General features: G+C 38.4%; 678 protein-coding genes, 6 tRNA genes, 3 rRNA genes, 1 other RNA gene, 3 pseudogenes and 1 riboswitch. Of the genes and pseudogenes, 379 read left to right on the forward strand and 312 right to left on the reverse strand.

Annotated features, from left to right (window positions below):
* The 3 genes from G504_RS0100005 to G504_RS18080 form a co-directional block, all read left to right on the forward strand.
* A 23S ribosomal RNA gene (locus G504_RS0100005) occupies window positions 1–288 on the forward strand; the annotation flags it as partial.
* A gap of 157 nt (window positions 289–445) precedes the next feature.
* A 5S ribosomal RNA gene (gene rrf / locus G504_RS0100010) occupies window positions 446–557 on the forward strand.
* 165 nt (window positions 558–722) lie between these two features.
* Window positions 723–3,128 carry a Lon protease family protein gene (locus G504_RS18080; protein WP_019668069.1) on the forward strand — a complete coding sequence of 802 codons (2,406 nt, stop codon included), beginning with the start codon at window positions 723–725 and terminating at the stop codon, window positions 3,126–3,128.
* A 57-nt stretch (window positions 3,129–3,185) separates the two neighbouring features.
* Here the strand turns inward: G504_RS18080 and G504_RS0100020 are convergent, their stop codons facing one another.
* The 3 genes from G504_RS0100020 to G504_RS0100030 all read right to left on the reverse strand — a co-directional run bounded on the left by G504_RS0100020 (window position 3,186) and on the right by G504_RS0100030 (window position 10,634).
* Window positions 3,186–4,652: a glutamate synthase subunit beta gene (locus G504_RS0100020; RefSeq protein WP_019668070.1), complete on the reverse strand. Its 1,467-nt coding sequence runs from the start codon at window positions 4,650–4,652 to the stop codon at window positions 3,186–3,188.
* A 7-nt stretch (window positions 4,653–4,659) separates the two neighbouring features.
* On the reverse strand, window positions 4,660–9,162 hold the full coding sequence (gene gltB, locus G504_RS0100025; RefSeq protein WP_019668071.1) for a glutamate synthase large subunit: 4,503 nt from the start codon (window positions 9,160–9,162) through the stop codon (window positions 4,660–4,662).
* A 329-nt stretch (window positions 9,163–9,491) separates the two neighbouring features.
* Window positions 9,492–10,634 (reverse strand): acyl-CoA dehydrogenase, encoded by a 1,143-nt coding sequence (locus G504_RS0100030; RefSeq protein ID WP_019668072.1) that lies wholly within the window; start codon window positions 10,632–10,634, stop codon window positions 9,492–9,494.
* Window positions 10,635–10,934: 300 nt separating this feature from the next.
* On the opposite strand from G504_RS0100030, the gene G504_RS0100035 reads away from it, so the two are divergent.
* The 7 genes from G504_RS0100035 (at window position 10,935) to G504_RS0100065 (ending at window position 16,929) form a co-directional block, all read left to right on the forward strand.
* Window positions 10,935–12,167 carry a Glu/Leu/Phe/Val dehydrogenase dimerization domain-containing protein gene (locus tag G504_RS0100035; RefSeq protein ID WP_019668073.1) on the forward strand — a complete coding sequence of 411 codons (1,233 nt, stop codon included), beginning with the start codon at window positions 10,935–10,937 and terminating at the stop codon, window positions 12,165–12,167.
* 11 nt (window positions 12,168–12,178) lie between these two features.
* Window positions 12,179–13,543, forward strand: a complete 1,365-nt coding sequence (nhaD, locus tag G504_RS0100040) for a sodium:proton antiporter NhaD (protein WP_019668074.1) — start codon at window positions 12,179–12,181, stop codon at window positions 13,541–13,543.
* 49 nt (window positions 13,544–13,592) lie between these two features.
* Window positions 13,593–14,285 (forward strand): MotA/TolQ/ExbB proton channel family protein, encoded by a 693-nt coding sequence (locus tag G504_RS0100045; protein ID WP_019668075.1) that lies wholly within the window; start codon window positions 13,593–13,595, stop codon window positions 14,283–14,285.
* A 9-nt stretch (window positions 14,286–14,294) separates the two neighbouring features.
* On the forward strand, window positions 14,295–14,681 hold the full coding sequence (locus G504_RS0100050) for an ExbD/TolR family protein (protein ID WP_019668076.1): 387 nt from the start codon (window positions 14,295–14,297) through the stop codon (window positions 14,679–14,681).
* Complete coding sequence (locus G504_RS0100055; RefSeq protein ID WP_019668077.1) at window positions 14,681–15,580, forward strand: energy transducer TonB; 900 nt, start codon at window positions 14,681–14,683, stop codon at window positions 15,578–15,580. The genes G504_RS0100050 and G504_RS0100055 overlap by 1 nt, the downstream gene beginning before the upstream one ends.
* Window positions 15,581–15,583: 3 nt before the next feature.
* Window positions 15,584–16,795 (forward strand): bifunctional folylpolyglutamate synthase/dihydrofolate synthase, encoded by a 1,212-nt coding sequence (locus G504_RS0100060; RefSeq protein ID WP_019668078.1) that lies wholly within the window; start codon window positions 15,584–15,586, stop codon window positions 16,793–16,795.
* Between the two features lie 59 nt (window positions 16,796–16,854).
* A tRNA-Val gene (locus G504_RS0100065) sits at window positions 16,855–16,929 on the forward strand.
* 656 nt (window positions 16,930–17,585) lie between these two features.
* On the opposite strand, the gene G504_RS0100085 is transcribed toward G504_RS0100065, so the two are convergent.
* The 3 genes from G504_RS0100085 to G504_RS0100095 all read right to left on the reverse strand — a co-directional run bounded on the left by G504_RS0100085 (window position 17,586) and on the right by G504_RS0100095 (window position 18,907).
* Complete coding sequence (locus G504_RS0100085) at window positions 17,586–17,960, reverse strand: hypothetical protein (RefSeq protein WP_019668082.1); 375 nt, start codon at window positions 17,958–17,960, stop codon at window positions 17,586–17,588.
* Window positions 17,961–18,166: 206 nt separating this feature from the next.
* A complete protein-coding gene (locus G504_RS19745; protein ID WP_169336889.1) occupies window positions 18,167–18,310 on the reverse strand; it encodes a hypothetical protein in 144 nt (47 codons plus the stop codon).
* 321 nt (window positions 18,311–18,631) lie between these two features.
* Entirely contained in the window at window positions 18,632–18,907 is a 276-nt protein-coding gene (locus G504_RS0100095; RefSeq protein ID WP_019668084.1) for a hypothetical protein, read from the reverse strand.
* Window positions 18,908–19,888: 981 nt separating this feature from the next.
* Here G504_RS0100095 and G504_RS0100110 point away from each other — a divergent pair.
* From G504_RS0100110 to cls, 26 genes are all read left to right on the forward strand, one after another.
* Window positions 19,889–22,516, forward strand: coding sequence for a LuxR C-terminal-related transcriptional regulator (locus tag G504_RS0100110; RefSeq protein ID WP_019668087.1), 2,628 nt, complete (start codon window positions 19,889–19,891; stop codon window positions 22,514–22,516).
* 65 nt (window positions 22,517–22,581) lie between these two features.
* Window positions 22,582–22,845, forward strand: coding sequence for a hypothetical protein (locus G504_RS18085; protein ID WP_019668088.1), 264 nt, complete (start codon window positions 22,582–22,584; stop codon window positions 22,843–22,845).
* Between the two features lie 228 nt (window positions 22,846–23,073).
* Complete coding sequence (locus G504_RS0100120; RefSeq protein ID WP_157472961.1) at window positions 23,074–23,868, forward strand: hypothetical protein; 795 nt, start codon at window positions 23,074–23,076, stop codon at window positions 23,866–23,868.
* Between the two features lie 463 nt (window positions 23,869–24,331).
* Window positions 24,332–24,541 (forward strand): hypothetical protein, encoded by a 210-nt coding sequence (locus G504_RS19865; protein ID WP_205619648.1) that lies wholly within the window; start codon window positions 24,332–24,334, stop codon window positions 24,539–24,541.
* Window positions 24,542–24,602: 61 nt separating this feature from the next.
* A complete protein-coding gene (locus tag G504_RS18090) occupies window positions 24,603–26,297 on the forward strand; it encodes an amidohydrolase family protein (RefSeq protein WP_205619649.1) in 1,695 nt (564 codons plus the stop codon).
* A gap of 21 nt (window positions 26,298–26,318) precedes the next feature.
* Window positions 26,319–27,965 carry an amidohydrolase family protein gene (locus tag G504_RS0100135; RefSeq protein WP_019668092.1) on the forward strand — a complete coding sequence of 549 codons (1,647 nt, stop codon included), beginning with the start codon at window positions 26,319–26,321 and terminating at the stop codon, window positions 27,963–27,965.
* 88 nt (window positions 27,966–28,053) lie between these two features.
* Window positions 28,054–28,584, forward strand: coding sequence for an HdeD family acid-resistance protein (locus tag G504_RS0100140; RefSeq protein ID WP_083930681.1), 531 nt, complete (start codon window positions 28,054–28,056; stop codon window positions 28,582–28,584).
* A gap of 366 nt (window positions 28,585–28,950) precedes the next feature.
* On the forward strand, window positions 28,951–30,525 hold the full coding sequence (locus tag G504_RS18095; protein ID WP_019668096.1) for an amidohydrolase family protein: 1,575 nt from the start codon (window positions 28,951–28,953) through the stop codon (window positions 30,523–30,525).
* A 133-nt stretch (window positions 30,526–30,658) separates the two neighbouring features.
* Complete coding sequence (locus G504_RS0100160) at window positions 30,659–32,293, forward strand: amidohydrolase family protein (RefSeq protein ID WP_019668097.1); 1,635 nt, start codon at window positions 30,659–30,661, stop codon at window positions 32,291–32,293.
* Between the two features lie 75 nt (window positions 32,294–32,368).
* A complete protein-coding gene (locus G504_RS19575) occupies window positions 32,369–32,533 on the forward strand; it encodes a hypothetical protein (protein WP_019668098.1) in 165 nt (54 codons plus the stop codon).
* A 250-nt stretch (window positions 32,534–32,783) separates the two neighbouring features.
* The gene (locus G504_RS0100170; protein ID WP_040443719.1) at window positions 32,784–34,532 is read left to right on the forward strand and encodes an amidohydrolase; all 1,749 of its coding nucleotides are present in this window, start codon (window positions 32,784–32,786) and stop codon (window positions 34,530–34,532) included.
* A gap of 75 nt (window positions 34,533–34,607) precedes the next feature.
* On the forward strand, window positions 34,608–35,537 hold the full coding sequence (gene bla, locus G504_RS0100175) for a class A beta-lactamase (RefSeq protein WP_019668100.1): 930 nt from the start codon (window positions 34,608–34,610) through the stop codon (window positions 35,535–35,537).
* Window positions 35,538–35,573: 36 nt separating this feature from the next.
* A complete protein-coding gene (gene bla / locus G504_RS0100180) occupies window positions 35,574–36,560 on the forward strand; it encodes a class A beta-lactamase (protein WP_019668101.1) in 987 nt (328 codons plus the stop codon).
* Window positions 36,561–36,596: 36 nt separating this feature from the next.
* The gene (locus tag G504_RS0100185; protein WP_019668102.1) at window positions 36,597–37,958 is read left to right on the forward strand and encodes a metal-dependent hydrolase family protein; all 1,362 of its coding nucleotides are present in this window, start codon (window positions 36,597–36,599) and stop codon (window positions 37,956–37,958) included.
* A gap of 307 nt (window positions 37,959–38,265) precedes the next feature.
* Window positions 38,266–39,174, forward strand: a complete 909-nt coding sequence (locus G504_RS0100190) for a hypothetical protein (RefSeq protein ID WP_019668103.1) — start codon at window positions 38,266–38,268, stop codon at window positions 39,172–39,174.
* A gap of 181 nt (window positions 39,175–39,355) precedes the next feature.
* A complete protein-coding gene (locus tag G504_RS19580) occupies window positions 39,356–39,535 on the forward strand; it encodes a hypothetical protein (RefSeq protein ID WP_157472963.1) in 180 nt (59 codons plus the stop codon).
* Window positions 39,536–39,544: 9 nt separating this feature from the next.
* Entirely contained in the window at window positions 39,545–41,107 is a 1,563-nt protein-coding gene (locus G504_RS0100195) for a M81 family metallopeptidase (RefSeq protein ID WP_019668104.1), read from the forward strand.
* 39 nt (window positions 41,108–41,146) lie between these two features.
* Window positions 41,147–42,415 (forward strand): serine hydrolase domain-containing protein, encoded by a 1,269-nt coding sequence (locus tag G504_RS18100; protein ID WP_019668105.1) that lies wholly within the window; start codon window positions 41,147–41,149, stop codon window positions 42,413–42,415.
* Window positions 42,416–42,483: 68 nt separating this feature from the next.
* Complete coding sequence (locus tag G504_RS0100205; protein ID WP_019668106.1) at window positions 42,484–43,836, forward strand: metal-dependent hydrolase family protein; 1,353 nt, start codon at window positions 42,484–42,486, stop codon at window positions 43,834–43,836.
* A gap of 56 nt (window positions 43,837–43,892) precedes the next feature.
* Window positions 43,893–45,236 carry a metal-dependent hydrolase family protein gene (locus G504_RS0100210; RefSeq protein ID WP_019668107.1) on the forward strand — a complete coding sequence of 448 codons (1,344 nt, stop codon included), beginning with the start codon at window positions 43,893–43,895 and terminating at the stop codon, window positions 45,234–45,236.
* A 67-nt stretch (window positions 45,237–45,303) separates the two neighbouring features.
* Window positions 45,304–46,545: a carcinine hydrolase/isopenicillin-N N-acyltransferase family protein gene (locus tag G504_RS0100215; protein ID WP_019668108.1), complete on the forward strand. Its 1,242-nt coding sequence runs from the start codon at window positions 45,304–45,306 to the stop codon at window positions 46,543–46,545.
* Between the two features lie 118 nt (window positions 46,546–46,663).
* Entirely contained in the window at window positions 46,664–47,917 is a 1,254-nt protein-coding gene (locus G504_RS0100220) for a threonine/serine exporter family protein (protein WP_019668109.1), read from the forward strand.
* 38 nt (window positions 47,918–47,955) lie between these two features.
* Window positions 47,956–48,099 (forward strand): hypothetical protein, encoded by a 144-nt coding sequence (locus G504_RS19585; RefSeq protein WP_019668110.1) that lies wholly within the window; start codon window positions 47,956–47,958, stop codon window positions 48,097–48,099.
* Window positions 48,100–48,109: 10 nt separating this feature from the next.
* A complete protein-coding gene (locus G504_RS0100230; RefSeq protein WP_019668111.1) occupies window positions 48,110–48,565 on the forward strand; it encodes a hypothetical protein in 456 nt (151 codons plus the stop codon).
* Window positions 48,562–49,839, forward strand: coding sequence for a DcaP family trimeric outer membrane transporter (locus tag G504_RS0100235; RefSeq protein WP_019668112.1), 1,278 nt, complete (start codon window positions 48,562–48,564; stop codon window positions 49,837–49,839). The genes G504_RS0100230 and G504_RS0100235 overlap by 4 nt, the downstream gene beginning before the upstream one ends.
* 166 nt (window positions 49,840–50,005) lie before the next feature.
* The gene (gene cls, locus G504_RS0100240) at window positions 50,006–51,484 is read left to right on the forward strand and encodes a cardiolipin synthase (protein WP_083930682.1); all 1,479 of its coding nucleotides are present in this window, start codon (window positions 50,006–50,008) and stop codon (window positions 51,482–51,484) included.
* A gap of 105 nt (window positions 51,485–51,589) precedes the next feature.
* On the opposite strand, the gene G504_RS18105 is transcribed toward cls, so the two are convergent.
* The 3 genes from G504_RS18105 to G504_RS0100255 are packed head-to-tail and all read right to left on the reverse strand — an operon-like array spanning window position 51,590 to window position 57,399.
* On the reverse strand, window positions 51,590–53,056 hold the full coding sequence (locus tag G504_RS18105) for an efflux transporter outer membrane subunit (RefSeq protein ID WP_051089549.1): 1,467 nt from the start codon (window positions 53,054–53,056) through the stop codon (window positions 51,590–51,592).
* Between the two features lies 1 nt (window position 53,057).
* A complete protein-coding gene (locus G504_RS0100250; RefSeq protein ID WP_019668115.1) occupies window positions 53,058–56,222 on the reverse strand; it encodes an efflux RND transporter permease subunit in 3,165 nt (1,054 codons plus the stop codon).
* Between the two features lie 7 nt (window positions 56,223–56,229).
* Window positions 56,230–57,399 (reverse strand): efflux RND transporter periplasmic adaptor subunit, encoded by a 1,170-nt coding sequence (locus G504_RS0100255; protein ID WP_019668116.1) that lies wholly within the window; start codon window positions 57,397–57,399, stop codon window positions 56,230–56,232.
* A gap of 409 nt (window positions 57,400–57,808) precedes the next feature.
* Between G504_RS0100255 and G504_RS0100265 the strand changes: the two genes are divergently transcribed.
* The gene (locus G504_RS0100265; protein WP_019668118.1) at window positions 57,809–58,645 is read left to right on the forward strand and encodes a hypothetical protein; all 837 of its coding nucleotides are present in this window, start codon (window positions 57,809–57,811) and stop codon (window positions 58,643–58,645) included.
* A 176-nt stretch (window positions 58,646–58,821) separates the two neighbouring features.
* The gene (locus G504_RS0100270) at window positions 58,822–59,292 is read left to right on the forward strand and encodes a hypothetical protein (protein WP_026348306.1); all 471 of its coding nucleotides are present in this window, start codon (window positions 58,822–58,824) and stop codon (window positions 59,290–59,292) included.
* A gap of 20 nt (window positions 59,293–59,312) precedes the next feature.
* Here G504_RS0100270 and G504_RS0100275 read toward each other — a convergent pair whose 3' ends face one another.
* Window positions 59,313–60,260, reverse strand: coding sequence for a L,D-transpeptidase (locus tag G504_RS0100275; RefSeq protein ID WP_019668120.1), 948 nt, complete (start codon window positions 60,258–60,260; stop codon window positions 59,313–59,315).
* Window positions 60,261–60,443: 183 nt separating this feature from the next.
* Here G504_RS0100275 and G504_RS0100280 point away from each other — a divergent pair, with 183 nt between their 5' ends.
* The 3 genes from G504_RS0100280 to G504_RS0100290 are packed head-to-tail and all read left to right on the forward strand — an operon-like array spanning window position 60,444 to window position 63,008.
* The gene (locus tag G504_RS0100280; RefSeq protein ID WP_019668121.1) at window positions 60,444–61,226 is read left to right on the forward strand and encodes an MlaE family ABC transporter permease; all 783 of its coding nucleotides are present in this window, start codon (window positions 60,444–60,446) and stop codon (window positions 61,224–61,226) included.
* Window positions 61,226–62,005 (forward strand): ABC transporter ATP-binding protein, encoded by a 780-nt coding sequence (locus G504_RS0100285; protein WP_019668122.1) that lies wholly within the window; start codon window positions 61,226–61,228, stop codon window positions 62,003–62,005. The genes G504_RS0100280 and G504_RS0100285 overlap by 1 nt, the downstream gene beginning before the upstream one ends.
* A 4-nt stretch (window positions 62,006–62,009) precedes the next feature.
* A complete protein-coding gene (locus G504_RS0100290; protein WP_019668123.1) occupies window positions 62,010–63,008 on the forward strand; it encodes an MlaD family protein in 999 nt (332 codons plus the stop codon).
* Between the two features lie 362 nt (window positions 63,009–63,370).
* On the opposite strand, the gene G504_RS0100300 is transcribed toward G504_RS0100290, so the two are convergent.
* Both G504_RS0100300 and G504_RS0100305 read right to left on the reverse strand, forming a co-directional pair.
* Window positions 63,371–63,976 carry a CDP-alcohol phosphatidyltransferase family protein gene (locus tag G504_RS0100300; protein WP_019668125.1) on the reverse strand — a complete coding sequence of 202 codons (606 nt, stop codon included), beginning with the start codon at window positions 63,974–63,976 and terminating at the stop codon, window positions 63,371–63,373.
* Between the two features lie 40 nt (window positions 63,977–64,016).
* Entirely contained in the window at window positions 64,017–64,382 is a 366-nt protein-coding gene (locus G504_RS0100305) for an arsenate reductase family protein (protein WP_019668126.1), read from the reverse strand.
* Between the two features lie 160 nt (window positions 64,383–64,542).
* On the opposite strand from G504_RS0100305, the gene G504_RS0100310 reads away from it, so the two are divergent.
* Window positions 64,543–65,397 (forward strand): universal stress protein, encoded by an 855-nt coding sequence (locus G504_RS0100310; RefSeq protein WP_019668127.1) that lies wholly within the window; start codon window positions 64,543–64,545, stop codon window positions 65,395–65,397.
* A gap of 100 nt (window positions 65,398–65,497) precedes the next feature.
* Here the strand turns inward: G504_RS0100310 and G504_RS0100315 are convergent, their stop codons facing one another.
* Entirely contained in the window at window positions 65,498–66,670 is a 1,173-nt protein-coding gene (locus G504_RS0100315; RefSeq protein WP_019668128.1) for a baeRF7 domain-containing protein, read from the reverse strand.
* A gap of 74 nt (window positions 66,671–66,744) precedes the next feature.
* Entirely contained in the window at window positions 66,745–67,842 is a 1,098-nt protein-coding gene (locus tag G504_RS0100320) for a site-2 protease family protein (protein WP_040443735.1), read from the reverse strand.
* Between the two features lie 114 nt (window positions 67,843–67,956).
* Here G504_RS0100320 and G504_RS0100325 point away from each other — a divergent pair, with 114 nt between their 5' ends.
* The 7 genes from G504_RS0100325 (at window position 67,957) to G504_RS0100355 (ending at window position 73,590) form a co-directional block, all read left to right on the forward strand.
* Entirely contained in the window at window positions 67,957–68,568 is a 612-nt protein-coding gene (locus G504_RS0100325) for a flavin reductase family protein (RefSeq protein WP_026348309.1), read from the forward strand.
* Complete coding sequence (locus G504_RS0100330; RefSeq protein ID WP_019668131.1) at window positions 68,565–69,740, forward strand: M20 family metallopeptidase; 1,176 nt, start codon at window positions 68,565–68,567, stop codon at window positions 69,738–69,740. The genes G504_RS0100325 and G504_RS0100330 overlap by 4 nt, the downstream gene beginning before the upstream one ends.
* Window positions 69,737–70,780, forward strand: a complete 1,044-nt coding sequence (locus tag G504_RS0100335; RefSeq protein ID WP_019668132.1) for a hypothetical protein — start codon at window positions 69,737–69,739, stop codon at window positions 70,778–70,780. The genes G504_RS0100330 and G504_RS0100335 overlap by 4 nt, the downstream gene beginning before the upstream one ends.
* An 82-nt stretch (window positions 70,781–70,862) precedes the next feature.
* The gene (locus G504_RS0100340) at window positions 70,863–71,156 is read left to right on the forward strand and encodes a zinc ribbon domain-containing protein (RefSeq protein WP_040443736.1); all 294 of its coding nucleotides are present in this window, start codon (window positions 70,863–70,865) and stop codon (window positions 71,154–71,156) included.
* 16 nt (window positions 71,157–71,172) lie between these two features.
* Entirely contained in the window at window positions 71,173–71,898 is a 726-nt protein-coding gene (locus G504_RS0100345) for a hypothetical protein (protein WP_157472967.1), read from the forward strand.
* A gap of 47 nt (window positions 71,899–71,945) precedes the next feature.
* Complete coding sequence (locus tag G504_RS0100350) at window positions 71,946–72,611, forward strand: hypothetical protein (RefSeq protein ID WP_019668135.1); 666 nt, start codon at window positions 71,946–71,948, stop codon at window positions 72,609–72,611.
* Between the two features lie 232 nt (window positions 72,612–72,843).
* Window positions 72,844–73,590 (forward strand): slipin family protein, encoded by a 747-nt coding sequence (locus G504_RS0100355; protein WP_019668137.1) that lies wholly within the window; start codon window positions 72,844–72,846, stop codon window positions 73,588–73,590.
* A 108-nt stretch (window positions 73,591–73,698) separates the two neighbouring features.
* On the opposite strand, the gene G504_RS18110 is transcribed toward G504_RS0100355, so the two are convergent.
* The 5 genes from G504_RS18110 to G504_RS0100380 all read right to left on the reverse strand — a co-directional run bounded on the left by G504_RS18110 (window position 73,699) and on the right by G504_RS0100380 (window position 77,111).
* Window positions 73,699–74,763, reverse strand: a complete 1,065-nt coding sequence (locus tag G504_RS18110) for a metallophosphoesterase family protein (RefSeq protein ID WP_019668138.1) — start codon at window positions 74,761–74,763, stop codon at window positions 73,699–73,701.
* Between the two features lie 11 nt (window positions 74,764–74,774).
* On the reverse strand, window positions 74,775–75,047 hold the full coding sequence (locus G504_RS0100365; RefSeq protein ID WP_019668139.1) for a DUF5661 family protein: 273 nt from the start codon (window positions 75,045–75,047) through the stop codon (window positions 74,775–74,777).
* 51 nt (window positions 75,048–75,098) lie between these two features.
* Window positions 75,099–75,860: an SDR family NAD(P)-dependent oxidoreductase gene (locus G504_RS0100370; RefSeq protein ID WP_019668140.1), complete on the reverse strand. Its 762-nt coding sequence runs from the start codon at window positions 75,858–75,860 to the stop codon at window positions 75,099–75,101.
* Window positions 75,861–75,868: 8 nt separating this feature from the next.
* Window positions 75,869–76,501, reverse strand: a complete 633-nt coding sequence (locus G504_RS0100375) for a WG repeat-containing protein (protein ID WP_019668141.1) — start codon at window positions 76,499–76,501, stop codon at window positions 75,869–75,871.
* A 154-nt stretch (window positions 76,502–76,655) separates the two neighbouring features.
* A complete protein-coding gene (locus G504_RS0100380) occupies window positions 76,656–77,111 on the reverse strand; it encodes a DUF2267 domain-containing protein (protein WP_019668142.1) in 456 nt (151 codons plus the stop codon).
* Between the two features lie 194 nt (window positions 77,112–77,305).
* On the opposite strand from G504_RS0100380, the gene G504_RS0100385 reads away from it, so the two are divergent.
* The 9 genes from G504_RS0100385 to G504_RS0100425 all read left to right on the forward strand — a co-directional run bounded on the left by G504_RS0100385 (window position 77,306) and on the right by G504_RS0100425 (window position 85,397).
* Window positions 77,306–78,157, forward strand: coding sequence for a universal stress protein (locus G504_RS0100385; protein ID WP_019668143.1), 852 nt, complete (start codon window positions 77,306–77,308; stop codon window positions 78,155–78,157).
* Window positions 78,158–78,166: 9 nt separating this feature from the next.
* Window positions 78,167–79,009 (forward strand): universal stress protein, encoded by an 843-nt coding sequence (locus tag G504_RS0100390; protein ID WP_019668144.1) that lies wholly within the window; start codon window positions 78,167–78,169, stop codon window positions 79,007–79,009.
* 49 nt (window positions 79,010–79,058) lie between these two features.
* Window positions 79,059–79,907, forward strand: coding sequence for a universal stress protein (locus G504_RS0100395; protein ID WP_019668145.1), 849 nt, complete (start codon window positions 79,059–79,061; stop codon window positions 79,905–79,907).
* A 145-nt stretch (window positions 79,908–80,052) separates the two neighbouring features.
* Window positions 80,053–82,146 carry a phosphate acetyltransferase gene (pta, locus tag G504_RS0100400; protein ID WP_019668146.1) on the forward strand — a complete coding sequence of 698 codons (2,094 nt, stop codon included), beginning with the start codon at window positions 80,053–80,055 and terminating at the stop codon, window positions 82,144–82,146.
* 13 nt (window positions 82,147–82,159) lie between these two features.
* Window positions 82,160–83,347, forward strand: coding sequence for an acetate/propionate family kinase (locus tag G504_RS0100405; RefSeq protein WP_019668147.1), 1,188 nt, complete (start codon window positions 82,160–82,162; stop codon window positions 83,345–83,347).
* 186 nt (window positions 83,348–83,533) lie between these two features.
* Window positions 83,534–83,863 (forward strand): YtxH domain-containing protein, encoded by a 330-nt coding sequence (locus tag G504_RS0100410; RefSeq protein WP_019668148.1) that lies wholly within the window; start codon window positions 83,534–83,536, stop codon window positions 83,861–83,863.
* Between the two features lie 6 nt (window positions 83,864–83,869).
* On the forward strand, window positions 83,870–84,220 hold the full coding sequence (locus G504_RS0100415) for a hypothetical protein (protein ID WP_019668149.1): 351 nt from the start codon (window positions 83,870–83,872) through the stop codon (window positions 84,218–84,220).
* A complete protein-coding gene (locus G504_RS0100420; RefSeq protein WP_019668150.1) occupies window positions 84,217–84,438 on the forward strand; it encodes a DUF6327 family protein in 222 nt (73 codons plus the stop codon). Before G504_RS0100415 ends, G504_RS0100420 begins: the two co-directional genes overlap by 4 nt.
* A 176-nt stretch (window positions 84,439–84,614) precedes the next feature.
* Window positions 84,615–85,397 (forward strand): patatin-like phospholipase family protein, encoded by a 783-nt coding sequence (locus tag G504_RS0100425; protein WP_019668151.1) that lies wholly within the window; start codon window positions 84,615–84,617, stop codon window positions 85,395–85,397.
* Between the two features lie 110 nt (window positions 85,398–85,507).
* On the opposite strand, the gene G504_RS0100430 is transcribed toward G504_RS0100425, so the two are convergent.
* On the reverse strand, window positions 85,508–85,978 hold the full coding sequence (locus tag G504_RS0100430) for an Hsp20/alpha crystallin family protein (protein WP_019668152.1): 471 nt from the start codon (window positions 85,976–85,978) through the stop codon (window positions 85,508–85,510).
* Window positions 85,979–86,132: 154 nt separating this feature from the next.
* On the opposite strand from G504_RS0100430, the gene G504_RS0100435 reads away from it, so the two are divergent.
* Complete coding sequence (locus tag G504_RS0100435; RefSeq protein ID WP_019668153.1) at window positions 86,133–87,386, forward strand: cation:proton antiporter; 1,254 nt, start codon at window positions 86,133–86,135, stop codon at window positions 87,384–87,386.
* Between the two features lie 3 nt (window positions 87,387–87,389).
* On the opposite strand, the gene G504_RS0100440 is transcribed toward G504_RS0100435, so the two are convergent.
* Window positions 87,390–88,154 carry an exodeoxyribonuclease III gene (locus tag G504_RS0100440; protein ID WP_019668154.1) on the reverse strand — a complete coding sequence of 255 codons (765 nt, stop codon included), beginning with the start codon at window positions 88,152–88,154 and terminating at the stop codon, window positions 87,390–87,392.
* Window positions 88,155–88,361: 207 nt separating this feature from the next.
* Here G504_RS0100440 and G504_RS0100445 point away from each other — a divergent pair.
* Window positions 88,362–88,436 (forward strand) — tRNA-Val (locus G504_RS0100445).
* Window positions 88,437–88,550: 114 nt separating this feature from the next.
* Here G504_RS0100445 and G504_RS0100450 read toward each other — a convergent pair.
* Both G504_RS0100450 and gldJ read right to left on the reverse strand, forming a co-directional pair.
* Entirely contained in the window at window positions 88,551–89,861 is a 1,311-nt protein-coding gene (locus G504_RS0100450) for a UDP-N-acetylmuramoyl-tripeptide--D-alanyl-D-alanine ligase (protein WP_019668155.1), read from the reverse strand.
* A 29-nt stretch (window positions 89,862–89,890) separates the two neighbouring features.
* Complete coding sequence (gldJ, locus tag G504_RS0100455; RefSeq protein ID WP_019668156.1) at window positions 89,891–91,564, reverse strand: gliding motility lipoprotein GldJ; 1,674 nt, start codon at window positions 91,562–91,564, stop codon at window positions 89,891–89,893.
* Window positions 91,565–92,012: 448 nt separating this feature from the next.
* On the opposite strand from gldJ, the gene porV reads away from it, so the two are divergent.
* The 9 genes from porV to G504_RS0100510 all read left to right on the forward strand — a co-directional run bounded on the left by porV (window position 92,013) and on the right by G504_RS0100510 (window position 101,632).
* On the forward strand, window positions 92,013–93,161 hold the full coding sequence (porV, locus tag G504_RS0100465; RefSeq protein ID WP_026348315.1) for a type IX secretion system outer membrane channel protein PorV: 1,149 nt from the start codon (window positions 92,013–92,015) through the stop codon (window positions 93,159–93,161).
* A 134-nt stretch (window positions 93,162–93,295) separates the two neighbouring features.
* Window positions 93,296–93,778 carry a cytidine deaminase gene (cdd, locus tag G504_RS0100470; protein ID WP_019668159.1) on the forward strand — a complete coding sequence of 161 codons (483 nt, stop codon included), beginning with the start codon at window positions 93,296–93,298 and terminating at the stop codon, window positions 93,776–93,778.
* A gap of 192 nt (window positions 93,779–93,970) precedes the next feature.
* Window positions 93,971–94,969, forward strand: a complete 999-nt coding sequence (gene pdhA, locus G504_RS0100480) for a pyruvate dehydrogenase (acetyl-transferring) E1 component subunit alpha (protein ID WP_019668160.1) — start codon at window positions 93,971–93,973, stop codon at window positions 94,967–94,969.
* A 4-nt stretch (window positions 94,970–94,973) separates the two neighbouring features.
* Complete coding sequence (locus G504_RS0100485; protein WP_019668161.1) at window positions 94,974–96,626, forward strand: pyruvate dehydrogenase complex dihydrolipoamide acetyltransferase; 1,653 nt, start codon at window positions 94,974–94,976, stop codon at window positions 96,624–96,626.
* An 87-nt stretch (window positions 96,627–96,713) separates the two neighbouring features.
* Entirely contained in the window at window positions 96,714–97,769 is a 1,056-nt protein-coding gene (locus G504_RS0100490) for a M28 family metallopeptidase (protein ID WP_019668162.1), read from the forward strand.
* Entirely contained in the window at window positions 97,770–98,450 is a 681-nt protein-coding gene (locus G504_RS0100495; protein ID WP_019668163.1) for an SDR family NAD(P)-dependent oxidoreductase, read from the forward strand. It abuts the gene before it with no gap.
* Window positions 98,451–98,471: 21 nt separating this feature from the next.
* Complete coding sequence (locus G504_RS0100500; protein WP_019668164.1) at window positions 98,472–99,074, forward strand: SprT-like domain-containing protein; 603 nt, start codon at window positions 98,472–98,474, stop codon at window positions 99,072–99,074.
* 3 nt (window positions 99,075–99,077) lie between these two features.
* Window positions 99,078–100,175 (forward strand): mannose-1-phosphate guanylyltransferase, encoded by a 1,098-nt coding sequence (locus tag G504_RS0100505; RefSeq protein ID WP_019668165.1) that lies wholly within the window; start codon window positions 99,078–99,080, stop codon window positions 100,173–100,175.
* Window positions 100,176–100,177: 2 nt separating this feature from the next.
* The gene (locus G504_RS0100510; protein ID WP_019668166.1) at window positions 100,178–101,632 is read left to right on the forward strand and encodes a TIGR00341 family protein; all 1,455 of its coding nucleotides are present in this window, start codon (window positions 100,178–100,180) and stop codon (window positions 101,630–101,632) included.
* A gap of 6 nt (window positions 101,633–101,638) precedes the next feature.
* On the opposite strand, the gene G504_RS0100515 is transcribed toward G504_RS0100510, so the two are convergent.
* Both G504_RS0100515 and G504_RS0100520 read right to left on the reverse strand, forming a co-directional pair.
* Window positions 101,639–102,406: an ABC transporter ATP-binding protein gene (locus G504_RS0100515; RefSeq protein ID WP_019668167.1), complete on the reverse strand. Its 768-nt coding sequence runs from the start codon at window positions 102,404–102,406 to the stop codon at window positions 101,639–101,641.
* Window positions 102,406–103,143 carry an MlaE family ABC transporter permease gene (locus tag G504_RS0100520; RefSeq protein ID WP_019668168.1) on the reverse strand — a complete coding sequence of 246 codons (738 nt, stop codon included), beginning with the start codon at window positions 103,141–103,143 and terminating at the stop codon, window positions 102,406–102,408. Before G504_RS0100520 ends, G504_RS0100515 begins: the two co-directional genes overlap by 1 nt.
* A gap of 112 nt (window positions 103,144–103,255) precedes the next feature.
* Between G504_RS0100520 and pafA the strand changes: the two genes are divergently transcribed.
* Window positions 103,256–104,938, forward strand: coding sequence for an alkaline phosphatase PafA (gene pafA, locus G504_RS0100525; protein WP_019668169.1), 1,683 nt, complete (start codon window positions 103,256–103,258; stop codon window positions 104,936–104,938).
* On the opposite strand, the gene G504_RS0100530 is transcribed toward pafA, so the two are convergent.
* From G504_RS0100530 to gcvP, 4 genes are all read right to left on the reverse strand, one after another.
* Window positions 104,930–105,781 carry a glycosyltransferase gene (locus tag G504_RS0100530; RefSeq protein WP_019668170.1) on the reverse strand — a complete coding sequence of 284 codons (852 nt, stop codon included), beginning with the start codon at window positions 105,779–105,781 and terminating at the stop codon, window positions 104,930–104,932. The genes pafA and G504_RS0100530 overlap by 9 nt on opposite strands.
* A gap of 15 nt (window positions 105,782–105,796) precedes the next feature.
* Window positions 105,797–106,354: a class I SAM-dependent methyltransferase gene (locus G504_RS0100535; RefSeq protein WP_019668171.1), complete on the reverse strand. Its 558-nt coding sequence runs from the start codon at window positions 106,352–106,354 to the stop codon at window positions 105,797–105,799.
* Window positions 106,355–106,358: 4 nt separating this feature from the next.
* Window positions 106,359–107,417, reverse strand: coding sequence for a 3-oxoacyl-ACP synthase III family protein (locus G504_RS0100540; protein ID WP_019668172.1), 1,059 nt, complete (start codon window positions 107,415–107,417; stop codon window positions 106,359–106,361).
* A gap of 160 nt (window positions 107,418–107,577) precedes the next feature.
* A complete protein-coding gene (gcvP, locus tag G504_RS0100545) occupies window positions 107,578–110,430 on the reverse strand; it encodes an aminomethyl-transferring glycine dehydrogenase (protein ID WP_019668173.1) in 2,853 nt (950 codons plus the stop codon).
* Between the two features lie 138 nt (window positions 110,431–110,568).
* On the opposite strand from gcvP, the gene G504_RS0100550 reads away from it, so the two are divergent.
* The gene (locus G504_RS0100550) at window positions 110,569–111,393 is read left to right on the forward strand and encodes a hypothetical protein (RefSeq protein WP_019668174.1); all 825 of its coding nucleotides are present in this window, start codon (window positions 110,569–110,571) and stop codon (window positions 111,391–111,393) included.
* On the opposite strand, the gene G504_RS0100555 is transcribed toward G504_RS0100550, so the two are convergent.
* Window positions 111,390–111,617 carry a hypothetical protein gene (locus G504_RS0100555; protein ID WP_019668175.1) on the reverse strand — a complete coding sequence of 76 codons (228 nt, stop codon included), beginning with the start codon at window positions 111,615–111,617 and terminating at the stop codon, window positions 111,390–111,392. The two genes, G504_RS0100550 and G504_RS0100555, sit on opposite strands and share 4 nt — an antisense overlap.
* Entirely contained in the window at window positions 111,614–112,174 is a 561-nt protein-coding gene (locus G504_RS0100560) for a sigma-70 family RNA polymerase sigma factor (RefSeq protein ID WP_019668176.1), read from the reverse strand. Before G504_RS0100560 ends, G504_RS0100555 begins: the two co-directional genes overlap by 4 nt.
* Window positions 112,175–112,247: 73 nt before the next feature.
* Between G504_RS0100560 and G504_RS0100565 the strand changes: the two genes are divergently transcribed.
* Complete coding sequence (locus G504_RS0100565; RefSeq protein WP_040443738.1) at window positions 112,248–112,601, forward strand: rhodanese-like domain-containing protein; 354 nt, start codon at window positions 112,248–112,250, stop codon at window positions 112,599–112,601.
* Between the two features lies 1 nt (window position 112,602).
* Here G504_RS0100565 and G504_RS0100570 read toward each other — a convergent pair whose 3' ends face one another.
* The 3 genes from G504_RS0100570 to G504_RS0100580 form a co-directional block, all read right to left on the reverse strand.
* Window positions 112,603–114,630, reverse strand: coding sequence for a M3 family metallopeptidase (locus G504_RS0100570; protein WP_019668178.1), 2,028 nt, complete (start codon window positions 114,628–114,630; stop codon window positions 112,603–112,605).
* 71 nt (window positions 114,631–114,701) lie between these two features.
* Window positions 114,702–115,193: a 5-(carboxyamino)imidazole ribonucleotide mutase gene (gene purE / locus G504_RS0100575; RefSeq protein WP_019668179.1), complete on the reverse strand. Its 492-nt coding sequence runs from the start codon at window positions 115,191–115,193 to the stop codon at window positions 114,702–114,704.
* A gap of 7 nt (window positions 115,194–115,200) precedes the next feature.
* Entirely contained in the window at window positions 115,201–116,355 is a 1,155-nt protein-coding gene (locus G504_RS0100580) for a 5-(carboxyamino)imidazole ribonucleotide synthase (protein ID WP_019668180.1), read from the reverse strand.
* Window positions 116,356–116,491: 136 nt separating this feature from the next.
* Between G504_RS0100580 and G504_RS19385 the strand changes: the two genes are divergently transcribed.
* From G504_RS19385 to G504_RS18115, 4 genes are all read left to right on the forward strand, one after another.
* Window positions 116,492–117,610, forward strand: a complete 1,119-nt coding sequence (locus G504_RS19385; protein WP_019668181.1) for an adenylate kinase — start codon at window positions 116,492–116,494, stop codon at window positions 117,608–117,610.
* Window positions 117,611–117,671: 61 nt separating this feature from the next.
* Entirely contained in the window at window positions 117,672–118,673 is a 1,002-nt protein-coding gene (gene obgE / locus G504_RS0100590; RefSeq protein ID WP_019668182.1) for a GTPase ObgE, read from the forward strand.
* A 56-nt stretch (window positions 118,674–118,729) separates the two neighbouring features.
* Window positions 118,730–119,266: a DUF4136 domain-containing protein gene (locus G504_RS0100595; RefSeq protein ID WP_019668183.1), complete on the forward strand. Its 537-nt coding sequence runs from the start codon at window positions 118,730–118,732 to the stop codon at window positions 119,264–119,266.
* Window positions 119,267–119,399: 133 nt separating this feature from the next.
* Window positions 119,400–120,281 carry a tetratricopeptide repeat protein gene (locus G504_RS18115; RefSeq protein ID WP_169336891.1) on the forward strand — a complete coding sequence of 294 codons (882 nt, stop codon included), beginning with the start codon at window positions 119,400–119,402 and terminating at the stop codon, window positions 120,279–120,281.
* Between the two features lie 31 nt (window positions 120,282–120,312).
* Here G504_RS18115 and G504_RS0100605 read toward each other — a convergent pair whose 3' ends face one another.
* From G504_RS0100605 to G504_RS0100615, 3 genes are read right to left on the reverse strand one after another with little or no spacing between them, the layout of a single operon-like run.
* The gene (locus tag G504_RS0100605) at window positions 120,313–121,098 is read right to left on the reverse strand and encodes an SDR family oxidoreductase (RefSeq protein WP_019668185.1); all 786 of its coding nucleotides are present in this window, start codon (window positions 121,096–121,098) and stop codon (window positions 120,313–120,315) included.
* An 8-nt stretch (window positions 121,099–121,106) separates the two neighbouring features.
* The gene (locus G504_RS0100610; protein WP_019668186.1) at window positions 121,107–121,424 is read right to left on the reverse strand and encodes a cupin domain-containing protein; all 318 of its coding nucleotides are present in this window, start codon (window positions 121,422–121,424) and stop codon (window positions 121,107–121,109) included.
* Window positions 121,421–122,260, reverse strand: coding sequence for a class I SAM-dependent methyltransferase (locus tag G504_RS0100615; protein WP_040443740.1), 840 nt, complete (start codon window positions 122,258–122,260; stop codon window positions 121,421–121,423). The genes G504_RS0100610 and G504_RS0100615 overlap by 4 nt, the downstream gene beginning before the upstream one ends.
* Window positions 122,261–122,363: 103 nt before the next feature.
* Here G504_RS0100615 and G504_RS0100620 point away from each other — a divergent pair, with 103 nt between their 5' ends.
* Window positions 122,364–123,725, forward strand: a complete 1,362-nt coding sequence (locus G504_RS0100620) for a UDP-N-acetylmuramate--L-alanine ligase (RefSeq protein ID WP_019668188.1) — start codon at window positions 122,364–122,366, stop codon at window positions 123,723–123,725.
* Window positions 123,726–123,764: 39 nt separating this feature from the next.
* Here G504_RS0100620 and G504_RS0100625 read toward each other — a convergent pair whose 3' ends face one another.
* Window positions 123,765–124,208, reverse strand: a complete 444-nt coding sequence (locus G504_RS0100625; RefSeq protein WP_019668189.1) for a DUF1569 domain-containing protein — start codon at window positions 124,206–124,208, stop codon at window positions 123,765–123,767.
* Between the two features lie 66 nt (window positions 124,209–124,274).
* Here G504_RS0100625 and radC point away from each other — a divergent pair, with 66 nt between their 5' ends.
* From radC to G504_RS0100655, 6 genes are all read left to right on the forward strand, one after another.
* A complete protein-coding gene (gene radC / locus G504_RS0100630) occupies window positions 124,275–124,973 on the forward strand; it encodes a RadC family protein (RefSeq protein WP_019668190.1) in 699 nt (232 codons plus the stop codon).
* Window positions 124,974–124,975: 2 nt separating this feature from the next.
* A complete protein-coding gene (locus tag G504_RS0100635) occupies window positions 124,976–126,271 on the forward strand; it encodes a polysaccharide deacetylase family protein (RefSeq protein WP_019668191.1) in 1,296 nt (431 codons plus the stop codon).
* Window positions 126,264–126,953 (forward strand): YjjG family noncanonical pyrimidine nucleotidase, encoded by a 690-nt coding sequence (locus G504_RS0100640; protein WP_019668192.1) that lies wholly within the window; start codon window positions 126,264–126,266, stop codon window positions 126,951–126,953. The genes G504_RS0100635 and G504_RS0100640 overlap by 8 nt, the downstream gene beginning before the upstream one ends.
* A gap of 88 nt (window positions 126,954–127,041) precedes the next feature.
* A complete protein-coding gene (locus tag G504_RS0100645; protein ID WP_019668193.1) occupies window positions 127,042–127,590 on the forward strand; it encodes a hypothetical protein in 549 nt (182 codons plus the stop codon).
* Window positions 127,587–129,023, forward strand: coding sequence for a DUF5723 family protein (locus G504_RS0100650; RefSeq protein ID WP_019668194.1), 1,437 nt, complete (start codon window positions 127,587–127,589; stop codon window positions 129,021–129,023). The genes G504_RS0100645 and G504_RS0100650 overlap by 4 nt, the downstream gene beginning before the upstream one ends.
* A gap of 12 nt (window positions 129,024–129,035) precedes the next feature.
* Window positions 129,036–129,887 (forward strand): hypothetical protein, encoded by an 852-nt coding sequence (locus tag G504_RS0100655; protein WP_019668195.1) that lies wholly within the window; start codon window positions 129,036–129,038, stop codon window positions 129,885–129,887.
* On the opposite strand, the gene G504_RS0100660 is transcribed toward G504_RS0100655, so the two are convergent.
* Window positions 129,884–131,155: a replication-associated recombination protein A gene (locus G504_RS0100660; RefSeq protein WP_019668196.1), complete on the reverse strand. Its 1,272-nt coding sequence runs from the start codon at window positions 131,153–131,155 to the stop codon at window positions 129,884–129,886. The two genes, G504_RS0100655 and G504_RS0100660, sit on opposite strands and share 4 nt — an antisense overlap.
* A gap of 150 nt (window positions 131,156–131,305) precedes the next feature.
* Between G504_RS0100660 and G504_RS0100665 the strand changes: the two genes are divergently transcribed.
* Window positions 131,306–132,052, forward strand: coding sequence for a rhomboid family intramembrane serine protease (locus G504_RS0100665; protein WP_019668197.1), 747 nt, complete (start codon window positions 131,306–131,308; stop codon window positions 132,050–132,052).
* A gap of 1 nt (window position 132,053) precedes the next feature.
* On the opposite strand, the gene rlmB is transcribed toward G504_RS0100665, so the two are convergent.
* The 4 genes from rlmB to G504_RS0100685 form a co-directional block, all read right to left on the reverse strand.
* Window positions 132,054–132,791 carry a 23S rRNA (guanosine(2251)-2'-O)-methyltransferase RlmB gene (gene rlmB / locus G504_RS0100670; protein ID WP_019668198.1) on the reverse strand — a complete coding sequence of 246 codons (738 nt, stop codon included), beginning with the start codon at window positions 132,789–132,791 and terminating at the stop codon, window positions 132,054–132,056.
* 253 nt (window positions 132,792–133,044) lie between these two features.
* Window positions 133,045–133,851, reverse strand: coding sequence for a hypothetical protein (locus G504_RS0100675; RefSeq protein WP_157472973.1), 807 nt, complete (start codon window positions 133,849–133,851; stop codon window positions 133,045–133,047).
* A 23-nt stretch (window positions 133,852–133,874) separates the two neighbouring features.
* Window positions 133,875–135,602 (reverse strand): SusD/RagB family nutrient-binding outer membrane lipoprotein, encoded by a 1,728-nt coding sequence (locus G504_RS0100680; RefSeq protein ID WP_019668200.1) that lies wholly within the window; start codon window positions 135,600–135,602, stop codon window positions 133,875–133,877.
* Window positions 135,603–135,614: 12 nt separating this feature from the next.
* Window positions 135,615–138,911, reverse strand: coding sequence for a SusC/RagA family TonB-linked outer membrane protein (locus G504_RS0100685; RefSeq protein WP_019668201.1), 3,297 nt, complete (start codon window positions 138,909–138,911; stop codon window positions 135,615–135,617).
* A gap of 403 nt (window positions 138,912–139,314) precedes the next feature.
* Here G504_RS0100685 and rpsL point away from each other — a divergent pair, with 403 nt between their 5' ends.
* From rpsL to ctlX, 37 genes and pseudogenes are all read left to right on the forward strand, one after another.
* Window positions 139,315–139,689, forward strand: a complete 375-nt coding sequence (gene rpsL, locus G504_RS0100690) for a 30S ribosomal protein S12 (protein WP_013305196.1) — start codon at window positions 139,315–139,317, stop codon at window positions 139,687–139,689.
* A 22-nt stretch (window positions 139,690–139,711) separates the two neighbouring features.
* On the forward strand, window positions 139,712–140,188 hold the full coding sequence (gene rpsG, locus G504_RS0100695; protein ID WP_026348320.1) for a 30S ribosomal protein S7: 477 nt from the start codon (window positions 139,712–139,714) through the stop codon (window positions 140,186–140,188).
* Between the two features lie 5 nt (window positions 140,189–140,193).
* Entirely contained in the window at window positions 140,194–142,320 is a 2,127-nt protein-coding gene (gene fusA, locus G504_RS0100700; RefSeq protein ID WP_019668203.1) for an elongation factor G, read from the forward strand.
* Between the two features lie 11 nt (window positions 142,321–142,331).
* Window positions 142,332–142,637 (forward strand): 30S ribosomal protein S10, encoded by a 306-nt coding sequence (gene rpsJ, locus G504_RS0100705; RefSeq protein WP_007094989.1) that lies wholly within the window; start codon window positions 142,332–142,334, stop codon window positions 142,635–142,637.
* Window positions 142,638–142,794: 157 nt separating this feature from the next.
* The gene (gene rplC / locus G504_RS0100710; protein WP_019668204.1) at window positions 142,795–143,412 is read left to right on the forward strand and encodes a 50S ribosomal protein L3; all 618 of its coding nucleotides are present in this window, start codon (window positions 142,795–142,797) and stop codon (window positions 143,410–143,412) included.
* Window positions 143,412–144,041, forward strand: coding sequence for a 50S ribosomal protein L4 (gene rplD / locus G504_RS0100715; RefSeq protein WP_019668205.1), 630 nt, complete (start codon window positions 143,412–143,414; stop codon window positions 144,039–144,041). Before rplC ends, rplD begins: the two co-directional genes overlap by 1 nt.
* 7 nt (window positions 144,042–144,048) lie before the next feature.
* Window positions 144,049–144,339 carry a 50S ribosomal protein L23 gene (gene rplW / locus G504_RS0100720; protein ID WP_019668206.1) on the forward strand — a complete coding sequence of 97 codons (291 nt, stop codon included), beginning with the start codon at window positions 144,049–144,051 and terminating at the stop codon, window positions 144,337–144,339.
* A gap of 9 nt (window positions 144,340–144,348) precedes the next feature.
* Window positions 144,349–145,173: a 50S ribosomal protein L2 gene (gene rplB / locus G504_RS0100725; RefSeq protein WP_019668207.1), complete on the forward strand. Its 825-nt coding sequence runs from the start codon at window positions 144,349–144,351 to the stop codon at window positions 145,171–145,173.
* Window positions 145,174–145,186: 13 nt separating this feature from the next.
* Window positions 145,187–145,465: a 30S ribosomal protein S19 gene (gene rpsS / locus G504_RS0100730; protein ID WP_019668208.1), complete on the forward strand. Its 279-nt coding sequence runs from the start codon at window positions 145,187–145,189 to the stop codon at window positions 145,463–145,465.
* A 7-nt stretch (window positions 145,466–145,472) separates the two neighbouring features.
* Window positions 145,473–145,880, forward strand: a complete 408-nt coding sequence (gene rplV, locus G504_RS0100735; protein ID WP_019668209.1) for a 50S ribosomal protein L22 — start codon at window positions 145,473–145,475, stop codon at window positions 145,878–145,880.
* A gap of 10 nt (window positions 145,881–145,890) precedes the next feature.
* Entirely contained in the window at window positions 145,891–146,607 is a 717-nt protein-coding gene (gene rpsC / locus G504_RS0100740; RefSeq protein ID WP_019668210.1) for a 30S ribosomal protein S3, read from the forward strand.
* A 24-nt stretch (window positions 146,608–146,631) separates the two neighbouring features.
* Entirely contained in the window at window positions 146,632–147,054 is a 423-nt protein-coding gene (rplP, locus tag G504_RS0100745) for a 50S ribosomal protein L16 (protein ID WP_019668211.1), read from the forward strand.
* A 17-nt stretch (window positions 147,055–147,071) separates the two neighbouring features.
* Window positions 147,072–147,263, forward strand: coding sequence for a 50S ribosomal protein L29 (rpmC, locus tag G504_RS0100750; protein ID WP_019668212.1), 192 nt, complete (start codon window positions 147,072–147,074; stop codon window positions 147,261–147,263).
* Window positions 147,264–147,276: 13 nt separating this feature from the next.
* Entirely contained in the window at window positions 147,277–147,534 is a 258-nt protein-coding gene (rpsQ, locus tag G504_RS0100755; RefSeq protein ID WP_019668213.1) for a 30S ribosomal protein S17, read from the forward strand.
* 2 nt (window positions 147,535–147,536) lie between these two features.
* Window positions 147,537–147,905 (forward strand): 50S ribosomal protein L14, encoded by a 369-nt coding sequence (rplN, locus tag G504_RS0100760; RefSeq protein ID WP_019668214.1) that lies wholly within the window; start codon window positions 147,537–147,539, stop codon window positions 147,903–147,905.
* Window positions 147,906–147,916: 11 nt separating this feature from the next.
* Entirely contained in the window at window positions 147,917–148,228 is a 312-nt protein-coding gene (rplX, locus tag G504_RS0100765; protein ID WP_019668215.1) for a 50S ribosomal protein L24, read from the forward strand.
* A 2-nt stretch (window positions 148,229–148,230) separates the two neighbouring features.
* Complete coding sequence (gene rplE / locus G504_RS0100770) at window positions 148,231–148,782, forward strand: 50S ribosomal protein L5 (RefSeq protein ID WP_019668216.1); 552 nt, start codon at window positions 148,231–148,233, stop codon at window positions 148,780–148,782.
* A 1-nt stretch (window position 148,783) separates the two neighbouring features.
* Entirely contained in the window at window positions 148,784–149,053 is a 270-nt protein-coding gene (gene rpsN, locus G504_RS0100775) for a 30S ribosomal protein S14 (protein ID WP_019668217.1), read from the forward strand.
* Window positions 149,054–149,074: 21 nt separating this feature from the next.
* On the forward strand, window positions 149,075–149,473 hold the full coding sequence (gene rpsH / locus G504_RS0100780; RefSeq protein ID WP_019668218.1) for a 30S ribosomal protein S8: 399 nt from the start codon (window positions 149,075–149,077) through the stop codon (window positions 149,471–149,473).
* Between the two features lie 19 nt (window positions 149,474–149,492).
* The gene (gene rplF, locus G504_RS0100785) at window positions 149,493–150,035 is read left to right on the forward strand and encodes a 50S ribosomal protein L6 (protein WP_019668219.1); all 543 of its coding nucleotides are present in this window, start codon (window positions 149,493–149,495) and stop codon (window positions 150,033–150,035) included.
* A 10-nt stretch (window positions 150,036–150,045) separates the two neighbouring features.
* Complete coding sequence (rplR, locus tag G504_RS0100790; RefSeq protein WP_019668220.1) at window positions 150,046–150,402, forward strand: 50S ribosomal protein L18; 357 nt, start codon at window positions 150,046–150,048, stop codon at window positions 150,400–150,402.
* An 8-nt stretch (window positions 150,403–150,410) separates the two neighbouring features.
* Complete coding sequence (gene rpsE / locus G504_RS0100795; protein ID WP_019668221.1) at window positions 150,411–150,935, forward strand: 30S ribosomal protein S5; 525 nt, start codon at window positions 150,411–150,413, stop codon at window positions 150,933–150,935.
* An 11-nt stretch (window positions 150,936–150,946) separates the two neighbouring features.
* Window positions 150,947–151,126, forward strand: coding sequence for a 50S ribosomal protein L30 (gene rpmD / locus G504_RS0100800; protein WP_019668222.1), 180 nt, complete (start codon window positions 150,947–150,949; stop codon window positions 151,124–151,126).
* A 12-nt stretch (window positions 151,127–151,138) separates the two neighbouring features.
* Entirely contained in the window at window positions 151,139–151,591 is a 453-nt protein-coding gene (gene rplO / locus G504_RS0100805) for a 50S ribosomal protein L15 (RefSeq protein ID WP_019668223.1), read from the forward strand.
* A 12-nt stretch (window positions 151,592–151,603) separates the two neighbouring features.
* The gene (gene secY / locus G504_RS0100810; RefSeq protein ID WP_019668224.1) at window positions 151,604–152,947 is read left to right on the forward strand and encodes a preprotein translocase subunit SecY; all 1,344 of its coding nucleotides are present in this window, start codon (window positions 151,604–151,606) and stop codon (window positions 152,945–152,947) included.
* Window positions 152,948–152,950: 3 nt separating this feature from the next.
* Window positions 152,951–153,166: a translation initiation factor IF-1 gene (gene infA / locus G504_RS0100815; protein ID WP_015753973.1), complete on the forward strand. Its 216-nt coding sequence runs from the start codon at window positions 152,951–152,953 to the stop codon at window positions 153,164–153,166.
* Between the two features lie 10 nt (window positions 153,167–153,176).
* The gene (ykgO, locus tag G504_RS19390; protein WP_010519235.1) at window positions 153,177–153,293 is read left to right on the forward strand and encodes a type B 50S ribosomal protein L36; all 117 of its coding nucleotides are present in this window, start codon (window positions 153,177–153,179) and stop codon (window positions 153,291–153,293) included.
* 2 nt (window positions 153,294–153,295) lie between these two features.
* Complete coding sequence (rpsM, locus tag G504_RS0100820; protein WP_019668225.1) at window positions 153,296–153,670, forward strand: 30S ribosomal protein S13; 375 nt, start codon at window positions 153,296–153,298, stop codon at window positions 153,668–153,670.
* 10 nt (window positions 153,671–153,680) lie between these two features.
* Complete coding sequence (gene rpsK, locus G504_RS0100825) at window positions 153,681–154,073, forward strand: 30S ribosomal protein S11 (RefSeq protein WP_019668226.1); 393 nt, start codon at window positions 153,681–153,683, stop codon at window positions 154,071–154,073.
* Between the two features lie 100 nt (window positions 154,074–154,173).
* Complete coding sequence (gene rpsD, locus G504_RS0100830) at window positions 154,174–154,779, forward strand: 30S ribosomal protein S4 (protein ID WP_019668227.1); 606 nt, start codon at window positions 154,174–154,176, stop codon at window positions 154,777–154,779.
* Window positions 154,780–154,798: 19 nt separating this feature from the next.
* The gene (locus G504_RS0100835) at window positions 154,799–155,791 is read left to right on the forward strand and encodes a DNA-directed RNA polymerase subunit alpha (RefSeq protein ID WP_019668228.1); all 993 of its coding nucleotides are present in this window, start codon (window positions 154,799–154,801) and stop codon (window positions 155,789–155,791) included.
* A gap of 56 nt (window positions 155,792–155,847) precedes the next feature.
* Window positions 155,848–156,351: pseudogene (gene rplQ, locus G504_RS19935) on the forward strand (50S ribosomal protein L17); the annotation flags it as partial.
* A gap of 275 nt (window positions 156,352–156,626) precedes the next feature.
* Window positions 156,627–157,754, forward strand: coding sequence for a glutamine-hydrolyzing carbamoyl-phosphate synthase small subunit (gene carA / locus G504_RS0100845; RefSeq protein ID WP_019668230.1), 1,128 nt, complete (start codon window positions 156,627–156,629; stop codon window positions 157,752–157,754).
* Between the two features lie 99 nt (window positions 157,755–157,853).
* Window positions 157,854–159,149, forward strand: a complete 1,296-nt coding sequence (gene eno / locus G504_RS0100850) for a phosphopyruvate hydratase (protein ID WP_019668231.1) — start codon at window positions 157,854–157,856, stop codon at window positions 159,147–159,149.
* Between the two features lie 297 nt (window positions 159,150–159,446).
* A complete protein-coding gene (locus G504_RS0100855; RefSeq protein WP_019668232.1) occupies window positions 159,447–160,730 on the forward strand; it encodes a citrate synthase in 1,284 nt (427 codons plus the stop codon).
* 19 nt (window positions 160,731–160,749) lie between these two features.
* A complete protein-coding gene (locus tag G504_RS0100860) occupies window positions 160,750–161,664 on the forward strand; it encodes a dimethylarginine dimethylaminohydrolase family protein (RefSeq protein WP_019668233.1) in 915 nt (304 codons plus the stop codon).
* Between the two features lie 223 nt (window positions 161,665–161,887).
* A complete protein-coding gene (gene ctlX, locus G504_RS0100865; protein WP_083930683.1) occupies window positions 161,888–162,820 on the forward strand; it encodes a citrulline utilization hydrolase CtlX in 933 nt (310 codons plus the stop codon).
* Window positions 162,821–162,994: 174 nt separating this feature from the next.
* On the opposite strand, the gene G504_RS0100870 is transcribed toward ctlX, so the two are convergent.
* From G504_RS0100870 to G504_RS0100880, 3 genes are all read right to left on the reverse strand, one after another.
* Window positions 162,995–164,488 carry a carboxypeptidase-like regulatory domain-containing protein gene (locus G504_RS0100870; RefSeq protein ID WP_019668235.1) on the reverse strand — a complete coding sequence of 498 codons (1,494 nt, stop codon included), beginning with the start codon at window positions 164,486–164,488 and terminating at the stop codon, window positions 162,995–162,997.
* A gap of 71 nt (window positions 164,489–164,559) precedes the next feature.
* Window positions 164,560–165,984: an SDR family oxidoreductase gene (locus G504_RS0100875; protein WP_019668236.1), complete on the reverse strand. Its 1,425-nt coding sequence runs from the start codon at window positions 165,982–165,984 to the stop codon at window positions 164,560–164,562.
* Window positions 165,985–165,987: 3 nt separating this feature from the next.
* Complete coding sequence (locus tag G504_RS0100880) at window positions 165,988–166,413, reverse strand: hypothetical protein (RefSeq protein ID WP_019668237.1); 426 nt, start codon at window positions 166,411–166,413, stop codon at window positions 165,988–165,990.
* Window positions 166,414–166,576: 163 nt separating this feature from the next.
* Here G504_RS0100880 and argS point away from each other — a divergent pair, with 163 nt between their 5' ends.
* A complete protein-coding gene (gene argS, locus G504_RS0100885) occupies window positions 166,577–168,364 on the forward strand; it encodes an arginine--tRNA ligase (RefSeq protein WP_019668238.1) in 1,788 nt (595 codons plus the stop codon).
* Window positions 168,365–168,443: 79 nt separating this feature from the next.
* Here the strand turns inward: argS and G504_RS0100890 are convergent, their stop codons facing one another.
* The 3 genes from G504_RS0100890 to G504_RS0100900 form a co-directional block, all read right to left on the reverse strand.
* Window positions 168,444–171,032, reverse strand: coding sequence for a TonB-dependent receptor (locus G504_RS0100890; protein ID WP_019668239.1), 2,589 nt, complete (start codon window positions 171,030–171,032; stop codon window positions 168,444–168,446).
* Window positions 171,010–171,924: a FecR family protein gene (locus G504_RS0100895; RefSeq protein ID WP_019668240.1), complete on the reverse strand. Its 915-nt coding sequence runs from the start codon at window positions 171,922–171,924 to the stop codon at window positions 171,010–171,012. Before G504_RS0100895 ends, G504_RS0100890 begins: the two co-directional genes overlap by 23 nt.
* A gap of 103 nt (window positions 171,925–172,027) precedes the next feature.
* Window positions 172,028–172,525, reverse strand: a complete 498-nt coding sequence (locus G504_RS0100900; RefSeq protein ID WP_019668241.1) for an RNA polymerase sigma factor — start codon at window positions 172,523–172,525, stop codon at window positions 172,028–172,030.
* Window positions 172,526–172,650: 125 nt separating this feature from the next.
* On the opposite strand from G504_RS0100900, the gene G504_RS0100905 reads away from it, so the two are divergent.
* The 7 genes from G504_RS0100905 (at window position 172,651) to G504_RS0100935 (ending at window position 181,647) form a co-directional block, all read left to right on the forward strand.
* Window positions 172,651–174,435: a hypothetical protein gene (locus G504_RS0100905; RefSeq protein WP_019668242.1), complete on the forward strand. Its 1,785-nt coding sequence runs from the start codon at window positions 172,651–172,653 to the stop codon at window positions 174,433–174,435.
* A gap of 159 nt (window positions 174,436–174,594) precedes the next feature.
* Entirely contained in the window at window positions 174,595–175,923 is a 1,329-nt protein-coding gene (gene ffh, locus G504_RS0100910; protein WP_019668243.1) for a signal recognition particle protein, read from the forward strand.
* A gap of 28 nt (window positions 175,924–175,951) precedes the next feature.
* On the forward strand, window positions 175,952–176,839 hold the full coding sequence (gene folD, locus G504_RS0100915) for a bifunctional methylenetetrahydrofolate dehydrogenase/methenyltetrahydrofolate cyclohydrolase FolD (RefSeq protein WP_019668244.1): 888 nt from the start codon (window positions 175,952–175,954) through the stop codon (window positions 176,837–176,839).
* Window positions 176,840–176,928: 89 nt separating this feature from the next.
* The gene (locus tag G504_RS0100920) at window positions 176,929–178,665 is read left to right on the forward strand and encodes an alpha/beta hydrolase-fold protein (protein ID WP_019668245.1); all 1,737 of its coding nucleotides are present in this window, start codon (window positions 176,929–176,931) and stop codon (window positions 178,663–178,665) included.
* A 49-nt stretch (window positions 178,666–178,714) separates the two neighbouring features.
* Complete coding sequence (locus tag G504_RS0100925; RefSeq protein WP_019668246.1) at window positions 178,715–180,265, forward strand: glycosyltransferase family 39 protein; 1,551 nt, start codon at window positions 178,715–178,717, stop codon at window positions 180,263–180,265.
* Window positions 180,266–180,478: 213 nt separating this feature from the next.
* Window positions 180,479–181,450: an aldo/keto reductase gene (locus G504_RS0100930; RefSeq protein WP_019668247.1), complete on the forward strand. Its 972-nt coding sequence runs from the start codon at window positions 180,479–180,481 to the stop codon at window positions 181,448–181,450.
* A gap of 11 nt (window positions 181,451–181,461) precedes the next feature.
* Window positions 181,462–181,647 (forward strand): hypothetical protein, encoded by a 186-nt coding sequence (locus G504_RS0100935; RefSeq protein ID WP_019668248.1) that lies wholly within the window; start codon window positions 181,462–181,464, stop codon window positions 181,645–181,647.
* Between the two features lie 9 nt (window positions 181,648–181,656).
* Here G504_RS0100935 and G504_RS0100940 read toward each other — a convergent pair whose 3' ends face one another.
* From G504_RS0100940 to G504_RS0100955, 4 genes are all read right to left on the reverse strand, one after another.
* Complete coding sequence (locus tag G504_RS0100940; protein ID WP_019668249.1) at window positions 181,657–182,079, reverse strand: VOC family protein; 423 nt, start codon at window positions 182,077–182,079, stop codon at window positions 181,657–181,659.
* 10 nt (window positions 182,080–182,089) lie between these two features.
* On the reverse strand, window positions 182,090–182,953 hold the full coding sequence (locus G504_RS0100945; RefSeq protein WP_019668250.1) for an alpha/beta fold hydrolase: 864 nt from the start codon (window positions 182,951–182,953) through the stop codon (window positions 182,090–182,092).
* A 120-nt stretch (window positions 182,954–183,073) separates the two neighbouring features.
* Window positions 183,074–183,628: a hypothetical protein gene (locus G504_RS0100950; RefSeq protein WP_019668251.1), complete on the reverse strand. Its 555-nt coding sequence runs from the start codon at window positions 183,626–183,628 to the stop codon at window positions 183,074–183,076.
* 6 nt (window positions 183,629–183,634) lie between these two features.
* The gene (locus G504_RS0100955) at window positions 183,635–185,158 is read right to left on the reverse strand and encodes a helicase HerA-like domain-containing protein (protein WP_026348323.1); all 1,524 of its coding nucleotides are present in this window, start codon (window positions 185,156–185,158) and stop codon (window positions 183,635–183,637) included.
* A gap of 57 nt (window positions 185,159–185,215) precedes the next feature.
* On the opposite strand from G504_RS0100955, the gene G504_RS0100960 reads away from it, so the two are divergent.
* The gene (locus tag G504_RS0100960; RefSeq protein ID WP_019668253.1) at window positions 185,216–185,668 is read left to right on the forward strand and encodes a Rid family detoxifying hydrolase; all 453 of its coding nucleotides are present in this window, start codon (window positions 185,216–185,218) and stop codon (window positions 185,666–185,668) included.
* Window positions 185,669–185,800: 132 nt separating this feature from the next.
* Entirely contained in the window at window positions 185,801–186,433 is a 633-nt protein-coding gene (locus tag G504_RS0100965; protein WP_019668254.1) for a 7-carboxy-7-deazaguanine synthase QueE, read from the forward strand.
* Window positions 186,434–186,519: 86 nt separating this feature from the next.
* Here G504_RS0100965 and G504_RS0100970 read toward each other — a convergent pair whose 3' ends face one another.
* Window positions 186,520–187,314, reverse strand: a complete 795-nt coding sequence (locus tag G504_RS0100970) for a hypothetical protein (protein WP_019668255.1) — start codon at window positions 187,312–187,314, stop codon at window positions 186,520–186,522.
* A 66-nt stretch (window positions 187,315–187,380) separates the two neighbouring features.
* Window positions 187,381–188,094, reverse strand: coding sequence for a class I SAM-dependent methyltransferase (locus tag G504_RS0100975; protein ID WP_019668256.1), 714 nt, complete (start codon window positions 188,092–188,094; stop codon window positions 187,381–187,383).
* Between the two features lie 90 nt (window positions 188,095–188,184).
* On the opposite strand from G504_RS0100975, the gene G504_RS0100980 reads away from it, so the two are divergent.
* Together G504_RS0100980 and G504_RS0100985 are read left to right on the forward strand one after the other, a co-directional pair.
* Window positions 188,185–188,679, forward strand: coding sequence for a YkgJ family cysteine cluster protein (locus tag G504_RS0100980; protein WP_019668257.1), 495 nt, complete (start codon window positions 188,185–188,187; stop codon window positions 188,677–188,679).
* A 75-nt stretch (window positions 188,680–188,754) separates the two neighbouring features.
* Window positions 188,755–189,594 carry a sterol desaturase family protein gene (locus G504_RS0100985; protein ID WP_019668258.1) on the forward strand — a complete coding sequence of 280 codons (840 nt, stop codon included), beginning with the start codon at window positions 188,755–188,757 and terminating at the stop codon, window positions 189,592–189,594.
* 3 nt (window positions 189,595–189,597) lie between these two features.
* Here G504_RS0100985 and G504_RS0100990 read toward each other — a convergent pair whose 3' ends face one another.
* Window positions 189,598–190,860, reverse strand: a complete 1,263-nt coding sequence (locus G504_RS0100990) for an exo-beta-N-acetylmuramidase NamZ family protein (protein WP_019668259.1) — start codon at window positions 190,858–190,860, stop codon at window positions 189,598–189,600.
* A 3-nt stretch (window positions 190,861–190,863) separates the two neighbouring features.
* Here G504_RS0100990 and G504_RS0100995 point away from each other — a divergent pair, with 3 nt between their 5' ends.
* From G504_RS0100995 to G504_RS20045, 10 genes are all read left to right on the forward strand, one after another.
* Entirely contained in the window at window positions 190,864–192,105 is a 1,242-nt protein-coding gene (locus G504_RS0100995; protein WP_019668260.1) for an ABC transporter permease, read from the forward strand.
* Between the two features lie 130 nt (window positions 192,106–192,235).
* Window positions 192,236–193,216, forward strand: coding sequence for a PLP-dependent cysteine synthase family protein (locus tag G504_RS0101000; protein WP_019668261.1), 981 nt, complete (start codon window positions 192,236–192,238; stop codon window positions 193,214–193,216).
* A gap of 24 nt (window positions 193,217–193,240) precedes the next feature.
* Window positions 193,241–194,539, forward strand: a complete 1,299-nt coding sequence (locus tag G504_RS0101005) for a M20/M25/M40 family metallo-hydrolase (RefSeq protein WP_019668262.1) — start codon at window positions 193,241–193,243, stop codon at window positions 194,537–194,539.
* A 3-nt stretch (window positions 194,540–194,542) separates the two neighbouring features.
* Window positions 194,543–195,316 carry an aldose epimerase family protein gene (locus G504_RS0101010; protein ID WP_019668263.1) on the forward strand — a complete coding sequence of 258 codons (774 nt, stop codon included), beginning with the start codon at window positions 194,543–194,545 and terminating at the stop codon, window positions 195,314–195,316.
* 58 nt (window positions 195,317–195,374) lie between these two features.
* On the forward strand, window positions 195,375–196,007 hold the full coding sequence (locus tag G504_RS0101015; RefSeq protein WP_019668264.1) for a Crp/Fnr family transcriptional regulator: 633 nt from the start codon (window positions 195,375–195,377) through the stop codon (window positions 196,005–196,007).
* A 75-nt stretch (window positions 196,008–196,082) separates the two neighbouring features.
* A complete protein-coding gene (locus G504_RS0101020; protein ID WP_019668265.1) occupies window positions 196,083–197,000 on the forward strand; it encodes a hypothetical protein in 918 nt (305 codons plus the stop codon).
* Window positions 197,001–197,084: 84 nt separating this feature from the next.
* Complete coding sequence (locus G504_RS0101025) at window positions 197,085–198,815, forward strand: SulP family inorganic anion transporter (RefSeq protein WP_019668266.1); 1,731 nt, start codon at window positions 197,085–197,087, stop codon at window positions 198,813–198,815.
* 57 nt (window positions 198,816–198,872) lie between these two features.
* Window positions 198,873–200,282, forward strand: a complete 1,410-nt coding sequence (locus G504_RS0101030; protein ID WP_019668267.1) for an MBL fold metallo-hydrolase — start codon at window positions 198,873–198,875, stop codon at window positions 200,280–200,282.
* Between the two features lie 99 nt (window positions 200,283–200,381).
* On the forward strand, window positions 200,382–200,600 hold the full coding sequence (locus tag G504_RS0101035) for a YgaP family membrane protein (protein ID WP_026348324.1): 219 nt from the start codon (window positions 200,382–200,384) through the stop codon (window positions 200,598–200,600).
* A 52-nt stretch (window positions 200,601–200,652) separates the two neighbouring features.
* On the forward strand, window positions 200,653–200,781 hold the full coding sequence (locus G504_RS20045; protein WP_019668269.1) for a hypothetical protein: 129 nt from the start codon (window positions 200,653–200,655) through the stop codon (window positions 200,779–200,781).
* A gap of 543 nt (window positions 200,782–201,324) precedes the next feature.
* Here the strand turns inward: G504_RS20045 and G504_RS0101055 are convergent.
* The gene (locus tag G504_RS0101055) at window positions 201,325–202,713 is read right to left on the reverse strand and encodes an exonuclease domain-containing protein (RefSeq protein ID WP_019668272.1); all 1,389 of its coding nucleotides are present in this window, start codon (window positions 202,711–202,713) and stop codon (window positions 201,325–201,327) included.
* Between the two features lie 245 nt (window positions 202,714–202,958).
* Here G504_RS0101055 and G504_RS0101060 point away from each other — a divergent pair, with 245 nt between their 5' ends.
* The 19 genes from G504_RS0101060 to G504_RS18125 all read left to right on the forward strand — a co-directional run bounded on the left by G504_RS0101060 (window position 202,959) and on the right by G504_RS18125 (window position 227,685).
* Window positions 202,959–204,272 carry an AGE family epimerase/isomerase gene (locus tag G504_RS0101060; RefSeq protein ID WP_169336892.1) on the forward strand — a complete coding sequence of 438 codons (1,314 nt, stop codon included), beginning with the start codon at window positions 202,959–202,961 and terminating at the stop codon, window positions 204,270–204,272.
* 21 nt (window positions 204,273–204,293) lie between these two features.
* Window positions 204,294–205,067 (forward strand): SDR family NAD(P)-dependent oxidoreductase, encoded by a 774-nt coding sequence (locus G504_RS0101065; RefSeq protein ID WP_019668274.1) that lies wholly within the window; start codon window positions 204,294–204,296, stop codon window positions 205,065–205,067.
* An 18-nt stretch (window positions 205,068–205,085) separates the two neighbouring features.
* Window positions 205,086–205,913, forward strand: a complete 828-nt coding sequence (locus G504_RS0101070) for an amidohydrolase family protein (RefSeq protein ID WP_019668275.1) — start codon at window positions 205,086–205,088, stop codon at window positions 205,911–205,913.
* 23 nt (window positions 205,914–205,936) lie between these two features.
* Window positions 205,937–207,094: an alpha-hydroxy acid oxidase gene (locus tag G504_RS0101075; RefSeq protein WP_019668276.1), complete on the forward strand. Its 1,158-nt coding sequence runs from the start codon at window positions 205,937–205,939 to the stop codon at window positions 207,092–207,094.
* A 724-nt stretch (window positions 207,095–207,818) separates the two neighbouring features.
* A complete protein-coding gene (locus G504_RS18120) occupies window positions 207,819–209,180 on the forward strand; it encodes an MraY family glycosyltransferase (protein WP_157472975.1) in 1,362 nt (453 codons plus the stop codon).
* A gap of 121 nt (window positions 209,181–209,301) precedes the next feature.
* Window positions 209,302–210,420: a GDP-mannose 4,6-dehydratase gene (gmd, locus tag G504_RS0101085; RefSeq protein WP_019668278.1), complete on the forward strand. Its 1,119-nt coding sequence runs from the start codon at window positions 209,302–209,304 to the stop codon at window positions 210,418–210,420.
* Window positions 210,417–211,370, forward strand: coding sequence for a GDP-L-fucose synthase family protein (locus tag G504_RS0101090; protein ID WP_019668279.1), 954 nt, complete (start codon window positions 210,417–210,419; stop codon window positions 211,368–211,370). The genes gmd and G504_RS0101090 overlap by 4 nt, the downstream gene beginning before the upstream one ends.
* 219 nt (window positions 211,371–211,589) lie before the next feature.
* Window positions 211,590–213,488, forward strand: a complete 1,899-nt coding sequence (gene asnB / locus G504_RS0101100; RefSeq protein ID WP_040443721.1) for an asparagine synthase (glutamine-hydrolyzing) — start codon at window positions 211,590–211,592, stop codon at window positions 213,486–213,488.
* A gap of 98 nt (window positions 213,489–213,586) precedes the next feature.
* Window positions 213,587–214,852 carry a lipopolysaccharide biosynthesis protein gene (locus tag G504_RS0101105; RefSeq protein WP_019668282.1) on the forward strand — a complete coding sequence of 422 codons (1,266 nt, stop codon included), beginning with the start codon at window positions 213,587–213,589 and terminating at the stop codon, window positions 214,850–214,852.
* Window positions 214,853–214,960: 108 nt separating this feature from the next.
* A complete protein-coding gene (locus G504_RS0101110; RefSeq protein ID WP_019668283.1) occupies window positions 214,961–216,079 on the forward strand; it encodes an O-antigen ligase family protein in 1,119 nt (372 codons plus the stop codon).
* Window positions 216,072–216,983: a glycosyltransferase family protein gene (locus G504_RS0101115; protein ID WP_019668284.1), complete on the forward strand. Its 912-nt coding sequence runs from the start codon at window positions 216,072–216,074 to the stop codon at window positions 216,981–216,983. The genes G504_RS0101110 and G504_RS0101115 overlap by 8 nt, the downstream gene beginning before the upstream one ends.
* A gap of 70 nt (window positions 216,984–217,053) precedes the next feature.
* The gene (locus G504_RS0101120) at window positions 217,054–218,163 is read left to right on the forward strand and encodes a glycosyltransferase family 4 protein (protein WP_019668285.1); all 1,110 of its coding nucleotides are present in this window, start codon (window positions 217,054–217,056) and stop codon (window positions 218,161–218,163) included.
* Between the two features lie 361 nt (window positions 218,164–218,524).
* The gene (locus G504_RS0101125) at window positions 218,525–219,454 is read left to right on the forward strand and encodes an ATP-grasp fold amidoligase family protein (RefSeq protein WP_240473013.1); all 930 of its coding nucleotides are present in this window, start codon (window positions 218,525–218,527) and stop codon (window positions 219,452–219,454) included.
* Window positions 219,455–219,485: 31 nt separating this feature from the next.
* Window positions 219,486–220,343: an ATP-grasp fold amidoligase family protein gene (locus G504_RS0101130; RefSeq protein ID WP_157472977.1), complete on the forward strand. Its 858-nt coding sequence runs from the start codon at window positions 219,486–219,488 to the stop codon at window positions 220,341–220,343.
* A 201-nt stretch (window positions 220,344–220,544) separates the two neighbouring features.
* On the forward strand, window positions 220,545–222,812 hold the full coding sequence (locus G504_RS19395; RefSeq protein ID WP_157472979.1) for a glycosyltransferase family 4 protein: 2,268 nt from the start codon (window positions 220,545–220,547) through the stop codon (window positions 222,810–222,812).
* Complete coding sequence (locus tag G504_RS0101140; protein ID WP_019668289.1) at window positions 222,813–223,529, forward strand: WecB/TagA/CpsF family glycosyltransferase; 717 nt, start codon at window positions 222,813–222,815, stop codon at window positions 223,527–223,529.
* Complete coding sequence (locus tag G504_RS0101145; protein ID WP_019668290.1) at window positions 223,526–224,290, forward strand: methionyl-tRNA formyltransferase; 765 nt, start codon at window positions 223,526–223,528, stop codon at window positions 224,288–224,290. The genes G504_RS0101140 and G504_RS0101145 overlap by 4 nt, the downstream gene beginning before the upstream one ends.
* Window positions 224,290–225,138 carry a polysaccharide deacetylase family protein gene (locus tag G504_RS0101150; RefSeq protein ID WP_019668291.1) on the forward strand — a complete coding sequence of 283 codons (849 nt, stop codon included), beginning with the start codon at window positions 224,290–224,292 and terminating at the stop codon, window positions 225,136–225,138. Before G504_RS0101145 ends, G504_RS0101150 begins: the two co-directional genes overlap by 1 nt.
* Before the next feature lie 234 nt (window positions 225,139–225,372).
* Window positions 225,373–227,685, forward strand: a complete 2,313-nt coding sequence (locus G504_RS18125; protein WP_019668292.1) for a GumC family protein — start codon at window positions 225,373–225,375, stop codon at window positions 227,683–227,685.
* 389 nt (window positions 227,686–228,074) lie between these two features.
* Here the strand turns inward: G504_RS18125 and G504_RS0101160 are convergent, their stop codons facing one another.
* On the reverse strand, window positions 228,075–228,899 hold the full coding sequence (locus G504_RS0101160; RefSeq protein ID WP_157472981.1) for a polysaccharide biosynthesis/export family protein: 825 nt from the start codon (window positions 228,897–228,899) through the stop codon (window positions 228,075–228,077).
* A gap of 295 nt (window positions 228,900–229,194) precedes the next feature.
* Between G504_RS0101160 and G504_RS0101165 the strand changes: the two are divergent.
* Window positions 229,195–229,746, forward strand: a pseudogene (locus G504_RS0101165) (tyrosine-protein kinase family protein); the annotation flags it as partial.
* A gap of 302 nt (window positions 229,747–230,048) precedes the next feature.
* On the opposite strand, the gene G504_RS0101170 reads toward G504_RS0101165, so the two are convergent.
* Entirely contained in the window at window positions 230,049–231,659 is a 1,611-nt protein-coding gene (locus G504_RS0101170) for a hypothetical protein (RefSeq protein ID WP_019668295.1), read from the reverse strand.
* 255 nt (window positions 231,660–231,914) lie between these two features.
* On the opposite strand from G504_RS0101170, the gene G504_RS20050 reads away from it, so the two are divergent.
* Complete coding sequence (locus G504_RS20050) at window positions 231,915–232,043, forward strand: hypothetical protein (protein WP_019668296.1); 129 nt, start codon at window positions 231,915–231,917, stop codon at window positions 232,041–232,043.
* Window positions 232,044–232,242: 199 nt separating this feature from the next.
* Here G504_RS20050 and G504_RS0101175 read toward each other — a convergent pair whose 3' ends face one another.
* From G504_RS0101175 to G504_RS0101190, 4 genes are all read right to left on the reverse strand, one after another.
* Window positions 232,243–234,453 (reverse strand): DUF748 domain-containing protein, encoded by a 2,211-nt coding sequence (locus G504_RS0101175; protein WP_019668297.1) that lies wholly within the window; start codon window positions 234,451–234,453, stop codon window positions 232,243–232,245.
* Window positions 234,454–234,597: 144 nt separating this feature from the next.
* Window positions 234,598–235,647, reverse strand: a complete 1,050-nt coding sequence (locus G504_RS0101180; protein WP_019668298.1) for a DUF6515 family protein — start codon at window positions 235,645–235,647, stop codon at window positions 234,598–234,600.
* A gap of 26 nt (window positions 235,648–235,673) precedes the next feature.
* Window positions 235,674–236,402, reverse strand: a complete 729-nt coding sequence (locus tag G504_RS0101185; RefSeq protein WP_019668299.1) for a DUF2092 domain-containing protein — start codon at window positions 236,400–236,402, stop codon at window positions 235,674–235,676.
* 105 nt (window positions 236,403–236,507) lie between these two features.
* The gene (locus G504_RS0101190) at window positions 236,508–237,044 is read right to left on the reverse strand and encodes a Pycsar system effector family protein (RefSeq protein WP_019668300.1); all 537 of its coding nucleotides are present in this window, start codon (window positions 237,042–237,044) and stop codon (window positions 236,508–236,510) included.
* Window positions 237,045–237,173: 129 nt separating this feature from the next.
* On the opposite strand from G504_RS0101190, the gene G504_RS0101195 reads away from it, so the two are divergent.
* Together G504_RS0101195 and G504_RS0101200 are read left to right on the forward strand one after the other, a co-directional pair.
* A complete protein-coding gene (locus G504_RS0101195; protein WP_019668301.1) occupies window positions 237,174–238,286 on the forward strand; it encodes an acyltransferase family protein in 1,113 nt (370 codons plus the stop codon).
* 74 nt (window positions 238,287–238,360) lie between these two features.
* Window positions 238,361–238,840 (forward strand): GAF domain-containing protein, encoded by a 480-nt coding sequence (locus G504_RS0101200; RefSeq protein ID WP_051089555.1) that lies wholly within the window; start codon window positions 238,361–238,363, stop codon window positions 238,838–238,840.
* A gap of 16 nt (window positions 238,841–238,856) precedes the next feature.
* Here the strand turns inward: G504_RS0101200 and G504_RS0101205 are convergent, their stop codons facing one another.
* Together G504_RS0101205 and glgA are read right to left on the reverse strand one after the other, a co-directional pair.
* Complete coding sequence (locus G504_RS0101205; RefSeq protein ID WP_019668303.1) at window positions 238,857–240,122, reverse strand: glucose-1-phosphate adenylyltransferase; 1,266 nt, start codon at window positions 240,120–240,122, stop codon at window positions 238,857–238,859.
* A 4-nt stretch (window positions 240,123–240,126) separates the two neighbouring features.
* Window positions 240,127–241,332, reverse strand: coding sequence for a glycogen synthase (gene glgA / locus G504_RS0101210; protein ID WP_019668304.1), 1,206 nt, complete (start codon window positions 241,330–241,332; stop codon window positions 240,127–240,129).
* Between the two features lie 623 nt (window positions 241,333–241,955).
* On the opposite strand from glgA, the gene G504_RS19020 reads away from it, so the two are divergent.
* Together G504_RS19020 and G504_RS0101220 are read left to right on the forward strand one after the other, a co-directional pair.
* Entirely contained in the window at window positions 241,956–242,462 is a 507-nt protein-coding gene (locus tag G504_RS19020; RefSeq protein WP_019668305.1) for an ankyrin repeat domain-containing protein, read from the forward strand.
* A 230-nt stretch (window positions 242,463–242,692) separates the two neighbouring features.
* Complete coding sequence (locus tag G504_RS0101220) at window positions 242,693–243,085, forward strand: hypothetical protein (RefSeq protein WP_157472983.1); 393 nt, start codon at window positions 242,693–242,695, stop codon at window positions 243,083–243,085.
* A 393-nt stretch (window positions 243,086–243,478) separates the two neighbouring features.
* Here G504_RS0101220 and G504_RS0101230 read toward each other — a convergent pair whose 3' ends face one another.
* The gene (locus tag G504_RS0101230) at window positions 243,479–244,021 is read right to left on the reverse strand and encodes a hypothetical protein (RefSeq protein WP_019668307.1); all 543 of its coding nucleotides are present in this window, start codon (window positions 244,019–244,021) and stop codon (window positions 243,479–243,481) included.
* A 405-nt stretch (window positions 244,022–244,426) separates the two neighbouring features.
* On the opposite strand from G504_RS0101230, the gene G504_RS0101235 reads away from it, so the two are divergent.
* The 4 genes from G504_RS0101235 to G504_RS0101250 are packed head-to-tail and all read left to right on the forward strand — an operon-like array spanning window position 244,427 to window position 249,558.
* A complete protein-coding gene (locus G504_RS0101235; protein WP_019668308.1) occupies window positions 244,427–246,904 on the forward strand; it encodes an ATP-dependent Clp protease ATP-binding subunit in 2,478 nt (825 codons plus the stop codon).
* Between the two features lie 55 nt (window positions 246,905–246,959).
* Complete coding sequence (locus G504_RS0101240) at window positions 246,960–247,406, forward strand: hypothetical protein (protein ID WP_019668309.1); 447 nt, start codon at window positions 246,960–246,962, stop codon at window positions 247,404–247,406.
* Window positions 247,407–247,415: 9 nt separating this feature from the next.
* Window positions 247,416–248,762 carry a DUF5458 family protein gene (locus tag G504_RS0101245; protein ID WP_019668310.1) on the forward strand — a complete coding sequence of 449 codons (1,347 nt, stop codon included), beginning with the start codon at window positions 247,416–247,418 and terminating at the stop codon, window positions 248,760–248,762.
* Between the two features lie 52 nt (window positions 248,763–248,814).
* On the forward strand, window positions 248,815–249,558 hold the full coding sequence (locus tag G504_RS0101250; RefSeq protein ID WP_019668311.1) for a hypothetical protein: 744 nt from the start codon (window positions 248,815–248,817) through the stop codon (window positions 249,556–249,558).
* A 215-nt stretch (window positions 249,559–249,773) separates the two neighbouring features.
* On the opposite strand, the pseudogene G504_RS19940 reads toward G504_RS0101250, so the two are convergent.
* The 7 genes and pseudogenes from G504_RS19940 to G504_RS19025 all read right to left on the reverse strand — a co-directional run.
* Window positions 249,774–250,070, reverse strand: a pseudogene (locus tag G504_RS19940) (PAAR domain-containing protein); the annotation flags it as partial.
* Window positions 250,071–250,093: 23 nt separating this feature from the next.
* Window positions 250,094–251,866: a type VI secretion system Vgr family protein gene (locus G504_RS0101260; RefSeq protein WP_019668313.1), complete on the reverse strand. Its 1,773-nt coding sequence runs from the start codon at window positions 251,864–251,866 to the stop codon at window positions 250,094–250,096.
* A gap of 23 nt (window positions 251,867–251,889) precedes the next feature.
* On the reverse strand, window positions 251,890–252,318 hold the full coding sequence (gene tssD, locus G504_RS0101265) for a type VI secretion system tube protein TssD (RefSeq protein WP_019668314.1): 429 nt from the start codon (window positions 252,316–252,318) through the stop codon (window positions 251,890–251,892).
* Window positions 252,319–252,407: 89 nt separating this feature from the next.
* A complete protein-coding gene (gene tssD, locus G504_RS0101270) occupies window positions 252,408–252,800 on the reverse strand; it encodes a type VI secretion system tube protein TssD (protein WP_019668315.1) in 393 nt (130 codons plus the stop codon).
* A 467-nt stretch (window positions 252,801–253,267) separates the two neighbouring features.
* Window positions 253,268–254,137 (reverse strand): TssN family type VI secretion system protein, encoded by an 870-nt coding sequence (locus G504_RS0101275; RefSeq protein ID WP_019668316.1) that lies wholly within the window; start codon window positions 254,135–254,137, stop codon window positions 253,268–253,270.
* A gap of 19 nt (window positions 254,138–254,156) precedes the next feature.
* Window positions 254,157–255,068, reverse strand: a complete 912-nt coding sequence (locus G504_RS0101280; protein WP_019668317.1) for a hypothetical protein — start codon at window positions 255,066–255,068, stop codon at window positions 254,157–254,159.
* Between the two features lie 20 nt (window positions 255,069–255,088).
* Window positions 255,089–256,126 carry an NlpC/P60 family protein gene (locus G504_RS19025; RefSeq protein WP_019668318.1) on the reverse strand — a complete coding sequence of 346 codons (1,038 nt, stop codon included), beginning with the start codon at window positions 256,124–256,126 and terminating at the stop codon, window positions 255,089–255,091.
* A 226-nt stretch (window positions 256,127–256,352) separates the two neighbouring features.
* On the opposite strand from G504_RS19025, the gene G504_RS0101290 reads away from it, so the two are divergent.
* The 5 genes from G504_RS0101290 (at window position 256,353) to tssO (ending at window position 261,500) form a co-directional block, all read left to right on the forward strand.
* Window positions 256,353–256,787, forward strand: a complete 435-nt coding sequence (locus G504_RS0101290) for a GPW/gp25 family protein (protein ID WP_019668319.1) — start codon at window positions 256,353–256,355, stop codon at window positions 256,785–256,787.
* 39 nt (window positions 256,788–256,826) lie between these two features.
* Window positions 256,827–258,629 carry a type VI secretion system baseplate subunit TssF gene (locus G504_RS0101295; protein WP_240473014.1) on the forward strand — a complete coding sequence of 601 codons (1,803 nt, stop codon included), beginning with the start codon at window positions 256,827–256,829 and terminating at the stop codon, window positions 258,627–258,629.
* Window positions 258,630–258,696: 67 nt separating this feature from the next.
* Entirely contained in the window at window positions 258,697–259,728 is a 1,032-nt protein-coding gene (locus G504_RS19030; protein ID WP_019668321.1) for a PKD domain-containing protein, read from the forward strand.
* Between the two features lie 17 nt (window positions 259,729–259,745).
* Window positions 259,746–260,906, forward strand: coding sequence for a hypothetical protein (locus G504_RS0101305; RefSeq protein WP_019668322.1), 1,161 nt, complete (start codon window positions 259,746–259,748; stop codon window positions 260,904–260,906).
* A gap of 87 nt (window positions 260,907–260,993) precedes the next feature.
* Window positions 260,994–261,500: a type VI secretion system TssO gene (tssO, locus tag G504_RS0101310; protein WP_019668323.1), complete on the forward strand. Its 507-nt coding sequence runs from the start codon at window positions 260,994–260,996 to the stop codon at window positions 261,498–261,500.
* Window positions 261,501–261,863: 363 nt separating this feature from the next.
* Here the strand turns inward: tssO and G504_RS0101320 are convergent, their stop codons facing one another.
* Together G504_RS0101320 and G504_RS20110 are read right to left on the reverse strand one after the other, a co-directional pair.
* The gene (locus tag G504_RS0101320) at window positions 261,864–262,457 is read right to left on the reverse strand and encodes a hypothetical protein (protein ID WP_157472987.1); all 594 of its coding nucleotides are present in this window, start codon (window positions 262,455–262,457) and stop codon (window positions 261,864–261,866) included.
* Window positions 262,458–262,624: 167 nt separating this feature from the next.
* The gene (locus G504_RS20110) at window positions 262,625–262,846 is read right to left on the reverse strand and encodes a response regulator transcription factor (protein ID WP_083930685.1); all 222 of its coding nucleotides are present in this window, start codon (window positions 262,844–262,846) and stop codon (window positions 262,625–262,627) included.
* Window positions 262,847–263,630: 784 nt separating this feature from the next.
* On the opposite strand from G504_RS20110, the gene G504_RS0101330 reads away from it, so the two are divergent.
* Window positions 263,631–264,245, forward strand: coding sequence for a hypothetical protein (locus G504_RS0101330; protein WP_019668326.1), 615 nt, complete (start codon window positions 263,631–263,633; stop codon window positions 264,243–264,245).
* A 709-nt stretch (window positions 264,246–264,954) separates the two neighbouring features.
* Here the strand turns inward: G504_RS0101330 and G504_RS19035 are convergent.
* Window positions 264,955–265,719, reverse strand: a complete 765-nt coding sequence (locus G504_RS19035) for a peptidoglycan-binding protein (RefSeq protein ID WP_083930686.1) — start codon at window positions 265,717–265,719, stop codon at window positions 264,955–264,957.
* 289 nt (window positions 265,720–266,008) lie between these two features.
* Entirely contained in the window at window positions 266,009–266,323 is a 315-nt protein-coding gene (locus G504_RS18155) for a DDE-type integrase/transposase/recombinase (RefSeq protein WP_019668328.1), read from the reverse strand.
* A gap of 373 nt (window positions 266,324–266,696) precedes the next feature.
* On the opposite strand from G504_RS18155, the gene G504_RS0101350 reads away from it, so the two are divergent.
* From G504_RS0101350 to G504_RS0101390, 7 genes are all read left to right on the forward strand, one after another.
* Window positions 266,697–267,383, forward strand: coding sequence for a hypothetical protein (locus G504_RS0101350; RefSeq protein WP_157472989.1), 687 nt, complete (start codon window positions 266,697–266,699; stop codon window positions 267,381–267,383).
* Between the two features lie 659 nt (window positions 267,384–268,042).
* Window positions 268,043–268,732 carry a hypothetical protein gene (locus G504_RS0101360; RefSeq protein ID WP_019668331.1) on the forward strand — a complete coding sequence of 230 codons (690 nt, stop codon included), beginning with the start codon at window positions 268,043–268,045 and terminating at the stop codon, window positions 268,730–268,732.
* Window positions 268,733–268,972: 240 nt separating this feature from the next.
* The gene (locus G504_RS0101365; RefSeq protein WP_019668332.1) at window positions 268,973–269,494 is read left to right on the forward strand and encodes a hypothetical protein; all 522 of its coding nucleotides are present in this window, start codon (window positions 268,973–268,975) and stop codon (window positions 269,492–269,494) included.
* 271 nt (window positions 269,495–269,765) lie between these two features.
* The gene (locus G504_RS0101370; protein ID WP_019668333.1) at window positions 269,766–270,179 is read left to right on the forward strand and encodes a hypothetical protein; all 414 of its coding nucleotides are present in this window, start codon (window positions 269,766–269,768) and stop codon (window positions 270,177–270,179) included.
* Between the two features lie 507 nt (window positions 270,180–270,686).
* Complete coding sequence (locus G504_RS0101380) at window positions 270,687–271,217, forward strand: hypothetical protein (RefSeq protein WP_019668335.1); 531 nt, start codon at window positions 270,687–270,689, stop codon at window positions 271,215–271,217.
* Window positions 271,218–271,923: 706 nt separating this feature from the next.
* On the forward strand, window positions 271,924–272,478 hold the full coding sequence (locus G504_RS0101385) for a hypothetical protein (RefSeq protein WP_157472993.1): 555 nt from the start codon (window positions 271,924–271,926) through the stop codon (window positions 272,476–272,478).
* 197 nt (window positions 272,479–272,675) lie between these two features.
* Entirely contained in the window at window positions 272,676–273,068 is a 393-nt protein-coding gene (locus G504_RS0101390) for a hypothetical protein (RefSeq protein WP_019668337.1), read from the forward strand.
* Window positions 273,069–273,533: 465 nt separating this feature from the next.
* Here G504_RS0101390 and G504_RS0101395 read toward each other — a convergent pair whose 3' ends face one another.
* Entirely contained in the window at window positions 273,534–273,779 is a 246-nt protein-coding gene (locus G504_RS0101395; RefSeq protein WP_019668338.1) for a GIY-YIG nuclease family protein, read from the reverse strand.
* A gap of 245 nt (window positions 273,780–274,024) precedes the next feature.
* Window positions 274,025–274,423: a transfer-messenger RNA gene (gene ssrA / locus G504_RS19410) on the reverse strand.
* A 219-nt stretch (window positions 274,424–274,642) separates the two neighbouring features.
* Here ssrA and G504_RS0101405 point away from each other — a divergent pair.
* Entirely contained in the window at window positions 274,643–275,848 is a 1,206-nt protein-coding gene (locus G504_RS0101405; protein WP_019668340.1) for an NAD(P)-dependent oxidoreductase, read from the forward strand.
* A gap of 3 nt (window positions 275,849–275,851) precedes the next feature.
* Here G504_RS0101405 and G504_RS0101410 read toward each other — a convergent pair whose 3' ends face one another.
* Both G504_RS0101410 and G504_RS0101415 read right to left on the reverse strand, forming a co-directional pair.
* On the reverse strand, window positions 275,852–276,967 hold the full coding sequence (locus tag G504_RS0101410; RefSeq protein WP_019668341.1) for an Sb-PDE family phosphodiesterase: 1,116 nt from the start codon (window positions 276,965–276,967) through the stop codon (window positions 275,852–275,854).
* Between the two features lie 25 nt (window positions 276,968–276,992).
* Window positions 276,993–277,982, reverse strand: a complete 990-nt coding sequence (locus tag G504_RS0101415; protein ID WP_019668342.1) for a transglutaminase domain-containing protein — start codon at window positions 277,980–277,982, stop codon at window positions 276,993–276,995.
* 21 nt (window positions 277,983–278,003) lie between these two features.
* Here G504_RS0101415 and G504_RS0101420 point away from each other — a divergent pair, with 21 nt between their 5' ends.
* A complete protein-coding gene (locus G504_RS0101420) occupies window positions 278,004–278,366 on the forward strand; it encodes a DUF1801 domain-containing protein (protein WP_019668343.1) in 363 nt (120 codons plus the stop codon).
* A gap of 5 nt (window positions 278,367–278,371) precedes the next feature.
* On the opposite strand, the gene G504_RS0101425 is transcribed toward G504_RS0101420, so the two are convergent.
* Both G504_RS0101425 and kdsA read right to left on the reverse strand, forming a co-directional pair.
* Window positions 278,372–279,982 carry a sulfatase family protein gene (locus G504_RS0101425; protein WP_019668344.1) on the reverse strand — a complete coding sequence of 537 codons (1,611 nt, stop codon included), beginning with the start codon at window positions 279,980–279,982 and terminating at the stop codon, window positions 278,372–278,374.
* Window positions 279,983–280,040: 58 nt separating this feature from the next.
* Window positions 280,041–280,862, reverse strand: coding sequence for a 3-deoxy-8-phosphooctulonate synthase (gene kdsA, locus G504_RS0101430; RefSeq protein WP_019668345.1), 822 nt, complete (start codon window positions 280,860–280,862; stop codon window positions 280,041–280,043).
* A gap of 145 nt (window positions 280,863–281,007) precedes the next feature.
* On the opposite strand from kdsA, the gene typA reads away from it, so the two are divergent.
* Window positions 281,008–282,807 (forward strand): translational GTPase TypA, encoded by a 1,800-nt coding sequence (gene typA / locus G504_RS0101435; protein ID WP_019668346.1) that lies wholly within the window; start codon window positions 281,008–281,010, stop codon window positions 282,805–282,807.
* A gap of 21 nt (window positions 282,808–282,828) precedes the next feature.
* On the opposite strand, the gene ppgK is transcribed toward typA, so the two are convergent.
* The 6 genes from ppgK to G504_RS0101465 all read right to left on the reverse strand — a co-directional run bounded on the left by ppgK (window position 282,829) and on the right by G504_RS0101465 (window position 289,101).
* A complete protein-coding gene (gene ppgK, locus G504_RS0101440) occupies window positions 282,829–283,578 on the reverse strand; it encodes a polyphosphate--glucose phosphotransferase (RefSeq protein ID WP_019668347.1) in 750 nt (249 codons plus the stop codon).
* Between the two features lie 80 nt (window positions 283,579–283,658).
* Window positions 283,659–284,474 carry an NUDIX hydrolase gene (locus tag G504_RS0101445; protein ID WP_019668348.1) on the reverse strand — a complete coding sequence of 272 codons (816 nt, stop codon included), beginning with the start codon at window positions 284,472–284,474 and terminating at the stop codon, window positions 283,659–283,661.
* Window positions 284,475–284,568: 94 nt separating this feature from the next.
* Window positions 284,569–285,738, reverse strand: coding sequence for an MFS transporter (locus G504_RS0101450; RefSeq protein ID WP_019668349.1), 1,170 nt, complete (start codon window positions 285,736–285,738; stop codon window positions 284,569–284,571).
* An 83-nt stretch (window positions 285,739–285,821) separates the two neighbouring features.
* A complete protein-coding gene (locus tag G504_RS0101455; RefSeq protein ID WP_019668350.1) occupies window positions 285,822–286,502 on the reverse strand; it encodes a sulfotransferase family protein in 681 nt (226 codons plus the stop codon).
* Between the two features lie 32 nt (window positions 286,503–286,534).
* A complete protein-coding gene (locus G504_RS0101460) occupies window positions 286,535–288,208 on the reverse strand; it encodes an aryl-sulfate sulfotransferase (RefSeq protein WP_019668351.1) in 1,674 nt (557 codons plus the stop codon).
* 209 nt (window positions 288,209–288,417) lie between these two features.
* Window positions 288,418–289,101, reverse strand: coding sequence for a cell division ATP-binding protein FtsE (locus G504_RS0101465; RefSeq protein WP_019668352.1), 684 nt, complete (start codon window positions 289,099–289,101; stop codon window positions 288,418–288,420).
* Window positions 289,102–289,252: 151 nt separating this feature from the next.
* Here G504_RS0101465 and G504_RS0101470 point away from each other — a divergent pair, with 151 nt between their 5' ends.
* The 4 genes from G504_RS0101470 (at window position 289,253) to G504_RS0101485 (ending at window position 295,751) form a co-directional block, all read left to right on the forward strand.
* Window positions 289,253–292,273: a tetratricopeptide repeat protein gene (locus G504_RS0101470; protein WP_019668353.1), complete on the forward strand. Its 3,021-nt coding sequence runs from the start codon at window positions 289,253–289,255 to the stop codon at window positions 292,271–292,273.
* Between the two features lie 17 nt (window positions 292,274–292,290).
* The gene (locus G504_RS0101475; RefSeq protein ID WP_019668354.1) at window positions 292,291–294,042 is read left to right on the forward strand and encodes a TonB-dependent receptor; all 1,752 of its coding nucleotides are present in this window, start codon (window positions 292,291–292,293) and stop codon (window positions 294,040–294,042) included.
* A 149-nt stretch (window positions 294,043–294,191) separates the two neighbouring features.
* A complete protein-coding gene (locus G504_RS0101480; RefSeq protein WP_157472995.1) occupies window positions 294,192–295,283 on the forward strand; it encodes an OmpA family protein in 1,092 nt (363 codons plus the stop codon).
* A gap of 54 nt (window positions 295,284–295,337) precedes the next feature.
* On the forward strand, window positions 295,338–295,751 hold the full coding sequence (locus G504_RS0101485) for a hypothetical protein (protein ID WP_157472997.1): 414 nt from the start codon (window positions 295,338–295,340) through the stop codon (window positions 295,749–295,751).
* 84 nt (window positions 295,752–295,835) lie between these two features.
* On the opposite strand, the gene G504_RS0101490 is transcribed toward G504_RS0101485, so the two are convergent.
* Window positions 295,836–296,381 carry a DUF2911 domain-containing protein gene (locus G504_RS0101490; RefSeq protein WP_019668357.1) on the reverse strand — a complete coding sequence of 182 codons (546 nt, stop codon included), beginning with the start codon at window positions 296,379–296,381 and terminating at the stop codon, window positions 295,836–295,838.
* Between the two features lie 245 nt (window positions 296,382–296,626).
* Here G504_RS0101490 and asnB (G504_RS0101495) point away from each other — a divergent pair, with 245 nt between their 5' ends.
* Complete coding sequence (gene asnB, locus G504_RS0101495) at window positions 296,627–298,297, forward strand: asparagine synthase B (protein WP_019668358.1); 1,671 nt, start codon at window positions 296,627–296,629, stop codon at window positions 298,295–298,297.
* 171 nt (window positions 298,298–298,468) lie between these two features.
* Here asnB (G504_RS0101495) and G504_RS0101500 read toward each other — a convergent pair whose 3' ends face one another.
* Window positions 298,469–299,926, reverse strand: coding sequence for an SLC13 family permease (locus G504_RS0101500; RefSeq protein ID WP_019668359.1), 1,458 nt, complete (start codon window positions 299,924–299,926; stop codon window positions 298,469–298,471).
* A gap of 230 nt (window positions 299,927–300,156) precedes the next feature.
* On the opposite strand from G504_RS0101500, the gene gyrB reads away from it, so the two are divergent.
* Window positions 300,157–302,097, forward strand: coding sequence for a DNA topoisomerase (ATP-hydrolyzing) subunit B (gene gyrB, locus G504_RS0101505; RefSeq protein ID WP_019668360.1), 1,941 nt, complete (start codon window positions 300,157–300,159; stop codon window positions 302,095–302,097).
* A 163-nt stretch (window positions 302,098–302,260) separates the two neighbouring features.
* On the opposite strand, the gene G504_RS0101510 is transcribed toward gyrB, so the two are convergent.
* Window positions 302,261–302,632, reverse strand: coding sequence for a hypothetical protein (locus G504_RS0101510; RefSeq protein WP_157472999.1), 372 nt, complete (start codon window positions 302,630–302,632; stop codon window positions 302,261–302,263).
* 255 nt (window positions 302,633–302,887) lie between these two features.
* On the opposite strand from G504_RS0101510, the gene G504_RS0101515 reads away from it, so the two are divergent.
* Together G504_RS0101515 and secDF are read left to right on the forward strand one after the other, a co-directional pair.
* Window positions 302,888–303,814, forward strand: a complete 927-nt coding sequence (locus G504_RS0101515) for a malate dehydrogenase (protein WP_019668362.1) — start codon at window positions 302,888–302,890, stop codon at window positions 303,812–303,814.
* A gap of 251 nt (window positions 303,815–304,065) precedes the next feature.
* Window positions 304,066–307,026, forward strand: coding sequence for a protein translocase subunit SecDF (secDF, locus tag G504_RS0101520; RefSeq protein ID WP_019668363.1), 2,961 nt, complete (start codon window positions 304,066–304,068; stop codon window positions 307,024–307,026).
* A gap of 128 nt (window positions 307,027–307,154) precedes the next feature.
* On the opposite strand, the gene G504_RS0101525 is transcribed toward secDF, so the two are convergent.
* Together G504_RS0101525 and G504_RS0101530 are read right to left on the reverse strand one after the other, a co-directional pair.
* The gene (locus G504_RS0101525) at window positions 307,155–307,346 is read right to left on the reverse strand and encodes a cold-shock protein (protein ID WP_019668364.1); all 192 of its coding nucleotides are present in this window, start codon (window positions 307,344–307,346) and stop codon (window positions 307,155–307,157) included.
* Between the two features lie 177 nt (window positions 307,347–307,523).
* Entirely contained in the window at window positions 307,524–308,768 is a 1,245-nt protein-coding gene (locus tag G504_RS0101530) for an ATP-binding cassette domain-containing protein (protein ID WP_019668365.1), read from the reverse strand.
* Window positions 308,769–309,009: 241 nt separating this feature from the next.
* Between G504_RS0101530 and G504_RS0101535 the strand changes: the two genes are divergently transcribed.
* On the forward strand, window positions 309,010–309,216 hold the full coding sequence (locus G504_RS0101535; RefSeq protein ID WP_019668366.1) for a YgaP family membrane protein: 207 nt from the start codon (window positions 309,010–309,012) through the stop codon (window positions 309,214–309,216).
* 44 nt (window positions 309,217–309,260) lie between these two features.
* On the opposite strand, the gene G504_RS0101540 is transcribed toward G504_RS0101535, so the two are convergent.
* The 6 genes from G504_RS0101540 to folE all read right to left on the reverse strand — a co-directional run bounded on the left by G504_RS0101540 (window position 309,261) and on the right by folE (window position 313,895).
* Window positions 309,261–309,782 carry a GNAT family N-acetyltransferase gene (locus G504_RS0101540; protein WP_019668367.1) on the reverse strand — a complete coding sequence of 174 codons (522 nt, stop codon included), beginning with the start codon at window positions 309,780–309,782 and terminating at the stop codon, window positions 309,261–309,263.
* Between the two features lie 7 nt (window positions 309,783–309,789).
* A complete protein-coding gene (locus G504_RS0101545; RefSeq protein ID WP_019668368.1) occupies window positions 309,790–310,284 on the reverse strand; it encodes a DUF192 domain-containing protein in 495 nt (164 codons plus the stop codon).
* Window positions 310,285–310,310: 26 nt separating this feature from the next.
* Complete coding sequence (gene lgt / locus G504_RS0101550) at window positions 310,311–311,273, reverse strand: prolipoprotein diacylglyceryl transferase (RefSeq protein WP_019668369.1); 963 nt, start codon at window positions 311,271–311,273, stop codon at window positions 310,311–310,313.
* Between the two features lie 117 nt (window positions 311,274–311,390).
* On the reverse strand, window positions 311,391–311,612 hold the full coding sequence (gene yidD, locus G504_RS0101555; protein ID WP_019668370.1) for a membrane protein insertion efficiency factor YidD: 222 nt from the start codon (window positions 311,610–311,612) through the stop codon (window positions 311,391–311,393).
* Window positions 311,613–311,714: 102 nt separating this feature from the next.
* Entirely contained in the window at window positions 311,715–313,199 is a 1,485-nt protein-coding gene (gene cysS, locus G504_RS0101565) for a cysteine--tRNA ligase (protein ID WP_019668371.1), read from the reverse strand.
* A gap of 15 nt (window positions 313,200–313,214) precedes the next feature.
* Complete coding sequence (gene folE, locus G504_RS0101570) at window positions 313,215–313,895, reverse strand: GTP cyclohydrolase I FolE (protein ID WP_019668372.1); 681 nt, start codon at window positions 313,893–313,895, stop codon at window positions 313,215–313,217.
* Window positions 313,896–314,089: 194 nt separating this feature from the next.
* On the opposite strand from folE, the gene G504_RS0101575 reads away from it, so the two are divergent.
* Both G504_RS0101575 and G504_RS0101580 read left to right on the forward strand, forming a co-directional pair.
* A complete protein-coding gene (locus tag G504_RS0101575) occupies window positions 314,090–315,841 on the forward strand; it encodes a T9SS type B sorting domain-containing protein (RefSeq protein ID WP_240473015.1) in 1,752 nt (583 codons plus the stop codon).
* A gap of 125 nt (window positions 315,842–315,966) precedes the next feature.
* The gene (locus G504_RS0101580) at window positions 315,967–317,394 is read left to right on the forward strand and encodes a T9SS type B sorting domain-containing protein (RefSeq protein WP_019668374.1); all 1,428 of its coding nucleotides are present in this window, start codon (window positions 315,967–315,969) and stop codon (window positions 317,392–317,394) included.
* Between the two features lie 44 nt (window positions 317,395–317,438).
* Here G504_RS0101580 and G504_RS0101585 read toward each other — a convergent pair whose 3' ends face one another.
* Both G504_RS0101585 and G504_RS18160 read right to left on the reverse strand, forming a co-directional pair.
* Entirely contained in the window at window positions 317,439–318,953 is a 1,515-nt protein-coding gene (locus G504_RS0101585; RefSeq protein WP_019668375.1) for an OmpP1/FadL family transporter, read from the reverse strand.
* 33 nt (window positions 318,954–318,986) lie between these two features.
* Window positions 318,987–320,384: a hypothetical protein gene (locus G504_RS18160; protein WP_019668376.1), complete on the reverse strand. Its 1,398-nt coding sequence runs from the start codon at window positions 320,382–320,384 to the stop codon at window positions 318,987–318,989.
* 96 nt (window positions 320,385–320,480) lie between these two features.
* Between G504_RS18160 and proS the strand changes: the two genes are divergently transcribed.
* From proS to rpsT, 4 genes are all read left to right on the forward strand, one after another.
* Window positions 320,481–321,956 carry a proline--tRNA ligase gene (gene proS / locus G504_RS0101595; protein ID WP_019668377.1) on the forward strand — a complete coding sequence of 492 codons (1,476 nt, stop codon included), beginning with the start codon at window positions 320,481–320,483 and terminating at the stop codon, window positions 321,954–321,956.
* Window positions 321,957–322,036: 80 nt separating this feature from the next.
* Window positions 322,037–322,108: transfer RNA gene (locus tag G504_RS0101600), tRNA-Glu, on the forward strand.
* An 86-nt stretch (window positions 322,109–322,194) separates the two neighbouring features.
* Window positions 322,195–322,266: transfer RNA gene (locus G504_RS0101605), tRNA-Glu, on the forward strand.
* Between the two features lie 39 nt (window positions 322,267–322,305).
* On the forward strand, window positions 322,306–322,557 hold the full coding sequence (gene rpsT, locus G504_RS0101610; protein ID WP_019668378.1) for a 30S ribosomal protein S20: 252 nt from the start codon (window positions 322,306–322,308) through the stop codon (window positions 322,555–322,557).
* A gap of 185 nt (window positions 322,558–322,742) precedes the next feature.
* Here the strand turns inward: rpsT and rho are convergent, their stop codons facing one another.
* A complete protein-coding gene (gene rho, locus G504_RS0101620; RefSeq protein WP_019668380.1) occupies window positions 322,743–324,326 on the reverse strand; it encodes a transcription termination factor Rho in 1,584 nt (527 codons plus the stop codon).
* Between the two features lie 331 nt (window positions 324,327–324,657).
* On the opposite strand from rho, the gene G504_RS0101625 reads away from it, so the two are divergent.
* Complete coding sequence (locus tag G504_RS0101625) at window positions 324,658–325,068, forward strand: DUF4293 domain-containing protein (protein WP_019668381.1); 411 nt, start codon at window positions 324,658–324,660, stop codon at window positions 325,066–325,068.
* 188 nt (window positions 325,069–325,256) lie between these two features.
* Here the strand turns inward: G504_RS0101625 and G504_RS0101630 are convergent, their stop codons facing one another.
* Window positions 325,257–325,751 carry a metallophosphoesterase family protein gene (locus G504_RS0101630; RefSeq protein ID WP_019668382.1) on the reverse strand — a complete coding sequence of 165 codons (495 nt, stop codon included), beginning with the start codon at window positions 325,749–325,751 and terminating at the stop codon, window positions 325,257–325,259.
* Between the two features lie 152 nt (window positions 325,752–325,903).
* Between G504_RS0101630 and truA the strand changes: the two genes are divergently transcribed.
* Both truA and G504_RS0101640 read left to right on the forward strand, forming a co-directional pair.
* Window positions 325,904–326,656, forward strand: a complete 753-nt coding sequence (truA, locus tag G504_RS0101635; RefSeq protein ID WP_019668383.1) for a tRNA pseudouridine(38-40) synthase TruA — start codon at window positions 325,904–325,906, stop codon at window positions 326,654–326,656.
* Window positions 326,649–328,415, forward strand: a complete 1,767-nt coding sequence (locus tag G504_RS0101640) for an ABC transporter ATP-binding protein (RefSeq protein WP_019668384.1) — start codon at window positions 326,649–326,651, stop codon at window positions 328,413–328,415. The genes truA and G504_RS0101640 overlap by 8 nt, the downstream gene beginning before the upstream one ends.
* 8 nt (window positions 328,416–328,423) lie before the next feature.
* Here the strand turns inward: G504_RS0101640 and G504_RS0101645 are convergent, their stop codons facing one another.
* Genes G504_RS0101645 through folP form a run of 3 tightly spaced genes read right to left on the reverse strand, consistent with a single transcriptional unit; the run spans window position 328,424 to window position 330,879 of the window.
* Window positions 328,424–329,212, reverse strand: a complete 789-nt coding sequence (locus G504_RS0101645) for a DUF3667 domain-containing protein (RefSeq protein WP_019668385.1) — start codon at window positions 329,210–329,212, stop codon at window positions 328,424–328,426.
* A 2-nt stretch (window positions 329,213–329,214) separates the two neighbouring features.
* The gene (gene cdaA / locus G504_RS0101650) at window positions 329,215–330,000 is read right to left on the reverse strand and encodes a diadenylate cyclase CdaA (protein WP_019668386.1); all 786 of its coding nucleotides are present in this window, start codon (window positions 329,998–330,000) and stop codon (window positions 329,215–329,217) included.
* A 45-nt stretch (window positions 330,001–330,045) separates the two neighbouring features.
* A complete protein-coding gene (gene folP, locus G504_RS0101655; RefSeq protein ID WP_019668387.1) occupies window positions 330,046–330,879 on the reverse strand; it encodes a dihydropteroate synthase in 834 nt (277 codons plus the stop codon).
* 113 nt (window positions 330,880–330,992) lie between these two features.
* On the opposite strand from folP, the gene G504_RS0101660 reads away from it, so the two are divergent.
* The 12 genes from G504_RS0101660 (at window position 330,993) to G504_RS0101725 (ending at window position 348,557) form a co-directional block, all read left to right on the forward strand.
* A complete protein-coding gene (locus G504_RS0101660) occupies window positions 330,993–331,538 on the forward strand; it encodes a DUF1599 domain-containing protein (protein WP_019668388.1) in 546 nt (181 codons plus the stop codon).
* 18 nt (window positions 331,539–331,556) lie between these two features.
* The gene (locus tag G504_RS0101665; RefSeq protein WP_019668389.1) at window positions 331,557–332,654 is read left to right on the forward strand and encodes a BT_3928 family protein; all 1,098 of its coding nucleotides are present in this window, start codon (window positions 331,557–331,559) and stop codon (window positions 332,652–332,654) included.
* 82 nt (window positions 332,655–332,736) lie between these two features.
* Entirely contained in the window at window positions 332,737–333,486 is a 750-nt protein-coding gene (tpiA, locus tag G504_RS0101670; protein ID WP_019668390.1) for a triose-phosphate isomerase, read from the forward strand.
* 6 nt (window positions 333,487–333,492) lie between these two features.
* Window positions 333,493–334,326 (forward strand): 50S ribosomal protein L11 methyltransferase, encoded by an 834-nt coding sequence (gene prmA / locus G504_RS0101675; RefSeq protein ID WP_019668391.1) that lies wholly within the window; start codon window positions 333,493–333,495, stop codon window positions 334,324–334,326.
* Between the two features lie 21 nt (window positions 334,327–334,347).
* Window positions 334,348–334,623 carry an ATP-dependent Clp protease adaptor ClpS gene (locus G504_RS0101680; RefSeq protein ID WP_019668392.1) on the forward strand — a complete coding sequence of 92 codons (276 nt, stop codon included), beginning with the start codon at window positions 334,348–334,350 and terminating at the stop codon, window positions 334,621–334,623.
* Window positions 334,624–334,963: 340 nt separating this feature from the next.
* Complete coding sequence (locus G504_RS0101685; protein WP_157473000.1) at window positions 334,964–336,454, forward strand: glycoside hydrolase family 30 protein; 1,491 nt, start codon at window positions 334,964–334,966, stop codon at window positions 336,452–336,454.
* A 60-nt stretch (window positions 336,455–336,514) separates the two neighbouring features.
* The gene (locus tag G504_RS0101690; RefSeq protein ID WP_019668394.1) at window positions 336,515–338,056 is read left to right on the forward strand and encodes a sugar porter family MFS transporter; all 1,542 of its coding nucleotides are present in this window, start codon (window positions 336,515–336,517) and stop codon (window positions 338,054–338,056) included.
* Window positions 338,057–338,064: 8 nt separating this feature from the next.
* Entirely contained in the window at window positions 338,065–339,384 is a 1,320-nt protein-coding gene (locus G504_RS0101695) for a glycoside hydrolase family 2 TIM barrel-domain containing protein (RefSeq protein WP_019668395.1), read from the forward strand.
* A gap of 88 nt (window positions 339,385–339,472) precedes the next feature.
* Complete coding sequence (locus G504_RS0101700; RefSeq protein WP_019668396.1) at window positions 339,473–342,934, forward strand: hypothetical protein; 3,462 nt, start codon at window positions 339,473–339,475, stop codon at window positions 342,932–342,934.
* Window positions 342,935–342,942: 8 nt separating this feature from the next.
* Window positions 342,943–344,238: a glycosyl hydrolase family 17 protein gene (locus tag G504_RS0101705; RefSeq protein WP_019668397.1), complete on the forward strand. Its 1,296-nt coding sequence runs from the start codon at window positions 342,943–342,945 to the stop codon at window positions 344,236–344,238.
* Window positions 344,239–344,373: 135 nt separating this feature from the next.
* Window positions 344,374–345,801, forward strand: a complete 1,428-nt coding sequence (locus G504_RS0101715; protein WP_019668399.1) for an MFS transporter — start codon at window positions 344,374–344,376, stop codon at window positions 345,799–345,801.
* 320 nt (window positions 345,802–346,121) lie between these two features.
* Window positions 346,122–348,557 carry a GH36-type glycosyl hydrolase domain-containing protein gene (locus G504_RS0101725; RefSeq protein WP_019668401.1) on the forward strand — a complete coding sequence of 812 codons (2,436 nt, stop codon included), beginning with the start codon at window positions 346,122–346,124 and terminating at the stop codon, window positions 348,555–348,557.
* Window positions 348,558–348,579: 22 nt separating this feature from the next.
* Here G504_RS0101725 and G504_RS0101730 read toward each other — a convergent pair whose 3' ends face one another.
* The 3 genes from G504_RS0101730 to G504_RS19040 form a co-directional block, all read right to left on the reverse strand.
* Window positions 348,580–348,993 carry a DUF6691 family protein gene (locus G504_RS0101730; protein WP_019668402.1) on the reverse strand — a complete coding sequence of 138 codons (414 nt, stop codon included), beginning with the start codon at window positions 348,991–348,993 and terminating at the stop codon, window positions 348,580–348,582.
* The gene (locus G504_RS0101735; protein WP_019668403.1) at window positions 348,990–349,553 is read right to left on the reverse strand and encodes a YeeE/YedE family protein; all 564 of its coding nucleotides are present in this window, start codon (window positions 349,551–349,553) and stop codon (window positions 348,990–348,992) included. The genes G504_RS0101730 and G504_RS0101735 overlap by 4 nt, the downstream gene beginning before the upstream one ends.
* Window positions 349,554–349,673: 120 nt before the next feature.
* A complete protein-coding gene (locus tag G504_RS19040; RefSeq protein WP_019668404.1) occupies window positions 349,674–350,147 on the reverse strand; it encodes a hypothetical protein in 474 nt (157 codons plus the stop codon).
* 221 nt (window positions 350,148–350,368) lie between these two features.
* Between G504_RS19040 and G504_RS0101745 the strand changes: the two genes are divergently transcribed.
* The 15 genes from G504_RS0101745 to G504_RS0101815 all read left to right on the forward strand — a co-directional run bounded on the left by G504_RS0101745 (window position 350,369) and on the right by G504_RS0101815 (window position 365,191).
* On the forward strand, window positions 350,369–350,878 hold the full coding sequence (locus G504_RS0101745; RefSeq protein ID WP_019668405.1) for a lactoylglutathione lyase family protein: 510 nt from the start codon (window positions 350,369–350,371) through the stop codon (window positions 350,876–350,878).
* 42 nt (window positions 350,879–350,920) lie between these two features.
* Window positions 350,921–351,718, forward strand: a complete 798-nt coding sequence (locus tag G504_RS0101750) for a family 16 glycoside hydrolase (RefSeq protein WP_019668406.1) — start codon at window positions 350,921–350,923, stop codon at window positions 351,716–351,718.
* A gap of 58 nt (window positions 351,719–351,776) precedes the next feature.
* The gene (locus G504_RS0101755) at window positions 351,777–352,751 is read left to right on the forward strand and encodes a metallophosphoesterase family protein (protein WP_240473016.1); all 975 of its coding nucleotides are present in this window, start codon (window positions 351,777–351,779) and stop codon (window positions 352,749–352,751) included.
* A 244-nt stretch (window positions 352,752–352,995) separates the two neighbouring features.
* Window positions 352,996–354,807, forward strand: a complete 1,812-nt coding sequence (locus G504_RS0101760; protein ID WP_019668408.1) for an acyl-CoA dehydrogenase — start codon at window positions 352,996–352,998, stop codon at window positions 354,805–354,807.
* Between the two features lie 53 nt (window positions 354,808–354,860).
* Complete coding sequence (locus G504_RS0101765) at window positions 354,861–355,640, forward strand: SDR family NAD(P)-dependent oxidoreductase (RefSeq protein WP_019668409.1); 780 nt, start codon at window positions 354,861–354,863, stop codon at window positions 355,638–355,640.
* A 28-nt stretch (window positions 355,641–355,668) separates the two neighbouring features.
* Window positions 355,669–356,886, forward strand: coding sequence for an acyl-CoA dehydrogenase family protein (locus tag G504_RS0101770; RefSeq protein ID WP_019668410.1), 1,218 nt, complete (start codon window positions 355,669–355,671; stop codon window positions 356,884–356,886).
* Window positions 356,887–356,888: 2 nt separating this feature from the next.
* On the forward strand, window positions 356,889–357,968 hold the full coding sequence (locus tag G504_RS0101775) for a phosphotransferase family protein (protein WP_019668411.1): 1,080 nt from the start codon (window positions 356,889–356,891) through the stop codon (window positions 357,966–357,968).
* 28 nt (window positions 357,969–357,996) lie between these two features.
* Complete coding sequence (locus G504_RS0101780; protein WP_019668412.1) at window positions 357,997–358,392, forward strand: hypothetical protein; 396 nt, start codon at window positions 357,997–357,999, stop codon at window positions 358,390–358,392.
* Between the two features lie 35 nt (window positions 358,393–358,427).
* Window positions 358,428–359,186, forward strand: coding sequence for an SDR family NAD(P)-dependent oxidoreductase (locus G504_RS0101785; RefSeq protein WP_019668413.1), 759 nt, complete (start codon window positions 358,428–358,430; stop codon window positions 359,184–359,186).
* A gap of 43 nt (window positions 359,187–359,229) precedes the next feature.
* Window positions 359,230–360,003 (forward strand): enoyl-CoA hydratase/isomerase family protein, encoded by a 774-nt coding sequence (locus G504_RS0101790; RefSeq protein WP_019668414.1) that lies wholly within the window; start codon window positions 359,230–359,232, stop codon window positions 360,001–360,003.
* A 7-nt stretch (window positions 360,004–360,010) separates the two neighbouring features.
* Window positions 360,011–361,039, forward strand: a complete 1,029-nt coding sequence (locus G504_RS0101795; protein WP_019668415.1) for an NADP-dependent oxidoreductase — start codon at window positions 360,011–360,013, stop codon at window positions 361,037–361,039.
* On the forward strand, window positions 361,020–361,994 hold the full coding sequence (locus G504_RS0101800) for an NADPH:quinone oxidoreductase family protein (RefSeq protein WP_019668416.1): 975 nt from the start codon (window positions 361,020–361,022) through the stop codon (window positions 361,992–361,994). The genes G504_RS0101795 and G504_RS0101800 overlap by 20 nt, the downstream gene beginning before the upstream one ends.
* A gap of 96 nt (window positions 361,995–362,090) precedes the next feature.
* Window positions 362,091–362,828, forward strand: a complete 738-nt coding sequence (locus G504_RS0101805) for an SDR family NAD(P)-dependent oxidoreductase (protein WP_019668417.1) — start codon at window positions 362,091–362,093, stop codon at window positions 362,826–362,828.
* Window positions 362,829–362,837: 9 nt separating this feature from the next.
* Window positions 362,838–363,302 (forward strand): MaoC family dehydratase, encoded by a 465-nt coding sequence (locus G504_RS0101810; protein WP_019668418.1) that lies wholly within the window; start codon window positions 362,838–362,840, stop codon window positions 363,300–363,302.
* 71 nt (window positions 363,303–363,373) lie between these two features.
* The gene (locus G504_RS0101815; protein WP_019668419.1) at window positions 363,374–365,191 is read left to right on the forward strand and encodes an AMP-dependent synthetase/ligase; all 1,818 of its coding nucleotides are present in this window, start codon (window positions 363,374–363,376) and stop codon (window positions 365,189–365,191) included.
* Between the two features lie 33 nt (window positions 365,192–365,224).
* Here G504_RS0101815 and G504_RS0101820 read toward each other — a convergent pair whose 3' ends face one another.
* Together G504_RS0101820 and G504_RS0101830 are read right to left on the reverse strand one after the other, a co-directional pair.
* Window positions 365,225–365,521 (reverse strand): hypothetical protein, encoded by a 297-nt coding sequence (locus G504_RS0101820; RefSeq protein ID WP_040443726.1) that lies wholly within the window; start codon window positions 365,519–365,521, stop codon window positions 365,225–365,227.
* 371 nt (window positions 365,522–365,892) lie between these two features.
* Window positions 365,893–366,273 (reverse strand): hypothetical protein, encoded by a 381-nt coding sequence (locus G504_RS0101830; protein WP_019668422.1) that lies wholly within the window; start codon window positions 366,271–366,273, stop codon window positions 365,893–365,895.
* A gap of 317 nt (window positions 366,274–366,590) precedes the next feature.
* Here G504_RS0101830 and katG point away from each other — a divergent pair, with 317 nt between their 5' ends.
* Entirely contained in the window at window positions 366,591–368,840 is a 2,250-nt protein-coding gene (katG, locus tag G504_RS0101835) for a catalase/peroxidase HPI (protein WP_019668423.1), read from the forward strand.
* A 288-nt stretch (window positions 368,841–369,128) separates the two neighbouring features.
* On the opposite strand, the gene G504_RS0101840 is transcribed toward katG, so the two are convergent.
* Window positions 369,129–369,202, reverse strand: a tRNA-Arg gene (locus tag G504_RS0101840).
* A 77-nt stretch (window positions 369,203–369,279) separates the two neighbouring features.
* On the opposite strand from G504_RS0101840, the gene G504_RS0101845 reads away from it, so the two are divergent.
* Entirely contained in the window at window positions 369,280–369,792 is a 513-nt protein-coding gene (locus G504_RS0101845) for an adenine phosphoribosyltransferase (RefSeq protein ID WP_019668424.1), read from the forward strand.
* Here the strand turns inward: G504_RS0101845 and G504_RS20115 are convergent.
* From G504_RS20115 to G504_RS0101860, 3 genes are all read right to left on the reverse strand, one after another.
* Window positions 369,789–369,950, reverse strand: coding sequence for a hypothetical protein (locus G504_RS20115; RefSeq protein WP_019668425.1), 162 nt, complete (start codon window positions 369,948–369,950; stop codon window positions 369,789–369,791). The genes G504_RS0101845 and G504_RS20115 overlap by 4 nt on opposite strands.
* 519 nt (window positions 369,951–370,469) lie before the next feature.
* Entirely contained in the window at window positions 370,470–372,140 is a 1,671-nt protein-coding gene (locus G504_RS0101855; protein WP_240473017.1) for a M56 family metallopeptidase, read from the reverse strand.
* A gap of 12 nt (window positions 372,141–372,152) precedes the next feature.
* Entirely contained in the window at window positions 372,153–372,512 is a 360-nt protein-coding gene (locus G504_RS0101860) for a BlaI/MecI/CopY family transcriptional regulator (protein WP_026348335.1), read from the reverse strand.
* A 222-nt stretch (window positions 372,513–372,734) separates the two neighbouring features.
* Here G504_RS0101860 and G504_RS0101865 point away from each other — a divergent pair, with 222 nt between their 5' ends.
* Window positions 372,735–373,673 (forward strand): calcium/sodium antiporter, encoded by a 939-nt coding sequence (locus G504_RS0101865; protein WP_026348336.1) that lies wholly within the window; start codon window positions 372,735–372,737, stop codon window positions 373,671–373,673.
* 82 nt (window positions 373,674–373,755) lie between these two features.
* Here the strand turns inward: G504_RS0101865 and G504_RS0101870 are convergent, their stop codons facing one another.
* A complete protein-coding gene (locus G504_RS0101870) occupies window positions 373,756–374,781 on the reverse strand; it encodes a glutamine synthetase beta-grasp domain-containing protein (RefSeq protein ID WP_019668429.1) in 1,026 nt (341 codons plus the stop codon).
* A gap of 210 nt (window positions 374,782–374,991) precedes the next feature.
* Between G504_RS0101870 and G504_RS0101875 the strand changes: the two genes are divergently transcribed.
* The 6 genes from G504_RS0101875 to pyrF all read left to right on the forward strand — a co-directional run bounded on the left by G504_RS0101875 (window position 374,992) and on the right by pyrF (window position 382,102).
* Window positions 374,992–377,178: a glutamine synthetase III family protein gene (locus G504_RS0101875; protein WP_019668430.1), complete on the forward strand. Its 2,187-nt coding sequence runs from the start codon at window positions 374,992–374,994 to the stop codon at window positions 377,176–377,178.
* 70 nt (window positions 377,179–377,248) lie between these two features.
* On the forward strand, window positions 377,249–378,427 hold the full coding sequence (locus G504_RS0101880; RefSeq protein ID WP_026348337.1) for an AIR synthase related protein: 1,179 nt from the start codon (window positions 377,249–377,251) through the stop codon (window positions 378,425–378,427).
* A 96-nt stretch (window positions 378,428–378,523) separates the two neighbouring features.
* Window positions 378,524–378,955, forward strand: coding sequence for a QcrA and Rieske domain-containing protein (locus G504_RS0101885; RefSeq protein ID WP_026348338.1), 432 nt, complete (start codon window positions 378,524–378,526; stop codon window positions 378,953–378,955).
* Between the two features lie 140 nt (window positions 378,956–379,095).
* A complete protein-coding gene (locus G504_RS0101890) occupies window positions 379,096–380,094 on the forward strand; it encodes an FAD:protein FMN transferase (RefSeq protein WP_019668433.1) in 999 nt (332 codons plus the stop codon).
* 101 nt (window positions 380,095–380,195) lie between these two features.
* Entirely contained in the window at window positions 380,196–381,272 is a 1,077-nt protein-coding gene (prfA, locus tag G504_RS0101895; protein WP_019668434.1) for a peptide chain release factor 1, read from the forward strand.
* Between the two features lie 8 nt (window positions 381,273–381,280).
* The gene (pyrF, locus tag G504_RS0101900) at window positions 381,281–382,102 is read left to right on the forward strand and encodes an orotidine-5'-phosphate decarboxylase (protein ID WP_019668435.1); all 822 of its coding nucleotides are present in this window, start codon (window positions 381,281–381,283) and stop codon (window positions 382,100–382,102) included.
* On the opposite strand, the gene G504_RS0101905 is transcribed toward pyrF, so the two are convergent.
* On the reverse strand, window positions 382,103–382,300 hold the full coding sequence (locus G504_RS0101905) for a hypothetical protein (RefSeq protein WP_019668436.1): 198 nt from the start codon (window positions 382,298–382,300) through the stop codon (window positions 382,103–382,105).
* Window positions 382,301–382,543: 243 nt separating this feature from the next.
* On the opposite strand from G504_RS0101905, the gene G504_RS0101910 reads away from it, so the two are divergent.
* Window positions 382,544–383,050, forward strand: a complete 507-nt coding sequence (locus G504_RS0101910) for a hypothetical protein (RefSeq protein ID WP_019668437.1) — start codon at window positions 382,544–382,546, stop codon at window positions 383,048–383,050.
* A 297-nt stretch (window positions 383,051–383,347) separates the two neighbouring features.
* Here the strand turns inward: G504_RS0101910 and G504_RS0101915 are convergent, their stop codons facing one another.
* Both G504_RS0101915 and purU read right to left on the reverse strand, forming a co-directional pair.
* On the reverse strand, window positions 383,348–384,313 hold the full coding sequence (locus tag G504_RS0101915; RefSeq protein WP_019668438.1) for a carbohydrate kinase family protein: 966 nt from the start codon (window positions 384,311–384,313) through the stop codon (window positions 383,348–383,350).
* A gap of 80 nt (window positions 384,314–384,393) precedes the next feature.
* Window positions 384,394–385,245 (reverse strand): formyltetrahydrofolate deformylase, encoded by an 852-nt coding sequence (gene purU / locus G504_RS0101920; RefSeq protein WP_019668439.1) that lies wholly within the window; start codon window positions 385,243–385,245, stop codon window positions 384,394–384,396.
* A 143-nt stretch (window positions 385,246–385,388) separates the two neighbouring features.
* Between purU and G504_RS0101925 the strand changes: the two genes are divergently transcribed.
* Window positions 385,389–388,826 (forward strand): methylmalonyl-CoA mutase family protein, encoded by a 3,438-nt coding sequence (locus G504_RS0101925; RefSeq protein ID WP_019668440.1) that lies wholly within the window; start codon window positions 385,389–385,391, stop codon window positions 388,824–388,826.
* Window positions 388,827–388,892: 66 nt separating this feature from the next.
* Here the strand turns inward: G504_RS0101925 and G504_RS0101930 are convergent, their stop codons facing one another.
* Window positions 388,893–389,330: a hypothetical protein gene (locus tag G504_RS0101930; RefSeq protein WP_019668441.1), complete on the reverse strand. Its 438-nt coding sequence runs from the start codon at window positions 389,328–389,330 to the stop codon at window positions 388,893–388,895.
* 119 nt (window positions 389,331–389,449) lie between these two features.
* Here G504_RS0101930 and G504_RS0101935 point away from each other — a divergent pair, with 119 nt between their 5' ends.
* Both G504_RS0101935 and G504_RS0101940 read left to right on the forward strand, forming a co-directional pair.
* Complete coding sequence (locus G504_RS0101935) at window positions 389,450–389,899, forward strand: Lrp/AsnC family transcriptional regulator (protein ID WP_019668442.1); 450 nt, start codon at window positions 389,450–389,452, stop codon at window positions 389,897–389,899.
* Window positions 389,900–390,144: 245 nt separating this feature from the next.
* The gene (locus tag G504_RS0101940; protein ID WP_019668443.1) at window positions 390,145–391,569 is read left to right on the forward strand and encodes an alpha/beta hydrolase; all 1,425 of its coding nucleotides are present in this window, start codon (window positions 390,145–390,147) and stop codon (window positions 391,567–391,569) included.
* Here G504_RS0101940 and G504_RS0101945 read toward each other — a convergent pair.
* Both G504_RS0101945 and G504_RS0101950 read right to left on the reverse strand, forming a co-directional pair.
* Window positions 391,556–392,293, reverse strand: coding sequence for a DJ-1/PfpI family protein (locus G504_RS0101945; protein ID WP_040443752.1), 738 nt, complete (start codon window positions 392,291–392,293; stop codon window positions 391,556–391,558). The genes G504_RS0101940 and G504_RS0101945 overlap by 14 nt on opposite strands.
* Before the next feature lie 5 nt (window positions 392,294–392,298).
* Entirely contained in the window at window positions 392,299–393,507 is a 1,209-nt protein-coding gene (locus G504_RS0101950; protein WP_019668445.1) for an MFS transporter, read from the reverse strand.
* A gap of 206 nt (window positions 393,508–393,713) precedes the next feature.
* Between G504_RS0101950 and G504_RS0101955 the strand changes: the two genes are divergently transcribed.
* Window positions 393,714–394,370 carry a DUF1684 domain-containing protein gene (locus G504_RS0101955; RefSeq protein ID WP_019668446.1) on the forward strand — a complete coding sequence of 219 codons (657 nt, stop codon included), beginning with the start codon at window positions 393,714–393,716 and terminating at the stop codon, window positions 394,368–394,370.
* A gap of 73 nt (window positions 394,371–394,443) precedes the next feature.
* Here G504_RS0101955 and G504_RS0101960 read toward each other — a convergent pair whose 3' ends face one another.
* The 4 genes from G504_RS0101960 to crcB all read right to left on the reverse strand — a co-directional run bounded on the left by G504_RS0101960 (window position 394,444) and on the right by crcB (window position 398,007).
* On the reverse strand, window positions 394,444–395,613 hold the full coding sequence (locus G504_RS0101960; protein WP_019668447.1) for an outer membrane beta-barrel protein: 1,170 nt from the start codon (window positions 395,611–395,613) through the stop codon (window positions 394,444–394,446).
* Window positions 395,614–395,734: 121 nt separating this feature from the next.
* Window positions 395,735–396,988, reverse strand: a complete 1,254-nt coding sequence (locus tag G504_RS0101965; RefSeq protein ID WP_019668448.1) for an ammonium transporter — start codon at window positions 396,986–396,988, stop codon at window positions 395,735–395,737.
* A gap of 27 nt (window positions 396,989–397,015) precedes the next feature.
* Window positions 397,016–397,354, reverse strand: a complete 339-nt coding sequence (locus tag G504_RS0101970) for a P-II family nitrogen regulator (RefSeq protein WP_019668449.1) — start codon at window positions 397,352–397,354, stop codon at window positions 397,016–397,018.
* Between the two features lie 281 nt (window positions 397,355–397,635).
* Window positions 397,636–398,007 carry a fluoride efflux transporter CrcB gene (gene crcB, locus G504_RS0101975; RefSeq protein WP_019668450.1) on the reverse strand — a complete coding sequence of 124 codons (372 nt, stop codon included), beginning with the start codon at window positions 398,005–398,007 and terminating at the stop codon, window positions 397,636–397,638.
* 539 nt (window positions 398,008–398,546) lie between these two features.
* Between crcB and G504_RS0101990 the strand changes: the two genes are divergently transcribed.
* The gene (locus G504_RS0101990; protein WP_019668453.1) at window positions 398,547–398,933 is read left to right on the forward strand and encodes a pyrophosphohydrolase domain-containing protein; all 387 of its coding nucleotides are present in this window, start codon (window positions 398,547–398,549) and stop codon (window positions 398,931–398,933) included.
* Between the two features lie 45 nt (window positions 398,934–398,978).
* Here the strand turns inward: G504_RS0101990 and G504_RS0101995 are convergent, their stop codons facing one another.
* A complete protein-coding gene (locus tag G504_RS0101995) occupies window positions 398,979–400,046 on the reverse strand; it encodes a branched-chain amino acid aminotransferase (protein ID WP_026348341.1) in 1,068 nt (355 codons plus the stop codon).
* A 108-nt stretch (window positions 400,047–400,154) separates the two neighbouring features.
* Here G504_RS0101995 and G504_RS0102000 point away from each other — a divergent pair, with 108 nt between their 5' ends.
* The 10 genes from G504_RS0102000 (at window position 400,155) to G504_RS0102045 (ending at window position 409,864) form a co-directional block, all read left to right on the forward strand.
* Window positions 400,155–400,658 carry a DUF4920 domain-containing protein gene (locus G504_RS0102000; protein WP_019668455.1) on the forward strand — a complete coding sequence of 168 codons (504 nt, stop codon included), beginning with the start codon at window positions 400,155–400,157 and terminating at the stop codon, window positions 400,656–400,658.
* Between the two features lies 1 nt (window position 400,659).
* Window positions 400,660–401,322 (forward strand): tRNA (5-methylaminomethyl-2-thiouridine)(34)-methyltransferase MnmD, encoded by a 663-nt coding sequence (gene mnmD, locus G504_RS0102005; RefSeq protein WP_019668456.1) that lies wholly within the window; start codon window positions 400,660–400,662, stop codon window positions 401,320–401,322.
* A gap of 105 nt (window positions 401,323–401,427) precedes the next feature.
* The gene (locus tag G504_RS0102010) at window positions 401,428–402,387 is read left to right on the forward strand and encodes a TIGR01777 family oxidoreductase (RefSeq protein WP_019668457.1); all 960 of its coding nucleotides are present in this window, start codon (window positions 401,428–401,430) and stop codon (window positions 402,385–402,387) included.
* A 137-nt stretch (window positions 402,388–402,524) separates the two neighbouring features.
* A complete protein-coding gene (locus tag G504_RS0102015; RefSeq protein WP_019668458.1) occupies window positions 402,525–403,097 on the forward strand; it encodes a nucleotide exchange factor GrpE in 573 nt (190 codons plus the stop codon).
* A gap of 15 nt (window positions 403,098–403,112) precedes the next feature.
* Entirely contained in the window at window positions 403,113–404,228 is a 1,116-nt protein-coding gene (dnaJ, locus tag G504_RS0102020) for a molecular chaperone DnaJ (protein ID WP_019668459.1), read from the forward strand.
* 371 nt (window positions 404,229–404,599) lie between these two features.
* A complete protein-coding gene (locus G504_RS0102025; protein WP_019668460.1) occupies window positions 404,600–405,535 on the forward strand; it encodes an ABC transporter ATP-binding protein in 936 nt (311 codons plus the stop codon).
* On the forward strand, window positions 405,528–406,865 hold the full coding sequence (locus tag G504_RS0102030; RefSeq protein WP_019668461.1) for an ABC transporter permease: 1,338 nt from the start codon (window positions 405,528–405,530) through the stop codon (window positions 406,863–406,865). The genes G504_RS0102025 and G504_RS0102030 overlap by 8 nt, the downstream gene beginning before the upstream one ends.
* A 2-nt stretch (window positions 406,866–406,867) precedes the next feature.
* Window positions 406,868–407,755 carry a mechanosensitive ion channel family protein gene (locus G504_RS0102035; protein ID WP_157473002.1) on the forward strand — a complete coding sequence of 296 codons (888 nt, stop codon included), beginning with the start codon at window positions 406,868–406,870 and terminating at the stop codon, window positions 407,753–407,755.
* A gap of 51 nt (window positions 407,756–407,806) precedes the next feature.
* On the forward strand, window positions 407,807–408,685 hold the full coding sequence (locus G504_RS0102040; RefSeq protein ID WP_019668463.1) for a DUF6268 family outer membrane beta-barrel protein: 879 nt from the start codon (window positions 407,807–407,809) through the stop codon (window positions 408,683–408,685).
* Window positions 408,686–408,700: 15 nt separating this feature from the next.
* Window positions 408,701–409,864 carry a sigma-54-dependent transcriptional regulator gene (locus tag G504_RS0102045; RefSeq protein WP_019668464.1) on the forward strand — a complete coding sequence of 388 codons (1,164 nt, stop codon included), beginning with the start codon at window positions 408,701–408,703 and terminating at the stop codon, window positions 409,862–409,864.
* Window positions 409,865–409,908: 44 nt separating this feature from the next.
* Here the strand turns inward: G504_RS0102045 and G504_RS0102050 are convergent, their stop codons facing one another.
* Window positions 409,909–410,601, reverse strand: coding sequence for a hypothetical protein (locus G504_RS0102050; protein ID WP_019668465.1), 693 nt, complete (start codon window positions 410,599–410,601; stop codon window positions 409,909–409,911).
* 188 nt (window positions 410,602–410,789) lie between these two features.
* Here G504_RS0102050 and G504_RS0102055 point away from each other — a divergent pair, with 188 nt between their 5' ends.
* From G504_RS0102055 to G504_RS0102075, 4 genes are all read left to right on the forward strand, one after another.
* A complete protein-coding gene (locus G504_RS0102055; RefSeq protein WP_019668466.1) occupies window positions 410,790–411,671 on the forward strand; it encodes a PPK2 family polyphosphate kinase in 882 nt (293 codons plus the stop codon).
* On the forward strand, window positions 411,668–413,065 hold the full coding sequence (locus G504_RS0102060; protein ID WP_019668467.1) for a M28 family peptidase: 1,398 nt from the start codon (window positions 411,668–411,670) through the stop codon (window positions 413,063–413,065). Before G504_RS0102055 ends, G504_RS0102060 begins: the two co-directional genes overlap by 4 nt.
* Before the next feature lie 107 nt (window positions 413,066–413,172).
* The gene (locus G504_RS0102065; RefSeq protein ID WP_019668468.1) at window positions 413,173–414,105 is read left to right on the forward strand and encodes a peptidylprolyl isomerase; all 933 of its coding nucleotides are present in this window, start codon (window positions 413,173–413,175) and stop codon (window positions 414,103–414,105) included.
* A 535-nt stretch (window positions 414,106–414,640) separates the two neighbouring features.
* Entirely contained in the window at window positions 414,641–415,189 is a 549-nt protein-coding gene (locus tag G504_RS0102075; protein WP_026348342.1) for a YfiT family bacillithiol transferase, read from the forward strand.
* Between the two features lie 16 nt (window positions 415,190–415,205).
* Here the strand turns inward: G504_RS0102075 and G504_RS0102080 are convergent, their stop codons facing one another.
* From G504_RS0102080 to G504_RS0102095, 4 genes are all read right to left on the reverse strand, one after another.
* A complete protein-coding gene (locus G504_RS0102080) occupies window positions 415,206–415,757 on the reverse strand; it encodes a GNAT family N-acetyltransferase (RefSeq protein WP_019668471.1) in 552 nt (183 codons plus the stop codon).
* Window positions 415,748–416,302: a thioredoxin family protein gene (locus tag G504_RS0102085; protein ID WP_019668472.1), complete on the reverse strand. Its 555-nt coding sequence runs from the start codon at window positions 416,300–416,302 to the stop codon at window positions 415,748–415,750. Before G504_RS0102085 ends, G504_RS0102080 begins: the two co-directional genes overlap by 10 nt.
* A gap of 399 nt (window positions 416,303–416,701) precedes the next feature.
* Entirely contained in the window at window positions 416,702–417,073 is a 372-nt protein-coding gene (locus tag G504_RS0102090) for a PUR family DNA/RNA-binding protein (RefSeq protein ID WP_019668473.1), read from the reverse strand.
* Window positions 417,074–417,151: 78 nt separating this feature from the next.
* Window positions 417,152–418,906, reverse strand: a complete 1,755-nt coding sequence (locus G504_RS0102095; protein WP_019668474.1) for an ABC transporter ATP-binding protein — start codon at window positions 418,904–418,906, stop codon at window positions 417,152–417,154.
* Window positions 418,907–419,078: 172 nt separating this feature from the next.
* Between G504_RS0102095 and G504_RS0102100 the strand changes: the two genes are divergently transcribed.
* The 4 genes from G504_RS0102100 (at window position 419,079) to G504_RS0102115 (ending at window position 422,320) form a co-directional block, all read left to right on the forward strand.
* On the forward strand, window positions 419,079–420,026 hold the full coding sequence (locus G504_RS0102100) for a transcription antitermination protein NusB (RefSeq protein WP_019668475.1): 948 nt from the start codon (window positions 419,079–419,081) through the stop codon (window positions 420,024–420,026).
* Window positions 420,027–420,072: 46 nt separating this feature from the next.
* Window positions 420,073–420,552: a DUF1573 domain-containing protein gene (locus G504_RS0102105; protein WP_019668476.1), complete on the forward strand. Its 480-nt coding sequence runs from the start codon at window positions 420,073–420,075 to the stop codon at window positions 420,550–420,552.
* Between the two features lie 25 nt (window positions 420,553–420,577).
* Window positions 420,578–420,868, forward strand: coding sequence for a preprotein translocase subunit YajC (yajC, locus tag G504_RS0102110; protein ID WP_019668477.1), 291 nt, complete (start codon window positions 420,578–420,580; stop codon window positions 420,866–420,868).
* 105 nt (window positions 420,869–420,973) lie between these two features.
* A complete protein-coding gene (locus G504_RS0102115) occupies window positions 420,974–422,320 on the forward strand; it encodes a Gfo/Idh/MocA family protein (RefSeq protein ID WP_019668478.1) in 1,347 nt (448 codons plus the stop codon).
* A 72-nt stretch (window positions 422,321–422,392) separates the two neighbouring features.
* Here G504_RS0102115 and G504_RS0102120 read toward each other — a convergent pair whose 3' ends face one another.
* Window positions 422,393–422,983 carry a YdeI/OmpD-associated family protein gene (locus G504_RS0102120; RefSeq protein WP_019668479.1) on the reverse strand — a complete coding sequence of 197 codons (591 nt, stop codon included), beginning with the start codon at window positions 422,981–422,983 and terminating at the stop codon, window positions 422,393–422,395.
* Between the two features lie 8 nt (window positions 422,984–422,991).
* Window positions 422,992–424,215 (reverse strand): peptidase T, encoded by a 1,224-nt coding sequence (pepT, locus tag G504_RS0102125; protein WP_019668480.1) that lies wholly within the window; start codon window positions 424,213–424,215, stop codon window positions 422,992–422,994.
* A gap of 322 nt (window positions 424,216–424,537) precedes the next feature.
* Here pepT and G504_RS0102130 point away from each other — a divergent pair, with 322 nt between their 5' ends.
* Window positions 424,538–424,975 carry a hypothetical protein gene (locus G504_RS0102130; protein ID WP_019668481.1) on the forward strand — a complete coding sequence of 146 codons (438 nt, stop codon included), beginning with the start codon at window positions 424,538–424,540 and terminating at the stop codon, window positions 424,973–424,975.
* An 88-nt stretch (window positions 424,976–425,063) separates the two neighbouring features.
* Window positions 425,064–426,101 (forward strand): quinone-dependent dihydroorotate dehydrogenase, encoded by a 1,038-nt coding sequence (locus G504_RS0102135; RefSeq protein ID WP_019668482.1) that lies wholly within the window; start codon window positions 425,064–425,066, stop codon window positions 426,099–426,101.
* 61 nt (window positions 426,102–426,162) lie between these two features.
* Here the strand turns inward: G504_RS0102135 and G504_RS0102140 are convergent, their stop codons facing one another.
* Window positions 426,163–426,585 carry a Dabb family protein gene (locus G504_RS0102140; protein ID WP_019668483.1) on the reverse strand — a complete coding sequence of 141 codons (423 nt, stop codon included), beginning with the start codon at window positions 426,583–426,585 and terminating at the stop codon, window positions 426,163–426,165.
* Window positions 426,586–426,660: 75 nt separating this feature from the next.
* On the opposite strand from G504_RS0102140, the gene G504_RS0102145 reads away from it, so the two are divergent.
* Together G504_RS0102145 and G504_RS0102150 are read left to right on the forward strand one after the other, a co-directional pair.
* On the forward strand, window positions 426,661–427,287 hold the full coding sequence (locus G504_RS0102145; protein WP_019668484.1) for a LysE family translocator: 627 nt from the start codon (window positions 426,661–426,663) through the stop codon (window positions 427,285–427,287).
* Window positions 427,288–427,318: 31 nt separating this feature from the next.
* Entirely contained in the window at window positions 427,319–428,182 is an 864-nt protein-coding gene (locus tag G504_RS0102150; RefSeq protein WP_019668485.1) for a hydroxymethylglutaryl-CoA lyase, read from the forward strand.
* Window positions 428,183–428,236: 54 nt separating this feature from the next.
* Here G504_RS0102150 and G504_RS0102155 read toward each other — a convergent pair whose 3' ends face one another.
* A complete protein-coding gene (locus tag G504_RS0102155; RefSeq protein ID WP_019668486.1) occupies window positions 428,237–430,468 on the reverse strand; it encodes a TonB-dependent receptor family protein in 2,232 nt (743 codons plus the stop codon).
* A gap of 228 nt (window positions 430,469–430,696) precedes the next feature.
* On the opposite strand from G504_RS0102155, the gene guaB reads away from it, so the two are divergent.
* Window positions 430,697–432,169: an IMP dehydrogenase gene (guaB, locus tag G504_RS0102160; RefSeq protein WP_019668487.1), complete on the forward strand. Its 1,473-nt coding sequence runs from the start codon at window positions 430,697–430,699 to the stop codon at window positions 432,167–432,169.
* A gap of 1 nt (window position 432,170) precedes the next feature.
* Here the strand turns inward: guaB and G504_RS0102165 are convergent, their stop codons facing one another.
* Together G504_RS0102165 and lysA are read right to left on the reverse strand one after the other, a co-directional pair.
* Window positions 432,171–432,704, reverse strand: a complete 534-nt coding sequence (locus G504_RS0102165) for a thioredoxin family protein (protein WP_019668488.1) — start codon at window positions 432,702–432,704, stop codon at window positions 432,171–432,173.
* A gap of 61 nt (window positions 432,705–432,765) precedes the next feature.
* Window positions 432,766–434,007 carry a diaminopimelate decarboxylase gene (gene lysA, locus G504_RS0102170; RefSeq protein ID WP_019668489.1) on the reverse strand — a complete coding sequence of 414 codons (1,242 nt, stop codon included), beginning with the start codon at window positions 434,005–434,007 and terminating at the stop codon, window positions 432,766–432,768.
* A gap of 165 nt (window positions 434,008–434,172) precedes the next feature.
* On the opposite strand from lysA, the gene G504_RS0102175 reads away from it, so the two are divergent.
* From G504_RS0102175 to G504_RS0102185, 3 genes are all read left to right on the forward strand, one after another.
* Window positions 434,173–434,811 carry an LON peptidase substrate-binding domain-containing protein gene (locus G504_RS0102175; RefSeq protein WP_019668490.1) on the forward strand — a complete coding sequence of 213 codons (639 nt, stop codon included), beginning with the start codon at window positions 434,173–434,175 and terminating at the stop codon, window positions 434,809–434,811.
* Window positions 434,812–434,968: 157 nt separating this feature from the next.
* On the forward strand, window positions 434,969–436,162 hold the full coding sequence (sucC, locus tag G504_RS0102180; protein WP_019668491.1) for an ADP-forming succinate--CoA ligase subunit beta: 1,194 nt from the start codon (window positions 434,969–434,971) through the stop codon (window positions 436,160–436,162).
* Between the two features lie 184 nt (window positions 436,163–436,346).
* Window positions 436,347–436,685: a hypothetical protein gene (locus G504_RS0102185; protein WP_019668492.1), complete on the forward strand. Its 339-nt coding sequence runs from the start codon at window positions 436,347–436,349 to the stop codon at window positions 436,683–436,685.
* 35 nt (window positions 436,686–436,720) lie between these two features.
* Here G504_RS0102185 and G504_RS18170 read toward each other — a convergent pair whose 3' ends face one another.
* Window positions 436,721–437,071, reverse strand: a complete 351-nt coding sequence (locus G504_RS18170; RefSeq protein ID WP_019668493.1) for a DUF1456 family protein — start codon at window positions 437,069–437,071, stop codon at window positions 436,721–436,723.
* A gap of 139 nt (window positions 437,072–437,210) precedes the next feature.
* Here G504_RS18170 and G504_RS0102195 point away from each other — a divergent pair, with 139 nt between their 5' ends.
* Window positions 437,211–437,612 (forward strand): hypothetical protein, encoded by a 402-nt coding sequence (locus tag G504_RS0102195; RefSeq protein ID WP_019668494.1) that lies wholly within the window; start codon window positions 437,211–437,213, stop codon window positions 437,610–437,612.
* Between the two features lie 206 nt (window positions 437,613–437,818).
* The gene (locus tag G504_RS0102200) at window positions 437,819–438,247 is read left to right on the forward strand and encodes an Hsp20/alpha crystallin family protein (protein ID WP_019668495.1); all 429 of its coding nucleotides are present in this window, start codon (window positions 437,819–437,821) and stop codon (window positions 438,245–438,247) included.
* 101 nt (window positions 438,248–438,348) lie between these two features.
* On the opposite strand, the gene uvrB is transcribed toward G504_RS0102200, so the two are convergent.
* Genes uvrB through G504_RS0102225 form a run of 5 tightly spaced genes read right to left on the reverse strand, consistent with a single transcriptional unit; the run spans window position 438,349 to window position 445,498 of the window.
* Window positions 438,349–440,337, reverse strand: a complete 1,989-nt coding sequence (gene uvrB / locus G504_RS0102205) for an excinuclease ABC subunit UvrB (RefSeq protein WP_019668496.1) — start codon at window positions 440,335–440,337, stop codon at window positions 438,349–438,351.
* A 58-nt stretch (window positions 440,338–440,395) separates the two neighbouring features.
* Window positions 440,396–441,847 (reverse strand): T9SS type B sorting domain-containing protein, encoded by a 1,452-nt coding sequence (locus G504_RS0102210; protein ID WP_019668497.1) that lies wholly within the window; start codon window positions 441,845–441,847, stop codon window positions 440,396–440,398.
* Between the two features lie 38 nt (window positions 441,848–441,885).
* On the reverse strand, window positions 441,886–443,715 hold the full coding sequence (locus tag G504_RS0102215; RefSeq protein ID WP_019668498.1) for a T9SS type B sorting domain-containing protein: 1,830 nt from the start codon (window positions 443,713–443,715) through the stop codon (window positions 441,886–441,888).
* Between the two features lie 26 nt (window positions 443,716–443,741).
* Entirely contained in the window at window positions 443,742–444,575 is an 834-nt protein-coding gene (locus G504_RS0102220) for an ABC transporter permease (RefSeq protein WP_019668499.1), read from the reverse strand.
* Between the two features lie 20 nt (window positions 444,576–444,595).
* Window positions 444,596–445,498, reverse strand: a complete 903-nt coding sequence (locus tag G504_RS0102225) for an ABC transporter ATP-binding protein (protein WP_019668500.1) — start codon at window positions 445,496–445,498, stop codon at window positions 444,596–444,598.
* An 88-nt stretch (window positions 445,499–445,586) separates the two neighbouring features.
* On the opposite strand from G504_RS0102225, the gene G504_RS0102230 reads away from it, so the two are divergent.
* Entirely contained in the window at window positions 445,587–446,672 is a 1,086-nt protein-coding gene (locus tag G504_RS0102230) for a hypothetical protein (RefSeq protein WP_019668501.1), read from the forward strand.
* Between the two features lie 3 nt (window positions 446,673–446,675).
* Here the strand turns inward: G504_RS0102230 and G504_RS0102235 are convergent, their stop codons facing one another.
* The 9 genes from G504_RS0102235 to G504_RS0102275 all read right to left on the reverse strand — a co-directional run bounded on the left by G504_RS0102235 (window position 446,676) and on the right by G504_RS0102275 (window position 456,380).
* On the reverse strand, window positions 446,676–447,734 hold the full coding sequence (locus G504_RS0102235; protein WP_019668502.1) for a nucleoid-associated protein: 1,059 nt from the start codon (window positions 447,732–447,734) through the stop codon (window positions 446,676–446,678).
* 75 nt (window positions 447,735–447,809) lie between these two features.
* On the reverse strand, window positions 447,810–448,304 hold the full coding sequence (locus tag G504_RS0102240; RefSeq protein WP_019668503.1) for an IS1096 element passenger TnpR family protein: 495 nt from the start codon (window positions 448,302–448,304) through the stop codon (window positions 447,810–447,812).
* Between the two features lie 28 nt (window positions 448,305–448,332).
* Window positions 448,333–449,367 carry a COX15/CtaA family protein gene (locus G504_RS0102245; protein WP_019668504.1) on the reverse strand — a complete coding sequence of 345 codons (1,035 nt, stop codon included), beginning with the start codon at window positions 449,365–449,367 and terminating at the stop codon, window positions 448,333–448,335.
* A gap of 143 nt (window positions 449,368–449,510) precedes the next feature.
* Window positions 449,511–450,935, reverse strand: coding sequence for a CCA tRNA nucleotidyltransferase (locus G504_RS0102250; RefSeq protein ID WP_019668505.1), 1,425 nt, complete (start codon window positions 450,933–450,935; stop codon window positions 449,511–449,513).
* Between the two features lie 75 nt (window positions 450,936–451,010).
* The gene (locus G504_RS0102255) at window positions 451,011–451,574 is read right to left on the reverse strand and encodes an L-threonylcarbamoyladenylate synthase (RefSeq protein WP_019668506.1); all 564 of its coding nucleotides are present in this window, start codon (window positions 451,572–451,574) and stop codon (window positions 451,011–451,013) included.
* Between the two features lie 14 nt (window positions 451,575–451,588).
* Complete coding sequence (locus G504_RS0102260; protein WP_019668507.1) at window positions 451,589–452,527, reverse strand: glycosyltransferase family 2 protein; 939 nt, start codon at window positions 452,525–452,527, stop codon at window positions 451,589–451,591.
* Window positions 452,514–454,364, reverse strand: coding sequence for a glycosyltransferase family 9 protein (locus G504_RS19045; protein ID WP_019668508.1), 1,851 nt, complete (start codon window positions 454,362–454,364; stop codon window positions 452,514–452,516). The genes G504_RS0102260 and G504_RS19045 overlap by 14 nt, the downstream gene beginning before the upstream one ends.
* Window positions 454,365–454,671: 307 nt before the next feature.
* The gene (locus G504_RS0102270) at window positions 454,672–455,469 is read right to left on the reverse strand and encodes a glycosyltransferase family 2 protein (RefSeq protein ID WP_040443755.1); all 798 of its coding nucleotides are present in this window, start codon (window positions 455,467–455,469) and stop codon (window positions 454,672–454,674) included.
* Between the two features lie 95 nt (window positions 455,470–455,564).
* Window positions 455,565–456,380 carry a 2,3,4,5-tetrahydropyridine-2,6-dicarboxylate N-succinyltransferase gene (locus G504_RS0102275; RefSeq protein WP_019668510.1) on the reverse strand — a complete coding sequence of 272 codons (816 nt, stop codon included), beginning with the start codon at window positions 456,378–456,380 and terminating at the stop codon, window positions 455,565–455,567.
* Between the two features lie 101 nt (window positions 456,381–456,481).
* Between G504_RS0102275 and ruvX the strand changes: the two genes are divergently transcribed.
* The 3 genes from ruvX to G504_RS0102290 are packed head-to-tail and all read left to right on the forward strand — an operon-like array spanning window position 456,482 to window position 457,967.
* A complete protein-coding gene (ruvX, locus tag G504_RS0102280) occupies window positions 456,482–456,892 on the forward strand; it encodes a Holliday junction resolvase RuvX (RefSeq protein WP_019668511.1) in 411 nt (136 codons plus the stop codon).
* Window positions 456,893–456,896: 4 nt separating this feature from the next.
* Entirely contained in the window at window positions 456,897–457,487 is a 591-nt protein-coding gene (gene def / locus G504_RS0102285) for a peptide deformylase (protein WP_019668512.1), read from the forward strand.
* A 51-nt stretch (window positions 457,488–457,538) separates the two neighbouring features.
* Window positions 457,539–457,967, forward strand: a complete 429-nt coding sequence (locus G504_RS0102290) for a DUF5606 family protein (protein WP_019668513.1) — start codon at window positions 457,539–457,541, stop codon at window positions 457,965–457,967.
* Between the two features lie 12 nt (window positions 457,968–457,979).
* Here the strand turns inward: G504_RS0102290 and G504_RS0102295 are convergent, their stop codons facing one another.
* From G504_RS0102295 to G504_RS19750, 4 genes are all read right to left on the reverse strand, one after another.
* Complete coding sequence (locus tag G504_RS0102295) at window positions 457,980–459,596, reverse strand: family 20 glycosylhydrolase (protein ID WP_019668514.1); 1,617 nt, start codon at window positions 459,594–459,596, stop codon at window positions 457,980–457,982.
* 10 nt (window positions 459,597–459,606) lie between these two features.
* Window positions 459,607–460,254, reverse strand: a complete 648-nt coding sequence (locus G504_RS0102300; RefSeq protein ID WP_019668515.1) for a GDSL-type esterase/lipase family protein — start codon at window positions 460,252–460,254, stop codon at window positions 459,607–459,609.
* A gap of 255 nt (window positions 460,255–460,509) precedes the next feature.
* On the reverse strand, window positions 460,510–461,748 hold the full coding sequence (locus G504_RS0102305; protein WP_019668516.1) for a serine hydrolase domain-containing protein: 1,239 nt from the start codon (window positions 461,746–461,748) through the stop codon (window positions 460,510–460,512).
* Window positions 461,749–461,781: 33 nt separating this feature from the next.
* Window positions 461,782–461,952, reverse strand: a complete 171-nt coding sequence (locus G504_RS19750) for a hypothetical protein (protein WP_169336888.1) — start codon at window positions 461,950–461,952, stop codon at window positions 461,782–461,784.
* 106 nt (window positions 461,953–462,058) lie between these two features.
* On the opposite strand from G504_RS19750, the gene G504_RS0102310 reads away from it, so the two are divergent.
* Together G504_RS0102310 and G504_RS0102315 are read left to right on the forward strand one after the other, a co-directional pair.
* Window positions 462,059–464,131, forward strand: a complete 2,073-nt coding sequence (locus G504_RS0102310) for a carbohydrate binding family 9 domain-containing protein (protein ID WP_205619651.1) — start codon at window positions 462,059–462,061, stop codon at window positions 464,129–464,131.
* Window positions 464,132–464,259: 128 nt separating this feature from the next.
* Window positions 464,260–464,841, forward strand: coding sequence for a 3-keto-disaccharide hydrolase (locus G504_RS0102315; protein WP_157473004.1), 582 nt, complete (start codon window positions 464,260–464,262; stop codon window positions 464,839–464,841).
* 39 nt (window positions 464,842–464,880) lie between these two features.
* Here the strand turns inward: G504_RS0102315 and G504_RS0102320 are convergent, their stop codons facing one another.
* The 17 genes from G504_RS0102320 to G504_RS0102400 all read right to left on the reverse strand — a co-directional run bounded on the left by G504_RS0102320 (window position 464,881) and on the right by G504_RS0102400 (window position 489,012).
* The gene (locus G504_RS0102320; protein WP_019668519.1) at window positions 464,881–466,887 is read right to left on the reverse strand and encodes a DUF349 domain-containing protein; all 2,007 of its coding nucleotides are present in this window, start codon (window positions 466,885–466,887) and stop codon (window positions 464,881–464,883) included.
* A 148-nt stretch (window positions 466,888–467,035) separates the two neighbouring features.
* Window positions 467,036–467,788, reverse strand: a complete 753-nt coding sequence (locus G504_RS0102325) for a shikimate dehydrogenase family protein (protein ID WP_019668520.1) — start codon at window positions 467,786–467,788, stop codon at window positions 467,036–467,038.
* A complete protein-coding gene (locus G504_RS0102330; RefSeq protein WP_019668521.1) occupies window positions 467,766–468,782 on the reverse strand; it encodes a DUF368 domain-containing protein in 1,017 nt (338 codons plus the stop codon). Before G504_RS0102330 ends, G504_RS0102325 begins: the two co-directional genes overlap by 23 nt.
* Window positions 468,783–468,794: 12 nt before the next feature.
* The gene (locus G504_RS0102335) at window positions 468,795–469,718 is read right to left on the reverse strand and encodes a DUF368 domain-containing protein (protein ID WP_019668522.1); all 924 of its coding nucleotides are present in this window, start codon (window positions 469,716–469,718) and stop codon (window positions 468,795–468,797) included.
* 30 nt (window positions 469,719–469,748) lie between these two features.
* A complete protein-coding gene (locus tag G504_RS0102340) occupies window positions 469,749–471,149 on the reverse strand; it encodes a tetratricopeptide repeat protein (protein WP_019668523.1) in 1,401 nt (466 codons plus the stop codon).
* 99 nt (window positions 471,150–471,248) lie between these two features.
* On the reverse strand, window positions 471,249–472,430 hold the full coding sequence (locus G504_RS0102345; protein ID WP_019668524.1) for an aspartate aminotransferase family protein: 1,182 nt from the start codon (window positions 472,428–472,430) through the stop codon (window positions 471,249–471,251).
* Between the two features lie 5 nt (window positions 472,431–472,435).
* Window positions 472,436–474,154 carry an OstA-like protein gene (locus tag G504_RS0102350; RefSeq protein ID WP_019668525.1) on the reverse strand — a complete coding sequence of 573 codons (1,719 nt, stop codon included), beginning with the start codon at window positions 474,152–474,154 and terminating at the stop codon, window positions 472,436–472,438.
* Between the two features lie 70 nt (window positions 474,155–474,224).
* Window positions 474,225–475,601: a c-type cytochrome domain-containing protein gene (locus tag G504_RS0102355; protein WP_019668526.1), complete on the reverse strand. Its 1,377-nt coding sequence runs from the start codon at window positions 475,599–475,601 to the stop codon at window positions 474,225–474,227.
* Between the two features lie 25 nt (window positions 475,602–475,626).
* Entirely contained in the window at window positions 475,627–476,691 is a 1,065-nt protein-coding gene (locus tag G504_RS0102360; protein WP_019668527.1) for an NHL repeat-containing protein, read from the reverse strand.
* 18 nt (window positions 476,692–476,709) lie between these two features.
* The gene (locus G504_RS0102365; protein WP_026348343.1) at window positions 476,710–478,176 is read right to left on the reverse strand and encodes a DUF1501 domain-containing protein; all 1,467 of its coding nucleotides are present in this window, start codon (window positions 478,174–478,176) and stop codon (window positions 476,710–476,712) included.
* 9 nt (window positions 478,177–478,185) lie between these two features.
* The gene (locus G504_RS0102370; RefSeq protein ID WP_051089552.1) at window positions 478,186–481,383 is read right to left on the reverse strand and encodes a DUF1553 domain-containing protein; all 3,198 of its coding nucleotides are present in this window, start codon (window positions 481,381–481,383) and stop codon (window positions 478,186–478,188) included.
* Between the two features lie 209 nt (window positions 481,384–481,592).
* On the reverse strand, window positions 481,593–482,864 hold the full coding sequence (locus G504_RS0102375) for an adenylosuccinate synthase (protein WP_019668530.1): 1,272 nt from the start codon (window positions 482,862–482,864) through the stop codon (window positions 481,593–481,595).
* A 15-nt stretch (window positions 482,865–482,879) separates the two neighbouring features.
* Window positions 482,880–483,335 (reverse strand): Fur family transcriptional regulator, encoded by a 456-nt coding sequence (locus G504_RS0102380; RefSeq protein ID WP_019668531.1) that lies wholly within the window; start codon window positions 483,333–483,335, stop codon window positions 482,880–482,882.
* 97 nt (window positions 483,336–483,432) lie between these two features.
* Window positions 483,433–485,640, reverse strand: a complete 2,208-nt coding sequence (locus G504_RS0102385) for a RelA/SpoT family protein (RefSeq protein ID WP_019668532.1) — start codon at window positions 485,638–485,640, stop codon at window positions 483,433–483,435.
* Window positions 485,641–485,681: 41 nt separating this feature from the next.
* Complete coding sequence (locus G504_RS0102390) at window positions 485,682–486,914, reverse strand: M48 family metallopeptidase (RefSeq protein ID WP_019668533.1); 1,233 nt, start codon at window positions 486,912–486,914, stop codon at window positions 485,682–485,684.
* Between the two features lie 101 nt (window positions 486,915–487,015).
* Window positions 487,016–487,828: a TrmH family RNA methyltransferase gene (locus G504_RS0102395; protein WP_019668534.1), complete on the reverse strand. Its 813-nt coding sequence runs from the start codon at window positions 487,826–487,828 to the stop codon at window positions 487,016–487,018.
* Window positions 487,829–487,941: 113 nt separating this feature from the next.
* The gene (locus tag G504_RS0102400) at window positions 487,942–489,012 is read right to left on the reverse strand and encodes a DUF3810 domain-containing protein (RefSeq protein WP_019668535.1); all 1,071 of its coding nucleotides are present in this window, start codon (window positions 489,010–489,012) and stop codon (window positions 487,942–487,944) included.
* A 70-nt stretch (window positions 489,013–489,082) separates the two neighbouring features.
* On the opposite strand from G504_RS0102400, the gene G504_RS0102405 reads away from it, so the two are divergent.
* Window positions 489,083–490,537 (forward strand): aminoacyl-histidine dipeptidase, encoded by a 1,455-nt coding sequence (locus G504_RS0102405; protein WP_019668536.1) that lies wholly within the window; start codon window positions 489,083–489,085, stop codon window positions 490,535–490,537.
* Between the two features lie 32 nt (window positions 490,538–490,569).
* Here the strand turns inward: G504_RS0102405 and G504_RS0102410 are convergent, their stop codons facing one another.
* Genes G504_RS0102410 through G504_RS0102420 form a run of 3 tightly spaced genes read right to left on the reverse strand, consistent with a single transcriptional unit; the run spans window position 490,570 to window position 493,266 of the window.
* Window positions 490,570–491,691, reverse strand: a complete 1,122-nt coding sequence (locus G504_RS0102410) for a peptidylprolyl isomerase (RefSeq protein ID WP_019668537.1) — start codon at window positions 491,689–491,691, stop codon at window positions 490,570–490,572.
* A gap of 10 nt (window positions 491,692–491,701) precedes the next feature.
* A complete protein-coding gene (gene gldI / locus G504_RS0102415) occupies window positions 491,702–492,253 on the reverse strand; it encodes a gliding motility-associated peptidyl-prolyl isomerase GldI (protein ID WP_019668538.1) in 552 nt (183 codons plus the stop codon).
* On the reverse strand, window positions 492,250–493,266 hold the full coding sequence (locus G504_RS0102420) for a DHH family phosphoesterase (protein ID WP_019668539.1): 1,017 nt from the start codon (window positions 493,264–493,266) through the stop codon (window positions 492,250–492,252). The genes gldI and G504_RS0102420 overlap by 4 nt, the downstream gene beginning before the upstream one ends.
* 170 nt (window positions 493,267–493,436) lie before the next feature.
* Here G504_RS0102420 and G504_RS0102425 point away from each other — a divergent pair, with 170 nt between their 5' ends.
* Window positions 493,437–494,465 (forward strand): alkaline phosphatase D family protein, encoded by a 1,029-nt coding sequence (locus G504_RS0102425; protein ID WP_019668540.1) that lies wholly within the window; start codon window positions 493,437–493,439, stop codon window positions 494,463–494,465.
* 48 nt (window positions 494,466–494,513) lie between these two features.
* Window positions 494,514–494,933: a nucleoside-diphosphate kinase gene (locus G504_RS0102430; RefSeq protein ID WP_019668541.1), complete on the forward strand. Its 420-nt coding sequence runs from the start codon at window positions 494,514–494,516 to the stop codon at window positions 494,931–494,933.
* Window positions 494,934–494,970: 37 nt separating this feature from the next.
* Here G504_RS0102430 and G504_RS0102435 read toward each other — a convergent pair whose 3' ends face one another.
* Genes G504_RS0102435 through recF form a run of 3 tightly spaced genes read right to left on the reverse strand, consistent with a single transcriptional unit; the run spans window position 494,971 to window position 496,764 of the window.
* Window positions 494,971–495,264: a DUF721 domain-containing protein gene (locus G504_RS0102435; RefSeq protein ID WP_019668542.1), complete on the reverse strand. Its 294-nt coding sequence runs from the start codon at window positions 495,262–495,264 to the stop codon at window positions 494,971–494,973.
* Entirely contained in the window at window positions 495,264–495,683 is a 420-nt protein-coding gene (locus tag G504_RS0102440; protein ID WP_019668543.1) for a lipocalin family protein, read from the reverse strand. The genes G504_RS0102435 and G504_RS0102440 overlap by 1 nt, the downstream gene beginning before the upstream one ends.
* Before the next feature lies 1 nt (window position 495,684).
* A complete protein-coding gene (gene recF / locus G504_RS0102445) occupies window positions 495,685–496,764 on the reverse strand; it encodes a DNA replication/repair protein RecF (protein ID WP_019668544.1) in 1,080 nt (359 codons plus the stop codon).
* 115 nt (window positions 496,765–496,879) lie between these two features.
* Between recF and G504_RS0102450 the strand changes: the two genes are divergently transcribed.
* The 6 genes from G504_RS0102450 to G504_RS0102475 all read left to right on the forward strand — a co-directional run bounded on the left by G504_RS0102450 (window position 496,880) and on the right by G504_RS0102475 (window position 502,052).
* Entirely contained in the window at window positions 496,880–497,647 is a 768-nt protein-coding gene (locus G504_RS0102450) for a tetratricopeptide repeat protein (protein ID WP_026348345.1), read from the forward strand.
* Window positions 497,648–498,124, forward strand: coding sequence for a 6,7-dimethyl-8-ribityllumazine synthase (ribH, locus tag G504_RS0102455; protein WP_019668546.1), 477 nt, complete (start codon window positions 497,648–497,650; stop codon window positions 498,122–498,124). It abuts the gene before it with no gap.
* A 166-nt stretch (window positions 498,125–498,290) separates the two neighbouring features.
* A complete protein-coding gene (locus G504_RS0102460) occupies window positions 498,291–498,581 on the forward strand; it encodes a hypothetical protein (protein WP_019668547.1) in 291 nt (96 codons plus the stop codon).
* Window positions 498,581–500,431 carry a DNA mismatch repair endonuclease MutL gene (gene mutL / locus G504_RS0102465; RefSeq protein ID WP_019668548.1) on the forward strand — a complete coding sequence of 617 codons (1,851 nt, stop codon included), beginning with the start codon at window positions 498,581–498,583 and terminating at the stop codon, window positions 500,429–500,431. Before G504_RS0102460 ends, mutL begins: the two co-directional genes overlap by 1 nt.
* A complete protein-coding gene (locus tag G504_RS0102470; protein ID WP_019668549.1) occupies window positions 500,432–501,175 on the forward strand; it encodes a rhomboid family intramembrane serine protease in 744 nt (247 codons plus the stop codon). It abuts the gene before it with no gap.
* Window position 501,176: 1 nt separating this feature from the next.
* Window positions 501,177–502,052, forward strand: a complete 876-nt coding sequence (locus G504_RS0102475; protein WP_019668550.1) for a rhomboid family protein — start codon at window positions 501,177–501,179, stop codon at window positions 502,050–502,052.
* On the opposite strand, the gene G504_RS19595 is transcribed toward G504_RS0102475, so the two are convergent.
* Complete coding sequence (locus G504_RS19595) at window positions 502,049–502,210, reverse strand: hypothetical protein (RefSeq protein WP_157473006.1); 162 nt, start codon at window positions 502,208–502,210, stop codon at window positions 502,049–502,051. The two genes, G504_RS0102475 and G504_RS19595, sit on opposite strands and share 4 nt — an antisense overlap.
* Before the next feature lie 40 nt (window positions 502,211–502,250).
* Here G504_RS19595 and G504_RS0102480 point away from each other — a divergent pair, with 40 nt between their 5' ends.
* Window positions 502,251–503,069 carry an endonuclease/exonuclease/phosphatase family protein gene (locus G504_RS0102480; protein WP_019668552.1) on the forward strand — a complete coding sequence of 273 codons (819 nt, stop codon included), beginning with the start codon at window positions 502,251–502,253 and terminating at the stop codon, window positions 503,067–503,069.
* On the opposite strand, the gene G504_RS19955 is transcribed toward G504_RS0102480, so the two are convergent.
* From G504_RS19955 to udk, 11 genes are all read right to left on the reverse strand, one after another.
* On the reverse strand, window positions 503,055–503,378 hold the full coding sequence (locus tag G504_RS19955; protein WP_019668553.1) for a DUF6122 family protein: 324 nt from the start codon (window positions 503,376–503,378) through the stop codon (window positions 503,055–503,057). The two genes, G504_RS0102480 and G504_RS19955, sit on opposite strands and share 15 nt — an antisense overlap.
* Window positions 503,371–504,003 (reverse strand): WbqC family protein, encoded by a 633-nt coding sequence (locus G504_RS0102490; RefSeq protein ID WP_019668554.1) that lies wholly within the window; start codon window positions 504,001–504,003, stop codon window positions 503,371–503,373. Before G504_RS0102490 ends, G504_RS19955 begins: the two co-directional genes overlap by 8 nt.
* A gap of 37 nt (window positions 504,004–504,040) precedes the next feature.
* On the reverse strand, window positions 504,041–505,744 hold the full coding sequence (lepB, locus tag G504_RS0102495) for a signal peptidase I (protein ID WP_026348347.1): 1,704 nt from the start codon (window positions 505,742–505,744) through the stop codon (window positions 504,041–504,043).
* A gap of 51 nt (window positions 505,745–505,795) precedes the next feature.
* On the reverse strand, window positions 505,796–506,497 hold the full coding sequence (gene dapB, locus G504_RS0102500; RefSeq protein ID WP_019668556.1) for a 4-hydroxy-tetrahydrodipicolinate reductase: 702 nt from the start codon (window positions 506,495–506,497) through the stop codon (window positions 505,796–505,798).
* Window positions 506,498–506,500: 3 nt separating this feature from the next.
* A complete protein-coding gene (locus tag G504_RS0102505) occupies window positions 506,501–507,139 on the reverse strand; it encodes a DUF5683 domain-containing protein (protein WP_019668557.1) in 639 nt (212 codons plus the stop codon).
* Window positions 507,132–508,034: a ParB/RepB/Spo0J family partition protein gene (locus G504_RS0102510; protein WP_019668558.1), complete on the reverse strand. Its 903-nt coding sequence runs from the start codon at window positions 508,032–508,034 to the stop codon at window positions 507,132–507,134. The genes G504_RS0102505 and G504_RS0102510 overlap by 8 nt, the downstream gene beginning before the upstream one ends.
* Window positions 508,034–508,807 carry a ParA family protein gene (locus G504_RS0102515; RefSeq protein WP_019668559.1) on the reverse strand — a complete coding sequence of 258 codons (774 nt, stop codon included), beginning with the start codon at window positions 508,805–508,807 and terminating at the stop codon, window positions 508,034–508,036. Before G504_RS0102515 ends, G504_RS0102510 begins: the two co-directional genes overlap by 1 nt.
* A gap of 146 nt (window positions 508,808–508,953) precedes the next feature.
* Entirely contained in the window at window positions 508,954–511,104 is a 2,151-nt protein-coding gene (scpA, locus tag G504_RS0102520) for a methylmalonyl-CoA mutase (protein WP_019668560.1), read from the reverse strand.
* Window positions 511,097–512,479: a methylmalonyl-CoA mutase subunit beta gene (locus tag G504_RS0102525; RefSeq protein WP_019668561.1), complete on the reverse strand. Its 1,383-nt coding sequence runs from the start codon at window positions 512,477–512,479 to the stop codon at window positions 511,097–511,099. Before G504_RS0102525 ends, scpA begins: the two co-directional genes overlap by 8 nt.
* The gene (locus G504_RS0102530) at window positions 512,472–512,804 is read right to left on the reverse strand and encodes an FtsB family cell division protein (protein WP_019668562.1); all 333 of its coding nucleotides are present in this window, start codon (window positions 512,802–512,804) and stop codon (window positions 512,472–512,474) included. The genes G504_RS0102525 and G504_RS0102530 overlap by 8 nt, the downstream gene beginning before the upstream one ends.
* On the reverse strand, window positions 512,804–513,412 hold the full coding sequence (udk, locus tag G504_RS0102535; RefSeq protein ID WP_019668563.1) for a uridine kinase: 609 nt from the start codon (window positions 513,410–513,412) through the stop codon (window positions 512,804–512,806). The genes G504_RS0102530 and udk overlap by 1 nt, the downstream gene beginning before the upstream one ends.
* A 341-nt stretch (window positions 513,413–513,753) precedes the next feature.
* Here udk and G504_RS0102540 point away from each other — a divergent pair, with 341 nt between their 5' ends.
* The 3 genes from G504_RS0102540 to G504_RS0102550 are packed head-to-tail and all read left to right on the forward strand — an operon-like array spanning window position 513,754 to window position 517,237.
* Complete coding sequence (locus G504_RS0102540; protein WP_019668564.1) at window positions 513,754–514,239, forward strand: acetyl-CoA carboxylase biotin carboxyl carrier protein subunit; 486 nt, start codon at window positions 513,754–513,756, stop codon at window positions 514,237–514,239.
* 10 nt (window positions 514,240–514,249) lie between these two features.
* On the forward strand, window positions 514,250–515,692 hold the full coding sequence (gene accC, locus G504_RS0102545; RefSeq protein WP_019668565.1) for an acetyl-CoA carboxylase biotin carboxylase subunit: 1,443 nt from the start codon (window positions 514,250–514,252) through the stop codon (window positions 515,690–515,692).
* 3 nt (window positions 515,693–515,695) lie between these two features.
* Entirely contained in the window at window positions 515,696–517,237 is a 1,542-nt protein-coding gene (locus G504_RS0102550; RefSeq protein ID WP_019668566.1) for an acyl-CoA carboxylase subunit beta, read from the forward strand.
* Between the two features lie 26 nt (window positions 517,238–517,263).
* Here the strand turns inward: G504_RS0102550 and G504_RS0102555 are convergent, their stop codons facing one another.
* The 5 genes from G504_RS0102555 to nagB form a co-directional block, all read right to left on the reverse strand.
* Window positions 517,264–518,340 carry an anhydro-N-acetylmuramic acid kinase gene (locus tag G504_RS0102555; RefSeq protein WP_019668567.1) on the reverse strand — a complete coding sequence of 359 codons (1,077 nt, stop codon included), beginning with the start codon at window positions 518,338–518,340 and terminating at the stop codon, window positions 517,264–517,266.
* On the reverse strand, window positions 518,337–519,971 hold the full coding sequence (locus G504_RS0102560; RefSeq protein WP_019668568.1) for a glycoside hydrolase family 3 protein: 1,635 nt from the start codon (window positions 519,969–519,971) through the stop codon (window positions 518,337–518,339). Before G504_RS0102560 ends, G504_RS0102555 begins: the two co-directional genes overlap by 4 nt.
* Complete coding sequence (locus tag G504_RS0102565) at window positions 519,940–521,214, reverse strand: MFS transporter (protein ID WP_019668569.1); 1,275 nt, start codon at window positions 521,212–521,214, stop codon at window positions 519,940–519,942. The genes G504_RS0102560 and G504_RS0102565 overlap by 32 nt, the downstream gene beginning before the upstream one ends.
* Before the next feature lie 10 nt (window positions 521,215–521,224).
* The gene (locus tag G504_RS0102570; RefSeq protein WP_019668570.1) at window positions 521,225–522,736 is read right to left on the reverse strand and encodes a glycoside hydrolase family 10 protein; all 1,512 of its coding nucleotides are present in this window, start codon (window positions 522,734–522,736) and stop codon (window positions 521,225–521,227) included.
* Between the two features lie 70 nt (window positions 522,737–522,806).
* The gene (nagB, locus tag G504_RS0102575) at window positions 522,807–524,750 is read right to left on the reverse strand and encodes a glucosamine-6-phosphate deaminase (protein WP_019668571.1); all 1,944 of its coding nucleotides are present in this window, start codon (window positions 524,748–524,750) and stop codon (window positions 522,807–522,809) included.
* A gap of 183 nt (window positions 524,751–524,933) precedes the next feature.
* Here nagB and G504_RS0102580 point away from each other — a divergent pair, with 183 nt between their 5' ends.
* Both G504_RS0102580 and G504_RS0102585 read left to right on the forward strand, forming a co-directional pair.
* Window positions 524,934–525,683, forward strand: a complete 750-nt coding sequence (locus G504_RS0102580) for a DeoR/GlpR family DNA-binding transcription regulator (RefSeq protein WP_019668572.1) — start codon at window positions 524,934–524,936, stop codon at window positions 525,681–525,683.
* 1 nt (window position 525,684) lies between these two features.
* A complete protein-coding gene (locus G504_RS0102585; RefSeq protein ID WP_019668573.1) occupies window positions 525,685–526,500 on the forward strand; it encodes an N-acetylmuramic acid 6-phosphate etherase in 816 nt (271 codons plus the stop codon).
* A gap of 3 nt (window positions 526,501–526,503) precedes the next feature.
* Here the strand turns inward: G504_RS0102585 and G504_RS0102590 are convergent, their stop codons facing one another.
* Together G504_RS0102590 and G504_RS0102595 are read right to left on the reverse strand one after the other, a co-directional pair.
* On the reverse strand, window positions 526,504–526,905 hold the full coding sequence (locus G504_RS0102590; RefSeq protein ID WP_019668574.1) for a c-type cytochrome: 402 nt from the start codon (window positions 526,903–526,905) through the stop codon (window positions 526,504–526,506).
* Window positions 526,906–526,956: 51 nt separating this feature from the next.
* On the reverse strand, window positions 526,957–528,075 hold the full coding sequence (locus G504_RS0102595; RefSeq protein WP_019668575.1) for a PQQ-dependent sugar dehydrogenase: 1,119 nt from the start codon (window positions 528,073–528,075) through the stop codon (window positions 526,957–526,959).
* A gap of 137 nt (window positions 528,076–528,212) precedes the next feature.
* On the opposite strand from G504_RS0102595, the gene G504_RS0102600 reads away from it, so the two are divergent.
* Window positions 528,213–536,546 (forward strand): T9SS type B sorting domain-containing protein, encoded by an 8,334-nt coding sequence (locus G504_RS0102600; protein WP_019668576.1) that lies wholly within the window; start codon window positions 528,213–528,215, stop codon window positions 536,544–536,546.
* Between the two features lie 68 nt (window positions 536,547–536,614).
* Here the strand turns inward: G504_RS0102600 and G504_RS0102605 are convergent, their stop codons facing one another.
* The 10 genes from G504_RS0102605 to G504_RS0102650 form a co-directional block, all read right to left on the reverse strand.
* Complete coding sequence (locus G504_RS0102605) at window positions 536,615–537,373, reverse strand: hypothetical protein (protein ID WP_019668577.1); 759 nt, start codon at window positions 537,371–537,373, stop codon at window positions 536,615–536,617.
* A gap of 68 nt (window positions 537,374–537,441) precedes the next feature.
* Window positions 537,442–538,653 (reverse strand): glutamyl-tRNA reductase, encoded by a 1,212-nt coding sequence (hemA, locus tag G504_RS0102610; protein ID WP_019668578.1) that lies wholly within the window; start codon window positions 538,651–538,653, stop codon window positions 537,442–537,444.
* 104 nt (window positions 538,654–538,757) lie between these two features.
* On the reverse strand, window positions 538,758–539,156 hold the full coding sequence (locus G504_RS0102615) for a c-type cytochrome (RefSeq protein WP_026348349.1): 399 nt from the start codon (window positions 539,154–539,156) through the stop codon (window positions 538,758–538,760).
* Window positions 539,157–539,165: 9 nt separating this feature from the next.
* Window positions 539,166–540,038: a hypothetical protein gene (locus G504_RS0102620; RefSeq protein ID WP_019668580.1), complete on the reverse strand. Its 873-nt coding sequence runs from the start codon at window positions 540,036–540,038 to the stop codon at window positions 539,166–539,168.
* Window positions 540,035–541,351, reverse strand: a complete 1,317-nt coding sequence (gene nrfD, locus G504_RS0102625) for an NrfD/PsrC family molybdoenzyme membrane anchor subunit (RefSeq protein ID WP_019668581.1) — start codon at window positions 541,349–541,351, stop codon at window positions 540,035–540,037. The genes G504_RS0102620 and nrfD overlap by 4 nt, the downstream gene beginning before the upstream one ends.
* A gap of 2 nt (window positions 541,352–541,353) precedes the next feature.
* On the reverse strand, window positions 541,354–542,322 hold the full coding sequence (locus tag G504_RS0102630) for a 4Fe-4S dicluster domain-containing protein (RefSeq protein ID WP_019668582.1): 969 nt from the start codon (window positions 542,320–542,322) through the stop codon (window positions 541,354–541,356).
* Between the two features lie 22 nt (window positions 542,323–542,344).
* Window positions 542,345–542,611, reverse strand: a complete 267-nt coding sequence (locus G504_RS0102635; protein ID WP_019668583.1) for a hypothetical protein — start codon at window positions 542,609–542,611, stop codon at window positions 542,345–542,347.
* Between the two features lie 43 nt (window positions 542,612–542,654).
* Entirely contained in the window at window positions 542,655–543,518 is an 864-nt protein-coding gene (locus G504_RS0102640) for a DUF5777 family beta-barrel protein (RefSeq protein WP_083930688.1), read from the reverse strand.
* A 15-nt stretch (window positions 543,519–543,533) separates the two neighbouring features.
* Window positions 543,534–543,914, reverse strand: a complete 381-nt coding sequence (locus G504_RS0102645; protein WP_026348351.1) for a hypothetical protein — start codon at window positions 543,912–543,914, stop codon at window positions 543,534–543,536.
* Between the two features lie 132 nt (window positions 543,915–544,046).
* Window positions 544,047–545,183: a hypothetical protein gene (locus tag G504_RS0102650; protein WP_019668586.1), complete on the reverse strand. Its 1,137-nt coding sequence runs from the start codon at window positions 545,181–545,183 to the stop codon at window positions 544,047–544,049.
* A gap of 510 nt (window positions 545,184–545,693) precedes the next feature.
* Between G504_RS0102650 and G504_RS0102655 the strand changes: the two genes are divergently transcribed.
* A tRNA-Pro gene (locus G504_RS0102655) sits at window positions 545,694–545,770 on the forward strand.
* Window positions 545,771–546,341: 571 nt separating this feature from the next.
* Here G504_RS0102655 and G504_RS0102665 read toward each other — a convergent pair.
* The 15 genes from G504_RS0102665 to G504_RS0102745 all read right to left on the reverse strand — a co-directional run bounded on the left by G504_RS0102665 (window position 546,342) and on the right by G504_RS0102745 (window position 562,890).
* Complete coding sequence (locus G504_RS0102665; protein ID WP_019668588.1) at window positions 546,342–547,979, reverse strand: M1 family metallopeptidase; 1,638 nt, start codon at window positions 547,977–547,979, stop codon at window positions 546,342–546,344.
* A 381-nt stretch (window positions 547,980–548,360) separates the two neighbouring features.
* Window positions 548,361–548,813 carry a GNAT family N-acetyltransferase gene (locus G504_RS0102670; protein WP_019668589.1) on the reverse strand — a complete coding sequence of 151 codons (453 nt, stop codon included), beginning with the start codon at window positions 548,811–548,813 and terminating at the stop codon, window positions 548,361–548,363.
* 186 nt (window positions 548,814–548,999) lie between these two features.
* Window positions 549,000–549,575: a hypothetical protein gene (locus G504_RS0102675; protein WP_157473008.1), complete on the reverse strand. Its 576-nt coding sequence runs from the start codon at window positions 549,573–549,575 to the stop codon at window positions 549,000–549,002.
* A gap of 169 nt (window positions 549,576–549,744) precedes the next feature.
* Complete coding sequence (locus tag G504_RS0102680) at window positions 549,745–550,404, reverse strand: SDR family NAD(P)-dependent oxidoreductase (RefSeq protein WP_019668591.1); 660 nt, start codon at window positions 550,402–550,404, stop codon at window positions 549,745–549,747.
* Between the two features lie 16 nt (window positions 550,405–550,420).
* The gene (locus G504_RS0102685) at window positions 550,421–550,843 is read right to left on the reverse strand and encodes a VOC family protein (RefSeq protein WP_019668592.1); all 423 of its coding nucleotides are present in this window, start codon (window positions 550,841–550,843) and stop codon (window positions 550,421–550,423) included.
* Between the two features lie 53 nt (window positions 550,844–550,896).
* Window positions 550,897–551,673, reverse strand: a complete 777-nt coding sequence (locus G504_RS19050; protein WP_019668593.1) for a DUF6090 family protein — start codon at window positions 551,671–551,673, stop codon at window positions 550,897–550,899.
* A 136-nt stretch (window positions 551,674–551,809) separates the two neighbouring features.
* Window positions 551,810–552,190 (reverse strand): DUF2200 domain-containing protein, encoded by a 381-nt coding sequence (locus G504_RS0102695; protein ID WP_019668594.1) that lies wholly within the window; start codon window positions 552,188–552,190, stop codon window positions 551,810–551,812.
* 100 nt (window positions 552,191–552,290) lie between these two features.
* Entirely contained in the window at window positions 552,291–552,767 is a 477-nt protein-coding gene (locus tag G504_RS0102700) for a hypothetical protein (RefSeq protein WP_157473010.1), read from the reverse strand.
* Between the two features lie 62 nt (window positions 552,768–552,829).
* Window positions 552,830–553,054, reverse strand: coding sequence for a DUF6090 family protein (locus G504_RS0102705; protein WP_157473012.1), 225 nt, complete (start codon window positions 553,052–553,054; stop codon window positions 552,830–552,832).
* A gap of 242 nt (window positions 553,055–553,296) precedes the next feature.
* Window positions 553,297–555,288, reverse strand: a complete 1,992-nt coding sequence (locus G504_RS0102710) for an alpha/beta hydrolase family protein (protein WP_019668597.1) — start codon at window positions 555,286–555,288, stop codon at window positions 553,297–553,299.
* 319 nt (window positions 555,289–555,607) lie between these two features.
* Window positions 555,608–557,263: a M28 family peptidase gene (locus G504_RS0102720; RefSeq protein WP_019668599.1), complete on the reverse strand. Its 1,656-nt coding sequence runs from the start codon at window positions 557,261–557,263 to the stop codon at window positions 555,608–555,610.
* Window positions 557,264–557,462: 199 nt separating this feature from the next.
* Complete coding sequence (locus tag G504_RS19055; RefSeq protein ID WP_019668600.1) at window positions 557,463–558,236, reverse strand: DUF6090 family protein; 774 nt, start codon at window positions 558,234–558,236, stop codon at window positions 557,463–557,465.
* A 666-nt stretch (window positions 558,237–558,902) separates the two neighbouring features.
* Window positions 558,903–561,416 carry a TonB-dependent receptor gene (locus G504_RS0102735; RefSeq protein ID WP_019668602.1) on the reverse strand — a complete coding sequence of 838 codons (2,514 nt, stop codon included), beginning with the start codon at window positions 561,414–561,416 and terminating at the stop codon, window positions 558,903–558,905.
* Window positions 561,406–562,317: a FecR family protein gene (locus G504_RS0102740; protein WP_019668603.1), complete on the reverse strand. Its 912-nt coding sequence runs from the start codon at window positions 562,315–562,317 to the stop codon at window positions 561,406–561,408. The genes G504_RS0102735 and G504_RS0102740 overlap by 11 nt, the downstream gene beginning before the upstream one ends.
* 48 nt (window positions 562,318–562,365) lie before the next feature.
* A complete protein-coding gene (locus G504_RS0102745; protein WP_019668604.1) occupies window positions 562,366–562,890 on the reverse strand; it encodes an RNA polymerase sigma factor in 525 nt (174 codons plus the stop codon).
* Between the two features lie 110 nt (window positions 562,891–563,000).
* On the opposite strand from G504_RS0102745, the gene G504_RS19870 reads away from it, so the two are divergent.
* The 5 genes from G504_RS19870 to G504_RS0102770 all read left to right on the forward strand — a co-directional run bounded on the left by G504_RS19870 (window position 563,001) and on the right by G504_RS0102770 (window position 567,783).
* Window positions 563,001–564,797, forward strand: a complete 1,797-nt coding sequence (locus tag G504_RS19870; RefSeq protein WP_019668605.1) for a hypothetical protein — start codon at window positions 563,001–563,003, stop codon at window positions 564,795–564,797.
* A gap of 36 nt (window positions 564,798–564,833) precedes the next feature.
* Window positions 564,834–565,724 carry a hypothetical protein gene (locus tag G504_RS19060; protein ID WP_019668606.1) on the forward strand — a complete coding sequence of 297 codons (891 nt, stop codon included), beginning with the start codon at window positions 564,834–564,836 and terminating at the stop codon, window positions 565,722–565,724.
* A 180-nt stretch (window positions 565,725–565,904) separates the two neighbouring features.
* Window positions 565,905–566,483 carry a Crp/Fnr family transcriptional regulator gene (locus G504_RS0102760; protein ID WP_169336893.1) on the forward strand — a complete coding sequence of 193 codons (579 nt, stop codon included), beginning with the start codon at window positions 565,905–565,907 and terminating at the stop codon, window positions 566,481–566,483.
* A 159-nt stretch (window positions 566,484–566,642) separates the two neighbouring features.
* A complete protein-coding gene (locus tag G504_RS0102765) occupies window positions 566,643–566,861 on the forward strand; it encodes a YgaP family membrane protein (protein ID WP_019668608.1) in 219 nt (72 codons plus the stop codon).
* A 208-nt stretch (window positions 566,862–567,069) separates the two neighbouring features.
* Window positions 567,070–567,783 (forward strand): DUF4382 domain-containing protein, encoded by a 714-nt coding sequence (locus tag G504_RS0102770; protein WP_019668609.1) that lies wholly within the window; start codon window positions 567,070–567,072, stop codon window positions 567,781–567,783.
* Between the two features lie 203 nt (window positions 567,784–567,986).
* Here G504_RS0102770 and G504_RS0102780 read toward each other — a convergent pair whose 3' ends face one another.
* The 4 genes from G504_RS0102780 to G504_RS0102795 form a co-directional block, all read right to left on the reverse strand.
* Entirely contained in the window at window positions 567,987–569,399 is a 1,413-nt protein-coding gene (locus tag G504_RS0102780; RefSeq protein WP_240473018.1) for an ADP-ribosylglycohydrolase family protein, read from the reverse strand.
* A 43-nt stretch (window positions 569,400–569,442) separates the two neighbouring features.
* A complete protein-coding gene (locus tag G504_RS0102785; RefSeq protein ID WP_019668612.1) occupies window positions 569,443–570,555 on the reverse strand; it encodes a ThuA domain-containing protein in 1,113 nt (370 codons plus the stop codon).
* Window positions 570,556–570,582: 27 nt separating this feature from the next.
* The gene (locus G504_RS0102790; RefSeq protein WP_019668613.1) at window positions 570,583–571,422 is read right to left on the reverse strand and encodes a sugar phosphate isomerase/epimerase family protein; all 840 of its coding nucleotides are present in this window, start codon (window positions 571,420–571,422) and stop codon (window positions 570,583–570,585) included.
* 91 nt (window positions 571,423–571,513) lie between these two features.
* Complete coding sequence (locus G504_RS0102795) at window positions 571,514–572,752, reverse strand: MFS transporter (RefSeq protein WP_019668614.1); 1,239 nt, start codon at window positions 572,750–572,752, stop codon at window positions 571,514–571,516.
* A 251-nt stretch (window positions 572,753–573,003) separates the two neighbouring features.
* Between G504_RS0102795 and G504_RS0102800 the strand changes: the two genes are divergently transcribed.
* Genes G504_RS0102800 through G504_RS0102825 form a run of 6 tightly spaced genes read left to right on the forward strand, consistent with a single transcriptional unit; the run spans window position 573,004 to window position 581,614 of the window.
* On the forward strand, window positions 573,004–574,053 hold the full coding sequence (locus G504_RS0102800) for a sugar phosphate isomerase/epimerase family protein (protein ID WP_019668615.1): 1,050 nt from the start codon (window positions 573,004–573,006) through the stop codon (window positions 574,051–574,053).
* A gap of 27 nt (window positions 574,054–574,080) precedes the next feature.
* The gene (locus G504_RS0102805; RefSeq protein ID WP_019668616.1) at window positions 574,081–575,235 is read left to right on the forward strand and encodes a Gfo/Idh/MocA family protein; all 1,155 of its coding nucleotides are present in this window, start codon (window positions 574,081–574,083) and stop codon (window positions 575,233–575,235) included.
* A 30-nt stretch (window positions 575,236–575,265) separates the two neighbouring features.
* On the forward strand, window positions 575,266–576,378 hold the full coding sequence (locus tag G504_RS0102810; RefSeq protein ID WP_019668617.1) for a zinc-dependent alcohol dehydrogenase: 1,113 nt from the start codon (window positions 575,266–575,268) through the stop codon (window positions 576,376–576,378).
* A 45-nt stretch (window positions 576,379–576,423) separates the two neighbouring features.
* On the forward strand, window positions 576,424–577,443 hold the full coding sequence (locus G504_RS0102815; protein WP_019668618.1) for an NAD-dependent epimerase/dehydratase family protein: 1,020 nt from the start codon (window positions 576,424–576,426) through the stop codon (window positions 577,441–577,443).
* Window positions 577,440–578,408: a Gfo/Idh/MocA family protein gene (locus G504_RS0102820; protein WP_019668619.1), complete on the forward strand. Its 969-nt coding sequence runs from the start codon at window positions 577,440–577,442 to the stop codon at window positions 578,406–578,408. The genes G504_RS0102815 and G504_RS0102820 overlap by 4 nt, the downstream gene beginning before the upstream one ends.
* Window positions 578,409–578,419: 11 nt before the next feature.
* Window positions 578,420–581,614, forward strand: a complete 3,195-nt coding sequence (locus tag G504_RS0102825) for a PVC-type heme-binding CxxCH protein (protein ID WP_019668620.1) — start codon at window positions 578,420–578,422, stop codon at window positions 581,612–581,614.
* On the opposite strand, the gene G504_RS0102830 is transcribed toward G504_RS0102825, so the two are convergent.
* The 4 genes from G504_RS0102830 to G504_RS0102845 form a co-directional block, all read right to left on the reverse strand.
* Window positions 581,611–581,952, reverse strand: coding sequence for an L-rhamnose mutarotase (locus G504_RS0102830; RefSeq protein ID WP_019668621.1), 342 nt, complete (start codon window positions 581,950–581,952; stop codon window positions 581,611–581,613). The genes G504_RS0102825 and G504_RS0102830 overlap by 4 nt on opposite strands.
* A gap of 27 nt (window positions 581,953–581,979) precedes the next feature.
* Complete coding sequence (locus G504_RS0102835) at window positions 581,980–584,493, reverse strand: DUF7133 domain-containing protein (protein ID WP_157473015.1); 2,514 nt, start codon at window positions 584,491–584,493, stop codon at window positions 581,980–581,982.
* A gap of 94 nt (window positions 584,494–584,587) precedes the next feature.
* Window positions 584,588–585,925, reverse strand: coding sequence for a GntP family permease (locus G504_RS0102840; RefSeq protein ID WP_026348354.1), 1,338 nt, complete (start codon window positions 585,923–585,925; stop codon window positions 584,588–584,590).
* A 12-nt stretch (window positions 585,926–585,937) separates the two neighbouring features.
* A complete protein-coding gene (locus G504_RS0102845; RefSeq protein WP_019668624.1) occupies window positions 585,938–587,668 on the reverse strand; it encodes an IlvD/Edd family dehydratase in 1,731 nt (576 codons plus the stop codon).
* A gap of 315 nt (window positions 587,669–587,983) precedes the next feature.
* On the opposite strand from G504_RS0102845, the gene G504_RS0102850 reads away from it, so the two are divergent.
* The 5 genes from G504_RS0102850 to G504_RS0102870 all read left to right on the forward strand — a co-directional run bounded on the left by G504_RS0102850 (window position 587,984) and on the right by G504_RS0102870 (window position 592,203).
* Complete coding sequence (locus G504_RS0102850; protein WP_019668625.1) at window positions 587,984–589,054, forward strand: sugar phosphate isomerase/epimerase family protein; 1,071 nt, start codon at window positions 587,984–587,986, stop codon at window positions 589,052–589,054.
* A gap of 21 nt (window positions 589,055–589,075) precedes the next feature.
* Window positions 589,076–589,861: an SDR family NAD(P)-dependent oxidoreductase gene (locus G504_RS0102855; RefSeq protein ID WP_019668626.1), complete on the forward strand. Its 786-nt coding sequence runs from the start codon at window positions 589,076–589,078 to the stop codon at window positions 589,859–589,861.
* A gap of 193 nt (window positions 589,862–590,054) precedes the next feature.
* Complete coding sequence (sqr, locus tag G504_RS0102860; protein WP_019668627.1) at window positions 590,055–591,299, forward strand: type III sulfide quinone reductase, selenoprotein subtype; 1,245 nt, start codon at window positions 590,055–590,057, stop codon at window positions 591,297–591,299.
* A 21-nt stretch (window positions 591,300–591,320) separates the two neighbouring features.
* A complete protein-coding gene (locus G504_RS0102865; protein WP_019668628.1) occupies window positions 591,321–591,629 on the forward strand; it encodes a TusE/DsrC/DsvC family sulfur relay protein in 309 nt (102 codons plus the stop codon).
* Window positions 591,630–591,678: 49 nt separating this feature from the next.
* Window positions 591,679–592,203, forward strand: coding sequence for a DsrE/DsrF/DrsH-like family protein (locus tag G504_RS0102870; RefSeq protein WP_019668629.1), 525 nt, complete (start codon window positions 591,679–591,681; stop codon window positions 592,201–592,203).
* A gap of 139 nt (window positions 592,204–592,342) precedes the next feature.
* Here the strand turns inward: G504_RS0102870 and G504_RS0102875 are convergent, their stop codons facing one another.
* Complete coding sequence (locus tag G504_RS0102875; protein WP_019668630.1) at window positions 592,343–594,349, reverse strand: DUF3604 domain-containing protein; 2,007 nt, start codon at window positions 594,347–594,349, stop codon at window positions 592,343–592,345.
* 321 nt (window positions 594,350–594,670) lie between these two features.
* Window positions 594,671–595,984, reverse strand: a complete 1,314-nt coding sequence (locus G504_RS0102880) for an OmpP1/FadL family transporter (RefSeq protein WP_019668631.1) — start codon at window positions 595,982–595,984, stop codon at window positions 594,671–594,673.
* A 501-nt stretch (window positions 595,985–596,485) separates the two neighbouring features.
* Between G504_RS0102880 and G504_RS0102885 the strand changes: the two genes are divergently transcribed.
* The 4 genes from G504_RS0102885 to G504_RS0102900 all read left to right on the forward strand — a co-directional run bounded on the left by G504_RS0102885 (window position 596,486) and on the right by G504_RS0102900 (window position 599,716).
* Entirely contained in the window at window positions 596,486–597,901 is a 1,416-nt protein-coding gene (locus tag G504_RS0102885) for an MBL fold metallo-hydrolase (protein WP_019668632.1), read from the forward strand.
* 109 nt (window positions 597,902–598,010) lie between these two features.
* Window positions 598,011–598,355: a rhodanese-like domain-containing protein gene (locus G504_RS0102890; RefSeq protein WP_019668633.1), complete on the forward strand. Its 345-nt coding sequence runs from the start codon at window positions 598,011–598,013 to the stop codon at window positions 598,353–598,355.
* Window positions 598,356–598,388: 33 nt separating this feature from the next.
* Window positions 598,389–598,658 carry a heavy-metal-associated domain-containing protein gene (locus tag G504_RS0102895; RefSeq protein ID WP_019668634.1) on the forward strand — a complete coding sequence of 90 codons (270 nt, stop codon included), beginning with the start codon at window positions 598,389–598,391 and terminating at the stop codon, window positions 598,656–598,658.
* On the forward strand, window positions 598,658–599,716 hold the full coding sequence (locus G504_RS0102900) for a Tll0287-like domain-containing protein (RefSeq protein ID WP_019668635.1): 1,059 nt from the start codon (window positions 598,658–598,660) through the stop codon (window positions 599,714–599,716). The genes G504_RS0102895 and G504_RS0102900 overlap by 1 nt, the downstream gene beginning before the upstream one ends.
* Before the next feature lie 11 nt (window positions 599,717–599,727).
* On the opposite strand, the gene G504_RS0102905 is transcribed toward G504_RS0102900, so the two are convergent.
* The 4 genes from G504_RS0102905 to G504_RS0102920 are packed head-to-tail and all read right to left on the reverse strand — an operon-like array spanning window position 599,728 to window position 603,246.
* The gene (locus tag G504_RS0102905; protein WP_019668636.1) at window positions 599,728–600,609 is read right to left on the reverse strand and encodes a sterol desaturase family protein; all 882 of its coding nucleotides are present in this window, start codon (window positions 600,607–600,609) and stop codon (window positions 599,728–599,730) included.
* An 11-nt stretch (window positions 600,610–600,620) separates the two neighbouring features.
* Window positions 600,621–601,562 carry a sulfurtransferase gene (locus G504_RS18205; protein ID WP_019668637.1) on the reverse strand — a complete coding sequence of 314 codons (942 nt, stop codon included), beginning with the start codon at window positions 601,560–601,562 and terminating at the stop codon, window positions 600,621–600,623.
* Entirely contained in the window at window positions 601,546–602,025 is a 480-nt protein-coding gene (locus G504_RS0102915) for a hypothetical protein (protein ID WP_019668638.1), read from the reverse strand. The genes G504_RS18205 and G504_RS0102915 overlap by 17 nt, the downstream gene beginning before the upstream one ends.
* The gene (locus G504_RS0102920) at window positions 602,026–603,246 is read right to left on the reverse strand and encodes a sulfite oxidase (protein ID WP_019668639.1); all 1,221 of its coding nucleotides are present in this window, start codon (window positions 603,244–603,246) and stop codon (window positions 602,026–602,028) included. It abuts the gene before it with no gap.
* A gap of 376 nt (window positions 603,247–603,622) precedes the next feature.
* Between G504_RS0102920 and G504_RS0102925 the strand changes: the two genes are divergently transcribed.
* The 9 genes from G504_RS0102925 to trxB all read left to right on the forward strand — a co-directional run bounded on the left by G504_RS0102925 (window position 603,623) and on the right by trxB (window position 613,442).
* The gene (locus G504_RS0102925; protein WP_019668640.1) at window positions 603,623–604,300 is read left to right on the forward strand and encodes a DUF6799 domain-containing protein; all 678 of its coding nucleotides are present in this window, start codon (window positions 603,623–603,625) and stop codon (window positions 604,298–604,300) included.
* 62 nt (window positions 604,301–604,362) lie between these two features.
* The gene (locus tag G504_RS0102930; protein ID WP_157473017.1) at window positions 604,363–605,253 is read left to right on the forward strand and encodes a hypothetical protein; all 891 of its coding nucleotides are present in this window, start codon (window positions 604,363–604,365) and stop codon (window positions 605,251–605,253) included.
* Between the two features lie 36 nt (window positions 605,254–605,289).
* On the forward strand, window positions 605,290–605,943 hold the full coding sequence (gene upp / locus G504_RS0102935; RefSeq protein ID WP_019668642.1) for a uracil phosphoribosyltransferase: 654 nt from the start codon (window positions 605,290–605,292) through the stop codon (window positions 605,941–605,943).
* A gap of 165 nt (window positions 605,944–606,108) precedes the next feature.
* Window positions 606,109–607,410 (forward strand): TolC family protein, encoded by a 1,302-nt coding sequence (locus G504_RS0102940; protein WP_019668643.1) that lies wholly within the window; start codon window positions 606,109–606,111, stop codon window positions 607,408–607,410.
* A 28-nt stretch (window positions 607,411–607,438) separates the two neighbouring features.
* Window positions 607,439–608,506 carry an efflux RND transporter periplasmic adaptor subunit gene (locus G504_RS0102945; protein ID WP_026348357.1) on the forward strand — a complete coding sequence of 356 codons (1,068 nt, stop codon included), beginning with the start codon at window positions 607,439–607,441 and terminating at the stop codon, window positions 608,504–608,506.
* 60 nt (window positions 608,507–608,566) lie between these two features.
* On the forward strand, window positions 608,567–611,761 hold the full coding sequence (locus tag G504_RS0102950) for an efflux RND transporter permease subunit (protein ID WP_019668645.1): 3,195 nt from the start codon (window positions 608,567–608,569) through the stop codon (window positions 611,759–611,761).
* A complete protein-coding gene (locus tag G504_RS0102955) occupies window positions 611,758–612,063 on the forward strand; it encodes a hypothetical protein (RefSeq protein WP_019668646.1) in 306 nt (101 codons plus the stop codon). Before G504_RS0102950 ends, G504_RS0102955 begins: the two co-directional genes overlap by 4 nt.
* A gap of 11 nt (window positions 612,064–612,074) precedes the next feature.
* The gene (locus G504_RS0102960; protein ID WP_019668647.1) at window positions 612,075–612,260 is read left to right on the forward strand and encodes a YgaP family membrane protein; all 186 of its coding nucleotides are present in this window, start codon (window positions 612,075–612,077) and stop codon (window positions 612,258–612,260) included.
* A gap of 216 nt (window positions 612,261–612,476) precedes the next feature.
* Window positions 612,477–613,442: a thioredoxin-disulfide reductase gene (gene trxB, locus G504_RS0102965; protein ID WP_019668648.1), complete on the forward strand. Its 966-nt coding sequence runs from the start codon at window positions 612,477–612,479 to the stop codon at window positions 613,440–613,442.
* A 68-nt stretch (window positions 613,443–613,510) separates the two neighbouring features.
* On the opposite strand, the gene G504_RS0102970 is transcribed toward trxB, so the two are convergent.
* The 7 genes from G504_RS0102970 to G504_RS0103000 all read right to left on the reverse strand — a co-directional run bounded on the left by G504_RS0102970 (window position 613,511) and on the right by G504_RS0103000 (window position 619,843).
* Entirely contained in the window at window positions 613,511–613,957 is a 447-nt protein-coding gene (locus G504_RS0102970; RefSeq protein WP_019668649.1) for a hypothetical protein, read from the reverse strand.
* A 119-nt stretch (window positions 613,958–614,076) separates the two neighbouring features.
* Entirely contained in the window at window positions 614,077–615,126 is a 1,050-nt protein-coding gene (locus tag G504_RS0102975; RefSeq protein ID WP_019668650.1) for a PLP-dependent aminotransferase family protein, read from the reverse strand.
* Window positions 615,123–616,136 carry a dipeptide epimerase gene (locus G504_RS0102980; protein ID WP_019668651.1) on the reverse strand — a complete coding sequence of 338 codons (1,014 nt, stop codon included), beginning with the start codon at window positions 616,134–616,136 and terminating at the stop codon, window positions 615,123–615,125. The genes G504_RS0102975 and G504_RS0102980 overlap by 4 nt, the downstream gene beginning before the upstream one ends.
* Before the next feature lie 127 nt (window positions 616,137–616,263).
* Complete coding sequence (locus G504_RS0102985; protein WP_019668652.1) at window positions 616,264–616,986, reverse strand: head GIN domain-containing protein; 723 nt, start codon at window positions 616,984–616,986, stop codon at window positions 616,264–616,266.
* A 148-nt stretch (window positions 616,987–617,134) separates the two neighbouring features.
* The gene (locus G504_RS0102990) at window positions 617,135–618,862 is read right to left on the reverse strand and encodes a PspC domain-containing protein (RefSeq protein ID WP_019668653.1); all 1,728 of its coding nucleotides are present in this window, start codon (window positions 618,860–618,862) and stop codon (window positions 617,135–617,137) included.
* Between the two features lie 2 nt (window positions 618,863–618,864).
* Window positions 618,865–619,200: a PadR family transcriptional regulator gene (locus G504_RS0102995; protein ID WP_019668654.1), complete on the reverse strand. Its 336-nt coding sequence runs from the start codon at window positions 619,198–619,200 to the stop codon at window positions 618,865–618,867.
* 160 nt (window positions 619,201–619,360) lie between these two features.
* Window positions 619,361–619,843, reverse strand: coding sequence for a DUF4870 domain-containing protein (locus G504_RS0103000; protein ID WP_019668655.1), 483 nt, complete (start codon window positions 619,841–619,843; stop codon window positions 619,361–619,363).
* A 133-nt stretch (window positions 619,844–619,976) separates the two neighbouring features.
* Between G504_RS0103000 and G504_RS0103005 the strand changes: the two genes are divergently transcribed.
* The 4 genes from G504_RS0103005 (at window position 619,977) to nudK (ending at window position 622,633) form a co-directional block, all read left to right on the forward strand.
* Window positions 619,977–620,432 (forward strand): DUF4442 domain-containing protein, encoded by a 456-nt coding sequence (locus tag G504_RS0103005; RefSeq protein WP_019668656.1) that lies wholly within the window; start codon window positions 619,977–619,979, stop codon window positions 620,430–620,432.
* 80 nt (window positions 620,433–620,512) lie between these two features.
* Entirely contained in the window at window positions 620,513–621,313 is an 801-nt protein-coding gene (locus G504_RS0103010) for a TIGR00266 family protein (RefSeq protein WP_019668657.1), read from the forward strand.
* Between the two features lie 41 nt (window positions 621,314–621,354).
* Window positions 621,355–622,008: a DUF2461 domain-containing protein gene (locus G504_RS0103015; RefSeq protein WP_019668658.1), complete on the forward strand. Its 654-nt coding sequence runs from the start codon at window positions 621,355–621,357 to the stop codon at window positions 622,006–622,008.
* A gap of 43 nt (window positions 622,009–622,051) precedes the next feature.
* Window positions 622,052–622,633: a GDP-mannose pyrophosphatase NudK gene (nudK, locus tag G504_RS0103020; RefSeq protein ID WP_019668659.1), complete on the forward strand. Its 582-nt coding sequence runs from the start codon at window positions 622,052–622,054 to the stop codon at window positions 622,631–622,633.
* Here the strand turns inward: nudK and G504_RS0103025 are convergent.
* Window positions 622,630–623,829 (reverse strand): D-alanyl-D-alanine carboxypeptidase, encoded by a 1,200-nt coding sequence (locus tag G504_RS0103025; RefSeq protein WP_240473019.1) that lies wholly within the window; start codon window positions 623,827–623,829, stop codon window positions 622,630–622,632. The two genes, nudK and G504_RS0103025, sit on opposite strands and share 4 nt — an antisense overlap.
* Before the next feature lie 211 nt (window positions 623,830–624,040).
* Here G504_RS0103025 and G504_RS0103030 point away from each other — a divergent pair, with 211 nt between their 5' ends.
* Window positions 624,041–624,238: a hypothetical protein gene (locus tag G504_RS0103030; protein WP_019668661.1), complete on the forward strand. Its 198-nt coding sequence runs from the start codon at window positions 624,041–624,043 to the stop codon at window positions 624,236–624,238.
* Between the two features lie 27 nt (window positions 624,239–624,265).
* On the opposite strand, the gene G504_RS0103035 is transcribed toward G504_RS0103030, so the two are convergent.
* Window positions 624,266–625,207: a LysR substrate-binding domain-containing protein gene (locus G504_RS0103035; RefSeq protein WP_019668662.1), complete on the reverse strand. Its 942-nt coding sequence runs from the start codon at window positions 625,205–625,207 to the stop codon at window positions 624,266–624,268.
* Window positions 625,208–625,307: 100 nt separating this feature from the next.
* On the opposite strand from G504_RS0103035, the gene G504_RS0103040 reads away from it, so the two are divergent.
* Entirely contained in the window at window positions 625,308–625,787 is a 480-nt protein-coding gene (locus tag G504_RS0103040; RefSeq protein WP_026348358.1) for a Dps family protein, read from the forward strand.
* Between the two features lie 70 nt (window positions 625,788–625,857).
* Here the strand turns inward: G504_RS0103040 and G504_RS0103045 are convergent, their stop codons facing one another.
* The 11 genes from G504_RS0103045 to G504_RS0103095 form a co-directional block, all read right to left on the reverse strand.
* The gene (locus tag G504_RS0103045) at window positions 625,858–626,277 is read right to left on the reverse strand and encodes a DUF2141 domain-containing protein (RefSeq protein ID WP_019668664.1); all 420 of its coding nucleotides are present in this window, start codon (window positions 626,275–626,277) and stop codon (window positions 625,858–625,860) included.
* Between the two features lie 307 nt (window positions 626,278–626,584).
* Window positions 626,585–627,868, reverse strand: a complete 1,284-nt coding sequence (locus tag G504_RS0103050) for an MFS transporter (protein ID WP_019668665.1) — start codon at window positions 627,866–627,868, stop codon at window positions 626,585–626,587.
* A 280-nt stretch (window positions 627,869–628,148) separates the two neighbouring features.
* Complete coding sequence (locus G504_RS19065) at window positions 628,149–628,913, reverse strand: DUF6090 family protein (RefSeq protein ID WP_019668666.1); 765 nt, start codon at window positions 628,911–628,913, stop codon at window positions 628,149–628,151.
* Window positions 628,914–629,028: 115 nt separating this feature from the next.
* Window positions 629,029–629,973: a sugar phosphate isomerase/epimerase family protein gene (locus G504_RS0103060; RefSeq protein ID WP_019668667.1), complete on the reverse strand. Its 945-nt coding sequence runs from the start codon at window positions 629,971–629,973 to the stop codon at window positions 629,029–629,031.
* A gap of 7 nt (window positions 629,974–629,980) precedes the next feature.
* A complete protein-coding gene (locus tag G504_RS0103065; protein WP_019668668.1) occupies window positions 629,981–630,361 on the reverse strand; it encodes a hypothetical protein in 381 nt (126 codons plus the stop codon).
* 80 nt (window positions 630,362–630,441) lie between these two features.
* Window positions 630,442–632,469: a S9 family peptidase gene (locus tag G504_RS0103070; protein ID WP_019668669.1), complete on the reverse strand. Its 2,028-nt coding sequence runs from the start codon at window positions 632,467–632,469 to the stop codon at window positions 630,442–630,444.
* A gap of 192 nt (window positions 632,470–632,661) precedes the next feature.
* Window positions 632,662–633,426 (reverse strand): hypothetical protein, encoded by a 765-nt coding sequence (locus G504_RS0103075; RefSeq protein WP_051089553.1) that lies wholly within the window; start codon window positions 633,424–633,426, stop codon window positions 632,662–632,664.
* A 49-nt stretch (window positions 633,427–633,475) separates the two neighbouring features.
* A complete protein-coding gene (locus tag G504_RS19070; RefSeq protein WP_019668671.1) occupies window positions 633,476–634,399 on the reverse strand; it encodes a nuclear transport factor 2 family protein in 924 nt (307 codons plus the stop codon).
* 26 nt (window positions 634,400–634,425) lie between these two features.
* On the reverse strand, window positions 634,426–634,941 hold the full coding sequence (locus G504_RS0103085) for a nuclear transport factor 2 family protein (RefSeq protein WP_026348359.1): 516 nt from the start codon (window positions 634,939–634,941) through the stop codon (window positions 634,426–634,428).
* A 78-nt stretch (window positions 634,942–635,019) separates the two neighbouring features.
* Window positions 635,020–635,790, reverse strand: coding sequence for a hypothetical protein (locus G504_RS0103090; protein ID WP_019668673.1), 771 nt, complete (start codon window positions 635,788–635,790; stop codon window positions 635,020–635,022).
* A 48-nt stretch (window positions 635,791–635,838) separates the two neighbouring features.
* Complete coding sequence (locus G504_RS0103095) at window positions 635,839–636,354, reverse strand: ester cyclase (protein ID WP_019668674.1); 516 nt, start codon at window positions 636,352–636,354, stop codon at window positions 635,839–635,841.
* A gap of 205 nt (window positions 636,355–636,559) precedes the next feature.
* Here G504_RS0103095 and G504_RS0103100 point away from each other — a divergent pair, with 205 nt between their 5' ends.
* Entirely contained in the window at window positions 636,560–638,521 is a 1,962-nt protein-coding gene (locus G504_RS0103100) for a sensor histidine kinase (protein ID WP_083930689.1), read from the forward strand.
* Window positions 638,522–638,523: 2 nt separating this feature from the next.
* Window positions 638,524–639,261, forward strand: coding sequence for a LytR/AlgR family response regulator transcription factor (locus G504_RS0103105; RefSeq protein ID WP_019668676.1), 738 nt, complete (start codon window positions 638,524–638,526; stop codon window positions 639,259–639,261).
* A 40-nt stretch (window positions 639,262–639,301) separates the two neighbouring features.
* Here the strand turns inward: G504_RS0103105 and G504_RS0103110 are convergent, their stop codons facing one another.
* Window positions 639,302–639,916, reverse strand: coding sequence for an FMN-binding negative transcriptional regulator (locus G504_RS0103110; protein WP_026348360.1), 615 nt, complete (start codon window positions 639,914–639,916; stop codon window positions 639,302–639,304).
* A gap of 140 nt (window positions 639,917–640,056) precedes the next feature.
* On the opposite strand from G504_RS0103110, the gene G504_RS0103115 reads away from it, so the two are divergent.
* The 6 genes from G504_RS0103115 (at window position 640,057) to G504_RS0103140 (ending at window position 643,720) form a co-directional block, all read left to right on the forward strand.
* Window positions 640,057–640,428 carry a hypothetical protein gene (locus G504_RS0103115; protein ID WP_019668678.1) on the forward strand — a complete coding sequence of 124 codons (372 nt, stop codon included), beginning with the start codon at window positions 640,057–640,059 and terminating at the stop codon, window positions 640,426–640,428.
* Complete coding sequence (locus G504_RS0103120) at window positions 640,428–641,759, forward strand: 2TM domain-containing protein (RefSeq protein WP_019668679.1); 1,332 nt, start codon at window positions 640,428–640,430, stop codon at window positions 641,757–641,759. Before G504_RS0103115 ends, G504_RS0103120 begins: the two co-directional genes overlap by 1 nt.
* 137 nt (window positions 641,760–641,896) lie before the next feature.
* On the forward strand, window positions 641,897–642,178 hold the full coding sequence (locus G504_RS0103125; RefSeq protein WP_019668680.1) for a 2TM domain-containing protein: 282 nt from the start codon (window positions 641,897–641,899) through the stop codon (window positions 642,176–642,178).
* A gap of 77 nt (window positions 642,179–642,255) precedes the next feature.
* Window positions 642,256–642,558 (forward strand): 2TM domain-containing protein, encoded by a 303-nt coding sequence (locus G504_RS0103130; protein ID WP_026348361.1) that lies wholly within the window; start codon window positions 642,256–642,258, stop codon window positions 642,556–642,558.
* A 24-nt stretch (window positions 642,559–642,582) separates the two neighbouring features.
* The gene (locus G504_RS0103135) at window positions 642,583–642,900 is read left to right on the forward strand and encodes a 2TM domain-containing protein (RefSeq protein ID WP_019668682.1); all 318 of its coding nucleotides are present in this window, start codon (window positions 642,583–642,585) and stop codon (window positions 642,898–642,900) included.
* A gap of 64 nt (window positions 642,901–642,964) precedes the next feature.
* Window positions 642,965–643,720, forward strand: coding sequence for a LytR/AlgR family response regulator transcription factor (locus G504_RS0103140; RefSeq protein ID WP_019668683.1), 756 nt, complete (start codon window positions 642,965–642,967; stop codon window positions 643,718–643,720).
* A 76-nt stretch (window positions 643,721–643,796) separates the two neighbouring features.
* Here the strand turns inward: G504_RS0103140 and G504_RS0103145 are convergent, their stop codons facing one another.
* The 9 genes from G504_RS0103145 to G504_RS0103185 all read right to left on the reverse strand — a co-directional run bounded on the left by G504_RS0103145 (window position 643,797) and on the right by G504_RS0103185 (window position 655,657).
* Entirely contained in the window at window positions 643,797–644,990 is a 1,194-nt protein-coding gene (locus tag G504_RS0103145) for an LETM1-related biofilm-associated protein (protein WP_019668684.1), read from the reverse strand.
* Window positions 644,991–645,526: 536 nt separating this feature from the next.
* Window positions 645,527–646,114 carry a superoxide dismutase family protein gene (locus G504_RS0103150; protein ID WP_026348362.1) on the reverse strand — a complete coding sequence of 196 codons (588 nt, stop codon included), beginning with the start codon at window positions 646,112–646,114 and terminating at the stop codon, window positions 645,527–645,529.
* A 223-nt stretch (window positions 646,115–646,337) separates the two neighbouring features.
* Window positions 646,338–647,552 (reverse strand): bifunctional alpha/beta hydrolase/OsmC family protein, encoded by a 1,215-nt coding sequence (locus G504_RS0103155; protein WP_019668686.1) that lies wholly within the window; start codon window positions 647,550–647,552, stop codon window positions 646,338–646,340.
* Window positions 647,553–647,662: 110 nt separating this feature from the next.
* Window positions 647,663–648,349: a DUF2490 domain-containing protein gene (locus G504_RS0103160; RefSeq protein WP_019668687.1), complete on the reverse strand. Its 687-nt coding sequence runs from the start codon at window positions 648,347–648,349 to the stop codon at window positions 647,663–647,665.
* A gap of 124 nt (window positions 648,350–648,473) precedes the next feature.
* The gene (locus G504_RS0103165) at window positions 648,474–650,420 is read right to left on the reverse strand and encodes a S9 family peptidase (RefSeq protein ID WP_051089559.1); all 1,947 of its coding nucleotides are present in this window, start codon (window positions 650,418–650,420) and stop codon (window positions 648,474–648,476) included.
* Between the two features lie 262 nt (window positions 650,421–650,682).
* Complete coding sequence (locus G504_RS0103170) at window positions 650,683–651,936, reverse strand: metal-dependent hydrolase family protein (protein WP_040443728.1); 1,254 nt, start codon at window positions 651,934–651,936, stop codon at window positions 650,683–650,685.
* A 43-nt stretch (window positions 651,937–651,979) separates the two neighbouring features.
* Window positions 651,980–652,747: a CDP-alcohol phosphatidyltransferase family protein gene (locus G504_RS0103175; RefSeq protein WP_019668690.1), complete on the reverse strand. Its 768-nt coding sequence runs from the start codon at window positions 652,745–652,747 to the stop codon at window positions 651,980–651,982.
* Window positions 652,748–652,881: 134 nt separating this feature from the next.
* Window positions 652,882–654,258: an amidohydrolase family protein gene (locus tag G504_RS0103180; protein WP_019668691.1), complete on the reverse strand. Its 1,377-nt coding sequence runs from the start codon at window positions 654,256–654,258 to the stop codon at window positions 652,882–652,884.
* A 4-nt stretch (window positions 654,259–654,262) separates the two neighbouring features.
* Window positions 654,263–655,657: an amidohydrolase family protein gene (locus tag G504_RS0103185; RefSeq protein WP_240473020.1), complete on the reverse strand. Its 1,395-nt coding sequence runs from the start codon at window positions 655,655–655,657 to the stop codon at window positions 654,263–654,265.
* 228 nt (window positions 655,658–655,885) lie between these two features.
* Here G504_RS0103185 and G504_RS18220 point away from each other — a divergent pair, with 228 nt between their 5' ends.
* A complete protein-coding gene (locus G504_RS18220; RefSeq protein WP_019668693.1) occupies window positions 655,886–659,302 on the forward strand; it encodes a ThuA domain-containing protein in 3,417 nt (1,138 codons plus the stop codon).
* A 92-nt stretch (window positions 659,303–659,394) separates the two neighbouring features.
* Here the strand turns inward: G504_RS18220 and G504_RS0103195 are convergent, their stop codons facing one another.
* The 4 genes from G504_RS0103195 to G504_RS0103210 all read right to left on the reverse strand — a co-directional run bounded on the left by G504_RS0103195 (window position 659,395) and on the right by G504_RS0103210 (window position 666,322).
* The gene (locus G504_RS0103195; RefSeq protein ID WP_019668694.1) at window positions 659,395–661,029 is read right to left on the reverse strand and encodes a M1 family metallopeptidase; all 1,635 of its coding nucleotides are present in this window, start codon (window positions 661,027–661,029) and stop codon (window positions 659,395–659,397) included.
* Window positions 661,030–661,184: 155 nt separating this feature from the next.
* Complete coding sequence (locus G504_RS0103200; RefSeq protein WP_019668695.1) at window positions 661,185–662,513, reverse strand: gliding motility protein GldB-related protein; 1,329 nt, start codon at window positions 662,511–662,513, stop codon at window positions 661,185–661,187.
* A 9-nt stretch (window positions 662,514–662,522) separates the two neighbouring features.
* Window positions 662,523–663,860: a M28 family peptidase gene (locus G504_RS0103205; RefSeq protein WP_019668696.1), complete on the reverse strand. Its 1,338-nt coding sequence runs from the start codon at window positions 663,858–663,860 to the stop codon at window positions 662,523–662,525.
* 257 nt (window positions 663,861–664,117) lie between these two features.
* Window positions 664,118–666,322: a bifunctional alpha,alpha-trehalose-phosphate synthase (UDP-forming)/trehalose-phosphatase gene (locus G504_RS0103210; protein ID WP_019668697.1), complete on the reverse strand. Its 2,205-nt coding sequence runs from the start codon at window positions 666,320–666,322 to the stop codon at window positions 664,118–664,120.
* 102 nt (window positions 666,323–666,424) lie between these two features.
* Between G504_RS0103210 and G504_RS0103215 the strand changes: the two genes are divergently transcribed.
* Window positions 666,425–668,224, forward strand: coding sequence for a glycoside hydrolase family 15 protein (locus G504_RS0103215; protein WP_019668698.1), 1,800 nt, complete (start codon window positions 666,425–666,427; stop codon window positions 668,222–668,224).
* 45 nt (window positions 668,225–668,269) lie between these two features.
* Here G504_RS0103215 and G504_RS0103220 read toward each other — a convergent pair whose 3' ends face one another.
* Window positions 668,270–669,706, reverse strand: coding sequence for a pyridoxal phosphate-dependent decarboxylase family protein (locus G504_RS0103220; protein WP_019668699.1), 1,437 nt, complete (start codon window positions 669,704–669,706; stop codon window positions 668,270–668,272).
* Window positions 669,707–669,866: 160 nt separating this feature from the next.
* Between G504_RS0103220 and G504_RS0103225 the strand changes: the two genes are divergently transcribed.
* Window positions 669,867–671,897: a dipeptidyl-peptidase 3 family protein gene (locus tag G504_RS0103225; protein WP_019668700.1), complete on the forward strand. Its 2,031-nt coding sequence runs from the start codon at window positions 669,867–669,869 to the stop codon at window positions 671,895–671,897.
* Window positions 671,898–671,983: 86 nt separating this feature from the next.
* On the opposite strand, the gene G504_RS0103230 is transcribed toward G504_RS0103225, so the two are convergent.
* The 8 genes from G504_RS0103230 to G504_RS0103265 all read right to left on the reverse strand — a co-directional run bounded on the left by G504_RS0103230 (window position 671,984) and on the right by G504_RS0103265 (window position 685,358).
* Window positions 671,984–673,795 (reverse strand): acyl-CoA dehydrogenase family protein, encoded by a 1,812-nt coding sequence (locus tag G504_RS0103230; protein WP_019668701.1) that lies wholly within the window; start codon window positions 673,793–673,795, stop codon window positions 671,984–671,986.
* Window positions 673,796–673,815: 20 nt separating this feature from the next.
* Window positions 673,816–675,006 carry an acetyl-CoA C-acyltransferase gene (locus G504_RS0103235; protein ID WP_019668702.1) on the reverse strand — a complete coding sequence of 397 codons (1,191 nt, stop codon included), beginning with the start codon at window positions 675,004–675,006 and terminating at the stop codon, window positions 673,816–673,818.
* Window positions 675,007–675,011: 5 nt separating this feature from the next.
* Window positions 675,012–677,417 (reverse strand): 3-hydroxyacyl-CoA dehydrogenase/enoyl-CoA hydratase family protein, encoded by a 2,406-nt coding sequence (locus G504_RS0103240; protein WP_019668703.1) that lies wholly within the window; start codon window positions 677,415–677,417, stop codon window positions 675,012–675,014.
* Window positions 677,414–677,878 (reverse strand): MarR family winged helix-turn-helix transcriptional regulator, encoded by a 465-nt coding sequence (locus G504_RS0103245; protein WP_019668704.1) that lies wholly within the window; start codon window positions 677,876–677,878, stop codon window positions 677,414–677,416. Before G504_RS0103245 ends, G504_RS0103240 begins: the two co-directional genes overlap by 4 nt.
* A gap of 138 nt (window positions 677,879–678,016) precedes the next feature.
* Window positions 678,017–679,789: an AMP-dependent synthetase/ligase gene (locus G504_RS0103250; RefSeq protein WP_019668705.1), complete on the reverse strand. Its 1,773-nt coding sequence runs from the start codon at window positions 679,787–679,789 to the stop codon at window positions 678,017–678,019.
* Window positions 679,790–679,917: 128 nt separating this feature from the next.
* On the reverse strand, window positions 679,918–680,373 hold the full coding sequence (locus tag G504_RS0103255; protein WP_019668706.1) for a GNAT family N-acetyltransferase: 456 nt from the start codon (window positions 680,371–680,373) through the stop codon (window positions 679,918–679,920).
* Window positions 680,370–684,047, reverse strand: coding sequence for a phosphoribosylformylglycinamidine synthase (purL, locus tag G504_RS0103260; protein ID WP_019668707.1), 3,678 nt, complete (start codon window positions 684,045–684,047; stop codon window positions 680,370–680,372). The genes G504_RS0103255 and purL overlap by 4 nt, the downstream gene beginning before the upstream one ends.
* A 99-nt stretch (window positions 684,048–684,146) precedes the next feature.
* Window positions 684,147–685,358 carry an RsmB/NOP family class I SAM-dependent RNA methyltransferase gene (locus G504_RS0103265; RefSeq protein WP_019668708.1) on the reverse strand — a complete coding sequence of 404 codons (1,212 nt, stop codon included), beginning with the start codon at window positions 685,356–685,358 and terminating at the stop codon, window positions 684,147–684,149.
* Window positions 685,359–685,432: 74 nt separating this feature from the next.
* Here G504_RS0103265 and G504_RS0103270 point away from each other — a divergent pair, with 74 nt between their 5' ends.
* Window positions 685,433–686,461 carry a WD40/YVTN/BNR-like repeat-containing protein gene (locus G504_RS0103270; RefSeq protein ID WP_019668709.1) on the forward strand — a complete coding sequence of 343 codons (1,029 nt, stop codon included), beginning with the start codon at window positions 685,433–685,435 and terminating at the stop codon, window positions 686,459–686,461.
* Between the two features lie 81 nt (window positions 686,462–686,542).
* On the opposite strand, the gene G504_RS0103275 is transcribed toward G504_RS0103270, so the two are convergent.
* From G504_RS0103275 to G504_RS0103310, 8 genes are all read right to left on the reverse strand, one after another.
* Window positions 686,543–686,890: a DUF6515 family protein gene (locus tag G504_RS0103275; RefSeq protein ID WP_019668710.1), complete on the reverse strand. Its 348-nt coding sequence runs from the start codon at window positions 686,888–686,890 to the stop codon at window positions 686,543–686,545.
* 179 nt (window positions 686,891–687,069) lie between these two features.
* Complete coding sequence (locus tag G504_RS0103280) at window positions 687,070–687,522, reverse strand: hypothetical protein (RefSeq protein WP_019668711.1); 453 nt, start codon at window positions 687,520–687,522, stop codon at window positions 687,070–687,072.
* On the reverse strand, window positions 687,515–688,027 hold the full coding sequence (locus G504_RS0103285; protein WP_019668712.1) for a hypothetical protein: 513 nt from the start codon (window positions 688,025–688,027) through the stop codon (window positions 687,515–687,517). The genes G504_RS0103280 and G504_RS0103285 overlap by 8 nt, the downstream gene beginning before the upstream one ends.
* A gap of 116 nt (window positions 688,028–688,143) precedes the next feature.
* Window positions 688,144–688,689: an RNA polymerase sigma factor gene (locus G504_RS0103290; RefSeq protein ID WP_019668713.1), complete on the reverse strand. Its 546-nt coding sequence runs from the start codon at window positions 688,687–688,689 to the stop codon at window positions 688,144–688,146.
* 60 nt (window positions 688,690–688,749) lie between these two features.
* Window positions 688,750–690,579, reverse strand: coding sequence for an ABC transporter ATP-binding protein (locus G504_RS0103295; protein ID WP_019668714.1), 1,830 nt, complete (start codon window positions 690,577–690,579; stop codon window positions 688,750–688,752).
* Complete coding sequence (locus tag G504_RS0103300; protein ID WP_019668715.1) at window positions 690,579–692,288, reverse strand: phospho-sugar mutase; 1,710 nt, start codon at window positions 692,286–692,288, stop codon at window positions 690,579–690,581. The genes G504_RS0103295 and G504_RS0103300 overlap by 1 nt, the downstream gene beginning before the upstream one ends.
* A 49-nt stretch (window positions 692,289–692,337) precedes the next feature.
* Window positions 692,338–693,294, reverse strand: coding sequence for a glycosyltransferase family 2 protein (locus G504_RS0103305; RefSeq protein WP_019668716.1), 957 nt, complete (start codon window positions 693,292–693,294; stop codon window positions 692,338–692,340).
* A gap of 44 nt (window positions 693,295–693,338) precedes the next feature.
* Window positions 693,339–693,857 carry a DUF4199 domain-containing protein gene (locus G504_RS0103310; protein WP_019668717.1) on the reverse strand — a complete coding sequence of 173 codons (519 nt, stop codon included), beginning with the start codon at window positions 693,855–693,857 and terminating at the stop codon, window positions 693,339–693,341.
* A gap of 168 nt (window positions 693,858–694,025) precedes the next feature.
* Here G504_RS0103310 and G504_RS18225 point away from each other — a divergent pair, with 168 nt between their 5' ends.
* The 3 genes from G504_RS18225 (at window position 694,026) to mtaB (ending at window position 697,062) form a co-directional block, all read left to right on the forward strand.
* Entirely contained in the window at window positions 694,026–694,334 is a 309-nt protein-coding gene (locus tag G504_RS18225) for a type B 50S ribosomal protein L31 (RefSeq protein ID WP_040443769.1), read from the forward strand.
* A gap of 83 nt (window positions 694,335–694,417) precedes the next feature.
* Window positions 694,418–695,593, forward strand: a complete 1,176-nt coding sequence (locus tag G504_RS0103320) for a GlmU family protein (RefSeq protein WP_019668719.1) — start codon at window positions 694,418–694,420, stop codon at window positions 695,591–695,593.
* Between the two features lie 140 nt (window positions 695,594–695,733).
* Entirely contained in the window at window positions 695,734–697,062 is a 1,329-nt protein-coding gene (gene mtaB / locus G504_RS0103325; RefSeq protein ID WP_019668720.1) for a tRNA (N(6)-L-threonylcarbamoyladenosine(37)-C(2))-methylthiotransferase MtaB, read from the forward strand.
* Window positions 697,063–697,092: 30 nt separating this feature from the next.
* Here mtaB and G504_RS0103330 read toward each other — a convergent pair whose 3' ends face one another.
* Window positions 697,093–697,386 carry a GNAT family N-acetyltransferase gene (locus G504_RS0103330; protein WP_019668721.1) on the reverse strand — a complete coding sequence of 98 codons (294 nt, stop codon included), beginning with the start codon at window positions 697,384–697,386 and terminating at the stop codon, window positions 697,093–697,095.
* Window positions 697,387–697,561: 175 nt separating this feature from the next.
* Here G504_RS0103330 and G504_RS0103335 point away from each other — a divergent pair, with 175 nt between their 5' ends.
* Window positions 697,562–698,224, forward strand: a complete 663-nt coding sequence (locus G504_RS0103335; RefSeq protein WP_019668722.1) for an alpha/beta fold hydrolase — start codon at window positions 697,562–697,564, stop codon at window positions 698,222–698,224.
* A gap of 45 nt (window positions 698,225–698,269) precedes the next feature.
* Entirely contained in the window at window positions 698,270–699,226 is a 957-nt protein-coding gene (locus G504_RS0103340; protein WP_019668723.1) for a lytic transglycosylase domain-containing protein, read from the forward strand.
* Window positions 699,227–699,230: 4 nt separating this feature from the next.
* Here G504_RS0103340 and G504_RS0103345 read toward each other — a convergent pair whose 3' ends face one another.
* Entirely contained in the window at window positions 699,231–699,746 is a 516-nt protein-coding gene (locus tag G504_RS0103345; protein WP_019668724.1) for a membrane protein, read from the reverse strand.
* Between the two features lie 292 nt (window positions 699,747–700,038).
* Between G504_RS0103345 and rpmH the strand changes: the two genes are divergently transcribed.
* Both rpmH and carB read left to right on the forward strand, forming a co-directional pair.
* Window positions 700,039–700,197 (forward strand): 50S ribosomal protein L34, encoded by a 159-nt coding sequence (gene rpmH / locus G504_RS19415; protein ID WP_083930690.1) that lies wholly within the window; start codon window positions 700,039–700,041, stop codon window positions 700,195–700,197.
* A gap of 94 nt (window positions 700,198–700,291) precedes the next feature.
* On the forward strand, window positions 700,292–703,144 hold the full coding sequence (gene carB, locus G504_RS0103350; protein WP_019668725.1) for a carbamoyl-phosphate synthase large subunit: 2,853 nt from the start codon (window positions 700,292–700,294) through the stop codon (window positions 703,142–703,144).
* 43 nt (window positions 703,145–703,187) lie between these two features.
* Here carB and G504_RS0103355 read toward each other — a convergent pair whose 3' ends face one another.
* A complete protein-coding gene (locus tag G504_RS0103355; RefSeq protein ID WP_040443729.1) occupies window positions 703,188–704,222 on the reverse strand; it encodes a phosphotriesterase family protein in 1,035 nt (344 codons plus the stop codon).
* Between the two features lie 56 nt (window positions 704,223–704,278).
* A complete protein-coding gene (gene gndA, locus G504_RS0103360) occupies window positions 704,279–705,688 on the reverse strand; it encodes an NADP-dependent phosphogluconate dehydrogenase (RefSeq protein ID WP_019668727.1) in 1,410 nt (469 codons plus the stop codon).
* Window positions 705,689–705,870: 182 nt separating this feature from the next.
* Between gndA and zwf the strand changes: the two genes are divergently transcribed.
* Together zwf and pgl are read left to right on the forward strand one after the other, a co-directional pair.
* Entirely contained in the window at window positions 705,871–707,403 is a 1,533-nt protein-coding gene (gene zwf, locus G504_RS0103365) for a glucose-6-phosphate dehydrogenase (RefSeq protein WP_019668728.1), read from the forward strand.
* Between the two features lie 9 nt (window positions 707,404–707,412).
* Window positions 707,413–708,132: a 6-phosphogluconolactonase gene (gene pgl, locus G504_RS0103370; RefSeq protein WP_019668729.1), complete on the forward strand. Its 720-nt coding sequence runs from the start codon at window positions 707,413–707,415 to the stop codon at window positions 708,130–708,132.
* Between the two features lie 23 nt (window positions 708,133–708,155).
* Here pgl and G504_RS0103375 read toward each other — a convergent pair whose 3' ends face one another.
* From G504_RS0103375 to G504_RS0103395, 5 genes are all read right to left on the reverse strand, one after another.
* Window positions 708,156–708,521, reverse strand: a complete 366-nt coding sequence (locus G504_RS0103375; protein ID WP_019668730.1) for a hypothetical protein — start codon at window positions 708,519–708,521, stop codon at window positions 708,156–708,158.
* 5 nt (window positions 708,522–708,526) lie between these two features.
* Complete coding sequence (rmuC, locus tag G504_RS0103380; protein ID WP_019668731.1) at window positions 708,527–709,864, reverse strand: DNA recombination protein RmuC; 1,338 nt, start codon at window positions 709,862–709,864, stop codon at window positions 708,527–708,529.
* Window positions 709,865–709,927: 63 nt separating this feature from the next.
* Window positions 709,928–710,680, reverse strand: coding sequence for an ABC transporter ATP-binding protein (locus G504_RS0103385; RefSeq protein ID WP_019668732.1), 753 nt, complete (start codon window positions 710,678–710,680; stop codon window positions 709,928–709,930).
* Window positions 710,681–710,741: 61 nt separating this feature from the next.
* Complete coding sequence (locus G504_RS0103390; protein WP_019668733.1) at window positions 710,742–711,773, reverse strand: iron ABC transporter permease; 1,032 nt, start codon at window positions 711,771–711,773, stop codon at window positions 710,742–710,744.
* The gene (locus tag G504_RS0103395) at window positions 711,773–712,933 is read right to left on the reverse strand and encodes an ABC transporter substrate-binding protein (protein ID WP_019668734.1); all 1,161 of its coding nucleotides are present in this window, start codon (window positions 712,931–712,933) and stop codon (window positions 711,773–711,775) included. The genes G504_RS0103390 and G504_RS0103395 overlap by 1 nt, the downstream gene beginning before the upstream one ends.
* Window positions 712,934–713,134: 201 nt before the next feature.
* Window positions 713,135–713,359: riboswitch (cobalamin riboswitch) on the forward strand.
* Window positions 713,360–713,432: 73 nt separating this feature from the next.
* On the opposite strand from G504_RS0103395, the gene G504_RS0103405 reads away from it, so the two are divergent.
* Window positions 713,433–715,298 carry a TonB-dependent receptor plug domain-containing protein gene (locus tag G504_RS0103405; RefSeq protein WP_019668736.1) on the forward strand — a complete coding sequence of 622 codons (1,866 nt, stop codon included), beginning with the start codon at window positions 713,433–713,435 and terminating at the stop codon, window positions 715,296–715,298.
* Window positions 715,299–715,305: 7 nt separating this feature from the next.
* Here G504_RS0103405 and G504_RS0103410 read toward each other — a convergent pair whose 3' ends face one another.
* Window positions 715,306–716,781 (reverse strand): S41 family peptidase, encoded by a 1,476-nt coding sequence (locus G504_RS0103410; RefSeq protein ID WP_026348366.1) that lies wholly within the window; start codon window positions 716,779–716,781, stop codon window positions 715,306–715,308.
* Between the two features lie 242 nt (window positions 716,782–717,023).
* On the opposite strand from G504_RS0103410, the gene G504_RS0103415 reads away from it, so the two are divergent.
* From G504_RS0103415 to G504_RS0103435, 5 genes are all read left to right on the forward strand, one after another.
* On the forward strand, window positions 717,024–717,533 hold the full coding sequence (locus G504_RS0103415) for an RNA polymerase sigma factor (protein WP_026348367.1): 510 nt from the start codon (window positions 717,024–717,026) through the stop codon (window positions 717,531–717,533).
* A complete protein-coding gene (locus tag G504_RS0103420; RefSeq protein WP_019668739.1) occupies window positions 717,520–717,939 on the forward strand; it encodes a hypothetical protein in 420 nt (139 codons plus the stop codon). Before G504_RS0103415 ends, G504_RS0103420 begins: the two co-directional genes overlap by 14 nt.
* A gap of 10 nt (window positions 717,940–717,949) precedes the next feature.
* Complete coding sequence (locus tag G504_RS0103425; protein WP_026348368.1) at window positions 717,950–718,501, forward strand: DUF4252 domain-containing protein; 552 nt, start codon at window positions 717,950–717,952, stop codon at window positions 718,499–718,501.
* Between the two features lie 103 nt (window positions 718,502–718,604).
* Window positions 718,605–719,144: a DUF4252 domain-containing protein gene (locus G504_RS0103430; RefSeq protein WP_019668741.1), complete on the forward strand. Its 540-nt coding sequence runs from the start codon at window positions 718,605–718,607 to the stop codon at window positions 719,142–719,144.
* A gap of 154 nt (window positions 719,145–719,298) precedes the next feature.
* On the forward strand, window positions 719,299–720,111 hold the full coding sequence (locus tag G504_RS0103435; protein WP_026348369.1) for a mechanosensitive ion channel family protein: 813 nt from the start codon (window positions 719,299–719,301) through the stop codon (window positions 720,109–720,111).
* A 77-nt stretch (window positions 720,112–720,188) separates the two neighbouring features.
* Here the strand turns inward: G504_RS0103435 and purB are convergent, their stop codons facing one another.
* The gene (gene purB / locus G504_RS0103440) at window positions 720,189–721,532 is read right to left on the reverse strand and encodes an adenylosuccinate lyase (RefSeq protein ID WP_019668743.1); all 1,344 of its coding nucleotides are present in this window, start codon (window positions 721,530–721,532) and stop codon (window positions 720,189–720,191) included.
* A 126-nt stretch (window positions 721,533–721,658) separates the two neighbouring features.
* Window positions 721,659–722,237: a hypothetical protein gene (locus G504_RS0103445; protein ID WP_019668744.1), complete on the reverse strand. Its 579-nt coding sequence runs from the start codon at window positions 722,235–722,237 to the stop codon at window positions 721,659–721,661.
* 37 nt (window positions 722,238–722,274) lie between these two features.
* Between G504_RS0103445 and G504_RS0103450 the strand changes: the two genes are divergently transcribed.
* Window positions 722,275–722,748: a heme-binding domain-containing protein gene (locus G504_RS0103450; protein ID WP_019668745.1), complete on the forward strand. Its 474-nt coding sequence runs from the start codon at window positions 722,275–722,277 to the stop codon at window positions 722,746–722,748.
* On the opposite strand, the gene G504_RS0103455 is transcribed toward G504_RS0103450, so the two are convergent.
* Complete coding sequence (locus tag G504_RS0103455; protein ID WP_019668746.1) at window positions 722,708–723,409, reverse strand: SIR2 family NAD-dependent protein deacylase; 702 nt, start codon at window positions 723,407–723,409, stop codon at window positions 722,708–722,710. The genes G504_RS0103450 and G504_RS0103455 overlap by 41 nt on opposite strands.
* A gap of 42 nt (window positions 723,410–723,451) precedes the next feature.
* Between G504_RS0103455 and G504_RS0103460 the strand changes: the two genes are divergently transcribed.
* The 3 genes from G504_RS0103460 to G504_RS0103470 are packed head-to-tail and all read left to right on the forward strand — an operon-like array spanning window position 723,452 to window position 725,063.
* On the forward strand, window positions 723,452–724,108 hold the full coding sequence (locus G504_RS0103460; protein ID WP_019668747.1) for a TrmH family RNA methyltransferase: 657 nt from the start codon (window positions 723,452–723,454) through the stop codon (window positions 724,106–724,108).
* Between the two features lie 41 nt (window positions 724,109–724,149).
* Entirely contained in the window at window positions 724,150–724,680 is a 531-nt protein-coding gene (locus G504_RS0103465; protein WP_019668748.1) for an SRPBCC family protein, read from the forward strand.
* 5 nt (window positions 724,681–724,685) lie between these two features.
* Window positions 724,686–725,063, forward strand: coding sequence for a VOC family protein (locus G504_RS0103470; protein ID WP_019668749.1), 378 nt, complete (start codon window positions 724,686–724,688; stop codon window positions 725,061–725,063).
* Window position 725,064: 1 nt separating this feature from the next.
* Here the strand turns inward: G504_RS0103470 and G504_RS0103475 are convergent, their stop codons facing one another.
* The 5 genes from G504_RS0103475 to G504_RS0103495 all read right to left on the reverse strand — a co-directional run bounded on the left by G504_RS0103475 (window position 725,065) and on the right by G504_RS0103495 (window position 731,159).
* Complete coding sequence (locus G504_RS0103475; RefSeq protein ID WP_019668750.1) at window positions 725,065–725,877, reverse strand: metallophosphoesterase; 813 nt, start codon at window positions 725,875–725,877, stop codon at window positions 725,065–725,067.
* 72 nt (window positions 725,878–725,949) lie between these two features.
* Window positions 725,950–727,641: an alpha-amylase family glycosyl hydrolase gene (locus tag G504_RS0103480; protein WP_019668751.1), complete on the reverse strand. Its 1,692-nt coding sequence runs from the start codon at window positions 727,639–727,641 to the stop codon at window positions 725,950–725,952.
* A 131-nt stretch (window positions 727,642–727,772) separates the two neighbouring features.
* Complete coding sequence (locus G504_RS0103485; RefSeq protein WP_019668752.1) at window positions 727,773–728,555, reverse strand: carboxypeptidase-like regulatory domain-containing protein; 783 nt, start codon at window positions 728,553–728,555, stop codon at window positions 727,773–727,775.
* A 74-nt stretch (window positions 728,556–728,629) separates the two neighbouring features.
* Entirely contained in the window at window positions 728,630–730,426 is a 1,797-nt protein-coding gene (locus G504_RS0103490) for a DEAD/DEAH box helicase (protein WP_019668753.1), read from the reverse strand.
* Between the two features lie 157 nt (window positions 730,427–730,583).
* Window positions 730,584–731,159, reverse strand: a complete 576-nt coding sequence (locus G504_RS0103495; protein WP_019668754.1) for a non-canonical purine NTP diphosphatase — start codon at window positions 731,157–731,159, stop codon at window positions 730,584–730,586.
* Between the two features lie 76 nt (window positions 731,160–731,235).
* Between G504_RS0103495 and G504_RS0103500 the strand changes: the two genes are divergently transcribed.
* The 3 genes from G504_RS0103500 to serA all read left to right on the forward strand — a co-directional run bounded on the left by G504_RS0103500 (window position 731,236) and on the right by serA (window position 735,194).
* Window positions 731,236–731,688: a methyltransferase family protein gene (locus G504_RS0103500; protein WP_019668755.1), complete on the forward strand. Its 453-nt coding sequence runs from the start codon at window positions 731,236–731,238 to the stop codon at window positions 731,686–731,688.
* Between the two features lie 199 nt (window positions 731,689–731,887).
* A complete protein-coding gene (locus G504_RS0103505) occupies window positions 731,888–733,048 on the forward strand; it encodes a cellulase family glycosylhydrolase (protein WP_019668756.1) in 1,161 nt (386 codons plus the stop codon).
* Window positions 733,049–733,301: 253 nt separating this feature from the next.
* A complete protein-coding gene (gene serA / locus G504_RS0103510) occupies window positions 733,302–735,194 on the forward strand; it encodes a phosphoglycerate dehydrogenase (RefSeq protein ID WP_019668757.1) in 1,893 nt (630 codons plus the stop codon).
* A 31-nt stretch (window positions 735,195–735,225) separates the two neighbouring features.
* Here the strand turns inward: serA and rlmH are convergent, their stop codons facing one another.
* Window positions 735,226–735,699: a 23S rRNA (pseudouridine(1915)-N(3))-methyltransferase RlmH gene (gene rlmH / locus G504_RS0103515; RefSeq protein WP_019668758.1), complete on the reverse strand. Its 474-nt coding sequence runs from the start codon at window positions 735,697–735,699 to the stop codon at window positions 735,226–735,228.
* An 83-nt stretch (window positions 735,700–735,782) separates the two neighbouring features.
* On the opposite strand from rlmH, the gene nadC reads away from it, so the two are divergent.
* The 3 genes from nadC to priA are packed head-to-tail and all read left to right on the forward strand — an operon-like array spanning window position 735,783 to window position 740,096.
* On the forward strand, window positions 735,783–736,640 hold the full coding sequence (nadC, locus tag G504_RS0103520) for a carboxylating nicotinate-nucleotide diphosphorylase (RefSeq protein ID WP_019668759.1): 858 nt from the start codon (window positions 735,783–735,785) through the stop codon (window positions 736,638–736,640).
* Window positions 736,641–737,603: a YihY/virulence factor BrkB family protein gene (locus G504_RS0103525; protein WP_019668760.1), complete on the forward strand. Its 963-nt coding sequence runs from the start codon at window positions 736,641–736,643 to the stop codon at window positions 737,601–737,603.
* A 36-nt stretch (window positions 737,604–737,639) separates the two neighbouring features.
* On the forward strand, window positions 737,640–740,096 hold the full coding sequence (gene priA / locus G504_RS0103530) for a replication restart helicase PriA (protein ID WP_019668761.1): 2,457 nt from the start codon (window positions 737,640–737,642) through the stop codon (window positions 740,094–740,096).
* Here priA and G504_RS0103535 read toward each other — a convergent pair whose 3' ends face one another.
* Window positions 740,097–740,789 carry a LytR/AlgR family response regulator transcription factor gene (locus G504_RS0103535; protein ID WP_019668762.1) on the reverse strand — a complete coding sequence of 231 codons (693 nt, stop codon included), beginning with the start codon at window positions 740,787–740,789 and terminating at the stop codon, window positions 740,097–740,099.
* A 239-nt stretch (window positions 740,790–741,028) separates the two neighbouring features.
* Between G504_RS0103535 and rpsF the strand changes: the two genes are divergently transcribed.
* From rpsF to hisS, 6 genes are all read left to right on the forward strand, one after another.
* The gene (rpsF, locus tag G504_RS0103540; protein ID WP_019668763.1) at window positions 741,029–741,367 is read left to right on the forward strand and encodes a 30S ribosomal protein S6; all 339 of its coding nucleotides are present in this window, start codon (window positions 741,029–741,031) and stop codon (window positions 741,365–741,367) included.
* A 2-nt stretch (window positions 741,368–741,369) separates the two neighbouring features.
* Window positions 741,370–741,669 carry a 30S ribosomal protein S18 gene (gene rpsR / locus G504_RS0103545; RefSeq protein ID WP_205619656.1) on the forward strand — a complete coding sequence of 100 codons (300 nt, stop codon included), beginning with the start codon at window positions 741,370–741,372 and terminating at the stop codon, window positions 741,667–741,669.
* A 13-nt stretch (window positions 741,670–741,682) separates the two neighbouring features.
* Window positions 741,683–742,135, forward strand: coding sequence for a 50S ribosomal protein L9 (rplI, locus tag G504_RS0103550; RefSeq protein WP_019668765.1), 453 nt, complete (start codon window positions 741,683–741,685; stop codon window positions 742,133–742,135).
* 100 nt (window positions 742,136–742,235) lie between these two features.
* Window positions 742,236–745,415: a TonB-dependent receptor gene (locus G504_RS0103555; protein WP_019668766.1), complete on the forward strand. Its 3,180-nt coding sequence runs from the start codon at window positions 742,236–742,238 to the stop codon at window positions 745,413–745,415.
* Between the two features lie 57 nt (window positions 745,416–745,472).
* Window positions 745,473–745,943 (forward strand): DUF6495 family protein, encoded by a 471-nt coding sequence (locus G504_RS0103560; RefSeq protein ID WP_019668767.1) that lies wholly within the window; start codon window positions 745,473–745,475, stop codon window positions 745,941–745,943.
* 64 nt (window positions 745,944–746,007) lie between these two features.
* Window positions 746,008–747,399, forward strand: a complete 1,392-nt coding sequence (gene hisS, locus G504_RS0103565; protein ID WP_019668768.1) for a histidine--tRNA ligase — start codon at window positions 746,008–746,010, stop codon at window positions 747,397–747,399.
* Here hisS and G504_RS0103570 read toward each other — a convergent pair.
* Entirely contained in the window at window positions 747,379–747,927 is a 549-nt protein-coding gene (locus G504_RS0103570) for an NUDIX hydrolase (protein ID WP_019668769.1), read from the reverse strand. The genes hisS and G504_RS0103570 overlap by 21 nt on opposite strands.
* 36 nt (window positions 747,928–747,963) lie before the next feature.
* Complete coding sequence (locus G504_RS0103575; RefSeq protein WP_019668770.1) at window positions 747,964–749,052, reverse strand: M42 family metallopeptidase; 1,089 nt, start codon at window positions 749,050–749,052, stop codon at window positions 747,964–747,966.
* A gap of 103 nt (window positions 749,053–749,155) precedes the next feature.
* Between G504_RS0103575 and G504_RS0103580 the strand changes: the two genes are divergently transcribed.
* Both G504_RS0103580 and G504_RS0103585 read left to right on the forward strand, forming a co-directional pair.
* Window positions 749,156–749,842, forward strand: a complete 687-nt coding sequence (locus tag G504_RS0103580) for a DUF4294 domain-containing protein (RefSeq protein ID WP_019668771.1) — start codon at window positions 749,156–749,158, stop codon at window positions 749,840–749,842.
* A 387-nt stretch (window positions 749,843–750,229) separates the two neighbouring features.
* Window positions 750,230–750,395, forward strand: a 16S ribosomal RNA gene (locus G504_RS0103585); the annotation flags it as partial.

A 750,395-nucleotide genomic window follows, 5' to 3' on the forward strand; every position in this document is an offset into this window, starting at 1 on the left:
ACAGTTCGGTCTCTATCTACTGCGGGCGTTAGAAATTTGAGCGGTCCTGACCCTAGTACGAGAGGACCGGGTCGGACCGACCGCTGGTGTACCGGTTGTCCCGCCAGGGGCATTGCCGGGTAGCTAAGTCGGGAAGGGATAAGCGCTGAAAGCATATAAGCGCGAAACCCGCCGCGAGATGAGATTTCTTTAAAGGGCCGTGGAAGATTACCACGTTGATAGGTCATAGGTGCAAGTGCCGCAAGGTACGCAGCCGAGTGATACTAATAGCCCGTTGAGCTTGCGCCGTCAAGAGCCTTGTAGAAAAGGTAGTCTTGCACATCCTCCCTATTAAATACGTTGCCTCCCAGAGTAAACACCCTGTCTCATTATGTTAAGATATTGCTGCCTGGGCTAGTGAAAACTAACCGGCAGACGTTGTTCCGCAAATCGGACAACGCAAAACTCGGGTGGCCATGGCGACGGGGTCCACCCCTTTCCATACCGAACAGGGAAGTTAAGCCCGTCTGCGCCGATGGTACTGCCGTAACTGGTGGGAGAGTAGGCCGCCGCCTTCTTTAAAAGCACTTATCAATTCGTTGGTAGGTGCTTTTTTTTATCCGAAAAATTCGAAGAATAATCGAAACATCTGTTTGCTCCTATAATTCAGATATGACTAGCATCATGGCAGGTATTATAGCTCTATAATACCTTTAATGAATATATCCTTTAATAGATCGTCCATGATACATCAATTAAAACCACAAGATTTAAGGAAAGGTATAGTTGCAAAAGAAATAGACTGGAAGCAAATAAGAGAAAAAGAATCATCCAAATTGCTAATCGGACAGGAGCGAGCATTGAAATCACTTGAATTCGGTATTGGCAATAAAAGAGGTGGTTTCAATATATTCGTATCCGGCTATCCCGGAAGCGGAAAATTGAAAGCTGTCAACCATTATTTGGAAGAAAAGGCAAAATTGGAAGTAACCCCGGGTGATTGGTGCTATGTCAACAATTTTCAGGACTCATTCTATCCTAAAAGGATCAAATTGCCGAATGGCGGAGGACAAACTTTTAAACTCGATATAGAGCGTTTGATCAAAGAAATACAAAAAATCCTGATCAATGCCTTTGAAAGCAAAGAATATCAGGATAAGAAAGAGCAGATTATTGAGGATTTCAGACAAAAAGAGAAAAAGTTATTCCAGAATATTCATAACAAGGCACGTGCAAATAATTTTGCCGTTACCCGAACCCCTATAGAAATATTGGTCATCCCAACCGATGATAAGGGAAGACCCTTAAATGACGAAAAATTTGATAAACTGGATAAAAAAGAGCGGGATAACTTACTTAATAAGCAATCGGAATTAAAGAAAGAACTTTTTGAGCTAATTCGAAAAAATCGTGAATTGGAACGTACCGGTAATGAATCTCTATTACAACTGGATGAAAGTATTGCCTCCTATTCCATAGATTCCCTATTACAGGAATTGAATGAAAAATACAGGGACTTTCGAGACGTACTATTGTATTTGGATGAGATTAAAAAAGACATAATTACCGGTTTGCATAGTTTTCTAAAAGCAAGTTTAAATCAGGACAGGCTAGATTTTAAACAAGAGCTGAAATTCCAAAAATATGATGTAAATGTAATCACAGATAATACAGATATTTCTGGAGCTCCTATTGTACTCGAATTAAACCCAACGTTAAATAATCTATTTGGGAAAGTAGAGCACGAATCGTATATGGGAACACTCATTACGAATTTTACCCTTATCAGAGGCGGAGCTTTGCATAAAGCAAATGGCGGCTACCTTATTATAAGCCTGAAAGATTTACTGATGTCCTACTTTTCCTGGGATAGCCTGAAAAGAGCTCTAAAGAATAACGAGATCGTAATTGAAGATGCCCGGGAACAATTGGGTATTATTAGTGCTAAAAGCTTAAAACCCGAGCCAATCCCACTCGATATTCAGGTAATTTTAATTGGGTCTCCCAGGTTGTACTATCTATTATATGAACTAGACGAAGATTTTAAAGAACTATTCAAGGTTAAGGCTGAGTTTGATACTTCTATGGATTATTCCTCTGAAAACATATTGGATTTTGCCGGGGTTACCTATAGGATCCAAAAAGAAAATGAATTATTTCCCATTAACGACGAAGCTATGGGCAGGCTTGTAGAACATGCCTCCAGAATGGCCGGGGATAGAGAAAAAATATCTATAAAATTCCGTGAAATACAGGATATTATACATGAAGCAGACCATTATGCACGACTGGCCAAAAAAAATGAAATTGGCGCTGAAGATATCAAAGAGGCTATTGAAGCTCGGTATTATCGTTCTAATCTAATACAGGTCAAGATAAACGAAATGATAAAGAGAGGACAGCTCATGATTGACCTTGAAGAATCTAAGGTGGGTCAGATCAATGGAATATCTGTTCTTGATCTTGGGGATATCAGCTTTGGCAGGCCTAATAAAATAACAGCCAGTATTGCTTCTGGTAAAGTAGGTTTGATTGATATTGAGCGGGAAGCAAAATTAGCAGGGCCAATCCATACTAAGGGAATTCTGATATTGCAAGGGTATTTATTAGAAAAATATGGTCAGGATAAAGCTTTAAGTCTCTTTGCCAGTTTGGTTTTTGAACAGAGTTATTCGGAAATTGAAGGGGATAGTGCTTCGTGTGCTGAATTATTTGCCTTATTGTCCAGTTTAGCCCAACTACCTGTTAAACAAGGTGTTGCGGTAACAGGGTCTATCAATCAGAGAGGCGAACTACAGCCAGTTGGCGCCATTAATCAAAAGATCGAAGGATTCTACGAGGTATGCGCTCAAAGCAGCCTCAATGGCCAACAGGGAGTTATTATTCCTAAGCCTAATTTGGAAAATTTAATGTTAAAAGATGAAGTTTTATCGGCAGTTGAAAAAGGTCTTTTCCGCATCTGGGCAATTGATACTGTAGATGACGGCCTTGAGATCCTAACAGGGTTAACAGCCGGGAAAAAGTTACAGGGGGGCTCATTCTCAAAGAACTCTGTACACTACAAAGTAGATGAAAGACTTAAGGAGCTGAACAAAAATGTACTGCCAGTAATACATGCGGTCAATGAGGAACATAGCAATGCATATTAACTGTGCAAAAGACCCGTATTTGCGGCTATTTAAATAGCTCCTGAAACCAAAATCCTTTTAGATTCTTGGCAAGTCGCCCTCTCCTTTAAGGGGTAAATAGGATTTGCCCATAAGATATGTATCTATGTGATAGGCAGCCTGTCTGCCCTCCGAGATGGCCCATACAATTAAGGATTGTCCTCTTCGCTGATCCCCGGCAACAAAAACTCCGGGAACATTTGTTTTGTAGTCTTTTACGGATGCTTTGATATTAGTTCTTGGATCGGCTTCTAGCCCCAGCTGCTCTGCAATTGTCATTTCAGAACCGGTAAAACCCATGGCCAACAGAGCCAGTTCACAAGGCCATTCCTTTTCTGTACCAGGGACTTCTTTCAAAACAGGGCGCTGACCTGGTATTTTCTCCCATTCAACATTTGCGGTAATGAGACCTTTTAAATTTCCATTTTTGTCGCCGATGAATTCTTTAGTGGAGATGCTAAAAAATCGTTCTGCACCTTCCTTGTGGGAAGAACTTGTTCTTAAGCGCATTGGCCAGAAAGGCCATGGCTGATCCTCCGGCCTGTCAGGGGTGGCTTTGGGCATAATTTCAAAGTTTACTACAGATTTCGCCCCTTGCCGGAAAGATGTTCCTATGCAATCCGAACCTGTATCGCCCCCTCCAATAACAATGACATTTTTATCAGTGGCTTTTATTTCTTCTCCTTCGAACTTCAATCCATCAACTCTGCGGTTATTTTGGCCTAAAAAATCCATCGCCTGTACAACTCCTTTTAAATCGGCACCTTTTATTGGTAAATTTCTCCGAACGGTAGCTCCACCGCATAATACCACGGCATCAAAATCTTTGCGGAGCACTTCAGCCTTAATATCAATGCCAACATTAACCCCGCATTTAAATTCAATACCTTCTTCCTGCAAAATTTGGAGTCTTCTGTCAATAACATGTTTCTCCATTTTAAAGTCGGGGATCCCATACCTCAAAAGGCCACCAGGTTTTTCATCACGTTCAAAGACTATGACTGTATGGCCTGCCCGGTTGAGTTGCTGGGCCGTAGCTAAACCTGCAGGTCCCGAGCCAATAACGGCAACCTTTTTACCGGTTCTTGTTTCCGGTGGAATGGCTTTAACCCAACCTTTCTTAAATGCCGTCTCCACAATATTTTTTTCAATATTCTCAATAGAAACGGGGTCTTCATTGATTCCAAGTACGCAGGCTTCCTCACATGGCGCCGGGCAAAGTCTTCCGGTAAACTCAGGAAAATTATTGGTTGCATGCAAAATTTCTGCCGCCTTTTCCCATTTCCCGCGGTATACCGCGTCATTAAAATCCGGAATTAAGTTGCCCAGAGGACATCCACTATGGCAAAATGGTATCCCACAATCCATACATCTGGCACCCTGATCTTTGAGTTCTTTTTCCTTCATAGGAATTGTAAACTCTTTGTAATTCTGAATGCGCTCATCTACCGGAGCATATGGTTCCACTTTTCTATCGAACTCCAAAAATCCTGTTATCTTACCCATCTATCGATTATATTGTTTCTAATTTTTCTCTTTCCAGACGAATTAATGCCTGTTTGTATTCTTCCGGGAATATTTTAATAAATTTTGGCAGGTAATTTTCCCAATTCTCAAGAATTCTTTGAGCAAGCGGACTTAAAGTGGTATTATAGTGATTTTCTATTAATGTCCTGAGTTGCTTTATGTCATTGTCCTCTTCTACTGCCAATAGGTTCAAAGCCTCCTTATTACACCTTTTCTCAAAAGTCTTTTTCTCATCAAAAATATAAGCAATGCCTCCACTCATTCCTGCACCAAAGTTTCTTCCAACTTCACCCAGGATAACGGCTACTCCTCCGGTCATGTATTCACATCCGTGGTCTCCTATTCCTTCTACAACAGCCTGTGCCCCGGAATTTCTTACACAAAAACGTTCGCCTGCTTTACCATTTATATATGCCTCTCCAGAAGTGGCGCCGTAAAGCGTTACATTTCCGGTTATGATATTATTTTCCGGTTGTATAGTAGATTTATCCGGAACTTTTATTACCAGCCTGGCACCCGAAAGTCCTTTTCCCAAATAGTCATTTGTGTTACCATTGACCACCATGGTAAGGCCTTTGGTAGCAAAAGCTCCAAAACTTTGCCCGGCAGAACCAGTAAAATTTAATTTCAAAGTGTTTTCCTGCAGTCCTTCAGCGCCATATATTTTAGAAATTTCATTGCTGATAATTGCTCCTACCGCCCTGTCGGTATTATGGATTGGAAAATCTAAAGATATTTTTTCCTTTCTGAATATAGCGGGATGTGATTTCTCTATAATTTCAAACTCTATAGAATCTTCAATTTGATGTTGTTGCTTTTGGGTATTATAAAGTTTTGTGTTCTTTGGCACATCTATATGATGAAGAATAGGCGTTAGGTCTATTCCTGATGCCTTATAGTGATTAATTGCCCCGTTTCTATCCAGTTTTTCCACCTGCCCTACCATCTCATTGACAGTGCGGAAGCCTAGCTGAGCCATTATTTCTCTTAACTCCTCTGCTACAAAATACATGTAGTTTACTACATGTTCCGGTTTGCCTTTAAACTTTTTTCTCAGTTCAGGGTTTTGGGTTGCAATACCCACCGGACAGGTATTCAGATGGCAAACACGCATCATTATACATCCGGATGCTACCAGGGGAGCTGTTGCAAATCCAAATTCCTCTGCTCCTAAAAGACAGGCAATTGCGACATCCCTTCCGGTTTTTAATTGACCATCGCATTCCAAAACTATTCTGTTTCTCAGGTCGTTCATTACCAGAGTTTGTTGGGCTTCAGCAATTCCTAACTCCCACGGGAGCCCTGCATGCTTGAGTGAAGTTAGAGGAGATGCACCGGTTCCCCCGTCAAAGCCGGAAATAAGAATCACATCCGCTTTCGCTTTGGACACACCGGCAGCAACCGTGCCAACGCCCACTTCAGAAACAAGTTTCACATTAATCCTGGCCTCGCGATTCGCAGATTTCAGGTCATATATTAATTGCGACAAATCCTCAATAGAATAGATGTCATGATGCGGTGGTGGTGAAATAAGACCTACATAAGGGGTGGAATTTCGCGTTTTGGCTATTGCCGGATTTACCTTTGGTCCGGGTAATTGGCCGCCTTCTCCCGGTTTTGCTCCCTGGGCCATTTTAATCTGTATCTCCTGTGCATTGGTAAGATAGTTTGATGTAACTCCAAACCTTCCTGACGCAACCTGTTTAATAGCACTGTTACGCCAATCACCTGTCTGGTTTTTATAGAACCTTTCTGCATCTTCCCCTCCTTCACCGGAATTACTTTTACCACCTATTCTGTTCATGGCAATCGCAAGGTTTTCATGAGCCTCTTTGCTAATGGAACCATAAGACATTGCACCTGTCTTGAATCGTTTAACTATTTCAGTCCATGGTTCTACTTCTTCAATGGGGATTGGGTCATAATTTGAAAACTCAAATAAACCTCGGATAGTCATTAAATTTTTAGATTGTTCATTTACCATTGCAGCAAACTCCTTGTAGGTGTCCGGTTCGTTATTTCTGACAGATTTCTGGAGTTTTGCAATGGATAAAGGATTGAACATATGCTTTTCCCCATCGCGCCTCCAGCGGTACTCACCTCCAATTTCAAGATCCAGATTAGCAGCTACATGTTGATCCTGATAAGCCTTTTTGTGTCTTTTGGATATTTCTTTCTCTATTTCATATAAGCCAATGCCCTGAATACGGGTTGGTGTATTTGGAAAATATTTATCCACAACTTTTGTATTAATTCCAATACATTCAAAAAGTTGAGAACCTCGGTATGAATTTAGCGTAGAGATACCAATCTTATTCATGACTTTTAAAATACCCTTTCCTATGGCTTTGTTGTAATTCTTAATGGCCTCATCAAATGTGTATTCCGTAATATCATGTTCTTCAATTTGTTCTGCAATGATCTCATTAACGAGATAGGGATTTATTGCACTTGCACCAAACCCGAACAACAGAGCAAAATGATGGACCTCCCTTGGCTCCGCAGATTCAATAATAATGCTTAATTTGGAACGTTTTCCCAATCGCTGAAGTCCACTGTTAATATAAGAACAGGCAAGTAATGCAGGAATGGGTGCTCTATCTTTATCGGAGTTTCTATCCGATAAAATAATAATGTTTGCTCCGTTATCTATGGCTTTCTCTGCTTCTCTTAAATTGTTTTCAAGAGCTTCCTCCAAACCATTGTGTCCTCTGGCTATGTTATAGAGAATAGGAATTGAAACCACCCTGTAATCAGGGCTTGCATCGTAATTCTTAATCTTATCAAGATCTTCTTTGGAAATCACAGGGTTTTGGATTTTCAACTTGCGACAATTCAGTTCTGTGATGTCAAAAATGTTATGATCACTCCCCAGCGTCAGAGAAATATCCGTAATTAATTCTTCGCGAATACCATCTAATGGTGGATTGGTTACCTGTGCAAAAAGTTGTTTAAAATAATTATATAAGAGTTGAGGGCGTTCAGATAAAACTGCGATAGGAGTATCAGAACCCATAGAACCTATTGGTTCTTTGGCATGTTGGCCCATTGGAAGGATAATTGTATTAATATCCTCAAGAGTATAGCCAAATACAGCTTTCCTTTTTTCTAGTGACGCTTCATTGAGAAAGAGGGGACAATCATTATATGGGATATTTTTTAAATGGACTAGATTAGTGTCTAACCACTTTTTGTAAGGATACTTTTTTGCTATTTTTTCTTTGATTTCTTCGTCATTAACAATTCTTCCGGCTTCCATATCAACCAAAAACATTTTACCAGGTTCAAGTCGGCCGTGGTATTCAATATTTTCAGGAGCTATTTCTAACACACCTGTTTCAGAAGACATTATTACATAACCGTCTTTAGTAACCGAATACCGTGATGGTCTAAGTCCATTTCTGTCCAAAACTGCACCTATGTAACTCCCATCTGTAAACGGAATAGATGCCGGACCGTCCCAGGGTTCCATAGCACAGGAATTGTATTCATAAAACGCCCGCTTATTTTCTGACATCTCATCGTTCTTCTCCCAGGCTTCCGGAACCAGCATCATCATAACTTCCGGAAGAGACCTGCCTGTCATGAGTAGTAATTCTACGACCATATCCATTGAGGCGGAGTCGGATTTTCCGGGTAAAATTATGGGCAGGATATTCCTGATTTCTTCACCAAACAAATCACTTTTCAATAGTGCTTCCCTGGAACTCATGCGCATTACATTGCCTCTTAATGTGTTGATTTCCCCATTATGGCACATATACCTGAATGGCTGTGCAAGATCCCAGGTAGGAAAAGTATTGGTGGAAAAACGTTGATGAACCAATGCTAATCTTGTTACAACCCTTGCGTCCATTAAGTCTTTAAAATAAAGCTTAATATCATTGGGCATCAGAAGGCCTTTAAAGATGATTATTTTTGTTGAAAGACTTGGCACATAGAAAAATTTACTCTCAGATAGTTTTGAATTTAACAGGGCATGCTCCGTTACTTTACGTGCGATATAAAGTTTGAGGTTAAAGTCAAAATCCTTTTGTGTTTTACTTTCTTTACCAATAAAGACTTGCTTCACAAATGGCTCTGTTTCTCCGGCAATTCTTCCCGGAACAGACTTGTTAACAGGAACATTTCGCCATCCTATTAATTGCAACCCCTGTTTCTTTATGTTTTCTTCGAATATTGAGATACAATAGTCGCGTTGGTTATCCTTTTTTGGCAGGAACACATTGCCAACCGCATAATCTCCTGCTTTGGGAAGCGTGAAATCACATTCATCCAGGAAGAACTTATGCGGGATATCTATAAGGATTCCGGCACCATCCCCGGTCTTTCCATCGGAACTTACAGCGCCCCTGTGCTCTAGTTTATCGAGGATTTCGAGAGCCTTGTGAATAATGCTATTTGACTTTTTTCCTTTCAGGCTGCAAATAAATCCAGCGCCACAGTTATCATGTTCAAATTCAGGTAGATACAAGCCTTGTTTTTTCATCATCTTTATTGCAGTATTTGCTCAAAAATATCATTTTTAATAAAATATGTACATCATTTAGGAAGATTGTGTACAAAATAGTTAACGTTTGCAAAAAAACGTTAAAATATATTCAATTTGGAATTTTTACCCCCTATAAATTGAGATTATAATAAATCAGAAGTAAAGTTTAGTCTCAAAAGATAAGCTCGGGGGGTAAGAGTGGTCAAAATAGTACTTATTTACAATTTTACCCAATCTTTGAGAAGATTATTGATTAGAAATGTTACTATTTTGAAGTGGTACCCAGAAAATTTCAGGGCACATAACCATTAATGAACTATAGAAAGCTAGTTTTTGAGTATACTCCTTGATATTACCATTTTTTGAATTTCTGAGGTTCCCTCATATATTTGAGTGATTTTTGCATCCCGCATCATGCGTTCAACATGATATTCTTTAACGAATCCATTCCCACCAAATATTTGTACAGCCTCAACAGTCGTTTCCATTGCAACCTGTGATGCATAAAGCTTGGCCATAGCGCCGGAAAGGTCATAATCATTACCCATGTCTTTGTCCGTAGCGGCCTTATAAACCAACAGCCTCGCAGCCTGAATCTGAGTATGCATGTCTGCAAGTTTAAAAGCAATTGCCTGATGGTTTGCTATCTCCTTGCCAAATGCCCTTCTTTCTTTTGAATATTTTTTGGCAAGTTCATATGCTCCTGCTGCAATTCCCAAAGCCTGTGCTGCAATACCGATTCTTCCACCGGCAAGGGTTTTCATTGCAAATTTAAATCCAAAGCCATCATCACCAATTCTGTTTTCCTTGGGTACTATTACATCGTTAAATATTAAAGAATGTGTGTCACTTCCCCTTATTCCTAATTTATTCTCTTTCGGACCTATTTCAAACCCGGGCATACCTTTTTCAATTATCAGGGCGTTTATGCCTTTGTAGCCTTTTTCAATATTGGTTTGAGCAATTACGAGATACACTGATGCCGAATTTCCATTTGTGATCCAGTTTTTTGTCCCGTTCAGAACATAATGATCACCTTTATCAATAGCAGTCGTTTTCTGTGAAGTAGCATCACTGCCTGCTTCCGGTTCTGAAAGGCAAAATGCACCAATAATTTCACCCGACGCCAATTTTTTAAGGTATTTCTCCTTTTGCTGCTTGGATCCAAAAGTCTCTACACCCCAGCATACCAATGAATTATTTACAGACATAATAACCGATGAAGACGCATCTATTTTTGAAAGTTCCTCCATGGTTAATACATAGGATAATGTATCCAGACCACTACCGCCATATTCCGGATCTACCATCATTCCCATGAAACCAAGCTCCCCCATTTTTTTTACTTGTTCGGAAGGGAATTGCTGCGTCTCATCACGTTCAATTACACCTGGTAGTAATTCTGAATGGGCGAAATCCCTGGCCGCCTGCTTTATCATTTCCTGTTCTTCTGTTAGTGTAAAATTCATTGCAATATAGTTTGATAGAAAGTATTGCAAAGATACAAGTATGGGGGAATATATGAATGGATACAAAGGCTTATTTGCTATGTTGAAAGCACCTGATTATGAATTATATTTTTGTACGCACGCAGGATCCGAAAAACTTTCAAAGTAGTACAATATTTTTATATTTGTGAGAGTGCTACCTATTTCTAACAATATCAAATAAATCATGAGACAACACTAGCTTCATTTGGATTACTATAAGTTAAATAACCAGGTTTATTACAAATTTTAATTCAGGTAACTTAATTAGTTGATTAACAAATGAAAAAGCTATTAAAAAAATATGAAAACAAACCCCCGGAGATAGTCTTTAACTGGAAAGATCCGGAAACCGAAGCTGAAGGATGGACCGTAATCAATTCTCTCAGGGGAGGAGCAGCCGGAGGAGGAACAAGAATGCGTGAAGGCTTGGATATGAACGAGGTGTTATCTCTTGCAAAAACCATGGAAGTTAAATTTACAGTCTCGGGACCGCCAATTGGCGGAGCAAAATCGGGAATTAACTTTAACCCGCATGACCCAAGAAAAAGGGGCGTATTGGAAAGGTGGTATGCTGCGGTTTCACCGCTGCTTAAAAGTTACTATGGTACGGGAGGAGATTTAAATGTAGATGAAATACATGAAGTTATTCCTATAACCGAGGATGTAGGTGTCTGGCACCCTCAGGAAGGTGTATTTAATGGACATTTTAAGCCTACAGAAGCCGATAAGATTAATAGGATTGGACAGCTAAGACTCGGGGTAATAAAAGTATTGGAAAGCAATACGTATTCCCCCGATATAACGAAAAAATACACAGTAGCTGATATGATAACAGGATATGGTGTGGCAGAAGCAATTAGGCACTACTATGATATTTTTGGGGGAACTGTAATTGGCAAGCGTGCTATAGTACAGGGATTTGGAAATGTAGGAGCAGCAGCAGCTTTTTATCTGGCACAAATGGGTGCAAGGATTGTAGGTATTATTGATAGAGTAGGTGGTGTTATTAATGAAGATGGTTTTTCATTTGAAGAAATAAAGACCTTTTTCCTGCATAAAAAAGGAAATACATTAATAGCTGATGCAGATAAAATGATTCCTTTTGATGAAATGAACGAACGTATCTGGAGTTTGCCAACGGAAATTTTTGCGCCTTGTGCGGCATCCAGGTTAATAACACAGGAGCAAATTACTGAAATGATTGATACGGGCCTTGAGGTTATTTCATGCGGAGCAAATGTACCGTTTGCAGATCCTGAAATATTTTTTGGTTCCATCATGGAGTATACAGATGAAAGGGTTAGTCTTATCCCTGATTTTATTTCAAATTGTGGAATGGCAAGATTATTTGCGTATTTCATGGAGCGAAGAGTGGGCATGGATGACGAATTAATTTTTAATGATACTTCAGATACCATTCGAAAAGCAATTTTGAATATCTTTAAAGAAAATGTAACAAAAAAGAACATGAGTAAGACGGCATTTGAAATTGCCCTTAAACAATTAATCTAAAACCAACCAGTATGGAGACCATTATTATTATTGTATTCTTAGCCGGCTATTTGGCAATTACCCTTGAACACAATCTGAAAATAGATAAACTAATTCCTGCTTTGGCGATGATGGCAATTTTATGGGCAATCATAGCATTGGCCCATTTGCCCGTATTTGAGGTAAATACCGACTTAAAGGAATTGGAACCATCTCACATAGATGAAATGCTGTTGCATCATCTTGGTAAAACCGCCGAAATCCTTGTCTTCCTTTTAGGGGCAATGACCATTGTGGAAATTATAGATTATTTTGATGGATTTGCAACTATAAAGGGCTATATACGCACAAGGAAAAAATCAAAACTACTTTGGCTATTTTCTATATTGGCCTTTATACTGTCTGCGATTATAGATAACCTTACCGCCACTATCGTTCTGGTAACAATATTGCAAAAAGTTATAAAAGAACGCGAGGTCAGACTTTGGTTTGCGGGGATGATTATAATTGCGGCAAATGCCGGTGGGGCATGGTCTCCTATTGGCGATGTTACCACAACAATGTTATGGATTGGTAATAAGGTGTCCGCGCTGCAGCTCATTGAACATGTTCTTATACCGTCAATAGTTTGCATGGTAATACCTGTTCTTGTTGCGCTGAGGTATGAGGTGTTTAAAGGTAATATTAAAGCGGAATTAGAAGAAGAAAAAGCAAAATCACCTTTTGGAGCTACTATGTTATACCTTGGTTTAGGTTCTATAGTATTTGTTCCATTTTTTAAAACTATTACGCATTTACCCCCTTATGTAGGGATGATGCTTTCATTGGCTTTTGTAGCGGCATTTGCAGAAATATATACTAGCGCAAAATTCAGTATTTCGAACGTGGATGGTGCAGAGAGTCAGGAAGGAGCTCACCATAGTGCGGTGCATTCTTCCCTCTCAAAAATTGAACTTCCAAGTATACTCTTTTTTCTTGGGATACTTTTGGCTGTTGCAGCCCTGGAATCTTTAGGGATGTTATTTCATTTTGCAGGTACACTAGATTCTGTCATGCCATTTCTTGGAACTGAAGCAATGGACGGAACTGTTTCAGATTTGGTAATACTAATTCTGGGGGTTGGTTCAGCTGTGATAGACAACGTACCTTTGGTGGCTGCCAGTATGGGGATGTTCTCAATACCATTGGATGATGCTGTCTGGCATTTTATTGCTTATAGCGCAGGAACGGGTGGTAGTATGCTGATTATAGGATCTGCAGCCGGCGTGGTAGCTATGGGAATGGAGAAAATTGATTTTTTCTGGTATTTCAAAAAAATTGCATGGCTCGCATTCCTTGGTTTTATTGGCGGTTCGGCTGCATTTGTACTTATTCGAAATTTAGTGTTAAACGCATAATTTAATTGAGAATCTACCGTTATAAGGGCAACTTTTAATAGGGAAAAATATGGTATTATTTCAGGATCTTGTAGATGAAGCACAAGTTGGGGAACTGGTTTCAGAAGAAAAAACACTTTCAGTAATTGATCTGATCTTTAATGGGGGGACAGGGAGTATAGTAATTATATCTGTTCTTTTTGTAATGCTGGCGGTTGGCTTATATATTTATTTTGAGCGGTTACTGGCCATAAAGGCGGCCTCGCAAATAGATAAGAATTTCATGAATCAAATACGCGACCATGTGATGACCGGTAAGCTGGAAGCGGCTAAAATTTTATGTGCCCAAACAGATTCACCCGTGGCGAGGTTAACAGAAAAAGGAATCTCGAGAATAGGTAAACCACTTGATGATATTAATACGGCTATCGAGAATGCCGGAACCCTGGAGGTTTATAAATTGGAAAAAAATGTAAATGTCCTTGCTACTATTGCGGGTGCAGGCCCTATGATAGGGTTCTTGGGAACTGTTATTGGTATGATTATAGCATTCCATCAAATGGCCAGCAGTGGCGGTCAAGCAGAAATGGGCGCCCTGGCTTCTGGTATTTACACTGCCATGACTACTACAGTTGCAGGTTTAATTGTGGGTATTGTAGCTTATATGGGCTACAACCACCTTGTGAATAGAACCGACAAGGTAGTTCATAAGATGGAAGCAAATGCCGTGGAATTTCTCGATTTACTGAACGAACCTGTTTAAGACAGACCTATGAAAATTAAAGGAAGAAATAAGATTAGTCCGGAATTCAGCATGTCCTCTATGACGGACATTGTATTTCTGCTTCTGATTTTCTTTATGCTAACGGCTAATTCACCCAATGCTTTGGATCTGCTTTTGCCAAAGGCCAAAGGAAAATCAACAAATACTCAAAATGTGTCGGTGACGATCAATAAGAATCTCGAATATTTTGTGAACAGCGAAAGAATTAACGGAGAATACATAGAAATTGAATTAAAGAAAGCACTTGAGGGTCAGGAAAAGCCCACAATTATTCTAAGGGCAGAAGAAAGCGTAGCCATTAAAGAAGCGGTTAACGTAATGGATATTGCCAATAGGAATAGTTATAAAGTGATCCTGGCTGTGCGGCCAAATTAATGTCATTTTTAGATACAGAACACAAGAAAAAATCATTTACGCTAACTACTATTTTGTTAAGCGTACTTCTGCTATTGCTTTTTTATGTTGGCCTGACTTATATGGATCCACCTATTGAGAATGGGATCACTGTTAATTTTGGTACGATGGAGTTTGGTATGGGGGAGGAGCAACCGATTAAAAAAATAAAATCGCAGCCAGCAGAACCTGTCCAAGAGCCGGAGGAAGAAGTAGTTGAAGAAAAAGCTGCAGCTCAGCCTGAAGAAGTTGCAGAAGAGGATGTAACGGAGAAAGCTACCGAAAAAGTACTTACACAGGAAGACGAAGAATCTATAAAGATTAGACAACAGGAGGCCGCCAGGCGAGAGGCAGAAGAAGCGGCCAGAAAGGCTCAGGCCAAAGCCGAACAATTGGCCAGGGAACAAAAGGCTGCCGAGGAAAAAGCGCAACGGGAAAAAGAAGCCAAAAAGAAAAAGTTGGATGAACTTATGGGTGGTCTTAACAAGTCTGATGGTGAAGTTCAGGGCAGTGAGGGTGATGATAACAGGGCAGGTGACAAAGGACAGCCAGAGGGCGACCCTTATGCCACCAGTTATTATGGAAGTCCCGGATCGGGAAGCGGAACCGGTGGCTATGGCCTTAGCGGACGTTCTTTGGTAAGTAAGGGAAAAGTACAACAGGAATGCAATGAAGAGGGAAGAGTAGTTGTTAAAATTACCGTAGATAGAAATGGCAAGGTTATCGATGCCACTGCGGGAGTAAAGGGAACGACCAATAATCATCCCTGCTTGTTAGACCCTGCCAGGAAAACCGCATTCCTTCATAAATGGAATCTGGATTCCAAAGCACCCAGCCAACAAATAGGTTTTGTTGTAGTGAACTTTAAATTAGGGGAATAATAAATGACCTATAAGGAAACCCTGGATTGGATGTTCGCACAACTTCCAATGTATCAGCAAAAGGGGCCAAAAGCTTACAATGGTAAATTAGAGAATAGCCGGTCTCTGGCGACACACTTAAAAAACCCACATTTAAATTTTAAGAGTATTCATGTTGCAGGAACGAATGGCAAAGGTTCCAGCAGCCATATGCTTGCATCCATATTGCAGGAAGCAGGTTATAGTGTTGGGCTGTATACCTCCCCCCATTTAAAAGATTTCAGGGAACGCATTAAGATTAATGGAAATCCTATCAGTGAAAAAGACGTTATAGGGTTTATCGAAAAGAACAAGTTATTTCTGGAAAAGAACAAGCTGTCTTTTTTTGAAATGTCTGTTGGAATGGCATTTGATTATTTTTCCCGAAAGAAAGTATCCATTGCGGTAATTGAAGTGGGTCTGGGCGGACGTTTAGATGCCACTAATATTATTACTCCATTAGCTTCACTTATTACTAACATTGGTCTGGACCATACGGATTTATTGGGCGGCACATTGGAATTGATATCCATAGAGAAAGCCGGAATTATAAAAGCCAACGTTCCATTAGTGATTAGCGAGTATCAGGAAGAGATAGCCCCTGTTTTTGAAAAAATTGCAAAAGAAAGAAATTCAGATCTGGTCTATGCCGATAAGGAAGACTTCAAGGAGTATAAAACTTCTCTTTATGGCAGCTATCAAAAAAGGAATATTAAAGGAGTGCTTGCCATTATTAATTTACTCAAAGGTTTTTCGATAAGTCAGGAACATATACGAAAAGGTCTTATGCATGTGGTAGAGAATACCGGACTGCTGGGAAGGTGGCAGATCCTGCAGGAAAACCCAAAAGTTATGTGCGATACTGCCCACAATAGTGAAGGCCTCTCGTTGGTGCTGGAACAGGTAAAAATGCAGGAATTTAAAACTTTACATATTGTTCTCGGTTTTGTTAAAGAGAAGAATTTGGATGTGTTATTGCCATTATTCCCGAAAGATGCAATCTATTATTTTACCCGACCCGATATCCCAAGGGGTCTGGATGTGCAAATTTTAGGAAAGAAAGCCGCTGAAGCCGGTTTAAAAGGGTCAATCTATGATTCCATACCAAAGGCATATAAAGCAGCGCTAAGCAAAGCAGCTAAGGATGATTTCATCTATATAGGAGGTAGTACATTTACGGTTGCCGAGGTCCTGTGATTTTTTCTTATTTTTTGTTTTAGGTAACAAAAAACTATTCTATATTTGCATCCCCTTAGGGGCTCTTAGCTCAGTTGGTTCAGAGCACCTGCCTTACAAGCAGGGGGTCACTGGTTCGAATCCAGTAGGGCCCACATCATTCAGAAAATCCGCACGGAACCGTGCGGATTTTTTATTTTCCGCAGAATTTCAAACTTGTTTGAACATTCGGAGGGAAACTAAAAAATATCCGGCGCCGGAGGTCGCCGGGGATTTTCTAACTGCAGTAGCGGTTTCGCAATGGATATGCAATCCAGTAGTTCTAAAACTAAAAAATATCCGGCGCCGGAGGTCGCCGGGGATTTTCTAACTGCAGTAGCGGTTTCCCAATGGATATGCAATCCAGTAGTTCTAAAACTAAAAAATAACCGGCGCCGGAGGTCGCCGGGGATTTTCTAACTGCAGTATCGGTTTCCCGATGGATATGCAATCCAGTAGTTCTAAAACTAAAAAATAACCGGCGCCGGAGGTCGCCGGGGATTTTCTAACTGCAGTATCGGTTTCCCAATGGATATGCAATCCGGTAGGGCCCACATCAAGCAAAAAACCCACGCCGACCGGCGTGGGTTTTTATATTCACGGAGAAAGTCAAATTTCTATTTGAGGAATGAAGTGAACATCCAATTTCTTTTTTCCAATACTCTCAGAAAGTCTGTCAGAATTTGTTCTGTGGCAATGTCACCAGTATCAAGAGATGAGCCTATGGCAGACATCATAAGTTCTATACTGCAAAGATTGTAATTATTACGCCTTAAATCTTTAAAGGTTCTTTATTTGTAAGATTAATATCCTCCAATAATTGATCCGTAAACTTAAAATGTCCTTTGGTAGTAATAATTTTAAAAACGGCTGCATTCAGACGACTATAGGTATCCAGCAATAACCATTTTGACTTTAAAATGCTGGGTTTGTCTAATTTAAGACTGATATCGAAGTAGTGCTTTATTCCGTTCTTCACGGCTGATATGTCCGGCACCATATTAGACCCTGCACCTTTCTTTAAAAAGGTCTTTGGAGTTTCGTAACCTGGCATATCGGCCTTGATATTTTCAAAACCCTGAGCTTGAAGATGATTAATTGATTTTTCTAAAATTGCTATGTTTTCTAATTTCTGTTTTCCAATCATACTTTTAATATAAGAGAATCTGTAGAGTATCCAAATTATAATTGGGTTTTTACAAAATATTCTTAAATCCCTTCCATGAACAAGGATACATTTTATACGGTTCTTTTTTGATGGTATTCCGTACGAAAGAAGTTTCGGTTGATGGTAATAATAAAGCCATACGCTTCCTGGTATGGCCTTTTAATTTAATGAAGAAAAACAGACAATTACCTTTTGTTTTGTTGTTCTTTAATGGTTTCCTTATCAATATCAAACTTATTGGTATCAATGTTGATATTCCCTGTAGGATTGGTAGGATTGGTTTGTACTACTTTTCTTTTAAATTTTCTTTTGTCTCTTATATTTCCCATAATATTTTTTTTAATATTCATTTATATACTATGGGTTGAGGGGAAGAATATCAAATATTCAAGACTAAAATTTTGTTAATATTAGATAAGGGGATCTAAAATCATTGCGGGTATAATCCACCAATTTTATCTTGTAAAATTGCATGGCCTTGTTTTTTTTTAGATATCTGTTATTTTTAGGACCATCTATCTACTCACTGCAGGAGTGGTTTCGCAATGGCTCACCGAATAGGATGAGGTAATCCGGCATTCGGAGGGAAAATAAAAATCTGATTAGAAAAAAACCAAAAAAAGAATGAAAACTAAAAAGGCATACAATTTTCACACATTTAATAAGCCTACTCCTATTTTTTGAAACCAACCGCCTATATCCGATTCGTCAAAGCCTGATGCCTTGTCAATTCCAAATTCATTATAAAACCCTTTTCCAAAATAATTCTCATTGTGACCAGCCGTTCTTTCCACACCTGACACTTGAATATCCTTAGATTTCACCTCCACAATTTTTCCGGTCCAGTCAAATCGGGGAAACTTATAATTTTCAAAAGGGGTGTCAATATGTATCTCCAGATTTTTGTTTTTAAGTATATGTGTCATTTGGAGAAAGAGGATTGATTAAAAATGTTGGAACCACTGTTCTAATAGGCAGTCAGATGATAAACAGCTGGAACTCTTTTATTAAATCGTTTGTTAAATTGCATTTTTAATTTCTATGAATGTACTACGAAATATAGGGGGATTATAAAAGCTCTTTTACGAGTTCAATTAAATGTGATTATGATTCTTTAATAAAGAACCCAAAAAGGTAAACTTATCCGAAAAGTTTTAGGGATATTTGATGATACTGTTTCGCATAAAACAAGTTGGCATTAATATTCATAGCCAGCACCACATTTAACAAAAAAGTTTATGGTTTTATAAGTATCATATGTGCATTATAAATATTGAAAATGTACCAATCAAAATGAGAAAAATAAAACAAATTTTTCATCTCATGAGTTATCTTCAGTATCCTGCTATGATAACAGGGCTATTTTATACTCTTGAGCCATATATTGATGGGGGTTAACGTTGATTTGGAAAATCTCAGTAATGCGCCTGTATTTGTTGGTTTGGGTATTAGTTTATCTACTTTGCAGGACACATCTAAAACTCAAAATAAATTATTCAAACTGATCAGGAAAAATCCAATTAAATAATTATCTGTAGATAAGATTACACTTATGTTTAATTTATAAACAAATAACTTTAACATAATGTTCTTACATTTACCTCAAATTAAACCTTTTCTTTGTTGAAATTTCGATAAGAGCTTAGTTTATATACCCTGATCTGGAAAAGGCGATTAAATAAGCATCTGTAAACAAAATTACACTTATGTTTAATATTTAAACAGATAACCTTAACTTAACGTCATTAATTTGTATTTTTCAATCAAAATCCTTTTATTTAATATACGAGGTATTAGGTTTTATCTTTTTCACTAAATTAAATCATACATACCTTACCACCCATTTTGATTGAACAAGTTATTATAAATAGGTATTAATAATTGGATATTAACAGTTACATAGTACAATGTTTCTCACTAAACTAAAGCGGCCAATCCTCACTCCAGATCTCTTTCCAAGGCCACATCTTTTGGAAGAATTGGAAAAAAAAGCTTATTTGCCTTTTCTATTGGTCTCAGCACCTGCCGGGTATGGCAAGAGTGTGCTAATAAGTCAATGGCTTGAAGTGAGTGGAGGTGATTATACCTGGATATCCCTTGAAGAGAGTATGAATGATACAACTACCTTCTTAAGCTATTTTACTGAAGCGATTAAGATAGTTAGTCCTGATGAAAAACAAAGTTTAATAAGGCTGCAGAATGAATACAAGTTTCTTACATGGGAAATAATTATTGAGAAAATTGTTAAAATAACTAATAAGTTCCAAGGAAATTGCAGGCTGATTCTTGATGACTATCATTTGATACGAAATCAGCAGATTCACGAGTTGGTCCAGGCCCTCATCAATGAAAATACCGGCAATTTGCTAGTGGTAATCATTACCCGGTGGGACCCCCCTTTTACATTACGTGGACTACGGTTATATCAAAAGATGTTCGAAATCAGGATGCGAGACCTCAGATTTCAGGAACATGAATTAACTGACCTCCTAGTTAGGAATAGTATCAGCCTCAGTGCTGACGAAATAAAAGAACTTACGGTCCGGACAGAAGGTTGGATCCTGGCTATCAGGATGATGATAATAGCGAAGTCGTTTACGAATTTGGTTGATGAAAAGATGGGATCCGAGATGCTGACTACTGATCTTGACGAGCTGTTGGATCACATTAGCCAAAACTTAGATCCGAACTTTATTAGGCAGATGCAACTTTGTTCTCTCTGCGATCAATTCAATGCAGATCTGATCGACTCGATTTGCACATATGCCTTTAAAGGTGCATGTAATGCAGATATTTTCCTGGCTAAATTAAAGGATTTAAATTTTTTCCTTATTCCTATCCGGGATAATGAAACCTGGTATAGATTCCATCATTTATTTGGGGACATTCTAAAGAGGCATCTGGAAAAAAGCGAACCCAATATCATCATACCTCTTTACCTTCACATCAGTTCGTGGTTTTCCGGCAAGGGTATTATTGATGAAGCCATCCGTTACGCTATCAAGGCAAAAAATTACGATTTGGCCTGTGATCTGATCAGTGAGCACAAGACGCGTATTCTGGATCAGGGTCAATGGTGGGTTGTGCAACGGTGGCTGGAAAATATTCCTGAGCATATGCGAAGAGGCAATATGGAAATGCTGCTGACGGAATTAGCCATTGCTGAGGAAACCTATAGCTTTAATGATGTTTCTTACATATTGGGTATCCTGGAATCACTGGATATTGAGAACACTGAAGCAAAGATCTATTCACAGTACCTTTACCATTTGGGTTATTATTTAACCTTTCTTAATCCAAACCCTGAAAAAGCCTTAGAAGCTCTCGAACGTTCTAAAGTTTTATACAAAGATGAAAGTGTATTATTTGGTGCGCGAAGGGAGTTATTATTGGCCATCGTCAGGCAGATGCTGGGTAAGTCTGCTTTAGCATTGGGGATGCTTGACGATATCGACAGGTCTTATAAGCATGCCTCTATAATGCATTTACGCTCTTTACACGCAAGGATATTTGTTTACATGCTCTCCGGGGAATTTTCGCATGCTTTAGCGGCATCCGAAAAATTTCATTTCATAACAAAGCAAGTTAAATTGAATTTTTTTGAATTGAATGCTTATTATTTATTAGGAAATAGTGCCTTTCAGATCTTAAATATACCTAAATCCCAACTGGCCTTTAAAGAGCTCCTGGGTTATGAAGGGATTCTTAATTACAGGATGTTTTTTGATGCGTTAGCAGGAGTTACAATATTAAATGCGCTAAATGACGATAACAAGACAATGGAGTCATTCCTCAACGTGATGAACTGCATGGTTTTAAAAATGAAAAATCCAATGTTTCAATTGTATGAACGTTCGGTCAGGGCCAGAGTCCACTTAATTAAAGGACAAGGCAATAAGGAGCTGGAATGGGCGCAAACGGACTGGGTTGAACAGAGCTCGGAAAAGTATGCCTTCTTAATTGATGTACCTGCCTTTACAAAGATCCGAATCTTAGTCAATTATGGTTCAATTTATCAGGTGAAAGAAGCGCTTAACGTCCTCGCTGATGTCGAAGCATTTCTAGACAACCTCCACAATAGGTATCATACTATAGATATCGAGTTCCTAAAAGCCATGGCCTTATTTCGTTTAGGTGACACGGCAAGCGCAAAGGAGTTTTTGGAAGAGGCATTACTATTAGCTGAAAAAAGCGATTCAATAAGGCCTGTTTTAGAAGCTTATAAGGTTATGCCAACTATATTTAACATCCTGGACCACTCCACTTCTTACCGTATTTTAACCCGTATAAACTTTGTTTTCGCAAACCAAAAATCACCTGTTAAGTCTTTGAGTGATTCTAATGAATTATCACTTCGTGAACAGGAGCTTATAGGACTTGTCGCTAAGGGCTTTATGAATAAGGAGATTGCAGAACAACTTAACATATCTACAGTAACCGTGAAAAGCCACCTTACAAATATCTACAGGAAGCTTAAGGTTCCAAATCGCACAACTATGCTCAGGAAAGTCGGGGAACGTAGTGCGTTATTTTAAAAACCCTACCTTTTTGCGACTTAAGTATTATAGTTTTATATCTTTCTTCTCAGTAGTTTTATATCATGGACAATCAGGAAAAAACCCCCTCGAATATTTCATTTATTGACCAAAATACGATTTACCAGATAAGGGTAAATGGTAAGATCACTTCTTCCCTTATAAATATTGTTGATGGTATGCAGATACGGCAGGAAGCCGAAGCAGATAATTTAAGTCTGATCGGATGGCTGCCAGACCAGTCGGCTCTGCTTGGATTATTGAATGGACTGGATGAAATCCACTATGAGATTTTGTCAGTAAGCCTTTTACCAATTATACGATCATAAAAAATTAAAACTTTTTAATCAAAAGCTCGTAAGGCTCAAAATTAAGGGACCCGGAAATAATGAGGCTGCAAATCAACTTCATACCTCTATGGTAACCGTAAAAAGCCACCTGATCAAAATTGATTTATCTTAGCCTACAAAATCGGACCTTAATTTCAAGAATAATTCCGGATCAAGAAAATTATTTTGAAAGTACTGAAACAAACCAATAAACATAAATTAATTAAAGTGAATTTAAAATTCAATATCCTGATTATCTCACTCGAGCTGATACCGATAAAGAAGTCATGTTTGACCATTATTTTTGCAAGTATCTCTTTCTTAACTTTCCTGGATACAAGGGCTCAGCAATTTAATACCGACAACTACCTCACCATGCCTTATGGTACTGCCACAATTCTCCTGACTACCGGGGGGCGAAACGCAGGGATGGCAGCGTCTTTTGCTTTAGCTCCCAAATGGGAATTTTTTGCCCAGGCTTTCTTGTTTTGGGAAAATGAAAAAGAGTTAGCCCCTCAGCATTTTAATGTTCTGGGTTATGCGAAATACATGTTCTGGGTCAACAAAGAAAATAATGGTGGAGGTGGTGCGTTTTTGGGATTCGGAAAATCTCCCGGTTATTGGGAGCAAACCGAATTCTTAAAATCACATCAAAATATTTGGACTGCTGTGCCAATTACGCTTCCTCTTTTCAACAATACCATTTCATGGGACATCATGCCTGGCGCAATTTTTGACTGGAGCAATAGTGAGTCAGGTGATCCGGCCTGGGGCTTTACTTATTCCACACGAGTTGCTGTTTACAAGATCATTCCCAAAACAGCTATAGTTGGTGAAGTCTACGGGACATCGGGATCCGCCTATTCCGCACCGGAATACAAGATTGGGCTCCGGTGGGAACCTAATAACACCATAGTACCTGCAATTACCTATGGTCGTGCTTTAGACGGAACATCAGGGCCCCGATTAGAAATAGGCGTACTCATCTTTTCCCCTCAATTTTTAAAAAAACCATTGAAATGATCATTGAAAAAATAGGCCGAAGATGCTCCGTTTTTTTCTAACCAAAACCAATTAATTTCGTCATAAGGCCTCTTTGAAACTATTACAAAAGAAAACGAAAAAACAACTAGCTCAGAGGGCAAATCTTTAGATATCCTATTTTTTCATTATAACTGTTATTTCTTGCCAAAAAGAAACTAATCCGCTAAAAATGGTCGGCTTAATATGGAATAAATAATGACCATAATTATTTACAACTTTGGATTCTTAACAAAACCGAAGCTCAAAGCAATACTAAAAGAATATAGACGCATTTCTGCTTCCATAATCATTCTTCAAAACTGATTAATGATTAATTATCAGTAGGTAAGCACTCAGTTATACTACTTTTTTGCGACTTAAGTATTAGATCATTCCTTACCCGGTATTTGTACCTTGGCCTTATATGTTAAAGATGCATTCTCTTATAAGACCTGATCATAATATGGCATCAATTTACCACATTATTATAAAGGGAAAAATTACAGCTTCCCTCAGACATGTTGGCAGGAATATGCAGATCCGTCAGGAAGAAGAAAATGTTATAGATATTATTGGCTGTTTACCAAACCAATCAGCCTTACTCAATTTACTAAGTGAATTGATCAACATCCGTCAAGAAATTATATCAGTACAAATTTTAAGTACCACATAATTTACAAAATGAAAAAAACACATCCAGTAATAACAACTATAAACATTTATTCTTTAAAACCATGAAACACAATTTACTAATGCTATTGATTTTCTTAGCATCGTTATCCTACGGTCAACAGAAAACAACTACAAATGAGACGTATGACATAGTCATATTAAACGGTCGGGTTATGGATCCTGAAACCATGTTCGATGCTATCGCCAATGTAGGGGTCACAGACGGAAAAATCGTTGCGATAACGAAATCTCCAATTAAAGGTAAAGAGACCATTGATGCTAAAGGGCATGTAGTGGCTCCCGGGTTTATTGACACCCACTATCATTCAATGGATGTTTTTAGTACTAAAATGGCACTTCGAGACGGTGTAACTTCCGGGATGGACCTTGAAGCCGGATCATTCAATGTTAAAGGATGGTATGATGAAAAAGCAAAAACGGGTTGGCAGGTAAACTATGGTACTACTGCAAGTTTATTGTGGACAAGAATGGCTATTCATGACCCTGAATTAAACATGGTTGGTACAATGGATTATACAGAAGCAAGACCATACGTTGCCAAAGCTGCAGAAGATGGCGTTCAGGGTTGGGCAACAACAAAATCAACCTTGGACCAAATGAATACAATGATGAAAATATTAGATGAAGATCTAAGACAAGGTGCAATAGGTATGGCAGCTCCTGTTGCTTATATAAGTATGGGAACAAGTAGTTACGAAGTTTTTACGGCTCAAAAAATAGCCGCTAATTATGACCGTATGACAGCTTCTCATACCAGATATCATTTATTAAACGAAACACCTACGGAAGCACCAATAGCTTTTGATGAGATGTTTACCAATGCCATGTTGTTAGGCGCTCCATTTTTAATTTGCCATAATAATGATTTTGGTTGGTGGGAAATAGAAGAAAAATTGCAATTGGCCAGAGCAAAAGGTTTGAATATGTGGTCAGAGTACTATCCTTACGCTGCTGGAGCAACAGCAGTTACTGCAGATTTCCTGAAACCTTCTGAATGGGTAGAAAAGCGTGGTTTCAAATACGAAGAAACCATCTTCGACCCTATTGATAATGCCTACCTTACCAACGAAACCTATGCCGCATTGATGAAAAAAGAACCGGGAAGATCGGTTGTCGTAGTATTTCCATACCGCAAGCCCTGGTTGAAAGATTTTTTAACAATACCTCATATGACTATAGCAGCTGATGCCATGGTTGGTGTGGGTCCCGATGGGGAATCATTACCATGGGAAGCGGATTGGAAGGATTATAGAGGCCATCCCAGAACGGCTGGTACGCGTGGTACAGCGTTTCGTATGGCTCGTGAACAAGGCGTTCCTTTAATGTTTACGATTGCACAATCCAGCTATTGGGCAGCTTTACACCTGGGTGATGCAGGGCTTGAGGCTATGAAGCAAAGAGGAAGAATTCAAGTGGGAAAAGTTGCAGACATTACCATTTTTAACCCTGAAACGATCACCGATAATTCTACTTTTAAAATAGGGGAAAATGGCTTTCCTACCACAGGTATTCCTTATGTGATTGTAAATGGTGTTACAGTAGTAAAAAACAACGAAGTATTACCTGTAAAAGCTGGTCAAGCAATTCGTTACCCAGTTGAAGTTAAAGGAAGGTTTACGCCGATTGATAAAGAGGATTGGAGGGTGAAGCATACTATTGGCGTTAATCCGGGTCTTTCAACAATTCCTGTTGATGATGACTCTGGTGCAGGGGCATTGCTTAACAAAAAAGAATAACAATAATTTAAAATAGACTAGATGAAAAAATCACTTTTTACACTATGTATTACCGCACTTCTTTTTAGTAGCTGTAATGAAACAGCTACTAAAAAAGGCCCAGATCCCAATCAGGAATTTGACGTGGTCATCTTAAATGGTCGTGTCATGGACCCGGAAACCAATTTTGACGGTATCAGAAATGTTGGGGTCAAAGATGGCAAAATAGCCATCATTACAGAGGCGGACATAGCTGGAAAAGAAACCATAAATGCCGAAGGACACGTCGTTGCACCAGGATTTATTGATACGCACCAGCACGCCACAGATCAATTTAGTCGCAAGGTTAATTTACGTGATGGCTTGACTACCCAAATGGATTTTGAAGCAGGTGCCGGAGATATCGCGAAATGGTATGCAGAGGCCGAGGGAAAAACCCAGGCCAACTACGGTATGGTAGTACTCGCAACGCTTGCCCGGGCAACGGTGCTGGACGGTGCTGAAATAGTGGCTGACGCAAATGACATGGGCGGCCTGTTCCCTTTGGTAGGTCGCGCGGCCGAAAACGCCGAAAAACAGGGGCGTAAACCAGGGTGGTCGTCAACGCTTCCAAATAAAGAAGAAATGACCAAGATTATGGCTCGTATTGATGAAGGTCTTCGCCAGGGCGCTTTGGGTGTGGGTGCTCCAGTGGGTTATATGACCGCAGGAGTTACGCAGTATGAATTGTACAAATACCAGGAGATGGCATCAAAATACGGTCGCGTTTCGGATGCTCATGTAAGATTTGCTGGTGTCAGACCTCCAACAGAAGGGCAGTTGGGAATTCAGGAAATGTTAGCCAATGCTATGGTATTAGATGCACCTTTTTTGGCTTCTCACCTAAACAGTAATATGGACTGGGAATACACCATTCCTTTGATTAACGATGCCAGAGAAAAAAGAGGGGCAAAAGTATGGGGTGAAGTTTACCCATATGGAGGTGCCAGCACCTTTGCCTCGGCAGATGTTCTCTCAACGTCGGGCATGGCTCAGATGAATTTAAAATATTCAGATATTACTAACCTTGATGGCACCCCTTGGGATAAGGCGATGCATGATGACGTTCGCAAGAATGATCCGGGCAGAACGGTTTTGGTTTACATCAATCCTGCTGAGGACGAACCTAAATGGATGGCACAGCCGGGCGTAGTAGTTGTTTCAGACGGTATGGCTATCATAGATGAAAAAGGCGAATACTACCCCTGGGATTCACCATATGAAGGAAAAACATGTCACCCACGTAGCGCAGGTACCCGCGCCAAGGTATTGCGTATGGTACGTGAAGATAAAAACCAGACTTTGATGGATGCCATTTCCAAGATGAGTTACCTGCACGCCAAGTATTTAGGCGAATTAGGGGGTATCCCTCAGTTTAAGACTAAAGGTCGCATACAGGAAGGAATGGATGCGGATATCGTTGTTTTCGATCCGGAAACCGTGAGAGATAATTCAACGTACGAGGTAGGCATGGGAGCTATACCCTCTACAGGTATTCCTTATGTATTGGTAAATGGAGTTACGGTTGTTAAAGATTCTGAAGTGCTTAAAGTTTTCCCGGGAAAACCTATTCGCTTCCCTGTTGAAGAAAAAGGACGCTTAGATCAAATAGAGATTGAACCAAGGGTGTTTGATCCAAATCAATCATAAAATAATTAAATCATCTCAGGATGTGTTTTTCCAAAAGCTAAACACATCCTGAAATACTAAATAAAATTAATTCAAAAACCAATTAAATATGAAAACATTACAAAAATTATGGTGGTTCACCCTGTTAAGAGGGATTATACTATTAATACTCGCATTTTTTGTATTTCGCCATCCGGCGAATGCACTCATGGGAGTGGCTATCTATATTGGGATTAGCTTATTGATTACAGGAATATTACAGACCGGAGCATCCATTGGTTTTAAAGATTTATTTCCCAATTGGGGATGGGTACTGGCCGGAGGTCTACTTGATATTGTATTCGCTTTTGTGCTCTTATCAAACCCGGCACTTACAGCAGCCTCATTACCTTTTGTTATAGGCTTCTGGATTATCGTATCCGGTATCATGTCTTTTGCTGATTCTTTTCAAAGTAAAAAAGAAGGCAATTCCCTTTGGGGATTAAGTATGCTTGGCGGTGTGCTTTCTGTGATTGTTGGTTACTTTATTATGAGTAATATAATAGTGGGAGCACTTGTTATCACTACTTGGATGGGTATTGGATTTCTGATCATTGGAATAGTGAATATCGTTGTTGGATTCAAATTAAAATCACTTTAAACCGAATCACTAACATTTTAAAATAGCTCATGAATTTGAAAAATTCATTATTAGTATCCATACTTTGTATTATCAGTTTAGGGCTTTTCGCTCAGGAAAAGCCCAAACAGATAACCCTTTTTACCAATGTACAAGTATTTGATGGCACATCCGATTAACTGATCAAAGCGGATGTTTTGGTTGAAGGAAACCTCATCAAACAAATTTCAATAGAAGGAGCATTTGTAGATATTATCATCGTCAATGGCGACGCAACTAAGGATATAAAATTACTAATGGATGCCAATAACATTGGCTTTATTATGAAAGATGGGAAAACTTACAAGAACACAATTAAATAAGTAAAAACTGATAAACAACAATTTTATGAAAAACAATCTCATTATTTTGTTTGCTTTCTTGGTAGCGTTCTCGTACGGTCAAAAGCAAACCATTTCAAACGAAACCTATGATTTAGTCATATTAAACGGCCGGGTTATGGATCCTGAAACCATGTTCAACGATGTCGCCAATGTTGGGGTCAAAGATGGGAAAATAGCTATTATTACCGAAAGTGACATTAAAGGTAAAGAAATGATTGATGCCGCCGGACATGTAGTTGCGCCTGGTTTCATTGATCCGCACACTCACAATGTACCAACTCCATTTGGACAAAAGCTGGCCTTGCGAGATGGTGTTACAACTGCGTTAGAATTAGAATTAGGAGTACTCCCAATTGATTTTTGGTATGACAGGATGAAGGGGAGGTCACAAACAAATTACGGAGCCACTGCCAGTCTAGAAGCTGCTCGGGAGATGGTGCTCAACCCCAACTATAAAACCAAAGATGGAGCGCTTATCAATGATAGCGGTATACAGGACGAGACGCATTTAACCATGGCGTGGTCCAAAGGTATTGCTACCGACCAACAGGTTGAACAGATAATCAATTTAGTGGAAGAGGGATTAAAGCAAGGAGGTCTTGGTATTGGATATACACCTGGTTATATGGTAAAAGGTGCGAGGTCTGAGGAAGGAATTGGTGCTCAAAAGTTGGCAGGAAAGTATGGGCGTTTCGTTTATTTACACGGACGTTTTTCGGGACAACTCCCACCAAATGACGGTTTAACAGGTACACTACAACAGCTTGGTGCCGCTGAGGCATATGGTGGAGGTTTAGTAATCGCTCATATGACAGCCCAGACCTTGAGTCAAACAAAACAAGCACAGGCGCTCATTGATGCTGCAGCTAAAAAAGGCATTCCTGTAAAGTCTGAAATCTACGCTTATACCTATGGTTCTACAATTGTTGGTGCGGACTATCTTCAACCAGATAATTACCAAAATAACATGGGGCATGATTATAAAGATATTACCAATATTTCGAACATGCAGCCTTTAACAAAGGAAACGTACGAGCAATTGATGAAAGAAGCTCCATTAACCAACGTCACCTTTGAAAATGCCACTAAGGAAGACTTATATTGGGCGCTTTCGTACCCAAATTCCATGATTGGAAGCGATGCGTTTCCGGGCGTTTCTAAGTCGGACGGCTCGTTACCTATAGATTGGGATACACCTTATGAATCTATAAATGCGCACCCTAGAGGTGCAGGTACCCACGCTCGAATTTTAAAGTTAGTACGTGAAGAAAATCTAATGCCCTTAATGTTGGCGGTTTCCAAGATGAGCTTCATGCCAGCTAAATTTCTTCAGGAAAACGGTGTACCCCAAATGGCGAACAAGGGGCGCATACAGTTAGGAAAAGATGCAGATATTACCATTTTTGATCCAGCTACTGTCAAAGACAATGCAACACCTGCGATGGGTACTTTGCCATCTACTGGGATTCCTTACGTTATTGTCAACGGCACTGTCGTGGTTAAGGACTCTAAGGTTTTGAAGGATGTTTTTCCCGGCCAACCAATCCGGGCAGCAATTCAAGAACAGAAAACCCCATGAAGATATTGGATTAGTGACAAATACAGAAAATTTGAAAATTAAAGACGGAAAAATTTATAAAAACAGACTTGATGAATAACAATTATAATATAACTATTAGAACATAACTATTAACTATTAAATTTTTAAACTAATGAAAAACAATTTAATTATTCTACTTATACTTTTGGTATCGTTTTCATGCGACCAAAAGAAAGCTGATTCAAACGAAAGCTACGATTTGGTCATATCAAACGGCCGTGTCATAGATCCGGAAACGGAGTTTGACGATATCGCAAATGTGGGTATCAAAGACGGTCGCATCGTCGCGATTACAAAAGAGCCACTGACGGGTACAGAGTCTGTGGACGCGACAGGAAAAATCGTTGCGCCCGGATTCATTGATACCCATTTCCACTTTCAAACGCCGATAGGCTATTCCCTCGGGTTGCGCGACGGGGTGACCAGCAGCATGGATTTTGAGATGGGCTGTGCGGGATCCTATATCGCAGACTGGTACGAAGCGCGTGCCGGTAAGACCCAGGCCAACTATGGTATTGCGGTGAGTCACGAGTTTGCCCGTGCAATGTTCATAGACGGTTCAGACGGCGCCGATTACCTGAAAGAAGGCCCCATCGCGGCTTACACAACCCGGGCGAAAACGGGCTGGAGCCAAACACGTCCGACCCTGGAACAGGGCAACGCGATTCTGGAAGAGCTCGACAAGGGCCTGCAGGCTGGTGCCGTGGGTATCGGCAGCACCGTGGGGTATATGAGAGAGGGCGTCTCTTCACGGGAGATGTTCGAGGTGCAGAAAGTCGCAGCACGCTATGGCCGCCCGACAGGTGCACATACACGCTATACGCTGGGTAACGACACCCAAGAGAATAACGGTGCACAGGAACTTGTCTCCAACGCCCTGGCGCTTGGCGCCCCGGCGATTGTGTTGCACTTCAACAACTCCGGCTGGCGGCTTGCACACCAGATGATTATCGAGCTTCAGGAACAGGGCCACAATATCTGGGGTGAAATCTATCCCTACGCTGCGGGTTCCACCACGATCAATGCTTCATTCCTGGAGCCTGAGAGCTGGATCGATGTATTTGGTAACCGCTATGAAGATACCATGCTTGATCCGGTCACGGGTGAGTACTATACCCTGGAGACCTACAAGGCCACGGTCGCATCCGAACCGACCAGACCAATCGTTATTTTCAAGCAGCCCGAAGAAAACGAGGCGAAGTGGCTGACATTGAAGGGCGTGACCATGGCCAGCGATGCAGTTGGTGCCACGCCGTACCTCGCCGATTGGGATTTCCCGATGGACTCACTTGGCGGCACCCACCCCCGTACAGCTGGTGCCCGAGGCAAAACGATAAGACTTGGACGGGAAAACAACATCCCGATGATGCAGCTGATGTCGATACTCAGCTACACCGCTGCCAAGCATATGGGAGATACGGGACTGAAGTTCATGCAAGAGCGCGGCCGCATCCAGAAAGGCATGGTTGCCGATATTGTGGTGTTTGACCCTGAAACCTTCACGGACAATTCAACGTACCAAAAGGGCGCTGTCCCTTCAACGGGCATGAAAGCGGTAATCGTCAACGGTCAGGTGACCGTGCGTGACGATGTGCTGGTTCCTGTTTTTGCTGGTCAGCCGATCCGGTTTGAACCGGAAGACAAGCCGCGCTTCGAGCCAATCTCGGTAGAGTCGTGGAATGCCCAATTCTCGACCGGTATGCCAGATGACTTCTCGTATGCTTTCCCTGAGGGCAAGAAAGACTGATCGTGACATTCTCGCCCGAAGGGGCGAGAAATTTTACGATTTGACCCATAATAATGAAGGTAATGATAAACGCTGATGAAAGATTTTATAAAAGTGACTGCTAAGAGAGAGAATACTGGTCAATCAATCCGTTTTGAACCTGAAGCAAAGGGGCGTATCGAACCAATATCAGTTGATGCCTGGAATGAGAAATACACCACTGGAATAATTGAATTGGACGCAAAGTATCATAAACAATAAAACCAATTTTTTATTAAATAACGTGAGTTCGATGTAAATCTCAATGATGAAAAGTATTTATTTTTTTGATAAACAGCATTCTGTCATGTCGACAGAGTGAAGTATGAGTGACGAGACATCTCATAAGGATGAGATTCCTCCTCGTACCTCGTTCGGAATGACATCGTTCTTATATTGAAATTATTTAAACATATGATTATTAAGGCTTAACATGTCGAACTCACGTTAAATATTAGAACATATACTTAAAATGAATAAGATTGTATTTACACTCTTAGGAATCTTATTAATGGCATCTTCTTGTAAAGAAAATGCCAAAAGTAATAAGGAAACTCCTGAGCATTCTACTGAAATAACCCTCTATTATGGTGGTGACATTATTACGATGGAAGGAGAAGAAGCGCAATATGCTGAAGCTGTTGTTAGGGAAAAAGGGGAAATTAGTTTTGTAGGTTCTCTAAAAGAGGCAGAAAAACAATTTCCAAAAGCCAGCAAAATAGATTTGCAAGGCAAAACACTTTTACCTGGATTTATTGATGGACATGGACACCTTTATCTTACAGGTTTTTACAATATGATGGCCAATCTAATGCCTCCGCCAGATGGAAATTGTAATAGTATTCAAGGCGTAGTAGATGAGATGAATTCCTGGAAAGATTCAGAAAAAGGGAAGTTCTTCTTAAACAAGTTTGGATGGCTGATCGGCTTTGGGTATGACGATTCTCAATTGGCAGAAAAAGACCATCCCACAGCAGATGACCTGGACAAAGTAAGCACGGAAGTTCCTGTAATTATTGTACATCAGTCAGGTCATTTGGGGGCGGTGAACCATAAGGCATTGGAAGTTTTTAAAATCACTAAAGATAGTCAGGATCCAGTAGGAGGTCACATCAGAAAAGATGCCGATGGCAATCCGAATGGAATCCTTGAAGAAACCGCATTTCAGCCCTTACAATTGCAAATGTTGCCCAAAATAGACGATGAAACAGATGCTAAAATTGTTGAAAACGGACAAAAAATGTATGCCCAATTTGGGTACACCACTGCACAGGAAGGTGGCGGTGTTACAGGCTTTAACAATTCTTTGAAAAAAGCGGCAGATAACGGAGAACTGTATATAGATTTGGTAAACTACCCGGTCATGGATATGGGCATAGAAGCCATGGACAGTAAGTATTATACCAAAGATCATGGTTACTTGAACCATTATCGTGTAGGCGGGGTAAAATTAGTATTGGATGGGTCACCACAGGGCAAAACGGCATGGCTTACCCAGCCCTATTTAATACCGCCTTCAGGGAAAGACCATCATTATCATGGGTACTCTAAATATACAAAAGAAGATGCGCAAAAATTTATGGATCAGGCTTTTCAAAATCAATGGCAATTATTGGCGCACACCAATGGAGACGCTGCAGTGGATGAATTTCTTTTTGGCATCAAGGAGGCCTTAAAAAATCATGGGTACGATGATCATCGTTCCACCATAATTCATGGCCAGGTGATTCGGAAAGATCAGATCCAACAAATCGCAGATTTAAATGTGCTCGCCTCTGAATATGCTGTTCATACCTTTTATTGGGGAGACTGGCATTTAAACTCCGTGCTGGGTTCACCACGGGCAGAATACATCTCCCCCACCAGAGACCTTATTGATGCGGGCATTAATTTAACCAGTCATTCAGACTGTCCGGTGATACCCCCCAATTCATTAAGAATAATCGATGCCACTACCAACAGGATAACCCGAAGTGGATTGATACTCGGTCCCGGACAACGAACGACGCCTTATGAAGCCTTGCTTTCACAAACGCGTTGGGGCGCTTATCAGTATTTTGAGGAAGACCATAAAGGAACACTCACGGTGGGTAAATTGGCTGATTTTGTGATTTTAGACCAAAACCCCTTAAAAATTGACCCCATGAAGATTCATACCATAAAAGTAGTAGAAACCATCAAAGAAGGGAAACAGGTCTATGAAAATAATGAATCCAATTAATCCTTTTCATAAATCATGAAAATCAAATGAGCATAAAGAAATAAACTCAATTATTAATATTTAAAAACAAAAATCATGAAAGAAACAAAAACAGTATCTGCTGACAAAAGTATTGCTCAGAAGATTGAAAAACTTACGGAGGGGCTGGTTGGCCGTATTGGTGTGGCTGCACAGGAACTTAGTTCAGGGCTGAATGTCAGCATAAATGGCGATGAAAACTTTGCAATGGCGAGTGCTTATAAAATAGCGATTGCCGCGAAAGTGATGGATCTCGTGGACAAGGGGGAACTAAGTCTCGACCAAATGGTCGAGGTCCCACAAGATATGTATGTCGCCGGCGTAGTTGCGATTGCCGAGAGATTCCCCTATTCCGGCGTCCAGTTCTCGTTAGCGAACTTGATATATCCGATGATCACAGAGAGTGACAACACGGCGACCGACGTCTGTTTGCAGCTGGCAGGTGGGCCAACAGCGGTGACCGAGAACCTGCGCAGGCTCGGGATCACCGACTTCAGGGTCGATAGGTCTGTCCGCGAAATTCTCATGGATTTCTACAGCCTGCCAGAGGTCAACCCAGAAGCTATCGTTGAAGCCATAAGCAAGAACCCGGCACTGGTGCCGGCCCAGGTTGATCCCAATCCGAACTTCGAGGCGGATCCCCGCGACCACACAACGCCCAATGCGTACCTGCAACTCCTGCTTGCCATCGACGGTGGCACGGCGATGAGCCCGAAAAGCCGCGAGTTCCTGCTGGGCGTCATGTCGCGCACGCGCACCGGCGCTGGCCGACTCAAGGGGCTGTTGCCGAAGGGAACGCCGGTAGCGCACAAGACCGGAACCTTAGGCGGAGTTGCCAACGACGTTGGCTATATCACGCTCCCTGACGGTCGACAATTTGCCATCGCTGTGTTCACAAACAGCAGTAAGACGCCCGCTTCGGACAGAGAACGGGCTATTGCGGAAGTTGCCCGAGCTTTATATGACTTTTATTATCTCCAGTCATAAGGCAAACTCAATTATTAAAATTGAAAAACAATATTCATGAAAAAACACATTGCACTACTATTTACAGTAATAATCTCGTTATTATTCACAATTCAACCGGCATTAGGTCAGGAACAAAATATGAAAGAAGTTTCTCAGAAGATTGAGAAACTTACGGAGGGGCTGGTTGGCCGCATTGGTGTGGCCGCACAGGAAATCGGCGGCGACGAGGTCATAGCGGTCAATGGTGATGAGACCTTCGCCATGGCCAGCACCTACAAGGTGGCGATCGCCACGACCGTGCTGGATCGCGTAGACAAAGGGGAACTCAGTCTAGACCAAATGGTCGACGTCCCGCAAGATATGTATGTCGCTGGCACAGTTGCGATTGCCGAAAGATTCCCCTACTCCGGGGTCCAGTTCTCGTTAGCGAACTTGATATATGCGATGATCACAGAGAGTGACAACACGGCGACCGACGTCTGTTTGCGGCTGGCAGGTGGACCAGCAGCGGTGACCGAGAACCTTCGCAGGCTCGGGATTAAAGATTTCAGGGTCGACCGGTCTGTCCGCGAGATTCTCATGGATTTCTACGACTTGCCAGCGGTCACCCCGGAAGCTGTCGTTGAGGCCATCGGCAAGAACCCGGCACTAGTGGCGGCCCAGGTTGATCCTAATCCGGACTTCGAGGCGGATCCCCGCGACCACACAACGCCCAATGCATATCTGAAACTCCTACTTGCCATAGAGGGTGGTAAGGCGATGAGCCCGAAAAGCCGCGAGTTCCTGCTAGGCGTCATGTCGCGCACGCGCACTGGCGCTGGCCGACTAAGGGGAATGTTGCCGAAGGGAACGCCCGTAGCGCACAAGACCGGAACCTTAGGCGGAGTTGCCAACGACGTTGGCTATATCACGCTGCCTGACGGTCGACGATTTGCTATCGCCGTGTTCACAAACAGCAGTAAGACGCCCGATTCGGACAGAGAACGGGCTATTGCGGAAGTTGCCCGAGCTTTATATGACTTTTATTATCTCCAGTCATAAGGCAAACTCAATTATTAAAATTGAAAAACAATATTCATGAAAAAACACATTGTACTATTAATTACTGTTATAATCTCGTCATTAGTTGCAGTTCAACCGGCATTAGCTCAGGCACAGCAACAGTCGCCGACGCTCGTGCTTATCAGCAACGTGAATATCTTCGACGGAAAAACCGAAACACTCCAAAAGGACATGCATGTCCTGGTTGAAGGAAACCTCATCAAGCAAATTTCCAAAGAGCCCTTGATGGTCATACAAACCGATAATGTGACCATTATTGATGGAGGAGGTCGTACGCTAATGCCTGGACTAATTGACGCCCACTGGCACTCGTTGCTTGCGACGCTTTCTCTGGCTGAGTTGATGACAAATGATCTGGCCTACATGAGTTTGAAAGGGGCTATAGCGAACGAGGGTGCTTTGATGAGAGGGTTTACCACGGTCCGCGATATTGGTGGTAATGTTTTTTCAATAAAGAAGGCGACTGATGAAGGAATTATAAACGGACCACGCATCTACCCTTCTGGTGCGGTTATTTCCCAGACTTCGGGTCATGGGGACTATCGTTCACCTTTGACTGTGCCTGAGAATCCTGGTCAACCTCTGGATTATCTTCAGCAATCGGGTATGGGGATAATAGCTGACGGGGTGCCCGCGGTAATTAAGCGGTCGCGAGAAATCTTGCGCCAGGGTGCGTCCCAGCTCAAAGTGATGGCTGGTGGCGGGGTGTCATCAAACTTCGACCCCTTAGATGTAACCCAATACACCTTTGCTGAAATGAGTGCCCTTGTGGAGGTCGCCAACACTTGGAATACCTACATCGCGGTCCATGCCTTTACGGACACGGCTGTCAAACAAGCCTTGGAAGCAGGTGTGAAGAGTATTGAGCACGGACACCTGTTGGGTGAAGACGTAATCAAACTCATGGCAGAAAAAGGTGCATGGCTAAGCATGCAACCCATTCTCGATGATGAGGATGCTATTTCCTTTCCTGAAGGCTCGGCCAATAGAGCCAAATTTATAACTGTGACTGAGGGCACAGACAAAGTTTACGGATATGCCAAGAAACACGGCGTAAAAATCGCCTGGGGTACAGACACGCTTTTCGATGAGGTACTGGCGGCAAAACAAGGCAAGCAATTAGCCAAGATGAAGCGTTGGTTCACGCATTTTGAAGTGCTGAAAATGGCAACCCACGACAATGCCGAGCTCATAAAGATGTGCGGACCACGAGACCCTTATCCAGGGGAGCTGGGTGTGGTTAGAGAGGGAGCATTAGCAGACTTAATTTTAGTGGATGGAAATCCATTAGAAAACCTTGACCTGGTTGCCGATCCAGAGAAAAACTTCCTAATCATCATGAAGGACGGGAAGATCTACAAAAACACGCTTAAATAGAAAAGAACGATGAAACAAAACAATGTACTACTATTTACTGTAATAATTTCGTTTGAGTAAACATACAGAACAGAACAAAGATTAGTATTAGAGCACAACTTAAAAGAAATTTAAAATGAGAAAACAAGATAGAATTAACGACATGCTTTACATGGAAAGGCGCATGTGAAAACTAATAAATGATTACAAAATTTGACGACCTGAGAAAGGCCTTTAAATGTAAGTTTAGAATGAGCCAGAGCCAAAATACTGCATTGGAAAAATTAATCGTAATAGTGATAAATAATTAACTTAAAAAAACACACAAATGAAAATAAAATTTTTAAAAAAAATAGGATTGATTTGCCTTGGCCTTGCCACTTTTGTGATGAGTGCTCAAGATGATGATGAAACTTTGGGTGAAGAAGAGTCAGACATAGCGGCACAATTAGCTAATCCTAACACCGTTTTGGGTACCATGAATTTTAATTTTGATTATGTAAATTTTCAGGGAGATTTGCCTGATGCGGGAAGCCAAAATAGTTTTACCATAGGTTTTCAACCGATCCTTCCGATACCATTAAATGAGACGATGAATCTTTTCGTAAGACCTCAAATTCCTCTTATTGTTACGCAACCAACATTTGGGGCGAATGGGTTTGAAAATCAGGGATTCAATCTGGGAAATATCAGCGCTGATGTTGCGGTAGGAAAAACATTTCCATCAAAAACAATTGGAGTAATTGGTGCATTTGGTAGTTTTCGTACGGCAACCAATGATGCCTTAAGATCAAATTATACCTTATTAGGTCCAGAGTTGATGGTTGCTCAAATATTTAATTGGGGTGTAGCTGGAATATTGGTAAATCACGCATGGAGTGTTAATAACCTTGATGCAGATCCGGATAGTTTTACAATTCTTGCTGACGATATGTGGGTTACAGCTGCCGGAGGCGAATCTGCAAGTATTACTGCTGGGCAATATTTTTATGTTGTTAATTTAACAAATGGCTGGCAGATTCAAGGTTCGCCAACATATTCCTATAACCACAAAGCGGAAAAAGGAAATAAATTAACACTACCTATTGGTACTGGTGTGACTAAAGTGATGATTTTTGGTAAAATGCCTGTAAAGTTTAACCTACAATATTGGTATTATGTGGCATCACCAGAGGTATTTGGTCCACAACATCAAATACGTTTTACTGTTTCGCCTGTTGTTCCATTACCCTGGTAATTTTAATTACCCCAATCCTGGCTGTTGGATTAAGCACTGTATTAGTAAATGGCGTTTTGGTTGTAAAACAAAGCAAACTGGATACTAATGCCGCACCAGGACAAGCTATTCGAAGATCGGCTTCAAAACAATAAATAAGTAAGCATATAATGAAATTAATCATTGAAAACAGATGAAAACTATGAAACACAATTTCCTAATTCTATTTGTTTTCCTGGTGTCGTTCTCATACGGTCAACAGAAAAGAACTTCAAACGTCACCTATGATCTCGTCGTTTTAAACGGGCGCGTAATGGATCCCGATAAAAACTTCGTTGTCATCATGAAGGACGGCAAAATCTACAAAAACACGCTTAAATAGAAAAGAACGATGAAAAAGTCAAAAAAATTAAGAGTCTCCTATGTTGGGTTTTTCCATGAAACCAACACCTACCTCACCGAAGGCATGGGAGAAACCACGCTCGACAGAATGCGCACTTTCCGAGGCGATGAGATCATGCAGTTGAAAGGAACTGCCATTGGCGGGCCAGTGGATGTGTGCGAGGAAAAAGGCTGGGAGCTGCTTCCGGGTGTCCTGTTCTATATAGACTGGTGCTTTAGTACGGTGAGCGATCAGTGTTGGAAAGATGCGAAAAAGGAGATGATGGACACGCTGAAATCACAGTTGCCGATGGACATCGTCTACCTTTCTGTTCACGGTGCAGGTATGGTAAATAGCACACACGATCTTGAAGGAGATTTAGCGGAGTCGGTCAGAGCCCTGGTCGGAAAGGACACGATGATCGTCTGGTCGGGCGACCTGCATGGCAAGATCACAGATAAAATGAAGGACAACATGAATTTCTTCAGTACCTGCAAAGAATATCCTCATATGGATATGAATGTCTGCGCGCGTGATGCCATGTATCGTGGCGCTGCGATCCTGGCAGGAGAATCTCATCCCACCCCGGCCTATCGCAGAGTGCCAGTGATGATGCCGGTGAGTAATACCGAACAGGAGGGCACCTTTGCAAATCGACTGAAAGAAAAGTGCATTGAAATTGAAAAGCGGCCCGGCGTGTTGAACTGCTCTGTGATGCATGGCTTTCCATACCAGGACAGTGATTTTTGTGGCATGTACCCGATGGCTACTACCGAAAATAACCCCAAGCTGGCACAAGAACTGGTGGACGAACTGACGCAGTGGATCTGGGAACACCGTGAAGAGTCTGTCATCTCATTAGACCCTTTGGATAAAACGATAAACACTGCACTGGCTATGCTCGAGAAGGACGGCCACTATGTTCGTAAATTGCCAACGAAAGGCGATGTCATCGACCATACCCCTATTGTGATTGGGGACGCTGCGGATAACCCGGGTGGCGGAGCCGGAGGTGGTGGCACCCATCTGCTGAAGGCCCTTATGGAGACCAAAGGCCTGGGGAAAGTCGCTTTCATGTCCATACACGATCCGGAAACCGCGAAGGCCGCAGTCGCTGCCGGTGTAGGAGCGACAATCGATGTGAACCTCGGTGGAAAATTTGAGCCATTGGCAGGCCCACCGATCAAGACCAAAGCCTATGTCAAGTCGATTTCGGATGGGAATGAGACCGTTCGCGGAGGGACCGCTTTCAACGGCCCATACGAACTTGGTCCTACTGTTAGGTTGGTCATCGAAGCGGTGAATACGGTGGATGTTATCGTCATATCCGGTCTATGCCAGACCTATGATGATACACAAGGGAGACCACATGGCATCATCATTCAGGAATATGACGTCATTGGTGTCAAAAGCGGGATGCACTTCCGGGCATTCTATGAAAACTTCACCGACAAATTACTGATCGCTGATGTTCCCGGAACCACTAGTCGCGACATCACTATTTTCGAACATACCAAGCTAAAGACTCCTATCTATCCGCTGGACGCCAATACTACTTTTAATATAAAGTAATAAGACAAATATTCATTTAATCATTAAATATTAATCAAAATGAGTAAACAAGACAGAATAAACGAGATGCTAAACTTAGTAACTCCTATGAACAAATGGAAAAAGCCTCAATCAGCTGATTTTGTTGATGCTGCTACAAAACGATATAGTTTTCCAAACTGGCAATCAGGAAGCGAAGATTCCATTTATTATAATTTACATATCCCGGAATTTTTTAAATGTGCTGTGGTACCAGCACCAACTAAAAAGAGTATTGTAGAACGAGATCTTAATCCTGATTTATTGGATTTAACTTTTACCGCATTAGATGGCACTACTACGCCTACTTTAAAAGAATATTTAGGTGGAAAACGTCAGGTGCAGGCTATGATGATGGCGCATAAAGGAAAAGTAGTCTTTGAAACGTATCCCGGAATGAATCCAAATGACATACACATATGGATGTCGGCAGCTAAACCAACGGTGGGTTTGTTGATTATGCTGCTGGCTGAAGATGGTAAAATAGACCTTGAAAAACCAATGCCTACCTATGTACCCAGGTTAAGAGGTACTGCATGGGAAAAGGTAAGTGTGAAAAATGCATTGAACATGTCATCCGGACTTGATATTGAAGAAACCGGGGAGAATCTTATGAATCCTGATACGTGGATTGCGAAGTGGTTTACAGCTGCTTTTGAAGAAGGGAAAGGTGATTGGGCGGCAATGGCTCAAGATGCACAACCTTTACCAAATGAATCTGCAGGTGACCGTTTCAGATACTCTGGTGCTAACACAATGATGCTGGTTCTTGCAACTGAACATGTAACAGGTATGAGATGGCAAGAATACTTTAATGAACGTGTATGGTCTAAAATAGGCGCGAACGGTCAGTTTATTTGTGGACTTGCAGAGGGCGTGCCATTAGCTGCAGGTCTTCACAATTGTACCCCGGAAGATTTTCTTCGCTTTGCATTAATATATACACCAAGTTGGAATGCAGTAGCAAGCGAAAAGATTATTTCAGATGACTTACTTAAATCCATTCAAGATCTTGGAAACCATAAAGCCTACAAAGGATCTACAGAAGAGCAGTATGGTTCAGACTGGTTTGGAGAAGTTCCGGAAAAAAATACAGCACAATGGGATCATTATTTTCCTGATGGAGGCATGTTCAAACATGGAAATATGGGTCAAGGGATCTACGTAGATCCGAAGCGTGACTTTTGTGGAATATACTTTGGCTTAGCACCAAATCCAGATGAAATTTCAGGAATCGATCATTCTCCCGGGTATTTAAGAGCTGCAGCAAAAAAGTTAGCAGGGAAATAATAAACCAGTAACGAAGAGGGCCCTGCCCGTAAGCAGAGCCCTTTTAAAGATCTTTAAAACAGAAAATTATGAAAAACTTAAAAATGAAACTCCTAGCCACAGCAATCGCCTTCATTGGGTGGTGTTCTGTAGCTATTGCACAGGACAAGCCAAAACAAATTACACTTTTTACCAATGTACAGGTATTTGATGGCCTATCCGATAAACGGTTCAAGTCGGATGTTTTGGTTGAAGGAAACATCATCAAACAAATATCTAAAGAACCTTTGATGGTTGCGCAAACCGATAATGTGACCATCATAAACGGTGAAGGGCGCACGCTGATGCCTGGCCTTACAGATGCTCATTGGCACAGCATGGGGGCCTATATGACTGGGGACCCGTTTGCGGCCGGTGCGGGCAGACTGAATCTCGTGGCGGTCCATGGGGCAGAAAAGACGCTTATGCGGGGCTTTACCACAGTGAGAGACGTGGGCGGCCCTGTATTTGATGTAAAGGCGGTAATCGACGAGGGTCTGTTCGTTGGCCCCCGGATCTACGCTGCGGGTTCGATGATCTCGCAAACGTCTGGACATGGCGATTTCCGTAGCCCGATTGATATCCCTCAAAGCTATTCACGAGAGCTTACTCCGCAAGAAAGGATGGGTACGGTTGCGATCGCAGACGGCAGGGCGCAAGTTATGCAGCGCGTGCGCGAGAACCTGATGCATGGAGCGGCCTTTATCAAGCTCATGGGCGGTGGAGGTGTTGCTTCACCTTCGGATCCACTCGACGTTTCGCAATACACCATCGAGGAAATCGCTGCAGCCGTTGAAGTCGCGGAGAACTGGGGCACCTATGTGACTGTTCACTCCTATACCGCGAAGGCGATCCAGAACGCAATCCGAGGCGGTGTCCGTAATGTAGAGCACGGCCAGTTGATTGACGAGGAAACAGCAAAACTTATGCAGGAGACGAATACTTCAGTTTGCCTGCAGCCCTTCTACAACGATGAGGATGCCATCCCAATGCCTCCAGGTTCATTTCAGGAAAAAAAATACCAGCAACTAATCTCAGGAACCGATAATGCCTTCGCGTTAGCAAAAAAATATGACTTGCTCTTCGGGTTTGGGACAGATACACAGGGTAATCCGGCGCTCGCAGAGCGTCAGGGGGCTCAGTTGGCGAAGCTCGTCCGCTATTTCGAGCCGTGGGAAGTGCTGAAGATTGCGACCAGCCAGAACTATCAGATCATGAAGCGTTCCGGGCCTCGCGATCCCTATCCCGGCGAGAACGGTGTGGTTAAAGAAGGTGCTTTAGCCGACCTGCTTTTGGTGGACGGAAATCCTCTGGAGGACATTGACCTCATTGCCGATCCGCATAAAAACTTCGTTATCATCATGAAAGACGGCGTGATCTACAAAAATTCAATAAATAAATAGGAGAGGGCTCTGCCTGTAAAGCGGATCTCTTTCAAACAGCTTTAAAACAGAAAGTTATGAAAAACTTAAAAATGAAACTACTAGCTACAGCAATCGCCTTGATTGGATGGTTTTCCGTAGCTATTGCACAGGACAATCCTGCGCAAACCTTGATTACCAATGTCAACATCTTTGACGGAGTGAATGAAAAAATGATTGAAAATGCCAATGTCTTAATAGAGGGTAATTTGATTAAAACAATCTCTACAAGCTCAATTAAGGCTAAGGGTGCAACAGTAATCGACGGCGGTGGGCGTACACTGATGCCTGGGCTGATCGATAGCCATGTCCATCTCGGTTTTGCGACGCTGCCGGCGGTGGACTTCCTGACGGGCGATCCCAACTACAACGCAATCAAATCAACAAAGGATGCCGAGGCTATGCTGATGCGCGGCATCACTGCGGTGCGCGACATGGGCGGCAATGTCTTCGGGCTCAAGCGGGCCATCGATGAGGGCCTTTTGGCGGGGCCCCGCATCTATCCATCGGGCGGTCCCTTGAGCCAGACGGCCGGGCATTTCGATTTCCGCTTTCCCAACGAGAAGCACCCCCGGTTCGGCGGTGACATAACGCCGCTTTATGAACAGGGGATGGGCTATCTCGTCGACGGCGTGCCCGAAGTACTGGCCGCGACGCGTGACAACCTCAGCAACGGCGCGTCGCAGATCAAGCTCATGACGGGCGGTGGCTATGCGTCTCCCGCCGATCCGCTACTCGGTAATCAGTTTACCTTCGAAGAAATCAAAGCGGCGGTCGACGCGGCGGCCGATTGGCAGACCTACGTTACCATCCATGCGTACCATCCCAGTTCGATCAACCGCGCCATCGACGCCGGAGTGAAGGATGTCGGACACGGGCAACTGCTAGATGAAGCCACGCTGCGCCGCATGGCAAAGGAAGGCGTGTTTCTGAGCACCCAGCCCTTTACTGTCTGCAGCGAGCCACAACTCTCCGACTTCTCAAATGCGAAGCTCGCGGAGGTCTGCAAGGGAACGGCCTTTGTCTACAAAACAGCCAAGACCATTCCGGAACTCAAGCTCACCTATGGCACCGACATGTTCAACCTGCCAGAGGATGTCTTTGCCGAGCAGGTACAACAGATGGAGCGGCTGTTGCAGTGGTATGAGCCTGTCGAGATCCTGAAGATGGCGACGGGCAATGCAGGTGATCTTCTTGCGATGAGTGGCCTGCGAAACCCCTATCAGGAGGGCACGCTCGGCACCGTGGTAGAGGGTGGTTATGCCGACCTTCTGCTAGTCGATGGCAATCCGCTTGACGACTTGGGGGCGGTAACAGACGCCAATAACCTGAAAATCATTATGAAAGACGGCGTGATCTACAAAAATTCAATCAATAAATAGAAGAGGGCTCTGCCCGTAAAGCGGAGCTCTTCTAAACAACTTTACAATAACTTTAAAACAGAAAATTATGGCAATTTTAAAAAACGAACCGATTTATCCTTTTACAGAAGGAAACTATGCAAAACCACATCATATCATTATAGCTGGTAGCGAGGAGGAAATAGGCTATGAATTAGCTACGCTCGCCAAAGAAAAATATGACTGTACCCTCGAGAAATATGATAACCCCATCTATGGTGAGGCAAGAAGGGAATTTTTCAAGCGCAACTGGCCGGCAATGAACGAACGCGCTAAGGGCGTTAGTCGTGCATATGGCCTGTCAGCGGATGATAATGAATACGACACCACTGCGCTACCTTACGACGTTTATGACTGTGTCAGAGGTGAATCAATCAGTGGGTCATTCAGCGCATGCTCAGGTCTCGTGCTGCCCATAGAGAAAAGTGATACTAAAAAAGGAGTATTTACAGCTCGTAATCACGACTTATTTCCGCTGCCAACATGGAGCACCCTTTTTGGTAAAAAGGGACCTGAAGGTGCACATGGATGTGAAGAAAGAGCCAATGTAATTGAGTTTCGACCTGACAAAGGATACAAAAGTATATTAGTTGGTGGTCATGACATATTAACGCCATTTATTGATGGTATTAATGAGAAAGGACTCTATTTTACAACCTTCGCAGACTCGCATGGAGTTGGTGCAGGCGGTGCACCTATGGCCGGAGGTAGAATAAATGGATTGTCAGATGTTCAACTTGGTGCTTACCTTCTCAGCAATTGTGCTACAGTTGAGGACGCCAAAAAAGCAATCCTGACAACTCGTGTCATGCAAGTAGGTATGTGTATTCATATGCTCATTGCTGATGGTGATGGAAATGCCACCGTTTTCGAGATCGACAAAACATCCCAGGCTTATGTATTTACGGATCGAAAACCAGGAGAGCCATTATTCTGTACAAATCATCCAATAGCTTTGTATACTGATTCCAGTAAATTCCCTGCTTACAGTGAGGAAGCAGAACACAATACTTTTTATCGGATGAATCTTTTGGACAAAACCTATGCAGATATGAAGGCTCCGTTTAAAAAATCGGATGCGAAAGATTTGGTCGATGTTGTCCACTGCGCCTTTGTCGATGACAAGAAGGCTGAGGCGGCGTTTGAGGAACGCACGCTGATCAATACCAATTGTGACTTGTCCAAGCCCGAAATTACCGTCCGCTTCTACCTCGGGGATGATGGGCCGGTGCCTGGCACTAACCACATGAAGACCCGCATGAGTGAGCCTTTTACCTTTGGTTTTGACTAAATGGCGACAGGCTGCATTCGTGCCGTAGCTAAAATGCTCCATGGAGAATAAACTGAATAAAAATCAATAAACAAAAAAGGGCTCTACAAAGAGTAGAGCCCTTTAATAAATAATTTGAATGAAAGAATCAAAATTGTCTGAAGGCTCAAAGGTTTCCTTTGACGATGCCTGGGTTTTTATCCTTAAGGTAGGCGTTGCAGCACATAAATACGGCTCTACGGCAACCAGGTTAGAATCTTTTTTAACCAGCCTGGCCAAAAGCTTTGGCTATCAGGGTGAATTTAATTCTACTCCTGTAGAAATTAGGTTTGGCTTGCGGGAAACGCCGGATTCTCAAGAGCGTGTTGAAGTCATGGCCACACCGCCTCCGGATATGGATTTAGACAAACTCGCCCGACTTGGCGATGTGTTAAACAATATTAAAGCCGGGACTCTATCTATTAATGATGCTGACCGACGCATTGATGCCATAGACCAAGTACCCCCGCCCTGGGGCAAATTTGCCAGTATGCTCGGGTATTTATTTGTCGGATTTGGGCTAGCCCCGCTTTTTGGTGCGGGTTGGATGGATACGCTATTCGCATCGCTATTTAGCATCCTTGTTTATGGATTGGTATTATTATCGGCCCGCATTGGTGGTTGGGCTATGAATTGGATGCCACTTACAACCGCAATGATCACAGGCTTTCTTGCAATGATGGTTAAGCATTGGGTTCCCAGTTTAAATCTGGTTGTGGTAATCCTTTCTGCAATTGCTATTATTCTTCCGGGTTTCTCCATCAGTCTGGGTGCTGGCGAGCTAGTGTCGAAACGCGTAAAATCAGGCATGTACAACTTGAAGAGTGGCTTAATTACGCTCATTAAACAAATTGCAGGTGCAATTATTGGATTGGCTATTGCCAGTGTATTTGTAACCGCAACCATAACAGCTGTACATCCACAAGCTCCCGTAGACCAAAAGTGGATGCTGTTGTATTTTCCGTTGCTACTGATAGGATTGGCCTTTGCATTTCAAGTTTCGCGTAGAGATTTACCATGGGCGGTGCTTATATCTGCCCTTGCATTTTTAGGTGTTGAAGCAGGAAGTTCGATAATGAATGCCAACCTGGGTAATTTACTAGGGACAATTATTGCGGTAGTCGTTTCCAACATATGGGCACGTAAAACGGACCGACCAACTTCTATTGTGCTTATTCCCGCCATTGTAATGCTGGTGAGTGGTACTATTGGTTTTCGCGGTTTAGCAACAATGGCAAGTGGCGATATGGTGCTCGGGGCACACCAGTTTTCACAGATGTTCATTGTTGCACTAACTATTATGGCAGGAATATTTATTGGTTTCTTCATTATTCGACCTCAACCAAGTTTGTAATGACAAGATTTAAATCAAACCTAAAAAACCTAGATTAGATGAAAAGAATACAGTGTAAATCAGTATTAATCTGTTTCTTTGGACTGCTTACTTTCTCTGTAAAAGCACAAGAGGAAGAGCCACTAAAAAAATCGAACCAGGATATTTCTAAAGGGCTGGCCAACCTTTACCTTGGTAGCTAACTATAACCTAATGGGCACAAAACGTAAATTCATAACACAATTTGCAGACAATCGAATAAAACGGTCTAACCTAATTATTCGTATAACTATGCTGGTTATGATTGTAATTGTGTTTTATGACTCGTACGTTTTTAGAACCCCCTTATATTATGTAATCTTTGCTTGGGTTGGTGCTATTGTAGGCAAATTGTTCTTTTTTTCACACAAAGTTCAGGTCAACGAAGAAAATCTGGAACTTAAGTTAACAACAAATCGCGGCAGTATTGTTTTGTTGTTGTTGCTGATCGTTGTGCGTTTTATCATCGGCAGGCGTGTGTTAGAATCGTTCCATGTCATAGAAATATCAGATGCGTTGTACCTCTTTTTTATCGGAATTTATTATACCAAGTGGAAAGTAATTATTAACCAAATAGATGAATTGTATTATCAGGTTTTAGCTAATCTCAACAAAAACAAAAAACAATGAAAAAACTTAACTTCTTTTTAGCAGTGCTGGGCACTTGCGCATTTTTGCCCACTTTCGGGCAACAATGGCAAGCAGGAGATTCGATTAAGACCGTTCAAAAAGATACAGCACGTATTGATCAGTTTAGAGGCAATACCTTGAATTATACAGGGCAGGATTTAGTAGATGATTCCTTTCCTAAATCGTGGCCAATTTTTGGCACTAAAACCAGAATGGCTATTGGAGGTTATGCCAGGGTAGATTATATCCAGGATTTTGACGGAGGCTATGATCGTTTTCAATATGAAATTCAGAATGTTCCTGTGGAAGGAGATGGAAGACCGGCACAAAGTGGTTATGTAAATATACATGCCAGAGAGTCTCGTATAAACTTTGATATAAGAACTATTACTGAAAAAGGCATGCCAATGCAAGTTTTTTTAGAATTAGACTTTTTCAATCTCGATCGTGGTCCTTTTAACCAGGCGCCAAGGTTAAGACATTTTTATGGTGTTGTAGGGCGTTTATTAATTGGACGTACTTGGGGAACTGGGTCTGATTTATATGCAGTACCTGCTACTGTTGATTTTGCTTCAGGCGATGCTTTAACAGGAACCAGAAGAGCTCAAATAAGATTTGAAGATGCTATAAATGATAAATTTAAATATGCCGTTGGTTTGGAAATGTTGGAATTTCCAGGGGTTGACGGTCGAGATTTTGAAGGTCAAGCCAGCCAGAGTTTACCACTTTTAGTGGGTAGAATTACGAAATCAACAAAAGCAGGAGGTCGCTTATTTTTAGGAGCATCTTTATTTCAATTGAGATGGGACGGCGAAGAGGTAATCCCGAATTCTACAGCCGTTGGTTGGGGATTTAGTTTTAGCGGTCGTGAATATTTTGGAGATAAAAAACATTGGTTTAGATGGATGGCTTCTTATGGTCAAGGGTTTGGTAGTCAAATTGTAGCTACTGTTGGCACTCAAAGTTCTGCAGTTTTGAATGACGATGGTAAACTTGAAACAATGCCTGCCTGGAATCTAGGTGCAGGTGTATGCTTTAATCTTTCTAAAACATTGGCAACTAGTTTAAATTTAAACTACTATTCAATAGACCCATCTGAATTCAGAGATGGACAAAAAATGAAAGGTGGTAGTTCAGGACATTTAAACCTCATTTGGTCACCTATAAAAAATATAAATACAGGGGTTGAATTTATGGTTTTAGAACGTGTAAATGTTGATGATAACTCTGGTGTTGGAAGAAGACTTCAATTTATGGTTAAATACCTGTTTTGATTACCTTAGGGCTTGAAGATGAAATTGCGGATATTCTAACTGTTGTTTGTAAATGATTTACGGCGAAGCATAAATAAATTATCGATTGGTAGAAGGCATATGAAGAATCGGAATTAAGAGCTGACCTTACTATATCAATTAATCGTATAATAAAAAACTCCTTCATATGATGTTGTTAAATAGCTCATTACCGGCCTTTATGAATTATATACTTGCTACTGCGTACGGATTGTTGCTGGCTTATACCATTATCAGGATATTGCTCGATACGCACTCTACAGCTAAGGCTCTTGGCTACATACTACTTGTCTTAATACTGCCATTAATGGGTATGCTTATCTATTTTTCGTTCGGTATCAATTACAGGCATAAAAAGAGTAACAAAAAAAGAACAATAGCACTTGATGAGTTTACAAAATCTTTCAAAGGAAGTGTGCCGGATGACACAAAAGAACTCTTAAAAAAATATGCCGGTTCGCTGGATAAATACTACGATTTAATTCACTTCATTTATTCCCTTGGCAGTGAAAAGCTCAGTGTTAATGAATTTAAACTCTTGACCAACGGGGAGGAGAAATTTCCGGAAGTGCTTAAAACACTTGAGACGGCTAAGCACTTTATTCATATGGAATACTACGCCTGGGAAAACGACACTCGTGGAAATCAGATCAAGGATGTTCTTTTAAGAAAAATAAAAGAAGGTGTAAAGGTCAGAATCATGTACGATGATTATGCAAGCCGTAAAATGAAGCACAACATTGTTAGGCAACTAAAGGCAGGTGGTGCTGAAATTTACCCGGTTATTAAAATTAAACTGGTGGCTATTGCCAACAGGGTAAACCACCGTGATCACCGCAAGGTGATAATCATGGACGGCCATACCGGATTTGTGGGCGGCATTAATGTTTCGGATCGTTATGATAATTCAATTGACACCGGCTTGTATTGGCGCGATACCCATGTAAAGATCATGGGAGGTACCGTTCATAACTTGCAACGTCATTTTATTGTGAACTGGAATGTGTGTCAGCCAAACAAACTATCGGTAAGTAATGAGCTTTTTCCTGAGGTAAAAGAAATAGCGGACAAGGGTGAGGTGCAACTTGCCCAGATAGTGGCGGGAGGGCCGTTGTACCCATTATCGCCCATTATGTTGTCGTATTTCAAAATATTCACGGTAGCGAAAGAAAAACTTTATATGACCAATCCTTATTTTATCCCAAATGACAGCATTTTGGATGCACTTAAACAAGCAGCGCTCAGTGGTGTTGATGTACGGATATTGATGCCCGAAAAATCCGATTCGGCTGTTGTGGGCGCTGCTTCAAAGTTTTACTACGAAGAATTACTCCAGGCCGGGGTAAAAATATTCCTTTATAAAAAAGGATTTGTACATGCCAAGACCGTGGTTGCCGATGGTGATTTAAGTGTGGTGGGTTCTGCCAATATGGATATCCGCAGCTTCGACCTCAACTTTGAGATCATGTCAGTGATCTATGGGGCACCATTTGCTAAACAACTTGAAGGGGCATTTCTGAACGATATGAAGGAATGTAAGGAATTATCCTATGAAAGCTGGATAAAACAGAGCACCTTCAGGAAGTTGACATATGCTGCTGCTCGTTTAGTGTCATCTTTTCTATAGAAATAAACTGTCTGAAAAGATATTTTACTCTTGTCATATCGCTGGCCATATGAAGGAGAGGCAGACAATCTTACATGATCATTTTTCGGATGGTCATTTATTTTTTTATTCTTTAAGGCCAGCAGTATTGGCCGCAGCATTCATTTCCTCTTCCGACAACCAACCGCCACCTAAGGCTTTATACAGATTAACATAGGAATTGAAAAGTTTTTGAGTTGTTTCAGACAGACTTAATTCTGCTTCGAAGGCTTGTCGTTGACTTTCTATTAATTCCAAAAAACTGGTAACGCCTTTGTCGTACCTCTCTCCTGACAAATATTGCGCATTTTGTGCCGCAGCAACATGATCAATCCGGGCTTGCCTTTCTTCTTTTAAGGTGCTTATTGCCACAAGGGCATCTTCTACTTCCTGGAAGGCTGTTATGACAGTGCGTTCGTATTCATAAAGGACCTGCTCTGTTATCTTTCGTTCAACCTCTACCCGTCTTTTGTTTTTTCCGAATTCAAATAAAGGACCTAAAACACTACCTCCAATAGCAAATGCCGCCGGATTGGAAGTCAAAGTAGAGATATCATTGCTTGCTACCCCCAAAAGTCCGGTAAGACTGATGGAAGGAAATCTTTGGGCAACGGCTACGCCAATACGAGCTGTCTGGGCATGCAATAAGGCTTCTACTTGTAAGATATCAGGACGTCTTTCCATCAGCATCGATGGGAGGCCCACAGGAATATCCGGAGGTAATTGTTGCTCACTTAACTCAACCCCTGTTGTGATGGGGCCTGGGCTTCTGCCCAATAAAATACCTAAAGCATTCTCTGTCTGAGCAATGGATCTTTGAAAAAGAGGAACAGCGGAGGCGGCAATGGCTCTTTGAATTTGCGCCTGGTTCAAATCAATTTCCGCGACAATACCGCTATTATATCTTGCCTGGATGATGTTTAATGAAGCTTGTCTTAATTCTAAAGTTTTTTTGGAAATATACTCCCGCCATTGAAAATCCAGTAACTGATAATAGGTGGTGGCAATAGCTGAAATGAGCCCTATTTGCACCGTTCGCTGCCCGTATTCTGTAGCTACTAATTCTGCCCTGGCAGCTTCATTGGCCCTTCTAAACTTACCCCAAAAATCGAGCTCCCAGCTTAGGGTACCAAATCCGGTGAAAATGTTACTAGCCTCAAAACCTTGTGTAGGGGCCCCGGCAATTACGTTACCTCGTTGAGCGCTTATATTATAACCAATCTTTGGCCCCATATCGGCTTTGGTAAAACCTAATTGTGCCATTGCCTGATCAATTCTGGAAGAAGCTATAAGGGCGTCTTTGTTTTCCTCAAGACCAATCTCAATTAGATCTGCCAATATAGGGTCGTCAAATAACTCCCACCAACTAATATTGAGCACAGAATCCGTCATCGCCAATTGAATACTGTCATAGCGGTAAACTGCTGTGGAGTCTATTTCGGTACGCTGGGTTTTAAAACTGGGCCCCACTTTACAAGCTTCAAATAAAAAGATGGTACTTAAAGCAATAAGTATAAAGGAAATTTTGATTTTCATTTCTTTTATCTTTTTCATCTTATTTTGAAGTTTCAATTGAGGTTGCAAGTTCCTTATCTCGTTTTTTCTCATACCCAGCAATCTTTCCAATCAGAATAAACAACATCGGATAGAAAAATACGCCGAGAATTGTTGCCAAAGACATTCCCCCCAATAAAGCCATACCCATTACCTTCCTCGATTCTGCCCCTGAGCCCGATGCAATAACCAATGGAAAAACACCCAGGATAAATGAGAAAGCAGTCATTAGTATAGGCCTGAATCTTGATTTTGCAGCTTTCATCGCCGCATCATAAAGACTTGCCCCTTCTTTAAATTCTTCATTTGCAAATTCTACGATTAAAATCGCATTCTTCGCCGCCATCCCTATAAGCATTACAAAAGAGACCTGCGCAAAGATGTTATTTTCAAAAGTTGGACTAAATAATCTGGCAATCCATAGGAAGATAAGCGCTCCAAAAATAGCAAATGGCGTACCTAAAAGAATCGAAAATGGTAAAGACCAACTCTCATATTGCGCTGAGAGAATAAGAAATACAAACAGCAGTGAAAAGGTAAGTATGATCATAAGCGACCCTGATGCTTTTTTCTCCTGGAAAGACATGGCATTCCAGCTGTAGGTCATGTCTTGCGGGAGGATTTCGTCTGCAACTTCCTCCAAAGCTGTAATTGCATCTGCGGATGTATAGCCTGGTGCCGGAGAGCCCGTAACTTCAACGGCCCTGAATAAATTAAACCTGTTTGTGTAATCCGGACCCGTAATGGGTTTTACAGTTGCTATGGTTGCAAGCGGTACCATATTACCTTTGTTGTTTTTAACGAAGAAATTATTTATCTGTTTTTCATTGACCCGATACTCAGGTTCGGCCTGAATGTATGTTTTATAAAGCCTGCCAAACCTGGTGAAGTTATTCACATAGGCTCCTCCCATAAAAGCACCGATAGTTGTATATAAATCATTTAGTGAAACCCCAAGTTTGAGCGCCTTTTCTTTGTCAATGTCCAGGTATCTCTGTGGAACATTTGGCTGGAAAGAGGTAAAGGCCGCTCCAATTTCTGGGCGTTCATTGGCTGCTTTGATAAATTTCATGCTATTTTCACCCAGGTATGCAGGTGTATTGCCTGCACGATCCTGAAGCATGATACTAAAGCCGGAACCACTCCCCAAACCGGGAAGAGCGGGCGGGCCAAAAGCAAAAACCTGTGCTCCTTTCAATTTTTGAGCAAATTCTATGTTCAGATCTTTAATTACTTCCTTGGCAGTCTTATCTCTATTTCCCCATTCGGTAAGGGTAACAAAAAATAACCCGTTATTGGGGACTGCAGAGGAGGAAAGTAAACTATACCCTGAAACGGAAGTTAAATATTCAATATCAGGGTTATTTAAGACGATTTCTTCAATTTGTTTGTGTATTGCATCTGTTCTTTGAATAGAAGCTGCATTGGGCAGTTGTGTATTTATATAAAAATAGCCCATATCTTCTTCCGGAATAAAACCGCCCGGTACCAGGCTTCCGAATATCCCGGCTCCAATAGTAAGTATTACAATATAAATAACACTTCTTTTTAGTTTTCTGGAGACAATGCTGGTATAACTCATATAGGAAATTGTGGACTTGTCCATTCCCTGATTAAATTTCTCGAAGAACTTTCCTAATACTCCTTTGTAAGGTTTAGGTTCTTTTAAAAGCAATGAGCATAGCGCAGGGCTAAGCGTTAATGCATTTAGAGAAGATACAAGGACAGAAACTACAATGGTAATGGCAAACTGCTGATATAGTAAGCCTGTTATTCCTGCCATTCCTGCAACCGGAATAAAAACTGCTACCAATACAAGCGTTGTTGCAATGACAGGCGCAGTTACCTTTTTCATGGCATCAAATGTGGCAGCCCTGGTAGTCATGCCCTTAGCAATATTTACCTGAACGGCTTCCACCACAACGATCGCATCATCAACCACTATTCCTATGGCCAGTACCAACCCCAATAGCGACAATACGTTGATCGTAAAACCCAGAAGTGGGAAAAACATAAATGTTCCAATCAAAGAAACAGGTATTGCTAGGGTAGGGATTAAAGTAGCCCGCCAGTCCTGAATAAATATAAAAACTACAAAAACCACCAGTATCAAGGCAATAATAAGGGTTACTACAATATCCTTAATGCCGGCTGTTATTGGTAATGTAGAGTCCAGTGCAACATCATATAGAATACCCTCGGGAAAGTCTTTAGAAAGATCATCCATTTCGGCAATTAAATTCTCTGCCAATTCAACCGCATTAGATCCCGGGGCTTGATAAACCGTAATAATCGCACAGGTTTCCTTATTCACCCGGGGGATCATGGCATAGGTCTCAACGCCAAGCTTTACAGTTGCTATATCCTTAATTTTAACCTGAGACCCATCTTCATGAGTTCTTACGACAATATCTTCAAAAGCCTCAACAGAATTAAATCTTTCCGGCAGGCGAACTGTGTAGGTGAACTCCGTTCCCGGTGGCGCCGGTTCTGCACCAAATTTACCACCCGGTACAATGACGTTTTGCTCATTAATTGCATTTAGGATTTCAGGTACTGTAATTCCCATTTTCGAAAGCAGGTCGGGTTTTACCCAAATTCTCATGGAATAGTCCGAGGTTCCCAGCACATCTACCCGTCCAATACCTTTAATCCGCGATAATTGATCTTTTATATTGATCAGGGCATAATTGCCAAGAAAATCCTGATCGTATCTTCCATCCGAAGAAAGTGTCATTGCCAGCATAATATTTGGCAAAGATTTTTTTGTGGATACTCCAAATTTTGTCACTTCCTGTGGTAGTTTGGCAGAGGCAGCAGATACCCGGTTTTGAGCCAGTACGGTATTCATATCCGGATCTGTACCCACATCAAATGAGATATCAATAACCATGGAGCCATCATTGGAATTGGTCGATTTCATGTAAATCATGTTGTCCACTCCGTTGATTTCCTGTTCTAAGGGTGTAGCCACAGATTCTTCAACACTGATGGCATTGGCTCCCGTGTATCTTGCGTTTACCTGAACAATAGGTGGTGTAAGGTTTGGATATTGTTCTATGGGTAAACCTAAAAGAGATATGAAACCAACAATAACAATAACAATGGCTATTACTATTGCCACTATGGGTCTTTTAACAAAAAAGTTACCTGATTCTTCGGCCATAATGCGTTTAATTTTCAGAAATTTGACTTTCGAATTCGGTAACCACCGGTTTTACTACCATGCCAGACGTTACCTTTTGCAAGCCATCAATAAGTACCTGTTCATTTTCTGCCAACCCTTCTTTGATAAGCCATAGGTCACCTATTCTGTCTGAAACTTCTACTTCTTTTGATTTCACAATATTACCTTCATCTACTACAAATACGGAATAGCGCCCCTGCAGTTCGGAAACACATTTCTGGGGGACCAGTATAGCGTCTTCAGCGATTTCAAATTCAACCTGGATTTTCGCATACATACCTGGTCTAAGGAGTCCTTTAGTGTTGTTAAATGTTGCCTGAACCAATATTGAACCGGTTTCCGAATCAATGGCCCTTCCCAGGAACTGCACACTTCCTTTCTCCTCATAAGTTGTTCCATCTGCAAGGATTAACGTAAGATTTTCCTTGTTTTTTGGATTCTCACGATTTACAGTACCATCATCAGACACATTTTGTTTAAAATTTCGGGCAACTTCCAGATACTCCGCTTCTGTGAGAAAAAATTCAACTCTCATTTTACTAATATCCGATACCACATTAAGAATTACAGGGTTAGGCTCGCGACCAACAAATTCACCGGTTCGTGCTTCCGTTTTGCCTATCAAGCCATTTATTGGAGAGCTTATTCTGGTATATCCAAGCTGTATTTGAGCCATTCTTAAATTGGCCTTGGCCGCATCTAAGGAAGAAAATGCAGCATCTCTGCTTGCCTGTGCAGCATCCAGATCGCTTTTACTCACCGCATTAATTTCAGCCAGGGGCTTATACCTTGCCAATTCATTTTCGGCATTTACAAGATACGTCTGGGCCTCAGCGACCTTGCTGGCCATAGAGGCTTCCTGCGTTTCAAAAGGTTGTGAATCTATAGTGTAGAGTAATTGCCCTTTTTTAACAGGATAACCTTCTTCAAAATGAACGCCGAGAAGGTAGCCCTCTACCCTGGCTCGAATAGGTATGTCCTGGAACCCGTATACCTGCCCTACGAAATCCCTGGTTAGGGGGACATCTTTTTTAATGACATTGATAACCTGAATCTCCGGAGGAGGCATTTCGCTGGTTTTGTCCTTACAGGATGTAAAAATCACAAAGCCTCCCAGTATTAAAAACGAAAGGAGAAAATAGTATCTTCGGCACATAGAAAAGGTGGAATAAATTAGACTATAAGAAATCTATAAAGGCTAAATATAGTTAAACTAACGTCTTATTCAAATAGTAGAATATAGGTTTTCCCAATTCTTTTTACCTTGATCGGTAATATGATTTATATCATGAGGGAAATATCGTTTTTGGTTTATTTTTGAGCGTTAATATTATTGAGTCCTGAATTATTAAGAATTGGTCACAAACATTGGGATTTGGATTTTCAAAACCATGGAAAATGCCGCTAAAATCTGGAGACGGGCCCCATACTTCAACCGGAATCATTGTTAAGGATAAGATCAATTTAACTAGAATAAAAGAGCGAATATGCTTTCTAGTATTCGACTTTTAAACTAGTTTAGTAGTACAATGAAATAATTTAAGAGTAATCAAAACCATATAAAAATGAAAACTGTACTTTCCATTGTTGTTTTTTTATTCATTTTTAGCTCCGTTTATTCCCAAACCGACGGGGGTAAAAATCCTATGCTTACGGATAGATTTTTGGCAAGAGCAGCTTTATTTGTACCCTCAAGAAGCTTTCAGTTAAGTGTAGAAGGCAATATTGAAACAGAAAACGTAGGGGATATTGATTTTAATGAAAACTTTGACATAGGAAGAACCCAAAATACTTTTAATTTCGATTTTATCTGGAGATTCTCTAAATCCAAATTTTGGTCGGTACGAGGACAATATTTTAGAGTTGCGGCAGAAGATGAAGCCGTACTAGAAAAGGATATTGTTTGGGAGGATTATACTTTCCGGGCAGGAGCTTCTGCCAAAGCAGGTTATGGGCTTTCTTTGTACAGGGTTTTTTTTGGAAGGGCTATAAGCACCGGACAGAAGCATGAACTTGGTGGAGGATTGGGAATTCACGGACTTGATACAAATGCTTTTATTGAAGGAGAGGCTTTTATAAATGATGTGTCAACTGGCTTCAGAAGAGAAAGAGTAAACGGGTTTCTGCCCCTGCCGAATGTTGGCGTATGGTACATTTGGGCTCCTACCCCGAAATGGGCATTTACAGCCACGGTTGACTGGTTTGGAGTTAAAATTGGCGACTATTCCGGAGGCTTATGGAATCTAAATCCCGGGGTTACTTTCCAGGCCTTTAAAAATATCGGGTTTAGCGCTAATTATCATTATATAAATTATTACGCAAATGTTACACAAAATTCATGGAATGGCAGTTTTGATATGACATTTAAGGGCCCGTCCTTTGGTGTGACAGCTAATTTTTAGGGTATTGGCATATGGCCTGACTTAGCCCTGGAATTGGAGAAAATGAATTTTTGAAAGGACTCCCACTATAGCAGAAATTATTACTATACTTGCAGTCAGGAATTACAAAAAAAGAATCAGGTAAATCTCAAATTTTATTTATTTTCTAATTTTAGTACTAACATAATTTTTAAAAAATGAAAACAAAAAACTTTTTACTCTTCATCGGGATGATTATGATGATGAGTCCGGCTTTTTCTCAATCTTTTGATGACTATCTTGAAGTGGTAAGAGATGTTTTAAATGCGGAGAAAAAGGCAGCGGTAGCTGAAACGATGGAGCTTAGCGATGCTGAGAGTGGTCCGTTTTGGGCATTGTATAATGAATACAACGCGGAATTGTATAAAGTCCATACAGAACGCGTCAACATTATTAAAGATTTTGCGGCCCAGTATGAATCAATGACTGACGAAAAGGCGGATGCTCTGGTTAACCGTTCACTGGCTTATGAAACAAAACTACTCAAGTTAAATAAGAGCTATTACAAAAAATTTAAGAAAATCCTTCCTGCTACCAAAGCAGCCCTTTATTTTCAGGTAGAAAGTAAAATTGATGATTTGATTAATGCTTCCTTAGCGGCTGAGATTCCTCTTGTAAATACAAATTAAGTATGCATGGCTCTTTAAATTCAATTCACATATCCGTAGATATCGTTTAGTCTAACCTTTTCGCCTTTGTCATTTGTGAATTCCAATTGGTAACGGATTCTGATTGCCGTTTCCAGGGGGGCATAATAGTAAATAATCCAGGCATCAGATTCTCTGGTGCCAATACAGCCGTTAGAACTGGGCTTCCCTAAAGTCTCGGGATTGGTCGTTGGATGTATCATCTGGCCGTTTCTAACACCATTTATTTCAGTTTCTATCCAGGGTATTTGCGGCATTAAGGTTGTTTTATTGTCATCTCTTTTGGTAGTAAAGAAACGTTCGTGGTTCACAGGGTTATAGAAATCCGGATCTTTTTCATGCCGGACTATCTTACCACTTCCGGTTTTGGTTCGCAGGTCAATGGACTTATCCACCATGCCCAAATATTTTTTTTGGTTTTTTCCTACTCTCACCGGGAAGGCAAATAGCAAAGTGGTATCCCGATAGATACGAAGCTTAAATTCGGGAATATTTATATCGAGATGCGTTTCCTTAAAGGAATCCAGGATAGCTAAGGCGGACAGGGAATCCGGGATCATAATAGAGTCTGGTAACCTCAGAACCAGCAGTTTTCTCTGATCATAAACAAATGAATCCCGGGCCATCATCCTGTAGTAATCTGTATTTACCAGCGTCTCAATAATCCGTGGATTGGCATGTGCCAGCAGGTGTTCTGACAGGGGGTAGGGAACTACAGAATCATAGGCGTTTACCAAAGAATCCATATAGATAAAATACTGACTTATGTTAATGTCTTGTTTAATAGGTATCCAACTGCCGGCAATAGCATTTTTTATACCATTATACACAGGTTCCCTGTGCGCCTTTGATATTTCTTTTAAAGGTTTATTTAAGTTGGTTATGAGAGCAAAGGAAGCACCAATTACTAAAATAAGGATCCCAATAAAAAGTGAAGGCTTTAGGGTCATTTGCAATGGTGTTTAAACTCTGGTTTCTCCGGTCAGGGAATTACCCCGGACAGAATAAAGTTAGTCTTCAATAGACCTGCGTGCCATGATCAGGGTCAGGTTTAGGATATGACTTATATCATTTATAGTATAGCCTTTTAAAGGTAATTTTGAGTAATCAGATCCACAAGAAAGTTAGCACCTATGAATACGGTAAAACAAAGTTTGGGTGGAATAAAACAATTCTTTATTGAGGTAGGAGAGCTGTCCTATTTTGCAGGCCGCTTTTTTAAAGAACTATTCAAGCCTCCTTTTGAATTTAAGGAGTTGCTAAGGCAGTGTTATCATATGGGTAACCGTTCCCTGGTTTTGGTAATGGTGACTGCATTTATCATTGGGTTAGTGCTTACCCTGCAATCCAGACCTACCCTCATTGAATTTGGTGCCGAATCCTGGATGCCCAATATGGTCGGGATTTCTATTGTCCGTGAACTTGGGCCTGTCATTACTGCGCTGGTTTGTGCCGGGAGGATTGCCTCGGGAATTGGAGCCGAATTAGGTTCCATGCGGGTTACTGAACAAATAGATGCCATGGAAGTATCAGGGACAAATCCTTTTAAATATTTAGTTGTCACACGTATCCTGGCAATAACTCTTATGCTGCCACTACTTGTTATAATGGGAGATGCCGTTGCACTATACGGATCTGCTTTGGTTGAAAATTTTAAGGGAAATGTCTCGTTCCAGCTATATTTTAATCGCGTTTTTGATGCATTGGATTATCGGGATTTGGTTCCTGCCACTATAAAATCATTCTTTTTTGGCTTTGCAATAGGCCTTGTAGGCTGTTTTAAGGGTTACTACAGCAAAAAAGGGACTGCAGGGGTGGGTTTGGCAGCAAATACAGCGGTAGTATTTACTTCCATGCTATTGTTTATTATTGATTTTGTAGCAGTTTTTATATCTGATATTTTTTACGACCTGTGATGATACGAGAAAAACAGATTTCCGGGAATACTGAAACTGGCAAAGGCGAGATAATCATTCATATAAAGGATTTGTACAAGCGCTTTGGGGATAACCAGGTCCTCAACGGTTTTAACCTCAAATTGTATAAAGGGGAGAATTTGGTAGTTATGGGAAAATCCGGTTCTGGAAAATCTGTAATGATCAAATGCCTTGTAGGGCTAATGAAGCCAGATAGCGGCTATATATCCGTTATGGGAAAGGAAATTAAACTTTTGGACAGGACAACCCTGGATATACTGCGTTCGGAAATTGGATTTTTGTTCCAGGGAAGTGCTTTGTATGATTCTATGACAGTAAGGGAAAATTTAGAGTTCCCTATGCGACGACACAAAGAGAAACTTGGTATTATCAAAGACACAACCCCATTGGTGCTTGAAGCTTTGGAGAGTGTGGGACTCGCAGACGCCATAGATCTTATGCCAGAAGAGCTTTCTGGTGGTATGAAAAGGCGTGTGGCGTTGGCCAGAACCCTGATCCTCAGGCCTAAAATTATTTTGTACGATGAACCAACCAGTGGTTTAGACCCTATTACGGCTAAAGAAATTATTGAATTAATGCGGAACATTCAAATTCAATATGGCACGTCTTCACTTATTATTACGCATGATGTGGACTGTGCAAGGGTAATTTCAGAACGAATGATTCTACTGGTAGATGGCATTAATTATGCCGAAGGCACTTATGACGAACTTGTTAAATCTAAAGACCCTAAGGTAGAAGCATTCTTTAAAAAATAATGATATGGAAAGAACAAGTTTAGAAAAATTGAGACTGGGGATTTTTGTAATACTGGGAACGGCATTGTTGGTAATTGCTGCCTATCTCATAGGAAACAGGCAAAACATGTTCGGCAATACTTTTACCATCCATGCGGTATTTAAGAATGTAAACGGACTTCAAAAAGCAAATAATGTGCGTTACTCAGGGATAAATGTGGGTACTGTAAAAGATATTGTAATGGAAAATGATTCTACCATAGATGTAATAATGCTTATTCAGGAAAATATGATGGAACATATTAAAAAGGATGCCATAGCTACTATTGGATCTGATGGTTTGGTTGGAAGCATGATTGTAAACATCGTCCCGGGTGAGGGTTTGGGTGAAAAGATAAAGTCGGGAGATCAGATTATATCTTACAGTCGCATCGGGGCTGAAGATATGATGAGTACGTTAAATGTTACTACTGAAAATGCCGCTCTTCTTACTGCTGATTTGCTCAAAGTAACCTCTGCTCTTAACAGAGGAGAAGGGACATTAGGACGGTTGCTCAACGATACCCTCATGGCCAATAACCTTGAAAAGACTATTTTGAATCTAAAACTTGCCAGCGCTAATGCCAGTAATACATTGAATGAAGTGAACAAACTGGTAATGGCTGCCGCCAACTCGGAGAATTCCGTGTTTGGGGTTTTAATGCGCGATTCCTTAGCCGGACTGGAAATAAAAGGAATTATTCACAATCTGGAATCTGCCAGTGATAGAATGCAAAAATTAACGATTAATCTGGATAGCATTGTCACCGGGATAGCAGAGGGTGATGGAGCCTTAAATTACCTGTCTAAAGATACAATTTTTGTTCAGCGCCTGGAAGCCACGATGAAAAACATAGAAGAAGGTACCGCGAAGTTCAATGAGAATATGGAGGCTTTTAAACATAACTTTTTAACCCGGGGTTATTTCAAAAAAATGGCCAAAGAAGAAGCAAAAGCGGCCAAAAAGGAGAAAGTAAAAAATTGAGTTCAATGCATCTTATGGATAAGTTTAACTAAATGGCTGCCTGATTATGGTTTTCCATTTTTCAAACGCAGCTCTTATGATATCTGAGAAGCAAATTTCATGATGTTTCCCAAGAGTTTTATGACCATTTTCGGCGATGATGCAATGGACCTTTATAATAGTTGGTCCTTCTTTTGAAAATGGTCCTAGATGCAAGTATGTAAGGTTTGTGAAACTTTTCCCTACTTAAAATTTTAGAAACGAAGTTTAGATGAAGTTTTTGGTTTCTTTTTTTTTGCGAACCTCCTCAGCAACAATGGCCACCATTTCACTGTTTGTCAATTCCGGTTGCATAATCATTGCAGACCATTTCTTAATCCATCTCAGGTCTGAGAGCCGTTTTGTTCAACATTTAGCCGTCTTTTGTCCTTTAAGGCCCAATAGATTCCTTTGACTCCAGCAACCCATTTGTCATATAAATAAATAAGTGTGATTTCTTCAATTGTTTCTAAAACTCCTAAAACGATCATTACATAAAATAACCAGTAAACAGGGCCAAAGAATAATAGCCATAATATAAATACACCCTGAATTACAGCAGATAATTTGGCCAGATAAGTATGAAAGGCTGTGGCTTTTCCGTATTTTCGAAAAGCAATTATCATTTGAAAGATGTAGGGCACAAAAGCAATCAGTATCAGGGGATAGTTCTCCTTCATAAATTCGGTCTCAAATACTATCAGTCCTATTAATCCAACTACAAGAGTTACCTGGTCGCCATAGGAGTCTAATTGAGATCCGCGTGCACTGGTAATCTTAAGTTTCCTTGCCAAAAAACCGTCAATAGCATCGGTTGAGTAGCTTATTAGCAAAAGCCAGGTAAATATTTCCCGTTCATTCCACAAGATCAAAATAAGTAAAAAGGGTACTGCCGCTATGCGGTAAAATGAAAACCAATCTGCAATATTAAATTCTTTAAATTTCGGCATAACCTAATATTTAAATTCTCTTACAAACATATTAAAGATATTATATCCTAAGTATATCTGTAGGGGTCTCAACCAATATGGTCCTGTTTCCCCGGATAGCTATGGGCTGCTTCATTATTTCAGGATTGTGTATAATCATTTTAATCCAGTCTTCGGATGAAAATTCGTGTGGTTCAAATTTGGAAGTATAAGCCGGATGACTTTGGTTAACAAGTTCCTTAACCTCCAGTCCTAAGCGCTCCGCCAATTCTGCAATTTGAGTACCGTTGGGAGGCGTTTTCAATATATCAATCTCATGAATTGGCCAACCTTTAGCTTTTGCATAAGCCAAAGTTTGCCTGGCCCTTTTGGACCCGGAACTATAAAACAGGGTAATTTGCCTGTCTGAAGTTGCTATCTCGCCCATAATTCAGATTTTGTTGCATTAATAATAAATTTAGTTCTTTTGTGTAGCAGCTAAAATGACAATTGTCATATCGCAGTTTTCTTACAGGATATGACTTAGGTCATTTTTTTTTGTTTTTCTTTTGGATAGATTCATCCTGCTATTTCAAAAAGGCTTTACTATGAAAACAATACTCTGTGCTACGGATTATTCTGATAATTCCATTTCAGCATTAAAGTTAGCTGATGTGTTCTGCAAAAAACTTGGTGCCGATCTTCATATTATACATGTTTTTGATATTTCTGCAACCTTTATTAGTACGGTTAGCCTGGCATATGCGCGTTTAGAGGAAACAGCTTTCAATAATCACCGGGAAAAACTAGATGCTTTTTGCTGGAAGCACCTCAATTTAAAAGATGAAAATAAGCGACCCGTTATCCATGTGGTTGAGAATAGCATAGAGTCTGATGGGATTATCGAAAAGGCCGAAAAAATAAAAGCCGATCTGATTTTAGTGGGGATGACAGGAAGCAATATTGTAAAAGACCTGTTTATGGGCAGCACAGCTTCTGCTTTGATAGAAAAATCTCCTGTCCCTGTATTATCTGTTCCCGGCAATTCGAAGGTAACAGAACTCAACACTATTGTATACGCAACCGCCTTTGAAGAATCAGATATCCTTGCTATTGAAAGGATTTCAGCATTTGCTTCTGCCTTTAATTCTAAAATTAAACTAATACACGTTTCAACCAAAAAAGAATATGCAGCAGAAGATCAGATGCAATGGTTTAAGGAGATGCTTAAGGAAAAAGTTGCATATAAAAACATCAGTTTTGAATTCAGACAGTCAGATGATATTCTAGACACCTTAAAGACGTATTTAATTGAAGCAGATGCGGATATCCTGGCAATGCTCGAAAGAGAAGGGAATACCTTAATTACGAACCTTTGGCATTTTGACCTGGTAAAACGCATGAAATTAGAACGACTCGTTCCCCTGTTAAGCTTTCATAAAAAAAGTCTTAGCATGTCATAATCATTTGAGATTGATAACCTTTGTTGTTTCAATAAAAAAAGGGTACAATCAATACCTGTATAAATTGTACCCGAAAATCTTTGCCTGGCATTAGGCTTCATCAAAACCTAAACAATGCATTCATCGACATATTTTTAAACGGCATTTCTTCTTCTTCCAGAAAATAAACATTTCCACCCTGCAGAAAGGTTTTTATTGCGGCCATATTTAACAAAGATAGATTCCCCGTTTCTTTATGACTATCCAGAATTAAGCACCCTTTTGTTTGATTATAGTTGCCAAAAAAATCTTCATTTTTTTGAACAAAAAGGGTGTCTACTTTTCCTTGAATTGCTGCCGGGATAATTTCAGAGAGTTGATGAGAAGTTTTTGAAGTCTGAGATTTTGCATGAAACCTTTCCAGTTTTTCTTGTTTTGTAGTTGCAAAATAAGACTGAATTAAACGCCAGGATTCCTTTTGCAACTCGGTATCACCTTTAAATTCAGGATCTCCACTTAGATTGGTATTCCATAAATTGCCGTGTGTGTTTATTTCCTTGTAGATTGGGAACAACTCATCTGTGCATGCTAAGATCAAGGGAGCATTTTTATGTGTTAGGATTTTAGTTATTCCTTCATTTATTTTTCTGAAGAAGTAAATCAGTTCTTTCTTTTGATCTTCTTTGCCCTCACCCTGGCCATGAAACGACCCAGCCGGATGCATCATTTGCCCGGTTCTGTATTGCAACATCTTTTGCTCAAAGTCATAGCCAACTGCCTCCTCCAATTGAGTTGGAACAATTTTTTCTATAGGAATCTCCTGGAAGTAACTTCTGGAACCTTCATATAGTTTTACATGATCACGACTCAGATTTAAGAGATAGTAAATTCCGTTATTGTGAAATAAGGGCAGTAAAGGGAGTAAATAAAAATGATCAGCAACGTAAGTCTGTATTTCAAAAGAATGGGGTAACTTGTAATATCTGATTCCATTAATTCTGTCCAAAAAAATTGCCAGACCATCTGATGGGTTTCGCCAGAAACTTAATTCAGAAACGAGTTTATTTATTGGTGTGAGATAGGTGTTGATCATAGTTTTATCATACCCATCTTCAATTAAATCTGAATGCACTTTTTTCAAACAGGATTTTAAGTTGGATTGCCCCAGGCCTTCATTCAGTTCTTTGCCCTTTTTGTACATTGGCAAATAAATGGAAACGCAATGCGAATCTTTTATCTCAGCTAATTTTATAAAATTCTTTTCCGTAAATGTGTGGGTTCTAATAGTATTCATAATCCTAATTTTTGTCAATTTATTAAATGGTTTATAAAGCTGAAATGACAAGGATCAGTGAGTGTAAAGATTATTTATGTCTTTGTAATATAGTTGGTCTTGAGCATAAGGAATTCACTTACGTTATTTACATCTATTGCACCAATAAGTTTGTCTGTTTTGTCTGTTACCGGGAAAAAACGTTGTTTCTCACTATTTACTAAATCAAAGAATTTTATTAGCTCGTCCATGGCCTTCATGGTATTAAATTTCGTATCCATAATGGACCTTACTTTCATTGAACCATTTTTGGCATTTTTGATAATTTCTTTATGACTTAATATGCCAACGATATTCTCATTTTCTGTTACTACAAAATCCTTTTCGGTTCCGGATAGTATTATTTTAAAAACATCTTCAAGGTTATTTTCAGGATTTAAAGGTGTTATATTAGTCAGCAAGGCTTCCTTTACAAAATGCCCTTCAACCAGTGATTTCTGCCTCACCATTTGATTCTCACTATAGGCGGCCAGAAAAATGAAGAGCGCAATTAATATTAGAAAGGGGTTGAAAAATAAGCCCAGTATGAAAAAAACAACAGCCAGGGCCTGTCCTATGGAGGCGGCTATTTCGGTAGCCCTGGTTCTATCCATTACAAATGTCAGCAAAGCACGAAATACACGGCCACCGTCCATTGGAAATGCGGGAATTAAATTAAAGACTACCAGCATTACGTTCGCCAGAAAAAGATAAAACAAAAGAGTTTCCAGTCTGGGTGCCGCTAATAAGTGCGCCAAACTATCTGCATCAAGGCCAAAATAATTTTTCAGTGGTACTACAAGCAATAGCAGCATTGCAATTATTACATTTACAGCAGGCCCTGCCAAAGCCACGATCAGTTCTTGCCCCGGCTTCTCGGGCATTTTTTCTAAAGATGCCACACCCCCAATTGGCAACAACGTTATTTTTTTAGTGTTTATATCAAATCTCTTGGCAGTTAGTGCATGGCCCAATTCATGCAGTATTACACAAAAGAAGAGCAATAGAATTAAAACAACGTTCATCAAAGCACTGTTTGTTGTTCCACCACGCTGTATATCCAGAAAAACCACCCACAGCAATAAAAGAGTGAAGGTCCAATGTACTTCAATTCGAATTCCGGCAATTTTCCCGAGCTTCAATACACCTTTCATCTTATGTTTTTTATGAAAGTATTTAGATATGGGAATATTAACAATGACCATGGTCATTACTTCCTTGTTGTTTGGTTTGTAATTTTAGGCATAATACCCTTCAAATCATCTCATATGAACACTTTAAAGCAAGATAATTATATCCTCCTGGAACCTATAACCTCAATCTGGGATCAGGTTTTTACCGTAGCACCTTTGGTTATAATAGGCACAAAAGAAAAGCAGGGTTATGATCTTGCCCCCAAGCACATGGCCATGCCTTTAGGGTTTGGTAATTATTTTGGGTTTGTATGTACGCCAAGGCATAGTACTTTTGATAATATACTGGCAACCGGTCAATTTACCGTTAGCTTTCCATTACCGGACCAGATTATATCCGCATCTCTCAGTGCCAGTCCGCGAACAGAATACATTTCAAAATCTGAAGGGATAATTAATGCCTTACCCATCTTAAGAGCACCCTCAATAGATGCACCTATAATAGCAGACGCCTATTTTTATTTGGAGTGCGAATTATATAAAATCATTGATGGCTTTGACGATTATAGCATTATTACAGGTAGAATTAAGGCCGCGTATGCACATAGAGATTATTTGAAAGTTTCGGAAATAGATGAGCAGGAACAACTGGCAAAAAACCCTTTACTTGCTTATATAGCTCCTGGCAGGTTTGCAAAGATTGCGGCAACTAATGGTTTTCCCTTTCCAAAAAATTTTCAGCGATGAAAAATCCGCAGAAAATAGCGACCTCGGCCCGGGAGTATTTGTTGACCCAAGAGGAAGAAATGATTCTTTTTTTAAAGGAATTGGTATATCATGAATCTCCTTCGGATAAAATTAGTTCACAACACCAGATATTGACCTATTTAAAAGATAGGTTTTTGGCGATGGGTTATTTTGTTATTCATGTTTCTGGTAAAAATACGGGGGGATATTTGTATGCAAGACCCAAAAACAGGAATAAACATATGCCATTCCAGCTTTTGATTGGTCATTGCGACACGGTTTGGCCCTTAGGTACATTAGAAGAAATGCCTTTAACTTATAAGAGTGGTAAAATTAGAGGGCCTGGTATTTATGACATGAAGGCCGGAATTACGCAGATAGTTTTTTCTCTAATGGCCCTCAGGGAACTGAACATATCATCTAAGGTAGAACCAGTGGTATTCATAAATTCGGATGAAGAAACAGGGAGCAGGGAGACTACCAATGCTCTTAAAAGATTGGCAAGACTAGCAGACCGGGCTTATGTTTTGGAACCACCATTAGGCCTGAATGGTAAATTAAAAACTGCAAGAAAAGGTCTGGGTCGTTTTACCATAACCATTCGCGGCAAAGCGGCACATGCCGGATTAGACCCTACAAAAGGGGTGAATGCCATAGTTGAATTATCACAGCAGGTGCAGAAGCTCTATGCTATGAATGATCTTGAAAATGGGATTACTGTAAACGTGGGTATGATTGAAGGTGGTATCTCACCCAATATGGTAGCACCTTCCAGTAAAGCCGTGATTGATGTCAGAGTGCTTCGGGAATCTGATGGAGATGCAATAACAAAAAAAATAAAGGGATTAAAGCCAATACATAAAGATGTTAAAATGCAAATTGAAGGGGGGATAGGCAGACCGCCCATGGAAAAAACACCCCGAAATCAGCATTTATGGAATTTGGCAAAAAAACAGGGACAAGAATTAGGACTGGACCTTGAAGAAGCAACTGCCGGGGGAGGTTCAGATGCGAATACAACCAGCTTGTATACAGCTACTCTTGATGGACTGGGGACGCCCGGTGATGGTGCTCATGCAACACACGAGTATATTTTACGAAATAAGCTTGTTGAAAGAACAGCACTGTTAACGCTCTTATTATTATTGGAACCATTAAATGAAAAAACATGAATCATCAATTTATTTATACCTCACTAACCAGAATTTCTGATTTGCCTGAAATTGAATTTAATGTTGAAAAACTTCACAGGGAACATTGGGAAACCGGCGACTATGTTGTAAGTAAGATTCTGGATCCGGGAAGTAATACCTTAAATCTGGAGCTAATAACCGGCAGAATGCGGGGAGTAATTGGAGGAGAATCTGTAGTTGGAGCTCTGGGCGAACGTTTCGCGACCCTGGAAGCCACAGGGACATGGCGTGAAGTAAAAGCCGACCTAAGGATGAATGTTTTAACCGGAGGTGGTCTGATGGGAAAACTTACCTCAAAATCTGTTTTTATACCAAACATGATGGAGGTAGATTATTCAGGTCACGTATTCAGGAATGGTAAAAAAGTTACCATGAATGATTTTGTGGAGACCGTTGAACCTATCCCTTTTAACACACCGGTAATCCTCTTTGTAGGAACATCTATGTCCGCAGGAAAAACTACTTCTGCCAGAATTGTAACCAATCTTTTTAAGGCTGCCGGATATAAGGTGGTAGGCGCCAAGTTAGCCGGTGCCGGACGTTATAAAGATATTCTGGCAATTAAAGATGTGGGGGCAAATGCGGTTATGGATTTTGTGGATGTCGGACTTCCATCTTCGATTTGTGCGGCAGACGTTTACAAGAAAAAATTAGATCAGTTATTGAGCAGGGTTCAGCATCAAAATGCCGATGTTGCAATTATTGAAATAGGTGCATCCCCTTTGGAGCCCTATAATGGTGATCTGGCGATAAACATATTAAGAGAACATATTAAATGCACAATACTAGCCGCTTCGGATCCATATGCGGTATACGGATTGATGAAAGCCTTTGAAATTGTTCCGGACATTGTTACCGGCATTGCCTCCAATACCCTGGCAGGCATCAATATGGTTGACAAACTTTGTAATGTGAAAGCACTGAATTTAATTGATTCTTCAACTACCGAGGAATTAATGAAGGTGTTGTCTGCAAAAACTGGGTTTTCTTTATCAGGAAGAAGAAATGTTTACGGTTAACGCCTGTATAAGCTGATAAATATCATACGGTAATAATTTCGTGGGTTTTATCTTAGAAATGAAAAATAAAATTAGTTTAAGCATGAAAGCTTCAGAAAAGAATATTTGTCAGAGTTGTGGTATGCCAATGAAAAATATGACAGATTTTGGGACCGATAGAGATGGAAGTATTAATACAGATTATTGCCATTATTGTTATGAAGATGGGGAATTCACCGATCAAGGGATCAGCCTGGAAGAAAAAATGGCCAGGAATATCAGGATTGCCGAAAAACTGGGAATGTCCAAAACTACCGCATCTAAATTAGCCAGGAACACACTTCCTAAACTGAGACGTTGGAGGAAATCAAGTAAAGCCAGACAAAATATGGAATAATGCTGAAAAGGTAAAGATGGGAACAATTTTACTAGATGAACAAAGAAGAACACGCTTTACACTGCTTCAGATCATGGAAGGAGCAGAGGGAATACTTATAATTGTTGCTGCCTATTTAACCCTGTTTTTTAAACCATTAAGGGATCGCTGGGGATTGAGCTCAAAGGAGGCTAATTCCACATTCCCAGGGGATCATTTAGTGCCACAGCCGCGCTCGGAGTTTGTTCATGCCATAGAAATTAATGCCCCTGCAAGTTTGGTCTGGCCATGGATTGCGCAAATAGGGCAGGGAAGAGGTGGTTTTTATAGCTATGAGGCATTAGAAAATATATTTGGCTTGCAAATCTATAATTCAGATAAAATTTTGCCTGAATTTCAACAACCCAAAATAGGCGATTTAATTCCTTTTAGTCCAAAGGATGCTTACCCGGTTGTAATTTATGAACCTGGAAAAGCTATGGCTATTGAAAATTGGTATGATTTAAATAAAAGTTCTGTTTACAATCAGGCTTTGGAATCCCCTATGAACTATTTGCATCTAAGTTGGTTGTGGATGGTAGAGCCACTTGATGACAAAAGGTCCAGATTTATCTCCAGGAATAGGTTAGATTACAGTCCTTCCCTCAAAAACAGCTTACTATTCGGAATCCTGGGCGAACCTGTTGCGTTTGCTATGGACAGAAAAATGTGTTACGGCATAAAAAGAAGAGCGGAGAATTTATACAGGACTGCAGCGCAATAGTCATTAATTCCATTAATTATTTTCTTTACCCGGAATATCATAGGCTCATGAAATTAGATATACTTCCTGCAATTCCTAAACCCTCTATTTTGCTTTTACCCCTTGGTGGAATGCTGCTATTTGTTGTGCTGTATATTTTGGCAGCCCTGAATTACCCGGGAGGTTCATGGATTGTAATGGATCAGGAGGGATTCAATTTTTGGAACAATTATCTCTGTGATTTATTAGACCGGAATGCCATAAACGGAGAACTAAATCCTGCACGATTTTTTGCCAGAGCCTCATTGGGTGTACTATGTGTTAGCTTATTATTGTTGTGGTATTTCCTGCCGGGATTATTTTCAAAGAAAGGCATTAATGTTTTTGTAATGTGGCTGGCAGGTATTTTCTCGCTTGTGGTTACAATGTCCCTCACATCAGGGACTCATGATATTACGGTGCGTATAGCCGGAATTTTTGGCGTGATAGCCTTTATAAGCTGTTTTATAGAATTATATAAAGCTAATTATTTCTTACTCGTTTATTTCGGTATTGCATGTCTGCTAATCTTTTTGGTTAATTATTATATATATGAAACAGGGACTTTTATACGAAGCCTTCCTGTTATCCAAAAGGTCACCTTTATTTCCTTTATCCTGTGGTTTGCTTTTTTGGATATTTCCTTCTATAAATTCGTGAAACTAAAAAACGATAAAATCAGGATGAGTCATTAATAAGAGTCTGAATTTCAAGTCTTTCCGGGTATTACGAAGAATTGCCGAATCTCTTTTTTTAGAAGCTTAAATGTTTTGTTAAGGCTTATATATTTCGTAACTTTAAAAGAGCCGTTTCCCGGCCCGAACATGGACTTTTTCCTGCAGTTCTATTGCTTATAGGAGTAAAAAATAAAGAATGAATCTTAGGAATTATTTATAGGAAAATTATATATAACTTAAAAATTGCATTATGAACCCACTATTTGTATTTACCATAGTTTTAGTACTTTTTCTGTTTGCTGGTATAAGAATAGTCTATGAGTATAAAAGAGCATTAAAATTCCGGTTCGGTAAATATGTAAAAACATTAAAGCCTGGTTTCAGGTGGATAATACCTATTGTAGATACCATTCAGGTTGTGGATATCAGGGTGATAACCATTAATATTGTTTCTCAGGAAGTAATGACCGAGGATAACGTACCATGCAGTATAGATGGGGTGGTATTCTTTAAGATATATGATCCTGAAAAGGCTGTTTTGGAGGTCGAGGAATTTTCCTTTGCCATAACACAACTTTCTCAGGCCGCATTGCGGGACGTTTGCGGGAAGGTAGAACTGGATACAATTTTATCTAAACGTGAGGAAATGGGTAAGAATATCAAGACCATAGTGGAACAGGAAACTCATGAATGGGGGATAGAAATTATAGATGTTAAAATTAAAGATATCCAACTGCCTGAAAACATGAGGCGCATGATGGCTAACCAGGCTGAAGCCGAAAGATCCAGAAGAGCAAGAATCATTTTGGCTCAGGCTGAAGAACAGGCTGCAGGGAAACTTCTGGAAGCAGGCCTGCAAATAGATAAGTCGCCTTCTGCAATAAAGCTGAGGTTATATCAGACATTATCCAATATTGCAGCGGAAAAAAATTCTACAATCCTTTTTCCATTTCCGGAAGAGGTTTTACCCAGAACACCTAAAAAAAAGGACTCTTAGAAAATTGATCTTAAAGAAAGCACAGGCTCCGGAATCAGGAATTCGAAAGACCTTATTCAGGAGCCTGATGTATTATCGCCTCCACCTTAAATTTTGAGCAATAACACTTTAATATCCTTTACGGTCATAGGCACCGAAAAGTTCAGGGTCTAGTCCTTTTCGATCAAATATGCCTTTCAGCGCAATATTACCCATCTGAGGACCGTCCTTTGTCATAGTCACCCACATAACATGATCTACATTTCCAGGACCATCATGGTGGAACGAAGCACCTGCCGGACCCATAGTTATGTACTCATAACCATTGATGTTATCATAGTCATAATAGTGCAGGTGTCCTCCGAAAAATGTATGTTCCCTGTCTTTCACCATTTCTTCTATTGTTTTAAAACTCTCCGAAGGATTTTCCCAGCAAGGCTCGTGCATAAAGAAAAACGTCCAGCGCACATCGGTATTTTCTGCCAATGTCTTTTTAATCCAGTCTAATTGTTTTTCAGGGAATTCAACAGGTTGTCCCAAAGCTGCAATTACTGCCTCACTGGTCATAAATTCTTCCAGTAATTTACTAGCTGCTTCCGGATCCTCTAACTTAAGTTTGTTGTACTTTTTGAGGTCTTCTTTTATGCTCTCCGGTGGTGCAGGCCTTGAACCGTCTTCACTATTTAGAACCATGAATAGTACATCCCTATAAACAAAATGGTAGTAGTCAATACCATACCTCTCTATCCACACCTCTTTTGTTTCCGGAGTACTTACATCGTGATTGCCGATAGTACGAAAGAAAGGCATTTCTAGCTCATTTAAAAAATGGTCCGCTTCATCCCACATATTGTTCAAATCAGCCCTGTCCTCAGGATACCCTTCAATCATATCACCAACATTGATAACAAACTCTGGCTGCAAGAGGTTGATCTGATCCACGGCAAGCTTGAATGTGCCTTCAGGATTTGCACCTCCTGTGCGGTCGCCAATAATTGCAAATTGAAAGTTATCAGGGTCATTCTTGAAATCTTTTGCTGTCCAGGGTTTGTGTGTGGATAATACCTGTTCATCATATTCGAATACAGAAATATTTTCATTGGTTTTCTGTACTTTTTGAGTGCACGCAAAAAGCATTGTACTCATTATAAAAATTAGGCTTGTTTTACTGTATAATAATTTTTTGCTGTTCATAGTATTTGTTTTTAATGCACTTTATTTAAATCCCAAAAGTTTTCGGCTTCTTTTTCCATTTTCTCCAACCTGGTGTAGTAATCCGGAAATTCTTTTAAATGCGCCCATGCAATTTTCCCGGTAAGGTATTTGTCGTCATCGGTAACATTGGTTTCCGGAAATCGTGTGCCGTGTTCAAATTCTACATTAATTCCATCGGTAAACTCATCCAGACTTACCTCTTCCCAATTGATGCCTAGAGATTCTCCAATCTCTTTGGCCTCATGTTTTTTAATTTTTTTCATTTTCCTTATTATTTTCAAAAATTTCTTATCGGCTTGTGGAGGGCATCTTTTTTAACCGGCCATTAATCCCCCATCTATGACGTAAGTGCTGCCGTTTACATATTTGCTTTCATCCGAAGCGAGGAATAAAACAAGATTTGCAATTTCTATAGGTTCAGCATACCGTGAGAATGGCACAATTGCCTCAAATCCTTTTTTTACCTCTTCCGTATTATCAGGGGAAATATCTGTTTCAATACGCCGCATCATTTGTGTATTTACCGGCCCGGGATGTACCGTATTTACGCGTATATTCCTGTCTGCAAATTCTAATGCAGCCACTCTCATTATCCCTATAACGCCATGTTTGCTGGTTACATAGGCGCCCAGATCCTTAAATCCTTTTAGTCCGGCAACGGATGATGTTATGATCACGGAGCCGCCCTCAACCATTTTCGGGATGACGTATTTACATCCATACCAAACGCCTTTAAGATTTATGGCAATTACCTTATCAAATATTTCGTTCGGATAGTTTTCCAGAGAACTCGAGGTTCCTTCGATTCCCGCATTATTAAAGAACAGGTTTATTTTTCCAAACCTGGACAGGGTTTCAGAAGTGTATCGTTCTACATCAGCAGGATTAGATACATCAGCCACACAATAGGCCAGATTAGAAGAATTCAGTTCTTCGGAGGTCGATTGCAGCTTTTCTTTGTTAATGTCTACCAGCATAACACTTGCCCCTTCCTCAAGAAACAATGCAGCTGTACTCTTGCCTATTCCCGCAGCTCCTCCGGTAATAATGGCAACTTTATCTTTTAATCGTTTCATAATGGTAGTTATAGATCAAGGTTTCGTATTTCCCACTTATTTGTTGGAGATTTTACTGCTAAAGTATTGACAGATAAAAACTTAGCACGCAGTTCAGGCAATTCATACCGTCTTTTAGACATCGAAATTCCATCTCTCTTATTTATTAGCAGCATAATATCGCCTGCGGTATCTAAAAGAACTTCACTAAATTTATAATCATAGATGTTCAACTGGAAATTGTTTTTGCCTCTGAAGTCTTTTGTAACAAGAATGCCAACGGCAAATCCTTCGTTGAACTCTGTTAGATTCAAATATTCGGGCTCTATTGTTACTTTACCTTCAGTATTTATAAAACCATAGATTGGAATCTCCTCTTCTTCCATGATTTTTTTAATCATACATCGGCCATTTTTAAATTGAGGGAAACGAATCCCGCTTACATCATTAATCGAAGTATTAGCTGCGCTGTTCCAAACAAGGTCATCCCTGAATTCTATTACTAATTTCCCTTCTTTATTGATAAACCCCCATTCATTTCCCTTTCTTATAGCTGCTAACCCTTCGCTAAATGGGGCTATTTCATCAATTCCCGTGAGCTCTTGTGCAAAGAGTATAAAAGGTAACAGGACTAAAGCGCAAAGCGTGAATAATTTTTTCATGTGTGTTCGTTTTTATTTAAAGGTGTTGATTACAACACCAGATTAAGTTGTTTTTACCTGGTAAAAATGACCTGAGTCATTCCAAATACAAGATACAGACTACATTTACCCAATAATTTAACCGGCTTAGGGTGTACCAGTGTCTTCTTATATTTTAAAACATAATATTTGAATAAATCATGCTTTTGAGATCCTTAGGTAGTCCATCTCTGATATCTTCCATTTCTCCCAGGGAAATGTATTTTCTAAGATATATAAAGGTTGTATCTATATACTGCTCAGCCACTTCATCGCTGTATTCAAAATCATTGATGGCAGCCGGACCGTCGTACTTTCTCACAAGGTCTATAAATTCTGCCATTTGTTTTATTTTCAATTTCTGCTTACCCCTAAGCGTCCATCCGTTTACGTAAACCGCTTTTAAAAACATTGGTAATTGTGCAATGAATTGCAATGATTCCTCAATAGTAATAATATCACGCAGGCTATGGAGAATAGCAGCTAATATCCTTCCCGCCTTTTCAGTGTCTTTGCCAAGATTCATTTCCTTGGTGTATTCCTTTAGAAAGGTATTTCCCTCTGTTGCATATTTATTAAAATTTAGTGCCATGATCGTAGTTTTTAATGTGAACCCTAAAGTTGAGGATCAACATCAACAATACAAATGATCTTGGTCATCTAAAACCTTATTTTTCAATTCTCAATTGTTAACTGTTTCCAATTCTTTTTTAAAAAACACTACTGATTAATATCATAGTTAACATCCCGGATGCTCAGTAATTTTGAGTTATAAACACCTGTATTATGAACATTCTTCTTCCAACCGATTTTTCTAAAAATTCCGGGAACGCTATAGCTTACGCGATGGAGTTATTTAAAAATGAAAAATGTGACTTTTTTTTCCTTCATACGTATACTCCTTCATTTTACAGAATGGATTATATGTTGGGAGGGCCTTTGTTTAGTGCTATTCCTGATTCTGGTGTTGATATCTCGCTTGCAGGTTTAGAAAAAACATTGAAAGATGTAAAGAAAACCTATAAAAACCCAAAACATACCTATACCATTATTTCAGCCTTTAATACTCTCACAGATGAAATCAATGAGGTAACAGTAGAAAAGGAAATTGATATGGTCGTGATGGGAACACAGGGCGCAACAGGTGCCAAAGAGATTTTTCTCGGAACTAATACGGTCTATGCTCTACGCAAGGCTATTGCACCGGTTCTAGTGATTCCGGAAAGCTATACCTTCCAAAAAATTAAAAGGATATTACTGCCATCAGATTATTTAACGAATTATAAGCAAAACGAATTGAGCATGGTTATTAAAATGGCCAAAATGAACAAAGCAGAACTTATTGTTTTACATGTAAAAGAGGAGTATGATCTGACCGCGGGGCAACAGGAAAATAAAATGGCTCTCTATCAAAGTTTTGCCGGTTTGTCTACAACATTTACAGAATTAAAAGGTAGTATAATGCCAGATGCAATTTTAGATTATGTCAAAAATAATGAGATTGATCTCCTGATGATGATGAATAGAAAACATTCATTTTTTGAAAGGCTTTTTGAACGACAAAATGTAGATCAGATAGGTTTTCATATAAAAATACCGTTCCTGGTTATCAGAGATACAGCTAAGGTTATTAAATAAGAGATTCAGATGAAAAATATTTTATTGCTTACCGATTTTTCAAATAATGCATGGAATGCCATTTTCGCAGCTCTGAAAATGCATGAACATATCAGGTGTCATTTTTATTTATTAAATACCTATGAGCCCAGTTTTGCCAATATTCTTGGGGATAAGAGTAAAGAAAGATTGGGAGTGATTTATGATTCACTTGCGAAAAACTCCTCAATTGAACTTGATAAGATTATAAGCTATCTGGAAGATAATCATAAAAATGACAACCACACATTTGAAAAACAATCCATATCAAATGATTTAGTCAGCGGTGTAAAGGAAATATGCAATGAAAAGGATATTGATTTGATTGTCATGGGAACTAAAGGAGCTACCGGGGCCAAGGAAATTTTCATGGGAAGCAATACGGTAGAACTAATCAAAAAGGTTAATAACTGCCCAATATTTGCGGTCCCAAGCGAGCATGATTTCAAAGACCTGAGTAAAGTTTTGTTTCCCACCGAGTTCACAAGACCCTATACAAAATATGAGCTGAAACCTCTTATTGAACTGGCAACTATATGGGACTCAGAAATTTTAATATGCTATGTGGCCCGGGAATTTACGTTGCTTGAAGAACAATTAGCCAATAAATGGGTTTTGACAAAAAGACTGGAAAAAGTTGCGCATTCATTTCACAATGTGGAATTGCAGGCTACTGTAGCTGACGCTATAAGTAATTTTGCAGAAGAGACAATGGCGGATATTATTGTTATGATAAATTACGAGCATACTTTTATTGAGAAATTAACCCGGGAAGCCGTCGTGAAAAAAGTGGGCTTTCATTCAAAAACCCCATTGCTGGTTTTACCACAATGAGTGGTAAAATTTTGTTATTGAGCCAACAATAATTTTAATACTTAGTATAATGATGCGTATAATTCTACCGACAGATTTTTCTAAAAATGCTTGGCACGCAATTAAATATGCGGCTTTTCTTTTTGAACAATCACCCTGCTCTTTTATTATTATCCACGCACACCAAGTAAGCCCCTCTGGTTTAATAAGCACGATCAATAAGGAACGGGAAACCAGATTACATGAGATTACGGTTAAAGAATCTGAACGAAAGCTCAATAAAATTGTAAATCACTTAAATAAAATTAATAAGATTCCCCGTCACCGGTTTGAAGGCGAACTGGTGACCGATTCTTTATTAAATGCAATAGGCCGCGAAGTAATAGACAAGGATGCTGACTATATTATTATGGGAACCCAGGGTGCATCTGGCATAAGTGAAATTTTTATGGGTAGCAATACAGTTAGCGTTATAAAGAATATTAATTTTTGTCCGGTTATCGCCGTTCCCAATTCCTATGATTTTATTTCATTCGAGGAAATTTTGTTTGCCACAAATTTTAAGCACTTGTATCAAAGGGTTGAATTACAACCATTGCTGGATCTTGCCGAACTTCTCAAAGCCAGGATTAATGTTATTCACGTTATCGAAGAAAAGGAACTGAACGAAGAACAACAGCAATTAAAGAAATTGCTCCGAGATTTATTGGGAAAAGATAACATTGATTTTGAAGACTTTGAGTATCATCCGAATATCGCATTAAAAATTAGCGACCTGTGTGAAAAGAAGAATGCAGGAATGATTGCAATGATTAACTCTCAACACGGTTTCTTTAAGGGGTTAACACACGAACCTGTTATTAAGAAAGTTGCTTTTAAAACAAAGATTCCCTTTTTAGTACTGCCGGAAATAGAATAAGATTAGTAATACGGGGCAGAAGCTTAAAAAACCTCCTGTTTTACAATTTATGGGCCCTTACCAAAACCGTAACTTTTTATAAGCGTAGTTTATCGATTGAGTAATCAGAATAACATAAATTTGCACTTTGTAAATCCTGGTATCCATGAGCAAAGCCATTTATGTAGCTACTACCGAGCCCAATAGCGGTAAATCGATAATATCATTGGGACTTATGCATTTATTATTGGGAAAAGCTGCCAAAGTTGGCTATTTCAGGCCAATAATCGATGATTATGGCCCCGGGGAGAAGGATAATCACATTAATACTGTGATTTCCTACTTTGGGATACAAATGGAATATCATGAGGCCTATGCGTGCACAAGAAGTGAGGTTATACAAAAATATAATCAAGATAAGGATGATGAGGTATTAGACAAGATCATAGAAAAGTATAAGACCATTGAATCCCAGTTTGATTTTGTTTTGGTTGAAGGTACCGACTTTTCGGGGGAAGGATCGATCATAGAATGGGATATTAATGTGTACATGGCTAAAAACCTTGGAATCCCAACCGTTATCCTTGCAAGCGGCGTGGGTAAAACCCTGGAAGAATTGGTAGACAACCTTTACCTCGCTTACGATTCCTTTACCAATAAAGGCGTAGAAGTTTTAATGGTGATTGCCAATAAAGTAGAACCCCAAAATGTAAATCTGGTAACCAATGGCCTTTTAAAATCACTTCCGGAAGAAGTCCTTATTGGTACTATCCCTATTAACCCTGTCCTGGGTAATCCAACCATGAAAGAGATTGTTAAAGAACTGGAAGGTAATGTTCTTTTTGGACAGGATTTTTTGAACAACCAGGTAAGCAATTTTAGTGTGGGGGCCATGCAATTACGAAATTATCTCGTCCATTTTAAAGAATACGGGTTGGTAATAACTCCCGGAGATAGGTCGGATATTATCCTGGGTGCTCTCCAGGCTAACCTGTCTTCGAACTATCCAACCGCCTCAGGAATTGTACTTACTGGCGGGCTTATTCCGGAAGATACAGTTATTAGATTAATAGAAGGGCTTTCAGAAGTCGTTCCGATCATCTCGGTACAGGGAGGTACCTTTTCTATAGCAAATAGGGTTGGGGCAATTCGTCCTAAAATATATGCGGAAAATAAACAAAAAATAGAGCAATCTATTCAGGACTTTACAAGGTTTGTTCCTGTAAACGCCCTGACTGAGCGCCTTATAACCTTTGAGGCAAATGGCATAACCCCTCGTATGTTCCAGTACAAGCTCCTTAAAAGGGCACAAAGTGACAAAAAGCATATTGTTTTACCGGAAGGTACAGATGAACGTATACTTCGGGCAGCTAAGGAACTAATCGACGCAAATGCGGTAAAACTAACTCTTTTGGGAGACCCTGCTCAAATAAGGGAAAAAGCAAAACAACTGGATTTGCAGCTCGATTTTGAAAAAATAAACATAATTGACCCTTTAAGGGCAAGCTGTTTCGAAGATTACGCGGATACACTTTATGAATTGCGGAAGCATAAGAATGTAGACAGAGCCATGGCACAGGACCTTATGGCGGACATCTCTTATTTTGGAACAATGATGGTCTATAAAGGAGATGCGGACGGCATGGTTTCCGGGGCTGTTCATACTACTCAGCATACTATCAGGCCCGCTCTGCAACTGATCAAAACCAAGCCGAATGTATCTATTGTATCCTCCGTGTTTTTTATGTGCCTGGAAGACAGGGTAACTGTTTATGGCGACTGTGCAATAAACCCAAATCCGAATGCCGAACAATTAGCTGAAATTGCCATTACTTCGGCGGCAACTAGTTTAGCTTTTGAGTTAGAACCTAAAATTGCCATGCTTTCCTATTCTTCCGGAACTTCGGGTGCCGGAGAGGATGTAGATAGAGTCCGTGAAGCTACACAGCTAGTTAAGAAAAGAGCACCCTATTTAAAAGTGGAAGGCCCTATTCAATATGACGCTGCAGTAGATAAAAAAGTGGGTAAAACCAAAATGCCTGATTCAGAAGTGGCCGGGCAGGCAAGTGTTTTTATTTTCCCCGACCTTAACACAGGCAATAACACATACAAGGCAGTGCAGCGGGAAACCGGTGCCCTGGCAATAGGACCAATAATTCAGGGACTTAATAAACCGGTAAATGACCTGAGCAGGGGAAGTACCGTAAATGATATCTTTAATACAGTCATTATAACTGCCATCCAGGCCCAAGCCCAATAATTTAATTATTACAATGAATGTCCTAATTATTAATACAGGTAGTTCCTCTATAAAGTATCAGTTGATGCATATGCCTTCAGAAAGTGTTTTATGCGCTGGTATAGTGGATCGTATAGGTTTGGAAAATACTAATTTGAAATATATAAAGAAGGATTTTGAAGTTAATGAAACACTTCCGGTTTCATCGCATAGAAAAGGCCTGGAACGGGTAATTGAAATGCTTTTGGATCCTGCTATTGGGGCTATAGGGCACGTAAATGAAATAGATGTTGTTGGGCACAGGGTGGTACACGGTGGAATAGCATTTTCCGAGACTACGGTGATTACCGGTGAAGTAAAAGAGAAGATTGCAGAATTGAGCCAATTGGCACCTTTGCACAATCCGCATAACCTTGAAGGGATATTGATTGCAGAAGAATTATTTCCAAATGCCAAACAGGTTGCGGTCTTTGATACTGCCTTTCACCGGACTATTCCCACAAAATCCCGTAAGTATGCGATACCAAATGAATTTTATACCAAACATGGAATTCAGCTCTATGGATTTCACGGTACCAGTCATAAATATGTATCAGAAAAAGCGATTGGCTTTTTGAATAAAACAAGAACTAAGATTATTAGTATTCATTTAGGAAATGGATGCAGTATTACTGCGGTGCAGAATGGGAAAAGTATAGATCATAGTTTAGGCTTTGCCCCTTCAAATGGACTTATCATGGGTTCAAGAAGCGGCGATATAGATCATTCCTTGATTTTCTACCTGGTAGAATCACTGGGCTATAGTCTGTCTGAAGTAAATGAATTGCTCAATAAGAAAAGTGGAATGCTTGGACTCACGGGGTATAGCGATTTACGGGAAATTCAGGCGAAAGCCGTTGACGGTGATACGCAATGCCAGCTGGCATTGGACATGAATGCTTATAGGATTAAAAAATATATCGGGGCCTACAGTGCAGCTATGAATGGGTTGGATGCCCTTGTCTTTACAGCTGGTATAGGTGAAAATTCTGCTTACCTCAGAGACCTGGTTTGCACAGAAATGGATTCTTTGGGTATTGAGATTGATTCGGAGAAGAATAACCAAAAATCTTCTGATCTTCGCGAAATACAGAAGAAGTCTTCCTGTGTGAAAATTTTGGTTATTCCCACAAATGAAGAACTAGAAATAGCAAAGCAATCTTTCAAGTTATTGAACGCCTGAAAAAATTGTAACTACATTAAAATATAAGGGCTGCATTTACAAAGATGATCTGAATAAATAATCAGTTTGTATAATTTCTCTATTGGTTAAAATTTATTCTAAAATTATCATTGAAATGATAAAGATCATTTGGTAAAGAAAGTCTATGCCATAACTTAACACATTATTAACCTAAAAAGATTTATCATGTCAGACAACAGTAGTAATGTATTGTTAGCTCTATTAACAGGGGCAGCAATAGGAGCTGGTATAGGAATACTTTATGCTCCTGATGAAGGGATTAAAACCCGAAAAAAAATTAAAGATAAAGCACTTGAAACCAAGAATGATTTATCTGAACGAATTTCTCATGCCAAAGACGAACTCACTAAAGTAGCTGATGAGAGAAAAGAAGTTTTTGAACAAAAACTGGAGGATACAATCTCTACGATGAGTTATAAAGCCGATGAAATAATTGTTCAATTAGAACGGAAGCTTGAAGAGATAAGGAAGAAAAATGCACAATTACAGAAGTAGATTCTTATGGCTTTTGAAGGATTAAGACAAAATATTTCTGAATTAGACGAAAATGTTAGTTCCTATGTGGAGCATAGCATAGAATACGCCAAGCTCAAAAGCTTTAAGATCTCAATGGTTTTGGTCACCTATTTGGCAAAGGTTATTCTGGTAGGTACCATAGCTGTTTTAGCCATACTGTTTTTGAGCTTGGCAGCTTCTTTTGCACTCGGCAACGCAATGGACAATGCAATCTATGGATTCGCTATAATTGGACTTATTTATTTGATTCTTGGAATTATTGGCTACAGATTTAGGGATAAGTTAAATAAACCTCTGCTGAAAATGTTTTCTGAATACTTTTTTGAAGAACCATGAATAAAAAATACAACTCATTTAGGGAAATTGACGAGGATTTAAAAATTCTTGCGTTACAAAGGGAGATAAATAAGGAATATACAAAGCATAGCTTCCGGGAAATTAAAACGTATTTCTATCCTTTTAATTTAATAAGAGGTTTTGATGGTTTTGTTGCCAGGGTCGCAGTGCCATTTATCCTGACAAAGGTTTTAAAGAGAAAAAGACTTACTCAATAGCAATAATAAAGAGGTTTAAAATACCATAGGCGTATACATACACCTATGGTATTTTTTTTTGGCGATATTTTTTTCCATGGAATTTTGTCGTTGCTAAATTTTCATCACATGAAGGGAAACCAATCTTCCGGCAGGAACTGATGGATAAAGAGTATATTTGAAAGAATAACCGTATTATGAAAGCAGGATTAGTTTTGTCCGGGGGTGGATTCCGTGGTATTGCTCATATAGGGGTGTTAAAGGCTCTTAATGAATTTGGTTTTCAGATTACCCATATAGCGGGTACAAGTGCCGGTGCTGTTATAGGTGCCTTATATGCCGGCGGTTTAGATTGGAAGCAAATCCTGGAATTCATAAAGGAAGTGGACATTTTTAGCTTTAATAATTATGCCTTGGGTAAACCCGGATTTGTTGATACGGAGAAGTTATATGATCGTTTCTCCGTGTTCTTTCCCGAAGATAATTTTGAAAGCCTGGAAATCCCCATGTTTATTACCGCTACAGATATTTTGGAAGGTAGTCTAAAAGTATTTACCAAAGGAGAGCTTATCAGGCCTATTTTGGCTTCTGCAGCATTTCCGGGAGTTTTTACACCGGTAAAAATAGAGGATTCATATTATGTAGACGGCGGGGCATTAAACAATTTTCCGGTAGATCTGATTAAAGACTATTGTAAAGATATTATTGGCGTTTATGTCAATCCATTTCTAAAAGTGGAAATAGATCAGCTGAAACACTCCTATAATGTTTTGGAAAGGGCTTACCAGATAAGGGCTGCAAAAGATTCTCTTCCTAAGTTTGAGGATTGCTCTCTTGTGATATCTCCAAAGGATTTGATAAATCACAGAACATTTTCCGTAAAAGATATGGATACTGTTTTTAATTTGGGCTATGAGGCAGCCATTGAAGCCCTGGAAAATTCAGCCAGCCTGCAAATACCAGACAAAACTGGTTTATGAACTTCCTTTTATAAAATAACGCCAAAAAGAAAGCCCTCCACCTCGATCTTATACTACATGGACAAATTAAAGATCGAAAGCAGAGGGCATCTTAAACGACAAATGAGAATTTAACTAACCTCAATAACTTTTGGTTTAGGTTTTACGGCTACTTCTTTTTTTGCTAATTTAAAGCTTAAAATACCCTCATTGTATTTGGCTTTAATTTCCTCTTCTTTAACATTTTCTGGTAAAAGCAAGGATCTTTCAAATGCATTGTAACTAAACTCTTTTCTGGTGTAATCTTCTTCTTTTTCTTCCTTTTTCATCTCTTTTTTTGCCGAAATATTAAGGTACCCTTCGTCTATGGTAACCTCAAAGTCTTTTTTGGCAAATCCAGGTGCTGCCAATTCAATTTCAAAATGATCATCTTTTTCCAAAATATTTAATGCAGGTTCTCCAGTTCTGCCATTCCAAAAACGATCATTGATTAATCCACGATTCCAGAATCGGTTGTCAAAGAAATCTTCCATGTCAAAAAAATCGGAAGTGATCAAGTTTCCAAAAGGCCTTGTCCTTTTTCTAAATTTTACTAGTGACATAATATTATATTTTTAGGTTAAACATTATTTGAAATACAAAGTTAGAATGGTGATTTTCCATTTGGAATGATTTTGATCAGTCACCATATGTTAAACTATTCCTTAAAATCAAAATGCTACCATTTTAGTAAGGAAATGAATATCTTAGCAGCCTATGGATTATTTTGTAATTGCCAGTATATTAGTGTTTATATCTGCATTCTTTGGTTATATAAATGTAAGATTCATTAAGCTCCCAAACACTATTGGGCTTACTGTCATAACTATTTTATTTACACTTGGGGTTTTTGCACTTAGTTATTTTGATGATACCCTCTTAAACGCAGAACGATACATCATAACCCATATAGATTTCAGATCTGTTCTGCTTGATATTATGCTCAGCTTTTTACTGTTTGCAGGGGCCCTACATACCGATTTGCAGAAGCTAAGGGAGCTTAGATGGCCCATTCTGATTTTTGCAACTTTTGGGGTTCTTGTTTCTACTTTTCTTGTTGGATCAATTGTATATTTTATGTTGCATGGAATTGGACTGGAAGTTCAATTTATTAATTGCCTTCTTTTTGGAGCATTAATATCCCCAACAGACCCAATCGCCGTTTTAGGGATACTAAAAAAGGCCAACGTACCTAAAAAACTAGAGATTAAAATAGTGGGGGAATCGCTTTTCAATGATGGCGTTGGCGTCGTTATTTTTCTCACCATTTTCGGAATTGCAAGTGGAAGTGCCGGAGATTTTTCTATGGCAGACGTTCTTACCCTTTTTATTCATGAAGTTGGCGGAGGACTACTCCTGGGAGCACTGCTGGGTTGGATCACAGTAAGATTAATGAAGTCTATAGACGATTATGATATTGAAGTTATTATAACACTGGCAACGGTTATGACCGGGACTATAGTTGCACAATACTTGCACATTTCCGCCCCGCTGGCTATGGTTGTTGCGGGATTGATTGTAGGGGGCAATACAGCAAGAAAACAGGCAATGTCCGAGCTTACAGAAAATTATGTGGATAAGTTCTGGGAACTAATAGACATTCTATTAAATACATTGCTTTTTGTGCTTATTGGTATGGAATTATTGGTTTTAGACCTGGAGCCCGAATTTGTAATGGCTGGTCTTTTGGCCATACCCATTGCATTAATTTGCAGGTATGCCTCCCTGATTATCCCTGTAAATATCTTTGCAAAGCGTTTGGATTTTGTTCCAAATACCAACCTGATAATGACCTGGGGTGGTTTGCGAGGTGCAATATCCATTGCCCTGGCACTTGGGCTAACCTATGAAATGCATAGAGAATTGTTTTTGGTTATGACCTATGTAGTCGTAATTTTTTCCATTATTGTACAAGGACTCACGGTAGGAAAATTAGTCAAAAAACTCAGGAGAAAAATTGAAGGGCTTTGAGCATTATATAATCACTTCCAGAAGAATAGGGCAGTGGTCAGAACCGAAGTATTCCGGAAGGATTTGAGAAGATTGAATTTTGGGCAGTAGAGCCTTACTTATTAAAAAGTAGTCTATTCGCCAGCCTGTATTTCGTTCACGTGCTTTAAAACGATAGCTCCAATAGGTATATGCTACCTCCTCAGGGTTTAAAGTTCTGAATGAATCGATAAAACCGGAATTAATAAAATTATCCATTCCATCTATTTCAATTTGGGTGTAGCCCGCAGTTTTATTGTAATTGGATTTGTCGTTTTTCAGGTCGATGGCCCTATGGGCAACATTAAAATCGCCACATACGATCAGGGGTTTTATTTTTTCTTTTTCTTTTAAAAAACGAAGGAAATCCGCATCCCACTTACTGCGATATGGTAATCGCTCTAATTTCTGGCCCGAATTGGGGACGTAAACATTTATTAAATAAAAATTGGCAAATTCGGCACAGATTACCCTTCCTTCTGCATCATGCTCAGTTATGCCCATATCATAGCTTATCGTTACAGGTTCAGATTTACTTAAAATTGCTGTCCCGGAGTAGCCTTTTTTTTCGGCAGAATTTATATAAAGTTGATGGTCTTTTAAGGGGGATAAAGCTTTTTCTACTTCTAAATCCTGGGCTTTTGTTTCCTGAATACAGAGTATATCTGGATTCAAAACATTTACAGATTCAAAGAATTCCTTTTTGATTATGGCCCTGATACCATTAACATTCCATGAAACGATCCGCATTTTGAAAAATTTTATTTTGCATAAAAATAACACACTTCATTTGATTAGAAGAATTAAATAGTTTCGTTAATTGTTATAAGTCAGAAATGGGATTTTAATTAGTATAATCCGTGATCTTGTTTTATAATTTAAGGATGATCGCGATAATTTTACGATATTGCAGCCTGTTTCAATAATAGGTTTAAAAAGATCCATTATAAAGAAGTAGGAGTGTTAGCTCAGCTGGTTTAGAGCACCGCCTTGACAGGGCGGGGGTCGTTGGTTCGAATCCAATACACTCCACACCAAGCAGAAAATCCGCGCAAGTTTGCGTGGATTTTTTATTTGCAGCAGCGGACTGTATTTGGATCAGGGAGCTTATCGAGATAATCCAATACACTCTGCAAAATTTTGGAATCATAGATAATCCAGAATTCTTTCAAGGGCCATACCCCTGGACCCTTTAATAAGAAGTTTGCCTTTTTTTAATTTATTGTTTTTAAGGAAGCCCGACAATTCTTCAAAAGTTGCAAATTTTGTAAAATTTGAACGGGTTTTAGCGAAATTCTGGCCTACGAGATAGACCTTATCAAAATTCATTCCCGACGCCAGGTCAACAATATTTTGATGTTCCTCTATGGCTTTTTCACCTAATTCAAACATATCCCCCAGAAAAACGACTTTTGCATTTCCCGGAAGATTATTAAAATGTTCCAGGGCAGCTTCCATACTATTTGGGTTTGCATTATAAGCGTCAAGAACAATATAATATTCCTTCTTGTCTATAATCTGGGAACGGTTGTTTTGCGGAACATAGGCTTCAATGGCATTTTTAATGTCCTCCATTGGTATATTAAAATATTTTCCTATCAGCACCGCGGCAGCACAATTCGTAAAATTGTAACTGCCTATTAGCTGCGTGCTAATAATGGCTTCTTCTGTTTCCAGCTTCACAAAAGGATGAGCTCCCAATAGGTCTATCTTATAATTTTTGGTGTCTAAGCTGCTGTATCCAAATTTACCGGGGTAACTACTCAATTTTTTTAATTGAATAGGATCGTCTGCATTAAAAAAAATAAATTTTTTGTTAGCAATAAGATGGTCATAGAGTTCGCTTTTACCTTTGATAACTCCTTCTACCCCTCCAAATCCTTCAAGGTGGGCTTTTCCAAAATTCGTTATATAGCCAAAATCAGGTTGCGCAATAGTACATAAGAATTCAATTTCTTTGATATGGTTGGCACCCATTTCAATAATGGCAAATTCCGTATCCGGTTCAATGGTCAGTAAGCTTAACGGTACCCCGAGATGATTGTTGAGGTTGCCTTTCGTTGCAATGGTATTATATTTTTTGGAGAGGACTTTGTAGATTAATTCTTTGGTAGTTGTTTTACCATTACTTCCTGTTAGACCAATAATTTTTGCCGTACAATAATTCCGGTGAAAGTTTGCCAATTCCTGAAGCGATTTAAGCACATCTTCTACGAGTATAAAAGCCTCGCCTCCCATATACTTTTCTTCATCTACAATGGCATAAGCCGCTCCTTCTCTAATGGCTTCGGCAGCAAATTTGTTGCCATTGAAATTTGGCCCTTTCAGGGCGAAAAATATACAATTTGGTTGAATGTTGCGGGTGTCTGTGCTAACCTGGGGATGCTTTAGAAAAAGGTGGTGCAATTTCTCAATGGTCATAGAAGCAAAGATATAAAAAAGCCCCGATGCTAACATCGGGGCTCAATTTATAATTTTTATAAAAACTACTTGGCTTTTTTGCCTCTTACAGTTTTGTTTTTGGTCTTGGACTTAGACCCAACTCTGGACATGGCGCATCTGAATCCTATATAATCTGTTGCCATATATTGTGGTAAGAATCTTCGCTGTGCAGGGTCAAGCCAATATGCCCTGTCTCTCCATGATCCTCCTTTATAAATCCTGACTTCATCATTTATAAGCGTCGTCCTGTTGTTGCTTTTGTCATACTCACGAATAATTTCACCTTCTTCATCACGCTCTACTTTATGCTTAGGTGCATCATACATCTTGCGGGCCGGATCCTCTTCATCGTCACCAGCAAACCGGTCAAAAAATCTGGATGATCCCGGATCACCATCCCTGTAGCTTCTGTTGTCACTATCAGAGAAATTTGTTCTTAAATAAGTTTCCTCTTCGTCAACAGGGACCATTTTAATTTCTCCGGGAAGATTTACAGCTACCACTTTTCCATTTGGCAAAGTATCAAAAATTACACTATCTCTTAGGATAGTTACTTTTCCATCTTCACCAATAGCTGTTTTCATATAAATGTTACCTCTATAGTAATTGAAATCACTTATTTCATCATCGACAATCGGTCGATATACATCAGCTACCCATTCTGCAACGTTACCTGCCATATCATATAATCCAAGGTCGTTGGGCTTGTATGATTTTACCTGGGCGGTTATATCTGCCCCATCATCAGACCATCCGGCAATTCCGCCATAGTCACCTTTACCTTGTTTGAAGTTGGCTAACTGATCACCTCTTCCCACACGCTGGCCATTTCTTGTATAATCACCTTCCCATGGATATTTTTTTCTACCACGGTAATTATTGTATTCTCTTGTACCTTGCAGCGCAGCTGCTGAATATTCCCATTCGGTTTCCGTAGGCAGCCTGTAAGCTGGCATGATAATGCCGGTACTTCTCTTGGCAAAAGTAGAAACGGAATCTTTTTTCATTTTACCCTGTAAAGAATCTATCTGTCCATTGTATACAGATTCAGGACGATTCAGATAAGCTTCAGTACTAAATGTTCCTTCAACTTCCCCGCTCATTGCACTGTATTTAGCGTCCTGAGCCAAATAGCCTTCCTTTTCCAGCATTGCTTCATTTACCCTGTCTGTTCTCCATTCTGAAAACTGTACAGCTTGAATCCAATTTACACCTACAACCGGATATTCCGCATAGGCAGGATGACGCAGGTAATTGTTAGTCATTGTTTCATTATAACCCAATCGGTTTCTCCAAACCAAAGTATCCGGAAGAGCACCTTTATATATATTGGTATATTTTGGATTTTCCGGTGGATAAACCGCTTTAAGATAATCGAGGTATTCCAAATACATTACATTGGTTACTTCAGTTTCATCCATGTAAAACGATTGTACATGTTGCGATGTAGGAGTATTGTTCCAGTCATGCATTACATCATCCTGTACCTTTCCTTTAGTGAACGTACCTCCTTCTATAAAAACAAGTCCGGGACCTGTGGCCTGTTCTTTAAAGTCAGAATTGTACTGAAATCCGCCCTCTTTGGCGTTTATTTTCCAGCCTGTAGCTCTTGAAACATTCTTTGATGATCCTGAGGCGGATTTTTTACAACTATTAAATGTAAAACCTCCCATTATCACTGCACAAGAAAGTACAACTTTGATTAACTGTTTTTTCATCTGTATTTAGGACTTAAGTTCGATATCAAACAGCTTTTAATGCTATTTGATAGAATATTTAAATAAAATTGTGTCGCTTTCGGCTTATAAAACGATGATAATCACATTATATTTTATAGTTCCGAAAATATTTTTACCCATTTGCACAGGCAGAATTTATTAGGACCTTTTCCATTTTGATAACGGCTCAAAACATATTATAGTATGGATGAAAACATTTCTTTTAAATTATTATGGACAATCCTTGGTCATACCTTCATATTAATGAACTTAAAATTAATTTGTAATCTGAATAAAATACTGATATTCAGTATTATTGGCCTAAATTCACAAATAAAACACCTTCAAATGCAAGATATTTTTGAAATGCTCGTTACTTAACAAGGAATAAGTCAAAATAATGTAGATGTTAAACAACTTTTGACGAATTGGATAGTACATGAAAAAAATGAGAAAATTCATTGTTTTGGCGGCAATTGCCTTTGTATTTAAGATATCTGCCCAGGAACAGAATAGGGTTATAACCACGGCAGTTCCTTTTTTGACTATTGCAGCAGACGCTAGGTCTGGTGGTTTGGGAGATATGGGAGTTTCCACGTCCGTGGATGCATTTTCGCAACAATGGAATCCGGCCAAGTACGCATTTGCCGAAAGAAAAATGGGCATAGGTTTGGGTTATACCCCTTATCTGGAAAGTATTATAACGGATGTTTCCTTATTAAGTGGAAGTTTTTATAACAAAATAAATGATAGGAGCGCATTTGCGTTTAGTTTACGGTATTTTACTTTAGGTGAAATCGAATTAAGACAATTTGCGGGCGATCCGGGTACAATAGCCAAACCAAATGAATTGGCGTTAGATGGTTCTTATGCACTGAAACTCAGCGACCAATTCTCTATGGCCATTGCAGGCAGATACATTAATTCTAATCTAAGATTACCGGAAAATGGTGATGTGGATTCACAGTCGGCAAGCTCATTTGCAGTGGATATTGCAGGATACTTTCGTTCAAGAGAAGTGGCCTACAATAGTTTTGACGGAAGATGGAAAGCTGGCTTTAATATCTCAAACCTTGGCGGAAAAATAACATATGAGGAAGGGGGGCAACCCAATTTTTTGCCTACAAATCTAGGAATAGGGGGAGGGTTTGATTTCATTTTTGATCAGGATAATGTACTGGGTTTAAATTTGGAATTCAATAAACTCCTTGTACCTACTCCTCAGGATTTCAATGATGATGGCGTAATAGATTCTGCAGATAATGACATTTATCAGGAGATTGGATTTTTGGAGGGTGTATTTAAATCTTTCGGAGATGCACCTGATGGGTTTAAAGAAGAACTTCAGGAGGTAACCTGGGCACTAAGTGCGGAATATGCGTATCAAAATGCCTTTATGTTTAGAACAGGATATTTTCACGAAAGTGAATTTAAAGGGGCAAGACAATTCTTTACACTTGGAGCCGGATTTAAATTCAAATCGGTTCAGATAGATCTTTCGTACCTGTTCTCTACTTCAAAAGTGAAGAACCCTCTTGAAAACACCTTGCGATTTGCTCTTACCTTTAATTTAGGAGCGGAATATTATAATGATTAATCAAAATATAGCTCAAGAAAAAACCTGTCCCCGGACAGGTTTTTTTGTTTAGTCAAAACGCAGCTTTGCATACCTATATAAAATAAAGTACATTTAATTTTAACTCCGGTGAACCCGGATATTTATAACAAACTATGGAAAAACGAAGGATTTCCTTTGATTTATTGGTTTTTGACACGCTAGATGAGCTTTCCCAAAGCGAAAAAACACTTATGCAAATAGCAGTAGAGGCCAGAGAAAATGCCTATGCTCCATATTCCCAATTCATGGTTGGGGCAGCAGTACTATTAGCCAATGGGGAAATCGTGATTGGCAGCAATCAGGAAAATGCCTCTTTTCCTTCCGGTTTATGCGCAGAACGCGTAGCTGTTTTCCAGGCAGGCGCAAAGTATCCCGGTATTGCCATCAACACCATTGCAATAAGCGTAGCATCTAAAACTCATAAAGTAGACAGACCGGCAGCACCCTGCGGAAATTGCAGGCAAGCCATTGCTGAATATGAACAAAAGCAAAATACACCTATTTCAATCTTAATGATGGGTGTTTCGGGCGAAATATTTAAGTGCGAATCTCTAAATGATATACTTCCTTTGGCCTTCGGAAATTCTTACTTATAATAATCCCTGTTCTTTCTCCCAAAGTAATTTGAAATACCCATGTCTTCTTTTTTTATCATGGATTAATACCTTTTTTATCATTTTTTTTTCACTATTGATTTAATGTGTATTTTTGTTTTCCCTTGATATACCTGAACTATTCATTTCTGTATATTTCGGTAAGAACAAGTACACTTAAAAGAAAATTATTTGATGAAAAAAGTTACCAAAGAGGTATACCTAAAATGGTACGAGGAAATGTTGTTTTGGAGAAAGTTTGAAGATAAACTGGCTGCCGTGTACATTCAACAGAAAGTTCGTGGTTTTTTGCATTTATACAATGGTCAGGAAGCGGTTTTAGCTGGTGCCTTGCACGCTATGGACCTTACCAAAGACAGGATGATTACGGCATACAGGAATCATGTTCAGCCTATAGGAATGGGTGAAGATCCCAGGAAGGTAATGGCGGAACTGTATGGTAAGGTAACCGGGACTTCTAAAGGCATGGGAGGTTCCATGCATATTTTTTCCAAAGAACATAGGTTTTACGGGGGTCATGGCATTGTCGGCGGACAAATTCCTCTCGGAGCTGGTTTGGCTTTTGCCGATAAGTATTTTAAAAGAGATTCAGTAACGCTATGCTACATGGGTGATGGCGCAGTCAGGCAAGGCTCCTTGCATGAAACTTTTAATCTGGCTATGCTCTGGCAACTACCTGTAGTGTTTATTTGTGAAAATAATGGTTATGCCATGGGAACTTCGGTGGCGAGAACAGCGTATACCACGGATATTTGGAAACTTGGTTTAGGATATGAAATGCCCTCTGCGCCTGTGGACGGAATGGATCCTTTAACAGTAGCTACAGCTATGACCAAGGCAATTGAAAGGGCAAGAAGTGGTGGTGGGCCAACCTTCCTGGAAATGAAAACCTATAGGTACAGGGGTCATTCTATGTCTGACGCCCAGCATTACAGGACAAAAGACGAGGTTGAAGAATACAAAAAAATAGATCCTATAAGTCAGGTTCTTGATGTTATCAGGGAGAAAAAATATGCTTCTGAAGAGGAAATTAAAGCTATTAACGACAAGGTGAAAAATCTTGTAAAAGAATGTGAAAAATTTGCAGAAGAGTCTGAATATCCTCCGGTGGAACAGCTTTACGATATGGTTTATGAACAAGAAGATTATCCCTTTGTAAAACACAAATTATAAGTAAATGGCGGAAGTAATTAATATGCCCAGATTAAGCGATACCATGGAAGAAGGTACCGTTGCCAAATGGTTAAAAAATGTTGGCGATAAAATTGAGGAGGGAGATATCTTGGCGGAAATAGAAACAGATAAGGCCACCATGGAATTTGAATCTTTTCATGAGGGTACTTTGTTGCATATTGGCATTGCGGAAGGTGATGGCGCACCGGTTGATACTTTGTTGGCTATAATTGGTGACGAAGGTGAAGATATTTCGTCATTATTAAACGGCAACCAGGGAACATCTGAAAAGGTTGAAACTCAGGAAGTAACCAAAGCTACGGAAGAAGCCGGGATAACTACTGCAAATAAGGAAACCGGCGTATCAAATGAAATTCCTGAAGGAGTTGAGATAATTAAAATGCCTCGCCTCAGTGATACTATGGAAGAAGGTACCGTTGCTGCCTGGTTAAAAAAAGTTGGGGATGAAGTAGAAGAGGGTGATATCCTGGCTGAGATTGAAACTGATAAGGCAACAATGGAATTTGAATCCTTCTATTCCGGGAATCTTCTTTACATAGGGATACAGGAAGGTGAGTCAGCGCCTGTTGATGAGGTATTGGCTATTATTGGTCCGGCCGGAACAGATGTTGAAGCGGTATTGCAGGCTAAGCCTGATTCAAAAACTGAAGCAGCTGCGACTTCAGAAACAGAAAAAACAGTTCCTTCGGAAGATACAAATAAAGAGGTTAAAGATGACAAGCAATTAGAATCGGGTCAGCGGGTATTTGTTTCTCCATTAGCAAGGAAAATTGCCATAGAGAAGGGAATAGACCTTGCGGACGTTAAAGGTAGTGGGGATCATGGCAGAATTGTAAAACGGGATATAGAAAACTTTGTGCCTTCCGCAAAAGCCGCTGTTTCTTCTGAGGTTGCCGAAACCAAAACAGCTCCGGAACGTCAGGTAACCGCACCGCCAATGCTTCCAACCGGGGAAGAGCATTTTGAAGAGGTGAAAAATTCCCAAATGCGCAAGGTGATAGCCAAGAGATTGAGTGAATCTAAGTTCACAGCTCCTCATTATTACCTTATGATTGAGGTTGATATGGATAATGCTATTTCTTCCAGGGAAAAGATCAATGGTCTTCCGGATACCAAAGTTTCATTTAATGATATGGTAGTTAAGGCCTGTGCCATGGCACTAAAAAAGCACCCGCAGGTTAATACTTCCTGGAATGGAGATACCACCCGATATAATCAACACATTCATATAGGGGTTGCCGTGGCGGTAGACGATGGTTTGGTAGTGCCGGTATTAAGATTCACAGATCAGTTGAGTCTAACGCAGATTGGAACTTCCGTCAAGGATTTGGCGGGAAGAGCAAGAGTTAAAAAATTAACTCCAGCCGAAATGGAAGGAAGCACTTTTACAGTTTCGAACCTCGGAATGTTTGGTATTCTTGAATTTACATCGATAATCAATCAGCCTAATTCTGCTATTCTATCAGTTGGAGCAATAGTTGAAAAGCCGGTTGTAAAAGATGGTCAAATCGTTGTTGGAAATACAATGAAGATTAGCCTGGCATGTGATCACAGAACGGTTGATGGAGCAACCGGAGCCCAGTTTTTACAAACCCTTAGGGCGTATCTGGAGAATCCGGTTACTATGTTGGCTTGATAAAACAAGAGCTTTTACTTGAAAAAAAGTCTGATTATTCGTAAAATAAGGTATCCGAAATACATGGGGTACCTTTTATTATTTAGAATGCAAATGAAGCATGTAGTTTTACTTTTAGCACTATCCTTCCTTACGGCCTGTGGTTCGTTAAAAAATTCACAATCCGTTAATCCTCCGGCCGGAGCTGATGGCCTTCAGGGAAATTCGGGAAGCACTGCAGCCGGGATAAATATAAAGCAACCCGAAGCTGCAGCACCAAAAAAAATTCTAAGTAATGAGTTTTCGGATAACACCAGAGTTCTCGGAATAATGAACTATTTGGCTTCAGATGATTTGAAAGGCCGTGATTCCGGAAGTGAAGGGATAGAAAAAGCAGCAGAATTTATAGAAGGTATCTTTCTTCAAAATAAATTGGAGCCTTATTTTAAAACTTATAGAGATACATTGGCCAATTATCATAACCCGGCTTATAATATTGTTGGTGTTGTAAAAGGAACGGATAAGAAACTTCAAAATGAATATATCGTCATCGGAGCGCATTATGACCATATTGGTATACTAACACCCGAAAATGGAGATGCTATTGCCAATGGAGCTAATGACAATGCATCCGGAACAACCACCGTACTTGAATTGGCCAGGTATTTTGGAAATTCCCGAAGCAATAAAAGGAGTCTCATCTTTGCATTGTTCAGTGCAGAAGAAAAGGGCTTGCTAGGTTCCAGCCATCTGGCTAAAAAATTGAAAGAGGAAGATCTTAACCTGTACCTGATGATTAATTTTGAGATGACAGGTGTTCCTATGGTCAATAAGGACTATATGATGTATGTTACAGGCTACTCTAAATCAAATATGGCAGAAGTATCTAATAGATATGCAAATAAAAATTTGGTTGGTTATTTGCCATCAGCCAAGGAATTTGGGCTTTTTCAAAGATCGGATAACTACCCTTTTCACAAGGAGTTCAATATTCCTTCTCAAACCTATTGCACTTTTGATTTTACTAATTTTAATTTCTATCATAAAGTAGGCGATGAGGTTGACCAGATGGATTTTGAACATATGTCCGGTCTTATTAATAACATGATACCGGTAATAGAAGGATTTTCAAACTCAGCTGAACAGGAAGTAAAGTATTATTAAATGGCTAATGTTATAATTACAGGGTGCAGCAGGGGTATAGGATTTGAACTTGCCCGCCTTTTTGCTCAGAATGGACATAATGTTTTGGCCCTTTCCAGAAATGATAAACCGGTTAAGGAATTAAATGAAGCAAATATTTCGGCTTTTCCTTTTGATTTATGCAAAGGCGAGGATTTTGATAAACTCGAACTTTTTTTAGAAGACAATTGGAAAACAGTGGATATTCTGATTAATAACGCCGGACAATTATTGAACAAGCGATTTCTTGAAACTACCAGAAAGGAATTTGAAGAAATATATCAGGTAAATGTATTCGGAGTTGCAGAACTTACCAGACTGCTCATCCCAAAAATGCCTGTTGGAGGCCATGTGGTAACTATTAGTTCAATGGGTGGAGTGCAGGGAAGTGTTAAATTTCCTGGCCTTTCGGCCTATAGTTCCAGCAAAGGGGCAGTAATTACATTGACAGAATTATGGGCTGAAGAATTTAAAGAAACCGGACCTTCGTTTAATGTACTGGCCATTGGAGCAGTTCAGACTGAAATGCTGGAAGAGGCTTTTCCCGGGTATCAGGCGCCTATTACAGCGAAGGATATGGCTGATTACATTATGGATTTTTCCTTAAATGGCCAGCGCTATTACAATGGAAAACTATTACAGGTAAGTAGTACTACGCCTTAATATTAGTTATATTTTACATTAATGAACGAAACACTCTTAAAATACCTTCCTGAGAATGCAGTTCCACCCTGTCTTGAACTAATAAAAGCTAATGAAGTAAATCTGAAAATAGTTAATCAAAGGGTGACCCGCCACGGGGATTATCGTCTTATGCCCGACGGATCACATCAAATTACCGTTAATGCCACTACAAATAAGTATCGTTTTTTAATAACGCTTATTCATGAAATTGGACATTTGGTTGCTTTTGAAAAGTTTGGAAGAAGAATAAAACCCCATGGCATCGAATGGAAGCAAACATTCCAATACCTAATGCTACCATTCCTCAGACCGGAAATATTCCCATCTTCCCTGTTGCCAATCCTTGCAAAACATTTTAGAAACCCTAAGGCCAGTAGCACGACAGATTCAGCTTTGTCCATGGCTTTAAAAGCTTATGATATTCCTTCTGATAAAATTCAGGTATTTGAATTACCTTCCGGAAGTATTTTTAAGTTGTACAATGGAAAATTATTTAAAAAGGGGCAACGCAAAGTAAAAAGGTTTGAGTGTATTGAAATCTCTTCGGGAAGAGTGTACTTATTTCAACCCCATGCAGAAGTTGAGGCAGTAATTAATAGATAACAAATGAAAAAAAATAAAAACTATTACGCCGTTTTAATGGCAGGGGGAATAGGTTCCAGATTCTGGCCGGTCAGTACTTCTGCATACCCCAAGCAATTCCATGACATGTTGGGTGCGGGTGTTACGCTTTTGCAAAAAACTTTTAGTCGTCTCAATAGATTTATACCCACGGAAAACATTCTTATTCTTACTAATGAAAGGTATAATGAACTTGTTTTGAGCCAGCTTCCTATGATTAGTTCAGATCAGGTGATTTTAGAACCGGCAATGCGCAATACAGCTCCCTGTATTTTATATGCGGCTTTAAGAATAAAAAAAATGAATCCTGAGGGTTTGATGATTGTGGCCCCCAGTGACCATTGGATAGAAGATGAAAAGGCCTTTGAACTTAATGTCAAAAGTTGTTTTGATAAATGTGCGGAAGAGGAAGTTATTTGCACGCTGGGAATAAAACCTGCATTCCCTAATACTGGATTTGGCTATATTGAGTATGACCAAATAACGCCACAGGAAACAGGTTCAGGATTGTTTGCCGTCAAACAATTTAGAGAGAAGCCTGATTATGAAACGGCAAAGTCATTTTTAAAGCAGGGTAATTTTCTGTGGAATGCGGGTATTTTCATCTGGAGTGTAAGAACTATTTTGGGGGCATTCAAGGAATTTCAATCAGAGCAGTTCGAATTGTTTAATTCCGGATTTGATATGCTAAATACCCCGGGAGAAAAGGCTTTTATTGATAAGAACTACCCAAAAGCGGATAATATTTCAATAGATTATGCAATCCTGGAAAAGGCGAGGTCAATTTTTGTCCTTCCGGCTACTTTTGATTGGAATGACCTGGGTACCTGGGGCTCATTATATCATAAACTCGAGAAAGATAAAGATGGAAATGCCATTGTTAATGGAGATGTTTTGACGGAAGATGCTGAGGGAAATATGATTCGATTGCCTAAAAACAAAATTGCGGTTATAGATGGGTTAAAAGATTATATTGTTGTTGATAAAGAAGAAGTTCTAATGATTTGCCCTAAATCCAAAGAACAAACTATTAAAAGTATTCTGGCAGAAGTAAAAAAACGATTCGGAGACCAATACACATAATTATGGAAGAAGATTTTAATGATAAAAGTCCATTATCAGAAGACAAGGAGAATATAAGCGGAGAACAGGCTAAAAAGGATTTTCAGGGATTTTACGGGAGTGCTCGAAAATTTATTGGTGAGCTTCTGAATATTCGCCAGAATACGGATCAGCAGGCTACCAAAGAAGCTATTGTCGCAGACATCCCTTTCAAAGGACATACTATTTGGATATTGATATGTTCAATATTTATAGCTTCAGTAGGGTTGAATGCAAATTCCACGGCCGTTGTTATTGGAGCAATGCTTATTTCCCCTCTGATGGGGCCAATTTTGGGTGTTGGGATGTCTATTGCCATAAATGATATTGATACACTTCGGCGTTCATTAAAGAATTTTGCGGTAATGGTTACCATAAGTATTCTTACGGCTTATTTATTCTTCAAATTTTTCCCTCTAAGTGATGAATCCTCTGAATTATTAGCAAGGACAGAGCCGGATATCAGAGATGTTCTAATCGCCTTTTTTGGTGGTTTCGCACTGGTTATAGCCAGAGCTAAAAAAGGAACTATTGCCACTGTAATTTTTGGGGTGGCCATAGCAACAGCCTTAATGCCACCTCTTTGCACTGTAGGCTTTGGCCTGGCAATAGCCAATTGGCATTATGCAACCGGGGCGATGTATCTGTTTATAATAAATACCATTTTTATAGCACTGGCCACGGTAATTGTTCTAAAGCTCCTTCGTTTTCCTATGGTTAAATACATTAATTCCAGGAAGAGAAGGTTCTATGCCAGAATAGCTTCTTTAATTGCTTTATTGGTTATGGTACCGGCTATAATTACTTTTTATAATGTTTGGCAGAAATCCAGATATATGAAGCAGGCTCAGGATTTGATTGATAATACAATCGAACTATATAAATTTAAAGATAGGGGACGGTATTTAGACAATCTTACAGAAATAAATTATAACAGGGAAGGTGGTTCAACCATTGAATTGGTTTGTATGGGAGATGAACTAATACCGGATAATGTTATTGCCAGCTGGATTGAACAAAAAAATTCATTTTCAAGGTTGCAGGAAACAGAACTAAGAATTGTACAGGGAGGAAGAGACGATTCTGAAATAAAATTCAATTATATAAATGAATTATACGAATCCAAAAAAGCCGAAGTATTGAATAAAGATGAGCGTATAAACCTGCTTGAATCTGAAATAGCAAAACTAAGTAAACTTACAACTAAACAAATACCATTTGAACAAATCAGTGCTGAAGCTAAATTGAATTATGAAAATCTGGAAAGCCTTGGTTTTGCTTATACAATTACAACCGACTTTAGTAAGATAGATACTATACCTGTTTTTGAAGTTGCCTGGAAAAAGGGTACAAAACGTCGGAATATTGAGGAGGATACTGAAAAATTGCAAAACTGGCTAAAATTGAGATTGAATGATAATAAAATAAGGCTAAGGTAGAAAGGGTTAGTCTCTCTCTTCAATATACATTTGCCTGACCTTTTTAAATAATTCCGAAGAATAGACAAAATTCGTAACCGCCTCATTGTTGGTTTTGAATATTTCGTTTTTGGTACCTTCCCATTCTTTAATGCCGTGCTGGAGGAATATGATCTTCTCACCAATTTCCATGACAGAATTCATGTCATGGCTATTAATTACCGTAATAATGTCAAATTCTTTTGTGATCTCCTGAATTAAATTATCAATTAAAATAGCAGTTTTAGGATCGAGACCTGAGTTGGGCTCATCACAAAACAAATACTTCGGATTCATGACTATTGCCCTTGCAATAGCGACTCTTTTTTGCATACCTCCAGAAATTTCTGCTGGATATTTTTTGTTTGCATCAATGAGATTCACCCGTTTCAATACAATATTTACCCTGTCTTCCATTTCAGATCGGGACTGGTGGGTAAACATATCCATGGGGAACATCACATTTTCCTCAACCGTCATTGAGTCAAATAAGGCGCTTCCCTGGAATACCATCCCCATATCCTGTCTCAGATTTCGTTTTTCCTTTACGGTTAGTTTTGAAAACATTCTACCATCATAGCTAATAGTTCCGTTATCCGGCACCATTAACCCCAAAAGACATTTCATAAATACGGTCTTTCCGGAGCCGCTTTGACCTATAATCAGATTTGTTTTTCCCTTTTCAAAGGAGGTGGTTATGCCCTTTAGTACTTGGACATCTCCAAAAGATTTGGTTAGGTTTTCTACTTCTATCATTAGCCTAACAATAGTTGGGTTAGTACAAAGTTAGAAATAATGATCACTACACTGGTCCAAACAAATGAAGTGGTACTTGCTTTGCCAACATCAAGGGCCCCACCTTCCATATAATACCCATGAAAAGATGGAATTGTAGCTATGATAAAAGCAAAAACCACAGATTTAATAAAGGAATATGTCACGTGAAAGGGTATAAAGTCTAGTTGTATGCCTTGAATAAATTCAGTTGATGTACTGTAATTCCCTAAAGAATTGGCTATTAAACCGCCAAAAATCCCAACATACATGGAAATGGCAATTACAAATGGATAAAAAAGCATTGCTATTATCTTAGGAAAAACGAGGTAGTTGAGAGAATTCACACCCATAACTTCTAATGCATCTATTTGTTCCGTTACACGCATGGTGCCTATACTCGAAGTGATATATGAACCTACTTTACCGGCCATGATGATAGATGTAAATGTAGGGGCAAACTCAAGGATGACCGACTGCCGTGTAGCAAAACCAATCAGGTCTTTTGGAATCAGAGGGTTTGTAAGGTTTAATGCCGTCTGAATAGCGACAACACCTCCAATGAAAACAGAAATGAAAATAACGATCCCCATGGAACCATAAATCAATTCATCAATTTCTTTTAATATCAAAGATTTCATAATTGACCATTTTGTAGGTTTTTTAAAAACCTCCCAAACCATAATGGAATAGCTGCCAATTGATGAGATGTAATTCATAAAACTAAACGATGCTTTTCGTTGTAAAAATAGTAATATTAGCCTTCATTTAACCTTCATTTAAAATTTTAAAACTTAATTTAGGCATTTTTAAACCCTGAACCTATTTAACATGTTTAGTAAAGGCTTTTTCTCATTTATATTATTGGTAGGTTTCGTATTAAATTCTTCGGAAGCAATAAGTCAGCGTAAGGTAAAAGAATCTTCTAAAATGGAGATTTCTACTCCCTTAATGACTAATCCGAAATTGGTTGTGGGAATAGTAGTGGATCAAATGAGATATGATTATTTAACCCGATTTTGGAATCATTATGGGGATGATGGTTTTAAGCGCCTGGTTAATGAAGGTTTTAATTGTAAGAATAATCACTTCAATTATGCCCCCACCAGTACTGGGCCGGGACACGCGTCTGTGTATACCGGGGCTACACCTTCAGTACATGGGGTTATAGGCAATAACTGGTATGATAAGGAAATTGACAAAATGGTTTATTGTGCTTCCGACGAGTCCTACGAAACCGTTGGAATGGTTTCAGAAGCCGGAAAAATGTCACCGCACAGAATGACTGTAACCACCATTACGGATCAATTGCGATTGCATACACAAATGAAAGGTAAAGTTATAGCTGTTGCGCTAAAAGACAGAGGAGCTGTTCTTCCAGGAGGGCACACCGCAAATGCGGCTTACTGGTTTCTTGGTGGGGGAGAAGGTAAATGGATTAGCAGTACCTATTATATGGAGAATTTACCTGAATGGGTAGTAAAATTTAATTCCTCTAATGCCGTTCAAAAATATAAGAGGCCCTGGAATACAATTGAGAATATCAATTCCTATGTGGAAAGCGGTCCTGATAATAATAACTATGAAGGTTTGTATTCAGGAGAAAGTGCTCCGGTTTTTCCGCATAACCTACCCGATTTATGGGAAAAGAATAGTCAATATGAAATTTTAAAAGTATCGCCTTTTGGAAATAGCATAACTACTGATTTTGCATTGGAAGCGCTGAAAGGGGAACAGCTTGGAACGGACGAGATCACAGACTTTTTAGCTATTAGTTATTCAAGTACAGATTATGTTGGACATTGGTTCGGTGTAAATTCCAAGGAAATTCAGGATACATACATACGTTTGGATCGCGATTTGGAAAGGATCTTCAAGTATCTGGATACCAAAGTAGGCAAAGGTGAATATACCGTTTTTCTTACTGCAGATCATGGGGCAATCAATGTTCCTGCTTATCTGGAGGATCAAAAAATTCCGGCAGGGTATCTTAATAAGTCGGAAATGCAATCAAATCTTGCAGAATTCATTAAATATAGGTACGGATCAACCGATTTAATTAAAAATTATTCCAACAACCAACTATTTCTTGATCATAAGGTAATACAAAACCTGGATTTAAGCCTTCAGGAAGTCCAGGAGACTTTGGCCAATGAGTTATTGTCATCCGACGATATGGCCATGGTATATACTGCCTATCAAATGCGCAATAATGAGTACACTACCGGAATACCGTATATAATTCAAAATGGATATAATATGAAACGTTCCGGAGATGTATTGATGGTTCCAAAACCGGCAAATATTGATTATAGCAAAACCGGTTCCACGCATGGGTCTGCTCAGATTTATGACACCCATACACCACTTCTTTTTTATGGAAAAGGTATTAAACCGGGCGCAACTACACTGAAAACCGAAATCCCGGATATTGCACCTACATTAGCTGCATTGTTGGGGATTGCATTTCCGAACGGAACTACCGGAAAGCCTATTACTGCTGTATTAGAATAATTTATTCAAAATATTTCGCCATCGGAGTCTGCGAATAAATTCACCCTCTTTTTCAGAAACCAAATAAGGAAGGTCCCTCTTTTTGGCCTGGAAATAACCTTTTAAAGTATCAAAAAATAACACCCGCTTTTTTCTTTTCCAGGCAATTTTTAGTGAGGCAATGAAACTAATCATATAACCGTAACGCATCCGGTACATCGCTTCACCCTGAAGAAAACGTGCTCGTTTGTTATAAGAAGCGCCAAGAGGGCGTAAATGCTTTATTTTTAATGAATCATCTGTAATTACTTTAAAGTCATTATACTGAGCCAGGAGTTCATCAACAGTATCCCAGCCTATAGAATTCCTTAATCCGCCTATAGCTTTAAAACATTCTTTTGTATAGCTTTTAAAAGCACCTCGTACGTGATCTTTATTCATCGGATGATTCAACTTCCAGGCTCCGTTCGCATCCTGTTCATAGGCAAATCCACCTAAAATACCTGCCTTTGAATCTGAATTAATAAGCTCTGAGATTTTTTCAAAGTAGTTTTCGGGCAGTATTATATCAGCATCCAGTTTTACTATAAAATCGTACTGATCATCCAACTGCGCATATCCTTCATTAAATGCTTCCACAACTTTGGCTCCGGGCATATGAAAGGCAGACGAAGATCTGTTTACTTTTAAAATATGCTCGTTTCCGGATACAAACTCATCTATAATAGCTTCTGTACCGTCTGCAGAATTATCATTCACAACCAAAATTTTCTTAGGCTGCACTGTTTGTGCCAAGACAGCTCTGAGTGTCTCAGCCAGAAATAATTCTTCATTATGTGCACAGATTACAATGTAGTAAATCACTATTGTACGGTATTATTATTCTGATGCAGTAAATTCAGTGCTTTCGGGTATCTTTTTTCGCTCGGCATATACAATATAATAACGTGGCGTAAAAAGCCGTAATAAAGGCCTGAGGCCAAATTTCTTAACAGGATTCGCCCAGCTGAATGTATCCTTTATCTCCCAACCAGCTTTTTCAAGCAACCAATTAAACTGCCAGGCTTCAAATTCATGATAGTGTCTGTCCCAGGGATCAGTTTTACTTTTGTACGCAGGGGCGAACCATAGTTTTAACGGAACACTGGCTACAATTTTATCCGCCTGTATAGCCCTTAAAATATTATATGGTGCTAGCAAGTGTTCAAAGATTTCAAATGCAGTAACTACCCTGGCTTTCGAGTTCTGAACAAATTCGAAATCCAAATCCAAATCTTCACCACCGGTATTTACTACGTCATATCCGTGTTGTTTCATTATTTCAGAAAATGGATTGCTTACTCCCAAATCCAATATGTTTTCTGTGGTAGTTATGTGTTTTTGAAGAAAGGCAAGCGTATTTTTATACCTTTTTACAGGAAAAGTTTTTTCATACATAGTTTCAGCATCTATGGACTATAGCGTTGATATTCATACCTGCACCAACACTGGCAAAGATAACAACATCCCCTTTTTCTATATGCTGATTTTCTATTTTTCCTGTTTTAACCATATGAAATAAAGTAGGAACGGTTGCTACAGAACTATTTCCCATTTCATGGATATTCATTGGCATAACCCCTTCCGGCATTTCCATATTATACAATTTGTAAAAACGTTTTACAATAGCCTCATCCATTTTTTCATTTGCCTGGTGAATGAATATTTTTTTAACTTTTTCAATTGGGATACCACTTTTATTCAAACATTCTTTCATGGCGTTGGGAACGTGTTTAAGGGCAAATTCATAAATTTTGCGACCGAACATTTTTATATATTGTGTTTTGCTTGGGCAAGATTTATTATGTGATTCACCGAAAAACAAATAATAGGCTTCTTCATTGGCATAAGTAGCAGAAACATGGGCAAGAATTTCACCAGAATTTTCCGAATCTTCAATAATACAAGCCCCGGCACCATCTGAATAAATCATTGAATCCCGATCGTGCTGATCAACTACCCTGGAAAGTGTTTCCGCCCCAATTACAAGACATCTTTTGGCCATACCGCTTTTGATAAAGGCATTCGCCTGAATCACTCCTTCAATCCAACCCGGACAACCAAAAAGCATATCATATGCAACGCAGTTGGGGTTTTTAATTTTTAGAAGATGCTTTACCCTCGTGGCTAAACTCGGAACCGTGTCGCTCTGAGATTGCCCATGGCTAACATTCCCGAAATTGTGGGCGAAAATGATATAATCCAGCTCTTCAGCATCAATCCCTGCATCTTCAATGGCTTCAAGGGCAGCAAAGAATCCCAGGTCTGAGGTATTAAGTTCTTTATCTGCGTACCTTCTTTCATCAATCCCGGTTATTGCCTTAAACTTTTCTATAATAACCTCATTGGAATAAGGAAATGGATTGCCTTCGTCAGTAAGAAAATTGTGTTGCTCAAAATCCGTATTTTGAGAGGTAATTGAGGGGATATAACACCCTGTGCCGCTAATTCCAATTCGCATCTTTGTTAGATTTGAGTAAATTTTTTACAATCTAAAAAAAAAATGAACTGTGCTATGCGTGCATAATAATTAAATACGATGTTCAGAAGAAACAAACAAGAATGTTACTGTTTGTTCAAGTCTCAAGCAGTCCTTCAAACCCCTGTTTATAAGTAAAAAGTTATACTACCATATATTCTTCAATGGGTATGCAGGTACAGATTAAATTACGATCTCCATAAGCTTCATCAACTCTTCTGACACTAGGCCAGAATTTATTTTCACCAACATAAGGCAATGGAAATGCAGCCTCCTGTCTGGAATATGGAAATTCCCATGCATCATTGGTTACCATATGAAGAGTATGGGGTGCGTTTTTCAATAAATTATCGGGTTCTTTGGCAGAGGACTTATCAATTTCTGCCCTAATCGCTATCATAGCATCACAAAAACGATCTAGTTCATCGAGATTTTCACTTTCCGTTGGCTCTATCATTAAGGTTCCGGCTACAGGAAAGGATACCGTTGGGGCATGAAAGCCATAGTCCATTAAACGTTTGGCAATATCGGTTACTTCTATTCCATGTACCTTAAATGGCCTGCAATCTATGATCATTTCATGAGCTGCCCGTCCTTTTTCCCCGGTATATAGAACATCAAATTTCCCACTCAATCTGTTCTTTATGTAGTTTGCATTAAGAATGGCAATTTTTGTAGAATTGGTTAATCCGGATGCTCCTAACATCTTAATATAACCGTAAGAAATTAAACATACCAAAGAACTACCCCATGGAGCTCCGGAAATTGCACTGATTGCTTTTTCGCCACCTGTTTTTATAACAGGATTACCCGGAAGAAAAGGCAACAACTGTTCTGCAACACAAATTGGCCCTACCCCAGGGCCACCACCACCGTGAGGTATAGCAAAAGTCTTATGAAGGTTTAGATGGCACACATCAGCTCCTATGGTTGCCGGATTTGTTAATCCTACCTGCGCATTCATATTGGCGCCGTCCATATAAACCTGTCCGCCATGGTCGTGAATTAACTGTGTTATTTTTTTTATGGAGGATTCAAAAACTCCATGCGTCGAAGGATAGGTAACCATTAATGCAGCCAGATTATCGGAATGTATTTCTACTTTATCCTGCAGGTCTGCCATATCTATATTTCCCCGATCATCTGTTTTGGTTACAACCACCTTCATTCCTGCCATTACGGCGGAAGCAGGATTAGTGCCATGTGCCGATGCGGGAATAATACAAATATTTCTGTGGATATCACCTCTGGATTCATGATATGCCCTAATGGTCATTAAACCCGCATATTCGCCCTGCGCCCCGGAATTGGGTTGCAAAGAGGTGCCGGCGAAACCTGTTATTTCTGTTAAATCTCTCTCTAATTCCCGGAGGACTATTTGATAACCTTCTGCCTGATCTATAGGAACAAACGGATGAATATTGCCCCAGGCCGGCATGCTTAAGGGAAGCATTTGGCTGGCGGCATTCAATTTCATAGTACATGAGCCTAATGCAATCATGGAATGATTTAGAGCTAAATCCTTTCGCTCTAATTTTTTAAGATAACGCATCAATTCTGTCTCAGAATGGTAAGAATTAAAAACCTCGTTTTCCAGGAAAGGGGTGCTGCGCAATAACGAATAAGGAATAACATCCTTTATTTCGGTAGCAATAGTGTTAAGCTTATTCGATTCACTCAATTCATTAAAACAACTGGTAATTAGTTTTATGTCATCCCGGCTTGTCGCCTCATTGACAGATATCGAAACTGTATTTGTATCAATAAAATTAAAGTTAATACCTTTCTTTTCAGCAATAGATTTTAAGGAACCGGTGTTCGGAACCAGAACTTTAATTGTATCAAAGAATGAGGTGTTCAACTGTTTAAAGCCCTGTTTTTCTAATAGCTGACTTAATAACCTGGCATTGTAATGAACTTTGTTTGCAATAGACTCCAATCCTTTTGGACCATGATATACGGCGTAGGCCCCTGCCATTACAGCCAGCAAAACCTGTGCCGTACAAATATTAGAAGTGGCTTTGTCCCTTTTAATATGCTGTTCTCTGGTTTGTAAAGCCATACGCAATGCCGGGTTGCCATCGGTATCTTTTGTAAGCCCTATAATCCTTCCGGGAATATTTCTTTTGAATGCTTCCCGGGTCGCAAAAAATGCGGCATGCGGGCCCCCATAGCCCAAAGGAATTCCAAATCTTTGCGTTGTTCCAACAACTACATCTACGCCAATTTCGCCAGGTGGGGTTAATAAAACCAAACTAAGTATGTCTGTAGCTACTGCTACTTTCATCTCTTTCTCCTTCGCTTTTTGAACGAAACTTCTATAGTCGCATACCTGACCATATTTCCCCGGGTATTGCAGTAAAGCTCCATAAAAGCCCTCATCAAATTCAAATGTTTCATGATCACCAATGACCAATTCAATTCCAAGCGGTTTAGATCTGGTCTGCAATAATGACAGGGTCTGCGGCATTACTTCATTGGATACAAAAAATTTTACAACCTCATTTTTCTTTTGTTCCCTGGGCCTTACATCATAAAGCATGGTCATAGCTTCAGCAGCTGCGGTACTTTCATCTAAAAGAGAAGCATTGGATAGCTCCATAGAGGTAAGATCGCAAATCATAGTTTGAAAATTTAACAGGGCTTCTAATCTACCTTGCGCAATTTCTGCCTGATATGGGGTATATGCTGTATACCATCCCGGATTTTCAAGAATGTTCCTTTTAATAACGGATGGCGTAATACATTCGTTGTATCCCAGACCGATATAGGTTTTGAATACCTTATTTTTTTCGGAAAGTGCATTTATATGCGACAAGAATTCATGTTCGCTCATTTCCTTGCTTAGATCTAAAGGCTTTTTAAGTTTTATTTCACCCGGAATAGTCTCGTCTATTAACTGATCTATACTTTCCACGCCAATGGTTTGAAGCATTTTAGGCAGATCATCTTTACGTATTCCTATGTGTCTTGAAGCAAACAGGTCAGTCACCATAATACCGAATTTTATAGCTAAAATAATAGTGAACAAAATTAGGAATTAATTCTTGTAAAATTGGCTAATTCATGGAGCTGTAGCCTAAAGTTTTTAACCAAAAGGATACGTTATGAACAGTTTGGTTATTTTTGTTTAATGGGTTGGTTGGGCCGTATTTTTGGTTTTTATCTGGATGCCAGCATTCATGTTGCGTTTGCGGTGGTAAGTCTGCTGATGACAACTAATATTTTCTTAAACATTTTACCGGAACAGCATCTGATTCTTTTCGTTTTTTTTGGAACTGTTCCAAGTTATAATTTCATTAAATACGGAACAAAAGCCAAAAAGTATATCCTGGTAAAAAATAGCTACCACCGGCAAATACAGATTTTCAGCTTTGTTTTTTTAGCCCTTGCAGGATATCACTTCTTTTTTCTGAGCCACAAAGTCTGGCTCATATGCATTGTTTTGGCTTTGCTCGCAGGATTGTATGCATTGCCGGTTTCTGCCAGGCACAAGAATTTGAGGAATTCAGGTATTGTCAAAGTACTGCTGGTAGCTCTTGTTTGGACGGGAACTACGGTGGGAATCCCAATAATATCCTCGGCTTTAGCATTTTCATGGGACATTGGGCTTCTGGTTCTACAACAATTTATTTTGATTCTTATATTGCTAATTCCATTTGAAATACGAGATCTTGAATGTGATGAATTGAACCTTCAGACTATACCGCAGCGAATTGGAGTTTCAAAAACCAAAACCCTCGGAGCTTTCTTATCTGTTATTTTCCTGTTGTTAACTTTTCTCAAGGACGATCTAAGTCGGATGGAAATTATTGGCAGGACATTACTTTTTTTGATTTTATGTGTTATGCTCCTATTTACCCATAGAAATCAATCTAAATATTTTGCTTCATTTTTTGTGGAAGCTATTCCTATTGGCTGGTTGGGAATATTAGTTGTCCTGGAGAATTATTTTTAGCTACTGCGTTCAATCGTTTCCTTCATTTTTATCTTTTCCTGTTCTGAAAGGATTTGTAAATCGGCCTTATTGCAAAGAATGGTTAGTTTTCTGTTTTTCCTGGAAAATGAAGAACAGGCTTTACAAAACATCAGGTGCAGACTTAGCTTGATTTGTTCAAGAAGAGAAGCTTCCTGATATTGTTTTTTATTGCAAATTGTGCTTGCTTGCTCGCAGTTAATCATAATTTAAACCAATTTTCATTAAGACAACCCATAAGGCTTGTTCTGGCTCTATGCACCATTACCCATAGGTTAGACGGATTTATTCCCAGCTCATTACATATATCTTCAGTACTCAATCCGCGAATCGTTTTCATAACAAATACTGCAGACTGCTTTTTGGGCAGCTTAGAAATGCATTCCTGTATAGCCTGTCCCAATTCCTCATTTTCTATTTCATCATTTTCAAGGGTGCTAAAAGGATCTGCTACATTTTCTTCTAACCAGTCTCCGGCTGAATCACTTTGGTTACTATAAGTAATGCGAACCTCGGCTTTGCCTTTCTTTGAATTTATTTTTCGATAGTAGTCAATAACTTTACGCTTCAAAATGGCTATAAGCCAGGTACGCTCTGCTGCAGCTCCCTGAAAATTTTTAGCGGATTTTAGTCCGGCAAGGAATGTTTCCTGCACTAAATCCTTGGCGATCTCCGCATCACTCACCCGTGCCACAGCATAGTTGAACAGATAGTCGGCATATTGGTCGACCCATGAATCAGGATTTAGCTTATTTTCCGTCATTTTGTTACTTATGGAAACCAAAAATAAATTATTTTTAATGAAAATATTGAAATTAAATATAAACCACCCAATTATGAGAAATATCGGTTATCTCTTTCTTTTGTTAGTAGTTCAAATAAGCTGCACCCAAACCAAATCCATGTCAATCAATGAATTGACACCTGAGGATGTCGAAAATGCCGTCCTGATCGATGTTCGTACCCCGGAGGAGTACGCTGAGGGTCATTTGGATAATGCAGTTAATATTAATTGGTATGATGAGGATTTTATCGATCAATTCAAGACAATAGAAAAAGACAAAACCATTTATGTTTACTGCAAAAAAGGAGGCCGTAGTTCAAGTGCAGCAGAGTTTCTCACTTCCTCGGGCTATAATAATGTAATAGATCTTTTGGGAGGCTATGATGCACTGGAGGAAAAAAATTAAACTAAGCCGTCTTTTTCAATAATCCCGCGCGCTCTAAAAGTGCTTCTATTTTAGGCTCCCTGCCTCTAAAGCGCTTGTAGAGCACCATTGGTTTTTCAGTTCCTCCTTTGGAAAGGATATGATTCCTGAACTTTTCTGCTACTTCCCTGTTAAAAATTCCTTTTTCTTTAAAATAATCAAAGGCGTCTGCATCTAAAACTTCAGCCCATTTGTAACTGTAATAGCCGGCGGAATACCCGCCTTGAAAAATGTGGGCAAAAGATACGCTCATACAGGTCTCAGGGTTAATTGGGTAAAGCATAGTGTCCTTAAAAGCATTTACCTCGTGCTTCTTCACGTCTGAAATGCCAGAGGGGTCAGACGCATGCCATGACATATCGAGGAAACTAAAACTTAGTTGACGCATTGTGGCCATGCCCTCCTGAAATGTTGCAGATTTTTTTATGCTTTCAACGTATGCCATAGGGATAGGTTCTTCCGTCTCATAGTGCCTTGCAAATAGTTCGAGGGCTTCCTTTTCATAGCACCAGTTTTCAAAAATTTGACTGGGTAACTCAACAAAATCCCAATATACGGAAGTACCCGATAAGCTTGGATAACTTGTATCGGCAAGAATCCCATGGAGGGCGTGCCCGAACTCATGGAATAGCGTTGTAACTTCATTGAAAGTTAACAGTGAAGGTTTCTTTTCAGTAGATCTGGTAAAATTGCAAACGTTGGAAATATGCGGTCTTTCGTTCTTGTTTTTCAATTTGTACTGCGGCTTAAAAGAAGTCATCCAGGCACCGGCCCTTTTCCCCTCTCTGGGATGAAAATCAGCATAGAACAAGGATACAAATTTCTTGTCGCGGTCATAAATTCTATAGGTTTTGACCTCAGGATGATACTTGTCTACATCAATTACTTCTTCAAACGACAATCCGTATAGCCTTTCGGTGATGGTAAACACACCTTCGATAACATTTTCCAGCTTAAAGTAAGGCTTAAGCTTTTCATCGTCAAGGTTAAAGAGTTTTTGCTTTAATTTTTCCGAATAATAGGACCCGTCCCAGGTCTGTAGCTGCTCAATTCCGTCTAATTCTTTTGCAAATTCCGATAATTCCTTAAATTCCTCTTTTGCCGCAGGCTTTGCCTTTAACAACATTTCTTTTAAAAAATCATATACCTTTTCGGGGGTTTCGGCCATTCGTTCTTCCAGGATGAAATCTGCATGACTTTTATAGCCTAATAAACGGGCTCTTTCATATCGCAGATTGGCTATTCTGATCACATTGGCCTGATTGTCCAATTCATCATTGTGGAAACCCCTGCTTCCAAAAGCGATTGTCAACTCTTTTCTAAGTGCTCTGTTGCGCGCATATTTCATAAATGGAATATAACTTGGGTAATCCAAAGTAATAAGCCATCCTTTTTTTCCTTTATTTTTTGCTAACTGCGCAGCAGCATCTTTTGCACTTTCCGGAAGTCCTTCAAGGTCATCCTCATTGGTAAGGTGCATTTGGTATTTATTGGTTTCCTTTAAGATGTTCTCACCAAATTTTAATTTTAATGTCGCAAGTGATGCATCTATCTCCCTAAGTCGTTTTTTTTCTTCTTCCTGGAGGTTAGCACCATTTCTGCTAAAATTTTTATACTTTTTATCTAGTAAGGTGTTTTGTTCTTCTGTCAGGGAATACGTATCTTTTTTTTCAAAGACCTTTTGCACTTTTCTGAATAATTTTTCATTTAAAATTATATCATTAGTAAACTCAGACAGCAAGGGTGATATTTCCCTGGCAATCTCCTGGATGCTATCATTTGTTTCGGCAGAATTTAAATTAAAAAACAAACTGGCTATTCGATCTAATTGCTGGCCTGAAAATTCTAAAGCTTCAATAGTATTTTCAAATGTGGGCTCTTCTTCAGAATTGGCTATGTCATCTATTTCTTTGCGGGCATTTTCTATGGCCTGGAGAAATGCAGGCATAAAATGTTCACTTTTAATCTTTGTGAAGGGAGCGGTATCAAATGGAGTTAATAAAGGATTCATTGCAGACAGGCGTTTATTGCTTTGTTATAACTGAAAATTTATAATAAGGAAGACAACAATTCTTTAGTATTCTATTTGGATTTATTCAGTTCCTGAGCACCCTTAATTACTTTGTCTTTCAGTCCTTCTTTATAGAAAATAATTTTATCTAACACACACTGGTCAGCACTGCCTATTATTTGTGCTGCGAGAATACCTGCATTTTTAGCGCCATTAAGTGCAACGGTAGCTACCGGAACACCTCCAGGCATTTGCAAAATTGACAAGACCGAATCCCAGCCATCTATGGAGTTGGTGCTTTTAACCGGTACACCTATTACAGGCAGGGGGGTAAGTGAAGCTACCATTCCCGGCAAGTGGGCAGCACCTCCCGCACCCGCTATAATAACGGCGAATCCATTTTTATGAGCGTGTTTGCTGAACTCGTATAATTTATCGGGGGTTCTGTGGGCAGAAACTATGTCCACCTCTACTTCAATATCAAATCCCTTTAAAATATCGATGGCCTCCTGCATGACGGGAAGATCACTTAAGCTACCCATAATTACTGCTACTTTGCTCATATATTTATTATTTGCTAATTACTTTGATAGTCTTTTTTACTTTTTCGGCTGTTTTTCGTGCCTCATTTATATCCTGGTGTATTATTGTTACATGTCCCATTTTCCTGAATGGTCTTGTTTCTTTTTTACCGTATATATGCGGTGTAACTCCACTTAGTTTAAATATTTCTTCTATATTTTCATATATGACTTCGCCGGTAAAATTTTCTTCTCCAACCAAATTTACCATTACTCCTGCCACTTTACTATCTGAACTTCCAAGAGGAAATCCCAGGATGGCCCTCAGATGCTGTTCAAATTGATTGGTATAACTCCCTTCTATGCTGTAATGACCACTATTATGGGGTCTGGGCGCCACCTCATTGACCAAAATCTCATCTTCTGATGTTTGAAACATTTCCACCGCCAGCAGGCCAATATGTTGCAATTTTTCAGATAACATTAAGGCTGTCTTTCTGGCTTTTGTAGCAACGTCGCTGTTAATTCTGGCAGGGCACAGGACGTACTCCACTTGATTGGCTTCGGGATGAAATTCCATTTCCACTACCGGGTAATCCATTACTTCGCCATGTATATTTCGCGATACTATTACCGCCAGTTCATTCTTAAATGGAATCAGATCCTCAGCGATACACTCAACATTGGGAAGTCCCTCAAGATCTTTAAGGGAGCGAATAATCTTTACTCCCTGACCGTCATAGCCAAATTGGGCACTTTTCCATACAAAAGGAAATGCAATACCACCATGGGCAACACTATCTTTTATTTCACTGGTATACGCAAATCTCGAAAAAGGTGCCGTAGGAATTTGGTTGTCAATATAAAATAACTTCTGCTTTGCCTTATTTTGAATAATTCGAAGGACCCTTGAAGATGGATAAACTTTTTTGCCTATTTCTTCCAATTTTTCAAGGGCTTCTATATTTACATTTTCAATTTCAATGGTAAGTAAATCTACTCCTCTGCCAAAATTGTAAACTGCATCGAAATCCATTAAGTCACCTACCACAAATTCGTTGCATGCTATTTTACAAGGGGCCTCTGGCGATGCGTCCAATACTTTCGTATAAATATCAAACTTCCTTGTTTCGTACAAAAGCATTTTACCCAATTGACCTCCTCCAAGTATGCCGAGCTTAAAATCAGAAGAAAAGAAATTCATTAAGTTTTACTTTCTCAGGTGTTACATATTATTTTAACTGACTACAAAAATACACCTAAATGTTAGAATCTGGGGTCCTTAGCCTAAAAAAGAGAAAGCAAAATACTATCTTTGCCATCCTATAAAACCACTACCATTGATAAAGCTGCACGACAAATTGTTCAAGCCATTTCTGAAGGAAGAAGAAATACAACTTGCAGTTGAGAGAATTGCAGCAGAAATTGTGAAGGACTACAAAGATGAGGTACCTATATTTGTTGGGGTTCTTAACGGAGCCTTTATGTTTATTTCCGATTTACTGAAAAATTATCCACACCCCTGTGAGGTGTCATTTGTTAAATTGGCTTCATACAGAGGCCTTATATCTACTGGGATAGTAGAAACACTTTTGGATCTTCCGGAAAATTTGGAAGGCAGAAGTGTGATTATTGTGGAAGACATTATTGACACCGGAAGGACCCTGCAGGAACTGGTCCATTTATTTGCAAAGACAAATGTCAAGGAGTTTAAAATAGCAAGCCTGTTTTTTAAGAAAGAAATTTATAATGGGGAATATTCTATTGACTATGTAGGCATAGAAATTCCAAATAAGTTTATTGTGGGTTATGGGCTGGATTATAAAGAACAGGGAAGAAATTTAAGAGATGTATACCAACTAAACCAAAGCCATATGATTAATCTTGTACTTTTTGGAAAACCGGGGGCAGGAAAGGGAACGCAAGCTGCTTTTTTAAAGGATCAATATAATTTATTGCATATTTCCACCGGAGATGTATTCAGATTTAATATTAAGAATAATACTGAACTGGGAAAATTAGCGAAAACCTTTATGGATAAGGGAGATTTGGTTCCTGATGAGGTTACCATTAAGATGCTCAGGGATGAAGTAGAGAAACATCCCGAAGCTAATGGGTTTATTTTTGACGGTTTTCCAAGAACAGTAGATCAGGCTAAAGCTCTGGACAACTTAATGGATTCCAAGGAAATGCAAATTGATGCAATAATTGCCTTGGAAGCAAATGATGAAGAACTTATTCAACGTTTATTGGAAAGAGGCAAAATAAGCGGAAGAACGGATGATCAGGACGAGGATAAGATTAGAAATCGCTTTGAAGAATACAATCAAAAAACAGCGCCTCTCAAAGAATATTATGAGACTCAGGGTAAATTCCATAGTGTAAATGGTATTGGGGCTATAGACGAAATTACAGAACGCCTGGGTAACGTAATAAATGCCATACAGGTCGAGGGATGATCCTGACAACACTTTAATATCCCCAACTATTATTCCACTACTAATAAATGCAAATTGAGCGATGACCGAAGGGAATTTTGTAGATTATGTAAAGCTAAATATTGCCTCAGGGAATGGGGGCAAAGGATCTGCGCATTTACACAGGGAGAAATATGTGCCAAAAGGCGGGCCGGATGGAGGTGATGGTGGCAGAGGCGGACATATTATTATTCGTGGTAATGAAAACCTTTGGACACTTCTGGGGTTCAAATATAAACGTCACTTTAAGGCTGGGCACGGCGAGCATGGAAGCAAAAACCGGAGTACAGGAGCCGATGGAACGGACGTGATTTTAGACGTGCCATTGGGTACTGTGGTTCGCGATTCGGATACGAATGACGTTCTTTTTGAAATTACGGAACACGGGGAAGAAAAAATTGCCGCAGAAGGAGGTAAAGGAGGTCGTGGAAATTGGCATTTTAAAACCCCGACCAACCAAACACCAAGGTATGCACAACCCGGTATTCCCGGACAGGATAAGGAATTGACTCTGGAACTTAAAGTGCTGGCAGATGTTGGTCTGGTAGGATTTCCAAATGCGGGAAAATCTACATTGCTTTCTGTAATGACTTCTGCAAAACCTAAAATAGCGGATTACGAATTTACCACACTAAAACCAAACCTTGGAATAGTGAAATACAGGGATTTCAGGAGTTTCGTCATGGCAGATATTCCAGGTATAATTGAGGGGGCTGCCGAAGGTAAAGGTTTGGGACATTATTTTTTACGTCATATTGAACGCAATTCTATCCTCTTGTTTTTAATACCTGCTGATAGCACAGATATTAGCCAGGAGTATGAAATTCTCTTAAATGAACTAAGAAAGTATAATCCGGAACTATTAGATAAAAACAGATTGGTAGCCATCTCCAAGTCAGATATGCTGGATGATGAGTTAATTGGGGAAATGAAAATAGAATTGGATAAGGATTTAAAGGAGACCCCATATATATTTATCTCTTCTGTATCGGAAATGGGTCTGGATGAGCTTAAAGATAAGCTATGGCTGCTCTTAAACGAATAAACAATACGATATCAGGCTTCCCTGTTTTTTTTCTTTATTTTTATAAAAAATCGCTTATGAGAAGCGTACTGATCATATTGATTGTTCTATGCGCAATTTCTTGCACCACGGTGCGGGTAAACTATGATTTCGATAATTCGGTAGATTTTACCAATTATAATACCTATAATTATTATCCTGAGATGCAGACTGGTCTAAGTGATTTGGATTCAAGGCGACTTTTTAATGCAATTGATTCAACCATGCAAATGCGTGGAATTTTATTATCCGAGGAACCAGACTTTTATATCAATATTCAAAGCAGCTCATTTGTTACACCTAGTAATAGTAATGTAGGGGTCGGAATAGGCGGTACAAGTGGTAATGTTGGTGGAGGTGTATCTGTAGGGCTTCCCCTTGGAGGCTCCAATCTGGAACGGGAAATAATTTTTGACCTGGTGGACAGCCAAAAGGACGCGTTGTTCTGGCAGGCAATAAGCTTAAGTAATTTTGATGAGAATAGTTCCCCGGGTGCCAGAGAAAAAAAGCTTCAAGAAATTGTTGCAAAAGTGTTTTCCAGGTATCCACCATCAATAAAGAAAAATAAAAAATAAAAAACCGTGATATTATGCTGCACCCAAACTTTAAAAATCGACTCGGAAGCAAAAGTATCAATCAGACTTTCCAACACCTTTAAGGATTACAATCCGGTTACGACCTAATAGGAGCGTAAAATGGATAGATAGAGTGAGACTAATCATATTCCTCATAATTTTAACGAATACTATTGCCTTGAATGCGCAACTAGTTACTTCTGATCTAGACTTTTGGATAGATGCGGGGAATTACAAACGCGCCAGTGAATTATTATTGAAACAACCCAACCTCTATTCCAATCCGGTTTTATTAGACAAATTAGGCGAAACATATGCGTATCAGGAAGAATGGGACAAGGCCATCGAGATTTATAGTGGTCTTACCACTTTAGTAGATAATAGCCCTGCTTATTTTTTTAAGTACGGAGGTGTTTTGGCAAAAAAAGCTCAAAACAGCAATCCTTTTGTTGGACTTACGCTTATCAGGCGAATTAAATCGAGCCTTAAAAAGGCCCTGATTCTTGATCCTTTACATATTCCGGCGCACTGGGCGCTAATTGACCTTTATGTATCATTGCCCGGAATAGTTGGAGGGAGTTATGCCAAAGCGTATGAACTATCTAAGCAACTAAAACAAATTTCAACCTTAGATGGTCTTTTGGCACTTGGTTATGTATATGAATATGACAATGAGCCAGCTGATGCAAGGACAAATTATTTAAAGGCATTGGCATTGGCGAATACTTATATAGAGTTTGAAAGAAATCAATTGAATTATCAGCTGGGTAAGGTTTGCAGTGAATATGGACTCCGGCTGGATCAGGGAATAAAATATATGACCAGCTATATTGAGAATCATTCAGTTAAAGATGGGGTCCCACTGGAATGGGCCTATTACAGGATGGCCATTTTATATCGTAAAAAAGGAAACAAAAAGAATTCTTTACGTTGGATAAACAGGGCTTTGGACAAAAAAAACGGTTTTAAAAGAGCTGAGGAAGAAAAACAGCGGATTCTGGCCTTGAATAGTTAGAATGACAATTTGATTCAGGAATTAACACTGATTATAGAGATTTTAGCAAACCGCCATCTATTGGAATATTTGTTCCTGTGATATAGGAAGCTTTATCGGAAGCCAGAAAAGTAACTAAATAGCCATATTCTTGCGGATCACCAATTCGTTTCACAGGCACCTGATCTTCCATAGCCTGGCGAACCTTGTCGACGGAGATCCCCATTTGCTCCGCTTTCTTTTTGTTTAAATCTGAAATTCGTTCAGTGTCAAAGTATCCTGTTAAAATATTGTTTACCGTAATTTTATCTTCGGCAACATCAGTGGCCAGTGATTTTGCCCATGTAACCACAGCTGCCCGGATAGAATTTGAAAGAGCCAAATAGCCCAGGGGCTCCTTAACAGATATAGAAGCTACGTTAATTATTCGCCCCCATTTATTTTGCATCATGTTTTTTAAAGCCAGTTGCGTAGTGTAGACAACAGATTTAAACAGCAGGTCAAAGGCCTCCTGATAATCTGAGATGTTCTTCTCCAGTGCATTGCCAGGAGCCGGCCCCTGTGTATTGTTTACAAGTATGTCTACCTTGTGATCTTCAAAGTATTTTGATATTATATTTTGGTAATTATCAAAATCTGTAAAATCGACAACCAAATAATCGTGGGGAGAGCCGCTATTAGGTGTAAGGCTGGCTGCGATAGATTTTAGTTGGTCTTCACTTCTGGCCATAAGTGTAACGCCGGCACCACTTGCCGCTAACTGCTCGGCAATAGCTTTGCCAATACCACGGCTGCTGCCTCCCACTAAGGCCCTTTTTCCTTTTAAACTGATTTGCATAATCTTTTCTATTTATATGCTTCCCTGACCGGACTAAAAATGTCCATTAGCTTGCAAGGTGTCAGTGCCTTGCCACTATGTGGAATATTGGGGGGTATAATAACTAATTCGCCGGGTCGGTAAATTTTAGTGATGCCTGCCACCTTAAACTCAAAATCACCTTCCAATACGTGCATAATCTGTTCGTTAATATGAGAATGTTCCGGAACCGCCGCTCCCTTTTCCACTTCCCAGAAGGCCAGTGTCATGTTCTCGCCATGGATCATTTTACCATGGTAACCGGGCATAATTTCTTTCGTTTCAATATCTGATAATGCTAATTTCATTGGATACTGGTTTTTTTTAATAGATACATATGTTCATTGAGGACCTCTTCTTTAGGTAAGTGCCGTTTGGGATCATAATGGGCTGAAAGGCTAAGCGTATCCTGATGGTCTATTAATTCATAGCCTTTAAGGTTTATATAAAATTCATTAGGAACCGTTTGGTATTGGAATCGCTCATTTTTTTCAAGGTTTTCTTCAACATAATCGATCAGTTTTTTAAAGACCAATTGTTTTTCCAATTGCGGTAAAAAGGAGACACTGCCTAAATATTCATCAGGTTCCTGAAGTTTGCCAAAGAGTTCGAAAAGCTTTTTTGTGTCGTCTTTACCCAAAAAGAAGAGCACCCCTTCCAGCAGGATAAAAGATTTTTTTCCATTCTTAAGTGCCATTATCTGCTCAAAAAGTTCATCCTGGGATACAAGGTTAAAATCTGCTTCCAGATAGCTGATGTTTCTTGCGGGCAATTTTCCTTCCTTTTCCCATTTGCTTGTCATTTCCTTCTTGTGTATAACAACATCCGCTTTGTCAATTTCGATATAGTGGAGCGAATTATCCAATAAATATGGATACATGCTGAAGCCGCAACCAAAATTGATAAGAACTTCAATGTTGTTTTGAGCCATGAGTTTGTTTATGGTGTCATAAAAATAGCGGTTGCGTAAACAGTGTGCATAAGGTTCATAGGAAGAAACAGCCTTGCTGTAGCTTTTAGCATGTGCCTCTATGATCCTTTCGGACCACAAATAAGCATAGCTGTCCTTGCTTAGGGCAACATCACCCATTCGAAAAGACGCGGTCACAAAAGCCGTTTCATGTATGTTAATTTTAGGTTTCAATGTTTTCAAATAAAGAATCTTACTAAGATAGAAAGATTCTGAGGAAATTATGATTTGAGTTGCACTTTTCAATGACTATCTTTGAGGTGGATAAAAAGGAAGAATGCAAATTCATTTTATAGCTATTGGAGGCAGTGCCATGCATAATCTGGCCCTGGCTTTGCATCACAAAGGATATATTGTTACCGGAAGTGATGATGTAATATTTGAACCTTCTAAAAGCCGGTTGGCTAAACAGGGAATCCTCCCTTCTGAGTTTGGTTGGTTTCCCGATAAAATAAATGCTTCTTTGGATGCAGTAATTCTTGGTATGCATGCCAAAGCCGATAACCCGGAATTGATTAAAGCAAAACAGCTTGGTCTGAAAATCTATTCCTATCCGGAATTCCTTTACGAACAATCTAAACACAAAACACGTGTTGTTATTGGAGGTAGTCATGGCAAGACCACTATTACTTCCATGATCCTTCATGTAATGAATTATCATGGAAAGGCCGTTGATTATATGGTAGGGGCTCAATTAGAGGGGTTTGACAGGATGGTACATCTCACGGATGAAAATGATTTTATAGTTTTGGAAGGAGATGAATACCTTTCTTCTCCTATAGACAGGCGGCCTAAATTTCACCTGTACAAACCTAATATTGCCTTGTTAAGTGGTATAGCCTGGGATCATGTAAACGTATTTCCGACTTTCGAAAATTATCTCGAACAATTTAAAATTTTTATAGATAGTATAGTTAAGGGGGGAAGCATTACATATAATGAGGAAGATGTAAATGTAAAAAGTATTGTTGAAGCTTCGCTGAATTCAATACGTAAACTTCCCTATACGACTCCGGATTTTTTTGTTGAGGACGGGCAGACTTTTATAAATACAGAGGAAGGCCCTTTGCCACTGAATATTTTCGGACGTCATAATTTGAATAATCTGGCAGGAGCAAAGTGGATTTGCCAGAATATGGGTGTGGATGAAGAAGATTTTTATGAAGCAATTTCTTCATTTAAAGGTGCATCAAAGCGCCTGGAAAAGATCGGCGAAAGCGGAAGTACGAAAATCTTCAAAGATTATGCGCATTCTCCGAGTAAAGTGGCGGCAACCACCCGGGCGGTAAAGGAGCAATTCCCGGATCGAAAACTAATAGCCTGTTTAGAATTACATACGTATAGCAGCCTAAATGCGGGGTTTTTAAAGGAATATAGAGGGTCTTTGAACAAAGCAGATGTATCCGCAGTGTTTTATATACCAGAATCTTTAAAAATAAAGGGTTTGGACGAAATAACAAAGCAACAGATAGGGCGGGCCTTTCAGCAGGAAGAGCTTCATGTCTTTACCAATAGTGCTGCCTTTAAAGAATTTCTTTTTGATCAGGATGTTGCTAATAGCGTAATTCTATTTATGAGCTCCGGAGACTATGGTGGGCTTGATTTGAATGAGATCGTAAATAGGATTGAAAATATCTAAGACTGCCATATCAATATTACACTTCTAAAAGCAGATCTTTTAAACTCCAAATTGCCTCAAATGATGATCTAAATGCTTGTATTCCAGTTTGCCCCATTGCTCCGGTGTAAAATCTCCAAAAATGGGATGTGCATTCCATTCTTTTCTGTCACGAAGACCATATAGTTCCTTTATTAATTCCTGTAACTTTTTATATTCTACCTCAAAGTCTTTTTCTTCTTTTGCCTTGGCAAAAGGTGTAGTAGGTAAATTTTTTCGCCAGGGCTTATCGTTGTACATAGACTTTTTAAAGAACCAGCTGATAATTGGATTTCCCCGTTTGTCAGGTTTTTTATTTTTAATTGCAGCCTTTATGAATATCTGGCAATGCCACAGCATTTGCCCAACACTCATTTTACCCCACAAACCAACGGATTCCGCATTTAGCTTATTAAAACGTTCCAGAACTTCTTTATAGGTAACTTCATCAAAAATGGATTTCATGAATTCATACTTAGGAATTTATGATTGAAATTTACAATAATTTTTTTTGTTGATTATCTTTAGGGCATGCAACAAAAACCTTCTTCTTTTTCCATTAAGGATTGGTCTGACGATGACAAACCAAGGGAGAAATTGGTGCAAAAGGGGCGTGCAGCTCTTTCTAATGCAGAACTTATTGCAATTTTGATTGGTTCGGGGACAAAAAATGAAACTGCCGTAGCTCTTTCCAAAAGGATTTTATCTTCAGCAAATAATAACCTGAACGAATTAGGCAGGGTATCCTTAAAACAATTAATGAAATTTAAAGGTATTGGCGAGGCCAAAGCGGTATCAATTGCAGCAGCTATGGAGATAGGGAGAAGGAGGCAAAATGAGAAGGCCGTCTCGAAGGCACAGATCTCAGGGAGTAAGGCAGTTTTCAACCTTTTGCAGCCCCTTATTGCTGACCTTCCACATGAGGAGTTCTGGATTGTTTACTTAAATAACTCAAATAAGGTTATTCATAAAGCTCAGTTGAGTAAGGGGGGTATTACCGGCACATTGGTAGACATTCGCTTAGTCATGAAACAAGCACTGGAATTTGGTGCGGTGTCCCTAGTATTAGCACACAATCACCCGTCGGGAACACTTAAACCCAGTGAGGCTGATAAAAAAATTACAAAAAAACTTCAAAAAGCTTCGGAAGCCCTGGATATCAGGGTGCTGGATCACGTAATTATTACCCAAAACAATTACTATAGCTTTGCAGATAATAATTTGATATAGATATGCTTCTGATATATACCCATAAAATTACTTCGCGTTTCAGTTACACTATGAAGCAGATTTTCACAAGGATACTTGGGATAGATATCATTTTTACTACAAAGGTTGAAGATTTTATAAAACATACCGGCCCTAAGATTACTTATAGTAAACAGCCTTTGCAGAATGAGTTTTTTGTTAGAAGTAATGATTTGTTATTTGTACATGGAATAAATGATTTGGAAATAAATGTTCAGGATTGGGAAGGTACACCTTGTTTTTTCAGGACAACTGACCCTAGTGCCATTCCCTACGATATTTTTTCGGCAAGTTTTTATCTTTTAACCAGATACGAAGAATATTTACCATACTTAAAAGACATACATGGCAGATTCCCGCCCTCTGAAAGTATTGCATATAAAAATAATTTTTTGCAATTACCTGTGGTAGATATTTGGGCATACAGCTTTCTTGAAAAGCTCAAAGAACGTTTTCCGGACATAAATGTTAAAAATCGAAAGTTTCAATATACTTCTATTATTGATGTTACTTCATCGCATTGTTATGCACACAGAGGACCCATGAGGGGCATAGCTGGATTGTTGTATGACTTGGGGACCTTTAAATTGAAACGCGTGGCACAGCGCACTTCTGTTTGGCTAAAAATCAGAAAAGATCCTTATAATAACTACGACAGCCTTATAGAAATGCACAAGAAATATAAAGTGAAAAGTATATTCTTTTTTCAGTTCGCCAATTATTCAACCTATGATAAAAATGTTTCACCCGAAAACAATAATTTCAAATACCTGATTAAGTCTGTGGCAGACTATAGTATGGTATCTCTGGCGGCGTCCTATAGTTCTTTTAAGAATATAGAATTATTAAAAGAAGAGAAAAAAAGATTGTCAAATGTTGTAAACAGGCCAATAAATAATTCCAGGATGCGATATAACAGGGTGGATATTCCTTATACCTACAGAAACCTTGTTGAAGCAGAATTCACAGATGATTACACTATGGGATATACCCATGAAATGGGATTTAGAGCCGGCACATGTACGTCTTTTAACTTCTACGATATTGCAATGGAAGAAAAACAACCAATAAAAATTCACCCCTTCGCTGTTCACGACTATGCATTGCTTAATTCCTATTCGGAAGAAGAAGCACTAAAAAAAATTCAGACTTATTATGATCAGGTTAAAAAAGTTAATGGTCACTTTATAACCATTTTCTCAAATGAATTATTAGGAGGAGATCAGGAAATTAACTGGCTAAGTTTATACCATAAAGTAATTCAAAAGTATCATGTATAGTCAAAGTATTTCAGATATATTTTTTGATTTGGATCATACACTTTGGGATTTTGAAAGAAATTCTGCATTGACATTCCAAAAAATATTTCACGAAGCTGAAATTGAGGTTAGCCTCTCCAAATTCCTGGAGGTATATGTGCCATTGAATCTCGCATTTTGGAAGTTATATCGCGAAAATAAAATTAATAAGACGGAATTGCGTTACCAAAGGTTAAAAACAGCATTTGATTCTATTGGATACGAGATCAATGATGAAGTTATAGATATTCTATCTGCTGCCTATATTACAAACCTGGCGGCTTATAATAACCTTTTACCGAATACTGTTGAAATATTAGATTATTTAAAGCCCAAATACAAACTTCATATTATTACCAACGGATTTGAAGAAGTCCAGACCAGAAAATTGGTGAACTCAAATATATCCGGATATTTCAACCAGGTTATTAATTCTGAAATGGCAGGAGTAAAAAAGCCAAATCCCGAAATTTTTGAACTTGCCCTTCATAAGGCCAATGCCAGGGCTGACAGGTCATTAATGGTGGGGGATAATATTGAAGCTGATATACTGGGAGCGAAGGCCGTAGGATTTCATGCTTTGCATTTCAATGCTCATAATGACCCTAAACATGAACATTGTGTTATGATTCATGATTTACGTGAAATAAAAAACTATTTATAGAGTTATATAGGGGAGAATAATATAGGAGGCAATACCTATTTAGGTGGTAAAAGTATATAATTAACCATTTTAAAACTGGTATAAAGCAATGAAATATATCCCGAAATCTATACTTGCAATTCTTTTTTGCACAGGAATCTTTAGTTCCTGCGCCGAAAAACAGGATTTTGATCAATTAGATGATCTTGACATTACTCCGACAGCTGAAGCCAGTATTCTTTATGTTGAGACCCCAGAGGATTTAATAAATCAGGATCCCGGAACCTATTTTTATTCCCAGACATTTAATTTCGATGCGTTTAACGAAGAATTTGTTGCTGATAATATTCTCGATGGAGTTATTACTTATGAACTTGAAAATACTACAAGCAAACCTCTCGATATAACTTTCGAGTTCTTGGATGAGGCAGGTAATACATTAGATTCCGAAAATTTTATGCTCAATGCAGCCCCCACTGCAATATTAACGAGAGAAATTGCTTATGGGCCAGCGGGTAGAAGTCTCGATATTATTAGAAATACATCAGCCATTAGGGTAAGTACCACAAATTTAGGGGATAATACCAGTGTGTCTTCTTTACCAAACCCCACAGTTTTCTTAAGGTCCAGCGCAAAATTCAGGATCCTTTTACAATGATAAGGACGTTAGGCTTATTAAGTATCCTGCTTTTGGGGTACATGACCTCCTTTGCGCAAAATAAGGAGGTGCTGTACGATTTTCAGGAGATTCCTCAGGCAATAATGGTTAACCCCGGGATAAATACTATTTATAACTGGTATGCCGGAATCCCTTTTATATCAGGGATATATGCAAAAGGAGCAACAAGCGGACTTACCGTAAACGATATTTTTGCTGCTGATGGACTCGATATTAACCAGAAAGTTAGAGATCGGGCACTGAATTCTTTGAGTGAACGTGATGAGGTAAATGGAATATTCCAGGTTGATGTACTTAACGGTGGTTTTCGAAGTCAAAAAAACCCGGCCAATTTCTTTTCATTTGGAATGTATATTGAAGGATATGCACTAAATTATTGGCCAAAAGATCTGGCAATTTTAGCTTATGAAGGCAATGCTGACAGGCTGGGGCAAAGATTTGATCTAAATGATCTTAATGCCAGTGGGCAATTTATTAATGTCCTGCATTTTGGAATTAACAGACAAATTAAAAATAATCTCACTTTAGGAGCTCGAATTAAGTTGTATTCGGGTATCCTGGATATTAAGTCTACAAATAATAGTGGTTATTTCGAGACTACCCTGGGTGAGAACAATTTGCTGAGGAATACCCTGGTTTCGGATATGCGATTAAGAACTTCCGGACTGGATGCCCTTTTAGATGCCAATGATAATGGTAGTAGTGTAGCAGGTTTATTCACAAAAAGAGGCCTTTTTGGTGGTGATCCCGGCCTCGGATTCGATTTGGGGGTTACGTATAATCTCAATGATCAAACCGTTATTACAGGAAGCTTGTTGGATATCGGATTATTGTACCATACTTCTGATGTAACAAATTACACGCTTAAAGGTAGTGCAAGTATTGAGGGGGTTGAAATTATTTTGCCGGATGCCCTTAATGATCCGAATGCTGATGTTTGGGAAGATCTTGTGAATGAAATTGAAGAGCTGGTTCCATTTGAAGAGAACAATAACAATTATGTAAGCTTCAGGCCCATAAAATTTTATTCCTCCATTCGCTATAATTTTGGCAAGCAGGGAGAGCCTGTTGCGGATTGCGATTGTGATTATAAACCCAATAGCGGAGACAGATCTTTATATTATCTGAATAGTGTAGGCGCGCAATTGTATGCCATAAACAGACCCCGTGGCCCGCAGTTTGCCCTGACCGCATTTTATCAAAGAAGATTTGCCAAAGTCCTGACTTTAAAAGCAACGTATACCGTTGATAAGTTTACCCCCACAAACGTAGGTTTAGGCATGAGTCTCCAGGCAGGCCCGGTTAACTTCTATATCATGGGAGATAATCTATTCTCATACGGTAATATAGCCGATAGCAATTATGCTTCTTTTCAATTAGGATTAAATATTATATCTTGGGAGAGAAACTGAACTATATTCTAAATGAAGAATTTATTTTCCTGCCTGTTTCTGGTTTTTACATTTTCAATAGGACTCCAGGCCCAACTGAATGACTATAAATACATTATTGTGCCAAAAACTTTTAAGGGCTTTAAAGATGAAAATCAATACAAGACCAGCACGCTGTTAAAATATCTTTTTACAAATAAGGGATTTGAAACTTATTATGAAGATGACCTGCCATCGGACTTAAATTCCAATAGATGTCTTGGGCTCCTGGTACAATTGGATCATAAAACCAGTATGTTCGTTACTAAAGCATCCATTATTCTTGAGGATTGTAATTCCAATATAGTTTATACAAGTCTGGAAGGCAGGAGCAAGGAAAAAGATTACATATCCAGTTATAAGGAAGCCATTGAAATGGCTTTTGCATCGATTAATTCTCTGGCCTACAAGTATAATCCCGCGGCGACCAAAAGTGCCACCACCGCAGCAGTCGTAGCTGATGCAAAAGTTAAAAAAGAGCCATCAGCAAATAGGGGCGGGCAAACCAAAAATGCTGTTGAGGAGAATTTAGCCCAACCCGAAATAGCCCCGAAGGCAAAATCGGGCGTCATCGAAAATGCAGCCGCAGCTGCAGTAAGCACGGGTGCTATTTCCAAGACTTCAGATTCCTATGTATTGTATGCCCAGGAAATTCCGAATGGATACCAACTAGTGGACAGTACCCCAAAAATTCGTTTAAAAATATACAATACATCCATGCCGGAGGTTTATATAGGAGTCAATGAAAAAGGAAATGGCGTAGTTTATAAACGCGCAAACCAATGGTATTTTGAATATTATGTTTCGGACCAATTGCAAATAGAAGAAATTGCAATAAAATTCTAGTATTTATCTTTCCATAGCTTTTTAAGAAATTCCTTGAGGGCATTTTCTCTTTTATTATTTCCCGGGATATAAAAGGAAGTCCCTTTTATTTGATCAGGCAAGAATTCCTGTTCCGTAAAATTATCCTCAAAGTCGTGGGCATATTTATAGTTCTCACCATAACCCAGTTCTTTCATTAACTTGGTGGGTGCATTCCTCAAAGGCAATGGAACAGAAAGGTCTCCTGTATCCTTAACATACTCCTGTGCTTTTTTGATAGCCAAATAACTTGCATTGCTTTTTGGAGAAGTTGCCAGATAAATTGTGCATTGGCTTAGCAGTATCCGGGCCTCGGGATATCCAATAGTACTAACCGCCTGAAAAGTAGAATTGGCGATAACCAATGCAGTAGGGTTGGCCATGCCAATATCTTCAGAAGCCGATATTAATAAACGTCGCGCTATAAACTTAACATCTTCACCAGCTTCAATCATTCTGGCAAGCCAGTAAACTGCCCCATTGGGATCACTGCCACGAATAGATTTTATAAAGGCCGAAACAATATCGTAATGTTGTTCTCCCGTTTTATCATATAAAACAGTGTTTTTCTGGACCTTTTGGATTACGAGTTTATCTGTTATAATGATATCCTTTTTATCTTCAGAGGAGACCACCAGTTCGAATATATTAAGTAATTTTCTGCCATCCCCTCCAGATAGACGCAAAAGAGCTTCTGTTTCTTTAAGCGTAATATTTTTCGACTTTAACATTATATCTTGAGCCATAGCCCTTTGCAACAATGCTTCCAAATCCTCCTTTCCAAAAGATTTGAGGATATAAACCTGGCAACGCGACAGGAGTGCAGGAATAACTTCAAAACTTGGATTTTCCGTTGTTGCCCCAATAAGTGTTATCCAGCCCTTTTCAACGGCTCCCAGTAAAGAATCCTGCTGTGATTTGCTAAACCGATGTATCTCATCAATAAAAAGTATTGGATTTTTCGAAGTAAATAAACCACCACTTTGTTTGGCTTTTTCTATTACTTCCCTGATATCCTTAACGCCACTGTTTATAGCACTTAATGTATAAAAGGGCCGTTCGCTTTCATTTGCTATAATATGTGCCAGGGTAGTTTTTCCCGTGCCAGGGGGCCCCCAAAGAATCAGGGATGGGATACTGCCTTTTTTTATCTGGGTTGTTAAAGAACCATCTGCACCAACTAAATGATGCTGACTAATATAGTCTTCAAGTGTTTTTGGGCGTACGCGCTCGGCAAGTGGCTCATTCATATGATAAATGTAATAAATACGTTTTTACCTTGTACGATATCTTAATTTATTCCAGGGCACCTTAATTTATAATTTAAATATTGCCCTGACAATTTATCATGTTTTGTATTTATGGCCAATAAATTGAGAAATATAATATAACTTAATCTTATGTCTGAGGATAACTATTTTAAATTTTCCAATAGAGTGCTTCTTGTTCCCATGATAGCAATGCTGTTGATCTGGACTGTTTTTTGGGTGGAGGTTCGATTTCAGATAAATTTGAATCAATATGGGGTGTTTCCGAGAACTCTGAAAGGATTAAGAGGCGTGTTTTTTAGTCCTTTTTTACACGGCTCCATTGAGCATCTATACAATAACACCATACCAATTGCCATTCTAACTGCTTCTTTGGTCTATTTTTATAGAAGTGTCTCCTTCAAAGTCCTGCTGTGGGGTGTGCTATTTTCGGGATTATTAACCTGGGTTATAGGAAGGCCGTCTTATCATATTGGCGCCAGCGGTTTGATCTATGTATTGGCCAGCTTTATTTTTTTTAAAGGAATCTTTACCAAACATTACAGGCTGGTAGCACTTTCATTAATGGTTGTATTTATATACGGAAGTTTATTGTGGTTTATATTTCCATTAAAGGACGATATTTCCTGGGAAGGCCATTTGTCCGGATTTGTTACCGGATTGCTCCTTGCAGTATTTGTAAAGGCAAAAATACCAGCTGTGAAAAAATATGCCTGGGAGTTGGAAAATTACAATGAAGAGGAGGATGAATTTTTAAAGCACTTTGATGAGCATGGTAATTTCATTGAAAGTAAAAACGAAGATTTAGAAGCACAGGAAAGGACTTATAAAATAAAATATCATTTCAGGAAGGATAAAACCAATGACCCTGGCAATTGAATTAAGTGGTTCTTTGTCTTACGGCTTCATATAAAAAAACCGCGCAGGCTACTGATACATTAAGGGAGGCTATTTCACCTAAAAGAGGCAATTTGGCCTTATGGTCTACGGTTTTTAATATTGATGGTGATATGCCTGAATCTTCAGAGCCCATAATAATGGCGCAGGGCACCTTAAAATTTATATCGTAAATACTGTGTTCCGTTTTTTCTGTAGCGGCAATTACCTGAATTCCTGACGACTGTAAATAAAAAACGGCGTCTTTCAGATGATCTATTTTGGCTATAGGGACCTTAAAAGCCGCTCCGGCCGATGTTTTTATGGTATCTTCCGTTACAGGTGCTGCACCTTTTTTTTGAATGACTATGCCATCGACGCCGGTACATTCAGCAGTTCGTATTATGGCGCCAAAGTTTCTAACATCAGAGAGTTGGTCTAAAAGGAGAAATAAAGGCGCTTCCTTCTTTTCCAGTACTTCTTCAACTAATGTTTCGAACTCGTAAAACTCAATAGGCGAGATATTGGCAATTACCCCCTGGTGGTTATTTCTGGTAAGCCTGTTAAGTTTTTCTATGGGCACATAGGAGAAACTTATCCCATTTTCACGGATCAGGGATTCTAATTCTTTGTAAAGACTTCCGCCAAGACCTTTTTGAATAAAAATTTTATCTATGGTGCTTTTAGAATTAATAGCTTCAATAACAGCTCTTATACCGTAAATCCGGGAGGTTTTTTGCATGCCTTAAAGATAGATAAATACTGACCATTTATAAGGACTGTTTTCACTTATTCAGCGGATAGAGGCAGTTCTGAAATGAAATAGTACAGAAGGTTTAATATTTAATATCCAGGTACTTTAATTTCAGACACTTCTTCATTAACAAAGTAAAAAAGCTATAAATCAATTATATAAATAATCGAAATATAGCTTTTTAAAGATATATATCTGGAAGTATCTTGATAATCAGACACTTCCAGACTAAGTTATTAAATTAGTTAACACATTTTCCGGGACTAGGACCGTAGTCGCCGTAAAATTCACCGTCCGGTGAATAAAGTTGGAAAGTATTTTCTGAATCAAATTCTCCATTGGTATAAAAGATCTCTAATACAGCACCTGAAGGCACTTCCGGTTCATGTGTTGCTTCAGCTCCTTGATCTGCTGAAATTGTGTAGGCTGTTGTTGCCCCGTCAATACTAAAGACTAAGGTTGCACCATTCCAACCATCACCAAAACTATCTTGCATTTCAACCAACCAGGTCCCTCCGGTTTCAACATCCGTAATAGGCGCACAATCAACTAATACACCAAAAGCAAAGCCATTGCGCTGTGCTAGTTGCCCGGTAATATCTCCCGTAAAATTACTAGCTGTCCAAAACCTCCCGTCCTTTCCAATACAAGTACCTATAAATTGGAAAAAATCTCCACCACCTATATCATCGATACTAATCCCTATTAAATCACATAGTTCCGCATAAGTATATGAGATACTTGTCGGAAATTCGGTAATAGTAATTAATGGAATAGTATCATACTCACCACTACCACTTCTTAAAGTAAAGCTTAGATCATACTGGGCAACATTGTCAACCGGTACATCTACGGTTGCTTCAAAAGAAGCATCCTTAATATCTTCTACAAGATAAAGATATTGATTAACAACCGTACGGACAAAAGCCGCCTTGTTGGCTTCATCCAAATTAACACTAAGTGGATTCTTGTCTTCATCTCTTTCACAGGATGCAATTGTTAAGGCAACGGCAAGAATCCCTAAAATGATTTTATTTATATTTTTCATATTTTTCATTTTTTATAGATATTTTAATTTACAAAACCAGGAGGGTTGGTATCCCAGAATACTGCAGTATCCGGATTTGCCTTCTGTGTAATATTGGTATTGTTATCTGAAGCCGTTTGTGGATACCACATGGATCTCAGAAAGTTACCGGGATTCTCAACTAAAGTAGCAGGGCTTAAATTATCTGGCTGTCCTGTTCTTCTATAGGTGTTATACGCACTCATTCCATCACACCAGGAAGCAATAAAAACCTGCTCCGCTATGATTCGCAGTTTTCCAGTATTGTCAGCATCATCATAAGCGGCTAATATCCTCGCAATATGGGCATCAATAAGTACAGGAGTAGCTTCCAAACCAGTTCCGGTTGCCACTGGAGCTCCAAAGGCTGCAACTTTGTTCATAGATTCTCTGACACCCGTTTCCAAATAAGTTCTGGCATCTCCGGCGGTTCCAAGCTCAAGAGCAGCTTCTGCTAACATTAAATGTGTATTGGCAGCCAAAAGCATAGGAGAAATACCTGCTCCGGCCAAACCTTCGCTAACCGCAGTAGAACCAGACACATTTCTGAAATCTTCTGCATCAAAAGGACCCCCTATAGGATATACACCATGGATGGTTCTAAAAGCGTCATCTGGTGGAATACCATCAGGATCCATGTGGTTTCTTCCCCAAAGACCGCCATATCCATTAGGTGCGGGTACTATGCAATAGTAATTAAAACCTGTCCACCAACTAGGCACTAGTGGTTCATTTATACATTCTTTGGTAATATTATCAGCCCCGTCATAATTACTTTGTTGTCTGTACATATAGTAGCGAATACGCGGGTCAATAGCACTATACTGATTCGCCATTAAATTCATAAAGTAATTACAGGTGTAATAATCTGAACTTGGTCCCTGACCGTCATATAAAGCATCAAAATAAGGATGTCTGCTATCCGGTGCTGCGTTACTTGTACCCCACTGGAATTGAAGATCATCTTCAGAGGAAGCGATAAACTGACCGCCACTAACAATACTATTGATGGTAGCTGCAGACGCAGCCGGACTTACCAACCTGCTCTGGACGGCCAAACGCAATCTCATAGTGTTAGCAGCTTTGATCCATTTACTTTCATCTCCTCCATAATATAAGTCATTGGATGGAAGGGTCAATTCGGCTTTTTGAAGATTAGCAACAGCATCCTGCAAAAGGGCATCTAATGCTGCATAAATATCTGCGCCTGAGTCAACAGCCGGATTAAAAATTCCCTCCACACCTCTGGCGGCTTCGGAGTAAGGAACATCTCCAAATAAATCTACCATGTTCATCATGGCATAAGCTTCTATAATCTGTCCAATTGCCACATGTGTAAACAATTCTGATTCTTCCGCTAAAGGAGTCATTGTTCTGATATCGATCAGTAATTCTGAATACATATCATCCCAAATCTGGTCAAAATCTCCCGGATCATAAAATTCCCGGTAAGTAGGACCAAAACCGTGTTGCATTCTTACGGGTTCCATTCCAAACTGTGCCCATCCATTTTCACCACGACCTTCGGTTCCTGAATGCAAATTAGCTAATCTTATCTGAATGGAATTCAGGAAAAAATCAATATCCGATTGCTCCGGGCTTAAAAAGTTAGGATTCGGCTGAACATTCAGTTCAGTGGTTTCGCATCCATTTATTAGTAACATTGATGTGGCAATAAATGCCAAACCAATAAACTTAAACCTGTTTTTCATAATATTCGTTATATTTTTCATTTCTCTTATCTATTAAAAGGAAGCTCTTATCGTAAATCCGTATCTTCTTGAAGAAGGTCCCGTAAAGAAGTCAATCCCCTGACCATTACCAACACCCGTACTAGAAGAGTTTGTGTCATAGTTTACATCAGATGGCATATTAATCGCTTTAAACCAAAGGTTTTGACCTGATAAAGTGAAAGACAAACTTCCAAATGGAGTCTGATCTAATGTCTTAGAAGGTAAAGCATAAGTTAAGGAAGCTTCCTGAATTCTAAACGTACTTCCATCATATACGGTAAAAGTATTATTACCATCTGCAAAGTATACGTCAAAACCAAGTTGCGTAGCACTAATGGCCGTTTGGTTTGGTAGTCCGGTTGCCTGGCTGATACCAGGAAGGACGTATTGAGCTTCTCTTTGAATTGGGTTGTTATCATCTACTACGCCACGACCAATGAGAGCTGTGGCTGTGTTAGAATAGATATCCCCACCATGGCGGTATTGAAAGTTAGCCGACAGTGAAAAATTCTTATAAGAAATAGTAGGAATAACAGCTGTGTTCCAGTCCGGGTTTGGATCTCCAATTTCCTTAATATTATTATCTATTATGTATCTACCTGCATCATTTATCAAATCATTCCCGTTTTCATCCTGAAGTGTTGATGTTCCTAAAAATACACCAAATGGCCTGCCTTCCACAGCATAGTTAGCTGCTTCTCCGGCAATAGCATCAGTAAGAAGGATATTGTTTGTTCCTTCTGCCAGGTCTGTTACGGTAGTTTCTATGGCGGTAAAGTTAGCTGCAATATTAAATCCTACTCCATTTTCATATTCTTTTAGAATATCAATATTCGTATCTACTTCGATACCTTTAGATTTAATTTCTCCGATATTTACTGTTGTACCTGTAAAACCGGTCGAGCTATCTAATGGTCTGTTAGTAATTAAATCGGTAGTTTTCTTATCAAACACACTCACGTTTAAATTCCAGATATTGAAGAGTCTGGTATCTATTCCTAATTCTATTTCTGCCACTCTTTCCGGTTGTAAATTTGGATTCCCCAGGGAATTATCGACCGAGTTAGAGGAAACAACATTTCCATTAAGATCAACCAGAGCACGAGAATTTAAGCCCAATACATTTCTGGTATTATAAGGTGTTGGGAAACCTGCAGAAGATCCATATCCAAAGCGAAATTTCATATAGTTAAGTGCATCCCCCTGAATCCCATCAAAAATTGAGGTGGGTACAAAAGAAACACTGGCTCCGGGATAGAATAAAGAATTATTCCCTGTTTCTAAAGTAGAAGACCAGTCATTTCTACCAACCACGTTTACATAGATCCAATCCTCATAGCTAAAGGTCAAATCCAAATATGCTCCTATAAGGTTTTCTTCAAAAGTTTGTGCCAGATTGGCATTACCTGTTCTAACAAAAGAGTTTTGAGCAGATGGCGTGGTAAAGTTAAAGTGTTCCAATACCCCGAATACCAATTGCCCCTGGCTTTCGAGCCCATCAGAGTTGAAAACATCACGTCTGGCATTTAAACCGGCAATAGCTTTTAAATTTAAGTTCTCTGTTAAATTCTTATCTGCCGAAAAAATTATATCATGGTTCCAGATAGTATTTCTAACAGCGCGGGTTCTTAAAAGCCCCAAAGGCTGCCCGTCTACTCCTCCTTTGTTTTGCCCGTATTTGTTAAATTCCGTATAGGTATCTAAACCAATTCTATAGGACAAGTTCATAAAGTCGTTGATCTCATAACCAATGGAAGTGTTCCCGATAAAACGGTCTGTATCCTGGCTTGTTTTAACGTTTGCAACTGTCCAGTAAGGATTTTGAATGTCGTTACCGGAACGGTAATACATGCTTCTTCCATCTGCCGCCTGAAAAGGAAGGCCTGATAAATCAACCGACCGGGGTGTGTACAGAACATCTCCAAAAACAGACCCTCCGTTAAAGGCAGCTCCACTTCCCAAAGATGGGGCTACCGGTGGCGAGTTGAAGTCTGTTTTGATAAACTGGAAAGAACCCTGAATGGTAAACTTGTTATTTAGTCTTGCATTACCACCTAAAGAAAAGTTATTTCTTAAAACCCGGTTTCCAGGAGTGATACCCTGATCTTCTGTTCTGCCGTAGTTGAAGTTAAAGCTGGCATTTTCATTACCCCCTCTTAAGTTAATTGAGGTACTTGTAACATAACCGGTTCTAAAGAATTCTTCAACTCCATTGTAAGGTCTATATAAATAAGGTTGCGCTGCAATATCTTCATAACCAGCTACCAATGATTGGTCTGCCAGGAAATTCAAAGGACTGCTTAATTGTGCAAAACCAGATGGGTTACCTAAAAATTGTCCGGCCAGAGATACACCATCATCATCTGTCCTGTCAAACCTTGGACCCCAGTTACTGAAGAAGAAACCAAATCCCTGGTGGAAACCACCTCCGTAGTTATCCTGGTATTTAGGTAGAATTGCGTCAGAAATAAAGGCTGAAGTACTTACGCTAACTTCCATTTTGCTGGGAGCATCGCCTGTGGTGGAACTTTTAGTAGTTATAAGGATTACCCCGTTCCTACCTCTGTTACCATAAAGGACAGTTGCACTTAAACCTTTAAGGACGTTTACTTCCTTAATTGTATTTGGATCCAAATCTAAGAACCTACTTGAAGCCGTATTACCATCTAAGATGGATCCCTGGTTATTGGTTCCTGAATCAATTGGCACCCCATCCACAACAAAAAGTGGCTGGTTAGATTGGGTTACAGATGTGTAACCTCTGATAATTATGTTCGTACCTGAACCTGAAAGGCCATTACTGGCGGTGATATTTACCCCGGCTACTTTTCCTTGCAGTACCCGACCTATGTCTGCTTCCGGTCTTGATTCAATTGACCCTTCATCTACGGTTGATACCGCATAACCTAAGGATCTTTCCTCTCTCTCGATACCCTGGGCAGTTACTACAACCTCTTCAAGTGCCTGTGCATCTTCTTCCATCTGCACGTCTATGGTATTCGAAGCACCAACTACAATTCTTACATCTCTTTGTCCGATGTAAGTGAAGAGCAATGCCTGGCCTTCACTTGCAGAGATGGCGTAATTACCATCGAAATCGGTTTGGGTACCCGTTGTTGTACCTTCAACAACGATGTTCACCCCTGGCAGGGGCAAACCTTCAAAATCGGTAACCGTACCCGAAATCGTTTTGTCTTGCGCAAAGGATAAATGCACAACAAACGCCAATAGTAGCGTCAAGATTCCATTTAAATTTGTTCTCATTTTTTGATTATTTGAATTAGCTAACTGCGAAAATCCAAATTTCATGTTAATAATCCAAACATATTTTATTAAAACTTTAAGATATAGTACAGAAATAAAACAATGCTCCGGCCAATTGTTAAATTATTTAATAAAAAAATTGTTAAAAAAGCGTCATATAATTTGAATAATTCTTAATAAAGTAAGAATAATAGGATTCCTTAAGAAAATCATAATGAAGTTGACAATTATGGCTGTAAAATTACCAAACAGGATTGGTATATATATTAAGGTATAAACTACGTATTAATGGAGCGTAAAAATGGCTACGGTAAGTAATTACAAGCCCCTGTTAAAAAGAGTGGAAAAAAAAACGCAGAAAATTATAGGATAGCATTTGAATTATAATGAATAATTACTACATTTGCCAGCCCTTAAAAGAGGGTAGTATTTATACATATATATTAGTATGCCAACAATTTCACAATTAGTACGAAAAGGAAGGGCCACAATTACCAAGAAGAGTAAATCGGCTGCTTTGGATTCGTGCCCCCAGCGAAGAGGGGTTTGTACGCGGGTTTATACCACTACACCAAAGAAACCAAATTCTGCAATGCGAAAGGTTGCCAGGGTAAGGTTAACCAATGGTAAAGAGGTAAACGCTTACATACCGGGCGAGGGTCACAATCTCCAGGAGCACTCGATAGTATTGGTTAGAGGCGGAAGGGTGAAAGATTTGCCGGGAGTTAGATATCATATTGTCCGAGGGGCTTTAGACACGGCAGGAGTTGCCGGAAGGACCCAAAGAAGATCTAAGTACGGAGCAAAACGCCCTAAAAAGTAATCTAAACTTGTAAGAAGAAAAGATGAGAAAAAGACAGGCGAAAAAAAGGCCACTATTACCAGACCCGAGGTTTAATGACCAGCTGGTAACACGTTTTGTGAACATGTTAATGTGGGATGGAAAGAAATCTGTTGCCTTTAAAGTATTCTACGATGCTATTGATATTGTGGAAGAAAAGAAAACAGATGAAGAGAAATCCGCTTTGGAATTGTGGAAAGAAGCACTATCCAATGTTATGCCTCATGTAGAGGTTAGAAGCAGAAGAGTGGGGGGCGCAACTTTTCAGATCCCTATGCAGATAAGACCGGATCGAAAAATTTCAACTTCCATGAAGTGGCTTATAAGCTTTGCGCGAAAGCGCAATGAAAAATCAATGGCTCAAAAATTGGCCGGAGAAATACTTGCCGCTTCCAAAGAAGAAGGTGCAGCGGTTAAAAGGAGAGTGGATACTCATAAAATGGCAGAAGCAAATAAGGCATTTTCCCACTTTAGATTTTAGATAAAATGGCAAGAGATTTAAAATATACAAGAAATATTGGTATTGCGGCGCACATCGATGCTGGTAAAACTACCACTACAGAACGAATTTTATTTTACACAGGTGTAAGTCATAAAATTGGTGAAGTACATGATGGAGCTGCTACTATGGACTGGATGGAACAGGAGCAGGAGCGCGGTATTACAATTACCTCGGCGGCCACTACCTGTACCTGGGATTTTCCTACGAAGAACGGTCAGTTAGTGCCCGAGTCTAAACCCTACCATTTTAATATTATAGATACCCCCGGACACGTGGATTTTACCGTTGAGGTAAATCGTTCCTTAAGGGTGTTAGATGGTTTGGTTTTTCTTTTTAGTGCGGTAGATGGTGTAGAGCCACAGTCTGAAACTAACTGGAGATTGGCAGACAATTACAAAGTACCGAGAATGGGCTTTGTTAATAAGATGGACAGACAGGGTTCCAACTTCCTTATGGTTTGTAATCAGGTAAAGGATATGTTGAAATCTAATGCTGTGCCAATTGTATTACCAATTGGGGATGAGGCAGATTTTAAAGGTATTGTTGACCTTGTTAAGAACCGTGCCATAGTATGGCATGAAGAAGATATGGGCTCTACTTTTGATATCATTGATATTCCGGAGGATATGAAGGAGGAGGTACATGAATATCGTGCTGCCTTAATTGAAGCTGTTGCGGAATACGACGAAACTTTAATGGAGAAGTTCTTTGAAGATGAAGACTCAATTACCGAAGATGAAGTGCATGCGGCACTGAGGGCTGCTGTCATGGATATGAGTATCATTCCCATGATTTGTGGTTCTTCCTTTAAAAATAAAGGAGTGCAGTTCTTGCTGGATGCAGTATGTCGTTACCTTCCTTCCCCGATGGATAAAGAAGGAATTACGGGAATAGATCCGAAAACAGGCAATAAGGTTTTAAGAAAGCCGGATATAAATGAGCCTTTTGCTGCATTGGCTTTTAAAATTGCAACAGATCCTTTTGTTGGTCGTTTGGCCTTCTTTAGAGCTTATTCCGGTAAGTTGAATGCAGGATCTTATGTGCTGAACAATCGCTCCGGAAATAAGGAAAGAATTTCAAGGATTTACCAGATGCATTCCAACAAACAGAATGCGGTTGAATCTATCGCAGCTGGTGATATTGGTGCGGCAGTAGGGTTTAAAGATATCAAAACAGGGGATACGCTTTCAGACGAAAAGCATCCTATTATTCTGGAAAGTATGAATTTCCCGGATCCGGTTATTGGTATTGCGGTTGAGCCCAAGACAAAAGCCGATGTGGATAAATTGGGGATGTCTTTGGCTAAATTGGCTGAAGAAGATCCTACTTTCGTGGTTAAAACAGATGAAGCCTCCGGACAGACTATTATTTCAGGGATGGGCGAGCTGCATCTAGATATTATTGTGGATCGCTTAAGAAGGGAATTTAAAGTTGATGTCAACCAGGGGAAACCACAGGTAGAATATAAAGAAGCAATTACAAAAAGTGCGGATCACAGAGAAGTTTACAAAAAACAAACAGGTGGACGTGGTAAATTTGCAGACATTGTATTTACAATGGAGCCTAGAGAAGACGGTAAAGCCGGATTGGAATTTGTGAACATTATCAAAGGGGGTAATATTCCCAGGGAATATATTCCATCAGTAGAAAAAGGTTTTAAAGAGGCAATGAAAAATGGTCCTTTAGCCGGATTTGAAATGGATAGTATGAAAATCACCCTAAAGGATGGATCTTTCCACCCTGTGGATTCAGATTCTCTTTCCTTTGAACTGGCTGCAAAAATTGGATATAAAGAAGCTGCCAGGGCTGCGAGAGCAGTGCTAATGGAGCCTATTATGAAGTTGGAAGTGCTTACGCCCGAAGAAAATATGGGTGACATTGTCGGAGACCTTAACAGAAGGAGAGGACATGTTAATAATATGGACGACAGAGCAGGTGCCAAAGTTATTAAGGCTGAAGTGCCCCTTTCAGAAATGTTTGGGTATGTAACGGCACTCAGGACTTTGTCTTCAGGTAGGGCTACTTCAACCATGGAATTTTCACATTATGCTGAAACTCCATCAGGTTTGGCAGAAGAGATAGTAAAAGCAGCAACAGGTGTAACTGCCTAAATTTTAGTATAATGAGTCAGAAAATTAGAATAAAACTAAAATCATACGATCATAACCTGGTAGATAAATCTGCTGAGAAGATTGTGAAAACGGTAAAAACGACTGGCGCTGTGGTTACAGGTCCGATACCTTTACCAACGCACAAAAAGATATTCACAGTTTTGCGTTCACCCCATGTGAATAAGAAATCGAGAGAGCAGTTCCAGTTAAGTTCTTATAAGAGGCTGCTGGATATTTATAGTTCCTCTTCGAAAACTATTGACGCACTTATGAAGTTAGAGCTTCCAAGTGGTGTTGAGGTGGAGATAAAAGTGTGATAGAACATTCCGTTTCAGTATGAAACGGGTAACATGTCCGGAGCGTTTCGCAAAGGAAAAACGGCAACAAAAATATATTCGGGATCGAATTGTTTTTGATCCTGTTTTTTTTGCAAAAGGAATAGATTAAGAATAATTAATAATAAATAGTAATAATATGTCTGGGTTAATAGGAAAAAAAGTAGGTATGACCAGCATTTTTGATGATAACGGGAAAAATATTCCCTGTACCGTCATAGAGGCAGGACCATGCGTAGTTACCCAAGTCAGAACCGAAGAGGTAGACGGGTACAATGCCCTTCAGCTTGGTTTCGATGACAAGGCAGAAAAGCGTGCTAATAAGGCCGAAACAGGCCATTTTAAAAAAGCAGGTTCTTCCACCAAAAAGAAAGTCGTTGAATTCCGGGATTTTGAAGGTGATTTTAAATTAGGTGAGACCATTGGTGTCGACGTATTTGTTGAAGGCGAATTCGTTGATGTATCGGCCACATCTAAAGGAAAAGGTTTCCAGGGGGTTGTTAAGCGTCATGGATTTGCAGGAGTCGGACAGGCAACTCATGGTCAGCACAACAGGTTAAGAGCGCCTGGTTCAATTGGTGCTGCTTCGTATCCCGCAAGAGTTTTTAAAGGAATGAAAATGGCAGGAAGAATGGGTGGTTCCAAAGTCACTGTTCAGAACCTCAGGGTATTAAAAATTGTACCGGAAAAGAACCTTTTGGTTTTAAAAGGTTGTGTACCGGGTCATAAAAATGCTTACGTAACCATAGAGAAGTAATGAAGGTAGCAGTTTTAGATGTTAAAGGGAAAGAAACTGGACGGAAGGTAGACCTTTCGGATGCAGTTTATAAGATAGAACCTAATAATCATGCAATTTATTTGGATGTTAAACAGTACATGGCTCATCAAAGACAAGGTACGCACAAAACCAAAGAAAGGGCAGAGATTGTTGGAAGTACAAGAAAGATCAAAAAGCAGAAGGGAACTGGTACGGCCCGTGCGGGAAGTATTAAATCTCCGATTTTTCGCGGTGGAGGAAGAATTTTTGGGCCAAGACCTAAAGATTATTCTCAAAAGCTGAATAAAAATGTAAAGAGATTGGCGAGAAAATCTGCACTAAGTCTGAAGAATCAGGATAAGGCAATTATGGTTGTAGAAGACTTCAATTTTGATTCCCCTAAGACCCAGGATTTTATTCAGGTTTTGAAATCCCTGGGATTGGAAAACAAAAAGTCTTTGTTTGTGTTGGGTGGTTCAAATAATAACGTATATTTGTCGTCGCGTAATTTGAAAGGTTACGAAGTTGTAACTAATTCAGAATTAAGCACTTACAAAATTCTTAATGCAAATCAAATTGTTCTTCTTGAAGGATCTATAGAAGGAATTGAAGCGAACTTAAATAAATAAGGTAGTCATGAGTGTGTTGATAAAGCCAATAATAACGGAAAAAATGACAGCAGATAGCGAGTTGTATAATCGCTATGGCTTTGTTGTGAATCCTAAGGCCAATAAACTACAGATCAAAGATGCCGTTGAAGCAGCTTATGGTGTTTCAGTGAAAAAAGTTCGAACAATGAATTATGGACCTTCTCGCAAAACCCGTTTTACAAAAACCGGGGTTCAGCACGGGAAATCTAATGCATTTAAGAAAGCCATTGTTGATGTGGAAGAAGGAGAAGTAATCGATTTTTACAGTAATCTATAAAGACACCAAATGTCAGTTAGAAAATTAAAACCGATCACTCCAGGACAGCGATTTAAAGTAGTAAATGGGTTTGACGCCATTACTGCTGATAAGCCGGAGAAAAGCTTGCTTGCTCCGTTAAAAAGGTCTGGAGGTAGAAACAGTCAAGGAAAAATGACCATACGCCATAGAGGTGGTGGGCACAAAAGGCGGTATCGAATCATTGATTTCAAACGAGATAAACAGGATGTTACTGCAGAAGTAAAGTCTATCCAGTACGATCCGAATAGAACGGCCTTTATTGCCCTGGTGGAATACAAGGATGGTGAAAAGCGATATATTATTGCTCAGAACGGTCTGCAGGTAGGACAAAAAGTTTCATCCGGAGAAAAGGCTGCACCTGAGATAGGTAATGCCCTTCCGTTGAGCAAAATTCCTTTGGGAACTATTATTTCCTGTATTGAATTGCGTCCTGGTCAGGGAGCAATAATGGCAAGAAGTGCCGGAACTTTCGCTCAGTTAATGGCAAGGGAAGGAAAATATGCTACGATTAAATTACCATCGGGTGAGACCAGATTGGTACTGGCAAATTGCCTTGGCACTATTGGTGCGGTTTCCAATTCAGACCAGCAGTTAATTGTTTCGGGTAAAGCCGGACGAAGCAGATGGCTGGGCAGGAGACCTAGAACCAGACCTGTAGCAATGAACCCTGTAGATCATCCAATGGGTGGTGGTGAAGGAAGAGCCTCAGGAGGTCATCCAAGATCTAAAAATGGAATTCCTGCCAAAGGATTCAGGACAAGATCGAAGACCAAGGATACAAACAGGTATATATTAGAACGTAGAAAGAAATAAAAAGTAGAAAGAAATGGCACGTTCACTAAAAAAAGGACCATACATACATCATAGTTTGGATAAAAAAGTCCAAATGAATATACAATCTGGCAAGAAGTCTGTAATAAAGACCTGGTCCAGAGCATCGACAATTAGTCCCGACTTTGTAGGTCAGACCATAGCAGTGCATAACGGAAGACAATTTGTTCCTGTTTATGTTACTGAAAATATGGTAGGGCATAAATTAGGGGAATTTTCTCCTACAAGATCTTTCCGGGGTCATGCAGGTGCAAAAAATAAAGGTAAAAAGTAAGTAAGCTATGGGAGTTCGAAAAAAACAAATGGCCGAAAGACTAAAGGCTGAAAAGCAGAAAATAGCTTTTGCGAAACTTAATAATTGTCCAACTTCACCAAGAAAAATGCGTTTGGTAGCAGATTTGGTGCGTGGTGCTGAAATAGAAAAGGCGCTGGCGATTCTTAGATTTAGTCCAAAAGAAGCTTCTCGTAGATTAGAAAAATTATTGCTTTCTGCAATTGCTAACTGGCAGGCTAAGAATGAAGAGGCGAATATCGAAGAAGCCGATCTTTTTGTGAAAGAAATAACGGTAGACAGCGGGCGAATGCTTAAAAGATTAAGACCGGCTCCACAGGGCAGGGCACACAGAATAAGAAAACGTTCCAACCATGTAACCTTGGTATTGGGATCTAACAATAATACACAAAGCTAGAATTTTTAGTATGGGACAAAAAACAAATCCAATCGGAAATCGTCTAGGAATAATCAGAGGATGGGAATCTAACTGGTACGGAGGAAACGATTATGGCGATAAACTATCCGAAGACGATAAGATAAGAAAATATGTTCATGCACGATTGGCGAAGGCTAGTGTATCCAGAGTAATTATTGAGAGAACTTTAAAGTTAATTACGGTTACAATTACGACTGCAAGACCCGGTATCATTATTGGTAAAGGCGGACAGGAAGTGGATAAATTAAAGGAAGAGCTCAAAAAAATTACGGATAAGGAAGTACAGATAAATATTTTTGAGATTAAAAGACCTGAAGTTGATGCAAATCTTGTAGCAGCAAGTGTGGCCCGTCAGATAGAGAATAGAATTTCATACAGAAGGGCTATTAAAATGGCAATTGCCGCAGCAATGAGAATGAATGCTGAGGGAATTAAAATACAGATTGCCGGAAGATTGAATGGTGCGGAAATGGCGAGAACGGAATCTTATAAAGATGGTAGAATTCCTTTATCCACTTTTAGAGCCGATATAGACTATGCAATGCATGAGGCTCATACCACCTATGGAAGATTAGGTATTAAAGTATGGATTATGAAGGGCGAAGTGTATGGAAAAAGAGAGCTATCTCCTTTAGTTGGAATGTCTAAAGGGCAGTCTAAAGGAAAGCAAAATGATGGAGGCAAAAAACAACGTCGCAGAAAGTAATAATTAAAGAAGAAGCTAGAGATTATGTTACAGCCAAAAAGAACGAAGTTTCGCAAAGCGCAGAAAGGACGTATGAAGGGAAATTCCGGTAGAGGGCATCAGCTGTCCAATGGAATGTTCGGAATTAAATCCCAGGATTCCTGCTTTCTTACTTCCCGCCAGATTGAGGCGGCTCGTATTGCTGCGACCAGATATATGAAAAGACAGGGGCAATTATGGATTAAAATTTTCCCGGATAAGCCAATTACCAAAAAGCCCTTGGAGGTTCGTATGGGTAAGGGTAAGGGAGCTCCGGAATATTTTGTAGCGGTAGTTAAACCAGGAAGAATTATGTTCGAGGTTGCCGGTGTACCAATGGATATAGCGAAGGAGGCCTTAAGGCTTGCTGCTCAAAAATTACCGGTGAAAACAAAATTTGTAGTAGCCAGGGATTACGAAGAGGCATAATTTTTATAATTAGTATGATGAAACAATCAGAAATAAAAGAATTTTCGGTAGAAGAATTGAAGGAAAAAATGGCACAGTTTAAGAAGCAACATGCGGATCTTAAAATAGCCCACTCCGTCACTCCGCTTGAAAACCCACTTCAAATCAGAATGGCAAGAAGAACTGTGGCACAATTGGCTACTGAATTAACAAAAAGGGATAACCAATAATTGGTTCTGCTTTATGGAAAAAAGAAATTTAAGAAAGGAAAGAATAGGCGTTGTAACCAGCAACAAAATGGAGAAATCTATTGTGGTTTCTGAAGTTAAGCGCGTTAAGCATCCTATGTATGGTAAGTTCGTACTGCGAACAAAAAAGTATGTTGCACACGATGAAACCAATGACTGCAATATTGGAGATACTGTTAAGATAATGGAGACACGTCCATTGAGTAGAACCAAATGCTGGAGACTGGTTGAAGTCCTAGAAAGAGCCAAATAATTATGTTACAGCAAGAATCAAGATTAAAAGTAGCAGACAATACTGGGGCCAAAGAGGTATTAACCATTCGTGTACTTGGAGGTACTAAAAGGCGATATGCTTCTGTCGGTGATAAAATTGTAGTTACTGTCAAAGAGGCCACTCCAAACGGTGGTATAAAGAAAGGTACAGTTTCAACAGCGGTTGTTGTCCGAACAATAAAAGAGGTAAGAAGGCAAGATGGTTCTTACATTCGTTTTGATGATAACGCCTGTGTTTTGTTAAATCCTACAGGGGAAATGAGAGGAACTCGCGTCTTCGGGCCGGTTGCCAGGGAATTGCGGGATAAACAATTCATGAAAATTGTTTCATTAGCTCCAGAGGTGCTATAAAATATTGTAAGATGAAATTAAGAATAAAAACGGGAGATACAGTTCGGATAATTGCAGGTGACCACAAGGGAACCGAAGGTAAAGTTACCCTTGTAGACCGTGAAAAAAATAAGGCCATCGTGGAAGGTGCCAATATGGTTTCCAAACACGAAAAGCCAAGTGCTCAGAACCCTCAGGGAGGTATTGTAAAAAAAGAAGCTCCTATTAACTTATCTAACTTATCACTTATTGATTCCAAATCAGGAGAAACAACAAGAGTAGGTTATGAGGTAAGAGACGGGAAGAAAGTACGATTTTCCAAAAAATCTAACGAAGTAATTTAGTTATGGCTTACGTACCAAGATTAAAGCAAGAATATAAAGAGCGAATTGTTTCGGCTCTAAAAGAAGAATTTGGTTACAAGAATGTAATGGAAGTGCCAAAGCTGCAAAAAATTGTTGTTAGCAGGGGAGTTGGTGCTGCTGTAGCTGATAAAAAACTGGTAGATCATGCCCTGGATGAACTGACCTTAATTACTGGTCAAAAGGCGATATCAACCATGTCTAAAAAAGATGTTGCGGCTTTTAAACTCAGAAAGGGGATGCCCATAGGGGCTAAAGTTACTCTCAGGGGTGAACGCATGTATGAATTTTTAGATAGACTGGTAACTACTGCCTTGCCAAGGGTAAGAGATTTTCAGGGAATTAGAGCAACTGGTTTTGACGGAAGAGGAAATTACAACCTGGGCATTACAGAACAGATTATATTTCCGGAAATTAATATTGATAAGATCAATAGGATTAATGGTATGGATGTGACATTTGTTACTACTGCTGAAACGGATAAAGAAGCAAAATCATTGTTAACCGAATTGGGATTACCTTTTAAAAAGAATTAGTATGGCTAAAGAATCAATGAAAGCCCGGGAAAGAAAAAGGGCTAAAGCTGTAGCGAAATATGCAGAAAAGAGAAAGGCTTTAAAAGAAGCCGGAGACTATGAGGCTCTGCAAAAACTGCCAAAAAATGCTTCTCCTGTTCGTATGCACAATAGATGTAAATTAACGGGAAGACCCAAGGGATATATGAGAACTTTCGGTATTTCTCGTGTAATGTTCAGGGAAATGGCTAACAAAGGTTTGATTCCCGGAGTTAAAAAAGCAAGTTGGTAATCCAATATAAAAGTTAAGAAGATGGTTATAGATCCAATAGCAGATTATTTAACAAGAATTAGAAACGCCAGCAGAGCGGGTCATAGGGTAGTTGAGATTCCTGCTTCTAATTTGAAAAAAGAAGTAACTAAAATATTATTCGATCAAGGATATATTTTGAGTTATAAATTTGAAGATGATAAGGTGCAGGGCATTATTAAAATTGCCTTAAAATACGATAGGTTGACAAAAGAACCGGTTATCAGGGAGATCCAACGTATAAGTACGCCAGGTCTTAGAAAATATGCCAGTTCCGGAGATATGCCCAGAGTACTTAATGGCCTGGGAATAGCTATTGTGTCTACTTCTCATGGGGTTATGACAAGCAAACAGGCTCAGAGAGATAATGTTGGTGGCGAAGTTTTATGCTACGTTTATTAAGAAATAAAGAAACAGGAAAATGTCTAGAATAGGTAACAATCCAATAGAGATTCCGGAAGGAGCCACAGTTGAAGTGCAGGATAACATAATTACTGTAAAGGGTAAGTTGGGTGAATTAACTCAGGAATATTCAGGGGTTTCCATAAAAGCAGAAGATGGTCAGGTTGTCGTAACAAGGCCTTCTGAATCTAAAGAACATAAAGCCAAACACGGTCTTTACAGATCTTTGATTTCCAATATGATATTGGGAGTTACCAATGGATGGACAAAAGAGCTTGAATTGGTGGGGGTTGGCTACAGAGCCACTAACCAGGGTCAAAAGTTAGATTTGGCATTGGGGTTCTCACATAATATTGTACTCGATTTAGCTCCTGAAGTTAAAGTGGAGACTATTTCTGAGAAGGGAAAAAACCCTATTATAAAGCTTACCTCTCATGACAAACAATTGGTAGGCCAAATTGCAGCTAAAATAAGAGCATTCCGCAAACCTGAACCTTACAAAGGAAAAGGGATAAAATTTGTCGGAGAACAATTAAGAAGAAAAGCCGGTAAATCCGCTTAAGAATTGAATTATGGGATTATCAAAAACTGAAAGAAGAGAGCGTATTAGAAAAAGGATTAGAAAAGTATCCTTTGGTACTGCTGAGAGACCAAGATTATCTGTTTTTAGGAGCAATAAAGATATTTATGCCCAATTAATTGATGATAATAAAGGTATTACGCTGGTTGCGGCTTCATCAAGGGATAAAGAATTAAGCAAAGCTAAAGGCACCAAGATTGAGATTGCCAGGCTTGTGGGTAAAGCAGTAGCTGAAAAAGCTGTCAAATCCGGCATAGAAGCCGTTGCTTTTGATCGCGGGGGTAATTTATATCATGGAAGAGTTAAATCATTGGCTGAAGGAGCCAGAGAAGCTGGTCTAAAATTTTAATAGAAAATATGTTCGGGAAATACAAAAATGTAGAAACTGTAAAACCGGGAGGTCTTGAACTCAAAGACAGATTGGTTGGTGTTCAAAGAGTTACCAAAGTAACCAAAGGGGGTAGAGCTTTTGGTTTTTCTGCGATCGTGGTAGTAGGTGATGAAAATGGTGTAGTAGGTCATGGTCTTGGTAAGTCAAAAGAAGTGGCTACTGCAATAGCCAAGGCTATAGAGGATGCTAAAAAGAACTTAATTAGAATACCACTTAGTAAGGCAACTGTGCCACATGAGCAGAAAGGAAAGTTTGGAGGAGCCCGTGTATATATTCAGCCCGCTTCCCATGGTACCGGTGTAATTGCCGGAGGTGCAGTTAGAGCTGTATTGGAATCAGTTGGGGTACAGGATGTATTATCCAAGTCTCAGGGATCTTCCAATCCCCATAATGTAGTTAAGGCCACATTCGACGCTTTACTGCAATTGCGTGATGCCAGGACTGTTGCAAAGCAAAGAGGTGTTTCGTTAGAAAAAGTCTTTAAAGGATAAGTAGAAAGAGTATGGCAAAGATTAAAGTTAAGCAGGTAAGAAGTAGCATTAAAAGGCCGCAAAATCAGAAAAGAACACTGGAGGCACTTGGATTGCATAGGATTGGTCATGTTGTGGAGCATGAAAACACACCCAATATTATGGGTATGATCGACAAAGTTAAACACTTGGTTTCTACAGAGGAAGCTTAAAAAATATTTGTAATGAATTTAGGGAATTTAAAACCAGCTAAAGGGTCTGTTCATAAAGCCGGGAAAACCATAGGCCGTGGCCAGGGTTCTGGTAAAGGAGGTACTGCAACAAGAGGTCATAAAGGTGCCAAATCCAGATCAGGGTATTCCAGGAAAATCGGCTTTGAAGGAGGTCAGATGCCTTTGCAAAGAAGGGTGCCCAAATTTGGTTTTACCAACATTAACAGAAAGGAGTATCAGGGCGTAAATCTGAACAAACTTCAGGAACTGGCAGACAAAGGACTGGTTAAAAAAACCGTAACTGTTAAAGATCTTGTAGATAACGGAATGGCTCATAAAAACGATTTGGTTAAAATACTTGGAGGCGGCGAATTAAAGGCGCCTCTAAAAATAACCGTTCATAAATTTACTGCAACTGCAAAAGCTGCTATTGAAGCTGCCGGAGGGGAAGCGATAAATTTATAAGTAAAGGAAACTATGAAGAAATTTTTTGAGGTTATATCAAATATCTGGAAAATTGAAGAACTAAGGAACAGAATTATTGTTACCCTTGGACTTTTGCTTGTGTATCGGTTCGGTGCTCAGGTGGTTCTTCCCGGTATTGATACTTCTCAATTGGCTGAATTATCTTCAAATACAGAACAAGGTATATTAGGTATTTTAAATGCCTTTACGGGCGGTGCATTTGCTAATGCCTCTGTATTTGCCCTTGGAATTATGCCTTATATTTCTGCCTCCATTGTGGTTCAATTAATGGGGATTGCTGTACCATATCTTCAAAAGTTAGATAAGGAAGGTGAAAGTGGAAGAAAAACAAAGAACCAGATTACAAGATGGCTTACTATTGGCATCTGTGTTGTTCAGGCCCCTGCCTACCTTTATAGTCTAAGTGCATTGGGTGTTCCGGATAGCGCTTTTATATTGGGTAAAGGCTTGAATTTTATTGTACCAGCAGTAATTATCCTGGTAACAGGTTGTGTTTTTGCCATGTGGTTAGGAGAAAAAATTACAGATAAAGGTATTGGAAATGGTATTTCCCTTCTTATTATGATAGGAATTATAGCCACAATGCCACAATCTTTTGTTCAGGAGTTTATTTCCAGAACGGCTAATAATACGGGAGGATTAATGTTTATGCTTATTGAAGTTATCCTTTGGTTTCTCGTTATTCTGGCCAGTGTTCTCTTGGTCATGGCTACGAGGAGAATACCGGTTCAATATGCAAGGAGGACTGCTTCGGGCGGATATGAAAAAAATATCGCTGGTTCAAGGCAATACATTCCTTTAAAATTAAATGCCTCCGGGGTAATGCCCATAATTTTTGCACAGGCCATTATGTTTGCGCCGGGCTTATTAGGAAGAACTTTTAATAATACAGCGGTTGGTCAATGGATGGAAGTACAGTTTCAGGATATTTTTGGACTGGCTTATAATATCTTGTTTGGCTTGCTGATTATAATATTTACATATTTCTATACCGCCATTACGGTTCCAACGAATAAAATGGCTGATGATTTGAAACGAAGTGGTGGTTTTATACCGGGCATCAGACCAGGTAAAGAGACCGGTGATTTTCTGGACAAGATAATGTCATTAATTACTTTGCCGGGATCCGTTTTTCTGGCCTTATTGGCAGTACTACCTGCCGTAGTGGTTAAGTTAATGGATATTCAGGCCGGATGGGCATTATTTTATGGCGGCACATCACTATTGATTATGGTAGGGGTGGCAATTGATACTGTACAGCAGGTAAATAGTTATTTGTTGAACAGACATTATGATGGACTAATGAAATCAGGTAAAAACAGAAAAGTTGCATAAGTTATGGCTAAGCAGGCACCCATAGAACAAGACGGTAGCATAATAGAGGCTTTATCCAATGCAATGTTTCGGGTAGAACTTGAAAACGGGCATGTGGTTACTGCTCATATTTCCGGGAAAATGCGCATGCATTATATAAAATTGTTGCCCGGAGATAAAGTAAAACTGGAAATGAGCCCATACGATTTAACAAAGGCGAGAATCACATATAGATACTAACATAGAAAGAATGAAAGTTAGAGCATCCATAAAGAAAAGAAGTGCCGACTGCAAAATAGTACGCAGAAAAGGCAGATTGTACGTAATAAATAAAAAGAATCCTAGATTCAAACAAAGACAAGGGTAATTATGGCAAGAATTGCAGGTGTAGATATACCAAAACAAAAAAGAGGTGTCATAGCGCTTACCTATATTTTTGGTATCGGTAAAAGCAGGGCACAAGAGATATTAGAGAAAGCCCAGGTAAATCAGGACAGTAAGGTATCGGACTGGAATGATGATGAAATTGGTCGCATTCGGGATGCTGTTTCCTCCTATAAAATTGAAGGAGAGCTTCGTTCAGAAAATCAGTTGAATATTAAGCGTCTTATGGATATTGGCTGTTACAGGGGTATCCGTCACAGATCCGGACTTCCTCTAAGAGGTCAAAGGACCAAAAATAACTCCAGGACCAGGAAAGGAAAAAGAAAAACGGTTGCGAATAAGAAAAAAGCAACTAAATAATTAGCATAGTATGGCAAAGACAAGTACCAAAGGAGCTAAAAAGCGAAAGGTTATCGTTGAATCGGCTGGTGAAGCCCATATAACGGCTTCCTTTAATAATATAATAATTTCCTTGACCAACAAAAAGGGCGATGTTATTTCATGGTCTTCTGCGGGCAAGATGGGATTCAGAGGTTCTAAAAAGAATACGCCTTATGCTGCTCAGGTAGCGGCCGAAGAATGTTGTAAAGTGGCACATGAAGCAGGATTAAGAAAGGTGAAAGTTTATGTAAAGGGACCGGGCAACGGAAGAGAATCTGCAATTCGTTCAATACACAATGCTGGTATAGAAGTTACAGAAATTATAGATGTAACACCACTGCCACATAATGGTTGCAGACCCCCCAAGAGAAGAAGAGTTTAATTAAGTTTCAATATTTAAAAAGGTTAATTCACAGGAAGTGCAATTACGATTATCGAAGGATAAGCCTTAATTCATAATCACATTTCCAAATTAAAAGAAGATGGCAAGATATACAGGACCTAAATCAAAGATCGCACGAAAATTCGGCGAAGCAATTTTCGGAGACGATAAAGCTTTCGAGAAAAAAAACTATCCCCCGGGACAACACGGAAATAACAGACGTCGGGGTAAAAAATCTGAGTATGCTATTCAATTGATGGAAAAGCAGAAAGCTAAATATACTTATGGCATTCTGGAGCGTCAATTTAGAAACCTCTTTGCGAAAGCGAACAGGAGTAAAGGCGTAACCGGCGAGGTACTCCTCCAGTTATGTGAAGCACGTCTTGATAATGTAGTTTACAGGATGGGCATTGCAAATTCCAGAAGAGGCGCAAGACAGCTTGTTTCTCACAGGCACATTACCGTTAATGGAGAATTAGTTAATATTCCTTCTTATTCACTGAATGCTGGTGATGTCGTAGGGGTAAGAGAAAAATCAAAATCACTGCAGGCTATTCAGGATGCACTCAGTGCAAATAGCAGTGTTTATGAATGGTTGACATGGAATAATGATAAAATGGAAGGAAACTTTGTTTCCGTTCCGGAAAGGATTCAGATTCCTGAGAATATCAAAGAACAATTAATCGTGGAGTTATACTCTAAATAAAAACATCACAAAACCGACTATGGCATTATTAAATTTTCAGAAGCCCGATAAAGTTATAATGATTGATTCTTCAGATTTCGAAGGCAAATTTGAGTTTCGCCCTTTGGAACCTGGTTATGGTTTGACTGTTGGTAACGCCTTACGAAGAGTATTGCTTTCTTCTTTGGAAGGATTTGCAATTACATCTGTAAGAATAGATAAAGTAGAGCATGAATTTTCGGTTATTGAAGGTGTTGTGGAAGATGTGACCGAAATCATCCTGAACCTGAAACAAATTCGATTTAAAAGACAAATTGAAGATGTTAATGAGGAAACCGTTTCCATATCAGTAAGTGGCAAGGAGCAGCTTACCGCCGGAGATTTTCAAAAGTTCATCTCTGGTTATCAGGTATTAAACCCTGACCTCGTTATTTGCAACATGGATCCTAAGGTGAGCATAAATATGGAGGTAATCATAGAAAAAGGTCGTGGTTATGTTCCTGCAGAAGAAAATAAAAAGTCAAATGCGCCTCTAGGCAGTATAGCTGTTGATTCAATTTTTACCCCGGTAAAAAATGTAAAGTACAGCATTGAAAACTTCCGTGTTGAACAAAAAACAGACTATGAGAAATTAGTATTTGAGATTGTTACCGATGGCTCTATTCATCCAAAAGATGCATTGACTGAAGCGGCAAAAGTCCTGATACACCATTTCATGTTGTTTTCGGATGAGCGCATTACTCTTGAAGCTGATGAAATTGCTCAGACAGAGACCTATGATGAAGAATCGCTGCATATGCGTCAGCTGTTAAAGACCAAACTGGTTGATATGGATCTTTCCGTAAGAGCATTAAATTGTTTAAAAGCGGCAGAAGTGGATACACTGGGCGATTTGGTTTCGTTTAATAAAAACGATTTAATGAAATTCAGGAATTTTGGCAAGAAATCATTGACAGAATTGGAAGAGCTGGTAATAAATAAAGGCCTCAATTTTGGGATGGATCTATCAAAATACAAATTAGACAAGGATTAATAAAAAACTAAACCAGGGACATTACCTGGTATTAGTAAGAATTTATATAAGTAACGATGAGACACGGTAAAAAAGTCAATCATTTAGGGAGAAAGTCGGCTCATAGAAAAGCTATGTTGGCTAATATGGCTTGTTCTTTGATTGAACATAAAAGGATTAATACAACTGTCGCAAAGGCGAAGGCTTTAAAACAGTTTATAGAGCCATTAATTACTAAATCCAAAGCTGAGAATAACCAGACAACGGAGAAAGGAACACATAACAGACGTATCGCATTCAAGAATTTAAGGGACAAATATGCGGTTACAGAATTATTTGGAAGTGTTTCAGACAAGGTAGGTACACGGCCAGGGGGCTACACCCGAATCATTAAATTGGGAAATAGACTTGGTGATAACGCAGATATGGCAATGATAGAGCTCGTAGACTATAATGAGGTTTACAATGCCGGAAAGCCTGCTAAAAAGAAAACTACCAGAAGAAGCAGAAGAGGAAAAAAGGACGATCAGGCAGTTGTTGAAAAAGCTACGGAAAATGTTGTTGAAGAATCTGTGGAAGAGGCTAAGGAAACTAAGGCTGTTGAAGAGGTAACCGAAGAGATTAAGGAAACTGAGGAAGTAACTCAGGAAATAGAAGAGGTTAAAGAACCAAAGGCAAGCGAAGAAGAAGTTTCAGAACCTGAAACAACAGAGCAGGAAGAATCCGAATCTGAAGAAAAGAAAAATGATTCCGAAGCATAAATTGTTTATAAAATCTTTAATATTTAAAAAAGGATAGACCTAAAAGTCTATCCTTTTTTTATGTTTATTTGTCAAACGTAATCTTATAACGCAATATGAAATATCAATCTAAAAAGAAAGCACTATTATTATTGGAAGACGGGACTATTTTCTATGGCAAGGCCGTGGGAAATAATGAAGGAACCGCATATGGAGAAGTTTGTTTTAATACCGGGATGACAGGTTATCAGGAAATATTTACAGATCCTTCCTATTTTGGTCAACTCATGGTTACTACAAATGCACACATAGGTAATTACGGGACCAACGTGGATGAGGATGAATCCGGTTCTGTAAAAATAGCGGGGTTGATATGTAAGAATTTTAGTTATGAGTATTCAAGACCCATTGCAGATCACAGCCTGGAAGAGTTTTTGCGCAATAGCAACCTATTTGCCATCTCTGATGTAGATACGAGGGCCCTGGTGAGTCATATTAGGGATCAGGGTGCTATGAATGCTGTAATCTCAACGGAAGTAGAAGATATTGAGAAATTAAGGGAATCCTTGAAAAAAGTGCCAAATATGGAAGGTTTGGAACTTGCTTCCAAAGTTTCAACCAAGGAACCTTATTTTTTTGGGAATCCCGATGCGCAATATAAAATAGCAGCATTGGATATTGGAATAAAAAACAACATTTTAAGGAATCTGGCCAAAAGAGATGCATACATCAAGGTTTTTCCATACAATGCTACCTTTAAGGAAATGAACGATTGGCAACCTGATGGCTTTTTTATCTCCAATGGTCCGGGAGATCCGGAACCGTTGCATGAGGCTGCAGAGGTAGCTAAGGAGATCATGGCTAACAATTATCCTTTATTTGGCATTTGCCTTGGTCATCAGGTTATAGCCCTGGCAAATGGCATATCTACCTATAAAATGCATAATGGCCATAGGGGGATAAATCATCCTGTATTAAACCTTTTGACGGGTAAAGGTGAAATTACCTCTCAGAATCATGGGTTTGCAATAAGCAGGGAAGAAACAGAAGCGAATCCTGAAATTGAAATAACGCATGTCCATCTCAATGATAAAACCGTGGCCGGGATTAGAGTGAAAAACAAAAATGTTTTTTCAGTTCAATATCACCCTGAAGCAAGTCCGGGACCCCATGATGCAGAATATCTTTTTGATCAGTTTTTTGAAATGATTGCATCAACAGTTAACAAAGATGCCCTGGTTTAAGGAATTGTTATATTACGTACTTTATCCGGTCCATGATAGGGTTACGTCTATCTGCCTTTTGTATCTTTGCCCAATAATTCAACCTAAAAATTTAATAATATGAGTACCATAATTGATGTGCATGCCAGACAGATTTTGGATTCAAGAGGAAATCCAACTGTAGAAGTAGATGTTATAACCGAAAATGGAGTATTAGGACGTGCCGCAGTTCCTTCTGGTGCCTCTACCGGCGAACACGAAGCTGTTGAATTACGTGATGGAGGAAAGGCCTTTATGGGAAAGGGAGTCACGAAAGCCGTGGAAAATGTAAATAATGTACTGGCAAAAAAAATAATAGGGATGTTGGTTTTTGATCAAAACCTGATAGATCAGACGATGTTAGAACTCGATGGTACTCCGAACAAGTCTGAGTTGGGCGCCAATGCAATCCTGGGAGTATCCCTTGCGGTAGCAAAGGCTGCTGCGAATGAATTGGGAATGTCTCTTTACAGATATGTTGGTGGTGTCAGCGCCAATACGTTGCCGGTGCCCATGATGAATATAATTAATGGGGGTTCGCACTCAGATGCGCCCATAGCTTTCCAGGAGTTTATGATTATGCCGATTAAAGCAAAGAACTTTTCTCATGCCATGCAAATGGGGACGGAAATATTTCACAACCTTAAAAAAGTTTTGCACAGCAGAGGCCTGAGTACTGCTGTAGGTGATGAAGGAGGGTTTGCGCCTACGCTGGAAGGTACAGAAGATGCGATAGAAACTATTGGACTGGCAGTAAAAAATGCCGGGTATTCTTTTGGTGACGAGGTTATGATTGCCCTCGATTGTGCAGCAGCGGAATTCTATGAGAATGGCAAGTATGATTATACAATATTTGAAGGAGATTCCGGTGCAATCCGTACCTCTGAAGAACAGGCAGCGTATTTGGCAGACCTCAGCAAAAAATACCCTATTATATCCATTGAAGACGGAATGGATGAAAATGACTGGGATGGCTGGAAGATATTAACCGAAATGATTGGGGATAGTGTTCAGTTAGTTGGAGACGATTTATTCGTTACAAATGTAGAAAGGTTATCACGGGGAATCCAAAATGGAATTGCCAATTCAATACTCATAAAAGTCAACCAGATTGGTACCCTTACTGAAACTATTGCCGCTGTGAATATGGCTAAAAATGCCGGGTATACTTCTGTTATGTCACATAGATCAGGTGAAACAGAAGACAATACTATTGCAGATCTGGCGGTTGCACTTAATACCGGTCAGATCAAAACTGGTTCTGCTTCCAGAAGTGATCGAATGGCTAAATATAACCAATTGCTTCGCATAGAAGAAGAACTTGGTGATGTTGCTCATTATCCACAGGAAAAAGCATTTAAAGTAAAAGTGCAATAGGCATAAGCCTAAAAAATTATAAAAGCCTTTCTTACTAAGAAGGGCTTTTTTTGATATGGTTAGATATAGATAAACTGCTATATTTTCTCAAACCTTAACCTAATTTGAACAGGAAATTGCATCAAAAATACTACTGAAAGCAACTATTTTGAAATAATCATTTATACACCTGTTTGCTAAATAGCCATGTCAACTATTTTTCTTTGAATTTCCCAATTCTTATTGGCCGTAGTAATTGTTAACGTCCTTCCTTTTTCTTAAATTTACAATACCGTTCTATTAATCAAAATCAAGCATATGTCCGAAAAAGCTACCTTAAAAGTTAATGGGAAAACTTATGAATTTCCTGTTGTTGAAGGCACTGAAAATGAATTAGCCATTGATATAAAAACTTTACGCTCTTCAAGTGGTGTAATTACTCTGGATCCCGGCTATAAAAATACAGGTTCCTGTGAAAGTGCCGTTACATTTTTAGACGGTGAGAAGGGTATTCTCAGGTACCGCGGTTATGCCATTGAAGAACTGGCGGAAAAAGCAGATTTCCTTGAAGTTGCCTACCTGCTAATTTTTGGTGAATTGCCTAATGAAGAGCAACTTATAAAATTTGATAAGGACATTAAGGCGGAGGCTCATGTAGATGAGGAAATGAAAAAAATCCTTGCCGGCTTTCCTAAATCTGCCCATCCAATGGGTGTTTTATCTTCACTGACCAGTGCCCTGATCGCTTTTAATCCAAGCTCTGTAAATGTTTCCTCAGAAAAAGATATGTATCATGCAATTGTCCGGATTTTGGGTAAATTCCCGGTTTTAGTAGCCTGGACCTTACGGAAGAAAAAAGGATTGCCACTGGAATATGGAAGTAGTTCATTGGGTTATGTAGAGAATATCCATAAAATGATGTTTCGAAGACCTGATCAGGATTATGAAATGAACAAAATTGTCATAGAGGCACTTGATAAATTATTGATTCTTCATGCTGATCATGAACAGAATTGTTCTACATCTACTGTTAGAATAGTTGGTTCATCACATGCAGGTTTATTTGCTTCCTTGTCCGCAGGAATTTCCGCGCTTTGGGGTCCGCTGCATGGAGGCGCAAATCAGGCTGTTCTTGAAATGCTTCAGGCTATAGATGATGATGGTGGTGATACAAAAAAATACATGGCTAAGGCTAAAGACAAATCTGACCCATTCAGATTGATGGGATTCGGTCACAGGGTATACAAGAATTTTGACCCAAGGGCTAAGATCCTTAAGAAGGCGGCTGATGAGGTTTTAGGAGATCTTGGTATTGAAGATCGCATACTGGATATTGCTAAGGGTCTTGAGAAAGAGGCATTGGAAGATCAGTACTTTGTAGATCGGAAGTTGTATCCCAATGTTGATTTCTATTCCGGGATTATTTACAGAGCTTTGGGAATACCACAGGATATGTTTACAGTTATGTTTGCTTTGGGTCGCCTACCGGGTTGGATAGCACAATGGCGGGAAATGCGCTTAAATAGTGAACCAATTGGAAGGCCACGCCAGATATATATTGGAGAAAACTTAAGACCTTTTAAAAACCTTGAAAAGCGATAGCCTTACATAGACGAAACCAATGCTGAATTTAAACGTCTATGATGAGACATCCAGGTTAAGAGCCGTTTTATTAGGTACTGCAAAAAGTAATGGTCCCGTGCCTAAGCCGGAAGATGCATATGATCCTAAATCTTTAGAGCATATACTGGCCGGCACCTATCCCCTCGAAGAAGATATGATTCAGGAAATGGAGGCTTTCGCTGCTGTTTTTCGAAAATATGACGTACAGGTCTTCAGACCGGAGATACTGGCAGATTGTAATCAGATCTTTTCAAGGGATATCGCATTTGTCATCGAGGATAAACTAATAAAAGCAAATATCCTTCCGCACCGGGAAGAAGAATTTGAAGCAATTTTACATGTTCTGGAATATATTGCCCCGGAGAAAATATTGTACCCCCCGGAAGAGGTTCATATTGAAGGTGGCGATGTTATGCCCTGGAAGGATTACATATTTATAGGCACATATACCGGTCATGATTACCCGGACTATATAACGGCAAGGACCAATTGGGAAGGGGTAGAATATATAAAGGAAATGTTTCCGCATAAGAAGGTAAAATCTTTTGAATTACGCAAGTGTATTGTGAACCCCAGGGAAAATGCCCTTCATCTGGATTGTTGTTTTCAACCTATTGGTCATGATAAGGGCATTATTCATAAAAATGGGTTCCTGATAGAAGAGGAATACGATTGGCTTGTTTCACATTTTGGCAGAGAGAATCTTTTTGAAATCACCAGTGATGAAATGTATCAAATGTATAGTAATGTTTTTTCGATAAGCCCGGATGTGATTGTTTCCGAAAGAAATTTTACAAGGTTAAATAATTGGCTTAGAGACCAGGGTTTTACTGTAGAAGAAATTCCATATGCCGAAGTCTCCAAACAGGGTGGCTTATTAAGATGCAGCACAATGCCATTAGTGCGCGACTAGCATTTCAGTTCTGATTATTCCTTAAATTTTATATAGTGGTACCGGGGTAGCTCAGTCGCTTTTTCTCTTCAAATTTTAAGTACACTTATTACAAATAACGGCACCGATTTTTAAGAATTTAAATTGGGCTTTTTACTAAACATGACTATTACTTCATAAGTAAAAATTAGTAGTAGAATGAATTGGGAAATGGTTACATTTATCCTGAATTATTCAGTAAATAATGCGGCAAATTACCAACACCATTTTGATGATTCGCCCGGTCCGGTTTCGCATGAACGAACAGACCGCGGTGAATAACTATTTTATGGAGGATATAGACCTTAATGACAATACAATTAACCTCAAGGCACAGCAGGAGTTTGATGCGTTTGTTGCTGTATTAAGGGCTAAAGGAATAGAGGTTATCGTAGTTGAGGATACTCCTGATCCGGATACACCAGATTCAATTTTTCCAAACAACTGGATTTCTTTTCATTCCAATGGCACGGTAGTGATTTATCCCATGTTTGCCGAAAATCGCAGAAAGGAGCGAAGAGAGGATATTCTTGATATTCTTGAAACCAAAGGATTTCTCATTGAGAATATTGTGGACTATACTTCCGCAGAAGAAGAAGGCCTTTTTCTGGAGGGCACAGGCAGCATATTAATGGACCGTGTAAATCAAAAAGTGTATTGTGCACTTTCAGACCGGGCACATGAAGAACTGGTTATTGAGTTCTGTGAAGACTTTGAATGCACTCCGGTTATCTTTACTGCATATCAATCTGTTAATGGAGAACGCCTGCCTATATACCATACCAACGTTATGATGTGTATGGGCGAGGACTATGCAGTAATTTGTTTAAACTCTATCGATGACATGAAAGAAAGGAAAAATGTGTTAGCTCATCTGAAAGGGGATGGAAAGGAGATTATTGACATTACCGAGGAACAAATGCATCATTTCGCCGGAAATATGCTGCAGGTTGCAGGAAGATCGGAAGAGCGGTATTTGATCATGAGTTCTGCGGCATACAAGAGCCTGAGATCCGATCAGATTAGAACACTGGAAAAGTACAATCCTATAGTACATAGTACTTTGGACACCATTGAGGCCTGCGGCGGCGGGAGTGCCCGTTGCATGATGGCTGAGGTGTTTTTACCCAGGAAATAGTTTTAAAACTTAACAAACCTATCTGTTTTTATTTTTCCGTTATCCCAGATGATGGTCAATCCCGGGACGGCAGAATCCACTGAGGTAAACGGAAAACCGATGAATATTATCAAAGCGGAAGGGTAAGGAATTTAATCCAATTCCACAATTTCAGATGTTTTTTGGAACAAAAGCCTATTCATCCGAAACCGTAAATTCCCGAATAGCTTTATTGGGCTCCATTATATCATATCCCTCCCAGAATTCAGGATTATAGCTGGAAAGGTACGTGGCTTTAACAGTTTCATTTTCAACAGAATTAGAAAATTCCCCAGTACTGATTAGCTCCGAATCAAAGACAACTAATTCGTATTTTTCCGTATTGAAGTTAACAATATCCAGCTCCATAGACAATTCATTTTGCTTCCTCCTTCCTTTTACGTATTTGTTTTTCTCAATTACACTCAAAGGCCTTCTCACCCCCATTTTACGGCCAAATACCTTGTCAATGAATCGTAAATCATACTTGTTGTTGCTTCCCTTGCTGAAAATTGTAGTTCCTTTATATGTGATTTCCTCATAGGAGAAGCCCAGTAATTTTATTCTTTTTAATGAATTTACGTTCTCATAATCTATTCGCATTACTGCAAAGTCTTCAATATTTACATAAATGGTTCCTCTGAAATCTTCTGATCTTTTTGGGCTGAATCCTATGACATAAACGCCCTCGTCTTCTATGGCAGTATATCCTTTTAAACTGAATTCATAGCGGTTGGATTTGGCAATAAAATTTAGCTTAGTGTCATCATTATAGAACAGCTCAGAATAAAGATCGTGCAACTGACTTTTCTTGGATGACAGAAAATGTTTGTTTCCATCATCTATAGCTTCATTTTCTAAGTCTGCCTTATCTTCTGAAGAATCAAATATAGAATCAATCTCTACTTTTTGTCCAAACCAACCCGACTTAATTTTTAAATAAGAATTCGGCTTGACATTTTCTCTGAAAATTCGCTCTAGTTTGGCTGAAAGGGCTTCCATGGAGCCTTCATTATTTTTATCGTATAGTTCTGCAGCCTTTTCAATATATAACCTGTGTTCATCTGGTTTTCTGTAAAAATCACAGAGACTTTCAGTATAGTAAGATGCGTTTCTCGGTAAAATAGAGACTACACTGTCCAGAAATTTTTTATTAAGCTCTTCAATAGTAGATTCTTCAAATTCAATATCCAGCTTAGTCATGGTATTAAGGCTTGATTGTCTGAAGAACAGGCGCTGCCTTATAGGGTCTCGGTTATAATTTACTAATAAATTTTCTTTCACTTTTTCAATGATTTCATCTATGCTGAGATCATTATTAAACAGATATACTTCATTTAATTCTATAGCCTTTGGTTCTATGTAAATAACACTATCCAGAGAGGCCTTAAAAGGGACAGCGGTTTTTTTATATCCCATACTGGAAATATAGATGGAATCCTGCTGTTTAATCCCGGAATTTAAATTGATGCTAAATCTCCCTTCTTCATTGGTGATAATGCCACGATCTTCAGAAAATTGAACCGTCGCATAGGGAATACCTTCATTGGTTTTAATATCTACGACCCTTGAGGAAATAGATTGGCATTGCAGGGATATAGAAGTCAGAAGGAATACGTAAATAAAAAAATTAGAAATGGGTTTACTCATCAGACACATCATTGATTAAGATATTATTTAAGACGAATCATCTATTTAATTGTTACGTATGTTTTAAAAAATCATGCCTTTGCTATATTCCTAATCATACCACTAAAAATGAAATAATGAAAAGGCAGTACGCAATACCAATATAACCTGCCCTTTAAGCCTCGTGGCCTGAAAGTAGCTGTCTGATGTAATATATTGTCCTCATCAATTCTAAACTCCAACCATGCCTCACCCGGCAAGCGCATTTCTGCAAATAGCAGAAGACGGCTGTTTTCCTTGTCCGCTAATAATACACGCCAAAAATCTAAAGAATCGCCCGGAAAGATTTTATCGGGATGTGTACGTCCCCGTCTTAGTCCGACACCACCACTAAGTTTATCAATAAACCCTCTTAACTTCCATAGCCAATTACCGTAGTACCAACCATTATCTCCACCAATTTTCCATATATTATTTAAAACAGCTTCTTTATCCTCTATTTTAAGATTTTTCTCGTCTTTGAGTACACCATATTTAGGTACCTGAATAAACTTTCCCAAATTTTTATTCAGTCTTCCGCTAATCATGCTGTCCTTCCAGCTACTTACAACCAGGTTTTGTTCTATTTTTTTGAAAGCCATATCTATGGCCTCCTCATACGTATGCGTTTTCATTCCCAGTAATTGCTCTAATTCATTGTCCTTTGCCACCACTTCAATTTTCATACTGTCTACAAGGTTTAGCGCCAACTTATAAGAAGTAGAAGTCACAAAATAGAGCCAGTAAGAAGATAGCTTTGGAGTCATAACAGGAACCGTAATAATCCAGTTTTTAAAGCCTCTTATCTGCGCGTATCGCTGCAACATTTCTTTATAAGTAAGGACATCCGGACCGGCAATATCAAAAGATTTATTATATGTTTTTCTGTTGCCCAGCACCCCGGTCAGAAAATGCATGACATCCCTGATCGCAATGGGCTGGGTTTTAGTAAGGACCCACTTGGGTGTAATCATAACCGGTAGTTTTTCGCAGAGGTCGCGAATTATTTCAAAAGACGAGCTTCCCGATCCCACAATAATTCCTGCTCTTAGTACTGTAAGATTAAATTCTCCCTGAGATAAGATCTCTTCAACGTTTTTCCTCGACCATAGGTGTTTGGAAAGGGTTTCATCATTTACGATACCACTCAAATATATGACCTGTTCTACCCTTGTCTTATTGATAGAATTATTGAAGTTATGAGCGGTCCTGGCTTCCATTTCATCAAAATCGCTTGTAGATGCGCTCATGGAGTGAATAAGGAAATAAGCGGCTTCAATGTCCAGAGGTATTTTTCCTTCTGCAACAGGTTCCAAAAAATCAATCTCAACAATGGATATCTTTGATCGGGTATCAGGATCTATGGAAAGACGTTCTTTGTTTCGAACCGCACATATTATTTCATGCCCCTCTTTTAGCAAGAGCGGCAGTAAGCGCATTCCAATATATCCGTTAGCTCCGGTTAATAGTATTTTCATCCTTTATAAATCTTCAATAGAGGTAGGTAAATTGTCAGCTTTAAAATCAAGTATTTTCCTAAAGAATTTCTGAATTGCTTTTGTGTCCGATTTGACTTTTATAAAATAATGATCACGAAAGATGGAATAAACGGCAAAATCACCTTTATAAATTGTGAGTTTATAATAGGGGATTACCAGGGCATAGGTCTCTAAAAGTGAACGGAATCGTACAATTATTCCTTTTGGACGCATTTCCACATTACAAGTGTTCAGATTATTGTCTAAAAGCAGAAGATTCCTAATTTCTGTACTGGTTTCCGTTATTAAAAGTTTGGGGGAGCCAATTCCTTTTAGGACCCAACGCTCTCTTAAGGTAAAAGGTTTGCCCACTTCACCATCAATTTTCCTTGTAATATCACTATTGTTATAAGAGACGTTTACCAGCATGGTTTTTATTTTATTCTATATTTTTTCGAAAGGGGCAATTTTCCGGAACTACGCAATTCTGAAAAAAGTTGCCTAAAACTGCAAATTTTTGTAATCACTTAAAGCTTCGAACTATAAAAGTCTAAAAATTCATTAGTTTTGCAGCCTTAATTGGGTAAATTTTATGAATATTCAGGAGGTTATTCAGACAAAGGTTATTGAAGCTGTGGCTTCGATCTATGGTACTTCATTACCCACGGTGGAATTTCAACCTACCAGAAAGGATTTTGAAGGAGATATTACCCTGGTTGTTTTTCCCATGCTTCGCTATATAAAAGGAAATCCCGAACAAATTGGAATTCAAATAGGCTCCTACCTGGAGCGCGAACTAAATGAAGTTCAGGGATTCAATGTGATAAAGGGTTTTTTGAATTTGGTAATTTCCGATTCGTATTACACAAATTTCTTTAATTCCATCAGAGAGGATGAAATTTATGGTCGCAAACCGGTGCAGGAGAACAATGCAGTATTAGTAGAATACTCTTCCCCAAACACCAATAAACCATTGCACCTTGGTCATATCCGAAATAATTTACTTGGCTATTCCGTTGCAGAAATTCTAAAGGCTAACGGAAATAAGGTATATAAAACACAGATCATTAATGACCGGGGCATACATATCTGCAAAAGCATGCTTGCCTGGCAAATGTTTGGGAACGGGGAAACTCCGCAAAGTACCGGGTTAAAAGGTGATAAACTGGCAGGTTTGTACTATGTTAAATTTGATCAGGTATATAAAGAAGAGGTACAGGATCTTATTGATGCTGGTATGGATAAAAATCAGGCCGAGCGGGAAGCTCCCATACTTTTAAAAGCTCAGGAAATGCTTCGCAAGTGGGAAGCGGGGAATTCTGAAGTAGTTGAGCTTTGGAAGAAAATGAATGCTTGGGTATATGCCGGTTTTGATGAGACTTACGCAAATTTGGGCGTAGACTTTGACAAGCTCTATTACGAGAGTGATACTTATTTGCTTGGTAAAGACGTGATCGCGCAAGGGTTAGAAAACGGAATATTTTATAAAAAGGAAGATGGTAGTGTATGGATAGACCTTACTGATGAGGGACTTGATGAGAAAATAGTTCTAAGGGCAGACGGTACTTCTGTGTATATGACCCAGGACATTGGCACCGCGATTCAGCGCGTAAAGGATTTTCCGGACATAGGGGGGATGGTCTATACAGTAGGAAACGAACAGGATTATCACTTTAAGGTATTATTTCTGATACTAAAGAAACTGGGTTATTCCTGGGCGGAACATTTATACCACCTGAGTTATGGGATGGTAGATTTGCCGGAGGGGAAGATGAAAAGCAGGGAAGGAACCGTGGTGGATGCAGACGACCTGATTGATGAGATGACGAACACCGCTGCAAAAATCTCTCAGGAATTGGGAAAACTCGAGGATTACTCTGAAGAAGAAAAACAAAAATTATATCGCATTATTGGTCTGGGAGCTTTAAAGTATTACATATTAAAAGTTGATCCTAAAAAACGAATATTATTCAACCCGGAAGAATCAGTGGATTTTCAGGGAAACACAGGCCCTTTCATACAATATACCTATGCCAGGATTCAATCTATTCTAAGGAAGGCTGATTTAAGTCCTAAGGAGCTATTGAATGCACCCCGGCAGGATATCAAACTGCATCCTAAAGAAAAGGAATTAATAAAACAGCTGGAAGTCTACCCTGAAACTATACAATTGGCAGCTGAAAATTACAGCCCGGCATTGATTGCCAATTATACCTATGATTTAGTCAAGGAATTCAATTCATTTTACCAGCAGGTATCCATTTTAGGAGAATCAGAAGAAGCGATAAGGACTTTCAGGATACAGCTGGCGAAGAAGGTAGGTGAGGTAATTAAATCTGCTTTTCAACTCCTGGGTATAGAGGTGCCTGTTAGAATGTAAAAATAATTTCTCTGCCTTAGCTTCTTCACTTATAACAAACTATTCTTAATTGTCGATTTCTTTTGGAGGGATTCTGGTTCTAAAATGAAACGCGAAAACTCAAATTGGGAGTGAACCCCAAAGAAACATTTTCAATAGTCACTATTTCATCCCGATCGTTTAACTTATAGTAGGTATTCAATATGTTTTCTTTATTGAATATATTTAAAATGGAAACACCGGCAGTAGCCTTTACACCATTGGAAATATTAAAGTTATAAATTGCCGAGGCATCAGCCCTGACGTAATCTGGCAGACGACTGCTATTGGGTTCTTTGTAAATTATCGAAACAGGAAAAGTTGTGAAATCTACCGAATCGAGCCCGTCAATTGGTTCGGTAAAGGGTTTCCCGGTCCTGTAATTGATGCCAACACCAAGCTTTAGATTTTTATAAGTGTATGTTCCGGCAAAGGTTATGGTATGGCGAATATCCAGATTGTTGGGAAATACATTCGGAACTATATCTTCGAAAGTGTAATTATTCAGATTATAAGCATAGCTAAACCAGGTACTGAAATAGGAATTTTTATAATTTATTAAAAACTCCAGTCCTTTTACATCATATTTACCAATTTCACCATTAAACTGATTTTGATTCTGAAAGCCTTGCGTTACTGTGCTGATACCATCTACTTCTTTATAATACCCTTCAAGACCAACAAACCACCTTCCCTTATCATAATTGAGTCCCAGAGAGCCCTGTTTGCTTTTTACAACGGGTAAATTTGGATTACCGGGAATAGTATCGTTTTTATTGTTAGATAACATCCATCGTCTTTTTTCAATCCCCAGAAAATTTTGTTCCAAATCAATTATTTGATTTGTAGTCTGGTTTTTAAACTCCCCCTTCACTTCTAATTGCAGATTTGGATAGAGCGAATAACTGAGGTTTAAACGCGGCTCAACAATAAATTCATCGAAATATTGCACATTCACGATATAATTTAATCGACCCCCGCCCCTTGCCACTAATTTCTTGTTGGGGGAGGCATAGGAAATTTCACTATAGATGGAATTTGTTCGTATGACCCCCTTAATATTGCTCTCAAATGGTGGTTGTGTTACATCTGTAAAATTGGAAATACCCACTTCGGAAAATTGATACCCGTTTAGCCAGTTTAAATTTGTATTGAGCTGGTAATTGGTATTTAATTTAACCGAAGTTTCTATTACTTCATTTCTTTGATCGAGGATTTGTTGTCCATTGTTTATTCTGTTTTCGGAATCAAGATTGTAATTGGAATAATAAGCATTAAGCTTTGTTGAGAACCTGTCCGTCCATATGCTTTCCAGAGTACCGCCAAAAGAAAGATTGGTTTGGTTTAAGTTGCTCTGATCTGTTCTGGCCAAATTTACTGCAGTTTCTGTGTAATCCAGGTTGTTGTTGATATTGATAAAACTAAATCGCGCCTTATGCTGCTCATTGATATCATATAGGACTTTAGCCGTGAAATCATAGAAATAGAATGTTTCATCCTGATTGATATTGGTATCGCTGCTTTGACCCGAAACATCTTCCACGTCTGTATCCTGAAAAGCTCTTTTAACAAACTGATTATAGGTAGGTGTGTTTACCAGGTCTGTTATGGAACGTCTGGCTGAGAATTGAAACGCTAATTTTTCTGAAATAGGGACTTGTCCATGCACATCAGCACTTATCATATTAAATCCGGCTCCTCCGAAAAAGTTACCTTCAATTTTATTTTTTGATTGCATGCTTATGATTCCGCTCACGCCATCCCCGTACTCTGCGCTGGTCCCATCTTTTATAATGGTAACATGCTCCGTTAAATAGGGGTTAAAGGCAGAAATTAACCCGAAAAAGTGACCAGATTGATACATTTTAATATCATCCCAAAGAATAAGGTTCTGATCGTTTGTGCCTCCTCTTATATTGATATCTGATACAGTCTCATCAATGCTTTTTATGCCGGGAAGGGCTTGCACAGTTTGCAGAACATCCGGTTCTAAAAGTCCGGGAAGTATTCCAAAATCTTCAGTATTAACCGTTATACTGCCATCTGTTTGTTTGGTGAGTCCGGTGGTCAGAAATTTAAATACTACAACTTCGTCCAGCTGTTGATAGTTTAAGTTGAATAATAGCTTGGAACAGGGGTTTTTACTTACCAGATCCTCTGCGGTTACATATTTTGGTTTAAAACCAAGATGCTTTATTCGTATAGAGGCTTTTCTCGGGATATTGTCGAGGGTAAACCTGCCGTTTGCATCTGTAACCGTAGAAATACTGCTGCCCAGGACTTCTACCGATGCACCCGGTGCGGAATTCTCACTATAATTATCCAGAACATAGGCGCAAATATCTACGGTTGTACTTTTGGATAGTGTATAGTAGCGATTACTAAGCTTCTTGATGATTAATTGGGTCTGATTCCGAATATTATCTAAAATAGCTTCAAGAGAACCAGCTTCGGGAGTATCTACCAGTAAAGGTTGAAGATCCTCGTCAACGTAAGAAAATTTAACGTCAAAATCTTTCTCCAATTGCCGGATATAGGAAACCAGACTAATATTTTTTGGAAATGATTTTACCTGTGCCCTTGAAGAAAAAAGGGCAAGCAAAAGTATCAGGTAAAAAAGCAGTATACTATTTCGGCGCGTTTTCGGCATAGAATAGCACGTTGTTCCCTTCTAATTCATACTTTATCTGAGAAGGAGTACTAATACTCTGTAACGCCAAATTTAAGTTTGTGTTGCTAAAAGAGCCCGTAAATAATTGCCCGAGATTAACATTTTGAGTTTTAACCTCAATATTATATTGTCTTTCAAACTCATTCAGGACATACTTCAAAGGAATACTTTTAAAAGTACTTTCATTACTCATCCATGAAGGAATACCGTTTTCAGGAGATTCTGTTTTTAAGACTTCCCCGTTAATGGCCATAAAGGAATTACCGGCAGGAAGTTTTGTTTCTTTACCCTTAAAAGTAACACTTACAAGGCCTTCATAACAGCTAACCTCAAAAAATCCTTTTCTGTTTTCAACATTAAACTGCGTACCCAATACGGTAACTAAACCGTCTTTTGTGGCGACTGTAAATTTTTGTCCTTTGGCAACCTTAAAAAAAGCTTCTCCCTGCAGAGATATGTTTCTTTCTTTATCCCAATTTTTTTCACTGTAGGTTATCCTGGAATCCGCATTTAAGATAATCTCAGAATTATCCGGGAGCCTTACTTCACTGCGCTCCGCATATTTAGTAGATACAGATTCATCTAAAGTTGATATGTAAAAGTAGGATGCAACAAAAATAACGGCTACGGCAGCCGCAATGCGCCATATCTTCCGCATTGGATTCATCTTAATTACTTTTACATCTTTTTGAAGCTGATTATTTTTGAAATCATTCAAGGCCTTATCCACATCAAAATCCGGCGCTTTTAAAGAGCCGCTGACATCGATTAACTTCTCATAAGAGGCATACTCGGCAGATTTTTTAAATGCCGCGAGTTCTTCTCCGGAGAGGTCATTATTCAGCCATTTTGCCAGGTAATTTTCTTGCATGATTTCTAGCTTTATAACATTAAAACAACTAATAATAAAAAAACCCTACCCTCACGATCAAAAATTTTTAAAAACATCCGGAACCTATCCCCGGACATGGCGGCTAGATTCCTTCTATTTGTTCCCTCAGGGCTTTTAACGCAAGATGCATGCGCTTTTCTATCGCTTTTACACTTACACCTTCCATCTCTGCAATTTCTGCATATTTCTTGCCATCAATTCTATTTAACAAAAAAGTGGTTCTTTGATTTTCAGGAAGACTATTTAAAGCCTTATCCAGTTTTTCCTTATACTCTTTTTCTTCCAACAAGAATTCTGGTGATTCGTTAGAAGTGTCATTAGACTTGTTTGCATACTTTAAGCGGACCTTTTCTGCCTTGATTACATTTAAATAAAGGTTATTTGCAACAGTATAGACATACGACTTCGCTTTTTCGGGACTGACTTTTGCGCAATTCTCCCAGAGTTTAATAAAAGCTTCCTGAACGACGTCATAGGCTTTCTCTTCGTTTCCGAATTTGTAATATATATAGTTAAAAACCGTTTTGGAATTAGTTTTGAAGAGGCTGCTGAACACTTCCTCCTCACATACATTGTCCATAATTATAGAGTTCTTGTCGTTGGTTCTGTTTCAAAGATATTTTAAAAAAAATTAAAAAAAGGGTAGGGTATTTTAAAAAGTAATTGTTTTAGAGTTATACGAACAACAAATAAATCCAAATCGTTATGAAAAAGTTTTTTAAATATTCACTGCAAACCCTGCTTCTTGTTGCAGCATTTTCTTTTAATGCCTGTCAGGAGGCCTTTGAAGAATTACCACAACCGGATGAACAGCAAACTATAAATGCAAGTTCCTCTACAGCCAAGCTTATTGAAAACACTGCTTCCAAAGATGGTTCTTTTGACAATATCGTTGATGGTGCCAGTTGCTTTGCGATAGAATTTCCATATACTGTCAAAGCAAATGGCGTTGAAATTACCATTGAATCTAAAGAAGGACTTCATTTAATTGAAGAAATTTTCGATGAATTGCAAGATGATGAGGATTTCCTTGAAATTATTTTTCCGATTGTTATTACACTTGCCGATTTTACCGTAATTGAAATTGCCGGAATTGATGACCTGCGCGAATTGGCTCAGCAATGTGTTGAGGGTGGCGAGGATGATGATATAGAATGTATAGATTTTGTATACCCTATTACGATATACACTTTCGATATCAATGAGGTTGAAACAGGTTCGGTAACGGTAGAATCTGATAAAGATCTTAGAATATTTTTTGACGGTCTGGACGATAATGACTTAATCGGAATTGACTTCCCCGTAGCAATGGAATTGTATGACGGGACAAAAATTGAAGTGAGGAACAATGCTGAATTGGCAAATGCCATTGAAATGGCTAAATATGCTTGTGACGAGGATGACGATGATGATTACAATGATGATGATTTTACCCAGGAACGTTTAGAAAGTCTGTTGGTTGAATGCCCATGGTTGATTCACGAAGTTATCAGAGATGAAATAAATCAGTCAGATCAGTACTTTGAATATGTGATGAACTTTTCGGAAGATGGAGGTGTAACCGTTAAAGATAGAATGGGTAACAACCTAATGGGTGCCTGGAGCACCAGGATTACGGATCATGGGGTACTTATTAATCTTGAATTTGATGTATTGGTTGATTTTAATCTTGAATGGTTTGTATACGAAATTGGAGAAGGCAAGATTAAACTTTATGCAGAAGGTGGAAACAGGATTATTATGCATAGCGTATGTGATCTTTTTAACACCGATCCCAATACTCTAAGAGAAATCCTGAAAGAATGCAGCTGGGTTATAAAAAAGGTTAAAAACCAGGGTGTAGAAATAGACAGACTGCTGGGTTATGAATTTAACTTTCTGCCGGAAGGAGTTATAACATTGGGTAACGGTGAAAATACTTCTGAAGGAACATGGGAAATTACCATGAACGAACAAGGCAGACTTGTAATGTCTATTACTATGGGATCTGAGCCGGGAGTTAACTTTGAATGGCCATTATCTGATCTGAGAAATGACAGATTGAAGTTTAAAGTTGAAGAGATCGGTTACGAGCTGGTACTGCAGAGAGTGTGTGATGATAATGCAAATGATGGCGATGTTGCTGAAATCAGAACCATTATGATGGAAGGTGATTGGATAGTTAGTCTTTATGAAGACGGCGTAACGAATGAAACTGAAAATTATATAGGATACAACTTCAATTTCATGGCTAACAATTTAATAAATACCACACTTTCAGAAACGGGTGTTTCTTATCCGGGTCTGTGGAGAGTGCTTAGAAATAGCGATAGTAAGCTTAAAGTATACCTGAACTTCGGAGAAGTAGATATTCTTGACGAGCTTACGGAAGACTGGGAATTGGATTCAATTACCAATGATAAAATAATACTTAAGGATATTAGTGATGACGCCGGTACTGTGGAAAAGGTGAGTACACTTATTTTTGTAAGGCCACAGACAACTCCTTAACGGAAAAAGTATTTAAAAATACCTTATTTGCCCCCTATTTTGCTGAAAAGGGTAGCTTCTTAAAGAAGTTGCCCTTTTCTCTTTTATATTTCTTTCAAGAGCCTTCCATCATCCCATTGTTATTATTAAATTTGCACTTCGTCATAATTCGGATAGAAGATGTTTGATAATTTAAGTGATAAACTGGATAAAGCATTACATGTCCTCAAAGGGCATGGCCAGATAACAGAAATTAATGTAGCTGAAACAACCAAAGAGGTCAGAAGGGCCCTTCTGGATGCGGATGTTAATTTTAAAATTGCCAAGGAATTTACAAACAGGGTAAAGGAAAAAGCCCTGGGTCAGAATGTTTTGACCACCTTACAACCGGGCCAGCTGATGGTCAAAATTGTTAAGGATGAACTTACCCAATTAATGGGTGGGGATGCAGAAGGAATTAATCTTTCAGGTAATCCATCTGTTATACTTATGTCGGGTCTGCAGGGATCTGGTAAGACTACTTTTTCTGGCAAGCTTGCAAATTATCTAAAAGAGAAAAAATCTAAAAACCCTTTATTGGTAGCTTGTGATGTCTACAGGCCGGCTGCCATTGATCAGCTGCATATTGTCGGAGACCAGATTGGGGTTGAAGTATTTTCAGATAAGGAGAATTCGGATCCGGTTGCCCTTGCAAAGGCCGGATTGGCTTATGCCAAAAGTAACGGATTCAATGTAGTGATAATTGATACCGCAGGACGCCTTGCGGTAGATGAGCAGATGATGACTGAAATTGCCAACATCCGGGATGCGGTAAATCCGCAGGAAACACTTTTTGTCGTGGATTCCATGACAGGTCAGGATGCAGTGAATACGGCTAAGGCATTTAATGATGTGCTTAATTTTGATGGTGTAATTCTGACCAAGCTTGATGGAGATACACGAGGTGGCGCAGCCATATCCATTAAGTCGGTAGTTGATAAGCCCATAAAATTTATTGGTACAGGTGAGAAAATGGATGCTATAGATGTTTTCCACCCTGCGCGAATGGCAGATCGTATTCTTGGAATGGGAGATGTTATTTCCCTTGTAGAACGTGCACAGGAACAATTTGATGAGGAAGAAGCACGTAAGATTCAGAAAAAAATTGCCAAAAATAAGTTTGGTTTTGATGATTTCCTTAATCAAATACAGCAGATTAAGAAGATGGGCAGCATGAAGGACCTCATGGGGATGATACCTGGTGCCGGAAAGGCCCTTAAGGGCATGGATATCGATGATGATGCGTTTAAACACGTTGAAGCCATTATCCACTCTATGACTCCTGATGAAAGATCTAATCCTTCAAAACTGGATGCCAACAGAAAAAAAAGAATCGCCAAAGGAAGTGGTCGCAGTATACAGGAAGTAAATCAATTGCTGAAACAATTTAATCAAATGAGTAAAATGATGAAAATGATGCAAGGTGGGGGCGGCAAAAAAATGATGCAGATGATGCAGAATATGAAATAACAGTTTTAAACCTATAATTAGCTACTAAATGACCATTCTCAACGGAAAAGAAATTGCAAATAAAATTAAAGATGAAATTGCCGCTGAGGTTGGCGAAATTAAATCACGAGGCGAAAAAGTCCCGCATTTGGCAGCAGTACTTGTGGGAAATGACGGTGCAAGTCTCACCTATGTAGGAAGCAAAGTACGCTCCTGTAATCGCATAGGTTTTGAATCTACCCTTAAACACTTACCTGAAGACACATCAGAAGAAGAACTATTAGACCTGGTTAGTGAACTTAATAACGATCCGGAAATAGATGGTTATATAGTGCAATTGCCTTTGCCTAAACATATTGATGAACAAAAAGTATTGCTGGCAGTAGATCCGGATAAGGACGTAGATGGTTTCCATCCTGCAAATTTTGGAAAAATGGCACTGGATATGGAATCTTTTATACCGGCAACTCCATTTGGCATCATGGAATTATTGCGAAGATATAATGTAGAAGTAGAAGGCAAACATGCTGTTGTTATTGGCCGCAGCCATATCGTTGGGAGGCCTATTAGTATATTGCTTAGCCAGAAAGGCAAGTTTGCCAATGCCACAGTAACCTTAACACATAGCAGGACTAAAGACATAAAAGCCTTGACCCTCCAGGCAGATATTATCGTTTCCGCCCTGGGAGTTCCCGGTTTTCTTACCGGGGATATGGTACGTGACGGGGCCGTAATTATTGATGTAGGAATTACAAGAGTACCCGATGAGAGTAAAGAGCGGGGCTATTATATAACAGGCGATGTTGATTTTGAATCTGTTAGTAAAAAAGCATCCTATATTACACCTGTCCCCGGCGGCGTAGGCCCGATGACTATTGCCATGCTTTTGCAAAATACGCTTCTTGCGCGTAAAAGGAGAACACAAAATAATCGGTAAAACGGTCTTTTAAATCTGAGCTGAATAATGTGCATAGAAATTTGATCGTATAAGGGAATTGAGTACCTTTTGTCTCAAATTTAACTTCTATGTTCAGACCTGTTTTGTTGCTTTGTATTTTACTTATTTGTTTATCCGGATGTCAGTCGGCCTCTGAAGATAAACCGAATACAACTTTTAAAGTTTCATTTTCAGATGCTATAAGTTCTCAGGCCATGGATGGTCGATTACTGCTGATGCTTTCTACAAATTATGAAAATGAACCCCGTTTTCAGATAAACAGCGGACTAAACACCCAATTAATATTTGGGATGAATGTGGATGGAATGACTCCCAATTCTGAACAGATTTTTGATGCTGCAAATTTTGGGTTTCCTTATGCCAGTTTGGCCGAAGTGCCCCCGGGAGTATATTGGGTGCAGGCCTTATTACATGTTTATGAAACCTTTAATTTGAGTACGGGTCATACGGTGAAGTTGCCCATGGATAATGGGGAAGGCCAGAAATGGAACAAGTCTCCCGGCAATTTTTACAGTAAACCTTTTAAAGTAACCATCCCGGAAAATGGAGATTTGGAAATAGCTGTTGAAATGGATCAGGTAATACCACCTATTGAAGAACCGGAAGATACAGAATGGATAAAACACATCAAGCTGCGATCTGAAAAACTTTCAGGGTTTTGGGGCAGGGACATATATTTAGGAGCGCATGTGCTTTTGCCCAAAGGGTTTCAGGATCATCCGGAAGCAAAATATCCGCTTATGATATTCCATGGGCATTTCCCTGATGATTTTGGAGGATTCAGAACCGTTCCACCAGATCCAAACCTTGAACCGGAATATGCTGAACGCTTTAAAGTTTCTGGCTATAATATCATACAGCAGCAAGAAGCCTACGATTTTTATAAAAGATGGAATGAACCTGATTTTCCCAGATTTCTGATCATAGAAATTCAGCACCCTACCCCTTACTATGATGATTCATATGCGGTTAATTCTGCCAGCCAGGGACCATATGGTGATGCCATAACGCATGAACTAATTCCACATATTGAAAAAGAGTTCAGGGGTATTGGAGAAGGATGGTCTCGATTTTTATATGGCGGATCTACCGGGGGCTGGGAAGCATTGGCGGTCCAGGTAAAGTATCCCGAAGAATATAATGGGTGTTTTGCCGCATGTCCGGATCCAATAGATTTCAGTGCTTATGTTCTTACCAATATCTATGAAGATGAAAATGCCTATTTCTACAAAAGTGAACATAAAACACTGGAGGTACCTGCTCACAGGGACTATTTAGGCCAGATTCAATCTACGGTGCGCGATGAGAATCATCTGGAATTGGTTTTGGGAGATAAATCCCGATCGGGCCAGCAGTGGGATATCTGGGAGGCTACCTATTCCCCTCAGGGAAAAGAAGGATACCCTGAGCGTATATGGGATAAAAAGACAGGAATAATAGATTCTGAGGTCGCAAATTACTGGAAAGAGAATTATGACCTGCGCCATATTCTGGAGAGGGACTGGGATAAGTTGGGAGAGAAATTAAAAGGGAAGATTAATATTTACTGTGGGGATATGGATAACTATTATTTGAACAATGCAGTTTATAAGATGGAAGAATTCCTCGAAAATACTTCGGATCCATATTATGGGGGAGAAGTTTTGTATGGCGACAGGGCAGAACACTGCTGGAATGGCGATCCGGATGAGCCCAACCATATTTCGAGACTAAGATACAACAGCATGTATGTTCCAAAGATTATGAAACGTATTGCGGTAAGTGCACCGCCGGGAGCTGATCTGAAGAGTTGGCTTTATCCCTGATAGCTAAGGCAGTATCATATTTGACATAGTCTCTTAGAATTTTTTTTTCATGACGGCAAACAAGTTCAAATTTTGGATCTCTTCTACGGGGATAATGATCCTTGTCCTGGCTATACTAAAGTTAATGGTGCATATAGCTACTTTTGACAACTACGAACTGCATAGAGATGCCTATTTGTACTACGCTTTAAGTGAGCACCTGGCTTGGGGGTATGTAGCGGTACCGCCCTCAATTGCAATTATTGGAAAGGTGGCAACTACATTATTCGGGAATACCATATTTGGCCTTCGATTCTTTCCTTTTCTATTTGGCGCAATCAATGTGATTATTATCGGGATATTCACAAGGGACTTAGGAGGAAAAAAAATTGCCATTGCCCTGGCTTGCTTTGCCTATATTTTCTCACCGGCTTATTTACATGCAAATACTCTTTTTCAACCTGTTTCCTTTAACCACTTTTATTGGTTATTATCAGGCTACCTCTTCTACAAACTGATCTCCAGTGGAGATCTGAAAATGTGGTTATGGATTGGATTCGTATTCGGTTTGGGTTTTCTCAATAAATACTCTATCGTTTTCCTTTATACCTCCTTTGGATTTGCAATGCTGTTTACGCGATATCGTAAGCTATATTCGACGAAATATTTTGTTTTGGCCATAATAATTGCATTGTTGATTATATCGCCAAATCTTTACTGGCAATTTGAAAATAATTGGCCTGTCATGCAGCATATGGAGGAGTTGCGACGAACACAACTCGTGCACGTTGAGTCTTTGGGATTTATAGCGGAGCAGTTTCTGATGAATGCCCAGGCTTTGTTGCTTTGGATGGGTGCGTTGCTCATTTTGCTTTTTAATAAAGAGGAAAGACAGTACCGCATTTTTGCTTATTCCTATATATTTCTTATTGTGCTTCTGCTGGCTGGGAGCGGAAAGGCTTATTATACTCTTGGGATATATCCTATATTGTTTGTTTTTGGAGCATATTTTGTCCAAAAGTATATCGTGCGATATCTGAATCTGACATTTGCACTATTGGTTGCTTTCATGGCAATTGGGTTATATTTTTCACTGCCGTTTGATGGTATTCCATTTAATACTTTTGAGAAATCCTTTAACAAAGGAGCTTTCAGATGGGAAGATGGAGAGCAGCACGACCTGCCTCAGGATATGGCGGACATGACCGGGTGGAAGGAAATAGGAGAGGCTGTAAGTGATATCTATTTGGACCTGGGGGAGGAAAACCGGGACAATTGCCATATATATTGCTATCATTACGGACAGGCCGGTGCTATCATGTTTTATGGCAAAAAACACAATATTACTCAACCTATATCTCCTAATGCAAGTTTCGTTTTCTGGTCGCCGGAAAGCATTAGCAAGGATTATCTGATTTATGTTCATTCTGATTTGGGTAACACTACTAATCCGGATAGCCTCTTGCCTACATATTTCGAAGAGGTAGAGCTCAAAAAAGTCATAAATGATCCTTATTTCAGAGAAAATGGGACCCGCATATACCTATGCCAATCACCCAATGAAAAAGTTAAGAAAAGGTATAAAGAAATGATGAAGGATCTAAAGGAAAGGTATCGTTAAGTCATCAGCGGATCAGAATATCGAATTCAGATTTTTAGTTCTAATGATTTGGATTTAGAGAATTGGTTGGCTGTTTGAGATAAGATTGGCACTCTTCCGACAGTTGAGTGCAAAAAAAACTTGCTAATTTTCAAAAGTGTATTGCTCGAATTTTTTTAAGTGGAGAATAGTATTCATTGAAAACATTATATTTAGGAGATAAAAATTGACTTTATGGACTACAGAATTTTTGGAAGAACAAATTGGAGCGTCAGTGAGATTGGATATGGGATGTGGGGAATGGGTGGATGGAAAGAATCTGATGATATTCATTCTGCAAAATCTTTAGATCTGGCCGTTGAGCATGGCGTTAATTTTTTTGATACCGCCTGGGGATATGGCGAGGGGCATAGCGAACGACTTTTAGGGCAACTCCTTAAAAGATACCCGAACCGTAAACTATATACAGCAAGTAAAATTCCACCTAAAAACTTTAAATGGCCTGCAAAACCTGAGTATTTATTTGAGGAGTCCTATCCAACAGAACACATATTGGACTATACGCACAGGACCTTGAAAAATTTGGATTCAGAACAGATAGACCTTATGCAATTTCACACCTGGGACGATGCCTGGACAGATAGGGAAGAGTGGAAACGGGCAGTGGAGGATTTAAAAAAGGCAGGTAAAATTGCCGCCATGGGAATTAGTGTTAACAGATGGGAACCCGAGAATGGAATAGAAGCCCTGAAAACAGGATTGTTTGATGCCGTACAGGTAATCTATAATATTTTTGACCAGGCCCCTGAGGATGTTTTATTTCCTTTATGCAAAGAGCATAATATAGCTGTAATTGCCAGAGTGCCTTTTGATGAAGGTACGCTAACAGGTAATATTACCAGGGAAACAACCTTTCCGGAAGGCGATTGGCGCGGCACCTATTTTGTGCCTGAAAATTTAAATGCAAGCGCAGATAAGGCAGATTTGCTCAGGCCACTGGTTCCTCAGGGAATGACCATGGCCGAAATGGCTTTGCGTTTTATTTTAATGAATTCTGATGTAAGTACGATTATCCCGGGTATGCGCAAACAACGGAATGTATTGTCTAACGTTGGCACCAGCGATGGAAAAGGACTGCCCGGAAAGTTATATGAAGAACTGCGAAAGCACAGGTGGGAAAGGAAACCTACCGCATGGTCACAATAATATATTTAGCTATGGATAAAAGGAAACTCACTTCCCAAACTTTAGCCGCTATTTTCTTCTATACTTTATTCTCCGTTATTCTGGAGAAGGATTATTCGCTGGATACCATCATTGACGAATTAAAGGAAGGTGTAATTTTTGGTATAATCTACGCTGTTGCGATCTGGTTTTGGGACAGATATAAAAAAAAGAAATAGAGAAAGCGTTTATTTGGCAAATAACTGGGCCATATCTTTAAAAGCCTTAAATTCCAGGGCATTTCCCGCAGGATCTAAAAAGAACATAGTAGCTTGTTCACCTACCAATCCCTTAAAACGGATGTAGGGCTCTATGATGAATTTTATGCCCTTGTCTTCCAGTTCTTTGGCAAAAGTATGGAAAGTATCCCAGGGCAATACCACCCCATAATGAGGTACCGGTACCTCTTTGCCATCCACCGGATTGGAGTGAAGTTCCTCCGTGGTTTTTGGCTTGTAATGAATTACAAGTTGGTGCCCAAAAAGATTGAAATCAACCCAATGGTCACTGCTACGTCCTTCTTCACATTTAAGGACGTCTCTGTAAAAAATCCGGCATTCATTCAGGTTATGAACAGGAATGGCGATATGGAATGGCGAAATAGTTGGCATAGAAAGTAATTTAAGCACTAAAATTAGCCCTTTTCTTTGATTTCAAAAAATCTATAATTTGTTGGTTCAATTCATCCTGATGCATCGAATGACCTAAACCTCTTGTGCTAATTAGCTTGCTGTTCCTCCAATTGGCATGTACTTTTTCTGAGTTGTGATAGGGAGTAATCGGGTCTTCAATATCATGAATTAATAATCCGGCTATTTGAATTTCCCTGGCAAATTTCGAAGTGGAAAGATCTCGTATGCCGAATCCAAAGTGTCTCTGAACATAATCGTCCAGGGAACCTAATACCCGCTTATTAAAACCTACAAGCTTTTGATAATGTTCCATCAGTTCATAATATTCGGAAGGGGCGCCAATGGTCACAATCTTTTGAATGGAATTATGAGGATATATGTATTGGTGATAAACAGCTGTCATTCCCCCAACCGAGTGTCCGATTATATAAGCGGGATTAAAATGTTTTACAATATGTTGTGTGCATTCAGCATAAAGCGGAACATTAAATATTCCACCAGATGAATTACCATGAGCTGGCGCATCAAAGGCCACTATGGCAAAATTTGCGTCACTCAAAAACCGTATTAAGTTGCGCCAGCGAAATGAATTGCTTTCCCAGCCGTGCAGCAATAAAACAGCTTCTTTTGTACCGGTCCAGGAATAAGTTTGTATTTGTTTTCCACCCACTTCAATTCTGATATCTTCGGCGTTTTTTAAAAAGGCAGCCTGCAAAGGCAGTACATTGCCTTTTCTTGGTGAACTAAACAAGGTAAAAGCCTTTTCTCCGGCAAGTTTTTTTGAGAAAAGCGCAAGGATATTGAAATAGGCCCCATAGGCTTTTGCAAAAATAGTATTTACTAAGTCTTTCATTTTAAGTACCAGGTTATCCGTATGGCTTCTAAATTATAGTGCTATTATTTAGCAGGTGAAATGTCAAAAATCAAAAGTGTTGTGCTTGCAGGTATTGCCTGATTTTTGTCATAATTTATTTCAATCCCAGCCCACCATCATGTACTTGATTTTAGAATCATCAGGGATTTGTACTTCTTCTATATCAATACTGGTGTCATAGCGCAGGCTTGCAGGCAATTCTTTTTTGTCTATGGTGAAGTATACATCGCTATTCTCAATGAAAATGATTACGTTATTCAATGAGGTTACAATTTTCTTTATGGCATATCTGTCTTTTATGTCCTTAAATGTGCTTTGAAGCCCAATCCCTTCTTCTGTTCTAAATCTGGGGTCCAATACCTGAATAATCCCGATTTTTGAAATACTATCGCTGTTTGCGGTTAGCTTTAACAATTGCTGCCCTCCTTTTTCATAGATTCTAATGGTTTTGGAGTTTGGTAACAATGTAGGTTGTAAAGTATCCCTTACGATGGAATCACTGGCAAATAAACGTTCAAGATCAGTAATGGTGCTGTTTCGCATTAGTTTACCTACCTGGGAATTGGTGATCAAAAAGGTAGGATCTTTATCCTCTTTACATTGTATTAATGTCAGGGCAAGTAGCAAAACCCATATAAATTGAATGTTTTTCATATTTTCTTATCGTATCACTTTTTTTAATACCCCTAATACACCCCTTATAAAAGTTGCACTCGTTAAAACTTTTATGACCGGATTTATACGTGTACTTCTTCGTGTTGTCGTTCTTCTTGAAGATGTTCTGCGGCTTTGCTCTTCTCTTTCCGTTTCTTTTTCTGCTTCCCTCTCAGCTCTCTCAATTTTTTCATTTAAAATCTCGTAGGCACTCTCCCTGTCAATTATATCATTGTATTTCTTTACCAGTTTCGAATTCTTAATTACGGAAACCAGTTCACTGTCTGTTAATACATCCATACGGCTCATTGGAGCACGCAGCATTGTAGCCGCAAGGGGAGTAGGCCTTCCTTTTTCATCTAAAGCCGTGATCAGTGCTTCCCCTATCCCCAAGGAAGTTAGCACCTCTTTTGTATCATAGTACGGCGACAGAGGGTAGTTTTCAGCAGTTAGTTTAATGGCTTTTCGGTCTCTGGCGGTGAATGCCCTGAGGGCATGCTGCACTTTCAGACCTAATTGAGCGAGAACTGCATTGGGTACATCTGTTGGATTCTGTGTAACAAAATAAAGCCCAATGCCTTTAGAGCGAATAAGTTTTACAATACTCTCGATCTGATCTAATAAAGCCTCTGAAGCTTCTTTAAAAATTAAATGGGCCTCGTCTATAAAGAATACCAGTTCAGGTCTGTCACTGTCTCCCTGTTCAGGGAATGTAGAATATATTTCGGCCAATAAACTCAGCATAAATGTGCTGAATAATTTGGGCCTGTCCTGTATATCCGTTAAGCGGACTATATTTATGTAGCCTCTTCCATTTTCATCAATACGGGTAAGATCTTCCACATCAAAGGATTTCTCACCAAAAAACAAATCGGCTCCCTGCTGTTCCAATTCTATAATTTTCCTTAGAATAGTTCCTGTGGAGCTTGTTGAAATTCTTCCGTATTCCTTTGCAAATTCTTTTTTGCCTGTTCCGGTGGCGTATTGCAAAACCTTTTTGAAGTCCTTTAGATCCAGTAAAGGCAGTTTGTTGTCATCACAATATTTAAAAATAACAGCAACAATACCCTCCTGTACTTCGGAAAGATCAAGGATGCGGGAAAGTAAAACAGGCCCGAATTCTGATACTGTTGCACGGAGCTTTACACCATCTTGTTCTGACAGAGAAAGTATTTCTACCGGAAAACTTTTAGGTTCAAAAGGCAGTCCAATCTTTTCATGCCTTTCATCAATTTTAGGATGTCCCGGACTAGGCTGGGCTATTCCGCTGAGGTCTCCTTTTAAATCCATTAAAAGTACCGGTATTCCTTTATCCGACAGGTTTTCCGCAATTACCTGAAGTGTTTTGGTCTTCCCCGTTCCTGTGGCACCGGCTATCAGACCGTGTCTGTTCAAAGTTCTTAGAGGAACTTTTACATGGGCCCCGGTAACTGTTTCCCCATCCAGCATCGCCGCACCCATTGTAATAAAATCACCTTTAGTGGTATACCCCTTTTCAATATGTGCGTAGAATTCCTCTTTGGTACTCATTTGGTCTATTTTTGATAAAAATAGGGTAATTTTAAGCAACAGTAAAAACAAAATAGAATGAAAAAACATTTACAATTAGTTGCTATTCTCACATTGGTTTGTTGTTCTGTGCTTAGTTCGCAAGAGGATTCTGCAATTACTTTTCACGAATCTCATGAAGGAAAGAAAAGAAGTGCACCCTTCAGTGATGTTGTACAGGCAGGGAATATTTATTTCCTGGCCGGGCAGATAGGAATGGACCATAAAACGCGAACTATGGTTGTTTCGGGAATCAGAACGGAAACGGAACAGGCAATTAAGAATATTCAGGAAGTTTTAGAACATCACGGGCTAACATTAAACAACGTTGTAAAATGTACAGTAATATTGGGTACAATGGAGGATTTCTCAGAATTCAATGAAGTTTACTCCAAATATTTTACAATGAAACCTGCGCGGACCACTTTTGCTGCAAGTGGCCTTGCCAGAAATGCCAGGGTTGAGATTGATGTAATCGCAGTTAAAAATTGAAGGTATTCAGGATATAATTGCTTTTGAAATTAGGACCGGATAGAAGTACTCTTTTCCGCCTGCAAGTTAATTTGTCATTTATTTCCAAAAATTACATCCAAAATACCGTCTGCTATATGTTATCTTTGCGGGATGATCAATAAGGAGGTTTTGGAATTGGTAAATGCCGGCCTAATGCTCCCTCTCATGGAAGAATTCTACACTATTCAGGGGGAAGGTTTTCACAAAGGTACGGCCGCTTATTTTATAAGGATTGGCGGATGTGATGTGGGGTGCCATTGGTGTGATGTAAAAGAAAGCTGGAATGCCGAAACCCATCCTCCAACGGCAATAGAAAGTATTGTTCGTAATGCGGCAAGTTTTTCGGATACCATAGTTGTAACAGGCGGAGAACCTTTGATGTGGGATATGGGGCCTCTGACGAAAGCCTTAAAAAACAAAAATCTCAGCACACACATTGAAACTTCCGGGGCTTACCCTTTGACCGGTATATGGGACTGGATATGTTTGTCGCCTAAAAAGAACAAATTACCTGTAGATGAAATTTACCGGCAGGCACACGAATTGAAAGTTATTGTTTACAATAAGCATGATCTGGTTTTTGCAGAAGAGCAGGCAAAAAAGGTAAGCAAAACCTGTATTCTGTATTTGCAACCGGAGTGGAGTGTCCGGGAAAAAGTAACCCCTATGATCGTAGATTATGTAATGAAGAACCCAAAATGGAAAGTATCTTTGCAAACCCATAAATACCTAAATATTCCCTAGGTCAAAGTTATCCGCAAGTAATTATTCAATCTGGCTGGCTTTGAAAATCCCAAAAGGGCTAAAAAAATGCCAAAAAATAGAGAGAATTATCTACCTCCGTTATTTTGAAGATCAAGGATGCATTCGGCATCCAAAGTGGGAACTGCCACACCTTTGGACAATTTGCTTTTTTCTAAAACGCTCATCATGCCCCCTCCAAATTCCAATTCGGCGCGCATAAGGCAACCGGCTATATCACAATGGTTCTCGGCATCCGGGTCTTCATGAGGGTTTACCATTGCAGTGCCAAGATCAACTAAACCAAATAAATGTCCAAATTCGTGGTTAAGGGTTGAGGTTTCCACATCGGATATTGTAATCAGGGCACTCCGATTGGCGAGTTTGCGCACAACGCCTTCATGGATAACCATTGATGTGTTTCTGTAAACTGCCCCAAGAGTTACAATACCCTCGTCTTCATCATCAGAATCTGATGGTGCATCGGCAAAATAGATATATATGGCCAGGGTCTGCCCGTCGTTGTATGCAGTACGGTTTTCACTTTCCAGATCGGCTATCTCCTGCAGAGTCAATGTTTCCTCATCAGGGGAAGCTAATTCGCGGTAGACCACCTGTATGTCGTTTTTAAAGGTTCGATTTCTAAGATAGGTTTCAAAATTGTTCATGGTTTCACTTGTAGGCCGGAAACCGGTAACATAGGCAGCTTCTATTAATAACCTTGAATATGCTGTATTGGATAGAATATCATTGGCAGAATCTCCGGTTGCCAATAAATTAGCCGATTTATCAATCCCCGAAGGAGTTGTATTGTCACTGTCTTTTGAACAATTTAGGAAGAGTCCAATAGCGATCAATATGGTAAAGATTCGAAACTTTTTCATAGCTGTTTTAATTTTCTTTCAGGGCCAAAATTACATATAAATTACAACGTATTTTAAATACTTCTATTATGATTGCACCTTAAGTCTTGCCAAATAGTCATAATGCGGTCCTTCACAAATCATCTCACAGCTAAAATTATGCTGCTCAGCGAGCTGTTTTAGGCTATTATAATCCAGATATAGCCAATTAAAAGGATCGCTTTTTAAACCTTTATACATCATTCTAAATTCTACTTCACCGTAATATTTGCCATTATTTGGGATCCAATAACCACCATCATCATCTAACTCAAACATATATATTATATCACTTGAATCCAGCAATATCTGTCCTCCCCGATGCAACATGGATTCTAATTGGGTCATTAAACGATCTGCCTCATTTAATGTTCCTGCTATTCCTATGCCATTCATTAACAGCAATATGGTATCAAATTTCATACCAGAATAATCAAAAATATTTGAGTGTATTACATCGCGTACCCCCCTTAACTTAGCTACGGCAACGGCACCTTCAGATGCATCCAGACCGGTAACTTCAAAGCCCTTTTTTTGCAAATGCAGGCTGTGACTGCCTGAACCACATCCCACATCCAATACCTTACCACGGCAGAGATCCAAAGCTTTTTGTTCAATTATGGGCATAGCATCATAATCTCTGAACAAATAAGGCAATGGAAGAACATCTTTCTCACCTAATGATGAATAAGTTAGAATATCTTCAGAGTAAATTCCATTTTGAAAATCAATAAGAGCCTTGCCAAAAATATCCCTGCTCATTTAAATTTGTAATTTTACCTGCAAAAGTGGACTTTTTGGGCGAAAAGTAAAAACACGCTGTTAAAAAATGAATAAAACATTCAGGGCCTGATGAAAGAACAACTTAAAACCTTACCCTTTAGGGCAAAAGAAAAGCATGCCGAAAACAAAAGGTTCTTTTCGAAACTCAAAAAGAGACCTCCGCGCAATTTGGACTATACGATGCAGGAGTTACACCATACGGAGTTTAAAAAAACAAATTGCCTGGATTGCGCAAATTGCTGTAAAACAACCGGCCCCCTTTTTACTAATACCGATATTGTTAGAATCGCGAAAAGTCTCAGGCAAAAACCACAACAATTTATAGACACTTATTTAAGGGTCGATGAAGACAGTGATTATGTCCTTAAGCAGGTTCCCTGTGTTTTTCTGGGTGCGGATAACTATTGTTCAATTTACGAAGCAAGACCCAAAGCCTGTCGGGAATTCCCTCATACGGATCGCAAAAAGTTTCAACAAATTACAAATCTCACACTTAAGAATGTGGCTATCTGCCCTGCTGCGTACAACATTGTAGAAGAAATGAAAAAGAATATTAAGGCCTAGAGAATTGGCAATATCTTTTTTTTAAGGCAACTTCACGCTGCAAAATAATTGATCTGAAAATAGTAACTTTACGCCATGGAGGCCATACTGAGCTATTTTGAAACCATACCGTCTTTACACAGGAGTCTTATTCTGGTTTTGGGAATAACCTTTTTCTGGATGCTTGAAGGTGCCCTGCCACTTTTCAATTTCAATTATAAAAAATGGAGGCATGCTCTGCCTAATTTCTTTTTTACACTTACTACCATTGTTATCAATTTTGCACTTGCCTTCCTGCTGTTAAAATCCAGCGATTGGGTTACTGCAACTAAATTCGGGCTTATAAACTGGCTGCCCGAAATACCTCTATGGCTTTATGTAATACTTGGCGTTTTACTTCTGGATTTTATTGGAGCCTATTTGGCACATTATGTTGAACATAAGGTAAAACCTTTATGGATGATTCATTTGGTGCATCATACGGACCATGAGGTAGATACAACCACGGCCAACAGGCATCACCCTCTGGAGAGTCTTATCCGCTTTAGCTTCACGCTAATGGGCGTATTTATTGTGGGAACCCCTATCGGCATAGTAATGCTTTATCAATCGTTATCAATTGTGGCAACGCAATTCAGCCATGCCAATATAAAATTGCCAAAAAGAGCAGATGACATTTTGAGTTGGGTAATTGTATCTCCGGACATGCACAAGGTGCATCACCATTACAGGTTACCCTACACAGATTCTAACTACGGAAATATTTTTGCTATCTGGGACCGCCTCTTTGGAACTTTCATGAAATTAGATCGCAGTAATATTGTCTATGGGGTGGATACTTTCCCGGACAAAAAAGAAAATGGAAGTTTAACCGGTTTATTGAAGCAGCCTTTCCATAAATACAGAAAGCCAACTACAGCAAAGGCAGATACGTAAGTATTATTTGTAAAGCAGGTATTTACTTCTGATTTTCCTGAATTTATCTAAATCTTTCTGCCAGCTTTCTCTAATCTCTTTTTCGCTTAACCCGGCTTCAATTTGTTGCTGCAGTTTCTCAGTACCTGCATGCTTCGTAAATCCACTGCTATTAAAAACCAATTTTTTATCTGAGGCATTATGGTATGCATCAATTAACCATTGTAAGGAAACTTCATTCATTTTTGGCCATGAAGAGAGATCCTTCCCAAAGCATTTTTTTTCGGAATGTTTAGGGTTTTTGGAGCCAAAATTGGGTTTGGGAACATAACTGAAATCGTAGGCAGTGCTATCCAGAAAAGGAGCGCCATATCTTTGAAACTGACTTTCTGTGCCCCGACCGGCATTGATGTTGGTCCCTTCAAAGAGCCCCAGACTGGGATATAGGTTAATAGCCACTTCGTTAGGAAGATTAGGCGAAGGTCTCACCGGAATTTTATAATCAGAATTATGGCTATAATTTCTTAGAGGTATTACTGCTAAATCTGCCTTTATGCCTTTTTCGAGCCATCCCTCATTATTAATCATATTGGCGTATTCTCCGATAGTCATTCCGTATACCAGCGGAATAGGGGTAAGGCCCAAAAACCCTTTATGCGCTATCTCCATGGTTGGCCCGTCAACATAATGTCCGTTGGGATTGGGACGATCCAGAACTAAAACAGGAATACCTTTTTCTGCACAGGCTTCCATAACCAATTGTAAGGTGGCTATGTAAGTGTAAAACCTAACTCCCACATCCTGAATATCAAATACTACAATATCAAGCCCCTCTAATTGTGAAGAGGTGGGTTTTCTGTTCTTGCCGTAAAGGGAGATAATGGGAATTCCGGTTTTGGCGTCCATCCCATCTTTTACATGCTCTCCGGCATCTGCCATTCCCCGAAATCCATGCTCGGGAGCGAATACTTTTTCTATGTCAATATTAAGTAATAGCAGCGAATCTACAAGATGTGTGAAGGCATTACTGGGTGATTCTCCGGGACTGTTGTTCTTAAAAATAATACTGGTCTGATTGGCAACTACCCCCACCTTTTTTCCTCGCAATCGGGGCAGGTATTCTTCGATGGAATTTGCACCTGCAACAATAGCAGAATCTTGTAGCTCTATAGTTTTCGGTAATTCCAAAGCTGCTGAATCCTTATCTTTTTTTAAGTTGTTTCCGCAGGCCGTTAGTATCAAAAGCCACAATAAAAATGTATTTTTGAACCTGGATAAAAAAGCCATCTGTTGAATTTAGAATATTTTATAGCAAAACGCCTTATTAAGGGTAAGGAGCATAAAATTAGTATTTCCGCGCCAATAATAAAAATAGCCATCGCAGCAATTGCCTTAGGGGTCATAATGATGCTTATTGCCATTGCAACCGGGGTAGGGTTAAAAAATAAAATTCGTGAGAAGGTTGCTGCCTTCAATGGTCATATTCAAATCTACAATTACGATAACAATGTTTCTGATGTTTCTGTAGTTCCTGTATCTCTGAATCAGGAATTTTATCCGGAATTTACTGATGTTGACGGAATTTCACATATTCAGGCTGTTGCCAGTAAAGCGGGTATAATAAGGACTGAGGATACTTTTGAAGGGATTATTGCCAAAGGAGTTGGGAAAGATTATAACTGGCAGGTATTCAGTGAATATCTACAGGATGGCAGACTGCCGGACTTTAAGGGAGAACTTAATACCGAGGTGCTAATGTCTTCTTTGATGGCCAGAAGGCTTAAATTAAAAGTAGGAGATGAATTCTTTACCTTCTTTTTAAAGGATGAGGACCCTTCGCAAACTCCGAATCAAAGGAAATTTAAGATTGTAGGGGTCTATGACAGCGGATTTGAAGAGTTTGATGCCAAGTATGTGTTTACAGATATCCGTCATATTCAAAGGGTTAACAGGTGGCAGGAGGATCAGGTTGGTAATTTTGAAATTTTTCTCCTCAATTTTGAAGATATTGAAAGCAAAACAAATGAAATATATGGTAAAACACTAAGTGAACTGGATACACAAAATATAAAGAATAAGTATTTCAAAATTTTTGAATGGATAGGCTTATTCGATTTTAATATTGCTCTCATCATTGGTATAATGATTATTGTCGGAGGCTTTAATATGATAACCGCACTGCTGGTGTTAATATTGGAAAGAACTCAGATGATCGGAATTCTCAAGGCTTTGGGGTCTCCTAATTGGAGCATTCGCAAAGTGTTTTTATATAATGCTGCTTATCTGATAACAATTGGCTTGCTCTGGGGCAACCTGATTGGTCTTGCATTTATCTGGTTCCAGGGAACCTACCGGGTTTTTAAATTTCCGAATCCCAAGGAGTATTATATCGACTATATTCCTGTGCATATAGATTTTCCCACAATTTTTATTTTGAATCTCGGCGTACTTCTATTATGTCTGCTGATGCTTTTGATACCATCTTTTATCATTACAAAAATAACTCCTGTGAAAGCCATTAAATTTGAATAATATAAACTTTTTTGCTTTCCTTTCCATGCAGTCTGAATCCCGGAATAAATTAACGATATCCAAATCAATAACAATTACTAAAAGGAACTACTGAAATCTGCTTTTTGAAAATACTATCTTTACAGTGCTTATGAAATACGCCAAAACTATCCTGGAAACCATTGGAAATACCCCCCTGGTTAAAATAAATAAATTAACTGCAGAATTGCCATGCCTTGTATTGGCTAAGTATGAAACCTTTAACCCGGGAAACTCCGTAAAAGATCGAATGGCCGTTCAAATGATTGAGGATGCCGAAGCCGAAGGCAAATTAAAGCCCGGAGGAACTATAATTGAGGGAACTTCCGGAAATACCGGAATGGGACTTGCCCTTGTTGCTGTTGTAAAAGGGTACAAAATGATTTGTGTGATCAGCGATAAACAATCCAAAGAAAAGATAGATATACTAAAAGCAATGGGTAGTGAAGTATATGTATGTCCGACAGATGTGGCGCCGGAAGATCCCAGAAGTTATTATTCTACAGCCAGAAGATTATCTGAAGAGATTCCTAATTCATGGTATGTAAATCAGTACGACAATCCTTCCAATACCAAAGCACACTTTTTAACTACAGGGCCTGAGATCTGGGAACAGACAGAAGGTAAAGTAACCCATTTTGTTGCAGGGGTGGGAACAGGTGGCACTATTTCCGGAGTTGGGACCTTTTTAAAGTCAAAAAACCCGGATATTAAAATTTGGGGAGTAGATACATACGGCTCAGTTTTTAAAAAATATCATGAAACGGGTATCTTTGATCATAATGAAATATACCCGTATATAACTGAAGGAATAGGTGAAGACATTTTGCCAGAAAATGTGAACTTTGATATCATAGATGGATTTACGAAGGTAACAGACAAAGATGCTGCCATATATACACAACGCTTGGCAAAAGAGGAAGGAATGTTTCTTGGTAATTCTGCCGGTGCCGCCATTAAGGGTGTTCTCCAGCTAAAGGAAAAATTTAACGAAGACGATGTGGTGGTGGTTCTTTTTCACGATCACGGCAGCAGATACGTAGGCAAGATTTATAACGATGAGTGGATGAAAGAACAAGGCTTTATAGACTAAAAATTTAATTTGACTATTAATAATATGAATTTAAAACGATTAACGAGCTTACTGGTAGTTCTCATTTTTTGTGTGCAGTTACCCGCACAAAAGCTTTCAAAAGCGGAAAGAAAATTGGTAAAAACAGTTGAGGCAAGTAATGTTGAGGCTATCGATTTTTTGGAATATGTTGTTAATATTAACAGTGGTACTTTAAATGCAAAAGGGGTAAAGGAGGTAGGAATGGTTTTTAAGAAAGCCTTTGAGAATATCAATTTTGAAACAACCTGGATTGAGATGCCAGAGGAAATGAACAGGGCCGGTCACCTGTTTGCGGAAACAGGAGGCAGCAAGGGTAAAAAGCTATTGCTTATTGGCCATTTAGATACCGTATTTGAGGAGAACAGCCCTTTTCAGGAATTTGAGCGCGTAAATGATAGCATCGCTCATGCGCCGGGGGGTAATGATATGAAGGGTGGCGATGTAATTGTACTATACGCCTTGAAAGCTTTGCAGGCTAACGGTTTGCTGAATGATGCCCAGATCATAGTTGCTTTTACAGGTGATGAAGAAAGTACGGGAAAACCTCTGGATATAAGCAGAAAAGATTTAATTGAAGCAGCAAAGAGAAGCGATATTGCACTCGGATTTGAGACTTCTACCGGGTTTAATTATGCTACTGTAGCAAGGAGAGGGTCCTCGGGATGGCAGGTTGATGTTGAAGGAAAGCGAGCCCACAGTTCAGGTATATTTAATGAACGGGTTGGTGCCGGTGCTGTTTTTGAAATGTCAAGAATTTTAAATGCGTTTTATGAAGAAGTTCGCGGAGCCGAATACCTTACGTTTAACCCCGGGATACTAATGGGGGGTACTTTTGTAGATTATGATACTTCTACAGGTAAAGGGGAGGTCTTTGGAAAAAGTAATGTTGTAGCGCAAACTGCTATGGTAAGAGGAGGTCTGCGTTTTATTTCAGAAGAGCAAAAGGAAGATGCGAGAAATAAAATGAGGGAAATTGTTTCTAATAGTTTGCCCCGGACATCAGCAACAATAAGTTTTACAGATAGTTACCCGGCAATGGTTCCTACAGAAGGGAATAACAGGCTCCTTGCCGAGTTAAATCAGGTAAGTCTGGATCTCGGTCAGGGTGAGGTAATTGGTTATGACCCCGGCAAAAGAGGTGCTGCAGACACATCTTTTGTAGCCGAATATGTGGATTGCCTTGATGGTTTAGGCACGATGGGAAGCGGAGCACATACCCCTGAAGAAACCGTAAATTTGAACACAATTGAAGACCTTACCAAGAGAACAGCGGTACTTATTTATAGATTGATCAATCAATAATTAATGGTAAATCTTAGCTCGGGAAAAGCAATTGCCAAAATAGAGGACGGTGAATTAGTAAGTTATCTGCTAAAAGGCCACGAATTTATTCATCAAAAAGGGAGTCCCGGTTGGCGAAACTCGGATACTGAAATGTTTCCTGTAATAGGGCCGACGGCAGATGCTGGCTTCCGGGTTCATGTTCCCAGGGGTAATGCTATTCAGGACCAACATGGATTATTGCGCGAATTGGATTACGAGCTTCTTTCAAGCACGGATACTACCGCTCAATATAAGAAGTCCTATAAGGCAGGGACGGTTATCAAAAACTCCAAGTATCCCGATAAATCTACAGCGCAATTGCTTATCTGGCCCTTTAGTTTTGAATTTTACAAGGGTTTTGAACTCACTGATAAAGATCTGGAGATTAGTTTTAGAATTTCCGGAGAAAAAGATATGCCTTTTATGCTGGGGTATCATCCGGCATTTAAACTATATTCGGAAAATCCCATGGTAATCGCAGAAGATCAGACGATAACATTAGGATCTGTTCTCAAAGCCGGGAGCCGGGCTCTGGAAGTTAGTAATTGTCAAAGTGTTACCTTGCGGGATGATAAAGAGTTAACCATAAAAACAGAAGGTTTCGGCCATTTTATGCTGTGGACAGAAGTGTCGAATATGATATGCATAGAGCCTATAACCTTTTACCCCTATGCAGTAGAACAAGTTGAATTGCATAAAGGATTTGATTACCTGTCTGATAAGGACAGGCATTTTAAAGTCACTTTAATTCCATAATTTAATAATCTGTTTATAAGACCAGGAATAATCTGATTTAATCTAAAGGAACTAAAAAATGAGAGTACTGTTAGAGCGTCATTACGGGTATTTGTTTGAACCGGAATTGTTAGATGAGATAGAAACTGCCGGTAAATGCAAACTCATAAAACAAGGGGAACGTTTGTTGGATATAGGCCAGGACATAACCGTTATGCCTTTAATTTTTAGCGGAGCAATAAAAATTCTTCGTGAAGATGATGATGGTGATGAGTTACTGCTTTATTTCATTGAGAAAGGCGATACCTGCGCAATGACATTTTCTTGTTGTCTTGGGAGCGGTAAAAGTGAGATCAGGGCAATTGCTGAATCAGATACAGAATTATTGATGATTCCAATAAGTAAAATGGATGAGTGGATGGCCAAATATCAAAGCTGGCGAGAATTTATTTTGGATAGTTATCATACCAGAATGTCAGAATTGCTGGAAACAATAGATACTTTGGCATTTATGAAAATGGATGAGCGCATAATGAAGTATCTCAAAGACCGTGCAATGGTAACCAATGACGATATTATATATTCCACACATCAGGATGTGGCCAATGATTTACATACCTCCAGGGTCGTAGTGTCAAGGCTTTTAAAAAGCCTAGAGAAACAAGGCAAAATAGAATTGAGCCGAAACCATATAAAGGTTATTGAATTATAGCAGAATAATTTACTCAGGTTGTAACAATTAGTGGCGATAAGCATCTTTAGAAGTATTAAACTCTAAAATAAAAAGATGAAATTATCACTTACCCTTTCTGTAATTCTGGTTTTGGCCATAATAAATCATAACTGTGCACAATCTGAAGTACTTTTTAATGGCGTTGAACTTCAGGATTCTTTTCAAAGTGCAAAAGCTAAAATGGAACCTTTTGCAGAAAAACTGGAAATATTTGAAATAGAAAACCCAACCTTTCCATTATCCAAAAACCTTGAGACACATTTGGTTTTACAGAACTACAAATCCGGCTACGGTACCATTTCTGAGTTGGTATTTACTTTTGCGGATGATAAATTGGTATATATTCAGGCCTTTGGTAATGCGGTGGAGAGCATAACTGCTAAAAGAAAAGATACTGCTCAGACCTATATGAGCTACGAATTCTATCCAAATGATGGGATTGTTACGAAGCCTTCCGAGGATAAAGTCTGGATCTTATCTAAAGAGGCCATGCATCCGAATTTGTTTACCTGGGACAACCCATACCTCCCATCAAACAGGGAACTTAAAAAAGCGCATAACCCATCGGCTAGAATCCCGGATTTTATTAAAATGGGAGGAAATTTAGAGCAGTTAAAACCAAATTTGGAAAGCGAATCTGTTTTTACAACTAGCATGGAATTAGATGGTAGTGATCCCAATGCTCAATTGCAAATAGATTGTTTTGGTGTAGAATATGGAGGTTTTCCCAGAAAATTTGAGGCACGTTTTGGAGATGGAAAACTCAATGTTTTGTGGATTCTGACCGGTAAGGGGGAAGAAGACCGCATCAGGCAGAAACTTATTTCCGAATATGGTCCGGTTATCTTTAAAGATGATACTTGGGAGGTCTTTAATAACTGGCAGGTAATACTGCGCAAGGATAAACCAGAGGTCCTTGTATTAACAGAAGAACTTGCAGCTTTTTATAAGAAAGATTTCTTTAAACAATAGCACTGCCTATAAGCCCTGGTGTTTTGACCGACAAAAGGTGCAGGGGAAACCATTGATTTATTGATTAAATAGTACATTTGATTAATGAGAAAAATTTTCCCAATTCTACATAGGCTGCGTAGTTATAAACGGAAAGATCTTCCTAAAGACATTATTGGGGGCTTAACAGTTGGAATTGTGCTTATTCCTCAGGCAATGGCCTATGCCATGATCGCCGGTTTGCCACCTGTTTACGGCTTGTATGCGTCCTTAATGCCTCTGTTGGTTTATGCGTTTATGGGCACTTCAAGATCGCTTGCAATTGGACCGGTAGCAATGGACTCTTTACTAGTTGCAATAGGTTTGGGAACCCTGGCCATAGTAGGTCTGGAGAATTACATTGCCCTGGCAATCCTGCTTGCTTTTATGGTTGGAGCCATACAATTCGTTTTAGGTATTTTTCGGATGGGTTACCTGGTTACTTTTTTAGCCAAACCGGTTATCAGCGGATTTACTTCTGCCGCGGCAATGATTATTATTTTTAGTCAGTTAAAACATTTGCTGGGCGTGGACATGGAAGGAAGTAACCAGTTTCACAGAATTTTTTTAAATGCTATTGAGACAATTCCCGAAACCAATTTCTATGATTTCATTATAGGGCTTGCTGGTATTTTTCTGCTCATTGGTTTTAAAAAATGGAATAGACATATCCCTGCTATTCTTATTATTGTTGTTTTGGGAATACTGGCAGTTTATTTTTTCAAAATGGAAGCGCTCGGAATTAAGATCGTGGGAACAATTCCAAAAGGATTGCCGGGCTTTGTTTTACCGGCATTTAGCATGGATACTATGATGCAGTTATGGCCAATTGCACTAACACTTGCTCTGATAGGATATCTCGAAGCTATTTCAATAGGCAAGGGTATTGAAGAGAAAAACGAAGAAGATCAGATTAATGCCAATCAGGAATTAGTTGCTTTAGGCTCAGCAAATATGCTGGGTTCCTTTTTTCAGTCCTATCCTGTTACTGCAAGTTTTTCGAGATCCGCCATCGATGATGAATCCGGATCAAAAAGCACGCTTTCCGGGATATTCACCGTTATTTTGGTTATAGTAACGCTTATATTTTTAACTCCGCTTTTTTATTATTTGCCAAAAGCAATCCTGGCCAGTATTATCATGGTATCGGTTTTTGGTTTAATTGATCTGGCATATGCAAAGCGTTTGTGGACCTATAGAAAAGATGAATTTATTGTGCTGTTATTTACGTTTTTGTTAACCCTGTTTATAGGTATCACTCAAGGTATCCTAACCGGGGTCTTGCTCTCTCTTTTATTGATGGTTTACAGAACTTCTAAACCTCATTTTGCGGTGTTAGCCAAAATAAAAGATTCAGAATATTATAAAAATATTTCGCGTTTCGGAGATGAGGTCATTTTGCGGGATGATCTGCTCATTGTACGTTTTGATTCACAATTGTACTTTGGAAATTCTGATTATTTCAAAAATCAGCTTTACAAGTATATGAGCCAGAAAGGGGATAATTTAAAAGGAGTAATATTGAATGCTGAGGCAATTAATTATATAGATTCCACAGCTACCAGAATGCTTACTAAAGTCATTAAAAAAATAAGGCAGGATGGAGTTCAGTTCTATATTGCAGGCGCAATAGGTCCCACAAGGGATATAATTTTCAGGAGTGGAATAAGTGACGTATTACCCAGGGAATTCCTGTTTGTAAAAATAAAGGAAGCAGTGGCTCACTTTGATAATCCGGAAAATGCATCTGCCACCCATAAAAAAGTGGCCTATCAGCGGAATAAGAAGAGTAACTAATGTTGCTCTCTTTAAATGGAGAAGCATTATTTTTGAAAAAAAATTAGAAATATAGAAATGATAATTGAACAAATTTATACCGGTTGTCTTGCGCAGGGAGCTTATTATATTGAAAGCAAGGGCGAAGTTGCAATAATTGACCCATTGCGCGAAGTTTTTCCCTATATAGAAAGAGCGAAAAAGAATAAGGCTGAAATAAAATATATTTTTGAAACCCATTTTCATGCCGACTTTGTGAGCGGGCATGTTACCCTGGCTAAAGAAACCGGAGCACCTATTGTTTATGGTCCAAATGCCAACCCATCTTTTGAGGCAATAATAGCTAAAGATGGTCAGATATTTCAACTTGGGAATATTACAATTCAAGCACTGCACACCCCGGGACACACTATGGAAAGCACTACCTATTTATTAAAGGACGAAACAGGCAAAGACCATGCGATTTTTTCCGGTGACACCTTGTTTTTGGGTGATGTGGGAAGACCAGATCTGGCCCAGAAAGCGGCAGACATGACCAAAGAGGATCTGGCCGGACTTCTTTATGATAGTTTGCGAAATAAAATTATGCCTTTGTCAGATGAGGTAATTGTCTATCCTGCACATGGTGCCGGCTCGGCTTGTGGCAAGAACATGATGAAAGAAACCGTGGATACTTTGGGGAACCAAAAACAAATGAATTACGCTTTGAGGGCAAATATGACCCGGGAGGAATTCATAAATGAAGTTACCGATGGCCTGCTTCCACCACCTAAATACTTTCCTCTGAATGTAAAAATGAATAAGGAGGGATACGAAGATATAGATGAGGTATTAAAACGCGGTATGGCATCCCTTTCACCTGATGCCTTTGAAGCAGCGGCCAATGAAACGGGTGCACTTGTGCTGGATGTGCGTCATCAGGATGAATTTGTAAAAGGGCATATCCCAAGATCTATTTTTATTGGACTGAATGGTGATTTTGCTCCCTGGGTGGGGGCTTTAATTGCCGATGTTAAGCAACCCATTTTGCTGGTAACTCCTGCCGGAAAGGAAAAAGAGACTGTTACCAGGTTGTCAAGGGTAGGCTTTGATAATACTTTAGGTGTTTTAAAAGGGGGTTTTGAAGCATGGGTAAATGCCGGAAAAGATATTGACACAATTAAAGCCTTAACCGCTAAGGAAGCAAAAGATACGCTGGAAGGCAAGCATTTGCCAATTTTTGATGTTCGCAAGGCAAGTGAATATAATGCGGAACATTTTATTGATGCGAATAACGCCCCACTGGATACCCTTAACGATCATTTGGCTGAATTTCCTAAGAACGAAACTTTTTATCTGCATTGTGAGGGAGGCTACCGATCCGTTATTGCGGCCTCAATCCTTAAAAGCAGAGGTATTCATAATCTGGTAGATATAGCAGGCGGATTTGCCGAGATGAAAAAGTCAGGAATGGAAGTGACTGATTATATCTGTCCCACTACCCAATAATATGACCAATATCATGGTTTGTGCGGGGAGCCCGTCTTATTTTTAACGACAGAATTTATAAAGGGCAGGAACTTTCTCATCCTTTAAAATTAGGAAATCATGAAACGAAACATGGGTAAAATCGATAAGATTGTCCGTTTTTCAATTGCCGTCATAATTGCTTTATTGGTATACTATAACGTAGTTGAAGGCGCATTGTCTTATATTCTATTGACAGTAGCGGCTGTATTTGTTTTAACCAGTTTAACCGGTTTCTGTCCGCTCTATGGTATTTTTGGCTGGAATACTTGTAAAGTGCGAAAAGCGCATAACAAGTAGTTCCCGGGTAAAATAATTTACTTTAACATATAATCAATAAGTATTCTGCGATATGGAATTAACAGGTATCCCTTTGGTAGATTGGAGTAATGGAATCATAATGATTGCCGTCTTTGCTTTTGTTGTGATTGCAATGATTGCCATTCTGGTAAGTCTTATGAATAGCGGTAAAAGGAGATAGAATTATTGGCTTTGTAAATAATTCCGCCCAGATTTTTGGTGTTGTTCATCGGATCCTATTTTTTGATAGGAAAGAAGGCCTTTTATCTCCATTTCAGTACTATTTCCCTTCTATTTTTTTCATTTTCCTAAAAAGTTGATAGATTTAACACTTTAATAAGCAACTCATGATATTTTCAATATCTTATTGTTACTTTTAGCTACCTGTGATGTTAAAAAATTTTGTTGAAAGGATTGGAGCCATTAATGTTTTATTGCTATTGGTGGTTCTATCCATTATCGTAGTTTCCGAATATATGTTTCTATCAGGAAACAAACTAGAAGCCATTTTCGTTGCCTTTTGGGCACCAACAATTTTAGGCTTTATGAATTACTTAAAGTATAAAAAATGACGGATTTTATCTTCATATATTCCGTTGTTGTTGCCATCATCTTTGTGATCTGGATGGTTTTTGTGGTCCGAATGTATAATGAAATGGATAAACATAAATAGAGGTCTTACCAATAGTGCAACTTTCCACTGACCTTAAATTCCATACTAAAACTAAACAGCTTTAATCATCCCAGTTGAAAAATCAACAATTGATTTCGGGTATTTAACCTTGTGCGTTTGAATAAGCCGGGTAGTTTCCAGGTTATCTTTTTGTGGTGTGATATATGCTAATATATCTTCAATGGAGTTAATTGAAACACTTTTGGGTACAAAACCATAACCGGTATAAATAGCTTCCTGTACCATTACAACAGCATCTTCATCATTAGTTCTTCCTTTTTCTTTTATGATATAAGTATTTTTTTCAGATGCCAGACTTTCGATAGCCTCCCGAACCCTTTTATTATAGGCAATGGCAGATTCTTTACCCCGGCAAATACCTTTGCAGTCAGCCACCCGGAAATGTGAGCAGGCGGCTACATTTTCCTGTAAATGGCAGTATTTAGGGCATAAATTATAGGCAATACATAACTGTTCTATAAAAAGACGGCAATCTGTGGTATTGTAAAATGTAATTAATGATTTAGGGACTAACCTTAGTTTGTTAAATGCCAGATGCATTATGCCTTGCCTGTCTTCATAGGCAAAAATACCATAAGGCACCACATTTCTTTTTTGTGCTCTGTTGAACAAGGGGTAATGATGTTTAATAGCAGCAGATTCCATTAACAGTGCAAGCAGTTCATTGCCTGAAAGCTCAAAATCTATATCTGAAGTATCTCTGCACATCTGAACCTCCTTCGTAGATTTATCATAAAAATGACTAAGAACCCTTTTCTTAATATTTTTGGCTTTGCCTACATAAATGATCTCCCCTTTGTTATTTTTAAAATAGTAAATACCTGGTTTTGAAGGTAACTTTTCATATACTTCCCTATTCAGTGAAGGCGGAAGGGTTGCTTCCTGAGAACGTGCATTTAAGAACGAGGTAAAAACAGTCCCGGAGTTTTCTGTTTGCAGTAGTTTTCTGAACAAATGTACCGTTGCATGTGCATCACCCCTTGCCCTGTGCCTGTCTGTAATAGGGATATTCAGAGAAGAACATAGTTTTCCCAGGCTATAGGAAGAATACCCCGGAATAAGTCTTCTTGACAACCGCACTGTACAGAGTTTTTTTCTAATGAAGGAAATTCCAATTGCCTTGAATTCTTCTTTAATGACGTTGTAATCGAAATTAACGCTATGGGCAACAAATATGGTGTCTTGCGTAATTTCCAATATTTTAGGAGCAATCTCCCGTATGGTGGGAGCATCTCGCACCATATGACTGTCAATGCCTGTTAATCCGGTAATAAAATAGGGTATTTCACATTCGGGATTTACCAGTGAGGTAAATTCATCCACCACTTGCTTTCCATCAAATTTAAAGATAGCTATCTCGGTAATTTTATTGCCCTTAATGCCGTTTCCGGTTGTTTCTATATCTACAATGGAATACAAATCTTCTATTTAATGGAATTTGAATAGCCAAGTTAATAAGAAAAATCAAGCAGCTCAAAATCCTTTTCCTATATTCAGTTTCAACTGGTATGACATTCTGTTGAAGAAATGGAAAAATATGACTAGCTTTAAGAACCCTTCCGGTTAAGGTATCTGGTATGACACAGGCTTTGTTTATTAAGCTCCTTTATAGAAGTATCTTTAGTCTTCTTATCTTTAGTTTTTTTTCATGTAAAGAAAACCAGGTGACAGAAAATAGTAAAGAGTCAAAGGTCTTAACTGAAATAAGAGCTTCACTGGATAGTTTGGTTAATCTGTGGTATCCTGCTTCAATTGATTCTGTAAGCGGAGGGTTTTATCCTGATTTCAATTATAAATGGGAGAAAGAAGGCGAGCAAAACAAGATGCTCGTAACCCAGGCTCGGCATATTTGGACAGCTTCCAAACTCGCCACCTTTTACGACGACAGCAATTATAAAAATATCGCGGCTCATGGCTTTCAGTTCTTAAAGGAAAGGATGTGGGATTCGAAATACGGTGGCTTCCATACACTTCTAGTATATGATGCGGATTCCCTTAAACCTGTGGCAAAAACAAAAAGCGCTTACGGCAATGCCTTTGCCATTTACGGACTGGCAGCATACTTTGAAATTTCTAAAGATTCATCTGCCCTTAATCTCGCAAAGAAAACATTCTACTGGTTAGAAGAACATGCCCACGATTCAGAATACAAAGGCTATTTTGATGTTTTGAATTTAGATGGATCCTGGATGCTGGATGTCATTGAAAACGACAGGGATTACGATAATTTTATCCGTAAAGACTGGAAAGATCAGAATTCGTCCATTCATCTCCTGGAAGCTTTTACAGCACTCTATGAAGTATGGCCAAACCCATTGTTAAAAGAACGTCTCGAAGAACTTTTAATTCTGATAAGAGATACAATCACCACGCATAAGGGATTTCTCACCCTCCATTTAGAAAGGAATTGGACGCCCGTTTCTTTTAAGGATTCGACAGAAGCGTTCAGGTCTGAAAATTTTTGGCTGGATCATGTTTCATTCGGCCACGATGTGGAAACAGGATTTCTTCTTCTGGAAGCTTCTGAAGCAATTTACCACACTAAAGATTCTACAACTTTGGCAATTGCCAAAAGAATGATGGACCATGGAATTGATCATGGATGGGACGCTGAAAAAGGTGGTTTTTTTGATGGAGGTTATTATTTGGAGGACTCGGATGTCTGCACTATCTTAAATCCGGCAAAAATCTGGTGGTCCCAGGCCGAAGGGCTTAATTCATTATTGCTTATGTCGCAATTGTATCCCGAGCAAAAGGAGTACTATGAATTGTTTGAAAAGCAATGGAATTATATCAATGAATACCTTATAGACCATGCTTATGGCGGATGGTACGATGAAGGACTCGATTCAGACCCCGAAGCTGCTCAACGTGCCAAGGCGCACGTCTGGAAGGTAAATTATCATAATATCCGATCATTGATTAATGTAATACAAATGCTCGAAGGAAGATTTAAATTAACAAATAGCGGGCATTAGTTAACTTTTAAAAGAAACGAGGTGAAATTTGATTTAACAGATAAAAGGGCACTGGTCACAGGAGGTGGTAGTGGTATTGGCAAGGCAATTTCAATAGCTCTTGCAGAACAAGGCGCTGAAGTACATATCCTGGAAGTAAATAAGATTCCGGCAAAGGAAACAGCTGCTGAAATAAAAGCAAAAGGGGGTATGGCACAGGCACATGCCTGTGATGTAGCCAACCAAAAGGATGTCATTAAAACCATTAACGCAATTGCGGCGGAGGGTGCAATAGACATCCTTGTCAATAACGCGGGGATAGCCCATATTGGAAATGTTGAACTGACTTCCGAAGCAGATATCGACAGGGTTTACCAGGTAAATATAAAAGGGGTCTATAATTGTATACATGCCTGTATAAAAAACATGAAGGAGAAAGGAGGGGTTATCCTAAATATGGCATCTGTAGCTGCTACCGTGGGCATATCGGACAGGTTTGCCTATTCCATGACCAAAGGAGCAGTACTTACCATGACGTATTCTGTTGCCAAAGATTACCTAACCTATGGGATACGATGCAACAGTATTTCACCGGCACGGGTACATACTCCCTTTGTTGATGGCTACCTCAAACAAAATTATCCCGGTATGGAAAAAGAAATGTTTGAAAGGCTTTCACAGACACAGCCGATTGGCCGGATGGGCAGACCTGAAGAAATAGCCAACCTGGCAGTATATCTGAGTTCTGATGAGGCCTCCTTTATTACAGGTACGGATTTTCCTATTGATGGAGGTTTTATAAGATTAAACGGTTAGAATTTAGAGGAAATAACAATGGTAATTGACAGCCATCAGCATTTTTGGAAATATGACCCTGTAAGATATAGCTGGATTGACGATTCCATGAAAATCCTTCGGCAGGATTTTCTTCCTTCAGATCTGGGACCAATACTTAAAAATAATGGGGTAGACGGCTGTGTTGCCGTTCAGGCAGATCAATCCGAAAGAGAAACAGAATTCCTGCTTGAATTGGCAGGCGAAAATGAATTTATAAAAGGCGTAGTAGGCTGGGTAGATCTTAAAACGGAGGGAGTAAGTAAAAGGTTAGCCCACTATTCGCAAAACGAAAAACTCAAGGGGGTGAGGCATATTGTGCAGGAAGAACCCGATCCTGAATTTATGCTGAGGAAAGATTTTCAAAATGGCATAAGGCATTTGGCAGAATTTGGACTTACCTATGATATTCTTGTTTATCCCAATCAGCTGGCCGCCGCAGTATTGTTGTCAAGGGCATTCCCCGAGCAGAAATTTGTGCTGGACCATATCGCCAAACCCCTGATTTCTGAAGGCCTGGATGATCAGTGGGTTAATAACATAAAGGAACTCGCCTTAAACCCTAATGTAAGTTGCAAGGTTTCAGGGATGGTTACCGAAACAACCAATTTTCAATGGCGGCAGGAGGATTTTTACCCTTTTATAGATGTTGTGCTGGATGCTTTTGGATGGCGGCGGATTATGTATGGTTCGGACTGGCCGGTATGCTTACTGGGAGGAAATTATAAGGAGGTAATCACTATAGTGACGGATTATATCAGCAAATTACCCGACAATGAAAGAGCGGGAATCATGGGATTAAATGCAATAAATTTCTACTCCCTATAACTTGAGTAGTGAATAAAATATAGATGAGAAATAAAAAAGCGATAAAATTTAATTCTAAATATCCTTCTATGGAGGATTTGCGGGAGAGGGCCAAACGGCGCATCCCCGGATTTGCCTTTGATTATCTGGATGGGGGTTGCAATGAAGAGGTGAACCTGCGAAAAAATACTTCTGAGATACGGGAAGTGGAGTTAAAGCCCGATTATTTAACGGACTATAAAGGGCTCAGTATGGAAACAGAACTTTTCGGACATACCTACAATGCCCCTTTTGGAATAGCACCTGTAGGCCTTCAGGGCCTTATGTGGCCTAATGCTTCGGAAATCCTGGCAAAAGCCTCACTTGACTATAATATTCCCTTTATTCTTAGTACGGTTACCACTATGAATATTGAACGTGCCAGCGAGCTCACGGAGGGCAGGGCATGGTTTCAACTATATCATCCCAGTGATAATGAAGTACGCGATAATATCCTTGCAAGGGCAGAAGCTGCCGCTTGTCCGGTGCTTGTCCTCCTTTGCGATGTGCCAACCTTTGGCTTCAGGCCAAAAGAGATTCGCAACGGCCTTTCCATGCCACCTAAGATGACCCTGAATAATATACTTCAAATACTGGGTAAACCAAACTGGGCCCTTCAAACCTTAAAACACGGGCAACCCAATTTTGAAACTTTAAAACCCTATATGCCAAAAAACCTTAACCTGAAACATCTGGGGTTGTTTATGGATCAGATGTTTTCCAAGAGGATGAACGAGGAGAAGATTGCGCCAATACGCGATAAATGGAAGGGTAAAATAGTTTTAAAGGGTGTTGCTACAGAAGCAGATACGGAAAAGGCCATTAAACTTGGGATGGATGGCATTATTGTGTCAAACCACGGTGGCAGGCAATTAGATGCAGGGGAATCTACCATAAAACCCATGACCCGTATTGCTAAAAAGTACGGGGACCAGATTACGGTGATGATGGATAGCGGCATTCGTTCCGGTCCGGATGTGGCCAGGGCACTTGCCAGCGGTGCTGCTTTTACCTTCATGGGCCGTTCCTTTATGTATGGGGTTGCTGCACTGGGTGCAGAAGGAGGAGCTCATACCATTTCATTGCTGCAAACCCAATTGCAACAGGTGATGGAGCAATTGGGCTGTACCAAGGTCAGCGATTTTCCACGGCATTTAGTTTAGACAATGTTTCCGGCTTAGTTTACAAAATAAGCACATCTTACATCTCTGGGTAAGCAATCAGAGGCTTACATGAATAATAATTTTGTTATTTAAAAGGATTGCAAAAAAGTAAAATCTTTCTCTTTTCAAGAAATGAACCAATTGAAAAGATATTTGTAGTACTGGAATTTGTGATAACTGTAAAGTCCACGATTTGGTCAATACGTACTTCTTAGAGTATTGTTAAACTCACAATTTCACTGCTTATAATTTATCATTTTAATAGTAATAATTTGGGAAAATGACCTTTTGATAAATTGTGTATAAAAGATAGAAATAGCATCGATTTAAATTGATTTATTTGGTATTTTTCAAACAAATAAAAGGCAAAGCCTGGTGCATTTTATGCAAACAATTGTAATGCTCCATGTATCAGTTGATGTAACAATGAAATAGATTTTAGAAGGGTAAGGGTTTTTGCAGGTACTTAATCGGAAATTTAGATGCGTTTGTCGGAAAATAGGTAGTTTAGCATATTAATAAAATACCTTTTAAAATTATTATCCTCCCCCATTAAGAAAATATCAAAATCGTCGAAGAATTAAATCAGGATTTAATAGTACAATACTGCTATTTATATAACATTCAACTCAAATAAAAGTTTTTAAATTTGATCCATAAGACCGTGGTGAATTAAATGAACCGAGTTTCTTAAATTATAACAGAAATTACCTTATACCCCACTATGACGTATTTCTACGATTTTATGCGGAACCCATACATACTTGCCTTTTTGGGAGGGTTGCTGGCCTTTGCTCTGGCGAATAGAATTATCCCTGTAATTATTTATACGGTTCGTACAAAGAATCTTATGGATGAACCCGGGGATCGCAGTGTGCATTCAACTAAAACTCCAACTCTTGGTGGCGTTGGAATGTTTGCTGCATTTGCGGTATCAATAATTCTATTTGGAATACTGGCGCGTTTGGAACGGCCGGATTTGGTTAAACTTTTGTCGGTGGTACTCGCTACGATAATCCTAATTTTTCTAGGGATCAAAGATGACCTTATTGCATTGGCTGCCAGGAAAAAGTTTCTTGGCCAACTAATTTCAGTGTGTATAGTTATTATTCTGACCGATGTGAGAATTACAAGTTTTGAAGGACTTTTAGGCATTGGGGAGTTACCTTATTTGGTTTCAGTATTATTTACGGTTTTTGTTTTTATTCTGGTGATCAATGCGTTTAACCTTATTGATGGAATAGATGGTTTAGCGGGAGCCATAGGAATAATTGCGAGCTTTTCATTCGGCTTGTTCTTTCTCTTAAATAAGGATACTTTGATGGTGTTGGTTTCATTTAGTTTAATTGGCGCCATTGGTGCATTTTTACGGTATAACCTGTCCGGTACCAGAAAATTATTTATGGGAGATTCGGGCTCTATGGTTATTGGTTATTTATTGGCGTATCAGGGAATTCGGTTTCTGGAGGTAAATTTAAGCGAAGCTTCCGCTTTTACTATTGAAAATGGACCGGTACTGCTGTTGGCTGTTTTGTCCTTTCCCTTATTGGATACGCTTAGGATTTTTATTATCCGGGCCAGGGAAAGGCGCAGCCCTTTTGATGCGGACCGCAATCATATTCACCACCGTTTACTGGAGAGGGGATTAAGTCATAAACAAGCTACAATATTGCTGACTATTGTAAATATTCTGGTAATAGAGTTGGCTGTTCTGCTTAAAGATTTTGAAATAAACATACAATTAGTAGCTATTACGCTACTGGGATCCTTACTTTATACTTTGCTTTTTAGTTTTAACAGGTTACGCGAAAAGGCTATAAAATTTGATGATCTCAGAAGTGTAAAAAAACAAGGAAGAGTTATAAGGATGGGAATTCAGGACAGTTTTGTTTCTCAAAGGATAGTTTCATCTCCTGTTAATAATGGGGTAAGCGAAAAAACCGGAGTAAACAGTTCAGATGCCACTATTAAAGAAAAAGAATGGCCTTTAGGTGAAAAGCGGATTCAAGAATTGGAAAAATCCAAAAAACAAAATCTAAGCACAAAAAAGAGGAGGGAAAAGTTTAAATCGGCTAAAGCAAAATAGCCGGAGATGCCTGCTGATGTTCCCGAATTAATTACCTTTTATTATGAGCTTAAAACAGGAAAATATTCCATAAATATTGTATGAAGTAATTAGGTTAAAAAAACTTTGAAAAAAATTTGTTTTGAAAAATAAAGTTGCATTTATTACGGGCGTAACAGGACAGGATGGCGCATACCTGAGTGAATTGTTATTGGAGAAGGGGTACATTGTTCATGGATTAAAACGGCGATCATCACTATTTAATACAGAGAGAGTAGATCATTTATATCAGGACCCCCATATAGAAGAACGGAATTTTATATTACATTACGGGGATATGACCGATAGTACGAATCTGATTCGTTTGATACAGGAAATTCAACCGGATGAGATTTATAATTTGGCAGCCATGAGCCACGTCCAGGTTTCTTTTGAAATGCCCGAATATACAGCCAATGCAGATGGAATAGGGATATTGAGAATTTTAGAAGCAGTGCGCTTTCTTGGTTTGGAGAAGAAAACCCGTATCTATCAGGCTGCCACTTCTGAAATGTATGGCAAGGTACAGGAGGTGCCACAATCAGAAACCACACCTTTTTACCCGCGAAGTCCCTATGGTGTTGCAAAGCTATATGCCTATTGGATAACGGTTAACTACAGGGAAGCGTATGGTATGTTTGCTTGTAACGGGATACTTTTTAACCACGAATCACCCATTAGAGGTGAAACTTTTGTGACACGTAAAATCACCAGAGCCGTATCAAAAATTGCACTAGGGTTACAGGAAGAATTCTATCTGGGCAATCTCGATGCACAAAGAGATTGGGGTCATGCCAAGGATTATGTAAAAATGATGTGGATGATCCTTCAGGCTGAAGAAGCAGAAGATTGGGTGGTTGCCACAGGAAAGACCACCTCGGTCAGAGATATGGTGCGTTTAGCTTTTGGAGAGGTAGGGATACAACTGGAGTTTAAAGGAGATGGAATACACGAAAAAGCATATATACAATCTTGCACATTGCCAGAATATCAATTAGCTGTTGGTAAAGTGGTATTACATATAGATCCCAAATACTTCAGGCCAACGGAAGTAGATCTGCTTATTGGGGATCCTACCAAGGCAAAAACAAAACTGGGTTGGGAACCCACTTATGACCTTCATGCACTGGTAAAGGAAATGATGGCCAGTGATTTACAGTTGATGGCAAAAGAACGTCATTTAAATCATGGTGGATTTATTACGCCTAACTATTTCGAATGAGTACAGTTCGGAAAGATTCAAAAATATACATAGCCGGCCATAGAGGGATGGTAGGGTCTGCTGTGTGGCGTGCTTTAACAAAAGGCGGATATTCAAAGCTTATAGGGCAGACTCGGGAAGAACTGGATTTACGAAACAATGATGCTGTAGAGGATTTTCTTAAGAAGGAAAAGCCTGTGGCTATTATTGATGCAGCGGCCAAAGTGGGAGGTATCCTTGCCAATAGCCGGTATCCTTATGAGTTTTTGTTAGAAAATCTTGAGATACAGAATAATCTAATCTCAGGGGCTCACCGACATGATGTAGAAAAATTTATTTTCCTGGGAAGTTCCTGTATATATCCAAAAATGGCCCCGCAGCCACTTAAGGAGGAATATTTACTTACCGGACCACTTGAACCCACAAACGAAGGTTATGCAATAGCCAAGATAACAGGGGTAAAGTTGTGTGAGGCCATCCGCAATCAATACCAAAAAGACTTTGTAAGTCTAATGCCCACCAATTTATATGGCCCTTTTGATAATTTTGATCTAAAAACATCCCATGTTTTACCGGCGATGATCCGCAAGTTTCATGAGGCCAAACTAAACAATAATGCCACTGTGACTTTATGGGGAAGTGGAACCCCTATGCGGGAGTTCCTGCATGTAGACGATATGGCCCAGGCGGTGGTTTTTGCAATAAAAAACAAATTGCCCGAGCATTTATACAATGTAGGTACTGGGACAGATATCACCATTAAAGAATTGGCAGAGACCATACAAAAAGTAGTGGGTCATAAAGGGAGCATACACTGGGACAGCCGTAAACCCGATGGTACCCCTAGAAAACTAATGGACAGTTCTAAAATGAATGCCTTGGGGTGGAATGTTCAAATAGAACTATACCAAGGTATTGTAAAGGTATATGGTTGGTTTTTGGAAAATTATAAGCTTATTAAAGACGAGTAAATTTAGTGGATAAATCTACCAATTTACAATAGCTACTAGCGGATTTATAAATTTTAAAATTATTTAAGTTAATATAAAGGCAATTCTTTTAATGTAATAGGCTTTTTGAAAGGCATATTGATGTATGGGCAGTTAAAACAAGTTTAATCCAAAACTATTTTTAAATAAATCCAATATTTTCCTTTATAATAATAATTGTAATAAACCCGAACTTTTTTTATGTGTGGAATAAATGGCATAATCTCTCTTAATGACTCTTTCAATAGCATTTCAAAGGAATTTTTAAAATCACAAGTAGATACCATGAACGAATCTTTGGTTCATAGAGGTCCTGATGCCAAAGGTATACATATTCAAAATCCAATAGCATTTGGATTTAGAAGGCTAAGTATTATAGATTTAAATAGCTCTGCCAATCAACCGATGTTTAGTAAAGATGGGAATTTAGCATTAGTATTTAACGGAGAAATATATAATTATTTAGAACTTAAAAAAGAACTCAAATCGAAAGGCTATCATTTTGAAACCAGTTCAGACACCGAGGTTATTCTTAAAAGTTATGAGGAGTATGGTGATCAGTGTGTTGAACAATTTAATGGAATGTGGGCATTTGCTATTTATGACTTTCAAAAAAAACGCTTATTTTGCTCTAGGGACCGTCTCGGTGTTAAACCATTTTACTACACTCATATAGGAACGAAACTTTATTTTTCGAGTGAGCTTAAGGCACTCCATAAAATAACTGAAAATAAATCCGCGAACCGAAAAAGAGTTTATGAGTATCTAGCTTATGGATATCGTATAAACAACGGGGAAACATTTTTTGATAATTGTTCAGAACTTTTGCCTGGTACCAATCTAATAATTAAGGACGACGAGCTTGTTTTAAAAAAATACTGGACTCTAAAAAGAGACCTCTATACTCATAGCAATAAGAAAGATTATAAAGAAGAGTTTTTTGAATTATTCAAAAGCGCGGTAAAATTGAGGTATAGAAGTGATGTTCCTGTAGCACTTCTTTTAAGTGGAGGTTTGGATTCTTCATCAATTGCGAGAGTAACCGATGATTTAATTGAAAATGGAGAGTTAGACGCCAATGAGATTCATGCATTTATCGCTTCATTTCCTGGTTTTGTAAATGATGAAACAGCAATTGCAAGGGAGTTTATAAAAACTTGCAAACATATAAAGCTTCATGAAATAAACGTTGACTCCAAAAGTGTAATTAATGATTTTGAGAAATTAATTTATGAATTCGATAACCCAGTGGGTAGTTTTAACTGTGTAGTTCATAACAATATCATGAAGGAATGCAATAAAAATGGAATTAAAGTGGTAATAAATGGACAAGGAAGCGATGAGGCCTATGCAGGATATGATCGATATTTTTCTGGCGTTTATTTGATGGATCAATTAATTTCCGGAAAAGGGAATTTTATTAAAGAATTTAGAGCATTGAACAAAGATAATGGCTATTCCAAGAAATTTCTATTCATGCAAATGTTCAAGTCATTGTTAAGTCCTACAATGTCGGCCAACCTAAGAGCTAGGTTTCTAGAAAAAACAATTCCTGTTCTAGATAAACAATTTGTGAAACAAAATAACCAAAATATAAAGACGGATTATAAGTTTTCAATTAATGGAAATAATCTTAGTAATTACCATTTAGATGGTATTAACAATCAAGGATTGAATACGATATTGCACTATGAGGATATTTCATCTATGAATCAGTCAATAGAAATCAGATCTCCTTTTGTTGACTATCGATTGATGGAATTTGCATTTTCCATACCTACTGAATTGAAATTCAAGGAAGGTGTCACGAAAGTTATTATAAGGGATACGATTGGAAAATTATTACCAAAAAACATTACCGAAAACCGAAATAAGATTGGTTTTAATACTCCTTTTAACAGTTATCTTGTTTCAGATCCAATTTTCAAAAAATTTGTAGAAGATATGTTATTGAGTGAAAGTTTTAGAATAAAAAAAATATGGGATGCTGATAAATTGTCTGAAATTTTTAGAAATCCTGAAAAATTCCCCAATTTTCCCTTTTGGCGTATCATTAACTTGGAAGTATGGTCAAAAGTATACAATATTTCCAATCTGTAAATCTTTATTTAAAAGTTGTCTGACATTATAATGATTTTACACTTTACTTGTAGAAAATAATGAATAGTACGCTATGTATATTTTGCGAAAACAAATAAATGAAGAATATAATTAAACTCATTAGGAGTGGTAAATATCTAGAATTATCTAAATTATTTAGCATATTACTGGATCAGTTTTTTATGAGTATCTCAACATTGCTTACGACAATAGTATTGGCTAGGACTTATGACAAAGTTGTCTACGCAGAATTCGTACTTCTTATTTCAGTTACACTTTTTATATTAGGGTTACAAAATTCAATTATTTCAAAACCTTATGCTATTAATCTAATTGATTTTAAAGATGAACAGCAATCTAGATATTTTCACTTTAATGCATATGCTAAGCTAATATTTTCACTTTTGATTATTCTTATTTTTCCATTTGTTTATTTCTTGATATTTGGAGATTTTAGCGTTAGCAGATTACTCCCATATTTGACCTACATTGTAGCCTACACCTTTTATTTCTATGTTAGAGAAATGTTCTTAAGTGAAAGAAAGACTATTCAAAACCTAATATATGGCTTGTTCTGTTCTTTAAGTCTTATAGCTCTTTTGGTTTACATATTGTATTCAAAAAACGTTAACATCAATTTTTTCTTAATAATTGCTTCCTCTATTTACTTTATTGTGACAATTGTTTTTTTTATTAATAATTTCAGGAGCACTAAATTAATAAGAGAGGAAGTAATTCAATATATATCAGCAAATTGGAAAGTAGGAAAATGGTTATTGGGCACAAGCATTTTGTTTCAGATGAGCTCAGGAATATTTCCATGGTTGTTATTGTATCTTACAACAAAAAATGATATTGCAATTTTTGGTGTTCTTACGAGTATTTCAAGTATTATTAATCCAATTTTACAAGCATTAAGTTCCTATTTATTACCACTGTTTGTGAAGTTTAATTTAAACTATGAAAAAATTAAAGCCCTGGTCAATAAATGGACATTAGTTTTCGGTTTCATGGCACTTAGCCTGATAATACTAGGGTATTTTTTTGGACAAAACCTGATAATTCTATTTTTTGGAGATAAGTATTCAAAATTAGGTTATGTTGTAGTGATGCCGTTTATTGCACAAGCCATAAATATCTTTTTTCAGCCATTTAATATTTCCTTAAAGGCCATTAAAAGAACAGATGTAGAATTCTGGTTATATATTCCAACTACAGTGCTTACTATTATAATTGGTTATTTTTCAGTTTTACAGTACGGTTTGGTAGGAGTTTTTTATACAATTTTCTTCCAAAACTTATTTTATAACATTCTTCAGTACTTAGTCTATTTTCGATTGTTTCGGACAAAAGAAGTATTGTAATCTAAATAGCAAATTGCATTTTCTAAATAAATGAGTTTAAAATATAGTCATAAAATCTTACTTATGCTTTTCGTTACATTTCTTGTAATGAACCCAATATCATTTAATATGAATATTGCCTTAGTTGGAAAAAACGGGAAATTATTTGTTGCTTTATTGGGTATAATCATATTCCGGAAATCATTAGCACATATAAACAAATTTTTAATTAAAAATATTTGGTTGATTCTTTTTTGGGTACTTTGTTTGGTGTTTTCCATTTTTAGAATATGGAAAAAAGGATTTGATGTTGATTTGATACAAATAAATATATTGTTTATCGTTTTTATTTATTTCTTTTACCTTTTAGCCTCGGAGTATAGGATCAGGTATCGCAGGTCCAATTTATATTTCTTTAAACATTTAGCTCAGGCTATTAATATTAATTTGATTTTTTGGACTGCCATTGCTTTTCTTTTTTCTGTTAGTTTTTGGAGTTCTGTTGAAGACAGAACAGGATTAAGCCTTTTCTATGATAGTTATATACAGTTGGGAATGTTTGCTTGTATAGGAGCTATTTCCAATTTTTATATGATTCGATATAAAAAAGTAAAGCATCGAATTGTTTACTTTATAATGTTTGTTTTGTACGCGGTTTGTATTTATTTGTCTAACTCAAGGAACGCACAGCTAATCATATTTGTATTTCTTTTATTTAATATACTGCCATTCTTAAAAAGAATAACGTTGAAGTACATTTTCATTTTAACAATCAGTTTGTCTATTGTATCAATATTCTATTTTTCCGCAGACATATTGGAAAATGAAAGTCTTATTGAGTTCAGCTCTGGTAGGAGTTCAATATGGTATTATATTTATGAGTATTATACCGATAATTCTATATTTCTAGGAGAAGGAATCTTTGGATTGAACAGTACTATCCTAGAAAACAATATGGATTTTAACTATTATTTTCAGGGAATTGATTTTCTTTATTTTCATTCGTCCTATATTGAAGTTTTTTGTGCTAGTGGTATCTTAGGCTTTATCTTTTTTATGATATTTATTGTTAAATCACTTAAGAGCAAAGCAAAGTTTTATACGGCTATTATAATAATCAGTCTTCTAGTGGGTGGACTTTCCGAAAGCTTTTTAGTGCAACCCTCCATGCTAATGTCATTTTTATTTTGGTATTTGACTGTTCAAGAAATAAATTTAAAAATTAGTAAAAGATTTGTAAATGAATAAATTAGCACCTATAGTACTTTTTACATACAATCGTTTATTTGAGACAAGACAGACGATTGAAGCACTTCAAAAGAATTATCTTGCTGCAGAAAGCGAATTATTTATTTTTTCAGATGGGGCAAAGGATTCTGTTGGAGAAGAAAAAGTAACACAAGTTCGTGATTATTTGAAAACCATTGATGGTTTTAAAAAAATAACCATAAAAGAAGCTAAAAAAAATTACGGTTTGGCTAATTCCATTATAAATGGAGTGACCGAGGCTATAGATAATAATTACGGCAGGGTTATTGTATTAGAGGATGATTTGATAACTTCTCCCAATTTCTTGGATTTTATGAACCAAGCTTTAGAGTTCTATGCTGGATTTTCAAATGTAATTTCTATTTCTGGATACACCCTGAATTTACCTAGTCTTAAAACTTATAATGCTGATTATTATGTTGGTTTTAGGGCATCTTCTTTGGGTTGGGGTACATGGAAAAATAAATGGGAAAATATAGATTGGGAAATCTCTGATTATAAGGAATTCAAAAATGATTACATACAACAATACAAGTTTTTTAAAATAGGCAGTGACTTGCCAGGTATGCTTAAAAAGCAAATAGAAGGTAAAATTGATTCTTGGGCAATTCGTTGGGTCTATCACCAATTTAAATTTGATTTATTGACTGTTTTTTCAGCAAAGTCTAAAGTAAACCATATTGGCATTACGGAAGATGCTACAAATGCTGTTGGAGCTACAAAATTTAACACTCCATTAGACACTACGGGTAAAAGAAGTTTTGAATTCGACAAATCGTTAATTATTGATAAAAAAATAATGAGAGAGTTTAGAGGGCGATTCTCTATTAGAAGGCGTTCAACAGACAAGTTCTGGCGAATTATTAAAAACTTTAAAAATTAAAAATGATAGTACCGCTATCTAATAGTTATTATATCCCATTTGGGATTTTAAGATCAACTAAAATAAAATAATGCGCCTGAAAATATTAGTTTTTCATCCAGCCTTGGCAACATACCGTGTAGATTTTTTTAACTCGGTAGATGAAAACTTTGACGCTAAGTTTTTTTTTGAATATAAAGAACAAGCATCTCATAAATTCAGTAAGAATTATTTACAATCTAAATGTACATTTAAAAGCAATTATTTATCCAAAGGTTTTGAGTTGTTTGGTCGATCTATAAGATTTGGAATAAATTCAATTATTAGAAAAGAAAGACCCAATGTAATCATATGCAGTGAATTTGGCCCTGTAACTATTTTGGTTTTTCTACATTATATTCTAACAAGAAATAGATTTAAACTCTATACGATATGTGATGATAGTCTAGCAAATTGTATAGATAGGAAAGGAATACGTTCTATTGTACGAAATTTAGTTTCAAAGAACATTGACGGAATTATATTTCCGAGCCATGAAGTATGTGAATGGTATCAAAATAACATTTCCGTAAAGCCAAAGACATTGATTTTACCTATCATTCATAATGATAAGGTATTTAGGGCCGAATTGCTCAAAAGTTTAAATATTGCCAATAGAAATATTGAATTATGTAAGCTTATTAACAAAAAGGTAATCTTGTATTTAGGTCGTTTAGTAGAAGTGAAAAACTTGTTTTTTTTGATAAAGGTTATCTCTAAGTTAAAAGAATTGGATTGGATTCTGGTTATTGTTGGAAAAGGTGAAATGATGAATAATTTGAAAAATCAAGTGGTAAAATCTAATATCACAGACAAAGTTCATTTTACGGGTTTCAAAGAAGGACCTGAACTTCTTGCTTGGTATAATATTGCGCAATTATTTGTTTTGCCGAGCACTTTTGAACGTTTTGGAGCTGTAGTTAATGAGGCACTATTAGCTGGTTGTCCTGTATTATGTTCAGAAATAGCTGGTGCCTCAACATTAATAACAAATGAAAATGGTAAGTTGTTCAGTCCATATGAAGAAATCCAATTGGCAGCTATGTTAGAACTGATGCTACAGGATATATCACCTATTAAGGGTCAATTGTCGAATATTCGAAAAAGTAAAATGCCATTTACTTTTGATGAAAAAATAAAGGAATTATTTGAAAAAATATAATTCCCTTTTGACCACAAGAATAATGTAAAGTGACAGAAAATGAAGGCTTTAAATTTCTATTAAATTCACCGTATGAGTAAAAATAGCTATAAAACTAAGAAACGGGGTATTTCATATGCTTTGAAAAGATGATGTTTGCTGTTTATGAGAAAGTTATTTGCGATGAAACCTATATCAGAATTCGATTTTTGTCAAGTATAAAAGATTCTTGAATTTAAATAACCTGATTTGGGATTTATGCGCTTATCATGCTTTAAAAAAGATTTAAAAAAATTGTAATTGGTTTTCTTGATATAAAGGCATGCCCACCCATTCACATTTAATTAAAAATGTATAAATTAATATTTTCAGTAAATCAACATTGAATAAATCAATAAAAGAGGTTCCGTTAAAAGAAACGATATCTTCGCAACCCCTGCATGAAATTTCGCGGCCTTTACAAAGTTTTGTACGACCGCTTTTGATGCTTTTGCGAAAGTTGACCAATGATGAAACCTATATTCGAATTCGATTTTTTGTCAAGTATAAAAGGTTCTTGAACTTAAAGAATCCGGATACTTTTTTTGCCAAGATCAATTGGCTTAAATTAAACCAAAAAGACCCACTGTTTACCAAGATTGTAGACAAGTATGAAGTACGTAAACACATTAAAGAAAAAATTGGCCAGGAATATTTGATTGAATTGCTTGGTGTATACAATAGTGCCGAAGCTATTGATTTTGATGATTTGCCAAGCTCATTCGTATTGAAGCCTACCCATGGCTCTGATTGGGTGCTGCTTTGTAAGGATAAGTCAGAATTTGATATTGTGTTGGCAAAAAAAACCCTACGTAAATGGTTAAAAAGCAACTATTATAAAATGTGGGGGGAATATATTTATAAAGATGTTCCGCCAAGGATAATCTGTGAGAAAATGTTGACTAACCTGGATGGTTCTACGATTGTAGATTATAAGATCTATTGTTTTAATGGAGAACCGAAATTTATACATACTGATAAGGATAAATACAAAAACCATACCCTTGATTTCTATGATTTGAAATGGAACCGCCTCCCTTTTGGTCTGTTGTTTCCAAGGTCTGAAGAGGGGTTGCCCAAGCCCAAATCCTTACAAAAAATGATAGAAATTGCGACCATTTTGTCTAAAGATTTTAAATTTGTGCGTGTAGATCTTTACGAAGAAAATGGAAGGATATATTTTGGGGAGTTGACTTTTTACCCATGCAATGGCTTTGGTAACTTTTATCCTCCATCCATGGATTATGAAATGGGTAAATTAATAAATTTATAAATTACTTTTTTTTTAATCAATGTATCAAAGAATGCCAACTCGTTTAAAGCATATTATTTTGGTTATTTTAAGAAAAATAACCAATGATGTATTATATATAAAAGTCAGATTTTTTATTACCTATAAACGCTTTATCAATTTACAAAAACCCAAAACCTTTTTTGCCAAGATAAATTGGCTGAAATTATATGATAGAAATCCAAGATATACCAGGTTGGTAGATAAATATGAAGTAAGAAAGTACATTGAGGAAAAAATAGGCAGTGAATATTTGATTGAAAACATTGGTATTTATAAAGACCCGGAAGAAATTGATTTTAATTCCTTGCCCAATGCGCTTGTTTTTAAAGCTACCCATGGCGCTGCATGGCAAATTATATGTCATGATAAATCTGAATTAGACATTAATAAATCTAAAAAAACCATGAACAAATGGTTAAAAAGTAATTTTTATATGATGTGGGGGGAGCATGTTTATAAAGATGTGGTCCCAAGGATTATTTGTGAAGAATTGCTTTTAAATGAAAATGAACCTTGTTTAATAGATTATAAATTCCACTGTTTTCATGGAAAACCTACCTATATTCAAATTGATAGAAATAGGTTTCAAAGGCATACCCTGGATTTTTATGATCTGGAATGGAACCGTTTACCTTTTGGATTGTGGTTTCCTCCCTCGAAAAATACTATTCCAAAACCTGGACCATTGGCTAAGATGATAGAATTAGCTAAAGTTTTATCTAAGGAATTTAAATATGTACGCGTCGATTTTTATGTGGTAAAAGATAAAATATATTTTGGGGAATTAACCTTTTTTCCATGTAATGGGTTCGGGGTCTTTGATCCTTCTACAATGGATTATGAATTTGGTAAGTTATTAGAATTATAAATTCCGATATAAGAATACTAATATTGAATAAAGAGTTTAAATACCGTTTATCATCTTATGAAATGAGCTATAGGGTCGATCGTAAAGAAAATGTCTTTAAGTCATTTTTAGAGAGGGAGCCAATTGGCGCGCTCCAATACAAAGCGAAATGTTCAATGGCGAATTACATCTGACCAACAAAAAACAAATAAATTTGAACAGATGAAAATACTGTTTATTCATAATAATTATGCCAGCAATACCAGTGGGGAGGAATTTGCAGCCGAGGCCATGGAGCGTTTACTTATCACCAATGGTTATGAGGTAGCATGGTATAGACGATTTTCGGATGTAATAAACAACTCATTTTCAAAAAAGGTCTCGGCTTTTTTTTTAGGAATTTATAACCCTAGGGCAATAAGTGAAATCAAGGATTTACTTTCCAGTTTTGAGCCGGATGTAGTACAAATTCAGAATCTTTATCCCTTTATATCCCCTGCAATTATAAAAACGATAAGAAAAAAAGGCATTCCTATTGTGATGCGCTGCCCCAATTATCGATTGTTTTGCCCTACAGGACTTCATATGGATGGCAAAGGGAAAGTTTGTGAAAAATGTTTGTCAGTAGGTCGAGAGCTTAATTGTATTGTCAAAAACTGTGAAAAAGATTATGCCAAAAGTATAGGGTATGCACTCAGGAATTTTTTAGCACGAACCCTTTGGGGACTTACCAGGAACATGGATGCCTATATGGTACAGACTGCGTTTCAAAGGGAAAAATTTATTAATAATGGTATACCCCCTAAAAAACTGTTTATTGTTCCGGGGATAACCCCATCCATCCCTACCGGCAATGAATCCTTTGAATCTAAATACGTGTCCTTTGTGGGCAGGATAAGCGAGGAAAAAGGAATTAAGGAGTTTCTGGAGGCTGCGAGCTTATTGCCAACGCTTCCGTTTGTGGTTGCTGGTGGAGTTAAGAAATCCCAATCCGATCTTAAGGCAAGTTCACCCGCCAATGTAATATGGAAGGGATTTCTATCTGGTAAGGACCTGGATTTGATTTTTAAGCAATCAAAAATAGTGGTGGTTCCCAGTAAATGGTACGAAGGTTTCCCAAATGTTATTACCAAGGCAATGAAACATGGGAAACCCGTAATTACGAGCAATTTGGGAGCCATGGCCGCCATCATTGATCACAGGGAAAATGGTGTATTGGTAGGACCGGGCGATACCATAGGTTTGGCCAAGGCCATACAGGAGTTATATAGGGATACCGAAAAATGCAACTTATATGGGGGCAATGCCAAAAAGAAAGCTGACACCCTTTTTTCTCCCACCAAGGTTTATGATGATTTAATGGGGCTATACAATGGATTACTTAAGGAAAAAGAAAAGAGCACTAGGAAGATTTTGTTTATCCTTCATTATCCCCCTCCGGTTCATGGGGCTGCAATGGTAGGACAGTACATTATGGAAAGTAATTCTTTAAACTCCAACTTTGATTGCCAATATATAAATTTGGGCACATCAGTTAGTATTGATGAAATTGGTAAAGGAAGCTTAATTAAAGGTATTCGTTATTTTAAACTTTTAGGTCTTACAATTAAGAAATTGTATCGCTTTAAGCCAAATCTGGTATATTTAACCCTAACCGCATCCGGTGCTGGCTTTTATAAAGATAGTATTATTGTCATGATGGCTAAGGCATTCGGAAAAAAAGTAGTGGTCCATTTCCATAACAAAGGCGTTGGCAAACGCCAGGATAAATGGTTCGATAATCTGTTGTACAAAATGGTGTTTAAAAAAACAGAGGTCATATTACTTTCAGAACATCTGTATCCAGATATTGGGAAGTACTTCCCAAAAAAACGCGTACATTATTGTGCTAATGGCATCCCCGAAAACAAGGTTTTAAAATTAATAACCAAAAGCAATAAGTCAAAAGTTGAGATTTTATTCCTATCCAATTTAATCACTTCTAAAGGAGTATATATACTCTTAGAGGCATGTCAAATTCTGCAAGCAAAAAAACTACCGTTTCATTGTACTTTTATCGGCGGGGGCGGTGATGTTACAGTAGAACAGTTTCAGGAAAAAGTAAATGCGTTGGGTTTAAGCAACAATGTTCATTATGCAGGTCGAAAATATGGAGTGGAAAAGGAAGAGGCGTATTCCCAAGCCGATATTTTTACGCTACCCACATTCAATGAATGTTTTCCTTTGGTTTTATTGGAAGCCATGCAGTTCTCTTTGCCGATTGTTTCGACCTATGAGGGTGGCATCCGAGAAATTGTCAAAGATGGGAAGACTGGTTTTTTAGTCCAGCAGCAGGATGCTAATGCCTTGGCTGAAAAATTGGAAATATTGATATTGAATCCGGAATTACGATTAAGAATGGGCGAAGCAGGGAGAAAGCACTATGAAAAACACTTTACTTTAGAGTTATTTGAGACACGATTTTCCAACATAATTAAAGAATTAGTTTAAATGAAACTTTTAGGGTATACCATCAAAACAAACTATCCGCAACTGCCGGTTGAAAAAAAAACGGTTATAAACACCATAAATCCACATTCTTATTGTGTGGCAAAACAGGATACCGCTTTTGAAGCCGCCTTAAAGGCATCGGATGTTTTATTGCCCGACGGTGTAGGAATAGTACTTGCAGCTAAAATACTAAATGGACAAAAAATCCAAAAAATTGCGGGTTATGATATATTTATATACCTGATGCATCACCTTAATGCTACCAAAGGATCGTGCTTTTTTCTAGGGGCCTCAGAACAAACCCTGACCCTTATTAAAATACGGGCAGCAAAAGAATTTCCCAACATTACCATTAATGCCTATTCACCACCTTATAAACCTGCGTTTAGTAAGGTAGATAGTGAAGAAATGTGTCGTAGGGTGAATGCATGTGGACCTGAAGTATTGTTTGTGGGGATGACCGCTCCCAAACAGGAAAAATGGGTGAAGCGGCATAAAGAGGCACTTAACGCACATATAATATGCTCAATTGGCGCTGTATTTGATTTTTTTGCGGGAACTTCAAAAAGAGCACCAGAGTGGATCATAAATATTGGACTGGAATGGTTCCATAGAAGTCTTGTGAGTCCAAGTCGCTTAGGTACTCGGAATCTAAAATCTAATCCTAAATTTATTTGGGATATATTTAAATATAAATTTAAACTAATTGAAAAGTGAGAATTGTTATTATAACCCAAGACGAACCTTTTTACTTAACCGATAGTTTAAGATATCTCATAGAAATATTGCCTGGTCACTCTAGTATTGTAGGATGTATCGTAAATGACGTATCTCCCTTTGGTAAAAAGGAATCTTTTATTCAAAAAGCCAAAAAAACAAATGACGTTTTTGGACTTCCGTTTTTTTTGCATTATGGATTTAAATTTCTTAAGAGCAAACTCAGTAAAAAGAATAATATAAAATATTTTTTGGAATATCAAAACATACCGGAAATTGTACTTGATAAACCAATTAACCACGAGGATTCTGTCAAAAAAATTAAGCAATTTACACCTGATTTATTGATTTCTATTCTTGGAAACCAAATTTTTAAAGAACCAATAATCAATTTGGCCCCCCAAGGGTGTATCAATTTACATACTGCCTTACTACCAAAATATAGGGGTTTAATGCCAACTTTTTGGGTGATGAAAAATAGGGAAAAGTATACTGGGGTTTCTGTTTTCTTTGTGGATAAGGGAATAGATAGTGGTCCGATCATTGTTCAAAAAAAGGTAGAAATTGGTAATAGAACGCAGAAAGAATTGATAACATATACCAAAAAACTGGGCATGGAAGCCATAGCTGAATCAATAGATAAAATTGAAAAAGACGATGTAGTTCTCATTGAAAATGATGCTTCTCAAAAAACTTATTTTAGTTTCCCAACTAAAGATGATGTTAAACAGTTTTTAGCCGCTGGAAACAAATTTTATTGATGAATATTTTAACATTTGATATTGAAGAGTGGTTTCATATTTTAGATAATGATTCTACGAAGACCGAAAAGCAGTGGTCAAATTATGAGTCGCGAATTCATCGGAATATGGAGCGCATTTTTTCAGTTTTGGATAATGTTAATGTCAGGGCTTCCTTTTTTGTATTAGGCTGGATTGCTGAAAAGCACCCTGAAGTTGTACGGGAAATCAGTAAAAGGGGGTATGAGATTGGCAGTCATACCCATATGCATCAATTGGTTTATGAACAAAATAGGGAGGAGTTTTCCCAGGATGTAGATCGTTCCATAAAAACCTTGGAAGATATTTCAGGAAAAAAGACTCGAATGTTTCGAGCCCCAGGTTTTTCGATTACGGAACAAAATAAATGGGCATTTGAGGTGCTTTACGAATTGGGTATTGAAATTGACTCCTCTGTTTTCCCCACGGGGAGGGCACATGGCGGAATGCCTTCATATGGTATTGCGGAACCCTCGCTTTTGGAATACAATGGTATCCAATTAAAGGAATTTCCTATAAATACACATTCCATTATGGGTAAATCCATTATTTATTCTGGAGGGGGGTATTTTCGATTAATACCATATTCCCAATTAGAAAAATGGACAGCCAAAGATGACTATGTAATGTCTTATTTGCATCCAAGGGATTTGGATCCGGATCAACCCATGATTAAAGAATTATCTTTGCAAAGAAAATTCAAATCCTATGTTGGATTAAAATCGGCCCAGTACAAATTGGAAAATTGGTTGACAGATTTTGATTTTGTTGATATTGCAACGGCAAATCAGGAAATTGATTGGAATAGCGTAAAGAAAGTTAGACTTTAAGTACTGCTTATTTTATGCATTTACCTTTAAAGTTTAGTAGCTATCCCAATGGTAAGTATATATAAATTTTACTTATAACTGTTTGCTAGATGCTTTCTGTAAAAAGAATTGGAAATAAGAAGTTATAACAAATACATTATTTAAAATCATAATTATTTATTTATAGTTCAAATAATATTAAGTAATTTAGGTCTCTTCTACGGCCCTACTTAGTGTTAATTACCAAAAAAAGAAATGAAAGAAGCACCCTTTAGTCTCGATTTTGATGATGATAATGATGATTCGTTGGCCTTAAAGGATACCATAGTAAAATACCTACGGTACTGGCCCTGGTTTATTTCTAGTCTTTTGCTATGTCTTATTCTTGGTTTCCTCTATTTAATATATGCTCCCATCAGCTACGAATCCGTTGCTAAAATAAAGATTATAGACGAGTCCAAGGAAATGAACGTAGCCGTGGATGCGCTCTCCATGCTCAATGGCGGGGCATCCAATATTAATATGGACAACGAGATCGAGGTATTGCAATCTTACCGCTTGTTGAATCAAGTGGCAGCGGAACTCAACTTGGATGTTTCTTTTTTTGAACAAGGCAATTTTAAGAATACTCAGATTTGGAATGCGCCTGTGGTGCTCACTAAAACTATTTTGGAGGACAGCCTTATGGATCCATTGACTTATGAACTGGTTTTGGATCGTGATCAATTGGTAGTGAAGGACGATTTATCGCGTTCCTTGACCCTAAAGTTCAATGAACTGGATTCTACCGCCACAACTTTACCTTTTACCATTTCCCTCTCGCCTACCTTTGATATTAACACACACTTGGGGAAGACCTATGAAGTGGTCCTCAAATCCAGAAAAGTGACCATTGAAGATTTGCTCGAGACCATAAAGATTCAGCCCACCAGTAAGAACAGTGATATTGTTTCTTTACAGCTGATAGGCGAAAGCTATGAACGGTCAGAGGCCATTTTAAATGCCTTGGTACGGATATTTAACAATGACGGGGTGCTAGACCGTCAACAGGTTTCTAAAAGAACCCTGGATTTTATAGATGAACGCTTTGTGTACCTCTCTACGGAACTAGATTCAATTGAAGGGGGCAAGGAAACATTTAAACGGATCAACAATCTCTCCTACATTGAGGCCGATGCAGGTATTTCCTTAGAACGAAAATCGGAAACCGAAGATGAAGTGTCCGATCTGGAGACCCAGATTTCCATAGCGGGGCTATTGAAGCAAACGGTCGTCAACCAATCGGCTTACAGCTTATTGCCTGTGAACATAGGTTTGGAGAACATGGGACTAAATACCATGGTCTCCAATTACAACGAGATGGTCCTGGAACGCGATAAATTGATAATGACCATAGGGGATGGGCATCCCACCTTGGTGGCGCTCTCCGAGCAATTGGAACGTGCGAAGGTAAATATCCTTAAAACGGTAAATGTGTACCAAGGGCAAATGAGAACCTCCTTAAGTCGTTTGAATACGGAACGTTCTAAAGCCAGTTCCGCTTTTGCCAGACTGCCGGAAAAAGAAAAGATGTTGCGTTCCATTGAGCGCCAACAGAGTATTAAAGAAAACCTCTTTCTATTGTTGTTACAGAAAAGGGAAGAAGCAGCTATCAACCTAGCGGTAACAGCACCTTCAGTAAAAGTGGTAGATTTTGCTGAGACCAAGAACAAACCGGTTGCTCCAAAAAAATTGTTGGTTCTTGGTTTTTCGGGGCTGTTGGGGCTTTTTCTGCCCTTTGCCTTTTTATATGTTAGAAATACCTTAGACACCCAAATAAACACTAGGGGTGACTTAGAGAAATTGTTGCCCACTATCCCCATAGTTGCAGAAATTCCGCATATTAAGATCAAGAGGGCCTTTAAGGACATCAATGACCGCTCGCAAATGGCGGAATCTTTTAGGATTTTAGCCAGTAACCTAAAGCACCTGCTACCCAAAACCAATGGGGACAAGGGTAAGGTGGTGTATGTTTCTTCCTCGGTAGAGGGCGAGGGCAAAAGTTTGCTGGCTTATAACCTTTCCGTAGCCCTGGCCAGTCTGAACAAAAAAGTACTGTTGGTGGGCGCCGATTTGCGAAATCCAAAATTGCACGACTTTTTTGGTATGAGTGTTTCCACAAAAGGCCTGTCCGATTTTCTTAGGGATACACAGCGGAACGCCACCGATTTTATTTATCCGGGCTTGGATGCTACTCCCAATCACAAGGTGTGCCTCAGTGGCTCCATACCACCAAACGTACCCCTATTATTGAGTAGCGAAGGTTTTGAAAAGTTCATAGATGAGGTACAGGGCGCTTTTGAGTATATTATTGTGGACACGGCCCCCATTATGCTAGTAACCGATACCTCCTTGATTTCGGAACATGCGGATATTACGCTCTTAGTGGCCCGCGCCGGATGGACTGATCGGACAATTTTGGAAAAATTGGGCAATAGCAAGCAATCGGAAAACTTTAAAAACCTTTTACTGGTATTGAATGATACCAAAAACACTATTAATTCTTCATACGTCTATAGCGCTACCTAAGATTGGTTTTTGGGCAGCTATTTAGGTCATCCGGAAGTAGTGCAATTAGATGAAATAGCAGCTAGTGCTTTTTTTCATCCTTAAAATTAAAAACAGAAAATTCAATAATGATAGTGTCTGTAAAACAAAGAAATACTGTTTAAAATTTGTATTTTTCATTGAGAACAATTGCAGCGATTTAGCATATCTCAATTTCATATTCTTACTTGGTCGTAATAAATTCTTCGGGCTGATAAAACAAATTGATGTAGTGTACGCTTCTTAGCCTTGAAATATTGGGTACTATTTTAGCAACATCGTAACCTAATATTTTTCGTTCAACGGAAACTATGGAACTTTTTTTTCGATTCTATTGGTTTCAAAATTTAAACGAAAAAAAGCATTTTTATTTATCTAAAAGTAGCAATGGTAATAACCATTAAAGACAAGGAGCCTATAATAACGCCCAGCCATTGTGGTGTAGTAGAGGTTGATCTCATCTTTCGTTTATTTGGCTGGACATACACAATATCATTTGATTTCAAATAGTAATTGGGTGATGTAAAAAGTTCGTCGGTGTTGAGATTAATTCTCTTCGTTGTTTTTATCCCGTTTTGTTCGCTGATTAAAACTACATTGTCGCGTTTAGCGTATATGGTCATATCACCTGCTAACCCCAATGCTTCCAATAAAGTAACTTGCTCATTTGGTATGACATATACAGAGGGATTTTTTACCTCTCCTAATACCGATACCTTAAAATTCAGATATCGTATATCAACAATGGGTTCTAAAAGAAGTTTTCGAATTATCAACTCCTTGGTTATATACTGGCGTAAATCTTTTTTCGTAAGTCCAGCCGCCATGATTGCTCCTATAAATGGAAACTGAATATACCCATCTTGATCAATCAAATATCCAGAAGCCGGTAAAGGTTTTCCGGAAAAAGAAACTCCCTGGGAGGAAGTTTTATTGACAACATCGAACATTTCCGCTGCTTCGACATTTAAGCTACTTACTGTAATGCTCAGAATATCATTTTTTTGAAGAACCGGCTCTAATGTCTCAACAGTTTCTGTGAATTGAGCATCTCCCAAATCGTTGAAATAAGTAGCTTTTTTAACATTGCCACAAGAAAGAAATTGTAAGGCTATCAAAAAAATAGTGGTGTACTTGATAATATAGTTTAAAACTAAAAATCTAGGAATAAGTACCTGTCTATTTTTGTTTCTCATAAAAGTCCTATTTTTTAAATCAATAGAAAAATAAAAATTCAAAGGTATATTTTTAAATTCAAAACAAATATAAGTATGTCATTATCGTCTTCAAAGTATAATGTGAATATAAATCAACTAGTTGTTTTAGCTTCATATAGTTCGATTTTGAAAATTCTTGATTCTGAAAATAGGAATGATAATGTAACTATAAATAGTGAATTAGTTTTAATAGGGCTTCCTTTCTAATACGCAAAACGAATGGGAACAAGGGCAAAGTGGTGTATGTTTTCTCCTACATACAGGGCGAGGTAAAAGCCTATTGGCCTATAATCTTTCTGTGGTCTATGCCAGTTTAAACAAAAAGGTAATGCTGGTTGGTGCCGATCTTAGAAACCCCCAGCTTCATACCTATTTGGATATTCTTAAAAAGGCGAAAGGACTTTCTGAGTATCTTTCGAACCCTTCTATGAACTGGCAGGATGTTATTAATGAAGGATTTAGCAATGAGTTGAATATTAAGGTCTGTTATAATCGCCAAATGCCCCCCAATGCACCCGAGCTGCTCTCCGGGAAGGGCTTTGAAAAGTTTATCAATACAGTTAAAGAGGAATTTGACTATATCATCGTGGATACGGCTCCCACCTTGTTGGTGACGGATACGCTGCTGATCTCCAAAGCTGCAGACCTTACCCTATTTGTTACCCGTGCCGGGTTTACAGACAAGAAACTACTGGAGTATTCCAAAAACCTTGACAAAACTAAGAAGTTAAAAAATATGGCTTATGCCTTGAATGATGTAGGCTTTGGGAAAGCCAGGCATTATAATTACGGGCATGGCTATGGTTACGGATCGACAAGTACCTGATAATAAAGGTATTACAGGATATTTTAAAATCGTGTATAGACCTGACTTTTAATAAATTTAGACTTTTTAAGAAAATTAACTTAAGTATTATAGATAAATTTCACAACTTAAATAATTGTGAATTCCCAATATTTAAATGGGATATAAAATAATCCCAGCTTTCAGATAGTTCTTTTCTTGTTGTATTTTCTATTTAAAAACTAAGGTTGCTATAGCAGTTATAATTTTGATAAAGTCGCATTTTTGTGTCTACTTAAAGGATAACGTTCCCAATTTAGAGAATAGGGTATTGTCTGATACGGTTATCTATTGTCTATTAATACTCCGTTGCTGAAAACAAACGAAAAGGTATATGAGCCTAATCCTATAAACCCATTACCCGAACCTACGCTGTCGTACTCAAAGTTTTTTATTATACCAGTTGAACCACTGTCCACCTGTATATAACCATCGGTGAATTTCCCGTAGGAGATACTTAAAGAACTTCCAGTATCACAGAAAATCATCATGCCATCGTCTGTCCTAGTAGCAGTGACATTGTTCAATTCTATTTCACTTGTGTTAGCCTGAAAACGAGAAATTCCTGATTTAAAAAAAACCATAGTATTGTTAATAACCAATTTACCTCCATCTAAGGACTGTATGACGTTACCGGTGTTTATTGTGGAATTATTAATCACCGCATTAACCGCGTCTATCTTTACATCGCCATTTATTTGGAGATTGTTAACTATAATCGGGTTCGAGTCACTTTTAAAATTGATTTTTCCGTTTCCTCTTATATCTCCGTTCATGAAAACTGTATTTTCGTTACTAGTATAAAATTGATTTTGTTGTGTTGCCACAAATATATCTGATGCCAATTTCGGATTTTTGACTTCAAAATTTGTGCATAAAAATATTTTCCCCCCTGCATTTTCTATTCCTATATCTTTAAAATCATCCACAATTATTCCATTGATAACTGTTTTTCTAACCCCGCCCGATATACTAATTCCCATTCCATAGGTGCTTATTGTCCCGGTATTCTTAGTTTTAAGATTAGTTATGGTTACATTGTTAACATGATTTAGGTCATCGTCCATGCCGCCTGTGTGTGAAATTATTTCAATACCCATTATCCCCGTGTTCTCAATTACTACGTTATCGATAGTAATATCATTTATAATCGAATTATTTACTGTACAATCTATTTTTATACCGTCTATTTCTGAATTGCTACCGCCATCAATGAACAAATCTTGTAATTTTAAAAAATCTAGGGATGTGTTCATTGATTCAATTATACCAAATAAGGATTGTGAAGAACTGGCATAGGTTGTTGTGATATTGCCGTTTGTAAGTGTTGTATTTTTGTTTACAGCAATTAATCGCATAATAGTAGAGGAGGTGATGGTAGCACCATTCAAATCAATACTACATGGTTGGTTTATACTTAATTGAGTCCCTATGTTATAGGTTGCCTTATCAAAAATTATGAAACCTCCAACATCTAAAGCAGCTTGTAGAGCTATGCTATCATCCTTAATTCCATCTCCTTTCGCACCAAACCATTTTATATTTATAAGGTTATTGTCGTATTGTCGAACCCACCCATCTATGACAGTACCACCATTATTAATGCCTGTTTGTGCTTCATGATATTGAAAAATACCACCACCACCATCATTATCTATGGCAAAAGCATTTACTTTTATAATCATGCCATCATCTGGTATCAATGACAACATTTCTGATATATTTGCTACTGTAATAAATTTATCCGCACTATTCTCAATATCAGTACTATCAGTGACAGTAAATCCCGGAAATTCTTGTGAAACAAATTCTACATCCATTCCGTCCTCTGCGGAACAGGATGCTGATGCTAAAGTAACAACGATTAATCCAATTGTTAAAAATTTTATTGTCATTCTGCTAATCATATGGGTTTTTAATTAAAAGTACTGACGCCATTAAAATACGTTGTTATTTCTAAAAATTAGTCAATTACTACTATATACGACACATATGTTTTTAAAGTTTATAAGGTTTTAATCTAGATATTAACAATTTGCTAATAAGTTCTATTTATTGTTCTGAATACTTAGTTTTCTAAGATAATCCTATTACGGATATTTGATTTTAGAATCAACATGGGGTACGTTTACAGAAAAAGATAAAAGACAATGGAGTTCTCAAAAGGTTTGAACAGCATCAAGAAATTATATAATATGGACTATGTGCTAAATGAAGTAGGTCAGAGCAAAACAAAGGATTATAATTACGCGCATGGCTATGGCTCGGATAAAAAATAATCTAAGCAGGATTAGCTAAGGCGATTACAGATCAATATTTCGTGCTGCTTTCCACTCCTAAAACTCAGACTAATTTGGTTAATTGCAGTCTCCGGCTTTCATATCAAATGCATTTAGAATCGGGTTCTAAAGCTGTAATTAAAAAGTTTACTTTTATTCCCCCTTTATAGCAAGATTTGTTTCCTCAGTTATAACCTGTTTACGGTTTATTAATGCTATCATTAGCCATAGCACCATTTTCATCCAACATGGAATATTCTAATTGAAATACAGGCATGGACCCCTTGTTTAAGGGTTCTTTAGAATCAGCTGTTCTTATAATTATCTGAGTAGAGTCATTAGCTGTTTTAAGGTATTCCGTTGCGCTATTCATCCGGGCCCTGTTAAAGCGATTCGATAATGAATCCATTTCTATGGGATTCGCCAACTGCATTATCGCCTGATTTAAGTCCAGGGAATCTCCGTCAATTTGGGCTTGTACAAAACTCTTAAAACCTTCTTCATCCTTTAGATAGTCTTTCTGCGTTTTTTCAAAATACAATGCTCCTATTTTTGCTTCAGCAAGAGCCTCTTTTTGCAAATCAGGATCTACATAATACACCATGTCTATCTCCAGACCTTCTTTTTTTTCTTCTAACTTTAATAAGAGATCAAACTGTCTAATTTGTTTTTCTGTAGGGATAGAATCTAAATAGGTATACTCAATAGCTTCTAATTCTTTAGGGTCTCCACCAACCAACCCTGCCAGAAAATTAACCGGTTTTGCCACTGCATTTGTAATCATATTTTTGAAAGTGGTCCAGACAATTTTCCCAATATCTACCTCCGGGTCATTAAGATCGCCCCTAACCGGAACTTCCAGATTGATATCACCATTTTTATCTTTTAAAAGAAAAATAGCAAATTTTAAGGGCAGGCTATACAAACCACTGTCATTATTATCGACAGTGACATTTTTTACCAACAAACGATTTTCACTAACAATGTTTCCATTTGTAATTTTAGAATTGCTATAGTAAAACATATCACCCTGTAAAATGCTATGCCCGGTATAATGGTTAGAATAAATATTTAAATCAGATAACAAGAAACGTTCTACCGTTATATCTACCCCCATGGTTAGTAGATTGGAGGGGTCATATCCCAATTTTGCATCGAGTGTACCACGGTCATTTAATAACATTTTTGCATAAATATCAATCCAATCAGCTGTGCTGGAAATACTGTCAGCTTCTATTTCTATTTCACTTAAACTGTAATTAAAAGGTTGTCCGGTAAGATTATCTGTATAATCCATTTCAGAAGTGTTTAGACTTAAGTGATTTACCTGGTAGTGCATTGTGCTTGCACTGGAATCTTCTTCTACGACAACCGTATTTTCTTCTTCTGTCTCTGTTGTTGCTTCTTCCCTTACAGAATCGAGCTTGAAAATTCGGAAAATATTGTTGGAAACAGAATCCAATTCAAATTTCACATAGGAACTGGTAATATCCAGGGTGTCTATAATGTATGATTCCTTGTCATAGTTGATCTCAGCCAGGGAAGTATGAACCTTCTCAGCGGCCATAAATTTCTCACCATTCTGATCGCTCATTGAAAAATCCAAAATATCTGCTGTGCCCGAAAGGAGGGCTTTTTCTGGTTCATTTATATTACCCGTAATATCTAAGGTTGAGTTTACCCTGCCATCAAAAGAATTAATGAGGGCGTACTCTGCCACATATTTATAAAATGGATCCAGATAGAGATCTTTTACGATAATTCGGGCATCAAACTCTCCCTCTATCGGATTAATATTCAGAATAGATTCGAAATAACCACCTCGCTTGAATTTAAATTTAAAATCAGCATTACTTTTCACACTCTGATCCCATTCAACGAAGGGTATAAAAAAAGAGAAGTCATCAATATGGGTTAAATTATCCACATCTTTATCATCAAAAGTAAAATAGGATTCTTTCAATTCAAGATTAGAAAGGCTGTATTTAATAGGCTCTTCATTTAAAGTATCCTCCGGAATACTGTCCGATGCCATGTGAAAAGCTACAAGGTCATCAAAATTAAAAATGGAATCTTTTTTGGTGATATTCACGTTTAATCCCTTGAGGTAAAACTGTTCCATTACAAAATGATCTGAAAAATAACCATAGGGTTCCATGTCTACAACTAAGGTGTCAAACGAAGCAAAAACGTCTTTGTCATTTGCCTCATACATTTGAAAATTGTAGAGTTTAAGCGTTCCGGTAAAGTAGTTGAGTCGGAGTTTTTCCAGATCTATCTTTCTTCCTAAAAGCTCCTTACTGTGTTTTATTACATAACGTTTGCCAAGGGGTGGAGCAAGAAGCAGGACCAGGACAATCAAACTTCCAAGTCCAATACCTATCCAAAGCAAAATTTTCTTTTTACCCATTATAAAAACTTATTTAAATAATAGCATATATAAAGAGTTTTAGGACCATTTAAAATAAAAAATCACCTTTAGTTTTAAATAAAAGCTAAGGTAAATTATTCCATTTCTTCCATTAGAATTTCCGGAGGTTCTATGCAATAAAAGCTATTCTTCTTCCTTTACTTCCACAATCTCGTACATATCCACGCCATCTAATTGAATAGGCTGGTAGTAGGTCTCTCCAAATTTTACATAGGTCTGATCCCCGATCTTCACCTCTTCACCACCTTCCGGCAAATGGGGGACAATAGTGCCTGCAGTAGCTGGTACTACCGTATAACCTTCGTCAGATTTTTCATAATACGCCCCGCCATAGTAGTAATTATTAGTAGTTTCATTCACTTCCACTACTTCTGCCTCTTTGGGGATAGTCTTTACAGTAGCACCAACAGGGGCTTGAACAACGGTGTAACCGCCATCAGATGCAACGTAATAAACACCCTGGTCATAATGGTATTGCTGGCTCTCTATGCTTATTATTATCGCTGTGGTTGCCAGGGTAGCTACAAAAAAGCCCCATGGATGCCAGACAGGACCCCAGTAAAACGGACGATAAGGATGATAAAAATAAGGTCTGTGGCAATAATACCCAAAACCGCCATATCTGTAAGGGGGTCTGACATATGCACGACCGCCTGCCCGAACATAGGTGTTGCCCCTGTTAATATTTACGTTTCTGCTATTATCTATGTTTATGTTTCTATTGCTGTTGTCAATATTAGTTCTGTTTCGGGTATTGTTTTTAACATCAGATGTTCTTTTTCTTTCATTGGAAGTATTAGGCCTTGCAGCATCGCGATTACCAGATCTGTCTGATGTCTTTTGCCTTTGCGCAACATCCCTTTGCCCGGTACTTGGTGTCCTGCTATAACTGCGATCATTAGATCTTGTGTGCCCTCCATTAATTGATCTGGAAGGTGAGTTATAAGAAGTGGAAGGCCTGGATGCAGAGCGCTGCGTACTTTGGCGTTGTGTGCTTGCCCTGGAGGGAGCCGAACGTTGCGGGCTTGGGCGAGAAGCCATGCTCCTGCTGCCTCCTCTGGACGCTCTATGGCCCATTCTTTGGGCGTTTATTGCCTCTAATGGCAATAGAAGCAAGAGTAATAATAGTAGTATTCCGGAAAGTCTGGTTAATATTTTTTTGTCTTTGAACATAATTTGTTGTTATTAATGAAACTGCTTTATGACTTCTCCATAATGTCAATAAGCTTCGACTTGGGAGGGGGTAAAAATTCAAACATGGTGCTTGGTAGCTTCGGATTTAAATCCCAACTTTTAAACACTGATTCGAACCTTAAATTTTGGTTGCCTTTTTGAATTAAAACAAGGCGTTTTGGCAAATTTTGGTTGCTGCTGGAGATCCATAACTGGAACTGCATATTTTCATTGGTGGCTCTTAAATAAAAACACTCTTCTCCCTCTACCACTGTCTTACCTAAAAATTCCAGTGTATTGAACTCTTCCAGAATATCATCGGTAAATGAAGGATAGAAAAAATCTGCCGCGGGAAACTCGAAATCAAACCTTGTGTGCAGGTTGTCTATCATCTCGATTATATTTCCGGGGCTTTCAAGAACAACGTAATTATTTTCTTTGAAAGAATAAAAGGAGGCATATGTTCCGTTAAACCAAAAACCATATTTTCCATTAGTACCAATTCTTTGGTAGACCATCTTATCGGGACCTTCCATGCTCACATGGCTGGTACTATAATGTGTTTCTATTTTTTGATTATCATCCAGCTTGTCCGCGGCAGTTTCTATGCTAAAACTCACTGCTTCAAGTTCACCAATAATATCTGCCATCCTGTCCAGGATATAAACGGCTGCTGAATCTATCTCCCGAACAGCCTGACTTTGGCCATAAAAGGGGAGTACTAATAATGCAAGTATTATAATTTGTTTTTTCATAGCCCCAAGATACTTATTTCAGGTATTTAGCTCCAAGAAAATGGAAGTGTAAAATTAAATTATTGAATATCGAATTAGTTAGGAATCTTTGATTCTCTGTTTTAACTACAAATACAAATGAATAAACCATACGATAACAATGATTATTATAAAGATAAAGCTCAGTGCAAAGTATTTGATGGCATTTTCTACATGTTGGAATTTCTTATCAATAATCATGCTTTCTATATAAATTTGCTGACCTAACTGGGAGTAAAAGTCCTCTTCTTCGCCAAATATTTCAATTAACCTCTTGGTGTATTTCTCTATGCTTCCGAATGAGTATACGGCATCTCTGAAGAAAAGCACATTTTTTTCATATTTCTTGGTTATCTGAGGTTTAAAACACTTAAAACAGAAGTATATAGAAATTAAGGAACTGATCATCCAGAAAGAAGCCAATACAATAAAGAGCGCACCTTCCTGGAAAAGTGGTTGAAGTTCTTCTAACCTGTCAAAAAAAACGCCTAAAATTAATCCATGAAAAGAAAATATAACACCGGCTTTGAGCTCGGATGCCCGTATTAGTTTTTCCAATCGCTCCAATTGCTCCCAATAATTATTGGGATCTTGTCTGGTAATTGAATTCTCTTTATCTGCCATTCCTTAATAAGTGTATTTAGAATTAATCAACGATTTAAATATACGATAAATCCGATTATAGTTTTTAACTAAAGGCAGCACGGATTAGATAATCTATTATCTTTATCGCAAGACCAACCCAAGTTAAATATGAAATTGAATATAACCAGCCAGCGCCTTTATTCGTTGGACGCACTTCGTGGATTTGATATGTTCTGGATTATTGGTGCAGAGGAGATCTTTCATAAAATGGCTGAGATTACCCATTTGCCATTTTGGAATTCCTTATCCAATCAGTTTATTCATCCTGCATGGCACGGCTTTGCGTTTTACGATTTGATTTTTCCCTTGTTCCTTTTTCTTGCGGGCGTGGCCACGCCTTATTCTGTAGGAAAACAGCTTGAAAAAGGAATAAATCGAAAATCCCTGTTATATCGCGTCATTAAAAGGGGGTTAATTTTGTTTCTTCTGGGGGTTATCTATAATAATGGTCTCGAAATTCGCCCTTTGGAAGAGATACGTTTTGGAAGTGTTCTGGGGCGTATTGGTTTGGCCTATATGTTCGCCAACATCATATACCTTTACACCAAACAGCGCGGTCAGATTATTTGGTTCTCTGCACTGCTTCTTGGCTACTGGTTCCTTTTAATGTTCAACTCTGCACCCGGTTATCCCATGGGTGATATGACCATGGAAGGTAATTTTGTTTCTTACCTGGATACACTCATCATGCCGGGTAAATTGTATCTGGGCATACATGATCCGGAAGGGTTTGTATCAACAATTCCCGCCATCCCAACCTGTCTCCTGGGCATATTCGCGGGAAATTTATTAAAACACGGGGCTGTCGATAAGCAAAAAGAAACTGCTGTCAGGCTCGTAGTCATTGGTGTTATACTAATTATCCTTGCACAATTATGGAACCTTGTTTTTCCAATCAACAAAAACTTATGGACGAGTTCATTTACATTGCAATGCGGCGGTATAAGTATGCTGCTGATGGCTGCCTTTTATTACATCATTGATATCCTCGGGCATAGAAAATGGGCATTTTTCTTTAAAGTAATTGGTATGAATTCTATTTTGATATATATGGCCGGTGGTTTTATAGATTGGGCTTATACAACATCTGCCTTATTCCAATGGCTGGGCCAGCTTGTTGGGGATCCTTACAACGCTGTGGTTATGGTTTTATGTTATATTGGGGTACAATGGGCATTTTTATACGTTCTTTATAGAAAGAAGGTTTTTCTGCGTGTTTAGAACCTAAGTGTGTTATTTTTGAATCCAAATAGAGTCTTTTAAAAATTATTGGTTATTAATATAGAATCATGGGTATGATGGACAAATCGAAATGCGACGCAATCTATACTTTGCTAAATGAAGCAAAAGTAGACTGGCAACAGCTCCTGGAGAAAATTATTTCCTGTTTTGACTGTACCACGGGAACGGTTCATTTTTTGGATGAGGGCACGTCAATTTTAAAGTTGAAGGCCCACCAGGGTATTCCAGGTTTCTTGCTGCCAAAAATATCGGAAATACCCATTGGCAAGGGCATGGCAGGAATAGCTGCGGAACGCCGGGAGCCGGTAGAGATTTGTAACCTGCAAACAGATGAATCCGGAGTGGCCAGACCGGCGGCAAGGGAAACCAAAGTTGAAGGATCCATAGCTGTGCCTATGATTCTTGATGGGGTTTTATATGGGACATTTGGTATAGCAAAGCCTGTTCCTTACGACTTTACCAAAGAAGAGATTGGCGAACTAAGCGCAATTGGTACCGAAATGAGCCGAATTTTAAAAAGTTCTAACCCTTAGGATTTGTGGCTTTAGGTTAAAGTTTAAAGCCAGACGGAATTACCGCTCCTTTTTTTATCACTACAATACCATCTTTAATGACATAGGAATCTGTTTCCAGGTCTTCCAGGTGCGGGCCACCATCAATGGTGACATCGTCTCCAATCCGGCAATTTTTATCAATGATTGCATTTTTAATATGGCAGCGCTCTCCGACACCCATTAGTATTTTGATCTTGTTGTTTTCTATTTCTTCGAGGGTTTCATAGTAATCGCAACCCATCATATACGTATTTATTACGGTGGATTCTTTTCCTATTCGTGAGCGTATCCCAATAACGGATCGCCTTATCTCAGTTGCATGTATAATACATCCTTCGGCAATTACGGCCTTGTCCATTTGAGTTCCCGAAATCTTAGACGTAGGCAAAACTCTGGCTCTGGTATGTATGACCCGCTGGGTGTCATAGAGGTTAAACTTCGGAATAGCGTCTGTTAATCCCAGGTTAGCTTCAAAGAAAGAATCAATATTACCTATATCCGTCCAATAGCCTTCAAACTGATAACTGAGCACTTTGTGTTTTCCAATGGATTGCGGGAGGATCTCTTTTCCAAAATCCATAGTTTCGGGATCATTCATGAGATCTATAAGCAGGTCGCGGTTAAAGATATAAATACCCATGGATGCAAGGTATAGACGCCCTTCCTGCTTCATTTCGTCACTAACTTCCGATTGCCAGTCCGGCAACAAATCGGATGATGGTTTTTCAATGAAAGAAGTTATATTATCTTCATTATCATTTTTTAATATGCCAAAGGCAGGAGCATCATTGGCATGAACCGGAATTGTTCCTATTGTTATATCGGCTTTGCTCTCAATATGTTTATTTATCATTATATTAAAATCCATCTGATATAACTGATCTCCGGACAGGATTAAGGCATAATCAAATTCGTGCTGCAAAAAATGATGCATGCTTTGTCTTACCGCATCAGCTGTTCCCTGAAACCAATCTCCACTGGTCATGGTAAGTTCGGCCGCTAAAACATCTACAAAAGCTTTGCTGAAAAAGCTAAAATGATAGGTGTTTTTAATATGCCTGTTTAAGGATGCAGAATTAAATTGGGTTAAGACATACATTCTTTTAATATCTGAATTAATGCAATTGGAAATAGGAATATCCACTAATCTATATTTCCCTGCAATAGGTACAGCTGGTTTCGACCTTTTTTCAGTCAACGGAAACAGGCGTGATCCCTGACCTCCTCCTAATATAATTGCTAGAACGCTTTGAGTGAACATGTTTTTAATGCTTTAAAGATTTGTATAAGGTTTCAATTTGTTGTGCAATTGCAGACCAGTCGAATGTTTCTTCTACTCGTTTTCTGCCTTTATGCGCCATAGATTTCTGTAACTCTTTATTGTTAATTATAGTATTTATACCTTTAGCAAGGTCCCGTGCAAATTTATCCGGATCTACGGGTTCAAAGGGAGCCTCATTTTGTTGCTCCAATGGCACGAGTATACCCGTTTCACCATCCACAACCACTTCTTTTATCCCCCCCACGGCACTGGCTACAACGGCTGTATTGCAGGCCATGGCTTCAATATTGATTATTCCAAAGGGTTCATAAATGGATGGACAACAAAATACGTCTGCATGGGAATAAAGCTGTATAACCGATTTTTTATCGAGCATTTCAGCGATCCAGATTACATTATCCCTGCTTTTTCTTACTTCATTAACACAGTCTTCCATTTCTTTTGCAATTTCAGGCGTGTCCGGGGCTCCTGCACATAATACTACCTGGGTGTCCGGGTCTATATATTTAATGGCATTCACTAAGTGTATGATCCCCTTCTGCCTTGTGATTCTACCGACAAACAGGACATAGGGTTTTGATTTATTTATATGATACTTATCCAGGGCTGTAGTTTCACTGGTAGCTATATATTCTTTAAGGTTAATTCCATTGTATATTACTTTTATTTTTTCCTCATCTACATCAAAATATTTCAGGACATCATCTCTTGTCTCATAGGATACTGCGATAACTGCATCTGCCATTTCTATGGCTGTTTTTTCAATCCATAATGATGCGTCGTATCCTCTACCCAGCTGCTCTCGTTTCCAGGGCCTCAATGGCTCCAGGGAATGTGTTGTTACCACCAGGGGAATTCCATAAAGCAGTTTTGCTGTTATGCCAGCAAAGTGTGAATACCAGGTATGGCAATGCACTATATCGGCATTAATGTCATCGGCATTCATATGGATGCAGGTACTTAGTGTTTGTAATACGGCTTTAAGTTTATCATTGGAGTTATTGAAAATGGGATTGTCATAAGGAAATCCCTTCACGGACAAATTACCTGATTCTTCATCCTGATCACCGAAGCATCGCACTTCCAGCTCCATAAGTTTGGCCAATTCGGCAGCCAAATACTCAACATGGACCCCTGCGCCTCCGTAAACATAAGGAGGAAATTCTCTGGTAAAGAAAAGTGCTTTCATATAATATTTCCGGGTATTGGTTTTAGAATTTTATTTTGAACTTCACCTATAATTTAGGCTATTTTTTAATAGTTAACTGGCATCTGCCGAATTTTTATAAAGGTATTTATAAATTTCCTTTTTGGTCTATAGATGGGCGTAAAAACAAGGTAAATTTTTATATCGAAACTGTTAATTTTAGATTATCAACTTGCACTTAAAATGATGTCTCAATTAACTCTATTTTTGTATAGTCAGCGATGAATTGATAGGAAAAAATGATTTCATTGGTTAGTTATTTTAGTTTTGCTTACTCTAAAAAGTTTTCAGCCTCCCTTCTATTATTTTGACCGGTGAGTTCAGGGCCTGAGAAATATTATTCTAGTTCCGAATGCCTAGTAAGGTAAGGAAAAAAGGCAAAAAAATAAGACCTTTCTATTTGAAATTAGAGGATTTAAGATTCGTGCTTAGATGAGCGTAATAGATTAACAAGGAGTTACCTTGTTGACCTTCTTATATGACTTATGCTCATAAGCACGTTTACTAGTAAACCTGATTTCACTTCTTTCTAATTCTTATTATCTTTGGGATATAGCGCTAAAAAATCATTTTACTCAATTGTTGTAAATAGATTTATGCCAATCATGAATTCACGTCTTAAACAGCTGATTTTAATAACCTTATTTACGACAATAGGAAGTGCATCTTATGGGCAAGAATTAACTAATGAAATTGCCTGGAGTATAAAGTATGAACGCATTGAAAATTTGAAAGATTTAATTACAGCAGATCGCATCAATGAATGTGTGGGAGTAGGAGATAGTAAAAGGTATAATTATTTGGCCATAAGTATCAAGTTAAAATCGATGAAATCCTTGCGATATTTTGTTGAAAATGGCGCCGATATAGAGGGTGTTTGCGCGGATAAGACTCCCTTGATGTATGCAGCAAAATACGGTCGATTGGAAATGGCGCGATACCTTTTGCAAAAGGGCGCTGATCTTAATGCAACCTACAAAGGCCAAAACGCACTTAATTTGGCAAGACAATTTCATCAGCGCGACATCACAAAGTACTTATTAGAACAAAAAAGGAAATTAAAATCGATGCAGGACGACGGCCGCTACAAGAAGCCTAAGTCTAGTTCTTGATGTCCCTAAGGAGATTTGAATAATAGCATCAACCAACCAAAATAATTGGAAAAACACCATTTAATGCAAATTGATTTTGTCTTTGTTAGGCGTAGCTTTGAAAATATAAACTCCAATTAGCACCGCTACGAATTGGAAATACCGTTGTTTGCATTCGTCCTGTTTCGTCATTTTAATATTGTTGCTTTTCAAGCAGCTTAACACCTTATAGATCTGCTGCTAAAAGTTATTTGAGGTCCAATATTACCAACGACTCCATTATCACAGGGCATTCGCTTGGAGGATTCATTGCAATATCTATGGGCTTTTACTTTAAAAATAAGAGAATTACATCTTTTAACGCACCTCATGTTGTGACTTGGTTGGGCAACGCAATAGACTTATCCAAATATATCCTCGAAGATAACTTCGCAACCAATAAAATCATTTGTTATAATTCAACAAAAGATGCTGCATCAATTTTGACATTAGCTCATGGACCAAGCCTAATGATAATGATTATGAATTTAATAATGAATAATATTGAGTACGTAAATATTCCCAATGCCGATTTTCACAATATGGAGCCTATGTTGAGAGAATTAAAAAAGAGAAATGGACATATTAATTGGAATATAAGATAATCAAGTCCTTTGAGGAATTCATATTCAAGAATTGGTATCTAAAAAAATCACGCATTATTACGTATAAACCTTCCCATTTCTAATAATTTGGACTCTTTAATAGTATTATTAATTAGGTTTTTATAACTTATTTATTAAGCATATTTACTATGTTGAAACCGCTAGTTAAATTATATTAGGAATAACTTGGGGTGCTAATAGGAGCTATAACCATAGCACTTGTAGATTTCACTTTTTCACAAGGTTTTTTTTTGGATGAGCTTCCTGAATTTAAAAATGTCTGCTGTAATAGAAACTGAAATCGAACTAAAACTTAAGCTCCGAAGTCCTGCTCTAAATTTTGGTAATAAACTGTTGTAGGCAGACTGGCCTCTAAAAATTCTACTTTGGTAGTTAGATTATATTGTAGTCGATTAAAAAGTTTATAATATCGTCAACGCTATCATAGATATTAACGGCACCCGCTGGCACAATAATATCTATATCACTTAAACTCAAATCATTGATATAAACCTGTCCGTTTCCTCCTTTGAAAAAAACAGGCTTGGTAAATCGCTTCTTATAATTATTAAAATCTTGAGGGTTCATATATTTGGAAGCTTCATTTTGGGGGGAAATTATTCCTCGGAAGGCATACACTGGCAGATTGAGTCTTGCAACTACCAAATTATACATATCTGCATCCCATTGGCGTAATACTGCAGAAGTAGTCCGGACATATTGATGTAAGTTTTTACCATTTGCTTTCGCTGATAACAATAAATCTGGTAGTTGAGTAGTTTCACTCCACCAAGAGGAAATATTAGAGTGTCCTGAAAATCTGAATAATGAAGTGCCGGGCGGTAACAGAACTTTTGTTGCACCACAACCTAAAAAGGCAGCCCTGACATTACTTGAAAGCTGATCAAAGTCAAGATTTTGGTTAAGTATTGGCATGAATAGTCTTATGTGTTAAATCTACTATTACTGTTTCTTAACTAAATTTATAAAAAAAATCCTACGTAATTCGGACATATTAAATTAAAGTGTTTTAGTTCATCAATAACGCGGTTTTTAGTAAAGGATTGAAAATGTGCCTAATTATAAAGTAAATTATTCTTTAAATTAGCACTAAGGATATTAGAGAGTGGTACCATATTAATTAGTTCTAAATACTAATGCTTTATAAGCTTATAAATGGCGGTATTGATATCAATATTTAGGCCGTTACCTGTCAAATGCTTGCATAGATTGGTTCAATATTTAGAGTTACTGTTCATATCCTGCTAAATACTATGATTTTAACATATTATTTATTATGTTTATTAGGATAAAACATTCCTTAAAACATTTTTCCTTCATATGATAGATTATGCACTAACCGATACCTTAAAACAAGCAGTACATATTGCCCAGGCCCTTGCAAAGGAATATGCGCATGAGGAGTATTCTTCTTCCCATTTACTGAAGGCTTTGCTACATAAAGACATAGGCTTTATGAAGTTCATCGAAAACATGGGGCAAGATGCCTATTATGTGGAAGAATGGGCCGAGGTGCGTTTGGAAACTTTTCCGAAAACTACAAAAATACCTGAGAGTCCATCTGGGGATTCCTCAATTGAAGCTGTTTTTTATGAAGCCGATAATATTAAATTGAAATTGGGTGTCGATGATGTCGATGAACATTGTTTACTTATTGCTTTATGTACTCCAGGGGTGGGTTTTTCCTATGATCAATTAAAAACTTTTCCACTCACACCTAATGAAATTATTGATTTTTTAGATACCGGGGGCGGTGCGTCACCATTAGTGGTAAAAGAAAATGGTAAATCTGCAGTGAAAGGCAAAACAGGAATCGGGGGATCAACTCTAATGAAATACTGTGTCGATAAAACTTCCGAAGCGCAAAATGAAACCATTGAAAATATTTCGGGAAGGGATTCGGAAATTAAAATGATTACTGAGATACTTGGAAGACGCTCCAAGCCTAACGTACTGATCCTAGGTGACCCCGGCGTTGGAAAAACCGTGATGATGAACGGACTTTCCTATGCAACAATCAATGAAAATATACCAGAGCATTTAAGAGATGCGAGAGTATTTGAACTGGATTTCATCAATTTAGTTTCGGGTGCGGGATATAAAGGGGAGATTGAAGATCGGTTTCAGAAAGTATTTAATGAAATTAAACAATTCGACAAGCCCATTTTATTAATAGATGAATTGAAAAATTTAACCGATAAAAATTCCGGTAACCAGGGCTTGGTGAATATTTTGAAATCTGAAATGGTAAAGGGTGATCTAACCATTATTGCAACTGCCACCAATGATGCCTATAGAAAACATATTGAAGTAGATGAAGGTCTTTCCCGGCAATTTGAGATTGTTCGTCTTCTTGAACCGAGTGAGGAACAGGCCCATAGAATGATCAAGAATTCAGTTTCTTATTATGCAGATCATCACAAATTGGACATTGATTCCGATACTATCTCGGAGGCCATTCGCTTAGCAAAGCGCTATAATAAGGAACGTAGCCTCCCCGATTCCGCTATTGATTTAATAGATAGAACAATGTCTGCGGCAAAATTTATGGTTGAGACTTCTGTACCCGAAATTACAAGACTAAAAGAACGCCTTGAAGCACTTAAACAAGAAAATCTGGAAACACATATAATTTTGGCAGAACAAAATTGGATGTATACCCAAATGCAAGATAAGTTGAGTTATCTTTTATTCACAGAATTAGGAGAAGAAGATCATTTTGAGCATATAACCACACCTAAGGAAGGGTTTAAATCCCTACACAATGTTCTTGACAATTTAAAGACGATTGCAGAAAAGGAAAAGAAAAGTATTAATAAAAATGACATTGCTTCCACAATTGCTAATAAAACCGGAATTCCAACTGGTAAACTCCAGGCCGATGAAAAAGAGAGATTACTAAATATGGAAGAGCAGCTTATAAAGAGGGTAATTGGACAGGATCATGCTGTTAAAACGATTACAGAAGCCGTTTTGGAATCACGATCTGGTTTGAGCAAACCAGGATTGCCAATCGGCTCTTTTTTCTTTTCAGGACCTACCGGGACTGGTAAGACGGAATTGGCGAAGGCTTTGGCTGAATTTCTTTTTCAAGATGAAACCTCGATTATTAGATTCGATATGTCCGAATTTAAAGAAGAACATTCGGCGGCATTATTATATGGGGCACCTCCAGGATATGTAGGTTATGAAGAGGGAGGCTTGCTTGTAAATAAAATTCGACAGAAACCTTATTCCATTGTTCTTTTTGATGAGATTGAAAAGGCCCATCCTTCAGTGTTTGATATTTTTTTGCAAATCTTGGATGAAGGCAAATTACACGATAGATTAGGGAAGGAAGGTGATTTTTCAAATGCGGTGATACTTTTTACGTCCAATATTGGGAGTCAACATATTGTGGAATCCTTTGGACAAGGTGAAATTCCAAAATCGAGTGATTTACTCGAGATGATGGGAAATCATTTTAGACCGGAGTTTTTAGGGAGACTTACCGAAATTATCCCCTTTTCACCTATTACGGAAGAGAATATTGGCAAAATCTTTAAAATACAGCTAAAGGACCTTTATAGGGCATTGGACAAGCAGGAAATTTCTTTGGAACTAACAAATAATGCAATTACTATGCTCGCCAAAAAAGGTTTTACACCTAAGTATGGCGCGCGACCCTTGAGAGGTGTTATTCGCAGTGACCTAAGATCACCATTGTCAAAAATGATTATTTCAGGAAAAATTACAAAAGGCACAAGTATTAAATTAGACGTTGATAAGAAAAATGAATTAAAATGGGATATTACTTAAAAAATTAACATTTTAAACGAATAAATCAATATATTTAACTTAAATAATTAGAATTATGGCGAACACATATGGAATTGGAGGAACGGAAGTAAAAACAGATGCCAATGAGGCCTTTGCAGAAATTCCTCAGAATAGAACGCTTATGGTTGAAAAACTAACTAGCGATCCGCCTATTAAACCTGTGGTTCAAACAGGCCTAAAAACGGTAGAAGAGGTATTTGATCACTTTAAACCTGAAGTAGAGGTCGAATTTGAGGATGAAGAAGGCGTCGGCACAAAAGAGACATTAAAGTTTGGTAATTTAGGTGATTTTGGAGCCAAAGGTATTACTCGACAAAGTGGTTTTTTAAAGGATTTGGATACTGAAAAGGATCAATATGTCAAAATTGTGAAACAATTAAAGACCAATAAGATTTTGAAAACGGCAATCACCGATCCTGAGGCTAAACAGGCCCTACTGGATTCTATTCGAGCGCTATTAACTGAAATTGAAAAAAAATAAAAAAGAAATATGGCCACTAAGCAACAACAATTTTCTCCGGTAGAGAATCCCGCTGAATTCTTAAGGGAAAGTAGTGATAAACTCGTAAAATTTGGAGGATTCGAGCTATTAGAGTCTTGTATAGAAGGCGTTCAGAATTTAAATCCTGAGCGGAAGGCAAGAAAGAGGATCTTCTTATCGGAAATGAACAAAAAAGAAGAGCGGGAAACCTTAAAAAAAAGATTGGAGATATGGACTGATATTTTATCGAGTTCTGATAATATTTCCGAGATGGTTGAAGCCTCCGAAACTAATGCAAAATCTGCAGCAGAATCTTTAACTAAAAATTTGGGCAAAAGTATTGAAGCTACAAGAGAATTAGAGCGTTCGTATAGGTCCGTGGCCTTGTTTTATAAGAATACAGAATCTGATAAACTAAAAAACATCTCAATAGTAAACGCAGAATTGGATCAATTAAAAGATTTGGACAATACACGTTTTATAGATGCAATTTCCGAAGAATTGAATGCTGCTTATGATCGCTTGGATTTGCGTGATAATTATGGTTTGCTGGTTTTACCGGGTTATTTGGGGTCGAATAAAGTGGTGGAGAAATGGGCAAAGATTGCACATGAAAACAAGGTAATGCTCGTAACGGATTTTGAACATTTGGATGAGCCGGATGATGTCATGGAAATGTTTGAATCTGCCAATCTCACTGGAGGAGACAAATATCGTTCCAACGTGATGATGTCTTGCAATTGGTTGGTCGGAAGAGGTAAGCATGATGAAGTTGGGGAGGAAGAAGATTTATTTGTTCCACCATCTGGTGCACTAGCAGGCAAAATATATAACACACTGATGTCGCAGGTAACCGCAGGGAAAAAGTTTGGCGGTATTAATGAAGTAGATGGTGTGCGTTTTGATCTTAAAAAGAGTGATATTGCCCAATTGGAAAAATTGGGTCTGGTACCTATGGTTAACGAGTATGGCAAAGTAATGGCATTCTCTGCGAAAACCTTGTTTAATGGGGATAATTTGGGATTGCAAACATATTCTGTGGTGCGTGTTTTTGATTATGTGACTAAAGTTTTGATGGATTTTTTAAACCGTAGAGCATTTGAGAATTTCAATGTAAAAACACGTAAGGAACTGATGAGTCAGATAGTAAAATTCTTGGACAGCATTACGGGTCCTGGTAAGTTGATCGAAGATTTTTCTATAAAACGATTTGAACAAGATCCTGACCAAAAAGACCGGGTTCATTTAGATATCCATATGAAACCTTATTTCCCGGCAAAAAACTTTATGATAAAAATGGATGGTCAAAAAGGAGATGATGGAACAGAATGGGATTCGGAATATGAGCAACAATAGTATTGCTATGTGGTTTGGCTTGCATTTGACATATAATTAGAAAGCAACAACCATGATTATTACCGATTCTGAGATTATAAGTAAGCTCTCGAATAAAGTTCGTCCTTTGAGCAGTGGAAGTCCTGAAATTAATTTTATTAAAGCTATTGCTAAGAGGTTTGACGACAAACACCAACTCAATCTTTTTAGTCATATTAAAACTATTACAAAAGTTGGATACGTAATTGCACAGGGGTTTCATTTTGTGCCAATAAGTAGTGTCAAGCTAGTGGATGCTCTTCTGGCCACTAAAAAATTTCATCCAGATGATAAGAACTCTCTTGTAGGATGCCTTGCTTCCTATGCAACAAAGGGTACAGGGTATCGAGAACAGGGGCAAGGCAAAGATCAGAGTCTTCATTGTGATATCGCTAGCAATGAATGCAGTGTACATTTAGATGAAACAGCTTTTAAATCTATTGGTCCATATGGAAACTTCTATAACCCAGATGCCGGGCAGCATGTTGTTTTTGATTTATATTGGGATGATAAATTAGTTAAACCCCTCTATGAATGGAAGCCTGGTGTTGGCCGTTTTTTTGATAGGGTTACGCCAAATTTTTTGCATTCCAGTACAAAATATTCGAAATACGGTGCTAGTTTTGATTTTTATAAGAGTGATGAATTAACCATTCAAATGGAATACGCCAGAACTTTTAATATGAACAAATTTTTGAGAAACCCTAAAGGATTTTATAAAACGAAAGAACAAACATTTATGTTCACCATAAGTGGAACTCATACAATTGGGAATTAAAATAGGGGGAATACAGCATTGTGATGAGCAACAATTATAAGTGATTACGGCTTCTTAGAATATTTTTTAGATTCTTCTTTTAATTTGTCCTGTTGGGCCTGTGCTTCTTTGAAGGACTTTCCGCTTAAACTCGCAATCATCTTATCCAGCTGTGTAATTTTTGGAAATGGAATATCCTGTATTGGCATCACAGCAGAAGGAACTACCATAGACGTACCTATTAATACGGTTGGATCTCCTACTGTTATGGATCCCCCATGAGCAGTCATAGATCCCATCGTGGCAGCAGGTTTACCTCCAATCAATACAGTGGGGACTCCCATGACAATAGTATCCGGTGGTCCTACACATGTACACATATCTCCCATTACAGCGGCCGGTTTTCCTCCTATGAGTACCGTAGGAACTCCAGGTCCTGTTACCGGCCCTCCAACATGGGGTATGGGTGGTAACCCGGGTGTGAGCATTGGGCACACATGCATACTGGTTAATGTGGCGGCTGGTCCTGGCATCTTTTTCGTAATTAATTTTGTACCTAATTTAATTTTAAGAGGCCTCCTGAAACCTCGGTCATTCCACTACCGCTTACCTTGGTTTTAGCTGCACTTAATTCTGCTTCTGTATCTCCCTTTACAACAGTTTTTAACCCCTTCAGTGTTGCATTTGCAGTTGCCTCTAATTGTAGATTCTTACCACTTTTTATGGTAGTATCAGCTTGTGACTGCATTGCCAACTCGCCTTTTGCAATTGCCTCGATTTTATTTTCAGCGGCAATCGTAATATTCTCTCCAGCCTTAATACTAATTTTACTTGCAGAAATATCAATAGACTCCATAGCGCTGATGGATAAGGTTTTTTCCTTTGTGTCCAGTTCAATTTTACACTCGTCATTTTTAGTATAAATACTTATTTTTTCTGCTCCCTGCGTATCATCGAGTTCTATGGTATGCCCACTACGCGTGCGTATAGCTTTAATATTGTTGCTGTCAGAAATCCAATCATCATCTGGTTTATGGCTTGTATGGTATAAGGCACCAATTACATATGGGCTTTCGGCATCACCACCCTCGAAATCAACAATCACCTGATCTTCAATTTCGGGAATAAATTGAATTCCTTGATTTTCACCCGCGTGGGCACTTAGGACTCGAATCCATGGTGTGGTTTGCCCAATAAGTTCTTGCCAGGCAAATGCCACCTTTATTCTGCCAAGCTTATCCGGATCATTATTCTCTTTTACAATAGCAATTTGACTTTGACTTACCGGGAATGAATTTATGTTGGTATACGGATAGCCCTCAATATTAGCATTTACGGCCTCAAAACTATTTTCATAGTCCTCCACTCCGTTAAGCGAATGAACTACTTCGATGATTCTATACTTCTGATCATTAATTTCTATAATGTTGCCTAAAGCAACCGCTGAGTTCCAGCTCTTTCCTGATATCCTAACCTGATTCACGGCAAAACTACTCTGCTGCACTTTGGCTTGTGCTTTTAAGACTTTTTCCGTATTGGTTTCATTATTTCCATTAACCCATACATTGGTTTCATTTTTGAATATTGTATTCGATTTATCGAATACCTTTGAATTATCGCCTGAAACCCCCTTTGGTTTTCCAGTTTCACTATAATGGAAAGATTTAGCAGATTTTTTTAGATAATTTTGAGTGAAGTAATTAAATTTTTGAGGTTGCGGAATATAACTGAGTTTAAATTCGCTCAAATCATAATTATATTTGAGCGGTGTTGTCTTGAATTCTGGTTTGCCAAAAATTACCTTTTTACCATTGTAATAAAACCATTCGCCGTATTTTTCTGCTAATCTCTTTACAAATTCATAGGCGCTTTCATGATGCTGGACCGTGTAATCGATTATTGATTTATAATAGGAATCGACGGTTAAATCAAAATCATATCCGTGTAATGCTTTTTTTACAATGTCATCCAGACTATTCTCATGGAAACAGTTATAATGAGGGCCTTCGTTAGATACGATATCTTTACTTGAGGCAATGATTACAAGTTCATTTCCCAATATACTAGAACCTTTTAGCATATTTATCGCAGTAACAATACCTTTAAATTCTAGTCTACCGACAGTTTCATTCAGTGTATTATTTGTTAAAATTTCAACAGAAAATGCCTTTCCCAAAAATTGGTGGCTATCAGAATCTTTAAATACGCTTAAAGGCACTCTTGCTTCCAGGGTATGATGTGCATGAACCTTCTGATAAAGATGCAATTCTTTAATAATCGGAATCTCTTTACTATCTAGGAGTATTGTAGTTTTAAAGCTTAAGGTCATGATTTGTCAATTAGTAGTTATCCTTAGCCTCCCCATGTATCCGTTTCTTCCCAACTAACTTCATAGGTAGAATTACCTACTTCAATTTTTTGACACCAAATAGAAAAATGGCACAGCATTGCGTTTCCAGTCATGGCTTCAAATGTTTCCCTATAATCGACACATTTTGCCTTATAAAATGTAAGTTTTTTACTATTCTCAGTCCCTTTACCAGTAGCAGCCTTAAATTGAATAAAGCCATCTTTCTTTTCCCGTTTTATCATCCAATCCAATAACGATGTTGTTTTTTCAGATTCCACAACAATCTGTATCAGGCCAGCTTGTACATTAGACAAAGTGTGACCGGTTTGAATGTCTATTTTTTGGGTAAACTCAAATGTGCAATGATATACTTTAACATCATAATAAGACTCTCCAAGATCTTCAATGGTTAACAAAGCGGAATATGCCATTATAAAAATAGTTTTAAACAATAACCAGTATCAGGGTAGAAAAAACACCTCCTGATGCTTAATTTTATAGATGTCCAAAAAATGATGGTTTATCCTGCCGCCCATTCATTAGAGTGTGGTGTACCTGCAACATCAAGCTCTTCCGCAGTAATTACCACACTTGCATACATAGCTGCACCGCCATCTGCTTGAAAAGTTTCTGAATAGTCTATGACATAAGCATTCTTGAATTTCAACGTTTTTGCTGCCGCATCCTCATCATGCTTGTAGAAAATTAAATCGCCATCTTTACCCTTGTGGATATCCAACATCCATTCAGTGAAGAAGGTATTTGTTGTGGATTCAATCATAAAACTAAAAGTGCCTCCTGTTACGTCGGATTGTGGTCTGCCGGATGGACCAACGTTTCTATGAAGAGCGTATGAACAACTGAGTAGTTTGAATGTGTCGCTACCTAATTTCAATTCTGCTTTAAAAGCCATGATAATAATTTTTAGTTAGTTAATATAAAGTTTAGTTAGTTAATATAAGATTCTTGATTCTAATAGTGGGAGAAATTAAAGTTAATAAACAATAACTATAGTACCAAGTAATTTGATGGTTTTGTTACCCTAAACCATAAAATATTTTATTAGGAATAGAGAATGAGTATTTCCTAAAATTTAAATTAACAAATTAATCGAATATATGTTTGGCCTTATACGGTTTATTGTTAATTATCCTGGACTTTTTAGAAAATCGTATAATGTAATCCTCAATGTTCTTTATTTTTTTAATCTTCTAAATTATTGGATTTTCTCTATTAGCAGTAACCTTTTCTATTGAGTCTGCATGTCTTAGACTATAGAAATTAATGAATGCTGAAAATTGTATAGATTAATTTTAGAATTACAGTAAGACGTTTTTAGTAAAATGTGATTTAACCGAGAAACTGATGATGGGAAAGCTATTAGGATATATCAACCCTTCTGCAGACAATGACCGTATTTTCTTTTATATTATTCTCAGCAATTGTCTTTTTAAAATTGATGTGTTTTATTCGACTCCAACGATTTGGCTTAAAATAAAAAACCCAACTATATGGTTTCTTTTTAGTATGTTTTAAAAATTCAATTTTGTTTTCTGGGTGCCTTTCGTTATAGTCCGTAATAAAAAAATAAAACAGTTTTCCAAACTCCATGCCCTTAGGGGCTTTAACCCTAAAACTAGTAACTTCAGGGTCACCTTCTTTTTTTCTAAACTCAAAACTAATAATTCTTGGATTGGTCAATTCTTTTTGGGTTGGATCCTTGATATCTTTATTTAATGGAAATAACCAACTTTCAAAAATAGGCATCGGAATAATCATAGCAAATTCGTACATTTTGTAAACCATGGTGGGTAATACGAACAATAATGCAGCGGATGTGAACATATAATTAAAGGGCGATCTGAACCTATTTACAACTTGAAGAAAGGCTATAAGACCAAGACATACATAAATAAGAGTAAAAAGAAACTCTAAAAAAAAATCGGATTTATCTTCTGACAAATCTGGAAAGTACTTTCTAAGGGCAAATAAATGCAGAATTCCTAAACCAAGAAAGAAAAATTCAATGGCCAAGAAACTGCTTAATGGCGTATCATTTAAAACCTTACTTGAGCTTAACAAGCCAATTAGGGCGAAGGTTACTAAAATAAGAAGGGCATAAAGAACTGCCCTTAACTTGTTCTTTGTAAACAGCTGGCGCAATTTAGTGACCAGCATCATCATTACGGTGCTAATGATGGCCAGTCCTATACTGACTTTAAAAATATCCGCGCCTACTAAATTAACCATAGCAGCTTATAGTTTACAATTATAATTGTGTTGAAATGCCCAATATAGTATTATTAGTATCACCCAACAAGAATTTACTATTTTTATTGACTATTAATTTTGTGATCACTTCCATTTCCAAAGGAATAAAATAGTCGTAAAACGCGTAAATAAAATTTAAGACCTCGGTCTCATTTAAGAATGTATTAATACCATTCATTGAAATGGGCCCGATGGTAACCTCTAAAGCTGGCATCATAACTTCATTGGTATCGCTTTCCAATACGGTGTCTACACCCAACTGAGTTCCAATACCATGATCAATACCTTCATTCTTGAGAATTATATTTTTTTTTATAAATGTGACTTTTTCGTTTAAAACTTTTTCTAAACTCAATCTTGTTAATTCAAAATCACCAACAATCTTATGGCTATGAGGTAATAGTTTTATAAGTTGTAAAGTATAATCTTCTGGAATACCTTGATCTATCTTCCAGAAGTTTAGCAAGAAATTGTCATTTAGGTTGAAAAAATCATCCAGTAATGTTCTTTCATTGCGTTCAATATTCAATTTTTGGTAGAAAAATTCATTTTCTAAAGGAGCAAAAAGTAATCTGGCGTCTTGCTCCTCCTGTTTAACGGTTTTCCTACGAGCTACATATGAATTGGTGTCCTTGCTTATCGCTTGAGTATGGAATAATCCCTCAGGTAAAATGTCATAAAGCCCATTTCTCGACAGATTTAAAGTCAGTTTATTTTTATTGATGTGGCCATCCGTATCAATAATATCTCTACTATATCCTCTTGAAAAAGTGCTTTGATTGGCTATTAAAAAATCCTCATCGGGCAATTCGAAGTTGCCTTGTATTTCTGCAATAAACACTTCGGCCCTCAAATCTCCATGGACCTTTAATAACTGATTAAAAAATTCTTCTAGATTTTCAGATTTCATGCAGGAATTATTCGGCTTTATTATTCGACGACTCTTCCTCCGGCACGAAAACGTTTCATCCAATACGCGTCATTTAAATCACTTATTTTCACCCCTGAAACACCGGTCTTGCCATTTCTGGAAGTAGCATTAATGAATTTGTTTTCGGTCAAATACACGCCTACATGTTCAATTCTATCTTTGTTCCGTTCACCTCCTGCATTAAAAAACATTAAATCCCCTTCCTTTAAATAATAAGGGTCTTCGAACAGAGAAATATTGGTTGATTCAGGTACATTGTCATCAAGCATTTGTTGTGCTGTTCTCCCTGGAAATGTATCATATACCTGATTGTACAATCTCAGAGCGAAGGCAGAACAATCTATGCCCCTTTCGGTGTTTCCTCCCATTACATATGGTGTTCCCATCCATTCATCGATAAACTCATAAAGGGTTAAATTAGCGATCTCTTCCGGCGGCACATCCATTAATTTGGAATATTTAAGTTGTAAGGGAGAATAGGATGGCTCTTCCATTACTGGCTCTTCCACAACTATTTCCTTTGGGATATCCTCATAAGTAAATGTTACTTCATCCAATGATTTCTTTTTTTTGAACGCGCCCTTAATGATAGGGATTTCTCCTCCAATACCGCCGACTACTGGAATTTTACCTAAAATTGAAGCTGGCTCTTGTACTTCTTTCTTCTTGATTTTCTCCTGCCCAAGTTGTTTTGCTTCTTTATTCCTTTCCCTTCTTTCTTTGCTGGTTATTAATAGGCTAATCCGGTCCATGACTAATTTTTTCCCCTGAACAATGTAAATTTCAATTTCTCTTGGCTCATAGCCCGGTTTTGAAATACTAAGAACTTGTTCCCCAATTGGGATATTTTTTTCGAACACATATGCTCCATTTTGGTCTGTTCTCTGTTCCAGCTGGGTTCCTTTAATAAAAATCCTTGCATCAGCTACTCCGGTGCTATCTACTAATTCTCCAATTGTTCCAACGACCATTGCGTTTTGTGAAAAAGAAATAGCGTAAATATTCATAAATAAAAAGAAGTACAAAACTTTGCCCATTATAATTACTTTGATTAAACTATTGTTACAAAAATTGAAAAGTAGTTTAAATATATTAAAAATTACCAAAAATAAGGTGAATGATCTATAAATTAGTTTTTTGGAATCATTAAATTAGGGATTAATATTAATGGCTTATGATAATATATTTGCTATATTCAATATATTTGAAAAATCTTCGTCTAATAAAGCCCAGTTGTTGTTCTTTTGATATAGGATAAAAAATATGAGCATTAAATACTACACCCTACCTCTAAATACAAGGATGCTGATAAATAGAGGAGTACATGAATCATGTAGTTTAGAGCAGTCCATATCGCATCATATTCATTTGATTAACACTTCTAATTTTGGCGAATGTGCATTTGACGAAACTTTTGGTTGTGCTATTTGGGTCATTGATTTTGATAATTTAAAGACCACCAATAGCCTTAAAAGTCTTATTCAGCAATCGTTGTACGAGTCCTTGTCCAGACATGAGAAAAGGCTTCATTCGATAGAGGTAAGCGTCAGAATGAAACAAGAACAGATATCCGGCGTAATGAATTCGGTCAGAATTAAGAGAAAATTGGATATACGTGTTAAAGCACAAGTAATAAAAACAAATGAGGCATTTTCATATGTGGAGTATTTCTATATTGGGCCTTTATCATATTCGTAGCAGATGGGAAAAAGCACCAAGGAGCAAATTAAAAATAGAATGATAAAAAATGCGGCCGACATTTGGGGTGTTGAGGCCAATGAAATAGAAATGTCATTTGATCCTATCGTTTCACTACTCCTTTCTGCTTGTTCTGCTGAAATTGAAAAAATTTCGGTGGAAATGGATGAATCCCAGACAAGAATAACAGAGAAGCTTATTCAGCTTATGACCCCGGAAAAGATTATTGGCCCAAGACCTGCACATGCTATTTTGTATGCCGAGCCCGTTGATAATATTACAACTATCAATCCGGAGTACCACTTCAGCTACAGAAAAAAAATCCCCTACAAAAAAACATCGGTTAAATTTAAGGATTTATATTTCACTCCAGTTCAGGACTTCAATTTGGTCGATGCCAAAGTTAAGTTCATAGCCACTGGAACGAACTATATTCAATTAGAAGAAAAAAAGAATCGTCAGATTCTGGGAAAGAACTATAAGAACCTAATATTACCTCCTTCGACGGTTTATCTAGGAATTTCAAGTAATCTCAAGACGATTCTTATAGAGGACGTTTCTTTCTATTTCGAACTTCAAGGGAATGAAGATAAGGAGTTGTTCTATCATCATCTTAGAAATGCCGAATGGTTTGTTAACGAAACCAAGCTAGATGTTATTAGTGGTTTTTACAATAACAATGAAGATCACAAGACCGATTTAAAAAACATATTTGAAGATGTCTCCAATAAATCCAATTCTACATGCCAGCAAATAAATAATAATTATAGGAGACATTATATTACAATAAAGGCCATGGCTAATGAAAATGGCATTAAAAAATCGAACTTCAGTGAACTGAATGATTTTTTGGAAGGCAATAAGATTAAAACGGACGGGGAAATTCGATGGATCAAGATTGTGTTCCCAAGAATTATCAGCAATAAGATTCTAGGAAATTTGTATTGCTCATTAAATACTTTTCCTGTTCTAAATAGAGAGCTACTGAGTTTTTCATACCATCTAAGGAATTATACGCATATTATACCTCTTAAAACAGAGGATTTGTTTTTTGACCTGAAATCGATTGTTAATACCGATGGAAAGATGTACAAAGCCAGAAGTAAAAACAATACGAACACGGATAAGGGGACTTTCATTATGAGAAGTGATAATGTGGGTAAATTAGATCGGCGAAAAGCAAAAGAGTACATTGTCTATTTAGTGGAGTTATTAAAAGATGAAAGTGCGTCATTTTCATTTTTAAACAACGAATTTTTATTAAAGAACTTGAAATCATTAAATCAGCTTATAGCAGTTTTAGAGAAAAAGGTTGCCGAAAATATCAACGAGGAAACGCAAACCAATTATGTGGTTTTAAAACCTCACAAGACTGATGAACATCTTTTGGTCGATTTTTGGACATGTAATGGTGTTTTGGCCAATAACATAAAATCAGGAAGTGAATTAAATATTTACAAAGGGATAGGCGTGAAGCAAACCAATAGTTATCTAATCAGCACGAGTCACGGTGGTAAAGATGATTTGACTATGGTTGATCGGCTTAATTCTTACAGGCGATCGTTACTCTCCAGGGATAGAATTGTAACTAAAGAAGATGTAAGGGCCTTATGCTATGAAATATATGGCGAGAAGATAGAAAAAGTTGAAATTAAAAGAGCATATACAAAAGACCTGAATTTGAACAAGGGTTGGATACCCTGCATTGAAATTGTTTTAACGGCAAACAATCATTACAACACAGAAACAGAAGATTGGAATTCAACGAATAATAACCTCTTGTACCAACTAGAAAAAAAATCAATAAATGTCTTCCCTTATAAAATAAAAATATTAAATTGAACCTCTAGTTTCATTCAACTAAACTTTGTTCAAAATCTCAATAGAATAATCTAAAAACTGTAAAAGTATGCGCTCAGGGAAAAATATGTCGTCCCACCTGGATAGAAACGTTTTTATCTTTTTTATAGTTGTTTTTCTTCTTGCTGCCGGTTCTTTTTCTTTTAGATATGCCAATTACGAACCTTGTGATGAGATTATGTTTTCATATGACATAAATGATCTGAGGGCTGGAAAGGTTATACAATTTGAAGATAAGTCCGAAGGTGCCAAAAAATGGGAATGGGATTTTGGCGATGGGACTGGTATAAAAAGTCAAAGAGAGCAATTACATGTTTTTGATAAGGCCGGGGATTATAATGTTAGGCTAGTCGTTAATAATAAGTGCGAAAGAATCGAAACGGTCCATGTAAAGCCTGAAATTATTTTACTTGATTCTACAAAGTTTCCAGTGTTTAATTTGGCAAAAAGTATTAGGGTAGGCCAAAAATTAATAGTAACTGATGAAACAGAAAACGCCAGTTCTTGGGAATGGCGATTTGGAGAATCGGCAAATATAGACGCCTCCACAAAAACAGCTGAATATATTTATGAAGAACCAGGTCTGAAAACAGTATCCTTAATTGTGAATGAGGATTTAGATTATATCAGTAAAAAGAAAATTAATGTAATACCTTCAAAAGATAGCCAAAAGCGCCCAATAGAAATCAGTACAGAACCAAGAAGAAAAGGATTGGATTTGCCCAGAGCTCCGAAAAGTACAAAATTCAATTTACCTAAGGCTCCTAAAGGTTCTGGGTCCCAGGAAGGAACCGAGAAAGATAAGGTAACAACCAATCCTTCGCTAAGTGATCAAAATTTAAAAACGAAGTTACAGATGATTTCTAAAGGCCAAATGGCGCCTGAGGCCTTTGCTGAGTTTTTTTGTAGCGATCCCAATCCGTTGGTTGTTGCGAATGGCAGGAACTATACATTCAGGTCTTTGTGCGATGATGTAAAAGGTAAAAATATAGCAATAGAAACTATAAAAGTTTACAGGGCTATTGATATGAATTGTATTAAATCATTTAATATAGACTATAAAGAAGCAAAGGATAATTAAACCTAAAGATAGAAGAGATGAGTGCTAAGGAACAAGGGTTTTATAAAGTCAATTGGATAGATGGGATGAAGATCAACAAAGATCATTTTATCGCCATGGAAAATTCTATTTTGGAAGTAATAAAACATTCTGAGCAAACTAGTATTACACCTACTAATTTTGGCCTTTTACCAGAGCTCTCTGATCAAGAGGCTTCATTAGACGTCAACATATCTGTTGATGGACAATCTACGATTGAAGTCGTTCTTCATACATGTCGAGCTATTACATTAGGTGGTTACCTTATAAACATTTCGAAGGAGACAACCAAACTAATGGAGCAATCTGGTTATATCCTGAAACAGCAATACAGTATTAAAAAAAAGGATAAGGAATGGTATGTTGTACTCACTGTAAATCCTTTAAAAAGAATAGCCGTTGGAAATGCGGATCCGGAGGAGAATCCACCACGTCATCCTTATGTTTTCCCGGAATACAAGCTGGATATAATACCGAGTAGTGAAACGACTAAACAGGAATTGGGATTATATCACCTGACAATTGCCAAAATTATCGTTGAAGATGGCAAACCAAGTATTGATTCAAATTTTATTCCACCCTGCAGATCTATACAAAGTTATCCGGACTTAAAGTTTACTTATAATGAAGTTGGTTCTTTCCTAAATCAGATGGAGGCTTTTTCCGTTTATATTATACAAAAAATTCATCAGAAGAAGCAAACTAACGACTTAGCGAACATTGCCTTATACCTTTCGGAGCAAGTAGTGCATTATCTCAATGCCTATATAACCGAATATCGAATAATTGACAGGTATGAACCACCTATTAAAATGTTCTCTAAATTAGGTGGTTTGGCAAGGGTTATAAAAAGTAGCCTGGACATTTTTGTAGGCACTGGGAAGGAAGATTTTCTAAACTACCTGACCAATTGGTGTGATTTGAATCAAGGTGCATTAGAGGGTGTATTAATTGAAACCATTGAAATGGAATATGTTCATACAGATATAAACGCTTCACTTGAAAAAATCTCATCATTTACGAAACTTATGTTGACATTATTTAAGAAATTAAATGAATTGGAGTACATTGGCAAGAAATCCGAAACCGGAATTTTTGTTAAAGAAGAAGTTGTAGATAATACTGAAGTTAAAAGCAGAAGAAGTTTTCTTTTAGATTAAAGTAAACCTAAGTTTTAATTACTGAAGTATCTAAGCCAATTTAAATCTTAATTGACAAAAGTAGCATTCCATAAAAGTAACTAGAACATGAAAGCCAAGAATAGTAAAGAAAGGTCCGGTAGTTTTTTAAAGTTTTTTGTTCTTTTTGTGATAACCGTAGCTATGATTCTTGTAGCGGTGTATTTCAACTTCGAAATTCCTGAAAAGGAAAACAAATTATTACGGGAGCAGGTAAAAGTAATCAAGGAAGATATGGAATATCAGAGTGATTTCTTTGCTGAGATGCAGATTTTAAAAGGAATGATTGACTCTTTGAAAGTGCCTGGCCAGAATACCTCCTATCAAAATACGCTGATTAGCACCAAGATCGTAGATCTTGAGAAAAATGTTCCGCCAAAAAGTTCTTCTCATGTATATGACATGCATATGGCTATAATCCAGCTTTATATTGAATTGCAAACCGCAACAGATAAACTGCAATCGCTTCGGGATGCTGAAGGCACTATAGCTGAATATAAGGAATTCTATGAAAATTGTAGAGATGATCTAATAGAGGCAGAGCGGGAGCTATATATAGCAAGGAGATCACGTTAGTTATTTCATTTTCTGTAAATTATTGATAGTCTCATTTGCATCAACAACACCTTCCTCATGTACTGTTTTTAAGTGGTTATCCAAATTCCATTTTCTTATTGCAATAAAATTTCTATTTTGTTTATTGATATACAGATTTATATTATCCACATAAGTTTGTTGACTTTCCAATGGTATCCAGTCATAATTTTCGATTCTCCATTCACTCTATTATATAAATAAATGCTTGTTGGTTTGCTCTTCTACAAGATAATCATCTTGACAATGGAAGCTTATAATTCTAACTTATAGTAAACATTTATGCAGAAAAAAAAATAAAAAAAACCGAAGACTTATGTCTTCGGTTTTTAATACCATTTAATGCTAATAAGCAATATCATAAAAATCGCAAACTGCATAGTAGTCGTTAACATTAACTCCAGCTTCTCTCAATCGGTCATAAACTTGTTGTTGACTTGTTTTTCCAGATGTCGTCGTGGTCGATTCTATAATTATGACTCTGCCAGAATCTAGGTCACCAGCCGCGATGCTCGCATTATTACCCGATCCATCAACATAATCAAAAATAATTAATTGCACCGCTAAGTTTACATCTACACCAAAAGGAAAACCAAAAGAATCTGCAGGACAAGGCACAGGAAACCATCTAATACCGTCATTTAGGTATACCAAAATACCATCATTATCCAATACATCTTGCGTTAATTGAGTAATTGTAACCTGGTCAAAGGTCCCTTCAAAAGTAGAGGCATCAAATGTAATGTTTTGAACATTGGCATTACCATCTACACCATCTACACCATCTACACCATCTGCACCAGCTGCACCATCTGCACCATCTGCACCTGCTGGACCTGTTGGACCTGCTGCACCTGCCGGACCTGCCGGACCTGCCGGACCAGTATCACCATCACTACAAGAAACTATTACTAATGCAAATGACATTAACGCGATCATTAAAATGTTTTTAAATTTTTTCATAATTCATGTATTTTAAATTTGTTTTTGGTTAAACGAACAGAGAATTAATGTCCACCCTAATATTATCAGGAATTAACTTTCCGTTAATTAATATTCAATGTAAGGGAACTCAGTATAAAAATAAATACTGCAAAATGCGTATTTTATATTATTCCGTCTCTTATGCAGTAACTAACAGCCTGAGTGAGCGTTTTAAATTTAGTTTTCTTAAGGATATTATTTCGGTGTGTACGTACTGTATCGTATGAGATGTATAGCTGGTCTGCAATTTCTTTTGAACTCAGACCCTCTGATAACAAGTTTAGGATTTCCAGTTCTCTTGTAGAGATTACCATTGATGTTGATGTGTATTTTTCGAAATCCATTTATAAAGGTGTAAAATTCCTATCTATATTAATTTAGTATGAATCTTCGCTATATTTCTATTATAAAATATTCTAAGACAAAAATTAGAACTCAACGTTCTATGCATTTAGATAAGGGGGAGTAAATCAAAGGGGATTATCAATTTAATGAATTTTTAACACTTTTAACAAATAAATCCAATAGATTTTTTAAAAAGCTGATTAGATCATTTAAAATGAGGTTATTACTGTATTAAGAATAGTAGGGGGTAACTACTTAATTCGCCTAATCTTGATTTCGAATGAGGTTTAAGGGCATGTTATGGATGCTTTGTGATGATCAACTCTTTGACTTAATCTGATCATTTCGGTCGTTACATCTGGGGATGTTTAATGGTGCATAATACATCAAATAGAACATATCACACGTAATCTTAATCATTTATATAATTATATTTTACATTAAACAGCATATCGTATTTTGATTAGGCAACTGTAAAATATTTTGTATATTACTACTAAGCCTCTTTTGGCGGCAGAATATATGATAGTAATATTAGGCTGGAATGATTATTCAACTAATAAATAACATTACTAAAATTTATAAGTAATCATAGGCTTAAAAGGATTAATATTATTGATATTAACTACGTTGCACCAGGAATAATTGCTCCGATTCGACAAAGAAACTCAATGAATTGTTAGACTATTTGGCCATGTGGGTTATGTGACAAAATTGCATTTTAATCCTGTGTTAAGTTCGTGTAAGATTTTGTTATGTAACTAATTAAAAAAAAAGATTAATATGTCTGGTTTCGATGATTTTAAAAAACAAATATCTAAGCTTACTGCTAATTTTCCTGTTATACCAATTTTACCTTCTAGAGTGGAAAAAAAACTTGATGATTCGGTTATGAGGGGTCTTATGGTATCTGAACGCAATCGATACCTATTACTCAATCAAATAAAAACAGGTGGTTATAGTTGGGGTTCTGCAGATTATGGTTTTATATTAGAAGACCCCAGTTTGAAAACTAACAGCACCAGACGTAGATTAATGGTTATCGATAAAACAAGGGAGGGTTTTCGTGCTAGTTTAAATAAAAGTTTGTCGGGAGGCGGAGGGGGAAACCCTGTATTAGATACCTTACTGGGATTAGCTATGGGCTTTGTTAGTGGACCAGCTGGAGTTGTTTGGACTGGAATTACCACTGTATTAGCATTTTCAAATAGAGACCAACAACCTGTTCGAGTCAGAAATGGTGATGAAATCCACCATATTGAAGTAATTGGCATGAATGGTAGTAAATTAGAACACATGGAATTAATTATTCTTGTCGATCCATATAGGGTTAAAGCTAAACGAGATATTCAACAATGGATTATTCATGATAAACGTACAAAAATTATATTTCCTTAAAAATTTTGTTAGTGTGGAGAGAATCGCAATAGACTTGTTAATATTGAGTATTTTCCAATCATACTATAGGCCTTATTATATTCAATCAATAGTTAATCTAGCATAATATTTGGATGAGAGCGTTATCGGATGGTATGCCTTACAGAGGAGCACTTGTAACACTTTGAAACATTCGGAGTGACCCAGGAATGTTAAAAATAAGCTCTGGGGGTTAGTCCATACACTTTATGATGGCCCATCAGTAAACAGATATTGATGGGGAATTTGTACTTCCATTTTTTTGGGAAGGGCATCAATTCTGTGCCCAATTTAATTCCTCAGTTTTTCTGGTATCTGCTATTAGCCCTCATGGAGCGCCGGGGCCAGTGCATCTGCATCTGGCCGACTCTCATTGGCCTCCTATGGGTCCTAGTTGCTATCAATGAGCCCAAGCGGTGTTATGTCCGCGTGTAAATCAAAGCTTAATAACAGAGCACCAGTAAGAAAATTTAATAATAAGGCTGTTAAATACAAGGGCCTCGCATCGTTAGAAAGTCTTTATGAAACACAAAATTCTAAATACGCACCAATACTTATATTTTCCAGTTTATTGTTTGATGCGTTTCATAAATTTACTATTAGGCCGTTCACTACAAATTCTGTAGTGGGCAAAGGGGGTGATACATTTAAGGTCAAGGGCATTGCCAACTCCACCTTCGCAATAACTTTCTTATTGAAACGACATACCTGGAAATTGAATTCTTGAGTTACTCCATGACTTTAGATTGCCCCCCGGACAAGAAGTTGCGGTACGCCCTTCAAATCGAAGTGTCTCACTCAACGTACTGCCATACTGATCATTCACCGCAGCTGTAACCGGGACATTAAGTGTACTGCTGATTTTCCGTAAAAAAGTTCTTCCGGTCGCACCTCTACCGGTTTGACAATGCATGAATTGAACACAACCATATTTTCCAAACAGTGGTTTTAAACGACGCATGGCAGCCATCGTCTCCGGGTTGTTTTCAAATGTAGATCGACTGGAAATGTCGCCATGTCCATCGGATACACCAGCGGCTCCTGGAGCTCCGTGTCCATGAAATCGAACTAAAAAGACATTCGAGCTTGATAAAAGCAGATCAGTCACTGCCTGTTCAATTCCGTTGCTCATTCCGCCAATGGTAATCGGAGAAGTACCAGCCACTTGTAGAAACCGACGTTCACTCGAATATAGGTCAGGATCGAAAACATCGATAAAGTCGATAATGGGTAGCGTTTCGGTATGTTTAAGCCTAGTCCAGGTGTACTTTCCGATAATACCATCAACGCCCAAACCTGAATGCGATCGCTGGAAGTCCTTAACAGCTGCCAAAGTTTTCTGTCCAAATATCCCATCAGCAGAAATAGTTGCACCAGTACGTTTTAGTAGTAGTTGCGCGACACTAACTGCAGGTAGGACATCTCCATATTTTAACATCACAAAATTATTTGACATCTTTGGGCTCCATTAATTATTTTTTGTTTCCTTTTGTTATTGTCTATTTGTAACCAGTAACTCAATAGAATGTTTTGCTGCCTAATCTTTTGAGAAGTTTAAATATACAAAAATCCATATAAATTCTGTCAATAAATTCACAGAAACTACATCTAGCATTACAAAACAGGGTATATATAAAATACTGATAATAAACGTATTATCCAAAGTATATACATCTACGTACTTTAACCTTGGTTCTGTCACATCTGTTCATAATAAGTATAAAAGTTTGATTTGAATCTTGTTTTTATGATGCTAATGAGATAAAGGATTGGTACATTGAATTTTTAGGGTTCAACAGTTGATCTTTCTTTAACATTCTTATTATTTCTATTCCGGCAATTGTCCTTTTTACTGATTCAAATTCCTTAAATCCCATACCTTGTATTATTCGCCACTTGATCATACGATAATCTTGTTCTACCATATTATTGAGGTATTTGCATTGTCTTATCTTGAACCGAGAATAATTTCTCCTGTTATATAGTTTTATTGCTGAACTATTGGCACCCCTCTTATCACTATCTAATGATTCTCCGCCTTCCCATGCGTTGTAGGTCACATCTAGCTCTACTGCGTCGATATTGATAATATAGTCAGTATCTGTTGGTGTCGAGTCGGTGTAGGTGAACCAGAATCAGCTTCATCATCGCCATTTGAACGTGAGACATAGAGCGTTAGAGATACAAATAGAACAATCCCCGAAAAGAGTAATTTAAGAGTATTGAATATACTCCTCTTAAAGACACTGCTTTTTTGACGATAGCTTATAATTTATGGCGTTATATTCTTTATCAAATGTTGTATCATGTGTAACTATTTTATGCAAATAGTTTTATTTTAAGCTTAAATATTAAATATGTAGCTTTGAGATTAAGCCAATTATGGCTAGGTGATAAGGGACATTAGCACTGATTAATCTAAAAATGAAAATTATGAATGACATCCAGTTTAACAAAATATTAGATGCTGTATATGCAGAAACAGCGAATCGAAGTAAAGGTAGTTTTAAGAGGGCACTTTGGTATGGAAATGACAATATGTTCATAGGTCAAAACAAAGGATTACGCAAAGGTATTCAGAATGCACCGAGACAAATATTTATGTCTAGTTTAGGGGCAATACCATTGCCTCCATTCATTTCCGATATTTTTTCGAAGGCCGTGGAAATAGGTATAGATCTGGGCCAGGGAGTTTATAAAACTAAAATTAAAGAAAATTGGACAGGAGCAGCCAAAGTTTCAATAGATAACGAAATAAAAAACTCAGTCAAGGATATGAAGGCAAATGCTTTTCAGGTCATTGATCGTAATTTGGTAAAACTTAAAGACGCAAAGAATAAGATTGATCCGGCTGTGCAAGCAATGATGAGAACACAAGCCACTTCGCAAGGTGTAGGAGGGTTTGGTAAAAATGCGGTTTCTAGCCAAGCAGAAGGGCAAAGTGCTCATAATGCACTAAGGGCTATTGCGGAGACCCAATACTATACCGTTAAACTTCTCCTTCTAACTCGTTTAACTAGAAATAATTGTGATAAGATGGTGAAAGACTTGGAGCAATTAGAGCTTGGCTTAAAGAAGAGTCAAGATGACGTGAGTAATTACATAAAAATAAACATGTAATAATTATAACTAGTTGTTAAGCAATATAGATTAGTTTCTATGAGAAATATAACCTGCAGTTCGCATTTTACATGAATTCTATTAAAGATGAGAATAATATGCTCTTAATGTTCACTTGATAATAAAAACAAGGTGTTTTCTTCAATATTCTATCTATGGCCATGTAGTTCGATACGATTCTTGCTTATTCAAAAACGAAAATTTCAAAAATAGATTGGGCTTTGTTTAAAATATATAAAATTCCAGATAAGTTCTTCTATTACGCCAGAATGGAGAACGTAGGACACTCAAGGTGTCAGATAAGCGGGTTGAAAATGAGCAAAAACCGTATGTACCATGTGGTAATGTGCTGCCAAATGGTGGTATTTGGTGGCTTAAATAAAGATGGCAAGCATCTATATGAAAATATGAGACATTAAGCCACAGAGGAATGCTGAGAGTCTCCTGTATTATTACGAAATTATAGCCTGTTTTACTTTTTTACGATTTTTTTTCTGGATAATTTTTCCTATTTTTAGTTTAATGCCGCTATTGGCAGAAGATAAGAATCGCTCATTTGATGCTACAATAGAAATACTACTATTAAAAAATGGTGTTTTTGTCGCGCAGGACTTAACGACAAAAGCTTTAATCGATAAACATGAACCAAGGAAACCAATATGGCACCTATTAGAATAACTACCGATGACATTGAAAAATATACAGGCGTCAGCGGCATTTCCACAGCAGAGTTCCTGCGAAATGCTATTGGCGTTTCCATAGCTGTGCAACGCTCATTTGCGATGTGGGGGGTTGGGACTGCATCAGTGGCGGGTGGTGAAATGGCTATTGCTGGAATCGGCACTTTGCTGCCAGGCGGCTCACAGGTAGCTGTGGTCGGTAGCGCGAAAACCACCGCCCTCGGAGCCAGGCTGATGTTTGCAACCGGGCTTCTCGCGACCGTCGGTGCCTTGGTCAATATTGGTATTTCGATGGGCTTACCCGTGGCCCAGGCAAAACAGATTGTCCGCGAACGCCAATTCAAGTCAGGCTTTGCTTATGGCTGTGTTATAGGGTTGTTTGAATATGGTAAGCCCATGTTGTCACAGTATCGCGTCAGATCACCCAATGCCGGATTCGGCCCTAGTTATATGGTCGGCATCTCTCAAAAGGCGTTCAATCGCGGACTAATCATCGGTTTTGCCGCTGCGATCAACTTTTCTGCCCAACAACGCGCAGCGTACCGAGACGCGTTAACGCAAGTCCTCATAGAGCAGAGCAAAGCCGGGGGATATGAACTCTATATGCCTAATTGGACCGACCGAATGTGGGTGGAAAATTACACCGTACCTTTTACAAAAATGCTCTAAGTCATTGTCGCGGATAGACAATAGAAAAGGAGCCGGTATCAAACCTTTATATGTTATTCATTTAAAAGAAATACGTAAATTGTAGGCAACAAATGGCAATGTAATTCTAATCTACCAGAGTGATGGAGTTGTATGCTCAATGCTATTTCAAATAGAGCCGTATAAAGAGATAAAAGAGGCATTATAGGAAACGAAAACATAACCATCCCATCAACATGAAAAAATAAAGGAAATCATGTCATGGCAATAATAAATCAATTTGTTCTATATTCATATAATGGCAAACATATAAGTGATATTTGCCTTAATAAATTTGATGGAGACACCCACAATCACTGTGCGCATTTTGTTAGTCATGTACTTCAGATAGGACACGGTAAAACTTGCCATAGAATGGTTCATAAAAGTCACCAGGTAATGGCTGGTGGAAGTATCTTGGTTAGTGACTTATTCGATATTACTCCAAACATCCGTGAGCTAATATCCTCCCAAAAAATAGGGCAGGGCTTAATTTATGTTAGTGCACCGGGAAGCTTTTCACAAATTGGAAGTAACTCATATAGGATTAAAACCGTGAGAAAACGCCATGTGGGGATATTCCTAAATGGTAAGGTTTGGCATTACAAGAACTCTAAAAACAAAGTTATCTCAGAACCAATTTTTGAATTTATCCGTCACTACAAAAAACAGGTCAATGCTTTATGGATAGGAGACTTACCTATTCAATCCCAACCTGTTCAATTTGGTATGTGCAACAAATAATATTATTGGGTTCTAGGGTTTAAGCAGGTCGGATTGCGATTATCTAAAAAGTTGCTTTACTCTGTTTTCTACTATTCTAAAAATTAAATAATACAGTACGACGTAGTGCTTATTACTCAATTTGGTTTTATACGATTTTATATTTTGGATAATTCTCTCTATTTTTACTATAGTATCTCTATTGGCGGTATTATATATATTAGTCTAATATGCATGGAACAAGATCAGCTGTTGGGAACACACATATTAACGCTTAAATAATAAATTACTTATGCCACTTTTTAATTGGGAAAAAGTCGATCGAAATAATCCCCACTACAAAACTTGCGTTAAGGCAACAACGGCAGCAGGTGCAGTTGCAGGCATGGCTACTGGGTCAGTTATTCCAGTTGCAGGTACTGCGGCAGGTTTTTTAGGTGGCGCCTTTTGGGGGTTTGTAGGGGGCTATCTTGCCTGCCCATATCTTGTCCCGGCAATTAAGAAAAAAATTGAACAAGACATACCCTTAACTAATTACGAAATAAAATCTGCTACGGAAGCTATGGGCAGCTATGCAGGATTATCTAGTGCTCCCGATGCAATCAAACTATTGGCATTAGTTAAATCCTCAAAAAAATCTGGTACGATATCATCAATGTGTTCCAATCCAAATTACATTGCAAAACAGATTCTTAAACAAGCCTAACCAAAAAATCCAAGAGAAAATGTCAACCGCAAGATTTGAAGTAATTGGTATGAGACTACTGCACCAGATTCTGGATATGGCGTGCTGATATGCTTCTGCCAGAATGTTGCTGAACCGGCATAAAGTTAATTTCAGACAACAAAGCTTGATGAATCCTTCAGATTTTTTTTCAATTTTTATATTCTGATCATTGCTTCTTTCTTTAAAATAACTTTGATTAGCTTTTTGAATTCCTGTACAAATTTCACGTTCTACAGAGGCTATAACTTCTTTCGCAAACTCTGACATAGCTGGGAAAGTTTTAAATTAATTAGAATTCCACCAAATTATTCTTTATTGTTGTCTTTGAAAAGAATTTTATAGTCTTCGTAAAGATAAACTAGGCTAATCATTTCAATTTAAAATTTCTGAAAAGCGTGGTTTTATTTTAAAAAATCTATTCATTCATTAAATTCAATTAGAAATATTCAGTTTGCTTTTGGACTTTGCTTAAAAACTAATTCTATTATGAAAAAATTATTACTGGTTATTACAATTATAGCCATGGGATTTACTGCAAGTGCACAAGAAAAAGATAAATTTAGATTCGGTATGGATGCAGGTTATGCCTTCACTGATGGTGGAGATGGACTGTTCGGGTATTTGGAACCTAAATATAATTTAACAGACAATTCAAATGTTGGATTGCGAATCGGAGGTGCAGTAAGAGGGGGCAATGCTGAAAGCCTTAATATAAAGGGTATAGGCAGTTTCTTAGGAACTTATGACTATTATTTCAGTAATAATACTTCATCTTCACCATTTGTGGGAGGTGGATTGGGTGTTTATTGGTTAGGTAGTATTGATGATTTGGATTTTGATTTAGGAACTCAATTCGGAGGTATGATTAGAGGTGGTATTGAGTTAAGTAAATTCAGAATTACTCTTGAATACAACATCATTCCTAAATCAGATTTACCAATTGGTCAGTCTATAAAAAATAGTTATTTTGGAGCAAGTCTTGGTTTTTACCTTGGTGGAGGTAAATGGAAAAAGTGATTTATAAATAACTAAAATAAATACGAGAGCATCAAGAGTACTTTTATAGTTTGCTTGACCTAAGGCAATTAATATTTGAGAAATAAAACTATTGCCAATTACGCATTTAAAAAGTAGTAAAATTAGCATAAGCCTTTTGGTTTATGCTTTTTTATTATCTTTTACCCTCTGGAAAGATTGTCTGCGCCATAGTTGTGCAATTTGGAGAATTGAAGTTAATAGGAAGGGAGAATATCTTTTCCGTCACTATTATTTTGAAATAAGAAAAAGACTTTTACAAATTTGCCGGCTTCCTGAAAATAATTTGCTTTCTCATCCCGATAGTTTTAATGAAAAAACATGGTTTCTCCGATCGATTATACTAATTATATATTGTTTGGTCTTTTGACCTTTGGAAAGGTTATAGAGCTGAAGTATTTCTATAGTTATATTTCTTGTGTCGAGTAAATATGAATTAATTGGATAAATTACTATTTTAAGTAACTAAATTATTTGGTTCGGAAACAGGAAAGCGATAATATGACTTATAATTTCAATAGCATTCTTTAATTAAAATGAAAAATAACAGATGTTGAGGGCTATTATTCTTAGTTTGATCTTATTACTTGGCTATAAATTGTGTTTTAATTTTTGGATTTATGATGCCTTAAATAAGACTCTAATTTATAATGAAAATTCGATCATTTCGAATTCAAATTTGGATGTATTGGAGATCAACAAAAAAGTCATTGAAACCATAAAGAACCATTACCTCAAGAATTATGGTCAAAGTGCTAGGATGAAAGAGATTGAAAATGACTCTGAATTAGAAATATCATTTTACAATATACCCGAGTGTGAATTCGAAACTGACTATTTATTGATGTCCATATCAATACCTAAAAAAAATAATCGAGGGGAAGATAGAAAGATGCTTAGGGGGCATCTTAATAGTGATCAAAAAGAGGATTTAATTATTACAGTATACACGCTAGGAGGAGGATTCGGAGCTCTCTCTCGAGTAGAGAATGAATATTTTGTTTTTTTAAGGAATAAAAATAATTATGCACTGGCAACAATAATCTCCGATTCAGAGTTAGTAAATTGCCAAAATGGTGGAAGGTTTTCGGCATTTGAAATACAAAATGGAAATATAATAGGGACTACCTATTGCTACGATGTAAACGACCCTAGCTGCTGTCCAACTTTAGCTTTCTCAACTGAGCTGGAATTTACAAATGAAAAACTAGTAATAGTAAAACAGGATGAAATAATTAAATAGAAATTATGCACACTGAATTAAGCCGATATACTAATGCTTATTTAGGAGGAGTAGATATCAGATTATCTGCTATTTATTTTAAACATGCTGCTAGTGTTTGTCCAAACGCCTTTCCATTCTTTAATATCGATTATTTGATAAGCAAAAGTATGCTTTCAGGCTAGCTTAAGACTAATTAATAGATAAAAACTAAATGAATGATTGACACTTCAGAAATTTGTTTTCGTTGTAACAAGCCATTGTATTTAACTGAAAAGTTGGAAGACATTAGTTTTTATAATTGTGCCAGTTGTAAAAGAAATTACGCTAAGGAACCAGGTAAAGACTTAACCGATCGTTGGATGAGTCCATTGAGTATTGTACTTTATGATATAATTTACAACAAGGAACGAATTTCTGATGAAACCATTGAAATTGTGGCTGATAGAATTAATACTTATGAAACTAAGCAGATAGAAGCAATTATAGATGATATAAATGAAGAATTGGTTAACCCTAAACAGAAGTTAATAGCTATCCTCGATCTTCATGGAACGGAAGAAAACGCAAGAGATTATCTAAAAAGATTAGTTAAGAGACTAAAGGTTTAGGATAACCTTTTTTGTGTGGAAAAATATTTAAAATGGATTTTGCAATCTTGAAGAGTATTTTTTCTTTAAATTAAAAGAAAAAGGAACTCTGTTATATTGTATTTTAGCAAAAGTGTTGTATATGTGATAAACAATTAGAACACAAAATATGTCGAATATTCTAATGGCTTTCATCCAGTACTCTAATTGCATCCTAAAAAAGACTTTTTAAAAGGAAATATCATTAGGATGAAATATATGATAAAGGCACTTACAAAGCAGGAGATAACCCGGATAAGTATAGTAATGTTCCTAAGGTGATTTGGTTAAGCCTTTTAAAATGTAATTTTGTAACTTTATTGAAGGTTAAAAGCACAAAAACATCAACTAAAAATAAGCACCCCAGTAAATATTAATATTACAAGGGTTTATTGTGGAGTGGGTTAGATTACCTTGCCCTGTTCCCATGCTCTCGAAGTGTTGTATTTAGATTAACCTTTTATTTCTGAAAGCAACCCCGGAACCTGTCTTCAAATAGCGTTCAAAGTCATACGCTTTTTGTTTATAAGAAAATAGTGATATATGGACAACTTCAAATGGCAGATTATCTTTGGTGAAACGGACTTCTCCATTCGCGTGGTTTTTTAGACGTCTTTTTAAATTTCTCGTAAAACCGGTATAGTATTGTCCGTTAGAACATTTTAGGATATAAACAGCGTATGGAAGTTCCATAAAAATTCTTAAAAGGCGGTAAAACTAACATCGGAAACTGCAAAAACAATGCACTTTCCTTCGCACAAGAATGCGGAGAAATAATGAGTGTAATAAAAATAGGATCGGCATATACCGCCCGCGTGCCGATAAAGCCTTAGGCCAGGGGCAAGCTCTGCGTATGAATATTTATAGCCTTATTGAATGAGTAGTTAATATAATAAAGCCCTCCTGCGCTTTCGCTGTGCAAAAGCTACGGAGGGCGAATGTGGAGCCGGGGAGAATCGAACTCCCGTCCAAACAAGCAATTACAATGCTTTCTACATGCTTAGTTCTTGTTCAATTTTCGATGTGCAACTGACCAAAAACCGCCTATTACACACTTAGCTTTTTAAGATTTTGGTGATACCAGCAAAGCAGTAGTATCCTTATGTTGACTTTTCTGGTGCCCCAAAGTGGATCGCCGTCAACAAGGGCTATCCTGGGACATCTCGCTTCTCTACCTGGTAGAGACGAGGCTAAATCCTACTATAATTCAGATTAAGCGGCAAGAGCGTAATTATTATCGCCAATTAAAAGTTTGAAATATGAGATTAACGAGCTATATCCCAGCGCTCGACATGCTTACATCGCCATTGGTCTCGCTGTCAAAACCAGTCGGCCCCTTCAATGAGATAGGTACGTTTAAGCGTACCATAATCGAATTGAATCCCGTCTTTGGCGCGATTTAATTCCCTCATCTTTTTTATCAATGAACGTTTCCTTCATAAAGGATTGCGAAGTTAACAAAAAATAGAGCTCCTTATCAATATTCATGCCTAAGGAATTTGTCTTCCACTTCAAATCCATGTATTTTCACACAAAATTTGTACCAAATTATAACTATGCATTTTGGAATTATAAGAGAGCGCAAAAATCCACCGGACAGGCGGGTTGTGCTATCACCGAAGGCCTGCCAAAAAGTCGTTGAAAACCATGAAGATGCACAAATTACAGTTGAGCCGTCTATTATCCGGGTGTTTACGGATAAGGAATACAAGACTGCGGGTATTACCGTAGATACCAAAATGGAGGAATGTGATGTGCTTTTAGGCGTGAAAGAAGTGCCAATTGATGCTCTCATTCCCAATAAAAAATATTTCTTCTTTTCCCATACAATTAAAAAACAGCCCTATAACCGTAAATTGTTACAAGCAGTTCTTGAAAAAAATATAGAACTCTATGATCATGAAGTTATAACTAATAAAAATGGTATTCGCCTCGTCGCATTTGGGCGGTATGCCGGAATAGTTGGAGCCTATAACGGATTTCGGGCTTACGGGCTAAAAACAAATTCATATGAGCTTCCTAAGGCATCTGAGCTGGACGATCAGCAGGCTTTGATCACAGAATTAAAAAAACTGAAACTTCCTAACATTAAAATCCTGCTTACAGGGAAGGGCAGGGTAGGAAATGGAGCACGCGAAATGCTCGTAGGAATGGGCTTAAAGGAAACTAAGGTAGAGCAATATCTCAATGAGGATTTTCAAGCTCCTGTATTCTGCCAGATTGATGTGCTGGATTACAACAGAAGAAAGGACGGATTAATTAAAGAGGAAACAGACTTTTTTAAGAACCCGGGTGATTATGAATCAACATTTATGCGATTTACTTCTGTTACGGACCTTTACATTGCCGGACATTTTTACGGCTCCGGGGCACCCTATCTCTTTACCAGGGAAGATGCAAAGCAACCTCAGTTTAAGATAAAAGTCGTAGCTGACATCAGTTGTGATGTTGACGGGCCGGTGGCATCCACATTGCGTGCTTCCACTATTGCAGATCCTGTATATGGCTATGACCCCCGCTCCGAAAGTGAAGTAGATTATACGCTGCCTGAAGCCATTGCAGTTATGGCCGTGGATAACCTGCCTGCAGAATTGCCACGGGATTCCAGCGAAGGATTTGGACAGGCTTTTGTGGAAAGCGTTATCCCCGCATTTTTTAATAATGATGAACACGGGATTTTAGAAAGGGCACTGATGACCAAAAACGGAAAACTTAGGCCACGATTTAGTTATTTGCAGGACTACGTTGACGGGAAGGAATAATCGCTACTCTGCCATAATTTCCCAACGTATTACAGGCTGTTCTTTCGGTGCTGTATAGGCGCCCAGCGCTTTAAGATCCAGAGAAATTGACTCTTTTTTTTCCAGTGTTTTGATCTGAAGTGTAACTACCGCTCCCGCAGGAATCTCAAAAACCGGAGGTTTGCTGTAAAGGGTATAAGGCATTTGGTTTTCAAACATCAGGTCGCTACTCGATATATTTTCCAGGCTCAGCTGCAAAATCTGAGTTTCAGGAATATATGTGACTTCCTTTATCATGATACTGGCTTTGATTAAAGGAACCAGATATTCTGCTTTACCCACCAATAGGGAGTTATAAACGGCTACCGTACGTCCGGCAAATAACGCTTCCCGCATGCTCTCCATGCTTCTCTCTTTTGCAAAAACCAGTGTTATGGGCCTGTGCATCCCATTTTCAATATAATCCCAGTCAATTAAGCCGTGAATATCACTGGTACCCATTATCGTAAGATTGTATTTTAAAGCCAGGGCCAAAGACTCTTCCGCGTAATCAAATGTATTAATGACTTCAATGCCATGCAGCTCACCATTTTTTATCCGTTCTTCCTGGAATTCACTAAGAATTGGATTCCCGGTGGGGCTTTGCGCATACCAGGCAGGGTGGTTCCAGAATACAAAGGCATTTTGTTTTTTCGCTTCCTCAAAAGGCACCGCCGGATCGTTAGCCATTAGCTTATTGGCATCGGTAATAAAAACGGCATTGCTGTGTCCAACTGGTTCTGAACGGGTAATTTCTGATCCATGTATAATTAGAAGTCCATGTTCCCTGGCTTCTTCCAATGCCAAATGATACGATCTGTTACGATCGGGATGTGGAATATCGTCTATATGCGGCTGGTATTCCAAATGTTCGGTTAATGAAATGGCATCCAGATTTTCCCTGAGTGCTTCCTGCACCCGGATAGTGGGCCAGACATTGCCATCTGAAAAGACCGTATGCTGGTGCAGGTCGGTTTTTAGGGTAAGGAACCCATCTATATCCGGATAGGTCAAAGCCAATTTCCCACTATGGGAATGCGATTGTGAAATTATTGTTTGTACAGCGCAGAAAATTGATAGTAGCAGGACGATTCTTTTCATTTTGGATTGTTTCAAATTGTGTTATTTAGTGATTGGTTTTTTCCGAAATTTTAAAATTTAAGATAGGCTTATCTTCTAAAAACACAGTTAACAAATCATGTTTTTTATGTAACTTTTTATTGAGTCGGATTTTAGATATATAGGATTTATCCTTTCCTTTTTTAAATCCCATTCTCCTGAATTCACCTTCGCCATGTACCAAATAATACATTCCATGTTCTCTGGGTAATTGATCAAAATATATATAATTGGCGTCTTTAGATGAAATACTTAAAATTCCCTTTGTTTTAGGGGATAACTCTATTCCCTTACCAAAAAATTCGGTTAGATAGATAGGGGCACTAAAAAATTGTTCTATATCCACCGGATCATCCAATAGCTGCCATTCCGGGTTTGTGGGATAATGATGTTTGATGAATTCCTCAGGTTTTGTGAAATAATAATGGTCTATTTGTTTCCTTATAAATCTTTTGCTGGCCAAATCTAAATGACCGGATGCCCATGTGGGATCCATAAGTTTCCAAATACCGTCTAATTGTACTGCATTCCATGTATGATTTTTAAACGATTGTTCCCCTTTAATAAATCGTATATCCGTTTTGGCAACACCCACAATTACTTTGGATGGCAAACCAAACTGGAGGCAGAGCTCGTTGAGGATCAGAGAGTATTCTAAACAGACTCCTTTGCGCATAAGAAAGGCCTTTTCTGCCCATTCCAGTGCCACTCTTCTAATCTGACTTTTCCTTCCGCTTTCGGAACGGTAAGTGATTCTTTGACCGGTTCTGAAAATATCATCATAGGTTTTTTCATATATCATATTTTGGGTAAGCCAGACAAAAGCCGCACGGACTCGTTCTTGATCCGAACTAAAATCATTTTGAATTCGGTATCCCAGGTCGTGAATTTTTTTAAAAGCCGGGTATTCCCTCACTTTCTGATCAACCCTGGCATATTCATTACAAAAAGCAGCGCAGCTAGCAAGGAATAAAAGAGAAAATAATAACTTAGGCATATCAACTTTTTCCTTAAAGATATGAATCCTGCAGAAAATTACATACTGAGTCAGGAAGAACCCTTCAGAAGTATTCTCTTGCACTTGCAATCTGTTATTGAACAAACAGTGCCTGAAGTGGATTTGAAGTATAAATATAAAATTCCATTTTACTACTTGCAGGGGAAACCTTTTTGCTATCTGAACAAGAGCAAAAACTTTGTGGACCTGGGATTTTGGAAAGCCGCTCATCTCTCAGTTCATTCAGAACACATGACCGCAGCCGGCCGAAAAATAATGCGTTCCCTAAGGTACACCTCACTCGAAGATGTTGATCATACCATTCTGCAGGAAGTATTAAAGGATGCCTGCAGGATAAAGGATAAAAAGTTTTGGAAGAAATAACTTACTCAGTCTATCCAGCCTTTCTCTTTATATAACTTAATGTATTGATTACTTAGCGAATCGTTGTCTTTGTATTTTAACCTAAGCTCTTCTAGTTTCTGTTTCATTTCATTGACAACATCGGCGTATTTTGGATCCTCATATACATTGTTCATCTCCTGTTTATCTTTTTTTCGGTCGTACAATTCCCATTCATCCACATCATAATAGAAATGCATGAGTTTATGGTCTTTAGTGGCTATACCGTAATGCCTTTTTACAGCATGTTCTGCAGGGTATTCGTAGTAATGATAGTATACCGCATCCCGATCCCATTTTTCTTTTTGTCCTTTGAGTAAAGGGACTAAACTTTCACCCTGCATATCGGAAGGCGTTAAAGCGCCTGCCACCTCCAAAAATGTCTGGGCAAAATCCAGATTCTGAACCATTTCATCTTCAGTGATTCCAGCTTTTATTACATTGGGCCATTTAATTAATAATGGGGTTTTAAATGATTCATCGTACATAAATCGCTTATCGAACCAACCGTGTTCACCCAGATAAAAGCCCTGATCTGAGGTATAGACAACCATAGTATTTTTACTCAGGCCTTCCCGATCCAGATAATTTAAGAGTCTCCCAACATTCTCATCAACTGCTGCTATAGTTCCCAGATAATCCTGCATGTATCGCTGGAATTTCCATACCATGAGTGTGGAATCATTCATACCCGGGTATCGTTTTCTGAAATCTTCATTTATAGGTGCATAGACCGAATTCCATGCAGTTTTTTGGTCGGGGGTCATTTTTTCGAGTGGATCAAAAAGTTTTCTGTCCTTAATCTGCAATTCTTCGATGACCTCCGGGAATACTTTATTATCATAATTGAGTATCATATGTTCAAGGATATTCATCTCTGCCGTCCTCGCCGCTTCACCTCTTGTGGCATAGGTGTCAAAAAGGGTTTCTGGCAACGGAAAGGTTTTTTTAGTAAATTCCCTGTAATGTCTTTCGGCAGGAAGCCATGATCTATGCGGAGCTTTGTGAAGGTACATTAGCAGAAATGGACGTTTTGAATCCCTGCGTTTCTCCAGCCAGTCCAGGGTGAGGTCCGTAATTATGTCGGTAACATAACCCACAATCGTAGTGTCTCCTTTCTCCGTATTGAAAGTAGGGTTGTAATAATCTCCCTGTCCCGGAAGAATTTTGAATTCATCAAATCCTTTGGGATTGTTTCCAAAATGGAGTTTACCAAACATGGCGGTTTGGTAACCCGCGTTTTGCAAAAGCTGAGGAAAAGTAATATTTGTAGTGTCAAAAGGGGAGAGGTTATCAATCTTCCCGTTAATATGACTGTGCTTTCCAGTAAGAATTACTGCTCTTGAGGGTGCGCAAATAGAATTAGTGACGCTGGCGTTCGTAAAAAGTATCCCCTCATTGGCGATCCGGTCAATATTGGGAGTTTTAATTAATTTATCGTTGTAAGCGCTGATAGCCTGATAGGCATGATCATCAGACATAATGAAAACAATATTGGGTCTTATTGTTGCAATATCTTCTTTGGTCTCAGATCTGCATGAAAAAAAGAATAAAAATATAGCGCCTGAAATTGGCAATAAACACCGGCTTGCTCTCATAGGTACCTAATGGAATTAATTAATTCCAATGTACTGATTTTTAAGAAACTTAAGTAAATTACTGAAGACTATTCACCGTTTTACGAAGAGTCGTTAAATTAGTCAGAAGCTTTTCCAGCTGATCCAGATGCAGCATGTTGGCTCCATCGCTTTTGGCATTGGAAGGATCAAAATGGGTTTCGATAAATATTCCATCAACCCCAGTGGCTATGCCTGCCCGGGCTATAGTGCTGATTAATTCGGGTCTCCCCCCGGTCACTCCTGAAGACTGATTGGGTTGCTGCAGGGAATGGGTAACATCTAATACCACAGGCGCATATTGCTTCATGACAGGTATCCCCCTAAAATCCACGATCATATCCTGGTAGCCAAACATTGTACCTCTATCGGTAATCATCACCTGGTCATTATTAGAGTCAATTACTTTATTTACAGCATGCTTCATGCTTTCCGGACTCATGAATTGTCCTTTTTTAAGGTTAACTGTCTTCCCCGTCTTTGCGGCCGCAACCAACAAATCGGTTTGACGCACCAGAAAAGCGGGTATTTGAAGGACATCCACGTATTCAGATGCAAGTTGTGCATCTGATATTTCATGGATATCCGTAACTGTTGGAACCTGAAATGATTCGGAGACTTTTTTCAATATTTTCAGAGCTTTTTCATCCCCAATGCCTGTAAAAGAGTCTACCCGGCTTCGATTTGCTTTCTTAAAACTCCCTTTAAAAATGAGGGGAATTTCCAATCTATCAGTGATCTGAACAATTCTTTCAGCAATCCTTAAAGCCATATCCTCACCTTCAATGGCACATGGTCCGGCGAGCAGAAAAAAATTGTTGCCATTGGCGTATTTTAGTTGTGGTATTGTGGCGAGTTTCATATTTAAAAGTTAGGTTACAAAGATAATTGTTTTTTAAAGCTATTATCCATATTGTTAATCCCTCAAAATCAATACAATAAAAATAACAGAACTTTATAACAGTAAGCAAAAATTAGGAGTATCTTTGCGGCCTTAAAACAAGAAGATGTCAAGTACTAAAAATATAGCGATAATTGCTCACGTTGACCACGGAAAAACTACACTGGTAGATAAGATTTTACATTTTTGTCAGTTATTCCGGGAAAATGAGAAAACTGGAGAACTTATTTTGGATAATAATGACCTTGAGCGTGAAAGGGGAATTACTATTACTTCAAAGAATGTATCTGTACTTTATAAAGATACCAAGATCAATATTATTGATACTCCCGGTCACGCCGATTTTGGAGGTGAGGTTGAACGTGTTTTGAATATGGCTGATGGGGTTTTGCTGCTGGTTGATGCCTTTGAAGGACCTATGCCACAAACGCGTTTTGTTTTACAAAAAGCAATTGACATGGGTTTAAAGCCATGTGTTGTGATCAACAAGGTAGACAAAGAAAATTGTACCCCTGAAGAAGTACATGAAAAGGTATTTGACCTTATGTATGAGCTAGGTGCCGAAGAATGGCAATTAGACTTTCCTACAGTCTATGGTTCTGCCAAAAATAACTGGATGAGTGATGACTGGCAAAATGAAACAACAACTATAGAGCCTCTTTTGGAAATGGTTGTTGAGCATATCCCAAGTTTTGAATCCCAGGAAGGAACTACACAAATGTTGATCACTTCTTTAGACTACTCTTCATTTACGGGCAGAATTGCGATCGGGCGTCTGCAGCGCGGTTCTTTAAAAGAGGGACAGCAAATCTCACTGGTAAAGCGTGATAGCAGTATAGTTAAATCCAGGGTAAAAGAATTATTTACTTTTGAGGGTTTGGGCCGAATAAAAGTTAGCGAAGTGGCTACAGGTGATATTTGTGCAATTGTTGGGCTGGAAGGATTTGAAATTGGCGATACTATTGCAGACCTTGAAAATCCCGAAGGTCTTAAGACCATTGCTATCGATGAACCTACAATGAGTATGCTTTTCACAATTAACGATAGTCCATTTTTTGGTAAAGATGGAAAATTCGTTACTTCAAGGCATATCAAAGAAAGACTGGAAAAAGAACTTGAAAAGAATCTGGCTCTGCGTGTTGAAGAGACAGATAGTGCTGAAAAATTTATGGTTTTTGGAAGAGGTGTTTTGCACTTATCAGTTCTTATAGAGACTATGCGAAGGGAAGGTTATGAACTTCAAATAGGCCAGCCTCAGGTCATTATTCGCACTATTGATGGAGTAAGATGCGAACCTATAGAGCAGTTGACCATAGATTTGCCGGAAGAAGTATCCGGGAAAGCTGTAGAGATGGTTTCAATCCGTAAGGGCGAAATGACGAGTATGGAGGCAAAGGGAGACAGAATGGTATGTGAATTCCTTATTCCTTCCCGTGGTATTATTGGACTTCGGAATCAGCTTTTAACGGCTACAGCCGGGGAGGCCATAATGGCGCATCGCTTTTTGGAATACCAACCTATGAAAGGAGAAGTTCCTCAAAGGCAAAACGGTTCCCTGGTCTCCATGGAAAACGGGAAGGCAATTCCTTATTCTATAGATAAGTTACAGGAGAGAGGCAGGTTTTTTGTGGATCCGGGTGAGGATATCTATGAAGGTCAGGTTATTGGTGAAAATACAAGGGGAGATGATATGGTAATCAATATTACCAAAACCAAGAAGCTTTCAAATGTGCGTTCTTCAGGTGCAGATGATAAGGCAAAAATAGTGCCTGCCATCAAATTTTCTCTGGAGGAAGCCCTGGAGTATATTCAAAAAGATGAATATGTTGAGGTTACACCTAAACACTTACGTCTTCGCAAAATATTTCTAAAGGAAGTTGACCGAAAAAGGAATAAGATTTCTTAAAAGTTTGAATCTATTTCCGGCTTAATCTCTTGGTGCCTCATGCAATGATGCGGCGGCAGCGCCAACTATTCCCGCTTGGTTTCTTAATTCTGCAGGGGCTACAGGTGTTTCAATAGTTATATATTCTTTGTATTCATCGAACTGCTTAGAGGTTCCACCTCCTAAGATGATATAATCCGGTGATATTATAAGGTCTACATATTTTAGGAATACATTAAAACGTTTGCCCCATTGTTTATAACTTAGGCCTTCCTTTTCCTTCGCTGATGCTGCTGCCCAATTTTCAATTTTATCATATTTTTTATAAGGTATCTGACCTAATTCAAAATTTGGGATTAGTTCTCCATTAAAAAATGCACCGCTACCTAAACCAGTACCTATCGTAATCATTACTACCAGACCTTCTTTCCCTTTCCCAATACCGTAATTCATGGTTGCATACCCTGCAGCATCCGCATCATTAATAACTGTTACCGGAAGTCCGGTTGCATCGGAAAATAGTTCACGGACATTAACATTTACCCATTTTTTATGAAGATTCCCTTTGGATTTACATACACCGTGTCTAATAATTGTCGGGAATCCAACTCCTACAGGGCCTTTGTGATTAAAGTGCTCAACGATCTTTTTGACCACTTCTGCCATTTCTTTAGGTTTTCTGGACTTCGGCGTAGGTATGCGGTAACGTTCTGTCAGCATTTCACCAGTTTCAGAATTCACTAAGGCACCTTTCATTCCGGAGCCACCAATATCAATGCCCAATACTACCATTTGTAGTTTTTAAATTAGTTTACAGATTTTTCAATTTGGCACTAAATGTAGCAAAAAAGTTGATGGGCTTCCACTGTTATTTATTTTAGATATCCTTTCTTATTAAGAAAATCAAAAATAAGCTTGTCTACTTCAGAGACCATACTCCTATCTGAATAACTGAGCCATACCATTTCGGAAATTTCGGAATCAGGGCACAATTCTCCATCATAGTCTCCTGTATAACATCTCATCCTAACCATCATGCCAGGCTGAAAACCATGAGCCGGGGCCTCAAAAATGCCTATAAATTTTAATGAAGAAGTATCTAAGAGCACCTGTAGTTCTTCTTTTATTTCTCTATATAGTGCTTGTACATCAGATTCCCCGGGTTCCCTTTTTCCTCCCGGGATGTAATAGACATCTTTGTCAGCGCTCTTTGTGCATAAGATCCTATTGTCTGCGATATGAATCCATGCCAGCACATCCAGAAACCCCCCGGATGGCTCAATATAATAGTCGATAGAGTTGAGCGAGTGGTTGGGGTCTAATTTATCCAGTATTTTGTCAATTAATTTACCGAAGCGGGTTAGTGTACCCTGTTTTTTGTTTCTTCCCAAAGCACTGGAAATAGTCTCATCCCTGTTCCCAAACCTGTAGCCTCCTTTTTTGATCCATAATGCATTGAGTAAATGTTGCATTAAAACATTGCCGAGCTGGTCTATGGAGACTGCAATTTTTAATAAATATTCCCCTATACCCCTGAAACCTTTCGTAAACAGTGAATATAAAAGACCGTATAAAAAACCAAAAGGCCCGGTCAGGATTAGTAAAATCAGCGATACCAGGAAGAGCAGCGCCCCTAAAAATGGGTTGGATTTGCTATTTGGCTGATTGTCCTGCTTTTTAAAAATCACATCGGAATTAGTTGCTTAACTAAAAAGTTGACGGCTATTTATAATGCTTTTGTAAGATCCCTTGTTCCATTCACCTATTTAATATCCTTATTTTTCAGGATTTCAGTTTTGATTTTTTATTTAGAATTCCAAATACGAAAAACCCTAAACTCAAAGCTATTATAATAAAGGTTAATATTGAAAATAGCTGGGAATGTGTCATTAGATTAAGAAAAGGGAGTAAAATTATTGGAGACAAAAACTGACCCATAAACCAGAAAGTTGTTAACCTTCCAATTTCCTGCCCCCTTATTTTTTCAGGCGCTAATTGCATTACCCAAACGTTTGCATTTGGGATCATAAGGCCCATACCTAATCCGGCTAGTAACATTCCTATCATAACCATGCCATATGAACCCCCATAGGAAATGCTGGCAAATGCCAAAGCCATCAGAAAATAACCAATACCAAAAATCTGCTGGAAGGTAAATCTATCCTTTATCCTGGAAAAAGAAAGAGAAGAAAATACTGAGAATAGCGTGCTGGAAGCTATAGCTATGCCAATCAACGAATTCTTTTCAATACCAATTGATTTTAAATAGAAGGGAATTTGGACAGGGATTATAAAAAACAGAATCCACATAATCATAACGTTTATAAAAACAAGCCAGATTATTTTGGGTGATTTTATGGCTGTATCTATGCTTTTTGCTACATGCAATGCTTTTGGTTCTTTTAGGAACATGCTCGCCATGGGTAAAATTATCACTGGAAACAAATAAAGAAGAAAAGGAATCCGCCATGAAATATCTGCCAATACCCCACCCAAACTAACAAACAGGATACCTCCAAATGACATAACAGCTATTTGAATACCAGCAAATTTTTGCCTGGATTTACCCTGATAATAATCCGCAATAAGTGTTGTAGCCACTGTCATTGTAATTCCAACGCAGATACCCAGTAAAGCCCTTCCGGCGAGGATAAGGTAAATATTATCCAGCCAATAACCAGAACTGCCACCCAGGGCGTAGAGTATAAGTGCGGTATTTAAAAGTCTTAATCTTCCAAATTTATCAATGAACTTTCCTGCGATTATGGCCGTTAGAGCAATAAAAAGACCGGGAAATGATAAGGTTAATTTGACTAGATTTTCCGCATTTGATAGACTTGAAAATGCCTTCGTCATATCAGGCAAAGATGCCGATATTGTAATCATAGACATTATGGTAAGGCTACTTACCAGTAAAAGGGTGACTTTTACCTGCCAGCTTTCAGTATTCATGGTCGTTGTTATTTATAATTAACCCCCGATGGTAGAAGCCACCGGGGGCATATAAGATATTTGATTTCTATGGATAGCCGTTTTTAGACCATTTCCCCTTTCATAAGCTTGGGAAGCATTGCCTTAAAGTTCTCCTTTTTGTTTAAATGTGGAAGCGGTTCAGCAGGTTCTTCAACGCCTAAAAATTTGCAAAGTGGTCCCCAACCTTCGCGTACATCATAAACCAGCAATTTGTCTTTAGGGACACTTGCCTTAACATCGGCCAGATGCTCTTCCCAGAATTTTTTGGCAAATTCCTTATCCCCGAAATTTCCCTGCAGTCTTTCGGCAAAAAAGACTTTTTTGAACCATTTAATAACCTTAACAACCTTTCGGGCTCTGGCATTGAATAATAACTTACTTAACATTTTTATCTTTTCACCAGGCGTTTGTGGTCCTGCCCTGAATACGGTGCTGTCGACACTCTTATACCATGCATCAAAATCTCGCACTGTGAGGATAACCTTTGCATCGGGGTATTGTTTCATATGTTCTTTATACCATGGGTAACCGGGAAAATCTACTGTGCCATCATATCCTTCGTAAAGGGCATCCCAGTCAGTATCTCCTGTTTCATCCAGTGTTTTCCATAAATGGAGTTTATCAGGGTTTACCAGCAATTCCTTCATATGATAAACATGTTTATGACCTAATTGTTCCAAGCTTTGTTTTAAAGTATTTGTGCCGGTCCTTGGCAATCCTGCACCTATAATTTTAATAGACATTTGTTTATAGTTTTATGTTAGTTATTTACAATTTAATGCACGCTATCCTGCTCAGCAGGGGGCGGGGGCATTTTAAAGATAAAAGGTTCTGGTTGTGGAACAATTGGTTTCAATTCTTTCCCCTTAAATGCTTCATAATCAGCATCGTAGTGCAAGCTTCTATTTAATCCATATTGTGTTATTGATCCACCCGGTTGAGGAACGCTTCCATCGGGAAGCTTATAGTCATATTTATATTGATTGCGATATTCCCAGACAGTTTTTCCTACTGGAGTTACTTCAAGAATACGACCATCTATGCCTGATGTAATCAAGGTATTACCATTTTTTAATCGTTGTGCACTGGACATTATTGGAGAAAAAAGTGAATATTTATCAGGCGCTGTATACTGCCATGATGGAGCATTTGGCCCAATTTTATCAGATTCAGGAATCATATATACACCTTCTTTACTAGTTGGCATAGTTATCTCATAAACGGCACTATAATTGCCTATATCTGCTATGCTGATTTCCGGATCGGCTGAACCTGATTCCATCATAGCACCTAAAACAGAAGGCATTTTATTATTGGGATTTATGATGTCATTATTAAACATTGTTAAATTGCCGGCACCTTCATAGCCTTGTGGTACCCATCTAACCTCATGTTGATTAAATAATGTTCGATCCGCTTTTGTTCCCCTTCCATAATTTTCAGGATTGCCCCAACGGTACAAGAGATCCCCTCCATGACCCCATTTGCCACCGGTACTTCCTTTGGCTTCTTCTGTGGTTGTACTATGATCTATGATGAAAAGTTCACCAAAATGCTTTATGCTAATCGCTATCTGATCAAGTTCCGGATTGTAAGAAACTGCATTACTATGACTTATATCTGAAGTTATATTATCTTCTGTGAAATTTGAAGTTAATATCTCATGCTTTTTCATCATATCAATTTGCTCTTGCGAAAAAGGGGGAAAATCAAAATCATTATTCAGATTAACGTCTATTCTTCGCGGATTTTCAGCTATGACTCCATAATTTGGCTTATTTGGATCTAAATCTTGAATGAGGTGATCCCACATATGCCATTCCCATACTATCTCACCTCCAACCGGTTTTATAGGTTTTATTTCTATAATTTTATCGGGCCAAATACCCGCTTTTGCAATTTTACCAGGGTCTTTCCCTGCTGATATAGCTTGCTCCGGGGTTATTAGTTCATAAGAAATAGCAAGAATATTTCCATTGGGTAAAACTTCTATATCATGATGTATTAATTCTTTCTCATTAGCATATTCAAAGTCCCAGACAAGATTTCCTTCCCAGTCATATTCCCTTATGCGGCCAGCAGCACCGCCGGCAGCAAAGGTTGGAAAATCAACATCACGTTCTACCCTAATTAGGTGTCCGTTTTCTAGAAGATAACCATTTAAAGCCGCACTCAATTCACCTTTCCAGGAATGTACAATGTTACCGTCTTTATCAATTAAATAACTTACTGTACCTGTATAAGGAGAAAATAATGTATATCCGGGGGTGGCCTGATCGGTTTTTTTAATCAAACCTCTTTCTAAACGGTTCCCCGCTATGGCTCTTAAGTCTTCAGGGTTCCATTGGCGGATTTCTATTTCTTCTGCTACTTGCTGTTTTGGTTTTTCCTGCTTACACGAAAACGTTAGGAGCAATGCACAGGCAAATAATAGATTGGTTAGCTTCATTATTAATTTGTTTTGGTTGATAGAATTGTAATAAAAACGATAAATATTCTCGATCAAAAACTGCTAATCAGGCCATTATAGGTCAGGAATATTATCCTCTTATAATAGTCCTAAAGAGTATTTTGATAAATATAGCATATTTATTTTGTAAAATCACAATTAATTAATGACCTGGAAATGGCTTTGCTACGGTTTTGCGGGGTTTATTTTTAAACGGCTTTCTGAACTACTTCGAATACTTTGGCTCCATCGCATTTCAGAGTTTTGGAGGGATATTTTAGCAGCAAGGCATAATCATGGGTAGCCATAAGTATAGTCCTCCCCGCTTTATTTATTTCCTGCAGTACTTTCATCACTTCTACACTTGTTTGGGGATCCAGGTTCCCGGTAGGTTCATCTGCCAGAATAATTTCCGGATCATTTAGTAAGGCCCTTGCAATTGCAATCCGCTGCTGTTCCCCGCCCGATAATTCATGTGGAAATTTAAAGCCTTTGGTCTTCATTCCCACTTTATCCAATACTTCCTCAATTTTAGCATCCATTTTATCCGGATCTTTCCAACCGGTAGCTTTTAGAACAAACAACAGATTTTTATTGATATTCCTGTCCGGCAGCAATTTAAAGTCCTGGAAAACTATTCCAAGTTTACGCCTTAAATAAGGGATATCTTTTTCTTCAAGTGTCTTTAAGTTGAATCCTACTATGCGGCCGTGTCCTTCCAATAGCGGGATATCTGCATAAAGGGTTTTCATAAGACTGCTTTTACCACTACCGGTTTTACCGATCAGATATACAAATTCACCTTTCTTTACCTCAAGGGAAATATCATTGAGTACCATATTATCCTTTTGGTAAACGGCTACATCTTTAAGATTCAGAATGCTCTCACCCATAATTTAAATGTTGATATAAAAGTAATAAGTTCCTGCTTAATTAAGGCTTACAAGAAGTAAAATTCTATTATTTAGTTGTCTGATATACTTCAATACAATATTTGACGTTATTATGGAAAATTCCGGTACTTCTTAACAGCTAGAGAACATTATGCGAAAGAAAAAAACCGCTGTACTGCTATATTTAATTGTTTTTGTAATTTCTGGATATACCCAGGAATCAAAAATTTATACCCATCATCAAAAGCAATATCAGGATGCCCTTGCTTTGTATAATAATAAGCAATATCAGGCTGCACAGACCATTTTTGAAAAAGTACAAACGAGTACCAAGGATTATGAAACAGAAGCCAATAGTGCCTATTATGTCGCCAACGCGGCTGTAAGATTGAACCAGCTTGGTGCAGACAGACTAATGGAAAACTTTGTAGCCAACTACCCGACTTCCACGAAAAGAAATTCTGCTTTTATGGATGTGGCTGACTACTATTTTGAAAATGGAAAATATCCTTATGCCCTGAAGTGGTATAAAAAGGTAGACCAAACTTCTATGTCCTCTCAGGAAAAAGAGCGCTTCAATTTTAATATGGGGTATTCCCTTTTCAGTTCCAATGAGTCAAAAGAAGCAGAAAGATATTTAAGCAAGGTATCCACATCACCCACCTATGGTTCTCAGGCCAAATATTATCTGGGGTATATCGCATATCAGCAAGATGATTATGAAGGGGCTAGCGAACGTTTCGATCAGATAGCTGATCAGGAATTGTTAAGCGATAAGCTCTCTTATTACCAGGCCGATATGAATTTCAAGCTCGGTAATTTTGAAGAAGCTATTGCACTGGCCAAGTCGCAGTTGACAAAATCTGACAGACAGGAAATTTCTGAGCTAAACAAAATTATTGGTGAGAGTTATTTCAATTTAGGGCAGTATGCAAATGCAATCCCTTATTTGGAAGCTTATAAGGGGAAACGCGGTAAATGGAGTAATACAGATCACTATTTATTAGGCTATTGTTACTATAAACAGGAAGACTACGCAAACGCCATTAACCAATTCAATAAAATTATTGATGGAGACAATGGAGTAGCCCAAAATGCCTATTACCATTTAGCTGAGTGCTATTTAAACCTGGATAAAAAGCAGGAAGCCCTGAATGCCTTCAGGAATGCTTCCCAAATGGAATTTAATGAGGAGATACAAAAGGATGCTTATCTTAATTATGCCCGCCTGAGTTATGAAATAGGGAATCCATATGAAGCAGTTCCAAAGGTGCTGTCTGACTATCTGGAGACTTATCCTAATGACTCCCATTCCAAGGAAATCCAGGAATTATTGGTTGACTCTTATATTACCTCTAAAAATTTTGAAGGGGCATTAGTTCTCCTGGAGGAAAACAGCAGTTTTGCCAGCAAAGCAACCTATCAGAAAGTAGCCTTCTACAGGGGAGTTGAATTGTTTATTGAGACAGATTACGCATCTGCCCATGCCTTGTTCGCTAAATCTTTGAATAATGCACCTGACGAACAGTTTAAAGCGCGCGCCCGATACTGGAAAGCGGAATCTCAATATATGCTAAATGCCTTTGAGGAGGCACTTGCGGACTATCTTCAATTTAAAACTTATCCCGCGGCATCGCGCACAGAGGAAGCTAATGCCCTGGATTATAGCCTGGGGTATACCTATTTTAAGCTAAAAGATTACAACAATGCAATTTCTTATTTCCAGGCTTATGCCAATGGGGGAACGGATCTTGATAAAAAAAATGATGCCAATGTACGCCTTGGCGATTGTTATTTTGTTACCAGCAAATACTGGCCTGCGATTGAATCCTACAATAAAGTCTTACAATCGGCCAGTCCTGAGAAAGACTACGCAGCATTCCAAAAAGCTTTGAGTTATGGTTTTATTGATAGGAGCGCCACAAAAATTGAGGAACTCAATGGTTTTATTTCAAGGTATTCCAAATCAAGTTTAAAGGATGATGCCTTATTTGAACTGGGCAACTCTTATATTAAAGAAAACCAGGAGGCTATTGGATTGGAAACATATGACCGGCTAATTAATGATTATCCGGGAAGTACATTAGTGCCCGGGGCATTGCTAAGACAAGGACTTGTTTTTTATAATTCCAACAAAAATGAACTGGCTTTAAGCAAGTTTAAAACAGTAGTGCGCGACTACCCGAACTCACAGGAGGCAATTCAGGCGGTAGCTACTGCCAAACTAATTTATGTAGATACTGGTCAGGTTAGTGAGTTTGCCAGATGGGTTGAGGGCTTAGATTTTGTTGAGGTAACCGATTCCGAATTGGACAATGCCAGTTTTGAATCCGCAGAGAAGCAGAACCTGCAGGGCAGGAATGAGGCTGCAATAAAAGGATATGAAAACTATATCCGGGATTTCCCAAACGGATTACATGCTATAAATGCCAATTTTAGGCTTGCACAATTATATTTTCAACAAGGAGAGAAGGATAAAGCCCTTCCGGGGTACAAGTATGTTGCAGACAGTGGTGCGAGTGAATATTCAGAACAGGCCCTTGCCAGGGTATGCGAGATATATATCGGAAATAAAAACTATACCGCTGCACTTCCATTCCTTCAGCGTTTGGAATCAATTGCAGATATTCCCCAGAACAGAACATTTGCGCAATCCAACCTGATGAAGGGGTATTACGAGCAAAAGAATTATGACCAGACCATAGCTTACGCCGAAAAAGTGCTGGAAACAGATAATATTGATGATAGAATTAAAAGTGATGCACAAATCATGATCGCAAGATCTGCAATAGCAACTGCCGATGAAGAAAGAGCAGAGAGGGCTTATGCAGAAGTTTTGAAAATTGCAAGTGGAGCATTAGCGGCAGAAGCTTTATTCTATGACGCATATTTTAAGCAAAAGTCCGGTTCTTTTGAGGCATCCAATAATTCCGTACAAAAGTTGGCAAGAGATTATGCCGCTTATAAAGAATGGGGGGGGAAAGGCTTGATTATTATGGCGAAGAATTATTATGCACTGGATGACGCTTATCAGGCTACCTACATACTGGAAAGTGTAATTGCAAATTTTGGTGACTATACCCAAATTGTTGCAGATGCAGAAGGAGAATTGGCTATTATAAAATCGAAAGAAGCCGAACGAAATTCAGATATCATTCCGGAAGGAAATTAATAAGATAAGAACACATTATGCATAAGGAATTAAAAGTTACAATAATTGCTTTAATAGGTTTAGTGCAATTCTTATCGGCCCAGGAAGAAAAGGACCTTGGGACGGAGACGGTTACAGTGGTGAAGCCATATTCCCCGACAGTATCGGATGCCTTCAAGGTTAAATCAATTCCAAACCTCAATGATTCCATAGTTCTTCAAAAAAAGAAGATAGAATACGCTATTTTCTCTGTACCTGTAGCATCAACTTTTACTCCTTCAAAGGGCAAGGCATCCGCTGTACAAAAAGCAAAACCCGAAAAACTATATAATTCCTATGCTTCTGTGAGCCTGGGAAATTTTAGCAATGCCCTGGCAGACTTTTATACAAGCAGAGATATAGACAGAGGCAATAAAAGGGTGGATTTTGGACTTAATCATCGCTCCTCGAGGGCAGATCTGGAAGATGTTCTGCTCGATACTGATTTTTACAATACAGAATTGAATGCCTCTTATAATGAAAAAGGGAGGGATTTGAATTGGCGAGCCGATATTGGATTTCAACATCAGAAATATAATTGGTATGGGCTTCCTGAAGGGATATTTGATGCTCCAACAATCAGTACAATTGATGAAGGGCAAAACTATTTTGGCCTTGAAGCTGGTGCTCAGCTCCAGATGGAAGAATCTTTTTTTTCAGGTGGGGAAATATTATACCGAAGGTTTTGGGACGCTGTTGATTCAGGCGAGAACAGATTCCTGATCCAGCCCAAATTTTTGTTTCCTGTCTCCACGGAAACCGTTACTTTAAAAGTTTTTTTTGACTATGTAGGGGGAAGTTTTAAGAACGCAAGTATCAATAGCCCGACAAACACATTGGGCATTGATTACGGACAGATGCAATTTGGTGCAAATCCGAATTTGGTCTTATCCGGGGAGAAATATACCCTGAATTTTGGGGTGTCACTGATCTATGGTTTGGATACAGAGCTAAGCGACAGCAATTTTTATATATATCCCCAAATCACGGCCTCCTACAAATTGTTAGATGATACGGTAATTGCCTATGGAGGTGTGGAAGGAGGCTTAGATCAGAATTCTTATTATAGCTTTGTGGACGAAAATCCTTATGTGTCACCAACCCTGACAATACTTCCTACAGACAGGCAGTATGATGGATTTCTGGGAATAAAAGGGCAATTACTGCCCAGCCTGAGTTACAATCTAAAAGGATTCTATAGAGCCGAAAACAGAAAACCCCTTTATAAACTAAATCCCCAAAATGATTTCAGGGATGATGAAAAAGGCTATTATTATGGAAATTCATTTGAAGTCTTTTATGATGATATTAAAACCCTTGGATTATTTGCTGAGTTAAATTTGGATATAAACCGTGATTTCACGCTCGGATTAAACCTGGAACTTTTTGATTATAATACGGAGACAAATAATCCTGCCTGGAATCTTCCGGATGTTAAAGGGTCCTTACTATTGGATTACCAGATTAATGATAAATGGTTTCTGGGTGCAAATTTATTTTATGTGGGGGAGCGTCAGGATTTAAGTGCCCAGGTGGTAGAGAATGTTTTACCTGTAGATTTTCCTTCTGCTGTGATAACGTTAGATAGTTTTTTTGATGTAAATGCCCATATAGGATATCATTTCAACGAGCATCTTTCCATTTTTGCGAAAGCAAATAATATTGCAAACAATGCATACCAACGCTGGGCTAACTATAGGGTACAGAGTTTGCAGATATTGGCCGGGGTGTCTTACAAGTTTGATTTTTAAACGACTTTGAAAAGAATTAAGTTAAATTCAGATCAGTCATCTTCTAAAAACACTGTTAAACGTAATAAACGCTATAGTTGAGGATTATTTCTTACTTTAGGATAAAGTAATAGCCCCATACTATTTTGGTTGTAAAGAATACATACTTCGTGTTACTCGCCTTCTTTTGGTGTAATATGACTCTGCTCTCTCAAAACCTTATACAGAATCCCAGTTTTGAGCAATATGAAGCATGCCCGGCACGTCTGGGTACTTTTGAATCCGATGTTGCCCATTGGAGTACACCAACAAAAGGTTCTACAGACTATTTTAACAGTTGCAGCACAGTAATGGGGACGCCGGAAAATTTCAATGGCACACAACCTTCAGATTTTGGCAATGGATACGCCGGTCTATATCTATATGCCCCGGATGATTACAGGGAATATGTACAGGTGCCTCTAACGCATACACTGGAGAAAGGCAAAACCTATCAGGTTTCTTTTTATGTCAGTCTTGCAGAACGTTCGGATTTTGCCGTAAAGGATTTTGGGGTACTTTTTTCAAAGGATAGCCTGTCCCTTGATATTAAAAAAGAAATCTCCAAAATGCATAGGTATAAAATTGTGGGTAACGCCTATAATTATATGGAAATTGGATATACTAATTTTTATAAAGACACCAGAGACTGGGTATTGGTTAGCACCAGATTTGAAGCTAAAGGATGGGAAAATTATATGACAATCGGCAATTTTAAAAATAATGCAGGTACCAGGAAGTTTAAGACAAAGAAAGGCGCTAAACAGGGCGCCTATTATTACCTGGATATGGTATCCTTAAATCAGCTGCATTTATCGGAGGCTAATGCGCTTTCAGTGACCGATATAGATCTTGAAACGGAAAATTATGAACTCGATAAAATCCATATTTTTGAAAGCGTATTATTCAATTTTGATGAATTTAAACTATTAGAAGCCGCCAAAAAGGATATTCAAAAAATCTATAGCTATCTGTACGCAAATGAATCGCTTCATATTAATATTGACGGGCATACAGATAATATAGGTACAAGTGCTTACAATCAGTATTTGTCGGATAAACGTTGTTCTGCTGTTGCTCAGTATTTTATAGAACTCGGACTTTCAGAAGACAGGATTAGCTGGAAAGGTCATGGTGGAACGGTCCCTATAGCCGATAATGACACAGAAGAGGGCAGGCAGAAGAATAGGCGTGTAGCATTTGTTATTTCCGGAAAGGACTAATTATTACTTCAAAAAATTACAGTACATTTAGGCATAAACTTAATAACTTTTAAAATGAAATCAATCTTTAAGAATTTCGGTATTGTACTAATATTCTTTATGTTTTCTAATGGATACGGAATGGAAATGACTGACGCTTCTAAGGTTGAAGTGGTTTCTACTTTTCTTATTAAAAAAAAGAGATGGACCGGGAGTTGGGACTATTTAGTTCAGGATGTGCCACTGGAATATAGTTCCGGCATATTACATGTATCTAAAAAAAAGAAAGTATATACCGTGGAACTGGAGATGCCGGGAGGTAAACTGCCTGCGGACAATGTTAAAGTGTCGAAAAACAAACTTACTTTTTCTGTGGATATAGAAGGCAGTATGGTAGAGGTGGCTCTAATCATGGACGGAGATTCATTTGAGGGAGAAAGCTATACCCCGGACGGTACTTTCATTCTTGTAGGAAATCGGCGAATTTAAAGTGCTACGGAATAAATCCTCTCATATTTTAAACAAAAAAAGCCGAAGTTAAATACTTCGGCTTCTCTTTATACTATAATTCTATTACATACTTAAACTAAAAGGAACAGCAGCTCTTGTAGTACCCCATCCCATAACCATATGAACTCCTCCATCAACTTCTTTAAAAGCAATTGAAAATGCTTCAAGTGAATCTTCTCCCATACTTACAGAAGCTTTTGCACGTGCAACATCTGCAGACTCATCATAGGAATAAGCACCCCACTGATTTAATTTGCTATTTAAAATAACAGTCCATTCAGATCCTCCCGGTATAGTAAAAAGCGAGTAAGTACCGGCTTTCACGGCAGTATCACCAAACGTCATGTCTTTGTAGAGCGTAATTTCAGCTGCTTCGTTAGCACCTGTTCTCCAGACTTTATTTTCTGGAGCGAGTTGGGAAAGTGCCCTCCCTTTTAACTGAGGCCTGCTGTATACCACCTTTATCAACTTATCGGCAACTTTGTAACTTGAAGGATATGAAGCAATATCTGCCGGGCTCTTATCCATCCCGCTAAAATCCTGTGCGTTAATTTCACTTGTAAAAATTATGGCCAAGGCCATGATAGTTAATGTCAATACTTTTTTCATAATTGTGTTTGTTTTTATATTCTCCAAATCTAATTAGTAATCCTTTTAAGGTCTTATAAAGAGTCGTTAAAATTTGTACTGCTTACAAACTGTTTGTTTAAACCTATTATAATTAATGTTTTGATTAATAATTATATCAATTATGATTATAATAATTACAATATGAAATAAATATACTTGTTTGTGTTTCAATTTAACTATTTAATAGACATCTTTGCCTAATAATTAATATAAAATTAAAGATAATGTGTGGAATTGTATGTGCATTTGATGTAAAGGAAAGTACAGAAAACCTGAGACCCCAATTATTGGAAATGTCCAGGAAAGTACGGCATCGGGGTCCGGATTGGAGTGGGATTTATGCAAATGAGAAGGCTATATTGGCTCATGAGCGTCTCGCAATTGTGGATCCTGCATCAGGGAAACAACCCTTATTTAGTGAAGACAAGAAGCTGATTTTAGCCGCAAATGGCGAAATTTATAACCACAAAGAGTTAAGAAAACAATTTGAGGGGTCCTATAATTTCAGTACACAATCTGACTGTGAGGTGATTCTTGCTTTATACCAGAAAAAAGGTGCGGACTTTCTGGATGATATGAATGGAATATTTGGATTTGCCATTTATGATTCAGAGAAAGATGAATATTTTATTGCCAGAGATCATATGGGTATAATTCCATTATATATGGGCTGGGATAAAAATGGCACCTTTTACGTTGCATCAGAGCTAAAGGCATTGGAAGGCACATGTACTAAAATAGAGCTTTTTCCGCCCGGACATTATTTGCACAGCAGTGATGGAGAACCAAAAAGATGGTATAGCAGGGATTGGATGGATTATGAAGCAGTAAAGGAAAACCAAACAAGTATTGATGAAATACGGGTTGCTCTGGAAGCGGCTGTACACAGGCAGCTTATGTCTGATGTGCCTTATGGGGTTTTACTTTCAGGTGGTCTTGACTCTTCGGTTACTTCTGCTATAGCCAAAAAGTATTCTCAAAAACGAATAGAATCTGATGACACCAAGGATGCCTGGTGGCCGCAATTGCATTCATTTTCTGTAGGATTAGAAGGATCCCCGGATCTCGCAGCCGCGCAAATAGTTGCAGATCATATCGGTACTATCCACCACGAAATTAAGTTTACCATACAGGAAGGCCTTGATGCTATTAAGGATGTAATTTACAACCTGGAAACCTACGATATTACTACTATCAGGGCATCAACACCTATGTATCTTATGGCGCGTGTAATAAAATCTATGGGTATTAAAATGGTGCTCTCAGGTGAAGGTGCAGATGAATTGTTTGGGGGGTACTTATATTTTCACAAAGCACCGAGTTCCAAGGACTTCCATGAAGAGACTGTCAGGAAACTAACCAAGTTACATATGTATGATTGCTTAAGGGCCAATAAATCTCTGGCTGCCTGGGGAATTGAAGGCAGAGTGCCGTTTCTGGACAAAGAATTTATGGATGTAGCCATGCGAATTAATCCAAAAGACAAGATGATAAATGGAGAACGTATGGAAAAATGGGTAGTGCGTAAGGCATTTGAATCATTATTACCCGAAAGTGTGGCCTGGAGGCAAAAAGAACAATTTTCTGATGGTGTAGGATATAGTTGGATAGATACTTTGAAGGAAGTTGTGGATAAGGAAGTATCTGATGAGCAATTGGCAAATGCCAAATTCAGATACCCCATTCAAACCCCTACTACAAAGGAAGAATTTTATTACAGGTCTATATTTGAGGGTCACTTTCCCAGCGATGCAGCTGCATGGTCTGTCCCGCAGGAGCCATCTGTGGCTTGCAGCACTAAAATTGCACTGGAATGGGATGAGGCCTTTAAAAATATGAATGACCCGTCAGGACGCGCCGTGGCGCATGTTCATGATGATGCTTATGAAAAGTAAACGTTTTATTGCTGTGAAATAAGGAAATTCTGTTTGCAAAATCTTCTTCTATAAGAAGTAGCTATTGAATTTTTAATTAGTCAAAAGGAGGCACCAATTAATTGGTGCTTTTTTGATGAATTAATCCTGTGCAGATTTGGGCAGTGCAAACCGATGGTAGTTATTCGAAGATTAGTACACCTTATAAAGAATCATAAATATTAGCATCACAATTGCGGTTATGATTAATGGTCCAATCATACCTATAAATATTCCACCGAATCTAAAGTCTTTTTGTTCCAATTTGTCCGTGCTGTAAGCAATGGCATTTGGAGGAGTAGATATTGGGAGAAACAACGCGGTGGATGCACTTAAACCGATTACCAGAGGCAATACTACCGGATCATTGAATGTCAGGATAATACTTATTGGGATCAATATTGTTGCCGTTGCCGTATTACTCATAATATTGGACATTACAACCGTTAAAAACCCAAAGGCTATTACAAGGGCAAAGAAATTAAGATCGTATTGCTGTATTTTTTCTACGTAAAAGCTTGCAAGGCCGGTCTCTTTTATGGCGAGACCAAGTGCCAGCCCGCCGGCTACCAACATCAGCGTATCCCAGGGGAGTTTGCGAACATCATCTCCGTTGATGATACCGGTCATGGTGAGCAATATAATAGGAAGCAAAGAGACCACAGAAGCAGGTATCCCATGAACTTTTTCAGTGAGCCATAGGAGCAGTGTAATGGAAAGAACTGCAAGAACTATTCGCTTTTTAATTCTGTTAAACTTGTAATTGGTATCATTTTTATCATCAGGTACTTCTTCAAGCTCAATAACGATTCTTTTTTTTCCGGGGATGTATTTTTTGGTCAGGATCAGCCAAAATAACAAAGTAAGGATTATGGCAATAGGAAAGCCCACAATCATCCATTCTAAAAACCCGATGTCAATTCCGTTGTTATTTAAAGCTTCAACGGCAATAGCATTAGGAGGGGAGCCAATTAGGGTACCCATACCCCCAAGAGAAGCTGAACCCGCAATACCGATTAAAATAGCTTTGGAAAAAGGGGCATCCTTGTCCAGAGTGTTGATAAATGGTAATACAGAAGCGATCATCATGGCAGTAGTAGCGGTATTGGACATGATCATTGAGAAAAGTGCAGTTGTAAGCATTAAGCCAAGCAATACAAATTTTGGCAATGTTCCGAATCTTGAAATAGAAATTCTGAAAACCTCCCTGTCCAATTTTGTTTTACTCATCGCTTCTGCCATAAAAAATCCACCAAGCATAAGCCAGATAACGCTACTGGACCAGGAATTTATATAACCTATATAATGAGATTGAACATTTGAAGGATCTATTTGGGAATAGTAGCTATTCATGGCAAAAATCAGGAATCCAAATACCAGTAAACCAACTGCAAAGGGAGGGATAGCCTCTGTTACCCAAAGGCCAATCGACAGGAATAAAAGAAAAAGCACATAGATCTGTGCCTGATCCATGGCCGGTTCATAAAGAGTGTAAGTAATAGCGAAAGATAAAATAACACTCAATAGAAAGTAGATAACCCTGCTTTGCACATCTACTACTTTCTGTATATGAGACATTAGTTTTAACGAAGCCGTTCTGGAATCTGCCATGCTTTTTCATTTTAGTAAAGATGGCACAAAAATACACAGTATAGTCTCAAAATAACCTAACAAATGTCAGGATAATTACCAAAAACGCGTCATTGGTTAAACGCATCACAAATTGTTGTTAAATTGTTGATAACTTACCTATTGCATATATCCACCAACACTATATTTTATGGGGTATTCCCTATATTTGTAAGATTGCAAAAAATTAAATAAAATACTTAAATTATTGTATGAGCGAAGAAGCTAAAAACAAAGAATATTCTGCTGACAGTATTCAGGCATTAGAGGGTATTGAACATGTGCGCATGAGGCCGTCCATGTATATTGGAGATATAGGGGTCAGAGGATTACATCATTTGGTATATGAAGTAGTGGATAACTCAATTGATGAAGCTATGGGAGGCCATTGTGATACCATTGACGTTATCATTAACGAGGATAATTCAATTACCACCAAGGATAATGGAAGGGGAATCCCGGTGGATCTTCATAAGAAGGAAGGAATGTCTGCACTGGAAGTAGTGATGACCAAAATTGGTGCAGGGGGTAAATTTGATAAAGATTCATATAAGGTTTCAGGTGGTTTACATGGAGTAGGTGTTTCTGTGGTAAACGCACTTTCAGATCATTTAAAGGCTTCTGTTCATAGAGGCGGAAAAATATGGGAACAGGAATACGAAAGGGGAAAATCACTTTACCCCGTTAAAAGTGTTGGGGAATCAAACGAAACGGGCACAATAGTGACTTTTCACCCGGATACTGAGATATTTACACAAACTATAGAATACAGTTACGAAACCCTTTCTAACAGAATGAGGGAACTTTCCTATTTAAATAAGGGAGTTACTATAAGTATTACAGACAGACGCCAGAAAGACGATGAAGGTAATTATGTATCTGAAACATTTTATTCGGATCAGGGGTTAAAAGAATTTGTTCTTTTTTTAGATAGCAACAGAGAACCTTTGATAAAGGATGTCATAGCCATGGAAGGCGAGAAAAATGGAATTCCTGTTGAAGTGGCCATGATCTATAATAATAGCTATACTGAAAATTTGCATTCCTATGTAAACAATATTAATACCCATGAAGGGGGAACACATCTTTCGGGATTCAGGAGAGGACTTACCACAACGCTGAAGAAATATGCCGATGGTTCCGGAATGTTGGACAAAGTGAAATTTGAAGTTTCAGGCGACGATTTCAGAGAGGGCCTCACAGCGATTATTTCCGTAAAGGTTGGTGAGCCTCAGTTTGAAGGACAAACAAAGACAAAGCTCGGTAACAGGGAAGTTTCATCAGCGGTTAGCCAGGCAGTTTCTGAAATGCTTACCAATTACCTGGAGGAACACCCGGATGATGCCAAAATAATAGTTCAAAAAGTGATCCTTGCTGCGCAGGCAAGGCATGCTGCCGCAAAAGCCAGGGAAATGGTGCAGCGAAAAACGGTTATGAGCATTGGAGGTTTACCGGGGAAATTATCTGACTGTTCCGAGCAGGATCCGAGCTTGTGTGAAGTTTTTCTTGTGGAAGGAGATTCCGCGGGAGGAACTGCAAAACAAGGTCGGGACCGAAATTTTCAGGCTATATTGCCGTTACGTGGTAAAATCCTGAATGTAGAAAAGGCCATGCAGCATAAGGTATTTGAAAATGAAGAGATAAGGAATATATACACCGCTCTTGGCGTAACTATAGGTACTGAAGATGATAGTAAAGCCCTGAATCTTGAGAAATTGCGCTACCACAAAGTGGTGATTATGTGTGATGCGGATGTAGATGGAAGTCATATAGAAACATTAATACTTACCTTTTTCTTTCGATATATGCGTGAATTAATAGAAGGCGGCCATGTTTATATTGCTACACCACCCCTGTATCTGGTAAAAAAGGGCAATAAAAAAAGTTATGCATGGAATGATAAGGAACGGGATGAAATCGTTGAAAGTTTTGGAGGCAGTGCATCTATACAGCGTTATAAAGGTTTGGGAGAAATGAATGCTGAACAACTTTGGGATACTACTATGAATCCTGAGTTCAGAACATTGAGACAGGTTACAATTGATAACGCTACGGAATCAGACAGGATATTCTCCATGTTAATGGGAGACGAAGTTCCGCCAAGAAGGGAGTTTATTGAGAAAAATGCCGTTTACGCGAATATTGACGTATAACAACCAGAATTAAAAAGCAAAGATCCCGAAGTTAAAGCCACGGGATTTTTTTATTAGGAATGAAATATCTTTCCATACATACCCTTTAGTTATTGAATTCAAAATAAAAAGCAGCCCATTTTCAAAGGCTGCTTTTCGTAACTATATGGAAAAAATTGGGGAATTACTCTCGTTTAGCCAGGATTTCTCCTTTTACATTCTCCAGTAACATTCCTTCCGGAGATTCTTTCATGCTAACAACATCTTTGATCATTTCTGTTCCCGGATAAGAAATGGTGTAAATCTCATTATCCGCTACCCAGCTAAAATCAGTTTTAAAATCGAGAACAGATCCATTGTATTTTTGGTACCTTCCTAAATAGGCATCATTGAAGATCCATTCTTGTCGGATAGTTTGCTTGTTAGTTTCACCCGAGTTGATAACATCAACCTTGTACCAAATTCCTATTACGGGATCATTGTTTTCCGGGATTCTGGAACAGTTGCTGACTAATACGATAGCAACTATGGCCATAAATGAAAAAAGCTTTTTCAATTTTAGTAGGTTTTAGATTTGGGATCTATATAGAATTTCTAACGCCTGAACCAAAAAATGTATTGTCAAAATTCGATGTAATACACTTGAATTTGACTTTCTTCGATGAATTGCGTTTTATTTTAACATTATTATAGATTCCTTTAAAGTAAAACCACTATTCCCCCGAAAAATATATGTTGGAAATGGGTTCTTAAATCTGTTAAATTTCTGTAATTTTGGCAGTCTTATCAATCACCTAAAAAATAACATATTATGAAAGTTACAGTAGTTGGAGCGGGTGCTGTTGGTGCTAGTTGTGCCGAGTATATCGCAATTAAAAATTTTGCTTCGGAAGTCGTTTTGCTTGATATTAAGGAAGGTTATGCTGAAGGAAAGGCCATGGACCTTATGCAAACAGCTTCTCTGAATGGTTTTGATACAACGATAACTGGCACTACAGGAGATTATTCAAAAACCGCTGATAGCGATATTGCAGTGATTACATCCGGTATTCCCCGAAAGCCCGGAATGACTCGTGAGGAGTTGATTGGTATTAATGCCGGGATAGTGAAAACTGTTGCTTCAAATCTTATAGAACATTCCCCTAATGTAATTCTGATTGTAGTTAGCAATCCAATGGATACTATGACCTATTTGGTGCATAAGACTACAAACCTTCCTAAAAATAAAATTATCGGTATGGGAGGAGCACTGGATAGCGCAAGATTTAAATATCGTTTGGCGGAGGCGCTGGATGCACCTATTTCTGATATTGACGGAATGGTAATTGGCGGACATAGCGATACCGGAATGGTACCTCTTGCCAGTCAGGCGGCAAGGAATAGCGTAAAAGTTTCTGAATTTTTAACTGAAGACCGCCTCAAGCAGGTAGTGGAAGACACAAAAGTAGGTGGTGCAACCCTAACTAAACTTCTTGGAACAAGTGCCTGGTATGCACCTGGTGCTGCCGTTTCAGCATTGGTTCAGGCCATTGCCTGCGATCAAAAAAAGATGTTCCCTTGTTCTGCTTTGCTGGACGGTGAATATGGGTTAAGTGATATTTGCATAGGTGTTCCTGTTTTGCTGGGAAAAAATGGTATAGAAAGTATAGTGGAGATTTCCCTGAGTGATACTGAAAAAACTAAAATGCAGGAGAGCTCTGTAGGTGTTAGAAATACAAATGGACTACTGGATGTGTAGTTAGGGCCTTAAATTAGGGTATTAAAAAGCATCACTTTTGTGATGCTTTTTTTATGATGCGTTTAGCTCAAAGAATTATTACAGTATCGCAATGCCGTTGAAATTTGATAAGACATTTAAAATAAAGCTATAAATATGAAGACTACAACAGTTTCATATCCATACAAATACTATAAATAAATTGTCAGTTCTTAAGGGAAATGATATATTTGCACGCTGTTTACAAATTCCATCAAAAAATCAATTAAACCATGCAGAATAAAGGACTTATAAAGCTATTTGCTTTCTTGTTCGGACTGGTAAGTATCTATCAACTTTCCTATACATTTATTACCGCCAAGGTAGAAAAAGATGCAACCTTGTTTGCGACATCTGCTGTATCACCCTCGGAGGAGGATTATGTAGCCAAAAGAGAAGCCGTAGAAGCCACTTACTTAGATTCAATCGGGGGAAATCCTATTTTGGGCTATACCAGTTACGACGATGCAAAGAAAAAGGAACTGAACAAAGGTCTGGATCTCAAAGGAGGTATTAATGTTACGCTTCAGATATCGGTTAAGGATATTCTAAAAGGCCTCGCTGACAATACCAAAAATCCGATCTTTAACAAGGCATTGGCCGATGCTGATGCAGCTTCTAAAGACAGCGATGAAACCTATATAGAATTATTTTTCGAAGCTTTTGATAATATTAAGGGAGATGCAAAATTGGCTTCTCCGGATATATTTGCCAACAAAGGTTTAAGTGATGAGATCAATTTTCAAATGACCGACGATGAGGTAAAACCTATAATTCGTCGTAAAATTGATGAATCTGTTGTCTCTGCTTTCGAAGTTTTACGTGAACGAATTGATGGTTTTGGTGTTACGCAACCCAACATACAGCGCGAAGGTAAATCAGGAAGAATATTGGTGGAATTACCTGGGGCAAGAGATATAGCAAGGGCACAGGACCTGCTGTCCAGCACTGCGCAATTGGAGTTCTGGGAAACCTATGAACCGGGTAATCAAAGTCTTATAAATTTCTTTATCCAGGCAAACGAACGTTTAAAAACATTAGTAGAGGATACCGAAGAAGAAACTGTTGATAAGGAAGAATCTGAAATTGATTCTTTACTTTCAGACTTAACCCAGGATTCTCTGGATCTTGCTACAGAGAGAAATCCATTATTTGATAAGTTACAGCTAAATGCGCCCGGTTTTGCTGTGGGTATAGCTGCCATAAAGGATACAGCCGAAATAGGTGCATACCTTCGTATGCCGGAGGTGCGACGTTTATTGCCTGCAGATGTGCAATTCACAAAATTTTTATGGGAACGACCTACGAAAGAATCTGAAGTAGCATCTCTGTATGCTCTGAAATCTAACCGCGACAATACCCCCAGAATTAGTGGTGATGTAGTGAGTGATGCCAGGGACCAATTCGACCAGTTTAACAGGCCGGCTGTAGGCATGGATATGAATGTAAAAGGTGCCAAGCTTTGGGAAAAACTAACCAGCGAGGCTAACCTCAATAATACGGGAATAGCAATAGTTCTGGACAATAAAGTATACACAGCACCAGGGGTTTCTCAGGTGGGTGGAATATCGGGAGGTAGCTCTGAAATTACCGGTACTTTTACCGTAAATGAAACAAAAGATATAGCCAACGTGTTAAGGGCAGGTAAATTACCGGCTTCTGCAGAGATAATAGATTCATTTGTTGTTGGACCTTCTTTAGGACAGGAAGCAATAGACAGTGGGTTTATGTCCTTTCTGATTGCAATGGTTTTTGTTTTACTATGGATGGTCTTCTATTATGGTAAAGCGGGTATTTTTGCAGATATCGCTTTGGTCTTTAATATCGTTCTCATCTTTGGTGTATTAGCCAGTTTGGGCGCAGTACTTACCTTACCAGGTATTGCAGGTATTGTATTGACCATTGGTATGTCTGTGGATGCGAATGTTCTGATATTTGAAAGGATAAAGGAAGAATTGGCTAAAGGAAAAGGTAAAGGACAGGCTATCTCAGATGGTTTTTCAAATGCATTATCGTCTATTTTGGACGCAAACGTTACAACAGGCCTGACCGCGATAATATTATTGATTTTTGGTAGTGGCCCTATTAAAGGATTTGCAACAACCTTGATTATTGGTATTCTAACCTCCTTGTTTACAGCTATCTTTATTACGAGGTTATTAGTGGATTGGTACATTTCCGGAAAAGGAAGAACCCTTGACTTTTCTACAGCTATCACCAAGAACCTGTTCAAGAATTTAAATATTAAGTTCCTGAGCAAACGTAAAATATCCTATGTCCTTTCGTTTATATTAGTAGCCGTTGGTCTATTTTCTTTAATAACTCAGGGATTGGATGAAGGTGTCGATTTTGTAGGAGGGCGTAATTACCAGATACGATTTGTAAACCCAGTTAATCCTTCTGAAATAACGAACGAGTTATCAGCGTCCTTAGGAAGTGCCAGCGCCAAGACTTTTGGTGATGCTAACCAGATAATGGTAACGACTAAGTATAAGGTAGATGTTCAGGGTACAGAAGTCGATGATGAGATATTGGGAATATTATATACTTCGCTACAAAAATATTTACCGGATGGAGCCACTTATGAAGATTTCATTCCCGGCGGAACAAATGGTGATATCGGAGTCCTTAAGTACCGAAAAGTAGGACCAACCATCGCAGATGATATCAAGAAAAATGCACTTTGGGCTATTTTCGGGTCTTTGGCTATAGTCTTTCTATATATTTTACTGCGCTTCCGCAAATGGCAGTATTCCTTAGGTGCTGTTGTAGCCGTATTCCACGATGTATTGATAGTTTTGGGTATCTTTTCACTAACCAGTAAAATAATGCCTTTTAGTATGGAAGTAGACCAGGCATTTATTGCGGCAATTTTAACAGTAATCGGTTATTCGCTGAATGATACCGTGGTAGTTTTCGACCGTATCAGGGAAATGGTAGGCGATCATGGCTGGAAAGGCGGAGATAATATCGACAATGCTTTGAACAGTACATTAAGCAGAACCCTGAATACGTCACTTACAACTCTTGTAGTACTGCTGTCCATTTTTGTATTTGGTGGGGAATCTCTGAGAGGATTCATGTTTGCAATGATCATTGGGGTAATAATAGGTACATACTCTTCATTGTTTATTGCAACCCCGGTAATGTTTGATACATTGCGAAAAAAAATATTGGCAGAGAAAAAGGTATAAGTTTTATTAAGAAATAGTAAAAACCGCAAAACTTCATAAAAAAGCTTTGCGGTTTTTTTCTTGCTGTAAACAAAAAAAGCCCGTCTTATAAGACAGGCTTTAAAATAAAATTCGTTAAATATTAAGGATTAAACTACCTCAACATTTACTGCGTTTAAACCTTTAGGGCTTTCTTCTAAATCGTAGCTAACTTTATCTCCCTCTGATATCTCTTCGGTTAATCCACTAGCATGGACAAATACGTCTTTGTCTCCTTCATCCGGAGTGATAAATCCAAATCCTTTGGCGTTGTTGAAAAATTTTACTGTACCGTTACTCATGATTATATATTAAATTAGCCGCAAAGGTAGGTTAATATCCTTCAAATTAAGTATATAAGTTATTTATTTTACTTTTAACATCGTTTTTTCACATTTCCTTAAGAGAAACAATGGCTTAGGCACCCTTACCATTGACATTTTTTAACCATTTCACTTAGAAGTTGGAGGAATAAATCTCTAATTCTCCACCACCTTACCTACAGATCCTTCAGATGTGCATACCAATTCATAGGTAAAAGGCGCTTTTAATTCCGGTTCTTTTCTGTGCGATACAAAAACTATTGTTGTATGGCTTTCAGCGGCCATTTTATTAACAAGATCAACCACAAGGGCGGCACTTGCATCATCCAAACCTGCCGTTGGTTCATCCAATATTAAAAGTAAGGGATGTTTGATCATTGCCCTGGCACACATTATAAGTCGTTGTTGACCAAGACTCAGATTGTGAAAATAATTATCTTTTTTGTCCTCCATATTTAGTAAAGCCAGCCATTCTCTGGCTACCCTTAACTGAGCCTCTCCAGGTTTAATATATAATCCAATAGAGTCCAAAAGCCCTGAAATAAGCATATTTTCCAGACTGTGGTATCCCCTGAAACGGTCTACCATGGCTGGTGTAAAGTAGCCAATATTTTTTTTGATATCCCAAACACTTTCCCCACTCCCTTTTCGTGTGCCAAACAAGAATATATCCTGTCCGTAGGCTTTTGGATTATCACCGGTGACCATTGACAGGAGTGTTGTTTTGCCACTACCATTTTTACCGGCCAGTTCCCAAAATTCTCCCTTCTTTATTTTCCAGTTAATATTTTTAAGAATAGGTTTCTCCTCATAGCTTACAGAGACATTTTTAAACGTAATTAGATTTTGATGACTATAATTAAAATGATTCAACGCTTTTGGAACATCTCTATTTAAGACCTGTCTTTTTTGGGGTTCTATATTAGTTACGTCTTTGATAACCAAAAATTCGCTGAAATCTAAACGAGAAAAATTTGTGACAAAAGGCAGCAGATCGGCAGACCTGCTTATAAGTTGAATGATCGTAATGTAACCTGAAATCTTTGCCAAAACCTTTTTAAGCTGTTTTTGCGAATCCTGATCCAGATTATCAAAAGGGTTGTCCAGGATAATGAAGTCGGGTTTTGTTTCTAAAAGATAATTCAAAAGGGCTTTTTTGCGTTCCCCGCTGCTCATCGATAGAAGACTTTGGGAAGTTGAGGCTGTAAGCAGCTTATAATCATGCCTTACTTCTTCTTCAATAAAATTGTCCAGGGCCAGTTTAGAAAATAACGCACCCTTTTGTCCTTTTAAGGCCTCTAAAGGCTGCGGTGGTCTGCCGTCTGTGAGCAATTGCCGGATGAGACCTTGTTTATTGGATTGATTATCCATAAAGACAGCCCAGTGTTGTGTTTGGGTCATAATAGCCTGAATACGGGTTTTAAGCAAATATAGCAGATAGGTGCCAAAAGTTTGATCACTTAATTTATTAATTAAATTGGTTAAGGAATTTATACTTTATATATTTAGAATCCCCCTGGAAGAAAATTTATGTTATGAGTAAAAAGGTAATAAAGCTAATACAGGTTTGCACCATCTGTTTAGGTTTAATAACAGGGCTGGTTTTTTGCCTGGACTTTATATTTAACTAAAATTCAATACTATGAAAAAGAACATGGGTTCAACAGATAGGATTATTCGATTTATTTTGGCTGCGATTTTCATCGTTCTCTATTTTACAAATACAATAACCGGGATTTGGGGCATTGTTCTGTTAATACTGGGAGCCGTATTTATTCTGACCAGCTTTATTAGCTTTTGTCCGCTATATGCTCCTTTCGGATTAAGTACCTGCGCAAAAAAGGATTAATTATTTGATTGGTTATTCAGGGAAATACATCCAAAAAATTAGGATTATCCTGAGGATACCCTAAAAATATGAACCGGGATACCTTTGTAAGTGGTGGTTTTATCCAGGTGCATCCCATTATTTATGGCTACTCTTTGAGATCCTATATTATCTATATGTATGATTGAAATTATGGATTCAGCCAGTTTGTGTTCAAAGGCGTAAGCCTTGCATTTTTTGGCAGCCTCTGTAGCATATCCCTTTCTCCAGTATTCGGGTAAGATAGAATAGCCAATTTCCAGTTCCCGGATATCATCTACAGTTTGAATCAGCAGACCGCACATGCCTACAAGTTTGTCATCCTGTTTGTTTATAAGGGCGTTGAGGCCTCCCAGATTATTTTCATATCGGGTAAATACCTTAGTGAACCAATTCCGGCATGCAACTTCCGGCTCAAAAATCTCGCCGGCAAAATATTTTAAACTTAAAGGTTCTTCATGAAAGGGTAACCAGGCATTGAAATCTGCCATGGAAACTTTTCGGAAAATAAGCCGTTTACTTTCCTCCCCTTCAAGTAGTAAGTTCATATTACCTCTATTTCATTCTTATAAACTCAATGCGATCACCAATTTCCAGAAAATATTTTTCGCGTTGGCCGGCATTTACTTCCAGGACATATTGAACAGGGACCTCGGAAGACAAACCGGTCTCATTCAGAGGTTGGGCATTTTCCTTATAACTGGCAATTCTCAGTTCCTCATCTATAAAAATCAGGTCCAGGGGGAATTTGGTGTTTTTCATGTAAAAGGAATGATATAGAACGTCCGGAAAGATAAATAACATCCCCTGATCTGGTTCCATGGATTCACGATACATGAGCCCTGTTTGAGTTTCATAGTCAGATTCCGCAATTTCAATATCGTATCTGACAATTAATGAGTCTGACTGTGCTTTATAGATGCTTAATTCTCCTTCTTTAGTAAAAGTGACAGGCTCTGTTTTAACCGGACTTTTAGGCGTTTCCCTGCAACTACCTAATAGAAAGGCCGCAGCTATAAGAACAAAACCATATAATTTTAGTGTTTTCATACTATAATTTGCAAGCATAGCGTGTTCTAGGTAGTCGCACCTTTTTTCCTGAACATGAAATAAAGCCCGACAAGGATAAAGGGAATGCTCAACCATTGACCGGTTGACAATAACCCCAATGTTTCTTCAAAGCCTCCCTGGCTTTTCTTTACAAATTCTACAAAGAACCGGATGGTCCAGAGTAATACCAGGAACAATCCGAATAAAAATCCGGATTGATTTTTTTTGTCGGTCTTCCAGTAGAAATAGTATAGAATCAGAAAAACAAAAATATAAGCAACACCTTCGTACAATTGTGCAGGATGCCTGAAAGGAATAGCATTGAAATACTCGGCAAATTTTGGGTTATTTTCTAAAGCTGCATATGCTGCATTAACCGTTTGTTCTTTGGTAATCTGCAATGCGGATGCAGCCGGCATATCATCTGAATCCCGTACAAATTTAGTGGCCAGAATAAAGCTTTCATCTGTGATCTTACCATTAATCTCCGAGTTAAAGAAATTGCCCAATCTTACGAAAAATGCACCAATAGCCACAGTAATAACTACCCTGTCTAAAACCCAAAGCATTTTCAGGTCTTTATATTTCCTGCTTAAAAGGTACATACCTATAATTATACCTATTGCGGCTCCATGGCTTGCGAGACCGGTAAAACCTGTAAATTCATAACCATTGATAATTCCAAACAACGTACTTCCGGCGCGCTCTTTTATAGGGAGCAGAATTTCCACAAGATGATTTTTGTAATAAGGCCAGTCATAAAAAAAGACGTGACCCAGTCTTGCTCCAAGCATAGTGGAAAGAACAGTATAAATAAAAAGGGAATCTAACTGCTCAAGGGATTTCTTTTCGTTTAAAAAAATCTTTTTCATAATATACCACCCCAGGGCAAAGGCTACTATCCAGGAAAGATTGTAGTATTTAATTTGCAATACGCCAATTTTGAAAAGGGTATCATCAGGATTCCATATAATTCCTAAAAAGTACATAGTGAAAATTTTAAGCGACTAAGATAAGAAAATTGAGCAGAGACGGAGGGCAAATAACAGCTTAACTTTTTTGTATAAAAGCTTTACAGAGCAGATACAGGTTTTAAATTTTAAAGGTCAGGGTACAGGGTCATAACCTTTCCCACCCCAGGGGTTACAACTAACAATTCGTTTTATGGCCAGCCAGCCTCCCTTAAAAAGCCCATGTTTTTGCAAAGCTTCAAGGGTATACTGTGAGCATGTTGGCGAATACCTGCAGCTGGCCGGGGTGAGTGGTGAAATTACCAACTGGTAAAACCTTACCAAAAGAACAAAGGGTGCAATTAAAATCTTTTTCACCTTAAAGAATATTTTTTAGCTCTTGATTTTTAATACGGTTAATATTAGAATTTCCATAAAAAGAAGCCTCCAATACACCGTCATTTACGATACTGAAATTCATCAGGAGACACTGAAGGTTGTGCCCTCCTTGCTGTCTTTGAGCTGAATGCCAAGGGCGGCCAGTTGATCTCTTATTTTATCAGAAGTCTCAAAATTTTTGTTAGCACGAGCGTCATTGCGCAATTGAATTAATAACTCCACGACACCAGATAACTTCTCTGAGTCTTTTCCTGCATCATTTTTATTTTCCAAACCAAGAACGTCAAACACAAAACTATTCATAGTCTCGATAAGTATTTTTTTGTCCTCCTCAGAGAGCTGTTCTTTCCCCTCCTTTATTAGGTTGATATGTTTAACGCCTTCAAAAAGGTTTGCAATAAGAATCGGGGTATTAAAATCATCATTCATTGCATCATAGCACTTTTGTCTCCATGCCTTTATATCAAAACCTGAAGTGCCACTGGTGGTTTTTAAGCCATCCAGATTAGCAATTGCCTCCATAAGTCTTTGATACCCTTTTTCAGACGCCAGCAAGGCATCGTTGCTCAAATCGAGAATACTTGTATAATGTGCCTGCATCATAAAAAATCGAACCACAGAAGGAGAAAATGCTTTACTGAGAATGTTGTTATTACCGGTAAAAATCTCATAAGGGAGAATATTATTACCCGTAGATTTTGCCATTTTTTTGCCATTCAGGGTAAGCATATTGGCGTGCAACCAATATTTCACAGGAGATTGACCATTACTTGCCTCTGCCTGAGCTATTTCACATTCATGATGAGGAAATTTAAGGTCCATTCCACCGCCGTGAATATCAAAATTCTCACCGAGATATTTTGTGCTCATGGCCGTACATTCAAGATGCCATCCGGGAAAGCCATCTCCCCACGGAGAAGGCCAACGCATTATATGTTGTGGTTCAGCTTTTTTCCACAGGGCAAAATCCTGAGGGTTTTTCTTTTCGTTCTGAGCGGCAAGTTCCCGGGTATTGGAGATCATATCCTCCAGCTTTCTGCCACTCAGTTTACCGTATTCGTAATCTTCATTAAACTTATTCACGTCGAAGTATACAGAACCATTTATTTCATAGGCATAACCTTTATCAAGGATTTCCTTAATAATCTCAATTTGTTCTATTATATGGCCCGTTGCTGTTGGCTCAATACTGGGAGGTAAAAAGTTAAATTTTTGAAGGATATTATGAAAATCTACCGTGTAACGTTGCACCACCTCCATGGGCTCTATTTGCTCCAATCTCGCCTTTTTGGAAATTTTATCTTCCCCTTCATCCGAATCGTCTTCCAAATGCCCGGCATCAGTAATATTTCTGACATAGCGAACTTTGTACCCCAAATGCCTCAGGTACCGGAAGATCATATCAAACGACATAAAAGTCCGGCAGTTTCCCAGGTGCACATTGCTATAAACCGTGGGACCACATACATACATGCCTACGTGCCCTTCGTTTATAGGCTCAAATAGTTCTTTGGTACTTGTAAGGGAATTGTAAACTTTAAGGCGTTGGGTTTTATACAATTGCATTGTTGCTGGATACAATTAGAAATTCGTCTCAAGGTTGATATAGTCCAGAAACTCGCGTCTTGTGGCTTCTTCTTTAAATTTGCCTCCGTATTCCGCAGTTACCGTGCTGCTATCCACATCGCGTATTCCACGTGAATTTACGCATAGATGCTTGGCGTCTATTACACAGGCAACATCTTTGGTACCTAAGACTTCCTGAAGTTCTTTTACGATTTGAATGTTCAACCGCTCCTGTACCTGAGGTCTTTTGGCAAAATAGTCAACTATTCTGTTCATTTTCGAAAGACCAACTACTGTGCCGTTTGAAATGTAAGCTATATGGGCTTTTCCAACTATTGGAAGAAGATGGTGTTCACAGGTAGAATAAACGGTTATATTTTTTTCTACCAACATTTCCCCATATTTGTACTTATTCTCAAAAGTTGAGGAATTCGGTTTTTTCTTTGGCGCCAAACCACCAAAGACTTCTTTTACATACATTTTTGCTACCCTGTCCGGGGTACCCCTTAAACTATCATCCTCGAGGTCGAGGCCCAGCGTAAGCATAATTTCCCTGACATTTCCGCGAATCCGTTCAATTTTTTCTTCCTCACTTAAAACAAATGCATCTTTTCTCATTGGCGTTTGTTCAGACGAGGATACATGATCGTTTCCTAAATCTTCAAAATGTTCTTCCAATGTTCTGTCTAATTTCATCCGGATACCTCTTTTTCGAAAGGCAAAGATATACATAAAATGGCACTTTATGGCCTGTTTAGGGCGATACACAACATAAATTAGTGTTAAGTATACAAGCTGGGTATTTTTATATATTCCAAATCGTATACCTATTCATGAAGGTTAAAAGCTTAATATTCTGTTTTTTAATAGCTCTTGCAACCAATTCACTGATGGCCCAGGTAGCATCTGATTGTATCAATGCTGTACCCATTTGTAATAATACCCCTGTTAATGGAGGTACTCAGGGATATGGTGTAGATGACTACAATGGAGCCAGTGCCAGTGGTTGCCTTGAATCACCTTTTAACCATCCCTTTATAGAAACCAATTCGGCCTGGTATCGTTTCCGAACCGGGGCATCAGGACAATTAGGGTTCAATATAGGTTTTGATGCTTCCGAAGACTGGGATTTTGCACTATATAGAGCGGCAGACTGTGGTAGTTTGGGAGACCCTGTCCGCTGTAACTTCTTTGACAATAGTGATGAAGAATCATTTATGGGAGTAGGGGAAGACCCAAACGGAAATCCAACTACGGTTCTTTATGAAGACTGGATAAACGTAATGCCGGGTGAGGATTACTACCTTATGATAAATAATTTTAGTAACACTAATTCTGGTTTTTCTATTCAATTTACGGGAGATATTTTTGTTACTAACCCCTATGATGCTCTGGATTGTTCTATTATCAACAACCTCCTTGGACCTCCTTTGGCAGCATGTGATAATGAGAGCATAATTCTGGATGCAACCACAAGCAATGCGTTGAGCTATACCTGGTATAGCGATACCGGAGCTGGCTTTCAAATAATTGCAGGGGAAACCGGTCCAACATATCAGCCCTTGGTTTCAGCCATGTACAGGGTGGAGGTGGTTACGACTACAATGACCAATATAATCAGCGATGTTCAGGTTGCTTTTAGCATATCACCCACTACATACTCTGTTCCGGATGAAACAGTATGTTCAGATACTATGGAATTTGATTTAACCCAAAAGGATAGTCAGGCCTTAGGTTCGCAGGATCCGGCTTCTTTCAGGGTTAGCTATCACAGTACGCAGAATGATGCTATTCTCGGTATTAACCCATTAATGTCGCCACATATACTGGGCTTTGGAACAGAAACTATTTTTGTTCGGAATACCTCACTGGAAAATCCCGGATGTTACGACGCTTCCGAACAGTTTCAGCTAATTGTTGTGGAAACACCGGTAATAAATTTTTCTACAGAGGTGTTTGTATGTGAAGATTCGGCGGGTGTACTTATTGGCGAAACTACACCGGAGCCCGACTATACTTATTTGTGGGATACAGGAGAAGCAACACCGGTTATTACAGTCACACAAGGCGGAAATTATACCTTAACAATTACTAATAACCAATCAGGAATATCCTGTTCAACTTCGGCCTTAATCACAGTAGTTCTTTCTGAAACTCCTGTAATAACGGATGTTATCATTGATGACCTCCAGAACAATAACACCGTGGAGGTTATTACGGATGTGGCAGGTAGTTTCGAGTACCAAATAGACAATCAGGCATTTCAGAATAGTAATATCTTCACCAATGTCCCGCCAGGTATTCATACGGTTACCATTAATGATCTTAACGGTTGTGGTTCTGTTAGCGAAACCATTACCGTAGTCGGATTTCCCAGTTTTTTTACACCAAATGGCGACGGCACCAATGACTATTGGCATATTTTAGGAGTTTCTAACCTGGAAGACCCTATGGTTTATGTATATGACAGATACGGTAAACTTTTAAAACAATTAGATGAATCCACCCTTGGTTGGGACGGTACTTTTAATGGTAAGGAAATGCCATCCACAGATTATTGGTTTAAACTCACCTATACGGATTTAGAAGGCCAGCGAATTGAGGCCAAATATATCAATAACCACTTTGCATTAAAAAGATAACGGTTCAGCTTTTTAACGACTGGTACTTTATCGATAAAGTGCCGAAAAACTCCGGCAGTACATACTAAATTTTAGCCCCGGGAGTTATAGTATTGATTAATAATATAATGTTAGCCCTTTAATCTATGCGAACACTCGTTAGCGCCCTTTGCTGTACGCTCTTCTTCTGTATTGGAGTTATTGCCCAGAACTCAGCTGATTGCCGCAGTGCAATCCCTGTTTGTGCCGATGCGCCAATACTCTCATTTACCGATGGACTTGGTGATGTAGATGACTTTGATCCAGATGTCATAAGGCAAACCGGTTGTTTGGAAAAGGGGAGTGTAGGCTCTGCAAATATTGAGAATAATACATCCTGGTATGTTTTCCGGGCCGGAACAGACGGTCAGATTGGTTTTGATATAGAGGCTTTACCCGCTGTTGGTACGACCATTACCGCAGAATATGATTTTGCCTTATACGGGCCAGACACCGATTGTGCGGATATTAGCAATGGAACGGCACAACCCATCAGATGCAATTACGAAGTAAATAGTACAAATTTTACCGGCATAGGGGTTAATCCCGAGAACGGTCAGGAAGGTGCTCCACCTTTGACGGCAAACCAAAATACCTATGATGAATGGATAGATGTTATCGAAGGAGAAATCTACTACCTTCTGATCAACAATTTTAATACAAACTTTGATGGAAACCCTGAACCTTTTTCATTGACTTTTACGGGTAGTTCGGTGGACGCAGATCAGAATACAGCTCTTGACTGCACACTCAGGGATGAATTTTTAGGTTTGGATATTATTGCCTGCGAAGGTGATCCGGATATTACTTTAACGGCTTTAAATTCACCAGCCGGACCAGATATTGCCACCGTAACCTGGACGGTAGATTATGATGATGACGGAACCATAGATGCAACCCTTCCGGGATCAGGGCCACTAGGGGCGGAGTTGGTGATAAGCAGTCCGAATTCAGGGAGGTATTTTGTTTCAATAGTAACCACACTTGGCACAACAATTACGGATGACATATTAATTACCTATTACGGAATACCTGTTTTGCTGCCGGACCCTGATGGAATTGTTATTTTGGATGACTTATCCGATAGTAATAATGTAGAATTTTTTGTTGATGGTGATGGGGATTACGAATATGCCATAAATGGAGGTGAATTTCAGGATGAATCTGTATTTCTGGATATTCCGCCCGGATTGAATTCTGTTATTATAAATGATAAAAACGGATGTGGAACTTCGGAACCCATAGAATTCTTGGTCGTGGGGTATCCTAAGTTTTTTACGCCCAACGGTGATGGAATTCACGATGCATGGAATATTATAGGAATAGAAACCCTAACAGACCCGGTAGTGTTTATTTTTGATCGTTACGGGAAATTGTTAAAACAACTTGATGAAACAACTATAGGATGGGACGGGACTTTTAACGGAAGGCCCATGCCTTCATCTGATTATTGGTTTCGCCTGGAATATGCCCGTGATGAAGACGGCATACAGGTTGCTAATACAATCAGGACCCATTTTTCCCTGGTGAGATAAAAAAAAGCCCTGAATTAGTTCAGGGCTTTTTTTATTATTCGAGTTTAGAAATTAATGGTGTATCCGAAGCTATAATTATTCATAACGCCATTTACGCCTGCCGGTGTGTTTATGCCAACATCCACAAGTTGAACATTAGTATCTCTTTCAGACCTGCTATAAGTAAAGTCTAACCTGCTTCCACCAAAATTATAACCTATACCAGCAGAAAATCCATTCAAATCTCCTATTGTAATTCTATTTACATAAGGACTTTGTTCATAGCGATAGCCACCACGCAGACTTAATTGTTTAATACGGTACTCACCACCAACTCTGAAAGTAGATACACTTCTCAGTTCTCTGCTGATCTCTGAATTTACTGTAGAAAAACTTGAATCTGATGTAGGTCTTAGTTCAGCATTTGACATATCCTGATAACCATAATCGAAACTCAAAAGTCCATTGGGGCCAAAAACTATAGCCATACTTCCATTAAACTTGCCGGGAGACTTGACTTTATATCTTGGAAAAAGATTGACAATATTGAAATCTATAAAAGTTATATCCGGATTTTTGACAGGCGAATCAGAATTTATTCTTTGCGCAAGATCATCTGTTAGTTCATACCATGTTGGGGATTGATAACTTCCGCCCAATCTGACGTATTTATTTAACCGTGCTATTAGCCCTAAGCCGAATGAAAATGCCTGACCTCTTGAAATCAGAAGGTTGTCAAAATTAATAAATTGTATTTCTGATGCCGAATCATAACCCCGTTCACTCAATTGGGTGTATTTCTCATAATAAATACTATGAAAATTTAAGGAAGCACCCATATATAGAAAATCCTTGTATTGCGTTCCCATATTCATGGTAAACTTGCTGTTATACCCCCTTGTAGAATGCAAAAATTCCTGATTCACGGTATTATAGTCAGCATTGGAAACATAATCGGTATTGTTATCATCATTAATATCTACCGGGTCAATTACCCCGGCCTGAAATCCTAAAAATGCCTGCTGAGGCCCAAAACCCAGACTACTTCCTATATCCAGATAGGCTTCTTCAATTAATTCCCCGTCCTGCACAAATAAAGGGCCCAGGGGCTGACCTTGTGCATAGGCAAGAAAGTAGTTGTCGATACCTTCATTGCTGTTTCCTCTGGCGAAAAATTCATTGCTAAAATTATTTACCAGATCATAGTTAAAAGCTAAAGAGTACTTTTTCCAATCAGCATTTTTATCGTAATTCTTAAAAACCATTACTCCCCCTGCCTGATTAATTTTAAAGGAATTAAACCGGGTTCCTGATGTACTTCCAAAATAAGTTGCTGTGTTATCCCGGTTGTAGTTAGTACCGGTCATGGTAAACTGACTATTATTGAAAACGGCTGAACCTGCAGGATTGTTATTCAAGGCCGAAAGATCTCCACCGAGAGCGCCAAATGCCCCGCTTAAACCCTGGTATCGAGTTGTGCCATGAGTGTTTTCAATACTGAATCTGAGTACATCCTCAATGTTTTGAGCACTTACAGTAGCACATATCAATAACAGGATGAAAAATGTAGTTCTTTTCATTTTAAAAGATTTTAATACTAATGATTATTGGAATTATTGTCTGCCGCCCCTGCTTCCACCGGACCTTGAAGATCCTCCGGAACTTCTCATGCCGCCGCCAGAGCTTCGCATACCACCACCTGAACTCCTCATACTTCCTCCGGAACTTCTCATGCCACCACCAGAACTTCTATAACCCGAACTACTACCTGAACTTCTTGATCCCGAACTTCTATAGCCCGAACTTCTTCCGGAGCTACTTCCTGAACTTCTGTAACCTGAACTTCTTGATCCCGAACTTCTTCCGGAACTATAACCCGATGTTCTTGGCATAGAGGATGAAGACCTGGAATATCCCGAACTCCGCTGTGTGGTGCCTCCATAAGCCCTGCTTGCTGTGCTTGATCTGTTTGTTGTAGCGCCCCTGCTATATGTGCTGTTTCCGGGAGAATATCTCCTGTATGTATTGCTGCTGCGCGTACTGCGTGAATACCCCGGAACTGATCTTGTACTTTTACTAGTTCTGTATGCTCTGTTTCTCGCAATTGCATCAGCGCTAACGGATCTTCTGGCTGTCGTTCCAGACCTGTATGCACCAGAACTTCGCCCTGCCGAAGCAGTTCTTGCTGTTCCCGATCTTGAAGCATTAGACCTGGAACTCGTAGCTGATCTCCCACTTCGCGCTGTTGCGCTAGATCTTCCTCTGCCCGAGGTAAGATTAGACCTTCCCCTAAGTGAATTTGAAGTTAACGGATTTGTATAATTATTGCCATAATAACCTCTTCTACTGCTGTTATATGCATATCTTCCATAGCCATAGTAAGGATAGCCCCAGCCATAACCCGGATAACCCCAGCCCCAGCCCGGATAGCCCCAGCCATAACCCGGATAGCCCCAATAGCCACCCCAGCCCCAGCCATAACCTGGATAGCCCCAGCCCCAGCCATAACCCGGATAGCCCCAGCCCCAGCCCGGATAGCCCCAATAGCCACCCCAGCCCCAGCCAAGGCCTATACCAATACCAACGCCACCCCAACCCCAACCATTGTTGTAGTTGTTGATGGTTACATTAGATTGATTGTCACCCCATCCGGCATATCCGGCATAGTCATTGTAGCCTTCATAGTAATTTGCTTCGGGTGCTATAGCAAGACTATCGTTCACCACATCTCCTCCATAATAATCATCTACATCCGTGAAGACTTCACCTTGCATGAATTCATCTATTTGTTCTGCTTTCTGACCAAAATAATCATCATAAATACCATCACTTTCCTGCTGTTTTGGCTTTTGTTTTTTCTTTGTATAAACCGTTTGGGTTCCTTCAGCGTAGATACCATCATTATCATAATAGGAAGCTTCCTGATAGGAACCACAGGAAACCACCAACAGGCCTGCAACTAAGAGTTTTGCAGATATTATTAATCTGGGTAGGGGTAGAGATTGTATCATCGCCTTAAATTTATATTGTTGAACATTTTAAAAATAGTTAGTTTTACCGAACTAATTTGATAATAGGGACACAAGATTTGTGCCAAAGTATATTTAATGGGAAAAAAGTTAACTAAAAGAAGCGAGGATTATTCCAAATGGTATAATGAGCTCGTCATCAAGGCTGATTTGGCAGAAAACTCCGGAGTTAGGGGCTGTATGGTAATAAAGCCCTATGGTTTCGCAATCTGGGAAAAAATACAGGCAGGCCTGGATAAGATGTTCAAGGACACGGGGCACCAGAATGCTTATTTCCCCTTGTTTATTCCAAAATCATACCTCAGTAAAGAAGCCAGCCATGTTGAAGGATTTGCCAAGGAATGCGCCGTCGTCACGCATTACAGGCTTAAAAATGCGGAAGATGGTAGTGGTATTGTTGTGGATGAAGATGCTAAACTGGAAGAAGAGCTTATTGTAAGGCCAACCTCTGAGACCATTATCTGGGATACCTATAGAAAGTGGATTCAGTCGTACAGAGACCTGCCCCTATTGATTAATCAATGGGCGAATGTGGTTCGATGGGAAATGAGGACACGATTGTTCCTTCGCACAACTGAATTCCTCTGGCAGGAAGGCCATACAGCACATGAGACCGAGAAGGAGGCAATAGAAGAATCGGAATTGATTCTGAATGTTTATGCAGATTTTGCTGAAAATCATATGGCTGTCCCTGTGATAAAGGGTACAAAAACAGAAAGCGAGCGCTTTGCCGGAGCAGTAGAAACCTATTGCATAGAGGCATTGATGCAGGATGGTAAAGCCTTACAGGCAGGGACATCACATTTCTTAGGTCAGAATTTTGCACGGGCTTTTGATGTAAAATATGCAAGCAGGGAAGGAAAGCAGGAATATGTATGGGCTACATCATGGGGAGTATCTACGCGCCTTGTGGGAGCCCTTATTATGAGCCATAGTGATGATAATGGCTTGGTATTACCTCCCAAACTGGCGCCTATTCAGGTGGTTATAGTGCCAATTTACAAAGGTTTAGAACAATTGGATACAATCTCCGAAAGAGTTAACCCTTTGGTAAAGGAATTGCAAAACAAGGGGATTTCCGTTAAGTATGATAAAAGGGATACCCATAAACCCGGATTTAAATTTAATGAATACGAATTAAAAGGAGTGCCGGTAAGAATTGCCATCGGGCAGCGCGATATGGAGAATGGAACGTATGAATTGGCGCGTAGGGATACCCTGGAAAAACAAATTGTTGAAGCCAATGAGGTAGTTTCAAAAATTGAGTTTATGCTCGAAGACATACAACGAAATATATTTGAGAAAGCAATAAATTACAGGGAAGAGCATATTACGGAAGTTGATGATTATGAAGAATTCAAAAAGGTTTTGGATACGAAAGGCGGATTTATTTCAGCACATTGGGATGGTACTTTGGCCACAGAAGATAAGATTAAAGAAGAAACAAAGGCAACAATTAGATGTATTCCATTAGATTCCCCCAAGGAGGCAGGTAGCTGCATGCTTACAGGAAAACCATCTATACAAAGGGTACTCTTTGCCAAGGCATATTAAGTGTATTTAAAAAAAAATATAATGGAGTTGGTATAGTAAAAAATAATTGTATTTTTGCATCCGCATTTATGCGATCTAATGGCCCGTTCGTCTAGGGGTTAGGACGCCAGGTTTTCATCCTGGTAACAGGGGTTCGATTCCCCTACGGGCTACAAAGAATACTGAAATATTGAAATGTGGTTAATGAGAACAGTTTAAAACACAACTCATTGGTTGCAGAAGAATTTAAAAAATTAATGGCCCGTTCGTCTAGGGGTTAGGACGCCAGGTTTTCATCCTGGTAACAGGGGTTCGATTCCCCTACGGGCTACAAAAAAACATAAGGCCCGAATAAATAAAATATAAAAAAATGGCAAATCACAAGTCGGCATTAAAGAGAATCAGAAGAAATGAAGTTGTGCGATTACGTAACAGATATCAGCATAAAACAACAAGAAATGCAATTAAAAAATTAAGGAGTGAAACCGACCAAAAGAAGGCACAAACCCTATTGCCTACTGTTGTGAGCATGATAGACAAACTTGCAAAGCGCAATATAATACACGCTAATAAAGCAGCTAATTTAAAAGGTAAGCTTACCAGGCACATAGCCACACTTTAAGCTTTTACAAAATATTTTACCAAAGCTCTGACATAACTGTCAGGGCTTTTTTTATGGTTGGAATAATGCTGATAATATGGAAATTGGCCGGCGAAGGATACTGTCTTATTTTTCTTGTAATAAGGCGGATAAAAAAATCCCAATGATCAGGAACCATTGGGATTAATAAATTTAAGAGAATCTTCCTACTGACTCATGGTCATCAAAAACTCTTCGTTATTTTTAGTTTGTTTTATACGCTGTTCCATAAATTCCATGGCCTCAATCGGATTCATGTCAGCCAGATACTTACGCAAGATCCACATACGCTGAATTGTATTTTCATCCAATAAAAGATCATCTCTTCTTGTAGAGGAAGTTACAAGGTCAATCGCAGGGTATATTCTTCTGTTACTGATTCGTCTGTCTAATTGTAATTCCATATTACCGGTACCTTTGAATTCCTCAAATATAACTTCATCCATTTTAGACCCGGTTTCTGTAAGGGCAGTAGCAATAATAGATAAAGATCCGCCATTCTCAATATTACGCGCTGCTCCAAAAAATCGTTTGGGTTTGTGAAGGGCATTCGCATCTACCCCACCACTAAGAACTTTACCGGAAGCAGGTTGAACAGTATTGTAGGCTCTTGCAAGGCGTGTGATAGAATCTAATAGTATTACCACATCATGCCCGCATTCTACCAGTCTTTTAGCCTTTTCCAGTACAATATTGGCCACCCTGACATGTTCAGTAGCTTCCTTGTCAAATGTAGAAGCAACAACTTCACCGCTCACATTTCGCTGCATATCAGTAACTTCCTCAGGACGTTCATCTATAAGAAGGATAATTTGATAGACCTCAGGGTGATTGGCCGCGATGGCATTTGCAATATCCTTTAAAAGCATTGTTTTCCCTGTTTTTGGCTGGGAAACGATCATTCCTCTCTGCCCTTTACCTATAGGTGAAAACAGGTCAATGATTCTTGTAGATATTGTGCTTTGGCGTTCTGCCAATTTAAATTTTTCCTGAGGGAATAAGGGTGTCAGGTGTTCAAAAGAAACCCTGTCCCGCACTACCTGGGGGTCCAATCCGTTAATTTTATTCACCTTTATTAAGGGAAAATATTTTTCACCTTCCTTCGGCGGACGTACATTCCCTAAAACTGTATCTCCTGTCTTGAGCCCAAAAAGCCTTATTTGCGATTGAGAAACATAAATATCATCGGGAGAAGAGAGGTAGTTGTAATCCGAAGATCTAAGAAATCCATACCCGTCCTGCATAATGTCAAGGACGCCTTCACTTTCAATAATACTGTCAAACTCGTATTCCGGCTGCTTGTATTTATTTTTCAGGTCCTTATCAAAATTACTGGTCTTACTATCCTGCCCGTTCTTATGATGCTGAACCTTTTTAGTATGTTGGCCTTTGCTATGCTGAGGCTTACTTTTTTGCTGTTCTTTATTGCCCTGACTTAAAGGGCTTTTTTGATGTGAACCTTCTTTTTGGGATTCATGTTTAGCTTCCTTTTCCACGGAAGTGTGGGTTTTTGGAGGAGCTTTTTTAAAACTTTCCTTGGGAACGTTTGGTCTGTGTTGTTTAACAGGCGGTTTTTCTGTGGCTACCACCGTTGTTGCCTGTACTGCTTTGGGATTACTGGCCTGAAGGTCAAGGATTTGATAAACCAAATCCAGTTTTTTTAAGGTCTTGTATTTAGGGACACTTAGGTCTTTAGCAATATCCTGAAGCTCAGGCAGCTTTTTTGCTTTTAAATCTGAAATCTCAAACATTGAGTATAAAATAAATTATCGTATATGAAAATTGAAGTATATAGTTTATTGTTGGGTATTACATGGGATTGAGACCCCAATAGGTAAGTGTTATAACTAATAACGACACAATATTACAAATTATTTTAAACAAATCATCTGTTATTGCTCAAATAATTTATCTCTGCCCATTTTTATAGGCGTATAGGATTGGGGTAAATAGACTGTATTTAAGACGCTTAAGAATAGATGCTGCCAACACCTTAATTGACAGAAAGCTATTTTTATTTTAAATAGTATGGAAATGTTTTAAAAGACATGTATTTTTGCACTTCTATTTTTTAATGAATTTATGATCCAACGCATTCAAACCGTTTATTTAATTTTGGTAGCTCTGCTTGCCGGTGCTTTACCATTTTATTTAAGCCTTTGGATAGGGACGGAAGGAACCACGGTTTTTGCAAAGGATATTAGTTGGATTGCAGTTGTATTTGGGGCTTCTTCCGCCTTGGCATTGGTCACTGTTTTTTTATTTAAAAACCGGAAAAATCAATTTGTTTTTAACAGGTTAAATATAATATTGAATCTTTTTTTACTGGGATTTTTCGTTTACCGATCACTAAACTTATCCGGAGAGACCTCGGTTTCTGAGAAGGGTATTGGGATGCTGATTCCTGTATTTTCTATCGTTTTTCTGGTCCTGGCCAACAGGGCCATTAAGAAGGATGAAGATCTTGTAAAATCTGTAGATCGCTTACGTTAAACCTAACATCTTAGTAGTATTAGTGCGTAACCCTGAAGTAAGATTATCTATGCTTCAGGGTTTTACGTTTTATAGGGTGTTTTTTGGCGCTTCCTCCTTCGCCCTAACTGCATTCGGGCTACGGAGAACCGGGCATTCGGTAGTCGCTTTGCACCTAATGGGCAAGAGCTCCTGCAATACCTCATTCCCTAGCGCTTTCCTAATTCTATAACCTCCAGGTTCTTTATTTCTTCCCCGTCTATATCAAACCTGATCATAGTTCTGATTTGATGAAAACCGTTCTTTCCGCAAGATCCGGGATTCATGTGCAGCAGATTTAGTTTTTTGTCCCACATTACCTTTAGAATATGAGAATGGCCGGAGATAAATAATTTAGGAGGATTCTGTTTGATTTGCTCCCTGATTCTCCTGTCGTACCTATTGGGATAACCACCTATATGCGTCATCCAAACTTCTACATCCTCACATTTAAACCGGTTGTCTAATGGAAACTCTTTTTGTATCCGATGATCATCAATATTGCCATAAACGGCACGAACAGGTTTTAAGGCCCCAAGGGCATCGGTAACATCAAAGGAACCGATATCCCCTGCATGCCATACTTCATCGGCTTGTCTGGCATATTTAAGGATAGTGTCATCTATATAACCATGGGTATCCGAAAGAAGTAAGATGCGGGTCATATGTTAAGCAATTAATTAAAACGGAAGTCGGATGTCCAATAACTCCGTTGCACGCTTGTACAGAATTTTTTCAGGTTTGGGCAAATCAGAAGGTCCTTAATTCTAAAAGCTATCTTCGCTATCTTTACCGCTCACAAAAATAGAATAATAGCTTGAGATATTTTGTCGCTTTTTCTTACTTCGGGCAGGCCTATCACGGATGGCAGCGACAGCCAAACGCGTTATCTGTTCAACAATTAATGGAAGAAGCAATTAACACATTGCTAAAATCTGACATTAGCCTTGTTGCTGCCGGCAGAACAGACGCCGGAGTGCATGCAAAAAATATGTATGCGCATTTTGATTTTTCGGAAAACTTAGATTTAACAGACCTCACTTATCGGTTGAATGCCTTTCTTCCAGGGGATATCGCTATTCAAAAGATTCATGTGGTTCCTGCGGATGCCCATGCCCGTTTTGATGCCCTGGAACGAACCTACGAATATTGGATCGTACAGGAAAAGAATCCCTTTTATAAGGACAGGGCACATTACATAAAACACCCTTTGGATATTTCTTCCATGAATAAAGCAGCAGCCATTTTATTGGAGTATGAGGACTTCGAATGTTTTTCCAAATCAAATACGGATGTTAAGACGTATTTGTGTAATATTAAATCTGCGGTCTGGGAAATACAAGAAGATAAGCTGGTTTTTACAATTACGGCAGACCGCTTCCTGAGAAATATGGTGCGCGCCATTGTGGGAACTCTGCTCGATGTAGGAATCGGAAAAATGACTCCGGAAGATGTTAAGACTATTATAAAAAGCAGGGATCGGCGGACTGCCGGTGCTTCCGTCCCGGCAAAAGGATTATATTTGACAAAAGTTTTATACCCTTCAACCATTCTGGAATTTAATGGATAAAGACACCGGAAAAGCATTTGATTTTAGACTATTCAAAAGAGTATTGGCCTATACCAAACCCTATAGGCTAACATTTTATGGCGTGGCCCTGGCTGCCATTTTAATTTCCGGATTTGCGGTTTTAACTCCGCTTATAGTAGGCGAAATTATTGACGGTGCTGTGAAGCAGGCTGATTCTGAAGAGCTGTTATTTCTTATCCTAATGATGGCTGGCGTACTTTTCGGACAAGTAATCAGCCAGCTTTGTTTTAACTATTATGCCAATTGGCTCGGAGAATCTGTTATCCGGGATATCCGGATTTACCTTTTCAAAAAGATGATTGGTTTTAAAATGAAATATTTCGATAATTCATCTATTGGTTTGCTTGTAACCCGTGCCGTGGCAGATTTACAGCGCATAGGAGAGATTTTTAGTCAGGGTTTTTTTGTTATAGTATCCGACCTGCTAAAAATGATAGTAGTTGGTGTGGTTATGCTGGTAATCAATTGGAAACTGGCATTAATTGTGTTTGCCGTTTTGCCTGTAATTCTTTATGCTACACGTTTGTTTCAGCGTGCAATGAAGAAGGCCTTCATAGATGTTAGGGCCCAGGTTTCCAACCTCAATTCATTTGTTCAGGAACGTATTACAGGAATGAAGATTGTACAGCTTTTTAATAGAGAAAAAATTGAAAGTGAGAAGTTTCGGGAGATTAACAGGAATCATATGAATGCCTGGCTTAAAACGGTTTGGTACAATTCTTTTTTCTTCCCAATCGCAGACATAGTTTCCTCTATTACGGTAGGACTAATTGTTTGGTACGGCGGTCTTCAAAATGTTACCAATATTGAATTAGATGAATACGGTGTAATTTTTGCCTTTATCCTTTTATCCAGCATGTTATTTCAACCTCTCAGACAGATTGCAGATAAATTCAATACGTTGCAAATGGGCATGGTAGCGGCAAACAGGGTTTTTAAAATTCTGGATACGGATAGCAATATCGAGGATTTAGGGACTGTTGAGAAAGATCATGTGCTCGGAAATATTAGATTTTCAAATGTTCATTTCGGTTACCTTGAAGATGAGGAAATATTGCATGGTATCTCCTTCGATGTAAAAGTTGGTCAGACTGTCGCTATAGTTGGCGCTACCGGAGCTGGCAAATCAACCATTATAAATCTCTTAAATCGTTTTTACGAAATCAATTCCGGGGAAATCCTGGTAGATGATGTAAATATTACGAATTATAAGTTGGCTTCCCTGCGGCGGAATATAGCGGTCGTATTGCAGGATGTCTTCCTTTTTGCAGATACCATAGCCAACAATATTTCCCTCAGGGACGAATCTGTTTCATTAGAAAGTATTGAGGAAGCCGCAAAGCAAATAGGTGTGCATGAGTTTATCAGCAGCCTGCCTGGTGGATATCAGTACAATGTAAAAGAAAGGGGAACCATGCTTTCCAGCGGTCAGCGGCAATTAATCGCCTTCTTGCGCGCTTACGTAAGCAATCCGAGTATTTTGGTCCTGGATGAAGCCACGTCCTCAGTAGACACTTATTCTGAACAGTTGATCCAAAAAGCTACGGAAAAGATCACTTCGGGCAGAACGTCCATTATTATAGCACACCGGCTGGCTACTGTTAAAAAGGCAGATAAGATCCTGGTTATGGATGCCGGTAGAATTCTTGAGAGCGGCACGCACAGGGAATTACTTAAAAGGGGAGGGTATTACAACAAGCTTTACGAAGCTCAGTTTTTGGCAGAAGAGGTTGCCTAACACCTTCTTTAGGGTTGTTTTTTCACAGTTTTAAGATCTTCCATGGTTATTGTACCAGTTGCGAAAAGTATAGCATAGAAAGCTATAATTATCCCCAGATAGCCAATAAATGCCAATATCAGAAAAAGACACATTCTTAAAATAAATTTTCCTGCCGAAAATTTATTTATCCTTTGCATTACATATATTGAGTAGGCTACCATCAGCGGGAGCATAATGGTAGATAGCTCCATATATTCATCAGGCGCAAAAAGTATCATAATAAGGCTTACAGGGAAAGAAACAATGCTCCAATGGGCTAAAGTATAGAGGAAAACAATTAGGTATTCAGAGAATACGTATCCTTTCTTATTAAAAGTTAGCCAACCGGCAATCCCAAAAATTGGGATAAACAAAACAAATACTAAAGACGAAAAGTCCATAATGACAGGCATTATCTTTTGATATAGTTCTGGATTTACTCCTTGATTGAAGACATCAAGGTCCATCTTTACGTCAAAAACCTTTTGAATCAAATAAATTGTAAGACCCGAGAGAGTTAGCGCAATTCCAAAATAACTTATCGGATTCAGGTGCTTTTTTCGAATGCCTGAGATATAACCATCAATAACCTCTGCCGGTTTTGTGAATAAATGAATAAAAGTCCTGAAAAAGGTATTATCAAGATCAAAAAACCCCTCAATAACTTCGTGCCAGAGGTTTTTAAATGTAAGTCTGTAACTTATTACTTTGGCACCACAGTCAGGACAGAAATTAAAATCTGTTGGTAATGGGTTTTTGCAATTTTTACACTCCATAGCTAGAGTAAGTCCGATTTAATCTTATTAGCCAGATCGGATAAATCTTTGTACGAAACAAATTCCCCATTGTTTATATAAGAGATCAATCCGGTTTCCTCACTAAGAACCAGTGCTACAGCATCTGTTCGTTCTGTAATTCCAATAGCAGCCCTGTGCCTTAACCCAAAACGCAAAGGAATATTACGCTCAGTAGATAATGGCAATATGACTCTCGTGGCTGTAATTTGATTATTTTCAATGATTGCTGCTCCATCATGCAATGGGCTATTTTTATAAAAGATACTTTCAATGATAGGCTGGTTTACTTCCACATTCATAGCATCCCCGGTAGATTTTACAAAATCCAGGGAATTGCTTCGCTTTATCACCAAAATAGCACCTGTCCGGCTTCTGCTCATCTTATCGCAGGCCTTGAGAACGGCATCAATATCCAGTTTTGAAGCAACACCTTCTTGTTTTAAAAATTTAAATCGTTTAACAAAATTCCGGTTTCTGGCAAAATTAGTTGAACCAATCATTAGCAGGAATTTTCGAATTTCCTGTTGAAAAACAACAATTAACGCAATCAAACCCACAGACATGAATCCACCAACCACGCTGCTTATCATCTTCATATCCAGCAACTGGGTTAGTTTCCAAAAACCCCAAACTATGACAATTCCAATAAAAATATTAATAGCAACCGTTCCCCGCACCAGTTTGTAGACGTAATAAAGAAGGATAGCCACAAGGAGGATGTCTATAATGTCGGTGATTTTAAAATCCAGAAAGTTAAAAAATTCCAATCCTTGTCGTTTTTGTAAAATTAGAAAAAATAGATAAACAAAAAATTAATCTTCAGTTTGGTTTAGTGCTTCTAATAATTCAATGCATTCCATTGCTTCTTTAACGTCATGAACTCTTAAAATATTGGCGCCTTTGGTCAAGGCATACGTATTTAGGACAGTAGTTCCATTTAATGCCTCACTTGGTTTATTGCCTAATGTTTTGCAGATCATAGACTTTCTGCTTAGACCCACCAGTACTGGCAGTCCAAAAGTCTTGAAGAGATGTAGGTTTCGTAAAAGAGAAAAATTTTGAAATGTATTCTTGGAAAACCCAAAACCAGGGTCCAGGATTATATCATTGATTCCAAAAGATTTGGCCAGAGCTACTTTTTCGGACAAATAATGGAGGATTTCTTCCAAAAGCTTATCGTAAGTTGCCTTCTGCACCATGTTTTGCGGATTACCCTTAATATGCATCATTATATAGGGTACTTTAAATTCAGAAATGGTTGCCATCATGCCGGAATCCAAATTTCCCGCTGAAATATCATTGATCATGGCCGCACCATTTTCAAGACAGCTTCGGGCTACCTTGCTTCTAAAGGTGTCTATGGACAAATAGATGTCCGGAAAATTATTTAGTAAGAGGTCTACAACAGGCAAAATTCTTCTCAATTCTTCTTCTTCAGAAATGTCCGCAGCATTTGGCCTGGAACTATAGGCACCCAAATCTATAAAAGCAGCTCCTTCGCCGAGCAATTTTTCTGTTTGCCTTAAAATAGAAACCTCATCCTTGTATCTGCCTCCATCATAAAAGGAATCCGGGGTAACATTTAAAACCCCCATAACTTTCGGCTTTTTTAAATCAATCAGGGTGCCTTTACAATTTATTGTCATAGGAATTTTTTAAACTATTTGGATCGCAAATTATTTTGAAGACCAAGATTAAACTCCGAACTTTGAGATTTCCATTATTTTGGTTGAAATTTACGCAAAATAGAACAATCTACATGCAGCATACCTCCGAGCAATACGATGACATTATAAATTCTTGCAGGGACTTGTTTTCAAAGAAAATGAAAGATTATGGAAGTGCCTGGCGAATATTGAGACTCCCTTCTTTAACAGATCAAATATATATTAAGGCTCAGCGCATAAGAAGTTTACAGGAAAATGAAGTCCGAAAAGTAGATGAAGGGGAAAAATCTGAATTCATCGGAATTATAAATTATGCAATTATGGCCCTTATTCAATTGGAAAAAGGAGTCGCGCAGGAACCAGATCTGTCTTCGGAAGAGGCCATTAATTTGTACGACAAACACATTGGTATTACAAAATCTCTGATGGAAAAGAAGAATCATGATTATGGGGAGGCCTGGCGAGATATGCGTATTAGTTCATTAACAGATTTGATAATTCAAAAATTGCTGAGAGTAAAGCAGATAGAAGATAATAAAGGAAAAACCTTGGTGAGCGAAGGAATTGAAGCCAACTATCAGGATATAATAAATTATTCTGTTTTTGCCCTGATTCAAATGAACGAATCTGATGATTAAAAAATTCTATAAAATTACATGAAACATTTGGTAGGCTTTTCTAGAGTATTTGTTGGGGTTTTATTTATTATCAGTGGATTTATAAAGCTAAACGACCCGGTTGGCTTTTCATTTAAATTGGAAGAGTACTTTAGTCAGGGTGTTCTCGATTTGCCCTTTTTAATGCCTTATGCATTAGCTATATCAATTTTTGTAGTGATTTTTGAAGTAGTGCTTGGTGTGTTTCTGCTGATAGGGTATCTAAAGAATTTTACAATATGGAGCCTTTTGCTCATGATCTTGTTTTTTACTTTTCTAACTTTTTATTCTGCTTATTTCAATAAGGTCACAGATTGTGGTTGTTTTGGAGATGCAATAAAACTTACCCCTTGGGAATCTTTTACTAAAGATGTAGTTCTACTGGTGCTAATTCTTGTTTTATACTTCGGAAGAAGATATATCAAGGCACTTTTTGATCCACGGATCAGACAAATTATAGCAATAGCTGCTGTGGTTGTATGTGTACTTTACGGGAATTACGTTTTAAACCACTTACCAGTGGTAGATTTCAGGCCTTATAAGGTTGGCGCCAATATAGAGGAAGGGATGCAGGTACCCGAAAACGCTCCCAAAGCCGTGTTTGAATACGCCTGGAAATTTGATGTGAACGGAGAAGAAAAAGTACTGGTAACCAATGGTGATTATCCGGATATAGACGGAGATTTTATAGGCGTGGAGACGAAAGAGATACAGAAGGGGTACGAACCACCAATACATGATTTTACAATAGAGCAGCAAGGTGAGGATTTTACCGCTGCGTTAATGATGGAGGAAAAATTATTAATTGTAGTAGCCTATGATTTAGCTAAAAGCGACTATGAGGCATTTGCAGAAGTTAAAAAAGTTACTGACAAAGCCGGTAAACAAGGATATAAAATTATAGGTATGTCTGCATCCAATGAGGAATGGACGAATAGGATTATTGAGAAATACAAGTTGGGATTTGAATTTTATTTTACAGATGAGACTACTTTAAAGACTATAGTCAGGTCTAATCCGGGAATACTAACTCTTGAATATGGTGTTATAACTCAAAAGGCACACTATAAGGATATGAAGGATTTAGAGTTTAATTAGATTTACCCGGGATTAATATAAAACCTACTTTCCTGAATAACCATAAGTAAAAACATATATTTTAATCATAAAAGAACATAAGATGAGAAGTAAAATAGTTGCAGGAAACTGGAAAATGAATAAGAACCTGAGTGAGACAAAAGATTTATTGAGTGAGATATTAGATAAATTGCCGGATACTGAAGCAGAGGTTATTGTAGCTCCTACATTTGTAAACCTGTCTGAAGCAGCCCATATTCTGCAAACATCAGAGATTAAAGTTGCAGCCCAAAATATGCACTATGCCAGAAACGGTGCTTTTACTGGTGAAATTTCAGCTGATATGCTTCTAAATATCAATGTAGATACCGTAATTATAGGGCATTCAGAACGCAGGGCTTACTTTGGAGAAACAGATGAACTTTTAGCAAAAAAAGTAAAGGCAGCTCTGGAAAATAAAATGCGGGTAATATTTTGCTTTGGTGAGGAATTGGATGAGCGAAAGGCCGGCAACCATTTTAATGTAGTGGAATCCCAACTAAAAAACGGCCTTTTTGAACTACCCGCCGAGGCTTGGCAGCACATTGTTCTTGCCTACGAACCGGTCTGGGCCATTGGAACGGGAGAGACTGCTTCTCCGGAACAAGCACAGGAAATGCATGCCTTTATTCGAAAGACCATAACGGAAGCTTATGACGCTTCGATTGCTGATGAAGTATCCATTTTATATGGAGGAAGCGTAAAACCTTCGAATGCCGGAGAGATTTTTTCCAAATCCGATGTAGACGGTGGGCTAATAGGTGGAGCTGCTCTAGTGGCAGATGACTTTATAGCTATTGTAAAGGCCATCTGAAAATTAATGCAAGAACTCTTTCTGGAATATCGGTTTTCTATAAGTCCCTTACAACCGGCTACGGATATCTTAATTGCTGAACTAGGCGAACTGGGTTTCGACAGTTTTGTGGAAACTAACAATGGATTGTTGGCGTATGTTAAGAAGGAAAACTGGAACCCCTCAGCATTGCAAAATGTCCAAATACTTTCGAAAGAAAGTTTTAGTATTAGCTATGAAGTATCGGATATAGAACAGGAAAACTGGAATGAACAGTGGGAAAAGAATTTTGACCCCATAAATGTAGACAACCAATGCGTTGTGAGAGCTCCTTTCCACAATAAACCTGATGTGGCATTTGATATAGTCATAATGCCCAAGATGAGTTTTGGAACCGGGCATCATGAAACTACGTATATGATGCTTAAATTGGTCCTGGCACTGGATTTCACAGGTAAAACTGTATTGGATATGGGCTGTGGCACCGGTGTTTTAGCAATCCTGGCCGCTATGAAAGGAGCCAGTTCTGTAGATGCAATAGATATCGATAACTGGAGTTACCTGAATGCTAAGGAAAATGTTGCCGCAAACAGCTGTGAACAGATTAATGTGTTTGAAGGTGATGTCAGTATATTGACAAATCACAAATACGATATCATCCTGGCCAATATTAATCGCAATATTTTGCTATCAGATATCCCTGTTTACGTTAAGCACCTGAGAAAAGGGGGAGTATTGCTTTTAAGTGGTTTTTATAAAGAGGATATGTCGCTTATTTCAAAGGTGTGCACTGCAAATGGACTTTCATTTCAAGAAAATTTGGAAAAAAATAACTGGGTTGCATCAAAATATGTATTTTAGTTCATACAAAAACCTATCTGTATGAGTACTAAGGAAAAAGTCTCCGAAGAACTACTTTTGGATGAGGAGACGGTGAAACAAAATGAAATAGTGCTGTTCAATGATGAAGTAAATACCTTTGAACATGTAATTCACACATTAATTGATGCTTGTGAACATACCCCGGAACAGGCGGAACAATGTTCATTAATAGTTCACTACAAAGGTAAATGTACTGTCAAAACAGGCGAGTATAAGGAATTAGAGCCTCGTTGCAGCAAATTGTTGCAGGCAGGATTAAGTGCCGAGATCGTCTGAGTTCTAATGTGTTTCCTGATCAATAAGTGACATAATATTCTTTTTTAACGCCAAAAGAATAGATCCTTTCTATGCATTTAATTTGACAATAAGCTATTATCTTCGGTTAACTGGTTTAGGAGAACAAAGGTTAGATAGTTTCACTAACCTTTTTTTGATTAAATTGTGCGGGATATTGATGTTAGAATACTTCAGATAGGAATTAGGACTCAAGGATTACTATAAAAATTAGCAATGCATTAGTTCCTTGGCTTGGATCTGTAGTTAGGCATCAGTTATCCCGATAATTTTTATTTAAATCTAAATGTCTCTTAAAATGGAACTAACAAATAGGAAACAGATGACTAGAAGAATAGCAGCATTGCTGTCGCTGGCACTGTTATTCGTTAATTGCACAACCAAGGAAAAGGAATCACCGGAAAAAATAGCTACAGAACCCGAAATTAAGATTACAGCTACATCCAGCATGAATGCCAGCATCTATACTACCGCCCATAAGACAGATCTGAAACTGTCTGAGACGGGGTCATTGACATTTAATGATTTTAAACAACCTTTGGAAACTGAAATTGACGTACTTGTTGATCCATCCAAACAATTTCAGACTTTTATGGGAATCGGTGCTGCCTTAACGGACGCCGCCGCCGAAACTTTTTACAAACTTACCGAAGAAAACCAGGATAAATTTTTAGAAGCTTACTTTAGTCAGGAAAAGGGTATTGGATATTCTTTGGGCAGAACCATTATTCACAGCTGCGACTTTTCAAGTGGTAGTTATACCTATATCGAAGAAGGGGATAAGGAATTAAAAACATTTAATATTGATCATGACAGGCAATACCGACTTCCCTTTACAAAAAAGGCAATAGAGGCCGCTGGAGGTGAATTAACCATGTATGCAAGTCCCTGGAGTCCCCCGGCTTTTATGAAAACCAATAACAATATGTTACAGGGCGGGAAGCTAAAGCCCGAGTTTTATCAACCCTGGGCTAACTATTATGTCAAATTTATTGAGGCTTATGAAGCAGAAGGAATTCCTATTTGGGGTCTAACCATACAAAATGAACCCATGGCCGTTCAACGTTGGGAATCCTGTATTTATACTGCCGAGGAAGAACGCGATTTCCTGAAGAATTATCTTGGACCTACCCTGGAAAAAGCAGGCATGGGAGATAAAAATATCATTGTGTGGGATCATAACCGCGATCTCTTATTTCAAAGGGCAAGTGTTATTTTAAATGACCCGGAGGCGGCTAAATATGTCTGGGGAACAGGTTTTCACTGGTATGAAGACTGGAAAGATGGCATTCCAATGTTTGATAATGTCCAAAATGTCAATGAGGTATTTCCGGATAAGAATTTAATTTTCACAGAAGGCTGTAACGAAGGTTATGATATTTCCAAAATAGAGGAAGAAAGACTTGCCGAGCGATACGGTAGGTCTATGATCAATGACTTTAACAATGGTACTGTGGCATGGACAGACTGGAATATACTTCTGGATGAAACCGGGGGTCCCAACCATGTTGGTAATTTGTGTTTTGCACCGGCACATGGGGACACAAAAACCGGAGAGCTTACATTAACCTATTCTTATTATTACATAGGGCATTTTTCAAAATTTATACGACCCGGTGCTAAAAGAATTAGTAGCGTTTCAAGTGCAAATTCATTGCTGTCAACTGCATTTGTAAATGCAGATGGCAGTGTAGTGATCGTAGCTATGAATCAAAGTGATACACCTTTAGAATACAGCATTACAATGAATTCGAAAACAGCCAAAGTTGATATTCCCGGACACGGTATTCAAAGCATTGTGATGTCTGATTAGGAATCGTTCATTTTTACCAATAAACCAAATTAAATAACCAACCAAATAATACTGAAAATCATGTCAGAATCCAGTCCAGAAGTTAAAATGAATAAATCCTATACCATACTCATAAGCCTCATTGTGGCTCTGGGAGGATTTTTGTTGGGTTTCGATAGTGCTGTTATTTCCGGAGCGGTCAAAGGCATTACTGTTTATTTTGAAATGACCGAATGGATGCTCGGATTTTCAGTGGGCTGCGTAGTTTTTGGTGCTATGGCCGGAAATTTATTGGCAGGACCAATGAGTGATATGTTCGGCAGAAAGAGGGTATTAATAATTGTGGCAGCACTTTTTACTATCTCCGCGACGTGGTCCGCTTTGGCAACAGGTTATACAGAGTTTATTATTGCCCGGATTATAGGGGGTATCGGAATTGGAGGAGCCATCCTTATTGCACCAATTTACATAGCGGAAATAGCGCCTCCAAAACTAAGGGGTAGCCTTGTCTCCTTCAACCAATTGAATATAGTAATTGGTATTTCCGTAGCGTATTTTTCTAATTACTTCCTTGTTGATATAGAAGGTGAAAGCTGGCGCTGGATGCTGGGTGTTGAAGCCATACCAGCAGCCATTTATTTCTTGGCACTCTTTACAGTACCAAGAAGCCCGAGATGGCTGATCAGCAAATTGAATGAAGTTAAACTGGCTAGAAAGATTCTCGCTAAGATTGGTGGTGAAGAGTATGCTGAAGTTACCATTGCTGAGATTCAACGTGGAATATCTGCTAAAGAAGAAAAAGGAACCCTTGCCGACCTGTTTAAAAACAGAAATCGCACTATTATGATTATTGCTATCGGGATAGCATTTTTTCAGCAGATTACAGGGATAAATGCGGTCTTTTACTATGCCCCTACAATTTTTGAACAAGCCGGCGGGAGCACAGATTCCTCATTTTTACAGGCTATTGTTGTAGGGCTTACAAACCTTGTATTTACTTTGGTGGCTATATGGTTAATTGATAAATTGGGTCGTAAACCACTCCTGCTGATAGGGACTACTTTTATGACTATTGCACTCATGATGGCCGCATTTGCATTTAACAGTGCAACTTATGATTTTAATGAGAAGACCCTTGCTAAAATAAGCAACCATGAAATTAGAACCGCATTGTCAGATTTCAGTGGCAGGTCTTACGAGAGCCAGACTGCACTTTTTGAAGCGGTTGAGCCTGAAATGAACCAGGACCTGTTCCTGATGTTTAAGCGCAATGAAATTACCAATTTTATACAAATCAATGCTACTTTGGTACTGATTGCAATCCTGCTGTATGTTGCGTCCTTTGCCATTTCTCTGGGACCGGTTATGTGGACATTGATTTCTGAGATATTCCCCAGCAAAATAAAAGGTATTGCAATTTCAGCGGTGGGCTTTTTCAACTCTTTGGTAAGTTTTTCTGTCACCCAGGTATTCCCCTGGGAATTATCCAATCTGGGACCAACGGTAACTTTCGCCCTTTACGCTTTATTGTCCTTCTGCGCCATTTTCTTTGTTTATAAATTCGTTATTGAGACCAAAGGACGAACCCTTGAAGAAGTTCAGGAAATATTAATCAGGAAATAAATCAATAAATGAGACAAATTATATTTTTAGTTTGTTTTTGTGTTTTTTTCGCATGCAAAGAAAATCCCGCCAATAAGCATATTGCAGGGGATCCTGAGTTAAACCCGGGCCCGGCCAAGGTGGAAATTAGGTTCAAGGATGGTAAATATGTATTATTAGTAAATAAAGAACCTTTTTATATTAAAGGGGCGGGTTTGGAATTTGGGGATGTTAGTTCTCTTGCCAATCATAATGGCAACTCTTTCAGGACCTGGCAAACCGAAAATGGTCAAAAAACGGCAGTAGAGGTTTTAGACGAAGCACAGGAAAATGGCTTAATGGTAACCATGGGTATTGATGTTGGCAGAGAACGCCATGGTTTTGATTATAATGATGAAAGCGCCGTAAATGCGCAATTGGAAAGAATTAGAAAAGAGGTGTTGAAACTAAAGGATCATCCTGCCTTATTGATATGGGGTATAGGAAACGAATTAAATCTCAATTATAAGAATCCTAAAGTATGGGATGCTGTCAATGAAATATCGCGAATGATCCATAACCTAGATCCAAATCACCTTACTACAACAAGCCTTTCCGGCATCTCGCAAAAAGAAATTAATTACATCATAGATCGATGTCCGGATATCGATATTTTATCTATCCAGATGTATGGAGAATTGCCTGCCGTACCTGACCTGATAAGGGAGTATGGCTGGAATGGACCTTATATGATCACGGAATGGGGAGCAACAGGGCATTGGGAAGTGCCAAAGACAGAATGGGGAGCTCCAATTGAAGAACACAGTTCGCTTAAAGCAGCAAATTATTTAAAGCGATATAAAAAGGGTATCGAAGCAGACACACTTCAATGCATTGGTTCCTACGTTTTTCTCTGGGGAAATAAACAAGAGCGCACACCTACCTGGTATGGGATTTTTTTGGAAAATGGTCAGGAAACAGAATCTGTAGACGTAATGCACTACATATGGAATGGAGAATGGCCGGATAATAGAACCCCTCAGATCGTATCATTTACTTTAGACGGAAAGACCGCCTATGACAATGTTATTTTACAAGCAGATAACTCCTACAATGCTGAAATTAAAATAGTTGATTTTGAAGATGATGCCATAAGCTATACCTGGGAAGTATTACGCGAAAGCACAGAGACCAAAGAAGGGGGTGATTATGAAGAACGTCCGGCCGAGGTAGAAGGTGCAATAATTTCATCAAAAGATGGGACTGTCAAAATCCAGGTACAGGAAAAAGGGATATACAGGTTATTTGTTTATGCTGATGACGGAAATAATCATTCTGCAACAGCGAATATTCCATTTATGGTCAACTAAATAAATAGAGAAGATCAGTATATCTATTCAGAAGAAAAAATATTAATTGAAAAGGTTTTTAAGTTTAGAACAATCAAATTAGCAGTAAATGAATCAACGCGAAATATATTTAGGTGATATTAAAGCTCATTTTGAAAAACCCGAAATAATAGGAGAGGCGGTACTCCTGCAAAATGAAAGCTTTTATAAAATTTCAAACAGCAATGCCATGAGACCATTTTTCATGAGTATTGTCAGCGATTCAGACCATTGGATGTTTATTTCCAGTAACGGAGGTCTCACAGCCGGAAGAAAAAACAGTGATAGCGCAATTTTTCCTTATTATACGGATGATAAAATAACAGAATCTCATGAGATTACCGGTAGTAAGACCATACTCAAGATCCATAAAGATGGCAAGTCCCAACTTTGGGAGCCTTTCTCTGAGCGATACGAAGGGGTTTATGCAATTACCAGGAATTTATATAAGAACAGTTATGGCAACAAAATAATCTTTGAAGAAATTAATGAGGATCTGGGTTTAACATTCCGTTATCAGTGGAATTCATCTGACCAGTATGGATTTGTTAAAAAGTCCACGCTGGTGAATCATTCAAAAAATAGCGTTCAGCTGACCATCATAGACGGCATTCAAAACATATTACCCTTCGGTATCCATGAGGAATTGCAAAACAGCAGAAGCAATCTGGCCGATGCTTATAAGAAAAGTGAGCTGGAAGCGGAAATAGGGCTGGGCATTTACGCCTTGAGCGCTGTAATTGTAGATAAGGCAGAACCAAGTGAAGCTTTAAAGTCAACCATTGCATGGTCTCTTGGGATGGATAAGCCTACCCACTTAATTTCTTCACTGCAGCTAAATGCTTTTAGAAAAGGATTGCCAATAAAGGAAGAAATTGATGTAAAAGCGGAAAAGAGCGCATATTTCATCAGTTGCAAAATGGAACTTAGCCCCAATTCGGATAAAGACTGGATAATAGTCGCTAATTTAAATCAGGGACCATCCGATGTACAGGCAATATCTTCATTATTGAGGTCCGAAAAAGGCTTGTATAACAATGTTTTGGAGGATATAGAATTGGGTACGCGCAACCTCAAAGAATTGACCTATTCAGCAGATGGTTTGCAAGTCACTGCAGATAAACTTCAAAATACAAGACATTTTGCAAACGTACTTTTTAATATAATGCGGGGTGGAATTTTTGATGATGGTTACAACATAGAGAAGGGCGATTTTGTCAAGTATCTGGAAAAGGCAAATACCAAAGTCTATAAGGATAACAAAAATTTATTGGAGAAAATCCCTGTTGGGTTTTCATTAAAGGAATTACGACAAATCGCAGATCAAAATCCCGATAGAAATTTTAAACGTTTATGTTTTGAGTACATGCCTTTGAAATTTAGCCGAAGACACGGTGATCCCAGCAGGCCATGGAATAAATTTTCAATAAATACGCGCAGCGAAATTGATGGTTCTAAAGTCCTGGATTATGAGGGTAACTGGAGGGATATATTCCAGAACTGGGAGGCTTTGGCACACTCTTACCCGGAATTCATTGACAGTATGATCCACAAGTTTTTAAATGCAACCACATTTGAAGGCTATAACCCATATCGTGTTACCAAAGATGGTTTTGACTGGGAAATAATAGAGCCGGATGATCCATGGTCGTATATTGGTTACTGGGGTGATCACCAAATAATTTATCTTTTGAAATTTTTGGAATTCATTCAAAATTATTATCCCTCCAAATTAGAGGCATATTTTGACCAGGAACTATTCGTTTATGCAAATGTTCCTTATAAAATTAAAAGTTATCAGGACACCTTAAAAAACCCCAAGGATACTATAGATTATGATCATGATCTTAATGATCAGATAGACAAAAGGAAAAATGAACTGGGTGCAGATGGTGCTCTGATGACAGTGGAGGATTCTGATATATATAGCGTAAATCTCCTGGAGAAATTACTGGCCACTGTAATGTCAAAGTGTTCAAACTTCATTCCGGAAGGAGGAATATGGCTTAATACCCAAAGACCGGAATGGAACGATGCCAACAATGCTTTGGTTGGAAATGGTGTTTCCATGGTTACCCTTTATTATCTAAGAAGATTTTTGAGTTTCTTCCAGGGCATGCTCTCCAAAGCAAAATTTACCGATGCTGCGGTCTCCGAAGAATTGGTGACCTTTTTTAAAGGTCTGAACGCTACTTTGGAGCAGTATTCTTATACGCTTAAGGGCAAATTATCCGATGCTGAAAGAAAACTTATTCTAGATGGCCTGGGTGAGGCTGGTAGTGCCTATAGAGCCAATGTATATGCAAATGGATTTAGCGGGACTAAAAAAGATATTTCCAAAACCGATATACTAAATTTTGTTGAGCTTGCTTTGGAATATCTTGACCATTCCATTGATGCCAATAAAAGAGGGGATAATATGTACCATGCATATAACCTCATGTCTGTTGAAAATGAAAATGAAATCTCTATTTCCTATTTAAGTGAAATGCTTGAAGGGCAAGTTGCCGTTTTAAGCGCTGGCTATCTCAATTCAGAATCATGCCTTGCAGTTCTTGATGGCCTCAAGGCAAGCAGCCTTTTCAGAGAAGATCAATATAGCTATATTCTTTATCCCAACAAGGATTTACCAAGATTTGTAGATAAGAATAATATAGCTTCAGACAAAGTAGAGAAGTCTCGTTTGCTCAAGCAGTTGATTAAAGATGGAAATAAGCAAATCATTGAAAAGGATGTTTTAGGTAATTACCACTTTAATGGTTCATTCAATAATGCCAATAGCCTTAAACAGGCGCTCTCTGAACTACCTAATGGGGAATACGATAAACTTATTGATCTTGACAGGGAATACGTATTAACTATTTTTGAAGACGTTTTTGATCACAAATCATTTACGGGAAGATCAGGTACATTCTTTGGTTACGAAGGCCTGGGCTCCATATATTGGCATATGGTATCCAAACTGCTGTTGGCTGTTCAGGAATGTTGCCTTAAAGCAATAGAAAATAATGAAAATGATGAAATCGTTGGCAGGTTATTAGACCATTATTATGAAATTAACGAAGGCATAGGCGTGCATAAATCCCCTGAACTTTATGGGGCATTCCCAACAGATCCTTATTCACATACTCCGGCAGGTAAAGGGGCACAGCAACCCGGTATGACAGGTCAGGTTAAAGAGGATATATTGAGCAGAATTGGCGAATTGGGAGTAATTGTAAATAAAGGAAAGCTTCAATTTAAACCTGTTCTTTTAAGAAAAGAAGAATTTTTGCAAAAGGCCGGTTCACTTATATATACAGACCTTAATAATCAGCAAAAGGAGTTGAACCTGGAAGAAAACTCACTTGGTTTTACCTACTGTCAAATACCGGTAATTTATAAATTATCTGAAAAGGAAAATTTGAAGGTTGTCTTTAACGACGATTCGATTCTTGAATATGATGAATTGCTTCTTGATGAGGCGACAAGCAAAAAAGTTTTTGAACGAACCGGAGAAATCAATCGAATACTTGTTTCTATAAAAAAATAAACAAGGACATGAAAAAATATATGAAAACAACTATTTACCTGCTATTAGTAATAATAGCTTTTTCTTGCAAAAACAATACTAAAAAAGAGATTAAAACTAATGTGGTTAAGGGAGTAAAAAGTTTAAGTGCAAAGGATATTCTGGGCAATCCGGATTTTTTGGCAATGTCCTATGGAGGATACAGGAATGTTGATCATGATGTTGAACCGGCAATTGATGAACTTAAGGAAGACATGAAACTATTGGCAGCAATGGGCGTTAAAATTGTGCGTACCTATAAAGTTCACTTACCACAAGCTACTAATTTATTGAAGGCTATCAGCGAATTAAAAGATGAAGATCCTGATTTTGAAATGTATGTTATGCTGGGTGCATGGATAGATTGTAAAAATGCTTGGACAGCTATGCCTCCGGATCACGAACAGGAAAGTGAAGCCAATGCAAATCAAATTTTAGTAGCGTCTTATTTGGCAAATCAATATCCGGATATTGTAAAAATAATTGCTGTGGGTAACGAGGCTATGGTAAAATGGGCAGAAACCTATTATGTGCAACCAAGAGTGATATTGAATTGGGTAACCCACCTCCAGGATTTAAAAAAAGAGGGTAAACTTCCTGAAGATTTATGGATAACAAGCTCTGATGACTTTTCATCATGGGGTGGAGGCGGCACCGAATATCATACCGAAGATCTTGAAAAATTATATAATGCCGTAGATTACGTCTCTATGCACACCTACCCCTATCATAACACGCATTATAATCCTGAATTTTGGGGAGTTCCCGAAGAAGAAGAGGATTTGTCCGATCTTGAAAAGATAGATGCGGCAATGCTTCGTGCAAAAGAGTTTGCAATGTCTCAATACGATAGTGTTTCAGGCTATATGAAAAGTATAGGGGTAGACAAACCAATCCATATTGGTGAAACCGGCTGGGCAACAACCTCTGATGGATTCTATGGAGCCTCAGGTTCCAGGGCCACTGATGAATATAAGCAAGCACTATATTACAGGCACATGCGGGACTGGACCAATGCTGCGGGGATTTCATGTTTTTATTTTGAAGGCTTTGATGAGCCATGGAAAGACTCTAATAACCCAAAAGGTTCAGAGAACCATTTCGGAATGATAAATATAAAGAGCCAGGCCAAATATCCAATTTGGAGTTTAGTAGACGAAGGTGTCTTTGAAGGATTAACCAGAAACGGGAAACCCATTACAAAGACCTATGACGGAGATAGTGATGCTTTGATGCAGGATGTTATGGTGCCGCCACTTGCCAGTGAAACCAAAGCTCCTGAATAATTCTAATCTACCCCGACAGGATAATGATTAATAAAATACACTGATTTATCTTTTCCTAATTTGTAGTTATTACAGGATGAGATTAAAATCTGAAATAAACCTAAATAACCAATACTAATCTTAAACTCAAAAAACATGTCAAATCACAGTGCAGTAGCAAAAAATAAAGTCCCATACGGGCAGAAAGTAGCTTTCGGGATCGGTATGCTTGCCAATCAAATGTTCCCTGCAGCGCTCGGTATATTTATGGTGGTTTTAGTACAGGATTTGGGTTTTCCGGGTTGGATGTGGGGAGTGTTGTTCTTTCTGCCCAGGGTGTTTGACTCCATCACCGACCCAATTATGGGTTTCATTTCGGACAATACCAAATCTAAATGGGGAAGAAGGAGGCATTATGTCTTTTTGGGAGCTGTAATCATGGGTATTTCTTTTGTCATTATGTGGCAATTGTATCGTGTAAATGGACTTGATTACAATTTCACCTATTTTTTGTTATGGTCGTTTGTATTTTATTTGGGATTGACCATTTTCAGTGTACCCTATGTGGCCATGGGTTATGAAATGAGTAATGATTTTCATGAACGTACGGATATTATGGCTATAGCCCAATGGATAGGGCAATGGGCATGGGTGATAGCCCCGTGGTTTTGGGTAATTATGTATGATCAGGGATTGTTTGAATCAGCGGATGTAGCCACAAGGACCCTTGCTGTATGGGTAGGTATTATTTGTATGGTTTTTGCTATGGTGCCTGCAATTTTTATAAAAAGTGAATCCACGCTAAATGCAAATTATGCCCCTTTGAGTTTAAAAGGTATTGGAGGAAGTTTAAAAAGGATCTTGGTAGGTTTTAAGGAAGCATTTAAATCACTGCCTTTCAGACAATTGTGCATTGCTACATTTTTGATTTATAATACCTTTTATACTATTGCGAGTTTTTCGTTTTTCATCGTTGTTTATTATTTGTTCGGTGGTGACGCCGGAGCCGCCGGGGTATGGCCAACCTTATTTGGCAGTGTTGGAGCTTTGGCAACTACATTTATTGTTATTCCTATTATCACGTATATGTCCAAAAAAATTGGAAAGAAGAAAGCCTTTATTGTCTCGCAAGCCATTTCTGTTTTAGGATATATAATGCTTTGGTTTCTCTTTATTCCGGGAAAACCCTATATGTTTATTATCGCACTACCCTTTTTCGCATTTGGTATTGGAAGTTTATTTACGCTGATGATGTCGATGACCGCCGATGTGATCGATCTGGATGAACTTAATTCAGGAGAACGAAGAGAAGGTATTTTTGGTGCCATATATTGGTGGATGGTAAAGTTTGGATTTGCCATTGCGGGTTTATTAACCGGCACTATAATGTCTCTTGTGGGTTTCAATCCGGATGCCGCTGTTCAGCCCGAAGGAGCGATACTGGGTTTAAGATTATTTTATTCCGGTTTCCCAATTCTGGGAACGCTCGTTGCCATCTATGTAATGCGCAACTATGACCTAACAGAAGAACGAGCCAATGAAATTAGTGCAGAATTGGCAAACCGTAAGAACGCACAAAACTAAAATAGAATTCCTGTTGTTAAACAAAAAAATTACTTTCCCTCTTTTCAGTTGCTATGAGAGAGGGTTGGTGGTTATGAGCGACTTGTATTCCATTGAACAACCAAATAGAGATTTTGGGAGTATCGATGTTTTCAAATTTCAGGCTTATACGTATATCTCAAGGTATTTTCTCAATTCGCAGGCAAGGATATTAAACCCGGATAACAACTTATACTTACCGCGAAAAATCATTTTAAATTCCGGATCTTTAATAAAGGAACATTTTTTACTTTTAGGTTTTGCAATCAGACAATCAACAATCTAAATAAACTTCTGAAAAAATGAAATACGGATACTTTGATGATGAAAACAGAGAATACGTAATTACAAATCCCAAAACTCCTTATCCATGGATTAATTATCTGGGAAATGAAGATTTTTTCTCTTTAACCTCAAACACCGGCGGTGGGTACACTTTTTATAAAGACGCAAAGTTTCGAAGGTTAACCCGTTACAGATATAATAACATTCCTGCGGATAACGGCGGTAAGTATTTTTATATTAAGGATGGTGATACTATTTGGTCTCCCGGCTGGAAACCGGTAAAAACCGAATTGGACTATTATGAATGCCGACATGGCATGAGCTATACAAAGTTCAAAGGATCCAAAAACGGGATAGAGGCAGAAGTACTTCAATTTATACCTCTGGGCTTCTGGGGAGAAATTCAAAAGGTTTCCTTAAAGAATTCTTCATCAAAAAGTAAGCAAATAAAGCTGTTTTCCTTTATTGAATGGTGCCTGTGGAATGCGGAAGATGATATGACCAATTTTCAGAGAAACTTCTCTACAGGGGAAGTTGAAGTTAAAGACGCTGTAATTTACCACAAGACAGAATTTAAGGAAAGACGTAACCACTATGCATTTTATTCCGTTAATAGCCCAATAACAGGTTATGACACAGACAGGGAGACTTTTGTTGGTCTTTACAATGGTTTGGATGCTCCGGATGCAGTTTGTGAAGGACAATCCAAGAACTCCATTGCTCACGGCTGGTCGCCAATTGCATCACATTACCTTGAAATAGAACTAAAGCCCGGAGAGGATAAAGAATTTATATTCATGCTGGGTTATGTTGAGGTTGAGAAAGACAAGAAATGGGAAAGCAAATCGATCATTAACAAGCAACCGGCGCATGATATGATTTCATCCTATGAAACTGCAGATAAAGTGAACAGGGCTTTCGAAGATTTAAGGGCTTATTGGGATAATTTATTAGGTAAAATCTCAATTGAAACTGCGGATCCAAGGCTCGATAGAATGGTTAACATCTGGAATCAATACCAATGTATGGTAACGTTTAATATGTCGCGTTCAGCCTCATTCTTTGAATCTGGCATAGGCCGTGGCATGGGCTTTCGCGATTCTAATCAGGATCTGATTGGATTTGTCCATCAAATTCCCGAAAGAGCACGGGAACGCATTTACGATATTGCATCTACACAATTTGAAGATGGTTCCTGTTACCATCAATATCAACCCCTGACAAAAAAAGGTAATGCCGCAATAGGTGGAAACTTTAATGATGACCCACTCTGGCTGATCCTCTCTACTACTGCGTACATAAAGGAAACCGGAGACTTTTCCCTGTTGGATGAAATGGTACCCTTTGATAATGATTCTTCAAGGGCAAAATCGCATTTTGAACACTTAAAAGCTTCTTTTTACCATGTTGTACATAATTTGGGACCACATAAATTACCCTTAATAGGCAGAGCAGATTGGAATGATTGCCTTAATTTGAATTGCTTCTCCGAGGATCCTAATGAGTCTTTTCAAACTACGGAGAATCAAAAAGGTGGTTCTGCAGAATCGTTAATGATTGCGGGCCTTTTTGTGGTATATGGTAAAGAATATGTGAAGCTTTGTATGCGGATTGGGAAAGAGGAAGAAGCTATTGAGGCTCAGGTGCATGTAGATGCTATGATTGAAGCAGTTAAGCAACATGGCTGGGATGGGAATTGGTACCTGAGGGCATACGATTATTTTGGAAACAAAGTAGGATCCTCAGAGAATGAAGAAGGAAAGATATTTATTGAATCCCAGGGTTGGTGCACTATGGCCGAAATTGGAAAAGAAGATGGAATGGTTGAAAAATCATTAAATGCAGTTAAAGAGCATTTGGATTGCGAATATGGAATTGTCCTGAATTATCCGGCTTTTACTAAATATTATATAGAATATGGTGAGATTTCAACTTATCCCGCTGGTTATAAAGAAAATGGGGGGATATTTTGTCATAACAATCCCTGGATTATGATTGGTGAAACAATTCATGGGCGTGGCGATCAGGCCTATGACTATTACACTAAAATTGCACCCAGCTTTCTCGAGGAATTGTCAGAATTGCACAAAGTTGAGCCCTATGTTTATTGTCAGATGATTGCAGGTAAGGAGGCACATAAGCCAGGTGAAGCAAAAAACTCCTGGCTCTCCGGTACCGCTTCATGGAATTTCTACGCAATTACCCAGTATATTTTGGGAATCAGGGCGGAATACGATGGATTGGCAATTAATCCATGTATCCCTGCTGCCTGGGACGGGTTTAAGATGAAAAGGGTGTTTAGGGATGTTACCTACAATATCAATGTTAAAAACCCGGAGCATATAAGCAAAGGGATAAAACAAATCCTGGTTAATGGGCAGCCAATCAATTCTAATATTGTTCCAATTCTGGAAAAGGGAAAGGAATATTCTGTGGAAGTACTGATGGGATAAAGAGTCTAAAAATTCCGCATTATTAATGAGGGAGCTTACTTTTTATTACACCGTAGACGAATGTCCCAAATACGGCAGCAGCAATAACAATTAACATACTTATTACGCCAGTCCCAAATAATACATATAAAGGCCCCGGGCAGGCACCTGCAAGTGCCCATCCCAAACCGAAAATTGTACCCCCCGCAAGATAGCGAACAAAGCCGCTGTCTTTTGGCATCAGAGATATTCTGTTTCCCTCAATGTTTTTAACACCAAATACTTTAAATAACCATATAAACAGAATACCTAGTAAAACAGCGGAACCAATGATACCATACATATGAAAGGACTGAAACTTGAACATTTCATAAATCCTGTACCAGGAAACGGCCTCAGATTTTACCAGGACTATTCCAAAGAAAATACCTACTAATAAGAATTTTAAAATCTTCATGGGCTGAATATTAAGGGTAAGAGAAAATGGGTCATAATTAATCCTCCAATAAAAAAACCAATTACTGCAATTAGTGAAGGCCATTGAAGATTACTTAATCCAGTTATGGCATGGCCGGATGTACAACCGCCCGCATAACGTGTTCCAAAGCCAACCAGGAAACCCGCAATAATAAGAATTGCCATTCCCTTAACTGTTAAAACATTACCCCAGGCGTAAATTTCAGAAGGTAAAAGCGATTCACCTGCACTATAAAATCCCAGCTCACTAAGATCCGAAACAGTTTGCGGGTTTAGAGCTATTGTAGAACCATCAGACAAAAAAGCAACTGCTATATAGCCACCAATAATGGCACCCAGGACTACTACCAGGTTCCAGCGGTATGCTTTCCAGTCGAAACGGAAGAAATCAGAATATTTTCCGGCACCGCCTATACTGCATAGGGTCCTGAGTGTAGTAGACATCCCAAAGGTTTTGCCAAAATAAATCAGCAACAGCATTACCAGAGTAATCAAAGGGCCAGAAACATACCAGGGCCAGGGTTTAAGCAGATATTCCATTTCTTTTATTTAAATAATATAACACAATGATTGTCGGATTCATGGAACATATATTACATACCTGAACTTTTTCAAAGATGATTTTGTCAACTTTAATAGCTTTGAAAGTTAATTGATTTATTATTGTTTTTCGTAGACTTCACTCATAAATCCTGGCAGATCCTCATTGGTAGTGTTGGTTAATCTATCACCACTCAGGTTATACAAGAACAAAGTGGTATTAAAAAATAAGGATAATTGCGAATTTTGAAATTGCCAGACTCCGGAGGCTGTACTGCTCGTATTTGTGCATCGAATATCAAAAAGCCCTCCGGTTATAGGGGTAATATCTAAATTAACAACCGTAGAATTCCAGCTTCCATCACTGTTGATGACAAGTGTGCCGGCAGCGCAGGGCAGTTCGGTCAAAATATTAGAAGTAGTGCTCCCATCATTATTAATATCCTGGGGAGGATTGATATTTAGTTCAGCTAAACTCCACGTTCCCACAACAGCATCATTATTATCCTCAACAGGGGCATTATCGTCTGATGAACAAGCCAGAAAAATAAATATGAATGCAATTAACGGCATTAAAACCTTAATCTTTTTCATTGCTCTTTTATTTTTTGTTATTCTTCAAATGTAAATGTTTTTGATGATAATAGATCAGTTTTTGTAATTGGGATTGGTATTACACATAAGAACAGTAGTTCTGAATTATTGGTGCTGCAGCATATTATACGAACGGAATAATAGAAAAACAGTTAGCTTTGGATATATGTATTTTAAAATGATGCATCTAATTTTAACTTTTTACTAAATACACTTCAATTATGAATAAAAGTAACTATCCCAGGTCATTTTCACATATTGGTATTACGGTACCGGACATTAATAAGGCCGTCGAATTCTATCAGGAAGTGATGGGTTGGTATGTAATTATGCCACCTTCAAAAGTCATAAAAGAAAAAGATACGGCTATTGGCCAAATGTGTATTGATGTTTTTGGGGAGAATTGGGAAACTTTTGAAATTGCGCACATGTCTACTTCAGATGGTATAGGAATTGAGTTGTTTTCATTTCCGGATATGGATAAAAAGAAACCGGAATTTACCCCTTTTAACACAGGACTATTTCATTTTTGTGTCCAGGATCCGGACATAGAAGCCTTGACTAATAAAATTGTTGAATACGGTGGTAAACAACGTATGCCAATCAGAGCTTATTACCCAAATGAAAAACCATACAAAATGGTTTATGTGGAAGATCCTTTTGGGGTAGTGTTTGAGATATATACACATAGTTATGAATTGACGTATTCTTCCGGAGCGTATCAGGATTAAACAACATATGTAGCCTAATCCGGAGTCGTAAATTAACCGAAGATGAAAAAAATAAAAGCAATATTGTTTATTCCGGCCATTTTAAGTGCCATATCCTGCGGGGTAATAAATACTTCAAAGGACGCTAATGCCGCAGGAGATTGGCGCTACCTTTTTAATGGAGAGAACCTGGAAGGCTGGGTAGTTAAAGTTCATCGGCATGAATTAGGGGATAACTATGCAAATACTTTTCGGGTAAGTGACGGGAAAATTCAAGTTAACTATGATGATTATGATGCATTTAATGAACGATTTGCCCATCTATTCTATGATGAATCATTTACATCGTATCATTTGAAGTTTGAGTATCGATTTACGGATCAATGGTTAAAGGATGCTCCTGTTTATACGTATAGGAATAGTGGGGTTATGTTTCATTCCCAGGACCCCAAAACCATTTTAAAAGACCAGAACTGGCCTATTTCTGTGGAATACCAAATATTGGCCGATGAAGGTAATGGAGAACCCAGACCAACGGGTAATATGTGTTCCCCCGGGACCGATGTTGTTTATAATACTAAAATTGATCCACGCCATTGTATAAATTCTTCATCGAAAACATATAAATGGGACCAGTGGATAAGGGGAGAATTAATTGTTTACCGCGATTCTCTTGTAACCCATATAGTCAATGGTGAAGAAGTATTACAGTATAGCAAGCCTCAAATAGGAGGAGGGGTGGCAGACGGATTTGACCCTGCAATCAAAATTGATGGTAAACTGCTAAAAGAAGGCTATATTGGTCTGCAATCGGAAGGTCAGGGAATTGAATTCAGGGAAATTAAAATTAAAATATTATAATAAACATCCTCCACATTCTTTTTTCGCTTTAACAGCAAAGCAAATTAATTAAATGAAAATGAGAACTTATTTATTGTTTTTTATCATATTGACCTGGTTAATAATGAGTTGCAGGACTAATGAAAAGTCTTCTCCAAAATTTCTGCATGATATTAAAGAGGGCCCTACACCCTGGACAAGTGAATCGTTTGAAATAGAGGAGGAAGATTTTACTTTTGCGATCATCTCAGATTTAAACGGAGGGGAACGAGAAGGGGTCTATAGCACTGCAGTATCTCAATTAAACAGGCTCGACCCCACTTTTGTCCTTAGTGTTGGGGACTTAATTGATGGCGGAACCGAAGATTCTTTAAAACTTGCCAGGGAATGGGATTCCTTTGATGCCAGAACTGCAAAATTTAATATGCCTTTCTTTTATTTAGGAGGGAATCACGATCTGACCAATCCAAAAATGAGGGAATTCTGGAAAAATAGATTTGGTCCCCGTTATTATCATTTTGTTTACGAGGATGTTTTATTCTTAATGATGGATTCAGAGGACTATACTGAAACGAGGATGTTAGAGATTTATAATGCGCGAGCTAAGGCTATTAAAATTATAGATGGTGAAATTGACGGGGTCTATGAAGAGTCTGAATATTTCAGTATGCCGGAACGCCGGCTTGGTGGTATGAGTGAGAATCAATTTACCTATTTTGAGAGTGTCTTGAAGAAATATCCAAAAGTAAAATGGACTTTCGTCCTTATGCACAAACCACTATGGATGCGAGAGGATGATAAAGGGCTGGGACAATTAGAAACATTATTATCCCTGCGGAATTATACCGTTATTAATGGCCACTTCCATTCCTTTTCACACAGGCTAAGAAACAATATGGATTATATGATCCTTGGTACTACAGGCGGAAGTCAGGCTTTGGGCGATTCTCTGGCGTTTGATCATGTAACCCTTGTGAGAATGGCTGAAAAACCGGTAATCACACATTTAAAAATGAATGGAATTTTAAATGAAATGGGTGAAATTCCAGATTAGGCTTTAGTCGAATGCATTTTGTGGGACCTAAAGAAATAACCTCTTTTACTTGATGATAATTTCAGACTGAATGTCATTCTAATTGACTATATTCAAGGAAATTATTACTGCCAAATTCTATCAAATACAACACCGCCATCAGGCATTAAAAGTAATCGTGGCTTTATACAGCTAAATTTATAAGCCTGTATTTGGATTCTGGCTCTCAATAATTGTCCTTTTAAGAATTAAAATTGAATTTCGTATGGCAAATCAATATATTGATTTAGACACTCTTAAATATTTACTTTACGATGTACACGACCTTCAAAATGTTTTAGATCAAAGTCGCCATAATAGTTATGACAGGGAATCTATAGAACTTTTTTTAAATTCTGTTAAAGAGTTTTCAGATAGGGAAATGTTCCCGTTTTTTCGGGAAATGGACGAGCAGCCTGCACATTTCGAAGATGGAGAAATAATTGTCCATCCACAAGTAAATAATTACATCAAAAAAGGCGGGGAAATGGGCCTTGTTTCTGCTTTGTTCGACTACGAAATTGGGGGGATGCAATTGCCAGGGATAGTTGTTACGGCTTCTGCTTATATTCAGGAAGCCGCCAACAACCATTTGCCGGGTTACCTTGGGTTGACCCTTGGGGCAGCCGAGTTGATCGTGCATTTTGGCAGCAAGGAGCTTAATGAAATATTCGTTCCCAAAATGCTTGCAGGTGATTGGAGTGGAACCATGTGCCTGACTGAGCCCCAGGCAGGAAGTTCTTTATCAGACATTGTAACTTCCGCTGAGCCTGCTGAGGATGGCTATAATATTTCAGGGCAGAAGATATTTATCTCCGGCGGAGATTATAAAGGAGCTGAAAATGTTGTTCACCTCTTACTGGCTAGAATTAAAGGTGCGCCTGCAGGAACAAAGGGGATTTCTTTATTTGTTGTTCCAAAATACAGGCTTTCTGCCAATGGTGACCTTATTCCTAATGATGTAACGACTTTTGCTGATTTTCAGAAAATGGGTCAAAAAGGGTATTGTACGACCCATCTTTTCTTTGGGCATAATGACAATTGCAAAGGATGGCTTGTAGGCGAACCCAATCAGGGATTAAAATATATGTTCATGATGATGAACGGAGCGCGGATAGCTGTTGGGCGAGGCGCTGCCGCCATTAGTATGGCCGCTTATCAGGCATCGTTGTCTTATGCAAGAGAAAGACCCCAGGGCCGCAGTCTTACCAATACAGGTAAGAAAGATGTAAGTCAGGAACAAACCCTTATAATAAACCATCCGGATGTAAAACGTATGCTTTTACTTCAAAAGGTAGTCGCAGAAGGTTCATTAAGCCTGATATTACTTTCCTCCAAATACCACGATTTAGCACAGACACATTCAGATCCTGAAGAAAGGGAGCGATACAAAAATTTACTTGAGGTACTAACGCCAATTGCTAAAACCTATCCTTCAGAAATGGGTTTAATTTCAGTGAGCAATGGCCTTCAGGTTCTTGGAGGTTACGGTTTTTGTTCAGACTTTATCCTGCAACAATATTACAGAGACATCCGTATTTTTTCGATTTATGAAGGAACTACAGGTATTCAATCCTTAGATCTCCTGGGAAGGAAGATTACTATGAATAATGGAAAAGGATTACAATTGTTATCCGCCGAAATAATGAATAGTATTAAAGCAGCATCTGAATTTGAAGATCTCCTGCCATATGCCGGCAAACTCAAATCAACTTTAACCCTGGCACAGGAAGTTGTGAATTTTCTGATGGATTTCGCCAAAAATGGGGATTATGAGCGCTTTTTATCAGATGCTACAGTTTTCATGGAATTTTTCGGGAATATAGTTGTAGGTTGGTTGTGGTTGGATATTGCTGTTAAAGCACAAAAGGCGATGGTTTTGAATGATTCCAAATATTCAGCTGTATTCTACGAAAGTAAGATCCATGCCATGAGATTTTATTTCAAATATGAAATTGCCAAGACAAAGTCATTAGCTGATGTTTTGATGGATAAACAGGTATTGACTACTTCCGCTGAAAAACAATTATTTACTTAATGAATAATAAGTAGAGCAAGGGTTAAGACAATTACCAAAATCAATAAAGACTAATGAAACCAAGTATAAAATCTAAATTTGATCTAAGTGGCAAAGTCGCTATAGTGACCGGTTCAAGTAAAGGAATAGGAAAGTCTGTTGCAAGAGGGCTAGCGGAAAATGGAGCCAAAGTCGTAGTAAGCAGTCGGAAACAGTCCGCGGTAGACCAGGTTGCCGGTGAATTTGAAGAAGCGGGCCTTGAGGCGGTCGGGATTCAATGCCATATTGGCGATTCTGATCAACGCGAAAGGCTAATTGCCAAAACCATAGAACATTTTGGAAGAATAGACATTCTGGTAAACAATGCGGCAATAAACCCTTATTATGGTCCTCTGGAGGGCTCAGACGAAGCAGTTTTTGATAAGATAATGAATGTTAACGTGAAGGCGCCTTGGATCCTTTCCAATCTGGTCTTGCCACATATGAAGGAAAAGGGTTGTGGCAGTATCATAAATATTTCATCTGTTGAAGGAATAACTCCCGGATTTGGTTTAGGGCTTTACAGTGCGACCAAATCGGCTTTGATTATGCTAACCAAGAATCAGGCGAAAGAATGGGGCCGTCATGGGATTCGGGCAAATGTTTTGTGTCCGGGCCTGATCAAGACCAAATTTAGTGAAGGTTTATGGACGAATGATAAATTGGTTGAAGGATTTAAAAAGGCCTTACCGCTGGGACGGATAGCCGCCCCGGAAGAAATGGCCGGCATGGTTATGTTACTGGCTTCAGAAGCCGGATCTTATATGACAGGAGGAGTCTATGTTGCAGACGGAGGCTATTTAATTTCTGGATAAAGTTTGAATACCGAATAAAATTAATGATATGAATTTTGAATACAGTGAAAAATCTATTGCTTTCCAGGCAAAACTCAGACAATTTATAGCCCGCTATATAGGACCGGTTCAGCAGGAAGTAGAATCTTTTCACAGAGACCCTGACAATATTTGGAAAAGGTGGCCCGGCCTAGATGCTTTGAAAAAAAATGCAAAAGATGAAGGGCTTTGGAATTTGTTTCTACCAAAAACTTATGGAAAATTAAGCCCGGGATTAACAAATTTGGAATATGCCCCGTTGGCAGAGATTATGGGAAGGATATTATGGTCATCGGAGGTTTTTAATTGTAGTCCGCCTGATACCGGTAATATGGAGGTTCTGGCAAAATATGGAAGTCCGGAACAGAAAGATACCTGGCTATACCCTTTGATGCAAGGCGATATCAGATCTTCATTTTTGATGACCGAACCCAATGTGGCCTCCTCAGACGCCACTAAAATAGAGACGTCCATACTGGCAGATGGTGACGACTATGTGATAAGCGGCAGGAAATGGTGGTCTTCGGGAGCAATGGACCCCAGGTGTAAGATAGCAATAGTAATGGGCAAGACCGATTTTGGTGCAGCACGCCACTTGCAACATAGTATGATTTTGGTTCCTATGGATACTCCGGGCGTAGAGGTCATAAGACCCTTAAGCGTTTTTGGATACCATGATTCTCCGGAAGGACATGCAGAAATAGTATTGAATAAAGTACGTGTGCCAAAAAAGAATCTTATTCTCGGTGAAGGAAGAGGATTTGAGATAGCACAGGGACGTTTGGGTCCGGGAAGAATACACCATTGTATGCGATTAATAGGGATGGCACAACGATCCCTGGAGTTAATGTCCGAAAGGGCCACGAAACGCAGTCCGTTTGGCCGGACTTTGGATACCTACAGCAGTATTCGACAGGAAATAGCATTTTCTCGTTGTGAAATTGAACAAACACGTCTGCTGGTGCTTTCCGCTGCAGATAAAATGGATAGGGTTGGTAACAAGGAGGCAAAAGACCTTATAGCCATGATTAAGATAGTAACTCCGAATATGGCTTTAAAAGTAATCGACAGAGCCATTCAGATAATGGGGGGCAAAGGGGTAAGTGGCGATACACCATTAGCTCATTTCTACGCTACGGCAAGAACTTTGCGACTGGCAGATGGCCCGGATGAGGTTCACTTAAGTCAATTGGGAAAAAACACTATCAAAAAATACGCGGAAATCTAACTATGCCGGAAAAGGAATTAACCCAAACTGTTCGAAAAGGAGAAGAGCTTCATGAGGGGAATTTGAAAAAGTTCCTTTTGCAAAACAATTTGATTAATACGGTAAAAAGCGAATTGATAATCAGGCAGTTTTATAATGGATATTCTAACCTTACCTATCTGCTGAAAATCGAAGAAAAGGAATACGTTTTGCGCCGCCCGCCATTTGCTGCACCAAAGCGAGGACATAATATGGGGAGGGAGTTTAATGTACTGAACAAGCTGCATAATGTATTTGACAAAACTCCGGTCACTTACGCATACTCAGAGGATGTTGAGATATTGGGAGCTCCATTTTATATAATGAATAAAGTTGAGGGAATTATTCTGACCGCCCGGGAGGCCAAAGAACGAAAGGTGTCTCCAAATGATTTTAATAAAATAGCGGATACCTGGCTAGATGCTTTTGTTGAGCTACACGAGGCGGACTATAAGGCTGCCGGATTGGAATCATTGGGAAATCCTGAAGGCTATGTAGAGCGCCAGGTTAAAAACTGGGGCAAACAGTACCTTGCCGCAGCTACCGAGGAAGTTATCTCTGCACAAAAGGTGATGTCCTGGATGGAAAATAATAAACCCCGAAATTATGATTACAGCCTTATCCATAATGACTATAAGTATGATAATGTAGTATTTGTTAATGATCAATGGGAAAAAATAGTGGCTGTACTGGATTGGGAAATGTGCACTTTGGGCGATCCATTGATGGATTTGGGCACGTCCCTTGGGTATTGGACTACGTCTTCAGATGCGGATTTTTTAAAACATGGATTGCCGTCACCAACTACAATGGCAGGTAATCCAAGCAGGACAGAAATTGTGCACAGATATGCGCTAAAAAGTGGCAGGAATATTAATAACCTCACTTTCTATTTTGCATATGGTCTCTTTAAAATTGCGGTTATAGCCCAACAGATATACTATAGGTTTAAACACGGGTATACAAAAGATCCCCGTTTCGAAGGTTTAAATGAGGTTTCGGCCCTTTGCTGCAATACCGCATGGAATGCTATACAAAAAGACAGAATTGATGAATTGTATTAGTTTTTTTAAAATTTAATTGGGTTTATTCGTGAAAAACAAGTCATATATAGAAGTAAATAAAGAACAGCTAAATGCATTGGCACGGTTGCCAGAGGATCAGGAATTAGTAATGCTTAACCTTTTGAGATATAAAGACCGGGTAGAAGAAACAGGATTGACAGGCGAGGCTTCCTACAGGCAATATATGATGGCAGCATCTCCTTTTTTTGGGAAAGTAGATGCTGAAATTGTGTTTTTCGGAAGCCCAAAACTTATGCTGATAGGACCGGAAGATCAGGAATTATGGGATGATGTTCTCCTGGTAAAATATAAAAATGCCGGGGAATTTTTTAAAATGACTCAGGCTAAAGGATATCCCTCAAAATTACGAGAACAGTCTTTACAGGATTCACGATTGGTATACTGTAAATCAAATTCCGTGTAATGTCCGGGGTTTTTATTTTGTTTAATTAAGGTCATATGAGTTTAGAAAATAAAGTTGTTATCATCACGGGTGCAGGAAGTGGAATAGGAGCCGCGTCCGCTATCTTATTGGCTAAACACGGGGCTTCTGTAATCGTAGCTGATCTCAATCTAAAAAGCGCAAAAAGTGTTGCCAATAAAATCAATATTGCAGGAGGTAGGGCTTTTGCTTTCCAGGTGGATGTGTCTGCATTTAAAGAAGTTGAATTATTAATAGCACAAGCGATTAAAAATCACGGTAAGCTGGATGTTATGATTAATAATGCGGGAATAGGTGGTGAAAATCAAAAAAAAACCGCCGAACACACGCTCGAGGATTGGGACAATGTTATTGCAGTGAATCAGACAGGAGTTTTCTATTGTATGAAAGTTGCTTTGGGGCATATGATGAAGCAGGGATACGGAAACATAATTAATATGGCATCCCTGGCTGGCTTAAAGCCTTCGGGGTACAATCTCTCGTATAGTGCCAGCAAATTTGCTGTTGTAGGTATGACCAAATCAGCCGCCCTTGAATATGGACGTAAAAATATCAGAATAAATGCCGTCTGTCCCGGCTATACCCACTCGGCACTTTTAGACAAACTTTTGGCAAGCAGGCCGGATATGTCAGACACCTTAAAACAACTGATTCCTATGGATAGGTTTGGGGATGCAGATGAAATTGCAGAAGCTGTCTTGTGGCTTGCTTCCGATAAATCAAAATATGTTACCGGTCAAACCATAACATTAGACGGTGGTATGTCACTTTTATAGCCAATTAAAAATCAAAGGCTAAACAAATTAAAAAGACTGCTAAATGAATGCATTGAAGGTTATAAAAAAAGAAGAATATACCATTGTTCAGATGAACCGAGGAAAGGTAAATGCAATTAATTACGCTATGGTTCAGGAGCTTAGGCAGGTATTCCGGGATATTGAAAATGACAGTTCAGTTAAAGGAGCAATACTTACCGGACAACCGCACTATTTCTCCGCAGGTCTGGATTTAATTGAATTATTTCAATATGACAAAAGACAGATCAAAGACTTTTTTCGTGTTTTCGGGGCGCTCTTTATAGAGCTTATGCACATTACAAAACCTGTTATTTCGGCCATTACAGGTCATGCCCCGGCGGGAGGCTGTGTTCTTGCAGTGGCAAGTGATAACAGGATAATGGCAGATGGCGGGCAATATATAATAGGGCTGAATGAGGTAGCTGTTAATATTCAAATATCTCAGAACTTAATAGAAACCTATGCCTTTTGGATAGGTGGGGGTCTGGCAAGCAGATATATTATGGAAGGGAAGCTGCTTAATGCAGAAGAAGCTTTGTCAGCCGGATTAGTAGATGAATTGGTTCCTTTGGAGCAGGTGTTGCCAATGGCTGAAGCCAGGATGCAGCATTATTTGAAGGCAGATCAGGAGATACTTGTTAACACCAAAAGGAAACTGCGAAAAAATCTACTTGCCAGGCTTGATATGGATGCCGAAAATTCCCTCAAAGAAGCTGCGACCTTATGGTGGAAACCGGAAATCAGAACCAAAATGGAAGCATATGTAAAGAGTTTCACAAACAAAAAGAAAGTATAGAATAGAAATGAAAAAAATGAATAAGCAATTAAAGTTTGTAAAGAGGCCCGTAGGAGAAGCTGATCCTTCTACCTGGTCACTGGAGATTAATCCTGTCCCCGAATTGCAGGATGGAGAAATTCTGGTGAGACAGCATTTTGTTTCCCTGGACCCGGCTATGCGGGGATGGATGAATGATTCCAAATCCTATATAGAACCGATGGCTATTGGCTCTGTCATGCGTGCCGGAGCTGTAGGGGAGGTGGTCGCGGTTAAAAACAATCCCAATTTTAAAATCGGGGACTTTGTGGCCGGATTTGGAGGTGTTCAGCAATATGCGGTTTCAGATGGTGCCAATAGCCGCATTATAGATCCTGCTTTGGCTCCACTTCCTACTTATTTAAGTACCCTGGGAATGACCGGCATGACGGCCTATTTTGGCATTCTCGAAGTAGGAAAAATAAAGGAAGGTGATATTGTGGTGGTCTCAGGAGCGGCGGGGGCTGTGGGAAGTATTGTGGGGCAAATTGCCAAAATTAAGGGATGTAGGGTTATTGGTATAGCCGGGGGACAAAAAAAATGCAATTATCTTTTGGAGGAACTGGGTTTTGATGCTGCTATTGACTACAAAAACGAAGATGTTAGGAGCAGGTTGAAGGAAGAATGTCCAAAAGGTCTGGATGTATATTTTGACAACGTAGGAGGCGAAATTCTTGATATTGCCCTTAGCAGGCTTAGAATGCATGCCCGGATAGTGATTTGTGGAGCCATTTCTCAATACAACAACAAAATGTCTGTAAAAGGACCCAGTAATTACCTTTCACTTCTGGTGAACCGCGCTACAATGCAGGGAATGGTTGTATTTGATTATGCAAAAAGGTATAGCGAAGCTGCAAGAGATATGGGAGCATGGCTGGCTGAAGGAAAACTGAAGGGCAAAGAAGATATTTATGAGGGAATTGAAAACTTTCCGCAGACCTTTCAAAGGTTGTTTTCAGGTGATAAATTAGGTAAACTGGTACTAAAAGTAATCGAAGATGAAAGCCATACGATGTAAAGAATTTGGACCGCCGTCTTCGCTGGTTCTGGAAGAAATGCCCGGATTAAAACCGGGCGCCAATGAAGTATTAGTAGCGGTAAAAGCCTGTGGAATAAATTTTCCGGACACCTTAATTATTCAGGGTTTATATCAATTTAAGCCGGAACTCCCTTTCACTCCGGGTAGCGACATAGCCGGGGTTATTAAAGAAGTCGGCGATGATGTCGGACATCTAAAAGTCGGTGATGAAGTTTTCGGTTTTGTCTTTAGCGGAGGTTTTGCGGAGGAAGTTGTTGTCCCATCCAATACTTGTTTCCTGAAATCAAAAAAAATGAACTTCCCTACTGCGGCGTCATTTATGGTGGCATATGGCACTTCATACCATGCTCTTAAGGATCGCGCAAAACTATCTGAGGGCGAAACATTGCTTGTTCTCGGGGCTTCAGGAGGCGTTGGTTTGGCAGCTGTAGAGTTAGGAAAATTAATGGGAGCAAAAGTTATCGCAGCAGCCTCTTCCGAAGACAAGTTGCAATTATGTCGCGAATATGGTGCAGATCTAACCATTAACTATTCGAAAGAAGACCTGAAGTCTGAAATAAAAAAATTGACGGGTAAAAAGGGGGTAGATGTTATCTACGATCCTGTCGGAGGTGAATATTCTGAGGCTGCATTCAGGGCAATTGCATGGGAGGGCAGATTTCTGGTTGTAGGATTCGCTTCCGGGACAATACCTAAACTGCCTATGAATTTGCCACTCCTTAAAACGGGTTCGGTCGTCGGTGTATTTTGGGGTGATTTTGCCATGAGGAATCCAAAACAAAATATGGAGAATACGGCAACGTTGATGAAATGGTTTGACAAGGGGATGCTAAAACCCCATATCCATAAGACCTATGAATTGAAGTATACATCCAGGGCATTGGAGGAAATGATGAACAGAAAGGTCAGGGGTAAATTAGTGCTGGAAGTGTAAGCCTGTTTAATACTAAAAAAAAAGTGTTTTTAAGTAAAAGTTCACTTTGCTTTAGAGAACTAAATCCTTAAGAAAAAAATTATTGAATTATACAAAATGAGATTAAAAGACAAAATAGCGATAGTCACGGGAGGAGCCCGTGGTATAGGCAAGGCCATTTCAGAACTCTTTGCGAGGGAAGGCGCAACGGTAATTATATTAGATCTATTGCCGCAAGGGCAAAAAGTAGCAGATAGTATAAATGATACCGGTAAAAGAGCAGAATACCATCAGGTATCGGTAACGGATAGAGCAGCTGTGGAAGGCGTTTTCAAAAATGTAAATAATAAATACGGCAGAATAGATATCCTGATAAACAACGCCGGAATTACCAGGGATAGAACACTTGAAAAAATGAGTGAGGAAGAATGGGATGCAGTTATAGAGGTAAATCTTAAGGGAGTCTTTATTTGCACGCAGGCTGTGGTTCCTTATATGAAGGCAAATAAATGGGGCAGGATAGTAAGCGCTGCTTCTAACGTTGGTTTAAGGGGTAATTTTGGGCAGACAAATTATGCAGCGACTAAAGCGGGTGTTATTGCGATGTCTAAAACATGGACCATGGAATTGGGCAGGTATGGTATCACTGCCAACGCCATCGCGCCGGGATTTACAATGACCGATATGGTAGAAAAGATTCCGGATGAGCATTTTGCTAAAATTAAAGAAAGTATTCCCTTGCGGACCGTAGCACAACCCATAGATATAGCCTATGGTTATTTATACCTTGCTTCTGATGAAGCTCGCTTTGTTTCGGGGACATGCCTTACAATAGATGGTGGAACTTCAAGATAACTATATAAAATGGCTCAACTGGAATTAGAGAATATCGAATCTTTTCGCGAATTAGAAGGAAAAACTTTACCGGCCGGAGATTGGCTTACTGTTACCCAGGAAATGATCAACGACTTTGCTAAAGCCACCATGGATTTCCAATGGATACATATAGATGTTGAAAAAGCGACAAAATATTCCCCATTTAAAAAACCTGTGGCTCATGGCTTCATGTCTTTGTCACTATTGGCCAAGCTTTTAAAAGATGTTTTGCTGATTAAATCTGTGAAAATGGGAGTAAATTATGGTCTTAACAAAGTGCGTTTTCCAAGCCCTGTCTTAGTGGACAGCAGGCTTAGGCTAATTGGAGCTATTCAAAAAATTGAAAATTACGGAGATAATGGCGTTAAAATTACCTGGAATTGTGTCGTGGAGACCGATGAATCTGACAAACCTGCTTGTGTTGCTGAGTTTATTAGTTTAATGTTCGAGTAATTTCTTAAATTTAACGATAACCTTCCATGTAAAATTAGATAACTAAGGCCTAACCTAAAATATTCAAACCAATGACCAGAGTTTTTGACCTCCTATACCATCAACTGAATAATAACCCACTTGAAGCTTCATTAAATATTCGCGATGCGAATGGCGATTGGAAATCGTTTAGCACAGAGGATGTAAAAAATTATGCGGAACAAGCAGCCTCCGGATTATTGAAATTGGGACTGAAGCCCGGGGATAAGGTAGCTATGGTAATCTATAAAAACAGACCGGAATGGGTTATAATGGACTTTGCCCTGCAAATGTCTGGCTTGATAAGTATTCCATTATACCCAACAATAAGTATTTCGGAATTTGAATATATTTTAAATGAGGCAGAAGTAAAGGCAGCTTTTTGCGGAGGACTCGACCTTTATGATAAACTTACCCTTACCAGTAAAAAAGTTCCTAGTTTAGAAAGTATATACACTTTTGACAAAACTGATGGAAGACCCTATTGGAAAGAAATTTTAGATACCGATGGGCTAGCTCAAATTGAGGAAATAAAAAACCGATCAACCGGGGAAGATCTTATTACAATTATTTATACGTCTGGTACAACCGGAAACCCTAAAGGGGTTATGTTAACAAATAAGAATATCTTGCATGCCATACTGGAGACTACTCCATTTATTACACTGCATCCCGGGGAAAGAGTATTGAGTTTTTTGCCGTTGTGCCATATCTATGAAAGAGCGGTTTCTTTAGCATGGTTTAATAAAGCAGCCAGTATATATTTTTGTGGCACCGATAATCTTAGCGGGCCGAATGGCGATTTGGCATCTGTGAAACCAGTAGTTTTTACAACGGTTCCAAGGTTGCTGGAAAAAGTCTATGAAGCTATTTACAATAAGGGACTGGCTTTAACAGGTGCAAAAAAGGCTCTTTTCTTTTGGGCACTTCGCTTAACCGATAATTATGACCTGGATCAAAAATTATCCCCAATTAATAAATTGAAATGGGGGATCGCAGATAAATTGATTTTTAGTAAATGGCGTGAAGCCCTGGGGGGGAATATCCGTTTGATATTCACTGGTTCTGCCCCTTGTCCTTTGAAAATAATCCGTGTTTTTTGTGCTGCCGGGATTAATATACGGGAGGCATATGGACTTACAGAAACTTCTCCTACTTTAACCGTTAACGGCACAGAACCAGGTGGAGCCATTATTGGGACAGTTGGCTATGCTATTAATGGTGTAGAATTATATATAGACAGGTCTTCGGGGGATTATAATGATGACGAAGGTGAAATATTGGCCATTGGACCGAATGTTATGTCGGGCTATTATAAAAAACCTGAGATAAATGCTCAGGTATTTAAAGAAATTGATGGCAGAAAGTGGTTTTGCACCGGTGATATTGGTAAGCTGATTAAAGGTCCGAATGGAAAGGAATTTTTAAAAATTACAGACAGAAAGAAGGAATTGCTAAAAACATCCGGGGGTAAGTATGTAGCCCCTGCGCCTATTGAAAACAGGATTAAGGAAAATTTTATTATTGACCAGATAATGGTTGTAGGGGATAAACAAAAATTTGTTTCGGCACTTATTGTTCCTTCAGAGGATGGATTAAAGAACTGGTGCAAGCATAAGAATATTAAGTGGACCAACCTGGAGGATATGGTGAAGCAGGATAAAATAATTGCGAAATATCAAAAAGTGATTAATAGTTATAATCCGGAATTCAGTCATATAGAGCAAATAAAGAAATTCCGCCTGGTCCCCGCGGTATGGCTGCCTATACACGAAGATGATTCTGTAGCTGAGCTAACGCCAACTTTGAAGCTTAAAAGACGTGTGATTAGGGAGAAGTACAAGAAGGAAATTCAGGAAATATATGCCTGATACTACTCCTTTTTTGCTTAAGAATTTACGAGATCAGTTTGGGTTTTGATTCTTCAGGGCATTCAGGCTGTCCATTTCCTTTCTGAACCTAAGGATTACCAATGAGTCTAATTGCCGTGAAATGCTGTCTTTCATTATTGCCCAGTTGGCTGTATTCATATTGGAATTATACTTCAGTATCTTATGGAATTTCGCAACGTTAAACCGGTTGGCTTCCCACGCCGCTGCGGTACTCTCCTGATGCTTTAGGTCCTGGAGGTATATCCCAATACCAAAGCCCATAACGACTACGACCAATAAAATGACTAAAATTTTTGTGGTTTTGTGCATCTTTCAGGTTTTAGGTTCATAATATTAAATTATGATGGATTTGGGGTGAAATGGTATATCAAAGATACAAATCAGATTAATCTGACTAAAGTTGAGGCTAAATAATCTTGAAAACTACCATAAATGCCATAAAAAGCAAAAAAGCACTACCCAAGGTCAATACCGTTTTGATAATTTTAGAATTTTTTCTCATAATAATAAAGTTAGGCCTGTCCGGACCAACTCCAAAAATTTTCCGTTGAATGCTAATAAATTTGGATAAAGTGCTTTAAGTTTCTCTTTTTTTCAGAAGATACGAAGCTTCCGGCAGGTTTGGGTGCTTACCTCTATAAGCTCGCAAAATATTAAATGGGTGTTCGCTAATCTATATTCTATTTTTTTAATTTATTTACTAATTTTCTCGCTACAGTGGTGTCATAAATAATTTTAAGCTTATGAATAGTATTTAACGAATCAAATTCTATTATATCGACGACATCAAATTCTACTTCTTCCTTATTTCTCAGTGTCCATCTATAGCCAAAATAGAGTGCCAATTTATTGGAATCATTTTCTTCAAAAATTCCTTTCAGCTCCAATTCGGAGTTGTTTGTATCATTAGTAAGCTGATGATAAAACTCATCGGCTTTCATAATACCGTAAATGGGCGAGTCTACAATGCCATTTTCATTAAAAAGTTTTATTATTTCCTCGCTATCACCTTTGGCCAGGTAATCCATATATTTAAGGGCGATCTGTTTTTTTGTAGTCATTGCAATATCAATTTAATTTTATGGTGAACCGGAGGGTTATATGTAATAAATTTTAAGCGTTTCCTGAATTTTTTTGACCTAAAATGCTGAATTTGAAATTGAGCTAAAAAGGCAATTCCCGGGACCGTGAAATTTGGTTTTCAAAAAGCCTTAAACTCCCTGTGATTCTTTTTAAATAAACCACAATGTAATCATTAAATTATATATAAAAGTTTAGAATGGTTCATAATTATTTTCTATTGGAAAGCAATTTAAATGAGCAAACATTTTGGTACTTTTACTGTTGCAATAGAAGATAACAAAAAATCGATCATATTATGGATGAAAACAAAAGTCAATCTGGTACTAAAGGAACAAGTTATGATGTTAACGGTGAAGGGAAATGCCCGTTTTTGAGTGGTGAATTACATCAGGCTGCAGGTGGCGGAACAACAAACCGCGACTGGTGGCCGAATATGCTGAACCTGAATATCCTACGTCAGCATTCGTCTTTATCTGACCCCATGGGAGATGATTTTAATTATGCAGAAGAGTTCAAATCACTGGATTTGGAAGCTGTTAAAAAAGACCTATACGAATTAATGACTGATAGCCAGGATTGGTGGCCGGCAGATTATGGCCACTATGGACCGTTCTTTATCCGGATGGCATGGCATGCTGCAGGTACCTACCGCATAGCGGATGGACGTGGTGGTGGTGGTACGGGAGCCCAGCGGTTTGCTCCTTTGAACAGCTGGCCCGATAATGCCAATTTAGATAAAGCACGTCTGCTTCTCTGGCCTGTTAAACAGAAATATGGTAAGAAGCTTTCCTGGGCAGATTTGTTGATCCTGGCCGGAAACTGTGCCCACGAAAGTATGGGCTTAAAAATGTTTGGTTTTGGCGGCGGCCGAGAAGATATCTGGCAACCGGAAGAAGATATTTATTGGGGTTCGGAAGCAGAATGGCTGGGAAACAAGAAAAGGTATGATGAAAAAGGAGAATTGGAAAACCCCCTTGGTGCCGCGCACATGGGATTGATCTATGTAAACCCGGAAGGGCCTAATGCTAATCCAGACCCTGTGGCTGCAGCACATGACATTCGTGAGACCTTCGGGCGTATGGCGATGAATGATTATGAGACTGTTGCTCTTATTGCAGGCGGGCATACCTTTGGTAAAACCCATGGTGCGGCAAGTGATACAGAGTATGTTGAAGCAGAACCAGCAGGTGCTGGTATTGAAATGCAGAGTCTTGGGTGGAAGAACAACTTTGGTTCAGGTAAAGGTTCTGATACAATAACAAGTGGTTTAGAAGGAGCCTGGACAGATACGCCTACCAAATGGAGTAACAAGTATTTCGAAAACCTATTTGGCTATGAATGGGAGTTAACCAAAAGCCCTGCGGGTGCCCATCAATGGAAGCCTAAAAACAATGAGGGTGCAGGTACAGTTCCTGATGCACATGATCCGGAAAAAAAGCATGCTCCGTTTATGTTGACTACTGACCTTGCCCTACGTATGGATCCGGATTACGAGAAAATCTCAAGGCATTTTTATGAAAATCCCGATGAATTTGCGGATGCCTATGCACGTGCCTGGTTTAAACTTACCCACCGTGATATGGGTCCGGTATCGAGATATCTGGGACCAGAAGTGCCCGGGGAAGAATTAATTTGGCAGGATCCCATTCCCGCAGCAGATTATGAATTGATCAATGATAATGATATTGCAGCCTTAAAGGCTAATATTTTGGCCTCAGGCTTATCAATTTCCGAATTGGTAGCCACGGCATGGGCATCCGCATCAACTTTCCGTGGGTCGGACAAACGCGGTGGAGCCAACGGAGCCCGTATTCGTTTAGCACCCCAGAAAGATTGGAAGGTAAATAACCCCAGGCAATTGGCAAACGTTTTGGATACCCTTGAACGTATTCAAGGAGAATTTAATGATGACCAGTCTGGCAACAAAAAGGTATCCCTGGCAGACCTGATTGTCTTAGGTGGTTGCGCTGCTGTTGAGAAAGCCGCAAAAAATGCCGGTCATGAAGTGTCTGTACCCTTTACTCCGGGTCGCACTGATGCATCTGAGGAGCAAACCGATGCTGAAGCTTTTGAAGCTCTTGAGCCATTAGCAGACGGTTTCCGTAACTACGTCAAGGATAAATTCTCAGTAGGTGCAGAAGAACTGTTGGTAGATAAGGCGCAGTTAATGACCCTGACTGCACCAGAGATGACTGTGCTGGTTGGTGGTATGCGTGTATTAAATGCTAACTTTGATCAGTCCGGGCATGGGGTGTTTACCAAACGTCCAGAGACGCTCTCAAATGACTTTTTCCTCAACTTGCTCGATATGAGAACTACCTGGAAGGCAATTGGAGATTCTGATGAGGTTTTCGAAGGTCTTGACCGCGCAACAGGGGCACGAAAGTGGACCGGTACGCGTGTAGATCTTATTTTCGGTTCTAACTCAGAACTAAGAGCCCTTGCGGAGGTTTATGGATGTGAGGACTCTCAGGAGAAGTTCATTGCAGATTTTGTTGCCGCATGGGACAAAGTGATGAACCTGGATCGTTTTGATTTGGCTTAAGTACAACTAAGGTTTGTAGAATAATAATTTAAAAGATAAAGGTGGTCTGGAAACAGGCCACCTTTTTTGAATGAAAAATAAAAATCCATTACTTATGTAATGGACTTTCTGCTTTAAGTGACCTCGACAGGATTTGCTGATGCATATCCCTTGTGCTTCCAAGTGAAAATAGAAAGTCCATGGCTATGCCATATTTTTTATTTTACTCGAAGTTTAAAAAGCAACGCTTTCCAACTTCTCCTATGAACAAAAAATCCATTACTTACGTAATGGACTTTCTGCTTTAAGTGACCTCGACAGGATTCAAACCTGTAATCTCTTGAGCCGTAATCAAGTGCATTATTCAATTATGCTACGAGGCCTTATAAATATGTTCCCCAATGGGGCTGCAAATATATTTCTTTTTACATTTAGGGCAAAATAACAAGCTGCATAATAAATGGATTTTAAAAATTACATCAGAGATATTCACGATTTTCCTGAGAAAGGTGTGACATTCAAGGATATTACACCCCTTTTAAAAGATTCTAAAGCACTTCAGGCAGCGGCTGAGGCTATGTTAAATATGATAGGGGATGTAAAAGTAGACAAGGTAGTGGGTATGGAAAGTCGGGGATTTTTCTTTGCCCCCATCCTTGCGGCAAAATTAAATGCTGGTTTTGTTCCTGTACGTAAGGCAGGAAAATTGCCTTCAGATAAGATCAGCAGAACCTATGCATTGGAGTACGGGAAAGATACGCTGGAAATCCATGAAGACAGTATTTATCCGGGTGAAAATGTAATTATTCATGACGATGTTTTAGCTACAGGCGGGACTGCAAAAGCCACCTGTCAACTGGTTGAAGCACTTGGCGGAAAAGTATTGCAATGCAATTTTTTACTGGAGTTAATGAACCTTAATGGAGCAGCAAAACTAGATGGGTACTCTGTAAAATCTCTTGTAAGTTATTAATCCAGGGCGTTCGTAGTAATAAAATATCGCCAGCCAATAACAGCCATCTGGAACTTAGATGCTTTAGAAAGGTCTAGTCTCTTTTTTGTAAAGGAAGGCAACACTAGTTTATTGATCCTGGCAAGAAGCTTAAAGAGTGTTTTTTTCAGGTTTAACATATTACAAATATAGTATCTTATATAAAACAAAAATGAACGCCATAAGCGCTCATTTTAGATATATTGCTCTATCTCCGTTTAGGTTATTATTAGTATCAGGGACACCAATACAAAAATTATAATTTTGGCAATTGTGATCATTTCTCAGACTTTATAAGATTAAAAAATATTTCTTCTTTTAAATTATGATTCGAAGATATGGGAATCCTTGCCCTCCGACCAAAATAATCTCCAGGAAATAATGTAATTGCATACACTATTGTAAGTAAAAAGACGGTTTATATAATAAATTAAAAATACTTTCCTTGGCAGTAATTCGGATTCAATATTATATATACCCATAATTATTACAAATTGTAACAATTGTAGGGGCTATTTTGAGATTATTTGGAATTGCAAGGAGATATTTTAGTTAAAAAGCACCTTTTTTGCCTAAACCATGCCATAATAAAAAATACCGGTGCTGTTTATGACCGGTATTTTAATTCTATAAAAATTAAGTTTAGCTTCCTTTTAATATTAGTTCCCCTTTTTGGTTTTAACTTCTACTACTCCGCCTTTTGCTTTTTCACCATACTTTTCAGCAGCCTTATCACCTTTGTATACATTTATGGTTTCAATCTCATCCGGGGATAGAGATTTAACCTCTTCTTTGCTGCTTTCTTTGCCATCAATCATAAAAAGTTGGTCTTCAGAATCATCGGTATCAATAAAGAAAAAGCTACTACTATCTTCGCCAATAACTTCTATATCATCTATATCATCTGTATCCTTTATAACAAAAACACGGGTATTTCTGCCGGTTGCGCTCTTTTTTTCTATACGTACATGTTTCCCATGCGCCTTGTCTTCTTCCTCCATTTCTTCAAAATCTTTGCGCGAAACCTTTTTGCCATTAACGATTATAATTTCCTTACCATCATCTACTTTTATTTCTACACGCTTATGCTCGTCATCATCGCTGTAAACCCAGGTATTACTATCCGTTTCTTTATGTATAACCTTATGCTTTGACGTTTTATTACCCATAAAAAAGGAGTTGTTGTCTTCATCATAGACGATGGTTAACGGATCTATAGGTTTTCCGTCATTGCCGAAGGAAGAGGAACCTCTGAATTTTTTCCCGTCTTTGCTTTTAGATCGCATGTCTATTTCCAGTTCTATTATCTTTTTATTCGCATTGCGCACGGCTGTGTAGGAGAAATCTATTCCCTTGTCGGATAGATCTTTTTTAAGTTCCTCCAATTCTTCATTTGTAGTATCTTTATTTATAAGGATCTCAAAGGTTTTCTGATCCTCTGCCGCTGTATGAGCAGCATCGGCGTCTGTTTCCGACTTAGGTACGTAGATTGTCTTTGTGTTAAAACTCAACAGGAAAATTGACAAGGCTGGCAGGATTAGTGCCATTTTGAGCAGGTTTCTTTTGTGTGATTTTGATTTGTGTAACATGACTATTCGTTTTTTGATTAATGAGCTGTAAAAATTATTGGTGATTGGTGTAAAAAATTGATTTCCGGATACTTTTAATAATGCGTATTTATAAGCCCTGTCTGATGCAACACTCTGAATAGCAGTGTGGTCTGCCAAATATTCGAGATTTTGTTCAATATTTTTTTTGTAGAGCCAGCTAAACGGATTTGCCCACAGCACAATGGTAACCAGATGGGCTACTAACAGGTCTATAGAATGTTTTTGAGTACTATGTGCATGTTCGTGTTTCAAAATTGCTTCGAGCTCAAGAGGATTGAACTTATGCGGGTTATAAAAAATATAACTGAAAAATGAAAAAGGGGCAATATCTCTCTCAGTCTCCACATAAACGTAGCCATCCATTTTAATGGTTTTGTTGGTGCGAATCACCTTTCGGATTGCCATAAGTTGAAATATAAACTTAAGTCCAAGGGTACTTATCCCAATACCATAAACTATATAAATTAAATCAAGCCAATTAAATGAAGACTTATTTATTTCAATGGAATAATTCGCAGGAAAGGAATTGGATGCGGTTATGGGTATGGCAGCGATTTCTACATAGGTATTAATTACAATAAAAGGGCATACAAAGGCCGCAATCACCCCCATGAGCAAAAAATGGCGGTTTACCCTGAAAAAGGTTTCCTTTTTTAGGAACGCCTGGTAAACCAAATAAAAAAGTACGAGTATTCCCGAAGCTTTTAAAAGGTATATCATCAATGCATCCATCTATTTTTCTTTTTCTATTAGTTGTATAATTTCCCTGAGTTCTTCAATGGATATCTTTTGCTCCTTTGCAAAAAAAGACACCATGCTTTTATAGGAATTATCGTAATAATCTGCAATGGTGTTAGATATAAAGCGTTTTCTGTAGTCTTCCTTGGTAACCAAAGGGTAATAGCGGTGTGTGTTTCCAAATGCCTCATGCGAGACATACTTCTTTTCCTCCAGATTCCGAACTATTGTTGACAAAGTATTGTAATGAGGCTTATCGCCTTTTAATTCGGCCATGATCTCCTTTACAAATGCCTTTTCTAATCTCCAGAGGATCTTCATGATTTCCTCTTCCTTATTCGTCAGTTTTTGCATCCTGTTCATAGTTTAGATCAAACATATTACTAATAATTTAGTTAAACAACTATAAATCTAGTTATTTAACTATAATTTAAGTTTATTGGGTTTCATTCCTTTTGGAAGTAGAAATATGCAAATGCATAAAATGGAACTCGATTTACCAAATATGGGGTTATTTTAAATGAAATGCAGGGGCTGTTCCGCAGCTATTCTACTATATTTGCCAAAAGTTTTCAGATGCTCAATTTGTTGTTTATCACAATTGGTTTGACTTTATTAATACTCGGAGGCAACTGGTTGTTAAGGTCGGCTGTGGCCTTCTCCCTAAGACTGAATATATCCAGGATCATTATTGGCATGACCATAGTGTCCTTTGCAACTTCTGCACCTGAACTTATCGTAAGCGTAAACGCAGCATTAGATGGTTTTCCGGATCTGGCGCTTAGTAATGTTGTAGGATCCAATATTGCCAATCTTGGCCTGGTGCTGGCAATTATTGTTCTTTTAGGAAGAATTGATGTCCGCAAGGCTTTTTATATAACAGACTGGCCGGTAATGATGGCTGCATCGCTTTTGTTTTTTGGATTTATATATTTTGATGGAATTCTTCATCCTTATGAAGGGGCAATAATGGTATTATTTCTATTTCTGTTTCTGATATTTTTACTACGCTTTCAGAAAACAGCTGTGGTTGAGGAAGTCCATGAGGACGACAGGCCACTACCCCTGTATAAGGCTGTTCTTTTTTTGGGGTTGGGTGGTATTGCACTATGGGGAGGGGCAGAATTGCTTGTGAAAGGTTCAGTAGGTTTGGCTACTTTTTATGAAGTAAGTGAACGGGTGATCGGGATAACAGTGGTTTCGGTAGGTACGAGTATCCCTGAACTGGCCGCCTCCGTTATTGCAATAATTAAAAAAGAAAAAGCAATTTCCTTAGGTAACTTAATTGGATCCAATATTTTTAATTTGCTGGCTGTTTTGGGTGTGACCTCAATGATAGCCCCAATTTATGTAATAGATCAGGGTCTTCTGAATAGCGACATATGGTGGATGCTAGGCATTTCGTTTGTTATTCTTCCCTTGGTATTCTTTCCAAAAGGATTGCGCCTTGGTTGGCGTGATGGAATTATATTGTTATCTCTGTATTCGGTCTTTTTGTACTTTACATTGTTTTAGATTTAAGTCTAGACTATTTTTTGGCAAAAAAAAAACCGCCTTTAATTGCTTAAAGACGGCTTATTAAATATGATTTTGGAAATTAGTTGGCTACAGCTTCAATATTTGCTGATTTTACAGTTTGGATAATTCTACCTGCAATTTTATAAGGATCACCATTAGAAGCCGGTCTCCTGTCTTCCAGCCATCCTTTCCAGCCTTTTTCAACTGTTATGATCGGAATTCTGATAGAAGCACCCCGGTCTGATACACCATAACTGAAATCTTTAATAGATGCTGTTTCGTGCAAGCCCGTAAGTCGTTCTTCATTAAAAGCACCATAAACTTCAATATGGTCAAGAGCCACTGGTCTGAAGGCCTCACAAATTCTTTCATAAATTTCTTTAGAACCACATGTTCTTAAAGTGGTATTCGAGAAGTTTGCGTGCATTCCACTACCATTCCAATCTCCTTTAACTGGTTTCGGGTGCAATTCAATATAATAGCCATATTTTTCAGTAAGACGATTCAATAGGTAACGAGCAACCCAAATTTCATCGCCAGCTTTTTTTGCGCCTTTGGCGAAACACTGAAATTCCCATTGTCCGGGTGCAACTTCCTGATTAATACCCTCAAAATTAATGCCTGCCGCAATACATAAATCCATATGCTCCTCTACAAATTCTCGTCCCCATGTATACCTTCCTCCTACAGAGCAGTAATATTTACCCTGTGGTCCGGGAAATCCACCGCGTGGAAATCCAAGAGGTAAGTCTGTTTCGGTATCCATTAAAAAGTATTCCTGTTCAAATCCAAACCAGAAATCATTATCATCGTCATCAATTTGAGCTCTATGATTTGATGCGTGTGGTGTTCCATCGGCGTTTAATACTTCAGACATTACCAAAAACCCATTAGCTCTTTCAGGGTCCGGATAAATTGCCACTGGTTTCAACAGGCAATCTGAGGAGCCTCCCTCGGCCTGTTCGGTTGAAGACCCGTCAAAAGACCATATAGGGCAATCTTCCAATTTACCACTGAAGTCTTCTTCAATTTTGGTTTTGCTTCTCAATTCTTGTGTTGGTTCATGACCATCTAACCAAATGTATTCTAATTTTGTTTTGCTCATAATCTTCAATGTTAATTTTTCATTTTTACGATTTCCAAAAATAAATTATTTTATAGATATCTATTAAAAATCAGGGGGTATTTATCAAAAAAAACGACATAATTATTAACACCCCTATTTTTTTGAGGGGATTTTGCAATATTTATATAAAATGACGATTATTCTATGAAATGTTTAATTTTGTTTTAACTAAAGTCTAAAATATAGTATATGTCCATAATAAGATTCAGTGCAGTAAAAGAAAGTTTTCAGCATAAACCACTTGTAATAACAGAAAACGGGCGGCGATCTGAGTTGTTCGGAACACATGTTTTCAATGAAGAAAAAATGCTGCAGTATCTCACGAAGGATGCTTATCTAAGTGTAAAAGAGGCCATTTTCTCAGGCTCAAAAATTGACAGAAAAATAGCCGATCAGGTCGCAGAAGCTATGAAAGCCTGGGCTATTTCTATGGGTGCAACGCATTACACCCATTGGTTTCAGCCCTTAACGGGTGCAACGGCGGAGAAGCACGATGCTTTTTTTGATCTGCTGGCAGACGGAAGAGCTGTTGAAAAATTTGGTGGTGCCCAGCTTGTGCAGCAAGAACCGGATGCTTCCAGTTTTCCCAGCGGGGGTATACGCAATACTTTCGAAGCCAGAGGATATACCGCATGGGATCCTACTTCCCCTGCATTCATATATGGAACTACCCTCTGTATTCCAACTATTTTTGTCTCATATACCGGAGAGGCACTTGATAATAAGGCACCCCTGTTGAGAGCCCTGCATGCTGTTGATCTAGCGGCTACAGCAGTAGCAAAATATTTTGATAAAAATGTTGCCAAAGTTCAGGCAACACTGGGATGGGAACAAGAATATTTTCTTATAGACAAAGCACTTGCTGGTTCGCGCCCCGATCTGGTTCTTACAGGTCGCACTCTGGTTGGGCACCTGGCGGCTAAGGGCCAACAGCTGGATGATCATTATTTTGGTGTTATCCCCATGCGGGCTATTAATTTTATGCGGGATCTTGAAAAGGAATGTACCCGGCTCGGAATTCCTGTCAAAACCCGGCATAATGAAGTAGCTCCAAATCAGTTTGAGCTGGCCCCGGTTTTTGAAGAAGCGAATTTGGCGGTTGATCATAATTTGCTATTGATGGATATTATGGAAAAAGTGGCCGACAGGCATAATTTTAAAGTACTTTTTCATGAAAAGCCCTTCTCAGGAATAAACGGATCCGGAAAACACAATAATTGGTCCCTTGCAACAGATACGGGGGTAAATCTGCTAAGCCCGGGTTCTACCCCCATGAAAAATCTGCAGTTCCTGACATTTTTTGTCAATACTATCAAAGCTGTTGACACTTATGAGGAGCTTCTAAGATCATCAATTGCTTCAGCCAGTAATGATTACAGGTTGGGCGCCAATGAGGCTCCGCCGGCCATTTTTTCAATCTTTGTGGGAACACAATTAAGCAATGTCCTGGATGAATTGGAAGGGGTGTCCCAGGGCAAGTTGTCACCGGAAGAGAAAACAGAGTTAAAACTCAATGTAGTTGGGAAGATACCTGAGATATTGCTGGATAATACAGATAGAAATAGAACCTCGCCATTTGCTTTTACCGGGAATAAATTTGAGATGAGAGGAGTTGGTTCTAAAACCAATTGTGCAAAACCCATGACCATTCTTAATACTATTGTGGCGAAACAATTGAGGGAATTTAAAAAGGAAGTAGACGCTTTAATTGACAAAAAGAAATTAAAAAAGGACGAAGCAGTTTTCAATGTTTTGCGGGAATATATCAAATCATCTAAAAGAATTCGTTTTGACGGTGATGGTTATAGCACAGATTGGGAGAAAGAAGCGAAAAAAAGGAAATTGAGTAATAACAAATCCACGCCTTCAGCAATTCAGGTAATGACGTCTAAAGAAAGTCTGGAACTTTTTAATGGCCTTGAGGTAATGAGTACCATAGAAGTTGAAGCGCGGCAGGAAGTTGAATTAGAGACCTATATTTTCCAGACCCAAATTGAAGGCAGGGTCTTTAATGATTTGGTATATAGTCATATTATTCCTTCAGCTATTGATTACCAAAACAAATTAATTAAAAATGTTTTGGGTTTAAAAGAGATTTATGGCGCTGCTCATAAGAAATTATCCGAAGGACATCTCACACTGATTGAACAGATTGCGGAGCATATGGTGGAATTAAAAAAGAATACGGATGATATGACCAACGCAAGAAGGGTGGCCAACAAATTAACGGATCTAAACAAAAAAGCTTTCGCTTATTGTGATAATGTTCGTCCTTATTTTGATAAAATCAGATATCATTGCGATAAGTTAGAGCAACTTATTGATGATCAGTCCTGGCCATTGACCAAATACAGGGAACTATTGTTTATTAAATAAGTAAATAATTAAAGCTCACTTTATGTGGGCTTTTTTATGGTTTATGCTATTTTTGCGGAAACCAAAACCCATGGATCCGTCTGCCAGCAAACGTTATGACCAAAGAGGAGTTTCAGCTTCTAAGGAAGACGTGCATAATGCCATAAAAAATATTGACAAAGGCTTGTTTCCAAATGCTTTTTGCAAGATTGTGGAGGATTATCTTACCAGGGATGAAGAATACTGTTTGGTAATGCACGCGGATGGCGCGGGCACCAAATCTTCACTCGCTTATATGTATTGGAAAGAAACAGGCGATATGTCTGTTTGGAAAGGTATTGCCCAGGATGCATTGATCATGAACCTGGATGATCTTTTATGTGTTGGTGTAACAGATAATATCCTGCTATCCTCCACTATCGGGAGAAATAAAAACCTGATTCCCGGAGAGGTCATTTCTGCAATAATTAATGGTACCGAGGAATTAATAGAAGATTTGGCTAATCACGGAATCACAGTTTATTCAACAGGCGGTGAAACAGCCGATGTTGGGGATCTGGTGCGCACTATAATAGTTGATTCTACCGTTACAGCAAGGTTAAAAAGGGCTAATGTTATAGATAATGCCAATATTACCGCAGGGGATGTAATTGTTGGCCTGGCATCCTACGGACAGGCTACCTATGAGTCTGAATATAATGGCGGGATGGGCAGTAATGGCCTTACTTCTGCAAGGCATGATGTTTTTTCAAAATATTTGAGCACGAAATACCCGGAGAGCTATGACTCCCAGGTGCCTTCGGAACTGGTGTATTCAGGAAATGTTAAACTTACGGATGCTGTCCAGGATTCCCCTCTTGATGCAGGTAAACTTGTTTTGTCTCCAACCAGAACCTACGCACCCATAATTAAAAAAATTCTTCAGAAATACAATTCCAAAGACATTCATGGCATGGTGCATTGCAGTGGTGGGGCTCAGACCAAAGTCCTTCACTTCATCAAAGACCTGCATATTGTTAAAGATAACATGTTTGCGGTACCGCCATTATTTAAATTAATTCAGGAACAATCGGGAACAGATTGGAAAGAAATGTATCAGGTTTTTAATTGTGGTCATCGTATGGAACTTTATGTAAATGAAAGCATTGCGAAAGACCTGATAGAAATATCTCATGAGTTTAATGTAGATGCCCGGATTATAGGCCATGCAGAGGCAAATACCACGAAAAAACTAACGATTAGCAGCGAATACGGTACGTTTATCTATTAAGGTATACGATTCACTCTTTTACAGCGTTCTTTTTATAACAGTTTATAACCCGAATTCCGGGTGGAAATTACAAGTACAGTTAAAAAAATTTATGTTATGGAGAGAAAGGAATTTTTACGAAGTCTTGGCGCAGGTGCAGCCTTTGCCTTAACTTTCCCTTGTATTCAAGGTTGTTCCAATGATGACGGAGATGTGGATATGAAGCCGGTTCCTACCGGAGTAGACTTCACCATCGACCTGAATTCACAGGAAGGCGCAGGTTTGCAGAATAATGGCGACTTTATTTTAAAGAATAACGTAGTCGTAGTTAAAAATCTTGAAGGTAATTTTATAGCCGCAAGTCAGATATGCAGCCATCAGCAAACAGACCAGGTACGATTTTTTGATGATAATGGAGGAATTTTTCGTTGTTCTACCCATGGTTCGGTGTTTGATCAAAACGGGACCCCTTTAAATACAATTACGAGCAACCCGCTTAAAATTTTTAACACAGAACTAAACGGCAATATACTTCGTGTTTTTGAGTAATTACGGATTAGCCATATAATGATATTTACATGAAAAGTTTGGCCCTGAATCTTTTCGTTTTTGCTTGTGTATTATGTTCTATTGCCAAGTACTCTAAATCCGTACGTCCAATATTTGCTCAACTAAAAAAAATACAGTAGGTGAAAGGTTTGGTAGTACTATTTCTTGGTATTCTAACCATGACTTCTTTTTGTGGTCAGGCGCAAAAGTATGTATCAGTAAAGAGGTCTCTGAAATTAATGGGCAGTACTTTTGAATTAACAGTAGTGGCTAATAATGAGGATATTGGATATATCAATTTACAAGAGGCTATTGCAGAGATCAAACGTATTGAAAACCTGATTTCTTCCTGGGATCCGGATTCAGAAACTTCAGAAATTAATCGAAATGCAGGCGTTAAACCGGTAAAAGTAAGTCTTGAGCTGTACAAATTAATAGAACGTTCTATTCAGATTTCTGAAATTACAAATGGAGCCTTTGATATTACAATAGCCGCCATGGAAGAGGTCTGGAAATTTGATGGATCCATGACTACCTTACCAACACCGGAACAGATCCGCAGCGCAGTTTCCAAAGTAGGTTATAAAAAAATCGCCCTTAATAAAGCTGAAAATACGGTGTTTTTAACGGAGAAGGGGATGAAGATTGGATTTGGGGCAATTGGCAAAGGCTATGCTGCAGATAAAGTCAGAGAATTATTGGTTTCCAAACAGGTTCCTGCCGGTATGATCAACGCCTCCGGAGATATAACAACCTGGGGTACAAAGGCAACCGGAGAGAAATGGCTGATAGGCGTAGATCACCCGAGAAGAAATGGTAAAATATTTACCTGGCTTCCGTTAATAGAATCATCGGTATCCATTGCTGGTAATCCGGACAGATATGTGTCATTTAATGGAAAGAAATATGCGCATTACATCGATCCGGAATCGGGGTATCCAACTACTGGCATTAGCAAGGTAACTGTACTTGCAAAAAGGGCCGAACTATGTGATGCACTGGCAACTGCCGTGTATATTTTAGGTAAGGAAAAAGGGATTTCTTTAATAAATCAGCTTGGGGATACTGAAGTAATAATTGTAGACAGGTTTAATCAGATGTTTAACAGCAACGGCATAATTCTGGATACCTTAGAATAATTATTCTTGTCTGAATTTTACAAAATCTCCTTTATCTTACTATTTATGAGGTTCATATACCTTTAAAAATTTGTAAATTCGCATTCCTAAGAGGAGATTCAATGTTAGATAAATTAAATATTGTAAAGCAGCGATTCGATGAGGTATCAGACCTCATAATTCAGCCTGATGTTATTGCGGATCAAAAGCGCTATATTCAGTTAAATAAAGAATATAAGGATTTGCGGTTGCTCATTGAAAAAAGAGACTATTATATTGAGCTTACCAATAATATCAGGGAAGCGGAAGAAATTATTGCTGATGGTAGTGATTTAGAGATGGTTGAGATGGCTAAAATGCAACTGGAAGAGGCCAAAGAAGCCTTGCCACACCTGGAGGAGGAAATAAAGTTATTGTTAATTCCAAAAGATCCCGAGGATACGAAAAATGTGGTTATGGAAATACGTGCAGGTACAGGTGGAGATGAGGCCAGTATTTTTGCCGGAGATCTTTACCGAATGTATTCCAAGTATTGCGAGTCCAAAGGCTGGAAAACAAATATCATTGATTTGAGTGAAGGTACCAGCGGTGGATATAAAGAAATTCAATTTGAAGTTACCGGAGAAGATGTATACGGGACATTGAAGTTTGAGGCAGGTGTTCATCGGGTGCAACGGGTACCTCAGACCGAAACGCAAGGCCGGGTTCACACCAGTGCAGCAACCGTGATGGTCTTGCCGGAAGCAGAAGATTTTGATGTGCATGTTGATCCCAAGGATGTACGTATTGACTATTTTTGTTCCTCAGGTCCGGGTGGTCAGTCCGTGAATACAACATACTCTGCAGTGCGGTTGACCCATATTCCTACAGGATTAGTTGCCCAGTGCCAGGATGAAAAATCGCAGCACAAGAATAAGGATAAGGCCTTCAAAGTTTTACGTTCCCGACTTTACGATATGGAATTGGCAAAAAAACAGGAAGAGGACGCAGCAAAAAGAAATTCACAGGTAAGCAGTGGAGATCGTTCCGCCAAGATTCGAACATATAACTATCCGCAGGGCAGGGTTACCGATCATAGGATAGGGCTTACACTCTACGATTTACAAAATATAATCAATGGGGATATTCAAAAGATTATTGATGAGTTGATGTTTGTTGAAAATACTGAAAAGTTAAAAGAAGCTTCGGAGATTTTTTAGAAATCAGTATGAAAATTGAACACTTAGTTGAGCAAATCCATAAAAAAGAATCCTTTCTCTGTATAGGACTGGATACGGACCTGGATAGAGTACCTGCACATCTCCTTAAAGAGGAGTCTCCCATTTTTTCATTTAACAAAGCAATAATTGATGCTACACACCATCTTTGTGTTGCCTATAAACCAAATGTTGCTTTTTATGAGGCTTATGGTGCAATGGGTTGGGAAGCCCTGCGAAAAACGATTGAATATCTTAATGACAATTACCCGGAACTTTTTACCATTGCCGATGCAAAACGAGGAGATATCGGGAATACTTCCTACAGATACGCCAAAGCATTTTTTGAAGATTTGGATTTTGACTCCATTACCGTAGCACCCTATATGGGAAGAGATTCGGTTGAACCTTTTTTATCTTTCGACAATAAACATACCATACTCCTGGCCCTGACTTCAAATGAGGGCGCTTATGATTTTCAAACAAAATTAGTTGGGGAAAAGACTTTGTATGAAGAAGTACTGAAGACCTCAAGATCTTACAAAAACTCTCAAAATCTAATGTACGTGGTTGGTGCAACCAAGGCGAGTTATTTAGCCGATATACGAAAGATAATCCCGGATAGTTTTCTATTGGTACCGGGGGTAGGCGCACAGGGTGGAAGTCTGGAAGAAGTTTGTAAATATGGAATGAACAGAGATGTTGGGATATTGGTGAACTCTTCCAGGGGTATTATCTATGCCTCATCCGGCAACAATTTCGAAACTATTGCGGCAGAAAAAGCTTCTGAATTACGTGATAAAATGGCGCTTGAACTCAAAAAAAGGGCTTAATTAGGTAACAATATTTTCCAATACTTTTTTAAGCTTGCGTGCCTTTAATTCAAAAAACGCTGCAAGTTTATCATCCGAAGTTTTAAAATCCGATGCCTTGTTTAAAAAGTTCTGATACTGGTACTCAATTTGGGCCAAAGCCTGATGTCCACTCGTTATTGGAGTAATCGCTCCAACTTTACAATATTGATTATCCATAGTCACATTCTTTGTTCTTACAAATATACGGCTTAAATGAAGGTTTGGATGTTGGTATATGCATGTATTCATCTAAAAATCAGGCGATATGTCTAATTTTTAACTAAATTGATGAATATAAGGCTCATAAATTTAGAAAAATTTAAAATCCCTGAAGTCTGACGATTAGAGATGGTTTCATAAGAACCAGGTTTAAAGCACACAATAATTAGCTTATTTACAACTGTCCTAAAATACCTAAGCATGAAATATTTTATAATAATTTTCTTTTTCCTGGCCACAGGGATTGGTGCATGGGCACAATCTTCAAATTGTAATTGTTGTTCAGAAAATCATGACGATTTCGATTTTTGGGAAGGCAATTGGGAAGTGACCAATAAAGATGGAACAGATGCAGGTAAGAATACTATTATAAAAATACAAGACGGCTGCATTCTTATGGAAAATTGGATTAGCGCCAAAGGTCAATACACCGGCACCAGTTTAAACTTTTATAATGATAAAACGAAACAATGGGAACAACTTTGGATAGATAATGCAGGAAGTCATTTAAAACTCACCGGGAAAAGAACAGGGAATCAAATGATTATGAAATCTTTACCTTTTGAACATCAGGATGGAAAAAACTACGTTAATAAAATTACATGGACTCTGAACAAGGATGGAACTGTAAGACAACTCTGGGAAATCCTGCACAATGATACTGTGTCAAATGTCGCTTTTGATGGTCTGTACCGGAAAGTGCAATGATATAATAAAAAAGTTGCGGGAATAAAAAAACCGGCGCTCCCACCGGTTTTAAACTAACTAACTCAAAAAATACTAACTCAAATAATTCGTTTAAGGATATCTGCCGGATACTTCAGCAGAACTACAGGTTTTGAACATTGTAGTGACTTACCTTCAAATTTTTAACGTTAAAATTTTCTGTTTATTGCAAGGATTTTAAGAATTTTTTAATTAATCTTCTGAATTACATACCATTTATTGCAGAGTGCTGTCAAGAAAAAGCAAACCATTTTTAAACTGAGAATACCTGAAATATATTTAATAGTGGTTGGAAATTAACTTTTCGGTTTCTTTTCTGTTTTTAAATACTTCAAAAGTCTTCCCCTGCGTACGTAATGCACCAAGCGTGTTTGCATATTGTGCGGCTTTAATGGGGTCTTTGAATAAAGAAAATCCATAGGCAAGTCCACCGGCAAAAGAATCCCCGCATCCTGTCGTGTCTATTACATCTTTCATGAAAACAGATTTTATAAATTTTTTCACTGTAGTAGTATCTTCCTTGTAATAGACAACACAGCCTCTAGAATCCAAGGTCACATAAAAATAGGATACCCCTTTCGAGAGGACGTGTTCAGCCATTGCATCGATATGGTCCGTCTTATCTTCTTCATAGCTGGTCATTTCTTCATATTCGTATTCGTTTTTAAACCAACACGCCTGGGACTCTTCGAGATTCATTTTTAAAACGTCTATAAAGGGTAGCCATTCATCCATGTCCACCCAGAATTTTCGATATCGATCTCCGGTCATGCTCATTGTGGTAGTAGGCCCATGGGCATCAAAAATTATTAAGCCTTTTTTATGTTCCTTAATATGCCTGAGCGTACTAAGTGAAACTTCAAAGTCTGTTATGGGAACAAAAACATAGGCATCAATATCATCGGAATCCGGAAGGTCCTCAGGCAAAATGGGTTTCATGCAAGCCGTCTGCTTTTCTAATCTATTATTTTGATCTATAAACCTGAGTTCTATAATCGTCCCTCTGTCGTCCTTATAGCCAATATGAGTAGTATCAATATTTGAATAAGGCTTAAATACTTCCAGAATAGCCTCATAATCCTTTTGATGTACGTGGGATATTGGTATTACCCTGCCATCATCCCCCAATAGTTTGGATAAAGCAATTACCGGGTGCGTCACACAGCCGTATTTGTGTATAACCTCTTCCTGATGCGTGTAAATAGTATCTCTGGGAATTGGCCCTAAAACTGCAATTTTAATCATAAGCCTATGCCTTTGCACATTAATATTTCGTTAATATACTAAATAATTAGCGGTGTAAAAAGGCCTTATTCCGGATGGATTTATGAAAAGATCACCGTTTTATTATTATAAACCATGGTTTTTCTTTCTACATGAAGTTGTACCGCCCTTGACAGCACAATTTTTTCCAGATCGCGTCCTTTGGTAATAAAGTCTTTTACTCTGTGGGAGTGAGATACCGTTGTAACATCTTGCTCAATTATTGGGCCGGCATCGAGGGCTTCCGTCACATAGTGGCTGGTTGCACCGATAATTTTTACACCACGCGCAAATGCAGCATGATAAGGTTTGGCTCCGGCAAAAGCCGGAAGGAAGGAATGGTGAATGTTGATGATTTTATTTGGAAAATGATCTATGATTTTGCTGCTTAATATCTGCATATATCTGGCCAATACTATGAAATCTACATTATGAGATTTTAAGAGTTCTAATTGTTGCTTCTCTGCCGCTTCTTTGGTTTCTTTGGATACAGGTATTAGGTAGTAGGGAATTTCAAACTGATCGGCGATATGTCTGGCATCGTCATGATTGCTTAAGATGAAAGGGATTTCCAGTGTCAATTCACCAGATTTATAGCGACTCAGGAGGTCATACAAACAATGGTTGTATTTGGATACAAAAATTGCCATTCGCGGTTTTAAATTTCCGGGATGAATGTTCCACTCCATGGCATAGGGGATAGCTAATTTTGAATCGAACTCTTGCTTGAACTTGGAAAATTCAAATTCGCTGTCCGTAAATTCACTTTCCAGGCGCATAAAGAAAACATTGAGCTCTTCATCAACATGCTGGTCCAGGTATACTATATTACCCCCATTGTTATGAATAAACCCGGTTATTGCGCTTATTATTCCCGATTGATCCGGGCAGTGAATAAGAATTGTGTATCTCAAAATAATGTATTTTAGCCCGTAAAATTATAATATTAGGAACCAAGGCTTATAAAATCCGATAATTTTTATAAAATTCTGATTATAAGATGATATTTTTTGCATTTTCCTTAAATTGCTAACCTAAAATAGACCAAAAATTATCAATGAAACAAGAAATCGTCTATAAACCAAAGAATAAAATAAGAGTGGTTACTGCGGCTTCTCTGTTTGATGGTCATGATGCCGCCATCAATATCATGCGACGCATTATTCAGGCTACCGGTGTAGAGGTCATTCATTTGGGCCATGACAGAAGTGTAGATGAGGTCGTGAATTGCGCTATACAGGAAGATGTGAATGCCATTGCAATGACTTCATATCAGGGAGGTCATAATGAATATTTTAGATATATGTTTGACCTTTTAAAAGAGCGTGGTGCTGGTCATATCAAGATATTTGGCGGTGGGGGAGGTGTAATTCTGCCTGAAGAAATAGAATCCCTCATGAAATATGGAATAACCAGGATATATTCGCCAGACGATGGGCGCACAATGGGGTTGCAAGGAATGATAAACGATCTTGTAAAGAAAAGTGATACTCCTGTTCCGCCTCTAAAATTGGATAAAGGAACTACCCTGATCAAGGCGCTAAAGAACAAACAGGCGGGGACAATAGCACGGCTGATAAGTCTTGCTGAAAACAGGCCTTCCGAATTTGAAGAACTCTTTTCCAAAATTCGCGGTGAGAAAAATCAGGTCCCGGTGTTGGGCATAACAGGTACGGGTGGTTCCGGTAAATCTAGTTTGGTTGACGAGCTTGTGCGGCGTTTTTTAAGGGATTTTCCTAAGAAATCCATTGGGTTGGTATCTGTGGACCCTTCCAAAAGGAAAACCGGCGGTGCTCTTCTGGGAGACCGGATAAGAATGAATGCAATAAATGATGACAGGGTGTATATGCGCTCCCTGGCCACAAGACAATCCAATTTGGCTTTATCCAAATATGTGAATGAGGCAGTTGAGGTATTGAAAACAGCCGGATTTGATCTTATTATTCTTGAAACTTCGGGCATTGGCCAGTCAGATACGGAAATAATTGAACATAGCGACGTATCCCTCTATGTTATGACTCCGGAATTTGGAGCTGCAACGCAACTCGAGAAAATTGATATGCTGGATTTTGCTGATCTGGTTGCGATAAATAAATTTGACAAAAGAGGGGCACTGGATGCTTTAAGAGATGTAAAGAAACAATATGTACGCAATCAGGGTTTATGGGAAGCAGATGATGATACATTGCCAATTTTTGGCACAATAGCCTCGCAATTTAATGATCCCGGCATGAACCGTTTATACAAAGCGGTAATGAGGCAATTAACTGAAAAGGCAAATGCTGATCTGGTTTCAACTTTAGTGGTCAGCAAGGAAATGGATGAGAAGGTATTTGTGGTTCCGCCTTCGAGGGTGCGATATCTTTCAGAGATTACCGAAAGTATTAATTCTTATGACACAAAAGTGTCTTGTCAGGTTGAAGTAGCCCAGCAATTATATGGAATTTATAAAACTATAGCAGGTCTTTGCAAGACTAAACCCGGTTTAAACAGTGCGGGAATAAAAGTTTCCGATTCAGATATGCCCGGGGAAGATGAAAAAGATAATTTAATTCAACTTCTATTGGTTGAATTTGACCGTGTAAAACTCAATTTGGACCCTTATAACTGGCAAATAATCCTTAATTGGAATAGTGTGGTCAAAAGATACAAAGACCCCTCCTATGTGTTTAAAGTAAGAGATAAGGAGATAAAAATAGACACGCACATTGAGTCATTATCCGGTCTTGCTATTCCCAAAGTAATTTTACCAAGATATAAAGCATGGGGAGATCTGCTTCAGTGGCGGCTGCAAGAGAATGTACCAGGGGAATTTCCCTATACTTCCGGACTTTACCCTTTTAAGAGGACCGGGGAAGACCCTACACGAATGTTCGCCGGCGAAGGTGGACCAGAAAGAACCAACAGAAGGTTTCATTATGTAAGTCTCGATATGCCTGCGAAGAGACTGTCTACGGCATTCGATTCTGTGACACTTTATGGTAATGACCCGGATCACAGACCCGATATTTATGGGAAGATTGGTAATGCAGGAGTGTCTGTTTGCTGCCTGGATGATGCCAAAAAATTATATTCCGGTTTTGATCTTAGTGATCCCATGACTTCAGTGAGCATGACCATAAACGGGCCTGCCCCAATGTTGCTCGGATACTTTATCAATGCCGCAATTGACCAAAACTGTGAGAAGTATATACATAAAAATGGACTCGAAAAAGAGGTGGAATCAAAAATTAAAACCTACTATGGCGGAAATTTAGAAAACAGACCAAAGTATGTGGGCAACCTGCCAGAAGGAAATAACGGTCTTGGACTTTTTTTGCTAGGCATAACCGGAGATGAAGTACTTGCACCTGAGGTTTACAACAGCATTAAAAAAGAAACTTTAAAAACAATTCGCGGAACGGTCCAGGCAGATATCCTAAAAGAAGATCAGGCTCAGAATACCTGCATTTTTTCAACGGAATTTGCATTAAGACTGATGGGTGATGTTCAGGAATATTTTATTCAGAATGAGGTAAGAAATTTTTATTCTGTTTCTATTTCGGGTTACCATATAGCAGAAGCCGGGGCGAATCCAATCACACAATTGGCGTTTACGCTTTCGAATGGTTTTACCTACGTTGAATATTACCTTAGCCGCGGCATGGATATTAATAAATTCGGGCCCAACTTGTCGTTTTTCTTTTCCAATGGAATAGATCCGGAGTATGCAGTAATAGGAAGGGTTGCCAGGCGTATTTGGGCAAAAGCCATGAAAGAAAAATACGGCGCAGATTCCAGGGCTCAAATGTTAAAATATCATATTCAGACCTCAGGTCGGAGTTTGCATGCTCAGGAAATAGATTTTAATGATATAAGAACCACTTTGCAGGCACTTTATGCCATTTATGACAATTGTAATTCATTGCATACTAATGCATACGATGAGGCTATTACCACGCCAACAGAAGAATCTGTTCGAAGGGCAATGGCAATACAATTGATTATCAACAAGGAACTTGGCCTTGCTAAAAATGAAAACCCGCTACAAGGGTCCTTCATTATTGAAGAACTGACAGATCTTGTGGAGGAGGCCGTTTTACTCGAATTTGACAGAATTACCGAGCGCGGAGGTGTTTTAGGTGCAATGGAAACCATGTATCAGCGCTCTAAAATACAGGAGGAAAGCATGTATTACGAGACTTTGAAACACACCGGGGAATATCCAATAATTGGGGTAAACACTTTTTTGAGCTCTTCGGGATCTCCTACCATTCTTCCTGCCGAAGTTATTCGTGCTACTGACAAGGAAAAAGAGCAACAAATTGATACCTTAAATGGTTTACAATTAAGAAATAAGCAAATTGCCCAAAAACAATTAAAAGAACTTCAGGAAACGGCTATTGAGAATGAAAATATATTTGAAAAACTTATGGAGGTCACTAAATATTGTTCATTAGGAGAAATAACACATGCCTTGTTTGAAGTAGGAGGTCAATACAGAAGGAATATGTAATGTAATTGAGGTTGTCGGGGTATAATTTAATAAAGAAATCACTGAATTATGCCCGTTGCGACTGGTTTAATAACCCATATAATCATTGAAACCCCAGTTTGAGCTACCACCGTTTTTGCCAATAGACTTCCTCCATTTTTTAAATGATCTTCTGAAGCTATGAATCTCTTTTCGAAGTAAATCCAGGTACTCTCTTTCTTTTAATCCATCATTTTCCAGCCCGTTACAATAAGAGATTATATTTCTTATCATAATGTTTATGAATGTAGCACTTTTCATCCGAACAGCATATGATTCGGTAGATTCTGCCTGTGCTATCTGTTGAGGGATCAAAATGGCGTCTGTGAGCAAAGAATCGGCAATATTGTCCCTTAAACTGTTAGATTGGTACAATTTTAGCAAGTCCTTGTTTTGAGAAACAAACGAGGCTATTTCCCTGCTCATAGAGCAGAGTTCCATTGCTTTTCTGTAAACCGGCAAGGTTCTTAAATTATTGTAGGGCATTTTCTCTTTTAGCAAAAATTCTAGAATAAAGTTACGTCCAATTTCCAGATAATATCTTTAAAATATAAAGCAAATTCGTATTTTAGCTATGAAAAAAGGGTTTTTAAATACATTTTACTTTGAATAACAAAATTGATGACTTAAACTGGCACATACTCAGACTCTTGCAGAAGAATTCAAGGTTGTCTTTGTCAAATATAGGAAGGGAAGTTGGCCTTACGCCACCAGCTGTGGCAGAGCGTGTCAAAAAAATGGAAGACCTTGGAATACTCGAAGGTTTTAATGCAAAAGTATCTTATACCCTCGCAGGTTATCAGCTTAAGGCTATAATTACTTTAAGGGCATTTATGGGTAAACTTAAGCCTTTCCTTGAAATGGTTAAGACATTCGAAGAAGTAATTAATTGCTACCGGATTACGGGTGATGAGAATATTATTATGGAAGTGGTCCTGAAGGATCAGGCTCACCTGGAAAGGTTTATCGATGAACTTATCAGGTATGGGGAAACCAGGACACATATTATTCTGTCTGATATAGTTTCTGATGCACCGATAAAACGACTTAAATAACATTTGGCAGTATTGGAAAGTTGTAGAAAAAGACAACTCAATTCTAAGTGGTAATTGATTTATAATAAATAGTTTTGATTATTTGTTGATGCGGGATATAATTACTTAAATTTAACTGTAGGTTGCAATGAGGTGGTATTTTCCATTGGTATTTATCGCTCAATCTTAAAAAGTTTTCAGTATCAGCTTTGAGGATTTCTTTTATTCTTAGTTATTTTGGCCGGGTTTTTGATTATTTCAGAAATATGAAGCGAGTTTTATTTCTTCTCTTATTTACAGTGCTGGCCTATACCGTCAGTTCACAATCCAGACAGGCTGTGTTTAAGAAGGGAAGGATCATAGATTCTGTTCGAGTCAATGATTCAATCTCCGAAACATATAAATTATATCTTCCAACAAACTTTGATGGCAAAGGTACATGGCCCATCGTATTTGTTTTTGACATGGATGGCAAAAACAACCAGGCTTTGAACGTATTTAAAACGGCCGCGGAAGAGCAAGGATATCTTCTTGCTTCCTCTAATGATATCAGGGATACAATTTCAATTTCTAAAAATATCCTGATAACCAGCAGGATGTTTCGTGAGGTTGCAGCGCTTTTTCCTATTAATACCAATAGGATTTATACTGCAGGTTTCACATCCGGCGCTAAGTTCGCAGCTGTTGTACCTTCTTTTATAAAAGAAGTTAGCGGGGTAATTTCTTGCGGCTCTTTTGTGCCAAGTGTTGAATTGTTAGATGAGAAAAATCCTTTTTACTTTATTGGAATTGTTGGTAATGAGGATTTTAATTATCCTCAAATGTTGCAAGGCCGGGAATTACTCAATAAAATGAAATTCCCCAATGACCTAATGGTATTTAATGGAGGTGATAGATGGTCAGATTATACCCTTATAGACAAGGCATTAAAAAGCCTGACACTTTCTGCCATGGCCAAAGGAAATGTTGCGAAAGACAATGAGTTTGTCCTGGATAATTATCTCAAAAATATGCAGGAATATACTGGATTAAAAAGTTCAGGACAAAGTTTAATGGCATATAACCTCTTAAACGAAATTATTTCTATTTACAGGCCGCATTTGCAGGTTGATTCATTGCAGAACGAAATTAAAATCCTTAAAAAATCTGGTACCTACAAGGCTCAAAAGCGAAATTTAAATAATGTACTTCTGCGGGAATCATTTATAATAGAGGATTATAATTATAATTTAATTGAAGATTTGTCCACCCTTAATTACAACAATCTGGGATGGTGGAATTACCAGATGGAGGAACTTAAGAAATATGATAAAAAGCCGGATCCTTTTGAAAGACAAATGGGCAAAAGGCTCCTGGGCTATCTCAATGCACTTATAGAGGATAATATAGATATTGAATTGGAATATCCTGTGGTTAATGACGAGGCGTTAAGCTTTCTTTGGATGTTGAAGACCATTACGGAGCCGAAGGCCTTTTCTTATTATTTAAAAATTATATCTGATAGTTCTAAATACGAAGACTTTGGTACGGCTTTATTTTACCTTGAAGAATTGTTGAAAAATGGATACAGGGACATAACGCAACTTTATTCACTGAAGCATACAGCACTATTGAGAATTATGCCGGAGTTTAATGCCATTGTAAATAAGTACTTTAAAGAATCTCGTTATGATGCCATTATTGAGGAATAAATTTCGGGAGTAAATCAAGGTCCCAATCAATAACTAATCCTCTGGCAAGAGATTTGGTCACTTCTTTCCCATAGAGGTATTCACAAAGATATAGAGAAGCCTCGAAGCTTTTAGCCCCGCCTGCAGAGGTAATGTATTTGCCGTCATGAACAAATAATACGCTATCCTTAACGTTGAGATGGGGAAACATCTGCTTGTACTTTTCAATATCACTTGGGAAAGTGGTTGAGGCAACTTTATTAAGCAGGCCTGCTTTTGCAAGAACAAAAGCACCGTCACAATGAGAGGTCATAAAGATCGCATTCTGGTCTACCATTTTTACAAAATTCAGCATGGCTGTATCTTTGAGATCCTTGCCCAGATGGTGCTCCGCACTGGGAATTACAAGGATATCTATAAGGGGAAGTGTGTCCTTGAGGTAATCAAAATCTGGTAATATTCGCAGACCCTCAAAAGTAGTAATCGGCTCTAATGTATTAGCCACTGTAAACGTGTTCATGGCCTTTATCCCTTTACGATATTTTGTATGTTGAAAAATATCATAGGGTGCTGTAAATTCTGTATTATATGTGCCTTCCATAATTAGGAAAGCAACATTGTAATTATCCGGATTTAGTCTGGTATTTCTTTTAAGCTCCGTTACAGAAGGTTCCAAAGGATTCTTTTTTTTATTGCATCCGGAAGTCAAACCAAAAAAAATCAATAGGATGGTGAAATATTTCATAGATTTTAATTTCGGGTACTCTTTAGCAGCACTTTCTTTAACCATAAAAGTAATAAAATGCCGAGCAAACCTATAAAAGCTGCCAAATACCATGTAGTTTCATAACCAAGCCTTGCTATGGAAATCATTCCAGAATTATGCGCAAAAATATGAGCAATTGAAAAGGAAATACTATATAGAGCCATGTACTGGCCAGGTCTTCCCCTCCGGGCTCTATCCATGGCAAATGCATATGAAAATGGAAATGCGATCATTTCTCCCAGAGTCATTAATAGCATTCCTATTACAACTATACCCATCCATGTGCTAAAATTTAAGATTAGCAGACTTAAGGTGACAAGCATTAAGCCAATCATTACATGAGCTACTTTGGATAAAGACCTTGTTTCTAAAAACTTAATCAGGGGCATTTCAAAGATTACTATTAAAAAGCCGTTCATGGCCAAAAGCAGCCCTATCTGAGTTTCATTTAGCCCACGAACATCGCTATAATAAAGTGGAATTGTGGAAAAGTACTGAACAAATACGAATCCGAACAAAACCATCGAAACAATAAATATCCAATAAGGCACATCTTTGTATGCAGACAGTGGCATTTCATTTGGAATACTTTCCTGAACTTTTGCTTTTTTAGGGTTAAGGAGCAGTAACAGTAGGATTCCGGCAGCTAGACAACTAAGGCCATCCACCCAAAACAATCCACTATAGCTTAAAGTAGCTATTATAAGCCCGCCAATAGCAGGGCCGGCAGAAAAACCAAGATTAATCGCTAGTCGAATGAGTGTTACCGATCTTGTTTTATTTTCAGGTTTGCTATAGGAGTTAAGCGCAACAAATGTTGCTGGTCTGAAAGCATCGGCGATAATCATCAATATAAAGATACCCCCACATATAGACCAAAAAGAAACAAGATATTGAAGAATAATAAAAAGTATCCCGGTTAACATCAGACTTACCAGCATAACGCGATATGGACCAAAGAGATCTGTTAATTTACCACCCAGCCAGGCACCAATCAGGGACCCTAATCCAAAACAACTCATTATAATTCCTACATTTTCCAGTGTGAAGCCAAGATCCTGTGTAAGGTATAGCGACAAAAATGGGATAACCATAGTCCCGGCCCTGTTTATAAGGGTAATTAAAGAGAGCCACCAAACTTCTTTGGATAAACCTTTAAATGAATTTATATAATTATTATAAATTGACTGCATTAAGAGAAAATCATAAAAAAGCCCGACATACCAGCCAGGCTATGACTTATTAAGTAGAATTGATTCTAAGCATGGCAAAGTCATTACCCCGGGAATGGTAATCCTTTTACAGTCCTTAATATCAATAAACTTTTCATAGTCATTTCTTGAAAAGTAAAAGTATGATAAAAAAGGAGATATTGTATTTTTGAACGAAATATGCAGTTATGAAAAAAAATATATTATTTGGACTGATTTGTTTATTTGTTTGCACTTTGGGCTGTGCAGATAAACGTAAATATCACGATGCAAAAAGCTCAGATATAAAAACAGATAATTCAGAGCTGGTTAATGAGATTTTAATGTTTCAAGAAAAGCTCAATGAAGAATTTGAAAACCCTGAGACTTCTCCCTTACCCGACAGATATCGTAAGGATTTTGAAGGTCTGGATTTCTTTCAGCCCGATACTTCATTTAGGGTAATGGCTACCTTGCAAAGAACAATGGATGCCATACCTTTTATGATGCCTACCACTACGGAGCGCCTTTCTGAAGAAGTGGTATTCGGGATCGTTCATTTTACTTTAAATGGAATTAAATATAGTCTTGAAGTGTATCAAAACCTTGAATTGAAAGAAACTGAAGGGTACGAAGATTACCTCTTTCTACCTTTTTTAGATAACACAAACGGTGAAGAGACCTATGCCGGAGGCCGGTATCTTGATTTGGAAATCCCTGAAGGAAATTCAATTGTTATTGATTTCAACAGGGCTTATAATCCATATTGCGTTTATAATAAGAAGTATTCTTGTCCTATAGTTCCAAAAAGAAATTTCCTGAATACCAAAATTACCGCAGGGGTTAAAAGTTTTAAAACGCAATAAAATAAATTGGCCCTGATGTATTACCACCAGGGCCGGCATTTATTTAACTAAACAAAACCAAACTAATTTTTTGCTAGAAGGCAAATACAGCAGCTAGCAGGAATGAAGACAAGTTTTTAGATGTTTCTAAATCTTTATTTACAAATAAAAATGAATCATCTGAAGCGTTGTCAAATCTTATTTCCGGAATCAACCTAAGATATTTGCCAATTGTAACATTTCCTGAAAGGGTGACAGCGAATACGCTGGAATCTTCAACTCCGGTGCCAATGGCGCCAAAATCACCAATTTCTTCAAAATATTCACCTCTTAAACCAAGGGCAAAGGTCTCAGAAAAAGTATATTGTGGATATAATGCAACACCGTAGAACCCAAGATCCTCTGGCGTATCTTCATCAAATCCAACATCCCCGGTATCCTGATAGGTGGCATTAATTCCCAAATAAAAGTCTTCTCCAATATTAAATCCACCTGTATAATCTATCTGAAAAAGTGCCTGAATGTCCGGTTCTACAATGACTCCATCATTGAGAATTTTGTCGGCCCCCTGTTTTCCGTACAAAAAGTTAAGATATTGACCTGCATAACCAAGCTGGGCTCCAAAACTTAAATCGCTTTGCCTGGCCGAAGATGTAAAATCAGTCTGATTCAAAATGGCTACCATAGCCGACCAGTCGTTTCCTAAATCAAAATCTGCTTTCAGACCACTGTGGGAAAACGGGCCGTAGGAGAACATATAAGAAGTGCTATAGTTAAAGTTTGCTACAGGTGAAATAACTTCATACCCCAAAAATGTGTTAAAGTTTCCTAAGGTAAGAGTCACTTTATCACTAACATTCCAGTACACATACAACTGGTTCACAATGCTGGTAGGTCCTGAATCATTAAATACGGCATCCTCGCCTCTTGGTCCAAATACGAGGTCAGCGACAAAACCTACTTTTTTGCCTTCGTATCCTGCTATTAGATTAACCATACCTATTGAAAAACCGTTATCATTAGCAAATGATGTGCCGGGTGCACTTGGAGATATTTCGCCTATTTCCGTCCCACCTTCTACAATTGGCACTACACTGTTTAATCCGTTGAAATTAGTACGATAATACGCATCTACAGAACCACTAAAAGAGATTTTCTTTTTTTCTTCTTCCTCTTCTTCCTGAGCAAAAGTGGCCGTTCCCAGCGCTAGCAATGCTAAAAGTAAAAGATTTTTTATGTAACTTGTATTTTTAAATGTTTTCATAATTCAATGTTTTAGTTTCCTGTAAGGGAGAACGTTAAATGATGTATAAATTGATTTATTTGAAAATGTTTTATAACGGAGCGTTCTGCCAAACGCTCCGTTAACCTTTATAGCTTAAATATTAATGTTGATTCATTCTAAAGTCGGCATAAGCGTCCATTCCGTGTTCCGCCAGGTCCAGCCCATCTATTTCTTCTTCTTTTGGAACTCTTATTCCTATTGTTTTCTTAAGAGCAAAAATGACTATGAAGGCCGAGATACAACAAAATGCGCCAACTGCGGCTACGCCGGTTAATTGATAGATAAACTGCTGGCCTCCGGCAAGATCTCCGAATATTCCAACAGCCAGTGTTCCCCAGATTCCACATATAAGGTGAACGGTAACTGCTCCTACAGGATCATCCAACCGAATCCTGTCAATAAAGGCTACACCCAGTACTATTATTACACCGGCAATAAGACCTATAATTACGGCCTCTGTAGGTGACATTAGATCCGCCCCTGCTGTAATCCCTACCAGACCCCCCAAAATTCCGTTGAGGAACATGGTTAGGTCCATATTCTTATACATAATGGTAGATAACGCTGCGGCTCCAACACCACCGGCAGCAGCAGCCAGACAAGTAGTTACAAGTACCAGTGATGTAGTAGCTGGGTCTGCAGATAATACAGAACCACCATTAAAGCCAAACCAGCCTAACCATAGGATTAAGACCCCCGCTGTTGCCATTGGGATACTATGGCCTGGGATAGCCTTAGGTTCGCCATCTTTACCAAATTTGCCTATTCTGGCTCCCAAAAGGTAAATTGCTATTAATGCTCCCCATCCTCCGACGGAATGTACCAAAGTAGATCCTGCAAAATCATAAAAACCTCCATCATCTCCTCCTAGTGTAGAAAGGAATCCGCCTCCCCATTGCCAGGAACCGGCTATAGGATATATTAGACCTACATAAATGATTGTAAAAATCATAAACGGACCTATTTTAATACGCTCTGCAACAGCACCTGAAACTATAGTAGCTGCTGTGGCTGCAAACATTCCCTGGAACAGAAAATCTGTCCACCAGGTATAACCTCCATCTGCATATTCGGGAGTCATCCCGTTATCCGGGGCGTCAATACCAAATCCTGCAAATTCGAAAATACCCATGGATCCTTCTTCAAATCCGGGATACATCAAATTAAAACCACCTATATAATACAAGAGTAGTCCTACGGTGATTATAAAGATATTTTTAAAAAGAATATTGATTGTGTTTTTTTGTCTGGTGAGGCCAATTTCTAAAAAGGCGAACCCCGTATGCATGAAAAATACAAGGGCGGTACATACCATCATCCAAACATTATTAGCTGTAAATAATCCTGCTTCCATTTCTTTTAAGTATTAGTTAGTTACTTTTTAGTTAATTCCGGCGTGGCCGTTTTCTTTGGTTCGAATTCTGTAGGCCTGCAGCACATCGGAAACAAAGATTTTGCCGTCCCCTACATTTCCTGTATAAGCGGCTTCCAATACTGTGTTCACGGTTCTTTCCAGAAATTCGTCGGATACTACTATTTCGAGATACCTTCTCTGGATGTCTGTAGTACTGTATGAAATACCACGATAGACATGACCTTGTTTTTCATTTCCAACTCCAGTTACATCCCAGTAACTAAAGAAATTTACCTCAATTTCATGAAGTGCGTTTTTCACGTCATCAAATTTGGATTTCCTGATAATTGCTTCAACTTTTTTCATTTGTTAAGTTTATTGTTGATCGGCGCAAATATATATTAAATAAATTAAGACCCTAAAAAAAGAGGGGGTGGTTTGGTAATTTTTATACTTATTATAATTTGACCCTATTATTTTTAAGGGTATGATATTAAAAACATAAATAATTATGTATATGATGATTTTGTGAGGAAGTATTAACTTTAGTTGTAGGAAAGTGTTAAACCGATCCATTTTTTTGAAACAGACCAGGGGTGGAATATCTGACTAATAAGGATAAAACAGTGTGTTGAAAACAGGAATTTCTATAATAATCTGGAAAGCCAAAGGCCCACTACCACTGCGAGAATACCAACCGCAATACTACTAAGGGTGTAAAAAGAAAACTGTAGTATTTGACCGGATTGAAGTAGACCATGGTTCTCGAGTGTAAATGCAGAAAAAGTAGTAAATCCTCCGCAGAACCCTGTCGAAAGGATCAGGATTTGATCTTTTGAAAGAAGATTCCCTTTCATTGATGCGCCCAGAATAAAACCAATTAATAGACAGCCAATAATATTGACTATAAAGGTGCCGAGGAAAAAATTATGAAAATAATCGTTGAAAGTTTTACCAATAATAAAACGAAGAAAGCTACCAAACCCACCTCCAATAAAAACAAGTAAAAATTGTTTCATACCCTAAAGGTAAAAAACTAAATTGCTTTTTTGTACTTGGCTGAATCTAAATCCAGAGGATAAATTTTAGTTAAGGATTCCTTCGAAATACTTTTCCTCAACTTGCTTACTCCCTGTCTGCTATTTGCTACACTAAAGAATAAGAGAGCAGCATTAAATAAGACTAGAACAATAAAAATGGTTAAAAAAGTGGTCATTTTAAAATTGTGATATAATAGGTTAACGCAAAATTACGTCTTTTCTTGTATTATACGAATCAAATGCCAAGTTTGTTGTCAATCACCATATTTTTGTTGTGTTGGCAGTAATTACGTCAATTTTTGAGAATATACTTAATAGCGAACAGGAATATTATGAATATAACAAACACTATGCCCACCCATTTTACACCTCTGTAATTTTTAGCATGAAGATCCTTGTCTTTGCGATAAGAAAATATCAGGATCAATGTGAATAACAAAATAAAAACTATGGCAAATATTACTTGTCCGGTGCTAAACATATTCATTATTTTTATGCAAAACTAAAACAAAATACTCATGAAAAAGAAAATTGCTTCTGTTGAACTTTTTCATAGATCTTTTGGCCTTGGAGTATCGCACTCCATGAAAGCAGATCTTGGTACAGCTAAAAATAAACTTCGGTTTAACCTTATGGATGAGGAGAATAAAGAGTATTTGGAGGCGGCACAAAATAATGATCTGGCTGAGGTAGCAGATGCTTTGGGAGATATGCTTTATATTCTTTGCGGTACAATTCTAGAACACGGTATGCAGCATAAAATAGAAGAGGTGTTTGAAGAAATACAGCGCAGCAATATGAGCAAACTGGGAAAAGATGGCAAACCTATATACAGGGATGACGGCAAAGTATTAAAAGGACCTGAATATTTTAAGCCAAATATTCAGGCCATTCTTGATAAATAATACAGACCTTAATATACTGTCTGTATTTTTAATTTTTTTAAGGGATTACTGAACCCTATACCTCCAGCCAAATTTATCTTCAGCCTTGTTATATTGTATATCCAGTAAGTGTTGCTTCAGGATGGTTGCATAGGATTTTTCAACTTTAGGCAACTCAAAACGGTCTCCTTTATAACCGAAGCCCAAAATCGGATTAATCACCGCGGCCGTTCCACTGCCAAACATTTCCTTAAGAGTCTTGTTCTTAATTCCCTCAACCAGCTCAGAAACTTTTATAGGTCGTATTTCAACTTCAATGCCCAAGTCTTTGGCCAGTTCAATGATGCTTTTTCTGGTTATACCATCCAATATTCTATCCCCGGTGGGGCAGGTAATTAATTTGTTGTCGAGTCGTATGAAGATATTCATGGTACCTGCTTCTTCAATATACTCATGTGTATTTGCATCTGTCCAAACCACTTGTTGAAATCCTTCTTCCTTTGCCAGGTTTGTTGGATAAAATTGCCCTGCATAATTACCTGCTGCTTTGGTGAATCCAAATCCACCATCTGCAGCCCGGCTAAATTTTTCAGCAATTTTTACTCTCACCTCACCTCCGTAATAGGATTGCGCAGGAGAACAAATGATAATAAATTTAAATTCTTCAGAGGGGGAAGCAATAATTCCCGCCTGGGTTGCAATAACGAAAGGGCGGATGTACAAAGAATTGCCCAAGCCCGGTTTAATCCACTTTTCATCTAACTGTAAAAGCTTCTTAAGACCTTCAAAAAAGTACTCCTCGGGAAACTCTGGCATTGCAAGTCGTACACTCGACTTATTTATTCGTTTGAAATTCTCTTCTGGCCTGAATAACCATACACCTCCCTGATCATCCCTGTACGCTTTCATTCCCTCAAAAACCGCCTGGCCATAATGAAACACTCTGGAAGAAGGCTCCATTTGCAAAGGTTGATAAGGAATTATTTTAGGAGTTTCCCATGCGCCATTTTTGTAATCACAGACAAACATGTGATCTGTGAAATATGCACCAAAAGGAAGATGATCAAAATCAACCTGACTAATCCTGGAAGTTTTTACCTTCTCAACTATCAGGTTTTTTACTTCTGTATCCATTGAAATCGCTTTTTCTAGGATTAAAATTAAACAATTATCACCTTTAATGACTTCTTTTTTCGAGGAAAAATCACCAGTTTTGCCCATGAATCATAAATATTATTAATAATGAAAAGTTTTAACATTATACTTGTATTATTAGTACTGTTAACGGGTTGCAAGAATCAACAAAAGCCATCCGGTGAAAAAGAAAATGTTCCGGGCGCGGTAAATTATGCTTCCTATGGGAGGACTATTAAGCACGAGGGTGCTATCGACAGCAAAGAAATGTCAGTTAAATTTGAGTCGCTTTCAGATGCAGATACTCTGCAGGCCAAGTTTTCAGCAACCGTTGTGGATGTTTGTAAAGCTAAAGGTTGCTGGATGAAGTTGAATTTAAATAATGGAGAGGAAGCAATGGTGAAGTTTAAAGATTATGGTTTTTTTGTACCTAAGGATATTGAGGGAAGGGAGGTAATTGTAAATGGAATTGCTTTTGTTGCCAGCATGAGCGTTGCTGACCAAAAGCACTATGCCAAAGATGCCGGCCAATCACAGGAAGCTATTGCACAGATTAAGGAGCCCAAAGTAACTTTTGAATTTGTGGCAGATGGGGTACTAATAGAACAATAAGTTGAAAAGAAATATAATTACCACGGGGGATGGTTCTAAAACCATTCAAATACAGGATTGGGAGGAACAATATCACTCGGTTCATGGGGCTGTAAATGAGGCTTATCATGTATTTATTGATAAAGGTTTGGAATACCATACCAATAAGGCCATACGCATTTTGGAAATTGGTTTTGGATCTGGTCTTAACGCCCTGATAACCCTGATAGAGTCCGGAAAGAATGGCAGAGTTGTAGATTATACCGGTATTGAGGCTTATCCGGTATCTATTGAAGAAGTATTACAGTTGGAGTATATTGAAACTTTAAATGCGGAGGCTTATAGAAAGCAATTTTTTGAAATGCACAAGTGCGCCTGGGGAATCAAAACAAAACTTACATCTCATTTTACATTTCTAAAGCAAAAAAAGGACTTTCAGGAAATTTCTGATACCAGTCTTTACGACCTGATATATTTTGATGCGTTTGGCGCCAGGGTACAACCGGAACTTTGGACAGAAATAGTTTTTGATAAAATGTATAAAGCTCTTTCTGCAAATGGTGTTTTGGTAACCTATGCAGCTAAAGGAAGTGTCAGAAGAGCGATGCAATCCGTTGGTTTTGTTGTTGAACGCCTGCCCGGTCCACCGGGTAAGAGGGAAATGCTCAGGGCACTCAAAGTATAAGGAGAATCTAATTTCAACTATAATTTGTAGCGGATATTGTTAAATCGAAATTAAACCTGATTGCTACGGGATTAAAAACCAATATCTTTAGCCCAAAATTATGCGATGAAAGTTTTAATTACCGGGGCAACCGGGTTAATTGGCCAAGCCATAACCGACTTATGTAGTGAGAAAGGAATTTCAGTAAATTATCTTACAACTGATAGAACCAAAATAAAAAACGAAGTCAATTACCGGGGGTTTTATTGGCAGCCAAAAAATAATGAAATAGATGTAAAATGCTTTGAAGGGGTTACTGCTATTATAAATTTGGCAGGGACTAACATTGCCAGAAGATGGACGAAACCTAATAAAGAGATAATTCTATCGAGCAGGACAGACAGTTTAAAGACACTGTATAATGCACTCAAAAATCTAAATTACCAAGAACGAATATCCTTCATTTCAGCATCTGCCATAGGAATCTATCCCAATTCCTTGTCTGATTTTTATACCGAAGAAGAAACAAATGTAGATGCAAGTTTTTTAGGAGATGTTTCTGCGATTTGGGAGAGCGAAACTGATAAATTTCAGGAACTCAATTGTAACGTTGCCAAAATTCGCATAGGTCTTGTTCTCTCTGCAGAAGGAGGAGCCCTGCCAAATATGGCGAATGCCGTAAAAAAGTTTATGGGGGCTTCATTTGGTTCAGGAGAACAATGGCAATCCTGGATACATGTAAATGATATTGCCCGTATGTTCCTGTTTGCCCTTGAAAACAATTTGTCTGGTGTTTACAACGGTGTAGCGCCAAATCCTGTTACGAATAAGAAAATGGTCAAAGAATTGGCCAAGGTCCTTAAGAAACCTTTGTTTTTGCCTGATATTCCACAATTTGCATTGAGACTTATCCTGGGTGAAATGTCTTACCTTTTATTAGCCAGTCAACGTGTGAGCAGTAAAAAAATAGAGAAAGAAGGCTTTATTTTTCAATTTAATAATATTTGCAGCGCATTGGAAAATATATATTCTGAGGAAGTTAAAAAGGATAATACAGACGATGTTTTGTCCGGGGAATATGTATAGATTTTAAAATGGCGATAAGTAGCTTCTCTTTTAGCATCCTGCGTTAAGGGTGTTTTTTTTTGTGACATTTTGACATTTTTAAAGAATTGGCAGTACTTTTGCCATCCTAATTTGAGGTTTATAAAAATCAAGACTAAATGAATAAAAAAGATAAGTCAGACGAGATAAATGAAATGATCCCGGAAGAGCAGGTAATTGAGGAAATGAAGGACGAGCAGGATTTGGAGTCAGATCCGAATGGGCAACAAGAGGAGATGAAATCTAAAGAGGAGCAGTTACAGGAAGATCTGGAGAAAGAAAAAGACAAGTTTTTGAGGCTATTTGCGGAGTTTGAAAATTACAAAAAACGTACTACCAAGGAGCGTATGGACCTTTTTAAAACTGCCGGACAGGAGGTAATAGTAGCGCTGTTGCCAATCATGGATGATTTTGACAGAGCTCTTAAAGAGATCTCCAAGTCGTCTGATAAGGAATTATTTAAAGGTGTCGATCTTATCAGCGGCAAATTAAGAGAAACACTTAAGGCCAAAGGTTTACAAGAAATAACCATTAAGAAAGGCGATGCTTTTGATGCTGAAGTCCACGATGCAATTACCCAGATTCCTGCCCCAGATAAAAAATTAAAAGGTAAAATCATAGATGTTGTGGAGAAGGGGTTTAAGCTTGGAGATAAAATTATACGACATCCAAAAGTGGTTGTTGGAAATTAAACATAAAAAAGACTTATGAAGCAGGATTTCTATGAAATATTGGGTATTTCCAAAAATGCCACAGCAACCGAAATCAAAAAAGCATATCGGAAGAAAGCGATAGAATTTCACCCGGATAAAAACCCGGGAGACGCGGAGGCAGAAGAAATGTTTAAAAAGGCGGCTGAGGCGTATGAAGTTTTGAGTGATCCTGATAAGAAAGCCAGATACGATCAATATGGGCATGCTGCGTTTGAAGGCGGTGGCTTTGGTGGTGGAGGTATGAATATGGAGGATATCTTTAGCCAATTTGGGGATATTTTCGGCAGTGCATTCGGTGGTGGCGGCTTTGGAGGTTTTGGTGGCTTCAGTGGTGGTCAGCGCAGGATGAAAGGCAGTAATTTAAGAATCAGGGTAAGCTTAACCCTTGAGGAAATTGCTCATGGTGTTGAGAAAAAGGTTAAGGTGAAACGTAAAAAGCAGGCAGCCGGTGTTACCTACAAGACATGTGCAACCTGTAACGGTGCAGGGCAGGTGACCAAAATTACCAACACAATTCTGGGTAGGATGCAAACGGCGGCCACCTGCAATAGTTGCGGTGGAAGTGGTCAGATAATAGATAAAAGACCAAATGATGCGGATGCGCAGGGCCTAAAGATAGTTGAAGAGACAGTATCTATAAAAATACCACCGGGCGTGGAGCAGGGCATGCAGCTAAAAGTATCCGGTAAGGGTAATGAAGCCCCGGGTAATGGAATTGCAGGGGATTTACTGGTTGCAATAGAAACCAAAGAGCATCCTACTTTAAAGCGGGAAGGAGATAATCTCCATTATGATTTATACATAAGTATTTCGGATGCCATTTTAGGCACCTCAAAAGAGATTGATACGGTAACAGGGCAAGTTCGCATTAAATTAGAGGCGGGAATTCAATCCGGGAAGATTCTGAGATTGAGAGGAAAAGGGATTACCAGCATTAACGGCTATGGAACAGGAGATCTTTTGGTCCATGTGAATGTATGGACACCAAAGGAACTTAATAAGGAGCAACGCGATTTTTTTGAAAAGATGCGAAATAACGAGAACTTTGAACCCAGGCCTGAAAAATCGGATAAATCCTTTTTCGAAAAAGTAAAAGATATGTTCTCTTAGCGAATTAAACTTTGCCTTTTAAATAAAAAACGTATATTTGATTTAATATTGGGAAACCGATATTAATTTTCTTTTTCATAGCAATTTTTTTCCCATCCTTAATCTTTTTAAGGGTGGGTTTTGTTTTTTATACCATCTTTACACCCTAAATCATTAAGGCTGAAAACAAAATAGCCTGGTTTACAGAACCATTTTAATGCATTTCTATATCTTTGAATCCTATAAAAAGTGATGATTACAGACTCCGAATTCTGAATTAAACACTATTGGAAAAGTTTTAATTGGAATTTGCCTTATTTGATCTGTCTTAATTCAATACATCGTTTGAAAATTTCACAGATGCATTCAAATTATAAAAAAATATAGCCTGCATGAAAAATATCCTAGTTGCCAGAAATGTTACTAAAAAATTTGGCAACCAAATTGCGCTTAATAATGTTTCACTGGAAATACCGCGGAATTGTATTTATGGGTTATTAGGTCCTAATGGTGCCGGCAAAACAACCTTGATCAGGATTATAAATCAAATTACCTATCCTGATTCCGGCGAAGTGTTGTTTAATGGAGAGTTACTGCAGCCCCATCATATCGCTCAGATTGGTTACCTTCCTGAAGAGAGGGGTCTTTACAAAAGCATGAAAGTAGGCGAGCAGGCCTTGTATCTTGCACAGCTTAAAGGATTGAGCAAATCTGATGCAAATCAAAGGCTTAGGTATTGGTTTGATAAGCTGGATATAGGCGATTGGTGGAACAGAAAAATTCAGGAGCTCTCAAAAGGGATGGCGCAAAAAATTCAGTTTATTGTTACAGTTTTGCATGAACCTAAACTCTTGATTTTTGATGAGCCGTTTAGTGGTTTTGACCCTATTAATGCCAATATAATAAAAGATGAGATTATAAAACTTAAGGAAAAAGGGACTTCGATAATATTTTCAACGCACAGAATGGAATCTGTTGAAGAATTATGCGAATATATTGCTCTGCTGCACAATGCGGAAAAGATTTTGGACGGTAAGCTTGAAGATATCAAAAAAAGGTACAAGAACAATATTTTTAGAGTTGGTCTGGAATTAGAAAATGGAGAAAATTTTTTAAACCTGATTTCAGATAAATTCGATATAACCGAATCAACATATGATATTCGGAAAAAGCAACTGGACTTTACAGTTCAATTACCATCGGATGACACCAGGAATTTTTTATCAATATTATCAGCAGAAGCGAGCATAAATAATTTTGTGGAAACTATCCCTACAGCGAATGAGATATTTATTCAAACCGTACAAAACAAAAATGCCCATGAATAAATTGTCTTTAATCATAAAGCGGGAATACCTGGCCAAAGTCCGTAATAAATCATTTGTGATTATGACTTTTCTAAGTCCTATTCTGATGGTTGCCATGATTGTACTTATCGCTTATCTGACCAAGGTTAATGATAGTCAGAAAAGAATAATTGCTGTATTTAATGAAAGCGATTATTTCTCTACTGATTTCAATACCACTGAAAGAACCTCCTTTGTTTTTTTTAAAAGGATATCATTGCAGGCGGCAAAAGATTCTACACTTAGTCTCGGTTTTTCGGGCCTCTTGCATATTCCTATTGGGAGCGACCTTGAAGAAGTAACCCAAAATTCCTTCTTCTATTCGAAGGAACCGCCGAATTCTACTCTTCTCGACCCTTTGGAAAATATTTTCGAGGAACGTTTAAGACAAAGAAGACTAATAGATATTGGGGTTTCAACAGAGGAATTTACCACAATAAATAATAGCTTCGAAATTAATATAGCCACTTTTGAAGGAGAGCAAAATTTAAAGGGCATAAACGAAATGAAAGCCTTTGTAGGGGGTGGATTTGGTTATTTGATAATGATGTTTATCATAATTTATGGTGGTTTTGTGATGCGCAGTGTTATTGAGGAGAAAACGAGTCGTATTATTGAAGTAATTATCTCATCCGTAAAACCATTTCAATTAATGTTGGGTAAAATTATTGGAACATCCTTAGCAGGAATAACACAATTTTCAATCTGGATAGTATCTGCTTCCTTACTCTTATTCGTAATATTTTTGGTTTCCGGAATAGATCTTACCGGAATTAGCGATCAATCTGCTATGGTGTCCAATCCGATGAGCACTATTTCTCCGATGCCGCAAACAACAGACGCCATGCAATTGTATGCACTCGAATTTTTGCAAATTCCATGGTTTTTACTTATTTCTTTGTTTTTGGTATATTTTGTGCTCGGCTACTTAATATACAGTTCAATTTATGCAGCCATTGGCGCAGCAGTGGATAATGAGACAGATACTCAGCAATTTATTTTTCCAATAATATTGCCGTTAATGCTGGCCATTTATGTTGGATTCTTCTCTGTATTTAGCAATCCGCATGGTCCTATTGCCGTTGCCTTTTCCCTTTTCCCATTTACTTCTCCCATTGTAATGCTTATGCGGTTGCCAGGTGGAATAGGAGAAGGAGGTGTTCCGCTCTGGCAAATTATTATATCTATTGTACTTTTAATTGTAACTTTTGTTGGAATTGTATGGCTCGCCGCAAAAATATACCGTGTGGGTATTTTAATGTATGGGAAAAAACCAACCTATAGGGAATTATATAAATGGCTCAAATACTGAACATGCTGGCACAAGAAGAAGACAACGTAAAGAAGTTCCTTAAGGAAGATGTATGGGATTCCATTAATGAGTTTTTAAATTGGGGACTTCATCTGGGAGAAGAAGGTGAGAATTCCATTCATATAACCATTGGGCTGCTAATACTTCTGATTATAGCTTTCATTGCAACCGATTTTGTTTTAAAAACGATAAGGAGATTATATACAAATAAAATGGAAGGTGATGATAAGCTAAAGTTTATTAGCATCTTTAAGTTTATCAAGTATTTTGTTTATCTGTTGGTAATCCTCCTTACTCTGAGAGCCGGTGGTGTAGATATAACACTTCTTATTACTGCATCAGCAGCGTTATTTGTTGGACTTGGACTTGCGCTTCAGGATCTGTTCCAGGATATTATAGGTGGTATTTTCATTATAACAGATAAATCCGTTCAGGTTGGAGATATTGTAGAGACTGAGGGTAAGGTGGGCAAGATAGTTGAAATTAAATTGAGAACTACCAGGGCTATTACCCGGGATGACAGGGTCATAATTATCCCAAATCACAAATTTATGAAGGATATTGTTTATAACTATACCCAAAATAATGAAACTACAAGAGAAGAAATACGAGTTCAGGTGGCTTATGGCAGCAATGTGGATTTGGTTACAGAAATATTGATTTCAAGCCTGAATTCCAATATTAGAGTTTTGAAAGATCCGTTGCCATTTGTGCTTTTTGATGATTTTGGGGAATCTGGTCTTTCATTTTCGCTGCATTTTTATATCAATGAAACTTTTCTTGCGTTAAAGGTAAAAAGTGAAATTCGATATGTTATAGATGCGGAGTTTCGCAAAAACAATATCACTATCCCGTTTCCACAACGAGATGTGCATTTATTTAAAAAGTAATTATTAATTCCTTGATTAAAATGATTTTATGGGAGAAGCGTTCTCGGTGATATGATCAGGTATGTATTACTTTTTGCTTTTATACTTTTGGTAAACGAAATTTGTTTTGCTCAAAGTACTGATATATTAAGGGTTGAATATACTTCTATTCCTAAGAGGGATTCGGGTACCAACGCATCACGTTACCGAATTCTGCTAAATGTTCCGGTTAAAGTAGGTTTTGATAAATATCTTGTGCTCGGAGGTGAGTTTAGTCATATAGATTTTGAAATCACCAAAGAATATCCATTTGATTCCAGTGAGTTAAATACACTTTATGTAATTGATTTTAATGTTGGTTATATCTTTAAATTTAATGAAGATTGGCGATTTGTTGGTATTGTGACTCCAAGAATCGCTTCTAATTTGGTAAATGGCCTGCAGGGAGATGATTTCTTATTAAACCTTACTGCAACTATGTGGAAGGAGAAAAAGAATATTGATAAGCCATTTAGATTGTTATTGGGACTTACCTATAACAGTACGACAGGTCTTCCTTTTCCTCTGCCGCTTATTAACTATCACAAACGGTTTCACAGGTCGTGGTCATATTCTCTTGGTATTCCCAGAACAGATTTTAGATATCACATCAGAGATAAACATACATTACAAATGGCATTATTTTTGGATGGTTACTTTGTAAATGTCCAAAATGATATTCTTTTGCCGGATGGTGAGTTCGGATCCTCCATTTCACTCTCAGCTATTATTATGGCTGTAGGCTACCAGTATAATATAAGCAAACGAATGTCTTTTTATGGAATTGGGGGAGTTACTTTGAACCAGCGGGGATTGCTTAGAAATGATGAGAGGGAAAAAGTCTATACCTTAAATGAAAAAAATGCCGGGGGCATATACTGGAAAGCAGGATTTAAAATTTCAATTTTTTAATATAAAATTAAAAGCATGTCAAAAATACTGGTTATTGAAGATGAAGCAGCCATCCGCAGGGTTTTGGTTAAAATTCTGTCCGAAGAAAGTGAAACGTATGAAGTAGATGAAGCAGAGGATGGTTCGCAGGGTTTGGAGATGATAAAAAAAACAGACTATGACCTGGCACTTTGTGATATAAAAATGCCAAAAATGGATGGTGTTGAAGTCCTGCAGAATGCTAAAAAAATCAGGCCGGAAATACCCTTTATAATGATTTCAGGACATGGAGATTTGGATACAGCCGTAAATACAATGAGGTTAGGAGCATTTGACTACATCTCCAAGCCACCCGATCTAAACAGGCTTCTTACAACAGTAAGGAATGCCCTCGATAAAAAAGAACTTGTCAAAGAAAACAAGATCTTAAAGAAGAAGGTAAGTAAGGGTTATAAAATGATCGGGCAAAGTAAGGAAATAATTGCAATCAAGGACATGATAGATAAGGTAGCGCCAACGGACGCAAGGGTTTTAATTACGGGTTCAAATGGCACCGGTAAGGAACTTGTGGCTCATTGGCTTCATGAAAAGAGTGATCGCAGTGACGGTCCTTTTATTGAAGTAAATTGTGCGGCAATACCTTCGGAATTAATAGAAAGTGAATTGTTTGGTCACGTAAAAGGTGCTTTCACATCTGCAGTAAGAGATAGGGCAGGTAAATTTGAAGCAGCCAACAAGGGTACTATCTTTTTGGATGAAATAGGAGATATGAGTCTTTCGGCTCAGGCTAAAGTCCTTAGAGCATTGCAGGAAAGTAAAATTTCAAGAGTAGGTACGGATAAAGATATTAAAGTTGATGTTCGTGTAATTGCTGCAACTAACAAAGATCTTCAACGGGAAATAGCCGATGGAAAATTTAGAGAAGACCTGTATCATCGGTTAGCTGTAATCCTCATAAATGTACCTTCACTAAATGATCGAAGGGAAGATATTCCACTCCTGATAGATCATTTTGCCTCCATAATCACCTCCGAACAAGGTGTGGTAACTAAAAAGTTTACCAAAAAAGCACTGGATCTATTAAAAAGTTATGATTGGACAGGAAATATTCGCGAATTAAGAAATGTTGTGGAACGCCTTATTATACTTGGTGGTAACGAAATTACTGAAGAAGATGTAAACCTTTTTGCAAGTAAATAATGGGTTTGGCTTTTGCAGGCAAAAGCTCTGAAATTCTTTTTATGTTATTTGTTACAATCCTTTAGTTTGTCCAGCGCGATTGCAGTAATTTGTTTGGTTCTTAAATTGTAATACTTTTTTGCTTCTGTAAGTTGTGGTTTTAGAAGTTCCTGTTCACAATGTTCATAAATTTTACTTGCAAATTCATAGGCCTCTTTGCATTCTACGCTGTTTACTACTTCGTTAAGAGAATTTTGATAATTTACTAGCGAGAGATCAATTTTTCTTTCTAAATCTTTTCCCACAGGCATTACCATGCTTAATTTTTCTTTTTCAGCCGTTTTTGTATTCATTGCCAACATATCATTGGCATACATACTTCCTGCGTGTTCATCATGATCTCTGATTGCCTCAAGGCTTCCCATAGAATTATCCAATGCCCGTGTTAAGAGAATTTTCACACCGTTTAATGAGGCAACCCTGGTAGCCTTCTTGAGATTATCCAGTCCCTCATAAATGCTCTCTTTAGCGTAGTCACATCCGCAGGCTTCTATTTGTGCTCTGGATTTTTCAATAGCATTAAGTGCCTTGTATGCAAAGTAGCGCGAAGTATTTATGTCTTCCGCGGCTAGTGCCTGTTCTGTCTGGGATTTGATGTATCCTATATTCGATCCTGCGTAATCACAAGCCTTACTCAAATCAAAGGAAGACATTGAGAATAGCATAAGGAATAATAGCATGGCTGGTAAGACCTTCATAGCTTAAAGTATTGATTATGTAAAATTTAGGCATGGTAAAGATATAGAGCAACTCTCCCGTGACCTTATTTATTCGTTTAATTGCCAAGTCTTTACCGATTAAAGGGCGAATGGTACATTATTAAGGATAAAAGGTTTTTTTAAATTAGAGCCTTTCGCAGGACAACAAAATATTATATATTCAGCATATGAAGAATATAGATATTGGCGAATACAAGATTGTGTCTGATTTAAAATTAGCAAATCAGAATACTTCAGAAAATCTTGACAGTACGGATAAAGAACTCAAAAAGAAACTGGAAAAATTACGTGAGGATTTAGGTGATTTTCAAAATAAGCTATACGCGCACGGTAAATATGCCGTGCTTATTTGCTTTCAGGGCATGGATACCTCTGGCAAGGATAGCCTTATACGTGAAGTGTTTAAAGACTGCAATGTAAGAGGCGTAGTTGTCCATAGTTTTAAAGTGCCTACCGAACTTGAACTTGACCATGATTATATCTGGAGACACTATATTGCACTCCCACCCAAAGGAAAGTTTGGCGTATTTAACAGAACGCATTATGAGAATGTATTGGTGACCAAGGTTCACCCCGAATATATTTTAAACGAGAACATCCCAAATATAAATTCAGTTGCGGATATTGATGAATTATTCTGGGAAAAACGTTACGAACAAATTAATAACTTCGAGCGTCATATTACAGAAAATGGAACCCTGATTTTTAAATTCTTTTTAAATATTTCTAAAGAGGAGCAAAGACAGAGACTATTGAGGAGACTGCGTTTGCAGGAAAAAAATTGGAAATTTTCCCCCGGTGATTTAAAAGAACGTAATCTTTGGGATAATTATCAGCAATGTTATGAGGAAGCTATCAATAAGACATCTAAACCAAATGCTCCATGGTTTGTTATTCCTGCAGATAACAAGAGGGCTTCAAGGTTGATAGTTGCTACTATTCTACTGGAATCGTTAAAAAAATACAAAGATATTGAGGAACCAGAACTTGATGATAAAATAAAGGTTAATATTGAACTCTATAAATCCCAATTGGAAAAAGAAAAATGAAATATATAGGCTTACTTCTTATACTATTGGCTGGACCAATATGGTCGCAAACAGACGATAAAGAGCAGTTAAAAGCAATTTATAACGCTTCGCTTGCACAAGGGAAGGCTTATAATTGGTTAAATTACTTGTCCAATCAGATTGGAGGCCGGCTCACAGGTTCTGTACAGGCGGAACAGGCCGTGGAGTATACCAAACAAAAATTGGATTCGCTTGGACTGGACCGCGTGTGGTTGCAACCCGTAGTTGTTCCCAAATGGGTCAGAGGAGTACCTGAATTTGCCTATATTGAAAGTAAACCTGGAATTACGAATAATGTACCTATTTGTGCATTGGGAGGATCTGTTGCAACGCCTTCAGCAGGTATCAAAGCGAATGTCATTGAAGTAAATGGAATTGAGGAATTAGAGAAACTGGGCCGCAATAAGATTGAAGGTAAAATTGTCTTTTACAACAAACCCATGGATCCGCGGCATATTAATACACATGAAGCTTATTCCGCTTCTGTCAATCAAAGGTCTTCTGGAGCAAAAGAAGCATCAAATTACGGCGCTGTGGGGATTATTGTGCGTTCCATGAACCTTCGGCTTGACGATTACCCTCATGCGGGAGGGATGAGCTATGGGGATACACCCTTAAATGAAAGAATACCGGCTGCGGCAATTAGTACCAATGGGGCAGAATTACTAAGCACGACCTTAAAACTTAATCCTGAAATAAAATTTTATTTTAAACAAAACTGCAGGCAACTTCAGGATGTTAAATCGCACAATGTCATCGGAGAGATAAAAGGGAGTGTATATCCCGATGAAATAATTTTGGTTGGAGGCCACCTGGATTCCTGGGATCTTGGTGATGGCTCACATGATGATGGCGCCGGATGCGTTCAAAGTATGGAAGTTCTTCGTTTACTGAAGTTAACTGGATATGTTCCGCAACGAACAATCCGTGTGGTGCTTTTTATGAATGAAGAGAACGGATTGAAGGGTGCAAAGACTTATGCTGAGATTGCTACAAATAAAAAAGAAAATCATGTATTTGCTCTGGAAAGCGATTCAGGAGGCTTTACACCCAGAGGTTTTTCTTTTGACTGTCCTGAAACTGATTTTGCTAAAATTTTACTTTGGAAACCCCTTTTTGAACCGTATTACATTCATTTGTTTGAGCAAGGAGAAAGTGGAGCCGATATTGAACCTTTAAAAAATGACCAGATAGTTCTTGCCGGATTGCTGCCGGACTCTCAGCGGTATTTTGACCATCATCATTCGGAGATTGATACATTTGAACATATTAATAAACGCGAACTGGAACTTGGTGCTGCTACTATGGCCAGTTTGGTATATCTAATTGACAAATATGGCACAGCTTCTGAAAATACAGGAGCAGATAAATAATACCTTCCTGCTATTCAATAATACTGTAACAAAGGCTATAGATAATATAAAATAAAAGCCTGTCCGTATAAATTTATTACCTTTGCAGCTTATTAAAAAAAAGAGATATGCAAGACGGAATTTACGCCAAATTCAATACTTCTAAAGGAGAAATAACAGTAAAATTAACGCACGATAAGACCCCCGGTACGGTAGGTAATTTTGTGGCACTGGCAGAAGGAACCATGGAAAATTCGGCCAAACCAAAAAACACCCCCTATTATGATGGATTAAGCTTTCACAGGGTAATCCCGGATTTTATGATCCAGGGTGGTTGTCCACAAGGAACCGGGACAGGGGATCCAGGATATAAATTTGATGATGAGTTTCACCCTGACCTTAAACATTCGGGCCCCGGAGTACTCTCTATGGCAAATGCTGGTCCTGGCACCAATGGAAGTCAGTTCTTTATTACGCATGTTGCTACACCATGGTTGGATAACAAGCATACTGTTTTTGGTAAAGTTGTTGAAGGACAAAATGTTGTTGATGAAATTGATCAGGGAGATTTAATAAACGATCTTGAGATTCTGAGAATAGGAAACGATGCAGAATCCTGGAATGCGGTTGAAGCGTTTACGACTTTTGAAAGCTCCCGTGAATTAAGATTACAAGAAGAAAAAAATAAAGCTGAGGCAGAATTGGATAAAGTGGCAGCCGGATTTGATAAAACAAATACGGGGCTTCGTTATAAAATTCTAAAAAAGGGAAGCGGTAATCAGGCCCAAAAGGGAAATACTGTATCTGTTCATTACGAAGGTTCGTTGACTAACGGACAAATATTTGATTCTTCCTATCAACGTAACCAACCCATAGACTTTCAATTAGGCATCGGACAGGTAATACCGGGCTGGGATGAAGGTATTAGTCTATTAAAAGTTGGTGATAAGGCCCGTTTTGTAATTCCATCTGAACTTGGTTACGGCAGTGCGGGTGCCGGCGGTGTAATCCCTCCAAACGCCACCCTGATTTTTGATGTGGAATTAATGGGGGTTAAATAAGGTTCTTAGTTCAATAAAAATAAAAGAAGGGGAGACCCGGAATAATAGTAATTACAGAAAACTTCTTTCATAATTTTGGAAGAAGTTTTTTATTTGGCCTTATTGGCACTAAAAACAATAAGAATTAAATTGATAGCCAATAATAGGAACAGGATTATAAAAAAAACAGACATAACAATTAATTAGGTTATTTTGCGGGGATACTTTCTTAGTTATATAACACCTTGGCGGCTATAAACCCTACTTATCAGTTACTTAAAAAAGTAATTCCAGAAGTTGTCTATAAAAGGGGGGAATATTGGTTTGTGCTATATATCGGTAAAATTAAGGAAGGTTTGATAAAAGACCAAGCTTAGGCCCTATTAAATTTAAAATTTTGTTAGCCAAAATATTTGGCATTTCTATTGAAGTTATCTAAAACTATTTGGTGACCATTTAAACTCATATTCTTATTTTGTAAACAAAGAACTTTTCTTAGATCAAAAAGGCTTTGATTAATGTCTTACAGGAAATCGAATTCATTATTTTTGACAATATGGAGAATATAAGACTTGAAGAATTACGTTACCCCATCGGTAAGTTTGAACTGCCTTCTTCAATTTCGGAAGATCAAATTGCAGAATGGATTGGTGTTTTGGAACATTTCCCAGCCAGATTGGAGGCGCTGGTAAAGGAGCTGTCCGCTACTCAGCTGGAGACCCGGTACAGGCCGGGTGGTTGGACTGTACGTCAACTTATTCATCATGTTGCAGATAGTCACCATAATAGTTATATCCGTTTTAAGTGGGCATTAACCGAAGAAACTCCTATTATTAAACCTTATCTTGAGAAGAAATGGGCAGAACTTTTTGATGCCAGGACTGCTCCGGTAGAATTATCACTAAATCATCTCAGTGCAGTTCATGCCAAATTGGTGTATTTGCTGAAAGGACTTAATTCTGAAGATTTAAAACTAACTTTTATACATCCCGAGAGTAATGAGCCTACATCAATTGAAGAAAATATAGGCCGATATGTATGGCATGGAAACCATCATTATGCTCATATCAAAAATCTTACAATAAGAGAGGGCTGGAATTCATAATGCAGGGGCAAAAAAATCAATTGAAAACTACCTGAGAATTCTGGGGCTTTACTTTTTTATAAAGTATGTACATTGGTTTTTGTTTTTCTAAAACCTGATCAAATTTCAATTTCTTTTCCCGAATTATATGATATCCGTTTTTAAGATAGAAATTCAATGCTGCTCCTTTTTGCATTGTTTCCAACCATATTAGCTGCCTGTTAGCTTTCAGACAGTATGTTTCAACCCAGCGTAATGCAAAACTTCCAATCCCTTTGCCGGAGAATTTATGTAAGATATATATTTTTTCAAGTAAGACGACTTCCTTCGAAGCATGAGATGCTATTGGGGCATCTTTTATCAGTTTAAGAATGCCAACTGCGGTATTTTCATGATAAATCAGCCAAAGGGATACTGAATTATCCTTCAATTCATCTTTAACGACATCTATGGTAAAACTTTTTTCAATGTACGGAGCCGGATCATTATTTTGCCATAAATGCAAATAGTGCTCTTTGTATGCCTTTGTTCCCAGCTTGCAGTAAAGCCGGCAGGTTTTGTTTGATACCTCTTCTATTTTTATTTCCATTTTATGTTGCAACCTATGCTGGGTTTTTGAACCGGATTTATGGGTTCATTGTTTACCAATGACTCTATAGCATTTCTTAGATCCAATCCGGTCAAAGGGATATCATTTCCTGGTCTGGAGTCGTCTAATTGTCCTCTGTAAACTAGTTTTAGGTTGCTATCAAAAAGATAAAAATCCGGTGTGCAAGCGGCCTCATATGCCCTCGCCACCTCTTGTGTTTCATCAAATAAATACGGAAAACTGTATTTTTCCTGCAATGCAGTTTGTTTCATCAGGTCTGGGGAATCCTGAGGGTAATTTACTATGTCATTACTTGAAATTGCTATAAAGGCTATTCCCTGAGACTGATAAGCAGCTGCCAGTTCTGTTATTTTAGAATTTACATGTTTAACAAACGGACAATGATTGCAGATGAACATGATCAGTGTTCCTTTTTTACCTTTTATTTTCTGAAGACTGACACTTTTGCCGCTTATGGTATCCGGTAAATTAAAATTAGGGGCAATTGTGCCCAAGGGCAGCATGTTGCTTGGTGTTCTTGCCATCTTATGAAGGATTTCTATTAAACAGCATTAAAGTTAGCAGTTAATATTTAAATAAAAAATAAGTTCACAAACCCTTTTTGTTCTAATTATTAACTGCCAGACAGCCTCATGGATGGAGCCCCGGAGAATTTAGGAATTAAACTTTCTATAATATTGTTCCAAAGTAAATTGTGTTCATCAAGAATTTATTTGTACCGCACCAAAAGGCCCTGAAATTAGTATTTTCCGTAAATAATAACCCAGATCCATTGATTGTTGTGCAAAACCTAAATAGGAGAAGATAAAAAGGAGGGTGTAGGTGGTTATTCTTATATTTTGAGCTGAGTTGAATGTGTTAGGGGATAAAAAAAAACGACCTTTGAAAACAAAGATCGTTTATAAGATTGTGTGATTTTTAAATCAGATATCCTCAAAATCCAAATCTGTGAAACTATCAGTAGAAGAAATTTCTCCGTTCTCACTGGGCTCTACCTTTTTAAAGTCCTTTTGATGTCTTTCCGAGATAACTTCATGTCCTTTTTCATCAATTATATAATCCATCATTTCTTCCATGATTTCCCTAAAGGATTGAAAATCTTCTTTGTAGAGATATATTTTGTGCTTCTTGTAATGGAAGGAGCCATCATCATGTGTAAATTTTTTACTCTCCGTAATCGTCAGATAATAATCCCCTGCCTTCGTACTTCTTACATCAAAAAAATAAGTCCTTCTCCCAGCTCTTAAAACTTTTGAGAAAATTTCTTCCTGATCCATTAAATCTTTACTACTCATTTGTCCTATATCTAGTTAGTTACTATGCCTAAAATATCTTCAAAAATGTAAAAAAAAAGCTTATCCAGCAACATTTTACTAGATTTCTTTCGCTGAAAGTTGATTGAGATATAGTTCCTTGTAGTAACCGTCTATTTCTATCAATTGATTGTGTGTGCCTTCCTGGAGGACCTTTCCGTCTTCCAGCACTATTATCTTATCTGCATTTTTAGCCGAAGAAACACGATGACTTACGATTAGTGTGGTTCGCAAATGTGAAGCAAGTTTCAGGTTGTGTAATATTTCTTCTTCAGTCTCGGTGTCCACGGCAGAAAGGCAATCATCGAATAAATATACCCTGGGGTCTTTTAGTAAGGCTCTGGCAATTGAAATACGCTGTTTTTGACCTCCACTAAGGGTAATTCCCCTTTCGCCAAGAATGGTTTCATACTTTTTAGAAAAGCCCATGATGTTTTCATGTACTGCAGCTTTTCTGGCAACTTCCAAAATTTCATTATCCGCAGCATCCTCCTTGCCAAATTTGATGTTATTTTTAATAGTGTCAGAAAACAGAAATGCGTCTTGAGGAACAGCACCTATTGCTGCCCTAAGACTATTCAAGTTCAATCTCCGAATCGGGACATTGTCAATTAATATTTCCCCTGATGTTACGTCATACAATCTGGCAATAAGATCCAGAATAGTAGATTTCCCTGAACCCGTTTTTCCTATTATTGCAACCGTTTCCCCTTCCTTAATAGTGAAAGATATATTTTTAAGCGCGGTAATATTTGTGTCTTCATATGTAAATGTAACATCCTTAAACTCAATGGAGCCCTTGATAGGGGTTTCTTCAATTACCTCATTACTTATCGCTGGCTGTTCTTTTAAAAACTCATTTATCCTTTTTTGCGAAGCCTCCGCACGTTGTACAATAGAAGTTAACCATCCTACAACAGCTACCGGCCATGTCAGCATATTTACATATAGTATGAATTCGGCGATGGTGCCAATAGATGAGATTTCCCCATTAATATATTGTTTCCCTCCTACATAGATTACAAAAATATTACTGATTCCAATTAACAGGATCATCAATGGAAAAAACCAGGCGTTAACTTTCGCCAAATCCATGCTTTTCTCTTTTCCTTCATTTGCAAGAGCGATAACTTCATTATTTATCTGGGGTTCCAGGTTATACGCTTTTATTACGGATACCCCCGAAAATGATTCCTGGGCAAAGGTTGATAGGGTAGAAAGATATTCCTGAACTTTGGTACTTCGTTTATGAATAATTTTACTTATTTGATAGATTAGGACAGAGAGAATTGGCAAGGGTAATAAAGAATAAAATGCAATTGTCGGAGCCTTGATAAACATCAGGGGTATAAGACAAACGAATAAGGTAAGTGTCTGAATACCATACATAATTGCAGGGCCGGTATAAAGCCTCACCTGCCCAACATCCTCACTTATTCTGTTCATAAGATCCCCGGTACGGTTCTTTTTATAAAAATTCAGACTTAAAAGTTGGTAATGATCAAAGACTTCATTTTTTAAATCGAATTCAATATATCTTGAGACATTTATTATGGTTTGCCGCATTAAAAAAGTAAAGAATCCTGACAGTAAGGCCGCACCAACAATGATCAGGATGTATTCCAAAAGCAAATCCCTGGCCTGCGGCTCTGCAATTTCTGAAGCCACGAAATTTTCAACAACCTCAATTGATTTTTTAACATAGGAAGGCATCACCAATTGAAAAATCCTGGCTATTATGGTGATAATGATGCCTATGAATAATTTAAGCCAATATTTTTTGAAGTATTTATCTAAGTGCCTGAGTTCTTTCATTAAAATGGCTGGTAATGCAAATTGTTTTTAAGAGATGGACAAATATAGCGGATTGGCCACAAAACAAATGTTATAAAACTGATAAGATAAATTGAGAATTAGGTTTGGATTTAAAATAGATTAGTATTTTTGCGACGTTTCGTATTTCTAATTTAACACAAGGTTCTTTAAAATGCTTACACGAAGGCAAATCAGGGTAAAAGTGATGCAATGCATTTATGCCTTAACTTTATCCCACGATGAATCTTTAGAAAAACAGAAAAAATTTCTCCGGGTAAGTATCGATAATACTTATATTCTCTATCTCCTTGTTTTAAGTCTTTTAATAGAACTTCACAAAATGGAGGAAAATTTCATTAGATTATCTTCTAAAAAATATTTGAATGAAAATGACGAAAAATATCCGGATAAAAGAAAGTTCCTAAACAATGCGGTTCTTAGTCAAATTGTGAATAATTCAATGCTGCAAAATGAATTGGTAAAAAGGAAATTGAATAACTGGGATCTGCACCAGGACTATGTAAAAATAGTATTTAATGAAATAAAAAATAGCGAACTATTCAACCTATATATGCTTAAGAATGAAAGCAGCTATGAAGAAGATAAAAATTTTATCGCAAACCTTTTTAAGGAGGTTATTGCTCCCAATGAAAGGATATACGAATATTTTGAGGATGATAAATTAACCTGGGTAGATGACATACCCCTTGTGAATACCTTTGTTTTAAAGCAATTGAGGAAGGTAAATAAGGAATTTAGTCATTCCTACTTTTTGCCTAAACTTTTAAAGGACGCGGATGATATGATCTTCGCAGATCAATTGTTGACAAAAACACTCCTAAATGATAAAAAATTTGAAGGAGAGATTCAATTAAAAACACCCAACTGGGATAAAGATAGAATTGCAGATATAGATGCTATTCTTTTAAAGATGGCCATTTGTGAACTGACGGGTTTCGCATCCATACCCGAGCGGGTAACCATAAATGAGTATCTGGAAATCGCCAAAGAGTATTCTACACCAAAGAGCAGCATCTTTATTAATGGTATATTGGATAAATTAGTAAAAGAATACAGGATTAGCGGAAAATTGAAAAAAACAGGTAGAGGATTATTATAAACAAATATTCCTTAATTTTGCATGCGAATATTAAACTAAAATTATAATGAAAAGACTATTTATTGCTCTCGGTTTAACCACGGCCTTATTGTTTGGCTCATGCAAGGAGAATGCCTCCAGCAAAGTAAATACTGCTAATGTTGAAGTGGCAGCAGAAAGAGATTTGCAGGCAAAAAAACTGCCTGTAATGAAATTTGATAAATCGGAACATGATTTCGGTACAATTGCACAGGGTACTCCTCAGGAGACTATCTTCTCTTTTACAAATACAGGTAACGCGCCTTTAATTATTACAAATGCAACCAGTAGTTGCGGCTGTACAGTGCCGAACCCTCCTAAAGATCCTATTGCTCCTGGCGAAAAAGGTGAACTTATGGTGAAGTTTAATGGCTCTGGTCAAAATCAGGTTACCAAGACTATTACCGTATTGGCTAATACGGAAAAAGGACAGGAAATTTTAAGAATTAAAGCATTTGTTAATCCAAAAGGCAGTGGACCTTCAGCAGCGCTGGGCCCTGTTAATTAAGTAGCACAAAACTCAGCACAAAATTATGGGTGATATAGGACAATTTCTTCCAATGATACTCATCTTTGCCGTGGCATATTTTTTTATGATACGTCCACAGATGAAGCGACAAAAGGATGAAAAAAAGTTTGCAGCAGCATTGAAGAAAGGGGATAAAATAGTAACTAAAAGTGGCTTGCATGGAAAAGTCGTGGATTTAAATGATAAGGATTTTTCCTGTATTATCGAGACCATGGCCGGAAGACTAAAATTTGACAGATCCGCCATTTCTATGGAAATGAGTTCCAAATTGAATGCACCCCCCAAGGAAAAGTAGAATTAAATGAGTATGCATTATAAAGCACCGGTCCACACCGGTGTTTTTTTTGGTCTGATAATTAGCTGAAAATCTGTATATTCAGCTTTTCAATAATTCATTACTATGAACACTAACAGAAGAAAATTTATCAAAAACAGTTCTTTGTTTCTTTTAGGATCAAGTTCCTCTTTCCTGTTTCCAGCTGAATTACTTGCGTCTATCCGAAAAAGAGTAGGGGCTAACGATCAGATTAATGTAGGATTGATTGGATGTAACGGTATGGGCTTCAGCAACCTCCTTTCTCTTTTGAAAATTAGCGAAGTTAATGTAATTGCACTGTGTGATGTGGATGAAAATGTACTTGCCCGCCGAACTTCTGAACTTGATAAGGCAGGTATTAATAAACCTAAGTGGTATAAGGATTACAGAGAGTTACTAAACGATAAAGATATTGATTTTGTGGTTATAGGAACCCCGGATCACTGGCATTGTCTTCAATTAACCGATGCATTGGCTGCGGGAAAAGATGTGTATTGTGAAAAGCCCATAGCTAATTCCATGCAGGAATGTGAAATTATGCTAAACACTGTTGAAAAAAGTAATCGTATAGTGCAGATAGGGCAATGGCAGCGCAGTCAGCCTCATTTTGTGGATGCGATTAATTTTGTGCATTCCGGCAAACTTGGCGAAATACGTTTGGCAAAAGCCTGGGCCTATCAGGGATGGATGAAACCGGTTCCCATTCTTGCGGACGAGAATATCCCGGCAGGAGTAGATTACGATATGTGGTTGGGACCAGCACCAAAGCGCCCTTTTAATGCTAACAGGTTTCATTTTAATTTCAGGTGGTTTTGGGATTATGCTGGTGGTCTTATGACAGATTGGGGGGTCCATTTAATTGATTATGCCCTTTACGGAATGAAAGCAGGAACACCAAAATCTGTAATGGCCCTTGGCGGAAAATTCGCATATCCCGATGATGCTTCAGAAACGCCGGATTCCTTGCAAGCGGTTTTTGAATATGATGATTTTTCCATTCTCTGGGAACATGCCACGGGTATCGATGGAGGAAATTATGGAAGAAATCACGGAATAGCTTTTATAGGGAATAATGGCACTTTGGTTCTGGATAGGGGCGGATGGGAAGTAATCCCTGAAAAGGAATTTCAGGGGTGGGGCAAGGAAGGCATTCCGCGAATGGAAGCACTGCCCTTACAACAAAACCAGGGAAGCGGATTGGATTTGCATACTAAAAACTTTATAGAAGCTGTTAAAAGCAGGGATCCCGGCAACCTCAATGCGCCTATTAAAGTAGGTTATGACGCCGCGATGGTATCACATATGGGAAATGTTGCCTACAAATCCGGGAACAGGGTTTATTGGGATGCCAATAGTGCAAGATTTACGGATAAGACGGCTAATGAAATTATGATGGCATCCTATAACAATGGCTGGAAATTACCAAAATAAGAACTAAGGGTAGAATTAAAATAGATTTTACACAAGATTTGAGCCAAAGAGTTAAAGGAATAAGGGATAAATTTATTTGTATTTATCATACAACCCTATCCCTTTAGAAATCATTGGAATGATTTTCTGAAGTCTGGATTCCTTTGTCTTTTGTTGTTTTGCTTCGGCAATATGCTCGCAATAAACCCTTTGCTTATATGGCGCCAGCATGTTGAATTGCTCATTCAGTCTGTTGTCTTCTGCTAAAACATCTTTTAATAATTTAGGAATAATGACTTCTTTGCTGACGGATGGCCTTAGTTTTAAACCTTTTTTTTCATTTTCTATGGCTTCCTCAATATAATTAAGAATTCCTGCTTCATCTATATCACTTAGCGCCCTTAATTTCCAATGTCTCATGGATTTTGTTTTGCCTTCCTGTGCATTTTTCAATACGCCTTTGGGATCGCTGAGAAAAACTCCGTTGAAGAACCAAATACCGAAATGGCTTTTAAAAGCCATTATTCCCAAAACATTTTTATTGTCAATTGTATAGACCGGAGCGCCCCATTTAAGAGTTTCAACCAATTCTGTTTTTAATACTATTTGCCTTAATTGCCCTATTCCTTCTTTGAATTTTTGATTTTTGGAATAATACGCATCTATTTTATCTTCTAGTTCCATACTTCTGATTATCTGCTGGCTACAAGCTCGCAAATTTTCACAATAACAGCAACAGCCTTTTGCATGCTTTCAACCGGTACGTATTCATACTTTCCATGAAAATTATGTCCGCCGGCAAAAATGTTGGGACAGGGGAGCCCCATATAACTTAATTGTGATCCATCGGTACCACCCCGGATTGGTTTTATAATTGGTTCTATACCCAGTTTTTCCATGGCTTCTTTGGCAATATCAACGACATGAAAAACAGGTTCTATCTTCTGTCTCATATTAAAATACTGATCTTTTATCTCCACAGATAAATAATCTCCATGCCGTTCGTTGAGATCATGCACAATATTCTTTAGCATCTTTTTTCTGCTTTCGAATAAAGATTTATCATGATCCCTGATTATGAGTTCCAGTTCTGCTTTTTCTATTTCCCCCTTCAGGTGGTTTATATGAAAAAATCCTTCCCGGCCATCTGTGTGTTCCGGTACTTCTTTTTCAGGTAATAAACTCATGAATTCGTTGATAAGACTAATCGCATTTACCATTTTTCCCTTAGCGTATCCGGGATGAACACTTTTTCCTGTAGCCGTAACTTTTGCCTCGGCTGCATTAAAATTCTCATACTCCAATTCTCCTACCTGGCTTCCGTCTATGGTATAAGCCCATTCCGCATTAAATCTTTTGACATCAAATTTATGAGCTCCCCGACCTATCTCTTCATCCGGCGTAAAACCAATACGGATAGGGCCATGTTTAATTTCGGGGTGCTGGATAAGGTACTCCATCGCCGTCATGATTTCAGTTATTCCGGCTTTGTCATCTGCTCCAAGTAGGGTTGTGCCATCTGTTACAATAAGGGTTTGACCTTTGTAAAGAAGTAAATCATCAAAATAATCAGGGGAAAGCACAATGTTTTTTTCTTTATTCAGGAGGATGTCTTTTCCATCATAATTGTAAATCAAACGCGGGTTTACATTAGTTCCCGTAAAATCCGGACTTGTATCAAAATGCGAAATAAAGCCAATAACAGGAACCTCTTTGCCAATATTTGATGGTAGGGTTGCCATAATATAGCTGTTCGCATCAATAGAAACATCCTCGAGACCAATTTGTTTTAATTCTTCTACAAGTTTATTGGCAAGAACCCATTGTTTTTCCGTACTCGGCGTACTATCTGAATTGGGATCACTCTGGGTATCTATGGTAACATAGCTGATAAAACGGTCGATCATTTTTTGCATACTAATAAGTTTATATCAAAATTACAATATTACTTCAAAGCCTGAAACAGCATATGGATTGTTTGTGCAGATGGTTTATATAATTGAATCAACGCCGTTTTTAATTGGTCTGGGAGACCAAATCAATTCGGTATTGGCGGTAGATTATTAATTGTAAGAGTAAACTTCAACTTAAATTGAAGAAATAAAGTATATTATTGAAAAGCGACCATTTTTGGTAGCTTTTTGATTAATTCTGATAAAATTGAAAGAAGTATAATTTTTGTTAAAAAATATAGTTTATATAGAAGTTTATTTTGTAACCCACTAATGGAATAAAATTATGAAATTGAATTACTGTGTTCCTTTACTGATTTTTTTTGTCTTCTTCACAGGTTTTGGCCAAACCGCAGACTGCACTTTGGGTATTGGCGGCAAGGATACGGAAACGATAATTAAAGTGTTTCAGCTTAGTGCCGAGCAGTTAGTGCAAATGGAAGGCTGGATTCTGGAATTAAAAAAATCCAATGAAAAAATCGAGGAGCAAATAAATCATCTTTTAGATGATCATCCACAGAGCAATGAAGAAGAATTACAAACCTTAGCTGAAAAGTTTAAAGTTTTGCGAACAGAAATTATAACTAATTCTAAAATATGCGATCAAAAATTAGTGGGTATATTTAATGAAAATCAGTACAAGAGGTACATTGCCTTATGCGAGGAGGCCGTGCGAATACCATTAACCGGTTTAAGTTCCAAAGATGAAACTTCACCGGAGTAATTTTAACATTTGAGATAATACGAAATAGTTTTTTAGAGCATGTTAACCTGATTGAAGTTTGTATTTTTGAACAAACTTATTCCAGATAATGTACAAGTTCCTTATCAGACCACTTCTTTTCCTTTTGGACCCGGAAAAAGTGCATCACCTGTCATTTACACTTATAAAATTAACATCAAAAATTGGATTTGCAGCTGTCTTCAGATCGCTTTATCAGGTAAATGATAAACGATTGGAAAGAGAGTTATTCGGGATAAAATTTAAAAATCCGGTTGGTCTTGCAGCTGGTTTTGACAAGGATGCCAGGCTATATAATGAACTCTCAAATTTTGGGTTTGGTTTTATTGAAATAGGTACTGTTACGCCAAAACCCCAGTCGGGTAATCCAAAAAAAAGGCTTTTCAGATTAAAAGCAGATAAGGCAATTATAAACAGGATGGGCTTCAATAATCTCGGTGTTTTTGAAGCTGTTGAAAATTTAAAGAAAAAGCACAATGTCATTATAGGCGGTAATATTGGTAAGAACAAAATCACGCCAAATCATCTGGCGACCAAAGATTATTTAATATGTTTTGAAGCCCTTTTTGATTATGTCGACTATTTTGTGGTAAATGTAAGTTCTCCAAATACTCCCGGCTTGCGGGAATTACAGGATAAGGAGCCTCTTACTGCCCTTTTGACGGATTTAAAACGTGAGAATAATAGGAAGGCGCAAAAGATGGCCGTTAGTGAGAAACCAATCCTTCTAAAAATCGCCCCTGATCTTACGAATGATCAATTATTGGATATAATTGAAATTGTTAAGGAAACCGGGATTTCAGGTATTATTGCCACCAATACAACCATTGCCCGCGACAATCTGATGTCTGATAGTGTACTCGCGGAAGAAAAAGGCGGATTAAGCGGTAAACCTCTTGCAAATAAAAGTACGGAGGTTATTAGATTTCTTTCTGAAAAAAGTAATAAGGCGTTTCCAATAATTGGGGTGGGTGGTATTCATTCTGCTGAGGATGCTCTGGAAAAACTGGATGCAGGTGCAGATTTAATACAGTTGTGGACAGGTTTTGTCTATGAAGGGCCCGCTTTGGTAAAAAGGATAAATAAGGCCATTCTGAATCAATCCTAAGTGTCAGTAAATTTCAATAAAATACTAAAGGGTTACCTTAACCTAAAAAAGAATGTCCCAACTATTTGGTCCAGTAATCAACTACCAATACATCATCTACAGAGGGCCCGATAAGACTCACAAACGCCTGGTGATCCGGATGTGGTAAATATATAGCACGATCTTCTTCACTTTTGAAACTTACAAAAAAGCAATGGGTAAAACCTTTATCCAGTCCTTCCGGACTATTGTTCAACCCCCATTCAAAATCCAGGATTTCAGGTATTTTTTCCGCTAAATCACCAAAAGCCTTTTCGAAAGATTTTAATTGTTCAGCAGATGCTTCTTCCTTAAACTTAAAAAGGACCACATGTCTTAAAACGCTGTCCTTGGCATTAAGCAGTTCCGTTTTGGTCTGATTTGGTTTTTTCTCCATTTTTAATGCTGCAAAGCTAATTGATGCCAGGCCTAGTACTACTAACATCAAAAGTAATTTGGTTTTCATAAATAAAATTTTTGTAAGATAAAGAAAAGCAGGAAACTTTTGTATTTTAAACCATGATTCTCTTAAATTGTTAATTTGAACTACGAAATACTTTCTGCCTTTATCCTGGCAACATCCGCCCTTGCCATTTCACCCGGACCCGATAATATTTTTGTTTTAACACAAAGTATAGCCAATGGCACAAAATATGGTCTTTCAACCACTGCCGGATTAATAAGCGGCTGTATAGTCCATACTACATTGCTTGCATTCGGTGTCTCAGCGTTGATTAAGGAAAATGACCGGGTTTTTTTTATTATTAAGTTATTTGGCGCCATCTATTTGTTGTTCCTGGCTTATAAAGTATACCGTAGCAAGGCTCATATTACAATAGCTGATACAGAGATTCCAAAAAAGTCTTTAGGCCAATTATACAGACAGGGTTTTACTATGAATGTGCTAAATCCGAAGGTCACTGTTTTCTTCCTTGCTTTTTTTCCCGGATTTCTGTTCAGTGAAGATTTGAACACGGTAATTCAATTTTATGTTCTCGGTTTGCTATTTATGATTGTAACATTCTTTATTTTTTCTTCAATTGCATTGCTATCAGGGGCAATTGCTGCACAAATTAAAAGGCATTCGGGGATAGAAGTATTTCTCAAATGGTTACAAATTGTTGTCTTTATTGGTATTGCCCTGTTCCTGTTATTTTCGGATAATTAGTGCTAATTTTGGTAAATACGAGATTAGCCATATGCCCGAGAAAGTGAAGATTATTGAATGCCCCAGAGATGCTATGCAAGGCATTAAAAGCTTTATACCCACAGAGAGGAAAATAGCTTACATACAATCATTGCTGGGTTGTGGCTTTGATACAATAGATTTTGGCAGTTTTGTATCTCCAAGGGCCATACCGCAAATGGCAGATACAGCTGAAGTACTTTCCAACCTGGATCTTACCAATTCAAAGAGCAAGTTATTGGCTATTGTTGCTAATGTTCGCGGCGCAAATGAAGCAAGTTTGCACCATAACATTGATTATTTGGGATATCCTTTTTCGATCTCCGAAAATTTTCAAATGCGGAATACCCACAAAACAATTGCACAGTCAATAAATATATTGTCCGACATTCTGGAAATAGCACAGGCAACCAATAAAGAGGTAGTTACCTATGTTTCTATGGGATTTGGAAATCCATACGGTGATCCATGGAGTGTGGAAGTTGTCGGAGAATGGACGGAAAAATTAGCTGAGATGGGAGCCAGGATACTGTCCTTATCGGATACCGTTGGATCTTCCACACCTGAAGATATCAGTTACCTATTTACCCATTTGATTCCTAAATACCCTCAGGTAGAATTTGGGGCCCATTTGCATACTACCCCGGGCAAATGGCACGAAAAAATAGATGCGGCGTATAAAGCAGGCTGTCGCAGGTTTGATGGTGCTATTAAAGGTTTTGGAGGCTGTCCAATGGCCAGAGATGAATTAACAGGAAATATGCCTACAGAAAAAATGTTGTCCTATTTTACTGAAAATAAAGTAGATACCGGAGTTCAGTGGATGGTCTTCGAAGCAGCATATAATAAGGCCTCTGAACTGTTTTCAAGTTATTAGCAGAGCTAATCTAATGCAATTCCTAAAGCAAAATATAAAACGCTTTTATCCTTTCTAATATCTTAAAAGGACACCAATAGAGGCCCCGAAAGGATGTCCGGGGCGCAAACCGGCCGGCACACGGGATACTGCATATGTCTCATCCAACAAATTAATGATTCTTCCATTGATACTTAAATGATCATTCAGATGGTACTTTGCTGAAAAATCTATTATAAAACTCGAGGGTACTGATTCATTAGCGGGTATACTTCCTATTCCGGCTTTGGTTCTAAAGGCGCCATTAAATCTTCCGCTGAGATTGAGCTCATAAGAAGGATGTTCTAAAGAAATCAGGGTATTAAACTGATGTTCGGGGATATAAGGCATTTCATCACCCTTGGTAACTTCTCCCCATATATCATTCGGGCTATCAAAACTACTTTGGAATTCTGCATGGGTATACGTATAGGCAAAAGTTATGGGAAGTCTTAGTTTCTTGTGATTGTTCAGGGCATTATAATTTAATAATACCTCTAATCCTGTTACATCTACTTCACCCGCGTTAAACTGTTCCAAACTTCCGGTACCTCCGGTAGCAGCCAGATCACTACCTAAAAGATTGCTATAGTCATTATAGAATCCTATCAACTCTCCGGAAAAGTTTCCCATTGCAAACCGGGAACCCAGCTCATAGTTTATACTTTCTTCGGGCTTTTCACCTTCTTTACTGGTTGGTGGTGAAAATCCTTTGTGAACACCGCCAAAAATCGAGATCTGGTTGAAATTATAATTCAAACCCATCCCGGGAATCCAGACGTTTACCTGGTTTTCGCGGGTGGAGAGCTCAATTTCCTGTCGAGAGACGTCATTCTTGCCATAGTCTTTTCGCCCCAGAGAAATAGACTCATATCTTAATCCGGGTGTAATGGTGAGGTTTCTGTATTTAAGCTTATATAACATATAAGCCGAGAATGCACTGGCATCGCTAATCCGATTCGCATCAGTACCTGGTGTGCCTGCGGTAGTCAGGTTCATAATACCATTATTAATTCCGTAACCATCAACCCATTGAAATCTGTCTTCTTCATCTACATGAAAACGAGCGCCCAACTCCAGATCATGAAAAGTGTTATCCCCACTCCAATGGTAATCAAATTTGGTTTGAATACCTTGTGAAACATATTTTCTATTATTGGCTTTTACTAACAGGGCATCGGCTCCTTCATCCTGGTTGCCGGCAATAACATTATAATATTCTTCATTGGTTAAAGGGTCTTCAAGAATATTTGCAATGCTTCTGCGGTCTCCATTTAATGTTACTGCATCCAGTTTGTACCAGTTTCTGCTAAATCCATTGTAATAAGCTGTAGTGGTGATATTAAAATAATCGCTGAAATCTATGACATAGGTGGCCTGCATCTGGATATGATCATTAGTCATCTGATCTTGCTGAGAACCGGCATATCTCCTGAATGGGGATATTTCAAAATCGTTATCCGTAAGCCCAACATAAGTTTCATTGGACTCCTCATCGGAATATTGAAATTTCATATCCAGTATATGTTTTAGTTTGGCTGTTGGAGATGAATTAAATCTGAATTTAGCCAAAATATCGTTCTTGTCAAATCCTGTATTACCACCATTATCTAACTTTTTAAAGCCATCAGAATTGAAGTTCAAATATTCAATAATATATCCAAAACGCTCTTTACTGTCTCCTAATTTTAACTGTAGCTCTCCGCTATTGTAATTGCCATAATTTGCCAAAAGAGATGCATGAAAAGTATCAGGGATGGCCGAGGAAATCATATTTATTGCTCCACCGGTAGTAAAGGGCCCATATTGTACCTGGCTGCTTCCTTTTAGAATTTCTACTGCCTGCATACGGGCTATTGAAGGAAAATAATAAGCAGCCGGAGCACTGTAGGGAGCAGGTGCTATTAGTACTGCATCTTCCATCAAAGTAATCTTGGCGCTCCTTTCGGGAGAGGTACCCCTCAAACTAATATTTGGGCGTAGTCCAAAGCCGTCTTCTTCAACAAGAGTTACTCCTGGTACAGATCGTAAAACACGATTAATATCCGTATAATTATACTTTAGTAATTCTGGTTGTGATACATAGGAGGCAGCTCCGGTTCGGTTCCTCGCCTGAAATTTGCTGCCCAGTATTACATTGGCAGCTAATACTACTTCATCTAGTTTTATCAGGTTAGAATCCTTGGCCTGAGTAATAAGGCGTGTTGATTGCCCATAGGATAGATTCAAAAAAACACCAAGGAATAAAAGGGAAATATAGCTCTTCATTTTATTTAGACTAATTATAAATAGCGTTATAACAGAGCTTTCAAAAGTAAGAACAAAATCTATAAAATAAAAGATTATTTAGATTAAATAAAAATAAAAAGAAGTATGTTTTTCATATTGAGAGAGTTGTGAAAACAGACAAATTACGTCATTGAATAAATTGACACGCTACAAAAAATTCTTCCGGTAAAAAAGTGTATATTTGCACGCAATTAATCCTTAATTGCCATGGAAGCTCATCTTAATAAAATTCTTGGAGAAGGCCTCACCTACGATGACGTACTCCTTGTTCCTGCCTTTTCTGAAATTTTGCCCAGAGAAGTAAATATTCAAACAAAGTTTACGAAAAATATTACTATTAATATTCCGATTGTTTCGGCCGCGATGGATACTGTGACTGAATCCAGAATGGCTATTGCCATTGCGCGCGAGGGTGGCATTGGCGTCTTACACAAGAACATGACCATTGAACAGCAGGCAATTAAAGTTCGAAAAGTCAAAAGGGCGGAAAGCGGAATGATTTTAGATCCGGTAACACTGCATCTCGACGCTTTGGTAGGAGATGCTAAAGCCAGTATGCGCGAGCATAGTATAGGCGGTATACCCATTGTTGATAAAAATCAAAAGCTAATTGGCATAGTAACCAACAGGGATCTTAGGTTTGAAAAGGATAATAGCCGGCCAATTGCTGAGGTGATGACAAAATCGAATCTTGTTACCGTAGCTGAGGGTACTTCCCTGGAACAGGCAGAAGGCATTCTTCAGACCAATAAAATTGAAAAACTACCGGTCGTGGATAGTTCGAATAAACTTGTTGGCCTTATTACGTTTCGCGATATTACCAAGCTAACTCAAAAGCCGGTTGCAAACAAAGACCAATATGGCAGGTTAAGAGTAGCTGCTGCTATAGGGGTTACCCCGGATGCTCTGGAAAGGACAGATGCTTTGGTAACAGCAGGAGTTGATGCTGTAGTCATCGATACTGCCCATGGCCATACAAAGGGCGTAGTTAATATACTTAAAGATGTAAAGAAAAGATTCCCTCAACTCGATGTCATTGTCGGTAATATTGCCACGGCGGATGCTGCCAGGTATTTAGTTGAGGCGGGAGCTGACGCCGTAAAAGTAGGAATAGGGCCCGGTTCAATTTGTACAACCAGAGTGGTGGCAGGTGTCGGATTTCCGCAATTCTCAGCGGTACTGGAAGTTGCCGCAGCCATTAAGGGTAGCGGTGTTCCGGTAATAGCGGATGGTGGGATACGCTATACGGGCGATATTCCAAAAGCCATTGCGGCTGGTGCAGACTGCGTAATGCTGGGGTCTTTATTGGCAGGCACCAAAGAATCACCGGGAGAGACAATAATTTACGAAGGCCGAAAATTTAAATCCTATAGAGGTATGGGATCCGTGGAGGCTATGAAGGAGGGAAGTAAGGACCGGTATTTTCAGGATGTGGAAGATGATATTAACAAACTTGTCCCCGAAGGTATTGTTGGTCGAGTTCCCTATAAAGGAGAACTATTTGAAAGTATACACCAGTTTGTTGGAGGACTAAGGGCCGGTATGGGTTATTGTGGCGCCAGGGATATAGACACTTTAAAAGAAACGGGAAAATTTGTCAAGATTACTTCCAGCGGCATTAATGAGGGCCATCCTCATGATGTAACCATTACAAAAGAATCTCCGAACTACAGCAGGTAAACTATTTTACGTTCCCACTATAGGTTTTCCAGTCTTTTTCCAGGTAGATATTATCTCCGAAGTATCGGGCAATATTTAAAAAGGGATCCGGTTTTTGATATCCGGGTACAGGAGACAGCATATTAAGTTGTTCATCCATGAATACTACTGTCGGATAGCTCAAGCGACCTTGCAGCAAAGCTGCAGCTAACTCGTGATAACCTCTTTTGCCGGAAGGAACATATTTATAGGTCTTACCTTTAAAATCTATAGGTTCTTTACCTTCCCCATCCAGCTTAACCATATAAAAGTTATTGGTCATGTATTCTGCCACTTCAGCATTCTGAAAGGTGTCTTTGTCCATTTTCTTACACCAGCCGCACCAATCGGTATAGACATCGATAAATATTTTCTTTGGATTCTTGTCGGTTGCAGCCAGGTTTGTAGCTTCATCCCAGCTAAGCCAATTAACTTCCTGGGCATTTGATGCAAAAGTTAATAAACCAACAATAGCTAAAAGGATGGGCTTAGAAAATGAAGGGGACTTAAATTTCATAAGTTTCGATTTGAGTTATTAGTCCAATTATTGTACCAAAACTAACGAAATTTCTGCGGGTTTATTTCACCGCCACTTTCTGATTTTTGGTTTCAAACAAATCTTTAACATCAATTTGGTTCCTAATAAGATCATCAAAAGATTCTCTTTCCCGTATTAACAGAGATTTGCCTTGATACCAAAGGACTTCAGCTGGTCTGTATCTGGAATTGTAATTACTGGCCATGGTAAAGCAATATGCTCCGGCGTTTTTAAAACAAAGGATGTCCCCTTCTGTAATTTCATTTATTCTCCTGTTATTAGCAAAAGTATCCGTTTCGCAAATATAACCTACCACGGAATAATAGCGTTCCCTTCCCTTAGGATTGGAGATGTTAATTATCTGATGATTTGCACCATATAGCATGGGCCGTATCAGATGGTTAAAACCCGAATCCACACTGGCAAAAACAGTAGAAGTAGTCTGTTTTACAACGTTTACCTTAGCCAAAAAGTAACCGGCTTCACTTACAAGAAATTTTCCGGGTTCAAATGCCAGAGTCAGTTCTTTTCCATACCCTTCACAAAATTCATTGAATCTTTTACTTAATTTTTCCCCCAGTTCCTCAATATTGGTCTCTATATCTCCATTTTTATAGGGAACTTTAAAGCCGCTGCCAAAATCTATAAAATCCAACTCTTTAAAATTTTTGGCCGTTTCAAATAGAATTTCCGATGCATACAAAAACACATCGATATCCAGGATATCACTTCCCGTATGCATGTGTATGCCATTTATTTTCATTTTGGTTAATTCTACTATCCGCAACAAATGGGGAATTTGATGGATGCTGACACCAAATTTCGAATCAATGTGCCCCACGGATATATTAGAATTACCTCCGGCCATTACATGGGGGTTTATCCTGATACACACGGGTATATCGGGATGGGTGCTTCCGAATTGCTCGAGAATAGAAAGATTATCAATATTTATTCGCACCCCTAAAGCTGCTGCCGCTTCTATTTCTTCTAAGGAAACTCCGTTGGGCGTATAAATGATTGATTCAGGCTTGAAACCAGCAAGCAGGCCTAGTTTTACCTCTTGAATGGACACGGTGTCCAAACCACTCCCAAGCTTGTTCATTAATTTCAGAATAGCGAGATTGGAAAGTGCCTTAGCTGCGTAATTTAGTTTTAAGTTTTTAACCGTACTAAAGGCATTAGTCAGCCTGTTGAATTGAGATATTATCTTTTCAGCATCGTAAACATATACAGGATTGCCATGTTCTTGTGTAATGTTCAGGAGATCGGAATACTTCATCTTTAACCTGGGTTTTGAGCAAAACTAAAATACTTCGGTAGAATGTACAAAATAAAGTACAGATTAATTATAAATAAAACAATTAGTTATAAATATAACAATATTAACTCATAGGCTATTTGTGACTATGGCGTGCCCTTTGTATTTTTAGAAAAAAGTTTTGCTATGAAGTTACCTTTTTTCCCCTTGCAATCCGTATTTTTTCCGGGCGAAAAAGTACCGCTGCACATCTTTGAGGAACGGTATAAACAACTTATCAATGATTGTCGCAGGGAGGCCATCACTTTTGGAATACCGGTGTATATTAACGATAACATTGCCTATGGCACCGAGGTTCAGCTGATGGAAGTTGTTAACACTTATGAAAGTGGGGCTATGGATGTGGTATGCGTTGCCAGACAGATTTTCAAGGTCATTTCCTTTGATAATACAATGAATGACAGATTATATTCGGGCGGCGAAGTAGAATTTATCGATATTATTAATGACGGTGAAGTATCTGCCAAACGAGAAGTGCTTAATAAACTCAAGGAGTTATATCAATTAATGGAAGTGCCTTTTGCGCCTATTGAAATAGAAATGTTCAATAGTTATACGCTTGCGCACAAAATGGGTCTTTCCTTTGAACAGGAATACGAACTATTGCAGTTGGCAAGTGAAAAAGAACGTTTGCAGTTTATCATGAATCATTTAATGGTAACTATTCAGGTACTCAATGAAGTTAATAGAACTAAATTACTTATTGAATTAAATGGTCATTTCAAGAATTTTGATCCGTTAGATTTTAAAGCCTTTAAAATTTGAGGTTTAATGCCTGCTAAATGCCAGTTTCTGTCCGGCTACAAATACTGCTATTCAAATATTTCCGGATTGTTAAAAAGATTAAGTCCAATTTGTTGTTTTATTAGGGTAAATGCGGTCGGTTTCCTATTTTTGCCTCTTAACGAACATAAATTATAATATGAATCTTCACGAATACCAGGGAAAAGAAATTTTAGCAAGTTTTGGAGTTCGAATTCAACGGGGTCTCGTAGCCCATAATCCAAAGGAAGCGGTAGATGTTGCAAAGCAGCTTACACAAGAAACCGGTACGGAATGGTTTGTGATAAAGGCGCAGGTTCATGCCGGTGGAAGAGGTAAAGGCGGAGGTGTAAAGCTGGCAAAAAATTTAAAAGAGGTAGAGGAGATTTCAGGTAATATCATAGGAATGAATTTGATTACTCCTCAAACTTCAGCGGAGGGTAAAAAAGTTCATCAGGTACTTATTGCGGAAGATGTCTATTATCCGGGAGAAAGTGAAACCAGTGAGTTTTATATGTCGGTTTTATTGAATAGAGCCAGTGGAAAAAATATGATAATGTACTCTACAGAAGGAGGCATGGATATTGAAGAAGTAGCGGATAAAACACCACATCTGATTTTTACTGAGGAAATTGAACCTGCAGTAGGATTATTGCCATTCCAGGCCAGGAAGATTGCTTTTAACCTGGGTTTATCCGGAATTGCGTTTAAAGAAATGACCAAATTCGTGACGGCATTATACAAGGCCTATGAACAAAGTGATTCTAATTTGTTTGAAATAAATCCCGTACTTAAAACTTCGGACAATTTGATATTGGCCGTTGATGCTAAGGTCTCTATCGATGATAACTCCCTATACAGGAGGAAGCAATATGCCGAAATGAGGGATTTGCGTGAAGAAAGCCCTATTGAAGTTGAAGCACGCGCTGTAGGATTGAATTACGTAGATCTTGATGGAAACGTAGGCTGCATGGTAAATGGTGCCGGATTGGCAATGGCTACAATGGATCTGATCAAAATGGCAGGAGGTGAACCGGCTAACTTTCTGGATGTTGGAGGAACTGCAGATGCGAAAAGAGTGGAAGAGGCATTTCGAATTATTTTAAAGGATTCTGCGGTAAAGGCTATTCTGATCAATATTTTTGGTGGTATTGTAAGATGCGACCGGGTAGCTCAGGGGGTGGTAGATGCATATAAAAACATGGGAGATGCTATAAAAGTTCCTATTATTGTTCGATTACAGGGCACTAATGCTGAATTGGCAAAGGAGATAATTGATAATTCAGGGCTGGCTGTACATTCGGCTGTTCAATTTCAGGAAGCTGCAGATAAAGTCAAAGAAGTTTTAGCTTAAATATAAGTTACCTAGAATAATAATAAGGGTGGTGTTACGGACATTACCCTTTTTTTATGGGCAAAACTGCCGTTATTGGAATGTTTACTCTATTAAAATATTGTTAAAAACAGCCAATTCTTGTAACATCTTTAAACTAAGTGCGTCTATTATTACATATTCATCAATTATTAAACAAACAATCATGAGAAAATTCAGTTTAGTTTTAGTCGCTGCGGCACTATTTATTTCAGGAAATTTATTTGCAAATGATTCAGACAACACCGATCCCGAAAGAAGTCTGAAAACACAAATTCAACAACTATTAAAGGTGAACAAATTAGTTGTTGAAGATTCTGAGGAATTAACTGCTAATGTCCTGTTTACAGTTAACGGTGAAGAGGAAATTGTAGTCATTTCTGTAGAAACGGATGATTCAGATTTGGAGTCATTTGTAAAAAGTAAACTCAACTACAAGAAAGTTGAATTAAATGAATTTGTAGAAGGAAGAATGTATAAGATGCCTTTGCGAGTTAAGGCTTAACAGAATGCTGTAAAAGAAAAAAGTCCTTAAGAAATTCAGGACTTTTTTTTGTTTTTGTATTTGACATAACTAAGGTCAGGCTTTTTTTTTGGCTTCTCATACTTCTTTGCAGGAAGGCTATCCACTATTTTACTTTGTTTTAATACTTCTTTTGGGATTTTTGGATTTTCTTTTGTACCTCTTAAATGAATCACAAGGCCATTAAGGAAATTGCGCAATACCTGATCTCCGCATTCTCTGTATTTAGGGTGCCCTTCTTTTCGGCAAAAGGCGCCAATTTCGCTCTTGGAAATTCTGAAATCTACTAATTCAAGAATTTTTACTATTTCATCATCCCGAAGCATTAATGCAACCCGTAGTTTTTTTAATATATCATTATTGGTCATATCTGATATTTTGTGCAAGGTATTACAAATAAACAAGCAATAGCCCATTTTAGGTCTGTCCGGGAGTTTTTTTATACGATTTTCCCCTTTTTGCTGTTATATATATGACTAAATTAATGCAGAGACAACAAATAAGGAAATGAGTACCTATAAAGAAAAATTGAGCATACTATCCGAAATGATTGCTTTCGCTAAGGCCGATCAGGATTTAAAAGATACCGAATATAATTTTCTTTTTGGTGTTGCTGTCAGTTTGGGTATTGAAAAGGAAATATTTGATTCTCTCCTTAAGAAGCAGATAAAAGTAGTTATCCCCAAAACTCAGGCAGATCGTATTCTGCAATTTCACAGGCTAGTTCTCCTTATGAATGTTGATCAGGAACAAAATCAAATAGAAATTAGTAAACTACACAATATTGGATTAGGCATGGGTTTACCACCCTCGGCCATAGAACAGGTTCTTATGGTCATGCACGATTATCCAGATAAAATAATCCCACCGGAAGTGCTTATCAATATTTTTAAAGCCCATTACAATTAAATTTAGGCATTACTATTCCTTTAAGTTCCTTTATACCAGCCTTTCTATTAAACTTTAAGCATTAATCAGGCATTCTATATTAGAATATATGCGCCATAATGGCACTAAAAGAACCTGTTAATGAGTCAAAACGGCAGTTAATTAAGCTTGGTATATGATTTGACTTGGTATATGCAGTTACTAAGAACAATTTAAAAGACATCACCATGAGTATAGTTAAAAGAAATAATTTGGTTTTTCCTTCTTTAATGGACGAGATTCTTAAACCTGATTGGTTTGGGGGATTAGAAAATTACAAAGGCACATTGCCTCCTGTAAACATTCAGGAGACTGAAACCGGTTTTGAACTCGAATTATCGGTTCCGGGAAGAAAAAAGGAAGACTTCAATGTTGAAATTGATGAACATATTTTGACAATTTCAAGCGAAACTAAAAAAGCGGAAGAAGTTAAAGAAGAAAATTACACTCGTAAGGAATTTTCTTATTCGTCATTTAAAAGGGCATTTACATTGCCGGAAACAGTTAATGAAGAAGGAATAAAGGCTTCTTATGAAAATGGTATATTAAGCTTTGCGATACCTAAGAAAGAAGAAGCACTGCCTAAACCCAAAAGATTCATTGAGATTGGGAAATAGGTATAAAAAATACTATGAGAGGCCCTCTTTAGGGTTTTCATAATAGTTGGTTTGTTTAGTTGGTTAGGAAGAGCGTCTTGATAATTCAGGGCGCTCTTTTTTTAACTTTGGTGTTGCAGCATTTTAATTTCATCTCTGAGTTTAGCTGCATTCATGAAATCCAGTTCTTTTGCAGCCTTTTCCATCGCCTTTCTTTTCTCACGGATTAACTTTTCCCTTTCCTCCCTGGTAATATATTGTAAATCAGGTTCGGCAGCTCTGATCTCTTCTTTTATGAAGTGATATGTGGAAACAGAGTTCTTGGCCAGGGCATTATCCAGATTTTTATTAAGCGCCGTTGGAATAATATTATTGGAAATATTATACGCTGTTTGTTTATCCCTGCGGTAATTCGTCTCATCAATTGTTTTTTGCATGCTTGCCGTAATTTTGTCTGCATACATTATGGCCTTTCCGTTCAAATGCCGGGCTGCTCTGCCCACAGTTTGCGTTAATGAGCGGTTACTTCTCAGAAACCCTTCTTTGTCAGCGTCCAATATGGCCACAAGCGATACTTCCGGCAGGTCTAATCCTTCTCTGAGTAAATTAACCCCAATAAGGACATCAAAGATCCCTTTTCTTAGGTCCTGCATTATTTCAACTCTTTCCAAAGTGTCCACATCACTATGTATGTATCTGCATCGCACATTAATCCGCGCAAGATATTTGGCGAGTTCCTCAGCCATTCTTTTGGTAAGCGTGGTAACCAGGGTACGCTCGTCTAATTCTACCCGTTTTTGAATTTCCTCTACCAAATCATCAATTTGATTTAGGCTTGGACGGATATCTATTTCAGGATCTAAAAGCCCCGTAGGACGAATTACCTGTTCCACAAAAACCCCCTGACTTTTTTCAAGCTCATAATCTGCCGGCGTGGCACTAACATAGATTACCTGATTTTGAAGCGCCTCAAATTCTTCAAATTTCAATGGTCGGTTGTCCATTGCTGCAGGTAACCGAAAACCATATTCTACCAGATTTTCTTTACGAGACCTGTCACCTCCATACATGGCATGAACCTGAGGAATTGTAACATGACTTTCGTCGACAATCATTAAATAGTCATCCGGGAAATAGTCCAGCAGGCAGAATGGTCTTGTCCCGGGTTCACGACCATCCAGATAGCGCGAATAATTTTCAATACCTGAGCAATAACCCAATTCCCGGATCATTTCCAAATCAAAATTTGTGCGTTCCTCCAATCGTTTTGCTTCGAGAGGTTTAGCAATACTTTTAAAGTAGTCTACCTGATTTACAAGATCTGCCTGTATCTGATGTATTGCCCCCTGAAGAACATCGGGTGAGGTCACAAACATGTTTGCAGGATATATATTCAGGTTTTCATAGCGCTCCAGGGCCTTATTTTTATAAGGATCAAATGCTTCAATTTCTTCTATTTCATCCCCAAAGAAATGGATTCTGAACGCATGATCAGCATAGCTTGGAAATACATCTACAACATCTCCTTTTACTCTGAAGTTGCCATTGCGAAAGTCGGCTGTAGTTCTTGAATAAAGACTCTGTACCAGCCGGTGAAGGAATTTGGTGCGGGAAATAACCTGATCCTTCTCAATGGAAATTACATTTTTTTGAAATTCCACGGGGTTTCCGATACCATATAAACATGATACGGATGCTACTACAATAACGTCTCTTCTGCCTGACAATAGGGAGGAGGTGGCACTTAGCCTTAATTTCTCTATATCCTCATTAATCGAGAGATCTTTTTCAATATATAATCCGGAGGTAGGAATATAAGCTTCAGGCTGATAATAATCGTAGTAAGAGACAAAGTATTCAACGGCATTTTCAGGAAAAAACTGTTTGAATTCAGAATATAGTTGTGCCGCCAGTGTTTTATTGTGAGCCAAAACCAGAGTTGGCCGTTGGACTGTTTCAATTACATTAGCCACTGTGAAGGTTTTACCAGATCCGGTAACACCTAATAGTGTCTGGTACCGTTCACCGCTTTCTATGCCTTCTGAAAGCTGTTTAATTGCTTCAGGTTGGTCCCCTGTTGGATCAAATTCCGATACTACCTTAAATTTCATTTAGCAAAGTTACAAAAGGACTAATATTATTCTTAAAATCATTTTAGGTATAAAAGACTTACCTTTTTAGGGCAAAGAATCCCTGGATTTCATTATTAAGGTTATCCCTTGCCTTAAACCAATAACTCGAGGCAGGTAACGGTTGGCCATTAAATGTACCATCCCATCCCCTGGAATTGGGCATAATCTGTGCCAATAGCACTCCATATCTATCAAAAACCTGAATAAAAGTTAGTTGGATTTCATTTTGTTCGCGGGGGGCAATGTATTGCCAAAAATCGTTTATACCATCCCCGTTGGGAGTGAAAAATTTTGGAAAATCATCAGGGCTCAGCTCCCTTTCAATAATCCGCTCTGCAATTCCGCATCCATTTCTGTCATTGACATAAATAGTATGGATACCTTCGGAAACCCCGGTAAATATGGAGCTATTCTGGTAGGGGCCATCTATATTGTCCAATGCGTATTCATAATCTCCTAGTCCGTTTACTTCAACCTCAATTTGTCTGCCACTCACTTCCTGGGAGGTACTAACTGATGTAATCTGCGCTAATTCAGATAATACAACAGTAAAATCCTGGGATATACCGCACTCAAACGTTTCTCCACCCTGATCAATAAAATTATAAGCCTCATACCGGTATGGACCTACTTCAGACAATAAAACTTCTGAAGTGGATGAAAGCAAAGATTCTGAGCCGTCTTCATTGATTTTATACCATCTAAAACCGTCCGCTGTATCCTTAGTAGCAATGCGTGTAGGGATTTCATTCCTGCATAATCCAATCTGAGGCGGAAAATCCGATTCTGGTTTTCTTGGGACGATTTCACCAATTACCGGATCGAAATATGCATTACAATCCACAATAGCATTCCCCGTTGTAAAACTCTCCTCAGTGCAAGACCCGGCATCTCCTATTTCATTATAAGGTGTAATTGTCACAAATATATCACTGTCCTGTGGAAAATCACCCGTGGGATTATAGGTCAATACATTACCCACATCAAAATTGTCAAGTAAATCCGATGCTCCTGCAGCAGTACCAATTGATAATCTGTAGCCGGTCGCCCTTGGGGCGTAGGCCCATGCGATTTCAGTCTTAACGGATACATTTCCCTGGTTGTCAGCTGGTTCCGCTAGTGTTGTGCAGGGGGGAGGTGTGGTCACTTCCTCAGTTGTAAATGATTCACTCGGACATCTTATAAGTTCTCCGTTAGATAACTCTAATTCTATGGTTACATAAATTGTTGTGTTTTCCGGAAGGCCAACTTCGGGAGTATAGCTATTGGTTATACCAGCTGAGCGCCTTCCCAGAATTTCTTCTCCGCCCAAAGTGAGTCCAAGTGACACTTTATATCCAATAATACCAGGCACTTGTGGCCAGGATATCGTTGTATTTACAGGTACATCCACAAATCCATTGCGAGGATTGGATAATTGTGGACAGGCCTGTCCTGTGACCAATGCCACATGTGCTATAAATAGAATACTTAGTAGTAACTTTTTCATTTGTTAAAAACAATCAATATGAACATTTTGCCCATGATTTATCTTTTTAAGGTAAAATGTCCCTGAATTTGACCACTGCTGTCCGATATTGCCCGGAACCAATAGTCATTTGAGGGAAGGGGTAAACCATTGAAATTTCCATCCCAACCATTGGAAGTAGGTTCTATTTGAGCCAGAAGCCTTCCATATCTATCAAAAATATGTATAATGTTTATATTTATTTCATCTGTCAATACAGTTGGAATATACTGCCAGAAATCATTTACGCCGTCGCCGTTCGGTGTAAAGAATTTTGGGAAACCTTCAAGTGTTAAATCCTGTTCTACACGTTCTTCTGCAATTCCACAACCTTTTTTATCCCTTACAAATACCATATATGACCCTGAAGGAACATTGTCAAAAACATTACTGTCCTGATATGGTCCGTTTATATTGTCCAATGCATATTCGTAATCACCTATACCACTTACATCTACGGTTATTCTTATGTTGTTGCCCTGTTCCGCAATATTTACAGCATTAATAGTCGCGATTTCGGAAGACACCACCTTAAAAAGCTGGGATTTGGGGCATTCGGTAATACCACTTGCCTGTACTATAGTATTATAGGCTTCATACCGGTAGTCCCCTGTCTCCTCCAGAGCTACTTCTGATGTATCAGAGATCAGGGTTTCATTTCCAAACTGATCTATCTGAAACCACCTGAATCCTTCAGCTGTGTCTGTTGAGGATACTATAAAAGGAAGTTCACCCTCACAAAATGAAATAGTTTCGGGAAAGGAAATTTCCGGATTTATGATGACAAGTTCTCCCGTAACAGAATCAAAATAAGGTCCGCACCCAACAATTGTGGAGAATGATTCTTGCGTGCAACCTATAGCATCACCTGCGGCATTAAAAGGTACAATTGTAATGAAAAATGTACGATTGGGCTCAAAGTCTATTACAAAGGTCGAATTTGTAAAGAAAGCAACATTGTCCAGTATTTCTGCCGTAAAAGGAGAATTTCCAATTGTGACTTTGTATCCATCAGCCCCTGCAACTTCAGACCATTCTATTAAAGGTGTAAGTGGCACATTTATTTCACCATCCGATGGATTGACAAGGGCTGTACACCCGGGAAGTGTTGCCGCAGCCCCTGTAGTAAAACTTTGCTCCGGACACGGTGATAAATCACCATTCTCATTGTAGGGGGTAATTTCAACAAATATTTCTGTACTCGGTGGCAAGTCCAAAATAGGATTATAGCTAAGGACATTACCAACATTCTCATTATTTACAATATCGCCTATTCCGGGAACAGATCCAATGGAGATACGATAGCCAGTGGCTGTAGGAGCATAATCCCATGAGATATTGGTGGCAATGTTCACATTTATGGACCCCTCAATTGGGCTTGCCATACTTGTACAAGGAGGAGGGGTAGTAACGTTTTCAGTAGTAAACGTTGAGCTTGGACATATCAAATCCGGGATCGCCGGGTCAAAAAAGAAAAGTCTTAAGGTAACATATATCTGAGTGTTCTCCGGTAAACCTAAGGGAGGTGTATAGGAATCTGCGTTTCCAACATTTGTTTCGCCCAAAATATCCACTCCACCGGGCGTTGTTCCTAAAGAAATAATATAACCGGGAACACCGATTATCGGATCCCAGGTAATGGTAGAATTGACAGGTATATTATCTGAATTGTTGGCAGGAAACGTCAATACCGGAGAATTACAGTCCTGTGCTGAAACATATACTATACAGCATAGGAAAATAAGAAAGGCAATGGCTTTTTTAAAGTGTAAACCGGACGCTTCGCCCTGGGCTTCAGTAGAATAGGGGCAAAGAATCAGAAAGAGCAATAATGTCCCTATCTTTTTCATAGTGTTTCTCCAAACACCACAAGATACTACAAATCCCTCATTTTTAGTAATGTGTACGACAAATAGACAAAAATTGCAGTCCAACCAATAACAATAAGAATCTCATAAAATTGAACATGGTAGTCAAGAGCGAGCTCTTCACCAATCTGATCGGCCACTGTCTGTACCGCACCCAATCTTGAAAAAGGCTCCTTAATAAGGTTAAACATTGCATTTAATGGAAAAATACTCATAACAGCATCTGTGGTTTCCCCATCAAATAACTTCCATCTTATCATACCCCTTACAAACCCCTCGAAAACCTGCCATAGAAATAGAAAACCCAGGGCAAAGGCAGAGCGTTTAACAAGAATTCCAAGGAAAAGACAGAAAGAGAAAAATCCGACAAGCTTTACAAAAAATGCCAGGAGGAATTCCATATCAGAAAAAATGATGGATAGCTCGTTGTAGTCCGAATAAATAAGTCCAAGTATCATGGATACCACGAATACAAATATTGTAGAAATTAATGCAAATGAAATAACCGTAAGGAATTTGGACAGAATGAATTCCTTTTTGGATAGCCCATCTATTAAGTTCTGCTTAATAGTTTTATTACTGTATTCATTTGCCATCATTGAGACAATGACTATGGCCAGGAATAGTTTGAAAAAAGCAGTTATGAAGGTGTTGAAATGCCAGATATAAGGAAAATTAAAAATCCCCTGCTCCGCCAAATGAAACTTCACAGGTCCTATATCAAACTTAACAGCGGCTACCAGGGCTATCGAAGTAAGAAGTAAAAAATAGGCCAGGATAAGGACTCTGCTACTTTTATTATTCCAAAGCTTTATGAATTCTATCTGCAACAACCTTTTCATTAGTATCTGGTTTGGAAATTTTAAATTGATTGATTTTCAGTAAGTGTCAGAAATTGTTCTTCCAGGCTTTCTTTTCTTTTGACCAAATGGGAAAGTACAATACCTTTCTTAAAAAGGATACTGTTCAATTCGTCTGATTTCATTTCATTTTTAAGAAAGGCAGTAATAAGTCCATTCTCAGTTTTTATTTCACCGAAATTTGGATGTCGCTCTAAAAAATTTATCAGCGCCTCGTTATTTTCTGTTTTTAATTCAAAGAATCCAAAACTCGCCAGCATACCATCGACCCTGCCGGAATAAAGTTTTTTACCTTTTCTTAGAATTACTACATGACTACAAACTTTTTCAACCTCGTCCAGTAAATGAGAGGCTAAAAGAATAGTCGTACCCTGTGCAGCAATTTTTTTTATGATTTGCCTAATTTGATGGATTCCCTGGGGATCCAATCCGTTTGTCGGTTCATCCAATATTAGTATTTCAGGATCATTTAACAAAGCTGAGGCAATGGCTAAGCGCTGCTTCATTCCAAGTGAGTACGTCCTGAACTTGCTGTCCTTCCTTTCCCATAATCCCACGAGTTCCAATTTGTCTTTTATTTTTTCTTCCGGAACTTCCTTGATTTTACAGACCAGTTTTAAATTTTGAAGAGCGGTCATATATGGGTAGAAATTGGGCCGCTCTATTATTGCACCGACTTTTTTTAAGGCATCGTGGGTTGAGGTATTTCCATCAAACCAGGAAAAACTGCCGTTTGTGCTATTTACTACATTCAAAACAATTCCTAGGGTCGTAGATTTTCCACTACCGTTCGGACCCAGGATTCCATATACGTTGCCTTTTTGAATGGAAAAGGACAAATCCTGAACTGCCGTAAGGTATCCAAACTTCTTAGTGAGATTGTTAACCGAAAGAATCGTTTCCAATTTTGATGGAGTTTTTTGGTTGTGTCTAGTATACTTGACGAAGAAATCGTTATTTTGTTACAGAAGTAAAAAAAAATAATAGTTATTTATGTCCGGAGAGCGATTAATGTCGAAGAAGAAGCCTGCCTATCCTGTAAGTCCCAAGTTGGATGCCTATTTGGACCGTTATAACCGTAAGATTGAAATACCAATCTTTTACGAGGACTTGTTGCGGTTTGCCGGTTCAGTAGTAGTTTTTGATGATGAAGGCAATGATACTTTATGGGTTAGGGTTTATTATTCTGATTCCGAGCGATCAGAAATTGATCAAAGCCTCAAACAGGTATACTCCATTTTGCATTCTGATGGCAGCGATAGAATATTTCAATATTTAAATATAGATGCCGTAGATTATTGCACTTTTGGTAATTCCAAACCCTTTCGTATCAAAGTAAGGAATATACTCAATGATAATTTTTTGTACTTCTATATTAAAAAAACAGATGCATCTCGCATCTATGGCCTGGAATTGGAGCATATGTTATCACCTTATCACTTAAATTTTCTAGTGCATAAAGATACGCTGATTGAGGAGCATATTGCGGGTATTCCCGGGGATGTATTTATCAAAGACATGCTCCCCAACTGTTCGGAATCTGAAAAAGCTCAGCTTGCCAAAGAGTTTGTAAAATTTAATGAACGATGTATGATCAGGCTTCTGGGGGATATGCGATCTTATAATTATGTAATTGTTCCCATGCACGATTTTGATCATGTAGTTTACAAAATAAGGGCCATTGATTTTGATCAACAGAGCTTCGAAGGCAAATTAAAAGTATACCGACCTCAGTTTTTCAAGGAGAATTATATAATGGTTCAAATGGTTCAGAACAAACTGCAGCGAGACTCTGTGGACCAATATAAAATTGAGGAACGTTCTATTGTGGCTAAAAGGATTATCAGTTCAGGAGATCGAATTAACAGATTGGTAAATATTTGTAAATCAGATAACATATCTCTGCCTGAAAACATTGAATCCTTAAAAAAGCAGATCTATGACCTTACCTTAGACGTTAACTTTAAGAAATGTAAAACTATGGGTCATTTATTGGACCTCGCTCTCGATTTTGTAAAGCGTAATTATGAGGATGTGAGTATGAAGCAAATTATCGAGAAGAAAATCAAACTTCCATAGGTATTAAGATTTCTGTTCCTTATTAAAGTAAACAAGATAGTAATACATCTGTCTTTCTTCATCCCAACCTTTTTCTACAAACTTTTCTGCTGATTCGGGGTTTATAAAATCCATTTTGATCTGAATATTTGTGTCCAGATGAATAACGTTTTTTATTTTTTTGCGAGTGTCGGACACCGCCTTATTTGCAATATCAAAGCTGGAAACATCTTCTATGCTGTATTTAGGCCCTTTCTCTGTTTTATAGTGCTTAAATTCGGGGATTAAGTCGGGGTTCTCCATGACTTCATTAAGGAAGTTAGTTTCTTCAAAAGCGTCATTTTTTGCAAAATGGTTCACAGCCCTGTTCATGAACATAACTTCTTGCTTTTTGTCTTCTGCAGGCAGGACAACATCTTTTGCAAAATTTTGACAAAATTTGAGGTAATTTTTGGTGTAGAAGTTATCATCTGCCAGTGCATCTACCCCAAGGAAATGCTCCAGCCAATACTTGGCATCATACCTGTTGCTATCAACGGACAATGCCTTGTAGCCATCAGACTTGTTTACATTAAATATCAGACAACCTTTATCCAGTTTATTGATATTGATTCCTTTTTGAACATGCATATCCAGATTACGGCCATTTTCAGCGAACTGTAAAAAATCCTGTTTTATTTCACTTTTAAAGATCCCTATGGCATCCGTTTTTTCATTATCAAGTAGTATATCTGTCAGATAAGCAATGTAAATCTCACCACTTTTTATGTGGGGATGGTTGGATTGATCATATAAATGCTTGGTCAGACTTAAAGATAGTTCATGAGTCCGCTCGGGATTTTCAAACATTTCAGATACAAGTTTATAAACCTCGTTAAACTCTATATCAATTTCATGGGTTAAACGATAATAGTATTCCTCTTTTTCCCGAAAAGGTTTAAAGAAGAACTCCTTTAATAAGCCATTGGTTTCGTCGTCCTGGATAAAAGGTTCTTTGGAAAGAAATAGTGGTTCTGCTTTACTTTTATTTCCTATATGGTGTAGTGATATGCTTTGAATTTGGGCAGCATAGAGATTGATCATAGTACTTGTCAGGGATTAGTATTAAAGTTTGTTAAGTGTTTGTGTAGAGTATGAATCAGGTAGGGCTTAAAAAGCTTAATTCCAATTTTCATCAAAATCCAAATCATCATAGTTATCCAAAGGTTCATCAAAATCAAAGGATGGATCAGATTCAAATTTCTTTTCTGGCGGGGAGTCCGGTAATTCACCAAAACTGAATAAAACATTCGGATATTGACGGCCATCTTCTTTTTCCACTATGTCTGCCAATTCAATAAAGAATGTCCACATACTTAAAAAATCATATACGTATATAAGCTTGGGTGTTTCCTCAGTCAGGATATCCTCCAATGTAATTTCGTTCATTAGACGAACACCGGAACCATTTTCACTGGTGTCAAAAAGAGGAATTTCTTCATCCTGGTTCCATAGTTCATCGCAGGTATAAAAAGAGGCCATCTCATTACCTAAAAAACCAAAGGCCTGCGTAATGGTATTATGAAAATCTTCAAGTGTAGAATTTTGTTCTATTTCTATATCCCTAAAGATATCTTCTTGTGTATCCAGGATTATCCTGATTTTATAAATCATTAACTCCAATTTATTGGTAGGGGCAAAGTTACAAAGTTTTCTGACTAATCAATCCTTTTGAAGCCTCCAAAACTAAATAGAATTGAATGCCAAATAGCAATGCAGCCAATATCAAATGCAGTGGCTGACTTGCAAATGGAAAATGGAAATAATACATAACTACCCCTGTAATTACCTCAATAAAAAGAAGACCCAGAACCCAATTTATCTTCGAATACCCCAGCTTTTTTTGATAAATGGAATATGCTATGTAAAGATTGACCAGTACAACCAAAATTGAAAAAGATCGATGGATATAAAATTGTATAGAAGGATTTGCAAGCCAAAGGTTTTTGGAATTTTCCCCGAGTATGTCTATTTGATGATCTATGAACTGCCTTACTTGTGTGCCTAAAATAATTTGTATCAGGGTTAGGCCTAATGCCATCCAGATAGCAAACATTACTTTTTTGTCATATTTTCCATTCTCAGAAATGGAATCCGATCTATAAATTAAATAGACGAGTAAAGCAACAATAAAAAGGGCCATAACCATATGTAATGTTATTTTGACCGGTTCAAGAACAGAGTAAACTACTGTTGCCCCCAACCATGCTTGAAAACCCATTCCAAATACAATAAGCCAGGATATCAAGGTTATTTTTTTATCATCTCGCCAAAATGAAATTGATGCAATGGCCAAAAAAAGAGTGGCTATTCCAGCCACAGCTCCAAATAGTCTGTTAATAAATTCAATCCATGTATGAAGCGCATTGAAAACTGCGTAGTCATGTTTTTTATACGGCTCCCAATTAACTTGATTGTAATTATTCTCCGTAGTGAAATCTGTTTTAGCAACCCATAGCGATTCTTCACGAATTATCACCTGCCCGGCATTATAAGTAAATTCCGGTTGCCATTGTAATTGGGATACATCCGTTGGTGGGATATAATATCCAAAACACTTTGGCCAATCCGGACAACCCATTCCACTGCCTGTCATCCGAACCACAGCTCCTGCTATGATTACTAAATAAACCATTACAAGGGTAATTTTGGCGGCGCTTCTAAAATTCCTTTTCATTGCAGCTTTAATATTATAGCAAAATTACTATTCTTATTTTCAAAAACCGTTGTTTTGCTTTTGGGCGTAATAATTAGTTTAAGGAATAAAAAACCCAGGTCCTCTATGCTGGCTTTAGTAACTTTTCCGGAAATTTAACTTTTTTACTTTTGCTCCAGACCCAATTCCCGGCCTTTTTTGATCATAAAGTCATATGCCGGCTTATATTCATTTAGAATCTCACCCTCCAGAATAGCTTCTTTTATAGCATCTTTTATAATTCCTATTTCCTTAGAGGGTTTAAGATTAAAAGTTTTCATTATTACCTCACCACTTATTGGAGGTTGAAAATTTCTTAAATGATCTCGTTCTTCTACTTCAATGATTTTTTGTCTGACAATCTGAAAATTGTTTTTGTACTTTTTCTGTTTTTTAGCATTTTTTGTAGTAATATCTGCCTCACAAAGTGTCATAAGGTCATCGACATGTTCTCCCGCATCAAATACCAACCTCCTGACAGCTGAATCTGTTACATTATCCTGAGAAAGAATTATAGGTCTTGAACTCATGCGCACCATTTTCTGGACAAATTTCATTTTGTCGTTTAATGGCATATGCAACCTTTTAAATAATTTATAGACCATTTTAGAACCTATAAACTCATGTGCGTGAAAAGTCCAGCCTATCTTTTTGTCAAATTTTTTGGTAGGGGCCTTGCCTATATCATGCAATAAGGCGGCCCATCGCAGCCATAAATTGTCTGACATCCCGGCAATATTGTCCACAACTTCAAGAGTATGCCAGAAATTGTCTTTGTGGCGCTGTCCTTCAATTTCTTCAATACCTTCCAAAGCAGTTAATTCGGGTAGCAAAAGGGGTAGTAACTCTGTAGTATGTAAAAGTTTCAGACCAATAGATGGCTGATCGCATTCCAAAATTTTGTGTAGTTCATCAACGATACGTTCCTGAGATATTATTTTAATTCGATCTTTATTTTCTATAATAGCCTGAAGCGATTTTAATTCGATGTTAAAACCAAGTTGTGCAGCAAACCTAATGGCTCTCATCATCCTTAAAGGATCATCAGAATAAGTTATTGAGGGATCCAATGGGGTTCGAATTATTTTATTTTTCAGATCCCTGACCCCATCAAAAGGATCAATTAGCTGGCCAAAATCAGTTTCATTAAGTGATATAGCCATAGTATTAATAGTAAAATCGCGTCTTTTCTGGTCATCCAGAAGTGTTCCATTTTCCACAACAGGTTTTCTGCTATCCCTTGTATAGCTTTCAGTTCTGGCACCTACAAATTCTATTTCCCAAGCATGATGCTTGATCATTGCGGTCCCAAAATTCTTAAAGACAGATACCCTGGGATTTCCTTTAAGTTTTCCGGCTACTTTTTTGGCAAGTTCTATTCCACTGCCTACAGCAACTATGTCTATATCTTTCGATTTACCTCTTTGCAATAAAAGATCCCTGACATAACCCCCTATTACAAAACTGTCTATTGAGAGTTCCTCAGCGGAGTCTGCAATAGTCTTAAAAATAGAATCCCGTAAGCTTTTTTTGAAATTAGTCAGTGTCATAATTCAGATCACTTCTGAGTTGATTTGCCTGGATGGGAGGTAATCCGGAATAATAAGTTAAGATTTCCCCCTGTTTTACTTTCGGATAATTTTTACAATTCCATCATTACCCAATTTAATAATCGAAGAAGGTGAATTGTTAATTTTTTTCTGTTCCAAATTTACCACATAGTCCACACCTTTTAAAATCAATTCACTTATTTCTGAAAAACTTCCGGGTGTCGGTTCACCTGCAATATTTGCAGAAGTTGAAACAATGGGTCTATTGAATTTTTTAATTAATTGCTGACAAAAATTATCAGATGCTACTCTAATTGCCAGCGTATTGTCCTCAGCAATAAGATTATCGGCAACGCCTCTGGGGTTGTCATAAATAATAGTAACCGGTCGTTCGGAGAGATCCATGATGTCATAAGCAGGTTCAGGGACTTTCTCTACATATTGTTCGAGCATGAACTGATTGGCAACCAGACAGATCATTGTCTTTTTATCTGACCTTTTTTTTAATTTGAATATTTTCTCTATTGCTTCTTTGTTGGTTGCATCACAACCAATACCCCAAACTGTATCTGTTGGATAAAGAATAAGGCCGCCCTCATTCAGAATTGTAATTGAGTTATCAATTTCTTTTTTAAACATTGAATGGTTTTCTGTCAGATAATACGCTGCTCATGCTTCAATGACTTACCTAAGGGGAGTCCTATTAATATACGATGGAATAATCTGAAATATTTAGGTTTTATAATAGATACAACCCCGTAGCGAAAAATAAAAAATATTCGCAATATTTGATAGTGCAAATACCCGTAATTCTTTCTTATAACGTAGAACATAGAGGTTTTAAGTTCAATTTTAGTTTTAATATTCCAGGAAGTATTTCCAATGCTCTTTCCCTGATAATGTAGGTAAGATGCAGAGGGGATAAAATAGGTTTTTTTGCTTTTCTTCTTTAACCTGTAACATATATCACTTTCTTCGAAGTAAAGGAAAATATTTGTATCAAACCCTCCTACAGAATCAAAATCCTTAGCCCTAAAAAACATGAAACTGCCATTTACATAATCTACAGATAATGGCTTGGTATAGAGCTTTCGTCTGTTGGGCTTGGTCCCCGGAAAAATAAATTCCAACATTTTTTTGCCAAAAATTTCCCTTCCAAGAGAAGTGAAATGATCGAAACTAACCTCTTTTATCTGATGCTCATTAAAGATTTGTGGTCCGCATAAAGCCGCATCCTTCGTCTTTTCCATAAAATCAAAACATATTTTTATGGGATCGTTTATTAGCAAAGTGTCGTTGTTTAAAAAGAGGTAATACTTCGAATTGGCAAACTGAACAGCATACATGTTGCCGCCGCCAAAACCAGTATTTATCCTGCTCCTGTAAAGCCGCACATTAGAATACTTCAGCCCAGAAATATAATTCTTCAACTCTGCATAATCTTCCTTTTTGGACGCATTATCAACAATAATAATTTCGTAGGATACAGTACTAGTCGTGTTTTTCAAAACACTTTTAACGCACTCCCGCGTAAACTCATAGGAATTGTAATTAATGATGATTACCGATAAATCGAATTTAGTACTTCTCATTTAATGAATTATCTAGAATGGCATTCCTGCAGTACTTTTTCAGAAAAAGTAATAACTGGTCTTCAAATAGAGTGGGTTTATAATAATCGTACAGCGAATCAATAACTTTTTTGATTTTCTTTTTGTTCATGTTGACAAATAATTCAGGGTGATAATCATTAAGATGAATAGCTGTGTTCAATAACGATGTGCTATCATGCCAGGCCGCTTTAACAATGTAGGGACTAAAAAGACAAAATGTAGGTATTCCAAGCGCCTTAGCCATGTTGGCGGCCCCTCCTTCGTTTCCAATCAGGGCATTACACTGGGAGAGAATCAGAATAAATTCTCTTAAAGAAGTTGCGTAAAAATCAAAATATATTTTTGATTTGGATACTTCGTTGCACTGGTCATAAATAGCCCTGGCCTCATCTTTTTGATTTGGTAAATAGTTAAAAAGGATGATGCCATCAGTATTTGAACAAATTAAATCAACAACTTTGGACATATAGTGAGCGGGATAAGTTTTTAAGGCACTACTACCTAATATACTTATCATGATTAATTTCTGCTTAGAATTTGTTTTTAATGCACTAACTTTTTGTTTGGCCAGAACAATTTCCTCCTTACTGAGGTATAATTTAGGTGAGATGGAGTAGTCATTGAACTCAGGAGCGATTGGATTAAGTAATTCCAATCTGATTTTGTTGGCAAGTGAATTCTCTTTGTCGGCTTGTTTGCTTTCATTTACCGTATCGGTGTACACCCAGGATTTATACCACCTGTAATGAGCTATTTTACGCTCAGCCCGGGCAAAAAGTGAAATTAGGTTGCTTTCTAATTTACCGTATGCATCTATTACTACATCATAGGATTGTTTTCTAATCGATCTTAAAAATAAATAAAAGGCTTTTTTATTTTCGCTAAACTCCTTTTTAAATACAATGATTTGGTCTATATGCGGATTGTTTTCCAAAACAGCCAGAGTATTTTCATTTGCAACGTAATGAACGGTACATTCGGGGTACAATTGTTTTAGAGTACGACAGATAATGGTACTTGCCAGTACATCCCCTATCATTTTTTGCTGAAGAACAAGAAATTTCATGTTTTCCTTATTCTTTTTAAGAACAACTGCGTTTTCAGGAGTGCTTCTTTGATCTATATGCACACAGGCTGCGCTGTATCTGAGTTGCTTGGACCTTATTCCATGATTTTGTAAATGTTCTGTAGTGAGATTGCCTATACCTTCATTATTCTCTTTAATACCAAAAACCTTAACTAAATCTTTTTTCCATCCTGAAGAATTGTGTTCGTTCCAGCTGTACTTTACAGGAGTTAGGGCGTCATGAAATTTTGATATAAATCTTCTTGCCCTACTCCTGGTTCCTTTGGATAATTTTGTTATTCCTTTTCTCTTAAGCCAGTCTATTTTGAAGCAATTTTGTTCTTCTATGTCCTTTTGCGTTAAAGTCTCGGATATATGCAAAGGCAACAAATAAGAGACTCCGGAAATTATTGTATTGGGTTCCTTATTTATGTAGTGAACCTGAACCAGATCCTCTCTGGGAATACAATTGCCTTCGGTTAATAGGATATAATCTGTATTAGATGATAATATGGCCTCATTCAATATTTTCCCTTTCTGAAGCCCATTACCTTCGCGCCAAATATGACTTATCTCAAAGCGCATACTGGTTTTTATTTTTTCAACCAATTCTTTAGTTGGTTTCGGTGACCCTTCATCGGCAATAATCAATTCAAAATCCTTGTAAGTCTGGCAATTGAAGCCCCAAAGAACCTTTTCCAACAATGCGGGTTGGTCGGAGGTCCTTACTATAACACTTACAGTATTCATTAAAAATTATTTGCTTTTACTGGTAATACAAATGTAGTTTTTTGCCTAGCATATCCTAATATGCTTTCCAAAATAATGAGGAGATTAAACAAAGGATACTGTGTTAGACCCAATAAAAAGATATTCACCGGGCACTCATTATACCTAAAAAATGCTTTGACTTCAGCGGGATGTTTAAAGTAAAATTTCGCTTATAGAAATACTTAAAATACCTGAAAATAGTAAAAACTTAAAAAATATAAGAGGTTAGTAATGCCAGCTTTATGGATGTACTCAATGATGTAATGGAAAATATGAGTGACACAACTTATTCTGTGATAGCTAAATAATAAGCCAGTTGATTTTTTGTCTCCAATCGTTTTAATTCTCTGTAGCGCTCCAGAACGCCGAGTGAATCAAGGTAACAGATTATAATCCCTTTTTTGCCATCTAGTATACCTAAGCGAAAGATATAGCGATGCAAAAATTTCCAACTTGGCTTAAGGATCATATAGGCATAATTAAATTTCTTCTCTTTGAAAAATGATTCTTTGGCCTTTAATCTGCCATAGCTTATTATTTTATCTTTATATTCCCGAAAATTTTTATAGCAATAATGGATGAGCTTTTCACTTAGAATTCCTGAAGAACCATCAACATCCAGAGTCTCATGCACTAATTTTTCTTCAGAAAATTTAACTTTACTTTTTCTAAACAAGCGATAATTCTTATCTGTTTGCCATCCGCTAAATCGCAAGGATTTATTCTGGAACATAAACTTCCTGTAAAACCAGTAAGCAGCGTGTTCAGGAGTAGAGTTCAGGGTTTCAATAATCTCATTTTTAAGATTTTCGGGAACAACCTCATCGGCATCCAAAAATAGAACCCAATCATTGGCGGCCTGTTTTAGAGCAAACGATTTTTGTAACGTAAAGTTGTCAAAAGGATGTTGAATTACCTTTACATTTTCTAAATTGAGCAGATATTCATACGTTCCATCTGTGCTAAAGGAATCAACTACAATTATTTCATCTGCAAAATCTATTGATTGGATACACTTTTCTATGTATCCAATTTCATTATATGTAATAATTACAGCTGATATTTTCTCTTCGGAACTATTCATTTTTTCAATGATATATGCAGTTTTCCTGAACAATTAACAAAGTTATAACTATAAATAAGAGAAAATATTATTGAAAACAATATTTTTTGAAAAAATTAAACTGCTACATTATATTCCCTTAGGGCTTCATTAAGTGAAGTTTTTTTGTTTGTACTTGCTTTACGTACACCAATAATCAGAGCACAGGGCACCTGATATTCCCCTGCAGGAAATTTTTTGGTATAGCTTCCGGGGATTACCACGGATCTCGCTGGCACCAGACCTTTCCGCTCTATAGGTTTATCTCCGGTAACATCAATTATTTTTGTGGAAGCAGTTAATACCACATTTGCTCCCAATACGGCTTCCTGTTCAACCCTAACACCCTCAACAACAATACATCTACTGCCAATAAAGGCATTGTCTTCAATTATTACAGGGGCCGCCTGGAGGGGTTCTAAAACTCCCCCAATACCAACGCCGCCACTTAAATGAACATTTTTTCCAATTTGAGCGCAGCTCCCAACAGTGGCCCAGGTGTCAACCATAGTGCCTTCATCTACATAGGCGCCAATATTAACATAACTAGGCATCAGGATCGTACCTTTAGAAATGTATGAACCGTGTCTGGCAACGGCATGAGGAACAACACGTATCCCTTTGCGCTTGTAACCTCTCTTTAGCGGAATCTTATCGTGGTATTCAAAAATACCTGCTTCAAGAGTCTCCATTTTTTGAATTGGAAAGTAAAGTACAACTGCCTTTTTAACCCATTCATTTATTTGCCAACCACCTTTTACAGGTTCTGCACATCGTAATTTTCCATCATCAATTAACTGAATGACCTCTCGTATGGCTTCTTGTGTTTTAGCTTCTTTAAGCAGTTCTCTGTCTTCCCAGGCTTTTTCAATAGTATTTCGGAGTGTAGTCATAATGTCAGAATAATTTGCGCAAATATAGGGGGTAACTATTAATAAATCTTTAATTTTTATAGGCGTAACAATTTATCCCGTATTTTTGCAAAAAAATTGATTTGGCGAGAATTATTGCACTGGACTATGGTAAACAACGCACTGGGATAGCCGTTACGGATGAGTTACAGCTTATTGCTTCCGGCTTAACTACGGTGAACACCAAAGAACTTTTGCAGTTTCTTAAGGATTATGCAGCCCGGGAAAAAATTGCCCGCATAGTTGTTGGTGAACCTAAACAACGAGATAATTCACCATCTGAATCGGAAGAAGCTATTCAGGTATTTTTGAAAAGGTTAAAAGAATCTTTCCCATTAATTCCTGTTGATCGGCAGGATGAACGGTTTACATCAAAACTTGCTTTTCAAACCATGGTCAATTCCGGGCTTAAGAAGAAAAAACGTCAGAATAAGGGATTAATAGATGAGATTAGTGCGACCCTTATTTTACAATCGTATTTAAACAGAATATAGTAGAATGACTTTATCTATTTTAGCATATGGAGACCCTGTTTTAAGAAAAACAGGCAAAACAATAACCAAAGATTACCCCCAACTAAAGGAATTAATTGCCAATATGTGGGAAACCATGTATAATGCAAATGGCGTTGGGCTGGCTGCTCCGCAAATTGGACTTCCAATTCGATTATTCCTGGTGGATACCGGACCTTTTGCTGAGGATGATGAATTAACTCCGGAAGAACAAGAGGCTCTTAGAAATTTTAAAAAAGTATTTATTAATGCAAAGATTGAGCAGCAATCCGGCACTAATTGGACTTTTAACGAAGGCTGTCTTAGTATTCCTGATATTCGTGAGGATGTAAGTCGCCTGGATACTATTGAAATTAGCTATATGGACGAAAATTTCAAGCCGCATAAAGAGACCTATAATGGCCTTTTAGCCAGAGTAATACAACACGAATATGATCATATTGAGGGGATCCTTTTTACAGATAAACTATCCAGTCTTAAAAAAAGGCTGCTTAAAGGTAAACTTACCAATATCTCAAAAGGTAAAATAAATGTGGATTATAAAATGCGTTTCCCTGATTTAAAAAAGGTGCGCTAAATACATGGGATTAACTTCATAGAGCGCAAAGCTTTATGTTATATACTATATATGAGTTTAGATAAAATACTTTCCATAGGGGGGAGACCCGGGCTTTACAAATTACTGACCCAAACCAGAACCAGACTTGTTGCCGAGTCTCTTCTCGACAATAGAAAAGTTACTGTGGGTATGAGCAGCAATGTGAGCGTACTTTCCGAAATTGCTATTTATACCTTAGAGGAAGAACTTCCGCTAAGAGCTGTGTTCGAAAAAATTCAACTCAAGGAAAAAGGAGGTAAAACCTCCGTAAAGCACAAAGATGACAAATTAAGTCTTGAGGAATATTTTTTTGAGGTATTGCCAAATTATGATGAAGACAAGGTCTATGTTAGTGATATAAAGAAAGTTATTCAATGGTATAATATTTTACACGATCATGGAATAACAGATTTTACCGAACCTGAAGAAGAATCCGGCACAGCAGATGTAAAGGATTAAATTTCCAAATAACTAGTCTTTTTCGATCTCCTTATACGAAAATTTACTTTTTTTCCAATCGATTAATTCGGATGGGTAATATTTTACATTCATGCGGTCTAAATAGGGTGCCTGGTTGGCAAGCCGGACCTTAAAGTCATCCCAGTTTCGGTTTTCTTCAGTACTCCAACTCAATTCAGAATATCCGATGACCCTTGGAAATGCAAGATATTCCAATTCATCAATATTGCTAATAGTTTCGGACCAAAGTGGAGCTTCAACACCTAAAATACTTTCCTTTGGAATACCTGCATAACTATCCGGAGACCAAACATAAGCCGTATCTACAGGGATATAGGCCGCCCAATGTAATCCATATTTAGAAAGGGTGTCATATTGCATATCCAAATATGCTTTCGTGGCAGGAGAAAGAATGACTTTCATTCCTTTTTGAACCGCTTCTTCAACATTTTCCCGGCTGGCCCAAAACTGGGCAATGGATGTACTATCAAGATCCGCGGTAGCTACTTCATCCCAGCCTATCATTTGTTTCCCGTATTTCTGTACAATCTTTTCAACTTTATTTACAAAGTAGATGTAATCATTTTTTTTGGTAACATGGCTTTCATCCCCGCCAATATGGATGTATGGCCCAGGGGTTATAGCAGAAATCTCGCGAATTACATCATCCACAAACGAATAAATAGTATCCTTTCTGGTGTCAAAGGTGCTAAAACCAACAGAAGTACCCTCATATAATTCAGGTGTTTTTCCATTGCCATTTAGAATAGGGTAGGAGACCGAAGCTGCATTAGTATGCCCGGGCATATCAATTTCAGGAATTATCATCATATATCGTTGCTGTGCATAGGCCACAAGTTCTTTATAATCTTCCTGTGTAAAGAAACCGCCCGCTTCTCCGCCAACTTCCGTGCTGCCGCCCACCTCGGTTAGCTTCGGCCAGGATTTAATTTCTATACGCCACCCCTGGTCATCTGTCAGATGGAGGTGCAATACATTGATCTTATAGTATGCCAGAATATCAATATATTTTTTAACATCATCAACACTGAAGAAATGACGAGCAACATCCAACATAGAACCACGGAATTCAAAATTAGGCTCATCCAATATCTTTCCTGTGGGAATAGGCCATAAAGGCATCTCAGCAAGTGTGTCATTACTGGTTTCAGGGATTAGCTGCCTAAGGGTCTGTATTCCTCGAAATGCACCTTCAGATGTTTTTGCATTAACTATAATTGAATCTTTGGAAATATATAACTGGTATGCTTCCGGGCCTTCAAGTTCCTCACTATCAGATTGGTTTATAAAGATCATTCGGCTAACTTTACCTGCATCTGCCGCGTTTACAGGCAATCTTAAATTTGTTTTTGATTTTATTTTATCTGCAAGATAGGAGCCTACTCCCTCAAAACTTTTGTCGGATTGTGATGTATAGATCGCCGTTGTATGATCCAATCCAAAGGCATTGTGAGTAGGTATAATTTTAAGCGGTTTTGGGATCAAATTTTCTGAACCCAGATCTGTTGGTGGAAAATTTATTTCTTTCACCTTATTCTCCTGGCATGCCAAGAAGGTGACCAATGCAATTAGCAGGACAAACGATTTAATTAGAGTTGATTTTATCATTATTTTATTTTTATTGAATATAATTACTGATTATTTGATTCCATAATTCATACCCTTTTGAATTCAGGTGCAGACCATCCTCGATGAATATGTCCTGCCTTAATTTCTTTCCGTCAAGCATGATATTCCAGATATTGGCGTAATCAATTTTCTGCTCTTTTTTGCCTAATCGACAAAACTTTCGATTTAGTCTTTTGTATTTTCCTTTTAGATGCCAGCGAGCCAGACTGGGTTTGGCAGAAATAATTACGATCCAGGTGTCTGGATTACTATTTTTAATTTTTAATATAATTTCTTTGAATACTGTAATTATGTCCTTGGGTTTTTTATTGGCATTTATATCGTTATCTCCCTCATATATAAATACTTTTTTTGGATTGAATTGTAATATCAATTCATCTGTATATGTCAATAAATCAGAAGACTCAGAGCCACCAAAACCTGTATTTACAATTTGGTATTGAGGATAAATTCCCTGAAGATCTTTCCATAATCTAATGCTTGAACTACCTGTAAAAACTATGGTCTCCCTGGTATTGTCCCATAGGGTGTCGTACTTTCCCTGAATTTCCTGAATTTCTTCCTCAAAGCGGGAAGCGTCCTGGGCAAGAACAGAAATACTTATAAGCGCAAAGAAAATAACCGGAAAAAGTTTCATGTCTTAAAAAAAAAGCAAGATACTTTTAATTAGGGGAAAGTTCAACAATTTTGGAATAATAGAAAGTAGTTCTTCCTTTGGAAAAATGGTCCAACACCAATAAGGGTAGATACGAAGCAACATTTTCCATAATCTTTTATACAATTTGAAAACCCTACTGAACCAGGGCCTCAACAGTAGGCACCAGCCTATATTTTAAGACAAAAGCGATTGTTCCTTTTTCATATACCTGGTATTTTAGTTCTAAAAATTTGCCTAGTTTTCCTCTACCAGTGCCTGATAAACAAATTGCGAAAATTTTTTGCCATAGTAGTTACTATATGGCTGAACCTGAGTCATTAAGATGGCTATTAAATCTTCTTTTGGATCTATGAAAAAGTAGGTGCTGTATGCTCCGCTCCAATAAAATGCTCCTTTGGAACCAAGAGCTTTACTATTAGCAACATCTGTGGTTATTCCAAAACCAAGACCAAATCCTTGTCCATCATATAAGTCACCTACCTGGTTCATTGTCATTAATTCCACTGTTTTGGGGCTCAATAATTGTTTGCTGTTGGCTTTACCACCGTTGAGCATCATCCGACAAAATTTCATATAGTCATCTGCCGTGGAAAAAAGTCCGTGAGTACCTCCATAGACCATATTACCTTCTATGGGCAACTGTTGTTTAGAGTTTATTAATTTTCCTTCCTCACTAATATTATGAACAGGAACCCATCTGCCCTTGTCGTTAACAGGTATATTATATCCGGTATCCTTCATGTCTAAAGGATCAAAAATTCTAATTTGAAGGAATTCCGCTGTAGTCATTCCGGAAAAATGTTCAATTAGCAGAGACAATACATCAGGGGAAGCGCTATAATGCCACTGCTCTCCGGGATTACCTATAAGGGGTAAGTCTATAAGTGTGTTAACCCTGCTTTCGATGGAGGTTTGGGGCTCAACGTAAATGGCCTGGGCAATTTCATTGTCCAGGGTTGTGCCGCCAATGCCATGGGTAAACCCGGCCGTGTGTGTCAGCAGTTGATGAATAGTAATTTCAGATTTTGCAGGTACTGTGGCACCATTTATTCCTTTATTTACGTCAATAGATACTTTGAAGTCTTTAAACTGGGGGAGATATTTTGAAACAGGATCTGTGAGAAAAAAATACCCTTCCTCATACAGCATTAAAAAGGCGGCCGAGATTATTGGCTTGGTCATAGACATAATATGAAAAATATTGTCTTGTTGCATCGGTTCCTTTGCTTCCCAACTGCTGTATCCATAAGCCTCTTTTTGTACTATCCGGCCATTACGGTATATATAGGAAACTGCCCCGGGTATTCTCCCTTCCGCTATTTCAGTATTTAAAAATTTTGAATACCTGTCAAGACGTATTTCTGAGAATCCTGAGATCGTTTCATCGGATACAGTTGAAGACTGCCCAAAAGTAAATACAAATGAAAATAGAAGAAATAGAAACTGGAAATCGGAATAAGTTGGTTTTTTCATAGTTAGATATTTATAGTCTTTAAATATAAAAATTTAAGTTGGTTTAATCTGGTAATCCATTGTTTTGTCTTCCTTATCAGAAATATCGCAGGAACAAATAATTCTTTGATAAAGCTCCCTTGTAATTTCGAAAATATTGGTACTTTTAAATAACCAGACTAACCACCATCTCATGCGGGTTACGTATTTTTTATTCTTCTTCATTTATATTTTTTATGGTACGTCATATCTCCATTGCCAGGTTGCAGCTTCCACCTATGATACTAAAGATCGGCCTGTAGCCAGAGCGATTCCAATTAATATAAAACCCGTGATAGACGGGGAAGTAATGGATGATGAAATATGGAAACAAATAACCCCCTTTGGGGATATGTATCAGGTTCAGCCTAATTTTGGAAATCCTGCATCAGAGAAAACAGAGATTCGAATTGCATATACCCAGGAGACGTTCTTTCTTTCTGTAATTTGTTTTGATTCTCAACCAAAAAAGCTGGTAGTTTCTGATCCCAGAAGAGACGCCAATTTAGATAACACGGATGCCTTTATTTTTGTCCTGGACACGTATAAAGATGGACAGAATGGATTTGTGTTTGGAACAAACTCACTGGGAATTGAATATGATGGCCAGGTAGATAACGAAGGACAGGGCAATAGAAATGTAAACCGGCAACAATCTGGTACTATTGGTGGTTTTAACCTTAATTGGGATGCCTCATATACGGTAAAGGCACAAGTTAAGGAATATGGATGGAGCGCAGAATTTGCCATTCCGTTACGGACAATTCGTTTTCAGGCCGGGAAAGACTGGGGAATAAACTTTCGAAGAAATATTCGCAAGACGAATGAAATTGTCTATTGGGCGCAGATGCCCATCGGTTTTACATTATACAGACTGTCACTCGCCGGGACATTAACCGGATTGGAATTACGGAGCCCCGGCAATCTTAAAGTAATACCATATGTTTTGGGCAGGTTAGACAAGGACTATAGTTCTGGCGAACGCAAAACGGAAACTACACCTGAAATTGGCGGAGATATAAAATACAGCATTACACCAAGTCTCACTCTTGATCTTACTTATAATACTGATTTTGCTCAGGTAGAGGTAGATGATCAGCAGGTAAACCTCGATAGGTTTAATTTATTCTTTCCGGAAAAACGACCTTTTTTTTTAGAAAATGCCGGGTTATTTACAGTTGGAAGCCCAGGAGAGGTGGACCTTTTTTTTAGTAGGCGTATAGGGATAGGTGACAACGGAAGTATTGTTCCAATTATTGGTGGGGCAAGACTTTCCGGTAAATTAAACAGAACCAATGTGGGTTTGCTTACTATGTTTACGGATGATGTGAACGAAGCAGGGATAGAAAAAAATAATTTTACCGTAGCCCGGGTTAACCATGAATTCAAAGGAAGGACTGCTTTAGGAGGCGTTTTTGTTAATCGCTCCGGTCTGGAATCAAGCGATGATTATAACCGGACTTATTCTATAGATGGAAAACTTGGACTGGGCAGAAAGGCAAGATTATCAGGTTTTTACGCACAGACTTCAGGATCTTATGACACTATCAATGAACATGCTTTTAAATTTCAGGCTGACTATAATTGGGACAATTTGGAAATGCGTGCCGCTTACACAGAAGTAGGTCAGGGGTTTAATCCCGAAGTAGGGTTTCTTTTGCGCTCAGCATTCCGAAAACCGGAGGCCCTGGTGCTTTATCACCTCAGGCCCAGGAACGAAAATTCAAAAATATTAGAATACAGACCGCATGTATCATACCGGGGATACTGGAATTTTGATGGATTTCAGGAAACGGGTTTTTTACATATTGACAACCACTGGGAGTTTAAAAATGGCACAGAAATACATACCGGTATAAATTTGACTACAGAAGGCCTTCTCGAACCATTTGAGATTTATGAAGGCGTAATTGTAGAACCCGGAACCTATAAACATGCTGAGGGGCAGCTAGTCTTTTTCACAAATGGTTCCAAACCGGTATCTGTAAATATAAGGTCTGTATTTGGAGGTTCTTTTGGTGGTATGAGATACCTTAATACGGCAACCTTACAATTAAGATCTGGCGAAAAATTTAATGCGGGCCTTACTTATCAGTATAATAAATTTGAACTTCCGGGAGGGGATTTTACGGCAAATGTTTTTCAAACCAGATTAACTTATGCTTTTAAACCAAACGTCCTGCTGCAAGGACTTGTCCAAAATAATACAGTAAACAGACTTTGGGCATTTAATTTCAGATTTGGCTGGTTACAAAGGGCAAACACAGGACTATTTGTGGTATATAATCATAATTTACAGGACAATGACCCATTGAACAACAGTATAATTATAAAATATACCAGGATTTTTGATTTGGTAAAATAGATTTTGAATATGCCGTGTGCAGGAGAATTAAATTAGTGGTTCTGTTTTCTAAATTAAAATCAAACTTCCATAATATGGAAGAATAATTATAAATATTTATAATTTTACCAATTATAACAGTATTGATTATGATTAAAAAGTTGAGAAGTTTAGGTTTGTTTTGTGCATTACTAATGTTTAATTCCTGCGGCTTGGGTGAGAATTCCGAAAAGGTAATTTTTACGAAGGATTCAAATGATTGGTTTCAGGATGGAAGGGCAGGCTGGAATTTTGAAGAGGATCTGCTGGTTGGTTCATCTGTAGGTGGCACTGGATTTATAATGTCAAATAATAAATATCAAAATTTTACGCTATCCCTCGAGTTTTATCCTGATGCAGGTATTAATTCTGGCATATTTGTGCGATGTAAAAATAAAGAGATCTCAAACACGGACTGTTATGAGATGAATATTTGGGATTACCATCCTGATCAGGAATCAAGAACCGGATCTATTGTTACCAGGACAAAACCATTGGTAGATGTTCAGACAATTGGTAAGTGGAATAGCTATAAAATTACTTGTGATAATAACCACATCCGCACCTGGATCAATGGTAAACTAACAGCCGATATTTATGATGATGATTTAGCTGAAGGCTATATTGCCCTTCAGGCGGCCGAACCAGGAAGAATTAAATTTAGAAATGTAAAAATAGAGATACTTCAATAATTGTTTGAAATAACCAAAAGGATATTTTATGTAATAATTCTAGTTGTCTTCCGAACTGTCCGTCTCTTCTTCTGATTCAATTTCTTCTTTGTTCAGATTATGCTGCAATATGTTCAGATTTTTCAACTTTGCTTTCCATGTAACCAGAGTTTCCTTCTGACGATCTATGTTCTTCACGACATCTTTAACCAGTGGATTGTCTCCGGAAGTATTTGAAAAGAATTGTAAATTGTTTTCTAATTGGCGAATTTCGCTTAAGCTTTCATCTATTTTTCTTCGTATGAAAGTACGCTCATTGAGCAGGGCTCTTTCATTATCGGCATTCGCAAGTTTTTTGAGCTTGTCCCCGTATTTGATTAGTTCCGATTCTTGCTTGCTTACATCCAGCTTTTTGAATATGGCATCCAGAATAGTGTTGAACTTCACGTTTATATTCTTTTTATTGAAAGGAACCCGTCCATAGGTCTTCCATTCATCAATAAAAGACTTCAGTATAGCAAGGTCTTTGTCTTTATCACCGCTTAGCTGGAACGCTTTTAGTTTTTCCAGGCAAGCAAATTTTTTATCAAAGTTTGCCGTCTCCTCATTATGGGCTTTATTTTTTATTGTATGTAACCTGTCAAAATAATGATTACACGCATTTTTGAAATCATTCCATATCTTATCAGAATACTTTCGTGGCACATGCCCAATTGTTTTCCATTCTTTCTGTATTCTTTTCAATTCAGGAGTTGCAGTGTCCCAGTCTTCACTATCTTTTAAAGATTCTGCCAATTGAAGAAGCTCTCTTTTCCTTTCGAGATTTTCCTGTTGATCTTTTTTAAGTTTTTTATAATAGGCATTTTTATTTCTGTTAAACACTCTAACAGCTTCTTTAAACTCTGCCCAGGTTTGTTCATTTACATTTTGAGGTACTTTGCCGGCCTTAAAGAAAGCATCGCGCTGTGCTTCTATATCTCTTATTTGTTTTTGAAGGTCCTTGTGATTACCGGCAACATGAGATCCTATTTCAACGATTTTTTCAATAATGCTTTTTTTCTTTTCTAAGTTTTGCTCATATACCTTGTCAAGATCCTTAAAATAATCCTGTCTCCTTTGATGCATTGCTTTTGTAGCATCGCTAAAGCGTTTCCAGATTTCTTCTCTATGTTCCCTGTCAACAGGTCCTATATCCTCCTTCCAAACCTTGTGGAGAGTTTGTAATTCCCTGAATGCCTTATTGAGATCCTCTTCTTCCAGCAAAGCTTCAGCACATTCAACCAGTTTTAATTTTTCTTCTAAATTATGTTTAAAATCCAGGTCCCTCAATTCCCGGTTAAGGTGTAAGAAATCGTAAAAAATTTCAATATGATGATGGTACGTCCTCCATACGTCATTGTATTTGTTCCTTGGAATTGGTCCTGCATTTCGCCATCTTTCCAGAATATCTTTGAAATTTTTATAAGTGGTATTTATGTCTTCCTCAACATTGACGAGTCCCTTAAGCTCTTCAATAATCTCTAGTCTTTTTGCGAGATTTTCGTGTAGATTTTGCTCGAGATTCTTGTAGTATACATTTCTTTTTTCTCTGTATTCCGAATAGACCTCATTAAATTGCCTTTTTGTAACAGAATTATATCTGAAGTCAATTTCGTTACCACCTTTACTTATGAAATCTTCCTTTTTAAGTTCTAAAAAATCCTGGAATTTTAAGTCAAATTCGTGTTTTATGCCATCAACATGTTTTTTTATGGCCTGTACTTTCTCATTTCGAACCAACCTTTGCAATTCCCCAACGAGATTTTCCATGGACATGGAATGATAGTCAAGGATTGGTATGTGATGCCTCCGGGTATTGTCCTTATCTTCCGCATCTTCGGCATTAGATTCATTTATCTCATCATGAATATCTTCTTCAACCTTTTCTGACCCATCAGCGGCCACAGATTCCTTAGATTTATTATCCGGTTCAGTGCTTTTCTCTGATTCCTGATTAGATTCAGTAGTTTCTGAAATATTTTCTCCCCCTACAGTATCCTGTAGTTTATTGTCATTATTTTCCAACATTTTATTTAATGTTTCTGTGGATTTTTGCGAATCTACATTGTGAGATTCTAGCAGTATGTATAACTACAAAGGTAATCAAACTAGTTGTATGCATCAATAATTACCTTGACGTGAGGATCAGCTTTTTTTAATAATCAGCTTAGGTATATTAAGAATTCCAAATTTTCCAGGCTTTGTCGGCCTGCAGCTCCAACATTTTTGCGCCATTGCATATGGTTGCACCCCTTTGTTCTCCCGATAAGAGAAATGCGGTTTTTTCCGGGTTATAGATAAGATCAAAAAGTAAATGGTTTGAAGTCAGAAATTCATAGGGAACATCCGGCTTGGCCTCAGTATTCGGGAAAGTGCCCAGGGGTGTACAATTTATCAGTATTGTATGAGTAACAATTATTTCCTTATTTAGTTCCGAATAGCCAATCTGATCTCCAATTGGATTGCGCGAAACATACTGATATGAAATTCCTAATTCTTCTAGGACAAATGCAATAGCTTTTGAGGCCCCGCCTGTACCAAGTATCAAAGCTTTTTTATGCGACTCTGTTAAAAAGGGTTGTATAGATTTTTTAAAACCGTAAACATCTGTATTATAACCTATAAGGCCATCCTTTGTGAATTTAATTGTATTGACAGCTCCGATGCGCCTGGCGTTTTTATCTAAACTATCCAAATAAGGAATTATCTCTTCTTTGTAGGGAATAGTAACATTTAAACCCCTCAGCGTATTATTCTTTTTTATTAAAGAATGAAATTCTTCTAAACCAGGGAGATCAAAATTTTCATAGCTATAGTCTGGCAGGTTCAGAGCTTTGAACTTATTAGTAAAATAAGTTTTAGAGAAAGAGTAAGAAATATTCCTTCCAATTAGCCCAAATACTGATTTATCTTTTTTTGTTTTTGCCATACCTTTCTAATCCTATTAACAGTGCAATACCGAGTAAAACAAAAATTATTGCCCACCAGGTTTCACTATCCGTAAAAACCGGTAAATACCGTTCATAATTTTTGATAACCTTATTACCATTGGAATCAACGGCAATGTTTCCGGTTTCATCCATTATATATATTGGATTTTTCCAGGGCCATACTACACCAAGAGAACCGGTAATAAATCCTATTATAACGGCAGAGGTTATATATTTAAAGTGTTTTAACACATATCCAAGAAGATGAGACAGGGTAACGAGCCCCGTGGCAGATCCTGCGGTAAATACAGCCAGAATCTTTAAGGTTTTTAGGCGAACCTCGTTTTTTAAGAAGCTGAAATCTCCTTTTATTACCTCAGCTATAGTATCGTACAGCGAATTTACAGAATCTACCAACAGCAAAACGTAATTACCCAAAAGGATAAGAATAAATGATCCTGATAAGCCCGGAAGGGTCATCCCTGAAACACTAATAATTCCACAAAGAAAAATAAAATATAAATTATCATTCTCCTTGGCCGGACTTAAAAAACTAATTGAAACTCCAACTATAAGGCCGATAATACCAGATGTAATGGTCCCTTTATTCCAATGTTTAAAATCGCTGGCGATGTAATAGATGGAGCCTATAATCATGCCAAAAAAGGTAGACCAAACAAATAATTCTTCACGTTCGAGGAAATAGTCCAGCAATTTAGAAACACTAAAATAGCTCACTAACATTCCAAAAATGAGCAACGATAAAAATTGGCCGTTTACATACTGATAAAAACTTTTAAATCTTCCGTTAAAAAGTAATTTAAAGGCTTTTATATTGATCTTTTGAAGCGAATAAATAAACTCAACATAGAAGCCGGCGACAAATGCAACAATGCCACCAGAGACGCCGGGTACCTTATTGGCAGCACCCATTCCCAACCCTTTTATTATCAGAAATAATTTATCCAGAATGGTTCTTGGCTTCTTAGGCATTCTAATTATTTTTTACTTGTTGTTGCTTGTTGCCAGTCTTTCAAGTATAAAAATTACGCAAAATCCAAGTAACGCTATAAGAATGGCGTAGAGTAATTGATTATCACCCTCAAAATTGAAAGGAGATATATTTACTTCATTAACAGAAATAACTTTCTTGCCAAATATTTTAGTTTCCAAAACTCTTTTCCAGGGCCATATTTTATTTAGGGAACCTAAAATAAATCCTGTTAGAAGCGCCAGGGTACTGTTTTTATAATTTTCAAACATCCATTTTAGAAGCCTGGCAAAGCTTAAAAGACCGAAAACAGCGCCTAGAGCTACCGTTGCAATAATATATAATTCTCTCTGGTGTACAGCATCCAAAATAGTTTTATAAGAGCCCAGCAGCACGAGTATGAATGCTCCGGAAATCCCCGGAAGAATCATTGCACACACCGCAAGAGCTCCGGAAAAGAATAAGTAAAGTAAACTCTGGGAATTTTCCGTAGGTGGCAGTGTAGTAATATAATATGCTATGGCCGCTCCCAGAAAAAAAGCTGTAATGATACCTAAATTCCAGTTTTCAATAGCCTTCGCAATAAAAAAAATACTGGCAAAGACCAATCCAAAAAAGAAGGACCATAGTAAAATGGGTTGGTTAACCAATAACCAACTAATCATTTTGGCTAATGAAAAAACGCTGATTAATATTCCTGAAAAAAGTGCAAGTAAAAAGTTTCCATTAATCGCTCTCCAAAAACTTTTAAACCCCTCATTTCTGAAAATCTTAAATTTGGAAAAATTCAGACCATTTATGGAGGTTATTAGTTCCTCGTAAATCCCGGAAATAAATGCTATAGTGCCACCTGAAACTCCCGGGACTACATCTGCAGCGCCCATTGCAATTCCCTTAAGAGAAATTATAATGTAACTTAATAAATTGCGATTGTTCATTAAAAAAATAAAAAAACAAAAATAGTTTTTTTATTCGGAAGCCTTTTTAATATTACTAATTATGTTTTGAGTCCAGATGGAGTTGTAATATTCAGGAAACGCGTTCTCAAAAATGGAAAGTTTAGAGATATCTAATTTCAATGCATTTATAAATCTGAATTTTGCCTGTTCAGAATCACTTAATATAAGGTATAAGCCAGCCATTCTATATTCTATTTCAGCCTCTTCAGGATAAAACTGCAGACCCTGAATCAAAATTTGTATGGCAGAATCAACATCACTGTTTTTTTTAACGACTTCTGCCCAGTTCAACCAGGTATCTAACTCATAATTCCCCAGATCTACTGCTTGTTTATAAGAAAAATCAGCTTCGTCCAGGTTTTGAAGGACAAAATGAATTTTCGCACATTTTTTCCAATATAAGGCATTTTCACCATCAATATTAATAGCCTTATTTATATAATATAAAGCTCTTTCGTAATTTTTTTTACGAATATAAAAATCAGTTATTGCCAACCAGCCTTTGTCCAGCAGTGGATCCTCATGCACAGTTTGGTAGAAATAGAATTTTGCCAGTTCATCGTTATCCAGCTTTTCATGACATTTGCCAATTCTTAAGTACGCATGTGAGGTCGGATCTTCTATTTTTATTGTTGTTTCATAATTTTCAATTGCCTCGTTGTGCTTACCCATTTTTTCAAGCACCTTACCTTTCTCAAAATAGGCGCCGATAAAAGAATCATCGGCAATTATCGCAAAGTCGAATGCCGCTAATGCCTCGGAAAACATTTCCTTAGTATAATACTGCTTGCCCAATTGATGCCAGGCAACCTGGCAATATGGGTTTCTCTCCAGAAAATCATTTAAAAAAGTTATAGCACCTTCATAATCCTCCATGAATTCAAAACAGTAAACCACATTATAGAGAGAAGAATAATCCTGTTCGTCAAAGGAAACACATTTAATAAAATTATTTTTGGCCTTTTCAAAATTATCCATAAACAGGTACTCCATACCCAATAATGAATAAATGTCAAAACTATCATCAGATATTTCCAAAGCCTTTTCCAACATATCCACAGCAGCCTCGTGATTGTCTTTTTTTGAGTAGATATTTGCGCGCTGAATATATATTTCCTCGTTTGTACTATCCATCAATTGAAGTTCATCTAAAAGCTTTTCAGCAACTTCCAAATTGTTTTCAAATACTAGGACTTCTATATCCAGGAGCCTTAGATTCATTGCTCCGGGATGCTGTTTAAGCCCAATTTTAATGGCCTTTTTGGCAAGGGAAATTTTGCCGTTATTTAAATAGTGGTGAATAATGTCTTCAAAATCTTCCGCATCAAAGAAATATACGTCATCCGTCTTTAACATGGATTCAAACTTTGCGACTGGTTGATTTGGACTTTCGTTATGTTCTAACGCCATAGGAGGGTGCTTGGTTATTCTATGGACTTAAAAATAGTCTTTTTGGAACTATCCTTAATTCCGCTTCAGGGCTATATTATTAACAAAATAGTTAACAAATTATTGCTCTAACTCATTTAAAGTCTGCATTATTATGTTGCAGCCTTGATCAATTTCCTCAATGTTTATGGTTAGTGGTGGGGTAATGCGAACGGCTCTTGATTCGAAAAGCAGCCAAAAAAGAATCAGATTCTTTTTTGCACAAGAAAGTATTAGCTTATTGGCAATTGCTGCGTCTTTCATAATAAGAGACAGCATCAGACCCTTGCCTCTAATCTCTTCTATATATGGGTGTTTTAACCTGGATCTTAGATGTTTTTCCTTTTCGAGTGTTTCCGGTATTATACTACCATTCGTTAATTCTTTAAGTGTGGCCAGTGCTGCCGCTGCTATCACGGGATTACCACCAAAGGTTGTTATATGACCTAATTTGGGAGAATTACTCAATGATTTCATCATTTCATGCGAAGCCGTAAATCCGCCTATTGGTAGTCCTGAAGCCATACCTTTACCCATTACCAGAATATCGGGCACGCATTGGTAGTGCTCGAAGGCAAATAATTTACCTGTACGTCCGAACCCGGGTTGTATCTCATCCAGGATCAATAAGGCGCCAACTTCCCTGCAACGGTCCTTTACCTTTTTCAGATATCCTTCTTTTGGCATTATAAAGCCTGCACCACCCTGAATAGTTTCGAGAATAACTGCAGCTGTATCACTTGAGATTTTATAAAGATCTTTCTCGGAATTAAATTCCAAAAAAGAAATATCTGGAATTAATGGTCTGAAAGGAGCTTTTCTCTCCTCAAAACTCATAAGGCTCAGACTACCCAGCGTATTTCCATGATACGCATTTTTAGCGGCGATCAGTTTAGAACGCCCTGTAAATCGTCTGGCCAGTTTTATAGCACCTTCTATTGCCTCGGTCCCTGAATTTACGAGGTAAGTTGTTTCGAGCTCTTCTGGTAATAGTGAGGCCAGATATTTGGTGAGTTCCACGGATGGTTCCTGTATGAATTCACCATATACCATTACATGCATATATCTGCCGGATTGCCGCACCACGGCTTCTACCACTTTTGGATGACAATGGCCAAGACTGCAAACCGAAACCCCTGCCACAAAATCTAAATGGCTATTTCCCTGTTTATCATAAATATAGCTGCCCTTGGCGTGGGATACTTCCACGGCCAGAGGGTGTGGAGTCGTTTGAGTCTGATATCTGAAAAAATCGTCCTTCATGGCAACTATTCCTTTTTTGGATAGGCGGATTCTTTTGTAGGAATAAGACCTTTTATTGAACTGGGTTTTGTTACTGGGTCCTCTTTATTTTCCTCATCATCTTGCCCCTTCTCTTCAAGATCGAGACGGTTATCCACTCCTTTTATCTTCACCAGTTGAATATTATTATCATCCTCATCAAAAATATCATCTTTGCTCATTATTCGTTCGTCTCCACGCCATATAAAGCCTTTTAGTTTTCTGCTACTCTCAGGAAGATCCTTTTCGGGAAAAATATCTCCATCCGGATTAGTAAAAAAAGTAATATCCTCAATTTCATTTTTGGCTAATAATAACCTGATTTCGCTGCAAATGGTTTTATTTATACCTATAAGTTCATTGTCGTCATTGTACATATAATAAATAACTTCGGTATTCTTAACCAGGTCTACAATTTTTAGTGAATTATCTATAAACTTTCCGAAGAGATCTTTGCCCTTAGCCTGGTTGTAACCTTTCATGCTTATGCTGTCAAGCGAGATTATAAATGCATTGTTTATTACTTTTAGGGAATCCAATTTTTCAGTTTCCATATCCGAAATAATATAGATGCTGTCACCGGTCATCTGGTTGTCTACATTCCATAGAACCGGCTCTTTTATCAATTGGGTTATTCCCGAAGATTGATCAAAGTGTATTGAGTCGCATTTACCACTTAAATCCGTCTTATAGAATTTTGCATTTCTGAAAGCCCTTAAAATTCGATGATCGGGTTTACCTGTAAGAAGTAAGGTATCTCCATGCATATAAAGTGAATCCTGCTCAACCAGGCTAATAGACACAGCCCGCTTTGTAGCAAACACAGAGTCTTTGGCTTTATACACCTCGGCATAGTGTGCCCTGATTACGCCATTATTTACGGTATCAGTAACAACAATATTATTTGTGGCCGAAGCAAATTCTGTTGCTTTGTCAAAATAAACACTATCCCCTTCAATGATACGGTTGTTATAATCTATTCTTGTATTTTTTATGCCGTAACCACTTTCTATTTTGGTATCATAATAGCCTCGTTCACAATATATCTTATAAGTCTTTCCTGTTATAGTTGAAGGCCCGTACATATAGGCATTCTTAGAATTTTGATAATAGTCTAATTGTTTGGAATCTATTGTGTATTCAGGGTTCTGGATGTGTACGTTGTCTACAAACTGAAATTTTTCCGGTACCATAAAGTACCTTCCTATTTCACTGGTAAGTGTATTGGCAGAATCAATAATAGTACCAGAACTTGTATAATATGATTCCTGTTTTTCACGGTCAAAGTAGAGTGTGTCTGTCATGAGGGTCATGCCCTTGCCGGTTCCTGTGCCACTACCTGTATTTTTTAAAACTACTTTCTCCCAGGCCTTTGCCAGTCGCGTATTGCCATCATAATTAATTTTTCCGCTGTTCATATGAATGGAATCACCCTGCTTCATACGGATGTTGCCAATTGCCCTTAATTTATTTTCTTTTTGATAAAAGATAGCTATATCACACCAAAGATCGGCACCCTGGTGTTCAAACTGAACCTGTCTTTCATCTTTGCTGAAAATAGATGCCCCGGGAAATTGAGCTTCGTCTTTCGTGAAATTTGCACCATATACGATATTAATTTGTTTAACTTCTTCCTCGGGCACTTCCTGGGCTGACCCCAGGCAAATGAAGGACAAAAATACATTTAGGAGGAAAAATCTGATCAAGACCCAAAATTTTGTTCAAAAATAGGATAAATTAAAAGAGAAGCATAAGTATTAGCATGGTTTTAGGATTTCATTCAGAGGAAACTCCAATTTCCACTTCCAGGTCTGTTCTTTCATTCTGCAAGGCTTTTGCATTTTTGTATGTTACCCCGGTACCCCATAAGTAAACTCTTCTTAATTGCGTCATATTTTTGATGAATGACAGGCAAGAATCCGTAACATTAGTCCCATACAGATTTAAAGACTCAAGATGTTCCAACGCTCCAAGAAGCTCTACAGAATCATCGGATACCCTTGTTTTTTGCAGTTCTAATCTGGTAAGGTTAGGAAATTTCGATATTATTGAAACCCATTCATCCTTTATGTCCGTTCCTGCAAGGGACAACCAGGTAATGTTTTCCCCTGAATCAGCAAGCTCAGTCAGTTTTGCCATGGTAAGTTTCCCTCCGGAGAATTTGATATCTAACAAGGGGTTTCCATAGCCCAAAGGTTTAACCGAGAAGCCCTCATCCACCAAAGATTTTAGCCGCAAGCTATCTGCTGCCGGTATTTTTACAGATTCATACCAGGGTTTTGGTTGCGTATCCAAACCGAACAATCTTTGAATAACCTTTTGCATGGATATAGGAATTTCGTGCCCGGCGAGTTCCTTCTCAAAATCTGCTCCATTGTTTATCCACCATTCCAGTAGTTTTATTTCATCATAGGAAAGTGGTTCACCATTGGGCGGCATAAATTTCTCATTCTCCTGCCGCAGTGTTACTCTTCGGAAAATTTCACTTTCCGGAGTATTCCCAGGAGCTATTACGGGGCCGTTTTCACCACCTTCCATAAATAAGTCTGCCAGGTACATATTAAGTCCACCTCTTTGTTCCTCGTTGTTATGACAACCTATACATTTGGTGGCCAGCATAGGATAGATCATATCCCTGTAAACTACTACGGAATCAATATTTTCCAGTTGTGGCAATGAATTTTCCTTTTTCTCTTCTCCAAAAAGCTTTTGCAGGGATTCTGGTGCATAGGCCAGCAGGTAATCTTCTCCATGGGTAAGGGTTCCTCCTAAATGGCCTTCAACCAATATTAGTCCAATAACCAGATAGGTAATGCTGTTATTGACCAGTTTCGGAAAGTGTTTCGAACTTTGCTTTATCCACCACCCAAAGCTGGCAAGGGCTGCCAGGCCAATGCCGAGCCATCTGTGCCAAAAAATACTAGCTTCTGCATACTCGCCATTTTCAGCCAAAAGCCAACCGCAAAGGGCCGCTAAATTTGCGCTAATTGCTCCCAGCAACCAGGCATAGGTAATAAGCTTACTGTTTTCTTTTCCTTCTTTCTTACCCTGATACCATTCGATAAGGATAGCCAGGAGTAAAAATCCGATTGGCAGGTGCACAAGGAGCGGATGAAATCTGCCAAAAAATGTAACAATATCCAGTGCAAGCATATGTATGGCTGATTCTTATAAAGGTTTAAATTCTGTTGAGTTTAATTGGATATGTCTTTCCTGAAGCCCATTGCGGAACGTATAAATTACTGTCACTGTCTACCAGCACATCGTGCGGATTGCGAAATGTTTGCCCATCGTATTGTGGTGGAGTCAATACGCCATCATTATATTCCGGGGCGCCGCCACCGGGTAGGGAAACAATTTTATTGTTCTCATCCAAAACCGCCAGCATGCCATCATAGCTGTCCCATGTTTTTGTAACGATGACTGCAAAATAAATATTACTACCGTGTATAACAGGTCTGCAAATAGAACAACCGGGTAGGGGTATGGTTTCCAGATGATCGCCATCCAAAGAAAAACGCTTAAATTCATTTGCCGCTCGGGAGGTAATCAATAGGGTAGGATTTTTCGAATCTCTGTAATCTACGGTTATACCGTGACAACAATTAAATGAATCTGCTGTTTCCCCTTTACCGCCAAAATGTCTGATATATTCGCCATTGGCACTATATTGCAATATGTAATTCTCACCGTATCCATCAGCAATATATAAATCTCCATTGGGCCCTACAGCGGTCTCTGTGGGTTTAAATTGCTCATCCCTGGAATAGCCTGGAACTTCTTTTGGTCTTTCAAGGGTCATTAAGATCCTTCCATCCAGAGTTGTTTTAAATACTTTGTTGATATCGGGATCGGTAATAAAAAGAAACTGCTCATTTCCCTCCCCTGTAATTGTTAGGCCGTGGGCCCCGGGAAAATCTCTTCCCCAGGAATCCAACACTTTTCCAGACCTGTCGTAGATCAGAATATTATTGTTGTTTTCGCCTGTAGTGGTCATAAAGATCCTGCCTTTATTATCCAGAACCATTTCATGGCAGTCGTTCACAGGAACCCTGGATGGGTCTTGTACCCCCCATTCTTTGTCAACCTCATACTGAAAGTTGCCATGACCTACAATACCTGACTTTGAGCCTTTATCAAATGCTTTGGCTCCGTAAATCAGCTCTGGTGCCATAGCACTTGCTGCAACTGCCAACGCAGATTTTTTAATAAAACTTCTTCTCTGGTTTTTTGGCGTTCCCATGATTACATATTTTAGTGTTTAAGCCAGTATTTCTTTAACTACCTCGCCGTGTACATCTGTTAATCTGAAGCGTCTTCCCTGAAATTTGAATGTCAGTCGTTCATGATCCACCCCCAGTAAATGCATGAGTGTTGCCTGAAAATCGTGTACATGCACCGGGCGTTGCACCACGTTATAGCCGAAATCATCTGTGGCACCAAGAGTGATTCCTTTTTTGATTCCTGCTCCGGCCATAAAAATTGTAAAACATTTAGGGTGATGGTCTCTTCCAAAATTATCCGGAGTGAGTTGCCCCTGGGAATAATTGGTGCGCCCGAATTCTCCACCCCATATTACGAGCGTGTCCTCTAACATACCTCTTTGTTTAAGGTCTGTGATAAGTGCTGCTGTAGCCTGGTCAGTATCTTTGCATTGAACTTTAATGGCACCGGGCAGGTTTCCATGTTGGTCCCAACCCTGGTGATAAAGCTGAATAAACTTTACATCCTTTTCGGCCATTCTTCTAGCCAAAAGACAGTTGGCAGCAAAGGTCCCGGGCTTTTTGCTGTCTTCACCGTACATATCATAGATATAGTCCGGTTCATCTGAAGTATCCATAATCTTTGGTACTGAGGTTTGCATTCTATAGGCCATTTCATATTGAGCCATACGGGCAATTATTTCGGGATCTCCAATATCCTGATGATTCAATTTTTCAAGTTGTTGTAAATGATCTAATTGATCTCTTCTGTTAATTCCATCAATACCAGGAGGATTGGTTAAATACAGAACAGGATCCTTACCAGATCTAAATTGTACACCCTGATGTTGAGAAGGTAGAAACCCATTACCCCATAATCTGGAATATAAGGGCTGTCCGCCAGTTTTACCCTTGGTAACCAGGACCACAAATTCTGGCAAATTCTTGTTGTCCGTTCCCAGGCCATAACTTACCCAGGAACCAATAGAGGGTCTTCCGGGAATTTGTGAACCGGTTTGTAAAAAAGTAATGGCAGGGTCGTGATTAATGGCTTCCGTGTGCATGGACTTAATGAAACACAATTCATCAACAATTTTAGAGGTATGGGGCATTAGGTCGCTCATCCATGCCCCACTTTGACCATGCTGCTTAAAGTTAAAAAGTGTTCCTGCCAATGGAAAGGAAGCCTGTCCGGATGTCATACCCGTAAGACGTTGCCCCCCACGTACACTTTCAGGTAAATCCTGACCATTCATTTTATTCAATAGGGGTTTGTAATCAAATAGATCTAACTGAGATGGTGCACCACTCTGAAAAAGATAAATTACGCGTTTGACCCTTGGCGGGAAATGAGGGATTCCGTTTAATCCCCCACCAGCAACCTGTGACGGTTGCAAGATATCATTTTGTGCAAACAGCCCCATTGGGTCCAGCATTGACGCCATGGAAAGAGCTCCCATGCCCAATGACGTTTTGGTTAGAAAGTCGCGCCGTGAATAGTTTTTATTATGATGATGTGTGCACATGGTTAAATCTTATCTCTTTGTATACGTTTCGTCATGGTTTAATAATGTGTTTGCGACCATAGCCAGGGCTGCAGTTTTGCTATTAAGGTATTCCGATCCCACATCTTTATTTCCGACTTTTAAAAATTTCAAGGCTTCACTTTTGTTAGAAGTAAACCACTTGGATTGAGAATTATACAAATCTTTTAAAACTTTGGCTTCTTCTTCTTTTGGATATCTGCTTGTTGTTAACCTAAAACCATATTTAATTTGTTGATCCAGGGAATCCCCACCTTCTTTTTGCATCCTTACTGCAAGCATTTTCGAAGCTTCAACAAATTGCACATCATTCATTAAAACAAGTGCCTGCAAGGGCGTATTTGTATTTTCTCGCTTAACTATGCACACTTCTCTGTTAGGAGCGTCGAAAGCCGTCATAGCGGGGTGTGGTGAAGTTCGTCTAATAAAAGTGTATAATCCTCGTCTATACAGACTGTCGCCGCCAGATTCTTTGTAATTCATTAATTTATAGGAAAAGCTCGATTTTTCTATCCACAGGCCCTCCGGCTGATAGGGTTTTACGCTTTGACCACCAACATCCCTAACCAAGAGACCACTGGTTTCTAATGCATTATCACGAATCATTTCTGCAGGTAGCCTGTAACTATTACTTCTTGCCAGGTAATAATTATAAGGATCTTTCTCAAGCATTTCCGGAGTAAACCGGGAAGACTGTTTGTATGTATGGGAAAGAACGATCGTCTTAATTAATTTCTTTATATTCCATCCACTTTCCATAAAGCTTGTTGCGAGCCAATCCAATAGCTGTGGGTGGGAGGGAAGTGTTCCTTGAACACCGAAATCCTGGGGCGTATCCACCAGGCCTTTACCCAAGAGCATTTGCCATACTCGGTTAACTGTAACCCTCGCAGTTAACGGATTTTCAGGAGAGAAAATCCATTTAGCCAGACCTAAACGGTTTTTTGGATATTTTTCGGAAAACGCTGGCAGTATATCGGGTGTGTTAGCTTCCACCGTGTAGATAGGTTGCTCATAGTCACCTCTGTTATAAGCATATGCCTGTCGTGCTTCAGGCATTTCCTCCATTACCATTACTTCCATTACAGGAATCATCTTTTTAAGCCATTCATTTCTCAGTTTACCCAACTCTTTTTCTAATGATTTTACTTCTGATGCCTGTGAAACCCAATATTCAGGTGCTATAGCAGCTGCCTTATTTTTATCGTAAAGATTTGCTATTTCTTTTGTGGTTAAAACCCTGGAAAACAAATGAATATCATCTATTTTTCCTAAAAACAAACCATTTTCTCCGGTAAAAGCCCTGTAGCTTTTTGCTACCATAACCGGCCTGTTTATAATTTTCTGTTCCCCTCCGGTAATGGTTTTAATAGATTTGTACAGATTATCAAATAATATATCTTGTTCCGTTTTATTTCCGTTGATAAAAAGTTTTAGATCTTTGGCTTTTCCGGAACCGCCGTAGCTAAAGGCTACGTTATACCATGAATTGGTTTTAAGCGAATCTTTAGAACGGACGTGAATGTAATTATGTGGCAGAGAATGTATCAATCTTGCATTTAAATAATTAAGACTGTCCAGATAAAATTCCCATCCCCGCCAATAATTATTTTTGTCACCTGCAGTTCCTAATAATGTTTGCGTTCTTCCTGCTTCCCTCTTTGTTGTATTCATCCATAGGCTTGCAGAAAATGCATTTGTCCATTCGAAGTTTGGTATATTCTTGAGATAGACCTCATCATATTCTCCTGTAAACTCCAGGGCATTTCCCTTCACACCTTTATTAATGATTGGTGCCTCGGTTGAGGTAGCCATCGTATTCCCATCAATTATATGCTCTCTTTTATTCTTAATTTTTTGAACCGTATTCATTGGATAATACCCCAACAGACCTATTTTGTTGAAATCGCCCGGTAATTGGCGCATATATGTTTCCAAAGCCATTAATTCTTCTTTGGTTAGTTCCAACAGCTTTTCTTTTTCCTGAATTTTGCTATCGAGTGACTTCAACTCATCTTCAGTTTCCTTTTGGGGGAGTGCCAGCATCGGACCGTAATTGCCATCATCACCGGTCATCCCCAATTCCTTGACATTATTAAAGAAGGCTGTTAATTCATAATAGTCTTTCTGGGTAACCGGATCGAATTTATGGTCATGACAGCGGGCGCAGTTAATAGTGAGGCCCAATAAAGCAGTTCCAACTGTTTCAGTTCTATCCCAGACATAATTTAGCCTGAATTCTTCTTCAATGGCACCACCCTCTGCAGTCATGGGATGATTACGATTAAAAGCAGTGGCTAGTTTTTGGTCTTTAGTGGCATTGGGTAAAAGGTCACCTGCTAATTGCCAGGTAATAAACTGATCATAAGGCATATTTTCCTTGAATGCGTTTATTACCCAATCGCGCCATGGCCACATCAAACGCCATCCATCTGCATGCAGGCCATGAGAATCTGCATATCTCGAAATATCCATCCAATCTACCGCCATACGTTCTGCATAGGCATTGGTATTCAATAATCTGTCCACTACTTTTTCATAAGCAGTATCAGAAGTATCTGAAAGAAAGGCATCAATTTCAGGAATTGTCGGTGGGAGTCCCGTAAGATCCATAGTTACTCTTCTTATGAGCCTTTCTTTTCTGGCTTCCTGGGAAGGTTCAAAACCTTCTAATTCCAATTGTTTTTGTACAAATTTATCTATCGCATTATTGGTAGGCCAGAATTGGTAATTTAAAGAAGGGATGTCTGGTTTTTCAGGAGCGATAAATGCCCAATGATCCTTCCATCTGGCTCCCTGCTCTATCCATTTGATTATAATTGCTTTTTCTTCTGCATTTAATGATAAATGAGAATCAGGCGGAGGCATTTGAATTTCAGGGTCTGCATTTAATATCCGGTAGACACTTTCACTTTGACGGGCATTACCTGCCACAAAAGCATAATTACCACTGCTTAGCCTGCCGAATGCATTCTCCTCAATATCCAATCGCAGGCCTGCTTTTCTTGTATTTTCATCAGGACCATGGCAGGAGTAACATCTGTCCGACAGAATTGGTTTCACATGAAAATTAAAATCAATTGATTCCGGAAGAGATTTGTATGCCATTTCTACCTCTTCCGGCATATCCAGCGTACAAGAGGTTAAAAATGTTGTTAAAAGAACAAAACAGTAAGAATATCTAAGCATTTTAAGCAAATAATATTCTTAAAGATAGGATTTTTTACTTTAGCCTCCAGCTGTCAAAACGAATTGACAAAATCATACCCATCTTTGATAATATGTAGTATTTATTTGTAATTGATGACAAAATAGTACTAACACGAATTACTGTTTTGGCTTCACTTTGCTTTATGAAGAGTCAAAAAGCAGTTAAACTAATTTATTTTGGAAAGTCTTTATCTGTGAATGGTTTGTTTTCGATCCGGGCCTACCGATACAATTTTAATTGGAATCTCTAACTCCTTTTCAAGGTAATCAATGTAATCATTTAACGTTTCAGGGAGCTGTTCGGCGCTTGTCATTTTGGTAAGATCCTTTTCCCATCCCTTCATTTCTGTGTAAATAGGGGTAACATTATCGGCTTCAATATTATAGGGAAGATGGCTTACCTTTTCACCTTTGTATTTGTATGCTGTACAAATTTTTATTGTTTTAAATCCGCTAAGTACGTCTGCTTTCATCATCATTAATTGTGAAACGCCATTAATCCTTACGGCATATTTTAAAGCTACAAGATCTAACCATCCACAGCGTCTTGGTCTGCCAGTGGTGGCTCCGAATTCGTTGCCAACCCTTCCCATAGTCTCACCAACTTCATCCTCGAGTTCTGTTGGGAACGGGCCACTTCCTACCCTGGTCGTATACGCTTTAAATATACCAAAAACCCCGCCTATATTCCCCGGGGGTACGCCAAGGCCGGTGCAGGCACCTGCGGCGGTAGTATTGGAAGAAGTTACATAAGGATAAGTTCCGAAGTCTATATCCAGCAAAGAGCCTTGTGCTCCTTCAGCCAGGATTTTTTTCCCTTTTTTTTGTGCCTGGTAAAGGTATTCTTCGCTATCGATAAATGTCAGTTGTTTTAATTCCTTTATTGCATTAAAGAATTCTGTTTCCAATTCCTTAAGATCATATTGTATATCTACATTATGAAAGTCTATCATGGTTTCATGCTTATCAGCCAAAGCACGATATTTATCCTTCCAGTTGTCCAGTTCAAGATCTCCAATCCTCATTCCGTTCCTGCCAGTCTTATCCATATAAGTAGGTCCTATACCCTTGAGGGTTGAACCTATTTTTGCCTTGCCTTTTGAAGCTTCCGAGGCTGCATCCAGCAGCCTATGGGTCGGTAAGATCAGATGTGCTTTCCTTGAGATCAGGAGTTTTGATTTTATATCCAGATCAAACTTTTTAAGGTTATCAAGTTCTTTCCTGAATATAACCGGATCTATTACTACTCCGTTACCAACAACATTAATTGCATTGTCGTGAAAAATACCGGAAGGAATAGTATGTAATACGTGTTTTATACCATCAAATTCCAAGGTATGTCCGGCGTTTGGGCCACCCTGAAATCTGGCAATAATATCATAGTTTTTAGTAAGTACATCAACTATTTTTCCTTTTCCTTCGTCTCCCCATTGAAGACCTAGTAGCAAATCTACGGCCATGCAGTATGTTATTGGTTAGTTATTAGTTTTTTCTTTAGGGTTTCTTGTACCGTAGAAGTACAGTGAATGATTGTTAATTTTAATGTCGAATATTTCTTCAATAGTTTGTTTTATTGATTGTATTCTAGGGTCGCAAAATTCAACTACTTCTCCCGTGTCCGTCAAAATTACATGATCGTGCTGTCTATCAAAATAGGACTTCTCGTACTGTGCCTGATTCTTTCCGAATTGATGTTTACGTACTAATTTACATTCCAGCAAAAGTTCTATGGTATTGTAAAGCGTTGCTCTGCTTACGCGATAGTTCTTGTTCTTCATATTGATATATAGCGACTCTATATCAAAATGTTCATCGCTTTCGTAGATCTCCTGCAAAATTGCATAACGCTCAGGAGTCTTTCTATGACCATTTTCCTCCAAAAAGGCGGTAAATACTTTTTTAACGATTTCCTGGTCTTTATTAGTCCCCATAATTACGACATCATCTTAAAGACAAATGTACATCTAAAAATAAGAATATTAATATTTTGAGACGGCAAGATTATGTGATAAGGGTAAAAGGAATTTTCTATACCCGGCTAACCTTTTCAATGCCGCTTATCCGCTTCAAATTATCGATAAGTTTTTTGAGGATGGCATTATTTTTAACCACAACTGTAATTTTACCGGTAAACGTGCCCCCATCCGTGCTAAAATTCAGATTTCGCATATTGACGTGCATATTATCTGATATAATTTCTGTAATCTCGTTCATCAGGCCCAAATTGTCAATACCGGTCAGTTTAATTTCAGATGTGAATTCTTCCTGGCTTGAATCAATCCATTTGGCAGCAATTATCCGGTAAGCATAGTTGGATTGCAGTGAAATTGCATTCGGGCAGTTTTTTTTATGCACTTTTATGCCTTCCGCCACACTTACAAAACCAAAGACTTCATCCCCCGGAATTGGATTGCAACATTTGGAAAGCGTATAATTTAATTTTTCCTCTTCCTTCCCAAATACGAGCATATCATATTTGGAAGTTATTTCCGCTTTATCAATATCTTCAGGTACTGGTTTACGCCGAATTTTATTCTTGAAGAAACTGATAAATGCATTGTTATATGATGATGCAAAGTCCTTGATCATCTGGTTATCTATTGCCCCAGTACCGATTCGATAGAACAGATCTAAACTTGTCTTGAGCTTAAAATGAACTACCATTTTATTGATAGAATCCTCGTTGAGATTAATTTTTTGAGACTTAAGTTTACGCCTTAACGTTTCCTTACCTTCAACAGCAATTTGCTTCTGTTCTTCCCGCAAAGACGAGCGAATTTTTGACCTGGCACGAGCAGTAGTGGCATAGTCCAGCCAATTCTGATTGGGTTTTGCTTTTTCTGATGTAATTATTTCAACCTGGTCACCACTTTTTAAAGTAGTGTTCAGAGGCACCAGCTTGCCATTTACTTTAGCCCCCCGTGTTCTCATCCCTACTTCTGTATGGATATTAAAAGCGAAATCCAAAGGCGTAGCGTCTTTTGGCAACGATTTTAATTCGCCTTGAGGAGTAAAAACAAATATCTCTTTGGAGTAAAGATTTAACTTAAACTCCTCCACGAAATCAACTGCATTTCCATTTGAGGATTCAAGGGCTTCCTGTAAGCGATTGAGCCACATCTCTATGCCCTGTTCTTTTTGTTCCCCGTGTTTATATTTAAAGTGAGCAGCATATCCTTTTTCTGCTATTTCATGCATTCGTTCACTGCGTATCTGAACTTCGACCCATTTTCCTTCCGGTCCCATTACCGTAATATGAAGGGCCTCATAACCAGTAGATTTTGGGGAAGATATCCAGTCGCGAAGGCGTATGGGATTGGGCGTAAAATGATCCGTAACTACGGAGTAAATTTTCCAGGCAATAAATTTCTCATTCTGTTTGTCAGACCTATAAATGATACGGATTGCAAACTTGTCATATATTTCATCAAAGGTGATATTCTGCGATACCATTTTCTTTCTGATGGAATAGATAGACTTCATCCTTCCTTTGATATAATAATCAAGGCCTTCTTGGTCTAAAGAATCTCGAATAACCTTGGAGAATTCATCAATATAGTGCTGTTGTTCTTCTTTAGTCTGTTCAATTTTTTCCTGAATGTCCCGGTAAACTTCCGGTTCGGTATATTTCAGACTTAGGTTCTCCAATTCCGTTTTTATGTTATAGAGTCCAATCCTGTGTGCCAGGGGGGCATATATATAAAGAGTTTCGGATGCCATTTGTACCTGCTTGTGTTCCGGCATGGCATCCATGGTTAGCATATTGTGATACCTGTCTGCTATTTTAATGATAATTACCCGAACATCATCGTGAAGGGTAAGCAACATTTTCCTGAAATTCTCAGCCTGTTGGGATATATTCATATCCTTTTTAAGGTGGGCAATTTTCGTAAGGCCATCCACAATGCGCGCAATGGTCTCTCCAAACATACGTTCAATATCGTCTAAGGTATATTCGGTGTCTTCAACAACATCATGCAGCAATGCTGCCGCAATAGATACGGCATCGAGACCAATTTCTGAAGCTACGATCTTGGCTACAGCTATTGGATGAAAAATATAGGCCTCTCCTGATTTTCGTCGTTGATTTTTATGGGCATCAACGGCGATATCAAAAGCAGAGCGTACAAGCTTCTTATCTTCCTTAGTTAAAGCCTGATAACTAATGCGAAGTAATTCCTTGTATTCATTTGCAATTTTCTTATTTTCCTGCTCTATGGCTGTTTCCACACTCATATTTTAAATTTACCACAATCTTTTAGAGTAAACAACAAAAATCATGCCTTAAGATTATGGATTCGTTGAATTAATGGTGGATGCGAATAGTGTAAAAATACATAGGCTGAATGGGGGGTTAAATTACTAAGGCTATTTTTTGACAGCTTTTTTAACGAGTTAATCAATGGTAAGGCTGCATAGGTGTCCTTAGCATAATCATCCGCTTCAAATTCAAATTTTCTGGACAGCATGTTCATAACCACCCCTGTTATTTCCGAGATTGGTGTATATAGAATCCCAAAACATATTAAAGCGGCGTGAAAACTGGGTTCTGTAACACCTATAGCATATGAAAATTCGGGGTTATTAATAAAAAGCGATAGTATGAAAAGGGTCACACCAGTAAGAAGTATTGAAATAACTATATTTATTATTATGTGGTGGCGTTTATAGTGACCAATCTCGTGCGCAAGAACGGCTACAATTTCTTCCTCCTCCAACTCCTGAATTAATGTATCGTAAAGGGTTACTCTTTTTTCTTTACCAAAACCTGCAAAATAAGCGTTAGCCTTGGTACTTCTCCTGGAACCGTCTATCACAAAGATATTTTGAAGTTTAAACCCCACCTCACGGGCATAATTTTCAATTTTACTCTTAAGGGGGCCATCTTCCAGGGGAGTTTGTTTGTTAAATAGCGGCACGATTAACCTGCTGTAAAAAAGGTTCATAAATACTGTAAAAACTGCTATTAGCCCAAGGGCATAAATCCAGAAATTACTGCCGGCTACTTCAAAAAACCAAATAATCATCGAAAGTATACCTCCTCCTAAAATTACCATCATTAGCCAACCTTTAAGCTTATCCATGAAAAACAACTTTCTGGTAGACTTATTAAATCCATATTTTTCCTCTATTACAAATGTCTGATAGTAAGAAAAGGGCGTTGTAATTATGTCGCTTCCAATTATGATAATCCCAAAAAAAATAAGGGCCATTAATATTGGGTTATCCGTTTGTTCCCTTGCAATTTTGTCTGCCCAGTCAAACCCTCCAAATATCAGGAAACCCAAGGTTAGAACAATTGAAAAGGAAGAAGACAGTATACCAAATTTGTAATTATCTTTCTTGTATGCCTGAGATTTTAAGTATTCTTTATTATCATAGACATCCTGTAATTCTTCAGGTACAGGATCCTGAAACTTTCTTGAATTGAGATAATCCACTGCGGTATCCAAAAGGAACTGAAAGACTATGATAAATAGTATTGTATAAAAAAGAAATTCACTACTCATAAGCAACTTTTATCTTTTAATTATCAGGGAAGTAAATTTTGTAAAATTAGACTTAATTAGGGTTGAATTTTTTTTGTTAACCTAAAAATTTCGGTTTAATCTTAAAGAAATTTTCTTTGTCGTTTAGCTTCAAAGATAAGAATTGCAGCCGATACCGAAACATTCATGGAATCAATCTCGCCTTGCATAGGTATTATAATATTCTGATCAGAATTCTCCAACCACTCCCGGGTGAGCCCGGTTGATTCTGTGCCTACCACTATGGCACAACCTTTTTTATAATCTACTTCTGTATAGACGCATGAGGCTGATAAGGCAGCGGAATAGATAGCTATGTTGTTTTCTTTTAAAAACCGGATCACTTCCATTGTGGTCCCTGTTGCGATATTTACAGTGAAAAGGCAGCCAACACTGGATCTGATAATATTTGGATTGTATAGATCTCCTTTGTTATTTACTATGATCACCGCATCTAGATTTGCTGCATCCGCTGTTCTCAGCAAGGCTCCAATATTCCCCGGTTTTTCCGGCGCTTCGGCGATTAACACCAATGGATTTTTATTCCTGAATGAAATGTCATTTACAGCGTGTTTTTTGGAAGAAGCAATAGCAACAATACCTTCTGTACTTTCTCTATAAGCCATTTTTTGGTAAATCTCATGTGAAACCTCTATTATTTCCGGAAATTTCTCAAAAGATTCTAATTTTTGCCTCAAATTTTCTTCGGAAATAATTTTCGGGCAAAAAAAGACATACTGAATGTTATAACCGCCTTTGCAGGCTAAGTCAAATTCTCGCTGTCCTTCCAGTACAAATGAGCCGGAACTTTTACGTTCACGCGATTTTTCTTTTAATAAGGTTACCTTTTTAACCAAGTGGTTTTGTAAACTGCTGATCTGCTTAACCTCCCTCATAGGACAAAAATAGATGAATTGATAAACTTTCTACTTGCTGTTTTTAAAAGATCACAATTTACAGCAGTACTAATACCTGATGTCCCTTAAACCCAAAAAATCATTTTTTGGATTTACTCAAGCGGATATTTCATATCATATGTTACTAAAAGTGCGACTATATGACTATAACTTTTTATTCCCTCCTCCTGGTTATTTGCCTTTAGAAATGAATTAAAAATTGATTTAAAAACTGGCTCAAGCGGGTTTTCATAGGCCAGCCAGAATCTATTTAACTCTTCGTAGTTTTTTTGTACACCGCTATTTAATCCGGAATATAATTCGTGAAATTTCTTTTCATCCTTTAATTTAATTTCACTTAAGGAATAGCTCAGGGCATAAGCTGCTGCTGCATATTTAAAGTATGAATCCTTGTTAGTGGCTGTAACCAGATAACCAATAAAATTTACTTCGTTTTCTGCAGAATAACCGATTTGATGTCCAATTTCATGTCCTGTAATCACCGGGAATCTGAAATTAGGTATTTTAGCATTAACCTGAGCTTCGTTTGTAAACGGATTAAGATACCCGCCATACCCCATATAAGTCAGGCCGGTACTAAAGGTAGATTTCTTTAAACTAGGATTTTTGTAGCTAAAAAGGGGAAATCTGGTTTTGAGATCCAGATACCCATTCAGGGTCTTTTGAAAGATCTCCTTCTGACTATAGGGAATCTCCACTATTTGAGCAGTATCTGAAGTAACTTCATAATGCAACTTATTTGTCCTTTCAATCAGTTTTTCTGTGTACGCAAGCAAGTCATTGGTTGTATAGCTGTCTTTTAGTTCCAGTGTTTGAGCCAGGGGTATACGGTAATAGTTAAGGCCCCACATAATATGAAATGTGAAGTAGGCCACTGAAAGAATCACAACCACATCTCTTAAGAAAAGGTTTAAATTTTTTCTTATTCGATTTCTGTTTCTAATAATATGCCAGATTGCATAAATTATCAGAACTCCATAAATTAAATCGCCTAAGGAAAATGAGAGCCATCCCAGCGCCAGGCGATAAAAGCTTGATATAAAGGGATATAGGCCATTGCTGTAGTAATTTTCAATGAGCTCCGGGTAATTTCCAAGCCACTTCACAATTATTATTTGAGGGATGATCGATAATGCTATCCCATTCTTCAACCTGTTATTCATTAATTCAAAAATACCAATTATCTCGCTAGGTTAATTTTCAATATGTACTTTTGAATTTTTAAAATAACATATGAACAAGGAAATAATACAATTAGAACCACAGAGCATCTGGAAAAATTTCTCAAAACTTAATGCCGTACCGCGACCATCCAAGAAAGAGGAACGGGTAATTAATTTCATGATGGATTTCGGCAGATCTTTGCAATTAGAGACGTTTAAAGATGAAGTGGGCAATGTAATAATCAGAAAAGAGGCATCCCCGGGAATGGAAGACCGGAAAACTGTTACGCTTCAATCTCATCTGGATATGGTACATCAAAAAAATTCTTCAACGGATTTTAATTTCGATACCCAGGGTATTGAGATGTATGTAGATGGCGATTGGGTCAGGGCAAGGGGAACGACCCTGGGTGCTGATAACGGCATGGGAGTAGCTGCGATCATGAGCTTGTTGGAAAGCAATGATATTCCACATCCCCCTCTTGAGGCTTTATTCACAATTGATGAAGAAACAGGTATGACCGGCGCAAAAGGACTAAAAGGTGATATGCTCAGGGGTCAGATATTATTGAATTTAGACACCGAGGAAGATGACGAGATAGACATTGGATGTGCCGGAGGAATAGATGTTACCGCGACCAGATCCTATTTGGAAGAAAATTTACCAGCCGGGTCTATTGCTTACGGAATAAGCGTTAAAGGATTGCATGGCGGGCATAGTGGAATGGACATACATCGTGGTTTTGGGAATGCGAATAAAATAATGAATCGCCTTTTGTTCAAAAGCACCGAGGAATTTGGTCTAAGAGTAGCACAAATTGACGGAGGAAGTCTCAGGAATGCCATTCCTCGTGAAAGTTTTGCAACAATTGTTTTGGAAAAAGTCCGAAAAAAGGATTTTGAGGATAAAATATCGGCGTGGATACAGGAAATTAAAAGCGAGAATTCTTTTATTGAAACCAAGCTTGAAATTAACCTGAATGAAGTTGAAATTCCTGAAAAAATAATGGAGAAATCTGCTCAGGTGAAAATTTTGAAAGCCGTATATGCAGCTCATAATGGTGTTTATGCTATGAGTGCGGCAATTCCCGATTTGGTGGAAACTTCTAATAATATTGCCAGGGTTGAAGTGAAATCCGGAAAAATAAATATTGGCTGTCTTACAAGATCGTCCGTGGATACAGCTAAAATAGATTTAGTAAATTCTCTCAGAGGTGCTTTTGAACTTGCAGATTGTGAAGTTACTTTAAGTGGTGAATACCCGGGTTGGAGTCCAAATCCGAATTCTGAGATTTTGGAGGTGCTAAAAGATCAGTATGAATTCCTTTTTAATGAAGAACCGAAGGTAGTTGCCTGTCACGCCGGACTGGAATGTGGTATTCTTGGAAATAATTACCCGGAGATGGATATGATTAGTTTTGGCCCAACTATTAAAGGTGCTCATTCACCGGATGAGAGAGTTAGTGTCTCATCGGTGTTGAAGTTTTGGACTTTTCTATTGCAGATATTAAAAAATACACCTTAAATAAAAAGGCCCGAAAATATTCGGGCCTTTTTTTACTCAGCTATACTCAGTATCTCAAGGTCAAAAATGAGATCTGCATTAGGAGGGATCGGTCCGCCACCTTGTTCTCCATATCCCAGATGGGGCGGAATAAATATCCTGATTTTATCCCCAATTTTCATGCCTAGCAAACCCTCTTTGAAGCCGGCCACAAGTCTTGAATCGGGACTAAAATCCATTGGGAAGGGCTCATAACCTCCCCCTTGTTTTCTTCTTTCGTCGAATTTATCGAACTTGATGGCAACATCTTCATAATTACTGTCAAATAGAGTGCCATCGGTTAACCAGCCGGCGTAGTAAACCAATACCTTATCACCAATTTTTGGTTTAGCACCTGTTCCCTCTTCAAGAGTAAGAATCTTTAAACCAGAAGGAAGTTCTTGAGCAAGATTTTGTTCCTGTTCTTTTATTTCTTCGGCAAAATCGCTTTTAACCTTTGCCATAGCCGCTATAACTGCTTCTTCTTCTGCAAAATAATCTGTCATTACTTTGATGGCATCAAAGTTTCTGGCATCCTTCCCATTTCGAACAATGGTCATCGAATTCATTACAACATCTACCACAGGTTTGTCTTTTCTATTGGGTTCAGCATAGGTTTTTACATTGGCAATAGAATCAACTACTTCCAGACCGGATACGACTTCACCAAAAACGGTGTGTTTGCCATTAAGAAATGGGGTCTCCTTATGGGTTATGAAAAACTGGCTGCCATTAGTTTTTGGCCCTGAATTGGCCATAGAAAGAATTCCAGCTTTATCATGAACCAGAGAGTCATTGAATTCATCTTTAAATCTATAACCCGGGTTTCCACGACCTGTACCGGTAGGATCACCCCCCTGAATCATAAAATCTTTTATTACTCTGTGAAATATTATTCCGTCATAATACTTTCTGTCTTTATACTCTTCACTAACAAAGGGATTATTGCCTTCTGCCAGGGAAACAAAATTGGCAACCGTTACAGGTGTTTTTTCCATTTCCAGTTTGATGATAATATCTCCCTGGCTGGTATTTATATCTGCAAACAGGCCATCTCCTAGATCTCTGTATTTACTAGATGTACAGCTTGTTAATGCTGATATGCCAATTAAAACAATTACAATTATTTTTTTCATTTTTTAGAATTTAATTATCCGTATTTTCTTCTTGTTTATCAATTTTTAAAATGCTAATGGTAGACTTGAGCGGTACATTTGGCCCAATTTTGTTATTATCTCCATGGTATCCATATGCCATTGCCGAAGGAAAAAAGAATGTTGCCGTTTCATTTTCTTTAAGAAGTTTGACACTATTGCGCAAGCCTGGAAATAATTCCTGTTTATCTACCCGATATTTTATCGTCCCGATTTCCTCCATAGTATAAATGGTATCATTTTCGAGACTAACCAAATTATATTTAAGCGTCACCAGATCATCGGTAAGGGGAGTGTAATCAGTATCCCCATTTCTTGAATTGTAAAAGTACCAGGATCCGGTGGACGAAGTCAGATAATCATGGAGCGTATCATTTCCTATGATTTGCTGAATAAATGCCTCTTCCTGTTTTAAAAGTTCTATATTCCGTTGAACGGAAGCTTTGATAAGATTTCCGGACTGCGTTTTAACAGGGCGCCTTGGTTCGGGTCCGCCACAAGCAATAAGGCATAACAATGGCAAAATATATAGAAAATTTTTCATCGGGTAAGCTGTTCTTTATAATTTTCCAACAAGGCTTCAAAATGCTTTACCGTCTCTTCCATATTGTTATCGCTTTTCCCACCTGCTGCGTTAGTGTGCCCGCCTCCGTGAAAGTGGTTTCTGGCAAACTCATTTACTGAAAATTCTCCTTCTGATCGAAAAGAAATTTTAATAATTCCTTCCTCCTTATTTTCAATAAAAATAACTGCGAAACGAATATCCTGAAGTGTCAGACCATAGTTTACAAAACCTTCAGTATCTCCTTTTTTATAATTGTGCGCATCCAATTCGGCCTGACTCAAACTCATATAGGCCGTGTTATAATTCTTGAGGATAACCATATTTTTTAATGCACAACTTAAGAGCTTTAATCTATCCGGAGTATTTGTATCAAATATTTTATTTTGAACTTCAAAGCTATTCGCACCTTTATCTATAAGATCGGCTGCAACCTGATGTGTTTTACTTGATGTTGAGGAATACTTAAAAGAACCTGTATCAGTTACAATTCCGGCATATAAGCATTCAGCAATTTCACTGGTAATCTTGTTTGCATCACCAAGAGAACTAATAAAATTATATATCATTTCGGCCGTAGAACTCATCTTTGTATCTGAATAAGTTATTTTGGCATAACTATCCGGGGCCTGATGGTGGTCTATCATGATAAATGTTGCACCTAGCCCTTCCAAGATTGGCGTCATCTGCCCAACTCTGCCCAGCTGATTAAAATCGAGGGTAAAACAAAGGTCAGAACTATTGAGGTATTCCATCGCTGCTGCATTATCTCTCTCGAAATTGAGAACTTCCGGGGTGCCGGGTAAGAATTTTAGAAACCTGGGGTAATCATTGGGGACAATTACCCTTGCTTCCTGTCCAATTAATTTTAGATAATACCATAAACCCAGCGAGGAGCCAATGGCATCACCATCGGGGTTTTTATGGGGCACAATTACTATCCTTTTCGGCTTGGAGAGCAGTGCTTTTATGACCTTTACATCCTCAGAATTCATGCGCGCAAAGATACAATTAAATTAGAGATTCCCTATAGGGCTTATTTTAAAAGTAAGGTAGAGCTTACTACTTTTCTTATGCAACTTTATTATACCTCTCAAAAGTAATTTGGTGAGGTATTAATATTCCTTTTTTAAAAGTTTATTTTAGCTAACAAAATATCGGCTTAATGAATAAATCAATCCTTGTTTTAATCGTTTTCGCTTTACTTTCAGGGTGTACTACGAAAAAAAAATCATTAAAGACAACTGTTCCTGAGTCCCAAATTACCATTGCTTTCGGCTCTTGTAACAAGCAAAACTTAGAAAATTTTTTATGGGATGATATAAAAGAGGCAGATCCGTTATTATGGATTTGGGGTGGGGATATAGTCTATGCAGATACGGATGATGTATCGAAAATAAGGGAATTATATAACGCTCAAAATAAGGTTACAGGCTACAAAAAATTAAAAAAGAATACTCAGGTAATTGGAACCTGGGACGATCACGACTATGGTTTAAATGATGGAGGCTCCGAATTTGTATCTAAAAGACAAAGCCAGCAGGCTTTTTTAGATTTTATTGACGTACCGGCAGATCATCCCAGACGAATGCAGGAGGGAGTTTATTTTGCCTATCATTATAACAGCGATCTGGGCAAAATAAAAATACTTGTTTTAGATACACGATATTTTAGATCGGCTTTAACCCGGGATAAAGAAACTGACAAACCATATAAACCTAACCCATATGGACAGGGAACACTTCTTGGAGAAACACAATGGAAATGGCTTGCCAATGAGTTGAACAATTCGGATGCGGATTTTAATCTTGTAGTTAGCAGCATTCAATTCTTGTCTAATGAACACGGTTTTGAGTGTTGGGGAAATTTCCCCCACGAAGTAGATAGATTTAAAAAGTTGCTTGTGGATTCGCAGGCTAAAGGGGTGTTGATTCTTTCCGGGGACCGCCATATTTCTGAATTTTCGAAAGTGGAAATTCCGGGACTTTCCTATCCATTGATTGATTTTACAAGTAGCGGGCTAACTCATGCATACTCTGATTTTTCCGGAGAACCTAATCCATATCGAATAGGAGGTGTTATATCTAAAGAGAGTTTTGGATTGGTAAAGTTCAATTTGATTACCAGGGAAGTTATTTTACAAATTGTAGAAAATGATGGCATTGTACCCCTGGAATTAAGACAGAATTATTAATGTTGTGGTTTGCTATAAGAAAATGTATTTTTGCCCAAAATTTTATAAATGACAGCTAACAGAACTTTTACAATGATAAAACCAGATGCGGTAGAAAATGGCCATATCGGGGCGATTTTAGAAAAAATCACATCAGCGGGATTCAAGATCATTGCAATGAAATATACTCAATTGAGCAGACGTGATGCGCAGCAGTTTTATGCAATTCACCGTGAACGACCATTTTTTGACGAGTTGGTTCAGTTTATGACAAGGGGGCCTATAGTTTCTGCTATTTTAGAAAAAGATAATGCAGTAGATGATTTCAGGGCTTTAATAGGGGCTACAAATCCTGCGGAAGCTGCTGAAGGAACCATAAGAAAATTGTTTGCAAAAGACATAGGAGAGAACGCCATACACGGTTCAGATAGTGACGAAAATGCGGCAATAGAAGGAAGTTTCCATTTTTCAGGCAGGGAAATTTACTAAGGGGAAATACCGAAAAATTTCATCTAAACCGAACAGTTTACCTCAAAACAATATTTTTTACCAAATCTTTGTTTAGTTCTTCATTGAGCATATCAATGATCCTTGATTTACCATGACTTAGTTCTTCCCGCAATACGGACGAGGAAAGTGAGACAAAAAGAGTATTGTTTCGCAACTCAACTGCAGTCGTATAATTATTCACACCATTTCCCATTATCTTTTCCCAGGCTTCCCGGGCCAGGACCTTGTCCATGCCATTCTGCAATTTATTTTCTTTAATAAATTCATTTAAGGCTTCTCCTAGCGAATGAAGATTTTTTTCTCTGGCCATTATTCTTTAATACTGATGGTTTGAAAGCGCCTGTAATTATAAGACAGACCTTCTTTATTTTTAACAACCATTCTGGTTTTATTAATCATAATTATTTGCTCTTCCCAATTGCTTAAATCATTCTTATACACCATCCAGAATGAGCCATCTTTTTCATTTATTTGGAATGACTCGGCATCACTGGAAGTGGTAAAAGTCCCATCAAATTTGGGCTGCATTTTCTTGCGAAAACCTTGCATTTTGTCATATTCAAAATAATCAATGGTCATATTGACATCATATTCCTTGGTTTTTCCATTAGGAAATTTAACCTCCTGTATCTCCCAATATCCATTGATGTAATTTAAATCAGATACAGAAATCCCTTCCGAACAAGAAAGAAAGCAAAAAATAAGCAATAAAGTGAGCCACTTTTGCATATCACAATTTAAAAATTTTATAGGATTGATGAATAGATTTCACAACATTTTCCGTCCGCTCCGGGTGTGTGTCACTTATAAATATTTGCCCAAAATTTTCATCATCCACCAAGGTTATAATATGTTTAACCCTTTTTTCATCCAATTTGTCAAAGATATCATCCAAAAGCATAATTGGCGTTGTTCCGGCATGTGCTTTAAGAAATTGAAACTGAGCAAACTTCAGGGCAATTAAAAATGATTTTTGCTGACCCTGGCTTCCAAATTTCTTTATTGGATAATTTTCTATTTCAAAACGAAGATCATCCTTATGTATGCCAACAGAGGTATATTGCAGGGCCCTGTCTTTTTCAATATTACTTTCGAGTAGTGAGAGAAGGTCCCGGGAGAACAATTTACTTTCATAATGTATGTTAACCAATTCCTCTCCGCCGGTTATTGCTAAGTATTGTTCTTTAAAAATAGGAATAAAATCTTCAACAAACGCCGCCCTTTTATTGAAAATACTGGTTCCAAAACCATTCAGCTGTTCGTTATACACCGAAATGGTAGCCTGATCAAAGGAATGGTTAATTGCAAAATATTTCAGCAGGGTATTCCGCTGCTGAAGTATTTTGTTATACTTAAGAAGTGTTTGCAGGTACTCCTTATCTGACTGTGATATAACACTGTCCATAAATTTTCTTCTAATATCACTTCCTTCTAGAATTAGATCTCTGTCGGCTGGCGAGATAATAACCAGAGGCAATAGTCCAATGTGATCAGATAAACGATCATAAACTTTATTGTTGCGTTTAATGATTTTTTTCATGCCTTTTTTGAGGCTGCAAACAATTTTTTCGTTCCTGTCTCTGAGTTTGAAGATACCTTCAATGATAAAAAAGTCTTCCCCGTGTTTTATATTCTGACCGGCCAGTGGATTGAAATAACTTTTACCAAATGCAAGGTGGTAAATAGCATCCAGGATATTGGTTTTCCCCTTTCCATTATCCCCAACAAAACAATTTGTTTTGGAATCGAATTCAAATTGCCGTTCTTCAAAATTTTTGTAGTTAACCAGCGATAAATTCTTCAGAAACATTGGGAAAGTAATTTGGTAATATACATGGAAGGTGCAAATTATCGAAAAATAACGAATAATTTGGCTTTTGGTTTTGGATAAAACCTTTATTTTTGCGCGACCAATAAATTTTAAGATGGCAACATATAAGAAAAGAGGTTACAAGCCTAAAAATAAAGCCGAGGAAAGAGAACTTGCTTCTCAGAAAAGTGCAACGGCCGAGGTTTTTAGCAGCTTAGATGAGAGTGCTTCAAAATCGGAACAATGGGTGGCCAAAAATCAAAATTACATCCTTGGACTTATAGGTGTAATTGCCATTGCGGTTTTAGGTTATCTTGCTTATAATCAGTTCATTCAGACACCAAAAGAGGCAAATGCTGCCAATGAACTTTTTTATCCGCAACAATACTTTGATCAGGCATTAAACAATACATCGGAAAAGGATTCCTTGTTTACTTTGGCATTAAATGGTGCTGAAGGGAAATATGGATTTCTGGATATAATTGACGAATATAAAGGCACAAAGGCAGCTAACCTGGCAAATTATTCTGCAGGCATGGCATATTTGAACATGCAACAATACGAAGATGCCATCAGACATTTGGAGAGCTTTTCATCCGATGACGCAATACTGGGTGCCCTGGCTAAAGGTGGAATTGGAGATGCCTTTATGCAATTAGGGCAGGCTTCAGATGCCCTTGGGTATTACGAATCGGCATTTGCGCACAATACTAATGACTACACTACTCCAAGATATCTCTTCAAAGCGGGGGTGACAGCTATGGAATTGAATCAGAATGATAAGGCACTTCAGTATTTCCAGAGAATTAAAGATGAATTTTCAAATTCGGAAGAGGCCAAAACCATAGATACCTTTATTGGAATGGCTAAAAGCAAGAAGTAAATGGCTACGTCCAACAAAAATCTGTCGGTATATGACAAGAAAACAATCCCAAATTCGAAGGCTCTTCGGTTTGGGATTGTTGTTTCAGAGTGGAATTCAGAGATTACAGAAGGCCTTTATAAAGGGGCAGAAAGTGCGCTATTGGATTGTGGTGTAAACCAGGATAATATTTTAAGATGGAATGTTCCAGGCAGCTTTGAGCTTATATTTGGCTGTAAAAAGATGATACAGAAAAATAATCCGGATGCAGTAATTGCGATAGGTAGCGTAATTCGAGGGGAAACCAAGCACTTTGATTTTGTGTGCAGTGCCGCCGCCCAGGGGATAAAAGACCTGAATGTGATTACCGACACCCCGGTGATTTTTTGTGTATTAACCGATGATAATCTTCAACAGGCAAAAGACAGGAGTGGCGGTAAATACGGAAATAAAGGAATCGAAGCTGCGATTGCTGCAATTAAAATGGCTTTACTTTAATTGGTTTCTTCGAAGGATTAATTCTGCAACATTTCACAACCAGGTACTAATGGATTCTGCTGCAAAATGCAGTTCGTGTAACAAGCGGAATGAGAACTGTTAACAATTTTTAGGAAGGATATCTCTTCATATTTTTTGATTTTGAGTAACTTTGAGCCTAAGGCCCATGGGAAAATTTTCAAAATTACGAAAGAACAGAAAATACAGTTATACACCCCGTTATTATGACGATAAGGGTGAAGGCAGCCCTTATAAAATGCAGCCAAAACTTGATAAATTCCGAACCACGATAGATGCGCCAAAAGGATTGAAAGGAAAGTTCAGCAATGCAATGGCGGATATCAAGAGGGTTGGTGATAAAAACCTAAAACTTAGAATGCTTATTATAATCGTTATCCTAATCCTTATATTCCTTTATATTATCGATTTTGATTTATCAATCTTCTTTACAAAATAATGGCAGATATTATACAACTTTTGCCAGACCATGTGGCTAATCAGATAGCCGCCGGTGAAGTAGTCCAACGCCCGGCTTCTGTGGTAAAAGAGTTATTAGAAAATGCCATTGATGCAGGAGCCACTACCATAAAATTAATTGTAAAAGATGGAGGAAAGACTTTAATCCAGATTGTGGATGACGGGTTGGGTATGAGCGTAACCGATGCCAGATTAAGCTTTGAAAGGCACGCTACTTCCAAAATTAATTGTGCTGAAGATTTATTTCATTTAAACACAAAAGGATTTCGAGGAGAAGCACTGGCCTCTATTGCTGCAATAGCACATGTTGAGATGAATACGCGTATGGAGGGAGATGAAGTTGGTACCCTTCTTAAGATTGAGGGGAGTAAGGTTTTATCTCAGGAAGTAAGTGTTACACCAAAAGGAACATCTGTATCCGTAAAGAATCTTTTCTTTAATATTCCGGCAAGGAGAAAATTCTTGAAGTCTAACCAGGTAGAATTACGCCATATAACTGATGAATTTCACAGGATAGCTCTGGCACATCCGTCCGTACATTTTTATTTTTATAACAACAACAACGAGTTATTCAACCTGCCTGCAACAAATTTAAAAAAACGAGTTGTACATATATTCGGCATGAAAACCAAAGAAAAGTTGGTGCCTGTAGCAGAAGAAACCCAGGTAGTTAAAATATCAGGTTTTATTTGCAAGCCGGAATATGCAAAAAAAAGCAGGGGTGAACAATTCTTTTTTGTAAACCATCGCTTTATTAAAAGCCCGTATCTTCATCACGCGGTTATGGCTGCGTTTGAAGGACTGTTGAGACCGGATACAAGTCCGGGCTACTTTTTATATCTCGAAGTCGATCCGACATCTATAGATATTAATATTCACCCGACTAAGACGGAAATTAAGTTTGATGACGAACATACTTTATATGCTATCCTAAAATCAACAGTAAAACACAGCCTGGGTCAGTTTAATGTAAGTCCCGTTTTAGATTTTGACAAAGATCAGAATTTGGATACACCTTATATCCAATTAAACAGACAGGCCCAACAACCCGGCATTACTATTAACCCTGGGTACAATCCATTTAGGGAAAGCGGATTCGAGAAAAGTACTAAAAGCACCTTTTCACAGCAGCGAACCGGGGATTGGGAAAGTATGTACGTGGGATTAGAGTCGAAAGTTGGGATGGGAGAGGGTTTTAGTACAGTACATTTCGAATCTGATACTATAACAGGTTCAATTTTTAAGGAGGAGGAAGAATTAGACCGAATAGGCGCAAGTACATTTCAACTAAGAAGAAAGTATATTGTAACTACAATAAAGTCTGGGATGCTTATTATTGATCAGGGACGCGCGCATCAACGAGTACTGTATGAAAAATTTCTTAAGAGTATTACGGTTAAGGAGACGTTAAGCCAGCAATTGCTTTTCCCCCTGACACTTACTTTTTCAAAATCTGAATTGGCAGTGCTTAAGGAAATCCAAGGAAGTCTTACATCTCTGGGTTTTGCTTTTGGTCCTTTTACACAAGATGAACTTCAAATCACTGGAATCCCTCAGCTTATTAATGAGAGTGAAATAGGAATTATCCTGGATCAATTAATTTCCGATTATCAAATGGAGATAAACGGAAATGGATTTACCCAGTCAGAAGTGTTGTCAAAAGCACTTTGCAAGTCTTTGGCAGTAAAAACCGGAGAAATATTGGATAATGAGTCGCAACAGGCTTTGGTTAATGCATTGTTTGCATGTAAGGAATCTAACCGGAGCCCGTTTAATAAAACAATTTACGTTACACTTACAGAACGTGATATTGATAATAAATTTATATAGATGGGAAGACTAACTGATGCCATAAAGCATCTGCTGATTGTTAATGTGTTGTTCTTTGTAGCAACAAGTCTTTATGGAGACCAGATGTATCAATGGTTTTCATTGTGGTTTCCGGAGAATGAGCATTTTGGAATTTGGCAGATACTGTCTCATATGTTTATGCACGGAGGATTTATGCATATTTTATTTAATATGTATGCGCTCTGGGCCTTTGGCACACCTTTGGAAAGGATGTGGGGAAGAAATAAGTTTTTGTTCTTTTATTTTTCTGCAGGTATTGGGGCTGCACTTATACATTCGGGTGTAAACTATTATTATTTCAATCAGGGTATTGAGGCGCTTGTGAATGCCGGAATGGCGAAAAGTCAGATAATAGAAATTATTTCCGGAGGCCAATATAGTCCGGACTGGTATAATTATGCACCTCGGAGTGTTATTGATAATTTTTTAAGTGCTTACAATACACCGGCGGTAGGTGCATCGGGGGCAGTTTATGGAATTTTGGTAGCCTTTGGGATGTCTTATCCAAATAGTGAATTATTCCTTATCTTCTTGCCAATTCCAATTAAAGCAAAATTTTTCATTCCTGTATTAATCGGCCTGGACTTATTTTCGGGGGTTACCGGATATTCTATTTTTGGCGATGGAATCGCACATTTTGCCCATGTAGGAGGAGCTCTTTTTGGATTTTTAATGATGTGGTACTGGAAAAAAAATCAATTTAATAAAAATCGATGGGATTAGAATGGATTCTGGAAATTTAAAATATCAATTCGCAAGACTTAGTATTGCGGAAAAATTAATTGCGGTAAATGTATTTGTTTTTATCATAAACGGATTATTTACATTTTTAATGGGAATGCCCTCCAATTCATTGATCCAATGGTTTGAATTACCAAAAGATTTTGTAGACTTTATTTCTCAGCCCTGGTCTCTTGTAACCTATTCCTTTTTTCATGGAGGTATTTGGCATCTATTTTGGAATATGATAATGCTTTATTTCACCGGCAGAATTTTACTCAATCTATTTAGCCCCAAAAAATTTATAAGCATTTATTTTTTAGGAGTAATATTGGGTGGTTTGGTTTTTTTGCTAAGCTACAATGTATTCCCGGCTTTTTTAAGTACAAATGCTGCATTGATAGGAGCCTCTGCAGGTGTAACAGCTGTATTAATTTTTGTCTGTGCCTATATTCCTAACCAGGAAGTAAGGCTATTCATGTTCAATATCAAACTATGGTACATTGGAGCTTTCTTTGTTATAGTTGATTTAATTCAAATTCCATCCGGTGGAAATGCCGGAGGACATCTGGCTCATTTGGGTGGTGCGTTTTTGGGATACGTTTATGCCAGACAGCTTTTAAAAGGTCAGGACATAGGCGAAGGATTTACTAAAATGATTGAAAGTATTGAGGGTTTTTTTAAGAAGAAAGAAAAAAAGGCACCTATGAAAACAGTTTACCGCCGCGCAAAGGGAAAGAATGTTTCCAACGCAAATTACGATCGGGAAAGTAAGCAGCGTAAGATAGATACTATCCTGGACAAGATTAGTAAATCCGGGTATGAAAGCCTGTCGAAATCGGAAAAGGATTTTTTATTTAAGGCAGGTAAAGAAGACTAATCTGTGAGAAAATTATCGTTTTTTGATAAGACTATTTTAATACTGAATCTTTTTTTTGGTATACTTCTTTTGTCCTCATGTCTTGGACCGTTTATTTCTGTAAGGACATTTCTGCCTTTGGCTTTTTTTGGTCTTTTTGTTCCAATTTCGTTTATCATTAACATTCCATTTATTTTTTATTGGGTATTTCGAAAAAAAATGATATTTCTAGTCTCATTTTTCGCCGTGCTTATTTCTTATTTCACTTTTGACTCCATATATAGATTTGGTTCTTCCAATGCATCGCCCCTGGATGAAGACCTGAGCATTATGGCTTATAATTGCAGGGGCTTTCAATTTACAGGTCAGATAAAAGGCCCATTAACAGGACATAAAATAATTGATTTTGTCAAAGAAAAAAATCCTGATATAGTCTGTTTGCAAGAATTTGATAGACGGGCAACAAAATTATTACCGGGCTATGACTATCGCTATATAACGCCCTATGGTTCAGATAAATCTACACAGGCTATTTTCTCAAAATACCCTATCATCTCAAATGGATCTCTAGATTTTCCTGAGACTCTAAATAATGTCCTTTATGCAGATATTGAATACAAAGGTGATACCTTAAGGGTATATAACATTCACTTTCAGTCTTTTAACGTAGCTCCATCCAGAGTAAAAAGTATAAGACGTGTGTTTAAGTCTTATGGTAAAATGAAGAATACCTTTTTAAAACACGAGGAACAGGCATCTATTTTAGATCAGCACAGGAATAACTCACCTTATAGGGTTTTAATTTGCGGGGATTTAAACAGCACTGCCTTTTCTAATGTTTATCATATTATCAAAGGGGAAATGCAGGATACGTTTGAAGTGAAAGGTTCTGGTTTTGGCAAAACCTTTGATATAAAATTCATCCCATTTCGCATCGACTATATTTTAGTAGATAAGTCTATGGATGTCCTAACACATGAAAATTTTGACCTAAAATTATCTGATCACTATCCTGTCTTGTCTTCAATTCGCCTCTGACAACAAGAAGTAACAATCTATGGAATCAGCGAATATATGAATGAGCAAAGCCAGCCCTATAATCCGGGTGTATTTATATAAAAAAAGCAAAATATAAATAACAATTGCCCAAGAGGAGTGAAGGGGATGAAAATTAATACTGCATCTGCCAGGGTCAAAGATTGGGTTTGCAATAAGATGATCAATGTCAATTAAAATGCCCGATAGGAGAATAAGGATTATCCATATTTTTTTATCCTTATAAAACAGGAGTCCAACGGCTATAGGAACCAGTATATGAATACCGTAATGCAGCAGGAATCTAAGCATTTAGAAAATCAAGATTTTGATTCATTAAATAATCAAGACTTGCAGGACCTTCGTTGAATAATAAATCCAGGACACTACAATTTTCAATAAATCCATGCCTTGAAATAAATACCTGCGTATAGTCTTTTTGCTTTATATTAATTGTTTTTTTTGCGTTCACCAAAAACCTGGCATCAAGAACCCCTTTGGGTATTGATTCGTAAAGTTCCGTATATCTTCTATTATTCTTGAATTGTAAACAACCGGCAATTATATCAATGGCAAAAAGATTAAAATCCAATAAATATGAGTGATTCTTCATGAAGACAGGGGCCAGGTCATCCTCGTAATATTCAAAAAAAGGAGATGTTCTGTATGCCGTTTGAAGCGTCCTCCAATGTTGCCGCTGCCATCTGTAATCATTATCCAGTTTTACATCTTTATACTTCTGTCTTCCCTCTTTGCCACCAACATGTTTGATTGGAATATTCAGCATAAATTCACCCTGATCTGTACAAATGAATGCCCTGTTGCGGTAGGTTTGTTTTTGATAATTATCACAGACCTCCCAGATAATACTATTTTGCACAAGAGTTGCAAATGTTGCAATATTAGGTAAGTAGGTAGGATGGAGTAACAAGGTCATCAATTACAGATTTTATTCCACCCGGAAAAATAAAAATTTACTTTTTAAGCTTCTTTCTGCGTTTCCAAAAGTAATCAAATATAAACCAGGCTGCCAGTGCAATAAGGAAATGCCTGAAATAAGACCGGGGTTCGCCATCACCACCAACTGTTGTGAAAATCCTGTCCCATCTAGGTTTCCAATTCGTAATTCCTTTGTTGAAATTATCAAAGCTGAGCCATATAAAAATAGGCTTACCAACAATATGATTGGCCGGAACATATCCCCAGCTTCGACTATCTTCTGAGTGATCTCTGTTATCCCCCATCATCCAGTAGTAATCCTGTTTAAAGGTGTAAGAATCCGTAACCTCGCCGTTTATGCTAATCTGATTGCCTGAAACTCCTATAGTATTTCCTTCATAGTCGCGAATAATCTTTTTATAAAGAGGAAGAACTTTTGGTGTCAATGCAATGGTTGCTCCTTTTTCAGGAATATAAATTGGCCCAAAATTGTCATTATTCCATGGATAGAAAGGATCGTGCGGAAAAATGTTATAACCTTTCACCCCTTTGGGTTCTATAATTTTCACAACAGAATCTATATCCGGATTATTTCTTAATTCCAGTAACATTTCATCAGTAATGGTCACTGTTCGCTGGCGACCCGTTTCTTCCCGTAATGATAAACCGGCTTGTCTGATAACTTTTGTGGGAATACCACTTGCATCAGTAATCAACTCTATTTCGCCCTTTGCATTTTGACCCCCGGCTATTAGGTATTTGCTGATTGCATCAAATTGATTTTGGTTTAATGGAGCCGACAGGTATTTTCGTGAAAATTCATTTATGCCTAAACTTAAAAGCAATCTTGATGAAACTCCTTTTTGTGAGTAAACGGTATAATCATATTGCGGTTTGGCTCTGTCTGACAGTTGCAGCCTTTTACCGTTAATATATACCAAACCATCAATTACGGATAGTGAATCGCCGGGAGTTCCAACACATCGCTTCACATAATTGGATTTTTTATCAATGGGTTTTTTAACTCCTTCTTCCTTTTTGAAAAATACGCGGACGGTATCAGCCGGCCAGCTAAAAACAACGATATCATTTTTTTTAACTTTTTCAAATCCGGGTAACCTAAAATAGGGTAGTTGGGGCTTCTTTAGATAAGACCTGATCCCCAATCCCGGTATTGTATCATGCACCATTGGAGCAGCTATAGTAGTCATTGGTGTACGAGCTCCATAGTGAAATTTACTCACAAATAACAGGTCGCCAATCCGCAGTGTTCGTTCCAATGAACCGGTCGGGATTACATATGGCTGGATGAAATAAGTATGAACCAGTGTGGCGGCTACTATAGCAAATACGATTGAGCTAACCCATTCTCCTGATCCACTTTTTGGATGCAGACTCCTGTCCTTAATATAGGTTACATCGAGGCTATAATTCACATAGAATATATAAAAACCAAGGGTTAGTATTACCAGCCATGTTTCAAGAATTCTATTTCTCCCAAAACTTCGTATGGTTTCAACCCAAATTACCGGAAACATCAGAAGATTTATAATAGGGATAAAAAGAAGAATTACCCACCATTTAGGTCTCCTGATTATTTGCATTAAAACTATGGCATTATATACAGGAATTATTGCTTCCCAAGGTTTTCTTCCTGCTTTAATATATAGTTTCCAAGTCCCCAAAAAATGAATGACTTGTATAACTAAAATGAAGATAATCCAATTTGTACCGTTCATACTCTTATTTCTCTTTTTACAGACGTTGTTTGGTCTGATTTGTTACCAAAATTAACCCAGGTTTAACACATCTTTCATTGTAAATACACCCTTTTTTCCAATTAACCATTCGGCAGCTACAATTGCACCCAAGGCAAAACCTTCTCTATTATAAGCTTTGTGCTTAATAACTATCTCATCTATTTCATTTTCATAAGAAACAACATGTGTTCCGTATTCATCTGCAATCCTTTTGGAAGTAATAGGGATATTTTGGTCTTGTGATTTTCCCAAAAGCCAGCCTTCATAGGCAGAATTGTCAATAATATCTTCAGCAAGCGAAATAGCCGTTCCGCTGGGAGCATCAAGTTTTTGCAGATGATGGGTTTCCTCAATCGAAGCTTTATATTGTGGTAAATTACGCATCATTTTTGCCAAATACCTGTTTAACTGAAAGAATAGATTTACACCCAAACTAAAATTTGAAGCATAAATAAAGGCACCGTTTTTATTTTTGCAAAAAGAAATTATTTTCTCATAATCGTTAAGCCAGCCTGTTGTCCCGGAGATAACCGGAATATTATGCTCGAGACAACCCTTAATATTGTTATATGCCGCCTCTGGACTGCTAAAATCTATTGCTATATCCATCTTGGTATAGTCAATTTCTTTTGAATCCACATCTACTTTCGCAACTATGGTATGATTTCTTTGGATAGCGATTTTTTCAATCATTTTCCCCATTTTCCCATAGCCGAACAAGCCTATATTCATATTTTAGAAATTAATGGTTATGGCCACTCCATAATTAGGATTGCCTATAATTGGGTTATATTCAAGATATGGCTTGATATCCAAACCCAGATCGTCGTCTACATTAAATTGTTTTAAATGTGCATCCACATTAGCATCAATGATATTCAAGGCATAAAGCGCCAGTGTAATAAACAAGGCTAAGTCGCGATCTCTTTGATAGCGTTCCTGGCCATCCTGCAGGGCATCGTCAGAAAAGTCGGGACTACCGGGAACAATTCCAGACCCGTTAACATCATAGAATTCATCATCCGTAAAACCAGCTCTCCTTCTTTTGAAAGCCGTTCTGAAACGGACATAGAGATCATTATTATAATTATACGCGTAGATACCTACGCCTATGGCCCCAATAACAATAGGCACTTTCCAATAACGTTTATTATAGGCCTGACCTAATCCTGGCAGAATAGCAGAATAAAATGCCGCCCTACTTGGAGCTAAAGGATTAATTCGCTTCTTTTCTACTTTACCTTCTACAATAATATCTGGATTTTCAGGAATTTGTGGGACAGAATCTTTAGGACTTTCTTGTTGACCTTCCTGGGCCAAGGGAGAAAGTACAGGGAAAAATAGCAAACATAGAAGTACAAGGGTTTTACTCACCTGTAATTAGTTTTTTCAATCGCTGAAAATCATCTTCTGAACTGAAGGGGATACTTATCTTACCCTTGCCGTCTTCTGCAGAATTGACTGTTATATTGGCAGAAAGATAGTGTTTAAGTTGTTTGGTACCTTCAACTACAAGTGCTGATGCCCCGGACGATTTTTTTATAGTCTTCTTCTGAAGAGGTCCTTCGTGATATTGTTTCACAAGTTGCTCAGTTTCCCTTACAGATAAGTTGTTTTTTACAATTTTTTCGTAGAGGCTAATCTGATCTTCTCTATTGTCTATGTTTACGAGTGTCCTGCCATGACCCATAGAAATAAAACCATCCCTCATTCCTGTTTGAATGATTGGATCTAAACGCAATAAGCGAAGATAATTAGCAATTGTCGACCTTTTTTTACCAACCCTTTCGCTTAATTTTTCCTGTGTCAAGCCTATTTCATTGATTAAACGATTATAGGAAAGCGCAATTTCGATAGGATCCAGGTCCTGGCGCTGAATATTTTCAACAAGAGCCATCTCAAGAGACTCCTGGTCATTAGCAATTCTGATATATGCCGGAATGGTCTTAAGGCCAATTAATTTAGAAGCCCTATACCTCCTTTCTCCGGAGACTAACTGAAATTTATTAAAGTCAGATTTTCTAACTGTAATTGGCTGAATAACTCCTAATTCACTTATTGAGGAAGCCAGTTCCTGAAGCGTTTCATCATTAAAATGGGAACGGGGTTGAAAAGGGTTAACATCTATCGTATCGATATCAAGTTCCACGATATTGCCAACAACCTTATCGGCATTTCTATCCGATACCGAGTTAATATCATTTTCAGGATCTTTAAGCAGAGCGGAAAGTCCTCTTCCTAAAGCCTGTTTCCTGGTTGCTTTAGCCATTATACCTTTTCTCTATTTTTTTTCAATAGCTCGTTGGCCATATTTAGGTAGTTTGTAGCACCTTTACTACTGGCATCATATTTTATAATGCTTTCGCCATAACTGGGGGCTTCCCCAAGTCGAACATTTCGTTGAATAATTGTATCAAAAACCATATCAGAGAAGTGTTTTCTGACCTCTTCAACAACCTGATTAGAAAGGCGTAATCTGGAATCGTACATAGTTAGCAACATGCCTTCAATATCTAATTCAGGATTGTGTATCCTTTGAATACTTTTTATAGTGTTTAATAGTTTTCCAAGTCCTTCCAGCGCAAAATATTCACATTGTATAGGGATAATCACGGAGTCTGCTGCTGTTAAAGCGTTTAGGGTAAGCAGACCCAAAGAAGGTGCACAGTCTATAAGTATATAGTCGTAAATCGCCCTTAAATCACCAATGGCTTTCTTCATCATATATTCCCTTTCATCCTTGTCCACCAATTCAATTTCAATAGCCACAAGGTCTATATGAGCAGGAATTAAGTCTACATTGGGAGAAGAAGTATTAATAATTGTTTCTCCGGCGGCCTTTGTATGTTCCAATAACTGGTATGTACCAATCTGAATTTCATCTACATTAATACCTAATCCGGAAGTAGCATTGGCCTGGGGATCAGCATCAATCAATAACACCTTTTTTTCAAGTACACCCAGCGAGGCAGCCAGATTAACTGTGGTAGTAGTTTTGCCAACCCCACCCTTTTGGTTTGCGATAGCAATAATCTTGCCCATAATTGAAGTAAGTTAGGGGTTAAAAATACAATTATTTACAATGCACTAAAAAGTATTTTGTTAACACAAAGTGAATAACTCTCCCAATGGTGTTAAAGTTGGTTAAAGTAAGGCTCTTCGTCTATTGCTACAGATATCTAAACCAATTAATCAATTAAAATCTCAAGTATCCGGATAGCCGTATCACTAATTTTAGTGCCGGGTCCAAATACGGCGGCTGCGCCTGCATCAAATAAATATTGGTAATCCTGTTTGGGGATTACGCCCCCCACAATTACCATAATATCTTCTCTGCCGTACTTTTTCAATTCTTCCAAAACCTGCGGCACTAGGGTTTTATGACCGGCAGCCAAAGAAGAAACCCCAAGGATATGGACATCATTTTCCACAGCCTGTTTTGCCGCTTCCTCAGGAGTTTGGAATAAAGGGCCTATATCAACGTCAAACCCAAGATCGGCATATCCGGTAGCTACAACTTTAGCACCGCGATCATGTCCATCCTGTCCCATTTTCGCAATCATTATACGAGGCCTCCGACCTTCCTGTTCTGCAAATTCATCTGCCAATTCTCTGGCTTTTTTAAAACTTTGGTCATTCTTGATTTCTTTTGCGTACACTCCTGTAAATGATTGAATTTTTGCTTTGTATCTTCCAAAAGCTTCTTCCAGAGCATCGCTTATTTCACCCAATGTTGCGTTGGCCCTGGCTGCTTCTATTGCTAAAGCTAACAAATTGTTTTCATCCTTCACAGGTTTTCCCGCTGATTTATCTTTTGCAGCCTGCGTTAATTTTTTAAGGATTCGACTTACTTCTGAATTATCCCTTTCCTGTTTTAATTTTTCTAATCGTTCTATTTGTTGCCTTCGAACCTCTGCATTGTCCACCTCCAGAATCTGTAATTCTTCTTCTTCTTCCAACTGATATTTGTTAACTCCTACAATGATGTCTTGTCCGCTGTCTATACGAGCCTGTTTTTTTGCTGCGGCCTGTTCAATTCGCATTTTGGGGATACCTGCTTCAATTGCTTTGGTCATTCCCCCATGGTCTTCTACTTCCTGGATGAGATCCCAGGCTTTTTTAGCTATTTCATCTGTTAAATATTCGACATAATAACTGCCGGCCCATGGATCGACTGTTTTGGTAATTTTTGTTTCTTCCTGGAGATAGATTTGTGTGTTTCGTGCAATCCGTGCGGAAAAATCTGTGGGTAAGGCAATGGCCTCATCCAGGGCATTCGTATGAAGGCTTTGAGTACCCCCCAGGGCCGCCGCCAAAGCTTCAATGGCCGTTCTGGTGACATTGTTGAAGGGATCCTGCTCGGTAAGGCTCCAACCACTGGTCTGACAATGAGTCCTGAGTGCCAACGATTTCTGATTTTTAGGATTGAACTGTTTTACAAGTTTGGCCCACAACATTCTTCCCGCCCTCATTTTGGCAATTTCCATAAAATGGTTCATCCCAATGGCCCAGAAAAAAGAAAGCCTGGGGGCAAACCGATCAATATCCAGACCTGCTTTTAAACCAGTTCTGATATATTCAAGTCCATCTGCAAGGGTATAAGCCAGTTCAATATCTGCAGTAGCTCCAGCTTCCTGCATATGGTATCCGGAAATACTAATACTGTTAAATCTGGGCATATTCTTACTGGTAAATTCAAATATATCCGCAATTATATGCATAGAGGGAGAAGGTGGGTAGATATACGTATTTCTCACCATAAATTCTTTTAGTATATCGTTTTGAATGGTTCCTGCGAGCTGTTCTGGAGACACTCCTTGCTCTTCCGCAGCAACGATATAAAAAGCCATAATTGGTAATACTGCACCATTCATGGTCATTGACACAGACATTTTATCTAATGGAATACCGTCGAACAAAATTTTCATATCTTCAATAGAATCAATGGCGACGCCCGCTTTACCTACATCTCCAACTACGCGTTCGTGGTCACTATCGTAACCTCTGTGCGTGGGGAGGTCAAAAGCAACAGAAAGACCTTTTTGACCAGCGGCCAGATTGCGTCTGTAAAAAGCATTGCTTTCGTGTGCCGTAGAGAAACCTGCATACTGTCTAATTGTCCACGGTCTTCGCACATACATCGTAGAATAAGGACCGCGTAAATTTGGTGCTATACCTGCGGCAAAACTGAGATGCTCCAAGTGGTCAATATTACTTTTAGACAAAAAGGATTTTACCGGAATGTCTTCAGCAGTACTAAATTCTTTTATTTCTGATTCTTTAGGTCCATTGGTGTTAACAGGATTTATAACCAGGTGTTGAAGCTTTTTTCTACTCATGATCCAACCTTATTTTTTCTGACGATTCTGACAACCGAATCTCCAATATTGGTTCAATAATCGTTTTTCTGAAATTCTTTTTCATAAATGGATTTTTTTCCAATTCCTGCTTCATTTTCTCCATTTCATTAAAATATTTATTGCTGCCTACGAGTATCTCTTCTCCGGAATCATAACGAATTTGCTGTTTAAGAGCGCTTTCCTTGATTTTTCTTTGGATGTTGTGAGCTTTTAATTGCTTTAAAAAACCACCACCTTCCTCAATTTTCTTAAATATATCCAGTGCTTTCTCTGCCAGTTGTTGTGAAAGTGCCTCTATATAATATGTTCCATCTGAAGGATTAGTTACTTTGTCTAAATAACTTTCCCCTTTTAAAATCAGCAATTGATTTCTCGCTATTCGTTCCCCAAATTCATTGCTTTTATGATATACAGCATCGTATGGCATATTAAAAACTGTATCGGCCCCACCCAGAATTGCAGACATGCACTCTGTTGTTGTTCTGAGTAGATTTACGTTGTAATCATATATAGTCTTGTTTCTTTTAGAGGGGCAAGCCAAAATATGACAATCCGCCAAAACCCCGAATTCTGCTGAGATCGTTTTCCAGAGCAGGCGTAACGCCCGTAATTTGGCAATCTCAAAAAAATAATTTCCATCTACTGCAATTTTGAAGCAAACTTTCAGATTGGAATGCAATAGTTTTTTCTCATTCAAAAAATTCAAATATTCACTTGCATGTCCCAGGGCGTAGGCCAATTGCTGTGTTCTGTTGGCTCCGGCATTTTGATATAGGGAAACATCAATACTTAATGTTGGGGTGTTTCTGGCCTCGTTTAGAATTTCTTTGAGAGCAGCATGGTCTGATTCAAAATCTGTAATCCAATTTCCAGACCGGCATAAATTGCCCAGAATATCAATGTGAAAATAAATATTCCCTTTTGCACTCTCAGTATATGAAAGAAGATCTTTGATATATGCCACGGATAGAAATTGAAATTGAAAGTGTATAGGAGTTGAATTTATATCAATACCCTTCAATAGCTCTTTGGGTTCTATATCAGCGCTGACCAGAGTGAAAATCAGACTCTCCGCTCCGTTTTCCAGAGATTTTATGGCCCTGTGATTAGCTTCTGTGTCATTGGTAACAAAAATATGTTGCCCAATTAACCAGTTCGAAGTGGAAACAGGAGAATTAACCAGGCCTTCATCCAGATCATCACTTGTGTAAAAGGGTTTCACTTTTATTCCCTCCGGGGATTCCCATACCAGAGTTTCGTTGTAATCTGCACCTTTCAGATCAGCCTGTATTTTTTGCTTCCAGGCTTTTGCAGAAACTGCTGGGAAATCGGCAAACAAATGTTCTTTATTCATCTCCTTTTTGCTTTATACTATCCTCATATTCTATTAAATAAATTTCCTCGTTCTTTTTTTTAAGATAATAGTTTTCCCGAGCAAATTTTTCTAATTCTTTTGGGTCTGAGAGCTGTTTAATAATTTCCTTATCCTTGGCTATTTCTTCTTTCAGGAATTCCTGAGTCTTTTCCAGTTTTTTGATTTCTTTCCTCAATTCCATGTGAATAAGTAAGGAGTTTGTATCAAAAAAAGCCATCCAAATGACAAATACTGTAAGTACCAGGACATAAATATTTGTTATAATTCCAAACCATTTCTTTTTTCTGATTGCTTTTAAACCCATTAGCTCAATTTTTCATTAATGATAGTGCGCACTATATCTACTGCTACCGTATTGTATTTATTATTTGGAATAATTATATCTGCGTATTCCTTGGTGGGTTCAATGAACTGATCATGCATAGGTTTCAAAGTGGTTTGATATCTGCTTAGGACTTCCGACAGATCTCTTCCCCTTTCATTTATATCTCGTTTGAGTCTCCGTATAAGGCGTTCATCAGAATCGGCATGAACATAAATCTTTATGTCGAACATTTCCCTTATAAGAGGGTTAGTCATAATCAAAATTCCCTCTATAATCATTACTTTTCTGGGGTGCGTTCTTATTGTATCTTTCGTTCTGTTGTGCTTTGGGAAAGAGTACACGGGTTGATCAATAGGTTCTCCACGTTTTAAAATATTTAGATGTTTAGCTAAAAGTTCAAAGTCAATTGCCCGGGGATGATCAAAATTAATTTTGGACCGCTCGTCAAAACTTAAGTGAGACAGATCATTGTAATATGAATCCTGAGAGATTACACCAACCTCTTCATTTGGAAGTTCGTTAATAATTTGATTAACAACGGTGGTTTTGCCACATCCGGTTCCTCCTCCAATTCCTATTATTAACATATCGATTCAATTTCTATCAAAAATACTGATTTGGAATGATATTTATCCCGTCAATGGTCTTACTTTTCCAGCCACAGAATTACCATATCCTATTTTTTTAAAATATGATAATATTCATATTCCATACAATGTTTTAGAAATAATTTTGTCCATATTAATTTTTTAGTATGATCTCCATTCAAGTGCCCGCTTAATCATAATACAGTGAGCTTTGAAATGTATTTTATAATGAAAAATCACTTAAATTAATTACTTTTTTTTGCATTCGGAATCATAAAATTTATATAACTTATTAATCTTATTCCGGAAAATAATTTTAACTGGTTCTAACTAAAATATCTATGAATAATTCGTTTAAGGTTGTTGTAGAAAATACGCATGAGTTTAAGATAAACAGCGATGAAATCTCGAAAATTGATGCAATACAAACCTCACCTAATTCATATCATATCTTAAAGGATAATAAGTCTATTAAAGCAGAAGTTATAGAAAAAGACTTTTTTCGTAAAACGTATACAATTAAGATTAATAATAGTTCTTATGAAGTTGTTATTTCTGACAGCCTGGATCTTTTGATAGGCGAGATGGGTTTTGCATTTTCTTCTTCCAGAGATATCGATTCTATATCGGCTCCAATGCCTGGTCTCATATTAGAGATACATGTTCGAATTGGACAGGCTGTGAATGAGGATGATCCATTATTAATATTGGAAGCTATGAAAATGGAGAATGTCATTACTTCACCCAGAGATGGAATCATTAAAAATATTTCGGTTAAAAAGAGTGAAGCTGTTGATAAAAACCAATTATTGATTGAATTTGAATAAACGGGCTGTTATGAAAAAAATACTAATTGCAAATAGAGGAGAGATTGCTATTCGTGTAATGCAAACAGCCCAAAAAATGGGGATTAAAACAGTGGCTGTCTATTCTGAGGCAGACCGCAATGCACCCCACGTGAAGTTTGCAGATGAGGCGGTTTGTATTGGTAAAGCTCCTTCTAATCAGTCCTATTTGCTGGGATCAAAGATTATTGAAGTAGCTAAAAAGTTACATGTAGACGGCATTCATCCCGGGTATGGGTTCTTAAGTGAAAACGCGGATTTTGCTGAAGAAGTGGAAAAAAACGACTTAATTTTTATAGGTCCTAAATCCAGGGCAATCCGCATAATGGGCAGTAAGCTTGCCGCCAAGGATGCAGTTAAGAATTACAATATTCCAATGGTCCCCGGCATTGATGAAGCCATCACGGATGTTAAGAAAGCAAAGGTAATTGCCAAGGAAATAGGATTCCCGATTTTAATTAAAGCTTCGGCAGGTGGCGGAGGTAAAGGGATGCGAGTGGTTGAGGATGAGAAGGAACTGGGATCGCAGATGGAAAGAGCTATTAGTGAAGCCACCTCTGCATTTGGTGATGGGTCTGTTTTCATTGAAAAATATGTTACTTCGCCAAGACATATTGAAATTCAGGTAATGGCAGACAGCCATGGGAATATCCTCTATTTTTTTGAACGCGAATGCAGCATACAAAGAAGGCACCAAAAAGTGGTAGAAGAGGCCCCTTCATCGATACTTACGCCAGAGTTGAGGGAGGAAATGGGTGTTGCGGCTACCAAAGTTGCCAAAGCTTGTGATTATCTGGGAGCGGGAACAGTAGAATTCCTGATGGATGCCGATCATAAATTTTATTTTCTGGAGATGAATACCCGCCTGCAGGTGGAACATCCTGTTACAGAATTAATCACAGGTGTAGATCTTGTAGAGTTGCAGATAAAGATCGCAAGAGGAGAGGCCATGTCCATAAAACAGGAGGATCTTCATATTAATGGTCATGCGCTGGAACTACGAGTATATGCCGAAGACCCCCTTAATGATTTTCTTCCCAGTGTAGGCACTTTGGAAACCTATAAGTTGCCCACAGGAAAAGGTGTTCGTGTGGACAATGGCTTTGAAGAAGGAATGGAAGTTCCCATCTATTATGACCCAATGTTGTCTAAGTTGATATCCTATGGCAAGGATAGAGATGAAGCAATTCAAATAATGCTCAAGGCCATAGAAAATTATTACATTGAAGGCGTACAGACAACCCTTCCGTTCGGAAAATTTGTTTTTGAGCATGAGGCCTTCAGATCTGGAAATTTCGACACCCATTTTGTTAAAAACTATTATTCTCCGGAAGTATTGAATAAAAAGGCGGAAGAAGAAGCGAAAATAGCTGCTGAATTAGCAGTTAAACAGTATTTGCAGGATCAAAAAATTTTAAGATTACCAACAAAATAGCATATGGACCCTAATATAGAAAAATTAAACGAGAGAATATCCCTTGCACATATGGGCGGGGGGCAAAAACGAATTGATAAACAGCATCAAAAGAAAAAATTAACAGCTCGTGAAAGGCTGGGCTATTTATTGGACGAGGGTTCATTTGAAGAGATGGGTATATTAGTCACCCACCGTACAACGGATTTTGGAATGGATAAAGAAATTTACTTTGGCGATGGTGTGGTAACCGGTTATGGAACCATCAATGGTAGATTGGTATATGTATACGCTCAGGATTTCACTGTATTTGGAGGTGCTTTGTCCGAAACCCATGCGGAGAAAATTTGCAAGGTAATGGACCTTGCAGTGAAAGTTGGAGCTCCCGTTATAGGTTTAAATGATTCAGGAGGGGCCCGCATTCAGGAAGGGGTAAAATCTTTAGGCGGATATGCAGATATTTTTTATAGAAACGTACAGGCTTCAGGTGTAATACCGCAGATTTCAGCTATAATGGGGCCTTGTGCCGGAGGCGCTGTTTATTCTCCTGCCATGACAGATTTTACCATAATGGTAGAGCATACCAGTTATATGTTCGTAACCGGTCCGAATGTGGTGAAAACAGTTACTAATGAAGAAGTTACTTCCGAGGAACTTGGTGGTGCCAGTACCCACTCCACTAAATCCGGGGTTGCCCATAAGACTTCTGCCAATGATGTGATTTGTCTGGAAGATGTTAAGAAATTACTGAGTTATTTACCCCAGAGCAACCGTGAAAAACCTGCCTCTTTACCTTATGAGTTAGGGGATGAAGTGCGTGATGAGCTTACAGATATTATTCCCGAAAATACCAATAAGCCTTATGACATGCATGATGTTATTAATGGTATTATTGACAAAGATTCCTTTTATGAGATTCATGAGAATTATGCAGAAAATATCATTGTAGGCTTTGCAAGACTGGCAGGCAGGAGTATTGGCATAATTGCCAACCAGCCAATGTTTCTAGCCGGTGTATTAGGAACGAAGACTTCAGTCAAAGCAGCCAGATTCGTGAGGTTTTGCGATAGTTTCAATATTCCGTTATTGGTATTGGAAGACGTGCCTGGATTTTTACCCGGTACAGATCAGGAATGGAACGGTATAATTGTTCATGGAGCCAAGCTATTGTTTGCCTTTAGTGAAGCAACTGTTCCCAGGATAACGGTAATTACCAGGAAAGCCTATGGAGGGGCCTATGATGTAATGAATTCAAAGCATATTGGTGCGGACTTTAACTTTGCCTGGCCTACTGCAGAGATCGCTGTGATGGGAGCCAAAGGAGCAAGTGAGATCATCTTCAGAAAGGAAATTATGAATGCAGCAGACCCTGCTAAAAAACTGACGGAGAAAGAAGCAGAGTATGCAGAAAAATTTGCCAATCCGTTCAGGGCAGCCAGAAGAGGTTTTATCGATGAAGTGATCTTGCCTAAAAATACCAGGAGAAAGCTTATTAAAGCCTTTAGTATGTTGGAGAACAAAGAGGTAGGGGTCCCAAAAAGAAAGCACGGAAATATTCCGTTGTAGTACTTAAATAAGACGCCCGTTAAAAATTAGGAAGGCAAATAAACTACGCCACTTGATGAGTCTGTTGAAGCCCCGGTAACACTTTTTAGCACATTAATTTCCTGCTCAACCCGCAGTACCCCCATTAGTGCAAAGATCAATGCCTCCTTGTATTCTATCAATTTCTTTTCCGGAATAACAAGGTTTACTACTGGTTCCAGGTATGACTGTAGTAATTCCATCATAAAAGTATTTAAAGCACCACCTCCCGTAACAAGAAGCGTACTATGATCTTTTTTTGCATTCGTTTTTATTTGCATTGCCACCTGTTCACAGATATGATGAACTGCCGTATGCAACAGGTTTTCTGTAGTATCCTCGGTTGCATTTACTATAGGTGCAACCTTTTCCACGAACCATTCATATCCGGTAGATTTTGGATAAGGCAGCTCGTAATAGGAAAGATTGTTTAGTTGTTTCAGCATATCCATATTAATGACTCCTTTCCTGGCCAGCATTCCATTATTATCATAGCTTAGGCCAATTTTTTGTGTAATATGGTTTAATAACATGTTGGCTAATCCAATATCATAGGCTATGCGTTTGCCATCATATTCAAAGGATACATTTGAAATTCCTCCCAGGTTTAAGCAAAAATCATATTTGCCAAAAAAAAGTTGATCCCCAATTGGGGCCAGAGGAGCTCCTTCTCCACCGAGCGCAATATCATTAGTTCTGAAATCACATACAGTTTTATGTCTGCTGCCATTGGCCAGATGTTGTCCTGATCCTATCTGAAAGGTCATGCCCTGTTGTGGTTTATGATGGGTCGTATGTCCATGACTTGCTATAATGTCTACATCAAGATCTTTTTCTTCAATAAATTCTCTGGATTGTTGCCCCAGCCAGCTGCCATAAGTATTGTGGAATATTAATAATTGATCTGCAGGCAATGCTATTGAATTTTTTAAGCGGTCGCGCATTTCATTGTCATAACTGATCCCCCTGGTTTCTTTGATTTCAAACTTCCATTGGTCAAATTTCTTCCAGATATGGCAGTATGCAAGATCAAGTCCATCCAGTGAGGTGCCAGACATTAACCCTAAAACCTTATGAATTTTCATGTTATTATTTCATTGAGAGTTATTGGCAAAAGACCTTCAGCAGTTACCTTTCCTAAAAAATGTTGTGCTCCGTTCTGTTGAAAAACATCGAAATGCTGATATGCTATTACTACAGCCTTTGTTTTTTTCAATTGAAAAAGGTTTAAGACATAGGGGTTTCCAAAAAGATATAACACAACGTTTTTTGTTTGGATCATCTCCCTCAGGAATATTAAATATTCTTCAGGAATTCCAAAATTGTTTTGCGGTTTCACCATTGGCGGATACAGCGCGATAAGGATATTTTGCATTTCCGATAGTTTTTTCCTAATTAATTCTGTACTGTGCTCAGATGTGGAAAAATAATCAAATTGGAGCTCTTTTTTAATATTTTTAAAAAATGAATTGTCACTCTTGTTTGCTATTTCAACACCGGTAAAACCATTCATTGAAAAAGAGTTGATATCGCTGGGAGAGCCTTTATATAGTGTTAAACTGTGTTGGGCAAGCCTTAGATTCAGATCAGTAGGATCTATTAATTCCGGACCTGAATTGTCTATTTTTTTAGTAAAAGCCTTTTCCTTTAGTTTCCAGATTCTTGCAAAACTCAATTCAATTTGTTCTTCTTTTGCATTTAGCGCTATTGTATTAATCCCTTCAGCAACATGCTCGGCAAAACATAGAATATCATTGCCGGCATCGAAGGCCGCCCATTCCAATTCACCTTTATTAGCAAACAATTTGGAAACCGCATGCATATTAAGTGCATCGGATACCACTACTCCCTGAAACCCCATTTCTTCTCGTAAAAACCCTTTGATAGTTTTTTTCGAAATAGAAGAAGACTCGGCTAAACCATCCGCGAGGGCAGGTACAGCCAGATGGCCTACCATAATTGAATCTATCCCATTTTGTATTAAGTGCCTGAACGGGTACAGCTCATTTTCCAGAAGTTCTTTTTTGGATTTGCTTATAAGAGGAAGACCCAGATGCGAATCTGTATCCGTGTCCCCATGTCCCGGAAAGTGCTTTGCGCTGGTGAGTATTCCATTACTTTGGAGGCCCTTAGCCAGGGCAACAGCTTTGTTGGCAACATTATATTTATCACTTCCAAAAGATCTATAGCCTATTACCGGATTTTCTGGATTACTATTTATGTCGGCTACGGGGGTAAAATTCCAATGTATTCCTGCCTGCTTGCAGTCATTGGCAATATTCCTGCCGACTTCTGTAATATCCTCGTCATGATTGTCTATAGCACCCAAGGTAATGGCATATGGATATTGCGGAGTATTTTCTACCCGCATAGCTAATCCCCATTCAGCATCAATACTTATTAACAATGGATATTTGGAAACTTGCTGGTACCGTTTAATCAGACTTTTCAGAACTTTATAACTATCCTTATTGTAAATTACTTCTTTCTTTCCTTCATAATTTGTAGCGGCGCTTGCCCTGGAATGAAAAAAGCAGAGCCCCCCTATGTGGTACTTACTTATTAATTCTTCCAGTTTTAGTATTTCTTCTTCACTATCATTGATAAAAGCTGCAGGCATAAAAAACTGTCCAACTTTTTCCTTTAGGGTAAGTGATTTTACAGCTTTTGGGTAATCTATAAAACTAGCCTTCTGAATTTGCTCCTTTTTTTCCATAATCTGCCGGATATTTTAAATATTTTAAAATGAATATTGCCGGAAGTGCTCCAATCACTACCCAAATAAAGAAACCATCATAGCCCAGCCATTCCTGAATATAACCACTAACCAATCCGGGAAGCATCATACCAAGAGCCATAAAGCCCGTAGCAAGGGCGTAATGGGAAGTTTTAGAGGCTCCTTCAGCGATATAAATAAGATAAACCATGAAACCAGCTATTCCAAAGCCATAACCGAACTGTTCCAAAACTACCGTAGTAATTACAGCGAACTTATTTGTAGTGTTTGTTATAGCCAGGAAGGCGTAAAACGCATTGGGAACATTTATTGAAAGCACCATGGGGAGCATCCATTTTTTTAAACCATCTTTGGAAATCAGCACACCCCCTAAAATTCCTCCAACGGTAAGCATAATAACACCAATTGTACCGTATATGTAACCAACCTCGGAAGTGCTATAGCCCAAACCACCTTCCGCTGTGGAATCCAGGAAAAAGGGAGCAGACATTTTTACTAATTGCGATTCTCCCAATCTAAAAAAAAGTACAAAAGCTAAAGCGATACCCATGCCTTTTTTCTTGAAAAATGACGAAAAGACTTCGAAAAAACCAGCAGGCTTTTGCTTTTCAATAGCTTCAGAAGATTCAAATTTTGGGGTCGCAAAAAAATTGGCAAGCGTTAGACCAAACATTAAGAGTGCAGCACCTATCATGGTCATGGACCATGCCTTGGTATTATCTCCGTAGTAGTTTTCCAAAAAACCCGCAAGGATTACTAATAATCCTTGCCCTGTAACATTTGCCAGTTTATAAAATGTACTCCGAATACCAACAAAAAAAGATTGCCTGTCCTGTGTTAAACCAATCATATAATAACCGTCCGAAGCAACATCATTGGTGGCAGAAGCAAAGGCTGCCATCCAGAAACAAGCCAAAGTTGTGACAAAAAATATGTTGGTAGGTAAAAACAAGCCTACACCGAGCAATGCCAGAGCAACCAGTAGTTGCATAAATAAAAACCAATTTCTCTTTGAACTAAAAATATCTACATAAGGACTCCATAGTGGTTTTATGACCCATGGAAGATATAGCCAACTGGTATACAGACCAATATCCGCATTGCTAATGCCTAGTTTTTTGTACATAATAACGGACACGGTGACAACCAAAACAAAGGGAAGCCCCTGGGTGAAGTAGAGTACTGGTATCCAGACCCAGGCGTTTTTATTTTTTTTTATCATGTTGGTTTATTTACTTTAAAAGTATAACAATTGGCTCAGTTTCTTTTCTGAACCTATCGGTAAAAGTCACTGCTATGTGTTTTCTTTGTTTAATTAGCCCTTTACCAATATTAAAAGAACTGCTGCTATCCATGAAAATTTGCCCAATAATATTTTCAGGCTTGCAGAGGGGCGGTTTCTTAGGATTTTTGATAGTATAAACGTTAGCGAAGCGAGTATTTGAACTATCCGGGAATTTGAATGTGATGGAAAGATAGTTGTCTTTGTCCTCAATAGTCGCCAATTCGGGTAATGGTTGTTCTTCCCGGACAATCAAGGGTGAAGCGGGTGTAAAGGAAGGATAGGAGTATAATTCTTTCTTAATATAATTTACAATGTCTTTGTTTCCTGACATTAGTGACCTTGCGCTAAAAAAAACATTACCCCGGACAGCTTCGGTTTTTCTGGCCAACCGTAATTGTTTCGGTAATTCTTTCTTCTTATTCCAGGCTTTGTCGCTATTGTTTCTTACTTTGTAAGGACCGTTGCCAACATATAAATTCGAATTCTTATAATTCTCTGCCCACCAATCAAGCAAAACCCTATGGGAGGCGACCTTTAGCTTTAAGCTCCAATATATCTGGGGAACCAGGTAGTCTATCCAACCCTTCTCCATCCATAAAAGCGGATCTGCATATAGATCTTCATAGGTGGTTTGGCCGGCTTTTGTGTCTGAGCCTTTTGGGTCGGTAGATTTGTTCTTCCAAACACCAAACGGACTGATACCAAATTGTACCCACGGTTTTTGTTGTTTTATTGCCTCATGCGTCTGCTTTACCAGAGAGTCAATGTTACTTCTTCGCCAGTTCTCAAGGGATAATCTCGACGGGTTATTCGACAAAAAACTTGTCGAATCATTAAAAACTTCATCTTTTATGGTATAAGGATAAAAGTAATCGTCAAAATGAATGGCATCTATATCGTAATTGGCAACTACTTCTTCAATAACAGAAACCATATGATTCTGTACTCCAGGTAATCCGGGGTTATAATAATATTTTTTACCATACTTAATCATCCAATCGGGGTGCTTAAAGTAATCGTGGTTTTCCGATAGGACTTCCGTATTGAGATCGAATGTTGCCCTGTATGGGTTAAGCCAGGCATGAAATTCAAAACCGCGAATATGGGCCTCCCTGATGAGCCACTTTAATGGATCCTGATCTGTTTCCGGTGCCAGACCTTCTTCTCCAGTTAAAAAACGTGACCAGGGTGAAATGCCGGAATTGTAAAAAGCGTCACCGGCGGTGCGTATTTGCACGACAACGGCATTAAAATTAAGGGCTTTGTAAAAATTCAGGATTCGCAGGTATTCCTCTTGCTGTTTTTTCCATGGGTCACCTCCTCTTTGCGGCCAATCAATATTTACCACGGTGGCAATCCAAACTCCCCGAAATTCTGTTTTGGGTATCTTGTTTTTGGGTTTAATCAGGCTGCATGATGACAGTGAGATTAAAAAAAGGATCCCAATTTTTTTTAGCATCAATTGGATTTAATTCCCTGCCTCTCCAATATTTGGTAAGAAGAAGCAGGGTTTATTAAGCCTAAGATTATTAATTAAATTTATAGCGTACAAATCCTTCCATGGCTTCATATTCTGCCATCCCCAGAGCATTGTACTTTCTGGCGGTTTCTGTGTTACGCTGTTCTGCTCTTTGCCAGAATTCCCGTTGATCGTTTCCAGGGAACATAGCGCTGTCTTTCTGCGATTGATGTTTAAAGATAGCACTCTTTTTGCGTTCCATATCCATTGGGCCAATAGGAATGGTCATCTCCATGTCTGCAATATCCCATTCCTGCCATGCACCTCTGTATAGCCAAACATAGCAATCATTGATCCAATCAGACCCTTCTCTTACCAATCTGTCTAGTGCACTGTAAATAATCTGAAGACAAACGCGGTGAGTTCCATGTGGATCGGAGAGATCTCCTGCTGCAAATATTTGGTGAGGTTTTACCTTCTTGAGGAGGTCATAGGTGATTTGAATATCTTTTTCTGAATAGGGTTTCTTTTTAACGGTTCCTGTTTCATAAAAAGGAAGATTCTGGAAGTGAGCATTCTTTTCATCCACACCACAATATCTGCACGCAGCCAAAGCTTCTCCTTTCCTTATCAGTCCTTTAAATCTTTGGATTTCCGGACTGTCTACTTGTCCTGGTTTCTTATTTTTAAGAAACTCCCGCACTTCTTGTACCTGTTTTGAAAGGGCAACATTGTTTTGTTGTACATCCAATGCAAAGTCGAGAAAGCGAATTACTTCATCATCAAAAACTGCTATATTACCGGAAGTTTGGTAGGCTACATGGACTTCATGTCCCTGATCCACCAACCTTAAAAGTGTGCCACCCATGGAAATGACATCATCATCGGGGTGTGGGCTAAAAATAAGTGAAGTCTTGGGATACGGATCTTTTCTTTCCGGTCTTTGACTATCGTCAGCATTTGGTTTACCCCCGGGCCAGCCTGTAATAGTTCTTTGTAAATGATTGAAAACCCTTAGATTAATCTGTTCTGCAGAGCCTATCTCAGCAATCAAATTCCCCATTCCATGCTCGCTGTAGTCTTCATTGGTCAATTTTAGGATTGCCTTATTTAGTTTTTCAGAAAGCCAAATAGTTGCTCCCTTAATTAGTTTTTCATTCCAATCGCATTCGCTTACCAACCAAGGAGTGCTCACCCTTGTAAGCGAAGAAGCTGCTGCATGGTCTACTATAAAATCGCATGCGGCATGATGTTGAAGAAAAGTAGCGGGTACAGATTCTTTAATTGGTCCTTCAATTGCTTGCCTAATGACATCTGCTTTTCCTTCCCCCCAGGCCATCAAAATAATACGTTTTGCTGCCATAATTGAGCCTACACCCATGGTGATTGCTTTTACGGGAACATTTTCCAAACCAAAGAAATCGCTTGCAGCGTCTAACCGGGTAACTCTGTCGAGTCTGACTATTCTGGTTTTACTGGTAAGTGAAGAACCGGGCTCATTAAAACCTATGTGCCCTGTTCGGCCTATCCCGAGTATTTGTATGTCTATGCCCCCCGTATCAACAATTTTTTTCTCATAACTGATGCAGAAATCCCGAACGTCTTCTTTGTCCAGTGTCCCGTCAGGGATATTGATATTAGTTTTCTTAATATCTATATGGTCAAACAAATGCTCGTTCATAAAACGAACGTAACTGTGAATGGAATCGGCTTCCATCGGGAAGTATTCATCCAGGTTGAAGGTGATAACATTTTTAAAACTAAGCCCTTCTTCCTTGTGAAATTTTACAAGGAATTCATACATTTTAGTAGGAGTAGAGCCGGTCGCCAATCCCAATACTACATTTTTTCCCTGCTTTTGTCGCTGTCTAATTAATTCTGCAATCTCATTGGCAACAAAAAATGATGCCTGCTCTGAACTATCGTGTATGACGGTGTTAATTTTTTCAAATTTCCGGGACTCTTCGTCAGTTGGAAAGCTCATTGCATCTGGTTTTGTGAGTGTTTCTGCCATCTTAGCTACTTATTTTTTAGATTCTCAAGAGCAAAGATAGTTAAATAATTCTATTTATGCAGTATTATGCATTAAAAAATGCAAATAAATGCAATAAATTAGTTCTATACTAAAAAAAACAGTAAAAAACAGCAAATAAAATTATTTTAGTATCTTTGTATAATAATTAATTGCTTTCAATTTATGTTAAAAGAAGAGCGGCATCTGGCCATATTAAATGAAGTAGAGCTTCACAATCGGATATTATTAACCGATATAGCTGAAAAACTGGATGTATCTGTAGATACCGCAAGGAGGGATGTAAAAGAACTGGATGCGGTGAACAAATTGCGGAAAGTTCATGGTGGGGCAATATCTCTTGGGTTTACGGGTCTGGCAAGTAGTAATGCAAACATTTATGCAGTTGATGAAAAGATAGCTATTGCCCAAAAAGCTATTGGTCTGATTCGCGAAGGAAGCGTTATTTTTATTGATGGAGGCACGACATGTCTGGAACTTGTTCGTTTAATTCCTCCACAACTTAAGCTTACGTGTTTTACTTTAAGTCTTCCGGTGGCATGGCAATTACTTTCCAACCCCAATATCAAAGTAATTTTTATAGGAGGAGAGATTTCAAAAGATGCTCAAATATCAACCGGGGCCTACACTGTTCATCAATTAGCTGATATCAGATTTGATTATAGTTTTATAGGTACGGGTTACGTTGACTCAATACACGGCTTAACAGAATTCGATTGGGAAATAGTTCAGGTAAAGAAGGCTGTCATCCATGCATCAAAAAAAACGGTACTTTTGTGTATATCCGAAAAACTAAATTCACAACATCAATATAAAACCTGCGATATTAGCTCCATTAACACAATGATTACTGAATTAAATCCGGACAACAATCTTCTAAACCTTTATAGAAACCAGGATATTCATCTTCTCTAATATGTCAGATTATATTAAAATAACAGAAACCCCCTCGGATTATTCAGATTTGGAATTCATGAGCACCCGGTCCATTCTTGAAAATATTAATAGAGAAGACCAGAAAGTGGCGGAGGCAGTTCAAAAGGCAATTCCACAGCTCACGAGGCTGGTCGATGCGCTTGAAGAAAGATTTTATGAGGGAGGACGTTTATTTTACATAGGAGCTGGTACAAGCGGGCGGTTAGGGATTTTAGATGCCTCAGAAATCCCCCCAACCTATGGAATGCCTCATAATAGGGTAATAGGCTTAATTGCAGGTGGCGATTCTGCCATTAGAAAAGCAGTAGAATTTGCCGAAGACGATATTAAACAAGCCTGGATAGACCTTAAATCCTATACTATTACAGATAAAGATGTTCTTGTTGGTATAGCGGCGTCAGGAACAACCCCATATGTACTTGGCGGTATTTCTGATGCAAAAAAACATGGAATATTGACAGCTGGCATTACCAATAATCCGGGATCTCCCCTGGCTACTTTATCAGATATTCCCATTGAAATTAATGTAGGACCCGAATTTGTTACCGGGAGTACCCGTATGAAAAGCGGTACATCGCAGAAGCTTGCATTGAACATGATTAGTACAGCATTAATGATCAGGGTAGGCAGGGTAAAGGGCAATAAAATGGTAAATATGCAGCTCAGTAACAATAAATTGGTGGACAGGGGTACACGTTATCTTATGGAGGGACTGGGCTTGAATTATGAAGATGCTCAAAATGCTCTCAACCAGTACGGGTCGGTTATAAAAGCACTGGACGCCCTTAAAAAATAAGTTCTACTTTAGAATGGTATTTACTTCTTCAAGCGTAACCGTTTTGGCACCTGAATTCCCAAAGGAATTAAGCACGTAATTCATTACATCTACTATTTCTTCGTTTTCAAGTCCAAGTGGCATCATGGTATTGTCATAAGTAACACCATTAACAATGAGCGGTCCTCTCTGTCCATACTTCACCCCTTTGATGCTCGCTTCCCTGTTATTCATTAAATAATCAGATTTGGCCAGAGGTGGATATGTATAAGCCACACCTTCTCCGTTTGCTAAATGACAGGTAATACAGAAATCCGTATAGATTTGCTCGCCTCTTTGCATGCTTTCTTTCAACTCCTTGTCCTGTATCATAAAATAGGCCAGGCACGAAACTATAATGAAATAACTGCCTACTAAAAATTTCATGGGATAATAAATTACAGTATGGTGATTTAATTGAGGCTGCCCTCCAGGCTATTACAGCGGCACCAATTTGTAAATGCCTTTTCCTTCAACTGCAACATAAATAAAGCCATCAGGGCCCTGGCGAACATTCCTGACCCTGCCTATGTCTTCCATCAGTTTCTCCCGATAAGTAACTTCATTTCCATTTAATTCCAGGCGTTCCAGATATTGAAAAACAAGTGATCCAACCAGTAAATTTCCTTTCCAGGCCGGATATTTATCTGAAGTAACAAATGTCATCCCACTGGGCGCAATGGAAGGAAGCCAATAATGAATGGGTTGTTCCATTCCTTCATTTTCGGTTAGGTCCGTTATTGGGGTACCACTATAATTGATGCCATATGTAATTACTGGCCAGCCATAGTTGGCCCCTTTTTGTACAATATTTATTTCGTCACCTCCACGGGGGCCATGTTCATGGATCCATATGGCCCCTGTTTCCGGGTGTTTAGCCATCCCCTGAGGGTTTCTGTTTCCATAAGTATAAATAGCTTTTTTGGCGTTTGGTTCATTTATAAAAGGGTTGTCTTCAGGTATTCTACCATCATCATGAATTCTGTAGATCTTCCCGCAATCCCTGGTAATATCCTGAGGATTAATGTCGCGCTCTCCGCGTTCTCCGATGGAGAAGTATAAGTACCCCTGATTGTCAAACTCCAATCGGGATCCAAAATGCTGACCTTTTGTAGTATTAGGTGAAGCTTTATAAAGTATTTCTTTGTCTGTTAAAGAGTTACCACTTAATTTAGCACGCATTATAGCCGTGTTGCCCCCCTTCTCATCTCCTTCTTCAGAGGCTAATGAGAAGTAAACCCATCCGGTATTTTCATAATCAGGATGAAGTTCCATATCCAGTAATCCTCCTTGTCCTCTGTTATATACTTCCGGGCCATTTTCTATGGTAGATTTCTGCCCGTTTTTAAAGTGAATGATTTCACCGGATTTTTCAGAAATTAACATACTGCCATCTGGCAAAAACACCATTCCCCATGGAATTTGGAGTCCATCAACTATCAATTCTGCCGTAAAAGTCGATTCAGCGGGAGAATTTACCTCATTTTCTGCTTTCTGGGCACAAGAAAATTGAGTCATTACAACGAATAAACATAGGACTTTGATACTTTTTTTCATATCTGAGCGTTAAATTTTAAAATAAGATAGGTAATAGAAAGCCTAAAGATAAAGAGAAATTATAAGTTTAAATAATTACGCTGTAGAATATACTGACCCCAAATCATGCATATTCTTGCCATAACACGAATTAACCTATGCTCCAAAAAAACTCAAGGCAACTTGTGTATGCCGTGCTGTTGCTCGCGTTATCTATTGTGGGTACTTCGGCTATTGCAAGCACCAAAGTTTATGAGCTTATCTCGGAAATAACCACTGCGGATGATGGGGATAATTCTTTATCGGAAACTACAGATAAAACGGTTGATCATTTCCTGCAAAGCCCATCGTTGACAGAATCTTATTTGAACGCCCCAATGTTCATGACTATTATTCAGGGGGCAAATGAGGAAGTAGTATGCCCCAATGATGGCAGTACACTTGCAAAATTTTTTCTATGTGGTACCAGTGATATTCGAACAATAAACCTGAGTCAGAGCGGGAGTAGTTATGAATGGCAAAAACTTGACCCCAACAGATGTGCATTGTCTGTTATTGATGATTGTGCAAACACAAATAATAGCTGTTATGACACCGTGGGTACGGGTTCTACCTTTAATCTGAATTCTTCAGGAGAATTCCGTGTGCGGGTAGATGGTGGTCAATATTTCTATTTTAAATCTTCTTTAAATCCATTAAACCCTCAGCTAATTCACGAGGATATTGTATGTGGAAACCCGGGAAGGGTAGAAGTAACAAACGTCCCCGCGGGATATGAGTATAGCCTTAATAATTCAGCAGGGCCCTACCAGGACGACCCATTTTTTGATATAACCACTGCCGGAGATTATATAGTATGGGTACGTTTAAAGAATGTTTCAGGAAGTGCCTGTCTTTTCCCTTCTAATATGCAAACCGTACTGGATCTCGATATTACCGTAGATGTTACAGCAAATGATATTTTATGTAGTGGGGAGTTAGGAAGTATAGATGTTCAGGTAGCCGGTGTTCCCGGATTTTATACATACAGACTTATAAAAGCCGGTGTCACCGTAGATACTTTTGGACCGGACGCTGCAAGTAGTTATACCTTCGCTAACGTAAGCCCCGGAGTTTATAGCGTTAGGGTTGAAACTAATAAATGTAATGAGCTAATTACTTTAGATAGTAATAATGACCCCATAGACATAGGTAGCGGAATAAGCCCTTTGGCAGTTTCGGCAACAGCATCGGATAGTTTCGGTTGTGGCGCTGCTTCTGTTGATGTTACTATTGATACTTCAGGAGGGACTGCACCATACAGATACAGTCTGGATGGAGGAACTAATTTTAGCGCACCCTATGCAAGTACCGCAATGTTTACTGTTACCTCGGCGGGTACTTATAACATATTGGTTGAAGACGCAAATGGGTGTATAAAGACCGCAAATGTTGCTGTTGAAGATTTACCTCCCCCAGTTTTCACAATTACAACAGAGGATGCAAATTGCGGTGGAGTCAACGATGGCCGAATTACAGTAAATGTTACTAATGGTTTCGGATATAATCTTGAATTTAGTCGCGACAATGGCTCTAACTACCAGGGCAGTAATGTATTTAACAATTTAGCCCCGGGCAGTTATGACGTAATCATCCGGTATCAGCAGGGGTCTTTTACATGTACAACTTCGGCATCGAATGAAACAGTTGGCACACCATCGACAATTACAGGTACCGCTACTACCAATTCTGTTCCTACCTGTTTGAATGAGAACGGTGGACAAATAACAATTACCGGCGTTGCGGGCGGGACCCCACCATATGACTATAGCATTGGTGCCGGTTTTAGTCCTACTACAGTTTATACCAATCTTGGTGTGGGTACCTATACCCCTCAAATCAGGGATGCGAATGGTTGTGTGGAAAGTCTGCCCCCGGTAGTCTTTAATGCTTTGGATAAGCCTACGGATATGGATTTTACCATTTCCAGTATTGACTGTTTAACAAGCAGCGCTTCGGTTACAGTTACTGTTACTGACGGCACAGCACCTTATACCTATGAAATTGTTGCCCCTGCCAGCAACGCAACCAATAATGGAAACAATCCTGTTTTTACAGGTCTGGGATTAGGAACGTATACTTTCAGGGTCACTGACAATGAAGGCTGTAGCTATGATGAAGTCTTTGCAATTACGGATATCAGTTCCATTGCAGTTCAGGCCCAGTCTACAAAAGTAGTTACCTGCGTTGGTGATAGCGATGGTGAAGGTCGATTCCTTGTGGATGGTTTTGATACCACCTATAGGTACCAGATTGATGCAGGCCCGGTATTTAACGGACAATCCGGTGGAATAATAGATGTTACCGGATTAACAGCGGGTAGCTATACAATTACGGTTACCGATGAGGACACAAATTGTTCGGATACAGCAACTCTGGTTATTCAGGAACCAGCTGTAGCATTTGCAATAACCAGCCTTAATGTTACCCCAATGAGTTGTCAGAATGGCAATATAGGAAGGGTTACTATTAACACCACGGGAGGTTGGGGTGGTAACAGATATACTCTAATTCAACCAGATTCATCAACCCGCGGACCTAAAAACGGTAATACTTTTTCTAACCTGTCCCTTGATGGTTTGTACCAGGTAAGTGTAACTGATGCTAATGGTTGTACCGTAACAGATAGTTTTACGCTGACAATTTTAAATTCCCCAACACTTACATTAGATGCAGTCGCTTCGGATTTCTGTTATGACAATATAGATGCATCTACCCTTGCCGTAAACGCAGCAGGAGGTCTTCCACCATATCAGTTCAGAGTAAATGGGGGAACTTTAGGTGGAGCAAGTACTTTTAACAATTTAACACCCGGCACATACAATATTGAAGTTATAGATGCCAACGATTGCAGGGATGATGTTACTTATACAATAGAACCTGAAATTACAGCCACCGGCAGCATAATAAGGCCCTTGACCTGTGGAGGTATTTCTGCTCAGATTCAGGTAAACATCTCAGACGGATACCCTTCAGGTGGTGACTATGATATCTATGAAGTGAGTATTAATGGTGCTCCGTATACCTCTGCTTCCAACAATATCACAGGCAATTCCTTTATATATGATATACCCAATGGGTCTATTTTAGTGCCTACTACATACCAGTTTTTGGTAAGTGACAGCCAGGGATGTACTACAGAAACAAATGTAATAACCATTGATCCGCCTGAAAGTATTGTGGGATCTGCAAACCCTACAGATACTACCTGCGGTGATGATAATGGTATTATAACACTGGTTCCGGATACTAATTTTGGAGTACCGCCTTATGAATACAGCGAGGACAGCGGAACTACATTTAGTTCACAAAATATATTCTCCGGCTTTGCACCCGGAACCTACGGCACATTCGTAATCAGGGACAGCAGAGGGTGTATTACTCCTTTATTGTCTGCAACTATTAATGCCAGTACACCGGTTGACGCAACTGTTGTTGCAAATAATGCGATCTGCGCAGCTGGAACAGTTGAAGGCTCAATAGATGTGACAACGGTTGCTAATGGCACACCAAACTACACTTATATTGTACAGGATGTCAGCGGTGTAACTATGACAACTGTAGGTCCTACCGCCAGTACTGCAGTTAATTTTCCAAATTTAGCGCCAGGCACTTATACCATCATAACGCAGGATGCTTCAGGTTGTGAGGACAGAGATACCGTTACCATCACTCAAAACCAATTAGACCTTGTTCCCGTGGCAACTACGACACCACCGGATTGTACAACGGCCTTTACTTATGTCGTGGATATTGTGGGTGGAACTCCCCCTTATCAGATAGGTTTATTAGGTGGCCCGTTGGGGCCTCCAAACGTGGATGTTGACACCCATGATTTTACAGGTCAGATTGCATATGGAATAACCTATTTTGTAGAGGTAATAGATTCCTTTGGATGCAGATATATTGAACAAATTGATCCAATTTTAGGTCCATCGCCTATAGCAGTGGCTGCAACAGCTACCACAGCTTCCTGTGCACCTGGAGGCAATGGACAAATTGATTATCAGGTAGCCGGAATTGCTTCACCGGCAGATATTACAATAGAATTGCAGGACACCAATACTGGTGCCACAGTGAGTGGCCCGATAACATTAAATAATGAGCCCATTCCTTATAACGGATCTTTTACGGCACTTCCTCCGGGAAATTATCAGATACTGGTAAATGATAATAATACAAGTTGTGATGCCAGTGCTCTAATAGATATCATAACAGATATCCCAACATTGGTAGTAGACAATAATGAACCTGCAAATTGTAATGTGGGTGCTTTGGTAACGGTGCGCGGTACAGGAGGTACGCCTGGTTATAGCTTTGCTTATGTACCAGCCGGTGATCCTGCTCCTGTTGTATTTACCGCTCAGACAACCTATGAAATTGTAGGTCCTTACCCTGAAGATTATGATTTTTATGTTCAGGACAACAATGGCTGTATCAGTTTTACAACTGTCACCGTAACCGAAAATGCTGGAGTGCCTGACCCTACCGTAGATGTCATAAATCAGTGCTTCGCGGTTGCCAATTATACTATTAACGTAACTGGTCCATTGAGTACCGGGTCCGGTCTTCCGGATGAGACTTTTGAGTATGATATTGGCGGTGGCTTCCAAACAAGCCCCAATTTTACAGTGCCAAACCCCGGAGACTATACGATTATTGTTAGAGATGGCAATGGTTGTACCAATAGCATCGTGGCAAGGGTATTCGATTTCTTTGCTATCACGGCAAATGCAACAACAGAACCAACCTGTAACGCGGGAGACGGCGTGATAACAGTTAACACGACTGGTGGTAGTGGTAACTTTGAATTTCAGCTTCGTGATAATTTATTAAACCCGATCGGGCCGCCGCAGAGTTCAAATGTATTTACAAATGTATCTCCCGGAAATTATAACATTTTGGTAACCGACCTGGACTCAAACACCTTCCCGCTATGTGAAGATAATGCAATAGTTGATGTTACCACTGTCGACACTCCGGTCATATCAGCAACTCCTAAGGGAGATATTACATGTAATGGTGCAAATGATGGCTATATCTCTGTTGAATTACTACCAGGCAGTGATACCGATAGCCCGTTTACCTATGTCTTATATGATGGTGCCACCCCTACTGTGGTTAGAGCTGCACAATCAACCGCCATTTTTGACAATCTACTTCCAGGCACCTATCAGGCTGAGGTTATTTCGGACAGAGGGTGTACAGACAGATCCGGCGATATTGTGATTATTGAGCCAACACCATTGCAAATAGCCACTACGAATACCGAATTTACATGTGATCCAAGCAGCAACCGTTTCAATACGGCTACAATAACAATATATACAGATACCAATGGAGATGGCACGGGTGCCAATACCGGTACTCCGAGTTATACCTATAGTATGAATGACGGTACTCCGGCTTTTGATGGTACTAATTTTCAGACAAGCAATGTGTTTGAAGTCATTGATAATGGTACAGATCAAACCATAACTTTAACCGCCAGGGATCAAAATGGCTGCGAAATTACGGATACAGTAACAATTAATGCACCGGTAGGTCTGACTTTTACATTCAATGTAAATTCTATTAGTTGTGATGCATCAGGTACAGGTGTAAATCCAGGTTCCATAGATATAATCATAGATCAGGGGCCGGGTAACTATAATGTTGAGATATTGCCCTTAGGCTCAGAACCGGTACAGAATTCCGGTGGAAGTGATACCGTAAGCTGGTCCATTAGCACACCGGGAGACTATATATTTGCAGTTACCGATGTCGGAAATGGAGGTTGTACCTATCTTACACCTATTGTTAATGTTCCGGACTATAATACCATTGAGGCGCTTATCGCTGAGACCGAACCGGTTACTTGTTTTAATGGTACTGATGGGGAGATGAGCATTCAAATAAATAACTACAGTGGCATCTATAATTATGAAGTTTTCTCAAGAGATAATACCGGCGTTGAAACTACCACTGGTGTAACCGGTACTTTTGACACCAATATTCCGGCTCAAAACCCTGGCATTATTACAGGTCTTCCTGCCGGAAACCTTGTAGTATATGTTGAAGCATTAGACATTCCTTATTGTGATGCCGTAAGTAATATAGCCACTGTCAGACAGCCAGACAGGGCCTTAACGGTTGCACTAACACAAACCGCTGAGGTAACATGTGCAGTACCCGGACTTGGAGAGATCTTCGCTGTAGGAGATGGTGGCTGGGGAAGTTTTGAATACCAGTTAATAGCGCCGGATGGCACTACTATTCTGCAGGATTTTCCAGGTACTAACGATAGTTTTACAGGTTTATCTGATGGGGTGTATACAGTTAATGTAAGAGATCTGGAAGGATGTATATCAAGCAACACCATTAATTTGGCATTACCTGCACCTATATATGCCGATATTCAGGTAGTAAACCCATTACAATGTAACAACGATAATAATGGTGAGATAGAGGCATATAACGTGAGTGGTGGCCAGGGTCCTGGTAATTATTTATACCAGCTAAACAGACTCATTGATGGTACGAGCAGTGGGATACAGACTACTACCAATTTTGGTAATTTATCAGCGGGGGATTATACGATTACTGTTTTTGACGGCTGGGATTGCTCTTATACAACGGTTCCTATTACTATTATAGATCCTGAAGTAATAATTGCCGAACTTGTTGAATTGCAGCCGCCGGGTTGTGGTGATGTGGGAATTATGGAATTAACGGTAACAAATCCCGAAGCCGGGGTAAGTTATTTCTACAGACGTTCAGGTACTGCAGATCCGTTTATCCCTTTCGATGCAATTGATCCTACAGCGACTTCAGTGCAGATCACTGAAGATATTACCATTGATCCCGGGCCATTCCAATATGATGTCCAAAATTCTAATGGATGTCCATTTGAAAAATCCAACCAAATATCGCTGGATCCTGCAGCACCCCTTGTGATTGCATTAGATTTAGCCAACGCAACTATTAATTGTGCCGGGGAGGCAACAGGGATTATACGTTCTGAAGCCTTTGGCGGTATAGGAAACTATATATATTCCCTGTTAAATTCAGATGTACCTCCTTTCCCATCAGGTAGTAATGTAGAGAGAAGTGCCCAGTCTTCTGGAATATTCAGAAATCTTGGCCCGGGCACCTATTGGGTTTATGCCGAAAGTGGTGGTTGTACTGCCATTTCTACTCCGATAACCATTGTAGATCCTCCGCCATTGGTGCTGGACTATATAGAGGCTGTACCTGTAAGTTGTAATGGAGATATGGACGGACAACTTATAATAGAAGCCAGTGGTGGTACGGGAATAATACGCTATTCAATTGCGGACCAGTTAAGTGAATTTTTTGAAGCTGATGATCCATTATTCCCTAACAGAAAAACGTTTACCGATCTCGCACCAAGAAGTTATGAAGTTATTATTCAGGATGATTTGGGTTGTACCATAACACAGACAATAACCATTACCGAGCCCATGGAATTAGTTGCAGGTATTGTAGATTCTACTCCTGAAACCTGTCTTGGAGATCAGGATGGTACATTAAGTTTGCAGGTAACCGGTGGTACACCTCCATATGAATTTGCCTTAAATTCATCTGCTGATGTAGATTTTGCGCCTAACCCTTCCATGTTCTGGGATAATCTTGTTGGTGGAGATACTTATGTGGTCTTCGTACGCGATTCAAGAGGATGTGAAACAAATGTGATTGTACCAATAGGAATAGGGGTGGAGCTTATTGCTACGCCAATTATTCAATATGGATGTGATGGAATATTCCCAAACAGCACTGTGACATTGGAAATGCAGGATCCAAGCCAGTATTCAGAATTGCTTTTTGCGCTTAACCCTGCAGATCCCACAGACGCAATTACTGCTATGGCAACAGCGGAAAGGATCTGGGGTGATTTACCGGCAGGAGATCATACTGCATATATATATCATTCTAATGGATGTACAACCTTTGTTGATTTTACAACAGACGCCTATGAACCATTAACACTTTCTGCTGTTAAAAGCGGGCCAAATGAAATTACCGCAACTGCTATGGGTGGATATGGAGGTTACGAGTATTTCTTCCAGGGAGAGTCTTTTGGCGATGTAAATGTTTATGAGACTAATGAAGATGCCATAGTTAATATTATGGTTAGAGATCAGGGGGGATGTGAAGCAATAATAGCAATACCTTTTGATTTTACAGGGATGCTTGAAATACCTAATTTCTTCACACCGGATGGAGATAACAACAACGATGTGTGGTTTCCAAGGAACAGGGACTATTTCCCAAATATCGATGTCAAGATCTATGACCGATATGGTAGGGTAGTGGCCGTATTGGATCAGGTTTCCACCTGGGATGGTAAATACGACGGAAGTGAATTACCTACCGGTGATTACTGGTATGTTGTTAATGCCAATGATAAAGAAAGGCAGCAGTATGTAGGACATTTTACGCTGTATAGATGATACAGCTATTATTTCATAAAAAAGGTATCTATTATTAATGGATACCTTTTTTACTTATGGGTGGAATACTATTGCAAAATGACGCCATTTTCTAAAATTAAATCATAGGAATAACCAGCCCCATAATCTTTATCCAGAGCCACCATGGCCTGAATTGTGATAATATCGCCTTCCTGTACAGACATATTTGTAGTGATTATCAGATCAAAATCATCCTGGCTTCCATCTTTAAGGTGAATCCAGTTTTTATTCATGATATTGCTGTTCACCTTAACGCATTTTCCTTTTAGCTGGACAGCCTGCCCTTCAAACTTATTTGGATCATCCAGGAAGGCTGAAATTTCAGGATAAATTTTATAGTTAATGTTTTTATCACCGGTTGTAGTGATTTCAACGGGTTCTTTTTTATCCTTGCTGATTTCAGGTTTATCGGAGGCCCCGGAGGTATACCTGGCACCATGCATCTGTGTTACTAGTTTAGTAACAAACCAAATAGAGTCAAAAACCCTGTTATGAATTTTACTTTCAAATTCAGTTTTAAGCAGAGCCTCCCGATAGAAATAAGTTGAGTCAAGATCAATCTCTCTTTTTTTGGTTGCTATCCAAAACTGATCCTTATCTTCTTTAACTTTTAGATATAAGTAATTTGATGCAGGGATTACCTCAAGAATTTTTATCTCATGAATTTCGTTATCTACAATATCTGCAGATGAAGTTCCGGCAGATTTTTTTGCAATAGAAAAAGGTTCTACAGTCTCAGGGCCTCTTTTACAGCCGGTTAAGAAAATAAGAAGTACAGAAACTAGAAGAATAGATTTATAATTCATAGGGATAGTATACTTTTTGTGGTTAAAACAGGATTTATAATACGTTGTTTCTTTTTTAAACTAAATTTTTAAAAAATATGTTCGGCAATAATAATATCCAATTCATCCGATTTTAATGGTGCTTCGAAATGCTTTATGAGTTTTCTCATAACTCTGTTCGTGGATTGCGTAATTTCTGCAGAATCTTCTTCAATGCCATTGGCCTTATAATAGGCCTTTACCTTTTTATTTACTAAAATTTTATGTTCGGCTAAAAACTCTCTTAAAGGGGCTTCCCGATGCCAAACACTGAATGCCCGAAGTTCTTCCTCATTGATTTTGTCCACTTTACTTATAGATGCAATCCTTCTTTCACGGGTGTTTTCCAAACCAACAGAAATTGTATCGAGATCATAAAGCGTTACATTGCTTTGTTGTATTAATTCTTTATTTATATTGCTTGGAAGCGCCAGATCAATCAATAGTAATTTTCTATTCTCATTTACTATATTATTTATGAGTCGGTGACAGTTGCCTGCAGCACTGATTAATACATCAAAACCAAAGAATTCATTTTGAAGTACTTTTTCCCATGGATAAACTTTACAACCATATCTTTTTGCCAGGATGACAGCCTTCTCTTCTGTCCGATTGCTTATATAAATATCATCATAGTCAAACTTGGAATTATATTTAAAGAGTTGCTTTACAATATCGCCTGCCCCTATAAACAATATCTTTTTTGATTGCCTGTGGCCTTTGCCGAAGGTATCGCTTATCATTTTCAGGGATTTATAGGCCACAGAAGTGGTTCCATCCCTAAATTCGGTTTCATTGCTTATCCGTTTATGGGTTTTAAAAACGGTTTGCATTGCCCGCTCCAGGATTGATCCTTGTAAGTGATTAGCTATTGCCAATTGATGTGCTTTTTTGATCTGATGGATTATTTCCGCATCACCAACTATAGAGGATGCCAATCCTGAGGATACTTCTAAAAGGTGCCTTACCGTGTCTTCAGTTGAATTACTTAGGTTAAATAAGTTTTTATCCAGGGCAAGATTTCGTTTTTTATAGTTAACCAAAAAGTCCCGCAAATCTATAGCTGTAGTTTCTGCAGATTCTATATAAATTTCAGTTCTATTGCATGTTGTAAGAAGCAGCAAACCTGCAATATCCGGAAATGCAGTTTGGATAAGGTTTATTAAATTATTCTTCTCACAGTCTGAAATATGATATTCCTCTCGTTTAGAAACAGAAGCTGTTTTGTGTGAAATACTTATAAAACGTAATGTCTTACTCATGATAAAAAATTCATCTTTAAACTTAATATTTGCCTTATATGGGAGCCATATACCGGGCTTTAAGAGTTCAAATTATTTACTTCGGAATTGAAGTTATTCATGCGCTATTCCGCCAATGTTCTCATATAATTAACAATAAGCCATCTGTCTTCATCATCAGGCATTTTTTTGGTATATTCAGGCATATCTTCCCTTCCAAAACTGGTCTTATAAAACAATTCCCCATCGGTTTGTGCCTGGTATTCTTCAGAAGAAAAATCCCCTAAATCACCTTCTACATCTTTTGCTTTTGGCCCGTCTCCATATCCTTCTTTACCATGACAGGATTTGCAGTGCTGGCTGTACAAAGATTTTCCTATTGCTTTATCTACATCAGGATCTGTAGGATTTTTCATTGATACATATTCCGCAGGTACTACCCATTTTTCTTGTACCATTGTAGTGAAGGAGTAGCAAAGCATGCAAACGATTCCAATGGTTGCTACGATTTTAAATGTTTTCATAATTAGAATTTAGTTTTTAGAGATTTTAAACAAATTAGTAATTAAATATATAATAAAACCCCAGGTTCCAAAAATTAAGCCCCCTGTAAACAGGAGAATAAAAATTGGTGTCTTACCTCTGGGAGACCATAAGGTTCGCTGATCAAATGTTGATTCTTCTACTATGGGTTTTCCTATTGGAGCTTCAAGTATTGCCTTTACAGTTCCATAATCATCACTATCGGCTAAAACAACTTCAATATTTAAATTCCCATTGAGTCCTGGTATTCCTTCTTCAACAGGTACAAAAATGGTACCATTTTCGTCTGTGAAATTAAATTCCTCACCAATTTTTAAAGGGCTGAACAATCGTTGAACCTGTATTAATAGTATTTTTTCGACTAAGAGACTATCAGCATTTATATCCGAAAGGGTTGCCTTAATATAATTAATACTGTCTTTTCTTACCAACTCAGCTTTAATAGCAGCATTTTTGAAGCTAACACTTCTGGAGGCTCGTTTAAAATCATCATTGCCCGCAAAGGAAACACTTAGGTTGTAGGTGTATGAAGAGTCTGGTTTAAGAGTATTAAGATTGTTAATCTGGAACTTTGCCTGCCCCTTCAAATCTGTTTTTGTATTTCCCAGGAGAATTTCCTCGTCATCAACTTCATTATATATAGCCAGATCCAGGTTTGGAACATCAATATTTTGTTTGTCTATTCTGGAGGTCGCCTTTATGTTTAAATAAATTTCACCCTCCATTATTTTTATATAATCTGCTTTTAAGCGGACACTATTTTTTTTGGCATCCTGTGCATTTAGAATTTCAAAACTTCCCGATACCAAAAGTGTACTCAGGAATATTAGATATATAATAGGAAATACACCTCGACTTTTCATAGCGCAGTCTTGTTTTCAGTTTTGTTCAATTCTTGTTCATCCATAGTCCTCTGAATTGGAATTATTGGCAGGTATCGGACCAGCAGTGTTATAATTAATAAAGCCATGGCTAAAGTTGCACTTGTAATAACCCACTCATGCAGACTAGGAAAATAATTATGCCAGGATTCAGGAACACCCTGGATAGGTAAAAAAGGATGCATTAGGGTAGGCGTAACTATTATATAGCGCTTCCACCATGCACCGATAACAACTAAAATACTGACTATGAAGATCGGCAATGGTTTTCTTCCCTTTTTAAATAGCATTAGTATTGTAGGGAGCACCAATCCGCCTATTGTTACAATCCAAAAAGGAAAGGAATAAGCTCCTGTAAACAAGGTTTGCAGATGTTCAGAATCGGCTTTTTTAGAGTTAAAGAGAGGCATCGCGTATTCATTTATATTAAAATAAATGTATATCAGGCAGGCCAGGACCAACAATTTTCCCAGCTTGTCAAAGTGGAAATCAGTAATGTAATGTTCAAGTTTTTTTGCCCGCCGTACCACATAAATTACGGCAATTAAAGATCCAATACCGGAGACAAATGCACCGGAAATAAAATAAGGTGCAAAATTTGTACTATCCCAACCCACTCTGTAAGTAGTGGAGAATAACCAGGCATCAACTGTCTGTAGCAATATACCCACAGGGATTATCATTATACAGATAATAGCAATGGATTTCGCATGGACTTCCTTTTGAATTTTACTCCCCGTCCATTTTAAGGACAATTTACCATACCATTTGCTCCATTTAGGTTTTGTTTTCTCAAAATGTTTCTTAAGCAATGCAAAATCGGGGATTAAAGGAAAATACAAAAGCAACAAACTGATTGCCATATAGGTAGGTATGATAATTACATCCCAGGTAATAGGAGATTGTAATCTGGCATGTACAAACAGATTTAGGAGACGGTCTGGCCTGGCCATATCTATTATAATAGTTATACCAGCCATTACAATTGAAGCCACAGTTATGATTTCTGCAATTCTTACAAATGGTGTTCGCCATGGATTCTTGGTTAGCCTCAAAATAGCAACTGCTACAGATCCTACAAAACTTGTGGCGACAAAAAAAACAAAATTTGAAATATAGATTCCCCAAAGGACATAATCCCGCATATTGGTTACTACTTGTCCTTGTATAAGCTGGTCTATATAGGCAATGATTCCGGCAACAATAATAATAGCCAGGAAAAAAACCCAGGTTTTACCTCGTATGCTAAATTTTCTTGGTGCTATATCTTTGATAAAAACATCGTAGTTTACCATACTTATTCGGATTTATCTACAGATTTAAATTCGGTGAATTCTTCCAGACCATCTTCAAAATCCACCAACCTGTCAACCGGTGGCAGATAGTATACACTGGGTTCCGTACCTAAACCCTCCATAAGTCTATAACCTGACTTTTCTTCTAAAAGCTTACTTAATCGTACAGTTTCCTCTCCATTATTTACGGTATCCTCATATTTATCACCAAAGTAGATGACACCATTTGGACATGCTGTAACACAGTGTGGCAACTCATTGTTCTTAACCTGATGCGGACAAAAATCACATTTGTCTACAGTTCCTTTAACACTAGGCATACCACCGTGCTCAGGGGAATACTGGTGGTTAATCATATCCATGTCTAAAGTAAACTCCTGATCGGGCTCACTCCAATTAAAAACACGCGTGGAATAAGGACATGCAGCCATGCAAAAACGACAGCCTATGCATCGTTCATTATCTATTAGTACCAGGCCGTCTTGTCTTTTAAAGGTAGCATCAACAGGGCAAACCGTTACACAGGCAGGCTTATCACAATGCATGCAGGTAGTAGGCATCCAGTACGGTGCCGTATCTTTTGATTCCTGCATTTTATAAACTTTTAACCAGGCATTATCTCCGGTAATATAATGGTGTTTATTGCAGGATTGCTGGCATTTTAAAGCATTTTTACACTTTGCAAGGTCAATGACCATAACAAACTTACGATGTGGCATGCCTTCCCGCACATTGTATTTTTTGTCGTGGTCTTCAGCATGCTGTACTTCCATGACTTCTGAAGCATCTATTTCAATCAATGTGCCATCTGTGGTCATTAATTCCATTTTCTCACCAGAGAGGGAATTGCTTTTCGCATTTATTTTCGAAGTGATTTTAGAGATTGCCAAACCACCAAGAGCCGCCGCAATGCCAACTTTTAACCCCTTGTCAAGAAACTTCCTTCGTTCTTTTTTATTAGTATCGCCCATTATCAGAATAGCTTAATTAACCTTAGATTTTTTTGCCCAACCAGTTAAGGAATGAGGTATTGGAAATATTTTTCTTTAAAATCTTTGAATTCTTCAGTGCTTTTACTTTAACCTTTACAGTGGTACCATCGGGTTTTAAAAGAGTTTCATACTCTTCTTCTTCAGGAAGATCTGCGACGGCTGGATGTTCCTGATTAAATCCAAAAAACGGCAATAAGAAAGTACCTCCCAATATGGGCAGGATTCGTCTTCTTGATATTTTATGCCGGTTTTTGGATTTATCTTTCATGCTTTTCTGTTTCAGGAAGTTCTGTTTTAATGATTCATTCAGATTAAAAATTATATAGCCTTGTAATGTTAAACCCTATTAAGATATCTCCATCAAAAAAGTCATTTTCATTGAACATATAATTTTTTTGTGGCACAATACCATGATAGTTACCAATTATTAGTTGGAAAACGTGACTTGAAGTTCTAAACTCCGCACCTATACCTATGCCTGGTTTGGGGTAAAAACGTTCTGGTTCTGCATCTGGATATAAATGATGTGTAAATGGTTGACTATAGTCAACTAGTATAGCTGTTTGGGGACTTACCTTTAAGCGCCCGCTAAGGGCAATGGCAAACTTATCATTCCTTACTTTAGCAGGTACAGCATTATAATGCGAGAGGCTTGGTGCAATCTGTAAGGAAAATCCAGGGGTAATCCTCTTGGCTATTATTACCTGATGGAAAAAGGAATAGCGATCCTGGTCATTGACAAAATTTTCTTTTGACCTGGCGTCGATAGTGAAATTACCATAGTAAGAAACACTTACGGGCATTTCATTACCACGGGTTTGCCTTAGGAGTGCAACTTTCCAGTTAAAATCCTGCAACCGGTCAAATTTGGTAGTTCCAAATCCAAGCGTTACTCTGTCATGAACGGCATAGGAAACGCCTATTCGGATATTGGATGGCGCCCATATCCCAACCAAATCATTTGTCCCACCATTGATTGTTCCAAATCTGTGCGCCATTTGTATCTCCATAGTATTTTTACCGTAGAGCACATTTGTTGGGTTATCAATGATCCATGCGCCTTCAAATGCAGCTCTTTCCAGTTTAACAGGAACGGTATCTTGGACTTTTTCCTGAGCGAAGATCAAGAAGGGGCTAAATAAAAATACACAAAGGATTTTTTTAAAGTTTTTCATTTTTTATGTTTTTATTTAGTTATTCTTGGCCCCCTGGTCTATCCAGCCTTTTATTAAGGCTATTTCATCTACATCTAAAGGCGAACCAGTATCTATGGGATGATTATTACCCGGCAGTTTTTGATATAATTCAGAATTCTCAGCATCTTCGGCAATAACATATTCCGGAACAATTGCGTTATAGGAATTACCTTCCCGCAGATCGGGATTTGCTATAGTGGTGTTATGGCAGCCAATACAGTTTTCGGTAAATATGGGTTGTATGTCATCCTGAAATGAAACTATCTGATCATCCGGTATTTCTGGAATCTCTTCTACATATAGTTCATCATAATAACATGAAAAACACATTAAACTTAGACTGCTAACCAGAGCTAATCGAAATAGTTTTTTCATTTTGTTTTTATTATATGATCATTAGTGTCAATAAATTTCTTGAGGAGGTTTAATATCCATCGCTACTTCAATAAATCAGGCATATCTGCACCGCCGTATTATTAAATTCCTCATAAAATCTCCAAAAAACTATTATTGCATTGCTGCTAAGGAGTTTGCGATTATTGCTTTGGCATAGTCAGGGTTGTGAACACCATCACTTTTATCTTCATAAAAATACAGGAAGTTCCATGCCGCCTCAGCATCTTTTAAATCAAAAAGGCCTACCTGCGGATGCCATTCTCCGTCTTCGAAATGAACAATTCCTACTACAGGAACAGGTGTAACCCCATCATCTTCAAAAACTGGTATATACCCACCAACGGCTGTGGAATCTTCGATAATAGCCTGTCCGACAACAGTTTCCAGAATAGCTCCTAAAGCTTCCCAATCGGCTATTAAATCAGGCATTACTTTTAATTCTTCGAATGGAACGCCGGGATGGCATGTTGCACAATTTGTTCCGGCAGGTGTCCAGGTATGACCGTCAGAACCATCTGTAGTGCCGCCCATATGGCATTCTATACAAGATGCTCCTTGTCTGTGAGCTGCGTCCTGTACCGGAGGTATGGCTTCTACCAAAGTAAATGTAGAATATGCCCCCAACAGGCCTTCCAATAATGCGGTTTGTGGTCCATGGTGTGGTCCCCAATGCGAACTTGTTTGCAGGAACTTACCATCCATATTGGCGGTAGGCGCATCTGTTCTGGGCTGGTGGCAGTTTGCACAGGTATTACTGGCATTTCCGTAGTCTATGGTGTAGTCTATGTTTTCCAAATTTCTCAATGGAACTGCGTCAAGAGTTCTGACAGCGTAATCGTTCCCATCGGTTTCAAAATCGAATGATCTATGGCTGCCATGACAACCATTACAGTTTAGGGGATTGGAAGCCCCATAGCCGTCCGGGTTAACAGAGCCGGTTTCGATAAAATCTATAAAGCCTTCGTTGTTGTGGCATTCTGCACATCTTGCGGACTTACCTCTTGCCCATGAACCTCCAATAGCGTGTTTGGCACCTGACCAGGCCAGGATAATAGGATCTCTTTTTTCATTGGAGTGACAAGCAATACAGGAAGCTGCGGAACCATCAACCCCGTCAACCCCGTCAATTCCATTAATACCATCTTTTCCATCTGCCCCTGGAGGGCCTATAGCGTCACTGGTACATTGAACACACAGAAAAGCTGATGCAAAAACCATCAGATAACCTAATAATTTTAAATTTTTCATAAGACTGTCTATTTAACCGGTTTATTAATCTTCTGTTAAAAGTAGGACAGCAAATACTGATTTTTTATGACATATATCATATTTTTTAAAAGTTAAAATACAGAAAATCAATGTATTATAAATATTGATCAATTTTTACTATTATTTTGAACGTAACAAGGGTTACAAACTCATATTTAATTAGACAAAAAATAATGATTAGAAAGCAGAGGGCATTTAAAATAATCTTTGCTATTTTTGCGGTCTTTATTTCAGGTTGTGGTTTATTCCCTTCTGAGTTGGGGCAGTTTGGCAGCATATCCCGCCGTTGGCGGAATGGTCGCAGGCCCTGAAGAATATAGGATTTGTATTAGAAAGTAATAGTTAGAAGATAAATAGAATCGGGATGTGGCTTGTTCCCGCCGTTTGCGGGACAGGCTGGTAGCGTATTCCGCCGTTGGCGGAATGGCCGCAGAATTTAAAGGAGATAGGATATAAATTAGAAGGGAAGAGTTAGTATATAATTAGAATCGGGATGTGGCGCAGTCTGGTAGCGTACACGGCTGGGGGCCGTGTGGTCGCAGGTTCAAATCCTGTCATCCCGACCAAGCAGAAAAGTGATTTGCAATTGCAAATCACTTTTTTTATTCCCCAAAGCGATTCAAACCCAGTTCGAAAAAGTGCTGGGGAATAAAAATATAATGGCGCAAGCCATTACTTTTCTATTTTCAGTGAGGGTTCATTAGGATTATCCAAATCCTGATTTAATACTTGCTATTAAGTCACCAAAAAGAATAATACAAATGGCGCAAGCCATTACTTTTCTATTTTCAGTGAGGGTTTATCAGGATTATCCAAATCCCGATTTAATACTTGCTATTAAGTCACCAAAAAGAATAATGCAAATGGCGCAAGCCATTACTTTTCTATTTTCAGTGAGGGTTCATGATGATTATCCAAATCCTGTCATCCAGACAAAGTTCGCTGATTATCCGTGGGTATTACTTTTTACGGACATATTACGGACAAATTCGTTCTTTTTCTAATTCTCTCAGAATGTCAGGATAACACAAGAAAAGCGTAAGCGGTTTTAAACATTTTTTATTGATTGCGCTTTATTCTAATACTTAAAATCCAAAGAACAACAATTATTTATATCCCGTTCTGTAGTGTCGTTTATCATTTGTTCGGATTACTGTAAAAAGATGGAACGTAGAAATTGCGATCCACTTTTAACGTAACATCTTCTGCATCTAAACCTTTTACCTGCCATTCGGTTGTAGGATAAATCCACTCTTCCATTCCATTTAATTTTACCTTCAATGGCATGTCAAATTCCTTTATAGAATTTGTCCACCGGTATGAGAGGCTGTTATTGGCAAAATAATATTCCAGGACAGGAATTTGTGTTGTTCTTAGATATTGATTCCAGAAACTACTTAAATCAAGTTTTGTTTCCTTTGCGATAAAATTTTCAATTTGTTTTGTAGTAACTGTCTGATGATAGAATTCACTGCCAAGCCCTCTCAGAACTTCTCGCCATTTTACATCATCATTCACTATCTGGCGTAACATGTGGAGAATAACGGCCCCCTTTTGATAATTATCTCCCGAATAGTTTTTATCATTGACACCGTAGCTGCCTATCATTGGGCGATCGTTTGAAATAGCCTTTCTTATTCCTATCTGATAGTCATTTCCTGCTTCTTTTCCGTAATGGTATTCAATAAAAAGGCCTTCAGAATACGTAGTAAAAGATTCATGAATCCATATATCTGCAATGTCTTTGAAAGTGATGTTGTTTGCAAACCATTCATGCCCGGACTCATGGATGATTAAATAATCAAACTTCTCACCCCAGCCCGAATTAGAAAGATCACGCCCCAAATAACCATTTTGATATCGGTTTCCGTAAGTGATTGCGCTTTGGTGTTCCATTCCCAAATAAGGAGCCTCTATTAGCTTAAAGTCATCTTCATAAAACGGGTATGGTCCAAACCAATGCTCAAATGCTTCCAGCATTAAAGGGACTTGCTTGAACTGTATTTTTGCTTTATCAAGATTTTGCTTCAATACATAATAATTACATTTTAAAGGTCCTTTTTCACCCGTATATATTTCTGAAAAATTTACGTAATTTCCAAGATTGAAGGTTATACTATAACTATTTATCGGGTTAGATACAACCCAATGATAGGTCCTGGAATTATTTTCATGATCTTCTATACCACTAAGTTTTCCATTGGCTACAGCTACTAAATCGTTTCGGACATTGATACTGAATTTGACGCTATCCACTTCATCGTACATATGATCTTTGCAGGGCCACCATTGACTTGACCCGGCTCCCCAGCTTATGCTTGAAGCAAAAGGTTTACCAAGGTTATCTTTTTCCCAAACCATTCCTGAGTCCCAGGGCGGACGTGGTGCTATTCTGGGTTTCCCGCTATATTCGATAATGATTTCATTATGGGTTTCAGCTAGTTGTTCTTTTTTTAATTCAATAAAATAAGCGTTTCCGTCTCTTATATATTTTAATTCTTTTCCATCTTCAAAAACTTTGGAGATGTTCATTGGTGGCTGAAGATCAATCTGAATAATTTGGTTTGGCGTCAATACTTTATATCTAATAGTATTTGAACCCTGAATGGTTTGTTTTTCAATATCAACTGCTATATCCAGATGATAATAGGATAAATCCCACCATTCTCTTTCAGGCGTAATGTTTCCTCTTAACGAGTCTTGTTTAGTATATTCTTGTCCCTGGCAAACTATTCCAGCTAAAAAGAATAATATTGATCCTAAAAAAACTCTCATATTTTTTATTTTAATGGGTTGTTACGTATTTGCACTACAGTGGTCTCGGCTATGATTTTGTCCCGACTCCTCAGGATGAAACTGTCCGTCTTTGGAGAATTATAGCCATCCTAAGTTTGTTTTTCATTAACGTTAATAATTTCATTTGAAGGCTTGTTTTAACATCCAGGTAGTAATGTTAAGCAGGCAATAACATAGATTAAGTTTTTCATATTTCGGTTTACTCTGGGGATTTATTTTGCGCAAGGTGTTTGTGTATGGTTAGCTGTGTTTGCACAAACTAAATTAGCAAAAGAAAACGAAGCTGAGGAAATTCCGTAGGAATTTCCAGGTAGGCCAGAGGTGAGCAATTATTTATAGCCGTGGTTGTGTGGCCTTTTATTATTTTATTTCTAGTTCATAAATTCTGGATTCCTCGCCCCAAGGGTGATAGCCCTGTCCAATATATTTGAATCCATACTTTTCATAATATCCAATATGTTCGGTACATAGATATAAATATTCAAAACCTGCTTCTTTGGCATCTGTCCTTGCATATTCTAATAGCAATGAACCATACGCATTTCCTCTATGCTTTTCATCTATAAACAGTGCATTAATCCACGGATATAAATCTCCGCGACTAATAAAATCATTTGTAATAAGTCCGGCACAACCGATTATTTCGTTGTCTTTATCCAGTAAATACCATTGCGGTAAAGAATTCCTTGCGTTTATACTATGAGTAATGCAATCCTCATATATTATTGGCAAGACACTTTTCCAACTTTGTTGAAAATATTTTATGGCTATATCTTTGTAGTCTGGATTTTCTCTTATTGATATTATTTTCATGTTCTTTTTAAAGAAGTAAGATTTAATACAAAAGAATATAATGCTTCAAATGACGCACAACGGCCTCTTGTATGGCATGTGCCGATATTTATGTGGCCAGATTACACGAAAATTATTTTAAATGAAAGGTAATTAATTTTTGGGTAAGAAGGGAGACGTCGGCTATACGCGTTGTTGTGTGCTGTGTTAAATTTCAACTATTTGAAAATCATCAATCCAAAAGGTACCGGGCTCCAAAATATTTAGTTCCATTCTCAAATGCCAATCTTTTGGTACACTAATTTCATAATCTTGATACCTCCAATCTTCTATTTGTTGATCACTTTCAATTAATATTTTCAAATTCCCTTCCATAGGAGCAACACCTCCTGCTTTGATGCGATATTTTGATCCGTCATTTTTAATCCAAAAACTCAATTTATAGCGAGCATGCCCATTGTACTTACCAACTTCAAAGAATTCATTTGTAAAACCTGGAGAATGCCAACCACCAATATCTTCGCATTCATTGACATCAAATCTTAACGACTGCTTACCTTCTTTGAAATTTTCTTTGTCAAGACTTATTTCAAAATCAGCTTTTGGGACAGTATTAGAAGTGTACAATAACCAGTTTACAGGTAATCCATTTTTTGATGTTTCAAAACCTCCGTTTAAGCCAGCATTGTTATCTATTATTTGTTCACTCATCTGATTGCAAGCTGTCAGTAATATTGTTAATCCAATAATACAGTTTAGTTGAATTTTAGACTTTGTCTTCATATCTGCATTTTTTGATTTCTAATTATTGCATGCAATGTCCGCGTGTTTAAGTAGTAGCGGATTTCTATTCACGAATCTTTCGGTTTAGCACTGACTTTAGTTTTATATTTATACTTTGGTTTTATCACTTAAAGCACTATTAATTTTACACAATGTTGTGCAGCGTATTTTACCATTCTCTTATTTTTCCTTGATGCCAGAAATTTCCACTTTCAGGAACTCTGTTCAGGAAATTTTTAATATCATTAGCAACTTCTGTTGGTTTTCTTGTAGCATCATTTCCTCCCATATCAGTTTGAGTCCATCCCGGGTCAAAAGACGAGACAATTATATTTTGATTTTCAAGTCTTTTTGCCAGTAGTTTTGTATACATATTTAAGGCAGATTTTGACATTTTGTAATGTGGTTGAAATTCATCAAAATTCTTTTCGCTGAACGAACCCCAATCAGAAGTAACATTCACTATTTGTCCATTTTTATTAAAATTAGGAATCAGCTTTTCAGTTAACTCAATTGTCCCGAATAAATTCACATTAAACGTCTGTCTCAAATGTTCGAGGTTTATTACAGATTCATCCGAGTTTTCTAATAAAACACCGGCATTATTAAGAAGGAAATCAATCTTTGTGTTTCCAATGACATTAACAAATTCATTTATAGAATTACTTTCGGAAAGATTTAATTGAAAACAATCAAAATTTGATTTTACTATTGAACAATTTCCAGAAGTAGAAGTTCCAATAACTTTTATGTTATCATTATCTGTTAGCAGATCAACTGTTGCAAATCCAATTCCTCTGCTACATCCCGTTATTATCCCTTTTTTCATTTTCAGTTAGTTTGGGTTAAATTTCAGAATCATAACAAACAAATTCAACAATATTTGATTCAGGGTCTTTGATAAAGATTGACTTCCATTTAATCCACTCAAAAATTTCCGTTACATATTCGATATTATTCTTTTTAAAGAAATTTAATATGTTCTCATAGTCTTTTTTATCAATTTCAAGGGCAAAATGATGTAAAGTACTACTAGTTGTTTTAATATCTTTAAACTTTTCATTAAAGGCATTTAGGTTTGTTTTAGCGAATAATGCAAGAGTCTGATTATGTCCTCCATAACCAACTGCGATTTTGAAAAAAGTATAATTTTCAGATTCATTTATTAATTCAAGTCCAATAGTTTGATTGTAGAATTTTTTCATCAATTCCATATCGTTAACTCGTAGTATTATTTCTCCTAATCCTTTTACTTTATTGTTTATCATTTTGGTTTCTTATAAAGATTAAAAAGTACCATTCTTGTTGCAGTTTCGTTATTTTAGGGTTTTAATTCTGATTCTACAACATTTAGTATCTTATTTACAAAAACAAGCATTTTCTCTTGTCTTTCTAACCTATTCTTTTCCATCATAAGCCGAGAGCTTAATAAACCAAAAAATCTTTTATTATTTTTTAATGCATTTATTGAGTAATTAATTTTTCTCTCTTTTTCTACTGAATCGTTGATAACAGGTAATTCTAAATCACTACGGGTTGGATCATATAAGAAACTAAAGGTATATTCACTTTGTTCTGCGGTTAGCTCATATAATAAGTCCATACTATATTCATGGTCTTCAAATCCACTTTTCAGTTCGGCATCAAATTCGGCTAAATAGCGTCTTAATTCCTTATTTCTAATTAGTCCGATATTTCCAGTACTAACCATGGCATCATAAGTTCCGGTAACTGGTTCTGCTCGCCACCAGGACAAAGCTCCATATCCTACAAAACCAGCAATTGAATCTTTCTTCTCAAGTAATCTATTAGTCTCATACAGGAGTAATAATCGTTTACCGTAAGAAAAAGCTGTATTTTGAAGATTAATAGTTTCTTTTAATCTGGATTTGGTCTCTGTAAAGTCAATTACTAACCCTTTTAACAATTCTTTTTCTATTAAATTATCTTTGCGCTGCTCATTCCAATTGTTAATCTGAAGGGCAATTAAAATTCCAATAACAACAAGAACAATTTCGCCAAAGGCGTAAAGGATGTATTTACTGAATTTGTTTTCAGTAAGTAATCTTTGTCTAATTTTTCTAAAGACTTTTATCATTGGTTATTGGTTAGTCATAGTTTCTATTCCCGGAGCTTCAGCGCAGGATTAATGAAGCACAACGTTCCGGCTATGAAGCGTAGGAACGGTTTGGTGGGTTAGGTCTATGCTTTATGGCCATTGTTAGCAACAGTTTCTAATTTTTTTCTGCACGCAAAATTTTCTCCAGTTTGCGACCTTTGGCCAATTCATCAATCAGCTTTTCCATTCGTCTGCAATCGCGATACAAAGCAAACTCTTCAGATATTTCTTCAATTCGATAACCACATACCACGCCTTTAATCATGTGCGCATTTTGATGGATTTTGGCTCCCGCAAAAAATTCACCAAAAGTTCCATTACCGGCAATAAAGGATTCTAATTTATTCTGATCATAACCTGTTAACCACAGAATGACCTGATCGAGTTCTTCTTTGGTTCTACCATGTTTTTCTATTCTATTTAGGTAATGCGGATAGATAGATCCGAAATTCATTTTCGCGATTTGCTCATTTTTTTCTGCTGTTACTTCTGGCATGACTTGAATTTTATAGTTGTTAACGATCTTGTATATAAACCATCACTCCGAGGCGTGATGGTTTATATTCATTGTTAGCCTTACGTTATTTTTGTACATTTCAAATACCATTTATCTCGTTTTGAATTTCAAGTTTTAATCTTGCAGCATATTCTTTAGAATCATCCATTGATATTATAGTTTCTTGCTTTTGTTGAAATACTTGAGGTAATAATGAATGAAATTCTTTTTTGTACAAAAATCGTTGAGATATATCCTCCAATTGTTTTTTTGAGATGTTTAATGTCACAGATTCGGAAGTCACCTTGTTTAGCTGATCTTGATTTAAAACACCTCTTGAATACTCATAATATTTCAGTTGTATATCCTCAGCGAGAAAATTCCACTGACTTTGACTGTGTACAAAATCGTAATATTTCGCTATTGAAACCCTCAACTCTTCATTTTGGATTAATGCAAGTCTGCCACTTGATTTTAATTCGTCAAAACTATGATTTGAAATAGAAGGTCTATATGTGTAGCCTGCTATAACAATAGAGGTGACAAAATAATCAGATGATTTCTGGACTAAATCCATGTCTTCTATAGTATGTTGTAGAAATATCACCCGATCATTTCTTTGTTGGCAATTTCTTTGGTTTACTCAAATTCTAATAAATCATTCTCTAAATCCTTAGAAATTCTTATTAGATAATTATTTTCAATACGCATATTTTTAACCTTTTCATTCCAATTGTTAATAGATAATGCAATCAGAATTCCAATGACGACAAGTAAGATTTCTCCAATGGCATATTTAAAATACTTTCCAGTTTTGTTTTTTTCCATAAGGTCGTATCGTATTCTTCTAAAGAACTTAATCATGCTATTTTATTTTAATTCCCTTGCCTCAGCTGGCTCCTCACTATCAAAGGCCTGCCAGACCTTTGCTTACCGTTCGGTCCTCTAAAGAATTTTATCATTGGTTAATGGTTGGTCATAGTTTCTATTCCGAAGCTTCAGCCTAGGATTAATGAAGCACAACAGTTTGAATAAAAGCCTGTTTTAATGGTGTTTATTTTGTGTTAGTGGCCGTTTAGTTTATTGTTTATACAAATTAACTTTCTTCAAAAATGATCCTCTATCCATGATATCCATCGTCTGTATATATCCATTCTATGCACCGGATCTTGTGGAAAATGACCTGGAAGTGGATAGGCTATGAATTTTGTTTCTATGCCATTGTCCTTTAAGTTGTGAAATAATTTAAATGATTGAGTAACTGTTACTCTCTGATCCAATGTATTAGAAAGAATCAGGGTAGGGGTTTTAATTTGGTGTGCATAGGTTATAGGTGATTGCTTGCGATAATTTTCAGCATTATCATTAAGCCATGGTGAACCTCCCAACCCAGAGCCGGACCATACATTTAAATCTGCCATATTATACCAATCAAACCAATCTGTAACAGCAGCTCCAGCAACAGCTGCTTTCCATCCTTGATAATGCGAGGTCAGCCAAACAGTCATAAAGCCGCCATATGACCATCCGGACACAGCCATTTTACTTTCATCAATAAAACCCAATTTCTTAATAGCTTTAACTCCTGCCATAACATCTTTTCCTGGTCCTTCACCAGCATCGTTAATAACCGAACTTTGATATGCTTTACCTAAATTGTTGCTTCCTCTATAATTAGGCTGGAAAACAATCCATCCTTGTGCGGCTAGGGCTTGAGCAAAGAAATTAAAGCTTTCTAATGAAGAGCCCATAGGTCCTCCATGGATCTGCAACACCAACGGGTATTTTTTATCTGATGAAAATTCAGGTGGATAAATTAAAACTCCGTCTTCGTAAAAACCATCCTCACCTTTCCAATTTACTGAACTAACTTTACCTAAATTTAATTGTGAAATAGTATCATTAAATGAAGAAATCTTTTCCGGAATGCTACTATAATCTTCCATGTAATATAATTCCGATGCTTCGCTTGAGGTGGAACCGATAAACACAATTTCATCAGATTGTCCTATATCTATATTATTAAGTGAAGGAATAACTCCATTTGTGTTCAGACTCTTATAATTGCCATCTAGTTGCCCCCTCCATAAGCTTACTTTAGTTTTATCGGGAGCTCCGACAAGGAAACTCTGGTCAGAAAACCAGAGATGACTGGAAATATTACGATCAATATCCAGAATTACATTTTCATTTTTGACGCCATTCAAATTAACCGAAAATATTCCGTGAGGATTAAAAAATGGTTCTTTTCCCATGGATTTGCTATATAAAATGATAGATCCATCTCTGGAAAAAGAGGGATTTGTTGGTACTCCAGGCCCTTTGTCTAGAGTGATAACTTTCTTAGTATCTAAATTAATTAGTTGTAATGAACTGTTTAAAAACTCACCTGAATGCGGTTTGGGCTGTTCGATATAAACTAATTTCTTACTATCAAAAGACCAATTCAAGCTTCCAGAAAAATTGTTGTATCCAACTTCTCCTGACGTTAACTGATATTCATTTTTACCTTCATTGGAACAAATCCAAATGTGCGATGCTACTGCTGCCTCTTTCGCCAAATACCAATCATAGCCAACTTCGAAGGATTTGTTGTGCTTTTCAATTCCTTTTTTTTCTTCTAAAGAGTCCTTTTCAACATAAGCAAAAAAATGACCATCTGGGCTCGATTTGTATGTAATGACCCCCATTTTACTATTCGTAAGCTGTTGAGCTTCCCCCCCTTGAACCGGTAGAGTAAAAATTTGTTGTTTCTTATTGTCTCCTGTAGCTAAGAACGTTATATGTTGGCCATTTGGAGACCATTCTGGCAAACTTACAGAAGGTCTATTGTAAGTAAGTGGCACGGCTTCTTTTGTACTTTTATTAACCATCCATAATGCATTGACATATTCATTTTTTTCAAAGTCAGCTTTTCTGATTATAAGTAATATTTTCTTTCCATCTGGGCTAATCTTTGGGTTACTCAAACTGACTACCAAGTCTAAATGTTCCAGTGTAAGATTAGGCGATTGGGCTAAAACTGTATTGAAGTTTGGAACGACAAAAATTATTAATACGCAAAATATTAGCAGGGGCGTAAATTTTAGGTTTTTCATTTTAAGATGATTTAGATTTTCATAATGGCCACTAACGGTTTTGGCTATGATTCTGTTTTAACTAGCAGCGAGCCCAGCGTATGGTTTCCTGTTTTGCAGGAAAAATTAACGATGGCAGGGCGAAGCTGCTGTTCTTAGAGTCTAAGCTGTTTCTTTGCCTTAAAAATAGGATAAATTTATGAAGGTAGGGGTGGCCAAAATGAATTATGGCCGTTGTTGTGTTTTCGTTTTTATTTTTTCAATTCTTTATCACAAATTTTAATTCGTTGATTCAATAATTCAATAATTTCTAAAATCCGTTTGCTTAGGACTTGAAATTTTATTTTTTAAACTTTTTAAAGAAGGAATCTTCATTCCAAGTTGGTTTTTTTTCTGAGACATTGATGAGATAACTATTCATAAATTGTAATCTCACATATGTTTTAGCAGCATCAAAATTAAACATAGCGTCATGTAATTCATCAGATGGTTGATGATAATGTAGTTTTGTAAATGTATTTATAATAGAATCTAAACCAGTTTCTGAGGTTTCAGTTTTTAAACCATATTTCATGCGTAAGGCAGGAATACCTTCTAATACGAAATTAAAATTATCGCTTCGTACAAACCTAACTTCTTCTGGCATGTGGTCTGGATTTATTTGCAAATTCAACAGGTTTGTAGATCTTTTAACCACTTCCATAATGCTACTTTGTTCAGCACCCAAAGGCTCTACAGATAACAATGGAGCAATTAATGTTGGCATATCTGTATTGACATTGGCTATTATTTTTTCTTGATCCACGGGAGGATTAACTGCTAGGTACTTTGATCCTAATAAGCCCATTTCCTCTGCTGTTACAGCAGCAAAAATAACAGAGCGCTTTGGTTTTGAAGGTAATTTGCTATAAAGTCTTGCAATTTCTAACATGGAACTTATTCCTGAGGCATTATCGTGAGCACCATTATAAATAGAATCACCATCGACTGGTCTGCCAATACCAATATGATCTAAATGTGCTGTATGTACTATATATTGGTCTTTCAGCTCTCCTCCTTCTAAAAGGCCCACAACATTAGCACTTTCAAATTCATTAAATTTCGATAGCACCTTCCCATTTATATGAATTGTATTAGATGGCTGTACTATAACGCTATCATTTTCCTTGTAGTTTTTATATTCTTCAGCAGTGATGCCAGTTAATTTAGATAAAGTTGACCAATTGATAACGCCTCCAAATTTTAAATGAGTGCCATAATCAGTTATTCCTAATGCTTTCCCACTTGGTAATAAAACACTTTCAAAGCCTTTATTCTTCATGCTATTATAAATACTATTAAAACGACTACTTATGTGAGGTTCTATAGTAAACAAAAAGCCTTCAGCACCTAAATTATCTAAGGTTACAATTTTTGTGGCTAAATCACTAAAATAAGCCCTTTCACTTGCTGGTAAAGAGCTTGGGGCGCCCAAAAATATAACTACAATTTTTCCTTTTACGTCTAGGTTTTCAAAGTCGTTAATACCATACTCTGGAGCCTGGATGCAATAACCAGCGATAACAAGTTCTCCTGAAAATTCGGTTAAAACCTCATTGGCATTCCCAAGATAAAAATAATCTTTGCCCACTTGTAAACTATCTGTGTCATTTAAAATCATAAAAGACTGCTCATTTTTAACCACAGAATTTCGCAATGTTAAAGTTTGATAGAAAGTGCTGCCCTCTTTGTCTCCAAATGGTTTAAGTCCAAATTCTTTATATTTATTTGCAACATAAGCCATTGCTTTATCATATTCGGGTGTTCCTGGAAGCCTGCCCTTGAGGCTATCATCTGCAAGTACAGAAATATGATGTCTAATATCTTCAGGATTTACAGATTCTGAAAATTGAGCTAAATTTTCATCGCTTAATACAGTTTCTCTTTTACAGGTTGTAAAAAGAATGATGCTTAAACAAAGAATGAATAATGGGTTATTTTTAAATAAACTTTTCATTGGTCAGTGGTTGGTCATAGTTTCTATTCCGAAGCTTCAGCGTAGGATTAATGAAGGCTAACGTGTTCGTGTATGGTTTCGTTGCGATTGAGAACTAAGTTAGCAAAAAAGGAAGGAAGTGTTAGGATTTCGGCAGAAATCCTTAAGAGTTCATTAAACGTTAGAGCAATGAACTATACACGCTGTTGTGCTTTCGTTTTTATTTTTTTAATTCTTTATCACAAATTTTAATTGTTTCTTCAATCTTATCAATGAGTTCTTCAAACATCAAGATGTTTGTTCTCTGCCCCATTTTTATATCTGCCAAATAACCATTTAATCCTTCCAAGGATTCTAATTTATTTACTAAGTATTGTTGTGTCGGTAAATTGGTTAAATGTCCTTCATATTGTATAGGGTCTAAATTTAAAGCAATTTGTTCTCGAATTTGAGGGTCTAAAATATCTCCCGCTAATCTGCGATAACCTAAATTATTACTATACCATTCTTCATGATTATTTAAAACAACAATCATCTGGCTATGAAATGTGGTGAGATAATCACGTAAAGAATCATTTTTAAGAAGACGGATATTTCCATTATTAATTAACTCATTCCAAACGTCATTCACATATGAAACAGAATTGAGCCAACCTACATGCTCTATTGCCACGGCAAGCGGTTCTGGGTTTGAATAAACAGTGTCTCCTGAAAGGGCACCTAGAAGTTTGTCAACGTTTCCAATTTGAAAGGAACTATAAAGTATTTGGTTGGTCGAACTTTCCAGGTTTTTGAGCATCTCACCTTTTAATCGAGCTATATATTCCTTTTCGAGTCTTCTATCCTTTCTCTCTTCGTTCCAATTGTTAATCTGCAAGGCAATCAAAATTCCAATTACAACAAGTACAATTTCCCCAATTGCGTATTTCAGATACTTCCCTGTTTTATTTTCAAAAAGCAAGTTTTGCCTAATTTTTCTAAAGAATTTTATCATCAGAGGTTAGTTTCAATAAATGTATTATTTTATATTAAGTTGGTAATTTTGAATGCGCCTTTCTTCCCTCTCTGACTATTATTTCAATAATCTCTTCAATGTCTTTTTTTGAAGTCCTGTGGTTCCTTGTAATGCTTTTTCTCTTGTACCTGGCAATTGGATAGCCTCAATGAAGCTATCCTATTTATAAAGCTAAGATATCAAATCCCGGATGTTCATGAACAATCTAAGTGCTGCATGCATAAATATTTTGGTTGTTTTAGGGAGAATTGTATCCTAAAAGGAGTTGAACATGATTTATGCCGGTTGTCTTTCCCAAAAAATTGGTTGCCTTGCTGTTTTTTACATATAGGGGTCAAATTCCCGGCAATCCTCAGTTTTTTGCCACCGGCGCAACACTATTTAATAAACTTGTATTACTAAATTTATTTTCTTTGACAGGATTATATCCGAAGAGATAATATGGGTTGAAACTTTGTTCTTTAAAAATCCAATTCCAGCGAATAACGTATAATTCTTATTTAGTAATTTCACAAAAGTTCCTGAAATAATAATACAAATAGTTTATTACAGCATTCGAAGTTCTATTTACTTAACCCCTTCTAATAATATGATATGCTGAGTATTAGAACGGTGGTAGTTATGGTTTTTTTCCATCTAAAAGGATTAATTGAAAAGGAACTTTATGCTGGCATTTGGTGTAATGCCTAGGGAGGTTTGGATTACTTGTTGTGAATTTCCTGAATTATCCAGTCTGAAAAAAGTATTAATAATATTTTCTCTGTTTAAGAGGTTCCATATGGATATCCCGGCCTGTAAATCAGTTTTGTTACTTAGCCGGGTTGTATAAATTGTTGAGACATCCAATCGCAAATAATCGTTCAATTGATCGGAATTTACTGCAGCATAATTAATATTGCCCTCAACAATTTCATCGCCGGGTATGGGTGGTGTAAATGGTTTTCCAGTACGCCAATTGACCCCGGCAGCCATTTGCAATTTATTGGTAGAAAAAGTAATGCCAGATGAAATGGCATGCGTAATGTCAAAATTACTACGAAATTCAGGTTCAGGTAGTTCTTCAAAACGGTATTGGCTATTCAAATAGCCATAACTCAACCAAATGTTCCAGTCCCGGATTTGTTTTCTGAGCAAGAAGTCCATCCCGTATGTATCATATTGTCCAGAAGTTCTTACAAACTCGTATTGATCCAGGAAACCCTGGCTTTGGGTAGTAATGCCTTTAACCTCTTTAACAAAACCAACGGTATGGACCAGCCAGTTTAATCGTTCATAGCTCAAACCCACTGAACCTTGCTTGCTTTGGATTACTGGAATGTCAGCATCATTTGAAAGCTGCCAGCGCCTTTTTTCCAGCCCTAAAAAGTCGCTTTGAAAGTTGATGACCTGTGATGTATTTTGATGCTTGAACTCTCCAAGTACCTCAACATTGAACCATTGGAGAAACTTTTGGTTAATACTCAGTCGTGGCTCCCAAAGCTGTTTTTGGAATTTATCCAGATAATTGAAGCGTATGCCCGCGTTAACAGATGTATTATTATTGGGCGTTGACCAATCAATTTCTGAAAATATTCCATGTGTTCTCAACACCTCACTTTCCAGTCTGCGAAAGATTGGATCGTCTACATCATCCAAATTGGTGATTTTAGTCTCCACAAAATGATATCCGTTGCGCCATTCGAAGTTTTCATATATTTTATTCTTTACCACAGCACGCACTCCGGTTTCCGAAACTATATTTTCCTGCAAAAAACGCTGCTCTTGTAGGACATTTGAATTAATAGCCCTTAGTTTATAATCAGTTTCATAAATGGAGAACTCGGTGGTCATATTTGGATTCCATTTCCGGCTATAATAAAGGCTTCCGGCGATACTATTTTGGTCAAGACTACTCTCACGAATCTCCTCAATTTCATTGACCAGGGCACTTTCATTAAAAACTACCTCGTTGGCCGTATATATAAAATTGAATCGCAAAAAATCTTTGTCCGTAGGTCGAACAAGTAATCTAAGTGAGGTGTCATAGAAATCGAATTTAATATCCGAATTTGTAATGGTCTCCACATTCTCGGAAATTTCAGTATCCTGGGTAATACGATCAAAATATTCAGAGTAGGTCGGTGTTTCAAAGAAATCGCTTATGGACTTTCTTGCTGCCACTTGAACCGAAGCGTTTTTACCCAATGGCATGTCTATATAGCCGTTGGCATCTATAAGATTGATACTGATACTTCCGTTGGTATCCGGATTGATATTCTTGTCTGTACTCATGGCTATAGTGCCTGAAACCCCATCGGTATAGGCGGCAGAGCTACCATTTTTTTGTAAAGTTACCTTTTGGGTGATATTAGGGTTATACATAGAAATGAGTCCGAAAAAATGTCCGGACTGATACATTTTAATATCGTCCCATAAAATCAGGTTCTGGTCATTACTTCCGCCACGAATATTGATGTTCGATACGGTTTCATCAATACTTTGTATGCCTGGAAAGGCTTGTATGGAAAGTAATACATCCTTTTCAACAAGCCCCGGTAATATTCTAAACTGGTCAAAATTCAATTGAAAGGAACCATTGTCCAACTTGTCTATTCCCTTAATGAGATAGTCAGTCAGTACAATTTCAGGCAATTGTTCCTGCTCAGATACCAGGTGTATATTACCGCATTCCTGTGTATTGAAAAAACGGAACTCACGGCGTATGGCCTTGTGTCCAATATGTCTTATGAGGACAACATCTGAAGTCGTTGCAACGGGTAATTCAAAATAACCTGTATCGTTGGTGACCGTGCCCCGACCATTACTTTGCACTGTGGTGTATGGCAATGGCTCTTGTGTGTCCTTATCACGTATGTATCCACAAAGTTTCAAGGGTCTGGACTTTACAGAAATTACCGATTCAGAAACAAAAACAAAATCCAACCCTGTCTCCTCTTTTAAATAGTCTATGGCTTCTTTCAGTCCCAGGTTTGCCCCGGGCTGTCTGAGCTGTATATCTTCAATTAGTTCTGAAGCATAGTTGAACTGCACCCCATGCTCTTCCTGCAGCTCTGTCAATATGGAAAGAAGTGGCTTGTTTACCTCCGTTTGTTGCCCAAAAATTGATGCGCCATAAAGCAAAGTAATAAAGTAAAAAAATAAAATGAGCTTATTTCTCACGTGGTTTCACCCGGACTTTATTGGTTGGTAAAATAGTATACTCCAAATCCAGAGGTTCGGTAATGGATCTCAGGGCATTATCCAAACCATCATGCACAAAACCTCCGGTGAAAAGTTGTTCAATATTCACATTTTCATATATAATGATTACCCCATATTGTCGCTCCAGTTCGGCAAATACCTGTGCTACTGCAACTCTTTGAAAATCGCTGATATTTTTGGTCCACTGGGGAACATTATACATGTTTTTTCCAATAGTCACAATTCCCTCTATAATTCGAAAACTACCTCCTTGCTCCAATATCTCCTCATGGTCCTCTGTGTTTACTTTTACCGTACCTTCAAAACATCTCACCTCAAAAAAACTTCCTCTTTGAAGGACGTTGAATTCGGTACCAAGAACGCTGACCGTACCTTTAGGGGTAACAACATCAAACTTCGCTCCTATGGCTACATCAAAAAAGGCTTCCCCCTTTAGATTAACCTCCCTTTTTTGGCCCCATCTTTTTTCATTATATGCAATTTCAGATAAGGCGTTTACTTTTACCGAAGAATTATCAGGTAGGATAACAGACACTTTTTCGCCCACCCGTGTATGTATTTTGGTCAAGTTTTCATTGAAAAAGAAATAATATAGCGCAAATCCTAAAACAAAAACACTTGCTATACGCATCAATGGTCTTATCCAGGTTATTTTTTTGACTTTTGTATCAGAACCTTTAAGCCGTACATTTAGTTTTTGGTAATCTGCGACTGTAGAGAATTGGGATGCCCTAAAGGCAGAAGCGTTATCGATCACATCTTTATAAAAAGGGGCATCTTCCAGGGCTTCAAAAGCTTTGGCTTCCTCAGGACTTAGCTCATCAGCCAGCCATTTTTTTATCAAGTAATCCTTGTCCATAAGCACACCTGTTTAATTATATAACAACTTAGTTTGGATTTTTCCTGATTATTTTAGTTTAAATCCTTCCAGTTCATTTTTTAGCACATTAAATGCGGTGTAGATCCTATATTCCACGACCTTTCTTGTAACCCCTAACATTTTGGCTATTTCATCGTGCTTTTTGCCCTCTGCTTTGTTTAACAAAAAGGCTGTTCTCTGTTCATCTGTCAAGGTTGAAAGTACCTTTTGATATTTTTTTAAATATTCTTCTTTCTCCATAAGAAATTCAGGAGATTCGTTGGTATGTTCCTTTGGCCTCACAGCCTGGTATTTTAAGACTACCTTTTGGTGTTTGATTTCATTCAGCATTAAATTATTGGCCACGGTATATAAAAAGGATTTGGCCTTACTAACCGTTACTTTTTTGCAGTTTTCCCATAGTTTAATGAATGCTTCCTGGGCCTTATCATTAGGATTAAGCTTTTCACCATACTTATAATAAAGGTAGTTATGGAGGTCGCTGGCCAATTTGCTGTACAGTCGTTCAAAAACAGAATCTTCGCAAATATCCTTATGTAGATCTTTCTTCAAGTTGCAATGGTTAATCAGCCTCAAATCTATGAAAATAATTTTCTTCAAAAATTTTCAGGAGTTTTGGAGTTAGGGTTGTTCTATATATAAACACCGGAAAATATTTTGATATGAAAACCCCTTTTATACATCTAAGCCTACTTTTTTTAGTATCTACCTTGTTACTTGCTTCCTGCCGGGAAGAAGAATCTGTTTTAATAGAAGGACCGCAGGAAGAAACCCTTAAGGCCAACTCTAACGTTGCAAACCTGTTGCAGAATACTACTTCAAAAGATGGATCTGATGATAACATCCTTGACAACGCGAGTTGCATCAGCATTGAACTACCTGTGACGGTGCAAATTGATGGGTTGGAAATTGTGGTTGATGACACGAATGATTTTCAGACCATTGAGGACATTTTTGACGAATTTGATGATGACGATGATATTCTTGATATAGTCTTCCCCATAACCATTGTCTTAAACGACTTTACCGAAGTGGTCATAACAGGTATGGATGATCTTGAAGTTTTTACCGATGATTGTAATGGTGAGAATGAGTATGATGATGACATTGAATGTGCTGATATAAAGTATCCTGTTACAGCATCTTTATTTAATTCCAACAATGAGGTCATTGACACCATTACCTTTTCCAATGATCAGGAACTATATGAGTTTATTGATGATTTGGATGAAGATGATATTGTAAATGTAAACTTTCCTATAGCAGTAATTCTATATGACGGCACAGAGGTGCAGGCTTCCAACCTTCAAATGCTTGAAACTATTTTAGAGGATGCCAAAGATGATTGTGATGAGGATGATGACAATGATTATAATGATGATGATTGCGACAATTGCACCACAGACCAGCTCTCGGATGTATTGGTAGCTTGTTCTGACTGGAGCGTTGATAAATTAGAGCGTAATGATCAGGACCTGGAAGATTTATACTCCGCTTACCAATTTAATTTTGCGAATGATGGTACGTTAACCGCTGAATCCAATACCGATATGTTTTCGGGAACCTGGGAATCCAATGGTTCGGGCAACAATATTTCCGTTGTAATCAACATACCGAATCTATCCGACTTCAATGCCACCTGGAACCTACATGAAATTGATCAGGATCCCGGGGAAAGTGATATAGATCTTAGAATGGGTGATGACCGTCTGCGCTTTCGAACTGCTTGTAATAGCAATGGCGGCAATGATAATACCGGCATTGATGATAGTGCCCTGGTCCAGGAGCTGACCACAGGAGACTGGTACATAACCAACTATTTTGACGATGTTGATGAAACAGCTTCTTTTGCCGATCTGGTTTTCAATTTTACCACAGATGGTACGGCTACGGCAAACGGGGTTGGAATGACCACGAACGGTACATGGTCTACTTCGGCAGGTGATGAAACCCTTTTGGAATTGAACTTGAATTTTGGACTTACTCCGCCTTTTGATGAGTTGGAGGAAGATTGGGATGTACTTGAAGTAACAAATGAAATCATCCGGCTAAAAGATATTAGTGGGGGAGATGGTACCACAGACTTCCTGACCTTTGAGAGAAACCCTGCAAGTAACGGTACTGGCGGATCAGATTTAAGCACCGTATTATTAGATGGTAGCTGGATTGTCACTTCCTATCTTGATAATGGTAATGATCAAACCAATGATTATACGGCTTTTACATTTTCTTTTGCGGCTGATGGAAGTGTTACTGCAAACAATGGAAGTGTCACTACTGGTAACTGGTCAGCGCAGAACGGGAACAACAAATTGGTGCTGGATTTCGGTGCCACCATCCCCCTGGATGAATTTAATGATGACTGGGATGTTATAGCGGTCTCTGACACACAAATTGAACTACGCGATGTTAGTGGCGGAGATGGAACTACTGATACATTAATTTTTACAAAACAATAATCCTAATACAAATACAATAATCCAAATACAATTACTATGAAAAAGAATATTTTAAATTCCGGAATTTTTGTTGCCTTATTACTCATAATGGCCTGTTCCAGCGACAATGATAATGATGAAATAGCCAATCTGGCCCAATTACAGGCAGACGTTGAAGAAATTACAAATACCGCAATGACCGGTCCATGGGTAATTACCAACTTTGTGGATTCCGATAAAAATGAAACAACAAACTTTAATGGGTATGGCTTTAGTTTTAACAGCGATGGAAGCCTCGTGGCCGATAATGGCAACACTACCATAACGGGTACCTGGTCAGTTACTATAGATGATGATTCTAATGATGATATGGATGACAATTCCGGCGATAGTAGCTCGGATGATGATTGCAATAGTTGTACAATAGATCAACTCACCGATGTGCTGACGGCCTGTGATGATTGGTTCGTAGACAAATTAGAAAGAAACGACAATTCACTAGAAGATAACTTCACAAGCTACAAATTCAATTTCTCGGCAGATGGGACGGTTAGCGTAACCGATGGTTCAGAAAATTATGCAGGTACCTGGGAGGCTTCGGGTAGTGGCAACAGTATTGAGGTTATACTTACGATAACGGATTTGCCTGATCTTGAAGATACATGGACCTTACATGAAATTGAGCTCTACAACGGAGAAACTGATGTAGATTTGAGAATTAATGGAGAAGACAGGCTTCGTTTCAGAAATCAGTGTACCCTGGGCAATTTTAATGGTGGTACATCTACAGGTGAGATTGATTTTAACATATTCTTCGCCTCCCCAGCGGACTTCAATGAACTTTCAGAAGATTGGAACATTGTCTCCTATTCAGGAAATAAAATTGAGTTAATCCATGAGAGTGGAGGGAATGGCGGAACCGACTTATTGACTTTTGAAAAGCAGTAGACCCCGAACTTAGATACCTACCATACCTTCTATTGCCCCGCTATGATAAAGAAGGTTTTCTTAACCGTCCCTGACTTCTGTTCAGGGGCGGTTTTAGTATATTTATCCTAAATAATCTTTATTTATCAAGATTTCCCTATGGATACTGACAACTTAAATTCCTCGTCATACAACTCGGTTTTGAAAAAAATAGCTGAAGCCGGAGAGTTGACAAGCATTGAAAAGGGTACTGAGATCCTGCGGGCGGGACAATTTGTAAAGGTCATACCGCTTGTTCAAAAAGGGTTGATCAAAGTCTACACCAGATATGAAGACCGGGAGCTTTTGCTGTACTATATACAGCCCAGCCAAAGTTGCATCATGTCTTTTTCTGCCAGTATCAATAACGAACCTAGTCAGGTATATGCTGTTACTGAGGAAGATACAGAAGCAATACTTATTCCGGTATCTAAATTGGATACCCTAACCAGGGAGAACCCCCGCTTAAATGACTTCTTTTTTCAACAGTATAAAGGCAGATATGCAGAACTTTTGGATACCATACACTATGTGTTGTTCGACAAAATGGATAAACGTTTGCATCGTCATCTTAAGGATAAAATTGCTCTCAAAGGAGAAAATCCGGTTCAAATATCCCATCAGCAGTTGGCAAATGAGCTAGGAACTGTTCGGGAGGTGGTTAGTCGGGTTTTGAAAAAATTAGAGGGCGAAGGCATGGTCAGACAACAGGGCAATACCATTCAGGTATTCAAGCTGTGACTAAAGTCACTGTACAGCACGATTCTCTTTCCTAATTTTGTTTAGAAAGAAATACATACAGGAAAACAATAAAGCCGTTCTTGTTTTGCATAATCTTCATAACCTTAGTTATAAGGATAGTCTGGCTTGTAAAAAATTGTCTAATTAATATTTAATATTATGAAAAAAAACATGGGGTCTGCGGATAGAATCATTCGTTTTATTGTAGCTGCAATTATTGCAGTGCTATATTTTAAAGAAATAATAGGTGGTACCCTTGGGATAATCCTACTGGTATTGGCAGGTATTTTTGTGCTGACCAGCTTTGTAAGCTTTTGTCCACTGTACGCACCTTTTGGAGTAAGTACTTGTCCTGCAAAAAAGATCGAAGAAAAGTAGCAATATTCCCCTTTATTAAAAATGAAGAGAGCGATTTGTCGCTCTTTTTTTTTTTAGCCTCTGCATATATTTTACAGCCTGTATAACTAAGAAACCGATCTGATGATTTTTGAATTTTTTTCAGGAATTTTTTCGACTCGGTTGTTATATAAATAAGTCCCAAAAGAAAAGCGTTTTAAATCTTACTTATTAACCAAATTTTATTGTAATGAAAAATTCATTTATTATTTTAATGGCTTCGGCCTTGTTTATTGTAGGTTGTTCTAAGGATGACAACGATGATAGTAGAATTCGTCTTTCCCTAAATGCCTTGAATGCCAGCGGCACCACTGCAAAGTCTACCTCTTATATAGGGAAGAACAACGAGAATGTAATTTTTACCGATTTCCGTATTTCTATACGTGATGTAGTGTTCAAGAACGATGACGACCCCAATAGTAATCTGGATACAGACGAAATTCAATTTAGAGGGCCTTACCAAATAGATTTGTTGAATGATGGTGATGCGTTGTCGCAAACTATTGGCGATGTAGTGGTCCCGGATGGCATGTATAAAGAGCTTCGCTTCAAATTTCACAAAGATGAAGACTTACCTTCAACCGATAAATTGTTCGACAAATCAATTTATATAGAAGGAACAATTGACGGTCAGCCATTTATTTTCTGGCACGATACCAGCGAAAACCTGGATGTGGGCAGAAGCACTGGTGTTAAAGTTGCAGGAAATGTGATAAACTTCACTGTAGCGTTTGATATGTCACAATTCTTAAGTTCGTTAAAACAAATAGATTTAAGCCAGGCCTTGGATGGCAATAAAAATGGTATTATTGAAATTTTTCCAAATGATGAAGATGGCAATCAGGATATTGCCGATGACCTAAAGGACAATATCAAAGAAACTGCTGATTTAATCAATAAGTAAATACAAATTTTCGCATTTCAAAAACATCCTTGAGATAATTCTCAAGGATGTTTTTATTTTTAAACCATATTATTTCCCGAGCAGTGTAAAAAAAGTCTTTTTGAATTAGCGAGGGCCAATTTGAATGGTGTTCAGAATTATTATTCAATTTTTTTTGGTAAGAGGAACTTTACTAATTTGAAACATTTGCGTTGATGATTGGCTTATTCTCCGTTATGAGGTATGTACCATACATTTTTTTCCAGATCAACACCCCCGCCCATTTCTTCCTGCACTACCCGGTCAATGATATAAATGCCTTTTTCAGCCATTGCATCAAATGTGTCTAAACCGTCATTCGGGAAGTTTACACGTGTTCTGTGGATATTAAACTTATCCGAAAATGTCCGCCCAAAGGCCTCCTCAACACCTTCCTTGCCAAGCATAAAGCCCAGAAGTCCACCCCAGGTAGCGGTAGGATTGTCAGAATCCCACCCGGCTAAAGCGCCAATCTTAATCGTCTCTTTTATGTCTCCTTCTCCGTATAAAAGGCTAACAATACTGGCACCAAAATTTATTCCTGCTGCAAAGCAACCATTGCAGAAAATATTTTTGGAAGTTATGGTATAGCCATCTTCCTGGTTCACCTGATAACGCTCATATAAGTCATCCCGGGCTTGTTCCCATGGGATATTTTCATCATACTTACCTTTTATAAAATCATACATCTTCGCTGAATAGGAATCATTTGGAAGGTGCTCCCTGGCCTGATTAGCCATCCAATTTATTTGCTCTTTTTTCGAAAGGGTTTTATCAACTTCTGAAGCCAGCGAATACATGATAACATAAAATTCAGAGATCCACTGTGCATTTTCCCGGGCAGTGGTTTGTATGGGTAATTCGGCCATTTTTAATGCAATATCTGGTCTCGAAGGGGCAAAAAGGCCAAATATCTCAGTAGTTAATTGTGCATCTATCATCTCATGATAGTTATCATATATACTGTCTTTCGTAATATTCGGGTCACTTGTTTCAGGTGGTACCGCCCCATTGAGCATCATATCAAGTGCTTTTTGATTCGCCACCCACAAGAAGTTTTCCTCTTCATGTTTTATATGCTTCAACCAGCCTTCTTTAATATGTTTTCCGCTTAACATACTCGTTTTATTGGTATACAATAAATGCTGATACATATATTCAATATCCGTATCATCGTCAGCCCCCCATATCTCATTTTCACCCCTGAATACAAAGTCTATGTTTTCTGATAATTCACTGGGAAGGCCTTCACCCCAGATGCTTGGCTGGTCTGGTTTTTCCCAATCCTCCCTGGTATAGAAGGGCCCGGTTTTTATTTCCCCTATGTTACCAATTTTATCCATTTCGGTTACCAGCCCGGTCCAATTGGCGATGCATTGGCCCAACCAGAAACCATATAATTTGTCGGCATATTCTGAACGCGACATAACTTTGTCTGTTGCTTTCTGAGCGTAGGTATTATAGTCCAGTCCAGGGTCTGTCAATGCATTTTTAACCTGATTAACCTCTTTTTTATTGGCATCCTTACAAGACATGACTCCCAGAACAAATAATAAGGCGGTTCCAATTAAACATAGACCTTTAAGTGAGTTTTTCATTTTAAGTATTTTTCATTGGTTAGCATAACTAAGTAAGCACATTCTATTCAAAATCCTTAACTTTTAATTGTTTATTAAGCCAGTAATCATCATCCCGGAATTCATAAGCTGTGGGTTTAAAATTGCCAACAATTCCTACATCGGCTTTGGCCGGTACCTTCATGTCCATACACCAGAAAACACTGTTAACCAATAGTCTGCGAACCCCTTCGTTAAGCATATCCGTAGCCGCCCCAATGGTAGCAGTAAATACCTTTCCTTCATTACCCCCGGGTATCTGGTAACTTTTTGTCCATGCTATGGGCATCATGGGATCATTAAGCAAGTCGCCATTATCATTTTTTGTTGCCGGAATGGTATCGGCAGGCCTCATCCCATAAAAAAGGTCCTCCTCATCAAAGTCTGCTTTACGTTCTGTGACTTCTCCCAAAATAATGGGCTCTGAATTTCCCGGTAGGGGCAACCTAACCCCATAAACATCCGTAGGCCCCCAGATATCCCCATCTTCAATACCGTTGGTTATAGGATGCGAATGCACTGGATCCGATATAATTCCCCTAGTGCTTTGATGCTTGTGGTGGCCGTGATGTGAAATCCATTTTTCACCTAAAACAAGGCGTCCAAAACCATCGATCCATTCTTTTTTGTCGCCTTCATAACCATTGCTGTAATGTATGTACTTAGAATTTGAATCCGCACTAAAATTAAAGGCATGGGTAGCTGTACGGATTCCTATTACGGGCTTCCCCCTTTTCAAATAATTATCTATGAATTTCATCTGATCATCCGGGAGGGCTCTGAACCTCGTAAAGATTACCATCAGGTCTGCTGAATCCAAAGCATCCAATCCGGGGATGTTTTTCACATAATTGGCATTGATAATCCCAGGCTTTAATGGATCCTGTGCAAATAATACCGTACACCTAAAACCATGTTTGGCGGATAAAATTTTCGCTAATTGAGGTAATGCTTCTTCAGATCGGTACTCTTCATCACCAGAAATTAAGACCACATGTTTAGCTTCAGTATTCTTAGAATTAAAAGTGAGCCATTGTTTTGACGCTACTTCTTCTTCCTCCGAATTTTTCTTTTCTGTCTTTTGCCCGCAAGCGGTGATCAGGAGGCAACCTATTAAAAGAATTAATGTTTTTTTCATGCTTTGCATTTATTAGTAGTACCCTAATCAGCTAGCAATACCTTCTTTGATAAAAGAATACCCCCTGGTGTAGACTTCTTCCATTGGGGAAAAGTCGCGCCAGACATTTATGGCATTTGCAAACTCCGGAATAATTGTACTAAAGGCTTCTATGGTAAGCCAACCTTTATAATCTATTTCATTCAAGGTCCTGAAAACTTCACCCCAGTTTACCTGTCCGCTACCCGGTGTTCCACGGTCATTTTCGCTAATATGTACATGCTTTAAATAGGGCGCAATAGTTTTTATTGCTACAGCCTGACTTTTCTCCTCAATGTTCCCATGGTGTGTATCGTACATAGCACCAAGGCTTGGATGATTTACCTGCTCGGCCAGCGTCTTTAAATCGGCCATTGTATTATAGAGGTAACATTCAAACCTGTTTAAAGCCTCGGGAGCCAGTATTATGTTAGCCTCACCGGCATATATAGCTGCTTTTTGCAACATTTCAATACTCCATTGCCTTTCTTCCTCTCTGGGGGGCTGACGCGTAAAGTAGGCAAAACTGGAATGGAATGGACCACAAATAACCTCTGCATTCAGGGCTGAACCCATATCTATAGACCATTTTAATTTTTCTAAACCGGCTTCTCGAATTTTCCGATCCGGACTGGCAATATTTTCTTCCGGGGCCAGGGATGCCACGCAGGTTATACCCATTTCCATTTTTGAGAAATGATTGCCTAAGCCGGAATAATGTTGTTCATTACCTTCACCTAAAAATAATTCAATCCCGTCATATCCTGTTTGTTTTAAGCTATCAACAATGCCATAGTGCTTCTCTGTAACATGATTAGTCCAGAGCAACATATTCATTCCAATTTTCATTTTAAAAATTTTATAGGTACAAAACAGAAAGAAAACTGCTATCAATTAATCAGACAGCAGTTCCTTTTATTTTAAAACAACAATAAAGAGCCTATGCCACCACGGGCTCCGCTTTACGTTTTTTTATCCAGAATAAGAGGATAGTGAACAATACAATTAAGATGGCGGGAAATAAAACCATGGTACCCAGGGTATCCTGTCCGGCCACTAATTCCAGTTCATCACCAGTAAGACCCATGGCTGCCGCATCTGCTTTATCAGAATCTATCCACTTACCAATTATAGGCTGAAATATGGAAGTTGAAAACATTCCAACCGCACCTATAACAGACATTCCAAGAGCCCCGCTCTTCGGAATTTTATCCGCTGTGAAACCAATCATATTGGGCCAGAAATAAGCAATACCCAGGGCAAAAATTACAGCTGCTACATAGGCCATACCTCCTGTTTGTGTGCTAAAGAGATATATTCCAAGCGTTGCCAAAATTGCAGATCCAAGCAAGACGCCTGTCTGATCAAATTTACCAACTACAACACCTCCAAAATATCTGGCAACTGCCATAAGACCCGTTACCAATGCTAAAATAAGCATGGGTTGTGCGCCACTCTTAGATAAGATTAGCCCTACCCATTGTTGCGGCCCAAACTCTGTTATTGCCGTAAGTGCCATACAAACCATCATAAAAATAAAAAGAGGGGAGAACATAGATTTCAGGTTGCTTTTTATAGATGCAGCTTCCTGAACTTTTGCCTTTGGCCAGGGCTGTCCAAAGAATAAATAAGCATAAACTAAAGTTGGCACTAAAATAACCCAAATTTGAGATTCCCATCCAAAACCGGCATCAGTCATAAATTTGGAAACCAGGCTACCTATTACAATTCCTCCCGGAAACCACATATGAAACCTATTTAACATTTTGCTCATTCTGTTGCCCTGATAGGCATCTGCGATCATTGGGTTACAGGCAGCCTCTGTGCATCCGTTTCCAAGCCCAATTAGTAAGGTGGAAATAAGAAGACCAATATAGCTCCCGGAATAAATGGTCATGACAATACCAACGGCATGGGCGAAAAATGCAAATTGCATAATCTTTTTTCCTCCCACAGTATGATAAATCAATCCGCCTATTACCATGGATATAGGAAATCCTAAAAACCACATTGAGTTAATAAAGCCTAATTGCTCGGCCGATAAGCTAAGTTCTTCTCCCAGTTGGGGAAGAATACCTGCCCTAATGCTAAATGATAAAGCCGTGGTGATTAAGGCAAAACAACTTCCATAAAAAAGTCGTTGAGAATTAATTTTGGGGGCGTTTGTCGCGTTTTCCATTTGTTTAGTTTTGGTTGTTTTACATACTCATATTACGTCTTATGAGCCAGTTTGATTATATAAGATTAATGCCTTTTTTGCTAAAATCATAATTATTTTGCAATTGTCCTATCTGATCTATGAAAAATCCCTTAAATTTTTGTCCGACTGATAAATTTTATTGATAATTGAATTTTAGCTAATTTAGGACAAAATTCAAATACTCTTGATCTGGTTTACCTATTTTACAAAAAGAATAAATACTTAGAAGCATGCAACAAAACAACTATCCCAAACTACATAATGCCTCCTGGCCCGGAGTAGTAGGCAAGGGCCCGGATTCTGAACCACCTATCTCTATCGATACTATGATAGAACTTACCGCAAATGCGGAGATAGACGGGGTTAAATTTGACGGATTTGATCTTTTTCTGTTTGATCCGCATATGAATATTAATGCCTCCGAAGATGAAATCAAAGCAATGGCAGATAAAGCCTTATCAAAAAACCTTGAAATAGGTAGCCTGGTTGCACCTGTCTGGACTCCCACAGGCGGTGGTTCAGCTATGGGCACCAAAGAAGAACGAAAACAATTTGTGACACAGGTGCGAAAGTCATGTGTCATAGGACAAAAATTAAGGGAGATTGGGGTAAGGCCTAATGGCATAATCCGTATAGATTCATCCATTGATCCTGAGACATGGGCTTCAGATCCGGCAGGCAATACGAAGCTCATTGCGCAGACATTTCGTGAGGCCTGTGATGTGGCAGCAGACTATGGGGAATCTCTTGCAGCAGAGGGTGAGATTTGCTGGGGAGGCATGCACGGGTGGAAATCCATGATCAATACCCTTGAGGCCGTAGACAGGCCAAATATTGGATTTCAGGCCGATATGGCGCATACGTTATTATATCTTTTGGGGTATAATAAACCTGACGAAAGAATATTACCGGAGGACTTTAAATGGGAGGACAGGGCAACATTGACCGAAGGGCTTAAAAAGCTGACTTCAGCCCTGAGGCCCTGGACCATAGATTTTCATGTTGCACAAAACGATGGTACCGTATTCGGGGCCGGCTCTCATGATAAAACAGGAAGGCACTGCCTTGCTTCAGACCCAAACGGGAAATTAGATATAGCTGTTGATGCCGGACACTGGCTAAGAAATGAGGATGGAAGCTTAACCAAAAAAATAAGACATATTTGCTGGGATGGTTGCATGTTTCCCAATGAAGTAATGATGCAGCAACAAACTTGGAATGATGTTTTGGAAGCCATGATAAAGGTACGTGAAATGCATGGCTGGTATGAAGCAATTTAATGGATATATAAAATCATAGGACTATTAATGGGAATTAAAAAAGAAATTAGAATAGGATTGGTTGGTTACGGATTTATGGGTAGAACCCATTCCAATGCATATAAAAGAATGGGAGATTTCTTTCCGGAGCTGGAATACCGGCCTGTACTCAAGGCAGTATGCGCCCGCAACAAGGAGCGTGTAAAAGCTTTTGCCGAGCAATGGGGTTACGAATCTTTTGAAACAGATTGGAAGACTCTGATTGCAAGGGATGATATTGATGCCGTGGATATCTGTACGCCAAACAATATGCATGCCGAGATAGCAATAGCCGCTGCAGAGTCAGGAAAGATGGTGCTCTGCGAAAAGCCGCTGGCAAGAACGGTTGCAGAAGGGCAACCCATGGTGGATGCAGTTGAAAAAGCAGGAGTCAAGAATACAGTTTGGTACAATTACCGCAGGATTCCTGCAGTAACACTAGCTAAACAGCTTATTGATTCGGGAAAACTGGGCAAAATATTTCATTATCGCGCTAATTTCCTGCAGGATTGGACCATTAGCCCGGAACTGCCTCAGGGTGGCGAAGGATTATGGCGATTAGACAATGATGCGGCCGGTTCCGGGGTAACAGGTGATCTATTGGCACATTGTATAGATACGGCCATGTGGTTGAATGGAGGAATTAAAGATGTATCGGCAGTAACGGAAACATTTATTAAGGAAAGAGTGCATACTGCTTCAGGGGAGGTTCAAAAAGTGGATATAGACGATGCCTGTATTTTCCATTGTCATTTTGATAATGGCTCATTGGGCCTTTTTGAATCTACGCGTTATGCAAGAGGTCATAAAGCATTATATACCTTTGAAATCAATGGAGAGCACGCTTCCATTAAATGGAATTTACATGATCTTAGTCGACTTGAATATTTTGATCACCGAGACGAATCAATAGAACGCGGATGGCGCTCTATTCATGTAACGGATGGTGATCAGCCCTATATGGATAAATGGTGGGTACCAGGTTTGTCTATTGGATATGAGCATAGTTTTGTACATCAGGTGGCAGATTTCTTTAAAAGTATTGAAACAGGGAAACCCTGTTCCCCGACTTTTCGGGAAGCGCAGGAAACTCAGAAGGTATGCGAAGCTGTATTGGAATCAGCTAAATCCAAAAGCTGGAAAGATACGGGTGTCTCCTGGTGAGCAAGCAGTAAAAAGAAATGACACATAGTAATGAGTGAAACAATTAAGGGATTCTGCCTTCAGGGAAGAGAAAAGATAATACCTAAGACAGGGGTTAAGGTAACCGGCAATACGGCAGTTATAGATATGGAATTGCCTGAGTTGAAGGAAGGAGAAATAAGGGCCAGGACTTTATTTACCGGTATATGTGGTTCAGACAATAGTGCCTGCCTGGGGAAACCAAATTTTGATTGGGTGGAACGACCCAGGATAATTGGTCATGAATTTAGCGCTGAGGTATTGGAATTGGGTCCCGGGGATCATGGCGATGTGATGGTAGGAGATGTCTTTATACCCCTGGCCATGCTCGGTTGCCAGGATGAAGATTGTCCGGCATGTAGTGTGGCCAAATGGAATTTATGCACGTCAAAACAGATCATCGGATTTCACAGAAATGGAGGCTTTGGACAACAGGTAGTTTTGGAGTCTGATAGGGTAGTGCCTTTAATGAAAGGATTAACGGCGGAACAAGGCGCACTGGTTGAGCCTCTGTCCGTTATAGTAAATGCACTGCACAACAAGTGTAACATAAAACCCGGACAGGATGTAATTGTTACAGGTTGCGGGATTATTGGTTTGATGTCTGCCGAACTAGCCAGGGCCGCAGGTGCCAGGGTTGCAGTTACCGGCATAGAGCATGATGTTAATGTGCGATTAAAGAAAGCAGCTGAGCGTGGATTTATTACCATAGTTGTTTCTCCGGAGAATACATTGCCCGGGCAACTGGCAAATGGAATAACAGATAATAATGGTATTCCTTTTGGTGCTAATGCAAAAGTAGATTTGCTCATTGAATGCTCAGGGGTACCGCAGGTACTTACGGAAGCAATATCGGTAGTTAAGCCGGAAGGCGATATTTGTGTAATTGCCACCTATCCTAAGGATGTGGAGATCAATGCTACACATCTCACCCGTACGTCTTTGAATATGCGAGGTTCCATGGGTTCTTGCCGAGACGATTATATGGTTGCTCAAAAGCTAATGGCGACAGGGATATTTCCATCGGAACATTACATTAACCGATATGATTTTAATGATATCAGTGAGGCTTTTGAAGATTCGATCCTTGCCAATAATGTAAAAGCCGTGATTAAAATGAATTAATGAACGCGAATTAAAGTCTTATTTCAACTAATCGTAATATAATCTATGCATACAATTTTCATAACCGGGGGTACGGGTTGTATTGGTTCGGTCACTATTTATAAGCTCCTGCAATCGGATCAGGTAGGAAAAATTGTAGTTGCTTCCAGATCTGGTAATCACGAGACTTTGAAATTATGGCTTGGTGAAGAGATGGATCCCAGACTGGAATTCATAGTCCTTGATGTTGCAGATTACAAAGCTATCTCAGAAATACTTCCAAAGATAAACCCAACACATATAATACATTTAGGGGCTTACCAGAGTCCGGACTGTTCCAGAGCACATATTCGGGGAATGGAGATAAATACCGGCGGTACTATGGCCCTTTTTGACGCCGCAGAAAAATTGGCTAATCTAAAAAGATTTGTATTTGCAAGTTCTGCTGCAGTGTATGGCATGAGAGCAATGTATCCGGAATCTGCTATAAGGGAAGATGCCCGGCTGGCCCCGCCAAATCATTACGGTATCTGGAAACTTGCAGGGGAACACCTCGCCCGCTTGTTTCATGACAATACAGATATTCCCACGGTATGTCTCAGGATTAATACCACCTATGGAAAAGGAAGGGATAAAGGAAAGACTTCTGCACCAACCAATGGGCTAAAGGCTATTGCAATAGGAGCTGCTACCGGTGCGAAAATTCCTTTTGAAATGCCTTATGGTGGAAGGGAGAACTATCATTTTGTAGAAGATGTAGGGACTCATTTTGCGGAATGTGCCCTACAGGATTTTGACGGTTTCGGAGCTTTTAATATTAAAGGTGAAACTATCCCAATTGAAACTTTTTTAAGTATAGTAGAAGAGGAGGCCTATAAACTTGGAATGGGTGAGTTTACAGATCTTTCTGTTGCTGAGGGAGCACCGCCTAATTTATTTGTTTCCGACTTAAGCCATGATAAAATAGAAAGAACGTTTAATAACTTACCCTTAACTTCAATTGCTGACGGCATTCGGATTTCCCTTCAGGAATTCCTCAAAATGGCAACCAACGGAGTTTTGAAATATTCAGTAGAAAGTTCATGAATACAATAAAAATCGGATTTATCGGAGCAGGAGATATAGCAGACCTGCATGCGGAAGCCATTAACGGGCTTGAGGGTGCCGAGCTGGTTGGATTGTGGAACAGAACCATTGAAAAAGGCCAGAGGAAAGCAAAGCAATATGGGTGTTCGGTTTATGCAAATGTAGATGAAATGTTGCTCGACCCGGAGATAGATGCAGTTTTCATCCTTACAAATATGGAAACGCATTGCGAATATACCATAAAAGCAGCCCGGGCCGGGAAACACATATTGGTTGAAAAACCTGCCGCATCCAGCATTCAGGAATTGGTAAAAATGCAACAAGCAGTAAAGGAGGCAGGGGTGAAATGTATGCCAGTGCATAATTATATTTATGAACCGGGTATCTTAAGAACGAAATCGATGATTCAGAATGGTAGCCTGGGAGACATTACCCAATTTTATATGATGTATAATATACATCATGCAGATGATATCAGAGTTCGCTACCCCGGGGTTATAAGACAGATTTTGACGCATCATTGTTATACGATGCTCTATCTTGCGGGGAAACCCAAAACTATATCCTGCCTCAAGCATACCGTAGACAGCACAATTGCCCCGCAGGAAAATGTGGCTATGGCCAATATTCAAATGGAGAATGGCGTACTGAGTCATTTATCGGCAAGTTTCGCCAATGACGACCATTCCGGGGATCCATGGACCTGCATAATAAAGGTGATTGGAACAAAAGGCAGTACCCGTTATAGCTATCGGGATTGGGTGATAAATGAGCGAAAGGGTGCGCATTCTCAAACCTATTACAGCTATCCGGAATCCATTAAAAATACAGCTACTCATTTTATAAATAGGGTATTGCGATCAGGAGAGGAACCGCTTTCAACATTGGAAGACGCTATAAGCTGTCAACGAATTATTGAAGCTTGCGAACGTTCTGAAAAAGAGGGGATCCATGTGAAGTTTTAACCAAAAGGCAAATGAACCTAGTATCAGGAAATGTTATGTGTGAAAAGAGAAAAATGGATATTTCAAAATTATTTTTATCCCTCATTTTTATAGTGCTGTTTATTTCATGTGGCAAGAAGAGCAATACCCTGGAGTTAAAAAAGGGCAATCATATTGTACTTATTGGCAATAACCTGGGCTCCCGGATGATGAATTTTGGTCATTTTGAAACGGAATTGCAGTTACGGTACCCGGATAGCTTACTCTTTATAAGAAATATGTGCGATGGTGGAAATACACCGGGTTTCAGACCACACTCTTCCAGAAATTCGCCATGGGCCTTTCCGGGAGCAGAAAAGTTTCAGACCGAACTGGCTGAACCATCCGGAAGTATCGGGCATTTTGAAACAGAAGATGAATGGCTGAACAGACTAAAAGCCGATATTATAATCGCATTTTTTGGATATAACGAATCTTTTCAGGGTAAAGAAGGCCTGGAGAATTATAAAGCTGAATTACAGGCATTTATTCAGCATACTTTAAACCAGAAATACAACGGTGAAACAAGCCCGCAATTAGTTTTGGTTTCTCCTATTGCTTTTGAGGACCTGTCGGCTAAAATGGACCTGCCCAGTGGCATAAAAGAGAATAAAAATCTGGCTATGTATACGCAGGTCATGAGAGAAGTAGCGGCAGCAGATAGTGTTTTGTTTGTAGATGCTTTCGAAGCCTCGGGGCAATGGTTCACAGAGGAGAAAAAAGATTTGACTGCAGACGGATTTCAACTTAATGATTTGGGGTATCAGAAATTAGCAGAGCTTCTGGCAGACCGGATATTTGGAAACAAAGAGAGTGAAGCAGAGGAGAATCGCAATTTGGTACATGAGGCTGTAATGGACAAAAACTGGTTTTGGCATAACGATATTAAAATACCCAATGGTGTGCATGCCTATGGAAGACGTTTTAATCCTTTTGGCCCCGACAATTATCCTTTTGAAATAGAAAAAATACGACAGATGACAGCCATTCGAGATTCCGCGATATGGGCTGCTCTTAAGGGTAAAAAGATAGATGTAGCGGCTGCAGATGATAAAACCCTTAAACTTCCGCCTGTTAAAACCAATTATGACCCGGGGCAAGGGGATGTCGAGGCAGGTTATTTGTATGGAAGAGATGCGTTGGACAAGATCAAAGTTGCCAGTGGCTATAGACTGGAATTGTTTGCCTCCGAAAAGGAATTCCCGGACCTTGCAAACCCTGTGCAGCTTTCCTTTGACAATAGAGGTAGACTTTGGGTAGGAGTAATGCCCAGTTATCCGCATTACAGACCGGGTGACAGTAAACCAAACGATAAGCTGCTTATTTTGGAAGATACTGACAATGATGGCATGGCCGATAAGCAAACTACATTTGCTGATGGTCTTCACCTCACCATAGGTTTTGAATTTGCTCCAGAAGGCGTGTATGTCTCTCAGGGTACTAACCTAGTCTTACTCACGGATACAAATGGAGATGATAAGGCCGACACAAAAGAAATAATACTAAGTGGATTTGACGACCATGATACGCATCATGGCATAAGTGCCTTTTCAGCAGACCCATCCGGCGCCCTTTACATGGCAGAAGGGGTATTTTTACATACCAATGTAGAGACTGCATATGGACCGGTCCGGGCTACCAATGGCGGGTTTTACCGTTACAGCCCGCAACGGCATCATTTGGAGCGTACTGCTCAGCTTCCTATTCCAAATCCCTGGGGAATTGCCTTTGACGAATGGGGCCAGAATTTCTTTGCTCATACATCCGGGCCTGATGTTACCTGGATGATGCCCGGAACTATCAGGCCAAAATACGGACAGGCATCGCCATTGCCTAAAAACCTGATACAGGAGGAACACCGGGTTCGCCCTACTTCTGGTCTGGAGTTTATTTCCAGTCGCCATTTTCCCGATGACGTCCAGGGCGATTTGATCATCAATAATACTATCGGATTTCTGGGAACCAAACAACATACTATGGTGGATGACCCGGAATCTGCCGGATACTTAAGCAAACACAGGATGGATTTGATGACATCTGATGACACTAATTTTCGACCGGTGGATATGGAGTTTGCTCCCGATGGATCACTTTATTTGGTAGACTGGCATAATGTGTTGGTGGGTCATATGCAGCACAATGCCCGTGATCCGTTGCGTGATCATGTTCATGGTAGAATATATCGGATCACCTATCCTTCGAGGCCTCTGGTGAAGGCGGCTAAGATTCATAATGCAAGCATTGATGAGTTATTGGATAATTTAAAGCTTCCGGAATACAGAACGCGTTATCGCACGCGAAGGGAATTACGGGCCAGGAATTCTGCCGAAGTACTTGCCAAAATTAAGGAATGGGTCAATGACCTTGATAAAAATGATGACAGCTATGAGCATAATGTCCTGGAAGCCTTATGGGTAAGCTGGGGATTAAACCAAATCGATGATTATCTTTTAAGGCAACTTTTAAACGCTGAGGATTTCAGGGCAAGAGCGGCTGCAGTGAGGGTATTGAGGTATGCCGGTCATCAAATTCCTGACCAGGCGGAGTTATTGCTCATAGCTTCCAAAGATGATAATCCCCGAGTGCGGCTCGAGGCTTTGGTTGCAGCTTCGTGGCTGGAGAAGGAAGCCGGACTTGCTGTACTTGAGACCGCAGCTCAAAAACCATTGGATGATTGGATGAAGTTACCTTTTGAGGCAGCAATGGCACATATTAGTGGCCATAATCTTGGGCAGGACCCTGAAACAAAGGGTGTAAAAACCGAACTTGAAGGTAAGGAACTCGACTTGTTTGTTAAAGGTGAAGAAATCTACGAAAGAGAGGGCTATTGTATAACCTGTCATCAGCCGGATGGAAGAGGTTTAAGTGCATCCCAATTTCCGCCACTTGCCGGGGTTAAATGGGTAACAGGTAGTGAAGAGCGCTTAATTAAATTAACACTCAAAGGGCTTATGGGACCTATTGATGTAAAAGGAAAAACATATCCCGGGCAGGTTCCTATGACTCCATTTGGTGGAATGCTGGACGATGAAGAGGTGGCAGCTGTATTGACCTTTGTCAGAAATGCTTTCGGAAACAAGGCCACAGCCATCTTACCAGAAAAAGTTAAGGAAATAAGGAATAATATTGAGGGTAAAGAAGGTTTTTATACTGCCGAAGAGCTTTTGACGGAACATCCAATTGATTAATCATCGGCTTCAAATTCAAATATTTTGTCCATTGGAAGCCACTTTTCACCAGGTTTAGCGAAAGGCAAGGCCTGCTGATAGTTCCACATTAAAACCTCCCATTCCTGTACTTTTTCATTGCCGGCATCCAGTTTCGCTTTTCTATCGAAAGAAAAACCATCTTCTACTTCAATAATCATAAATAACCGGTTCCCAACCCGATAGATTTCCATGTGGTTAATACCGGAATTTGCAAGACTATCCAATACTTCGGGCCATACATTGACATGATACTCCTCATATTTGGCAATAAGCGCATCGTCATCTTTTAGATCCAATGCGAGACAATGTTTTTTCATCCTATTGATTTTTTAAAATGATCATTTTTAAAGGTCAGAATCAAAAATAAAACTATCCAATTCGGCAGAAGTCCATGGTGTTATTTTACCCTGGGTACGAAACCTTATTTTTCCAACTGTGCCGTTTGAAATGGCCTCAGCGCTATTTCCCCAGCTATTTCTTATATAGGTAGATATAGCAGCTATGTCTTCATTCTGCAGCGTTGAAAATGAAGGCATATTGGGTAATATTTCCGGAATTCCGTATTCTTTTCCATTGACTGCAATGGGTCCTTCCATACCATGCAATAAAATCATGGCCAGTTTTTCTTTATCCCCTGTAACCCATTCAGAATCCTTTAATGGCGGAGCAAAGCGGGACATGCCTTCTCCTTGTGTGCCATGACAATTAGCACAAAGATTTAAATATTTTTGCCGACCCGAAGCCAAAACTATCTGGTCAATTTCTATTAAATTTTCTTTGGAATCCACAATTTCGATGGGTTTGCCCGGCCAGATGAATAATTTTTCCAGGTTGGCCAGTAAGTTTCCATCCAGGTCATCCCCGGAATTTCCTTTTTGGAAAATAAGGGGAGGTTCAGTAAGTTCAATTTTTGCCTCATCCCGGATAGCGGTGCTGTTTAGAATACCATTTATAATGGCATTAGTAACCCATTCCGTTTCCTGATTTTCTGTAGTATTCAATTTATTTAGAACAGGTGTAATTTCTTCTTCAGCTCCCTTTGCGGCAATTGCACTTACCAGCATTTCAACAAATATTTCCCTGTTCTGATCATAGGTTTTCCAGGCGCCATCAGACATGAGATTCTTGAAAAACACATACTCTTTATTGTTCAAACTACTCATGACAACATCACGCGCCACAGGATTCTGATCGTATTTTACTAGAAACTTCTTTAAAATATCAAATGCAGTTTCTTTATTTAGTGCATCTGAACTTAAGACCATTTGCAGCTGTAAAACAGGGTCCGCATTATCGTAGGAATTCGTAATAAAATCCTCAATTTCTTTACGAATTTCAGGTTGCGCATTAGACATAGCTGCAGCCAGGCGCAAGGCTGTCTGTGCAACTTTTGGATCTGTTGTGTGCAGGGCAGAAAGATAGGTTTTTGGACTGGTAATACCCAACCCTTCAAGAGTCCATAAGGCATGTAGCTGTCCTAAAGCATGTTCAGAAACCACAAGTTTTTCTAATTCGGGGACAATACTCAGATCCTTGCTTTCCACCAGTAAGCGCTGCGCCATATCCCTGGTCCAGCCATTAGGATGCTTTAAAAGATTAACAAGTTCAACGGGATTTAACCTGGAAAGATCCTTAGGATTTTCATTAATTTTCTTCTTTGTGGTAATACGCCATATCCGACCCATATTAATAGGTTTGTCGAGTTTCCGATTCAGGGTTACCTCGCGCAGATAATCTGTCATATAGGGTCCGTGCTGAATTATTCCTTTATACATATCCACTACATAGAGCGCCCCATCAGGGCCCGATGCCAGAGAAATTGGCCGAAATCGTTCGTCTGTGGAAGCCAGGAATTCACGGTTTTTATAAACACCTTCAGCACTTAACATAAAACCATCTTCAAGAATTGAATTTCTTTTGATCAGGTTTCCGGTAGGTTCACACACAAAGGCATTTCCCATATATGATTCAGGTAGGACGTTACCCCGATAAACCAAAGGACCGCAAGCAGATGCAAATTCGAGCAATTTCCCTTCTTCATCCAGGGTTCCGGGAACATACCCGCGGTTGACGGCAGTATTACTTCTTATTGGGTATATTTTGCGATCAAGTGTCAGGCCATGATCTATACCACTGCTGCTTATATGATTTTTGTTTCTCCGGAGTACGTTTGGCGGTACAAGATCTGCATGTAACTGAGACCAGTTATAGTTGTAAAATAAACGTCCAGAATTATCGTGGCAGATTCCCCATTGCCCTCTGAATTCGGTTTCTTCTTTAATCCAGTCAGAATCATTTTGGCGGTAGCGGGTTTTAGATTTGGCATTGTAATACCAGTTGTCCATCCCTCTCCATAAGCCATTGGCTGAATGTTCCGGCATTCCTTGTCCTCCATAGGTGGGATCTACCAATGTCTTTTTATCCGCTATGAAATCCCCGTCACTATCTTCTGCAAACCAAAGCGGAATATTTTCCGCAACAAGCGCTCCTCCGTTAACAACGGCAATAGCTCGTGGAAGTACCAGGCTATCCAGAAAAATGGTACTTGTATCCATTTGTCCGTCCCCGTCATTATCAAATAATACGCTGACCCTGCCAACTGGGTCATTTTCACCCGTACCATCAATATCCTGCATAAAACCAATCATTTCAACCACCCATAGTCTGCCACCCTCGTCAAATGAAATTGCCACAGGGTCCTGCACAAGAGGCTCCGCTGCTACCAATTGAATTTCAAGTTCGGGATCTGCCAAATCAAAAGAATTAAGTGCTTCAGAAGGCGATAGAGGAGGAGAAGGCTCTTTTTTACAACTATGCAGACACGTTATTAGTACTACAAAAAGCATTAGTGTTCGCATCCTATAGAATAATTTACTTTCTCTGAACATAGTACTCTAAAATACGATATTTATATTTTGGAAAGGACTTTCAGGCATTTTGAAACTTTTTGTCCTAGATTATAAAGGTTGCTATATAAACCATTAATGCAGCAAATGTACCAACAACAAAAGTGCCCAGGGTATATACCCTGTAGCCGGTTTTTACATCAATACCTGAAAACTGCGTGAGGATCCAAAATCCGCTGTCATTTGCGTGGGAGACTACCATGGCACCTGCACCAATAGCTGCTACCACTAATGCCTTATCTACTTCGGTAGCAAAACCCATAGAAATCAATAAGGGAGCTATGATTGATGCTGTTGTGATTAAGGCAACAGTAGAAGACCCCTGAGCCGTTTTAATAGCAGCACAAAGCATAAAAGGTAACCAAATTCCCAGATTAGCTGTTGAAAGGGTATCTGCAAGGGTAGTGGCGATACCACTATTTTGTAAAATGGTACCAAAAATTCCACCGGCACCGGTTATAAGGATTATGTTTGAGGCATCAGTAAGAGCCCTGCCCACCCAGCCTGTGGTGGATAATATGGTTTTGTCCCACTTTCTCGGGAGTAAGAAAGCGAAAAGCATTCCAATTATTAGTGCAATTACCGGAGAACCGACAAAGGTGATAAACTTTACCCATGCAGTCTCTGCCTGGCCCTCAGTCAAATTGAATTCTACAAGAGACTTACCTACAATTAGTAAGATAGGGATGAGGATGGGTAAAAATGACTTAAAAGCACCGGGAGCCTGCTTAATTTTTTCCTGAATTTCATCTTCTGAAATATCGGGATTTGGATCTATATAATGTTTGCTCCCCATTTTCTTACAATAGAAAACTGCGACGATAAGAGATAACACGCCAATGACAAGACCAATTAACATAACGAGTCCGACGTCTGCACCAATAATCCCTGCAGCTGCTATAGGACCGGGAGTAGGGGGTACCAAAACATGTGTTATCATAAGTCCCAGAATCAAGGCCGTGGCCGTCCCAACTATAGATAAGCCAGCTCTTTTGGATAAGCTTTTATTCAATGGGTTCAGGATAATAAACCCACTGTCTGCAAACACAGGGATAGATACCACAAAACCGACCAAACCCATAGCTTCATGTACCCTGTTTTTTCCTATAAGCCTGAGGATAATTTCCGCCAATTTAAATGCGCCCCCTGAATGCTCCAGAAATGCACCTATTATAACACCAAGGACAATGACTACGCCAATTTTACCGAGGGTGATCCCAAATCCGTCATTGATAGATTTTACCACCATATCCAGTTCCATTCCGGAAAGCAAGCCAAAGAAAAGTGCAGCACCAAGCAGCGCTAAAAAAGGGTGTACATTTAATTTTGCTGTAAGTAATACAATAATTACAACACTTATCAGGAGCAATAAAATAGATATCATAAAATTAGTGGTTTAGTGTGCATCACGCTTTACTACTGAACTAGATTTTCCTACTAAAAAATCAAGATCTGCACCCAGGTGGGCCTGCTGCACGGTTTTTATATATAAGTTGGTATATCCTCTGTTGGAAGCAGCTTCAGGCGGAGTCCAGTCGGCCCTGCGTTTTGCAAGTTCTGATTCTTCCACTTCCAAATGCAGTTTTCGGTTTGGAACATCAAGGACAATATAGTCGCCTGTTTGCACAAGCCCTAAAACACCGCCTATTGATGATTCCGGAGAAACATGCAAAATAACCGTACCGAAAGCCGTGCCACTCATTCTGCCATCTGAAATGCGAACCATGTCCTTTATTCCTCTTTTTAAAAGTTTTTCGGGAAGGTCTACATTGCCCACTTCCGGCATACCCGGATAACCGACTGGTCCGGCCCCTTTTAGTACAATTATGCTATTTTCATCTATTTCCAGATCGGGCCGGTCTATAGTAGCATGACAGTCTTCAATATTTTCGAATACGACAGCCCGGCCTCTGTGGGTCATCAATTCCGGAGTGGCTGCAGATGGTTTTATGACAGCGCCATCTACGCATAAGTTGCCGTATAGCACGGCAATCCCGGCTTCTTCAATAAAAGGTTTATCAATTGCGGCAATTACTTCCAAATTATAACACTCCGCTTTTTTATTATTCTCACCAATTGGTTTACCATTAACCGTTAATGCATCATTATGAAGATGTTCCTTCATTTGTTTGATAACTACTGGCAATCCTCCTGCATCAAAAAAATCTTCCATCAGGAACTTTCCAGAGGGCATTAGATTGACCAATAAGGGAATTTTACTACCAAGAGTATCAAATTCTTTTAAGTTGAGGGGTACACCAATTCTTCCTGCTATTGCTTGTAAATGGATAATAAAATTGGTAGAACCTCCTATAGCTGCATTTAATTTAATAGCATTTTCAAAGGCCTTGCGGGTAAGTATCTTTGACAACTTCAAGTCTTCTTTTACCATTTCCACTATTCGCCTGCCGGATAATTGTGCCAAAACTTTTTTACGTGAATCAACCGCTGGGATAGCCGCAGCGCCGGGCAAGGTTAATCCAAGAGACTCAACCATGCAAGCCATAGTGGAAGCTGTGCCCATGGTCATGCAATGTCCCGCACTTCGCGCTGAACAGATCTCTGCTTCAATCTGATCCTCCGCGGTAAAACCTTCGTTCTTAATCTTATCTTTTAGGGTCCACACAAATGTTCCGGAGCCAATTCGTTCTCCTTTGTATTTTCCATTGAGCATTGGTCCTCCCGGTACCACGATCGTGGGGAGGTCCACACTACAGGCACCCATAACGGTTGAAGGGGTGGTTTTGTCGCAGCCGGTTAAAAGAACTACTCCATCAAGTGGGTTTGCACGTATACTCTCCTCGGTATCCATACTTGCCAGGTTTCGGAAAAGCATTGCCGTTGGCCGCATTAAAATTTCTCCCATGCTGGTGACAGGGAATTCAAAAGGAACCCCTCCGGCTTCAAGAACCCCCTTTTTAACAAACTCAGCAAAATCTCTTAAGTGTCCATTACATGGGGTTAATTCCGACCAGGTATTGCAAATACCAATTACGGGTCTTCCATTGAAATAATCATTCGGATAGCCCTGATTTCTTAGCCATGACCTGTGTATAAAAGCAGATTTTGGATCTCCTGGGTTAAACCAATCCTCACTTCTTAATCTTTTTTTCTTGTCTTTTTCCATTAGTTGATATTTCTTAAGGGTATACCTGATATTTTAAACCGGCCTGAATTATTTATATGTAAATCAAGGTATCATCTTTAATGCAGTTAACAAAATGGATTTTGTATTTATTTCTAATCTACGGTCTTTTTATGTAAATATTTACAGGGACTGAAAATCTTTTATTACTTTTAGTTAAACTGTTTTGTTCGATTAACCAGAATTCCTGAGCATACTACTAATAAGTTATAGGACCCTTTTTTTTTTGCAGGAAGCGGATGTTTTCATTTTAAAGGGATCAGACTAATTAGTATGGACAAAAGATAATTTAAACTAATGAAGCGAAGAAGTTTTATAAAAAAAAGTAGTTCCGCCGGGTTATTAACTATGTCTTTGCCTGTAATTCCTTCCTTTTCTACCACAGTTTCTGAAATGCGGTTTGGTATTGCTGAGGCATCCTATATGCAGCGCAGGTATGCAAAATTAGATAGCAAATCGTATCCGCCTTTTACAGATTCCTTACAAATGATTGAGCACTGCAGTACTGCCGGATTTGGTGGTGTACAGTTCAGTGTTCGTGGATGGGATGCATCCTATGCAAAAAAAGTAAAAGAAAGGGTTGAAGAATTAGAACTCTTTTTTGAAGGCCAGATTAGATTGCCAAAAGATGACTCTGACCTTCAAAGATTTACTACCGAAGTTACTGCAGCTAAGGAAGCCGGGGCAGATATTCTTAGGACAGCATGTTTATCGGGCCGCAGATACGAGACTTTTGATAGCATGAGCGCTTTTCAGGAATTCAGAAAAAAATCAATATATTCTTTAAGGTTGGCAGAACCTGTGGTTCGCAGATATGGCGTTAAGCTCGCAGTTGAGAACCATAAAGATTGGCGGATTGCAGAAATGATAGAAATTCTGAAACTTATTGACAGCGAGTGGGTAGGAGTGACGCTGGATACAGGCAATAACATCTCTCTCCTCGAGGATCCTATGGAAGTAGTAGAAGCACTTGCACCTTATGCGTTTACAGTTCATTTAAAGGATATGGCCATTGAGGAATATGAAGATGGGTTTTTAATGGCAGAAATTAATTTGGGGGATGGTATTCTGGACGTGGACAAAATGATTTCAATAATCAGAAAACATAACCCGGATATCCGCTTTAATCTGGAAATGATAACCAGAGATCCGTTGAAAATTCCGTATTTAACACAAGGATATTGGGCAACTTTTGATGAACTGCCAGCAAGTGAACTTGCCCGGTTTCTATATAAAATTAAAAAAGAAGAAAGTTCTGCACCCCTAATGGTAGTATCCAAAAACCCGGCAGATGAGATTCTGGCCCTCGAAATTGCTAATAATAAAGCGTCCCTAAAATATGCCAGGCAGCGTCTGGGTTTTAGTTAATAAAACTTAAAAAACAATAAAATGAAAGAAACACCTTTACCTGGAATTAGCCAATTTAATATGAAGGACCGAACAGCCATGATCACAGGCGGTTCCAAAGGTCTGGGTTTTGCAATGGCTGCCGGATTGGCATCTGCAGATTGTTCCATTGCCCTGGTTAGCAGAAATTTAGAAGAAGGCATAATATCAGCAGAAAAACTTACCGAAGATTTTGGAGTAAAAGCAAAGGCCTATTCTGCCGATGTAACCAATTTAGTTCAGGTGGAGGCAGTTGTAAAAGAAATTGGAAATGATTTTGGCAAAATTGATATTCTGATCAACAGTGCAGGGATTAATATCAGAGGGGCAATAGATGAACTAAGCCCGGAGGAGTTTAATCAGGTTATGAAGGTGAACGTAGAAGGTACCTGGAATGCTTCACGCGCAGCTACTCCTATGATGAAAAAAAACAATTATGGCAGAATTATAAATATGGCCAGTACCCTTGGACTGGTAGGGTTGGCTAATCGTACCCCTTATGCGACCAGTAAGGGTGCTGTTGTTCAAATGACGAGGGCTTTAGGTCTGGAGCTGGCCCCTTTTAATATTACGGTAAATGCCATATGTCCCGGACCTTTTTTAACTGAAATGAATATTCCGATTGCGAATACCAAAGAAGCGAAGAATTTCATTGTTGGAGCCACGGCTTTGGGCCGTTGGGGAGAATTGCGGGAAATTCAGGGGGCAGCAATATTTTTGGCCAGCGATGCCGGTAGCTATATGGTAGGGTCTATGCTTACCGTGGATGGGGGCTGGACAGCCAAATAAAGAGTGTTATATATTGAGAATTCTAATCCAGGTACAACTTCTGCTTTATCTTGCTATTACCGCTAAGTAACCAGTGTTACACAAGGCCCATTTATGACTTTTGTCATGTTTTACGGCTCCTCCTATAATTAATTTTACATCACTTAATACAAGTAAAAAAGTCTTGTATTTAAACTAAACAAGGTAAATAGTTATGAAAAACGTAGTCATTTTAGGCGCAGGAACTTCCGGAACAATGATGGCAAATCATTTGGAATCTACACTACCCAAAAAGGAGTGGAAAATAACCATTGTAGACCAATATAAAACACATTATTATCAGCCTGGATTCTTATTTCTTCCATTTGATATTTATACGACAAAACAGGTTAAGAAAAAAGGAGCCAAGTTTTTACCTAAAGGGGTAAACTATATCCAGGAAAAAATAGATTTAATAATACCGGAGAAAAACAAGGTAGTGCTTGCAGATAACCGTGAGTTGCCGTATGATATTTTAATAGTAGCTACAGGAACGAAAACTGTACCTGAAGAAATTGAAGGCATGATGAGTCCAAAATGGTATAAAAATGTCTTTGACTTCTATACTTACGAAGGTGCCAAGGCATTAAGGGATAAATTTAGAACCTGGGAGGGTGGAAAACTGGTAGTCCACATCACTGAAATGCCTATTAAATGTCCTGTAGCACCGCTGGAGTTTGCATTTTTGGCCGATTCCTATTTCAAAAACAAAGGAATGCGGGATAAGGTAGATATAACCTTTGTGACACCACTTGATGGAGCTTTTACTAAACCTCGAGCTACAGAGGCCCTTCATTATTTATTGGAAGAGAAGAATATTAAAGAAGTTACCGATTTTAATATAGAGCGCGTAGATTATGAGAATAACAAGATCATAGATTACGCGGATACAGAGGTAGAATATGATCTTTTAGTAACCGTTCCTACAAATATGGGTGATCCATTGCTGGAACGCTCAGGTTTGGGAGATGATCTCAATTATATTCCTACCGATAAAGCGACTCTGCAGTCCACAGATCATGAGAATATATTTGCTATAGGGGATGCTACCAATTTACCGGCATCAAAAGCGGGTTCGGTGGCTCATTTTGAAGCTGAAATTCTAACCGAAAACATATTACGCTATATAAATGGTGAGGAATTAAAAGAAGAATTTGATGGTCATGCCAATTGTTTCATTGAAACTGGAGGAGGTAAAGCATTATTAATAGATTTTAACTATACAACGGAACCGGTTGAAGGTACATTTCCGTTTCCCGGTGTAGGACCATTAAAACTCTTAAAAGAGAGCAGAATGAATCATATGGGTAAACTTGCCTTCCGCTGGATATATTGGAACATGCTCTTAAAAGGTGTGCCTATACCATTTGTGGATGCACAAATGTCGGAAAAAGGGAAACAATTAGAAAAAGTAAAATAAATAAATCTAAATAAGAAAAACATGAAAAAAATTATAGCAGATCGGGAAATTGATGTTAACGAAGAAGGTTATCTAGTCGATTTTAAACAGTGGGATAAGGAAGTGTGTCGTTCTCTTGCAGAAGAAGAAGGTATTTCAATGACTGAAAGACATTGGGATGTCATTGAGTACCTGCAGGACAAACACCAAAAAGAAGAACCCCTGTCAATAAGAGGTATTAAGAAGAGTGGTGTTATAAACATTAAAGAATTTTATAGCCTGTTTCCGGGAGGACCTCTTAAAAAATCCACATTAATTGCAGGGATTCCCAAACCTAAGAGTTGTATCTAACCTTTGAAAAGATATTCTAAGAGTTTAACGTTAATATAAAAAAAGAGAGATGAGCGAAACAACAATAAAACAGAAAAGCGAAACAGAAGTAAAAGAGGTAAGCAAAACGCAAGTAAAAAAGATGCTTTTTATTCTCTCCAAAGGTACTTTGGAAAATGCATATGCGGCATTTGTAATGGCAAATGGGGCAAGGATGGAAGGTATTGAGGCCGAAATATTTTTCACATTTTTTGGACTGGAAGCAATTCAAAAGAAGAAATTGGAACATTTGCATACAGCTACCGTAGGTAACCCTGCTTTGCATATGCCAACTATGTTAGGTGGTTTGCCGGGAGTAGAGGCATTGGCTACTAAAATGATGAAGAAGGAAATGGAGAAATTAGATATGCCTCCTATTAGTGAATTTCTTGAAATTTTATCAGATTCCGGTTGTAAACTTTGGGGTTGTAAACTGGCCATAGATATGTTCCACCTCGAAAGAGAAGATCTTATTGATGAATTAGATGGGGTATTGACCATCGGGGACTTTTATGGCAGGGCCAACGAAGAAGGAACTCACCTGTTATTTATCTAAACAAGGCGACTAACCTAATAAACTTCGTTGTGAATTTTAGGGAATACCCTGCCATTTTTTTTGGCAGGGTATTCTTTTGTTTAGTTAAAATGATAAAAAAAAGCGCCTTAAATGGCGCCTTTTAAATTTTCTTTACAATCTAACCCGGTGTATACCATATTGGACTGGTATAGGCCCGTTCCTGTTGGCTGGTTGGGGCACCCTCGGGTAATTCCTTGCCAAAACGGAAGGCATCGTATAAATACCAGGGGGGCGTGGGAATTTCCATTACTCTGACATAATAGAAGGCCCGTTCAGACGGGTCAAAATCGGGGTCTGTCCAAACTGTAGCCAGTTCAGACGCCCCTATTGTGTTGGTCCAGCTTGCCGTAGCAATGTCTACTGTATTTCCTACTGCCGGGACCTTACCATCTCGTCCGGGTTTTCGATTTCCGGACCAGGCCACATCGTAAACTTTTTCATGTGTATCACCATTCGCATCAAGCCATCCTTTAATGATCTGTATACGGTCCAGGTTTGCCCCGATAGCATCTCGTATGGCATAGACCATAAAACTGGGTGATTTTCCGGAAGGTGCATTTACCAGATCACCTCCCATGGGAACACCTTTGGCATAACCTGCGAAAGCCGGTTCCCTGCTTTGTATATCTTCTTCGGTATATTCCCAGCCACCAAAAAAGCGAACCATCATGCGCGGACCGGTGGTGGCATAAACTTCTTTACGGTGCATGGCATCCCAGATAGACTCCCGGGTATTCTCCTTGGCCCAAACCCCGGTAATGCCTGCAGCAAGTTGCGACCAACCTAGTATTTCCCCATTTTCATTTTTCATAAAGGGATGTGTCATTCTTTCCGGAGAAGGTTCATAGCCAGTGTGTTTTCCAAAAAAATTATTTTCCTCTACGGTAGACAATGAAGTATGGCTATCTGTTGCACCCTGCAATCCAAATTTGTAAGGATTAGTTCCAAATTTTTCCTCCAGGACCAATCCATTTTTTAGAGCTTCGCGTGTATATTCATACTGAAGCATATCATCTGTTTTTGCCTCAGAAAGATCCAAATTTCCTATATCCCATTTATAGTAATCAGCAAACTCATCGTTCACAGAAAGGAAAGGATGCGTTTCACCGTCACCTTTTATCTGGGTTATTTCATAGGTACGCTCCCATTTGGCACGCTGCTCTACATAAAATTTGTCTAGCTTTTTACCGGTATACTGGGCGTCAACAGGAAACATAATACCATTAGAGAGGTTTCCATTATGGGCTAATGTCTGTACTTGTCCCCCGGTTTTAGTTTCATAGTCTTCCAGATACTTATACAGATCAAGAGGATCCGTACTGCCAATTGGGGCCTGCGTAGTATAAGGTACTACTTGTCCTGCCTTATCTGCCCCATCGCGAAAAATTACATTTCGGTGCATGTTTCCACCCCTGACCAAAGAAGTCCATTCAAAACCTATAAAGGCTGTAAACTGCCCTGGATCATTAAATTCTTCTGCTGCGGCAATTACATCCTCCCATATAGATTTGTACCTTTTAGCACCCGGTGAATAATTGCCAAGCAATTCAGGATCTACTTCTCCCTGTGAAAAGGTAGTAATAAGGTTTAATGTAGTCTCAACAGCCTCCTGTCCGCCGGCCCTAAAGCCATTAGACCAGCGTTCGCCCTGTTCATATTCCATAACAAAGGGCTCTGCGGCCAAAAGATCGGTAATAAACCCCAAACCGTCAGAATGGTCGGCTACAACCAACCAATCTAAAGGTCTTGCTAACCTGGCCTTCTGTCCGGAAGAAGCAGTTACTTCTTCACCCCGTGCAAATCGATAGGCTTCACGCACGCCCAACCGATTTCCAAATCCACCGGCATCCATGGAAAGCCCGGTGTGTAAATGCGTCTCTCCCCATAAAGGAAAAGTTGCGAATTCACGTTTGGCATATGGCGAATACGTTTCCCCGGTATATTTGGTAGAAAGAATGCGACGCAAGTCCTCATCGGTGTTGGTGGTTTCACCCACCTTTAAAGGTTCCTCTGATCCTTTCACGGTTTGAGAATCTGTCCTGGATTCTTTCGATTTGTCCGGAGTACATGAAATAATGAGTGTAAAGGAAATAACTAATGCAATTAACCCGGATAATAATTTCATATTTCTATCAATTTAAGTGATCAAAATTATATAACTATAGGGGGGGGAGAATTCTATATAAATATAGATAATTTTCTGAATTCTGGGTTGTAAAGATGCAATTTATTTTTTAGAAGGGCGTATAACAGAATCATGTGAAACATATTAAAAATAGGCCTTTTAGCCTGATCATATACTTACCAAATAGGAATTGTTGTATCCGATGAAATTAGCAGCAAATTATTACAATATCAGCCGCATCAATTCTGAATAAAAAAAGCGGCATCCATTATGATGCCGCTTTTAATTTTCCGGAACGGATATTTTGTATCAGGTTCTCTGCTAGTTAAGGAATTTGTAACTCGCTCCAACCATAATCATACTGGTGGTCATATCATAGGATACTTCACTTCCCGGAATTGCTCCGTAAGGAGGGAAGTTTGAAATAAACTGAGGATTAAGTAATGGTCCTGAAGTGGCCTCCCCACTAAAGCCCATGTGGTAAACACCATCAATTGCCCAACGATCACTTATTTCATAACTCAAGCCCAGTTGAAAGGCATTTTTAATAACCGCTGTCGCGGGTACGCTAAAGAATGCCACATCACTTTCAATAGGATTTCCACTGTAGGTATATCCAAGTCGTAATGGCAATCTGTCTATACCTTTAAACTGTATTCCCGCAGAAACAATGCTGATATTCTTCCAGCCAAATCCTGCAACGGAAAAAGTCGGGGTCCAACCTACGGCTGAAAACCCGGAAGCCTTATCGTATTGCACATACCTGTAATCAGCTGCAATATCAAACTGGCCAACAGAATAACCAAGGCCAAGGGACCACATAGCAGGATAATCTATTTTGAATTTATTCTCGCCGGTACTGGAATCAAGATAAACGTTCTCCAGCGTAAAATCGCCAAAAGACTGCTTCGTTTTATAAGAAGCTCCGGCGGAGAATCCATTACCTGAATCATAGAATAATCCAAATTGAGCTCCAAAACCAAAAGCGGTTGACTTATCTGCAGATGGATATCCGGCAGTTGGACTTGGATTGGCAGTTGGGTTTGGTATTAATTTGAGTGATGCATAGTTGAAAGTAGGTTGAATACCTACAGAGAACTTATCGGAGAGTTCATAAGCATATGTGAATCCTAACTGCAACAAGCTGTAATCAGATTCAACCCGGCCAAATCCGCCCATATTCTGTGGCATATTAATGGGATTGGTGGTGCTTTCCGGGAAAGTAACCCCAAATCCACTAATTCCAAAAGCCGAAGCACCAAAGGTATGCCTGCTACCTTCTTTACCCCAAACCATGGCTAAAGCTGGCAAAGGAGAAACACCTCTGTCGTCTTCAGTTGTGCCACTGAAGAAATTTCCGGTGGGTGCACCGGTACTGTCAAACTCGGGTACAGTGGAACTCAATTCCGGAGAGGAGAAGAATAAACCCAGGTCAAACTTAATGGTTTTCTCATCAAATGTTGAAAGAGAAGCAGGGTTCCATTGAATTGCACCTGAAATATCTAATGGCTGACCGGTAGCGGCCCCGCCCATCGACATGTTTACGGCACCAACACCCTGCATGATATGGCCTGCCTGTGAAAAGGCAGCAGTTGCAAATAATAGAAAACAAAGTTTTAGAAAATATGCTTTCATGTTTAAATGATTTATGCAACTAAAAACAAATCCTAACCGCTTCAATCAAAGGTTATTTTTTATTGATAATTGCTGGTTAATATCTCAAATTTGAATCAAAATTAACTTCAACATTATCAATTATTTATGATAAATATCATAGATTATATCCGTGCATAACAAAGCCTCAAACAGAGTGAATTAATGTCAAAATATCTTTATTTATAACCTCATAAAACCCTTATTATGAGTAGTTTATGAATTTTGATTTTTGTATTGTTTCCATAAAGAAAGTTGTGTAACCAAAGTTACATTCAAGGGGTGGAAGGGTGCTAATTTTTGTAATTTTAAAATATAAATTTGCGTCAAACAGGACTCATTGGATAATAGCAGTGTGAAATGATAATTGTCATTCTTTTTTGGTTGTCAAAAAGCGAGTTTTGTAACCTTGGTTACTGTAAAAGTGTTATATCCTTAATACTTTTATGATGTAGTTGAGGTAAGGTTACAAAAATTAAAGAAATGAAAATTGAACAGATTTATACAGGATGTCTGGCCCATGCAGCTTATTACATAGAAAGTAAAGGAGAAGCTGCCATATTTGATCCATTGAGAGAGGTAGAACCCTATATTGAAAGGGCAAAAAAAGATAATGCCTTAATAAAGTATGTTTTTGAGACTCATTTTCATGCAGATTTTGTTAGTGGTCATTTAGATTTAAAGAAAAAAACCGGTGCAGAAATTGTTTTTGGCCCTACTGCCAAACCCGGATATGAGGCTACCGTTGCCAAAGACAATCAAATTTTCAGGGTTGGCGATTATCAGGTTAAAGTGATTCACACCCCGGGGCATACTATGGAGAGCACTACCTATTTGTTAATTGATGAGAATGGAGAGGAGCATGGCATAATAACCGGTGATACATTATTTATTGGAGATGTTGGCAGACCAGATCTTGCCCAGCACGTAATTTCTGAACTTACAGAGGAAAAACTGGCAGGGCATTTATACGATTCACTTCGTAACAAAATAATGCCACTAAAAGATAATTTGATTGTTTACCCTAACCATGGGGCTGGTTCTGCCTGTGGAAAAATGATGAGTAAGGAGACAACGGACACTTTGGGGCATCAGAAAAAAGTTAATTATGCGCTTAGGGCTAATATGACAAAAGATGAGTTCATAAAGGAACTGCTTACGGGCTTAACAGCACCTCCGGGTTATTTTCCACAAAATGTTTTGATGAATATTAAAGGATATGAGAGTCTGGACACCATTAAAGAAAGAGGGGAAAAACCTTTGTCAGCTGATGCCTTTGAAGTAGCTGCAAATGAAACGAAGGCTCTAATGCTGGATACGCGCACACCGAGAGATTTTGCAAGAGGCCATATTCCTAATAGCATAAATATAGGCCTGGATGGAAATTTTGCACAGTGGGTTGGAGAATTGATACCCGATGTAAAACAGGAAATTTTGTTAATAACCTATCCGGGTAAGGAAGAAGAGGCCATAACCAGACTTTCAAGAGTTGGTTATGACCATACTATTGGTTACCTGGATGGTGGATTTGATGCATGGCAAAAAAGTAAGAAGCAGGTTGAAAGAATTAAAAGGATAACTGCAGAACAATTTGAAAAGGCATATTTTGGAGAAGGACCACTTGCCTTTGATGTAAGGAAAAAAAGTGAATTCGATTCCGAACATGTCATTGGTGCCATCAATATTCCTTTAAATGAATTAAATCAGCATCTTTCTCAATTTCCTAAGGATAAACCCTTTGTGCTTTATTGTGAAGGAGGCTATAGAAGTATGATCGCAGCATCCATGTTAATGCAGCGGGGTTGGGACGATTTTGTTGATGTCTCTGACGGATTTGATGAAATTAAAAAAACAAAGGTTGAGAAATCGGAGTATAAATGTCCGACAACCATGTTATAAAAATTTGTTTTAAAGTTTGTTTTGGTTGATTGTTTCGGGAATGGCCAAATTATATTTGGTCGTTCCCTTTCCAACCAGAACGTTTGAATTTATTTAAAAAACTATATTAATGTCATTATTTAAATCGTTATTCGGTTCTAAAGCTGAACTATCAGATAAATTTGAAGTATTGGAGGCATCCATGTATAAGGAGGCTATCTCAGACCCGAATGTGCAGTTGGTTGATGTAAGAACTGCCAGGGAATATCAACGGTGGCATATTGGAAAGGCCATAAATATAGATTTCTTTAATACGGGAGATTTTCAAAAATCATTTGAAAAATTACAAAAGGACAAACCTGTTTATCTTTATTGCCAGTCCGGAAACAGAAGTCAAAAGGCGGCAAGAAAACTTATTGAAATGGGCTTTGAAAAGATTTATGATCTTAAGGGTGGAATTTTAAGATGGCAATAGTGTTATAATTACCTAAGTAAATAAATAGAAATTATGAAGGCATCCGTAATAATTCAAAATCTAAAGTGTGGTGGTTGTGCCAAAACAATCATCAGTAAGCTGTCAGAAATGAATGCTCTTTCTGATATTGATGTGGATATAGAAACGGCGACTGTTCATTTTACCTGTGAAAATATGGATGATGCCATTCTAGTCAAGGATAAACTTAAATCAATTGGGTATCCTTCTATTGAGTATAAAAATTCGGTTGCCGCCAGGGCCAGATCTTTTGTAAGTTGCGCCAATGGTAAAATGTCGAAATAATGAAATACGTGTTTCTAATTTCCCTGTTCGTAGGTTTAACTGCATGCAAAGACTCGCCCAAAACAACCATTCAGGATTCCAAAAATATCTCAAAAACACATGTATTAACTAATCAGTCTCTTATAGGCCGGGAATTGCTGGAAAAAGAGTGCTACCCCTGCCATAATCCCAAAACCCCGCATCAAGAATTGATTGCACCACCTATGATTGCAATTAAGAAGCATTATCTTAAAGCAACTGCTTCCAGGGATGAATTTGTAAAGGAGATTATGAACTGGGTAAAAGGCCCCAATAAGGAAAATTCTAAAATCCCGGGAGCCCTTAATAAATTTGGTATTATGCCTTATCAAACCTTTCCAGATCAAACAATTTCTCAAATTGCAGAATATTTATATGATAATGAAATTGAAACACCAGATTGGTTCCAAAATAGCAGTGGTAAGGGAAAAGGCAAAAGAAAAGGACAGCGAAAAGGAAGTGGTATGGAGAAATGCTCAGGGGCTTGCATGAGCAATGCTAAAGGTAAGTGTAAGCATATGCAGCAGGCTGAAACAGACACACTTGAAAAATTTAAACGCTTAGGTAAGAAATACGCATCTGCCTCAAAAGCTGCATTGGGCAAGAAGTTGATGTCAGCCATTGCTAAAAATGGCCCGGACGGCGCTGTCGAATTTTGTAATATAAATGCACTATCGTTAACAGACAGTCTGTCTTTAACATACGGTGCTCAAATAAGACGTGTTACTGATAAGCCCCGGAATCCATTGAATAAAGCAAGCAGCAGAGAGCTAATTCATATAGAAGACTTTAAAGAGAAACTTGCAACCGGTAATGCCCTGGAACCTGTTCTGGATTTAAATAAAGATGGACAGGTAACTTTCTATTCCCCTATAATTACAAATGCCATGTGCCTCCAATGTCATGGAAAGCCGGAGGTTCAGATTGTCACTTCCACTTTATCCAGACTGGACATGCTTTATCCAAAGGATATGGCCCGCGAATACAAGGAAGACGAGGTCCGGGGAATCTGGGCCATAAGTTTTAAGGAAAACAATTAAAGGGTATTTACTTAATCGCCATCTTTAGGTTTTCCAAAACCATATAAGTTCTGATGTACAAAATCATGTGGGAACTTATCATCTCCGGGGAAACCAAGCTCAATGGTTCCGCTATCTTCGGGAACATGATTTGTCTTGAAAATATAGTCCCAGAGACTTAAGCTGATCCCGAAATTAATACCATATTTACCTTCTGGTAAATCCATTGCATGATGATATAAATGCATTACCGGGTTGTTTAATATATACTTAAAAGGACCATAGGTAATTTTAATATTCGAGTGGTTTAAATGACCAATGGCAATTGCAAAAAAGTGAACTATATAAGCTTGTTCGGGTTCAAATCCTCCCAAAATCATTACACCAAAGGTTTTTAAAGGTTTGTACAGTATATTCTCCATCCAGTGGTATCTAAGATGTGCCGCAAATCCCATTTCTTTGACAGAATGATGCACTTTATGAAAATTCCATAAGAATGAATACTTGTGAAGCAGAACATGTGTAAACCATTGTACAAAATCCAGAACAATAAAAAACAAAAGTAATTGCAGCCACATGGGATATGCCGAAATATCTACAATAGCAAGACTTTTAGAGGTAATACCCAAATCACTGAATAAGGCTTCCAATAATTTATAGAATCCACTTATGGCTATGGCGAACATGAAAAAATTAAAGAACATGTAAAAAGCATCCAGCCAAAAATCTTTTCTAAAAATAGATTGATCCTTTCGCCAGGGAAAGAGGATTTCCAGAATCCAGACTACCAAAGAAATAGCTACCAGGCCCCAAAAATAATTGGTATACCAGGGCACTTCGAACAGAATGGACTTCCAGGTCCATTGAACACTTCCCGTAAAAGCTGAGACAAACGCATCGATATATTTTTCCATAACTTTTTATTTTATAACATTAAACTATCTTTTTCATAAGGTAAATCATTAAAATAACTCCATTCTACCCAGGATCCGTCATAATTCCTGACATTTTCAAAACCCAACAATTCTTTTAATACAAAGGTAGTTAAAGATGATCTGTAACCGGTATGGCAATAAACAACAACTGTATCTTTTAAATTCATTTCCAGGACGTTGTATATTTCCTGCAATTCTTCAGCAGACCTGAACTTTTTACTATTTCTGAGGTCAATCGCTTTTGCCCAATCTATATGAATACTATTTTGTATTCTCCCCGCTTTTGATGCCCCTTTTTTAATGAGGGTTCCATTGTATTCTTCTGAACTCCGGGTATCAACGATACGAATATTACTGTTCCGGTTGCCCAGTAAGCTAATTAGTTCTTCCTTATCAATCCACAAATTTTCATTGCTTTTTTCGGGAAGGTAGAATTGGGTAGGAGCATATGATACTGGTTTTACAGTAAGTTTTTCACCTGCCCCGCCCCAGCAGTTTAAGCCGCCATTTAATATCTTTACAGAATCAAAATCATAGGATTTTAACAGGCACCATAAACGGGCTGCATCATATGATCCCTTATCGTCATATATTACGATTAGATCGTCATTTTCAATGCCTAACCTGCTAAATAGCCGCTCAATATTTTCTTTATCTGCTCTCATTCCTTCGTAAGGGAGTGAATTATCAGAAATATCCGTACGCCAAATATTTATTGACCCATTTATATGCCCTGCCCGATAATTCTCAGGACTTCTGAAATCAACTATTTTTAAATTTTCATCTTCAAAAATTCCAGCCAGTTCTTTTGCCTCAATAAGATGTTCCGTAGAAGCATAATTTGTTAAGACACTGTTTTGTGTTTCATTGATTCCTTTACAGGAGAGAAGCAATATATATAAAGCGGCATAAAGACTAATTCTCAAGATCATACCATTCAATATTTGATAATACTTCACGTCTTCCTTTTTTCTTTGGGGGGTAATTTGTAACCAGATAGTTTACAATGACTTCCTCATTATTTCCCAAATCCCATAAATTTTGTGTTTCCTGCATCCATCTTATGGTAGCTATCCAGCGTTCTTCATTCATTCTGTTTTGGGTAACCAGTTTTGCAGAATGGCAGTTAGTACAATTATTTACTACGGTCATTAATCCGTCGGCTTCAATAAGCCCGGTTCTGACATGTATGCCATTTTCAATTTTGTCAAAATCGTCCGTTTCCGGAATAGCGACATATTCAGGCTCAACTTCAGTTACTTTTTTCCGGGTCCAGTCAGGATTAGACACTAACAGGAGGATTCCTATTGCAGCCACAATGAATAAGCCGAATAAACCCGCCATAAGTCTGTAGATGGCTTTTACCTGTTGTTTGAACTTGGCGTGATCCTGCATTTATGTAACCTTTATTGCGATTCTGTGACATGCGTTATTCAGGTACCCCTTTGGGTTCCAGCCCGGTAATAGCATGGGTTGACTTATGCCCCTGGAATCCGTTGCCCTTGCCCATATTTCATAATACCCTTTCTTTGGAAAGTCTATGGAAGCGCTAAAATGTTGCCATGCCAATCTGTTTGACGGTTTTTCTATGGGGCAGGTCTGCCAGGTGGAACCAAAATCTATAGAATATTCCATTCGTTCTACTTCAAGTTCTCCGGCCCAGGCATGTCCGCGGATATCCAGTTTTTTACCCTTACTGATCATAGCCCCGGATTTTGGATAGGTAATCAATGATTTTACCGGCATGGATTCAATAATACACATATCTTCCTCTTTAACCTTTTCTCCCGGTGCCACCGGATAACATGGAACCCTGTAAGCGTCTCCGGTCATTTTTGTACCATCATGAACTTTATTTCGTATGCTGATTCCATTTAACCATTTTCCCGAAACAGAAGCGGGCCAGCCTCCTGCTACCAGTCTTATCGGGTAACCATGTGCAAGCGGAATATCCTCATTGTTCATTTTAAAGGCAAGCAGGGTTTCTTCCTGAAGGGCCTTTACCATAGGAGCACCCCGAGAAATAGGTTCTTTCCCCGGATCCCTGCTCAGATGCACATCGGCCGCGTGATAACCAATATAAACCGCATCGTCATTTATACCAACATCTTCGAGAACGTCCTTTAGCCTGACACCGGTCCAGTTGGCACAGGAAACGGCACCTACCGTCCATTGGTTTCCTTTTGCAGGCGGGTCGAATTCGCTTCTGCCGTTGCCTCCGCATTCCAATGTCAATTGATAGGTATATTGTGGAAATTTGGATTTTAATTCGGCCAGAGTATATGTTTTCTTCTGAGCTGCAGATTCCCCATCAAAAGTTATAGTCCAATTATTTATGTCTATATTTTCGGGGATTAACCCATTGTTTCGTATAAACATAAACTTGTTAGGCGTTACTTTATCATCCAAAAGGTGGGCCTTAGCCTCAATATTCCATGGTTTGTCGTTCAATATTTCCATTCCCGTATCCTTATTGAACATTTTAAAAGGGTCAGGGTCCTGCAGAGCCAGTGGTTTATAGCCTTCCGGCAGAACGGCGCCAAATACAATATCCGCGCCTATTACTGACGCCATGGAACCTAAGGTTGCCTTTTTAACAAAGTTTCGTCTTTTCATTAGATTAGTTTATATCCAAAGTAATAAAATTAAGAATTTATTTAATAAAGTACATGTAACAAATGTTACCGTACTTAAAATTGACTCTGATTAAATCCAGGTAAATGTAAAATCTTTCCGTTTTGCAACTCCTGTCCGTTTTGTAACTCATAGAATTGTAAGTACGGATAACAAATTATTTCTTTTTGGAATAGACTTCATTCTATTACTAAAATTAAGATTTTACAACTGCTTAAATTCTTTAGACAAATTTTTCCGCTTGTAACATATGTTACTGAAAAACACTGTATTTAAAGAGTCTAGATGATTTAGATCATTGTTCTTGATTCATTGGTCCATTAGGTTTGTAACATTATTAATTATAAATCTCAATACCATGAAAAAGATATTTTTTTTAGTTGCGTTTCTGGTTTTTGGATCTATTTTTCTTACAGCCCAGGAAAGGGATCAGGATAGAATACAGGATCAGGACCGCACAAAGTTAGTAATGATTAATGGTGAAATGCTGGAATTAAGAGATCGCGCAGAAATGCGTCTCAAAGAAAAACAGACTTTATCAGATGGGTCTGTGGTATCTCCCGACGGAACATATGAGACATATGATGGTTCCCGATTGAAATTAAAGAATGGTGAATGCTTAGATGGTGATGGCATTAAATACAGAAATGAGTATCAGTACCGGTACAAGGTAAGTCAGGAAAATAAAGGATTAACCCAGGATCAAATTAGGGAAAGAAATCAGAATAGGTTGCATTATACCATGGTTGATGGAGAAATGTTTTTGGTAAGGAATCAGAGCCAACGACGTTTGGAAGAAAGTCTGGATCTTGGAAATGGAGTAGTAGTAAACCCTGATGGAAGTTTTCAAACCAGAGATCAAAAAAGATTGCGTTTGCATGACGGACAATGCCTGAATGAATATGGTCAAATGTTCAGTAATATGTATCAGTACCGAAAAATGATACTTCAAAAAAATATGACCCCTAATAAAAAGATGATTAAAAAAGGCGTTAAAAAGCCTACCGCCAAAAAAAAGAAAAAGATTACAAAATAGGAATCATAAGGGGTTCCTCTTGAAATAAGTAGGAGCCCTTTAAGCATTTAAAGTAATCTAAAATGAAACTTCGACTCACTTTTTATTTCATAGTATTCTCGTTTGCCCCTCTGCTCCTTATGGCACAGGATCCTGTAAAAAATAATATTAACAAGGCTGAAGAGGGCTTTTCCTATTTTTTAGCAGATGTCAGTTACATCAATGACTATGTTTTTATGGGAAGACGCGATTCTATTGCAGCCCCTTATCTGATTCCTTCAATAGGGTATTACGATAAATCGGGGTTTTTCGCTGATGCCTCCCTGTCATTTCTAACTGCATCTGAAGCCAGTCGGGTTGACCTTATTTGGCTCAGTGCGGGTTACCTCTTTAATGCAAATAAGTTTAGTGGAGGTATTTCCGGGACTGCTTACTTTTTTAATGAGGAAAGTAACAATGTCATGTCGTCTGTTGTTGGTGATCTCACAGGGATTATTGGTTATGACTTTAAATTACTTGAAACTACCCTTTATTTAAGTACTTATTTTAATGATGGTAGCAAAAATGATTTTATTGGGGGCTTAATGTTTGACCGCACATTTTATGCTATCAATAAAAACCTTTTAATTAACCCGAGGATTTCTTTTTATGCAGGGTCACAATATTTTTATGAGCAATACTACAGTAACAGCCGTCTGGGAAACAGAAAAGGCAAAGGTATGGGTAATACTGGTTCCGGAGTATCAGATTCCAATATGGTTAACATTGAAGAAGTTCAAAAATTTAATTTTCTTAATATAGAACTCGAAATTCCATTGCAATACAATTACAAGAAATTTATTTTTTCATTTAACCCTATGCTGGCGTTACCCCAGAGCAGTGCAACCATTTATAGTGAAGACACTTTAATTACAGAAGATTTAGAACCCGTTTTCTATTGGTCGGTCGGGGTAAGCTACTGGTTTATACCTTAATTAATGTATCTTTAATGTAAACCATAAGGCAGGCATATGATCATTCATAATTTTGGAGCTGAAAATTCCTTGCTCAATCAATTTGTCGCAGAACTGAGAGATGTTAATATTCAAAAGGATTCCATGCGTTTCCGAAGAAATATTGAACGAATTGGGGAAATCCTAAGTTATGAATTAAGCAAAACCCTTAATTATAAAGTTAATACAGTTCAGACCCCTTTTGGTCATAAGGCTATGTCATTGCCTTTAAATAATCTTGTGTTGTGTTCCGTACTAAGAGCTGGCTTACCTTTACACCGCGGCTTATTGAATTACTTTGATAAAGCGGAAAACGCATTTATTTCGGCTTACCGGCATCATCCAGGCGAGGGGGATGAATTTGATGTCATAGTTAAATATTTTGCGGCACCAGCTTTGGGGGGTAAAACCCTGATACTGACAGATCCAATGCTGGCTACGGGCAAAACATTGGAGAATGTTTTAAACGCCTTAAAAAGCCATGGCCAACCCAAACAGATACACATCATTTCTGTTATTGGTTCTAAAGCGGGGATTGCGTATGTAAAAAGCGTTTTCCCTGAAAATACGCATTTATGGATAGCTGCGATTGACGATGAATTAACCGGTAAAGGATATATAATACCCGGGCTGGGGGATGCCGGGGATCTGTCCTACGGAACCAAACTTTGAAATTTCGTTCAGCGATGCTGAAATATGCGGCTCAATTTATATTTTTCCTTTTCCATTAAAATATTCAGTTACATTATTCTGTAACATTTGTTACCGGGTTTTGGTAACATTGGTTACGGTCTGCCCCTTCTTCAAAGTCTAATTTTGCTGCAAATTAATTAGTTGATGAAGAATACATTACAAATACTGGTTATGCTGAGCGCATTTTTTATAAATGCTCAAAATAGTGTCCTTATTACCAAAGGAGAGGTTATGAACAGGGTGATGGAGCACAATGCTACCTTAAAGATCACTGAAAAGGATATAATAGCAGCTGAAGGGGATTACAGACAAACCAATGCAGTGCTATTGCCTAATATTAGCCTTTCACATACCGGTATTGCTACCAATAATCCATTGATGGCTTTTGGAGTGAAATTAAATCAGCAAATAGTAACACAAGCTGATTTTAACCCTGACCTCCTTAATAATCCGCGTCAAATTGAAGATTATGCAACCCGGTTTGAGATTCAGCAACCCCTGTTGAATTTTGATGGATTTTACCAGCGCAAGGCGGCCAAAGCTAAAATGACAGCCTCGGAATATCAGTCTGACCGGACGAGGGATTATCTCGTGCTGGAGGTAGAAAAAGCATATATGCAATTACAGCTGGCTTACAAAACCGTAGAGGTCCTGGAAAAAACCAGGGAAGCTGCAATGGAAAACAAAAGGCTGGCAGAGAACAGCTTCAAGCAAGGGTATCTTCAAAAATCTGATGTCCTCGCTGTAGAAGTTCGTGTAACCGAAATTGATAATCAATTGCAATACGCAAAAAGCAATATTCACAATGCCTCGAATTACCTCTCGGTTATGATGAATGATTCTACTTACCAGATATTGACCCCAGCCGATTCACTAAAGATTTTTGCCAATCAATTTTCTATGCAAAATGTGTCGGAAAACAGAAAAGATATTTTGGCAATGGAATCAGCCAAGGAGGCTTATTATCAAAACTACAGATCAGATAAAATGAGTTTTTTGCCTAAGCTCAATGCTTTCGGGTCATACGAGCTCCATGATGACCAGGTGTTTCAGGGAGGTTCAGACAGCTATTTCTTTGGTGCAGAATTGAGATGGGATGTTTTGAATGGTACAAAGCGCTTTGGAAAAGCACATAAAAGCAAAGCGGAGTTTGAAAAGGCCAAATTGGAATTAGAGCAATATAAATCAGAGAGTCAGGTAGAGCTCAATAAAGCGAGGCGTATGCTTCAGGATACAAAAAATAATCTGGAGCTTACGACCCTCGCTCTAAACCAATCAAAAGAAGCGCTAAGAATACGCAGCAACCGTTTTGCACAGGGGCTGGAAAAAACATCAGATTTACTGATGGCGGAAACACAATATGCTCAGAAACAACTGGAATATTATTTCACGATTTTTCAGCACAATTCTGCGGTAGCCTACATGGAGTTTTTAACAAAGGAATAAGTACACAATGAACTATAAAAATCGAAATATGCAAAAATTATATTTTTTACTTCTAATACTTCTTGTCGGGAGTTGTGGGAAAAAAGAGCAAAAAGAACAGGAAGTAAATGATTCTGTTATTCCGGTAACGGTAAAAACGGTTGGGGAAATTGACGGTCCCGCTATGATTTCCACAAGTGGAAAAATAGAAGCTGTTAAAAGCGCCAACCTAAGCACCAGAGTGATGGGACATGTAGATAAGATTTATGTCAGGATAGGGGATAAGGTTTCCAAAGGTCAACTTTTGTTGAGTATTAATAACCTGGATCTGTCTGCAAAGCTAGCTCAGGTAAACGCAGGAATAGCCGAAGCCAGTGCTGCATATGATAATGCAGAGAAAGACCTGAAAAGATTTACGGTGTTGTTTCAGGAAAAAAGTGCAACCCAAAAAGAACTTGATGATATTACCGCCAATTTCAGGATGGCAGAAGCGAGACTTGAAGCCGCCAGGCAAATGAAAAATGAAGTAAATGCCCAGTTTTCCTATGCGGATATACGTGCTCCTTTCAGTGGCGTAGTAACCAATAAGTTCATAAAACAGGGAGATATGGCTAATCCCGGAATGCCTCTTATGGAGGTAGAAGCTCCGGGCCATTACCAGGTGTTGACTCTGGTGCCGGAATCTGAAATAACAAAAATCAAACAGGGTATGGAAGTACAGGTTGGTTTGAACTCACTGGAGATGAATATCCCGGGAGAAGTTGTTGAGGTAAGCAGTTCATCAAAAAATACAGGCGGACAGTACCGTGTTAAAGTGGCATTATTGGAAACAAACGCACCTATTTTAACCGGGATGTATGCCACGGTAAAATTCCCCATTAAAGCGGATGATCAGGTAAAAGCGGCTTTGATACCCAAAGAATCAATTGTGCATAAAGGGCAGCTATCAGGAGTGTATACAGTAAGCGAAAGTAATACAGCGCTCCTCAGGTGGCTGCGTTTAGGACGTTCCTATGGGGATAGGGTTGAGGTTTTATCCGGCCTGTCAGCCGATGAAAGTTTCATTGTTTCATCTGATGGAAAATTATATAACGGGGCTAAAATAGCCATAAAATAGACCCGGTTAGGTTTATTTACCTCCATCGGGAAAAGAAGTTCATAAAGCAATACAAATAATATGAAAGAAGGATTAGCAGGGAAAATTGCAAAGTTGTTTATAGGCTCTAAACTAACAGTACTCCTAATGATAGTTTTTATGATCATTGGGGTTTATAGTTCCTTTTTAATTCCGAGGGAGGAAGAACCACAGATTGATGTTCCCATTGCCGATATTTTTGTGGGATATCCGGGGGCGAGTCCAACCGAAGTTGAATCAAGGGTTGTAAAACCACTGGAAAAACTTATCTCGAATATCAAAGGAGTAGAATATGTTTATTCTACTTCTATGAAGGAACAGGCTATGGTTATCGTCCAATTTTATGTGGGGGAGGATATTGAGAGGTCTTTCGTTAAACTTTATAATGAGATCAACAAGCATATGGATATCATGCCACAAGGTGTGACATTTCCGCTGGTGAAAACCAGGGCTATTGACGATGTGCCAATGCTGGGATTGACCCTGTGGAGCGAAAATTATGATGATTACCAGCTGAAACAGATTGCACAGGAACTTTCTGATGAAATTGAAAAGATTAATGACGTTTCTGCGATCAAAAAAATTGGGGGTAGAAACAGGCAATTAAGAGTCGTGCTGGACAAGGACAAAATGGCTGAAAGCGACCTTGATTTCCTTGCTGTTGCCCAAATGATAAAAGCCAATAACAGCCAACTTAGCGCTGGTACTTTTGACAAATATGACACCGAGTTTACCGTTACCACGGGAAGGTTTCTGGAAACTACCGAGGATGTTGAAAACCTTGTTGTAGGAATCCAACAGAATCAACCCATATACCTCAAACAAATTGCTACCATATATGACGGGGCCGAATTACCCAAAAATTACGTTTCTCTTGGCTTTGGTCAGGCAAGCGAAAAGGCCGGTTCATATAATTCAGAATATCCTGCAGTTACCATTTCCATCGCTAAGCGAAAAGGCGCGGATGCGATGAAGATTTCCGATATCATTCTGGAAAAGGTAGACCATTTAAAACAAAATTTGATCCCGTCAGATGTCCATGTGGAAGTTACGCGTAATTATGGCGAAACGGCTTCTCAAAAAGTATCAGAACTTCTTATGCACCTTATTGGCGCAATAATAGCGGTGACATTTGTGGTTATGTTGGCAATGGGCTGGAGGGGAGGCCTGGTTGTCTTCTTATCCGTTCCAATTACTTTTGCTCTAACACTTCTGAGCTACTATATGCTGGATTATACGCTGAACAGGATTACTCTTTTTGCCCTTGTTTTTGTTACAGGTATCGTTGTAGATGATTCCATAATTATTGCCGAAAACATGCATCGTCATTTTAAAATGAAACGCCTGCCTTTCAAACAAGCAGCGCTCTACGCAATAAATGAAGTTGGTAACCCCACAATTTTGGCCACATTTACCGTAATTGCATCGGTTTTGCCAATGGCTTTTGTATCCGGATTAATGGGCCCGTATATGTCTCCAATGCCAATAGGGGCATCTATAGCCATGATTCTGTCTTTGTTTGTGGCATTGACAATCACGCCGTATCTCGGCTTTATTTTTCTGCGTGAAAAAGAAAAAAAAGGGAAGAAAAAAGAAGAGAAACAACTTAATGAAACCTTCATTTACAGAATTTATGAAAAATTTGAAAAACCCTTATTAGAGAACAAGAAGAAACGCTGGATATTTCTTGGAATAACCTTTTTGCTCTTGCTTGCTTCGGTAGGTATGTTCTTTACAAAATCAGTGGCGGTAAAAATGTTGCCCTTCGATAATAAAAATGAATTTCAGGTAGTCATAGACATGCCCGAAGGCACCACACTTGAACGAACTGCCGTTGTTGCCAAAGAAATTTCTCAGTATCTGAATACGCGTCCGGAGGTCGTTAATTATCAAAGCTATGTAGGTACTTCAGCTCCTATTACTTTTAATGGCCTGGTACGCCATTATGATTTGCGGGGTGGAAGCAACATGGCAGATATCCAGGTAAATTTGATAGATAAGCATGACAGAAGTGCTCAAAGTCATGAAATAGCAAGTCTTCTCCGACCTGAAATTCAAAAGATCGGTAAAAAGTATAATGCAAATGTAAAGGTGGTGGAAGTCCCACCGGGACCACCTGTGCTATCAACAATTGTTGGAGAAGTTTATGGACCTGACTACAAAGAACAGATTGCTATTGCTAACCAGGTACAAAACCTTTTAAATAATACGCAGGATGTTGTGGACGTGGACTGGATGGTGGAAGCAGATCAGACAGAATATGAATTTATCATAGATAAACAAAAAGCGATGCTTTATGGGGTGGCACCTCAACAGATCACCCAAACTTTGAATATGGCACTTTCAGAGAAAGCAATAACGAGTTTATATGATGAAGATGCATCAAACCAGGTAGGCCTGGTGCTTGCTTTGGATGAAAAGGAGAAATCCACGATAGCTGATATTTCTCAACTCAAGGTTAAATCCGGCATGGGAACGATGAATACCATTGGAGATTTGACAGAAATAGACAAAGGCATAAGTGCAAAAAGTATTTACAGAAAAAACCAAAAAAGAGTAGTCTATGTCATTGCCGACATGGCCGGCGAACTGGAGAGTCCGGTATACGCCATCCTGGGAATGACAGATAAATTGAATGAAATTAATATTCCTGAGGGATACGCTCTGGAAGAACTTTATATAAAGCAACCTGATTTTGAAGATGATTACACCATAAAATGGGATGGAGAATGGCAGATTACCCTGGAAGTTTTCCGGGATTTAGGAATTGCGTTTCTTGGCGTAATAGTTATTATCTATATTTTAATCGTGGGTTGGTTCCAGAATTTCAAAGCTCCTGTTGTGATGATGGTGGCCATTCCACTGTCCCTTGTGGGGATTGTATTAGGACATTGGATGCTGGATGCATTCTTTACAGCTACTTCTTTTATTGGGATGATTGCATTGGCCGGAATTATGGTAAGGAATTCCGTCTTGCTTATTGACTTTATTAACCTGCGCGTCGGAGAAGGCGCTCCCTTAAAACAAGCGGTTATTGAAGCAGGGGCGGTTAGAACAACTCCTATTCTATTAACTGCAGGAACGGTTGTCATTGGCGCTTTTGTCATTCTTTTTGACCCAATTTTTCAAGGCCTGGCTATTTCCTTGATGGGGGGTACAATTGCGTCCACCGTGCTGACATTGTTAGTGGTGCCACTGGTATATTATTTAATAGAACGTAAAAATCACAAAATATGAAACTACTTATAGTCACTGTAGTCGAGCAATACGAGGAGGCCATTCTGGAACTTTTTAAAAAAGCCAATATTGAAAATTTCAGTGGCTCAGATATCGACGGATACAAACAACAGGCATCTCTTTTAATTACCTCGAATTGGTTTCCAGGTGTTAAAGGAGGTGTAGAATCCAGTCTGTTTTTCTCCTTTACCGAAGATGAAAAAATAGACTCCCTGTTTGAATTAATTAAAGTGTTTAACGAAAATTTGGTAACTAACAACCCTATTAAAGCGATAGTAGTTCCCATAGAAAGATCAATTTAAAGATAATTAATATGAAAAACAGAATTGTCAGGGCTGTAGCCGGAACCTTTATTCTGCTAAGCCTGGTGCTTGCTATTTATGTCAATATTAATTGGTTGTGGTTTACTGCCTTTGTTGGGTTTAACCTTTTGCAGTCATCATTTACGAAATGGTGTTTAATGGAGGATATCTTAACTAAATTCGGAATCAAGGATTGATTTTATTCTTTTCCGATTTATATCAAAATTGGTAAATTACGGCTCTTTTTAAGAGGTGCCAGCCCCGGTTATTATGCTATAATTAATTCAAATCTTATCAAAAAGCAAGCTTAGAATTATTTAGTAAGTTATAATAACTTTTTATAACTTTTAAAGTAAGGTTTATCCTGAAAATCCTACTTTTATGGCATACTAATTACAGTTATATATTTAATCATGTCAGAAAAAAATGAACGTGTTAAAACACTCATACTAGGTTCAGGTCCTGCGGGTTATACTGCCGCAATTTATGCTGCGAGAGCAGATTTAAAACCTGTTATGTATACCGGAATGGAGCCTGGTGGGCAATTAACCACAACTACGGAGGTCGATAATTTTCCGGGTTATCCTGAAGGAATAGACGGACCTACAATGATGGTCCAATTACAGCAACAGGCAGAACGTTTTGGAACAGAAGTTCGCATAGGAATGGCCACTGCAGTTGACTTCAGCAATGAAGTTGGAGGGATCCATAAAGTAACTATAGATGATTCTAAAGTTATTGAGGCAGAAACTGTTATTATTTCCACAGGCGCAACTGCAAAATATCTGAATATTCCCAGTGAACAGCGGTTACGTGGCGGGGGTGTTTCGGCCTGTGCGGTATGCGACGGGTTTTTTTATAAAGGACAGGATGTGGCAATAGTAGGTGGTGGTGACACTGCAGCGGAGGAGGCTTCTTATCTTGCGAATATTTGCAATAAAGTAACCATGTTGGTCAGGAAGGATTATATGAGAGCCTCCAAGGCTATGCAGCACAGGGTTGACAGCCTTCCGAACATTGATTTGAGATATAATTCCGAGGTGGATGAAATATTGGGGGATCAGGTAGTTGAAGGATTACGAATAGTAAATAATAAAACCGGGGAAAAAGAAGAAATTCCCATTACCGGATTCTTTGTCGCTATAGGGCACAAACCTAATACAGAAATATTTAAAGGGCAGCTTGAGATGGATGAAACGGGTTATCTTATAACCCATGGCAAATCTACCAAAACAAGTAAACCGGGAGTTTTTGCCAGCGGTGATGTCCAGGACAAGGAATACAGACAGGCTGTAACTGCTGCAGGAACAGGCTGTATGGCAGCCTTAGACGCAGAACGCTATCTTGCGACTATAGAAACACCTCAGGAAGTCTCCTGAAAGCAAAATATAAATCTTAGCTATAAGAAAAAACCGCTGTTTTAACAGCGGTTTTTTTAGTGGGATATTTAATCAATCCGTTTGTAGTTTTCAGAAAATGTGCGATTGCCGTCGGAGTCAAAAGATATCTGACTAAATGTGTCATCTTTCAATTCCAGTTCAAAAGTAAACTCGCGTAAAGTATCAAGGGCCTGCATCATGTAGTAATCGCCATATTCAATGGTTTCTATCAGGTCTGTATCTGTTATCCTGTAAGAACCGAAACCAAACCTCCCAATAGTATCATTTGGATCGGTCCGGGACCACATTACATTCCCGTGATAATACATTTTAACTTGTCTGTAACCTTTCTGTAAGTTGGCTGTATCTACTACCTCCTGCCCATCATAGTTATAAAAGCTCTGCAGTTCCCAGGTGCCTTCCATGGTATGCATTGTGTTAGGTTTCAATGACGTAAGTGCGGCAACACTTATAAGGAGTGTAATCACTAAAACCAATCCCAGTAATTTCTTCATGTTAGTGTATTTTAATGTTTTTCTTAAATATATCTTAAAAGTTACAATTTTTTTACGAAACCTGAAGAAAATCAAGGAATAAATTGTGAATTGTAAACGGGCTGTAACCGGATTAATACTTAATCGTAAAAAGAATTAATTAGTGCTGTAAGAAGTGCAATGTCTTTCTCAGTATGGGAGGCCGTTAAAACGATCCTGCTTTTTAGGCTGGCTTCTTCTGAGGGATAGTTAAAATCAGTAACAATGATTCCGTTGTTATACAAAAATTTTGTCAATTCAGGATTGGAATAACCAAATACAGGAAAACCTTCTATATAGCTAAAATTTTTACTATCAGTTATTTGATCAAGGAAAAGCTCCATATTATAATCCAAAGTTCTTTTCTTGGAGTTATAAATTTCCCGGGCCTGCATCAATGTAGCCATACTTGCCGGTGACGGGGGAGAGGCTCCGGCATAAAAGTCGGTTTTCACAATCTCTTTCAACCTTGCCCTTGACCCAAAGATCGCCCCTGCATCAATACCTAAGGCTTTACCCAAAGAGCAGCAAATTAACAGCTCTGATGGTTCTAAGGCCGAGAGGATTTGGAAGGCACCACTGTTTTCCGGGCCTATTTGTCCTAAGCCGTGCGAATCATCCGCCACAAGAATACATTTATTTATCGGGAGTGAAGTTAATCCTTGAAATTGTGGGTAATTGTAGCCCGAAAAATCTATGGAGTCTAAAAGAATTATGGGTATCACGTCTTTATTTGATGACAGATGGTCCCTTAAAGCTATATTCAATGCTGAATAAGTAATATAAGGTTTTATGTTCGATTGGTATAGGGCAGAATGGCTGTTTGGGGTATAAAATAACCTATATTGTGCCGAGCTGAACAAATTGCATAGCAATTGGCCCGCAAGATATCCGGAAGACAGCGTTACGCAGTCTTCACAACCAACCCAATCAGAAAGATGACTTTCTGCGTCTCTGTACACCGATAACTGAACATTGGATTTTCTGGAAGCACCATAGCCGGTGCCATACTTCCTGATGTTGGCGATAAAAATATTCTGAAACTCCCTGTCAGTTTGAATTCCAAAATAAGAAGTGCCACCAAAATAAAGAAATTTCTTCCCCCTGGTTAAAATTTCACGGCCCGGAAAAGAATCTATTATAGAGATCATACCAATAATTCTATTCCACTTCCATTTATATCGGGAAAAACCACCCGGCCGGTTTCTTTGATTTCAACACCTTTGGCAATATCCTCAGCCAATAACATTGCCCCATCCATATCTACATAATCCAATTTTGGTAATAGCTGTGCGATGGCAGAAATTCCAACCGTAGACTCCGTCATGCAGCCCACCATGACTTTTAAATCTAACTCCTTTGCTTTGTCAATCATCCGCAAAGCTGGTGTTAGCCCACCACATTTAGTCAGTTTAATATTTATTCCATTAAAATGGAGCCAGCATTTTTCGACATCACTTTCTACAATACAACTTTCGTCTGCAATTACCGGAAGTACACTTTGGTGAATTACTTTCTCCATACCTTCCCAATCGCCGGCCTTTAAAGGTTGTTCCAAAAACTCAACACCCAGTTCTTTCAGCAATGGGGCATTATGAATTGTTTCTGCAGCGGTCCATGCACAATTGGCATCAATCCTGAATATAGCTTCTGTGTGTTTGCGTAACTCTTTAATAATGGCCACATCATTTTCTGTTCCTAACTTAATTTTGTAAATAGGCCAGGGCTTTTCTTTCATTTTGGCGACCATTTTATCTATGGTATCAAGGCCAATAGTATAGTTGGTGACCGGATAATTCTCAATAGCCGTACCCCAAACCTCATACAATGGTTTACCTATGATTTTTCCGTATAAATCATGGGCAGCAAGATCTAAGGCACATAAAGCAAAGTTGCTTAATCCCTTTGATGAAATAAAAGAGTAAAAATCTTCTGTAGAATTAAAATCGAAGGCCTCTATTTCCCGGCGAATGCCTTCTATTTCCGAGATCATGCTATTGCAGCTAATATTGTAATAAGGATTCGAGGTTGCTTCACCATATCCCGTGCAATTATCAGATGAGAGAGAAACTATTAAAGTATCTTGTGAATTATGCGATTCCCTTGAAATAGTAAAGGTGTGCTTCAGGGTCAGGGTGTACTTTTTTAGCTTGAGATCCATTCATCAATTGTTTACTACGAATATAAATAAATCCCATATATGTCAAACTAAAACCCCGGCAAGAATACCGGGGTAAAAATAACAATGTTCAGGTAAAGGTATATTGTTCCGTATTGGGTAAGCGGTATTAGTTTTTGTGGACGCTTCCGGAGACAGATTTTTTCATTTGAACTGTTGCGTCACCGGTATAGGATATATCTCCGCCGCTGCTTGCATCCGCAATGAGGTTTTCAGATACATTAACAGAGATATCGGCTCCACTGCTTGCATCGGCATTGCAGCTTTGGACTATAAAGTCCCGTGCTTTAATATCTGAACCACTGCTGGCATTTGCATAGAGCATATTGGCTTCCCCGGATACTTTTATATCTGCACCACTGCTGCTATTGGCATTAACCTCATCTGCACTTATTTCTACCTGCAGATCAGATCCGCTGCTCGCATTCAAAGAGATTTTGTCAGATTCAATAACGGTTTTTCCAACCAAATCAGCACCACTGGAAGATTCCAGTCCGGTAATATCAGGCAAAGAAACATATATTTTTTTGGTGGCTCTACCGATATTTTCAATGGCATGTATTTTTAGTTTGCCGTCTCGGATATCTGTTCCTATCAGGTCGATAATATTTTCATCTGCTTCAACGGTAATTCTAAAATCCTTTGCCTGGGTAACATAAACATCCAGACCCTCTGATGCAGATACAACGGTAAACTCTTCAGTTACCTCTCTCTTGTCTTCGGCAATAACACCATTTCCCTTCTTGCCGTCCCCAAAGTTAATGTCGAAGGCACAGGAGGATAGAAAAAGTGCCAGGATAAATGCGATTGTAATTCTTGCTAATGTTGTCATGATAGTCGTTTTTAGTAACCGCAAAAATTGCGGGTTTTGATTTAATGTTTACTTATTTAATTTGATTGATAAAATTCTTTGTTTCTTTTTAAAAAAATAAAAAGGAATAACCCAATTGTTGTATTCAAATGATGAAATGTAAGCTTCTCTAGTTATTTTCGTTGGTTTTGATCCTCACTCCGTCTTCATCAATTTTCATTTTAAAGGAATCCCCGTCTTCTTTGATATCAATATCTACACCTTTACCGTTGATTATTATTCGACCATTTTCATCTTCTTCCTCATTTTCTTCCAGGTCTTCCGGACAATTCAGACATTTTAGCACACCATTATCCTGCATAAGCCATTGATAATCAACAATATTACTTCTATAAATATCTTTATCATATTGTGTTACTCTTCCTATATGGCGCCTGGCAGATTCATCAAATTGTATGACACTATTTGATGGGACAAAAACGGTTACCCTTACTTCCTGATCCCTTACTTTGTTTTTCGCTGCTGTAGTATAAAAATTGTCCAGCAATAGGGCATTAGCCTCTACGGCATAAGTGTAATCAATTTTGGACGCCCTGTTTTTTGCACTTTCAAAAGAACTTCCGTCCGCGTCTTTCCGAATACGAATGTGAGCCAGAGAATCTTCAGATTTTTTAATGTCAAACCTTACATCATCGTCAAATAACAATTTATCTCCTTCTTCATTGTAGGTTAAAGTCATTCCATTTATCCCAACTTTTTCGCGATTTTCGTAGAGATCACTGGCTAATAAACTAATGCGCAAAGTATCAACCCCTTGCGGAAAATGCAGATCTTCTTTAATTGTAGTTGTTCCATTAAAAGCATGGGCTGAAACCTGTTGAATTCCAAGAACGCTTAACCCGATGATTGAGAGAAGCCATAATCCCAATAAAGAGAATTTAGCTATGTTTCCAATGGACTGAAGGTTATTAACCAGAATTTTCAATCCGAGGTATAACAAAAAGAAAAATGGAATGCCAATAGCAAAAAAGCACAATAATGAAACAAGCCAAACCGGTGCAGAAGTGGAATTTACCATATCATAAAAGTCAATTCCGGGGATATGTACAATATCCAATATTCCTACGGTAAACAATCCTATAAAGAGACCGATTAGAGTTGCTGCTCCTATTATGATTAATAAGATCCCAATAAATTTTCCAAAAACTTTGAATAGGAACATGATAATGTCGCCAAGGGCATCAAAAAACGTTTTGCCACTGCTTTTTACCTTATTGCCTACTTTTTCATAATCTACACTTTTCACCTTATCTGCAACATCATCAAAACCCTCCTTCACTTTTCTTTCAATATTGCTTATGTTTACGGGTTCACCCCTCATATCTAATTTCTGAGAGGTGGTTGCAGCTTCCGGCACTAAAATCCAAAGAAGGATATAGGCAATAAACCCAAACCCTGTAAAAACGCCCAGGATAATAAAAATAAGGCGTATCCAGATGACATCAATTCCAAGATAGTGTTCCAGCCCGGCACAAACTCCGCCAATATATTTGTTGTCAATATCTCTATAGAGTTTTTTAATTTTTGGACGAGATTCCGCACTTCTTCTGGGTTCATCTTCAAAAATATCTTCATCTACCATGTAGTCTTCAGGTTGCCCCATGATGTTGATGACCTCGTCCACCTCTTTGAGGGTGATGACCTGCCGGTCGTTTTCCATTTTTTCCTGGAAGAGTTCAGCTATCCTGGCTTCAATATCAGCAATGATTTCATCGCTTCCGGCTGTTCCGGAAAAAGAGCGCTTTATTGATTCCAGGTAGCGCTGTAATTTGTTGAATGCTTTTTCATCTATGTGAAAAAGTATATTTGCGAGATTTATATTTACTGTTTTATTCATTATTATTTGTTTTTAGTATTGGTAACCAAATTAACTGCACTTCGAAGTTCATCCCAGGTTATGTTTAACTCTTTCAGGAATACTTTACCCGTTTCTGTAAGTGCGTAATATTTTCTTGGGGGGCCGGAGGTGGATTCCTCCCAGCGATAATTCAGCAAGCCGGCGTTCTTTAACCTGGTAAGTAAAGGATAAATTGTGCCTTCAACTACCAGCATTTTTGCATCCTTAAGGCTACCCAGAATTTCGGACGCATACTTATCTTCTCCTTTTAGAATGGAGAGTATGCAATATTCCAAAACTCCTTTCCGCATCTGTGCTTTTGTGTTTTCTATGTTCATAATATCATAATTCTGTTTTGTGCTGCTCCACCCGCTACGGTTTTAATTCAGCATCTGGTTAACTGTTCGTTTTTTTGTTTTTCATTTGATGGTGATTGATAAATAAACTCTTTTTTATTGATGAATAACTTCCATTCTGCAGCGTGATTAGTGCTGTTTATTATTTTATAAAATTTATCGTAATTGGATATTTAAAGTACTGTCCTTCATTTGTTCTCAAGGTGGCTAATATGGTATAAACTATATTTATGATAAAGAGCGCAACCTGCAACATGCCGGTAATTCCTATGGGCAAAAGCCACCACCCTAAACGCATGTTTTCTCCTAAAAAATGAAAATTGATATTGTTGAATTCATTGTAATCGCGAATATTCAAAAGTCCGCCTTCGAAAATGCTCGGTAAAAAACCCAGCACAAAAGGAACGGTTATGATACCAAGTATAATAGAGTACAATAAGAGGCTGATTTGAAAATTCAGGGCCTGCTTGCCATTGTAGTCTACGAAACCGTGTTCCTTCTTATTTCCTATCCATAAGACCAATGGCAAAAGAAAGTTGCCAAAGGGAATAAAATACTTGCTTAGTGTTGATGCATGTATAACTGCAGATAAATTTCTTTCGTGTTTGGTCAATGTCTCTGTCATGGCATATTAGTTTCTTATGCAAATATATAGCTAAAAGAAGGTATTATGCAAAACATAGTACTAATATTTAACAAATAATTAACATTAATTAGTTAAAATAGAATATGTATTTTTACCTCATATATATAGTCTAATGAGCCTAAATCCCGGTAAATTCAATCTTTACTCATTTTTCAAATTGCCATCGGCCTGGTGGTGCGGGGTTCGACTTAAATCTTGCGATGAAGAGAATGCAGTGGTTACCGTAAAACACAAATGGTTTAATCAGAACCCGTTTAAATCTATGTTCTGGGCTGTACAGGGAATGGCTGCTGAGCTTAGTACCGGGATTATGGTAAGTTCACAAATAAGGGACAGTGGTGAAAACATTTCCATGCTTGTAGCTAACAATAAAGGTAATTTTTCGAAGAAAGCGACCGGTAAAATTACATTCACATGTAAGGATGGAAAGAAAATAAAGGAAGCACTGGACCGGACTATCGCAACAGGGGAAGGGCAAACCTTTTGGATGAAATCTGTGGGTGTAAATGAAGCCGGACTTATAGTTTCTACCTTCAACTTTGAATGGACAGTAAAATTGAGAGCCTGATACATTTAATAAATTTGGGATGTTGTTGTAACATTTTAAAATTTATTTCAACTAACAATTGACACTAAAAACCTATAAAAATGAATGCACACGAAATTGACTACCACATATACGGCGAAGAAATGCAGTATGTGGAAATTGAACTGGATCCTCAGGAAGCTGTAGTAGCCGAAGCGGGTAGCTTTATGATGATGGATACGGATATAAAGATGGATACTATCTTTGGGGATGGTTCCAACCAGGATAACAGTGTACTTGGTAAAATATTTTCAGCAGGAAAAAGAATTTTAACAGGGGAGAGCCTGTTTATGACGGCCTTTTTGAATGTGGGTCAAGGTAAAAAAGAAGTTAGTTTTGCTTCGCCATATCCTGGTAAAATTTTACCAATTGATTTATCTGAGAAACAAGGGAAATTTATCTGTCAGAAAGATGCCTTTCTATGTGCAGCCAAGGGAGTATCTATTGGAATTGAGTTCTCCAAGCGCCTGGGAAGGGGTCTTTTTGGTGGTGAAGGGTTTATTATGCAGAAACTCGAGGGTGATGGGATGGCTTTTGTGCATGCAGGAGGAACCATGGCCAGGAAGGAACTAGGGCCCGGTGAAATTTTAAAAGTGGACACCGGTTGTATTGTCGGATTTACAAAGGACATAGACTACGATATTGAGTTTGTTGGAGGAATACGAAATACTGTATTTGGTGGCGAAGGTTTGTTTTTCGCTTCTTTGAGGGGCCCCGGAACGGTCTATATCCAATCCTTGCCTTTTAGCAGGCTGGCTGGCAGAGTTTGGGCTGCAGCACCAAAAGGGGGAGGTAAAGACAAAGGCGAAGGAAGTATATTAGGAGGATTAGGAGATATCCTGGACGGGGATAATCGATTTTAAATAAACACCAATACAACCGGAAGCGCCAAACGGATCTCCTAATGAATTTTAAAAAGCTATTTGATTTCTTAAGGGAACTGGAGCAAAACAACTCCAGGGTTTGGATGGATTTCAACCGAAACCGATACAGGGAAATTCGTTCAGAATTTATTGACTGGTTAGATGATGTGGATGATATCCTGGCGGATATTGACAAGCATTATTATCGCACTCCCGGGAAAAAGGGCATAAACAGGATTAACAACAACCTGATGTATCACCCGCATAAACCTGTATACAAGGATCACTTTGGTGCAGGTCTGGATAAAGAACCGGGCACCGGAGATTTCTATGTTCAGATTGGCATAAATGAATCTTTGCTTGCAGGGGGTATTTGGCGGCCAGAGCCAAAATCTCTTCGCAGTATTAGAGACGCAATTGATTATAATGGGGAAGAATTAATAGAAATCATCAATAAAGATTCATTTAAAAAAGCTTTTGGTTCGCTGTATATTGACGAAAAATTGAAGGGTGCTCCAAAAGGTTTTAAAAAGGAACACCCTTACATAGATTTATTGAAGCATAAATCTTTTGCCGTAGTTTATCCACTTTCTGAAGATCAGGTATTAAGCAGTGATTTTAAAGAAATTGTAATCAAAGTATATAGAGAAATGCTTCCCTTTAGAAGGTACTTAAATAAGGCACTTACCGTTTAAACAAATTATTGAGGATATTTCAACTTATATAAGTCGGGAAAAAGTGAGTAAAAGCAAGATTAGAAATATTAATAAAGACATTTTATCAGATAATTGGTACACCTTATACAAGTTCACCTATGAATATCAAAAGGAGGATGGTAGCTGGGAAAAGCAGATTCGGGAGTCGTATGATCGCGGAAATGGAGCAGCAATCCTTTTGTATAATAAAGATCGGGGAACAGTTATTCTTACAAAGCAATTCAGAATGCCCACCTATGTAAATGGAAATCCCTCAGGTATGATGATAGAGGTTTGTGCCGGGGTACTGGACGGGGCTAAGCCGGAAGATTGCATTAAAAAAGAAGTAGAAGAAGAGACCGGTTATCGTATAGATCATGTACAAAAGGTATTTGAATCGTATATGTCACCGGGCGCCGTAACGGAAATACTTCATTTTTTTATCGGGGAATACCGGGAACATATGAAAATAGGCGACGGCGGGGGTGCAGAGGATGAGACCGAAAATATTGAAGTTCTGGAGGTTTTGTTTGATACTGCCCTCAATATGATCACAAATGGCGAAATAAAAGACGCGAAAACCATAATGCTCCTGCAATATGCACGCTTAAATAACATAATTTAGTAATTATCACGCAGCCATTCAAAGACAGACTGCATTTGTTTTTTTATCTCCGAAACAGAATTCTTAAAATGATTGTTCATAAAACTGAATATCAGGGTTTTTTCTGATTTAGTTATTAAATAGCCACTTATATTATGATTATTTCCCAGTGAGCCCGTTTTAGCGTAGATATAGGGTTGAGGATTACCCGGGTACCAATTCGCTATTGTACCAGATTCTCCTCCCTGAGCAAAAAGATTGAATAGTCGTTCCTTGGGAATCTCCTTATACATGGCATTCAGAACATATACCATTGATTCAGGGCTAAAAAGATTATACCTCGAAAGTCCGGAACCATCTACCCACCTGGGCGACTGTTTTAATTCTTTAAGGTGAGTTTTAAGCATGTATTCTATAGCAATTTGTGTGTTTAAGGTATCTGATAGGGTAGAGGAAGCCGTCAGAAGTAATTGCTCAGCTAAAAAATTATCGCTTTCCTGCATCATTCTTTTATTTATGCTGTCTGTATTTATTCCCGAGAGTATCTTTTTCTCTTTGCAGGGCATTTTTGAAACCAAGGAGATTTCTCTGCCGATGGCAGCTTCTAAAAGTCCCTGAATGACAAGACTATCTGTTTTAAAAGGAATTTCAAGAGTGTCTTTAATTGCAGGATCGTAATAAAAAGAGTTCGAATCAATTTTGCGGTTCCTTGTGTTTTTTAGCAGGCTTACATTCGACCTGAAATAACCGGGAATTACTTGTAAACTATCTGTTTTATAAATAGTTACGACATTTCCAAAAATAGGCAAGCCACTTCGTTCAGCAGCATAATAACCGTCATAATCTTCCCAGGCCCATCCGGGCCCGAACCTGGTGTCAGTAAAGTTGTTCAGATTTATGGAGATATTTTTATAGCCCTTTAAAAACCGGATAACAGAACTATCTTTTAAAAATGGATGTAAAAGTGAGGGATTACCTGTGCCTTCTAAAAACAACGTATCGTTTACATTGCAATATTTTATTACCGGGATATCTTTGGCAAGGAGCAATAGGGAGGTATACAGCGTAAATATTTTTGTATTACTTGCCGGAGTAAAATATTTTTCACTGTTATCTTGGTACACTGTATCCCCGGAAATTGGATCATAGATCATTATTCCCGAAAAATGATTTCCAAAAGTTTCAGGATTCAATGCTGTACTTATGGTTTTATCCAATTTTTTGCTTGCTGCACAGGCTCCGATAAGTACTGTTAGCAGGATTAAGACGCAGTTATTTAGGATTCTTTTCAATTTAAATCGGGTACTTGGTTAGAGAGATTTAAGTTTTAACATGAAATTATCCAATTTTTAACGGAAACCATACAATATTGTATACCATTTTTTGGTTATTTTTGAAACAACAGTCTAATTAAAACAAACTCTTAATATGGCAAAATCTATGTTGGAGTATTATAAAACAGTACTCCAAAAAGTAAGTTTTGATGTAAAACTCTTTAGTAAAGAACTTAAAAAAGCAATTTCTAAACTATTGCCTGATGAAATTGAAGAGTTGAAAGCCTGGTTGCAAGTCTTTATATCAGATAAACCAGAGCTAAAACCCACACTAATTTATTTAAAAGTATAACCCATAAGCCACCCATTGAGGTGGCTTTTAATTTTTATGGATGGGACTAATTATTTTCACATCCTGAAAAGCAATTGCTCCCCGCACAATTCCGGAAATAACTTCTTTTAATGCTCTTGTAATCTGAATTTTTAGTTCGCTTTTGTGGTAAATAAGACTTACTTCTCTCGCAGGAGAAGGGTTATTAAAATATTTTAAATTTTTCTTTCTTTTCTCATCCAGTTCCAGTGTATTCAGGTATGGCAAAAGGGTCATTCCCATATCTTCATCGGCCAGGTTTATCAGGGTTTCAAAACTACCGCTTTGAAGCTGAAAATGCTCATCTTCATAGTTTTTAGGGGTTTTACACAGATTAATTACGCCATCTCTAAAACAATGCCCGTCTTTCAATAATAAGATGTCACTAATATCAAGATCACCCGGATCCAGCCTGTCTATTTCTCTAAGTCTGTGATTCTTTGGGACATACCCTACAAAAGGTTCATAGTACAATGGTCTTTCTATTATGTACTCTATTTTCAGAGGTGTGGCGGCAATCGCTCCATCTAAATGCCCCTCCTGTATGTTTCTGATAAGGGTTTCTGTACTTTGCTCTTTAATTATCAAATTAACCTTAGGGTACTTGTTGATAAATGTTTTAAGAAACATGGGTAGCAAAGTGGGCATAACCGTTGGAATAATGCCCAGTGTATACTCACCTCCAATAAACCCTTTTTCCTGATCAACTATATCCTTGATTCTTTCTGCTTCATTGACTATGTTTTTGGCCTGTGCAACAATCTTTTGACCGGCTTCTGTTATGCGTATCGGCTTCTTGCTTCTGTCAAAAATAAGCACGTCGAGTTCGTCTTCAAGTTTTTGCACCTGCATGCTCAAAGTGGGTTGGGTAACGAAACTTTTTTCGGCAGCCAGTGTGAAATTCTGGTACTCCGCCACCGCCAAAACATATTGCAATTGGGTAATGGTCATCTACGATAATTTTGCGTAATACAAATATAAGAACTATCAATAAAATTTATACTAAAAGGGATAGATATTTATTAATTTTATGACAAATAAAGAAACCATGATGAAATTAAACAGTATTGGCCTGAATGCAGAGAAATCAAAGGCATTAAGTAAAGATTTGAATAAGTTGTTAGCCAACTTTCAAACGTATTATCAGAACCTAAGAGGGATTCACTGGAACATAAAAGGGAAAAGTTTTTTTGACCTGCATGTTAAATTTGAAGAGCTATACACCGATGCAAACATAAAAGTAGATGAAATAGCTGAACGAATATTAACTCTGGGCGAAGTACCGCTTCACACTTTTGATGATTATTTGAAAAATTCAAATGTCCCGATAGGAAAAGATGTAACCAAGGATGAAAAAGCCATTAAGTTGATTATTGATTCTATAAAAGAGCTTCTGATTATTGAACGTAAAATTTTGGCAGATTCCGATGCAGCTGATGATGAGGGCACAAATTCAATGATGAGTAGTTTTATTTCTGAACAGGAAAAAACCGTTTGGATGATGAAAGCCTGGTTGGCGGAGGAGATTTAATTTTAATTTTTTAATTGATACTGATAAATAAAAAGGCCCGCATGCGGGCCTTTGTTAGTTTTATCAGGATTTAATAACGAAGTTTCAATGCAAGATCGTTACCGCCTACTTCAAACTTTACATCGTGGAAGGTTGGAAGCCCCATGATTATTTCACTGCCACTCATAGCATAACTTTCATTTGGCATTCCATTATCCTTGAAGTCCATTCTTTGATTTTCATTTGTATCATGCATGGATGATATTGCATAAGTACCGGGCTTAACATCTTCAAAAACGAAGGAAATACTCCCTGTCTTTGCGCTGCATTTGAAATTTTGAATTCCGGGGCCTTTCATAAAAGTATCCCGAGTATGCAGAGCTGCCAGGATTTGCCCCTCATTAGTTGCGACATTTTCAACAGTGACTGTAAGGGTCACACTTTTTGTGTCCTGCGCGCTGGCGATTATCGCCGTAATAAATAAGCTTAAAAGAAGTGCTAAAGTTTTCATGTTGCTGTTTTTGATGTTAATGATGGTACAAACTTCTTAAACCTTACATAGATCTCTGAATATTATAAACCCAACTGTAGAATATAAGGCGTGAATTGTGTTCATTTTTTACATGCTTCAATTCAACTTATTTAAAAGTTAATTTAATATTCTGGTCTATTCGAAGGCAGGAATGATGCCCAAATTTGCATCAATAACTCATAAGTATTTTTGCCGGATTCTTATGGGCCACAAGTGCTGATATAAAAGAGTAATCAAGTAAAGAAACTATTAGGAAACAATAACCTAAACCAGGGTAATAGTGCATTCAATTATTTGGACTATCCAAAGGAGTCTCTTTGTCCTGAACAATTAAACAGAGGAATCCTGCAATGATCATTGAAACCCCTCCAATTATCAAAGCATATATAGAAACATTACCAAAAAAAGACTTTAGCATGAAACCGAGGATCCCTGCCGCTACAATTTGTGGAATGACTATAAAGAAATTAAAAACTCCCATATAATACCCCATATTGTTGGCAGGCAAGATGCTGGATAGCATAGCATAGGGCATGGATAAAATGCTCGCCCAGGCAATCCCAACACCTATCATGGATACAAGCAATAAGTTAGGATCAGAAATAAAATAAATTGAGATCAACCCAATTCCTCCGATAACCAGTGCAACCAGGTGTGTCATCTTTCGGCTTATTTTTTTAGCTACAACAGGTAATAAAAAGGCAACCAGCGCTGCGATGCCATTATATATGGCAAAACAAATTCCAACCCAATCTGCCCCCTCATTGTATAATGCAGAAGTAGTATCTGAAGTTTGGTAAACATGACTTGTTACCGCTGAAGTTGTGTAGATCCACATAGCAAATAATGCAAACCAGGAAAAGAACTGAACAAAAGCAAGCTGCACCATAGTTTTGGGCATTTTAAAAATTCCCATAAAGGACTCCTTAAGCCCTGTGAATACGCCTTTCTCTGCATTCTCGTTTTTGAGTTTTTCAATATCATCGGGAGGATATTCTTCAGTATTGAAGACGGTCCACATAACGGCGGTGAAATAAGCTATCCCCCCCAGGTAAAAAGACCATTTTACCGAATCCGGGATGCCGCCATCCGCGGCTATATTTTCTATCCCAAACCAATTGGTCATTATAAAGGGTAGGGCAGAGGCAATAATGGCACCTAAACCAATAAAAAAGCTTTGCATGGCAAATCCACCTGTCCGTTGTTCATTGGGCAACATATCACCTACAAAAGCCCTGAAAGGTTCCATACTTATATTGATTGATGCATCCATCAGCCATAGCATAATTACAGCCATCCAAAGTGCCGTTGAGTTTGGCATAGCAAACAAGGCGATAGTGGCAAGGATTGCTCCGATAGCAAAGAAGGGCCTTCGCCTTCCCCATTTCCGGTGCCAGGTCCTGTCGCTGTAGTATCCAATAATGGGTTGTACCAGAAGGCCGGTTACCGGTGCTGCCAGCCATAGAATTGGCAATTCATCCTTAGATGCACCCAGTGTTTCAAAAATCCTGCTCACATTGGCATTTTGCAATGCAAAACCGAATTGGATTCCCAGGAATCCAAAACTCATATTCCAGATTTGCCAGAAAGTTAATCTGGGTTTGACTGAGCTAATAGAAATTTGCGACATTTTAATTGGTTTAGTTAGGAGTTGTTCGGCTAGTTATTAAAAATAGGTTTTTTTTTATCAATATCAATAGTTGCTATTTTGAAAGGTACAATAGAAATTATTACGTAGGATATAATATATACCTGAGACGTTTTGAACACTTCCACAAGGATTCAGAGGCAGCTAAGAACAAGGAACTTGTCCGCCTTTGGAAGATTACAAATAGCTATGTGAGGCAAGGCTATTGTTTGTTTAATTCTGAATTAATTAGCTTTACTGTTGCTTCCATATCTTCTCTTATTGGGACATAAAAAGAGCGATTAGCCGCTATTGATGTTATTTGAAAAAAGTATAAACTATTGAAAAAATGTAATGACTTAAAAAGTTCCTTATTACTCCTGTTTTCATATATTGATTCCCAATTAGAATCGCTTCCGAGTTCTTCTAAATATCGTTTATAATTTGCCTGATTCCTAAAGTGCTGCATCATTTCGAGTCGGGGAATATTTATTTCATTTTCCTGATGGCTAATTTGTTCTAAAGAACTTTCAAAAGAGGCGAGCTTCTGCTTTAATTCCTGATTCTGTATTAGTTTTAAATTACCAGAGCTTATGATTTCTGTTAGCACTCCAGTGCTTGGAGTATAGTTTACTTCACTTGAAAATGTTTCAAAAAAATAATTTACTACAACCTTTTCAGAGATGGTATCAATAACATTTTTCTGAAATAACCCAATTAAGTTATCGACTCCAACAATTATGTTATTGTTTAAGGCAATAGTTTCGTCTAATTTATTTTTGTTGGTCTTAAATTCTTCTTTAAGGGCAATCAGATACGTTTTTTCAATTGATCTTTCCTGCGTATAAATATTTTGATTATTGATTTGCAGCGCGATTAGTATTCCAACTACAACCAGCACAATTTCTCCAATTGCATAAATCAGATATTTACTGAATTTATTCTCTGAGAGTAGTTTTTGTCGAATTTTTCGGAAGAATTTTATCATTGGTTTTCTTTTGTACTAATGAAGTCTAAAATAGGAGTAAAGCGCTTTTGTAGTGTCTGAATAATCAATTAACACAGGTACTTATGGTTAAACCACCTGAAAATATAAAACTGCCTTATTCTGAATTGAGCCAGACTTTTTCTATCAGTGCCCTGGTTGCTTGGATGCCTTCCGGCTCGCTTAGATTTTCACCCTCATATTCTATCCCTATAAAACCATTAAATCCGGAATCCTTTACTATTTTAAGCAATCTTCCGTAATCCAGAAAAGTTTCATTGCCATGACTGTCAAAATTGTAAGACTTGGCGCTTACACCTTTTGCAAAGGGTAAAAATTCTGTAACTCCTTCATAAGGATCATACATTTCCGTGCACTTGTCATTCTGCGTGCTTCCCCATTTGGCATTGAGACACCAGTTTCCAAAGTCCGGTAAGGTTCCTAAATTAGGGTGATTAACTTCTTTTATTATTGAGGTTATAAACTTTGCGTCAGACGTATGCAGGCCATGATTTTCAATCAGTACGTTAATATTTTCCTTTGCACCGTAGTCACATAGTCTTCCTAAGCCATCTGCCAGGGTTTTCTTTAGCGTGCTTTTATTCCCCTGTCCGAAGGCATTAACTCTGATGGAGTGACATCCTAATAGTTTCGCAGCCTCAATCCATTTGTAATGATTTTCAATGGCCTGTGTACGCTCTTTGTCATCGGGGTTTCCAAGTTCTCCCTCATCATCAACCATGATCAGAAGGTTATTTACTCCTGCATCATTCGCTCTGCGCTTAAGTTGATTCCAAAACTTTTCATCTTCCCCGTATTCTTTATAAAACGCGTTTACATATTCTACGGCATTGATTCCATATGAGTTTTTAGCGATATCCGGAAAGTCAATGGCATTTAATTCACCTTTGAAAAAAGCCCTGTTTAAGGACCATTGTGCAAGTGATATCTTTGGTAAAGCAGATTTTAAACCTGAATTAAATGCATCCATATCTGTAAAAGGAGACATAAGAGCTGCGCTGCCAAGTACAGTTTTTTTAACAAAGGATCTTCTGGATTCCATCGGGAAATTATTCTAATTGAGGATTTTCAGACCTCTTCGATACAATTTCAACCAGCCAATAAATCAATTGCCCCAGGCCACTGACAAAAATGAACAATAAAATCCACAACAGCAGCATATGCCCTTGTTTAAGGTTGGGATTCTGTACGGCGTGTACTATAAAGAACACCAGACTTGAAATGGAAAGCAGTACCACCAAAAAAATCACAATCATGAAAGAACCTATCCATTCCAAAATCAGCTCCGGGGGTTTATCATGAGCCTGCTCCAATTCAGGGATATTATTGAGTATTGAAAAAATAAAAATAAAATACGCCAGCATCATAATAAATAAAATAATAATGGGGGATAATGCGAAAAAGGCCTGCCAGTATTTATTGTGTATCATTTGTCAGTTTTCCAGACCTTTAAGATAGTCATAATTATATACTTTTTCGTAAAAAAAATATATGTAGAAAATCTTAGGGATTAGTCTTTTTTATACTTTTCAAACCAGGCCAGCACACTTGCTATCTTTGCAACAAGGTTACTTGGTTTACTGGCAATACCGTGAGATGCCCCGGGAATTCGTACCATTGCCGTTTCTACTTTTTCCAGTTTAAGTGCGGCGTAAAACTGCTCGGATTCGGCAATTGGAGTTCGGTAATCTTCTTCTCCTGTTAAGAGCATGGTAGGTGTTGAAATATTTCCCACATAGGATAGTGGAGATCTTTTGAGGTAGCTGCTGGGATCTTCCCAGGGTTTATTTGGAAACCAGTATTTATAAAAGAATCCTACCCCATCTGCGTAAAGAACAAAACTATACCAGTTAATGACCGGTTTGGCAACAACTGCTGCAGCAAATCTATCTGTTTTTCCAATAATCCATGCAGACAAAACTCCTCCGCCACTGCCGCCCGTAACAAACATATTGTCTTCATCCACAAAGCCTTTGCTCACTACTTCATCTATACCGGACATAAGATCGTCATAGTCATGGTTAGGGTAATCATGATGAATTAAGTTGCCAAATTCCTCACCATAGCTTGTACTGCCTCTGGGGTTTGTATATAAGACTAAATAACCCTTAGCCGCATACAACTGTATTTCAGCTGAAAATACCGATCCGTAACTTGCAAAGGGGCCACCATGAATTTCAAGAATCAGAGGATATTTTTTAGAAGGATCAAAACCGGGTGGTTTTACCAGCCAACCCTGTATCTTTCTCTGATCAAAAGAGGACTCCCACCATAGTTCTTCGACCTCTGCAACATTTCTATAGGAGAACAGATCATCATTGAGTTTAGTGATTCTCTGAGTATTACCTTTATAAAATGCCCCTAAATCAGCAGGATGCTGTGTGCCGCCTAAGGTATATGCAAATTTATTATTATTTGAAACAGTAAAAGCAGCAGCATTGTAAGGCCTTCCTAAAGATAAACCTCCTAAATTTTCGAATAAACGAGTTACTTTACCAGAGGTAGAAATATAACCTGCTTTCGTATCTCCCTTATCATCGAATTTAAAGTACAGCCCCTTCCCATCGCCGGACCAGCTAATGTTCTGAATATCCCGGTCAAAGTCTCCCGAGAGAAGTCTCGAATTTGTACCGTCTGCATTCATAAGGTATAATTGTGTTATCTGATATCCCTGATATCTATCATCATATCCTGTATAAGCAATCTGTTTTCCATCCGGGGATAGTGCAGGCCCATTATCCGGACCCAGCCGATCTGTAAGGGGTTTAATTGAATTATTGGCTATCGTAAGTTCATAAATTTCACTATTCCTCGTATCAAATTCATGGTTTTCATGAAGGTTGGCCGAGAAATAAAGTTTTTGGTTGTCCCCGGACCAGATTGGGGAGCCGTGATTATATTCTGAAAAAGTTAGCTGACGTGGTGAGCCCCCATCTGTAGATAAAATAAAAATTTGGTTATCACCACTTTTGTAATAGCCTTTGCCATCGCCGCGGTAGTTCATGTCATCTATATATACAGGCGGTTCGTTCCATTTGGCACCTTCCGGTTTATTTGGCAATTTAATAAGCGATTCCGTTTTTTTTGGAACAAACATTGTAAATGCCACATGTGTATCATCATGAGACCAGCTTACTGTTCCTGGTGGTGAAGCCGTATTTGTGAGGGCTGCATATTCCTTTGTATCCAGCCACATTATAAAAAGCTTGAATTTATCATCCTGCATGTTCGACTTAAACACAATTTTAGTACCATCATGAGACCAGCGTGGAGCAAGATCATTTTGGTTACCATTCGTCAGGGGCCTGTTTTGAGAGCCGTCAAAATTTACAATCCATAAATTTGAAAGATTCTTGTCGGTCATAATATCCTTGAAATTCCTCACATAAATTATTTTTGTTCCATCCGGAGATATTTGCGGATCAGATACATATTCCAAACTAAAAATATCTGTGAGTTCGAGGTTGGTTTTGTGCTGCCCGTAAGCAGTACCACATAGTAAGAACGTAATAAAAAGAATAGATAATGTGTTTTGCATGATAGGTGAGTTGTAATTCCCGGTAAATTAATGAAGAATGTTGTAATGCCCTAATAAAGGGTTTAAAGTATTTTCCAGCTTTATAATTAAAGGATAGTTACAGGCAAAACAAAACCCGGCATTTACCGGGTTTTGAATGGTTGGTTTGAAGTTTGCGTCAGTTTGTAACTTCAGTAATGGTTTTAATTTAGATTATTGTCTATCCTGAGCATTTACGGTGGCGCTAAGTCCGCTTAGGTCGTCCCTATAGGACCATAATTCTACTCGATCGCCGTTTGTCGCTGCTTCCACGTCCTTCAAAAATTTCGTAAAACTTCCTTCACCATGTACTTCTTCAAACTTTTTTGGAAAAGTATCTTCACGACCCATCCATCCGGAATTGCTGAAGAAATTTACAAAGGCCATATCTCTGCCATCTGCAGTATCAGGCATTTCATTAGTGTAAACACCATAGGTTTCATCAGGATTTTTTTCCATATTTACCTTCGTAACTCTTTCCAGGATACTGATCATTTCAGGATACTTAAATCTTTTGAAATCCACCATGAATACTGACAAATACTTCAGTTCAAAATCATTGGAAAAATTGGAGAATTTAGGGTGAAACCTCCAGTAGGTAACATCGCTTTCGGCAGTAGTATAAGGAACTACATTTTTGCTCCAGTCCTCATCGTGCCCATCCGCTGCAGGCCTGCTATCCATTGCGCTCCATGGTAATGGACCCATTGCCCAAATATATTTTCCGGCATTTTTACCATTGCTAACCCAATAAACACGCGCACCATGCGTACCCTCTGCATGGTATTTTTTGTTATGTGCGGCTATACCCGCTTCAAATTCTGCGGTTTTAGACGGGATGACTGTTAACATTACATTTTCCATGACCACGTATTCGTCAGTGCCCTGGGATGTTACAAATAAAGGAATAAGGAACATCAGATAAAGAAATTTTCTCATTTTGTTTTGATTTTAATTATAGGTTAGAAATTTATTTTACAGTTTAATACTAGCTCTTGGGAGGTGTTAATGTGTATCCTAATTGACTTAACATATCCATATTGTCAAAAAAGGAATCTTCCTGAACGGCCAGACCATTGCTGTCAAAAGTCCAAACGCTAAATCCATGGATCTCTATTTTTTTACCGGTCGGCGGATTATCCATAAATGGCCCTGTGTTGGTGCCTGTGCAGGTCCAGTATAGATAAGACTTACCATCTTTTAGAAAATAGGAATCCATCTTAACTTTGAAATCCGGGAAACCGGTATGGAATTGGTTCATCATGTCCGCGTATTCAGACTGGTTACTGGCTTGTCTTGTACCATTAGAGTTTCTAATTACATTAGGCACCGTTAGCGACTTAAAAGCTTCGACATCATTAGTGCTCCAGGCTTCAACCATCTTATCGTGGTTGTCCATAATTGTCTTCTCAATTTCAGGCATATTTTTCATCTCCTCAATTTCACGGAGTGCAGTTTGCATGATAGAGTTATCCCAAAAGCCATTTTCCTGTACTATCTTGCCATCAAGAACTCGCACGGAAAGATGCACGGGTAATACTATTGTTTTGTTATTTGCTTTAAGTGTGCCTTCCCACTTGCCCCAGAAATTAATCCATGTATTCCCGTTATCACTTATAATTTTTTCATAAGTAACATTATCTCCAAACCCATAGGAACTTAAAAGGGCAATATTAGCTTTATGTCCTTCCATAGACTGGGAAACGGTAATACTGTCATCCCATTGATTATAGTAGACTTTGGCGGTGTCCGCGTATTTTTCCATCCAGCTTTCCCAATCGCCTTTTTCATAATCGGCCAGCAATCCTTTTACAAGGTCAATCTCTGGTCCTGTTGTACTATACCTCTCCGCTTTTTGCTCACATGCCATAAAAAGGGATATGGCAAGGCCAATTAATAATATTTTTTTCATTTAGTTTTTTAAATTATTGTTTTAGTCTAATTTTCCATTTCTTCTTCCTCGACTTCCATCTCAGATTGAATTTTTTGCATAACTGCCATATATTCAGATAAATCATAGTACGCGTGCTCTTCCACTATTTTGCCATCCACATATTGCACGGTAAGATGAACCGGAATTATTAATTTCTGGTTATTGGCAGCAATGGTTCCTTCCCATGTACCCCAGAAGTTTACCCATTTTTCGTTTTTATCGTCAACTACCATCTCGTAGAATATATCCTTGTCTGTAAATCCATAACCAGATGTAGCCGCAAGCAAACCTTTGAGTCCTTCCAGTACTTCTGCCGGTGAGCTTTCGTCCAGCGTGTTATGCGATAATTTAGCAGTATCGGCGTAATGCGACATCCAGGTAGTCCAATCTCCTTCATTATAGGCTTTAATATGAGCTTTTGCAACATCTATTTCCGGTGAAGAAGAGAAGTACCGGGGTTCTGCATTTTTGCAGCTTATAAAAAACACAGTAGCCAGTAAGATTAAAAGAAATTTTTTCATTTTTTTCATTTTTAATGGTTAGAAAATAGTAAAAACCCCAGTAGTTGATCGCAACTATCGGGGTGAGGTTGTTAATTTTTATTCTGATGGACTATAACCCATATCTGGTCTCATCCTTCCTGAAACTACTTCAAATTTCATTAAGTGGCTCCTTAATTCACCATATAATTTGGGCCATTCATCACCCAGAAGCTCATTGTTGGCCGTTACTTTCGCACTGTAGTCCGCAGGATTCTTTGCAGCTGCCGCTACCATATAAAATTCACCTCGGGTACCAAAACCACTTTTGTAAACCCTGTAATAGAATTTTGAACCTTTACTGGAAAACAAATTTGTTACAGCTTCCATTGTCTTTTTTACCATGGCACGGTTTGAAGGTGAAATATGGAAGTAGAAGAATTTACGATAATCTTCGCCTTCGGGTGTTTGAGTGATCCCTTCTGGCATATAAGACAGTGACTTGTCTAAATGTAAGATATAATCCTGTTCAACTTCATAGCATTCATCCATTCGGTTAAATAAATTATAAAAGGTCTCTTTCCCCATTTTCTCCATCAGGGTTTTGAATACAGGCTTGTCAATATCCGCCATATTTGCAATAGGGGATACCCATAAATAACGGTCGTCTTCTGTGTTGGTTACTATGGTGCTAAGCTCCTGTATGTTATGTTTTTTCATATTGTCCGTAAGTTCTTTGCAAATAGCTTCATAGTCAGCTACCTTAGAGGGTTTTACTACATCCTCATGTATCCAATATGCCTGTGTACTGCTAGCTTCCTGGGCAATACCTATTGCTCCGGTAAGTGTTAGTAACAATAAACTAGTTAATAATGTCTTTAATCTTTTCATCGGTGATTCAATTTTGGTTAAACATAATTAGTTAATATAGAATTTAAATTATTCAAGTATTGGTGATTTTAGGCTATAACCCAGTTGCTGCAAAAGGTCGAGTTCGTTATAATACACATCTTCCTTATACAGTTTTCCCTCTTCAGTGAAATAAAGGTGGGAAAGCCCCTGTATCTTAATTTTCTTTCCTGTGGCTGGCATTTCACCAAATTCGCCGGTATTACTTCCAGTACACTCCCAATTCATAAAAATATTATTGCCTTCAATATATGCATCGCTAAACTGAATTTTCAGATCAGGAAAGCCGGTAAAAAATACATTCATATGAGCCGCCATTTCATTTTCATTTTTGGCAACATTTATACCGTTGAGCATCCTAACAAAATTGCTATCAACCAAATCATTCAGTTTGGAGACATTCTGATCATTCCAGCACGAATCAATAAATACATTTAAATTTTTGTAAAGTTTATCGTTCGTAGAAAATTCCGCACTTTTGTTTTCTTTTCTGCATGCCGTAATTGCAATGGCTAACACAAAAATATAAATGATAGATTTGGACATGATTTTCCTCACAGATTACCCGATTAGCATTTATTATGCCATTGGAGTATGCTAAAGAAGCAAAATCCCGACACCAATAAAAGCAGATAAGGACGAACAGCTCTATTTAATGTCCGAATGTCCTTTTTCATTTAACGAAGCAATTTTTGTTTAAAAGTTGTATATTTAAAAATTGCAGGTCCCCATCGATTATTTTTAAACTATCATGGTAAGCCGATTTTTTACGGTTTTGATTTTCTCGGCGTGCTCATTTTTGAGTACTAAACTTCTTCAGGCCCAGATTATAGACTTCGCCAGTGAAAATTCCTACAATAAAGTATTCGTTGATACAGATAATTTTGGAATTTCCTACCTGGAAATCCTGGAAAGGTCCTACCCGTTAAGCAAACCAGATACGGTCCAATTCAATATCCTTAATGACCTTGCTTATTATTGGCATACAAGGAATTTAACCAAAGCCCTAAGTTTTACAAAAGAAGGTTTGCAACTAACCCGTGAAAAACAAGATACCTTATGGGAAGGCAGGTTTCAAATAACTGAAGGAGCCATTCTCCTAAGGATGGAAAAACTGGATAGTGCAAGGTTTGTTTTGGAATCTGCAATGAAAAAAGTTTTGAAGAAAGACTTACCATTACTCTATACTCAGCTTGGCTATGTTAGTGAAAGACAGGGAAAACTGGATAAGGCTGCCGATATTGCTATGGAAACCTTTTTGTTGGGGGAGGAATTGAAAGATAAAAGGGCAATGGCAGTGGCATTTAGTGATTTGAGTAATTTATTTTGGAAACAATCACGCTTTGAAAAGGCATTGGAATATGGGTTAAAGGCTTTAACTCTTTTTGAAGAAAGAGGGTTAAGCGACCTGGATTATGATTTTACACTCTACCTGGTTGGAAATTGCTATATGGCACTCAATGAGCATGAAGAAGCTCTTAAATATTATGAACATTCCATAGCGATTGGAGAACGATATGGCTTTTTTAATAACCTGTGCGACGTATATATTTCTATGGTGTACCTAAGGGCCTATCTCAACGATTTTGAAGCCGCAGACCTTGCAGGGAAAAGAGCCATTAAATATGGGGAATTGCTGGATAATAACTTTATGTTAATGCGTTCCTGGTTATCCATAGGAAAGTCGCAAAACCTGCAGGGAAAATACATCTCTGCAATTGAGAGCCTCAAACGAAGTATTGAAATTGCTACCAGCGATTTTGGGGATGACTTTTATCTTAGTCAGGCCTATGAGGAATTGGGTAAGGCCTATGCCGGAAATCACAATTACAGAGAAGCATATCAGGCCTATGCGGAGTATGATAAGCTTAAAAAGGAAATTTTTACTACCAAGGCAGATCAGCATATTTCTTTATTGCTCACGGAGTTTGACGTGGCTCAAAAGGAGAGCACTATAATGGTGCAGGAAAATCAAATAAAAAAACAAAGATCAAGGCAAACGCTTATGATTCTCATTGGATGTCTGCTTCTGTTCATTTTATTGCTATTATATAACACTATCCAAACCAATAAGAAGAAAAACAGACTGCTTAAAAAGCAAAATGACGAGAAAGAATATTTGTTGAAGGAAATACATCATCGTGTAAAGAATAATTTGGAAATAGTATCCAGTTTATTATCCCTGCAATCTGAACAGGTTGGAGATTCAAAGGTGGCCGATGCCATGCAGAAAAGTCAGAACAGGGTTCATAGTATGAGCATGATTCACCAAAAACTTTATCAGGGCAAAAGTTTTTCATCTATAGAAATGAAGGAATATTTCAGGAACCTTGGGAATTATATAGTAGATATCTACGGGGCATCAGACAGAATTCAGATTATGTGTGAGATGAAGGAATTACAGCTGGATGTGGATACGGCCATTCCTATAGGTTTAATTGTAAATGAATTGCTTACCAATTCTTTAAAATATGCATTTCCGGAAAATCGTAAAGGGCTTATAAAAATTAGCCTTGTTGCATCAGGAAATCAGTTGCACCTCGATGTGTCAGATAACGGAATAGGCAGAAATTATCAGGATAAAGTTCAGGGTACCGGCTTTGGCACCCAGTTAATAGATTTACTTACAAGACAATTAGAAGGCAAAATGTCCTTAAATATTAAAAAGGGAACAGCAGTTTCCTTTGAATTCCTGAACCATAAAGCAGCTTAAACATGGATAATGTAATTAGAATTTTGATTGTGGAAGACGATATGATTATCGCAGCAAATCTCTCATTGCAATTAACAAAGTTGGGTTATGAAGTTATTGGCATTGTTTCACGAGGCGAAGACGCTATTAGTAATGCAAACAAAAATAAGCCTGATATCATTTTGATGGATGTAAATCTAAGAGGTTCAATTGATGGCATAGATGCAGCTATCGCCATTCATCTCGAAAATGAAATACCTATAATATACTTAACTGCCAACAATGATGACAGCACTTTTGCCAGGGCAAAAGAGACGCAACCTTATGCTTTTATTTCCAAACCATTTAACAAATTGAATCTTCAGCGCACGATTGCGTTGGTTGTAGAGAAAATAAAGGATAATGGAAGTCTGAAACAATTTCGGCCCGAAAGTAATTTACAGGTTTTGCCTGATCGTATTTTTGTAAGGTATAACGGAAGAATGGTAAAAATATTAATGGACCAAATTCTTTATATAGAGGCAGAACGGAATTATTGTAATATCTATACTACTCTGGGTAAATACCTTGTTGTGAGCACTTTAAAAGCAATTGAAAATGAACTTAAGGCAAGTTGCTTTTTGCGTGTCCACAGGTCATTTATAGTCAATATTTGCAAATTGGATGTTATAGCAGATAGTCATCTGGAGATAGGCAGAAAGGTTATTCCGATAAGTAAGTCGTACAAGGAATTTTTACTTGGAAGATTGCACACCATTTAAGGGTTAAAGCATTCCCTCTTCTGTAAACTAATTGTTTCCTTTATTTTAAATGCTTGCATTTCATTGCTTCTGCTATAGCTTGCCCACCGCATGTATCACTTTTTTTTAATTCCTCAATTATTTTTGGATGATCATCTTCACGACCTTGTGATAACTTATAGGCTGCCTGAATTTCCTTGATTTCAATCTCAAAACCCACAACACCTTTAATTTGTCTGAGGGTACTACCGGATAACTCATTAAGGGAAATAGGATTTTCTGATTTATGCTCATATTTATCTACGAGTTTGTGAAGAGAGGCCATCAGCGCATTTTCGTCCTGTATTTTTAACAACCCATAGACATGTACTGCAACATAATTCCAGGTAGGAACTTCTTCTTCCGCATACCAGGACGAAGAAACATAACTATGCGGACCATTAAAAACACAAAGTACTTCACCGCCTTGGTCAAAATATTTCCATTGTGTATTTGCTTTGGCAATATGACCGCAAAGGATATCATTGCCATTACTGTTTTTGTCTAATTCCAGGGGGATATGAGTTGCCCAGGGCTTGCCTTCTATTTGATTTATTAAAATACCAAACGAATTATTTATGATGAATTCCCGGACCTCTTTAAGGTTTTCATTTCGATAGTGCTGTGGGATATACATGGTTTTAGTGTTATTTATTCCTGCGGAAGCTGAAGCTAAATTACAATTAGTCATTCTAAAACTACAGTTCAGGCATTCTTTTTTATCAGATAAGGTTTTTAGGAGCATTTTTGAACCAGTAAGCTTTGAATCGCAATAAAATGAAAAGCAAATTAGTACTACTATCATTTTTGATAGGGTTTTCAGTTTTTGGTAAGGATAAATATACGCAGGGCATGCAACAGGAATTTACGCTTTGGGGGAATAGCAATTTTATTTATGCCAGGACTTTGGCTCTGATCCGTGATTATCCCGGAGTCATCTTTTCTAAGGTTGCATGCGACGAGGATTCTTGCAAATACCTTGTAAGAGATTCAGCTCCTTCGTGGAAAGATCCGGGGCCGTCATTGGAACTTTTTGTTAACTTTAAACCCGTAGGCCCATTTTATCTCAATAGGGAAAATGATAGCACTCTAATGACCCATAAAAATTTTAGTAACCATAAAATAATGAATAACAAAGGTTGTAAATAATGAAATATCTGTTTAAGACATTCATGGTAGGAATATTGGTAGGATTAATCCTGTCAGTTATCTTTCTTGGTATTGAATTCTTTGCCAATGGCTCTGCTCAATTTAATAAAGAATTTTTTGTAGGTGTTGGTTATACCTTGCTTTATTCCGTAGTACTCACACTTATTAACAGTTCTTTTTTTGTCTATTTAAATAGGCGCGTTGTATGGAAAAAGTACAGCAAGTATAGATTGGTCATAGGGGCTGTTGGTGGAATAGTTATAACCATGATTGGTATTCTTTGGATACGAATATTGATTCGGATGGGATTTGAAGGAGCCAATTGGGAGGAGTTCCTTGCCGGTGAAAGGACCATATATTACCTGATAGCACTAATAATTACCATAGTTATCTCCATTTTTTTTCATGCACTTTACTTTTACAGGGCTTTACAGGATAAAAAAGTAAAGGAACAAACGATAATTGCCGGAACAGCTTCAGCCAAGTTCGATGCTTTAAAAAATCAACTGGATCCTCATTTCTTATTTAATAGCCTTAATGTGCTTACCAGTTTAATTGAGGAGGATCCGGATCAGGCTCAAAAATTTACGACTTCACTATCTAAAGTTTACAGGTATGTGCTGGAACAAAAAAACAAAGATCTCGTAACCGTTGACGAGGAACTGCAGTTTGCCAAAACATATATTCGATTATTAAAAATGAGATTTGAAGACAGCATTGTCTTTGATATTCCTGAAAAGTGTAGTGATCCTGAAGCTAAGATTGTGCCACTATCCTTGCAGCTTTTACTGGAGAATGCAGTTAAACACAATGTTGTAACCAGTGCAAGACCATTGCATATTAAGGTTTTTGAAGAGAATGGGGCGCTTGTCATTTTGAATAATTTACAAGAGAAACAGGTGGTCAAGAAGAGCAGTGGGGTAGGGCTCAGGAATATTCAGCAGCGTTATAGTATCCTGTCGGACAAAGAAGTAAAAATAACAAAAACCCCGAAGGAGTTTAAAATTGCATTACCTATGCTTACAAAGATGGTTAGTATGCAGGAATCGCAACAAATCTATATTAGTGACAAGAGATATCAGAAAGCCAAAGAACGGGTAGAAGCAATTAAAGGATTCTATGGAAATCTTACTGCATATTGCATTGTAATCCCTTTTTTGGTCTGGTTAAATTTAAGGTCAACAGGTTTTCCCTGGGCAATCTTTCCTGCACTGGGATGGGGTTTTGGCCTATTAATGCATGGAATGGAAGCTTTCGGCTACAACCCATTATGGGGTAAGAATTGGGAGGAAAGGAAGATAAAGGAATTAATGGATAATGATAAGTTTTAGGATAGGTTCAATCCTACCCGGAATTACAATTCATCAGTCTAAAAATACGATTGAGAAACTAATATTCAGAAGATCCATCAACATTTCAGAATTTTGGCTTGTAATTAAAAAACGGAAATTTTAACCAAAGAGGAGTTATGGGAAACAATAGAAATGATGCGGGCTTTTTAAGGGCAAAAAAGCGGGTAACAGCTATAAAGGAATTTTATGTAAGTAGTACTTTGTACTGCATAATTATCCCTGTCCTGATATGGGTAAACTATCAGACTACCAGCTTCCCATGGGCCATTTTCCCTGCTCTTGGCTGGGGCCTGGGCCTTGTGTTTAAAGGCATGGCGGCATTAGGAATCAATCCTTTGTGGGGACAAGAGTGGGAGAACCGAAAAATACAGGAATTGATGAACAAAAATAATTTATAAGTAATTCTGAAAATTGAATACTGCAGTCGCTTACGATGGCAACTTTTATAAGCGATATAACTTTTAACAATAATATCATGGAAGATTTTAGCAAAGAAACCAAGTACCTGAGGGCCAAAGAACGCGTGGAATGCTTAAAGAAATTTTACGGAAATATAGTTTCGTATATACTAATAATTTCCTTTTTGGCAATCCTAAATTACTGGACTAATGAATGGCGGAATATGTGGTTTTTGTGGGCCGCATTCGGATGGGGAATTGGGATAATATTTCATGCCATTAAAACTTTTAATCTAAACCCTTTTTTTGGAAAGGGTTGGGAAGAGCGAAAAATTAAGGAGATCATGCGGGAAGATGAGCATAAAAACAGGTGGGAGTAGATAATAGATATAAATAAAATACTAATGGAAGCTGAAGATCAAAATAAGCTCGAAAGGGCTAAGAAAAGGGTAGAAGAGATAAAAGGGTTTTATATTCATTTGGCTGTTTACATAGTGGTTAATTCATTTATTCTTGTTAATATTTATATAAGGACAATGTACGAAGGAGAATCATTCTGGAAATTCTCCACATTTTTCACCTTGATATTCTGGGGCATAGGACTAGCCTTTCATTGGGCACATGTTTTTAATTTTAATCCTCTGTTTGGAAAGAAATGGGAAGAACGGCAAATTCAGAAATATATTGAAAAAGACAAACGCGATGCTGAAAAATTCAAATAGATCAGGCAATACCGTTTATTGCTCAATTATTTAGAAAATAACAGCTATTAATTAAGGGATTGGAATGAATGCATTGATTATAGAAGATGAAAAACCAGCAGCACGGCGCTTAGCCAGGTTACTGGGTGAACTTGATGTTGAAGTGTCTACTATGCTTCATTCTGTGGAAGAAGCTATAGATTGGTTCCGGAAAAATGAACATCCGGACCTGATCTTCCTGGATATTCAATTATCTGATGGATTGTCCTTTGAAATATTTGATCTCGTGGAAGTGAGAAGTGCTATTATTTTTACAACTGCCTATGATGAATATGCATTGCAGGCTTTTAAACTTAACAGCATAGACTATCTTCTAAAGCCAATTGATGATGAAGAGTTGGAGAGCGCAGTCAAAAAATATCAAAATCTAAAACCAGATCAAAGTCAGATAATTCTTGATTTTGATGATATTAAAAAATTCCTGGTAAACCCCCTTGAAAGAGAATACAAAAAAAGATTTACCATTAGACTGGGACAACATCTGAAAATTATTAATGCAGATGAAATTGAATGTTTTTATAGTGAAAATAAAGGCACTTATGCTGCAACCAAAGAAGGGAGAAACTACCTGATGGATACAACTTTGGAAAACCTGGAAAATGAATTATCACCGCAAATTTTCTTTAGAGTGAGCAGAAAATTTTATGTCAATATCAACTACATAAAAGATATTGTTTCTTACACTAATTCTCGCTTAAATATCAAATTAAATCGCTTTAATGAGCAGGAAATAATCGTTAGTAGAGAAAGAGTTAAAGATTTTAAGTTATGGTTAGAATAAACCTAATTAAAAATTTGATATAGAGGAACTTAGATGCAACTATAGATTTTTCTTATAGTTGTTTTTTATGCGCTTTTCAGGACTTTTTTCCTACCCTGTTGTCATCAAAGGCAGAGGGAAGTAATTTAGGTATCAATTTAATAAAAATTGGTAATAAAACTGCCCCGCCGGGTAATAAAAATATAGCCAGGGACGGGATACTTTTAAAAATGTCTATTAGCTGATTCTGAACTTTTTTCTTCTCTTCAGAACTAAGGTCTTTTACGGTAGACTTGGATAGCAGCTGCATCAATTCTTTGCTCTCCGATAATTCTTTTTGAAGCCTTTTACTATTTCTTAAAATTAGTTTATTGACCACTTTTGCCATGCTGTCATAAAACTGAATTGCCATGTTGGGGTCTTCAAGAAAAGGAATATTTGAAGAGTTTTTTTCAAAGAAGGAAGTAATTTCTTCCAGTGATCGGGAAATCTCACTTTTCTCAAAACCCAGATCTTTGCCTATGCCAAAGATAAATTCGGATTCCTTATACTCAAGTGTTTTATCTTCCCAAACTGTAAGACATGCTACATCCAGAAAGTATTGATTTTCCCAGATAGCCGGGTTATTCATTATCTGATCTCTGTAGGATCCATCAAATTTTTGTTTTTCACCATCAATAAATGTCATTGAAGACGTAAAAAGTTGAGCCAGACGTTCGTCTTTTTTGTTTTTCTCCTTAGAATTCAGTGCATGTGAGGTGACATTTATGGTTAAGTATTCAATGGTTTGTGCGTAGTCCCTTAAATTTTTTCCGCCTTTCAAATAATATTTGAAGGTAAGAACGTCAATAAATAATAGTGAGTTTGTGATTATCCTGTTAAAGGTTTTGCTAAATACATTGTCGTCAAGGTAAACTCTGGAGTCAATTAGCTTTTCAAGCTGATTGGAAGTTTTACTGCTTGCAAGGATTTTATTGAGAAAAGAAATGTTACTAATATTGAGTTCCTTATAAAATTGGAAAATTGTTTGAAGAAAATCATCAAAATCAGAACTGCTGCGTTCTAATTTAAATGTAAAAAATAAGGCTGTTAGCAGGTTAATCTTTGCTTTTTCATCCTCAGACAAGGTGTGTTCAGGGACTATAAAACGCGGAACCTTAATATTCAAACCATAGACAAAGCCAGAAGTTTTAAGACCCCCGTATAGATCCCTGAAATCTGAAAAAACTTCAAGATTATCTTTTACATCGTACCCAAATTTATCAATCCAACCAGATGCGGATGGGTTCATTGGCTTAATCTTTTAAACATTCAAAGTAAAACAAAATATAGGACATACCATTTGTTGATTTTAATTTTACTGCCCAAAATAGCCTCTTTTTTGAATTCATCAACTTAAATTTAAACGCTCCGGAGTAGTCTGTTTGATTTAATTTTTAGGTTTGGATGTGTTCCGTTTATCGAATATTTGGGTTTTTTTTAACAAAATATAGATGAAATACCTATATTTCAGGTTCAAATGCTATCAGAGCATCTCTGCAATGCCCCAAGTATTACAGAAATCTGAGTTTATTTATTAGTACGTTTTCGAGAATTTAACCCAAATCAACCTCGTTATGGAATACTATATTTTTACTGTTTGGTTTATTATTATGTCATTTCTATTGTATAAAATATTCATGGCCCACTATTATTTGAGAAAAACTCAAAGTAGAGGCATGAATCAATAACAGGAATGCAAATTTGGAAATTCTTTGGACAAGGGATAACAGACCATTAAAAAAGGCTGCTTATCAGGCAGCCTTTTTTAGTTAAAATTATCTGCTTTTATTCAATTATACCGGTACAACTTACTCTCGCACCTGCTGCCCCGCTGGGTTGGGATGTAAAATCATCAAAGCCCTGATGGACAATAACAGCTTTGCCCAAAATATTCTTATTTTCATCCTCACAGCCAATACACCATTGGTCCGTGCTAAATTCTACAACTGCATTACCATCTTCATCTGCAGTGAAATTTCCGATGTCGCCTTTATGATACCCTTCGTCTGCCCCCCACTTTCCATGAGGTTCATGTGTAGGATTCCAATGCCCTCCGGAGGACGTACCATCATCTGAAGAACAATCTGCCTTTTCATGGATATGAATTGCGTGTTCTCCTGCGCTAAGCCCGCTTAATGTGGCTTTCATTGACACTGTCCCGTTTTCTTCTGTAAAAACAACTTCACCCTGCACATTACTGTTGCTTTTGGGTTCCATGGAAAATTGGATGACTTCCACATTTGCTTCCTCTGCAATTTGTTGCACGGGTTCATCCGTTGCAGACTGGCCTTCTTTTTCGGCCTTTTTAGCATCTTTACAGTTATAGGCCAGCACAAGAACCATACTTAGTGCTATTAATTGTATTCTCTTCATTTTTTTTATGTTTTATGATATTTTGAAAGTTAAGGAATATTCGTTGGTAAGTCAAAACAATAATTATAATGATTTGTAAAATATGATCGGAACCTGTTTTAATGGCACTTGCTATATCGGTAAAAAGGATGCCTTAATGTGCCTTCCGGACCCTCAGATTCTCATTAGCAAATATTCAATAATGCCTTATTTCCTTGAGTAATTAGATAAGATTTCCTTTGTCTCAACCTTTTAGGTGCGTAATAACTTGTGTCTCACTATGCAGGGTTTTGTGCACAGGGCATTTATCTGCTATTTCCAGGATACGTTGTACCTTTTTCTCATCAATACTTCCGGTTAGCTTTAATTCTCTGTGAAAAGTGTCAATTTTTGTACCCGGAGATTCGCAATCCTGGCAGTCCTCCGCATGCGATTTGCTATATGAGGTATGTACTTCAACATTCTGCAAGTCCCAGCCTTTTCGTTTTACATACATCTGAATAGTCATTGCAGTACAAGCAGACAAGCCTGCCGAGACCAGTTCATATGGAGAAGGTCCAAAATCATTACCACCAAATTCTTCCGGCTCATCAGCCATCATATAGTGATTACCCACTTTCATTGAAGTCGAAAATCCATCTTCGGAATCCAGGCTGGCCACTACCTGATGTTCAGAACTAACTCTTTTATCCGGAGGAATTTCAAGGTAACGTTTTGCCCAACCTGAAATTACGCTGCCCGTGTAGGTTGAATCTTTTTTATTTGAAAGCAGGTGATCAGCCCCGTCTAAAGAGATAAAGCTCTTTGGGTGATGCGCAGCAACATAAATATCTTCGGCATTCTTAATAGCCACAATCTGATCTTGCGGAGAATGCATTATCAAAATTGGTTTGCGCAGCCCTTTAACTATTTGCGGAAGTGTCTTTCTTTCCAGATCCTCCAGAAATTGTTTTTTTATAGTGAAATCCCGTCCACCTATATTAACAACAGCCTTCCCTTTTAAGTTTATTTCTTCAATATTACTTCGTAATAAATTTTTTACGTGTACAGGGTCTGAAGGTGCGGCAATTGTGGCTATAGCCTTTATAGAAGTAATTTCCGAAGCAGCAATTATTGCTGCGGCCCCTCCAAGGGAGTGCCCTATTAAAAGGCCCGGCGCTTTGTAGGTTTTGCGGAGATACTCTGCTGCAGCTACTAAATCTTCCACATTTCCGGAGAAATTTGTGTCAGCAAAATCGCCTTCACTTTCCCCCAGACCGGTGAAATCAAAACGCAAAACACCAAAACCGTTGGAAGTAAGTGACTTACTTATATTTTTAATAGCCAGGAGGTTTTTATTACAGGTAAAACAATGTGCAAATAGCACAAAATTATGTGGAAGTTGATTTGCTGGTAACTCCAACCTTCCGGCAAGTTGCTGTCCCGACTTGTTATAAAAAATTACTTTTTGTAGGCTCATAACGCTATTTAATTAATTTGTAGTCGAATAAAAGATACAATACTTTCTTACAGGCAGAAACTCTTTAAAATCAGAAAGTAACCCTTAATAGCGGCAAAGGCATGGAATGGTTATTTTATATTACTATTTTTTCGGCGTAAATCAGGGTTATAAAAAACAGCAAATTGTAAACGATCGAAATTTGAAGTGTTAAAATGATTCTTCAAATACCCGAGTTGAAAACTTAAATTTTCGATAACATTGATCCCAAGAGCGGCATAAAGCCTGTTCTGGCCAAAGATTTCATCCTGAAGATTTAAAAACACCTCGTCATAGAAGTTGAGGAAAAGGGTTTTTGTAAGTGGAAGGGTTATTTGAAGTCTATACCTTGCTCTATGCTGGGTATCCGTAAATGACCCTGAGCTTAAAAACCGTTGCTCGAAACGGAATCGGTGTTCAAATAAAAGTTTCCAAACTTTATTTTTAAGGATAAATTGCTCAAAAATCCTGTTTTCCAGCAATTTATTTTCGTTCGGGATATCTTCAAATGTAGTATCGGTATCAATGTATCCATAACCTATTGTAGCTATTGCATCTGAATTAATATGGTAATTAAGGCCAGTTCGCAGCAATAATTGATTGAAATTACTCGTGGTCTCATAATAGCGAAACTGAGCTTCGGAATGAATGCTAAAGCGCTCTGAAATTTTATTAGTACCAAAGTACATATACCACGCACCTAATTTGTCTTCCCCTGTTTCCTGCGCTTTGCTTAAGGAGACGACCAAAAGGATTAAAATAATCGCAAATTTTCTCATTTGTAAATATCTTTTAAATAAAACTATAAATTTCAAGCTCGCTTTAATGTCAAAATATTATTAAAGCGAGCTTATATATTGAATTATAATATTTAAAATAAATTAATTCACTAGTATTCAGGGTTTAAGAACCGGAATTCATTTCCATTGTTTCACCATCATTTATAGGGGTGCCTTTATCTTGCTTCAGATATACATCTAAAAATTCCAGAATCTTACTATATGCTTCAATCTGATTTTCCTTTTTTTCAAAGCCATGACCTTCGTCTTCAAATAAGACGTATTCTACCGGAACACCATTTTTTCTAACTCCTGCAACAATTTCATCAGATTCTACCTGCAAAACCCTGGGGTCCTGGGCGCCTTGTAAAACAATCAAGGGTTTAGTAACCTTATCTGTATGGTATAAAGGTGAAATTTTTCTAAGCCGAACAGAATCAGCACTATTGGGGTCTCCCAATTCCTTAAAAAGTGCATCTTTAAAGGACTCCCACCATGGTGGAATACTTCGCAGTGTTCTTATCCAGTTGGTAACTCCGAATAAATTTACTCCTACTGCAAATTCATCAGGGGTATAGGTAAGTGCAGCCATAGTCATATAGCCGCCATAAGAGCCACCTATGATACCAATCTTAGATGCATCAATTTCTGTTTGTTGGGAAAGCCAGTTTTTACCCTCAACACAATCTTTTAAATCCTTATCCCCATGATTTAAATCGTCCATCTGATAAAATGTCTTTCCATAACCGCTGCTCCCTCTGTTGTTCACCGCAAGGATCGCATAGCCATGGTTTACCATATATTGCACTAGGGAATTAAAATTTTGTCTTGACTGTCCTCCGGGACCACCATGCACCCAAACCAGCGCTGGTACTTTGTTTTCAGCATTAGCCTGATGCGGTTTATAATAAATGGCTGGTATTTCAACCCCATCAAAAGAATTAAATCGTATTACTTCTGCTGTAACCAGATGTTCACCTTTAATTTCAGGGTTTAAAACGTTTGTAAGTTGATTTTGCTCTTTCGTTTCTAAATCATATACAAATAAATTAGATGGTGTATTTGAACCCCCGGCATAAAACCTCATAGTCTTTTCATCCTTCGAAAAACCTACATTGGTAATACTGGTATTATCAAATTTGGGTAGTTCAATATTTTCACCTGAAGCCACATCTTTAACTTCAATAACATTTTTGGCATCTTCATTTATATAAGTCACCTGGTAGGTGTCATTTTCAGTAAAATAACTTCCAACAATATCCCAATTCCGTTCCATGACTTTTTCACGGGAGCCATCGGCAATATTATATTTCATGAGGTAAGCAAATTCCGCACCATCGTCTGTCGTATAATATAGCGATGAACCATCTTTGGAAAAGTCCTCATAACTATTAGCACTTTGATTTGGATTTATTTTTGTTGCAGATTTATCCTCCAAGCTATAAAGAAACATATCGCTATCATTAGTGTTTATGGCCTTACTAAGGGGAAGATATTTTTTATCATGTGAGATCCCACCAATATCATATCCTTCATCGTTTTGATAGAGCAGGGTAGGACTAAAACTCTCTAAATCCATCTCATAAAGATCCATATACCTCTTATCCCTTTTATTAGAGGTAAAGAAAAAGCTTTTATTGTCATCTGCCCATACATAGAAAATCGATCTGGCACCTTCATAAGGAGTAAGGTCAGTGTGTGTTCCTTCTCCATCCATTAGATAGATATGATAAATTTCATCACCATTATTGTCCATTTCAAACAGCATACGTTCGTCTTCCGGGAAATAGGAAATGGAAAAGACAGAGGAGCTATCAGATGCAGTAACCGGGACAAAATCTCCTCCTGATGAAGCAACTGTGTACATATTATAAATACCTGAACGGTTGCTGGTAACTAATAATTTTGATTTATCCGGGGAAAAACTACCACCAAAAACACTTTCATTATCCATCATTTGTTTTATAGTATATGTCTCGAGAGTTTCTGCAATGTTTGGTTTTGTTTGGTTTTTTTCCTGTTTACAACTCCAAATAGTAACGGCGATTAGCAGTACGATCAGTTTTTTCATATTTACCATAGTTTTAAGATTGATAGTTAAATTATAATTACCTTAAAAAAGAAAGAAGAATGATCAATTTTTATTAACGGAAATAATTGACATTCTGGAATTAAAGAAAGGCACTTAGGATTAGCAGCTAAATATACCAAAAAGTTACATTGCAAATCTTAATAGCTTGTTAATGGTATTTTGCACCTCAATTTCAGAAATATTAAAAAGTCCTTTTCTTTAAATTCAATTCTTTTTAATACTCTTTATGAATGTGGTTGAATTAAGGCTCCCTTACATAGATTTCTCCATCCTTCATTACAAACTTAACGGATTTTATTGCCGAAATATCGTCGATGGGGTTGCCCTGAACAGCGATGACGTCAGCTAAAAAGCCTTTTTTGATCTGCCCAAGGCCATCGAGATGGAATACTCTGGCATTTATTGAAGTTGCAGATTTTAATACAGCTAATGGGGTCATACCATATTCGATCATTAATTCCATTTCCCGATAATTTTCACCATGGCTGAAAACACCTACATCGCCACCAAAAATAATCTCAACCCCAGATTGAAGAGCTTCCTTAAATGAAGCCTTTTTTTGGATAATTCTGTTTGGCACGGGGCCTTTACCTTTTATCCAACCACCATATTGGGCAACAGATTCCCCTGCAGCAAGCGTAGGACAAAAAGCAACATTGTTTTCTTTCATTAAATTAAACGATTTCAAGGTTCCAAAATCCCCGTGCTCAATGGTTTCCACACCTGCAAGAACTGCCCGTCGGATTCCCTCAGGGGTGCTTGCATGGGCTACGACGTACCTTCCCGCGGTTTCAGCCGTGGCTACCATTACTTCTAGTTCATTCAGTAAAAAAGTAGGTTGCGCCGGCTCTCCGGTTTTCCACCTGTAATCGGCATAGACCTTAATGAAGTCTGATCCATTACCAATCTGCCTGCGTACTGTTCTAATTGCCTCATCAATTCCACTTACCGTTTCGGCTCCAAGCGGAACGGTAACACCTTCATGAAATCCTTTAGGACCGTAAGCTCCGGTAGCTACTATTGCCGGGCCCGCAACAAGCAAACGCGGTCCGGGAATAATCCCTTCATCAATAGTTTTTTTAAGATATACATCGGTATAGCCCGCTCCCTCAGCGCCCAGATCCCGCATCGTGGTAATTCCGGCCAATAGTGATTTTTTCGCGTAAACCGCGCCTCGGATTGCTCGTTCTGCAGAAGATTCTTTAAGTACCTGGTCATTCCAGCTGGTTTCATTATAAGGGTGAAGCAGGAGATGTGAATGCCCCTCTATTATCCCCGGCATAAGTGTCATCCCCTTAAGTAAAATAGTATCTTTTATAATTTTTACAGGACATTTATCAGGAGGTCCGGCATACGCAATAACATTGCCATCCACAACGACTATCCAATTGGTAAATAAAGCTTCTCCATCAAATACCCTATCGGGAACTAATAGGGATTGACTCTGCATTACGGTACTTAATAGCAAAAAGAATAAGAAATATAGTTTTTTCATTTTTATGTCTTAATTGGGGTATAGTATTAATCAATAAATATAATTATCGGTTTAACAGCTTCCGAATTTTAATGAATAAAAAAATAAAGAAGGAATAACCGATAAAAAAGGGAATGATATAGTGGTCCAGTTGAAACATGAACATTATACCTATGAGTAAAAGCTGAAATCCAAGTCCAAAAGTAGAAACGGCTGTCATTAGCCAATTAGGTAGATTTGGACTATCAACTGCATTTCGGTCCAGTCGATAAATTATGCGGTCAAACATTCCATAGAAGAGGTTATAGAGCCTAAAAAGAAAATTCACCGTTTCCTGGTTTTCTCCTTTCATAGCTTTTGGCGGGTCATGTTCAAAAATTCGGCTAGTAGTATCCCCATTGAATTTATTTCTTAGAATAACATAATAATAGTTATAAAGAGTTCCCTGCAACTGAATGCCTATAAATGCCAGGATAGTAAACCAGATTGAACCTTCCGTAACGTACCAGATAGCAACCAAAATCAGAAGGTTTAGGATAATGTCGGAAACAGAATCCAAATATCTCCCGGTGTAGGAAGGCTGATTTTTAATCCGAGCTAATTCTCCGTCTGCCGCATCCAGGATTGATTTTAATACCAGAAAGAATGCTGCAGCCCAGTAATAGTGGTTTAGGATACATAAGATACCGAGAAGGCCCGAAATTATAAAACCTATGGTGACATGAATAGGGGTAATAGTTGTGGTTTTTAAAGAATTTGCAATGATTTTGGCAATGGGTCTGCCATAATCTGAAAGGTCTATAAATTGATATTCCTTTGGTAATTTAGACATCGCATTTTAAGCCGATACTTCGGAAGATATTAATAACGACAACACGCTTGCTTAATATGCAGTAAAGGCTTTACACAAAAGTAACATTAAATTTACAAATGGAAAACTTAGTCATTTGCTCACAGGTTGTGAATCTATTTGGCAGAAGCACTTTTTGCAATTATTTGTAGTTTTTGATCAATATCTTCCTTGCTTAACCAAACACCCCGGACCATTACACCCGTCAAGTCTTTTAGGGCACCTATGTCTTCCATTGGATTGGAATTAACAAGTAAAATATCTGCGGCCATCCCTTCCTTTAATTGCCCGAAAACATCTTCCATATCAAAAAATCGCGCCGGGTTAACTGTTCCCGACCTAATTATTTCTATTGGGGTTAATCCTGATGCTGCCATTCCTTCTATTTCATGATGGATGGAAAATCCCGGAACGTTAAATAACTGAGGCGCATCGGAACCCAGAAGTAATCCATGTCCCTTTTTGTTAAGCAAATAGATGAGTTTTCTTCTTATCTCAATAAAGATTTCCCACTGCTTTTTGTCAAAATTCGTTTCCGGACCGGTAGATGCTTCCTTACGAACTTTCCAATTTGATAAAGTTGCTTCAGACATGTATTTCATTTCTGGCTGTTGAAGCAGTGTCTCTCCATCTACGGGAGCAAACCATCTTTCAAAAAGGCTTTGGGTAGGTACAATCCAGACTTTATTCTTTTCAGAGAGTTCAACAAGTGCCTCAATTTTGGCAGTATCTGCCAGTTTGGTGAAATTGTAGCCAAAAAACCCATTATCATTTGGATCTACATTTGCCGAAGCCGGCACCAAACCTTCTAAAAAACCATCAACATGGTCTATTGAGGCATATTTACTATTAAGGGCATGTTCAATACCAACATCAACAGGTACATGCCCTGAAAATGTAATCCCTGCTTCATTGGCTGTTTTAACTAATTCGTCAAACACATCGCGTTTAATTCCAGGATGGATTTTTAAAAAGTCATAGCCGTCATTTTTATAGGATATTACTTTGTTCCTGGCTTCTTCGGCAGTGGTAACAGAATTTCCATTTAAAGAAGGACTTGAAGTGAAAATCCGGGGGCTCAACAGCTCTCCCTTTTCAGCTGCTTTTCGGAGCTCCAGATGAGAGGGATGACCTAACATTCCCCGTATGGTTGTAATACCGTTGGAGAGATAAAGAAAAAGGATTTCTTCTGTCCTTTCTTTAGAAGTGGGGGGCGAAGGAATATGGGCATGCATTTCGGCCAGACCGGGCAACGCATATTTCCCTTGACCGTTTATCACTGTTTTATAAACTTCGTTATTTTCTATACTGGCCACAATTTTCTTGATCCTGCCTGAGTCTATGACGATTTGCCTGTCGGGGATAAGATCCCCAGTAACTGCATCAATTATGGTAACATTGGAAATTAAAATAGCCGTATCACTTATTTTATCCTGTGCCTGATTACAGGAAATAAGGAATAAAACAGCACCAATAATAAATAGTCTTTTCATGGGTTTAATTTTTTTCTATTACAGCTTCTTTTAGAAGTATGCCCAACTCTTCGGAGTTATAAACCGCATCTCCTTTTATTACAAAATCAATCTTTTGTGTGTTCGAGATATTCTCTAATGGATTTTCGGCCAATAAGACAAGGTCGGAAATTTTACCTTCAGCTATTGACCCATAGTCTGTGTCTTTTTTTAAAAACCTGGAACCGTTATATGCCGATGCTTTAAGCGCCTCCAAAGGAGACATGCCCGCATTAACCAGGGCCTTCAGTTCTTTATGCAAAGAAATCCCAGGATAAACATAGGAATTGTAGGCACCACAGTCTGAACCTGCAAGGATACCAACACCTGCCTTATTTAAATTGTTAGTCAATTCACCAAAAAAATGATCTAAATTCTTCCTTTCTATTCTGCGTTCGGCACTGGCCCTAAGAGCTCCGTTAATTCTACCCTCATAGGTTTTAATAAAGGCCTCTTCCAAATATTTTAAATAGGTATCCTCCTTGTGGTCTGCTTCATCTAAATAACTCAAAACCTTACCAATATAAAGTGTTGGCACCACGTAAACGTTGTTGGCTTTTAATAGTGCAAATGTCTTTTCTGCAGTACTTTCTTCATAGCTGTCCAGTAGTAAAGGCATTGCTCCCCAAAATCCTATGGATTCGGCCTGAAGTTGTTTCGTAACATTTGCTTCCATAGATGAACAACCTTTCATAACGTAATAGAGATGCTCTATTGCATCTATTCCTGCTTCAATGGTTTCATCCAAATTTACTGTAAAAGGCATATGGCCAGATGTAATTAAGCCTCTTTTTTCGGCCTCTTCAATGGTTTTCAGATATAATTCACCGCTAATTCGGCTATCGTACAATTTAACAAAATCAGTTTTCAAAGAAATCAGTGAATCGAGGGCTATTTGGACATCCAATTCATTATCGACTTCCAGAGAACCGGTCCAGGTAGCATTAGGGCCATCAATTTTTGGACCGGAAGTAAAGATCTCGGGACCTGTTAAATTTCCTTCGGAGATACTCTTTTTCCATTGCAATACACTTGGTGTGAGATCACCGCCTGCATCTCTCACAGTTGTTATTCCGTTTGCAATAAATAGTTTTAAAAATTTCCTGTTGTTTGAAATAAGGTTTTTACCACCTCTGAAATGTACGTGGTTGTCCCAAAATCCGGGTACTATATACTTGCCTTCAGCATCTATAAGCTTATTTCCGTTATAAAGGAGGGGGCTATCCGGGTTCTCCAGGTTTTTGATCCGACCATTGGAAATATAAATATCCTTTTGCGTAATTTGGCCGGTTTCCAGATCAATTATCTTTCCATTTTGAATAATAATATCAACGGTTTCCTTTATATTCCGCTGACATCCGGCCAGAATTAAAGAGGACAAGAAGAAGAGGGATAATTTTTTTGGGAGACGCGACATAAAAAATAGGATCAAATTCCCTACAAAGAACGTAATTTTCTAACAGTCTAATAATCTGACAGCAGTAAGGAACTTAAATTTACGATTTTTTAGAGAAATTTAGTTCGTATCGTTCCCATCCATTTGGGAATTGACAGATTCTATGCTTATATTTAGCGCTTGCTTTTTAATCAAAACTTTTACCTAAAACTGATGAAAAATACTTTTCTTGTGGCATTGGCTTTCTGTTGTCTTCTAATCGTTGGATGCGAATCCAAAAAAAGAGAGGGAAATCCGAAGGTGTTGGTATTCTCCAAGACAATGGGCTTTAAGCATTCTGCCATTCCTGATGGAATTGCCGCAATTCAAAAACTGGGGGCCGAAAATAATTTTGAAGTCGATACGACAAAAAATGCTGCCGTCTTTGAGGAGGACTCTTTAAAACAATACTCGGCGATTATATTTATGAGTACCACAGGAAATATTTTGGATCATAAGCAGGAAGCCGGTTTTGAACGATATATTCAGGCAGGCGGAGGTTTTGTCGGGGTTCATGCGGCTACAGATACGGAGTATGATTGGAATTGGTATGGCAAATTGGTTGGAGCCTATTTTCACAGCCACCCTTCAGGGACCCCGGAGGCAGACTTTATCATAAAGGATCGTTCTTTCCCGGCAACCAGTTTCTTCGCCGATACCATATGGCACAGGACGGACGAAATGTACAATTTCAAGAAAATAAATCCGGATATAAATGTACTTATTACTATTGATGAAACTACCTATGAAGGTGGTATTAATGGGGATGACCATCCTATGAGCTGGTATCATGAATACGATGGCGGCAGATCCTTCTATACTGCGCTGGGGCATACCCCGGAAACCTATGGTGATGAAAAATTTTTGAAGCATTTATTAGGGGGCATAGAATACGCTATTGGGGATAATCTCAAACTTGATTATTCTAAAGCAAGTTCGCAGATACCACCGGACATTGATAGATTTTCCAAAGTTTCCCTTATCGGGGGCAGTGAATTCATGGAACCAACCGAAATGGCCATATTGCCCAATAATGATGTACTTATAGCACAGCGAAGAGGAGAAATTATGCACTATAGTGCGGAAACCAAAGAATTAGAGCAGGTTGCCTTACTTGATGTTTATCATAAAGCATTGATCAACTCTGATATAAATGCGGAAGAAGGACTTATGGGATTGCAGAAAGATCCCAATTATGCGCAAAACAACTGGATATATGTTTATTATGCCCCGACGGGTGATGAATCTGTAAACAGACTTTCCAGATTTAAGTTTAAGGATGGGGTTTTTGACATGGATTCCGAACAAAAAATTCTGGATGTTGGAAGCCAGCGTGAGATATGTTGTCATACTGGTGGCTCCATTGCCTTTGGCCCCGGGGGTCTTTTATATTTATCTACCGGAGATAATTCGACGCCATTCAATGAAAAAGATGTAAAATATGTAAATAGTGGTTACGCACCCTTAAATGATCTACCCGGTAAACAACAGTATGATGCACGAAGGTCATCTGGAAATACTAATGATCTGAGAGGAAAAATACTAAGGATAAAAGTAAATGAAGATGGTTCTTATGATATCCCCGAGGGTAATTTATTCCCTGTGGGAATGGACAAAACCAGACCTGAAATTTACACCATGGGGCATCGAAACCCTTACAGAATATCTGTTGATCCTAAAAATGGCTATTTATACTGGGGTGATGTGGGCCCTGATGCCAGGGTAGATAGCCTGTCAACCAGAGGTCCAAGGGGATATGATGAAATGAATCAGGCCAGAGAAGCCGGTAATTTTGGCTGGCCACTTTTTATTGCGGATAATAAACCTTATTTCGAATACAATTATGAAACAGGAGTTAGCGGTGCAATCTTTGACCCGGAAAAACCAATTAATAATTCAAGTAATAACACAGGATTAAGAGAACTTCCTAAAGCTATGTCTGCCTATGCATTTTATCCATATGTAGAATCTTCAGATTTTCCGCAGGTTGGGACTGGAGGAAGAAATGCAATGGCCGGCCCGGTTTATTATTCAGATCTGTACAATGGGCCTAACACATTGCCCGGGTATTACGACGGAAAGGTTATTATCTATGATTGGATGAGAGGCTGGATGAAAGCAGTAAGCCTTTTTGAGGATGGAACATACAACAAAATGGAACCTTTTGCTTCGGATATTGAATTAAACAGCCTGATAGATATGGAAGTTGGGCCAGATGGCACATTATACCTCCTTGAATATGGTAGTGGGTGGTTCTCAAGAAATGATGATTCGGGATTGAGTTATATGCAGTATAACGGCGGTAACAGACCTCCCGTTATAGACCATATGATTGTAAACAAGACCTCGGGTGTTTTACCTTTAAGAATTTCTGCGGAAGTTGAGGCAAGGGATAGAGAGAACGATGAAGTAAAATATCTATGGGATCTTGGAGATGGCACTACGATGGAGACCAAAGATTCTTCTATTGAGTACACTTTTGATAAGGTAGGAGAATATGGGGTGTCTGTTAAAGTAATAGATGATGAAAATGCTGCCGCTACCAGTGAAACGGTAACTGTGGTTGCAGGAAATTCGAGACCTGTGGTTAAAATAGATCTTAGTGGAGGTAACTCTTCATTTTTTATGCCGGGGGTTCCTGTTAATTATTCTGTTTCCGTGGATGATCCAGATGGTAACAAAGATATTGATGAAGCCAATATATTTGTTTCTGTTGATTATATGGAAGGAATGGATGAAGTAAACCTTTCATTGGGTCATAAGGAGGTCTCCGCAGTTGTTTCCGGAAAAGCGTTAACCTTATCCATGGACTGTAAAACCTGCCATAAAGTAAACGAGGCTTCAATTGGCCCATCCTATTTGCAAATTGCTGAAAAACACAAAGGCGATAAAAATGCAACCAGCTATTTGCAGGGTAAAATTAAATCCGGCGGTAACGGTGTTTGGGGTGAAGTGACCATGCCTGCACATCCTAATATTACCAACGCTGAAACCGGACAAATTACGAGTTATATTCAGTCTTTAGTGGAAGATGTTGCGGCGAAAAAGTCTCTCCCTGCCAGGGGAACAATCGTCCCCAATCCTACACCAGGGTCTAATGTGTTTGTGCTGACAGCCAGTTATACTGATTCGGGTATTGGTGAAGCCAAACCATTAACAGGGATAGAAAAGGTTTATTTAAAGGGTAGTACAATACCTTTTTCGGATAAAACTAAAACTAAAGGATTTAATCCCGTTTCGTTTGGTGGAATGGATTTACTCATAGTACCAGCCGAAAAGGGATGGTTTGTCCTGGAAGATATAGATTTAACCGGAATAAAAAAGGCACATATTAATGCAAGTTGGAGGGAGTTGCCTGCAACCGGCCTCGATTTTGAGATGCGATTAAATTCACCGGAAGGAAAATTATTGGGAAAAGGAAGCATGCCAAAACCGAAAAAAGGAGAAACCAGAAATGCCGTATCCATTCAGCTTGATGCAGAAACCAAGGCTAAAGCAGAAGAAATCTACTTTGTATATTTACCTAAAGAAGGTGATGAAAAAGGCCCCGGTACTGTTATTCTTAGAAATGTAATGTTTACAGCCAGGTAAGGATTTTAAATAATTAAATTAAGTCGGAGATAAGTGTCGTCAAAAAATGATCCTTAACTCCGATTTTTTCTTTACTGACCATTTCTGAAACACTATTCGGAAAGGTTTTTAATTTGTATGTAAAAATTCTCATCCACAAGAATTTCTCTTACGCCCTGGGCATTTAGCTTTTGCGTTTGCCATTCCGCCTTCGGAAAGAGCCATTTTTCCTGTTCTTTAACCTTGATTCTGACAGGCATGTCAAAATCCTCAACGATATTGGTGTATCTGTATTTAAGTATATCGTCCTTAAGTCCGAATTCCAGGACCGGAATTTTAGTTGTGCGCAGGTATTGATTAAAAAATGCGGTTAGATCAATATTTGTTTTTTCGCTCAAATAATTTTCGATTTGCTCTGTAGAGACCGTTTGATGGTAAAATTCTTTATTTAAACCTCGTAGAATTTGCCGCCATTTTTCATCGTCTTCCAGTAATTGTCTGAGGGTATGGAGCATATTTGCACCTTTGTAATACATATCCCCGGAGCCTTCGTAATTGACCCCATATACCCCAATAATAGGGCGGTCATTTCGAATCCTGCTGCGTGTTCCAATTACGTAGTCTGCGGAGGCCTGGGTGCCATAGTAGTAATCCAAATAAAGGTTTTCGGAATATGCCGTAAAACTTTCATGAATCCACATATCTGCAATATCTCTGTTTGTAATATTATTTGCAAACCACTCATGTCCCGATTCGTGAATAATAATAAAATCGAATTTTAAACCCCATCCACTTCCGGAAAGGTCATTGCCCAGGTAGCCATTCTGGTATTTATTTCCATAGGTAACTGAACTTTGATGTTCCATACCGAGATAAGGAACTTCTACCAATTTATACCCATCTTTATAGAAAGGGTAGGGGCCAAACCAATGTTCAAAGGCTTCCATCATAAGGCCAGCCTGTTTAAATTGTTTTTCTGCCAAACCAAGGTTATCCCTTAGCACATAGTAATCCATGTGCAACGGTCCGTTTTCTCCCTCATATGTTTCGCCGAAATAGACGTAGTCACCTATGTTTACATTTACACCGTAATTATTAATAGGATTGGCAACAAACCAATGGTAGGTTTTAGAACTTTCATTTTCTACAATTTCTCTTAAACTTCCATTTGAAACATTCATAAGATCTTTTGGCACAGTTACACTAATTGCCATACTGTCTACTTCATCATACATATGATCTTTATTGGGCCACCAGATACTCGCTCCAAGGCCCTGACAGGAAGTAGCAATGAAAGGGTTGCCATTTTGATCTGTACTCCACGTGAACCCGCCATCCCATGGAGGGTTTTTAGCTTCTTTAGGATAGCCGGAATAGGTAACGACTAATTCATTATACGCACCAATTTTTTGTGGCTTCAGAAGAGTTACCCAGTGGGCATTACCTATAGTGTTATAAATAAGATTATTTCCGTCCTGGGTTATTTTTGTTATGGATAATGGGGGTTGAAGGTCTATTTGAATTACCTGATTTTCACTCAAGACCTTATATCGGATGGTATTGCTGCCTGAAATATATTTTTCATTTGGATTAACTTCAATTTCCAGGTGGTAATAATTCAAATCCCACCATGCCCTTTCGGCTGTAATACTTCCCCTGAGGGTATCTTGTGCGCTAAAAAGTGGTGCCTGGCTGTAAACAGGCAATATCAAAAGCAGTAAGATGAAATGGACTAAAAACCTGGTCATTGAAAATAGTTATTATCATTACCCATTATAAATATAGAGTTATACCGCCTGGGTTATTGAATCTGCTTTTTTAGCAATGCTTAAATATAGTTAACTATTTTAATGTAGAATTGTACATTATGGGATTTTGTTATTAAAAGGGATGAACTAATTCGTCAAAGGTCTTTTTCCAGGAGAAAAGAATAATCACTACCCCTGAGTATAGTTAAAAAGTCATTTGTATTTAAGAGTTCAAATACTGCATTTTCCTTGTCAGGAGCATTGCGGTAATACGATTTGCAAATCATATAACCCACAGTATATCCCAGGTCATGCGGCCTGTCGGTTATTGAGCCTCCGTTATATAGCCATTTGGAGTTGTCTTCAGAAAATAGATCGTTTTTAAGGTCCTCCAATATTTTGAGTTCCTTTTCCTGATCACTAAGATATGTAAGATTAGAATTTTTAAGTTCTTCCCCGGAGCACAGTTCCACCAGAAAATCACAAACACCTTCACTAATAACCTGGGCAAGTACGGTTTCCTTATTTTCGGTATCCTGATAATTTTGTTGAAAATGCATTAATTCATGTAAGGTAAGTGCCGGGAGGTCTGAAACCTTCATGATTGCATCTTTTTGCCAATTGGTCAATCCTTCAGTAGGCATTGCTTCGGACCTGCCATACATATCTCCGCCAATGAACAACCCCATTTCAGTGGCAGTCCCCCCGGAATTTAAAATACCCGGAACAATGTATACTTTTGGAAAAACTGCTTTAGGATATATGCTTTTAAAATTGCGCATCCAATCCGTGGTTTTCGATTTTAATGCTTCAAGACTGTCAGGATTAAACTGTTTTTTAAGGTAGTGAAAGTATTCTGGTGAAGCATTGATCATTTGACCATACATTGCATTCAGGTTAATATAGCGTACTACATAAAAATCGCGCAGCTCATTCGGGCCTTTAAAAATAAATTCTTTAAAAATATCTTTGGCATTAGAGGTGTCGTTGGCAGCTCTTTCAAAATAGTCCCAGAATTGGTTCATGGAACCAATTTCCATACTGTAATGTGATACGTTCTGTAGCTCTGAATTTATAGAGTCTAATCTCTTTTGCAGTGCCAGCCAAGATGGTGAATCCGGATAATCTCTCAAACCATGAAGCTTGGAGATAATTTTTGGGTTGGCCATTCCATTATCTATAGCTCTGTGTAATAAGATGGCTACAGAATCTGATTGGCCGGCCTGGGCATATATGGAGGCTGCTTCTACATATAATTCCGAAGAATTCAAATCTCTGTTGGCATTTACCAGGGTATTCGCAAAAGAATTGTATGCGCCGGTACTATCTAATTGCGCATAATTTTCATAGAGACTATTAATGTCAGGCAAATAAAGGCTGTTTATGCCTTTTTTGTCATTTTCTATTCCGGAGTTACAGGAAATCAAAAAAAATGTTAGGAAAAAGACGAAGATAAAGACCTGGGGAGAATTTCTTCTTTTCATGGTATGGTGTTATTCTCTGAAAATTTTATTTGGAAATGTAATGATGCTTTCATGTCCATTTGCGCCAACGGCCGCGATACCAAAAAAGAAATTATCTATAACAATTCCGTCTAATGTGAACGCGTTAATATCGCCAACAAAACGACTGTGGTCCCATGTAGGAGATGTAGTATCGCGCCAGTAAATTTTGTAACCAGCAGCTCCCTCAGATTTACTCCATTTTAATTTAACGGAAGCTTCTACAATACCGCCTATTTGAACTTCTTCAGGTGCTGGTGGCGCAGAGGCTATAGACGCCAAATTTATGGCATTCACCGCTGTAAGTTTTTTTGCATACTCAAAATTAACATGTTCCAATACATCTCCGTATGCTATTCCATTTTCCATTCTGATATCCTGGTGTTGCTGGGTATAATTCTCATGTGCCTCCATTATCCTGATCCCGGCATATCCGGCATCGTTAAATGGTCTGTGATGTCCTCCTCTACCAAAACGATCCAGTCTATAAATTAGTATAGGATTCATTTCGGGCATATAGGTTTTTGTAGTTTTATAAACATATCTGGCCAGCTGCCGTGAAATACCATCTACTTCACCACCATAAAATCTTCTTGCTTTGCGTTGTTGTTCCGTTTCCGTAGGAGGTACAGGTTCAGAAAAAATCCTAAAATCGCGATTGCTTATTACCCCATCTACGCCGCTGATGTTGCCAATCATATCATTGTTCATAATACCCAAAATTTCCCATCCTTTTTGTTTGGCATATGCCGCAAGGCCCTTGCCTCCAAAAAGACCTTGTTCTTCACCTGATAGCCCTACATAAATGATGCTACTTTCAAATTTGTATTTGCTCAGAACCCTGGCGGCTTCTATTGTTCCTGCCATACCACTGGCATTGTCGTTGGCTCCGGGGGAGTCTGACGTAAAGTTGACAGGGTCACTAACCCTGGAATCAATATCCCCACTCATTATGATAAACTTATTGGGGTATTTGGTGCCGCGTTGGATAGCCACAACATTTACAACCCAAACGTCCTTTACAATGCGTTGGTTTTCGCCTTTTTTAACTAAATCTTTTTGGTAAAACACTTCCAGACATTCATTACAGGTGCCAGAGATTTTTTCAAATTCACTTTTTATCCAGCGTCTTGCGGCCCCTATGCCTCTCGTAGTTGAGACTGTATCGCTGAGGGTATGACGTGTTCCAAAGTTTGTCAGGGTGGTAACATCATTTTTTAAGCGTTCAGAAGAAACATTATTAATAATGTCATATAATCGGGAATCGACCTGGGAATAGGATATAGTGGATAATACCATTAAAAGCAATAAGGCAAAATAATTTTTCATGGACAATAAAATTTACAAGGGATTATTTTCAAATTGATTCAGCTAAAATACAACTAGGATCAGGAACTTTTACAAATTTGTTATCTCAATATGCTCAAATCCAGAGTTTATTCATAAATGATATAATTCCAAACTGCCCCGCAACTAATCAAAGAATAGGGATGCGGTTAATAACCAGATTTATGGGGTAATCAATTTATCGGGGATTTATCTTACCAACAAGCCTTGTAATTAACACCTAAAAAGTAAACGAATTATTAAATAAATTTTTCAAGGATCCCTCGTACTCCTGAAACACTTTCAATATAATATTTGGCCTTCGTTTTTTGAATCCCAACTTTAACGGTTACTGCCTCTTCAGGAAGCTCCTGAAACATAAACTCATCGGTCCAGTCATCTCCGATAGCAAATATGAAATCATAATCCTTCTGGGGCAATACTTTCATAGTCGCCCTGCCTTTATTGACATTACTACTTTTAATTTCCATCACCTTATTTCCATTTAGTATGCTAATATCATCATTGCCAATCAGACTGGTAAGTACGGTATTCAATTCTGCAGCTCTGTTGGCTCCAAAGTCGGGATCTGTATTTCTGTAATGCCAGGCCAGAGAATAATTCTTTTCTTCTATAAATGACCCGGGGGTCCTGTCTACAAATGATTCCAATACGGGGTATATTTTTTCCATCCAGTCCTTTTTAACATTTTCCAGCATTCTAAAATCTTCACCTTGTTCTGATATCCATACACCATGTTCTACAATCATATTGTATTTCTTCGGCAAAAACCAGCGGCCAAACGTTTCTTTGTCCCGTCCGCTAATCAAATAAATATCGTTCCCTTCCTTTTCGTTCAATTGGTCCAATAGTTTAAATAGCGATTCATCCGGGCTTGCTTTTTGCGGATCAATTTTAAAGCCTGTTAATGTGCCATCATAATCAATAAAGAACACTCGTTTTTTGGCCTTTTTGTAATTTTTAAGAATTGTAGTCAGGAGGTTTTCGGTCAGGCGTTTAGAAATATTAGTGGTTTCCCGGTTTTTTTGCGCTCTGAGGGAATTCATAAAGTCATTGGCCCATTTCTCAATATTATAGCGTTCAAGACGCCTTTGCAGAATTGTATTTCTTCTTTGCTGTTCTAATTCGGGCATATTTATTGCCTTGTAAAGCGTGTCTGCAATCTGTTCAAAATTATTTGGATTAATAAGTAAAGCTTCGTTCATTTCATTAGCAGAACCGGCCATTTCACTCAAAATAAGAACCCCGCTTTTATCTGTTCTGGTGGCAATGTATTCTTTGGCAACGAGGTTCATTCCATCTCTAATAGGCGTTAACCAGGCAATATCACTGGATGTATATAAATCAATTAAGTTTTCAAACGGCAGGGACCTGTAAAAATACCAGATAGGGGTCCAGCTAACCGTTGCTAATTCTCCATTAATTCGCCCTACAAGTTCGTCAATCTCCCTTTTTAATAGTTGATATTGGGGCACATTAGATCTTGATGGTACTGCCAGTATAATAAGTCGGATCTTTTCTTTGTATTGCGGATATTTATCCAGGAAGTATTTAAATGCATGCAATCTTTTGGCAATACCTTTACTATAATCCAGACGATCAATAGATACTATTAATTTGGCATCCGGACTTGATTTTTTATGGAGATCGAGTCTGCGCTGTAAATCGGACTGTTGCGCTTCACTTTGCTGTTGATGAATTTTAGCAGCCTCGCTAAATTTTTTGTAATCAATGCCCATCGGAAAGGAATCTGCCTTTACTATTCTGTCATCTACATAAATATCATCAAAACTAACTTCGTAACCAAGCAGCCTTCTGACAGAACTTAAAAAATGACGTTCATAATCGTACGTATGAAAACCTATTAAATCCGAACCTAATAATCCTTCCAGAATTTCTTCACGCCAGGGTAAGGTTCTGAAAATTTCATAGGAGGGGAAAGGAATATGCAGAAAGAATCCAATAGTTAAAGCTGGGCGTTTTTCCCTAACCATTTTTGGCACCAGCATTAATTGATAATCATGTATCCAAATCGTATCATTTTCACCTGCCTTTTCAATTATTGCATCGGCAAATTTTTGGTTAACAGCCTTGTAAGTCAACCAGTTATCCAATTCAAATTCCGCATATTCCAAAAAATAGTGAAATAACGGCCAGATTGTTCGATTGCTGAACCCAAAATAATAACCGTTTACCTCGTCTTCATTTAGATTTAATTTGGAGGATCCATGTTTTGCGAGTGCTTTATCTATTTTAGGGGTGAGTTCTTCAGGAATCTCTTCGTCTGTAAGGCCGCTCCAACCAATCCACAGGCTATCGCCACCAGAATGAACCGACTTCATACCGGTGGCAAGACCTCCCACACTTGGTATTGCAGTAATGCTTCCATTGCCAATTTGTAATTGAACAGGCAGTCTATTTGAGATTATGATAGTTTTGCTCATGAATTGGATAAAATTTAGGGGTATTGATTTTTATTTTTCTAAATTTCGGCAAATTGCAGGGCAATAACAATTAAAAAGAAACTTTTAGCGAATAATTCAAATATGGATAATTTAGATTATGGTATTATCGGCAATTGCAGGAGTGCAGCATTAATTTCTAAAACAGGATCCGTGGAGTGGTGCTGTTTGCCCGAATTTGATTCGTCTTCGGTTTTTGCAAAGATACTGGATGAGAAAATTGGGGGTAGTTTTGAAATACAAGTATCTGAAGAGTACAAAATAAGCCAGCAGTATAAAAAAAATACAGCTATCCTGATCACAAAATATTCCGATGGCACCAATGCTTTTGAACTTCATGATTTCATGCCAAGATATTACACGGAAAACGGAAAGTATCACGCACCTCCGGAATTGGCACGCCATATAAGACATATAAAAGGAAAACCAAAATTTAAAGTGCATTATGACCCCAAGCTCGAATATGCCATAGGGGAAACACGTTCCTATGTAAAGAAGAATTTTATTGTTAGCCTTACAGATAATAAAAAATTCGATACGGTCTTTTTATACACTTCTTTCAATAAAAATGCCGTTATGGAAGGAAGGGAAATAGAGGTATTAAAAAACGGGTACTTTTTACTGACATATAATGAGAAGATTTTACAACCAGATTCAAGGAAGATTTATTTGGACCTGGAAAACACTAAAGTCTATTGGTTGAACTGGACTAACAGAACGCCAAAATATAATCAGTATAATAAAGAAATTACCAGAAGTGCCATAACACTCAAACTTCTGAGCTATGATAAATCGGGAGCAATCCTTGCCGCTGCCACTACTTCATTGCCGGAAACTATAGGGGAGGTTAGAAATTGGGATTACCGTTTTTGCTGGATACGGGATGCTTCTATGGTAATTAAAGTTATGGCTCAATTAGGGCATAAAAATGTTGCCAAAAGATACCTTCAGTTTATTATAGATCTTATTCCGGATAAGGACGAGAAGCTACAGATAATGTACGGCATAAATAAGGAAAAAAACCTGACAGAAGAGACCCTGGATCACCTAAGCGGATATAAGGGTTCTAAGCCGGTTCGCATAGGGAATGCTGCTTATGAACAAAAGCAAAATGACATATACGGTATTCTAATGGATGTAATTCACGCCCAGTTGGTAAAATTCAAGACCAATATTGAGAACGGGGAAGAATTATGGGGGATAACCAAAGGTATTGTCTGGATCGTGGCCAGACACTGGAAAGAGGCCGATAAGGGAATTTGGGAATTAAGAACTGAAGAAAGGCATTTCACTTTTTCAAAAGTGCTTTGTTGGGTGGCAATTGACCGGGCTATAAAGGTTGCCAGAATACTTAAAAAAACACGGAAATTAGAAAAATGGGTAGCATTGGAACAGGAAATCAAGCAGGATATCTATTCGAATTCATGGAATAGTAAGGTAAATGCATTTACCCAGTCTTATGGATCGGAACACCTGGATGCCTCAGTCCTATTGATGGAATCTTATGGGTTTATTCACGCCAAAGATCCTAAATTCGTAAGCACGGTATTAGCCATAGAGAAGGAATTGAGCAACGACGGATTGATGTACAGATATAAGAATGAAGACGATTTTGGTTTGCCTTCATCATCATTTACCATTTGTACATTCTGGTTCATTAACAGCCTTTTTAAAATAGGAGAGGAGGAACGCGCACAGAAGCTTTTTGATAAAATATTGGGCTACAGTAACCATCTTGGGCTTTTTAGTGAAGATATTGATTTTAAAACAAAACGATTGCTTGGTAATTTTCCTCAGGCTTACTCACATTTGGCTTTGATAGAATGCGCTATCAATTTTGCCAATAAGGCGGGTGAACAGAAAGTTCTGGAATCCATGGGTTAATATCTAAGTGGTATTTGCTTGGCAGGCTGTTTTACTTCTTCCAATTCATTTAGTAATGATAATCGTTGCTACGGACTTTATTTTTTTTAGTAGATCTGAAAAATGTTCTTCATTGGTAAACGGATTCATGATGGTAGCCCTCAGGTAAATAATTCCTTTAATTTTCGTTTGTACAATGTAAAACGCCCCTTCTTCCAGTAATTTTTGTCGAATTTCTGAATTGATTTTATTCAGGGTTGCCAGGTCGGAGTCTTTTTCAACAAATCTGAAACACAATATATTCGACATTGGTTTTACGGCTAATTCAAAACATGGGTCATTTGCTATGATTTTACCAAACTTTTGACCCTGATCATAAAGGGTTGTAACAAACGCATCAAATACATCTTTGCCATAAATTTTTAGTAAGGTATACCAGTGAAGGCTCATCATGTATTTTGTGCATTCAAAAGTTCGCTTTGCAAGATTATACCAATCTTCTTCTTTTGACTCCTGGAGTAAATAATCTGCTTTTTGCCTGAAAGTATTGTGTGAGTCAATACCATCTTTAAACAATAGCGCAGTTGTAATTGAAGGCATCATCATCATTTTATGTCCGTCAATTACCATGGAATCTGCCTTTTGCATACCTTTTAGTAATGACTTGTATTTTGATGAAAAGATGGCCCCGCCACCGTGCGCAGCGTCAATATGAAACCATATGCCTTTTTTCAGAGCAAAATCACCCATGGTATCCAGATCATCATAAATACCAGTGGCAGTTGAAGGTGCACTGCCTATAAGGGCAATTACTTCAAATCCTTCATTAATAGTTTTGTTATAGCTTTCTTCTAATAGCGCTGTTTTTAATGCAAAATTTTTATCTACAGCTATTTTTACAATTCCTTTTTTTCCAAACCCCATGATTCTTGCAGCTCTGTCTATGCAATAATGTGCTTCTTCCGAGACCATTATCGCCAACTTATTGGAAGTGCCATTTGCCCAAATATCTTTCCGGGCAATTTTCTTGCGTGCGCTAAGAAGAGCAGTAAGATTTGCTAATGTTCCTCCTGAAGTTAAGAATCCATTGGATTTTTTGCTATACCCTATTTCCTTGCATAATTGTTCCACAACAACGCGCTCCATTGCTGTTGGAGCCATTCCCATTTCATAAACGCCCATCCCGTTGTTAAGAATTGCATTCAGCATGCTTGTGAGACCGGTCAGTGGCGCAACCGGACTTATCTGATGGCCCATATAATGGGGGTGATGAAGGTGAATGCTTCTCTTTATGATTTCATTGTTCAGATCGGATGGTTTTCCATGTAAAAGAAAATTGTTCCAGAATTTGTATTCTTCATCAGGTTCTTCCCAATTGATAACTTTTGATGAAGTACTATTAATCGTATTATTCAGATGATCGGCCAGAATATCCACTAATTGATGCCCCTTTTCTCTAAAGTCTTCGGGGGAATACGCGGCTTTTAAAAGTTGTTTCTCCATGCTCTAAAATTAGAAAGTTAGCTTATGCCAAACAAGCTTTACTTTTTTATTTCACTGGCAAGGAAAAAGGACCGCAGATATTCAAACTTGTGTTTGACAAGTATAACAAATCGGTAATGTTTCGCTAAATTTGCAGGATTAAATATAAACTTATAAAATCATGAAATTGAAACATGTTGTAAGTAGTTTTCTGTTAATATTGGCATTATGGTCTTGTAAGGAAAAAGTAATGCCGGAGGAGACAGTTATTGTTGCTGATAAGGAATTTGAATACGTAGTAGATCAATTTGCAGACCTGAGGGTTCTGCGATATCAGGTTCCGGGATTTGAAGAACTCACCTTAAAAGAAAAGAAATTAGTTTATTATTTGACACAAGCCGGTTTGGCGGGAAGAGACATTATATGGGATCAGAATTACCGTCATAATCTGCAAATCAGGGAGGCATTGGAAAATATATATAACTCCTTTTCGGGGGATAAATCTACTTATGACTGGAATGAATTTGAAGTTTATTTAAAACGGGTCTGGTTCTCCAACGGCATTCATCATCATTATTCGAACGATAAGATAAAGCCTGGTTTTTCTAAAGAATATTTAAATTATTTACTAGCTGAAACAAATACGGAATTGAAAGGAGAACCTTTTGAGGTAATTTTCAATGAAATAGATAGCAAAAAAGTAAATAAGAAGAAAGGAGTGGACAATGTGGCCTCCTCAGCAGTTAATTTTTATGCCCGGGATATTACCGATGCCGATGTGGATGCATTTTATAAAACGGCATATAAAGGCCCGGAAGGCCGCCCGATAGAAACTGGTTTGAATTCTACACTGGTAAGGGAGAACGGCAAATTAGTTGAAAAGGTTTGGAAATCCGGGGGTTTATATGGTGCAGCGATAGACGAAATAATTAAATGGCTGGAAAAAGCAAGGACTGTTGCTGAAAATGAAAAACAAGCCAGGACTTTGGAGTTGCTTATTGAATATTACCAAACAGGAAGTCTGGACGTATGGGATTCCTACGCCATAGAATGGGCGACTTCAACGCAAGGTAATATAGACTGGATAAATGGCTTTATAGAAGTGTATAATGATCCGAAGGGTTATAGAGGATCGTATGAGAGCATCATTCAAATAAATGATTTTGATATGTCAAGAAAAATGGCTGTGCTCTCTGAAAATGCGCAATGGTTTGAAGATAGTTCTACCTTAATGGAAGAACATAAAAAGGATAATGTGGTAGGGGTTTCTTATAAGACCGTAAATGTTGCCGGAGAGGCCGGTGATGCTTCCCCAAGCACGCCAATTGGCGTAAACCTCCCTAATAATAATTGGATACGACAGCAGCATGGGAGTAAGTCTGTGTCACTGGGAAATATTGTCGATGCATACAGTAATGCCGGAGGGAGTGGAAGATTGAAAGAATTTGCCAATGATGAAGAGGAGATCAGGCTGGAAGAAAAATACGGCAAGCTGGCTGATAAATTGCATACTGCATTACATGAGGTAATAGGTCATGCTTCTGGACAAATAAATCCTGGAGTAGGACAACCAAAGGAAACCCTGAAAAATTACAGATCAACTATAGAAGAGGGTAGAGCAGACCTGGTAGGACTGTATTTTGCAATGGATCCCAAGCTGGAAGAATTGGGTCTGGTAGAAAATTGGGAAGAAACTGCTAAAGCCTCATATGACGGGTATATAAGAAATGGTCTCATTGTACAATTGATTCGACTGGAATTGGGTGATGATGTGGAAGAAGATCATATGGTAAACAGACAGTGGGTATCGGCCTGGGTATTTGAAAAAGGTAAGCCCGACAATGTTATAGAAAAATTAACCAGGGATGGTAAGACATATTACAATATCAATGATTACGAGGCATTACGTGAATTATTTGGAGAATTATTACGTGAAACGCAAAGGATAAAGTCTGAAGGCGACTTCAAAGCTGCCCAGGAATTGGTAGAAGGTTATGGGGTTAAAGTTGATCAGGCCCTTCACGCTGAGGTGCTGGATAGAAATGCACAATTTGAGTCTGCACCCTATAGTGGCTTTGTAAACCCTGTACTGATCCCAGCTACTAATGATGAAGGTGAAATTATTGAAGTTAATATAGTCCAGCCTGAGAGTTTTGAGGAGCAAATGTTAAACTATTCTGCTACCTATGGTACCCTAAGCACTCAGAATTAAATGTATAAAAATTTATACAGGATCGTTCAATTTAAAAAAACCGCTCAATCGAGCGGTTTTTCTTATCCAAAATAAATTGAATTCAATTAGTCAAAACTATAACTGTTATCTGAAGCAACCTTGTCCGCAATTTGTTCTCTGAGTTCCGCAACATTAGGCTGATTAGTATATTTAGTAAATCGTTTTAATCCCATAAGCATCATGCGTTGCTCATCCCCTTCAGAAAATGAAACTATAGCTTCCTTGCCTTTTTGAATAATAGTATCCACTGCATTGTATAAATAAAGCCTGGACATTGCAATTTGTGTGGATTGATTTTCTTCTCCGAATCTTTTAGCATTCTTCTCCGTTCTGAGAATGGTAGATTCGGCCATGTAAATCTCTATTAATATGTCTGCTGCAGCTAATAATACCTGTTGGTGCTTTTCCAGATCAGTGCCAAATTTCTGTACAGCGCTTCCGGCGACCATCAGAAACACCTTTTTAAGTCGTGCAATTATATCATTTTCTTCAGAAAAGAGTTCGGAATAATCGGGTGTGTCAAAAGACGGTATTCCCATAAGTTCTTCAGCCACCTTTGTTGCGGGTCCCAATAAATCTACATGACCTTTCATCGCTTTTTTTACCAGCATACCAACTGCCAACATCCTGTTTATTTCGTTGGTTCCCTCATAAATACGGGATATACGTGCATCTCTCCACGCCGATTCCATTGGTGTATCTGCGCTAAAGCCCATTCCACCAAAAATCTGGATACCTTCGTCTGTAGTTTGTTGAACATCTTCAGAAACTGCTACCTTGAGTATTGAGCATTCTATAGCATATTCTTCTACACCTTTAAGTTCCGCCTCCTGGTGTGAATTACCCTCAGCGACGCGTATTGCTATCCGATCTTCAATATTCTTGGCCGCCCTGTAACTGGCAGACTCTCCCGCATAAGCATTCGTTGCCATTTGAGCAACCTTTGCTTTAACCGCTCCGAAATTTATAATAGGAGTTTTAAATTGAATCCTTTCATTGGCATACTTAACAGCCTCTCCAAGCACTCTCCTTTGCGCTTCAAGGCATGCTGCAGCTAACTTTATTCTTCCAATATTAAGAGCATTCATTGCAATCTTAAATCCATTTCCTCGTTCCGAAAGCATATTTTCAACAGGTACTTTTGTATTACTAAAAAACACCTGTCGGGTAGAGGAGGAGTGAATTCCTAACTTATTTTCTTCATCCCCCAAAGCTATTCCGTTTGAAGGATCATTTTCAACAATAAAACCTGTAATGTTCTTATCATCTTCAATTCTGGCAAAAACAATGAATAACTTGCAGAAGCCGGCATTGGAAATCCACATTTTTTGCCCACTAATAAGATAATGCTTCCCATCTTTGGACAAAACTGCCTTTGTTTTACCGGAATTTGCATCAGATCCTGCACCCGGCTCAGTAAGACAGTAAGCTCCAAACCATTCACCAGAAGCCAGTTTGGGCACATATTTCTTTTTTTGCGCTTCAGTACCATAAAGGGTTATTGGCATAGTACCTATGCCGGTGTGTGCTCCAAAAGCCGTGCTAAATGAACCAGTAGCCCCGGAAATATAATCACATACGAGCATGGTAGATACGAATCCCATCCCCAAACCTCCATAGGCTTCAGGAACAGCAACACTTAACAGGCCTAATTCACCTGCTTTGCGCATACATTCTTCAGTATAGGCATAATCCTTTTTTTCAAATCTTTCCCAATGCCCCCAAAGCTCACGGTCTACAAATTCCTTGGTGCTCTCGCGCATCATTTTTTGCTCTTCGGTCAGATCTTCCAGCGTAAAAATATCTTCGCAATTTGTTTTTTTTACTAAAAACTGACCGCCACGTAAGATATCCTTGTTCATTGTTTCGGTACTCATTTTATTTTCTTTTTAAGATATTAATTTAAAAACTCAAAGATGCCAGCTGCACCCTGTCCTGTTCCCACACACATGGTTACCATGCCGTATTTTCCTTTCATTTGGCGTTTGCGCATTTCATCAAATAATTGCACAGAAAGTTTAGCTCCGGTACAACCTAAAGGATGACCAAGGGCAATAGCTCCTCCATTAACATTAACAAGATCCTGATTAAGATTTAATTCCCTTATTACCGCCAGGGATTGAGAAGCAAAAGCTTCATTAAGCTCTATCAGTGAAATAGCATCTTGTTTTAAACCGGCTTGCTTTAGTGCCTTGGGAATTGCTTTTACTGGGCCTATTCCCATGATACGCGGTTCTACTCCTGCAGCGGCATAGTTTACCAGACGGGCAATGGGTTCTAATTTTAATTCCTTCACCATTTCTTCACTCATCACCATGACAAAAGCTGCACCATCACTCATTTGAGATGAATTGCCTGCCGTAACACTGCCACCTGCTGCAAAAACAGGTTTTAATTTTGCAAGAACTTCTTTGGAAGTATCTTCCCTGGGGCCTTCATCTTTATTTACGGTATAGGTATTTGTTTCTTTTTTTCCAGCCGCATTAACAAAGGTGTGTTCTACTTCAATAGGCACAATTTGTTCCTGAAACCTATTTTCGTTTTGTGCTTTCAATGCTTTCATATGAGAGTTGTATGCAAAATCATCCTGATCAGCTCTTGAAACCTTAAATTGTTGTGCAACCGCCTCTGCGGTTAACCCCATACCCCAGTAATAGTCTTCATGTCCTTCTTTGGCGATTTCGTAATCGGGAGTTGGTTTGTATCCCCCCATAGGAATATAACTCATGCTCTCCGCTCCTCCCGCTATGATACAATCCGCCATGCCAGATTGAATCTTGGCTGTGGCAATACCGATAGTTTCCAGTCCGGAGGCACAATATCTGTTTACAGTAACACCGGGTACATCGTCTATCTCCAAACCCATCAGGGATATGAGCCGGGCCATATTCAGCCCTTGTTCTGCTTCGGGCATGGCATTGCCCACAATGACATCATCAATTCTTTTTTTGTCCAGTTGCGGCAACTCATTCATCATATAAGAGATGGTCTCTGCCGCCAATTCATCAGGCCTTTTAAACCGAAATAACCCTCTTGGAGCTTTGCCAACTGCTGTTCTATAAGCCTTAACTATATATGCTGTTTTCATTTTTTTTAATTTCTAAGTGGTTTACCTGTTTTTAACATGTGCTGAATTCGTTCCAGAGTTTTTCTCTCTGTGCAAAGCGATAAAAAAGCCTCCCGTTCCAGATCCAATAAGTATTGTTCAGTTACAAGACTTGCTTCAGATAAATCTCCCCCTGCCATTACATATGCAAGTTTATCCGCAATTTTTTTATCATGTTCACTTATATAATGGCCGGCTTCCATAGAATCTGTACCTACAAGGAACATACCCAGGGCCTGTTTCCCCAAAACCTTTACATCATTTCTTTTGACAGGTTGGGTATATCCTGCTTCGGCTAAAAGTTTTGCGTGTGATTTGGCTGTTGCTATCTGACGGTCTTTGTTTACAACAATAATGTCTTTTCCTTTTTGAAGAATTCCCAGATCATATGCTTCATATGCCGAAGTAGAAACTTTGGCCATTCCGATTGTCAGGAAATATTCCTGCAGCACATTTAATTCTACATCATTCTTTCTGAAAGTGTCAGATGCCCTTAAGGCCATTTCCTTAGAACCGCCACCACCCGGGATGACCCCAACACCAAATTCAACCAATCCGATATACGTTTCTGCAGCGGCAACAACTTTGTCGGCATGAAGCGATAATTCGCATCCTCCCCCAAGGCACATGCCATGAGGCGCAGAGACCGTAGGGATGGAAGAATAACGCATGCGCATCATGGTATCCTGAAAGTATTTGATGGCCATGTTCAATTCATCGTACTCCTGTTCCACCGCCATCATGAAAATCATTCCTATATTGGCTCCAACTGAAAAATTAGCCGCCTGATTACCTATGACCAGCCCTTGAAAATCCTTCTCGGCGAGGTCTACTGCTTTATTTAAACCCGCTAAAACGTCCCCGCCAATTGTATTCATTTTAGATTGGAATTCTACATTTAGTATTCCATCTCCAAGATCTTCAATTACTACCCCACTATTTTTAAAAACTTCGTTAGACTTTCGTATGTTATCTAAAATGATGAAGGCATCCTGGCCGGGCACCTTAACCATGGTCTTCTGTGGAATATCGTAAAAACAGGTAGCCCCATCCTTAACAGTATAGAATGAAGACGATCCCGAGTCCTTAAGCTCCTTAACCCAGGCTGCAGGATTAAGGCCCTCATCTTCCATGATTTTCAGGCCTTTTTCAAAACCAATGGCATCCCATATTTGAAATGGACCATGTTCCCAACCGAACCCGGCTTTCATGGCGTCATCAATTTTATATAATTCATCTGTAATCTCCGGGATGCGGTGCGAAACGTATGCAAAAAGAGCTGCAAAGCTTTTACGGTAAAATATACCTGCTTTGTCCTTGCCATCAACCAGTACTTTAAAGCGATCAATTACTTTATCTATGGGCTTGGTATTTTCCAGGGTGGCAAAATTCGCTCTCTTTTTTGCCCTGTAATCCATCGTATCCAGATCCAGGCTAAGAATTTCACTTTTCCCGTCACTGGCCTTTACTTTTTTATAGAAGCCCTGCCCTGTTTTACTTCCGAGCCATTTGTTTTCGGACATGGTTTGGATAAATTCCGGCAATTTAAATAATTCATGTTGTTCATCATCCCTGCAATTTTCATAGATTCCGTTTGCCACATGTACCAGGGTGTCCAGTCCTACCACATCTACGGTTCTGAATGTTGCAGATTTTGGTCTGCCAATTACAGGCCCTGTTAGTTTATCTACCTCTTCCACAGTTAGTCCCAGGTCCTTAACCATGTGAAACAAGCTTTGAATACTAAAAATCCCAATTCTATTTCCTATGAATGCAGGGGTATCCTTTGCCACTACCGATGTTTTACCAAGAAATTTTTCACCATAGTTATTTAAAAAATCCAGCACGGATTGTTTCGTTTTTGGCCCGGGAATAATTTCAAAAAGTTTAAGATAGCGCGCAGGGTTAAAGAAATGCGTGCCGCAGAAATGTTCCTGAAAATCATCACTTCTCCCTTCACTCATAAATTTAATGGGAATACCGGAGGTATTGGAAGTTATTAGTGTTCCCGGACTTCGATGTTTTTCGAGCTTTTCAAAAACGTTTTTCTTTATGTCAAGACGCTCTACAACAACCTCAATAATCCAATCAACCTGCCCTACTTTTGCTATATCATCTTCAAGATTTCCCGTAGTAATTCTGCTCGCGAATTTTGAATGATAAATAGGTGATGGTTTTGATTTTAAAGCTATTCCCAAAGAATCATTGACAATTCTATTTCTTACAGCCTTGTCCTTAAGTGTGAGCCCTTTTGATTTTTCTTTTTCATTTAGTTCCCCCGGTACAATATCCAGTAACAGGACTTCAACTCCAATATTTGCAAAGTGACAGGCAATTCCGCTACCCATTATACCGGAACCTATAACAGCTACTTTTTTAATATGCTTATTCATTGATGATGATTATTTAATTTTGTTTTCCTACCATATATTTTTTTCTCAGAAATAAGGACGTTTATGGTTTCCATAACCTTAAAAAAGTTGCCCAGTTCCTCCTCGCTCACATTTTGCCGTACTACTTCATTAAACCGTAATACAACGTCTTTCGAATCTTTACGTTTTTCAAGGCCAAAAGGGGTAAGATATATTAGCACACCGCGTCCATCATCCGGGTTGGGTTTTCTTGTAATTAGCCCCTTTTCTTCCATACTTTTTAGTATTCGTGAAAGGCTGGTGGCCTCCATCCCCATTTTAGGGCCAAGGGAAGTGGATGGCGTCCCGGTTTTAGGATCTATGCTAAGCAGCGTAAAACCAACGGCCATAGTGGTGCCAAAATTTTTGGCTTCCTCATTATACATTTTAGCAACGGATTGCCAGGTTGCACGTAAGGCATAATCTATGGTTATCTCCTTCATAAGATCTTTAATTGTTCTTCAAAGATATAAAAATTTATTATGCATGCATAATAAATTTTTAAGATTAACCTGACGTTTTATATAATGTAATTAAAGTGAAATCAGTAGTTTTTATTTCTGCAAGGAGAGCATCTGCTATTAGTGACCGTATATTTGATTGTAGAGGTCCATATACTTTTCTTTAATAATCTTCCTGCGAAGTTTCATAGTAGGAGTGAGGTGTCCTTCGTCTACACTCCAAACATTTGGAGTGAGCCTGAATTGCTTTATTTTTTCCCATTTGGCAAATTTCTCATTGGCGTGATCAACTTCTTCCTGAAATCTGGCCAGAATTTTTGGATTAGCAACGATTTCTGCATGGGATTCAAGTTGAATATTATGTCTTAGACCCCATTCCTTCAAAAATTCAAAATTAGGTTGAATAAGTGCCGCAGGCATTTTTTCGCCTTCTCCTATAACCATTATTTGTTCGATAAATCTGGATTGTTTAAATCTGTTTTCCAATACCTGAGGTGCTACATATTTCCCACCTGAGGTTTTGAACATTTCTTTCTTGCGATCTGTAATCCTGAGGAAACCATCCGCATCTAATTCGCCAATGTCACCGGTGTGAAAAAAGCCATCCTTTAATACTTCAGCACTTTTCTCAGTATCTCGGTAATAGCCCATCATTACCTGTGGCCCTTTTATGCAAATCTCGCCATCTGCCTCAATTTTAACTTCAGTTCTTCCTATTGGTTTGCCTACGGTACCTATCTTAAAACCATTATTCCGCATATCATTTACGGAGACAACAGGAGAAGTTTCGGTGAGTCCATAACCTTCCATGAGTCCCATTTCGGCTGCATTGAAGATCCTTGCCAATCTGGGCTGCAAAGCTGCACTTCCTGATGCAATGAGGTCAAGATTCCCTCCAAGACCAGCTTTCCATTTACTAAAAATTAATTTGCGGGCCAGTTTGAGTTGTTGCTCATACCACCATCCGTTTTGGCCATAGGGTTCATATCTGAGCCCAACGTTTACTGCCCAAAAAAACAAGAACTTTTTAATCCCTTTTAAGTCTGCACCTTTTGCAATTATTTTATCATAGACCTTTTCTATAAGTCTGGGAACAGCAGTCATCACATGAGGTTCAACCTCTTTTAAGTTATCACTAATTGTTTCCAAAGATTCAGCAAAATAGATAGAAACGCCCCTGTACTGATAGAGATACATAAGCATTCGTTCATAAATGTGACAAACCGGCAGGAAACTAAGTGCTTTTACCGCCCCATCGGCAATGGGCAATCTGTATGAACTTTCCAAAGCATTGCTAACAATGTTGTCATGAGACAACATAACTCCTTTTGGCCTTCCTGTTGTGCCGGAGGTATAAATAAGGGTGGCCAGGTCTCCGGGTTTTACAGAATCTTTTAGCTTTTCAACGTCACTCTGGTTAGACTTGTCTTTGCCGAGCTCTAATATTTCTCTCCAGTTCCTGCAGTCTTCTATTTCATCAAAGGAATATATTTCCTTCAATGACGGAACTCTGGTTTTTACTGACTTAACTTTTTCATAAACTTCCCTGCAAGAAACAAAGCAATAAACACATTCAGAATGGTTGAGTACATAGGCGTAATCCTCTTCTGAAATTGTTGGATAAATAGGTACATTCTGAGCTCCCAACTGTAAAACACCAATATCCATTATATTCCACTCAGTCCGGTTGGTCATGGAAATCAGAGCAATCTTATCATTGGCTTTTACACCTAACCGCAATAGCGCTCTGCTCACAGTATTTGCCTTGTCAACATAATCTTGAGTAGATGTCGCAACCCACTTTCCATCGTATTTGGTATTAAGGGATTTGTCGAGGTTAAATTTTTCTAATTGATAATATGGAAAATCAAAAAGGCGGGTTATGTTTTGCATACTAAGTTTCTGAATCGTAATTGCAAAATAAGAAAAGGTAGCGGTATTATAAAGGAGTATTGCTAAAAAAAGACCTTATTATTTTATAATCTGACAATAAAAAGTATTCCTAAAGGTAAGATTCTAATTTAGTGAAAATGAAGTTTCATGCCCTCATGCGATGCAATGAAGCCTAGTTTTTCATAAAATTTCAATGCCGATTTTCTTTTTTTGTCGGTTGTAAGTTGCACTACATGCGCTCCTTTTTTCTTAGCGCGGTCTATGGCCCATTGAAAAAGCTGCTGTCCAATGCCTTTGTTCCTGTAATTTTCATGAACCCTTACCGCTTCTATCTGTGCCCTGATACCACCCCGGTAGGTTAGATATTGTATAAAACTTAGCTGTAAAGTACCTATTACAACATCAGATTTGTTAACCATTACCACCAATTCCTGGTTATGGTCGGAATTAATCTTATCAAATGCATTTAAATACTCCCCCGGTAAAGGTGTGCTGAAGTTTTCCCTTAACCTGCCTAATTCGTCATTAGCTAAGAGTTCTACGATTGCTGATAAGTCACTATGTTCTGCCTTTCGGATAATCAAGATACTTCGTTCTGTTTATCTATCCATTTTCTGGCATTTGTAAAAGCTTCCAGCCACGGTGATATTTCGTCTTTTCTGTCCTTCGGGTAATAGGCCCAGTTCCATGGAAAGATGGAACGCTCAATGTGTGGCATAGTCACTAAATGCCTTCCTGTTTTGTCACATATCATTGCAGTATTAAAATCACTTCCATTAGGGTTTGAAGGATAGTCAGCATAACCATATTTAGCCACAATATTGTATTTTTTTTCATCCAATGGAAGACTGAACTTCCCTTCACCATGGGATATCCATACACCCAGCGTAGTTCCTGAAAGTGAAGAAAGCATGACAGAATTGTTAGATTCAATTTTAACCGAAGTGAAGCTGCTTTCGTGCTTGTGTGAATTATTAAAGGCCATTTTACCATGAACATCATGCTCCGGATTTACTAATTCTAATTCCATAAAGAGCTGACACCCGTTGCATATGCCAACTGACAATGTATCTTTCCTCTCAAAAAAGTTTAGGAGTGATTGCCTTGCCTTTTCATTATATTTAAAAGCGCCTGCCCAGCCCTTGGCACTGCCCAGAACATCGGAATTTGAGAAGCCGCCTACGGCCCCTATGAACTGTATGTCTTCCAGAGTCTCCCTTCCCGCGATAAGGTCGGTCATGTGTACGTCCTTGACATCAAATCCTGCAAGGTACATAGCATTGGCCATTTCACGTTCAGAATTGCTTCCTTTTTCTCTTAAAATTGCTGCCTTCGGACGTCGCGCGTTTTCTTTACTCCTTTGGGGATGTTGATTTTGAAAAGTTTGAGGGAAGTTAAAATTCAGAGGTTGTTTCTTATAATTTTCATATCTGGATTTGGCAAGATCTTCCGAGGTTTGCCTGCTGTCTAAGAGATAAGAGGTCTTATACCAGTCATCGCGTAAACTGCCAATATTCAAACTTAGTTCTACTTCTTGATTTTTTAATTTTAAATCCGCTTGTGCGATAACTTCCCCTATTTTCCTGAAATCTACTCCGGCCTGCTTCAATTTTACTTCTATTGAATCATCTTTGGATTGAAAGACAAGCCCTGAATTTTCGGCAAATAACAATTTAACCGTGTCTTTTTCCCCCAGTTCACTCAGATTTAAGGTTGCCCCCAGGTTTACATCTGCAAAACACATTTCTAAGAGCGTGGTAATCAATCCACCTGAGGATACATCATGGCCGGCTATAATTTGACCGGATTTTATCAAATCCTGGAGGGTGTTAAATACTTTAATGACATAAGACGAATCCTTTATTGTAGGGGCTTTGTCACCAATTCTATTGAGGATTTGGGCAAATGAAGATCCGCCCAGTTCATATGTATCCCGAGAGATGTTAATATAATATATACTGCCAGCACCAGTTTGAAATACAGGCTCCACTACTTTAGTGATATCCGAGCAATTTGCTGCTGCTGAAATAATTACGGTTCCCGGAGCAATAACCTCTTCATCCCCGTATTTTTGTTTCATAGATAATGAATCCTTGCCCGTGGGAACATTGATCCCCAGTTCAATGGCGAAGTCCGATATAGCTTTTACTGCTTCATACAGCCTGGCATCTTCTCCTTGGTTTCTGCAGGGCCACATCCAGTTAGCTGAGAGAGCAACCGATTTTAAGCCATCTTTTAAAGGTGCCCAGACAATATTTGACAGGGCTTCGGCAATACTGTTCCTGCTTCCGGCAACCGGATCAATTAAACCACTTATAGGAGAATGACCAATAGAAGTTGCAATTCCTTCCCTTCCCTTAAAATCCAATGCCATTACACCACAATTGTTCAGTGGCAATTGCAGAGGTCCGGCACACTGTTGTTTGGCTACCCTGCCGCCAACACATCGGTCTACCTTATTTGTCAACCAGTCCTTGCAGCCAACTGCTTCGAGCTGAAGTACTTGTTCCAGATACTTGTGAAAAAATTCTATTTTATAAGTAGTTTCCTGATATTTCCTGTCAACCGTAATATCGTCCATGATGGTTTTTGGTGAGCTACCGAACATATCTGAAAGTTCAAGGTCCATTGGCTTAATGCCTTTAGTTTCAGATTCAAAGGTAAATCTATGATCACCGGTGACATCTCCAACATCATAAATGGGGGAACGTTCCCTGTCTGCAATTCTATGTAACAAGGCCATATTTTCAGTGCCCATTACCAGGCCCATGCGTTCCTGAGATTCATTACCTATAATTTCCTTGGCAGAAAGTGTAGGGTCACCAATGGGGAGCTTGTCCAGATCTATTTTTCCTCCTGTCTCTTCCACCAATTCGGATAAACAGTTTAAATGGCCACCGGCACCATGGTCATGAATAGAAACTATGGGATTCTCTTTACTTTCTACAAGACCGCGTATTGCATTGGCTGCGCGCTTTTGCATTTCCGGGTTAGACCGTTGCACGGCATTTAATTCTATAGCAGAACTAAATTCTCCTGTATCGGCACTAGATACGGCTGCGCCGCCCATACCTATCCGGTAATTGTCACCCCCAAGTATCACTATTTTATCTCCTTTTTTCGGAGTTCCTTTCAGGGCTTGGTCTGCTTTGCCATAGCCTATGCCCCCGGCAAGCATAATAACCTTATCATATCCCAACTTTCTGGAATGCTCTTCATGTTCAAAGGTCAATAAGGATCCTGATATTAAAGGTTGGCCAAATTTGTTGCCAAAATCAGAAGCTCCGTTGGATGCTTTTATAAGGATATCCATTGGAGTTTGGTATAACCAGGGTCTTTCCTGCATTCCATTTTCCCAGGGCCTGTTTTTTTCAAGGCGTGAATAAGAAGTCATGTATACGGCAGTTCCAGCGACGGGCAATGAGCCCTTACCTCCTGCCAACCGATCCCTGATCTCACCTCCGGAACCTGTAGCTGCTCCGTTAAAAGGCTCTACCGTAGTGGGGAAGTTATGGGTCTCGGCTTTCAGGGAAATAACAGATTCAAACTCACTTTCCTCGTAGAAGTCCGGCTTATCGGAGGATACCGGAGCGAATTGAATTATTTTAGGTCCCTTTACAAAAGCTACATTGTCTTTATATGCCGATACAATTTCATTGGGATTTTCCTTAGCTGTTTTTTTTATTAATTTGAAAAGTGAGGAAGGCATTTCTTTTCCATCAATGACAAACGTACCGTTAAAAATCTTGTGCCTGCAATGTTCAGAATTTACCTGACTGAATCCAAAAACCTCAGAATCTGTAAGATGCCGGCCTATTTTTTTTGATAAGCCTTCGAGATATTCTACTTCATCCTGGCTCAGCGCCAGCCCTTCTTCTTTATTGTATTTGGAAATATCAGCAATTTCCAGGATTGGATGTGGCTCCACCTCAATAGTATAAATCTCCTGATCTAATGCCTTATATTTTTGTGAGAGCATCGGATCGTAATCTGCATTGTCTTCATCCACTGCATTAAATTCTTCAATCCTGATAATTCCCGCAATACCCATATTTTGAGTAATCTCGGTTGCATTTGTACTCCAGGGAGTTATCATAGCTGCCCGGGGTCCAACAAAAAAGGCGTCTATAGACGCCACTTTTAAACAGGGTTGATTTCCAAATAACCAACCAAGTTTCTCAATGTCTTTTTTGGAAAGGGATTGGTTAGTTTGTACTGCAAATACTTTTGTGCTGAGGTCTCCAAAGAAATGAATCATGGAACGTTTTACATATTAGGTTTACCAAAGCACAAATTTACATTATAAAAACCGGTTTTTTTAAGAGAATAGTTAACAGTTTTCAAACGGAATTGTTCATTACTTTCTTGTCATTCTTGCCATATAAAATCCGTCAAATCCGCTTTCGGACGCATAAATGTTCACCTCTTTTTCCAGTGAGAAATCTTTTCCCTCATCAGAATCTAAAAATTGTTTCACCTGCTCTTTATTCTCCTGAGGCAAAATAGAACAGGTAACATAGACAAGTTTTCCTTTTTCTTTGACCATTTTGCTGTAAGTCCTCAATATTTCCTGCTGAACTTTTGTAATCTTAGTCAGAAATTCTGGCTGTAATTTCCATTTTGCATCCGGATTGCGTCTCAGTACCCCCAGACCAGTGCAAGGTGCATCGATAAGCACTCTATCTGCACTGGAATATAATTTTTTGTAGACTTTACTACTACTAATAAGCCTGGTTTCAATATTATGTGCCCCGGCCCTTTTGGCTCTTCGCTTTAGTTCCTTTAATTTATTTCCATAGATATCAAGTGCAATCAGTTGGCCTTTATTTTGCATAAGAGCGGACAAATGCAATGTTTTACCACCTGCTCCGGCACATGCATCTATTACCCGTAATCCCGGTTCTGCCTGTGTAAAAGTTCCAACCTTTTGAGACGAGGCATCCTGGACTTCAAAAAGGCCATCACCGAAAGCCTTGGTTTTAAACACATTAGTTCGTTCTTTTAGCACTAGGGCATCCGCATAACCCTCAATCGGTTCTGTCTCAATGCCCTCATCGATTAGAATAGTCCTTAATTTTGGTTTAGTTGTTTTAAGCGTATTGGTCCTTAGTATTACCTGTGCCTGCTTGTTCAATGCGGCAATTTCCTTTGTCCATAACTCCTCACCCAAGGAATCTGCCCCCAAATCATCTATCCAGTCCGGAATTGACTCTCTGTATTTTCTTATTTTGGAAAGTTCATCGAACCTTCCTTTAATTCGTCTGGCCGGGGTGTGTTCGATTTGTTTCCAATCCGGTAATTGAATACCCCTAAGCACAGCCCATACAGCAAACAGTCGGAATAGGTTTGGTCTGGAATAGGGAGCATTTACTTCCGCAATTTCTGAATAAAGTCGTTTCCAGCGGACTATATCATAGGTGGTTTCTGCAATAAAACCTCTGTCTCTTGATCCCCAGCGCTTGTCATGCTTCAAAGTTTTTTCTACTACCTTATCGGCATATTCTCCTTCATTAAATATTAGGTTAAGGGCATCTACTACTGCAAACACCAAATTTCTATGTAACCGCATCTGTAAAAATTAGACGGTAAAGGTATTGCTTTTTTCTATCGGACTAAAACCGGGTTTTATTCCTACATTTACGCATGCGCTATCTTTTCTTAATTATCATTTTATTTATAGTTTATTCCTGCAGTCATGCTGTTAAAAAGCCCAATTTTACAGAAGTTAAGGTTGAAGTACTTTATGAGGATTCGCTGAGTATACGAGCTATAGAACTTATGAATGGTAGTTTAGGTTTTGCCGCCAACAAAGGTGTTTTTGGTACAATTGACCTTCAAACAAAGACCGTAAGGACAAATATCCAAAAGTATGACTCTCTTCTTCCTGAATTTCGTGCAATAGCACATACCTCTACGGATTTTTTTATGCTCTCAGTTGCAAACCCTGCACTATTATATAAAACAGGAGATAAGGGAAGTATGGAACTGGTTTATACAGAAGAAGGAGAGGATGTTTTTTATGATTCCATGGCTTTTTGGAATGATAAAGAGGGTATAGCCATAGGAGATAGCATGGCCGGTTGTCTTTCTATTATTATTACCAGAGATGGGGGTTATAGCTGGAATAAGCTTTCTTGCACCCAATTGCCAGAGGCGCCTGATGGGGAAGGGGCTTTTGCTGCAAGTAATACGAATATTGTCGTTCAGGGAAATAAAGCATGGATAGGAACCACCCGGGCACGTGTATATTATACCAGTGATAAAGGTTTATCCTGGGAGGTATTTCAAACCCCGATTCGCAGTGAGAAACCTACTCAGGGAATATATTCGATGGATTTTTATGATAGCTCCCTGGGAATTGCCATCGGAGGGGATTATACTGATCCTGAGAAAAACATAGCTAATAAGGCAATCAGTCATGACGGGGGCAAAAGCTGGCAGCTTCTCGCTAATAATCAGGATCCCGGCTATAAGAGTTGCATTCAGTTTGTTCCTGATTCTGAAGGGAAAGGTATTGTAGCTGTAGGATTCACGGGAATATCATATTCCAACGATATGGGGATAAATTGGAAGACCCTTTCAAACGAAGGGTTTTATACCATGCGATTCCAGAATGACTCTGTGGCCTATGCAGCAGGAAGAAACCGCATTGCCAGACTTACTTTCAAATAAAAAGGGAAGCTAAAGAACTTCCCTATTTATTCACCAACAACCTAACCACTTCTAGTGGTAACCAAATCAAAACTATCCTAACTATACATTCACTACGATATAGTTGCGCCCTTTTTTCTTATAATAAACGCCATTGTGCGTATAATACTTCTTACCACTATATACAACTACTTTATTTCCAACCGGAAGTTTTCTCAACTTAATTCCAACAGGAGCCGCACACACAACATATTTTCTCCCCCTTGCTTTGTACCATACTCCATTGGAAAAATGAAAATTTACGCCTTTGTGTACCACAAGTCGGGGTTGGTATAATGTGGTAACAACGGTACCATGTCTGGGATAAACTTTAACAGTACGCTGAGCAGTTACGGCTGAAGTTGCACCAACTAATAAAATTGTGATTACTACTAGTTTTAAACTTTGCATAGCTTCTTTTTTTATTGATTATATAGCTAAGACTTCCAATTAAAGAAAAGGTTTAATTGAAGATTAATTTTCTATTAAAAAACAGGGGATTATAGGAATAAAAAGGTTTCAATCTTGATTTTATGCATAAAAAAAGGAAACCAAAAGGTTTCCTCAAGAATCCAATATGTCTTAATAATTCATCCCCCTCCCTGACGCCTTTGCTGAATTTGTCGCAACAATCGTTTCTTAAAATCTTCTTCCGCTTTAATTAACAGAAAGGTTTTTTTGGGTGAAATAACCTCACGAATATTGGATAAGAATTCAACATTGAGCTCCTGTTTCTGTTTCTCTAACTCAATTAGTTGATCTAAGAGTTTATTTGCATCTGAGTCGCTCAAGTTCTCAAAATCCATCATCTTGCTCCTGATATCCATACGTTCCTTTCTGCGAATTTGAGCCAATGCTTCCTCATGCTCATTGTAAACCGGCCAGAACATAGTCGCTTCATTGCTTGTCAGACCTACGCGTTCTGTTATAAATGCAACTTTAAGGGATTTAATTTTATCCATTCCCGGCCTGCCCTGACCCGAAACTATTGTAACTGTAAGCAAGAGCGTTGCAAATACCCATATTTTGCCGAATTTATTCATGGATCTCCAAATTTAATTCATCAATATCGTCAATGTTATCCTCCAGGTAATTAATGATGTTTTCATCATCGAGTTCAGTACCAAGAATATCGTTTACCTCCAATTCATCCGTCAGTAGCACTTCCGCCAATTCATAACTGCTTAATCCCGGTTCATTTTCTTCAAGGTAATTTTCAATGTCTGTTCGGGTCAGGTCATCGAAAGTAAAACTATCCTCATCCTTTGGTTGTATGCTAAAAACCAGTATCAAAATTGCGGCTACTGAGGCGGCTGCATAAAAGTATTTCCTGTACGGTTTGAGCCTTATGACTTTTGATTCTTTATCAGTTACCTTTTCCAGGATCTTTTTATTCAGATTATCAAAATAGCCTTCCGGGACTTCAAAACCGGCCTCATTGGGAAAACCTGAAGTCTCTTCTGAGATTTTATCCAATAAGTCATCCGTAATACCTTTAAAGTATCCTTTTGGTATCTTGAATCCGCTATTTTTACTTTTTTTACCCATCCTTATTGTTTGACTTCAAATGTCATAAAAGGTTTAATATACCAAGCGTGTAATCATTTTACTTTTAAATATTAATTCACTTTAAAACTAAATATATTAAATAAGCATTATTTCTTTTATTCTTCTCCTTTTAAACTGGCTTCAATTTTTTTTACCGCCAAATGATAAGAAGCTTTTAATCCACCTATCGAGGTTTCCAGGATCTCTGAAATTTCGTCGTACTTTAGTTCTTCAAAATATTTCATATTAAAAACTAACTTTTGTTTTTCCGGCAATAGTGCAATTGCCTTTTGTAACTTCAATTGTATTTCATCTCCTTCAAAGTACACATCTGCCTGCAAATTATCAACCATTCTTTCCTGTAATTCGTCATTACTAACACCTAATTTCTTCGACTTTGCTTTAAGAAATGTGAGTGCTTCATTGGTCGCAATCCTGTACATCCAGGAGTATAACTTACTACCTCCTTTAAATTTATCAATATTTCTAAAGATCTTAATAAAAGTATTTTGCAACACATCATCCGTATCGTCATGATTGAGGACAATTCGCCTGATATGCCAGTAAAGACGCTCTTTGTACGTATTAATCAGCACCTCAAAGGCCTTGGCCCTGGTGTCTTTCTGTTTTAAATTTTCTATTAAGGTTTCTTCGGCGATCAAAGCAAATACTTATTTATTTAAGACTGCGTCGAAACAAAAAGGTTTAATTAAATTTAAAATTTAAATTACACCCAACGTTTGCATATCTACCAGGTTTTTATAAACACCACTTGTTTTAAGCAGTTCTTTATGCGACCCAAGCTCTACGATCTTGCCTTTTTGCAGTACTACAATAGTATCTGCATTTTGTATAGTGGATAATCTGTGCGCGATAACAATAGATGTACGGTTGCGCATCATTTTTTCCAGTGCATCTTGCACCAACCGCTCGCTTTCTGTATCGAGGGCAGAAGTGGCCTCATCCATAATCATAATAGGAGGATTCTTTAAAACGGCTCTTGCAATGGAGAGACGTTGTTTCTGCCCCCCGCTTAGCTTATTGCCGCCATCTCCAATATTAGAGTCATAACCCAGGGGCAATTCCATAATAAAGTCATGTGCATTTGCAATTTTGGCGGCAGCTTCTATTTCTTCATCACTGGCATTTTCCTTTCCAAGGCGAATATTGTTTTTTACCGAATCATTGAACAGGATGGAATCTTGTGTAACCAGACCAATAAGATTTCTCAGTGATTTTTTAGTGAGGTCCTTAATATCTGTATTGTCTATTTTAATTGCACCTTCATTTATATCATAAAATCTCGTTACCAGATTGGCAATAGTACTCTTGCCACTTCCGGACTGGCCTACCAAAGCCACAGTACTGCCTTTTGGAACATATAGACTGAATTTATCCAATACATATTCATCCTCATATTTAAATGCAATGTTTTCAATGGCTATTCCCTTGTTAAAATCAGTTTTGGCTATAGCATCTTTTTTCTCTGCTATTGGGTTCTTTTTTTCCAGAATTTCTAAAATTCTTTCTGCTGCGGCATTTCCTTTTTTAACCCCATACAACGCTTTGCTAATTTGCTTGGCCGGAGTAAGTATGTTATATGCCAGTCCCATATAGGCAATAAATTCTGATGCACCCAAAGTTTTATCAATAAGCACCATTTTGCCTCCAAACCATAAAAGCACGCCTATTACAAGAATGCCCAAAAATTCCCCCGTAGGCGATGCCAGATTTTGTCTGTTGAGTAATTTGTTGGAATATTTGAAAAAGCGTTCCGTAGAATTTTTAAATGTTCCGTAAAATTTGGATTCTGCATTAAATGCTTTAATAATCCTTAGTCCACCTAAAGTTTCTTCAATTATGGAAAGGAATTCACCTTGCTCTTTTTGCACCTTATCTGAACTCTTTTTTAGAGACTTTCCTATGCGCGAAATTATCATACCTGCAATTGGAATAAAAATAAATACAAAGAGGGTGAGCTTAACGCTAATTATAAACATGACACTAATTGTGAACAGTATCGTAAGTGGTTCTCTTACGATTAACTCAAGAATAGATAGAAATGAATATTGAATTTCAAGAACATCAGAAGAAATCCGAGCCATGACATCGCCTTTTCTTTTCTCTGAATAATAGGAGAGGGGAAGGTCTACAATTTTTTGATACATGCTGTTTCTTACATCTTTCAGGACTCCATTTCTCAGAAATGTAATAAAATACATGGCCAGATAATTAAACAGATTCTTTAAGAGAAAGAGTATCAGCACTAATCCAATTACCAAAACAAGGCCACTCATTTCATCATCCCCGGAAAACTCAGTTACCCTGTAATTCAAATATTCCTGAAGGTAGTTTTTTAGGTCTCCGAACTCGCTGTAGACAGGAGCCTGATATACTTTTTTGGTCTTGTCGAAAAGCACATCCAGCATTGGAATAAGCGCTGCAAAGGAAAGGGCACTAAATAGCGCATAGAGAATATTAAAAAAAATATTTAAGAAGCCGTACCTGCGATACGGTATGGCAAAACGCAGGATTTTTTTAAAATATTCCATTAATGAAGCTTCAGTTCTTTAAGAATCTCATCTATTTTTGCTTCCATTTCCATATCTACTTTTTTAAAGTTTTCGGCAGCATCCAGTTTTGTATTTATACTAAAGTAAAATTTAATTTTTGGTTCAGTACCACTTGGTCTGGCCGCCATTCTGGTTCCATCTTCTGCAGTATATATTAATACATTGGATTTTGGGATATCAATTTCTGTTACTTCCCCTGTGACCAGATTCTTAGAAGTAGACGAATTATAGTCATCCACTTTAACTACTTTAGCCCCTCCAATGGATTTTACCGGATTCTCTTTAAATTCAATCATCATTTTCTTTATCTCTTCTGCCCCGCTCATTCCTTTTTTAGTAATAGAAATCAACCTTTCTTTGTAGAAACCATAGGTAACGTAGCAATCAATGAGCTGTTTATAAAAAGAGCTGCCATTGGCTTTGGCCTCCGCGGCAATTTCGCAGGCCAGCAATGTGGCAGTAACTGCGTCTTTATCTCTTACAAAATCACCTACCATATAACCAAAGCTCTCTTCGCCTCCGCCAACAAAGTGTTGTTCCGGAAAATCTTTTATCATCTTGGCAATCCATTTAAAGCCGGTTAATGATGTTTTGCATTCCACGCCATAGCTCTTGGCCAATTCATTCATCATAGGAGTAGAAACTATAGTGGTGGCAATAAATTCGTTGCCTGTAAATCCTTGTTTTTCTCTCTGATCCAATAAAAATTTAGTCATCAGGAACATGGTTTGATTTCCATTTAACAATTCCATTTTGCCAGCAGGGTTTCTTACGGCAATGCCTAACCTGTCGCTGTCCGGATCTGTTCCAACCACCATGTCAGCTCCTATTTCTTCTGCTTTTTTCATTGCCAGGGTCAGCGCTTCAGGTTCTTCCGGATTAGGAGATTTTACTGTGGGAAAATCGCCATCCGGTTCGGCTTGTTCTTTAATAATCGTAACATTGTTATAGCCGGCTCGTTTAAGAACTTCAGGGATAACGGTAATGGAAGTTCCATGCAATGACGTAAAGACAATTTTAAAATTGTCCTTCTCTTTGGCATTAAAGCTTCCATTTTTCACAGATGCCTGTATAAAAGCTTCATCAACTTCTTTATCTATTAATTCAATCAGGCTGGAGTTGGCATTAAAATTAATTTCTTCGTAATTCAGCCGGTTAATTTCTTCAATGATTTCATTGTCCTGAGGAGGCACGATTTGCCCGCCATCCGTCCAATAAACCTTATAGCCATTGTATTCAGGAGGATTGTGTGATGCGGTTAAAACTATTCCTGCATGGCAGTTTAAGTATCTTACCGCAAAGGAAAGTTCAGGTGTTGTCCGCAACTGCGAGAAAAGAAATACTTTTATTCCGTTCGCTGATAAGACATCGGCAACAGTCCTGGCAAGGGTATCGCTGTTATGTCTGCAGTCATATGCAATTACCACTTTTAATTCTTCACCCGGATAAACCCTTTTCAGGTAGTTGCTTAGTCCCTGGGTGCTTTTGCCTAAAGTATATTTGTTTATTCTATTTGTGCCAACTCCCATGATGCCTCTCATGCCCCCTGTGCCAAATTCCATATTTTTATAAAACCTGTCCTTCAGTTCTTCCGGATCATTAGCTATAAGATGTTGTATTTCTTTTCTGACCTCCGGATCAAAAAAGTCGCTTTGCCACGCTTTGGCATTAGAAAGAATGTCGTCCATTTGAATGGATTTTTCGGTTGAAAATTTAAAATTACGAAGAATATCTGTTTTAAGGACTTGAAAGATTCAATTCTTCCGAAATGGTATAGCGTTGTACATTTACTCTTGATCGAACCATTATTTCTCCGAGAAACCCGGCAAGAAAAAATTGGGTTCCGATGATCATTGCAGTAAGTGAAACATAAAATTGTGGTCGTTCGGAGAGCAAGCGCCCCAAAGGGTTGATAAAAAGCTTGTCAATCCCGAGATAAAGGGCAAATCCAAAGCCAATAATAAACATAAGTACACCCAAAGCCCCGAACAGGTGCATTGGGCGCTTACCAAATTTTGAAACAAACCAGATAGTAATTAAGTCTAATAACCCATGAATAAAACGTTCTGGTCCAAATTTCGTCTTCCCGTATTTACGAGCCTGATGTTTAACTACTTTCTCACCTATATTGGAATATCCGGCATTTTTTGCCAGTACAGGTATATACCGATGCATTTCTCCCGAGACCTCAATATTTTTAACGACATCGTTTCTGAAGGCTTTCAGGCCACAGTTGAAATCATGTAATTTAACTTTTGATGTTATTCTTGCTGCCCAATTAAATAGTTTGGATGGCATGTTCTTGAAGATCAGTGAGTCATATCTTATTTTTTTCCAACCCGAAATGAGGTCGAAACCGTCATTCAAAATAAGATGATACATTTCTGGTATTTCCTCCGGATTGTCCTGCAGATCAGCATCCATTGTTATAATCACATCGCCCTTGGCCTCTTTAAACCCTGCATGAAGGGCCTGAGATTTTCCGAAATTTTTATGAAATCGTATGCCTTTTACATTCGTATCTTGTTGTGCTAACTTTTCAATTACTTTCCAGGAATGGTCCGTGCTGCCGTCGTCTATAAATAAGATCTCATATGAAAACTGGTTGGATTCCATGACGCGGGCGATCCAATCATGGAGCTCTTCTAAAGACTCTTCTTCATTAAGTAAGGGAATAACTATAGATAGGTTCATTGACTTCTAAGGGAAATTCCTGTCAAAAGTACGACTTTTAATAATTAATAATCGGGTTTTGCTTTTTTCAATATTAAACCACCAATTAATCCTATAATCAAACCGGTAATGATATTAAATATTAAAATGATCGGATAAGAAATCCAAAAATAATTTATGGTACCGTCATACTGCTGTTGTAATTGCGCATCAGTCATTACACCTGCTGCCTCACCGGCGGCTTTTTGATTTTCCGCTATTTTAACCGTAAATTCCGGATCCAACACGTTGGCCAGAAACATTGTATATAAAACTGCTATAATACCTGAGACGAGCGCAATTCCTGCTCCCAGTTTCAGCGCCTCGCCCAATGCGAGGAACCCGCCATTGGCTTTTCTGAAACTAACAATACCCCAGATAATTACACCTACCATAATAATTATGCTGATTACAGTATTGCTTGGGTCCTGAGAGGTGTGGGCATCCATTGAGTACAGCATAATAGCAAAAACTACACTAATTGCCCCAAGGATCAGGCCGAAGTTCAAGGAATACTTTCCGGTTTTAGGTTGACTTTCTTCCATTTTTAAATGATTTAGTTGATTTAATTAGTTAGTTGTTTCAGTTCGAATTTTGTTACATTTAAAGATACAATTTTTAAGAGTTCTTTTTTTGGGAAATTAAAATTGTTGTTTCTGAGAAAATTAATTAAATTTGCACGCTTAAAATTCAGAAGTTTAAAAGAAGATAAAATGAAAAAAGGTATACATCCGGATAATTACAGATTGGTAGCATTCAAAGACATGTCTAATGACGATGTATTTATTACCAAATCTACAGCAGCTACAAAGGAGACTTTAGAAGTTGAGGGTGTGGAATACCCACTGGTTAAACTAGAAATTTCAAGAACCTCTCATCCATTCTACACAGGAAAAGCTAAATTGGTAGATACAGCAGGTAGAATAGACAAATTTAAGAGCAAATATAAAAAGTTCAAGAAGGAGGTAAAACCATCGACACCGGAGGCTAAGGATGCCAAGACTGGTACTGAAGAAAAGTAGACTTTTTAAAATTCGATATAAAGATGCGCCTCCGATTGCTATCGGGGGCGTTATTTTTTTATTTTTATTTAAAATTTGAATAGATGAATTACATTCTTTTTGACGACGAGGTCAGGAATTCGTTATTGCCTTTTACATTTACCAGACCTGTTGCAGATATTAGATTTGGTATTCTTACGATTAGAGAAAAATGGGAGAAGTACCTGAATACCTCTATCAGTACAAAGACAGAAAAATACCTCTCTAAAAAATTCCCAATGATTACGGAGAGCGCAAATGTTCTGCTAAATGCTTCTTTCTGCCCTACCAAAGAACTTGTGTCGCTGATACTTAGTTTAAAAAAGAACGAAGCAGTTTATAAAGAAGATAATTTAATCGCCTATTTCTCGGAAAATACCCAGGAAGAAGTTGATTTTTCGGACTATAAAAAAATTAATTTTGAGGGAGATTTATTGAGGGTTAAAAATACCTGGGATATTTTTTCCAAGAATGGTATTGCTCTACAGGATGATTTTGAACATATCACAAGAGGAAGGCAAAGTGCCCCCATTTCTGTTACCAACCATTTGATAAACCCGGAAAATATTTTTCTTGAAGAGGGTGCCCGGGTAGAATACAGCATTTTAAATGCCACGGAGGGGCCAATATACCTGGGTAAGGACTCCGAAGTTATGGAAGGAAACCTGATTCGCGGTGCCTTTGCTTTATGTGAAAAAGCCGTGGTAAAAATGGGAGCTAAGATCTATGGGCCAACCACAGTTGGTCCTTACGGCAAAGTATGTGGAGAAATAAATAATTCGGTAATTTTTGGCTATTCAAGCAAAGGGCATGATGGTTACCTGGGAAATTCTGTTTTAGGTGAATGGTGCAATATTGGGGCAGATTCCAACAATTCAAATTTAAAAAATAATTATGCTAAAGTTCGGTTATGGAATTACGCCACCGAGCGGTTTGAGCATACAGGACTTCAATTTTGTGGCCTTATGATGGGTGATCATAGCAAAACAGCAATTAATACTATGTTCAATACCGGAACCGTAATAGGAGTTAATGCAAATATCTATGTCCCGGGTTTTCCGAGAAATTTTGTACCCAGTTTTAGTTGGGGTGGCGCTTCCGGGTTTACTACTTATCTGCCAAAGAAAGCGTATGAAGCTGCGGAAGTAATGATGGCAAGAAGGGGTGTTATATTTGATGCAGAGGAGGCAGAAATCCTTAACCATGTTTTTGAGTTGACCAGAAAGTACCGGAATTACTGACCAACAATCCCCGGAAATATTTACAGCAATCAATACAAAGCCATGTAAACCAGGGCAGTGGTTTCTAAACCGCTATCGCTTAAATGATTGCATTAAATTTTGATATCTTTGCCAACGCTAATTTAGTATCATAGGTTTTAATGAGGAAGAGAGTAGCATTTTACACACTGGGATGTAAACTGAATTTTTCGGAAACTTCAACAATTGCAAGGAGTTTTGACAGTAAAGGATATGATCGCGTGGATTTTAAGGATCGTGCAGATATGTATGTCATAAATACCTGTTCGGTTACAGAGAATGCGGATAAACGCTTTAAAACGCTAGTAAGGCAAGCCCAAAAAACAAATCCGGATGCTTTTGTTACAGCCATAGGTTGTTATGCCCAATTAAAGCCGCAAGAGCTTGCAGAGATTCATGGTGTGGACCTGGTTTTAGGTGCTTCAGAAAAGTTTAAGATATTAGACTATGTCAATGATCTTTCTAAGAATGATTTTGGTGTTGTTCATTCCTGTGAAATTGATGAAGTGGATTTCTATGTTGGAAGTTATGCTGTTGGCGACAGAACCCGAGGTTTTTTAAAGGTCCAGGATGGTTGCGATTATAAATGTACGTATTGTACTATCCCTCTTGCCAGGGGTATATCAAGAAGTGATACCCTTGAAAATGTATTGAAAAATGCTAAAGAAATTTCAGAACAAGGCATAAAGGAGATTGTACTTACCGGTGTAAATATTGGGGATTATGGCAAAGGAGAATTCGGGAATAAAAAACATAAACATACTTTTTTTGACCTTGTAAAAGCATTGGATAAGGTTGAGGGTATTCACAGGCTTCGAATTTCATCTATTGAACCTAACCTCCTCAAAAATGAAACCATAGACTTTGTTGCCGGCAGTACTTCTTTCGTACCGCATTTTCACATCCCTTTGCAGAGTGGGAGTGATGAACTTCTAAAGAAAATGAAAAGGCGATACCTTACCGATCTCTATGTGGATAGGGTAAACAGGATCAGGAAAGTGATGCCTGATGCCTGTATAGGGGTAGATGTTATTGTGGGATTTCCCGGTGAAACGGATAAACACTTTTTAGAAACATATAACTTCCTGAATGGCCTGGAGATATCCTATTTGCATGTTTTTACATATTCAGAACGAGATGGTACTGAAGCAGCCGGGATGTCTCAGGTTGTGCCAAAAAATGTACGGAGTAAGCGAAGCAAAATGCTACGGGGCCTTTCTGTTAAAAAACGAAGGTCATTTTATGAGAGCCAACTTGGAAAGAAAAAAACTGTATTGTTCGAGAGTGAAAATAAAGAGGGTTATATCTATGGATTTACCGAAAACTACATAAAAGTAAAAGCACCATGGAATCCTGATTTGGTAAATACCTTACACGAGGTGACTCTTGTTGAAATATATGAAGACGGCTTGGTGCAGATAAGTTTTGTGCCAAATGATGTTATGGCATAAAAAAACCTCCGGAAGGAGGTTCGTAAATTTTCAGATCCGGATGCCTACCGGGAGCATTTCCTTATATTGTCTGTTCTTTCGTAAAAAACCTGCAATTTGAGGACTTGTTGGAACGACTCTGAGATTTTGTTCCTGTATTAGATTTAGAACCGATTTAATAAATTCTTCTTTAAAACCTTCTTGCGATATTTCTTCAGGAATAACCAATTTGGTTAAAAAGACTTTTCTTTCCTGAGAAGAGTATTCAATTTTGGCAAGATGACCATCAACCCTAGTTTCAAATTGACGTAAGAAACTATTATCCTTAATTGCTACTTCATTCATATAGTTTGATTTAAAATGGTTTCAGATAAAAAAATTACGATCTTGCATTAATCGTAATTATCTATAATGTTAGCCAAAGATTAATTAACCAAGCGGCCGTGGTAATTTAACATTCAGCGTACAAAATTAAGGAAAAATTTGCTAATTTCCTAGTAAAATCAAGAGATAAGACTAAATGGGTGCAACAAAAATTCCAGTTTATTTCATGCCGGGAATGGCAGCCAGTTCTGGTATTTTTAAAAATATTGAATTAGATAAAGAAAGATTTGAAATGCATCTGTTGGAGTGGTTTGTTCCTGAATACGGGATTACTTTTGAGGCTTATGCTAATCAAATGTGCATGCAAATTAAACACGAACGGCCGGTACTTATAGGGGTTTCCCTGGGTGGAATGCTTGTTCAGGAAATGGCAAAACTAATAGAAACAAAAAAAGTTATTATAATCTCAAGTGTCAAACAAAAATCAGAATTGCCTAAACGTCTGATATTTGCCAAATACACTAAAATCCACAAATTGTTGCCAACCGGTCTGGTAAATAATGTTGAACTTTTGGTTAAATATGCTTTTGGGGTGCCAATTAAAAACCGGTTGAAATTATATGAACAGTACCTGGCTGTTCGTGATAAATATTACATTGATTGGTGCATAGATAAGATAGTTCATTGGAATCAAAGTAGTTATGATCCAAATTTAATTCATATTCATGGCGATAATGATGTGGTATTTCCTATTCAATATATTAAGGATTGTCATATAGTTCCAAAAGGAACACATACCATGATCATTCACAGATATAAATGGTTTAATGAACGATTGCCCACAATTATTTTGGAATAACGGAGTTGTATTTTATACCTTTGATAGGTCACTAAATAAAATATTATGAGCATAATAAAAAATATACTGATGATTTTAGGGGTTGTTTTTGTAATAAGCACCTTAATTTTTGCCGTGCAACAAGGAGATACTATTGGTGATGAGTATCAAGGGAACGACCCTCAAACAAAAGATAAAAATGTTTCCAGTGCGTATCGAATTTCTGCTATTGAAATTCCGGAAGATTTAAATTTTGCCAACGAAAAAGTACCGCAGGAAGACCCTGAGATATTGGAAAGAGTGGACAGGGAATTTTTGGTAAACACCTATTGGCAATCAAATGCTCTGCTGCTTATGAAGCGCGCACATAAATATTTTCCCGTTATTGAACCCATACTTTCCAAAAATGGTATTCCTGATGATTTTAAATATTTGGCAGTAGCTGAGAGTGGTTTGCAAAATGTAGTATCTCATGCCGGCGCAACCGGATTTTGGCAAATTATGAAGGCTACGGGTCGTGAATATGGTTTGGAAATAAATGATAATGTTGATGAGCGCTATCACCTGGAAAAATCTACAGAAGTGGCTTGCAGGTACTTACAGAAATACAAAGATAAATACGGTAGCTGGACCCTGGCTGCAGCAGCTTATAATGCCGGGCCTGGCTCTATAAACAAGTTTATGGGGATACAACAGGCTAATGATTATTATGATTTGCTTTTAGGGCAGGAAACAGGTCGCTATGTTTTTCGGATACTTGCAATAAAGGAAATACTCAGTAATCCTGCAAAATACGGATTTGAAATTGAAAGTGATGATCTTTATAATGCAGTGCCAACATTTAATGTCGTTGTTGATGAGCCAGTGCAGAATTTTGCAGATTTTGCGCAGCAATATGAAATAAATTATAAAATTCTCAAACGTCATAATCCCTGGTTAAGGGAACCTCATCTTAATAATGCTTCGGGAAAAACCTATACTTTGGAAATTCCTAATAAGGGATATTATAAAGTATCAAAGTAAGCCCTTAGATTTTTTTCATTTGCTGCTGCATCATTTTAATCTGATCAGTAAGCATATTATTCTTATCAAGTTTTTTGGCTTCCTGCAGTAGTGTTGTAGCTTCCCTCTTGCGCCTTTTCTGCATGGCAATACCTGCCAGACTAAGTTTTGCCATAGCAACATCATAATCCATGTTTAAGCCTAACTTAAGTGCTTTTCTAAAATATTTCTCGGCCTGCGTTAGATTTTTTTGAGAAAATATAATTCCGAATAAGTAATTGTAATAGCCCTGCTGTTTTGTTGTGAGTGAAGATTCGGGATTTTTTATTTTTAATAACCATTTTTCCGTTCCGGTCATATCCTGCTTCCGCATTCTAAGGAATGCAAGGAGAATAAATTCATTCCTGAAATAGAGAAAAATAAAAATTGAAGAAAGTAATATCAGAAAAATACCGTTCCCAATATTCCCTTCTATAAATTGATACACAGCGTAGGCAATGATAAGACCTGCAATAACCAGTTTAATATTTTTGTTGAACATATTTAGATTTCTATTTTTTCGTAATTATTTGTAGATTTTATAGTTGTTGGAACTTCTATATTGCCTCTCTATTTCTTGTACGATAAATGCCAGATTACCCAAAAAATAACGCATCGGTAAGAAGCTAAATTAACAAACAGGATATTCTTTTCAACTTTTAATGCAAGAATTTTTGAGTTCCGGCAAAAGTAATAAAACTATCCGAAATATTTTTTTAAATCCATTTGTCAAAGCAAAAACTCTTCGTATATTTGCGCCCAGATTTTGGTAAGCCAAAGTAAAAAAAGCAGTAATGAAAAGAACATTTCAACCATCCAAGCGTAAGAGGAGAAACAAACATGGATTCAGGGAGCGCATGGCTTCAGTAAGCGGACGTAAAGTTCTTTCGAGAAGAAGAGCTAAAGGAAGAAAAAAACTTAGTGTATCTTCAGAGCCGAGACATAAAAAATAATGATTGAATTTTTTAAAATAAACAGGTGTTACTTTTTAAAAGTAGCACCTTTTTTTTATTCAATAAGTAATATTAAATCTTAAAAAACAAAGTAATGCCAAAACGCAAGGATTTAAAATCAATACTAATAATTGGGTCCGGACCAATAATAATAGGACAAGCATGTGAATTTGATTATTCCGGATCTCAGGCGCTTCGTTCTCTTAGAGAAGATGGTATTGAGACGGTCTTAATTAATAGTAACCCCGCTACAATTATGACAGATCCTTCAATGGCAGATCATATATATTTACTTCCCCTGAATACAAAGTCTATTGTTAAGGTATTAAAAAAGCATCCAACTATTGATGCTGTCTTGCCAACTATGGGTGGACAAACGGCCCTGAATTTGTGCATTGAAGCAGGAGATAAAGGTATTTGGGATGACTTTGGAATTGAAATTATAGGCGTGGATATAGATGCCATAAACATAACGGAAGACAGGGAGAAATTCCGTGAGTTAATGCTTAAAATAGGCATAGGAATGGCACCTCAATCTACTGCCACTTCTTTCCTGGAGGGAAAGGAGATTGCCCAGGAATTTGGATTTCCTCTGGTTATAAGGGCCTCATATACCCTTGGCGGCGCAGGAGCCTCTATTGTTTACAAACCGGAGGATTTTGATGAGCTATTGAGTCGCGGGCTGGAAATATCTCCCATACATGAGGTTATGATTGATAAGGCTCTTATGGGATGGAAAGAGTACGAACTTGAATTACTGCGCGATAAGAATGATAATGTCGTCATTATTTGTACCATTGAAAATATGGATCCTATGGGGATCCATACCGGAGACTCCATTACGGTGGCACCGGCCATGACCCTATCAGATCGTACTTTTCAAAGAATGCGGGATATGGCAATACACATGATGCGAAGCATTGGGGATTTTGCCGGAGGATGTAATGTGCAATTTGCGGTTAGCCCGGATGAAAAAGAAGATATTATTGCCATTGAAATCAACCCGAGGGTTTCCAGATCATCGGCCCTGGCCTCTAAAGCCACGGGATATCCTATTGCCAAAATTGCCGCAAAATTAGCCATTGGATATTCATTGGACGAATTGGAAAATCAGATTACAAAATCTACTTCCGCATTATTTGAACCTACACTGGATTATGTGATCGTTAAAATACCGAGATGGAACTTTGATAAGTTTGAAGGATCAGACCGAACCCTTGGGCTGCAGATGAAATCGGTAGGAGAAGTAATGGGAATAGGAAGATCTTTCCAGGAAGCGTTGCACAAAGCTACTCAGTCCCTTGAAATTAAACGAAATGGTCTCGGGGCAGATGGTAAAGGTTACAAAAACTATGACCAGATTATAAGTAAACTTACCATTCCGAGCTGGGACAGGGTTTTTGTGATTTATGATGCGATACAATTAGGGATACCTTTAAGCAGAATACATGAAATTACAAAGATAGATATGTGGTTCTTAAAACAATACGAAGAACTGCACTTCTTGGAAAAGGAAATTTCAAAATATACCATTGAAAGCCTTCCCAGGGAATTGCTTCTGGAAGGCAAACAGAAAGGTTTTGCAGATAGACAAATAGCCCATATGCTTGACTGTTATGAAAGTGAAGTACATAAGAAAAGGGTAGCTCTGAAGATTAACCGGGTTTATAAATTGGTTGATACCTGTGCAGCTGAATTTAAAGCGATGACCCCATATTACTATTCTACTTTTGAAGAGGAAATTGAAACCCCGGATGGGCAAAGGTTTGTATCAAACGACAGTGTTGTTACGGATCGTAAAAAAATTGTTGTGCTGGGATCAGGGCCGAACAGAATAGGGCAGGGAATTGAATTTGATTATTGCTGCGTTCATGGCGTTCTTGCTGCTGCGGAATGCGGTTATGAAACCATCATGATAAATTGTAACCCGGAAACCGTATCTACTGACTTTGATACTGCCGATAAGTTATATTTTGAACCCGTATTTTGGGAACATATCTACGACATTATACGGCATGAGAACCCTGAGGGTGTAATTGTCCAGTTAGGTGGACAGACGGCTCTAAAATTGGCAGAAAAGCTAGACAAATACGGCATTAAAATTATAGGTACCAGTTTTGAGTCTTTAGATCTTGCGGAGGACAGGGGAAGTTTTTCCACATTATTGCAGGAAAACAATATTCCATATCCTGAATTTGGGGTGGCAGAAAGCGCAGAAGAAGCCCTGGATTTAGCCGATGAACTAAATTTCCCTTTATTGGTAAGACCTTCCTATGTATTGGGAGGACAAGGAATGAAAATAGTAATCAATAAAGAAGAGTTGGAAGAACACGTGGTAGATTTGCTGCGAAAAATACCAAACAACAAACTTTTACTTGATCATTATCTGGATGGGGCCATTGAAGCCGAAGCAGATGCCATTTGTGATGGCAAGGAGGTATATATTATTGGGATAATGGAGCATATAGAACCCTGTGGGATACATTCGGGTGATTCTAATGCTACCTTACCTCCATTTAATTTAGGCGAATTTGTGATGCAGCAAATTAAGGATCATACCAAAAAAATTGCCCTGGCCTTGAATACCGTTGGTTTAATCAATATTCAGTTTGCCATAAAGGATGACATGGTCTATATTATTGAGGCAAATCCGAGGGCTTCGCGAACGGTTCCATTCATAGCCAAGGCTTATGGAGAACCTTATGTGAATTATGCTACAAAGGTAATGTTGGGAGAAAAAAAGATAAGTGATTTTAACTTTAATCCTAAACTGGAAGGCTTTGCCATTAAGCAACCTGTTTTTTCATTCAATAAATTTCCGAATGTAAACAAAAATCTGGGGCCTGAAATGAAAAGCACTGGAGAAAGTATCTTGTTTATAGATAGTCTGAAAGATGACGAATTCTACGAACTTTACTCTAAGCGTAAGATGTATTTGAGCAAATAGGCCGCAATTGCCGCTTTCTCAAATGTTTGGTAAATGTTTGCATTTAGGGCTTTTCTTCTGTTAATTTTATACTCCTTTTTTGAATGCCGTAGGCCCTTGAAGGATTAACTGAAATTAAAAGATTAATGTCCTCCTCGGTAAATCCTTTTGACCTGAGTATTGGAAGCAGGGTTTTGAAGATAGGGGTATAGGGTTTAATTTCCTGTTTATTTTTCTGAGGATCATACCAACCGGCATCGTGTGATATAAGAATCTGATCCAAGAATCCGTTTCTTTTGGCGTATACCAGTTTTTCAACATGTTTGTCTATTTCCCACCCTAAGCCATCAAGGCTTATCCAACACCCTTTTTTAGCCGCTTTCAGAAAAATAGGTTCCTGCGTTTCAGCTTGAGCGTGGACCCAGATAAATGCACTAGTTGCGACCCCCTGTTCTTCAAGAATCTCCAGTTGTGGCCATAGTGAAACCGCCTTTCCAGTATGTGAGGCAATCGTCAAACCACTTTTTAGGTGGCATAGGGCTGCAGCTTTGACCAGCTTTTTGTGCATGGGACTGAGTGAATCTGAATTATCGACACTTATTTTAATAAAGCCGGGTTTCATGGTGGTGCCATCAATTCCTTTTTCAAATTCCCCGAGCCATTTCTCTGCCAGCTCTTCCGCAGTATTATTCTTTGCATATTCCGGGATAAACTTATTTTTCTGAGCTCCATAAAGTCCGGTATTCGTAATTATTTTTATACCGGTTTTCTCAGCAAGTTCCTTTAGAAGGTGTACATCCCTGCCGAGGAATTGGGGGGTGGCATCCACAAAGTACTTTACATCAAAGTCCTTAAGCTCCAAAAGAAAGGGAAGTACCTGCTCTACAACCTCGGACTTGTTCCATGAACCTGGATTAATACTGTCTGCACCAATAAAATCGACCAAAATGTGCTCATGGGATAACCAAATTTCTCCTGGTTTTACTGCATTCAAGCCGTTAATATCCTGTACGAGTACAGGTTCGTTTTGGGCCATTCCGATTGCGACTATCCAAAGGAATGAATAAAGACAAAGGGATTTTGTTAGCTGTAGTTTCATTTCATGGCTAAATTTGTTCTGTATTTTTTCATGGACACAAATATGCTTTCACAAAATTAACTCCAGTCCGTATGAAAGATTCCCTCCCTGTCTGTCCGTTCGTAGGTGTGTGATCCAAAATAATCTCGCTGGGCCTGGATTAGATTTAAAGGTAGCCTCGCTGAAGTATACGCATCAAAATAACTAAGTGAATTGAATAGTCCCGGCATGGGAATTCCATTATTTGCTGCTAATGTCACTAATTCTCTTGCAGCACCTGCAGTATTCTTTATTTTTTCTTCAAAGGCTGGTGACAAAAGCAAATTGGTTAATCCCGTGTCCTCCTCATAGGCATTGGCAATATCTTCCAAAAGCGTAGCCCTGATAATACAGCCGGCTCTCCATATCTTCGCTATTCCTGCTAATTTAAGCTCATAGCCATATTCATTTGAAGCCGCTTTTAATTGATGCATTCCCTGGGCATACGTCAGAATAAATGCAAAATACAGGGCTTTTTCGGCAATTGTGATTAGCTTTTCCTTTTCAGGAAAGTTTATAGAACCCCGGTCATACCTCGTTGCAGCTAACATCCTTTCTTGTTTAAGAGCAGAAATCTCACGCATGCTAACCGAAACATCTATGGTTGGAATCGGGATTCCTATATCCATGGCATTTTGGGAAGTCCATTTACCTGTACCTTTTTGCCTGGCTTTGTCCAAAATTTTATCTACTAACATACCTTGCCCAAAAGGGTCTTCTTTCTCAAATATTTCTGCACTTATTTCTACCAAAAAGGATTGCAACCGCCCTCTATTCCATTCGGAATATACTTCATGTAATTCCGCATTGTTCAGTGGACCACCCTTTTGCAACAGGTCATAAAACTCTGCAGTTAGTTGCATCAGGCCATACTCTATGCCATTGTGAACCATTTTTACATAGTTGCCTGCAGATTTTGGCCCCATATATGCCACACAGGGCTCACCATTAAATTTGGCGGCCACTGCTTCAAAAATCGGCTGCACCTCTTTATACGCCTTGCTGGAACCTCCTGGCATTATACTTGGGCCATTTCTTGCGCCTTCTGCGCCCCCTGAAACACCGGCACCAAAAAAATTAATCCCCTTCGATTGTAAATAGGCTTCTCTGCGGTCTGTATCTGTAAAAAATGAATTGCCCCCGTCAATTATAATATCATTCGCCGATAAATGGGGCAATAAACTTTCAATAACAGCGTCTACAATCTTCCCGGCCGGCACCAGTAACATAATTTTACGGGGTAATGACAAGGCATTGACAAAAGTGCTTATGTCTCCGGATGCATTTACCTTTGAGATGTCACCGCCTTCTTTTATGAGCGAACTGACTTTATCGGGATCAAGATCATAGCCAAAGGCCTTATAATTGTTGTCGGCAACATTTAAAATAAAATTACGACCCATCACACCGAGGCCAACAAGTCCGAAATCATAGGTGTTATTTTGCATAAGTATGAATTAAAATGTTTTTTCGACTTAAGGTTGACAGAATAATTTACTTCTATTGAAAAAGCAAATAAATTTTATCTTAGCCAAAGGCGAGATTCAAAAATAAATTAAATTATCTTATATAAGAGCAATTGGAATTTTCTCCGAGGGTATAATGTATTAAAAAATTGACTAATCTGACTATGGCCAAAGTGGAAAATCAAATGTTGATAATTTTCGGGGCTTCTGGTGATCTAACTTCAAGAAAGCTAATTCCGGCATTGTTTGACCTTTATAAAGGCAAGTATTTGCCTGAAAACTTTGTTGTTTTAGGAACCAGCAGAAGTGTTTTAAGTGATCAGGAATTCAGGGACAGGGTTGTAAATAATAGCAAGTATTTAAAGGAAAGGCTTAATAGTCATGACGAAGCTTACGTAAAGGACTTTGCAAATAAGATCTTTTATACAGAAATCGGAAAGGATTACATTTCAGAATACAACGGATTAAAAGAACGGATCACCAATCTTAATGACGCCCATGGAACGGATAATAATTTCATGTTTTATTTATCCACACCACCGAGTATTTATGAAAATATTGCAAAGAATCTGGCTGCTCAGGAATTGGCAAATGAGTCGCAAGGCTGGAAAAGACTTATTGTAGAAAAACCATTTGGATATAGTTACGAAACCGCTAAAAACCTGAATAGGGGACTGCAAAAATATTTTGGTGAACCCCAGATCTACAGGATAGATCACTATCTGGGCAAGGAAACAGTGCAAAATCTTTTGATAACAAGATTTGCAAACAGCATTTTTGAGCCTTTGTGGAACAGAAATTATATTCACCATGTGGAGATTACAAATGCGGAAACGGTAGGTGTGGAAAAAAGAGGTGGGTATTATGATAAATCTGGTGCATTGCGAGATATGTTCCAGAATCATCTATTGCAAATAATTTCCCTTGTGGTCATGGAACCGCCTATTGATGATAAAGCAGAAGAAATCAGGAATGAGAAAGTTAAAGCCCTGAAGTCCCTGAGGATTATGAGAGATGAGGAAACACTTTTAAAAAATACAATAAGAGGGCAATATTTGGCTTCGGATTTTATGGGTGAGCAAGTTCCCGGCTACAGGGAAGAAGAAGGGGTGGACCCCGAATCTACCACAGAAACGTATGCGGCTGTTAAGTTTTACATAGACAACTGGCGGTGGAAAGATGTTCCTTTTTATGTGCGTACTGCTAAGAGGATGCCTACGAAGGTCACCGAAGTAGTTATTCATTTTAAATCACCACATCATCATATTTTTAGTGAATCCGGTATTATTGACAAAGACAACAAATTAATTATTCGAATTCAACCTGATGAAGGAATTTTAATAAAATTCGGGGTTAAAGTTCCGGGACAAGGGTTTAAGGTAGAAAGAGCGAATCTTGAATTTTACTATTCTGACTTGTCCGAGAAAAACGTTATGAACGCCTACGAGCGACTCTTGTTGGATGCAATGCAGGGAGACCCAACATTATATGCAAGGGCAGATGAAGTGGAAGCAGCCTGGGAGTTTGTGGATCCAATTTTGGAATACTGGAAAAATGGGAAAGATGTTAAAACCTATGGCTATTCTTCGGGTGTCTGGGGCCCACAGAATGCCGACGAACTTTTTGACGGTCTTTATAGCTGGAGAAATCCGGGGGAACAACTTGCAGATGACCCGGGTTTCTGTGAAATACATTAAGACATTGGTATGAAAGTCAATATATCTGAATCCAAAGAACAAACGGCAGAATCTTTTTCAGAATACCTTTGTAAGCTAATAGCCAAAAACACTATTTTACATATAGCTTTGTCCGGCGGAAGTACTCCGAAAGAAGTGTTTAAGGAATTGGCAGCACATTTTAAGAATAGGATAGATTGGTCAAAAGTACAATTCTATTGGGGCGATGAGCGCTGTGTCTCTTCTGATGATAAAGAAAGTAATTACAGAATGGCTAATGAGTACCTGTTTTCTAAAGTAGATATACCTTCTGGGAATATACACCGCATTAAGGGGGAGAACAAACCAGAGGAAGAAGCTGTACGATATGCAGCTCTTTTAGAAACCAGGCTACCTGATCATAATATGCAGCCACAATTTGATCTCGTAATACTGGGAATTGGTGATGATGGGCATACGGCTTCAGTTTTTCCAAATCAGATCAGCTTATGGAATTCTAAATCGCATTGTGAGGTTGCTGAACATCCTGAAACGGGTCAGAAACGTGTAACTCTTACCGGTTCTATTATAAATAATGCCAAAGAAGTGGCATTCCTTGTAACAGGTGAAAATAAGGCTCAAATAATCTTTGAGATAATCGAAAAGAAGGGAAACTACACTTCATATCCTGCATCACTTGTTGCCCCACATTCAGGGAGGTTAAACTGGTTTTTGGATGCCGATGCGGGAAAATTAATTCAATTGCCTTGAGCAACTAGTTTTCAAACTGTAAACTAGTTATTGAAATGAGGTGATTTTTCAAGTTTTACTTCTGTGATAAAATATTTGGTATCACCCCACCAGGAGAATGTAGCATAACGTTCCTCATAATCCAGTTTAACATAGTCTCCCTGATATTCTTTAAGCTTTTCAATGACATCCTTCTTTTTGCCGGAAACGGAAAACTTAAATATTTGCGCACCAGAGATACCCTGACTTAATTCGCCTTCCCAGGTTTTAAAAACCACCCCTTTGTGACTTATTTTTATTAACTCCCCGGATCGGACCCCTTCGCTATAGGGCACATAATAAACGAAAGTAAAATATGAGGCAAAAGCTAAAATGATAATAGTAACCCCAATAAACAAAGCTTTTTTCATGTGTACTAATTTAGTTTTTCATCAAAATCATCTTGCTGGGCTCTTTCAAGATATTTGTCTGGTAGAGACTTTTTGGCTTTAGCTCCCATTTTCTTGAGCTTTTCAATACTTGAAATAATATTTCCACGGCCCTCGACTAATTTATTCATAGCCCCCTTATATTCAGTCTTAGCCTCGTCCATTTTTTTGCCCACCTTAGTCAAATCTGTTATAAACCCTTCAAATTTATCATATAAGGCCCCTGCCTGCCTGGCTATTTCAATAGCATTTCTTTGCTGTTTCTCGTTGTTCCACATGCTATCAATAGTACGAAGGGTTGCTAATAAGGTAGATGGTGTTACAATGACAATATTTTGTTCAAAGGCCTTATTGTAAATAGAGTTGTCATTGTTTATTGCAATTGCAAAAGCCGGTTCTATAGGAATAAACATAAGAACAAAATCAGGGCTTTCCATTTCATAAAGATCTTCATATTTTTTTGAGGATAATTGATCCACATGAGTCTTTATGGAACTTATATGTTCTTTTAAATATTTTTCCTGCAATTCTTCTTCAGCATTTATATATCGTTCGTAGGCTGTAAGTGAAACTTTGGCATCTACGACCATTTTTTTACCATCAGGAAGATTAATGATTACATCTGGCAATACCCGACTGCCATCCTCCCTGGTAAAACTTTGTTGCACCGAATATTCCCTGTCTTTTTCAAGACCTGATTTTTCCAGTACTCTCTCTAATACCAATTCACCCCAATTTCCTTGCATTTTGCTATCACCTTTTAAAGCCTTAGTTAGATTTTCTGCTTCCTTGGTAATTTTTAAATTTTGACTTTGCAGATTTAGCAACTGCTCTTTGAGTGAAGAGTGGATGCTAATATTTTCTTTTTGACTTTTTTCAACTTTGTCTTCAAAAGTCTTAATTTTTTCCTTTAAGGGATTGAGGATATTTTCAATATTTTCCTTATTCTGCCTGGTGAATTTTTCTGATTTTACATCTAAAATTTTATTAGCCAAATTTTCAAATTCTTTAGTGAACTTTTCCTGAAGTTTTTCTACCTCTGCCTTCTGCTCCGAGTTTTTTTGATGCAAATTCTCCATTTCAACCTCATACCTGCTTATCTGAATCCCCAAACGCTCCTTTTGCGATCGCAATTCGCTTGTCTCATCCATACCCAATGCCAGCCTTTTCTCTATTTCTGCAAGATTATTCCTGAGCTGTTGTTCTCGTTCCAGAAGGGCACTCTGACTCGATTTTGTTTTAAGGCTTTGTATGTAGTTGCCTAAAAAATAACCGGCTACCAAAAAAACCACGGCAAGTATACTATAAACCAAATAGGCTTCCATATATTTTTGATTCTGAAAAGTAAAGATAATTGATTACCATTAAAATAGCAGCACTAGTTGAACTTACTTATTAATCTTAAATGAGCCTGTCTCGGGATTAAAGGTAATGGTGTCTTTGGGGAATAAATCCTCAAAGCTTTTGCACTCAATGAGTTCACAGGGAGCACCAAAATTATTGGTATCCCCATTCATTATAAATATTTTGTCACAAAGCTGGATTGCAAGGTCTATTTCGTGGGTGGTGTAAAGAACCACTTTTTTGGTATCATGAGCGATTCTTTGTAATAGTTTTAATATGTGCACTTTATGATAGAGATCCAGATGCGTGGTGGGTTCATCCAGAAGAATAATTTCAGTGTCCTGGGCCAGGGCTTTGGCTATCATGACCTTTTGCAGTTGCCCATCACTAAGTTCATAACATTTCGTATTCTGCAAAGGTTCTAATTCTAATATTTTGATTGCTTTTAGGATTTTTGACAGATCATCGGCAGACAACGTCCCAATCCAGTTTGTGTAAGGATGCCTTCCTAAACTAACGAGTTGAAATACCGTCAGGTTTTTTGATGCAATTGGTTCTGTTAACACAACACTCACCAGGGTTGCCAACTCCTCTGACTTTAAAGTTTCGATGGGCTTATTTTTTATCAATACAGAACCTGATAATTTAGGCTGTACACGTCCCAAAGTTCGCAATAGAGTAGACTTGCCAATACCGTTTATGCCAACAATTGCAACCAGCTCACCTTTTGTAAGCCCAAAACTAATATCGTTGGCTACAGCAGTATTCTTTCTGCGAGAAGTATATCCAACAGACAACTTCTTGGCCTCCAGGATGATATGTTCATTTTTTGTTGAAATAATTTAACTATTTAATAGATTAAAATATCATCTTCTTCTTTCTTACCAATAACCATATAACCACCGGTGCACCTACAACAGAAGTAATAGCGTTTAATGGCAAAACATAGGAAGAAGAAGGTAATTGAGCAATCAAATCACAAAGTAACAGAAGTATTGCCCCGTATACAAGTACAGCCGGTACCAATATTTTATGATCAGTTGTATTAAAAATTTGCCGGGTTAAGTGGGGTACAGCCAGTCCAATAAATGCTATCGGGCCAGCAAAGGCTGTTACTGCCCCGGCGAGTAACCCTGTTGCTATAATAATTATGAAACGGGTTTTTTTCAAATGAACACCTAGACTTCGTGCATAATTTTCACCCAGCAACAATGCATTGAGTGATTTGAGAGAAATAATACTCAGGATAACACCAATCAGGATAAATACAGCTAAAAGCGCCAGTTGTGTCCCGGATAAGTTGCCTACGCTACCGAATGCCCAAAATATATATTGTTGTAATTTATCCGCATCAGTGAAATAAGAGAGAACACTTACCAAAGCCGCAGTTATACTTCCAAACATTAATCCAATAATGAGCAAAGCCATGGTATCTTTAATTCTGGATGCAACGGTAATCACGGCCAGGAGAACTAAAAAACTACCTATGCTCGAAGCAATGGCAAGGGATACATCATTAATGACTTCAAAAATAAGCCAATGTGAAAATAGTGTAGATCCCATGATCAGGAGTGCGGCACCCAGACTTGCACCTGAGCTAATCCCTAAAACAAAAGGACCAGCAAGGGGATTTCTAAAAAGTGTTTGCATTAACAGACCACTAAGAGATAGTCCACTACCTACCAAAACAGCAGTTAAGGCCTTGGGAATCCTATAATTCCATATGATGTAATGCCAGGATTCGTTTTCAATTTTTCCGCCTAAAATACTTGTAAAAGTATCACCAAATGGAATGGCTACCGACCCGAAACTAAGGTTAAGTACCAAACAAAAAAGCAAAACCAGAAATAATAGCAGAAAAGGAAACAGATATGTATTTGATCTTAGCACTACATTAAAGGTTTAAAGAAGAAAAGCTCATGATCCGGCAGTAATTCCGGATGAAAAATGTAAATAAGATCTTTCAAGATCAAATCGGGCCTGGCTGGGCCCAATTCATAATACAGCAAACCGCCGGTTGCTCCCTTTGTATTTGCAAAAGTGTATATTTTTTTTTCATTATAGGCTTTAAACCGGCGATAATGCCTGCTCGCCTCATTTAGTCCATTATAGGATGTAAATTGAGATGGCGATATCCAAAATGAGGCATCAATCCCCTTTGAAAGTACACTTTCCAAACTTAGTGAAAGGCTTCCGGTGGCATTTGTATGGCTCCATAAGTAGTCTGCATTGGCATCATTGATAAAACCGGCTGCCCAACTTTTTCCTCCCGGAAGATACCAGACATCTTTATAAAGGGCACCACTAAGTACTGTTGGTTTGTCAGTTGTTTTTTGTGCTAAAGCCTTCGCATCTAAATAGTTACCTTCGATGGTCTTAAAAAGCCTTTCAGCCTTTTCCTCCAAACCAAAGAAAGGTGCAAAGAATTTAATCCATTCGGCCTTTCCCAAAGGTGTTTCTTCTGTCCAATCACCATTATAAACAATCGGAATATTTGAACGCTTAAGAGTTTCATATGCCCTATTCTGATTATTAATGCTGAAACCTATTATCAGATCGGGATTAAGGTTTATAACCATTTCAGTATTGATAGACTCGTTATTGCCCAGATCTTTTATTTTACCCTCGTCTATCTTTTTTCTGGTGACTTCAGAAGAAATATATCTGGTTTCGGGAAATCCTACGAGCCTGTCTATTACTCCCAGATTCTCCATAGCGGGAATATGGGTTGTTGAAGTGGCGATAATTCTTTCAACAGGAACCTTAATAACGGCATCAAAATCCTTGCTGTTCAGTTCTGGTGGTTTTTTAAGATTTTTGGGAACCAAACAGTAAACAAAAGCCTCGCCTGCATCGGGCCAGGGAGAAAATACTTTAATTATCGTAATCCCCGAAGCATGTTTCTCAATGGCGAATCCTTTTGCATAATTGATGTTCACCAAATGACTTTTTAAGGTTTCAGGCAAAGAATTCTGATTTTTCTCTTTACATGAAACAAAGGCCAGAAGCAGACTAAGTAATGCTATATATTTAATTGCGAATGAATCCATAAATTCTGCTGCAAGGTAACAAAAGTCACATTTCCAAAATTGTATATATCCTAATTTTGTTAAAAGTTCTCAAATGGGAAGAGATTCAAACATCATCATCTATATCATAGGGGGAATTATAATACTTCACTTCATTATAGGAATTCTCTGGCTTATTTTAAAACTTGGGAGGAAAAGCAACCCGGACTAAAGAAATAATGCTACATTAGTCCGGAATTTGGTTTTCACTTCTTTTTTAGAATTGAAATTAAAAGGGAATCCAGTTAGAATCCGGAACTGTTCCCGCAACTGTAAGCTTAGTTCCTTTGATCAGGAATGCTTGTAACCACTTCAATACCACTGTCTGTGTTCCTGTAAATTGAACATCCACGGGAAGGTTGGTGGCAAGACGCAAGTCAGGAGACCTGCCCAATTCAACAAATAATGTTAAACTTTCGGGATAAAAGTTGGCGTATAGGAAAGACATCTGTACAATTTTCCCGTAAACTATTAGGGTATAATGGTAAAAAAACACGCTCTTTTTTGCGTTTTTTGTTTATTAATTACAACGGTTTCTTCCCAGGTAGAAATTGATTCCATGGAGTTGCAGGAATTGGACGAAGTTGTTGTCAGTGATTCAAGGTTTCCAATAAAAAGGGAGAATTCCGGAAAAACTATTATTAAAATAAGCTCGGAAGAACTGGAAAACAACCAGGGCAAATCCGTAGCTGAGATTATAAATACCAGAAGTAGTATTGAAATAAATGGGAGTCGGAGCAGGCAAGGCGAGGTTTTGGGGGTTTTCGCCAGGGGTGGCAGAGGCAGGCAGGTTTTAATCCTGATTGATGGTATAAGAGTTTCAGATCCTTCTTCTTTTTCCCAGGAATATGATCTTAGATTGCTTGCCGCATCGAATATAGAATCAATTGAAATAATTAAAGGAGCTGCCAGTACCCTATATGGTATGAGTGCAGCTACCGCTGTAATTAACATAAAGAGTAAAAAGGCTTCAGATAAAAAAATAAGCGGAGATTTTCAATCGAGTATCGGGACAAACCAATCTTCATCCGATCAGAATTACAATATTGCAGAGTTCAGTAATTCAGCCACGGTTAGCGGATCTCTTGAGAGTTTTACCTATTCCCTGGGTTTTTCCAATGTATATACAAATGGTTTATCATCAATTATAACAGAGGCTAACGAAGAAGACCCTTTTTCGAGATATAATATTGATCTGAAGCTGGGGTATTCATTTAAAAATAAAATCAACCTAACTGTTTATGCCAATCAAACAAATTTGAATAGTGCTTATGACGAATCTTTTGGTTTTATTGATGCTCCCTACACCTTTCTGACAGAACAAAAACGGCTGGGCTTATCTTCAAAATGGAAATATAAAAAAGGAGATTTAAACTTAAATGGTTCATTTACGAATTATAAGTCGGATAACAGGAGTGCTTTTCCTTCCATGTTTGAAGGGAATAATTATGTGATCGACCTGTTTAACAGATATACTTTTGATGAACGCATATACGCTATTTTAGGCGTGAATTATAATCTGGACAGAGCTGAAGTTGATGGGATTCAGGAATTCTCGTTGATAGATCCTTACGCAAATCTGGTTTATGTTTCACCATTCGGATTGAATATTAATGCCGGAATGCGGCTTAACGTCCATTCTGAATATGGTACACAAATCGTATACAATTTAAATCCCTCCTATTCAATTGCTTTAGATGACGGATATTTAAAATTTATGGGTACTTACGCCACCTCCTATATCACCCCTTCCATAAGCCAGTTATTTGGAATGTTTGGAGCCAATCCACTTTTGGAACCGGAGACTAACCGAACAGCAGAAGGAGGTCTGGAGTATAAAGCAAACAATTCATTGCGGTTAAGTGCGCTGTATTTTAATAGGAAAGAAGAAAATTTTGTGTTCTTTGACAATACACTATTTCAATATTTTAACGCCTCAAATACTATTAATGTACAAGGCCTGGAGGGCCAGTTAAACTGGGAGCCACTAAAGCATATGAATTTAACTGCCAATTATACTTTTACAGAAAGAAAAGGAGATAATGCCATCAGAATACCTAAACATCGTATAGACGCAACTATGGGCTATAACGTTTCAGCTAATTCCTTTTTATCGCTTACTTATTCTTTCATAGGAAAGCGTACGGATACAGATTTTAACACTTCTGATGATGAGGTCCTCGATCCTTTTTCAACCTTCAGTATATATGTGTCACAGGAAGTAATGCCAAACAAACTCAAATTCTTTTTAAACTTAGAGAATGTGTTTAATACAACTTATACAGAGGTAACCGGTTTTACCACCAGAGGGCGGAATGTACGATTGGGAATTAGTTTAAAACTTTAAGCTTTTGTTATTTCAAATCAAGATTAAGGTGAATTGGCTTATCCAATATCATATTGTCCTTTAATGGGGCAAACATTTTAGAACTTGTGTATAGCTCAACAGGCGTCTTTACTGTAAAATCCCTTTTCCCAGAAATACCCGTAATTTCTTGAATAGCCCTGGCAAGCAGGGGTTCATTTTCATCTCCCAAAACCCCCAGGTTTTCCAAATCTTCTTTTAATTCAATATCCGGATCAAATCCTGCCGTATAATCCGAGAAGCCTACAGAATTTTCATTTCTTCCTACCAGGGGTTGAATTGCCCAGCTATTATTGGGGTTAATCTTATTTTCTCTGGAGGGAGTGTAAATAAACGGAGCACCATCCCTGTCGGGATCGTCCACCATGGTAAGTGAAAATTCATTCTTACCCCTTGTTGTCGTACCTATCTTAATCACTTCAATGTATGGATCCAGGCCATTGATTACCAACTCACTGGCAGATGCAGAACTACTTGTTGTTAATACATAAACCCTGTTTAAGTTTAATGTATTTATTGCAGTACCGGCTCCGGTTTTGTCTGCAAAATAGTCCGCCAGTTGCTCATCCGTAAAGACTTCCTGCAATTTTTCATTCCAGCGCTGCCTTATATATAGTCTATCTGTATTTGTACTAAAAACCATACTGGACAAAAGACGTGATGAATTTACAGACCCTCCCGGGTTATAACGAAAGTCCAGCACCAGATCAGTAACCCCATCGGCTACAAATTGCCCGAATGCATCGTTTAGATTTTCATCAAACTCGTTTGTAAAGCCATTATACATCAAGTACCCTATTTTCTGGTTATTAATATCAAATGTTTTTACGATAAAAACAGGATTTTCAACTAACCCATCCTGCTTGGTCAATTCCACGCTTTTGTCGTTGGGTGTAATTACGCCATCGGCAATATCTGCCATATTAAGAGTGTAGGTAGCATTTTCCCCGAATAGCAGGTCCCGGTAATTGCTTTGATTTAGGCTTATCCCATCCACACCAGTGAATAATTCTCCACGTGAGATGTCTTTTGTAGATGCATCAGAATTTGGAACAATATAGCGCACATATCCAAAGATATCGGTATCGTTATCGCCATATAAAAATAAGCCAAATTCCAAACCATTGCTACGAGAAATCCCTGAAAGACTTTCTGTTAGCGTTTTATAATCGTCACCATAAAAGCTAAACCTGTCTTCTGAAAAACGTAGATTATTGTCGAAAAAATCGGCAGGATCTAGTTCGGAAGCAAGGAATTCAATATACTCTTCGTTAGTAGGAAACCGGTCATCTGCCAGGTCAGCTACGTCTGACTGCCAGAAATACCATATATTCATGGCCTTCCACATAAAATCCTGAACATTAACCGAGGTACCTCCCGGACCATTTATGGTAATGTCATCATCCTTATTACAAGATATTAGTAGGGTGGAAAGACCTAAAAATAAAAGCAAAATCTTCTTCATTCTTCTTTTTTCGCGCAAGTTACTTAGTTTTGGCAACAATTATTCCAAATTTAATATTCCTTAACATTATTTCCCATCTATTTAACTTTCAGACTTTTAAAAACCATAATTTAGTAGTTTTAAGGGGTGCAAATTACTTACATCTGCAGGAAAAAAAAATATTTTGTAACAAAATTCGATGTACTTCGTCTTGCTTATGTAAAACACCTTGAATGGTTCATACAACAACAGAACAACCAATAATGACGCAATCAGAATTTTTAAATGTGGTAATGCCTTTTAAAGACAAGTTATACAGATTGTCAAAAAGATTACTCATTTCGTCAGAAGAAGCTGAAGATGCCACTCAGGAGGTTCTTATGAAATTGTGGTTAAAAAACAGCAATATTGCCAATTATAAAAATGTTGAGGCCTTTGCAATGACTATGACCAAAAACTTTTGCCTGGACAGGTTAAAGTCGAAACAATCGAGTAACCTCAAATTGGTTCATAGTAATTATGAAGATGGCAATACTTCTTTGCAGAAACAAATGGAGGCAAGAGACAGTATTAGCTGGGTGGAGAAAATCATGGAGGAATTGCCTGAACAACAAAAATTAGTGTTACAGTTGCGGGATGTTGAAGAATACGATTTTAAGGAAATAGCAGATTTGCTGGAAATGCAGCCCACTGCGGTGAGAGTAGCACTTTCCAGAGCGAGAAAAACAGTAAGAGAAAAGTTAATGCAAAAACATAGTTATGGCATTGGATAAAATTGAAATATTATTGGAAAAGTACTTCGAGGCAACTACCACGGTAGCTGAGGAGGAACAATTGAGAGACTATTTTTCACAGGATTCGGTTGCACCGCACCTGGAACAATACACTCCAATGTTTACATACTTTTCAAAAGCCAAAGACGAACGGTTTACTAAGCAGGTTCCATTAAAACCCAGGGTGTCTTACCACAAATGGATTTCTATTGCAGCAGTAGCGGTTATGGCCTTTGGAATATATTTCGGTAATGATTACCGGGAACAAAGAGAGGCAGAGTTTGCCTATCAGGAAACAAAGAAGGCGTTAAGCCTGTTGGCACAGAATTTGGAACGTGGTACCGAAAAAGTTGCCTATTTAAATGAATTTGAACAAGCAAAACAAAAAATTTACAACAACAATTAAATTTAAAATGATGAAAAAGTATATTCTAATAGTGGCAATGGCAGTTTTACCCCTTAGTGGTTTCTCACAGTCTATTTTTGACAAATTTGAAGATTCAGATGAGGTAAGTTCTGTAATAGTAAATAAAAACATGTTTAACCTTTTGGTTAAGATGGATGTGGATGTGGATGATCCGGAAGCTCAGGATTTTATGAATATTGCAAAGAGCCTAAGCGGGCTTAAGGTATTCATTACGGAGGATAAGGCTGTATCTGCAGATATGCAGGCAACTGTAGACAAATATCTTAAATCTTCTTCTCTGGAAGAACTGATGCGGGTAAAAGACAAAGATACAAATGTTAAGTTCTATGTAAAAAATGGCAAAGATGAAGACCATGTAAGCGAGTTATTAATGTTTGTTACCGGTATCGATAATGTAGATATGGAAATAAATGACAGAAAAATTGAAACGGTTCTTCTTACGTTGACCGGAGACATAGATCTTACTAAAATAGGTTCACTTACAAAAAAGATGAATTTACCGGAAGAATTAAACAAAGCGGAAAAAAAGAACAAATCTTAAAAGCAGATCCAAAAAGTGGTAATTGGCAGGTTCGGAAGATAAAATTTCAAAACGGCTTAATTACCACTCTTTTCGGCTTTGATAACTAATTAACATCAAAAAAATGAAAAAAATAATAGTGATTATAGCAGGAGTGGCTTTAATGGTCCTTTCTGCCTGTTCGTCAAAACAGAGTCTCCAGGAATATTATGTCAACAATTCAGAAAATCCTAACTTCATTTCTTTGGATGTTCCTACGAGCATTCTAAATCTGCAGGCAGAAGAATTATCTGAAATACAGCAAACGGCATTGCAGTCATTGAAAAAATTGAATTTATTGGCTTTTAGGAAGACCGGAGAGAATGAAGCCGAGTATGAAGTTGAAAAAGCAAAAGTAAATGCCATTCTAAAGAATGAGGATTTTGTGGAACTTATGAAACTGAATTCGCAGTACGGAAAGGGAGTTATAAAGTATGTTGGTGATGAAGATGCAATAGATGAGGTAATTATATTCGGAAGCAGTGATGATAAAGGATTTGCTCTTATTCGGGTTCTTGGAAAGGATATGAACCCTGCTTATATTGTACAATTAATGAATGCAATTCAAAAATCTGATTATAAAGGAGAAGGACTAGGAGATATAGGCGAATTTTTAAAAGGATAACGCACCTATTTTTTATATAAAAGCCCGCCCGGGTATAATCCGGGCGGGCTTTTTGTTTGCAATGCAGCAACTGATTTAAAAAGTGCTTCTCCAATTAAAATTTCTCTTGGCTATTTTATATCTTACCAATCTTAAAAATTTAAAATTTGTTAGAATGGAAAACGCAGAAATTTGGATTGACAAGGGAATTGACTTTATAATTACTTACGGCCCCAAACTTATTGGAGCCATATTGATATTCATTATTGGATCCTGGGTAATTAGTAAAATAATCGGGGTTTCCAGAAATGCCATGTCCAAAAGCAAATACGATGAATCGTTACAACGATTTCTTTTAAACCTTTCTTCATGGGCTTTAAAAATCTTACTTGTTATTATAGTGATCTCTACATTAGGAGTAGACGTAACAACATTTGCTGCAGTAATTGCAGCAGCTGGTCTGGCTGTAGGACTCGCTTTGCAGGGATCCTTGTCAAATTTTGCCGGGGGAGTATTAATTATGATTTTCAGGCCATACAAAATAGGGGATTTAATTGAGGCGCAGGGAGTTCTGGGCGTAGTTAAAGAAATTGATATTTTCACTTCGAAGCTTATTACACCTCAAAATAAACTGGCTATTATACCTAATGGTGCTATGGCCAATGGCAATATTGTTAATTACACAGCAGAGGGTAAAATAAGAGTGGATGTTGAAATTGGAGTAGACTATGGAGAGGATATAAAAAAGACCAAAGACGTATTAATGAGTGTGCTGACGGCAAATCCAAAAGTACTGCAGGACCCTGCACCTTCAGTAAATGTTTCTGAATTAGCAGATAGTTCCATAAACTTTGCCATCCGGCCCTACGCTAAACCCGAGCATTATTGGGATGTTTATTTTAGCACCGTTGAGGATTGCAAAATAGCCCTGGATAAAGCAGGAATTGAAATACCGTTTCCTCATTTGCAGATACTTAAAAAAGGGTAATAAAACCAAATATTGAATACTTAAGAGAAGAGATAATTGGTAAAAAAAATACCTTCACCCGAGATTTGAATTCTTTTTTATATTCCGGTATAATTGCTTGGGCTAATATTTTTTAATTCTTTTTTTAGCTCTTCGCTTATCTCCAATTGATCAATAAATTCAGCAATTGATTCCTTTGTAATTCGGTCATTCGTCCTTGTGAGACCTTTTAGCGCCTCATAAGGATTCGGATAACCTTCTCTTCTTAGGATGGTTTGTACAGCTTCAGCCACAACCGCCCAGTTATCCTCCAGATCTTTCTCAAACTTAGGCTTGTTAAGCAATAATTTATTAAGCCCTTTTAGCGTAGCCTTAAAAGCTATTACGGTATGTGCAAAAGGGACACCCACATTGCGCAAAACAGTGCTGTCTGTTAAATCGCGCTGCATGCGGGATATTGGTAACTTCGAAGATAAATGCTCAAAAATAGCATTGGCAATCCCTAAATTGCCTTCAGAATTTTCAAAATCTATTGGGTTTACTTTATGCGGCATTGCTGAAGAGCCTACTTCTCCTTCTTTAATTTTTTGCTTAAAATAATCCATGGAAATGTAAGTCCACAAATCCCTGTTTAAGTCTATTAATATGGTATTGATACGTTTAAGGCCGTCAAATAATGCAGCCATATGGTCATAGTGCTCAATTTGAGTAGTAGGAAATGAATGAGATAACCCCAATTTATCCTGGATAAATTTTTGCCCAAAATTTCGCCAATCTATCCTGGGATAAGCTACTTTATGAGCGTTGTAATTCCCCGTTGCACCACCAAATTTCGCTGCACTCGGGATATCATTTAAGAGATTGAACTGTTCCTCAAGGCGCACTACAAAAACGTTGATTTCTTTGCCTAAACGAGTAGGAGATGCCGGCTGCCCGTGAGTTCTTGCGAGCATGGGGATATCATCCCAATTTTTAACCAAAGTCTTCAGAAAAGCCGTTAATTCCATAAACAGGGGAACATAAACCTCATTCATGGCTTCTTTAATTGAAAAAGGAATAGCTGTATTGTTAATGTCCTGAGAAGTAAGTGCAAAATGTATAAACTCCTTATGTTTCTCGAGTCCCAATGCATCAAACTTATCCTTTATGAAATACTCCACTGCTTTTACATCGTGGTTGGTGGTTTTCTCTATTTCTTTAATGGCCAATGCATCTTCCAGGCTAAAGTTTTTAAAAATATTTCGTAGCGAATTAACTTTGTCCTGAGATAATTTTGGGAGTTGTGGAAGCTCCAATTCACAGAGCGCTATGAAGTATTCAATTTCAACCATAACCCGGTATCTTATAAGGGCTTCTTCAGAGAAAAAATTTGCAATGGATTCAACTTTGGATCTATACCTGCCGTCAATTGGTGAAATGGCGCTTAATTGATTTAACGACATATGCTTTTAGATTGATTATTTTTTTGAAAGATGTAAAGATACTTATATGCTCGAGAGATTAAAAGTATATTGGCAGGATAGTTACGATTTTTAAATTAAGCTGAACTAAAAGATTTTTGCCTCCTTTCAGTGTGTCCTATTTTGCTTAGCCATTAGTGCTAGAATTTGTTTAGCTCTGGCCTTATATGCTGCGCTGCCCGAATGGTAATTCTGCTCCAATACCATTTGCAATTCAGAATGAATCCAGTTAAATTTTTCACCTAGCAAATAAAGGCTCGTCATGGAGTAGGCCTTAGCCGCTACTTTATGTTCCCCTATAAGCCAATCAAAACAGGATGTTGTTATTTTTTCCAGGTGATTTTCCTTTATTGAATTCTGGACCTCATTTACTGATTTCGAAAAATAAGCTTTCATTAGAATTTCACAAATTTTGGCTATTGGTCTAACGGATGAATCTAATTTCACTTTAGACATGCCCAATACAAAAGCATCAATATTTCCAAGGATTAAACGTATGTCCTTTTTGGCAACAAATTCCAAAATCCAACAGGCTTTTGATGAAAATTCTCCATTATCCTTAAAAGCAATAGCCATTAAAGGTGAAATTAAATGCGGATTATTGAGTATAATCCTGCTTACTTCAAGGCGCTTTTTACGGGTGGCGTTTACATAATTTAATACTTTATATAATTCAACTGTAGTCACAAAAATTTGTATTTTGGTACTTCAAAAGTTCCCCCAAATGAAAGTAATAAAAAAAATAGCAAAATTGCTATTACTTCTTTTTATAGCCATCCAATTCTTCAGACCGGAAAAGAACATAGATCAGGGTAGTCATTTAGCAGAATTCCTGAATGAAACAAATCCGCCTGAAAATGTCGAAACCATATTGACCAATAGTTGCTATGACTGTCATAGCAGCAATACGGCATATCCCTGGTATAACAATATAGCGCCGGTTTCATGGTGGATATCAGGTCATATTAAAGAGGCCAAAGGAAATCTGAATTTATCGGATTGGGATAGTTATAGCAAAAGGCAAAAGGTGCACAAATTAGAAGAAGTTATAGAGGTAATTGATGAAGGAAAAATGCCACTGAAACAATATGCCTGGATTCATAAAAATGCCGGAATCTCTAAGGAGCAAGGTAAAGCGGTTATAGAATGGGCAAGACTTACAAAAGCTCTTTATGAATTAGGTCCGCAACCAAGGTAGGAACTCCTTTAGCCGCCGTGGCTTCAATAATTGTGAGGTTATCATAATTTAATGCACTTATACTTGGTTTTGGATCGATAAAATAAACGGGTGTTTGGGGCTTTGCATAACTCAATAATCCGGCTGCCGGATATACCTGCATAGATGTTCCAATAATTATCAGAATATCAGCAGTTGCAGTAATTTGTGCAGCCTCTGACAATAAGGGAACTTCCTCGCCAAACCAGACAATATGTGGTCGTAATTGATATCCTTTTGAGCAAGTGTCCCCAAGGTTTAGATCTTTTTTCCAGTACAATACGAATGTTTCATCACCTGTGCTTCGAACTTTCAACAGTTCGCCATGAAGATGGAGAACATGAGAACTGCCGGCGCGCTCGTGCAAATCATCTATATTCTGAGTAATAACAGTGACTTTAAAATGCCGTTCCAGTTCAACCAGCATTTTATGCCCCTGATTAGGGACTACCTCTAACAACTGCCTTCGCCTTTGGTTGTAAAAATCCAAAACCAGGGAAGGGTTTCTGGCAAAACCGTAGGGAGAGGCAACTTCCATTACGTCGTAGCCCTCCCAAAGACCGCCCGCATCACGGAAAGTTTTAATACCGCTATCGGCACTCATTCCGGCTCCCGTAAGTACAACAATTCTTTTTTGCATCATTTAAGGTCTACTATAAAGATACATTTTTATTAAATTAGAGTGATGATAGATATTGCTCTGCTTTCCTATTTGGAAACGTATATTACACCAGAACGGCTCAAAAGATTCAATGAAGTTTTAATGGAGCGCACAAATTATGTTACCGTGGCTATTGAAGATGTTTTTCAGATGCATAATGCGAGTGCAGTAATCAGGAGTTGTGATGTTTTTGGTATTCAGAAGGCACATATTATAGAAGACCGATTCGGCCAGCGCCTGGATAAAAACATTGCAATGGGTGCTCAGAAATGGGTAGATGTAGAAAGATATACCAATGCAAAATCCTGTATTAGGAACCTGAGGAGAAATGGCTATAAGATTATTGCAACTACTCCTAATAATGATGCCACTTTACTGGAGGATTTTAAATTAGAGGATAAAATTGCTCTTTTCTTTGGAACAGAGAAAGAAGGTCTAAGCCCAGAGGTTCTGGAGCAGGCCGATGGGCATTTAAAAATACCTATGTGGGGATTTTCGGAGAGTCTCAACATATCAGTATCTGCGGCGATAGTATTGTATAACCTAAAACTTCAACTCAAAAAATCTAATTTACCGTGGCATCTGAGTGAAGCAGAAATTTTGGAAAAACGACTTGACTGGACTAAAAAGTCTATTAAAAGTATTGATGCGATTATTGAAAGATATAGGATGGAAAGTTAAATTTAATTATATTTAGAAGTAACTAATCAACTCATAAACAAATGACTACAGTTTTATACGTTCTTGCCGGTATAGTTGTCATTATTATCATTTTAGCAACTATTGCTCCAAAGAGTTATGATGTAAATAGAAAAATATTAGTGAAGAAGACTGTTCCGGAGGTATTTGAATATCTCAAATATTTGAAGAATCAGGATAATTGGAGCCCCTGGGGTAAGCGAGATCCCAATATGAAGAAAGAATTTGAGGGTGACGATGGTGAAATAGGCGCTACCAGTAAATGGGAAGGCAATAAAGATGTTGGGAGTGGTGAACAGGAAATAAAACGAATTGTTGAAAATGAAGTCATTGAAAGTGAGTTACGTTTTTTAAAGCCCTGGAAGTCTCAGTCTGACGCCTATTTAAGGGTAAAAGAGGTAGGTGCAGATGAGACAGAAATTACCTGGGGTATTTCCGGTAATAATAAGTTTCCTTTTAGTATCATGATGCTTTTTATGAATATGGATAAGGCGGTGGGGAAGGATTTTGAGGAAGGATTAGCAAGTTTAAAAGATATTTTAGAAAATAACTGAGCACTATGGATCGCAATATGGTGGGATGGTTCGAAATACCAGTTGAAGATATGGAACGTGCCAGAAAGTTTTATGAGGAAGTTTTCGATATTTCAATCTCTGTAAATGATTTAGGCGGAATTATTATGGGTTGGTTTCCCGGGGCTCAGGATAAATCCGGTAGTCCGGGATCATTGGTTAAACATGAGATGTACGTTCCAAGTGATACAGCGGGCCCGCTGCTATATTTTTCCTGTAAAGATCTTGCAATCGAGTTAGCCAGAGTGACTCCTGCCGGAGGGTCCATAATTCAACAAAAAAAGGAAATAGGAGGGGGGCATGGTTTTATGGCTCTTATAAAGGATACAGAAGGAAACAGGGTAGCCTTACATTCTTTAAGCTGACCTAAACATAAAAAATTGAGGCTTCTGCTCTGCAGCCCATACGTATGGGAATATATTTTGTTCCAATACCCTTTGAAACATACATTTTTATATCATTGAGTTTGTACCATCCTCTTAAAAATCGGCCACTACCCCCCGGTTTATAAAACGCCTTCCCGAGAAATGTTATTTGCCCTCCATGTGTATGCCCGGATAAAAGGAGCTTAACATTTACTTTTTGAGTTTCATTTAATAGAGCAATTTCCTCACTGTATTCCGGACAATGATTTAGTACAATGGCTTCTTCAGAATTGTCATATTCTGTTGCGGCATAGCTGAAATCCGGATTGCCCCCAATAAAGTCGTCAACCCCAATAATGACAAGGCTTCGGCCTGGTGTGGAAAATTTTAAACTTTCATTAATAAGCAATCGGCCATTTTGATTTTTAATCAGAGTACGGAAAGAATTTATGTCTACTTTTCCTGCATATTCCTTGTTTCCCATGATAACTGCTTTTGGGATATCATTGTCAATTAAGCCAAGGAATTGGTTAAAAACCGGTAAACCCCTGTTATTGTTCACGGAATCTCCAGTAATGCAAATAAGGTCTGGGTGTTCTTTATTAATTTTTCTGGCAATAGCTTTATGGAAAGATTTTAGCTCATTTATGTGAAGATCAGTTAATTGGACTATTTTTATTTTGTTTTCTGAGCTTGAGAGATCATAGGTTGTCCATTGAATTATATACTTTTCGAACCATAACACATCCAAAAAGAACAAACCTGTTAGAGCCAAAAAGAGTTTGATGATAAAACTTCTCCTGTTCAATTTCATAAAAACCCTTAATTTAAAGAATGAATCCTATGGGTTCTAATTATTGAATATACTGCCATGTCAGAACTCCAGTTAATCTGCCAATTCAAGAAGGGCTATATCATAGTCATTTTCAAGGGTTACCTTTCCATTTTTCACTTCCACATGTGTTTCTGAATAGGTGTCATAGAGCTTTGTTCCGTCTCCGAAGAACCCCTTTACCCAAAGCGATTTTTTACCTTGGGGCAGGTCTAGTCCAACCACTACTTTATCCTTATAATCTTCATTAATGTAGGTTCTGCTGAATACATATGGTTTTTTGGCCAGGCGCTTATGCCTTCCGGCGCCAATTGCAGGATGATTGATACGAAAACTTCCCAGTTTCTGCCAGTGAGCAAGAACTTTTTTAGTTTCTTGCAGGCTATCAATTTCCTGCCAATTCATAAATGACCTTAAGGTTGCGTCGCCATCAGTGTTTTCAATAGTAAGATCTCTCGCAGACTCATCTCCGTAATATATCTGTGAAGTCCCAGGAGTTAATAAAAGTACATTGGCGGTATAATAGGGTCTTTCCCTATTTATGTCAAAGGGCTCAGCATCATCATGCGAAGTCATATAATTAAGCACCCCTTTGTTTTTTAGATCAGAATTCAATAGGCGATTGTATTTTTTAAATATGGTCTCATAATAATTTTTAGCATCGTTTTTTAGTTCAAAGTTTATTAGACTTTCAAAACCATATTCGAAATAATCGACCTTTTTATCTCCAAAATCGAATTTTCTGCCTTCAGAAATTTCGTATCCATAGGCTTCACCAACCATGTAAAACGGGGTGTCATCCAAAACTTCTTCCGGATGTTTTTTCTTCCACGTTTCAAATGCTTTAGATGCTTCTGCATATAGTTCTAACCAGGTATGTTCGTCTGCATGCTTCACTGTATCCACCCTAAAGCCGTCTATGCCCATATCATTTACGTAGTCTGTTAACCATTTGATGATATAAAATCTTGGTGCCCTGGGGTATCCTGTTCTTTGAAAAAAGAGTTGAAGTTCATCTAATTCATTGCTAAGTCTGCCTTCCTCTTTCCATTTGGCCAATAATGCATCCGGCAGTTCAACCGCTTCATTAGATTCAGTGTATATATCCGGTAAGTTCGCAACTAAAGTACAACTCGTTGTAGTCTCATAATTGATGTTTTCACAAAGTGGAGCGGTTCTTACCCAATCTTCAGGCCAAACCGGATCTTCATCGGTTTCTGGCCCAGTATGGTTAACTACGACATCCATGATAATCCTTATTTTATTTTTATGGGCTGTTTTCACAAGCTTTTCAAGATCTTTTTTGGTGCCAAAATTTGGATCCAAAGCGGTCCAATCCTTTGCCCAGTATCCGTGGTAGGCATAAGTATTACCCGTTCCCTCATCTGTATCGCCGTGGATTTGTTCAACCACGGGAGTAAACCAAATAGCGTTCACTCCTAATTTTGAAAAGTAACCTTCTTCAATTTTATTTGTGATACCCTGAATATCACCACCCATAAAACCTCTTAAGGTGGCAGTTTCGTTTGTCCGGTCGAAATTCAAATCATTATCGGGATTACCGTTGTTGAACCGGTCGGTCAACAGGAAATATATATTCGCGCCCTGCCATACAAACGGGACTTCTTTATGAACAATTTGAGTGCTGTCCTGAGCCTTGGAATCCGGGATTTGGGTTTTTTTTTCTGCCTGTTTGCAGGTCAAAAATAATACAGAAACTGCAATTGCAATAGGCAGCTTTTTCATGTTCAAAGATTTTGTCTAAAGCTATAAAATGAATGCGGAAAAAGAAAATTTATTTCAAAAGCCTTAAAAGCATTTCATAAGGATATTCCTACATGAAGTATTTTTCCGGAAATGAAGCTTTAACTTCCGGTTTATTTTTTTCTGTTAAGCACTTTGTATTCTTCGTAACAACTGCTTATTGCATCCAATATCTGTAAATCATTGGCCGTTTTTATGAACGAAGTGGAATAATTGCAATTGGAAAGAATATCATTAATGTCATATTCATCAATTTGCAATAACTCGGTAAGTGTTTCTCTATCAAATTTGGAAGCGAGGAGATCTCTTATATCATCATCTTCTTTAATTTGCCTCAACTTTTTCATCTGATTAGGTTGTTTCCCAAACAGATTTCTGAGAAGGTCTGCAGGATTCAAAATAGAACCCAACACTTTTGTAACGGCGCTTGGATTTTTACTTCCGGCCTCATAGCTTGTGGATAATCCTGAGATACTGTATTGATATGATGTATTTATAGGCAGGTTTTTTACATCTATTTCAAGATAACCGGTTAACTCATATGGTTTTACAACTACTTCCTCCAGGGCATATGCGAGCTCTGTAAGGGCAATCTGAGTGTTTTTAAACTTAAACATATCATTGGTAACCCGAATTTTCTGGGATTTAAAACCCAAATAGGAAAAATAAAGTGTATCATTTACAGAAGCACTAATAGAAAATTCGCCATTGGAGTTGGTAATTGTACCTACAACCTTATTAAGGTTTATAACATGCACACTTTCCAGGGGAGTACTGGATTGTGCATTGATAACTACTGCCTGAAATTCCTTTGCTTCTTGCTGTTCATCTTCATCTGCCTGGGATATCCCGGCAAAGCAGATTAATGTAAAAAGACAAAATAAATACTTCTTCATTCAGTACGATGCTAATTCATAATGCGAATAAAATAAAAATAGATGCCCCGGCACATTTTTTAATATACAATTAACTAATAGAAACCATCTCTTTTTTTACTTCGCCTGTTACCTGAAGACGTAACCTGCTTAGTCCCAGATCTTCTTGAACCGCCTTTAGAAAAGCTGCCTTCCCTTTTCTTTCCCTTACTTTTATTACGGTCTCTGCCATCTCTTTTACCCTTTGCGCCTTTATCTCTTCTTCGCCTGCCTCCTTCGGGGCTATCAGAAACCTCAACGTTTACAAAACGTCCGTTGACCTTGAAATCAGTAAATGTTTCCAGAATTTGATCTTTAAGAGCAGCTTCCGAATTGAAAAATGAAAAACTCTCTTTAACATCTACTCTGAACAAATCGTTCTTATCTAGTTGCAGGGTATCTTTTAAAAAATCCTTTAAGGACATCCAGTCATAACCGTCGCGTTCTCCAACGTTAATAAAGTAGCGTACAGATCCGTTACTTGAAAAATCATCAGAGGCTCCTTTATTTTTTTCCCGGCGATCTGGTTCAACTGAATTCAGATCTTTGGTTTTATTATAATAGTTATAAAATCGGGTAAATTCTACCGAAACAATTTTTTGTATTAATTCATCCCTGTCCATACCTTCAAGAACATCGTGAATTGCAGGTAAATAATGATTTACTTCTTCATTTATTTCCGTAGTGCGAATCTTATTCGCCAAATGGTACAATTGAATTTCGCAAATCTCTATCCCGGATGGTATTTTCTTTGCTATAAAATTCTGCTTTATTTTTTTCTCTATAGCGTGAATTTTACGTAATTCACTTCTAGTTATAATTACCATGGAAATACCAGATTTTCCGGCCCTTCCCGTACGACCACTTCTATGCGTATAGGTTTCTATTTCATCCGGCAACTGATAATTAATTACATGTGTTATATCATCCACGTCAATGCCGCGTGCCGCAACATCAGTTGCCACCAACATCTGAATTTGTTTTTTACGGAAAGCATTCATCACCAGGTCTCGCTGGTTTTGACTTAAATCTCCATGAAGAGCCCCGGCATTGTATCCGTCTTCAATTAGCTTTTCTGCAACTTTTTGGGTGTCTCGTTTGGTTCGGCAAAAGACCACTGAAAATATTCCCGGATTGGCATCAGAAAGTCGTTTTAATGCAGAATACCTGTCACGACCACCAACTAAATAGTATTCATGTTGCACGGTGTCTACCCCGGAATTCTTGGTCCCCACGGTTATTTCCTTCGGGTGATGCATAAACTTCTTGGCAATTGTAGCTACTTCCTTGGGCATGGTAGCTGAAAAAAGCCATGTAGATTTCTCTTTGGGAGTATTTGAAAGGATATCCTTTATATCCTCATAGAATCCCATATTTAACATCTCATCCGCTTCATCCAGAATACAATAGTCAATTTTGGAGATGTCTATGATTCCACGCCCTATCATGTCCTTCATTCTGCCCGGGGTGGCGACAACTATTTGAGCACCTCGTTTAATTTGGCGGGCCTGCTCAGTAATACTGGCACCCCCATAAATAGCTACTGTATTCAAACCCTGTACATATTTGGAATACAATTGCATTTCATTTGTGATTTGCAAACATAGCTCCCGGGTTGGAGAGAGTATTAATCCCTGCGTAGTTCTGCTGTTGCTGTCAATTTTTTGAATTAGCGGAAAACCAAAAGCAGCGGTTTTACCTGTGCCGGTTTGGGCCAGGGCCACTAAATCTGTTTCATCCTCTAATAAAATTGGAATGGATTTCTCCTGAACCTCCGAGGGAGTCTCAAATCCTAAATCAGTAATAGCATTCAATAGGGCACTATTGAGCCCCAATGCTTCAAATTTTGTCATAATATATTATAATTTACCTAATCGCAAATATGTATGTTGCATAGAGCGATTATCCTTATAACCTATCAGACTCAGCGCAACACATGCTATACCAGCGGCTTAATTTAAGCGGCAAAGATACTCTTATTTATTTAGATGGTGGCTAAACTTGAAATATTCAGTTTTTTGCAAGGTATTTAATGAGTTTTTGTAGCGCTTTACCTCTATGACCTATTTCATTTTTAATATGGCCGGGTAATTGAGCAAAGGTTTGGTCATAACCCGTTGGAATGAAGATAGGATCATATCCAAAGCCATTTTTGCCCCGTTTTTCATTAGTTATTGTACCTTCAACAATGCCATCGAACAGAAGTCTTTTATTTTTTAGATTTAGAGCAATTACCGTTTTAAATCTAGCCTCGCGGGAAGCGCCGTTCCTTAATTTTGTTAATACTTTTTCTATGTTTTTTTCCGAATCCTTTTCTTCTCCGGCGTACCTGGCAGAATAGACACCCGGAGCTCCATTCAGCGCATCTATAATCAGCCCTGTATCATCTGCAAAGCATGATATTCCATAGTGTTTGGTAATATAGTCGGCTTTTAGCTGCGCATTGGCCTCCAGCGATGTCCCCGTTTCTGGTATTTCTTGTCTGCAACCAAGATCTTCTAAAGAAATCAGGCGTATGGCTTTAGGAAGCATTAAACCTACTTCTTTTAGTTTATTAGTATTGTGTGTGGCGAAGACGAGATCCATAAGTTAAATGAATTCATAAAAAAGATTGTTGACGATGCTAAAAATAGTAATTTTATTTACTGCAATTCTTTCAATTATGAAGCTCAAACTTCCACCTGTAATTATTTTTTTGGTTTTTGGAAGCCTGATGTACCTTTTAGCTGAATTTTTGCCAGTTGGATACTTTGATTTTTTTGGCAGAAAATACCTCATTAAGATACTGCTGTTACTGGCTGTGGTCATTAGTTGTATCGCGTTAATTCAATTTTACCTTGCCAAAACTACAACAAACCCTAAAAATCCATCTAGAGCATCTTTTTTGGTCACAAATGGCATTTATAAATATTCACGGAACCCAATGTATTTAGGGTTACTATTACTTTTATTAGGTTGGGGTCTCTGGTTAGCCAATGCATTCAATGTTCTTTTGGCTGCCGGATTTGTTTCTTATATGAATATGTATCAGATTAAACCAGAAGAATCATCATTGGCCGGCTTATTTGGCAAAGAATACAGACACTATTGTATAAATGTTAGAAGATGGTTTTGAATTATTGAATATTTATTAATGTGTGCAGACCTGAGGCTATTGGATAATTTATTTTTTGTCACATCTTATTTCAGATTTAGTGATTTGAAAGAAAGAAATAGGAGAAGATTAGTTAAAAATTATAATGATAGGAACGCTTTTAGGTTTTTGCCATGCAAATTTTACGGGTAGTATGCACAATAATTAAAGAACATATTTTATGAAATATTTAGGGGCTTGTATTTTATTTTTTCTGGCATTGGCTTGTGGAGAGCGAAATTTAAAAAAGGCGGACATAAAAGATGTTGTGAAGGAAGGTCAAAGATGGTCTGCTCAAAAGGCATGGGATTGGTATGATAATGAACCATGGTATCTGGGAGCAAATTTTAATCCAAGCTCTTCCATAAATCAACTTGAGTTCTGGCAGGAAGAAACCTTTGATCCTGAAACTATTGACAGGGAATTGAAATGGTCTGCAGATTTAGGAATGAATCTGCATCGTGTATATCTGCATAACTTATTATGGGAGCAGGATTCCATTGGTTTTTTAGATAGGCTGGAACATTATCTGGGATTGGCTCAAAAGCATAAGATAAAGACGATGTTTGTTTTACTCGATGATGTGTGGCATCCGATTCCTAAACCGGGTATTCAGCCAGAACCCATTCCACATCTTCATAACTCAGGGTGGGTGCAGTCTCCCGGTGCTGAAATTCTTGGAGATAGTACAAGACATCATGAATTAGAAAGCTACATCAAAGGAGTGATAGGTCACTTTGCCAATGATAAGAGGGTCCTGGTATGGGATCTTTATAATGAACCAGATAATGTCGCCGGTCAGCCCGGCAGAAGGGAACTGGAAGTTGCCAATAAACATATTTATTCACTCATACTCCTAAAAAAAGTAATGCGATGGGCAAGAGAAGTAAACCCTGGTCAGCCTTTGACCACCGGAATATGGAAAGGCAATATTGACCACTGGGGTACTCCGGACAGCTTACCTCCGCTGGATAGATATATGCTTTTGAATTCTGATATTATTTCATTTCATGCATATGACGGAGATGTGGATAATGTGAAAAAGAAAATTGCCGAACTCCAAAAGTATAAAAGGCCCTTGTTTTGTACAGAATATCTGGCAAGGGGAGTGGGTAATACTTTTGAAACTGTGCTTCCAATTCTAAAAGAAAATAAAATTGCCGCCATTAACTGGGGATTTGTCTCAGGCAAGACCAATACTATTTATCCCTGGAAAAGCTGGGACTCTACATTTACTGCAGAACCTGAAATCTGGCATCACGACATCCTGAGGCAGGATGGCACGCCTTATTCCATAAAGGAGACAGCCTTTATAAAGCAGCTTAGCGGTAACCCTCAATAATGCCCAAGTTAACCAATTAGTGCCGGTTATTTGCCTTATTTTTTTGTGTAAAAATAATTTTAGTCCTGATGCGCGGAATGAAGCTAAACAGAAAGTTTTTTTGTGTAAAATTTGAATATCCCAATGATTCGGACTAAAAGCAGAACAATCCATAAAGGAATTCATATATACTTACATATACTTCATTTTTAAATCGAGAATCTACCGAACACAGATTTAATTTAATAATTTTGCATCTTAATTTTTATAAAGAATGACTGAAGTGGGACGTAAGTACGTATTTGATTTTGATAGTACATTAACCAGGGTAGAAGCCCTGGATGTGTTAGCGGAAATGACCTTGCAAGGCAAGTCCAACAGAGATGCAGTCATTCATGAAATTCAGGAAATCACAAATCTTGGAATTGATGGAGATATTTCCTTTACAGAATCCCTGGAAAGAAGGATAAAACTCTTAAAAGCGAATAAGGACGATTTAGCTCCTCTTGTTGATGAGTTACGGCAAAAGATTTCCAAATCTATTGCTGCCAACAAGGAATTTTTTGAGAAGTACTCAGAAGACATTTATGTAATTTCCTGTGGATTCAAAGAATTCATAGATCCGATTGTTAAGGAATATAATATTCCTTCGGATAGGGTATTTGCCAATACATTTAAATTTGATGAGGAAGGTAACATCATAGGTTTTGACGAAAAGAATGTACTTGCAACCCATAATGGCAAAATTGAATGTCTTAAGCAGCTCGATCTTGAAGGTGAAGTACAGGTGATTGGTGATGGATATAGCGACTATGTTATGCGGGAAGCCGGCATTGCCCATAAATTTTTTGCCTATACAGAAAATGTTCATCGCGAAAAAGCCGCTGACAAAGCAGACCATGTTACACCCAATTTGGATGAATTTTTATTTGTGAACGACCTGCCCAGAAGCCTTTCTTATCCAAAAAACAGAATTAAGATTCTCTTGTTGGAAAATGTACATCCTGTTGCTTTTGACAATCTCTCGGAAGATGGTTTTTCTGTGGAACTTATAGAAGAAAGTTTATCGGAAGATGAGCTTATTAAAAAAATCAAAGGAGTACATGTCCTGGGAATCCGTTCCAAAACCAGGCTTACTCCTAAAGTAATTGATGCAGCCAATAAACTGCTGGTGGTGGGGGCTTTTTGTATTGGGACGAAGCAGATAGACCTGGATTATTGCAAGAAAAAAGGGGTTGTGGTTTTTAATGCACCCTACAGCAATACGAGGTCTGTGGTAGAATTGGCGATTGGTCAAATTATTATGTTATTCCGTAATGTCTTTACCAGGAGTACTGAACTGCACAATGGAATATGGAATAAAACAGCGGTAAATTCCAGGGAAGTCAGGGGTAAAAATCTTGGCATTGTGGGTTATGGCAATATAGGCAAACAACTGTCTGTGCTGGCAGAGGCTATAGGCATGAGAGTGTATTATTACGATATAGAGGATAGATTAGCCATGGGCAATGCAATAAAATGCGAAACACTTGAAGATTTATTAAATGTATCCGACGTGGTTTCTTTGCACCTGGATGATAACAAAGCCAACCATAACTTTATTGGGGAACGTGAAATTAACCAAATGCGAGACGGTGCAATGCTGTTGAATCTTTCAAGAGGTTTTGTAGTAGAAATACCAGCCCTGGTAGAAGCCCTGAAAGGGGGTAAGCTAAGTGGTGCGTCTATAGATGTATTTCCACACGAACCAAAGTCTAATGGACCATTTGCCTCAGAACTGCAGGGTATCCCAAATGTAATTCTAACCCCCCACATAGGAGGCAGTACTGAAGAAGCGCAAAGGGATATAGCCGATTTTGTACCAAATAAGATCATGTATTATATCAATTCCGGTAATACGGTAGATGCTGTTAATTTTCCGAATATTCGCTTGCCTAAACAGAACAAAGCTCATAGGTTCCTGCACATACACAGAAATGTTCCTGGAATTATGGCTAAAATAAATGATGTTCTCGCCACATATGAGATGAATATTTCGGGCCAATACTTGTCAACCGATAGCGACGTAGGTTACGTAATTACAGATTTGGACAGGGATTATAATAAAGAAGTAATAAAAGCCCTAAAAAAAGTAGAAAATACAATTAAATTCAGAGTACTGTATTAAACTTCTTAGCAGATCAGTCACCAGGAATTACTCATTGGTGATGATATGGCTCATTTCTGAGTATAGTACACGCTCTGTAAATTTGTTCAACAAGAAATAGGCGTACCATTTGATGTGAGAAAGTCATTTTTGAAAGACTTATTTTACCATGGGCTTTTTGTTTAATAGAATCACTAAAACCGTATGGGCCGCCGATTACTAAAACCCATTCCTTAATTCCTCTATTCATCTGCTTTTGCAGGAGCTTTGCAAAATCTACAGAGGTATACTCCAGGCCATTTTCATCCAGTAAATAAAGGGCTTCAGAACTTTCGACATGTTTTAAGATTAATTCAGCCTCTTTTTCCATTTGATCGGATGCAGACAGATTTTTGGTGTTTTTAATATCTGGTAATAGCTGCAATTCAAATTTAACATAGTGTTTGAGTCTTTTCAGATAAACATCTACCAGCTTCTGTAACTCGCGACTATCTGTTTTTCCTATGGCAAGAAGTTTTATCTTCATAGTTCTAAGTTATAACTTTAAGGAAATTGAATTTCTTTATTGGCATATGTTTTTACTAATTTAGTACCCTACAAGTTGCAAAAATGATATCAGAAGAACAATTCCAAAAGGAGATATCTTTAATAATAGAAAATGCCATACGGGAAGATGTAGGAGATGGGGATCACAGTTCACTTGCGTGTATTCCGTCGGGAGCAATGGGTAAGGCTAAGTTATTGGTAAAGGATAAATGCATATTGGCCGGTGTTGAATTCGCCCGGCGGACTTTTAACCATGTGGATAAGGATTTAAAAATGGAAATCCTTCTAAATGATGGTACACCAGGAAATTTTGGGGATGTGGCATTTTATGTGGAAGGACGCTCACAATCGATTTTAAAAGCAGAAAGGCTTGTCTTAAATGCCATGCAGCGGATGAGTGCAATAGCTACTAAAACTAATTATTTTGTTTCACTTCTTGAGGGTACAAAAACAAAAATCCTGGACACTCGCAAAACTACGCCGGGAATACGGGCTCTTGAAAAATGGGCTGTGAAAATAGGGGGAGGGGAGAATCACAGGTTTGCCTTATACGATATGATTATGTTGAAAGATAATCACATAGATTTTGCTGGTGGTATCACTCAGGCAATTAAAAAAACCAAACGCTATTTAAAGAAATCGGATAAAGATTTAAAAATTATTGTTGAAGCCCGGAATTTGGGAGAAGTAGAGGAAATTCTTCAATCTGAAGGTATTTTCAGGATTCTACTGGATAATTTTAGTCTTGAGGACACAAGAAAAGCCGTAAAACGTATCGGGAATCAATGCTTAACCGAATCATCCGGTGGAATTAATGAGAACACCATTAGAAAGTATGCTGAATGCGGTGTGGATTATATTTCATCAGGAGCACTAACACATTCAGTATTTAACAAGGACCTGAGTCTTAAAGCGATATAGATGTCGGAGGAAATAGAAAGAAAGCTCGAAAGTATTCCGATAGTCAAATGGATAGTAAGAATACTTAAAAAAATTAAGCTCCCGGCCTTTGAGGGACTTTCTTTATATGACCTCGTTGAAATGTACATTATTGGTATCGTTCAGGGGGCACTTTCGACCCGCGCGAGTTCTATTGCTTTCAGCCTTTTTATGGCTCTTTTTCCATTGCTTATTTTCCTGTTTACATTAATCCCTTTTATTATTCCCTATGTAAGTGTTGGAAATGAAAATTTTGACAACCAATTTCTTGATTTTCTGGAGTCATTTTTACCAGCTGCCACCGGCGAATATTTTGAAATAATCTACTATCAGATAAAAGACCAGCAGAGTGGCGGATTGGCATCGTCGGCCTTTATTTTGTCTATATTTTTGATGACGAACGGGGTTAGTGCAATTTTTGGTGGTTTTGAAGATTCTTACCATATAAATCTAACCAGGAATTTCTTTAAGCAGTACGCCTATGCCATGATGGTTGGATTTCTTCTTTCTATCTTATTGATTGTAGGTGCGGTGGTTTATGTTTATTTTGAGTTCTATATTCTAGAATATTTAAGTGATTGGGCTACACAAACCAGTGGTTATAATCTTTCAGAGAAGGATATTACAGGAGCTCGCATTGGTAAAACATTATTTTTCATCCTGCTTTCTTATCTCACCACTGCCATCTTGTACTATTTTGGTACACGCGAAGGCAAACATGCTAAATTCTTTTCTTACGGCGCCTTAATGACTACCTTGTTATTTTTATTAACATCTCTTTTGTTCGGCGTTTATATCGACAACTTTGCAAAGTATAACGAATTGTATGGGGCTTTGGCCGGCTTATTAATTCTAATGGTTTATATATGGCTGAATTCCAATATTTTACTTCTTGGATTTGAACTAAATGCGACGCTCAATTACTTGAGGAAAAAGCATCAATAATGAGGTTTTGGTCAATAAAACAGACAGTATACCGGAATGGAAATATTTATTAATGTAATACTGCCAATTCCTCTGGAAAAGCAATTCACCTATTGCGTTTCCGAATATGAAGCTGCATTATTAAAAGTTGGTATGCGCGTGGCGGTGCCATTTGGAAAGTCTAAAATCTATACAGCTCTCGTCGTTGAAATCCATAACAGGCCACCCCTTGCTTATGAAGCTAAAACCATCCATAATATTCTGGATGAACATCCTATTGTAACATCAAATCAATTGAAACACTGGCAGTGGATAGCGGATTATTATATGTGCACGCAGGGCGAAGTATTCAGAAGCGCAATTCCAAGTGCGCTTTTATTAGAAAGTGAAACACTTATATTACCTAATAAAGATGTTATAATTGATGAAGATCAATTAAAAGATGATGATTTCCTGGTCTACGAGGCCCTTAAATACCAAAATATCCTTCGGGTTAATGATATAATGGAAATTGTGGATAAAAAGAATATACTCCCTATTCTCAACAGATTATTACAACTTAAGGCAATTGTACTGAAGGAAGAAATACATGAACAGTACAAACCAAAAATGGTTCGATATGTAAGGCTGGGAAAGAAGTATAATTCAGAGCCTGAACTTGAGAAACTGTTAAGCTCATTAACTCGGGCACCCAAACAAAGCCAGGTTGTACTTTCATTATTTCATCTTCAGGCTACTAAAAAAAAGCCAATAAAGCTTCATGAGCTGGAAATTGACAGTAAGTCGAGCAGAGCTGTAATACGTGCACTAATTAACAAAGAAGTACTTGAAGAATATTTTATTCAAACAGACCGGGTGGCATTTAATGGCAGTAAGGCGCTTGAACCACCAAAAAAATTAAACGAATATCAGGTAAAAGCATTAGATATCATTAAACAAAATTTTAAAAATAAAAAGGTTACCCTTTTAAAAGGCGTTACTTCTTCGGGTAAAACGGAAGTATATGTAAAACTCATTGCAGAGTGCCTTAGCGAGGGAAAACAAGCTCTTTACCTGGTTCCTGAGATTGCCATAACTACGCAACTCATCTCACGATTACTGGAATATTTTGGTTCCACCATATCCGTTTTTCATTCAAAATACAATATGCACGAAAAGGTGGAGGTCTGGAAAAATGTTCTGAATAATAGGCCCAAAGCACAACTAATTATTGGTGCTCGTTCTGCTTTGTTTCTCCCTTTTGCAGATCTGGGCCTGATAATTATTGATGAGGAACATGAAACTTCATTTAAACAGTATGATCCTGCACCGCGATATCATGCCAGAGACGCGGCTATTGTGCTGGGGGGCTTGTTTAATTCAAAAGTGTTACTGGGTTCGGCAACGCCGAGTATAGAGAGTTACAATAATGCCCAAACCGGTAAGTACGGATATGCGCAGATAGACCGAAGGTTTGGAAATGTATTAATGCCAGATATGGAATTAGTAGATATTAAAAGTCAGTACAGGAAGAAACGAATGAAGGGGCATTTTTCTGAACGCCTGTTAGAGGAAATTACTGAAACACTTAAGCTGGGAGAACAGGTAATATTGTTTCAAAACAGAAGAGGGTATGCTCCAATTTTAGAATGTACTACTTGCGGACATTCCCCTCAGTGCCCGAATTGTGATGTTAGTCTGACGTATCACAAGCAAAGAAATCAATTAAGGTGTCATTATTGCGGACATAGTATAGCTTTCCCAAATAGCTGCCACGCTTGTGGCAGCAATACATTAGACACCAAAGGTTTTGGTACAGAGCAGGTAGAGCAGGAATTAAATTCTTTTTTCCCCTCTGCAAAAGTGGCTCGCATGGATTTAGATACTACAAGAGGTAAACATGCCTATGCTAAAATTATTCATTCCTTTGAAAATCAGGAAACGGATATATTAGTTGGAACTCAAATGCTTACCAAGGGGCTCGATTTTAGAAATGTAAATCTTGTAGGAATAATGAATGCGGATGCACTTTTGAATTTCCCCGATTTCAGAGCACATGAACGCACTTATCAATTACTTACTCAGGTCGCCGGCAGAGCAGGCCGAACTAAAAAAAGAGGAAAAGTTATAATTCAGACCTTCAACCCTTACCATCAGATACTAAAACAGGTTACCACCGGGGACTATACAGGAATGTTTGAGGAGCAACTCTACGAAAGAGAGTTATATAAGTATCCACCGGTCACAAGGATTATAAGAATTAGTTTTAAGCATAAAGAATATAACAAATTGAATGAAGCTTCTGCATGGTTTGCACAGTCCCTCAAAAATGCCGGTAAAATTCAGGTTTTGGGCCCTGAATTCCCATCAGTCGCGCGCATACGTAATCAATACTTAAAACATGTTATGATTAAGATTCCAAAAAGCGTATCTCTTCAAAAAACAAAAAAAAGCATCAAAAGAATTCAAAATTCTTTTGATGCAATTGCTAAGTTCAAAGGCGTTCGTATAATCTATAATGTAGATTATATGTAATTAAACATTACTTAAGGCCTCTGCCAATTCTGTTTTTTTGTTTCTGCTTAAAGGTATAGACCTTCCGCTTACTTCAACATTCTTGCTGTTAAACTTCTCTATCTTTTCAAGATTAACTATATAAGACTTGTGAATACGCAAAAATTTATCTTCAGGCAATTGTTTTTCGAAAGCCTTCATGGTAGAAAGAATTACGATGTTAGCCTCATCTGTAACTAATTTTATATAGTCACCTAAGGCTTCAATCCACTTAATGTCATTAAGGATTACCTTTCTTTTCTTCAGATTGCTTTTGACAAAAATATGTTCTTCATCTTCATTTACCTGGTTCATTTGCTCATATTTGGCTACTGCTCTTTTTACAGAAGCGTCAAAACGAGCCATTGTTATGGGTTTATGAAGATAATCTGTTACATCATAGTCAAATGCCTTGAGGGCATAATCCGGTTTACCTGTTATAAGAATGACCTGAGGTCTGTTTTCCAGTGATTCTAATAAGTCAAAACCACTAATAATAGGCATTTCTACATCAAGAAAAATTAAATCAATTTCATTATTCTTGATGCCGTTTTTGGCTTCAATGGCATTACTGTAATCAGCAATAAGGGCTAGGTTAGGATGATTGTTAACTAATTTTGCAACTGCCATACGTTGCATAGACGAATCATCAACAACAATACTTCTAAGTTTCATAAAGGGGTTGATTTGTGGGGTTAAATCATCGACAAAGTACCGAAAAAACAAGTTGAACTGCAATAAAAGTTGTAAACATTGTTAAAAATTCCGTGTAAATGGTAAATGATTATACGTTTTAAGTTTTAGGTTAAGTTTAATTTATATGATTCTTGATAGCTATAACGAAGATTTTTTCAATTTCTTGTATTTAGAACTAAATATTATTACTTTTGCGCTCCTAAAAAACATAAATCAGTATGAACAATTACGAAACTGTTTTCATTTTAAATCCCGTTCTATCAGATACTCAGATAGAGGAAACAGTAAAGAAATTTGAGGATTTCTTAAAGAAAAATGGGGCCAAAATGGTCGCAAAAGAAAATTGGGGGCTTAAGAAATTGGCCTATCCAATACAGAACAAAAAAAGTGGTTTTTATCACTTATTTGAGTTTAGTGCTCCCGGTGAGGTTATTACACCCTATGAGCAGGAATTCAGAAGAGATGAACGTATTATGCGCTTTCTAACCGTTAAATTGGATAAGCATGCCATTGAATGGGCGGAAAAAAGGAGAACAAGATTAAAAACTAAAGCGTAAGTATTATGGCATCAATAGAACAACAGGCAAAAGGTAAAAAGGACGGTGAAATCAGGTATTTGACCCCCCTTAATATTGAGACGAATAAGCAAAAGAAATATTGCCGATTCAAAAAGTCCGGTATCAAATATATTGATTACAAGGATCCAGATTTTTTGATGAAGCTGGTTAATGAACAAGGGAAGCTTTTACCAAGAAGGCTGACAGGAACTTCATTAAAGTATCAGAGAAAAGTGGCCCAGGCCGTTAAGAGAGCACGTCATTTGGCACTTATGCCTTATGTTGGAGATTTATTAAAGTAAAAAACAACGGATCATGGAACTTATTTTAAAAGAAGACGTTCAAAACCTTGGTTTTAAGGATGACGTAGTCAAAGTGAAGAACGGTTATGGTAGAAATTACCTGATACCTAAGGGAGTAGCCGTAATTGCAACTCCATCGGCCAAAAAAGTACTTGCCGAAAATTTAAGACAAAAGGCTCACAAGGAGAAAGAAGTCATAGCCGCTGCCAATAAAACAGCCGATGCATTGAAGGAACTCGAAATTAAAATTTCTGCAAAAGTAGGAGCTGCAGAAAAATTATTCGGGTCTATATCAAATATGGATGTGGCAGATGCTTTGGCCAAAGAAGGGCATGAAATAGATAAAAAGTATATCATTATCAAAGGCGGAACAATAAAACGCGCAGGTCCTTATGAAGCTCAAATAAGACTTCACAGGGATGTTGTCGTAGAATTTCCTTTTGAAGTGGTGCCCGAAAAAAAGTAAACCAAATTGGTTAATAACTATAAAGAGAGCTATGTTCGCATAGCTCTTTTTTTTTTTTATTTTTAATCTCTTGCAATTCTAACAACTAAACTCAAAACCAATGAAAATTTCAGCACTTTTAAGTTTTATTCTATTATGTATAGGAATTAGTGTTAATGCCCAGGTTACAAGCTCTAATATCAGAGGGTCTGTAGTTGATGACCAGGGAGTTCCTCTTTTAGGGGCAAATATAATTGCTATCCATACTCCCACAGGCACTAAGAATGGTACAGTGACTAATGAAGATGGCCGGTTTAACCTCTTAAACCTTCGGGTAGGAGGTCCTTACGAAATTACAATCTCCTATATTGGGTTTAAAACACAGACTCAGGCTGATGTTTACCTGTCCCTGGGTAAAACATTCAATATAGATGCCAAGTTGGTATCTGAAAGTCAGGCTCTGGATGAAGTTACCGTAACTTCTGACAGAGGTGGAACTTTTGGAAGTGATCGTACAGGTCAGGAAACGAGTATTGGCAGCAGGGAACTAACAAGACTACCAACGATTTCAAGATCTGCCTCAGATTTTACAAGACTCGATCCCACAGCTTCTGCAGGAGCTTCCGGCTCATCATTTGGCGGAAGGAACGATCAATACAATAATTTTTCTCTTGATGGTGCCATTTTTAATAATCCATTTGGATTGGATGCGGCAACACCAGGGGGGCAAACCAGTTCACAACCTATTTCATTGGATGCCATAGATCAGATACAGGTAACTACAGCGCCCTATGATGTTACCCAGTCCGGTTTTACAGGCGCATCGGTGAATGCGGTAACCAAAAGTGGTACCAATGAATTATATGGCACTGCATATGGCTTTTTTCGGAATGATGATCTTACGGGAGGAAAAATCAATGGAGACAAAGTTTTTAAAACGGGATTAGAACAAAAACAATATGGGGTTAGTATTGGTGGTCCTATAATAAAGAATAAATTGTTCTTTTTCGTGAATTTTGAGCGCGATGAGCTAACGTCACTTGGAACAGATGGTTTTGTACCTAATACAGGGACAGGTGAAATAAATGAGAGCAGGGTATTGGAATCCGATTTTCAATTAGTTGATAATTTGCTGCGTCAGGTGGTCATAGGTCAGGATGATAGCGGAAATGACATTTTCTATAACCCCGGAAGATATCAGGGATTTAATTTTAACCAGGAATCTACCAAAGGGATAATTAAACTTGATTGGAATATTAATGATAATAACCGATTGGCAATTATTTATAATTTCCTCAATGCTTCAAAAGGTAAACCTGCGAATAGAGATGCGATTACCTTCAGGGGACCAAATACGCAGACTTTACAGTTTGAAAATGCCGGTTATGAAATAAATAACAATATTCAATCGTTTCAGCTGGAACTTAATTCCAGATTATCCGATGAGGCTACCAATAAACTGCAGGTAGGGTATACTCATTTTGATGATTTCAGGAATCCTTTCTCTACACCGGCACCGAGTATTGTAATTTTGGATGATACAGGGAGCTCAAATTATATTATTGGAGGTCATGAGCCCTTCTCAATTAACAATACCCTGGACCAAAAAGTTTTTCAGATAACAAACAATCTTAACTTTTTTCAGGGAGATCATACGTTTACGATTGGTTTTTCTTTTGAAAAATTTGAGTTCGACAACTCTTTTAACCTGGGGGCATACGGTACTCAGGGGGTTTTCTTCCCAACGACTACGATAACAGATTTTCCAAATTTTGCAAGTTCAGGAGCGCTTCAGCAGTCATTTGATAATGCTATAGCTACCAATAATGCGTTCAACGCTGCCGGAGTAGGAAACCCAGGAGGATGGGCACTGGCGGAAACCAATGTCGGTCAATTGTCTTTTTACCTTCAGGATCAATGGGATATAAAGGAAAATTTCAAAATTACTTATGGTATTCGCTTCGACAAGCCACTTTACTTTGATACCTCAGAGAAAATCAGTGAAAATATTGCACGAAAAGGTGGCGTGGAGACAGGAACTTATAAACCATCAATCCAATATTTTGACCCGGCTACCAATGAACCTATATTTCTTGATTCAGAACAACTACCAACGAATAAAGTATTGATCTCGCCAAGGGTAGGTTTTAACTGGGACGTGAAAAATGACAAAACTCTCCAAATCAGAGGGGGATCCGGAGTGTTTACGGGAAGGTTTCCTTTTGTTTGGCTAGGGAACCAGGTACAGGGGGTAGACTTTTTCTTCTATCAGATCATGGATCCGGATTTCAAATGGCCACAGGTATGGAGGACTAATGTAGGTGTTGACAAAAAATTTGAAGATGGGTTAATACTAACGGCAGACGTATCTTATACAAAAGATATTAATGCGGCTCATGTTCAAAACTGGGGTCTTAGCGCTCCCTCTCAGACACTCAACGGAGTAGATAACCGTGCGGTATACGCAAACGATGATAAATCACAAATTTTCGGTGGTCCAACAAATGCCTATGTGTTTACCAATTCTGATAAGGGAAGAATTTGGAATGCTTCAGTAAAAGCGCAAAAAACATGGAGCAATGGCATATATGCCATGGCAGCCTATAGTTTTTTAAATGCACAAGAAGTAAATTCTGTTGATGCCGAAATTACAGGGGATGCATTTGCCGGCAATGCAATAGTTGGCGATGCCAACAATGATGTGCTTTCTTTTTCGAGATATGGGGATACACACAGGGTTATAGGCGTTTTCTCAAAAGGATTTTCCACCGGGACTACCGTTTCAGCATTCTTTGAATATGCCAAAAGTGGTCGTTTTAATTACATATATGGTGGCGACATCAATAATGACGGCTCTAGTATAAACGACCTTCTCTATATTCCTACAGCTTCGGAAGTTACCCAAATGAACTTTAGCGGTGCCGGACAGGCTGAAGCTTTTGAGGCATTCATTCAGCAAGATGATTACCTTAGCGGACGAAGGGGTCAGTATGCGGAGCGATATGCTGCCTTAGCCCCCTGGAGAAGTACTTTTGATGTAAAGGTATTGCAGGATATTAATATTAATGACAAAAACAAATTTCAGATTAGTCTTGATATACTTAATTTTGGAAATCTTCTTAACTCTAACTGGGGGGTAGTTGAAGCTCCAAATTTTGACCAGTTAATAGGTGTAACTGTGGATGACACCAATACACCTACATATACTTTCGACCCAAGCAGAAATAGTACTTTTGGAGCAGTTACTTCAGAGCTTTCAAGATGGAGAATGCAGATAGGGTTACGTTATATATTTAATTAAACAACATTTAATTAAAATTGGGCCGCACATTTTGTGCGGCCTTTTTATTTTTGTAAAATGAAATATGCCAGACTTACTAAGGAGCAATTTGAAGAATTACATAATGAGTTTATCAACTTTCTTGCAACGCAGTCCATTACTGCAACCGAATGGGAAACCTTAAAGAATACAAGGCCTCAGGTTGTTGAGGAGGAATTGGATGTATTCAGTGATCTTGTTTGGGAAGGTGTGCTGGGCAAAGTTAATTACCTGGAGAACATTTCCAGGCAGCAAATGCATTTATTCCATTTAGCAGATAAGGAAATGAAACTGATTTCCGTAAAGATATTAAATCCCGATATTGATTTAAATACCTCAATTGGGTTTAATTGGTTTAAGAAGAACTGGCAATCAGATTTTGTTGAATACCTGCAAGCTTCTAAATCCTTTACGGAGGATAAGAATCTGGATAAGTTTAAACTGATACAGGAAGGTGCCGTAATTACAAAAGGAGAATTATACCGCTGGTTTGATGACATAATTGGATAATATTATTCGTCTATCCTAGACAGGTTTGTACAAACAATTATATTTGCAGCAGTTAGCATAGTTTATGGCACAAAAACCATCCATACCAAAGGGCACAAGGGATTTTTCACCTGGTGAGATCGAAAAACGGAATTATATTATTCAAATAATTCAAAAACATTTTAAAAATTTTGGTTTTCAGCCCATAGAAACACCATCATTTGAAAATCTTGATACACTGATCGGGAAGTATGGTGATGAGGGAGATAGGTTGATTTTTAAAATTTTGAACTCTGGCGATTTCTTAAGCAAGGTTGATGATGTTACCTATAACTCCAAAAACTCAAAATCCCTAACCCCTGAAATTGCAGATAAAGCATTAAGATACGACCTCACAGTTCCGTTTGCGAGATATGTTGTAATGCATCAGAATGAAATAGACTTTCCATTTAAACGCTATCAGATTCAACCTGTTTGGCGCGCAGACCGTCCTCAGAAAGGGAGGTTCCGTGAATTTTATCAGTGTGATGCTGATGTAGTTGGAACAAAATCCCTGCTTCAGGAAATAGAATTCATACAACTTTATGATTTTGTTTTTACTGAATTAGGTTTGAATAAGGCCATAATAAAACTTAATAATCGGAAAATACTTTCAGGCATTGCTGAGGCTATTGGGGAAAAAGAGCACTTAGTAGACTTTACCGTAGCGCTCGATAAATTGGATAAGATTGGCAAAGAAGGGGTTATTAAGGAAATGTTGAATAAAGGTATTTCTACTAAAGCCATTGAAAAGGCAGAACCACTTTTTTCACTTAGCGGCACAAATGCTGAGCAATTAGAAAAGCTGGAAACTTTTTTGAAAGATTCTGATGAGGGGTCTGGAGGGGTTGAGGATTTGTCTTTTATTTTAACAGCATTAGATGAATTGGGATTAAATTCTGCTCAGGTAACAATAGATGTTACTCTGGCAAGGGGGTTAAACTATTATACAGGGACAATTTTTGAAGTGGCACCACCTGCAGAGGTAAGTATGGGATCCATAGGAGGTGGAGGTCGCTATGATGATCTTACGGGGATTTTTGGGCTTAAGGATATGAGCGGTATTGGAATTTCTTTTGGTTTGGATCGGATTTATTTGGTTATGGAAGAATTGGGCCTCTTTCCGCATAACATTGGCCGGGCGTTAGACTTATTATTCCTCAATTTTGGGGAGCAGGAAGCATTAGCGTCATTAAAGTTAATTGCAAAGCTGCGCAAAGAAGAAGTGAAGACAGATCTTTATCCGGATTCAGCCAAAATGCAAAAGCAAATGAAGTACGCCAATAAACGGAATGTGCCCTTTGTTGTAATTATTGGCGATCGTGAATTGGCCAACAATTCTTTTGTAGTTAAAAATATGTCCAAAGGAGATCAGAAGACCTATAACTTTAATGATTTGGAAGGGTTTCTCCGGGATTTAAAGTCGTCCCTTAATTGATTTTATAATTGTTTTGTAATATTCGGTGCTATGCGGAACGTACCTTGCAGTATTGGCCAGTCCCCAAACTTCTTCGGCAAATTGAATCAAGGGAATCATAGTCAAGGCTTCAACTTCACTATTCTGTTTTTTTAACGAACCAAAAGGAGCTTTAAGTTCGCAAAGAAAAGTATGGTGAAATTCATTATCTATCAAATTTTCACTATGCTCCTGAATCGATTTGAAAACGCCAATTTTGGTAAGATCCTCTTTCAGAATAGTTAGTCCAATTTCTTCCTTTACCTCTCTCAGTGCCGCATCATAAATATCTTCTCCGGCGCCTATATGTCCGGCAACCGAAACATCCCAGAGCAAAGGGTATGTATCTTTGAATTCACCTCTTCGTTGCATCAGGACTTCTCCCTGATTTGTGTATAACCAAATATGTACCGTGGGATGAAAGATTCCCTGCCGATGTGCATCAGATTTTAAAATGGTCTGCCCCGTATAGTTTCCTTCTTCATCCAGGCGGTCTACTAGTTCATCCATTTTCTGATTAATGAAAATTTATTTAAATAAGCCGAGCTAATCGAAATAACTGAATGTCTCTCCGGATTTTATGGTTAACAAGGTTTCATATATTAACCGGATAACATTTTCTATATCATCCCTGTGTACCGTTTCTACAGTAGTATGCATATATCTCAAAGGGAGAGAAATCAGCGCGGAAGCCACTCCTCCATTGCTGTATGCAAAAGCGTCTGTGTCCGTCCCGGTTGATCTTGATGCGGCCATACGCTGAAAAGGTATTTTTTTGGCTTCGGCTGTCTCTATAATTCGCTCTCTGAGTTTATTCTGAACGGCCGGAGCATATGAAATGACCGGTCCGGATCCTAATTCTGTATGGCCTTGTTTTTTCTTGTCAATCATTGGCGTTGTTGTATCATGACATACATCGGTAATGATCGCGGCATTAGGGCGTATAGTCTGCGAAATCATTTCGGCACCTCTCAGGCCAATCTCTTCCTGTACGGCATTCGTTATATAGAGTCCAAATGGCAATTTCTTTTTATTCTCATGTAAGAGTCTGGCAACTTCGGCTATCATAAATCCACCTGCTCTGTTATCTATTGCACGGCAGACATACTTTTCCTTATTCAAAACCTGAAATTCATCCGGATAGGTAATTACACAGCCCACGTGGACCCCCATTTTCTGAACTTCTTCTTTATCCTTGGCCCCGACATCAATAAAAATATTATCCAGCTTTGGAGGCTCTTCTTTAGCACGGTCACGCGTATGAATAGCCGGCCATCCAAAGATGCCTTTTACAATCCCTTTTTTGGTATGGATATTTACCCATTTCGAAGGTGCAATTTGATGATCACTACCGCCATTGCGAATAACGTACAGTAGTCCATTGTCTGTAATGTAGTTTACATACCAGGAAATTTCATCGGAATGTCCCTCAATAACAACTCTGTATTCTGCATCGGGATTAATTACCCCGACTGCAGTGCCGTATGTGTCCGTAATAAAAGTATCAACATATGGTCTTATATAATCCATCCACATTTTTTGACCTTCCCATTCATATCCTGTAGGGGAGGCGTTGTTAAGGTATTTCTCAAAAAAGGTCAATGATTTTTTAGTGATAATCTTCTTTTGGCTCATGTATTTTTATTTTGAATACAAACTTAACAATATTCACTTTTATTTAGTAATGCAGTCCAATGTTTATCATTAATTTTGGCAAGAAATTTGAAATTAAAATTTTGTGAAGAAGTACTTTCATCTTATTCTTATTTCTCTAATTGGCTATATTGGGGTTTCTCAGTTAAAAGAGAGGCCTTTGGATTCTATTGCTGAGAAAATGATAATCATAGAAGGAGATTCAATTTTTCGACAATCAATTGCCCTTGAAGAGGTCTATGTATTTGGTAAATTGGAGTTTTCATCGTACGGGGATAAACTGAAATACTACATCCTGCGCAGAAAGACTTTTAAGGTTTACCCTTATGCAAAAATGGCTTCTGAAAGGCTGGAGGAACTTAATGATAGTTTGTTGAAAATTAAAAGAAAACGAAAAAGGAAAAAGTTTACAAAGAATTTGCAAAAATATATTGAAGAAGAGTTTTCCGAAGAATTAAAGAAGTTGACGCGTACTGAGGGACAGATTTTAATAAAGTTGATTTACAGGCAAACCGGAAATACCTCTTATGGCTTGGTGAGAGAATTGCGCAGTGGTTGGCGTGCTTTTTGGTATAATAGCACAGCTAAAATGTTTAAGATAAGCCTAAAAGAAGAATACCACCCGGAAAGTATACATGAAGACTACCTTATTGAAGACATTTTGCAGAGGGCATTTGCAGCCGGACAGCTCGAGAGGCAGGAGTCCGTTTTGGATTATGATTATGCTTCACTAAGTAATAAATGGGCCAATACAGAAAAGGAAAAAAAATAGTTGCAGATAACGTTAAAATATATTAACTTTATAAGCCTTTTTTTGCTTTTGCTCTTACAGCAAAAAGCTAGTATTAAGTACGTTAAAAATTAAGGCAAAAATTATTTCATAAAAATTCTTGAAATTTATTTTTAATTAAAAAAAGTGCTCTATATTTGCACCCGCTTAGCTGGGCAGTATATCAGTTTAAGCATCGGGGAATTTTATTTCTTTGATTAGGTAAGTTCATTGACATATTGACAGACAGCGTTTTTCTGTTTATTTCATCTTTTTAATTAGGGATGGGATAGGCGGAAGAATTAAATTATTTTGGAATAAGAATACAAACAAGGGTTAGGATAGGGTTTTCATAGTTTATCTAGGCGTAAATACGTATTTTACGATACAACGATGAAGAGTTTGATCCTGGCTCAGGATGAACGCTAGCGGCAGGCCTAACACATGCAAGTCGAACGGTAACATAAAGTGCTTGCACTTTGATGACGAGTGGCGCACGGGTGCGTAACGCGTATAGAACCTACCCTGTACAGGGGGATAGCCCAGAGAAATTTGG

Origin of the sequence: Eudoraea adriatica DSM 19308 (assembly GCF_000382125.1) — a bacterium.
GTDB lineage: Bacteria > Bacteroidota > Bacteroidia > Flavobacteriales > Flavobacteriaceae > Eudoraea > Eudoraea adriatica.

Bases quoted from the DNA above. Each gene is read 5' to 3' on its own strand.
- G504_RS18080 (WP_019668069.1), top strand. From the start codon at position 723: ATGATACATCAATTAAAACCACAAGATTTAAGGAAAGGTATAGTTGCA.
- G504_RS0100020 (WP_019668070.1), bottom strand. From the start codon at position 4,652: ATGGGTAAGATAACAGGATTTTTGGAGTTCGATAGAAAAGTGGAACCA.
- gltB (WP_019668071.1), bottom strand. From the start codon at position 9,162: ATGAAAAAACAAGGCTTGTATCTACCTGAATTTGAACATGATAACTGT.
- G504_RS0100030 (WP_019668072.1), bottom strand. From the start codon at position 10,634: ATGAATTTTACACTAACAGAAGAACAGGAAATGATAAAGCAGGCGGCC.
- G504_RS0100035 (WP_019668073.1), top strand. From the start codon at position 10,935: ATGAAAAAGCTATTAAAAAAATATGAAAACAAACCCCCGGAGATAGTC.
- nhaD (WP_019668074.1), top strand. From the start codon at position 12,179: ATGGAGACCATTATTATTATTGTATTCTTAGCCGGCTATTTGGCAATT.
- G504_RS0100045 (WP_019668075.1), top strand. From the start codon at position 13,593: ATGGTATTATTTCAGGATCTTGTAGATGAAGCACAAGTTGGGGAACTG.
- G504_RS0100050 (WP_019668076.1), top strand. From the start codon at position 14,295: ATGAAAATTAAAGGAAGAAATAAGATTAGTCCGGAATTCAGCATGTCC.
- G504_RS0100055 (WP_019668077.1), top strand. From the start codon at position 14,681: ATGTCATTTTTAGATACAGAACACAAGAAAAAATCATTTACGCTAACT.
- G504_RS0100060 (WP_019668078.1), top strand. From the start codon at position 15,584: ATGACCTATAAGGAAACCCTGGATTGGATGTTCGCACAACTTCCAATG.
- G504_RS0100085 (WP_019668082.1), bottom strand. From the start codon at position 17,960: ATGATTGGAAAACAGAAATTAGAAAACATAGCAATTTTAGAAAAATCA.
- G504_RS19745 (WP_169336889.1), bottom strand. From the start codon at position 18,310: ATGGGAAATATAAGAGACAAAAGAAAATTTAAAAGAAAAGTAGTACAA.
- G504_RS0100095 (WP_019668084.1), bottom strand. From the start codon at position 18,907: ATGACACATATACTTAAAAACAAAAATCTGGAGATACATATTGACACC.
- G504_RS0100110 (WP_019668087.1), top strand. From the start codon at position 19,889: ATGTTTCTCACTAAACTAAAGCGGCCAATCCTCACTCCAGATCTCTTT.
- G504_RS18085 (WP_019668088.1), top strand. From the start codon at position 22,582: ATGGACAATCAGGAAAAAACCCCCTCGAATATTTCATTTATTGACCAA.
- G504_RS19865 (WP_205619648.1), top strand. From the start codon at position 24,332: ATGGCATCAATTTACCACATTATTATAAAGGGAAAAATTACAGCTTCC.
- G504_RS18090 (WP_205619649.1), top strand. From the start codon at position 24,603: ATGAAACACAATTTACTAATGCTATTGATTTTCTTAGCATCGTTATCC.
- G504_RS0100135 (WP_019668092.1), top strand. From the start codon at position 26,319: ATGAAAAAATCACTTTTTACACTATGTATTACCGCACTTCTTTTTAGT.
- G504_RS0100140 (WP_083930681.1), top strand. From the start codon at position 28,054: ATGAAAACATTACAAAAATTATGGTGGTTCACCCTGTTAAGAGGGATT.
- G504_RS18095 (WP_019668096.1), top strand. From the start codon at position 28,951: ATGAAAAACAATCTCATTATTTTGTTTGCTTTCTTGGTAGCGTTCTCG.
- G504_RS0100160 (WP_019668097.1), top strand. From the start codon at position 30,659: ATGAAAAACAATTTAATTATTCTACTTATACTTTTGGTATCGTTTTCA.
- G504_RS19575 (WP_019668098.1), top strand. From the start codon at position 32,369: ATGAAAGATTTTATAAAAGTGACTGCTAAGAGAGAGAATACTGGTCAA.
- G504_RS0100170 (WP_040443719.1), top strand. From the start codon at position 32,784: ATGAATAAGATTGTATTTACACTCTTAGGAATCTTATTAATGGCATCT.
- bla (WP_019668100.1), top strand. From the start codon at position 34,608: ATGAAAGAAACAAAAACAGTATCTGCTGACAAAAGTATTGCTCAGAAG.
- bla (WP_019668101.1), top strand. From the start codon at position 35,574: ATGAAAAAACACATTGCACTACTATTTACAGTAATAATCTCGTTATTA.
- G504_RS0100185 (WP_019668102.1), top strand. From the start codon at position 36,597: ATGAAAAAACACATTGTACTATTAATTACTGTTATAATCTCGTCATTA.
- G504_RS0100190 (WP_019668103.1), top strand. From the start codon at position 38,266: ATGAAAATAAAATTTTTAAAAAAAATAGGATTGATTTGCCTTGGCCTT.
- G504_RS19580 (WP_157472963.1), top strand. From the start codon at position 39,356: ATGAAACACAATTTCCTAATTCTATTTGTTTTCCTGGTGTCGTTCTCA.
- G504_RS0100195 (WP_019668104.1), top strand. From the start codon at position 39,545: ATGAAAAAGTCAAAAAAATTAAGAGTCTCCTATGTTGGGTTTTTCCAT.
- G504_RS18100 (WP_019668105.1), top strand. From the start codon at position 41,147: ATGAGTAAACAAGACAGAATAAACGAGATGCTAAACTTAGTAACTCCT.
- G504_RS0100205 (WP_019668106.1), top strand. From the start codon at position 42,484: ATGAAAAACTTAAAAATGAAACTCCTAGCCACAGCAATCGCCTTCATT.
- G504_RS0100210 (WP_019668107.1), top strand. From the start codon at position 43,893: ATGAAAAACTTAAAAATGAAACTACTAGCTACAGCAATCGCCTTGATT.
- G504_RS0100215 (WP_019668108.1), top strand. From the start codon at position 45,304: ATGGCAATTTTAAAAAACGAACCGATTTATCCTTTTACAGAAGGAAAC.
- G504_RS0100220 (WP_019668109.1), top strand. From the start codon at position 46,664: ATGAAAGAATCAAAATTGTCTGAAGGCTCAAAGGTTTCCTTTGACGAT.
- G504_RS19585 (WP_019668110.1), top strand. From the start codon at position 47,956: ATGAAAAGAATACAGTGTAAATCAGTATTAATCTGTTTCTTTGGACTG.
- G504_RS0100230 (WP_019668111.1), top strand. From the start codon at position 48,110: ATGGGCACAAAACGTAAATTCATAACACAATTTGCAGACAATCGAATA.
- G504_RS0100235 (WP_019668112.1), top strand. From the start codon at position 48,562: ATGAAAAAACTTAACTTCTTTTTAGCAGTGCTGGGCACTTGCGCATTT.
- cls (WP_083930682.1), top strand. From the start codon at position 50,006: ATGATGTTGTTAAATAGCTCATTACCGGCCTTTATGAATTATATACTT.
- G504_RS18105 (WP_051089549.1), bottom strand. From the start codon at position 53,056: ATGAAAAAGATAAAAGAAATGAAAATCAAAATTTCCTTTATACTTATT.
- G504_RS0100250 (WP_019668115.1), bottom strand. From the start codon at position 56,222: ATGGCCGAAGAATCAGGTAACTTTTTTGTTAAAAGACCCATAGTGGCA.
- G504_RS0100255 (WP_019668116.1), bottom strand. From the start codon at position 57,399: ATGTGCCGAAGATACTATTTTCTCCTTTCGTTTTTAATACTGGGAGGC.
- G504_RS0100265 (WP_019668118.1), top strand. From the start codon at position 57,809: ATGAAAACTGTACTTTCCATTGTTGTTTTTTTATTCATTTTTAGCTCC.
- G504_RS0100270 (WP_026348306.1), top strand. From the start codon at position 58,822: ATGAAAACAAAAAACTTTTTACTCTTCATCGGGATGATTATGATGATG.
- G504_RS0100275 (WP_019668120.1), bottom strand. From the start codon at position 60,260: ATGACCCTAAAGCCTTCACTTTTTATTGGGATCCTTATTTTAGTAATT.
- G504_RS0100280 (WP_019668121.1), top strand. From the start codon at position 60,444: ATGAATACGGTAAAACAAAGTTTGGGTGGAATAAAACAATTCTTTATT.
- G504_RS0100285 (WP_019668122.1), top strand. From the start codon at position 61,226: ATGATACGAGAAAAACAGATTTCCGGGAATACTGAAACTGGCAAAGGC.
- G504_RS0100290 (WP_019668123.1), top strand. From the start codon at position 62,010: ATGGAAAGAACAAGTTTAGAAAAATTGAGACTGGGGATTTTTGTAATA.
- G504_RS0100300 (WP_019668125.1), bottom strand. From the start codon at position 63,976: ATGCCGAAATTTAAAGAATTTAATATTGCAGATTGGTTTTCATTTTAC.
- G504_RS0100305 (WP_019668126.1), bottom strand. From the start codon at position 64,382: ATGGGCGAGATAGCAACTTCAGACAGGCAAATTACCCTGTTTTATAGT.
- G504_RS0100310 (WP_019668127.1), top strand. From the start codon at position 64,543: ATGAAAACAATACTCTGTGCTACGGATTATTCTGATAATTCCATTTCA.
- G504_RS0100315 (WP_019668128.1), bottom strand. From the start codon at position 66,670: ATGAATACTATTAGAACCCACACATTTACGGAAAAGAATTTTATAAAA.
- G504_RS0100320 (WP_040443735.1), bottom strand. From the start codon at position 67,842: ATGAAAGGTGTATTGAAGCTCGGGAAAATTGCCGGAATTCGAATTGAA.
- G504_RS0100325 (WP_026348309.1), top strand. From the start codon at position 67,957: ATGAACACTTTAAAGCAAGATAATTATATCCTCCTGGAACCTATAACC.
- G504_RS0100330 (WP_019668131.1), top strand. From the start codon at position 68,565: ATGAAAAATCCGCAGAAAATAGCGACCTCGGCCCGGGAGTATTTGTTG.
- G504_RS0100335 (WP_019668132.1), top strand. From the start codon at position 69,737: ATGAATCATCAATTTATTTATACCTCACTAACCAGAATTTCTGATTTG.
- G504_RS0100340 (WP_040443736.1), top strand. From the start codon at position 70,863: ATGAAAGCTTCAGAAAAGAATATTTGTCAGAGTTGTGGTATGCCAATG.
- G504_RS0100345 (WP_157472967.1), top strand. From the start codon at position 71,173: ATGGGAACAATTTTACTAGATGAACAAAGAAGAACACGCTTTACACTG.
- G504_RS0100350 (WP_019668135.1), top strand. From the start codon at position 71,946: ATGAAATTAGATATACTTCCTGCAATTCCTAAACCCTCTATTTTGCTT.
- G504_RS0100355 (WP_019668137.1), top strand. From the start codon at position 72,844: ATGAACCCACTATTTGTATTTACCATAGTTTTAGTACTTTTTCTGTTT.
- G504_RS18110 (WP_019668138.1), bottom strand. From the start codon at position 74,763: ATGAACAGCAAAAAATTATTATACAGTAAAACAAGCCTAATTTTTATA.
- G504_RS0100365 (WP_019668139.1), bottom strand. From the start codon at position 75,047: ATGAAAAAAATTAAAAAACATGAGGCCAAAGAGATTGGAGAATCTCTA.
- G504_RS0100370 (WP_019668140.1), bottom strand. From the start codon at position 75,860: ATGAAACGATTAAAAGATAAAGTTGCCATTATTACCGGAGGAGCTGCG.
- G504_RS0100375 (WP_019668141.1), bottom strand. From the start codon at position 76,501: ATGAAAAAATTATTCACGCTTTGCGCTTTAGTCCTGTTACCTTTTATA.
- G504_RS0100380 (WP_019668142.1), bottom strand. From the start codon at position 77,111: ATGGCACTAAATTTTAATAAATATGCAACAGAGGGAAATACCTTTCTA.
- G504_RS0100385 (WP_019668143.1), top strand. From the start codon at position 77,306: ATGAACATTCTTCTTCCAACCGATTTTTCTAAAAATTCCGGGAACGCT.
- G504_RS0100390 (WP_019668144.1), top strand. From the start codon at position 78,167: ATGAAAAATATTTTATTGCTTACCGATTTTTCAAATAATGCATGGAAT.
- G504_RS0100395 (WP_019668145.1), top strand. From the start codon at position 79,059: ATGATGCGTATAATTCTACCGACAGATTTTTCTAAAAATGCTTGGCAC.
- pta (WP_019668146.1), top strand. From the start codon at position 80,053: ATGAGCAAAGCCATTTATGTAGCTACTACCGAGCCCAATAGCGGTAAA.
- G504_RS0100405 (WP_019668147.1), top strand. From the start codon at position 82,160: ATGAATGTCCTAATTATTAATACAGGTAGTTCCTCTATAAAGTATCAG.
- G504_RS0100410 (WP_019668148.1), top strand. From the start codon at position 83,534: ATGTCAGACAACAGTAGTAATGTATTGTTAGCTCTATTAACAGGGGCA.
- G504_RS0100415 (WP_019668149.1), top strand. From the start codon at position 83,870: ATGGCTTTTGAAGGATTAAGACAAAATATTTCTGAATTAGACGAAAAT.
- G504_RS0100420 (WP_019668150.1), top strand. From the start codon at position 84,217: ATGAATAAAAAATACAACTCATTTAGGGAAATTGACGAGGATTTAAAA.
- G504_RS0100425 (WP_019668151.1), top strand. From the start codon at position 84,615: ATGAAAGCAGGATTAGTTTTGTCCGGGGGTGGATTCCGTGGTATTGCT.
- G504_RS0100430 (WP_019668152.1), bottom strand. From the start codon at position 85,978: ATGTCACTAGTAAAATTTAGAAAAAGGACAAGGCCTTTTGGAAACTTG.
- G504_RS0100435 (WP_019668153.1), top strand. From the start codon at position 86,133: ATGGATTATTTTGTAATTGCCAGTATATTAGTGTTTATATCTGCATTC.
- G504_RS0100440 (WP_019668154.1), bottom strand. From the start codon at position 88,154: ATGCGGATCGTTTCATGGAATGTTAATGGTATCAGGGCCATAATCAAA.
- G504_RS0100450 (WP_019668155.1), bottom strand. From the start codon at position 89,861: ATGTTAGCATCGGGGCTTTTTTATATCTTTGCTTCTATGACCATTGAG.
- gldJ (WP_019668156.1), bottom strand. From the start codon at position 91,564: ATGAAAAAACAGTTAATCAAAGTTGTACTTTCTTGTGCAGTGATAATG.
- porV (WP_026348315.1), top strand. From the start codon at position 92,013: ATGAGAAAATTCATTGTTTTGGCGGCAATTGCCTTTGTATTTAAGATA.
- cdd (WP_019668159.1), top strand. From the start codon at position 93,296: ATGGAAAAACGAAGGATTTCCTTTGATTTATTGGTTTTTGACACGCTA.
- pdhA (WP_019668160.1), top strand. From the start codon at position 93,971: ATGAAAAAAGTTACCAAAGAGGTATACCTAAAATGGTACGAGGAAATG.
- G504_RS0100485 (WP_019668161.1), top strand. From the start codon at position 94,974: ATGGCGGAAGTAATTAATATGCCCAGATTAAGCGATACCATGGAAGAA.
- G504_RS0100490 (WP_019668162.1), top strand. From the start codon at position 96,714: ATGCAAATGAAGCATGTAGTTTTACTTTTAGCACTATCCTTCCTTACG.
- G504_RS0100495 (WP_019668163.1), top strand. From the start codon at position 97,770: ATGGCTAATGTTATAATTACAGGGTGCAGCAGGGGTATAGGATTTGAA.
- G504_RS0100500 (WP_019668164.1), top strand. From the start codon at position 98,472: ATGAACGAAACACTCTTAAAATACCTTCCTGAGAATGCAGTTCCACCC.
- G504_RS0100505 (WP_019668165.1), top strand. From the start codon at position 99,078: ATGAAAAAAAATAAAAACTATTACGCCGTTTTAATGGCAGGGGGAATA.
- G504_RS0100510 (WP_019668166.1), top strand. From the start codon at position 100,178: ATGGAAGAAGATTTTAATGATAAAAGTCCATTATCAGAAGACAAGGAG.
- G504_RS0100515 (WP_019668167.1), bottom strand. From the start codon at position 102,406: ATGATAGAAGTAGAAAACCTAACCAAATCTTTTGGAGATGTCCAAGTA.
- G504_RS0100520 (WP_019668168.1), bottom strand. From the start codon at position 103,143: ATGAATTACATCTCATCAATTGGCAGCTATTCCATTATGGTTTGGGAG.
- pafA (WP_019668169.1), top strand. From the start codon at position 103,256: ATGTTTAGTAAAGGCTTTTTCTCATTTATATTATTGGTAGGTTTCGTA.
- G504_RS0100535 (WP_019668171.1), bottom strand. From the start codon at position 106,354: ATGTATGAAAAAACTTTTCCTGTAAAAAGGTATAAAAATACGCTTGCC.
- G504_RS0100540 (WP_019668172.1), bottom strand. From the start codon at position 107,417: ATGCGAATTGGAATTAGCGGCACAGGGTGTTATATCCCCTCAATTACC.
- gcvP (WP_019668173.1), bottom strand. From the start codon at position 110,430: ATGGTGACTGACCTGTTTGCTTCAAGACACATAGGAATACGTAAAGAT.
- G504_RS0100550 (WP_019668174.1), top strand. From the start codon at position 110,569: ATGGGTTGGTTGGGCCGTATTTTTGGTTTTTATCTGGATGCCAGCATT.
- G504_RS0100555 (WP_019668175.1), bottom strand. From the start codon at position 111,617: ATGATTAACTGCGAGCAAGCAAGCACAATTTGCAATAAAAAACAATAT.
- G504_RS0100560 (WP_019668176.1), bottom strand. From the start codon at position 112,174: ATGACGGAAAATAAGCTAAATCCTGATTCATGGGTCGACCAATATGCC.
- G504_RS0100565 (WP_040443738.1), top strand. From the start codon at position 112,248: ATGAGAAATATCGGTTATCTCTTTCTTTTGTTAGTAGTTCAAATAAGC.
- G504_RS0100570 (WP_019668178.1), bottom strand. From the start codon at position 114,630: ATGAATCCTTTATTAACTCCATTTGATACCGCTCCCTTCACAAAGATT.
- purE (WP_019668179.1), bottom strand. From the start codon at position 115,193: ATGAGCAAAGTAGCAGTAATTATGGGTAGCTTAAGTGATCTTCCCGTC.
- G504_RS0100580 (WP_019668180.1), bottom strand. From the start codon at position 116,355: ATGAATTTCTTTTCTTCTGATTTTAAGCTCGGCATACTTGGAGGAGGT.
- obgE (WP_019668182.1), top strand. From the start codon at position 117,672: ATGACCGAAGGGAATTTTGTAGATTATGTAAAGCTAAATATTGCCTCA.
- G504_RS0100595 (WP_019668183.1), top strand. From the start codon at position 118,730: ATGAGAAGCGTACTGATCATATTGATTGTTCTATGCGCAATTTCTTGC.
- G504_RS0100605 (WP_019668185.1), bottom strand. From the start codon at position 121,098: ATGCAAATCAGTTTAAAAGGAAAAAGGGCCTTAGTGGGAGGCAGCAGC.
- G504_RS0100610 (WP_019668186.1), bottom strand. From the start codon at position 121,424: ATGAAATTAGCATTATCAGATATTGAAACGAAAGAAATTATGCCCGGT.
- G504_RS0100620 (WP_019668188.1), top strand. From the start codon at position 122,364: ATGCAAATTCATTTTATAGCTATTGGAGGCAGTGCCATGCATAATCTG.
- G504_RS0100625 (WP_019668189.1), bottom strand. From the start codon at position 124,208: ATGAAATCCATTTTTGATGAAGTTACCTATAAAGAAGTTCTGGAACGT.
- radC (WP_019668190.1), top strand. From the start codon at position 124,275: ATGCAACAAAAACCTTCTTCTTTTTCCATTAAGGATTGGTCTGACGAT.
- G504_RS0100635 (WP_019668191.1), top strand. From the start codon at position 124,976: ATGCTTCTGATATATACCCATAAAATTACTTCGCGTTTCAGTTACACT.
- G504_RS0100640 (WP_019668192.1), top strand. From the start codon at position 126,264: ATGTATAGTCAAAGTATTTCAGATATATTTTTTGATTTGGATCATACA.
- G504_RS0100645 (WP_019668193.1), top strand. From the start codon at position 127,042: ATGAAATATATCCCGAAATCTATACTTGCAATTCTTTTTTGCACAGGA.
- G504_RS0100650 (WP_019668194.1), top strand. From the start codon at position 127,587: ATGATAAGGACGTTAGGCTTATTAAGTATCCTGCTTTTGGGGTACATG.
- G504_RS0100655 (WP_019668195.1), top strand. From the start codon at position 129,036: ATGAAGAATTTATTTTCCTGCCTGTTTCTGGTTTTTACATTTTCAATA.
- G504_RS0100660 (WP_019668196.1), bottom strand. From the start codon at position 131,155: ATGAATGAGCCACTTGCCGAGCGCGTACGCCCAAAAACACTTGAAGAC.
- G504_RS0100665 (WP_019668197.1), top strand. From the start codon at position 131,306: ATGTCTGAGGATAACTATTTTAAATTTTCCAATAGAGTGCTTCTTGTT.
- rlmB (WP_019668198.1), bottom strand. From the start codon at position 132,791: ATGCAAAAAACCTCCCGGATTTACGGTATAAGAGCTGTTATTGAAGCT.
- G504_RS0100675 (WP_157472973.1), bottom strand. From the start codon at position 133,851: ATGAAAAATATAAATAAAATCATTTTAGGGATTCTTGCCGTTGCCTTA.
- G504_RS0100680 (WP_019668200.1), bottom strand. From the start codon at position 135,602: ATGAAAAATATAACGAATATTATGAAAAACAGGTTTAAGTTTATTGGT.
- G504_RS0100685 (WP_019668201.1), bottom strand. From the start codon at position 138,911: ATGAAATTTGGATTTTCGCAGTTAGCTAATTCAAATAATCAAAAAATG.
- rpsL (WP_013305196.1), top strand. From the start codon at position 139,315: ATGCCAACAATTTCACAATTAGTACGAAAAGGAAGGGCCACAATTACC.
- rpsG (WP_026348320.1), top strand. From the start codon at position 139,712: ATGAGAAAAAGACAGGCGAAAAAAAGGCCACTATTACCAGACCCGAGG.
- fusA (WP_019668203.1), top strand. From the start codon at position 140,194: ATGGCAAGAGATTTAAAATATACAAGAAATATTGGTATTGCGGCGCAC.
- rpsJ (WP_007094989.1), top strand. From the start codon at position 142,332: ATGAGTCAGAAAATTAGAATAAAACTAAAATCATACGATCATAACCTG.
- rplC (WP_019668204.1), top strand. From the start codon at position 142,795: ATGTCTGGGTTAATAGGAAAAAAAGTAGGTATGACCAGCATTTTTGAT.
- rplD (WP_019668205.1), top strand. From the start codon at position 143,412: ATGAAGGTAGCAGTTTTAGATGTTAAAGGGAAAGAAACTGGACGGAAG.
- rplW (WP_019668206.1), top strand. From the start codon at position 144,049: ATGAGTGTGTTGATAAAGCCAATAATAACGGAAAAAATGACAGCAGAT.
- rplB (WP_019668207.1), top strand. From the start codon at position 144,349: ATGTCAGTTAGAAAATTAAAACCGATCACTCCAGGACAGCGATTTAAA.
- rpsS (WP_019668208.1), top strand. From the start codon at position 145,187: ATGGCACGTTCACTAAAAAAAGGACCATACATACATCATAGTTTGGAT.
- rplV (WP_019668209.1), top strand. From the start codon at position 145,473: ATGGGAGTTCGAAAAAAACAAATGGCCGAAAGACTAAAGGCTGAAAAG.
- rpsC (WP_019668210.1), top strand. From the start codon at position 145,891: ATGGGACAAAAAACAAATCCAATCGGAAATCGTCTAGGAATAATCAGA.
- rplP (WP_019668211.1), top strand. From the start codon at position 146,632: ATGTTACAGCCAAAAAGAACGAAGTTTCGCAAAGCGCAGAAAGGACGT.
- rpmC (WP_019668212.1), top strand. From the start codon at position 147,072: ATGAAACAATCAGAAATAAAAGAATTTTCGGTAGAAGAATTGAAGGAA.
- rpsQ (WP_019668213.1), top strand. From the start codon at position 147,277: ATGGAAAAAAGAAATTTAAGAAAGGAAAGAATAGGCGTTGTAACCAGC.
- rplN (WP_019668214.1), top strand. From the start codon at position 147,537: ATGTTACAGCAAGAATCAAGATTAAAAGTAGCAGACAATACTGGGGCC.
- rplX (WP_019668215.1), top strand. From the start codon at position 147,917: ATGAAATTAAGAATAAAAACGGGAGATACAGTTCGGATAATTGCAGGT.
- rplE (WP_019668216.1), top strand. From the start codon at position 148,231: ATGGCTTACGTACCAAGATTAAAGCAAGAATATAAAGAGCGAATTGTT.
- rpsN (WP_019668217.1), top strand. From the start codon at position 148,784: ATGGCTAAAGAATCAATGAAAGCCCGGGAAAGAAAAAGGGCTAAAGCT.
- rpsH (WP_019668218.1), top strand. From the start codon at position 149,075: ATGGTTATAGATCCAATAGCAGATTATTTAACAAGAATTAGAAACGCC.
- rplF (WP_019668219.1), top strand. From the start codon at position 149,493: ATGTCTAGAATAGGTAACAATCCAATAGAGATTCCGGAAGGAGCCACA.
- rplR (WP_019668220.1), top strand. From the start codon at position 150,046: ATGGGATTATCAAAAACTGAAAGAAGAGAGCGTATTAGAAAAAGGATT.
- rpsE (WP_019668221.1), top strand. From the start codon at position 150,411: ATGTTCGGGAAATACAAAAATGTAGAAACTGTAAAACCGGGAGGTCTT.
- rpmD (WP_019668222.1), top strand. From the start codon at position 150,947: ATGGCAAAGATTAAAGTTAAGCAGGTAAGAAGTAGCATTAAAAGGCCG.
- rplO (WP_019668223.1), top strand. From the start codon at position 151,139: ATGAATTTAGGGAATTTAAAACCAGCTAAAGGGTCTGTTCATAAAGCC.
- secY (WP_019668224.1), top strand. From the start codon at position 151,604: ATGAAGAAATTTTTTGAGGTTATATCAAATATCTGGAAAATTGAAGAA.
- infA (WP_015753973.1), top strand. From the start codon at position 152,951: ATGGCTAAGCAGGCACCCATAGAACAAGACGGTAGCATAATAGAGGCT.
- ykgO (WP_010519235.1), top strand. From the start codon at position 153,177: ATGAAAGTTAGAGCATCCATAAAGAAAAGAAGTGCCGACTGCAAAATA.
- rpsM (WP_019668225.1), top strand. From the start codon at position 153,296: ATGGCAAGAATTGCAGGTGTAGATATACCAAAACAAAAAAGAGGTGTC.
- rpsK (WP_019668226.1), top strand. From the start codon at position 153,681: ATGGCAAAGACAAGTACCAAAGGAGCTAAAAAGCGAAAGGTTATCGTT.
- rpsD (WP_019668227.1), top strand. From the start codon at position 154,174: ATGGCAAGATATACAGGACCTAAATCAAAGATCGCACGAAAATTCGGC.
- G504_RS0100835 (WP_019668228.1), top strand. From the start codon at position 154,799: ATGGCATTATTAAATTTTCAGAAGCCCGATAAAGTTATAATGATTGAT.
- carA (WP_019668230.1), top strand. From the start codon at position 156,627: ATGAAATATCAATCTAAAAAGAAAGCACTATTATTATTGGAAGACGGG.
- eno (WP_019668231.1), top strand. From the start codon at position 157,854: ATGAGTACCATAATTGATGTGCATGCCAGACAGATTTTGGATTCAAGA.
- G504_RS0100855 (WP_019668232.1), top strand. From the start codon at position 159,447: ATGTCCGAAAAAGCTACCTTAAAAGTTAATGGGAAAACTTATGAATTT.
- G504_RS0100860 (WP_019668233.1), top strand. From the start codon at position 160,750: ATGCTGAATTTAAACGTCTATGATGAGACATCCAGGTTAAGAGCCGTT.
- ctlX (WP_083930683.1), top strand. From the start codon at position 161,888: ATGCGGCAAATTACCAACACCATTTTGATGATTCGCCCGGTCCGGTTT.
- G504_RS0100870 (WP_019668235.1), bottom strand. From the start codon at position 164,488: ATGAGTAAACCCATTTCTAATTTTTTTATTTACGTATTCCTTCTGACT.
- G504_RS0100875 (WP_019668236.1), bottom strand. From the start codon at position 165,984: ATGAAAATACTATTAACCGGAGCTAACGGATATATTGGAATGCGCTTA.
- G504_RS0100880 (WP_019668237.1), bottom strand. From the start codon at position 166,413: ATGCTGGTAAACGTCTCTTATAACAATAGTGATATTACAAGGAAAATT.
- argS (WP_019668238.1), top strand. From the start codon at position 166,577: ATGAATATTCAGGAGGTTATTCAGACAAAGGTTATTGAAGCTGTGGCT.
- G504_RS0100890 (WP_019668239.1), bottom strand. From the start codon at position 171,032: ATGCCGAAAACGCGCCGAAATAGTATACTGCTTTTTTACCTGATACTT.
- G504_RS0100895 (WP_019668240.1), bottom strand. From the start codon at position 171,924: ATGCAAGAAAATTACCTGGCAAAATGGCTGAATAATGACCTCTCCGGA.
- G504_RS0100900 (WP_019668241.1), bottom strand. From the start codon at position 172,525: ATGGACAATGTATGTGAGGAGGAAGTGTTCAGCAGCCTCTTCAAAACT.
- G504_RS0100905 (WP_019668242.1), top strand. From the start codon at position 172,651: ATGAAAAAGTTTTTTAAATATTCACTGCAAACCCTGCTTCTTGTTGCA.
- ffh (WP_019668243.1), top strand. From the start codon at position 174,595: ATGTTTGATAATTTAAGTGATAAACTGGATAAAGCATTACATGTCCTC.
- folD (WP_019668244.1), top strand. From the start codon at position 175,952: ATGACCATTCTCAACGGAAAAGAAATTGCAAATAAAATTAAAGATGAA.
- G504_RS0100920 (WP_019668245.1), top strand. From the start codon at position 176,929: ATGTTCAGACCTGTTTTGTTGCTTTGTATTTTACTTATTTGTTTATCC.
- G504_RS0100925 (WP_019668246.1), top strand. From the start codon at position 178,715: ATGACGGCAAACAAGTTCAAATTTTGGATCTCTTCTACGGGGATAATG.
- G504_RS0100930 (WP_019668247.1), top strand. From the start codon at position 180,479: ATGGACTACAGAATTTTTGGAAGAACAAATTGGAGCGTCAGTGAGATT.
- G504_RS0100935 (WP_019668248.1), top strand. From the start codon at position 181,462: ATGGATAAAAGGAAACTCACTTCCCAAACTTTAGCCGCTATTTTCTTC.
- G504_RS0100940 (WP_019668249.1), bottom strand. From the start codon at position 182,079: ATGCCAACTATTTCGCCATTCCATATCGCCATTCCTGTTCATAACCTG.
- G504_RS0100945 (WP_019668250.1), bottom strand. From the start codon at position 182,953: ATGAAAGACTTAGTAAATACTATTTTTGCAAAAGCCTATGGGGCCTAT.
- G504_RS0100950 (WP_019668251.1), bottom strand. From the start codon at position 183,628: ATGAAAAACATTCAATTTATATGGGTTTTGCTACTTGCCCTGACATTA.
- G504_RS0100955 (WP_026348323.1), bottom strand. From the start codon at position 185,158: ATGAGTACCAAAGAGGAATTCTACGCACATATTGAAAAGGGGTATACC.
- G504_RS0100960 (WP_019668253.1), top strand. From the start codon at position 185,216: ATGAAAAAACATTTACAATTAGTTGCTATTCTCACATTGGTTTGTTGT.
- G504_RS0100965 (WP_019668254.1), top strand. From the start codon at position 185,801: ATGATCAATAAGGAGGTTTTGGAATTGGTAAATGCCGGCCTAATGCTC.
- G504_RS0100970 (WP_019668255.1), bottom strand. From the start codon at position 187,314: ATGAAAAAGTTTCGAATCTTTACCATATTGATCGCTATTGGACTCTTC.
- G504_RS0100975 (WP_019668256.1), bottom strand. From the start codon at position 188,094: ATGAGCAGGGATATTTTTGGCAAGGCTCTTATTGATTTTCAAAATGGA.
- G504_RS0100980 (WP_019668257.1), top strand. From the start codon at position 188,185: ATGAAAGAACAACTTAAAACCTTACCCTTTAGGGCAAAAGAAAAGCAT.
- G504_RS0100985 (WP_019668258.1), top strand. From the start codon at position 188,755: ATGGAGGCCATACTGAGCTATTTTGAAACCATACCGTCTTTACACAGG.
- G504_RS0100990 (WP_019668259.1), bottom strand. From the start codon at position 190,860: ATGGCTTTTTTATCCAGGTTCAAAAATACATTTTTATTGTGGCTTTTG.
- G504_RS0101000 (WP_019668261.1), top strand. From the start codon at position 192,236: ATGAAATACGCCAAAACTATCCTGGAAACCATTGGAAATACCCCCCTG.
- G504_RS0101005 (WP_019668262.1), top strand. From the start codon at position 193,241: ATGAATTTAAAACGATTAACGAGCTTACTGGTAGTTCTCATTTTTTGT.
- G504_RS0101010 (WP_019668263.1), top strand. From the start codon at position 194,543: ATGGTAAATCTTAGCTCGGGAAAAGCAATTGCCAAAATAGAGGACGGT.
- G504_RS0101015 (WP_019668264.1), top strand. From the start codon at position 195,375: ATGAGAGTACTGTTAGAGCGTCATTACGGGTATTTGTTTGAACCGGAA.
- G504_RS0101020 (WP_019668265.1), top strand. From the start codon at position 196,083: ATGAAATTATCACTTACCCTTTCTGTAATTCTGGTTTTGGCCATAATA.
- G504_RS0101025 (WP_019668266.1), top strand. From the start codon at position 197,085: ATGAGAAAAATTTTCCCAATTCTACATAGGCTGCGTAGTTATAAACGG.
- G504_RS0101030 (WP_019668267.1), top strand. From the start codon at position 198,873: ATGATAATTGAACAAATTTATACCGGTTGTCTTGCGCAGGGAGCTTAT.
- G504_RS0101035 (WP_026348324.1), top strand. From the start codon at position 200,382: ATGAAACGAAACATGGGTAAAATCGATAAGATTGTCCGTTTTTCAATT.
- G504_RS20045 (WP_019668269.1), top strand. From the start codon at position 200,653: ATGGAATTAACAGGTATCCCTTTGGTAGATTGGAGTAATGGAATCATA.
- G504_RS0101070 (WP_019668275.1), top strand. From the start codon at position 205,086: ATGGTAATTGACAGCCATCAGCATTTTTGGAAATATGACCCTGTAAGA.
- G504_RS0101075 (WP_019668276.1), top strand. From the start codon at position 205,937: ATGAGAAATAAAAAAGCGATAAAATTTAATTCTAAATATCCTTCTATG.
- G504_RS18120 (WP_157472975.1), top strand. From the start codon at position 207,819: ATGACGTATTTCTACGATTTTATGCGGAACCCATACATACTTGCCTTT.
- G504_RS0101090 (WP_019668279.1), top strand. From the start codon at position 210,417: ATGAGTACAGTTCGGAAAGATTCAAAAATATACATAGCCGGCCATAGA.
- asnB (WP_040443721.1), top strand. From the start codon at position 211,590: ATGTGTGGAATAAATGGCATAATCTCTCTTAATGACTCTTTCAATAGC.
- G504_RS0101105 (WP_019668282.1), top strand. From the start codon at position 213,587: ATGAAGAATATAATTAAACTCATTAGGAGTGGTAAATATCTAGAATTA.
- G504_RS0101110 (WP_019668283.1), top strand. From the start codon at position 214,961: ATGAATATTGCCTTAGTTGGAAAAAACGGGAAATTATTTGTTGCTTTA.
- G504_RS0101115 (WP_019668284.1), top strand. From the start codon at position 216,072: ATGAATAAATTAGCACCTATAGTACTTTTTACATACAATCGTTTATTT.
- G504_RS0101120 (WP_019668285.1), top strand. From the start codon at position 217,054: ATGCGCCTGAAAATATTAGTTTTTCATCCAGCCTTGGCAACATACCGT.
- G504_RS0101130 (WP_157472977.1), top strand. From the start codon at position 219,486: ATGCCAACTCGTTTAAAGCATATTATTTTGGTTATTTTAAGAAAAATA.
- G504_RS19395 (WP_157472979.1), top strand. From the start codon at position 220,545: ATGAAAATACTGTTTATTCATAATAATTATGCCAGCAATACCAGTGGG.
- G504_RS0101140 (WP_019668289.1), top strand. From the start codon at position 222,813: ATGAAACTTTTAGGGTATACCATCAAAACAAACTATCCGCAACTGCCG.
- G504_RS0101150 (WP_019668291.1), top strand. From the start codon at position 224,290: ATGAATATTTTAACATTTGATATTGAAGAGTGGTTTCATATTTTAGAT.
- G504_RS18125 (WP_019668292.1), top strand. From the start codon at position 225,373: ATGAAAGAAGCACCCTTTAGTCTCGATTTTGATGATGATAATGATGAT.
- G504_RS0101160 (WP_157472981.1), bottom strand. From the start codon at position 228,899: ATGAGAAACAAAAATAGACAGGTACTTATTCCTAGATTTTTAGTTTTA.
- G504_RS0101170 (WP_019668295.1), bottom strand. From the start codon at position 231,659: ATGACAATAAAATTTTTAACAATTGGATTAATCGTTGTTACTTTAGCA.
- G504_RS20050 (WP_019668296.1), top strand. From the start codon at position 231,915: ATGGAGTTCTCAAAAGGTTTGAACAGCATCAAGAAATTATATAATATG.
- G504_RS0101175 (WP_019668297.1), bottom strand. From the start codon at position 234,453: ATGGGTAAAAAGAAAATTTTGCTTTGGATAGGTATTGGACTTGGAAGT.
- G504_RS0101180 (WP_019668298.1), bottom strand. From the start codon at position 235,647: ATGTTCAAAGACAAAAAAATATTAACCAGACTTTCCGGAATACTACTA.
- G504_RS0101185 (WP_019668299.1), bottom strand. From the start codon at position 236,402: ATGAAAAAACAAATTATAATACTTGCATTATTAGTACTCCCCTTTTAT.
- G504_RS0101190 (WP_019668300.1), bottom strand. From the start codon at position 237,044: ATGGCAGATAAAGAGAATTCAATTACCAGACAAGATCCCAATAATTAT.
- G504_RS0101195 (WP_019668301.1), top strand. From the start codon at position 237,174: ATGAAATTGAATATAACCAGCCAGCGCCTTTATTCGTTGGACGCACTT.
- G504_RS0101200 (WP_051089555.1), top strand. From the start codon at position 238,361: ATGATGGACAAATCGAAATGCGACGCAATCTATACTTTGCTAAATGAA.
- G504_RS0101205 (WP_019668303.1), bottom strand. From the start codon at position 240,122: ATGTTCACTCAAAGCGTTCTAGCAATTATATTAGGAGGAGGTCAGGGA.
- glgA (WP_019668304.1), bottom strand. From the start codon at position 241,332: ATGAAAGCACTTTTCTTTACCAGAGAATTTCCTCCTTATGTTTACGGA.
- G504_RS19020 (WP_019668305.1), top strand. From the start codon at position 241,956: ATGAATTCACGTCTTAAACAGCTGATTTTAATAACCTTATTTACGACA.
- G504_RS0101230 (WP_019668307.1), bottom strand. From the start codon at position 244,021: ATGCCAATACTTAACCAAAATCTTGACTTTGATCAGCTTTCAAGTAAT.
- G504_RS0101235 (WP_019668308.1), top strand. From the start codon at position 244,427: ATGATAGATTATGCACTAACCGATACCTTAAAACAAGCAGTACATATT.
- G504_RS0101240 (WP_019668309.1), top strand. From the start codon at position 246,960: ATGGCGAACACATATGGAATTGGAGGAACGGAAGTAAAAACAGATGCC.
- G504_RS0101245 (WP_019668310.1), top strand. From the start codon at position 247,416: ATGGCCACTAAGCAACAACAATTTTCTCCGGTAGAGAATCCCGCTGAA.
- G504_RS0101250 (WP_019668311.1), top strand. From the start codon at position 248,815: ATGATTATTACCGATTCTGAGATTATAAGTAAGCTCTCGAATAAAGTT.
- G504_RS0101260 (WP_019668313.1), bottom strand. From the start codon at position 251,866: ATGACCTTAAGCTTTAAAACTACAATACTCCTAGATAGTAAAGAGATT.
- tssD (WP_019668314.1), bottom strand. From the start codon at position 252,318: ATGGCATATTCCGCTTTGTTAACCATTGAAGATCTTGGAGAGTCTTAT.
- tssD (WP_019668315.1), bottom strand. From the start codon at position 252,800: ATGGCTTTTAAAGCAGAATTGAAATTAGGTAGCGACACATTCAAACTA.
- G504_RS0101275 (WP_019668316.1), bottom strand. From the start codon at position 254,137: ATGGTTAATTTAGTAGGCGCGGATATTTTTAAAGTCAGTATAGGACTG.
- G504_RS0101280 (WP_019668317.1), bottom strand. From the start codon at position 255,068: ATGAAATCTGAAAATCTAGAAGAATTTTTTAATCAGTTATTAAAGGTC.
- G504_RS19025 (WP_019668318.1), bottom strand. From the start codon at position 256,126: ATGGGCAAAGTTTTGTACTTCTTTTTATTTATGAATATTTACGCTATT.
- G504_RS0101290 (WP_019668319.1), top strand. From the start codon at position 256,353: ATGAGCATTAAATACTACACCCTACCTCTAAATACAAGGATGCTGATA.
- G504_RS0101295 (WP_240473014.1), top strand. From the start codon at position 256,827: ATGATAAAAAATGCGGCCGACATTTGGGGTGTTGAGGCCAATGAAATA.
- G504_RS19030 (WP_019668321.1), top strand. From the start codon at position 258,697: ATGCGCTCAGGGAAAAATATGTCGTCCCACCTGGATAGAAACGTTTTT.
- G504_RS0101305 (WP_019668322.1), top strand. From the start codon at position 259,746: ATGAGTGCTAAGGAACAAGGGTTTTATAAAGTCAATTGGATAGATGGG.
- tssO (WP_019668323.1), top strand. From the start codon at position 260,994: ATGAAAGCCAAGAATAGTAAAGAAAGGTCCGGTAGTTTTTTAAAGTTT.
- G504_RS0101320 (WP_157472987.1), bottom strand. From the start codon at position 262,457: ATGATCGCGTTAATGTCATTTGCATTAGTAATAGTTTCTTGTAGTGAT.
- G504_RS20110 (WP_083930685.1), bottom strand. From the start codon at position 262,846: ATGGATTTCGAAAAATACACATCAACATCAATGGTAATCTCTACAAGA.
- G504_RS0101330 (WP_019668326.1), top strand. From the start codon at position 263,631: ATGTCTGGTTTCGATGATTTTAAAAAACAAATATCTAAGCTTACTGCT.
- G504_RS19035 (WP_083930686.1), bottom strand. From the start codon at position 265,719: ATGTCAAATAATTTTGTGATGTTAAAATATGGAGATGTCCTACCTGCA.
- G504_RS0101350 (WP_157472989.1), top strand. From the start codon at position 266,697: ATGAATGACATCCAGTTTAACAAAATATTAGATGCTGTATATGCAGAA.
- G504_RS0101360 (WP_019668331.1), top strand. From the start codon at position 268,043: ATGGCACCTATTAGAATAACTACCGATGACATTGAAAAATATACAGGC.
- G504_RS0101365 (WP_019668332.1), top strand. From the start codon at position 268,973: ATGGCAATAATAAATCAATTTGTTCTATATTCATATAATGGCAAACAT.
- G504_RS0101370 (WP_019668333.1), top strand. From the start codon at position 269,766: ATGCCACTTTTTAATTGGGAAAAAGTCGATCGAAATAATCCCCACTAC.
- G504_RS0101380 (WP_019668335.1), top strand. From the start codon at position 270,687: ATGAAAAAATTATTACTGGTTATTACAATTATAGCCATGGGATTTACT.
- G504_RS0101390 (WP_019668337.1), top strand. From the start codon at position 272,676: ATGATTGACACTTCAGAAATTTGTTTTCGTTGTAACAAGCCATTGTAT.
- G504_RS0101395 (WP_019668338.1), bottom strand. From the start codon at position 273,779: ATGGAACTTCCATACGCTGTTTATATCCTAAAATGTTCTAACGGACAA.
- G504_RS0101405 (WP_019668340.1), top strand. From the start codon at position 274,643: ATGCATTTTGGAATTATAAGAGAGCGCAAAAATCCACCGGACAGGCGG.
- G504_RS0101410 (WP_019668341.1), bottom strand. From the start codon at position 276,967: ATGAAAAGAATCGTCCTGCTACTATCAATTTTCTGCGCTGTACAAACA.
- G504_RS0101415 (WP_019668342.1), bottom strand. From the start codon at position 277,982: ATGCCTAAGTTATTATTTTCTCTTTTATTCCTTGCTAGCTGCGCTGCT.
- G504_RS0101420 (WP_019668343.1), top strand. From the start codon at position 278,004: ATGAATCCTGCAGAAAATTACATACTGAGTCAGGAAGAACCCTTCAGA.
- G504_RS0101425 (WP_019668344.1), bottom strand. From the start codon at position 279,982: ATGAGAGCAAGCCGGTGTTTATTGCCAATTTCAGGCGCTATATTTTTA.
- kdsA (WP_019668345.1), bottom strand. From the start codon at position 280,862: ATGAAACTCGCCACAATACCACAACTAAAATACGCCAATGGCAACAAT.
- typA (WP_019668346.1), top strand. From the start codon at position 281,008: ATGTCAAGTACTAAAAATATAGCGATAATTGCTCACGTTGACCACGGA.
- ppgK (WP_019668347.1), bottom strand. From the start codon at position 283,578: ATGGTAGTATTGGGCATTGATATTGGTGGCTCCGGAATGAAAGGTGCC.
- G504_RS0101450 (WP_019668349.1), bottom strand. From the start codon at position 285,738: ATGAATACTGAAAGCTGGCAGGTAAAAGTCACCCTTTTACTGGTAAGT.
- G504_RS0101455 (WP_019668350.1), bottom strand. From the start codon at position 286,502: ATGTCTATTAAAATTATAGGTGCAGGATTGCCAAGGACCGGCACAAAT.
- G504_RS0101460 (WP_019668351.1), bottom strand. From the start codon at position 288,208: ATGAAGCTAACCAATCTATTATTTGCCTGTGCATTGCTCCTAACGTTT.
- G504_RS0101465 (WP_019668352.1), bottom strand. From the start codon at position 289,101: ATGGGTGAGAGCATTCTGAATCTTAAAGATGTAGCCGTTTACCAAAAG.
- G504_RS0101470 (WP_019668353.1), top strand. From the start codon at position 289,253: ATGCGAAAGAAAAAAACCGCTGTACTGCTATATTTAATTGTTTTTGTA.
- G504_RS0101475 (WP_019668354.1), top strand. From the start codon at position 292,291: ATGCATAAGGAATTAAAAGTTACAATAATTGCTTTAATAGGTTTAGTG.
- G504_RS0101485 (WP_157472997.1), top strand. From the start codon at position 295,338: ATGAAATCAATCTTTAAGAATTTCGGTATTGTACTAATATTCTTTATG.
- G504_RS0101490 (WP_019668357.1), bottom strand. From the start codon at position 296,381: ATGAAAAAAGTATTGACATTAACTATCATGGCCTTGGCCATAATTTTT.
- asnB (WP_019668358.1), top strand. From the start codon at position 296,627: ATGTGTGGAATTGTATGTGCATTTGATGTAAAGGAAAGTACAGAAAAC.
- G504_RS0101500 (WP_019668359.1), bottom strand. From the start codon at position 299,926: ATGGCAGATTCCAGAACGGCTTCGTTAAAACTAATGTCTCATATACAG.
- gyrB (WP_019668360.1), top strand. From the start codon at position 300,157: ATGAGCGAAGAAGCTAAAAACAAAGAATATTCTGCTGACAGTATTCAG.
- G504_RS0101515 (WP_019668362.1), top strand. From the start codon at position 302,888: ATGAAAGTTACAGTAGTTGGAGCGGGTGCTGTTGGTGCTAGTTGTGCC.
- secDF (WP_019668363.1), top strand. From the start codon at position 304,066: ATGCAGAATAAAGGACTTATAAAGCTATTTGCTTTCTTGTTCGGACTG.
- G504_RS0101525 (WP_019668364.1), bottom strand. From the start codon at position 307,346: ATGAGTAACGGTACAGTAAAATTTTTCAACAACGCCAAAGGATTTGGA.
- G504_RS0101530 (WP_019668365.1), bottom strand. From the start codon at position 308,768: ATGACCCAAACACAACACTGGGCTGTCTTTATGGATAATCAATCCAAT.
- G504_RS0101535 (WP_019668366.1), top strand. From the start codon at position 309,010: ATGAAAAAGAACATGGGTTCAACAGATAGGATTATTCGATTTATTTTG.
- G504_RS0101540 (WP_019668367.1), bottom strand. From the start codon at position 309,782: ATGAACTTACTACTTGAAGGGGAGGAAAGTAAACGGCTTATTTTCCGA.
- G504_RS0101545 (WP_019668368.1), bottom strand. From the start codon at position 310,284: ATGAAAACACTAAAATTATATGGTTTTGTTCTTATAGCTGCGGCCTTT.
- lgt (WP_019668369.1), bottom strand. From the start codon at position 311,273: ATGTACTTTTTAGGAATTATATGGAATCCTGATGATACCCTTTTCAAA.
- cysS (WP_019668371.1), bottom strand. From the start codon at position 313,199: ATGCAATTGTATAAAACCCAACGCCTTAAAGTTTACAATTCCCTTACA.
- folE (WP_019668372.1), bottom strand. From the start codon at position 313,895: ATGAAATTAGACAGAACATTGGAAGAACATTTTGAAGATTTAGGAAAC.
- G504_RS0101575 (WP_240473015.1), top strand. From the start codon at position 314,090: ATGGCCCAGGTAGCATCTGATTGTATCAATGCTGTACCCATTTGTAAT.
- G504_RS0101580 (WP_019668374.1), top strand. From the start codon at position 315,967: ATGCGAACACTCGTTAGCGCCCTTTGCTGTACGCTCTTCTTCTGTATT.
- G504_RS0101585 (WP_019668375.1), bottom strand. From the start codon at position 318,953: ATGAAAAGAACTACATTTTTCATCCTGTTATTGATATGTGCTACTGTA.
- G504_RS18160 (WP_019668376.1), bottom strand. From the start codon at position 320,384: ATGATACAATCTCTACCCCTACCCAGATTAATAATATCTGCAAAACTC.
- proS (WP_019668377.1), top strand. From the start codon at position 320,481: ATGGGAAAAAAGTTAACTAAAAGAAGCGAGGATTATTCCAAATGGTAT.
- rpsT (WP_019668378.1), top strand. From the start codon at position 322,306: ATGGCAAATCACAAGTCGGCATTAAAGAGAATCAGAAGAAATGAAGTT.
- rho (WP_019668380.1), bottom strand. From the start codon at position 324,326: ATGTTTGAGATTTCAGATTTAAAAGCAAAAAAGCTGCCTGAGCTTCAG.
- G504_RS0101625 (WP_019668381.1), top strand. From the start codon at position 324,658: ATGATCCAACGCATTCAAACCGTTTATTTAATTTTGGTAGCTCTGCTT.
- G504_RS0101630 (WP_019668382.1), bottom strand. From the start codon at position 325,751: ATGACCCGCATCTTACTTCTTTCGGATACCCATGGTTATATAGATGAC.
- G504_RS0101640 (WP_019668384.1), top strand. From the start codon at position 326,649: ATGGATAAAGACACCGGAAAAGCATTTGATTTTAGACTATTCAAAAGA.
- G504_RS0101645 (WP_019668385.1), bottom strand. From the start codon at position 329,212: ATGGAGTGTAAAAATTGCAAAAACCCATTACCAACAGATTTTAATTTC.
- folP (WP_019668387.1), bottom strand. From the start codon at position 330,879: ATGACAATAAATTGTAAAGGCACCCTGATTGATTTAAAAAAGCCGAAA.
- G504_RS0101660 (WP_019668388.1), top strand. From the start codon at position 330,993: ATGCAGCATACCTCCGAGCAATACGATGACATTATAAATTCTTGCAGG.
- G504_RS0101665 (WP_019668389.1), top strand. From the start codon at position 331,557: ATGAAACATTTGGTAGGCTTTTCTAGAGTATTTGTTGGGGTTTTATTT.
- tpiA (WP_019668390.1), top strand. From the start codon at position 332,737: ATGAGAAGTAAAATAGTTGCAGGAAACTGGAAAATGAATAAGAACCTG.
- prmA (WP_019668391.1), top strand. From the start codon at position 333,493: ATGCAAGAACTCTTTCTGGAATATCGGTTTTCTATAAGTCCCTTACAA.
- G504_RS0101680 (WP_019668392.1), top strand. From the start codon at position 334,348: ATGAGTACTAAGGAAAAAGTCTCCGAAGAACTACTTTTGGATGAGGAG.
- G504_RS0101685 (WP_157473000.1), top strand. From the start codon at position 334,964: ATGACTAGAAGAATAGCAGCATTGCTGTCGCTGGCACTGTTATTCGTT.
- G504_RS0101690 (WP_019668394.1), top strand. From the start codon at position 336,515: ATGTCAGAATCCAGTCCAGAAGTTAAAATGAATAAATCCTATACCATA.
- G504_RS0101695 (WP_019668395.1), top strand. From the start codon at position 338,065: ATGAGACAAATTATATTTTTAGTTTGTTTTTGTGTTTTTTTCGCATGC.
- G504_RS0101700 (WP_019668396.1), top strand. From the start codon at position 339,473: ATGAATCAACGCGAAATATATTTAGGTGATATTAAAGCTCATTTTGAA.
- G504_RS0101705 (WP_019668397.1), top strand. From the start codon at position 342,943: ATGAAAAAATATATGAAAACAACTATTTACCTGCTATTAGTAATAATA.
- G504_RS0101715 (WP_019668399.1), top strand. From the start codon at position 344,374: ATGTCAAATCACAGTGCAGTAGCAAAAAATAAAGTCCCATACGGGCAG.
- G504_RS0101725 (WP_019668401.1), top strand. From the start codon at position 346,122: ATGAAATACGGATACTTTGATGATGAAAACAGAGAATACGTAATTACA.
- G504_RS0101730 (WP_019668402.1), bottom strand. From the start codon at position 348,993: ATGAAGATTTTAAAATTCTTATTAGTAGGTATTTTCTTTGGAATAGTC.
- G504_RS0101735 (WP_019668403.1), bottom strand. From the start codon at position 349,553: ATGGAATATCTGCTTAAACCCTGGCCCTGGTATGTTTCTGGCCCTTTG.
- G504_RS19040 (WP_019668404.1), bottom strand. From the start codon at position 350,147: ATGAAAAAGATTAAGGTTTTAATGCCGTTAATTGCATTCATATTTATT.
- G504_RS0101745 (WP_019668405.1), top strand. From the start codon at position 350,369: ATGAATAAAAGTAACTATCCCAGGTCATTTTCACATATTGGTATTACG.
- G504_RS0101750 (WP_019668406.1), top strand. From the start codon at position 350,921: ATGAAAAAAATAAAAGCAATATTGTTTATTCCGGCCATTTTAAGTGCC.
- G504_RS0101755 (WP_240473016.1), top strand. From the start codon at position 351,777: ATGAGAACTTATTTATTGTTTTTTATCATATTGACCTGGTTAATAATG.
- G504_RS0101760 (WP_019668408.1), top strand. From the start codon at position 352,996: ATGGCAAATCAATATATTGATTTAGACACTCTTAAATATTTACTTTAC.
- G504_RS0101765 (WP_019668409.1), top strand. From the start codon at position 354,861: ATGAAACCAAGTATAAAATCTAAATTTGATCTAAGTGGCAAAGTCGCT.
- G504_RS0101770 (WP_019668410.1), top strand. From the start codon at position 355,669: ATGAATTTTGAATACAGTGAAAAATCTATTGCTTTCCAGGCAAAACTC.
- G504_RS0101775 (WP_019668411.1), top strand. From the start codon at position 356,889: ATGCCGGAAAAGGAATTAACCCAAACTGTTCGAAAAGGAGAAGAGCTT.
- G504_RS0101785 (WP_019668413.1), top strand. From the start codon at position 358,428: ATGAGTTTAGAAAATAAAGTTGTTATCATCACGGGTGCAGGAAGTGGA.
- G504_RS0101790 (WP_019668414.1), top strand. From the start codon at position 359,230: ATGAATGCATTGAAGGTTATAAAAAAAGAAGAATATACCATTGTTCAG.
- G504_RS0101795 (WP_019668415.1), top strand. From the start codon at position 360,011: ATGAAAAAAATGAATAAGCAATTAAAGTTTGTAAAGAGGCCCGTAGGA.
- G504_RS0101800 (WP_019668416.1), top strand. From the start codon at position 361,020: ATGAAAGCCATACGATGTAAAGAATTTGGACCGCCGTCTTCGCTGGTT.
- G504_RS0101805 (WP_019668417.1), top strand. From the start codon at position 362,091: ATGAGATTAAAAGACAAAATAGCGATAGTCACGGGAGGAGCCCGTGGT.
- G504_RS0101810 (WP_019668418.1), top strand. From the start codon at position 362,838: ATGGCTCAACTGGAATTAGAGAATATCGAATCTTTTCGCGAATTAGAA.
- G504_RS0101815 (WP_019668419.1), top strand. From the start codon at position 363,374: ATGACCAGAGTTTTTGACCTCCTATACCATCAACTGAATAATAACCCA.
- G504_RS0101820 (WP_040443726.1), bottom strand. From the start codon at position 365,521: ATGCACAAAACCACAAAAATTTTAGTCATTTTATTGGTCGTAGTCGTT.
- G504_RS0101830 (WP_019668422.1), bottom strand. From the start codon at position 366,273: ATGACTACAAAAAAACAGATCGCCCTTAAATATATGGATTACCTGGCC.
- katG (WP_019668423.1), top strand. From the start codon at position 366,591: ATGGATGAAAACAAAAGTCAATCTGGTACTAAAGGAACAAGTTATGAT.
- G504_RS0101845 (WP_019668424.1), top strand. From the start codon at position 369,280: ATGGATTTTAAAAATTACATCAGAGATATTCACGATTTTCCTGAGAAA.
- G504_RS20115 (WP_019668425.1), bottom strand. From the start codon at position 369,950: ATGTTAAACCTGAAAAAAACACTCTTTAAGCTTCTTGCCAGGATCAAT.
- G504_RS0101855 (WP_240473017.1), bottom strand. From the start codon at position 372,140: ATGATATACCTTTTAAAAGCTTCGGGAATACTCGTACTTTTTTATTTG.
- G504_RS0101860 (WP_026348335.1), bottom strand. From the start codon at position 372,512: ATGCAAAAACTGACGAATAAGGAAGAGGAAATCATGAAGATCCTCTGG.
- G504_RS0101865 (WP_026348336.1), top strand. From the start codon at position 372,735: ATGCTCAATTTGTTGTTTATCACAATTGGTTTGACTTTATTAATACTC.
- G504_RS0101870 (WP_019668429.1), bottom strand. From the start codon at position 374,781: ATGAGCAAAACAAAATTAGAATACATTTGGTTAGATGGTCATGAACCA.
- G504_RS0101875 (WP_019668430.1), top strand. From the start codon at position 374,992: ATGTCCATAATAAGATTCAGTGCAGTAAAAGAAAGTTTTCAGCATAAA.
- G504_RS0101880 (WP_026348337.1), top strand. From the start codon at position 377,249: ATGGATCCGTCTGCCAGCAAACGTTATGACCAAAGAGGAGTTTCAGCT.
- G504_RS0101885 (WP_026348338.1), top strand. From the start codon at position 378,524: ATGGAGAGAAAGGAATTTTTACGAAGTCTTGGCGCAGGTGCAGCCTTT.
- prfA (WP_019668434.1), top strand. From the start codon at position 380,196: ATGTTAGATAAATTAAATATTGTAAAGCAGCGATTCGATGAGGTATCA.
- pyrF (WP_019668435.1), top strand. From the start codon at position 381,281: ATGAAAATTGAACACTTAGTTGAGCAAATCCATAAAAAAGAATCCTTT.
- G504_RS0101905 (WP_019668436.1), bottom strand. From the start codon at position 382,300: ATGGATAATCAATATTGTAAAGTTGGAGCGATTACTCCAATAACGAGT.
- G504_RS0101910 (WP_019668437.1), top strand. From the start codon at position 382,544: ATGAAATATTTTATAATAATTTTCTTTTTCCTGGCCACAGGGATTGGT.
- G504_RS0101915 (WP_019668438.1), bottom strand. From the start codon at position 384,313: ATGATTAAAATTGCAGTTTTAGGGCCAATTCCCAGAGATACTATTTAC.
- G504_RS0101925 (WP_019668440.1), top strand. From the start codon at position 385,389: ATGAAACAAGAAATCGTCTATAAACCAAAGAATAAAATAAGAGTGGTT.
- G504_RS0101930 (WP_019668441.1), bottom strand. From the start codon at position 389,330: ATGCCCTACAATAATTTAAGAACCTTGCCGGTTTACAGAAAAGCAATG.
- G504_RS0101940 (WP_019668443.1), top strand. From the start codon at position 390,145: ATGAAGCGAGTTTTATTTCTTCTCTTATTTACAGTGCTGGCCTATACC.
- G504_RS0101945 (WP_040443752.1), bottom strand. From the start codon at position 392,293: ATGAAATATTTCACCATCCTATTGATTTTTTTTGGTTTGACTTCCGGA.
- G504_RS0101950 (WP_019668445.1), bottom strand. From the start codon at position 393,507: ATGCAGTCAATTTATAATAATTATATAAATTCATTTAAAGGTTTATCC.
- G504_RS0101955 (WP_019668446.1), top strand. From the start codon at position 393,714: ATGAAAAAAAATATATTATTTGGACTGATTTGTTTATTTGTTTGCACT.
- G504_RS0101960 (WP_019668447.1), bottom strand. From the start codon at position 395,613: ATGAAAACATTTAAAAATACAAGTTACATAAAAAATCTTTTACTTTTA.
- G504_RS0101965 (WP_019668448.1), bottom strand. From the start codon at position 396,988: ATGGAAGCAGGATTATTTACAGCTAATAATGTTTGGATGATGGTATGT.
- G504_RS0101970 (WP_019668449.1), bottom strand. From the start codon at position 397,354: ATGAAAAAAGTTGAAGCAATTATCAGGAAATCCAAATTTGATGACGTG.
- crcB (WP_019668450.1), bottom strand. From the start codon at position 398,007: ATGAAACAATTTTTACTTGTTTTTATTGGAGGTGGGTTTGGTAGCTTT.
- G504_RS0101990 (WP_019668453.1), top strand. From the start codon at position 398,547: ATGAAAAAGAAAATTGCTTCTGTTGAACTTTTTCATAGATCTTTTGGC.
- G504_RS0101995 (WP_026348341.1), bottom strand. From the start codon at position 400,046: ATGGATACAGAAGTAAAAAACCTGATAGTTGAGAAGGTAAAAACTTCC.
- G504_RS0102000 (WP_019668455.1), top strand. From the start codon at position 400,155: ATGAAAAGTTTTAACATTATACTTGTATTATTAGTACTGTTAACGGGT.
- G504_RS0102010 (WP_019668457.1), top strand. From the start codon at position 401,428: ATGAAAGTTTTAATTACCGGGGCAACCGGGTTAATTGGCCAAGCCATA.
- G504_RS0102015 (WP_019668458.1), top strand. From the start codon at position 402,525: ATGAATAAAAAAGATAAGTCAGACGAGATAAATGAAATGATCCCGGAA.
- dnaJ (WP_019668459.1), top strand. From the start codon at position 403,113: ATGAAGCAGGATTTCTATGAAATATTGGGTATTTCCAAAAATGCCACA.
- G504_RS0102025 (WP_019668460.1), top strand. From the start codon at position 404,600: ATGAAAAATATCCTAGTTGCCAGAAATGTTACTAAAAAATTTGGCAAC.
- G504_RS0102030 (WP_019668461.1), top strand. From the start codon at position 405,528: ATGAATAAATTGTCTTTAATCATAAAGCGGGAATACCTGGCCAAAGTC.
- G504_RS0102035 (WP_157473002.1), top strand. From the start codon at position 406,868: ATGCTGGCACAAGAAGAAGACAACGTAAAGAAGTTCCTTAAGGAAGAT.
- G504_RS0102040 (WP_019668463.1), top strand. From the start codon at position 407,807: ATGATCAGGTATGTATTACTTTTTGCTTTTATACTTTTGGTAAACGAA.
- G504_RS0102045 (WP_019668464.1), top strand. From the start codon at position 408,701: ATGTCAAAAATACTGGTTATTGAAGATGAAGCAGCCATCCGCAGGGTT.
- G504_RS0102050 (WP_019668465.1), bottom strand. From the start codon at position 410,601: ATGAAGGTCTTACCAGCCATGCTATTATTCCTTATGCTATTCTCAATG.
- G504_RS0102055 (WP_019668466.1), top strand. From the start codon at position 410,790: ATGAAGAATATAGATATTGGCGAATACAAGATTGTGTCTGATTTAAAA.
- G504_RS0102060 (WP_019668467.1), top strand. From the start codon at position 411,668: ATGAAATATATAGGCTTACTTCTTATACTATTGGCTGGACCAATATGG.
- G504_RS0102065 (WP_019668468.1), top strand. From the start codon at position 413,173: ATGCAAGACGGAATTTACGCCAAATTCAATACTTCTAAAGGAGAAATA.
- G504_RS0102075 (WP_026348342.1), top strand. From the start codon at position 414,641: ATGGAGAATATAAGACTTGAAGAATTACGTTACCCCATCGGTAAGTTT.
- G504_RS0102080 (WP_019668471.1), bottom strand. From the start codon at position 415,757: ATGGAAATAAAAATAGAAGAGGTATCAAACAAAACCTGCCGGCTTTAC.
- G504_RS0102085 (WP_019668472.1), bottom strand. From the start codon at position 416,302: ATGGCAAGAACACCAAGCAACATGCTGCCCTTGGGCACAATTGCCCCT.
- G504_RS0102090 (WP_019668473.1), bottom strand. From the start codon at position 417,073: ATGAGTAGTAAAGATTTAATGGATCAGGAAGAAATTTTCTCAAAAGTT.
- G504_RS0102095 (WP_019668474.1), bottom strand. From the start codon at position 418,906: ATGAAAGAACTCAGGCACTTAGATAAATACTTCAAAAAATATTGGCTT.
- G504_RS0102100 (WP_019668475.1), top strand. From the start codon at position 419,079: ATGCTTACACGAAGGCAAATCAGGGTAAAAGTGATGCAATGCATTTAT.
- G504_RS0102105 (WP_019668476.1), top strand. From the start codon at position 420,073: ATGAAAAGACTATTTATTGCTCTCGGTTTAACCACGGCCTTATTGTTT.
- yajC (WP_019668477.1), top strand. From the start codon at position 420,578: ATGGGTGATATAGGACAATTTCTTCCAATGATACTCATCTTTGCCGTG.
- G504_RS0102115 (WP_019668478.1), top strand. From the start codon at position 420,974: ATGAACACTAACAGAAGAAAATTTATCAAAAACAGTTCTTTGTTTCTT.
- G504_RS0102120 (WP_019668479.1), bottom strand. From the start codon at position 422,983: ATGGAACTAGAAGATAAAATAGATGCGTATTATTCCAAAAATCAAAAA.
- pepT (WP_019668480.1), bottom strand. From the start codon at position 424,215: ATGCAAAAAATGATCGACCGTTTTATCAGCTATGTTACCATAGATACC.
- G504_RS0102130 (WP_019668481.1), top strand. From the start codon at position 424,538: ATGAAATTGAATTACTGTGTTCCTTTACTGATTTTTTTTGTCTTCTTC.
- G504_RS0102135 (WP_019668482.1), top strand. From the start codon at position 425,064: ATGTACAAGTTCCTTATCAGACCACTTCTTTTCCTTTTGGACCCGGAA.
- G504_RS0102140 (WP_019668483.1), bottom strand. From the start codon at position 426,585: ATGAAAACCAAATTACTTTTGATGTTAGTAGTACTAGGCCTGGCATCA.
- G504_RS0102150 (WP_019668485.1), top strand. From the start codon at position 427,319: ATGCCCGAGAAAGTGAAGATTATTGAATGCCCCAGAGATGCTATGCAA.
- G504_RS0102155 (WP_019668486.1), bottom strand. From the start codon at position 430,468: ATGAAGAGCTATATTTCCCTTTTATTCCTTGGTGTTTTTTTGAATCTA.
- guaB (WP_019668487.1), top strand. From the start codon at position 430,697: ATGGAAGCTCATCTTAATAAAATTCTTGGAGAAGGCCTCACCTACGAT.
- G504_RS0102165 (WP_019668488.1), bottom strand. From the start codon at position 432,704: ATGAAATTTAAGTCCCCTTCATTTTCTAAGCCCATCCTTTTAGCTATT.
- lysA (WP_019668489.1), bottom strand. From the start codon at position 434,007: ATGAAGTATTCCGATCTCCTGAACATTACACAAGAACATGGCAATCCT.
- G504_RS0102175 (WP_019668490.1), top strand. From the start codon at position 434,173: ATGAAGTTACCTTTTTTCCCCTTGCAATCCGTATTTTTTCCGGGCGAA.
- sucC (WP_019668491.1), top strand. From the start codon at position 434,969: ATGAATCTTCACGAATACCAGGGAAAAGAAATTTTAGCAAGTTTTGGA.
- G504_RS0102185 (WP_019668492.1), top strand. From the start codon at position 436,347: ATGAGAAAATTCAGTTTAGTTTTAGTCGCTGCGGCACTATTTATTTCA.
- G504_RS18170 (WP_019668493.1), bottom strand. From the start codon at position 437,071: ATGACCAATAATGATATATTAAAAAAACTACGGGTTGCATTAATGCTT.
- G504_RS0102195 (WP_019668494.1), top strand. From the start codon at position 437,211: ATGAGTACCTATAAAGAAAAATTGAGCATACTATCCGAAATGATTGCT.
- G504_RS0102200 (WP_019668495.1), top strand. From the start codon at position 437,819: ATGAGTATAGTTAAAAGAAATAATTTGGTTTTTCCTTCTTTAATGGAC.
- uvrB (WP_019668496.1), bottom strand. From the start codon at position 440,337: ATGAAATTTAAGGTAGTATCGGAATTTGATCCAACAGGGGACCAACCT.
- G504_RS0102210 (WP_019668497.1), bottom strand. From the start codon at position 441,847: ATGAAAAAGTTACTACTAAGTATTCTATTTATAGCACATGTGGCATTG.
- G504_RS0102215 (WP_019668498.1), bottom strand. From the start codon at position 443,715: ATGAAAAAGATAGGGACATTATTGCTCTTTCTGATTCTTTGCCCCTAT.
- G504_RS0102220 (WP_019668499.1), bottom strand. From the start codon at position 444,575: ATGAAAAGGTTGTTGCAGATAGAATTCATAAAGCTTTGGAATAATAAA.
- G504_RS0102230 (WP_019668501.1), top strand. From the start codon at position 445,587: ATGTCCGGAGAGCGATTAATGTCGAAGAAGAAGCCTGCCTATCCTGTA.
- G504_RS0102235 (WP_019668502.1), bottom strand. From the start codon at position 447,734: ATGATCAATCTCTATGCTGCCCAAATTCAAAGCATATCACTACACCAT.
- G504_RS0102240 (WP_019668503.1), bottom strand. From the start codon at position 448,304: ATGATTTATAAAATCAGGATAATCCTGGATACACAAGAAGATATCTTT.
- G504_RS0102245 (WP_019668504.1), bottom strand. From the start codon at position 449,367: ATGAAAAGGAATTTTAGAAGCGCCGCCAAAATTACCCTTGTAATGGTT.
- G504_RS0102250 (WP_019668505.1), bottom strand. From the start codon at position 450,935: ATGACACTGACTAATTTCAAAAAAAGCTTACGGGATTCTATTTTTAAG.
- G504_RS0102255 (WP_019668506.1), bottom strand. From the start codon at position 451,574: ATGTTTAAAAAAGAAATTGATAACTCAATTACAATTCTGAATGAGGGC.
- G504_RS0102260 (WP_019668507.1), bottom strand. From the start codon at position 452,527: ATGAGAAGTACTAAATTCGATTTATCGGTAATCATCATTAATTACAAT.
- G504_RS19045 (WP_019668508.1), bottom strand. From the start codon at position 454,364: ATGAATACTGTAAGTGTTATAGTAAGGACCTCCGACCAACCCGCATTG.
- G504_RS0102270 (WP_040443755.1), bottom strand. From the start codon at position 455,469: ATGAATAGTTCCGAAGAGAAAATATCAGCTGTAATTATTACATATAAT.
- G504_RS0102275 (WP_019668510.1), bottom strand. From the start codon at position 456,380: ATGACTACACTCCGAAATACTATTGAAAAAGCCTGGGAAGACAGAGAA.
- def (WP_019668512.1), top strand. From the start codon at position 456,897: ATGACTTTATCTATTTTAGCATATGGAGACCCTGTTTTAAGAAAAACA.
- G504_RS0102290 (WP_019668513.1), top strand. From the start codon at position 457,539: ATGAGTTTAGATAAAATACTTTCCATAGGGGGGAGACCCGGGCTTTAC.
- G504_RS0102295 (WP_019668514.1), bottom strand. From the start codon at position 459,596: ATGATAAAATCAACTCTAATTAAATCGTTTGTCCTGCTAATTGCATTG.
- G504_RS0102300 (WP_019668515.1), bottom strand. From the start codon at position 460,254: ATGAAACTTTTTCCGGTTATTTTCTTTGCGCTTATAAGTATTTCTGTT.
- G504_RS0102305 (WP_019668516.1), bottom strand. From the start codon at position 461,748: ATGAAAAAACCAACTTATTCCGATTTCCAGTTTCTATTTCTTCTATTT.
- G504_RS19750 (WP_169336888.1), bottom strand. From the start codon at position 461,952: ATGAAGAAGAATAAAAAATACGTAACCCGCATGAGATGGTGGTTAGTC.
- G504_RS0102315 (WP_157473004.1), top strand. From the start codon at position 464,260: ATGATTAAAAAGTTGAGAAGTTTAGGTTTGTTTTGTGCATTACTAATG.
- G504_RS0102320 (WP_019668519.1), bottom strand. From the start codon at position 466,887: ATGTTGGAAAATAATGACAATAAACTACAGGATACTGTAGGGGGAGAA.
- G504_RS0102325 (WP_019668520.1), bottom strand. From the start codon at position 467,788: ATGGCAAAAACAAAAAAAGATAAATCAGTATTTGGGCTAATTGGAAGG.
- G504_RS0102330 (WP_019668521.1), bottom strand. From the start codon at position 468,782: ATGCCTAAGAAGCCAAGAACCATTCTGGATAAATTATTTCTGATAATA.
- G504_RS0102335 (WP_019668522.1), bottom strand. From the start codon at position 469,718: ATGAACAATCGCAATTTATTAAGTTACATTATAATTTCTCTTAAGGGA.
- G504_RS0102340 (WP_019668523.1), bottom strand. From the start codon at position 471,149: ATGGCGTTAGAACATAACGAAAGTCCAAATCAACCAGTCGCAAAGTTT.
- G504_RS0102345 (WP_019668524.1), bottom strand. From the start codon at position 472,430: ATGAAGGACGATTTTTTCAGATATCAGACTCAAACGACTCCACACCCT.
- G504_RS0102355 (WP_019668526.1), bottom strand. From the start codon at position 475,601: ATGCTTGCACTGGATATTGTTACATTTTTTGGCAGATTTCATCCGCTC.
- G504_RS0102360 (WP_019668527.1), bottom strand. From the start codon at position 476,691: ATGGGAACGCCAAAAAACCAGAGAAGAAGTTTTATTAAAAAATCTGCG.
- G504_RS0102365 (WP_026348343.1), bottom strand. From the start codon at position 478,176: ATGTGCACACATCATCATAATAAAAACTATTCACGGCGCGACTTTCTA.
- G504_RS0102370 (WP_051089552.1), bottom strand. From the start codon at position 481,383: ATGCTTAGATATTCTTACTGTTTTGTTCTTTTAACAACATTTTTAACC.
- G504_RS0102375 (WP_019668530.1), bottom strand. From the start codon at position 482,864: ATGGCCGTAGATTTGCTACTAGGTCTTCAATGGGGAGACGAAGGAAAA.
- G504_RS0102380 (WP_019668531.1), bottom strand. From the start codon at position 483,335: ATGGGGACTAATAAAGACCAGGAAATCGTTAAAAAAGTATTTACCGCC.
- G504_RS0102385 (WP_019668532.1), bottom strand. From the start codon at position 485,640: ATGAGTGTGGAAACAGCCATAGAGCAGGAAAATAAGAAAATTGCAAAT.
- G504_RS0102390 (WP_019668533.1), bottom strand. From the start codon at position 486,914: ATGAGTAGTGAATTTCTTTTTTATACAATACTATTTATCATAGTCTTT.
- G504_RS0102395 (WP_019668534.1), bottom strand. From the start codon at position 487,828: ATGAGGGAGGTTAAGCAGATCAGCAGTTTACAAAACCACTTGGTTAAA.
- G504_RS0102400 (WP_019668535.1), bottom strand. From the start codon at position 489,012: ATGAATAACAGGTTGAAGAATGGGATAGCATTATCGATCATCCCTCAA.
- G504_RS0102405 (WP_019668536.1), top strand. From the start codon at position 489,083: ATGAACAAGGAAATAATACAATTAGAACCACAGAGCATCTGGAAAAAT.
- G504_RS0102410 (WP_019668537.1), bottom strand. From the start codon at position 491,691: ATGAAAAAAATAATTGTAATTGTTTTAATTGGCATATCAGCATTAACA.
- gldI (WP_019668538.1), bottom strand. From the start codon at position 492,253: ATGAAAAATTTTCTATATATTTTGCCATTGTTATGCCTTATTGCTTGT.
- G504_RS0102420 (WP_019668539.1), bottom strand. From the start codon at position 493,266: ATGAATTCTGAGGATGTAAAGGTCATAAAAGCACTGCTCTCCAAGCCG.
- G504_RS0102425 (WP_019668540.1), top strand. From the start codon at position 493,437: ATGAATAAATCAATCCTTGTTTTAATCGTTTTCGCTTTACTTTCAGGG.
- G504_RS0102430 (WP_019668541.1), top strand. From the start codon at position 494,514: ATGACAGCTAACAGAACTTTTACAATGATAAAACCAGATGCGGTAGAA.
- G504_RS0102435 (WP_019668542.1), bottom strand. From the start codon at position 495,264: ATGGCCAGAGAAAAAAATCTTCATTCGCTAGGAGAAGCCTTAAATGAA.
- G504_RS0102440 (WP_019668543.1), bottom strand. From the start codon at position 495,683: ATGCAAAAGTGGCTCACTTTATTGCTTATTTTTTGCTTTCTTTCTTGT.
- recF (WP_019668544.1), bottom strand. From the start codon at position 496,764: ATGTTTCTGAAGAATTTATCGCTGGTTAACTACAAAAATTTTGAAGAA.
- G504_RS0102450 (WP_026348345.1), top strand. From the start codon at position 496,880: ATGGCAACATATAAGAAAAGAGGTTACAAGCCTAAAAATAAAGCCGAG.
- ribH (WP_019668546.1), top strand. From the start codon at position 497,648: ATGGCTACGTCCAACAAAAATCTGTCGGTATATGACAAGAAAACAATC.
- G504_RS0102460 (WP_019668547.1), top strand. From the start codon at position 498,291: ATGGGAAAATTTTCAAAATTACGAAAGAACAGAAAATACAGTTATACA.
- mutL (WP_019668548.1), top strand. From the start codon at position 498,581: ATGGCAGATATTATACAACTTTTGCCAGACCATGTGGCTAATCAGATA.
- G504_RS0102470 (WP_019668549.1), top strand. From the start codon at position 500,432: ATGGGAAGACTAACTGATGCCATAAAGCATCTGCTGATTGTTAATGTG.
- G504_RS0102475 (WP_019668550.1), top strand. From the start codon at position 501,177: ATGGATTCTGGAAATTTAAAATATCAATTCGCAAGACTTAGTATTGCG.
- G504_RS19595 (WP_157473006.1), bottom strand. From the start codon at position 502,210: ATGATAAACGAAATTGGAACAAAAAGACCAAAAAAAGCCAAAGGCAGA.
- G504_RS0102480 (WP_019668552.1), top strand. From the start codon at position 502,251: ATGATATTTCTAGTCTCATTTTTCGCCGTGCTTATTTCTTATTTCACT.
- G504_RS19955 (WP_019668553.1), bottom strand. From the start codon at position 503,378: ATGCTTAGATTCCTGCTGCATTACGGTATTCATATACTGGTTCCTATA.
- G504_RS0102490 (WP_019668554.1), bottom strand. From the start codon at position 504,003: ATGACCTTGTTACTCCATCCTACCTACTTACCTAATATTGCAACATTT.
- lepB (WP_026348347.1), bottom strand. From the start codon at position 505,744: ATGAACGGTACAAATTGGATTATCTTCATTTTAGTTATACAAGTCATT.
- dapB (WP_019668556.1), bottom strand. From the start codon at position 506,497: ATGAATATAGGCTTGTTCGGCTATGGGAAAATGGGGAAAATGATTGAA.
- G504_RS0102510 (WP_019668558.1), bottom strand. From the start codon at position 508,034: ATGGCTAAAGCAACCAGGAAACAGGCTTTAGGAAGAGGACTTTCCGCT.
- G504_RS0102515 (WP_019668559.1), bottom strand. From the start codon at position 508,807: ATGGGCAAGATTATTGCTATCGCAAACCAAAAGGGTGGGGTTGGCAAA.
- scpA (WP_019668560.1), bottom strand. From the start codon at position 511,104: ATGAGTAGAAAAAAGCTTCAACACCTGGTTATAAATCCTGTTAACACC.
- G504_RS0102525 (WP_019668561.1), bottom strand. From the start codon at position 512,479: ATGAATAAAGAACATTTGTTTGCCGATTTCCCAGCAGTTTCTGCAAAA.
- G504_RS0102530 (WP_019668562.1), bottom strand. From the start codon at position 512,804: ATGGGTTTAAAAGCAATCAGAAAAAAGAAATGGTTTGGAATTATAACA.
- udk (WP_019668563.1), bottom strand. From the start codon at position 513,412: ATGTTAATAATAGGAATTGGAGGAGGAACCGGATGTGGCAAAACCACC.
- G504_RS0102540 (WP_019668564.1), top strand. From the start codon at position 513,754: ATGAATAATTCGTTTAAGGTTGTTGTAGAAAATACGCATGAGTTTAAG.
- accC (WP_019668565.1), top strand. From the start codon at position 514,250: ATGAAAAAAATACTAATTGCAAATAGAGGAGAGATTGCTATTCGTGTA.
- G504_RS0102550 (WP_019668566.1), top strand. From the start codon at position 515,696: ATGGACCCTAATATAGAAAAATTAAACGAGAGAATATCCCTTGCACAT.
- G504_RS0102555 (WP_019668567.1), bottom strand. From the start codon at position 518,340: ATGAAAATTCATAAGGTTTTAGGGTTAATGTCTGGCACCTCACTGGAT.
- G504_RS0102560 (WP_019668568.1), bottom strand. From the start codon at position 519,971: ATGGAAAAAAAGGAGCAAATTCAGAAGGCTAGTTTTATAGATTACCCA.
- G504_RS0102565 (WP_019668569.1), bottom strand. From the start codon at position 521,214: ATGATAAAAAAAAATAAAAACGCCTGGGTCTGGATACCAGTACTCTAC.
- G504_RS0102570 (WP_019668570.1), bottom strand. From the start codon at position 522,736: ATGCTAAAAAAAATTGGGATCCTTTTTTTAATCTCACTGTCATCATGC.
- nagB (WP_019668571.1), bottom strand. From the start codon at position 524,750: ATGGCAGAAACACTCACAAAACCAGATGCAATGAGCTTTCCAACTGAC.
- G504_RS0102580 (WP_019668572.1), top strand. From the start codon at position 524,934: ATGTTAAAAGAAGAGCGGCATCTGGCCATATTAAATGAAGTAGAGCTT.
- G504_RS0102585 (WP_019668573.1), top strand. From the start codon at position 525,685: ATGTCAGATTATATTAAAATAACAGAAACCCCCTCGGATTATTCAGAT.
- G504_RS0102590 (WP_019668574.1), bottom strand. From the start codon at position 526,905: ATGAAATTTTTAGTAGGCAGTTATTTCATTATAGTTTCGTGCCTGGCC.
- G504_RS0102595 (WP_019668575.1), bottom strand. From the start codon at position 528,075: ATGAAAAAAAGTATCAAAGTCCTATGTTTATTCGTTGTAATGACTCAA.
- G504_RS0102600 (WP_019668576.1), top strand. From the start codon at position 528,213: ATGCTCCAAAAAAACTCAAGGCAACTTGTGTATGCCGTGCTGTTGCTC.
- G504_RS0102605 (WP_019668577.1), bottom strand. From the start codon at position 537,373: ATGAATTATAAATCTATTCTTCTAGTTTCTGTACTTCTTATTTTCTTA.
- hemA (WP_019668578.1), bottom strand. From the start codon at position 538,653: ATGAGTAAGACATTACGTTTTATAAGTATTTCACACAAAACAGCTTCT.
- G504_RS0102615 (WP_026348349.1), bottom strand. From the start codon at position 539,156: ATGAAAACATTTAAAATCGTAGCAACCATTGGAATCGTTTGCATGCTT.
- G504_RS0102620 (WP_019668580.1), bottom strand. From the start codon at position 540,038: ATGAAAAGTCGAGGTGTATTTCCTATTATATATCTAATATTCCTGAGT.
- nrfD (WP_019668581.1), bottom strand. From the start codon at position 541,351: ATGGTAAACTACGATGTTTTTATCAAAGATATAGCACCAAGAAAATTT.
- G504_RS0102630 (WP_019668582.1), bottom strand. From the start codon at position 542,322: ATGGGCGATACTAATAAAAAAGAACGAAGGAAGTTTCTTGACAAGGGG.
- G504_RS0102635 (WP_019668583.1), bottom strand. From the start codon at position 542,611: ATGAAAGATAAATCCAAAAACCGGCATAAAATATCAAGAAGACGAATC.
- G504_RS0102640 (WP_083930688.1), bottom strand. From the start codon at position 543,518: ATGAAAAACTTTAAAAAAATCCTTTGTGTATTTTTATTTAGCCCCTTC.
- G504_RS0102645 (WP_026348351.1), bottom strand. From the start codon at position 543,914: ATGAAAAAACTATTTCGATTAGCTCTGGTTAGCAGTCTAAGTTTAATG.
- G504_RS0102650 (WP_019668586.1), bottom strand. From the start codon at position 545,183: ATGAAAAATTTAAAATTATTAGGTTATCTGATGGTTTTTGCATCAGCT.
- G504_RS0102665 (WP_019668588.1), bottom strand. From the start codon at position 547,979: ATGAGAGTTTTTTTAGGATCAATATTATTCTTTTTAGCTGGAATAGTT.
- G504_RS0102670 (WP_019668589.1), bottom strand. From the start codon at position 548,813: ATGAAAATAATATCAATAAGAGAAAATCCAGACTACAAAGATATAGCC.
- G504_RS0102675 (WP_157473008.1), bottom strand. From the start codon at position 549,575: ATGAAGACAAAGTCTAAAATTCAACTAAACTGTATTATTGGATTAACA.
- G504_RS0102680 (WP_019668591.1), bottom strand. From the start codon at position 550,404: ATGAAAAAAGGGATAATAACGGGATGTAGCAGAGGAATTGGATTTGCA.
- G504_RS0102685 (WP_019668592.1), bottom strand. From the start codon at position 550,843: ATGATAAACAATAAAGTAAAAGGATTAGGAGAAATAATACTACGAGTT.
- G504_RS19050 (WP_019668593.1), bottom strand. From the start codon at position 551,673: ATGATAAAAGTCTTTAGAAAAATTAGACAAAGATTACTTACTGAAAAC.
- G504_RS0102695 (WP_019668594.1), bottom strand. From the start codon at position 552,190: ATGCCAGAAGTAACAGCAGAAAAAAATGAGCAAATCGCGAAAATGAAT.
- G504_RS0102700 (WP_157473010.1), bottom strand. From the start codon at position 552,767: ATGGATTTAGTCCAGAAATCATCTGATTATTTTGTCACCTCTATTGTT.
- G504_RS0102705 (WP_157473012.1), bottom strand. From the start codon at position 553,054: ATGATTAAGTTCTTTAGAAGAATACGATACGACCTTATGGAAAAAAAC.
- G504_RS0102710 (WP_019668597.1), bottom strand. From the start codon at position 555,288: ATGAAAAACCTAAAATTTACGCCCCTGCTAATATTTTGCGTATTAATA.
- G504_RS0102720 (WP_019668599.1), bottom strand. From the start codon at position 557,263: ATGAAAAGTTTATTTAAAAATAACCCATTATTCATTCTTTGTTTAAGC.
- G504_RS19055 (WP_019668600.1), bottom strand. From the start codon at position 558,236: ATGATAAAATTCTTTAGAAAAATTAGGCAAAACTTGCTTTTTGAAAAT.
- G504_RS0102740 (WP_019668603.1), bottom strand. From the start codon at position 562,317: ATGGACAAGGATTACTTGATAAAAAAATGGCTGGCTGATGAGCTAAGT.
- G504_RS19870 (WP_019668605.1), top strand. From the start codon at position 563,001: ATGAAAACCCCTTTTATACATCTAAGCCTACTTTTTTTAGTATCTACC.
- G504_RS19060 (WP_019668606.1), top strand. From the start codon at position 564,834: ATGAAAAAGAATATTTTAAATTCCGGAATTTTTGTTGCCTTATTACTC.
- G504_RS0102765 (WP_019668608.1), top strand. From the start codon at position 566,643: ATGAAAAAAAACATGGGGTCTGCGGATAGAATCATTCGTTTTATTGTA.
- G504_RS0102770 (WP_019668609.1), top strand. From the start codon at position 567,070: ATGAAAAATTCATTTATTATTTTAATGGCTTCGGCCTTGTTTATTGTA.
- G504_RS0102780 (WP_240473018.1), bottom strand. From the start codon at position 569,399: ATGAAAAACTCACTTAAAGGTCTATGTTTAATTGGAACCGCCTTATTA.
- G504_RS0102785 (WP_019668612.1), bottom strand. From the start codon at position 570,555: ATGAAAAAAACATTAATTCTTTTAATAGGTTGCCTCCTGATCACCGCT.
- G504_RS0102790 (WP_019668613.1), bottom strand. From the start codon at position 571,422: ATGAAAATTGGAATGAATATGTTGCTCTGGACTAATCATGTTACAGAG.
- G504_RS0102795 (WP_019668614.1), bottom strand. From the start codon at position 572,752: ATGGAAAACGCGACAAACGCCCCCAAAATTAATTCTCAACGACTTTTT.
- G504_RS0102800 (WP_019668615.1), top strand. From the start codon at position 573,004: ATGCAACAAAACAACTATCCCAAACTACATAATGCCTCCTGGCCCGGA.
- G504_RS0102805 (WP_019668616.1), top strand. From the start codon at position 574,081: ATGGGAATTAAAAAAGAAATTAGAATAGGATTGGTTGGTTACGGATTT.
- G504_RS0102810 (WP_019668617.1), top strand. From the start codon at position 575,266: ATGAGTGAAACAATTAAGGGATTCTGCCTTCAGGGAAGAGAAAAGATA.
- G504_RS0102815 (WP_019668618.1), top strand. From the start codon at position 576,424: ATGCATACAATTTTCATAACCGGGGGTACGGGTTGTATTGGTTCGGTC.
- G504_RS0102820 (WP_019668619.1), top strand. From the start codon at position 577,440: ATGAATACAATAAAAATCGGATTTATCGGAGCAGGAGATATAGCAGAC.
- G504_RS0102825 (WP_019668620.1), top strand. From the start codon at position 578,420: ATGAACCTAGTATCAGGAAATGTTATGTGTGAAAAGAGAAAAATGGAT.
- G504_RS0102830 (WP_019668621.1), bottom strand. From the start codon at position 581,952: ATGAAAAAACATTGTCTCGCATTGGATCTAAAAGATGACGATGCGCTT.
- G504_RS0102835 (WP_157473015.1), bottom strand. From the start codon at position 584,493: ATGCGAACACTAATGCTTTTTGTAGTACTAATAACGTGTCTGCATAGT.
- G504_RS0102840 (WP_026348354.1), bottom strand. From the start codon at position 585,925: ATGATATCTATTTTATTGCTCCTGATAAGTGTTGTAATTATTGTATTA.
- G504_RS0102845 (WP_019668624.1), bottom strand. From the start codon at position 587,668: ATGGAAAAAGACAAGAAAAAAAGATTAAGAAGTGAGGATTGGTTTAAC.
- G504_RS0102850 (WP_019668625.1), top strand. From the start codon at position 587,984: ATGAAGCGAAGAAGTTTTATAAAAAAAAGTAGTTCCGCCGGGTTATTA.
- G504_RS0102855 (WP_019668626.1), top strand. From the start codon at position 589,076: ATGAAAGAAACACCTTTACCTGGAATTAGCCAATTTAATATGAAGGAC.
- sqr (WP_019668627.1), top strand. From the start codon at position 590,055: ATGAAAAACGTAGTCATTTTAGGCGCAGGAACTTCCGGAACAATGATG.
- G504_RS0102865 (WP_019668628.1), top strand. From the start codon at position 591,321: ATGAAAAAAATTATAGCAGATCGGGAAATTGATGTTAACGAAGAAGGT.
- G504_RS0102870 (WP_019668629.1), top strand. From the start codon at position 591,679: ATGAGCGAAACAACAATAAAACAGAAAAGCGAAACAGAAGTAAAAGAG.
- G504_RS0102875 (WP_019668630.1), bottom strand. From the start codon at position 594,349: ATGAAATTATTATCCGGGTTAATTGCATTAGTTATTTCCTTTACACTC.
- G504_RS0102880 (WP_019668631.1), bottom strand. From the start codon at position 595,984: ATGAAAGCATATTTTCTAAAACTTTGTTTTCTATTATTTGCAACTGCT.
- G504_RS0102885 (WP_019668632.1), top strand. From the start codon at position 596,486: ATGAAAATTGAACAGATTTATACAGGATGTCTGGCCCATGCAGCTTAT.
- G504_RS0102890 (WP_019668633.1), top strand. From the start codon at position 598,011: ATGTCATTATTTAAATCGTTATTCGGTTCTAAAGCTGAACTATCAGAT.
- G504_RS0102895 (WP_019668634.1), top strand. From the start codon at position 598,389: ATGAAGGCATCCGTAATAATTCAAAATCTAAAGTGTGGTGGTTGTGCC.
- G504_RS0102900 (WP_019668635.1), top strand. From the start codon at position 598,658: ATGAAATACGTGTTTCTAATTTCCCTGTTCGTAGGTTTAACTGCATGC.
- G504_RS0102905 (WP_019668636.1), bottom strand. From the start codon at position 600,609: ATGGAAAAATATATCGATGCGTTTGTCTCAGCTTTTACGGGAAGTGTT.
- G504_RS18205 (WP_019668637.1), bottom strand. From the start codon at position 601,562: ATGATCTTGAGAATTAGTCTTTATGCCGCTTTATATATATTGCTTCTC.
- G504_RS0102915 (WP_019668638.1), bottom strand. From the start codon at position 602,025: ATGCAGGATCACGCCAAGTTCAAACAACAGGTAAAAGCCATCTACAGA.
- G504_RS0102920 (WP_019668639.1), bottom strand. From the start codon at position 603,246: ATGAAAAGACGAAACTTTGTTAAAAAGGCAACCTTAGGTTCCATGGCG.
- G504_RS0102925 (WP_019668640.1), top strand. From the start codon at position 603,623: ATGAAAAAGATATTTTTTTTAGTTGCGTTTCTGGTTTTTGGATCTATT.
- G504_RS0102930 (WP_157473017.1), top strand. From the start codon at position 604,363: ATGAAACTTCGACTCACTTTTTATTTCATAGTATTCTCGTTTGCCCCT.
- upp (WP_019668642.1), top strand. From the start codon at position 605,290: ATGATCATTCATAATTTTGGAGCTGAAAATTCCTTGCTCAATCAATTT.
- G504_RS0102940 (WP_019668643.1), top strand. From the start codon at position 606,109: ATGAAGAATACATTACAAATACTGGTTATGCTGAGCGCATTTTTTATA.
- G504_RS0102945 (WP_026348357.1), top strand. From the start codon at position 607,439: ATGCAAAAATTATATTTTTTACTTCTAATACTTCTTGTCGGGAGTTGT.
- G504_RS0102950 (WP_019668645.1), top strand. From the start codon at position 608,567: ATGAAAGAAGGATTAGCAGGGAAAATTGCAAAGTTGTTTATAGGCTCT.
- G504_RS0102955 (WP_019668646.1), top strand. From the start codon at position 611,758: ATGAAACTACTTATAGTCACTGTAGTCGAGCAATACGAGGAGGCCATT.
- G504_RS0102960 (WP_019668647.1), top strand. From the start codon at position 612,075: ATGAAAAACAGAATTGTCAGGGCTGTAGCCGGAACCTTTATTCTGCTA.
- trxB (WP_019668648.1), top strand. From the start codon at position 612,477: ATGTCAGAAAAAAATGAACGTGTTAAAACACTCATACTAGGTTCAGGT.
- G504_RS0102970 (WP_019668649.1), bottom strand. From the start codon at position 613,957: ATGAAGAAATTACTGGGATTGGTTTTAGTGATTACACTCCTTATAAGT.
- G504_RS0102975 (WP_019668650.1), bottom strand. From the start codon at position 615,126: ATGATCTCTATAATAGATTCTTTTCCGGGCCGTGAAATTTTAACCAGG.
- G504_RS0102980 (WP_019668651.1), bottom strand. From the start codon at position 616,136: ATGGATCTCAAGCTAAAAAAGTACACCCTGACCCTGAAGCACACCTTT.
- G504_RS0102985 (WP_019668652.1), bottom strand. From the start codon at position 616,986: ATGACAACATTAGCAAGAATTACAATCGCATTTATCCTGGCACTTTTT.
- G504_RS0102990 (WP_019668653.1), bottom strand. From the start codon at position 618,862: ATGAATAAAACAGTAAATATAAATCTCGCAAATATACTTTTTCACATA.
- G504_RS0102995 (WP_019668654.1), bottom strand. From the start codon at position 619,200: ATGAACATAGAAAACACAAAAGCACAGATGCGGAAAGGAGTTTTGGAA.
- G504_RS0103000 (WP_019668655.1), bottom strand. From the start codon at position 619,843: ATGACAGAGACATTGACCAAACACGAAAGAAATTTATCTGCAGTTATA.
- G504_RS0103005 (WP_019668656.1), top strand. From the start codon at position 619,977: ATGAGCCTAAATCCCGGTAAATTCAATCTTTACTCATTTTTCAAATTG.
- G504_RS0103010 (WP_019668657.1), top strand. From the start codon at position 620,513: ATGAATGCACACGAAATTGACTACCACATATACGGCGAAGAAATGCAG.
- G504_RS0103015 (WP_019668658.1), top strand. From the start codon at position 621,355: ATGAATTTTAAAAAGCTATTTGATTTCTTAAGGGAACTGGAGCAAAAC.
- G504_RS0103030 (WP_019668661.1), top strand. From the start codon at position 624,041: ATGGCAAAATCTATGTTGGAGTATTATAAAACAGTACTCCAAAAAGTA.
- G504_RS0103035 (WP_019668662.1), bottom strand. From the start codon at position 625,207: ATGACCATTACCCAATTGCAATATGTTTTGGCGGTGGCGGAGTACCAG.
- G504_RS0103040 (WP_026348358.1), top strand. From the start codon at position 625,308: ATGAAATTAAACAGTATTGGCCTGAATGCAGAGAAATCAAAGGCATTA.
- G504_RS0103045 (WP_019668664.1), bottom strand. From the start codon at position 626,277: ATGAAAACTTTAGCACTTCTTTTAAGCTTATTTATTACGGCGATAATC.
- G504_RS0103050 (WP_019668665.1), bottom strand. From the start codon at position 627,868: ATGAGTTTTGGATTCCTGGGAATCCAATTCGGTTTTGCATTGCAAAAT.
- G504_RS19065 (WP_019668666.1), bottom strand. From the start codon at position 628,913: ATGATAAAATTCTTCCGAAAAATTCGACAAAAACTACTCTCAGAGAAT.
- G504_RS0103060 (WP_019668667.1), bottom strand. From the start codon at position 629,973: ATGGAATCCAGAAGATCCTTTGTTAAAAAAACTGTACTTGGCAGCGCA.
- G504_RS0103065 (WP_019668668.1), bottom strand. From the start codon at position 630,361: ATGATACACAATAAATACTGGCAGGCCTTTTTCGCATTATCCCCCATT.
- G504_RS0103070 (WP_019668669.1), bottom strand. From the start codon at position 632,469: ATGCAAAACACATTATCTATTCTTTTTATTACGTTCTTACTATGTGGT.
- G504_RS0103075 (WP_051089553.1), bottom strand. From the start codon at position 633,426: ATGAGAAAATTTCTTTATCTGATGTTCCTTATTCCTTTATTTGTAACA.
- G504_RS19070 (WP_019668671.1), bottom strand. From the start codon at position 634,399: ATGAAAAAAATATTATTAATTGGCCTTGCCATATCCCTTTTTATGGCA.
- G504_RS0103085 (WP_026348359.1), bottom strand. From the start codon at position 634,941: ATGAAAAAATTTCTTTTAATCTTACTGGCTACTGTGTTTTTTATAAGC.
- G504_RS0103090 (WP_019668673.1), bottom strand. From the start codon at position 635,790: ATGAAAAGATTAAAGACATTATTAACTAGTTTATTGTTACTAACACTT.
- G504_RS0103095 (WP_019668674.1), bottom strand. From the start codon at position 636,354: ATGTCCAAATCTATCATTTATATTTTTGTGTTAGCCATTGCAATTACG.
- G504_RS0103100 (WP_083930689.1), top strand. From the start codon at position 636,560: ATGGTAAGCCGATTTTTTACGGTTTTGATTTTCTCGGCGTGCTCATTT.
- G504_RS0103105 (WP_019668676.1), top strand. From the start codon at position 638,524: ATGGATAATGTAATTAGAATTTTGATTGTGGAAGACGATATGATTATC.
- G504_RS0103110 (WP_026348360.1), bottom strand. From the start codon at position 639,916: ATGTATATCCCACAGCACTATCGAAATGAAAACCTTAAAGAGGTCCGG.
- G504_RS0103115 (WP_019668678.1), top strand. From the start codon at position 640,057: ATGAAAAGCAAATTAGTACTACTATCATTTTTGATAGGGTTTTCAGTT.
- G504_RS0103120 (WP_019668679.1), top strand. From the start codon at position 640,428: ATGAAATATCTGTTTAAGACATTCATGGTAGGAATATTGGTAGGATTA.
- G504_RS0103125 (WP_019668680.1), top strand. From the start codon at position 641,897: ATGGGAAACAATAGAAATGATGCGGGCTTTTTAAGGGCAAAAAAGCGG.
- G504_RS0103130 (WP_026348361.1), top strand. From the start codon at position 642,256: ATGGAAGATTTTAGCAAAGAAACCAAGTACCTGAGGGCCAAAGAACGC.
- G504_RS0103135 (WP_019668682.1), top strand. From the start codon at position 642,583: ATGGAAGCTGAAGATCAAAATAAGCTCGAAAGGGCTAAGAAAAGGGTA.
- G504_RS0103140 (WP_019668683.1), top strand. From the start codon at position 642,965: ATGAATGCATTGATTATAGAAGATGAAAAACCAGCAGCACGGCGCTTA.
- G504_RS0103145 (WP_019668684.1), bottom strand. From the start codon at position 644,990: ATGAACCCATCCGCATCTGGTTGGATTGATAAATTTGGGTACGATGTA.
- G504_RS0103150 (WP_026348362.1), bottom strand. From the start codon at position 646,114: ATGAAGAGAATACAATTAATAGCACTAAGTATGGTTCTTGTGCTGGCC.
- G504_RS0103155 (WP_019668686.1), bottom strand. From the start codon at position 647,552: ATGAGCCTACAAAAAGTAATTTTTTATAACAAGTCGGGACAGCAACTT.
- G504_RS0103160 (WP_019668687.1), bottom strand. From the start codon at position 648,349: ATGAGAAAATTTGCGATTATTTTAATCCTTTTGGTCGTCTCCTTAAGC.
- G504_RS0103165 (WP_051089559.1), bottom strand. From the start codon at position 650,420: ATGAAAAAACTGATCGTACTGCTAATCGCCGTTACTATTTGGAGTTGT.
- G504_RS0103170 (WP_040443728.1), bottom strand. From the start codon at position 651,936: ATGAAAAAACTATATTTCTTATTCTTTTTGCTATTAAGTACCGTAATG.
- G504_RS0103175 (WP_019668690.1), bottom strand. From the start codon at position 652,747: ATGTCTAAATTACCAAAGGAATATCAATTTATAGACCTTTCAGATTAT.
- G504_RS0103180 (WP_019668691.1), bottom strand. From the start codon at position 654,258: ATGAAAAGACTATTTATTATTGGTGCTGTTTTATTCCTTATTTCCTGT.
- G504_RS18220 (WP_019668693.1), top strand. From the start codon at position 655,886: ATGAAAAATACTTTTCTTGTGGCATTGGCTTTCTGTTGTCTTCTAATC.
- G504_RS0103195 (WP_019668694.1), bottom strand. From the start codon at position 661,029: ATGACCAGGTTTTTAGTCCATTTCATCTTACTGCTTTTGATATTGCCT.
- G504_RS0103200 (WP_019668695.1), bottom strand. From the start codon at position 662,513: ATGAAAAGAAGAAATTCTCCCCAGGTCTTTATCTTCGTCTTTTTCCTA.
- G504_RS0103205 (WP_019668696.1), bottom strand. From the start codon at position 663,860: ATGAAAAATTATTTTGCCTTATTGCTTTTAATGGTATTATCCACTATA.
- G504_RS0103210 (WP_019668697.1), bottom strand. From the start codon at position 666,322: ATGAGCAAAACTATCATAATCTCAAATAGACTGCCTGTTCAATTACAA.
- G504_RS0103215 (WP_019668698.1), top strand. From the start codon at position 666,425: ATGGATAATTTAGATTATGGTATTATCGGCAATTGCAGGAGTGCAGCA.
- G504_RS0103220 (WP_019668699.1), bottom strand. From the start codon at position 669,706: ATGGAGAAACAACTTTTAAAAGCCGCGTATTCCCCCGAAGACTTTAGA.
- G504_RS0103225 (WP_019668700.1), top strand. From the start codon at position 669,867: ATGAAATTGAAACATGTTGTAAGTAGTTTTCTGTTAATATTGGCATTA.
- G504_RS0103230 (WP_019668701.1), bottom strand. From the start codon at position 673,795: ATGAGTACCGAAACAATGAACAAGGATATCTTACGTGGCGGTCAGTTT.
- G504_RS0103235 (WP_019668702.1), bottom strand. From the start codon at position 675,006: ATGAAAACAGCATATATAGTTAAGGCTTATAGAACAGCAGTTGGCAAA.
- G504_RS0103240 (WP_019668703.1), bottom strand. From the start codon at position 677,417: ATGAATAAGCATATTAAAAAAGTAGCTGTTATAGGTTCCGGTATAATG.
- G504_RS0103245 (WP_019668704.1), bottom strand. From the start codon at position 677,878: ATGAAGGAGATAACCATAGATTATGCCTTACGTGCAACCTGGCAATCC.
- G504_RS0103250 (WP_019668705.1), bottom strand. From the start codon at position 679,789: ATGCAAAACATAACCCGCCTTTTTGATTTTCCATATTATCAATTAGAA.
- purL (WP_019668707.1), bottom strand. From the start codon at position 684,047: ATGATTCATTTCTTTGGAGACCTCAGCACAAAAGTATTTGCAGTACAA.
- G504_RS0103265 (WP_019668708.1), bottom strand. From the start codon at position 685,358: ATGCGGTTACATAGAAATTTGGTGTTTGCAGTAGTAGATGCCCTTAAC.
- G504_RS0103270 (WP_019668709.1), top strand. From the start codon at position 685,433: ATGCGCTATCTTTTCTTAATTATCATTTTATTTATAGTTTATTCCTGC.
- G504_RS0103275 (WP_019668710.1), bottom strand. From the start codon at position 686,890: ATGCAAAGTTTAAAACTAGTAGTAATCACAATTTTATTAGTTGGTGCA.
- G504_RS0103280 (WP_019668711.1), bottom strand. From the start codon at position 687,522: ATGAATAAATTCGGCAAAATATGGGTATTTGCAACGCTCTTGCTTACA.
- G504_RS0103285 (WP_019668712.1), bottom strand. From the start codon at position 688,027: ATGGGTAAAAAAAGTAAAAATAGCGGATTCAAGATACCAAAAGGATAC.
- G504_RS0103295 (WP_019668714.1), bottom strand. From the start codon at position 690,579: ATGGAATATTTTAAAAAAATCCTGCGTTTTGCCATACCGTATCGCAGG.
- G504_RS0103300 (WP_019668715.1), bottom strand. From the start codon at position 692,288: ATGGACGACATTCTTTCTAATGCCAAAGCGTGGCAAAGCGACTTTTTT.
- G504_RS0103305 (WP_019668716.1), bottom strand. From the start codon at position 693,294: ATGAACCTATCTATAGTTATTCCCTTACTTAATGAAGAAGAGTCTTTA.
- G504_RS0103310 (WP_019668717.1), bottom strand. From the start codon at position 693,857: ATGGAAGAAAGTCAACCTAAAACCGGAAAGTATTCCTTGAACTTCGGC.
- G504_RS18225 (WP_040443769.1), top strand. From the start codon at position 694,026: ATGAAAAAAGGTATACATCCGGATAATTACAGATTGGTAGCATTCAAA.
- G504_RS0103320 (WP_019668719.1), top strand. From the start codon at position 694,418: ATGAATTACATTCTTTTTGACGACGAGGTCAGGAATTCGTTATTGCCT.
- mtaB (WP_019668720.1), top strand. From the start codon at position 695,734: ATGAGGAAGAGAGTAGCATTTTACACACTGGGATGTAAACTGAATTTT.
- G504_RS0103330 (WP_019668721.1), bottom strand. From the start codon at position 697,386: ATGAATGAAGTAGCAATTAAGGATAATAGTTTCTTACGTCAATTTGAA.
- G504_RS0103335 (WP_019668722.1), top strand. From the start codon at position 697,562: ATGGGTGCAACAAAAATTCCAGTTTATTTCATGCCGGGAATGGCAGCC.
- G504_RS0103340 (WP_019668723.1), top strand. From the start codon at position 698,270: ATGAGCATAATAAAAAATATACTGATGATTTTAGGGGTTGTTTTTGTA.
- G504_RS0103345 (WP_019668724.1), bottom strand. From the start codon at position 699,746: ATGTTCAACAAAAATATTAAACTGGTTATTGCAGGTCTTATCATTGCC.
- rpmH (WP_083930690.1), top strand. From the start codon at position 700,039: ATGAAAAGAACATTTCAACCATCCAAGCGTAAGAGGAGAAACAAACAT.
- carB (WP_019668725.1), top strand. From the start codon at position 700,292: ATGCCAAAACGCAAGGATTTAAAATCAATACTAATAATTGGGTCCGGA.
- G504_RS0103355 (WP_040443729.1), bottom strand. From the start codon at position 704,222: ATGAAACTACAGCTAACAAAATCCCTTTGTCTTTATTCATTCCTTTGG.
- gndA (WP_019668727.1), bottom strand. From the start codon at position 705,688: ATGCAAAATAACACCTATGATTTCGGACTTGTTGGCCTCGGTGTGATG.
- zwf (WP_019668728.1), top strand. From the start codon at position 705,871: ATGGCCAAAGTGGAAAATCAAATGTTGATAATTTTCGGGGCTTCTGGT.
- pgl (WP_019668729.1), top strand. From the start codon at position 707,413: ATGAAAGTCAATATATCTGAATCCAAAGAACAAACGGCAGAATCTTTT.
- G504_RS0103375 (WP_019668730.1), bottom strand. From the start codon at position 708,521: ATGAAAAAAGCTTTGTTTATTGGGGTTACTATTATCATTTTAGCTTTT.
- rmuC (WP_019668731.1), bottom strand. From the start codon at position 709,864: ATGGAAGCCTATTTGGTTTATAGTATACTTGCCGTGGTTTTTTTGGTA.
- G504_RS0103395 (WP_019668734.1), bottom strand. From the start codon at position 712,933: ATGGATTCATTCGCAATTAAATATATAGCATTACTTAGTCTGCTTCTG.
- G504_RS0103405 (WP_019668736.1), top strand. From the start codon at position 713,433: ATGGTAAAAAAACACGCTCTTTTTTGCGTTTTTTGTTTATTAATTACA.
- G504_RS0103410 (WP_026348366.1), bottom strand. From the start codon at position 716,781: ATGAAGAAGATTTTGCTTTTATTTTTAGGTCTTTCCACCCTACTAATA.
- G504_RS0103415 (WP_026348367.1), top strand. From the start codon at position 717,024: ATGACGCAATCAGAATTTTTAAATGTGGTAATGCCTTTTAAAGACAAG.
- G504_RS0103420 (WP_019668739.1), top strand. From the start codon at position 717,520: ATGGCATTGGATAAAATTGAAATATTATTGGAAAAGTACTTCGAGGCA.
- G504_RS0103425 (WP_026348368.1), top strand. From the start codon at position 717,950: ATGAAAAAGTATATTCTAATAGTGGCAATGGCAGTTTTACCCCTTAGT.
- G504_RS0103430 (WP_019668741.1), top strand. From the start codon at position 718,605: ATGAAAAAAATAATAGTGATTATAGCAGGAGTGGCTTTAATGGTCCTT.
- G504_RS0103435 (WP_026348369.1), top strand. From the start codon at position 719,299: ATGGAAAACGCAGAAATTTGGATTGACAAGGGAATTGACTTTATAATT.
- purB (WP_019668743.1), bottom strand. From the start codon at position 721,532: ATGTCGTTAAATCAATTAAGCGCCATTTCACCAATTGACGGCAGGTAT.
- G504_RS0103450 (WP_019668745.1), top strand. From the start codon at position 722,275: ATGAAAGTAATAAAAAAAATAGCAAAATTGCTATTACTTCTTTTTATA.
- G504_RS0103455 (WP_019668746.1), bottom strand. From the start codon at position 723,409: ATGATGCAAAAAAGAATTGTTGTACTTACGGGAGCCGGAATGAGTGCC.
- G504_RS0103460 (WP_019668747.1), top strand. From the start codon at position 723,452: ATGATAGATATTGCTCTGCTTTCCTATTTGGAAACGTATATTACACCA.
- G504_RS0103465 (WP_019668748.1), top strand. From the start codon at position 724,150: ATGACTACAGTTTTATACGTTCTTGCCGGTATAGTTGTCATTATTATC.
- G504_RS0103470 (WP_019668749.1), top strand. From the start codon at position 724,686: ATGGATCGCAATATGGTGGGATGGTTCGAAATACCAGTTGAAGATATG.
- G504_RS0103475 (WP_019668750.1), bottom strand. From the start codon at position 725,877: ATGAAATTGAACAGGAGAAGTTTTATCATCAAACTCTTTTTGGCTCTA.
- G504_RS0103480 (WP_019668751.1), bottom strand. From the start codon at position 727,641: ATGAAAAAGCTGCCTATTGCAATTGCAGTTTCTGTATTATTTTTGACC.
- G504_RS0103485 (WP_019668752.1), bottom strand. From the start codon at position 728,555: ATGAAGAAGTATTTATTTTGTCTTTTTACATTAATCTGCTTTGCCGGG.
- G504_RS0103490 (WP_019668753.1), bottom strand. From the start codon at position 730,426: ATGACAAAATTTGAAGCATTGGGGCTCAATAGTGCCCTATTGAATGCT.
- G504_RS0103495 (WP_019668754.1), bottom strand. From the start codon at position 731,159: ATGGATCTCGTCTTCGCCACACACAATACTAATAAACTAAAAGAAGTA.
- G504_RS0103500 (WP_019668755.1), top strand. From the start codon at position 731,236: ATGAAGCTCAAACTTCCACCTGTAATTATTTTTTTGGTTTTTGGAAGC.
- G504_RS0103505 (WP_019668756.1), top strand. From the start codon at position 731,888: ATGAAATATTTAGGGGCTTGTATTTTATTTTTTCTGGCATTGGCTTGT.
- serA (WP_019668757.1), top strand. From the start codon at position 733,302: ATGACTGAAGTGGGACGTAAGTACGTATTTGATTTTGATAGTACATTA.
- rlmH (WP_019668758.1), bottom strand. From the start codon at position 735,699: ATGAAGATAAAACTTCTTGCCATAGGAAAAACAGATAGTCGCGAGTTA.
- nadC (WP_019668759.1), top strand. From the start codon at position 735,783: ATGATATCAGAAGAACAATTCCAAAAGGAGATATCTTTAATAATAGAA.
- G504_RS0103525 (WP_019668760.1), top strand. From the start codon at position 736,641: ATGTCGGAGGAAATAGAAAGAAAGCTCGAAAGTATTCCGATAGTCAAA.
- priA (WP_019668761.1), top strand. From the start codon at position 737,640: ATGGAAATATTTATTAATGTAATACTGCCAATTCCTCTGGAAAAGCAA.
- G504_RS0103535 (WP_019668762.1), bottom strand. From the start codon at position 740,789: ATGAAACTTAGAAGTATTGTTGTTGATGATTCGTCTATGCAACGTATG.
- rpsF (WP_019668763.1), top strand. From the start codon at position 741,029: ATGAACAATTACGAAACTGTTTTCATTTTAAATCCCGTTCTATCAGAT.
- rplI (WP_019668765.1), top strand. From the start codon at position 741,683: ATGGAACTTATTTTAAAAGAAGACGTTCAAAACCTTGGTTTTAAGGAT.
- G504_RS0103555 (WP_019668766.1), top strand. From the start codon at position 742,236: ATGAAAATTTCAGCACTTTTAAGTTTTATTCTATTATGTATAGGAATT.
- G504_RS0103560 (WP_019668767.1), top strand. From the start codon at position 745,473: ATGAAATATGCCAGACTTACTAAGGAGCAATTTGAAGAATTACATAAT.
- hisS (WP_019668768.1), top strand. From the start codon at position 746,008: ATGGCACAAAAACCATCCATACCAAAGGGCACAAGGGATTTTTCACCT.
- G504_RS0103570 (WP_019668769.1), bottom strand. From the start codon at position 747,927: ATGGATGAACTAGTAGACCGCCTGGATGAAGAAGGAAACTATACGGGG.
- G504_RS0103575 (WP_019668770.1), bottom strand. From the start codon at position 749,052: ATGAGCCAAAAGAAGATTATCACTAAAAAATCATTGACCTTTTTTGAG.